Below are 888,246 nucleotides of genomic sequence, written 5' to 3'. Positions count from 1 at the left end.
CCACGCGACGCAGCCGGCGCACGACGTCGTGCGGACGTTCGCGCGTGTCCCAGTTGTAGACGACGTCGATGACGGTGCCGCGTGGCAGGCGCGACTCACCTAACGACTCGAGCAGATGCGCCAGGTACGGCTCGCGCCGCGGTATGGTGAGGATGCTGAGCGTCCAGCGCGGGCGCGTGGGAACGAGGGCCATCAAACCTCCTGCAGTGCGGTCAGCTGGCGCAACACCTCGCGCCAGCCAGCGATCCCGGGGGTAGGCACGCACTCTGCGTCGGGGAGCGCACGCAGGGAAGGGTGCCATGTGCCGTCATCACGGCCGATCACGAACCGTCGGTCGGCCGCCAGCAAGAGCGAAACGTCGTTGTCGCCGTCGCCCACCGCTGCGGTGATGTCATAACGCTGGCCAAGCCCAGTCAGTGCCGACTGCAGAACCACCACGCCCCGCCCCTTGTCGGCGTCGCCCGTCACGGCGAGCCACGCACCACCCGACGCCACCGTCCATCCGTTGACACGGAGTGCCTGCGCGAGCGGCGCAAGCGACGCATCGCTCGCCCCCGGCACGGGGCGCAGCAGCACCGAACAGCGCCGCCCCAGCGTCGGCTCGACATCTGCCTGGTCGACATACGCGACACCGGCGGCGTGTGCTGCACTGCGCGACGCCTCTCGAATCTCGGAAGCCGGTCTCCCCACGTGCCGCACGCACCAGGTGCACCCGTCGATCTCCTCCTGTGTGCCATACGTGCGCAGCGACTCATGCCACGGCCACGCTACCACGGCGCCGTTCTCGGCGACGACGGGTCCCTGGAGGCCAAGGGCGCGCTGATTCTGCGACAACTCGAGCACCGTACGGCTCGAAACCAGAACCAGGGTCACTCGGGTGCCCGCCGCCCGTAGTTCACCGGCGCCGATCGCGTACTGCCCCGCACGATCGAGCAACGTCCCGTCGACGTCGGAAAGAAGGAGAATCGACCGCATTACCGACCGTACCCGTGAAGGGGAGCGATGTTGCGGGAGGCCACGTGCCCCGACTCCCGCGCCGCGAGGCACACCTCCCGATACCAGTGGGCCGAATGCTTCCACGTGCGACGCTGGGTCGCAAAGTCGACATGTACCAGGCCAAAGCGCGGCCGATAACCCGACGCCCACTCGAAATTGTCGTACAGGCTCCACGCGTGGTAGCTCCGCACGTTGGCCCCGGCGCGCAGCGCATCAGCGACCGCGAGAATGTGCGCCTGGTGATAGGTGATGCGTCCTGCATCGTGCACCACGCCATCGCTCGCGGGCGACTCGTCAAAGGCGCAGCCGCTCTCGCACACCTCGATCGGGATGGCCCCATAGTCGCTAGTGATCGAGAGCAGCACGTCGTGCAACGCGCGCGGCCAGATCTCCCACCCCATCGCCGTTCGCTTGCCTTCGCTGCGCCCGAACGCGTTCTCGATGCGCCGCACGTTGCGCACCGACGACGAGAAGTCGGCGTGCGCACCCGTGGTCCGCTCATCCGAGAGGATATCGAAGAGGAAGTACGGCAGGTCGGGGCGATTGTCGCCGCCGCTGCTCACGACCAGGCGGTAGTACGTGTTGACCCCGAGAAAGTCGAGCGGCGTGCGCATGCGATCGGCATCGTCGGCGCGCATCGCCAGCGCCTGTAGTGGCACACTATCGAGGAACGCCTGCGGATAGCATCCCTTCAACAGCGGGTCGAGGAAGAGATGATTGAAGACCGCATCGGCGTAGTCCGTGGCGGCGCGGTCGTCCTCGGAGTCGGTGGCCGGTTCGCAGGGAGCCATGGCGAAGACCGATCCGACGCGCGCGTCAGGGCGTGACGCCTTGGCCGCGGCAAACCCCTCGGCGTGCGCCATCGTGACGACATGCACCGCGCGCAGGAAGTCGACGACGCTTTGACGTCCCGGCGCGTATCGACCGAGCAGATAGCCGCGCGAAGTGAAGATGAACGGCTCGTTGAACAGCGCCCAATCGCGCACGCGGTCGCCCAGGGCATGCAGCATCACGCCAGCATAGTCCGCAAAGCGCGCACTGGTCTCGCGCGCGGCCCACCCGCCGGCATCTTCCAAGGCCTGCGGCAGGTCCCAGTGGTACAGCGTCGGGAATGGGCGAATGCCGGCCTCCAGCAGCCCGTCCACCAGCCGGTCGTAGAAGGCGAGCCCGGCGCGATTCACGGGGCCGGCTCCGCTGGGTTGAATGCGGGGCCAGGCGATGGAGAAGCGATAGCTCCCCACTCCAAGCGACCGCAGCAACTCGAGGTCGTCGTCGCGGCGTCGGTAGTGGTCGCACGCGAGCGACGCGTCCTCCCCACGCTCGATGGCGCCCGCGCGCTCGGCGAATGCCTCCCAGATCGACCGCCCACGCCCGTCGGCGTCCAGCGCCCCCTCAATCTGGTAAGCTGAGGTTGCCACTCCCCACAGAAAGTCTGCCGGAAAGCGGGCGGCGATCTCTCGTGCGCTGCTCGGCATCACCGTCGCAACGTATTGACGCGCGCCGCGGCCGGGAACCCCGGGCGAAGGTCGGAGCGCGACGCAGAGCCGGCGTCGCGGCGGCGCCGCGAGGGCCCGTGCACGCCGTCGTTATGTTCCGCGCCCATCGTGCCCTGCTCGTGGTGGCGACGAACGCTCGGACTGGAAGGCGGGCAGGTGGGGTGCGGTGGGCATGGTCGGCGCCTCGAACGCGAGCGGCGGCGTGTGCAGGAGCACCCCCGGGATCATCGTATTGATGATCGTGAAGACGACCAGGGCGCCGTACAATGCGACGGGGAGCGCATAACGCTCCTGCAGGATCCCGCCGATGACGAGCGTGAAGACGAGCGTCGGTACCAGCGCGAGCCCAACACGCCCGCCGCGCGGCCATGGCTCGTCCAATGAAGCCCGACGATGCGCGGCGACAACGAACGTCTTGAGCGGCACGAGCAGCAGCACCAACCCCACGCCGAGCGAGACGGAGTGCACGGTAAAGGTGTCGCGGGTGAGCCCGAGCCCGGCCTTGAAGAAGTAGAAGGGAATGAAGAACGAGGCAAAGAGCTGCACCCCGCCTAACAACTTCTCGGAACTCAGCGCGGGGATCTCGCGCCGCATGCGCACGGCACTCAACCCCACCACGAAGGCGCCCACGAGATAGTAGACGCCGAGCGTGCGCGTGATGTACGCGCACAGGAGCGCCACGAGGATGAGAAAGGTGAACTCCGTCCCGGGCGCGTAGGGGGCGATGGCGGTGGCGAAGACGCGAAAGACGACGGGAAGCACCATCACCATCGCGAAGAGCGCCGCGACGGAGACGCCCAGCGTACGAACGCTCGAGGACTGCACCACGATGAGCAGGATCACCAACGCGACGACCTCGGTGGCGATCGCCTTCGACTTGACCCAGAACTCGCCGGACTTGTCCAGCCCGAAGCTGGGCAACGAATCGAGGATGAAACCGGTCGAGGGCGTCAGGAGCGCGAGCGCATACAGCATGGCCGGGCGCGTCGGAAGCCCGAACACGGTGGCACAAGCGAAACTCCCGACCCCGAGCAGGACCAGCTGGATGACCACGTGTTGCGCCAACACCCACACCCCGTCCCGCAGCTCGTGGAAGTCCACTTCGAGCCCGGCGAACAGGAAGAGCGCGACGATTCCGAGCGTGGAGAACAGCTGGATGGTCGTATCATGGCCGAACAGGCCGAACCCCATCCCCGCCCCCGCCCCGAGTCCGAGCGTCACGATGGCGGCCGGGAGGCGAAAGCGCTGCAGGATGCGCGGGACGATGAACAGTCCCAGCACGAGCAGGCCGTACACGGCTTCGGGTGAGTCGAGAAACGAAGGGCGCACGCGCAGTCCCTGCGGGTGAACAGGAGGCGATGTCTAGAAGTCGCGTCGCGCCACGCGCAACGCAACCCTTGTCATTTCCCGCTCCCTTCGCCAAACGCACGACGGCGAGGGGTGTCGTGCGCTCCCCTCGCCGTCGTACTCACCCGCTGCGTACGGTTCTCAGATCGCGTCCGACAGCGACGTGAAGTTGAAGTCCCGCACCTTCACCGCCGGCACGACCACGGCCCCGCCCGCTTCCGTCCCGGCCAATCGCTCCGGCCGCCCGAGCATCTCCAGTTGTTGAGCATGAAGAGCGGCGAGTCGTTGAAGCGGAAGTTCTTCACCGCCTTGGTGATCTTCCCGTTCTCGATGAGGAAGGTCCCGTCGCGCGTGAGGCCGGTGTAGAGGATCGTGCGCGGATCGACCTCACGCAGGTACCAGAGGCGCGTGACGAGAATCCCGCGCGGCGTGGCCTTGATCATGTCCTCCACGCTCGACGTACCGCCGCTCATCAGGAAGGAAGTAGGCGCCCCGGTCGGTTGCACCCCCTTCTTCTTGGCCCAGAAGCGCGAGTAGTACAGCGTCTTGAGAACGCCGTCCTTGATGAACTCCTGCCGGCCTAACGGGAGCCCGTCGCCGTCATACGGCTGGGCGCGCACCATCGGGTCGAACGGGTCGGCGTACATGCTGATGCGCTCGTCGAGGATCTTCTCGCCGACCTTGGTCCCGCCCCCCTGCTTCACGAATGGCGAGCGCCCTTCGTCGGTGGCACGGGCGTCGGCGTAGAAGGCGATGAGCTGGCACAGGTCGCCCACGGCCTGCGGCTCCATGATCACCGTGTAGCGCCCCGGCTCCACCGCCACCGGGGTGCGCGAGGCGCGCGCCTTCTCGATGGCGCGGCGGCTCACCCCCGCGTAGTCCACCATACGCGCGTCGTTATGCTCGGCCCCGGCCCACCCCGAGCCGGTGCCATCCTTGGTGCGCGCCGTGATCGTGTAGTTGCTGCTCGTCCCGCGATGATAGGCAAAGAGTCCGGTGCTGGTACCGTAGGCGTTGAAGGCGGTCCGGTTCTCCAGGTAGCCGGCGGCGGTGAGGTCACCGGCGGCGCGGCATGGCTCCAGCGCCGTGAGCGCGATCTTCGCCCGCTCCTCGGCGCTCATGTTGGCCACGGAGGGGAAGTAGGCCTCCACCGGCTGGTACTGCTGCGGCGGGAGCTGCGGCATCGACTCGGGGTCGTCAGGCGCAAGCCGCGCGAGCTTCTCCGACTTCTCGACCATCGCCTTGAGCGCCTCGTCGGTCACCTCGTTGGAGGTGACGATGGCGTGCTTGGCGCCGAAGTAGCTCTGCACGCCGACCTGGAAGTCGCTCACGCCACCGGCGGTCGACATCTGGTTGTCGGCAAAGCGGACGTTGGTCACGTTGCCGCCAAAGATCTGCACCTCCACGGCTTCGGCCTTGGAGAACTTCTTGATGCGCTCGATGAGCGCCTGCGCGTCGCTCCGATCCATGATCGCCTCGTTCGCGGCATCGTACGGTCCCGTCGCGGTCGTACAGGCGGGCCGGCGCGGTGACCACTTCGCTGAAATTGTTGCGTCGCATGATGAAGTGCCGGGTTGGGGATCAGGCCTTCCGGCCGGTGTTGATGACGTTGACGTTGCGGAAGCGCGCGGGGACGGAGCCGTGACTCACGGCATTCACCTGTCCCGGTTGCCCCTTCCCGTCAAAGAACGATCCCCACACCTCGTAGCTCTTCTTCCCGCCGATCATGTCCATCGCATTCCAGAAGTCGGGGGTGCGCATCTGGTAGGCCACGTCCTTGAGCATCCCGACGATCTTCCCGCCCTTGATCTCATAGAAGAGCTGCCCCCCAAACTGCGCGTTGTAGCGCTGCTGGTCGATTGAGAACGAGCCGTCGCCCACGATCGCGATCCCCTTGTCGGTGGCGGCGATCAGGTCCTCGAACGACTGCTCCTTCTCTCCCGGCAACAGCGACACGTTCGGCATGCGCTGGAACTGCACCGAGCTCCAGTTGTCGGCATACGAGCAGCCGTGCGAGCGCGTGGGCTTTCCCTGCGACGTGTACCACGCGTCGAGCCAGCTCGCCTGCTCGCGCGTGGTCTGGTAGTCGTTGACTTTCCCGTTCTTGATGATCAGGAACTCGTCAGGCGCGACCCCTTCGTCGTCGTAACCCACGGTGGCCAGCGCCCCCGGCTGCGAACGGTCGCCCTGGATGTTCATGAACTCGGGGCCGTACTTGAACTTCCCGAGGAAGTCCTGCGGCGGTGCGACGAACGACGTGCCGGCGTAGTTGGCCTCGTACCCCATCGCCCGATCGAGCTCCGTGGGATGGGCGATCGATTCGTGGATCGTCAGCCACAAGTGCGACGGGTGCAGCACGAGGTCGTAGCGTCCCACGTCGACCGGCTTGGCCTTGAGCTTCTGGCTCGCCTCTTCGCCCCACTTGGTGGCGTTCTGGACGAGGTTCTGTTGCAGCACCCACTCCCAGCCGCGACCCACCGGTGGCATGGTGTTGCCGCGGTTCTGGAAGTCGGAGAAATCCGGGCTCACCGCCGTGAACTGCTGCTGGATCGCGCTCTGCACGATGGTCTGCGCGATCACCGAGCCGTCGGTGTTGGCGTAGTTGCGCTCCTGTTTGCGGAAGAAGAGGGCGCTGAAGACGTACTTCACGTTGGCCGCCTTCATCCCCGCCCCGTTGCTCTTGATCAGCAGGTCGGCCTTCTCCTCGACCGGGATCGTCCACGGATCGATCTCGTAGGCGTTCTTCCAGCTGGCGTTAGGCACCGCGGGCGCCGGTGCCAGCGTGATCATCCGGTCGCGCGCCACGCGATTGGCCTTGGCGATGGCCACGGCCTCCCGGGCGGCGGCCGCGACCCCGCCCGTGGTGAGGTCGCGCGAGGCGGCAAAGCCCCACGTGCCGTCCACCAGGGCGCGGATGCCAATCCCGATCGAGTCGGTGTCGACCACGTTGATGATCTGCTGCTCGCGCGTCACCACGAAGTTCTGCAGGTAGCGCCCGATGCGTGCATCGGCATAGCCGGCGCCGGCGAGCTTGGCGGCGTTGAGCGCCTCCATGAGGAGCGCCTTCACCGAGGCGTCCATCTCCGGGGCGGTCGCCACGTGGCGGACGCGCGGGACGGCCGCTTCGGCGGTGCGGAGCGCTCCCGAGAGCGCGACCGCGCCGGCCGCCACGCCGCCGGTTTTCAGGAAGTCACGTCGTGAGGTCATGTGCGGGGTGCGACGGGTCATTCGTTGGCTACGGCCACCTCCTCCCCCAGGGCGGGGGAGGGGGGCAAGTGCACAACGTACGGGAGGGAGGGGGGAGATGTGCCAGTCGGCTGGGACGAAGCGTAAGCGGCTGGTTTGAGTGAACCGCAGGGCCCCATGAGTGCCGACATCGGCAGTACCACCAGATCGGACCGGAGCTCGCGGGGCAATTCGGGATTTCGGGGCACTTTGGACGGGCTTTGTCGAAATCGGCCCTCGCGACGTGTCCCGTTTGCCCCATGACGTCGGTAGCTTTACAGGTTCCCCTCGCGCCGCCCCTGTGCCGATCCCGAAAAAAGTCGCCGTTACGTTCTCCCCCCCGCTCCGCGCCCGTGGCGATGCCTACGTGCGGGGCGATCAGGTGCTCATCGACCACGCCGATCCGGCCGTGGTCCGGGCCACCGTGCAGGGGGCCGTCCCCATTCGCGTCGAGATCCGCGCCATCCCCGGTAGTCGGCTCGAGATGCATTGCGGCTGCTCGTACGCGCAGGAGTACGGGAACTGCGAACACCTCTGGGCCGCGCTCGTGACCTGCGATCGCGCCGGCGTCCTCCCGCACACGCCGGACGAGTCGTACCACGCCGAAGCGCGCGCGGCGCGAGAGGCCGAAGAACGCGAGGCCGAACGTCGACGCGAGATCGAGCGCGAAGCGGCGCGCGAAGCCGAGGAAGCGCGCATGCGCGAGGCCGCGCTGCGTGTCCCCGAGCCCATCGACCATCCGGCGCTCCGCCCGCCGCGTCCGGCCGACCCGCGCCCATGGGTGCAGCAACTGCGCTCGCTGGCGCCGCTCATGGCCCCCGGTACCGATGCGCAGAAGCGCGAGACGAGCGCCTACCCCGAGGGGAAGCGCATCATCTACATCGTCGATATCCCGCTGACCTTCGAGCGGCAGGAAGGGCTGCTCGTCGAACTCGGGATGCAGGCGCTGCAGAAGAACGGGGAATGGGGAGCGCCGCGCCAGTTCCGCCTCACGCGTTCGCAGTGGCTGTCGGCTCCCGAGCTGGTCGATCGCGAAGTGGCGCAGATGCTTCTGGGGGCGCAGCCCGAGTTCGGGCACTACGCCCCGGGGAGCAGCACGCGTCGTTTCCTCCTCTCGGCGGCCGCCATCGAGACCACGCTTCGGCGCATGTGCGATTCGGGCCGCGCCTACCTTCGCCCCACGCCGCGCGCCGAGGACCTCATCCCGCTCACGTGGGACGACAACGATCCGTGGGAGTTGCGGCTGGCGGTGGTCCCGATGGCGCCACCGCCCGAGGTGGCGGAGGGGAGCGTCGAGGCGACGGCCGAGGGTGAGGAGGAGATCGGGACGGCGCGCGCGGCCGAGCATCAGGCCCCGAGCGAACCCGCGAGCGAACCCGCGAGCGAACGCGATCTCGTGCGCGACGTCGCCGTGGCGCGCGCGCGCGGATACCGCCTCGAGGGACACCTGGCGCGCGGCGAGGAAATCATGCCGCTGGGCGAGCCCCTGCTCTTCATGCGCGAGTCGCTCCTCATCGCGCGCGGCCAGGCGTCGCGCTGGATCGACCACGGCGCCTTCGACCTGGTCCCGGCGCTGCGCGGCGAAACGAAGGTCGAGGTCCCTACCCCCGAGGCCGAGGAGCTGGTGGCGGAATTGCACGCCCTGCCGCACCTCCCGCCGCTCGAACTCCCGCCGGAGTTGCAGCTGTCGACGCACGAAGGGGCCCCGCTGCCGCGCCTGGCGCTCCGCGTCGTGCCACGCACCCCGTGGAGCCCCGCCAAGTTCGAGGGGCTCCTCTCGTTCGACTACGACGGCGTGGTCGTGGCCGAGGACGCCGCCTCGGCGGCCCTGTTCCAGGGGGAGGAGCGGCGCATCGTCAGGCGCAACCGCGGCGCCGAGGAGACCTTCGCACGCCGCCTGGAGAAGGCGGGGTTCCGCTGGGAGTACGACTACGGGAGTGCCCGCTACACGCGCCGCCTGAGCGAGACGCGCGGCGAGGACATCGCCTTCGAACTCACGATGGAAGGGTGGTTCGTCGAGTTCGACGGGCACCTCCTGCGCACCGCCGGCGACCTCTCCGTCTCGGTGACGTCGGGGATCGACTGGTTCGACCTGGGCGCCTCCCTCGATTTCGGTGGCGGCGTGAGCGCCACGCTCCCCGAACTGCTCGCCGCGTTACGGCGCGGCGATCGCACTGTGAAGCTGAGCGACGACTCGCTCGGCATGCTCAGCGGCGAGTGGCTCGAGAAGTCGGGCTTCCTTGCGGCTGCCGGCACCATGGTCGGCGGCAACCTGCGCTTCTCGGCAAAGCAGCTCGGCGTCCTCGACGTCCTGCTCAGCGCCCTGCCGCCGGCCGATACCGATTCGGCCTTCGAGCATGCCCGGCAACAGTTGCTGCGCTTTGAAGGGGTCCACCCCGCCGAAGCCCCCGACGGCTTCGTGGGGACGCTGCGCCCGTACCAGAAGGAGGGGCTGGGCTGGCTCTACTTCCTGCGCGACTTCGGCTTTGGTGGCTGCCTGGCCGACGACATGGGGCTCGGCAAGACGGTGCAGGTGCTGGCGCTCCTCGAACGGCGGCGCGAAGAGCACGGGGGGACGTCGATCGTGGTCGTCCCGCGCTCGCTGGTCTTCAACTGGGAGCAGGAGGCCAAGCGCTTCACGCCGCAGTTGCGCATCCTCGTGCACGGTGGCCCCGATCGCAAGCGCAGCACCGCGCACCTGGAGGAGTACGACCTCGTCATCACGACGTACGGCACGCTGCGCCGCGACGTGGCGATGCTGCGCGAGATGGAGTTCGACTACGCCATCCTCGACGAGGCGCAGGCCATCAAGAACGCGGGGACCGAAGGGGCCAAGGCGGCGCGGCTGATTCGTGCGCGCCATCGCCTGGCGATGACCGGTACCCCCATCGAGAACCGGCTCGCCGAGCTCTGGTCGCTGCTCGAGTTCCTCAACCCGGGGATGCTGGGCAAGGCCTCGGTCTTCGGCTCGCTCATTCGCCGTCTCGACTCGCCGGGGAACACCGAGGAGCGGGAGGAGGCGCGCACGTTGCTGGCGCGCGCCGTACGCCCGTACATCCTGCGACGCACGAAGGGGCAGGTGGCCCCCGAGCTCCCCGAGCGCCTGGAGCAGACGCTCGTCGTCGACCTGTCGCCCAAGGAGCGCGCGCTCTACAACGAGCTGCGCGACCATTACCGCAATTCGTTGTTGGGGCGCATCGATGCGCAGGGGATGGCGCGCAGCAAGATGCACGTGCTGGAGGCGTTGTTGCGCCTGCGGCAGGCCGCCTGTCACCCGGGGCTGGTCGACCCGTCGCGCCGCGACGACTCCAGCAGCAAGATCGACATGCTGCTCACCCGCGTGGCCGAGGCGACCGCCGAGGACCACAAGGTGCTCGTCTTCTCGCAGTTCACGTCGCTGCTTGCCATTGTGCGGGCGCAAATGGACGCGCAGGGCGTGCGCTACGCCTACCTCGACGGCGACACCAAGGATCGGCAGCAGGTGGTGACCGAGTTCCAGGAGGACCCGGAGTGCAAGGTCTTCCTCGTCTCGCTCAAGGCCGGCGGCGTGGGGCTCAACCTCACGGCGGCCGAGTACGTCTATCTGCTGGATCCGTGGTGGAATCCGGCGGTCGAGGCGCAGGCCATCGACCGGGCGCACCGCATCGGGCAGACGCGGCGCGTGTTCGCGCAGCGGTTGATTGCGCGCGACACGGTGGAAGAAAAGGTGCTGGCGCTGCAGGAATCCAAGCGTGACCTGGCCGACGCGATCATCCGGGCGGATAACTCGGTGGTGGCGAGCCTCGGGCGGGAGGAGCTGGAGCTGCTGTTGAGCTAGGGGGCACCGTCCGACGCGACGTCGTCCCTCGAACCGGGGCGCGTGGGGGCGCGTGGGGGCGCGGTCGCCCCCCTCGCGTCGATCGATTCCGGAGGCCATTCTGTCTGCATCCTCTGGCCGCACGTCGCGACTTCATCGGGAGTCTCCATGAGTACCGCCCCCATCACGCTCACCGTCAACGGCACCCGCCGTACGTTCGACGGCGATCCCACCATGCCGCTGCTCTGGTTCCTTCGGGACGAGTTGCAGCTCACCGGGACCAAGTTCGGTTGCGGCATCGCCCAGTGCGGCGCCTGCACGGTGCACGTCAACGGGGCCCCGCGCGCGCCTGCCAGCGGCGCATGCAGTCGCTGGGCGGCGCCGACGTCACCACCATCGAGGGGTTGCACCCGGCGGGTGAGCACCCGGTGCAGGTGGCGTGGCGCGAGATCGACGTGCCGCAGTGTGGCTTCTGCCAGAGCGGGCAGATCATGCAGGCCGTGAACCTGCTCAAGGGCAATCCGAATCCCTCGGACGCCGACATCGATGCGGCGATGAACGGGCACATCTGCCGCTGCGGCACCTATCCACGCATTCGGGCGGCCATCAAGGCGGCCGCGGAGAAGCGGTCATGAGCGCGCGCGACTACCTGCCGTGGATGTCGGCGTCGGAACCCTCGCCCGCGGAGCGCGCCAGCGAGGAGCAGGCGCCGGCGATGGACGCGTCCCGTGACTCGGCGGCGTCCGTTGCCTCTGGCGACGCATCGCCGGTCGACACCGGCCGCCGCGACCTGGTGAAGCTCCTGGGCGTGGGGGGGCTGCTCTTTGCCGCCGGCCCCTTCGGCATTCGCCGCTTGGAGGCCGCCGAGCGTGTGCTGGCCGGCACGAGCGCCGCCGAGCCGTGGGAGGCGCACGCGTACATCCGATTGGCCGAGGACGGGATCATCACCATCGTCTGCCATCGTTCGGAGATGGGGCAGGGGATTCGCACGACGATGCCGATGATCATCGCCGACGAGATGGAGGCCGACTGGGCAAAATGCCGAGTGGAGCAGGCGTTAGGCGATGAGCCCAAGTACGGGAGCCAGAACACCGACGGCTCGACGTCGATCCGCGACTTCCTGGTGAAGTACCGCGAGGCGGGGTCGAGCGTGCGCGCCCTGCTCGAGGACGCCGCCGCCAAGGAGTGGGGGGTGAGCGCGAGCGAGGTGCAGGCGAAGAACGGGGTGGTGGTGCACTCGGCGAGCGGGCGCACCAAGCCCTTTGGCGCCCTGGTGGCCACTGCGCGTGCCCTCCCGATGCCGGCCAAGGAGCGCGTCCGGATCAAGAAGCCGACCGAGCGCCGGTGGCAGGGGAAGCAGATGCCGTCGATCGACCTCGTCCCCATGACGACGGGGAAGGCGGTGTACGGCGCCGATGTGATCCTCCCGGGAATGAAGGTCGCCGTGATCGCCCGCCCGCCGGTGTGGGGAGGGAAGGTCTCGAGCGTGGACGACAGCGCCGCGCTCAAGGTGCCCGGGGTCGAGAAGGTCGTCCGCATCCCCGAGACGCCGATCCCCGGGGCGTACATGCCGTTAGGCGGCGTGGCGGTGATCGCCAAGAACACGTGGGCCGCCATCAAGGGGCGCGAGGCGCTCAAGGTCACCTGGGACCACGGCGCCAACGCCGCCTACGACAGCACGACGTACAAGGCGACGCTCGAGGCGTCGGTGCGGAAGCCCGGCGATGCCGGGCGCACCAACGGCAACGCGGCCGCTGCGCTCGCCTCCGCCAGCCGCAAGCTCGCGGCCGAGTACTACGTGCCGCACCTCTCGCACGCCCAGATGGAGCCGGTGGCGGCGATTGCCAGGGTTGACGGGGGGAAGGTCGAGGCCTGGGCCTGCACGCAGTCGCCCATGGATGCGCGCAAGGCGATCGCCGAGTTCCTCAAGGTCGACCTGGCCAACGTGACCGTGCACGTGACGTTGTTAGGCGGCGGCTTCGGACGAAAGAGCAAGCCCGACTTCATCTGTGAGGCGGCCTTCCTGGCGCGCGCCGTCGGCGCCCCGGTGCGCGTGCAGTGGACGCGCGAGGACGACCTGCAGCACTCGTACTATCACAGCGTTGCCGCGCATCGCCTGGAGGCGGCGCTCGATGCCAGTGGCAAGGTCAGCGCCTGGCTGCACCGCTCGGCGTACCCGGCCATCGCCTCGGTCTTTGCGCCCAACGTCCCCGGGCCCAGCGCCGATGAGCTGACCAACGGGGCGAGTGACATCCCCTTCGACATCCCCAACATGAGCGTCGAGGCGTGCCCCGCGGTGGCCATGGCACGCATCGGCTGGTATCGCAGCGTGAACGCGATCCATCACGGCTTCGCCATCGGGTCGTTTGTCGATGAATTGGCGCACGCCGCCAAGCAGGACTCGGGCGACTTCCTGTTGCAGCTCATCGGGGGCGACCGGCAGGTGGACCTGTCCAAGGCGGGGCTGGTGGCGCCGGCCAGCAACTACGGCGCCACCTGGACCGACCATCCGCTCGACAGTGCGCGCGCGCGCCAGGTCGTGCAGCTGGCGATGGACAAGAGCGGGTGGAAGGGAGGCAAGCTCCCGCGCGGCAAGGGGCGTGGCATCGCCGTCCATCGCAGCTTCTTGTCGTACGTGGCGATGGTGGTGGAGGTCGAGGTGCTGCCTGACGGGACCGTGCTGGTGCCCAAGACGACCGTCGCGGTCGACGCCGGGTATGTCGCCAACCCCGATCGTGCCCGGTCACAGATGGAGGGGCGCTGATCATGGCGATGAGCAACACGCTGTACAGCGAGATCTCGTTTGCCGAGGGAAGGTGGTGCAGTCCAACTTCCGCGACTACCAGGTCACGCGCATGCGCGCAGCGCCGCGAGTGGTCGATGTGCACCTCGTCGAGAGCGAGGGGCTTCCGGGGGGCATCGGTGAGCCGGGGGTGCCGCCTGCGGGCGGGGCGCTGGCCAACGCGATCTTTGCGGCGACGGGCGTGCGCGTGCGCGAGCTGCCGGTGGGGAAGCAGCTGGCGGGGTGGCAGAACAAGGCGACGAACGAGGAGGCGTGACGCGCCCCGCGCACGCCTAACGGCACACGGCACCCTTATGATCACCTTCGATCCCATCGGGGTCGTGCGCAGCCCCTTTGTCACCATGGACCAGGTGCCGAAGGGGCTTGGCGCAAAGCACTCGACCGAGGGGGCGCTCGTCCTGCGCCCCGAGCTGGAGGCAGGGCTCACCGACATCGAGGGCTTCTCGCATCTCTATGTGATCTGGGTCTTTGATCGCATCAGTGGGTACGAGCTCATGTCGCGCGCGCGCCGATGGGAAGCCACACGGCGTCTTCGCCACGCGCATGCCGCTGCGCCCCAATCCCATCGGGCTCACCGTGGTCGAACTGCTGGGCCGTGACGGGGCGACGCTCAGGGTGCGCGGCGTCGACATGCTCGACGGGTCGCCGATTCTCGACATCAAGCCGTACCAGTCGAGCATCCCCGTGGAGCAGCTCAGGCGCGGGTGGCTGGCGGACGCGGAGGCGGCGAAGGCGCGAGAGTCGCAAACCATCGAAGCGCGGGGCGGGACGTAGCACACAGGCACCGCTCCTTCCGAACGTCCGGGACGTTACGTAGAGCGGTGGGCACTGTGCTAAGTCTGGTCCTCGAGAAACTCGGCGTCCGCTCGATCCTGGGTCCGGTCTGTCGCGCGCTTGTTCCTGATGAGGTCTTCCCGGGAGATCATCCACACGGGTTCACCGTCCAGCGATGCTGCCACGCGTCGTGTCCAGGCCTCGGCGAATTCGACGCCGTAGAGCCTAGTCAGCAGGTCCACGCGGTTGGGCGATCGCCCCAACTGAATGACCCGGTCGTCCGCCTCGAAGTCCGACGCCTCGAGGGCGAGTTCAGCGAAGCCGAACTCGCGCAAAGCCGCCACAATGCGGATGCCGTTGGCGCGGTCCGGTCGCACGAAGAGGTCCAGATCTTCCGTGAGCCTGGGACGCCCGTGAAACGCGACGGCGTGCCCGCCGACCACGAGAAACTCAGCGCCGTGTGAACGCAACAACGCGAGTAACTCGAGCAAGTCCTTGTCCAGCTTCACCAAAGGCCTCCCGGTAGCGAGCGTGTAGCTCCAAGGCGCGATCGAGACGCTCCTGGGGCGAGAGGGCGGCCCACGCCTGACGGTCCGCGGCGGCGGCGGCGGCGTGAGTGGGAAAGATCTCGATACGGCGCTCCATGCGATGAAATCTAGCGGTGCCGTGAGCAGGGGTGAGCCGGGGTCACAGCCGGGGTCAGAGCCAACGCGGCAGCCTCTCGTTGGATCTGGCCCCCCCCTTCTCTGCCCAGCTCCGAACATGAGAAGTGCCGCTTCACCGTGCTAGCGCGAGCTTTGCCCGTGTAATCGCGGCCCGGCGAGCGGCGCTGGCGCGGGATCCGGCGCGCCGTGTGCTCGCTGGAATCGGTCTCGCGCGCAACCCGCATAGGCGAGGGGTCATCGCCGGCGGCGCGCCCAGTTCGCGAACGTCCGCCCCGAGTTCGCCCCCGTTCGTCGCCGCACGTTGGGCGGCGACTGCGCCTGAACAAAGTCCATCAGCTGCAATGACTTGCGGACCTGCCTTCACTGGCACGTGCCCTGCCTTCCGTGCGCAGCAACCTGTGCGCAGCGAGGTGGACGGTGAATGGGACACAACTTGTATGGGTTGCGATCGGAATCACCCCTCCAACGCCGGAGGTGATAGCCGCCTGACCTCGGCGATGACGAGAGAGCATTCCCAGCCGCTGCCGATACTCCCAGGGTGGGGGCCTCGCACGCCCCCACCCATCGGCACGTTTCACCCCTCATGTGCAGGCATCCATGGCCGGCTGTCCCTACACCTGGGTTCGCGGACTCTTCGGCTCCAAACCCGCCGCCCCGGGCGAACCCGCCAAGAATCTCATGGTCCGCGTCACGCGCGACGGCGAAGAACGCGTGAGCGTCGCCCTCCCGGCCCAGAGCGCGCGCTGGCTCATCGAGCTGATGCCCGACGACGTGGTCGAGAAAGTCCGTGCCGAAGACATCCCCGTCGACGCGATCATGGTCGACCTGCAGGAGCAAGGAGAGCTCTACCCGCGACCGATCTTCTCGCTCGACGAACCCAACCGGAAGGTCGAGGTCTGGCTGGAATAGACGTCGACTCGCCCGTGGTCGACGACGCGCCGCCCACCGGCGCTCAGTGGGGCGATGGCGTTGAGGACGCGGTCACCGCGCGTCGATGCAACTGACGGTCAGTCGACCGGTCACCGCGACGACACCCGCGCCCCGAGCGACACGTGCCGCCGGGTGAACAGCCCCTCGTAGCGCGTGACATCGGCCCCCCACGTGAGCGCCAGGTGCGGCGCCACAGGAATCACCCCCCACGCCCCCGCCGCGCGTACCGCCGCCACGAGCGGCCCGGCCGCTGCCAGCGCCTCGACCTCCTTGCCCGACGCCCCCATCACGGTGACCGACCCCCGTGCGCCAAAGAAGCGACTGAGGCGCGCGCTGTGGGTAGTCACGACCGGCGCATCGGCCAGGCGCACCGGCGCCGCGCTGTACGACGCGAGGAAGTTCCCCCAGTACCGCTCCAGCGAGAACGACGCCCCCTGCACCTCCACCGCGGTGTAACGTCGCATGCTGCCGCGCGCCGTCACCCCCCAGCCGCCGGGGAGCGACAGGTGCAGCTGCGCCGCCCCGCCATCCTTCGCCACGACCTGGTGCGTGGTGCTGACCTCGCCCTCGAGCCCGAGCGTGAGGCGCCTGCCTAACGCGAAGGACAGCTCCCCTTGCAGGCGCTGGTCATCCAACCCGAAGCGCTCCATGCGCTCGGCGGTCACCGACACCCCGGTGCGCGTCGAGGCGCGCAGCCCGAGCGTGACCCCCTGATCCTGCCATGGGGAGATCCCCTCGCTCAGCGCGTCGCGGCCGGCCCGGACCTCGACGGTGGCGATGCGGGTCGACGCCCCCTGCGCGACGACGGCGACACGAGGGAGCAGCAGCGAGAGCGCGAGGGCGCCGAAGCGAGCGGATGGGGACATGTGCGTCATGATGAGGGCCTCAGGCGACCGCCGAGGTCTGTCGAGGGTTGGTGTCGCCGCTGGCAGCGGCGGCGGTACCAGCGGCGGCAGGGGCGCCCGCCGCAACCGCCGGCACCTTGGCAAAGCCACGCCGCTCCATACGCCCCCAGTCGGTGCGCCCGCGCAGGAACTTCCACAGCCCGCGCAGGCGCCAGATGACGGTGAGCTGCCGGTACCCGAACGACTCCAGCACCAGGTACCAGACCAGCCGCACACGATCAGAGAAGTGCGTGTAGCGCGGAAAGCTCCACTCCTCGAGCAACAGCGCGTACATGCTCAGCACCGCGCCAATGCCATACGCCATGAGGAAGAAGAGCACGGCGAACGACGCGTTGAGGAGCCCGAGCGCGACGCCCAGCGCGAGCCCGATCCAGCCGAGCAGCTCGACGACGGGGGCGAGCAGTTCGACGAAGACGAAGTACGGGTAGCACCAGAGCCCGACGACGCCGTAGCGCGGGTTGAAGCACATCGTCCGGTGTCGCCAGAGCACGTCGGAGAGCCCGCGGTGCCAGCGATCGCGCTGCCGCCCCAGCACGCGCAGCGACTCGGGGCACTCGGTCCAGGCGACGGCGTCCGGCACGAAGAGCACGCGGTGCGGGCGCTTGGCCTCGTACGCCTGGCGCCGGAGCTTGAGGACGAGTTCCATGTCCTCGCCCACGGTGTCGTGGGTGTAGCCGCCAGCCGCAATCACGGCGTCGCGCCGGAAGAGCCCGAACGCACCCGAGATGATCAGGTTGCCGCCGATCTGGTTCCACCCCAGGCGGCCGAACATGAAGGCGCGGAAATACTCGACCACCTGCACGCCGGCCACGAAGGTGCGCGGGGCTCGCGGTTCGGTCACGCGCCCGGTGGCGATGGTCGAACCGTTGGCGATGCGGATGGTCCCGCCAGCTGCCAGCACGTCGTGGTGGCTCAGGAACGGGCGCGCCAGCCGCTGCAGCGCGTCGGCGTCGACGATGGTATCGGCGTCGATGACGCAGACCAGGTCGCCGGTGGCCAGATTGAGCCCGACGTTGAGCGCGTCGGCCTTGCCGCCATTCACCTTGTCCACCACCAGCAGGTTGGGGTGCGAGCGCGAGCGATACAGCCCGCGCACCGGCTTGGTGTCGATGCGCTTCCACACGATGGTGTGGATCGGCACCAGGTCGAAGCGCCCCTTGAGCACGTCGAGCGTGGTGTCGGGCGAGCCATCGTTGATGACGACCAGCTCCACGTTGGCGTAGTGCAGCGCCAGGAGCGCGGTCACGCTCTCGGCGATCGTCGCTTCTTCGTTGTAGGCCGGGGCGAGGATGCTGATGCTCGGCGTCACCGCCGACCCCATGATGCGCGACCGGCTCTCGCCCCGGATGCGCAGGACGTGGAGCACCAGCTCCCACGTGGCGCAGGTGACCAGCGTGATGTACGCCGTGTTGATGGCGATGAAGTACAGAAGGATCGCGAAGTCGAGCCCCGCGAGCGCCGACGCCAGCACCGAGACCACGGTCGCGACGTTCACGCCGTCACCTGCAGGTAGACACTCTCCGGAAGGTCGAGCACCTGCCGCGCCATGTCGGCGGCAAAGGGGTTCGTGGCATTGAGGGCGCGCCGCAACGTCAGCAACCCGGCCCCGCCCATGCGCCGCAGCGCGAGCGCGCTCTCGCGTCGCACTGGCCAGCTCGTGTCGCCCAACAACCGCAGGAGCGCCGAGCAGGTGGTCCAGGCCCCCAGCTCGCCTAACGCGCGGGCGGCGGCGGCGCGCACTTGCGGCGCCGTGTCGTCCAGCCGTGCGGTCAGCGCCTCGACGGCCTTCTCACCACCCAGCACGCCGAGGACGGCAGACGCGCGCGCGCGCACCTCGTCGTTGGGGTGCTGGGCGAGGGCGAGCGCGGGGTCGAGCAGCTCCGGCTGCCCCAGTCCGCGGGCGACGGACAGGGCATCGATCAGCCCCGGACGATGAGGATCGGAGAGGAAGCGTCGCACCGCGCGCGCGGCCGGTCGCCCCAATCGCAGCAGCGAGTCCTGCACGGTGAAGCGGCAGAGCCGCTCGGGGTCGGCCAGGCGCGAGACGAGTTCGTCGATCACCGCTTCGTCCACGCGGCCGGCGGCCCACACGAAGGCCTGCGCGCGCACGTGGGCGCTGCGGTCGCGCAGCAGCGCGCGCATGGCCGGCGTGTCGTGATCGAGCGCGGTGAGCACGCGTGCACCGGCGAGGCGATTCCACCACCACGGACTCCCGCACATCGTTTCGGCGCGTCGCGTGATTCCCGCGAGCTCGCCGAGGTGCCGCAGGCGCTCGCGCCCGCTGCCCGTGAGCGCCTCCCCGAATTCGTGCACCAGCTCCTGCTGCACCGTCCATGGGAGCCGGGCGAAGGTCGCAATTCCGGCGTGGTCGTCGGTCCCTTCGGCGATGGCGCGTGCCAGCACCTCACGCCCGGAGTGGCTGCGCGCCTCGTGCCGCGCCCGCCGCCAGCGCGCCAGCCCGGCGCTGATGGCCAGGGCGACGGTGAAGACGATGGTGAGCGTGAGCTCGAGGTAGACCAGATAATACGAGACCTGGTAGAGGAGCGATTCCCTCATCGGCGCCTCACGTGCGCATCGCTCGCCGAATGCGCTCGGCGAGGACGGGGACGCTGAACGGCTTGGGGACGTAGTCGAAGGCCCCCAGCTCGAAGGCCTGGACCGTCTCGGCCTCGGTGCTGCGCGAGCTGAGCATGATCACGCGCGTGTGGCGCAGCACGTCGCGCTCGGCGAGCGACCGCAGGAGGGCGAGCCCGTCGAGCTCGGGGAGGTTGACCTCCATGAGGATGAGGCGGGCGCGGATCTCGGGGCGCTCGCCTAACAAGGCCGACGCGGCTTCCTGCCCGCTCCGCAGCCACCGCACCTCGTACTGGCGGCTCTGCAGGGCGTGCACGAGGAGCGAGGCGACGGCGGCGTCGTCCTCGACGAGCAGGACGTCGACGCGTCCGGTGGCACGGGTGTGCGGGGCGCTGGCGATCCCCAGCGTCTCCTCGCCGGAGGCCCCGCTCGACACCATGAGCGCGGCGTCGGCGGCTTCGTGCAGGGTGCGCACGTCGGCGGCGTCGTCGGGAAAGGTGGCGAGGCCGGCGCTGCAGGTGAATCCGAACGCTGCGCCTGACGGTGCCGAGAAGCGGCGTGAGCGCATGGCGGCCATGATCTCGCGCACGCGCGTGGCGGCGTTGGCACCGTTGGCGTCGAAGAGCCCGATGACGAACTCGTTCGGCCCCCACTGCGACACCACGTCCTCGGCGCGGAACGACTGCTGCAGCACCTGGCTGAAGGCGAGCGACGCGGCATCCACCGCCGACTGCCCCACGCGCTGCACGGCCTGGGCGTAGCCGTCGAGGCGCATGGTGATGAGCGTGACCTCGTGCCGGTGGCGCCGGGCGATCTGGATGAAGCGGTCGATGTCGCGCTCGGCCTTGCGGCGGCCGGGGAGCCCGGTGACGGCGTCGGCCTCGTTAGGGCGGCGCTGCTGGCGGGCGCGGCGCAGGCGATTCTGCACGCGCGGCACCAGCTCCTCGCGCTGCACCGGCTTGCGCACCACGTCGTCGCCGCCGACATGATACGTCTCCTTTGCGAACGCGGCTTCGTCGGCGCTGGCCATGAGCACGAAGGGGAGTTCGCGCCAGCGCGGGTCGGCGCGCATCGCGCGGCAGAGCTCCAGCCCCGACACGCCAGCCATCGCCGCCCCCGTGACCACGAGATCGGGCTGTCCCGATTCCAGCGTCTCCCAGAAGCCCTGCGGATCGGCCAGCGCCAGGACGCGGAGCCCGGCCTGCTCCAGAACCAGCGTCGCCGCTTGCAGCGCGTACGGATCGCTGTCCACGACGAGGACCGTGGCGGTGGCCTGCTCGCGGCTGGCGAGCGTGGCGACCGCGCGCTCGAGGATCATGGACGGGGGCTGCCCGGCGAGCAGCGGTCCCGTGGCCCCTGCGCGCGCGATGGCCAGGCGAAGCGCCATCGAATCGTTAGGCGAGACGACGAGGACGACCGCCGTGGCGCAGGCGGTGATCGTGTCGAGCAGGGCCACGAGCTCCTCGACCGGCGTGTCGCCCGCTTCGAGGATGATGGCGTCGGGGGCGTCTTCCAAGACCGCCTCTCCCGTGTCGGCCAGCGCACGCGCTACCACCTCGACCCCCACCGACATTCCCTCCGCGACGAACTGGTCGCCGCGTGCGCTGTCGCCGAGCAGGAGGACGCGGGTGGGGAGGACGCCGTCAGGCGCAACGGCGATGGGGGCGGTGGGGCGCTCGAGCTCGCGGCGCAGTGCGAGCACCTGGTCGGCGAGGCGCATCGCCAGCGGGCGCCCCAGCGTGTGCCGCGACGAGAACGACTGCTCCAGCGCGCGTGCCAGGCGCGAACCGCCGCGCATCCCGAAGGTCCCCACCGTCCCGGCAAGCGAGTGCGCCTCGGACTCGGCCAGCTCGCGCAGCTCCTCGTCGAGCTCACCGTCCATGAGCGCCAGCACCGCGCGCTCGAGCACCTCGACTCGCCGCAGGTGGCGCTCGCGCAGCCGCGCCCAGACCTCGGCGGCCTGTTCGCCGCGCACCGCGGAGAAGAGGGGAGCGGGGGAGATCACCGCGTCACGCTCCGCATCACGCGCCGCGTCGCACCCCGCGTCGCACCCCGCGTTGCACCCCGCGTTGCACCCCGCGTCGCACGACCCCAGCACCAAAGCCCCCACGCTCCTGCACGGAGCTGGCGGCGTTCGAGGCCCTGTGTCGATGTCGTGGCGTCTGCGCGGTGCATCCCCACCCTGCGGTGGACGCCGACCCCGGGTCGGCACCTGATCGGAAGTGTCACCGCGGCGATTTCTGCCGCTCGCGACGGGAACGCCCTCCAATCCACTCAGTGATAAGGACTTAGAGCGGGCTAATGGGTCACGACGCGGGATGTCGGGCGGCAAGAAATGCCGGGCGACCCACTCCGGGGCGGGAGGGTGGCGCTAGCTCCATGTGCGGGAACGACTTACGCACGGCGCTCGCGCGAGTCGCTCGGCCTTCCGACCCCTATCGTCCCCGACTCTTCACCGCCGCCAGATACAGGCGCGCGTAGACGTTGGCGGCGTGGCCCCAGGAGTTGTCCTCGCGCATCCCGCGCTCGCGGAGGATCGCCCACCCCTCGGTATTGCGATACGCGGCGAGGGCACGCCCGATGGCGTCGGCGAAGTAGCGCCCCTCGTACGGATGGAAACGGAAGCCGTTCCCCTCCCACCCCTCGCTCACGGTGTCGTTGAGCCCCCCGGTGGCGCGCACGATGGGAACGCTGCCGTAGCGCAGGGCGATCATCTGCCCCAGCCCGCACGGTTCGAAGCGCGAGGGCATGAGGAACATGTCGCTCCCGGCGTAGATGCGTTGCGCCAGCGACGCGTCGAAGCCGATCCGTGCCGAGACGCGGTCGGGATACGTGGCGGCATAACGATGAAAGAGCGTTTCCCAGTTCGCCTGCCCTGATCCCAGCAAGACGAGCTGCGCATCGGTCTCGCGCAGGAGCCAGGGCATGACCGCCTCGAGCAGGTCGAACCCCTTCTGCTCCACGAGGCGCGAGACGACGCCTAACAACGCGCGATCCGGGGCCACGGGGAGCCCGGTCTCGCGCTGGAGCGCCGCCTTGCACTGCCCCTTCCCGGCCATGTTGTCGGGGCGATACGGGGCGGCGATGCTGGGATCGGTGAACGGGTCGAAGACCATCGCGTCGATCCCGTTGAGGATCCCGACCATCCGGTCACGTCGCGAGCGCAGGACGCCGTCGAGCCCTTCGCCGTACTCCGGGGTCATGATTTCGCCGGCGTAGGTGGGGCTCACCGTGCTGATGATGTCGCTGTGCACGATACCGCGCGCCATGAAGTTGAACGTCCCGGCGAAGCGTCCGCCCAGCACGTCCTCGAGCGACCCGCCCTCGCTGAGCCCTGCGAGCGACAACGTGGCCGGCGGCGCGAAACCCTGATAGGCGAGGTTGTGGATGGTGAAGACGGTGGCGATGTGGCCGAAGGTGTAGCCCATCGTCGTGCGCAGGTAGTTGGGGACGAGGGCGGCGTGCCAGTCGTGGCAGTGCACCACGTCGGGTTGCCACCCCTCCACCTCGCGCAGGTGCTGCATGAGGTCGAGCACCCCGCGGGCAAACAGGACGAAGCGACGATGATCGTCGCTCTCCCCGTAGATGGCCGCGCGCTCGAAGGCCGCGGGGATATCGAGCAAGTAGGTGGGAGCGGCACTCGCGGAGAGACGCCACACGCGCTGCTCCTCGGCGCGTTCGCCGATGGTCAGGAACGAGGCGGCGATGGGGCCGTCGGACGGGATCCCCTTTTCGCGCAGGACGCGATAGCGCGGCATGACGACGCGCACATCGTGTCCGATGCTGCGCAGGGCAGCGGGGAGGGCGCCGGCAACGTCGGCCAGGCCGCCGGTCTTGATCCAGGGGTCGACTTCGGCGGCAACAAACAGGACATTCATGCACCTACCTTACGCCGTCTGCGCCGAAGGCGCAAAGTCCTTGCAGGTCAGGCCTGACCCTCACGTCGCATCCGAGAGCCTCGCACGCATGAGCGCACCCTATCGCCCTGGTTCCATCGGCCGTAGCACGATGGCCTACGTCCTCGCCGGAGGGCGGGGGTCGCGATTGTACGAACTCACCGATCGCCGCGCCAAGCCCGCGGTCTTCTTCGGCGGCAAGGCGCGCATCATCGACTTCGCGCTCTCCAACGCCCTCAACTCCGGCATCCGCCGCATCGGCGTGGCGACGCAGTACAAGGCGCACTCGCTCATCCGTCACCTGCAACGCGGCTGGAACTTCCTGCGCCCCGAGCGCAACGAGTCGTTCGACATCCTGCCGGCGTCGCAGCGCGTGAGCGAGACGGCGTGGTACGAGGGGACGGCCGACGCCGTGTACCAGAACACCGACATCATCGAGGCCTATCACCCGGAGTACATGGTGATCCTCGCCGGGGACCACATCTACAAGATGGACTACGAGCAGATGCTCCAGCAGCACGTCGACCAGGGGGCCGACGTGACGGTGGGGGTGCTCGAGGTACCACGCATGGAGGCGACGGGGTTCGGGGTGATGCACGTCGATGAGCAGGACCGCATCGTGCACTTCCTCGAGAAGCCGGCCGATCCGCCGGCAATCCCCGGCAATCCCGACATGGCGCTGGCCAGCATGGGGATCTACGTCTTCAAGACGACATTTCTCTTCGAGCTCCTGCGCCGCGATGCCGCGGACACCGATTCGAGCCGCGACTTCGGGAAGGACATCATCCCATACGTCGTGCAGCACGGCAAGGCGGTGGCGCATCGCTTCAGCCAGTCGTGCGTGAAGTCCGCCCATGAAGTGGAAGCGTACTGGCGCGATGTGGGAACGATCGATGCCTACTGGGAGGCGAACGTCGACCTCACCACGGTGGTCCCCTCGCTCGACCTGTACGACGAGCAGTGGCCGATCTGGACGTACGCCGAGGTGTCGCCACCGGCCAAGTTCGTGCATAACGAGGAAGGGCGTCGCGGGCTGGCGCTCAACTCGCTCGTCTCCGGCGGCTGCATCGTCTCGGGGGCGTCGCTGCACAAGACGCTGCTGCACACGGGGTGCAAGGTGCACTCGTATGCGCAGCTCGACGGCGCAGTAGTGCAGCCGTACGTCGACGTGGCACGCGGTGCGCGCCTGCGTAACGTCGTCGTCGACCGTGGGGTGCAGATTCCCGCCGGGCTGGTGGTCGGCGAGGATCCGGTGCTCGACGCCAAGCGCTTCCGTCGCACCGAGCGCGGGACGGTGCTCATCACGCAGCCGATGATCGACGCGCTCAAGTAGGAAAGACGGGAAGACGGGAAGACGGGAAGACGAGTCGAGGGGCGCCGGGTTGAGTCCGGGTGCCCCTCGTCGTGTTTGGAGCAACACGGGGTCAGCGGCCGGGGATGGGGATCCGGAGGTTGACCTGGGTGGGGGGCGGCGACGCCCCCATGGGCACGAAGCGCAGCACCACGCGCGACGTGTCGAAGTACGCAGCACCGGTGATGTGCCGCGGGTACTTGGGGGCGCTCGCCTGCGCCACGACGGTGGCGGTCGCGGTATCGGCAAAGCCCCCGCTGCGGGGGAGGCGATGGACGACGGTCGCATACACCCCGTTGTCGTCTCCTTCCAGTCGCGGCGACGAACACGCGCAGTCATCGCCCACGCGAATCAGCCCGTCGACGCTGTCGAGCGCCACGCCGCGCGTGTCGGTCACCGTGCCGTACACGTACGCGCAACCGATCGCGTTGGGATAGCGCGCGTTCGGCGTGCAGCTGCCGGTCCCCGGCGCCGCCCCGCCGTCGCCGCAGGCGGCCAGCGCCACAACGAACGCGCCACCGAGCACGCCGAGCATGGCCACTCGACTCCGCGGAGCACGGCGGCCCGCATGCACGGAACGGCGGCTAGCGCGCCGAGTCGAGGCCATGAATGCGGATCTGCTGCACACGCGGCGTCGTTCCCGTCGCCGAGAGGGAGAGCGCGCGCGAGTCGCCCGTGGGGAAGAAGATCTCCGTCATCACCGTCTCACCCTGCTGCGCGAACAGCTCCAGCGAGGCCGCGTCGATGAGCAGGCGCAGCTGAATCTCGCCATTGGCGATGCGGATCGGTGCGGTGTGCACTCCCGGGAAGTCCTTGTGGAAGGCGACCCGGCCCGAGCGCGTGCGATCGAGCGCGATGCGCCGATTGGCAGGATCGATCGAGAGCGCCAGCGACTCGGCGGGCCCAGTCGTCAGCTGCAGCGCGAAGGGCGCCGCTGACGAGGCCCCGGCAAAGGTCATCTCCACGTCGAGCAACATCGGGAGGTCGCGCTGTGCGGCGAGCCAGGCGCTGGCTTGCGTGAAGGTGCCGCCGGCGAAGGTGCGCGGCACCCCACGGCGCAACCGCTCCAGCTCGGCCACCGGGCGCTGCACCAGGCGCAATCCGGCGGGTGTGCGCCGCAGCGTGAGGGTCCGCGCCACACTCATCGCGCTGCGCCACGGCGAGGTGGGGACCTCCTGCGCGTACGACCAGTTGCTCATCCATCCCAACCAGACGCGCCGGCCGTCAGCTGCAGGCACGTCACTCCACGACACGCCGGCGTAGAAGTCGGCGCCGTAGTCGGCCCAGAGCGGCTGCGCGACCTCTCCCTCGGGGACGAAGCGCTGTCCGTCGAAGTCGCCGACGAAGTACTGCGTCCCCGAACCGCCGGCCGGTGCCCCCGGATTCAGGTTCACGATGAGCACCCATCGCGTGCCGCCGCCCTCCACCTGCACGGGGAAGAGATCCGGACACTCCCAGATGCCGCGCCGGCTCCCGGCCGGGCCAAACTCGCCGCTGCGTGTCCAACGCTTGAGATCGGGCGAGGTGTAGAACTGCACCTTGTACTCCGGCGACAGTGCGACCGTCATGACCCAGCGGGACGACGGTGCATGCCAGAAGACCTTGGGATCGCGAAAATCGGCCTTGTTGAGGTCGAGTACCACGCCCCCCTTGCTCCAGGTGCGCCCGCGATCGTTGGAGTAGGCGATGCGCTGGTCCTGGTGTCCATCACGATGCCCGGTGTAGAGCGCCACCAGCGGCGGCTTGCCGTCGGCCCCGAAGCCGCTCGTGTTGCGCCAGTCGACCACCGCGCTCCCCGAGAAGATCATCACCCCGTCCGACTCGGCGAGCGCCAGCGGGAGCTGCTCCCAGTGCACGAGGTCGCGGCTCACCGCGTGCCCCCAGCTCATGTGCCCCCATTTGTCGCCGAACGGGTTGTACTGGTAGAACAGGTGCCACTCGCCGTCGTAGTAGACCATCCCGTTCGGATCGTTCATCCAGTTCCGCTCGGGGGTGAAATGGAAGCGCGGGCGAAACGGCTCCAGCGGTGCGGCGCGCTGCGCGGTCGTGCGCCCCTGCGCCCCGGTGAGCGACGGGGCGAGCATCAGTACGCACGACGCGGCGAGCAGCACGCGCCTCATGCCACCACCCCGAGTTGCTTCTGGATCTCCTCCAGCGGCACCCCCTTGGTCTCGGGGACCATGGTCGCGACCCAGACCAGCTGCAACACCATCATCCCGCAGAAGATGCTGAAGATGTAGCCCGGGGCCATGGCGCTCACCATGTACGGGAAGACGGTGGTGAGGAGCGCGGCGAAGACCCAGTGCGTCGCACTCCCCAGCGACTGCCCGGAGGCACGGAACTGGTTGGGGAAGATCTCCGAGATCAGCACCCAGATCACCGTCCCCTGACCGATGGCATGTGCCGCGATGAAGGCGAAGATGCAGGCCGGGACGATCGAGTAGTGCTGCGTGAAGAAGGCCCACGCGCACAGACCTAACGAGGCGATGTAGCCGAACGACCCGATGTAGAGCAGCGTGCGCCGCCCGAGCCGGTCGATGAGCCAGAGTCCCACGAAGGTGAAGACGAGGTTGGTGATCCCGATCCCCACCGACTGCAACAGGGCCGCCTTGGTGCCCAACCCGGTGAGCTCGAAGATGCGCGGGGCGAAGTAGAGGATCGCGTTGATCCCCGAGAGCTGGTTGAAGAAGGCGACCAGGAAGGCGAGCAGGATCGGGACCCTGAGCCGCATCGACCAGAAGCCGCGCGTGCTGTGCTGCTCGGCCACGCCGCTCACGATCGCGTCGGCGTGCGACTCGAGCTGGGCGGGGGTGGCCTCGGGTTCGATGAGGGCGAGCGTCTTGAGCCCGGCCGCGCGGTCGCCCCGGCGCGTCAGCAGCCAGCGCGGACTCTCCGGGATCCCCAGGCACATCAGCGTGTAGACAACCGACGGAAAGGCGGCGACGCCGAGCATCCAGCGCCAGGCGTTCTCCCCAACGCCCGACAGCAGGGCGTTGGAGGCGAAGGCGACGACGATCCCGAAGACGATGTTGAACTGGAACATCCCGGCCAGCCGCCCGCGATGCCTGGGCGGGGCGATCTCGGAGATGTACAGCGGCGCCGCGACCGTGGAGATGCCGATCCCCACGCCGCCAAGGAAGCGGGCGAGGATGAAGACCCACACGTTCCACGCCACTCCGCACCCGACCGCTGAGACGATATAGAGGACGCCGATCCAGGTGAGCGTCGCCTTGCGCCCGAAGCGATCGGCCGGCCAACCGCCCACGAGCGAGCCGAGGACGGTGCCGTAGAGCGCCGCGCCGAGCGCCAGGCCGTGCATCCCCGCACTCAGCCCCCACAGCGACTGGATCGTCTGCTCGGCACCGGAGATCACCACCGTGTCGAAGCCGAAGAGGAAGCCGGCGAGGGCGGAGGTGATGGACCAGGTCAGGAGGCGACCGCTGAGACGGACGGGCGGGGCGGCGACCGTTGCGCCTGGGGCGTCGGCGGGAGAGGCGATGTTCACGGGACGGGGAGATCGGGATTCGCTGCGCACCGCGGACGGCATTTGCGCGTCGCCGAACATGCGTCGTGCACGGGCCCGAGACAACGCCGCGCGGCCCGAGTGCCGCGGCCGGCCTGCCCGAGGCGCTGACCTGCCATGAGGGGGAAACACCGGAAAGCGCGCGCCGGTTTTAGGGGAGCCCCCGGATCGCGATGTAGGGATACCCTCCTAACCGAACGGAACCTGGCGCTGTAGGTTCGCGACGTAACCTCGGCGGATTCGGTCGTTCGCGAAGCCGCCGCGCTGGGACGTCGCACCACCCGATCGGGCGTGCGACCGACGGCACACTCCGACGCTGGAGCCGGACGCGACCATGGACGCACGCATCGGCGCAACGAACACGAGCAGCGGTTCCGGCTGGCGGCATTCGGCGCTGCTGCGCACGATGCTCTCCAGCGGCTTCATGCTCCTGATGCTGGCATCGGCCCACCTGCTGATGGTGGTCGTGAACTACGCCGAGCATCGCATCGAACGTCCCTCGCCCGCGGCGGGGAGTCCGGCGCGCATGTTCACCGACCTCACCCTCCCCGAGGAGTTCGAGGCGGCGCTCAAGAAGACGACGAATCCGGACGAGCAGCGCGTGCTCGCGGCGGCACTGGCTGAGGCGCGTGCCGGGCGCGACGTGCCGATGCGGACGCTTCCGGTGACCCCGTTCCTGGCCCAGGCGACGCTCGCGCTCGTTGCACTTGGCGGCCTGCTCATGTGGGCCACCTCGCGCCTCAAGAGCGACGCGGCGCAGTCGATCCTGGGAATCTTCGCGGGCAACCTGATCTGGACCGGCGGCATCGAGTACGGCCTGACGATGGCCGCTCGCACGCTGGGGGTCGCCAAGTCGGTCACGGTGATGGATGGCCAGCTGGTGGCGATCTACGGCGAGTACGTCCTCCTCAAGTACACGTGGGGGGCGCTGGTGCTGGTGATGGCGTACCTCATGTTCCTCGAAGCGTCGCGCTGCCCGCTCGCGCTATGGTGGCGGCGGCACGTCCCGACCATGCGCGGCGCGATCGCGACCGGGAAGATCGACAACTACGGGCCGCGCAGCGCCTTCCAGTACGCGACCACGGTGTGGGGTTTCTACCTCATCCTCCTGTGGGCGTACGACGAGAGCTTCCTCGGCGTGCATTCGGTCTTCACCAATGCGCTGTTGTTCGCCTCGCTGGCCGGGTCGCTGTATTGCGTCTGGCGGCTCTATCAGTTCAAGGGATGGGGGCCGGCGATCCGCTTTTCGGTTGGGGCGATGATCGTCGTGTGGACGCCGATCGAGATCCTGGGCAAGTGGGGGGTGTTCCGCGCGCCGTGGATCCTGCTGCAGTCGTCGTCGTTCCTGATCTTCTTTGGCGGGCTGGCGGTGGGGACGGTCTGGCTGTGGCGGGCGCAGCGTCGCAAGCCGGTGCTGGAGGCCGGGCCGACGCCGGTGATCGCGGTGGAGCCGATGCCGTCGCGCGGGGGACGGGGGCGGCGCGGCCACCGTCCGTCGCTCGGGAGCCCGGCCCCGATCCCGATCACCAAGGTGTACGCCGCTGGACCGCGCGACGGTCAGGGGTAAGGTTTCCGCCCCATGTCATTCCACATCGTGGGTGAGCAGCCCGAGCGCGAAGTCTTCCCCGGCCATGTCGGGCGTTTCGTGCATTCCGAGCGCATGACCTTCGCCTTCTGGCGCATCACGCAGGGGGCGCAGCTTCCGGCGCACTCGCACCCGCACGAGCAGGTGGCGCACGTGCTGCGTGGCGAGTACGAACTCACCATCGATGGCGTCCCGCATCGCTGCGTCCCGGGGACGATGGCGGTGATCCCGCCTAACGCGGTGCACTACGGGCGGGCGATCACCGACTGCGAGATCCTCGACGTGTTTGCGCCGGTGCGGGAGGACTACCGCGGCTAGCCCGCCTTCACGATTCCCGCGGCGGTTCGGAGTCCAACCGCAACGAACGTCAGCGTCCCGTTGCAGCAGGAAGCGCTCACCTGCGCCGGCGCCCCGGCGACCCACAGGTTCTCATGGTCGTGCGCGCGCCCCCAGCCGTCGACCACGCTCGTGCTCGGGTCGTTCCCCATGCGACAGCCGCCGGTGGGGTGCTCCTGCCCGATGTCGTTGGAGCTGCTGGCCAGTGAAAGGACCTCGCCGCCGCCAGCCTTGGCCATGCGACGGAAGAGATTCCGCAGCTCCTCCTCCTGCCACGCGCGCAGGGCCGCACTCTCCGGCGCGTCCTTGAATGCGACGCGTGGCATCGGATCGCCAAAACGGTTCTTCGCCGTGTCGTCGAGGGTGAGCTTGCTTTCCTTGTCCGGGAGCACGTCGTAGTAGGCGCGCACACGCGCGGTCGCTCCCTTGGCGCGCTGCTTCCAGTCGGCCAGGAGGGCGTCGCCGAGCAGGAGCGTGCCATCGTCGTCACGCAGGCGCGCGTTCCGTCCGACGCCGGATTCCCAGATGCGCAGGTCGTGCCTGAGGTACTTCCCCTTGTAGCTGGCGCGCTGGAACTGCTTGGACACCAGCGAGTGCTGCGAGTTGATCCCAGGAAAGAGCTCCATGGGGAGCGAGATCTGCCCGCCGATGTTCCGATGCCCGGCGAGGTACTTCCCCACCAGCCCGCTGCGGTTGGCCAACCCGTTGGGGAAGGCCGAGTCGCGTGAGAGGAGGAGGAGGTGCGGCGACCAGACGAAGCCGCCGGCGAGGACGAAGGTCTTCCCCTCGATGGTGACCTCCTCGCCGCCGGCGTCGGTGCGGTTTCCGGTGGCGCGCACGATGCGCCCGGTCTTCGGGTCGGCCACCAGGCGCCTGACGAGCGTTTCGGTGACGAGGGTGATCTTCTTCGTGGACAGCAGCGCATCCCACGTGAAGTCGGGCGAGTACTTTGCGCCTGACGGGCACACCGGATAGCAGGTATCGCAGCGTTGGCACTGCGGACGCCCGAGGTAGGGGACGGAATTCTTGGCCGACGGGGTGCTCCACGTGGCGATGTCGGCGTTGCGCGCCCACAGTTGCAGCTGCTTGAGGTTGTAGTTGACCGGGATCGGCGGCAGCGGAAACGGCCGACCGCGTGGGTCGAGCGATGGGGGGCCCTGTTCCCCCGCGACGCCCATGCGCTCCTCCGCTTCCTGATAGAAGGGATCGAGTTCCTCGTACGTGAAGGGCCAATCGGTGCCGATGCCGTACAGCGACCTGGTCGTGAAGTCTTCTGGCGAGTAGCGCGGCGCCACGCCACCCCAGTGCATCGCGAGGCCGCCGACGTGCATGTTGGGGGAGAAGCCGTAGGTCACGCCAAGGGCGTTCTGGTCATCGATGTGATCGCGCGACCACGGATTCTCCCCGTAGGCGAGGTATCGGTCGCGCGCCTTGCCGCGCTCGCGAAACGGCGTGCTGTGGCGCCCGGCCTCGATGACGGTGATGGAGCGCGTGGTGTTGTCGGCGAGGTGGGCCGCCATGTTGGCTGCGGTGATCCCGCTGCCGATGATGATGATGTCGCCACTGACGGTCTTCATGCGGTCCCTCCGAAGGCCCTGCGTGGCTTGGCGTCGATGCCATCCAGCTGGCGGCAGGTGTTCGGGGCGACCGTGGCTTCGAGGGCCAGGTCCCACGCGCCGGGGGAGTTGGCCCAGTGCGAGAGAAGCGCCAGCGCCACATGCGGCGCGCCTAACGGCGCGGGGAGGCGCTGCGCGTCGACCGTGGCCAGCGCAGCAGTGAGCACCTCCAGGCGCTGGGCGGCGTCGCACTCGGCTAATGAGCGCTGGCGCATGCGCTGGGCCAGCAGGTCGAGCCCGATCAGCTGCGACTGCCATCCCGGTGCCGGATCGGGGGGAAGGTAGCGCACGTCGGCGTAGCCGTAGCCGTGCATCTCCTCGGCGACCGGGTCGTACTCGTCGACCCAGGTGACGAAGGCCTCGACCGCCTGCGCGCGGCCGGCGCTGCCGATTGTAGACGGGAGAACAACGTCACCGACGGCGTCGAGGGTCCGGCGGTCGAGGGTCCTCGTCGGGAGTGCTTGCGGTACCTCCTCGCGCGTCGCCTTCCCCTCCCCATCGCGTGAGGTGCTGGGCGCACAGCCCACGGTCGAGCCGACCGTGGCGGCCGCGGCGCTGGCGGCGACCGCGCCGGCGGCCTTGAGGAAGCGGCGGCGGGAGGCGTGGGTCTCCGGCGCCGCGTTCGATGCGGAGGGGTCGTCAGGCACGGCGAGGCGAGTGAGGGGAGACGGCTGCGGCAGGGTGCGCGGAGTATCGCCCGGCGCGGCGGCCGCGTCGAGAGCCACGTCGCGAGTGCGGTCGCGAGTGCGGTCGCGAGTCACGTGCGGTCGCGAGTCACGTCGCGAGTCACGTCGCGACCCTCCGGGCGCTAGTGTCCGGCGAGGATCGCGGCGGCCGCCGTGGTGAGGTCCTCCACGCAGGCCTCGAGGTGCTCGCGGTGGGTGCGGAAGCTCATGACGCAGATGCGCGCCAGGTGACGCCCGTCCACGACGCAGCCGGTGAGCATCACGCGTCCCTGCGCGTTGACGCGGTCCATGAGCTGCCGCGTCGCCTCGTCACGCGCCGCCTGTGTCGTTAGGCTAGGGCCCGTCAGGTGAAAGGCGAAGAGCGAGAGCTGCGGCTCGGCGTCGATCACGATGCCGGGAATACGCGCGACCTGCTGGGCACCCCACAGGGCCAGCGTCCGCTTCTCGGCAATCGCCGCGCGGTAGCGCGCTGCGCCGTAGAGCTTGACCGCCAGCCAGACGCGCAGCCCGGGAAAGCCGCGCGACAGTTCGGGACCGTGCTGGGCCGGATCGTAGAACTCCGACTGGTTCTGCGGGAGGTAGCCTGCCGTTGCGGTGTGCACGGCGCGCAGCGCCGAGCCATCGCGCACGAGTAGCGCGCCGGTGCCGTACGGGAGGAACATCCCCTTGTGCGGGTCGAGCGTGAGCGAGTCCCCACGCGGCAGCCCGCGCAGCAGCGGCTGCAACTCCGGGACGAGGTGGAAGAAGGCGCCGTAGGCGCCGTCGATGTGGTGCCAGAGCGCTTCGCGCGCGCACAGGTCGGCGATGTCGTCGAGCGGATCGACGGCGCCGGTGTTGGTCGTCCCGGCCGACGAGGCGACCATGAAGGGGCGCAATCCCTGCTCCCGGTCGCGGGCGATGGCGTCGGCGAGCAGGTCGACGCGCATGCGAAAGGTGCGGTCGACGGGAACGAGGCGCACCCGATCGTGATGAATCCCGGCCAGCTTCGCCGCCTTCTCGATGCTGTGGTGACCCTGGTCGGAGGTGTAGAGCGTCCCCGGGCGAATGTCGGGGCCGAGGTGACGTTCGCGTGCGCAGAGGATGGCGTTGAACGTGGCCATCGAGCCGCCGGGGGTGAACAGGCCGGCAGCCCCAACGGGGAAGTGCATCCACTCGCGCAGCCACTCCAGTGCGTTGCCTTCGAGCTGCACCAGCGCGGGCGAGGCGTTCCACACGCCGGTGTAGCGATTGACCGTGTCGGCGATGAAGTCGGCGAGGGCGGCGGGATAGACGCCTCCACCCGGGATATAGGCGAAGTAGCCCGGGCTCGCCGTGTTGAACGAGCGGGGAATCAGCGTGTCGAAGAGCAGGTCGAGGAGCGGTTCGAGCGTGCTCGCCTGCTCCGGGGCTGTCTCGCGCAGGGCGCGGCACAGTGCGGTGGCGTCGAGGTCGCCCATGGAGGGCATGTCGCCGATGGCCGCGAGGTGCGCCACGCTGCGATCGACCACGGCATGCCCCATGGCACGCATCTCGTCAGGCGTGAACTCGAGGTTGGCCAGCGCCGCCGGCGCCACGTCGTCGGGATGGGCGGAGTCCGTCGATGGGTCACAGTGCATGTCGAAAGCTACAGGGACCCGCGGGCGGTCCGACAAGAGGAAAGCGCCGCCACGCGTGTCGCGTACGCCACCTTTTGCGCGCAGATTCGTGGCATGACAGCACGCTATGGTGGGCAGTTTCGCGGGACGCTCTTCCGGTATCCGGGAAAGGGGGGGTGGCACTTCGTCCCGGTCCCCGATCGGTTGGCGCCGCCGGTGACGCATGGGTGGGGGCGCACACCCGTGCGCGCGACGGTGGACGGAACGACGTGGGAGACCAGCGTGTGGCGCGGCAAGGACGGCCGCACGCTGCTCGCCGTCCCCGCCAAGGTCCGTGGGGACAAGGGCGATGGCGACACGGTGCGTGTGACGATCGAGTTCCGCTCGCTCTGACGCGAACGGCCAGCGGCGTCGCGGCCGCTGCATCCCTCCCCGACCGGAACGGGCCGTGCCGTCGCGGTGCGGAGAGGGGCTCGGCCGGCCGAGCCTAACGCTCCATGCCTGACGCGCGCGGCGCGACGAGCTCGCGCACGTCGAACACGCGGCCATTGGCAATGGTGTAGCGCACGCGCGTGGTCGCGGTGATGTCGTCGAGCGGGTTGCCGTCGACGATGGCGAGGTCGGCGAGCTTCCCCGCCGCCACCACCCCTGCGTCGATCCCGAGTTGCTCGGCGCTGTTCACCGTCGCCGCGCGCAGCGCCTCGAGTGGCGTCATCCCGGCCAGCACGTAGCTCAGCATCTCGCCGTGCAACGTGGCCGCGTTGGGCGTGTCGGTCCCGGCGACGATGCGCGTCCCGGCGCGCATGAGCCCCATCACCATGCGCCCGCCGGCCCCCGCGTCCACCGTCCCCGGCGGTGCGCCGCCCCCTTGCGCGTTCATCGCCCGCAGCCACGGCGGATAGAGCGCGAAGCGCGGGTCGCGCCCGAAGGTCGAGTCCTGCGAGAAGAGACGGCGCAACCCGCCGCCACTCAGCGCCAGCGTGGGGGTGATCGGCATCCCGGACGCGGCGAAGAGCGCGGCGACATCGCCATACGAGCGCTGCTGCGTGGCCGCCTTGGGGGAATAGCCGCGGCGACTCGTCCCCGTGGTGTGCTCGGTCCCGTCCATGCCGGAGAGGGTGGCGGGATAGATCTCGTGCGACGCGGCGGGGACGCCCATGGCATGCGCGAAGTCGGCGATGCGCCGCTGCTGCAGGTCGGGCATGCGCACGTAGCTCTTGAGCAGGTCGAACTGCAGCGCCCGGGCGCGTTGCAGCTCGAGCGCGAGGTGGGCATTGCTGCTGACGGCGACCGCCATCTTGTAGTAGACGCGCTGCCACTCCATGAGGTAGCCGCTCACGAACATCCGGGGTCCCGGGCGCACGCCGGCGTCGACCGCCTCGCGATCCTCCACCGCCTCGTACGGGGTGCCGCCGGGCGAGCGGACTGTGGTCACGCCGAACGCCAGGTACGCCAGGTTGGCGTTGGCGCCGAAGTCCTTCTGCAGGTGGGTGTGGTACTCGATGAGCCCCGGCATCACCGTCAGTTTCGAGGCATCGACCACGCGCGCTCCCACCAGGTTGGCCGCCGCGTGCGGTACCACGCGCTGGATGCGGTTGCCGCGGATGATGATGTCGACGTTGGTGCGGACCTGGTCGCTCACCCCGTCGACCAGGCGCCCAGCGTGCACGACGACGCGTCCGGTGGGGATGGCGGGCGCATACGGGAGCGTGACGGGGACGTCGCGCACCTGGCCGCTCTCCAGGTCGACGAGGTGCAGCTTGTCGTCGGACTGGTACAGCAGGGCGCGCGAGTCGCCGGTCCAGCTCGGGGCGTGGGCGATCTCCGTCGTCAGGCGGCGCGGCGGGCCGAGTGGGCGGCCGTCAGGCGCAACCGGCACCACCGACAGGACCCCTTCGTAGATGAGGGCGAGCATCGAGCCGTCGGGCGAGGTGACCGGACCGGCCCCTCCGCGCGAGTCGATGGAGAGGTGCTCGACCGGGACGTGCACTCGCGTGCCGCTCCCGTCGATGGCCATCGACAGGAGCTGGTTGGTCCCCTCGCGAAAGCGCGCCGAGTAGCGCTGGAGCGCCGTCACGATCACGCGACGCCCATCGCCCGACCAGGTCGGGGCCCCCGGGCCGAACGATTGCGGGTACAGCGTCGTCACCGTGCCGCTCGCCACCTCCACCATCGCCACGCTGGCCGCACGCCAGATCCCGTCGACATCGAGGAAGGCGATGCGCGTGCCGTCCGGCGACCACGCGGGGGCCATGGCCGACGTGGCCTCGCGCGTGAGTTGCCGCATGCTTCCGTCGCGCGTGTCGTACAGCCACAGGTCGAGCAGCGTCCCGCCCGCGCGATCGCTCGACCAGGCGAGATAGCGCCCGTCGGGTGACCAGGCGGGATCGGTGTCGAGCGCGGCGTCGTTGGTGAGCGCGCGCGGCGTGCCGCCGACCGGCATGAGGTACAGGTTGCCTAACGCGGCAAAGGCCACCTGCTTCCCGTCGGGGGAGACGGCGGGGGCCACCAGGCCAAGCGCCTGGCGGGGCGCGCGCGAATCGAGGTTGCGCACGCGGCGCGTGTACGCGGGCGTGTTCACGCGTAGCGTGGCGGTGAACTCGATCGTGCGCGCCGCGCCGCCGGCGAGCGCGCGCCGACGGATCTTGCCGTCGGAGACGTACGCGATCTCGGTGAGCGAAAGCCACCCGGCCCGGAAGGCAAAGGCATTCTCGTCGCCAGTGAGCGGTCGTCCGTCGACCTCGAGGCGACTCACGCCGGCGCCGCCGGCATGATACACGATCGCCCCGCTCGGCCCCCATGACGGGGCGTCGAAGCGACCGGCGGTGGGCGTGACCGTGCGTTCGCTGCCTGACGAGAGTGTCACGGCCTGAACGCCCGGCGCGCCGTTGCGCGTCCCGATGAAGGCAATCGCGTCGCCAGCCGGCGACCAGGTGGGCATGTAGTCCTCGCCCGCGTCGCGCGTGACCTGCCGCAGCGCACCGCTGCCGACGTCGAGGATCCAGATGTCGTAGTTGCCGCTGCGGTCCGAGGCGAAGGCGACCGACTTGCCGTCGGGCGACCACGCGGGCTCGCGGTCATCGTGCGGCCCCCAGGTGAGCTTGCGCTGCCCCGTGCCGTCGGCGCGCACGGCCCAGATGTCGTAGCCGCCGTCACGAAAGCCCTGGAAAGCGATCGTGCGCCCGTCGGGAGACCAGGTGGGCTGCCGCGCGTCGTTGTACTCGTCCGTGATGCGTCGCGCCTTCCCCCCCGAGACCGGGAGTACCCAAATACTTCCCTGCAGGTCGAGGGCGAGCTGCATCCCGTCATGTGAAACGGCCACCGCCATCGACGTCCCCTCGGTGACGGTCACGTCGACGGTGGCCGGCGGACGCCCTCCCCGCGGGACGGCGAGGGTTGCCAGCGCCATCGCGAGGGTGGTGGGTCGCAGCGGCAGAACGGGCATGCGCGGAGAGGGGATGGAGTGGGGGCGACGAACGGCGGCGAGCTGGTCGTGACGCGGAAGATCCTACGGGGCGAACGCGGCGTGGGCCATGGCACGACGGAGGTGCCGCGTCGGCCAGCACAGCCGCGAGCCGTGTTCCGGCCACCGGGCGGCCCCTGTCCAGTCCGCAGGTGCCTGACGAGTCACTGGTAGACCCCCGATAAGAATCCTGAGACTGCGATGCCAGAATATGAACGCCGTTCATCGTTCGTCTGCTGCCGGGGCTCGCGGGCACGCGTTCGCGAGTGGCGCCCGTTTGCGACTCCACCTCGCGATTCCGCATGAAAACCCCCGCCGCCGTTGCCGCCGCACTCGGCATCACCCCCGAGGTCGTGCAGGCGCGCCTCGACGCCATCGGTCTCGACGCCGCCACGATGGCCCATCTTCGCGACGCCGCGCCTGGCGCCGCGGCGACGGCGGATGTCTTCCTCGAGAGTCTCTACCGCCGACTGCTGGACTACCCCGAGACGGCAGCACTCCTCTCGACCGAGGCGCAGGTCGAACGCCTCAAGGCGCACCAGCACCACTACTTGCGAGAGCTGTTCGAACTCGACGTCGACTGGGCGTATGTGCTGCGGCGCCTGTGGATCGGCGTGGTGCACCACCGCGTGCGCCTCCTGCCGCAGTCGTACCTGACAACGTGCGCGCACTTCGTCTGCGACCACCTCGACCCCATCGTTCGCTCGGCGGACAGCGAGGCGAACGCACGGGAGCAGGCGCTCGCGATGATCAAGAAGATCTTCTTCGACGCGAGTCTGGCCCTCGATTCGTACGGGCGCAACGAGGAGAGTGCCCAGTGGAGCGCGGCGCGCGGCCTGGCGGGGGTGGGCGAGCATGATCACGCCGCGCACCCGTCCACGGCACCCGCGGCATCCCACGCGCACGCCCCGTCGTCGCCCGGATACGCCCGCATTCGCCTGACGAGCGAGAACACGCTGGAGCGTCGACGCTTCATCGGTCTCAGCGACGACGACATCGCGATACTGCGCACGTTGCAGCCGCTGGTGGTCCGGCACACCCCGCGCATCCTCGAGGAGTTCTACGCTTTTCATGCCGAGTCGATGGCGACGAGGATCCTCGTCCCGCCACCGACCGTCGATCGCCTCAAGCACCAGGTCGCGGCGTACTGGAACGAGCTGTGCGACGGCAGCTTCGATCGACCGCACGCCGCCTCGCGCATGCGCATCGGCGTGATTCACGAGAAGGCCGGATTGCAGCTGCAATGGTACCTCTCGGGACTGGCGCGCCAGCTCGATGGGTATCTCCGTGCCATCCTGACAGAGGTGCCTGACCCCACGCCCGCGATGCGGGCGTTGATTCGCGCGGTCTTCTTCGACCTGTCGTTCATCATCGACGCGTACATGGAGTCGCGCGCCGATTCGCTGTTGCGCAGCGAGGGGTACGCCAGCCAACTGGTCGCGGGGCTCGCCTCGGCGGTCGCGGTGCTGGATGCGTCGGATCGACTCATCTCGGCCAACCGCACGCTCGTGTCGGTCGTCTCGGGCGACCCGGCGATCCTCTATATGATGCCGGTCGACCGGGTCATTCCCATCGACGAAGTGGCGGGGCTCGTGCGTCGCGTGCGGGCCGGTGAGCACGGGTGCGTGACCGGCTTCGGGCAACTCGGAGCGCGGCGCTACCGCGTGACCGCGATGCCGCTCTCGGGCGGAGAGGCGGCGTTAGGGTCGGTGGCGGTGATCCTCGACGACATCACGGACCTCGTGCGCATTGGTGGTGACATCGACCGGCAGTCGGATCACTTCGAGCAGCTCGCCGATGCGGTGGGGTCGGTGCTCTGGGAGGCCGACACGTCGTCGTGGACGATCACGGCGATCAATCGCGCCTCCGAGACGCTCACCGGCTACCGTGACGTGCACTTCCTCGGGCGTCCCCTGGCCTGGATCGAACGGATCGTCGAGGACGACCGCGAGGGCTTCATGCGGCGGGTGGGGGCGCTCGCCCCCGGCGAACAGTGTGAGGTGGACTATCGCCTGCGACGAGCCGACGGCACGGAGATCTGGGCGCGCTCCCGGCTGGCGCGATCACGCGATGCGGGCCACGCCTACCTGAGCGCGGCCACCATCGACAACACCGCCACGCGCCGTGCCGAGGCGTTGCGGCTGGAGGCGATTGCCAAGATGGCGGGCGGGGTGGCGCACATCGTCAACAACTCGCTCACCGGTGTGTTAGGCGGCATCGAGCTGCACGCGCGTGCAGGGGGCGGAATGCAGACGGCGCCGCTCCTGCAGGAAGCGGTGCAGGCGACGCACAAGGTGCGCCGCATGGCGGCGCAGCTCCTGACCTTCGCCGGGCGGCAGATGCTCAAGCCGCTCCCGCTCTCGCTGTCGCGGGAATGCACCGCCGCAGTTCCCCTGCTGCAAACGCTGCTTGGCCCGTCGGTTCGCATCACCGCGTCGCTGCCCGAGACGCTGTGGCCCTGTCGTGCCGACCGGGACATGCTGGTCAAGTCGCTGGAGTGCCTGGCCGCCAACGCGCGCACGGCGATGGGGGCCAACGGCGAGTTTCGCCTGGTGGCGCGCAACGTGGAGGCGACGGCGCTCCCGCCGTCGGACAGCGGCCACGGGCGCCACTGGGTCGAACTCGTCGTGACCGACACCGGCGAGGGGATGACCGACCAGGTGAAGCGGCAGGCGATCGAACCGTTCTTCACCACGCGTTCGCTCGCCGAGTCGACCGGGTTGGGACTCAGCATGGTGTATGGCTTCGTGACGCAGAGTGGTGGCGAGGTGCGGATCGACAGCACGCAGGGCGAGGGAACGCGCGTCACGTTGCGCTTTCCTCGACTGGACCCGAGCACGGTCACGCCGTCCGTCGTGCGTCGCCCTGTGGTGCTGCTGGTCGAGGACGATCCCGGAGTTCGTCGCCTGACGTCGGCCATGATCACCGTCCTCGGCCACGAGGTGCACGAGACCGGGCGGGTGGAGGAGGCACGCGCATTGGCCATGTCAGTGCGCCCGCAGGTCCTGGTGACCGATCTCGTTCTCGGGCAGGGGACCGATGGCGTGAGCCTGGCGGTCGAACTGGCGCAGGCCGACCCATCGATCGCCGTCATTCTCGTGAGTGGCTACAGCGAAGCGCAGTTTGACCTGAGCGAGCTACCCGAGGGGTTCCAGTTCCTCCCCAAGCCGTTCTCACTGGGCGCGCTGCAGAAGTGCCTGACGATGGCGGTGGGCGTGCGCGACTGAGTCCCGCTCGTCCCCCGAAGGTCCCGGTCGTCCCGCGCGCCTTCGGTGCACTGAGCGCGCAGGACAGCTTGTGTGCGTCCGTCTCGTTTCCGGAGATTCGCACATGCGCTCGATCCCGTCGCCTCTCACCAGCTGTCGCGTCGTCACCCAGCCGACGCGCATTGCGCTCTTCGCACTCGTCGTATTCGTCGGGTGCGCAGCCCCTTCGTCCGACGGAGGCGACCCTGCGGCGCCAGCGAGCGCAGGCCATGAGTGGCGTGCGTACGGGGGCGACCCCGGGGGAACGCGCTATTCGTCGCTGACGCAGGTGCATCGGGGCAACGTGGCCTCGCTGCGTCCGGCGTGGGTCGCACACACGGGCGACCTCTCGCACAAGCGGGGTGACGAGGGGAGCGCCTCGGGGTGTGGGCGCTGCCACACGGGAGACACCAAGTTCGAGGCAACGCCGCTGGCGGTGGATGGGGCGCTCCTGCTGTCCACTCCGCTCAACCGGGTGCTGGCGCTCGATCCGGCCACCGGGCGTGAGCGTTGGCGCTTCGATCCGCACCTGGCGCTCAACATCGAGCGCAATGAAGGCTTCGTCTCACGTGGCGTGTCGTACTGGGCCGATGGCCGGGCGGTGGGCGCGGGTGCCGCAAGCGCTGCCTGCGCGCGCCGCGTCTTCATGGCGACCGTCGACGCGCGACTCTTCGCACTCGATGCATCGTCCGGAGGTCGCTGCGCGTCGTTTGGCGACAGCGGCGTCGTGCGCCTCGATTTGGGGGTGGGCGAGGTACAAGTCGGGCAGTATGGCGTGACCTCACCCCCGGCGGTGATCGGCGACGTGGTCGTGGTGGGGTCGGCCATCGGCGACAATCGTCGCGTGGACCTCGAACGCGGGACGGTGCGGGCCTTCGACGCGCGCACCGGGGTCCTGCGATGGGCCTTCGATCCCATCCAGCGCCGTCCGGGCGAACCGGGGTACGACACGTGGACGCCGGCCGCGGCTACCCGCACCGGCGCCGCCAACGCCTGGGCACCGCTCTCGGCGGACACGGCGCGCGGGCTCGTTTTTGTCCCCACCGGCTCGGCAAGCCCCGACTTCTATGGCGGGGAACGGTTAGGCAGCAACCTGTACGCCAACTCGGTGGTGGCGCTCGAGGCAGAAACCGGGCGCATTCGCTGGCACTTCCAGGTGGTGCACCACGACCTGTGGGACTATGACGTGGCGGCGCAACCCACGCTCGTCGACATCGATCGCGAGGGGCGTCGAATCCCGGCCGTTGTGGTCGCGACCAAGATGGGGTTCCTCTACGTCCTCGATCGTACCACAGGCACGCCGATCTTTCCCGTCGAGGAGCGCGCCGTGCCGGCGAGCGACGTCCCTGGGGAGCGCACCTCGCCGACGCAGCCCTTTCCTCTCACGCCCGGGCTTCGCCTCAACCCGACGCGCATCACCGAGGATGACGTGTGGGGGCCGACCCCCGCTGATCGCGCCGCCTGCCTCGCGCAGTTCAAGGCATTTCGGCATGGCGAGATGTTCACCCCGCCGAGCCTCGCCGGGACGCTCTCGTTTCCCGGGTATCCTGGTGGGGTGAACTGGGGTGGCGTGACGGTCGATCCGCAGCGCCAGCTGCTCATCGTGAACACGATGCGCTTGGCTGCGTGGGTGAAGCTCGTCCCACGCATGGGCTCGACGAGCGGCAACCAGATCGGGACGCCGTATCACATGGAGCGCGCGGTGTGGGCGGGACCGAGCGGGCTACCATGCCAGAAAGGGCCGTGGGGGATGCTGACCGCGATCGACCTTCGGACCGGGACCGTGAAATGGGAGCGTCCGCTTGGCGGCCTCAAGCCAGGGGGGGCGCTCCCGGCGCCAGTCTCGACGTGGGGTTCACCCAACTTCGGTGGCTCGCTCGCGACGGCGGGAGGCCTCATCTTCATCGCGGCGGGAATGGACGAACAGCTGCGCGCGATCGACATCGAGACGGGGCGCGACCTCTGGAGTGCCAAACTCCCCGCAGGAGGGCAGGCGACGCCGATGACCTACACGATTGGCGGCAGGCAGTACATCGTCATCGCGGCCGGGGGGCACGGCAGCCTGGGCACCACGCTCGGCGACCAAGTGGTCGCCTTCACCCTTCCATGAGGCGCGACGCACGGGATGGCGACTGGGATGCCTGACGAGTCGACGGCGTTGCGTGCGGACCCTGCGGAGCTGAGCTACGTCCCGGCTCGGGTGGTGTGGCCGCTCACGGGGGCGATCGCGATCGGGATGTTCGCGCTGCGCCTCGCCTACGCGATCTCGGATCTCTGGTCGCAGGAGGCCGGCGCGGCGCTCGGCAATGTGATGTTCGAGGAGGTCGTGGGGAGCGTGGTCTCGCTGCCGTATGTCTACGGCACCATCGTGGTCGTGCGACGATGGCCGCTCCCCCGAACGCGGCGCGTGACGTGGGTGCTACGGCTGGTGGCGTGCTTCGTGTTGGCGAGCCTGTTCCATGCCCCGCTGCTGTATGCGGTGCGCGGGGCGACTGCGCCGCTCTTTGGCCTGGAGGGCTACGCGTTCACCCCCGCGATGGCGGTGTGGATCAACGAAGCAGTCAACGACATCCTCCCGGTCGTGGCGATCGTTGCCGGGATGACCGCCGCCGAGTACCTGCTGGAGGCGCGCGAACGCGAGCGGCGCGCCTTTGCGCTCGAACGATCGTTGCTCGAAGCCGAACTGAGCGCGGTGCGCTTGCAACTGCAGCCACATTTCCTCTTCAACGCGCTCAATACGATCGCGGCCACGATGTACGACGACCCGGCCGCCGCCGACGCACAGCTCACGCAACTGTCGGAGTTGCTGCGGGCGTCGTTGCGCTCCACGCACGCGCAGGAGGTGCCGCTGCGCGAGGAGGTGGCGCTGGTGGGGCAGTACATGGGATTGATGCAGGCGCGCTTTCCCGGGGCGCTCACGTGGCAGGCGACACTGGCGCCGGGGACGGAGGAGCTGCTGGTCCCCTCCATGTCGCTGCAGCCGCTCATGGAGAATGCGGTGCGGCACGGCGCGCTCAGCGCGCGCGGGGCCGGGCGAGTGCAGCTGACGGCAACGATCCTCGCGGGCGATGCGCGCACCGCGGGGGAGGAGGCAACGCTCGAACTGCGCGTCTGGGACGACGGCGACGGCGTGGCGCCGGGCCGCGATCCGATCGGGGCCGGAACGGGGTTGTCGGCCACCGCACGGCGCCTGCACTTGCTGTACGGAGCGCGCGGTACGCTGCAGGCGCGCAACGCGGCAGGCGGCGGGTTCGAGGTGGTGTTGCAGCTGCCGGTGCGCACCATGGCGTGTGGTGGCGATGCCGCCCGGACCCGGTCGGCATCCTCCCTGAATGCCACGATACCTGCGGCGCATGGCGTCGCGTCGTCGCGCTCGGTGGCCGGATGACCGGGCGCCCGACACGGCCGTCGGTGATGCGTGCACTCATCGTCGATGACGAGGCCCCAGCGCGCCGTCGCCTCACGCGACTGCTGGCGACCATCGAAGACCTCGAGGTCGTCGGCGAAGCGGAAAGTGGGGATGAGGCCGTCACGCGTATCGCCGAGCTCGAGCCCGACGTCGTCTTCCTCGACATCCAGATGCCGGGCCTCAACGGTGTCGGGGTGGTCAAGGCCGTCGGCGTGGATGAGATGCCGCTCGTCATCTTCGTCACGGCGTTCGACGAGCATGCCGTCGCGGCGTTCGAAGTGCGCGCGCTCGACTACCTCCTGAAACCCGTGGTACCCGATCGCCTGCGCAGCGCCGTCGAACGGGCGCGTGAGATGCTGTCGGCCCCGCTCGGCGCCGCGACGTTGCAGCAGGTCGAGGCCATGGCCTCGCTGGTCCGGATCGAGGGGCCACCGCTCACGCGGTTGCTGGTGCAGGGGGAGCGTGGGGCACAGCTGCTGCTGGTGGATTCGATCGATCTCGCGCGCGCCGAGCGCAACTACGTGGTGCTGTACACCCCCCAGGGCACATTTCGCGTGCGAGGGACGATCGGCGCGCTCGCCGATCGCCTCGACGCGACCCGCTTCCTGCGTGTGAACCGCTCTGACATCGTGCGCATGGACGCCATCCGCGAACTACAACCTTGGTCGCACGGCGATTATCGCATCGTGCTCGGCGATGGGCGGGCACTGTTGTGGAGTCGCCGGTATCGGGCGCAGCAGGCGTCGGCCTTCGAGTTGGGATGATCCGGCGGGGCACCGTTGTTGAGCCGAGCGGCGTTGGGGAATCGACCGCGGCGGGTCCCGGATGCATAGTATGCTGGCGCGCCCCCTCTCCCCAGGCAGATGACGACGCACGCCACACGCTCACCGTTCGACAGCCGGGCCTCCTCACACGGTGTGGTGCCGCGCACCCTGACAGCCACCTTGCTGCTGGCGGCGATCGCGAGTGCAGACGTGCGCGCGCAGTCCGCGCCGTGGATGATCGGCCCGTTCACCAAGCCGTCGGCGGTGAACCCGATTCTCTCGCCGAGTGCGGCGGCGACCTTTCGCTCGCCGATGAACGACTCGCTCGTGCAGTGGGAGGCGTTCGCGACGTTCAACCCGGCGGCGGTGGTGCGCGACGGGAAGGTCTTTGTGCTCTATCGCGCCGAAGACGCGACCGGGGCCTCGATCATCGGTGGGCACACCTCGCGCATCGGGCTCGCCGAGAGTCGCGACGGGGTGCACTTCACGCGGCACCCGGCGCCGATCCTCTTTCCGGCGAACGATGGGCAGAAGGGAAACGAGTGGCCGGGGGGCGTGGAGGATCCGCGCATCGTGGAGGACGAGAGCGGGCGCTACGTGCTCACCTACACGCAGTGGAACCGGCAGGTGCCACGCCTGGCGGTGGCGACGTCGCGCGACCTGATGCGCTGGGAGAAGCACGGCCCCGCCTTTGCCGATGCAGCTGGCGGCAAGTACCTGGGGGTTGAGACCAAGTCCGGGGCGATCCTGAGCCGCGTGGTGGGCGATCGCATCGTCGCCACGAAGGTCGACGGCAAGTACTGGATGTACTTCAACGTCCCCGATGTCCTCATCGCCACCTCCGACGACCTGGTGCACTGGACGCCGGTGGAGGATGCGAACGGCCGCGCGCTCAAGGTGCTGTCGCCGCGCCCCGGCTACTTCGATTCGTGGTTGGTGGAGGCGGGGCCGCCGCCGCTCCTCACCGAGCGCGGCATCGTGATGCTCTACAACGCTGGCAACAGCCAGGCGTACGGCGATCGCGCGCTCCCCGAACGCATGTACACCGCAGGGCAGGCGCTCTTTGACGCGCGCAACCCGCTCAAGCTGCTGGCGCGCACCGATGTCCCGTTCATTCGCCCCACCGAGTCGTACGAGAAGTCGGGGCAGTATGCCGAGGGGACGACCTTCGTGGAGGCCCTCATCCCGTTCAAGGGACAGTGGTTCCTGTACTATGGCACGGCCGACTCGCGGGTGGGGGTGGCCGTGGCACCGATGCGACGGCCGGCGCGGTCACGTTAGGCGCACTACCAGAAGCGGACGTTGCGCGCTACCGCCGTCGCCAGGAAGATGATGAGCATGATGGCGAAGGTCTCCCAGGCGGAGATGCGCGACATGAGCGCGGCGTGGCGGGTATCGATCGCCTCGCCGCGCTGCTGTTGGCGGCGCCAGCGGATGAGGACGACCATGACCCACATCTCCACCGCGCCCACGATGATCACCAACGCCAGCTTGGCCACGAAGAACGGCTGGTGCAGGTAGTACCCCGTCCCCTTCTCGAAGCCGAAGAAGGCCCGGGCAATCCCGGTGGGGTACCAGAGCAGCGCGGCGATCCCGTACCAGTTGTCGTGCGTGAAGACGCGCTTGAGGCCGTCGGCATCGAGCGGACGGCGCAACGCCCGGCCGCGGGCCCAGACGCTTTCCATGCCGATGCCGAGGGCCAGCAGGTGCAACGCGGCGAGGAGCCAACGGATGGTCACGCGTGTGCGATGCCAGCAAGGGGAGGGGAGGGCGACGCCGGTCGCGCCGGTCGCGGCAGCCTAATGCGCGCGACCGGGCGCCGTCAATCGCGTCACCCTCCCCACCCTTGGCTCAGCTCACCGTCAGGTCACCGCGGGGCCGCTCAGTAGCCCGGGAAGTACGGCGGCGAGTAGCTGTCGCGCACGAGCCCCCACTCCGCCCGCGTGAAGACCTCCTCACGCGGGATGGCCAGTTGCTTGAACAAGCGATCGCACAGGACGGCCTCCGGCGCGTGGAAGTCGCCGTAGCCGAGCCAGTGCTCCTCCACGAGGAAGCCGTCCTCCGAGCTGCCGAACGGGCGCGAGACGTGCGTGGGCCAGAACTTGATCCAGTAGTTCGGGTGCGCGGCCTCGTAGGCGGCGGCGTCTTCCTTGCGATACTGCGGGCGGAAGTACGGGCCGTTGGCACTGGTCACGTGGTGCCACTTGAGCTTGAGCACCGCCTTCCAGATCTCGATCTCGAGCGCACGCGACGCGGCATCGAGCAGCTTGCCTTCGTCCTGCGCCTTCTGCAGGTCGTCGGTGCTCCCCTTCAGCATCTCCTGTAGCGCCTGAAGCTTTCCCCAATCGTTCATCGCCGCGCCGCGCATCTCCTTGATCGCCTTGACCGTGGCGGTGTAGGTGCCGGAGAGTCCGTCGCGCAGCTTGGACATGACGACGACCATGTCGCGCGCGTCGGGCGAGCGGTCCTTGAGCATGACCTCGAAGGCCACGTTGAGCGCGCCGCCCAGCAGCCCACTGCCGGAGAAGCCCAGCCCGCCCACCGCCGAGGCCATGGCGTGGAAGCACCCGCCAATCGCCAGCTGCAACGATGCGCCGGCGTCGAGCTGGACCAGGCCGCCGACGGTCTCCACGACGCCGTTCTTGGCGGTGAAGACGTCCTGCACGAAGGTGTGCATGGCGGTGAAGTAGCGGTCGCACGTGTCACGCGCCCCTGACTCCGCGGTGAGCTGCGAGGTGACCGCTTCCCATGCCTTCTCGGGGATGTTGGGGGGGCACTTGAAGGGGACGAGCATGTCGGCCCGGAACTTGGGCGACCGCAGGGGGACGGAGACCTTCTTCGCGAGGTACTCGAAGGCGTGCTTCTGGTCGCCCACGAAGGTGGGGTAGTCGACCCCGCTATTGGAGAGGGCGAGGACCGCGGGGGTGATGTCGAGCGTGAGCTGCTGTGCCTTGATGGGCAGCTCGCCCAGGAGCGCGCCGAGGGCGGCGGCCCCGACGGACTGTGCCGCGGATTGCGCCGTGGACTGTGCAGGCGACGCCAGCAGCATCGAGGCGGCGGCGCGCGGCGGGAGCGGCGCGATGTCGAAGTTGAGGCACCCGCGATGGCGGAGCTGCATCGGCAGCTGCAACGCCTGTCGCGGCGCCGACGGCTTGGCCCGACCGGGGGCGCGCAGCGTCGCCACGCCCCGCGAGGCTGCCCCGCCAGCTGCACCACGTGCGGTGGACCGCGCGGCGATCGTGCCCCTGCCCTTCACGGCGACGGCGCCGTTGCCGGCAGCGTCGGGGACGCCCGCGACCGGGACCGGGTCCACCAGCACGCTCCAGGTTCGCTGGCGCGTGTCGTGAAGCTGCGAGATGCGGAACGCGTGGCGCACCTGGTAGATGGGCACCGTGACGAGGCGTGGCGCCCCCGTCTTGGCGTCGTACTCCACATCCAGGTAGTCGCCGTTGGCGGCGCGGACCAGCCAATGGCCTTTCGACACAAGGTCGGCGAGCGGTGCTCGTGACATGGGAAGGCTCCGGGAAGGGCACGGGGAGCGCGTCGCTCCGCCGTGCGTCCAACGCTGGGTCGCGCGGCCGAGCTGTCGCGTCGTGACCCAGCCACACCATGCACGCGGTGCACGCGGCGCGCATCGGTCGAACATCCGCGCCGGCGCAGGGCTTTCCACGACCCTGCACTCGGCGCTTAGTCTATGCGTTGCAGCTGGGTTCGCCGCGCCAGCATGCTCGGCCGTGGCGCGCATCGCTCGTCGCGAACCGTGTCGTCTGCGCCGCCGACGCGTGGACCTCGCGCGGTCGATTCGCGGCCGACGAGTGGTCGGTCGTCGCGTGGATCGCGGCGTCGTTCGCTGGCGTGTCGCGCATCGCAGTGGGCGCCGCGGCAATCACCACGCCGACGTCATCGGTGTCGGGGACCATCGGGCCGAGCAGGTGACTTCACCGGGCCGACAGCGACGCGGTGGTGGGCGTCGATCGGCTTCCCGCATCGTGAGGCGCCGTCAGGGCTTGCCCCCCCTGCTAACCCACGCCATGCTTGCAGAACCCAACCTCAAGGGGACACACGCAGATGGGCGCGACAGATGTCTCGGATCCTCGCTACTACCATAAAGTCGTCGACTGCCAGTGGGCCTGCCCGGCGCACACCAACGTCCCGGGCTACCTCCGGCTGATTGCACAGGGGCGGTACGACGACTCGTACCTCCTCAACCGACAATCCAACGTCTTTCCGGGCATCCTTGGCCGTACGTGCGACCGCCCGTGCGAGCCCGCCTGCCGGCGCGGACGCGTGGATGAGAAGCCGGTGGCCATCTGCCGCCTCAAGCGGGTCGCGGCCGACCTCCGCGGCGACATCCGCGACCGCCTTCCCAAGCCCCCGGCCCAGAAGAACGGGAAGCGCGTGGTGTGCGTCGGGGCCGGGCCGTCGTCGCTCACCGTCGCCAACGACCTGCTCCCGCTCGGCTACGACGTCACCATCGTCGAACGCAATGCGCGGGCGGGCGGGCTGATGCGCATCAACATCCCCGCCTTCCGACTCCCGGGAAGCGTGCTCGATGAAGAGTGCGGCTACATCATCGACATGGGAGCCAACATGCGCTACGAGACGACGGTGACGAGTCTCAAGGCGCTGCTGGCCGAGGGCTTCGACGCGGTGTACGTGGGGAGTGGCGCACCCAAGGGGAAGGAGCTTGACCTCCCGGGACGCTGGGACGCGCAGGACCAGATCCACCTCGGGATCGACTGGCTGGCCAACGTGCACTTCGAGCACCTCACCGAGATCGGGAAGCGGGTGCTGATCATCGGCGTGGGGAACACGGCGATGGACTGCTGCCGCACCGCCAAGCGCCTCGGGGCCACCGACGTGAAGGTCGTCGCCCGGCGCGGTCGCAAGCACTTCAAGGCGTCGCCGTGGGAGCTCGAGGACGCCGAGGAAGAGCACGTGCAGATCATCGAGAACCACGCGCCCAAGCGGTTCGTGATCGAGCATGGCAAGCTGGTGGGGATGGAGTTCGAGCAGCTGCAATGGAGCGAGGACGCGAGCGGCAAGCAGCGCTCCACCGTGCTGGACACCGTCATCATCCCCTGCGACGACGTCATCCTCGCCATCGGGCAGGACAACGCCTTCCCGTGGATCGAGCGCGACATCGGGATCGAGTTCGACGCGCGCGACATGCCCGTGGTGGACAAGGTTACGCACCAGAGCACGCGCCCGAACGTCTTCTTCGGCGGCGATGCCGCGTGGGGGCCGGAGAACATCATCTGGGCGGTGGCCCACGGTCACCAGGCCGCCATCTCGATCGACCTGCACTGCCAGGGGAAGCCGGTGGGCGAGCGCCCGCCGCTCGGGATGACGCTGGTGAGCGCCAAGGTAGGGATGCACGCCTGGGCGTACGAGAACGACTACGACACGGCCAAGCGCGCCCGCATGCAGCACGAGGCGCTCGAGCAGCGCTTCCACAACATCGGGATCGAGGTCGAGCTGGGCTTCACCCCCGAGCAGGCCGCCGGCGAGGTGCAACGTTGCCTCAACTGCGACGTCCAGACGCACTTTTCCGCGCCGCTCTGCATCGAGTGCGACGCCTGTGTCGACGTCTGCCCCACGACGTGCCTCACGATCACGACCAACAGCACGCCGATCGACGACCTGCGCCTGCGTCTCTCGGCGCCGGCGCTCAACACCGCGCAGGAGATCTACGTCTCCGCCGCCCTCCCGCAGACCAAGCGCGTGATGGTCAAGGACGAGGACGTCTGCCTGCACTGCGGGCTCTGCGCCGAGCGCTGTCCGACCGCCGCGTGGGACATGCGCACGTTCGACCTCCAACTTCCGTATGCCGGACAGGTGAGCCGATGAGCGGGATCAACGACTTCGCCTTCAAGATGGGGACGGTCAACGGGACCGGGTCGGCGAGCGCCAACTCGCTCCTGATGCAGGCCATCTTCCGCATGGGCATCCCGGTCACGGGAAAGAACATCTTCCCGTCGAACATCCAGGGACTCCCCACCTGGTACGAGATCCGGGTCAGCAAGGACGGCTACACGGCGCGCCCCTCGGAGGTGGACCTGGTGGTCGCGTTGAATCCGTCGACCTACCGCAAGGACGTCGCCGCGGTGCGCCCCGGCGGCTACCTGCTGTACGACTCGACGTGGCCGCTGGATCCGGCACTCGTGCGGGAAGGGATCACCATCCTCGGCATCCCGTTCGGCAAGATGTGCGTGGAGACGTTCGAGAAGGACCGTGACCGCACGCTGCTGCGCAACATCGCGTATGCCGGCGCGCTCGCCGCCCTGCTCGACATCGACATGGACGTCGTCGGGCAAATGCTCAACGAGAAGTTTGCCAAGAAGCCGCGCCTGCTCGACGCCAACCACACCGCGATCCACCTGGGCTACGACTTCGCCAAGGCCAACTTCGCCTGTCCACTCCCCTTCCGGCTGGAGAAGATGGACGCGACCGGTGATGCCATCCTCATGGACGGCAACACGGCCAGCGCACTCGGCGCGCTGTACGCAGGTGCCACGGTGGGGGCCTGGTATCCCATCACGCCGGCCACCGCGCTGATGGAAGCGTTCAAGGGCTTCTGCGAGAAGTTCCGCGTGGACCCCGACACGGGGCTCAACAACTACGCGATCCTGCAGGCCGAAGACGAGCTGGCCGCTGCCGGAATCGTGATTGGCGCCGGCTGGGCCGGGGCGCGCGCCTTCACCAACACGTCGGGGCCCGGGATCTCGCTCATGCAGGAGTTCATCGGGCTGGCGTACTACACCGACATCCCGGCCGTCTTCTTCGACGTGCAGCGCTGCGGCCCGGCCACCGGGATGCCGACGCGCACGCAGCAGGCCGACCTCTTCTCGCTGGCCTACGCCTCGCACGGCGACACCAAGCACCTCGTCCTCTTCCCCGCCAACCCGCGCGAGTGCTTCGAGTTGGCGGTGCAGTCGTTCGACCTGGCCGAGCGCTTCCAGACCCCGGTCTTCGTGGCCTCGGACCTCGACATCGGGATGAACGACTGGATGGTGAAGCGCTTCGAGTGGGACGACAACTACCGCCCCGATCGTGGCAAGGTGCTCGACGCCGAGGCGCTCTCGAAGATCGCGAAGTTCTCGCGCTACCTGGATGTGGACGGTGATGGGATTGCGGCCCGCACGCTCCCCGGCGTGGGCGGGAAGGGGGCCTACTTCGTGCGCGGCTCCGGGCACGACAAGCATGCCGCGTACACCGAGGACTCGGACGCATACCTGGAGCTGGTCGATCGCCTCAAGCGCAAGATCGATGGGGCGGCGGAGTCGCTCCCGACGCCGGTCATCCAGCGCCGTGACGGCGCCGAGGTGGGGCTGGTGATGATTGGCGGGTGCGACGCGGCGGTGCGCGAGGCGAGCGACATCCTGGCCACGCAGGGGATCGCGGTGGACGTGATGCGCATCCGAGCATTCCCATTCGCCAAGGCCGTGCACGACTTCATCACCGGTCACGAGCACGTCTTCGTGATCGAGCAGAACCGCGATGCGCAGTTGCGCGCACTGCTGGCCATCGAGCTTGGCGTGCCGCGCGACGACATGCACGCCGTGCTCGACTACGGGGGCATGCCGCTCACCGCCAAGGTCGTCGTCGACGCCGTATCCGCCCACTTAGCCGGAGTGCCCGCATGACGTCGATCACCAAGCCTCCCGTCAGGCATCCGAGCTCGCGCACCAACGCCCTGGGGCTCACGCTTCGCGACTACGAAGGAGCGATGTCGACGCTGTGTGCCGGGTGCGGGCACGACTCGGTCACCGCGGCGCTCATCCAGGCCGGCTGGGAAATGGCCCTCGAGCCGCACCGCGTGGGGAAGATGAGCGGAATCGGCTGCTCGTCGAAGACGACCGCGTACTTCATGAAGCAGTCGCACGGCTTCAACTCCGTGCACGGGCGCATGCCGTCGGTGACCAGCGGAGCCGCCGCGGCCAACCGGTCGCTCACCTACATCGGCATCTCCGGCGACGGCGACTCGCTGTCGATTGGGCTGGGGCAGCTGTCGCACGCCATCCGGCGCAACGTCAACATGCTCTACGTGCTGGAGAACAACGGCGTCTACGGCCTCACCAAGGGGCAGTTCTCGGCGTCGGCCGACATCGGGTCGACGAGCAAGAAGGGGGAGGCGAACGAACAGGCGCCGATCGATCCCGTCCTGCTGGCGTTGACGTTAGGCGCGACCTTCGTGGCCCGCTCGTTCTCGGGCGACAAGAAGCAGCTCGTCCCCATCCTCAAGGCTGGGATCGCCCACCGTGGCTTCGCCGTGGTCGACGTGATCTCGCCTTGCGTCTCGTTCAACGACCACGAAGGGTCGACCAAGAGTTACGCCTTCACCCGCGAGCAGTCGGTGGAGGCCGTCTCGGCAGATTTTGTCCCGATCCAGCGCGCGATCACCGTTCCCGAGACCGACGAAGAGGTGCGGGTGGTGCAGTTGCACGACGGCGGGAGCGTGCGCCTGCGGTCCACGTCGCCCGAGTACGATCCCACCGATCGCGAGCACGCCTACGCACATGTGCGCGCCTGCCAGGCGCGCCAGGAAATGGCGACCGGCCTGCTCTTCGTCGACGATGGTGGACGCGAGATGCACGACATGATGCGCACCGTGCCCACGCCGCTCATCGACATCCCGTACGAGAAGCTCTGCCCGGGCAAGGCCGCGCTCGAGGCGCTGATGCAGCGGTATCGTTAGGTCGCGATGGAACGGTGCGAGGGGCGTGCCGCTGGTGCGGCGCGCCCCTCGTTCGTTTCCCACGCACGGTGCTCCCCCGCCGGTATCAGCTGCGCATCGCCCGGGTGAGCGCGCGGTCGAGTGCGTTGGCGAACGCCTGCTTCTCGCGCGCGCCGTAGGCGCCATGACCGCCGGTCTCCACCCCCGCCCCGCGCAAGCCGTCCATGAAGTTCCGCACCGAGAGCCGCTCGCCGATGATCTCTTCGGTGTAGACCTCGCCGCGTGGGTCGATGACCGTGACCTTCTTGGGGACGAGGAGCGCGGCCAGCGGGATGTCGGCGGTGACCGCGACATCGCCCGCCTGCGCGTGCTCGGCGATGTAGCGGTCCGCGACATCGGGGCCGCCGTCGACGCGCACCGCCTCGAGGTGCGGGTAGCCCGCGGGAAGCTGCACCCGCTGGTTGGCCACGAAGACGGTGGCGAGCGCGAGGCGCTCGGAGGCGCGGTAGCAGACTTCCTTCACGGCGAGCGGTGCGGCGTCGGCGTCGATCCAGAGCTTCATGGGGCGAAGGTTACCGCACCCAGCGCACCGCCGCCATCGACGAGAGCCCCGGACGGTCGCGTGCGTCGACGCGCACGCGATCACCGGGGGCGGCAAAGCGGTACACGCGCCCGCTCACCGGGCCGCGAATCGCCGCGCTCCCGTTGCCCACGTACTCGAACATGATCTCGCTGGTGGCCGACGGGGGGACCGGCGCGACGGCGGTGGCCGCGTGGCCACGCCCGGCCACTCCGCCGGCCACGGCGGCGGCCCGTGCCGCCGCACGGTTCTTTCCGCAACACATGCTGTTGTCTCCTGTTAGGGTCCGCTCGCCGGGTCGCGGCGATCGGGGATGAGTCGTTCGATGAGGATCGCGCCCCCCGACAGGGCGAGCCAGGCGACGCCGCGCGCCGGCCAGCTCGTCCCCACCCAATACGCCATCGGGAGCGCCACCCACATGCTCGTGCAGTAGAAGCAGTCCATCAGGTCGCCGAAGAAGCCGGCGCCCGCCGCCTGGCGGAGGCGGGCCACGAGGTTCCATGGTCCGTCCTCCGCCGTGATGAGGTGCGTGACCCGCCACGTCGCCAGCAGCCCGGCGAAGAGGAGGAGTGCACTCATCGGCGGTCGTGTGTCGCGCGCATCACACCGACACCTGGAACGAGCGTTCGCTCAGGTTGCGATGCGTGTTGTTGGCCTGGCAGTTCACGATGGTGCGCTTGTAGGCCCGGAGCTCGAGCTGGTAGCAGCAGCTCTCGGGGAAGGCGATGGCCGCACTGATCGTGAGGCGAATCGCCCCGCCGGTCCACGTGGGGGCCGCCGCGTTCTGCGGCGCCGAGCGTGCGGTGGCGTAGTCGGGGCCCACCTGCGCGGCCGCCGGCACCGGCGGTGCCCCACCGGGGAGCGGCGTGAGCGTCCCGCCTAACGCAACGAGGTCGCGTGCCAGGTTCTCGCCGTACGTGGCGATGAGCGAGTACCAGGCCAGGTGCCCCTGCGCGTCATGGGCGACGAAGTCCACCTCCAGCATGTCCCCCGTTGCGATGCGCACCTCGCCGCACGGACCGATGGTCGTCTGGCCACCGCCCGCGTGCACGATGCGCGCGTCGAGGATGTCGGTCTCGGGCTCGTTGGTGCAGCCGTGCGTCGTCCCGCCGCCACACGGGTTGTTGAGCGGCCCCGGAGCGGGGAAGGTCGATTGGTTGTCGGTCGTGACGATGATCTCGGCGTCGGCCTGGGAGTCGCAGACCTTGAGGACGCGCGGGTTGGAGAGGACGCCGCCGGCCTCGTCGTAGCCCACCACCCGGAGCGTGTACGTCCCGTCGGCGAAGGTCGGCGCCGTGAGCCAGGGGACGACCATGTCGATGTTGGTCCCGAGCCAGACCTTGGTCGCGCCCCAGTCGGCCGGGGTGTGCGTGGCCTCGTAGTGCTCGACCGTCTCGTACACGTGCCGGCCGTCGATGGGGACCTGCGCGCTGAACGGGACATCGACGTCGGTGCCGAGCGCGAAGTCCCAGTACTCGCGCGCGAAGGTGCCTAACGCCTGCGACGGCATCAGCTGCCACGTTGCCCCATCGTCGTCGGAGAACTCGATCTCGTAGTAGTCGATGTCGCTCATGCACTGCGCCGTGCCGCGGATGTTCACCTGTTCCGCGAACGGGGCGTCGCCACCGTTGGAGATGACGTTGGGGAAGGCGTACCCCACCGGCGTCGGGTCGGCGCCGGGATTGCCGCCCACCTGGTCGGCGTCGACGCTGCACACCTTGGCCAGCGCCAGGCACTCGCCCTCGATGCAGTCGTTGATGGGGACGCAGCAGGCATCATCGGTCGCCGTGAGCGTCACGTTGCTCACCTGCGCGATGTTCCAGCGCGCCGAGAACCACCCCTCGTTGACGATCACGTGCTCGGTGCCGCCGCACGTTTGCGTGGCGCGGAAGACGATGTCGGGGGTGCAGTCCCACCACGGCTGCCAGGGATGCCACGGCCAGAGGCGCACGGCATCGAGCGCGGGGATGTTCGGAAGCCTGGACACCAGTCGCTCGCGCAGTCCATCCAGGAGCGACGGTTCGACCGGGGCGACGGCGGCGCGACCACGAACGAGCGCGCCTGCCGCGGCGCGATTCCGCGTGGGCGTTGCCCCCGCTGCTGCCGTGGTCAGCACGCGCGCGGGTGCGGCGAGTGCTGCGCGCCCCACCGAGCGCGGCAGCGACGGCTCGCCCAGGAATCGATCGAAGAGCGACAGGTCGGGGGCCGGATCGGGGAGCGGCGGGCGCGGCACGCGCGGATCGCGCTGCAGCGCGCCGTAGATCACCTCGGCGAGCTTGGGCTCCACGTACCAGCGGCGGAGCCTCCACCACCACCACGGCCACCACCCGCAACACCACTTGAAGGTGAGGGTGAACGAGCCGCTGGCGTCGGTCGTGGCGCACCCCACCTGCTGCTTGCTCCACCACCACCACCAGGCATCGACGTCGTAGGCGCAGACGACGGCGCCGGGGACGGGGGAGCCATCGGGGCAGACCACGCGCCCATGGATGGTGAAGGTGCGACACCACCGCAGCCACCAGAACCAGTAGTAGGGGGTGATGCGAATGGCGGGGATCGCCAGGTCGTCCTTGCCGAAGAAGCGTCGGCGCGGGATGTCGAGCCCGATGGTCTGGAGCCCCGTGAGTTCCTCGTCGGTTGCATCTGGCGGGCCGACGATGACCCGCAGCCCCGACTGCTTCGTGTCGATGTCGAACCCGACCTGCGCCTGCCCCTTCCGGTCGAACGCCACCGCTTGTGATGCGACCGGTTTACCGCCGGACGTCAGGAGCACCTTCACTTGCTGTTTGGGGTCGAAGCCTTCGATGCCCGAGGCGTCGAGCGGAATGGTGAGTCGAGCCATGGTTCCTCCATGCGCGTGCCGTGAATCGTACCACCGGGACGCACAGGCTATCCCCGGTTCGGATCGTTAGTACACCCGGGGAACTACGAGTCCGTGCCATCCTCAGCCATTGCCTAACCACGGCCGGGCCTGCCTAACGCCTGTCCGATGTGTCGTGGATCACAGGCGGCGCGTGCGAACGCGGCGGCCGCGGGCACGCGACGCTGGCGACGCGCCACTCCGTCCGAGCCAGCCCGGGACGTCGAAGCAGTCCCGGCCGGTCGCAGGCCATCGTGTGGGTGCGATCGCGTGGGTGCGATCGCGTGGGTGCGGGCGCGCGTCACCGGACGGTCGCCGGCCGACGAACTCCCGACGAGCCCGGACGACACGCGCGCCAGGGGCGGGGCGATCGAGACTGGGGCTCCGCGCCCGGGCGGGGGGCGATCCACGAGTCCTCGCGCGCTCCCCGCGAACGGCGTCGCTCGCCCGTGCGTATCAGGACGAGAAGGTCGCGGACACCATCCCAGGCCGCCGCTGGACGTCCGCGACCGGCCGCGCCCCGTCGAACTCCCCATCGTCGCCCGTCCATGACTCGCACCACGACCCGCAGCACGACCCGCAGCACGACCCGCACCGCACTCGGCCGCCTCGTCCTCACGACACTCGTGGCGTCGCTGGCGACCGCTCCCGCCGCCGCCCAGCAGCAAACGCCCCCCAGCGGGCCGCAGTGGCTCAACGCCGATCCCAACAAGAAGACCAACCAGTCGAACTTCCGCGGGATCGAGGAGTGGCTGGCCCCCAACGAATACCGCACGGCGTCGGGGAGTCCCGGGCCGAAGTACTGGCAGCAGCAGGTGGACTACGTCATCAAGGCCTCGCTCGACACGCTGGAACACCAGGTGACGGGGAGCGAGACGGTGACCTACCACAACAACTCGCCCGACGCGCTCACCTACCTCTGGTTCCAGCTCGACCAGAACGTGGAGCGCACCGACTCGCGCGCCTCGCTCTCCTCGCGTCCGCTCCCCAAGTCGATGGCCAACCTGTCGCCGCAGGCGCTGCGCGCCCTGGGGATGGCCGGCCAGGACAACGACCTCGGGATGAACATCGGCAAGGTGCAGGTGCTGAGCGGCAAGGGGGCCCAGGATGCGCCGTTCTTCGTGAACGGGACGTCGATGCGCATCGAGCTCCCCGCTCCGCTGGCGACCGGCGGCGTGGTGCGCCTGACGATCGACTGGCGCTACAAGGTCCCCGAGATCGGGCGCAACACGCAGCGCAACGCGCGCGACAAGGTGAAGGACGGATGGCTGTACGAGATTGCCCAGTGGTACCCGCGCGCCGCCGTGTACGACGATGTGGGCGGATGGACCAACGACCAGTTCTACTCGCAGGGCGAGTTCTACCAGGAGTTCGGCAACTTCGACGTGAGCCTCACGGTGCCGCACGATCACATCGTGCGCGCCACGGGGGTGCTGCAGAACCCCGCGCAGGCGCTCACCACCACGCAGCGCGCGCGTCTGGCGCAGGCCATGAAGAGCGACGCCCCCGTCTTCATCGTCCAGCCGGGCGAAATCGGGTCACCCGCCACGCGCCCCGCGGGGACGGCGCCCATCACCTGGCGCTTCACCGCCGAGAACGTGCGCGACTTTGCGTGGGCCTCATCGCACACCTTCGTGTGGGACGCGATGGGGTTCAAGTACCGCCCCGACAGCAAGACGATCGAGCTGCACTCGGTCTACCCGCGCGACGCCATGCCGCTGTGGGACAAGTACAGCACCAAGGCGATCAAGCAGACGATGGTGACGTACGGGCGCATGGTGCTCGAGTATCCGTATCCCGTCGCCAGCAACGTGCACGGCTCGGTGGGTGGGATGGAGTATCCCATGATTGCCTTCTGCGGCGCGCGTCCGCGCCCCGATGGCACGTACGATGAGTCGCTCCCCTATCGTCTCATCTCGGTCACCATCCACGAGGTGGGCCACAACTGGTTCCCCATGATCCTCGCCAGCGACGAGCGTCGCTGGGGGTGGATGGACGAAGGGATGAACTCGTTCGTGCAGTACTACGCGGAAAAGGAGTGGGACCCCAACTATCCGTCGCGCCGCGGTCCCGCCAAGAACATCGTCGACTACTTCCGCGATCCCAACCAGGCGCCGATGATGACTGAGTCGGACGTGGTCTTTGCCAACTACGGCAACCAGGCGTACAGCAAGCCGGCGGCGACGTTGGTGATGCTGCGCGAGCAGGTGCTGGGGCCGGAGTCGTTCGACCGCGCTTTCCTGGAGTACGGGCGCAAGTGGGCGTTCAAGAAGCCACAGCCGGCCGACTTCTTCCGCACGGTGGTCAACGGCGCCGGTGAGCACGTCAACTGGTTCTGGCGCGGGATGTTCTACACCACCTACGCCAACGACCAGGCGGTGGCCAACGTCGAGTCGCAGAAGGGCGAGGAACTCGGCGGCGACAAGCGGAAGGGGGAGGAGTACCACCGCGTCACGGTGCAGCAGCGCGCTGGCCTCATCATGCCCATCCACCTCGAGATCACCTACGAGGATGGTACCAAGCAGGTGGTGAAGCTTCCCGCCGACGTCTGGCGCAACAACGAGAAGGAATTCACCTGGGGCTTCTTCGGGAAGAAGGGGATCGCACAGGTGGTGGTCGATCCGAACGAAGTCTTCGCCGACATCAACCGCGACAACAACACCTGGAAGGCGCCGCCGCGCGTCATTCCGTGACGGTGCCGTCGCTTTTGCTGGTGAAGGCAAAGCTGTTGCAGCTGACAATGGCCGCGCTCACGACTGTGGGCGCGGCCGACGCGTCGGTGGTGCACGACACGCACCTCTCGCACGCGCGCGTGGTGGTGGAAGGGAGCGTCGTGGTCGCGCGCATCCGGCTCTTCCGCGACGACGTGACCCGGGCGCTCAAGCACCCCGTGGGCGACGACTCCACCTCCAAGCGGCTGCTCTCGGCGTATCTCAACCGCACGTTTGGCGTGCGCGCCGACAACGTGGCGCTCACCGCCGAGCTGCTGGATGGTGCAGCCGACCTCGAGGGCGACCAGCCGGTGTGGCAGGTGCTGGTCCAATGGAAGGCGGCACGCCCGGTCACTCGCCTCGCGCTGCGCGACCAACTCCTCTTCGAGACCTTCAGCGACCAGCAGAACGTCGCCGTGGTCATTGCTCAGCCAAGCGACCGACGGCAGACGCTCTACTTCCATGCGGGCGACCGCAGCGAACAAGTTGTGACGTTCTAGGCGCCATCTTTCGGCGCGTCGGTCCCCTGGCCGACGTTTCGTTCGTACAAAAGCCGTCCCTCCCGAACACCCGACCGCACATGTCACGCATCGCCCCATCGATCGCCTACCCCGCGCTCCTGGTCCCGCTCCTGCTGGCCGCGACGCCGCGCGCCGACGATCCGCCCCCCATTCGCGGCTACTCGGCTGCCTCGTCCAAGGTGCAGCGCGAGTGGGAGGCGAAGTACAAGACCATCCCGGAGCCGGCGCGCATGCGCGAGGCGATGCGCCGACTGGCCGCGCGCCCACACCACCTGGGGTCGCCCTACGGCAAGGACAACGCCGAGTGGCTCAAGGCGCAGTTCGAGTCGTATGGATGGGAGGCGAAGCTGGAGCGCTTCGACGTCCTCTTTCCCACGCCGAAGGTTCGCGTGCTCGAACTGGTGGCTCCCACCACGTTCAAGGCGAAGCTCGAGGAGCCCATCCTCAAGGAAGACCCGAGTACCAGCCAGCGCGCCGAGCAGTTGCCCACGTACAACGCCTACTCGGGCGAAGGTGACGTCACGGCGCCGCTGGTCTACGTGAACTACGGCGTCCCGGCCGACTACGAGGAGCTGGAGAAGCGCGGGATCTCGGTGAAGGGGGCGATCGTCATTGCCCGCTATGGCGGGTCGTGGCGTGGGATCAAGCCCAAGGTCGCGTACGAGCACGGTGCCGTCGGTGCGCTGATCTACTCCGACCCCAAGGACGACGGCTACGCCGAAGGGGAGACGTATCCGAACGGCCCGTACCGCCCCAAGGACGGCGTGCAGCGCGGCAGCGTGCTCGACATGCCGACCTATCCCGGCGACCCGCTGACCCCCGGCGTGGGATCATCGCCAGGGGCAAAGCGGCTCGACCAGAAGGACGCGATCACGATCATGAAGATCCCCGTCCTGCCGATTTCGTACGCCGACGCGCAGCCGCTGCTGGCCGCGCTCAGCGGCCCGGTGGCCCCGGCGGCGTGGCGCGGCGGCCTCCCGATCACCTACCGCATGGGGCCTGGCGCCGCCAAGGTCCATCTCAAGCTCGAATTCAACTGGACGCAGGCGCCGCTCTACAACGTGATCGCCACGCTCAAGGGATCCACCCTGCCTGACGAGTGGGTGATGCGCGGCAACCACCACGACGGGTGGGTGAACGGCGCCGAGGATCCCATCTCGGGGATGGTGGCGGAGCTGGAGGAGGCCCGCGCGTTAGGCGAGCTGGTCAAGCAGGGATGGCGCCCCAAGCGCACGATCATCTACGCCGCCTGGGACGGCGAGGAACCCTCCCTGCTCGGCTCCACCGAGTGGGTGGAAGAGCACATGGCCGACATGCGCGGCAAGGGGGTGTTCTACCTCAACACCGACGGCAACGGGCGCGGCTTCCTGGGGGCGGCCGGCTCGCACGCCTTCGAGCGCTTCGTCACCGAGGTGGCCGGTGAGGTGACCGACCCCGAGACCAACGTCTCGGTGCTGCAGCGTGCCCGCGCCGCGGCCATCGTCTCGGGCGACGTGGAGGCGCGCAATCGCAAGGATATGCGCCTCGAGGCGTTAGGCTCCGGCTCCGACTTCACCCCGTTCCTGCAGCACGCCGGCGTCCCTACGCTCAACATCGGCTTCGGCGGCGAGGATGGCGGCGGGATCTACCACTCGATCTACGACACCTTCACCTGGTACACCAAGTACAGCGATACGTCGTTCGTCTACGGCAAGGCGCTGGCGCAGGTGGCGGGAATGATGGTGATGCGCGTGGCCAACGCCGACGTGCTCCCGGCCGAGTTTGGCGGGCTGTCGGCCACGGCGTCGCGCTACCTGGGCGAGGTGACGTCGCTGCGCGAGAAGACGGCCAAGGACATCGAGGAACTCAACCGGAAGATCGCCGAGGGGACCTTTGCCGCGGTGAACGACCCGCGAGACCCGCGTAAGGCACCGACCGCGCAGGCGCCGGCGCCGCACCTCAACTTCGCCCCCATCCAGAACGCCGTCGATTCGCTCCAGCGGTCGGCCGAGCGGTACGAGAAGGCGTACGGGAACGTGGTGAGCGGGGCGGCGACCGCCGCGGCGTTAGGCAGGGTGAACGCGCTGCTGCGCCAGTCGGACCAGGTGATGCTGATTCCCGACGGGCTCCCCAAGCGCCCGTGGTACCAGCACGCGCTGTATGCCCCGGGCTACTACACTGGCTACGGCGTGAAGACGATGCCCGGCGTGCGCGAGGCGATCGAGCAGAAGGAGTGGGCGCTGGCCCAGGAGCAGGTCACCAAGCTGGCGGCAGCGCTCGCCCGCGAGGGGGAGCTGATTGCCAAGGCGGCCAAGCTGCTGGAGGATTCGGGGAAGCCGATTCCCTGAGCGACTGGCCGGAACGGGCCGCACCGGGTGACGGCATCGGAGTGAGATCCGCGCGAGCGGATGTGACAACCGGCGGCGTCGCGCGAAAGCGCGGCGTCGCCGTCGTCTATATGGCCGGTGCCGTTCGTGGCGTCAGGCCTCGCGGTCGACGTGCCCCCAGACGAGCGGGTCGCTTGGAGGTTGGGGCGCGTCACGGTGCACCGCGCCTGCCGCGGCGCCGGGCGACGGGCCGCGTGCGGTGCTATGTGCGGCACCTTGCGAGGAGGACGGTGGGCTGGCCGGCAAGAGCGCGGGGAGCGCCGGCACGGACACGTGCGGCAGCTGCAGCACCGCGATATGTGCCTGGAGTGCGACAACCTGCTGAGCGAGCGACTGCTGCGTGATCGTGTTCAGCTCGCTCGCGCCTCCTTTCGCGGCCTCGGCCAGCTTGCGCTGGATGGCCGCCAGTTGGCGACGCAGCTCGGCAATCCGTGCGACATAGTCGACAGTCTCGCTTCCCACGGCCGGACCCCCGGACAGGGCGCCGATGGCAGCGATCACCTTTCACCTCCTGTGAATTCGTGTATGAGCGCGTATCGGCACGATCGGTCTGAAAGATGTGTCGGGGAATTGCTGATCTTCGCGACGCGCGCGCGATGACCGATGGCCATGGGCTGTGGCTAATCATCGAATGCGCAACTCCCCTATTCCGGCGGCACCCTCGCACGCTGCAGATTCCCCGTACTCCACCAACCGGATCTCACCATGCACGCCCTCGTACGCGCTGCGTTCTCGGTCGTCTTCTCCTCACTCGCCGCGATGCACGCGCTCTCCGCGCAGCGTGTCGAGGTGCGCTACCCGGCGTCGCTCGATGGACCACGCACCGGCCGGGTATTCGTCGTCTTCGCCCGCGATGGCGCCCGTGAGCCTCGGCTGCAGGCGGGGAGCTACGGCGGAACGGCGCCGATGTTCGCCGCCGACGTGAGCGACTGGAAGCCGGGCGCCGCCGCGCTGATCACGCCCGACACGCTCGGCTATCCGTTCGCCTCCCTTCGTGACCTGCCGGCGGGCGAGTACACCGTGCAGGCGGTGCTCAACGTCTACACGCAGGTCACGCGCGCCGACGGGCACACGCTCTGGGTGCACTGGGACCAGTGGGAAGGGCAGAAGTGGAATCGTTCGCCGGGGAACCTGATCAGCGAGCCGATCAAGGTCCGCTGGGACCCCAAGGCAAGGGCGACCGTGCGCCTAACGCTGAACGCGGTCATCCCACCCATCGCCCCCATCCCCGACACCAAGTGGGTCAAGCGCATCAAGATCAAGTCGCCGTCGCTCACCAAGTGGTGGGGACATGACACGTATATCGGGGCCACGGTGCTGCTCCCCAAGGGGTTCGACGAGGAGCCGGGGCGGCGCTATCCGGTGATCTACCAGCAGGGGCACTTTGGGGAGGGGGCGCCGTTCGGCTTCACCGAGCAGCCGGGCACCGAGACACCGGCGCAGCGCGAGGCGCGCCTCAAGCGCAGTGCGCGCGAGCCGGGATGGATGTTTGCCGAGAGCTGGCAGCGCGACGACATGCCACGCTTTGTCGCCGTCACGTGGCAGCACCCCACGCCGTGGTACGACGACTCCTACGCGGTCAACTCGGTCAACCAGGGGCCGTACCAGGATGCGCTGCTCAACGAGCTGGTGCCGGAGCTGGAGAAGCGCTTCCGGTTGCTCCCCGAGCCTAACGCGCGCTTCCTTACCGGCGGCTCCACCGGCGGGTGGGAGTGCCTGGCGCTGCAGATCCAGCGCCCCGACTTCTTTGGCGGCGGGTGGTGTCTCTATCCCGACCCGGTCGACTTCCGGCGCAACCAGCTGGTCGACAACTATGCCGACACCAACGCCTTCGTCCCCAACAGCAGCACGGCGCCGGTGCCCGAGCGCTACATGATGCAGTCGGAAGAGGGGCAGCCGATGGTGACCAACCGGCAGATGTCACAGCTGGAGGCGGTGCTGGGGAGCAAGGCGCGCAGTGGCCAGCAGTTCGATGCCTTCGATGCCTCGTATGGCCCAGTGGGGAAGGACGGCTATCCGCGGCGCCTGTGGGACCGTCGTACCGGGACCATCGACCAGGAGGTCGCCGCCTACTGGCGCGAGCACTTCGACCTCACCCTGTACCTCAAGAAGCACTGGGCGACGATCGGGCCGCAGCTCACGGGGAAGGTGCATACCTACGTGGGCGACATGGACAACCACTACCTGCAGCTGGCGGTGTACCTCATGGAGGAGGAGACGGCCAAGCTCGACGGCCCCAAGGCGAACTTCACCTTCGAGTACGGGCGCCCCAAGAAGCCGCATGGATGGCAGCCGTTCACCAACGCCGAGTTGATCCGGATGGTGGAGAAGTTCCGGCAGGAGCGGCGGGTGCAGCCGTAGCCGTAGCGGGTGCTGTGGCGGCCGCTTTGCGTCGAGGGGGCTAAGCCTGGCCGCCGACCGCCTCGGCCTCGGTGAACAGGTTCTTCGACGTCGCCACCTGCTCGCGCATGGGGAGCACCTTGAACGAGCGGAAGAGTCCCTTGGGGCGATAGCCCTGGGCCCAGGTTGCGCCTAACGATCCGTCGCGTCGGGAGGCCATCACCACGATCGCGTCGGTCTTCTTTCCGTCGCGCATGGTGATGCGTGAGTCGAGCACCAGCGCGCACGCGGTGGCACCCTTGGCTTCGGCGCGGAGCGTCTTGAGGGCGATCTCCATCGGGTCGCCATCGCCCTTGAGGGAGACGAAGAAGTGCGCGCGCCCCGTCTCGGTCACGAGGAACGGGTTGAGCGGGGACCCCACCTCGGCCACCTGTTTCGTTCCTTGGTCGAGCGCAAACTCGATGAGCGCCGGGTACGACATCGCGCCGCTCTCCTGCTTGGGCAGGTCGACGCTGGTGACGTGCCACTCGCTGGAATCGGTAGGCACCGCAGGTGCGCCGCCGAACACCGTCTCATGCATCGCCCGATGTGTGAGCGTGGCAAGCGTGCGCTCGGAGCCAAGGCGCACCAGTTCATCGACCGACGGTACGCCCTGCGCGCGCCGGAAGGCCGCCGTGCGTGCTTGGCAGCGGTTCTCGGAGGCGAGCACCTCGGCCAGCGTCGCGAACGTCACGGTCGTCGCGCCGGCGTTGGCTCTCAGCTGCGCTTCGAGACGTGCCACGTGCGAGTCGAGCACCTTCTCCACTGGTGTATCACCGGGGATGTACTCGAGCAGGACATGATCCGGCGTGTTCCACCGCGGCGGGGCGGTGCTCGTCCACACAAAGCGCCCGTCGCTCAGTTCAGCGACGATGTTCACCACGCGCGTCCACGGGGCATCGGCGGCTCCCTTCATCTGGAAGAGGTCGATGCGATGCACGTGATCGTTGGACACGAAGCGGCGCGCGAACGGACCGGCACCCGGCTCCGGCTTGGAGGCGTCCTTGACGATCTTGAGGTCACCCAAGGGCGTGAAGCCGCGCGAGGCGAGCGACGCGGTCATGGCGTCGTACCACTCGAAGACCTCGGGCTGGTATGCGTCGCGATTGATGGGGCCGAGCGGATAGGCGTCGACGAAAAGCGTGCGATACGACGCGAGCAGGCGATCGGCGGTCTGGCGCACGAGCGCGTCGTCGTAGTGCGGTTCGAACGCGTCGCGATCGTAGTCCTCGTCACCCTCGTCGCCTTCGTCGTCCTCATCGATGTCGAGCAGGCGGCGCGACATCGCGCTCGTGCCAGCATTGGGAGCGGTCGCCGGCTCGCCCGTATCGATGGCGATGACCTGCATGACGCCATCGCGGGAGAAGGTGAGCACGGAGCCAGCCGGGGCACCGAGTCGCTTGAGTGTGACGCGCAGCAGCTCGAGCGCGCGATCGGTGTCGGCAAGTTCGACCTCGATGTCGACGAAGGCGATCTTGCGCGACGCATCCATCTGCGATCCCCCGCCGCACACCGCGCCAAGCCCCGCCTGCTGCAACACGGCGTCGAGTGGATCCTCGTACTTGGCCCCTCGGTCGATGGGACCCACATCGTCGGTGATGGTGGCGACAACGGTGTGCGGATATGTGCGGTTGGTCACGTGCGGCGCGCTCAGCGATGTGGGGGAGGCTCGGCTCGTCGTGGAGAGACGCGCGGGGCGGCGGAGCTGCAACGCGCGTGCGACCTCGTCACGCGCAGCTCACGCGGGGAGCGACAGTCCCTGAGGAGATGACTAGATGACCCGCGCCAGCAGCATTGTCAGCCCCAAACCCGCCACCCCGATGATCGTCTCGGCCACGGTCCACGTGCGCAGCGTCTGCGACACCGTCATGCCGAAGAACTCCTTCACCAGCCAGAAGCCCGAGTCGTTCACGTGCGACAGCACCAGCGACCCCGAGCCGGTCGCGAGCACCAGCAGCTCGGCGCTCGTCCCCGGCGTGGCGGCGGCGATGGGGGCGACGATGCCGGCGGCGGTGGTCATGGCGACGGTCGCCGAGCCGGTGGCAACGCGAATGAGCGCCGCGACGAGCCACGCCAGGAGCAGCGGCGAGACCTGTGACCCGGCGGCCAGTTCCGCCACCACACGCCCCGCACCGCTCTCCACCAGCACGCGGTTGAAGCCGCCGCCGGCGCCGATGATGAGCAGGATGGTCGCGGTGGGGGCGAGGCAGTCGTTGGTGAAGCGCTGCAACTGCTCGCGCGTGAAGTGCGCCGCACGCCCTAACGACCAGTAGGAAAAGAAGACGGCGAGCAGGAGCGCGACGATGGGGCTCCCGATCACCTCGAGCGGCGCGCGCATCGCATGGCCGGCCGGGAGCACCACGCTGGCCGTGCTGGCCACGAGCATCAGCAGCACCGGGACGAGCACGGTGAACGCCGAGATGCCGAAGGCGGGCATCTCGCGCTCCGTGTGTTCCTCGAGTTGCGCGGCGAGCCCGGTGGAGGGTTGCAGCTGGATGCGCGGGGCGATCCACGACGCGTAGATGGGCCCGGCCAGAGCGGCAATGGGGAGCCCGATCACGATCGCGTAGAGGATTGTGAGCCCCGTGTCGGCCTTGAAGGCATCGACCGCCAGCATCGCCGCCGGGTGCGGCGGGACGAGCCCGTGCACCACCGAGAGCGCCGCGCACAACGGGAGCCCCACCTTGATGAGCGGCATCCCGGTGCGCCGCGCCAGCGAGAAGACCAGCGGGATCAGCAGCACGATCCCCACCTGGAAGAAGACGGGGATCCCGACGATGAAGGCGACGCACATCATCGCCCAGTGCACGCGGTGCTCGCCAAAGCGCGCGATGAGCGTGGTGGCGATGCGCGCCGCCGCCCCCGACTCGGCCATGATCTTCCCGAGGATCGTCCCCAGCCCCACCACCACGGCGATGAAGCCGAGCACCGTTCCCACGCCGTCCTGGAACGCCTTGATCGCTGCAGCTGGCGGCATCCCCGAGGCGATTCCCATGGCCAGTGAGACGGCGATGAGGACGAGGAACGGGTGCAGCTTGAAGCGGGCGATAAGGACGACCAGCGCGACGACGGCGCCGAGCGCGTACAGCAGCAAGCGGGTGTCCGGCGTCATTGGTCCTCGCGCAGGCGCGCAAGGAGCGCGGCCACGATGTCGCGCGGAGACTCGGCAATGTCGAAGGTCAGTGGTGCCTCGTCAGGCGCGGGTTCCTCGAGCGTCGCCAACTGACTGTCGAGCAGCGATGGCGGCATGAAGTGCCCGCGCCGCGCGGCGAGGCGCTGTGCGAGCAGGTCACGCCCCCCCGTGAGGAAGACGAAGCGCACGTCTGGGGCGCCGGCGCGCAGGAGGTCGCGATAGGCACGCTTGAGCGCCGAGCAGGTGATCACGATGCCGGTGCCGTCGCGATGGGCGGCGGCGAGCCGGTCGGCGAGGAGCTGAAGCCATCCGGCGCGGAGTTCGTCGGTGAGCGGGACGCCGGCCGCCATGCGCGCGACGTTCTCGGCGCTGTGGAACGCGTCTCCCTCGACGAAGTCGACGTCGAGGGCGCGGGCGAGCGCCTCGCCGATGAGCGACTTGCCGGCGCCGGCGACACCCATGACGATGAAGCGGGCTGGGGGTATGAGGGGGGCTCCGGGCGAGGATGGAGCGATAGGATACGAGTGTCCCCATGCCAAAGCCACCGGGGCGCGAATTCGTGGCGCCCGCACTCGAGGCAGAGATCCTGTTGCAGGGTGGTGTCGAGCTATATAGAATCCAAGGCACCTTTCTAGAACACCCCATGGCGCTCAGCATCAAGGACGAGGAAACCGATCGACTCGCTCGTGCGCTGGCGGCAGCTACGGGAGAATCGCTCACGGAGGCGATCCGTCGAGCGCTCGAGGAGCGTCTAGCGCGCGAGACGCGTCGCGGAGGCGCGTATCCGCTCGCGGCCCGGGTGCGTCGCGTGCAGGAACGCATGCGAGAGTTTCCCGTGCTCGACGTGCGCTCCGATGAGGAGTTGCTGGGTTACGACGAACACGGCCTTCCGCGCTAAACGATGGTCATCGACACGTCGGCACTCGTTGCGATCCTGCAGAGCGAGGAGGGGGCGGATCGCCTGCTGGCGGCAATCGAGCGCGATTCCGTACGCCTCGTCTCTGCGGCCACCGTGCTGGAGCTTTCCCTGGTGGTCATCGGGCGATACGGGACCGGCGCAGAGTCGTTGCTCGATCGGTTGTTGCGCGACCTCGGGGCGACGGTGATTGCGTTCGATGCAGAGCAACTTGCCATCGCGCGGGATGCGGCCGCCCGATTCGGGCGTGGTGGGCACACCGCGGCGCTCAACTTCGGGGACTGCTTCGCGTATGCTCTATCCATGGCGCACAACGAGCCATTGTTATGCGTCGGTGAGGATTTCGCGCGGACCGACGTGGCGGTCGCTGACGTGTAGCGCGGGCGTACTCGCCAATGCGTCAGGGCGGCATGACGTCCGGCCGCGGCAGTCGAGCGAAGATGTCATGAATCGCCCGCGATTGCCGATTGGGCGCCAGTGCGAGCAATGCCAGAATCCCCGCATCGACATCGTCATCAGTGGGTTTGCGCGCGGCGATCGCGCCGAGCGAAGGGCCGGTTTTCCAGGTACCGCTGGGAGAGAAGCTCGCGAGCGTCGCCGATTCGCCGTCACCCATGATGAGGTCCGCGCCGTCGAACGACAGAAACATCTGACGACCCAGTGGCGTCGGCTGCCAGACGCCTCCATCCCAAGCCGCATCGGTATACCGGAGTAGGGCGTCGACCCCTCGCCCCCGCGGCCCCCCCCCCCCCCCCCCCCCCCCCCCCCCCCCCCCCCCCCGCCCCCCCCTTCCCCCCCCCCCCCCCCCCCCCCCCCGCCCCCGGCCCCCCCCCCCCCCCCCCCCCCCCCCCCACGCCCACGCGCAGTCGCAACCTGCCATTTCGGGACCGTCAGGCGCAACTGTCAAGCCGAACAGAGCGCCACGCGTTCAAGGACTCTGACCCCTTGAAAGCGCCTCCTGAAACCGACCCCTTCTGCTACAGCTCACCTTGCAGTCAATTCGTCCCCCATGTCATCCCCCTCATCGGCAGCCGCCCCCGCCCCCCGCTGGTCCCCCGCCTACACCGTCGTCCTCCTCTGCTTCGCCGCCGTATTCATCTCGTACATCGACCGCACCAACATCTCGGTGGCGGCGATCGCGATGCAGGAGGAATTCAAGTGGAGCGAGACGACCAAGGGCTTCGTCCTGTCGTCGTTCTTCGTCGGCTACATCCTGCTGCAGGTGGTGAGTGCGGGGCTCGCCAACAAGTACGGCGGCAAGCTCCTGTTAGGGGTAGCGGTGATCTGGTGGTCGGCCTTCACCATGCTCACCCCGGTGGCCGCCTCGCTCGGGCTCGCGACGCTCATCGCCTCGCGCATCGCACTCGGGCTCGGCGAAGCCGCGGTCTTCCCCGCCTGCATCAACATGGTGGGGCGCTGGGTCCCCGCGGCGCAGCGGTCGCGCGCGGTGGCACTCTTTTCCAGCGGGCTGTCCATCGGGACGGTCTTCTCGCTTCCGGTGACGGGATGGCTGGTGCGCGAGTACGGCTGGCCGGTGCCGTTCTACGCCTTTGGGCTGGTGGGACTCGTGTGGGCGGTGGCCTGGTTCACCAAGGTGAGCGCGGGGCGCGGGATCCCCGAGGAAGCGACCAACGCATCGCGCACGATCCCGTGGGGGCGCATCCTGCGCACGCCGGCGGTGTGGGCGATCATCGTCAATCACTTCTGCAACAACTGGTCGCTGTACGTCCTGCTGGCGTGGCTCCCGTCGTACTTCAAGGCGACGTTCAACGTCTCGCTCGCGAGCGCCGGCCTCCTCTCGGCGGCCCCACCGCTGGCGACGTTCGTCATGGCCAACTTTGCCGGGAGCACGGCCGACCGCCTCATGCGACAGGGGCGCAGCGCGACCTACGTGCGCAAGCTGATGCAGGCGATCGGGCTGTTCGGGTGCGCGACCTTCCTGCTGATGGTTCCGCTGGCGACCTCGCCCGGCATGGGGGTCTTCCTGATGTCGAGCGCCTCGGCCTGCCTCGGGTGCTGCCTGGCCGGCTTTGCCGCCAATTCGTTCGATATCGCCCCTCGTTATGCGGACGTGATCTGGGGGATCAGCAACACCTTCGCCACCATCCCCGGAATCATCGGCGTGGCGGTGACGGGGTGGCTGGTGCAACGCTCGGGGAGCTACACGACGGCGTTCGTGGTGACGGCGGCGATTGCGGCGGTGGGGGCGCGGTGTTCATGGTCATCGGGTCGGGGGAGCGGAAGATCGAGTGACGCGGGCGCGTACCGGCCCCGTCGAACCGCGGTCCTGACGACAAGCCGGGGCTTCGCGACTTCGCGGCGGAGCCTCCCCCCTTGCGACATGCCCGCGACCGTATGAGCATGCGGGCCACGCATCCCCCCGCTACCCCTGGTGGGGCGTCGCCCGTTGCCCCTGCCCCCTGTCGTTGCCGCATGCCGCCGATCCACCATCGCCTCGCCATTTCCACCACCCACCCCATCGAAATCGTCGACCTCACGGAACGGCTGCGTAGCTGGGTGAGGGGGAGCGGAATCCGCGACGGGCTGCTGACGGTGATGTCGCCGCATACCACGGCGCGCATCACGATCAATGAGCGGGAGACGGAGTTGCAGCGTGACATGGTGCGTTTCCTGGAACGGCTGGCCCCCGCCGACGCGGACTACGGGCACAACCGCGCCCCGGTGGACGACCGCCTCAACGCGCACTCGCACCTGATCGGGCTCTTCATGAATGCATCGGAGTCCATCCCGGTGGCCGATGGCGAGCTGGTGATGGGCGGGTGGCAGTCGCTCTTCTTCATCGAACTGGACGGTCCCCGCGAACGGCGCGAGGTGCACCTGCATCTCATGCGCGCGGAGTGACGTCATGACGCGTGACGACATCGCGGCGTTCTTCACACGGCGCGACGCGCTCGACGCCGAGGCGTACCTCGAGCTCGACTATACCTTCGAATGCGTCGGCGACCCCCGCGCGGCGGCCGCGCACCTGGCGAGCGAGCAGTCGACTGCCCAGTGGAAGCGCGTGGGGATCGACGAGGACTACCGTCCGCGCTTCGGGGCCAAGGTGCTGGAGCTGGAGGCCACGGCGCTCCCGGGCGGCTTCTCGATCACCGTGCCTAACGCGCCACGTGGTCCGGTGCATGCCTGCCGCGTCACCATCGCGCATCCACATGGTAACTTCGGCGCGCGCTTCCCCAACCTCCTCACGGCAGTCCTCGGCGAGGGGCCGTACTTCTCGCCGGGGATCCCGCTCATCCGGCTCGAGGACATTCGCTTCCCCGATTCGTACGTCGCGCAGTTCGAGGGGCCGCAGTTCGGCGTGGCGGGGGTGCGCGCGCTGCTCAAGGCGTACGACCGCCCGATCTTCTTCGGCGTCATCAAGCCCAACATCGGATTGCCGCCCGCGCCCTTCGCCGACCTGGGCTATCAGGGGTGGCTGGGCGGGCTCGACATCGCCAAGGACGACGAGATGCTGGCGGATGTCGACTGGTCGCCGCTCGCCGAGCGCGCCGCATTGCTGGGTGAGGCCAGCCGGCGCGCCGAGCGCGAGATGGGGGAGCCGAAGGTCTACCTGGCCAACATCACCGACGAAGTGGACCGGCTCCACGCCTTGCACGACGTGGCGGTGAGCGCCGGCGCCCGCATGGTGATGGTCAATGCGATGCCGGTGGGGTTGAGCGGCGTGCGCTCGTTGCGACGACATGCGCGCGTGCCGCTGGTGACGCACTTTCCCTTCATCGCATCGTTCAGCCGAGTGCCGTCGCACGGTGCGCACGCGCGGGTCTTCACGCGGCTGCAACGCCTGGCGGGCGCCGACGTGATCATCATGCCTGGCTTCGGCGATCGCATGATGACCCCGGAGCACGAGGTGCTGGACAGCGTACGCGCCTGCCTGGAGCCGATGGGATCTATTCGCCCGAGCCTCCCGGTTCCCGGGGGGAGCGACTCGGCGGCGACGCTGGAAGCGGTGTATCGCCGCCTGGGGACCGTGGACTTCGGCTTCGTTCCCGGACGCGGTGTCTTCGGGCACCCCATGGGGCCGGCCGGCGGTGCCGCGAGCATTCGCCAGGCGTGGGAGGCGATCGCCAGCGGGATCCCACTCGCGGAATACGCCAACACGCACGAGGCGCTGCGCGTGGCGCTCTCGGCGTTTGGCGCCAGGCGTTAGGCGCGCGCCCCCGGAAACGAGCGGGGCGCGGCCACGAGTGTCTCGTGACGCGCCCCGCGATGGGCTGACGAGCGCTGGCCCTACTTCACGACCGCTTCGACGGCGCTGGTGAGCAACGCGCGCGCGACCGCGCTGCGCCCCTGCAGCGTGATGGTGCCGGCGATGGTCACATCCTTGGCCGGGATGTGGAACGAAAAGGTGTTCCAGAACCCCGTGTGCCCCCACAGCACCTCGCCGGCGACCTGCTGGCGATAGATCCCCAGCGCGTACGCACGCTCACCGGTGATCCCGGTGGGGATCGTCGTCATGGTGGTGATGGTCGACGGCTTGGCGTAGACGCCGCCCACGAAGAGCGCTCGGGTGAAGCGCGCCATGTCACCGGTGGTCGCGGCGAGGCCGCCGCCGCCATACAGGTCGAACGAGGGATCGATGCCTCGCGTGTCGGTCGAGTCGAAGTACTGGTGGGCGAGGTCGATGGTGGTGGCCGGGCGCGGCTCGAGCGTCTCCAGCCACGTGGCACGCAGCCCTAACGCGTCGTAGTGCAGGAGCGACCGGAACGCCTCGGCCAACCCCTGGGCGCTCAGGCGCTCGACGATCTGGCCGAGCAGGATGTAGCCGGTGTCGGTGTAGTGATAGCCCGCGCCCGGCGCGTTGTACGGCGCCCCCCACACGACGGCCGAGTCGACCTGTTCCGCGCGCGTCCAGCGATGCGTGGGGTCGCGGAAGATGATGGGGGCGAAGCGCGCGTCCATCGCGTAGTCGTAAAGCCCTCCGGTGTGGCTCAGGAGGTGGGCGATGGTGATGCGGTCCAGGTCGTAGCCGTCACGCCGGAGTGAGGCGAGGTCGGCGGCGGGGACGTGCTTGGTGACGGGGTCGTCGAGCGACAGCTTGCCCATCTCCATGAGCCGGAGGATTGCTGCGGCCGTGTAGGTCTTGGTGTTGCTGGCGATGCGCGTGGGGTGCCGCGCGGAGAGCGGTGCCTTGGTGGCGCGGTCGGCGACCCCCGCCGCACCGTGCCAGTCGAGGCAGAGGCGCGGCGCTACGACGGAGAGGGTGATCCCCGGGACGGCAGGGGCGCTGCGCTGGATCGAGTCGACGACGGATTGCAGGCGCGCCTCGATGCGTCGCGTCGCGTCGGTGGGGGTGCACGAGCGGGTGCCCTGTGCCTGCCCGACGCCAGGGACGGCGAGGGCGAGCAGGACGAGCGTGGCGGAAAGTCGCATAGGGCGGCGTGGCCGGGTGAGTGGAGTGAGATGCCTAACGCTTGACGGCACTGGAATCGCCTTCCATCCAGGCGCACATGGTCGTGCCGCAGCGCTTGATGGTGACGAGGTGTCCTTCCTGGTCGCGGATCACGCTGCGCATGATGAACGAGCTGTCGGAGGCCGGCTCGAGGATCACGTCGCGCCCCTCGTAGCGCGCGGCCACGGTGTCGCCACGCAGTGTCACCCGCATGAGCCCTGCGCGCGTCATGTACTCGCCCGCCACGTCGCGCAGCCGCTCGGGGGTGGCGCGGTAGCCGGTGGCCGCGACCGGTGCGGCGGCGGGGGCCGCCCCATACGGCGTGGTGGGGGCGCCGAGCAGGTGCTTCACGACATTCTGCAGGAGCTGCAGCTTGCCGTAGTCCACATCGTTGATGAGCATCGCGATGCCGATCTTCTGCTGCGGGAGCATGACGAAGAGCGATCCCATGGAAATGACGCTTCCGCCCTTCATGATCATCGGGACGCCGTTGAGGTCATGCACCTCCCACCCCAGCGCATACGTCGTGGGCCCGCCCAACTCCGACTCGGCGGGCTGCTGCGCGCGCAGGAGTTCGGCGGTACTGGCCGCCGAGAGCAGCTGCGTTCCGTCAGCCGCACGTCCGCCGTTGAGGATGGCGCGCAGGAATTGCCCGATGTCGCGCGAGGTGGAGAGGATCATCCCCGATCCGGTGTGACCGCGTCCCAAGGCGGGGGCGCTGACCACCGGCTTGCCATCGACCGACTCGCGATAGCCCTGCACCATCCCGCGCGACGGTCCCTCCCAGAAGCGCCCAGTGCTGTGCCGCATCCCGAGCGGGGCGAAGATGCGCGAGTTGATGTAGTCCTCGTACGAGAGCCCCGAGGCGTCCTGCACCACGAGCGAGGCGAGCGAGAAGCCGCGATTGGAGTACGTGTAGCCCTTGCCCGGCGCGAAATCGAGCGGGCGGGTGAGCATGTCGTCGCGGGCGAGCGCCTCGAGCGCGGTCGTCGCGGTGTCGAGCACGTCGAACGGCTCGCCCGCGAAGCCGGCGGGGATCCCACTCACGTTGGTGAGCAGGTGTCGCACGGTGATCGCATTGAAGCGCGGGTCGACCGGTGTCGCCTTCGCCACCTGCGTGCCTGCCGCCGTCGGCGCACCGAGGAGGGCGAGGTAGTGCGGCACGGTGGAGTCGAGCGCCACCTTCCCCGAGTCGACCAGCTGCATGATGGCGAAGGCGGTGATCGTCTTGCTCGTGGAGCCGATGACGACCGGGGTGGAATCGGTCATCGGGCGTTGCTGCTCGAGGTTCGCGAGGCCGTAGCCCTTGCTGTGGATCACCGAGTCGTTGCGCACGATGGTGACCGACATCCCCGGCACCTTGCCGTCGCGCATGCTCTCGGCGACGAGCGAATCGATCGCGGCAATGGTCGGCGCGGGGGCGCTGGCGGCCGGTGGCGGTGCCTCCTTGCCTCCGCAGGCGATCACGCCCCCGAGGGCCATGACGAGTGGAACGGAGCGACGGGCGAGGGAGTGGGCGCGCGGTGCGGGGCGCGGAGCGGCGATGGCCATGGGGCGGAACCGGATGGTGACGGGACGGGACACTACGTTGTCAGAGGGTAGGACAGCAGAACTTCGGGCAACGATTCGAGATGGCAAGAGGGCGGGGCACAATACCGGTGGCAACCGCCGGTACCACGGCTCGACCGATTGCCACGCCACGTCGAGGCTACCGATCCACGGCGAACAGGAGGGGGATGATGCGGGGGAGATCTTCGGGGGTGCGGTGGCTGGTGGTGGCGCTCGGCGCCGGGGTGATGCAGCTGGCGGGAGCCACGTCACGGCTCGGGGCGCAGGGTGCGGACAGCGTCTGGGTCAACACGCGGTCCGGGGTCTATCACTGTGCGGGGACGACGTACTTCGGCAAGACGGCGCAGGGGGAGTTCCTCGCCGAGATGGCGGCACGGGCCAAAGGCTATCGCGCCAACGGCGGGCGCGCCTGCGGCGGCCGATCCGCGCCGCCGGCCACCGACCGCCCCGATGCGTCGCCCTCATCGCTCCTCGGACCGATCGCTGCCGCTGGCGACGACACACCGCCGTCGGCGCCAACCGGCCCGACGATCGAGTGCACGGTCTCTCGCATCTCCGACGGTGACACGATCGAGTGCGACGCGCTGGGCAAGGTACGGCTCATCGGCCTCGACACCCCGGAGCCCGACCAGGAACCCTATGGCAGCGCGGCCACGGCGGCTCTGGCGTCGTTCGTTCCGTTCGGCGCCGTCGTCCTGCTGGAGAGCGACGCCGAGGCACGCGATCGCTACGGACGCCGCCTCGAGTACGTCTGGTACAAGGGGCGCATGGTGAATTGGGACCTGGTGCGACACGGGTGGGGGGTGACGCTGCACTACCAGCCTAACGTGCGCTATGCGGCGCTGCTGGACGCGGCCCAGGCGCGGGCGCAAGCCGAGGGCCGCGGGCTGTGGCGCATCGAGGGCTTTCGCTGCCAACCGAAGGCGCATCGCGCCCGGGAGTGCTGAGCAGCGGCGACACGGGCGCGTCATCGGGCAGATGCAACGCGCGCGTCGTCGCCATCCCGATTCCGTATCGGCGCCGATCGACGGGTGCAGCGACGCGCCAGCGCGTCCCCTGCCGATCCGCTATCCTCCACCCATGACGCACATCGTGGTCATCGGCGCAGGCGCCGCAGGGAGCATGGCGGCGATCTTTGCCGCACGCGGTGGCGCGCGCACGACGCTGCTCGAACGCACGCGCGACGGCGGTCGCAAGATCCTGATCAGCGGGGGCGGCCGGTGCAACGTCCTCCCGCTCACCGTTGACGAGTCGCGCTTTGTCACCGACTCCTCGGCCAACACGCTCCGGAAGATCGTGCGCAGCTGGCCGCTCGACGCCCAGGTGCGCTTCTTCGAGGATGAACTCGGCGTTCCATTGGTTGAGGAAGTCGAGTCGCTCAAGCGCTTTCCCGCGTCGCACAAGGCGCGCGACGTGCGCGATGCGCTGCTGGCGCGGGCCCGGCGAGACGGGGCCGAGATTCGCTTCGACACGTTGGTCACCGGCTTCGCGCCGCACGCTGGCGGGTGGCGCGTCACCATCGACGGCGCGGCGCCGGTCGATGCCGACGCCATCATCGTCGCCACCGGCGGCTTGAGCGTTCCCCTCACCGGGAGCGACGGGTTGGGGCTGCGCGTACTCGGTGCGCTCGGTCATGCGATGCACCCGACCTATCCCGCGCTCACCCCGCTCACGTCCAACGACGCGGCCTTTGCGGCGCTCAGCGGCGTCTCGCTCACCGTCACGCTCACCGCGCGCGATGCGATGCGCCAGGCGTCGTGGCGCGGCGGCTTTCTCTTCACGCACCACGGCTACAGTGGGCCGGCGGCGCTCAACGTGTCGCACGTCGTTGCGCGCTCACGGCTGGAAGGAGACCGCAGTGCGCGCGTGACGGTGCAGTGGACGGCGCTCGGCGACGCGGAGTGGGAGGTGGCGTTGCGCCCACACGGCGCGCGCACGGTCGTCGGCGCGTTGCGGCAGGAGATGCCCGAACGGTTGGCGCAGGTGCTGATCACGGCGGCCCACGTCGACCCGACGCGCACGCTGGCCGAGCTGCGGCGCGAGGAGCGGTTGCGGCTGGTGGAGACGCTGGTGCGCGGTTCGCTCCCCTGGTCGGGCGATGAAGGCTACAAGAAGGCAGAAGTCACGGGCGGCGGCCTCGACCTGGCCGAGGTCAACCCGCGCACGATGGAGAGCCGTCGGCATCCGGGGCTGTACGTGTGTGGCGAGGTGCTCGATGCCTTTGGCCCCATCGGTGGCTACAACTTCCTGTGGGCCTGGGCGACGGGGCGCGCGGCCGGGATGGCGGCGTCCGCGTCGGCGTAGCGCCCATGGCGCAACGGACGCGGTACTCGTAGCGTCACCGCAGTCTCTGTCGAAGCCCACCCGCGTTCCGAGCTTCCATGCGCCTCCCCTCACTTGCGATCGTGCTCGTCACCGCGTGCGGCACGGTTGCGGTGCAGCTGACGGCACAGGATTCGACCGTGACCCCGACGCGGCTCTGCTATCGCGGGCGTCCGGCCCCGCACTGCCAGCGCTTCGTGCTCACGGAGCTCGGCTACTACGCGCGCGCGGCCGGCAGCACCGAGAGCTACTCGCAGACCTACACGGGGAGCGACGGCCAACCGACGACGACCTCCTACACGGAGAACGACATGTCGAGCCAGCTCTCGTGGGAGGTCGGGATGATGACGAATCGCGGCCCGCGCGCGGCGCTTGGCGCGACCCTGTTGCTGGGCTTCGGCGACAGCGGGGGCGACGTGGGGCTGAAGGGGCGCTACCGGCGCTGGCTGGGCAGCGATGGTGCCGCCCTCGACGTGGGCGGCGGCGTGATTCGCGGCACGACGAATGGCCGCTCCGGGACCCGCACCGGGACCGGACTCACGGGCGACGTGGCGCTCAACGCCGCCGACTATGGCGCGATCGTGGTGCGCATGGACATGCTGCGCGCCGAAGGACGCAACACGTCGGCGATCTATGGCGGCGTGCGCCTGGGCTCCAAGCCGGCGCTGGTGGGGACCGGGGCGCTGGCGGTGGGCTTCGTCCTGCTGCTCATGGCGTTCGCCAGCGGCGACTACTAGGCGCCAACTCGCGACGGCGCGTCGCCCTTCGCCCGTGCGGGCCCTCCGCACACGGAGACGCGGCACCTCCCCGCTGTCATTCGCCCCTTGGGGGTGACATAGTCCGGGGGTGGCGCCGCTTCTCGATCTTCTCGCCGGAAACCCGCTCCTCCTCCTCTTCGCCGTCGTCGCCGTCGGGTATCCGATAGGGCGCCTCCAGGTGCGCGGGGTGAGCCTGGGAATCGCCGCGATCCTCTTCGCGGGGCTGGCGATCGGCGCGCTCGACGAGCGGTTGCGCCTCCCCGAAGTGGTGCATCTCCTCGGCCTCTGCCTCTTCGTCTACTCGGTGGGGCTCAGTAGCGGCCCCGGCTTCCTGGTCACGCTCAGGCGGCACGGTGCGCGCAATGGCGCGCTGGTGACGATGGCGCTCGCGGCCGCAGCGGTGGTGGCATGGCTCGGCGGGCGTCTTCTGGGCGTGAACGCCGGATCGGCGGCCGGGCTGTTTGCCGGCGGCGTCACCAACACGCCCGCGTTGGCCGCCGTGCTCGAATTGCTGCGCGGGCACGGGACGCTGGCTGGCGAGGCGGTACAGTCGGCGCCGGTCGTGGCCTACTCGGTGAGCTATCCGCTGGGGGTCGTGATCCCCATCCTGGCCATCGCCCTCGTCCCTCGATTCCTGCGCGGCGAAGTGCCCAACGACGCCCGGACCTCGCACAGCTGGCCCGCGGCGAGCCGGGAGCGCGCGGGATCCGGGGGATTGATCGTGGGGACGATGCAGGTGACCCGCGACGATGCGATCGGGATCTCGCTCGAGGCGCTGATGCGCGAGGCGGGAGGGCGGGTGCAGCCCGGTCGCGTGCGGCGCGTGGACGGCAAGGTCGAGCTGGCGACCAACGGGACGGTGCTCGCGTTAGGCGACCTGGTGACCGCCGTGGGAGAGGCGCGTGACGTGGCGCGGCTCGTCGACCGACTGGGTGAACGCAGCACCGAGATGATCAACCTGGATCGGCGCGAACTCGACGTGCGCCGCATCTTCGTCTCCAATGCGCGCGTGGCCGGCCACTCGCTGCGTGAACTCGACCTCATCCAGCAGTACGGGGCGATCGTCACCGCCATACGGCGCGGCGACGCCGATTGGATTCCCGACGGCAACACGGTCCTGCAGCTCGGCGACCGGGTGCGCGTCCTCACCCGCCGAGAGAACCTCCCGGCGATCAGCGCCTTCCTGGGCGACTCGTATCGCGCCGTGAGCGAGTTCGACGTGCTCTCCTTTGCCTTCGGCATCGTGGTGGGGATCGGCGTGGGGCTGATTCCGTTCCCACTCCCCGGCGGCCTCACCGTTCGCCTCGGGCTCGCGGGCGGCCCGCTCGTCGTCGCGATGTTTCTGGGGGCGCTCGGGCGCACCGGGCCGTTCGTCTGGGGCATTCCGTACGGCGTGAGCCTCACGCTGCGCGAGCTGGGTTTGCTCCTCTTCTTTGCTGGGATCGGGACGCGCAGCGGCTATGCCTCGTGGGCGGCGCTGCATGAGCCGTCGACGCTCGGCATCGTGGCGGTCGGCGCGGCCGTCTCGCTCGCGTCGGCGGCGACGCTGCTCATGGCCGGTCGCTACCTGTTCAAGGTGCCCGAGGGGGTACTCGAAGGGATGATTGCCGGCGTGCACACGCAGCCGGCGGCCCTGAGCGCCGCGCTCTCGCAGCGCCTCGACGACACACCTAACGTGGGATATGCGGCGGTCTTCCCCCTTGCCACCGTGCTCAAGCTGGTGCTGGCACAGCTCATCGCGCGCTCGTGAGCGGGGGTGGATACCGCGCCGTACGTGGCCAAGCAGAGCGGTGGCGCAGGCACCGCCCGCCGCTCAGACCGTTTCAGACGGGCCGCCGCTACTCCTGTCGCAGCGCCAGCGACGGCTCCACCGCGGCGGCGGCGTCGCGCGGGGAGATAGCTGGCGAGGAAGGCGACCGCCGTGAGCAGCGCCGACACGCCGGCGAAGGTGAGGCCGTCGGACGGTGAGACGTCGAAGAGGAAGGCGCGCATGAGCCGCGTGGCGCCAAGCGCGAGGGCGAGCCCGATCGTCATCCCGATCCCCACCAGTCGCATCCCGCCACCCACCACCAGCTGCTGTCGAGCCGGAACGTCCGCCCCACGGCGTCGCCCGCACCGAAGAAGTGCACCGCGAACCGCTCGTTCACCACGGCCACGCCGCCGCGGCATCGCGCGGCTGCAGCCCGCGCCCGAGGATCGATGCGTGACCAGTAGCGGATCGACCGAGGCAAAGCTGGTCGATCCCCCGCCCTTCGGCGGCGCGTCGCCCCGACCACGATCTCCGCCCCATGTCGCTCTAGAGCACGCGTGTCGACGACACCGCCTCGACCCCGGGAAGGGTCTGCAGCCGTTCCTTGAGTACGCGATAGAATTGGCGCGCGCGGGCTTCGTCGTAGCCGTACGACTCGGCGTCGAACGACGCCACCGCGACGTTGTTCACGTCCATCCCCGGGTCGACGCGTTCGCCGCGATCGAGCGCGCGCAGGAAGAGCCCCGCCGCGACGAGGAGAAGGGACGAGAACGCCACCTGCCCGACGATGAGGATGCTGCGCGAGCGCGAGCGGCGGCTCCCACTCCTGCGGTGTCGGAACCACGGATCTTGAGGTCGAGGCGAGACCCTGAGCGCCGGGCCGGCCGAACACGACACCGTGACGAGCGCCGTGATCCGTGCGAAGGCGAGGACGCGGGCATCGGGGGCCAGGTCGAGTGCAATCGGCACCTCGGCGTGGAAGTCCACACGCTCCAGCGCTCGCGTGCCCTGCGTGGCGAGCGCGACCCCGCCTGCCGCTCCCACCAGGAAGAGCAGGACGCTCTCGGTGAGGAGCTGACGCACCAACCGGTGGCGCCCGGCGCCGAGTGCGAGGCGAACCGCCATCTCACGACGACGCCCGACGGCGCGTGCCAGGAGCATCGCGGCCACGTTGACGCTGGCGATCATGAGCACCATGGCCGAAGCCGCCAGGAGCAACGCCAGGAAGCCGAAGACCGCCGTCCCCGCCTCGGACGGGAGCCCCCACAGGCGCGACAGCGTGACGCTGTTGTGCGTCTTCCAGTCCGCCGTCTCGGCGCCGGAGGCGACCCGATCGCTCGTCAGGCGCGCGAGCTCGGCGCGAGCCACCTCACGCGAGGTCCCGCCGCGCAACCGGCCAAAGGTCTGTAGCCACGCGGCGTTGGCGTTGGTGATGTCGCCCCCCGCGCAGTCGGCCTGCATCATCAACCCACACGCTCGGTAAAGACGCCGCGAAAGCCGGGTGGGGCCACACCGATCACCGTGAGCGGGTGCCGTTGATGCGAATGGTCCGTCCGAGGATCGCGGAATCGCCCGCGAAGCGGTCGCGCCACAGGGCGTGCGCGATCACCACCACGGGGTGCGTTAGCGGCGTGCGGTCCTCATCCTCGGCAAAGAAGCGGCCCAACGCCGGCCGCACGCCGAGCACCGAGAAGTAGTTGCCGCTGACGATGTTGCCGAGGGTGCTCACCCCCTCGCCGCCGGTGCTCAGGGTCAGTGACAACATCCCCCAGGCCGCCACGCCCGTCATCGTGCGGGCGCCATCGCGCAGCGCCAGGTAATACGGGTACGACGCCGAGCGAGCCGTTGCCACCCCGCCGTCACGAGTTGCGGGCGCGGCGCCGCCCAGGACGACGGGCGCTGAAGATCGTGGTCACGGCCCCGGTGCCGATGGCGATCACGGCGACCGCCACGACGGTGAAGACGGGGCTCTTGCGCAACATGCGCAGGGCGTAGCGCAGGTCCTGCGTTAGGCTGGCGAACATGAGGGGGTGTCGGCCGGCGAGGGTGGAAGGCAGCCACGTCCGGCCCCCGATGTCGGGGAGACGCGACGGAACGTGAGGCTCTCCCTACCGCGGTGGAGCCGGCGCGGGTTTCACCGCGGGCGAATGGGACGAACCGTAGCCCTAGCGACGGGTACGGCACGGGGGGCATCGTTGTCGCGCCCAGCCGGTCTCCAGCGACCGGTGCCCCTGACCAGCGAGCCACAACCATGAGTGCAGCGAGCCGCTTCCTCGAGGCGCGCGACTTCCTCCTCGCGCATCGCACCGACTACGAGGAGGCATACAACGGCTTTCGGTGGCCTGCCCTCGACGAATTCAACTGGGCACTCGACTATTTCGACGACATGGCACGCGGCAACGATCGCCCGGCGCTCTGGATCGTCGACGAGCACGGCGCCGAGTGGAAGGTGACGTTCGAGGAGATGCGCGTGCGCTCCAACCGGGTCGCCAACTTCCTGCGGGGGCTGGGGGTGAGGCGGGGCGATCGCGTGCTGATGATGCTCCCCAACGTCGTGCCGCTGTGGGAGATCACCCTGGCGACGATGAAGCTGGGCGCGGTGCTGAGCCCGGCGACCACGCTCCTTGCCCACGGTGACATCGAGGACCGTTTCGAACGTGGTGGGGTGCGCCACGTGATCACCGACCCCGCAGGCACGGCGAAGTTTGCCACATTCACCGGGGAGTACTCGCGCGTCGTCTGCGGCGGCTCGGTCGAGGGCTGGACGCCGTACGCCGACGCCGACACGGACGCGCCGGACTTCACGGCGGACGGCCCGACAGCCGCCACGGACCCGCTCCTGCTGTACTTCACCTCGGGGACGACGGCCAAGCCCAAGATGGTGCTGCACACCCACCAGAGTTACCCGGTGGGGCACCTGTCGACGATGTACTGGATCGGGCTGCGCGCGGGCGATGTGCACTTCAACATCTCCTCGCCTGGGTGGGCCAAGCACGCGTGGAGCTGCGTCTTTGCCCCGTGGAACGCCGGCGCCACCGTCTTTCTCTACAACCAGGCGCGCTTCGATGCGAAGAAGACGCTCGACGTGCTGGTGCGCTGCGGTGTGACGACGCTGTGCGCGCCGCCGACGGTCTGGCGCCTGTGCATCCTCGAACCGCTCGCCAGCTACAAGGTCGCGCTGCGCGAGGTGATCAGCGCCGGCGAACCGCTCAACCCCGAGGTCATCGAGCAGGTGCGGGCCGCGTGGGGGCTCACCATCCGCGACGGCTACGGGCAGACGGAGACGACGTGCCAGGTGGGGAACTCCCCCGGGCAGCCGGTCAAGCTCGGCTCGATGGGGCGGCCGATGCCTGGCTATCGCATCGCCCTCATCGACCACGACCGGCACATCGGCGACGACGGCGAAATCAGCATCGCGCTCGACCCCGCCCCGTTAGGCCTCATGGCGGGCTACCTCGACACCCCCGAGCGTACGGCGCAGCTGCTGGGCGGGGCGCACTATCCCACGTCGGACGTGGCCCATCGCGACGCCGACGGCTACTTCTGGTACATCGGGCGCGACGACGACGTCTTCAAGAGCTCGGACTATCGCATCTCGCCCTTCGAGCTCGAGAGTGCGCTCATCGAGCACGAGGCGGTGGCCGAGGCGGCGGTGGTGCCGAGCCCTGATCCCATCCGGCTGTCGGTCCCCAAGGCGTTCATCGCGCTCAAGCCGGGGGTCGAGGCGTCGGAGGAGACGGCACGGGCGATCTTCGGCTTCCTGCGCGAGCGCCTGGCACCGTACGCGCGCGTCAGGCGTCTCGAATTCGCCGAACTGCCCAAGACGATCTCGGGGAAGATCCGTCGGGTGCAACTGCGGGCCGGCGAGATGGCGCGCGGCGCCCCCACGGCGCCGCGTGACGGTGAATACTGGGAGTAGCGGAGGGCGTGCTCCAGCTGCGTTGCCGGGCCGGGCTCCCGGGTCGATCGCTCACGCCGGGATCGACAGGACGGCCTCGGACGAACAAGATGGGGGCACCCGACCCGGAGGGATTCGTGCGCCGCTGCTCCTTGCTGCTCCTGACGATGGTGTTGGCCTGCGCACCGCAGGGTGATCGGGCGCCCGCCGCGCTGACGCTGACGCTCGCCGACTCCAGCGAGTTCATCGACCGACTCGGGCGTGAGCCGATGGTCGTCCAGCATCCCGCCGGGACGATCTTCGTGGCCGGCTACGGCGATACCGTGCCCCATTTGTGGCGCTCTCAGGACAACGGACGCACCTGGGCGAGCGTGAACGTGGGCGTTCGGGACGACGGAGCCGTCGGCAATTCGGACGTCGAGCTGGCGGTCGGCCCGGACAGCACGCTCTACTTCCTCAACATGAGCTTCGATCGCCAGAGGCTCGAGGGGACGCGCATCGACCTCGCTACCAGTCGCGATGGTGGGAGCTCCTGGCAGTGGCGGCAGCTGTCGGACACCCGCCTGGACGATCGTCCGTGGATCGACGTGTCGCCCGGGAACGCCGCCCACGCGATCTGGAACGATGGGGCGGGGGTTTCGCACGTTCGGAGCACCGACGGGGGGCGCACGTGGACCGAGATGTCCCGCATCCACCCCATGGGCGGGTCGAGCCACCTCGCGGTGGGTCCGAAGGGCGAAGTGGCAGTGCGCGTGGTGCCCATCTCCGTATCCGGCAACTCGTTCAATGCCGGGGAAGACTGGCTGTTCGTCTCCACCGACGGTGGTGAGACGTGGGTGAAGCACAACGCGCCCGGCACGCGCGTGTGGCGCGCGATGCGCGACACGACGGTGAAACCGCCCACGTGGAGCGAGGCACCGCAACCGCGTTGGGTGGAGCCGATCGCGTGGGACTCGACCGGTGCCCTGTTCAGCCTGTGGGGACACGAGAACCGGGTCTGGCTCGCCCGCTCGCGCGACCAAGGGGCCACGTGGAGCACATGGGAGGTCGCCCACGACTCCGCCGTCACCTACTTCCCGTACCTCATTGCCCGTGGCGACGGCCAGTTGGCCGCGAGTTGGATCACAGGCACCGGCAACGCGACGGTCGCCTCGGTGGCGTACATCGAGACCGCTGGCGAGGGCGCACCGCGCGTGGCGCGTGCGCCGACATTCCAACCCGAGGCCTTCCAGGCCGGCATGCCGCCGGACACCGCGACGTCACGCAGCGCCGCAGGAGAATACCTCGGCATGAGCTTCCTCGCGGACGGGAGTCTCGGCGTTGCCGTACCCATCCAGCATGCGGCGGCCAAGCGCGTCGGCTTCGCCTTCCGTCGATACACCGTGCGGCGTTAGGCGGTCTTGCCACGAGCGAACCGGGGGGCAGCGCGATGCGCCGCCCCCCGGTTTGTGTTTCTGGATCGATCTTCGTCAGGCCCAGCGAATGCGCTACACCTTCTTGAGATCAAACGGCAGCTTGCGCACGCGCGTCCCCGTCAGGTCGAAGATGGCGTTGGTGAGCGCCGGGGTGAAGCCGGGGAGCGCCGGCTCGCCCGCACCGCCCGCCGCCTCGCCGTTGTCCATGATGTGGACCTCGATGGGCGGGATGTCGCGCAGGCGCGGGAGCGGGTACTTGTCGAAGTTCTTCTCGACGGCGCTCCCCTTGGCGAAGGTGACTTCGTGCGTGGTCGCCGCGCCTAACGCCATGACGATGCTCCCCTCCACCTGCTGGCGGATGACGTCGGGGTTGACCGCCACGCCGCAGTCCATCACCGTCCACACCTTGTCGATGGTGATGCCGCCGGCCTTGGCCTTCGACACCTTCACCACATGGGCCGCCCACGAGCTGAAGCAGTAGGTGAGCGACATCCCGTAGCCCTCGCCCGCCTTGCGCTGCTTCCACCCGCTCACCGCCTCCAGCTTGTCGGCCAGGGCGTGCAGACGCGGCGAGTCGAAGTGCTGCCGGCGGAAGGCGATCGGGTCCATCTTCGCGGCCCGCGCCATCTCGTCCAGGAAGCTCTCGTAGGCGAAGCCGTTGGTCGACGAATACACCGACCGCCACCACATCACCGGGACCGGCGCCTGCAACGGGATGTCGCCGAACTGGTAGTTCGGGATCGTCTCGAGGTAGGTCTCCGGGAGCCCTTCGGTCACGTTGTCGTTAGGCTTCTTGGGCGTATCGCCGGGCTCCTGCGCCATCAGGTTCTGCGCCGCCATCGTCATCTCGATCGCGGAGATCTTCCCATCCTTGAGCGCGCCGCGCACGTGGTACATCGCCCCAGGCCGGAACGGCCCGACGCTCAGGTCGTCCTCGCGCGTCCACACCACCTGCACCGGCGCCTTCACCGCCTTGGAGACGAGGGCCGCCTCGAGCGGGAAGTCGGTGAAAGCCTTGCGCCCGAAGCCGCCGCCCAGGAAGGTCATGTTCACCTTCACCTGCTCCATGGGGAGCTTGAGCGCCCCGGCCAGGTGCCCGCGGTTCCAGTCCGGCGCCTGCACCGGCCCCCAGATCTCGGCCGAGGTGTCGGTCACGTGCGCCGTGCAGTTGATGGGCTCCATGCAGGCGTGCGCCTGATACGGCGTTTCATACGTCACGTCGACGGCCGGCGTGGCGCCTAACGCCGCCGCCACGTCTCCCTTGGACTTGAAGCCGAGTGGCTTGCCGGCGAGTGACGACTTCAGGGCCGCCGCGAGCGAGGCGCTGCTCACGTCGGGAATGCCGGTGTCGTCCCACTCGACGATGAGGGCGCGGCGCCCCTTGATGGCGGCCCACGTGCTCGTGGCGACGACGGCGACCCCTTCGCGCATGTTCCCGAAGATGTCGCGCTCCGTCTTGACCACGTGCTTCACCCCCGGTACCAACAACGCCTTGGAGGCGTCGAAGCTCTTCACCTTGCCCACGAAGCGGGGCGAGCGTTCGACCACGGCGTACAACATGCCCGGCAGGCGCACGTCGATGCCGAACTTGGCCGACCCGTTGACCTTGAGCGGCGTGTCCTGGCGCGGCACCGGCTTGCCGATGAGCGTCCAGTCCTTCCGCTCCTTGAGCGCGACGTCCTTGTTGGGCGTGAGCTTGGCGGCATCCTCGACGAGGGCGCCATAGCCCAGCGTGCGACCGCTGGCGGCGTGCGTCACCTGCCCCATCCGGGCCTTGCAACTGTCGGCTGGCACGCCCCACCTGGCCGCCGCGGCGCGCACCAGCATGTCGCGCGCGGTGGCGCCGGTCTTGAGCAGCTGCGTGATCCCGCCACGCACCGTCGAGCTCCCGCCGGTGAGCTGGCTCCCGTACTTCGCCGGGTCGCCCTCCGCCACCACGATGGCGATGGCGGCAAGATCGACCTCGAGCTCCTCGGCCAGGATCTGCGGCACGACCGAGTACGCCCCCTGTCCCATCTCGGCGCGGTGCGTGACCAGCGTGACCTTCCCCGCCGTATCGATCGACACAAAGGCGTTGAGCTGGATCCCGGCGGCACTCGCCGCCTCGGGGGTCATGATGCCGTGGGCGGCCGCGGCGGCGTCCTGCGCGCGCGCCAGGCGCGGCACCACGAAGCCGAGGACGAGCGCCGTCCCCCCCGTCTTGAGGAACGATCGACGCGAGACCTGCGACGCCCCGTTAGGCGCCGGCGCCGGATCGATCGGGCTGGCCGCGTCGGCCGCCGTCGATGCCGTCACGGCCGCATCCATGGGAGTCCGAATCGTCGTGCTCATGGCGCCTCCGAGGTGGTGAGGCGGCGAGCGGCCGCATGGATCGCTGCGCGCATGCGCGGATACGTCCCGCAGCGGCAGAGGTTGGAGATGGCGGTGTCGATCTCGGCGTCCGTGGGATTGGGCGTGCGCGCGAGCAGCGTCGTCGCCGCCATCAGGAAGCCGCTCTGGCAGTAGCCGCACTGCGGGACGCCGAACTCGATCCACGCGTCCTGCAACGCCTTGCCGCGAGCCTCGTGCTCGAGCTCCTCGATGGTCACGACCTTCGCCGCGCCCACGGCCTGCAACTCCTGACGGCAGCTGCGCACGGCGCGCCCGTCGACATGCACGGTGCAGGCGCCGCAGCGCGCGATCCCGCACCCGTACTTGGTCCCGGTGAGGCCGAGGTGGTCACGCAGCACCCAGAGGAGCGGCGTATCCGGATCGGCATCAACCTCATGCGTCTTTCCGTTGACGGTGAGCTTGGTTTTCATGACCACGTGGAAGAGGTGTCGACCAGCGAGAGACCTAGCAGGAAACCTACGGATGACCGGCGAACTGCAATGTGGATACGTCCAAATGCGTCAGGGCGCTCGACCGAGCGACTTGTCGCGCGTGGCCTTGAACTCGTTCCCCGCGCGCCACTCCGGCATCTTCGCCGCTTCGGCCACGCGATAACCGATCGTGAGGTAGAGGCGCAGGTCTTCCACCCCACCGCTCAGGTCCCACCCTGGCTTGATCTCGTCCTGGGGGGCGTGATAGTCGTTGGCCGTGTACTCGTCGCGCTTCTGCCGCCCGAAGTCGGCCGGCTTGCCGATGTAGTCCATCCCGCCCTCGGCGTAAAACGCGGGGACACCCTGCTTGGCGAAATTGAAGTGGTCGGAGCGGTAATAGTACCCCTTCTGCGGCTCGGCGTCCGGCTTGAGGACGCGCCCCTTCTCGGCGGCTGCGGCGCTGGCGTAATCATCCAGCTCCGAGGCTCCGAGCCCGATGACCACCAGGTCCTTGGTCGGCCCCCAGGTGTTGAGCCCGTCCATGTTGATATTGGCGACCGTCTTGCTGAGCGGATAGAGCGGGGTGACCGAGTAGTACTGCGCCCCCAGCAGCCCCTGCTCCTCGGCGGTGACGGCGAGGAAGACGATCGACCGCTTGGGGGCGACGGGCATCGCCTTGTACGCCTTGGCCATGGCCAGGAGCCCGGCGGTCCCGGTCGCGTTGTCGAGCGCGCCGTTGTAGATCGAGTCGCCCTTGACCGGCGTCCCGACGCCGAAGTGATCCCAGTGCGCCGAGTACACCACGACCTGGTCCTTGAGCGCCGGATCGCTCCCCTCGAGCTTCGCCACCACGTTGCGCGAATCGACGGTGCGGAGCTTGTTACGCAGCGTGATGCTCGCGGTGACGCCTAACGGCACCGGCTTGAAGTCGCGCGTCGCGGCGCTGGCCTTGAGCGCGTCGAAGTCCTGCCCGGCCATCTTCAGGAGCGCCTTGGCCTGGTCGAGGGTGATCCACCCCTCCACGGCGGCGCGCGACATGTTCTTGTCGGGGGTCACGAGGTCGAACTGCTCCGACGTCTTCCCCTGCACCACGGTGAACGGATAGCCCGCGGCCTCGGTCTCGTGCACGAGGAGGACGCCGGCCGCCTTGTGCTTCTGTCCCTGCTCGTACTTGTAGGTCCAGCGCCCGTAGTACGTCATGCGCGGCCCCCCAAACTGCGACGTGTCGGGGAGCGGCGGATCGTTCACCAGCATCACCAGCGTCTTGCCGGCGACGTCCAGCCCCTTGTAGTCGTCCCAGTTGAACTCGGGAGCCTCGGTGCCGTAGCCGACGAAGACGAGTTCGGAGTTGGCGAGCGACGCCGTGGCATCGACGTGCTTGGTCCAGGCCACGAAATCGTCACGCCACTTGAGCGTGGTCGTCGCGGCCCCCTTGGCAAAGGTGAGCGATGGCGCCCCGTCCACGGTGATCCCTACCAGCGGGACCTTCTGGATGTAGCTCCCGTCGGGATTGCCGGGGGCGAGCCCTATCGCCTTGAACTCCCCTTCGAGGTAGGCGATGGTCTTGTCCTCGCCGAGGGAACCGGGGAGGCGGCCCAGCAGCGAGTCGGCAGAGAGGACGCGCACATGCTGCATCAGCGTGGCGGTGTCGATGGCTGCGACCGCTTCGGCGGGAACGGTCGCGGCACCTGTCGATTCGGCGGGGGCTGCGTCCTTCTCGCCCGAGGGTGAGCAGGCGAGCGTGGCGGCGGCGACCGCCGCGGCGAGCCGGCGCACGAAGCGGCGGCTCGCAGGAGGGAGGAAGTTGGTCATGAGGGAATGATGCGCGACGGAACGCCAGCGGTCACGCCCCTTCTTGGACGCCGGGCGGCCCGCGGTTGCGACGTCGTTCTCGAGCGCGACGTCGCCCATGGGGGAGACGACCCTCCAGTCAGCGGGCCAGGGTCGTCCCCCGCTGGTTCACGGCGTCAGCGTGAGCAGGTTGCACAGCTCCGGCGTTGCCCCGAAAGACAGGTCGTTGGTGTTGAGGAGATGGCTCTCCGTCTCCAGTCGTTCCAGCAGCGTGCGGCGCGGGACCTCGGTATTACTGGCGGTGTGCCCGTGTTTGCCCGGGAGGGTAGAGAGGAGAGTCTGTAACTGGCGCCCCTTTCGCTTCTTGAAGCGCTCCCAGAGCAGCGTGCGCGGCGTGGCGTTGAGTGATCCGTGATGGCCCACCTTGTACACATCCACGTCGGCCAGCAGGTCGCGCACCTCGGCGGCATCGGGGGCGTCCTCGAGGGCATAGCTCCAGTTCTCGAGCTGCGCGTCGCCAGGGAAGAGGAGCTTCTTGCCGAAGACCTCGAAGAGGAGGATGACGCTCGTGTTGTTCATCTGCGAGTCGAGCGAGCGCACGATTTCCAGCAGTTGCTGCCCGCGCATCTTCTCGAGGCGATCGCGGAACCAGCGTCCCTCGATCGGGAGTCTCTCCTCGGGAGCTCGCGTGCGCCCCTTGAGCCCGAGCGCCAGCCCGCGACCTGTTGCGCCGTGTTGTGTACCGGCCAGCAGGTGCCAGAACTGATCGGGGTCGCGGTCGCGCTGCTTGCGAATCTTCTCCGTCTGCGTGAGGTCCGGAGGGCCGAGCACGCGCACCGAGACGCCAGGGAGCAGGGCGTCGAGCCCCGACGAGTCGCCGTAGTTGAGGTAGCGGCTCCTGGCGCCGCGGGCCTCTCCCATGGCGATGAGATTCTCGATCGCCGAGAGGTTGGCGATGTTGTCCTGACCGATGAAGGCGAGCTCCTTCCGGACCGCGGCGCTCATCCACGGTGGATTGGTGGCCGCGAGTGCCGCGACCTGCCGGGCCACCTCGTGCATCGACGCGAGGCCAGCGACAAAACCCTTGCGGCTGCGATTGGAGACGCGCGTGGCCTTGGTGGCGTCCTTGGCCGCGTCGGGGTCCTCGGTCCACGGCTGCAGCACCAGTTTGGGGCGCAGCGCCTTGATGATGCTCCCCGACTCGCCGGTGCGGCCGTCGGTTCCGAATCCCGAGATGTGGTCGGCGTGCCGGTGCGTGGCCACGACGGCGGTGAGCCGTCCCTTGTCGCCGCCGCAGACCCGCTGGATGTCGGCGGCCACCATCGGCATGTACGTCGACGGTTTGGGTGACTTGGTCCCCTTCGACGGGAGCTCGGTGGTCCCGAAATCGATGAGGACGTGGCGCTGCATGCGCGCCGAGTAGATGAAGGAGAGCAGGAAGCAGTCGCCGAAGCCGACCTGGTAGGACCGGATCTCGACCTTGATGGGCTGGTTAGGCATGGCTCACCACCCCTCGGCAAAGGCACGGCGCGCGCCAATGGCGCGCAGCCGGTGGAGTGTGGACAGCCGCGAGGCGCGCAGGCGTGCGCCCTCTCGGCCGGCGAGGATGAGCCCCTCGTCCCACAGGTACTGCAGGCGCGGGCGCTGGCCACTCCCGAAGACGTCGTTATGCACCCAGTACTTCACCTGGCCGTACTCGTTGAAGATGAGGATGCCGCCGCCGTAGAGCGGGGTGACGATTCCCTCGTCGGCTTCGTCGAGGGCGGCGTCGTATCCGTCCGGCGCACCGTCATCCGAAGGTGGCGCCTTCCCCTTGGCGGCCGCCTCGCGCTTCGCGCGCGCCTCCCGTTCGAGCTCGGCCAGGCGCCGGAGATAGGCGGCGGGGGCCTTGACGCCGACGTCGGTCAGTTCCTGAGGGGTAAGGCGCGCCACCTGGTAGTACTCGGCCACCGTCTCGCGCACGACAAAGCCGTCGATGCCGACGCGCACCGTGGGGCGCACCGAGAGGACCTCGGTATAGGCGCCGTCGCGCAACTCCAGGGCGGTGCGGTTGTCCCAGATGAAGCGAAAGACCTCGTCCTTGTCGCTCTTCATCGACTCGAAGCGCACCCGGTCGTAGCGCAGCCCGGTGGGCGGCGCGTCCCAGATGCCGACGGGGTCCTTGCGGCGAGAGGCGGGGGCGAAGCCAAACGCTGCGAAGCGGGCGAGCATGTGTGCGCGCAACTGGTAGCGCGAGTCGTCGGGGCGCACCTCCAGGTCGGCGGTGAGCGCGGCGCTCAGCGCGTCGCCGAACTGCAGGTGCACCGGCGGCATGTAGTCGAGCGCGCGGATCCACATCGTCACCAGCGCGTCGGCGATGTTGGCCCCCTCCTCGGCCACGCGGGCGAGGGGGAAGTGCCGTTGGTTCGGGGTGCCTGACGAGAGGATGCGATCGGACCACGCGTCGATGAAGCCACCGATGATGGCCGCCACGAACAGCTCGCCGCGCCGATGCGACTCGAGAAACTCCGGCGTGTCCTTGAGCGCCGGGTCGGGATCGATCGACGCGCTCCGGCGCAGCGCGCTCCCGCGCATCGATTCGATCTCGCTCCCCATCTGGTCGGCGAGGCCGAAGAGGGCGCTTTGCCGCAGGGCGGCGGGGAGCACGTCCTTGCGGTTGATGAGGATCGCCTCCTTCCCCGTGCGCGGGCGCAGGAGGTGCACGACCACCTCGGGCTGCGAGAAGACCGACAGGAGGGCGACGACGTCGGCGAGTCCCTCGTGAAATGCCGCCTGGTCGGGGGTCGAGGGATCCATGTACCGCGGGCGCAGCGCGTCGATCAGCGCGTGCGTCGTTTCGTGCACGACGATGTCGTGCGAGAGGCAGGTGTAGACGGGGGTGCCCGACGCGCCGGTGAAGTAGCCGAACACGAGTCCCTCGTGCTCGGGCGAGTAGAACGCGTTGGCGTCGTACATCCCGTGGGGGGCCACCTTGAGCTGGTGCGTGCTGAACGACCAGCCGATGCGCCGTCCCAGCGCGAACTCGAAGCGCGACAGCGTGCGCATCACGAGGGCGTACGTGTTTTGCGCATGGAAGCGGTAGTCCTCGACGATGGCGGCGTCGCCGCGCCGCCACGCCTCGGGCTCCTCCTCGTAGCGAGCGGGGAGTTCGTGCTGCCCGTTGAAGTGCCGTCTGCTGGCATCGTAGTCCACCAGCTGCAACCGGTAGCCCATCGGCCCCACCCGCAGGTCTTCGGCGGGGACGGCGATGCGCGCGGTGACGATCTGTCCCTTGTACCGGACCGCCGGATCCTGCGCGATCACCGTCATGAAGCGCTGCGGCGGTGCAGGGTCGGTGCGCGGCGCCGACGAGAGCGCCGGCTGTTTCCCACGTCGAGCGGCAGTGTTGCGCGGAGGCATGGCGAGCGGTTGAAAGCGTGGCGATGCGCGGGAGAGGTCATGCGCTTCTCCCTCGACCACATATGTGGAGATCGCGCAGCGCGCTGCAAGCTGACTGATGCGTGGCCGCGCTCGTCGGCCGAGCGAGTCGTTGTGGCGTCGCGCGCACGCCACAGTCTCGCGCGCTGCGCCGAGCGGTTCGATCTTGTGTGACCGTCGCCTCTTCATGCCCGATCCTTCACCGATGACTCAACAGCTCCGCTGCCGGATAGTGTCACGCGCGCGCTGCGCGATCCTCACGTTCGTCTTCCTGGTGGTCGCTGCACCAGCGATCGGCGCGCAGTCGCGGGATTCCATCCCCCGTGAGCTGGTGCTGGCGTTGCTGGGAGTGCAGTCGCGCATGGCCGGCGCCGAGCTCCTGGTGGGGAAGGCGCCGGCATCGCTTCCCGCCGAAGTGCTCTCGCCCGATGTGCGCGTGCTGGGCGGTTTCGAGGGCGACCAGCAGAGTACCACGGTCCTCGTGGTGCCGGCCCGCTCGGACGAGGCGCGACGGCAGCTGCGGGAACGCCTGGAAAAGGCGGGGTGGAAGCGACCTCCCGAGTCTGCGCGACCTCAGCGACCGACCCGGGGCTTCGTCGACCACCGGTTCTCCGACGACACCCCTGACGGGTGGTGTCGCGGTGAGCAGAGCGTGATGACGAGCAGTGCCCCCCGCGCCCCCGGTTCGGTGACGATGACCGTGTATCACATGCGCTCGGGGATGGGCGGGATGTGCGCGGCGCAGGCGCGCTATGGCACGTCGGTGGACGATCTGCCCATTCCAGCGCTCGAGGCACCCGACGGGTTCGTGACGGAGGGGAATGGGTATGGCGGGGGTGGCCCCGAATGGTCGCTGCGCGCGACACTGCGCGGGCGCGGTTCCACGGTCGATGCCATCCTGCGCCACTACACCGCCCAACTGGTGGCGGCCAAGTGGAGCGCCGGCGATCGCTCGGCCGTGGCCAGCGCCGGGTTGCAGCTGCTGCGCCTCGCGGATGGGGAGGCGAAGTGGACGGGGGTCTTCGGCGTGGTGTCGCGGGACGAAGAAGGGGGGTACGACGTCTTCCTGAACTTGCGCAAGCGTTAGGCCGGCGCCGCCACGCGAGCGGGCACCCCCAGGCACCTCGTCCGCGTGACGACGCACGACCCAGTCGTGCCGGACCTCAGTTCTTTTCCAGGGCCGTCACCGCCTGCAGTGGTGCCCCGCCGGCATTGGCCTCGAGCACGGCAATGCTGCGCACGCTGCGGCTGGGGAGGTTGATCGTGTTGAGGTCGAGGACCACGGTCTTGGTCCCGGCCGTCGTCAGTCGGATGCGCTGCGCCCCCGACGCGACCTCGACGTAACGCGACGGCTTGAGGAACTCCACCGCGGTCACCTGTGGCACCGTGGTGGCCAGGTCGGCGTTGGCCGCCGTCACATACACGTCGACGTTCCCGGCCACCGGGGCGACGTTCAGGATGCGCACGTAGGCCTTGTCGGTCGCCGGAGTTGCGGACGTGTCGGCGAAGACCACCAGCGTGTCGGTGGTGGGGCGCTTGGCGAGCACGAGTGAATAGGCGCCACTGTTGGTGAGCGTCTTGGCCGTCGTCGCCAGGTCGGCGGCAGCGCCGGTGAGCCGGGCGGTGAAGGTGCGCGCCCCGGCGTCCAGCACGATGCTGGTGGACCAATTGGCGCCGTAGGTCTGGGCGGCACCGCGCGTCGTCCCGTCGGCGCGGAAGTCGACGGCGGCCCGACCCGGCGAGCCGTGGAGGAAGCGGATCCGGGCGACGCTTTCCGGGCCGTCGGAGTCGTCACAGGCCGCGGCGAGCGACAAGACGGCGACCGACAGGAGACGGGGGAGCGCGCGCAGCAGCTGGAGGCGGCGGGGCTGGCGATGCTGGCCCAGCGGGGCGGGACGAAGCGTATGAACGACTCGCATGGCGGAAGGTCCTCGAATCCGGTTGAAGGCCGCGCCGACCTCGGTGCGGCGTGGCGAGCGATAGGACGCGCCGTCACCGGGCGTATAGCACTTCGCCCCTCTCCCCTCGGGATGCGGGGCAGGGGGTGCTAGCATCCCACGTGTCACACGTCGTACAGGGGCCGGGATGCATACGCCGAACGGCGACGCCTCCGCCCGCCCTTCCACAGGGAACATCCGGTCGACGACACGATGGGAAGCCACCCCGCCTGGGAAGCGATCTACGCCGAGCACCGGCTCGCCCTCCTTCGCTACGTGCACCGCCTAACGCGCGATGTGCACCTGGCGGAAGACGTGGTGCAGGATGCCTTCCTGCGGCTGTGGCGTGAGTCGCACCCGGTGGACAACCCGCGCTCGTGGCTCTTTCGCGTCTGCACGAACCTGGTGCGCGACCAGTCGCGCCGCACGGCGATCCGCGAACGGCATGCGGCGCAGCCCGACGAGGCGCAGGCCGAGTCGCCCGAGAGGAGTTCGAGCGTGCCGAGTCGGTGCGCACGGTGCGCCTCGCGCTCGACCGCCTGATCCCGCGCGATCGCGAGGCGTTGCTGCTGCGCGAGTCCGGCTTTCGCTACGCCGAGATCGCCGAGGTGATCGACGTGCGCGTCGAAATCGTCCCCACCCTCATTGCCCGCGCGCTCAAGCGCTTCCACAAGGCGTACCTCGAGGAGACCTCCGATGCCACATCCTAGCGAGGCGGCGCTGATCGCCTTCGCCGACGACGAACTCGATGCCCGCGCGCGCGGCGAGGTCGCCGCGCACATGGACGGGTGCGGGCTCTGTCGCCACGCCTTGCGCGACCTGCGCGAGGCGATGGGGGCGTTGGCGGTGGAGACCGCGCTGGTCGACACGTGCGAACCGGCGTCGTGGCGGCAAGGACCGGCGGCGCTCCCGCGCACGGCCGGCCGGTCGCTGTCGCTCGTTGGGGCGACGGCGTCGCGGCCGGCCGTGGTCCGTGCACGGCCCGTGACCGCCATGCGCTGGGCGGCGGCCATCAGCCTGCTGGTCGGCGGTGGCGCGGCGGCCATGACCGCCCCGCGCTGGACGCGCCTCCTGCGAGGCGACGTGGCGGCTCCGGCGGTGGCCGCCACAGCCACGCCCGCGCCCACGTCCGACGCCGCGTTGCGCCTGTCGGCATCGGCCGCGGTCTCGGTCCTCCCCATCGATGGCGTGGCGACCGTCTCGCTCCTGAGTGGCGCCGTCGAGCGTGACGCGCGGGTGATCGTGCACGTGAGCGATCGACGCGACGTGCAGGTGACGGTCACCACCCCCACGAGCGCCGATCGCGTCCCGCGCTTCCTCACGGGCGACGGCCGGCTCGAGGTGCAGCTGGCGGGAACCGGCTCCGTGGTCGAGGTCGACTTTCCCTCGTCGCTGCGCGAGGCACGCGTGACGCACGATGGGCGCGCGGTCGTCACTGTGCGCGGCGGCGCCATCAGCCCGATCGATGCGGCGACGACCGGCGTCGCGCTCGCCCCTCGCCCGTAGCCGCCCCGGCACAGACGCCCCCCGGTTCACGCGCCCATGCGCTCCATCGTCCGGTGCTGACCCTCGCGGTCGCCCTCGCCCTCGCGACCGCGTCGCCGACACGCGACGCGTCGCCGCAGGCGCGTGCGACCGGTGCTGGTGACGCCCGGCGCGACACGCTCTCGCGCGTCGTTCATGCGCGCGACACGCTTCCGCGCGTCGTCCTGGCAACGCGCGACGAGCGCACGGCGCGCCGCGACTCGGCGAATCGCCATCGTGCCACCGCCATGGGAGAGGTGCGCGGGCGAGTCATCGACGCAGGGGCCGACGTCCCGCTCGCCGCCGCCTCGCTCACCATCGAAGGGAATGGCGCCACGCGACTGGCCACCTCGGCGCTCGATGGCGCCTTCGCCTTCGCGGGAGTTTCGCCCGGGCGCTACACGCTCGTCGTGGTCCGTACCGCGTATCGCCCCACGCGCCTGGGCATCGTCGTCCCCGAAGGGTCGGCGCTCGTGCTCGATGTCCAGCTCACGCGCCTGCCCGTGGCGCTGGCCCCGATGTTGGTGCAGGCCTCACGCGATGACGAGCCCGCGCTCGCCCCCGGCTTCGAGGCACCGGCCACTCGTTATGCAGACGGGGCGAGCTCGAGCCGCGCCGCGACGCTCCTGGCCTCGCCCGGCGGGATGTCGAGCGCCCTGCTCGGTGTCCTCCCCAGCCGCCGCCCGACCGATCCCGGGGGCAATCGCGATGGGCGCACGCTCTTCATCTGGGGGGCCAAGGACGCCGGCGCCCGCGTGACACTCGACGGCGTCCCGCTCGGTGCGCCGTTGCACCTGGGAGGGCTGCTCCCCGTGGTCGACGAGGACCTCATGGCGCCGGCCCGCATGTGGTCTGGTGGAGCGCCCGCGCGCTACGACGGCGGGACCGACTACGTGCTCGATCTCCGCACGCGCGCGGCCAATCGCGACTCGTTGCGGCTGTGGGGGACGTTCGACGTGCTGTCGGAACGCATCGGGGGAGAGCTCCCGCTAGGCGAGGGCGGGAGCCTGCTCGCCGGGGCGCGACGTGTGCACGATGGCTCGCTCGCGCGCCGCGCCGGCGCCGACCCCGACTACGGGTATGGCGATGGACTCGTGCGGTTGCAGCTGCGGCCCTCGGCGGGCCACGAACTCCGCGCGACGGCCTTCATCACCAACGAGGCGCTCGAACTCCCGCGTGACCAGGGGCGCGACGAGGCGCGGTGGGGCAATCGCGCCGGCGCGCTCGCGTGGGAACGCACCCGGTCGTCGCACGGAACGTTGGTACGGGCCGGCCTCTCCGATGCCATCATCGACCTCCCGCTCCTGACCCTGCGCGACGGCCACCTGCGCGCCGACGCGCGGCGCCTGTCGCTGCTGGCCGAGCAACGATGGGGGGGAACGCGGGCGGTGACGGCGCTGGGGGCCGAGGCGGAGCGCTTCGATGTGCAGCGCGCCATCGACGGCGATTCGCTCGGCGGGTCGATCCCGGCGCCGCCGAAAGAAGGGCCGCCGTGCGGCGTCACCGCCGCGTGCAGCGTCGCCCCCAACGCGGCCCGCGTGACGGGGACCACGACCGCGCTGTACGTCGATCACCGGCGCCTCGTGGCCTCGTGGCTGCAGCTCGGCGTTGGACTCCGCGGCGTGATTGCGCCCGGGATGCGCGAGGGGTCACGTGCGCTCCTCCTGCCGCGCCTCGCGCTGGAGGCGACCCCCTCCAGTGGGAGCACGGTGCGGGTGGGCGTGGGGAGCTTTTCCCGGGCGGCCACGCTCTTCGACGAGGCGAACGGGGTGACCGTCCTCCAGTCCACGGGACTCGCCGCCGCCGCCGGTGCCGACGGGGCGTGGATGTCGCAATCCACCGCGACGCAGTTCGAGGTGGGAGCGTCGCAACGCTGGACGCACGCACTGCTGGGCGTCGTGGCCTACTGGCAGCGCCCGCAGGTGACCGGCCTTGGGCAAAGTGCGCTTCGCCATCGCGGCGTGGATGCCACCTGGCAGTACGCGCGTGGCGTCACGTCGTTCACGGCGAGCTACTCGCGCGTGAACCGCGAGATTCGTTCGTGGGATGCTGACACGTCGGCCGAACTCCTGACGACGCGCCTCGAGCAGGTCGCCTCGCTCGGAGCCGCGACCCATGTGTGGAAGGTGCACGGATCGCTGTCGGCATCGTACGCACACGGCCTCTCGTTCGCGTCGGTCGTGCTCGAGCGTCCGAACCGGGCCAACACGAGTGGAACGCCGAGCGACCTAACGGGTGTCGGTGGGGCGTCGGCGCCGCCGACGATTCCCCCGCAGCGATCGTTCCTTCGGGTCGATGCTTCGATCAGCGGGCGCATCTGTGTGGCCGGCCCGTCGTGCCGGCTGGTGCTGGCGCCGTATGCCCGCGTCCTCAACGCGCTCGATCGCCGTGACGCGATCTTCTTCTATCGCGAGTCGCCGGCGCGCAACGCGAATCGACTGGGTTGGGTCCCGGCGCTGCTCTCGCTCGGCCTTCGCGTGGACGTGGCTCGCGATCGCTAGCGGGGCAAGGCGCCTAACGGCCAGCGCTCGTCTCGTGCGCGTCGAACGTGCCGCTCGTCACGGGACCACGATCACCGTTCGTTCGGCGGTCACTGGCAGGGAGTACGACGGGTTCGCGTCCTTGATGCGCCGTCCGTTCACCCGAATCACGCCCACCCCAGGCTTGGGGAAGACGGTCGTGAACGAGTGCACGAGCCGATCGGTCCAGATCATCGTGCAGACCTGCGCACCGGAATGGCGATCGAAGGCGGCAATGAAGGCCGAGTCGCCGCGCTGGGTGAGAGTCCCGCCATCGGACTGCCAGCAGCCGTTCTCGCCAATGGTATTGACCGTGATGGGGACCGACTGGCCCGCACGCACGGTGTCGCTTACCTCGATGACCTGCGCCGGCACGAGAAGGCGAATTTCATTGGCGCCAATGGGGGGAATCCACGTGGTGTTCCCGGTGTGGGTGCGCACGTTGAGTGACGCGGGGAGCGCGGCCGATGATTCGAGCTGCAGCGCCGCGAGGGTGCGCTGCGCGTCGAGCATCGGCGCGCTCGTCTCGGCGCCACCGCAGGCGGCCAAGGCGAGTAGTGAGCCGGCGAAAAGACTTGAGGCGAGCGAGGAGTCGCCGAACGGGCGTACGGGACGCATGGGCGTGAAGCGAAGGGGTGACGCGACGGAGCGTCTGTCTACAGGCGTCCGCGTAGCCTTCGTCGGACGCATGACTAGGACGCGCGTGGGGTCAGGGAGCTAGCAGACGGGAGCGCCCCGCGAATCCTGTCGATCGATTCCTCGTTGCCCGGTCCGGCGCACCGGTCAGTCGATGACTTCGAGCTTCACCCGCCCGGCGCCGGCATCGAGGATCACGACGGTCTTCTTGCCGCCGCCGGCCAGCGTGATACGTGCCGTGTCGAGGGCCGCGGCCCAACCGCGCGCGTCGCCCGGGCGATAGCTCGCGGTGTCGGTCCAGACGCGCACTTCCCACGCGCCCGGCGTGCTCTGGTAGTAGGTGTTGACCGCGTTGTAGTTGAACGGGAAGGCCCAACGAACCGGGGTCTGATAATCCGGCTGCGTGCGCCAGACCTGAACCTCGCCGGCCCTCGATGCGAGATGCAGCACGCGGAGCTTCGTGGCCCCGGACGGGACCACGGTGTTGGTGTCATCCAGCGACTGCAGGGCGAGCGTGCTGCTCCCGGCGCGGGTCGCGGCCACGGAGGAGAGTCGTCCCGAGCCCACGCGAACCGCGAGCGCTGCCGCTGTCCCGCCGGCGACGCGCACCTGCAAGATGCGATTGCCAGCGGCGGCCCCGACGCTCGCGAATTCGCCGGCGGCGAGCCCCGCGCGCGCGACCACACCGTCGATGACGACGTCCACTGGGGCATCGTAGCCGTTGATGACACGCACGCCGGTGCCGACCACATCGGGCGTCGCGGTAGGCGAGTCGGCGGCACAGCTGGCGACCAGGGTGAGCGTCGCGAGGGCGGCGAGTACGAAATGCGTGCGCATGGGACCTCCGGCGGGTGCGGCCTTCACGCAGTCTCGGGGCGGCACCGGCGCTCGGCAAGGGTGATGTGACAAGCCGTTCCGCGGGAGACGCCTTCACCTCTCGCCACCCACCGCGCGTCGGCGTGGGCGGTCACGGCGGCGCGTAGACGACCGGGAGCAGGAGACGCGGCTTGGCGTCGCCCAGTCGTCCCGCGTGCGCGCGGAGTTCGGAGACGGCGGCATCGTGCGCCACGACGGCGACACGCAGAGGTTCGAGCTGTCCGAGCCGCCGCGCGAGGGCGTAGTGCGGATTGGCGTGCAGGGCCTCTTCGAGTCGGGCACGAATGCCGTCGACGTCGCCGACATCGACCTCGTCCGAGATCAGCAGTTCGTAGCCGGCCCGCCCCCGTTCGGTCCATGCTCGCAGCGCGGCGTATGCCGGTGGCGCGTCCCCACGCCACGCCGCGCGAAGCGCCTCTGCCACGACGGGTTCACTCAACTTCTCGCCCCGCAGGTCGCTCACCCGCCCCGTGCGTCCCAGGAAGCGCAGCGTCGGTGCAGTCCTGAGCTGTCCGGTACACTCGACCATGTCGCCCAGGCGATAGCGCCACAACCCGCCGCCGTTCGTGATCACAACCTCGTAGTGCCCGCCGCGTTCCAGCTGGTGCGCCAGGCGCGCCTCGCCGCGTTCGTCGAGGAACTCGAAGAAGTGCGAGGTGACCGCCAGCACGTGCGTCGCGTGCAGGGGGATCGTGACCACCCCCTCCGTGGCCAGCAGCCCCTTGGGTTGCACGAGCACGTGCGGCAGGCGTTGCACGAGCGCGCGCCACCCGGCTTCGGCGGCCTGTTCGCCCCAGCAGCTCACCAGCTGCAACTCCGGCCACCACGCCGTCCACTCCTCGGCCCCGATGCGCCGCAGCTCCGCGCTGCGGGCCGCGTCCGGAGCCACGCGCCATCCGTCGCGCGCGGCGGATGGAAGCGCGTCGATCCACGGGCAGTCGCCGCTCGCGATGGCGTCGAGCAGGGCGGGCCACGCGCACGCGGCGCCTTCGACGAGGAGGGTGAGGAACGAGGGATGCCAGATCGAGACCAGGCGCAGGTCGCGCCGCCGCAGGAGGGCGAGTGCGGTGAGCGCCCAGAATGCCTGCGGGTCCCGCACGTGGCGGAGCGCCGAGGGGGCGGCCAGTGCCTGCCGCACGAGCCAGGCGGCGCCCGCGCCGAGGTAGTCGGCGTCGTCGGCAAATCCCACCGGAATTGCATCTGGCGGACGTCCCGCAGCGTCCACCGCCTCGGGCTCCGCGAGCGGCGACACCGACCAGTAGGCGGGACCACCCACGAGCGCCGGGCGCTGCCGCGCCAGGTCGTTCATCCAGCGGTTCACCGCGGCATTGAAGCCGGCCTGCAGCGACGCGGTGAACGGGATGAGCTTGCGCGCGCCGCTCGACCCGCTGGTGGGGGCCAGGTGCGTGACGCGCCCTACCGCGAGCACGTCGCGGGCGCCGCGCCGCACGCGCTCGATAGCGGGGGCCACGTCGTCGTAGCAGGAGAGCGGGACGCGGCGCGCGAAGTCGGCAGGCGAATGGAGCGCCCCAAAGTCGTGCGCCTGTCCGAACTCGCTGGCCGAATGGCGCTGCAGCTGCGCGAGCAGCCATCGGCGTTGCGCTGCGCCCGTGTCGCCTAACGCCCGCTCGAAGCGCCGAGTGGCGCCGAGTCCGGTGGCGAGCCAGAGCGCATTGGCGACCGCGGCGCCGAGGCTCACGGTGGCGGGGACGAATTGGTGGCCGGGCGCGCCGTGCGGACCATGCGCGCGCCGGCTGCGGTCAGGTTGTCATCGTGCAACTCGGTGAGGCAGACGAGTTCATCGCCGGCGGCGTGCGCGGCGTTGCGCGCCAGGAAGAAGCGCACGTGGGGATCTTCCTCGCGACCGTCGGGGACGGCGGCCAGCGTCCCGCGCAGCCGCTGCGGCTGCGCGAAGCGCACCACGCCGGCGCGCGCGTCATACGCGGCGCCGAACCGCTCGCGCGCCAACTCGTCGAGCATCGTCTGCACCGCGCGGGGGGGCTCGGCGTCGTGACGGGGCCAGAAGGCGCGCCAGAAGACGGGGAGAAAGCGATACGTGCGAAAGCCGGACGAGAGAAGGAGCCAGTACCACGGTTCACCGGGGCGCGTCGCCTGCAGGGCGCGCACGAGGGCGATCCATCCGCGGGCCAGCAGGGGCGATCCCCAGGCTTCGGGGGCCATGATCGTGTCGCCGGAGTAGATCACGTTGATCTCGCGTCCCGCCGGCCGCGCCCGATACAGCTGCAACGTGGTGAATCCCACCAGGCGCCCCTCACGCCGGATGCGCAGCACCCAGTCCTTCTCGTCGAGGTCATGATCGAACTGCGCGGGCGAGACTCCCTCGAAGTGCCGGTCGAGGAGAGAGTACAGCTCGGCGCGCTCGCCGGCGGTGAGGGCCGACCGCGGTGTCGACACGACGTCGTCTCCCGCCACCTGCAACGTGAGAAGCTCGGGTGAGGTGGACGGAGTCACAGCAGCCCCACCTCCGGGCGCACCAGGCGCGCGTCCCACGTGGCGTGCCGTGCCGGTGTCCCCAACGCCACGTCGTAGAGCGTTGTGTGATACTCGCGCGCGTGGAGGAGCTCGCGGAGGGTCGGGAGGTCGGGGGCGCGTGCGTCGCGTGCGACGGAGAGCCAATCGAGTCCGCGCCGGACGCCCTGACGCTGCAGCGCCGGCCAGAGCACTGCCCAGTCGCTGGGTTGTGCGACCACCGCGCCCAGCAGCGCCCCCTGCGCGAGCACGCTCCCCGGCGGCGGGAGTGGCGCCCGCGCGCTGAGCTGCATCGCCACGTTGGCCAGGGGCCGCGCCAGCTGCAACGCTCGGTCGTAGCCGTCGATCACGACTTGGCGAAACGGGCGCTGGTCCCAGATGGCGCCGCAGCCCACGATGTCGCCGCCGCGCCGGATCAGCACGAAGTCCTCGAGCCCGACACCGTGCGCAGCCAGCGCCTGCAACCGCGCCGCGCGCCACGACAGCGCGAGGTGCACCCCTTGGGCCTGCCGATCGAGGAAGGCGAGGAGCTCCTCTTGTTCCCCGGGCGTGCACGCATTGCCGGCCTCGCTGGTGGTGGTTCGCGCTGCGCGACGGAGTGGCGCCACCAGCGTGACCAGCGAGGCCATCGGGCGATACGCGGGGAGCCCCATGCGCCCGCCGTGCTCCAGCACGCGGCGCGCCCGGTCGTTGTCGCTCGTGATGCTGGTGAAGAAGGCCTCGACCTTCTCGCTGGCTACCGCGTGGGCCAGCGCTGTGTAGCCGGCGCGCAGGAGTCGCACCGCGCGCGACGTGCCGGGAACCACGCGCAACTCGCCCAGGTAGCCGATGCGTTGCACCTGGCCGTTTCGGTGGAGCGGGAGGATGCTGCACCGTCCCACGCCGACGAGCGCGCCATCGCGACGAGCGACCACCGTATGGTCGTGCCCCCCGGCCAGCCCCTCGCCAGCGGCGTAGCGCGGCTCCCGCGTGAAGGCGACGCGCACCGCCCCGGGGACGACCGACCCGCGCAGCAGGGCCCGCAGCGCCGCATCGTCCTCGGGGGCGAAGGGGGTCACCCCCTCCGCCCGTGGGTCACGGTCGCCGGTCAGCTCGCCGGCAGCAGTGCGCCCTGCCACGCCATGTCCCCCAGCGGATAGTGGTCGCGCAGGCTCACGTCGGCACGATGCATCGAGTTGATGAGATAGAAGTTGCGCCACATGAAGCCGTTGCCGCGGTTCACCGCGTCGAGGCTGCGGCGCAGGATGCTCGGCCACCCGTAGAACGTGCGCCGCGCCGCCAGGCACGAGCGCTGCAACTCGTCAGGCGCCATCCCCTTCGGCGTGAACGGGATGCGGTTGTAGCTGTAACGTTCGTCCAGCCACCAGGCGTCGTACAACAGGCGCCCCTCGCGCTCGAGTCGCTGGTATAGCGGCGTCCCCGGGAACGGCGTCAGGTGATTGAACGCGGCGATGTAGAAGGCATGGTCCTGCGCGAAGGCGACCGTGGGGGCGAAGCTCTCCGGCGTGTCGCCGTCGTAGCCGAAGATGAAGGTCCCGTACACGCGGATCTTGTGGCGCCGCAGGTTGGCCAGCGCCTGCTCGAAGCCCCCCTTGGCCTGGTTGAAGCGCTTGTTCATCGACTCGAGGTTGGCCGGGTTCAGGCTCTCGAAGCCGATGAGCACCCCCTGGCACCCGCTGCGCACCAGCAACTCCAGGAACTCCTCGTCGTGCGCGGCGTTGATGCTCGCCTGGCTCACCCAGCGCACGCCTAACGGGATCAGGGCGCGGAAGAACTCCTTGGCCTGCCGCAGGTTGGACGTGATGTTGTCGTCGACGAAGAAGAAGAGCTTCTTCTCGTCCTTGAGCGCCCGGATCTCGTCGAGGATCTGGTCGATGGGGCGGCGCGTCTGCGTGGCGTCGAAGACGGTCTGCACCGCGCAGAACTCGCAGGTGAAGTGGCACCCGCGCCCGGCCTCCACCAGCCCGATTGGGAGATAGCGCTTGCCGCGGAAGATCGACCGATCGGGGCGCATGCCGACGAGCGAGGACCGCCCGCTTGCCCGATAGAACTTCTGCAGGCGACCGTGCCGCGCATCGTCCACCACCGTCGGCCACAACTGCTCCGCCTCGCCCACCACCACCGACTCGGCGTACCGGGCGACCTCGTCGGGGCAGAGCGAGGCGTGAAAGCCCCCCATCACCACCGGGACTTTCCGCCGCCGGTACTCGCTGGCGATCTGGTAGGCGCGCCGCGCGGTGTAGGTCTCCACGCTGATGGCTACCAGGTCGGTCGCCTCGTCGAACGGGATGACCTCCATGCGATCATCGTAGAAGCGCACCTCGACGTCGCGCGGCGTGAGCCCGGCGAGCGTCGCGGCCGGGAGCGGCTCCATCTGCCAGGTGCGGATGTACTTCTGTCCCGGAATGCGCCCCACGCACGGATGGATGATCGTGATGCGCATCCGTTTCACGAGGCCACCGGCACCGACGGTTCCTCGTCCGGCGCAGGCAAACGAACCCCTGCCGGCGCACGCCCGATGATCCAGTCGCAATTGTAGAAGCGCGACAGGTTGTTGGCGTAGAAACGGTAGCCGAGGTTGGTGCCGATGCGCACCGGCCACGGGGCGGGGGAGTGGCGCAGGCGGCGCCAGATGGAGGAATAGCTGTAGGCGTGCTTCCACGCCGCTTCGATCCCCAGCTGCAACTCCTGCACGCTCATGTGCTTCGGCTGGAAGACGACGTGCTGTGCGTCGTACAGCTCCCAGTTCTTCGTGAGGATCCGCCCCTCAGCGTCGAGGCGATTGTACAGCGGCGTGTTGGGAAACGGGGTGACGACCGCGAAGCGCGGCAGGTCGATCCGGGCCTGGACCGCGAATTCTGCCGTCTTGAGGAAGACGTCGGGGTGATCCTCGTCGAGCCCGAAGACAAAGCACCCTTGCAGCGCGATGCCGTGCGCGTGCAGCCGCTCCACCACGCGCGCGTAGTGCTCGGGCGAGTTGAACCCCTTCCGGTTGCCCTTGAGGTTGGCGGTGGAGAGCGACTCCAGCCCCATCAGGAGCCCGGCGCACCCGCTGCGCTGGGCCAGCGCCAGCAGCTCGTCGTCGTCGGCGAGGAGCACGGTCGACAGCCCGTACCATTGCAGCCGCAACGGGATGAGGGCGGTGAAGAGCTCCACCGCGTAGCGGCGATCGGCAATGATGTTGAGGTCGACGAAGATGAGCTTGCGCGCCCCGTGCTGCCGGATGTCGGCGACGACTTCGTGCACCGGCTTCTGGTACGGCTTGCGCCCCCAGGCGGTGGGCACGACGCAGAACTCGCACGGATGCACGCAGCCGCGCGTGGCCTCGAAGACGTTGTTGGTGAGGAAGTGCTGGCTCGGCAGCAGGTCGCGCCGCGGAAACGGGCGCCCGCCGATCTCGAGAGCCGGCGCCTGCGTGTAGCGCGGTGCGAGGACTCCATCGCGCACGTCGCGCAGCAGTTGCGGCCACGACTCCTCGGCGTAGCCCACGACCACCGCGTCGGCGTGCGGTTGCGCGTCGTCAGGGATGAGCGTGACGTGCGGCCCGCCGAGCACCACGGTGATGCCGCGCGCACGGAAATGATCGGCCAGTTCGTAGGCGCGCACCGCGGTCCCGGTGATGACGGTGATCCCGACGACGTCGACGTCAAGATCGAGCGGGACGTCCGAGATCCCTTCGTCGAAGAGCACGACCGTGTGCGCCACGTCGCGCGGGATGTGCGCCGCCAGCGTCGTCAGCGTCAACGGCTGGTAGCGCAGCGACTTCTTCCAGATCCCCCCGCGATGGCGGTACAGCGGCCCCTTGGGAGAGATGAGCGCGATGCGCAGCGGTCGCGCGGCGGTGGTCGGTCCGGCCTCGGCGTTCATCGTCACCCTCCGCTGCGTGGGATCATGCCGATACTAGCGGTCGGCCGGATGGGAGCAAGGTTCGCGCGTCACAAACCACCGGGCACGGGGAGCGCAGGCCGACGATGAACGGGAAACAGAGGTCGAGCACGCCCTGTCGTGCGCCGGTCGCAGCACGCATCGTATGCGGGTCACCCTCCCTCGTCCCGTGCGCGCGAGGAGTCGAACATGGTCCCGCCGATCGCCAGCCCCGGCAAGGTCCTGATCGTCACCGGCGGCTACCTGTCGGGGGGCGAGGACAGCGTCGTGCACGCCGTGTGGAAGCAGTTGCTGCAGTCGCGACATGCGGAGCAATCGTGGCTCGAGGCCAAGGTCAAGGCGACGCTGGCCGAACCGATCGTGAAGGGACGGTGGCACGCGATGCGCGCGCGACGGCGCCTGTCGCCCGCGCTTCGCACGCTCCTCGCCGCGCGCGACAACTACGCCACCCCCGAGCTGACCGAGGTGGTCCTCGCCACCGCGCTCGCGAAGGAAGGGATCGACTTCGAGCTCCTGACCTTCGATGACCTGCTGCGCGGCGTGAACGACAGCGAGGCCAAGCTGCGTGCCTGCAGCGTGGTGTTTGCCTCGGCGACCTTCCTGCGCGACCTCAGCGAACTCGACCCACTGGTCGTGCGACTCAAGCGCCCGTGGAACCGCATCGTCGTCGGTGGGGCGCTGGCGGGCACGCTGCACGCGCACTGGGAGGGATCGCCGCTGGTCGACATCCTGGCGGTCGGCTACGGCGAGCTGCTCGTTCCGGTCCTCGCGCACTGGATGCGGTCCGGCTTCACCGTGCTCGAGCCGCCTCTGCGTGGCCGGATCATCGAGAAGCCGCATACTCGCTTCCTCTTCAGCGGCACGCCGGCGGCGCTCTCCCTCGATGCGCTCGACCGCCCCGACTGGGGACTCGTCGCCGCCCGCCGCGGGAGGCACTATCGCATGATCCACTACGAGAGCGTACGCGGCTGTCCGTATCGCTGCGCCTTCTGCAACTACCCGTACCTCTTCGACGACTCGAAGTTTCGCACGCGCTCGGCCGAGCGCATGGCCGACGACTGGGAGCACTACGCGACGACGCTGGGCGTCGAGTACATCACCTGCCTCGACTCGCTCTTCACGATGCCGCGCGCGCGCCTGATGGCGTTCTGCCATGCCCTCGTGCGACGCAAGCTTGGCATCAAGTGGATCTGCTACGCGCGCGCCGATGACCTGTGCGACGACGAGGTGGTCCTGCTCATGCGCGAGGCCGGGTGCATCCAGGTGCAAGTGGGGATCGAGTCCGGCGATCAGGGGCAGCTCGATCGCATGCAGAAGCGCACGACGGTGCGCGAGAATGCGCGTGCGCTCGAGGCCTGCCGCCGAGCGGGGCTCACGACCGTGGTCTCACTCATCGTGGGCTTCCCCGGCGAGACGCGCGCAACGCTGCAGCGTACCTGCGACATGCTGGCGGCGTCTCCTCCCGATTTCCACTTCCTCGCCACCTTCTCCACGCGCGTGGCCACGGTGCCGATCCTCCAACCCGAGCACGCGGAGCGCCACGACCTGGTGACCGATGCCAATCCGCGCACCGTGAGCCCCTATTGGCGTCATGCGACGATGTCGTGCGCCGACGTCGGCAACCACGTGCGATGGATGGCGAACGAACTCGTGGCGCGCCGCGTTTCCCTCGACGCCACCATGTTCTATCACGGGATCCTGCACTACGATCCGTCGATGCGCGACGAGATGCTCACCTTCCAGTGCGACGCCCTGGGGCGCGCCCCGCTCGTGACGCGGGCCTTCGACCGCCTCAACGACTGGATCGACCGCCGACTGCGCGCCGACGTGGCGCGCGTCCTTCCTCCGGGCGCGCCGGCGTCGGCCGCGCCGGTGTCGGCCGCGCTGGGCACGGTGTGACGTGAGCGACCGCCCGCCGCACTTCCCGCTCGTCCCGCACGGGTGGTACTACGTCGCCCCGGTCGAGAAGATGCGACGCCCCGTCGAGCTCCGCCTGGGGGATCGGGAGTACGTCGCCTTTGCCACGGGCCGTCAGGTGCACGTCCTGGATGGGCGCTGCTCGCACTTCGGGGCGCACCTCGCACGGGGCAATGTGGTCGGCGACTGCCTCGAGTGCCCGTTGCACGGGTGGCGCTTTCGTGGTGACGGGACATGCGAGCAGACCCCATCGGGCGAGGATCCGCCGGCGGCTGCGGCGGTGCGGTCGTATCCGATCGCCATGCTCGGCGGGCACCTCTTCTTCCATACCGACAGCGGCCATCGCGCCCCCGCCCCCTTCTTCGCCGACGTCGCTCCCGACGACCTCATCTCGGCACCGCCCTTCTCCTTCGACGTGGCGATGCCGTGGTGGATGGTGAGCACCAACGGCTTCGACACGCAGCACTTTCTCACCGCGCACGATCGGCGACTGGCCGGGCCACCGGAGGTCCTGCGCGACGACGCCGTGTTCGAGGCACGCGCCGCGTTCGACGTCGTGGGGGGCGAGTGGCGCGACCGCGTCACCCGCCTCGTCTCGGGGCCGCGCACGGAGATGACCGTGCGCAACGCCGGCGGTGCGCTCATCCTCGTGACGTCGCGCTTCCGGCGCACGGTGACGTACGGCCTGGTGAGCATCCATCCGCGCTCTCGCACGCAGTCGCATGTTCGCACGATCGTCTGGAAGCGCCCGCGCGCCGGCCCCGCGCGCGCCTTCGATGCCGTGGATGTGCTCCTGCGCGCGTCGTTCATCCGTGCCTTCATTCAACCCGATATCGTGGCCGGCGAAGGGATCCAGTTCGACCCGCGCCGCACCATCGCGGCCGACGCGGTGGTGACGCGATACCTCGCGTGGCTCGCGGAGCACTCGGTCGCGGCTCATTCGGACGAGCCCCTGTCCGGTGCCCGACGAGGCGCACATCTTGGAGACGCACTGCCCGAGTCGGCTGGCGATCACTAGCCGCCGACGCACCACCCGGCCGGCGGAGCACAGCGTGAGCCGGCCGTCCCCCCACGGGAGCGACGACGACTCCGGGCGTCGTCATCCCACCCTCTTCACCGTAGGCGCCCTCGAGGTGTCCATGCATCCACCACTCGTTATGCGCGTGCTCGCACTGGCGGCGTTCCTCGGAACGTTGGCGCCAGCCTCCCTCGCGGCGCAGTCCCAGCTCGGGAGTATCACTGGCCGCGTGACCGACGCGGCGACCGGGCAACCCATCGCCGCCGCCCAACTCGCCGTCGTCGGGAGCAACGTCGGGACGCAGACCAGTACGGAGGGGCAGTACACCTTGCGCGGCGTCGCCCCCGGCACCGTCCAGGTCCGCGTCCTGCGGCTCGGCTTCGGCGAGCAGCGGCAGTCGGCGACCGTGGTGTCGGGACAGGCCACCACGCTCAACTTCCAGCTCAACGCCCTCGCGGTGACGCTGAACCCCGTCGTGACCACCGCCACCGGGCAGCAGCGCCGCGTCGAGGTCGGGAACGCGATCGCGCAGGTCGATGCCTCGCAGCTCGTCGAGTCCAAGCCCGTGTCGGGGATGGCGGACCTCCTCACCTCGCGCGCCGCGGGGGTCCTTGTGACCCCCGGCACGCAGACCGGGGCGGGGACGCGCATCCGCATTCGCGGAACCAGCTCGCTCTCTCTCACCAACAACCCGATCGTCGTCATCGACGGCGTGCGCGTGGAGGCGTCCACCGGTTCGTCTTCGGTGAGCGTCGGCGGCACGCAAACGTCGCGCTTCGACGACCTCAATCCCGAGGAGTTCGAGTCGATCGAAGTGGTGCGTGGTCCGTCGGCCGCGACCCTCTACGGCACCGACGCCGCCAACGGCGTCATCGTGATCACGACCAAGAAGGGGACCGCCGGCCGCCCGCAGTGGTCGTTCTACTCGGAGCAGACCGGGATCACCGACCGCAACGACTATCCCACCGCCTGGTGGGGATGGCGCACCGGGCCGACCGCGGCCACGACGTCGACGCCGTCCAACACGGTGCAGTGCTTCCTGTCGCAGGTGGTGGCGGGCCAGTGCGTGCAGGACAGTGTCACCAGCTACAACCTGCACGACGACAAGGAGTCCACACCCTACGGGACCGGCTATCGGCGCCAGTACGGGGCGCAGCTGCGCGGCGGCTCGGATGTGTCGCGCTACTTCCTGCACGGCGAGTACGAAAACGAGGACGGCGTCACCAAGGTCCCCGAGTTCGAGCAGCGCTGGCTGGCGCGCAACAACCGCTCGCTCAGCAGCCGCCAGGAGAATCCCGGCATGCGCGGGCGCGTGACCGGGCGCAGCAACATCAACATCACGCTGCCGCGCAACGCGGAAATGCAGGTCAACGCCGGCTTCACGTCGCAGGACATCTACCTGCCGCGCAGCGATGACTCCGGCACGCCGGGCATTGCCGCCAACACCTTCGGTGGCCCCGGCTTCAAGTACAACCTCAACCCGCAGGGTGACACGCTCTTCGGGTGGCGCCAGTTCACGCCGCGCGACATCTACCAGACCGAAACGACGCAGTCGATCGAGCGCTTCATCGGCTCGGTCAACGCGAACTGGCGTGCGGCCGACTGGCTGACGACGCGCGCGAACTTCGGGCTGGACTACACCAACCGCCTCGATTCGCAGCTCTGCCGCTTCGACAACTGCACCAACACCGGGCAGGACCGCCTGGGCTTCAAGACCGACAACCGCACCAACTTCTTCGTCTACACCGTCGACGCCGGCGTGACCGGCACGCGTCGCCTGTCGGAAACGCTCGAGTCCAAGACGACGGCGGGCTTCCAGTTCTACCGCAACATCTTCAACCGCAACGGCGCCACCGGGACGCAGCTGCCGCCGGGGGCCACCACGGTCACCGCCGGCTCGGTCGCCGCCGCCGATGAGACGACCGCCGAAAGCCGCACGCTCGGCGCCTTCGTGGAGCAGGCCGTCTCGTTCCGCGACAAGCTCTTCGTGACCGGCGCGGTGCGCTCCGATCGCAACAGCGCCTTCGGCGCCGACTTCAAGACGGTCTTCTATCCCAAGCTCTCCGCCTCGTGGCTCATCAGCGAGGAAGGGTTCTTTCCCAAGGCCAACTGGATCAACCAGCTGCGCGTGCGCTCGGCGTACGGCGCCTCGGGGGTCCAGCCCGGCACCATCGACGCCGTGCAGTTCTTCTCGTCGTCGGTCTACCGCGGCGAGAGCGGCGACCAGCCGGCGCTCGTGTACACGGCGCTCGGCAACCGCCAGCTCAAGCCGGAGCGTTCCACCGAACTCGAGATGGGCTTCGACGGCACCTTCTTCGATTCGCGCCTGACGACGGAGCTCACGTACTACCGCAAGTCGTCCAAGGACGCGCTCATCTCGCGCATCCTCCCCCCCTCGATCGGGACGGGCGCCACGGCGCGCCTCGAGAACCTGGGCGAGGTGCAGAACACGGGGTGGGAAGCGCTCATCAACGCGCAGATCCTGCGCCGCGACGCGTTAGGCTGGGACGTCTCCATCAACGCCTCCACCAACGACAACGAGCTCGTGAGCCTGGGCGGCGTCCCGCCGATCGTGGGCGCCACGCAGCAGCAGAAGGAAGGCTACCCGCTGTATGGCTGGTGGTCGCGCCGCCTCAAGAGCTACGCGGACAAGAACGGCGACGGGATCATCCGCTACAGCGCCGACCCCAACCTCACCGAGATCACCGTCTCCGACACGGCCGAGTTCCATGGGTATCCGCTGCCGCGCTACGAGTTCGCGCTGACCAACAGCATCGAACTCTTCAAGCGCGCGCTGCGCCTCTCGGCGATGATCGACTACAAGGGTGGCAACCTCGTGTACAACAACTCGGAGCGCATCCGTTGCGCCTCGCGCTTCAACTGCGAGGGGCTCATCAACCCCCAGGCGCCGTTGTTCGAACAGGCACGCACCGTCATGGTGCGCGAGCACCCGAGCCGTTCGGTCGCCGGCTTCTTCGAGGACGGGGACTTCATCCGCTTCCGTGAGATCTCGGCGGTGTGGAACGTCCCGCGCGACTGGACCACGCGCTTGACCCGTGGCCGCTCGCTCTCGGTGACGGCGGCGGTGCGCAACCTCGGCCTCCTCTGGACCAACTATCTCGGCGTCGACCCCGAGTCGTTCGGCACCACCGGTGATGCGCCGTCGTCGTTCCAGGCCTTTGGCCCGCCGACCTTCTTCGCCTTCCGCGTCAACCTTGCCTACTAGGGTGATCGATATCATGCGAGCATATACGACCTTCATCCCCGCGGGCGACCGGCTGCAGGCCGCGGCGCGCCGCACCGCCGGCGCGGCCGGACTCGCGGCGCTGTCGCTCATCGCGTCGTGCACCACCGCCACCGAGGTCCTCGAAGTGAAGGACCCCGACATCGTGAACCCCACCGACGTGCAGTCGGTGGCCGGCGCGAATGCGGTGCGCCTCGGCGCCCTGGCACGCCTCAACGCCGCCACCAGCGGCGACGAATCGCTCCTCCTCCTCGGCGGCCTCCTCACCGACGAGTGGATCAATGGCGACTCCTTCATCGCGCGGCAGGAGATCGACCAGCGCACCATCACGCGCGAGAACACCTTCCTCACCGCCGCCAATCGCGTGCTGCATCGTGCGCGCCTCTCGGCGGAGCAGGCGGTCGAACTCCTCAAGACCTACAATGCGACAGCGCCCGGGTGGCAGCCGGCGGAGATGTACTTCGTGCAGGCGTACACGATCAACCTCATGGCCGAGCACTACTGCAGCGGGCTGGTCTTCAGCTCGATCGTGAACGGCGTCGAGCAGTACGGGTCGCCCATCACGACCACGGCGGCGTTCGACAAGGCGCTGGCGCTCGTGGACCAGGGGCTCGTGCTCGTGACCGGGACCACCGCCGACGATACGCGGGTGCGCAACGCGTTGCGCGTCCTGCGGGGACGCATCCTCGTGAACCTCAACCGCCAGGCCGAGGCGGCGACGGCGGTGGCCGCCGTCCCCAACTCGTTCACGTACAACATGCTCCACGCCGCGACGGCGACGAGCAACCAGATCTGGAACTTCAACAGCCTGTCGCGTCGCTACAGCGTGAGCGTGAGCGAGGGCGTCAACGGAATGAACTTCGGGTCGGCCAACGACCCGCGCGTCCCGGTGTGCCAGGGAGGCGATGCCGCGTGTCGTGCCATCGGCGTCACGCTGGCCACGCGTGACGACCTGCTGCGCCCGATCATCATCGCATCGGCCTGGCCGCTGCGCGAATCGCCGGTGGCCATCACCAACGGCATCGAGGCGCGGATGATCGAAGCCGAGGCCCAGCTCAAGGCGGGGAATGCCGCTGCGGCACTGGCCACGCTCAACGCCGCGCGTGCCACGGTGACCGGGCTTGCCCCGCTCACCGATGCGGGGACGCCGGCGGCCCGCCTCGACCAGCTGTTCCGCGAGCGCGCCTTCTGGTTCTTTGGCCGTGGTTATCGCACGGGCGACATGCGGCGCCTCATCCGGCAGTACGGCCGCGCGCAGGCCAACGTCTTCCCCACGGGCGGCTGGCACAAGGGCGGCAACTACGGGACCGACGTCAACTTCCCCGTTCCGCAGGCCGAGCAGAACAACCCCAGTGCGGGCGGCGCGAGCTGCATCGACCGCAATGCCTGACGATCGGCGCTGTCGCCAGCATAACCCACGCTGGCGGGGGCTCCTCGCACACGATGCATAACGACTGGCGCCTGTCGATCGTCCGATCGGCAGGCGCCGCTTCACTCTCCCCATCATGCGACTCTCCCTTCGCGCGCTCCTCGCCGCGCTCGTGATGTCGATCGCGATCCCGGTCGTGGTCCTGCCCCTCATGGCACAGGACGCGCGATCGCTGGCGGTGTCGCCGACGCGCTCGTACGCCGACCGCGTCGAGATCCGTCGCACGGCCTATGGCATTCCGCATCTCCAGGCCGAGGACCTCGGCGCCCTTGGTTACGCCATGGCGTGGGTCCAGCTCGAGGACTACGGCGTGCGCGTGGCGCACGGCCTGGTGCGCGCGCGGGGCCACCTCGGTCGCTACTTCGGGCGCGACTCGCTGCCGCGCGACTTCGAGGCACGCCTCACGCACCAGCGCGCCGTGGAGACCTGGCGGCAGCTGCAACAGGAGACGCGCCAGGTGTATGACGGCTTCGCGCAGGGGGTGAACGACTACGTGGCGCAACACCCCAGCGAGATGCCGTCGTGGATGCCGCACGACTTCACGGGCGAGGACGTGGCGGCGCTGTGGATGGAGGAGGCGGTTCCCAGTGCGGCGCAGAACTTCGGCGATCGCGAGCGGCGCCGGCGCGAGCGCACCCGGCAGGATTCGCTGCAGCGGGAAGGCGAGGGGTCCAACGCGTGGGCCTTCGCGCCGTCGCGCACCCGGTCGAAGCGCGCGATCCTCCTGCGCAATCCGCACCTCGACTGGAACGCCGGCTACTACGAGGCGCACGTCACCGTCCCGGGCGTCATGGACTTCTATGGCGACTTCCGGATTGGCCACCCGGCGCTGCTCGTCGGGGGCTTCAACACGCACCTTGGGTGGGCGACGACCAACAACAACACCGACAACGAGGCGCTCTACGCCCTCGACGTCGACAGCACGCAGGTCGATCACTACCTGCTCGACGGCGAGAGCCATCCGCTGCAGCGCATCGACCTCGTGGCCGAGTATCGCAACGGCGCCGGGCTCTCGTCGGAGGTGCGCACGATGTGGCGCACGCACGTGGGGCCGGTGGTCGAGCGCGCCAACGGCAAGGTGTACGTCGTGCGCTGGCCGTCGGAGGGGGAGTTCCGCAAGGGCGAGCAGTTCCTGCGCATGATGCGCGCGCGCACGCTCGAGGAGTGGAAGGACGCCATGCGCCTGCGCGCACACACGACGTCCAACCTCACGTACGCCGACGCCAGGGGGAACATCTTCTACGTGTGGAACGCGACCGTCCCGCGCCTCCCGCATGCCTCCGGCGGCGACTCGGTGGCCATCGCGGTGCGCACGAGCGCCGAGATGTGGCGCGACATGGTGCCGTTCGACTCGCTCCCGCAGCTGCTCAACCCGCCCGGGGGCTACATCCAGCAGTCCAACGACCCGTTCCACTACACCAACCTCAACGCCATCCTCGACTCGACGCGGTTCCCGTCGAACTTCTCGCGCCCCGCGTTAGGCTTCCGCTCGCAGCTCGGGATCCGCCTGTCGACGCAGATGCCGAAGATGTCGCTCGAGGACGTGGTGACGCTCAAGCACTCGTATCGCATGCTGGCCGGCGAGCGCCTGGCCGACGACCTGCTGGCGGCGGTGCGGGCCTCGTCGCCGTCGGCGGCCGTGGCGGCGGCAGCGGAGATGCTGGCGCAGTGGGACCGCACCACGGCCCCTGATTCGCGTGGTGGCATCCTCTTCGAGCTCTGGTACAATCGCCACCTGCAAGGCGAGGCGCTGCGCGCCCTCCCCTTCGCCGAGCGCGCCCGCCGTACCTTCGCGACGCCGTGGAGCCCGACGCGGCCTAACGATACGCCGGACGGACTCGCCGACCCGGTGCGCGCGGCCGCCGACTTCGCGTGGGCGGTGGACGAGGCGACGCGCCGGTACGGGCGCGCCGACGTGGCCTGGGGCGACGTGCACCGCGTGCGCCGCGGCGACGTCGACGTCCCGGTCGGCGGCTGCACGGGAGCGTTGGGGTGCTTTCGCGTGCTGCAGTACTCCGACGCCCCCGACGGCAAGCGGGTGGCGCGCGGCGGCGACGGCTGGGTCCTCGCCGTGGAGTTCACCCCCGTCCCGCGTGCCTACTCGGTGCTCGCGTACGGCCAGAGCGCGCGCCCCGAGTCGCCCCACTTCGCCGACCAGGCGGCCATGTTCGCCCGAGGCGAGATGAAACGCGTCGCCTTCACGCGCGAAGACGTCGAGAAGGGGACGCTGCGGCGGTATCGACCGGGACGGTGACCCTACCGGTGGTCAGGGGGCGAAGAGCGCCCCCGCCACCCCGGTCCGGACCGGATTGGGCGCCACCCATTCCCGCCGCGCCTCGGTCGACTTGAGCAGCTCGAACGCGTACCAGTCGCGAAAGAGCCCAGATCGACGCGCATAGATCCGGTAGACCTGACGCACCGCCTCCAGCCGCGAGATCCCCGACGGCAGCGTCGAGAGCGTCGCCGCCACCGCGCCCACCCACAGACGGGTGAGCGTCTCGTGATAGCCGCTCGTCTCCGTGTTGTGCCCGCCCTGGCTCGTGTTGTAATGCCGGATCGCCTCGCGCATCAGGTTCAGCGCGTGCGGGACGGCCGTCGACCAGAGGATCGCCGCCGCCATCCCCACGTGGGCGCCGTGCGTCCACCAGGTGATCGGAAACGTCCCGTCCCGAAACCCCTCGAGGAAGGTGTCGAGCGTCTCTTCGCTCGCCAGCCACGATGGCATCCACTCGTCAGGCACTGGCGCCGATCGCAGCTCCTCCAGCAACGCCCACCCCTCGGGCCACGGGCCAAAGCCGGCCGCGACGTTGATGTGACCTGCCCCCTCCAGCTCCACATAGCGGCTCCCCCAGGCGTCCGCGTAGGCGCGCGCACGTTCGGTGCTGACGTATGGGTCGTTGCTGCTGGCGACCACGATGCTGGGGAAGGGAAGCCGGACCATCGGGACCGGGGCAAAGCCGGTGGGCCCCGGCGGATAGTTGGGGCCCTCGGGATCGCTCGGCGCCACCAGGAGCGCCCCGCGCACGCGCAGGTGGCGCACCGGCGACGCCGAGACCGCCCAGTGCGCCACCAGCGGACAGGCGGTGCTGTGCGCGACCAGCACGACCGACTGCATGACGCCGACGATCGCCGCGTCGAGGCACGACACCCAGTCGGCGCGATTGGGGGCATTCCACTCGGTCTGCACCACCCGGCGGCAACTGTGGTCGCGCCGTTCCCACTCGCTTTGCCAGTGCTCGGGACCGGAGTCGCCAAGCCCGGGGAGGATCAGGGCGGAGATGTCGCTCATCCTGAAGGTCGGAAGACGGGAACATGGAAAGATGCGAGCACCGCGTTCACCCCAACCAAAGGCGGGGCCTCACACCGCGGGCGCGACGGAAGATAGTGCGCTTCGTGCACTGCAGGCTCGATGCGACGCGCCGCCGCTGCGCCGCGTCGCTGATGCGTCGCGCCGCCGTTGCGTGGCGCTCGCCGACACCGGCGTGCAGCTTCCACCACGTTGCCTCCACGCTCATCCCAGCGATCGATGACTCGCACCACCGCGTCGCGCCGCGACTTCCTGCGCACCGTCGGCGTTTCTTCCGCAGCCGCCATGCTGGCCCCTGCGCCCCTCGCCGCCGAGCCGGCGGCGCTGAGGATCGCTTCGTCGACGCGCGCCCCGACCGGAACTACGCGCGCCCCGCGCGGACTCGCGCTCGCCCCCGACGACTTCCTCTTCGAACCGGGGCTCACCTACCTGCAAACGGGATCGCTTGGCCCGACCCCGCGCCCGGTGATGGAGCGGACGATCGGGGCATGGACCACGCTGGAATCCAATCCCGCGGCGCAGGGCTACGGACCACTCGAACACGCCATCGAAGCGGTCCGCGCCAAGGCCGCCGCCTTCCTCGGCTGCAAGACCGACGAGATGGTCCTCACCAACTGCACCACCGAAGGGATGAACTGGGTGGCGCAGGGACTCGGGCTGGCGGCGGGCGATCATGTGCTCACGACTGACCAGGAGCACCCGGGGGGACGCGTCTGCTGGGACTATGTCGCGCGCAAGTACGGCGTCGTGCTCGACGTCGTCACGATTCCACCGGGCGAAAACGATGCGCAGGCCATCATCGATCGCTTTCGCGCCGCGATCACCCCGCGCACGCGCGTCTTCTCCTTCTCGCACCTGCTCAGCTCCACCGGGCTTCGCATGCCGGTCGCCCGACTCTCGGCGCTCGCGCGCGAGCGCGGGTGCATCGCCGTGGTCGATGGCGCGCAGGCCGTCGGGGCGGTCGAGGTGAACGTGAAGTCGTTAGGCTGTCACGTGTATGCCACCAGCGGCCACAAGTGGCTCCTGGCCCCGAAAGGGACCGGGCTCCTCTACCTGAGCGAGGAGTTGGGCACCGCCATCGACCCGATCGCCCTGCAGAGTGGGCGCGCCGCCTACTCGGCCTCGTCAGGCGTTGCGTCGCTGCCGAGCGTGATCGGGTTGGGGGCGGCCATCGACTACCTGAGCACCATCGGCCTCGCGCGCATCGAAGCGCACAACCTGGCGCTCCGTGGTCGGCTGCACACGGCGCTCGCCGCCGTTCCGCAGGTCACGATCGTGAGCGGCGGCGCGGGGCCGATCGCGTCGCCGCTCCTCAGCTATCGCCTCCCCGAGCAGCACAAGGCTGGGACGCTGCACACGCGGCTGCGCGAGCAACATCACGTCGAGGTGAAGGTCGTCCCCGGCAACTGGTTCAACGGGCACCGCATCTCGACGCACCTGTTCAACACCGAGCAGGACGTCGACACCTTCGTGCGCGCCCTGTCCGCCGAACTGCGCTGACCGCGGACGCTCGCTCACGTGCATGCGCCCACGTGCGCGCGCCTAGCTCCGCGTGCTCACTCGCGCGCTCACTCGCGTGCGCTCACGCACCGCACCGCGTCAGGCTTGCGCCTCTGACGGCGTCGCGGGTGGGCTGACGTCGTCCGCCTCGCTCGGCGCAAAGAGGCGGCGCACGGCGGTGGTGAGCGGGACGGCGAGCAGCGCCCCGGTGGGGCCCAACACGTACGTCCAGAAGAGGATCGCCGCAAAGAGGACGAAGGGGCCGAGGTCGAAGCCCTCCTGCATGAAGCGCGGCTTGATGACGTTGTCGACGACGCTGTTGAGCACCACCAGCAGCAGCACCAGGAGGCCGGCGCGCACCGGGCCGAACTCCAGCATCGCCAGCGCCACCGGCGGGATCATCGACAGGATGAAGCCGATCCCCGGGACGAAGCTGAGGACGAGCGCGACCAGCGCCCACAGCAGCGCGAGGTCCACGCCGAGCAGCAGGAGGATCACCCACACCACCCCGGCGTACATGAGCCCCGTGATGAGGGTGATCCAGACGTACTGCTGGATGTCGTTGGCCATCGCGTTGAGTCGTCGCTGCCAGGCCAGCGACAGCGCCTTGTCGCGCGCGCGGTGTCCCGGGCGATGCATGACGGCGTTGGACTCGATGAGCAGGAAGATCGACAGCATCACGATGAGGATCGTGACACTGAGCGCACTCCCGAGCCCGGCCATGAGGTTGGCGGACATCGAGATGACGCGTGACGGACTCACCATCGCCATGAGCTGGGAGCGCGACGCGTCGATCCCGAAACGGTCGAGCCACGAGACCCCGCTGGTCATGAGCGCGGAGAGTCGGTCCTGGTACTGCGGGACCGTCGCGACGAGCGCCTTGGCGGCGTAGCCGATGATGCCGCCAAAGAGGAGGAGGCCGGAGACGACCGCGATGACGGTGGCCGTCATCGCCAGCCGCGGCCCCAAGCCGCGCTCACGCAGCTTGTGCTGCAGCGGCACGGCGCACGCGACCACCACGGCCGACATGAGGATCGGATCGAGCACGCTCGCCGAGGCCTTGAGCCCCGCCACGACGATTACGATGGCGGCGGCGGCGACGAGGGTGCGGTAGCGTCGGACGTCGAGCGATGAATCCAGCGGCATGGCCACGCGAGTGAGTGAACGAGCACGATGGGCGCGTCGAATGTTGGTGGCTGCAGCGTCCGGGACCAGTCCCCGTGAGCGAACGCGGCCGCCAGGTGCCGCGCCACGTGCCCCACCACGTGCCGCGCCACGTGGGGTGCTCGACGGGCACCCACGCCTCGACCGGCGAGTGGTGGCGACGTAAGCTCAGCGCACGGCGGTCCGCCGACCTTCGCCTGCGACCGTCCCCCTCTCTTTCCTGCGAGATTCCGCATGCGTGCGCGTTCGCTCGGCGCGGCCGTCGTGGCGACGGTCGTCCTCCTCGCCTCCCCGGCGACCGGACAGTCGGTGCAGTACACCTCACCTGCCGGTGTCGCCTACCGCGCACAGGCCGACACTGGCCCCGTGGCCCGAGCGCAGGCCGCGCTGGCGAGCGATCCGCGGAACATCGACCGGATCCTCGCGCTGGGGGCGGCGCAGTCGGGGGCGCGGCAGTTCCGCGAGGCGATCGCGACGTACTCGCGCGGGCTGGCCATCGACCCTAACAACGCCATGCTCCTGCGCTGGCGCGGGCACCGACATCTCTCGGTGCGTGCCTTCGACCAGGCCATGGTCGACCTGACGCGCGGCGCCGCGATCGACTCCACGATCTACGGCATTTGGTATCACCTCGGGGTCGTGAAGTTCGTGCGCGGCGACTTCGCCGGCGCCGCCGACGCCTTTGCCCGCGCCCTGCCGCGCCCCCGATCCTGGCGAGCTCGCAGGATCGACGGACTGGCTCTGGATGTCGCTGGCGCGCGCCGGGCGCGGCGCCGAGGCCAGGGCGCACCTCGACCGGCGTACCGACTCGCTCAAGACGACGGTGGCGTATGCCCAGCGCCTCCGCCTCTATCGCGGCGAGATCGGCCCCGAGCAGGTGCTCACCCCCGCCGACACCGCCGACGTGCAGCTGGCGACGCTCGCCTTCGGGATCGGGAACTGGTACCTGGTGAAGGGCGACACGGCACAGGCGCGTCGCTGGTTCGAGCGGTCGGTGCAGTCTGGCGGGTGGCCCGGCTTCGGCTTCATCGTGTCGGAGGCCGAGCTCCGGCGGCTGCGGTAGCCGCGTGCCCGACCCGTCACCCTACGCCCGCGACGAGATCGTCGCCGAACTCGAGCGCGTGCACGCGCGCGGTGTCGCCTTCTGGAATGCCCTGTCGACCCGCGTCTTCTTCGCCCCGATCGGCACGGCCTGGTCGCCGGCCGACAATGTCCGACACCTCACCAAGTCGATGGCGGCGGTGAGCGCTGGCCTGCGGGTCCCGCGGACGCTGGTCGCCCTGCTGTTCGGACGGCCATCGGCGGCGTCGCGGACCTTCGAGGGTGTGCGCGACGACTATCGTCAGGTGCTGGCCGCCGGCGGGACGGCGGGGCGCTTTGCCCCGACACCCTCGAGACACGGTGCTACCCCCGATGTCGATCGCGCCCGGATCATGACGGCGCATCGCGCGGCGATCGGCGAGCTGCGCGCTCGCGTGACGCGCTGGAGCGACGCCGACCTCGACCGACATCGCTTCCCTCACCCCCTCCTGGGAAAGCTCACCGTTCGCGAGATGCTCCTCTTCACCCTGTACCACAATCAGCATCATGTGGATGGGGTCCAGCGGCGACTGGCGGCCGATGTGGAAAACCCACAGAGTGGACCCCGATAGCGGATGACGGGCGCGCTCGAAGGCTGCGTGCGACGACGATGCACGGCACTGGATATCGAATCTGCGCGCTGTACTGCCGTCTCAAGTGCCTGCAGGACAATTCTTTAGATAGCAACGAATAAACATGCGTACTCCCGCAGACCCCGCCGTGGCCGCCGCCGAAAAGAACCGCCCCCTCATGGAGGATATCAGGCTCCTCGGGCGGATCCTCGGCGACGTGATTCGCGAGCTTGATGGGCGGGAGGCCTTCGAGCTCGTCGAGCGCGTTCGCCAGCTCTCGGTGGCCTACCGCCTCAAGAGCGACTCGGCGGCCGGTGAGGCGATGGACAAGCTCCTGCGGAACCTGTCCAACGACCAGACGGTGAGCGTGATCCGCGCCTTCTCCTACTTCTCGCACCTGGCCAACATCGCCGAGGACCGCCACTTCGTCCGGCGCCGACTGCATCACGAGCGGCAAGGGCACGTGCAAGAGGGGTCGCTGGCCAAGACGTTCAGGCGGCTCGCCGCGGCGGGAGTCAGCCCCGACACGATCGCGCAGACGCTCCAGTCGGCCCACATCTCCCCGGTCCTCACCGCGCACCCGACGGAGGTGCAGCGGCAGAGCATCCTCGCCGCCGAGCGCGCGATCGCCGCCCTGGTCGCGGTGCGCGAGACGCTCCGAACCGACCGCGAGCGCGCGGAGAACGAGGCGCAGATCAAGGGGTGGGTGACGCAGCTCTGGCAGACGCGGATGCTACGCCTGGCCCGGCTCACGGTCGGTGACGAGATCGAGAACGCGCTCCAGTACTACCACGCGACCTTCCTACGCGAGATCCCGCGGATGTACCGCACCCTCGAGGAAGCGCTCCCCGGGACGGACATTCCCGCCTTCTTCCGCATGGGGAACTGGATCGGCGGCGACCGGGACGGGAACCCCTTCGTCACGGCAACGACGTTGCGGATGGCGCTGCAGCGCCAGGGCGAGACCGCCATCGGTTTCTACCTCGACGCGCTGCATGCGCTCGGAGGGGAGCTGTCGATGTCGGCGCTGCTGGCCCACGTCACGCCGGAGCTGCAGGCGCTCGCCGAGCGCTCGCCCGACACCAGCGAGCACCGGCAAGATGAACCGTATCGGCGCGCCCTCATCGGGATGTACGCTCGCCTGGCCGCCACGTTGGAGGCGCTGACCGGAAAGGTCGCCATGCGACAGGCGGTGGCGCCGGCGCCGCCGTATGCCTCGCCCGATGCCCTGCTGGATGACCTGCGCATCGTCGAACGGTCGTTGCGCGGACACGGCGCCGGCTCGGTGATCACCCTGCGCCTGGCGCCGCTCGTGCGGTCGGTGCAGGTCTTCGGCTTTCACCTGGCCACGGTCGACCTGCGGCAGAGCTCCGACCGGCACGAGGCGGTGTTGACGGAACTGCTGCGCGCGGCCGGGCTCGAGCCCGACTATTCGTCGTTAGGCGAAGACGGACGGCGCGCGCTCCTCGTGCGCCTGCTCGACGATCCCCGTCCGCTGCGCGTGCGCGGCCACCGGTACGACGACGCCACTGCCAGCGAGCTGGCGATCTTCGAGACGGCGGCGACGCTCCGCGCGCAGTTCGGTCCCGACGCCCTCCGCCACTACATCATCTCGCATACCGAGGAGGCGAGCGACCTCCTGGAGGTGCTCCTCCTCTTCAAGGAGACGGGGCTGGTGCGCGGCACGTTGCGCGAGGGCGCGGTGACCGACCTGATCGTCGTCCCGCTCTTCGAGACCATCGGCGACCTGCGCCGATCGACGGCGATCATGCGCGACTTCTACGCCACGCCGGGCGTTGGCGCCATGATGCGCGCCTCGGGGGGCGAGCAGGAGATCATGCTCGGCTACTCCGACAGCAACAAGGATGGCGGGACCTTCACCAGCAACTGGGAGCTCTACAAAGCCGAGACGGCGCTCGTCGCGCTGTTCGCTTCGCTCGAGGAGGCGCTGGGCGTGACGCTGCGCCTGTTCCACGGGCGTGGGGGGACGGTGGGGCGCGGCGGTGGGCCGAGCTACCAGGCGATCATGGCGCAGCCCCCTGGGACGGTGAACGGGCAGTTGCGCCTGACGGAGCAGGGCGAGGTGATCGCCTCCAAGTATGCCAACCCCGACATCGGGCGACGCAACCTCGAGACGTTGGTGGCGGCAACGCTCGAGACGACGCTCCTCCCGCCGGCCAAGGCGGTCCCCCGGACCTTTCGCGAGGCCGCCGAGGCGATCAGCGACGGGAGCTTCACCGCGTATCGTGCGCTGGTGTACGAGACGCCGGGCTTTGCCGACTACTTCTTCAGTGCGACGCCGATTCGCGAGATCGCCGAGCTCAACATCGGGTCGCGCCCTGCTTCGCGAAAAGCGACGCGCGCCATCGAGGACCTGCGGGCGATCCCCTGGGGCTTCAGCTGGGGGCAGTGCCGTGCCGCGCTTCCGGGGTGGTGCGGCTTTGGGTCGGGGGTCGCCTCGTACCTCGCCGCCGATCCGGCGCAGCACGATGACCGCCTCGCCCTCCTGCGCCGGATGCACGAGCAGTGGGCGTTCTTTCGCACACTGCTCTCCAACCTGGACATGGTCCTCGCCAAGACCGACCTCGGCATCGCGCAGCGCTACGTCGAGCTGGTGGAGGATCACGCGTTAGGCGAGCGCATCTTCGGGTGGATCGAGGCCGAGTGGCGGCGCACCGACCGCGCGCTCTCGCTCATCACCGGCGAAGCGAACCGCCTGGCCTCCAACCCCGCGCTCGCGCGCTCGATCGAGCACCGCTTCTCCTACATCGATCCGCTCAACCACCTGCAGGTCGAGCTCATGCGGCGCTATCGCGCCCGTGCCGCCGACTCGGAGGAGGCGATGGAGCGCGTGAAGCGTGGGATCCACATCTCGATCAATGGCGTCGCCGCGGGGCTGCGCAATACCGGCTAGCCCGCGCGGAGCGGGCGCCGGCGCATTGACCCATTTGACATCGCGACGTGCGACGGAGAGTGTTGCGGGATGAAGACGCTATCGCCAATCGTCGCGCTGCTGGCCGCGACCGCCTGCGTGGGGTGTGCGCCGAAGGGCGAGACGCCTCGCACCGACGCTCCGGCCGCCACGGCCGCGGCGCCCACCGATTCCATCACCACGCCGCCGGCGGCCACCTGGTGCGCGCAGCTTCCGCGGGCAGCCAACCGCGCCCTGACGCGCGTCGACGTTCCCTCCACCTGGTTCGAGGTCTACCGCGTCGACGATGGGGTGTTCGCCCTGGTCGAGTCGCAGCAGTGGCAGGAGGCGATCTCGTACCTCGTCGTGGGACGGACAGGGGCATTGCTGTTCGATACGGGGCTGGGCATGTCGCCCATCCGTCCGGTGGTCGAGGCGCTGACGCCGCTCCCGGTCCGCGTGCTCAACTCCCACACGCACTACGATCACGTGGGTGGCAATGCGGAGTTTGGGGAAGTGCTGGCGGTGGAGTCGCCCTACACCCGCGACAACCAGCGGGGATTCCCGCACGAGAACCTCGACAGCGAGGTCGTCCCGGCGAGCTTCTGCCATGGTGCACCGGCGGGGCTTGATACGGCGACCTTCCAGACGCGCGCGTGGACGGCCACGCGGCGTGTGGCCGACGGCGACACCCTCGACCTGGGGGGGCGCGTGATCGAGATCCTCCAGGTCCCCGGGCACACGCCGGACGCCGTCGCGCTGCTCGACCGCGCCAACCGACTGCTCTGGACCGGCGACACGTACTACGACGCTCCCGTCTGGCTCTTTGCCCCCGAGACCGATCTCGATGCCTACGAACGCTCGATCGCGCGCCTGGCCCAACTCGCGCCATCGGTGACTCGGCTCCTCCCCGCACACAACACCGCGGTGGCTGAGCCGGCACGGCTGGGCGAGATGAAGACGGCGATACGTGCGGTGCGCGAGGGGAAGGTGAAGGGGGTCGCCGAGGGGGGCGGGTCGCAGCTCGTCTTCACCTTTCCGCACTTCGCCATCCTGACGACGCAGGCCCTGCTCGACGGTACGCGCACCGACGGCAAGGCGGGGAGCTCCGGGCTCAAGGTGTTGCCGTAGCGGGGCGAGCGTTTCGAGGCGTCGGGAGGGGAGCGGCGGGGCACCGACGGGTTCATCGCGGAACGGTCGTGCGGGGTGATGCGATCGCGTGTGACGGGAGCCGATGACGGCCCGTCCTTGAGGCGACTCCCACGCGCTTCAACGCCGCGCCTCTTCCATGCGCCTCACCAACGTCGGCCGAACCATCACGCTCGAGCACACGCCAGGGATGCACTGGTTCCTGGGAGGGCTCCTGATCGTGGTCGGGCTGGTCGGCCTCGCGGCGCCCGTGGGCATGGCGGCCGATGCCGGGACGCTCCAGGCCTGGGAGCGCGTGGCGGTGGCCGCGGCGGGGGTAACCGCGCTGCTCGCCGGGGGGTGGGTCTGCTGGCGGGCCCCAAGGACGCAAGCCGTGCTCGATCTCGCAAAGGGGGTGGGGCGCATCGAGCACACCGGGATCGGGGTGCGCGAGACGATCGAGTTCCCGCTCGAGGGGGTGGACGAGGTGGTGCTCGACCACGGCAAGGACGACGACGGGGGTGACGTATACCGCCCGGCGCTGCGCATGCGCGACGGACGCATGGTGCTCCTGTCGCCGGTCTGGATGCACCACGGGCCACAGGACACGGTGCAGGCGTTGGGGCGCGCCCTCGACCGCCCGGTGGCGCGGCCGGCGCTCACTCGTTAGGCTCACGGGGCAGGGTCCTGCCGATCGATAGTCGCGGCGACTGATCGCGCGCCCCGCACGGATTGCGCCTGCGCGGCGATGGCGGCACAATGCAGGATGCCGTCACGTCACGTCGTCTCGCTCGCCGCCGCCCTCGCGCTCACGGTGGGCGTGCCCGCGGTCGCCGCCCCGCAGCCCCCCGCGGTCGACACCGTCGCCTTCACCACGCGAGAGGGGACGTGGATCTCCCTCGACGTGGCAGCTGACGGCACGCGCCTCGCCTTCGAACTGCTCGGCGACATCTACGAGCTCCCGATGGCTGGCGGCCGGGCGACGCCGCGCCTCACCGGCCGTGCGTTCCAGTCGCAGCCACGGTACTCCCCCGACGGGTCGCGGCTCGTCTACGTGAGCGATGCCTCGGGGTCGGACAACCTGTGGATCGCAGGGGCCGATGGTGGGGCGCCGCGACAGCTCACCACGCGCCGCCGGGCGCTGATGATCTCACCGGCCTGGGCGACCGACGGTCGCTCGGTCATCGTGACGCTGGTCGACGACACGGGGCCGCGCGCCGCCGAACTATGGCGCTTCGATGCCACCAGCGGGGCGGGGGAACGCCTGGTGGAGAACACCAACGGTCCGCAGCCGCCGCTCATCTCGGCGCCGGCCCCCGGGGGGTACGGTGCGGCGGTGTCGGCGGATGGGGCGTGGCTGTACTTCGCCTCGGTGACGCCACGTCCCTACGGCAGCCGCAACGGCGCCTCGAGCGTCATCATGCGGCGGCCGCTCACTGGCGGGCCGGCACAGCCGGTCGCGCTGGAAGGGACGCTCCCCATGCGTCCGGCGCTGTCGCGCGACGGGCGGTGGCTGGTGTACGCCGCGGTACACGAGGGGGTGACCGGGTTGCGCGTGCGCGACCTGCGGAGTGGCGACGAACGGTGGCTGGTGCGCGGGCTCGACCGACACGAACTGGAGAGCCGTGCCACGCGCGACGTGGTGGCGGGTTACGCCATTGCGCCTGACGGTGAGTCGGTCGTGGTGGCCTTCGGCGGCCGCATCCACCGCATCACGATCGCCAGCGGCACCGATGCGATCATCCCGTTCGAGGCGCCGGTCTCGCTGGAGGTGGTCGCGCCGCTGGCCGTGCCACAACGCCTCGCGACGGGCGAGGTGCCGGCCAGACGCCTCCACCATCTTGCCGTGGCACGCGACGGCCGCCTGGCCGTCTCGGCGCTGGCCCGCATCTACGTGGCCACGAGCGGCGGCGGCGTGCCGCGTCGTCTCACGCGCACCGAGCGGCCGCGCGAGTTCATGCCCGCCTGGTCGCCCGATGGGCGGTGGATCGCCTATGTCACGTGGGACGAAACAGGGGGGCACCTGTGGAAGGCGCCGGCTGACGGGCGCGGCGCGCCGGTGCGACTGTCGGCGCTGCCGGCCTGGTACGCCGACCCGGTGTGGACGCCGGCCGGCGACTCGATCGTCGCGCTCACCGCCACGTTAGGCGCCACGCGCCTCGTGAGCACCGCCGTCCCTGCCGAGATGCGCGTGACCCCACCGCCCGACGCGCGGGTCGTCGTGGTGTCGGCCGCGACCGGTGGGGCGCGCACCATCGTGTCGAGCGACGGATTGCGCCTGCCGCACTTCGCCGCGGGCCGGCTGCATCTCTCGTCGCCCGCGGTGGGGTTGGTCTCGCTCGGCATGGACGGAAGCGGGCGCCGCACTGAGGCGACGCTCGCGCCGTCCCTGGGCCGCGGCTACTTCCTGCGCAGCCCGGATGGGCGGGCGCTGCTCGTGCAGGCCGGGCGCACCCTCCTGCGCGCGGCCATCGCCGCCGATTCCACGAGCCCGCGCGTCATCGCCGCGGCCGACGCTACCGTCTTGAGCCAGGCGACGCCGACCGGTGTGGCGTGGAGCGCCGATGGTGAACGTGCGTCGTGGCTCGTGGGGGCGACGGTTCACATGGGCAGCGGAGCGGCGTCGGACGCGCGCGCCGTGTCGTTGACCATCGGCGTGCCGCGCGCGGCTGCTGTCGGTGTCGTCGTGCTGCGCGGTGGGCGCGTGATCACGATGCGCGGTGACGAGATCGTCGCCGACGCCGACGTCGTCGTGCAGGGCGAGCGCATCATCGCGGTTGGCGCCACCGGACGCGTCGCCATTCCCGCGAATGCACGCATCATCGACGTGCGTGGCAAGACCATCGTGCCCGGATTCATCGACCTGCATGCGCACCTTGGCGTGTCGCAGGAACTGCAGCAGCCCGAGTGGACCGGCGGCTTCGCCAACTTGGCGTATGGCGTCACCACCGCGCGCGACCCGCAGGCCGCCCCCGACATCTTCGCGATCGCCGACATCATCGACGCCGACGGCGTCCCCGCGCCCAGGATCTTCTCGACCGGGCCTGGACTCACGTTGGGCGAGGGCGGCACCGGGAACTTCCTCGCCCGCGACTTCCGCTCGCTCGACGAGGTACGGCAGGCCATGCGCCGCTACCGGGACGAGTATCGCACGTCGTACCTCAAGTCGTACCTCACCGGGAACCGCGAGCAGCGGCAATGGGTCGTGCAGGCCGCCCGCGAGATGGGCATCATGCCCACCACCGAGGGGGGCGCTGACGCCAAGGCCAACCTCACGCACGCCATGGACGGCTTCAGCGGCAACGAACACGCGATCCCCAACGCCCCCATCTACGACGACGTCGTGCAGCTCATCGCCCGCACGGGGATCACCTACACTCCCACGGTGATCGTGGCCTTCGGCGGCGCACTGTCGATCTACCGGTTGCTGGCCGAGGAACGTCCGCACGCGACGCCCAAGGTGAATCGCTGGTACGCCGACGGGGAGCTGTACCAGCGCTCGCAGACGCGGATGCTCTGGTTCCCCCCGCAGGACTACAACGATCGCGACGTGGCCGCGGGGGCGGCGGCGATCCTGCGCGCCGGCGGGCGTGTGGCGTTAGGCGGCCATGGCGAGGTGCAGGGGCTCTCCAACCACTGGGAGATGCGCCTGCTGGCCGACGGTGGGATGACCCCGCACGAAGTGCTGCGCGTGGCGACCATCGAGGGGGCGCGAGGACTTCGGCTCGAGGCGGAGCTGGGCTCGCTCGAGGCGGGGAAGATGGCCGACCTCGTGGTCCTCGACCGCGACCCGCTGGTCGACATCCGCAACGCGACCGCTATCGCCTACGTGATGAAGGGCGGCGTGTTGTACGAGGGCGAGACACTGGCGCGGGTGTGGCCCACGGCTCGGGCACTACCATTGCCCTGGGCGCTCGCGCGTTAGGCGCGCCCTCGCGGCGGTAGATCGTGAAGCGCGTGTCACCCGACGTGATGGTCGAGTGGCCGGGGGCGATGGGGTGACTGACCGCGTGCTCGACCGCCAGCACAGGGGAGAAGCGCTTCTCCTGCCACAGCCGGATGATCCAGTCGAGCTGTCTGGACTCGTACGGCGGGTCGCAGAAGGCGATGTCGTAGCGGTCCTCGGTGAGCGCGTCGGCAAAGTGAATGGCGTCGTGCTTGAAGACGCGCGTGCAGTCCTTGAGTTTGAAGCGCCCGATGTTGGCCTTGAGCGCAAAGAGCGACGACGGGCGCCACTCCACGAAGTCGACCGTCTTGCTCCCGCGCGACACCGCTTCGATCCCCAACGCGCCCGTGCCGGCAAAGAGGTCGAGGATGCGCGCGTCGGCCAGCTCGGGCTCCAGCAGGTCCAACAGCGCCGAGCGCATGTGCTCGGCGGTCGGCCGCACTCGGCGATCGCTGGGAGAGGTGAGGTCGCGCCCTGCAAACTTGCCGCCGACGATGCGCATGCGATGATGATGAAGTGACGCCGGCGTGACGCCGGCGCGTAGTGTTGCTGCCATGACTGATACAACCTATACTCGGCCCATGCCCACCGCCGCGCCGATGACTGCCGAAGAGCTGCTGCGCCTCAACGTCCAGGACAAGCGAACGGAGTTGGTGAAGGGGCGTCTGGTGGTGAGGAAACCGGCGGGGTACCAGCACGGCCAGGTGGCGATGCAATCCGCCGTCGCCATCTCGAATCCGTCCGCCGGCATCGGCTCGGTGCGAGCTTCGCCGCCGAGACCGGCTTCACACTCTGCGCCGCAACCCCGATACGGTGCGCGCGGCCGACGTGGCCTTCATTGCGACGGCCCGGCTGCTGCCTTCGAGACGCGCGGCTTTCCGGAGCTTGCGCCCGACCTGGTCGTGGAGGTCCTCTCGCCCGACGATCGGCCGGGCGAGGTGCTCGCAAAGGTCGCCGACTGGCTCAATGCGGGATGCCGTCTGGTGTGGGTCGATCGACCCCATGCGCCGTACCGGCTGCGTGTATCGGGCCGATGGAGCCATCGCGCTCCTGGGTGAGCACGATGTCTTCGACGGCGAGGATGTGCTCCCGGGCTTCCACAGCCTGAGCTGGCGTCGATCCTGACGTGAACGGCGGCGGGAAACGAGCAGCGGGGCGCGGCCACTCGGCCGCGCCCCGCGTCGTTCTCCCCCTGCCATCGCTACGGCGTGAGCGTCGTGATCGGCGTCAGCAGCACCTTCCGGAACTCCACCGGCGTTCCTTCCGACTGGATCGCGATCTGTCCGTGATCGGCCGTGGCGTTGGTCCCGTGGTTCACCAGCGTCCCGTTCACCCAGACCTTCACCTCGCGCCCCAGCGTCTCGATCACCATGCGGTTCCATTCGCCTAACGACTTCTCGGAGCCATCGGTGAGGTTCTTGATGCGCCGCGCCTTCCCCTCGGTGATCCCCCAGGTGTCGCGTGGACCGCGGCGCGCGATCATGTCCGGGACGGTGATGTCCTCCACGATGCACCAGAAGTCGCCGGCGTTCCCGCTCTCCATCTGCACCTCGATGGACTTGGGGAACATCTGGTAGAGCGCCCGAGGCGTCGACGCGTGGATCAACACGCCAGCGTTGCCCGGCTTGCCGGTGAAGTGGTACTCCACCTCGAGCCGGTAGTTGCGGTACGAGGCGTCGGTGATGAGGTGTCCCTGCGGCTCGCCTAACGTGGCGAGCTGACCGTTGCGCACCACGAACGGCTGCGGCGCCCTGGGATTGGTGTCCAGCACCGGGACGTCGACGTGCCACCCGGCGAGGTCCTTTCCGTTGAACAGCGAGCGTGAGCCCTGCGCCGGCGCCACGGAGGCGACGGCGCAGAGCGCGAGGGCGATGACGGGGGCGCGCATGTCCTACTGCCCCGGCTTGTACGTGCGCTCGGTGTGCCCTTGCAGCTGGTTCGGGTAGAAGTACACCGGACGCAGCTCCCCCTTGGCGTACCGCTCGGCCTGATCGTTGAAGTGCTTGTTCTTCGGGTCGCCATTCACGCCCCCCGCGGTCACGGCGATCGCGCGCACGCTATCGCCAAACTCCACGGCGGCCACGAACGAGTTGCCGCTGGTGCCGTACCACTTCTTCGTCCCCTTGTACGGACGCGCCCCGAACGAGGCCAACGAACCCCAGCGCGCCGAGGCGAACGGCACCGGGATGCTCGCCCCGGCGTCGTCGAACGGCTGCACGATGTCGCCGGTGAGGCGCTGGAAGCGGTTGATGTCGCCCCACGGGGTCTTCCACGCACCAAACGACGCGGTGAGCGTGTCGACGGCCGCGGCGAGCCCTTCGAGCTTCTGCGCCGGCGCGATCTTCCTGCCGATGTAGTCGTACACCGACAGGTCCTCGCTCTCGGCGTCGGCCGCCGACTTGCGCCACATCTCCTCGCCCCAGAAGATCGCCAGCGATGTCGGCACCGAGGTCGCGCTCCATCGGAAGTCCCACCCGCGCAACTCGGCGATCGGCTCGGCCAGCTTGGCCTTGAGCGGGCTGGACGCCGGCGCGGCATCGTACGCCTTCAGCAGTCCCGGGATCAGGTCGGCCAGGGCCGGGAGGTAGCTATCGAACGCCGCATCGCGCAGCGTCTCGATCGTGAAGTCCTTCTTGTCCTTGAGCACCATCATCGCGTGGACGCCGCGCGGATTCTCCGGGTACGTCTCCATGTACGCCGGGTAATCCCGCTTCTTCGGACTGTTGGGGCCGGCCGCCGAGTAGGGCCAGTTGTTGGTGTTCTGGATCCAGCCGCTCGCCGGGTTCACCACGTTGGGGCTCTCGTCGACGGTGTGCACCCCCTTCCACTCCGCCGCCGGGTTGGTGCCGTCCACGGGTTCGTTCCAGTTGAACTTGGGGTCGCGCTTCTGCACGTGGTTGGCGTGGAAGTAGGCGATGTTCCCTTCGGCGTCGGCGAAGATCGTGTTGTTGGACGAGTTCGTGTGCAGGTCCATCGTCTGCTTGAACTCGGCGTAGTTCTTCGCCTTGGTGCGCTTGTACGACTGCGTGAGCGCGGTGAGCGGATCGTTCATCATGTTGAAGGCGATCCACTTCCCGTCCTTCTCGCGCACGATGGGGCCGTGGTGCGTGCGGTAGACGGTGAAGTCCTTCGTGGCGGGGCCGGCCGCACCCTTGTAGGTGATGGTGATCGTTTCCGCGCTCACCGGGCGCTGCTCGCTCCCGTACGTGTACGTGAGGGCGTCGCCGTTCTTCGTGATCGTCTCGGCCCACTCGTCCACCACGTCGGCGCCGCTCGAGGTGTGCATCCACCCCGCCTTGTCGCTGAAGCCCTGGTAGATGAAGAACTGTCCCCAGGTGATGGCGCCGTAGGCGTTGAGCCCCTCGTCACTCGTCATCTGCGCTTCCTCGCGGAAGAAGAACGACGTGTGCGGATTGATCCACAGGAGCGCCTTCTTCGACGCGCTGTTGGACGGGGCGATGGCAAAGCCGTTGGAGCCGGTGGGCTCCTGCGGGCGCCAGCGCTCGGCCGTCGCCAGTTGCAATTCGCGGGCGCGCCGCTGCGCCGTCCGCTTCGTCGTGTCGCTCTTGCCGTAGAAGGCCTCGAGCTGGCGCAGCGAGATGTCCTCGATGTCGCCGCCAATGCTCCCTTCGCTGAACGAGAGCGCCATCCAGGGCTCCCAGTGCGCGATGACGCGCGGCTTCACCTCGGGGTGCTTGGCGAGGTAGAAGTTGAGCCCATCGGCCCAGGCGTCCATCAGCGACTTGAGCCACGGCTCAGCGCGACCGTAGAGCGCCTTGAGCGTGTCGGGGTGGACGAACAGCCGCTGCCGCAGGTCGCGGTACATCGCCGACTCGCCTTCGGCCTCCGCGAGTCGACCGAGCGAGACCAGGAAGTTCGTCTCGACGCGGTTGAAGTCGTCCTCCGCCTGGGCGTAGATCACGCCGAAGACGGCGTCGGCGTCGGTCGTGCCGCGCACGTGGGGTATCCCCCAGTCGTCGCGCGTGATGGTGACGGCCTGCGCCCGCTGTTCCCAGCGCGCGGCGTCCGCGTTGGTCGTGGGGTTGGCGCTGCCGTCGGACTCGGGGCGGGACGAACACGCTGCGGTCAGGGCCGCAACGAGCAAGAGGCGCTTCATGGGGAGGGCGATCGTCGCTCGGGAAGGGAAGCTGGGGGAGAGCGCAGATAAGGTACGCGCGCACCCCAGCGGTCAAGACTCCCGGCTTATCTCGCGCCGCGATCTTCGCGGACGGGCGACGACGACTGCCACCGCTCCTGCAACGGCGAGCGCCACGCCGGCTGCAGGTCGATGCGACTACGACTGCGTGGTGGCGCCTTCGCCCTCGACGGGGATCGCCTGCGGATCGGGCGACTCGTCAGCCTGTGCGCGCGACTCCTGCCGGCGCTGGAGCTTTTCTTCCTTCTTGCGTTGGCGTTCCTGCTCCTTCTTGCGACGCTCGAAATCGTAGTTGACGCGCTTCTTCATGGGATTCCTGCTGGAGTCAGCGGTGTGAGGGCGGTCGCATCCCCGACGGCTCGCCGACGAGATCGGTGAGCGAGGAGGCGTACGGGCTCAGGTCGATGAGCGATCGGGCGAAAGCCTGGCTCATCTCGTTGGCGCCGTCTTCGGTGGCCGCGGTCGCCTGGGAGTCGAACGCGCGCAGGGAGCCCCAGCGGCCGATGACGACGCCCACGGCCCAACGCCCGGATCCGCGCACCTCGTAGGTGCGCGCCGCGATGGTATATCCTCGGTACTCGAGCGGTGCGATGCGGACGGCCTTGGAGAGGGACACCGAAACCTAGTCCACGACGCACCCCCCGTGGCGCGAAAATGCCCGGGTTCTCGGCGTTTCCGCGCCGTCGAGGGCGCATCGAGGCTGCAGCGAGGCTGCAGCGAGGCTGCAGCGAGGGCTCCAGGCCGACTCCGCGGCTCACCCCTTGTCCACTTTTCGCTCCGCCAGCTTGCGTCGAAGCATCAGCACGCGGACGTCCGGATCGACGACGACCTTCTCCGGCCCGAAGGGCGAGCGCACCTTCACGGTGCGCGTCTCACCGCCGCCGATGGTGACCCGCGTGAGCGCCTGCGCATACGGCGTTGCGGCCTTTTTCGTCGAGTCGGCCGGATAGCGCTCCCCCTTCACGACGCCGATGTCGAGCGGCATGCGCGCGGTCCCGGTGTTCTTCACCACGGCTTCCGTCTCCCACTCGCCGTCAGTTGCAATACGTCGAGTGGTCGCCCGTTGGACCTTGTACTCCAGCGTGGAGACCGAGTCGAACCACTGGCGCACGAAGTCGTCGTAGGCCGCGGTGTCGGACGCGTAGCCCCGCAGGTGCGCCGTGAGGTCCTCGAGGGCGGCGTGGTCCTCCGTGCCGCGGAACTTCGCGATGAACTCCTTCATCCCCCGAAGGGCGTTGGCGCGCCCCATGCGCTCGGCGAGCATCCAGAAGGTCCACCCGGCCTTCTCGTACGTCACCACGCCATCACCATCCTTGGAGCCGTCGATGCGATACAACGTGCGCTCGGCGTCGGCGCGGCGCCCCTCCTCCCAGCGCGTCTCGAAGCGCTGGCGGATCTCCAGCGCGGCCCGCGCCCCCTTCTCCTGTTCGATGAGCAGCATGGTGGAGAAGTGCGCCATCCCTTCGCTCAGCAGGTTGGCGCCGGGGCCGCGACCGGGCTGCAGCATGTTCGCCCACCACTGATGCGCGATCTCGTGCGCGCTGACCATGTAGGCCAGCTGCGTGCGCGGTTCGCTCTTGGTGAGGAAGCCGACGTCTTCCGAGAAGGAGATGTTGGTGGGAAAGCCCTGCGCGTAGGTGGAGAGCGCCGGGAACTCGGTGATCTTGAGCGTCTTCCACGGATAGGCGCCGAACCACTCCCCGTACCACCGGCGTGCGCCGTTCATCGCCGAGAGCATCTCGTCGACGTTGTAGCGATGCGCGGGGTGATAGAAGAGTGCGGTCCCCGCCCCGCGCTTCACCTCGTAGCGGCCGGCGATGATGTTGAAGGCCATCACCGGCTCCTCCGTCTGCCACGTCACTGTGCGCGTGTCGCCCCGCACCGAGTCGGCGACGAGTTCCCCGACGCCGTTGGCCGTGAAGTCCTTCGGGACGGTGATGCGCGTGCGAACCGTCGTGGGCAACTGGCTCCCGAAGCTGGCCGGCGTCGTTCCCACGTACCAATCGTCCGGATACTGTCGCGGCTCGAACCGGTTGTCCTTGTCGACGCCGATATCGGCGATGTAGCCCACATACGGAAACCAGCGCGGACCGAAGTTGGTCATCACGACACCGGAGGGGATGATGAACTCGCCGGCCGCGCCGCTCCCCTTGGTGGGCGCCGAGACGTCGCCCGTGTACGAGAAGGCGATGCGCACCGAGTCGCTGGGGCCTAACGGGCGCTTGAGGCGGAAGAGGTACAGCGCCGACGCGGTGTCGGGGACGATGGAGTCGCCATCGACGGTCCAGCGCATCTGCTCCCAACGCCCCACGGTGAGCGCCAGCTGACGCAACGTCGTGTCGCGCTGGTTGCGGATCAGGTAGCTCCCTGCCACGGCAAAACGCTGCGCCGCGGCATCGATGGTCACGTCGATGTCGACGTCCTTGAGCCAGGGAAATGGCGCCTCGGCGAACGTCGCCAGGTTCTTCTTCCAGTAGTCCTTCTCCATCTTCTCGGCGCGCCCACCGTCCGGGCCAAGGCTCACCTGCCGGGCGAGCATCACTCCAAAGACGGCGGGGGCGAGGAGGAAGGGCGACGCGTGGCGCAGGGCGAGCCAGAGCTGACGCCCCGAGAACGCATGCGCCAGGCTCACCGTGTCGCGCGCCGTGCGCGGATACCACCGCACGGCGACGCGCCAGAACGCCACCGCCAGCGACAGCCACAACAGCCGGTTGAGGATGAGCGCGTTGCGGTCGAACTCCAGCGTCCCGAGATCGGTCCAGCGTACCCCCGTCCACAGCGACCAATTGAAGACCCACATGCTGCGGCCGCTGATCGTGGCCCATGCCGTCCCGGCCAGTGCGGCCAGCGCCACCGCATATGCCGTATACCGATTGCGCACCACGCTCCACGTCGCGAAGACGAAGGTCGTGAAGGCGAGGAAGGTGGGGAGGAAGAGGAGCCCCCACATCAGCAGGAACGGCGTGACCGAGAAGGGGACCTTCCCCTGCACGAGGATGAGCACGGCCGCCGCCGCCAACCCGGCGAACGCGACGACCAGCCAGACGACGCCGAGCGCCATGAGCTTGCCGACGAGCAATGCCCCGGTGTTGACGGGGAGTGTGTCGTGGATGGCGTTGAGCCGCGTGGCGCGTTCGCGCTCCATGCTCTCGACGCCGTAGAAGACCAGCAGCAGCGTCACGAAGACCGCCATCATCTGCATCTGCGAGGCGGCCAGTTGCCCCGGCGTGAGCAGGAGCGGCGTGTCGAAGGCGCCGATGAGGGTGATCGAGTTGCCCACCAGCTGCAACACTATCAACGGGACGAAGAGATAGAGCCCGGCGCGTGAGGCCAGTTCGCGCGCCTCTGCCTTGGCCCCTCCCCACGCCGTGGCCCACCACCCGTGCGGCGCCGCGGTCATCTGCAGCGTGGCGAGCGAGGCCTCGGCGCCCGTGAGCGCCACTGGCAGGGGTGCTGCCGCCGCACTGGCCAGCGCCGTGCTCACCTCGGCCGCACTCACGCGGTGCGAGGCGCGCGCGGTACGGGCGAATCGACGCACTCCCCACCACGTGGTCGCGAGCCCGACCGCCAGCCAGAACAGGCGATTGGCGACGATGAGCGACTCCCACCCCACGCGCTGCGTGTTGTAGAACTCGGCGCCGCGGTCCACCTCGAGGTACGTCTCCCGCAACCAGCGCGTCCCGGCGGGGTCGGCAAACATCAGCGCCCGGTTCGCCGACTCACTCAGCCAGGCCGGCGACCACGACCAGAGAAAGAAGGCGCAGAGCATCATCACGGCGATCGGCGCCGCGAAGACGAGGATCGATCGCCGCGTCCCGGTGCCGATGCCGAAGGCCACGCCCGCCGAGAAGAGGATCGACGGCACCGAGATCACCAGCGCCGGGACCAGGAAGTTCGTGAGCGCGAACGGTCCGCGCGACTCCTGCATGTCGGCGTTTGGCAGGACCGACAGGAAGAGGATGAGGAGCGCGACGTGGAAGGCCACGACGAGCAGAAAGGCTGCGGAGACACCCAGGAACTTCCCCCACGCATACTCCGTCGGGCGCAACGGCGTGGAGTTGAGGATCTCGAGGGCGCGCGCCTCGTCGTCGCGAATGACGCTCAGCCCGGCCGCCGCGGCGACGAAGAAGGTGTACAGCCCGAAGGAGAGCACCGTCATGATCTGCGTGACGGCAAACTGCGACGTCACGAAGGCCTTCTTCCCGCCCACCGACGCGTCCCCCGATCCGAGGACGATCTGCACCACCCCTTCCGACATCCCCCACGTGATGAGGAAGAGCAGGACCAGCAGCGTCCACACCATCGGGCGCCTGAGCGTAAGCGCGAATTCGTCGCGCGCGACGATCCACAGGCGGCGCCCGCTGCCGCCTGACGAGTCGGTGCGCATGCTCGCGGTCTGGCTCGTACTCATGCGATGGCGCTCGCGCTGAGCGCCGGCGCGCGCATGAGCAGGAAGTAGGCATCCTCGAGCGTCCCCGAGACCGGCTCGAAGCCCTCGGGACAGAGGCCGCTCTCCTCGAAGATGCGCACGCGATTGCGCCCCTCGACCAGGACCGCCTGCGTCACGCGGCGCGTGCGACGGACCTCCTCCAGCTGCTCCGGCGACACATCGCCTTCAAAGACCTTGCCGGTCAACTGCGACCGCGCCTCGTGCGGCGACGTCAGCGCCACCACCTGCCCGCCGCGAATCACCGCGAAGCGACGACAGAGGACCGCGACGTCTTCCACGATGTGCGTCGACAGGAGCACCGTGCGCTCCTGCGCCAGCTCGGCGAGGAGTCGGTAGAAGCGAAGCCGCTCCTCGGGGTCGAGCCCCGCCGTGGGCTCGTCGACGATGATGAGCTTGGGATTCCCGGCGATGGCCTGGGCGATCCCCAGGCGCTGCCGCATCCCGCCGGAGTAGTCCTTCACCTTGCGCTTGGCGGCGTGTGCAAGGTTCACCCGCTCGAGCAGTTCACCGGCGAGCGCGCGTACGCCACGCGGTCCACCCACCCCCTTGAGCTTGAGCAGGTACTCGAGCATCGCCTCCCCGCTCAGGTGCGGGAAGAAGCCGAAATCCTGCGGGAGGTAGCCGAGCGATGCGCGCAGCGTATCGGGATTGGCGAGGACGTCGAGTCCGTCCAGGTGCACCGACCCGGAGGTGGGCTCGAGGACGCCGGCCAGGATGCGCATGAACGTCGTCTTTCCGGCCCCGTTAGGGCCCAGCAGACCGAACATCCCGCTCGGGATGTCGAGCGAAACGCCTTGCAGTGCGGCGACCGGGCCGGGGTAGACCTTCACGAGGTTGCGAACGGCGAGCATGGCGCAGGAGGGGGAGAGGAGGGCGGTCGGCGGCAACCGACGGCTGGTGCGTGGCGGGACCGCGACCGATGGACGGAGGGAGTCGGCTAAGCTTCACCTGTCGCACCGCTTCGGAAGGGGGACGCCTCGCCGGCGGCGGGGCACGGTGCGAAGTTGAGGGCAACTCGCTCCAGGATGCACGCCATGGGTCGCGACCTCTCCCGCAAGGAGTTCCTCTCCCGCACCGCGCTGCTCGCCGCGGGCGCCGTGCTGCCGCGCTCCGCAGGCGCGACCGGCTCGGCCGCACCCGGTGCGTCGCAGGCCAAGGGGAGCGGTGTCGAGGCCGACCTCATCGTGGTCAACGCGCGGGTCTTCACGAGCGACTCCGCGCAACCGCGCGCCGAGGCCTTTGCGGTGAAGGACGGTCGCGTACTCGCCGTCGGGCGCAACGCCGACATCCGCAATGTCGCCACCGCCCGCACGCGCGTCTTCGATGCGGCCGGGATGACGGTGACGCCCGGGTTCATCGACGCGCACTGCCATCCACGTGGCGAGCGTGTCCTCTTCGAGGTGGATGGGAACCTGCGCAGCATTGCCGCCCTCAAGGCGGCGATCGCCAAGAAGGCGGCCGAGACGCCGCCAGGGTTCTGGGTCAACGCCTACATGTTCGACGACACCAAGCTGTCGGAGGGGCGTCCGCTGCATCGCCGCGACCTCGACGAGGTGGCCCCCAATCACCCCGTGTCGGTGAATCATCGCGGCGGCCACACGAGCTGGTACAACAGCGCGGCGTTGCGCCTGGCGGGAGTGACACGCAACACCCCCGACCCCGAGCACGGCCGCTTCTTCCGCGACGCCGATGGGGAACCCAATGGCCGCGTGGCCGAGCGGGCCCGCGACGTCTTCGCCTCGGTGGGACAGCGCAAGCGCTACACCCCGGACGAGCTTCGCGAGCGTGCACGGCAGGGGATGCGCCACATGTCGCGCCTGCTCACCGCCTCGGGGCTCACGACGGTGCATCACATGTACGCCGAGCAGGACGACCTGACCGCGTACCAGGACGTGCGCGCCGACGGGGAGCTCCGCCACCGCGCGTACCTGATGGTCGGGCCGAACGCGTACCGGCAGCTGCGTGATGCCGGCGTGCGCACCGGAATGGGCGACGAGTGGATCCGCATCGGCGGCACCAAGCGCTCCGCCGACGGCTCGGCGTCGGAGCGCACCATGCGCATGAGTACCCCGTACGTCGGCACCGACGACTACGGGATCCTCACGATGTCGCAGGAGGAGATCCACGCCGAGGTGGATGACGCGCATTCGCACGGGTGGCAGGTCGGCATCCACGCCAATGGCGACGTCACGATCGACATGGTGCTCAAGGCCTACGAGCGCGCGCTCGCCCGCTGGCCGCACCCCGACCGGCGCCACCGCATCGAGCACTGCTCGCTGGTGAACTCCGACCTGTTGCGACGCATCAAGGCCACCGGGACGATCCCCACCCCCTTCTGGACCTACATCTATTACCACGGCGAGAAGTGGGGGGAGTACGGCGACGACAAGATGCGCAACATGTTTGCGCATCGCTCGTTCCTCGACGCGGGCATCGTGGTTCCTGGCGCGTCGGACTACGGCCCGGGACCGTTCGAGCCGCTGATGGCGCTGCAGAGCATGGTGACGCGCCGCGACTTCAAGGGGCGCGAGTGGGGGGCCAACCAGAAGGTCACGGTGGATGAGGCGCTGCGCATCGGAACCATCAACGGCGCGCACGCGTCGTACGAAGAAGCGAGCAAGGGGTCGATCACGGCGGGGAAGTGGGCCGACTTCGTGGTGCTGGAGCGGGACCCGCACGAGGTCGACCCGAACACCATCAAGGACATTCGCATCGTGCAGACCACGGTGGGCGGCAAGGTGATGTACCCGGCGAGCGGTGCCTGACGAGTGACGCAGCGCGATCCCGCCGCCCCGCTCCTCGGTATCGTGACCATCGGCCAGTCGCCGCGCCCCGACCTGGTCGCGGCGTTCGCCGCCCATGCTCCGGGGGCGCGCGTGGAGGTGCGCGGCGCCCTCGACTCCCTCGACACGACGGCGATCGACGTGCTGAGCCAGCTTCCCACCGACTATCCGCTGCTCGTGCGCCTCGCCGACGGGACAACGCGATCGATCGGGCGCGACGCGCTGCACCCCCTCGTGCAACGCGTGGCCCAGTCGTTTGCGGCTGACGGTGCCTCGGCCGTGGTCGTCGCCTGCGCCGGCGACTTCCCCGACGTTGCCTGCGACGTTCCCGTCGTGCTCCCGGGACGCGTTGTCCCCGCGGTCACGCGTGCCCTGTGCACCAGTCCCCGCATCGGCGTCGTGACGCCCATCGAAGGTCAGGTGGCTGCCGCGACCGCCAAGTGGCGCACCGATGGCTTCGACCCCGTCGTCACATCAGCCCCGCCCGACGATGACGCAGCGCTCGACCGCGCAGCCGAACAGCTGCGAAGCGCCGGCGTCACGCTCATCGTGCTCGATTGCATGGGGCACGCCGACGATGCGGCGCGCCGGCTCGAGGCGCACGCGGGGGCCCGCGTCCTCCTGGCCCAGTCGCTGGCGGCGCGCGTCGCCGGCGAACTGGTGCGCCCGTTCGTCTCCGTATGATCGCACACGCTCCCTTCACCCCACGTCGCACGTGCTGACCCTTCGTCGATTCGTCGTCCCCGCCGCCCTTGTCGCGATGGCAGCTGCCGGGGCGACCACGCCGCTCGCTGCCCAGGTGCAACGCCCCGTTGCTCCGGCCTTCCAGGGGAACATCACCTTCCTCTACTACAAGGACATCCCGCGCGCCCAGCGCTTCTACGAGGACGTCCTCGGCCTCACCCTCACCGTCGACCAGGGCTTCTCCAAGATCTACCAGGTCTCGCCGACCTCGTTCGTCGGGCTCGTCGACGAGGCGCAGGGGCTGCATCGCGCCAGCGAGACCAAGGCGGTCACCCTCTCGTTCGTGGTGCAGGACATCGACGGCTGGTACCGGTACCTCAAGTCGAAAGGGGTGCCGATGCGCGGTGAGGTGAAGGACGCCACGCGGCATCCCACGCGCGGCTTCGTCGCCTACGATCCCGAAGGGTACTTCCTCGAGTTCGAGCGCTTCCTGGACGACCCGCAGAACGCCAGGCTCAACGCGGCACTCAAGGCGGCCGCGCGCCCATGACGTCGCACCGGCTCACCGCCGACACGCGCGGCGTCTTCGTCATTTCGGCGACGCCGTTCCACGACGACGGCTCGCTCGACCTGTCGTCGCTCGATGGCGCCCTCGACTTCTACCTGCATGCCGGCGTGCACGGCATCACGCTGCTCGGCATGATGGGTGAGGCGCACAAGCTCACCGCCGAGGAGAGCGTCACCGTCGTCAGGCGCGGGCTCGCCCGCATCGAAGGGCGCGTCCCCGTTGTGGTCGGCGTGAGCGGTGGGTCGCTCGTCGCCATGCGCGAGCTGGCCCTCGACGCCATGGAACACGGCGCCGCCGGCGTCATGGTCGCCCCGCCGTACGGGCTGCGCACCGACGACGCCATCGTCTCGTACATGGCCACGGTCGCCGAGGCGTTAGGCAGCGATGTGCCGATCGTCTTCCAGGACTATCCGCCCACCACCGGCGTGTACCTCTCGGCGGGGTGCCTGCACCGGGTGATTCGCGATGTTCCGTCGGTGGCGATGTACAAAGCCGAGGACGTCCCCGGGCTCGACAAGATCTCGAAGACGCGTGCGGCCGAGCGTGCCGGGACGCGGCGCGTGAGCGTCGTGTCGGGCAACGGGGGCCTGCTGCTCCCGCAGTCGCTCTCGCGTGGCGCCGACGGCATCATGACCGGCTTCAGCTATCCCGAGATGCTCGTCGCCGTGTACGAGGGCTACGCGCGCGGCGAGGTCGACGCCGCGGACGACCTGTACGATGCCTATCTCCCGCTCGTGAGCTACGAGAACCAGCCGGGCTTCGGCCTGGCCATCCGGAAGGAGATCCTGCGCCGCCGCGGGGCGATTGCCTCGGCCAAGGTGCGGGCCCCGGGGCCGCGACTCGTCCCCGACGACGTCGCCGAACTCGATCGCCTCCTCGCGCGCCTCGAGCGCGCCCTCCAGCACCGCGGAACCACGCCCCGATGACCTACAGCTACGACCTCGTGATCCGTGGCGGAACGGTGGCTACCGCCGCCGAGACCGTCTTCTGCGACATCGGCATCCGCGACGGGGTGATCGTTGCGTTAGGCAGCGACCTCGGAAATGCGAAGGAGGTGCTCGACGCCTCCGGGCGCCTCGTGCTTCCCGGCGGCGTCGACGCCCACTGTCACGTGGACCAGGTCTCCAGCACGGGGCTCATCACCGCCGATGACTTCTACTCCGGCGGCGTCTCGGCGGCCTGCGGCGGGACGACGACGATCGTGCCGTTTGCCGCGCAGCACCGCGGCAACTCGCTGGTGCAGGTCGTGCGCGACTACGAGGCCAAGGCGGCCCCGAAGGCGTTCGTCGACTACGCCTTCCACCTCATCGTCTCTGACCCCACCCCCGCCGTTCTCTCCGAGGAGCTCCCGCAACTCATCCACGAGGGGCACCCCTCGCTCAAGGTCTACCTGACGTACGACGCGTTGCGTCTGACGGACAAGCAGGTGCTCGACGTCCTCCTCGTGGCGCGCAGGGAGGGGGCGATCACCCTCTTTCACGCCGAGCATCACGAGTCCATCGCCTGGCATATCGAGCGCCTGCTGGCCGAGGGGAAGACGGGGCCCAAGTGGCACCCCTACGCGCGGCCCGAGGCGGCCGAACGCGAGGCGACGGGGCGCGCCTGCTTCCTGGCCGAGGTCACCGGCGCCCCGATCCTCATCGTGCACGTGTCCGCGGGTGCACCGCTGGACGAGATCCGTCGCGCCCGCGCCCGCGGCGTCCACGTCCTGGCCGAGACGTGCCCGCAGTACCTCGTCTTCACGAAAGAGGACCTCGACAAGCCGGGGTTCGAGGGGGCCAAGTGGATGTTCTCGCCCCCCGCGCGCGACCACGCCGCCCAGGAGGCGCTGTGGGAAGGGTTGGCCGACGGGACCTTCGACATCTTCTCCAGCGATCACGCGCCGTATCGCTACGACGATCCCCAGGGGAAGAAGGCGCACGGCGAGCACGCGCCCTTCACCAAGGTGCCTAACGGCGTCCCGAGCCTCGAACTCCGCATGCCGCTCCTCTTCTCCGAAGGGGTGAAGAAGGGGCGCCTCTCGCTCGAGCGGTTCGTGGCGCTCACCGCCACCAATCCGGCGCGGATCTACGGCCTGCTTCCGCGCAAGGGGACGATCGCCGTGGGCGCCGACGCCGACCTCGCGCTGTGGGACCCCGAGCGCACGCACACGGTCACGCGCGAGCTGCTGCACGACCGCATGGACTACACCCCGTTCGAAGGAATGCAGCTGACGGGCTGGCCCGTCACGACGCTGTCGCGCGGTGAGGTCATCTGGCACGAGGGGGAAGTCCGCGGCGCTCCCGGGCGTGGGCGGCTCATCCACCGCCCGGCGCACCGAATCTCCTAGTGTCCGATCGCGCCGCGGCCCGCCGGGTGCGCCTCGTTATCGTCGGCGCCGGTTTCTCCGGCATCGGCCTGGCGATACGCCTGCGGCAGCAGGGCATCGAGGACTTCGTGCTCCTCGAGCGCGCACAGGCGTTAGGCGGCACCTGGCGCGACAACAGCTATCCGGGGTGCGCCTGCGACGTCCAGTCGACGCTCTACTCCTTCTCGTTCGCCCCCAACCCCGACTGGAGCCACGTCTTTTCCCCGCAGCCGGAGATCTGGGCGTACTTGCAGCGCTGCGCCGAGCGCTTCGACGTCACCCGGCACATGGTCTTTGGCCAGGACGTCACGGGCGCCGTGTGGGACGACGAGTCGCACCGGTGGGACGTGACCAGCAGCGGTGGGCGGTGGAGCGCGGAGCTGCTCGTGCTGGCCAACGGTCCGCTGAGCGATCCGGTCATCCCCGATATCCCGGGACTCGATCGGTTCGCGGGACCTCGCTTTCACTCCTCGCAGTGGGACCACGCGTATCCGCTGCAGGGCAAGCGCGTCGCGGTGATCGGGACCGGCGCCTCGGCCATCCAGTTCGTGCCGCGCATCCAGCCGGTGGTGGCGCGCCTGGACCTGTTCCAGCGCACACCGCCCTGGATCATGCCGCGGCGTGATCGCGCGATCGCCGGCTGGCGGCGCGCGCTCTATCGCGCCGTGCCGGCGGTGCAACTGGCGGAGCGCCAGGCGCTCTACGCCTTTCGCGAGGCCCTGCTCGTCCCCTTTCGCCACCCACGAGTCGCTCGCGTGGTGGAATGGGTGGCGCGCCGGCACCTCGAGGCGCAGGTCGCCGACCGCGAGCTGCGGGCCAAGCTCACCCCGCCCTTCACCATCGGATGCAAGCGCATCCTCATCTCCGACGACTACTACCCGGCGGTCACACGGCCGAACGTCGACTTGGTGACCGAGCGGGTGGTCGCCGTCACCAACACCGGCGTGACCACCGCCGACGGCCGCACGCGCGAGGTGGATGCGATCATCCTCGGGACCGGCTTCCGGGCCACCGATCCCCCGTTGGCGCCGTTCGTGCTTGGGCGCGACGGGCAGTCGCTCGCCGAGGCGTGGCAGGGGAGCCCGGCCGCGTACATGGGGACCACCGAAGCGGGATTCCCGAACCTCTTCTTCCTCCTGGGCCCCAACACCGGGCTTGGGCACTCATCGGTCATGCTGATGGCGGAGGCCCAGATCGAGCACCTGCTGGGCGTGCTGCGCCTGATGCAGTCGCGCGGCGCCACGACTGCGGAGCCCAGCGCCGACGCGCAGCGCCGCTACGTGGAGTGGCTCGACGCGCAGCTCGCCCCCACCGTGTGGAACAGCGGCGGCTGCGACAGCTGGTATCTGGATCGCACCGGACGCAACTCCGCGCTCTGGCCACTTGGCATCGGCCGCTTCCGCCGTACCGTGAAGGATGTGCGTGCCCAGGACTACCTGTTCGCGGCGGCGCGACCGTCTCAACGGGGGAGCGTCGCGCATGGGTGATACCGGCGACGGCGCGGGCCGCCCCGACCCCGTGCGCCCTGGCCTGCGCGAGTCGATCGAAGGGCGCATCGCACGCCTGCTCTCTCACGTCCCTGGCGCCTGGTTGCTGCGGCTCGTTGGTGAGCGCCCGACGGTCGTGAACGGTGCGACGCTCGACGCACATGTGCAGTTCCTCCTCGCCGCCCGACGGCGCAAGGGCGATCCGGGGATGTGCGAGCCAACGGTCACGGCGGGGCGTGCCCGCTATCGCCGCGAGACGGCAGGCGTTGCGGGCCCACTCACGCCCGTGGGGCGCGTGCGCGAGCTCCAGGTCGATGGGGGCGCGGGGACGCTGTTGGCGCGGCACTATGCGCCGGTCGCCGCGGCGGCGGAACGCGCGCCGCTCCTCGTCTACCTGCACGGGGGCGGTTTCGCCATCGGCGACCTCGAGACGCACGACGAGCCGTGCCGCCAGTTGTGTCACCACGCCGCGATGCACGTGTTGAGCGTAGCGTATCGACTGGCGCCGGAGCATCGCTTTCCGTGCGCGGTCGACGATGCCATCGCCGCGTTGCGCTGGGCGCAGGAGCACGCCGAGTCGTTAGGCGCCGATCCGTCGGCGGTCGGGGTGGGCGGCGACAGCGCCGGGGGGAACCTGGCCACGGTCGCAGCGCTCGCCCGTTCGCGCGCCGGATGCCCGCCGGTGGCGCAGCTCCTGCTCTACCCGGTCACCGATGCCGACGTCGCCACCGCGTCGCGTCGTCTCTTCGCCACCGGCTACGTGCTGGAAAAACGGGACGTCGATGCCTTTCGCGACCTCTACCTGGGTGACGCGCTTGCGTCGCGCGCCGACCCCCGCGCCTCACCGCGGCGTGAGGGCGATCATTCGCTCGCGCCGCCGGCGCTCGTGGTCACCGCCGGCTATGATCCGCTGAGCGACGAGGGGCGCGACTACTCCGAAAGTTTGCGCCTGGCGGGAGTGCGCACGGAGCACCTGCATTTCCCGCCGCTCGTGCACGGCTTTGCCCACATGACCACGGTCGTCCCGGCGGCCCGCTCGGCGATGGTGCAGGTCGCCCGGCGGTGGGGCGAATTCGTGGCCGAGCAGCGTGGCGGGGGCGCACCCCCCGGCCATCGGCTCACCCCCACGGCATAGTGCGGCGACGGCGCACGCCATTAGGATTGTTGGACGCGCCGCGCTGACTCCCGCGCGCGCCATCACCCCATGCCGACGCCTGCCATGACGCGCCTCCGTTTCCTGCTCGCCCTCGTCGCCCTGTTCGCCTTCGGGAGCTCCGCCGTTCACGCCCAGCAGAAGGGGGTCGATGTCACCGGCAAGTGGGCGTTTGCCGTCACGACCGAGAACGGGACCGGATATCCCACGGTCACCCTCAAGCAGGAGGGGGAAAAGCTCACCGGGACGTACGAGTCGCAGCGACTGGGGAGCCGTGCGGTCGAAGGGACGGTGAAGGGCGATACGGTCAAGTTTGCCATGAAGGGGGCCGACGGGATGCCCGACTTCGAGTTCGTCGGGGTGATCGTCGACAAGGACAACCTCAAGGGAACGCTGGAGATGGGTGGGATGGGGAGCGCTACCTTCACCGGCAAACGCTCGCAATAGCCGCGATCGCCATCGGGCCCCCGGCTCGCACCGAAGCTCCCTGGTGAGCGCTGCGTCCCCCGGTGGGGCGTCCGGCCCGGACGTCTACGATCGCGCCCTCATCGACGGGCCCCTGCTCCCCGCGGTCTGGCGCATCGCGTGGCCCACGATGCTGCAGAACGTCATTGGTGGATTGCAGGGGGTCATCGATCACGCCCTGGTCGGTCACTACGTCGGCTACGCCGGCAACGCCGCGATCGGCGTCAGCCTCCAGATCTACCTCGTCGTCATCGCCTTCATCTCGTCGCTCTTCATCGGGATGAGCGTCCTGGTCGCCCGCTTCGTCGGTGCGCGCGACGCGGATCGGGTGAACCGCACCGTCCTGCAGGCCTTCCTGGTGGCGGTCGGGCTCTCGGTCGGGGTCCTGGCGCCCATCGGCTACTTCGCCGCCCCCGCGCTGCTGTCGCTGGTGAATGCCGCGCCTAACGTCCAGGCCGAGGCGCTCCCGTTCCTGCGCATCATGTTCGTCTTCGGCGTGGGGATGCTCCTCTTCTACATGGTGGGCGGGGCCCTCCGCTCCGCGGGCGATGCGCGCACGCCGTTGCGGCTGGGCATCGCCGTCACCGCGCTCAACATCACCTTCAACGTCATCCTCATCCAAGGGCTCGGCCCATTCCCGGCACTCGGCACCAGCGGGGCCGCGATCGGGACGGCGATCGCCACCGGGAGCGTGGCGCTGTACTCCGCGTACAAGCTGTGGAGCGGGAGCTGGGTGGTGCGCTTTCCGCGCGGGGAGGCGTTCCGCATCGAGTGGGACATCGTGCGGGCGCTGTTTCGCTTTGGACTCCCGAGCGGAGTGCAGGGGGTGGCGATGAACGTCGGCGGTGTCATGCTGCTCGGCTTCATCGGGTCGCTGGCGATGAGCGGGCAGGCGCAGGCAGCGTACGCGGTGGGCTACACCGAGCTCTTCTCGCTCATCACGTGGACGTCGGCGGGGCTCACGGGAGCAGTGGCCACCGTGGCGGGGCAGAGCCTGGGGTCGGGGAACGCCGATCGCGCCCAGCGGTCGGCCTTCGAGGCCGCGCGGATTGCGGCGACCGGTGCCGCCGCGATGGGGCTCCTCTTCGTCCTCATCCCGCGACAGCTGCTCGCCCTCTTCGGGATGACCGAGCCAACCGCCGTGGAGCTCGGCGTGCAGCTCCTGCGCTACCTCAGCGTCTCCGGGGTCTTCGTTGCCGTGGCCCTCACCTACACCGGTGGGTTGCAGGGGACGGGCGACACGCGCAGTCCGCTGTACATCTCCCTCGTCTCGCAGATCGTGATTCCGCTGGGGATCTGCTGGCTCGTGCAGCGCTACTCCACGCTCGACCCGTGGGACATCTGGCGCGCGATCCTCGCCGGCCACGTGACGCGCTGCCTCCTCTCGATCTGGCGTTTCAGGCAGGGGCGGTGGCGAGAGATCAGCGTCGACATCCGACCGACGCGCGCGTGAGTGTCGGTCGCGCGATGGCGCGCCGTTGGCTCCGCACGCAGAGGGGGACGCCGGCCGCACATCGCCGGGCACGTGCTTGCCGGCGGATGACATCGCCCCCATGCTCCACGCGCCGATGCGCCGCCGCATCGCGTGCCCCTACGCGCCTCGGCGCATCCCCCGGGATTCCCACCGCATGTCGCTTGCTCGATTCCTCTCCGCTGCCTGCTGCTGCCTGACGACCGTCGTGTCGGCGCAGTCGGCGCCGACCACGGTGCGCGCCTTCACCGGTGCCCGCGTCATCGACGGCACCGATCGGCCGCCGATCACGAATGCGACGATCGTGGTGCGCGATGGGCGGATCGTCGCCGTCGGTCCCGCCGCCCGCATCACGATCCCGGCGGGGGCCGAGCGCGTGGCGCTCGACGGGAAGACGGTGATGCCGGGGTTGATCAATGCGCACGGGCACGTGACCGGGGCGAAGGACCTCGACACGTACGCGGCGTACGGCGTGACGACCGTCTACTCGCTGGGCGGCGAGCCAGCCGATGTCTTCGAGGCGCGCCGGGGGCAGGAGGCCCCCACGCAGGCGCGGGCCCGCGTCTTCGTGGCGGGGCCGGTGATCACGGCGACCACGCCGGACGAGGCGCGCGCGCAGGTGGCGGCGGTCGCCGCGCAGCGGGTGGACATGGTCAAGATCCGCGTCGATGACAACCTCGGCACGGCGGTCAAGATGTCCCCCGAGGTGTACCGGGTGGTCATCGCGGAAGCGCACGCGCGCGGTTTGCGGCTGGCGGCGCACCTCTTCTACCTCGCCGATGCCAAGTCGCTCCTGGCTGCCGGCGCCGACCTGGTGGCGCACAGCGTGCGTGATGCCGACGTCGACGCCGAGCTGATTGCGGCGCTCCGCGCGCGCGGCGTCTGCGTCAGCCCCACGCTCATGCGCGAGGTGTCGGCCTTCGTGTACGAATCGACCCCGGCATGGTTCGGCGATTCGCTCTTCCTCACGCACGCCAATCGTGAGTGGATGGCGACGGTGCAGGAGCCGGCGCGCCAGGACGCCATGCGGCGAAGCCCCAGCGCGCAGCGCTACAAGGCGGCGCTGGACGTCGCCAGCCGCAACCTCACGCGACTCGCCGACGCCGGCATCCCGATCGCGATGGGGACCGACACCGGTCCCATGGGGCGCTTCCAGGGTTACTTCGAGCTGATGGAGCTGGAGCTGATGGTCAAGGCGGGGCTCACCCCGCGGCAGGTCCTCACCGCGGCGACCCTCGGTGCGGCGCGCTGCATGCAGATCGAGCGTGACCTGGGGACGCTGGAGCGCGGGAAGTGGGGGGACTTCGTCGTCCTCGACGCCGACCCGCTGGCCGACATCTCCAACGTGCGCCGCATCCACTCGGTGTGGATCGCCGGCAACCGCGTGGCGCGCTAACCGAGGTTTCGAGACCCGCGGCCGCAAGCGCAGCCGCAGCGCCGGCGCCCTGCGCCGGCAACGGCGCGGCGACGGGTCTTGAAACCAGCGGTCGCGCCGCGGGCGCCTAACGACCCTCGCCGCGCGCCGGCACGGTCACACCCAGCGACGCACCCGGGCGCAGTACTCGCGATAGGTGGGGCCGAACATCGCCTCGAGACGCGCTTCCTCGCCGGGGATGACCACGACGTTCATCACGAGGATGATGACGGGGAGCCCGACCAGCGGCCATGCCGAGTTGGCGAGGGCGGTGGCGCCCAGGTACAGCAGGGTGAGGCCGAGGTACATCGGGTTGCGCGAGATGCGATACGGCCCGTCAGTCACGAGCGCGGTCGTCGGGCGCCACGGCAAGGGGCTGGTGCGGGCGCGGCGGAAACGCAGCAGGGCGGAGATGCCGATCGTCGCCAGGGCGAGGAGGGGGAGGCCGATCCACGTGCCGATGGTGCGCGGAAGAAGCGGGAGTGGGTGCCACCGGTCGAGGAGCAGGGCGCCCACGAATGGGACCGCGTAGACGAGCGGCGGCGGCAGGTGAAAGCTCGAAGCGTGCGACGAGCCCTGTGGCGGGTTGTCCATCGCAGGGAGTGGTGAGGGAGAGGGGCGGCCAGCATTCGTCTCATGGACGATGGCGCGGTTTGCGGATGAAGTCGAGGCGTTTGGCCGACCCGAGACACGCACGCACTGAACTGCACGTCGAGCGGCACGTCGAGCGTCAGGCGTGTGGCCGCTCCGGTGCCGGCACCGGTGGCTGCGACGGCGCCTCCGAATTACGATCCAGCGCGCGGCTGGCACGGCCAATCGCTCTCCCCCTCGTGCGCGCCCCCGAGCCCTGACGGCACTCCCCTGGCAATGAGCTTTCCGGCGTCCGCCCTCGTGGCCCTGTTCGCCGTCGCGACCTTCCTCAATGCGGCGCTGCTGTTCGCCGTGGAGCCGATGTTCACCAAGATGGTGCTCCCCTTGTTAGGCGGAACACCGTCGGTCTGGAATACCTGCCTCCTCTTCTTCCAGGGGGCGCTGCTGGTCGGCTACCTCTATGCGCACGTCACCTCGCGCTGGCTGACCGTGTCGCGCCAGGCGGCGTTGCACCTGGCACTGCTCGTGGCGGCAGCGGCGATGCTCCCCATCGGGGTCGCACGCGTCGCGCCGCCGACGGTGGGGACGGGGGCAACCATCGGCTGGCTCCTCACCCTGCTCGCCGGTACGCTGGGGGCCCCGTTCGTCCTCCTGGCGGCCGGGGCCCCGATGCTCCAACGGTGGTTTGCCGGCACTCGGCACCCGATGGCAGGCAATCCGTACTTCCTGTACGTCGCGAGCAACATCGGGAGCTTCGCCGCGCTCCTCAGCTATCCGACCCTTGTCGAGCCGCGGCTGCGGCTCGGCGAGCAGAGCGCGCAATGGACGTGGGGATATGGCGCGCTGTTGTTCCTGGTGCTCGCGGCCGGTGGGGCAGCGTGGACGTGGCGCGCGAGCGCGGTGGCGACGGGAGCGCGCGATGACGCGGCGCGGGGGGTGAAACGCGAGGATGACGCGCGCAATGAAACGATGACAGCCGAGGGGCTGTCCGACGGTAGCGTTGTTATTGGGGGGGGCCCCCCGCGCCCTCACCCCCTCACCCCAGACGACGAACCCCCACCCCCCACCCTCGTCCCCACCAACGCCTGGCGCCTACGCTGGGTCCTCCTCTCCTTCGCCCCGTCGTCGCTCCTGCTCGGCGTCACCACCTTCCTCAGCACCGACATCGCCTCGGTCCCCTTCCTCTGGGTCGTACCGCTGGCGCTCTACCTCCTCACCTTCGTCTTCGTCTTCGCCCGGCGCCCGCCACTCAACCGCGGCTTCCTCCTGGCGTTGCACCTCGTCCTCACCCTCGCGCTCCTGCTCTTCCTTGGCGCCGAGTCGTCCAAGCGCCCCACCGCCGTCGCCACGCTCCACCTGGTCACCTTCTTCGTGACCGCGATGGTCTGCCACCGCGAGCTGGCCGACGCCCGTCCGCGCGCCGAGCACCTCACGGAGTTCTACTTGTGGATGTCGCTGGGGGGGCTGCTGGGCGGCGTCTTCAACGTCCTCCTCGCGCCGCTCCTCTACGACCGCGTCGTGGAGTACCCGTTCGCGATGATCATCGCCCTCGGGCTCCGGCCCATGCGCACCGCCGCTGGTGGCGACGCCCGACGAGCGCTCCTGCTCGATCTCGCCCTCCCGATCGCCCTCTTCGGCTTCGTCTCGGTGGGCTACCTCCTCCCCACGCCGGCCGGGAAGTGGGGTGAGTACGCGCTGTACGCCTACCTGGTCGTCGCCGCCCTGCTCGCGTCCTCCTTCTACCGGCGATCACTGCGCCTCGCACTCGGCGCCGCCGCCATCTACCTCGGCATCGATGCCGGCGCCCGAGCGTCCGACGACACGATCTACCAGGCACGGTCGTTCTTCGGGGTCTACCGAGTGCGCCACTGGCAGAACTACCGCCTGCTCCAGCACGGGACCACGACCCACGGCGGCCAGTCCCTCCTCATGCGCCGCACCACCGAGCCCCTGACCTACTATCACCGCGACGGGCCGCTGGGCGACCTCTTCCGCCTCACGACCGACTCGGTCGGGCCGCGACAGGTCGCCCTGGTTGGGTTGGGGACCGGCACGACGGCGTGTTATGCCCGTCCCGGGGAGCAATGGACCTACTATGAGATCGACCCGTTGGTGGTCGCCATCGCGCGCTCGCCGCAACTCTTCACGTACCTGCGCGACTGCCAGCCCGACGTCCGGATCATCCTTGGCGATGCCCGCCTCTCGCTGGCCAGCGCCCCCGATTCGTCTTTCGACCTGATCACGCTCGACGCCTTCAGCTCCGACGCCATCCCGGTGCACCTGCTCACTCGCGAGGCGCTCCAGCTCTACGCCCGCAAGCTGCGCCCGGGCGGGATCGTCGCCTTTCACATCAGTAACCGCTATCTCGACCTCAGGCCGGTGCTGGTCGAGCTCGCGCGCGACGCGCGCCTGGCGGGCGCCTCAGTCGATCGGGATGTGACCCCCGAGCAGAAGGAACAACTGTTCTACGGTTCCCGCTGGGTCGCCCTGGCCGCGCAGGCGCACACCCTGGCCCCGCTGGTTCGTGAGGCGGGGTGGAACGTCCTCGCCCCGTCTGCCCCCATTCGGGTGTGGACCGACGACTACTCGGACGTCTTTCAGCTGCTCAAGCGCGGGAAGTAATCGCGGCATTTCCCCCGCCGATCGCTCGGCGCTTTTGCCTCCGCGTCGGCTCGTGCGTCGATTCGGAGGCGTCACAGGCTGGACCTTCTTGCGTATCCCCCCTCGCGTGTCGGGCCTTTCCGGGCGAGCTTGAGCGCCGCGTGTCATCGGATTGCAGCTCCCCTCGCACATTCGGAGGATTCGTGTCCCTTGGACGGCTCGCGGTACTCGTCGCCGGCACCGTGTTGTACGCCTCCTCGCTCAGCGCGCAGGCGTCGCTTCTGGCCGTCCCGTCGCTTCCGCCGGTCGCCGGGGACTCTTCCCGTCAGTTGCAATCCGGGATCAGGTTCGAGCTCCCCCCGCTGCTGCCGCTGCATGCCATGTCGGTCTCACGCACGGCGCCGCCGTTCGTGCGCGCGTCGCTTCTCGCGGTTGGGGTGTCGGGGGCGGTCTCGCTTGCCGACGGGCCGATGATGCGCGAGATCGCCAAGCTGCGTTCCGACGATGGCTCGATGCGACGCGCCTCGGTGCTCTGCGCCTCGCTCGGCGGCTTCGTTCCACTCTCGGTCGGGGGGCTGATGTGGGCCGGCGGCGCGATCGCCGGCAACGACGTGGTCAAGCACATCGGCGTCGAATCGACGCAGGCCGTGATGCTCAGCGGGGTGCTCACCATCGGGATCAAGGGACTCATCGGGCGCTCGCGCCCCAACGCCTCCCCCGACGACCCGGACCATTTCTACCCGGGACGCGGCTTCTTCGATGCGCGCCGTTCGTCGTTTCCCTCCGGGCACACGAGCGCCGCCTTCGCCCTCGCCACGGTGTTGTCGCGCGAGCTCTCCGGGCGCTACCCTTCCAAGCGTTGGCTCATTCGTGGCGCGCTGTACGGCGCGGCCGGGTCCGTCGGACTGGCCCGCATGTACCAGAATGCGCATTGGCCGAGTGATGTGGTGACCGGCGCGGCGCTGGGGACGCTGAGCGGCATGCAGGCGCTCTCCTGGCACGCGGGACGTCGCTAGCTCTTCGCTGTCGGGGGTGATGGTGCTGCGCCTGCCGTTCGTGAGCCGTTCTACCGGCGTGACCATCACTCGTGGTGCGTGGCGTTGCCTAACGGCAGCGTCTCTGCTCTCGACCACGTCGGCCGCCGCCCAGGGGCTCCCACCGGATACGCTCGCTGGCAGCGCGACGGCCGCCGCCCGCGCGGTGCCATCTCCCCTCGCCCCCGATACGCTCGTCCGGCGCGTCTTCAACGTGCGGGGGCCGGCGCAGCGCTACGAGCTGGGGACGCACGGCACCTTCGAGTACCGGCGCCCCGTGCGGCTCCGCATGGCGCGCGAGATTCCAGCAACGGTGGCGGGGACCTTCGCGCTCGGGCTGCGCCCCGGCAGCCTGCCGGAGTGGGGGGCTACCGCCGTCAGCACGCTCGCGCTCTATGCGGCGGACGACTACCTGATCGACAAGACGCGCATGCTCGCGCGTCACGTTGGCCTCCCGCCCAACCACCCGTCGATCAACCTGCGCTTTGCCGGCATGAAGCTCCCGATCCCGAGCACGCTCGGGTCGGCGCTCTACTTCCTGGGGGACGGGACGACCGACCTGCTCGTGGCGGGGGGATTCCTCGTGCACGGCATGCGGAAGAACGACAATCGCGCGCGCACCACCGCCAGCGAGATCACCTCCGGGCTCGTCTCGCTCGGCGTGTACACACAACTCCTCAAGCGCTCGTTCGGTCGGCAGACGCCCAACGAGGCCACCGAGCCGCGCGGGCGCTGGCGCCCGTTTCCGGCGCTGGGCGACTACAACGCCAATGTCCCCGCGTACGATGCGATGCCGTCGGGCCACATGGCCGCGGCCATGTCGACGGTGGAGATCGTGGCCCTCAACTACCCCGAGAAGGCGTTCGTGCGACCACTCGGCTATTCGTTGATGACGGTGCTCGGTTTCGCGATGGTCAACAACGGGGTGCACTGGGCGAGCGACTACCCGTTGGCGCTCCTGATCGGTGGCGGCGTGGCGCGCGTGACGGTGGCGCGCGGACGCGCGCAGCTGAGCGCGGCCGCGAACGGGAGCGACGACACGTCGAGAGAAGGCCGGCGCGGCTTCACCTGGTCACCGCTGCTCACGCCGCGCGCGGTCGGCGTGACGGTGGGACTCCCCTACTGAGCCGCGCCGGGTACGGCGCGGTCGCCTAACGCGGCCGTCCTCGGACGGGGCATCGGTCGCCTGCCCGTCAGGGCGTGGCGCCCTGCGAGAACTCCCGCAGCTGCAACGAGATCGTCCCGAAGACCACGTGCGTCTCCATGCGCACCATCAGGCGGCGCTCGTCGTCGGTGAACCAGATCTCGGCGCGCCCGTTCTTCGAGAAGACCCCCTTGGACTTGATGATCGGCTTGATGACGATCGTCTGGAAGGTCCCGGCCGGGACGGTGAGCTTCTCGCGCCGCGCAGCGATCACCGTGACCGGGTTGCGGTCGGGGATGAAGTAGCGCGGGTAGTCGTACGTGCGGCCAACCTCCAGCGGTTGGTTGCGCACGAAGAAGATGAACGCCCCTTCGTCGAGCGGATTGGCGACCGTGGGCCGCTCGGGCTTGGCGTCCTCGCGAAAGACACCGCGCTCGGGGTAGATCTCGTAGACTTTCGTCCGCTCGCGCTTCCCCTCGACCGTTTCCTGCCGATGGCGCAACGAGTTGAACGTCTCGACGTCGATCCAGCTCTCCAGGACGTCATGCACGCGATAGCCCGGAATCCCGCCGCTGATCTCGAGCTTGGTGTGCCACACCCGGCGGCCGCGCAACGTGTCGAGCCCCACCACCTCCATGCGCGCGGTCCCGACGTTGAACATCCCGTACTTCACGTCGTACACCATCGACTCGCCGATCCCGAAGGCGAGCGGGCGTGCCGCCCCCCCAGCCGCCGTCTGCGCCGCCAGCGAAGTTGGCGCGCCAACCGCTCCCTGCGTCGCCACGGCCAGCAGTCCCCCCGCGAGCATGGCTCGCAGGCGGCGGCGACGGGGCGGGAAGCGATGGGGAGCGGACGACATGCGGTTCCTCAAGGATCGGCGTGGCAATCTAAAGCCTTACTCGGGGGCGGTAATTCCGGTTCCCGAGACGTGCCACGATCGTGGCAGCGCCAGTGGGAGTTCGTGGCCCTCTCATCGGCATCCCGCCGATGGTGCGAGCGGGCGGGCTCTCCCATGGTCATGACACCCCCTTTGCCAGCGTGACCGAGGCATGAGCGCTCACCTCGACCACCGATCGGCCGCCGTCCTCGCCGCGCAGGCCCGCCTGCGCAAGGGGATCCTCGTGCTGCTGCTGATCATCGCCGCCGGCATTATCGGTTACCGGCAGCTTGAGGGGTGGACGGTCGTCGACGCGCTCTACATGACGATCACGACGCTCACCACGGTGGGCTTCATGGAGGTGCACCCACTCAGCGATGCTGGGCGCCTCTTCACCATCGTCATCCTCATCACTGGGGTCGGGACCTTCTTCTTCATCGCCGGCACGTTCACCGAATACGTGATCGGCGGCTCGCTCACCGGCGTGGTCAGGAGCCGACGCATGCAACGACAGATCGATGCGATGACCGGGCACCAGATCGTCTGTGGCTACGGTCGCGTGGGAGAGCAGGTTGCGCTCGACCTGGAGGAAGACGGGCTGCAGGTCGTGGTGGTGGAGAGGGATCCCTCTGCGCTCCAGCGCCTGGGCGATCGCTTCCCCTGCGTCACCGGCGACGCAACCGACGAAGCGGTCCTCGCCCGCGCCGGGATCGCGCGCGCGGCGGGGCTCGTAGCTGCCTCTGGAGAAGACACCGCGAACATCGTCATCACCCTCACCGCGCGCGGCATGAACGGCACGCTGCAGATCGTCGCCCGCGGCGGCGCCGACGAAGCGGCGAGCAAGCTGATGCGAGCCGGTGCCAATCAGGTGATTTCGCCCTACCGGCTCGCCGGTCGCCGCATCGCCGCGCAGCTCCAGAGCCCGCGCGTCAGCGACTTCCTCGACCTCGTCATGCACTCCCGCGACGTGGAAGTCTGGCTGCGCGAGGTGACGGTTCGCCCGAAGAGCCGGCTGGACGGGCGTCCCCTGGCCGAGTGCCGTCTCGCCGACGAACTCGGCGTCACGCTGCTCGCCGTGAGCGAAGGCGGGAGCGGGCACCTGCTCACGTCTCCCCCGGCGACGCTCTCGCTCGGCGCCGACGACATCCTCATCGTCCTCGGAACCACGGAGCAGCTGCGCCGCCTCAACGTCCTCGCGGGAAACGCGTCGTGATCGCCGTGCAGACGACACGCCTGCACATTGACCACCCCTTGCCAAGAGGGACGGTGCCGCCGCGCCGGCTCGCCACCGCTGACACGGTCCCGAAGTCAGAGGACGGCCGTGGCGAAGCGGGGGGCGCGAGCGATATGTTCGCGAACGCCTCGATCATGGCATGACCCCCGCCCTCCCCCCCATCGCACAGCGCCCCGGTTGCACGGTGCTCGTTCTCCCGTTCGCCTCCAGCCGAGGCGTGGATGGGGGGAGCGCTCACGTGGCCGAGGGGGTCTCGGATGAGCTCGTGATGGCGCTCTCGCAGCTCCCGGGGCTCGCGGTGATCGGGCGCGGGACCTCGTCGACCTTTCGCGGGACGACCGAGTCGCCCGTCACCTGCGCGGCCGCGGTCGGCGCCGATCTCGTCGTCTCCGGTACGGTGAGCGATGAAGCGGGCGAGCTGCGGGCGGAGGTGACGATCACGGTCATCGCGGCCGACGGTGGTGGTGGGCGCGAGGAGCGCGCCGAGCGCACCGAAGTCACCATGACTCCCCTCACCTTCACGAGCGGCGTTTCACAGCTGGCGGAGCGAGTGGCGGAGGTCTGTGGGGTGACACCGACCGATGCGTGGCGCGAGCGGGTGCGACGCCCGATCAGCGACCATCCGGAGGCCTTCGACCTCTACTTGATGGGGCGCTTCCACTCGGAGCAGCGCCCGATCGGGGTCAAGCTCGCGATGCAGTGCTTCGACCGGGCGATCCGCCTGGATGGGGCGATCGCCGGGGCCTTCGGCGGGCTGGCGATGCTGTGGACCAACTTCGGGATCTTCCTCGCCCTCCCACCGCGCGGGGCCCGCGATCGCGCGCGCGAACAGGCGCGCCGCGCCCTCGCCATCGACCCCGACGAGCCGCTGGCGACCGCCTCGCTCCTGGCCAATGCGACGTTCTACGAATGGGACCTCGCGCTGGCCGACACGCTCGGGGCGCAGCTCCTGGCCAGCCATCCATCGTTGGTCGTTCCACGCCAGTCGCTGTTGTACGCCCACGCCGCCCGCGGCAACGCGGAGGCGGTGCGCGCGTTAGGCCGCGAGGTGCAACGGCTCGATCCGCGATCGGTCGACCCGGTCAACGATTTCGGCTTCGCCCTTCTCCTCGTCGGCGACGCCGCCGGGGCCGTGGAGGTGCTCGATGCGCACGCCGCGCTGCATCCCGCCGCGAGCGAGGTGCACCGCCGCCTGGGGCTCGCCCTCCTCGAGGCCGGCGACACCGCGCGCGCCGTCACCCACCTCGAGCGCTCGGTGGCCCTCTCGCGCCGGCATGCGTGGGGCGTCGCCAACCTGGCCTGCGCGCACGCCCGGGCCGGCGACGCCGCGGGGGCGCGCGCCATCCTCGCCGAACTCGAGGAACGCGGCGATGGCGGCGGGGAGCTCGTGCCATCCGTCGCCCTGGCGGCGGTGCACGCGTCGTTAGGTGCGCACGACGCCGCCTTTGCCGCCCTCGACCGGGCGATCGACGCGCGTGACTACTGGCTCCTCGCCCTCGACGCCGACCCGCTGCTCGCCCCGCTGCGCAGCGATCCGCGCTTCGACGCGGTGCGCCAGCGGGTGCACGCGATCGCGCGAAGCTGACGTGTGCACCGCGGTGAACACCAAGGGCCAGCATCAGTGGCGAACACCAGTGGCGAGCGCCTGCTGAGTCCACCAGCGAAGGTCACCAACTGACTGCACGTGCGGCGCCGCACGCCGGCGCCGAAGTGCACGGCTCTACCGACGCGCGGCGCGATCCACGACGCGCCCCGCCGCCCCTTCATCATCCAGGATCAACATGTCCGCTGCATCGGCTGACCTCCTCGCCCTCCTCGACCTCGAGCCGCTCGAGGTCAACATCTATCGCGGCAGCAATCGCGATGTCGGGACGGGACGCGTCTTCGGCGGCCAGGTCTTTGCCCAGGCACTCGTGGCGGCACGCCGCACCGTGGAGGGCGAACGCGAGGCCCACTCGGTGCACGGCTACTTCATCCTCCCCGGCGACCTCAACGCACCCATCGTCTACTTCGTCGATCGCCTGCGCGACGGCAACTCCTTCACCACGCGTCGCGTCACCGCCATCCAGCACGGCCAGGCGATCTTCAACCTCTCGGCCTCCTTCCACATCGCCGAGCCAGGGCTCGAGCACCAGGAGGGAATGCCCGAGGTCGTCCCCCCGGAGTCGCTCGCCCCCGAACTCTCGCTCATCCGTGAGATGGCCGATCGCATCCCCGAATCGCTGCGCCCCGTCCTCACGCAGGATCGTCCCATCGACTTCCGCCCGGTCGTCCCGAACGACCCGTTCCGCGCCGAGGTGCGCCCGCCCGTTCGACACGTCTGGTTCCGCGCCGCTGGGCCGCTCCCCGACGACGCGCTCACGCATCAGGCCGTGCTGGCCTACGCCTCGGACTACGGGCTCCTCCCAACCGCCCTCGGCCCCCACGGGATCGCCTTTCGTACCAAAGGGCTGCAGATGGCGTCGCTCGATCACTCACTCTGGATGCATCGCCCCTTCCGCACCGACGAGTGGTTGCTGTATGTGATGGACAGTCCCGCTGCGGCGGGGGCGCGCGGTTTCGTGCGCGGCTCGATCTTCACCCGCGACGGCGTGCTGGTGGCGTCGGTTGCGCAGGAAGGACTCATGCGCATTCGCACGCCGAAGTGACACACGCGTTGCCCCGGCCACGGCGCGCGACCGACGTTCACGGCTTCACCACCTGTCATTTCCGCTGACCACCATGCTGCGAAGCTCCCCACGCGTCATCGCCCTCGCGACCATCGCCCCCGCGTTGCTCGCGCTCTCCGCGCTTCCGGCGCAGCAGACCGCCAAGCGCCCCTTCTGGCGTCCGGGACAGACGCAGACCGGGAGCGCGCCGCGCGCGGCGAACGGCTTCTCCGCCGAGCGCCTGGCGCGCATCGACCGCTTCATGCAGTCGTACGTCGACGAGCATAAGGTGGCGGGGGCGGTCGGGCTCGTCCTGCGCAACGGGCGCGTCGTCTACGAGAAGGCGGTGGGGTGGAGCGACATGGAGGCGGGGCGCCGCATGACGCCCGACGCGCTCTTCCGCATTGCCTCGCAGACCAAGGCCATTACCAGCGTGGCCATCATGGCGCTGGTCGAAGAGGGGAAGATCGCCATCAGCGATCCGGTGAGTCGCTTCATCCCGGCCTACAGTCGCACGATGGTCGCAACGCGCACGGACACCGGCGTCGCCATCGTGCCGGCCAAGCGCGCCATCACCATACGTGACCTCCTGACGCACACGGCCGGCATCTCGTACGGCACCGACGCCCATGTCGCCAAACTGTACGAAGCGAAAGGGCTTGGCCCCGCCGCTGGATTCGGATGGTACACGGCCGACAAGGACGAACCCGTGTGCGAGACGATGGAGCGCCTCGCGTCACTCCCCTTTGTTGCGCAGCCGGGTGAGGCGTGGGTCTACGGTTACAACACCGACATCCTCGGCTGCGTGGTCGAGAAGGCGTCGGGGATGGCGCTCGACGCCTTCATTGCCGAGCGCATCACCGGGCCGTTAGGCATGGTCGATACGCACTTCTTCGTCCCCACAGGCAAGCGCGACCGGCTGGCAGCGGTGTATGGCAGCAACACCGACGGGTCAGCGTCGCGCGCCCCCGACGGACCCCGCGGGCAGGGGAACTACCTCGACGGTCCGCGCCGCTCGTTTGCGGGGGGCGCGGGACTCGTCTCCACGGCGCGTGACTATGCGCGCTTCCTGCAGATGCTGCTCAACGGTGGCGAGCTGGAGGGCGTGCGCATCCTCGCGCCCAAGACGGTGCAGCTCATGACGACCAACCACGTGGGGACGCTGCACTCCACCTCGGGGCTCGGCTTCAGCCTCGGCTTTCAGACCGTCGACAGCTTCGGTGCCAACGGGATGAGCTCGCAGGGGGCGTACGGCTGGGGTGGGGCGTACGGCTCCAACTATCGCGTGGATCCGAAGGAAAAGCTGGTCGTCGTCTTCATGGTGCAGCAGATTCCCAACCGCACCGACCTCGCGGCCAAGTTCCCGACGCTCGTGTACCAGGCGTTGGTGGCGCCCACGCCGTAACCGCGCGACCCGACATCGACGCACGTAGGTGCGCACCAGCGGAGGGGAAGATGGCGATACGTGAGGAGCCGGCCGAAGTCCCGAGCGCCGTCCGCAAGCCGCGCGACGACGAGATCGACGTGTACGGCCTGACGCATCCGGGGAAGGTGCGCACCGAGAACCAGGACAACTTCCTCATCGCCTCGCTGCACCGGCAGATGCGCGTACACCTCACGAGCCTCCCGGCGCTCGGCGGCGTGCAGCGCGACACCGATCGCCTTGCCTTTCTCGCCGTGGTCGCCGATGGCGTGGGGGGCGGCTTCGCTGGTGAAGAGGCGAGCCGTTTCGCCCTGGAGTCGATGAGCCAGTACGTCAACGACTCGGCGACCTGCTTCTACACCGCCGATGCCGGCGACGACGAGGCCTTTCGTCGCACCCTCGAGTCAGCGGCGCTGCGCGTCCACGAGGCGCTGAACGAGCGCAGCGCCGCCCTCCCGGGCCGACGCGGCATGGCGACGACGCTCACGCTGTTCCTCGGCGTCTGGCCGCGCATCTACCTGCTCCAGGTCGGCGACTCGCGCTACTACTTCATGCGCGACGGAGAGCTCACGCAGGTCACGCGCGACCAGACCATCGCGCAGGAGCTCATCGACCTCGGTGTCCTCACGCGTACCGACCAGAAGGTCGCACGCTTCTCCAACGTCCTGGCCAGCGCCATCGGTGGGGCGCAGTCGTCGCCCGTCGTGACCGGCGTGCAGAACGCGTGGGGGATGGTGCATCTGCTGTGCAGCGATGGGCTCACGCGCCACGTCGACGATGCGCGCATCCGCGAGCGCTTGCTGGCGATGACGTCGGCGCGCGAGGCCTGCGAGGCGCTGCTGCAGGACGCCCTCGACGGGGGCGGACGCGACAACATCACGGTGATCGTCGGCAGGACGGCCCGCCTCGACGAGCCCCCGGCCGCCCCCTAGTCGTTGGAGACGCGGCGCTTCAGTCGCCGTGTCAGCGCCGCCAGGCGAATAGCGCATCAGGGCAAGGGCGCCCCTCCCCGCACCGGCAGCCTCAGCCGCATGCCCATGGTTCACAGGCAACGCTCTACATGCCGAATGCGGGCCAGTGAAACACTCACACAAGAGACGTGGAACCGGCGATGCGCCGGGGCTGCCAGAGGTGAATCGTCTGGTACGACCTGGCGGGAGGGGGTATGGGTGGCATCTTCCTGGGCATCGACATCGGCTCGACGACTGTCAAGGTCGTCGTCCTTGATTCCAACCGCCGATTGCTGGACTGGCGCTACGTGCGCTCCCGGGGGCGACCGCGCCAGGCGCTCCTTGAGGCGGTGGATGAACTCGCCGACGTCATCGGCGATGCCACCATTCTCGGGTTAGGGCTCTCCGGCTCGGGTGGCGGACCGGTCGCCGACCTCATCGGCGGGACGCACGTCAACGAACTCGTCGCGCAGACGCGCGCGATCGGCGCCTATCACCCCGAAGCACGCACCGTCATCGAGATTGGCGGACAGGACTCCAAGCTCCTCTCCGTGCGCTGGGACCCCTCGAGCCAGCAGATGCTGCTCGAGGACTTCGCGATGAACGCGCTGTGCGCGGCCGGAACCGGCGCCTTCCTCGACCAGCAGGCCGAGCGCCTCGGCGTCGCGATCGACCAGGAGTACGCGCGACTCGCGCTCACCAGCACCAACCCGGCGCGCATCGCCGGTCGCTGCACCGTATTTGCCAAGTCGGACATGATCCACCTGCAGCAGGTGGGGACGCCTCTCCCCGACATCCTGATGGGGGTCTGTCTGGCCATGGCGCGCAACTTCACGACGGTGATCGGGAAGGGGAAGCGCTTCGTCCCGCCGATCCTCTTCCAGGGGGGCGTGGCGTACAACGCCGCCGTCACGCGCGCCTTCGAGACCGTCCTCAAGGTGCCACCCGGGAGCATCATCGTCCCCGAGTACCACTGCCTCATGGCGGCGATCGGGACCGCCTTCGTGGCGATGGACGATGCCGAGCGTGGGCAGGGGCGCCGGTTCCTCGGCTTTAGTGCGCTGGACGAGGCGCTCAAGCACGACACGGCGCACGAGTCGATGCCGCCGCTGTCGCGCCTGGCGCATCATCTGACGACCGGACGCGCCCTCCCCATCGCCGAGGCCGCCCCGATCGACGTGTCCCTCGGAATCGACGTCGGATCGGTCAGCACCAACGTCGTCCTCATCGACGACGACAACCGCGTCGTTGCCCGGCAGTACCTCCCCACGGCGGGGCGCCCGCTCGAAGCGGTGCGCGACGGGTTGATGCGTACCGGCCTCGAGGTGGGGAGTCGTGTGCGCGTGCGCGCCGTCGGCGTGACGGGATCGGGGCGCTACCTCACCGGCGACTTCGTCGGCGCGGACTCGGTGCGCAACGAGATCACGGCGCAGGCGCGCGCCGCGGTGTGGATCGATCCGCAAGTCGACACGCTCATCGAGATCGGCGGGCAGGACAGCAAGTTCGTGCGCATCAACCGAGGCGCGGTGGTCGACTTCACGATGAACAACGCCTGCGCCGCCGGGACCGGGTCGTTTCTCGAGGAGCAGGCCGACCGGCTGCGCATCAACATCCGCAACGACTTCAGCGAGCTGGCCTACGCGTCGCCTTGCCCGTCGGCGTTAGGCGAGCGGTGCACGGTCTTCATGGAGTCGGACCTGGTGCACCACCAGCAGCATGGTGCCAAGGTCGCCGACCTCACCGCCGGCCTCGCCTACTCCATCGCCGAGAACTACCTCAATCGCGTGGTGAACGGACGGGCGCTGGGAGATCACGTCCTCTTCCAGGGGGGCGTGGCGGCCAACGAGAGCGTGGTCTCGGCCTTCGCTGCCCTCACGAAGAAGGAGATCATCGTCCCACCCAACCACGACGTGACGGGGGCCATCGGCGCCGCCATGCTCGCCCGCGAGTCGATGGCGCGCCGCGTCAACGCCAGCGGCAATGGGAACACGCCGCCGTCGACCCATTTTCGGGGCTTCGACCTCTCGCAGCGCCACTACGAGAGTTCGGTCTTCGAGTGCAAGGCCTGCCCCAACCTGTGCGAGGTGCACAAGGTCACGATCGAAGGGGAGTCGCCGTTCTTCTACGGCGCCCGCTGCGACAAGTTCGAGGAAGCAGGACGCGCCGGCGACCAGTCGTGGGCGGCGATTCCCGACCACTTCGCCACGCGCGAGCGGTTGCTCCTGGGCGATTGGGTCGATCCGGGGGCGCGCCCGTCCAGCGAGCCGCGACGCCGGCGCGTGGGGCTGATGCGCAACCTCACCTTCTTCGACTTCTTCCCGTTCTGGCGCGGCTTCCTTCACGCGCTCGACTTCGACGTCGTCCTGTCGTCACCCACCAACCCGGCCATCGTCGGCAAGACCATCGCCAGCGCTGCGCTCGAGTCGTGCTTCCCGGTCAAGCTCGCCTTCGGGCACCTGCTCGACCTCTTTGAGCACGACGTGGACGTCGTCCTGGCGCCGAGCATCATGACGCGCCCCGATGCGGTGCCGGGCCAGCCGCACAACCACTCGTGCCCGCTGGTGCTCTCCACCCCGTCGCTCCTCATCGCCAACCTCGGGAACACGCCGGGGGCGCCACCGATCGTGTCGCGGCCGTTGCACCTGCAGAACGCGCGGGCGGCCCGGCTTGAACTCACCGCGCTGGCGAAGGAACTCGGCGCCACGAGCGGCGCGGACATCGACCGGGCCATCCAAGCCGGCTGGGCATCGCAGAAGGCCTTCGAAGGCGCGGTGCGGCAGGCCGGGCGTGAGGCGCTCGAGGCGATCGTCCCCGGACAGCCCGCGGCGGTCATCGTCGGGCGCCCATACAACGGTGGCGACCTGGGGGCAAACCTCGACCTGCCGTACAAGCTCCGGCGCATGGGGGTGCTCCCCATCCCCATGGACTTCCTCCCGCTCGAGCAGGCGACGCTCCCCGACCTGCACGAGGACATGTACTGGCGCTCGGGGCAGGACATCCTGCGCGCGGCCAACGTGATCCGCGGTGACGACCGGTTGCAGGCGATCTACCTCACCAACTTCAACTGCGGCCCCGACGCCTTCCTGATCACCTTTTTCCATGAGCAGATCGGGGACAAGCCGTTCCTTGAACTCGAGGTGGACGAACACACCGCCGACGCCGGGATGATCACCCGCTGCGAGGCCTTCTTCGACAGCCTCAACATCCGTCAGGTGGCCTGATGCCTAACGTCGCCCTTCCCGTGTTGCCGGATGTTCCCTCCGTTGCGGCGGAGCGCTCGGCGTCCACGCTGCCGCTGACCGAGAAGACGGTCTACATCCCGTTCATGTCGGATCATGCGTTGGTGCTGGCGGCCGCGCTCCGGCATCACGGCATCCGCAGCGAGGCGCTCCCGCCCCCGAACGATCAGACGATGGACATCGGGCTCTCGCTCTGTCGCGGTCGCGAGTGCCTCCCCTGCTTCCTCGCCATCGGCGACGTGATCCGCGCCTGCCGGACGCCGGGCTTCGACACCGCGCACTCGGCCTTCCTCCTCCCGGGGAGCCCGGGGCCGTGCCGCTTCGGGCAGTATCGCGTGCTGCAACGCGCCCTCCTCGATCGCCAGGGCTATGCGGACGCCGAGATCCTGTCGCCCACGTCAGAGAATTCCTATCGGGGCTTCGGCGAGCGCCCGCGCGCGTTGCGGCTGCTGGCGTGGAGCGGCGTGGTGACGGTCGACCTCCTGCTCAAGCTCCTGCATGAGTTCCGCCCGTACGAACTCGAGCCCGGCGTCACCGACGCGGCGTACCAGCGCGGCATCGCACGGCTCACCCAGGCGATGGAGCAGGGGGGTGGGGCGCACCTGATGCGCGCCATGCGCGAGATCGCGCGCGACTTCGAGTCGCTCCCGGTCGATCGCTCCACCCCACGCCCGCTCGTCGCCTTCCTGGGTGAGATCTACGTGATGCTCAACCCGCACGGGAACCAGGAGATGATCCGCCAGATCGAGGCGGCGGGAGCAGAGGCGATCTCGGGATCGGTGGGCGAGTGGCTGCACTTCGTCGACGAGACCAAGATGGACCGCGACCGCCTCTTCGGGACCTGGCTCTCCCTCATGGGCACCAAGGGGCTGTCCATCTACCAGCGCACTGCCGAAAAGCGCCTGCGCGCGCCGATCGCGCACCTGCTGCGTCACCCGCCGGACTCCAGCATGCGCGAGATGTTCGACATGGTGCGCCCGTACTTCGATCCACTGCTGGGGATGGAGACGACGCTCACGCTCGCCAAGACCATCGAACTGGCGCGCCACGGCGTGAGCGGCGTGGTGAACGTGATGCCCTTCTCCTGCATGCCGGGGATCATCGTCGCAGGAATGGCCTCGCGTGTGCGCGCCGACTTCAACCAGCTGCCATGGCTGGACATCGTCTACGACGGCCAGCACCTCACCAACATTCGCACGCGGCTGGAGGCTTTCGTGCACCAGGTCGCGCAGTTCGCACGTTCACACGAGAGAACGCACTAGTCAGCACGCCATCGTCCTCCCCCCGGCGACGCCCTTGGGCGGGAAGACGGGAAGACGGAAGACGAGAAGACGAGTGACAGCAACGGGACGCGGAGCGGTGTGCCCCCTTTCCACCCCCCGCTCATGACCCGCAGATTCCGCACGCCAGTCCATCTCGTCTTCCCGTCTTCCCGTCTTCCCGTCTTCCATGCCCTTAGGTGTCGGTTTCATCGGTTCGGGTTTCAATGCGCGCTTCCACATCCAAGGGTGGCGCGGCGTGCGCGATGCCGACGTCCTCGGCGTGTGGAGCCCCAACGGGCGGAGCGCCGCGAGCGCGGCGGCTCTCGCGCGCGACGTCGACGTCGGCGCCGCCAAGCCCTACAAGAGCATTGCGGCCATGGTCGCCGATCCCGCCATCGATGCCATCTGGCTGTGCGGGCCCAACCACGCGCGCATCGAGAACGTCGAGGAGATCGTCGACACCATCGCCCGCGGCAAGGGAACGCTGAAGGGGATCGCCTGCGAGAAGCCGCTGGCCCGCAACGTCGCCGAGGCCAAGCAGGTGCAGAAGCTGGTCGAATCGGTCGGGCTGGTCCACGGGTACCTCGAGGACCAGCTCTTCGCCCCGCACGTCTCGGCGGGGCACGCCTTGCTCTGGGCGCGCGGTGCCGCCACCACCGGGCGTCCGTACCTCGCGCGCGCCGCCGAGGAGCACAGCGGACCGCACACGCCGTGGTTCTGGCAGGGGAAGCTGCAGGGCGGCGGTGTGCTCAACGACATGATGTGCCACTCGGCGCTCGTGGTGCGGCACCTCCTCACTAAGCCCGGGGAGTCGCTCAGTACCGTGAAGCCGGTGCGCATCAGCGCGCACATCGCCTCGCTCAAGTGGTCGCGCCCCAAGTACGCCAAGCGTCTCAAGGCGACCATGGGGAAGGCGGTCGACTACCTCAAGGCGCCCTCCGAGGATTTTGCCTCGCTCACCATCGAGTTCGAGACGTCGGATGGGCATCGCGTGATCGGCGAGGCCAGCACCTCGTGGTCGTTCGTCGGTGCCGGATTGCGGCTGTCGGCCGAGCTGCTGGGCCCCGAGTACTCCATGCGATGGAACTCGCTCGACAGCGGGCTGCAGCTCTTCTTTTCGCGCGAGGTGACGGGGCGCGCCGGCGAAGACCTGGTGGAGAAGCAGAACGCCGAGCAGGGGGTAATGCCGGTGGTGCCGCAGGAGTACATCGCGTACGGCTACACCGACGAGGATCGCCACTTCGTGCGGGCCTTCCTCGGGAAGGAGAAGCCCAAGCTCACCTTCGACGATGGCGTCGAGGTGGTGCGCGTGCTGATGACGGCGTACCAGAGCGCCGAGCAGGGGCGCACGCTCGCCTATCCGCCACGCGGCATCGATGCGTTCGTGCCGGCGGTGGCCAAGGGGACCTGGACCCCGTGAGGCGCAACACGTGAGGCGTCGCGACTTTCTCGGGGTGACGGGGGCGTTCGTGGTCGGCGGGCGCCTCCCGCATCTTGCATCTGGCGGCCGCTACACCCGGCACGCTGCGCGACCGGTGCCGACGCCGGCGCAGCTCGCCTGGCAGCGCGATGAACTCGCGCTCTTCGCCCACTTCGGCGTCAACACGTATACCGATCGCGAGTGGGGTGACGGGACCGAGGATCCGCGCATCTTCAATCCCGTGCGCTTCGATGCCGGGCAGTGGGCGCGTGCCGCGCGCGGCGCCGGCTTCCGCTCCATCGTCCTCACCGCCAAGCACCACGACGGCTTCTGCCTGTGGCCCAGCGCGCATACCCGGCATTCGGTCGCCTCGTCGCCGTGGCGAGGCGGGAGCGGCGACGTCGTACGTGAGGTCGCCGACGCCTGTCGCGCCGAACGGCTCGGGCTCGGGCTCTACCTGTCGCCGTGGGACCGGCATGAGCCACGCTACGGCAGCGGGACGCCGTACATGGACTACTACTGTGCACAGCTGGAAGAACTGCTGACGCGCTACGGCCCCGTGGTCGAGGTCTGGTTCGACGGGGCCAATGCCGAAGGGCCTAACGGGAAGCGACAGGTCTACGACTGGGCGCGCATGCACGCCACCGTGCGCCGGCTGGCGCCGCAGGCCGTGATGTTCTCCGATGCCGGCCCCGACGTGCGGTGGATCGGCAACGAGAAGGGGGTCGCGGGCGAGACGTGCTGGAGCACCATCGACCCGGCGAGCGTGCCGTATGCCGGGTACGACGCTCCCAACGTGGGCGCGCTGCTGCAGGAGGGCGATCCGCGCGGCAGCGTCTGGCGCCCCGGCGAGACCGACGTCTCGATTCGCCCCGGGTGGTTCTGGCACCCGGCCGAGGACGACAAGGTGCGGAGCGCGGAGAACCTGATGTCGCTGTACTTCAGCTCCGTCGGGCGCAACAGCAAGCTGCTGCTCAACGTGCCACCCACGCGCGATGGGCTGTTGCACGATGCCGATGTGCAGGCGTTGGCAGCGTTCGGCGCCCGACGGCGGGCAATGCTCGCGCGCGACCTGGCGCGCGGTGCGCGCGTGCGCGGGAGCGGGCGGGATGCCGGCGCCGTGGTACGTGGTGACGCGACGCGCTGGTGGAGCGCCCCCGACGGCGCGACGGAGGCCGTGCTCGACGTGGCGCTGCCGCAGGCGGTCAGCTGCAACGTGATCCGCCTGCAGGAGCCCATCGCCCTGGGGCAGGTCGTCGAGCGCTGGACGCTCGCCGCCGAGGTCGCAGGGGGGTGGCAGGACGTCGCCCGCGGGACCACCATCGGCTACACACGATTGGCGCGCATCGACACGATCCGTGCCCAGCGCTTCCGCCTCTCGCTGTCGTCCGCGCTCGGGCCGTTGCGGCTGGCAACGTTCGGGCTGCACCTCGACACTCCGTAGCGAGGTGCGACCCCGGTGCTTCCGCCGGCACCTCGCCATGGCCGGGGTCGCCTAACGCAACACCGGTCGGGCACGCCAGACGCGCGCGGGGGTATGTTGCAGGCACCCTCCCCACTCCCGGAGCTGTGCATGCGCCCCCGTCTCATCGTGTTGCGACTCCTGCTCGCCGCCGCACCCGTCGCCCTCAGCGGCTGTTTCCTCGCCGCTGCAGGGGCGGGAGCAGCGGGGGCCATCGTCTACACCAACCGGGGGGCATCCTCCGATGTCGCCGGTACGGTGGACCAGGCCTTCGATCGCGCGGTTGCCTCCTTCGGCCAGAATGGTGTCACGGAGACGGGGCGCAGCACCGAGGACAACGGGATCAAGCGCCGACTGGTGGGACAGAAGGGGGAGTTCGAGGTGACGGTCGACCTGCAGCGCGCCTCCGACGCCACGACCAAGGTCGAGGTCATCGCCCGGCGAAACGCTGTCGACTACGACAAGGACCTGGCGAAGACGATCCTGAACGGGATCCTCGCCAAGTAGGCGGTGGCGCCGACGCGCGGTGGCGCCGACGCGCGGTGGCGCGGGGGTGCATCCGCCGCCGCTGAACGCGCGTCGCGTGGCGGACCGCTGCGTTTGACCACAGCGGTGGGGGACGGTATCGTCCCGCGCTCGCTTGCACCGTCCCTCACGCGCCCCCCCATGCCTCGAGTCTCCCCGCGCGCCTACTTCGCGCTCGTTCGGCGCGCAATCACGCGCTCGTCCTGCTCGGGATCGTCTCGCTCACGTCGCTCTCGCCGAACCGAGTAGGCGCCCAGCGCCCCACGCTGTCGGCCGCCACGCGCCAGTACGTCAGCGTCGACTCGTCGCTCGTCGCCCTCACCAACGTGCGCGTCATCGACGGCACCGGGGCCGCGGCGCGCGACGGACAGGTCCTCATCATTCGCGACGGACGCATCGCCGCCGTTGGCCCCGCGGCCTCGACACCGGTCCCGGCGGGCGCGCTGGTGATGGACCTCGCCGGCAAGAGCGTCATCCCCGGCCTGGTGATGGTGCACGAACACCTCTTCTATCCCACGGGGCCCGGCGTGTACGGCAACGTGAGCGAGTCGTTCTCGCGCCTCTATCTCGCCGGCGGCGTCACCTCGATGCGCACGGGCGGCAACATGAACGGCTACGGGGAGCTCATCATCGCCAAGGCCATCGCCCGCGGCGACAAGCCGGGGCCGTGGATCGACGCGACGGCGCCGTACGTCAACGGCCCCAACCCCTTTGGCCAGATGCGCGCCCTCGAGTCGCCAGACGAGGCGCGGCGCTTCGTGAACTGGTGGGCCGACCAGGGGGCGACGTCGTTCAAGGCGTACATGCAGATCCATCGCGACGTCCTGGGCGCGGCGATCGCCGAGGCGCACAAGCGCGGGATGAAGGTCACCGGACACCTCTGCTCGGTCACCTATCGCGAGGCGGCGGCGTTAGGCATCGACGATCTCGAACACGGCTTCCTCGCTGCCACCGACTTCGTCGCCGACAAGAAGCCCGACGAATGCCCGCGGCAGGGCGGGATGCAGTCGCTCACCGCACTCGAGGTGACATCGCCCGAGTTCACCGCGCTGGTGGCCGAGCTGGTGAAGCGGAAGGTGGCGATCACCTCGACGATGACCGTCTTCGAGACCTTCACCCCAGGACGCCCCATGCCCCCCGGCATCGACGTCCTCACGCCGCAGCTCCGCGAACAGTTCGAGCAGATGCAGGGCAACCTCGCCAAGGTCTCGCGCTCGATCTACAGCACCGCCCTCCCCAAGGGGATGGCGATGGAGCTGGCCTTCGCACGCGCCGGTGGCCTTCTGGTCGTCGGCACCGATCCCACGGGGGGTGGCGGCGTCATCGCCGGCTACTCCAACCAACGTGCGCTCGAACTGCTGGTCGAGGGTGGCTTCTCGCCGCTCGAGGCGATCCGCGTCGGGACGCTCAACGGCGCGACCTACCTCGGGCGCGACGCCCAAGTCGGGACCATCGCCGTCGGGAAGCAGGCCGACCTCGTCATCATCAACGGCGATCCCTCGGCGCGCATCGCCGACGTACGCAACGTGCAGTTGGTCTTCCGGCAGGGGGTCGGCTACGATCCGCAGAAGCTGATCAACTCCGTCAAGGGAAGGGTCGGGCTGTTCTAGTCGCGCCGGTGGCACGGCGTGACGCGGGCGTAGCGCCCCGGTGATCGCGCCGTGACGCGCGACAGACTCTCTTGCAGGCAACCCACTTCGTCCCGCGCCCCCGCAATGCGATCCATCCGCTTCGCCGTCGCCCTCTGCTCGCTTGTCTCGCTGAACGCGCTCCTCGCGCCCAGCGTCCACGCGCAGCCACGCACCCGCAACGTCGTCCTCATCGTCACCGACGGCTTGCGCTGGCAGGAAGTCTTCACCGGCGCCGAGCGGGCGCTCGTCAGCCGCAAGGCGGGCGGGGTGCGCGATACCACCGCGCTCCTGAAGGACTTCTGGCGCGAGACGCCCGAAGCGCGACGCGAGGCACTCCTCCCCTTCTTCTGGGGGACGATCGCCAGGCAGGGGGTGATCTACGGCAATCGCACCAAGGGGAGCGACGCCCACATCACCAACACCATGAAGTTCTCGTACCCCGGCTACAACGAGATCTTCACCGGCGCCTTCGACCCGCGCATCGACTCCAACGAGTACCCGCCCAATCCCAACGAGACGGTCTTCGAGTGGCTCAACGCGCGCCCGCGCTTCACGGGCAAGGTCGCGGCCGTCGCCACCTGGGACGCCTTCCGTCGGATCCTCAATCGGGAGCGCGCCGGGATTCCCGTCCTCGACGGGTGGGACCCACCGTTTGCCGCCGCCAAGGCGCCCACCGCGCGCATGCGCGTGATCGACGAACTGTACCGCAGCTCCGTGCAGATGTGGGCCAACAACGCCTTCGATGCGCCCATGCACCTGGCGGCCAAGGAGGTCGTCGCTCGCCAGAAGCCGCGCCTCCTCTTCGTCGGCTACGGCGAAACCGACGAGTGGGCCCACTCGGGGATGTACGACCTGCTCCTGCGCTCCGCACACCAGGTCGACGCCTTCATTGCCGACCTGTGGACGACCATGCAGGCGATGCCCGAGTACCGCGGTAACACGACCTTCGTCATCACCACCGACCATGGACGCGGGAGCGGCCCCGACGCATGGCGCGACCACGGGCAGGACGTCAACGGGGCCGAGCACATCTGGATGGCGATCCTCGGCCCCGACACGCCCGCGTTAGGTGAGCGCAGTGGTGGCGAGATGGTCACGCAGGCGCAGGTGGCGGCCACCATCGCCGCCTTGCTCGGCGAAGACTGGAACGCCCGCAACCCCAAGGCCGGCTCGCCCGTGCGTGAGGCGATCACCCGGCGCTAGCGAGCGGGTGGGACGGGACGCGCCGCGTGTCGTTATCATCCAGCAGGGCGCCCGTTGCCCGCCGGACGACTCCCCCCACCCCCGCCTGTGCTCCCTCACCTCCGCCGTGCTCGCGCGGTCGCGCCGCTTCTCGCGATCGCCACCTCCGCTTGTCTCGCCGGCCCCGCGACCGCGATCGGCGGTGGCCCCATCGGTCGCGCCCCCAACCTGCGCGAGGCGGAACTGCTCCCCGTCCCCGACTCCACGCGTGGCGTCGGCTTCATCCTCAGCTCCAACCGGCGCGACCTGCTGGAGGAGACGCGCGTGGAGCTCAACGCCGGCGCGAGAGCCTTCGAGCGCATCTTTGGTTCGCGCCCCGACGAGGCCGACGTCCGCCTGACGAGCGACCAGCGCGAGGTGCGCGTCACCCTGCGCGTCGGGCGGCGCCAGGTGGCACCGTTCACCGTCTCGCTGCAGCGCGACGACCGGGGCCGCCCACGTATCCCCGAGTCGATGCACATCGCCTCGGCGGTCGTCCTCGCCACCGCGCGCGAATGGCTCACCACGCTCGTGCACGACCTCGTTCCCTCTGACACGTCCAGCGCTGGCTGGATGCAGCGTGACGGGGTCCCGGTCTGGTTGCGACTCGGATTGCTGCAAGGCGCCGCCGTGAGCCCCGTGCACGATCGCTGGCTCGTGCAGCTCGCCCGCGAGCGCGACTCGCTCCCCACCGTCGCGGCGCTCATGCGCCCCGACAGCTGCGACGCGGAGTGCCTGGCCCCGTTCACGCGTGCGGGTGATGCGGCCCCGGGGAGCGCCGACGTGCCGCTGACCTCGCGACGCGGACGACTGCCGGCGCTCGACGGGCGCGTGCGCTACGCCGCCTCCACCTACTCGCTCGTCCAGTTCATCGCCAAGCGCGAAGGGCCGGAGTACATGCGCGCCCTCGTCACCACCGCCCTCACCGGTGGCGACTTCACCGCGGCGTTAGGCTCGGCGCGCTCGTTCACCGCCGACCCGGGTGACATCGACCGGCAGTGGCGTGTGTGGCTCGCCCCCTTCGCCTTTCCCGAGGGGCAGTAGCAATCGCACGTGTGGGAAAGATGCGGGGCGGCGGACGAGAAACCGTCCGCCGCCCCGGTGCTGGCACGTCGACAGGAATGAGGCGTGGCGCTACAGCGTCCAGCCGCTCCGATACGTGGGGAGGATCCATTCCTGCGGAATCCCCGTCGTCTTGAGCGCACCCGACGTCGTGTCGAGGTCGATCGTCTGCCCCGAACGCACGGCCAGGTTGCCTAACACGATCATCTCGGTGAGCGGCCCGGCATATCCGGCGAAGTTCGATCCCGGCTGCGCCCCCGCGCGAATGGCCGATGTCAGCTCCTTGTAGACCCCTTCGGTGCGCGGGTACTTCTTGGCCGGCATCGCCTTGGCGAGCGCCGCCTGCTTGACCGGATCGCACAGCTGCGGGTCCTGCCCATAGGTCCCGGCGATGAGCGTCCCCTTGTCGCCAATCCACAACTGGCCGCCGTCGGCGTCAGGGACCCACGGGCGATCGGGGCCATACTCGCTGGGACGCGGCGGGTAGATGCTCCCATCACGCCATGTCAGCGTCACCGGACCACGCCCGTTGGCCGCCGGGAACTCATACGTGATGCGCGACATCTTGGGCGCCGTTTCGGCAAAGAGCGCCGTCGACTCGGGAATCACGCGCGTCGGGTACCGGAGCCCCAGCACCCAGAACGGCGCATCCATGATGTGGCACGCCATGTCGCCCATCGCCCCCGTCCCGAAGTCCCACCAGCCGCGCCAGTTGAAGTGCGCGTAGCCAGGATGAAACGGGCGCTCCGCCGCCGGGCCTAACCAGAGATTCCAGTCGAAGGTCGGCGGGACGTTGTGCATGTCGGTCGGGCGATTGATCGCCTGTGGCCAGATGGGACGGTTGGTCCAGAACTCCACGCGCTGCACGTTGCCGATGTGCCCCGCTTCGACGATCTCGCGAATCTGGCGAATCCCCTCGCCCGCGTGCCCCTGGTTCCCCATCTGCGTCATCTGCTTCGGCCGCCGCGCCGCTTCGTCCTTGAGCGCGCGGACTTCACCCACCGTGCGCGCCAGCGGCTTCTGCGTGTAGACATGCTTCCCCGCCTTGAGCGCCATCATCGTCGCCGGCGCGTGCGAGTGATCGGGGGTGGAGATGGTGACCACGTCGATGCTCGAGGCCTCCTTGGCGAGCAGCTCCCGGTAGTCCGTGTACCGCTTGGCCTGCGGCCACATCTTGACGGCGCGCTCGGCGTTGCGGCTGTCGATGTCGCACAGCGCGTAGATGTTCTCGTGCGCCATCCCCTTCACGTCGTTGAACCCCATGCCACCCACGCCGATGCAGGCGACGTTGAGCGTGTCGGACGGGGCACGAAAGCCTTTGCCGAGGACGTGGCGAGGGACGATCGTGAACGCCGCCACGCCGGCGGCGGTCTTCTTGATGGAGTCGCGGCGGGAGATCGAGTCAGTCATGGGAAACGATGAGAGTGCGAGCGAAGCCAGCACCCCAGCGCACGCTGGGGTCCAGCAGTTACTCAAGCGAGCAGGGTTGACCTACGCCGCAGTCGCCGCCGACCGCGGGCGGAACAGCAGCAGGAAGATCACGAAAACCACAGCGGCGCCGGCCGCTGGGACGATCCAGATCCCCGGCCAGTCGTGCACGACCTTGAGGCAGTCGGTCGCGGTGTCGGCGCACGCCGGGTTGGGAGTCGAGTACCGGCTCACCACCGCGCCCGAGACAAACGCGCCAATGAAGTAGCCCACGCCATTGGTGACGAAGTTGATGAACCCTTGCGCCGCGGCGCGGATCTTCGGCCCCGCCTTCTCATCCGTGTAGATCTGCCCGCTCACGAAGAAGAAGTCGTAGCAGATCCCGTGCAGCACGATCCCGGCGTAGATGAGCCACATCCCCGATCCCGCGTCCCCCTGGCTGAAGGCCAGGTAGCGCAGCGCCCACGCCAGCATCCCCACGAGCATGATCACCTTGATCCCGAGCCGCTTGAGCGCGAAGGGGAGGAGGAGCATGAAGCCGATCTCCGACATCTGCCCGAACGTCTGGATGAAGGCCGGCTCCGGCGCCTTGATCTCGTTGAGGAAGGGGTTGGCGAAGGTGTAGTAGAACTGCAGCGGGATGCAGAGCAGGAACGAGCCTAACGTGAAGATCAGGAAGTCGCGGTCCTTGAGGAGCTGCAACGCGTCCAGGCCGAAGGCGTCGCGGATGCTGAACGGCGACCCCGCCCCCTTGGGTGGCGTGTGCGGGAGCAGGAAGGCGAAGAGCCCCATCACCGCCGAGGCGCCGGCGGCCACGCGCATCGGCGTCGCCAGGGCGTCGGCCTTCAGCACTTTCCCGATCACGATCCCCGCCACGATCCACCCGATCGTCCCCAGCACGCGGATGAGCGGGAAGTCGTTGGCCGGGTCCTTCACGTGGTGGAAGGAGATCGAGTTGGTGAGCGACAGCGTCGGCATGTAGCACAGCGCGTACGCGATCAGCAGCGGGTAGAAGGTGCCGAACGTCGTCTGCGTGGAGACCAGGTACATCAGTACCGCCCCCACCAGGTGCAACACCGCCAGCAGCTTCTCCGAGGCGAAGAACCGGTCGGCGATCATCCCGACGAAGAAGGGCGACACCAGTGCGGCAATGGCCGTCGCCCCGTACGCCAGCCCGATCTGCCCGTCCTCGAAGTGCAACCCCTGGCCGAGGTACGTGCCCATGGTGACGAACCAGCTCCCCCAGATGAAGTACTGGAGGAACATCATGACCGAAAGCGAGAATCGCGTGGACATCAAGCAGGGTTGGTGAGGGGGTGTGAGAACGATTGCAGCTGTCGCGGCGCAGCGCTCCGCGCGAGGGTCCGACCGTCAGGAATCGTCAGCGGTGCCGGCGCCGTCCCGTCGACGGGCACGTCCCTAACGAGTGCGCATACGCCGGCGTCCGCCCGGGACGCGCCGACAAGGGGCGCAGGGAACGAGACTCAGTGCAGCGGGCGAATGCGGATGTTGCGGAACGCCACCCGGTCGCCATGGTCCTGCAACCCGATGCGCCCCTTCTTCGACAGCCCGTACGTGGGCCACTGCGCGAACTTGCTCTTGGCCACCCGCGCCTTCCAGTCCGCGCTCCACATCTCGTAGTCCACGACCTTCTTGCCGTTGAGCCAGTGCTCCACGTGCGCGCCCTTGGCGACGATGCGCACCGTGTTCCACTCGCCCGGCGCCTTGACGGCGTCGGCGGGGGCCGGATACAGACCGTAATTGGCCCCCGCCAGCGTCAGCGGCGTCTTGTTGTCGGGATGCAGGACGTTGTCGAGCACCTGCACCTCGGTCGCGTTCTCGAAAATGCGATCCGTCTCCTCGGTCGCCCGGTAGAAGATCCCGCTGTTCCCCTTGGGCTGGATCTTCCACTCCAGCTCGAGCTCGAAGTCGTCGAATTCGCGGTCGGTGACGATGTCGCCTCCCTGCGCCACGCGCGTCAACGCGCCGTCCACCACCGCCCACCCGGCCGGCACGGTCTGCTGGCGGTAGCCCCGCCACCCCGCGGTCGTCTTGCCGTCGAACAGGGAGATCCACCCCTCGTGCCCCGTCCCCTGCGCGGCACCGCGCCCGGAGATGGTCACGAGAAGGGCCAGCGCGAGCGCGGCCTGGCGGGCGAGGAGTCCATGGCGCATCTGCAGCATGTGAGCAAGGTCGTGGACGGGAGCCATTCGGGACGCCAACGTAGGACGCCAGTCAGGAAAGGGGAAGGGCGTTTCCGCTCTCCCGGCCGCCCCTCCTCATCCGCAAGACCCCTTCGAGAACCGCCGACCCCCACGCGTCGGCGCCCCCACGGCGCCCCGACGGCGACCGGCCGGCGCCCCGACCGCGACTCGACGTGGGCCCCCGGCGAGGTTTCCTTTGTGCAGCACCGCTACGTCGCCGTCGTTCGTCCCCCGAGCGCCGGCGCCCCCCCGATCTCGCCCCCACATGCCCGACGCCACTCCCCTCGCCATGCGCCCGGACCGCCATCGCATCCTGCGCCTGGCCGCCGTCGCCGCCCTCTCGGTCGGAGCGGCCACCTGCGCCGTGAACCCGGCGACCGGGAAGCGCGAACTGTCGCTGGTCGGCGAATCCCAGGAGATCGCCCTCGGCCTCGAAGGGGCCAAGGCCGCCGCGGCCCAGATGGGGATCTACCCCGACAGCACCGTCCAGCGGTACGTCGCCTCGTTAGGCCAGCAGGTCGCCAAGGTCGGGGAGCGCCCCGGGCTCCCATGGTCGTTCACCGTGGTCGATGATCCGATCGTCAACGCCTTCGCCCTCCCCGGCGGCCCGATCTTCGTTTCCCGCGGCATCCTCACCTACATGAACTCCGAGGCGCAGCTCGTCTCGGTGCTCGGACACGAGGTCGGACACGTCACCGCCAAGCACTCGGTGAACCAGATGTCCAAGCAGCAGCTCCTGGGTGGGCTGCTCACCGTGGGGATGATCGTGCGCCCGGAACTCCAGCAGTACGGCGGCGTCGCCAGCCAGGGGCTCGGCCTGCTCTTTCTCAAGTATGGGCGCGACGACGAAACGCAGGCCGACGACCTCGGCTTTCGCTACATGACCCGCATCGGCTACGATCCGCACGAGATGGCAGAGATGTTCAAGACGCTCGAGCGCGTGAGCGGCGGCGGGTCGCGCGGTACCCCCGAATGGCTCTCCACGCACCCCGATCCCGGGAACCGGGTGGCCCGCACCGGCGAGCGCATCACCGCGGCCGGCCCCACCATCGCCGCCGCCAAGCGCATCGAACGCAACACCTTCGTCCGCCGCCTCGACGGCATGGTCTTCGGCGACGACCCGCGGCAGGGCTACTTCGAGCAGGGAGTCTTCCTGCACCCCACGCTCAAGTTCCGTTTCGCCTACCCCAGCGGCTGGAAGACGCAGAACTCGGCCTCGGCCGTGATCGGTGCCAGCGCGCAGGGCGACGCGCAGATCGCGCTCGAACTGGCAGGGAGCGCTTCGCCGCAGCAGGCGCTCGGGCAGTTTCTGGGGCAGCAGGGGATCCAGGCGGGAGGGACGAGCACCTCCCCCATTAACGGACTCGTCGCCGCAGTCGGTCAGTTCGCCGCGCAGTCGCAGGATGGTTCGATGCTGGCCGGCTACGTCGCCTTCATCCAGCTCGACGGGACGACGTATCGGCTGCTGGCCATCACGCCGCAGCAGCTCATGCAGCAGTACGACGCGCCCTTCCGTGCGACCATCAACTCGTTTGCGCGTCTCACCGACCCCAAGGCGCTCGCCGCCAAGCCGATGCGGGTGCGCGTGGTGTCGACGACCAAGGCGATGACGCTCGCCGAGTTCAACGGGCAGTATCCCTCGTCCGTCCCGCTGGCGACCATCGCCCTCATCAACGCCCTCGACGCCAACGCGACGATCCCCTCCGGGACGCTGGTCAAGCGCGTCGTGCAGGACTAGCCGCGACGACGTCGTCCACCGCACCAACCCCACGCCGGGGCCAGACCATGGTCCCGGCGTCCGGTGGGTGCGGGAGGCGGGCGACGGACCTTAGGTGTAGAGGAACGGTTCGGTCGCGCCCCGTTGGCGGATCACCCGCGTACGCCCGGTGCCGTTGGTGAAGACCCCGTGCCGGGTTGTCCGCCCCACCGCCAGGCGGCACGCGACGTTCCGTGGGTTCCAGGCCGATGCCCAGCCCCACCGATGGTCCTACCCCCCTGCGGCGTCATCTCCCTCGGGGGGTGCGCCCCCCCCCCCGCGGCCGCGGGGCGCGCGAAGTCGTTGGCCGTCGTCATCAGCGAGGCGGCGGCGTTGGGGACGAGCGACACTGGGTGGTCTCGGGGACACGTGCGCAGCGCCGGTCTTGCGTCGTCGACGCGCGTGCCGCCGCCCCGCGACGGGCGGGCCGTCGGACGGTGCGCGTCGGGGCTGGCCGATCGCGCCATGCCCAGTGGCGTCAGGACACGTTCGCGCACGATCGTCCCGATCCCCTGACCGGTGATGCGCTCCAGCACCCGCTGCAGGAAGAAGAAGCCCTCACCCGAATACGACCATCGCGATCCGGCCGACCCCCCCAGCGCGATCGCCGCGTAGGCCACCACGCCGTGAGGCGCCGCGACCCCCCCCCCGCCCCCCCGGCGTGCCCGGCCCCCCTAACGTGCCACCGCCGCGCTAGTACGCGATGGCGTAGCTGGTGAAGTTGTAGACCTTCGTCTCCACCTCGTCGAGCGAGCGCGAGACGATGCTCGTCTGCGGCGCCCACGGATTGGAGGCATGGAGCTTCCAGATCCTGAACGTCCGCTCCAGGCGCGTGTCGGCGCCGTTGACGACACCGTCCTGATTGTAGTCGTCGTCGGCTTCGAGGTAGGAGATCTTGAGGTCGGCGGGATTGCCCGCGCTGAACACCAACCCGGACGGCTGGAAATCGACGATCCGGTTGACCGCGTCGGACAAGGTCAGGGTGATCTGGACCGAGTCGCCGTTGGCGAAAGGCTGCCCGTTGGGAAAGAAGGCCAGCGACCGCTTGCGCACGCGGAAGCGGAGGAAGACGGAAGAGTCGCTCGCGCCCGGGCGCGAGGCGTAATACATGAAGACCGTCTGGTCGACGCCCCGCTTGGCCCAGAAGCTGATGACCGGGTTGGCGATCGCCGGAGCGGTGGGGTCCGACGGAAGAAAGGTCGGGGTCGCCGCCGCCGATGCGAGCGAGGGGGGGGCGATGACGGCGGGCGGGGTGACGACGCCCTCACCGCCGCATGCGGCAAGCAGTCCGGCCGCGAAGGCCAGTGCGAGGAAACGAAGGGATTTCATGGGACGCACTCCGGGCAGTGGAGTCGAGGGAAGGCGGGGGCTCGCTGGACTAGCAGAGCAGGGAGTGCGCCCGGGGGTTGCGCACTTCGGTAGCGTGTATCTACCGGTAATGGAGATACTTATAAATAGTTAACATGTCAACGAGCAGAAACTGCACGCCTCGGGTCATTGCACCCTGTAACGTGCCGATACAGGAGAGGCGGCGTGCCCGATCCCGGATGACGGCAGGCGCCCACGCTCCGTAGATTGCGCCGCGTCGCGATGCCCTCCCCGAATCGCCCTCTCTTCCGTCCGTGACAGGACCGCCGCACCGCGGGATTCAGACCGCCCAACTCGGCCTGCTGATCAACACCGGGTTGGCGCTGGTGAAGTTCGTCGCGGGCATCCTGGGCAACTCCTACGCCCTCATCGCCGACGCGGTCGAGTCGACCTCGGACATCCTCTCCTCGGCGATCGTCTGGGGCGGGATTCGCATCGCGTCACGCGAGGCCGACGACGACTTCCCCTTCGGCTACGGCAAGGCCGAAGCATTGGCCGGCGCCATCGTCGCGCTCATGCTCCTGGCCGCGTCGGTGGGGATCTCGATCGAGGCCATCCGGGAGATCCACACCCCCCATCACGCCCCGGCCCCCTTTACCCTGATCGTCCTCGTCGCCGTGGTGCTGGTGAAGGAGACGCTCTTCCGGCGCGTTTTTCGGGTTGGCGAGGAGGAGGAAAGCATCGCAGTAAAGAGCGACGCATGGCACCATCGAAGCGACGCCATTACGTCAGTAGCGGCATTCATTGGGATTAGCATCGCGCTCTGGAAGGGAGAAGGATGGGAGTCGGCCGACGACTGGGCCGCGCTGGTCGCGGCGCTCGTCATCGCGATCAACGCGCTTATCCTCCTGCGCCCCGCCGTCTTCGACCTCATGGACCGCGCGCCGGAGCCGGACATCGTCGAGCGAGTTCGTCTCGCGGCGCTCGCCGTTCCTGACGTGATGGCCATCGAGAAGCTCAAGGTGCGCCGAGCCGGGACGGGGCTGTATGTCGACCTCCACGTGCAATCCGATCCCAACCTCTCGCTGCACGCCGCGCATATCGTGAGTGGCAAGGTGAAGAGCGCGATTCGTGGTTCAGTCGGTCGGGTGCACGGGGTGCTGATCCACATGGAACCGTTCGAAGGGAAGCTCCGGAAAACGTGAAGGGCGGCCGATAAATGGCCGCCCTTCTTGTACTTGCGAGCTTCCTCTCGCCTTACTTGCGACCGGGTGGCCGGTCCACTCGCGTCTTGCTCCAGAGCACGATGGCGGCGCAGGAGCTCTGTCCAGCGGCCTGGAACTGCGCAGGGACCGAGATCCCATTGTAGACCTCGACCGCCGCGATCTCGTTGGGCGGGAGGATGCGATCGACGTCGCCAGGGAAGACGGCCTCGAACGGTGCGCCGTCGACGAAGTACTTCACGCAGCTCCCCGACACCTGCCGCGAGCTCTCCACCGTGTAGTCCATGCCGTTCCCCGAGGGGACCACGCGCAACCCCGGAATCGAGCGGAACAGATCGGTGAGCATGTTCGGCGCGCGCTTCATGATGTCGTCGCCGTCCAGGTGATAACCCCCACCGACCTTCTTGCGCTGCGTGAAGCCGATGCGCTCCAGCCCGACCTCACGGTCCGCCTTGACGACGATCGTGTTGAGCACCGTGGCGGGACGCGCCATGGTGACATTGACCTTGGCCGGCGCGCGCGTCGAGAGATCGACCGAACGCTCCTCGGGGGCGAAGCCGATCTGGCGCACCACGACCGACTGGGTACCTGAGGGGAGGTTGGCGATCATGAACTCGCCGTTCTCCTTGGTCAGGGTGGCCCCGGGGGTACCGATCACGTCGACGCGCGCGCCGACCACGGGGCCTCCGCTGGCATTGATGACTCGCCCGGTCAGGACCGCGTTGCCGGTCTGGAGGCGGGCGGCCGAGAAGGTGGGGCCGGTCGCCGCTTCCTTCTGGCGACGCAGCGCGGCGCTGTCGTTCGATGCCACGACCGTATTGGCGTTCCCGATCTTGAGCCCCTGCACCACGAGCGGCGTCCCCTCGGCCTTCACGCGCACTTCGGAGGTGGTGACCCCCTTCATGATCGCCTGAAGCGTCCCCTCGAAGTTGGCCGGGAGCCCGCAGATGCGGTACACGCCATCGCCGCCGCTCAGCGCCTCGCGCACACGGGGGATCTTCCGGAGCCCCGCATTGAGCGACATCTCCAGCCACGCCACCGAGACGCGTGCCCCTTCGACCGGCTGGTCGGTGTCGGCGTCGAGCAGCCGCCCGATCACGGCGCCGGGGCCGAGGTTCCGCCTCGCCGGCGGACACGAGACCTCCACGAGCGTCGCCGCCGACGGGATCGACAGCTGCATCGCGCTGGCGTCGCCATCCTTGATGTCGAACGGTGCGGTGAGCATCGCGATGCCCAGCGAATCGAGGACGATGTGATCGACCTTGAGGCGATGCGTTCCCGGCGGGATGCTGTCGAGCCGGAAGATCCCCTTCACCGTGGTGAGCGAGAGGCGGTCGGTCCCCTCGATGCTCACCGTGGCCGCCTCGAGCGGAATGCCGTGCAACGAGTCGAAGACGGTTCCCGTGATGGAGCCGATCGGGACACGCGGAGGCGGCGGGGTGGTGTCGGCCTTTGGTGCGACGGTGGCGCTGTCAGCCTTCTTGCTCGCCGGCGTCTTGGCGGGCGCCTTGACTGGCGCCTTTTTCGGCGGCGTGCGCTGCTGCGCCGGGAGGCCACCCGCCACAAGGGCGAGCGCGCCAGCGACGAGCAGCGCGGTGCGGCGTGGACCGTTCAAGCGTTGGTGGTGAAGCACGGCCGGGGTGCGGTGAGAAGGACAACGGGAGCTGGCGGGCGTACCGGGCAGAGATGCTTGGCGCGCGCTTCGTAATGTCTACAGCCGGCGCCGTAGCGACAACCTACCGTAACCGTCCCCGGCCGCTGAGTTCCAGACGGACAACAGAAGCCCCCGCCCGAACGGGGCGGGGGCTTCTGTTGTCCGACGTGCCGAGCGCTGTCAGCGCCGGCGGCGGTTCCTACCGCTCGTCTTCCTCCTCGAAGAACGACGAGACCACGCCGCTCCCGCTGGCGCGCTCGACGCGCAGCGTCTGCTTGAGCGTCTTCCCGTTCACGGTGATCGACACGAGGTAGTCGCCCGGTTGGACGATCGGCGCCTGGGTCCGGGCGCCGCCGGGGAGGGCGAAGCCCCCGCCTGCGCCGCCGCGCGGGTTGAGCAGCTGCACGATCTGGAAGGCCACGTTGGGATCGGTGATTCCGGCCGCTGCCGCCGCCCCTGCGGCGCCACCACGACCACCGCCGCCGCCACGCTGCGCGGCGGCCTGCTCACCCGGGCGCGGATTCCAGACGGTCGAACCACCAAACGTGCCGCCGCCGCCCATGAACATCTGGGCCATCTGCTGCATGTCGCCGCCGGTGATCATGCGGCGGAAGCGCCCCAGTGCGACGGTGTCCATCCCGGCCTTTCCTAACGAGTCGAACACAAAGTCGGCGCGGCGCACGGTCAGGATCGAATCGCGCTTCCCGGCGGGCGACAGCGGCGGCGGGGTGGGCGCCTTGCCGCGGAAGTCCCACACGACCTTGTGCGTCCCCAGCGTCGACGGGCCGTTGAGCGTGCGAATCGTGTCGCCCGTGACGTCCTGGATGACCACGCGCACCTGGCCGGTGCCGCGGGTCGTCAGGCGGTACGAGATCTCGGCGCCGTACTGCGGGCTCGGCGTCTGGAAGAACTGGTGCCCGACCGACTGCCCCTCGAACGGCATCTCGCCGTACTGGTGCGCCGCCTTGGGCTTGAAGAGGAACGCCTCGGCCGCCACGGCCTCGGGCTTCATCTGCTGCAACGCCGCGATGTCGACGATCCAGAGCGCGCGCCCGTGCGTGGCGGCGATGAGCTCCTTGTCGCGCGGGTGGATCTTGAGGTCGTTGACCGGGACGGTCGGGAGCCCCGACATGAACTTCTGCCAGCTCTGTCCCTTGTTGAGCGAGACGAAGGCGCCGACATCGGTCCCGACAAAGAGCAGGTCGGCGTTGGCGGGATCCTGCTTGATGACGTGGACGAAGTCCGGCCCCCCGGTGGGGAGGTTGGCCGCGATCGACTTGAACGACTTCCCGAAGTCCGCCGAATGGTAGACGTACGGGGTGAAATCGCCGACGCGGTGGTTGTCGAAGGTGACGAAGACCGTCATCGAGTCGTGCGGCGACGGCTCGATCTCGCTCACGTAGGCGTTAGGCGCGAGCCCCGGGAAGTTCTTCGACAGCTCGTCCCATGACCCGCCGTCGTTCTTCGAGACCCACACGCGTCCATCGTCGGTGCCGGCAAAGAGGATCCCCGGGCGGATCGGCGACTCCGCGAGCGAGACGATCGTGCCGTACGTCTCGGCGCCGGTGGCGTCGACCGTGATGCCCCCCGTGGTGCGCGTGGAGATGCGGATCTTCTCCGCGTCAGCGTATGAGAGGTCGGGGGAGATGGGGTACATCTCGTCGCCGCGCTTGGTGCTCTTGAGAACGCGGCTGGCGCCGAAGTAGAGCACTTGCGGGTTGTGCGCCGAGATGATGTACGGGGTGTTCCAGTTCCAGCGGAGGTCGAAGGCGACCGAGTCGGTCTTCTGCTGGGCGCGGAAGGCGTCGATGCGCTTCTTCTGCTCCTTGGACATCGGTGCCGCGGTATCGGGGCGCTCGACGAGGATCGAATCTTCCCACTGTGCATAACGAGGACGCCAGTTGGGCTTCACCAGCGAGGTGCGCTCACTGGTGGCGAAGTTGAAGCGCGAGATGTTGCCGCCCTGCGACTCGGCGTAGACGATGTTGGCGTCCGTCGGGTCCTGCTGCGTGACGAAGCCGTCGCCGCCGGCCACGGTGGCCCACATCGCGTTGGTGATCTGCCCCTGCTTGCGACGCGACGGGCCACACCACGACCCGTTGTCCTGGAGCCCCGTGCACACGCGATACGGGACCGACATGTCGAACGAGACGTTGTACGCCTGCGAGACGGGGAGGGTGCTGGCGACGTCGTAGCTTCCACCCTGGTCATACGAGATGGCGATGCCGCCGTCGTTGCCGACGATCATGCGGTCCGGATCGTTCGGATCGATCCACATCGCGTGGTGGTCGACGTGCACGCCGACGGTGGCATTCTTCGTGGTCTTGCCGCCGTCGTCCGAGACCTTGACCGGGGTGGACGACCAGTAGACGCGGTCGGGGTTCTTCGGGTGGACGCGGACCTGCGAGTAGTAGAAGGGGCGCACGTTTTCGTTGTTGGTGCGCTCCCAGGTCACGCCGCCGTCGGCGGAACGATACAGGCCGCTCGGCTTCTCCTGCGGCTTCTTCGTCTTGTCGGGCTTGGCGTTAGGCGCGGTGTCGGCCTCCACCATCGTGTACATCACCTTGGGGTTGGACTGGGCGATGGCGATGGACATGCGCCCCTTCATCGATTCGGGGAAGCCGCCCCCCTTCACCTCGGTCCACGTCTTGCCGGCGTCGGTCGACTTCCAGAGTGCCGAACCCGGGCCGCCGGACTTGAGGAAGTACGGGCCACGGACGCGCTCGTAGCTCGCCGCCCAGACGACGTCGGGGTTGCTGGGGTCGAGCTGCACGTCGACGACGCCGGCCTTGTCGGAGATGAACTTGATCAGCTCCCACGTGGTGCCGCCGTCGGTGGTCTTGTAGAGGCCACGCTCCTTGTTGGCGTTCCAGATGGCGCCTAACGCGGCGACGTAGACGATGTTGGGGTTGGTGGGGTGCACCTGAATGCGCCCGATGGTCTGGGTCTTCTCCAGCCCCATGAGCTTCCAGGTGATCCCGCCGTCGGTCGACTTGTAGATGCCGCCGCCCGGGGAGACCGAGTTGCGCGAATTGGGTTCGCCCGAGCCGGCCCAGACCTGCATGGTGTCGCTGGGGGCGATGGCGAGCATCCCCATCGAGATGACGCGCTGGTTGTCGAAGACGGGGCGCCAGGTGGTGCCGTTGTTGGTCGACTTCCAGATGCCGCCGGCGGCGGTGGCGACGAAGAGCGTCTTGGATGGCGACGGAATGCCGGCGACGTCGGAGACGCGCCCCATCGTGTTGGCTGGGCCGACGAGCCGCCAGCGGAAGGCGGCGAGCGTGGCGGAATCGACCTCGAACGGCGCCTGCGCGCCGCCGACACCGCTGGCGGTCGCAAGGAGCGTGAGGGTCAGGGAGCGACGAAACAAGGACATGAGGCTCAAGACGGGAGACGGGAGACGGGAGAAAGCTCGGGTTGGACGGAATGGCATCGTGCCATGACGCGGCGAACAACTCTACTGGAACGCACGCGTTGGGGAAGATGCTGGTTCGCCGTGACCGCGTGGTCGGGGGAAGGACGACGAACGCCCCGGCCAACAGCGCCGGGGCGTTCGGGACAGGCGTGGAGAAACCGTGCGTGCCTACGGGTTGCGATCGATGCACCCCGTGAAGGCCGGGTTGTTCTGCTCGTCGACGGTGACCGGGAAGTTGACGTCAGCGCCGTACTGGCCACCCTTGAAGAACTGTCCTGAGGGGAAGACGTTGGCCTGCGTGCGCCCGTACTGCCGCACCAGTCGGCGGAGGTCGCCGTGGCGCTGGCCGCGCCCGAAGACCCAGAACGCCTTTTCGCGGAAGTACGTGTCGATCGCGGCATTGCGGTCGGCCGGCGCCGGGAGGGCCGCCATCGCCGCTGGGGTGAAGGTGCCGAGATTGGGCGGCGCGGCACGCAGCCCGTTCAGGATGGTCATCATCCCGGTGAAGTCGTTGGCCTGCAGGCGGGCCTCGGCTTCATACAACCGGGCATCGAGCCCCGACACGATCGGGGTCGATTCGACGCGGCCGAAGTTCGTCTGGGCCACGAAGCTGGTCGATCCGTCGAACGACTTGCCGGCCGGAGACGACGCCGTGGAGTTGCCGGTGACCTTGATACGTGGATCGCCCGCCGATGCGAACGGAATGGCGTTGGCGATACGTCCGCCCACGTCAAACGAGTCGCCGACCACCCAGCGCTTCTGGTTGGTGTTGAGGCTCCAGATTTGGTTGTCGCCCGAGGTGAGCGCGAAGGTGGCCAGATTCTGGAAGTTGGTCGGGACGTTGGCCACGGTCGCCGCGACGCTGGTGAACTGCCCCAGGTTGAGCTGTGCGCGTGCCTTGGTCACCGCCGCGGCGTTGCGAATGGCCGTGGACGTGGCATCCGTACCGTTGGCGAGGGTGAGGGCGCTATCGGCATGCGCCAGGGCCAGCTGAAAGACCTGCTGGTTGGTGAGCGGTGGGCCGTACTCCGGCGCGCCGCTGGACGCGTCGCCTAATGGTGTGCCGTTGCAGAACGCCTCGGCCAGCGTGATCTCCGACAATGCCATCGCCCAGTACATCTGTCCCTGATATGCGGGGGTCCCCGGGACGTACTGCTTGAGGGTGGCGAGCGCTTCGCGGGCGCTGGTGCGTACGCGATAAATCTCGCGCATCATCGTCTGGACGTTGGCGTTGTTGTCCTGGATGATGCGCTGGTCGGTCTCGTTGCGCTGCAGGAAGGTGTCGCCCGACTTCCATTCGTCGACGAGCAGCCCGCCGAGCATCCAGGCGCCTTCGCCGCCGGCGGTGATGTTGCGGACACGCGAGAGGGCGCCGACGCGCATGGCTTCGGCGGCGGCCGGCGAGTTGACCGTGGCCGGGTTGATGACGTCGGGGTCCGGGGCCGCCAGGAGGCGGTCCTGGAAGTTGCTGCACCCGAGGGTGCTGCTGAGGATCATGACTCCAACGGTCACGATCCCACGAGGACGCAGAGTGTGCGTAGTCATTGAGAAGGTCTCGGCCTTTGGAGGTTAGTACCGCAGGTTGACGCGGAACGTGAAGTAGCGCGGCGGCCCGGCGGTGAGCAGCGTCTGCTGCAGGTTGGCCTCGCCGTAGTTCTGTTCCGGGTCGACGCCGGTCCAGTCGGTGAAGACCGCGAGGTTGCGCACGGCGAAGACCAGCCCCACGCTCTGCGCCTTGAGCAGGCGCTGCGCCCAGGCGCTCTCCACGTTGTAGGTGGCGGAGAGTTCGCGGATGCGCGTGAACGTCACGTCTTCCATGTAGCCGGCGGTGGTCTGCGGCGTCTTGAAACGCTGCGCGATGGCGCGGGCCTGTTCGTACGGCGTGGCGTCGTGGCTCGACGTCGCCTTGCACGACAGCGACTGCTGGCAGAGGAACTGCTGTTCGGAGTTGAGCACCTTGTAGCCGCTCTTGTGGTCGATGAGCGACGAGATGCGGAGGCGCCGGTTGAACAGGTCGAAGCCGTTGACGAACGTGAGTTCGAGGCGCGGCTGCGAGTAGCCCTGGAAGGTCACCGCGGTGTCGATCGTGACCTCGGCGGGGACGATGATGCCGTCCTTGTTGGCATCGTTGTAGCTGAAGCCGCGCTGCCAGTAGCCGTTGAGCGGGATAGCCGGGGCGCTGCTGCGTCGACGTCCCGATGATCGGGGGAATGGGCTTGCCCGCGGCATCGTTGCCTAACGTCAGCAGCTCGTTGCTGTTGCGCGAGGCGGAGACGGTCGCGTCCCAGGCGAAGTTGCGACGCGAGACGAGTTGCGCGTTCAGCAGCGCCTCGTAACCCCAGTTGCGCACCTCACCCAGGTTGGCCAGCACCGTGGTGGCCGCCGACCCCGCCGACGGGGCGATGGTCTGGGCGATGAGCGCGTCCTGCGACGTCTTGTCGTAGTAGGTGAGTTCGAGGTTGACGCGATCGTTGAAGAAGCGCGCGTCGGTGCCGAACTCCAGCTCGGTGGTCCGTTCGGGCTTGAGCGCGGCGTTGCCGAGCAGGGCGGAGCGCAGGCCGGCGACTTCGGCGCCCGCGATGTTGGTCGTCGCAACGGCAAAGGTGCGCAATGCGTCGTTGGGGCCGGGCTGCACGCCAGAGGCGCCGTACGCCGACCGCAGGCGCAACGACGACAGCCATGACAGCTTGGGAAAGAAGCCCTCGTCGGAGATGATCCACGACAGCGACCCCTTGGGATAGTACACGCGCTGGAACTCGGTGCCGAAGGCCGAGTTCTGGTCGGTGCGCACCGCGGCGGTGAGGAAGAGGCGGTCGTTGAGCGAGGCCTGCTCCTCGACAAAGACGCCGAGCGTCTTGGTGAGCGTCGTGCCGGACACGATGGAGGGGATGGTACCGGCTCCGGGCGTCTCGGCCCCTGGCGGCAACGTCGAGCCCTGCGCGTCGGACGACTTGAACCCGTAGTTGACGTACTGCGCGCCGCCAGTGGTCTTGAAGTTCAACCACGGCTTGTACTGCCAGGTGGCGGTGGAGCCAAGATTGATGGTGATGTTGCGGATATTGGCGCGAACGTCGCGGGCGCGCCCCAGGCGGTTGGTGCCGAAGTCGGAGCATTCCCCAAAGCGGCACAGCTGGAAGTCGACGCGGTCGGAGAGGTCGAGCCCGACGTCGGCGCGGTTCTGCAGCCAGGAGAAGGGGCGCCAGTTGGCGGTGGCCGAGTTGATGGCGCGCTGCACTTCCTGCTGCGTGCTGTACTGGAAGATGTCGCCCGGGGTGAAGAGGTTCCATCCCTGCAGCGGCTGGCCTAACGAGCCGCGCGCCGTGTAGTTGGGGCCGGCGTTCTTGTAGCCGTAGCCCACCGTGCCGTTGTACCAGAACGAGTTGACGTTGTTGTCGACCTGCGGCAGGCGCTGGTCGAGCTTGATGAAGTTGGACGTCACCCCGAGGTCGAGCTTGGGATTGGGGGTGATGTTGATGTTGGCGCGGTACGACCCCTTGATCGCCACGTTGGGGCGGTTCATGTAGTCGTAGATGCGCACCTGCAGCGAGTCGAAGCGGCGGCGATCGTAGTCGGGGATGCTGAGCGGCCCCGCCTCGCTCTCGTATTCACCGCTGACGAAGTAGCGCACCGCGTCGGTGCCGCCCGACACCTGCGCACCCCCCTGCCATCGCCAGCCATCCTTGATGGGGGTGAGGTCCTTGTCCTTGAACAGGTTGAGGGCCGACGTGCTGTCCTCGATGCACGTGCCGAGCGCGGTCTCATAGAGCCAGCACCGGCGCGCGACCGTGGGCGTCGCCGGGAGGTGTCCAAGGATGGCGTAGGTGGTGGGGTAGTCGTTCTTGTCCTGGATGACCCCCTGCTCGCCGTACACGCTCCATCGCGCGGCACCGGCGCGTCCGCGCTTGGTGGTGATCACCACCACGCCGTTGGCCGCGTCGGTGCCGTACAGCGTTGCGGCTGACGGTCCCTTCACGACCTCGATGTTCTCGATTTCCTCGGGATTGATGTCGTTGACACGGCTCGGCGCCGTCCCGCCCACCCCGATCCCCGTCCCGCCGGTGCTCGTCATGCGCACGCCGTCGATCACGTAGATCGGGTCGTTGCTGAGCGAGAGCGACGAGGTGCCGCGAATGCGCACGCGGCTCCCGCCGGCGGTCATGTTGGACGGGAGGATCTGCACGCCGGCGGCCTTGGCCACCAGCAGGTCGCCCATGTTCTTCACGCTCCCGCTCTCCACCGTCTTGGCGGCGTCGATCGTGGCGACCGAGTTCCCGAGCTCCACGCGGCGCTGTTCACCCGTAGCGGTGGTGACCACCGCTTGCAGCTGCACCACCGTGCGCACCATCGCGAAGTTGAGTGTGACCGCGGGACCACTCGCCGTCACCGCGACCGACTTCTTCTGCTCCTGGTAGCCCACCCGCAGGACGCGCACCTCATAGCTCCCGGCCGGCAGCCCGCGCAGGGTGAAGTTCCCCTGAGCGTTGGTGACGGTGAAGACCGAGGTTCCGAGCACGATCACCCGGACGTCGGACAGCGGCTCGTTCACGTCCGATGCGGTCACCCGCCCGGTGACCTGGGGCTGTTGCGCCTCGGCGCGCGTCGTCGCTGTCCCGAGTAGGGCCAACGCCAGCGCAAGACCGTATGCTCGAAGCCGCCGATCCAACCTGAAACGATGCATGAAGCTCCTCCAGCTGCTAAGGGTGGACAGGGAGGGACACCCGCGTTCGCGCCGCCGACGGGGGGGACGACACGAAAGCGCCGCGAACGCGTGACAAAGCGTTCGCGGCGTGTGACCCATGCTACGGCTCCGGGACGAGCCGTCAAGAGTCTGCTAAGACGTCAGCTGCTACTGGGTGACCCGGAAGGCCTTGATCATCCCGTGCTGGGAGTGCAGCTGCTTGGAGAGCGGATTCAAGGTCACGCACAGCAGCGCGTAGTCGCCGGGGAGCAGGTCGACCGTGACGTTGACCGACCGCCCGCGCGCGAGATTCGTCGTCCCGCCCACCCCTTCGAACGGAGGGGGACCCGACGGCTTCTCCGCCCACTTCACCGCGTCGGCCAGCCCTTTGCCGGGGAGGATGCGAACGATCCAGACCTGATGCTCGAACTGCCCGGTGTTGTCTACACGAATCGTGCGCCGCCCGGCATTGAGCGGTCCCTCGAGCTGGTAGTTCCACTCATACATCTTGAGCACGCTCTCGGTAGCCGGGAGGGCAGCCGTCACGGTCGCCCCGGGGCGACGGGTCACCGACAGCTCCTCCACTTCGCCCAGGATGAGCGGGCCGCCGGGGGCCGGGTTGATCGGGAGTTGGGCGATGACGTAGCGACCGGGCTCGAGCACCATCGACACCGAGGACACGCCGCCGGCCGGCGTCGACTCCGGCCCCCCCATGCGATTGATCCACGGCACGTTCCAGTCGCCGCCGCGCAGATAGTCCGAGATCTGCGCCAGGCGGTCGAGGCGGTCGACCTTGAGGATGCTGAAGTGCTGTTGGGACGCCGATCGATTGAAGAGCCGGATGTTGACGAGCCCGGCATCGACCTGCGCGGGAGCCTCAAAGCCCTTGTCGGATGCAACGATGAGGAGTTCGGTCCCCGGAATGCCGCCGGCGCGCTGCACCGCCTCGCGCCGCTGCGTGGGCGTGGGTGCGGCCTTCGTGGCTTGGGCCGTCAGCGGTCCGGCAGCGAGCGACAGCGAACAGCAGAACGTCAGCGTCGCGCAATGCAAACGACGTCGCATGAGTGAATCCCTCGGCGCGTGGGTGGTGGGTCCCCTAAACTCCGATATCCGGAGCATTGGCGCCAGAGAGATTCGCGCGACGACCTGTCAGTCGTGCAGCGACGTGACCTGCGCAGACGAAGCACCACCGGTGAAGTGGTGCGCGCGAGTTCCTACGTGATCGTGTCGGCGAGACGATCGAGAAGTGGACCGAAGGCCAATGCCTGCGCTCGCTCGCTGGCGAGGCGCCGCGTGACGGCGATCGCCGGCAGCCCCGCCTGCTCCAGGCCGTTGGCGCATTCCGCGACCAGCCAGGCCCCCGCATAGGGGTCGACGGCCTCGAAGCGTCGCAGCGCGCGGGCGAAGTGATCGAAGGCGGCGCCACTATGTCCCGCGCCAAGTGCCGTCTGCAGTGCGACCGCATCCACGAGTTCACGACCGGGGAACCACCAGTCGGGGGTGGCACCGGCGATCAGTTCGTTGGCACGCTGCCAGCGCGCCTGCGCCGTGGGCGAGGTGGGGCCGCCGTTAGTGAGCGCCGCACCGGCCAGCGCGGTCATCTCCGCCCAGGCGATATCCAGGGTGCGCGCCGCGGTCGCGGCGGTGTCGTACAGGGCGTGGGCACGCTGGCGTTCGCGCTGCTCGCGAGCGGCGTGCGCGGCGACGAGGGTGGTGCGCATCTGTTCGGGGGCGTCGCCGAGCGCAGTGAAGATGCGTTCGGCGTCGCCGAGCCACTGCGTCGATTCCCCGAAGTTCCCCTGTCGTGCGCGCAGTTCGCCGAGGGCGCGGGAGACGCACGCGGCGAGCGGGGCCGCATGGGCGCCTCGCGCCGCGTCGAGCGCTTCGCCCAGTGACTCCTCGGCGTGCGGGAGGTGGCCGGCGCGCAGGTACAGTTCGCCCAAGGTGAGGCGGGCGAGGGCGGTCACCGCGCGATCGCCAGCGGCGGTGCCGTCGGCGATGGCCTCGCGCGCGAAGGCGAAGGCCTCGCCCGGGGCCGAGTCATAGCGCCCGAGGGCCATGAGCCGGTGGGCCTCGGCGCGCTGCGACAGCGACCCGCGGATGCCGGCGATCTCGATCGCCTTGCGGGCGAGGGTGGTGGTGAGATGCCAGTCGGCGACCGACGCGGCCAGTGCCGACGCCGCCAGCTGCACGCCGGCGCGCATCGTCGAGTCGCCCCCGGGGGCGTCGACAAGGAGGGTGCGCAGCTCCTGAATGGCGCGCAGCGGTGGCTTGCCCCGGTGCACGCGGATGCGCTCGCGCAGGTTGCGCACGGCGAGCGCTGCATCGGGGGCGTCGCCCTCGCCCATCCACTCGAGCGCGAGGTCGCACCAGGTTTCGGCGGCAGCGTATCGGCCGGCGTCGAAGGCGGTGGTCGCCAGGCGCACGCGCAGCTCCGCGAGGTTGCGGGCGGACGGGGCGTGGCGCTGCGCGACCTGCAATGCGTCGAGGGCGGCGTCGTGCGCGAAGCCGGCGGCGGCGCGCTCGGCCGCCATCAGGGCATAGCGATAGGCGTCGGTATCGAGGCCGGCGGCGTGGTAGTGCCCGGCGATGGCGTCCACCGACGACGGGGCACGCAGCTCCAGCAGGCGCGCCGCGACCTCGTGGATGCGCTGCCGCTGACGCTCCGGGAGGTTCCGGGTGATGGCGTCGGCGAGCAGGGCGTGCGTGAAGCTGAACTGTCCCTCGCGCGCCGCATCGCGCACGATGACGCCGGCGCTGCTCGCTTCATCGAGCGCCGCGGTGACCTGCTGCTCCGGGGCGTTGGCGGTCGCCAGGAGCAACTCGAGGTCGAAGGGGGCGCCGAGGACCGCGGCGGTGGTGAGGATCAGCCGCGCCGCGGGCGAGAGCCGTTGCAGCCGCCGTTCGAGAATGAAGGCGATACCGGGCGGGATGGCCCCGCCGGTGAGCGGGCGCCACTCCCAGCGCGTGCCGCCGTACCAGATCCCCCCCGCCTCGGCAAAGGCGTGCAGGACATGGACGACGTTGAGCGGGATCCCCTCGGTGTACTCGTGCAGGATGCGGGGAAACTCGTCGCCCGGATCCGCATCGCGGAAGACGACCTGCGCCCAGCGGCGCAGCTCGTCCAAGGTGAAGCGCCGGAGCGAGAGCTGGCTGGCGCGCGCGCGCTGCGTGAGGCGGCGGCGCCAGTCTGCTGCGCTGCGCGCCTCGTCGGGGCGCAGCGTGACGACGATGAAGAGCCGCTCGGCGTCGACCGCCCCCATGAGGATGTCGAGCACGGCCCAGCTGGCGGCGTCGGCCCACTGCATGTCCTCGAAGACGAGGACGAGGAGGCGGTCGCGCGCGACCCGACGCACCGCACGCACGATCTCCTCCTGGAGCAGCGAGGGAGTGAGCGCCCAGTCGTCGCCGTCGCGCGGCGGCGGAATGTCGGGGATGATCTGCGGGAGTGCGCGCCACTCCTCGAGTGCCAGCATCCCCATGCTGTGCAGGCGCGCGACGATGTCGGTCCAGGGGGCGTAGGGGGCCGACTGGTCGCCGTCGAGGCACTGGGCGGTGAGCAGCGTCCCGGCGCGCAGGCGGATTTCGGGCTCGAGGTGCCTGACGAGGGCCGTCTTCCCGATCCCTTCTTCGCCTACGAGGGAGACCAGGCGCGCGTCGCCGCGACTGGCCAGGTCGAGCTGCCCCACGAGGGTGCGCAGTTCGTCCTCGCGGGCGACGAAGGCATCGAAGTCGAGGCGCGCGCGCGCGGCGTGCGCGTCGGCCTGGTCGGCCACCACCACGCGATCGCGCCCGTCGCGCTTGGCGCGATACAGGGCGCGGTCGGTGGCGGCGAGCAGTCCCTCGACGGTCTCGCCGTCCTGCGGGGCGCTGGCCACCGCGACGGAGACCGAGATGGCGATCTCCTCCTCGGGGGCGTCCCGCCGGGCGCACCGCAGGCGCGCACAGGCCTCGCGCAGTCGCTCGGCGATCTCCAGCGCGACCTCGGAGGTGGTGGCCGGCAGGAGGATGACAAACTCGTCGCTGCCGCGTCGCCCGATCAGGTCGCCCGTGCGCAGTCCGCGCTGCAGCACCTTGGCCACCGCCCACAGCAGGTCGTCGCCTTGCAGCCGCCCGTAGGTCGCATTGACGCGCGAGAAGTGGTCGATGTCGAGGAGCAGCAGCGCGACCGGCTGCGCGTTTCCCTGGCGCGCGCCCAGGAGGCGGGCGGCGCGCTGCGTCCACGAGGCGCGGTCGGCGACCGAGGTGAGGGCGTCGTCGAGGAGCGGGGGCTCGCGCGTCTCCACGCGCGCGGGGAGCGCGGCGGCGGAGGTGATCCCGGGGATCGCGATCCCATCGCGCACGACCTCCTCGAAGACCTTGAAGACGGCGGGGTCGAACTGCCGCCCCACGTCGCGACGCATCACGTCGAGGGCTTCGTGATGCGAGAGGGCCGCCTTGAACGAGCGGCGAGAGACGAGGGCGTCGTAGACGTCGGCGACGGTGAAGATGCGCGCCGCCAACGGGATCTCCTCGCCGGCCAGGCCGTGCGGGTAGCCGGAGCCATCCCAGCACTCGTGGTGCGATTCGACGATCGGGCGCACTTCCCAGGGGAAGTCGACGCCGCGCAGCATGGCGGCGCCGGCGGCCGGGTGTCGCTTGACGATCGCCCATTCTTCGGCGCTCAGTCGCCCGGCCTTGTTCAGGATCGCGGGGGGGACCTCGAGCTTGCCGATGTCGTGCAGGTAGGCGCCGACGCGGTACCAGACCAGGGCGTGCGCCTCGACCCCCATGCGCCGGGCGATCTCGCAGGTGAGGTCGGCGACGCGGTCGCAGTGTCCGGCGGTGGCGTGGTCCTTGGACTCGATGCGCTGCGCCCAGCGGCGTACCACGTCGATGAAGCCGTCGTCCAGGCGGCGGAGGCGCCGGGTCGCGTCACCATCGGCGCCGCGCACGCGGAGCTGGGCGAGGGCGCGATACGCACGATTGAGCGCGCCCAGCGCCTCGGCGTGGCGGTCGTCGCGGGCGAGGAGGTCGGCGCGCTCGCGGGCGGTCTCGGCGATGAGCAGGAGGTCGTCGAGTTCCTGTGCCTGACGGTCGCCCTGCTCGAGGAGTCGTTCGGCGCGTGCGTGGTCCCCGAGCTCTCGGGCCACGACCCCGTTGAGGGTGAGGGCGCGTGCGATGAGGGCGACGTCGTCGAGGCGACGGGCGAGATCGAGCGCGCGCTCGGCGGAGGCCTGGGCGCGTTCGACGTTGGCGCGGTCGAGCGCCATCTCGGCGCGCGCCAGCTCGAGGATCGCCAGCAGGTGCTCGTCGCGCCGCTGGGTGGCCGACGCGGCGGCGGCGGCAAAGGCCTGCTCGGCGGCGTTCCAGCGCTTGGCGTCGGCGTAGAGCGTGGCGAGGCGCGCGGCGGTGAGGCCAGCGAGCGCCTCGTCGCCCCCCGAGCGGTACTCGGTCACGGCCATCTCGGCGAGGGCGATGGCTTCGGCGCTGTCGCCGCGCAGGAGGGCGAGGTCGGCCAGGTGGGTCGCGCCTAACGCTGCGAGGGCTGGCCGGCCGGCGAGGCGGGCGCGATGGCGCGAGTCGGTGAAGTCCTCCGCCGCGGCGCCGAGCTGTCCCTCGCGCCACCGGATGCGTCCGCGCAGCTCGTGCGCCTCGGCGATCGCGACGTCCATCCCCGATTCCTCGGGGAGGGCGATGACCGCCTCGACGCAATCGAGCGCTGCCCCGAGGTTGCGATTGGCGAGGTGCGTACGCCCGATGCCGAGCAGGAGGCGGGCGATGGTCCACGCCGGCGTTCCCGGGACGAGCGAGTGCAGCGCCCGTTCGTACAAGTCACGCGCCGATTGGGTCTGGCCGCGCAGCTCCGCGAGACGCCCCTGGTCGAGGAGCGCCTCGAGATCGGGCGTCGTGGGGTCGGCGGCGGACATCAGGGGCGAGGCGGGGGAGGGCAACTATAAGAGGACGAGCGACGAGGCGAGGAGTTGCGAGGCGAATGGGGGGCGAGCGGGGGGGCCTACCCGATCGGGGAGAGGCTTGCGCGACCCGGGAAAATAGCTGTGTTGACATCGCCCCCGTTCGGTGGGATGCTATGCCGCGCGTTTCCGCCCGGCACATGGGCTCGCGGGGCCTCCCGTCCTCCCCGCCGCTCGTGGTCGCATCTCTCGGCAGGCCTCCAGCGCCGTTGCTGCCACGGCGTGCGTGCGGACGCGCTTCCCCCACTCCTCTCCACATGAGGTCGTGATGCACAACAGTCGTCAAACGTCGGGTCGCTGGACTCGAGGACTCGGGGCCGCGATCGCGCTGCTGGTCGCGTTCGCACCTGGGGCCCTCAGTGCACAACAGGCACAAGGGACCATTCGCGGGAAGGTCACCAATGCCGCCGCAGGCGCACCGCTCGGCAACGCCCAGGTGTTCGTCGCCGGAACGCAGCTCGGGGCGCTGACCAACGCGGATGGGTCGTACTCCATCGCCGCGGTACCGCCCGGGACCCAGGTGGTGCGCGTGCGCCTCATCGGCTACCAGCCGACGGAGAAGTCGGTCTCGGTGACCGCGGGGGCTGCGGTGACGCTCGACTTCGCGCTCACGCAGAGCGCCATTTCGCTCGACGAAGTGGTCGTGACGGGGACCGGTGGCTCGGCGCGCAAGCGCGAGGTCGGGAACTCGATCGGTCAGGTGAAGGTGTCGGAGCTGCCCGAGGTGCCGAGCAACGTGTCGAACATGCTCGCCGGTCGCATGGCGGGGGTGAACGTCGGCGGGGCGACGGGGAACTCGGGCGCCGGCTCGGCGATCCGCCTGCGTGGGTCGACGTCGGTCGCGCTGACCAACCAGCCGCTGATCTTCATCGACGGCGTGCGCACGCGCTCGGACGAGTATCCGCGCAACGGCATCTTCACGGGGACCACGCAGCGCGGCGCCAACGCGTACGGGTCGCCGCTCAACGACATCAATCCGGACGACATCGAGCGCATCGAAGTCGTGAAGGGGGCGGCGGCGGCCACGCTGTACGGCACCGACGCGGCGGCTGGCGTGATCCAGATCTTCACCAAGCGCGGCGCGCAGGGTGCGGCCAAGTGGAACGTGCAGCTCAACTCGGGCTTCAGCTCGCTGCAGAAGTTCGGCACGGACTCGGCGCCGCTGCTCTTCATGGATCCGTTCCTGCGCAACTCGACGACGAACCGGCAAGGTGAGACGTCCGAGCGCTTCGGGCCGGAGAACTACGCCATGCGCTACGGCGCGGCGGCGCAGGTGTCGGGCGGGCAGGGCGACAACCTGAAGTACCTCGTCTCGATGAACGCCGACAATACCGACGGCGTGCTGCCGAACGACAAGGACCGCAAGTACCAGATCCGCGCCAACCTCGATTTCGCGCCCATCAAGAACGTGGCGGTGAACTGGAGCAGCGCGTACAACAACTCGCTGATCAACCAGACGCCGGCCGGCAACAACGCGCAGGGTGTCACGCTCAACGCCTTCCGTCGCGACCGCAACTACTTCGGGAATGCGAGCCCGGACACGATCGCCAAGGTCTTCCAGCAGCAGCTGGACAGCTACATCGACCGCTCGATCCTGGGCGTGACGACCACCTGGACGCCGATTGCCAAGTTCTCGAGCCGCTTCACGGTGGGCTATGACCGCGCGGCGCTGGAGAATCGCAACCTGCGCCCGTTCGGCTTCCCGGCCGTGCCGTTAGGCGTGATCCAGAACCAGCGCTGGTCCAACAACACGCTGAGCACCGACTGGGTCAACAACTACGAGTTCCAGCTGGGCAACGACCTGCGCATCACCGCCTCGGGCGGGACGCAGTACGTGAACTCGCTGGTGGGTGATGCGGTGGCGTACTCGGAGAACTTCGCCACGCCGTCACCGCCAACGGTTGCATCTGGCGGCGTGAAGAACGCCGACGAGAATCGCCAGCGCGTGGTCACCGGCGGGGCCTTCACGCAGGCGCTCATCGGCTTCAAGGATCGCTACTTCGTGACGTTAGGCGGGCGCATGGACGGCAACAGCGCCTTCGGCAAGGACTTCGGCTTCCAGTTCTATCCCAAGGTGTCCGGCTCGTGGGTCGTGTCGGACGAGGGCTTCTGGAACGACAACCTGGGCACGCTCAAGCTGCGCGCCGCGTACGGGCAGGCCGGCCGCGCGCCGGGCGCCTTTGCCGCCGTGCGGACGTACAACCAGGTGGGCTGGGGGACGGCCACGGCCGTGCGCCCGAGCAACCTAGGCAATCCGGACTTAGGCCCGGAGCGCACCAACGAGCTCGAACTCGGCTTTGACGAGAGCCTCTTCCAGGGGCGCCTCGGCATCGACTTCACGTACTTCAAGGCCACCACGACCGACGCGCTCTTCAGCGTGCGTTCCATCCCCACCAACGGCTTCCTGGCCAACACGCTGCAGAACGTGGGCGAGATGGAGAAGTCGGGGATCGAGATGGCCATCACCGGCACGATCGTCGAGCGCCCGAAGTTCGGGCTCAGCGCCGGGCTCAACGTCAGCACCAACAAGAGCAAGGTGATCAGCCTTGGTGGCGCGCCGTCGTTCACGGTGGGCAACTACGGCTGGGTCAAGGAAGGGCTGCCGGCCCCGGTGCTGCGCGGCAAGATCATCCGCAACCCCGACGCCCGTGGCGTCGCGCCGGACACCGCGTCCAACTACGACTTCGGTCCGGCCCAGCCGACGCGCATCATCGGCGGCAACATCAACCTGCGCACGTGGCGCAACATCAGCATCGCCATGCGCGGCGAGTACCAGGCCGGCCACTACATCAACGAGGACGCCTCGTACCAGGCGCTCTCGCGCTCGGTGCTCTGGCCGACGTGCTTCGATGCCTACAAGAACATTGCCGCGCAGAAGCCGATCACGGTGCGCGAGACGCTGACCTGCATCCCGGCCAACGTCCGCCAGGACATGTTCATCTTCAAGGCCGACTTCTTCAAGGTGCGTGACATCACCGTCACCGTGCCGCTCGGCCGCCTCGTTCCGGGGACCGCGAGCAGCTCGCTCGTCTTCTCGGGCCAGAACCTGTTCCGCAAGAACTACGGCATGCCGCTGTTTGACCCGGAGATGTCGGGGAACGACGGCTTCAACGCGACGGTGCGCTACATCTCGGAGCACATCCCGGCACCGGCCGTGTTCCTGACCTCCCTCCGCATGACGTTCTAGGAGGAAACGCCAATGACTCTCATGACGAATTCCTCGACCATCGCTCGCGCCACCGCGGCCGTCGTCCTGACCGCCGCGCTGTCCGGGTGCACGCTCGACGCGGTGAACCCCGGCCCGATCCAGGCCGACCAACTCAACAACGTCGGTGCCCTCGCCTCGCTGGTGAACGGTACCGGGCGCGACCTGGCCGAAGCGCTCAACTGGACGTCGTATACCGGCGCGGCCGCGTCGCGGGAGATCTTCCCGGGCGGCTCCACCGGGTCGTTCGGCATCACGGTGCGCCAGCAGTCGGGCAAGCTCACCGAGGATGACGACGACACCTTCTGGAACCTCTCGCAGCGCTCGCGCTGGACGGCGGAAGACGTGGTGTCCCGCGCCAAGACGGTGCTGGGCGCCGCGGCCGCCAACAGCGTGCAGCATGCGCAGGCGCTCGTGTGGGCCGGCTTTTCCAACCGTCACCTTGGCGAGAACTTCTGCCAGGGGGTGATCAACGGTGGCGCTCCGCAGGCGCACACCATCTACTTCGATCGGGCCGAGGCGAACTTCACCGAGGCGATCACGGTAGCGACGGCGGCCAACAACACCGCGCTCGTGCAGGCGGCGACGGCTGGACGCGCCTCGGTGCGCCTGTACAAGGGGAACTTCGCCGCTGCCGCGACCGACGCCGGCGCGATCACGAACAACGCCTTCACGTACAAGATGCCGTACTACCAGACCGAACTGGATCAGTACAATCGCATCTACTGGGCGAGCGCGAACCAGCCGTATCGCGCGCACACCGTCTGGAACACGCCGAACGAGGCCTATCGCAAGGCGACGCGCGATCCGCGCGTTCCGTTCGACTCGAGCGCCACGGTGCTCGTGGGCGACGCGGCGGTGGGCAACCTCGGGCGCGTGCGGTGGTACTTCCAGACCAAGTACCCCGATCGCATCACGGGCATCAACCTGGCCTCCGGCTGGGAAATGCGCCTGATCGAGGCCGAAGTGAAGTTGATTGGTGGTGACGTCACCGGGGCGATGGCGATCATCAACGCGCGTCGCACGGGGCTCAGCCTCGCGCCGCGCACCGCCGCCAACGCGACGGAAGCGTGGGCCGTGCTCAAGCGCGAGCGCGGTATCGAGCTCTGGCTCGAGGGGCGGCGCCTGGGTGACCTCCGTCGCTGGGCGGCCGCGAGCCGCCCGGGGGCGCTGGACCCGCTCGAAGAACTCGCCGGGCGTGACCTCTGCTTTGCCACTCCGCTGTCGGAGAAGCAGACCAACCCGAACTTCTAGCCCCGAACAGGCGATGGTCGGGGGGCAGTCTCCCGTCCATTCGCCGTTTCGGTAAGCCATCCGCACCAGGTTCCTCAGGCGCGGCGCTCCCCAATCGGGGGGCGCCGCGCCTCGTTTTGCGCGCCGGGTGCTGAAGCGTGGCGGGAAACGGGACGACACTTCATTCGAAGGCCAGCGAATGGCGTCCCTCACCTTCCACGGGGCGCCGGTGCGTCACCCATTCCCGTCAATGCAGGCACGACAAAGCGTCTGGACACCCCTCGGCGGCTGGGAGGGCGACGGCGAACCGACGCCCGACGCGGCCGCGGCGCTGGTGCTCGTCTTCGGCAGCGTCACGGCGTTGCGCTCTCCGACGGTGTCCTCGTCCATTCAGGCACGCTGGCCCAACGCGCGCGTGGTGGGCTGCTCCACCGCGGGCGAGATCGCCGGCGTCCGCCTGCTCGACGACTCGCTGGTCGCCACGGCGCTCACGTTCGAGCACACACAGGTGCGGATTGCCCGGGCGACGCTGGTCGAATCGGGGGGGAGCCGCGGCCTCGGCGAGGCGCTGGCGCGCGCGCTGCTGACCGAGGATCTCGCGCACGTGCTCGTCTTCTCCGACGGGCTGGAGGTGAACGGGAGCGCCCTGGTCGAGGGGCTCACCGCGGTGCTTCCGTCCGGGGTCGGCGTGACGGGGGGGATGGCGGCCGACGGCGCGCGCTTTGGGGAAACCGTCGTGGTGCACGACGCGGCCCTCGTCCATGGTGGTGCGGTGGCCGTCGGCTTCGTGGGGCGGCGCCTGCAGGTCGGCTACGGATCGTTGGGCGGTTGGGATCCGTTTGGCGCCGAGTGGGAGATCACGCGCGCCGAGGGGAACGTGCTGTACGAACTCGATGGGCGGAGCGCCATACCGCTGTACGAGTCCTATCTGGGCGATCACGCGCGCGACCTCCCGTCGAGCGGCCTCCTCTTTCCGATGGCGCTGCGGCGTGGCGACGATGCGCGTCCGGTGGTGCGCACGCTGCTGGCGCTGGACCGTGAAGCGGGGACGATGACCTTCGCCGGCGACATGCCGATGGGGGCGCGGGCGCGCTTCATGAAGGCGAATTTCGATCGCCTCGTGGACGGGGCCGAGGGGGCGGCGCGTACCGCCACCAAATCGTTAGGCGGGGCCCCGGCAACGGTGGCGCTTCTGATCAGCTGCGTGGGGCGCAAGCTCGTGCTGCAGCAGCGCGTGGAAGAGGAGCTCGACGGGGTGCGCGACGTTCTGGGGGCGTCGCCGGTCCTGGCCGGCTTCTACTCGTACGGCGAGATCGCGCCCTGGGCGACGGGTGGCGCCTGCACGCTGCACAACCAGACGATGACGGTCACCACCCTGCGAGAGGCGTGAGGATGCACAAGCTCCTCGCCCGCCAGCTGCGTCGCGCCTTCGGCACCGAGCAGGCGCTCCCCGACGGACTGGCGCCCTTCCTCGCCATGGTTGATGCGACCTACGTGCAGAGCGACGTGGATCGCGAGATGCTCGAGCGGTCGCTCGACCTGTCGTCACAGGAACTCTCGGAGCGGTCGCGGCGCGCCGAGGCCAAGAGCATGGGGCTGCTGCGCGCGCTCCCCGACTTCGTGCTGTACCTCGGGGCTGATGACACCGTGCTCGACGTGCGCGCGCCGTGGCCGGAGGCGCTGACCTGCGAGGCCCGGCAGGCCATCGGCCATCCGGTCCACGACATCGTTGCCCCTGACGGCGCCCTCGGCGAATGGATGGCCGATGCCCTGCAGGCGGCGCGGGAGGCAGGGACGGTGCAGGTGGTCGAGTTTCGCGACACCTGGCAGGCGGGGGCGCGGCGCGACCTGGAGTTGCGCGTGAGCCCGCTGGATCGAGGCGAGGCGCTCGCGGTCGTTCGCGACATCAGCGAGCGCAAGACCGCCGAACGTGCCTTGCAGGAGTCGCAGGAGCGGCTCGAACTCGCCATCCTCGGCTCGGCCGACGGGTTGTGGGACTGGGACCCACGCACCGGGCGCATCCTCATCTCCCCGCGCTTCCGCGAGATGCTGGGCGCGAGCATCGAGGAACTCCCGGACCGCATCGAGGCGATCGATGCGCGGCTGCACCCGGACGATCGGGCCCGCACCTGGAATGCGGTGGGGGCGCATTTCCAGGAGCAGGTCCCGTTCGACGAGACGTGCCGCGCGCTGCACAACGACGGCGAGTATCGCTGGTTCCAGCTGCGCGGCCAGGCCATCTGGGACGAAATCGGCGAACCGACGCGCATGGCAGGGTCGATTCGCGATATCAGCGACCTCAAGGCGAAGGAGCGTGAGCTGGAGCGCGCCCGCGACGCGGCCGAGGCGGCGAGCCGCGCGAAGGACGAGTTCCTGGCCAACATGAGCCACGAGATTCGCACGCCGATGAACGCCGTGCTCGGGCTCACGCAGCTGCTGCTCGAGGGGGAGCTGCGTTCGCGCGAGCGCGGCTATGCCACGAGCATGCTCGACGCCGGGCGCTCGCTCCTGTCGCTGATCAACGACCTGCTCGACATCTCGCGCATCGAGACCGGGGTCCTCACCCTCGACCCGATGGAGTTCTCGCTGCCGACGACGGTGACCGAGACGTTCCATCTGTTCGAGCCCAAGGCGAGCGCGAAGGGGCTCGCCATCTCGATGACGATCGACGAGCAGTCCCCCGATCGTGTGGTCGGCGATCCGGGGCGCCTGCGCCAGATCCTCATGTGCCTCCTCGACAACGCGGTGAAGTTCACCCCGCAGGGGGCCATCGCCCTGTCGGTGACGGTGGCGCCCGACGACGAGGTGCGCTTCGCCGTGCAGGACACGGGGATCGGCATCCCGGCGGATCGCATGGCCGACATCCTCGAGAAGTTCACCCAGGTCGATGGCGCCTCGACGCGGCGTCACGGCGGGACGGGGATCGGGCTCGCGATCAGCCGCCACCTGGCGCAGCTCATGGGGGGGCGCATCGAGGTGGAGAGCACGCTGGGAGCGGGGAGCCGTTTCACCCTCAGCGTTCCGCTGGCGCGCGCCGCGGCGCCCGCGGCGGTCCTCGGGCCGGTCGCGACGCCGGCGCTGTCCGGCGTCCGCGTGCTGGTGCTCAACGACGATCCCGACTCCAGTCAGCGGTTGCAGGACGATTTCGAGGGGCTGGGGATGACGGTGACGAGCGTCGCGACCCCCGCCGAGGCGTTAGGCGCGCTCCGTACGGGTGCGCGCGGCGGCGATCCCTTCGGCGTGTGCGTGGTCAACGACCGCAGCAGCGACCTGCAGAGCGAGGCGATGGCGCGGGTGATCAAGCGCGACCCGTTGCTGGCCGACACCGTGCTGGCGATCCTGGTGACGCTGGGCATGCCGGGCGATGCGCGGCGCCTGTTCGACGTCGGCTTCACGGCATACCTGGCACCGCCACTGCACGCGGAGGATGTGCGCGACGCCGTGGCGTCGGCGTGGCGCCTCGAGCGCGTCGTGGGCGCGCGCAGCCTGATCACGCGCCATTCACTGGCCGAAGCGCGCGCCCAGCGCGCGCCCCAGGACCGTGCGCCGGGGCGCGAGGTCGCGGAGCTTGCCTTGGCGTCTTCTTCGCAGCAGGAGGGGGCTCGTCCGTCGCACGAGGCGCCACGGGGGGCGGAGGAGGCGCCGCTCGTGCTGGTCGTGGACGACAACGACATCAACCGGCACGTGGCCAACGAGATGCTGCGCCGCATCGGCTGCCGGGTCCTCCTGGCCGACGGTGGCGAGGCGGGGGTGCGGCTGGCCGCCGAGCATCCGTTCGACCTGATCCTCATGGACGTGCAGATGCCGGTCGTGGACGGGTTCGAGGCGGCGGCGCGCATCCGTCAGCAGCAAGCGGCGGGCACGCGACGCACCCCGATCGTCGCGGTGACGGCCAACGCCATGCGCGGCGACCGGCAGCGGTGCCTGGATGGCGGGATGGATGACTACCTCGCGAAGCCCGTGACCCGCGCGGGGTTGTACGATCTGGTGCAGCGCTGGGTGCCGCGCGCCGTGGTCGTGCCTACGCCGGTACGGCGAACGGGGGGCACTCCCGGGGCGGTGCGGGCGCAGGGGGCGATGGACGGATCGGCGCCACCGGTCGCGGTCGCCCCGGCGGCGCCCCCCGTCGACCCCGCGGCCGCCATCCCCGAGAGCGCGCTGGACGTGCGCCAGCTGCGCTCGATCGTCGGCGACGACCCGGCACGGGTGGCGGAGTTCCTCGCGATGTTCGTGTCGCTCACCACCCCCATGGTCGACGCGCTGGTGCAGGCGGTGACGGCCGGCGACGCCACCGAGGTGCGCCGTCAGGCGCACAAGCTCAAGGGGTCGTGCGGGAGTGCGGGGGCGAAGGAGCTCGCGGCCCTCGGCGCGCGCGCCGAGCGGCTGGCGCAGGACGAGGACTGGGGCGCCCTTCGCGGGAGCGTGGGCGAGCTCCGGCACGCGCTCGATCGCGTGAAGGGCGCCATCACCGTCGCCACGTGAACGCCATGTCAACCGACCAGGGGCGCGACCTGCAAACCGTCGTCATCGTCGACGACGACACCTTCGGGCTGGCGCTGCTGCGCACGCTGGTCGAGAAGGTGGGGCCCGTGCACGTGGAGACGTTCGACGACCCGCTGGAGGCGCAGGCCTGGTGCCGCAACCACGACCTCGACGTCCTCATCACCGATTACGAGATGCCGGGGATGAACGGCCTGTCGCTCGTGCGGGCGCTGCGGGCACATCCGCGCACGCGCGACGTCCCCATGATGATGATCACGGCGCTGGAGGACCGCGACATTCGCTACCAGGCGCTGGAGTGCGGTGCCAACGACTACCTCAACAAGCCGCTCGATGCCCCCGAGGTGCGGGCCCGCGTGCGCAACATGCTCGCGGTGGCCGAGGGACAGCGCGCGCTGCAACGACGGTCGGACCTCCTGGCCCGCGAGGTGCGCAGCGCCACCGCGTCGATCGTGGAGCGCGAGCGCGAGATCGTCTTGCGCCTGTCGAGGGCGGCCGAGTTTCGCGACCTCGAGACGGGGTCGCACATCATGCGCATCGCGCACTTCAGCGAACTCATCGCCCGCGCCCTGGGGCAGTCCGAGACCGAGTGCGAGCAGCTGTTCCTCGCGAGCCCCATGCACGACGTGGGGAAGATCGGCATCCCCGACAACGTCCTGCTCAAGCCGGGGCGCTTCAACGAGGAGGAGTTCGCCCTGATGCAGCAGCACACGGTGATCGGGCACCGCATCCTGTCGGGGAGCCAGTCCGAGTTGTTGCAGCTCGCGGCGGAGATCGCGCTCACGCACCATGAGCGCTTCGACGGCGCTGGCTATCCCCACCAGCGCGCGGGTGCCGACATCCCCATCGCCGGGCGCATCGTCGCGGTCGCCGACGTCTTCGATGCCCTGCTGTCGAGCCGCCCCTACAAACGCGCATGGACGGTCGAGGAAGCGCTCGGGATGATCCGCGTGGGGCGCGCGAAGCAGTTCGACCCCGACTGCGTCGACGCCTTCCTGGTGGCGCTGCCGCAGATCCTGGCCACGCGCGAGCGCTTTGCCGAAGAAGACGGGTCGGAAGCCGAGCGGAGCCCGCTCCGCTCGCTGATGCCACCGAAACGGAGCGCCGCCCCGGTCGCGTCCTGACATCGGCCGCGGCGTTCGCACGGCACGCGGCACGCCGCTCGCGGGGGGACATCGGCCGCCGCCGACGCCGGGCCCCCTGCCTGACGTCGCAGGGTGCGGCTACACTGCGGCATGCGCCTCGTCTCGCTCTGCCCCTCGCTCACGGAACTCCTGCACGACCTCGGCGCCGCCGGTGCGGTGGTGGGGCGCACCAAGTTCTGCGTGCATCCCGCGCCCTGGGTGCTCGGCATCGAGGCCGTCGGCGGAACGAAGAACCCGAGACTCGATCGCATCATCGCGCTGGCCCCGGACCTCGTGCTGATGAACGAGGAGGAGAACCGGGCCGACGATGCGCAGGCGCTACGCGAGGCAGGGGTGGCGGTGCACAGTTCGATGCCACGCACCGTGACTGACACCGCGCAGATGGTGCGCTCCATCGCGCACGCCATCGGGCGCGTGGCGGAGGGAGAACGCATCGCCACCGACATCGAACGGCGGGCCCAACGCGTCGCGCAGCGGGCAGCGTCGCTGGCAGAGGTGTCGTACGCGTACCTGATCTGGCGCGACCCCTGGATGACGGTCAACCACGACACGTTCATCAGCGCCATGCTCGCCCTGGCCGGTGGGCGCAACGCGTTCGGCGCGGCGGGCGATCGATATGCCACGGTCACCATCGACCAACTGCGCGCAGCAAGTCCCGACGTCGTCTTCCTGTCGAGCGAGCCCTTTCCCTTCGCCGCGAAGCACGTGGAGGAGCTGTGCGCGCTGACCGGCTGGGCGCCGGCGCGATTCGTCCTGGCCGACGGGGAGCTGCTCTCGTGGCACGGCTCGCGTACCCCGGCCGGGATCGACTACGCCGAGTCGCTCCTGGCGGCGGTGCGCTCGGCGCGGGCGGTGTCGGGGTAGTCGCGCGCGGTCCCCTGCCGCACACGGATGGCCCCGCGCGGGTGGTGACGTGCACGGCCGGGTGGAATCGTCCCGGCGTCGGGCGGGCGATGGCTCGCGCATTCCCTCGAAGCCCAAAGCGATCGATGCTGCGTCATGCACTCGTGACTGGTTGTCTCGTCCTCGCCCCCGTCGCGGCGGAGGGGCGCCTCACCGGCGCGCCGGGTACACCAGCAGCACCAGCAGCACCAGCAGCACCAGCAGCACCAGCGACTCCGGCGAAGCGTGCCGCGCAGGGCGCGAGCGACTCGATGCGTGTGCAGGCGGTGCGTCCCGGGATCCACGTAGTTTCGGGGTTCGAGAACGGCAACGTCCTGGTCCTGGCCAGCGACACCGGGTTGCTCCTCGTCGACGCGCAGAGCCACCAGCGCGTATCGGCGCTCGACCGCGCACTCGCTGGGCTGCTCGGCGGACGCTCGCCGCATCGCGTGCGGGCGGTGGTCAACACGCACTACCATGGCGATCACACCGAGGGCAACGCCTTCTTTCGCCAGTTGGGGGCCACGGTCATCGCCCACCGCAATGCGGCGATGCAGGCGGCCAAGGACACCACGATCGCAGAATGGGACAACTGGCACCGCACCCCGCTGGCGCCGGCGGCGATGCCGACGCAGCTGGTGGGTGACTCCGCCGCATTCGATTTCGGCGCGCAGCGCGTGGTCCTCGTGCACGCGCCGCGTGCGCATACCGACGGCGACCTGCTCGTCTGGTTGCCGCGCGCCAACGTGCTCCACATCGGCGACATCCTCGAGGTGGGGGCGCCACCGTTCATCGACTGGTGGGCCGGTGGTTCGCTGCGCGGGATGGTGGCGACGATCGATCGTGTCCTGCCGATGGTGAACGACCGCACCATCATCGTTCCCGGGCACGGCGCGGTGGCCACGCGCGCCGAGCTGCAGCGCTACCGTGCCATGCTGCTGGCGGTCGAGGCGCGTGTGTCGGCCAGCGTGGGGCGTGGGGCGTCACTGCCGCAGGCGCTGGCCGAGCGCCCGGCGCGTGAGTGGGAGGCGTCGATGGGGGGAGAGCGGCGTGCCGGGCACTTCGTGCGCCTGGTCTACTACGGCGTGGCTCACCACCGGTGAGCGTCACGGCGCTGCCCCGATGCCGCCTGTTCGGCGGCGCTGGAGCGCGCTGCGTCAGCGGCGCTGGAGCGCGCTGCGTCAGCGCGCTGCGTCAGCGGCGCAGAAGCGCGCTGCGTCAGCGGCGCAGAAGGTAGCTCAGCTTGATGAAGAAGCCGTCACGCACGCGCTCCAACTCGCGAAAGCGGAACGGGCGCGGCTCGGTGAGCGAGCTGCCGTAGCCGGCGAAGAAGACCGTCCCCGGGCTGGGGACGTACGACACCAGCCAGTCCATGCGAAAGTCGCGCGTCGTCGTCGCACTGGCGAGTGCGGCTACCCCGTCGGTGGTGATGACGATCGGGCGGTTCGTGGCGGGATCGCGCAGGGCGTCGCGGCGCCGGGCGTCGTACTGCCCCACGACGCGCAGGAAGAGCGCGCGCGTGAGCTGGTACTCGGCGCGGAGGCGCGGGACGTTGGCTTGCGAGAGCGTCGATCCGTCGCGCCACCGGGCGTAGTGGCTGTAGAGATACGACGTCGTCAGCCGCAACTGCGTGGACGGACGGAAGTCGGCCTCGGCGGTGAAGTCGGCGCGGCGGGCAGGGGCGGTCTCGAAGAAGTCGACGTCACGTCCGACGAAGGCGGTGAAGCGCCCCGTCCACGACCGGAACTGCGGCGTGTTGACGCGGATGAGCCCCACGAAGGTCGACGTGCGCGGCGACGGAGTGAAGGCGAGCGTATCGATCCCGCTATCGTCGGGGCGCGCGCGCAGCGTGGCGTAGCCGGTGTACTTCCGCTCGTCGAACGCCCAGGACTCGCGCACCGGGGTGATGCTCACCACCCACCCGCCGCGGATGTTGGTCACCGTCTCGAGCTGGACCTTGGTCTCCTGCACGCTGCGTCCGTCCCAGAACTTGTCGTACAGCCACAGTGCGTCGTAGCCCTGGCGCATGAGGAAGCTCTGGACGAACGACTCCGGCTTGCCGTAGAACGAGACGCGATTGTAGAACGACGCGCTGACGTAGTCGCTCCGCGGGACGTAGCCGGCGACGGCCTCGAAGTCGGGGGCGACGCTGGTGATGCCGTAGCGCAGGCCGAAGCGCAGCCCCTGCCGGTTCATGAACGTGTCGAGGTAGGGCGCCGTTCGCACCTCGCCCCCGCCAACCGGGCGCCGCGCACTTCCACCGGCGGTGGCATTGAACGTGTAGACCTTCCGGAAGACGATGCGGGTGTCGGCCATCGCGACGCGCGAGAAGCCGGCACCCTCCGTGCGGTCGGTGAACGACAGCCCAGCGGTGGAGGCGGAGAAGAGGTCGCGCCGCACGCGCAGGAGGTTGATGAGCGGGCGCGCCTCCCCGTCGGTCGAGGCGGCGCGTCCGTCGAGGGCCCCCATCCATGCCAGCGTCGTGTGCCCGATGCGCCCGGTGAGCTTGGCCGCCGCGTCGGGCTGGAGGATGCGCCGCGTGTACATCAGGTTGCCGGGAGCGTCGAAGTACTCGCTGCCATCCAGGAAGAAGGGGCGCCGCTCGGGGAAGAAGAGGGCGAAGCGCGTGTCACCCGGCACCTGCGCCGCATCGGCCTCGACCTGCGAGAAGTCGGGGCGCACCGTCGCGTTGAGCGTGATGTTGGGAGCCAGTCGCAACCTCACGTTGCCGCCGAGGTTCGCCTTCGAACCGTACGACCACCCCTCGCCCGAGCTCCCCGACGGCTCGCCCGACAGCGACTGGGTGAATTCGGGGTTCACTTCGGTCACAAGCTCGCGATGCAACCCGGCGAAGCCGCGCAGCGTCCCGGACTGCACGAGGAACGAGGCCGCCCCGCGGCGCGTCGGCATCCAGGTCTGCTGGTTGCCGGTGTGCTGCACGTAGCGAATCACGTTGAGCGCCCAGCTCTGCGCATCCGTCCCCTGGAAGCGAATGCTCTTGAGCGGGACGCGCAGCTCGATTTCGTATCCGCCCTCGATGACGCGTCCCTTGGACTCGAAGAGGAAGTCGGGAGAGAGATCGATGTTGGCCGGCGGGTTGCTGCCGAAGGTCTGCCCCCGCGGCTGCGGTGGGTTGAACCCCTCGCTGCGTACCCCGTCGGCCTGCACGCCTAACGGGTTGACCCCGAAGATGAAGGCGCGTCGCCGGTCGTTGAACGGATCGAGGACGATCTGGATGTAGTCGTCGCTGTCGATCTTGTCGCGCGCGGCCAGGGTGGCGTGCACGTCGCTGTGGCGTTCGAAGGCCCGCACGCCGAAGTACACGTCCCGACTCGTGTACCAGACGTAGACCTCGGTCGAGTCGTCGGCCGGGATGTTGTCGATGGGGAGGTAGTTGGAGAAGCCCGTGAGCAGCGCCGCCTTCTGCCAGGCCCCGTCGTCCAGGACGCCGTCGATCGTGACGCTCTCCCCTTCGAGGCGCGGGATGTCGGCGGACGTTTCCTTGCGGCGCGCGTGGTAGGTGCGCTGTTGCGCCCCGGCCGGCAGCGCGAGAACGAGGGCTGCCAGCAGGAGTGCGGTTCTCATCCTTCCGTCTTCGACCAGTTGAAGAAGATCACCGACAGCCCGATGAAAGCGACCAAGGCCCCGCCAATGCTCATCAACGCCCCGGCGGCCTGGTGGTCGTCCCGCGACGAGATCCCCGGCAGGGGCGGCGCGAGTTCATACCAGCCGTACATCGGCGTCTCGCTGTAGGCGAGGAACCCCGCCAGCCCGAACATGATCGGCGAGAACATCAGTCCGCCAATCAGGTACAGCATGCGCAGCGGCGGCGGAAACTTCGCGCGCACCGGGACCGGGACGACGATCGGCCACCAGAAGAAGCACCCGGTCACCAGCCAGGCCAGGTCGATCGCCATCGACCCCAGCTGCGATGGCATCAGCGCATCGGCGACGAACGGGAGGTGCGTCACCAGCACCGTCACGTTGAAGATCGCCAGCGCGAAGAGCGGCGAGGTCACCTGCTGCATGATCGCGCTGTTGGCGATGGTCGCCTGCGCCGCCGGCGAGATGCCGCGCAGCAGCAGCGGCGGCGCCACCAGCCCGATGAGCAGGAACTGCAGCATGTGGACGCTGGCCAGGTGGCTCGCGCCTAACGGGCCGATGGGCCAGTCGAGCGCCAGCCAGAGGATCAGCACCCCAACCGCGAACAGCGGGTGCAGCGGCGCCGGCGCCTCACCGGCGCGTCGTGCCGCCGAGCGGTTCCATGCGACGACCGCGAGCACCAACAGGACGATGAACCCCCACACGCCCACGTACGCGGTCCAGCCCCACGTCCACGCGGTGGCTTCGGCCTTGCACCAGAACTGCATGATCGTCCCCTACTGGCCGAGCGAAGAAGCGGCGGCGGTGAGCATCCGCTCCACGTCCGCGTAGGCCACCACGTTGGCCACCACGATCACATCGCCGGCCCTGCGGAAGCGCAGGCGAACGGGGACCGCGTCCCCCACCGATGGGCGCACCTTGAAGTCGTGGAGCATGATGTGCCGCGCGCCGGGGAGGAACTGCAGCGTCTCGCCCGAGCGCAGCACGACCTCCGCAAGCGGCATCATGTGTCCCATCGCCTGGTGATCGCCGGGCATCGTTTCGTGCATCGAGGCGCGACCGGCGGCGGGACTCTCGACGGCGTAGAGCGTGTCCTCGCTCGCGCCGTTGCGCAGCACGAGATAGAGCGCCCCCTCGGTGGTCGTCGCCGGCTGCGGCATGAGCGCCGCCGCCACGCGAATCGCCACCGCCGGCGCCGCGGACTCGGCCATCGGCTTGAGGTCGACGCCCCCCGGCCCGGACGGCGCGGTGCCGTTAGGCAGCTCGCCGCGGGCAAGCTTGGGGAGGTCGTGCGCCCAGTCGTCCTGCCGGATCCCGAACGGGTACTCGAGTCGCGAATAGCCGTCGGTGCTGAAGGCGAGGACCTGCGCCGCATGCCCCACGAGGTACTCCTGCGGTGCGGCGGCGGGCTTCTGCGACAGGTCGATCGGCGGCATGCGCAGCGTGTAGAGGATGCGGTTCACCTCCTCCACGCTGCCGCGCAGCCCGATGAAGCTCGGGTCGAAGCCCCCCAGCCACTCCTTGAGGCGCGCGGGGGTGTCGCGCTCGGGGTCGGTCGAGACGAAGACGAACCGGATCGCGTCGCGTGCCTCGAACGGGAGCTTCTTGAGCACCGCGGCCACGTTCGCCACGTGCAACGGGCAGACGTCGGGGCAGTGCGTGTAGCCGAAGAAAAGGAGCGTGACCTTGCCGTTGGTGGCCAGCCGGAAGTTGAACGGCTCGCCATTGAAGTCGGTCAGCGTGAAGTCGGGCTTCTCGCGCGGCGGGGAGGTGATGACGCCGCGAAAGCCACTCGTGCTCGCCGCATCGGCCGACTCGCCCGCCTTGTCACCCGCTCCGCGGCCGCACGCCGAAAAGAGCAGCGCCCCGCCGAGTGTGAGCCCGGCGAGCAATCGATGGTGGAGTTGCATGATCCAGCGCTAGAACTCGCGCTTCTTCATCTCCTTGAAGATCTTCTTCGCATCGGAGTCGTCGCCGGTATCGCTGCTCCCTCGGGTCGCCTCGAGAGTCGGATCCGTGTACGCCGAGCGCTTCTGGCTCGCCTTCGCCGCCTTGGCGGCGTTCTTCCGCACGAGCGCCTGCAACTGCTTGTCGTTCATCCCCGGCTCCTGTCTGGGTAAGGGGAATGGCGGTGCCCCGAGAATGCTGCGGCAACGGGGCCCTTAATCGTAAGCAACCGCCGCCCTCCGGCGGGAGCGGGGCGCCCTATCTTCCCCCCATGTCCTCCGTGCCCCGCGACGCCGATTCGTCCCCGCCCTCTCCCCCCATCGCGTCCCCGGCCGGCGACCCGTTCGAGATCCGTGACTCGCCGATCCAGGGGAAGGGAGCCTTCGCCACCCGCTACATCCCCCCCGGCGTTCGCCTCATCGAGTACGCCGGCGAGCGCCTGACGCCGGCCCAGTCCGAGGCGCGCTATCCCGACGTCCCCGGGGAGCGGCACCACACCTTCCTCTTCGCCATCGACGACGACGTGGTGGTCGACGCAGCGGTCAACGGGAACGACGCGCGCTGGATCAACCACTCCTGCGACCCCAACTGCGACGCCGTCATCGACGGCGGACGCATCTGGATCGAGTCGATCCGCGACATCGTGAGCGGCGAGGAGCTGGCGTACGACTACGCGTACATCCTCGAGGAACGCCACACACCGGCGGCCAAGAAGCGCTTCCCCTGCCACTGCGGAGCGGAGAACTGTCGAGGGACGATCCTCGCGAAGAAGCGCTAGGGCAGTACGGCACGCCAGTCCTTCTTCGCGGCTTCGCGCCTTCGCGTGAGGAAACCAACTGCGGGCTCACGCGAAGCCGCGAATGCGCGAAGGGCGTGGCGCGGAATGGAGGGTCCGGCGTGCGAGGGTCAGGGGATCGACACGACCACCTTGCCACGCGCGCGCCCGGTCTCGAGGTAGGCCATCGCCTCGGGAAGCTGGTCGAAGCGATAAGTGCGATCGACGACGGGGGTCACCTTCCCCGAATCGATCAGCGCTCGCAGGACGTCGAGGTCGGGTTGGGTGATCCGGGCGATGAAGAAGTGCATGGGCTGGTCGCCCAGCCATGAGTACACCATGGTGGCGGCGGCCCGCGGCAGCGGGTCGAACCACCGCCCCGACGGCCCCCCGATCATGACGTAGGTCCCGCGCGGCGCGAGCACCTGGCGCATCGTGCCTAACGGGTGGTTGCCCACCATGTCGATGATGACGTCGTAGCGATCGGGTTGCTGCGTGAAGTCGACCGTGGTGTAGTCGATGACGTGATCGGCACCGATGGCGCGCACCATGGCCGCGTTGCGGCTGCTGCACACCCCAGTGACCTCTGCGCCGAGTGCCTTGGCGATCTGGACCGCGTACGTGCCGACGCCGCCGGAGGCCCCATTCACGAGGACGCGTGAACCGGCGCGCACCGCCCCCTGGTCGCGCACCCCCTGGAGCGCGGTGATCGCCGCGATGGGAATGGACGCCGCCTGCGCCATCGTGATGCGCGCCGGCTTGGGCATCAGGCGCGACTCCCGCGCCACCACGTACTCGGCGAACGCCCCGCTGGCCGCCCCGAAGACCGAGTCGCCGGGATGGAAACGCGTCACCCGCTTCCCGACCGCCTCGACCACGCCGGCGAAGTCGGTCCCCATCGCGATCTCCGATGGCACACGCCACCCCATGCTGGGTCGAGCGATCATCGGGGTCCCGCGCATCTCGTGCCAGTCGGCCGGGTTCACCGAGACGGCGAGGACGCGGACCAGCACCTGCGAGTCGTTCGGGACCGGCCGGGGGAGCGTCTCGTAGCGAAGCGCCGAGGGCGGGCCATAGGTGCAGTGGATGTAGGCGCGCATCGCCTGCGTCGGGTTGGCCCGATCAGGGTGAGGGCAGTCATTGCTCGACCGCCAGTAGGCAATGCCGCCGCTCACCACCCCAACCAACAACAGCAGGAGCACCAGCTTTCCCACCATTCGGGCGCCCCGCGCCACTCGTCCTGCCTGCTTCGCCATGATTCACTCCCCGCGCGCGGTGGCGCGCCTGACTCCCATTGGATACCCATAGGAAGTACGGGGGGGGCGGGCGAACGGTTTCAGTGAGTGGTCGGGGCGACACCGGCGCCGGGGTGCGAGGCTAGCCGCCCAGCAGGACGTGAAAGACGTCGTGTCCACCCAGGACGGGCTGCGCCCCGTGGTCTCGCCCGATGCGTACCTCGGTGAGGTCACGCACGATGCGGGTGGCGTCGGTGAGTCGCTCGGCCGGGTAGGTGGTGGCCAGCCCGACGACGCGCGCGCCGGCGGCGAGTCCTGCCTGGATCCCCGGGGGGGCGTCCTCGAAGACGACGCATTCGGCTGGGGCGATGCCGAGTGCGCGTGCGCCGGCGAGGTAGCCGTCGGGGGCCGGCTTTCCGGCGCCGATGCGTTCGGCGGCGATCAGGACGCGCGGGATGGGGAGACCGCAGGCGGCCAGTCGTGCCCGCGCCAGCGCGTCGGAGCATGAGGTGACGATCGCCCACGCCAGCCCGGGCAGGTGTGCCAGCAGCGCTGCGGCGCCCGGCATGGCCACCACCCCCTCCAGGTCGTTCCGCTCCACCTCGTCGATCCAGGCCGTCTCGGCGGCGATGTCGAGGTGCGGGGCGATGTCGCGGAGCGTGTCACTGGCGCGGCGTCCGTGCGCGATGGGGACGATGGCGTCGGCGTCGAAGCCGCGCCGCTCCGCCCAGCGCTGCCAGGTGCGCTCGACGACCGCGCGCGAGTCGACGAGGACGCCGTCCATGTCGAACAGGAAGCCGTGGCACTTGAGGAGCGACATCGGTCGTGGGGAGCGGGAGGGAGGGGTCGGCGACGGTCAGCCGCCAATGGGGGCGTCGGTCTCGCGGGCGTAGCCTAACGATTGCAGCGCGACGCGGACCTCGTCCAGTGTTGCCGGGTCGTCGATGGTGGGTGGGACGGCGAACGCCTCGCCATCGGCGATCTTGCGCATGGTCCCACGCAGCACCTTCCCCGAGCGCGTCTTGGGGAGGCGCGCCACGATCGCCACCTTCCGGAAGTTGGCCACGGGCCCCACCGCCAGCCGCACCGCCTGCACCAACTCTTCGCAGATGACGTCGGCGCTTCGGGTGACGCCGGACTTGAGCACCGCCAGTCCCAGCGGCAGCTGCGTCTTGAGCGCGTCCTTCACCCCGAACACCGCACACTCGGCCACGTCTGGGTGCGCCGAGAGCGCCTGCTCCATGCTCCCGGTCGACAGGTTGTGCCCGGCGACGATGATCACGTCGTCGATGCGCCCCATGATGAAGAGGTAGCCGTCCTCGTCGATGTAGCCGCCGTCGCCGGTGAGGTAACGTCCCGGGTACTTCGAGAGGTAGGTGGAGATGAAGCGTTCGTCATCCTGCCAGAGCGACGACAGCGTCCCCGGCGGCAGGGGGAGGCGCAGCGTGACCGCTCCCTCCTTTTCCGGCGGAAGGATGTTCCCGTCGTCGTCGACGATCTCCACCGTGTAGCCGGGGACCGGCTTGGTGGGAGAGCCCGGCTTGACGGGGAGCTGTTCGATCCCCAAACAGTTGGCAGCCACCGGCCACCCGGTCTCGGTCTGCCACCAGTGATCGACGACGGGGCGCTGGAGCAGGGCGCGCGCCCAGTGGTAGGTGTCGGGGTCGAGACGCTCTCCCGCCAGGAACAACGCCCGCAGCGACGAGGTGTCGTACGGCTTGTAGCAGTGGCCCAGCGGGTCTTCCTTCTTGATGGCGCGGATGGCGGTCGGCGCCGTGAACAGGGCGCTGACCTTGTGTTCCTGGATCACCCGCCAGAACTCGCCGGCGTCCGGCGTCCCCACCGGCTTTCCTTCGTGGATGATCGTCGTGCATCCCAGCAGCAGGGGGGCATAGACGATGTAGGAATGCCCCACCACCCACCCCACGTCGCTCGCGGCCCAGAACACCTCCCCGGGGTCCATGTCGTACACGTGCTGCATGGACCAGAGCAGCGCGACCGCATGCCCGCCGTTGTCGCGCACCACTCCCTTGGGGCGACCGGTCGTTCCCGAGGTGTAGAGGATGTACAGCGGATCGGTGGCCTGCACCGGGACGCACGGCACGGGACGGGCGCGCGCCATCAGTTCGTGCCAGTCGTGATCGCGCCCCGGGAGGAGGGTGCAGAGGCGCTGCGGACGCTGCAGGGTGATGACGTGCGCCGGCTTGTGCGACGACAGCTCGAGCGCCTTGTCGAGCAGCACCTTGTAGTCCACCACGCGCGAGACCTCGACCCCGCACGACGCCGAGACGACGACCTTGGGGGAGGCGTCCTCTATGCGCACGGCGAGTTCGTGCGAGGCAAAGCCACCGAAGACCACCGAGTGTACCGCCCCGATGCGCGCGCAGCCGTACATCGCGATGAGCGCTTCCGGCGTCATCGGCATGTAGATCACCACGCGGTCGCCCTTTGTCACGCCGAGCGAGGTGAGCACGCCGGCAAAGAGCGCGACCTCCGCTTGCAGCTCGCGATAGGTCAGCGTGCGCTTGATCCCGGTGACCGGCGAGTCGTAGATGACCGCCGCCTGCTCGGCGCGCCCCCCCTCCACGTGGCGGTCGATCGCGTTGTAGCACGTGTTGAGCATGCCGCCGGTGAACCAGCGGTAGAGCGGGGCGGTCGACCGGTCGAGGACGAGGGCCGGGGGGACGTCCCAGTGGAGCTGGCGGGCGGCGTGCCCCCAGAACCACTCCGGGTCGCGGGCGGCATCGTCGTAGGTGCGCGCGTGGGCGTCGCGCAGGCCTTCGTGCAGGGAGTGGCGCATCGACGGAGTGGTGGGGCGTGCGCCCCCACAATGGCCTGTCGCCCCGAGAGGCGCCAGCGGGGGAATCCCCGAGCGCCTAACGGTGGACTGGCGGAAGCGGGCGTTGGGCGGCATTCTCTCCCGCGAGCGTCCACCCCGATTCCCCCGCGTCATGCCCTCTCCCGCGTCCCGCCGCACCGCCGCCGCCTTCGCGGTCCTGGTTGCCCTCGCCGCCCTCGTCCTGCCGCCGGCCCCGCTGGCCGCGCAGGGTGCGGCCCCCTACGACCTGGTCATCGCCAACGGGCGGGCGGTCGATCCCGAGACCGGGCTCGACGCCGTGCGCTGGGTCGGCGTCCGCGCGGGGAAGATCGCCGCCATCTCGGCCACGCCGCTCAAGGGGAAGGAGACGCTCGACGCCAGGGGGATGGTGGTCGCCCCCGGCTTCATCGACCTCCACGCCCATGGGCAGTACATGGCCGCGGCCCGCATGCAGGCCTTCGACGGTGTCACGACGGCACTCGAACTCGAGGCGGGGACGCTCCCCATCGCCGCGGCCTACGCCCAGGTCGCCAAGGAAGGGCGCCCCATCAACTACGGCTTCTCCGCCGCCTGGCTCTTTGGGCGCATCGCCGAAAAGGAGCATATGGAGCCCGATGGCGACATCGCCTTCTTCCAGAACGCGCAGAAGAAGAAGGGGTGGCAGTACACCATCGCCTCGCCCGAGGAGACGTCGCGCATCATGGCCCGGGTGGAGCGGGGGCTCAAGGAAGGGGCGCTGGGGATCGGCGTGCTCGCGGGCTACGCCCCCGGGTACGGACGCAAGGAGTACTACGCCCTCGCCCAGCTCGCCAAGAAGTACGACGTCCCCACGTTCACGCACGTGCGCTACCTGAGCGTCATCGAGCCGCAGTCGACGTTCGAGGCGTTCGAGGAGCTGGTGTCGCTGGCGGCAAGCACCGGGGCGCACATGCACATCAGTCACCTCAACAGCAACAGCACGCGCGACATCCCGATCATCGCCGAAATGATCCGCGGCGCGCAGCAGCGCGGGCTCAAGATCACCACCGAGGCCTATCCCTACGCTGCCGGCAGCACGGTTGTAGGGGCGGAGATTTTCCGGGGGAACTGGCGTGAGCGGATGGGTGGAGCCCAGGCGAGCGACATCGAGGTGAACGGCAAGCCGTACAACGACTCGACGCTGGCCGAGGTGCAGGAGAAGGCGCCGGGGACGTGGATCGTCGTGCACTTCATGCGCCCCACCGAGAGCGCGCAGGATCAGGCGTATCTCGACCAGGCGGTGCTCTTTCCCGGCGGCGCGGTCGCGTCGGACGCCATGCCCTGGACGTCGCAGGGGAAGACGATCACCGAGGATGTGTGGCCGCTTCCGGCCGATGCGTTCGCGCATCCGCGCAGCGCGGGGACGTTCACGCGCTTCTTGCGCGACTACGTGCGCGAGCGGAAGAAGGTCGACCTGCGCGAGGGGCTTTCGCGCGTCACCCTGACGCCGGCTCGCATCCTCGAGGGGAGCGTGCCGCAGATGAAGCAGAAGGGGCGATTGCAGGTGGGGAAGGATGCCGACGTGGTGGTGTTCGACCTGGCGACCGTGAGCGACAAGGCGACGTTCACCGCGCCCAACCAGCGTTCGGTGGGGATGAAGCACGTGGTGGTGAACGGGGTGCCGGTGATTCGGGAGGGGGAGCTCGTGCGGGGGGCGTTGCCGGGGCGGGCGATTCGGCGGGCGGTGGTGCGGTGAGGGGGGCGGGAGGGTGAGGTTGTAGGCCGCGACGGGGCGAGAGGCGAGACGAACAGGGCGACGTGACGACCAGGCTAACTATTGTCAGCTGCACACACGGCCCAGGAGGCAACAGTGATTCGGCCGTACCAACCAGCGGACTGCGAGGCTGTGCTGCGAGTGTGGGCCCGAGCTTCGGCCGTGGCACACCCGTTCCTGAGCGCCGGGTTTCTCGAGCTGGAGCGCCACAACATTCCCTCCGTGTACCTGCCGAATGCAGAGACATGGGTCTGGGAAGTGCGCGAGCAAGTCGTCGGCTTCATTTCGCTTCTCGGCAGCGAGGTGGGCGCCCTCTTCGTTGATCCAGAGTTCCATGGACAGGGGATCGGGCGGGCGCTCATGGATCGGGCGAGCACGTTGCGAGGTGAGCTCGAGGTCGAGGTATTCGAGCGCAACCTGCCGGGCAGGGCCTTCTACGAAAGGCTGGGCTTCGAGCTCATGCACCAGAAGGTTCACGAGCAGACCGGCTTCGACGTCATGCGGCTGCGGCTGGCCGCTGAGAACCCACTGCATCCGACCGGCCAAGGCGGTGGCTGAGCGGGGACGTTGAGGCTGTGGAATGAGCCCCTGTGCAGCGTAGCCCGCGTGAGCCGATGTCTCGCTATTCTGGACTCGGAAGAAAAGCTTCCATCGCCCGTCCACCTTCGCGCGACTGGCCATGCTGACATTGCTCGCGGCACTGATGGTGGCGAGCCCGCCTTCCTGTGGCACGGCCGACCGTGCTCGCGACGCCGCGCCGCACCACTATGTGTTCTTCCGTCGTGACCATGAGCGCATCGCGGACACGAGCTTTCTCCGCAATACACACCTCGTCGGCGCCCAACTCACGTACACCTGGCGCGAGCTGGAGCCGACGCCCGACCACTATGAGTTCCGTCCGATTCGTGAACGCCTCGAGTTCCTGACGCGCCACAACAAACGACTCTTTCTGCAGTTGCAGGACGTCTCGTTCAGTGAGACGATGGTGACGCCGGACTACCTGCGGTCAGACTCCGCGTATCATGGGGGCGTTGCGCGGAAGTACGAAACGGGCGCCGATGGGGTCGCGCATTTTGGCGGCTGGGTGGCGCGCCGGTGGGACCCATCCGTTCGCGCACGGTTCGCGCGGCTCCTGACGGCGCTCGCGCGGGAGTTCGACGGCTCGATCGAGGGGGTGGTCCTGGCCGAAACGTCGGTCGGCTTCGAGGATCCGGCGCGGCTGCCGTCGGGGTTCTCGGCAGTCGCCTATGCCGCCGGCATTCTGGACATGCTCACGGCGGCGCGCGGCGCGTTCCGGCAGTCGTGTGTCGTGATCTACGCCAACTTCATGCCCGGAGAGTCGCTGCCGGCAGACGACCACGGATTTCTTCGGAGTGTATACGCCCATGCGGCGGCGATAGGTGCCGGTGTGGGTGGGCCAGATGTGCTGCCCGACCGCCCCTATCAGCGGAGCCATAGCCTCCCCCTGATTGAGCACCGGCGGCCTGGCGTGATTGCCGCCATGGCCGTCCAGGACGGCAACCTCGCCCAGCGAAACCGGAGCACCGGGAAGCGTATCACCGTCGCCGAACTCTACGCGTTCGCCGTGACGCGACTGCGCCTCAACTACATCTTCTGGGGCACGGAAGAACCCTACTTCACCGCAGATGTATTGCCGTTCCTCCGCGCCCTTCCCGGACGATAGAGTCCCGTGGCGCAACCCCGCCGCCATGAGCACCGCGGTCGCGGCGCCGAGCGCCACGGGATCCCAGGCCGGTGTGCGGGACGAGACGTTCCGTCGCGTGACCGACACGGCGAGAGACAAGACGACGCCCGCGCCGGCACCCGCCGCCAGCATCGAACCCACCTGGCCGCCGACGAGCCATCCACGTCTGCGGCAACTTCGAGCGAAGGGTCGTCCGTGACGTCGTGAGTCTTGGCGCCATCGACGCCAAGGCTGCGGCCCCTGCGACACGACAGGCCAGCGCTCCCTGCGACACGACAGGCCAGCGCTCCCTGCGCCTGACGGCGCCGTTGTGGACGAGCACGCCACGACGACCGCGTGCACGTCACGGACTCGTTCGGACTGGCCCACGATCACAAGCCGGCGTATGATCTGGCGCGCCGTCCGGCAGGCGCACGGCCTGGTCTATCGATCGAGCACCAACTCCACGGAGGTAACATGCGTCGCTGTTGGGCGTTGCGTCTGGCGGTATCCGCCGTTGCCCTGGTCACCCTCGCCGAATCGGTTGAGGGCCAGGGTTTCATGGACAAACTCAAGAAGGCCGCCAAGGGGAAGGAGTACACCGTGCGCGGACGACTTCGGGTGCGGGATGGCCAGTGGCTCACCTGCTTCGACGGGATCAAGACCGGGTACCTCGGCGCGGCCGACCTGTCCGGCCCCGCCGTCTCCAAGTCCGACCCCGCGACCGGCCGCGTGTCGGTGTCCACGGCTGCAATTCCCACCATCGTCATGACGCGCAATGGTGTCGTGACCTCCAATGACTGCGATTCGCTCGCCGCGCAGGGGTTGCTGCTGGCGCCAGCGCCGGAGGGCAAGGGAGACACTGGCTACAGCGATTCCTATGGCTGCACGCGTCCCGAGTGGACCAAGGACGAGGTCATTGCTCGTCGTCGCGAGGTGATGGATTGTCAGGCCGACTCCATCAGCGAGCGTGCCTGGCGGCGTTCGCGTGGCCAGGGTTCCGGCACGGCAACTGGCAGCGGGGGCGGCGCCACCACCACCGACACCGCGGCACTCGCTGCGAAGTTCAAGGCGATCCAGACGCAGGCCGCCGTGCCGCCGGCTCCGGCAGCTGCGCGCAGCGCCGAGTCCCTCGCAGCGGATGGTGCCAAGGTGTGCGGGCTCACGAGCGCGTTCATGCTCAAGCTCAAGGCAGAAGCCGTGGCCTTCGTGCGCTACGATGCGGCCAAGGGGGTCACCGAGCTGTCCGAGCTGTCCGGAGGCGAGCGTCGCACGGTGCAGTTGGATGGGAACGCGTTCGCGCAGCGCGTCATGTTCAACGCGCAGTCTATCGGCCAGGGTGGCGATACCTGCGGGCGCGCGTTCTGGAATGCCGAGGCGTACAAGGCGGCGAGTGCGGCGATGAGCGGGGGGTAGCGCTCAGCCCAGACGGGTGGCAGCGACCGGTAGAGTTGTCTCGTGCGACGACATGACTAGCTTATCGTCATGACGAGATCACATCCCAAGACGGTCAAGGTGGCTGAACTCAAGGCGAACCTCAGCGCCTACCTGCGCGCGGCGCGTGAGGGTCACCAGGTCACCGTGTGCGATCGCGACACTCCGTAGCACGCCTGGTGCCGTTCGAAGCGGGGAGGTCCTGGTAGTTCGGCGCGCTCTGCGCGTTGCACGACTTCCGTCTGCCCGCTCCGCTCAAGCCAGCGGTCGACAGTCTTGCCGCACTGCGGACGGGCGGCAGTCGGAACGATGATCGCGTATCTCGATGCATCCGTGGTCCTTCGCCTCGTCCTCAACGAGCGTGACCGCATCAAGGAGTGGACACGGCTCACCAGTGCGGTGGCGAGCGCGTTAACCGAGGTGGAGTGCCTGCGAACTCTCGATCGGTTGTCTCGCGGCGGCGCACTGGATGCCAAGGAGGTCGCCTCGCGCCGCGAGTCGGTCTATCGCTTGCTCGAAGGTGTCGAAGTTGTCGAACTCACGCGCTCCGTGCTTCGGCGTGCCTCCGAGTCGTTCGCGACACCGCTCGAGACACTCGATGCCATTCACTTGTCGACAGCCCTCCTGTGGCGTGAAGCGAGGGACACCGAGTTGGTGATGGCAACACACGACAAGGCGCTCGGCACAGCGTCACGATCCGTGGGGCTCCGGGTGATCGGGGCTTGAGAGAACCGCGCCCACGGCGTCGCCACGTGCTTGGGAGTGACCCGGCCGGAGCCGTACGGAGGCGAGGCGGATCGCGAGCTGCACAGTCGTTCCCATCGTCCTGAAGCTCGCCGAAGTCTGGCTGCCGCGCCTCGACGCCCTCCCGACCAGCCATCTGCGGTCCAACCCCGACGAAGCTGATTCGGCCTCTCGAGCGAGGCGCTTCTCGAGTAGACGCAAGTGACCACTCCCTTGCGCGAATGCAGGCACCTTCGCGCTGACGCCACCGCGCGCGAGTGCCTCCGCGAGCCGCAACGTCCACGCGCGTGCGTGAGCGGGTATGTACATATCGCTTTCCATCAACGGCCCGATGTCGGTGTCGGCGCACTCGACGTCGTCCCGCCGTCGCCTGCGCGGGATCTGCGTGGCAGCAAGCTTCTTGGTCGAGCTCTCCCACCAGTCGGATGTGGACGAGAGGTACTCGCGTGGAAGACGCCCGTCCCTCACCTACGAGGTAACCTCCATCGAAGAGGTGGTGACGCATTCTCGAATCCGGCGTGCGCGTGGCACACGCGTCGTCACCCGTCTCGGGCGGCGTGTGGCGGTCTCCAAGCTTTGAGGGGTGGGCTTCGACTCACGCTTCTTGCACTTCGAGTGGCGATCGTGGGCCCTCGACCACCGTGCGACGGACTTCGATGGCCGATTGACGGTCTTTGAGCGCTGTGCGATGGACTTCGAGGATCGCGCGATCGTCATTGAACACCGTGCCATGGCCTTCGAGCCTCACGCGTTGGACCTCGAGCGATGTGCAAAGGACCACGAGCATCGAGCGTTGGGCTTCAGGCCTCGTGCACAGGTACTTGGGTGTCGTGCGCCCGACGTTGCGCCTCAAGCGCCGGGCTTTCAGCACCGAGCGTCGGACTTCAGGCGCCGTGCACTCGACCTCGAGTCTCGTGCAGAGGACTTCGAGCGCCATGCGGCTGACCTCGAGCGTCGAGCGATGGACCGGGAGCCTCATGCTCCGGACTTAGAGCGTCCTGCACCTGAGGCTGGGCGCCATGCGCCGGTCCTCGAGCCTCGTGCGCTGGAGTCCAAGCGACCTGCGATGGAGTTCGAGGCTCGCGCGCTCGCCCTGGAGTGTCGCGCACCCGAGTTCGAGCCCGTGCGATGGATTTCGAGCGTCATGCGCCGCGCTTCAAGCGTCGTGCGCTGTCGTTCAAGCGCCACGCACTGCCGTTCAAGCGCCGCGCGCTGCTCTCCGAGCCTTGTGCGTTGCCGTTCGCGTCCTCTGCTCTGCCATCCGCGTCTCGCGCGCTGTCCTTCGCGTCCCGTGCGCTGCCCTTCGCATCCGTCGCGCTGCCATCCGTGTCCCGTGCGCTGCCCTTCGCGTCTCGCGCGCTGCCATCCGATCGCGCTGTTCGGCGCCTCGTGCGCGCTGTCGCGTCGTCCATTGCTAGCATCCACCAGGACAACCGCGGCTGTCGGTCGCTCAGGTGGCGCTGGTCGGTCGGCCGCGTGGTGTGTGCGGCCGACCCATCGAAGCGTTGCCGCTGCCGACTCCACTGTGTGCTCATCCGTCGCCCGCTGCCGGCCCGCCGTCAGCAGCGGTCGGCGTTCCGGTGGCACACGGCCGCCGGCCCCGCGAAGGTGTCATCGCTCCGCTCGCGGTGCACGCTCGTCCGACGACGAAGCGCGATGCCCCGTGCGCGGTAGCCACGACCCCGATGCCGCCGGTCGGTGAACCGCGCCGTCCGTGAGCCCGCTCATTCGCTCGGCGCCGTGGGCCGAATGCGTATGCCGATGGGTGACGCTGGCCACGCGGTCGGCCGCGAACAGTGGTTACCCGTCCGACGGCCGCGGGCGCTCATCCGGCACTCGCTTGCCTGCACCCCGTCGGGACGGCGACGTCGATCAGTTCGCCGCGCGTACCATCCCGTCGTCACCGGTCAGGGCGTCGTGCGCACCGGTCAGCGCGTCATTCGCACCTGTCAGCGCGTCATCCGCACCTGACAGTGCGTCATTCGCACCGGTCATCGCACCGTCGCCGTCAGTCACGCGTTCTCACGGCCGCTTTCGACCCCGCCCCACACGCTCGCCTCAGGTCCCATCACCCTGTCTCACCGTCGCGCCGCTCCAAAGCGCTTCACCACCCTCGCCCGCCGCACCTGGTCGAGCTGGGGAAACTCCTTCGCCAGGTACGCCTCCCCTTCCTTCCCGATCCGGTCCTGCGTGGGCCCCTGCCCCCGCGGCGCTCCCTCGCCGTAGCCGGTGTAGAGCGCGTCGACGACCTCCATCCCGGCCACCACCTGTGCGACCACGGCAAAGCCGAGCCGGTCGAGCCGCTGGTTGTCCTTGAGGTTGAGGAAGAGTTGCGTGGTGCGGGTGTTGGGGCCGGCGGCGGCAAACGAAAGCGTTCCGCGCACGTTGCTGCGGCGCACGGAGTCGTCGGCTATGCGCTGCTCGCGCACGGCCGCCGTGGCCGCCGGGTCGGCGGCGAGGCCAAACTGCACGACGAAGTTGGGGACGGCGCGAAAGAAGCGCACGCCGTCGTAGTAGCCCAGCCGCACCAGTCCGTGGATCCGGTCGGCGCCGCGCGGGGCCCAGTCGCGATGGACCATCAGGTCGATGTCGCCCTTCGTGGTCTCGAAGCGCACGACGAACGAATCGGGGGCGGGGGCGTCGAGCGCGGCCGGCGCGGCTCGCAGCACCGAGGTCGGTGTGCGATGGCAGGCGGCGAGGAGGGTGGTCGCGGTAGCGCCGGCGAGCATGGTCATCAGTCGCATGGCGCGAAAGGTATCGTGTGGGCGTGGTGGCACACGGGGGGCGCTCCGTGCGCGATCCGAAAGATCGCAAGGGCGGTCAAGCCGACCTGCCTTGGGCGCCGTACGTTTGGGCCATGAAAGCTGAGACGCGGTCCTTCTACGAAGCGGCAGTCGAACGGGCGGCCCACCGGGTGATCGTCATGCTCGACGATGCGCTCGACCTCGAACTGCTCGCGCGCGAGGCGGCGCTGTCGCCGTTTCACTTCCACCGGGTGTTTCGCGGGATGATCGGCGAGACGCCGCTCGAGCTCCATCGGCGGCTGCGATTGGAGCGCGCGGCCATGCAGCTGCGCCAGTCGAGCCAATCGATCACCGCCATCGCTTTCTCGGCGGGCTACGAGACGCATGAGGCATTCACGCGCGCTTTTCGCTCGGCGTATGGATGCGCGCCGTCGACCTTTCGCTCGCCCCCCTCGGTTGACGCCGAGTCCACCCACCGAAGCACCACGTCCCAATCCATCCAGCTGGCAGCTCGTTCGGGGATCCACTACTCCGCGGATGGGCGCCGGCCAACCATCGTCTTCGCGAGAGGAGGAGTCTCCATGCAGGTGTCGATCGAACAGCTGCCGTCGCTTCGCGTGGCCTGTGTCCGCCACGTGGGTCCGTACCTCGAGATCGGCCAGGCCTTCGGGCGCCTCGGGGCGATCGCCGAGGGGTCCAGCGCGTTCGCCGCCCCCGATACCCTGATGCTGGCGATCTTCCACGACGACCCGGAGTCGGTCGCCCCCAGCCAGCTGCAATCCGACGCGGGGCTCACCATCGCCGAGGGAGTCCCGCTCCCCGACGGGCTGCAGGAGACGCGCATAACGGCCGGGCGATACGCCCGGGCGACGCACCAGGGGCCGTACGAGGGGCTCAATGACGCCTGGTCGCGACTCATGGGCGAATGGCTTCCATCCAGTGGCCATCGCGTGGGCGAGGGGCGGGGATTCGAGGTCTACCGCAACACCCCGATGACGGCGGCGCCAGAGGCGTTGCTCACCGACCTGTACCTGCCGATCGCCTAACGCCAACCAACCGGCGCGCGGCGATGCGAGTGTTGGCTACGCCTTTCCCTTTCGCATCGCCGCAATCGCCTCGTCGGTCGCGGGGCGCACACGCAGCACCGTCTCCTTCCTGATCTCCACGGTCCCCGGCTTGGCGCCGCGCGGCTTGGAGACGTGCTTCCCCTCGGTCATCGAAACGGCGGTGATCCCGCCACTGCGCGCCTTGCTGTGGTAGGCGGCGATCCCGGCCGCGCACTCCAGCGTTGCCTTGCCCGGCTCGCGATCCTCGGGGACACGAAGGACCACGTGTCCCCCCGGCATCCCGCGCACATGAAACCAGCGATCGCGCGCCTTGGCGAGCTTGATGCTCACGTAGTCGTTGGCGTCGTCGGTCTTGCCGGCGAAGGCCTGCCAGCCGTCGGGGAGCTCGTACTCGAGGATGCCTGCGGGGATGGCGGGGCGGCGGTGGTCGGTGTCGCTCATGCCGGTGGTGGATCGTGTGACATCGGCGCGTCGATGGGCAACGGCGCGTTGTGGGCAATGCGCGCGCGCCTGGTAGTCGCCAGATGCAATGGCCATCCCAGGAAGAGGAGCCCCGCTCCCCACGCGAGCGCCTCCACCCCTGCACCATACAGCGCCCAGATCGAGAAGAGCAGCGCCCCGACCGCCACGGCCACCAGTGTCGCCGATCGCTGCATGGCACCGCGCCGCAGGAGGAGCAGCGTGCCGGCACTGCAGAAGAGGTAGAGCACCAGGTTGGTTGCCGTCGCCAGGAGAATGGCAAAGGCGAAGAGCGCGGCGATCGACTTGGAGAAGTTGGCCAGGACGAGCGCCGTCGTGAGCACGCTGCTGAGGACGATCGCGCGCGTGGGGGCGCCGTGCGCGTTGCGCACGCCAAACCACGCCGGCAGCCGCCCGCTGTCGGCCATCCCCGCCGGAAGCTCACCGGACAACAGCACCCAGCCGTTGAGTGCCCCGTACGCACTCACGATCGCGCACAGCGCCATGAAGACACCGCTCCATGCCCCAAACGATCGGGAGAGAAAGAGTGCGAACGGCGAGGACGAAGCGGCGACCTCCTGCGCGGGGAGCATCAGCACCACCGCCGAGCAGCACACCACGGAGATGATGCCCGTGAGCCACGTGCCGAACATCGTCGCCGCGGGAATGGTGCGCGCTGGGTCCTTCACCCGGTCGGCGGGAACGGCCGCCGACTCGATTCCGAGCAGCGCGTACAGTGAGAGCGTCGTCGCGCCAATCACCCCGCTCCACGACAACGCCGCGGGGTCGAAGGGGGCGAGCGCTGACGCGCCGTCGACCCCGAGTCGCACAGCGACCAGCGCGAGCACCGCGATGAACGGGAGGAGCTTGATGATCGTCGTGACCACCTGGACTCCACCCACCGCACGCACGCCGAGCAGGTTGATCCACGTGACCAACCAGACGATCCCCACGGTGACCAGCGGCGCCAGCCCCGGGACACTCTCCACCGCGGGGACAAGTCGTGTGAGGTAGGCCGTTGCCCCGGTCGCGATCGCCGCGTTGGCCACCCAGACCGAGACCCAGTAGCCCCACGCCCCGACGAACGCCGGCGCCTCGCCCAGCGCCAGCCGCATGAAGCCGAAGGCGCCGCCCGCGTCCGGAAAGGTCCGGCTCAACTCGGCAAAGACCCACGCCAGGCAGAGCGCACCCGCCAGTGTGATGAACCATCCCAGGACGCCGTTCCACCCATACGGCGCCAGCGTCGCCGGGAGCAGGAAGATCCCGGCGCCGATGACGTTCCCGACGACGAGCGCCGAGGCGACCCAGAAGCCGATACGTCCCGGCGCGTTATCCGGTGAAGTGGAAGGCCCGTCGTCGTTCACAGGGATCCCGTCATGCGTGGCGCTCAGCGTGGAGCGTGCGGTGCCGCCCATCCCTGCCCGCCGGCACGGTACATCGTGCGAAACATCGCGGTCACCACGTCGCGGAGCGCCTCATCGAACCTCTCGACGTCGACGGCGACACGCCGAAGGAAGGGGGAGCCCAGGAGCTCGATGGGGAGGTCGCTCATGCCGGTGAAGGGGGAGATGTGCGCGCAGGCGAAGTGCCCGCGTTGGGGGCCGTCGGGCGCCGGATCGGCGCCAAGTGGTGCGCCGACAAACGCGGCTCGCGCGTCCCAACCCGAGATAACGCGATTTCACGCGCGCGTCGAGCTTTTCGGTCGCGAGTCGACGACTCGGGGAGCGGCCGGGTTGGCGCCGAGGGGTCGAGCGATGGTAGCGGCAGACAGGCGCGGAGCGCTCGACACGGTCCTGCCGAGTGATGCAATCGTGGCGACGGCGGCGCTGGTCGCACAGGCGAGCTCGCGAGGCGGGCGTCGTCGGCGCGCTGCGTGCCTGGACCTGCGCGATGCTTGCTGTGCTTAGTCAGCATCCATCTCGAGCGCCGCTACCGGACACGATGCTCGCTCTTCGTCGCGCGTCCGCCCACGCGTGAGAGCAGCGTGCCAGCGACAAGGAGGAGAAAGCCCAGCCCCGGGGTGAGCGGAAGGCCAGCGTAGTGGACCGTGCGCGCGAACGGAAAGCCGTCCATCCCCGTGGCCGACAGCACCAGAAACGCGATGCTGAGTACCACGACGCCGGCGACGGCGGCGGCGTGGCTGAGTAGAGAGGCGGGGGGCGCGCTGCGCTCCCGATCGAGCCAGGGGATCGCCGTGTGTTCGAGCGGGGACATCACCCGCACCACCGGAACGACGAGGAGCGCGACGACCGCCAGGTGCAGGGCAGTCGCTGGCCAGAAGCGCCAGTCGGGCAGGGGCGGACGCTCGACTCCCGCGAGGTGCTCGGCGATGATCACGACGATGAGCACCGTGAGGTGCCACAGGTACAGCGTCATGGCCACCGCCCCCAGCCGCTGCGTCGCGCGCCAGACGCGCGGGCGTGCACACGCGCGTTCGAGCGCGGGCCATGACGCTCCCGCGACGGCTATCAGCATCACGGCATGCAGCGCCAGGGCGAGCGTTGGCGGCGCCACGTTGGAGACGGGTGCGTCGGGGAGTCCAACCATCGACAGCGGGTACGGCCCCAGGCGCACGAGCGCGACGTTCACGAGTGCGGCGGTCGCGGCCACGATCCAGAGCCGTCCGCGATGCTGCGGCTTGCAGTCGCGCACCACCAGGCCGAGGGTGGCGGCGGCGAACCAGACGACGAGGAAGTTGAGCAGGCCAACCGGCGCAACGCCGCCGAAGCGCGCGACGTCGACCAGGGCCGCGATCGTGACGAGGGCCAAGACCGCCGGGAGTCCGACCCTGGCCAGTCGCAGCTGCCACGGCGTGGTGGCGATGACCAGGAGGTAGACGCCGAGGAACCAGAGGAGCTGCGTGGAGAGCCTGGCGAGCGGCGCGGAGGCGCGCGGAAGGAACGCCCCCAGCAGCAGCACGAGCGGGATCCAGATGGCGAGGTACGGAATGACCGGGCGCACGAGGCGTCGCACGCGCCCCCACATCCACACCCGCCACGGCTCGCCCCGCGCGCTCGCCGATTGGAAGCCGAGGCGATTGGCCACGCACCGGCGGCAAAGAAGAGCGGCATCACCTGCAGCCCCCACGTCGCGATGCGCAGCGACGGGATGAGCGCGAGGATGTTGTCCACGCGCGGCACGCCATCGGTCCACGTGACGACCGCCATCAGGACGTGGCCGGCGACGACGACAGCGAGGCTGGCCCCCCGCAGCAGGTCGACGACACGGTCGCGTTCGGTCATGGCGGAGCTGCGGGGTGAGGGAGTCGACGCGTCGCCTGGTGCTACCCGCGCACCGCGTACAGGAACCGTCCGTACCCCAGCTCGGCGGCGTTCTTCGTGAGCTCGACGTTGACCCAGGCCACGATGTCGCCAAACGGGCGCTCCTGCATCGGCCACCGACTTCGTTCCGACGATTGCAGCTCGTCGTCGCCGAGGTCGGTCAGCACGGCGTGCCAGCGCTGTTGCAGCTGGCCGAGCGTTTCCCGCACCGCCTCGGCGCTCCCGGGCCACGTCACCTGCTCGCGTACGAGCGAGGCGTCGCCGTAGGTGTGGTCGAAGAGCATCGACCACCAGAACGTCATGTGCCAGGTGACCCAGGCGATGCTCGGCGGGCCGAGGTCATAGCGCTCGTGCTCCGGCCAGTCGGCAACCCAGCGCCCGTCGGCCGCCCGCTGCACGTGCAGCCCCGCGCGCGCCGGGCGCCACAGGCATTCCTCGGTCGTGAGTCCGTCGAGATGGTAGTTGGCGAGGGCGGTCGCCGTCTCGAACTGGCGCAGGAGGAAGTCGCGGGTGACGTCGGGCATGTCGGGTGGGGGCGTGGAGGTGCGCGGCGGATCAGTAGCCGGGCTTGTAGATCCCCATGAATGCCGCAATCCCGCCAAAGACCGGGAGCCCCAGCATCAGCCAGCGCGCCAGGTAGGGGCGGCGATACGGGAGGAAGGGGGCCGCCGCCAGGAGGATCCAGATCGTCAGCTTCACGATCAGCCACGGCGGAAAGTTCTCGCCGTGCTTGAAGCCGATGCGGGCCAGCATCCCGAAGCCGCCGAGCAGGATGAGGAAGGCGCCGATGCCGTGCAGGATCGTGATGAAGCGTCGGGACCGGTTGTCCTGGTTGGTCCCGCCGTTCATGGCGTGCAGCGCCACCCCGCCTAACGAAGACATGAGGAGGATGATGCCGATGACGTGGGCGACGTTGTAGAGTTCGCGCGAGAACATGGAAGCGGGTCGGCGGGTCAGCGTGGGGCGAGGGCGGCCAGGTGCGCCTGGACCGCGGCGCGCACGCGCTCGCGTGCGGCCTCGATGGCGGTGCGCGTGTCGGGACTGCTCCCGCCCGCCTCGATGTCGGCGGCGGCGGCGAGGGCGCCGTCGTACCAGCTCCCCCACGTCTCGAGGATGTCACGCTCCTTGTCGGCGGCGCCCCCACTGGCCAGCGCGGCCTGCGAGAGCGTCCGTTCGGTCAACAGTCGGGCCAGGGCGGCGCGTTCCACCTCGGCCACGATGCCGCGCGCCGCCGCCCCGTCGGCGCTCGTGAGCAGCAGCCCGCTCACCAGCGCGCTCACCCCCACGTTGCGCAGTTCATCGGCCGAGACCATCTCCAGCCGATCACCGTCGGTGTGGTAGAACTGGTCGGTGAAGTGCCAGAGCAGGAGCCCGGGCTTCTTCGCTCGCAGGAACGGGGTGTGGTCGCTCCCGCCCTCGAACGGGTTGGTCTTCACGACCCAGCCGTTGGTGGCCGCCATCTCCAGGGCGCGGCCGAGCACGAGGTCGTTGAAGTAGTGCGGCGTCATCTGCTCCTTGGTGAGCGCCGACCCGCCCCACTCGGTGTGCTTGTCCTCGCCGCGCGTCCAGATGGCGCTGGGGTCGGGCATCTTCTCGATCAGGAAGGTGCCGCCCGTCTTCTTCGTGTCCTCGCCCACCATGTCGAGCGAGAGCCCCCAGCGGATGCCGACGGCGCGCGCGGTGTCCTGCGTGATGTAGCGATCGGTGGAGCGGATCTCGAGCCCCCACAGGAAGGTGATGGTCCGCCTGGGGTCGATCCGTTTGGCCGTGAGCAGCTCGGCGGCGACGCGCGTCATCTCCATCTGCGCCCCGACCCCCGAGGCGTTGTCGTTGGCGCCGGGCTCCTGCACGTGCGCGCTGTAGACGAAACGTTCCGTGGGCGAAACGCTCCCGCGCACCTCGGCGACGACGGTGCGTTCGACGGCGTTAGGCGTCCACGTCACGTTGGTGCGTACGCGCAGCTGCACCGGGCCCGCCGCGAGGGCGGCGCGCAGGCGTTGGCGCGCGTCGTAGGAGAGGGCCATTCCCCAGGCGCGCTTCGTGGTGTCGTACGGGATGCCACCGAACTGGATGGAGTGCGTGTTCTTTTCCGGCTGCAGGTACGCCGGCAGCGCGTAGCCCAGCACGCCCACCGCGCCGCGCTTGAGCACGGCCTCGGCGAAGAGGCGCGAGGCCCCGGCATCGGCGAGGACGATCTTGCCGGCGACGTTGGCCGAGTCGAGCGCGGCGGGGGTGCCGCGCCCCACGTCGACGAGCGGAGCGACGACGCCGGCGTCGGGCGTGCTCCACGAGTTGGTCGCCAGCATGTTGCGGTTGGTCGTCAGTTGCAACACCGGATCGCGCTGGCCGACGATCTCCACCGAGGCGGCCGTGGGTTCCCATGCCGGGTTGGCCATCGGGTATCGCTCGACGCGATAGGTCAGGCGCGTGGCCGGCGTCGCCTGGTCCTCGCGGATGTAGCCGGCGCGCTCGAGCCGCTGCACGAGGTGATCGAGCGAGGCATCGAAGCCGCGATTGCCCGGCCAGCGCACGAAGCGGTCGAGGAAGGCGACCGTTTCCTTGGCACGCGCGCCCGAATAGCGCGGGGCGACGTCGGCAAAGAGCGCGCGCGACGGCGAGGGCGGCGCTTGCGTTGATTGGGCGCCACCGTCGGCAACGACGCCGACCACGGCCACCACGATGAGCGGAAGCGCGACGGGAAGGGTGAACGAAAAGCGGTACGGGCGGCGCATGCTGAACGGCGTGGATGGAAGAGCCGTAAAGCTAGCGTCTCCCTCATTGCTTGACGCTCCCGGGACCCCGCTCCAGCTTCGCACGGTCCGTCCCACGCTGTCCCTCGTCCCCTACCTCATGCACTGCTTCCCTCGTCTGCGCCCCGCGCTGGCCGCCGCTGCCCTTGCGGTCGGCAGCAGCACTCCGCTCTTCGCACAAAAGGTCGTCGAACAGCCGCCGGCGCCCAGCGCGACCCCGGCCCCGCGCTCGGCGGCCGTGCCGATCCCGACCCCCGCGTCGGTGCTTGGGTGGGAGCCGGGGACCGATCGCAAGCTCCCCACGTGGCAGCAGGTCACGACGTACTTCCGTGCCCTCGACAAGGCGAGCCCGCGCGTCTCGGTGCGCACACTGGGGAAGACGGTGCAGGGGCGCGACTTCATCGTCGCCTTCATCGCCGATCCGGCCACGCTGGCCAACCTCCCCAGGTACCAGCGCATCCAGCGCAAGCTCATGGACCCGCGCCTTCGCAGCGCGGGTGAGCTCCCGCGGCTGCTCGACGAGGGGAAGAACGTCATCCTCATCACGTCGAGCATCCACAGCACCGAGGTCGGCGGCTTCCTCACGCCGTTCGTGATCGCCGACCGCCTGGCGCGCGGCAACACGCCCGAGGTGAAGTCGATCCTGTCCAACACGATCATCATGCTCGTGCCGTCGCAGAACCCGGACGGCGTCGACATCGTGGGGAACTGGTATCGCTCCACGCTCGACACGCCGGCCGAGGGGATGCAGCCGCCAGAGCTGTACCACTACTACACGGGGCACGACAACAATCGCGACTGGTACGCCTTCACGCAGCCCGAGACGCGCTACACGGTGGACTCGCTCTACACGCCGTGGGACCCGCAGATCGTGAACGACGTGCACCAGCAGGGGGCCAACGCGGGGCGCATCTTCATCCCGCCGTACATGGATCCGCTCGAGCCCAACATCGACCCCATTCTCACGTCGGCCACCAACGCGTTAGGCATGGCGATGGCCTGGCGGATGACGGCCGAGGGGAAGACGGGGATCGCGACGAACGCGTCGTACGACCAGTGGTCGCCGGCGCGGCAGTACTCGCTCAACCATCGCGGGGCGCGCATCCTCACCGAGACGGCGAGTGCGCGTCTGGCCACGGCCATCAACATCCCGTTCAGCGCCCTGGGGACGGGGCGCGGCTACGATGCGAAGGTGCAGAGCTGGAACTTCTCGTCCATCTGGCCCGGCGGGCGCTGGGGGATCGGCGACATCGTGGCGTACCAGTCGAGCGCCTCGTGGGCGCTGCTGGCGCAGGCGGCGCGCGACCGGCGGTCGTGGCTCGAGGGGTATGCGACGATGGGCGAACGCGCCCTGGCGGCCAACACCCCGTGGACGATCGATTCGGCCGTCCCGACGGCCTTCGTGATTCCCAAGCAGCAAAAGGATGCACAGGCGGTGCAGCGCCTCATCTGGACGCTGCAGCACGGGCAGGTGGAGATTCGCGAGACGACGGCGCAGGTTGCGGCTGGCGGCCAGACGCTGCCCGCCGGGAGCTATGCGGTGGTGATTCGCCAGCCGTTCGGCTCCTACGCCAAGGCGCTGCTCGAGCCGCAGAAGTATCCCAACCTGCGCGAGTATCCGGGGGGGCCGCCCAAGCGCCCGTACGACGTCACGGCGCACACGCTGCCGCTGCTGTTCGGCGTCGATGCGATTCCGGTGCGCGGCGAGGTGGCCGTGAGCGACAAGCTGGTGCCAGCGGTGGCCGAGCCCACCTACAGCGTGGCCGGGCTCACCGGCAACCGCGCGCGCCGCATCGGGATCTACAAGAGCTTTGCCGCGAGCATGGACGAGGGGTGGACGCGCTGGATCTTCGACTCGCACAAGATCCCGTTCGCCAGCGTGCTCGATAAGGACCTGCGCGCCGGCAACCTCAACGCGCGCTTCGACGCGATCATCATCCCCGACCAGAATGCCGGCGGGATCGCCCGCGGGCTCGGCAACGCCTATCCTGACTCGCTGCGTGGTGGGGTGGGCGAAGCCGGGGCGCGTGCCCTGCAGGAGTTCGTCGAGAACGGGGGCACCGTGCTGGCCTTCAACGAGGCCAGCGAGTATGCCATCGAGACGTTCAAGCTCCCGGTGAAGAACGCGCTGGCCAACGTGCGCAACACGGAGTTCTACGCGCCCGGTTCGCTGTTCAAGGTCACGCTCGACAAGTCCAACCCCATCGCGGCGCGCCACACGGCGACCACGGCGGCGGTCTGGTTCGAGGACTCGCCCGCCTTCGAGATCACGGATGCGTCGAAGGCCAAGGCGGTGGCGACGTACGAGTCGACCGGCAACGCCCTCGCGTCGGGGTGGTTGTTAGGCGCCGATCGGCTGCATGGCAAGGCGGCGCTGGTCGAGGCGCCGGTCGGGAAGGGGAAGGTCGTGTTGTACGGGTTCCGTCCGCAGTACCGCGGGCAGACGAATGCGACGCTTCCGCTCATCTGGGACGCCATCGGGCGCGGGCCGGCGCAGTAGGCGTCGACCGTTCGGCCCGAACACCGGACGTATCACCACCTGGGGTCAGCGTCATCGAAGCGGTCTCCCGATGACGCTGACCCCGATCGATCACCACTCGACGCACCACGCGACTCACTACTCGACTCACGACGTTCACCGAGCCCATGATGACCCTACGATCGATGCGCACGCTCGCCGCCGCGCTCCTGCTCGCGGCACCGGCGCTGGCGCACGCCCAGCAGGTTGGGCACATCGGCAAGACCAAGTGGGATTCCACGGCGCGCAACCTCTTCAAGGAACTCATCGAGATCAACACGACCGAGAGTTCGGGGAGCACGCTCAAGGCGGCGCAGGCGATGGCGGCGCGCCTCAAGGCGGCCGGTTTTCCCGACTCCGACGTGGTCGTCGTCAAGCAGAACGACCGCAAGGGGAACCTCGTCGCCCGTCTGCGCGGACGGAACGTGAGCCGCAAGCCGTTGCTCCTCCTCTCGCACATCGACGTGGTCGAGGCCAAGCCCGAGGACTGGACGCTGCCGCCGTTCACCTTCGTCGAGAAGGACTCGACCTTCTTCGGGCGCGGCGTCGCCGACGACAAGGACGACGGCGCGATGCACCTGACGACGATCATGCGCCTCAAGGCCGAGGGGTATCGTGGGAACCGCGACATCATCGTGGCGCTCACCACCGATGAGGAGGGCGGGCCCGACAACGGCGTCGACTACCTGCTGAAGAACCACCGCCCCCTCATCGAGGCAGAGTACGCATTCAACGAAGGGGGCGGCGGGCGCGTGCGCGACGGCAAGTACCTCTCGCACGACATCCAGGCGGCGGAGAAGGTGTACGCCGATTTCCGGCTCGAAGTCACCAACCCCGGCGGTCACTCCTCGCAGCCGGTGAAGGAGAACGCCATCTACCAGCTCGCGCAGGCGCTGGTGAAGATCGGGGCCTACGACTTCCCGGTGCACCTCAACGACGTCACCCGCACCTACTTCGAACGCTCGGCGGCCATCACGCCGGGGAAGATGGGCGAGGCGATGAAGGCGCTGGCCGCCAACCCTAACGACGCGGCCGCCATCGCCACCCTGTCGAGTGACAAGGCGTACAACTCGCAGCTGCGCACCTCCTGCGTGGCGACGATGCTCGAAGGGGGGCATGCCCCCAACGCCCTCCCGCAGCGTGCGCGCGCCAACGTGAACTGCCGCATCCTCCCCAACGACCCGCCGGCCGAGATCCAGAAGACGCTCGAGCGGATCATCGGCGATCCGAAGGTCGCCATCACCGTGACGCAGGCACCCAAGCCCTCGGGGCCGTCGCCGCTGACGCGCGAACTGATGGGGGAGATCGAGGGAGTGACGAAGGAGATGTGGCCGGGCGTTCCGGTGATCCCGACGATGAGCACCGGCGCCACGGACGGCGTCTACATGCGCAATGCCGGCATCCCGGTCTACGGCGTGACGGGCTTCTTCTACAACGAGACCTTCGCGCACGGCATGAACGAGCGCATCCCGCAGCAGGGGTTCTTCAACGGGATGGAGTTCACCTATCGGCTGGTGAAGCGGGTGACGAGCCAGTCGGCGGTGCAATAGCTACGGACGGAAGACGGGAGACGGGAGTGCAAACGGCGCCGAGGGGCGCCGTTTGCATGTCCAGGACTCAGCTGTCTCGTCTACTTCCTGTCGTACGTTCCCACCGCCTTCACGCTCTTCTCGTACATCTGCGGGACGTACCAGTAGTTGTCGCCGTACGGCTTCGCCTTCGGCCAGATCTCGTCGAGCGACATGGCGTCGTACAGCGTCCCCGCCTTCATCACGTAGCGGATGTCGGCGGTGTTGCGGATGTTCTCCAGCGGGTTGGCGTTGAGCACCATGAGGTCGGCCAGCTTGCCCACGCTGATCGACCCGATGTCTGCCTCCATCCCGAGGAACATCGCGCCGTGCATGGAGGCGATCTCCAGCGCGGTCATGGGGCCGTTGGCCTTGGCGGCCATCCACACGTCCCAGTGCGAGCCGAGCCCCGCCTGCTGACCGTGCGAGCCGACCGCGGAGTAGCCGCCAGCCGCAATGATGTCGGCCACCTGCTGCGACATGATGTCCTTGGAGTAGTCGGTCTCCGGCCGCATGATGAAGCGTCGCGTGTGCGGGATGAGCTGGCGCCATGGGACCCACTTCCCCTGCTTGGCGTCCTGCCACACCGGGCTCTCCTGCCAGAAGTACTCCTCGTTCCAGCCGGCGTAGCCGCTCACCAGCGGCGTGTGCGAGTAGAAGTACTTCGACTTGCCAAGGAAGGTGGTGAAGTCCGCATACAGCGGGGCCTGCACCGTCGGGTGCTCCCCGCCGTTGTGCCCGTCCATGATCATGCCGAGCTTGTGATTCAGGTCGTCGCTCCCCTCGGCGGTGACGCGCAGCCCCAGTTGACGTGCCGCATCGACCGCCCACTGCCGCTGCTGGCGTTGCGGCTGCAGGTACTGCTTGAGGAGCACGGCACCCCACGACATCCGGCGCTTGAGCTCCGTGACCGCGATGTCGCGGCTGGTGACGTCGTTGGTGTGTGCGTTGTCGCCGTTGGTGAGGGCCTCCGCCACGCTGAAGGCGCGCGGCCCGACCATCTCGCCCGCTTCGATGAGCTCTGCGGTCGGGAAGGCGGCGACCGACGAGGTGGACGGATCACTCGTGGTGGTCACGCCGTAGGCGAGGTAGATCGCCGACTCGAAGTTCCCCCTGGGCATCATCGCCAGGTGCTCGCGATGGTGATGCGCGTGCATGTCGACCCAGCCGGGGATGATCGTCTTCCCCGACGCGTTCACGACCTTGTCGATGCCAGCGGTACTGCACGACCCGACGCAGGTGATGCGCCCCGCCTTCGCCACGATCGTCCCGCTGTTGATCACGCGCTTGTTGTCGAGCGTGACGATGCGCGCCCCGGTGAGGGCGATGGACCCCTGCGCGATGGCGCGCGGGGCGGTGAGCTTCACCGCGATGGTGTCGGTGCGCCTGGCGGACGCGTCGTGCGAGTAGACGCGGTTGGCACTGGCGAAGTCGACGACGTTGGCCGATCGCCAGCGCGGGTACAATCCGCCCTCGGTGGTGAGTGGCGTCGCGCTGAAGGCACCGCCGGCCTTGGCCAGCAGCGGCGCCTGGTCTCCCGCTCCCCCCGGTGGCAACGGCGAGAGGTATGTGTTGGACCCCTGCGTGAAGGCGACCCACCGGCCGTCGGGTGAGACGGCGGCATCGTCGGAGTCCTTCACGTTGGCGTGCACCTTCTTGTCGGTGCCGTCCAGACGCAGCGAGAGCACCTCGACGCCGGTCACCGGACGGTCGGCCCCGGGGGCGATCATCTTCGCCGCGGCGAAGTAGACGCGCCCGTCGTTCCCCACCGTCGGGCGCATCTCAGCGCCCCCGAAGAACGACCCGGCTTCGAGCTGCGTGATGTCGGTCTCTTCGCCGCCCGCGCTCGGCATGCGGAAGACGTCAAACCATCCGTTGCGCGATACCGTCGATGCGCGCGCGGAGGCACCGGCGCCGCGCACGGCCACAATCTCGCGACCGTCTGGTGTCCACGCCGGGTTCATGTATTCACCCACCTCCCGCGTCAGGCGCTCCGGGGCACCGCCACCGGCCGCCACGCGCCACAGGGCGCCACGGTTGTTGGCGTCGACCGAGGCAAAGGCGATCATGCGTCCGTCGGGCGACCATGCGGGCTGGAACTCGAACGGCTCGAAGGTGGCCGGCGTGAGGCGACGCGGCGTTCCACCGGGGAGCGACTGCAGCCAGATGCGCCCTAACGCCTGGAAGGCGAGCGTCTTGCCATCCGGCGAGGTGGTCGCCCACCGAACGAAGCGCACGTCGAACGGGGCATCGCTGAGCTTGTTCTTGACCGCGACCTGCTCGGAGATCGTGCGCTGCACGCGGGCCGTGAAGGGAATCGTCGAGACCGCGCCCGAGGCGACATCAAGGCGACGAATCTTGCCGCCCTGGTGGATGACGATCGACTTGCCGTCGCTCGCCCAGCGATACATCGGGTACGACCCGTTGAGCGGGATGCTCTCCTCGGCCAGGTCCATCTCGACCGGATCCATCACCAGTCGTTCGCCGCCGAGCTTGAGGTCGCGGATCCAGAGGGCGCTGCGCGGCCCGAACTTCTGCCCTTTGTACTCCAGAACCCCGTTAGGCACCTTGCGCATGAAGGCCAGCCAGCGACCATCCGGGCTCGGCTCGGCGGCATAGGCGCCGCCGCTGGTCGCGCGATCCTGCTGCTGCGCCTCGCCGAAGGTGATCGGGCGCACGACCCCGGACTTGAGGTCGTACCGGTGGATCTGCACCGTCCCCTTGAGCACGTCGTCCTGTCCCCAGAAGCCGGTGGGGCGCGCGGTGTACACGTCGTAGTAGAGGTAGCGCCCGTCCGCCGAAATGGCGGTGCGATACGGCACCTTCCCCACGTCGCCCTTCACCAGCGTCACCCCGGTGCCGCCATCGCGGTGGAACATGACCAACGACCGGGAGCCGAAGCCGGTCATCTTCACCACGATGATGTACTGGTTGTCGGCGGTCCACTGCGGAAACTCGAAGCGCGACGTGGGATCGAGCGCGACGGGGCGCGGGTTGGCGCCGTCGGCGTCCATCAGCCACAGGTTGTACTGCCCCTTGCGGTCGGAGATGAAGGCGATCGACTTGCCGTCGGGCGACAGGCGCGGATGGAAGTTCGACGCGACGCCGCTCGACTGCGTGAGCGACTCGGCGGTCCCGCCTGACGAGGGGACGCGGTAGACGTGGCTCAGCAGGTCGAAGACGACCCACTTGCCGTCGGTGGAGAGGTCTACCGAGGTCCACGTCCCCTCGCTGGTGGTGAAGTCGATCTCGCGCGTCTTGCCGCGGGCCTTGGTGATATCCCACGAGGTATCGGCCGGGGCCTGTGCTGCGACATGCGCAGCGGGGGCGCTGAGGGCGAGTGTCGCCGGGGCGGCGACGGCGAGGAGAGAGCGCAGGCGCATCGGGAGGGTGTGTGGGAGCGGCGGTGTGACGGCAGACGGACCCGCGTTCGCCGGTCCGTTGGTCCAGCTCGGAATTGTGTATACAATTCTCGCCTCGCGGCGGCGGGCGCAATCCCGCCGCCGCGATCCTGCGCGCCCTCGCCCTGCGCGCGCTCGCCCCGCGCGCCCTCACTCTCCGCGCCCTCACCCCGCGCGCCCTCACCTCGCGCGCCCTCACCTCGATCGCTCACGGAGCGCGCGCTACGGGTTGCCCCCTCCCTCGTTGTAGCAGGCGAGCGAGTCGGTCGGGAACGAGCGAAAGTGCCAGGTGGCGGGGTCCAGGCGCCAAGCGCTGTGAATCGGCGTCAGGGCCTCGCCGGCCGAGAGCGTAACGCGCGCGACGACGGTGCCGTCGGACGCGTCCGCCGTACCGATGGCGCACGACCCGACCCATCCCTCGCCCGGCCGCGCCGCCTCCACGCGTTGCGCCTGACGGATGCGCCAGCGCGGCCGGTCGCCGTCGTAGCCGTCGAGCGTGTCGGCCAGGAGGTAGTGCTCGCCGCCGATGAGGGCGAGTCGGATCCCGATGTGTCGCTCGAGCGGATACACCCCCCACGAGGAGAGCAGCGCCGAGTCGGGGACGACGTCGGAGAGAAGCCGGCCGATGAGGGAGTCGTCAGGCATGGCAGTGCGCGACGCCGCGGCGGCACTCGGCGCCGGTGCGATCGCTGAGTCTCGCGCGATGTTCGGGACGCGCTCGCCGCAGGCGGCGGCGAGCACGAGTGTGCCAAGCGAGGCGCGCGTGGCGCGCGTCGCTCGCAGGCGCATTCGCCGAAGCAGGCGCGCGCGACGGCCGGAGTGTGCGGGAGCCGCTGCCTGCGTGGCGGGGAGCAAACGCATCATCCCCCGATTCTCCCGCCTCGTCACGCCGGGCGCAAGCGCGCTTTGACAGCCTCTCGCGCGCGCCGTATCGTCGGACCACGGGCGCCCATCGTCGCGGCGTATCCCGGTGACGCATGCGGGGGAGGCTCGATGCGAGGGATCGTCACGCGCGCACGACAGGGGACGTTCGCCGCCCTCTTCGCCACGGTACTCGCGGCCTCGACCCACGAGCAGGCCGTTCCGTTCGCCTGGCGCGACACGGCCGCCGGCGGCTGGCGCGCCCCGGCGGACTCCCTCCCGGCACGGCTGTCCGACGCCGACTTCTGGGAGATGGTGAGCGCGATGTCCGAACCCGGCGGCTTCTTTCGGTCCGACAACCTTGTCTCGAACGAAGTCACCTTCCAGCACGTCATCCCCGAGCTGCAACGAACGCTTGGAGCGGGGGGCGTGTACCTCGGCGTCGGCCCCGACCAGAACTTCACCTACATCGTGGCCCTCAAGCCACGCATGGCCTTCATCGTCGACATCCGGCGCGGCAACCTGCTGCAACACCTGATGTACAAGGCGTTGATCGAACGCTCCACCGATCGCGCCGACTTTCTCTCCCAGCTCTTCTCGCGTCCGCGTCCCGCCGCGGCGACGACCGAGGCGTCGGTGACGGCGCTCTTTGCGGCGTACGACTCCGTCGCGGCCGACACGGCGATGTTCCGCACGACGCTGGAGTCGATCCGGCGGCGCCTGGTCGACGAGCATCGCTTTGCGCTCAGCGCCGACGACCTGTCGGGGATCGAGTACATCCTCTTGTCGTTCTTCGATGCCGGCCCCGCCCTCACCTATTCGTTCGGTCGCGGGACGGGCGGATACGGCATGCGTGGCATGCCCAGCTACGGGGAGCTGATGGTGCAGCGCGACGCCGAGGGGGTCGAGCACGGCTATCTGGCCTCGGAGGGGCACTTCCAGCACCTCAAGCGCATGCAGCACGACAACCTCATCGTGCCGATCGTCGGTGACTTCGGTGGCGACAAGGCGTTGCGGGCGGTTGGGCGCTACCTGCGTGAGCACGGGGCGACGGCGTCGGCGATCTACACCTCGAACGTGGAGCAGTACCTCTTTGGGGGCGCGGATGCCTGGCAGCGGTACTACGCCAACGTCGCGACGCTCCCCACCGACGAGCGCACCACCTTCGTGCGCGCCGTCTTCAACTACGGCTATCGCGACCCCGGGACGCCGCGCGGCCCGCGATCGGTGACCATGCTGTCGTCGGTGCGGGCCCTGCTGGCGTCGGTGGGGGGTGGCGTGGTACAGTCGTACTGGGACGTGGTGCAGCTGTCGCGCGCCCCCGCTACCCCGGCCCCGCGTTAGGGATTCGCCACGCCGCGCGCGGTCGCGCGCGAGGCTGTCGTGGCAGGCATGGTGGTGCTATTCATTGGCGTTGCGTCCGACACTCGATCTCATGCCCACATCCCTGCTCGCCCGACTCACGCTCGCCGCATCGGCAACGGCGATACTCGCCCTGCTCGCGCTGCACGCATTGCGCGCCGACCTGTCGCCGGCCACGCACATGATCAGCGAGTACGCGGTTGGGGCGCACGGATGGGTCATGACGCTCTGCTTCTACGCGTTCGCCCTCGCCTCACTCGCGCTTCTTGGCGCCCTGGCAACACGCGTGCGGGGGGGCGTCGGGTGGCTTGGCCTCGTGTGCCTCCTCGTGACCGCGGCGGGACTGACCATCGGCGGCACGTTCGCGATGGACCCCACCACCAGCGATGCGGCGCTGATGTCCCGCTCCGGCCAGTTGCACGGCCTGGGCTTCATGCTCGGCGTTCCCGGCGAGTTACTGGCGGTGCTGCTGCTGACGTTGCACCTGCGGACGCAGCCCGCGTGGAAGTCGCGACCGCTCGCCGTGCTGGCGGGCGCGGTCTGGCGGAGCGTGGTGGTGATGGTGCCACTGTTGATGAACAATGGGGCGTTCGGGATCCCCAACCGGACCTTCATGCTGTCGTACGGTGCGTGGATGATTGCGGTAGCCATGGGCTTGTAGGCCTTGAGGGGCGCGACCGTCCCGCGCACGACGACGACCGTTACTGCGGCGGCGGTGGTCGCAAGGCGACCGTCCTGCCGACGCACGCTCCCGCCGACGCGCTCGGTCGCGCCGGCTCTCGATGACTCCGCCCGCTCGTTCTCACACTCCTTGTGACGCTGTCCGACCTCACCCAGATCCGCCGCAAGCTGGCCGACCGCTACGACCTCGAGCGCGAGCTGGGGCGTGGCGGGATGGGGGCGGTGTACCTGGCGCGCGACCGGGCACTCGACCGACTGGTGGCGCTCAAGATCCTGCCCGAGGAGTTCGCCGCTGATCCCGCGCTGCACGATCGCTTCCTGCGCGAGATGCGCACCACGGCGTCGTTCTCGCACCCCAACATCGTCCCGGTGCACGCGATCGAGGAGCGCGATGGGGTGATGGCCTTCGCGATGGGATACGTGGAGGGGGAGAGCCTGGCGCAGCGGGTGCACCGTGCCGGCCCGCTCACGGTGCGCGAACTCGTGCGCCTGTTGCAGGACGTTGGCTACGCGCTCGCCTATGCGCATGGGCGTGGGGTGGCGCATCGGGACATCAAGCCCGACAACATCATGATCGAGCGTGCCACGGGGCGCGCCCTGCTCATGGATTTCGGGATCGCCCGCGCCATCACCGAGCCCACCGCCGGCGGCGGGCTCACTCGCGTGGGGGAGGTCGTCGGGACGCCCGAGTACATGAGCCCCGAGCAGGCGTCGGGGGACACGGTCGACGGGCGGAGCGACCTGTATTCGTTAGGGCTGGTGGCCTGGTTCGCGGCCATCGGGCGTCCTGCGGTGACCGGCGAGTCGATCCAGAAGATCCTCGTCAAGCAGCTGACGGAGCCGGTCCCCGCCATCGAGTCGGTGCGTCCCGAGCTCCCCGACCTGCTCTCGGCGGCGATCGACCGGTGTGTGGCGAAGGTGCCGGAGGCGCGCTTCGCGACCGCGGAGGCGCTGGTGGAAGCGGTCGACAACTCGCAGCTGGCGGGGCCGGACATCCCGTTGCCGGTGCGGAGCTTCGTGTCGGAGCTCGAGTTGCTGTCGACGGTCTTCTTCCTCCTCGTGCTCGTGGCGTGGACCGTCTCGCGCGCCATCGCGCGACTCGGCTCGTCGTTCGATGCGCTCGTCCCCGTGGTGGTCCTCGTGGGGATCGGGCTCACGCGCCTGCTGCAGCTCTTCAGCGACGCGCGCCACCTCGCCGAGATGGGCTATGCGCCGGACGACGTGCTCAAGGGGATGCAGGGCGTGTACGACGAGCGGGAAAGCGTGCGCCAGTCGCGGCGTGCCAATCCGCTCACGCAGCGGCGCCGCCGCACGACGGTGCGCATGGCGCTGCTGATGCTCGTGATCGCGGCCGGGCTGATCGGGATCGAGCTGGTGACGCGCCGGAAGCTTGCATCGGGAGCGTACGCGATCCCCGCGTGGGCGCTCGTGCCCCTGTTCACAGGGTTGGCCCTGACGGGGGCCGGCATCGCCCTGCTGGCGCGAACGCCGTTCCGTGCGCCACCGCCCGAGCGCATCTTCCGCCGTGTGTGGATGGGGCCCGTCGGCCGTGCGTTCTTGCGCCTGGCGGCACGTGGCGTCGCATCCTCCGCCGGGGCGCCCCTCACGCCGCTCGGCGCGCTGTCGCGGAGCGCGCTTACGTCTCCGCCAGCCGCAATCACGTCACCGGCGCGCGCGGCGGCGTCCGTCTCGACGCAGTCCCCCGCCACCAGCGCGCACGCGGCGCCTGCCGCGAGCGCCAACAGGGTTGCGCCGGGCCGCGACGAGGTGGCCCAGCTCGAGGCCCGTGTGGCCAAGCTCGAGGAGTGGCGGCGGCAAATCGAGGGGTGACTGCCGTCAGTGCGGCTTCCTCGCCACCACCTGCACCACCGCCGCCAGCCCCTGGTGCAGTACCCCTTCGTTCACCTCGCGCTCGATCTCCTGCGCAATGAGGAGCTCCAGCCCGGCGAGTTCCTGCACCAGTCCATCCCGCGTCATCAGGAGCTCCACGTCGCGCGGCCCGCCGGTGCGGTGCCCGAGCTGGGCGGGGGAATACGCCTCGAGGATGAAGACGCCGCCAGGGGCAAGCGCCCGCACCGCGCGGGCGTGCACATCGGCGCGCAATGCCGGCGGGAGGTGCGCAAAGACCGAGACGATCCCGCTCCACTTGCCTTCCCCCAGGTCGACGTCGGCGAGGTCGCCCTGCACCCACGTCACCTCGACCCCACGCTCAACGCCGAGGTCCTTCGCGCGCGCGATGCCGACGCTCGACTGCTCGATGGCGGTCACGGGGTGCCCCTGCGCCGCCAGCCACAACGCGTTGCGCCCGTAGCCCTCCGCCAGGCACAGCACCGGGCCGGTGGGGATGTGCGGCGCCTGCGCGGCCACGAAATCGTTGGGCTCCGCCCCGTACGGGAGCTCGCCTGCGGAGAATCGTTCGTCCCAGCGGTGGACGTCCATGCGGACCTACCGTGGTGGCGAGAGGAGTTCCGTCACGCGATCGGCAATGCGCCGTTCCAGCGCGCCGCGTGAGGTGCACTGCGAGTACGCGCTCCGGCTCCCCGCGGGGTCGCGTCCGCTGGCCGCGATGGCGACCATCAGGCGTTGCGGCTCACCGGTGGCCGGTTCCAGCCACGCCGAGATCGCGAGGGTGATGCGATAGAAGTCGGCGTTGTTCCCGGAGAAGCCGCGCCCGCAATCGAGGTAGCGCGAGATGGCCACGTCACCGATGCGTCGCGACACGTCGGCGTTGAGGTTGGTGAGGAGCCCGGTCTTGGGGTTGCGCGTCTCGACCGGGAGCTTGAGTTCCTTGAAGGCGGTCTCCAGCGCCGTGAAGATCGAGTCGCGATTGCCGCTGATCTTGTGGGCGAGCCCCATCGTGTCGAGCATGATGGTCCCCTCGATGCCCGGCAGGATGGCGCGCGCCTGCGGCCCCTGCGCGCCGAGGGGGGTTCCCGCGCTTACCGCCAGCCACAACGCGGCGAAGGCGCCGACAACTGCTCCGCGGCCCCTCATCGTGCGGGGATCCGACCGGCGGTGTAGGGCGCCCCGGCCTTCTCCACCTCACGCTCGAGCGCCGGAACGTCGGCCTCCGCGAGCTGGCGCAGCTTCGCGAGTTCAACGGCGTACAGTTCGCTGGCGATGGTGAACTGCTCCTGGTGCGTCCCGGTCGGGCGGCCGAGTGTACGTCCCTGCTCACCGCTGATCCCATTCACCCGCTCGGCGATCGACGCGGGGGTCGCCTCGCTGCGGCTGGCGAGGGCACGGTCGCCCGAGAGTTCGCGCACGATGAGCGCCAGGCGATCCTGCAGCGCGCGCACCTGCTGCCCCAACGCGGCCGGTGCGGCCGGTGTCTGGTCGAGGGCGCGGCGCATCTGGTCGAGCTTCTGTCCCGTGCTGGTGGTGAGTTCGACCGCGCCGGCCACCGAGCGCCGCAGCTCCTGCAACCGCTTCTGGAACGCGCCACGTGCGGCATGGTCGGCGAGCGTGACCGGAGCGCCCGGCTCGGTAATCACGCGGAAAGTGATCGTGCCGCCTAACGAAGTCGTGACGCCCCCCACGCGCTGGGCGAGCGAGACGTTGTAGCGCCCGGGAACGACGTACGGTCCGGAGGGGCCGCTCTCGAACAGTTCCTCCAACGGGTTGGCCGCGCGCGGCAGCGTGTGCGAGGGGAGCTGCAGGTTCCAGGCGACGCGCTGGAGCCCCTTGGCGGACGGCCCCGTGATGGTGCGGATGGGGGTGCCTGACGAGTCGCTGATCGTCAGGAGGATCGACGGCGCCTCTTCGGCGGCCTCGGCCCGCATCTGTTCGGGGGTGGGATACGGGATCGGTTGCCCGGCCTTCTCGGCCGCCTTCTCGGCGTCGAGCCGCTTCTGCTTGAGCGACTTGAGGCCGTCCTTCAGGTAGTACGTGAAGACCGCACCGTACGGCGGGTTGTCGCCGCTGTACAGCATCTCCCCCTGGAAGGCCTTGCCGCGCCCGCCGTACTGCTGCGTGGGGACGAAGAGCAGGGCGTCGCGCACCGGGAAGAGCGTGGCCGCGGCGGCGAGCGTGGCCGGCGTCGTCGTGCGCAGTGCGGTGTAGTCGTCCACGATGTAGATCCCGCGCCCGAACGTCCCGATCACGAGGTCATGCTCGCGCTTCTGGATCGCGAAGTCGCGCACGGCGATGGTGGGGATGCCGCCCAGCTTGAACCAGTGCGAGCCGCCATCGCGCGAGGCGTAGGCGCCGAACTCGGTCCCCACGAAGAGCAGGTTGGGATCGACGAAGTCCTCGGCGAAGGCGTGCGTCGAGCCGCGCGCCGGGAGGTTGCCGTTGATCGACGTCCACGTGCGCCCGCCGTCGGTCGTCTTGATGGCGTATGGCTTGAAGTCGCCGTTCTGGTGGTTCGTGAAGGTGGCGTAGGCGGTGTTGGCGTCGAACTGCGAGGCCTTGATGCGAGACACGTACGCGTTGGACGGGACGCCGGGGAAGCTGTCCATCTTTCGCCAGTTGGTGCCCCCGTCCTCGCTCACCTGAATGAGCCCATCGTCGGTCCCCACCCAGAGCATCCCTTCCTTCTTTGGGCTCTCGGCGACGGCGCTGATGTTGGAGTACAGCGCGGTGGAGGTGTTCTTGGCGACGGCGTCGGGGCCCCACACCTTCCCCATCACCGGCAGCGTATTGCGTTGCACCTGCCGAGTGAGGTCGGGGGAGATCCGCTTCCAGCTGTCGCCGCGATCGTCGGAGCGGTAGAGGAACTGGGCGGCCATGTACAGCCGCTTGCTGCTGAACGGCGAGATGATGAAGGGGGCGTCCCAGTTCCAGCGGAGCGGGACGTCGCCCTTGGCTTCCTGCGGCTGGATGCCGACGCGCTCGTGCGTGCGCTTGTCGAAGCGCACGATGACGCCGTGCTGCAGCTCGGAATAGATGATGTTCGGGTCCTCGGGGTCGATGCGTGAGACGAAGCCGTCGCCTCCCATCGTCACGAAGACATCGGAATTCATGATGCCGTGGTCGCTCTTGGTGCGCGACGGCATGCCGATCGAGTTGTTGTCCTGCAGGCCGCCGTAGACGTTGTAGAACGGGGCGGCGTTGTCGACGTCGACGTCGTAGTACTGGGCGAGCGGGAGGTTCTCGAAGAAGACCCACGTCTCGCCGCGGTCGTACGTGCGATAGAGCCCACCATCGTTGCCGATGAGGTAGTGATTGGGATTCGTCGGATCGATCCAGATGATGTGATTGTCGACGTGCATCCCGCGCGTCCCGAGGGGGCGCATGGTGCGCCCGCCGTCATCGCTCACCTGGAAGAGGACGTCCGGGACATAGATGCGATCGAACTGCGTGGGGTCGGCGAAGATGTCGCCATAGTACATCGACCCCTGGGTGTAGTCCGACATCTTCTGCCACGTGACGCCGTTGTCGCTGGAGCGATAGATGCCACCGCGGCGATTGGCTGCTTCGACGTTGGCGTAGACCACGTCCGGGTTCTGCGGCGAGATGGCGAGCCCGATGCGCCCCAGTTCCTCGCTGGGGAGTCCCGTGTTCACCTTGGTCCAGGTCTTTCCGCCGTCGGTGCTGCGATGGATGGCGCTCTCGGGGCCGCCGTTGATGAGCGTGAAGAAGTGGCGCCGGCGCTGATACGACGAGGCGATGATGACGTTGGGGTAACGCGGATCGACGACGACATCGCTGACGCCGGTGTTCTCGGAGATGGCGAGCACCTGGGTCCACGACGTGCCGCCATCGGTGGTCTTGTAGAGCCCCCGCTCGCCGCCGGCGCTCCAGAGCGGTCCCTGCGCCGCGACGTAGACCACGTCGCTGTTGGTGGGGTCGACGACGATGCGCCCGATGTGCTCCGATAGCTTGAGGCCGACGTTCTTCCATGAGCGGCCGCCATCTTCGGACTTGTAGACGCCGTCGCCGTAGGCCACGGAGCGCTGCGAGTTGCGCTCGCCGGTCCCGACCCAGATGACGTTCGGATGTTTCGGGTCGAGGGTGATCCACCCGATGGAGTACGAACCCTCGCGATCGAAGACCGGCTGCCAGGCGGCGCCCCCACTCGTGGTCTTCCACAGTCCGCCCGACGCCGTGCCGGCGTAGATGATGCCGGGGTTGCTGGGGTGGACCGCCACCGTCATCACACGCCCCGAGGTCATCGCTGGCCCGATTGAGCGGGCGCGAAGTGCGCCGAATGCCTCGCTGGTGTACGGCGACGATGGCCGGGCGCTATCGCTGGCGACGCCGCGCGCCGGCCGCGCCGCGCGCTGGGCCTGCAGGGAGGTGCCTAACGCGCCGAGGGCGCAGACGGTGGCAACGAGGCGAACGTGGGAACGCACGGGCGGCTCCGGGGTGTTGACGAGATGGGGGGATGGCGCGCGTGCTGCGCCTGTGAGCCCGTGCCACGCGTTTGTGCGCGGCACGGCCGTCCTGAACGCCCCGGCTGCAGGGGCGCAGACATTCTGGCGCGCGTCGCGGGACCACGCCAGCGCGATCCCCCCGACCTGCGTGGGGAAGTCCGCCGCCCCGCCGTACACCCGGCGCTCCACCGGGCCGTTATCGTTCACAAGCACGAGCGCGTCGCTATTCGTCCGCGGTCATCCCCCTCGATGCCATCAGCCACTGCGACTCCTCCCGCCCGTCCAGGCACGGCTCGCCGGCGCATCGTCGGGCGGGTGCTGCAGCCGTTTCAGGAGTTTGCCAGGATCGGCTCCCTGGGCGGCGTCGTCCTCCTCATCACGACGGCGATTGCCCTGGTCTGGTCCAATAGCGCGTGGGGCGACTCGTATTTCCACCTGTGGGAGACCCCGATCGCCATCGGTGGGGCCGGTGCGCCGCTCACGATGTCGCTCCATCATTGGATCAACGATGCCCTGATGGTCGTCTTCTTCCTCCTGGTGGGGTTGGAGATCAAGCGAGAAGTGCTCGTTGGTGAGCTCGCCTCGCCCAAGCAGGCGGCGCTCCCGATCGTGGCAGCGCTTGGAGGCATGGTCGTCCCGGCGCTGCTCTATGCGCTGGTGAACCGCAGCGGTCCCGGGAGCGTGGGGTGGGGCGTCCCGATGGCCACCGACATCGCCTTCGCCCTTGGCATCCTAGCGCTCCTGGGGGCGCGTGTCCCCCTCGGCCTCAAGGTCTTCCTCGCGGCGCTGGCCATCGTCGACGACCTCGGGGCTGTGCTGGTGATCGCCTTCTTCTACACGGCGAACCTCGTGTGGGGGGCGCTGGCGGGCGCCGCGCTGTGCATGGCGATCCTCGTCGCGCTCAACGTGCGGCGCGTTGGCGCGCTCACGCCGTACCTCGTGGTTGGGCTGGTGCTCTGGTACTGCATCCTGCTCTCCGGGATTCACTCCACCGTTGCCGGCGTGATCCTCGCGCTGACCATTCCGACCGACTCGCGCATCAACGCCGAGGAGTTCTCCTCGCGTGCGCGCGCCCTGCTCGATGAATTCGACCGCACCGAGACGGGTGACCTGCTGGTCATCACCAGCAAGGGGCAACAGGAGGCGTTGAACGGGTTGGACGTCGCGGTGAGTGCGGTGAATGCCCCGCTGCTCAAGCTCGAGCACTCGCTCCACGCCCTGGTGAGCTTCGGCGTCATGCCACTCTTCGCGTTGTCCAACGCCGGTGTGCGGCTGTCGGGCATCGGCGAGGCGCTGGCCAGCCCGGTGTCGCTGGGCGTGGCGCTCGGCCTCGTGGTGGGCAAGATGCTCGGCATCACGGCGTTCAGCGCAGCGGCGGTGCGCCTCGGACTCGCGGCACTCCCCAGCGGAGTGACGTGGCGAGCGCTTCATGGCGCGGCCTGGCTGGGCGGCATCGGCTTCACGATGTCGCTCTTCATCGCCGGCCTCGCCTTTGGCGACTCGCCGCTTCTCGACGCGGCCAAGATTGCGGTCCTCGGTGCTTCGACGGTCGCGGGGCTCATCGGCTTTGTCATCCTGCGTCAATCACCGGCGGTGACCGCGGAGCAGGGAGTGCCTGACGAGGGGCAGCGGAACGGCGCCGAGCGCAGCACGGACGACGGGGCGAGGGCGGTCGGCAGTTAGCGGCGCGCCGCACCGCGCTTGTCGCCATGGAGCGTCGAGGCGCCGCTGCCCTGATTTGCTCCCTCATCTCGACAAACCCTCCCACGCCGCGAGAGCTTTCGCGCATGCACGGCATCCCCCTCCTGCGCGACCTCGTCATCCTGGTGGCGATCGCGGTTCCCGTGGTCGTTCTCGCCTACCGGCTGCGCATTCCCAGCGTGGTCGGCTTCCTGGTGAGCGGCATCGCGATCGGCCCCACCGCGCTGGGGTTGGTGCGCGAGGTGGAGTCGGTCCAGACGCTGGCCGAGATCGGCGTCGTGCTCCTGCTCTTCGCCGTCGGGCTCGAGCTCTCGCTCTCCCGGATCGTGAAGATGGGGCGGCTGGTGATGGTGGGCGGCGCATTGCAGCTGGTGGGGACCATGCTCGCCGTCACCGCCGTGGTCCTGGCGCTCGGCGAGGACTGGCGCCAGGGGGCGCTCTTCGGGGCGCTCATCGCCCTCTCGTCCACCGCCATCATCCTCAAGGTCTACGCCGACCGGGGTGAGCTCGACGCGCCGTACGGCCGCGTGGTCGTCGCGATCCTCCTGTTCCAGGATCTGTGCGTCGTCCCGCTGATGCTCTTCCTCCCGCTGCTCGGCGGGAGCGGCGCCGACGTGCTCTCGATCGCGAGGAGCGTGGGGGTCGCGATCCTCGTCACGGCCACGATGCTCCTCGTGGGACGCTGGGCCGTGCCGCGCGTGCTCGCGCGCATCGCCGAGATGCGCAACCAGGAGATCTTTACCCTCGTGGTGGTCGCCATCGGCCTCGGCGCGGCCTTCGTGACCTCGTCGTTCGGGTTGTCGCTCGCCCTGGGCTCGTTCCTCGCGGGGCTCATCATCTCCGAGTCGGAGTACGGGTTGCAGGCGCTCTCCGACGTGCTGCCGTTCCGCGACACCTTCAGCGGGATCTTCTTCATCTCGGTGGGGATGCTGCTCGACGTGCGCTATGTGGCGACCCACGCGCTGCAGGTCCTGGCGGTGGCGCTGGGGATCATCGTCCTCAAGACGCTCATCGCCTGGGTCGTCGTCCGCTTCGTGCGTCGCTCGATGCGCGTGGGGTTGGTGGCCGGGATCGGGCTGGCGCAGGTGGGAGAGTTCTCCTTCGTCCTCGCGTCGAGCGCCATCGCGTTAGGCATCATGGACCAGCCGCACTACCAGCTGTTCCTTGGCGCGGCCGTTGTCACGATGCTCGTGGCCCCGTTCGCCGTGGGGGCTGCCCCCGAGATTGCCGACAAGGTCTTCACGCTGCGCGCGATGCCGACGATGGAGTTCGCCACGCGCGAGGTGCGGGCCGCGGGGCCGGCGACCGACCACGTGATCATCGTCGGCTATGGCCTCAACGGGCGCAACCTGGCGCGGGCGCTGCGCCGGGCCCGCATTCCGTACGTCATCCTCGACTCCAACGGGGCACTCGTCAGGCAGGCGCGGCTCGCCCGCGAACCGATCTTCTTCGGCGACGGGACGCGCGCCGAGGTGCTCGACCGGGTGGGGCTCAAGCGCGCGCGGGTGATTGTCTTCGCCATCGCCTCGGTGGGTGACGAACGCCGCGCCGTGGTGGTCGCGCGGCACCACAATCCCACCGTCCACATCGTCACGCGCACGCGCTACGTCTCCGAGATCACCGAGCTGCAACGCCTTGGGGCCAACGAAGTCGTGCCGGAGGAGTTCGAGACCTCGCTCGAGATCTTTGCCCGCGTGCTGCGTCGCTTCGACATCCCGGCGTCGCGCATTCGCGAAGCCGCCGACGAGGCGCGCCGCGACCACTACGAGGTGCTGCGCGAGCGCGGAGCCATCATTGCCCCCATGGACGAGGTGCTGTCGCGCATCGGGGCGCGGCTCGACCTCGAGGTCGTCGTGGCGCGCGCCGGAGGCGAGGCCATCGGCCACACGGCGCGCGAGCTGAAGCTGCGATCGCGCACGGGCGCCATCGCCGCTGCCGTGCTGCGACATGGCGAGGGGGTCTTCCAGCCCATCGGTGACATCGTCATCGAGGATGGCGACGAGGTGGTGCTGGTCGGCGATTCGCGCGCCCTCGCTGAGGCGACGCCGATCTTCCGCCCGGTGACGCGCATGATGACGGCGATGCACGCGATTCCCTAGCGGTCGACCAGCGGTGCACTGGCCTGTAGCTTCCCAGTCGATGTCAGGCCCCTCGAGTTCCGCTGTGCCTCCAAGCATTCCCGTCGCCCGCAGCAGCGTCCTGTCGCCGGGGATCCGGGCGATGGCCATCGGCGCTTGGTGGTTCGCGGTGATGGGGCTGTTCGTGAAGCTGGCGGGACGGCGCCTTCCGTCGTCGCAGGTGGTCCTCGTGCGCGCGGCGCTCACGCTGGCGATGAGCTGGTGGGCGGTGCGCCAGGCTGGGCTCCCCTCCATCTGGGGGACCCATCGCCGCCTTCTCCTTGTGCGCGGCACCCTTGGCGCCATCGGGATCAACTGCTTCTACTGGTCGCTCGTGCACCTCCCACTCGGCGAGGCGACGCTCATCCAGTACACCAACCCCATCTTCGCCACGATCCTGGCGGCGCTGTGGGTGGGGGAACGTGTCCGGCCAGGTGAGCTGGCCTGCCTGGCCATGGCGATGGTCGGCGTGATTCTCATCACGCGCCCGGGCTTCCTCTTCGGAAGCGCCGCCTCGGTCTACGACACGCGAGACATCGCCATCGCCCTCTTCGGCGCCGTGTGCTCGGGGGCCGCCTACGCCGCGGTACGCAAGATGGGGAACCGCGAGCACCCCGCCGTCGTCGTCTTCTACCTTCCGCTCGTCACCTTTCCCATCGCCATCCCCTTCGCTTCCTCCAACTGGCTCGTGCCGACGCCGGCGGAGTGGGCGATCCTGCTCGGCGTGGGAGTGGCGACCCAGTTGGCGCAGGTCTACATGACGCGCGGGCTGCAGGCCGAGACGGCGGTGCGTGCCACGACGACGGGCTACCTGCAGATCGTCTTCGCCGGGTTGTGGGGGGCGCTGCTGCTGCATGAGCGACCGTCGGCGTGGACGCTCGTCGGGGCGGCGGTGATCGTGGGCAGTGCACTCGTCCTGGCCTTCGGGAAGGCGCACGCCGACGTCGGCGACGAGTAGCGCGCGCCTGCCTAACGGCGAACCGCTCGACGCGTCACGGCACCGGCGGCCCTCCCCACTCCTTCCCCAGCCGCGCCATCAACCCCGCGTACATCTCGATCGCGTTCCACAGGTTCTGCACGCGCAGGTTCTCGTTGGCGGCGTGCTGGTTGTTGTCGGCGTTGGCGATGGGGAGCGTGACCACCGGGACACCGAGCACTTCGGTGAAGAGGTAGCTTGGCCCCGACCCGCCGAGCGTCGGGACGAGGAGCGGCGGCGTGCGGGCTCCGTCGGACACCGCGGTGACCAGCGCGCGCGAGAACGGGTCGTCCATGTGCGCGCGCTGCGCGGGGTAGCCGCTTTCCCACTGCAGTCGGGCGATGCGCGGGTGCGTGAGACGTTCGCTGGTGGATGGGGTGTCGCTCACGATGTGCCACCCCTTGGTCCGCAGGTGCTTCTCGACCAGTTCGCGGACGCGCGCCGGCGTCTGGTTGGGGACGAGGCGGAAGTCGAACGAGGCGAAGGCCTCGGTGGAGATCGTGTTGGAGCCGAGTTCCTGCACCCCGCCCACGCGCAGGCCGCGCAGGTTGAGTGCGGGGCGCATGATGCGCTCGGCGAGCAGGGCGTTGTTCCCTTCCGTCCTGGCCAGCCCTAACGAGCGGCGCAACGTCGTGTCCACCAGCGGGAGCCCCGCGACTGCCTCGCGTTCGGCGGCGCTGAGCGGGCGCACGTCGGCGTAGAAGCCGGGGATGAGGATCTCGCCGTCGTCGCTGCGCAGGCTGGCCACGAGGTGCGCGAGCAGCATCCCGGGGTTCGGCGCCCAGTTGCCGTAGTGCCCGCTGTGCAGCGGGCGCGTGGGGCCGTAGACCGTCACCTCGAGCCCTGTCACCCCGCGCAGCCCAAAGACGAGTTGCTGGTCCCCGCCCTGGTGCACCGGGCCGTCGCAGAAGAGCCAGGCGTCGCCCTTGAGCAACGTCTTGTACTTCTCGAGGATCGCCTTGAGATGCCCCGATCCCGCTTCCTCTTCCCCCTCGAAGAAGAACTTGATGTTGAGCGAGGCGCCGGCACCGCGCGCGCGGAGTGCGTCGAGGGCGGTGAGCATCGCGATGATCGATCCCTTGTCGTCGCTCGCGGAGCGCGCGTAGATGCGCGACTCGCCGTCGGCGCGTTGCCCATCGGCGGGAAAGGGGATCTCGCGCCCGCCCTGGTACAGCGCCTTGTCGCGCAGCACCGGCGTGAACGGCCCGCCCCCCACCCACTGCTTCGGGTCGACCGGCTGCCCGTCATAATGGGCATACAGCACGACCGTGCGTGTGGCGCCCGGGACCAGGAGCTCGCCGTACACCGACGGCGGCCCACCAGGAACCTCGAGGAGCTGCGTGTTGGTGGCGCCGCGCTTGCGCAGCAGCTCCAGCAGGAGCGCGGCGTTGCGACGGATGTTGACGCTGTCGCTGGCGACGTTAGGCAGCGACAGGAGCGTGGTGAACTCGCGCAGGATCGCCGCTTCGTTGGCTTCGCGATACGCGCGCGCCGCCTCGCGGGCGGCGCGGCCGGAGAGCTCCTGCGCCGTGGCCGCCGTTGCGGCCGTCGACAGGAATGCCAGGGAGGCGAGGAGCGCCACGACGACGCGGCGCGTGCGATGCGCCCGCGGTGTCGTGGCCATCAGCGGCGAGGTCGTCGTCGCGCGCGGCAGGTGCATGGTCGTGCGTCCAATGAAAAGGCCGCCCGAAGCTGCCTGGGCGGCCGAAGCAATGGAAGGGGCGTGGTCGAACGGTGCGATCGCGATGCCGAGTGGTGCGTCGCGCGTGTCCTACGGATGCGTCTCGTTCGGCACCAGGAGGTCGTGCGGGAGCGCGCGCGCGAGGCGTACCCCCATCACGCTCGAGCGCAGGTCGCGCCAATACGGACTCTCGAAGCGCACGATCTCGCCCGGCGATTCCCACTGGCCATCGGCCCAGTGCAGCGAGACGATCACTTCCTGTCCCACGCAGGCATCCAGCGCCGACGGGACCTCCATCAGGAGTCCGTGATCGCTGACGTTGATCGTCTCCGACTTGGAGCTGATGAAATGGTGATCCGAATCGACGTCCTTGAGGCGGACTTCGACGTGACGCTCGATGCGCGTCTGGAACGGGCGTGTCGGCGTAAGACTGGGCACACGATTCTCCATGGGGACACCTCTCCCCACAGTATCGGCGCAACGTCGACTCGCTGAACCGAGCGGGACCGCCGTGCGTCGTCCCTCCCTGCGACGCGGGGGCCCCGCAACCTGCGGCGCCCCCACGATCACCACGAATGAGACAGCTCCAACGAGCCTACGCGCGCTTCCGGATCTCCATCGATCCGTTGCCGGTCGACATGCGGAGGCGGCGCCCGCCATTCCCGATCGTCCCGCGCAGCCGCGATGGGGTGAGCTTCCCACGGATGGTGATGGGGAAGTCGGTCGTGATGCGCCCATTGCCGCTGTTCGCCTCGACCTCGGCCGAGAAGTCGGCGGGGACGACGACCTCGACGCGGCCGTTGCCCGAGGAGAATTCCATGTCCTCGCTCCCGGTGAGCTGGTCCATCGAGACGCGGATGTCGCCGTTGCCCGACGAGGCGTTGACCGGCCCGTTGACCGTCCCGATGGTCACGTCGCCATTTCCGGACCGTGCGTCGACCGGGCCGCCGGCCTTGTCCACCGAGACCTCGCCGTTGCCTGACGAGGCGTCGACGCGACCGCTGACCCCGGAGACCCTGACTCGCCCATTCCCGCTGGAGACCCGCGCCTCGGCCAGGTTCGCGTTCACCGAGATGTCGCCGTTGCCACTCGTGGTGCGCAGGCGCGCGCCGCGCGGCAGCCGGACCGTCATCGTCAGGCGCAACGACTCCCGCCGACCCCAGTTCCAGCGCCGGTTGCTACGGCCGTTGAAGCCGTCGGCGTCGCAGGCGTCGTCATCCGAGTACACCGCGCAGATGGTGACGTCGTTGCCGTCGCGTCGCACGGTGAAGCCCACGTCCTCCAGTCGGCCGCGGCGCTCGTCCTTCTCGGCGCGGAAGTCGACCGTCTCCCCCGTCCCCTCGGTAATGGTGATGTCGCCCACGCGGGCGTAGAGGCGGATGGTGCCGCCGCTGCCCAGGCGTTCGCTGACGGAGAAGACGCGCTCCTTGACCCCTTGCAGCTGCTGGGCCGAGAGGAGCGCCGGAGCGATGGCGATGGTGACAGCGGCGAACGCGAGGTGCGGGAGTGGGCGGCGCATGGCGGGGAGGCTGAAAGGGTTCACTCCCTCAGACATCGGGCACCGCCGTGGGGTTTGTAGCGACCGCCCATCGGGTGTGCCTCGCCCTCGGCGCTGCCAGGACGCTCGGCCCGGGTCGTGCCCCGGTCGTGCCCCGGCGCGCTGTCGGCTAGAGCAGGAGCAACCCGCTCCGTGCCCCGATGGCGACCGCTTCGGCCCGGGTGTCGGCGCCCAGCTTCTGGAAGATCGATGCGACGTGCGTCTTGACCGTGTGCTCGGAGATCCCCAGTCGGGCGGCGACGATCTTGTTGCCCAGCCCTTCGGCGAGCAGGGCGAGGATCTCCCGTTCGCGAGGCGAGAGGGGGGCCGACGCGATCGCGTTCGTGAGTCGCGGCGCCGAGCGGGCGGGGGAGCTGGTGAGGGCGCTGGCCACGGTGGCCGGCACGACTGCGAGCCCCGCGTGCACCGCCTCGATTGCGGCGAGGATCTCGCGCCCCTCGGCGTCGCGCGGAAGCACGGCGCGGGCCCCGCGCCGTACCCAGTCGCCCACCTCGTGCGCGTCGGCATCGACCAGGAGGAGCCAGCGGTGCCCCGACGCATCACTATCGATGGCGCTCGGGAGGGCGAAACGATCGGGCCGGTCGACCACCGCGACGACGACCTCGACGTCGGCCCCCTCGAGCGTTTCGGCGATGTCGTCGAGGTGCACGATGCGTTCGACCACGGTGAAGGCGCCATCGCGCATCACCAGGGCCTCGAGTCCGGCCAGAAGCATCGCCGACGGGGCGGCGAGGGCGAGTCGGATCACCCGGGGCGCCCCGTCAGGCGGCGAGCGGGGTGGTGTACGACACGGCGCCGCTGCGCGCCGCGTCGCGCAGGAAGGCGCGCACCACCGTGCTGGGGATGGCGACGCCGAGCCCGCCGACAATCATCGCATTGATCCCCACCACGCGCCCTGACGTGTCGACCAGTGGTCCCCCCGAGTTGCCCGGGGCCAGCCTAACGTCGGCGGCGATGTAGCGCGGCATTCCGCGCGTCGTGGTGACGGCGTGCACGACGCCGAGCGTGAGCGCGTGCGCCACGCCTAACGGGTGACCGAGCGCGAGCACGAGCGAACCGGCGCGCAACGACTCGGCGTCGCCGACCGGGGCGGCGACCAGTCCGGCGGCGTCGATGCTGATGAGCGCCAGATCGCGGCGCGCATCGTGGGCGACGACGCGTCCCTCGAACTCCCCGGCCCCGCCTACCGAGAGGACCGGGCGGGGGTCACGCACCACGTGGGCGTTGGTCACGACGAGGCCGTCCGGATGCCAGACGACACCCGACCCCAACGCCGTGCCGTTGCGGCTGGCGATTTGCACGGTGTAGCCGCGCACCAGCGCCGCCAGCCCGTCGAGTTCGAGCTCCGCCGCGAGGGCGGGGGAGAGAAACGATGTTGAATCCATGTCATCCCTCGCGTCAGCGATCGCTACGCGTCTGACGTTCACCCACGGTGACGGCGATGTCCTGCGGGGCGCCGCCGCGCAGCACGCGCAGCGTCACCGACGTGCCGACGCGGTCGCCCGTCAGGGCGGCGAGCAGCTCGGACGGATCGGCCACCGCCTCCCCTGCACAGGCAACCACCACGTCGCCCAGGGAGATCCCGGCGGCGTGCGCCGGTGCCCCTTCCTCGATCGACACGACCATGAGCCCCACCTCGCGGGGCAGGGCGTGCGCCGCAACGACGCCGGCGGGCAGTCGTACCGGCTGCACCCCTAACCCGATGTAGCCGCGCCGCACGCGTCCCGACGTCAGCAGCTGCTCGGCGACACGCTCGACGGTGGCCAGCGGGATCGTCATGGCCGAGGCGCGCGCGAGTCCCGAGGAGTTGAGCCCGAGCATTCGCCCGCTGGCATCGATCGCCGCGCCGCCCGAGAAGCCGTCGTAGATGGCGAGGTCGAGGCGGATGAACTGGTCGATGCGTCCACCGTGCCAGGTGCGCCACTCGCCGCCGGTGGCGCTGACGACGCCAAGCGCCGCGGTGACCGCGGGGCCGGGCATGCCTAACGCCAGCACGAGCTGGCCGACGCGAGCGGCGCCGGTGGCCGCACGCTCGATGGGGACGCCGACCTCGCTGTTGAGTCGCAGGACGGCGATGTCGGTGGTGGGGTCGCGCCCGGCGAGCGTCGCGCCGACGGAGGTCCCGTCGGCGAGTGTGACCGTGATCCGCTCCTCTCGCTGGATGGTGTGGTGCGCCGTGACGACGATCCCCGGGCGCCAGATGACGCCGGTCGACGGAATGCGCCGGCGGGCGTGGATCGCGACGAGGGAGTGGGACGCCTTGGCGACGGCAGCGGCGAGGTCGTCAGAGAGCGACTGGAGCACGGAGGGGGTCGTGGGAGCGGGTGTTGATGCGGGAGTTGATGCGGGATTTGAAGCGGACATGGCACGGCCTCACAGGAGATGCGGCGCGGGGGAGCGCGAGGTGACAGGGCGCAATGTGCCGGCGTGCGGTGGGAGCGCCTATCGGCCGTTCGAGCGGGTGGGGGATCGGGCGTTCGCGGGAGCCGAGCGTCGGTAGAGTCGGTGGGATTCCGGCGGCGGCGTGGGGGGCCCCCCCCAAAAACAACGCTACCCCCCGCCCCGCTCACCTCCGTCATCCATTCATTCCCCTCCGTACCGCCAGCACGCATCCTCCCGGCGTCCCGAACGGAAAAGCCGGCTCCATCCCTCGGAGCCGGCTTCCACTCCCCTGCTGTACGTACTCCTGATTGCCGGGATCGCTCCCGGCGCGCGCGACTCAGCCCTCGACCTGCTTCGTCTCGCTCGCGGTGCGGATCTGGATCTTGCGCGGCTTGGCCGCCTCGGACTTGGGGATGCGGATCGTCAGCACCCCGGCGTCGAACGTCGCCGAGATGTTGTCGCCAGCCACGTGCTGCGGAAAGCGCAATGACCGCGTGAACGTCCCCCAGTCGCGCTCGGCGAAGAAGACGCGCACCTCCCCCTTCTCCGGAGCACGGATGCTGCGTTCCCGCTCGCCACGAATGCTGAGCGTGTTCTTCTCGAAGCCGATGTCGACCGACTCGGCCTTCACGCCGGGAAGGTCCAGCTGCACCAGGTACTCACCCTCGGTCTCCCAGGCGTCGAGCTCGGGAACCCAGCTGGGCTGGGCGGCCGTCTTTCCAAGCGCGTCGGGCGACCCGTTCACGAACGCCTGATCCATGGCCCGGCTGAGGGTAACCATGCGGTCGAGCATCGTGTTGAGCGGCGTGATGGTAACCATACGACTACCTCCTGTGGGTTTGGGTGTTGCGAGATGGACTCGCACGCCACGCGGAGGAGGCATCGTGCATGCCGACCAGAACTTGCCAAAGTGAAAGCGGAGTGGGACTCGAGCCTGCGCGACCGGCAGACTGGCTGCCAGAGTGGCAAAGGGCCAAGCGACGGATCAGAGAAGTCGCACCGGCCCGGTGATCTTGATGACGACCAGTCCGCACGGGATTCGGCGGCTCCCGAGCCGTGCCTCCACAACGTCCGGTCCGTTTTCGTCCGCGACGTCCACCTCGATTCGCTGGCGATGCACGTTCACCCCCACCCCCACCACCGCGGGTCCCCCGATCACGAACGTCGCAACGTAGTCGTTCCAGTCGATCAGCTGCGCCATGCTCCATGACACCCGCTCCGCCCTCGCCGTCGCAAGCTCGCGCAGGATTCCCGCCTTCTCCACTGGCGATCGCCCAGCCGTGAACGGCTCGCGCAATGCTGCCCGGATTGTGTCTGCCTTCGTCGTGTCCACCATCCGAACGACGAATCGTCCCGTCGAATCCCGATCGATACTCGCGAAGCCGCCCGGGACCGTCCGACTGATGCGCACGAACGCGTCCTGGTTCGAGCGGCGGCGGAATAACGGTGCGATGGAGTCAGTCGGGACCGGCCGTGCAATCGCGTCGCAACTCCGAAGGGGGCGGAGCGGAGGGATCGGCGCCGCCTGCACGTGCTGTCGCCTGCACCCGGCCAGCGCCGTGAGGAAGAGGAGGCATATCGCCCGTGAAGCCGCTCGCCGCACGCGCACCTTCTAGAAGGAAAGCGTCTGCATGCGCGCATCGTCCCGCACGAAGTACAGCGAGTGACGACCCTCGCCCGGCATCTTGAGCAGCGTCACCACGTTGCGCTGGTCGGTGAAGTGCTCGAACAGGAGCCCCACGCGCGTCGTGAACGTCGTAACCGTCGACGGTGAGGGGAGTTCGATCAGGTACCACCACATGTCCTGATCGGTGACCTCCGCGTCCTTCCCCGACTGCAGCACCCGCCCGGTGAGTCGCTTTCCGTTGGCCGTGACCGGGACCTCGGCGTTGAAGTAGGCGGCGAAGACCGAGTCCGCCCCCGGCGTCGACACCTTGAACGCCGGATTCTTCGTGTACACGGCGAGCGCCTTCTCCAGGTCGTCGCGGAACAGGCGCACCCGCCACAGCACGCTCGCCCCGTCCACCACCACCCGCGAATAGGTCAGGTGGATGTCGTGCACCGCCGCGCCTCTTGGGGCGGAGCGATGCGGCACTGGTACGATCGCCAAGGCAGGCGTTGGGCGCACACCAGCGACAAGGAGCGCGACGGCGACACCGAGCCCACAAAGGCGCCCGACCCTCCCCCGGCGCGCTGGCGGCAATGCCGTGATTGCAGCGGCGCTGCGCGCGCGGCTAGGATTGGCGACGAAGGTCACGTCAGTCGGGATCGGGCGTGCCGAGTGCGTATGTGGCGAGGACCGGAGCGAGGAATACCCCGTGGCGAAAGATATGGCCGTACGTGTTCGCAGCATGCTCACCCTCGTGGTTCCGTTCGCGGTGGGCGCACTCGCCACCCGCGCCCACGCGCAGGATTCCACGCGCACCCGCCGCTTGCAGCCGGTGCGCGTGACGGTGACGCGTGAGGGTTCGCGTTCGGTTCTCGACCTCCCCTTCGGCGTCTCGCGCCTGCAGGTCGACTCCGGACGCAGCGGGATCCGACGGGCCTCGCTCACCGAACTGCTGATCAACGTCCCCGGACTCGCCGTCTCCAACCGCTACAACCCCACGCAGGACCCCCGGCTGGCCATCCGCGGCTTTGGCGCGCGATCTGCCTTTGGCATTCGCGGGGTGCGGGTCGTGCGCGACGGCGTCCCCCTCACCCTCGCCGACGGGCAGACGGCGGTCGACTTCGTCGATCTCGAAGGGGTGGGGAGCGCCGAGGTGATGCGAGGGGCAGCCGGAGCCCTGTATGGCAATGCGTCCGGCGGGGTGCTCGAGCTCAAGAGCGATCCCTTCCCCAAGGTGCGATTCGATCCCGCTTTTCGATTCGTGCGCAACGCCGATGCCTATCGCTGGAACACCACCCTGGCCGGGAGCGCGAAGGACAATGCGTTAGGCTGGCGCGTCACCTCGACGGGGAACAAGGGCGACGGGCCGCGCGACTATGCCGACTTCAGCTCGTCGGTGGTCTCGGGTGATGCGGCTTGGCGCCGCGACAACAGCGCGCTGCGCGCCCAATTCACCTGGTACGACGCCCCCACGGCCGAGAACCCCGGCGCGGTGACGGCGACCGAGCTGCGCGACGTGCCGACCGTCGCCGATTCGCAGAACATCCTGCGACGCGCCCGGAAGGAGGTGGGGCAGAAGCTCCTCTCGCTCACCGGCGAGCAGTCGTGGGATGCCGGCTCCGCCAGCGCGACCGTCTTCTCCGGATGGCGCGACCTGTACAACCCACAGGCGTTCGCCATCGTTGGCTTCGACCGGCGCACGTTAGGCGCCTCGGCGCGCCTCGAGCAGCGTGGCTTCACGCGCAATCACCTCTGGCGCCTCACCGTCGGCACCGACGTACAGTCGCAGCGCGACGACCGCCGCAACTGGAACAACTGCGCCGGACGCGTCGGTGCCGGGCGTCCCGTGGCGACCTGCCCTACCGTCGCCGACCAGGGGAGCGAGACGATCCACCAACTGGAGAAGGTCGGGAGCGCCGGCGTCTTTGCGCGAGGGGAGGTGAATCGCGCCTGGCTTACCGTCACCGGGACGCTGCGCGGCGACCAGACCGCCTTCAGCGTGCGCGACTACCGCGCCCGGTATGCCGTCGGTGGCGCGGTGCAGTCGCGCACGATGTCGGCCTTCACGCCCATGCTGGGGTTCTCGTTCCGCGTGCGCCCGATGCTGGCCCTGTACACCAACCTGGCCTCGTCGTTCGAGACGCCCACCACGACCGAACTCGCCAACCGCCCCGACGGCTCGGCGGGGCTCAATCGCGAGCTGCAACCGCAGCGCGGCGGGACGCTGGAGGCGGGGCTCAAGGGGGGGGTGGGGCGCCGGCTCTTCGTCGACCTCGCCCTGTTTCGCATTCGCACCCGCGATGAACTGATCCCGTTCGAGATTCCCAACAGCGGCGGGCGTCGCTACTTCCGCAACGCGGGCGAAACGAGTCGCCGTGGCGCAGAGCTCGGCGTCTCCGCCGCGTTAGGTCCCGTCGACCTCGGGGGAACGTTCACCGCCATCGACTACACCTACGACGACTACCTCGTCGGCACCACGCGCCTCGACGGGAACGCGGTCCCGGGTGTGGCCCCGATCATGTCGACGCTCTTTGCCACGGCGCGCCAGCGCTTCGGCTTTGCGACGCTGGAGATGCAGCAGGCCGGTCGCACCGCGGCCGATGACGCCAACACCAACTACGCCCCCGGCTGGGTGCTCTGGAACGCCCGGATGGGCCTCGCCCCGCACAATCGGCTTGGAATCCAGCCGGTTGTCGGCATCGACAACCTGTTCGACCGCCACTACGCGGCCAACGTCGTCACCAACGCCACGCGTGGACGGTTCTTCGAGCCGGGTGCGGGGCGTCGGGCGTACGTGTCGGTGCGGATCGGGATCGATAGGCCATCGCACATGGGGACGCGCAGCCCCGCCGCGCCGCCCGCGCGCAGGGCTGGCGTTGTCGCGTCTACCGATCTTGCCGGCTTCCGGTACTTGGCCGAGGATCGCCATGTCCTGCGCCCCGAGCCCCTCGGCGATGAGCGCATCCATGCGCGCGGCGATCGCCGCTATCACCGGCATCGGCTGATTGGCCGCCGACTCCAGCATCAGGCGCGCATCCTTGCGGGCGACTTCGAGCTCGAACGACGCCGAGTAATCTTCGGCGAGGATCTTCTTCGCGCGCACCGGATAGATGTTCTCCGGCTTGAAGCGCGAGAAGAGCGACCACGCCTCGGCGCGCGGGACGTCGAGGGCGTCGGCCAGGTGGAAGATGTCGGCCATGGCGCCGGCCATCGACAGAATCATCGCGTTGCCGAAGAGTTTGTAGCTGGCGGCCAGGTCGGGGCGTTCGCCCACGTACCACAGATCGCCGGTCATCGGCGTCAGCGCCGAGCGCACCTGTTCGAATCGCCCCGGCGGCCCGGCGACCATCATGATTCCCTGTGCCGCACGCGCCGCGGCCGGCGACATGAAGACCGGGGCGTGCAGGTAGCGGAGCCCTTCGTGCTCCAACCGTTCGGCGCGCGCGGCGACGCGGGCCGGGAGGTTCGTGGTGTGGTCGACGATGATGGCGTCGTGCGACAGCCCGTCGCGCATGCGCTCGATCGTGCTGTCGACCGTGGCGTCGTCGAGGAGGACGAGGTGGACCATCGTCGCCCCGTGTACCGCCTCTTCGGGATCGTCGGCGACTGTCGCTCCCTTCTCGGCCAGCGGCAACGCCTTGGCGCGCGTGCGGTTCCACACCGTCAGCTTCACCCCGCCGCGCGTGAGAAACCCCTCCGCAAACCCGGATCCCAGCAGTCCCGTCCCCAGCAACGCTACCTGATGCATCGCGAACTCCGTCGTCGGTTGGCGTAGCGACCCGCGCTCCCATGAGTGCGCGGAATCGTCACTCCCGAAGCTAGCGAAAACGGCGTCCCGATTGACAGCGCGCGGCGCCGTCCGCAATTCAGGGGACGCTGAGGCATCCCAGGCGCTCGTCGTCTGCGCCCCAATCACCCGTTCTCGTTATCCAGATCTCGCCATGGGCGTCCGCACTCCGCAGGTCGATCGCTACATCGCCAACGCCGCGCCGTTCGCGCAGCCGATCCTCGTGCACATACGAGACGTGGTGCACGCCGCCTGCCCCGACGTGGTCGAAGAGATCAAGTGGAGCTTTCCCTTCTTCACGTACAAGTCGGAGATCATCTGCGCGATGCGCGCCTTCAAGGCGCACTGCGGGCTCTTCTTCTGGAAGGGGGTGCTGGTCGTCCCCGACGGCAAGGAGGAGGGGATGGGGCAGCTCGGGAAGCTGACCTCGGTGAAGGAGCTTCCGTCGAAGGCGATCCTCACCGGCTACGTGAAGACGGCGATGACGCTCAACGAGGCGGGCGTGCCGGCACCGCACGTCGTCGGGCAGCGCGCCAAGGCGAAGAAGACCGCGGCCAAACCCGTCGAGATCCCGCCAGAACTCGAGGCCGCACTCACGCGCAACAAGAAGGCGGCCGCCGCGTTCGCGAAACTCGCTCCTTCGCATCGGCGCGAGTACGCCGCCTGGATCGCCGACGCCAAGCGCGAGGAGACCAAGGCCACGCGCGTCGAGAAAGCGGTGGCCCTGATCGCCCAAGGGAAATCGCAGAACTGGCAGTACGACGCGCGGCAGAAGGCGAAGCCGGCCGCGAAGCCGGCCGCGAAGAAGCGCTAGAGCCTAGGAGACCGTGTTCGGCTTCTTCCACGTGTTGTTCGACCGATCCACGTCGGCCAGCGCTTCCTTGGGATCCAGCACCACCTGCGTCACCGTCTTCTTCGAGAAGAAGCCGTAGGTGAAGGCCAGTTCGTTGCGACGCCAGACGTCGGCGGGGAGCTTCACCAGCTCCTTCGTGCCGTCGTCATACGTGACCTCGATCTGCAGCGGCAGGACCAGACCGCCCTTGTTCTCGATCTTGACGCGGTAGTACGTCTGCCCCGCCTTGGCCGGCCCTAACAACGAATCGCCGGCCTGCGACTCGACCGCGGCTATCGACTGGTCGTTGGCGTAGGTCGTGTAGAACCAGCCGCGCCAGAAGTAGTTGAGCTGCTCCCCCGCGCCGTCCTCGATGGAGCGGAAGAAGTCGGCCGGTTGCGGGTGCTTGAACATCCACTTCTTCGAGTACTCCTTGAACGCCTCGTCGAAGAGCGAGTCGCCCAGCACCTGCTCGCGCAGCATCACCAGTCCGGCGGCCGGCTTGGAGTAGCCGTTGTTGCCGAACTGCGCCTGGATGTCGTTCGATTCGGTCATCAGCGGGACCTGCGCGTCCTGCTTCATGTATCCCACGATGTTCTTCGCCGGCCCGCGCTGCGTGGGATAGTTGGGGTCCCAGTCCTTCTCGGCGTAGTACTGCAGGAACGAGTTGATCCCCTCGTCCATCCAGGTCCACTTGCGCTCGTCCGAGGCGACGATCATCGGGAACCAGTTGTGCCCGACCTCGTGGATGGTGACCGAGATGAGGGCACGGGCCAACCCCGGCGAGACCTTGCCGTCCGGCGTCGGGCGCGCGCCGCAGAAGGCGATCATCGGGTACTCCATCCCGAAGACCGGGCCGTGCACGTTGACCGCCTTGGGATACGGATACTCGAACGACATCCGCCCGTAGGTCTTCATGGTCTGGGCGATCGCCTTGGTGCTGACGGAGTCCCAGAGCGGCATGGCGTCGCGCGGATAGAGCGAGTGCAGCTCGATCGTCTTGTCGGTCGGGCGGTACTTGAACCCCATCGCGTCCCACACGTACGTCTTGCTGGAGACCCACGCAAAGTCGCGCACGTTCTCGGCGTGGAACTTCCACGTGAGCGGCGCCGTGCCGGCGGGGCGCGCTGCGGGCTTCATCACCTCGTCAGGCGCAACAATGAACACCGGCGTGTCGCTCGTCCACGCCTTGGCCAGGCGCTGCTGCTGCGTGACGGTGAGCACCTGTGTCGGGTTGGTGAGCACCCCGGTCGCGTTGACGATGTGGTTGCGCGGGACCGTCACCTCGACGTCGTAGGTGCCGAAGTTGAGGTAGAACTCGCCCTGCCCCAGGAACTGGTCGGTCGCCCACCCGTTCACGTCGTCGTACACCGAGGCGCGCGGGAACCACTGCGCGAGTTCGTACAGCCAGCCGTCCTTCACCAGCTCCTTGGCGCCGCGCCCGTTGTGCCCGCCTTCGGGGACCTTGTTGGTCCAGTCGATGTCGATCACGGCCTTCTGGCCCGTCGCGATCGGCGCCGCCAGGTGCACCTTCATGACCGTGCCGTTGATCACGTAGCGGGCGTTGGTCTTGATCCCCTTGGCGTCCACCACCTGCACACGCGTGAGGTTGTAGCCGCCGTCGAAGGCCTCGGGGGCCAGGAAGCGTCGCGCCTGCTCGGGGATGCGCGACGGGAGCGCCTGCTGCACCAGCGCCGCGCGCGAATCGGCGCGATCGATGTTCTGGTCGAGCTGGAACCAGACGTACGAGAGCTGGTCGGGGGAGTTGTTGTGGTACGTCACCCGCTCCGACCCGGTCACCGTGTGCGCCACCGTGTCGAGCGAGGCCTTGATGGCGTAGTCCACGCGCTGCTGCCAGTACCGGGAGCCCGGCGACCCGGCCGCATTGCGGAACTCGTTAGGGTCGGGCCATTCGTCGATCGCCCGGAACGACGACTGGTTGGTCTTCTTGTCCTTGGCGTTGAGCCAGTTCTGGGCGTTGGCCGCGGGCGCGGCGAGCGCCAGCCACACCACGAGACGAGACGCCTGCCACAGCCAACGCCGGGACGAGACGACAGCCCCAGCGTCGGCTGGGGACGAGAAGACCAGATGGGAGACGCGCATGGTGGCAGGGTTCGGGAAGACGGGGAGAACAGGAGAAACGGGAGAACAGAGAGAGCGGGGACACCGGAAGAAGGGAGCGCGCGGGAACTGGAGTCGGGCGCAGTCACTTCAACCGTGGCAGCAGTAGTGGCATCAGCAGTGGCAGTAACGACGGCGCCTTCAACCGCCGGGCAGGCGTTCGACGATCATTCGCAGTCCGGCAAGCACACTCACCAGCGAAAGCGCCGTCGCCCAGCGGCGGCGCGTCAGCCCCGCCAGCTCGCAGGCGGCCGCCCCGGCCAGCAGGACGACGGCGACGATTGCCAGCTGGCCGATCTCCAACCCCACGTTGAAGGCGAAGAGCGGCAGGAGGATCGATTCCTCGCCGCCCAGCATCGCCCGAAGGAAGTTGGAGAACCCCAGCCCGTGGATAAGGCCAAAACACCCGGCAAGTACGTACAGGAGCGCATGACGCTCGGGGGCGTACGCCTCACCGGTCGCCTCCGAGCGGCGACGGGCCAGCATGGAGTACCCGGCGGTGACGACGATGGTCACCGGGATCAGGAGCTCGATGGTTGGCGCATGGACCCGGACCAGCTGGAGCGTCGCCAGCCCCAGGGTGACCGAGTGCCCCACGGTGAAGGCCGTGACCAGCCAGAGCAGTCGCCGCCAGTCGCGCGGCGCGTAACCCGCGACCAGGGCCACGATGAACAGGATATGGTCGTAGCCCTTGAGGTCGGCGATGTGGCCGACCCCAAGGCGGAAGTACGTGACGAATTCGGAAGACATGGCCGGTGGCCAGAGAAGGTGTCGCGCGGCCCGATTCACGGCGACTCCGCACGCACGGACGGTCTGTGGGACGGGACGAACGGTCGCCCGCAGATGGCAAGCCGTCCGCATGGGCCGATAATGCCAATCAGCGCAGAAGCTTAGCGTCCCAGCCGGGACGAATCGACAACACCGCCGGCGCGGGTCGCGTTAACAATCGCCGTACCGAACCGTCCTACGTCGGTCCCCAGAGATGTACCACCCGAGGGTTTGACTCGTGCTGACTATTGCAGGCCTCTTGCGCGCGCCACTGGTGCGCCGGGCCCTTCTGGCGTTCGCTTTGCTTTCCCCCGCGATCGCCCGCGCCCAGATGGGCGCCTCCACCGACATCATCACCGGCACGGTCATTCGCGCCGAGACCAACACGCCGCTCGAAGGGGCGGCCGTTGAAGTCACGTCCATCGAATCGAACGTGACCCGGCGCGCGCGCACGAACGCAGCTGGCAAGTTCACCGTCCTGTTTCCAGACGGAGGGGGCCAGTATCGCGTCATCACACGGTCACTCGGGCTCGCCCCCTCGACAGTGATGGTCGCTCGGCAGGCCGATGAAGATCGCCTGATGGTGACCATCCGCATGACGACCAACCCCACGGTGCTCGCCGCTGTCACCGTCCAGGCGCGGCAGAACGTCCCGCGGGAGGGCGACCGACCGGCCCCCGGTTCGGTCGAACGGGCGATGAACACGGACCAGGCCGCGCGCCTCCCGCTCGACGCCTCGGACCTCACCAACCTCGCCCTCACCGCCCCCGGCGTCGTCAGCATCACCGGGAGCGACTCGGCCTCGGCCGGCTTCTCGGTCGCTGGCCAGGCCCCGACCGCCAACAACATCACCCTCGACGGCCTCTCCTTCGGTTCGTCGCAGGTCCCGCAGGAGGCGGTGCGCAACTCGCGCGTCATCACCTCGGGATACGATGTCGCCCGCGGGCAGTTCTCCGGCGGCCAGATCGCGTCGACCACCCGCAGCGGGACCAATACGCCGCAGGGGAACTTCACGTACTCGCTGCGCGATCGTGGGCTCTCGGTCGAGGGCGAAGACCCGTCGCCGCTGGCCCAGGGCTTCAACCAGAACCAGTTCTCCGGCGGCTTCGGCGGCCCGGTCATCAAGGACAAGCTCTTCTTCTTCACCGCCCTGCAGCTCCGGCGGCGCGAAGACATCGTCCCTAACCTGGGCAACGCCGACGCCTCGACCCTCTCGCGCTTTGGCGTCGCCCCTGACTCGGTCACGCGCTTCTTCAACCTCGCCTCGGGGGCCGGGATCGCCCCCCGCGGGATCCTCGCCAACGATCGCACCGCCGACAACTACTCGGGGATCGTTCGCCTCGACTACCTCACCGAAGGCGGCCAGTCGCTCTCCATTCGCGGCGACTACTCCTTCAGCAATTCCGACCCGACACGCATCGGGACGCTCTCGCTCCCGCAGACCGGTGGCGACTCGCGCAACTGGGGGGGCGGCCTCGCGGCCACACTCACCAGCAACATCGGCGGGCGCTTCCTCAACGAGCTCAAGCTCTACACGTCGGTGAACAAGAACGCCGGCGACCCCTTCATTACCCTCCCGTTCGGCCGAGTGCAGGTCGCGTCGGACCTAGGCGACGGGGAGACCGGGATCTCGACGCTCACCTTTGGCGGCAACACCGGGCTCCCGCAGAAGGGGCGTACCAACGCCTTCGAGGGGACGAACGAGACGTCGTGGCTCTCCGAGGGTGGGGCGCACCGCTTCAAGCTCGGCGCCCTCTTCAACCTGCAGTCGTTCGAGCGTGACGTGACCACCAACCGGTGGGGGACGTACAGCTTCAATTCGCTCGCCGACTTCGAGAACGGGACGCCGGCCACCTACACGCGCACCCTCACGCCGCGCCTGCGCGAGGGCGCGGGGGCCAACGCCGCCCTCTACCTCGGCGACACGTGGCGCGTCTCGCGTGCCTTGCAGCTCACGGTCGGGGCGCGCGCCGAAGGGTCGTACTTCGGCTCCACCCCCACGTACAACCCGGCGGTGCAGCAGGCCTTCGGCTTCCGCACCGATGAGGTCCCCACCGAGTTCCGCGTGAGCCCGCGCATCGGCTTCACCTACTCGTTAGGGATCCCCGAGCAGGGCCGCTTCGCCCCGCCCACGTGGGTGATCCGCGGCGGCATCGGGGAGTTCCGCTCCGCCCCCTCCATCGGCCTTGTCGCCTCGGCGGCCGGCGCCACGGGCCTCCCCGACAACGAGTCGCAACTCGTCTGCATCGGCGCCGGTGTCCCGGTCCCCAACTGGAACCTCTACTCGCAGGATCCGTCGGCCATCCCGACGTCGTGCGCCACCGGTGGGAACCAGTTCCTCCCGACCTCGCGCCCCAACGTCACCGTCTTCGACGACAACTTCTCGGCCGCGCGTTCGATCCGTTCGTCGCTGGGCGTGCAGCATCGCTTCGCGCAGCGCTACAACATCAACGTCGACTTCTCGTACGCGCGCGGCGTGGCGCTCACCGGCTACACCGACGTGAACTTGCGCTCGACGCCGCAGTTTGGCCTCACGAGTGAAGCCGGTCGCCCGGTCTTCGTCGACGCGACGACGATCGTCCCGCTGACCGGCGCCGTCTCGGTGCTGGGTTCGCGCCGCAACGATGCCTTCGGGCAGGTGCTGGCCACGGGGTCCGACCTGTCGAGCGATTCCAAGCAGGTCACCGTCTCGATGGGCGGGATCACCTCGAAGGGGGCGATCCTCAACTTCTCGTACACGTGGGGGCAGACCAAGGACCAGGGGGCGAATGGCGGTGGCGGCGGTGGCCCGTTCGGTGGCTTTGGTGGCGGCGGTGGATTCAGCAGCTTCGGCGGTCCCACCACGGCCGGCAACCCGAACATCCGCGAGTGGGCGCCGAGCGACTTCGATCGCCGGCACACGATCGTTGGAACGATCACCTATCCGTTCAACCAGGCCATCGAAGTGACGGCATTCGGGCGCATGAGCTCGGGGTCGCCGTTCACGCCGATGGTGGGCGCCGACATCAACGGCGACGGATCGCGCAACGACCGCGCCTTCCTCTTCGATCCGTCGGTGGCCAGCTCGCCGACGGTCGCCGCGGGAATGCAGCGCCTGCTCGAGAATTCGCCCGACGCGGTCAAGTCGTGCCTCAACGCGCAGCTTGGCGGGATCGCCGGGCGCAACTCGTGCCGTGGGCCGTGGCAGCCGTCACTCGACCTGCAGCTCAACTGGCGCCCCAACTTCCTGGGCCTCAACCGCCGCCTGGCGATCTCGGTCCTGACCGTGAACACGTTAGGCGGGCTCGACCAGCTCCTGCACGGCTCCGACAACCTGCGCGGCTGGGGGCAGTTCCGCGGCACCGACAACACGCTGCTGTACGTGCGCGGCTTCGATCCCAACACCAAGGCGTACACGTACGAGGTCAACGAGCGCTTCGGCGCCAACCGCGCCGGGCAGAACGGGATCACCGTCCCCTTCCAGCTGGGCGTGCAGGCGCGCTACACGCTGGGCCCCGACCGCTTCCGCGACATGATTCGCGGGATGATCGGCGGTGGCGGCCCGGGCGGGCCCGGGGGCTTCGGTGGCCCGGGCGGTGCCCAGGGGCAGCGTGGGGCGCAGGGTGCTCAGGGTGGCGGACCTGGTGGCGGTTTCGGGATGGGCGGGATGAACGCCAACCCGCTGCAGTCCATCCTGGCGCTCAAGGACTCGATCGCGATCACGGCGGAGCAGGTGGCGAAGTTGCAGCCGCTCAGCGACTCGCTGGCCGCCAAGAACAAGGCGTTAGGCGAGGAGTTCCAGAAGCTGATGAAGGACGCCGGTGCCAACCCCGACATGGGGGCACTCTTCGGGAAGATTCGCCCCAAGATGGAGGCGGCACAGAAGGAACGCACCGCGGCGCTCAAGTCGGCGCAGGCGATCCTGACGCCAGAGCAGTGGGAGAAGGTCCCCGAGCGCATTCGTAACCCGCAGCAGTTTGGGCCGGGTGGGCAGGGGCAGCGGCGGCCGCCAGGCGTCGAGTAGGCGCCGTAGCCTTCCTCGTCTCGAAGGGCGCCGGGCCACATGGCTCCGGCGCCCTTCGTCACGCTGGGGCGTGTCCATCGGCGTACGCCCGCGCATGGGCGGCTACGCGGCGTGGCTCCACTGTGCGAGGATCTCGCCCAGGTCGACCCCCGGCGCAATGAGGCAGATGTGTCCGTGCCCCTCGAGCACATGCAGTGAGGCATTAGGCACGCGTGCCATCATGTAGCGCGCCTGCTCCATCGACGGCACCAGGTGGTCGTGTGTCGAGGCGACGAAGAGCGTCGGCATCGTGAGCTCGCCGAGGTGCGGGCGCATGTCGTAGCGCTTCAGGATACGCAGGCGATTGACGTATCCCTCCTTCGTCGTGTAGCGCATCTCCTGCAGGAAGCGGTGGATCTCGCGCCGGTGCGTGTGCGGCGAGTGCATGCCGGCCGAGGTGAAGCGCCGCACCAGGAGCATCGCCCCCCACGGAATGAAGCGCAGTGAGATCAGCGCGGCATCGAGGCGGTGCTGCGGGAGGAAGCGCGAGAACGAGTTGATCACCACCAGCCGCTTCACGAGCTCCGGATGCGCGAGGGCGAGGCTCATCGACAGCGTCCCTCCAAACGACTCGCCGCAGACGATCGCGGGCTCGCCGGTGCGCGTCATGGCGCGGATGAGGCGCGCCAGATCCTCCACGAGGAGCTCCATGCGGTCGGCGTTGTCGCGCAGCTTGAGCGTCGCCACCGTGTAGTGGGGGGCGAGCCGGGGAATCTGCGAGTAGAACAGACGTCCGGTCCCATCCATGCCGGGGACGAGGACGAGCGGGGGGCCCTTTCCTTCGATGTGGAAGGCGCCGACCGAAGCCGGCTCGCCGATGACATGCTCGTCGGCCACCGCGTCGGGGAAAGTGCTCTGGTCCTTCTGCAGGATGTCAGGCATCGTCGTGGAGGCGGCCCTGTTCACCGCTTTTGGAGTCCTCGTGCCCATGGGAGTGCGAGCGATGATCGCAGCCAGGATCCGCTTTCTCTGGGCAGTCGCCAGCTACCTCGTGGTGCAGTCGCTCCTGCTGGGGGTGGCGGCGCTGCCGGGCGCCTTGGCGCTGCACGGGATCGCCCCCTACCTCCCCACTGCAACGTGGCAACGTGTCGTCGTGCTCGCAGTCGGGTTGCTCCCGATTTGCCTGCTGAGCGCGCTGACGCTCATCGTCGCCACCGCGGCGGCCATCCGCCTTCTCGGCTGGCGCACCCCGCTCGGGCAGGTGATGCCGATCGTCGAGTACGGCTGGCCGGTGCTGGACTGGGCGCGCCGAGGGATGTGCTCGCACGCGGTACGCCTGCTGGTGGGAACGCCCTTTCGCGGGACGCCGCTCTGGGGGCTCTTCCTCCGCCTCAACGGTGCGAAGATGGGGCGCGGCGTGTGGGTGAACAGCGTCGCCATCATCGACCACGACCTGCTGTCGTTCGGCGACGGCACCGTCATCGGGCACGACGTCCACCTGTCCGGGCACACGGTCGAGGACGGGTGTGTCAAGACCGGCACGGTCCGTGTAGGGCGCAACGTGACGATCGGCGTAGGCTCGGTGATCGGGATCGACGTGGATATCGGCGACGGCTGCAAGGTCGGCGCCCTGAGCTTCGTTCCCAAGCATGCGCGACTCGAGGCCGGCGCGACCTACGCGGGAAGCCCGGTGCGCCGGATCGACGACAAGCAGGAGCGGGTGAGCGAAAAACCAGGTCGTTAGGCTCGGGCCTTCACTCGTCGTCTCGCCGTGCTGGACCCCAGCGTTCGCTGGGGTGCTCGCTGTGCTCGCGTCTTCGCCCTACGGCAGCGCCCAGGGGTTCGAGAACCGCCGATCGGTGACCAGCGACGAGTCGCTCAGCGCGCGCAGGAAGGCCACGAGGTCGCCCTTGTCCTGCGTCGACAGCACGAGTGGGGCAATGCGCGGATCCTTGAAGGGGGAGTTCCGTCCATCGCCTGCGAGCGGCCCGGAGGGAATGAGGCGTCCACCGCGCGCGTAGTGCTCGACCACATCCTCGAGTGACCCGATGCTCCCGTCGTGCATGTACGGGAAGGTGAAGGCGAGGTTGCGCAGCGTGGGGATGCGGAACTTCCCCATGTCCTCCGGCCGGCCGGTGCGACCGAGCAACCCGCGGTTGTCGGCGGGATAGCTCCCGTCACCACCGATGTTGTAGAGCCCATTGTTGGCAAAGGCCGGCCGGCCGGCGGCGTCGGCATCGAAGGTCGCCGCGGTGGTGAAGAGCGGGCCGCGGTGGCACTCGCTGCATCTGAGCGCCGACGAGAAGAAGAGCTGCTGCCCGCGCAGCGCCGCAGCGCTCATCGCACCGGCCACCCCGCGCAGCTGCCGGTCGTACGGCGCGTTCCCCGTCACGACGGTGCGCTGGAAGGCGGCGAGCGCCCGCGTGACGTTGGCCACCGAGAACGGATCGGCGCTTCCCGTGAACGCGATGGGGAAGAGCTGCCGATAAAACGGCACCGCGCGCAGGCGATCGAGGAGCTGCCCCTCCATCCCCTTGAGTCCGAGCTCGACGGGATGATCGCCGAACATCGGGACGAGCGCCTGTCGCTCGAGGTCCGGGGTGACTGGGTCGGCCCAGGTGAGGACGCGGAAGTAGCCGCTGTTGGCGATGGTGGGGGAGTTGCGCGGATGCGGCTCGCCCGTGCTACCTAACGAGATGTTCCGCGCATCGGCGAAGCCGAACTCCTGCCGGTGGCACGAGCTGCAGGCAAAGGCGCCGTTCCCGGACAGGCGCGTGTCGTAGAAAAGGCGCCGCCCGAGTTCCACGCGCGCCGGCGACATCGGGTTGTCGGCCGGAATGGTGGGGAGGGGCCACTCCGCGGGGAGCGCCCAGGCAAAGTCCGCCGGGTCGCCAGAATACGGGTTGGCCGCCTCGTGCTCGCTGGCACAGCCGGACGCGACGAGGGCGCAGAACGAAAGCGCGCCCACCCCCCGGTACAGCGTGCGGGTGCGTCGAACGATGGTCAGGAGCGCGTGGGATGACGACAACGGCGGGCGTCCCTCTGCGTGGCCGGCGGTGACGTGCGGATGCGCGACGCGCGCGGTGCAGAGGCGGCGTGCGCAGACGAGCGTACCAACGACGTCCTTGCCGTCGGCGTGTCTCCCGTACAAACTCGCTGGGCCCCCGCGCGAGTCAAGCGCGGCGCCGCGACCCGACAGTACGCGGCCACCGCCGTGTGGTTGCGGTGACCGACCGTCCGACATCCCCTCGCTTTCCCCCTCGTGACGTTCGCCTCGCGGCTACGTACCGCGCGCCTTGTCATCCGTCGCTGGTCGCCCGACGACGCCCCGCGCCTCGCCGAGGCGATCGGGGCTAGTCTCGAGCACCTGCGCCCGTGGCTGGCGTGGGCACGCCAGGAGCCATCGCCGCAGGCGGAGCTCTTCCTGCGCCTCGATCGGTTCGCGCGCGACTTCGACGCCGATCGGGACTGGCCCTTCGCCCTCCTCACCGCCGACGGCGAAGTGGTCGTCGGCGGGGCGGGGCTGCATCGCACCGGTCGCGACGACACGCTCGAGGTGGGGTGCTGGCTGCGCGGCGACGTCGGAGGGCTGGGGTTGGCGAGCGAGGCAACCGCGGCGCTCTGTCACGAGGCGCTCTTTCGGCGCGACATGGCCGCGGTCGCGATTCGCTGCGCCGTGCACAACGTGCGCGCCGTGCGCCTGGCCGAGCACATGGGGTTCGTTAGGTTGGGCGCCGAAGAGGTCGAGGGGCTTGGCCGCGGCACCACGGGGGCCGGTGACGACATTGCGGGCGACGTGGTCCTCTACATGTTGCGCCGCGACGCCGTGCCGCAGGAGTCGCCGGTCCGATCGTGGCCCGCGGGGTACGACGAGGAAGACCGTGCCTAGCCACCCCACATCGCTGCGACCGCCCGACCGAATGCGTCCACTTCCACGCCGTCGATGGATTCCGATGGCCGCCCTGCTGCTCGCCCTGATCGCTGCGTGCGGCTCAGGGGCGTCCGATCGCACGGACCAGGGAGGGGGGCAGCAGGCGACGCGGCGGCGCGCAGGGGACCAGAAGGGGAAGGGCAAGAAGGCGAAGGCGAAAGCCGACACCGTGCCTGCGGCGACCGCGGTCGTCACGTTGCGATTGGCGGAACCGCTGGCGACGCTCGAGCGCTCGGCCGCTGCCGTGAGCGCGGTGGCCCCCGACGTGGTATACACGATCAACGACTCGGGGCACGACGCCGACCTCTTCGCCTTCGACACGACGGGGGCACACCGCGGGCGCTGGACGATTCGCGGCGCACGCAATCGCGACTGGGAGGCGCTCGCCGTCGGGGTGTGTGGCGAGCGGGGTGCCGCGCGTGCGGCCTCGTGCGTGTACGTGGGCGACGTTGGCGACAACGAACGGCAACGCACCGCCCTCGAGATCTATCGCATCGCGGAACCACTGGGCCGGGCCGGGGGGACGCGCGGCGCGCTGCAGTCCACGGTGCTCTCGGTGCGTTTTCCCGATCGCGCGCACAATGTCGAGGCGATGTACGTGGCAGCTGACGGCGCCATCGTCCTGATCACGAAGGTCAGCGGGCACCTCGTCGGCGTCGACGACGAGCGGCCACGGCTCTACCGCATCCCCGCCTCGGCGTGGACTGCCGGAACCTCGGCGATCGCGGCGCTGGTCGATTCGCTTCCTGAGTTCCCGGGGGGAGGACGCAAGCGCATGGTGACCGACGCGGCGCGTTCGGCCGATGGGCGCTTTCTCGCGGTGCGCACTTACACGTGGGTCGCCACGTTCCCCCTCGATTCGGCCACCGGGCTTCCGCGCCGCGGTGTGGCGCCGGCGCTCTGCGCGCTCGACGCCCTGGCCGAGCGACAGGGCGAAGGGATCGGATTCCTCGGTGCGTCGGGGGGGCGCTTCGTCCTCACGAGCGAAGGGGGCGAGGAGCCGTTGCGGCTGGCGACCTGTCCCGTCCCTGCGCGCTGAGCACCGCGCGTCGAGCACCGTGCGTTGAACACCGTGCGCTGGACGCCGCGCGTTGAGCGACGCACGCGAGCGACCGGTTGCGTGCCGCGCCGGTGCTTCAGCGGTACAGCAACGCTTCGCGCACCGACGCGTCCCAGTCGCCGGTCGAGGTCCACGCCGCGAGCAACGCAGGGGTGAGGCGGACCGTCGCATCCTCGAGCGGTTGGGCGATGGTGCGCACGCCGGCCAGGCGGGCGAAGTGGTGCTCGCCACTCGGGTTGGCCGCTGTGGGATACGTGGACCACGCGAAGTGCTGGCGATGCGTGCGAACGACCGCCGCCATCAGGCGCAGTGCGAGGGCCACGGGGCGCACGCGCTCGGCGTCGGTGACGCGCACGCGAACGCCGACGCAGGCTTCACCTCGGTAGGGATACTCCGTGGGAGTGAGGGGCTCGGCGTGCAGCGTGACCGCATCACCCTCGCTCACGGCCATCGCGTCGATGACCAGCGCCGCGTCGAGCCATGGCGCCCCCACCCACTGGAAGGGGATCGTGCTGCCGCGCCCCACGCTCAGGTTGGTCCCCTCGAACAGGCAGAGCCCGGGGTAGAGCTGCGCCGACGCGAACGATGGCATCGCGGGCGATGTCGGGACCCACGGGAGCGCGAGCGATGGCCACTGCTGATCGCGTGACCATCCCTCGCAGCGCATCACCTCGAGCTGCGCCCCGCGCACGCGTGTCTGCGCCCAGTGCATCGCCAGTTCGCCCAGCGTGAGCGCGTGGCGGATGGGGATCGACCAGCGGCCCACGAACGAGGCACACGTCGCCTCGTCGAGTCGTGGCCCCTCGGCGCTCGACAGGACGCCGCCTAACGGGTTGGGGCGATCGAGCACGACGAGCGGGACGCGCGTGCGCGCGCACGACTCCAGGACGTGCGAGAGCGTCCAGGTGTAGGTGTAGAAGCGCGCTCCCACGTCGGGGACGTCGAAGAGCACGAGGTCGAGGTCGGCGAGGCTGTCGTCGGGCGGGGCGAAGCGATCGCCGTAGAGCGAGACGACCGGGAGCCCGGTGGTAGGGTCGACGGCGTCGTGCATCGGTGCGCCATCGTCGCCACGCGCGCTGAGGCCGTGCTCGGGCGAGAAGAGGCGCACCAGCGGGACGCCGGCGTCGAGCAGTGCTACGCGCCCCGCTCGCGTGACGTCGCCGGCGAGCCGCGCGGCGTGATTGGTCACCAGCCCCACGCGCGCGGCGGGCTGGAGAATCGACGGCGAGTCGACGACGCGATCGATGCCGAAACGAACGGGCGACGCGGTCATGGAGGCGCGGGGAGCGCAGGCGGGAAGCGGGGGCGACGCGAGGCGTTGGAGTGTACGGCGCGCTGAGCGCAACGAGCGCACGGCAACCAACTGGAGGCAACCAACTCGAGGCAACGAACGGAAGGCGACGAACCCACCCCCCGGGCGACGAACCCGGCGACGAACCCCAACGAACCCCAGGCGACGAACGAACCCAGGCAACGAACTCGAGGCGACACGTTCACGACCTCGCGCTCACCACATCTTCGTCAGTGTGACGACTCCGGGCTCTCGTCGAGCGAGGCGAAGGCAGACGGGCGCGCCTTGAACACCCGGAAGAGGTACACGAGCGAGGGGACGAGGACAACCGCGCCGAGGGCGAGGGCGCCGAGGGTGAGTCGCAGGGTGATGGGCGGGGCGGCGGCGGCCTGGATCGTCAGCGTCTCGGGGATGATGAAGGGATACAGCGAGATCCCCCATCCCCAGAGGATCAGCGAGACCTGCGCCCCGGCCGCCAGTCGCGCCACGCGATAGCGTCGCACGATGAGGGCGGCGAAGGCGAGCAGCGCCATGACGGCGGTTGCCAGCTGCAACGGCAGTGCGGCGGGCGACTGCGTCACCCCCACGAGGATGCGCGGTGCGTAGGCACGCGCGAGGGCGAGCGTCCCGAAGGCGCACAGGAAGAGGGCCATCCCGGCCCCCAGCGCGCGCCGCCGGAAGTCGCGCTGCAGCCCCACGTCGCCCTCGGCCTCCACCGTCAGGTACACGGCGGCGAGAAAGGCGAAGAGGACGAGGGCGAAGAGTCCGACGCCGAGGACGAACGGGTTGGTCCACGGGAGGACGAAGCGCTCGAGGAAAGGGGCGCCGGGGTTGGACGACGCGCTCCCCACCGCCCCGGCCGACATCGCCCCGACGCAGATGCCTAACGCCGCCGGCGTCAGGATGCTGGACCAGGAGAAGACGAGCCCCCAGCGCCGCTGCACGTCGTCGGCGGACGAGTCGTAGGTCCGGAAGGTGAAGGCCGAGCCGCGCAGCACCACGCCCACGAGCATGAGCGTGAGCGGGATGTGCAGCTCGGTGACGATGGTCGCGAACGCGGGCGGGAAGCAGGTGAAGAGGAGCACCACCACGAGGATGAGCCAGACGTGGTTGGCCTCCCAGATGGGGCCGATGGCGTGCGCGATGAGGGCGCGTTGCTCCTCGCGCCGTGGCTTGGTGGCCAGAAGGTCCCACACCCCGCCGCCGAAATCCGCGCCCCCCAGCAGCACGTAGGCGTTGAGCGCCGCGAGCATGATCGCCGCGAGCGCGCCGGGGAGGGTGAGGAGCGTCGACGCCGTCTCCATGCGTCAGTCCCCGGCGGCGACGGCTGTCGCGCCCGCAGGTGTCGTCCCCGCCGGCGGCGTGGGACGCCGGAACGTTCCGGTCTGCGTGGGGGCCACGGCGAACTGTCGCATGAGCAGGTACGCGACGATGACGCCGAGGAAGACGTACAGCACGGTGAAGAGGAGGAAGGGGACGATGAGCCCCGGCATGGGGGTCACCGCGTCGGCGGTACGCAGCACCCCCTGCACGATCCACGGCTGCCGCCCCACCTCGGTCACCACCCACCCGGCCTCGGTGGCGATGAAGCCCATCGGCGTTCCAGCGATGATCGCCAGGAGCAAGAGGCGCTGGTTGGCCAGGTCACGCTTGCGCCAGCGACTCCAGAGCGCCCACAGCGACAGCAGCGCCATGTACGAGCCGAGCCCCACCATCAGCTGGAACGCGACGTGCACGATGGCGACGGGGGGCCAGTCTGCGCGTGGCACCCGGTCGAGCCCTTGCACTTCGGCGTTGGGGTCGCCGAAGGCCAGGATCGACAGCGCCTTGGGGATGTCGATCGACCAGCGCGTCTGCGCCGCCGCTTCGTCGGGCCACCCGCCGATGCGGAGCGGGGCGCCGCGCTCGGTGGTGAACTGCCCTTCCATCGCCGCCAGCTTCGCCGGCTGCAGCGTGGCCACCGCCTTGGCGGAGAGGTCGCCCGAGAGCGGCTGCAGGAGCGCTGCCGGAATCGCCATGCGCAGCGCGATGCCTAACGCCTTGCGATGGAAGCCGCTGCGTCCGTGGCGCCGCAGGAAGAAGGCGTGGATCCCCGCCACGGCAAAGCCGGTCCCCGCATAGGCGGCGAGCGTCATGTGCAGCGTCTGTGGCAGCGCGGCCGGCGTCGTCAATGCCAGCAGCGGGTCGATGTCGACCGCGACACCGTCGCGCATCACGAAGCCGATCGGCGCATTCATCCAGGCATTGGCGATCACCACGAAGACCCCGGAAACGGCCCCGCTCACCGCCACCAGCACCCCGGCCCACAGGTGCGCCCGTGGCGTGATGCGGTTCCACCCGTACAGGTAAACGCCGAGAAAGATCGCCTCGGTGAAGAAGGCGAACCCCTCGAGCGAAAACGGCATTCCGATGATCGCCCCGGCGAATTTCATGAAGCCGGGCCAGAGGAGGCCGAGTTCGAGCGACAGGACGGTCCCCGAGACCGCCCCGACCGCAAAAAGGATCGCCGTCCCCTTGGCCCACCGCTTGGCCAGGTCCAGGTAGACCGCCTCGCCGGTGCGCAGGTGCTTCCACTCCGCCAGCACCATGAGCAAGGGCATCCCGATCCCCACCATCGCGAAGATGATGTGGAAGGCGAGCGACATCGCCATCTGGGAGCGAGCGGCAAGCAGGTCGGACACGGGCGACGGATCGGGAACGGGCACGCGGGAGCAGGAGGACCGAGGATCCCCCTGCGAACTTAACTCGCGACCCGCTGCCCAGGTTGCGCCCGGTTCCGGGGCCTCCCCGCCGACCGCTCCGTGCGAACGGCGTGCTACTTCCGATAGTCGAGCGCGGGCTTCTCGCGGTCGAGCCGGGTGCGGTAGACGAAGTTGGGGCCGCGGCGCTGGTCGAACTCCGCCCGGGCCTTGGGAATGATCGTGGCGTCGGTGAACAGCTCGATCGCCGTGAGGCTCATCGTCTTGGCAGCCACCAGCATCCCCTTGGCACCGATCGGCGTGCCGCCAGCCGCAACCGCCTGCCAGGAGTGCGCTGGCGTTCCCGGGACCCAGGTGGCCGCGCTCAGCTGCACCGTCGGCACCGCCCACGAGACGTCACCCATGTCGGTCGACGCCGGATCCACGCCGCCGCCAGTGAAGGGGAGGACGCGCCCCGCATCCTCGATGGGAGGGACGGGGCCGTCGAGCGTCTTCTGCAGCGTCGCGGCAAACGCCTTGTCCTCCGCCGTGTACTGCAGCCCGCCCACGCGCTCCAGGTTCTTCTGCTGGATGCGCCCCAGCACCTCGTTGGGGAGGACGTTGTAGACGGCGGCGATGGTCTCGTGCTCCACCGTCGTTCCCGTCCCCATGGCCGCCCCCTTGGAGGCGGCGATGATGCGCTCCCAGATCTGGTCCAGGACGCGCATGTCGCTCTGGCGCGCGTACATGAAGACCTCGGCGAAGTCGGGGACCACGTTAGGCGCCCGTCCCCCGGCCGTGATCACGTAGTGGATGCGCGTGTCCTGCGGGACGTGCTCGCGCATCATGTTGACCATGTGCGTCATCGCCTCCACGCCGTCGAGCGCCGAGCGTCCCTTGTCGGGGGCGGCGGCGGCGTGCGACGAGATGCCGCGGAAGCGGAACTTGGCCGAGATGTTGGCCAGCGTGCTGTTGGCGTCGGCCATGTTGCGGTCGCCAGGATGCCAGGCGACGACGGCATCCACGTCCTTGAACAGCCCCGCGCGCACCATGTACACCTTGCCGCCACCCCCTTCTTCGGCCGGCGTCCCGTAGAAGCGCAGCGTCCCCGGGATCTTGTTGGCGACCATCCACTCCTTGACCGTGATCGCCGCGGCCACGGACGCGGTTCCGAAGAGGTGATGCCCACAGCCGTGTCCGGCCCCCCCCTCGGTGACGGCCTTCTTGAACGGGGTGGCCTCCTGCGAGAGCCCCGGCAGTGCGTCGAACTCGCCGACGATGGCGATGACCGGCTTGCCGCTTCCGTAGGTGCCGATGAAGCCGGTCGGCTCACCCGCCACGCCGACGTCGAGCGAGAAGCCGGCGCTCTTCAGCTCCTGCTGGAGGAGCGCACTCGACTTCTGCTCCTGGTAGCCGACCTCGGCGAACCCCCAGATCTGCTTGGCGATGCCGGCGTAGTGGTCAAATCGCGCGTCGAGCGCGGCGATGATCGGCTTGGCCGGGTCGGCCTTTCCCCGCTGTGCGTGCGCGGGGGCGGGGAGCAGGAACGACACGCCGGCGCCGAGGGCGCAGGCCAACGCGAAGGCGCGCTTGGGAGAACGGACGAGAGGCATGGCAGGGCACGGTGGAAGTGTCCGGCCAACATACGGGGGGGCTTGAGCGCGTCAATCGAGGTAAGGAGAAGAGTGTTCGCCGGAGCGACCGCTTCCTGCGGCCGGCGCTCACGTTGTCGCGCTCTCGCTCACGTGACCCGCGTCCCGTCCCCCGCCTTCCGCTTCCCGCCGCCCGCCGCCCGCTTCCCGCGCCGCGTCGTCTCCCGTGTCCCGTCTCGGCGCCTCTTAGGGTTCAGCCCTCGCCCAGCGCCTCGACGAACAGCGCGCCGATGTCGAGGTCGAGCGGGGGGATCCCCGGGACGGGTTCCCAGCGGAGGACGCTGTCGAGGACCTCGGGACGTTCGTCATCGGGACGCCAGCGGTCGATCACTCGCGAGTTCACGTCAACGATCCAGTACTCGCCGACCCCCTCCTGCATGTAGATGCGGCGCTTGGTAATGCGGTCCCGGCGGGCGGAGGCGGGCGACACCACCTCGACGGCCAGCAGGAGACGACGCATCTGCTCCCAACTCGTCGGACGCTTTCCGTTCGTGGTGGCCGCGACGAAACAGTCGGGCTGCAGGAGTCGCGCTGCCGAGAACTCGAGATCCGCCGGCGAAAACACCGTCACGCCGAATCCATGCCTGGCAGTGTAGTCGTACAGCAGGCGGTAGATCGCGCCGACCACCAACTGATGCACCCCGCTCGGCGCCGGCGTCACCGCCAGCACCCCGTCGAGCACCTCGTAGCGATTCCCGTCGCCAGGAAGTGCTCGTGCCCGCTCCGCCGTCCAGTCCTGTGCGATTGGCATGACCATACCGTACCCCACACTCGGCAATCCTCGCAAGGGTTCACGCCCGAAAGCCTAACGCTCGGCCCATCGCGCGCCCGTACCCGAAACGCCCGCACCCAACCGTTCCATTGCCGAGCGCGACTTTCCGAGCGGCGCGTGCCGAGGTAGCATCTGTCGAGCGTCGATCACCGTCCGGTGATCGGGCGCGGCATGTCAGGACACCCCCACGCCGATGTCACACCCGTCGATGACGATTCCTCGCCGCTCCGCACCGTCCCTCGCGCTCGCGACGCTCGCGACGCTCACGCTCGCAACGCTCGCGACGCTCCTCGTGGCCACGCCGGCGCAGGCACAGATGACTGACGTGCCGCAACGGCGCACCATCGCCGCGCGTCGCGATCCGTTTGCGTCGGCGCTCCCGTCGTGGTCCGAGCAGATTCGCGTTCGCGAGAGCTGGCTCGACAAGCGCCACGAGATGCTGCTCGGCATGATGCGGCGCCACGACCTGCAGATGTGGATCGTGGTGAATGAAGAGTTCCACAACGATCCGCTCGCCGAGTTCATCGCGCCGCCGAGGCCGTACACGGGGAACCGCGACTTCTTCATCTTCGTCGATACCGGCGGGACCGCGTTGCGCCGCATCGCGGTCACCGGCTACTCCGAGGACAACCTCAAGCGCTGGTTCGAGTCGCCCGACGAGCCGCGGCCCATCACCACTGTGCTCCCCGAGCTGGTCAAGCGCTACCAGCCGAAACGCATTGCGTTAGGCAGCGGCGGCAAGCGTGGCGTCACGCGCTCGCTCACGCACGACACCTGGGTCGACCTCACGACGCTCATCGGCCCCGACGCCCCGCAGCGCGTGGTCCCGGCGGCCGACCTCATTGAGGAGTACCTCGACACGCGCATCCCCGAGGAGATGCCGTACTACACCCGCGCGGTGCAGCTGACGGAATCGCTGGCGCGGCGCGCGCTCTCCAACGAGGTCATCGTCCCCGGCAAGACCACGGTGGGCGAGGTTCGCAACTGGCTCTACGACGCGCTCTGGGCCGCGGGGGTGCGCACCTGGTTCCAGCCCGACCTCCGCGTGCAGCGCCGCGGGATGGGGAAGGCGTCGTCGCGCGGCTTCCTGGCCGTCGCCCCCGAGAGCACCGTCATCCGCCGCGGCGACGTCGTGCACCTCGACTTCGGCATCTCGGTCATGGGTTTCGACACCGACTGGCAGAAGATGGCCTACGTGCTGAAAGCCGGCGAACGCGATGTCCCGGCCGGGCTCAAGGCGGCGATGAAGAACAGCCACACCCTGCAGGACGTGATGATGAAGACCTATTCGCGCCCCGGGGTCCCCGTCGCCGATGTGTACGATTCGACCATGGCCGACATGAAGCGACGCGGGATCACCGCGATGATCTATTCACACCCCATCGGCAACCAGGGGCACGGACTCGGCGCCGCCATCGACTTCCGCTCCGCGCAGCGCCCCGAGCTGGGCGCCTCGGGGAAGAAGCTCCGCAAGGGCTCCTACATCTCGATCGAACTCAACACGCGCACGCCGGTCGCCGAGTGGGAGGGGCAGGACGTCTTCGTGATGTTCGAGGACGATGCGCACCTGACGGACGACGGGTGGGTCTTCTTTCGGCCGCGGCAGGAGAGCTGGTACGTCATTCGGTAGACGGTAGGTGGGAGACGGGAGTGCAAACGGCGCCGTGAGGCGCCGTTTGCGTTGCTTCCGCGAGGTGGGTTGGTAGTGCGACGTGAGCGGTTACGGAGCTTCGCGCGCGGCAACGCCGCGCGCACTCCCGTCTCCCGTCTCCCGGCTCAGTTCCGCCAGTCCACTTCCGGCGTGCGATGGAAGTTCACTCCCACCGCCGACAGCCGTCTCCCATGCGCCGCCAGCCGCACGCGAAACGACTCCCACGCGCGCCCCTCCTGAGGCGTCCACCCCACTTCGGCCAGCGCCACCAACCGCGGGAAGCCCAGCCACTCGAATTCGCTCGGTCGTTCGATCGTTTCTGACCAGAGTGGCCCTTCCACGCCGAGGATCGCGCGCCCGCTCACGCCGGCCAGCAGCGTCTCCGGGTTCCAGTCGTACGCAGCGCGCAACGGGATGACCGCGGCCCAGGTGTAGCCCAGCACATTGCTGCTGTCGTACTTCATGTCGAAGTACGTGCGGTGCGCCGGGGAGAGCACCACCTGCCCGCCGCGTGCGGCGTGGACGTGCGACGAATCGCTCGCCCTGGTGCGCGCGGGGCGCCAGTGATGCACGATGGTGCTCGCGTCGAGCTTGGCCGCGGCGATCTCGCCCCACCCCATCGCACGCTTGCCGTGGGCGCGCACGATTCCTTCCACGCGCTCCACGAAGCGCAGGTACTCGTCGTGCGTGAGCTTCTCCACCTCATCGCCCCCGAGATGGAAGTAGGGGCCCGGCGTGATGGCGCTCACTTCGCGCACCACGTCATCGATGAAGCGGTAGACCCCTTCGCGCGACGCGCAGAGGGCGCTGAAGCCCACCTTGGTCCCGGTGTACAGCGGCGGTGCGGTGTCGTTGCAGTTGAGTTCGGGAATCGAGGCCAGCGCCGCATTCGTGTGCCCCGGCATGTCGAACTCCGGGACGATGGTGATGAAGCGCTCGGCGGCGTAGGCGACGAGGTCGGCGTACTGCGCCTGCGTGTAGTAGCCGCCGCCGCCACCGCCTACCTGCGTGCTCCCCCCGACGCGGGTGAGCGCCGGCCACGCCGAGATCTCCAGCCGCCACCCCTGGTCGTCCGACAGGTGCAAGTGCAGCACGTTGAGCTTGTACAAGGCCATCGCGTCGAGGTAGCGCTTGACCCCGTCGATCGGGAGGAAGTGGCGCGCCACGTCGAGCATCGCCCCACGCCAGGCGTACCGCGGCTGGTCGTGCACCTCCACGCCCGGGACCACCAGGATGCGCTTCACCGCGCCCCGATGCTCCACGTCCACCGGGAGGAGCTGACGCAACGTCTGCACGGCGTTGAACAGCCCCGCCGCACTCGCCGCCTCGAGCGAGACCCCCGCGCGATCGGCGCGCAGCACGTAGCCTTCGCCGCTCACCGCGCCCTGTGCCCCGCCTTGCGCCCCGCCCCGCACCCCGCGCACGACCAGGGCACCGGCCGGCACGTCGGCGCCCGCCGGCAGCCGCGAGATCCTGCGCACCACCTGCGGAGGCGCGAGCAACGCGGCGAGCGATCGCGCGACCTGATCGGCCCCCTCCGGGGCGTCGGCGGTGATCACGAGCGGCGTGCTGTCGGTGACGATGAACGAATCGGCGGCGATCGCCTCGGCGCGCACCGGCGCCGGGATGAGCGTCGCGATCCGCGCCACCGCCGGCTGGGGAGCCGGGCGCGCCGGCGGGCGCGGGGTGCCCGCGCAGGCCGCGGTGGCCAGGAGGAGGAGTGCAACCGTCGTCGGACGAACGACTGGGCGAGTCGAGCCGTGCAGCATGTGTTGAGCGCGGTGAGGGATGCGGCAATACTATGCGTCCGGATCGGCCGCGTCATCGGCGGCACCACGCCGGTTCTCCCGCTCGACGCCTCTCGCGCCCCGCCGTCGTCATGCCCGCCTCACTCCAACTCCGCCTCAAGAAGGGAAGCGACGGCCGCGTGGCCTCGTTCGCGCTGCACCGCGACGACGGGACGTTCACCGTGATGCGCAACCCGAATCCCTTCTTCCCCATCCACGACCTCACGCACTACGCGGTCGAGAACACGCTGCGGCACAAGCGCGGCTTCTACGGTCTCGTGTGCGAGGGGTGGAACTTCGAGGACTTCGGCACTCCCTGGCCACGCGGTCGACTCCCGGCTGACATGGATCCGGCCGAATTCCTCGTCGGAATGTTCGATCTCGAACGGGCCACGGGCCACCCGATGACGCTGCGTGACGTCAACGAGCAGCTGGTCGCCTATGCGGCGGCGCACCCGGCGGCGCCGGCCCTTCCCCTCACGCAACGTGAGCTCGATAGAATTCGCGAGCGGGTGCTGGGCTACAGCGCACGCTGGAAGGCGCTCCCACCGGGCGAGACACTCGTTCTCGGCTACGCGCCGGGAGAAGACAGCGGGGCGTAGAGCCTCTCGCGTGCACCATCACTCCTGACTCGCATCTCCCCTCATGCGCGCTTTCCCCTCCTTGCATTTCACTCGCTGCGTCCGGCACGCATCGGCGGTCGCGCTCGCCCTCGGTAGTGCGGCGGCCCCGCTGCGTGCGCAGGGCACGAGCACCACGCCGTCCACGGTGGCGATCACCCACGCCACCATCGTCGACGTGGCCACCGGGCGCCTGACGAGCGGGCACACCATCATCGTCAGCGGCAACAAGATTGCGAGCATCTCGCCCGACAGCCGGGCGCGCATCCCCGCCGGCGCGCGCGTGCTCGACGCCACGGGCAAGTTCGTGATTCCCGGGCTGTGGGACATGCACGTGCACGCCACCGGTCCCGGAATCGATCGCCTCTTCCTCCCCGTCCTGGCCGCCAACGGGGTCACCGGCGTGCGCGACATGTGGGGGCGCGTCGCGTGGTTCGATTCGGCGCGCGCCCAGACGGCGCGTGGCGACCTGGTCGCGCCTCGCATCGTGGGGAGCGGTCACATCCTCGACGGCGCCCCTGCCATCTGGCCCGGCTCGACCGGCGTGAAGGACGCCGCCGAGGCGCGACGCATGGTCGACTCGCTTGCGGCTGGCGGCGCGGCATTCATCAAGGTCTACTCGCGCCTCACGCCTGACGAGTTCCGGGCCGCCGCGGAGCAGGCCAAGGCGCGCGGCCTCCCCTTCGCCGGCCACGTGCCCTCGCTCGTGTCGGTGGGCGAAGCCTCCGACCTTGGCATGAAGAGCATCGAGCACCTGCAGATGCTCGCCAACGCCTGCTCGCGCGACGAGGACGCGATGCGCGCCGACTACGCGGCCGCGGTGGCGAGCGCCAAGGCGTGGGACTCGGCCGGCATCGTCTCGCGCGCGCAGGCGCGTCGCGTGGTGGACACGTACGACCCGGCGCGGTGTCGCGCCCTGGCCCAGCGCGTCAAACAGAACGGGACCTGGATGGTCCCCACGCTCACCGTGCTGCGCTCGGTCGCCTACCTGGACGACAGCACGCTGGCCGCCGATGCGCGCATGGCGTATGTCCCGCGCTTCTTCTCGGCCACGTGGAACCCGAAGAACGACTTCCGCTTCAAGATGCTCACCGCGCAGGACTGGGCGCTGCGCAAGGAGGTCTACGCCCAGCAGCGGAAGATCGTGACGCTGCTGCATGAAGCGGGGGTGTCGTTCCTGGCCGGGACCGACCTCTCGAATCCGTACATCTTCCCCGGCTTCTCGCTGCACGAGGAATTGCGCAACCTCGTGAGCCTCGGCTTCACCCCGCTCGAGGCGCTGCAGTCGGCGACGCGCAATCCCGCGCGGTATCTCGCCGCCACCGATTCGTTAGGCGCCGTGGCCGCGGGCCAGCTGGCCGACCTCGTCGTCCTCGACGCCAATCCGTTGCGCGACATCGCCAACACGGAGAAGGTGCACGCCGTGGTGCTCAACGGCCGACTGGTGGACTCCACCCAGCGACAAGGGCTGCTCGAGGAGGCGAGGAAGCGCGCCGCCGGCCGACCTTAGTTGGTGGCCCGACGCCCAGCTTCGCCCTCCTTCGCGGCCTTCTTCCCGAAGTCCCCATCGATTCGGACGAGCGCCGCGACGATGAACCCCGGGACGGTCGAGAGCAGCACCCACAGGAAGAAGTGCGGATAGCCCAGCTTCTCCTGCAACGCGCCGGCAAACATCCCGGGGAGCATCATGCCGAGCGCCATGAAGCCGGTGCAGATGGCGTAGTGCGCCGTCTGCTGCGCCCCGCGTGCGACCATCATCATGAAGAGGATGTAGGCGGTGAAGCCGAAGCCGTAGCCGAACTGTTCGACCGCCACCGCCGCCGAGATGAGGGTGAGGTTGGATGGCTGGGTGTAGGCCAGCCAGACGAAGATCGCGTCGGGGAGGTGGATGGCGATCACGAAGACCCAGAGCAGTCGCCTGAGTCCGTAGCGTGAGGCGAGCCACCCCCCAAACAATCCGCCGCCGGTGAGGGCGAGCACCCCTACGGTGCCGTAGGCGACCCCCACCTCGCTCGTGGTGAGCCCCAGTCCGCCGTCGGCGCGCGCATCGAGCAGGAAGGGGGTCACCAGCTTCACCAGCTGCGCCTCGGCGAAGCGAAAGAGCATCAGGAAGGCGAGGGTCGCCACGATGCGCGGGCGCTGGAAGAACGACGCAAAGACCGAGAAGAACGACGGCGCCGGCTCGGCCGTGCCCGTCGTGGCGTCGGCAGCTGCAACCTGCGCACGCGCGACGTCGCCCGCCGGCCGGTCGATCGCCGGGCGCGGGAGGGCGAAGCGATGGTACGCCGCCAGCGCGGCCATCAGGGCAGCCAGCGCCGCGAAGGTGATCGTCCACGCGCGCCGGGGCTCGCCGGGGGAGAGCTTCTCGAGTTCGCCGGCCAGCACCACGAACGCCCCCTGGCCGGTGATCATCGCCAGGCGGTACGACGTGCTCCGCACCCCGACGAACGCCGCCGCCTCGTGCGCCGGAAGCCCCAGCATATAGAAGCCGTCGCAGGCGATGTCGTGCGTGGCCGAGGTGAGGGCCATCGCCCAGAGGAGGGCGAGCGTGACGGTGAAGAAGCTCGGCGACCCGAGCGCGAGGGCGACCGCGACCAGCGCCGCCGAGACGCCAAACTGGGTCGCCAGCGTCCACGAGCGCTTGGTCCCGTACAGTTCGACGACTGGGCTCCACAGCGGCTTGATGACCCACGGGAGGTAGAGCCAGCTCGTGTAGAGCGCGATGTCGGAGTTGGAGATCCCCAGCCGCTTGTACATCACGACCGACACGGTCATGACGACGACGTACGGCAGCCCCTGCGCGAAGTAGAGCGACGGCACCCAGCGCCAGGGGTGTCCGGTTGGGAGGGCGGCGGGGAGGCTGGATGACGCGGGCGTCGATGGGGCGGCCACGGGGGCGATCAGAAGATGGGGAGCCCGCTCCAGCGAACGCCGGCGACGGGGAGCCTGCACCAGCGCACGCTGGGGACGAGCAACCGCGCGGAAGCGGTGGGCAAGGCTAACCCTCGCCCTCGCGTATGGCGAGCACACGACATCGCATCTCGCACGGCTCGTCCCACCATGTAAACGCAACTCCCACCACAGGTGTCAGATCCCAGGATGCCCCCGGCGATGCGAGTTCGGCACGCCAGGGGTCCCATCTCGTCTTGCACACGGCCGTGGGCCCCAGCGTTCACTGGGGTGCCGCCGGCGGTTGATTCTTCCCGTGATCCCGGAAAAAACGATGCGCGACTCCGTCACCCTCACCGACCTCCAGCTCGCGATCGTTCGCATCCTGTGGACGAAAGGGGCGTCGACGGTTCTCGAAGTGCAGGAGGGGCTCCTCCCCGAGCGCTCGCTCGCGCAGACGACCGTGGCGACCCTGCTCACCCGGCTCGAGAAGCGTGGCGTCGTGCGCCACCAGATGGTCGGGCGGCAGTTCCGCTACGAGGCCCTGGTGACCGAGCCCGACGTGCGGAAATCGATGGTCGGCGAACTGACATCGATGCTGTTCGACGGGCGTCCTGCGGCGCTCATTTCGCACCTCATCGCGGAGCGCGACATCCAGCCCGGCGACCTCGACGAGGTGAAGCGCCTGATCGCGGCGGCCGAAGAACGGGTGTCGGCCAATGGACATTAGCTGGCTCCTCCCGCTGGCCGGGATGGTGGGGCGCGGGTCGAATGCGGTGGGCGCGTGGCTGCTCACGTACGCCGTGCACAGCTCCGTGCTTCTCCTGGCGGCGTGGTGGCTGGTCTCGCGGCGGCGGCTGCGGTGGTCGCCGACTGCACAGCATGCCATTTGGAGCGCGGCGATGGTCGCGGGGTTCGTGACGGCCGGCGTGCAGGTGGCCTCGCCGCGTCCCTCGGTGGGGGGCGCATTGCAACTGGCGGGTATGGGGAAGGGGACCGTGGCGGCCGTGCAGGTGACGCGGCGCTCGACTGATGCGGCCGCGCCGATGGTGGCTTCTGGCGCGCGTTCGCTCACGCTGACCCAGGTCGGCCCCGCCGTTGCGTCGCCGGCCTGGGCGCCCGCGACGCCGGGGTCGTTCCAGATGATGGTCTTCACCATCTCGCGCGCCACAATCGCCGTTGGGTTGTGGGGGGTGGTAGCGCTCGCGCTCCTCGCGCACCTCGCCGTCGCCCGCCGCCGGTTGCGCCTCACGCTGGACTCACGTCGCGCCGCCACCGACTCGTTCGCGGCGGGGGCGCTGCGCCACCTCGTCTCGCGCGCGGGCATCCATCGGCGGGTCTATCTCGCCACCAGCGATGCGCTGCAGGCGCCGGCCGCCATTTCCAGCGACGAGATCGTCCTTCCCACCCGCGCGCTGCACGAGTTGACACTCGCCGAACAGGAGGGGGTGCTGGCGCACGAGCTGGCACACCTGGTCCGCCGCGACACGCGCTGGCTGCGCGTGGCCCTGTGGATCGAGCGTCTCGCCTGGTTCCAGCCGCTCAACCGGGTCGCTCGCCGCCAGATGCAACTGTCGGCCGAATTCGCGGCCGACGCGTGGGCGGTGCGCCTGACGCGGCAGCCCATCACCCTGGCGCAGGCGCTGGCGCGCGTTGCCGGCTGGCTCACGACCGACTCGCGTTCGACCGCCGCCTTCGTGGCCGGCGCCGACGGGTCGCCGCTCGTGGAACGCGTGCGACGCCTCACCGCGCCGGTACCGGAGCGCGACGGGCTCGGGGGGCGCGTGGCGCATGGGGCGATGCTGCTGGCGAGCCTCTGCGCACTCGCCCTCCTGCCGCGCGTCGACGTCGGGCACCGCGGCGGTGGGTCGCAGCGGTTCGATCTCATCGAGCGAGTGGACCTTCGCGTGCGTCAGGGCGATTCCCTGCCGAATGGCGCCGTCGCGCCCTTCGCCGAGTCGTTCGCCGAGCCCTCGGGGATGAAGATGGGGATTCGACTCCTGCGCCTGCGCGACAGCGCGATTCGCGTGATCCCGGCGAACGGAGAGAGCGTGCGCGATAGCAGCGCCGCGCGACACGGACCCGGGCGCATCCTCGTGATTGCGCGCGACATCTCATAGGGCGCGCGCGGTTGCTTGCCGCGGGGCAGGGGAGGGCGCGCATAGTTGAACGCGCTCCACGGATACGCGGCGGGCATCAGGCGCTCCGCGCGCCAACGCTGTGATCTGTTTCGCTGGACCGCGACCGGGCGACATGTAGCTTCCCTGCGTCTCCGGTTGCCTGGCGCGCATGATCTTCATCGTTCCGCTCATTGCCGTGGTCGTGCTCCTCCTCGCTGCGTGGGCGTGGGGCGGCGTGCGCGACGCCATGGTGCGCGACGCCGACGAGGCGCGAGCGATCCTCGCGGTCGAGCATCCCGAGTGGCGTCCGTCGCTCATCACCCCCTCGGTCGACGGCCGAGGCGCCCTCGCCTGCGCCCCCCCGGACGAGTCGGTCGCCGTCGTCTTCGCCCATGGCGACACGCTCACGTCACGACTCCTGCACGCCGGCGATCTCGCGCGCATCGAGGAGTCGGTGTCCGACCAGACCACCCGGGTCACGCGTGACATGTTCGATGCCCAGGCCTCGCACGGGACGTCGGTCGATCGCACGGCACCGGACGCGCCCTCCGTCCGCGCGCGCTTGCACCTGCACGACCTGGGCTGCCCGCAGCTCGAGCTTCGGTTGCCGGCCAGCGAGTGGGCGACCTGGCGCCCGCGCCTGCAACGTCTGGTGGCGGCCAGCGTGTTGCTCCTGTCGGCCCTGATCGAAGCGGCGGGGGCCCAGGGCTCCAGCGCCTGCGACGCCTCGATGCGCGCCACCTTCACGCCGGCGCGTCCCCGCCCGGGCACCCTCGTGCTTGTGCAGCTGGCGGGGTACACCGCCGACGCCTCGCCGCGGGCCACCGTGGCGGGAGAGCCGCTGCACTTCCGTGCCGATTCGGCCGGTGGCTGGCGCGCCCTCGCGGCGGTCCCCATCGACGCCGGAGCCTCGTTAGGCCTGCGCGTCGTGTGCCCGGCCACCGGCGACTCGACCACCCTCACCGTCGCGCTGGCGAGCGCATCGTACCCGCTGGAGAAGCTGCGTGTCGCCCCGCAATTCTCGGCCAAGCCCGACTCCGCCCTCGCCGCGCGACTCGAGCGCGAGGCCGCGCGCGCCGCCGCCATCTCGCGCGCATCGCACGATACACCGCGCCTGTGGAGCACCCCCTTTCGCGCGCCGCGCGACAGCCGCGTCACCAGCACCTTTGGGCGTGGGCGCGAGTTCAACGGAACGGTCACCTCGCGCCACATGGGGACCGACTATGCGGGCGCCGTCGGCGCCCCGATCCGCGCCGCCAATCGTGGCGTCGTGCGCCTGGTCGACCGCTTCTATCTGGGCGGCAACGTCGTGTACATCGACCATGGCGAGGGGCTCGTCACCGCGTACCTGCACCTGAGCCAGCACCGCGTGGCTGAGGGGGATACGGTGGCGCAGGGCGCGGTGATCGGCCTGGTGGGGGCGACCGGTCGGGTGACCGGGCCGCACCTGCACTGGATTGCGCGCTACGGGCGCATCTCGGTGGATCCCGCGTCGTTGTTGCGGGCGACGGGGGCTGCCGCGGCGTCGGGGGCGCCGGCGGAGCGTTGACCGTCTGACGACGGGGGGCCCCCCCCGAAAACCAATCTCTCGCCCGCTCACCGCACGCGCGTCATCATTCCCGTCCGCTCCGTACCATCCCCTTCCCGCGGTATGCTCGACTCCCTCGCCGCCGCCCTCCCCGACCCGGTTCCGTACGCCATCCCCTGCTTCATGCTCCTCATCCTCGTGGAGCTGTGGTGGAGCCGGCGCGCCCTCCCGACCAACTACGAGTTGCGGGACACCGCCGCCTCCCTCCTCATGGGGCTCGGCAACTTCGGCATCGGCATCGCCTACGGCGGCATCGTCTACGCCGCCACCACCTGGACGTACCAGTACCGCCTCATCGACCTCCCCAAGGCCTGGTGGGTCTTCGTCGCCGTGCTCCTGGCCGAAGACTTCTGCTACTACTGGTTCCACCGCTGGTCCCACGAGCACCGCATCTGGTGGGCGGCCCACGTCAACCACCACTCCTCGCAGCACCTCAACCTCTCCACCGCGCTGCGCCAGAGCTGGACCGGCAATCTGGCCTTTGTCTGGGTCCTCTGGCTCCCGCTCGCCCTCGTCGGCTTCCCCCCGGGACTCATCGCCTTCCAGAAAGGGGTCTCCCTCGTCTACCAGTTCTGGATCCACACCGAGGCGGTGCGCCGCCTGCCGGCGTGGTTCGAGTTCGTCTTCAACACGCCGTCGCACCATCGCGTGCACCACGCCTCCAACGCCCGCTACCTCGATCGCAACTACGCGGGGATTCTCATCATCTGGGATCGCCTGTTCGGGACGCTGGTCCTCGAGGATGACGCCGAGCCGTGCCGCTACGGCATCACCAGCAACCTCGCGACCTTCAACCCGCTCCGGATCGCCTTCCACGAATGGGTCGCGATCGCCCGCGACGTCACCCGCGCCCGCAGCTGGCGCGAGCGGCTGGGCTACGTCTTCGGCCCCCCAGGGTGGAGCGCCGACGGATCTCGCCGCACCTCCGCGGTGATCCGGCGAGAGTGGGCGGAACGGGAGGCGAAAGGACGGGCGAGCTAGCCGGGAGCCAAAGGCGAGCTGGGGGGCCTGCTGGAGGACCCGCCGGGGGGCCGGCTAGGGGGCGGAGTCAGGGGCGAGCCAGCAGCGCGATCCAGGGGCAGGCCTGAGGGCGGGGACACGCGGGGTTCAGGTGGCCAACGCCCCAAGAGCACGCGTCCGGCGCCTGAACACCCCTTTTCCCGACAGGATTTCAGCAGTGCTACGCTAAAGAAGCGGGACCGAAGAGACCGAGACTCGTGGAGGACTACGCCGCAGCCCGTCCTCCCTCGGCAACGACCATGCGCCCACTTCTGCGACACGCCGCTGTTTTCGCTCTCCTCTCCGTAGCTCCCCGGATCCTCGCGGCCCAGCACCACGAGGAGAAAGCTCCGCCCAAGCAGAAGGAGTCGCATGGGAGCGTGGCTGCCGAACCGGCCAAGCCCGCCCACGCGGCGCCCGTCGCGGCAAAGGGCGACGGACATGGCGATGCACACGCCGCGGCGGCCGCCTCGTCGTCCTGCAACTCGCTCCATGCGGTGACGCGGGGCGTCCCCGTCGTTCCCGAGACCGCCGGCCCCGGCTTCGCCTCGTTCATCGATCCCACGGCGCGCGTCGAGTCGCCCGAGCGGGTCATGATCGGTTGCCGCTCGTACATCGCGCCGTTCGTCTCGCTCGACGGTTCACAGGGACCCATCGCCATCGGGGACGAGACCGACCTGCAGGACAACGTCGTCATCTCCGGCAAGCTCGTGATGCTGGGTGATCGCGTCATCGTCGCCCACGGCGCGACCATCGTTGGGCCAGCGACCGTCGGCGCGTCGAAGGGGAAGCCGGCCTTCATCGGCTTCAACGCCTACATCGACGGCGCGATGATCGAGCCCGATGCCTTCATCGGCCATCTGGCCCGCATCGCCCCGGGGATCGTGATTCACGCCGGGACCAAGGTGCTCCCCGGCAAGTTCATCAAGACGCAGGACGAAGCCGACCGCCCGGAGCTCGGCAAGGTGGTCAAGGTGACCGACGCCGATCGCGAATTCATGGCCGGCGTGCTCCACGTGAACACCTCGTTCGCGGCTGGTTACACGGACCTCTTCCATGCTTCGCCGAATCAGGTGCGCGGGGTGGGGCGCGATCCGGGGCACTCGGATTTCAATCACGACGCCGACCTCCCCACCTTCGGCGGCAAGTCCGAGTCGCATCCCGAGAACGACCGTTTCCGCATCATCGGCGCCGTGACGCTGGACGACTCCTACGACGCGCTCCTTTCGAAGATCGGGCGCAACGTCGCCATCCGCGCCGACGAGGGTGAGCACTTCCACTTCGGGGTCCTCACCCGTATGCAGGACCGCGTCACCTTCCACGCCCTCGAGCACACCGACCTGGAGGTGGGCTCGCGTGACGAGTTCGGCTTCCACGTGGTGGTGCACGGGGGCCCCGACGACGGCGCCGAGCCGCACGAGGTTACGAAGGTTGGCGACGACGTCACGGTGAAGGATTGGGCCGTCGTCTTTCGCTCCAAGGTCGGCAACGGGGTCGTCATCGGCGTACGCGCCTACGTGGACGGGTGCCACCTGACCGCCGGGACGGTCGTCCCTGACCGGGCCATCATGATCAAGGACAAGATCATCGGCTACGTGGAGTGGTAGATCGGAGTTCGCCGCGGCATACTGTGGGACCTCCTCCACGGGTCCCACCGGCATGCGGCGTCGCGACTTCACGAAGACCTCTCTCTCGGCTCTCGGTGCGCTCTCGATTGGGCGCGCCGGGAGCCTTCCTTTCCTTGGTGATCGCGCGCGCGTCTCGACGAGCGAGGCGGGGGGCGCGGCGCCGCGGGTCAACGGCGAGCGGCTCAACGCCCACCTGGCTGCGCTCTCCGAGTTCGGGAAGAACCCGTTCGGGGGCGTCTCGCGCGTGGCCTACTCCGATTTCGACCGACAGGGACGTGAGTACGCGATGCGCCTCATGCGCGAGGCGGGGCTCACCGTCACGGTCGACGTCGCCGGCAACATCTGGGGGCGGCGCGCCGGCTCCGACCCCGCGCGCAAGCCGATCGTCTTCGGCTCGCACATCGACTCCGTCCCCGAGGGGGGGAACTTCGATGGCCCGGTCGGATCGCTGGGTGCCATCGAGGTGGCGCAGTCGTTAGGCGAACAACGGGTCAGCACGAAGCACCCGCTCGACGTCGTCATCTTCCAGAACGAGGAAGGGGGGACGGTGGGGAGCCGCGCGCTCACCGGCGAGGTCCACGACAGCGACTTGGCGCTCAAGACCCAGAGTGGCAAGACGATTCGCGAGGGGATCGCCTTCGTGGGCGGTGACGTCGCGCGCCTCGCGAGTGCGCGTCGTTCTCCCGGCGACTTCGCCGCCTACGTCGAGCTTCATATCGAGCAGGGGGGGAACCTCGACCGCGAGAAGCTCGACATCGGCGTCGTGGAGGGGATCGTCGGGATCGCACAGTACGAGGTGACGATGACCGGCTTCCAGAACCATGCGGGGACGACGGCGATGGCCGATCGCAAGGATGCCATGCTCGCGGCGGCGCGCTTCACCGACATGGTCAACCGCGTGGTGACGAGCGTCCCCGGACGACAGGTGGGGACGGTGGGGCGTATCCAGGCCTTCCCCGGGGCCCCCAACGTCGTCCCAGGCAAGGTCGTGTGTACGCTGGAAGTGCGCGACCTCGATGCGAAGAAGGCGGCGATGCTGGTCGAGCGCATCAAGCGCGAGGCGGCGGCGATCGGCGAGGCGACGGGGACCACCTTTGCCTACACCGACCTGCACCACTCCACCCCTGCGCTGTGCGATCCGCGCGTGCAGCAGACGGTCGAGGGCGCGGCACGCGGGCTGTCGCTCACCACGAAGTACCTGCCGAGCGGGGCGGGGCACGATGCGCAGCACATGGCCAAGCTGTGTCCGTCAGGGATGATCTTTATCCCCAGTGTCGGGGGAATCTCGCACTCGCCCAGGGAATTCTCGCACGCGAAGGACATCACCAACGGCGCGAACGTGCTGCTGGCCACCATCCTCGCACTCGACTCGGCGCCGTGGAGCTGAGGGCGGCGCAGGTGCAACGCGTGGGGGGACGCTCCGATGTGCGCGCGCGCACACTCGGCGCGTGGGGGGAAAGCTGCGCCGCTCATGCGAGTAGTCCCTGTACGCTAAACGGCTACAGCAGTCGCCCGACGCAAGTGCGGGGTTCTCCTGTCTCACGCGACCGCGTGCGGAGTGCTACCGTCGTTCCATGGTCATTTCATCCAATCCAACGATGACGGAGCGCCGACTCTCCATCCAGGAAGAGCTGCAACAGCGGCGCCCCTTCCAGTCCAAGCGCGAGGAAGTCTTCCTTGCCCTCCTCCGGACGGCCGCGGTGGTCAAGCGCCCCGTGGCCAAGGTGGTCGAGGAACATGACCTCTCGCTCGCGCAGTACAACGTGCTGCGCATCTTGCGAGGCGCTGGCGACGAGGGGCTCCCGACGCTCACCATCCGCGAGCGCATGATCGAGGAGGCGGCCGGGATCACGCGCCTCATCGACAAGCTCGAGGCGGCGGCGCTGGTGCGTCGCGATCGTGGCGCGTCGAGCGATCGGCGGCAGGTGTTCTGCCGCATCACCGAGAAGGGACTCGCCGTACTCGCCGAACTCGACCCGGCGGTGACGTCGGCCGACGAGCACACGCTCGCCCTGCTCGACGATGCGCGGCTGGATGAACTGCTGCGCGTGCTGGAGGAGGTCCGGGCCAGCGCCCGCGCCAACGTCGAAACGTCGTCTACACCGACGGTCGTCGCGAGCGCCGACGGGATCCTGCGCCGCCGGTAACACTTCCGGGGAGCGGGACGTAGTAGGATGGCGCCACCTGACCGGTGGCGCCGTTTCTATTTCCCCTCCTCGGGTCATGCCCCTGCTCCCCGCCATTCGCGCCACTCGTGTCGCGGCCGCCGCCCTGCTGGCGATCCTTGGCGCGCTCGCGTCTCCCCCGGGTGCGGCGGCGCAGGGGCGCGAAGGGGCGACCACGTTCGGGGCTCCCGGCGCGCGCGAGGGTTCCTCGTCGTCTCCAGCTGCAATCCCTCCCCGGAACGCCCTCACCACCGCACGGGCGGTGCGGGCCCGAACCGCGCCGATCATCGACGGCCGCGATGACGATGCCGCCTGGGAGGCCGCCCCTCCCATCGATGACTTCAAGCAGTTCGCCCCGGTCGAGGACGGCGAGGCGTCGTTCCGCACCGAGGTCCGCGCCGTCTTCGACGACCGCAACCTCTACGTGGTGGTGCGCGCCTTCGACCCGCACCCCGACAGCATCGTCTCGCTCCTGAGCCGGCGCGACGTGCGCACCAACTCCGACCAGCTCAAGATCATCGTCGACGGCTACCTCGACCGTCGCAGCGGGGTCGAGCTCATGCTCAACCCGGCCGGGGTCAAGCGCGATGCCTCGATCTACAGCGATGTGGTGGAGGACATGACGTGGGATGGCGTATGGGACGGGGCCGCCAGCATCGATTCGTTAGGGTGGGTCGCCGAGTTCAAGGTCCCGTTCAGCCAGCTCCGCTTCAATCCCGGGGCGCGCGCCTTCGGCTTCGGCGTCTGGCGCGACATCGCGCGGCGCAACGAGCGGGTCGCCTGGCCCGCGTACCGGACCTCACGCGCCACGCTCGCGTCGCAACTGGGGACCCTGGAGGGGATCGCCGGGATCCAGCGCGGGAGCCGGCTCGAGCTGCTCCCCTATATGGTGACCAAGAACGTCACCGAAGCCGGCCCCGACGGCTGGCGCCATCCGCAGAAGCTCACCGCCGGGGCCGACGTGAAGTACGGGATCACGGCCAACGCCACGCTCGACGCCACGGTGAACCCCGACTTCGGGCAGGTCGAGGTCGACCCCGCGCTCCTCAACCTCTCCGCCTTCGAGGTCCGCTTCGAGGAACGCCGCCCCTTCTTCCAGGAGGGGGTCGGGCTCTTCAAGTGCGGCGGACCATGCGAGGGGATCTTCTACACCCGGCGCATCGGGCGCACGCCGCAGCTCCGCGCGTCGTCGCTCGACCCGTCGGGGACCTCGATCCTCGGCGCGGCCAAGCTCACCGGGCGGCTGCGCAACGGGATGGCACTCGGCCTCGTCGAGGCGATCACCCGGCGCGAGGAAGGGGTCAACGGCGCGACCATCGAGCCGCAGACCAACTACTTCGTCGGGCGCCTGGTGAAGGAGATGCGGCAAGGGCGCTCGCAGATCGGCACCATGGTTGGCGCGGTCAACCGCAACCTCGACCCGGCCACCGAGCCCTACCTGCGGCGCGCGGCGTACACCGGCGTGCTGCAGGGCTTCCATCGCTTCGCCCGGGACCGGTGGGAGGTCATGGCCTACACCGGGATCAACCAGGTGTCGGGATCGCGCGAGGCCATCGCCCGCACGCAGCTCAACAGCGTGCACTTCTACCAGCGCCCGGACCATGAGGAATCGTTCGACAGCACACGGACCACGTTAGGCGGCAACGTCGCCGCGGTGTCGCTGAGCAAGATCGGCGGTGCCGTGCGGTGGAACACCTACGTGCGCCGTGCCTCAGCGGGGCTGGAGTTGAACGACCTGGGGTTCGTCCCCACGGTGAACGACGCCTCCATCCGCAACGATCTCGTGTGGCAGGCGCTGCGTCCGGGACGCTTCTATCGCCGCATGTTCGCCAACTTCGGCGCCGAGAACCACTGGACCACGGGTGGCTTGCCGAGTGGGGGGCGCGTCGTGGGGCAGGCCACGTGGGAGTTGCCGAACAGCTGGCTCACGACGTTCAGCTACACCGGCAATGACCTGTTCCAGACGCACTGCGTGGCCTGTGCACGTGGCGGGCCCGCGGTACGGCAGGGTCCCAAGCACGACTTTGCCTTTGTGGTGAGTGGCGACCCGCGCCTCGTGCTCGTCCCACGGGTCACGCTGGCCGCCGGCTTCGGTGACGACCGGCGGTCGTACGGGTACGCGCTCATTGGCGGCGCCGACCTGCGCATCGCCTCGCGCTTTTCCATGGGGGTCGACGGGCAGTACATCCACCGCAACGACGACCAGCAGTGGATCGGGAATTTCGGCTCGAGCGTGAGCGACACGACGCACTTCACCTTTGCGCACCTCGAGCAGACGACGCTCTCCGTGACGGGACGCGTGAACTGGACCGCGTCGCCGACCCTGTCGTTGCAGCTGTATGCCCAGCCGTTCGTGAGCAGCGGCGACTTCGACGACTGGCGCGAGCTCGCCGACCCGCGCGCCGCGCGCTACGTGGACCGCTATCGTCCGTACGGCGGGCGTCGCTCGCCCGACGGCTTCAGCTACAAGCAGTTCAACTCGAATGCGGTCGTGCGCTGGGAGTATCGCCCTGGGTCGACGCTCTTCCTCGTCTGGCAGCAGGGGCGCGTCAACGACCGGGTGAACCGCCCCGGCTTCGAATTCGCGCGTGACTATCGCGACCTCTTCCGGGCGCACCCCGACAACACCTTGCTGCTGAAGCTGGCGTATTGGCTGAACCCGTAGCGGGCGGCGGGCGGGCGGCGGGCGGCGGGCGGTGGGCGGCTGACGGCATGGGGTGACGTGCCCCCCAAGGGGGAGTACGACGCGCACGATCTCGATGCGACGTCAGCCGTACCGACGCACGTGCGGCGCGTTATGCACGGCAGCTCACAGATGCGCGTCGACGTAGCACGCACATTCTGCGTGCGGCGTTGCACCGACGCGGCCGCGCCGCGCCCCTAACATCCCTCCGTTCCCGGCCGTGCGTCGACCGCGTTAGGCGACCCCGGCCATACACCGCGGGAGGGACCATGAACCACCGACGTTTTCGGCGAGGGTGTCTCGCGGCGGCAAGCCTCGTGGCGCTGAGCTCCCTGCCGACCGAGGGGCACGGCCAGGTGGCGTGCCGGGCGGGACCGGGCGCCTGTTGCGGCAGGTCGCGTTCGATGTGAGGACACGCCACGCGTGCGACTCGCCTGCTGCAATGTTGACGCTGCACCCCCCGTTGCACCTCAGCTTCTGGGCCGACGGCGTACCCTTCCACCGTGCCACGGGCATCATCAGCCGTGGGGGCCGCGGTGACCGGTGCGACGATGAGGCGAGGCCGACGGGACGCACCACGCACGCACCACGCACGCACCACACGCATCGCGAGACCACGGACGGTCCCTTGCCGAACCTGTTAGGCGGCAGGGGATCGCCCGTGTCGTGGGGCGATCGCTCCCGGCTGGAACTCAGGGGCGCGCCGACGTGGCGGGCCAGCGCTCGTGCCAGGGGCGCGCCCGCTCCAGCTGCCCCGCGACGCGAAAGAGCGTCGCGTCGTCGCCGAAGCGCCCCGCCAGCTGCACCCCGATGGGGAGCCCCTCGCGGTTCCACCAGAGCGGCACCGACATCGCCGGCTGCCCGGTGACGTTGAACAGCGGCGGATACGGGATGAAGTCGAAGACGGTCGCCGCCACCTGCGTGACCGCGCCCAGCTTCTTCATCAGTCCCCCCGCGTGCAGCGCGCCGAACACCTTGAGCATCATCTCCTCCCCCGGCTTGGGCTGCAACGTGCCGTGCGGGACCGGTGGCATCCCCAGCGTCGGCGTGAGGAGGAGATCGTGGCGCTGGAAGAACGCCCCCATCGTGCGCCCCACGCGCTGCAGGTAGCGCTGCGCGCTGGCGTAGTCGCCGGCGGTGATCGAGCCTCCCAGCATGGCCAGCCCCCACGTCGCGACCTCGACGTCGTCGCGCCGCGCCTCGCGGCGGAGCCGGGCCGCGGCGTCGCGGAGATCGGCGACCACCTCGCCACAGACGATGGTGATGAAGGCCTCGTTGAACCGCTCGCGGTCGATGACCGGCGCGGCCTCCTCCACGTGATGGCCTAACGACTCGAGCAGCGCGGCCGCATCGCGCACCGCCCCCTTGCAGTCGGCGTGGATGGCGTGGCCGAGCATCGGGGCGTCGGTGAAGGCGATGCGCAGGCGACCCGGCTCGGTCGACACCTCGTCCAGGAACGCTCGCGCCTTGGGCGGAGCCGCGTACGGCGCTCCCACGTCCTCGCCGTCGATGGCATCGAGCATCGCCGCCGAGTCGCGGACGGAGCGCGTGACCACCCCTTCGGTCACGGCCCCCGCCCAGATCTCGCCATCGCCGGGGCCGGTCGGGACGCGCCCGCGCGTGGCCTTGAAGCCGAAGACTCCGCAGCAGCTCGCGGGAATGCGAATCGACCCACCCCCGTCGCCACCACCGGCCATCGTCACCATCCCGCTGGCAACCGCCGCGGCCGACCCGCCGCTCGAGCCACCGGTCGTGCGCTCGACGTTCCACGGGTTGCGGCTGATCCCCTTGGCCTTGGGCTCAGTGAAGGGGGTGAGCCCGAACTCCGGTGTGTTGGTCTTGCCCAGCACGATCACTCCGGACTTCCGGTAGCGCGCCATCAGCTCCGAGTCCGCCTCCGCGCGCCATCCCGCATAGAGCGTCGAGCCGCTGGCCATCGGCTCGTCGGCATAGGCGGTGAGCAGGTCCTTGATGAGGAACGGGACGCCGGCAAATGGCGCGTCGGGATCGGCGAGCGGCCGGCGAGCCATCTGGCGCGCCTGCTCGAACATCGGGTGAATGACCGCGTTGAGCTGCGGGTTCAGCTGCTCGATGCGAGCGATGGCCGCGTCGACCGCTTCCTCGACCGAGAGCTGGCGGGTGCGAATGAGGTGGGCGAGCCCGAGGGAGTCGCGCATGGCCTGGCGGAGGGGACGGGACGCAGCGACGCTGCGGCGATGGAACGACGGAACGGCGGAACGACGACTGACCACGCGCGGCCCGGCTTGCACCTCGAGAGGGTAGCGCACCGTGGGAATCGCCCGCAATCTCGGGGCGAACGCGCGAAGCGATAGGGGCGCGCACGGCACACCGGTGCGATATCGCCGACCGCTTTCCCAGGGACGTATGTTCAGCCCGCAACGCCGGCGCGGCATCTCCGACCATCGCCCCCGACGCCTCAACCCGCGCTCGTCATCCCATCCTGTCGAGGCTCAATGCCCATCGCCGGCACCCTCCCGCTTGCCCTCGCGCTCGTCCTCCCCGTGGCGGCGTTCGCCCAGTCGGTGACTCCCCCGGCCAGGCCTGCCTCTCCCTCCGACTGGGGCGTCGTCGCGCGCGCCGTCGCGAAGCAGATGCAACTCACCAAGGGAGAGCGCGTCCTGCTGGTCGGCGAAGCCGGACAGGCCGATGGTGTGGTCGCCCCGCTGCGCGCCGCGATTGCGGCTGCCGGCGCGATCGACCTCGGCGTCATCGCCGTGCGTGGCACCCCTCCGGCGTCGTGGGCCACCGACTTCACGCGCGGGGCCGCGGGCAAGAGCGCCGAGCAGCTGGTGCGCTACCTCGGGGACATCGACCTGGGGATCATGCTCCCAGGTGCCACTCCCACCGACCCGCCGTATGACGCGCTGCAACGCATCCTCCGCGCGCCGACGACGCGTGGCGTGCGGACCGTGCACTTTCACTGGGCCGGAGCCTACTCGCTGGCGGGCGACCTGATGACGACGTCGAGCGCGCACGCCGCGCTCTACCAGCGCGTCCTCGAGCGCACCGACTACGCGGCCCTGGCCAAGGCGCAGCGCGACTTCGAGTCGGCGATGCGCGCGTCGCCCGTGCGCGTGACAACCCCGGCCGGGACCGACATCACCTTCCGGATCGGCGACCGCGTCGTCACCCGGCAGGACGGCGACGCCTCGGCGGCGCGCGCCACGCGCGGGAAGACGCTCATCGATCGCGAGGTCGAGCTGCCGGCCGGCGCGATTCGTGTGGCCCCGATCGAAGAGAGCGTGAACGGGAAGATCGCCTTCCCCGACGGCGTCTGGGGCAACACGCCGGTGAAGGGGCTGGTGATGGTCTTTGCCAGGGGCAAGCTGACCGGGTATACGGCCACCAGCGGGCGCGAGGGCGTCGAGCGCGAACTACGCACCGCGGGCGAGGCAGGGCGGTCGTTCCGCGAGTTCGCCCTCGGGTTCAACCCGCTCCTCGCGATCCCGGCGTCGGGCGAGCGGTGGATCCCGTACTACGGCTACGGGGCCGGGGTGGTGCGATTGTCGTTAGGCGACAACTCCGAGCTTGGAGGCAAGGTCACCGGCGGGTATGTGCGGTGGAACTTCTTCACCGATGCGACGGTCCGGGTTGGAACGACGACCTGGGTCGAGGCTGGGCGGATGAAGTGATGAGTATTCGTCGTGGAGAGCATGACACAGAGGTTCACGGAGGATTCACGGAGGTTTACAGAGGAAAACGCACGCTGGTCGCACGAGAGTCGCACGCGCCCATGAACTCCTCTGTGATCCTCCGTGTAACCTCCGTGAACCTCTGTGTCGAGCTTTTCGAGCGAGGATGCGCTATTGAATCGATGTCGTCGACGCCAGCGCCTTTGTCAGCCGATACAGGAACTCCTGTCCCTCGAAATAGCTCCGCACCCCCATCCGCTCGTCGCGCCCGTGCGCCCGCGCGTCGACCGTGGGGTCGCTGAACAAGCCCGACACGCCGTACGCCGGCACGCCTAACGCGCGGAAGAATCGCGAGTCCGTCGCCCCGGTGCTCATGGTCGGGATGACGGGGATGTTCCCCCACATCTCCTTCGTGATGCGTTCGATGGGCCCCATCACGTCGCGCGCCAGCGCGGTCGACGGCGTCGAGGGGCGCTGCGACTTGATGATCACCTTCACGTTGGTGTCGCCGATCACGCGCTCCAGCTCCGCGCGCACCTCGGCGGCGCTGCTGGTGGGGTAGATGCGGCAGTTGACGTTGGCCTCCGCCAGCTGCGGGAGCGCATTGGTCGCGTGGCCGCCGTTGAGCTGCGTGGCCACGCAGCTCGTGCGCAGCATCGAGTTGTAGCGCGGGTCCTTCTGCAGCACGCCAAGGGCGGCGGCATCCTGCGGGTTGGCCACGAGCGCCTTCATCGCCTTCCCCACCTCCGGCGTCTCGAGGTTGGCGGTCTGCGAGAAGAAGGCGCGCGTCACCTCGCTCAGCTGCACCGGAAAACGATGGCGCCCCACCTTGGCGAGGGCGTCGGCGAGCTGCGTGATGGCATTGTCGTCGCGCGGGACCGACGAATGCCCGCCGCGGTTGGTGGCCCGCAGCGTGAAGTTGGTCGTGATCTTCTCCGCCGCCTGCACCGTGTTGAAGAGGTGCTTGCCCTCGCGCAGCGTCCCGCCTCCCCCTTCGTTGATGACCACGGCGGCATCAACCAGCTCGCGGTGGTTCTTCGTCAGCCAATCCACGCCGTTGAACGGCCCGCTCTCCTCATCGGCGGTGAGGGCGATGATGATGTCGCGGTCCGGGACGTAGCCTTCCTGCTTCATCCGGAAGACGTTGGCCACGAAGATCGACGCCATCGCCTTGTCGTCGGCGGTCCCGCGTCCGTAGTAGTAGCCGTCGCGCTCGGTGAAGACGAACGGATCGAGATCCGGCGACCAGTCGGCCTTGAGCGCCTCGACCACGTCGATGTGCGCCAGCAGGAGCAGCGGCTTCCCCGCATTCGGCCCCCCCTTGCCGCGCAGTCGCACGACCAGGTTGTGCTTCTTGGGCTGCGGCCCCCCCACGAAGATGTCGCCCTCGGGGATCCCGGCCGCTCGGAAGCGCTTCGCCATCGCCTGCGCCGCCGCCGTTATGTCTCCCGTCTCCACTCCGGTGTTGATCTCCACCAGTTCCTTGTAGATCTCGCGCGCGAGCTGCTGGTTGGGATTGAGCTGTCCCGGGGTGTAGATCGGCGCCTTCTGCTGCGCCGCAACCGTTGAGGAGAGGAGCGCCGCGGCGGCGGCGAGCGAGCCAATCGTGGTCCGGGCAATCGGGTGCATGGGCTGGCGGCTGGGCGTGGGATGAAGGACGCTGCGCAGACGATAGCGCACTTCGGCGGCGTTCGCACGTCGTGGGTCGGCGTGCACCCCGGGTACCCTGGCGGAGCGGAGAAGACCGCGGCACGACGCGAGACCGGGCCGGGGCCGCCCATTCCACCATCGCCTTGGCTTCCTGCGCCGAGCGAATCGCGATAGCGTCCTGTACGCACGAACGCTTCCCGCGCACGCCACCCCTCCCTTGGGCGCCGATGCCATCTCGTCCTTCCGACTTCACCAAGAGCCACCGGGCCCCGGCTTTCGCTGGGGTGATCGCGGCCCTCGCGTCGTCCCGTCTGCTGGCGCTCTCGATCGCCCTGTCGATCGTGCCTTCCGCTACCGCGCGGGCACAGAACTACCTGAGGCCGAGCGACATCAACGCCCTCCCCAGCAAGCCGGCTGACGCCCGCGTTGCCTACGGCGCCGACTCGCTGCAGTTCGGCGAGCTGCGCCTGCCGAGCGGCAAGGGTCCCTTCGCCGTGGCCATCGTCATCCATGGCGGCTGCTGGGTGCACGGCTACGCCGCCGCCAACAACGCCGCCCCCATCGCCGACGCGCTTCGCGATGCCGGCGTCGCGACATGGAACGTCGAGTACCGACGCCGCGACAACCCCGGCGGCGGATGGCCCGGGACCTTCCTCGACGTCGCCAGCGCCGCCGATGCGCTGCGCGGCCTTGCCGCGCGCTACCCGCTCGACCTCACGCGCGTGATCGCCATCGGCCACTCTGCCGGCGGCCAGATGGCATTGTGGCTGGCGGCCCGTCCGAAGCTCGGCGCCGGCTCCCCGCTGCGCGTTGCCAACCCGCTCCCCATCGCTGGCGTCGTCGCCCTGGCCGGCCCTGGTGACCTGTACGACTTCAACACCTATGGCGATGGCATGTGCGGCGAGGGGACCATCCCCAAGCTCCTCGGCGGCTCCCCTACCGAGGTGCCCGACCGCTGGCGCGACGCCTCCCCATCGAACTGGCTCCCGTTAGGCGTCCCGCAGGTCATGATCGCGGGCGAGGCCGACCGGATCATGCCGCGCAAGAACCTCGACCTCTGGGGCGCCGCCGCGCGCGCCAAGGGCGACAGCGTGGAGATCATCGTGGTCCCCAAGGCCGGGCATCATGAGGTCATGTCGCCCCAATCGGTCACCTGGCCCGCCATCCGGGACGCCGTCCTCCGACTCTCGAACGCTCGGCCCGGCAGCGCCCAGACCAGCGAACGATGGTGGCGCGACGTCGAGCGCCTGAGCCACGACTCCATGGCCGGTCGTCAGACCGGGTCGAAGGAGCATCGCCAGACAGCCGAGTACGTCGCCAACGCCTTCGCCCGGGCGGGGCTCCGGCCGGCGGGAACCAACGGCTACTTCCAGCCGGTGCGATTCCTCTCGCGCACGATCGACGAGTCGCGCTCCGCGCTCACCCTGCTGCGCGACGGGAAGGAAGAGTCGCTCACGCTGGGGCAGGACGCTGCCTTCGTCTTGCGCGCCCCGCTCGCCGCGTCGGTCGAGGCGCCGCTCGTCTTTGCCGGCTACGGGTTGCAGCTCCCGGAGTACGGTGTCGACGACCTCACGGGGCTCGACGTGAAAGGGAAGGTCGTGGTGTACATGACGCAGATGCCCAAGGGGGTCCCCGGCCCGGTCATCTCGCACTCGCGCGCCCAGTCGTGGGAGACGTTCCGGAAGCTCGGCGCGGTTGGCGTCATCACCTTCGGCGGGTCGCGCACCAACGACGCGGCCTTCACGCGCGCGAGCGCCAATCGCCTTGCGCCGCAGCTGACGCTCGACGACGCATCGCTCGACGCTCAGCGTGGCAACTCCCTCGCCCTCGGCTGGAACGCTGCCCGCGCCGCCAAGCTCTTCGACGGCGCCGCCGAGCCGTACGCTGCCATCGCCGCGCGCGCCGACAGCGGGCTGAAGCTCCCGCGCTTCAACCTGCCGGTGCGCATCCGCTCGCGCGTGGCGCTCGTCACCGGGCGCGTCACCTCCGACAACGTGCTCGGACTCTTCCCCGGCTCCGACCCGCAGCTCAAGGACGAAGTCGTCGTGCTGACGGCCCACCTCGACCACGTCGGGATTGGGCGCGCCGTCAACGGCGATTCGATCTACAACGGGGCGATGGACAACGCCTCCGGCACCGCCCTCCTCATGGAAATGGCCCGTCGGTTGAAAGAGGGCGGGAGCAAGCTCCGCCGCTCCGTCCTCTTCGCGGCGGTCACCGCCGAGGAGAAGGGGCTGCTCGGCTCGCGCTACCTGGCCAATCACCCCACGGTGAAGGCGGAGCGCATCGTCGCCAACCTCAACACCGACATGTTCATGCCCATCGTCCCGCTCACCAGGATCATGGTGAACGGGCTGGAGGAGTCGGACCTGGCGGCCGACGCCCGTGCAGCTGGCGAGGCGTTGGGCCTTGCGGTGGTGAGCGACCCCGAGCCCGAGGAGAATCGCTTCATCCGCAGCGACCAGTACTCGTTCATCCTGCGCGGAATCCCGTCGCTCTCGTTCAAGGTGGGCTTCGCCCTCGATACCCCGGAGCACGAGGCAGTGAAGGCGTTCCGTGCCACGCGCTATCACTTCCCGCAGGACGACGTCACGCAGCATGTCGACCAGGCGACCGCCGAGGGATTCACGCGCTACTACCTGGACGTGGTGAAGCGGGTCGCCGATCGCGATCGCAGGCCGCGCTGGCATCCCGACTCGTTCTTCCGGCGGCTGGCTCCCGGAATGTGATCGCGGTCACGCAACCGCCGCTGCAAGGAATGATTTGCAGCGGTTAATCCGCGGCCTGCCTTCGGTCGATACTCAGACCCACACCGAGCCGGCGGGGTCGAGTTCATGTCGAGTGATGACGGAAGGGAGTACGTCCAGGCACTGTCGCGCCTGATCGAGACTTGTGCCTCCACGTACCCGGGCTCCGCCGCGCGCGATGCGGCGGCCCGGGACGTGGAGAATCGGTCGCGGCGACGCCCGCTCGCCCTCGAACTCGACGGTGACCTGCTGCGCATCGGTGGAGATGACGCCGTCCCCTTCGATGCGCCGGGGACCGAGGCGCTCGTCTCGGCGTTCCTTGCCCACGCCATCGGGCGCATGAGCATTCGCCAGCTCACGCCCGCGCGCGACTTCCTGGAGATGGCGCGCCTGCTCAGCGTCCGTCCCAGCGACCCGCAAGGCGGGCATGCCATCGAGCGCGAGGTGTCCGACGCGCGCCTGTGGAACGTCGAGTTCATCGGCCTCGCCTCGCTCGACGCCAAGCCGGTGACGGCCGTGCTCCCCGCCGAGATGCTGCTCTCGCTGCGCGACGGCGCCGACTACGCCCATGCCGAAGCGGCGCTGGCCAAGCTGGCCACGCGCGGCGAAGAAGCGCTCGCGGAAGGCGACGCGCGCACGGTGGCGGCGGTCCTGGTCGCGATGTCGACGTTCGAGCAGGAGAGCCACCACGACAACCTGCGCCACACCGCCGAGCTGGCGATGAAGCGCCTGATCTCCCCGATGGCGTTGCGCCTGACGGCACAACTCATCCCGTCGGCCCGTCGCCGCGAGTCGCTCATCGCGGTCCTGTCGCAGGCGGGCGAGGATGGGGCCGAGGCGCTCTTCGCACACTTGGTCGCATCGCAGGACATGCACGAGCGGCGCGCCTACTTCGATGCCATGGTGGCGCTGGGCAGCGGCATCTCGATGCTGATGCAGGCGCTGGACGACGAGCAGTGGTACGTGGCGCGCAACGCCGCCGAGCTGTTGGGGGAGATGCGCGTCGACGGCGTGGAAGGGTCGCTCGCGCTCATGCTCAAGTCGCCCGAGGAACCGCGCCGCATCGCCGCCGCATCGGCGCTCGCTCGCCTGCGCACCCCCGACGCCCTGGCCGCATTGCACGAGGCGGTGAACGATCCGTCGGCGCAGGTGCGCTACTTCGCCAGCTCCGCCACGATCGCGCGCATCGAAGGCTCCTCGGCCCGCCAGCTCGGTGTGGCCCTCGACGCGGATGGCGATCCGGACATGAAGCTGCAGATCATCTCGGCGCTCGGCCGCCTGGGGACCCCCGATGCGGTGCAGAAGCTGATCAAGACGCTGCTGTCGCCGCAGGGCGGTCGTGGGTCCGCCGACATGAGCAGCGAGTTCCGGTGTGCGTCGATCGAGGCGGTGGCCGACGCGCGCGGTGGCGCGGCGCTCAGCGTCATTGCGCAGTTCCGGCGCGATCGCGATCCACGAGTGGCCGAGACCGCGACCCGCATCTACGCGCGACTCGCGAGCGAGTCGCGGACGACGAATCGCGCCACCGCCTGACGAACTACGGGGAACGCGAGATCGACAGAGGGACATCCTCCCGCGTGCTGCGCGGGAGGTGCACCACGGTACGACCCGCGAGTGTCTCGACGCTCCCGGCGTGCGCCCTGATGAGTCGTTCGGCGTACGCGAGCGGCTCTCCGTGCTCCGGGACGCCGCCGCCGCGAATCACCAGGCGGAGTTCACGCCGATCGTCCTCCCCTTCGAGCGAGAGCGTCGCGCCGGATGGCGACTGTCGCAGGATCTCGTGCAGGATCACCGACAGGGCCTCCTGCAAGCGCCCGCGATCGGCAACGAAGGCCGGGAGCGTCGGCGGAAGATCCGCCTGCACCGTGACCTCCTGATCGCTCGCTGCCGTGGTGAATGGCGGGAGGATGGCATGCACGACGTCCTGCAGCCGCACCCGCTCCTTGCGCAACGTGACGGTCCCGAGGTCGAGTCGCACGATCTCGCGCAGCCGCAACAGCGCGGCGTCGACCGTCTCGGCGGCGTTGCGCGCCGCGCCGATCATCTCCTCCTGATTCTCGTTCAGCTCCCCGAAGCGATTCTCCAGCAGGATGTGCAGCGGCAGGCGCACTTCCTCGAGCTGGTGCATCGCCCCTTCCACCGCCTGCGCCACCAGCGTCTCGTACTCGCGTTGCCGTTGCGCGATCAACTCACCCTGCGCGGCCTGGGCGGTGCGCGATTGCGCGAGCGCGTCACTCAGGCGATCGACGAGGAGCTCGATGCGGTCCAGCTCATCGATCCCTTGATCGCGCGATCCCTGCGGGTGGAGCGCCATCCCCAGCAGTTCCGAGGCGCGCCGGAAGGAGACGCTCGCATCATCGCGCTCGCCGCGACGTGCCGCCAGCTGCTCCACGCGTTGTGCGACATACCGCGTATTGCGCCACGCCAGCACGGCGGAGCCAAGGGCCGCCACAACCGCCGCGATCACGAGCCACTCCGGTGCCTGCCGAGAGTACTCGCCCCAATAGACGAGTGCGGTCACGGTCAGGAGCCCCACGATCGCCGGAAGTACCGCCAGGAAGAGCCGTTGGCCTACGCGCATGACTCGTCGGCGCTCGTCAGGCGCTCGCCTCCCGTGGGTTCGTCGAGCGACACGACCAGTACGTCGAGTCCCTCCGTGTTGTCGATGAGCTGCGTGACCACCGACCCGTTGCGCAGCCGATGCCACCACGAGCGCCGGCTCTGCCCCACCAGCGCCAGCGTCACGCCGCGCTCGCGGGCAAAGCGAAGGATCGCAGCGGCCACGTCGTCGCCTTGCAGCTTGACCACTTCGGCGCCGAGCGTCTGCGCCATCTGGATGTTGTCCACCAGCTTGCGTTGCACGGCGCTGTCGATGCGATCGGCGCGCTCGTCAGGCGTCTGTACCCACACGCAGTACCAGTCGGTGTTGAGGCGCCCGGCGATGCGACTGGCGCGGCGCAGCAGGCGTGCGGTGTACGTGGGGCTGCTCGACATCGCGACGAGAATGCGATCGACCGTCGGGCGCTCGACCGGACCGCCCTCCTCGCGCCGCACGATCTCCTCGCGCACGCGGTCCACCGAGCTCGCCACCTCGCGCAGCGCCAGCTCGCGCAGCGTGGTGAGGTTCTCGTCGGTGAAGAAGTTGGAGAGCGCGGCGGGGACCTTCTCCGGGGCGTAGATCTTCCCCTCGCGCAGGCGCTGGCGCAGGTCCTCGGCCGAGATGTCGAGGTTGACGACCTGGTCGGCCGAGGAGAGGACCCAGTCGGGGACCGTCTCGCGCACCGTCACGCCTAACGTGCGCTGGATGACGTCGTTGAGCGACTCCAGGTGCTGCACGTTGACCGCGGAAATGACGTTGATCCCCTCGTCGAGCAGTTCGAGGACGTCTTCCCAACGCTTGCGGTGCCGTGCCCCCGGGACGTTGGTGTGCGCCAGCTCGTCGACGATCGCCACCTGTGGGCGACGCGCGATGATCGCGTCGAGATCCATCTCGTCCAGCGAGACGTTGCGGTAGGCGATCGACTTCCGCGGCACGACCTCCAGGTCGCCGATCTGCGCTTCGGTCTCCACCCGACGGTGCGTTTCCACGAAACCCACCACCACGTCCACCCCGCGCCGCCGCAGGTCGTGCGCTTCCTGCAGCATGCGAAACGTCTTTCCCGTCCCTGCCGCCGACCCCACATACACCTTGAGCTTCCCCCGCTCGCGGCGGCGGACGATCTCGAAGAAGCCGGTGGTATCGTGGGTGAGCGGGTCGGTCACGCGAGGCCGTGCGCTAGAAGGTGAGCGCCAGCGAGGAAACGATGAAGGCGTTGCTCTTCGCCGTGCCATCCCGCCTGGGGAAGACCGCGTTGCTCCCGGCGAGCGCGCGAAGCTCGGTGCGCCAGAGCACCTTGGGCGCCGGCGTCACGTCGACCCCGAACGACCCACCGTTCGCCTTGAAGGCGTCGGCCCCTCCCGTCACGATGATGACCTGCTTCGGATCGGCGTAGCGCTCGACGCGAGCCACCAGCGCCGTCGTGGAGGTAGCCTGCACGCGAGCGATGAGCGACGTGCCGTACCAGCGCCCCGTCTCGGCCACCAGGTCCTGCATGCCGAAATCGAACGTCCCCATCAGCGTCAGCTTGTCGTTGGCCACGAGCTTCACGCTCCCCCCCTGGAAGATGCGAAGCTGAGCGTCGACGCTGTCGGGCGTCTCGTTGCCGATGAGATTGTATGCCGAGAGCGTCACCTTGGGTGTGGCAGCCCAGTCGAGCCGTCCGCCGACCGCCTTGTTGCCGTTGGTCTCCGAGATGTTCTGCCACCCGTTGACCACGTTGAGCTGCGCGGTGAGCGACGGCGTCGCCTGCCAGGTGAGCTTCACCCCCGATTGATAGTACGGCGAGTAGTCGGCGATGAGCGAGCGTGTGTAGGTGAGGTTGTCGCGCGAGATCCACGATTCGCTCCCGATGTGGGACAAGTAGATCCCGCCGTCGAGCCAGAGCGAGGGGGTCAGCTTGACCCCGACCACCGCTTCCTGGATGTAGCGCGAGACGTCGCCTCCACTGTACGAACCCACGCGCGGCTCAGCGGCGTAGTTGGACTGCACCGACGTGCCGAACTGCACTGCGAGTCGCCCGCGCACTCTCGCGCCGCTCAACACCGCCTCGACGTGGGCGAGGTTGATATTGAACTCGTTATGCCGCGCCGGCTGCGTGCTGAAGGCGCGGTCGAGTGTGCGCGGCCGGTTGAAATCGTACGCGTAGTAACCGTCGACGAACCCGCCGAACTTGACCGTCACGGCCGTGTCGGCGGTCGCTTGTGCCATCGCCGACGAGCCGCTGACGGAGGCGATCGCCAGCGCGACCGCCGGAACGAACATGCGTGTCATGACTGCTTTCCTCCGACCGGGCGCGCGAAGGCCGAGTCGAGCGCAATATTGAGGAGGAGCACGTTTACCCTCGGCTCGCCAAAGAAGCCGAATTGTCGCCCCTCGATGTGTCGGTCCACCAGCGCTCGCACCGCGGCACTGTCTGCGGCACGCGCCCTGGCGACACGAGCCACCTGCAACATGGCATTGGCCGGCGAAATGTGCGGGTCGAGCCCCGACGCCGAGCGGGTGGCCATGTCGGTCGGGACCTGCCCCTTCACTGCGCCGTTCGTGGCCACCGCTTCGTTCACCGCGTCCGCGATGAGCGTGTCAGCGAGCTTGGTATCGGTCGGCCCCTTGTTGGTCCCGCTCGACGCCGTGCCGTCGTAGCCGCTCCCTGCGGCTGACGGGCGCGAGTGGAAGTACCACTCCTGCGTGAACGGCTGCCCGATGAGCGCACTGCCCACCACGCGCCCGTTCACGCGCACCAGCGACCCGTTGGCCTGGCGCGGGAAGAGCAGTTGCGCGAGTCCGGTGACGATCCCGGGATACACCACGCCGGTGATGGCGCACAGGACCAGGGTGAGGACGATCGCGGGGCGAAGTTGCTTGCGGAGCATGGACATGAGGCTATACCAGGCGGAGGACGACGAGTGCCATGTCGATGAGCTTGATCCCGACGAAGGGGACCAGGAGCCCGCCGAAACCGTACACGATCAAGTTGTTGCGCAGGATGGTCGAGGCTGCGGCTGGACGATAGCGCACCCCGCGCAGCGCCAGCGGGATGAGCGCGATGATCACCAGGGCGTTGAAGATCACACTCGCGAGAATGGCCGACTCGCTCGAGTGCAGCCGCATCACGTTGAGCGAGGCCAGCGCCGGATACGCCGTCAGGAACATCGCCGGGATGATCGCGAAGTACTTCGCGACGTCGTTGGCAATGGAAAAGGTCGTGAGTGCGCCGCGCGTCATCAACAGCTGCTTCCCGATCTCCACCACCTCGATGAGCTTCGTCGGGTTGGAGTCGAGGTCGATCATGTTCCCCGCCTCCTTGGCCGCCTGCGTCCCGCTGCTCATCGCCACGCCCACGTCGGCCTGCGCCAGCGCCGGTGCGTCGTTCGTCCCGTCGCCCGTCATCGCGACCAGCTTCCCGCCGGCCTGCTCGCGCTTGATGAGCGCCATCTTGTCCTCCGGCTTCGCTTCGGCCAGGAAGTCGTCGACCCCCGCCTCCTGCGCGATTGCCGCCGCGGTGAGCGGGTTGTCGCCGGTGATCATCACCGTGCGAATGCCCATGGCGCGCAAGCGCTCGAAGCGTTCGCGCATCCCACCCTTCACGACATCCTTGAGGTAGATCACGCCAAGGACGCGCGCGGTGCCGGTCATCGGCCCCGCGCCCGCGCCCGACGTAGCAGCTGACGGCATCAACCGTTCGGCCACCACGAGCGGCGTTCCCCCCTCGCGAGCAATCCTCTCCACCAGTGGTCGCAGCTCCGCGGAGCCATTGCCACCGTGCTCCTGCACCCAACGGCTCACCGTGTCGCCCGCGCCTTTGCGCAGCTCCAGCACGGCCGTGTCCACGCCGCTCATGCGGGTGCTGGCGGAGAAGGGGACGAAGACCGAACGCGTGTGCGCTTCGTCCTCCAGCGTGCGCGCGTTGATCCCGTACTTCGTCTTGGCCAGCACGACGATGCTCCGCCCCTCGGGCGTCTCGTCGGCCAGCGAGGCCAGCTGCGCCCGGTCGGCGAGGTATGACTCGTCCACGCCGGGCATCGGGTGAAACGACACCGCCTGCCGGTTGCCTAACGTGATCGTCCCGGTCTTGTCGAGCAGCAGCGTGTTGACGTCGCCGGCCGCCTCGACCGCGCGCCCGCTCATGGCAATCACGTTCTGCTGGATCATCCGGTCCATCCCCGCGATGCCGATCGCCGACAGCAGTCCGCCGATGGTCGTCGGGATGAGGCAGACCAGCAGCGCCACCATCACCGGCGTCGAGACCGACGTTCCCGAATACAGGGCGAACGGCTGCAACGTCACGACCGCGAACAGGAAGACGATGGTCAGCCCCGAGAGCAGGATCGTCAGGGCGATCTCGTTCGGCGTCTTCTGCCGCGAAGCCCCCTCGACCAGGGAGATCATTCGATCCAGGAACGTCTCGCCCGGGCCCGCCGTGATGCGAATGACCAGGTAATCCGAGAGCACCTTGGTTCCCCCGGTGACCGCCGACCGATCGCCCCCCGACTCACGAATGACGGGGGCCGATTCGCCGGTGATCGCCGACTCATCCACCGAGGCCACCCCTTCGACGACTTCACCATCGCTGGGAATCACGTCGCCCGGCTCGCACACCACATGGTCGTCCTTGTCCAGTTCGTTCGACGCCACGAAGTAGAACGTGTGCCGGTTGCGCGGGTCGTCGAGCTTCTTGGCCTTGGTCTGCGCGCGCGAGGCGCGCAGCGTGTCGGCCTGTGCCTTGCCCCGCCCCTCAGCCATCGCCTCGGCGAAGTTGGCGAAGAGCACCGTGAACCAGAGCCAGATCGCCAGCTGCACAGTGAAGCCGAGGTTGCCTTCGCCGCGTACCACGTCCTGCACCAGCACGAGCGACGTGAGAATGCACCCGACGAACACCACGAACATCACCGGGTTCCGCACCATCGTACGGGGGTGCAGCTTGCCGAACGCATCGCGCACGGCCCGCTTCACGATCGGCGGGTCAAAGAGGGGACGTTTCGAGACCGACATGTTAGAAGAGCCTCCCGGCACCCATCAGCAGGTGCTCGACGATCGGACCTAACGCCAGGGCCGGGAAGAAGGTGAGGGCAGAAACGATCACGATCACGCCGACCAGCAGCACGACGAAGAGCGGCGAGGTGACGGGGAACGTCCCGGCCGACTCCGGCGCGATCTTCTTCTCGGCCAGGAAGCCGGCCAGGGCGAGCATCGGCACCATCATCGCGAATCGCCCGATCAGCATCGTGACGCCAAGCATCGTGTTGTAGTAGGTCGTGCCCCCCGTGAGGCCGGCGAAGGCACTCCCGTTGTTGGCCGCGGTGCTGGAGAAGGCGTACAGGATCTCCGACAAGCCGTGCGGCCCCTGGTTGTTGAGCCCGGCCAGCCCCATCGGGCTCACGACCGAGATCGCGGTGGTCACCAGGATCGCGGCCGGGAACACCAGGACGTAGAGCATCGCCATCTGCACCTCGCGCGCCTGGATCTTCTTCCCCAGGTACTCGGGGGTGCGCCCCACCATCAGCCCGGCGATGAACACCGTCAGCACGACCATCATCAGGATCCCGTACAGCCCCGCCCCCACGCCGCCGAAGACGACCTCGCCCAGCTGCATGTTCACCAGCGGGACCAACCCGCCTAACGGGGTGAACGAGTCGTGCATCGCGTTCACCGCACCACACGAGGCGTCGGTGGTGACCGTGGCAAACAAGGCGGAGTTGGCGATCCCGAATCGGACCTCCTTCCCCTCCATGTTGCCGCCGGGATTGGTCGCCGTCGTCGCCAGGTCGAGCCCACGCTCGGCGTGGATCGGGTTGCCGCGCGCCTCGGCCCAGTACGCCGTCGTCACGCCGCCGAAGAAGAGGACGAACATCGCCGACCACACCGCCCACCCATGGCGCTGGTTCTTCACCATCCGCCCCAGCATGTACGTCATCGCCGAGGGGATCAGGAAGATCGTCAGCATCTGCCAGAAGTTGGTCCACGGCGTCGGGTTCTCGAACGGATGCGCCGAGTTGGCGTTGAAGAAGCCGCCGCCGTTCGTGCCGATCTGCTTGATCGCCTCCTGGCTGGCCACCGGCCCCATCGCGAGGACCTGCTTGGCCCCCTCGAGCGTCGTGAGTTCGACGTACGGGCGGAAGTTCTGGATCGCCCCCTGCTGCACGAGCATGAGGGCGAACACCAGCGAGAACGGGAGCAGGACGTAAAGCGTCCCGCGCACCGTATCGACCCAGAAATTGCCGAGCTTCCCGGCGCTGCGTCGGGAGATGCCGCGCACCAGCGCGACCGCGACGCCCATCCCGACCGCCGAAGAGACGAAGTTGTGGAAGGCCAACTGCATCATCTGCGACAGGTACGACATCGTCGACTCGCCGCTGTACGACTGCCAGTTGGTGTTGGTGGTGAACGAGGCCGCCGTCTCGAACGCCTGACGCGGCGGCAGCGCCGCCATCCCCTGCGGGTTGAGCGGGAGCAACGCCTGCAGACGCAGTGCGATGTACGTGAGCAGCATCGATGCGGCACTGAACAGCAGCACCCCCGCGGCGTAGCGCGTCCAGTGCTGGTCCTCATTGGGGTCGATGCCCGCGATGCGATAGATGGCGCGCTCCACTGGCGCCAGCCAACGCAGGGATCCGTCGTACACGCGTACGAGGTAGATCCCCAGCGGCTTGGCGACGAGCATGACGCACGCCGAGAAGAAGGCGATCTGCAGCCAACCGTTGGTGGTCATGGTCAGAACTTCTCCGGCCGCAGGAGCGTGTACAGCAGGTACACCAGGAGCGCGACCGACACGAGCAGCCCGAGCACCGAGTCCGGCCTCATGAGTTCCGCTCCTCGTCGCGTGCGTTGCTGGAATGCCCCAAGAGCGCGCAGCCGGTGATGTACCACAGCATGAGCGCGAAGAAGGCGATGGTGAGCAGCACGTACACCAGGTCGAGCACAGTCCCTCCGAGGGGCAGGGGGCGCTCGCACAGTCTCGTGACGCTGCAGGGCCGAGACGGGGAGGCGCCGTACGGAGTGACGATGCGCGTTGGGGGGTGAAGAACGCACAAACGCCCCGAGGAGAGGCGTTAAGGTCGCATGAAGGTCGTATGCACGGCGGTGCGCGCGCGGCCACGCGGGGCCGTTCCCGGTCGGTTACGCCCCGCCGCCGTGCCCCGCGTCGATGTCACTCAACTCCGCGGCCGGGAGCGAGAGCGTAAAGACGCTGCCTCCGCCGTCGCGTTCCGCGTACGTGAGCGTCCCGCCCTGCGACTCGGCCAGTCCACGGGCAATCGCCAGACCGAGCCCCGCGCTCCCCACATCCGGTCGTGCCGCCGCAGGGCGATACAGAGCGTCGAAGATCCGCTCGCGCTCGTCAGGCGGGACGCCCGGGCCGCGATCGGCAACGGAGATGCGCATCATCGCCCCGTCGCGCTGCACCGTCAGGTCGACCGGTGTCTCACCCGGCGCATACTTGCGGGCGTTTTCCAGCAGGTTCACCAGGATGCGCGCCGAGTGCGTCAGGTCGAAGCGCGCCAGCGGAAAGGCGTCGTCGCTCGGCAGCTGCACGCGGATCGGCCGGGCGCCAAAGCTCCCTTCCACCTGCTGCAACACGGCGCTCACCAGCTCATCGACCGGGACAATCGTCGGCTCCATCGGAAAGCGTCCGCTCGCCAGTCGCGACATGTCGAGCATGTCGGCCACGAAAGCGTTGAGCCGATCCGCCTCCTGCTCGATCACCTCGGAGCGCTCGTCGCCCAGCGATCCCAGTTCGTGCGCCAGCGCCTTGATCGTCGTGAGCGGGGTGCGCAGGTCGTGCGACACCGACGCCAGCACCGCCGTGCGCATGCGCTCTGCCTCGTGCATGGCTTCCAGCCGCTCGGTCGTCCGTTCGTTCCGCGCGCGCTCCACGCCTAACGCCGCGTAGTACGCCAGCGCGGCCAGCAAACGCTCCCGCGGATCGGTCAGCGCGAGTCCGCCAGCATCCTCCACGTCGAGCACCCCCATCGAGCGCGCCCCGGCGCGCAGCGGGATGAGGAGTCGCAGCGCCCGTTCTCCCTGCAGCGCCTCGCGCAGCGACGACGCCTCACTGGCGATCACGCGCACCACCCCGCCGTCCAGCACCGCCACGCGCGCGCCGCGGTCGAGCGCGAGCCACACTGGCTCGACATCCGTGGCACCCTCCCCCGCGGGGAACGTCGCGGATGACGGTAGCTCCGCGGTCGCCGTCGCCGACTCCAGCGTACCGGTCGCGCGGCCATCGCCATCGCGCAGCACATGCACCCGGCACGCCTGCACTCCCAGCGCCTCACGCGTCGTGTGCGCCACCATGCGCAGCGCCCCCTCGGCGCGCGGCGCCGTCATCGCCTCGGCGCCGAGCGTGGCCAACGTCGTCATCTCCGCGGTTCGCTCGCGCGCCTCGTCGGCCTCCCGTTGTACCTGATGGAAGAGGTGCGACGCCACCACGCTCGTCCCGAGGAAGGCGAGCAGGACGAACCAGTCGAGCGGGTCCGCGATGACCAGCGTCCCGTACGGCGGGAGGAAGAACCAGTTGAAGCCGAGGAAGGCGAGTGCCGCCGAGAACAGCCCCACGCCGCGCCCACCATCGGCGGCGGCGACCAGGACCACCAGCAGGAGCGCGAGCGTGATGTGCGAATCCTCGAGCCGCTCGCGGAAGGGGATCAGCGCGGCGATGACCACCGCGAGCAGCAACGGCCACACGTACGGACGAACGCGTCGCACCCGCCTCGTGACCGCGGGGAGTGCGATGGCCCGCGGTCGCGTACGTTGCGCGCTGCGCTGAGGGGATGGCTCCGGCACGCGTTGACGCTCCTCAGTCGGTCACGAAGCGATATCCCACCCCGAGCTCCGTCTGCAGGTGCCGCGGCCGCACCGGGTCGTCCTCCAGCTTGCGGCGCAGGTGCGCCACGTGCACGCGCAGGTGCGCCTGTGCGTCGCCAAAGACCCGTCCCTTCCACACCGTCGTGAACAGGAATCCGTGCGTCAGGACGCGACCGGCGTTCGAGGCGAGCGTGGCCAGGAGGTCGAATTCCGTCGGCGTGAGGTGCACGCGCTCGCCGCCCCGATCCACGGTGCGCGCCGCGAGGTCGATGCGCAGGGCGCCGGCCTCGATCACCGTGCGCCCCTGTTCCGACCCGTTGGAGCGTAACGCGCGCCGCAGCAGCGCCCGCACGCGCGCCTGCAGCGCCGGGGGCGAAAAGGGCTTGGTGACATAGTCATCCGCCCCCGCATCGAGCGCCGCGATCGTCGCCTGGTCGTCGTGCCGCGCCGTGAGGATCAGGATCGGCGTGTCGCTCCACGTGCGCAGTTCGCGACACACGTCGATCCCGTCCATGTCGGGAAGCCCGAGGTCGAGCACGACCAGCGCGGGTGACTCGGCCGCAGCAAGCGTCAGCGCCTCGCGCCCGGTCGCCGCTTCGCTCACCGTGCCGTTGAGCGGCTCCAGCACGTGCGCCACCGCGCGCCTGATCTGGCGCTCGTCGTCGACGACGAGAAAGCGTGGTGTGCCGGTCATGTTGGCGCGCGCGAGGGGAGGACCCCTTCAAGCGTACTGCGGGCGCGGGTGTGGGCGCAACGGAACGACCCGTCGCGCACCCTGACGACGCACGACGGCCCACCTTTCGGTGGGCCGTCGTGTTGCCCTTACCCTGCGCGCCTACCGCGCAGCGTTCGTCATCAGCTCCCCGGCACGCGCAGGAAGAGCAGCTGCCCGTTCTCGCCCGGGTACTGGCTCGTCACCCCGTTCGTCGTCACCGAGAACGGGAGCGTGTGCGCCTGCACCGCGAAGAGCCAGGAGCCCTGTCCCATCCACTTCTCCGTGCTGATGATGCCGGTCACCTCCCAGCACAACCCCTGCGCATCGACGCACTTGCCGCCGGGGCCCGGGATCAGCGTCTCCTGCGTCGCCTGCACCACCTTGCGCGGATTGATCGCCTGCTTCCCGTCGTTGACGAGCTTCAGGTTCCAGATGGCCGGCGGACGCGACCCGTCGAAGCCCGCGTATGCCGGGTCTTCCTGGATCATGATGCTGCGCTGCGTCGTGGCGATGTTGTCCGGCGAAGCCCACCCGCTGGCGGCTCCCTTCGAGCGCTCCATCAGGATCAGTGCGGCGCGCGTGGGGTCGTTGCGCTCGAACTGCAGGCGGTACAGCGAGCCGGCCAGGTCGCACACGCCGAAGCAGTCGGCGCCAACCTGTGTGCGGCCGCGAACCGACGAGTTCCCCGTATCCACGAAGTAGATCGCCGGGGTGTTGGGCGAGTTCTTGTCGTAGTCGCCGTCCTCGATGCGCACGAACGGCATCGCGCCTAACGCGTCGACCTTCTTCTGCAAGTTGGCCGCGCGCTGCGCGGGCGGCGTCGACAGGTCGGCCGGGTCGGTCACCTCGACGAAGTACCCAGGAATCCGCTGCCCGTCCACCATGTTGCCGCTGTGCAGCGGCGTCCCGGCCGTCGACTTCACGTCCGTCTTGAAGACGTAGAGCTTCCCCGTCCCCTGGATGAAGCCCTGCTCGCTGTCGGCCACGTACAGGTACAGCTCGGACTGGCCGCCGGCGTCGTCGAGCCCGACCCCCACCACCTTGTTCTTGAAGCCGGGGACGATGATCTGGTTTTCGTGGGCAAAGGCGCCGAGGTGCGGGAGCGGCGTCTTGTTCCCCTGCTTGTCCCAGGCGGTCACGACCGAGCCGTTAGGCGTCCCGAGCGTCTCCTCGCCGGCCATGAAGTAGCCGGTCGGCATCCCTTCCGCGCCATCGACCCACGTGGCCGAGCAGAGGCGCTGCAGCTGCGAGCTGCCATCCTCCACATACGAGCCGCCGAGTACCGAACGCGTGCGCGGGTCGATCGCCAGCTTCGAGACGCGTGCGTAGGCGATCGTCGGGCCGCCGTTGGTGGAGCGCACCCCCGAGTTGGAGATCTCGTGCGCCGTGTACAGGTTCAACACGCCCTTCTCAAAGTACGCCCCGAGTCCATCGGGGAGCGGCGCCCAGGTGTCGTTGGTCCCGGGAATCGGGTCGCCCACGCTGATGATCGGCCACATCTCGGCGCCGGGGACGAGCACCTCGGCCTGGGCCGGCTGCGACGTGATGAAGCCCGCGCCGGAGGCCGCGAGCTGCCCCGCCAACGGGGTCACGTCATCGATCGGGAGCGCGGTGCCGCGGTCGGCGTTGCACCCGGCGGCGACCAGGAGTGAACTGGCGAACAGAAGAGAGGAGGTCCTGCGCAGCATCTCGTGCCTCACGTGGGTTCGAGGGAAAGCGTTCACCCCCAATACCATCATCGCGTGTCACGATTCAGCGTGTGCTGTGTCTTCTCCGCGTCGCGTTTGCGTGACGCTTGGGGTGTGGCGCGGCCACCACTCGTCCCAGCGTTCGCTGGGACGGGGTTACCGCATCCCCAACCGCCCCCGCACCACCTCCGCCCACTGCGCGATCCCCCGCTTCTCCTCGTCGGCCATGGCGCTCACGTGCTTGAGCGGCAGCGCCATGCGCCGGTTGGACGCGAACCTCGCCTCGTGGCGAATGAGGAAGTCCCAGTAGAACGTCGTGAACGGGCACGCGTGCTCTCCCACGCGCGTCCCCGGCTCAAATCGGCACCCGGTGCAGTAGTCGCCCATCTTCTCGATGTAGCGCCCACTCGCCGCGTACGGCTTGGTCCCGACTACCCCGCCGTCCGCGTGCTGCGACATGCCTAACGTGTTGGGCAGCGTTACCCAGTCCACCGCGTCCACGTACATCCCCAGGTACCAGTCGCTCACCGCTCGCGGGTCCGCACCGGCCATCATCGCGAAGTTGCCAGTCACCATCAGCCGCTGGATGTGGTGGCCAAAGCCGTGGCGCAGCACCTCGCCGATGCTCTCGCGCAGGCAGTGCATCTCCGTCTCCCCCGTCCAGTAGAACGCAGGGAGCGCTCGGCGCTGGTTGAGCGCATTGCGGTCGGCGTAGTCGGGCCCCTCGCGCCAGTAGACGCCGCGGATGAACTCGCGCCACCCCATCACCTGGCGCACGAACCCCTCCACTGCATTCAGCGGCGCCGCGCCACGCCGATACGCCTCCACCGCCAGCGGCACGATCTCGCGTGGGTTGAGCAGCTTGAGGTTCATCGGCGCCGAGAGGAGCGAGTGGTACAGCCACGGTTCGCCCGTGACCATCGCGTCCTGGTAGTCACCGAAGTGGCGCAGGCGGTGCCTGATGAAGTCGTGCAGCTCGGCCACCGCCTGCTCGCGCGTCACCGGCCAGTTGAAGGTCGCGGTGTCGCCGGGGAGGTCGCGCAGCGTCGCGTCGACCGTGCGCAGCACCGCCGTCGTGATGGCGTCGGGGGCGTGCGTGAGCCGCGGCGGGAGCGTCGCGCGGTTGCCCTTGAACTTCTTGCGGTTCTCGGCGTCGAAGTTCCACTCCCGCCCTCCGGCTTGCCGTCAGCTGCCACGAGGACGTTGTACTTCCGCCGCATCATTCGGTAGAAGTGCTCCATCACCAGCTCCGAACGCCCGTTGGCCCAGGCGCTGAACTCGGCCGGCGTGAGCAGGAAGTGCGGGTCCTCGTGCACCACCAGCGGGAGCCCGCGCTGCGCGGCGATGCGCTCGATCATGCGCAGCACGCGCCACTCCCCCGGGCGCGTGATCGCCAGGCGCGCCGGCCCCACGGCGTCGATTGCCTTGCGCAGCTCGCCCGCCAGCGTCCCCGCGTTGCCGGCGTCGTCGAGCCGCGTGTAGCGCACCGTCACCTGCCGCTCGCGCAGCCGCTCGGCGTAGTGACGCATGGCGCTCAGGAAGAGCGCCGTCCGCTGCTTGTGGCTCGGTACGTGGCGCGATTCGTCCGACACCTCGGCCATCAGCACCACGTCGCGCTGCTTGTCGAAGTGGCGACGAAAGACGGAGAAGCGCGGGTCGAGCTGGTCGCCCAGCACGAACCAGAGCGTCTCCGTTGGTGGCATGTCGCTCAGGCCGCGGAACTGCCGCGCGTGGGCAGGTCGCACTCGCCGGTGGCGAGGGCGATGTAGTCCGGATGGTCGCCCACGTGCTCGTGCCGGTGCGCCCGCAGGATGGCCCCGCGCGAGACCACGAAGGCTCCCGGGAGCTGCAACGCGTCGCCGTGGAAGAAGCCCTGCATGTGCCCCTTGAGCGTGGCCACGAAGCCGCGCAGCGCCACCTTCGGGCCAAAGAGCTGCACGAACGTCCCCTGCGGGAGCTGGAATGCCTGATACAGCTCGCGCAACGGATCGCCGATCATGTCCACCCCGCGCAGCCCATATCGCTCGGCCAGCTCCTCGCCCTCGTCAGGCATCCCCATGTGTACCAGGACCAGCTTGACCCCCTTCGCCTCGATCCCCGATTGCAGCTTCCGCAGGTCGCCCAGCGTCTCCCGACAGAAGATACACCCCGTGTGGCGCAGGAAAATCACCAGGCGCGGTGCGCTCTCCGACAGTTGCAAGAGCGATTCGCCGAGGTCCGTGATCGCGTTCGCCATCGCGTCGCGCGTCGTCCCGCGGAACGTCGAGCGCGGGTACTCCCCCGCCGCATTGTCACGCACTGCCAGCCAGAGCAGCATCGCGAACGGGGCCAGCCACACCAGGTCGTGGATGATCACCAGCGTCCCGAAGGCGCGCGGGAGGGTGCCGCGCACCAGGCTCACCGCGTAGCCGATCGGCCCCAGGACCTTGGGGATGAAGCCGATCATGATCACCGGCCAGTAGCGCAGCGGGTTGCGGGCGGCGATCGCGTAGGCCACCCCCATCACCGCCGTCATCACGCCGACCCCCTGCCAGACCGGGAGGTAGTTCAGCGGGGCGATGCGGGCCAGGGCAAAGAAGGCCCCCGGCGCGATGACCATGGCGACGCCGAGGATCACGTGCCAGGCCCCGGAGAATACCAGCGCCTGCCGAAGCCACTGGGGGACTCGGGTCGTCACCATCGCCGGTTGTGACTGCGGGACTTCATGCACGCCCCGGAGGGGAGCGGGGGTGCTACATCGCCTGCCGCCATGCTGTCTTGCCTCCAACCTTGCCCACGACACGTTCGAACCCGCCGCGGGCGCATGCGGGGTCTTCAGGACCACAGAGGGTGAACAGCAGCCGGTCCGATCCGGTTTCGAGCATTTCCCCCGATGCAAATAGATGCATGAAAAGCCGTTGATGCGAGGGATTCTCGATGAAATCGGGCCCTGAAACCAACGACAGCCTCGGCGTCGTAGGCCCGCATACACCGCTCCGCCCCAGCCTCGCGTCTATATGAAGAGCCTCCGCTCGCTCCCCGCCCTCCTGATCGCCGCCGCCGCCATCGCGGCCGCCGCGACCATCCTGGCCCTCTCGCCCCGCATCGTCCTGAGTCAGGAGGCCGACTCCTCCAGCGGTGGCCGCCCGCGCGAGACCGGGGACCGCGCCCTCAACATCGGCGCCAACAAGACCGGGATCAGCATTGGCGATTCGCGGGAGTGGACCGGGATCCGGCTCAACTTCCGCGACACCCGACTCCGCCGAGCGACCGGGATCAACGCGACTATTTGGGATCCCAAGCAGGGTGGGGCGGGGGACGTTACCGGCCTCGCCATCGGCCTCCCGCTCACCGGCGGGCGGGATGTGCACGGTATCCAGGTGGGCGGCGGCATCTCGGCCACCGGTGAACTCGTCGGGATCGGCGTCGGCCTCCTCGGGCTTGGCGCCGGCGACCGGATCGGCGGCATCATGGTTGGGGGGCTTGGCGCCGGGACCGGTGGTGACCTGCGGGGGATCATCATCGGCGGGCTCGGCGCCGGGGCTGGTGGGGAGGGGCGCGGCATCATCATCGGTGGCGCTGGGGCCGGAGTGGCGGGCGACATTCGCGGTGCCGTCATCGGCGGGCTCGGTGCCGGGGCGGGCGGCGACATCCGTGGGATCGGCATCGGTGGCCTGGGGATCGGTGCCGCCGGCAACGTGCGCGGCATCGCGGTCGGCGGCCTGGGCGTCGGGAGCGGCGGCGAGGTCGCCGGGCTCATGGTCGGCGGGCTGGGGGTAGCGGCTGGCGGCGGCGGAAAGGGGGTCCTGATCGGCGGGATCGGCGCGGGGCTTGGCGGCAACTTCTCGGGGATCGGGATTGGTGGGGTGGGGGTAGGCGGCGGTGGCGACCTGACCGGGATCTTCATCGGTGGCGCCGGCGTCGGCAGCGGCGGGACGCTCAAGTACTTGAGCATCGGTGGGTTAGGGGTGGGGGCGTCGCGCATCGAGGGGGTCTCGATTGGCGGGCTTGGGGTCGGGGGGGAGCAGCTGCACGGCCTGATGGTCGCGGGTGGGACCGTGCGGGTGATCGAGGGGGGGACGTTGCGGGGGGTTGGCGTCTCGTCGTTCAACTACATCCAGGGGACGCAGCGCGGGCTCACGATCGGGATCGTGAACTACGCGCGGAGCCTGCACGGGGTGCAGGTTGGGGTGGTGAACATCGTGCGGAACAATCCCAAGGGGCGGCGGTGGTTGCCGATCGTGAACTGGAACTGAGGCCGGGCGTCTAACGGGTGTGAGCGGCGGACCGCCGGCTCGCCGGTAGTGGGCCTGTCAGAATTTCTGTGTATGAGCCATAACCTAGGAAGCCGGAGGTGGTTATGGCACGACGGACGAAGCAGGCAGCGGACGACGGCCCGGTGCTCCCCGAGGGCCTGATCGACCAGTTGGCGCAGGCGGTGCAGACGCCGGCCGACTTTCAGGCGATCTATCGGCAGTTCCAGAAGGCGTTGACCGAGCGCGTGCTACAGGCCGAGCTCACGCAGCACCTCGGCTACCCGGAGGGCGCCGGGCGCGCGCCCGATGGCAACGCGCGCAACGGGACGACGCCCAAGACGATCACGACCGACACGGGGACGCTCGAGCTGGCGATCCCGCGCGACCGGCAGAGCAGCTTCCAGCCGCAGTTTGTCCCCAAGGGGGTGCGGCGCCTGCCGGGCTTCGACGAGACGGTGCTCGCGCTGTATGCGCGCGGGCTCACGGTGCGCGAGCTGCAAGCGTACCTCGAGGAGCGCTATCAGGTGCCGGTCTCGCCGGACCTGATCAGCACCGTGACCGCCGAGGTCCTCGAGGAGGTGCAGACGTGGCAGGGGCGCCCGCTGGAGCCCCGCTACATCGCGGTGGCGTTCGATGCGTTGCGCGTGAAGATCCGCGATGAGGGATTGGTCCAGAACAAGGCGGTCTACCTCGCGTTAGGCGTCCAGCCCGACGGGACGAAGGAGATCCTCGGCTTCTGGATCGCCCAGACCGAAGGGGCGGCCTTCTGGCACCGCGTCTTCAGCGAGCTGCAGAGCCGGGGCGTGGGCGACATCCTCATCGCGCTGATCGACGGGCTCACCGGGCTGCCAGAGGCCCTGCACGCCGTCTTTCCGCAGACGGTGATCCACCAGTGCGTCGTCCATCTCGTGCGCCAGAGCCTGCAGTACGTGAGTTACCAGGATCGGAAGGCGCTCGTGCCCGCTGCTGCGGGCGATCTATCAGGCGCCCAGCGAGACGAGCGCGCGGGCGGCGCTCACCCACCTGGCGAGCACGCCGCTCGGACAGCGCTATCCGCAGATCGCGCCGATCTGGGAGCGGCACTGGGCGCGCATCGCGCCGGCGCTCGCGTATCCGCTCGCGGTGCGCCGCGTGCTCTACACGACGAACGCCATCGAGAGCTTGAACAGTCAGTTGCGCAAGCCGCTCAAGGCGCGGGGGCACTTCCCGAACGACGACGCGGCGGCGAAGCTCCTGTACCTCGCGCTGCGGAACATTCAGAAGACCTGGCGCGCCAAACCCGCCCAGCAGTGGCGCGCCGCGCTGCCCCACTTGAAGCTCCTCTTCGGCGACCGCGTGCCGAACGAGCTCTGAGTCACCGGCTCATACACAGAAAAACGGACACGCCCCCGGTAGTCGCTACGTTGCAGCCATGCGCGTCCTCGCCTGCCTCAACGCCGACCTCTTCTCCTGCCTCGCCATCAACCGCCTCCTCCCGGCGCTGGCGGGGCACGACGTCTCCATCGCCCTCACCCAACGCGTCGGAAATCCCGGCGCCGACGCCGACGAACCACGCCAGCGCCGCGAGCTGCGCCAGGCCGAGCAGGGCATTCCGCTCGAGCAGATCTTTCCGCTCGTCGAGCGCGCCAACCTCCCGGACGACGGCAAGCGCCTCCTGACCTTCCGCGAGCTGACCACCCGACGCGGTATTCCCGTCACCGCGCTCCCCACTCCCAACAACGACGAGGGGCTCGCCTGGGTGCGCGCGCTGGCTCCGGACCTTGGCGTGTCGATCCGCTACGGCGCCATCTTCAAGTCCGCCTTTCTCGCCATGCCGCCGCTCGGCGTGCTGAATCTGCACTCGGGGATACTCCCGGCGTATCGCGGGGTGCTGGCGACCTTCAGGGCGCTGGCCAACGGCGATGAGACGATCGGATGCACCGTGCACTACATCGCCGACGGGAGCATCGATACCGGGCCCATCGTGACGACCACGCGCACGCCGGTCGATCGATCACGATCGCTCTTCTGGCACGTGGCGCAGGTGTACGGGCCGGGGGTCGCGGCATTGGGAGATGCGGCGCAGCGCGTGTTGCGCGGGGAGACGCTGCCGGTGTCGGAGCAGCCGGGGGGCGCGTACTACACGTATCCGACGCGCGAGGAGTGGGAGCGCTTTGCGGCGGAGGGGTGGGAGGCGGTGACGGTGCGGGATGCGGGGGAGGTGTGGGGGATGTTTGGGGGAGCGTCGTAGCAGGCCGTGTTGGTGCGCCGAGGGAGGTATCGGTTCCCGAGAGAAACGCAGCGGGCGCTGCACGGTCGCTTGCTGGTTCAGAAGGGTCTGGCATCGCCGTGGCCGCGGCGCCGACGGGGTCGGTGCACCCGCAGGGATCCTCCGTTGCAGTAGAAGCCAGTACCTTGCAAATTGAGCGACACACGCTCAATTTGCGATATGGCGAAACTGCTGGATCGACCGGCCGACGTCGTCCGCGTGAAGACCCTCCTGCGCGAGTTCCCGGTCGTCGGAGTGCTGGGTGCCAGGCAGGTGGGGAAGTCGACCCTCGCGCGGCAGCTTGTCGCTACGTGGAAAGGGCCATCCACCTGGTTCGATCTGGAGAGTGCGGCCGACGCCGCACGGCTCGCCGATCCGCTGCTCGCCCTGCGGGAGCTCAGGGGACTGGTCGTCATCGATGAAGTCCACCACGCGCCCAACCTGTTCAACACCGTCCGCGTCCTCGCGGATGACACCGCGGTCAAGCGTCGGTTCCTGCTGCTGGGGAGTGCGTCGCCCGAATTGCTGCGCCAGGGCGCCGAGTCGCTGGCCGGCCGCATCGCATATCACGAACTGACGGGGCTTCGGCTGCAGGACGTTGGGGTCGCGCGGCTCGGGCGCCGCTGGCTGCGGGGAGGGTTCCCGCGCGCATTCCTGGCCCGCACTGACGCCGCGAGTGCTGAATGGCGCGAGGCATTCATCCGCACGTTCCTGGAACGCGACATTCCCCAGTTCGGCCTGCGCGTCCCGGCCCCCGCGCTTCGTCGCTTCTGGTCGATGATCGCGCACTATCATGCGCAGACATGGAACGCGTCCGAACTCGCCCGGGCGTTCGGCGTCGCGCACACCACGGTGCAACGCTATCTCGATGTCCTCACCGAGACCTTCATGGTGCGCCAGCTGCCGCCATGGCACGAGAACCTGGCCAAGCGTCAGGTGCGCGCGCCCAAGGTCTACCTCCGGGATGCCGGCGTGCTCCACTCCCTGCTGGGCGTGACGTCGATCGCGCAGCTCGACTCACACCCGAAGGTCGGTGCCTCGTGGGAAGGGTTCGCGCTCGACGTCGTGCTCGATCAGTTGCAGGCGCGCCCAGGCGAGGCCTACTTCTGGGGGACACAAGCCGGCGCAGAGCTCGACCTGCTCGTCGTGCGCGGGGAGACGCGAGTGGGGGTCGAGTTCAAGCGGACCTCGTCGCCCAAGCTCACGCCGTCCATGCGCTCGGCCCTCGCCGACCTGCGGCTCGATCGGTTGTATGTCGTGCACGGAGGCACGGAGGTCTTCCCGCTCGCTGATCGGGTCGAGGCCGTTCCACTGACCCGTGTCCTCGAGGTCCTGCCGCCCGTCGGCGAGAGTGGACGTGCACGCCGGGCAACACGTCGACGGCATTCGGACCACGACGCATGACCACCCACTGGACCGTGCACCGCACCACCCACCCCCGCTTCCCCTTCCGCGTGGCGGTCGAACGAGACGGGCGCACCCTGCTCGCCGTGCGCGCAAGCGCCGCGTGGCCCGGACCGGGACAACAGGTCTTCTGCCTGCGTGAGGACGGCTCCGAGCCGGAGGAGCCGATGACGCTCGTCGAACGCGTCCCCGTCATCAGTTGCACGCAACTCGGCCGCAAGCTGGCCATTGTCCTCGACCGCCCGCTGCGCAAGCGCTGCGAGTTCCTCTTCATCGCCAAGCCGTATCGCGATCGCCCCGGCAGCTACGAACAGGTCTTCTTTCGCACCGAGGCGGGGATCCGCTCCCACCGCTCGCGCTCCCGCCTCGAGGTGAGAGGTGGCGACGCCGAGCTGCAACTGGTGATCGACAGCGGCGAGCGATATGCGTGGAAGTTTCCGGGAGCGGCCGTCACCACGCGCAAGTTGCCCGCTGGCGACTACGCCCTGCTCGATGGAGAGCGCATTGCCGCCGTGGTCGAGCGCAAGTCGTTCGACAACCTGCTGGGTGACCTCGGCGCCATCCAGGCGTTGCACCACGCGCTGGCGCACCTGGGGCAGTACGCGTGGAGTGCGCTGGTGGTGGAGGCGCAGTACGCGGACTTCATCGACGAGAAGCGCCTGGAGGGGCGCTGGCCGGCCCCGTTCGTGGCTCGCGCGCTGGCCGAGCTCACGGTGATGCATCCTCGACTGCCGATCGTGTTCGCCGGCAATCGCAAGTTGGCCAACCAGTGGACGCACCGCTTCTTTGTGGCGTGTGCGGCTCATCGCGCAGCACCGCCACCGTCCATCGTGCGTGAGACGCCACAGGGCGAGCTGTCGTTGGACGACGCCGGTTCGGTGGACGAGCGGGTGCGCGTGGCTGTCATGCGACCGGGGCGGGAGCGGTTTGCGCTGACCGAGATCGGCGCCGAAGTCGCGGGGGCGTCGATGGTCGCGGTGCGGCGGGTGGTGAAGGAGCTGGAGCGGGAGGGGAAGGTGCGGTGTCTTGGGCGGGGGCGTGGGGCGCGGTGGGAGGTGGCGGGGGGTGGCGAGTAGCCAAGAAGCCGGATCTGGACGGATGTACCGTCCACATCGGCTTGATTTGGACGGAAACGCCGTCCAAAGCCGTCCTCGACGAAGAGCGCGTGGTGGCTCGCCTCATCGCCGTCACCGACGCCGAGGTGGCGGAGCGCGATGGGGTGATTTCCGCGCTGCCGATGGCGGCCTTCCTCAGGGGGATCGTGCCAGGGGAGGAACTGTGGCCGGGGATGGTGGGCGGCGGATAGCGCCTCGGCGTTCGTTTGCCGCGACTTCCGCGTGCCGTACGGAAGGCGTTATCGGGCGAGATGGTCGGTGCCATCGCACACGCGCGAGCGATAGCGATCGCGCGACGGTCGTCGATCGAATCGCGAGGGCTCGTTCGCGCTGACGATTCGCGGGTCGAAGTGCCGCGTCGATCTTCTGTGAACGTTGGCGCGAATGCGTGTCGCGCGCGATCGACTGTCAACTGACGGGTTGACGTCAGTGTCGTGCGTGAGCGCGGGTGAGTCTCGCGCGAGGATGTAGATGTGCCGTGTGCGCGTGCGTCGGGCTCGCGCGAGGATGTGTTCGCGCTGCGTTGTCGTCGATGTGGCTCGACGAATGATGACCAGTTGGCGCGCCGTCGCCTGTTGAACGTGAGAGAGGAGCGGTGCGCGACGCTCGTTCACCGGTGTGGCGTGGCAGACCCTCAGTTCGGGGTGATAGAGGGCCGGTACGCGACGCTCGTTCGTCGGTCACGTGTGACGGGCCATCAGAACGCCGCGAACACGCGTCGATTGGGCGCGACGGATGATCAGTACAAAGTGACCCAAAGCCTGTAGGTCGTGACAAAGGATCGGTTCGCCGCGCGCTCACGTTGGTTGGGCGTTGCAGACGATCAGAACGTGGCGAGCGATCGTCGGTCTGGTGCGGCCGGTCATCGATATGAGGCGCGCGTTCTTCGGTGGAGCGCGACCGATGATCAGCGCACGGGGTGCGCGCCTCGATACGGCGTTTCGGATGATCAGAACAAGGCGAGCGATCATCGGTTAGGTGCGGTCGCTCATCGGGACACGGCGCTTTGGCGTCGGTTGGGTGAGGAGGAAGATCAGTACTCGGCGAGTGATTGTCGGTTGGGCCGTAGGTTGGATCGGAACACGGTGATGGGGCGTCGGTTTGGGGTTGCGATGGCTGCGACATTGGCGAGACATCGCGGGCGTCGCGTCGTGGGTCAGAGTCGCGGGATCGCTAGATGGCGCAACTGGGCGTGCGTGCCAGGCGTCGAGTCCTGTTGATCGCTTGAGCACTGCGCGGCGGAGAGATGAGCAGACGTCGGGTGGCTCTTGCCCCACGGGACAACTCGGTGTCAGATTGTCACCGTGCCTTCCGCCCGAAGAAAACCCGCTAAGCCGTCGGTCGCCATCGAGCTGCACGACCTGCGCATCCGCAACGGCCTTTCCCAGTCACAGCTGGCGAAGGTCGCGGACTGTTCGCTCGCGACCGTGAAACGCTGGGAGAGCGGCAAGCACGAACCCAGCGCGCTCGAACTCGCGGAGCTGCGGCGCCGACTCGAACCGAAGGTGAGTGTGGTGCGCGAATCGCCACCCTCGTTTCGGTTCATTGATCTCTTCGCTGGTATCGGCGGCCTTCGGCTCGGATTCGAGTCGATCGGCGGACAATGCGTCTTCACGTCCGAGTGGGATGAGCACTCGCAGCGCACATATCGCGCGAACTTCGGTGATCATCACATCGCCGGCGACATCACGAAGGTCGCCTCCGGAGGACATTCCGGAGCACGACGTCCTTCTCGCCGGCTTTCCGTGTCAGCCGTTCAGCATCGCCGGCGTTTCGAAGAAGAACTCACTCGGTCGCAAGCACGGCTTCGAGTGCGAGACGCAGGGGACGCTCTTCTTCGAGGTCGAACGAATCCTCGAGCATCATCGCCCGAAGGCGTTTCTCCTCGAGAACGTGAAGAACCTGCAGGGACATGACGGTGGTCGCACGTTCGCAGTTATTGTCCGGACGCTGAAGGAAAAGCTCGGCTATCGCGTCTGGCCCAAGGTGATCAACGCACGCGCGTTTGTCCCGCAGCACCGCGAACGAATCTTCCTGGTTGGATTCCGAGAGGACACTGACTTCAGTTGGGAGGACGTGGCCATCCCGGCGCAGGAGCACTGGCCCGTGCTTCGGGACATCCTACACTCCAAGGATGAGGCAGGGGTGGCGGACGACCGTTTCATCGACGCGAAGGGACGCCCGCACGCCAAGTACGTCCTCACCGATCATCTGTGGAAGTACTTGCAGGACTACGCGGACAAGCATCGCGCGAAGGGTAACGGCTTCGGCTTCGGGCTCGTGGGACCGAACGACATCGCCCGAACACTGTCGGCACGATACTACAAGGACGGTTCCGAGATCCTCGTGAAGCGGGAAGCGGCAATCCGCGTCGCCTAACGCCGCGCGAGTGCTCGCGACTCATGGGCTTCGACCGCGGCGACCGACGCTGGGAGATCCCCGTCTCGGATACGCAGGCCTATCGCCAGTTCGGCAACTCGGTCGTGGTTCCCTTGGTGGAGGCGATCGCGGCCGCGATGCGCCCGCATCTTGAGGGTGAGGCCTATCGCCCACGTCGCCGGCAGCTCTCGCTGGAGTTCGAAGCCGCGGACTGACGTGGCCGATATCGTCGACCGCGCAACGCGCAGCCGGATGATGGCCGGCATCGGTGGCAAGGATACGGCGCCGGAACTCACCGTCCGGCGCTTCCTGCATCGAGAGGGGTTTCGTTTTCGGCTGCATCGACGCGATCTGCCTGGGCGTCCGGACGTCGTACTGGCTCGCTATCGAGTCGCAGTCCTCGTGCATGGCTGCTTCTGGCATCGACATTCGTCGTGTCGATATGCCACGACTCCCTCGAGCAACCGCGAATTCTGGCACGCGAAGTTTGCCCAGAACGTCGCCAGGGATCGCCGCAACCTGCGCGAGCTGCGCCGACTCGGCTGGACGCCGATAGTTGTCTGGGAATGCAGTCTCTCCCCCTCCCGCCTCGCTGCGCTCAAGCGCAAAATTCAGCAAGCGCGACCGGGGAGCGGGAAGGGTGGCTGAGGAGAACGAACTCGCGGAGGGGTTCGAACAGGTGTCCGGGTCGGACTGGCTTTGGTACGTGAAGTACCTGTCGGCCAACGACACCTACGCGAAGGCCAACGTGCACCAGGGCGGTCCGTACGTCGCCAAGGAGGTGCTGCGTGTGGTCTTCCCGCACCTCTGCCATCGTGCGGAGCGAGAAGAGAACCCCGATCTCTTCTTCGACGCGATCGTCGATTCGCACGGCGACTACACGACGAATCTTCGCCTCGTCTGGTACAACTCCAAGCGCCTGGGCCAACCTAACGGGCGCGATGAAGCGCGGCTGACGCGCTGGGGAGCAACAGACGCTCCAGTCGTGTCCTCCGAATCCACAGGCTCGCTGGTCGTCTTCGCGTACCACCGCATCGGTGCGGGCGATGCCGATGGACTGCGCGTTTGGATATCGCGGAATCTCGAGGAACATGATCGTATCGTCGATCGCGTCGGGCCAATAGAGCCAGGCGTAGGCCTGGTGCTGACCTCAACGGGCGTCCTGCTGTCAGACGTCTTGATCGCAGCTGATCGCCCGTGTGCGTTGACGGCAGCGACGATGCCGGAATCGTGGAAAGCACGAATACCCACAGGGGACGAAATTATCGCGCGCGTCATCGAGAGCCTACCAAGCTCGCGCGCGCTTGCGGCCGACGATCGACTGATGCGCCGACGGCAGTGCGAATACGAGATGTTCCGATCGGTCGAGGCACACCACGTGCTTCCGCGATTGCAGCACCCTTTCGACTCAGTCGAAGCCTTCCTGAGTATGCGCACACGGTGACGAATCGGCGAAAGAGCCGGTCCGGACGGTCACTCGAGTTGCAACTGGCGGGGATCTTCCGGGAGGAGGGTCTCTCGTTCTCTCACGGCGCGCACACCGAGGGGAGTCGGAAGCCGGATTTCATCTTTCCGTCGATCGAGAGCTACTGGGATGGGAATCGGCGGGACGATCAGCTGCGCATGCTTGCCGCGAAGACGACGGTGAAGGACCGCTGGCGGCAGATTCTGAATGAGGCGCGACGGGTGGAGATGAAGCACTGCTGACGCTGCAGGAGGGGGTGTCGGAGGAGCAGTTTCGCGAGATGACGGAGGAGGGGGTGGTGCTGGTCGTTCCCAAGTCACTCCACAAGAGCTATCCCACGACTGTTCGCGAACGCGTGCTTTCGCTTGAACGTTTCATTCTGGAAACGCGACGTCAATGCAAGTCGTGATGACGATCGTAGGGCATCCAGTGCCACCTGGTACCTGCACTCGGTGACGTGAACTTGGCGATCCGGGCTTCCGCGGCGCGACCCTCTCATGCGCCAGTGAATCGCGCAAACTCGCGTGTCGGAAGCAGCTTAATCATCGCGTCGTCTGTCATCTCGATGAAGTCCCAAGTCAGATCCAGTTGCAGCAAGAGCGCCGCAAGTCGCCGTGCGCTCCCGGCCCCTTTCGAGGCTGCGCCGCGCTTGAGCCCCTTCGTGGACGCGTCCCAATAAAGTCGGCGTGTCAAACGAAGGAGCGCGGCGCTAGTGATTACCTCCTGCCGCGAAGCGATCTGCTCGTAGAGCTCTCCCGGGACGCTTGGCTTACCTGCAAGTATCGCCTGAGTGACGTGAAGTTCGTCCCAGTGTGCGCGCATTACGCGACAAGGACCCGCCAAGAGATGGCGATAATATCGACGCCAGTTGTCCGGCTCTAGAATGTACAACGCCTGGTCTCCGATCTTTCGAGATCCGTTGGCCTTTTGCGGTGCAAGCGTATCGAGGAATAGCAGCGCGAGCCAAGTCCACATACCGACACTGTCCGCTCGCGGTGAGTTGAGAACCGGCGCTAGCACGGTGTTCATGCGTAGCGCCATTTCGAATCTCGATTCGAACGAATGTGCGAGCCCTTTCAACGACACGGGCAACTCGGACGAAAGTTCGTCGTCTTCGAGAAGCTGGTAGGGTGTCGGTAGAGATTCCCCTGTGCGCAACAGCTCCAGAAAGGAGTGCGCCTCCTGAATACCCTCCGCATTGAACTCGCGAAGATTCACGATTCGCCTCCCCCAAACACATCTGCGTGGTACCGTTGTGCTAGTCCGTGGCGTCTGCAGAAGGCGCGCACGGCAGATGTAATCCAATCGTCGACTTCTTGCTCGTCGTCTCCGTCAGGTGGGTTCATTCCAGTTAACACTCGTGCTTGGCGCACTACCGCATTTTGCCACGAAGAAGAAGTCTCGTCGAGAAGCTCGTCGAGATCTTCAAGCATGGCTCGCTTGAGGAGTGATCGAAGGAGCTGCGGAAGTACTAGCCAGCGGAAATGAGGTGAGGCGAGCAAGGACTGGTAGGGGCCGTAGCTCTTTTCGATAACAAGCACGGGGTGATCGTCCTCGAATGCGAGTTTCCAGGCCTCGCCGGAGAGGTTGTCTGACCTGACACGAAGCAGAGAGGGTCGTTCACCGCCGTCCGGGTCTACTGGCTTTATCTTATCCGCTTCCGCCAGCAGCTTTCCGTTGGCAGGGTCGATGATCTTGACGCGAAACAGCAGCGACTCGACATCAGGAAAACCATCGAGACGCGTCGAGTCTCGCGGACTAGGGCTGGCCGCCGTGCCAAAGGAGTAGCGTCGCAGGCTTGTCTGCCGGTACGCCTCCACAACGACGGCCGAGTTGCCAGGAAACTCGTAGTTGCCGAGCCTTAGTTGCACGTCGAACGAGACCTCTTCGGCGCGACGAGAGAGTGCAATGCTCGTGTCGGCGTGAAGCAGACGCTTGCGCTGCGTATAGTTGAAATGCCTAACGCTCATCGCGACCCTCCGGCAGCGTCACGCGCACGAACACATCTCGATTGCTGTCAAACCCGGTGATGCGCAATCGAAAGTCGTCCGATATGACTTCGGCAAGCACCTCGTTCTCATTGGCAACTTTGATCCTAAGACCTTCGAAGCTCAGGTCCATGGTCCCAGACGAGAAATCGAAATCAAACGGTTCGTAGCGTTTGAGCGGATCTCCGCGACGGACGTCATATGCGGCTCTGATCCGTATGAGTGAGGGACGCTGCGCACCTGGGTCGCCCGCCGTTACCTCGAATCCTCCGTCCACCTGACGCAAGCCATGTCGTCGTGGCTTCTTCTCGAGTTGCGGTGGCGCGTCTGTATCCACTCCTGGTTTCTGGCGCTTCTTCTTGTCGCCGCCTTTTGCCCGAGCGTCACTGTCGGCTCGCACATCAGGAAAGAATGCGCCGAGCGCGAAGTGATCTTCCTCCAAGGCATCCTTGAAGATTGTGCTGAACAGGTTGTGCGGGGCCTCACGAACAAACGTGAGGAATGCCTTAGGGTACTTATACTTTTCCCGGAAGCCTCGTGTGTGGTGGCGCCATTCCGTATGGGCGGGATTCTCAGCGTCTCCCAGGAGCGTGGCAAGCGGACCATCATCGATCGTAACGAGGCTCACGTAGCCAGGCACTCGTGTGCCCCTCGCACCCGTTACCGTTATGTCTTCACGAACGAAGACCGGGCTCGTACTCGAAGCCTCTTGGCCGGCCTCGATCATGTGCACTCTCATGCGCGATCTGCCGGCGGCGCCCTGCTTCGGGTGGACCGTAATCGGAACTTCGAAGGCGACAGGATCACCACCTTCGAGTTTCGCGCGGGACGATGCGATCACGTCGTCGGCGAGCGCCTTGTCGGCCCACTTGGGAGCGTTCGATTGATCTGGGGATGTCACCTGTACGACGTCTCTTGCGTCGATCCGCGAAGCAAAGATGCCCAGCTTCAGAAGATCTGCGATGGATTCGTCGATCCATTTCTGGGAAGACTTGAGAAGCGTATCTCGATCAATCTTGTGGCTCTTCGCGCCGTCTTCGACCGTAACGACGAGTCGCCCACGAAGGACAGGCAGCATGTACTCGGCGGCGATTGCCTTGGTGAGCGCGTCGAGCGTGAAGGAGTCTTCGTCGTCGAGCCACGGGACCACGACGGACAAGCCGGGTTGGGTGGTTCGCTTGACTGCAAAAGCCTGCCGAAAGTCCCTATGCACTTGAGTGTCAGTGCACGGCGCGACAAAGTCGGGGTCGTTGTGAAGGAGCTTCTTAACGCCGAACATGGCGTCAGGGACGTACTCGTGAGCGCCGACCTCATGATGGCGAAGAATCATCCGCCCCATGAGCAGGGGTTGGCCGGTAGTGATTGGAACGGTGAGCCCAAAGAAGCAGCTTCCCCTGCTGGATCTCGGAAAGACCAGTTTGCCAACACCCCACCGGCCCCGATCATCCCCCTGCTTCTCGGAGTAGGCTTCGGCGCGAAAGAACGAATAGAAGGCATTTGGCTTGCCCGCCTTCGGCGTCCATTCATCCGGGTCGCCCTCCAGACCCGTCGTGGAGAAGTCCTCGATGGTTAGGAAGCTGCATCGATCTCTTGGCGATGGCGGAGATTGAAGTCCGCTTCGCTTCGAGCCCAAGTGAGGCCAAACCCCATCGAAGAATCGAGCCGCTGTCGACGGAAGGGCGGCGCCCCCGTTGACGCCGATAAACACACGAATGGCAACCGGATCGTCTCGGTTCTTCAAACGAGCATCGAGCGAATTCTGAATCGACTCGCGCACGAGAGCTCGAGCTGCATCCTCAACCGACTCGTCCGCGAAGAATTCGGACGAAATGGGATCTCTGGCGGTGTCACTCGGTCGCTTTCGGCGAAAGTGCCAGACTGCCGCACACATCGAATCGCCTCCCAACTCGGTGGAAACGGTGGCGTCGGTTACCAAAGGCCGGTGCTGCTCAGACAGGTAGAGCGTGGCAACCCCTACCATACGACCAAGGTCTGACACTGAACACCAGGGTTACCCCTAGGGTCTGGTTGGTCGGACGAACTGAGGGCATTTGAGAAGAGACCAGATACAACCGCGATTCGAGGGCAGCGTCGCACATGGCGAACTGCCCTCGCAGACTCGGTCCACTAACCTCGGTTTTCGCCAGCGTCACACTGTTCAGGACTAAACGGTCGGCTTCCGCTCGCTTCCGATCCTCAGTTCCGAAGAGCGGCTTCCACCCACCGCATCACCTCCACCCCCTCCTCTCCACGCACCGGATTCCCCCGCTTCCACGAATCGCCCCCGCACCCCCTCATAGAACCGCCGATAGTCCCCCGCGACCACATCTACTTCTCGCCGAGCGAACCCATCCCCCTCCGCCACAGTCAGCACCCCCGGCCGCCGATCGACGCCCCACGCTTCCCCGCCTACCGCGCCACCGCCCCGCAACACCTCCTCCTGCGGATCGGTCCCCAGTTTGATGTAGCTCCCCCGCGTCCCATGCACCGCGAACCTGAGATCGTTCGCCGCCGCGAGCATCGACGCATGCAACACCACCCGGAGCCGCTGATAGCGCAGCACCACATGGAAATAGTCGTCCACCTGCGCCCCCTCGCGCTGGATCGCCAGGTCGGCCATCACATCAATCGGCGGACCAAAGAGCTGCAGCGCCTGATCCACCAGGTGCGGCCCCAGATCGTACCAGAGACCGGCCCCCGCCCCCGCACGCTCGCGCCACCGGTCACGCACCACGGGGCGATACCGATCGATCCGCGACTCGAAGTACGTCACCTCGCCTAACGCCCCCTCGGCGATCAGCTTGCGCACCGTCAGGAAGTCGCTGTCCCACCGGCGATTGTGGAACACCGACACCACACGCCCCGCACGCTCGGCGTGCGCCACGACGCTCTCGGCCTCCTCAACAGTCACGGTGAACGGCTTGTCCACCACGACATGCTTGCCGGCACCCAGCGCCGCATGCGCCTGCTCGGCGTGCACGGCGTTAGGCGAGGCCAGCACGACGAGGTCTGTCTCGGGGTCGGCCAGGGCGGCGTCGAACTCTCGGTGTACTCTCACGCTCGGCCAGTGCTCCCGGACGAGCGCCTCCTGGCTCGACACGATGGTGTGCAACCGTAACCCTTCCACCGAGGCGATGAGCGGGGCATGGAACACTCGGCCGGCGAAGCCGTAGCCGACCAGCGCGACGTTGAGCGGAACGGGCATCACCGGGTGTCACCGCTTGAGAAGTGGAGGCGTCACGATTGCGCGGAGCTCCGTGCGCCGCGCGCCGACAATTGACTGACTAGTCTGACCAGAATATACTCCAGCATGCGTGATGAATACTCCCTGTACGACGCCAAGGCGAAACTCTCGGCGCTGATCCGGCAGGTGCGTGAGGGACGCACCATCGTCATTACGGTGCATGGTCAACCCGCGGCGGAGTTGCGCCCGATCGAGACACTCCCCCAACAACAGACGCTCGAACAGCGCCTCGCGGAGATGGAAGCGCGCGGCGAAGTCACGCCCGCGGTCCGGAAGCCTGGGACCGCAGTCGGGCTTCGCGCGGTGGCGCGTCGCCCGGGGGCACTGAAGCGATTCATCAAGGAACGCGAGTGAAGGCGGCAATCGTCGACAGCTCGTGCGTCGTCGCGATATCGCTGGGCGAACGAGCGGCCACGCCCCTGCTGAAGCGCCTCTCGGGGTTCGATCGGTTGTACGCGTCGACGCTCCTCGAGGCCGAAGTGCGAAGCGCGTTGCTGCGCGAAGGCATTTCACACGAGGAGGTCGATCTGGCCGACCTGCAGTGGATCCTCCCAGCGCGTCCGCTGAGCGAGGAGATCCAGCGCGTGCTGGACGCGGGCTATACACGCAGCGCCGACTGCTGGCACCTCGCCTGCGCACTCTACCTCGCCAACGACCCCACCGAGATCACCTTCCTCACGCTCGACGCGCAGCAGCGCAAGGTCGCGCAGCAACTGGGCTTCGGCACCTGACGCCCACGGCGCTCGTGAGCGACGGCCGCAGACGCTGATGCCCGCCTAACGTCGTCGCGCGCCCCGACGAGCGCCGAGCATCAGGACGAGCGCGTCCAGCACCTCGCCCCACCACGTGCGCAGCAGCTCGGCCTTCTCCCGGGTCGCGATCCCCTCGTGTTGCACGGCAATGACGCCGCGCCCGCGCCCCTTGCTCTCCAAACGCACCTCGAGCGACGTCCCATCCTTGGTGAGCGTGAAACGCACCACCTTCCCCACGGGCTCCGACCGCAACGCCACCCTCACGCCAGGGAGCCACTTGGCGCGCTCTCGTGGCTCGCGCACCAGGCGATACAACATCCCCACTCCGGCCTCCACGGTGCGCGACCTGTTCACCACGAAACGACCATCGCGCCGTTGCCCGGTCTCCCGTAATCCGCGCACCCGCTCGTAGCCGACGGCGATGGTCTGTGCCCACCACGACGGCTGCTTGTACGTCTCGTGCACATACCGCGCGATCACGCGATGCGGCCACGCGCGGGCGTTCACGTGGTCGAGCGAGTGCACCCACTTCTCCCAGCCACACCCCGACTTCACCTTGAGGGCCTCGTCACTCATCCCGGCAAGGCGTGCGTACTCCGAGGGCCTCGGCGTCTGCACATCAGTGGCGGACGATGGAGCGTTCGGCGCGGACGTGTATGCAGCTGGCGGCGCGTCGACGAGCGCCGTCGAGCGGGTTGCGGGGGCGGGGCGTGTCGACGTCTTGAGGAGCGCGGCCCGGGCCGCGGTGTACGATTCGCCCGTGCGGGCGGCGCGAGCGCGAACGACGCGCTTCAAATCAGCGATGCCGAGTCATCGGATGTGTCCCATAGAAAGCGCCATGCACAAACTCCCCCAGCGAGCCTGCGGTGGCGATGCTATGGACTCCGGACTCCCTCCGAGGGTCTCCCCCTTTGCCTCCCGCTAGGGATCCCGGCTGGGGCGGGACCATGGAGGTTGGGCGTGGATGGTCGCCCGTCCCACAACTCTGGGATGCAAGGGTGCGGCGCGCAAGAGTCGGGGACGAGTCGTGTTGACGAACGGCGGCCCGACGGTAAGATCAGCCGCGCGCCGAGACGCCCCCACCGGTACGACGGCGTTAGGGCCGAGCGCCGTGACGGCCATCAGGCGGAACCACCAAAGGGAGACACGACGATGGGCACGGGAATGCCAGCGGTTCCACCAGGCACGGGCGAACACCCGGTCCTCATGATCGTCCTCTCCGCCAACGACTTGGCCGCCTCGTCGGCCTTCTACAGCACGGTCTTTGGCTGGCAACTCCACAAGCTGTCGCCGGAACTCGCGACGGCGGCGCTCACCTCGGGACCGGTCGTCACGCTCCGCGCCAACAACCCCGAAGGCTTTCAGGGGATGGTCCCCTTCATCGGCACTCGAAATGTCGCCGCAACCATGGACGCCGTGGTGCACGCCGGAGGGGGCGTCGAACGCGCACCGTGGTCGGTCCCGATGATGGGAACACTCGCACGCGTCACCGATCCGGCCGGGACGATCTACGGGCTCGCGGACGCCCTTCCGCCAGGCGCAATTCCGCGCATCCCGATCCCCTTCGGCGATGCACCCAAGCCGCCTGACGGGACCGTCTGCTCGCTCGAGATGCACGCCGGCGACCTCGACGTCGCCGCTCGCTTCTTCGGCGAGCAGTTCGGCTGGGGGACGCAGGCAATGATGCCGCAGTTCCTCACCTTCGACCCTGGCGCCGGCGTCGCCGGCGTATTCCAGTCGCACACACCCGCCCTGCGCGGCGTCGCCTACGTCTACTCCTCCAACGTCTCGGCCGCGCTCGCCGCGATCGATGCCGCCGGCGGCAAGCGACTGGGCGACCCGATGGCGATGCCGGGGAGGGCGACCTTCGGCTACTTCACCGACCCTTCGGGGACGACGATGGGGCTCATCGGTGGTTAGGTACCGCGCCGCCTAACGCCGCTCATCGTCAGCGCTCGCGCATCACCGCCACCGCCAGCGTCACCCAGCCGGCGATGAAGCACACACCACCCAGCGGCGTGATGGCGCCGAGCGCGCGCACGCCGGTGAGCGCCATCGCGTAGAGCGACCCGGAGAAGAGCACCGTCCCCGCCACGAACAGCCAGCCGCTCGCGGTGCTCAACGCCCCAGGCCAGCGGCTGGCCACCCACGCCACGCCCACCATCGCGAGCGCGTGATACATCTGGTACTGCGCCCCGGTCTGGAACACCTCGAGCAGGCGCGGTTCGAGGCGCGCACGAAGCGCGTGCGCGCCAAAGGCCCCGGCGCCAACGCTGACGGCCCCGGACAAGGCCGCGATGATGAGGAAGAGTCGGTCCATGCGGGGAAGGTAGCGCGGTGACGCGATTCACGGTGGGCGGTAGGCGCGCCGATCGCGGCCTCGGCTTGATGTCGACAAGCAAGCTTGCTAGCTTGCTAGCATGAAAGCGACCATCGATTTCGACGAAGCGCTCTATCGCCGCCTCAAGGTGGAAGCCGCCCGTCGCGGGCGAACGGTCCGCGAGCTGGTCGCCGAGGGGGTGCGCTACATCCTCGACGCGCCGGAAAGCGTGAGCGCTCGCGCATCCGCCGGAACCCAGCAGGAGTGGAAGCCCGGCTGGTTCGGTGCGCTCGCCAAATACGGCAACACCGTCGAGGACCATTCCATGGAGGCCGTACGCGCCAGCGTCGCGCGCGGTCGTGCCCGCGAGCGAAAGACGTGAGCGCTGGACTCGACACCTCCGTCACCCTGCGATTACTCACGGGTGTGTCCACTGAGCAGGCGACCGCCGCCCGAGAGTTCGTGGCGGCGTCTCCTTCGCCAGTCGTCATCTCCGACCTGGTGATCGCCGAGACGTACTTCGCGCTTCGGCATCACTACGAGGTGCCGCACGCCGATGCGGTGCGCACCTTGCTCGCGCTCGTCAGTGATTCACACTTTCGAACGACCGGTGTCGCACGCGCGGTTCTCGCCGATGCATCCACGCGAAGCGTCGCGAAGTCGCAGCCGGGATTCATCGATCGGCTCATCCACGCCGACTACGATCGCGACACGTTGCGAGTCGTGACGTTCGATCGCGCTCTCGGAAAACTCGAAGGAGCGCAGGTGCTCGCGTAGGTGACGCGCCTGCGCTCCTCGCGAAGACGTCCGCCTACCGCCGGCTCGACGGCGGCACCATCCCCTTCATGCGCATGTAGGTGATGATGTTCCCGTAGTGCTCCCCGTCATGCACGGCGTTGAGCGCCAGCGCCCCCGCCCGCGTTGACGGCGCGCCGAACAGCTCCACCGACATACCCGCCTGCGATGCCGGAATCGCGTACGCCTTCTCGCAATATGCGTTCGATTCCCTGAGCGCCTTCACCAGCGCCGCCTTGGTCTTCGCCGCCTTCTCCACGGCATCCTCGGCGGGCTGCTTGTCGCCGAGTGCGGCCGCGCAGATCATGTTCTGCGAACCGGCCACGTGGCCGATCAACTCGCCGAAGCTGCGCACGGTCGGCACCGGCCGATACGCGTAGTCGGCCTCGGACAACTCCTCGGCCGAAGCGGTGACGAAGCCGATCACCTGCTTCCAGTTGCCGTGAATGGCCGCGAGGCTGGGATCGGCCGGTTTGGACGCGCCTTGCGCCGAGAGCGGCGCGGTTGCGCACGCGATCGAGGCGGCAAGCGCGACGGAGCCTGCGAGGATATGGAGGGGGTGACGCATGAGCACTGTCCCATCGAGAGGAACCGCTATCCTCGCTCGCCGCTTGTCATTCGGCAAGACTACGTTCGGTCCCCGCGACTACCCATGACCGGATGCGACTTCGACAACGGTCCACGCGGCGGTACATGACTCGCCACAACACACCATGACTAAATCGTGCGACTCCCGCCAGATCGACCTTAACACGGAGAGCACGGAGGAGAGCGCGGCGCGGGCGCGCCAGTGACCGAGCCGCCCGCAGGTCTCGTCCGTCCCCTCCGTGCCCCGCGCCCCCGTCAGAAGCGCCCGGGCAACCACGAATGAACGCCTAACGCCAATCGACGGTCACGGCAGGTAGGCCCTCACGAAACGCCAGCGCTCTCCGCGCATGGCGAAAACGAAACTCCCGACGCGGAGTTCGCCCGCGACGACGTCGCGTGTGACCTCGCTCGCGCTCCTGGCCGCGACCATGGCCAACATCGTCGACTCTCTCCCGATTCCAGGGTCTGTGGTCAGCAGCGAGTCGAGAATGGTCACCACGCCGGCCGAATCGCGGGGAATCCACGGGTCGGAGTCCATCTCGCCGCGGGTTGCGAAGGCGCGATCGGTGAGGGCGAGGATGGCGGCGGTGTCGCGTGCGGACACTGCCGCACGAAAGTGCGTCCAGAAGGTGGCGAGGGATGTGTCGGCGGCCGTTGCGACTGACGGAGGTGCGCTGTCAGGCGTTGAGTCGGCGTGTGCGGCTCTGTCCGCGCTGCGCCCCGACTTCGGCTCGCCGGCGCGGCAGGCGCTCGCCGCGATGACGCAGGTCACCACGAGCCGTGACGCCGTTGATGCGCAGCGCGATGGTGTCAGTCGCCTCATGGACTTCGCGCCCCTGCCTTACGCCGCATCACGTATACGCCGCCGGCGCCGGAGCGCACCGCCGCCGATGGCGAGCAGCCCGGTCGCGAGCAAGGCCATGGAGGCGGGTTCCGGTGTCGAGATGGAGTGGAAGAGAATGCGACGTCGGTGGTACTCGCCCCCTTCGCCCCACCAATCCAGGGAACCGCCAATCGTCATCCGCTTCATGTATTTGGAGCACCTCGCGGGAATCCAGTAGCTGTCGTCTGCCCCGCTGCAGTCCGGCACCTTGGGGGTCGTCCACGACCACATGTCGTAGTAGGTCAGCCGGTCCGTTGGCATGACCGAAAAGAAGATCGTATAGGGGGCGGGGTACCCGGGCGTCCCGCCCAGAACCTGCGCGGTGGCGACGAAGTCGCAGAAGAGCGTGTTCGAATGCACGCGCGCGCATCCGCGGTACCACGTGATCGTCTTGGGTTCCACCATGTCGACGAACCATGGGTTCTGAGACGGAAACTGCCGCTGCGCTTCGCTCGCACCCAGCGGAAGCGCGAGTAGCGCGATCGTCGCGAGTGCACTGCTCAGTAAACGCCTCATGCTTCCACCCCTCCGTTCCCCAGTGTCGAAGACACGCGAGCGCCCGTAGCGCGTTCTACGAGCATATGGCGAGTGCCTCAAGCACGAAAGTCTACAATGGCCCGCTGACAGAGCGCGGGGGGCGCACAGAGCGTAGGCGCAACGCCGTCACCGCGCCCCCATCGCCGGTCGCCCGCCCATCGCTTCGTCCCCTCCCCCCATCGACGCACCCCCGACCTCACACCACTCATCGCCCCGCGAAACTCGATCGCCGCCGCCGCGGTACAGCGTGCACCTCTCACCCGCCACGCATGCGCTGCATCGCCCCGCTTCTCGCGCTGACGTCCATCGCCTCCTCCGTCGCCGCGCAGCCCCGCCCCAACGCCCCACGCGCCGTCGCCCTCATCGAACGCGCCGTCACTCGCATGGGGGGCGAGCCGGCGCTCCGAGCCATCACGTCGCTGCGTCAGGATGTGATGACGAGCTGGCAACGCACCGCCTTCGGGGACCACCCGTATGCCGACGCCCCGTCGTACGAACGCCACGTCGACCTGCGCGACTACACCACCAACGCGTGGCGCAACACGCGCACCTTCCTCCCCGGCAGCGGCTCCAGCGTCGACATCGTGCGCGATACCGTCGGCGGGCGCACCGCGACCGGGCCCAACAACCAGCAGCAGATCCAGCCACTCAACATCGCCTACGTCGACGAGCGCCGGGAGCTCTTCGCCTTCGCCCCCGAACGCATGCTGCTCCTGGCGCGCGACGCCGGCGGGCTGCGCACCCTCGCCGACACGACCATCGACGGTGTCATCCACGCCCGCATCGCCACCACGGTCGACGGCTTCCCCGCCATCTGGTTCATGCGCTCCACCGATGGACTGCCGGCCATGGTCCGTTTCGTCGCCGACGAAACCAATGACTTCGGCCTCGCCCCCTGGGGCGAGCAGGAAGTGGAGATCTGGTACTCCGCCTGGGGGCGCGTTGCGCCGGGGATCCTGTACCCTCGGCAGCGCGACGTGCGACGCGTGGGGCGCCCCTACAAGCGCATGACATCGCTCGCCATCACGATCAATGCACCGGCGCCGGCCGACTCGTTCGCCATCGCCGATTCGGTCGTGCAGCGATTCCTCTTGAGCGAGCGTCGCCCCATGTGGGCGGTGCCGCTCGACTCGACGAAGATCGAAAGCGATGCCTTCGCGTCGTTCTCTCCCTGGATCGGGGCCGCCGGCGCGCTGAAGGTGGGCGGGAAGTGGGTCCTCATCGAGACGGGGCAGGCGGCGGGGGCCGCGCGGAACGCCGCCGAGTGGCTCGCCCGAAGAACCGGGGCCCCGGTGGCCGCGGGGATCGCGGCGCGCACCTCGACAGGGAACGGCGGCGCCCGCTGGTTTGTCGACGAGCGACTCCCGCTCTACACCGCCCGCGGGGCCACGCGCATGCTGCGGCAGATCGTCGGCACCGCGCGCTGGTCCAGGGCCACACCGGTGACGACGAGTCGCTGGGTGAGGATCGGGAGCGACTCGTTATGGCTCGAACCCATCGACCTCCCCGATACCCCCGGGGCGCTCGCGGTCTACTCACCCGCCCATCGCTGGCTGTATTCGCCGGTGTACGGCGCACTCCCCTATCAGGTCGAGCACGACGCGCTGATCGCGCGACTCCGTGCGCGCGGACTCGCGGTGGAGTGGGCAGGGGGGGCGCGCGGCTTTCGGACGCCGGTGCCGCCGCCTCGGTAGTGGCCGTACCACTGCGACGCTCCCTGACCCCCCCAGGGGCGTCCCGGCGCTCGGCGAGTTGACGAGTCGGGGCGAAGACGCCGGGAAACTACAAAAGCGGTGTATCGCATAACGGGATTTCCGCACCTGCCACCCCGTCACCTGCAACATGCGCGGCCACTGGTTCGAGGCGGAGCTGTTGCTGAGGTGTTACCACGACGTGTGCCCCATCGTCCCCTCCCGCTTGCACCTAACGGGCGTCAGGTGCACGCGACACGTCCCCACCCGTTCGAGTAGGACCGAGATGCAAACTCGGCGATGCGCCCCCCCCTGTGAAAGCGCTTCCTGAGCGGCCGTTAATCCGGTGGCGGAGTGCATCATTGACACCTAACGCGTAATTCCGACTATTTGTGTTCCGCACGAGGTTGCTCGGATTCGCCGACAACCGGTGCGCAGCTTCTCCGACGGACAGGACGCACCCGGGTCGCACGGCGCCTCCGAGTTCGTTTCCCTCACAAGTCGCGAGTCTGGCGATATGCACGCACGTGGCACGCCGACATCGAACGACGCCTTGAGCGATGCGCCGCACGGGCGCGTCGCGCGCCGTGCGCGCGCCCGGCGTCGCGCGCCGGCCCCGAGGGGAGGGCTTCGTCGATGAGCGTGGCGACGGCCAACGGCAGCGGGTCGCACAACGGGACGTCGGGGCGGGGCGCCACCAGCGCGGAGCACGACCGCATCCTCTCCGCCGTGGCGCAGACCTCCGACGACGCGATGTTCACCACGTCGCCCGACGGTCGCGTCACCTCATGGTCGGGGCCGGCCGAACGCCTCTTCGGGCATAGCGCCGAGTCGATCATCGGCCTCGACGTCGCCGACCTGATCGTGGAGCCGCAGCGGGCGCAGCTGACGGAACTCCTCCTCCGCGTCCGCCACGGCGAGTCGCTGCGCAATGCCTCGCTCACCGGCGTTCGGCGCGACGCACGCACGGTCGACGTCGCACTCACGCTCTCCCCCATCGCCCTCGGCCCTCAGCTCGTCCCCGGGGTGGCGGTCATCGCCCGCGACATCACGGAGCGCAACCGCATCGCCGCGGCACTGACCATCTCGGAGCAGCACCTCCGCATCCTGGTGAACTCGCTCCCCCAGATGGTCTGGTCGAGCACGGCCGATGGGCAGTGGGACTTTTCCTCAGGGCGCTGGGAGGAGTTCACGGGACTCGCCGCCTTCACCCGCACGGGCGACCAGTGGCTCGAGCAGGTGCACGTCGACGATCGCCCGCTCGCGGCCCACACGTGGGCCGAGGCGCTGCGCATGGGGGCCGACTTCCGCACGCAGCTTCGCCTGCGTCGGGCCGACGGCGACTGGCGTCGTTTCGACTTCCACGGGGTCGCGGAGCGCACGGCGGCGGGCGAGGTCCTGCGCTGGTTCGGCACGGCGACGGATGTCGAGGACGAATGGCGGACCGAGGCGCTGCTGCGCGAGAGCGAGGAGCGGCTGCACACCGTGCTCGAGAACCTGACCGAAGGGGTCGTGGTCGTCGATGTGCATGGGCACCTCCTGCACTGGAACCGTGCGGGGCTGATCATGCACGGCTTCCTCTCCCCAACCGAAGTGCAGCGCCCGATCAGCGAACTGCCGTCGGTCTTCGAACTCCTGACCCTCGACGGGGTGCCGCTCGCGCTGGAGGAGTGGCCGCTGCTTCGCCTGATGCGCGGCGAGGAATTGCGTGACGTCTGTCTCCGGTACCGCCGGCTCGACCGCCGGTGGGAGCGCATCTTTTCCTATGGCGGGACGACGGTGCTCGGGCCGGGGGGGACGCCGATGGCGATCCTGACGGTCACCGATGTGACCGAGCGTCGTCGCGCCGAGGAACGGTTCCGTCTCGTGGTCGAGTCGAGCCCGATGGGGATGGTGGTCTCCGACCGCGACGGGCGGGTGAGCCTGGTGAACAGCGAAGCGGAGCGGCTCTTCGGCTGGAACCGCGAAGACCTGCTGGGGCAATCGGTGGATGTCCTCCTCCCGGATGAGCTGCGCGCGCAGCACGGTGGGATGCGACGCAGCTACGCCGACACGCCGGAGCGTCGTCCCATGGGGGGAGGGCGCGACCTGTTGGCTCGCCGCCGGAACGGGACGACGTGCCCGGTCGAGATCGGGCTCACGCCGATCCAGATGCACGACGAGCCCTCGGTGCTCGCCGTCATCACCGACACCTCGGAGCGCCGCCGGGCGCAACAGGACCTCGAACGGCACCAGCGTGAACTGGAGCGCTCCAACAAGGAGCTCGCGCAGTTCGCGTACGTCGCGTCGCACGACCTGCAGGAGCCGCTGCGCATGGTGGCGTCGTTTACCGAGCTCTTTGCGCAGCGATACGCCGGGCAGGTGGATGAGCGTGGGGCGCGCTACATCCACCACATCGTCGACGGCGCCCGCCGGATGCAACAGCTGGTGCGCGACCTCCTGAGCTTTGCGCACGTGGGGTCGCAGGGGCGCCCGCTGGCCCGCGTCGAGATGCAGCGCGTCCTCACGGCCGTCCTGCACGACCTGGCCCCGGCCATCACGAGTGCGGGGGCGACGGTGAAGGGGGAGCGGCTCCCCGAGGTGTGGGCCGACGCGGGACAGTTGCACCAGCTCCTGATGAACCTCGTCGGCAACGCCATCAAGTTCCGGCGCGCGGATCCCCCCGAGGTGCACATCCGGGCCGTGCCCGACGGCGTGCACTGGCGGCTGACGGTGAGCGACAACGGCATCGGGATCGCCCGCGAGTACCTGGAGCGCATCTTCGGCATGTTCCAGCGCCTGCATACCCGCGACGACTACGCCGGGAGCGGCATCGGGCTCGCGATCGCCCGCAAGATCGTGGAACGGCACGGGGGACGGATCTGGGTCGAGTCGGTGGTGGGGGAGGGAACGACGGTGCACTGCACGCTCCTGTCGTCGGCGCATCCCCTGCCAGAAGGGCTGGTCCCTTCGACGCAAGTTCGTTAGGCCGCCGGGTGCAGACCGCACGCAGCGCAGAGCCGCAAGGGGATGGTGGCACGATGATGAGTGATCCAGCCAATCGCATTCTCTACGTCGACGACGAACCCGATGTCGGCGTGGCGTTCGCGCGCGCGGTCGGACGCCTCGGCTACGAGGCCGACGTCGCCGGATCTGGGGAAGAGGCCTTCCGCCTCGCCCGCACCCGCTACTACGCGGTCATCGTCACCGACCTCCGCATGCCAGGGCTCGATGGCCTCACTCTGGTCGAACGGCTCAGCCCCCTCACGCCGTCGACCGCATTCGTGATCGTCACCGGGCTCCCGAACGTCGACCTGCGTTCGTCACGGCAGGCCGACGGGGCGATTGCCTCGGTCATGGGCAAGCCGTGGGACGACGATGAACTCAGGTCGACCCTGGCGCGCGCCTTCCAGCTCAACGCGCAACGCAAGGGGCACGAGGCGACCGCCAGCGGCAACGGGAACGGCGCCCCCGCCCCTGCCATCCTGATGGTCGAGGACAACGACGCCGACGCCGACCTGCTGGTGGCGCTGCTCGCCGCCGAGTACCCCGCGAGCAGCTTCACGCGCGTGACTCGGCTCAAGGAGGCGATGGAGCGGGCGCACGAGGCGAGCTACGAGATCATCCTCACCGACCTCACGCTCCCCGACGCCCGCGGCTTCGACGCCATCACCCGGTTGCAGGCGGCGGCACCCAACACGGCGATCGTGGTGGTGAGCGGGGTGTCGGACGACTCGCTCGCCCAGCAGGTGGTCGAACTGGGCGCGCAGGACTACCTCGTGAAGGGGACGCTGACCTCGGCGATGGTCCAGCGCACCGTGCGGCATGCGCGCGAGCGCAAGCGCGCGGAGCGGCGCCTGATGCAGCTCGCACACTACGATCAACTCACCGGGCTGGCCAACCGCGGCACCTTTCAGGAACGGGTGACGCAGGCGCTCACGCGCGCGCGTCGTCGCGGCAACCACTTCGCCGTGATGTACATCGACGTCGACCGGTTCAAGACCATCAACGACGCCTTCGGCCACGACGTGGGAGATGTCCTCCTGGAGCAGGTCGGGCGCCGGTTGCATCGCTCGGTGCGCGACTACGATACGGTCGCGCGCATGGGGGGCGACGAGTTCGCCGTTCTCGCCGACGACCTCGCCTCCTCGTCCGAGGCGGAGGATGTGGCGCGCCGCATCATGCACTCGCTGGAGCCGGCGATCGACCTAGGGGGGCGCACCGTGCAGGTGACGTGCAGCATCGGGGTCGCGCTCTATCCCGACGCCGCGCTGTCGATTGCCGAGTTGGTCAAGTGCGCCGACCGCGCGCTGTACCAGGCCAAGCGGCGCGGGCGCAATCGGTACGCCTTCTACGACGTCACGACGGGGGAGCAGGCCCTCATCCGCTCGGCGCTCGCGGCCGACCTCAACGTGGCGCTGCGGCGGGGCGAGTTCGGGCTGCAGTTCCAGCCGCAGGTCTCGATGGAGGGCTACCAGTTGGAGGCCTTCGAGCTGCTCCTGCGGTGGAATCGCGGTGATGAGGTCGTCTCCCCCTCGGTGTTCGTCCCGATGCTGGAGGAAGCGGGGGGGATGGTGGCGGTCGGGCACTGGGCGATTCGCGAGGCCACGCGCCGCCTCGCGGAGTGGCGCGGCACCGCCCACCCCGAGTTGCGGCTGGCGGTCAATCTCTCGCGCGCCCAGGTCGAGGAACCCGGATTGGCCGACAGCGTGATGGCGATGCTGGGCGAGCTGGACATTCCCCCGCAGGCGCTGGAACTCCTGATCACCGAACAGATCCTCATGCGGGATTCGGTGCGCTTGCACCTGGCGCTCCAGGAGCTGAAACACTGTGGTTGCCGCCTGACGGTCAAGGGGTTTGGTGCCGGTTTCACGTCGAAGGAGTACCTCTCGCGCTTCGGCGTCGATTCACTGAAGGTGTCGCGGACCTTTGTCTCCGCAGCGCCTGACGATGAGGAGAGCGCGGCGATCGTGCGATCGATCGTCGCGCTTGGCAACCAGCTGGATATTCGCGTCATTGCCGACGGAGTGGAGACGATGGGACAGCTCGATGCGGCGAAAGCCGCCGGATGCCATTCTGCACAGGGATTCCTCTTTGGCCGCCCGATGCCGCACTGGTCGCTCCCCGCGACCTGGAGCCTGGTCGATGACCGCAGTGCCTAACGCGCTGCGGCCGATCCGCATCCTGCTGGTCGAGGACAACGCGGGCGACGTCGAGCTGATCCGCGACACGCTCGACCAGAGCCATGTGCTGCTCGACCTGTCGGTCGTCGTCGATGGCGTGCACGCCTCCGACTTCCTGAACCGGCGCGGCGCCTACGAGTCGGCCCAGCGCCCCGACCTCATCCTGCTCGACCTCAACCTCCCGCGCCGCTCGGGGTTGGAGATGTTGCAGGAGATCAAGGGCGATCCGCAGCTGCGCCTCATCCCGGTCGTGGTCCTCACCTCATCGGAGGCGGAGCTCGACATCGTGCGCAGTTACGCCTCCGGCGCCAACTGCTATGTCACCAAGCCGGTGAACCTCACGGCGCTGCAGCAGGTGGTGGAAAGCGTGAAGAGCTTCTGGTTCACCATCGTCCGCCTCCCCGTGGCGGCTGACACGTGAGATCCAGCGTGAGCGCACGGCGCGGCGAGGGCGCCGCCGGATGATCGATCCCGTTCGGCTCCTTCTGGTGGAGGACTCGCCCGGCGACGCCGAGTTGGTCCGCGAGTACTTCAGCGAGTTCAAGTCCACGCCGCTCGAGCTGCGGCAGGTGGGGACGATGGCCGAGGCGCTGGAGGCGCTGCGTGGCCCGCTCCCGGACGCCATCCTGCTCGACCTCAACCTCCCCGATTCGGAGGGGATCGAGACGCTGCATCGGCTGATGCGCCTCTGTCCCGACGTCCCGGCGATCGTCATCACCGGCGACCTCCCCCCCAACCTGCGGCAGCAGCTCCTCTCGACCGGCGCGACGGAGTGCATCGCCAAGGCGAGCTGGACCTACGACTCGCTGACGGCCGCCGTCCGCTTCGCCGTCAAGCTGCGCCGTGCCCTCGGGTTGCAGCGGCAGATGGAGCGCCTGCTCGCCGTGATTCCCGACGGCGTCATGGTGGTCGACCCGTCGGGACGCGTGCGCTACGTCAACGATGCGGCCGTGGCGCTCTTCGGCAAGCGCCGCGAGGACTTCATCGGCGAGCCCGTCGACTTCGCCATCCCGCACGGCGACATCACGTCGTTGGAGATCGTGCGTGCCGGTGAACGCGTCGGGACCGAGATGCGCGCCGTCCCGGTGGAATGGGGGGGACACGCCGCGACGATGATCACCATTCGCGACACCACCGAGTCGACGCGACTGGCCGAGCAACTCTTCCAGGCCCAGAAGATGGAGGCGGTCGGCCTGCTCGCGGGCGGGATCGCCCACGACTTCAACAACCTGATCACCGTCATCCTCGCCTACGGCGTCTCGATCAAGGAGACGATGCCCAGCGTGGATCCGCGACAGGACGACCTCACGCAGCTGCTCGCTGCGGCCGATCGCGCCACCTCGCTCACACGCCAGCTCCTCGCGGTCGCCCGGCGCCACCCGGTGCAGGTGCAGGTGTTGCAGCTGGATGCGCTCGCCGGCGGCCTCAAACAGCTCATGCAGCGCGCCCTCCCCGACAACACCGTGCTCCACGTGCGCACGGCGCCGGAGATCTGGCCGGTGGTGGCCGACGCGGGGCACATCGAGCAGGTTCTCCTCAACCTCCTCGTCAACGCGCGCGACGCGATGCCGCGCGGCGGGACGGTCGTCATCGAGATCGACAACGTGGAGAACACCGCGCCGGCCGAGGGCTTTCGCGGCGGGGCGGCGGTTCGCATCCGCGTCTCCGACAGTGGCGCCGGCATCCCCGCCAGCATCCTCCCGCGCATCTTCCAGCCCTTCTTCACCACGAAGGAGTCCGGCAAGGGGACGGGGCTCGGCCTGGCCACCTGCTACGGCATCGTCCGTCAGGCGCACGGCGCCATCAGCGTGGAGAGCACGGTCGGCGTGGGGACGACGTTCACGATCCTCATCCCGAAGGCCGCGGACGACGAGACCGCGGCCGCCCAGGCGCCGCTCCCCGCCCCCGATCGCCTCGAAGGGCGCGAGACCGTCCTCGTGGTCGAGGACGACGAGGCGCTCCGGCGCTCGATGATCCGGTCGCTGCGGCGCTTTGGCTACTCGATCCTGGCGGCGACCAACGGCGATGAGGCCAAGCGTGTCATGGATGGCCACGACGGCGTCGTCGACCTGCTCCTCACCGACCTGGTGATGCCCAAGGTGGGGGGCAAGGAGCTGATCGACTCGCTGCGCCGCACCCACCCGCGCCTCAAGGTCCTGTGCATCACGGGGAGCGCCCCGCACTCGAATGGCGACTCCCCCGAGCTCCCGGATGCGATCGAGGTGCTCTACAAGCCCTTCGACCCGGTGACGCTCATGCGCGGCGTGCGCCGGGTGCTGTCGGCGGAGGGGTAGGCACCCCCCGCTGAGGGACGCGACGCGCGCGGCGCGCCCCCCCGGGGTCCGGTCAGCGCGCGGCGCGCACCCGCGTGAACTCCCCGATCTCCTGCACGTCGACCTTGGTCACGACCCCCATGGGGTCGAGCGAGAAGCGCACCGCCGCCGCGTCGGGCCCCGGCGCCGTCTCCGTGGCGCTCGTCCCGAGGAAGGTGTCGTACGCGAAGTGCCACAGCTTGAACTCGACCGCCCGCGGATAGCGTACCATCAGGACCCCGTTCTCCAGCGTCACCGTCAGGTCGCCGTACATCTCGCTGCGGAACGTGCCGGCATAGTCGCCTAACGCGCGCGACGGACTCGTGTTGGCCGGGCGCTGCGCCATGCGCGTGCGAAAACGTTCGGCCGCCGCCTGCTCGGCCTTGGTGAACTCGGCCAGCGCCAGGGCGCTGTTGTCGCGGGTGGGACCGCCGAGGAACGACGTGAGGATGCGCGTCCCCAGCGCGGCATACATGGCGTTGCGCCCGGTGACGTTGGTGAGCACGACGATGCCCAGCTTGCGTTCCGGGACCATCGCCACGTAGGAGAGCATACCATCGATCCCGCCGGTGTGGCGCAGGACCTTCACCCCGTGGAGGTCGGACACGCCGATGCCGAGGGCGTAGAGGTTGAAGTGCGTGCTGGGGACCGCGGTGTCGGCGACGACGCGCTGGGCGATGGTGTGCGGTGACGTGATGTCGAGCAGCGTCTCCCGCTTGAGGAGCTGCTTGCCGCCGAACGACCCGTCGGCAAGGACGAAGCGCATCCAGCGCGCCATGTCCTGCACGTTCGAGTTGATGGAGCCGGCCGGAGCGACGTTGTCGATGTCGAGGTAGGGAATCGCGGTCGGCCGCGTCATCGTCCCCGTGAGGTCGTGCGGCGTGGCGACGTTAGGCATGGCCGCCAGGGATCGCACGCTGGTGTTGGACGACGTCATTCCCAGCGGCTGGAAGATCCGGTCGCGCATGAGGTCGTCCCAGCTCGTGCCCGCCGCCGCGGCCAGCGCCTGCCCGGCCGTGAGGAACATGATGTTCTGGTAGCCGAACTCCGTGCGGAACGACGTGTTGGGGGCGAGGTAGCGCACGCGGCGGATGATCTCGTCGCGCGAATACGGCGTCCCGTACCAGAGCCCGTCGCCGCGCCGCCCCAGCCCGCTGCGATGCGACATCGCGTCCCGCAGCGTGAACTCGCGCGTGACCCACGGATCGTACAGCTGGAACCACGGCAGGTGCTTCGTGACCTTGTCGTCGAGCGACAGCTTGCCGTCATCGGCGAGCATTCCGGCGGCCACGGCGGTGAAGAACTTCGAGTTGGAACCGATGGCGAAGACGGTGCGATCGTCGACGGCGTCGGGCTTCCCCACCGCCCGAACGCCGAACCCCTTGGCGTAGATGAGCGAATCGTCCTTCACGATCCCCACCGCCACCCCCGCCCCGTTCCACTCCGCGAGCGCCTTGGGGATGTAGCGGTCGAGCTCCTGGAGGATGGCGCGCGAATCGGGACCGGCGGCCGCTCGGCCCTTGGTCCCCTGCGCGACGGACGACGCGAGCGGCGTCGCGAGCGCCAGACAGGCGAGTGCCGCGCAGCCGAGTGCGGGGGCCGCGAGGGAGGCGGTGAGGCGCCGGAGGGGGAGTGCAAGGCGGGACATCGGAGATCGGGTAGGGGTTCGGATTTAGTATACAATTCCGAACGCGACGCGCCGAGCACGCCCCCGCGGTTCGGTCGGGCCCCTGTCCTCCACCGCCCGCGCACGGGCCTGCGACCGGGCCCGCAGATGGAGCTGCGAACGGGCCTGAGCGCCGTCCCGCGATGGGGCCTGAGAACCGGCCCGCGCTCCCGGCGCGAGGCGGCCGTCCCCGCCGGCCGCGCGCCGCGGCTCCTGCCGCAGCGCGCGCCTCCCCCGGCACTTTGCGCCGCGGCGGCGCGAACGAGAGGCGGCAGAGGTTGCCGAGCGATTGCGGCAAGTCGTTGTCAGGGCGGCAGATGCGGATCCGCCCGCTGGGGGGCACATGGGTTGCTCCCCACGGCGCCGGCGTCGCCCGCATGGAGGCGGACGCGCCGACCGTTGTCCCCGGAGTCCCCCGATGACCGCTCGCGCACTCGTCCCGACTACCCTGCTCCTTGCGTCGCTCGCCGCGCTCTCGGCCTGCAGCACCAGCGACATGCCGATCGCCCCCGATGCCGACCAGGAGCGCCTGACCGTTTCGAACGACGCCCCCGAGTTTGCCGACCGCGTGCAATACACCACCGGTGACACGGTCCAACTCACGGCCGACACCTCCGCGAGTGGCGCGAGTGCGCGAGTGCGCGCGAGCCTCAATGCCAGCGTGGGACGGCCGCCCTCCGCGACGACCTTCCTTCGCTCGGCGGTGGTGAGTGCGCCGCGGGTGAACGGGAGCGCGTTGCTCGCCTCGCACGTCGTGGTCCGCGGCTCGTTCGCCTACGTCTCCTACATGACGTTAGGCGAGGTGGCGCGCGGGGCGGTCGAGGTCTTCGACATCTCCACCCCCGACCGCCCGCGACTGGTCTCGCAGGCCATCCTCAGCACGTCCGACGTACTCGCGCTCGCGGTGAGCGACTCGCACATCTACCTCGCCACGTCCAGCGAGGACCCCACGTACAAGGAACGGGCGGTGCTGGAGCGCATCGCCCTGCAGGGCGGGCGGCTCAGCACGACCACCACCCGCGTGCAGCTCCCGAGCTACGTGGCGACCGGGGTCGACGTCTCGTCCAAGTGGGTGTACGTCACCTCCGGGAACGGGGGACCGGGGGTGGGAGGGCTCACGATCCTCGACCGCAACACGCTCGCGCGAGTCTCGGGCGATGTCTTCGCCGACGCGCGCGCGGTGACCGGGGCGTCGGGGAAGTACGTCGCAGTGTCGCAGGGCGGGCCGGCGCGCCTGCGTCTCTACAACGCGGCAACAGGGGCGCTCACCAGCACCGTCTCGCTGCAGGGGGGGACGATCCCCGACTCCAAGTCGTCGGTGGCGCTCACCGACACGTGGGGCTTCGTCGCCACCGGCGACGGTGGCGTGCAGGTCGTCGACCTCTCCGGCGGCATCGTGCGCGGCATCGTCCCGCGCCCGAACGTCCCGGGTGTCTCCTCGGCCGACGCTGTCACCAACGCGGTGAGCCTGTCGGGGGACTTCATTCTTGCGGCTGACGGCGGAGCCGGCGTTGCCGTCACTTGGAGCGACCACCGCGGCGTCGGCTCGGGACAGCGCCCGACCCTGGTGCCGCTCGGACGGCTCCTCCTCCCCGGCTCGGCCAACTACATCGCCTCGGACAACAACGCGATGTTCGTGGCGCAGGGGAGTGCCGGGCTGCAGGTCCTGTCGGTCAAGACGCCGTAGACGATTCACCAAGCCACCGGGCGGCGGCGCAGGGCATCCCTGGCCGCCGCCACGTCGCGCCCACGGCGCCCATGCGGCGCGTTTGACAGTGCACCGCGTGTCCGGTAACGTCGCCCGTCCTCACACGCGCGGCGCATCATGCACAGAATCCCGTCCTCGTCGGCGGCCCTGGTCGTCATCGGGCTGCTTGCGGCGGCATGCTCGTCGACGAACGAGCACGCGGCCGACCTTGTCTTTCGCGGGGGGACGGTGTGGACGGGCGATTCACTGCAGCCCGAAGCGCGCGCGGTCGCCATCCGGAAGGACCGTATCGTCTACGTTGGCGACGAGAACGGGGTCGATTCGTTGATCGGGGCGAACACGCGCGTCGTCACGCTGGGCAATCGGCTGCTGATGCCGGGCTTCGTCGATACGCACGTGCACCCGGTGAGCGCCGGCGTGCAGCTCGGTGAGTGCAACCTGGCCGACATCGCCACGATCGAACGGCTGCGTGAGGTGGTGGCCGAGTGCAATGCGCGCGACCCGAACGCATCGTGGATTCGTGGCGGCGGCTTCGCGCTCCCGCTCTTTGCGGGGGGGACGCCGACGGCGGCCTTGCTCGATTCCCTCGTCCCCGGTCGCCCGGCCTTCCTGTCGTCGGCGGACGGGCACAACGGGTGGGCGAACTCGCGGGCGCTCGCCATCGCGGGAATCACGCGCGACACGCGGGATCCCGTGAACGGGGTGATCGTGCGCGACGCCCGGGGGAACGCCGTGGGAACGCTGCGCGAGTCGGCGCAGGAGCTGGTCCAGCAGCACATCCCGCCGCACACGCGCGAGGAAATGCGCGTCGGGCTCGAGCGCGCGGTGCGGCGCGCGAACCAGCTGGGGATCACGAGCTGGCACGAGGCCAGCGCCACGGAGGAGATCCTGCGCGCCTACACCGATGCCGATTCGCTCGGGCGCCTCACGGTGCGCACGGTCGTCGCGTTGCATGTGAACGTGGACAGTGGCCCGGAGCAGGTGCAAGGGCTGGCGGCCCTTCGCGACCGGTATGCGCGGCCGATGGTGCGCCCGGTGGCAGCCAAGATCTTCGCCGACGGCGTGCTCGAGGGGGGGACGGCGGCGCTGCTCGCCGACTACACGGATCGTCCGGGCTTTCGCGGCGACCTGAACCTCCCGCCGGCGCGCTTCAACGCGATCGCGCGCGCCCTCGATTCGGCGGGCTTCAAGATCCACGTGCACGCCATCGGCGATCGCGCCATCCGGGCGAGCCTCGACGCGATCGAGCAGCGCCACGGGTCGCGCCGCGTGTCGGGCGGTCCGCGCCCCATGATCGTGCACATCCAGCTCTTCGATTCGACGGATATCGGCCGCTTCGCTTCGTTAGGCGTGGTGGCGAGCTGGCAGGCGCTCTGGGCGTTTCGCGATACGTACATGAAGGAGCTCACCGAGCCGCGCATCGGTCCCACGCGGGCGCGATGGCAGTATCCGCTGGCGACGATGGCCCGGACGGGCGCGATCATGGCAGGCGGCAGCGACTGGTTCGTGTCGTCGCTCGATCCGCTGCAGGCGATCCGGGTGGCGGTGACCCGCCAGTCGCCGGACGATTCGACCGACGCCCCCTTCTTTCCGGAGGAGCGTGTGGACGTCGAGACGATGCTCAAGGCCTACACGCTGGGTGGCGCGATGGCGAGCGACGCCGAGCAGGAGCTGGGGACGATCGCCGTGGGGAAGCTCGCGGACGTGATCGTGCTCTCCGCGGACCTGCGCAGGGTGTCGCCCTTTCAGATCACCCGGACGCCCGTCGTGCTGACCGTCCTGGGGGGGCGCGAAGTCTGGCGGGATTCGACCGCGTTCAAGTGAGCGCGGGTCGCACCACGGTTGTGCGTGCTCGGGTCGACGGGCGCACACGTCGTCGTGCGCGCGCGCGTCAGGCGCTCGTCTCGCCGCCAGCGGCCGGGAAGAGGATCGTGCTGAGCATATAGGGCGATCGCCCGGGCGCTGGCTCCTCGGACCCGCGCATCGCCAGCAGCTGCTGGAACTCACGAATCATGCTGGCGAGCTCCGCGTCGCTCAGCCAAACGACGGTCTGCCGGTACGACACGGCATCGACATACGGGTTGGCGCCGTCGCGCTGCAGGTAGCCATCGAACTCGGCGATGAGCGCCGCCATCGACGCCGTGAAGAGTCGCCGGTGCTCGTCGGCCGACATCACCTGCCCGACACTGGCGTCGATGGCGGCCTGTTGGCGGTGCAGGCGGTAGCGGCGCTCGAGGGTGCCGCGCACCGGCTGCTCGCCGTCCACCTCGAGGATCCCCCCCTCGGTGAGGGCGGCGACGTGCCGATAGACGGTGGCCTGCGACGCGTCCGGGAGCTGGTCGCAGAGCTGGGCCGTGGTCAGGGTCCGCCCCCCGGCCAGGGCGTTGACGATGCGGATCCGCACAGGATGCATGAGCAGGTCGACCGCCGACTTGGACATTCTTGCATTTCTCCGTTCATGTTCTCAATATTGAGAATGTAGGCGATCGCCTGCCGAACGTCACCTCCCCCGTTCAAGGAGTTCGTGATGACGCCCGAGTTGATGGAAGGTCGGAGCGCGGCTCCCGAGGGGGGCGCCCCGCCCGTGGGTCGCCTGGTCGACGTCTCCGGACGTCGGCTCTTCGTTCATACGAAGGGGTCCGGCGGCCCGGTGGTTGTGATCCTCCCGGGAGCGGGGGCGATCGGGCTCGACTATCTCAACGTCTTCGAACGCATCGCCGAACATAGCGCAACTGTGCTATACGACCGTGGGGGGACCGGGTGGAGCGATGCGGCAGACCTTCCGCGCTCGGCGCCGGAGGTCGTTGACGAGCTACGCGCCCTGCTCGAAGCCTTGGGCGCTGCGCCGCCATATCTGCTGGTCGGTCACTCCCTGGGCGGGGCCTTCGCGCGGCATTTCGCCCAGCGATTCCCTGCGGAAGTCGCCGGGCTGCTCCTGCTGGATCCGGCGCACGAGGAGCTGGATGCGCACTATCCCCAAGAGGTGCGGGAGCTGTTCGCGCAGTTCGTCGATGCGCCAATTCCCGACTTCCCGCCGGAGATGCTCGAGCTCTGGCGCGGCGTCTTCGCCGAGAAGCTGCAGCGCTGGCCGGAGGGGGTTCGGGGGCCGCTGATCGCGCGGCACGTCGAGCGGTGGCGCGCCGGCTTCTTCGAGGGACAGAAGACGGAGGCGCTGGTATACGAACCGCTGCGACGAGCGGGAGGGCTCCCGGATGTCCCACTCATCGTGCTGTCGGCGATGGGAATCGACGCCTCGCCAACCGCCTCGCTTCCCGAGGGAATGCAGCGCGGGGTGAACGGGGCGAAGCAGGCGGTCAATCGACTGCTGGCCGGGTCGGTCCCGCGTGGTGAGGAGCGGGAACTCGACGGCGCGACGCATGTCTGGATGCACATCGAGCGAGAGGACTCGGTCGTCGCAGCGCTGGTCGACCTGCTCGGGCGAATTCGCGCGTGATGTCGATGTCCTGCGTCTCTTCGGTCCATGGGCACGGGCGCGGTCGCCTACCGCTCAGCATGCGATTCGCTGTTCTTGCAGTGTCCGCGACAGCGCTGTCCTGTATCTCCCGTGGTAGTGTCGCTGAACTGTCGCAGATTCAACGTCGGGCGATAGTGCTCGATCCGGCCCATGCGGAATGGCGTCGCGCTGCTCCTGAGCGCTCGCACCTGCGTTTCGAGACCACCAAGGGCGTCTTCGTACTCGAACTCCATCGCGCCTGGGGCCCCATCGGCGCCGACCGACTCTACAATCTGACCCGGCTCGGGTACTTCGACGACACGCGCGTCCATCGCGTTCGTGCCGGCTACATCGCGCAGTTCGGGCTGCATGGCGACCCGACGGTGAACGCGGTCTGGAAGGGACGCTATCTGGCCGACGATCCGCCGCGGTCGCGGAACGAGCGCGGGACCTTCGCCTTCTCGTACGAGGGGCCCGGCCGGCCGGCGACGCGCAACACGCAGATCTACATCAACCTCGCGAACAACGCGCGGAACGACACGGAGCCGTTCACCGTCCTCGGGACGGTGGTGGAGGGGATGGGGGTGATCGACTCGCTCTACGCGGGCTACGGCGAAGAGTCGGGGGGTGGGGTGCGACAGGGGAAACAGGGGCCGCTGGAGCGCGGCGGCAACGCCTTCATGGATCAGGAGTATCCTCGGCTCGACCGGATCCTCAGGGCGACCGCCCTACCTGTGCGAAGGGACTGACACGCGTCGAGCGTCTGCGGAGACCCGCGGACCTGGGGACCCGGAGATCCGGAGAGACGGTCTACTTCTTGCCACTCTTCGACGGCTCACGCGAACCCGCACCGAGAGAGCCATTGCCGTGAAGCCCGAAGCGCTCCAACAGCTCTACGACGAGGCGTACGCCGAGCAGTACAACGCGCGCTTCATCACGCACCAGAATCACGGGGGAAAGACGGCTGCCGAGCGCGAGGTGCTCGGCAAGGCGTTCGACCGGATCGGCCCCTCGGCACGCTGGCTCGACCTGGCCTGTGGCACGGGGTACTTCCTGGCGCAGTTCCCGAACATCAACCGTACAGGGCTGGACCTGTCGCCGGGGATGCTCGGGTACGCTCGGAAGAACAACCCGGACGTGCCGTTGGTGCAGGGCGACTTCCGGAATCGCGACCTTTTCGCCCCGGGCAGCTTCGACGTCATCAGCTCCATGTGGTGGGCGTACTCGTACCTCGAGACGTTCTCCGAGATCGAGCAATTCGTGTCGAACGTTTCGTACTGGTTGGCCGACGACGGCATCTTCTTTCTTCCGATCGGCGACTACACGATCCTGGCGCAGACCTGGTCGCCGGTGCCGCAGGAGCTCCCGTATCACCTCAATCCCAATCTCCAGATTGGTGGCGGGATCAGAATCACCGGATTGACGTGGAGCTACGACGACGTGGGCGGAAAGCGTCACGAGAACATGCTCTTCCCCCAGCCGCCGGAGATGGTGGCGATGATGCGCCGCCACTTCCCGAGTGCCTTCGAGTTCATGTACACGCAGTACTACCGCGCGGTGCTGGCCTCCAAGTCCGACCTCGATCCGTCGTTCGTCGCCGACATCGTGGCTCGCTATCACACGGCGGTCGTGGCCGACAAGCGCAGCAAGAGCAGCGCGCCCAAGGGGCTGCGCGGGGTGAAGCGGCTCGTCTCCAGGGTGCTCGGCCTGCGATAGCTCGCCGTCGGCGTTAGGTGATCGAACCCTCCGGCTGGGGGCGAGCTACACGGTGAGGCAATCGATGCCGTCCAGGACGCCCGGCCATCGGATGCCCAGCAGCGACAGCGCACTCGGCATGACATCGGCGGTGCGTCGCGGCGTGCGGGCGACCGGCCGATCGATGAGCAGTGGGACCGCCATATGTTCGCGATGCAGCGCGCCGTGTGTCGAGACGTGCGGGGTGGGCTCGTAGCGATCGCGGAAGTCCCACCCCGGGGTGGCGGAGACGATGAAGTCGCCGGCGCGCGGTGACGGGACCACTGCCGCCAGCTGCACCAAGGCGTCGGGATAGTCGCTGTCGCTCGTGGCGTCGTGCGCGGCGACCGAGTCGAGGGCGACCAGGTCGCCGCCCAGCCCGAGGGGGTCGCCCCCGTCGCATCGATACGACCAGCGCGCCTGCGTCCCGGTGCCCTCGCACAACACGAGGGCATCGCCGCGAGTCCGCGTGCGCACCCGCACGGTGTGCGCGCCCTCGGCGACGGCGACGAAGTCGACGCTGTCGCGCGAGACGAGGAGCGCCTCCAGCGCCGTCCACTCGTCGAGGTGCGGTCGCCACTGTCGCACGCGCCGCGCGAGGTCGACGTACACGTGTCCCATCGCGTTGCCGCCGACCATGACCGCCACCTGCGGGCGGCGAACCCACGTCTTCGGATGCGCGAGGACGCGCCACCCCTCGTCGCGCACGGCGTCGGCGATATCGTCATGCTGCGTGACGGCGCCGTGTCCGTGGTCGGCGACGACCCAGACGTCAAGCTGGTCCTGCCAGCCGCCGCGAGTCGCGATGTCGGTCGCCTCACCGACAAAGGCGTCGATGTCGGCGAGCGACCTATGCACCGGCGCAGTGTCGGCGCCGAGCGCATGCGCGTACTTGTCGGGGAGGAGGAAGGCCATCACCGCCAGGCGCAGGCGCGAGCGCCGGAGGTGGCCGAGGATGACGTTGGCAACCTCGATCTCGAGTCGACGCCACGCGTCGAGGTCGCCGCGGAAGTGCGGACCAACCGCGCGCAGCATCCACGACACCCCGCGCCCGGGGTGGCGACTCCCGCGCGCACCGCGCCCGAGCATGCTCGCGCCGGCCACGCTCGGCGTCGCGAGTTCGAGCAGTGTGGGGTGCGCGGGATCGAGATCGTGATCGAGCCACCAGATCTCAGGCCCCGAGTAGCTACGTGCGAAAGGGGGAAAGCGGCAGCGCTCGCGCGCACGGTCGTACCACCGCAGCCCGGGGATTCCGACCTGCGCGGGGAAGCGCCCCATCAGGAATGGCGCGTACGCCGGGCCGGTGACCGACGGGAAGACCGTCGACACCCGATAGAGTCCGCCGCGCTGTGCGCGCGCGGCGAGGTTGGGGAGGTGTCCCTCGTCGATGCGGCGGGCGAGGACGTCGTGGCGGACGCCGTCGGCGACGATGAGGAGGAGGGTGCGTTCCGGATGGGTCACGAGCGCAATATCTCCGCGCGACACGTATCCGGCACATGGGGGAGGGTGACATGCGCGCTCGGCACCAGCCGCACCCCGTGTCGGGTCGCTCCTGCCAGTCCCGGGCTTCGGCGCCGGTGTGCACCTGTTTCTCCACGTGCGAGCGCGGTAGCGTTCCACCTTATCAGCTCCTCACGCGGATCGGCCTCCCGATGGAGTTGCCTGCTCGTCCTCCCAATGTCGCGCGATGGAATGAGGACCGACGACCGACTGCCTGTTCCAACGGGAAGGCTCGATGCGTTTCGCTCGCCTAACGTGTCATGGCCGGCATGGACGCGGCGTGGCGCGAGGCGGGGGGGCGGCGTGGTACTGCTCTGCCTCTCGGCGTTCCTGCCCGGCTGTCACCGCGCGCCCAGGACGCTCCCCGCCGGTGGATGGGGCGCACCCACGGTCACCGTACCGTTGGGGATGCCGGGGGCCTGTTCGCTCGCCGGCGTGGCTCCGGAGCTGATCGTGGTACCCGACGCCGCGCCGTCCGAGTGGCACGGGCGCTTCGACCTCCCCGACTACCCGCGATTCTGGCAACCGGCCGCGGGTGACCCCGAGATCGCGCGGTTTCGCGACTCGGTGCGCGCTCGGCTCGGCTCCGAACCCGAGGCACGTGCACTCATCGAGCGGCAACGGAAGATCTTTGCCGCGATGCCAGGCGACTGGAGCGGCGAGGCCAACAACGCGACGCTGTTGCTCGCGGGAGGCGCCGGGCGCGTGGCCCCGATCAGTTGCCTCGAGGCGATGTTGTGGAAGTGGCAGGCGGCGCGCTTTCCGATGCTGGTGCACCCGACGGAGTTCGGGGCGTTGATCCTGCGGCGCAGCGGGGAGGTGCGCGTGTACCTGTCGAGCGCCGACCTGGTGGGGCAGCGCTTTCGCAGCACGATCGCGGATCACGTTCGGCGCGACCTCGCCGATGGCTTTCGCCTGGTCGCTCACCTGCACAACCACCCCTTCCTCTTCGACCGCGTGGTGGGCGACCGGATGTGGACGGTGGCGGGGACCACGGGCGACGTGGCCGGTGCGTTGGCGCCGAGCATGGCCGATGTTCAGTTCTATCGAAGCCTGCGTGGGAGCCTGGGGCTGGCGGAGGGGTGGGTGACGAACGGGATGCAGAGCGCACACTTCGGCGCGCGCGAGTTCGACCTTCTCACCGGACGGTGAAGGGGCGACGCTCGCGTGTTGCCGGACCTCGCCTCCTGTCGCCCGTGCGTGCGCTTGTGGGATCCCGGCACGCGAGAGAGAATGACGGGGCCGCATCGCCTGATTGGCGCGGCGTGCGCATGACGCTCCCTTCCCCTCTCGTTATGTCTCCCCAGCAGTCCTGCTTCACTCGAGCTGTCACCCGCGTCCGCGAGGGTGCGACGCTCGTGTCTGCGCTGTCGTTCCTCGCCTGTACGCCGGCGCCGACGTATGACGTCGTCCTTGCCGGTGGCCGGGTGATGGATCCTGCGAGCGGGACCGACGCGACGCTGCATGTGGGGATCATCGGCGACACGATTGCGGCGCTCTCCGCCGATCCGCTCGCGGGGAAGGACACCGTCGACGTGACGGGGCTCGTCGTGGCGCCGGGCTTCATCGACCTGCATGCGCACGGGCAGACCGAGGGCGACATGCAGCTCCAGGCGCGCGACGGTGTCACGACCGCGCTCGACATGGAGGCCGGGGTCTTTCCCGTCGCGCCGTGGTACGCGGCGATGGAGGGGAAGGTGCCGCTCAACTTTGGTGCGACGGTGGGGCATCGCCCGGCGCGCTACAACGTCTTTCACGACGGGGTGGAGATCGGGCACGGCCCCACCAATCCGCGCCCGATTCTCTCGTTAGGGCCCCTTCCGCGCGGGGCCAACCAGGCGGCGACGGGTGTGCAGATCGCCTCCCTCGAAACCGCGATGTCGCAGGGGCTCGACGAAGGGGGGCTCGGGCTCGGCTTCGGGATCAACTATTCGCCCGGGGCGACGCAGGAAGAGATCGAGCGCCTCTTTGCCGTTGCGGCGGGGCGGCGCGTCCCCGTCTTCGTGCACACGCGTGCCTTTGGGGTGGAACCGATTCGCGAGGTGGTGCGCGCGGCGGCCAAGTCGCGCACGGCGCTGCACGTGGTGCACGTGGCCTCCAGCTCGTTAGGCGACCTGCCGCTCTCGCTCGCCCTCCTCGACTCGGCACGCGCCGCGGGGATGGACGTCACCACCGAGGCCTATCCCTACACCGCCGGTTCCACGCGGTTGGAGTCGGCGATGTTCAACCCCGGGTGGCAGGACAACCTGCGCGTGGACTATGGCGACCTTGCCTGGCCGCAGACCGGCGAGCGGTTGACGAAGGAGAGCTTCGAGCGCTATCGCAAGCAGGGCGGGTGGGTGGTGATCCACATGATGAAGGAGGAGAACGTCGACAAGGCGATCGCGCACCCCGGGGTGATGATCGCCAGCGACGGCGTCCCGTACGTCAACGGGACCGGGCACCCGCGTGGGGCAGGGACGTACGCACGCGTCCTGGGACATTACGTGCGCGAGCAGCAGAGCCTCACGCTGATGGATGCGCTGTCGCGGATGACGATCCTCCCGGCGCGCCGCCTGGAGAGCTTCGTCCCGCAGATGGCGAAGCGTGGGCGCGTGGCGCGTGGTGCCTTTGCCGACCTGACCGTCTTCGATCCCGCGAAGGTGGTCGACCGTGCGACGTTCACCGAGCCCGCGCTCACCTCGGTGGGGATTCCGCACGTGCTGGTGAACGGGGCATTCGTGGTGCGGGATGGGGCGCTGGTGGCGGGGGCGCGCCCGGGGCGGGCGATTCGGGTGCCGCCGAAGAAGCCGTGATGCGCGAGACGGGCGCCGCCTAACGCACCGACGCTTGCGTCAGCCGCTTCGCTACTCGGTCGCGCGTCCCCCCAGCTCCTTGGCGAGCGCGGTCGCTGATCGAGCGGCGATGCCGTAGATCGAGAGCTGCGGGTTGGCCCCCACGCTCGTGGGGAAGAGCGAGCCGTCGATGACACTGAGCCCCTCGGTGTTGTGCACGCGCCCGAAGGAGTTGGTCACCCCGCGTGCGTCGTCGGCGGCCATGGCACACCCCCCCATCACGTGCGCGCTGACGAGCTTGGCGTACGGGGTGTGCATCTCGAGGGCGGCGATCTGCGCCTTGGCGGCGGCGAGCGTGCGCACGGGGGTCCCGCGCTCATGGAAGGGGACGATGACCTGCGCCCCAGCGGCGAACTGGATCTCGGCCATCACCGTCATCGCCCGACGTGCCCCCTCCATCACGTACGACGAGACGGGGTAGTCGAGCACCGGCGAACCGTCGTCACGCAGCTCGACCGTTCCGCCGACGCTCGCCGGGTGGAAGCCGTCGCGCAGCAGGGCGAGCACGACCTGTGCATGGCGCATGCGCTTCATGACGCTGGCGTGCTCGGTGCCGAAGCCGGTGAATGTCGACCCCATGAGGACGGGGTGCAGCGGCGGCACTTCGAGCTTGAAGCCCATCCCCGCGTCGCTCGCCTCGTTGAAGTGATCGGAGTAGATGGACTGCGGCGCCCCCGCGAAGGCGTCGACCGGGTCGGCGAAGAGCGCGGGGGAGATCGTCACCGGGTGCAGGAAGGTTCGCGTCCCGATCAGGCCGCGTGGGTTGGGCGCTCCGCTCCTGAGGAGCAGTGCCGGCGTATTGATCGCGCCGCCGGCGAGGACGACGTGGCGGGCGCGCACGCGTACCGCGTCGCGCGAGCGCTCGAAGCCGTCGGCGCCCATGAGCGTCACCACGATCTCGCGCACCGCGCTCCCCTCGAACACCAGGCGTTCGGCACGCGCGTGGTAGAGCAGTTCGGCGCCGCGATCGAGCGCAGCGGGAAGCGTGGTCACCAGCATCGACTGCTTGGCGTTGGTGGGGCAGCCCATGCCGCAGTAGCCGATGTTGTAGCAGCCGGCCACGTTGCGCGGGATCACGCGCGGCGTGATGCCCAGCTTCGTCAGGCCATCGGCCAGGAGCTGATTGTTCCGGTTCGGCGTGGCGGCCCACGGCGCGACCTGCAGTCGCCGCTCCATGCGCTCCCACCACGGCGTGAGTGCCTCGGTGGTGAGGTCGCCGAGTCCGAACTGCGATTGCCAGTGGGCGAGCGTGGACTCCGGCGTGCGGAAGCTCGACGTCCAGTTGACGACCGTCGTCCCGCCGACGGTGCGCCCCTGCATGATGTTGATCCCCTTGTCCTTCGTCTTTCGCGACGCCGACTCCTGGTAGAGCGTCGGGTACGCCTCGGACTCCAGCATGCGGAAGTCGCGCGTGCTGCGCAGTCCGCCCTCCTCGAGCAGGAGGACCCGCAGGCCGGCAGTTGCAAGCAGCTCGGCGGTGGTCCCGCCCCCGGCGCCGGTGCCGACGATGGCCACATCGGCCTCGAAGGTCTTGCCGGCGTCGAGTGTCGCGCCGTCGGTCACGTGCCAGCCGCGGGCGATGCCGGCGACGAACGGATCGGGGAAGCCTTGGGCGCTCACGCGTGCCTCACGCCGGGCTCGCGGTGAGCATGGGCGGGCCGGGATAGCCGATCGCCACCCACGCCGAGGGCTGCGCGTACCACGACGCGAAGGTGATGTCGTGCAGCGCCTGGTAGGCACTCACCAGCATCGGCGTTCCGCTGAAGCGCCAGCGTTCCAGCACCTGTCGCGCGCGCGCGGGAGTCACCGATGCCCACGGCGCCCAGCTTCCCGCCAGCAGCAATCGCACGGGCCCGTGGTCGAGCAGGCAGGCGAGCTGCTGCAGTTCACCGCGGGCGGAGGCCGGGAGCGTGGCGATGGTGCGCTCCACGTTGCCCAGCATGGCGGACATCGAGTCGGGGGTCCATGCCGACGGGGCGACCATTCCGTCGAGGAAGGCGGGGACGACGGCGGCAAAGAGGGCGCGCCCCGCCGGCGACAGCGCCCCCGTGGCGTGCGTCAGGCAGTCGCGGATGCGCCAAGCCTCGTACGCGCCCGCGACCGCCAAGGCCCCGGCGCCGATGGCGCCAGCCTTGATGAAGGTGCGTCGCGTGAGGGGCATGCGGTGACCGGAGGGGGCGCGTCGTGGGGCGGAGCGGAATGTCGTACGTTACGGCGCACCCAACGCCCCGTCCATGATGCCTCATCCGACGTCCTCGCTTAGCGCCGCACCGAATGCAACGGCCGCACACCTCGCGCCTCACGCATGGCGCACGGTCTCGCGCGTCGCCGTAGCGACGCGTCTCGCCGCGGTGGCCCTTCTCATCGCCGCCTGTCAGGGCGCCGCGCCCGGTGAAACGGCCCCGGCAGGGGTGAGCGCCAGCGTTGCGAGCGCGAACGCCAAGGTCGCGCAGCAACTCACCCGCGCCGACACGCTGGACATGGTCGAGGCGCAGCGCGGCTTCGTGGCGCGTCCGACGGGCAAGCTCGTCGCGGACGACGGCTCGGTGCTCCAGGACTTCGACGCCTTCGCGTTCGTGAAAGGTGAGGCGCCGTCGACCGTGAACCCCAGCCTCTGGCGGCACGCGATACTCAACGCGCAGGTCGGGCTGTTCAAGGTGACCGACGGCATCTACCAGTTGCGCGGCTTCGATATCGCCAACATCACGCTCGTCGAGGGAGCGACCGGGTGGATCGTGGTCGATGCCCTCACCAGCCGCGAGAGCGCGGCCGCGGCGATGGCCTTCGCGCGCCAGCAGCTTGGCGACAAGCCGGTCACCGCGCTGGTCTTCACGCACTCCCACGCCGATCACTTCGGCGGCGCCCTCGGCGTCATCGGCGCCGATGAGGCGAAGCGGCGGGCGGTGCCCATCATCGCGCCCGAACGGTTCATGGAGGAAGCGACCAGCGAGAACATCCTGGTGGGAACGGCGATGACTCGGCGCTCGTCCTACCAGTTCGGCCGCGACCTCGAGCGCTCGGCGACCGGACTGGTCGACACGGGGCTTGGGAAAGGGGTCGTGTACGGGCAGGTGGGGATCCTGCAGCCGACGATGCTGATCGAACAGCCGACGCAGGACCTGGAGCTCGATGGAGTGCGCTTCGTCTTCCACAACGTTCCAGGGGCCGAGGCGCCCTCGGAGCTCACCTTCACCATCCCGGCGCGCAAGGCGTACGGGGGCGCCGAGAATCTCGCGCAGACGATGCACAACCTGCTCCCGGTGCGCGGGGCCAAGGTGCGCGATGCGCTGCGGTGGTCCACCTACCTGCAGGAGGCGCTGGAGCAGGCGGCAGACGCCGAGGTGTATTTCGGGCAGCACAACTGGCCAGTCTGGGGGAAGGAGCGCATCGCCGCCTTCATCACCGCGCATCGCGACGTCTACAAGTACACCCACGACCAGACGGTGCGCCTCATCAACGCGGGCTACACACCGCGCGAGATCGCCGACAAGGTGCAGCTGCCGGCGTCGTTGCAGGCGGCGTTCGGGGCGCGCGGCTACTACGGCGACCTGCGCCACAACGTGAAGGCGGTGTACCAGTTCTACCTGGGGAGCTACGACGGCAACCCGGCCAACCTCGATCCCCTGCCGCCCCAGGAGTCGGCGTCGCGCTACGTCGAGTTGTTAGGCGGCGTCGACAAGGTCGTCGCAGCGGCCCGCACCGCCTACGATCGCGGAGAGCTGCGCTGGGCGGCCGAGCTGCTCAACCACGCGGTGCTGGCACACCCTGATCACGACGGTGCGCGCGCGTTGCTGGGGCGGTGCTACGAACAGATGGCGTATGGCGCCGAGGCGGCGACGTGGCGCAACAGTTACCTCACGGCGGCCGCCGAGCTGCGCGACGGCCCGCCGACACGCGGCACCGACAAGCGCCTGGTGCTCGACATGCTGCTCAACACGCCCATCGAGCGCTTTCTCGAGGCGATGGCGGCCAGCCTCGATGGTCCGGCCGCCGAGGGGAAGGACTGGACGATCAACCTCGTGCTCTCCGACACGCGCGAGACGTACGTGCTGTGGATCGAGCACGCGGTGCTGCACTTCAGGAAGGGGGCGCCCGCGCGCGGGGCGAACGCGACGCTCACGCTTCCCAAGGACTTCTTCGTGCGCATGATGGCCGGGAGCGTGGGGCTCTCGGATGCGATACAGAGCGATGCGGTGCAGGTGACGGGGAGCACGGTGGAGCTGCTGCGCTTCCTGTCGTTGATCGACAAACCGAAGGGGACGTTCCCGATCGTGACGCGGTGACGCCGGCCATGGCTCGCCGGCCATGGCTCGCCGGCGATGGCCGCGCGATTCGAGCGAACGTCCTACTTCATGCGCGCCTGCTCCTTCACGTAGCGCGCGATCTGCTCGGTGGTCGCGAACCAGACGCCGGGCTTCGACCTCATGTACGCGATGAGCTTCTCCAGGTGCTGCATGGGAGCGCGATGCCCGACGATATGCGGATGCAGGGTGAGCACGAACATCGTCCGCTCGGCATACGCGCCGTCGAACTCCTCCCGGAACAGCTGGAAGAGCGCTTCGGGCGACGGCATGGCGCCGCTCCGGCCGAGGTAGACCGACTCGGTCAGGCTCCAGTCGATCCCGAGTTCCACCAGCCCCGTCGGCTCGCCGTTGGCGACGATCTCGTATGGCTCGTCCATGGCCTGGAGGCTGCTCTCATACAGGAACCCCGCCTTGCGCACGAGGTCGAGCGTGTTGGCACTGAAGGCCCATGCTGGCGCACGGTAGCCTACCGGGCGCTTGCCGGTGGCAGTCGTGAGGTAATCGATCGCCTTGTTCAGCAACCGCTCCTCCTCTTCGGCGCTGCCGGTGGCGGGAGGATACTCGTGAATCCAGCCGTGCACGCCGATCTCGTGGCGCCCTGACTTCATGATGGCGGGGATCATCTCCGGGTGGAGCATGGCGCTCACGGCGGGGATGAAGAAGGTCGACGGGAGCTGGTACTTGTCGAGCAAGCGGAGGATGCGCGGCAGTCCCGACTTGGCGCCGAATTCGCCCGATGAGAGGGTCGTGGGCGAGGTCTCGCCGGCTGCCAGCATGTAGGATTCGTTGTCGTCGTCGAAGGTGATGCTGACGGCGACGCGTGCCCCGTTAGGCCACGACTTGGGGGTGAGCCGGCGGCCGGCGCGCACGGGGGCTACGGCCTTGCGGAGCTGTTCGTCGCTCCATGTGGTCCCGGGCTGGCGGGGCGGTGTCTGGGCGCCAGCGGTGAGGAGTGGCGCCAGGGCACACATGGCGGCGACGGCGATCGATCGGTTCATGCGCGGGGCTCGGCGGGCGTGGTGAGGGAGCGGCGCCCGAGAGTGTACCACCCCCCTCAGGCAAGCGCCACGCGAGAGCCCGCGTTGCCTACCGCTCCCTCCACACCAGCGCCCGCGCCGGCGCCAGTGGCGTCGTCCCATGCAGCACCTCCGCGTTCGACGGCAGCGCGAGCGCCACAGGTGCCGGGTTGTAGTTCACCGCTACGTACACGCCCTCGCGCCACTCGACGAACACCCCCGGCGGTAGTTCCTCGATCGCGACGTTGGCCCGGCGATAGACCTCGCGCACGATCTCGCGCTCCAGCGCGCCATCGTCGGTGGAGACACCGATCATCGTGACGCTGCCACGACCGAGCGTGCGCGTGATCGCCGCCGCTTTCCCGGCGTAGTGTCGATCGGCGTAGGTGGCGAGCACCTCGGTCCCCGCGCGAGGTGCCAGGATGTCGCCCCAGCGATGCCACGCGTGTTGCCGTCCGCCTCGCGCCACCCGCGCGCTGATGGTCGTCGGCAGCATGTCGAATCCCTCGACGTCAGCGCCGATGAGGTCGACGATCGGCGTGGCCCACGGCGCCTCGGGAAAGTGCCCGAGCGCGTTCTTCTGTCCGCTGCGACTGGTGAGCACCAGGTGCCCCCCCTGCTCGACGTAGCGTCGCCACTTGGCCACGAGCGCATCGCTCACCATCTGGTACGCTGGCGCCACGATGAAGGGGTAACGACTGAAGTCATCCCCCTCGGCGATGAAGTCCATGGGGGCGCCGGTGCTCTTCACCGCCATCGTGTATGGGTTGCGATGGGCCCACGTCTTCCACTCGGTCGTTTGGGGCTGGATCTCCAGGTCCCAGAAGTTGTCGTGGCTCCAGAGGATGCCGGTGCGGCGCGCCGCGAGGCGCGGCGGGAGCGCTGCGGTCGAGTCAAGTCGCGACTGCACACGCTGAATGGCTCGCATCGTCTCCACGTACTCGCCGCCACTCTTCGACAGCGTCACGCCGTCAGTGCCGACGATCCCTTCGTGGTACATCTCGCTCCCGCGCAGCGGATGGCGAAAGCGATACGTGCTGAGCAGCGAGGCGCCGGCGCCGAACGCATGCCACATCCACATCCCCACCGCGCCAGGCATCGGCTGCGGGTTCACCGAGGCCCAGTTCACCTGCCCCGGCTGCAGTTCCATCACGCCGAACGTCCCCGTGATCGGGCGATAGTACGCCGCCGCCTCCATCAAGCGCGTGGGATCGCCGATGGCGTAGCTGTCGCCTCCGAGGATGTTGTTGCCGGCGACGGGGTACAGGGTGAAGGTGACGAAGTCCATCCCGCGACTGCGGCGCGGGTCGGTGCTGGTGGTGATGTTGGTGTAGTTGGTCGTGACCCACTGCCCGGCACGCGCGTGCCGCTTGATGATGGCCGCCTGCCGGTCGAGGAAGCGTGCGGTCACGTCGGCGTTGAAGCGCGCGAGGTCGAGCTGGGCATGCGGGCTGAGCTTGTCCTCGGCGGCCAGCACGGCGTTAGGCAGCCGCACCTCGGCGAAGCTCCCATAGCGCGTACTCCAGAAGCTCCCGCCCCACGCGGCGTTCATCGCGTCGATGGTCCCGTACTTCTGGCGCAGCCAGCGCTGGAAGTTACGGCGCGCGCTCTCGCTGAAGTCGCTGAAGGTCCCGGGCTCGTTGTCGACCTGCCACCCCCACACGCGCGGGTCCTTGCCGTAGCGCTGTGCCAAACGCGTCACGAGCCGATCGACGAACGCCTGGTACTTCGGATTGGCGAGCGACACCTCGGCGCGGATCCCGTGCTCGTGGCGCTGGCCGCGTTCGTCGACGCGATAGACCTCGGGATACCGATCGCCCATCCAGCTCGGCGGCGCGGCCGATGGGGTGCCAAGAATGACGCGCAGCCCCGCCTTGCTGGCGAGCGCGATCGCCTCGTCGAGCCAGGCGAAGGCGAAGCGCCCTTCCTCGGGCTCGAGGTAGGTCCAGCTGAATTCGGCGTAGTGCGTGAAGTCGAAGCCGAGCGTCGCCATGGCGTCGATGTCGCGCTTCCATTGCGAGCGGGGCCACTGCTCGGGGTAGTAGAAGACGCCGATCGACATGGCCTCGCGCTGGCCGAGCACCACCGCACCCTGCGCGGTCGTCGCGGTGGGTGCCGAGGTCCCCGTCTGCGCCGGCGCGCGCGACGCAGTGCCCGCAAGGGCGGTGATGGCGAGGAGGGCGAGGGAGAGGGAGCCGCGCGACACGATAGGCACGAGTTCGAGGGATGAACGGGGCGGGGGGAGATGACCGCTGGAGACGCGAGGTGCTGACGCCTGCGACACCGCCCGCGGGATCGTGGGAGACACGCAGCGCAGTGTCAACCGGCCCACCGCGAGTGCTGTGCATCGCGAACGTTTCGGGCCTTCGCTGTCTTCGTGGTCACGTCGCTGGTATGTTCACCGCCGCCTCCCCTTTCCTCGGAGCTCCATGCGCCCGCTCTCACTGCTCCTGCTCCTTGCCGCACCCGCCGTCGCCTCCGCGCAGAGCGCCTCGCTCGCCTACCGGCTCGGCAAGGACACACTGGCCATCGAGCAGTTCACGCGGACCGCGACCGGGATGACCGGGGAGATGGTGCAGCGCTCGGGTGCGGCGGTCGTGCGCGTGGCGTACACGGTGACACTCGGCAAGGACGGGCGACCGACGGCGGTGACGCTTGCGCGCATGCAAGGCGATGGCAGTGCCATTCCCGGCGCCCCACGCGAGTATCACTTCTCGTTAGGGGCCGACTCGGTGGTGCGCGAGGTCGTCTTTGCCGACAGCACGCAGCGCCGCGCCTTCGCGGCCAAGCGGGCCCTGGTCAACTTCCCGACCTTTGTCTACGCGCCCACCGAGCTGCTGGCGATGCAACGGAAGGGCGGGGCCTCGGACTCGATCCCGGCACTGGGGCTGGCCGGTGGGCCTGGTTTCTCCGGGCTGCAGGCGCTGGGGGGCGACTCGCTGCGGCTGCGCGGCAGCGGGTACGCGATGGTACTGCGCTTCGACGCCAACCATCGCCTGCAGTCGCTTGATGGGCGCGGGACGACGAACAAGGTCATCGCCGAGCGTGGGGCGGGCGGGTTGGACATCGCGGCGATCGCCAGGGGGATGAAGCCGACTGGCGTGCTCTCGCTGCGCGAGGACGTGCGCGCCGCCTTTGGCCCCGGTGGGATGGTGATCGTCGACTACGGCCGGCCACATGTGCGTGAGCGCTCGGTGTGGGGCGGGGTGCTCGTCCCGTTCGACTCCGTGTGGCGCGCCGGGGCGAACGATGCCACGCACCTCTTCACCACGCGTGTGCTCACACTGGGGACGATGACGCTCGCCCCCGGGATGTACACGCTCTGGGTGCAGCATACGCGCCAGGGGACCTTCCTCATCGTCAACCGCCAGACCGGACAGTGGGGGACGCAATACGACGCGAGCCAGGATGTGGGGCGTGTGGAGATGCAGTCGGCCGCGGCACCAGGCTTTGTCGAGGAGCTGACGATCACGCTACGTGCGACAGGGCCGGCGCGCGGGGCGCTCGAGTTGGCATGGGGCGACCGGGTGATGTCGGTGCCGTTCGGTGTGGGGGCGGCGCGGTAGCGGGTCGGGGTGGCCGGCGAGGGCGACGGGGACCTTATGCGTTCCCGGCGCACGCGAGATGATGGGCGCGACCGAGGACCAGAAGGACGCATGCGGTCTTCCGCGACACTCGCCGGCCACTTCGTGAGACCAATGAACGCACAGCGACTACTCTGCGCCGCGGCACTCGCGGTGGGCGCGACCACCGTGACCACGACGGCCGGCGCGCAGGCACTCACCCCGGTCCAGCGCACGCGCATCGACAGCGTCTTCGCGAGCTTCGACGGCACGACGCGCCCGGGATGCGCGGTGGGGGTGGGGCAGGGCGGGGTCTCGCTCTACGAGCGCGCCTACGGGATGTCCGACCTGCAGCACGGCGTCCCGCTGTCGCCGCAGTCGATCTTCCACGTGGCGTCGGTCTCCAAGCAGTTCGCGGCCTTCGCGGTCGCGCTGCTGGCGCAGGACGGCAAGCTGTCGCTCGACGACGACGTGCGGAAACACATCCCCGAGCTCCCCAGCTACGGCCACACGATCACGCTTCGCCACCTGATCTACCACACCAGCGGCATTCGCGACCAGTGGGAACTGCTCGGGATGGCCGGGTGGCGCTACCCGGTCGACCTTTTCACGCAGGACGACGTGCTCGACATCGTCAGCCGGCAGAAGGAGCTCAACTTCACCCCGGGCGACGAGTACCTCTACAGCAACTCCGGCTACTCGCTCCTGGCGATGACGGTGCAACGTGTGTCGGGGAAGTCGCTGCGGGAGTTCAGCGACGAGCGGATCTTCAAGCCGTTAGGCATGGCGCGCACGCACGTGCACGACGATCACGCGATGATCGTCCCCGGGCGCACGAGTGCCTACGAGGCCGGTCCTGGCGGGTGGAAGATCAGCATCCCTTCGTTCGATACACACGGCGCCACCTCGCTCTTCACCACGGTCGGCGACCTCCTCAAGTGGCAGCACAACTTCGAGGCGATGACGGTAGGGACGTCGGCGCTCATGAAGGATGCGCTCACCTCGGCGGTGCTCAACAACGGGAAGCCGGCCAACTACGGCTTCGGCATCTCGATCGAGAAGTTTCGCGGGACCGAGGCCTTCGGCCATGGTGGGGCCGATGCCGGCTATCGTGCCGACATCGTGCGCTTCCCGCAGCACCACCTCGAGGTCGCCGTCGCGTGCAACTTCGCGGAGGCCACCCCCAACGTCCATTCGCGCGCGGTGGCGGGCGTCGTGCTCGAGGGAAAGCTCGACCCGGCCCCGGTCGCGGCGGCGGTGGCGGGCAAGCCGGTCGCCCTGAGTGCGTCGCGCTTGGCGCAGCTGGCGGGGACCTACAAGGCCCGCACCAACGACCAGGTGCTGCTCCTCTCGGCCAAGGAGGGGACGCTCGTCATCGACAACTACGGGATCCCCATGCAGCCGGTCGATGACCGCCACTTCACCGTCTTCGCGACGCCGGTGGAGTTCACCGGCGAGGCGAACGCCATCCCCACGGGGATGGAGGTCGCAGCGCTCGGGGCATCGATGGTGCGCATGCCCGCCTTCAGCCCCCGCGCCGCCGGGCTCGCGCAGTACGTCGGCGAGTACTGGAGCGACGAGTTGCGCGTCTCCTATCGCGTGTCGCTCAAGGATTCCACGCTCGTCCTGCATCCGTTCAAGCAGTCGTCCCAGCCACTGCGCCCCGCTTTTGCCGACGCCTTCGTGAGCGGCCAGGCAGGGACGGTGCGCTTCACCCGCACCAAGGGAGTCGTCACCGGCTTTCGACTCACCGGCGGTCGCACGCGCAACATGGCCTTCGTGAAGTCGCGCGCGGCGCGTTAGGCGCCGGCGCGGCGTCTCCCGGCCGGCGGCCTGCTCCCGGCCGGCTACTGCCCCCGCGCCACCCCATCCCGGCGCGGGTCGGCGATGCCGATCCGCATCCCGTCGCGGCGCACATACACGCCGTGCACCCCGCCAAAGGCGATGTCGGCGACGCGGCTGGCCGGACGATACCCCGCGGCCACGAGCGCGGCATACACCTCCGAGCTGAACCCCGGCTCCACCTCCACCTCGCGCCGACCCACGCTCGTCTGGATGCGCGGCGCGGTGATCGCGCGCCCCGGGTCCTCATTGAACGCGAGGATCCGTACCGTCACCTGTGCGATGGCGGGCTGGATGTACTGCGATCCCGCCGCTCCGATCACGAGGCGCACCTTCCCCCCGTCGAGCACCAGGGTGGGTGACATGGTGGAGTTGGCGTAACGGTTGGGGCCGCGCGTGCGCGCGTCGAGGTTGGCGGCGGACGAGTTGAGGAAGAAGCCCCCCGTGTAGACCCCCGAACCGAACAGCACGCCCACCGTGGTGGTCGCCGAGACGGCGTTCCCTTCGGCATCGACCACGCTCAGGTGCGAGGTGAAGCTGGTCCCTTCGTCGTTAGGGGCGTCGGCGTCGTGCGACGAACCGGCGTTGCTCGCCGGGCGCGTGGCGCTGGCGTAGGGATACGACGCGCAAGCGGCCGGAAGCGCCGCGGCATCGTGGGTCCACGCGTCGCCACGCTTCACCGAGTCGACCACCGGCCCCGCTGCCACCTGCGCACGATCGCGCGCGTACTCGGCGCTCGCCACGCCTCGCGCAGGGACCGCCATCACCTGCGGATCGCCACGCCACCACCCGGCGTCTGCCTGCGCCGTGCGCATCACGCCGGCGAGCGAGGTGACGGCCGCGGGACGATCGGTGAATCCGCCCGCGCTGGTGATCCCCGTCGCCTCGGCCATCTGCAGCATCTCCAGCACCGCCGAGCCCCCCATCGGGGGCGGCGCCGACAGCACGGTGAAGCCGCGCCACGCGGCACACAGCGGGATCATCTCGGCCACGGGATACCGCGACATGTCGTGAGCGGTGATCAAACCGCCGCGCGCCTGCACGTCGCGCGCGAGCTGCTCGGCGATCGCTCCCTTGTAGAAGGCCTCTGCGCCACCCGCGGCAATGCCTTCGAGCGTCGCGGCGAGTGCCGGCTGCACGAGGAGCGCGCCCGGGCGCAGCGGCTCGGAGTCGGGGAGGAAGATCGCGCGCGCGGCCGGATACGCGTTAAGCTTGGCGCGCGACGAGGCGATGGTGCGTGAGAGCAATGGGCTCACGACGAAGCCGTCGCGCGCGAGACGAATGGCAGGGGCCATGACCTGTACGCGCGAGAGCCTGCCGAAGCGGCGCTGTGTCTCGAGCAGGCCGGCGACCATCCCCGGCACCGCCGCCGCGCGTCCAAGGGCACGCGCAGCCGCGGCCCCGGTGTCGACCTTGGCCCACGCGCTGTCGCCCCCCGTGCGGGGATAGAACGAGAGATGCTCGGCCTTCTGCCGGCGCGCGTCGTAGAAGGTGAGCGCCCCGCCTCCGCCAAGCCCGGTTTGCGAGATGTCGGTGACCGAAAGCGCGAAGGCCGTCGCGACGGCGGCGTCGGCCGCGTTGCCCCCTGCGCGCAGAATCTCCGCACCGGCGGCCGCCGCATCGGGGTGAGAGGCGGCGACCATCCCCCGGCTCCCCTCCACGCGCTTGCCGTACGCCGGGGAGAGGTCGTCGGTCGACAGGGTGGGCCGGGCGCAGGCGCCGAGCGCGAGGGCGGCCAGCAGGGTGGTGCGGCGGGAGGCGGGGAGGCGAGTCATCTGCCAAAACTCGGGGCGTTTCCCCCGTTCGGCAACCGCCTGCGACGCGCGCGCCGGGTTTGTCGGAACGCCATCGCATGCCTAACGTTCGCTTCCCACGTCCCCCCGAGCGCCGCCGATGTCCGTTCCCGTCGAGCTACGAACCGCCCGCCTCGTCCTGCGCCCGTGGCGCGCGGAGGACGCGGCCGCGATGCTCCCCATCCTCGAGACCAACTGGGCGCACCTCTCCCCTTGGATCCCGGCGCGTGTTGCGACGCCGGCACCCGTTCCCGAACTGGCCGAGCGCCTGGCGGGCTTTGGCGCGGCGTTCGCGGGCGATCGCGAGTGGCGCTACGGGATGTTCACGAACGAGGGCGATCGGATGCTGGGTGAGGTGTCGCTCTTTCCGCGTGCGTCGTCGGGGCGTGTGCCACTCGCCGAGGCCGATCGCGCGGAGCTTGGCTACTGGCTGCGGGCGGACGAGACGGGGCGCGGCTACGTGACCGAGGCGGTGGGTGTGGTGCTCGAGCTGGCGCGGACGATGCCGCAGCTGCAACAGGTCGAGATCCGGTGCGACGCGCGCAATGCCGCGAGCGCGGCGGTGCCACGACGACTGGGCTTCACCCTGGCGACGACGCTGGCGGAGCCAGGGGTGCGGCCCGACGAGCCAATGGTTCAGCTGCAGGTGTGGACACGAGCCAACGTCGGGTAGGCGGCGGGCCGCGTGCGCGTCGTGATGTGGCGCGCCTGGGCGGACTACAGGTCGATCGGTCGATAGCGCGAGGCGAGCAGCCCCGTCGCGTCCGACAGGTCGAGCGTCGCTATGAGCAGCCCTTCCACCCCGTACGGCTGGTACGCCAGCACCGTTCCGTCGGGACGCACGATGGTCGCCGTCGTCGGTGTGCCGTCGCTGGCGTAGTTGGCGGCCGCGATGTAGACGGTGTTCTCGGCGGCGCGGCAGAGCAGCGCCTTCTCGTGGAACGAGTTGGCGGGGTCGCCAAACTGCGTCGGTTGAAAGCTGTCGCCCTCGGCCTGGTGGAAGTGCGGGATGAAGACGAGCTGCGCGCCACGCCGCGCGGCCCATCGCACCGTCTCCGGGTACCGCCAGCCCTCGTGGCAGATCGCGACGCCGAAGGTCACGTCGCCGCACTGGAAGAGGTGGCGTCCCGCTCCCGCGACGTAGGGTCCCTCTTCCGACGGGTCGAGTTGGACCTTGTCCTGCCACCCGGCCACGGAGCCGTCGCGGTTCACGACGAGCGTGGAGATGACCAACCGGTCGCCGAGCAGGCGCTCGGTCCCCACGACGACGGCCACGTTGGCTTCTCGTGCTGCCGCGGCGACGGCTGACCAGGCACCCTCGAGAAAGGCGGCGTCCGGCGGCGGCGGCGTGTGCCCCATCCCGCGGTAGCCGGGAATGAAGCACTCGGGGAAGCAGATGATGTCGGCACCCGCGGCACCGGCATCGGCGATGGCGCGCGTGGCCAGCGACACCGACTCGTCAGGCGTGGCGGGGTAGCGGACGTTGGCGAGGGCGATTCGGATGGCGGTCATCGTTCAGGCAATGTGGCGCGAGGGTGGCGCACTTCTCAAGCGATGGCTGGCACCCCGCGGCGTCGGCTCGCAGGTTGTAGGGGTCCTTCTCCCGACGGCACGCCATGACCTTCGACCTCCCCAACGCCGTCGCCGTGCTGGCGCGCACGCCACACACGCTGCGCGCGATGCTGTCCGGTCTCTCGCCCGCCTGGATCGATGCCACCGAGGGGGGCGACAGCTGGAGCCCCTACACCATCGTCGGCCACCTCCTGCACGGCGAGCGCACCGACTGGATTCCGCGTGCCCGGATCATCCTCGCACAGGGCGACACGCGTCGCTTTACCCCGTACGACCGCTTCGCCCAGTTCCATGAGTCGCAGGGGCGGTCGCTCGTCGAGTTGCTGGATGAGCTGGAGCGCCTACGTGCGGAGAACGTCGCGACGCTCACCGGCTGGTCGCTCTCGGAGTCGCAGCTGGAACTCGTGGGTGAACATCCCGAGTTCGGTGCCGTCACCCTGCGGCAGTTGCTCGCCACCTGGGTCGCGCACGACCTCGGGCACGTGGCGCAGGTGGCGCGGGTGATGGCCAAGCAGTATCGCGAGGCGATCGGTCCGTGGCGCGCCTATCTCCCGATCATGGAACGCTGAGGGAGGCGCGGCATGACGTCGGCGTCCACTCGCCGCGGAAGCTCGGCGTCACATCACCGGCGATGTCGCGATGCGCGGACCTCTCGCGCAAACAGATGCGAAGTCCACGAGTGATGGCTTCCCCCCTCCCCCTCTATGCTCCCTCCGCGAGGTGGTGCATGCGCTTCTCCGTCGTTGTCGTCTCCCTTCTCCTCGCCGCCATGTCTCCCCTCTCTGCCCAGTCCTTCGGTCCGACCCCCGCCGCCGCCGCCCAGCGTGAGATCCTCGAGGTGCGCGAAGCGGCGTGGCGCGCCTTCTTCACCAACGACACCACCCTGTTCAAGCGCGTGGTCCCCGATGAGTTGATGGCGATGGGGTGGGGGGGCGGCCCCTGGCAGGATCGCGAGCAGACGGTGGCGAGCATGAAGGAATTCGCCGCCAGCGGGATGAAGCTCGACCAGCTGCACTTCCCCAAGAACGTCTTCCAGCAGTACGGAGACGCCGTGATCCTCTACACGAGCTTCCACCTCGTGCTCAAGGGGGCCAACGGTGAGGTGCAGGAAACGCTCGGGCGCGGCACCGAGATCTTCGTACGTCGGAACGGCCGCTGGATACACACCGGATGGCACCTCGATACCATCGGGACCTGACGCGCGCGGGGGGACGGCGGCCAGCTCCCGTCGTCCCCCCCGGTGTCTCGCCGGCCTAACGACGCTCCGGCGCCGGCAGCGTCCCCTTGTTGGCGATCGCCTTCCGGATCGCCTCGATCGTCGTGGTGGCGCGGTACTCGACGATCTCCTTCGCCCACCTGGCCGACTGCGCACGGTTGGCGAGCGAGGTCCCGTTGATCCCGGCCTTCCCCAGCTTCACGCGCTGCTCGAAACGGATCGACGAAGGATCGGTGATGAACATGTTGAGGGAGATCACCGGATCGTCGTGCATCCCTTCGGGCTTGTCCTCCTTCACCCCCTTCGCCTCCATGTACTTCTTCACCCCGGCGTAGTCGTAGTACTCCTGCACGTGCGCCACCACGGGGGTCCCCTTCCAGATGGCGGTGAGCGAATCGGCGACCGCGCGCTGTCCCCCCTGATTGCCGCCGCTGTCGCCGATGAGGATGATGTTCGTGAAGCCGTGCACCTTGAGCGAGTGCACGATGTCGGTGAGGAGGGCGCGGAAGGTCCCTTCGCGCATGCTGATGGTGCCGGGACTCGCCATGTGCCCGCTCACCGGGTCGATCCCCCCTTCCGGGACGAACTTCACGATCGGGGCGCAGAGCGCGTTGCCCAGCTTGCGGGCAATCGCCTCGCAATTGGCCTGCAGCACGTAGTTGTGCTTGCCCAGTGCGAGCCAGGGCCCGTTGGGCTCGATCCCGCCGGTCGTGATGATGGCGGTCGTCTTGCCCGCGGCGATGGCGTCGCGCACATCCATCCAGGTCATCTCCTCGAGCCAGACCGTGCTGACGGCGGGGAGCGGGTTGGGGGTGTCGGCGCAGTTGTAGCGATTGTCGGCGCAGTTCCCACCGCCCATGTTGCGCCCCTGCGGCGCTCCCTGGGCGAGAAGGGGAGAGGCGAAGGCGGCGGCGAGCAGGAGGAGCGGGGTTGGGCGCATGAATGGTCCGGGCTGGTGGAGGTGGCGCCATCTTGCTGCCGCGGGACGCGCTCGGCAAGGCGCCGCGCGCCGGCGCCAGCTGCCCGTCGCACCCCCTACGCCGGTGGTGCAGCCGACTCGGCCGTGCCGCCATCCCGCTCGTGTCGTCTCGGCTCTGTGACAGGTGCAACCACGGGCTGGCGCTGTCGGCCTTAAGGGAGTAGGGTCCCACCTTCCTCGACGCGAGAGACCGAGATGCCGAAGGCGAAAGGGACCGCAGCGGATCCGTGGATGCTCAAGACTCCCCCCGGCACGTCGGAGTTCACGATGCACCGCGATACGATCGATGGCACCGACATGCTCGTGTGCACGGTGGGGAAGACGGTGCTCTGGTACGAATACCGCTGCGTCGCCGACCTGCACGCCATGCTCAAGGCGCACGGCGACTGGATGGAGCTCGGCTCGGCCGACGAGCAGAAGCCGGCGAAGGAGGGGACGGTCGAGGCGTGGGGACGGTCGCCGAAGAACCCCGTCGGCGGCTGGTACGGGCGCAAGAAAGGGTTGCGCGGCCGCTTCGGCATGTACGTCCCCCCGCTCCTCGAAGCGCTGGGACTGGCCGAGGTGGAGCACAACCCGCGTGGCAACCGGATGCGCGCCAGCTGAGCCGGGGCGCGCCGGGGCGGGGAGCGTCGGGCGGCCGGGACGTCAGCAGCGACGTCCCGGCCGTCCATCGTCGTTAGGCCTTCGACTCCATCTTGCCGAACATCCAGATCAGCAGCATGGCGCCAAGCGCCGAGGCGATGAGCCCGGCCCCCTGTCCCGGGTGATACCAGCCGACCATGCGTCCGAGCAGTCCGGCGACGAAGCCACCGCCGAGGCCGAGGAACATCGTCTTGAGGAGCCCCATGTCCTGGCGTCCAGGATAGAAGAGGCGGGCAAGTGCGCCGACGAGGAGGCCGAAGCAGGCGGCGAAGATGAGTCCCATGGTGCGCTCCCGAGCGAGATTGAGGTCGACGACCATCGAGACGGGTCGTGGCTCATCCTACGGAAGCACCGGGCGCCGTGATTCAACGAAAACGGGGTGACGCCCTCACGGTGCGTCACCCCGTCCGTCGGCTGGGACGAGCCGTTACCAGGCGATCCCGTACGCCTCGCGCCGCCAGTCCGACCCCACCATCCTCGCCTTCGACCGGCGATCGATCACGATCATCTGCGCGCCGCCGAATTCGGCGCTCGGTGGTTGCACGTTCACCTGCTGCCCGCGGCGCGTGAGCGCGGCGCGCACGTCGTCGGGGAGCCCGGGCTCGACTCCTAAACGTCCGGCGCCAAAGACGCGCCAGCGCGGCGCCTCGACCGCCTGCTGCGGCGTCATGCCGAAACGCAGGACGTTGTTGAGCACCTGGATGAGCGTCTGCGGCTGCCCGTCGCCGCCGGGGGAGCCGAAGGTGGCGTAGAGCGAACCGTCGTCGTTGACCGCCATGGCGGGGCAGAGCGTGTGGAAGGGGCGCTTGCCCGGGGCGACGATGTTGGGGTGCGACGGATCGAGCGAGTACAGCGCGCCGCGGTTGTGCAGCACGATCCCCGTCCCCGGGACCATGCGCCCGCTCCCGAAGGCGGCAAAGAGCGACTGGATCATCGACACGGCGTTGCCGTCCTTGTCGACCACGGTGAGGTAGATCGTGTCGCCGTTGCCGTCGCGCGAGTCGTCGCTCGACTCGGCGACGATGGTGTCCTTGCGGATGCGGGCGCCGAGTTCGCGCGCGTAGTCCTTGGAGAGCAGCTTCTCGACCGGCACCGTGGCGAAGGCCGGATCGGCGATGTACTTGTCGCGATCGGCATAGGCCAGTTTGGCTCCCTCGACCATCAGGTGCACGTAGTCGGCCGACGTGCGTCCCATCGCCGTGAGGTCGTGCAGCTCGGCGAGGTTGAGCATCTGCAGGAAGGTGGCCCCCTGGGTGTTCGGCGGGAACGCGAGGACCTTCTTGCCCAGGTAGGTCGTGCTGATGGGCTCCTGCCAGGTGGAGCTGTGCTTCGCGAGGTCGGCGGCGGTGACCAGCCCTCCTTCGCGTTCCATGAAGGCGGCGATCTTCTGCGCCGGGGCGCCGGAGTAGTAGGCGCGCGCCCCGCCAGTTGCAATCAGGCGCAACGTGGCGGCGAGCTCCTTCTGCACGAGCAGGGTGCCGGGCGACGGCGCGGCACCGTTCACCAGGAACGTCCGCGCGAGCGCCGAGTCGGCGGAGACCTTCTTGACCTCGGCGCCAATGTCGAGCGAGAGGCGCGTGGAAACGGGAAAGCCCTGGCCGGCATAACGAATCGCCGGCTGCAGCGCCTGGCGGAGCGTCGTGGTCCCGAAGCGTCGCAGCGCGTCTTCCCACCCGCGCACCGCGCCCGGGACCGAGACAGACAGGATGCCTGAGCCGGGGACGCGGGTGAGGTTCTTCGCGGCAAAGAAGGCCGGCGTGGCCTTGGCTCCGGCACGCCCCGAGCCGTTGAGGGCGTAGACCTTTCCCGTCTTGCCGTCGCGGATGAGCATGAAGTTGTCGCCCCCCACGCCGTTCATGTGCGGGCGAACGACGGCGAGGACGCCGGCCATGGCGATCGCCGCGTCGACCGCGTTGCCGCCGCGCTTGAGGACGTCGGCGCCCACGGCGCTGGCGAGCACATGGTCCGACGAGACCGCACCGCTGGGCCCCATGACATCGGGGCGGAGCGAGGGGGGCTGCGCGGTGAGCGCCGCTGGGACGAGCGAGAAGGCCGCGAGGGCGAGCGAGAGGCGCATCATGCGAAGTGTCGTCGAGGCGAGGTAGGCTGGCTGGCAGGCGGAGCGGGCACGACCACGGCGTGGACGCCTCGCCATGGCTTACGCGCGAGGTGCGCCGCGGGTTGTCATTTGCAGGCCCGGAACGTCGCATCGCTCCGGCGCCCCAAGATGACGATGCGTCGCGCGCTTCGCAGCGTTCGAGCGTATGGTATACGCCAACCCGCTGCCGAGATCGCCCCCAATGCCAGCCGCCACATCTCCTCCCATCCTCGTCGCCGGTGCGTCAGGACAGCTTGGCGGCACGGTCGCTCGCCTGCTCCTCGCCGAGGGCTTCCCGGTTCGGGCGCTCGCACGCCGACGTGAGCCGCTGCGCCCGCTGGCCGACCTCGGCGCCGAAATCGTCGCTGGCGACCTCCGCGACGCGGGGGCGGTTCGCCAGGCGTGCGCGGGGGCGGGGCAGGTGGTCTCGACTGCCAACAACGTGCAGGGGAGCGGCGCGTCCAGTCCCACTCGGGTCGACGTCGAGGCGTACCGATCGCTGGCACGCGCCGCGAGCGACGCGGGGGTTTCGCGCTGGCTGCATGTGTCGGCGCGCGGGCTCACGGCCGACAGCGTGGTCGACTACTTCCGCGTGAAGTACCAGGTGGACCAGGTCGTGCGCGCGAGCGGGATTCCGTGGGTGCTGTTGCAGCCGACGGCGTTCATGGAGGTCTGGGTCGACCTCATCCTCGCCAAGCCGATGCGCGAGAAGGGGGAGGCGATGCTCTTCGGGGACGGGAACCAGCGCGCCAACTACATCGCCGTCGACGACGTGGCGCACGTGGCGGTCGCCATCCTCAAGCGGCCCGAGGTGCGAAACGAGGCCATCGAGATCGGCGGGCCGTCGGACGTGAGCATGCGCACCCTCGTCGACCTCCTCGAGCGTGCGATGGGGATCACGGTGAAGCGGAAGACGGTCCCGATGGCGGTGCTGCGCTTTGTTCCCCCGCTGCTGCGCCCGTTCAACGAGGTGGTGGCGCGCATGATGTCGTTTGGCGCGTTTGCCGCCGGGAGCGATGCGTCGTTCCCGCAATGGCGTACAGCCGCCGAGCGTTTCGGCGTGACACCGCGCAGCGTGGAGGCGTTCATCGCGGAGCGGTTCGGGGGGACATAGGCGGGCGCGCGCGGGACGGTGGGGCGACATCTGGCGCTGGACGCCGGCGCGTCGTAGATCGGTGCAACGTCGCCCCCTGCCGGACGCCACGACGCCACGCACCGGAGATTCACGATGCCACGTACGCGCGCCCTCCGCGCGACCCCACTTGCCCTTGCCTGCGCCCTCACGCTCGCTGGTCCCGCGGTGGCGCGTGCGCAGCAGGTCGCGTCTGCCGGTGGCGCCGCACTCGCCCGGGGGCGTACGCTCTTCGACGCCCAGTGCGCGCGCTGCCACGGGATCGAGGGGACAGGCGGCGTGGGGCCGTCGCTCCAGCGCCCGCTCCTGGGTCGCGCCCCCAACGACACGGCGCTCGCCACGCTCATCGCCAACGGAATCGACGATCGTGGAATGCCGGGGGCGTGGCAGTTGAGCCCTAACGAGGTGTCGATGCTGGTGGCGTACGTGCGTTCGCTCGGCAATCGTCCGCCAGAAGTGGCGCCCGGCGACGCGGCGCGGGGCGAGGCGCTCTTTCGCGGGCGCGGCGGCTGCCTGGCGTGCCACGTCGTGCGCGGCACCGGCGGGGTGATCGGTCCGGAACTCACCAACGTGGGCGCGGCGCGCGGGCTCGCGTACCTGCGGCGTGCCCTTCGTGATCCCGGCGCCGAGCTGCCGGCGGGGCCGGGCATTTCGTACGCGGGCTCCGAGCACGTGCGCTATCTCCTGGTGCGTGCCGTCCCGATGAGCGGCCCCCCGATCACGGGGATCCGGGTAAACGAGGACGCCTTCACCATCCAGGTGCGCGACACCGGCGGGGCGATTCACTCGCTGGAGAAGCGTCGCCTGCGTGCGCTCGAGAAGCTCTTTCACGCCAGCCTGATGCCCAGTGCGGGCCCCGCGTGCACCAACACCGAGATCGACGACATCGTGTCCTACCTGATGACCCTGCGTGGTGGCGCATGACCCGCACCGCACGTACGCTCGCGCTCGCCCTGTCGGCCACGATCGCGACCGCGTCCCCACTCGCCGCACAGGTCTCGTTCAGCCGCCTTGCAGCTGCCGAGCGTGATTCGGCCAATTGGCTGACCTACTCGGGGAGCTACAGCGGGCAGCGCTTCTCGCGACTCTCGCAGGTCAACCGGACCAACGTGGCCGCGCTGCGTCCGGTCTGGCTGCACCAACTGCAGAACACGCAGTTCATGGCCGAGGCCACGCCGTTGGTGGCCGATGGCGTGATGTACGTGTCGGAGACCATGAGCGCTGTCACCGCGCTCGACGTGCGCACGGGGCGCACGCTGTGGCGATATGCGCCGACCATTCCCCCAACGACCAAGTGGATCGGCTTCCTGCCGACCAGCCGCGGCGTGGCGTTGCTGGACAGCACCGTGTACCTGGCGACGATCAACGCGCACCTCATCGCTCTCGATGCGCGCAGCGGCACGGTGCGCTGGGATGTGGAGGTCGCCGACAACAAGCTGGGCTACGCCTTCACCCTCGCGCCGCTGGCCATCAAGGGGAAGATCCTCGTGGGCGTGAGCGGGGGTGAAGCGGGGATTCGCGGCTTCATCGACGCGTACGATGCGACCACCGGCAAGCTGGCGTGGCGCTTCCACACGATTCCGGGGAGTGGTGAGCCGGGGAACGAGACATGGGGAGGCGATTCGTGGAAGACCGGTGGTGGCCCCACGTGGTTGACGGGGGCGTTCGATCCGGAGTTGAACACCGTGTACTGGGGCGTTGGAAACCCGGGTCCCGACTGGAACGGCGATTCGCGCCCCGGCGACAACCTGTACACCTGCTCGCTCGTGGCGCTCGACGCCGACACCGGAAAGCTCAAGTGGTTTTTCCAGTTCACGCCGCACGACACGCACGACTGGGACGCCAACCAGATCCCGGTGCTGGTGGACGCGACGGTGAACGGCGCCAAGCGCAAGTTGGTGCTGACGGCCAATCGCAATGCGTTCTACTACGCGCTCGATCGTGTGACCGGGGAATTCATCGGCGGGCGCGACTACGCCAAGCAGACCTGGTCGACGGGGCTCGACGCCACGGGGAAGGCGCAGGTGATCCCCGGAAAGGAACCGAGCGATTCGGGGACGCTGGTGTGGCCCTCGTTGCAAGGGGCGACCAACTGGAACAGCCCGGCGTACAGCCCGCGCACCAACCTGTTCTACGTGAATGCGCGCGAGATGGGGTCGTACTACTACAAGCGCGAAGCGGAATACGAGCCGGGCAACCCCTTCATGGGGGGCGGCGAGCGGGCGCTGGAGAATGACAGCGCCTCGGGGGCGGTGCGGGCGCTGGAGCCGTTGACGGGGAAGATGCGCTGGGAATTCCGGCATCATTCACCGCCGTGGGCGGGGCTCATGGCCACGGCCGGCGGGTTGGTCTTCAGCGGATCGAACGAAGGGAATTTCTTCGCGCTCGATGCGAGCACGGGGAAGGCGCTCTGGCAGTTCCAGACCGGCGGCTTCATTCGTGCGGCGCCCATCACCTATATGGTGGACGGGAAGCAGCGGGTGGCGATTGTGTCGAACAATGCGGTGATCGTGTTTGCGTTGCCGTAGATCGTCGCGATGAAGCGGGGGAGATGTGAGGCGGGGCGCCGATCGTTTCGGCGCTCCGTTGCGTGTCAGGAAACGTCGCCGCCTGCAGGTCATCCGACATGTGCGCGACTCCCTGAAGCCGGTGGCCGAAGGCGTGACGTCGAAGGCGTTGTTCGTCGAGCTGGACGACGCTCAGCGACCGACTTCCAACCGCTGATCCACGGTTAGGCCGTACCCATCTGCCGGTCGCGCTTTCGTGCGAGGACCGGGCTGCCGATATTGGATGAGGATGCCGGTGCGCGCCGGCACGCCCCCCCATGCCTGACGCTCCCTCCCCCTTCGCCTCGGTCGGCCTCCTCCAGCACATCGTGGAGGGCGTGCCGATACGCATCTTCTGGAAGGACCGCGAGCTGCGGTACCTCGGATGCAACACGTTGTTTGCGCGGGACGCCGGGGTCGAGGGCCCCGCCGCCGTCGTCGGGCGCACCGACTTCGACCTGGTCTGGCGGGCACAGGCCGAACAATACCGGGCCGACGACCGCGCGGTGATGGAGTCCGGCCACGCGCGCATTGACTTCGAGGAACCGCAGACCTCCCCGAGCGGCGACCTGCTCTGGCTGCGCACTTCAAAGGTGCCACTCCTCGGCGACAGCGGTGCCGTCATCGGGGTCCTCGGGATCTACGACGACATCACCGCGCGCAAGCAGGTGGAGCTGAGACTGCGGGAGTCCGAGGAACGCTATCAGCGCCTCTTCGACGGCTCGCCCGATCCCTGCTGGATCATCGACGGGAGCAACCGCTTCGTCCTGTGCAACGTCGCGGCTGCCCGCGCGCTCGGGTACGACCGTCCGGACGAGGTCATCGAGCGGCACCCGTCCGAGCACTCGCCGCTCCTCCAGCCTGACGGGCGTCCCTCGCGCGACGCGGCCAACGAGATGATGGCCGTGGCGCACGAGCAGGGGATCCACCGTTTCGAGTGGGTGCACCGCCGCCGCGACGGTACGGAGTTCCCGGTTGAAGTCACCCTCGCGCAGGTGGTGACCGAGGGCGAGCCACAGCTCTACTGCATCTGGCGCGATATCTCCGAGCGCAAGCGCTTCGAGGCGTCGCTCCTGGAGTCCCGAACGCGGCATGAGGAGGCGCAGCACCTCGCCCACCTCGGGCACTGGCAGATGGACATCGCCACCGAGCACCTCGAGTGGTCGAGCGAGGTGTACCGCATCTTCGGCATGGAACCGGACGGCGCCCGTGCCACGCTCCCGGAGTTCTTCTCGCGCGTTCACCCAGCCGACCTCGAGGCGGTGAAGTCTGCCGTCAACATTGCTGTGGACACGCGTCGGCCCTTCGAGTTCGAGCACCGCCTCCTTCTCCCTGACGGCACCACCAAGTGGGTGCACACCCGGGGCGAGGTGGCGCTGCGCCCCGACGGGACTCCAGAGCGGGTGACCGGAACGGTGCTCGACATTACCGAGCGCCACGAGGCAATGGAGCATTCCGCCCGCCTTCAGGCGCAGCTCCACGACGCGCAGCGCCTCGAGGCGATCGGCCGACTCGCCGGCGGCGTCGCGCACGACTTCAACAACATGCTCAGCGTCATCCTCGGCGGCCTCGAGATGTCGCTCTCCGAGTTGGGCTCGAACGATCGCGTCGCCGAGTACCTCCGCGAGGCGCAGGACGCCGCGCGCCGATCCGCGGAGCTCACGCGGCAGCTCCTCGCCTTCGCCAGCCGGCAGACGACGCTGCCGGTGATGCTGGACCTCAACGCCAAGGTCACCGGCATGCTCCGCATGCTGCGGCGGGTCATCGGCGAGAACGTCCACGTTGAGTGGGACCCCGACCCCAACAGCTGGCCGGTCCACATCGATCCCTCACAGGTGGACCAGGTCCTCGCGAACCTCTGCGTCAACGCCCGAGATGCGATCGCCGGCGTGGGGCGCGTGCATATCGCCACCCGGAACGTGGTGCTCGACCACGCGCACGTCGACCGTCACCCCGGGGCGATATCGGGCGAGCACGCCGTGCTCACCTTCCGCGACGACGGCGGCGGCATGCCGCCCGAAGTGCTCGAGCACATCTTCGAACCCTTCTTCACGACCAAGGACCTGGGGAAGGGGACCGGGCTCGGCCTCGCCACCGTGTACGGGATCGTCCGCCAGGCGAAGGGCCACATCGTCGTCACCAGCGCGCCGGGGATGGGCACCACCTTCGAGCTCTACTTCCCCGCGCATCGGGCAGCGGCCGATGCAACCCGCGAGCGCTACACGCCAGCGACCACGATCGCTCAGGGTGGCACCATTCTCCTCGTGGAGGATGAACCAGGCGTTAGGCGGATGACGAGCCTCCTGCTCGAACGCCTCGGCTACGAGGTGCTCGCGGCCAGCTCCGCCCAGTCTGCCCTCGCGCTACTCGAGGCGCACCGGAGGCGGATCGACCTGCTCATGACGGACGTGATCATGCCCGACATGAACGGGCGCGACCTCGCGCGGCAGGTGAGAACCCGCCTCCCCGGCCTCCCGACCCTCTTCGTCTCCGGCTACCCGTCGGACGCGATCCCGATCGGCAACGAGCTCGACGCCAACACGCACTTCATCGGGAAGCCGTTCCGCTTCGAGGAACTGGCCGCGCTCCTGCGCCTGGCCCTCACCCCGGAAGCGTTCCGCCCCCGGGGGTGACGACGCCCGTCCGGCCGGATGATCAGCGGGAATCGGCGGCCGGTCGACGCGCGCCACCGTCAGCTGCATCGGGCGCGACGGCGAGTGGTGCCGACGTCGAGGTCGAGCGGGGACGTCGGCTGCGATCTCCCTCGAAGCGCGATGGCCGGCGGTGCGCTGTGCTCGCGCCACACGTGGACGCGCTACATACTTCCACGCATCCGTCGAGACGCCAGTCCCCGCCCGATCACGACCATCTCCCGGATCGTGAACGACGCACTCGGCCGTCGTCATGCGATGGGACGTCGCAAGCACACCTCGCTGGAGCCGTTGCGTGCATAACGAGACCCCCGCCATCCGCACCCAAGCCGAGCGCTCCCCCCACAAGGAGCACTCCGTCCCCGTCTACCTCACCTCGAGCTTCGTCTTCGACGACGCCGAGGAGATGCGCGCCGCCTTCGCCGACGAGATCGAACGCAACATCTACAGCCGCTTCACCAACCCGAACGTCACCGAGTTCGTCGACAAGATGTGCCTCCTCGAGGGCGCCGAGGCCGGGTATGCCACGGCGACGGGGATGGCGGCGGTCTTTGCCACGTTCGCGGGGCTGCTCGGGGTCGGGGACCACATCGTGTCGGGGCGCGCGATCTTCGGATCGACGCACACGATCCTCACGAAGATCATTCCACGATTCGGGATCACGCACAGCTACGTCGACGTCGCCGACGGGATCGACGGGTGGGAGGCGGCCATCACACCGGCCACGCGCATGATCTACGTCGAGACCCCGACGAATCCGGGGCTTGAGATCGCCGACATGGACGCCCTTGGCGCGCTCGCGGCGGCGCGGGGCGTTCTGCTCGTGGTCGACAACTGCATGGCGACACCGGTTCTCCAACAGCCACTGCGGCACGGGGCGCACCTCTCGGTGCACTCGGCGACCAAGTTCATCGACGGACAGGGGCGCGTGATGGGGGGCGTGGTGGTCGGGCGAAAGGACCTCATCGCCCAGATCTACACCTTCTGCCGGAGCACCGGCCCCGCACTCTCGCCGTTCAACGCGTGGGTCCTGTCCAAGAGCCTGGAGACGCTCTCGCTGCGCATGGAGCGCCACGCCTCGAACGCGCTCGCCGTCGCACAACACCTGGAAAGCAGCGCCGATCTGGAGCAGGTCCGCTATCCCTTCCTCCCGTCGCACCCGCAGTACGACGTCGCGAGACGGCAGATGTCGTCGGGGGGCGGGCTCGTGGCCTTCACCGTGAAGGGGGGCATCGACCGGGGACGACGGTTCCTCAACGCGCTCCGTCTCTGCTCACTGACGGCCAACCTGGGTGATACGCGGACCATCGCGACGCATCCGGCGTCCACGACGCACGCCAAGCTCAGCGAGGAAGAGCGCCGAGCGGTCGGGATTACCCCGGGACTCGTTCGGGTGTCCGTTGGCTTGGAGGCAGTCGTGGACGTGGTGGCGGATCTCGACCAGGCGCTGCTCGCGTCCCGGTAGTCGACCCGCATCACCCGATCACGGCGCATCACCGCGCTTGAGGAGTCCGAGCGGATCCTCGGGGTCTACGCCATCGTCGAAGACCCGTTGCGATCGCGGTGCGTGAGCTTGTAGACGGCCCCGAGCCAGTTGTTGAAGAACGCCTTGCCGCTGTCGCCCCACGTGTTGTCCAGCAGCTGCACCACGTCCTGTTCCGGAAAGTTTGGGAGCGTCGCGCCCGCCTTCCGGGCCGCGCGCGCCTCATCCCACCATCGTTCGATGACGGCGGCGGCCGCGTCGGTGACGTAGTGCTCGGGGTACGGGGGGACGTCGTCTCGCTCACCTGCGAACCAGCGGTGCGCCTCGCGTACGTACTCCTTCAGCAGGCTATTGATGTCGTACTCCGGGTGCCCCTGGAAGTAGACGATGCGGAACTGGTCGGCGCTCACCGCCAGGTGCACGCCCCCTTCGGCGCTCTCGGCCAGCACGGTGAGTCCTGCCCGCTCGAACTGCGCGCGGTCGATGTCGTTGTTCCGGGAATGCGGGACGTTGAAGCGCGTGTTGACGTCGCGGAGCAGGGGGTGCCCAGGCCTCGTCACGCGGTGGTCGTACACCCCCCAGCGCTTGCTCGGCAGCAACGCGCGGTCGATCCCGTGGAAGTGCTTGAGGAGGGAGTGCGTGGCGAGGCAGGAGCAGAGGACCGACGTCACGTGCTGCGACGCCCACTCGACGACCTCCTCGAGCGGCTGCCAGAACGGCTCCTCGTCGAGCGCCGGGTTGGCGACGTTGGCGCCGGTGATGATGAGCGCATCCAGCCCCTCGGCGCGCAGCGCGTCGAACGTTGTGTAGTGCCGGTCGATGTAGGCGCGCGTCTCCTCGTTGCGCTCGAGCCCGGGGACCGTGAAGAGGTGCACGTACATCTGCACGATCTTGTTGGAGTTCCCCACCATGCGCAGGAACTGCCGTTCCGTCACGCGCAGCGCCGCGTCGGGCATCATGTTCAGCAGGCCGATGTGCAGCTCGCGGATGTCCTGGTGCAGCGCACCGTCGAGCGACAGCACCTCATGGCCGGCGCGGCGCAGGTCTTCGAAGGATGGGAGCGAGGAGTGAGCGACGAGGGGCATGGGTGCGTGTCAGCGGTCGAACGTCGATGGGGTGGCGAGGGGCACCACGCGAAGATGATCGATGCCCGGCGCAGGGCAAGTGGAATTCCGGTGCCGAGCAGTACACGTCAGGCGCCAGCGCGACCACTCCGCACCACCCCATCCCGCGCCCCCGCATACATCGTTGCCGTCAACAACGCCACCGCCCCCGCCTGGTGCAGCGCCGCCAACGAGATGGGGACGTGCAGCAGCAGCGTCGCGACACCCAGCGTCACCTGCAGCACACCCGCCAGCTGCACATACATCCACGCCCGCCGCGCGGCCGCGTCACTCGCCACCGCCCGCCGCCGCCATGCAAACCAGAGCGCGATGCCCAGCGTGATGAGCGCCAGCGTCCGGTGATGGAACTGCACCGCCGCCGGATTCTCGAACCAGTTGCGCCACATCGGCGCCAGGTCGCCGTACGTCGGCGGAACAACGCTCCCTCCCATCAATGGGAAGGTGTTGTAGACGAGCCCCGCATCGAGTCCGGCCACGAAGCCGCCGGTGAGGATGACGACGAAGACGAGCGCCGAGAGGGCGACGGCGCCGCCGTTAGGCGTGGTGTGGTCAATGGCGACCGCGTCCGACTCGCTCGACGGATGCAGGCGGAAGGCGGTCCATGCCGCCACGACATAGATGATGATGGCCAGCGCGAGGTGCGCGGTGAGGCGGTATTGCGAGACGGACGTGCGCTCCGACAGGCCGCTCTGCACCATGTACCATCCCATCGCCCCCTGCAGGGTCACGAGGAGCGGAAGGTTGGCCATGCGCAGCCGCAGCGACGGGCGAATGCACCCGCGCAGCAGGAGGACAAAAAACGGGATCGCGATGACCAGCCCCACCAGTCGCGCCACCAGGCGATGCGCCCACTCCCAGAAGAAGAGCGACTTGAACTTGTCGAGCGTGATTCCGGCGTGGACGGTCTGCGCCTCGGGGATCTGCTGGTACTGCTCGAACGCGTGCAACCACGCCGATTCGGACAGCGGGGGGAGGACGCCGGTGATGGGCTTCCAGACGGTGATCGACAGCCCGCTTTCCGTTAGGCGCGTGATCCCGCCGACGACGAGCACGGCGACGACTGAGAGCATGGTGGCGTACAGCCACCGCCGTACGGCGCGGTCGTTGGAGGCCGAGGGACGTGATGTCAGGCGGATCCATGTCGATGACGATGGTCGTGTGCCAGGGCGCATGGGCGGCGCCTGGCGCGGGGTCGATCGCAGGGCCGGAGCGACGTCATGGGGGCGCACTCCCGGTCCGCGCCACCAGCGTACGGCGCGTGCCGTCATAGGTGATGAGGACGACCCGCCCTGCTCCAAGTGTAATCGTGGTATCGAGCGAAAGGCGGGGTGGGATGGACTCGCCGGTGCGGCGCACGCGCTCCTCTCGCTCGCGTGTTTCGCGATCCCCGAGCACCGTACCCTGCTCGCCGGCGGGCGAGTCCCCAGCGGTGGCGGTGGTCGAGTCCAATCGAACGAGGGTCGCCTGAGGCGGCGGGCGCCGGGGTGTAGCGGATGCTCGCGCAGCACGTGCATGGGGCGGTCGTGCCGCAACCCGTCGCCCTGCACCGTGTCGGCCAGCGCGGCGGTGCCGTCAACCGTCAGTTGCAACAGGTAGCGGGCAAAGCGCCCCTCGCACTCCAGCCGCAGGCGCATGTGCTCGGGACGCTCGGCGAGTTCCGCATCCGACAGGCGACGGCACTGCTCGATGCGCTCGGGGCGTGCGCTCCACGACAGCCGGACCCACGCCGACTCGCCGCGCGCGTCGGTCATGGGGACAAACGACGCGGCGCGCAGCACGAGGAGCAGGGCGGCGATGGTTGCGGCGACGACCGGCAGCAGGCGCGGGAGGTCGCGGCTCACGAGCCCCCCTGGGTGGCGGCGGGGGGCACGGCTCGCAGATCGCGTCCAGATCGCCGAGCTCGACCGGGACAGCACGCCTAACGGACGTTCGAGCGCCCGGAACCGCCGGAACTCCGACATCGGTGGCTGCGAGGTCGCCCACCGCCATCGTCGCCGACGCGACGGCGGCGATCGACGCGCGCCTGCAGCTCCGCCTCGCGCTCGTGGAACAGGCGTGCGTCGAGCCAGGTGGGGCCTTCGCGCCCGCGGCAATCGCGGGGCGGACACGAAAAGAGGATCACGCCGGCTGCGCCGCCGCGCAGCGCGAGCTCCACCACCGAGGAATGCAGGTTGCCGCTGCAGGTGACCGGGTGAATGATCGCCCCTTCGCGCCGCAGCAGGTCGAGCTGGGGTGGCGGCGGCGTTCTCGCAGCAGATGGCGACGAGCACTGGCGGCGACCGGTGACGTCGAGGACGTCGCGCGCCAGTGCGCGGATGTCGACGAGTTGGTCGCGCCCGGTGCGGTGCACGGGACCCACGCCCATAGGCGCGCACGAGCCGGCGCAGATCCCGCAGCTCACGCACAGCGCGGGATCGACATGCGCCACGAGTGTCGGGCGTCCATCGTCGCGCTCGCGCATGGTGATCGCTTCCCACGGGCAATCCTGCGGGCACTGGTTGCAGCCGGTGCACAGGCGCGGATCGACCACGCTCGGCGCCCACGACCCCTCGCGCGGGCGGCGCGTGAGGCGCGGTACCAGCAGCGCGAGCGCGAAGGTCGCGATCGCCCCTCCCCACGCCCACCACACCGGGAGCCTGCCAGCCGGCGGGACCCAGAACGCATAGAATAGGTTGAGCGGCACCTGCCCCGGGACGACGAACGGATCGGCACGCGGCGGGAGTGGCGCCGGGAGTGCGACCGCGAGCGCGACCAGCGCAGCGACGATGCCCCACAGGAGCGGACGCGGTGGGAGGAGCGTGGGGCGCGCGATGCGCGAGACGTGGAGCCAGATCCCGGCGCCGGCACCCAGCGGGAGGGCGACGTGCAGGAAGAGGTTGAGGAAGAAGAAGGCCGAGGGGACCGGGCGATCGCCGGCAAAGGTGCGGGCGATCGGTTCCGAAAAGATCGGGAGGACGTCGAGGAGGCGCGCGCCTGCATTCGCCAGTTGGACACCGAAGGTGTCCCACACCATCACGAATCCCGTCCATCCGCTGGTAAAGAGCAGCAGCAACAGGATCACTCCCGATGTCCACGCGAGCGTGCGCGGCCCCCAACTGCGCGCCTGGGCGAAGAGGCGCAGCACATGCGCGCCGACCGCGAGTACGAGGGCATCGGAGGCATACCGATGCACGCCGCGGATCCAGCGCCCAAGCCATGGGTCGCCCTGCAGGCGCGCCACCGACTCCCACGGTGCGCTCACCCGATAGATGATGAGGAGATACAGCCCCGTGATGATGAGGAGCGCGAGCAGCGCCACGGCGATGGCCCCGCTCTGGTGCAGCGGGTTGTAGCGCCAGCCGAGCAGGCGGTGGCTCGCGCTGTCGAGGGCGCGGACGACGCGGAGGGCGAGACGTTCGAGCGAGCGCATGACGGCCCGGCACGGGGAACCGAGGGGCGAAAGTCCCTCTTGCGGCGATTTTATCATATCCACATGATAAATGCAACGTTGGCTGGTCCACCATCCGCGATCCCCTGCCGTTCCGCGTCATGCCGCTCAGCAGCACCGCGCAATACGCCCTTCGCGCCGTCCTCCATGTCGCCGAGCACGGGACCAACGATCCGGTGCCGGCCGATGCCATCGCGGCCGACTTGCGCGTCCCGCGCAACTATCTCTCCAAGACGCTGCACATTCTCGCGCAGGCCGGGGTGCTGCGCTCCGGGCGCGGCCCGCGCGGCGGATTCCGACTCGCGCGCGCCGCGCGCGATATCACGCTTGGCGACATCGCCGCACCGTTTGGCGCGGTGAGCGAGCGCAAGTGCCTGTTGGGGCGCGCCACCTGTGGTTGGAAGAACCCGTGCTCGGCGCATCCGCGGTGGGAGGCCGTCTCCGCGGCGCAGCAGATGTTCTTTCGCGAGACCACCGTGGCTGATCTGCTGGGCGAGATCGCCGATCAGCCGCGCATGGCGCCCAGCCACGACATCGCGCCGCACGAGCAACGCACGCCATCGCGCGGCCCCGCCGCCGACGTCACACGCAAGCCGAAACGCCGTTCTCCCGCTCCCCGAAAACGCGTCGGGTAGCCGCTGTACCACCCTCAGCACGCATGAGGTCTCCCGTGTCCGACCGTGTTCCTGTGCCTGACGAGTCGCCGCCGCTGATGCAGCGCCTCTTCGACAACGTCTTTCTCCTGCTCGCGCTGGGCGTGGTGGTGATGTTCGTCGTGTACACCGGGTGGGGGATGTGGGAGATCCTGTCCATGCCGAAAGGCACACTTCCCTGAGGCCCACCATGCTGACCAAAGTGCATACGGGGCTCGACGCGCCTGAGGGTATCTGGTGGAAGCCAGCGCATCGTGCCGAAAAGATCTGGGTGGCCATCGCCTTCGCCTGGTGCATGGTGCTCTTCGCCATGATGCCGCTGTGGCACTGGCGCGGCGGGCAGAATCCCTCGGGCATCCGGCGCAAGGTGGAGCCGCGCGCCTTCTACGCGCGCACGCTGGAGTTTGCCAAGCAGTACAAGGTCGGTGAAGACCGCGGGCTGCCGATCGTGCAGCCCCCGGCGGGGAGCGACGTCTACCTCACGGCGCTCACCTTTCAGTGGTACCCCATCCTGCAGCTGGTGGAGGGGGAGACGTACCGGTTGCACCTGTCGGCGCTCGACGTGAACCACGGCTTCAGCCTGTATCCGCTGAACGTGAACTTCGCGATCTCGCCAGGCTATGACTACGCGCTCGAGGTCACGCCGACGACCGCGGGCGACTTCCGCATCATCTGCAACGAGTTCTGCGGTATCGGCCACCACGCCATGGTCGGGCGTGTGATCGTCCTCGACAAGTCCGGCAAGCCCGTCGCCGACAACGCCAACGCCCGCCTCAGCAACGGAGCCACGCCATGAGCGTCGCCACTCTCGCGGATCCGTTCCGCACCTGCCAGTTCACCGGGCGTCGCATTCATCACCAGGCCGAGGCGCTGGTCAAGGCCAATGCCGTGGTGGCCGTCGTCGCGCTCCTGATCGGGGCGATCGCCGCGCTCCTGCTCGTGCTCACCCGCTGGCAGGCGGTGCACCTGCTCCCCGCGGTGTGGTATTACCGCATCCTCGGGGTGCACGGGATGAACATGCTGATCTTCTTCATCATCTACTTCGAGATGGCGGTGCTCTGGTTCACCTCCACCGCGCTGATCAATGCGCGACCGGCGGCCCCTCGCCTGGGGTGGGTGAACTTCGGGTTGATGCTGGTCGGCACGCTCATGGTCGAGTGGATGCAGTGGAGCGGCAAGGCGGACGTGCTCTTCACGTCGTATCCGCCGCTCAAGGCGCACCCGCTGTTCTACCTCGGCATCATCTTCTTCGCCGTCGGCGCGCTGTTGGTCGTGGCGCAGTTCTTTGCCACGCTGGTCATCGCCAAGCGCGAGAAGACGTATGAAGGTTCGCTCCCGCTGGTGGTCTACGGCGCGGTGACGGCGGCGATCATCGCGGTGATCACGCTGCTGCACGGCGCCCTCATCTACATCCCCACCTTCCTCTGGTCGATCGGCGTGATTGACTCGGTCGATCCGCAGATCTATCGGATGATCTGGTGGGGGCTGGGCCATTCGTCGCAGCAGATCAACGTCGCGGCGATGGTGGCGGTCTGGTACATGCTCTCGGCGCTGACGGTGGGCGGCGTGGTGCTCAACGAGAAGGTGAGCCGCTCGGCCTTCGTGCTCTACGTGCTGTTCATCTCGATGGCCTCGGCGCACCATCTGCTCGTCGATCCGGGATTCGGCCCGGCGTGGAAGGTGGTGAACACCTCCTACTTCATGTACATGGCGGTGCTGGCCTCCATGATCCATGGCTTTACCGTGCCGGCCGGGATGGAGCTGGGGATGCGGTTGCGCGGGCACACGCAGGGGCTGTTTGGATGGCTGCGGCGCGCGCCGTGGGGCGACCCTGGTTTCAGCGGGATGGTCTTCTCGGTCATCGTCTTCGGGTTCGTGGGTGGGATCACCGGCGTCACCATTGGCACCGAGCAGATCAACATCATCGCCCACAACACGATGCGCATCCCGGGGCACTTCCACGCCACGGTGGTGAGCGGGACGGCGATGGCCTTCATGGCGGCGACCTACTACCTCCTCCCGCTCGTCTTCCGTCGCAAGGTGGCGTTCTGGGGGGCGGCGCGGTGGCAGCCGTATCTCTTCTCACTCGGGATGTTGCTCCTGTCGATGGGGATGACCTTCGCCGGAAGCTTCGGTGTTCCGCGCCGGCACTGGGATATCTCCTTCTCCTCGGCGCCGTTCAGCGTGCAATTCAACCCGGCGGTCGACCTGGTGCTGGCGGTGATGGGAATCGGTGGAATCATGGCGGTCACCGGGGCGTTGCTCTTCATCGCGATCGCGGTGAAGTCGGTCTTCCTGGGCGAACCGGTGGGAGAAGTTGTCCGCGGTGTGGCGGTCGCCGGCATTCCACAGGGACTCACCAACCCGCCGACGCATGTGCCTAACGTCGACGAGGTCAACGAACGCCTGCACCGCGAGGCGCCGAGCTGGGTTGGGCCGACGCCGGGAACGGCCGCGTTGGTCGGGACATTTCTCGCGGCCTTCGTGGTGTACTACTTCACCAACTGGAAGCTGTTGAGCGTGTTATGGAAAGTCGGGTGACACACACGGTAAACGTTGCAGGTGACGGTCGCGTCCGGGGGATCTTCCCCGGGCGCGGTGCGGCCGCCGTCACGCTGGCGCTCATCATCGCCATCACGATCGGGTGGTGGGCGCTTGCGTTGTACCCGGTGGGCATGGAGGCACCAACGTGGGTCCTGCGCACGCGCGCGGCCTGCTTTGGTGCCACCGACTCGGGGCTGCCGTCGGCCGGCGGGTGGGTCTTGCTGGTGGGTGAGCCGCTGGGCATGGTGGGCGTGCTCGTGGCGGTCTGGGGACGTGCGCTCCGCGACGACCTGTCGTGGCTGGCCCGGCGATGGTGGGGCCAGGGAGCGATGGCGGCCGTGGCGCTCGCCGTCATGGCCGGGTCGGTTGCAGCTGCCGACCGGGTGAGCGGCGCCCTCGCGCTCATGCGCGGCGACGTCTTCGCTCCGCGTGCGGCGGCCGCACCGATTGCCCGACTCGATGTGGCCGCGCCGGCGCTCGTCCTCATCGACCAAAGGGGCGCCCAGTTCGATCTCGCTTCGTGGCGCGGGCGCCCGGTCATCGTGACCTTCGCCTTTGCCCACTGCGCCGATATCTGTCCGACGCTGGTGCACCAGCTGCGTGAGGCGCGCACGCACTCCCGGCGCGACACGGTACCGATCGTCGTCGTCACGCTCGATCCCTGGCGCGACGTCCCCGCGCGGCTCCCGCACATCGCCCAGCAGTGGGCGTTGTCGGCGAGCGATCGCTTGTTGAGCGGGAGCGTGGACGAGGTGAGCGCGGTACTCGATGGGTGGGGCGTGGGGCGCTCGCGCGACGGCGCCACCGGCGACATCAACCACGCGGCCGTCGCATTTCTCGTGAACGCCGAGGGGCGCCTCGCGGCGCGACTCGACGGTGACCTCGACCGCATGCGTGAGCTGCTGCGAGCGTCGTAATCCCCAATGCCCGCTGCTGTGCCTTCTGCTGTCCCCTCTGCTGTCCCTGCTGCTGTGCCCCCTGTTGCCGACCCTGTGCCCGTGCGCACGACCTCGAGCGGTCCGCCGTTTCGGCTGCCCGGAACGCACTTCGCTGCTGCGCTCGCGTTTCTGTGCCTCGCCGCGGCGGGGGCGGTTGTCCAGGCGCCGATGCTCGCACTCGGCGGCTACTCGACCACGCCGGTGCTCGCCGTCGTCCATCTCCTCACGCTCGGCTGGTTCACCACGTCGATCATGGGAGCGCTGTACCAGTTCCTCCCGGTCGCCGTCGGCGTCCCCATCGCCTCGGAGCGCGTGGCACACGCGAGCTTCGCGTTGTACGTGCCTGGTGTCCTCGCCTTCACCGCCGGGCTGGCGGCTCATCGCCCGATGTTGCTGCTGGCGGGGGTAACCGCGCTGGTGCTGGGGGCGCTCAGCTTTCTCGGGAACGTTTCGGTGACGCTCCGGCGCGCCCCCAAGCGCGACGTATTGTGGTGGTCGCTGGCCTGGGCGCTCACCTTCCTCGCCGTCACGCTCCTGCTGGGCGCGTCGCTCAGCGCCAACCTGCACCTCGCGTTCCTCGGGGTCGTGCGCCCCATCGCCCTGGGGGCGCACCTGCACATCGCCCTCGCTGGCTGGGTGCTGCTGTCGATGGTTGGTGTGTCACAGCGCCTCTTCCCGATGTTCCTCCTGAGCCACGGCGGGAGCGACCGGTATGCGGTGTGGGCCATGCGGTTGGTCGCCGCCGGCGCCGGCGCCCTGGCGCTCCTGCACCACGTCCCCATTGCCGGACGTTGGCTCCCGGCGCTCCTCATCGGCGCAGGCGTGGTCGCCTTCGTCCTGCAGTCGCGCGAGTTCTACGCGCACCGTCACCGCCAACAACTCGACGCGGGGATGCGCCTCGCGGCATGGGCGCTCGGTGGGCTCGCGAGCGCGCTTCCGCTGGCGGTGGTCGTCGTTGCGGGGCGTGCCTCGCCGCGCGTGCAGGTGGCGTACGTGGCGCTCGTGCTCATGAGTGTGTGCGCCTTTGTGGTGGCGCACTACTTCAAGATCGTCCCGTTCCTGGTGTGGAACCATCGCTTCGGCCCGCTGGCCGGCACGCGCCCGCTCCCGCGCGTGGCCGACCTCTACTCGGCGCGCGGCGCGCAGCTCGCGGTCGCGCTCCTTGTGACCGGGACCGTCGTGTTCGTGGCCGCCGTCGCGTTAGGCTGGGGGTCGGCGCGCGCCTCGGGGCGAGCGTGTTCGCTGCGGGGGCACTGGTGACGGCGGGACAAATGCTGGCCATTTCGCGGAGGACTCCATGAACGAACGCACTTCCACCGAGGTCGAGCAGGGCGTGCTGGACGCGCTGTCGACCGTGATCGATCCCGAGGTCGGCCTCGACGTCCTGTCGATGGGGCTGGTGTATGGGGTGGCCGTCGGCTCCAACGGAGTCGTCACCGTCACCTACACGCTTACCACCGAGCACTGCCCCATGGGCGACCACATCACCAACGGAATCATGCAGGCGGTGTCGCGCGTCCCAGGTGTGACACGCGTCGAACCCACGCTGGTGTGGGAACCGGCGTGGCATCCTGGACTGATTCAGGAGGACGAGGGATGAACGTGTTGCGCGATGACCTGCCGCTGGCGCTGCAGGTCGTGGACTCGGCGAAAGTCGTCGAGGTGGACGTACGGGAAGATCTGCGGAACGGGCGCGAGCCGTTCGCGCGACTGATGGCGGCCAAGAGTACGGTGGAGTCCGGAGGTGCCCTGCTGGTACGGGCCATCTTCGAGCCCGTCCCGCTCTACACGGTCATGGGGAAGCACGGCTATGTGCACCACACCGAATCGCTGGCGCCTGACGATTGGATGATCTGGTTCTATCGCGACGTGGCGGTGGTCGATGTGCGCGACATGGAACCTCCCGAGCCGCTGTCGTACACGCTGGCCGCGCTCAAGACCTTGCCGCCCGACGCCACGCTGGTGCAGATAAACGTGCGGGTCCCCATGCTGCTCCTTCCACGACTGGAAGCCGAGGGCTATGCGTATGACGTGCGGGAGCTCGCGGAGGATCGCGTGCACGTCTTCATCACCAGGAAGGGTACGGCGTGAGTCGTCGTGCCTAACACCATGACACTGGAGATCGTGATGTCATCACTCGACCGCCCGCTCGACGGGCAGGCCCTCGTGCTCGACCTCGCGCATGAGCATGCGCAGATGAAGGCCCTGCTCCCCGACAAGCACGGGCGCACGGCGCGCACCATCCTCAAGAGCGGGGCGCTGCGCCTCACGCTCATCTCGCTCGCACCGGGGGGCGCGCTCCCCGATCACGCCGCGTCCGGGCCGATCACGGTCCAGGCGATCGAAGGGCGAATGCAATTCGCGGTCGACGGCGTCGTGCACGACCTGGGGCCAGGGTCGATCATCTCGGTCGGGGCGCACGTGCGGCACGCGGTGACGACCGAAGCGGGGGTGACCTTCCTCCTCACCGTCGCCATGCCCGAATCGGTGGGCGGAGCGACCTGACGGCCGCCGCCTCGTCGGCGCCTGGCTGGCGCCACGCCGACGCTCACATCGAACGAGGGCGCATCACGGATCGCGAGGGGACGCGCGCGGGTACAGATTTCCCGCCCTCACCCGTGTGGATTCTGTCATGCGCCCTGTGTTTGGTCGTTTCGTCCGCTTCGTCCCTGTTGTCGCCTCGCTATTGACCCTCCCCGCTCTCGCGCACGCCCAAGGCGGGCAGGGGCGCGGCGGGACGCAGATCCAGCCGGGGGAGCAGTGTCCGCCGGGAATGACCGAGGTGCGGCCGCGTAACTGCCAGGCGCCGACGATGCCGGCTCCCAGCATCGTCGACTACCGCCCGCGCAACACGCTTAAGGCGCCGGCGCACACGGTGCCCAAGGCGAAGTTCCCGGCGATCGACTATCACGGTCACCCCACGTCGCAGCTCGGCTCCGCCGACGGGCTCAACGAACTCGCCGACGCGCTCGACGCGCTCAACGTGCGGGGGATGGTGGCAGCCAACAACGTCTCGGGCGAAGCGCTCAAGCGGCAGGCGGCGCTCGTGCAGGGGTCGCCGCGCATGAAGGATCGCGTGCGCTTCCTCACCGGAATCGACTTTCGCAACGTCGGGCCCGGGTGGGCTGAGAAGGCGGTGGCGCAGCTCGAGGCCGACGTTGCAGCTGGTGCGGTCGGCATCGGCGAGATCGGCAAGGGGCTCGGCCTCTCCACGAAGAAGGGCGACGGCTCGCGCCTCACGATCGACGACCCCGAGCTCGACCCGGTCTGGCAGGCCGCCGCGCGCCTCAAGCTCCCCGTCTTCATCCACACGGCCGACCCGCAGGAGTTCTGGGAGACGATCGACTACAACAACGAGCGCTGGCTCGAGCTCGCGTTGTTCCCCGGTCGGCGCTATCCGGCGGAGCAGTACCCGTCGTTCGAGACGCTGATGACCGAGCGTGACAACCTGGTCAAGCGGAACCCCAAGACAACCTTCGTGATCGCGCACATGGGGTGGCACGCCAACGACTTGGCGAGACTGGGGAAGATGTTCGACGCCAACCCCAACCTGCACACCGAAGTGGGCGCGGTGCTCTACGACATCGGCCGCCAGCCGCGCGCCGCGCACGACTTCTTCATCAAGTACCAGGATCGCATCCTCTTCGGGAAGGACTCGTTCCAGCCCGAGGAGTACCCGTACTACTGGCGCGTCTTCGAGACGCGCGACGACTACTTCGACTACTACCGTCCGTACCACGCCTTCTGGAAGCTGTACGGGATCGACCTGCCGGATGCAGTGCTGAAGAAGGTCTACTTCGGGAACGCCCTGCGCATCACCGGTGGGCTTCCGCAGGGAGGGTGGCCGAAGTAGCGCGCTCGGGCGAGGCTCGGGCCACGCGCGAGGGTGCTCCGCGACGTGGCCGTCGCGGGATGACGAACGAGGGGCGCCGTCGAGGCGCCCCTCGTTGTTTTTCCAGCGCCGCGGCGTTTCGGCCGAGTGGTGTGCGACAGATCTTCTTGACACATCGTCCCGTCGTCCGCATACTTTGTTCGCGCGGCAAACAAAGCCCGGGCGCCGCCGCCCATGAGGGGACTTTCCTCGGCCCGGGATCTCCGCTTCCCATCGGAGCGATCAGATGTCTGCGCTGCTTCTGCGGCTTCCGCGGCTTTCGCGAACCTCCGCCCGCTCGATCGTGGCTTTCGTCGGGGCCGCCCTCTCGGCCTCCGCCTGCAGCCGTGACCTCGATACGCTGGAGCCGGCGTCGTTCCCGACGCAGAGCGCGGTCTTCTCCGATACCTACGTCGCGGCCTCGTTCCAGGCCTTCGGGGGCTCCAAGCTCGATGCGGTCCAGATCGATCCCGAGACGCGCCTGCGTGGGAGTGCCGCGCTCAAGGTGACCGTCCCGGCTCCCGGCGACGCGTCGGGGGGATATGCGGGCGGGGCCTTCGTGGCCAACGTGGCGCGCGACCTTACTGGCTACAACGCCCTGACCTTCTGGGCCAAGGGGAGCATCGCCGGCAAGATCGACGTGGTCGGGCTCGGGAACGACAACTCCGGGACGTCGCAGTTCACGGCGCAGGTGGCGGGGTTGCAGCTCACGACCGCCTGGAAGAAGTACGTCATTCCCATCCCCCTGGCGTCCAAGCTCGAGCGCGAGCGCGGCGCCTTTTTCTTTGCCGAAGGAGCGGAGAACGGCGCCGGCTACACCATCTGGTTCGATGAAATCCAGTACGAGAACGTCGCGACCCTGCGCAACCCGCGCCCGGCCATCGCCTCGCAGACGCTGAACGACGAGGTCGGGGCGAGCTTCAAGATCTCCGGGACCACGGTCACCTTCGACGTCGGCGGCAGCGACGTCACGGTCGACGCGTCGCCGGCGTACTTCACCTTCAAGTCGTCCAACGAGTCGGTGGCCAAGGTTGCGGCTGACGGCTCGATCCAGGTGGTCGGTGCGGGGACGTCGACGGTGAGCGCCACGCTCGGCGCGACCACCGCCAGCGGCTCGGTTGCCCTCACCGCGGCGGCACCACCCACCGCGGCCGCGCCGACGCCCACGCGTCCGGCGGCCGACGTCATCTCGCTCTTCAGCGATGCCTATCCCAACGCGCAGGTCGACACCTGGTCGGCCAGCTGGGACGTGGCCGACGTGGCCGACGTCCAGGTGGGAGGGAATGCGGCCAAGAAGTACAGCAAGCTTTCCTACGCCGGCATCGAGTTCACCTCGAAGACGGTGAACGCCGCGGCGAGCACGCTGCTCCACATCGACCTGTGGACGCAGGATGCGGGGGCGTTCAAGGTCAAGCTGGTCGACTTCGGCGCCAACGGCGTCTTCGGTGGTGGTGACGATTCCGAGCACGAGATCACGCTGTCGCGCACCTCGACCCCCGCGGTCGGAACCGGGGCGTGGAACTCGCTCGACATCCCGATGGCGCTGTTCACCGGGCTCACGGGGAAGGGGCACCTCGCGCAGATGATCATCTCCGGGTCGAGCCCGACCATCTACGTCGACAACGTCTACTTCTACCGCGTCCCGGTCCCCACGTCGCCGCCTACCGCAGCGCCGACGCCGGCCGCCCCGGCGGGGAACGTCATCTCGCTCTACAGCAACGCCTATCCCAACGCGCAGGTCGACACCTGGTCGGCGCCGTGGGACGTGGCCGATGTCGAGGACGTGAAGATCGCGGGCAACGACACCAAGAAGTACAGCAACGTCGTCTTCGTCGGGATCGAGTTCACCTCGAAGCCGATTGATGCGACGGCGATGACGACGCTCCACATGGACCTGTGGACCCCCGACCCGACGACGCTGCCCAAGTCGTTCCGCATCAAGCTGGTCGACTTCGGGCCGAACGGGACGTTCGATGGCGGCGACGACTCGGAGCACGAGTACTCGGTCACCGCGTCGTCCACGCCGCCGCTGGCGACGGGGAGCTGGGTGGGGATCGACATCCCGCTGGCGGCCTTCACGGGGCTCAAGGCGCGGGCGCACCTGGCCCAGATGATCCTGGTGGGCGACCTCAAGACCTTCTTCGTCGACAACATCTACTTCTCGGCGTCGGGCACGCTCACCGCGCCGGTTACGGCGGCTCCGGCCCCGACGTGGGCCGCGGCCGACGTCATCTCGCTCTTCAGCAACGCCTATCCCAACGTCACCGTCGACACGTGGTCGGCTGGCTGGGACCAGGCCGACCTGGCCGACGTGAAGATCGCGGGCGACGACGTGAAGAAGTACACGAACCTCGTCTTCGCCGGGATCGAGTTCACCTCGGCGCCGGTCAACGCCTCGGCGATGACCCACTTCTCGTTCGACCTGTGGACCCCCTCCCCGACCGACGCGCCCAAGGTTTTCAAGGTCAAGCTCGTCGATTTCGGGGCGAACGGGGTCTTTGGTGGCGGCGACGACGTGGAGCACGAGCCGGTCTTCAGCCGCACCACCACCCCCTCGCTCACCTCCGGGAGCTGGGTCCGCTTTGACATCCCCCTCTCCGTTTTCGCTGGCCTGACGACAAAGGGGCACCTGGCACAGTTGATCATCGCGGGTGATCTCCCTACGGTCTATGTCGACAATGTGCTCCTGCACAAGTGACATCGACCTGGAGGGCGGCATGCTCGACGAGCCGTGGAAATCGAAGGTGACGGGGGTAGTCCAGCCTGAAGTGGCGCCGTGGCGCGCCGATGTGACACGTCCGCCCTCGCTCGCCGACTCGGTGCTGCGGCTCATCTGGGACGAGCGGGCGATCTCCCGAGCCGACATCGCGCGGCGCACCGGGCTCTCGCGCTCCACGGTGTCCGAGGTGGTCACGGAGCTCCTGGCCACGCGGCTGGTGGACGAAGCCGGCGAAGGGGCGTCGAGCGGCGGGCGTCGCCCCATCGTGCTCGAGTTCCAGGACGACGCGTGCGTCATCCTCGGCGTCGACATGGGGGCGACGCACGTCTCCGTGGCGCTCACCGACCTGCGCGGGCGCGTGCTGGCGTGGGAGAATCGCCCCTTCCCGGTGCGCAGCGATCCCGAGGGAACGCGCGCCCTCATCGCCGAGTTCTGCGCGGAGTGCCTGCGGAGCTGGGGCGGCGATCCGGCGCGCCTGGTGGGGATCGGCATCGCCGTGCCCTGTCCGGTCGACCCGCGCCACCAGGATCGATTCTCCACGCACGTCCTTCCCGCGTGGAAGGGGCGCGCGGGCTTCGAGGCGTTAGGCGCTCGTTTCGGTGCCCCGATCTTCATCGACAACGACGCCAACCTGGGCGCCGTGGCCGAGCGGTGGTGGGGGGCGGGGCGCGGCTTCGACGACTTCACGTACATCAAGGTGGCCACCGGCGTCGGCGCCGGTCACATGGTGGGCGGGCGCATCGCCCGTGGCGCCAGCGGGGTGGCGGGCGAGATCGGGCACATGGCCATCGATCTCTCCGGCGACCCGTGTGACTGCGGCAACCGTGGTTGCCTGCAGACCTTCGTTGGGGCGAGTTCGCTGGTGAAGCGCGCGCGCCAGCTCCTCCCCGAATACCCCACGAGCGTCCTGCACCAGGGGGCGCTGACGATCGACGCCATCGAGAACGCCGCGCTCGCCGACGATCCGCTGGCGATTCACGTGATCAGCACGGCGGCCGATTACCTGGGGATCGCGGTGGCGGGCGTGTTGAACCTGATGAACCCGGGGGCGGTGATCATCGGCGGCGGCATTGCGCGCCTGGGTGAACGCCTGCTTGTCCCCCTGCGCGAGACGGTGCTGCGCCGGACCTTCGTGAGTTCGGTGGCCGCATCGGAGATCATGACCAGTGCCCTTGGGCCGCGCTCCATCGCCATCGGCGCGGCGACGATCGTGCTCGAGGCCGCGCTGGGCGACCCGCGGCTCTTTCCAACCATCGGCGCGCGGTAGCGCGCCCTTCACCCGGCTGGCCCATGAACAGACGTATCGCGCTGCTCTCCCTTTCATTGGCCGGCCTCGTCGGATGCACCGAACCGGATGGACCGTGGGTCCTGGCGTGGGAGGATGACTTCAGCGGCGCCGCCGGGGCACTGCCTAACCAGTCCAACTGGCGCTTCGACGTCGGGACCGACTGGGGGAACGCCCAGCTCGAGTTCGACACCGACCGGGCGAGCAACGCCTCGCTCGACGGTTCCGGGCACCTGGTGATCACGGCGCGCCAGGAGTCGTTCCGCGGGAGTGGTTACACCTCGGCGCGCCTGACGACGCAGGGGAAGCAGGAGTTCAAGTACGGGCGCATCGAGGCGCGCATCAAGATGCCGTCGGGGCGCGGGATCTGGCCCGCCTTCTGGCTGTTAGGGGCCAACGAGGACGTGGTCGGGTGGCCGCAGGCGGGGGAGATCGACATCATGGAGTACCGGGGGCAGGAGCCCAGCGTCGTGAATGGGACGCTGCACGGCCCCGGCTACTCGGGGATCAACGGCTTCACGCGGCGCTACCTCCTGGACGGCGCGCGTTTCGACGCCGACTACCACGACTTCACCGTCGAGTGGGACGAGGACCAGATCAAGTGGAAGGTCGACGGACAGACCTACCATGAGATCAAGCGCAGCTACGTCCCCGGCGCCTGGGTCTACGACCATCCGTTCTACATCATCCTGAACGTGGCGGTCGGTGGGGGATACGTTGGGCCGCCGGATGGCTCGACCGTCTTCCCGCAGTCGATGCTGGTGGACTGGGTTCGCGTGTACCGGCGCTGATGAGCGCCACCACGCGGGTCGGCGCGCTGATCAAGACGGCCATCGCGGCCTGGCATGCGCGCCTGGGGTCGAAGGATGCGGCGAAGCCGTTCACGACGTTCGAGACCAAGCCCGAGGACCGCATCTCCTTCCCGAAGAAGGTGGCGTACGGGATGGGGGCGTTCGTGAACAACCTGCTGGCGGCGGCGATCGGGGGGATGATCGTCGTCCTCAACCTCGGGCTGGGGATGAACCCGGCGTTGGTCGGGCTGCTGGGGCGATACCGCGCATCAGCGATGCGCTTACCGATCCGCTGATGGGGTACATCAGCGACAACACCTCGTCGCGATGGGGGCGGCGCCGGCCCTACATCTTCGCCGGTGCCATCTCCAGCGGGTTGATCTACGCCGCGCTCTGGCAGCTCCCGGCCGGCCGGAGCGAGAACTACTACTTCTGGTTCTTCCTCATCGGCTCGATCATCTTCTACGTGGCCTACACCATCTTCGCCGCGCCGTGGGTGGCGTTAGGCTACGAGCTCACCCCCGACTACCACGAGCGCACCCGCCTCATGGGCGTGCAGAACTTCATCGGCCAGCTGGCCTACGTGGTGTCGCCGTGGTTCCTCTGGATCATGAACCGGAAGGAGTGGTTCGCCACGCCGGTGGAGGGGGCGTCGGGGCTGGCCATCGCCATCGCGATCGTCGTCATGGCCATCGGCATCCTGCCGGCGATCTTCCTGCGCGAGCGCTTTGTCCAGCCGAACGCGAGTCCGGTCGACGGTGCGGCGCCGCGCGAGAGCGGGTGGGAAGGGCTCAAGCGCAACAGTGCCCTCTTCTTCAAGGGCTTTGCCACCACGCTGCGCTCGCGCCCGTTCATGAAGCTGTGTATCGCCACCTTCCTGGTGTTCAACGGCTTCATCATGATCTCGTCGTTCCAGTTCTACGTGATCATCTACTACGTGTTCGGCGGCAACCAGGAGCTAGGCGCGAAGTACGCCGGGTACTCGGGGACGCTGGGGGCGGCGAGCACCTTCGCGGTGATCTCGTTCATCACGTGGCTCAGCACGCAGATCGGCAAGCGCCGAGCCTTCTTCATCTCCACGGGTGTCTCGATCGTGGGTACGGGCTCAAGTGGTTCTGCTACGATCCGCAGCATCCGTGGCTGCTCCTCGTCCCGGTCCCGCTCACGGCCTTTGGCCTCGGCGGGCTCTTCACCCTCATGGGGTCGATGATCGCCGACGTGGTCGACGTGGACGAGCTCGAGACGCGGCAGCGCCGCGAGGGGATCTTCGGGGCGATCTACTGGTGGGTCGTGAAGCTCGGCATGGCGGCGGCGCTGGCGGGCGGTGGGTACCTGCTCAATGCGACCGGCTTCCAGGTGGCCCCTGGGGGGAGCAGTGGGCGCAGACCATCGTGTTCATCCGCCTCTTTGACGTCGGGTTCCCGATGATCACGTCGGCCATCGCGATCTGGGCCATCGCGACCTATCCGATCACCGAGGAGCGCGCACACGAGGTGCGCGCCGAGCTCGAGCGCCGTCGCGGGGCGGCGGCGCCGGTCACTGCCTAACGCGTCCGCCCGGTGGTAAGTCCGTGGCCGCGAGGATACAGCGCCTCGCGGTCGCGGGCCTCCGCCGTCGCGCCGTCGGCCGTGGCCGGCCAGGCGAACGGAAGCGTCCCCTGGAAGCCGTCGCCGCCGAACAGGACGTCGGCGACTCCGCCTCCCTCCGACCCGGGGAGCCAGGCCGCGACGAAGGCCGCCGACTCGGCGAGTTCGTCGTTCACCACCAGCGGGCGCCCCGACACGAGGACCGTCACCACGGGGATCCCCTTGGCGCGGATGGCACGAATCGTCGCCAGCTCCTCCGGGTGGAGCGTCGCCAGTTCGAGCGAGTCGCCGTAGGGCGGCAGTCGCAGGTTCTTGCCGCCAAAGGCCGACCCCGCGCCGATCGTCTCCACGCCGCGCAGGTCGCCCATCCCCTCGGCGTACGGCTTCTCGCCGATGACCACGAGGGCGACGTCGTGCGCGCTCGCGTCGGCGGCCGAGCCGTCGACGCTGAGCGTCGCCCCAGGTGCAACGTCGCGGATTCCTTCCCAGATCGACGTCCCGCCGTGGATGAAGTCGTTCCCCGTGGTCCCCTGCCAGGCCACGGTGAAGCCGCCGCACTGGTGCCCACGGTTGTCGGCGTTGCGCCCGGCGACGAGGATGCGGTCGCTGGGGGTGAGGGGGAGGAGTCCACCCTCGTGCTTGAGCAGGACGAGTGACTTCCGCACCGCCTCACGCGCCACCGCGCGATGCTCGGCGGCGCCAAGGCAGTCGTGCTGCGACCAGTGACGGTCCGCCGGGCGCGGGCGTTCGAAGAGCCCGTACCGGTGCTTCACGACGAGGATGCGCCGCACGGCGTCGTCGATGCGCGACATGGGGATCGTGCCATCGGCGACCAGGCGCGTGAGGTGCGCGAGGCAGGCGCGCCACTCCACCGAGACCATGAGCATGTCGACGCCGGCGTTCACCGCCTTGCCGATGGCGGTCGCGTAGTCGGGGTCGAGGTAGTCGACCCCGTCCCAGTCCGAGATGACAAAGCCGGAAAAGCCAAGCCGCCCCTTGAGGACGTCGGTGAGCAGGTAGCGGTGGCCGTGGCACTTGTCGCCGTTCCAGCTATTGAACGACGCCATGACCGTCAGCACCCCTTCGGCGAGGGCCGGGAGGTACGGGGCGATGTGCGTGCGGGTGAGCTCGTCCTCGTCGACGAGGGTGTTTCCCTGGTCGAAGCCCTGATCGGTCCTGCCGTCGCCCACCCAGTGCTTGGCGCAGGCGATCACGCCGTCGCGACCCAGGTCGCCCTGCAGCCCCCGAACGAAGCGTGCGGCGTAGCTCGCGACGCGCGCCGGATCCTCGGAGTAGCTCTCGTACGTGCGTCCCCAGCGCAGGTCGCGCGCGACGGCGAGCGTGGGAGCAAAGGTCCACTCCACGCCGGTGGCGAGGATTTCGCGGGCGGTGGCCTGCGCGATGCGCTCGAGCAGGTCTGGATCGTTGGTGGCGCCGAGCCCGATGTTGTGGGGGAAGACGGTGGCGCCAAGGACGTTGGCATGGCCGTGGATGGCGTCGACGCCGTACAGGAGCGGAATGGGCGTGCGCCCATCCTCGTCGCTCATCGACGCGGCCCAGTACGCGTCGTTCATGGCGATCCAGTCCGCGGGGCGATTATCACCCGGGCACGAGCCGCCCCCGCTCAGGATCGAGCCGAGGTGGTAAGCCTTCACGTCGTCGGGCGTGGCGGCCTGGCGCTCGGGCTGCATCATCTGCCCGAGCTTCTGTGCCAGCGTCATGCGCTCGAGGATGGCGTCGGCGCGGGCACCGAGCGTCTGCGGGTCGGTCGAAGCGGTCATATGCGGGACTCGTGAGGGTTCACGGCGTGGTCGGTGCCAGCAGGACGAACTCGAGGTGGAGCGCGGCGTTGGAGTCACCGCCGATCCCGGCATGGAAACGCCCGGGCTCGGCCGCCAGCTGCATGCCGCGACCATGGAACGCGAGGTCGTGCGCCGCAAGCGTGAAGGAGACCGTACGACGCTCCCCGGGAGCGAGGCGAAGCTTCTGGAAGCCCTTGAGCTCGCGCACGGGACGCGTGACGCTCCCGACCAGGTCGCGCACGTACAGCTGCACGACTTCGTCGCCCTCTCGATGGCCCACGTTGATGACGTCGACGCTCAACGTGAGGGTGCCGTCCATGGGCAGTTCGGCGGTGCTGGCGCGGAGATGTTCGTACGCGAAGGTGGTGTACGACAGCCCGTGCCCGAAGGGAAAGAGCGGCGTCCAGTGCACATCGAGATGGAACGACGTGTTGCCGACGGAGAGCTGCGGGGCGCGCGGCTGGATATCGTCGATGTGAATGTACGTGGCCGGCGTCGCCGGCTTGCCGCCATGCTTCTGCGCGTAATAGATGGGGAGCTGCCCGGTGACGCGGGGGAAGGTCACCGGGAGCCTGCCCGACGGCGAGGCGACGCCGAAGAGGAGGTCGGCGATGGCCTCGCCTCCCATGCAGCCGGGGTGCCACGCGCAGAGGATGGCGTGACAGTGGTGCGCGATGCGCTCCAGGGCGAGCGCGCGCCCGGTCATGAGGACGAGCACGATCGGCTTTCCGGTGGCGGCGACGGCCTCGATGAGCGCTTCCTGCGCGCCCGGGAGTGCGACGTCGGCGCGGCAGTGCGCCTCGCCGGAGAGGATGGCCTCCTCTCCCAGGACGAGGACGACCACATCGGACGACTCGGCAGCTGCAACCGCTTCGGCGAAGCCGGCGGTGCCGTGACTGCGCGTCGTCTCCACCCCGCGGGCGTAGTGCACGGCGATCTGGTCGCCGGCCAGGGCGCGAATGGCGGGGAGGAGCGGGCGGCTGAGCTGGGCGTCGCCGTCGAAGATCCAGGTCCCGAGCTGCTCGTACGGATCGTCGGCCAGGGGGCCGATGACCGCGATGGTGCGGAGCGACTCGCGGGAGAGCGGGAGCGCTTGGTAGTCGTTCTTGAGCAGGACCGCCGATTCGATCGCCGCGGCGCGTGCCGCCGCCAGGTGCACATCGGCACCGGGCGGTGGAAACTGCGCCGGATCCGTGTAGGGCTGCTCGAAGAGCCCCAGCCGGAACTTGATGCGCAGGATGTTGGCGACCATCGCATCCACCCGCGCCAGCGGCACTTCGCCGTCGTGCACGAGCGCGGCCATGTGATGGGCGTAGGTGTGGCTCGCCATCTCCATGTCGACGCCGGCGTTGGCGGCCTCGCGCGCCGAGCCGCGATCGTCCTCGGTGAGGCCGTGCACGGCGAGCTGGCGAATGGAGTCCCAGTCGCTCACCACGAAGCCGTCGAACCCCCACTCCTCGCGCAGCACCTGTGTGAGGAGCCAGGCGTTGCCGGTGGCGGGGACGCCATTGAGGTCGCTGAACGACGTCATGATCGTCATCGCCCCTGAGTCGATCGCCGCCTTGAACGGCGGGAGGTGCACGTTGCGCAGGTCGTGCTCGGGGATGCTCGTGGTCGCGTAGTCGCGCCCGCTCTCGCTGGCGCCGTAGCCGGCGAAGTGCTTGGCACAGGCCGCCAGGCGCCCGCGAGCTGCCGGCGCGCCGGATTCGTCCTCGCCCTGGAAGCCCCGCACCATGGCGGCACCCAGCACCCCGGAGAGGTGCGGGTCCTCGCCTAACGACTCGGCGACACGCCCCCAGCGGGGGTCGCGGGCGATGTCGAGCATGGGGGCGAAGGTCCAGTTGACGCCTGCCGACGCCGCCTCGCGCGCGGCGACGCGCGCTCCCTCCCGCACGAGCGCGGGGTTCCAGCTCGCCGCCTGGCCCAGCGGGATCGGGAAGACGGTGCGAAAGCCGTGGATCACGTCGCGCCCGATGAGGAGCGGGATGCCGAGCCGGCTCTCCTCCACGGCGATGCGCTGCAGCTCGTTGACCGTGGCGGCGTGCACCTCGTTGATCACCGAGCCCACGCGTCCGTCACGCAGCGACTGGCGCAGGTGGTCGGGGACGTGTCCGCCCCCGGATTGCACCTGCGCCAGCTGCCCGATCTTCTCCTCGAGCGTCATGCGCGCCAGCAGCTCGCGCACTCGCCGCTCGATCATCGCGTCACCACCCAACGGTCACGTACGAACGGATTTCCCACTCGCGCCCCGTCTTGGCGGGGGCGGTCGGGTCGCACGCGAGCGACCCCGTGGCGTCGGCCACGCGCTCGGGGCAGTAGCGCGGCGAGAAGCGGTCGAGCGTGCGCCACGTGCCGCGCAGTCCGAAGCGCGTCCCCGGGACGTTGAACCAGCTCGGCAGCCCCAGGAAGTACGAGAGGTCGCCCATGAGCTGCGTGGGATACGTGAGGTTGAAGTCGCGATGGTAGTCGAACGGCCCCCAGTCGTTGAACTTGGCCGCGGCGGACACCTTCATCTGCCCGGTGGCCAGGCGCAAGTCGCCACCGTAGCGCTTGATGAGGCGCGCGCTGTTCCCGTTAGGCTGGGCTGTCCCCCAGAAGCCGTTGGCGATGAGGCGGAGCGACGGCGACACGCGCGAGACGACGCGGCTGCGAACTTCCCAGAGATCCTTGGCCGGCGGGGCGCCAGGGAAGGCGAAGAGCGTGCGCCCGTCGGCGAGGATGCCGATGGCGGCGTCCTGCGTGGTGGGATAGTGGCGATAGATGTAGCCTAGGTTGAAGGCGAGGCGCGCATCTTCCCGGTTGTCGCTGTCCCACGCGTACATGAAGGTCGCGGGGGTCGGGTCGAACGAGATGAGGATCTCCCCCGCCGTCTGCTCGCGGTTGCCACGCACGACGAACGGGTCGTCGAGGATGTTGCGCGGGCGTCCGGGCGCCGGGACGTCGGCCGGGATGGGGCCGACGATCGGCTTCTGCCAGAGGAAGTTGGGGGCGATCTGGAACTTGCCCACGGCATAGGTGAAGCCGGTGAGCGCGTTCCAGTTGTTGCCGCTCCCGCTGTCCTTGAGCCCCCAGCCGGTGAACGTCATGGTCTGCGTGGGGCCGCCGTCAGCCACAATCCCCATCGCGGCACCCTGCGCGTACCAGTTCCACCGCCCGCGCGACCAGGTGACCTTGGCCTTGGCGCCGAGGGCGTCCGAGTCCTTGATCTGGTCCTGCAGCATGCGGTAGGAGCCGGGGCCGCCGTCGGCGATCTGGAAGACGCGTCCCACCCTCGTGTTCCCCCCCCAGATGCCGCCCAGCTCGAAGCCGGCGGCGCCGCGGGTGGTGGCCAGGTGCAAAGTCCCCGTGCGGACCTGCGGCTGCGGGATCGCGAACGACGACGCCGTCTGTCCCTGCCGCGCGATGTCCTCCTGGTAGACCCCCGTCACCTGGAAGGCTCCCACCTGCCGGCGATACTTGGCCAGCACCGCGGGGTTGGCTCCCCACCACAGCTCGGGCCCGGCCGCGATCTTGAGCCCGTCGAACTTGCGCTTGCCGGTGAACTCGAAGCCTAACGGGGCCTCGCCGTTGTAGATGTCGATGTTGGGGCCGTAGTTGGCCTCGCGATACAGCCCGAAGAAGTCCCCTTCGTACCCCCAGTGGTAATGTCCGGTACGATAGAAGCCGTCGAGTCGGAAGTTGCGCTCGTCCCAGCCGAGGCTCGCCCGGTACACCTTGAGGCGCTCGATGCTGTTGTCCTTGTAGCTCGAACCGTCGGCCTGCAGCAGCGTGCGCGAACGCCCGCGGTTCTCGTCACCTTGCCCAGCATGTTGAGCGAGAGCGTGGCCGTGACGTTCTGCGCCGGGTTCGCGGTCAACTCGGCGAAGTACGACTCCATCCGGTCGAAGCCGGTGGAGGCGGGACGCGCGGTGGCGCTCGGCGTACGCGACGACGGGGTCGAGAGGCGGCTCCCACCGGTGCTGAAGGTCGAGAACTCGAGCCGCATCCCGCTCAGCCGCACGCGCTCGGTAGCGTTGGAGCCTAAAGCGGCGCCGTCACCGCGCGCCTTGAGCGCCATCTCCGTGGTGCTGATCGCCGCAAAGTGCGAGCGGATGGCGGCCATGCTGGTGGCCGATGCGTACGGGTCCAGCGTGTAGGCCTTCTGCAGGGCGTAGAACGCGGCGCGCGGAAAGAGCTGGAAGTGGCCGCGGAAGTCGGTCGGCCCCTTGGCCACGATCCCCCACCACTCCTCGTTCATGTTGTTGTCGCCCTTCGAGTGGTCCTCGGCGTATGCGGCGTTGGCCCAGCCGGCGTCGGTGTCGTGGATGTCGAGGCGCTCCTCCTGCTTCACCTTCCACCACCCGTCGCTCCACTGGAAGGTGAAGCCGCCGATCGCGTTCCCCACGCCCCCCTTGCCGGCCGACTGGCGGTAAATCTCCTCCCACTGCGCCAGCAGGTAGCTCGCCTGCGTCAGCTGGTCTTCGCGCATCTCCCTGGCGTTGTACGCGTCGGCGCCGAACTCGGTGAACATGACCGGGACGCCGAGCTTGTCCTTGACGCGCTGGAAGGCGTCGCCGAACGAGAGTCCGCGATAGACGTTGGAGCCGAAGACGTCGAGCCCCTTGGCTTCCTCGGCAATGATGTCGAGGTACTGCAGGTCGCCGTTGGCCATGGCGACCGGGTGGGCGGTGTCGATCGCCTTGATGGCGCGGATCGTCTCGCCGAAGAGCGAATAGAGGTAGCGCGCCTTGGCGGCGTCGCGCTCTCCCGCGGGGAGTTGTTCGGTCTCGGCCGACTTCCAGACCAGCCCGTAGTTGTTCTCGTTCCCCAGGAGCCACATCAGCACGCCGGGCGTCCCCTTGAACTGCTCGACCAGGGCGGTCACCTCGCCGATGATCGCGCTGCGGACGCGCGGGTCGGAGTAGTCGGTGTGGGCCTGGTAGGCGCCGTTCACCGTGACGCCGTAGCGCCCCATCGAGTGATTGAGGACGGTGAAGATCCCGTACTGTTCATAGATGTAGCGCACCCACTTGGGAGGGACGCCGGCGTACTGCCGGATCGCGTTGACCCCCATGCTCTTGAGGAGCGACATCTCCCCGGTCGAGCGCCCCTTGATGAAGTCGTCGGGCTGCCCCCAGAAGTTGTAGGCGTAGTTGGTCCCGATGGGGAAGTAGTCCCAGTTCATCCCCAGGACCATGAAGTCGCGCCCGTCGACCTGCAGGCGTGATCCGGCGGCGTCCGAGACGACCTGGACGCGTTGGGCGAGCGGTGCCTGGAAGGGGAGGGCGGTCAGCGCGGCGGCGAGTGCCGTGGCGAACCAGCGCCGGCCCAGACGCCGGACGACGGGAGTGCGAGTCGGACCCATGCGAGCCTCTTCTTGGGGGCGGACTGGACGGCGGACCAAGGGAGAGGGGGGTCCGTTCCAGACTTTGTTCGAATGCAGAACAAAGTTGTGTTCACTGGGTCCGGTGTCAAGAGAAGAGCGGGGCGCTGTGGCAGGGGACGGTACTGGTGGCGATGTTCTGTGCGCTTCGCCCAACGCCGGGCGAGGTCGCCCGCCGACGGACGGGCGAGCAACTCCGCCCAACGCCTGGCGAGCCGCCCCGCCGGGCGTCGGGTGAGCGAGCCTGCCCAACCGAGGGTGGGGAACACCTTCAGGAGAACCGATCGATGACGCGGCGCCCAATTCTTCGAACGCTCCGACTGGCGCAGTCTGCCGCTGCCGCCCGCAGGCTCGTCCCGATCATCTCGCTCGTCGCCTTGGCGGGGAGCGTCGACGCGGCGTGGGCGCAGGCTCCGGCGCGCCCGGCGGGGCGAGCGGCGCTCCCGCTGGAGGGGGCGCGCCACCTGCGCTTCACGGCGACCAAGGGGTCGTGGATGTCGGTGGACGTGAGTCCCGACGGGGCGCGGCTGGTCGTCGACCTGTTGGGCGACATCTATACAATACCGGCCACCGGCGGCTCGGCGACGCGCCTGACGAGCGGGATGGCGCACGATGCGCAGCCGCGCTGGAGCCCTGATGGCCGGCGCATCGCCTTCATCAGCGACCGCAGCGGGGGGAACAACCTCTGGGTGATGGCGGCCGACGGGAGCGACACGCTGCAGCTGTCGAAGACGACCGATGACATGTTCGTCTCGCCGGAATGGACGCCGGACGGGAAGTACATCGCCGTGACGCGCTCGGTGCAGGGGGCGCCGAAGATCTTCCTCTATCACGTGGATGGAGGGGCCGGGATCCAGGTGATCCGCGAGCCGGCGCCGCTGTCGGCGATCGGGGCCACCTTCTCGCCCGATGGGCGCTACCTGTGGTACGGCACGCGACAGGCCACGTGGACCTACAACGCGATCTTCCCGCAGTTCCAGCTCGCCTCGTACGACCGCGAGCTCGGGACGACGACGACGATGACGGCGCGCTACGGCTCCGGCTTTCGTCCCGCGGTTTCACCTGACGGAAAGTGGCTCGCCTACGGGAGCCGCTACGAAGAGAAGACCGGGCTGCGCGTGCGCGAGCTGGCCACCGGCGACGAACGCTGGCTCGCCTATCCCATTCAGCGAGACAACCAGGAGGCGATGCTCGAGACCGACGCCTTGCCGGGCTACGACTTCACCCCGGACAGCAAGGCGATCGTCATCAGCTATGGCGGCGAGATCTGGCGCGTCCCGGTGGACGGGAGCGCGCCGGCGAAGATCCCGTTCAGCATCGACGTCGACGTGGCCATCGGGCCGGAGGTGAAGTTCCAGTATCCCATTGAGGACACGCCGACGATCGTCGCCCGCCAGATTCGCGATGCGGTCCCGTCGCCCGATGGCACGCGCATCGCCTTCTCGGCGTTAGGCGACCTGTACGTGATGGAGCTGCCGGGGGGTGAGCCGCGCCGCATCGCGTCGAGCGCCGAGGGGGAGTTCCATCCCTCGTGGTCGCCCGACGGCGCGTGGGTCGCGTACGTCACGTGGGGCGACGCGGGAGGACACATCCACAAGGTGCGCGCCGATGGGCGCGGGCAGCCGGTGCGCCTCACGCGCGACATCGCCACGTACTTCGGCACGCAGTGGTCTCCCGACGGGACGCGCATCGTGGCCATGCAGGCCGATGCGCGGGAGCTCAAGGAGACCGTGCAGCGCTTTGGCGGCGGGCAGGCGGCGCGCTTCGTCTGGGTGCCGGCGGAAGGGGGCGCCGTGACGCGCATCCGTGCAGCTGGCGGGTTGGCCGATCCGCACTTCACCAGCGACCCTGGGCGCATCTTCGCCTACGGCGGGAGCGAAGGGCTCGTCTCGTTCCGGTGGGACGGGACCGACCAGCGGCAGCACGTGCGGGTGACGGGAGCCGCGCAGCCCGGAGCCAACACCCCGCCTAGCGCCGGCACCGTGCGCATGGCGCCCAAGGGGGACCTCGCGCTCGCCCAGGTGGGGTCGGACTTCTACGTCGTGACCGTCCCCCTGGTGGGAGGACCGGTCCCGGTCATCTCGGTGGCGACGCCGGAGAGCGCGCCGACGCCGGTGCGCCGCCTCTCGGACATCGGCGGCGAGTTCCCGGTGTGGCAGTCGAGCGGGCGCGTGGTGCACTGGTCGATCGGCAATGCCCTCGTGACGTACGATCTGGACCGGGCCAAGGCCTTCGACGATTCGGTGCGTGTGGCGCGGCGTGCCGCGGCGGCGCAGCCCCCCGCGCCGGCTGCCTCCGGCGACACGGCGCGCCGCCCGGCAGCGCGCGACACCACGACGGCGACCTACAAGCCGACAGAACTTCGCATCCGCGTGAGCGGCACGCGTGACATTCCGCGTGGCGCGGTCGTGCTGCGTGGTGCCAAGGCGATCACGATGAAGGGCAACGAAGTGATCGAGAATGCCGACGTCGTGGTGCGCGACAACCGCATCGTCGCCGTCGGCACGCGCGGCGCGGTCGAGGTACCAGCGGGGGCACGTATCGTCGACGTGACGGGCAAGGTGATCATCCCCGGCTTCGTCGACACGCACGCGCACTTCCGCCACTCGCCCGACATCCACACCACGCAGCCGTGGGCGCTATTGGCCAACCTGGCCTATGGCGTCACCACCACGCGCGACCCGCAGACCGGCTCCACCGACGTGCTCAGCTACGCCGACCGCGTGTCGACCGGCGACATCGTGGGCCCGCGCATCTACTCCACGGGGCCCGGCATCTTCGCGGGTGAGCGCATTCGCTCGTTGGAGCAGGCGCGCAACGTCCTCAAGCGTTACAGCGAGTACTACGACACCAAGACCATCAAGATGTACGGGGCCGGCAACCGGCAGGTGCGGCAGTGGATCATGATGGCGGCGCGCGAGCTGCGCCTCATGCCCACCACCGAGGCGGGGCTCGCCTTCCGCACCAACGTCACGATGGCAATCGACGGCTACTCCGGCGTCGAGCACAACCTGCCGATCACCCCGCTCTTCGACGACGTCATCAAGCTCTTCGCCACGTCGGGGACGGTCTCCACCCCCACGCTCCTCGTGTCCTATGGCGGGCCGTGGATGGAGAACTACTACTACACGAAGGAGAACCCCAACAAGGACGCCAAGCTGCGCCGCTTCACCCCCGACGACGACCTCGACTCCAAGACGCGTCGCCGTGGGCAGGGGGCGGGCGGATCGCCGGGGCCGGCCGGGTGGTTCCTGGACGAGGAGTACAACGCCAAGGCGCACGCCGGCGTCATTCGCGACCTGGTTGCGGCTGGCGGCAAGGCCGGCATCGGAAGTCACGGCCAGCTGCAAGGGCTCGGCTACCACTGGGAGCTGTGGACCGTGGCGTCGGGGGGCCTCACCAACCACGACGCCCTGCGCGTGGCGACCCTCATGGGGGCCGAGGCGTTGGGGCTGGAGAAGGACCTCGGGTCGCTCGAGCCGGGAAAGCTCGCCGACCTCATCGTCCTCGACGCCGACCCGCTGGCCAACATCCGCAACACCAACACGGTGCGTCACGTGATGATGAACGGCCGCCTGTTCGACGGCAGCACGCTCGACGAGCAGTGGCCGCGGCAGCGCGCGCTCCCTGCGCAGCCGTGGCGGCAGGAGGCGCCCAAGGTGAACGCGGGGATCCGGCCGTAACGCTCAACCCGGGAGGGAGTAGAGGACAAGCATGCTTGACAGAAAGTAAAGCATGCTTTACTATGCTCCTCGACCCTCCCACGAGAGCACGGCATGTCGCACCCTCGCCCTTTCCACTCCATCGCGAACCGCTGGCGGATCGTCACCAGCTTTTCTCTGTGGGGCGCCACGTACGTCGGCGTTCGACTCATCCTCGACACCCCGGTCGCTGGGGGCTGGCGGGCCGCACTCGCGCTCGTCCCGCTCCCCTTCTTCCTCTGGCTCCTCGTGGAGCTCATTCGCGCCCTGCGTGTGATGGACGAACTCGAGCGCCGCATCCAGCTCGAGGCACTGGCCGTGGCCTTCCCGCTGTCGCTGGTGCTGTTCATGACGCTCGCCCTGCTCGAGATCGCGCTCCCGCTCGATCCGGCCAACTGGAGCTACCGACACATCTGGCCCTTCCTCACGATCTTCTATGCGGCGGGGCTCACGATCGCTCGCCGCCGCTATCAATGAAGAACGCGCTACGCAGCATGCGCGCCCAACGCGGCTGGTCGCAGGCCGAACTCGCGGAACGGCTTGGCGTCTCACGCCAGACGGTGAATTCGATCGAGACGGAGCGCTACGAGCCGAGCCTCACGCTGGCCTTTCGCATCGCGTCGCTGTTCGGCGAACGCATCGAGGCGCTCTTCACGCCGGACCCGCCGCACTAGGCGTCCGAGGCATCCCCGCGACCTTCCTGCCGCGCGACTTCGGCGCATATTCACCAATCCTGCACTGCAGGGGCACCCGCTCGGCCGCCGTAGGCGCCGCTCCTCGGCTCCATTGCGCACGCGTCCGACTCTCTCTGGTCGCACACCGGGCCGTCACCAAGAGCTTACGCCATGGTTCCTGATTCTCGATGGCTTTCAGCGATCGGCCGATCGTTCGCGGTCGTCGTCTTCACCTGGAGCGCTGCCGCTCGCGCGCAGGAGCGCCCGACCACGCTCTCGGTGGAGGGTCGCTCCAGCGATAACGTCTCCATCGCCGCCAGCGGCAACTTCGTGGTCGTGGCGTGGTCTGCGGCGACGACCGGCGTCACGGACATCTACGCCGCGGCGAGCCGCGACGGCGGTGTCTCCTTCTCGCCTCCCGCGCGCGTGAACGGCGTGGCGGGCCAGGCGCGGGTGGATGGCGAGATGCCGCCGCGCATTGCCCTCATCCCTCGCTCGAACGGTGAACCTGAGATCACCGTGATCTGGACGACAGCGGCGGGGAAAACCTGGCGCCTGCTGATGGCGCGCTCCACCGATGGGGCGCGCAGCTTTGGGGCGACATCGGCAGTTCCGGGGACGGATGGACCGGGGACGCGCGGATGGGAGTCGGTCGCCGTCGATCCGCGCGGGCGCGTCGTGGTGGCGTGGGTCGACCATCGCGAGTGGGAGCCCGGGAGCGCGACGGCCAAGTCGGAGAAGCAGCCAGCGCCCCACGCGTCGCACGAGATGTCGGACTCCGAAGAGAAGGCCGGCCTCTCGACGCTCCTCGTGACGACGCTCGGCGCCAACGCACCGAGGGAGATTGCCCGCAGCGTCTGCTATTGCTGCAAGACGTCGCTGGTCGCCGTCGGGAACGACGTCCACGTGGTGTGGCGACACGTCTTTCCCGGCAACGAGCGCGACATTGCGATCGCGACCTCGCGCGACGGAGGACAGCGTTTCTCCGCGCCCGCGCGAGTGAGCAACGATCGATGGAAGTTCGATGGTTGCCCCGACAACGGACCGACGGTGGCGATCGACCGCCAGCGGCGCGCGCATGTCTTCTGGGTGACCCCGCAAGAGGGTGGAGACGTCTCGCAGATGGTGATGTACCACGCCGTCTCGCCCGACGGGCGCGCGTTCTCACCGCGCCAGCGCATCACGACCAAGGGACTCCCCGGGCACGCGCAGGTCGTCACCGAGCCTAACGGTAACCTGCTCCTCGCATGGGACGAGATCGGCCAGGGGACGCGGCGTGTGCTCGTGGCGCGCGTGGCCGTCGACCCGAATGGCGCAACGCGCCTGATCCCCGTCCCCTCGCCCGAGGAGGGAGAGGGTCATCACCCGACGATCGCCACCACGCCCGGCGGGACGCTGATGGCGTGGGTACGCCACCCTTCCAAGGGCGCACCGAGTACGATCGGCGTGGCGCGCGTACGGTAGTCGGGACCTCATACGTTCGAGCGATTCAGATGAACCCAGCCAAGGTCGACCGCCGCCACCTGCAGTCGTTCACCGACCTTCCCAACGTCGGGAAGGCCTTCGCCAAGGATCTCGAGCTGCTCGGCTTCACGGCCCCGGCGCAGCTCAAGGGGCAGGATCCGGTGCAGCTCTACGATCGGTTGAGTGAGCTCACGCGCACCCGCCAGGATCCGTGCGTCCTCGACACGCTCATGAGCATCACGCGCTTCATGGATGGGGATCCGCCGCGTGTGTGGTGGGCCTACACCGACGAACGCAAGCACCTGATGGCCGCGCGCGAGGCCGGCGACGCCTAACGCATCGGCGTGAGCACCGCCTGCACCCCCGCCAGCGATGTGCTCCAGAGCGAGGGCTGCTCGGGATCGGCGAAGACCGCGGCGAAGTCTCCCGGCGCGAAGGCGCGCTGCAACCGCGCCGCGTAGGTCTCGCGCAGCACGCGCAGGTAGTGCGTCACGTCGTAGTCGCGGGCATCGTGCGGCGGCACTTCGTCGGCATCGTACTCCCGCACCACGCCGCCGTATCCCGTTGCCGTGCGGTACACGCGCACGCGCTCACCCACGCCCCAGCGCGTGCGCCCGCTCGCCAGGAGCGCTTCGTAGGTGAGCTCGCGCCGCTTGTCGCGAATGGCGGCGTACGCGTCAGGAGTCTTGGTCAGCCGCACGCGAGACGACACCTCGTACGTCGAGTAGCCCCGCTCCCGCAACTTCACCACCGTCGCCACGTACTCGGCGCGCACCCGCTCGACATCGCCGCGCAGCAGGGCCCCCACCGCACGCGCCAGGAAGTCGTTGGCAAACGGTTCGGCGCGACTCGAGCGCAGCGCCACGCCGCGCAGCAGGAGCTTGCCGTCGTAGGTCAAGAGGGCGTAGTTCTTTGGCTCGTGCGACAGCATCGCGGCATAGCGCCCCTCGAACTCGAGCTGCACCAGCGCCGGGAGGAGCGCAGCGACTTCCGCCACCACCCGTCGCTCATCCGCTTCGGTCCACGCTTCGGGGACCGCGAAGTAGACGCCGTCGGTGTCGGCCTCCAGGAGGGTGACGCCGCGCGCCGCGAGTTCGCGGCAGAGGAAGTCGAGCAGCTCACGCCCGCGTCGCGTGACCTCGTTGGCCGCCCCCACATCGGCAAAGCGCGTGAGCCCTCCGCCAGCCGCAAGGTATCCATAGGCCGAGTTGACGACGATCTTCATTGCCGCCGAGATGGCCTCCTGCGTGAAGCGCTCGGGCGAACCGGCGGGGAAGCGCCGGGCCAGCGCCTTGGCGTCGAGCCGCTGCCTGACGAGTCCATCGACGAGGGCGAGCAGCGCCTGCAGGTGGTCGCGCGCGGGGCCGATGCGATAGGCGCGCATGAGCGACGGATACAGCGAGGCCACGTCGGCCTTGACCACGCGCTGTGCGACGCCGGCGGCAAACAGGTGGAGCGCGGCGCCGGTGTGCTCGATGGCCGGGGCGGGGGCGTGGGCGGGGAGTGCGACCCCCGCGCGCAGGTACGCGCGCACCAGCAAGGGATCGATCACCCCCGTGGCGGCGCCGGCGTCGGCGAGGCGCTCGTAGCGGCGTGGCGCCATGCGCGCGAGCGCGAAGGCGGCACCGCCCAACAACTGCGACAACCCCGCCACCTCCTCCACGTCGGACGTTGCATACCGACGAACGCGATCGGGGTCGCTCTGATAGACGGTGAAGATGCGCTCGCCGCGGATCTCGACGCGGTCGTCGCGCGCGAGGCCGAAGTGGCGCGCGACCGCCTTGAGCCCGTGGCCGGGGAGGTCGCGCGCCGAGAAGTCGTGGCGGCGCACGGCGTCGAGCGTGTCGATGAGCTCACGGCCGGGAATGACATAGCGGATGCGGCGCGAGGCGTCGTCCTCGCGCGCCACGCCGCGCATGGCCCCACGCTCGCGAAAACCGGGCGACCCGATGCGCCCGAGCGCGAGCGGGACCTTGAGGCGCCGGGCGCGCTGGTGCAGGAAGGGGAGGTCGAAACCGTGCAGGTTGTGGTTCTCGATCACGTCGGGATCGGCGTGGGCAATCGTCGCCACGAGCGTACGGATGAGCGACGCCTCGCCCGCGTCGTCGACGCTCGGCGCCTCCAGCACCTCGACTGCACCTGACGGATGCCGCACCGCGACCATGAAGATCCGGTCGCGCGACGCATCGAGCCCCGTCGTCTCGAGGTCGAACTGCAACCGGTGCAGCTGGTCGAAGGTGAGGTTGCGGAAGTAGGTGCGCCCGGTGGCGACCAGGTACTGCTCCTCGGGTGAGAGGGCGAGCACCTCGGCGTCGCCCAGGTCGCGCACGTGGCGCACGCGCTGCCCCAGCCGGCGCGACGCTCCCTGCAGCACGGCGTTGGTGATCGTGGGGAGGTCGTGGGCGCGGACCAGGTAGCGCAATTCGCCGTTCCCCTCGAGCTCGCGCCAGGTCACGTGCCCGGCACCGCGCGCCGTGCCACGCCCTGCGGGGACGAGATGGTCGCCCAGGTGGCGCAGGTCGTCGAGGCGCGCGAGCAGGAGCCACGGGCGAAAGCGCACGTTCTCGCGCACGAGCATCCCGGTGTCTGGGAGCCGGCGCCAGATCGCCACGCGCCCGCTCGCTTCGCCCCACACCGAAACGATCCCCGGCGTCGGGTCCCACCCCCAGAGCCAGTCGTCGTGCGGCGCTGGCCGTGCCGACTCGTCAGGCACGCGTGCTAGATGGCGGCGGCGATGGCCTTCCCCATCTCCACCGTCGACGCTGTCCCTCCCATGTCGCGCGTGCGCGGCGCCGCGGGATCGGCGAGCACGCGCTCGATCGCTGCGACGATCTCTGCCGCCGCCTCGGCGTGCCCCAGGTGGTCGAACATGAGCGCCCCCGACCAGATCATCCCGATCGGGTTGGCAATCCCCTGGCCGGCGATGTCGGGAGCCGAGCCGTGCACGGGTTCGAACAACGACGGAAAGCGATGCTCGGGATTGATGTTGCCGCTGGGCGCGATCCCGATCGTCCCCGTGCACGCGGGCCCGAGGTCGGAGAGGATGTCGCCAAACAGGTTGCTGGCCACGACGACGTCGAACCAGTCGGGGTGCAGGACGAAGTGGGCCGTGAGGATGTCGATGTGGTACTTGTCGACGCGCACGTCGGGGAAGTCCGCCGCCATCGCGACCACCCGCTCGTCCCAGTACGGCATGGTGATGGCGATGCCGTTGCTCTTGGTCGCCGAGGTGAGGTGGCGCTTGGGGCGGCGCTGGGCGAGGTCGAAGGCGTAACGCAGCACGCGGTCGACGCCGGTGCGCGTCATCACCGTCTCCTGCATCACCATCTCGCGATCCGTCCCCTCGAAGATGCGGCCGCCGATGCTGGAGTACTCGCCTTCGGTGTTCTCCCGCACCACGTAGAAGTCGATGTCGCCAGGTGCACGATTGGCCAGCGGCGACGGGACGCCCGGCATGAGGCGGCACGGGCGCAGGTTCACGTACTGGTCGAAGGCGCGGCGGAACTTGAGGAGCGAGCCCCAGAGCGAGATGTGGTCGGGAACGGTGGCGGGCCAGCCGACGGCACCGAAGAAGATCGCGTCGAGCGGGGCCAGTTGCGCGTGCCAGTCGTCGGGCATCATCGCGCCGTGCTCGAGGTACCAGTTGCAGCTGGCCCACGCCTTGTGCTGCCAGTCGATGGTGATGCCGTGGCGCCGGGCCACGGCATCGACGACACGAATTCCCTCGGGGAGGACTTCGACGCCGATCCCGTCGCCGGGGATGGCGGCAATGTGGTAGTGTGCGCGGGGAGCGGTCATGACGGGACTGGCGTGGGCGGAAGGCGCCCGATCGACAGCACCCGGACGCCTATGCGCGCGCGCGCACGGAATTGAGCGAGGGGGCGGAAGCGGGGCACGCGCTCAATCTGCACGCGTGCGCCCGCTCCGTCACTGCCTGTGCAACTGCCTCTGCTACTCCCCGTGGCGAGCGAAGGCGACCGCCCGCCAGTGCGCCGTGATTACGGTAGTCGCCTCGGCACCGTGAAGGGTGACAGGAGCGATGACGAAATCGCACCGCACGGTATGGAGGCGGCGCGGATTGCATGCCCACCGGTCTCGCTATCGTCGGCCCAGAAGACGGGCTTTCGTCCCGCGACGCACTCCGCCCCGGGGGCGAAGGCAAAGCCCTCGTTGTTGATATTCGGCATCGTGGTTGGACGGGCGAATCGACGCGGTGCGAGGAAGGTCCCGCGCGTGGATGATCCGGCCGCGACATCGAGCTCCAGCACGCCGGCGATGTTGCCGCACCCGTCATCGCAGGTGGCCCACAGGTACCCGGTTTCGCGGTCGTACTCGAGCCCCATCACTCCCGGGTAGCCGGTGGTGATGGTGGCGACGCGCGTGAAGCCGTTGGTGACGTGATTGAGCGCGTAGGCATAGATCGTCCCGTTGGCTTCGACGCCGACGAAGAAGAGGCCCGTGCCGTGGTCCGGGTAGTCGGACGGCGCGTACGCGCGTCCCTTGGATTCGTCGCGGAAGCCGCGGGCGACGAGCATGGAGTCTGGGATCCAGGTGATCGCCTCGATCCCGAGGTTGGCGCCGACGGCCGGGAGGTCGCCGGTGATGTTCCAATCGTTGGTGGCTCGCAGCGTCGCGCCTGCCTGGGCGGGGTCGAAGCGAAGGATGCTGTTGCGGCTGACGGAGTTGGCGGCGTTGTTGCGCTCACTCGCGACATAGAGGCCACCGGTCGAGCCGGTCCCCGCGAACGTGACGCCTTCGGCGTCGGCGTCGCCCGTGTTGTCGGTGTAGCGCAGCCCCTTTCCACTCCCCCACCCGTTGGCGGTGTCGGGCGTCCAGGTCCCGCCGCGCGACACGAGGCGGAAGAGCGCCCCCGGACCGTTCCGCGCCGCCCACAGCACCGCCGGCTGCGCGCCCGCGGCGGGCTCGTACGTCAGCCCGCTCATGTTCCCGCCGAAGACGCTCGTCCCGTCGACGGTGCGCACGTCGTCGCTCCCCGGCCAGGTCGCGGCCGGCGTTCCGCCGCCGCCCCCGCCGCCGCCCCCGCAATCGTTCGGTGCTCCCTTGGTCGGGGCCGATGTGGTGGTGAAGGTGCCGGTCCCGTCGGGGCAGCGCCCGTACGTCGTGGTGGCGTGCGCGGTCCAGGTGTAGCTGTCGAGCAGCGCCCCGTTGCGGTCGTACAGGCGCGCGGCGTCGGCGGCACCTAGGCCAAAGCCGAGCACCGTCTCCTCGATGACGTAGATGCCGCCAGGCGCAATCGTCGTCCCGGCAGGAAGCGTTGTCGTCCGCGTGTCGTCGTTGTCCTTCACCAGGAAGCCCGACAGGTCGAGCGGCGTGAGCCCGGTGTTGTACAACTCGATCCAATCACCGGGAACGCCGCCGCTCGACTCCACCTCGTTGATCTTCACGGCGGCCCGGCAGTCGTTGGCGCTCCCCTTGGTGACGGCCGTGGTGGTGGTGAAGCCACCCGACCCGTCGGGACACCGTCCGTAGCTGGTCGTCGCGTGCGCCGTCCAGCTGTAGCTGTCGATCAGGACGCCGGAGGCATCGTACAGGCGGGCGGCATCGGCAGCGCCCAAGCCGAAGCCGAGCGTCGCCTCCTCGATGAGGAAGAAGGCCCCGGGGGCGATCGTCGAGCCCGCGGGAAGGCGCGTGGTCCGCGTGTCGTCGTTGTCCTTGACCAGGAAGTTCGAGAGGTCGATGACCGTCGTCCCGGCGTTGTACAGCTCGATCCAGTCGCCCGGCGTCCCGCCGTTGGACTCGACTTCGTTGACCTTCACCATGGGACGACAATCGTTGGCCTCGCCCTTGGTGACGCTGGTGGTCGTCACGAAGCCGCTGCTCGCCGTGGGGCAGCGCCCGTAGGTCGAGGTCGCGTGACTGGTCCAGCTGTACTGGTCGACGGGGACTCCAAATCTTGACAGCAGGCGCACCTCGTCGGCCGCGCCGAGCCCGAAGTCGAACAGCGCTTCCTCGGCGACGAAGTAGCCGCCGGGCGGGATCACCGTCCCTTCGGGGAAGCGAAAGGTGCGCGTGGAGTCGTTGTCGCGCAGACGCCAGCCCCCGATGTTCACCGAGGCGGCGGTGGGATTGTAGAGTTCCACCCAGTCACCCGGGATGCCGCCGTTGGACTCGACCTCGTTGATCCGCACCGCTGGCGCGACGGTGACGGTGAGCGGCTGCTGCGCGGTCTTTCCGTCGACCGTCGCGGTGATCTGCGTGGTGCCGCCGCCGGTCGCCGTCACGACACCGTTGGAGGTGATCGTGGCGACCGTCGCGCTGCTCGACGTCCACGTCACGGTCCCCACCGTCAGTTGGTTGCCCGATTGGTCGAGCCCCACAACGGATGCCGTCGCGGTCTGGCCCGCTTCCATGGAGGCCGCAGTCACCACGACGGAGAGCGTTGTGAGCGTGGGGGATGTCGGGGCGACGGGAGCGCCCGGCTCGTCGTCGCCGCACGCCGCGGCGCTCACCGCGAGCAGTGTGAGCAACAGGGCGCGCGTGGCGGTGGCGAAGCGGGGGGGCATGGCGAGACGGAGAGGGGGGTGAGACGCGTTCGGCGTCCGTCGTCGCGTCGCGACTCGGGACCCTCCGAATCGCGAATGCTCCCTCTCGGTTGTCTCGGTGACGTCAGCGCCCGGTCACGGGGAGGTCACCTCGTCACTCGTTGATGGCGACCGGCTCTCTGTGGTGCCCGCGGACCGTCGTGGCCACATCGCGAAAGGAAAACTCGGTGATGCCGGTGTCCGCCGCCTGCCGGACGGCCGGAAGCCCCGTGTCGAGGGAGAAGCGCCCGGGGCTGGGGACGCAGGTCATGTGGTCTGTGATCGCGTCGTTCCCCAGCGTCGATTCTCCCACGGCGTTGCAACTGGCGATGACGGGCAGCAACGCACCGCCGGTGGCACGCGTACAGCGAGCCCTCATCGTGCGGCGAGCACTCGCAGCGCCGCGACCAACCGGTCCGCATCGGCCGGGGCGTTGTACAGCGCCGGCGTGACGCGCACGCAATCGCCCTTCGCCAGCCCCGTCCGCGGGAAGGTGAAGATCCCGAAGTCGTCGAGCAGCGTGCGGGCGATCCCCTGGTTGAACTCCCGATCGCCGCGCCCTTTGAGGCGGAAGGCGGTGAGCGACCCGACCATGCGCGGGTCGTCGGGGGTGAGAATGTCGACTCCAGCGACCTGGCGCGCCGGGATCGCCCAGCGATCGCGCAGGAAGCGCAGGCGCGCCGACTTGGCCTCGATCCCGATCGACGCGTGGAAGTCGAGCGCGTCGGGGATGGTCATGACGATGGCGAAGTGTGTCGTCCCCGTGTGGATGCGCGAGTTGATGCTGGTGATGGGGGCGCTCTCGTCGGCGTGCGCGCGGTCGATGCGGTCGAGCTTTCCCTGGCGAATGTAGAGCGCGCCGGCCCCTACGGGGGCGCCGATCCACTTGTGCAGGTTGATCCCGACGAAGTCGGCGCCGAGGTCGGCGAGCGAGACCGGGATCTGCCCGAACGAGTGCGCCGCGTCGACGACGACGTCGACGCCGCGTGCGTGGGCGAGGGCGGTGATCTCCTTCACGGGGATGACGAGCCCCGTCTTGTTGTTGCAGTGCGTGAGGAGGAGCAGCTTGGTGCGCGGGTTGGCGTCGAGCGCGGCGGCGTAGGCGGCGATGACGTTGTCGTAGGTGGCCGGCTCGGGGATGTCAAAGCGCGCGACCGTCGCGCCTGTGCGCTGGGCGAGCGCGTTCATCGCCCACTGCATGGCGTTGTAGTCGAGGTCCGCGTAAAGCACCGTCTCGCCGGCCTTCACCCCGTTGTATTGGCCGATGAGTGCTTGCAGTGCCTCGGTGGCGCCGCGGGAGAGGGCGACCTCGGAGGGCTGGGCGCCTAACGCTGCCGCCACCCGGTCGCGCGCGCCGGCGAAGAGGGCCGGGTACTCTCGGCGCGCGAAGTACGAGCTGGCGCGGTTGGCGCGGTCGATGTGGCGGTGGTAGGCCTCGAGGACTGGCGTTGCCATCATGCCGAAGTAGCCCGCCTCGAGGTTCGTCGTCCCGCCGAGCACGCGATAGCGGGCGGCGACCTTGCGCCAATACCCTTCGTCGCGCGCGGCCTCGTCGGGGTGTCCTAGGGGCGGCGCGAGCGGTTCGCGGAGGAGCGCGCGCGCTTCGCCCTCATCGAGCGGCGCGGCGGCGGCGGGGACGGAGGCGGCGAGCGAGGCGGCGGAGGCCAGCGCGGCGCTGCGGACGAAATCGCGGCGAGTGGACATGCGGAGAGTATGTGCCGGTTGCAGCGCGGGGGACAGTCGGGGGGGGCGGCCGGTGGGTGCGCCGGTGGTGCGCCGACGGCCTGATGGTGCAATTGGGGAGCGGGAGTGTGACGCGGCCGCCAGTCGGGGCGCATATTGTGCCCCGTGATTCGGCTCGCCCCACCCTCACGCCAGGCTCGTTCGATGAGATCCAGTCTACTTGCCGTCGCGGCGCTCGTGGCCGCCCCCCTCGCCGACTCCGCGCTGGCGGCGCAGGGCGCCTCGCGCCCCGCCCTCGTGGCGCGCATCGACTCGATCATGAATGCCGCCATCGCTGGCGGGCAGGTGGTCGGTGCCTCCATCGCCGTCGTGCGCGGGCGCGACACCATTGCCGTGAAGGGGTACGGCAAGGCCAACCTCGAACTGGGCGTGGCCACGCCGCCTAACGCCATCTACGAGATCGGCTCGGTCACCAAGCAGTTCACCGGCGCCGCGATTATGCAGCTGGTGGAGCAGGGGAAGCTCTCGCTCGACGACGACATCTCGAAGTGGGTGCCGCAATTCAACACCAAGGGGCGTCGCATTGCCGTCCGCCGCCTGCTGGACCACACCTCCGGGATCCGCGGCTACACCGAGATCCCCGAGGCGCGCGCCCTCATGCCGTTCGCCCTCGCCAAGGATTCGATCCTGCAGGTGATCGCAAAGTGGCCATACGACTTCGAGCCCGGCGAGGAGCAGATCTACAACAACTCGGCCTTCTTCCTCGCGGGGATGATCGTGGAGAAGGCGAGCGGGAAGTCGTACGCCGACTACGTGAAGAAGCACCTCTTCGAACCCGCGGGGATGACCGCGTCGCACTACTGCAGTGACGTCACCATCACGCCCAACAAGACCACCGGCTACGACTGGGGCGGCAGCAACGGCCCGATCCAGAAGCGCCCGCTGAGCCACGTCTGGCCGTATGCCGCCGGCTCGTTATGCAGCACGGCGCGCGACCTGGTGGCGTGGAACACCGCGCTGCACCGCTCGCGCACGATCCTCGGCGCCGACGCCTACCGCCAGTTGACCACGCCGGACACGCTCAACGACGGGACGCGCGTGGGCTACGCGAAGGGGCTCGCCTTCACGCCGGTCGTGGGGCACCGCTCCATTCACCACGGGGGCGGGATCAACGGATGGACGTCGGACAACCTCTACTTCCCCGACGATTCGCTGAGCATCATCGTGCTGTACAACGTCTCGGGGCCTTCAGGGCCGTCGGAGACCTCGGAGGCGATCGCCGAGGCAGTGCTCGGGCGAAAGGCGGTCACGTCGACGCCGATCGTGGGAGAGGCGAGTCGTTATGCGGGGACATTCACGGGGCGCGGGCGCGGTGGGCCGCAGTCGCTGACGATCGTGGTCGAGAACGGCGCCGTGTCGGCGCAGTTCCGTGGCAGCAAGCGGATGCTGACCCATGTGGGGAACAACACCTTCGTCTGGGGCGGCGTCCGCTTCGTCTTCACCGACAGTGCGGGGACGATCACGGCGGTGCGCCTGGACGGTGGTTCACAGAACAACATGCTGAAGCGCAAGTAGCGTCCTCTGTGATCCCCCGTGAAGCCCCCGTGAACCCCCGTGTAGAGCTTTGACACGGGGGGCACGGGGGTCACACGGAGGATCACGGGGGAAACGGCCAGCGATCTCGCCCGGGCAAACGTTGAAGAGACGGCGACATCTGAGTCTGCGCCTCCTGAACTGCTCGCACATCCTGCCACTCCAATCAACCCTCATGCGTCACACCCTGCGACTCGGCGCGGCTGCCGCGCTGGCTTTCGGCATCACGGCGGTAGCGCCACGCGTGCTTTACGCCCAGGAGCGTCCCTTCATCGGCGTGCGCGTCGATGCAGACCGCAACAAGGTCCTGCTCGAAGTCACCCCCGATCGCATCGGGAAGGACTTCCTGCACCAGACCGTCCTTGCCACGGGTGGTGGTGTCGGGGCGCTGGGACTCGACCGTGGACAGACCGGGGGGAGCGCCGTCGTGCGCCTCGAGCGACGCGGCAAGCGGCTCGTCCTCGTGCGCGACAACTGGAGCGTGCGCGCGTTAGGCGCCGACGAGGCGGGGATGCGCGCGGCGCGTGAGGCCTTCCCCACGTCGGTCGTTGCCTCCTTCCCGATCGAAGGGGAGGCCAACGGGACGGTGACCGCCGACGCGACGTCGTTGTTTCTGTCGGATACGTATGGCATCGCCGAGTCGGTGCGCCGATCGCAGGGAGGCAACGCGCGGGTCGACGCCAACCGCAGCTGGATCGACGCGGCGCGCACCCGGGGCTTCCCGCTCAATACCGAGATCCACGCGGTGCTGACCTTCGGTGTCGACAACCCCGGCGCGGTGCTGCGGCGTGCCGCGCCCGACGCGGCGTCGCCGACCTTCGAGCTGCACCACTCGCTCGTGGCGCTCCCCGAAGCCAACGGGTGGCGCCCGCGCGAGGCCGATCCGCGCGCCGGATTCTTCGGCCCGCGCTTCTTCGACTTCGCCCAGACGTTCCAGGGGACGTACGGCGACGGCTACATCAACCGGTGGCGCCTCGTCCCGAAGGATCCGGCGGCGTACGCGCGCGGTGAGCTGGTCGAGCCGGTGAAGCCCATCATCTACTACCTCGATCCCGGGATCCCCGAGCCGTATCGCACCGCGCTGCGCGAAGGGGGGAACTGGTGGGGGAAGGTGATGGAGGGCGCGGGATTCAAGAACGCCTTCAGCGTGCGCGACCTGCCGTCGGGGGCCGACCCCATGGATGCGCGCTACAGCATGATGTATTGGATCCACCGCAATGGCCCCGGCCCCAGCGTCGGTCCGTCGCTGAGCGATCCGCGCACGGGCGAGATCCTGCGCACCGTGGTGCGCATGGACGCGTGGCGGTCGCTGGTCGACTACAACATCTATGCAGGGATGCTCCCGGCCGCCGGTCCCAACGGGCTCAACGTGAGCGCCGAGGCGTTCGCCATGTCGCGTCGCCGGCAGCACGCGGCGCACGAGATCGGGCATACGATCGGGCTCTCGCACAACTACATCGCCCATTCACAGGGGCGCACGAGCGTGATGGACTATCCCTTCCCGCTCGTGACGGTCGATGCGAAGGGGAACCTGGACCTCTCCAAGGCCTACGCGCCCTTTGCCGGGGCGTGGGACTCGCTGGCGATCCGCTACGGCTATCGCTGGTATCCCGACGAGGCGAGCGAACGTGCCGGGCTGGCGAAGACGGTCAAGGAGATGCTCGATCGCAACGTGCGCTTCGTCGCCGACCAGGATGCGGGAGCCGAGGGCTCGATCCCCGAAGTGACGCGCTGGGTGGAAGGGAAGACGATGTTCGACGCCGTTGAACGGACTGCCGGGGTGCGCAAGCTGCTCATCGACAAGTTCGACGAGCGTGCCATCAAGCCGGGTGAGCCGATGTACCTGCTCAACATGCGCTTCACGCATGTGTACCTGCACCACCGCTATTCGTTGGAGGGATTGATCAAGAACATCGGCGGGATGGACTTCCGTTACGCGATGCGCGGCGACGGGCAGATCCCGACGACGATCATTCCGGCGGCGCAGCAGGAGAAGGCGCTGGGCATGGCGCTCGACGCCTTGGAGCCCGCGGCGCTCGCCGTCCCGGAGCGCGTGATGAAGCTCATTCCCCCCGTGCCGTTTGGCGGGGACGATGCGCTGGCGTGGATCGGGTCGGCCGGTGGCACGTCATTCGACCAGATCTCGCTCGCGGGCGGCCTCGCGACCGAGGTGATCGAAGGGATCATGCACCGTGAGCGCCTGGCGCGCGTGGCGCAGTTCTCGGCGCGTGATGCGTCGTTGCCGACGCTGGCGCAGGTGCTGCATGGCGTGGTCGAGCGTACGTGGGGGGCCGCCGCGAGCGGGGAGCCTAACGATCAGGCGTTGCGGCGCGCGGTGCAACGCGTGGTGCTCAACACGCTCCTCGACCGCGCCGGCGACAAGCAGGCGCTGGCGGACGTGCGGCAGGGGGCCGAGTGGGAGCTGCAGCAGCTCGACGCGGCGATTGCGGCGATGAGTGGTGGAGCGCCGGCCGACCAGGCGCTGCGGGCGAGTGCACGGCGGGAGATCGCGCGCTACTTCGCCGGCGAGGATGAGCCGGCCAGCCGGTCGCGCTTCCAGGTGATTCCGCTGCCGTGGCCGTGAGGTAGGCGAGCGGGGCCGTGCACCGGTCGGGGCGGCAACTGGGGTCAGCGTCATCGAGAATCTCGTTCGATGACGCTGACCCCACTGCGCTCGATGTGCCTCACGCGCTTACGCGCTTCGCGGGCGCCGGGATTGTCGCACTAGCGCCGCACGTCTAGCGCCGTTCCCCCGGCGGCCGCACCTTCGGGACGAACCGGGGGAATTGCACATGACGGCGACGTCGAACCCACCAGTACTGGACGTGTTCGTCCCGCAACTCTACGACGAGTTGCGTGCCATGGCGCATTGCCACCTGCGGGGTGAGCGCAGGCCGCACACGCTGGGGACGACTGCACTCGTCCACGAGGCATGGCTGCGCCTGTCGGCACAGTACGGGCTGCCTCGCGAAGACGTCCCCCGCTTCTTCGCCGCGGCCTCCAACACCATGCGGCGCGTCCTCGTCGATCATGCTCGTCGCCGGCATCGACTCAAGCGTGGCGCCGGCGGCGAGCAGGTCTCGCTCGAGGAGGCGGAGGAATCGCTCTTCCTGAGCGAGTCGGAGGCGGACGAGCTCGTCGCGCTCGATGACGCACTCGAACGACTGGGGCGCGTGAGTGCGCGTGGCGTCGAGGTCATCCAGCACCGCTTCTTTGGCGGGCTCTCCGTGGAAGAGACGGCCCAGCTGCTCGGCGTCTCGACCAAGACGGTTCAGCGCGAGTGGGTCTCGGCGCGCGCCTGGTTGCGAAAGGAGATCGCGCGCGACCTCGGTTTCATGACCTGATTGCTGGACGCCGCCCCTGCGTGTCCCCTGGCGAGCGCGTCCGGCGCCAGAACTCGTGAGGGAATGCGCAGGTCGCCGCCCTCATCACCCACGCCGCCGAACCACCCCGATCCCTCGTTGCTCGTGTCGCTCACGTCCGCGCAGTGGGAACGTCTTTCCATCGCCTTTGCCGATGGGCTCGAGCTTGCCCCCTCCGAGCGTCGTGGAGCGATGGAGCGTGCACTTCACGATGACGTGGCGCTCCTCCACGAGGGGCTCGAGATGCTCGGCGCGCACGAGGACGCCGGAGAGTTGCAGTTCGAACGGCGGTTCGTTGCACCTGCCGAAGCCACGACGCACGGGAGCCTGACCCCGGGTACGCACGCGGGGGCCTATCGCATCGACGCGTTGCACGCTGAAGGGGGGATGGCCGAGGTGTATCGTGCCGAGCGCGTGACCGGTGGCTTCGGACAGACGGTGGCCCTCAAGGTCCTGCGCCCCACGCTGCGTTCGGCCGAGTTCACGCGCCGCTTCGAGGCAGAACGGCAATTGCTAGCGCGCCTGGTGCATCCCGACATCGTCCCGATCCTCGACGGTGGCGAGACGGCGGACGGGCGCCCGTTCCTGGTGATGCCGCTCGTGGTCGGCGAGCCGATCACCACGTACGTGCAGCGAGGTGTGCAGCCGCTCGATGCTCGGCTGCGCCTCTTTGGCCGTGTAGCGGCAGCGGTGCAGTTTGCCCACGCGCGCCTGGTGGTGCATCGCGACCTCAAGCCGTCCAACATCCTGGTCGATACGGACGGCGGGATACACCTGCTCGACTTCGGCATCGCCAAGCTGCTCGATGACGACGCGTCACCATCGGGCTCCGAGCGGCGCACCCGCACGAACGTGCGCCTCCTCACGCCCGAGCACGCCGCGCCGGAGCAGTTGGCCGACGAGGGGGTGACGACGGCAACCGATGTGTATGCGTTGGGCATCCTGCTCTTCGAGCTGCTCACGGGGCGCCGTCCCTGGCAGCGCGGTGTGCAGCAGGGCCGCTCGCTGGAGCAGGAGATCCTGCACGGCACGCCTCCGTCGCCGAGTGCGGTCGTGGGGGATCGAGCCGTGGCTCGGCAGCTGCGCGGCGACCTCGATCGCATCGTGCTCATGGCGCTGCGGCGCGAGCCCGAACGACGCTACCAGTCGGCGGGGCAGTTCGGCGAGGACGTGCAGCGCTATCTGGACGGGATGGCGGTGATGGCCCAACCCGACCGGGTCGGGTACCGTGTGCGCAAGTTCCTCGGGCGAAACCGGAGCCTGGCCATCGCGGGGGCGCTCCTGCTGGCTACGCTCGCCACGTCGTCGGTGGTGGCAACGCTGCAGGCGCGGCGCCTCACGCGCGAGCGCGACCGCAGCGAGCGTGAGCGCGCCTCCGCCGAAGCGGCCATCGCGCTCCTCACCGACCTGTTCGATCGGGCCAATCCGCTGCTCGTACCGCGTGGCGACACCATGCGGGTGGCGGCGCTGATCGACGATGGAGAACAGCGCGTGGATGCGCTCACCGCGCAGCCCGCGGTTCAGGCGCGCATGTGGCGCGTGCTCGGGCGCATGCGGCTGGCACGCGGCGAATACCTTCGCGCGAAGGCGCTCCTCGAGCGCGCGTGGCAGTCGGCACGCCGTCAGGCCGGGACGGACGATCACGTGGACGTGGCGGGCGCCTATCACGACCTCGCGCGCGCCACGCTCTTCGTCGACGGGAGCGACGCCGCGCGGCCGATGCTGCTGGCGTCGCTCGCGCGGATGCGCCGTCTCCCCGGCGTGGCCCAGGGCGACGTGGTCGCTGCGTGGCAGGACCTGATCGGCGTGACGAACGATCCGTCGCGACACCGGGCCCTCCTCGATACGCTGTCGGCGGTGCGGCAGGTGCGCACGCACGACGATTCGTTGCAACTGGCGGGGACCTTCAATGCGCTCGCGGGCCGGTGGCTGTCGTTGCGCCCGCGGGAGGCGCAGTCGCTGTACGAGGCATCTCAGACCCTCGTCGAGCGCCTCCTCCCCGCAGGGCACCCGATCCGCCTGACCGTGCTTCGCAACCTCACGGTGGCCCTCACCAACTCGGGTGACTATCACCGGGCCGACTCGCTGACCCGGGTGACCATGGCGTTGAGCGCTGCGGGGGGCACCGACGACGCCGGGGCGCCGTCGCGATCGGTCACGCAGCTGGCCAACTACGCCGTGCTGCGCGCACACCTTGGCGACCTGGACGTCGCCGACTCGCTGGGGCGCGAGGCGCTGGACATCTACCGGGCCACGCGCTCCAGCCGCCACGACGAGGTGGGGAATGCCCAGCGCAACCTGGCCCTCATCGCCGCGGCCCGGGGGAGACATGCCGAAGGGCTGGCGCGCTTCGATACCGTGATCGCCTGGCACCGGGCGGCGCCGACGTCGGCGCCGCCGCCCGAGGCCATCGCCTTCATTGAACTGCAGCGGGCACGCATCCTGTTAGGCATGGGGCGCACGGTCGAGGGGGCGCGCGCCATCGACGATGCCGACCCCGTCCTGCGTTTGCACCTGCCGCCGTTGCACCTGTACCGCGCCGAGCTGGAGTTCTGGCAGGGGATGAGCGCGTTGGCGCGTGGAGACGCCGCGACGGCGGTGGGGCGGTTCGACTCGGCGAGCGCCCTCTTTGCGCACGCACTCCCGTCGACGCACCCATCCGTCGCCGGCGCGCGTTGCGGGCACTTCGTGGCGAGCGTGCGCGCGGCACGTCCGCTCGGCGCCGGAGCTGCGTCGCCAACACGCCCGTCGGAAAGCGAGGGGGAGAGTTGCCGGCGCTACGCGACGTGGGGAATGGCCGACCGGTTGCTCGTCACCTGGAGCCGCGACGCCCTCGCGCGCTGACCCCACGCGAGGCGAAGGCGGCCGAGTGCGTCCCGTCGCGCGCCTCGATGTCCGCTCGGCGCCCCGTCCGGCGCCAGAAGCTGCAGGGAGCCTCGACAGGGCGAGGCCTCCTGACGGTTCCTGGCGGAGGGAGCAATGGACAAGGCGCGGTCCCGGGCGAGGTCGACGGTGGTGTCGCAGGGCGTACGGCATCCGATGGTCGTCTTCCTGCTGGTGTGGGGGGCGGTAGCGCAGGGGTGCTCCGCCGTACCGACGGAGGCGACGCGCAAGTTGGCGATTGGGCCGGACGCCCCATCCGCTGCCGTCTTCCCCGTTCCGTTGTACTGCACGCACTACTGGAAGTCCGGGGTCTCCGGGGTGATCGACGACAGCACCAAGTGGTCCCCGGCTACCCCGATCACCGCCGACGACACGTTATGCATCGTCGCGCCCGGAACGTACGAGGTCTCGCTGACCGCTGACGGTGGCGGAACCGCTGCGCTGCAGATCGGTGGCCCCTCGAGCAACGTCACCGCGAAGTTCTTCGACCAGGGGGTCTCGGGGGACGCATGGATCCTGCTGCGGGCGGGAAGTACGCTGGTGCTCGATTCGAGCTCGCTGTTTTCCAATCGCATCACGATCGAGGGGACGCTGACACTCAACGCCTCGTGGCTGTTCGCGGATACCGTCGTCAACGACGGCACCATTGCCTGCGTCGGTGGCAGGAGCGGAGCCGCGACGGACGATGGTGGCGTCTTCGAAAACCGCGCCTCCATCAGGTCGGACAGCCTGTGCCTCCTCATCGCCGACCACGGGCGCATTCGGCAAACCGGCGGCAGCATCACGGGTGCCTCGCCAGTCGTGGTCATGGGTGAAGGTGCGTTCGAGTGGAGCGGGGGAACCCTGGGAGCGCAGGCCAACGCGCCAACCGAGAGCGTGGTACAGGTGATCGCCGATACGCTCGTCCTCGGGAATCTCGCGCTGGCCGGCACGATCGAGATGGCGCCCCTGGTCAACGGGACGATCCGGGGCTCGGTCGGGGCTGGCGTTCACCTCGACGTGGGTGGATCGGCCGACTCGGTCCGATTCGTCGTGCCGCAGGCGCTGTTCACCAACGCGGGGACGATCGAGCTGCGACGCACGGGAGGCCAGTTGCCGTACGAATTCCCGCCGATGGTCAACAGCGGGACGATCAATGTTGTGGAGCCCTCGACCATCCTCACCGACAGCCTGCGCAACGTGGGGACGGGACAGATCGTGCTGTCGGACGACCTCCGATTCGCGCGCGCGGGGAGCACGCTCAGCAACGAGGGGACCATCGCGCGCACTGTCGCCAGCGCCGAACTCGTGATGCGTCCCACCACCACCTTCCGCACCCGCGCCTCTGGCGTGATGACCGGCGAGCTGGTGCTCGATCGCGCGACGCTCACCGGCGTGGGACAGGTCGGCAACGTCGTGTCGTTAGGTGGCACGGTGGCGCCCGGCGTGGGACTCGGGACGATCACGGCGAAGTCCGTCACCCTCGATCCGGCTTCGACCCTGGCTGTCGATATCGGCGGAACCAGCGCGGGGAGTTACGACCAACTGGTCGTGACGGGGGGCATTCACTACGGCGGCACGCTGAGCATCCGGACCCTCGTGACGTTCGCCGGTGGCGCGTGCGGCCAGGTGGTGCCGAGCATCACCGACAACTCCGTGGTGCCACGCGGCGCGTTTACCACCGTCACGGGCCTGGGGGCGCAGGGGCCGGGGCGTGAGTGGCGGGCCTACAATCCCAAGGGCACCTACAACGTGGTGGGCTTCAACCCTGACGAGGTGGTGCACTTCACGCGCTCGTCGCTGTCCGTGGCAGAGGGTGGAGTGAGCGATACGTTGCAGGCGTGTCTCGGGCGCACGGCCCCGACCGCGGCGGTGACGGTGAACCTCCCCGCCTCACTGGGGCAGGTGACGGCGACGCCAGCGGTCTTTTCCCTCACCGACTGGGTGCTACCCCGTACCATCACCACCAGCGCGATTGACGACGCCGTCGTCGAGGCGCCGTTGGTCGATGTGCTGGCCGCCACCACAAGCAGTGCTGATGCAGCGTACAACGCCCTCGCCCTCGTCCACCCGACGGTCAGCGTCACCGACAACGACGGCAGCGCCGACGTAGTCGTCACCTATCGCGAGATACCCGCCACGATCCTCGCCGGGCAGTCGTTCACCTTCGGCGTGCAGGCGACCAACAACGGTCCCACGGCGATCACCGGTGGCACGCTCGCGATGTCGGGCGCGGTGGGCTTCACCATCACGAGTGTGAGCGGGGCGGGGTGCAGCTGGACGGCGACGACGATGAGCTGTCCCTTGACCGCGCTCGCCGCGGCGGGGAAGCAGACCGTCTTCGTCACCGCCACCGCCGGGGCGGCGGGCTCATACGCCAACACCGCGACCGTCGCCGGTCATCAACCCGACCCACTGTCGACCAACAACACGGTCACGCACGTCTTCGTCGTGCAGTAGGCACAAATCCCGGTACTCCTCTCCGTGACGCGCGGGGGCCCCGGAACTTCCGGGATACCTCGCGCGTCACGTCGTTCATCGGCGCACCTTCGTCGCGCTGCCGGGTAGCACTGCTGTCGCCCGTCGCGGCGGCCCCTCCCGGGCCACGCGGTGACACCCTGCCCTGGCGTGCGGCCCGCAGGTGTGACCCGTGTCACGCCGCGTGGTTCACGGGGTTCCCCTAGATTGCAGAAGCCGAATGCCGGCTGCTCCTTGAGCCGCCGGACCGCGAGGATATCGAATGCCCCTACTGCCGCCCGACCGCTTCCGCCTCATGCCCCCGCTCGTCGTCGTCCTGTGTGCCCTCATTGCCGCCAGCTGCAGCGGCGACGACAACGGCACCGGCGTCCCCAATCCCACCGTGGTCGTCGCGGCGTCGGTCACCATCTCGCCGAGTGCCGTGGCGCTCATCGTCCCAGACTCGGTGCAACTCACCGCGGTGGTGCGCGACGGCAACGGCATCGTCATGCCGAATGCGTCCGTGAGTTGGAGCGTGGGCAACGCCCAGACCGCTTCGGTCTCGGCCAACGGCATGCTGCGCGCGCTGCAGGCTGGGGGCACGACCGTCACCGCGGCCAGCGCACCGGCGAGCGGGCAGGTGAACGTGACGATCGGTTCGCCGACCTCCAACGCGCCGTATCGCCCCAATCTCATGACCTACCTCGGCGGCAACGACAGCGACATGCCGCGCGATGTCACCGTCGACGCCTCCGGCAACGTGGTCGTGGTCGGCAACGCGGCGTCGACCAACTTTCCGGTGACCGCCGGGGCCTACGACCAGACTCGCGATTCCGGATTCAATCCGCCCTCCGACGCCTTCATCTCCACCTTCACCCCCGGCGGCACGCTGCTCTGGTCCACCTACCTCGGCGGCCCCGGCTACGAGCGCGCCTACTCGGTCGAGACCGACGCGCAGGGTTTCGTGTACGTGGGCGGACGGGCGGGGGCCGGCTTCCCGGTGACGGCGGGGGCGTTCCAGACGACCTTCGGCGGCGGCAGCACCTCCAATTTCTATGGTCCGCAGGACGCCTTCGTCTGCAAGCTGCTGCCTAACGGCTCGGCGCGTGTCTGGTGCAGCTACTTCGGGGTGGGCGATGATGGCATCGCGCGCGACCTCGCGATCGATGCGCAGGGAAACGTGTACGTCGTCGCCTGGACCAACACGGGCGGCTTCCCGGCAGCCTGGTTCACCAACGCCTACCAGCGCACCAAGGCGGCCGGGTTCGACGTGGTCGTCGCCAAGATCAAGGCCGACGGGAGTCAGGTGCTGTGGGCCACCTACCTCGGCGGCGCTGGCGACGACAGTGGTACGCCCGCCATTCGCGTCGACCCGAGCGGCAACGTCCTCGTCCTGTTCGCCACCACGTCCACCAACCTCCCCACGCCTAACGGTGCCGACGCCACTCTGGGCGGCGCGGGCGACCAGTTCCTCGCCAAGCTGAGCCCTGACGGCTCGACGCTGCTGTACGGGACGTACATCGGCGGCAATGGACTCGAGGCGTCGGAAACGCACGGCCTCGCGGTCGACCCGCAGGGGAACGCCGTCGTCGTCGTCGCCACCAGCTCGACCAACCTCGCCACCACCCCCGGCGCGTACCAGAGCCAGTACGGCGGCGGCCCCTTCGACGTCGGGATCTGGAAGGTGTCGCCGACCGGGCAGTTCCTCGCGGTGAGCTACTACGGCGGGGCCGCGTCCGATGCCATCCAGGGCGTGTCTACCGACGCCCAGGGGAACATCTTCTTCTCGGCCACCACCGAGTCGGCCAACATTCCACTCACCGTTCCCGGGGGAGTGGGTGGTGGTGAGGATGTGGTGGCGGTGAAGCTCTCCAGCGACGCGACGCGCCTCATGTTCGCACAACGCTTTGGCGGAAGCGGGGACGATGTCGCGCGCGCCTCGTGGTTCGGACCGCTGAATCAGTTCGTGCTCGTCGGTCAGACCGACTCGCCGAACTTTCCGCTGCTCAACGCACCGTTCACGCGAATCGGTGGATCGCTCGACGCCTTCGTCGTTCGGTTGATTCCGTAGCCGGCGCGGCGATGGAAGACGCGGACGGGCGCGGCCTCCGAAAGGGGCCGCGCCCGTCTTGCATGCGCGTGCCTGCGCTGCCGCGCTACGCCGGCTGCTTCTCGCAGTTGAACATCCACGACACGCCGTACCGGTCGATCACGGCGCCAAAGAGCGCTCCCCACGGCGCATCACTCAACGGCTGAAAGACGGTGCCGCCGTCGGCGAGGATCTCGAAGCTCCGGCGCGCCTGTGCCTCGTCGTTCATGTGCAGTGCCACGTTCACCGCACCGGCCGGGGGCGGCGGCGCGGCGCCTGGGCCATCGCTCAGCATGAGTGTCCCGTGCCCGGCCTTGAGTTCCGCATGCATGACGTTGTTGCGGAGTGCCTCGGGACAGTTGGGGTTGTTGTCGCCAAATCGCTGCAGTGACGTGGTGGTCGTGCCGAGCGCGTGCTGGTAGTGGGCGATGGCCTCGTCGGCTCGGCCGTTGAGGATGAGGTAGGGGGTGGCGGCGAGGATCGACATGGGATGCGAGGGGAGAGTGTCAGAGGGGGCCCCGGAGAGGGGGCGAATATGCATCAGCTCTTCTGACTCCACGAGGGCGCGATTCTCATCGGCGGGTGCGCTCGGCGAGGGGTGGGGCGCCCCCCGCGAACCTCCGTGAATCCTCCGTGCCCCTCCGTGTCAAAGCTCCAGGCGGAGGATCACGGAGCGCACACGGAGAGCACGGACGAAACCGCAGACGCCCCGCGCGGAGCGGGCGTGCCCATCGCTACGGCTGGCCCCGCAGCAGCGTCGCCAGCTCCGCCGCCTCCCGAAAGAGCCGCTTCTCGTCGTCCGACAGCGTCTTGTCGAAGACGCGTGGGCCGCCCGCCAGCTGCATGGTCACGTTCGCGCTCCCGGCACGCACGATGGCTCGGATGATCGCATCGCCATCGTTGCCGCGATACGACACCGCCTCCGACACGTAGTCGTCGTCCTGCCGCCGGTTCCGGTTGCGCTCGCCGAGGCTCGAGGTGCGCTGGATCGTCCGGCGCGACACGTCGCGGCTGGTCGCCGGCAAGGGGGCGGTGCGCAACTCCTCGTCGCCAATGCGCACGATCACGTGGTCGTGGTAGATCCAGTCGCGGTCACGATAGATGCTGCGCAGGAAGAGCGTCCCCCGTGACGTCACCACCGGCTCGATGCGCTTCCTCACCAGGGAGCCCACGACGCCATCCTTCATCGAACACACGAAGTCGCCTGCAGTCCCAACCGACACGCAGTCGAATGAGCGCTTGAGCTGCGCGATGCGCGCCGATGCTTCCTGCGCGTTCAGCGTTCGCTCGACCCCAACGCCCGCCGTGGCAGCTGCCGGTGCCACAGCCGGCGCGCCCCCCGCGGACGATGTCGCCCCGCCACTCGCGCACCCAACCAGCAGGGCCGGCACCGCGAGCCACGTCGTCGCGCGTCGTGCGCCCTCGATGCGCCGCCTCACAGCGCGGGGCGCCTGAGGTGGATCCCCGACTTCAGCTGCAGCTGGTGCGCCACACCGAGGATGCGATCGTCCTGGTAGAGCGCCCCCACGATGGTCGCGCAGATCGGTTGCGGTGCGAGTGGCGGGGCCTTCTGCGTCGTATCGACTTGCGCGCGCGGGCCGAACTGCTGCACCGGTGGCACGTCGAACTTGTAGGGGAAGACGACGCAGGGATGCCCCGTCTGTGCGTTCGCCCCGACGTCCGCCGACGGTGCGCCGACGAACATGTCGAGGTCGCGCATGAACTCGCCCCACCTGGAGATGAGCACGTAGCGACGCCGCTGCGCCTGGATGAAGTCGAACCCCCTCGTCAGGCGCCCGTTGACGAAGCGCGGGTTCCAGTCGGCGGGGGCCATCGGGTTGGCAGGTGGCGCGTTAGGTGCCGGTGTCGGCGGCGGTGCACCTGGCGGAGTCGCCGGGCGCTCGGGGAGCGCGGTGAGGTCGAGCCCCACCTCCTTGGCCTTGCGCTGCACGTACGAATCGAAGGCGGCCGCATACTCCACGCCGAGCCCGCCCCCGGCCATCCCCGGCACCGTGGGGCGGGCCCCGATCTCCTTCGGCTGCATCCCCAGGTCGCGCAGTGCCACGACCAACTCCCTGGGGGCGTTCGGGTCGACACCAAGGCGGATCGCCCCCAGGCACAGCGCCCGATCGAACTGGAACGGCGTCGTCACTGTCGATGGGTCCTTCTCGTCCACGCCGTGCAACACGTTGAAGACCATCGCGCAGTCCTCGACCGTGCGGCAGATGGGGCCGACGCGGTCCTGCGACCAGGCCAGCACCATCCCGCCGTGCCGGCTCACGCGCCCGAAGGTGGGGCGCAGCGCACTCACCCCGCAGCGAATCGACGGCGAGACGATCGACCCCGACGTCTCCGTTCCGATGGCGAAGGCGACGCACCCGCCCGCCGTTGCTGACGCCGGCCCCGCCGACGAGCCGCTCGACCCTTGCGAGAGATTCCACGGGTTGTTCGTGCGCCCACCGAACCACCAGTCGTTCTGCGCAAAGAGCCCCGTCGACAGCTTGGCGATGAGCACCGCCCCGGCCTCGCGGAGCCGCACGACGATCTCCGCGTCCTCGTCGATGACGCGATCCTTGAAGTCGGCCGCCCCCCACGTCGTCGGCACCCCCTTGGTGGAGAAGAGGTCCTTCACGCCGTACGGGAGCCCGTGCAGCGGCCCGCGCCACTTCCCCGCGGCGATCTCGGCATCGGCACGCCGCGCCTCGGCGCGCGCCTGCTCGGCCATGATCGTCACCGCGCAGTTGAGCGTGCCGTTCAGCCGTGTGAGGCGCTCCAGGTAGAGTTCCGTCAGCTGCACCGACGTGACCTTGCGCGCGCGCAGCAACGCCGAGAGGCGATGCGCCGGGAGGAAGGCGAGGTCTTCTGGAGCAGACGGTATCGTCCCAGACCACTTGGGGACGGAGAACTCCGCGCGATCGAAGGCGGCGCGCCCCCGCTCCCTGGCCAACCGCTCCAGCACCGCCCCCGTCCCCCCGGGATACGGCTGGAACTGCAGCGCTGGCGCTTCGCCGTTGCCCAGCGGAAAGGGCGGCAGCTGCGGCTGCTGCGCCTGCGCGCGACCGGCTGTCCCTTGCGCCCGGAGCGCCGAGGCGCCGCCGAGCGTGCTCGCTGCCGCCGCAACGAGCGAGGCGAAGATGAAGTGGCGCCGGTCGATCTCGCTGGCGCCACGCCAGGCGTGGTTCGCTCCACCCAACCCGTAGTCGGCGGCCGCGAGTTCGGCCTCCATCTCCTCGAGCAGCTCGTCAGGCGTCGACATCCAAAGCACTCCTGCAGGGTGGGGACGGGGTCAGGTTGCGGGCGTGATTGCAGTAACGAACGATGACCTCAGGGCGTTGGCCCCTACGGTCGGCTGAACACCGCCCCGTGCGGGACCCCCTTGGTGGATCCCCCGTGCGGCCACGTCTTGTTGTCCATGCGGAAGCCGGGCTCGGTCGCCCCCTCCTCCTTGAATCGCTCGTCCAGCGTCAGCTGTCCGCTCGTGGAATCGAAGCGGGCGATGACGACGCGATGTTGCATGCCGTCGTAGCCGGTCACGACGACGCGACGCTGATCGGGCGAGACCGAAAGCCAGTGCGGCGTGTCATCCTTCCCGAGCGACACGCGGCTCACCTCGCGTGGCTTGGCGGGATCGCTGATGTCGAGGCTCACGACCGCATTCCATGCGGGGACGGTCACCAGGTAGTAGTGCCCCGAGATCGCCGGGATCGCACAATACGTCCCCTGCTTCTGGGGGAACGACGAGACGAGGCGCGCCGACGGGGTGCTGCCGTCGATGCCGTCCACGAGGTACAACCCGCAGTTGAACGTCGAGACGAGCAGCGTCTTGCCGTCGGCCATCAGGCGAGGTTCCGCGGAGAGCAGCCCCTCGTTTCCCGCCGGCCCATCGGGGAGCTGGAACGACGTGAGGAGCGCGAGGTCCGACAGGCGCCACAGCTGCAACGTGCGCGACGCGGGCGTGTCCTTGTCCATGTCGGTGGTCGTCGTCACGATGCGGTCGAGCGCCGGGACGATGCCGGCGCTGTAGACGCGCAGGTCGGCACGGCTCCCCGGGGCATTTGCGGAGCTCGAGCGCACCACCGTTCCGGAGGTGGTCATCTCCACCAGCCCGCCGGCGAGCATCGCCCCGCCCACGTGTTGCATCTGGAAGGTCCCCAGGACGTTACCGTTAGGCAGCCGCAGGAACGAATGCGGGTGCGCGTAGCCCGACACATCGCCGAATTGCCCGGCGATGCGTGGCGAGGCCGCGTCTCGCAAGTCGAAGATGAACGACTGCCCGCTCGCGAAGCCGTTGGCGAAGAGCTGCGCGTCGGCGGCGAGTTCGTGCTCGGTGTGGTGCGGCCCGTTCCCGCGTCCCGGGACCGGGAGCGTCGTGACCAGCCGTCCATAGCGCACCGAATCCTCGGTGACGTCGAGCACCGCCAGGAAGTCGGGCTGCGTCGAGTCGCTGGCGGCAGTCCAGAGGTAGAGATACTGCGCGGCCGGCGTCGGCGGCGCGGCCTGCTCGGCAGGAGGTGAGGCGCATGCGCTGGCGGCGAGGAGCGTCAGCGCGGAGAGGTATCGGGGGAAGGTCACGCGGCGGGGGGAGGGAGGGGGCACGCATTCATGTGCGCGGCGGCGGCCCGAATGTGGAGCACGCCGCACGGCGGCGCCACGATCGTGCACGCGCACGCCACCACGTGGGTCTACCAGGTACCAAGGGGTCGCAGTCCTCGATTTCGATCAAGGACTCCGACCCCTTCGTCCTGCGGCATCCGATTCCGTGCCGTTCCACACTCCGCAGGCGGCACCCTGGCCGACCGGGAGTGTCGCGCTCCTACGGCCGAATGCTCACCCCGACGCTGAAGACGAGATCCGTCTGTCGCTGCGCCTGCGGCGTGATCCCGCGAATCGGCAACTTCCCCTGGTCGAAGGAGCTGGGAAGGTACCGCACCTCGGCGCTCATCTCGATCGGCCCGTTCCCCACGCCGCGAAAGCCGATTCCGATGTCGGCCGTCGGGCGCCACTGGTTCTCGGTGTCGGTGAGGTCGAACGAGTAGCCCTTGAAGCCGCCCCCCAGCCGCAACGTCGGCTGGAACTTGTCCCCGAGCGGGGCGCTGAGCATCACTCCCGCCGTGCCCCCCATCAACATGACCTGGTTGGAGGGGCCGGTGGTGGTGGGACGGATCGCCGTGCCTAACGTGATGCTGTTGAATCCCAGCGTCCCGTTGGCATACCCCGCCGCGTACTCGGAGATGAGGTACTGCACGTCGATGGAGAAGCTTGGCCCCACCCCCAGGCGGGTGTCCTTGCCGTCGGCGCCGATGATCAGCGCCGACCGGGGGACATAGGCCCCCGTCGACGCCGTCACCCGCCAGATCTCCTCGCCGATGCGCCGCGCCGCGACCGGCGCCTGTGCGCCAGCGCTCGAGGCCAGTGCGGTCAACCCCGCGACCAGGACCACCGCCGCGCGCGCCGTCAGAATCGATTCACGTTTCATGGAGGAGGGCATCAATTGAAGGTGATCGCAGCGGTGGTCGCCGAGGTGAGCCCGGTGCCGGTGACGATGATCGTGCGTGCCCCCACGGCGCCCGTGACGTTGACGGTGAAGGTCGCCGCCCCGGCGGCATCGGTCGTGGCAGTCAGCGTGCCGTTGAGCGTGCCGCCCCCCGTATCGATGGCGATGGTGAGCGTGACGCCCGCGAGCGGTGCCGCGGCGCCGGCCGCGTCACGCAACTGGGCGGTGATGGTGAAGTCGGTGCCGAGCGTGATGGGGCCGGTGGGGACGCTGGTCAGGGCGATCGTGGTGACCCCCTGCGCCGTGAAGGTCACCGGGTTGCCGGTGATCCCCGCCCCGGTCACCGTCGCCGTCATCGTGTTGGGCGACAGGTTGCCTAACGTCCAACTCCCCACCGTGGCGATGCCGGCGGCGTCGGTCACCTGCGTGACCCCCGTCAGCGTCCCGCCACCGGCGGTCACGGCAAAGGTCACCGTGGCACCGCTCACGACGTTCCCCAGCGCGTCGGTCACCCGCACCGTCGGGCGTGTCGTGACGGCCGTCCCCTGCAGCGCGACCTGGTTGGTGCCGGCGGTTGCGACCACGCTGGCCGCCGCACCGGCGGTCGCCGTGGCGCTGAAGGTCACGCTGGGGAGCCCCGTCGCACTGGCCACCAACGTGTTGGCGCCGACGGTGGAGCCCAGCGTCCATGACGTCACCGTGGCCACGCCGCTGGCGTTGGTGGTGACGGGCGATCCGACCACCGCGCCACCTCCTGCCGTCACGGCGAAGGTCACTGCGACGCCAGCCACCGGATTCCCGGCGAGGTCGCGGACCACCACGCTCGGCGGATCGGCCACGTCGGCCCCCGCCGCTGCCGACTGCGCCGTGGCGGAGTTGGCGACCATCGACACCGCACGTCCCGGATCGCCGATGGCGGTGAAGGTCACCGCCGCAACGTTAGGCGTGGAGGCGGTGAGTGTGTTGGTCCCCGGAACGTCGCCCAGGAACCACCCGCCCACTTCGGCGGTGCCCGTGGCGTCGGTCACCTGGCGCCCGCCCACGACGCTCCCGCCTCCCGACGCGACCGTGAAGGTCACCACTGCGCCGGCGACCCGGTTCCCTAACGCGTCGCGCACGATCACCGACGGGGCGATGGTGACCGCGCGGGTCGTCTGCGCCCGCTGGTTGTTCCCCGCGGCGATGCTGAGCTGTGCCGCAGCGCCGGCGGTGGCCGTGACACTGAAGAGCACCGCGGGGGCGCCGGCGATCGTCGCCGACAGCTGCTGCACGCCGGCCACCGGGCCGAGCGTCCAGCTGGTGACGGTCGCGATTCCCTGCGCGTTGCTCGCCACGGCCGTCGGTGTCACCTGGCCGTTCCCCGAGACGATGGCGAAGGTGACCTGCGTCCCCGCCACCGGGTTCCCGGCGGCATCGGTCACCCGAACGCTGGGGAGCGTCGCGACCGCCGTCCCGACCGTCGCCGCCTGCGAGGTCGCGGTGAGGGCGACGAGCTGCGATGCGGCCCCTGCGGTGGCCGTGCCGGTGAAGAGGACCGGGTTGTTGGCCACTCCGCTCTCTTCCACGCGCGCCGTCAGTGTCTGCGTTCCGGCGGCGGGGCCAAGGACCCAGCTGCCGACCGTGGCGACCCCCTGCGCGTTGGTGCGACGGAGGCCGTCGGTCACCCGTCCGCCGCCAGACGCAACGGCGAAGGTGACCGCGACCCCTTCCACCGGATTGCCGTTCGCATCGTTGACGCGCACGGTGGGGGGGAGGGTGACCGCCGTGTTCACCACGGTCGTCTGGTTGTCACCCGAGGTGCCGCTCACGGTGCTCGCGCGTGCGGCGGTGCCGCTGGCGGCGACCGTCATGGTGGCGGTGCCGGCGGTGACGGTGAGGACGTTGTTCCCGGCCGTCTTGCCCAGCGTCCAGGTCGTGCTGGCGAGGCCGTTGGCGTCGGACGTCGCGCTGGCCGGCGAGACCGTGCCGCCGCCCGTCGTGACGGCGAACGTCACCGTCGCCCCGGGGAGAGGCTGGTCGTCGCTCCCGAGGACGCGCACCTGGATGGGGGCGGGGAGCGTCTGGCCGGCAACGCCGACCTGACCATTCCCCGAGACCGTCGCCAGGGTGCCGGCGGACAGCGGTTCGTTGACGGTCGTCTCGCCGCAGGCGGCGAGCGTCGTGAGCTGGACCGCCGCGACGATGAGGGCGACACGTCCCCGCACGAGCTGCGGCCACGCACGGTATGGTCGGAATCGGCGATGCGAGACTGGCATGGCTACCCAGGGTCCGCGTGAGGGTGAGGCGATGGGCCAGCACACCATTGGTCGACGGCTCCGGGCCGGCGTGGGCGCCGGTGCACCGGCGGCCAGTGGTGAGGTGGCGTCTAACGACAGGGAGATGTGCGACGTGTTAGGCACGCCGCGCGCGTGACGGGGGGCGACTCGCACCGATGCCCCGCACCAACGCCATGCACGATACTCAGCGTGCGTGCAGGTGACCAGCGAGTCGTGCGGCGAAATGGGTGAGCGGTGCAGCATCGCCATGGCCGCGCTCGGCAAACGGCGTGCAGCAGATGGCCCGGGGCCGTGGGCCCGCGTTAGGGCGCGCCAGTCGCGCGACGCAACGCCGTCGCCGCGCGCCGCGACTCGCTGTCCACGCTCCACTCGAAGCGGCCCGGTCCCTCGGCCGCGCGAACGCCCAGCTCGAAGAGAAAGCGCACCTCGAACAACGCCCCCGACAGGTCCCAGGTCGGCTTGCGCTCATCCGAGGGAACGTGCGACTCCTGCGTTTCCAGCTGCTGGGCCGCCCATCCCGACGGCTTGCCGTGCACCTCACCATCGAGTCCGCCAAACCAGGCGGGGACGCCGCGCAGCGCCAGCGTGGCGTGATCCGAGGCCAGCCAGTAGTCGCCAAGCCCCGCCACCAACGCCTTGCCGTGTCGCGTGGCCACCTCGCGCGCGAGCGAGTCGACGGTGGAGTAGCCGTAGCCGTTACTCACCACCGTGTCGGTCACCCCCCAGGTCCACGGCCAGTCCATTCCGACGGCCAGGGCGGTCCGCTCGAGGCGGCCGCGTACGCGTTGGCCCCGCGCGTCCCATGCTCCTCGGCCGTGGTGGCCACGAACACCATCGTGCGGCGCGGTGCGCGCGGGAGGGCGCGCACGGCCTGCGCGATCAGCAGCATCTGTGACACCCCGGCCGCATCGTCGAGGGCGCCGTTGTAGATCGAGTCGCCGTGCACCGCCGGGCCGATGCCGAAGGCGTCCCAATGCGCGAGGTAGACCACGCACTCGTCGCGTCGCGCCGCGTCGCTCCCGGGAATCGTCCCGATCACGTTGTAGCTGACGAAGGGGGCGGCGTCGGTCTGCACGCGGGCGTCGAGACGCAGCGCTAGCTCCGACGGGGCCGCCGCGGAGTCCTCGGCCAGCGCACGCCACGCCGCGAGCGTCGTCCCGCTCGCGCGCGCCAGCCGCTCGGCGGCGAGGGTCGACAGGTGCAAGGAGATCGGGGCCTGCGGCGCGGGATCGAGGGCCTCGCCGATCACTCCCTCGTCCTGCAGGCGCAAGCGCCGCCGGGCGTGGGCCGAGTCGTCGCCGGAGCGAAGGAGCACCACCGCGCTCGCGCCGTGCGCCAGCGCGTGCCCTCCCTTGAGGAAGGGCATGGCGTGCGGGCTCCGCTCCGCACGGGTGCCGAACCGTCGGGCGCTCACGATCGCCGGCTCGCCGTCGAGGATCAGCGCCACCTTGCCGCGCAGGTCGATGTCGCCGTAGTCGTCCCAGCCGAACTCAGGTGCAACGATGCCGTAACCCACGAAGACGATGGGGGCGTCTCGCACCACGTGCTCGCCCGCGGCCGTCGCCGCAAAGACGACGGCCGTACTGTCGAGGGCGACGGGGGGGCGCCCCCCCCGGCCGCCCCCCCCCCCCCCGCCCCCCGCCCCCCCCGGCGGCCCGCCCCCCCCGGCGCCCCCCCCCCCCCCGGGGGGGGGCCCCCCGGCGCCCCCCCCCGCTCGGGGGAGGGCCCCCCCCGCCCACCCCCCCCCCCCCCCCCGCGCGCCCCCCCGCCGCGGGGGCGCGCGCCGGGCGGGGGGGCGGGGGGGGGCGGGGCCCCGCGCCGCCCCCCCCCCGCCCCCCCCCCCGCGCGGGGGGGGAGAAGGGGGGGGCGGCGCCCCCCCGCCCCCCCCCCCCCCGGGGGGGGGGGGGGGGGGGGGGAGGGGGGGGGGGGGCGCGCCGCCCCCCAACAAAAGGGAATGAGCGGGGGGGGGGGGGGCGCGAGCGATCATGTGAGCGGCTGCTGAGCGATCGTGTCTGGTGGCCGGGGCGCCGCTACGGTGACGCGCGGTCGAAGCGGATGTCGTTCACTCGGTTGGCGTCGAGCCTGAAGCCCGGTGCCTTGCCGCGCACCGGCTTGTCGAAGACCAGGGTCAGCATCCCCCCCGCGCTGTAGCGGAGCGCCCCCTCGAGTGGAGCGAGCGGTACCGGCTCGGCGCGCGGGCGCCGCAGCTGCAACGCCCCCGATTCGCCGGCGACGACCTCGTACACCGCGCCGCCAAGCTCCGGGCTGGCGTAGCGTCCGATGATGGCAGCGTGTTCCTGCGGCCGCGCCGCGCCGGCCGCCGCCGGGCGTCCCCCTTCCTCGCCAGCCGTCGCCCCCCGCGCGGTGGCGGCCCCTAACGACTCGCGCAGCACCACGTCGGCCATGCGCAGCGCCAGCGCCGTCGTGTTGGCCGTGCTCCGGTTGCAGAGCATGGCGAACGACGTGTGCAGTTCGGGGAAGCGGAAGAGCGCCGCGCGGTAGCCGCCGGTGGAGCCGGTGTGCTCCACCAGGCGCTGCCCGCGATACGTCCCCACCGTGAGCCCGAACGCATACCGATTCTCGGCGCCGCCGGTGAGCGGTTCCGTGGTATGCATCAGCTCGAGGAACTCGCGTCCCCCGACCGTGCCGGAGTAGAAATTCTCGTCCCACTTCTGCAGGTCGGCGAGCGTGGTCACGACCCCGCCCTGTCCCACGATGTCGTTGTTCCAGACGTCGATGCGCCACCCGCCGGCGCGCGGCGAGTAGGCCATCGCGCGTCCCGGGACGATTTCGTTGTGGTCGTCGAGGAACAGCGTCTCGCGCATGCCTAACGGCTTGAAGATCGCCGAGTCGGCAAAGCGGCGCAGCGACTGCCCGGTGATGCGCTGCACGATCACCGCCATGGCCAGGTAGCCGGTGTTGCTGTAGCGGTACTGGCTCCCCGGGGGAAAGTTGAGCCCCTTCTGTCGCGCGGCCATCGCCAGCATGTCGTCGGAGGTGTAGCCATCGTCGTACCGCACTCCGGCGAGTCCCACCAGCTCCCAGAAGTCGCGCAGCCCACTGGTGTGGTGCACCAGGTGACGGACGCGCACCGGCGTGGGGTAGGCATTCATCTCGGGGATGTACTTGCGCACATCGTCATCGAGCGAGAGGCGCCCCGCGCGCACGAGCAGGGCGATGCTCGCTGCGGTGAACTGCTTGGAGACCGAGCCGGTGGTGAAGCGCGTGGTCGGGGTGATCGGGACGTCGTGCGTGAGGTTGGCGAAGCCGTACCCGCGCGCGAAGGTGATCGCCCCATTCTGGTAGACCCCTGCCGCGCACCCCGGCTCACCGGAGTGCGACATCTGGAGGTACAGGGAATCGATCGCCGCGGCCGTGGCGGGGGCGAGGCGCCCCGTGGCGCCCGATGCGGAGGCCGAAGCGGGGGGCTGCGCCGAAAGCGGAGGGGACGCTGGGCCCGCGACGAGCGAAAAGGAGGCGAGGGCGGCGAACAGCGCGGTGCAACGGCGCGTGAGACGCATGGAGGCGGAGCGGTCGAGGAGGGCGCAGGAATCGCGGACGCCCGCGAAGGTCGCTCGTTCGTCCCGCCGACGAAAGGTCCGGGGCGAGGGCACGGCGCCGGAGAGGTGCCGCGCCTGCCCCGCTCCTCGCCCTGCTGCTGACGCCCCTACTTCACCGCGCCGTGATCGACCTTGGACAACCCGAAGATGTACGTCCACTTGAACGTGGCGCGCTGACGGGCGGCGTTGCTGAAGTCGACGACGATGTCCTTGTCACATCCGCCCGGCTTCTTCACCGTCGCCGTCCAACCGGGGCGCACTTCGGTGCGCATGATCGAACTCGTGATGCACGGCAGGCTGCTGCTGGCCGTCGCGGCCGGCACCGGCGGGACGGAGACACGGATGTAGACCGACCCCTGATACTCCTTCTGGTTGAGGAGCGCGGCGCCGAGTTCGAACTCCATGATGTGGTTGTTCCCCTGCATGTAGTCGGCGAGGATCCGGAACGAACCCGAGTCGACCTCGAAGAGTCGCGACGGACCCGTCACCAGCGTGGCGGGTGATGCGGGAGCGGTCGGGGAGTCGGCGGAGCAGGCGCCCAGGACGACGAGGGCGAGCGACGCCGAGGCGACGCGAAGGCGGGAAGGGATCGACATGATGGGGCCGCGTGGAAGAGGGGGAGCCGGACGGGTGACGCACACTGTGCGTCGAGCACGGTGCAAGCCGTGGTCCGTTCACTTGCCTGATTGCAAGACGTTCGCGGGCAATCGTTTACGCCCACAATTCCATGGCGGCGGCGCGCGCTCGCCGGTCCGCGGCGAATCAGCACTGCATCGCCGCGATACAGCCGCGAGGCAGCGCCCCTACGGCTCGACGACGAGCGTGACCTCCACCTGAACCGCCGCCTTGCTGTCGAAGTCGCGCCCGCGCACGATCAGGCGCTTGCGACCAGCGGTCGCATAGGTGAGCCGAACCGTGTGCGCGAGGGTCGGGAGGGCGACCCCGCAGCTGCCGCTGGGCGGCAGGACGGATCGATTGTACGGGGTGATCACGAACTCGCCCTTCGAGTTCCGCGTGAGCTCGGTGCGGTCGACGACGCTGCACCCGTCGGCAGGGTAGGTGCGCAGGACGAGGTCGAAGGGAATGCCGGCGCGGAGTGTCATCGGCGCGGAGACGAGCGTGGCGCTCGAGCTGATGCTCCGAACGAACGCCGATTCGCGCAGCGCCTCGTCGAGCGACGTGCTGGAGTGGCAACCGACCAGCGGGACCAGGAGCACGGCCAGCGCCGCGCGCAGCGTGTGAGTCATCGCGCACCTGCTGCGGACGTGAGCGTCCGCTCGTAAAAGGAGACTGCGGCCAAGGCGTTGCTGTCGGAGGAAAAGCGTGCCCTGAGCGCGGCGATCGCGCGGCCCGCCCGTGCGTCACCAAGCGTGGACAGCAGGAGCATGTTGCTGAACATGTCGTTCACGTCGCCTTCGGCAAGGGAGCGTTCGAACCGGGCGTTCACGATGGAATATCCGTCCGCTCCCCGTCCGAGCGAGGCGAGCAGCTCGGCGGCGGCGATGCGGAAATCCCATCGCGCAATGGCGAGTGTCCACCGCGGTGAGGTGGAATCGGCGAGCGCCGCGACGGCCGGCGCCACGGCGCGTGGATCGCCGAGCGCCTTGAGCCCCGCGAGCGCGCTGAGCCGGTTCTCACCCTTCCAGGATGGTACACCGATCATGGCCACGAGCGCATCGTACGCGTGCGCGCTGCGGCTGGCGCCGAGCGCGGTGGCGGCGGCGAAGCTCTCGACATGGCTCCTGGCGGAGAGGGCGGCCAGATAGGTCGGGACCCAGGCCGTGTCGCGCGTCGCCCCCATGAAGCCGTACGCCTGGGCGCGCACCCAGGCGCTGTCGCGCGCGACCACCGCGCGCAGCATGTCCGCGGTGGAGTCGTCGAGGACGAGCGGCACGCGTGCGTCGGGTGGCGTCAGCAGCGCTTGCAGCTGGGCGAGGGCGGTGAGGCGAAGCCTCCAGTGGGCGGGACCGAGCACGACCTGGCGCAGGGCGGCGCGAATGCGGGGGCGCGCGTCAGACGAGGTCGTCGTATCGCGAGAGTGCGCGACGAGCTGCGTGATGGCCCATCGCTGCGCCACGACGTCGCGGTCGTGCTCCAGCTGGTAGAGCAGGTCGTCGAGCGACTTCTCGAAGGTCATCTCCTTGATCCAGCTCCCCTCCACATCGAAGTGCACGAGGCGCGGTCGAGCCGGCAGCAAGAAGGAGAAGACGTTCTCGCCCTGGGCGGCGAGGCGCACGGTGCGCACGGTCCCGTCGATCGCCACGTCCACGTTTCCCTGGAAGAGAGGCGCCGGACGGCTGCTGCCCGAATCGGGGCGTTGCACCTGCTTGACGGTGAGGGTGAGTCGCTGCGCGCTGGCATCGTAGCGCTGCGTGACGTCGAAGACCGGGTGGCCCGCGCCGTAGACCCACTGGTCGAAGAACCACTGCATCGAGGCGCCATGCACCGCTTCGACCGCCTGCTGCAGGTCATCCGTAGTCACCGATGTGCCGCCGTGCGTCGCGACGAAGCGCCGCAGCAGCTGCTGCCACTGCGCCTCGCCCAGTTCCTTGCGCAGCATGTGCAGCACCATGGCGCCGCGCACGGACGGGGCATTGCCCATCGCCTCGGCGGCGGCACTGTCGGCGCCGACGGCTGGGACCACCGTGTAGCGCGCGCCGTTCGTCCAGTCGGCGAAGTAGGTCCACTGGTCGCCCTGTCGATTCCAGAGGAGAAACTCGCTGCGTCCATTGCGATGCTCCGAGTAGAGCGCGTCGAGATAGTGGGCAAAGGCGCGCGCGAGCCACGCGTGCCGCCAGTCGCGTGGCGTGATCCACGCGCCAAACCACTGATGCGCCAGCGCCTCGGCCTCGAGCCCGTCCCACAGGTAGAAGTAGTCGGCGTGCGTTGGCGCGTCGTCGACCATGTTCTCCGTCAGCGTCGACGCCATGACGTTGCCGTGTCCCCAGCCGAGGTCCTGCACGAAGACCTGCGAATAGCGCGGATACGGGTAGCGGGCGCCGGTGAGCTGCACGAAGTAGCGCATCATGTCGGGGAGGCGCACGACGCTGGCCCTGACGGCATCGACTTCATCGGGGTAGCCAAAGCTGTGCAGCGGCACGCCGTCGGCCTCCTGCGGCACGTCCACGAACTCGCCGATAACGAACGACGTGAGGTGGTTGGCGTGCGGGGTGGTGCTGCGCCAGCGAAAGGTCCGGGTCCCGTCGGCGTTGTTCGTGGTCGATTCCTGAACGCCGGTGGCGATCACCATCAGGGGTGCCGCGACGGTCGCCGAGAAGTCGGTTGTGTGGTGATCGTCGGGTGAGTCGTTCGCCGGGAACCAGTAGCGGTTGCCCTCGGGCATCCCCATCGACCAGAGCTGTGGCCGCTTCCGGGGTTCCGTGGTCGTCGGCGAAAAGAAGCGCACCCCCTTCCCGTCGCTCCCGCCCAGGTTGTTGGGGTCGGAGTCGTTGACCCACGTGGTGCGATAGGCGATCGCGACCGTCAGCGACTCGTCGCGCGCGTAACGGCGGTCGAGCGTGATCGCCAGCGCGTCGTCGTGGGCCGCCCGGTCGTACGTGAACGCCAGCGGCGTGCCGTTGGCCAGGCGAACGCCCTCGATCGTCAGCTGCACGCCGTCGAGCGTGATGCGTTCGACGTCGCGCGTGGGCGAGAGCGTGAGCGTGGCGGTGCCGGCGGCCTGCCGCTCAGCGATGTCGAAGCGCAGGGCGAGGGCGACGTGGTGCACGTCGATCGCCCCGCTGACGACGGGGGCGATGGGTGACGGCGCGCGGCACGCCCATGCGCCGGACGACACCAGCGAGACGACCAGGGCGGTGGCGCGAGCTGCCGACAGGTGCAACGAAGCGAGACGACGTGGACAGGCGCGCCGGGACATGCAGGGACTCCCGAGTGCGTCGCGAGCCCGGAGGTGCGCGACGCACAGCTGAAGGCGATGGACATCATGGGGTGCGAGCGCATGATGCCATCGCCGCTGGCCCGTCAACAGCTCCAGATCCTCCGGGCGGATGGGGCCAATTCGCGCGAGACCGGCGGATGCCGCATGGCACACCAAAAGCCGGGGAGCGGGGATCGCCGCACTCTGCCAGCGATCGCCGACTGCAGCGCCGACCGCAACCGGGGGTGGAACGGAAACGCCCCCCTCGGCGGTGCCGAGGGGGGCGTTTCACGACAACACGACCGTCGACTACTGGCTCCAGGGCGGCACGACGTTGTTGCTGCGGGCATAAGCGATCGCCTGCCCGAGGTGCTCGTGCAGGTGCGTCACCGTCAGCGTCATCGCGCGCATCCGCGTCCAGTCCTGCCCGAAGAACTTGATCGACTCCGAGGCGTTGGCGTCGGTCGTGAGCGCCATCCCCTGGTGCAGGTGCTTATACGAGGCTTCGAGCTCGGCGACGATCTGTTCCTTGCTCAGGTTGCGCTTCTCGTACGCACCCACCGACTTCATGTCGCTCGTGATCCCGCTCGCCTCCGGGGCCGGCTTTCCCATCCCGATCGGGATGAAGTAGTTGTCCGACGCGACGTGCAGGAACACCTCGCGCACGGAGCGAGTCCCGGCGCTGGGGCGCCAGTCGTACGCGGCTTCGGGGATCGCCTTGGCGAGGTCGATCATCTTCTTCTGCGCGCCGTTGACGTCGCGGTGCATCTCGCCCATCCAGCTGGGTGCGGTAGGCGCGGCTTGCGCCCTGAGGGCGACGGGGGCTGCCACCGCAAGGGCGGCGGCCAAGACGAAGACACGGGTGTCCATGTGGCTCCTTGGTGAGGGGGACGGGGACGGTCGTGCCCCGCGCCGACAAGATACCGCCTTTCTCCGCGCCCGCATCTCATCGGTTCCGTGACGAACCGTAACGACCCGCCCGGCTCGCCTGCCTGGCTCACCCGCCCATCAACCCCATCGCCGTCCCCGAGGGATCGGTGAAGTAGCCGAAGGTCGCCATCCCCGGGACGGCCACGGCGTGTCCGTGGTGCCTCCCGTTGGCGGCGTCGATCGCGGCAAGCGTGGCGTTCACGTCGGCAACGTAAATGTAGGGGAGCGCGCTGGGCACCGGGGTGTGCGATTGCCAGATCCCCGAGATGCCGACGTTGGGATTGAACGCCGTGTACTGCGGCGTCGTCGGGGTCACTTCCCACCCGAACTGCTCGTGGAAGAAGTGCGCCGTCGCCGACAAGTCGCGGGAGTACAGCTCCACGTGGCAGACCGTCCCCGCCATCGGGCGCGGATTGGCTCCCATCGGCATCGGGACGGGCGGGTTGGCCCCCGGGGGATTGGCGCTCGTTAGGCCGTAGACGGTCCCCGACGGGTCGGCAAACCGCGTGATGCGTCCCGCCATCGGGACCTCATACGGCAGGCGGTCGACCGTCGCCCCCGCGGCGATTACGCGCCCCAACGCCTCCTCCGCGTCGTCGACCTGGATGAACGGGATCACGGCCGGTCCCCCGCCCGGGCCGTACCGCCGCAGGACCATCGTCGGGCCGGCCGGCGCCAAGACCACCGAAATCTCGTCCGAGACCGCGCGCACGTCCCACCCGAACACGCGCGAGTAGAACGCCGCCGACTCGGCGAGACGGCTCGCCGAGAGCACGACCACCGGGATCGTGTGCGGTACGAACGGAGGTTGCGGATCAGGCGACGCTGGTCCCATGCGACCGAAAGTCGCGCCGCGCGGCGGTTTGCGATAGGTTCCCGCGCGATCGGCGCCTTCTCCGGATCCACGCCGCGCCACGGCTTGTCACGTCCGGCGCCGTACTCGTCCCTACACCGAGGCAGCCGAAGGGACCGGTCGCCATCCATGCGCCTCTCTCCCTCCGCACCGTGATGATCCCACGTCGCTCGAGCACCACCAGGCACCGCGGCTCGCGCGGCCGCGCACTGCTCCTCGTCGCCGCGCTCTGCCTCCCGGCGCTCGTCGACGCACAGACGACCGGAGCGGCGATCACCGCGGCAGATCTGCGGAGGCGGCTCTTCCTCGTCGCCGATGACTCGATGGGGGGGCGCGCCACCGGCAGCAGGGGGAACTACCAGTCGGCCGAATACATCGCCCGCGAGTTCAAGCGCCTTGGCCTGCGTCCCGCGGGTGACGATGGGACTTACTTCCAGACGGTCCCGTTCTTCCGGCTCCGGGCCGATTCCTCGTCGCAGCTGATGGCGGGAGCGGCCACACTCCAGATGGGACGCGACTTCATCGTGGCCCTCGTACGCTCCATCCCGCGCCCGCTCGATGGCAAGCGCGTGGTCTACGGCGGGGCGCTCGACGACTCGAGCAGCTGGATCTCGGCCGATAGTGCCCGCGACCGGGTGGTCGTCCTGTCGGCTCCGCCAGGCGCAACGTTTCGCACCACCTTCCTGCTCAACCAGACGCGCCGCTTCCAGGAGGCGGTGACAGTGGCCGTTCCCATCCTCGAGAGCTTTCCCCCCGAACTCGCGGCGTCGCAGCAGGCCGGGCGGGTCACCATCGACACCACGCGCACCGCGAGCGCGCCGGGGCGGCTGTTCATCACGACGGCCGCGGCCGAACGATTCCTCGGACGCCCGCTCGCCGGCACCGCACCTGGGACGTTAGGCGAGGTGATGCATGGCGCGGGGACGGTGTCGTACCAGCCGCTCCCCTACGCCGCGCGCAACGTCGTCGCGGTTCTCCCCGGGCGCGATCCCCGGCGATCCGGCACCTACGTCTCGCTCACCTCGCACAACGATCACGTCGGCTTCGACTCGGCACCGGTCGACCACGACTCGCTTCGGGCCTTGCAGCGTGTCACGCGCCCGCTGGGCGCCGACTCGCCGGCCCGCGAGCCGACGGCCGCCGAGTGGGCGAGCATCCGCGCGACACTCGACAGCCTGCGCCGCCTGCGGCCGCCCCGCCTCGACTCCATTCGCAACGGCGCCGACGACGATGGTAGCGGGACGGTCGTGATGCTGGAGATCGCGGAAGCGCTGGCCTCGGCGCGCGTGCGCCCCGCCCGCTCTGTGCTGTTTGTCTCGCACGCCGCCGAGGAGGAAGGGTTGCTGGGGAGCCGCTGGTTCACCGACCATCCCACCGTTCCCCGCGACTCGATCGTGAGCGAGTTCGACATGGACATGGTCGCCCGCGGCAACGCCACCGACCTGGCCGAAGGGAGTCCGACCTACCTGGAACTCATCGGCTCGCGCCGACTGTCCAGGGAGTACGGCGCCCTGATCGACGCCGCCAACGCCAGGCAGCCGCTCCCCTTCACCTTCAACCTCACGTACGACCAGCCCGGGCATCCGCTGCAGTACTACTGCCGTGCCGATCACTACAGCTACGCGCGTTACGACATTCCCGCGGCCGTGATTTCACGCGGCGAGCACGCCGACTATCACCAGGTGACGGATGAGGCGCAGTATGCCGACTTCGACCTGATGGTGCGCGTGGGGCACTTCGCGAAGGCCGTCGTGGAGGCAGTGGCCAACCTGGATCATCGCCCGCTGGTGGATGTGCCGCGCCGGAACCCGAATGCGCCGTGCGTGCAGTGATGTGATGCCGCGGCGGGCGGTGTGGCGGCACGAGCAAACGTCGGCGTTTTGCACGCCGACGCGCGGAACTTCTCCCCCCAAGTCGGAGTCCTATCGCTCAGCCCCTGCGCCGCACTCATCACGCGCCCTGGGGAGTCCCTCTTCGTCGTCGATCATGCGCGCGCTCGCGCTCTCCCTCGCCTTCGTCTGTCTCGTCCCTCGACTACTCTCCGCGCAGGACGCGGAGCGGACTCCGCATCGGAACGTCACGTGGGAGTACGGGACCTTTGCCCACCACTACGGTGCCGCCAAGCGCTGGGTCGGCCCAGACGGCAAGATGATCGAACACTCCAAGCTCCCCGAGTTCCTCACCGCACTCGGCACTGCCCTCGGCGCCGCTCCTGTCGAGGTGCCCGAGAAGTACGCGGCGGAGGAGCGTTGGAACTCGGCCGTCCTCAACCTGCTCGGGGGCCAGGGCTGGGAAGCGGTGGAATGCCAGCTGATGGACCGGTCGGGTTCGTACTACTACAGCTGCCTCTTCAAGCGACCGCGCCACCTCACCCAACCCGCAGGGGCTCGTTAGGATTCCGATGATGACCGCCCACGTCGATTCGCGGCGCCGCGCGCCTCGTTCGTTGGCCGTCCTGATGGCGGCCGCGCTGCTTGTCGCCTGCCCGCAGACGACGATCACCGAGCCGATCTCCAACCTCCCGTTCTCCACCGCGTCGCCGTCGTGCAGCCCGGTCGACGGCCCGGCGGTGGAGATCACGCTCGCCGCCAGCGGCAATCCGGCCACCGTCCCGCGCGCGAACGTGACGATCTACCAGGGCCTTTCGAGCCTCACGAGTCGCTGGACGCTCGGCCCGGAGGTCGGCGTCGCGTCGTACATGGCGTCGACCGATTCGGGTGAGCTCGCGCGCAGCGGGACGGTCGTGATCGAGGCGGTCGATGCGGCGAAGACGGTGACAGGGACGGTCCAGCTCGTGTTTCCGAAGGCGGGGATGATCAAGGGGCGCTTCCGGGCCATCTGGGTACCGCGGACGGTGCGCTGCGGGTGACGGCGTTAACGAGGCGGCTGCGGCCGCCGTCGAACGGGCATGATGCGCTTCGTCGTTCCCATTCTCGTGCTCCTCGCGGTGCTCGTGCCGCTCGAGGAGGCCGACGCGCAGCTTCGCCGTCGGCGTGATCGTGCAATCCTCGGCCGCTCGTCGGGGCAGCGCGGCGCACAGGACCGCCTGACGCTGCAGCACGGCGGTCGCACGCGAAGCTACACGCTCCACGTCCCCGAGCGCGTGCGGCAGGAGAACGCGCCCGTGCCGTTGGTGATCATGCTGCATGGCGGCGGTGGCAACGCCGACAACGCCGAGTCGATGTCCGGCTTCTCGCCCAAGGCCGATCGCGAGGGGTTCATCGTCGCCTATCCCGACGGGACGGGGGGCGGGCGCGCGCCGATGTTCACCTGGAACGCTGGGCACTGCTGCGGCTACGCGATGCAGAACAAGGTGGACGACGTCGGGTTCATTCGTGCGCTCATCGACCAGGTGCAACGCGATCATCGCATCGACCCCGACCGGATCTACGTCACCGGGATGTCGAACGGGGGGATGATGTCACACCGCGTGGGGATCGGGCTGGCCGATCGCGTGGCGGCGATTGCGCCGGTGGTCGGGGCGGTCTTTGGTGATGAAGCCTCGCCGCGTGCTCCGGTCTCGGCGATCATCATCAACGGCATGCGCGACGAGTCGGTCCCGTACGACGGGGGCAAGTCCGGGGGGCTTGGCGCGCGTGCGTGGGACGGAACGCCGACCCGGCCGGCGGTGGAGCAGGGGAGCTTCTGGGCGTCTGCCGGCAGGTGCAATCCGACGCCGCGCGAATCGGACGGTGGTGGTTACACGCTCTGGCAGTACGACTGTCCGTCACCGGTGGGGGTGGCGCGCTACGCCATCCCGGAGGGTGGGCACGCCTGGCCCGGCGGGCGCCGCGGTTCGCGGCGCGGGGACGATCCCGGCCACGCGCTCGACGCGACGGACGTGATCTGGGACTTCTTCAAGGCGCACCCGAAGCGGTAGACCCCAGGCGGTGGGTGGGGACGGAACGAGGGAAGCGGCGCGGCGAGGTGCTGGTGCTTGCCAGTGTAGGGAGGCAGCGTCTCGGCACGATCGCGCGTAGAGCGATCTGGCACGTGAGAGTCAACGCTCGCGACGCCGATCCCCCCGTCTCCCGCCTCTCGTCTGGAGCTCTCCATGCCCCGCGCACGCCCCGTTGTCCTCTCCCTGTTCTTGCTCGCGGCGGTGGCGCCCGATGCGTCGGCGCAGTCGCCGGGGCAGGGGGTCGCCGAGGAGTTCGACCGCCTCCACTTCCGCTCCATCGGGCCGGCCACGATGTCGGGCCGCATCGCCGACGTTGCGGTGTACGAGGCCAACCCCGCGCTCTACTACGTGGGGACGGCCCACGGCGGCGTGTGGAAGACGACCAGCAATGGCGCGACCTTCGAGCCGCTCTTCCAGGACCAGGGGCTCATCGCCATTGGTGACGTCGCGGTCTCGCAGATCAACCCCGACCTCGTGTGGGTCGGGACGGGGGAATCGAACAATCGCCAGAGCACGTCGTGGGGGGGCGGGGTCTACAAGTCGATAGATGGCGGGAAGACCTTCACCTTCATGGGGCTCCCGCAGTCCCGGCACATCAACCGCATCGTCATCCATCCCACCAACAACGACGTGGTGCTGGTGGCGGCGACCGGGCCGCTCTTTGGCCCCGGCGGAGAGCGCGGGATCTACAAGACCACCGACGGTGGCAAGACGTGGAAGCAGGTGCTCGTGCTCGACGAGGACACCGGGGCCAACGACCTCGCCGTCTCGCTCTCCGAGCCTAACGTGATGTACGCGTCGTCGTACCAGCGGCGTCGCACGGCCTGCTGCATGAACGGCGGCGGCCCCGGGAGCGCGCTCTGGCGCTCGACCGATGGTGGCGACACCTGGAAGAAGCTCGCCGGCAATGGGCTCCCCGCCGGACCGCTCGGCCGCATCGCGGTCGACATCTACCGGCAGAGCTCGCGGATCGTGTACACGATGATCGAAGGGCCGGGCGCCGGTGGCCCGGGCGGGGGCGCGCCTGCAGCTGGCGGAGCGCCAGGCGGAGCAGCCGGCGGACGAGGGGCGGCGGCGACGCCGACCGGGGTCTATCGGTCCGATGACGGCGGAGAGACCTGGCGCAAGATGAGCGCGACCAACCCGCGCCCGATGTACTTCTCGCAACTTCGCATCGACCCGACGTCGCCGGAGCGGGTCTACCTGGGCGGTGTCGGCCTGCACATGTCCGTCGACGGCGCGCGCACCTTCGAGACCGATGCCGCGCTGGTCACGCACGACGACGTGCACGCGATCTGGATCAACCCGGCCAACCCCAACCACATCCTCACCGGTAACGACGGCGGGCTCGCCGTGTCGTACGACATGAGCCGCACGTGGACCTTCATCCCCAACCTCCCGGTCGGGCTCTTCTATCATGTCGGCTACGACATGGAGATCCCGTACAACATCTGCGGCGGGATGCAGGACAACTACAACTGGTGCGGCCCCAGCGCCGCGCGACTGGGACGCGGGATCATGAACCACGATTGGTTCCAGATCCTCGGCGGCGACGGCTTCGTGGCCATCCCGGACATTCGCGACCCGAAGATCATCTACACCGAGTCGCAGGACGGGAACATCATCCGGCGCAACAAGGTGACCGGTGAGTCCCGGAGCATCCGCCCCACGCCGTTCAACGTGGTGAACGCCACCAAGGGGGAGACGTATCGCTTCCACTGGGATACGCCGTTGCTGCAGTCACCTAACGATCCCGGCGCGCTGCTGGCGGCGGGCAACCGCGTGTTCCGCTCGCGCGACCGCGGCGACTCGTGGGAGGCGATCAGCCCCGACCTCACGAAGAACGCCAGCCGCGACTCGCTGGTGACGATGGGGCTCAAGGGGAGCGAGATCACCATCGCCCGCAACGACGGCATCTCGGCGTGGCCGACGATCGTGGCGCTCGCCGAGTCGCCGCGGCAGGCGGGGGTGTTCTATGCGGGGAGCGACGACGGCACGGTGAGCGTGACGCGCGACAACGGGCGCACGTGGCAGGACATCACGAAGAACCTCCCGGGCTTCCCGGCGGGGCACGCCTTCGTGTCGAAGGTGGCGCCGTCGCGCTTCGACGCCGCGACCGTCTACGTCACCGTCGACAACCACCGGTTGAACGACTACGAGCCGTACCTCTGGGTGAGCACCGACTTCGGCGCGACGTTCCGCTCGATCGTGAGCGGGCTGCGCGGCGAGAACGTGCGCACCCTGACCGAGGACACGCGCAACCGCGACGTGCTGTACATCGGAACCGAGACGGGGATCTTCGTCTCGCTCGATCGCGGCGGGAGCTGGCGTCGCCTGCGCGGCAACCTCCCTACGGTGCGCGTCGACGAACTCACGATCCATCCGCGTGACAACGCCCTGCTGGTGGCCACGCACGGGCGCGCGCTCTGGATCCTCGATCATCTCGAGCCCATCCAGGAGTACACGGCGGTCAAGGAGGCCGACGCGACGCTCATCACCCCGGGCTTCACGTTGCAGTGGAAGTACAAGGACGACCGCAACGACGAGTTCTGGGGGCACCAGTTCTTCACCGGCGAGAATCCGCCGTCCGAGGCGGTGATCCCGATGTACCTGCGCGCGCCGCTCACCAACGGCAAGCTGCGCATCGCCGACGCCGGCGGTCGCGTGGTGCGCGAGCTGGCCATTCCCGCCAGCCGCAACAAGGCGGGGATCCAGACGATGTGCTGGGACCAGCGCCCCGAGCCGATCACCCCGCTCCCCGTGAGGCGCGGCCCTGGCGCCGGAGGCCCAGGCGGACCGGGAGGCCCCGGCGCGCAGGGGGGCGCGCGCGCCGTGCCCGGCGTGCCGCAGCAGCTCCCGCCGGTGGGCTACAAGGCCGAGAGCCCGTGCCCGCCGCCGGATAGCGGCGCGGTGGGCGGCGGTGGTGGTGGCGGTGGGGGCTTCTTCGGTGGTGGCGGCAACAACCAGGGGCCGCTCGTGGTCCCGGGGACGTACACCGTCTCGCTGGTGGCCGACGGCAAGGTGCTCTCGAGCAAGGCGTTGCGGCTGGTGATGGACCCGTCGGTGCAGCTGACGGGTGGTGACCGCGCGCGCTACAACGCCGTGGCCGCCGACCTGCACGCACTGCATCGCACCGGGACCGACGCCGCCCGGCCGCTCGCGACGCTCTACGATGAGGTGCTGCGCGTGGCCCCGAAGGTCGACTCGAGTGCCGCGCCCGCCAACGTGAAGAGCGAGTGGGCCAGCTTCCGCGCGCAGTTCGATTCTGTGCGTGCTCGATTCGGCGTGCCGGCGACGGCGGGCGGCGGTTTTGGCGGCGGGGGTGGTGGTGCCGCGGCGGCCGCTGCAGCGGCGGCCAACGTCCTCGGGAGGGTCGGGACGCTCAAGGGGGCGATCCTCGGGATCTGGGAGGTCCCGACCGCGGGGACGATGCGCCAGGTGAGCAACGCCCGCACGGAGCTCAACGGGGCGATGGCGCAGGCGCGCGCGGTGCTGGCCAGGGCCGAGTCGATGAGCCGGGCGCTGGCGCCACACGGCGTGACGATGGCGCCCCCGAAATAGGGCGGGCGCGAGGAAGCAGCGGCGACGGCGCCGCCGTGCGCGCCGTCGACGCGATGCCCCACCGCGCGAGGTAGCCGCGCCGCGAAGTCAAAGCCGCCGGATCCCCTCGGGACCCGGCGGCTTTGGCGTGTGCCTGCTGCGCCACGCTAGGGGACCACGACCGACTTCGTGAGCGAAGCGGACTTACCCTTGTTGTCGGTCACGGTGAGGGTGAAGTTCCGCGTCCCCCCGACCTCGAACGAGATGGTGACCACCGGGAGGGTGGACATCGGCTGGCCATTCGCGCGCGTCCAACGGTACGACGCGATGGTGCCGTCCGGGTCCATGGAGGCGCGGCCATCGAAGGTGCACTTGTGCGCCGGCGCCGGGAGGCAGGTGGCGCTCCACGCAGCGATCGGCGCCAGGTTGGTCGCGCTGCTCAGGGTGATCGCCTTGGTGGTGGCGTTGGTGAGCCCCGCCCCGTCGGTGACGGTCAGCGTGACGTTGTACGTCCCCAGCGCCGGGTACGTGTGCGAGGGCGACGCCCCGGTGGCCGTGGTGCCGTCGCCGAAGGTCCAGCGATACGAGGTGACGCCGACGTCGTCGCTGGAGGTGGCGCCGTTGAAGCTGCAGGCGCGCGTGCCGTTGTTGCAGCTGTAGGTGAAACGCGCCACCGGGGGCTGGTTAGGCGGCGGCCCCACGCTGGGGATGACGGAGTTGGCCAGCGTGCCGCGCGTGCGATCGAGCGTGCGCGTGCCGAGGGTCACGCCGTCGACGAGGAAGGCGATGGCCCCGACGCCGCACAGCCCCTTGTGCGTGACGGCGACCACGCCGCTGGCGTTGGTGGTCCCGCTCACGGGCTGGTCGGTCCAGTAATCGTCCATGTAGCGACCGCGCACCACCGCATTGGCCATCGGTCTCCCGGCTTCATCGGTGACGGTGAGCGTCGTCGTGGTGGTGTTGTACATCTTTCCGCCGGCAAAGCAGGAGCCCGGGAACTGCGGATCCTGCACGAAGCGCCCCACCATCACGAAGGAACTCACGACGAGGCAGTTCCCCACGCACGGCGTCGTCGGGACCATCTTCACGAGGCGCGGGCTGCGCCCGATGTAGACCGAGGCCAGGATCTGCCCCGCGTTGTTCATCGCCCCCGCGCTGCTCAGCATGGCGCCCGGATAGGCGGGCGACAGGAAGGTCCCGAGTGGCTGGCCGACACCGGCGGGTCCGGCGGCGATGAAGGCACTGCTCTGCGCCGTGAACGTGATGTCCTGCGAGGCGTTGATCGATCCCATTCCGGAACTCGTCAGGCGGCCGGTGCCGAACGACGAGATCTGCTGCCACGTGCCGCCGCGCGACAGCCGGAACGGATAGACGAGGCTCTGCGAAACCGTGGAGACGAGGAAGTGCGCCTGGTCGCCGTTGTCGTTGATCGCGCTGCCGTTGGAGCCGGCACCCACGAAGCCCCTCGGCAGCGGGGGCATCGCCACGGCGCTGGCCGGCGTACCGAGCTGATAGGAATAGCCCCAGGTCACGACCTGGCCCCCAGGACTGATGGCGGCGGGGCGCTCGTTAGGGTAGCCGAGCAGCTTGAGGTCGACCATGCCGGTCCCCTGCGACCACATGAAGGGGAGGGCGATCGACGGGATCGCCCCGCCCAGCGTCGCCCATCCGACGATGCGCCCCTGGTCGTCGATGCCGCCCACGGAGGCATCGGACGTCCCGGGGAAGAGGCCAAGGTCCTGGAAGGTGTAGCCGGTGGCAGTCGGGACCCAGCGTGCCGCGTGTGTCCCAGCCTGTCCGGCGATGACCCCCTGATTGTTGAGGTAGAGCGGGGTGCCGCCGGGGGGGAGCGTGATGCGGGTCCCCCCCTTCCACACGACCGTCTCCTGGGCGGGGAGACAGAACGGACCGCAGCCGGGGTCGAGGTAGTGCCGGCCGACCACATCGCCCGCGTCGTTCATGTCGAAGCCGGTCGCCACGGTGCCGACGAAGTCGAGCGCGTACATCGAGGCGATTTGTGAGGTGCCGGGGGCGATCTCGCGTACCGGCTGCTCGGGACCGCGCACCGATGTTGGCGGCGTGACGTCCTGGCATGCAGCCCCTACGAGTGCGACCGCCAGCAGCGCGGACCAACGGGTCTTCCTCATGTCGTTCTCCAATGAGAGGCGGCGCGAAATCATCGAGTCGTCCGTGACCCGAGCACCGATGGGGTCGTGCGGCGTCGCGGCCGTGTCTGACCCGACGCCTCCGAGCGGGATTGCAGCGTCCCCTCACTAACACACGGCGGGTGCTCCGGCCTCCATGGTTCGCCCTACGCCATTCGGTACCAGCTGCGGCGCTGCGTTGCAGGTGGCGGAGCCGTGTGCATCGAGTCGTGCCAGGCTCGAGCCTTGCGTTGGTACCGGGAGGCGAATCGGCCGCGCCACCGTCCGCCCTGTCAGCGGACGCGAAGGAGATTTCATGCGTCGGCTTCTCGTCGCGTGCCAGCGAGATCGCGATCTACGGGCCGCGGGCCGCGCGGGACGCCGCCGCGCTCCTGGCGAATCGGTGGAAGCACAACGAGGGCCTGGGGTGCCTCTACCTGAGGGCGCTCGCGGATGTCGACTCCAAGGCGTCCTCGAACGGCTGGCGCGCCGGCTGCCGCGCCGAAGCAGAAGGAGGACGTGGGGCAGGTCGGCCAGGGAACCGCCTGGCCCCAACCGGTCGGGAACCGTGGCGACCCCGGCGCCCCCGGGCGAGCGAGATCGACCGGCCGCCTCGTGTATCGCCGCGATGCGTCTCGAGATCCCGTGATGCAGCCCCAGCGGCCGGAGATCCGAAAAAGGTGGCCGTTCAAGTCATTGTGAATCATGGTGATACAGCGTTCTCGCCATGAGTTCGGAATCTGGTACATAAGATGCTTCACATGTGGCGCACTGGCGGGGCCGTCGCGAATCACGCGATGGGCCGACGCCAGCCCCTCGCCAGCAGGAGCCTCCTCATGGCCATGCGTTTCCGCGTCACCCTTGGCGCGCTCGCCAGCTGCGTCGCGTTCGCCGCGTGCAGCACCGAAGCACCGAGCCCGCTCGCTCCCTCCGACGTTCTGCTCGCCAAGAGCGGGACGGCACCGAGCGGTGGTGGTGGCGGCGGCGGCGGTGGTGGCGGTGGCGGTGGCGGCGGCAACTCCACGCCGTCGGTACCGAACGGTCCGCCGGTGGCGCCGAGTTACACGGCGAAGATCACGAAGATGGGAGTCGTTCCCGGCGGCTTCTACTACGGTTCCCCGACCGACTGGGAGATCGGGGGATACCACTTCGACGCCGGCTACACGAGCGAGTACAAGCCGGTGAACGGCTCGATCGTCCTCGGGGCCTGCGTGAGCGTGACGTTCTACGATACCGTCGATGGCGACCGCTATCTCACGGAGATGAAGACGCTGTCCGCGTCGAAGTGCTCGTAGTCGCACGCATGCAGGTGTAGTCCCGGTGAGGGGGCGGCGCAGTGGTGCGAGCGCCCCCCCTCACTCATGCGGGGGCGGGGCGATAACGTAGCGTCGCGGTCCGGTCGACCGCGTGTCTCTCCCCGCACCTCCCTGGCATGCGACGCGTCCGACGCCCCCCGCGTTCCCCGAAATCGTCAGGCGCGCTGGTCACCGGTGCGCTGGTCCTTGGCGCCCTCGTCGCCAGCGCCGCAGGCACCTTCGGTGCGCCGCGCGCGCTGGCGCAGCCCTCCGTGCCGAGGCGCACGGCGGCGCTCCCGGCGCTCCGCCTGTACGTCCTCGACTGCGGCACGCTGATCTTCAACCACCCCGAGGACTACAACCTCACCCGCGAGGAGGTGCGCAACACCAACATGTCGGTGGCCTGCTACCTGGTGGTGCATCCCAAGGGCACGCTCCTCTTCGACGCCGGGCTCCCCGACCGAGTGCGCGGGACACCGTTCAATGAGGCGCCGTTCAGCGGCGACCCCAAGGCGCCGTCGACCGACTACTACATGCTCGTGACCAACACGCTCAAGGGACAGCTCGCGCGAATCGGATATTCGCCGGCCCGGATCGACTACCTCGCGCTCTCGCACTTCCACGGCGATCACGTCGGCAACGCCAACGACTACAGCTCGGCAACATGGCTGGTGCAGCGCACGGAGTACGACGTGATGTTCGGTCCGCAGGTGCCGCCCTCGTCGATGGACCCCAACTCGCTCCGCCTCAAGGGGAGCCGGAAGCAACTCCTGGACGGTGACCACGATGTCTTTGGCGATGGGCGCGTCGTCGTGAAGTCCACCCCTGGACATACGCCCGGGCACCAGAGCCTGTACGTGCAGCTGGCGAAGACGGGGAACGTGGTCCTGAGCGGGGACCTCTATCACTACCCGGAAGAGCGGACGCTGCAGCGCATGCCCAGCGATGAGCGCACCACCGGGACAGCGGCCTCGCGCGAGGGGCTCGAGCGCTTCATGCGCAGCGCCAACGCGCAGCTCTGGGTGGGGCACGACATCAACGCCTTCACCCGCCAGCGAAAGGCACCGGCCTTCTACGAGTGAGGGAGCGCGCCCGCCGCGCGTGTCAGTTCGGTGCCCGCGCCGATGGCGCGGGATTCGCGAAGCACGCGTGACGCCGCACGATGCACATGGCACGGAGCCCCGGATACCGCCTGCTGGCGGCAGCTTTGGCCCCTTGCCGCGCGCACACGCGCCGGGCATTCTGCGCATCCCACCCTGTGGATTCGAGACGTTCCAACGGCATGGCCAGCAGCAACTTCGCTCCTCGTCGCACGACGGCTTCGGCGCTCGTTCTGGTCCTCGCGTCGGGCCTGCTCTCCTGTGCCGAGTCGGCCACGTCGGGGGAGTCGGGGGTGGCGCGCATCGACGCCACACCGTCGACGTTGACGCTGCTGGTGGACGAAACGAAGGGGCTGTCGGCGCGCGCCTTCGATGCCGCGGGTACGCCGCTCTCCCGCCCGCTGTTCTGGTCGGTCTCCGACGCGAGCATCATCACGGTGACCCAAGGGGGGATCGTCACCGGGATCTCCCGCGGCTCCGCGCAGGTCGCAGCCAGCGCCGGCGGCAAGTCGGTCCTCGTCCCGGTGATCGTGGCGCCGCGCGCCGTGGCGCTGGTGCGCGTCACGCCCGCGACCACGACGATCCGCGTGGGGGCCACGACCCCGCTCGCGGTGCAGATCCTCGACTCCACGGGAGTCACGCTCACCGGGCGCACGGTGCAGTGGACGACCTCCGCCGCGACGGTGGCCACCGTGAACGGCACCGGTGTCGTCAGCGGCATCGCGGCGGGGAGCGCGACGATCACCGCGACGGTCGACGGTGTGCGCGGAACCGCCGCGGTCTCCGTGCAGCCCGTTCCGGTGGCGACGGTGGTCGTCTCGCCGACGACGGCGGCGCTCCTCGACGGCGCCTCGGTCACGCTGAACGCCGTCACGCGCGACTCGGCCGGACGCACCCTCACCGGGCGCACGGTCGCGTGGACCTCCAGCGCCACTGCGGTCGCCAGCGTCTCGTCCACGGGCGTGGTGCTGGCGGTGGCGCCCGGGACGGCCACGATCACGGCGACGAGCGAAGGGAAGACCGCAACCTCGCGCGTGACGATCACCCCGGTCCCGGTGCGAACCGTGACCGTGAGCCCGGCGACGTCGACGCTCTCGGTCGGGCAGACGGTCCCGCTGGTGGCACGGGTGGCCGACTCCACCGGCGCGCCACTCAACGGGCGAGTGGTCAGCTGGACGACCGACCGGGCGGCCGTGGCGACCGTCAACGCCACCACCGGTCTCGTCACGGCGGTGGCGACGGGGACGGCGCGCATCACCGCCACGAGCGAAGGGCGGACAGGGGCGTCGGTGATCACCGTGGCGACGATCCCGGTGGCGAGCGTGCAGGTGACGCCGGCGAGCGCGTCGCTCCTCCCCGGCCAGGCGCAACGCCTCACCGCTCGCACCCTCGACGCACAGGGGCGAGTCCTCACCGGACGCCCGGTCAAGTGGATCGGTGGCGCACCGGCGATCGCCCCGGTCGACTCCACCGGGCTGGTACGCGCCGTCGGCGTCGGGACCGCGGTCATCGTCGCGTCGAGCGAGGGGGCGTTGACCAGCGTCCCGATCACCGTGGTGCCCATCACGGTCACCAAGGTGACGGTCACCCCGGCCACCGCATCGGTCGAACTCGGGAACGCATTGCAGCTGTCGGCGAGCATCACCGATGCCATCGGCCGCCCCGTCGCCGGCAAGGTGGCGACCTGGTCGACGAACAACCCGGCGCTGGCCACCGTCTCCCCGACGGGGCGCGTGCAGACGATCGCCAACTACGGGACTGTCACCATCTCCGCGACGAGCGATGGCGTGACCGGGGTCGCCGCGCTCGCCATCACGCCCATCCGCGTCTCGCGCATCACCCTCACCCCGTCGGCCCCGGCGCTCCTGGTGGCGCAGTCGCTCCGGCTGGGTTTGCAACTGACGGACTCGCTCAGGCGCCCCGTGGCCACGACGGGACGGACGATCGTCTGGGCGTCATCGGCGCCGGCGGTGGCCACGGTCGACACCTCCGGGCTGGTCACCGCCCTGTCGGCGGGAACGGCCGACATCTCCGCGTCCACCGACGGCAAGACCGGGATCGCACGCCTCGTCGTCAGCGACGTGCCGGTGTCGAGCGTGACCCTGTCCCCGCTCAATGCGCAGTTCATCGACGGGAGCAGCTTGCAGCTGTCGGCCACCGCGATCGATGGGAGCGGGAACCCGATCCCGCGCCGCACCGCCGCCTGGAGCTCGAGCGCGACCGCCTTCGCCAGCGTTGACAGCACGGGCAAGGTCTTCGGCGTCGCCCCCGGGGCGGCGACGATCACGGCGACCATCGGAGGGGTGCCGGGGAGCACCATGGTGACCATCTCGGCCGCCCCCGTCTCGTCGATCACCGTCGCGCCGGCAGCGGTCACCCTCGCGCCAGGGGGGACGCAGTCGCTCTTAGCGACGCTTTACGGCCCGACCCCGAACGTCCCGATCTCGCCGGCGCCGCGCACGATCGCCTGGTCGATCTCCGCCGGGAACGTCGCGACGATCTCGCCGAGTGGGGTGGTGACCGGACTCGCCGCCGGCACGGCCACGGTGACGGTGACGGCCTGGTCGCCGGGGCAGGCGGTGCCGGTGACGGCGCGGGTGATCGTGACGGTGCAGTAGGCGGTCGGGGGCCGCGTTCCCGCCGCACGTGGGGGGCTGATCGTCGTCCGGCCGTCCCCCGTCGTTCGCGGTCTCGAACCCGCGCCACCGCCAGGTCGCGACGCAATGCGCCGATACAGCGACGCAACGCGCCGATACAAGGCGCCGGCGCAAAGGCGCGACAAAGACGTCGCAAGGCTTTGTTTTTCAATGACTTACGGGAGTGTGCCCCGAGGTCGTGAAACTTGCCATGGAGGCAGTCGATCCCGGCCACCCGATCGGCCGCGACGTTCTCTCTCCCGGAGCAAGCCTTCATGCACTTCCGCCTGCACACCCTCGTCGCCGTCCTCGCCGCCGGCACCCTGTCGGTCGCGTGCGCCGACGCGACCTCTCCCACGACCGCGCGCGACATGGAGCCGCTGCTCGCGAAGGGCGCCGGTGGTGGCGGCGGTGGCGGTGGCGGTGGAGGCGGTGGTGGTGGCGCGACGGTCGGGAAGATCCGCCGTGCCTCGGCGGCCGCGACGTGTGACGCCGGATCGAGCATCGGGATCCAGGTCAGCAAGGGCTTCGCCGATCGCGCCGACGTCTTCATGAGCATGGTCGCATCGCCGACGCCGACCGGACCCGCCATCCCGCCGAGTGCTTTCCCGCAGACGTCGTTAGGCGGGGCGTGGGAGTTCCTGATCACCGAGCCGTCGACCGGCTTCCAGCTCATGCGCTTCTCGACCACGATGGGGCTGGTCACCTCGAGCGTGCAGCTCACCAACCTCACGCGGACGGTTACGCCCGGGGTGCACACCTTCAGCTTCGTGGCCATCAATCACCAGAGCGACGGCGTGATCGACTACGCCACGCTCATGGCGCTCCCGGCGCACGAGACGTGCACGGCGACGATCACCGTGCTGGCCGAATAGGACCCACCGCACGGACGACACGGCCGGCACCAAGCGGCAGCCTCGCGACAAGCGGGGCTGCCGTTTGCGTGTCGGCTCGCCGCGTGTGCGAGGTTAACTTCGGCACCCGCGCTCCGTCCCCTCACCGCCGTCGAACGCCGCGTGATTCCCAACCGCCCCGCCGCCGTCGTCTGCGACATGGACGGCTTGCTCGTCGACAGCGAACGGCTGGAGCGCCGAGTCTGGCAGGCCGCCGCGGCCGACCACGGCGTGGAGATGAGCGATGAGCGTTTCGCCACCTTCATCGGGAATCCGATCGACGTGTGCGAGCAGATGCTCGCCGGCTACTACGGCGCCGGCTTCGACGTCGACGCGTACCGGGAGACGTGCCACCGCCACATGCGCGTGATCGTCGACGCGGAGGGAGTTCCGATGCGCCCCGGCGCGCTCGAGTGGATGGAGTTCGTGATCGGGCTGGGGATCCCGTTAGGCCTGGCCACGTCGAGCGGCCCGGCGCTGGTGCACGAGCGCCTGGGGGGACAGTTGCACCGGTTTGCCGCGGTGGTCACGCGCGCCGATGTGGCGCGCGGCAAGCCGAGCCCCGACATCTATCTCGAGGCGGCGTCGCGGCTGCGCGCCGATCCGGCCGACTGTCTCGCGCTCGAAGACTCACCCACCGGGGCGCGCGCGGCCATGGCGGCGGCGATGCCGGTCATCATCGTCCCCGACATGGTGACGCCACCGCCCGAGATCGCGCGCGCGACGGTAGGGGTGTATGCCTCGCTGGTCACCGTGCGCGACGCGGCGGCACAACTGTGGGGCACGCGCGAGCCATAGCACGCGCTACAGCGCGCGCCGCCACTCCGCGGATGCGCGCCGGCCGAGGCGGCGTGATGCTCGGGACGACGCGATGCGCAGCAGGCCCGTCAGCCGCCATCCCTTGGTAGCGTATCTCGTGGGCCCGGGCGCCGCTTCCCCCCCCCCCCGCCTTCTTCGCCCCCCCCCTTGCTGCCGCCCCCCCCCGCGGCCGCCATCACCTCGGTCTCGACCTTGTCCAGCGTCTTGCGGGCGACACGCTTGCCGCCCTTGACCATCTGCTTCGTCGTCGACGTCATGAGGGACCTCCGCGAGTCCTCGGCTACGGTCTAGAGATCGCGAACGGGACGCGGCCGCGCAATCGGCGCAGTGCCGCGTTCGCTGACGAGGCCCTCTGGCAAACGCTACCGTGCAGGGGCGTTGCGGGGGGCGATGGCGCCGTGGCCTACTTCGCCCCGATCCAGTAGCTGATCTTGAAGACGACGAAGTTGTCGCCGTCGGCGCGCACCGCGTCCCACAGGTCGTGCGGGCGCACCAGCTCGCCGTCGAGCAACTGCCCCGATCGACTCTGCTGCCAGACAAGGAACGCGGTGCTCCCTGGGAGCCACTCCCAGCGCAGCACGAGGTTCGAGCGGAACGACAGGCGCCGGAAGTCGAGCGCCGGCAGCCCGAACGAACTGGCCCCGTCGGTGACGATGGCGCTGCCGTCGGCGTTGCGTGCCAGCGTCGTCCCCGTCCCGCTGGCCCCGTAGACGCGCAGCACGTTGCTCCTGGGGGCCGGCACCTCGCCGAATCCGTAGAAGCGCCCGCTGGCGGCGAAGGGTTCGGCGTAGCCCTCCACCGTGAAGTTCGGGGTGAGGGCGTAGTTGACGCGGAAGCGCGCCGAGACGGTGCTGCGCTCCACGGCGGCAAAGACGTAGCGCTGGCCGAAGGTGGCGGCACTTCCACCACTGCGCGTGGCCACGTACTGCCGGGCATCGACGGAGCGCGAGAAGGTCGGGTCGACGGAGCCCTGCCACTGCGGGGCGGGGCGCGTGGCGATCCCGGTGCTGACGTCCCAACGCCACCCGCCAAAGGCGTCGTGATAGTACTCGGTGCGCGCGTTCCACGTGGTGGGCATGTTGGCCCGGCTGGTGACCTGCCCTAACACCGAATAGCCGGCCGGTGTCCCGATGAGCGGGCCGCCGCGCGTGAGGTCGTCGGAGAGCGACGGGACGTACAGCGTGCCGCGCGCGTTGAGCCTGAGGAACGAGTGCAGCGTGGCCTGCGCGGTCTGGTTGAAGCGCAGGTACTGGCGGTAGCCGCCGTAGTTCCACCCGGCCACGGCCGAGGTGCCGAACTGGTAGAAGCGGACGTACGGGTTGGGCTTGGTGTCGCGCAGCTGGATGTCGGCGTTGAAGTCGATGTCGTCGCCCGACCGCATCTGCCCGGCGTCGTTGATGTCGAAGCCCGGGGTGCGGGTGGAGAGCTGGATCCCGCCTAACGTGAAGCGCCCGGCGTTCTTGTCCAGCCGCAGCGACGCGGTGGCGCCGCTGAGCGAGGTGCGCGTGGGGTCGAAGGTGACGTAGTCCTGGTCGGGGCGCTGGAAGAAGTGCGCACTGTTGCGCTGGAGCCGGGCGATGGCGGCGGCGTCGCCACTCACGCGCGACCCGCCGAGCCATCCGGTCACCTCGTACATCCCCTGCTTGTAGCGCAGCTTCCAGTCCACGCCGCCGGCGATGGCGTCGCGCGGCAGGAGCGACTGCAGCGCGCCGCGCGTGTCCAGCGACCGATCGATGGTGGTGAACGAGGCGCCCACGTTGGACTGCTGGCTGCCGAACTCCTGTTGCAGCCGCAGCACGCCGAAGCGGCTCGGGGGCTCCACCGCGATGCGCCCGATGGAGTCGCCGTCCACGTGATAGGTCCGGGCAAACTCCCGCGGCGTCACCGCCGCGAGCGCGCCGATGGAGAGGCCGCGCGCGAGACGCCCGCTGACCTTGGCGGCCGTGGTGATGGTGGTGTTGTGGGGCGCGTCGACGAAGTCACCCTGCGCCGTGCCGCGCGGCTGCGCGCCGACGCGGCGCGAGTAGAACCAGGTGGGGCGCCCGATGAACGACTGCCCGCGCCCGGTGAGCAACTCGTTCCCCTCCACGAAGAAGGGGCGCCGCTCCTCGAAGACCTGCTCGAACGCCGTGAGGTTCACGACCGCGGGGTCGGCCTCGACCTGCCCGAAGTCGGGGTTGATCGTGGCGTCGAGCGAGAGGTTGGGGCCGAGCCCGACCTTGAGGTCGGCGCCCGCCCGTCCACCGAAGCGATCGTTGAACGGGTTGCGCGGGTCGACGTTGGAACGCTGCGTGAACTCGGTGGCGACATACGGCAGCAGTTCGATGCGCCGGGCCGGCGGAATGCCGGCGATCCCCTCCAACAGTCCGAAGCGCGAGGCATAGCCCGCCGCCGAGACCGGGATCAGGACCCATTGCAGCTGTTCGGCCTTGTCGGCCACCTCGCGCGTGAGCTGCAGCCCCCACACCTGCTGTGTCGACGAGTTGAAGCGGAGTTGCGAGAAGGGGATCCGCATCTCGGCGGTCCATCCCGCGCTGTCGACGCGTGCGCGCGCGCTCCAGACGGGGTCGTACTGCGGCTCGCGCCCGCTGTCCTCGCTGTCCTGCGCGTGATAGGCATCGCCGCGCACCCCGCCTGACGAGATGGAGAAGGCGTAGGCGGTGCGCCGGTCGTGATACGGATCGAGCGAGACGGTAAAGACCTCGGCGTCGCTCTCGCCGTCGCGCCGCGTGATGGAGCGTCGGATCGCCTGTGGGTCGGGGCGCGTGAGCCGCGCGCCGACGTAGAGAGCGGCGTCGTCGTAGAGGATGCGCACCTCGGTGGTGACCGTCGGCACGGCCCCCTCGAGCGGGATCTTCTGGACGAAGTCGCGAATCGCTTCGGCGCGGTTCCACGCCGCTTCGTCCATGAGCCCGTCGAGGTGCACGACCCCGTCGAGCCGCGAGGCGCGGGCGGTGGGGAGGCGCGTCGTGGCGGGGGAGCCCTGCGCGCGCGCGCGGGACGCGGGCGAGAGTGTCGCGGCGAGCGTGAGCGCGCACGAGATGGCCGCGCGGCGCGCGTTGGCGGCGCGGCGCGCGTTGGCGGCGAGGCGCGCGTTGGCGAACGTCGAGCGAGCGGGCGAGTGGGAGTTGGGCACGACCCAATCTCGGTCGAGGAGCCGGTCGGGGGAATGCTGCGGGGGCGAAGCGGCCACTCCTGTCCGCCGGTCGTCGGCGGCGAGGGTGCCCCACCTGCGGCGGATCGTCGGCGCCCCGCGCCGGGGAGGCGCCATCGACCAACGGTGAGCTGGCCTGTAGTATTGCCCCCCGCCCGCCTCGCGCCGAGGGGTGGCATGATGGGAACGTCCCCACGGAGCGCAGCGATGACGGAACGCGGGCTCGTACGGAGCCTGGGACTGCTGCAGGCGGTTGCGCTCAACATGAGCAACATCGTCGGCGTCGGCCCCTTCATCACCATCCCGCTGATCATCGCCGCGATGGGTGGGCCGCAGTGCATGCTCGGCTGGCTCCTGGGGGCGATCCTCGCCCTCTCCGATGGGCTGGTCTGGAGTGAGCTCTCGGCGGCGATCCCCGAGACCGGGGGGACGTATGCCTACCTCAAGGAGGCGTTCCGCGGGACGGCGCTGGGCGGGGTGCTCCCGTTCCTCTTCATTTGGCAGTTTGTCCTGAGTGGCCCGCTGGAGATCGCATCGGGGTACATCGGCTTTGCGCAGTACGCCGGCTATTTCTGGCAGGGGATGGGGGCCACGGGGGCGCGCCTCACGTGCGTGGCGGTCGGATTGCTCACGATCGCCCTCATTTACCGGCGCATCGGGGCGGTGGGGAAGCTGATGGTGGTGCTCTGGTCGGGGATGCTGGTGACGGTGCTGGCGGTGATCGTGAGCGGGTTGTCCAACTTCGATGCCCGGCTTGCCTTCGACTTTCCGCCGGATGCCTTCACCTTCTCGCTGGGCTTTGCGGCGGGGCTGGGGTCGGCGATGCTCATCGCGATGTATGACTTCATGGGCTACTACGACGTGTGCTACGTGGCCGGCGAGGTGCGCGAGCCGCAGCGGGTGATCCCGCGAGCGATCCTCATCTCGGTGGTGGCGGTGTCGGTGCTGTACGCGCTGATGAACCTCAGCATCATCGCCGTGGTCCCATGGCGCGAGGCGATGCAGTCGTCGTACATCGTGACCGACTTCATGCAGCGGCTGTACGGCCCGCGCGCGGCGTCGGTCGTCACGCTGCTGGTGCTATGGACGGCGCTGGCCTCGGTGCTGGCGTTGCTGCTGGGCTACAGTCGCATCGCCTACGCGGCGGCGTCCAAGGGGGACTTCTTCCGCATCTTTGCCAGGGTGCACCCCGAGGGACAGTTCCCGCACGTCGCGGTGCTGGTGCTGGGCGGGCTGTCGATCGCCTTCTCGTTCTTCACGTTAGGCGACGTGATCTCGGCGCTGCTCACGTCGCGCATCGTGGTGCAGTTCATGGGGCAGGTGGCGGCGCTGCACCTGCTGCGGCGGCGCCCCGGCTTCGTGCTCCCGTTCCGGATGTGGCTCTATCCCCTGCCGTCGATCATTGCGCTGGTGGGGTGGAGCTACGTCTTCTCGACGAGCGGGTGGCGCTTTGCCGCCTTCGGCATGGCGACGTTGGCGCTGGGGGTGCTGGCGTATTTCGTGCGCGCGCGCACGCTCCCGCCGCCGCAGGGCTAGTCGTCAGGCGGTGTCGTCGCGCGCCAGGTCGTTCCGCGCCGGGTCGTTGCGTGCGACGTCGTCGCGTGTGAGGTCGAAGCGATAGACGTTGGTCTCGCGACGGGCGAAGCCGAGCCGTTGGTAGAGGCGGTTGGCGCTCTCGCGCGACGGGTTCGAGGTGAGGTCGACCGATCGTGCCCCGTGCTCTCGCGCGAGCCTGAGTGCGACGCGCGTGAGCGCGTCGCCGACGCCGGCACCGCGCGAGGCGGTGTCGACCACGACGTCCTCGATGGTCACGCGCAACCCCGTGGGAATGCGCAGGTGCGTGAGCGTGAGTGCGCCGACGATGCGTCCGTCACGCCTCGCGTCGCGGGCCACCAGGAGCGTGGTCCCGGGGGCGCGCACCATCGCTTGCAGCTGCGCCTCGTCGGGGACGCCGGCACTGGGCGCGAGTTGTGGGACCAGGCGCGCGAAGGCGTCGACGACTTCGGGGGTGACGCCGGTGACGACGGCGATCTCGATCGTGTCGTGCATGCGAGGGGTCGTGAGACGGCGCGGCGTGGACGCCGCCAATACTCACCCAATCTCGGAGCTGCGCGCGCCGCAGGGAATGCACACGGGCAAGGAGCCTTCGTCGCGCTCGTGTCCCCGCGGTCGCGCCGCCAACCTGCCTACCGCATCAATCCCCCGAGCAGCGAGTCCAGGCTGCTCCCCGCCGCCAGCTCGCGAATGCGACGCTCCGCGCGCGGAAAGACGGTGTTCGCCTCACCCTGGAAGCGCGTGAACAGCGCCTTGAGGTCGGTCGTGCTCAGCGTGCGTCCCTGCGCGTAGTACTGCTCCGCCGCGTGCCCGAGCGCGTAGGTCGTGGCGAAGGTGACGGCGACCCCGGCCGCTGCGCCGGTGGCCGAGCCTAACAAGCCGCCGAGCAGGCCACGTCCCACGCTGCCCAACACGCCGCGCACGATCCCTTCCATCAGGTGTCCCGCGGCACCGATCCCGAACACCGCCGCCAGGTCCTTGGCCTGTGACATGTCGAACTGTTGCCCATGGCGCTGGCCAATCTGGTAGACCATCCGGAGTTGCAGCGGGAGGATCGCCATCCCCGAGAAGCGGTGCGGGAGCAGCTCCGCCGCGCCAGCGAGCATCGCCTGGTCGAGGATGAAGGTGTCCAGGTCGCCGTTGGCGCTCCCTGTGGGAGCGGTGGAGACTGCCTGGGCCGCCGCCCCCAAGGTGGCGGCCGCCTCGGGCGAGGGCGCGACAGCGCCGAGTTCGCGCGACAGCGCCGAGAGGAAGGCCGATTCCTGCGCGTTCGGCGTGCCGTCCGCATGGCAGACGGCGGCGGCGACGTCATATGCCGCGATGCGGGCCTCGTCGCTCGTGAGCGCGTGGGCGAGCTGCGCCACGTCGCCGCTCCCGGTCATCACCCCGAGCAGTCGCGGATCGTCGCCCGAGAGTCCCAGGTGCTCGGCGGCGGAGATGATGCTGACGCGCTCTTCCTGACCCAGCGTACCGTCGGCGTTGGCGGCGAGGGCAGCGATGGCGATGATGGTGTGGGCGTCCTGCGGATTCATGGCGGCGGCGCGGGCGGCGTGTGCAGGGTGGTGACGCGTGGTCACGGAATCTACGGATTCCGTGGGCCACGCGTGTCAGGGCCCCCCCTCCACCCCGCTACCTGGACATCTTGACCCGCTGCATGGGTCGGTTGGGCGAGACGAAGGCGCTCACGAGGCTCTCGTTGCCATCGGCGCCGACCGCTGCCACGCCAAAGACGTAGTCGTCGATCGAGACGTTGGGGAGCACGAACTGCGTGACGTTGCCCACCACCTGCGCGCGCTGCCAATCGTTGGCCCACGCGTCGCGCCAGTAGATCTTGTAGGCGACCGCACCGGGCGAGGCGTTCCACTTGAGGTCGGCGTCGTAGCCCGACTGTCCACGCCCGATGAGTGCCTGGCCGCGCTCGCTGGTGACCACGGGGGCGGAAGGGGCGAGCGCTACCGAGGCGGCGCCGGCGGCGTTGACTCGCGCGTTCTGCGCCAGATAGGTGAAGTCCATCCCCTCGATCTTGTCATCGCCGGAGTGCTGGCGGCGATAGTTCTCGTTGGCCTCGCGAAAGACGACGGCGGGGAAGTTGTTGGCGGTGAACGACGAGTGATCGCTGCCGCGCCCGAATCGATCCTCGCGCGCCATGAGGCGAATGGTGTGCGAGGGGACGTAGACCCCGGCGATGCGCGCGATGTAGCGCGCCAGCGACCGCGACATCGAATCCTCGGGGCCAAGCGAGTAGATCTTCACGCTCTCGGCGTCGATGATCCCGTTGCCACCGAGCGACGAGCCGACGATGTCGTTGTTGAAGTTGGCCTCGACCACCCCCTTGGCGTCGGCCAGTGCCGTGGCGTGCGCCATGGAGCCGATGAGCCCCTGCTCCTCGCCGGCCCAGGCGATGAAGACGAGCGTCGCGTCGAAGTCGAGCCCACTCTCGGCGAAGACGCGGGCCAGTTCGATGGTGAGGGCGGTGCCGCTCCCGTCGTCGTTGGCCCCGGGGGCGTCGACATCATGGTTAGGCGCGGGCTGCTGGCCTGGCGTGGACGGTCGCACCCCGGCCATCGCGGCGCGCAGGTTCACCGTGTCGTAGTGGCCGCTGATGTACACGCGACGCGGCGAGCGTCCGGGGAGGACGGCGACGACGTTGACCAGTTCCACGTCGCGGGTGATGCGCCCTTGCTGGGCGATCGGGTGCCGGTCGAAGGCGACCTGCAGCTTGGGCGACGAGCGCGTGAACTCCTCGTGGATCCAGCGGCGCGCCGCGCCGATGCCTCGTGTGGTGGAGACGGTGTCGGAAAGCGTGGAGCGTGTCCCGAACGACTCGAGCTTGGCGACGATCGCGCGCAGGCGTTCGGCCGAGACGGCGGCGACCAGCTTCTGGATGCGCGGATCGGCGTCGGGGCGCGGAGTTCCCTGCGCCTGCGTCTGCGCGGGGAGGGCGAGCGAGAGGAGGGCGAGGGCGAGGAGCGCGAGGGGGCGACGCGAGCAATGCATGGGGGCGGAGACGGAGGGACGTGGGGCCACGGAGAAGAACGCGCGCCCTCCGGAAGCTGCTGACGACGCGGGTGTGGGGGAACGCGGGCGCGATCGAGTATCTCCCCGAACGCCGTGGCGCGCTACCGCGCGCGCCTCGTCTCCGGACATTCCTCTGGCGGTCGCCCCCGGATCGGGAGCACGTTTCCATCGGCAGACGCCCGCCATTCCCGCGACCTCCTTCTCCCCGGCTCTCGTGATGCGCACTCCTTCAGCGTGGACGATCCCCGTCGTCCTCTTCGTACTCGCCGCGCCGATGTCTCCATTCGCGCCCGCGCTCCAGGCGCAGGCCAGGCCGCTGTCAGCGAGCGACATGTTCACGATCGAGACGGCGTCCGATCCCCAGATCTCGCCCGACGGATTGTGGGTGGCGTACGTGCGCAACTGGAGCGACGCGATCACCGACAAGCGGTACAGCAACATCTGGTTGGTGAAGAGCGACGGCACGGGGCATCGCCCGGTGACGTCGGGGAAGACGCACGACGCTTCGCCGCGTTGGTCGCCCGACGGGACGCGCCTCGCATACACCTCGGACAAGGGCGGAAGCGGGCAGTTGTACGTGCGGTGGAACGACACGGGGGAATCGATCGCGTTGACGAATGGGGCGATCCCGCCGGCGGGACCCACCTGGTCGCCCGACGGCAAGTTGATCGCCTTCACGCAGTTTGTCCCCAAGGCGCCGTTAGTTGTGGGGACGCCGCTGGCGCCGCCGCCAGGCGCCACGTGGGCGCCGCCCCCCAAGTACACCGACGCGCTGGTGTTCCGCTTTGACGGCGTGGGCGAGGTGCCGGTCGGCTTCACCCACATCTTCGTGGTGCGCGCGGACGGCGGGGCGCCGCGCCAGTTGTCCAAGGGGGACTTCAACCACGGTGGTGTCTTCGGCGGTGGCGGCGTGGTCTGGACCCCCGACGGCACCGAGTTGATCGCCGCGGCGCGCCGGCGCGAGAAGGCCGACGAGGAGCTGCTGGAGAGCGACATCTTCGCCTTTGCGGTCGCCGACGGCGCCATGCGCCAACTGACGGACCGAAACGGTCCCGACGGCGAACCGGCCGTTTCACCTGACGGGAAGCTCATCGCCTACACCGGCTTCGACGAGCGTTACCAGGGATACCAGAACGCGCTGCTCTACGTGATGAATCGCGACGGGTCAGGCAAGCGCGCGCTCTCGACGAAGCTGGACAACTCGGTGGGGTCGCCGACCTGGAGCGCCGATGGGAAGGGGATCTACGTGCAGTATGACGACAAGGGCGACACCAAGGTGGGGCTCTTTGCGCTCGACGGGTCGTGGCGCGTGGTGGCGAGCCACCTGGGGAGCGGGATGATGGCCTACTCCGGCGGCAGCTACTCGGTGGCGCGTAACGGGAGCGTGGCGTACACGCTGTCGACGCCGTCGATTCCGTCCAACGTGGCGGTGGTGGGGAGTGGCGCGTCGGCAACGCCGGTGTCGGTGACGTCGCTCAACGTCGAACTCCTGGCCACGCGCACGCTGGGCGCGGTGGAAGAGATCTGGTACGAGTCGTCGAAGGACAAGCGCAAGATCCAGGGGTGGATCATCAAGCCGCCGGGCTTCGATGCGAAGAAGAAGTACCCGCTCATTCTCGAGATCCACGGCGGCCCCTTTGCCAACTACGGCGCGCGCTTCGATGACGAGAAGCAGATCATGGCGGCCAACGGCTTCGTCGTGCTGTACACCAATCCGCGCGGGAGCACGAGCTACGGCGAGGAGTTCGGCAACCTGATCCATCATGCCTATCCGGGCGACGACTTCTTCGACCTCAACTCGGGGGTCGATGCGGTGATCGCCAAGGGATACATCGACGAGAAGAACCTCTTCGTCACCGGCGGGAGCGGCGGCGGCGTGCTCACGGCCTGGATGATCGGCCACACCGATCGTTTCCGCGCGGCGCTGGCCTTCTACCCGGTCATCAACTGGGAGTCGTTCTCGCTCACCGCCGACATGGCCCCGCTCTCGGTGAAGAACTGGTTCCCCGGGATGCCGTGGGACCACAAGGACAACTACGACAAGCGCTCGCTGCTGAGCGTGGTGAAGAACGTGAAGACGCCGACGCTGATCATGACCGGCGAGGAGGACTTCCGCACGCCGATGTCGGAGAGCGAGCAGTACTACAAGGCGCTCAAGATGAGTGGCGTGGAGGCAGTGCTGGTGCGCGTCCCCGGGGAGCCGCACGGCATCCGGCGCTTTCCGAGCCACGCCGCGTCCAAACTGACGACGCTGGCGGGCTGGTTCGAGAAGCACCGCGCGCCGGTGCAGTGACCACCGCCGAGCGCCAGTCATGAGGGTATCGTGACGATGGATCGCCGGGACTTTCTCGCCTTGGGCGCGGCCGGACTTGCCGGTCACGCCCTGCGCCCGTCATGGCTGGTGCCCGCCGATGTTGCACCTGCCGGAGTGCCTGCCTCGACAACGGCCAACCGGATGCAGTGGTGGCGCGACGCCCGCTTCGGGATGTTTGTCCACTTGGGGCTCTACTCCGTTCCGGGCGGCGAGTGGAAGGGGAAGTTCGTGGGCTCGCACGAGTGGATGCGCAACAACGCCAAGGTGCCGCACGAGGAGTACATTCGCCTGGCCGACAGCTGGAATCCGACGGCGCTCGACGTCGACGGCATCGTGCGCATGGCCAAGGCGGCGGGGCAGCAGTACGTGGTGGTCACCACCAAGCACCACGAGGGCTTCTCGCTCTGGCCGAGTGCGGTGAGCGAATACGACGTGATGGCGACGCCCTACCGGCGCGACATCATGCGGCAGTTTGCCGACGCGTGTCGCCGCCACGGCCTCAAGCTCGGCTGGTACTACTCCATCATGGACTGGTATCACCCCGACTACCTCCCGCGCCGCGACTGGGAGCAGCGCGACGCCACCGGGGCCGACTTCGCGCGCTACGTGCGCTTCATGCACGCGCAGCTGCGCGAACTGCTCACGCAGTACGGCGAGATCAGCGTGCTCTGGTTCGACGGGCAGTGGGAGCCGACCTGGAGTCACGCCCTCGCCAAGGAGACGGTCGCCCTCTGCCGCACGCTGCAACCCAACGTCATCATCAACAACCGCGTCGACGTGGCCGCCGCTGGCGGCGATGACCGCACGCGTGGCGACGGCAACGTGGGCGACTACAGCACGCCGGAGTTGGAGGTTCCCGCGCGCGGCCTCCCCGGGCAGGACTGGGAGTCGTGCATGACCATGAACGACAACTGGGGCTACGCCAAGGACGACGACAACTGGAAGTCGCCGGCGAAGCTGATCGGTCTCCTGGTCGAGACGGCGAGCAAGGGAGGCAACCTCCTCCTCAACATCGGCCCCATGGGCGATGGGCGCGTCCCCCAGCCAAGCGTTGACGGGCTGTCGGCGATGGGGAAGTGGATGGCGGTGAATGGCGACGCGATCTACAAGAGCACGACGTCGCTGGTCGACTCGCCTGCCTGCCGTACGACGACGCAGGGGCGATACATCAACGTCTTCGTCGAGCGCTGGCGTCCCGGAGAGCTGGTGCTCCCCGGGATCTACCAGACGGCGCGACGTGCGTGGCTGCTCGCCGACGAGAGCGTCGCCGTCCGTACGGCGGAGAGCGATGACGGGCTCGTGCTCACGCTCCCCGAGCGTGCTCCCGATGCGATCTGCTCCGTCGTGCGCGTGGACTTCGGGCGGGACGTAGCGCCCGCGTAGGACACAACGTTCACCGGTTCACCCAACCGGGCGGCGCTACTTCCAGGTATCGACCACCCGCTCGGCGATCCGCCCCAGCGTCGACTCCAATTCGAAGAAGTCGCCGGTGTTCTGGTTGGTGAAGACGCTCACGATCGACGGACCGCCCGGGTAGAAGACGATCCCCACATCGTTGCCGGCGATCGGCGGCCAGTCGCCGGTCTTGTGCGCCACCGAGGCGCGGAACTGGATGCGCTGCGGGAGGCGCGAGGCGTAGAACTGTCGGCGCAGCATCCCGACCATCACCTCGCTCGACAGCTTCGACGCGTACTTCGCGTTGAGGATCCCCTCCAGCATCGTCGCCATCTCGCGGGCGGTCGTGCGCCCGAGCCAGCGCGTCGAGTCGCCCTCGAGCGTGAAGCTGCGCCGCGACGATTCCGCGTCGCTGGGGAAGCCGCGATCGTACACCTCGCGATCGGTCATCGAGGCGTGCTTGGCATCGGCACGGATCCAGACCTCGCGAAAGAGATCGCCGGCGGTGCGGTTGAGCCGAGTCTCGCGGAAGCCCAGCTCGGCCAGCATCGCGTTCACCCGGGCCAGCCCCACGGTGCGGATCATGATGTCCGTCGCCGTGTTGTCGCTGGTGATGATCATCTGCTCGATGAGGTCGCGATACGTGGGGCTCACGCCGACGTCAAAGGTCTGCAGCAGCCCGCTCCCTCGGCGCAGGTCCTCGGGGCGGATGGTGTAGCGCTCGCCCAGCTTGAGCTTCCCCGCCTCGGCGTCGCGGAAGGCGAGGATCATCACCGGGATCTTGATCACGCTGAGCGTGTTCATCGGGACGTCGGCGCGCAGCTCGACCGTCTTGCCCGATGCGAGGTGCTTGGCGTAGATCGAGCTCCGGGCCTGCAGCCCGTTGAGTTCTCGCGTCACGAACCCCTGGAGGTCGCCCGATTGCGCGCCGGCAGTTGCAACGGGGACGCCCACCACGAGCGCGGCGAGCGGAAAGACGGCAGTGCGGGCGAGACGGGCGATCGTCATGACGGTCCGGGGATAGGGGACGTCGAACTTCAGGGACAAGCTGCAGCGCGCGTCGCTACCCAGCCATCGCGCGCCGCTTCAATTCAACCTTGTCGACCTTGCCGATGGGGAGCAGGGGCAACGAATCGCACAGGATGAAGGCCTTCGGGAGCTTGTAGTTGGCGAGGCGCTCACGGCAGTACGCCTCGAGGGCCTCACTCGACGTCCCCTCGCGCGCCACGACGAACGCGACCCCGACCTCCTGCCAGAGCGGATCGGGGCGACTCACGACCGCGGCCATGATCACGTCGGGGTGCGAGTGGATCGCATCCTCGACTTCGCGCGGGTAGACGTTGTAGCCACCCGACTTGTACATCTCCTTGAGCCGCCCCACCAGGCGATAGCGCCCATCGGCGCGCTGCTCGGCGACGTCGCCGGTGCGGAACCAGCCGTCGGCGGTGAAGGCCTGGGCCGTCGCCTCGGGGCGGCGCCAGTAGCCGAGGAGGTTGTAGATCGAGCGCGTCTGCACTTCGCCGGCGTGGCCTGGCGGGACCACCACGCCGTCGTCGCCCATGAGCCGGATCTCGACCCCGTCAAAGGCGACGCCGACGGTATTGGCGAGGATGTCGAGGTCGTCGGTGGGGGTCACGATCGTGATCGCGCTGGTCGTCTCCGTCATGCCGTAGTTGGTCGCCAGGCGCGGGCAGATCTCCCGCAGGCGCTGGATGACTTCCACCGGCATCGCCGCCCCCTCCCAGAGGATCAGCTCGATCCCCGACAGGTCGTAGGTGTCGAAGTTGGGGAGGGCGAGTTGCATCTGGAAGACGGTCGGCACCGATCCCAGGCAGTTGATGCGCTCCTTCACCGTGAGGTCGAGCGCCCCCTCGGGTGAGAACTGCTCCATGAAGACGATGCATCCCCCCGCAGCGAGCGTGGGGCTGGAGAGGTCGATGACGCAGCCGATGTGATTGATCGGGAGGTAGTTGAGGAAACGCTGGTTCTCGAGCGGCCAGGCGCGGTTCTGCGCCAGCGAGAACGCGATGATCCCCTCGTGATGCAGCAACGCCCCCTTGGGCTGTCCGGTGGAGCCGGAGGTGTACACCAGGAGGCACGCCTCCCGACCGCCGCAGCCGGCGCGCGCGGCGTCGAGCGACTCGTCAGGCACGCTGGCGCCGGCCGCGATGAAGTCGGTAAGTCGCTCGCCCTCGGCCGTTGCGGCTGCATCGCCCAACGAGACCACGCGCGTGATGGACGGCGCCGCCGCTCGCATCGCCGCGATCTCGTCATCGTAGCGCCGTCCCCCGAACTCGGTGCGGGCAAAGAGGAGCGACGGCTCGGCGTCGCCCACCAGGTACTTCAGCTCATCGGTACGATAGCGTGGGTTGAGTCCCAACCAGATCGCGCCGATGGAGACGCTGGCGAGGAAGGTGATCCAGAAGTCGGCGTTGGGAGGGGAGAGCGTGGCAACCCGATCGCCCTTCCGGATGCCCGCGGCGAGGAGTGCGCGCGCCACCGACTCCACCTGGCGGTGCAGCTCGGCGTAGGTGAGGCGCGTATCGCCCTGAACGGCCGCTTCTGCGTCGGGGGTGCGGGCCGCGTACCATGCGACGAAGTCGCTGACCCTCGTGAAGGCCTGGTCCATGGTGCGTCGTTTACCCCTGCTCCGGAGGGACCCAGACCGTCAGCCACTCGGCCACCAGCGCCGGGCGGTCGCTCCCTTCGATCTCGACGGTGGCCGCGAACTTGACGATGCTGCGTTCCTTGGCGTCGGGCTTCACCTCGGCCACGCGAAAGGTCCCGCGAATGCGCGATCCCACTCGGACCGGCGAGACGAGGCGCAGTCGGTCGAAGCCATAGTTGAGATAGTAGCCGTGCGCCGGATCGTGGCGGCGCGGGTCGGTCCCCAGCACGTCGTGCAGCAGGTGCGTGAGCAGCGACATGGTGAGGAAACCAAAGGCGATCGTCCCGTTGAACGGTCCGTTGGCCGCCCACTCCGGGTCGACGTGCATCGGATCGGGGTCGCGCGTGGCCTCACCGAACTCCGAGATCATCAGCTGGGAGACGGTCACCCAGGAAGAAGAGCCGAGGTCCCTCCCGGCGACGAACGCGGTCGGAAGGGAAGGGTGTGGCGTGGTATCGGACACGGATGGGCGGTGTGCGTGAGTAGGAACGTGCAGGGCGGTAAACGTGACGCCGTTGCGGCGCGTCGGCAATGACGCGCCTCGCAGTCCACTCCAGGCCAGCGCGCGCACGACGACCACAGGCCAACGCCCATTGGTCGGCGCTGGAGACCGGGGCACGCGTGACGATTCGCGCGCAAGCTCCTCACGCGAAGCCCGGGGGCGCGTGGCTCCCGCGACGGCATTGGTTCGTGCCGGCCGGCCCTCTTCGAGAGATTCTCCCATGAATCGACGTGCGTTTCTCGTGGCTACCTCGGCCCCGATCGGCGCGAGTGCCAGTTGGAGAATGCGGCGGAGGAGCGTTTCATCATCGACTGGCATCCCGAGTACGACAACGTGCTGATTGCCGGCGGCGGCTCGGGGCATGCTTTCACGCATGGGCCGGTGCTTGGTGAGTACGTGGCCTCGCGCACGGTGGGGGGAGCAACCGACCCGGCGTTTGATCAGATGGTGCGATTGGCGCCCTGAGGCGATATTCGCGCCCGGCTTCCTCGCGACTCCCCCTCGCCCCTCGCGCCGTCGTGCCGACCGAGTCTCCTGCCTCCCGCTCGCGCTTCCCCTGGATCGCGACGGCCGTCGCCGTGGTCCTGCTCGCCCTCCTCGCGATCGCATTCGGTGGTGCGCGCGACGTGCAGGAGGAACCGCCGCGTCTCGCGGGCGAACTCTGGCGCGCGGGGACGAACGAGGCGCCGCTCCTCGTGTACATCACGATGGAGGAGCGCACGCGTGCCGTGCCGATCATCGGGGGCTCGAGCGCGTTTCGGTACCAACCCTACGCGCGCTTCGAGCTCGTGGTGCGACGGATCCCCAGCGGGGAGCTCGTGCAGGTCCAGCGACTCGCCGATCGCCGGGACTACACCGACGAAAAGGCGCCGGCCATTCTCGGCGTCGTGGGCGACCTGCTGTGGGTCTGGCGCGATTCGCTCGAGGGGTATCATCTGCCTAACCTGGCGTTGCAGGTCACGCCATCGATGCTCGTCCCGACCGCCCTGGCCACACGCGAGATGCTCCCGGTCGAGGCCAAGGGATACCGCATGGCGGGGACGCTTGGCACGCTCGTGGCGCGCGGGCGCGATGCCCGGTTGTACCGCATCGACGCCGCGCCACCCTCGCTCGCCACGCTCGACCCGTCCGCGCTCCCGCCGACCAACAACTCCACGCGCGTCGAGGATCGCTTTGACTACCTCATCCCGCCGCAGCGTTCGTGGAACACCACGTCGCCCGGCACGGTGATGCAGAAGTCGTTTCTCACCCGCACCGGCCTCTGGTACGCGCTCCTGTCGGAGTCGGAGCGGGAGGGGGTCTCGCGTTGGCCGAGCGGGGAGGATCGCCCCTTCGGCCAAGTCGCGCGCATGCTGCATCGCGCGCCGTACACGCTCGATGGTCGTGGGCAACCCGAGATTCGCGTCGACGCTGTGCAGCCGGTTGGCGTCGAGCGGCTGATCCAGGCGGGCTTCGTGATTCGTTATGCGGGAGCCGTGTGGGACGTGGCCGATCCCAGCTCGTCGCTGGTGCTGGCCAAGTCGCGCCTCGGGGAGGCGGAGCCGTGGGAGCTGCTGCGACTCACGAGGGATGGGCGTGTCCTCTGGCGTACGTCGATCGGGATGTCGACGACCTGGGCGTTCCTCGACCTCGCGTCGCAGCTCGCCTTCTACGGTCCCATCCCGGAGCGTTCGCCGGGCGACCGGCGCGAGCAGGTCGTCTGGATCGACGAGCGGTCGGGGGCGCGCCACACCCTGGTGCTGGGGACCGGCGAACTTGCAGCCGATCCGCCAGCCGGCGGCGCTGGCCGCTGACGCGGGCGGTACGTCCTGCGCCGCGCGCGGTCGTTGCCCGAGCGTAGGGGGCGTGCGCCTCGCAGGTGTCGACGCTGTGTACCGCGACCGTGACCCGATGCGACCCCTCTCGCGCCGGTGACCGTCGCCCGGCAGGAGGGAGAGGGTCCGACTCGATGGCGCACAACGACTTTGGCGGATTGCACGACGACTTGCGGCTGACGGACGCCTCGTTGCGCCGTCGCGCCCTCCTTCGCCTGGCACTCGGCGCCGGCGCCATGCACCTGCTGGGGTGCAGCAAGGATCCCGCCGGACTCGACGACGAGGGGACCCCGGGCAACGGCTCGTGCAGCACGATCCCCTCCGAGACGGCCGGGCCGTATCCCGGTGACGGATCCAATGGTCCCAACGTGCTCGGGCAGTCCGGGGTAGTGCGAAGCGACATCCGCTCCAGCTTCGCAGGCCTGAGCGGGACCGCGGTCGGCATTCCGCTGGTAGTCACCCTCACGCTCGTGTCGCAGTCCAACGGCTGCGCCCCGCTGCCCGGACGCGCGATCTACCTGTGGCATTGCGACCGCGCCGGGCTCTACTCGCTCTACTCGGCCGGGGCCACGAGCCAGAACTACCTGCGCGGTGTGCAGCAGACCAACGCGCAGGGGGAGGTCACCTTCACCACGATCTTCCCGGGATGCTATGCGGGGCGATGGCCCCACATGCACTTCGAGGTCTATCAGAGCCTGGCGACCGCCACCAGCGCCGGGAACAAGATCGCGACCTCGCAGTTGGCGATTCCCAAGGCGGCGTGCGACGCGGTGTACGCCACCACCGGCTACGCCAGCAGCCTCACCAACCTGTCGCAGGTGTCGCTGGCCTCCGACAATGTCTTCGCCGACGGCGCCTCGTTGCAACTGGCGACCATGGGCGGGAACGTGGTGAGCGGCTACACCGCCGCGTTGCAGGTGTCGATCTAGCCTTCGACCGCCTGTCCGAGCGTTGGGTTGTACTTGCGGAGCCGGTCGAACAGCGACATGCACGGAACTCCGGCGCCAATGGCGCTACTGAGAGCGGACGGTTCGACGGGGGTGCCGGAGCGATCGACCTAACGCCGCGTCGGTGGGGCGGTCGCCGCAATCGACAACCCTGCCGAGGCCACGAGGCTCGCGGCGAGCACGTAGAGCCCGATCGTCGCCTCGCCCGTCGCATCGGTGATGGCGCCGATCATGTACGGGCTCACGAAGCCCGACAGGTTCCCCACCGAATTGATCGCCGCGATCCCCGCTGCGGCCGAGACGCCGCGCAGCAGCGTCGTCGGAATCGTCCAGAAGAGCGGCGGGAGCGAGAGGATCCCCGCCGCGGCGACGCTGAAGGCGATCATCCCGGCCACCGGCTCGGTGCGGAACCAGGCGGCGCCCACGAGTCCCACGGCCCCAATCAGTGCGCTCCCAACCAAGTGCCAGCGCCGCTCGCCGCGTCGGTCGGAACTCTGCCCCGCCAGCACCATCGCCACCGTCGCCACGCCGTACGGAATGGCGCTGAGCATCCCGACCCGCCACGGCTCGGCCACGCCTAACGTGCGAATGAGCTGCGGCATCCAGAACGCGAGGCCGTAGAGCCCGAGGATGGAGCAGAAGTACAGCGCGGCCAGCAGCACGACGCGCGAGTCGCGCAGCGCGGCCATCACGCTCACGTGCTCCTCGCCCGCGGGGTCTGCACGCAGCTGCGCACGCAGCACCGCCTTCTCGTCATCAGGGAGCCATCGGGCTCCCTCGATGGAGTCGTCCAGGTAGAAGTACGTCGCCACTCCCAGCAGCACGGCGGGGATCCCCTCGAGCAGGTAGAGCCACTGCCATCCCGCCCAGCCGTTCTTTCCCGCCATCTCGCTCAAGATCCAGCCGGACACGGGGCCGCCGATCACGCCGGCGATGGCAATCGCCGTCATGAAGAGCGCCATGATGCGCGCGCGACGCGGCGCTGGATACCACTGCGTCAGGTACAGGACGATCCCGGGGAAGAACCCTGCCTCGGCAATCCCCAATAGGAAGCGCAAGGCGTAGAACGCCGTCGCGCTCGTGACCCACATCGTCGCCGCCGACAGGAGCCCCCACGTGATCATGATGCGGGCGATCCAGGCGCGCGCCCCGGTGCGATGCAGGATCAGGTTGCTCGGCACCTCGAAGAGGAAGTAGCCGATGAAGAAGATCCCCGCGCCGATGCCGTACGCGGTCTCGCTCATCTGCAGGTCGGCGAGCATCTGCAGCTTGGCGAAGCCCACGTTGACGCGGTCGAGGTACGCGGCGACGTAGCAGGCGAAGAGGAAGGGGATCAACCGCCAGGTGACGCGGCGGTACGCGCGGCGTTCGATCACGACGGTGCCTGACGAGTCGAGAACACGGTGACGTGGCGGCTCACTTGCGCTCCTTGAGTGCGGCGGCCAGCCCGGGGATGTAGTCGATCCCGGCCTCGATGGCGACGCTCGATCCGTCGAAGGCGTTCCCCATGGCAGCGGCGCGCCCGCCGAGGCAGCGGGCCAGGAACTGCTCGCCGATGGCCCAGAAGGAGAAGGTGTTGGCAGGGCGCAGGAGGCCGTGTCCCTCGTCGCCGTAGACGGCGTACACCACCGGCACCCCGGCGCGCTGCATGGCGGTGACCACGGTGTCCGACTGGTACTTGGGGACGCGCGAGTCGTTGCTCCCCTGGCCGATGAGCACCGGGTGACTGGTGTTGGCGGCGAAGTTGATGGGGGAGCGCGAGCGGAGAAAGGCGCGCCCCTCGGGCGTGCGCGGATCGCCCACCACCGCCGCCATGCGATCGACGTTCCAGTGCGGCATGAAGCGCTCGAGGTTGGAGGGCCCTACGAGGTCGATGCCGCAGGCGAAGCGGTCTGGGGTCATGGTCATCGCCACGAGCACTTCGTAGCCGCCGTAGGAGCCACCCATGATGGCCACGCGTCCGGGGGCTGCGATGCGCCGCGCGATCGCCCACTCCACCTGCTGCACGACGTCGTCGTGCATCTTGCCGCCCCATTCCATGTTCTGGGCGTTCATGAACGTCTTTCCGAAGCCGGCCGAGCCTCGGTAGTTCACGTACAGCACCGCGTAGCCACGGTTGGCGAGCCAGTGCACGAACGGCCCGTAGGCCCATTGCGCGCGTTCGTCGCTCGGCCCGCCGTGTACGAGGACCACCGTCGGCTGTGGCGTGTTAGGGATCCCGTCGCCGTCGCGGTCGCTCGATGGTGGGAGCAGGTAGTACGAGACGAAGCGCAGCCCGTCGGGGGTGGTGACCTCGTACGGGTGCAGGGGCGACAGGGCGAGATCGGCGAGGGCGGGCGTCCCCACGAAGAGCGGCGTGGCGCGGCCCGAGGGACGGTCGTACAGGTAGTACGCGATCGGGGCATCCGAGCGCATGTACTGCACCACCCAACGCGACAGGTCGGCCGAGCGCGAGAGGACCTTGAGGTCGCCGCGGTCGACCGCCGCCAGGCGCGCCAGGTCGGGGGCGATGCTCGCGTCGACGGCGTGCCAGGCCGTGCGCGTCCACATGGTGGCGAAGGCCTGCAGCGCGTGCGTCGACGGGTGGTACAGGACACCGGCAATATCGCTTTCGGCGCTCTCGGCCAGGACGCGGCGCTTGCCCGTCTCCATGTCGAGGGCCACCAGCGCGGTGAGGTCCCGCCCCTCCGTGTCGAAGAGGAAGAGGCGCCGGTTCTCCCGGTCGACCCCCCAGGCCTGCAGGTAGGCGGTGGCGTTGATCGCTGGGGCATCATCGGGGCCGATGTCCCAGAGCAGCGTCCACTCGCCGTCGCTCGTCAGGCGGTACAGGTCGAGCGTGCCGTCAGGGGCAATCGTCAGTCCCACGCGGGGGCGCAGCGTGTGGTCCGGGATGATCGCGAGCATCCGGTCGTTCCGCAGCAGCAGCGTGCGCTCGCCGGTGGCGAGGTCGAGCCGATACAGGTCGGGGAAGTACGGGCTGCGATCCTTCACGGCGATCGCGGCCACGTTGGGATCGCTCGCGTCGAAAGCCAGGAAGGACACTTCCTTTCCGGCGATCGGCGTGAGGTTCCGCTCTTCCCGCGACGCGATGTCCACCACGTGGAGGTTCCACTTCTCATCGCCGTTGGCGTCCTGCGGAAAGAGCAGGCGGCGCGAGTCGGGGGTCCACCGATAGAGAACGTTGCCGCTGACGTCGAAGGGTTGCAGCCCGCGCCCCGTCCGCGTGGTGACTGCCCGTGCCGCCCCGATGGAATCGGCCGGGGCCACGAAGAGGTTCATCGCGCCATTCACGGGGCGGAGGAACGAGATCCACCGCCCGTCGGGGCTGACCTGCGGGGCGACGTTGGTGGCCGGTGCCAGCAGCAGCTGCAACGGGAGGAGCGGGGCCGGCGGGGGGGCGGAGCCGCCGCCGGAGGTTCCGCCACACGCCGAGATGGAGAGCAGCGCGCTCGCCATGAGCGCGCGCTTGCGTGACGCGCGTGCCAGGGGCGCGCGTGCCGGCAGCGCGCGTGTCTGGAGTGCGCGCGAGGCCACGCGGAAGCGCGGTGGATTGGGGGCATGGCGGGACGATCCGGACGAAGGCGCGGTGGTGCTGCGCAGGGCCTCGCGAAGCGCCCGGGTGGGGGCGGGACGATCCGGACGAGGGCGCGGTGGTGCTGCGACGGGACTCGCAACTTCGCCCACGTTCCGGAGAGCGGGAAGGTGGCGCGCTCGGTCGCGCGCTCGGTGGCGCGCTCGGTGGCGCGCTCGGTGGCGCGCGTGGTCGAGCGCTCTGTCGCGCGTTGCGTGTGTCCCGTCTTCCGCCGATTGTGATTCGCCGGTAGCGTATCGTCCTCTCCACGTCCGCGCCGCATTCGTGCGCGTTCACCCCCCTGTCGGGCCCTCCCGGGCCTCTTCGCGCCCACTTCGCCCACTCCCGTTCATGCTTGTGCGCACGCTGTCCGTCACCACCGCTCGCCGCCTCTGCTCCGCGGCCGTTCTCCTCAGCGCTGTCGCGTGCAAGGGCGAGGGCGGGAACGCCGGGAGCGCCGCGAGCGCGACACCCTCCGCCGGCGCCATCTCGCCCGAGCGCCTGCGTCAGGCCGACGCCGAGCCGGGACAGTGGATGAGCCTCGGGCGCACCTCCAAGGGCGAGCGCTTCTCACCGCTCACCACCATCTCCGACACCAACGCCGCGAAGCTCGGCTTCGCGTGGGAGTACACGGCACGCACTCGGCGCGGGCGTGTGGAGCATGGCCAGGAAGCGACGCCGATCGTGGTCGATGGGGTGCTCTATGCGTCGGGGCCGTGGGGGGCGGTGTATGCGGTAGACGCGAAGACCGGCGCCGAGAAGTGGCGCTACGATCCCGAGGCCGATGGCCGCTACAACCGGCGCGCCTGCTGCGATGTGGTGAGCCGCGGGCTGCAGGTGTGGCGCGGGCGCGTGTACGTGGCCACGATCGACGGCTATCTCGTCGCCCTCGATGCGGCCAGCGGCAAGCAACTCTGGCGCAGCGACACCTTCATCGATCGCGAGACGCGCTTCTATTCGATCACCGGCGCGCCGCAGGTGGCCGGCGACGTGGTCGTCATCGGCAACAGCGGCGGCGAGTTCGGCGTGCGAGGCTACATCACCGCGTACGACCTGCAGAGCGGGGCGCAGAAGTGGCGCTTCTTCACCGTCCCGGGTGACCCGGCCAAGGGCGCGCCGGAGGACAAGGCGATGGAGGCGGCGCTCAAGACCTGGGGGCCCAAGACCGACTGGGCCTCGGGGCTGGGCGGGACGGTGTGGGGCGAGATGACCTACGATCCCGAACTCAACCTGCTGTACGTGGGGACGGGGAACAGCACCCCCTACGCCGGGTGGCATCGCGATCCCTCGCGCGGCGACAACCTGTACCTCGTCTCGATTCTCGCCATCGATCCGTCGAACGGGGCGCTCAAGTGGCACTACCAGCAAGTGCCGTGGGAGCTGTGGGACTACACGGCGTCTGCCAACATGATCCTCGCCGATCTCACGATCGAGGGACGGCCGCGCAAGGTCCTCATGCAGGCGCCCAAGAACGGGATCTACTACGTCCTCGATCGCGAGACGGGGGCCTTCGTCTCGGGCAAGCCGTTTGTCTTTGCCAACTGGCTCACCGGCTTCGATTCGGCGGGACGCCCGGCGATCAACCCGGCGGCGGTGTACGAGAAGGGGCCGGCGCTGGTCTTCCCCACGCAGGCCGGCGGGCACAACTGGCAGCCGATGGCCTACAGTCCGAAAACAGGTTTGACCTACATCCCGGCCCGCGAACAGGGGATGCTGATGTTCGGCGAGCCCACCTACAAGTGGACGAAGGGGAAGGCGAACATGGGGGCGGGGGCCATGCTCGGCTTCACGCTCGACCAGGTGGGCCCCGCCGAGCGCAAGCTCGTGGAAGACGCGCGTCGCAAGGACCCCAAACTCCCGCTGCCGGCCACGCAGGAAGTCCTCATCGCCTGGGACCCCATCGCGCAGCAGGAGAAGTGGCGCGTCCCGCTTGGCGACAAGGACTGGGCCGGGGGCGGCGTGCTCACGACGGCGGGAAACCTCGTGATCCAGGGGAAGTCCGACGGGCACCTCGTGGTCTATCGCGCCGACAACGGCACCAAGCTGCACGACATCGAGGTGGGGACGGCGATCATGGCGGCCCCCATCTCGTACGAGATCGATGGTGAGCAGTACATCGCGGTCCTGGCCGGCTTCGGCGGTGCGCTCGCGCCGATGTACCCCCTTGGTTCGGCCCCCTACACGTACCAGAACTACGGGCGCATCCTCGCCTTCAAGCTCGGGGGCGGGGCCACGCCGCTGCCGCCGAAGCGCCAGGTGCTGGCAACGCCCGAGCCTCCCACGCTCGCCTTCTACTCCGATTCGCTCGCCGACCGCGGCGGGGCGCTGTTCGGCACGTCGTGCGCCTTCTGTCATCTGGCGCGCGGCGACGCGCAGCTCAGCGCGTATCCCGACCTGCATCGCCTAACGCCGCAGGTGCATGCCGCCTTCGATTCCATCGTCACCGGTGGCAAGCTCCAGTCCAGCGGGATGTCGAGCTTCGCCGACGTCTTCTCGCCGGGGGATGTGCAGGCGATCCATGCCTACGTGCTGCGCGAACAGCGCAAGCTCTGGGAAGAGGAACGCAAGAAGAGCGGCGCGGCGCCTGCAAGCCCGCCGGACAAGCCGGTCGGCACCGGCCGGCCACGCTAACGCACTGGAGCACACTCACGATGACACGCCTGATTGCCGCCGCCTTGGCCGCCGGGACGCTTGCCACTGCCATCGACGGGGGCGCGCAGCCTTCGCGTCCCGCCGCCGGCCCGTCAGCGGCGTCGATCGACTCGATCTTCGCCCGCTACGATCACACCAACACCCCCGGCTGCGCCGTCGGCGTCTATCGCGATGACCGCATCGTCTTCGGGCGCGGCTACGGGATGGCCGACCTCAATCAGGGGGTGCCGATCGGGACGAGCACGGTCTTCTACATCGCGTCGACGTCCAAGCAGTTCGCGGCCGCGAGCATCGCGCTGCTGGCCGAGGACGGGACGATCTCGCTCACCGATCCGGTGCGGAAGTGGATCCCGGAATTGCCGGCGTACACGCAGCCGATCACGATCGACCACCTGGTGCACCACACCAGCGGTATTCGCGACTATCTCGGGCTGTGGGCGCTGTCTGGGCGCAGCATCGCCGACGAGATCCCGCAGGAGATGGCCCTCGAGATGATCGCCCGGCAGCACGCGCTCGACTTCCAGCCGGGGATGCGCTACTCGTACTCCAACTCCGGCTACTTGCTGCTGTCGGAGATCGTGAAGCGCGCGAGCGGGAAGTCGCTGCGTGATCTCGCGGCCGAGCGGATCTTTGCGCCGCTGGGCATGTCGAGCACGCAGTTCCACGACCTCAACACGCGAATCGTCGCGCGGCGGGCCGAAGGCTACCAGCCGAGCGGTGCCGGCGGCTTCGAGATCGTGCGCACCAGCTTCGCGCTCGCTGGTGATGGCGGGTTGCTGACGACGATCGAGGACCTGCGGAAGTGGGACAGCAACTTCTACGCGAACCGGCTGGGGAAGCGAGACGCCGCGTTCACCACCCGGCTCACGACCGCACCGTCGACGCCGTTAGGCAGCGGCCGGCCGCAGACGTATGCCTTCGGCCTGATGCCGACGACGTATCGCGGACTCCCGGTCGTCGACCACGGCGGCGCCTTCATCGGCTTCCGGGCCGACCTCCTGCGCTTCCCGACCGAACACTTCTCCGTCGCGGTGCTGTGCAACGACTACACGGCGACGCCGGAGCAGTTGGCGCGACGGGTGGCCGACAAGTACCTCGCCGATCGCCTGAGTCCAGTCGTGGCGGCGACGGAGGGAGCAGCGGCGGGGGTCGCCGTGGCGGCGGACCGACTGGATCGCTGGGCCGGACGCTACGAGGTGCTGCCGGGGATCGTGGCGACCATCGCCCGTGAGGGGACCGGAATGGTGATCAGCCTGATGGGGGCGCGTTTGCCGCTGGCGCCGACATCGGACTCCACGTTTCGCGCGGCCGAAGCCACCGATTCCGTCGTCTTCTCGAACACCCCCGCCGGCCCCACCGTGCGCGTGACGCAGTTCGACATGCCCGCACCGGCGTTGCGCCTGGCGGCTCCCCCCACGCTCACGGCGGCCACGGCGGCGGCCTTCGCCGGGCGATATGCCAGCGCCGAACTCGACTCCTGGGCGGTGATCCAGCAGGACGGGACGGCGCTGAAGGTGCGCATGCGCTACGGCCCATGGATGCCGCTCATGCCCATGGCCCCCGACGTGTTCGGCGTCCCGGCAGGGGCCAAGGTCGCCTTCACGCGCGACAAGCGGGGGACGGTCACTGGATTCGCCTTGAGCCAGGCGCGCACCAACAACGTGGGCTTCACGCGACAGCCGTAGCGCGCTCCACGATCGTCTTCCAGGTGCGTCACCATGCTTCCCGTCGTTGGTCCTCCAGTGTCCGATCACCCCGCGCCGCGACCGGCGCACGTCACGCTCGAGGGGCGTTTCGGGCGCCTGCGCCCGATCGACCCGGCGCGCGACACTGCACGCCTCTACGCGCTGTCACACGGCGCGGAGCGGGAGGCGTTGTGGGCCTATCTCTTCACCGGTCCGTATGCCGACCCGCAGGACTTCGAGGCCCACGTCGTCACCATCGCGGCCAGCCTTCACGATCCGGTCTACTGGGCCGTGGCTGACCGGAACGACGACGCGGTCGGGTGGCTCTCGCTCATGCGCATCGACACGCGGCATCGCGTGATCGAGGTCGGCTCGATCCTGTACACGCCGGCGATGCAGCGCACCGCACTGGCCACCGAGGCGCAGTACCTGCTCGCGCGCCACGTCTTCGACGACCTGGGCTATCGGCGCTACGAGTGGAAATGCAACGACCTCAATGCACCCTCCAAGCGTTCGGCCGTCCGTTTCGGCTTCACGTATGAAGGGCTGTTCCGGCAGCACATGATCGTGAAGGGGCGGAACCGCGACACCGCGTGGTTCGCGATGCTCGACCACGAGTGGCCGGCGAAGAAGTGGCGTGAGGGTGGCTGGCGCCATTCGGTGATGGACGACAAGGTTGGGGCGGTGAACTGAACCGAACCCACGGTCAGGTGTCGCCCCAGAAGCGCGTCTTGGCCGCCGGTCGTACGCGCTTGGTTGGGGGGACCTTCGCCAGCTTCTCCGGCTAGCCGCCCCAAAGCGTCGGTGTCCCGACTGCTTCCCGTCGGGCGGGCGCGCACCGCCGCCCGCGCAGTAGGCGCCATGGTGGTTTGGGGCTGGCGTGGCCTGGGAGGTCGTCCGGTCCAGGAGCGGTCGGGCGCGTTCAGTGCGTGAAGCGATACGGGGACCGGTGAGGGCGATTCGGGCGGCGCGCGCCCTGATGAGCGCACCGTGGGGGATGGTGGGCGTCGACGCCCCGCCCACGTTGCGGGCTGCCTCGCACGTGTCGCCCGCAATGGAGGGGATGCCGTGCGCGCTGCCGGAGCAGAGCGCTGGGGGGCGTGACCGGAACGGCTGTCACCGTGTGGGCTGGGGGGGGCCGCCGGGGGGGGGAAGGGGGCGTGGAGGTCGCCCTGACGTCAAGGGGCTGTGGCGGGGGGGGGGGGGAGGCCAGGGGAAGGGTGGGGGGGGGGGCGGGGCCCACGGCCGCCGTGGGGCCCCGGGGCCACGGCGCCCGGCTGGGGGGCGGGGGGCGCGCGCGCCCCCCCCCGCTGAGCCCGCCCGGGTGGGCCCAGGCCATCTAGGAGCGCTGGCTCGCTCCCGATAACTTCGATGCCAACGGCCAACAACGCTATCGACTGGGAGAGATCTGATGTACCGACGTCTCATTATCACCGCGCTGTTCGCGGCCGCATGCTCCGCCCCGCAGTCGTCGCCTGTGTCCGACTCGGCTTCGGCGGGCGCGACCCCCACCCCGACTGCGTCGGCGCCTGCGGACGTTGCGGCTGGCGACCGCGTCTTCGAGATCCGCACCTACACCACGCTCCCCGGGCGACTCGACGCGCTGCAGGCGCGCTTCCGCGACCACACGATGCAGATCTTCGAGAAGCATGGGATGACGAATGTGGGCTACTGGGTCCCGCAGGACTCGGCCCGCAAGGACAACACGCTCATCTACATCATCTCCCACGCCAGTCGCGCCCAGGCCGACAGGAACTGGGAGGCGTTCGACAAGGACCCGGAATGGCAGAAGGTCGCGGCCGAATCGGAGAAGGACGGGAAGATCATCGACAAGATCGAGAGCGTGTACGCCACCGCCACCGACTACTCGCCCATCAAATAGGACGCGAGGCGAAGGAGCGATCCGCGCTCCCTCGCCTCGCGTGAGGTCGATCATTCAAGCGCGCGCGCCGCTGCGTCCCGGCGCGCGCGTCGTCGTGCCTACATCGACGTGAAGCGCCCGAGGTACTTCCGCACACGCTCGAGCGCATCGCGCAGCGCGACCGCGAGGTCCTTGCCGAGCTTCTGCTGCGCCTGCGTCGGCGGCTGGTTCCCCTGGTCGAGCTTCTGCAGCAGCTGGGCGATGCGCTCGCTGATGCGCGGACCATCGCTCCACTGCGGTGCGGTCGCCGGCTTCACGAGCAGGTCGAGCAACGAATCCACCTGCGCGAGTTCACCTGCGATCTGCCGAGCGGCTGCCGCCCCCTCGCCGTTGGGAATGGCCACGGCGGCGCGGCGCTTGGCCTCCAACTCACCGCGGCGCCCGTCGAGTGCGCGCAGCGTGTCGTTGGCCAGCGAGAGCAGGTCACGCAGTTCGACGGCCACGATGAATTGGCCGCGCAGCGCCTCTGGTGTGGTCTTCGACGTGGGGTCGACACGCACCGTGAGTGGCTGCTCCAGCGTCTGGTCGCCCACCGTCAGGCGCACGGTGTAGCGGCCGGGGAGGGCGCGTGGGCCACCGGCGGCACCAAAGAGGCGGCGCATGATCGCCTCGCCCTCACCCTCGGGTCCGCTCGGCGCGGCGCGCGGGCGCGCCGGCTCGTACGACAGGTCCCATGCGGTCGTGTTGATCCCTGCTTCGCGCGGAACGCGCGCGAGCGTGCGCACCACCTTTCCCTCGCCGTCCAGGATCTCGGCCTTGACCGTCGTTGCGGCTGCCGGGCGTTCCTTCAGGTGGTAGCGGATGATGGCCCCGTACGCGGGGTTGGGCCCCATGAAGAGGGCGTTGCCGAGCGAGCCCTTCCCCTGCTTGGTGGCAAAGCGCGTGGCGGTGCGCATCGCGAAGAGGTGCGCCGGCTTGGCCGCCGCGGCGGCCAGTTCCTGGATGGCCGACGCATCGTCGAGAATCCAGATGCCGCGCGCGTGCGTGGCGACGATGAGGTCGTTCTCGCGGCCATGCACCAACACCTCGTGCACCGGCACCGCGGGGAGGTTGCCGCCTAACCGGAACCAGTCGTTCCCCGCCGTCACGCTCACGAAGAGCCCCGTCTCCGTCCCGGCATACAACACCTGCGGGTTCTTCGGGTCCTCGCGCAGCACCTGCAGGTACGCCCCCTCGGGGAGGTTGCCGGCGATGCTCGTCCAGGTGGCGCCGCAGTCGGTGGTGCGGAAGGCGTACGCCTTGAGGTCGTCCATGAACTTGCGCTCGAACGTCGCGTACGCGGTGCAGGGCGCGGTGCGGCTCGCCTCTATGTGGCTCACCACCGCCTCCGGGCCCACCCCCGGGACGTTGCGGTCGACGCGCGTCCACGTGGCGCCGTCGTCGCGCGTCACGTGCAGGTTCCCGTCGTCGACCCCCACCCAGATGATCCCCTTCTGCGCGGGCGATTCGGCGATCGAGTAGATCGTGTTGTAGTACTCGGCGGTCGTCGCTTCGGGCATCGCCGGGCCGCCGGCCCAGCCGTGCCGCGTGGTGTCGTTCCGGGAGAGGTCGGGGGAGATCGCCTGCCAGGTCGCGCCGAAGTCCTTGGAGCGGAAGAGGACCTGCGCGCCGAAGTAGACCACCTTGCCGTCGTGCGGCGAGGCGACGATGGGGGCGTTCCAGTTGAAGCGGTACTGCAGTGCGTTGACCGGGGCGCCGTCGTTGCGCCTGGGCTGCGGCGAGATGTCTTCCTGCTCGCGCGTGCGCATCTGCGTGCGCCAGATCATCCCCCCCTGGCTGTCGGTGATGATGAAGTCCGGGTCGTCCGGGTGCGACGTCTGGTAGTAACCGTCACCGTACGAGACCAGCTGCCAGTCGTCGACCAGGATGCCTAACGGGTCACGCGTGCGGCTGGGGCCTACCCAGTTGCCGTTGTCCTGCAGCCCGCCGCCCAGGTGGTAGAACGGCTCGCGGTTGTCGGCGTGCAGCTGGTAGAACTGCGCCAGCGGGAAGACGTTCGGGAAGCGCCACGTCGCGCCGTGGTCGCGCGACTCGGCGATGCCGCCATCGTTCACGTCCCAGAGGCGCGTGGGCTCGGCGGGGTCGATCCAGAGCCCATGGTGGTCGCCGTGCACCGTCTGCCCGGATCGGGCGGAACGTGCGCGCGCCGTCGATCGAGACCATGAGGTTGCAGGCGATCGAGTAGACACGCTCCGGGTTCTGCGGGTCGACGCGCAGGTCGGAGTAGTAGAAGCCGCGACAGATCGTGCGCGAGTCGTCACTCGTCTTGCGCCACGTCTCGCCGAAATCGTCGCTGCGATAGACGAACCCTTCCTTCGACTCGGTGATGGCGTAGACGGTGTTGGGCGACGACGGGGCGACCTTGATTCCCACGCGACCGAGGAGCTTCGGGAGTCCGCCACCGAGCTTGCGCCACGTCTGGCCGCCGTCGACCGACTTGTAGATCCCGCCTTGTTCCGAGCCTGACGTGAACGTCCACTGCTTGCGGTCGAAGAGCCACATCGCCGCATAGACGATGTTGGGGTTCTTCGGGTCGACGTCCAGGTCGGCGCAGCCGTGCTTGTCATCGACGTAGAGCGTCTTGCTCCACGTGGTGCCGCCGTCGTGCGAGACAAAGACGCCGCGTTCCGCGTTAGGCCCGGCCATGTGTCCCACGGCGCAGGTGTAGACCGTGCGCGTGTCGGCGGGGTTCACCATCACGCGGGCAATGTGGCGCGTGTCGCCCAGGCCGATGAAGCGCCACGAACGGCCGCCGTCGGTCGACTTGTACATCCCGCGCCCGAACGAGACCGAGTTGCGGACGTTGGCCTCTCCGGTTCCCGCGTAGATCACGTCCGGGTTGCCGGGCTCGAGGGCCAGGTCGCCGATGGAGAGCGTGGGCTGTTTGTCGAAGAGCGGGGCCCAGGTCGTCCCGCCGTTCGTCGTCTTCCAAACGCCGCCCGCGGCAGTGCCGACATAGACAAGGTTGGCGTTGCCGGCCACTCCCTCGACGTCGGTCGAGCGCCCCATCATGTTGGCGGGGCCGATCGAGCGAAACGTGAGGCGCGCGAGGGCAGTCGTGTCGACCGCGCTGCGCGCTGGAGCGGTGGCACGCGGTTGCGCGACGAGCGCGACGGGAACGACGAGCGTGGCGAGCGCGAGCGCCTGGAGTGGGCGCGCGAATGCCCGGGTCGAGGGGGCGAGTCGGGGAAGTGCGGGCATGACGGGAGTCGGTGCGGGAAGGAGTCGTGACGCGCCGACGTTGCCCCGCGCGACCGGCCGTCGCAAGTGCAACCCGGCCGGTGCCCCCGCGTGCGGCGCAGGTTATTCTCTTGCCACCCCCTCACCCGTGCGGAATCGCCCCATGCATCCGAAGGACCTTCAGGACTTCGCCGCGCGCTACACCGACGCCTGGTGCAGCCAGGATGCCGCCAGCGTCGCCGCCTTCTTTGCCCCGGACGGCCTGCTCACCATCAATGGCGGCTCGCCCAACCTCGGCCGGGTGGCGATTACCGCCTCGGCTGAGGGGTTCATGGTCGCCTTTCCCGACCTGGTGGTCGAGATGAACGGGCTCGACGTCGATGGTGAACGCGTGGTGTATCGGTGGACGCTCACGGGGACCAACACCGGTCCGGGCGGCACGGGGCGGCGCGTGCGCATCAAGGGGTCCGAGACCTGGACCTTTGGCCCCGACGCCCTCGTGGCCCGCTCGGTGGGTGCGTACGACGCGGCCGACTACCATCGCCAGCTGCACGGCGCCCCCGCTGGCGCCTGACGAGCGATCCGGCGCCAACTAGTCGCCAGGCTGTTCGCGACCTCCACGCCAACGCGAACGGCAGCGACAAGGGCAACGCCGCGTCCCTCCCCGCCGCGTCGAGGCCCCGTGGCCCGCAACGAACGCGTGGACACCGGTCCGCGGCTGCTGCCACGAACGTCCTCCAGGAAGTTCCCTGTACGCGGTCGCACGGGAATGAACGGGTACGCCTTCCCACGCGGACTCCGTTGACGACGTTGCGACGCGAGAGCGGGCGTCCAGCCTCTCGCGGTCGGTCGTCTGGCGCGCCATGTTCGCTCGGCCCCCATTCCCTCCAATTCCGCACATGCGCTTCGCCATCTCTCGGACCATCGCCCTCACGCTGCTCGGTGCTTCGTCGCTCTCCGCGCAGCGCCCCGCCACGCTCACGAAGCTCACCCGACTCATTGATTCCGCCGGTACCGCGCTGGTGAAGGAGGGGAAGGCTCCGGGCATCGCCGTCGCGGTGTCTCGCGGCGGGCGGATCGTCTACGCGAAGGGGTTCGGCTACGCCGACATCGAGAACAAGGTCGCCGTCACTCCGGCCTCGGTCTTCCAGATTGGGTCGGTCACCAAGCAGTTCACCGCAGCCGCCATCCTGCAGCTCGTCGACCAGGGGAAGCTCGCCCTCACCGATCCGCTGACGAAGTTCTATCCCGATTGGCCCGGGGCGGGGAGCACGGTGACGGTTGCACACCTGCTCAATCACACCGCGGGGATACATAACTACACCGCGATGCCCGTCTTTCAGGCGTGGAAGTCGCGTTACGTCCCCGCCGATTCGATGATCGCCCTGTTCAAGTCGGCGCCCTTCGACTTTGAGCCAGGGGCGAAGTGGAGCTACTCGAACTCGGGGTACTACGTCCTTGGCCAGATCGTCGAGAAGGTGAGCGGCGAGCCGTACGACGCCTACGTCGAGAAGCGGCTCGCCGCGCCTAACGCACTCGCCACCGTGCGCTACTGTCACCTCACGCCGCTCATCGCCAACCGCGCGCACGGCTATGCGTCCCGCAAGGAGGGCGGGCTCCCGAACGCCGACTATCAGGAGATGAGCACGCCGTACGCCGCCGGGGCGATCTGCTCGACGGCGAGCGACCTGGTGAAGTGGACGATGGCGCTCGAGTCGGGGAAGGTCGTCCGGCCGGCGACGTACCGCGAGATGACGACGCCGCGCGCGCTAACCGACGGGACGAAGCAGCCGTACGCCTTCGGCTTGGGGGTCAGCGACCTCGCCGGCCACCGCATCGTCTCGCACAATGGCGGGATCGACGGCTTCCGGTCGCAGCTCGCGTCGTACCCGAACGACTCGCTGATCATCGCCGTGCTCGTCAACGGAGATAGCGACCTCCCCGACCGGTTCGAGAAGATGATCGCGCGCTGGGCGCTCGGCGTTCCGGAGCCGGTGGTGAAGGACCTCGCCGTGCCGGCGGAGTTGATCGCGCGCGTGACGGGGAGCTACGCAGGAGAAGCGGGACCGGTTCGCATCGTCGCGAAGGAGGGGAAGCTGTTCGCCGAACTCGAGGAGACGCGCCAGCTCCGCTATCAGGGGAACGGCGTCTTCATCATGGACGGCAGCGGCGGGGCCGAGATCCAGTTCGCCCCGGAGACGGGGCGCGTCGAGACGTTGACGGCGAAGGTGTCGGGGGCGGCGCTGGTGTTCAAGCGCGTGCCCGGGGTCGACGATCACGCATGGGTTGCCCGTCGTTCTCGTGTCGGGCGCGGCGATGCGTGACCGACGCGGCACCGGCGGCAGCAGGTCACCGGTGCATCGTCAGGCGCGGGCGATCGTGCGGAGTGCCGCGACGAATCGCCGTGTCTCGTCGAGCGAGGCGAAGGGCTGCGGTGTGACGCGCACGGCATTGTCGTACGGCCGATAGGGGCGAGACGCCTTGTCTTGCACCAGGATGCGGAACTCGGCACGCAGGCGTTCGGCCACCACGCGCGAGGGCACGTGGTCGAGCGCGAACGCGCAGAAGCCGAAGCTTCGCTCTTCGGTCGTCGGCGTGAGCAGCCGGAATCCCTTGATGTCGCGCGCCATGGCCTGCCACGCGCCGGCCAGCTGCACCAGGCGTGCGCGCTTGCGGGACACACCGATGCGCTCCTGGGCGGCAATCGCGTCGGGGAGCGTCGCCTGTGCCGCGACGTTCGCCGTGCCGGTCCATCCATACTGGTCGACGGGAAACTTGCTCGTGTCCCAGGTGGGTGGGTGCAGCGGTTCGACCTTGCCTAACCAGTCTTTCCGGATCACCAGGGCTCCCGTGGCGATCGGAGCACCGAGCCCCTTGTGCATGGACAGCGCGAGGAAATCGCATCCCCAGTCGGCGAAGTCCACGTCGAGATAGCCGATACTCTGCGCGGCATCGACCAGCACGGCGACGCCGTGAGCGCGTGCCTCGGCGCACAGCGCCTTCACCGGCAGTATCTCGCTGTTCCACGCGCTCACGTGCGACACGAGCAGCAGCTTCGTACGCGACGTCACCGCTGCGCGAAAGCGCAAGACGAGTGCGAGGTGATCGTCGTCGATCGACGGGACGGCAATCGTCCGCACCACGATCCCTTCCCGTTTCGCACGCCGGTGCAACGTGTCCACCATGTCCGGATACTCGTGATTGGTGATGACCACTTCATCGCCGCGCTCGAGCGGAAAGCCATGGAGAATCGTGTTGAGTCCGATGGTGGCGTTGGGAACCATCGCCAGCTCGTCGACGGACGTGTGCAACAACGCCGCGGTGCGTGTGTAGTTGGCGTTGACGTCGTCGCTGTTGAGTCGAGGGTAGTGCACATTCGGCGCGGCGCAGAGCAAGCGCGCGCGACGAACGTAGGCGTCGATCACGGCGGTTGGCGCGGCGCCGCTGTTGCCGTTATCGAAGTCGATGACCTGCGGATCTGGTGCGTACATCGCGCGCACCTGGCGCCAGAACGATTCGCTGGTCGCCGCGCGTGCGGGCGACCACGCGGGGAGTTGGGGGAGCGTCGGTGACTCGGCGGCCAACGCGGAGGCGAGCGCCGCGGGCGACAGGGCAAGTGCGGCGCCGGCGGCTCCGCCGAGTTGCAGGAGGCGCCGTCGGTGCATCGGCTCATCTAGCTCCACAGAATCTCCGCGCTCGCGGGTGCGCCATCGATCATTCGCCAGGAACAACCGTCACCCAAAGAAACGGTTGTCGCTCCGACGTAGCAAGACACGGCGGGCGCGCGGAATCGTAGCGTCGGGCGGCCACGGGTCCATCGAACGTAGCCCGGACTCCGCCGGACGCTCGCTACTGGATCGCCTTCGACGCCGGTGGCGGGTTCTTCCCCCCGTCGGCGATGAACTGCTTGATGCGCTGCTCCAGCACCGGCAACGGGACCGAGCCTAACGCCAGGATCGCATCGTGAAAGAGGCGCTGGTCGAACTTGTCCCCCAGCGCCGCCTCGGCCTCGCGCCGGTGCCGGCGGATCTGCATCTCACCCAGCTTGTACGCCAGCGCCTGCCCAGGCCACGAGATGTAGCGGTCGATCTCGGTGGTGATCTCGTGCTCCGAGAGCGCCGCATTCTCCTTGAGGTAGTCGATCGCCTGCTGGCGCGACCAGCCAAACTTGTGGATGCCGGTATCGATCACGAGGCGACAGGCGCGCCACATCTCGTACGTGAGGCGCCCGAAGTCCTCGTACGGCGTCTCGTAGATCCCCATCACGGTGCCGAGCCACTCGGTGTACAGCCCCCACCCCTCGCCGTAACCGGAGAAGTAGGTCTGGTTGCGGAACTCGGGACGCGGCGGCCCCTCGAGGGCGAGCGCGGCCTGGAACGAGTGCCCGGGCGTGCACTCGTGCAACGTGAGCGCGGCGAGCGTGTATAGCGTGCGCGCCGGGAGGTTGTAAGTGTTCATCATGCACGCGTCCAACCCGCCGCGCCCGCCGGTGTAGAGGGGGGCGATGGCATCGGGGACCTTGATGATGCCGTGGCGATAGCGCGGCAGGTAACCAATGGTCTCCCGCAGCTTGTAGTCGGCCTTCTTGGAGACGTACGCCGAGTAGGAGAGCAGCTCACGCGGCGTCTTGGCGTAGAACTGCGGATCGGTGCGCAGGAAGTGGAAGAACTCGGCCATCGTTCCGGTGAAGCCGGCCTTGCCCTTCACCACCTCCATCTCTGCACGGATGCGCGCGACCTCGGCCTTCCCCTGCTCGTGGATCTGGTCGGCGGTGAGCGGGAGCGTGGTGAATTTCTCGATCTGCGACTGATAGAAGGCCGGGCCGTCGGGGAGCGTGACCGCGGCGAGTACGGTGCGCGCCTTGACGAGATACTCGTCGCGCATGAAGGTGAGGAGCTTGGCGTACGCCGGTGCCACGACGTCGCGCATCACGGTCATCGCCTCGCTTCGCAGCGCCGCACGCTCGCTCTCGGCGATGGAGGGCGGCATCTCCGCGAACGGGACGTACAGCGGGTTGGTGGAGTCGCCCTTCGTGTATGGGACGATGGTCTGGTCGCGCCCCTCGACACTCACACGCGGGATGGTGAAACCGCGCGACAGCCCGGCGCGCATGTTGACGATCTGGTCGCCGAAGTAGCGCGGGACGTCGCGCAGGCGCGTGAGGAAGCGACGGTAGTCCTCGACTTTGCCGAAGCCCTGGCGCGGGGTGAACTCGGTCCAGAAGAACGAGTCGCTGTTGAACGGCGCCTCGTACGTCTTGTAGCGCACGTCGTTGGCGAGCGCGACGACCGAGGTGCGGAAGACCGATGCGTTGATCTGCTCCTCGGGCGACAGCTGCGCGAACGGAATCGAGTCGAACTGGGCGAGCGCACGCGTCCAGTAGGCCAGGCGATCGGCTTGCGCGCTCGCGTCGACGCGCGGAAAGCCATCGCTCCCGCGCCCGAACTCGCGTTGCCGCCACTCCCACTCGGCGGTGTACAGGGCGCGAAGGCGCGCATCGGCGCTACCCGTCGCCTGGGCATGAGCGTCGGCGGCGCCGACGATCAAGGCCCCGACGAACAGTGCCCCGGCAAGGACCACAAAACGGCGCGCGCGCGAAGGGTTCAGCATCTCTGGAGCCTCATGACGAACGGGTGGGATCGACGCGGCGAAGCTGGCGTGCGCGCCCGGTGCCGGCAAGTCGGGATCCGACCGCCGCGAGGTCGCTACGGCACTCTTCACGCCGACGATCGTCGCGCGGTAAGATCCTCCCATCGGTTTGCTCTCCCTGACGGAACGTCTCCTCGCCAGCTCCACACCATGCGACTCCCCGCGATCTCACGCGCGCTCCTCCTGCTCGCGTCTGGTGCCGTGTCGTGCGCGCGCGCGACGCCAACGCCGGCCCCCTCCGCTGCGTCGGGCGGCGACTGCTGCCTCGACGACGGGCGCCGCATCGCCGAGCGTCATCGCGTGGCCGCCATATCGACTCGGCGCTTCACGCATGCGCAGCTCTGGGGCGCGCTCGAGCCCGTGACCCGTTCGCCCGCGGTGCGCGTGACGCCGATCGGCCAGTCGATCAATGGCCGGCCGCTGCGCGCCATCACCGTGGGAAGCGGCCCGACGACGGTGCTGCTCTGGTCGCAGATGCATGGCGACGAGTCGACGGCGACGATGTCGCTGGCCGACATCCTCACCTGGTTCACGTCGACCGGTGAGCGCGACGCCCTGCGCGACCTGCTCACGTCGCGCCTGACGATGGTCCTGGCCCCGATGCTCAACCCCGACGGGGCCGAGCTCTTCCAGCGGGAAAACGCGTTAGGCGTGGACGTCAATCGCGATGCGCGCCGGCTGGCGACCCCGAGGCGCGGGCGCTCAAGGCGCTGCGTGACTCCATCCAACCTGCCTTCGCCTTCAACCTGCACGACCAGAACGCGCGCACGCTCGGCGGGCGCGATGGGAACCAGGTGGGGATCGCGATCCTCGCCCCGGCGGCCGACGCCGAGAAGACGTATGGTCCCGTGCGGGCGACGGCGCGGCTGGTGGCGGCGCGCATGCGTGACGTCCTCGAGCGCGAGATCCCCGGGCGCATCGCCAAGTACGACGACACGTTCAACCCCCGTGCCTTCGGCGACCTGATCCAGCAATGGGGATCGAGCGCGGTCCTCATCGAGAGCGGGGCGCTGCCGGGTGATCCCGAGAAGCAGCGGCTGCGTCGCGTGAACGTGATCGCGATCCTCACGGCGCTGCAGGCGATTGCAACTGGCGGATACCGTGCCGCCGACCCGGCGACCTACGAGTCGCTCCCCACCAACGACCGCGCGGCCGTCGACCTGCTGGTGATGGGGGGATCGGTCGTCCTCCCCGGCAAGGAACCGATGCGCGTCGATGTCGCGATGAACTACGAGGACGCGCTGCGCGGCGGGACGCTGCGCGTGCGCGAAGTGGGCGACCTGTCGGCGGTGGCCGCGCTCGACACCATCGATGCGTCGGGGCTCTTCCTGCATCCGGCGCCCAGCATGCTCACGGGCGAGGGGAATGGGCGCTGGCTGCGCATCAATGCGCCGGCGCAGCTTGCGCTGCGGCGCGGGCGCGAGGAGAACAGCACCCTGGTGCGCGAGGTGGTGGGCACCACGCGACCACGCCCCACACCGGAGACGAGGTCCACCATGTTCGGCATGATCGGCAAGATCACTGCGCTCCCTGGCCAGCGCGACGCGCTCGCCGCCATCCTCACGCAGGGGGCCTCGACCATGCCCGGCTGCCTGAGCTACATCGTCTCCCGCGACCTCGCCAACGTGGACGTGCTGTGGGTGAGCGAGGTGTGGGAGTCGGAGGCGAGCCACAAGGCGTCGCTCGCCCTTCCCTCCGTGCGCGAGGCGATCGCCAAGGGGCGGCCGCTCATCGCCAGCTTCGAGACGTCGGCGCGTCTCGAGCCCGTCGGCGGACACGGGTTGGTGCCAACCCGTTAGGCAGGCGTACGCAGAGGCGCAGGCGCGACGCCCGGCCTCCGCGCGAAACGTCCGCCCCTACTTCCGGAAGAAGCGCACGTACTTCACCACCAGCCCGCCGTTCTGCGGCTTCATGATCGCGAAGCTGCGCTCCAGGAGCGTGGGCCACACCGAGTTCCAGACGACGAACAGGTCGGAGCCGGGTGACTGCGTCCAGCGCATGCGCGCATTGAGTGCGGTGCGATCGGAGCGATCGTCGGCCTGGGCAAAGGCGGTGAACGTGAGGCGCGGCGACACGGCGTAGTCGCCGCGAAAACGCAGCGTGTTGGTAATGAAGGCGCCGGCCGGGAGCTCGATGTCGTTGCGCTCGTACTCCAGCGAGAACTCGAGATGCGGCTGGCGGCGCAGCTTGCCCACAAAGGCGAGGTCGTGGCGGTTGCCGTCGTAGAACGCGCCGGTCGACGCCGTGGCTTCCACCGCCCAGGTGCGCACGTTGGAGCCGGTGTACTTCGCCTCGACGCGGTTCCACCAGTAGCCACCCGCTGGCACCGCGACACCGGGGATGATCTCGAACGGGACGTCGGGGGCGTCGAACTTGCGAATGGTGTTGAGCTCGATGCGGTCACCGCTCTGGAACTGCACGCCGAAGGGGCGCACGGTGAACGAGGCGTTGTCCATCACGCGGTCGAGCCGCCACACGACATCGTAGTTGAGCAGGTTGAACTCGAACTTTCGCACCAGGCGCGCGTTGCGCGGGCGGGGCGTGATCGCCGTCGACCCCCCCCAGCGATAGATGCCGCGCTGCTGCACGAAGCCGAGCGCCGGGTTGTAGCCGGCTTCCACCCGGTCGAAGCGCGTGACGAGGTCGACGCGGTCGTTAGGGAAGTCGACGACGAACCGGTAGTGCCGGCCGGACTCGCCCCCCGTGCTGTCACGGCTCCACGCGGCGTTGCCCGTGAAGACCAGGTTGCTCCCCTTGACGATGAACGGGAGGTTGAAGTCGAGCCCCCCGGACAGGGCGCCCGGACGCGACGGTCGATCACTCAACGTCGACATCGCCCCCACGTAGCCGCGCGTGAAGACGTCGCGGCGCACGCGCGCCACGAAGTCGCGCGAGTCCTCGCGGCCGCCCGTCGCCGCGGCGAGCAACCCCACGGTGTACGCCCCCACTCGCCCCTGCATTCGGGCGCCGAAGGGGATGGTGACCGGCGTGCCGTCGCGCCCCAGGCCGATGCGACGCGAGTAGAACATCTGCGTCTGCTGCTCGCGCCCGAACGAGAAGGTCGACGCCCCCTCGGTGAAGAAGGTGCGGCGCTCCGGGAAGAAGAGCGGGAAGCGCGTGAGGTTCACGATCTGTCGGTCGACCTCGGCCTGCGCGAAGTCCGGGCGGAAGGTGAGGTCGGCGGTGAGCGTCGCGGTGACCGGGATCTTCACGTCGAGCCCGGCGTCGCCGCGCTGCAGCGCTTCGGCGGTGACCGAATCGGAGCCGTCGGCGCGGAACCGTCGCTCGGGGGGGCGCGCCTCGCCCAGCACATACGGCCGGAACTCGGCGATTGCGCGCGGGGGGAGATCGCTCAGCCCCTCGACCTTCCCCTCACGTTCGAGAAAGCGCAGCCCCTCGGGGCGGCGCCAGGCACGCCAGAGCAGCTCCTCGTTGGTACGCGGGAGGAAGCGACGGAAGTTCATCCCCATCGACGACACGTCGCGCGGATAGCGCAGCGTGGTCCACGGGATGAGCATCTCCACCTTCCACCCCTCGGCGTCGATCTGCGTGCGCACGTCCCAGATCCCGTCCCACTCCTCGTTCCCCACCTCGTTGTCGATGTGGTCGCCGTCCCACATGGCCCCGTTGGAGTTGGTGCGGAAGTAGAAGGCGCTGCGCTTGTCGGAGAGCCCGTCGATCATGAGGCTCACGTAGTCGTCGGACCGAAGGGCGGCGTCGCGGCGCAACTGCGTCCGGCGGATCGCGGCCGGGTCGTGGTCGTAGCACCACCAGCCGAGCGCCAGCCCGGCGGGGGTGGCGAGCATCCGGACGACGGTGCGCACCGACGGTTGCCCCCCTTCGGTCGGCTCCTTCTGGCGGAAGTCGGTCACCGAGTCGGCAAGCGCCCAGTCTGTTTCGTCGAGCCGGCCGTCGAGTCGGATGGACCTGGGGGTGCGATACGCTGATGGTGCGCGCGTACTGTCGCCCGAGTGCGCGGGAGAACCCTGCGCGCGCGCGCCGCGCCAGGCGGCCAAAGAGAGCGCGGAAGCGACGAGGGTGGTGCGGAGCGCGGAGTGCAGAGGTCTCGTGGAGCGCAAGGCGGGCTGGACGTGCGGCATGGCGGGGCAATCTACTGGGGCTCCATACGCGAGGCGCTCCATCATCGCTGTCCCCGGCGATGAGTTTCCCGGCGCCCACCAGTCGAAGCGCCTTGAGTGGTGGGGCCCCGGAGCCAGATTACCGGCGGCGCCACCGACCCTGCGATCCCCCTCCGGAGAACCCCCCGATGTCCGCGACAGAACCGGTACCGACCTCCGACCGCGAACTCGTCCTCACGCGCCTGATCGACGCGCCGCGCGCCGCGCTTTATCGTGCGTGGACCGAGCCCGAACTCATCAAGCAGTGGTTCGTCCCGAAGCCGTGGAGCATTGCGGCTGCCGAAACCGATGTGCGCGCGGGGGGCTCGTCGTTGATCGTGATGCGCGACCCCGAGGGGACGGAGTACCCGAATCGCGGGATCTATCTCGAGGTCGTCCCCAACGAGAAGCTCGTCTTCACCGACGCCTACACCTCGGCCTGGGAGCCGTCGGACAAGCCGTTCATGACGGTGACCGTGACGTTCGAGGAGGAGGCGGGGAAGACGCGCTACACCGCGCGCGCGCGCCACTGGACCGTGGCCGATCGGGAGCAGCATGAGCAGATGGGGTTCCACGTGGGGTGGGGGATTTGCGCTGACCAGTTGGCGGCACTCGCGGCCACATTGTAGAGACCATCGTCCCGGACGTGGGCGGCGCTGAGCCATCCGGCGTCCGGGGGCCAGCGCCCTTGGGGTCGGTGGCCGGCAGGACGACTTCAGCCCCGACGAATCGGCATGGCATTCCTCCAGGATCTCTATCCCGACGACTACTCCCATTGCCACGGGTGCGGTCGCCTCAACCCGCACGGGCTGCACATCAAGAGCGAGTGGCGTGACGGCGAGACCGTCGCGCACTTCATGCCGGGGGAGTATCACATCGCCCTCCCGGGCTACGTGTATGGCGGGCTCCTTGCCTCGCTGGTGGATTGCCATTCGATCGCGGCCGGTGCGGCGGCCGCGATGCACGCTGCGGGCGAGCTTCCCGGACGCGACCAGACGCCGCGCTTCGTGACCGGGTCGCTGCACGTCGATTTCCTCAAGCCCACCCCGATGGGGATCGAGCTGGTGCTGCGGTCGCGCGCCGAGGAGGTGGGGGCGCGCAAGGTGATCGTCGCTACGAGTGTCATGGCCGGCGACGTGGAAGTGGCGCGCGGCAAGGTGACGGCGGTGCGCATGCCGTCGACGATGGCCGCGGCGGGGTAGCGACCATGACCATGCCCCCGGCCGAGCAGGAGCTGTTCACGGTGCGCGGCTTCCAGGTCGTGGTGGAGAACTCGCGTCCCGATATCCGCACCGGCGACGTGCTGCAGCGGCTGGACGACGCGCTGCAGCTGATCGAGCAGGCGCAGCCGTGGCGCCTGCGCCACCTGCAGCGCGACCTGCGCTACTTCTGGATCGTGCGCTACGCCTGTCGCGGGGCCTACTTCCCCGATGACCGCGTCTGCATGACGGAGCTGACCTTCCTCAACCGGCGCGACATCACCGCGGCACCGGTGGCGGCGTCGATCGTGCACGAGGGGATGCACGCCCGCGTGGACTGCATGGGGGTGCACCGCCCCGGGCGCGACCGGGCGCGCGAGGAGCGCCTGTGCCGACGGGCAGAGCTGGAGTTCGGGCTGGCGCTCGGGCCGGCGTTAGGCGCCCCGGTGGTGGAACGGGCGCTGGCCTCGCTGCAGCTGTCCGATACCGACGTGGCGCCGGTCGTGGATTGGGGCGAGGCGCAGCGGCGCATCGACGAGGTGGATCGGGGGGCGCAGGGCGGCTGACGGTCCTCTGAAGCGCTCGAGGATGCGTGTCGCCCTCGCGCCGAGCTCGGGAAGGTCCGGCGCGTGGCACCAGGGCCGGGACAGTCACCCCCGGTTGCGATTACCTTCCCTGTCGTCGACCAGCAGCAGACGCAATCCGCACCAGCAAGGAGACGCACATGTCGGGCTCGAAGGGGACCATCGGCATCCTTACCGGCGGGGGCGACGTCCCCGGCCTCAATCCAGCCATTCGCGCCATCACGATCCGCGCGCTGCGCGAGGGGTATCGCGTGATCGGTATCCGCCGCGGCTGGGCTGGGCTGGTCGACTACCATCGTGAGAAGGACGCCGACAACAGCGACAACATCCAGGTCCTCTCCGAGGCGATCGTGAACCGCGCCGGCCGTACGGGCGGGACCTTCCTGCACACGTCGCGCACGCGCCCCTCGCACCTGCCGCTCGAGCGCGTCCCCGCGTACCTGACCGGGTATGAGAACAAGGTCAACGACGTTACTCCCGACATCCTCAAGAACCTCGAGCACATCGGGATCGACACGCTCATCCCCATCGGGGGCGACGACACGCTGTCGTACGGCAAGCGCTTGCATGACGAGGGTGTAAACGTTGTCGCCATCCCGAAGACGATGGACAACGACGTCTACGGGACCGACTACTGCATCGGCTTCAGCACCTGCGTGACGCGCACGATCGAGCTCACGCACGCACTGCGCACCTCGGCGGGGTCGCACGAGCGTTACCTCGTCATCGAGGTCTTCGGGCGCTATGCCGGCTTCACGGCGCTGCTCCCCACCATGGCCGGCGCTGCCGACCGCTGCGTCATTCCCGAGCACGCGGTCGACGTGGAGCAGCTGGCGGAGCTGCTCACCTACGATCGCAACCGTCACCCGAGTCGTTATGCGGTCGTGCTCGTCTCCGAAGGGGCGCAGCTCGCCTCGCACGACGGGATGAGCTTCGAGGGGTCGGAGGCCGACATGTTCGGCCACCGCAAGCTGGGCGGGGTGGGGGACAAGGTCGCCGCGGCGCTCAAGGAGCTGTCGCCCAAGTACAACAACGGACGCCGCATCGACGTCGTGAGCCAGCGCCTGGGCTACCTGGTGCGCTCGGGCGATCCCGACGCGCTCGACTCGATCGTCCCGATGGCCTTCGGCAACCTGGCGCTCGACCTCATCCTCAAGAAGCGCTTCGGGCGGTTAGTCAGCATTCACCGCGGCTTCTACGACAGCGTGCACATCGGCAGCGTGACGTCGGAGAAGAAAGTCGTGCAGGTGGGAAAGTACTACGAGACGAGCCGGCTGCGTCCCATCTACGACTTCGACGGGGCGCCGCTCTTCATCATGACGAGCGACTGAGTTGGCGACCGCGCCAGCAGGCGACCCTGCTGGCGCGCGTTAGTCCGGCAGCCACTCCAGGGCGCGCCGGGCCAGCCCCTCATCGTCGTTGCCTGGGGCGCGCCCTGCGGCGATGCCGCGCCACCAGGGGACGATTCCCTCCGCGCGCGCCGGTTCGATCGCCTCGCCGAACCTGGGGAGCAGCAGTTGCACCTGCGCGTCGGGGGCGAGGCGCACGATCGTCTCCGCGGGCTCATCCCACGGGTGGATGGCGAGGTTGAACGTCCCCCAGTGGATGGGAAGGAGCGCCCCGCTCCCCAGCATCCCGCGCGCCACGAGCGCATGCTCGGGGCCCAGGTGGATGTCGCCCCACGACGGATGGTAGGCCCCGATCTCGAGGGCGACCACGTCGAACGGTCCCAGGCGATGGCCGATCTCCTTGAACTCCGGGGTGAGCCCCGAGTCGGCGCCGAAGAAGAACGAGTGCCGGTCGCCCTGCAGGTGCATCGCCGACCAGAGCGTGCTGTTCCGGTCCTTGATCCCGCGACCGGAGAAGTGCTGCGAGGGCGTCGCGGTGATCGTGACGCCGTTCACCTCGGTGCGCTCCCACCAGTCGAGCTCGATCACGGTCTCGGGCGGGACCCCCCACGACTCGATGATGGCCCCCACGCCTAACGACGTGACGAACGGGACGCCGGCACGGGCCAGGGCGCGGATCGTCTGCCGGTCGAGGTGATCGTAGTGGTCGTGCGAGACGAGCACGACGTCGAGCGGCGGGAGCGCCGCCAGCGGCGCCGGCACCGGGTGAAAGCGCTTGGGGCCGGCGAAGGCGAGCGGCGAGACACGCGTGCTCCACACCGGGTCGGTGAGGATGCGCACGCCATCGATCTCGATGAGGAGTGTCGAATGGCCGAGTCGCGTGACGCGCAGCCCCGTCTCGGGGGGCGCCGCCCAGCGCGCCACCGGATTCACGATCGGGATCGTCCCCGACGGAATGCGCCGTTCCCCCCCGCACAGGAACTCGCGAAGCGACGGACGTTCCACCCCGTCCTTGAAGCCGATCGAGACGGGGTACGTGTTGGCGAAGGTGCGCCCGTTGAATTGCGGCGAAGCCTGGATGCGTGCGCTGCGGGGACCCGCGGCGCGTCCGAGGCTCGAGGTCATCAACGGCTCCTGAGGGGCGACGCCGCAAGATACTCACGACGCAGCGTGGCGATGCGTGGCCGCCGCTTCGCCTATTCGCGGCGTGCGTGACGCGCGTCCCGGTGCGACGTCGCCCCGCTTCCCTCGACTAGGCGTCGAGCGTGAAGCGCGGAATCACGGCGTCGAACGTCGAGCCGTCGTCGCGCACGAAGCGATACGTCCCCTCCATCCACCCCTGCTGCGACTTGAGCACGCAGTACGAGCGGTACTCGTGCACCTCACCCGGCTGCAGGTACGGCTGCTCGCCCACCACGCCGTCCCCTTCGACGACCGAGTCGCCGGCCGAGTCGTCGTGGATGAGCCACCGCCGCGAGCGAAGCTGCGCCGCCTGCTCGCCGCAGTTCTCGATGCGGATGTGGTACTCGAAGACGAACTGGCCGATGGCGGCGCTCGAGCGCTCGTGCAGGAAGGTCGGACGCGCGGTGATGCGGATTCCGTCCGTGATCCGGTGAAAGAGCGGCACGCGAACTGGGGGCATCAGCATCCTCGACGCAGGGAACGCGGCGCCGCCGCGAGGGGGAGGGCGGTCGCGCGCCCAATCATAGCATCGAGGCGTTGCACGGCACCAATCTTTCTATGCCCGGGCGGAGCGCTGGCGTCAGGTCAGCTGGACGGCCACGCGCCCCGCCTTCCGAAACTCGTGCCCGGTGGGGGCGCTCGAACCGCGGGGATCGAAGCGCAGCGCGGGGAAGCGCTCGAACAGGCGTCGCATCGCGACGCGCGCCTCGACCTTGGCCAGTGCGGCGCCGAGGCAGAAGTGGCGCCCGAAGCCGAAGGCGGCGTGCCCTAACGACTCCTGTCGCCAGGGGTCGTATCGGTCGGGATCGGCATAGTGGGCCGGGTCGCGATTCATCGCCCCCACCATGCACTGCACCACCGCCCCCGCCGGGATCTCGGCGCCGTGTAGCGTGCACGACTGCGCGGCGTAGCGCGTGCAGGTCTGCACCGCTGGCTCCCAGCGCAGCGATTCCTCCATGCAGCGATCGAGTTCGTCGTCGCTGGCGCGGGCGCGTTCGAGGGCGTCGGGGTGATTGAACATGGCCCAGAGCGCGTTGGCGATGAGCCCCTCGGTCGTCTCGATCCCGCCGAACATGACGATGAGGGCGTTGGAGCCGATCTCGGCGTCGTCGAGCAGGCGCGGATGCGCGCGCGCCAGCGAGGCGAGCAGGGTGGTCTCGTCTGCGTCGGGCGCGGCGAGGCGCGGGGCGATGGTGTCGCGAAAGGCGCGCACCGCGGCGTGGGCGCGCGTGCGCGTCCCGGGATCGCGCTCGTAGTTCATCAGTGCGTCGACGAAGGTGTCGTACCAGCGGCGCAGCTGCTCGTCGAGCGCGACGGGGAGGCCGATGACGCGGGCGATGACTTCGAGGGCGATGGGGGCGGCGTAGTCGGCGCGGAGGTCGGCGGTCGGGCGTTGGCCGAGGCGCGCGAGGGCCCGCTCGACGATCGCCTCGACCAGCGGTCGCGACTCCTCGGCGGCCCGCGCGTTGAACGGCGGGGCGCAGGCCGACTTGTAGCGTCGTTGTGCCTCGCCCTCGGTGCTGAGCATCTGCGCCCCGAAGGTGTCGCGGATGGGGGAATGCGGATCGTCGGTGCGAAAGCGCTCGTGGTCGCGCAGCACTTCCATGGCGATGTCGCGCGAGGTGATGAGCCACTGACCCACGGCGGGGGCCCAGGTGACCGGTTCGCGTTCGCGCAGGCGTGCGAAGAGCGGGTAGGGATCGGCCGAGAGTTGCTCGACCGTGATTGAGGCGCCCAGCGGGAAGTCGGTCACGTGAGGCGGGGAGTGGAGCGGCGAAGGTAGAGCGGGTGGCGAGGGGGGCGGTAGGGGGAATTGCGGCTGGCTTATGGCGTGCGAAACCGCGCGGGGCGCGCGTGAAGCTGCGCGGGGCGCGCGTGAAGCTGCGCGGGACGCGCGTGAAGCTGCGCGGGGCGCGCGTCATCTGGCGTGTCGCGTGCGCACGCTGGCGCGACCCGCTGCTACGGGTGATCGTTCGCTCCCATGACGACACCTCCCGGCCAGGCCCGCAATCCGCTGCACGGCATCACCCTCGAGCGCATGCTCAACGAGCTGGTCGAGGCGATGGGGTGGGAGCGAATGGGGCGCCGCGTGCGCATCGCCTGCTTCACCAGCGACCCCAGTGTGTCGTCGTCGCTCAAGTTCTTGCGCCGGACGCCGTGGGCGCGCGAAAAGGTCGAGTCGTTGTACCTGGAGCTGCAACGCCGGCGCGCGCGTTCCGAGCATCGTGCGCCGTAGCCGCGAGGGTCGTGCACACGGCATCCGGCGCATGCTCCGCGAGAGCATGATGCTCGTGGCCTCATTGACCGTTGCGTCCACGACGTGGGCGCAGGCGACGACGGGCCCCGGTCGCGCCGCCGGTGGCGACACGGTGGTCGCCGCACCCCTCGACGCATCGGCCACTGGCGCCATTCGGGTCGACGGCCTGCTCACCGAGGCGTCGTGGCGCACGGCGACCCCGATCACCGAGTTCCGGCAGCGCGAACCCGTGGAAGGGGCACTCTCGACGGAGGCGACCGAGGTGCGGATCATTGCCGCCGGCGATGTGCTCTACGTCGGGGTGATCGCCCGCGACATCCACCCCGAGCGCATCGTCTCGCGCATCCTGGCGCGCGACAAGGTCATGGAGACGGAGTTCGACGGAAAGCCGAAGTTCGCCGGCGACGACGCGATCGCCATCCTCATCGATCCGTTTCACGATCATCGCAACGCCTTCCTCTTCGCGACCAATCCAAACGGCGCGGAGTTCGATGCCTTCCTGACCGACGAGGGGAAGGAGTACAACATCGACTGGCGCGGCATCTGGACGGTGGCCGCCAAGCGCACCGCCGAGGGGTGGTCGGCGGAATTCGCGATTCCCTTTCGCACGCTCCGCTATCACGGCGACGGCAGCACGTGGGGGTTCAACGTGTACCGCATGATTCGCCATGGCAACGAGGAAGTCCTCTGGCGCGGCTGGGCGCGGGGCAGCGAAGGGATCGCGCGCGTCAGTCGCGCCGGCCACCTCGTGGGGCTCGATGACCTTCCGCGCCCCGGCGTCAACGTCGACCTCAAGCCCTACGTGCTGGGAGGCGCCGACCAGGAACATGAGACGGATGGGAGCACGACGTCGGGCATCGGGAACGTCGGCGTCGACCTCAAGTCAGAGGTGCGTCCGGGGCTGGTGCTCGACCTGACGTACAACACCGACTTCGCGCAGGTGGAGGTCGATGACCAGCAGGTCAACCTCACGCGCTTCAGCCTCTTCTTTCCCGAGAAGCGCGAGTTCTTCCTGGAAAACTCCGGCATCTTCTCCTTCGGGGCACGCGGGCAATTCGAGCCGCCTCCATTCCTCGCCTTCTTCTCGCGCAGCATCGGGATCAACGCCGACTCGGGCGAGGTCCCCATGTTAGGCGGCGGGCGCCTGACGGGACGACTCGGCTCCGAGACGGTCGGGCTCCTCTCGGCGATGACGGCGTCGCGATACGGCGATCCGCGCACCGCCTTCAACGTGGCGCGCGTCAAGCACGACCTGTGGAGGGCGGGGTATGTGGGGGCCATGCTTGTGGACCGGCGCAACGCCGAGACGGCCAACACCGTTGGTGGTGTCGACTTTTCGCTCTGGCCCATGCAGAAGCTCAACGTCCAGGGCTTCGGGGCCCGCACCACGACGAAAGGACCAGGAGGCGATGACGTGGCCTGGCGCCTGGGCGCCGACTACCAGAGCACCAACATGAGCGCGTCGCTCTCGCACGTCGCGGTGGGGCCCGACGTCGAGGCGAGCGCCGGCTTCGTCACCCGCACCGACATCAAGCGAACGCAGGGGAACGCCCGCTACGTGTTCCGTCCGCACGTCCTCAACCTGCGACGCCTCAGCATCAACATGTTCAATGACGTGGTGACCAACACACGCGGCGAACGATTGGACTGGAACGTGAGCCTCGGCACCAGCCCCACGTGGAACACCGCCGACAACATGGCGCTCTTCTACTCGATGGGGCGCAACCGGGTGACCGACGCGTTCACCCTTGCCGACACGGTGCTGGTTCCGGCGGGGGACTATCCGTCCAGCGACATCACGGTGTTCGGCAGCACCGGCCCGGGGCGCCCGATCGTGCTGAACGTGAATGCCGACTTCCGCCGTCAGTTCGGCGGCTCGGTCAATTCGGCCACGGTCGGCGCGGCCGCCAACGTCGGGACGCACCTCGGCTTCAAGCTTGGCTACACGCGCAGCGATGCGTCGCTGCCTAACGGGGCGTTTGTCGCGCACCTGCTGTCGTTGCGCAGCACGTATGCGTTTACCACCCGGGCGGTGCTCAACTCGCTGGTGCAGTACAACAGCCTGGGGCGCACCCTCTCGGCCAATGCGCGCCTCGGCTACACCTTTCGCCCGGGGAGCGACGTCTTTCTCGTGCTCAACGAGGAGCGCGGGTCGGATGTGGCCGTGTGGGACCCGCACAGCCGAGGGGTGCGGCTCAAGGTGACCTACCTGGCGCGGCTCTAGGTGCATGTCGCCCCACGGCGGTCATCGATCGATGAGATGTCGCCGGAAAAACGCCGCCAGCCGCTTGTGGAAGTCGACGAGTGTCGGCGCCCCCTCGATGACGTGCGGCTCGGTGGGATAGAACGCCATGTCGAACGGCTTCCCCAGCTCCAGCAGCCGTTGCACCAGGCGGGCTGCATCCTGGAACTCGACGTTGTCGTCGATCATCCCATGCTCGATGAGGAGCGCGTCGCGCAGCCCGGCGGCGTGGTTGATGGGGCTGGAGATGGCGTACGCCGTCGAGTCGTCGCTGGGGCGTCCGAGGATGCGTGCGGTCCACTCATCCGAGTAGTGCGCCCAGTCGGTGACGCCCGCGGCCGAGATACCGGCGGCGAAGGTCCCCGGGTAGCGGAAGAGCGACATGAGCGTCATGAAGCCACCGTACGAGACGCCGTAGATCCCGATGCGCGCCGAGTCGACCCCCTGCGTGCGCACGAGCCATCGGGCGGCGGCCACGGCGCCGTCGACATCCTTCACGCCCATCGAGCGATGGATGTCGGTGCGGTAATCGCGCCCGTAGCCGGCGCTCCCGCGGTAGTCGAAGTCGAGGACGGTGTAGCCGTTCTGCACCAGCCAGTTGATCATCCCGTAGTGCGAAGCATGCGAGAAGCCATAGACGGACCAGCCGTGGTGCGCAAACTGGCGATAGCCGCCGCCGTGCACGTACACCACGGCGGGGTGCTTGGGATTGGGCCGCTCCGGGCGATAGAGTCCGGCCCAGACCACTCCGCCGGCGGGGTGTGGGATGGTGACGGTCTCGGGGCGCAGCCAGTGGTGCTTCCAGAAGTTGTCGCTCCCGCTCACCGTCACGCGCGTGGATGGGCCGGTCGGCGTTAGGTCGCGCAGCCAGAGATCGGGGAGCCGGTCGTTGCGCGAGGAGAGCTGCGCGAGGCGCCGGCCGTCGGGAGAGAGGACGCCGTCGTGCCGCCCGTCCTCTGTCGTCAGGCGCACGAGCGTCCCGCCGGCGGCTGGCATGGTGTAGAGATGGTCGTCGGATGGGTGCTCGCGTGAGGCGCCGAGCAGCCAGGTCGACTTGTCGCGTGAGAGCGTGGCGGCGCGCACTTCCCACGCGCCGCTCGTGAGGGGGCGCACCGTGCCGTCCGGCTCCGCCAGGTACAGGTGGCTCCACCCCGTGCGTTCGCTGGCGAAGACGAGGCGTCCCCCCGGGAGCCACTCGACCAGCCCCGGCTGCGTGTAGTTGGACTGAACCGGCGGCCCGCCGATCCAGGCGTCGTCGTGCTGGTGGTCGATGACGGAGGTGGCGCCGGTGGCGGGGTCGAGGCGCGCGATCCAGAGGTCGTGATCGTCCAGCGTGACGACCTCGATCACGGCGCGATCGCCTTCCACGCTCCACCACGGGCCGTGCACGTTGACCTGGCGCCCGCGGGCCTCGGGGAGGGCGACCCACTGCACACGCACGCTGTCGGCCGGTCGGCGCGCGTCACGCGGCACGATCCCGAGGCGGATGTTGTCGCGCGGCTCACCGACCTTGGCGCGTGACGTCTTCGACTCCGCGTAGCCCGACGCGGTGACGTAGTCCATGTACAGTGTGGGGGGGCGCGTGCGGTCGGGAGTGACGGTCCGTACGGTGAAGAACCGTCCGTCTGGAGAACGCTGCACCTCCTCGACGATGGCATTGGGCTCGACCGGGATGACCTGCGGGGCGTCCGGGTCGAGGCGCCGTGCACGCTCGCCCACGGCCCGGGCGCTGTCGGCCTGCTTGCGCATCAGGTCGAAGAGTTGCACCTGCTGGGTCGCCAGCCAGCGCCCGGCCTCGGTGCGCGCGTCGGCGGGGCGGTGCACCGTCATGGCCAGCCGCCGCACCGTCCCACGATCGGCGTCCCACCGGTACAGGTCCTCCCCCAGCATGTAGTCGACGGCGCGGGCGTCGGTGGCCACGCGAACGTGCCGCGCCGGCTGGGCGCCGACTGCCACGACGCGCGTGCCATCGCCCCCCGTTCGCTGCGCGTCCCACACCACCACGCGCCCACGCCACGTCCAGGCAGCGAGCGAGCCGTCGCGGCTCCAGCTCACCCTCGCCTCGGGAATGCGCCACACCTGCGAGTCGGGGACGATCTCGGCACCGCGTCCAGCCCGATCGACGCGCCACCACGGATCGTCGTCCGGGTTGTCGGCCGTCGTCGGGCGTTGTGGCCAGCGGAAGGAGAGCCAGGCGCCGTCGGGCGACCAGCGCGCGTCACGCGCCCCGGCGCCGATCCACCGGTCGAGCTGCGAGACGTCCTGCAGCGTCAGCGTGTCCTTCGTTGCCGATGCGTCGAGCGATGATTGGCGAAGCGGCAGCGCGGTGGCCGGCGGCGCCGCGCGCTGGGCCAGGGCGCGCGGAACCGGAACGACGACGACAAGGAGGAGGGCGCTGGCGCGGAGGGCGAAGCGGCGCGAAGACATGGTGGCGGCGAGCGGCGGGAGGAATCCGATTCAATCGATTCGGCCCGAAGCTGTGTCTCACGGTGGCGGCGGGGAAGGGTACCGTCGCGCCGGGCGCGCAGAGCGCGCAGGGCCCACCGCGTCGCGTTCCTTCCTTGACGGCGCGTGCCCGCGGGCGGAAGCTATCGTGACCCTCCCCCGCCACCGCGTCGCCCGGCGTTGCATCTGCCGGCATCTCCGAACTACGTCATCGTCATGATCTCCTCGCGCCCCCCGGTCGTCGTCGCCACGGCCTTCGCGACCTCGGTCGCGGCCCTCTTCCTGTCGCTGACGCCGCTGAAACTCCCAGCGCAGGCGACGCCCGCGCTGGCAATCGCCCCGGGGAAAGTCGACGCCGTCTTCAAGGACTTCACCCGCACCACCCCAGGGTGCGCGGTCGGCATCTACCAGAAGGGGAAGGTCGTCTACGCCAAGGGCTACGGGATGGCCGACCTCAACCTCGGCGTCCCCATCACGCCGACCACCGTCTTCGACATCGGCTCCACGTCCAAACAGTTCGCCGCGGCGTCGATCGTCATGCTCGCCAACGAAGGGAAGCTCTCGCTCACCGACGACGTGCGGAAATACGTCCCCGAGCTCCCCAGCTACGCCAAGGTCATCACCATCGATCACCTCCTGCGACACACGAGCGGGCTGCGCGACTACAACGGGCTCCTCTACCTCGGCGGGCACTACTTCGAGGACTTCACCAACGACGACGATGCGCTCTCGATCATCGTCGCGCAGCGCAGCACCAACTTCGTCCCCGGCAGCAGCTGGGACTACAGCAACACCGGCTTCTTCCTCCTGTCGGTCATCGTGCAGCGCGTGACGGGGCAGACGCTCGCCGCCTTCGCCAAGGCGCGCATCTTCGCCCCGCTGGGGATGACCGTCACGCACTTCCGCGACGATCACACCGCGCTCCTCCCCAATCGGGCCACGGCCTACGAGCCGAGCGAGAAGGGGTTCGTGCTCGACATGTCCAACTGGGACCAGACCGGCGACGGCGCGGTGAATACCAATGTGCTCGAGCTGGCGAAGTGGGACGCGAACTTCGACGACGCCAAGGTCGGCGGACGGGCCCTCGTCGATCGGATGCAGGAGGAGGGGACGCTCGACAATGGGAAGCCGCACGGTTACGCGCGCGGGCTCTTCGTCGACACGTACCGCGGGGTGCGTCGCGTGCACCACGGCGGGGCGTGGGCCGGTTACCGCGCCATGCTGATGCGATTCCCCGACCAGGGGGTCGCGATCGGGCTCACCTGCAATCGCGGTGACGCCAACACGCAGGGGCGCGCCGAGCGCGTGGCGGACGCCATCCTTGCGCGCGCGTTCAAGGACAAGCCGACGGTCTCCTCGGCGCGCCCCGCGGCGGGCCAGGCGCCGTCTGGCGCCACCGTCGATCCGGCCCCGTACGTCGGGACGTACTTCTCGGAGGAGGAACAGGCGGCGCTTGGCGTGGAGGCCGGCAACGGCGCGCCGGTCCTTTCCTACAGCGGTCGCAAGATCCCGCTCTCGCGCACGGCGGATGACGCGTTCTCCGGAATGGAAGGAATGATCAACCTGACGTTCGCCGACGCACGGCAGGAGGCCCGGCTCTCCATCGCGGGTCGTGCCGCCATCGCCTATCGACGCGCCGACCGTGCGAAGCCGAGTGCGAGCGAGCTGGCCTCGCTCGTGGGGACGTACCGCAGCCCCGAGCTGCTTGCCTCGTGGACCATCCGTCAGTCGGGTGACACGCTCTACATCAAGGGACGCGCGGTGGGGGAGTCGCCGATGGTTCCGGTGATTCGTGATGGCTTCTCGTCAGGCACCGGCTTCGTGCGCTTCACCCGTAGTGCGGACGGCGTGGTGACTGGCTTCGAGGTGAGCGCGAGCCGGATGAAGCGCATTCGCTTCGATCGATGAGCGCCATCGCCGCGGAAGGCGCGGTCAGCGGGCGCACGGCGGAGGAAGCGGAGGACGCGGCGGTGCGCGCGCGCGCGCGACGCGGGCTGCGCACGTACTTCGCGGTGATGGTGGTCGTCTCGGCCGCGCTGCAGGGGTGGATCATCGCGCACGGCGGATTGGGCGGGCCGTGGGGAATGCTGGTCTTTCCGCTCATGTACACGCCGGCGTTGGCGTCGGTGATCGCGCGACTGTCCGGGGGCGAGGGGTTCGGCGACGTCTCGTTTCGCTGGGGAGGCGCCGCCGGAACGCGCGCGGCGGTCACCGCGTGGCTCTTCCCCGTGGTGGTCGGGACGGTGGCCTACGGGATCGCCTGGACCAGCGGGCTCGCCGAGTTCGCGATGCCGACGGGCGGGATGCTGCAGGGGATTTCGAACCCGGTCGTGCGATTCCTCGCCCTGCTCCCGGTGGCGCTGACGGTCGGCACCCTGATCTCCTGCCTTTCCGCGTTTGGCGAGGAGGTGGGCTGGCGCGGCTACATGGTCCCGCGACTCGTGCAGGCGGGGGTCGCCCGCGCCGACGTCGTGAGCGGGGTGATCTGGTCGGTCTGGCACGTCCCCCTGATTCTCTGGGGCGGCTATGCCGTGGGAGAGTATCCGCTCCTCTCCGCGCTCCTCTTCGTCGCCACCGTCGTACCCGCGGCCCTGTTCTACTTCCGCTGGCGCATGACGAGCGGCAGCGTGTGGCCCGCCGTCATCGCGCACGGCTCGTGGAACGTGGTGATCCAGTCGGTCTTCGACCCCTTCACGCACGGTGCGCATGCGGCGACGTGGACAGGGGAGTCCGGGGTGCTCACCGTCCTGGTGATGTGGTCGCTCTTTGCCTTGATGCACCGGGCGCGCTGGGCGGGGACGGAGGCACGGAATGACAACGCCTAACGTCCCCCGCCTCGGCTGGATCGGCAGCCTGGTGCTCTTCGGCGTCCCCAGCGTCATCTTCACCTCCTTTCTCTTCCTGCTGATGCCGGCGGTTGTGGCTGGCGGCGGTACCAAGTTCGCCGCCTTCCATGCCGGCTTCATGGCGCCGTTGGCGCTGATGCTCATCGCGGCGTTCGTCGCCTACCGAATGGAGCAGGGGGCGCTCGACTGGGCCGGGGTGCGCGATCGCTTTCGGCTGGGGCGTCTCGACCGTGCGGGATGGCTCTGGACGCTGGGGCTTGTGGTCTGGATCGTGGCCTTCGTCCCCGAGCTCCCGATCAACGCCGCGATCCGTCGTGCCTTCGAAGGCGTTCACTTCTACGATGCGCCCGCCGGCTACACGACGTTCATGAACACCCTCACCGACGGCAAGACGCAGATCTTCGGTCTCCCGTTCACGTGGGGGCTCCTCTTCTACTTCCTCGCCGGACTCTTCGTCTTCAACATCCTCGGCGAAGAACTCTGGTGGCGAGGCTACATCCTCCCCCGTCAGGAGGCGGCGTTCGGCGCCTCGGCGTGGATCGTGAACGGGGTGCTGTGGGCGGGCTTTCACGCGTTCTACCACTTCAACCTGGGGATCCTGCTGTCGTACCTCCCCACCACGCTGGGCCTCGCCTTCGTGGCGCAACGCACGCGCAGTACCTGGCCCGGGATCATCGCGCACATGATCTCCAATCTTGGCCTTCCAGCGCTGATGCTGAGTCGCTTGCTGGCGGGGTGAGCCCGCGCCAGTTGCTGGCGCGCTAGTCGGGCAGCGCCGAGGGGACCTTCGTGGGAGGCAACGACCGGCGTGACCACGCTCCGGCCCGGCGTTGCGGGAGGCGCGTCGCGGGGGCAGCTTCTCCGCGCCCACTCTTCTCGTCCCTCCTGCACTCTCCACATGCGTCGACTGTTCGTTGCGCTCGCCCTGTGTGCGCTCGCTTCTGCCCCTTCGTTCGCGCAGGCGCCCGCCTCGGCGCCGGCGGACCGATACGACCTCGTCATCACCGGGGGCCGCATCGTCGATGGCACGGGACGCCCCGCCTTTGCCGGCGATGTCGCCGTGCGTGGGGGATGGATCGTGCGTGTGGCCCCGCCAGGTGCACTGCGCCGAGTGCCGGCGACCTCGCGCATCGATGCCACGGGGCTCGTGGTCTCGCCGGGCTTCGTGGATGTGCATTCGCACAGCATCGAGGAGGCGTTCAAGTCGCCCAACAAGTTGAACGAAGGGGTCGTGCGCATGGGGGTGACGACGATCGTCGGCGGCCCCGATGGCTACTTCGCCCCGTTCCACCTGCGCATGATCATGGACTCGCTGCGCCACCATGGCTCGGGGACCAACGTCGCGGCGTACATCGGGCACAATGGCGTGCGCGAGGCGGTGATGGGGATGGCGCAACGCGCGCCGACCGCTGAAGAGCTGGCGAAGATGAAGGCGCTCGTGCGCGAAGGGATGGAGCTGGGTGCCGTCGGCCTGTCATCTGGGTTGATGTACGAGCCCGGGATGTTCAGCAAGACCGACGAAGTGGTGGAGCTGGCGAAGGAAGTCGCCCCGTTTCGCGGGATCTACGACTCGCACGTGCGCGACCCCGGGCATCATCTCATCGAATCGGATCGCGAGACGATCGAGATCGGCGAACGGGCCGGGATCGCCCCGAAGATCGCGCACGAGAAGGTGGTGGGGCTGGAGAACGCCGGCCTGCTCGACACGGTGATCGCCCTCGTGGAGAAGGCGCGGGCGCGCGGCGTCAACGCGGTGACCGACCAGTATCCCTATGATGGTGCGGCCACGTCGCACCTCGAGGATATCGTCGTCGTTCCCGAGGCGCAGGCCAAGGCGCCAGGCTTCGACTTGCGGGCGCTGCTGCGCGACCCGGCGGAGCGCGCGAAGCTCAAGGTGTCGAGCGAGCAGGGGATCAACGGCGGCTTTGCCTGGCTCAAGGCCACGGGCTACACGCAGATGCGCATCACCTCGAGCCCGGAGCAGCCGGCGCTGGTGGGGCAGTACCTGAGCGAGCTGGCCAAGGCGCGCAACGTCGATCGGTTCGACCTGGTGGCCAACCTCATCCTCGGCGCCACCAAGCCAATCGGGATCACGTTAGGCGCGGTGCGCGAAGTGGACGTGCGCCGCCTGCTGCAACAGCCGTGGAACATGGTGGCCAGCGACGGCGCCTATGTCGACCCGCGTGAGGGGACGCGCGGCCATCCGCGCTCGTCGGGGACCTTTCCGCGGGTCCTGGGGCGCTACGTGCGCGAGCAACGGGCGCTCACCCTCGAGGATGCGGTGCGTAAGATGACGTCGTTCCCCGCCGCCTTCGTCGGCTTGCACGACCGCGGGCGCGTTGCCGAAGGGATGGCGGCGGACCTGGCGATCTGGAATCCGCGCACCATCAGCGATCAGTCCACGTGGGAGGCGCCGTCGCGCATGGCGACGGGCGTCGTGCACGTGCTGGTGGGTGGGGTGGCGGTCTTGCGCGATGGTGCGATGACCGGCGCGGCGCCGGGGCGCTACCTCATGGCACGGCACTAGGCGCGCACAGCGAGACAGTGACGAGCACACACGCCGGCGACACACGCGCCTTCGCGTTCGCGGCCCGCACACCACGGCTCCACCCCGGAGGGGACTCATGACGTTCTCGCGCGGCTGCGCCACGCTCCTGCTGGCGCTCACGGCGTTGGTCGCCGCCAATCCGGTCGCACGTCCGGCCGCCGCGCAGTCGTTCGCGTGGCCGGACACGACGTACCTGCGCACGCACTACGCCAAGCGCGAGGTCATGATCCCGATGCGCGACGGCGTGAAGCTCTTCACGGCGATCTACACCCCGCGCGACTCGGCGACGTCACATCCCATCCTGCTTACTCGCACGCCGTATAGCGCCGGTCCCTATGGAGACGGGCGCTACCCGCGCTACCTCGGGCCGGGGCCGCGCTTTGCCTCGTTGGGCTACATCTTCGTCACGCAGGATGTCCGCGGTCGCTACCGTTCCGAGGGGCGCTTCGAGCACATGACGCCGCACAAGGCGGTCAAGCGAGGCGCGCGCGACGTGGACGAGAGCAGCGATACCTACGACACCATCGAGTGGTTGCTGCGCAACACGTCGCACCACAATGGACGCGTCGGGCTCTGGGGGATTTCGTACGGCGGCTTCTTCACCACGGCCGGGATGATCGACGCCCACCCCGCCCTCAAGGCGGCTTCGCCACAGGCTCCGCAGACCGACTGGTTCCTGGGCGACGACACGCATCACAACGGCGCGTTCTTCCTCACGTCGACCTTCAACTTCATGCTGATGTGCGGGATGCGCGGCGAGGGGACGTCGATGTCGTGCGGCCGCCCGTTCGACTTTGGCACCGACGACGGCTACCGCTTCTTCCTGGAGATGGGGCCGCTGGCCAACGCCGAGCGGAAGTACTTCAAGGGAAAGTCGCCCGGGTGGAGCGACATGATGCGCCACGGGACGTACGACAGCTTCTGGAAGGCGCGCAACATCCTCGCGCATGTGAAGCAGGTGAAGCCGGCGGTGCTCACCGTGGGCGGGTTGTACGACGCCAACAACTACTACGGCGCGTTGCACCTGTATCAGGCCATCGAGAAGCAGAGCGCGTCCACCGACAACGCCATCGTCATCGGCCCGTGGTACCACGGGCAGTGGGCGCGTGACTCGGGGAGCGCGGTCGGGGAACTGACGTTCGGCAGCCGCACGGCGGAGACGTACCAGGACGAGATGCTCGTCCCGTTCTTCGAGGGACATCTCAAGAGGAACGGAATGGGGAAGCATCCCAAGGCATGGGTCTTCGAGACGGGGAGCAACCGCTGGCGCACCTTTGACCAGTGGCCTCCAAAGGAAGGGAGCGGTCGGTCGATCTACCTTGGCGCCGCACACACGCTGCAGGGCGATTCCGCGCAGGGCGCGAAGTCGACCGGCTTCGAGGAGTGGGTGAGCGACCCGGCGCGCCCGGTGCCCTTTGCTGGCGCCAACAGCACCGACATGGATCCCGACTACATGGCGAAGGACCAGCGCTTTGGGGGCTCGCGCGCCGATGTGGTGAGCTATCGCGGCGAGGTGCTCACCGAGGATCTCACCATCGCCGGGCCGATCAAGCCGACGCTCTACGTCTCCACGAGCGGGACCGACGGCGACTGGGTGGTCAAGGTCATCGACGTGCACCCCAACGGCTTCGAGGAGCTGGTGCGTGGTGACGTGGTGCGGGCGAAGTTCCGAAAGAGCTTCGCGCGCCCCGAACCGCTGCGCCCGGGTGAAGTCACGCGCCTGGACTTCGAGATGCCCGACGTCTTCCATACGTTCAAGCGCGGGCACCGGATGCTGGTGCAGGTGCAAGGGAGCTGGTTCCCCCTGGTCGACCGGAACCCGCAGACCTTTGTCGACATCTACAAGGCCAAGCCCTCCGACTTCAAGAAGGCGAGCCAGCGCGTGTATCGTGGGGCGGGGCGCGCCTCGCGCATCGAAGTGCAGGTGCTGGCGCCGGTCCCGGTTCCGTAGGACGAAGGGTTCACACTCTCATTTGAAAGGCACTCATGCGTCGTTTCGTCTCGGTCGTCCTGCTCGCAGCCGCGGCCTGCGCCCCTAACGATTCCTCCAGCGCTGGCGAGAAGACACCGCCGACCGTCTCCGCCCAGGCCGTCCCCGACGCGGCCGCCGACTCCGCGGCGATCCGCGCCACGCTCGATGGGTGGTACGTCGCCATGCAGAAGGCCGACTCCGCGGGGACGCTCGCGCCACTCACCCCGCAGTTCCTCCTGCTCGAGGACACCCTCCCGCTCTCGGGCCCGGAGCTCGTCGCCCGGCTCAAGCAGGGGGGGACAGAGACCACGTGGAAAGCCGACTTCAGCGACCTGCGCACGCGCATCCTCGGCGACGTGGCGTGGACCACGCTCAAGAACCACGAGACCTCGCAGGGGAAGGACGGGAAGCAGTGTCAGGCCGACTTCCTGGAGACCATCGTCTTCGTGCGCGACGGCGGGCGCTGGCTCATCGATCGCTACCACGCAGCGGCGCTGCATCGTTGGAGCTGCGGGGGGTAGCGCCCCCTTGCGACGCTCCGGGCGCGGGCATAAGTCAGCGGGCGATTCGCCGACTATCCTGCCCCTGGAGCGACCATGGTACGCGCCGCCCTCGTCCAACCCGTCCTCACCGCCGCGCTCCTGGCCGGCGTCGCCAGCGCGACGCTGGCCCAGGCGACCCCCGACAGCACCCGGCGCACCGCGCCGGAGTCGGAGCTTCCGCTCATCCCCACGCGGCCGCTCGTCTTCACGACGGACGAAGGGACCTGGCTCTCGCTCGACCTGAGCCCCGACGGGAAGACGATCGTCTTCGACTTGCTGGGCGACCTGTACACGATCTCCGCCACCGGTGGCGCCGCCACGCGCATAACGAGCGGCTCGGGCTTCGACGGACAGCCGCGCTGGGCGCCGGACGGCAATGCCATCGTCTTCGTCAGCGACCGGTCGGGGAGCGAGAACCTCTACGTCGTCGGTCCCGACGGGAAGAACCTGCGAGCGGTCACGAGCGGGCGCGGGATGGCGTACGTCTCGCCCGACTGGACGCCGGACGGGCAGTACATCGTCGTCTCGCGCAGCAACGACCTCTGGCTGTATCACCGGAACGGCGGCAGCGGATTGCGGCTGACGGGAGCCGCACCGGTGCGGGAGGGGGCTGGCCCCGGGGGCGGCAACGCGCCCGCCAACTTCATGGGGGCCTCGGTCTCCCCGGACGGACGCTACGTCTACGCCAGCGCCCGCACCGGCCCCGCCGGCTACAACCAGATGATGGGGACGACGCAGGTCGTCATGTACGACCGCGAGACTGGGCGACTCGCCACCCGCACCCTCAACCTCGGCACCGGCTTCCGCCCCGCGGTGAGCCCCGACGGCAAGTGGCTCGCCTACGCCTCGCGGCAGATGGCGGTCACGGGACTCAAGCTGCGCGAACTCTCGTCAGGCGACGAACGCTGGCTCGCCAAGGACATCCAGCGCGATGACATCGAGTCGCGCGGCTCGCGCGACCTGCTCCCGGGCTATTCGTGGACGCCGGACTCCAAGGCCATCGTCCTTGCCCACCACGGCAAGATCTGGCGCCTCGACGTCGCCACCGGGCAGCAGTCGCCCATCCCGTTCACCGCCGAGGTGAACCAGATGATCGGCGAGCTGGTGGCGTTCCAGTACCCGGTGAACGACTCCGTGCTCACCGTGCGGCAGGTGCGCGGCGCGCGCCCCTCGCCCGATGGCAAGCGCCTGGCCTTCTCGGCGCTCGACCACCTGTGGATCATGGACCTCCCCGCGGGGACGCCGCGTCGTCTCACGACGTCCACGGATGGTGAGCACGTGCCCGCCTGGTCGCCCGACGGCAAGTACATCGCCTACGTCTCCTGGACCGAGGACGGGGGCGACATCTGGCGCATTGCCGCTGACGGCGGACGCCCCGAGAAGCTGACGACGCAGTCGGCGTACTACGACGACATCATGTATTCGGCGAACGGGACGCGTATCGTCGCCGCCCGCGCCCCGCGCACGCAGCGCGCGATCGTCAACGACGAGATCAACCCCAAGCTCGTCCTCACCGACCTGGTCTGGATTCCGGCCACGGGCGGTGCGGCGTCGTACATCACCGCGCTCACCAATGCGGGGCGTCCGCACTTCACTCGCGACTCCTCGCGCATCTGGTTGTACGAAGGGGGCGACGGCCTCGTCTCGATGCGCTGGGACGGGACCGAACGCAAGGCGCACCTCAAGGTGACGGGCTTCTCGCCGCCGGGCGGCGGGCCCAATGCGCAGCCGCGACAGGCGCAGGAGCTCATCGCCTCGCCCGACGGTTCGCGCGCGCTGGCGCTCGTGGACAACAAGATCTTCGTCGTGCCACTCCCGATGACCGGAGGCGTTACCCCGACGCTCTCGGTGCAGCAGCCCACCGGTGGTGCGCTCCCCTTCCGCCGGCTGTCCCGCATCGGCGGCGACTTCCTCGGATGGACCGGCGATGCGCGCGGCGTCTTCTACTCGTTAGGGCGCTCGTTCTTCCAGTATGACCTCGCGCGCGCCGATTCGCTGGCCGCCGACTCCGCGGCCAAGGCCCCGCCGCGCCCGGAGGGGCGTCCGGCCGGTGGCGAGACGGTCGCCAACAAGCCGGTGTACGAGGCGTCGCGCACCGACATCACCATTACCGCGCCCAAGGATCGTCCCAACGGGACCGTGGTCCTGCGCGGGGCGCGCATCATCACCATGAAGGGCGATGAGGTCATCGCGCGCGGCGATGTGGTCGTCACCAACAACCGCATCACGGCGGTCGGGGCGGAAGGAAGCGTGACCATCCCCAGCGGCGCGCGCACCATCGACGTGAGCGGCAAGACGATCATGCCGGGGTTGGTCGACGTACACGCGCACATGTGGCCGCAGTGGGGGGTGCACTCGCCGCAACCGTACATGTACACGGCCAACCTGGCGTACGGAGTCACCACCACGCGCGACCCGCAGACGTCCACCGCCGATGTCGTGTCGTACGGCGACGCGGTGGAGGTCGGGCAGATCATCGGCCCGCGCGTCTACGCCACCGGTCCGGGGATCTTCTCACAAGACGACGTGTCGAGCGCCGACGACGCCAAGGAGGTCATGCGGCGCTACTCGGAGTTCTACCTCACGGAGACGATCAAGCAGTACCAGGCCGGCGACCGCCGCCAGCGGCAATGGATCGCGATGGCCGCCAAGGCGCAGCGCATCACCCCCACGCTCGAAGGGGGGCTCGATTTCAAGAAGAACATGACCGAGGCGATGGATGGGTACGCCGGGATCGAGCACACGCTTCCCATTGCCCCGATGTACAAGGACGCGCTGCAACTCTTCGCGAAGAGCGGGACCACCTGGACGCCGACCCTGCTGGTGCAGTACGGCGGCCCGTGGGCCGAGAACTGGTGGTATGAGCACTACGACATCCTCGCCGATGCCAAGCTCACGCGCTTCACGCCGTTCTCGGAGCTCGAGCGCCGCGGGCTCCGGCGCCCGCAGTGGTTCCGCGACAGCGAATACTCCTTCAAGCTCTTCGCCGAGCAGGCGAAGAAGCTCGTCGAGGCAGGCGGGCGCGTCGGGCTGGGCGGGCACGGACAGCTGCAAGGACTCGGCGTGCACTGGGAGCTGTGGACCATCGCCAGCGGCGGGATGAAGCAGATGGATGCGCTTCGCGTGGCGACGATCTTTGGCGCGGAGGCGATCGGGTTGCAGAAGGACCTCGGGACGGTGGAGGCCGGGAAGCTGGCCGACCTGCTCGTGCTCGACGGCAATCCGCTCGACGACATCAAGAACACGAACACCATTCGCTACGTGATGAAGAACGGGCGCGTGTACGACGGCAACACGCTGGCCGAGGTGTGGCCGCGGCAGCGTCCCTTGCCCAAGCAGTGGTGGATGGCGAACGACGCGACGCCGAAGTAGGCCGACGTCTTTCATGCGCATCGCCGCCGTGGGCGAGTGCACCATCGATCGTTACCTCGACCTCGGCGTGACGCGCGTGGGCGGGATTTCGCTCAACTTCGCGGTGCACGCCCGGCACGCTGGGGCCGAGTACGTGGCGCTCGTCAGCTGCACCGGGGCCGACGCGGCAGCGTCGATGGTGCGGCGGGCCCTCGCTACGGCCGACGTCGAGGCGACATGGATGCACCAGCGCCCCGGCGCCACGGCGTCGCAGGACATTCAGCTTGCCGCTGGTGGTGAGCGCCACTTCCCCCCGGGCGGGTACGCGCCCGGTGTGCTCGCCGACTTCCGCCTGGGCGAGCGTGAGTGGGCGCTGCTGCGCGATGTCGACGTGATTGCGATCCCGGTCTTCCGGCAACTGATGCCCCTGGTCGAACCCATCATCGTCGCGCGCGACCTCTCGGCGATGCGCGTCGCCGACCTGCTCGACGGCGCGGACCTGGGCGACGCGCTGCAGGGGCTCGATGCGCTCCTCGATACGTTCGAACTCCTCTTCATCAGTGGCGACGAGGCGATGGTCGAGCGACTCTTGCCCCGGTCGCGCGGGACTCGTAGCGTCATCGTCGTGACGCACGGCGGGGCGGGGAGCAGCGCGCTCGTGAAAGGAGCACGCCATGTCGCGCCCGCCGAGCTGGTCCCGCCCGATGAGTGCGTCGACAGTACGGGGTGTGGCGACGCCTACCAGGCGGCGTTCACCGTTGCTTATGCGCGCGATCGCGACGTTCCTGCGGCGATGCGCGCCGGCGCGAAGCGGGCCGCGCGCGTGATCCGTCACCTGGGAGCCGTCGCCGATGTGCGTTAGGCCATGAGTCGCTTCCGCACGCTCTTTCCCGGGCCGCGCCCCATCATCGGGATGATCGCCCTCCCCCCGATGCCGGGCTACCCGGCCTTCACCAGCATCGACGCCATTGTCGACGCGGCACTGGCCGACCTCGAACGACTTGAGGCGGGGGGCGTCGATGGCGCGCTGGTGGAGAACGACTTCGACCAGCCGCACACGATGGTCGGCGGGGCCGAGATCCATGCGGCGATGACGCGGGTGACGCGGGAGGTGGTGGCGCGCGCGCGGATCCCCATCGGCGTGGAAGTCCTGCTCAACGACTGGCGCGCCTCGCTGGCCATCGCCGCGATGACCGGGGCGCGCTTCATCCGCATCGACTTCTTCGTCGACCGGGTGATGACCAAGCTCGGCCCCTTCGAGCCCGAGCCCGAGGCGATCCTCGCCTATCGACAGGCCATCAAGGCCGAGCAGGTGCAACTGTTCACCGACCTGCAGGTGAAGTACACGACGCCCATCGGCGGACCGAAGCCGCTGGCGCTTTCGGCGCGCGAGGCCGAGGCCGCGGGGGCCGACGCGGTGATCATCAGCGGCGGGGAGACAGGGATCGGCCCCGATCCCGACGACCTGCGTGCCGCGCGCGCGACATCGCTTCCCGTGCTCATCGGGAGCGGGCTCACCCCCGAGAATGCGGCGACGCTGGCCCCGCTCTGCGATGGGGCGATCGTTGGGACGTCGCTGCGCAGTGGGCGCACGCATCGCGACCGCGTGGTGCAGGAGCAGGTGACGCGTCTGGTGCACGCGGTACGTGCCGTGCCCTCGACACCCATGGCGTGAGCGAGACTCCGCCGACCACTTCCGCGGAACGGGTGTCGCTCAAACGACAGCTCGGGCTCGCGGCCGTTGTCGCGCTCGTCGCGGGCAACATGCTCGGCTCGGGGGTCTTCTTCACCCCGGGAGAGCTCGCTGCGGTCGCGCAGCATCCGTGGCAGGTGCACTTCATCTGGGCGCTGTGCGGTGTCATCACGCTCTGCGGTGCGCTCACGCTGGCCGAGATGTGCCGCATGCTCCCGCACGCGGGGGCGACGTACCATGTCCTCAAGGAGGGGTTCGGCCCGCTCTGGGGCTTTCTCCTGGTGTGGCTCGAGCTGTGGGTGAGCGGGCCGGGAGCCGTGGCGGGGATCGCGATCGTCTTCGGCGAGTTCATGCAACGCGTGGTTGGCGATGCGTTGGCGATCGCGCCGGTGTGGTGGGGCGTCGGCGCCATCGCCTTCTTTGCGGCAATCAACCTGGCCGGGGTGACGTGGGGTGGGCGCGTGCAGGTGACGGTGACCGCGCTCAAGATTGGCGGGATCGTGGCGCTCATCGGCGGGGCGCTGTTCTTGGCGGCGCCAGCGTCAGCCAGCGCTGCGCTGGTGCCTGACGAGAGCGCCGGCGACGGCCTCATGGCCTTCGTCCGGTTCGCGGGGCTAGGCGTGGCGGCGGTGCTCTTCACATACGACGGCTGGATCGACGTCTCGCACGTCGCCGGTGAGATCCGGCGCCCGGGGCGCGATCTTCCACTGGGAATGGCGATCGGAGTCGGCTCGCTCACGCTCCTGTACCTGGTGGTGAACGTGGCCTACCTCCGCGTCGTCCCGCTCGAGGCGATGCGCACCTCGCCGACGACGGTGGCCTCGGTGGTGGCGACGTCGGCGTACGGGCCGCGCGGTGGGACGTTCCTCGACGTCCTGATGATGGTCTCGATCTTTGGCGCGCTGGGCGGACTCGTGATGACCCTGCCGCGCCTCTTCTATACGATGGCCGACGCGCACGTGGGCGAGGCGCGCGGGGTGTTGCGCACCTTCTTCTCGCTCCTGCGACGTATCGCCCCGCGCACCGCGACACCCAACGGCGCCATCCTCTTCACCGCCGTCACGTCGATCGCCGCGCTCCTCTTCTTTGGCTCCTTCTCGCGCCTGGTGAACTTCTTCGTCGTCCCGTTCCAGGCTATGAACATCCTGATGGTGGCGGCGATCTTCCGCCTGCGCCCGCGGTTCCCCTCGGCCGACGGCTACCGAACCCCCGGCTATCCCGTGACCCCCATCGTCTATATCGTGGTGATGGCGGCGCTGCTCGCGAGTGCGATCAACGCTCGGCCGATGGAGACGCTCATCGGGAGCGCGCTGGCGCTCACCGGGGCACCGGTCTACTGGTGGATGGTGCGTGAGCGTCGCTCGGTCTAGGCGGCCCGCCCACGCCCCCTCCGGCATCTCGCCCTTTCCTGCCTCGCATGCGATCGGTCCTGAAGCTCGTCGCGCTATTGGCGTTGGTCGTGGCCGGCTACCTCGCCTTCAAGCCGGTCCCGATCGACCCGGCGCCGTGGATAACCACGCCTAACGCGGGACTGACCGGTCCCTTTGCTCCCAATTCGCTGCTCGCCGACGCCGACAGCATCGCGCTGCCAGGCGCCGGCCCCGAGGACCTGACGGTCGGCGCCGATGGGGCGCTCTACACGGGGCTCATTGGCGGAGCCGTGGTCCGCATCGATCGGACCACCGGCGAGGTGCGCCAGATCGCCAACACCATGGGACGCCCGCTTGGGCTGCGCTTCGACGCGGCCGGCGACCTGGTCATCGCCGACGCCCTCAAGGGCATCGTTGCGGTGCGCCCCAACGGTGAGCTGCGCACGCTGGTCGCGCTCGGCGACACCAAGCTTCATTTCCCCGATGCGCTCGACGTGGCGCCTGACGGCGTCCTCTGGTTCTCCGACGCGTCGCAACGCTGGGATACCCGGACCGGCGGCCTGATGGACTTCTGGGAGAGTCGCCCCACCGGCCGACTCCTGCGCCACGATCCACGCGTGGGGGAGACGCGCGTCGTCCTCGACTCGATCGACTTCGCCAACGGTGTCGCGGTGGGTCCCGCGGGTGCCTGGCTCCTGCTCAACGAAACGATGGCGGGGCGCATCATACGGTACTGGATCACGGGGCCGCGTGCCGGAACGCGCGAGACCTTTCTCGAGGGGCTCCCAGGGCTCCCGGACAACATCGGCTACGATGGCCACGGCCTGTTCTGGGTGGCGTTGTATGCCCCGCGTACCGCCGCGGTCACACGCATCCGCGCCTTGCCGCCGTGGCTTCGCAAGGTGATCTATCGCATCCCCGAGCGACTGCGCCTCAGCGAGGCCGATCGCTACGGGATGATCCTCGGGATCGATACGCTGGGACAGGTGCGCTACAATCTGCAGGACCCCAGTGGCCGCGTGCATTCCACCACCACCGCGGTGGCGGTGAACGATACGTTGTACGTCGGAAGCCTTTCGCTCGCGGTGCTCGCGCGGTTGCGGCTGCCGGCTACCCCATGACGTGATCGCGCGCTGGTGCTCCTCGCCTTTCCACTCTTGCCGACCGTCGCGATGCTTACGCGCTCCCTCCTGCTCGCCTTCGCCCCCGTCGTTGCCTTCACCACCGGCGCCTCGGTCGCGCAGGCTCAACTCCCCGACAGCATCCGCACGCGAGTCGACGCCGTCTTCTCGCGCTGGGATCGCACCGACTCGCCCGGGTGCGCGCTGGGCATCTCGCAGGGCGGACGCGAGGTGTACGCGCGCGGCTACGGGATGAGCGATCTGCAGCACGCGATCGCCATCACCCCATCGTCGATCTTTCACGTCGCGTCGGTCTCCAAGGAGTTCGCCGCGTATTCGGTGGCGCTGCTGGCCGAGGAGGGGCGGCTGTCGCTGGACGACGACGTGCGCCAGCATGTCCCCGAGATTCCCAACTACGGGCAGCGCATCACCGTGCGCCAGCTCATCCACCACACGAGCGGACTGCGCGACCAGTGGCAGCTGCTGGGCTACGCCGGCTGGCGCTTTCCCGAGGACCTGATCACCGAGCAGGACGTCCTGCGGATGGTCTCGCGGCAGAAGGGGACCAACTTTGCGCCGGGAGCGGAGTGGGCGTACTCCAACACCGGCTACACACTGCTGGCGGTGATCGTGAAGCGCGTGAGCGGGAAGTCGCTGCGCGAGTTTGCCCAGGAACGCATCTTTGCCCCGCTGGGGATGCGCGACACGCACTTCCACGACGACCACACGATGATCGTACGGGGGCGCACCTCGGCGTACGAACCGCGTCCTGGCGGCGGGTGGAAGATCTCCATCCCGGTCTTCGACACGTACGGAGCGACGTCGCTCTTCACGACTGCGGGCGACATGCTCAAGTGGATGGCCAACCTCGACGCGCCGACGGTGGGAAGCCGTGCCCTGGTGGCGGCGGCGCAGACGAGCTCCACGCTCAACGATGGGACGCCGACCAGCTACGGCTACGGACTCTCCATCTTCAAGTATCGCGGGCTCTCGGCCATCGGGCATGGTGGTGCCGATGCCGGCTATCGCGCGCAGGTCGAACGTTATCCGGAACGCGGGATCGCGATCGCCGTTCTGTGCAACGCCGCCATCGCCACGCCGAACGTCCTCACGCGAAACGTGCTCGACGTCCTGCTTGGTGCCAGCGCCCCGCGGCAGGCCCTCTCGATCGACACGGTCCCGCGGGCCGTCTCGGCCGAAATCAAGCAGCGCTGGGTGGGGACGTATCGCGACTCCGTGAGCCAGGCCGTGCTGCGCGTACGCTTGGCGGGCGACACCCTCACGCTTGGCGACGGGCGCCCCCTGGTGATCACGAGCGACACCTCGGCGCGCATCGCAGCGAGCGCGAATGCGCTGGTCCTGCGCTCGTCAGGCACCACGGTGACCGGGGTGGCGCAGGTGCCGCACACCACGCGTCCGCTCATCTTCCGTCGTGAGGCGCCGTTCACCCCCGATCGTGCGGCGCTGGCGGCGTATGCGGGGGCCTTCTACAGCGAGGAGCTCGACGTGCGCTACGACCTGCGCGTCGCGGATTCGTCGCTGGTCATGTTCCATCGCAAGCTCGATGACTCCCCGCTGGCCCCGGCGTCTCGCGATGTCTTCACCGCGGCGTTCGGCGCGACCTTCCAGTTCACGCGCGATCGTACGGGGAAGGTGAACGGCTTCACCATCACCGACGGTCGCGTGCGCGGGGTGCGGTTCGAGCGCATGAAGTAGCGCGACCACGAGCTCGCCGGTCTCGACGGGGCGCATCCGCACACGGATGCGCCCCGTCGTCTCACGGCGCCGGTCAGTTCGCCTTGGGTGCAGGCGACGGCGGCAGCAACAACAGGCGACGACGGAAGGTCTGGAACGCGTTCGTGTCCCGCGTCAGTCGCTGCAGCGCGCTCGCCGGGTACTTGGCGATCTGCGCCTCGGTCGCCGCGACGCGACTCTCCTCGAGCGGATGGCTGGCGAAGAACGCGTCGAGGGAGCTGGGGTTGGACTGGCGCGCCGCCATCAGGGAGGCGAAACATCTCCGGGATGCCTAACGGCGATATCCCCGCCTTCACGACGGTCGCCACCGCTTCTTCATCGGCCTGCGCCTCGTCGCCGCGACTGAGCTTCGCGAACAGCGCGCTGCCGCCGATGTTGATGGCGGCCTGTGTGGCACCGCTCTCGCAGACGTTGGTGAGGGTACAGAGCAATGACAGGCCGACGTTGGCGCCCTGGCCCTGCTGCATCTGCTGCACGGAGTGTCGCCGCGTGATGTGGCCGATCTCGTGCGCGAGCACGCCGGCCAGCTCGCTCATGTTGGTCGCCTTCTCGATCAGGCCGCGATTGACGTAGACCCATCCGCCCGGGAGCGCGAAGGCGTTGATCTCCTTGCTGTCGACGACGGTGAAGTACCAGCTGAGGCCCCGGCTGTCGGTCGCCTGGGCGAGTTGATTGCCGAGCGATGTGACGTAGCGAACGACGGCGGCATCCTTCACGAGCGGCAACTGCTCGCTTACCTGCGCCGCGGCGCCGGCACCAAGCTCCACTTCCTGTTGCTGGGACACGCCGCACGCGATCGTGGTGACACACGCGACGGCGAGGAGCGCGACCGAAAGCCTGCGGATCGCGCGGGCGGGTTGCTTCTGATGGGACCACATAGCACGAGTTGGTACGGGACGAGGGACGAGCGTCTCCCTCCTCTCTTTCATGCTAGAGCCGTCCGTGCGGTAACGGAATCAATCCTTGGGTCGAGGTCGGTGTGACTACCGCCTCCCCTTCGGCCTCAGCTCCAGGTCCTGGAAGTCGAACGAGAAGTCCACCTCAGGTGATGCCGGGACCATCTTCGCGTGGTCGATTGCACCGTCGGGCGTGAGCATGAAGGTGATGTAGGCATCGGCCCTGAGTTCGCGATCGCGCCAGCGCACCAGAAACGTGTCGTGCTGCCACGGGATCATGTCGCCCACGAGCTGTGGCGAGTGCGAGAACCGAATCGCCAGCCCGCCGTTGTCCTGCGCGATGTCGATATCGCCGTACCAGGCGTCCTCGTAGGCGCCGGCGTACTTCGCGAGCGCGAGCGACGGGCGCGAGAGCGAGTCGCGCGAGGCCTGTGCCTGACGAGCGGCGTCGATGAGCGCTACCTGCTGGCGGGCCCGCAGCGAATCGTAGCCGGCGATGAAGTCGAACGGCTGCGCGGTGCGCAGCACGCGATCCATCAGCGTCCAAGTGAGGGCGAGAAACGTCGCCGATTCGTCGTTGGTGAGCACGACGACGCCCGCGCGCTCCGACGGAATCCATGCCACCGATGACAGGTAGCCGGGGAGCCCGCCGGTGTGATGCAGGATCTTCCGCCCACGGAAGGTGCTGACGTCGAGCCCAAGCGCGTAGAAACGGAAGTCGCTCGCCAGCGGGGCGATCGCGGCGGGCGGCATGCCGTTAGGCATCGGCGTCACCGGCTCTTGCAGTCGACGGGCCGTCCGCGGCTGGTAGAGCCGGCTCCCATCGCCCACCTTCCCCGAATCCAGCAGCGTCAACACCCACTTCGCCATGTCCTCGGCGCCGCTGTTGATCCCGCCGGCCGGGTTGGTATTGTCGCTCGTCATCGGCGCGATGGCCTTGAGCGTTCCGTCGAGGAGCGTGTGCGTATGCGCCACGTCACCCGGGGCGGCGGCGTCGCCGTGTCGCGACGTGCTGTGCGTCATCCCCACGCGCTGCAGGATGCGCGTTTCGATGAACTGTTCCCACGACATCCCGCTCACGGCCTCGATCACTTCACCGGCCACGAGGTAGAGGACGTTGTCGTAGGCGTACGCCGAGCGGAACGACGTGGCCGGCTTGATGTAACGCAGGCGGCGCATGATCTCGGACCGCGTGTAGGTCGAAGCCGGCCACCAGAGCAGGTCGCCGGCGCCGAGTCCGAGTCCGCTGCGATGCACGAGGAGATCCTTGATGGTGATCTCGCGCGTAACAAACGGGTCGTACATCGCGAACTGCGGGAGATAGCGGATGACCGGGGCGTCCCACTCCAGCTTCCCCTCTTCCACCAGCATCCCGAGCGCGGTCGCGGTAAAGACCTTGGTGTTCGAGGCGATGCCGAAGCGCGTCACCGGGGTCACGGGCGCGGCCTCTCCCACCTTCTTCACGCCATACCCCTTGGCGACGACGACCTTGCCGTCCTGGATCACTGCGACGGCAACGCCAGGAGTCGGGAAGGTCTTGAGTGCGACCGCGACGATCGAGTCAACGGTGCGAGCAACGAGCGGTTTGGGAGCGGCGCTGCGTTGCGCCTGCAGCGGAGCTGCAAGCGCAACGAGCAGTGCAATGGAACGGCGTGCGGAGACGATCACGGCACCACCCGCGGCTTCCCGATCTGGTATTCCTTGGGTGGGATGTTCCCCTGCAAGTTGGTCACGAAGTAGTCCCAGCGGCGGCGCATGATGTACGCCGCGTCGGGGCCGAAGCCGTGGCGCGCGTGTGGAAGCATGATCTGGTCGAAGTCCTTCCCTGCCTTCATCAGCGCATCGACCACCAGCTGCGTGTTCACCGGCGGGACGTTGTCGTCCATCATCCCGTGGATGAGGAAGAGCTTCCCCTTGAGGTTCTTGGCGTGCGTCTGGTTGGCTTCCTCGGCGTAGTTGTCGTTAGGCCAGCTCTTGGTCAGCAGCCCCTGGTACCGCTCGCCCCAGTCGTCTTCGTAGTTGCGGTTGTCGTGGTTCCCCGACTCGGAGATCCCCACCTTGAAGAAGTCGGGATAGCGGAACATCGCCGCCGCCGTGGCAAAGCCGCCGCCGGAGTGTCCCCAGATGCCGACGTTGTCGATGTCGATGAACCGGTGGCGCGAGGCGAGCTCCTTCATCGCCGAGATCTGGTCGGGGAGAGTGTTGTCGCCCATGCGACCATAGTAGAAGTCGCGGAACGTCTTCGAGCGCCCCGGCGTCCCCATGCCGTCGATCTCCACGACCACGAAGCCCAGCTCGGCCAGCGCCTGGTTGTCGCCGCGTGCGGGGACGAACATGCGCGGCCCCACGCTCCCCGACTGCGGTCCCGGGTAGATGTGGTTGATGATCGGGTACTTGCGCGTCGAGTCGAGCTTGCTGGGGACGTACATGAGCCCGTAGACGTCGGTCTTGCCGTCGCGCGCCTTGGCCGTGACGGGGATCGGGGCACGCCAGCCGGAGGCCAGGAGCCGAGTGACGTCCGCCTTCTCCAGCGGCTGCACGATCTTGCCGCTCAGGTCGCGCAGGACACTGACGGGCGGCGTGTCGGGGGTCGAGTACGTGTCGACGAAGTACTTCCCGTCAGGTGAAAGCGACACGCTGTGGTTGGCGACTTCGGGGGTGAGCAGCGTGAGCCCCTTGCCGTCGAAGCCGATGCGATAGAAGTGCTGGAAGTACGGGTCGCGCCCCGCCTCGCGGGCCTGGGCGGTGAACCAGATCTGCCGCTTCTTCTCGTCGAGGCGCACGATGTCGCTGACGTTCCCGTCGCCGGTCGTGATGCGGTTCTTGAGCGCGCCGGTGGTGAGATCGTACAGGTACAGCTGCGTCCAGTCGTCGCGATCCGACCACCAGATGAACTCGTTGGTGCCGGGGAGGATGCGCCAGAGGTTCTCCGGCTGCGAGGCGTCGCCGATCTGCGTGGCGCTCTTCTCCTCCAGCAGGGTGCGCACCTCCCCCGTCCTGGGGTCGGCGATGCGGAGCCACGCCTGCTTGTGGTCGCGCGAGGACGAAATGAAGGCGAACTTCGACCCGTCGGGATACCACTGCGTGTCGCAGATGATGTCGCCGCAGGCGATGTGGTCGCTCACTGTCGAGCGGTGCTGGTCGGGCGGCATCTGCAGGCGCACCATCGACCACGTGCCGTCGGCGCCCTTGCTGAGGATCACGCGCGAGATGCGGAAGATCACGCTGTCCCCCGGCATGGGGTACTTCCACGCCTCGAGCTTCGGGCTCCCCACGTTGGTGCTGACGAGGTACATGTCGCGCACCCCGCGCCCGTCGTGCTGGAAGGTGGCGATCCGGCGCGAATCGTCGGACCAGGTGAGCACCGGCGAGTCGTTATGCACCCAGCCGGCGTTGTTGGTGGCGTAGCCGAACTCCTTCACCCCGTCGGTCGTCAGCTGCACCTCGGCGCCGCTCTCCAGGTCCTTCACCCACAGGTTGTAGTTGCGGATGAAGGCGGCCGACTTGCCGTCGGGAGAGACGCTGGCGCTGGGCGGGACCGCCTGTCCCTTGGGGAGGGCGGTGCACGCGTAGGCCACCAGGTCGCAGCGGTAACGCTGGCCGCGCAGGGCCACGGTCAGCGCCTTGCCGTCAGCGGCAAGATCGAACGTGGGGAAGGGCAGTCGGTCCCCCTCGAGCGTCGCACCGCTGGCGGTGCCGAGGGCCGCGGCCAGGCGGTTGTGATCGAAGGCCGCCGCGCGCGTGCGCTTGGCCGGGTTCATGAGGACGAAGCTGCTCCCGTTCGCGGTCGTGGCGCGATACCAGAAGCGGCCGTCCGGGAGCCACGTGGGCCGCCCTGCCGTGCCGCTCACCAGCGGGTTCATCGTCTGCCCAAGGAATCGCTCGGCGCGAGCGTAGTCCTCGATGGCGAACTGGTAGCCCTTGGGGGGCGCCCCCTGCGCGGCGAGCGCGAGCGGCAGGAGGGTGGGGAGGGCGAGGGCGCGCAGCGAGACAGGGACGCGGAACAGGCGCATGGTCGGAAAGGCGCGAGAATCGGTCGAGGGTGGTGCACGGACGCCGGGAGAAGCTACAGGCCGGTGCCGACCCCCCGCCACACGCGCTCGGACGGGGAGCGCCCGAGGAGGGGCGAACCGTTGGCGGGTTGGATGCGTTCACCCCCGGCAGGCCCCGCCCACCGCTGGCGGCGCCCAGAAGACCCCGAGGAACCCACCCATGAAGCACCGCACTCTCGTACGCACCGCGACGGCGATTGCCAGCGTCGCGTTAGGCCTCGGCGCCCCCGCCGCCCTGCACGCCCAGGACGGGGATGGTCCCGCCGTCGGCGCTGTGGCCCCGGACTTCACCGTCCGTCCGGTCACCAAGGATGGCGCTGCCGCGGCGCCGATGACGCTGTCGGCCATGAAGGGGAAGACGGTCGTGATTGCCTTCTTTCCCAAGGCGCGCACCCCCGGCTGCACCACGCAGATGACCGCCTACCGCGACCAGTATCCCGACCTGTTCAACGGCGGGAAGAACGTCGCGCTGCTGGGGGTGAGCACCGACTCCGACGCCGACCTCACCGCGTGGGCCAAGGAGGCCGGCTTCCCGTTCGCCTTCGTGAGCGACCATGATGGCAAGATCGGGAAGGCCTACGGGGCGCTGACCCCGCTGCGCATGGGCTTCTCCAAGCGGCTCCTCTTCGTGGTCGGCCCCGACGGCAAGGTGGCGTACAAGGCGACGCCGTTCCGCCAAAGCTCGGCCGAGGCCTACACCGAGCTGGCGCAGGCCATCGACAAGGTGGCGGCGAAGTAGTCGGCGCTGTTGTTTGGTGGGTGGGGCCCGGCCGGGATCGTGCGGCCGGGCCCCTGTTGTTCCCCGTCGCCCCCCGCCCTCGATCGCCGATCACCATGTCAGATTCCGCGGCTCCTGCCATCCCCCCCGCGCACCCCTTCGTCCCGCTGCAGTTCGAGCGGCGATCGCTCGACGAGTCGCGCGAGCGCGCCCGGGCTTTCTACGAGGAGATGAACCGCCGCCGCACCACGCGGCACTTCTCCACCGATGCAGTCCCGCGCGAGCTGATCGAGTACGCCATCCGCACCGCCGGGACGGCGCCGAGCGGGGCGCACCAGCAGCCGTGGACCTTCGTTGCCGTGGCCGACCCAGCCCTAAAGGCCGAGATCCGGCGTGCGGCCGAGGAGGAGGAGCGCGAGTTCTACCACGGACGGGCCCCCGAGGAGTGGCTCACCGCCCTCGCTCCGCTGGGCACCGACGAGCACAAGCCGCATCTCACCGATGCGCCGTGGGTGGTGGTGCTCTTCCGCCAGGCGCACGGCGTGAACGCGGACGGGAGCAAGCGCACGTTCTACTACACGCAGGAGTCGTGCGGCATCGCGGCGGGCTTCTTCATCGCAGCGGTGCACCAGATGGGGTTGGTCACGCTGACGCACACGCCCAACCCGATGGCCTTTCTGGGTGAGCTGCTGGGTCGGCCGAGCAATGAAAAGGCGATGCTGGTGATGCCGGTGGGGTATCCGGCGGCGGATGCGCGGGTGCCGGACATTCGCCGCAAGGGCGTGGAGGAGATCTCGGTATGGAAGGCATGACGTCGGTCGTTCCGCGGCGCTCACTGGTTAGGCAGTCGCGAGCGGTGGCGGGAGCCGCGGCGTGTGGTCTGGCGCTTCTCGCAGCGGCGGCTTGCACGTCGGGAGGCGCCCGTTCGGCCGGAACGCGGGGCGGAGCCACGCCGGACGTCGCCGTGCCTGCGGCGCCACGGGTGATGCAGTACCGTCGCGTGGTGATGCTCGAGCAGTCGTCGGAGACGTCGGCCAACGCCAGCATCGGCGACGTGAACGGCGATGGACGGCCCGACATCGTGCTCGCCAAGGGGCGGCACTGGCCGCTCGTCGATCGCGTGATGCTCGGCGACGGGCGTGGCGGTTTCGCCGCCGGCTACGACCTGGGTGAGGCGTCCGATCGATCATACTCCGGACTGCTGGTCGACCTGGACGGCGATCGCGATCTCGACGTGGTGATCAGCAACGACCGCCCCGATCCCAAGCGCATCTATCTGAATGATGGGGCGGGGCACTTCAGCGCGGCGGGGACGTTCGGCAACGCCGAGTGGCCCACGCGCAACGCCAGCGTCGCCGATCTCAACGGCGACGGGCGTCCCGACATCGTCGTCGCCAACCGCGCCGGCGGACGCGGGGCCAACTACGTCTGCCTCAATCGCGGTGGCGGGCGTTTCGACGGCGACTGCATCGCCTTTTCTCGCGAGTCGGCGACGACGATTACTCCGGCCGACGTCGATGGCGACGGCGATATCGACCTCGTGGTGCCGAATCGCGACGGCGGCCAGAGCTTCGTGTATCGCAATACGGGCGGGACGGGCTCGCCGACCTTCTCGGCCATGCCCTTCGGTCCGTCAGATGCAAACGTGCGCATCGCGGCCGTCGCCGACCTCGACGGCGACCAGCGGCAGGACATCGTGGTCATCGACGAGGCGCGCGGTGCGGCGGCGTACTTCGGGATGCGGGAGGGCGGATACACCGCGGGGGTGCCGCTCGATGTGCGCACGCGCGTCCCGTATGCCCTCGCCGTGGCCGACCTCAATCGCGATGGGTTGGTCGACATCGTGGTGGGGAACAGCAAGGCGCCGTCGGTGGCGCTGTTCAACGACGGCACCGGGCGCCACTTCATCAGTGTCCCGTTTGGCGACGATCGCGGGACGGTGTATGGCTTCGCGATCGGGGACGTGAACGGCGACGGGCTCCCCGATATCGCGGCGGCCCGCTCGGAGGGGCCGAATGTGGTGTACCTCGCCGAGCTGGCCGCCGCGAAGGGGCGTTAGGCGCTATGGTTCCTTGTCGAACCTATCCGTCCCCTTCGGATGTGGCTGCTATGCGTCGGGGGTGGCGTGACTGGCCTGCCGGGGAGCCATTCATGCTCAGGCTTCAGCAGGCGTAGGGCTCACTGCACTCCATCATCTTGTAGTTGCGTGGAGGCTCGGCGCCCAGCAACCAACGCACGAAGTAGTCCCATCCGCGCTTGATCATGTAGGGGGTCAACTCGTGCCCAGCGTCGGGGACGATGTACATGTCGAAGTCCTTCCCCGCCTTCATCAGCGCATCAACGAGACGCAGCGACATGGACGGATGGACGTTGGTGTCCATGTCCCCGTGAAAGAGGAGGAGGCGTCCCTTGAGGTTGCCGGCCAGGCGATAGTTGGCCTGACTCTCGAAGTTGTCGGTGCCCCGCACGGTGTCGGCCTTGAAGCGCCCCTGGTACTTCTCTCCCCAATCAAACTTGTACGACCGGCTATCATGATTGCCCGCCCCCGATACGGCGACCTTGAAGAAGTCGGGGTAGCGGAGGATGGCACCGGTGGAAGCGAAGCCTCCCCCGGAATAGCCATAGATGCCGACCCGGTCGAGATCGAGAAACCGGTAGCGGGCCGCCAGCTGCTTGATGGCGGCGATGTGGTCGGGGATTCCGCCGTCACCCAGGTCGCCGTAGTACGCATCGTGGAACGCCTTCGAGCGACCCGGGGTGCCTAACGCGTTGAGTTCGATGACGGCGAAGCCAAGCTCGGCAAGCGCCCGTCGTTCGCCGGTGGTTGGATACCCCCAGGTGCGGATCGTGCCGAGCTGCGGCCCGGGATAGATGTAGTCGATGACCGGATAGTGCTTCGCGGTGTCGACGGTGCTGGGGAGGTAGAGCAGACCATAGAGATCGGTCACGCCATCGCGCGCCTTGACCGTGAACGGCGTCGGTGGCGTCCACCCCGCGGCCAGAAGCTCCGAAGGGTCGGCCCGCTCGAGCTCGAGCAGCACTCGACCGTCGAGGGTCGAGCGCAGCACCGTGGTCCCGGGGAGGTCGAGGCGCGAGTGGACGTCGACGAAGGCCCCGCCCGCCGGAATCACCGAGACATCGTGATTCCCAGTCTCGGGTGTGAGGTCGGTGAGGCCCGACCCATCGAAGTTCACCCGCAAGAGGTGGGCGTAATAGGGATTGGCGGGGTCGCGTCCGCGTGCCGAGAAGTAGATCTGCCTGGCCGCGCGGTCGACGTACCTGAGCCGATCGGCGAGCCACGGGCCGCGCGTCACCTGCTGCAGGAGCGTGCCGTCGGTGCCGTAGCGATAGAAGTGTCCCCAGCCATCGCGCTCGGACCACCAGAGTAGCTCGTTGCCGATCACGCGCCAGTTGCCGGTGGCGACGCCGTTCGCCCCCTCGATGAAGGTCGCGCTGGAGTCCGCCAGCACCACGCGCGCCTGGCCGGTGATCGCGTCGGCCGTCACGATGCGTGCGCCCTTGTTGGCGCGCTCGCCCTCCATCAGGTAGAGTCGATCGCTCGCGGCCGTCCATTGCACCTGATCGGGGCCGCTGAGTCCGAAGACGTCGAGTTGCTGCCTTGGACGTTCGATCTTGCGCTGCGTCCGCCGTTCGACGTCGATGACGTACGTGTCGTACATCGGGGTCACCGAGTCCTGCGGATACGCCGCGGGATACTGGAAGGCCCTGGGGGCGATCCCGGTGGAGGAATAGACGGTGCGCTTCGGGACCGCGCGTTCATCGATGCGCAGGATGGCGATCTTCCGCGAGTCGGGCGACCACCAGAGATCCGGGCGGCGCTTGTCGGGGTCCGGCATCGGGGTGCTCGACACGCGGAGGCCGTAGCCATAGTCCGCCTCGGCGTCGGTCGTCAGCTGTATGGAGTCCCTCGCGGCCGGGTCGGCGCGGCGGATCCAGAGATTCCCCTTCCTGACGAACGCCTCCCACCGCTGGTCGGGCGAGCGTACGGCCCACGGCGCAGGGTGAAGTGCCGTGGCGGTATCACGGGCCGTGCAGGTGTATGCGGTGACGTTGCATTCGAAGCGCTGCGTGCCGATGCGCACCGAAAGCGCGCGCTCGCCGGGGAGGTAGACAAACGAGCGGAAGGGAAGTGTACGGGGGTCGAACGCCGTGTCAGCCGCAACCGAGAGGGCGGCAGCCAGCGACGCATTCTCGAAGGCGAGGCGTCGGGTGGGGCGCGCGCCGCGCGGGTCGACCAGCACGAACTCGCGACCGCGCGCCGTCTTCACGCTATACCAGAAGCGCGCGCTGTCGGCGAGCCAGTTGGGGTGTGCCAGACCGACCGCGACCCCGATGCCGCTCCCCCAGTCGTCCGGGATCCCCAACATCCGGGGTGGAGCCGTTCGAATGAGGTCGGCGCGATGGTAGTCGACTTGTGCCTGCGAGTTACCGGAGAGAGAGACGATCGCGACGGCGACGATCGTGAGGGTGCCTTTCATGAGGCCGAAATCGTTGAGGACGGAGCGCTGGCCAGCGCGGCGAACCTACGCCATCCCCGGTCGACGGGAAAGGCGCAGGATGGCGTTCCAGCTGCCCTATCGCTTCTTGTCGAACGTATCCGTCCCCTTTGAATTCTGCTGCAGCACCTCGGCGTTGCCCCAGTAGTTCGGCCCGAACGGCACCTGCTTGGGCCACACCTGGTCCAGCGACATCGCGTCGTACAACACGCCTCCCTTCATCACGTACCACGCGTCGGCCGTGGCGCGAATGTTCTGCAGCGGGTTGGCGTTGAGGACGATGAGGTCGGCGAGCTTCCCGACCTCGAGGGAGCCGAGGTCCTTGTCGGCGCCGAGGAAGCGGGCGCCGTGCAGCGAAGCGACTTCGAGCGCGCCGTGGTTGCCTAACGCCGACGCCCCCATCCACAGCTCCCAGTGCGGGGCGAGCCCGTGGTGCTCGCCGTGCGAGCCTAACGCCCCCCATCCCCCTTCGGCGATGATGTCGGCCATCGCCTGCGCCACCAGCGGATAGGAGTAGTCGGTCACCGGGCGCGTCATGCGCACGCGCGTGTGCGGGACCAGGGCGCGCCATGGGAACCAGCGGCGTTGCTTGGCGTCCTGCCAGACGTTCGACTCCTGGAACCAGTAGTCGATGTTGGACGGGCCGGCGCCGGAGACGACGAGCGTGGGCGAGTAGGTCGCCCCCGCCTTCCCGAGGAACTTGGCGCCGTCGCTGTACATCGGCACCTCCTCGAAAGCGTGCTCCCAGGCGGTCTGCCCGTCCATGATGAAGCCCAGGTCCTCGTAGAAGAAGCCGCCCTCCGACGTGAGGTTCATCCCCACCGTGCGCGCCGCCTCGGCCATCCACTGCCGCTGGTCGCGGCGCGGCTGCGCGTACTGCTTGATGGAGACGGCCCCCCAGTCGGCCATCTTGCGAACGGCGGCCAAGGCGTCGCGGGCGTTGTTCATCTCGTTGGCGCGCGTGGCGTCGCCGGCGGTGATGTTGTCGCCGGTGCTGAAGCCGCGCGGACCGATCATCTCCCCGGCCTCGATCAGCTCTGCGGTGGGGAACATGTTCTGCGAGTGCATCGAGACGTCGAGCGTCGTCGTCACCCCGTACGCGAGATAAATCGCCTGCTCGAAGTCGTGCTTGGGGCGCATGCCACGCCACTCGCGATAGTGGTGCGAGTGCATGTCGACGAGACCCGGGATGATCGTCTTGCCGCTGGCGTTGATGACGCGGTCCACTCCTGCGGTGCTGCACGCGCCCACGCAGGTGATGCGCCCGTTGCGCGCGACGATTGTCCCACGTTCAATCACCTGCCGCTTGTTGAGCGTGACGAGGCGGGCGTTGGTGAGGGCGACGCTGCCGGAAGGCACCGCGCGCGGCACCGTCAGCCGCAGGGTGAGCGTGTCGGTGCGCTTGGTGTCGAGGTGGTGGACGTAGAAGTGCGGGCCGCTGGAGAACTCGAGCGTCAGGCGGTCGCGCCAGCGCGGATAGAGCCCGCCGTCGCGCGTGAGCGCGGTAACCGGGAACTGCCCTCGACGCTTCTCGATGCGCTGGGCGTCGGCGCCGACGCCGCCGTAGGCCATGGGAGCGACGTAGACGTTGTCGCCCTCCTGGAAGGCGATCCACTCGCCGTCGGGCGACGGGACCATCTCGTCGGCGGCGGGGAAGGTGAGGTGCTCGCGACGGTCCTTGCCGTCGAGCGTGATCGAGACCAGCGCGGTGCCGCCGGGGCGTCCGGCGCTGGCGACGCGCTGTTCGGGCCAAAAGACTCGTCCCTCCGGGCCGACCGAGGGGCGTGGCAGCTGACGGCGTGCTTCGCCGCCCACCGAGACACCGGTGGGGCGTTCGATCATCCCGATCGTGACCCCGGTGTCGCCCTGCGCCGCGCTGGCGTCCAGGCGTACGACGTCGAACCACGCGTTATGCGTCATCGTGCGTCCGCGCGCGGTGGCCCCCTCTCCTCGCGCCACGATCACGTGGCGACCGTCGGCGCTCCACGCGGGCTCGGTGTAGTCGCCGGGGTCGCGTGTGAGGCGCTGCGGCGCGCCGCCGTCGGCCCCAACCTTCCACACATGCCCACGTCCCGTGTCGTCCCAGGTGACGAAGGCGAGCGACCGGCCGTCGGGGCTCCACGTGGGGCAAACTCCAATGGCGAAAAGCTGGCCGAGGTGACGCGGCGGGGCGTGCCCGTCGCGCCATCCTGCACGTAGACGCGCCCCACCGCCTGGAAGGCGATACGCCGCCCGTCGGCGCTGGTCGAGGGCCAGCGGAAGTAGCGCGGCGCGAGCGCTTCGTCGCTGATGCGGAACTCGCGCCGCGCCATCTGCGAGATCGTGCGCTTGACCGGCGCGGTGAAGGGAATCGTGGCGACGATCCCCGTCCCCACATCCACTCGCCGGATCTTCCCGCCTTGCATGAGCACGATCGACTTGCCGTCGCGCGACCAGACGTAGCGCGGAAGGATGCCGAGCGTCTTGCCTGCGACGGCGGTCAGCGGCTCGATGGGGTCCATGAGCAGCCGCTCGCTCCCCGTCTTGAGGTCGCGGAGCCAGAGCGCGGTGCGCGGGCCGAACTGGTGTCCCTTGAACGAGAGCGTCCCATCGGGGATCTGGCGCGCGAAGGCGAGCCAGCGTCCGTCGGGGGAGATCTCGGGGGCGGCTGCGCCGCCTGACGAGAATCGCGACGCCGCGGCGCTCCCGCTCTCGCCGTTGGTGATGTCGATGACGTCGCCCCCTTCGAAGGCAAAGCGTCGCAGCTGCAACGTCCCGCCGAGGATCTCGCGCGGCTCGGCGTTCATCCCCACCTGGTAGTAGAGGTAGCGCCCATCGCCCGAGACCGTGGGCCACGATGGCGTGGCGTTGGCCCCGCCTGCGCCTGCCGTCACCAGCGCGACGCCCGTGCCTCCGTCCTTGTGGTACATCCAGAGGCCGCTCCCGGTCGCAGCGCCTCCGCCGCCGAAGGCTCCACGTGCCGCACGCCGCACGACGATGAAGCGTCCATCCGGCGTCCACGCCGGTTCGAAAGGCGGCGACGTTGAGATCGGTGAAGACCGGGCGCGGATTGGCGCCGTCGGCATCCATCAGCCACAGGTTGTACTGCCCGCGCCGATCCGTGATGAAGGCGATCGACTTGCCGTCGGGCGAGATGCGCGGTTGGAAGTTGAGGGCGACGCCGCTCGACTGTGTCAACGCTTGGGCGGTGCCTCCGCTCGCCGGCATCCGGTACACGTGGCCGAGGAGATCGAAGACCACCCATGTGCCATCGGGTGAGAGGTCGACCGACATCCATGTTCCTTCGCTGGTCGTGAACTCGATGTCACGCGTCGTGCCGCGGGCGAGGGTGACGTCCCAGGTGGCGCGCGCGGAGGAGTCGCCGGCAGCCGGGCGTTGGGCGCCTGGCGCGGTGAGCGCGAGGGAGCTCGCGGCGGTTGTCCAGATCAGCGAGCGTGCGAGAGACCGCGCCACGGGGCGTGAGGCCACGGTCGGGAGCGCATGGGCGATCGGGGCGGCGGCGGACGAGGAAGGGAGGCGGCGCATGGGAGTGCAGCGTGAGAGGCGGGGCACGAACGCGAGCCCCGCAGACGATGGCGACGGCAACCACCCAACGTCCGCCGCTTTCCCGCGAATGGCAAGTGCGCGCGAACGGGCGCGCGGGGGTGCGCGGGGGTGCGCGGAAGGGGGGCTCGTTGCCGCCGCCGGCCCCGCGGCGCAGCTTCAGGGAGCCGAGTTCCCAGCTCTCGACTCTATCATCGCTCTCCCGATGCCCTCCAACCGCCGCGACTTCCTGCGCCAGTCGTCTGCCCTCCTGCTCGCCCCGTCGCTCTCAGGGCTGGTGGCCTGTTCGCGTGGCGTGAACGTCTCCGGCGCCCGCACGCCGTCGCCGATTCGCCGCGCAGCGTTAGGCAGTGGCGGATATGGCCCGTTGGTGGCGGCCGGCCCCGAGCTCGCCCTCCCCGCCGGCTTCACGTACACCGTCGTGAGTCGTTCGGGGCAGGCGATGTCGGATGGGGTGCTCACGCCGGTGGCCTTCGACGGGATGGCGGCCTTCGCCCTCCCCAACGGCAACATCCGCCTCATCCGCAACCACGAGAATCGCGACCTCCCGGCCCAGGCCAAGCTCAAGGGCTCGCCTGAGACGGCGTACGATCCGCGCGCCGGGGCGTGCGTCGCGTCGCTGGAGTTGCGCCTGGCGGCTGATGGCACACCGCAGCTGGTGCGCGACTTCATCTCGCTCAACGGGACGTCGATCAACTGCGCCGGCGGGCCCACGCCGTGGGGCTCATGGCTCACCTGCGAGGAGACGACCGAAGGACGGCAGATGGGATGGGAGAAGGACCACGGCTACATCTTCGAGATCCCCGCGGCCGCGGAGCGGACCGTACCGGCCGTTCCGCTCAAGGCGATGGGGCGCTTCGTGCACGAGGCGGTGGCGGTCGATCCGTCGACAGGAATCGTCTACGAGACCGAAGACCGCCAGCTGGCCGGCTTCTACCGCTTCATTCCCAAGGAACGCAACGTGTTGCGCGCCGGCGGGACGTTGCAGATGCTGGCCGTCGTTGGTCGCGAGAACTTCGACACCGTCGACGGGCAGGAAGTGGGGCGCGAACTTCCGGTGCGCTGGGTCGACATCCGCAATCCCGACCCGACGGCGCTCTGGGGAGAGGACAACAACGTCTTCGCGCAGGGCTTCACGCAGGGGGGCGCCCGCTTTTCCCGGTTGGAGGGGTGCTGGTACGGTGACCGCAGCGTGTACTTCCACGCCACCAACGGCGGCGACGCGCGCCTGGGGCAGGTGTGGCGCTACCGTCCCGGAAGCACCTCGGCCGATGGCGGCACGCTCACCCTCGTCTTCGAGTCGCCCTCGGCCGACGTGCTCAACGCCCCCGACAACATCACCGTGAGCCCGCGGGGCGGGGTGGTGATCTGCGAGGACAACACGGCGCCCTACGTCCGTGGCCTCACGCCGGACGGCGCCATCTTCGACGTGGCGAAGAACATCGCCAATTCCACGGAGTTCGCCGGCGCCTGCTTCAGCCCAGACGGCCGCATCCTCTTCGTGAACATCATGGGATCGACGAACGACGCCGGCCCCGACGTCGGAATGACGCTGGCGATTCGCGGCCCGTGGGAGCAGGGGGCGCTGTAGCCCGCACGCGCAGGCGCTTGACGAACCCCTGATCCTGCGCCACCCTCCCTAGCACTCGGATCCGCCTGGAAGCGCGAGCTTTCAGAGGGCAGGCGTCCGACCGGCCTCGCGCGCGACCGGAGAAATAGCGCGTCAGTCAGTTCGTCGCTCAGCGATTCATCCAACCATCCAATCATCCAACCAGCAGGAGGACGCATGTTCTCGCGCTCTTCGCCCACGTCTCCATCGCAGCACCTGATCTTTCTCACCGACGCCAAGCCGTTGCGCCTGTCCGGTGTGCTGCTCGCCGCCCACACGATCCTCGACGAGGACAATGGCGAGTCCGACACGCGCGTACGCCTCTTCCGGACCGTGAAGGGGAGCCTCGTCTGGGCCTGGGACAGGATCGAGCACGGCTACGACGATCCTGAACCGGAGAACATCCAGCGGGCCGATGCGCTCGCGATCTCCGCGACGCAACCACCACGAACTCCCGCCGAAGTCGCGACGGAAGCGTGGGAGCGACGCCCAACCGGGAATGGCCGACTAGCGCTGGCGAGCGTGCGGGTGTGGCACGAGGCCGCGCAGTACGACCGGGCGATCGCCGACGTGCTGTACACCGACGTCGAATAGTCGAGACCATCCGACGCTGCGGGGGCGGCGCCCTCTCCGCCTCCGCGATCGTCGCCACGCCGGCCGTCGGACCCGCCATCGCGCATCAGCGCGACGATGCACCTGCACGCGCGTCCGTTCCCCCTGAGCACATTTCCCCCGCCGGCTGCCAGAACCCCGGCCGCCAAAACGGGACGCTCGCGTCCTGGAAGTGCGCGTGTTCGTAGGGCAAGTCCCGCGCGACGTCGCATCCCAGGCCACTCCGAAAGCCGAATGCCTTTAGGTGGATGCGCCCGCGCACCGGTCCTGCTTCGATGATGTAGGCAGACTCGGCGAAGTTGCGGTACTTGCCGGTCACGTACTCGAGGCGTGTTTCATCGCTCACGAAGAACCGATCGACGTGCTCCAGCAGGCTCCCGTACGGCATCAGCGCGCTCACGGGCTTCAGGATCTCCGGGCCCACCCATCCGCGCAGGTCCGCCTGCGGGTGCAACGTGAGGTTGTAGAAGTCGGCCGGGCGTCCCTCGACGACCGCGCGCCGCAGGTAGGGAAGGACGCCGAGCGAGAACTCACGCATGCTGGCGGCCCCCGACATGAAGACGATGTTGCGCCACGGGAGATCGGGACGCCGGCGGACCATCTCGTTGGCGATGATCGCTCCCATGCTGTGGCCGATGATCGTGATCTCGTAGCGCAGCGTGTCACGTTGCACCTGGTCGCCCAGCTTGGTGAGCAGGACACCGACGGCGCCATCGTTCGGGCGTGGCGCGGCCGGCACGGGTGCACGCGCGATGCGTCGTTGATCTCGCTGGAAGGCCAGGTTCGTCCGGCGGTGCATCATGTCCCACGCGGGTTTCCCCAACCCCGAGAAGAGCAGCGTGGTGAACGCCTTGGGGGGGAGCCAGGTGAAGACGCCGGCCCGCGCATCGCCCCACCGGCAGTTGACGAAACAGCGCGCCGGGATGACGGCGAGCGCCAGCGATGGGACGTGATGCAGCACCCACTCGCGCTTGGTCCGGTTGAAGGCCCCCCGCGACACGGCGATGGCTGTCGGGTGGTCGGGATGGTTGATCGCCACCGAGCTCGCGAGAAAGGTGCGCTCGGCGGCGGTGCGTCCCACGGTGGTCGAATCGAGGGCCGGGAGACGATTGGTGAACCGAATCGGTCCGTCGAAGGCGGCGCGTGACCAGACGAACGGGAAGCGCGCCGCGCCGGCCATGATGTCGCTCGACAGGACGAGCGCCTGCGAAACGACGGGAACCGTCTTGCCACCGATCCGAAGCGCGCCGAGTCGCTCCTGCATGGTGGACAGGAGACTGGAGTTCCAGTTGATGAAGATCGGATAGGTGCGGCCACCGGTCCCGACGCTATCGGACTCCATGGCGGTGAGCAGCCGCGATGACGTGCGCACCCCCGTCGCCAAGTGGTTCATTCCGCCCTGCAGGTAGATCAGGACGCGGCGAACGGGCTTGCCCGTACTGCTGTCGATCGAGACGGAGTGCGTGTCGGCCGCCATGTGCGCCATCATCCGGTCGACATAGCGCTCGTAGGCAGTGTCGGACAGGACGCGCGCCCGCTCCGTGGCACTAGGCTGCACGCCATTGCCGTCGTAGTCCATGAAGATGGCGTGCTCGACCACCGGGACGAGGGCGGGGGCAATGGGTGCGATGCCGTTGCGTGGCGCGCATGCGGTGACCGTGGCGCCGAGCAGGAGGATCAGTCCCTCCCGTCCCCGCGAAAGCCCTGCTGTACCACGCCGCATCGTCTGCCGCATACCCGTCCCCCGATGGCGCTACGCCCAATGTGCGGTGCGGCCGACGGGGAGTGAAAGCGGGGTTCGTCTGGTTTCGTGGGGGGACTTCCGCGGTTGAAGGGCGTGGCGATGGGCGCGCGCTGAGCGGCCGGCGCGGCCTGGTCGGCACGGCCGCGCCTGCCACGCCCGGGCGTTGCCGCGCCGAGTGGTTGGAGCCCACGCGGCGCGAGCTGACGCCTTACCGCACCCCGACCAACCCCAGCGCCGCAGTGCGCAGTTTGGCCGAGTCGTAGCCCACGCCCGCGCGAAAGACGGTGGTGACGTTGTACAGGTCGCGCGGCGTGGTGGTGGGGTCGCCGCGCACGATGACCAGGTCGGCCTGGCGCCCAGCGGTCACCGCCCCGACCTCTCGCTCCATCCCCAGGATCTTTGCCCCGTTCAGCGTGAGGATCTGGATCGCCTGTGCCGGCGGGAAGCCGGCCTCGAGGAGCACTTCGTAGTTGCGGATGTTGCCGAAGCCGGGGAGGAAGCCGGTCCCCCACGGGTCGGAGCCGGCGCCCAGCAATCCGCCAGCCGCAACGAAGTCCCGCTCCCAGCGCATCATGCTGGAGAGGAGCTTCTGGCTCACGATCAGTCCGCCCCTGCGGATGTTGGCGTAGTTGGCCTCCACCTCGCGCCGCACATCGGGGTCGAGCATCGCCATCGCGGCGGTGTCGAGCTTGAAGCGCTCCGGCGAAAAGGTCTCGTACACGGCGAGCGTGGAGACCACTGCAGCCTTGGTCTTCGCCAGCGCCTTGATCGACGCCTGCACCGCGTCGCTTCCGACGTCCACGTCGGTCTGGACGCGCATGTTCTCCGGCGGGCAGACGTCGGGCTGCTTGCCCGGCACGTACTCACTATTGGTGATGAAGCCGTGCTGCAGCGCATCGATCCCCAGCGCGGCCGCCTCGGCGAAGGTCACGGAGCAGAGATGCCCGGTGACCTTCATGCCACGCGCGTGCGCCAGACGGACGACGTGGCCGAGCATCTGCCGCGAGATGCTCCCTTGCACCTTGACCCACCGCACCCCTTCGGCGTGCCAGTAGGTGAGCGTGCGCGCGGCCTCCTCGGGGGTGGCGAGCGCCTTGGCGTTCGCGCTGCGCGTCTTGTCGCCGTCGAGATACGGTCCGGTGATGAGGAAGCGCGGCCCGGGGAGGCGCCCCGCGTTCACCGCGCGCGCCATGTTCAGCTCCTGGTAGGGGAGCATGCTCCCCGCGCTCATCGCCGTCGTCACCCCAAAGGCGAGATACAGGAGCGGCGCCGAGGTGCTCATCTGCGTGATGCGCTTGACCCCGCCGAAGTAGGTGTGCTCGTGCAACCCGATCAGGCCGGGGATCACGGTGTGTCCCGCGAGGTCGACGACGCGCGCACCGGCGGGAATGGCGGTTGTGGCCGCCGCGCCGACGCTCGTTATGCGCGTCCCGGTGATGACTACGGTCTGGTCGTCGCGCGGCGGGGCGCCGGTGCCGTCGATGAGGCGCACGTGGGTGAGGGCGACCACCGGGGCGTCGACGCTCACGAAGGGGCGCACCTCCGGGGTGATCGCGGGACGCCCCTGCGCGGACGCGGGGAACAGTGGTGCGGCGAGCAGCGCGAGCGTCGTCGTCGCGAGCGCGTGGAGTCGTGGCATGGCGCGACCATCGGTGGCGGGATCGGGAGAAAGTGCGCTCGCTCGCGCCGCGCCGCCACGGTATGCTTGCGCTGGGTGCGCCCGCCGTTCGGCGCACCGCCTCTCCTCCGTGCGCCTCATCCGCCCCGCCTCGCGCCCGCCACCACGATCATGCGACGCCTTCTCCTCTCCCTCGCGGTCACCTTGGTCGCCGGCGCAAGCGCCCGTGCGCAGGTGGCGATCGTCGACGTCACGGTGATCGACGTGACCGGTGGTCCGCATCGCGCGCACCAGACGGTACTCCTCGACGGGGATCGCATCACCGCCATCGGGCCCACCGAAACGCTGCGGCCGCCGAGGACGACGCAGTCGGTCGATGGGCGCGGGAAGTACGTCATTCCCGGGCTGTGGGACATGCACGTGCACCTCGGGATCGCCGGGCGTTCCGCGATCCCGCTCCTCCTGGCCACCGGCGTCACCTCGGTGCGCGACATGGGGGGCGATCCCGTCGTGCTGCGGTGGCGGGACAGCATCACCGCGGGGACGATGGTCGGTCCTCGCATCAAGGCGGCGGGGCTGATCGTGGAGAACGCACGATGGCGCACCGCGGTCATGGCGTACATGAAGGCGCAGGGAACAACGACCATGCTCCCGGAGCTCGAACGGCGACTCGGCGTGGCCACCGCGGCGGACGCGGAGCGCGCGATCGACTCACTCGTCAGGCTCGGCGCCGACTTCGTGAAGGTGCGCACGGCACCGCCGCCGGCCGCCTTCTTCGCCCTGGCCGCCGCGGCACGGCGCCGCGGGCTCGGCATCGCCGGGCATGCGCCTCCCTTCGCGCAGCTCGCCAGCGCCAGCGACTCGGGCTTCCGCAGCCTCGAGCACCCCGTGCTCGATGCCGGCGGTCGCGGCCTGGTCGAAGCGTTCATGCGGCTCGACGGCGAAGCGCGCGCTGCGCTCCTGCAGCGCCTGGCGCGCAACGCGACGGCGTGGACCCCCACCTTCGTCACCGGAAACGAACGACTTCTCAGCGACTCGGCGCGGCGCCGCCTGGTGAACGACTCCATCGGAGTGAGCGACGTCGCCTATCGCGACCTCCCGGCGCCGATGCGTGCCGCCTGGCGCGTGGAGCTCGAGCGCGGGCTGCGCGACCCGGACACGCTCACCGACTGGAGGGCGATCCACGCGGCGTCGCTGAGGCTGGCGCGGGAAGCACTCGATGCGGGGGTCCCGATCATGGCCGGCACCGACACGCCGGTGCTCCCGCTCGTCCCCGGCTATTCGCTGCACGACGAGTTGGCGCTCCTGGTGCGCGACGCCGGCCTCACGCCGCGCGAAGCGCTACGCGCCGCGACGGCGACCCCGGCGGCATTCATGGGAATGGGGACGTCGCTGGGGCAGCTGAGCCCCGGGATGCTGGGGGATCTCGTCCTTCTCGACGCCGACCCCACGGTCGACATCTCGGCGACGCGGCGCGTGCGGGCCGTCGTCTCGCGCGGCGTCGTGTACGATCGCGCCGCGCTCGACCGCCTCCTCGCCCCTCCACACGCGCCCGCCCGTCGCTGAGGCGCGGGCGCGGTTGGTCTAGTCGTGGCGCGTGACTCGCGCCATGCTATGTGTTCCGCTGTCCACGAGGAGTTGCTGCATGCCACCGAGCGCCCTGACCCACGACGACGTCCGGCGCCTCGCGCGCGCCTTCCCCGAGGTGCACGAAGGGGCGCACATGGGGCACGCCGATCTTCGCGTGCGCGACAAGATCTTCGCATCGCTCCCCGATGATCCGGCCGTGGTGAGCATGAAGATCGCCCCGGTCAACCTCGATGTTCTCGTGCGCAGCGATCCCGAGACCTTTCGAGACGTGTGGGGAGGGCGTTGGGTCGAGGTCCGGCTCGCCTCGGTCACGCGCGACACGCTGCGTGACCTGCTCGAGGACGCGTGGCGCATGACCGCCCCGGCGTCGCTGGTCAACGCCACGAGATCTGACACGCCGTCCGTCGCCGCGACTTCCGAACGATCGCTTTCGCACTGAGCGATGAGTTCTTTGGGGTCGGGGAGTCCAATCCGACCTGCAATACTCCCAGCTACGCGCGCCGTCCGCGGACCGGCGTCCATCCGGAGGTCATCGACATGAGCGGAGTTCGAGTCCTGGTCGGCACGAAGAAGGGGGCCTTCATCCTCGAATCGGACGAGACGCGCGATCAGTGGAGCGTGACCGGGCCGCACTTCGGTGGTTGGGAGATTTACCACCTCAAGGGCTCGCCGGTGGATCCCAACCGGATCTACGTGTCGCAGTCGACCGGGTGGTTCGGGCAGATCATCCAACGCTCCAGCGACGGCGGCAAGACGTGGGAGACGATGGGGAACCAGTTCACCTACGACGGCGTGCCGGGGACGCACCAGTGGTACGACGGGACCCCGCATCCGTGGGAGTTCAAGCGGGTCTGGCACCTCGAACCGTCGCTGCACGATGCCGACACGGTGTACGCCGGCGTGGAGGACGCGGCGCTCTTCCGCAGCACCGACGGCGGCCAGAGCTGGACCGAGCTGTCGGGGCTGCGGAAGCACGGCTCGGGGGCGCACTGGATGCCCGGCGCCGGCGGCATGGGGCTGCACACGATCGTCCAGCACCCGACCAACCCCAAGCGCATGTGGATCGCCATCTCCTCGGCGGGGGTCTTTCGCACCGACGACGGCGGCGAGACGTGGGCGCCGGCCAACAAGGGGCTCACCTCCAAGTACATCCCCGATCCCAACGCCGAAGTCGGCTTCTGCGTGCACAACCTCTCCATGAACCCGGCCAACCCCGACCGGCTCTACATGCAGCTGCACTGGAACGTGATGCGGAGCGACGACGGCGCCGACTCGTGGCAGCTCATCAGCGGCAACCTGCCGAGCGACTTCGGCTTCCCCGTGCAGGTGCACGCGCACGACCCGGAGACGGTCTACGTCGTCCCCATCAAGAGCGACAGCGAGCACTATCCGCCAGATGCAAAGTTGCGCGTCTATCGCAGCCGCACCGGCGGCACCGAGTGGGAAGCGCTCACCAACGGGCTCCCGCAGGAGCACTGCTACGTCAACATCCTGCGCGATGCGATGAGCATCGACCGCCTCGACCCGTGCGGCGTGTACTTCGGGACGACCGGCGGGCAGGTGTACATGTCGCCCGACGGCGGCGATCACTGGTCGGCGATCGCCAGCAACCTCCCGTCGGTCCTCTCGGTCGAGGTGCAGACGCTCCCGTGAGCGGCTCGACCATCCGCGTCGTCGTCCCCTACCACCTCCGCACCCTCGCCAAGGTCGGCGATGAGGTGACGGTCGAGGTCACGGGGACGGTGACGCAGCGATCGGTGCTCGATGCGCTGGAAGCGCGCTATCCGGTGCTGCGCGGGACGATACGCGACCACGTCACCAAGCAGCGTCGCCCCTTTCTCCGCTTCTTCGCCTGCGAGGAAGACCTGTCGCACGAGTCGCCGGACACCGAGCTGCCGGCGCCGGTGGCGGCCGGCACCGAACCGTACCTCGTCGTCGGGGCGATCGCCGGCGGGTAGGAGCAGCGACGGTTAGGGGTACCGGCGCGTAGGGGCACCGGCACGTAGCGGCAAGGGCGCCCGTGCGCCGGGACCTGCGTGCGTAGCGTCGCGCGGGGCGCGGCGACAGTTTCCTTGCGCGCGCCTTCTCGCGCACGCTCCGTCGCGCGCGTCGTCGCGCCACGCCACGTCCCGTTCCCGCCGATCGCCGTGCGTCCTACCCTCGCCGTCCTCGCCCTGTCGGCCGCGCTCGCGGCCTGTGCCAAGTCGCCCGATTCCACCCCCGGTGCGACCGCCATCACGATCACCAACGTCATGCTGATCGATGGCACCGGCGCCTCGGCGCGCGCCGGTGCGGTGCGCATCGTCGGCGATACCATCGCCGACGTTGGTTCCGAAGTGGGGCCCGCGCCCGGCGACTCGATCATCGATGGGCGCGGACTCGTCCTCGCCCCGGGCTTCATCGACACGCACTCCCATCACGCCTCCGGGCTCGGCGATTCGCCCGATGGACTGGCGGTCATCAGCCAGGGGATCACGACGGTCATCGGCGGCCAGGACGGCGGGCACCCGATGCCGTTAGGCGCGGCGCTCGATTCGCTCGCGCGCAAGGGGACGGTGGCCAACGTCGCCTTCTACGCGGGACACGGGTCGATTCGCGACGCGGTGATGGGAGCCGACTTCAAGCGCGTGGCCACACAGGCCGAAGTCGACAGCATGGCCGTCCTCCTCAAGCGCGAGCTCGACGCCGGCGCCCTTGGCCTCTCCACCGGGCTGGAGTACGACCCGGGGATCTACTCGGCGCGCCCAGAGGTTTTGCAGCTGGCGAAGGTCGCCGCAGCCGCCGGGACGCGCTACATGAGCCACGTGCGTAGCGAGGATCGCTGGTTCTGGGACGCGATCGACGAGATCATCACCATCGGGCGCGAAGCCAAGCTCCCGGTGCAGATCAGTCACGTCAAGCTGGCGATGGTCCCGCTGTGGGGGCAGGCCGACTCGCTGCGCCGCGTCCTCGACCGGGCGCGCGCCGACAGCATCGACATCACCGCCGACATCTATCCGTACCCGTACTGGCAGTCGACGCTCACCGTCCTCTTTCCCAAGCGCGACTTCGACAATCGCGCCGAGGCCGAGAAGATCCTGCGCGAGATCGCCACCCCGGAAGGACTGCTCCTCGGTTCGTACGCCCCCAACCCGTCGTATGCCGGCAGGACCGTCGCCGAGATCGCCGCCGAGCGCAAGGAGGCGCCAGCGGTCACGCTGATGACGCTCATTCGCGACGCCGAGGCGATGCGCGCCGAGCGCGAGAAGACAGGGAAGGGCGAGGGGACGGTGGAAAGTGTCGTCGCGACGTCGATGGACGAGAAGGACATCGCCACGTTGATGGCCTGGGACCACACGAACATCTGCTCCGACGGCGGGCTCGATAGCGCACATCCGCGCGGCTTCGGCGCCTTCCCGCGCGTCCTCGGGAAGTACATCCGTGACGGCAAGGTCGTCTCGCTCGAGGAGGGGGTGCGCAAGATGACCAGTCTGGCCGCGCGGCACGTGGGGCTCACGCGCCGCGGAACGCTGGCCGCCGGCAACTACGCGGACATGGTGCTCTTCGACCCGGCGACGGTCGCCGATCGTGCGACGACCAAGGAACCGCACCTGACCTCGGTGGGGATCGCGCGGGTCTGGGTGAATGGGCGCGAGGTGTATCGCGACGGGAAGGCGACCGGTGTCCGGTCCGGCACGGCGATTCGCCGTCAGGGGCAACGCCCGGAGGCGCCGCCCGCCGAGCCGCGCTGACCGCCGACCCGTGGCGTCAGCGCGGCGTGCCCGCCGTGCCGCCTAACGCGGTTGCGCCATCGGCTCGGCGGCCGGCGCGTTGCCCTCGGCGGCTGGCGCATTGCCGGCGGCGGCGACGCGCATGACCATGAAGAGCCCCACCGCCGACACGATCAGGATGATCAGGATGATGAACCCGCCGATCAGCTTGGTCGTCAACGAGAGCCCGCGCTTGGGCCCCTCGTTGGGAGGGCGCAGCGCGAGTTCGAGATCGGCGGGGCAGGCGAACTGCTGCGCCGGGTCGGGGGAGACGGCCCGCTGCAACGCCGCGTCGACCGACGGCGGCACCTCGGGGCGACGCGTGCGCACTGAAGCCCCGCTCGCCCCGATCGCCGGTGGTGCCCCGGTGAGCATCTCGATCGCGATGGCGGCCAGCGCCCGCTGATCCCCGCGGGCGTCGCACGCGGTCTCGGAGGCGATCGCATGCGCGAGCCCCACGTCGCAGATCGCCACCTCGCCCTCATGCGTGACGAAGATGTGGTCGGTGGTGAGGGCGCCGTGGACGAACTTCTCCTCGTGCACGAACTGCAGCGCCTGCGCCGCGCTGCGCGTGAGGCGGACGGCCAGATCGATCGGGAGGGTGCCGTCGCGCGTGAGGCGCTCGCGCAGCGACTCGCCCTCCGGGGCCGTGGTGGCGAACCAGAGCGTGCCGTCGAGATCGCCGGCCTCGATGAACTGCGTGACCCACGGATGGCGAATGCGCCCCAGGCGTGCCGTCGCGTTGAGAAAGCGCGCCGCGCCGAGCGACGCGGCGAGCGACGGGCGAACGACCGAAAGGCGCACATCGCGCGTGAGCCGCATGTCGCGGGCGTGATAGACCGTGCGCAGGTCGTCGGCGCCGACTTCGCGGTCGATCTCGTAGCGGTCGGCGAGCGAGGCGCGCAGCGCGTCGATGGGGGATGTCACGCGGGCAGGGGCCAGTGGGTGAGTCGTCGGGCGTGTCGCTTCTCGTGCCGCACCAGGCGCGAGTGCAACGGGAAAGATGGCGCACCGATCGTCGGGGGCAATTCGGCGTGTCGTCTTTCGCAGGGATTTTCCGACTTCTCGAGTGGGCGGTCGCAACCGCGACGGCGCGGCAGCCGCGGGCCGCCAGACACGATGCATTGGGGAGGGGGGAATGATCGACACGAGTCCGCAGGTCCGGATCGCACTGAAGCCGTTGCTGGAGACGGCGGTCGGGTTGGAGGGTGAGGCTCGGCGCGAATGGCTCGACGCGCTACGCTTCGAGTGTCCCACGGTCTCACGCGCGCTCGAGGGGCTCATGCGCGAGCGCATGGATGCCGCGCCCGACGCGCGGGGAACCACGCTGTACCAACGCGCGTGAGTCGCGCCTGCGTGTGTCGTGCGTGGGTCGTGCGCGCGTCGTGCGCAATTCGCATGTCCAACACGTCTGCTTCGCTGCTGATTCGCGCGGAGGCGACTTGACGTAGCGTTCCCGCTCGACAGTCTTGGGGGGGCCCCGATCTCGGGGGCGTGACACGTCCATCGACCCCCCTCGCCGATGACGATCTCCCGTCGTGTCTTCCTCGCCGGCGCCGCTGGCGTGGGCGCTGGCTGGCTGCTGCTCGACTGGGCGCAGGTGGACGCAGCGCTCGCGCACGCCGCGCACGCGGTCCAGCAGCGTCCGGCGCCGCCGTTCACGCATCTCGCGCCTGACGAGGCGGCCGAGCTGGCGGCGGTCGCGGCGCGCATCCTCCCGACGACCGACACCCCCGGGGCCACCGAGGCCGGGGTGATCTACTTCATCGACCGGGCGCTGGGCGCCGAGCAGCGGAAGGCGCTGCCGACGATGCGTGCCGGGATCACCGACCTGCGAAGGCGAGCCGCCAGGCGCAAGCCGGGGACGACGACGTTCGCCGCACTCCCCGCCGCCCACCAGGACGCGATCCTGGCGGAGATCGAAAAGGGGGAGTTCTTCCAGGGGATGCGCTTCGCCACGATGGTGGGGATGTTTGGCGATCCATCGCACGGCGGGAACCGGGGCGGCGTCGGCTGGAAGCTCCTGGGCTTCGAGCACCGGGCCTCGTACGAGGCGCCCTTCGGCTACTATGACGCCGAAGCCGCGCGGAGGCGTTAGGCGATGCCCCAGTCGTACAGCGTGAAGTACCCGCCGTCGGCGGTCGTCGACTTCGTGATCGTCGGCTCAGGCGCCGCCGGCGGCGTGCTGGCCAAGGAGCTGTCGGTGGCCGGCTTCGCGGTGGTGGTGCTGGAGAAGGGGCCGCGCCTGCGCCCCGAACAGTTCGCACACGACGAGTATCGGTACCTCTTCCAGAACGAGATCGGCTTCAAGACGCCGGTCACGTGGCGCGAGCATGCCAAGCAGGTCGCGACACCGGCGAGCTTCAACGACGGGATGCGCGGGATCTGGGCGGCGCAGGTGGTGGGGGGGAGCAGCGTGCACTTCACCGCCAACTTCTGGCGCTTTCGTCCGGTCGATTTCGACGAACGCTCGCGCCTGGGGGCGATTCCCGGGGCGTCGCTCGCCGACTGGCCCATCAGCTACGACGACCTCGAGCCGTACTACACGAAGGTCGACTGGGAAGTCGGCGTGTCGGGGGCGGCGGGGGGGTGGGGAGAGCCGCGGCGTTCGCGTCCCTATCCCGTCCCGCCGCTCCCGGTGAAGTCGGCGGGCGTCCTCTTCGAGCGTGCGGCGAAGAAGCTGGGGTGGCATCCATTCCCTGCGCCGATGGCGATTCTCTCGCGGCCGCACAACGGGCGCGGCGCGTGCCAGAGCTGCGGCTTCTGCATGGGCTACGGCTGCGAGTTCGGCGCGAAGAGCTCCACGCTGGCGTCGATGATCCCGATCGCCGAGCGCACGGGGCGGTGCGAGGTGCGGGCCAACTGTCACGTGCGCAAGGTGGAGCTGGACGCGAAGGGGCGCGCCACGGGGGTGATCTACTTCGACGCGCAGGGGAAGGAGCAGCTGCAACGTGCCCGCGCCGTCGTCCTCGCCTGCAACGGCGCCGAGACGCCGCGCCTGCTGCTCATGTCGAAGAACAAGCACTTTCCCCAGGGGCTCGCCAACTCGTCAGGCATGGTCGGCAAGCACCTGATGTTCAACGGCGGGGCCATTGTCCCCGGGTTGTACGAGCACCCGCTCAACGAGTACAAGGGGGTGCAGGTCACGCGCATCGCCCTCGACTGGTACGACTCCGACGCGAAGCGCGGCTTCTACGGTGGTGGCGGGCTGGATGCGCGCGCCGACCTGACGCTGCCGATCTTCTGGGGACTGGCCGGCGGTGCGCCGGGGCAACGCAACTGGGGGAGCGACTACAAGGCATTCCTCGCGCACAACTTCACGCGACAGATGTCGGTGATGGGACACACCACCTCGCTCCCGGTGGAGTCCAACACCATCACGCTCGATCCCACGCTCACCGACGCGCACGGACTCCCGGCGATTCGGGTCACCTACCGCGACCACGAGGACGACCTCAAGATGACGCGCTTCATGCAGGAGCGGGCGCGGGAGATCCACGTGGCGGCCGGCGCCAAGCAGGTGGTCGACTTCCCGGTCGGCGTCTCCACCTCGGCGGCGCACCTGTTAGGCACCTGCCGCATGGGGAACGATCCGAAGTCGAGTGTCGTTGATCGGTTCCACCGCACGCACGACGTGCGCAACCTCTTCATCTGCGACGGGAGCAGCCTGGTGACCTCGGGGCGCGGGCAGCCGACGATGACGATCATGGCGCTCGCGTTTCGCGCGGGGGAGCATCTCGCGGCGTTCGCGCGCAGGGGCGAGATCTGACCGATGCTGCGGCGGCGTCGCGCGTGGGTCGACGCGTCGACCACGGAGCGCGCGTGCCCGTGACGCGTCAGGCGCCGACGCCCCACGGCGCGGCGTCGCCCGCCGTGGCGTTCGCGCGGATCCCGTCCATGGTGATCGTGGCAGCGATGGCCAGCGTTGCGCTCAACCTCCTGGTCTGGTTCGCTGGGAGTCGCATGGGGGAGATGGTGATCGGGCGACGTGAGGTGGCGTTGTTCAGCGTGATTGGGGCGATGGCCGGCGGGGCAGTCTTTGCGGCGCTGGGGCGATGGGCCGCGCGCCCCGTTCCTCGCTTCACCCTCCTGACGGTGGTCGTGTTGGTGCTCTACGCCTTCGGCCCACCCAGCGCCGCGTATGCGCCGTACATGGAGGGGGCCGCCGTGTTCAACATGACGACCGTCGTGGCGACGGAGGTCATGCACCTGGTCAGTGGCGCCTGCGCCTACCTCGCCCTCACGCGCGGCGCGGTGGCCCGATGACGCGCCTCACGTTCGACAACCGTTTCGTTAGCGAGCTGCCTGGCGATCCCGATCGCTCCATGCAGCGCCGCCAGGTGCAGCGTGCCTGCTGGAGTGCGGTGCGCCCCACGCCGGTGTCGGCCCCAGTCCTGCTGGCGCACGCGGCGGAGGTCGCGGCGCTCGTCGGATTCGACGAACACGACGTCACCTCGCCGCGCTTTGCCGAGGTCTTTGGCGGCAACGCGCTGTTGGAGGGGATGGAGCCGTACGCCGCCTGCTACGGCGGGCACCAGTTCGGGAGCTGGGCTGGCCAACTCGGCGACGGGCGCGCCATCACGCTCGGCGAAGTGATCAACGCCGCCGGCGAACGGTGGGAACTGCAGCTCAAGGGGGCCGGGGCCACGCCCTACTCGCGCACGGCAGACGGACGCGCCGTCCTGCGCTCCTCGATTCGCGAGTTCCTCTGCAGCGAGGCGATGCACCACCTCGGCGTCCCCACCACGCGGGCCCTCTCGCTCGTGTCCACGGGCGAGCCGGTGATGCGCGACATGTTCTACGATGGCAACCCGCGCATGGAGCCGGGGGCGGTCGTTTGCCGTGTGGCGCCTTCGTTCATCCGCTTCGGCAATTTCGAGATTCTTGCCGCGCGTCACGAGCTCACCCTGCTCGCGACGCTCGTCGACTTCACGATCGATCGCGACTTCCCGCACCTGGTGCAGGATGTTGCCGACGTCACCGCGCGGCGCGCGCGCTGGTTTGCCGAAGTCTGCGAGCGCACGGCGACGCTGATGGTCGAGTGGATGCGCGTGGGCTTCGTCCATGGCGTGATGAACACCGACAACATGTCGGTGCTGGGGCTGACGATCGACTACGGCCCGTACGGATGGCTGGATAACTTCGACCCGCACTGGACTCCCAACACGACGGATGCGTCGGGGCGACGCTATCGATACGCGCAACAGCCGGCGATTGCCCAGTGGAACCTCGAGCGCCTGGCCGCTGCGTTGCGCCCCCTCTTCGAGCACGATGCGCCGTTGCAGGAAGGAATGGACCGTTACGTCGATACCTTCACGGGGCGCTATGCGGCGATGATCGCTGCCAAGTTCGGGTTGACCGGATGGGGAGACGGCGACGAGGCCGTCGCCGACAGTGGGCTCCGCCTGCTGCAATTGGCGGAAGTGGACTACACGAACTTCTTCCGCGCGCTTGGCGAGTTGGGCGATGCGCTCCCCGATGACGATGTGGCGTTGGTCGATGCGCTGGGCGACGCGTTCTACGATGACAACAAGCGAGCATCGCACGGCGCCGCGTTGGCGGCGTGGCTGCGCGCTTGGCACCGGCGCGTAAGTCGCGAGGGCGAGCCCGCCGCGCAGCGGCGAAGCCGGATGCATGCCGCGAACCCGCGCTACGTGCTGCGCAACTACCTGGCGCAGCAGGCGATCGACCGCGCCGAGTCGGGGGATGCTGCGGGGGTACACGAGTTGCTCGAGGTCATGCGGCGCCCGTACGACGAACAACCCGGGCGCGAGGCATTCGCCGCGCGGCGCCCCGACTGGGCTCGGCACAAGGCGGGGTGCTCCATGCTCTCCTGCAGTTCGTAGGGCGATCACCTGCGTCGCGCGGGGCATCTCGTGCCCGCCGAGGCGCGGTGATAAGCTCCGGTACCCTCCGACCGGACCACTCCGCGTGACCGACCCCATCGCTGCCTGGCACGACATCCTCGATCGGCGCGACGCCTCGGCGTTAGGCAACCTGCTCGCCGACGACGTCACCTTTCACTCGCCGGTGGTGCACACGCCGCAGCGCGGCAAGGCGGTGACGACGATGTACCTCACCGCCGCCTTCTCGGTCTTCGCCAACGAGACGTTTCGCTATGTGCGCGAGGTGATCGGGGCGCGCGATGCCGTCCTGGAGTTCGTGACCGAGATCGACGGCATCACGGTCAACGGCGTCGACATGATCCACTGGAACGACGACGGCCGGATCACCGACTTCAAGGTGATGGTCCGGCCGCTCAAGGGAATCACGGTGGTGCACCAGCGCATGGCGGCGATGCTCGAGGCGATGCAGCGCGCGTGACCGGCGTTTCACGCGCGCGACAGGCCCGCGTCGGGCACTACTTGGCGGCGCTGGCCTTCTGCAACGCGGCCTTGGCCCGGGTGCTGTTGGGGTAGAGCTCCGTGTTGAGCTTCAACAGCTCGACCGCCTTCGCCTTGTTGCGCCCCATCTCGATGATCGCCAGAAGGTCGACCATCCCCTCCGGCGGGAGGAACTGGTAGCCGAGCTGTCGCGAGATCTTCGCGAAGTGCTCCTGCACGTACGCCGGGCTTTCCAGCGCGCGGAAGAGGTCGGGCTGAAAGCCGTCGAAGATGAAGCGCAGCGCGTCGTACTCGGAGATGAGGGGGACCGACCCGTGGCTGTCGTTGGGGTAGTAGCGAAACGCATAGCGCACCCCCGATGCGTTCCCCGCCTCCACGATGGCATTGAGCCGCACGATCGAATTGTAGTGCGGGTTGTCGATGGTGTCGGTGGCCACGAGCGTATTGGCCTGTGTCACGACGAGCGTGCGCCCGGGAGCGGTCGCCTTGCCAAAGAAGGCGGGTGCCTGCTTGAGGAGGCGACGGTCGTCCCACCAGAGGCTCGGGTCGATGGCGACGTAGGCGTTGAAGACCTCCGGCATGGTGTACAGCGCCTGGAAGGCCATCAGGCCGCCTAACGAATGCCCCACGAATACGCGATACGGCGCGGTGCGATACGTCGCGTCGATGTGCGGGATGAGTTCACTCCTCATGAAGTTGAGGAACTTCGGGCCGCCCCCCGTCATGCGGAGCGCGGTGTCGGCCTTTCCCTCGAAGTCGCGCGCGGCCTGCGTGGGCGTGAGGTCGCGCATCCGGTTGGTGTTGGGGATGGCGACGACGATCATCTCGGGGACGACGAAGGTCCCGTTGACCCCCGTGCCGAGGATCTGCAGGAGACCGGTCACCGAGTGGAAGTGCGCGTCGCCGTCCAGCAGGTAGAGCACCGGGTACCCGCGCTTGGTGTAGGTCGTGTCGCTGTACGACGGAGGCGTATAGACGAGGTAGGGGCGCTGCTCCTTGAGCGTGGGCGAGAAGATCGAATCGATCTTGCCGATCGTCACGCTTCCGGCGGCACCCCCTTGGGCGCGTGCCGACAGCGGGACGATGGGAAGCGCCAGGGCGAGTGCGAGAATCCAGCGGGCGGGGCGACGCATGAGGGTCCGGGTATGGGAGACGCCACGTTACCGCCCACCGTCGAGGCTGTCCACCGGGCGGGCGCGTCTCGACTTGCCGCGGCGCGCGGCGCGACGGATTCTTGTAGCGCGCCCGGTCCCTTCATCCCGCCCGCCCTGCCATGGACAACGCTCGTCGCGACTTCCTGAAGACCTCGGCGACCACCACCGCCGCCCTCACCATCGGCGCCCTGGTCCCCGACACCGCGACCGCGGCCGACGCGCCCTCCGTCGAGGCCACCGCGACGGCCGCCGCTCCTGCCGAGACGCCGGCGCTGGCCATGGAAAAGAAGCTGGTCAAGGCGCGGCCCGTCCCGCTCGGACGCGTGCGCCTGACGGGGGGGCCGCTCAAGCACGCGCAGGACCTCACGCGCGAGTACCTGCTGGCGCTCGACCCCGACCGCATGCTCGCGTACTACCGCGAGCGCGCCGGGCTCACGCCAAAGGCCAAGGGCTACACCGGGTGGGATGGCAACGGACGCAACCTCACCGGGCATATCGCCGGGCATCACCTCTCCGGCGTTTCGCTGATGTACCAGGCCACGGGCGACGTGCGCTTCAAGCAACGCGCCGACTACCTCGTGCGCGAGCTCGCCGAGGTGCAGCGCAAGAACGGCGACGGCTACGTGGGGGCGCTCGAAGGGCTCCGCGAATCGTTCGCGCGGCTGTCCAAGGGAGAGATCAAGTCCGGCTCGTTCGACCTCAACGGGCTCTGGTCGCCGTGGTACACGCTGCACAAGACGTACGCCGGGCTGCGTGATGCCTATCGCCACACGGGCAATGCGCAGGCGCTGCAGGTGGAGATCGCCTTTGCGGCGTGGGCCGAAGGCGTGCTCAAGCCGCTGAGCGACGAGCAGGTGCAAAAGATGCTGCTCACCGAATTCGGCGGGATGAACGAGATCCTGGCCGACCTCTACGCCGACACCGGCGACGTGCGCTGGCTCACGCTGTCGAAGCGCTTCGAGCATCACGCCTTCACACAGCCGCTCAAGCGGCACCAGGACAACCTCTCGGGGAAGCACGGCAACTGCCAGATCCCCAAGCTCATCGGCTCGGCTTCGCGTTATGCGTATACGGGGGAGATGGAGGACATCGTCGCGGCGACCTTCTTCTGGGACCGCGTCGTGAGGCACCACAGCTACGCCAGCGGCGGCCACGGGCTCAATGAGTACTGGGGCCCCCCGGATGTGCTGAGCACGCGCGTCGACGGGCGCGCCGCCGAGACGTGCAACGTGTACAACATGCTCAAGCTGTCGCGGCGCCTCTTCTCGCTGCGTCCGGATGCGGCGTACGCCGACTTTCACGAGCGCGCACTGTTCAACCACATCCTGGCCTCGATCGACCCGAACGACGGGCGCACCTCGTACATGGTGCCGGTGGGGCGCGGCGAGCAGCAGGAGTACCAGGACATGCAGCGCGACTTCACCTGCTGCGTGGGGTCGGGGATGGAGAGCCACGCCCTGCACGGGCTGGGCGTCTGGTACGAGTCGCGCGACACCATCTGGCTCAACCTGTTTGTCCCGTCGACGGCGGAGTTCACGCTGGGCAAGGCGAAACTGGCGCTCGAGACGTCGTTCCCCGACGGCGACTCGGCGACGGTCACGGTGACGTTGCCGGCGCCCAAGGCCTTCACCCTTGCCGTACGCCGTCCGTTCTGGGCGGGCGACGGCTTCACCATTGCGGTGAACGGGACGCCGATCCCGCAGCCGAAGTTCGAGACGTTGAGCGATCCGGTGGCCGGCGGGCGCGCCGGCGGGATCGGCAACGAGTCGACCGCACCGTCGAGTAGCTACGTCAACGTCACGCGCACGTGGAAGTCAGGGGACACCGTCTCACTCGTGATGCCGAAGTCGTTGCACCTGGAGCCGACGCCCGACGATCCGCGCGTGACGGCGATCATGTGGGGGCCGCTGGCGCTCGCGGGCGACATGGGGCCGCGGCTCGCCGACATCGACGAGAACGCGCAGACCACGCCGCGCACCCCGGTCCCGATGCTGGTATCGACGTCCCGCACCGTGACCGACTTCGTCGAGCTGGCTGGGAGCGCCGGCGACTTCCGCATCCGGCGCGTGGCGCGCCTGCCGGAGTCCAACGCCGTGGCCCCCGACATCGCGCTCGCCCCGTTCCATCGCACGCACCGCAAGCGTTACTCGCTCTACTTCGACCTGCTCACGCCGGCGCAGTACGACGAGAAGCTGGCGCTGCTGGCCGCGGCACGCGACGCCGAGTCGCGCATCGAACGGGCGACGATAGGCAAGGTGGTGGCTGGCAACACGGACTCGGAGAAGGCGGCCAACTACCGCAGCGACCCCGCCGACCGCCCCGTCGGGCGCAACGAAGGACGCACGCAGCGCAATGGCCTGGGATGGTTCTCCTACGACCTCCCGGTCGAGGGCGACACGCAGATGGCGCTCGTCATCACGCACTTCGTGGAGCCCGGGCTTCCGCCGCAGTTGGGCCCCTTCGACATCCTGGTCGATGGCACGAGCGTGGGGCCGCACGCGCCCAACTACTCGGCGTCGGGCTTCTACAAGGCGACGTACCCCATCCCGCAGCAGCTCACGCAGGGAAAGGGGGTGGTGACGGTGCGATTCCAGGCCGTGGGAAGCGGGCGGATCGCGCCGGTGTTCGAGGTGCGTACCACGAGGCGTTAGGCCCGCGGCCGTTGTCGCCGGCGGTGCGCGCCGGCGACCAGCTTACGCCAGCCCGGCCATCAATCGCAGCAGCCCATCCTGCGTGGCCTGTTCGCGCGTCACCTCACCCCGCAGTGTGCCGTCGCGCAGCACCAGGATGCGCGACGACAGCGTGAGCAGCTCCGGGAGCTCGCTGGAGATGAGGAGGATCGCCGCCCCCTCCGCGGCGCGCTGGTCGATCCATGCGTGCAACTCCGCCTTGGCCCCCACGTCCACGCCACGCGTGGGCTCGTCGAGGATGAGGAGCTCGCTGTTGGCGGTGAGCCATTTCGAGAGCACCACCTTCTGCTGGTTGCCGCCAGAGAGCGACGACACCAGCAGCTCACGCCCCGTCGCGCGCAACGACACGCGCGCGAAGCTCGCGTCGACGGCGGCGCGCTCGGCCTGGCCATCGACCCAGCCGGCGCGCGCGAAACGCGACAGCGTGGGGAGCGTCGCGTTCTCGCGCGCGCGCATCCCCAGCACCAACCCCTGCTTCTTGCGATCCTCGGGGACGAAGCCGAGTCCGTGCCGCATGGCATCGCGTGGATTGGCGATCGTGACACGCTTGCCGCGCACGAAGATCTCGCCGCGTGACGCGGGGTCGAGACCGAAGATCGCCTGCGCAATCTCCGAGCGCCCTGCCCCTACCAGCCCCGCCAACCCCACCACTTCGCCGGCGTGCACGCTGAACGAGATGTCGGCAAACCGTCCTGGCGAGGTGAGCCGCTCGACGCGCAGCCGCTCCTCGCCCCGCGGTGTGGTGGCGTGCTGCGGATAGTAGTCCGCCAGTTCGCGCCCGATCATCTGCCGCACCAGCGCCGCTTCGGTCAACGCTGACGTCGGCTGCGTGGCCACGTGCTGCCCGTCGCGCAGCACCGTGATGGTGTCGCACAGCGCGAAGATCTCCGGCATGCGATGCGACACGTAGAGCAGCGTCACACCCCGGGCGCGCAGCGTGCGGATGAGCGCGTACAGTCGCTCGGACTCGGCGTCACCTAACGAGCTGGTGGGTTCGTCGAAGACGATGACCTTGGCCCCTTCCCCCACCGCCGCTGCAATCTGTACGAGCTGCTGCTCGGCGACGCTCAGCGACGACATCTGGCGCGACGGGTCGATCTGCGCACCGGCGGCGGAAAGCAGCTCCTGCGCCCGCCGCCGGAGCGCCGCGGCGTCGACGAAACCGTAGCGATGCGGGAGCGAGCGCAGGCACAGATTGTCGCCGACGGTGAGGTTGTCGCAGAAGGCCAGCTCCTGGTGCACCATCGCCACGCCGGCGCCCAGCGCGTCGCGCGGCGTGCCGAAGCGCACCGGCTGGCCGTCGAGCTCCACCGTCCCGCCATCGGGGTGGTGGAGCCCCGAGAGGATCTTGCCTAACGTGCTCTTTCCCGCGCCGTTCTCGCCGCAGATGGCGTGGCACGTCCCCGGCGCCACGTCGAACGAGACGTCGCGCAGCGCCACCATCCCGGGAAAGCGCTTGGTGACGCCACGAAAGCGGACGCGCGGGACGCTCACCTACTTCTCGAGCGCGAGGTACTTGGGATCGACGTCCGAGAAGCCCCACTCCTTCAACTGTCGCGCCCACGTCCCGAGGTTGTCCTTCGACACGCGCACCAGCTCCATCTGCACCATCGCGGGCGCCGGCTTCTTGAGATACACGTGGTCGAAGATCGTCTTCACCGACACGTAGCCCCAGCTGTACGTGGGCTGCGCAAAGAGCACCGGGGCCAACCCAGACTCGACGTACGCCAGCTGCGCCGGGAGGCCATCGACCGAGACGATCTTGATCTTCTTGGGATCGAGGTCGGTGAGGAGCGTGCGCGTGAACAGCGCCCACCCGCCGATCATCACGATCCCGTTCACCTCGGGATACGCGTTCTTCATGCGCAGCACTTCGGCCGCGGCGTCCTGCGGCGTCTCGGCGTGGTAGAAGGCGTCGACGATGGTGATGCCGGGATACTTGGCCGCCGTCTCGCGCACTCCCTTCACGCGGTTCTGCAGGTTCGGCGCGTTCTGGTTGCCGGCGATGATGGCGATCTTCCCCTTGCCTCCCATCTGCGTTGCCAGCTCCTCCATCACCTGCGTCCCCATCTTCACGTCGTCGCCGCCGTAGAAGGAGAAGCGCTTGGAGTTGGGGACGTCCGAGTCGAAGGTCATGACCGGGACGCCGCGATCGACCGCCTCGTTCACCGCGCCGGTCACCTTGGCGGCGTCGCTGGCCGAGAGGAGGATGGCGTTGGCGCCGGAGTTCACCGCCTCCGAGATGCGCTGCGACTGCACCGCACCGTCTTCGTTAGGCGGAGTCAGCCAGTCGATCTTGACCGTCACGCCGTGCTCCTTCGAGAGCTCGGCCGCGGCCGCCTCGGCCCCCTGTCGCCCGGAGAGGAAGACCGGGTTGGTGGAGCTCTTGGCGATCATCGCGATGGTGAAGGTCTTCCCCGCCGGGGCGTCGCCCTTGGCCGCCCCCGCCTCGCCGCCACCACCGCCCCCGCAGGCCACGAGTGCAATCGATGCAGCGGCGAGCGCCGGGCGCGACGCCCGCGTGATCCAGGAAGTCAGGGAAGACATGAGACTCAGGGTGAAGGGAAGGGCGTGCGGTGGCGTCAGGCAGGGGCCGAGAGCTTCTCGGCCAGCTTCTTCCACCCGCGCTGGTCGAGCACCACCGCCACGATCAGCGCCGTGCCGATGATGATCCATTCGTAGTTCTGGTCCAGGTGCAACGTGCGGATGGCCTGGCGCATCGTCACGATGAGCAGCGCGCCGAGCATCGCGCTGATTGCGCTCCCCTTGCCGCCGGAGAGCGAGGCGCCGCCCACCACCGCCGAGGCCACGACATACAACTCGTACCCGTTGGCGTCGGAGGAGGTCGCCGAGCCGTAGAAGGCCGCACCCAGGAAAGCCGCGAAGCCGGCGGCCAGCCCCGACAGGACGAAGACGCCGAGCGTGATGCGTGAGACGTTGAGCCCGGAAAAGCGCGAGGCCTCGGGGTTGCCACCGACGGCGAAGATGTGCCGTCCGGCCACCGTGCGCGACAGGTACACGCCGCCCGCGATGGTCACCAGAAGCATGCTGAGCAACGGCACCGGGTAGAGCGCGGTCCCCAGCCCCAGCGGCGCCTTGGCCACCGCGGTGAGCGGTGTGGGGATGAGGATGCTTTCGGCGCGACTGATCACGAAGGCGATGCCGCGCACGATCCACATGGTGCCGAGCGTGATGATGAACGGGTGCACGCCGAGGCCGATGACCATCACGCCATTCGCCAGCCCGCACACGAGGCTCACGGCGAGGCATGTCCCGAGCCCCAGCAGGACGGTCATCGCCGGGTCCATCGGCCCGACCGCCCGCAGCACCATCGCCATCGTCACCCCGGCGAGTGCGTAGATCGCGCCGACGGAGAGGTCGATGCCACCGGCGATGATCACCAGCGTCGCCCCCACGCCCATGATGGCGAAGGCGCTGGCGTCGGTGGCCATCTGGATGAGCGTGTAGCGGTTGAGGAAGTTATTGACGCTCTGGTTGGTCTGTGGATCGATGTGCGACCCAGCGCTCAGCGTGAGCGCGGTCCCCAGGAGCAAGAGCACCATGACGAGCCCGAACTGCTGCGAGCGCAGGACCGATCCGCTGAGCCGATTGAAGAGCGAGGGCGGGGTGTCGGCGTTCGTCACGTCGAAGGGTGCACGGTGTGAGGTGAGGGGGGCGCGACCAAACTTACCGGTGGTCCCTAGGGCGTCAACGCGGCCGGCGGGAGGGGCGCGTTCGCCTATAGCGTACCCCGGGCGTCGCCTGTAGCGTCTACGGCGTTCTCAACCCGTCATCACTGCTCCCGTCATGGCCATCACCAAGCTCGAATCGAACGTCGGCGGCAAGGCTCGCGTCGCCCGTGAACGACAGTCTGCCGCGCGGCAACAGCTCGCCGCCCCTCCGCAGCGCCGTGTGACGCTCGGCGTCATCGTCGGCAATCGCGGCTTCTTCCCCGGTCACCTCGCCGCCACGGGGCGCGTGGAGATGTTGCGCGCCCTCGAGGAGGAAGGGATCGACGCCGTCATCATCGACGCGGAGGCGACGAATCACGGCGCAATCGAGAGCCGACAGGAGGCCAAGGCCTGTGCTGCGCTGTTCAAGAAGCATCGCGAGCAGATCGACGGCGTCGTCGTCACCCTCCCCAACTTCGGCGACGAGCGCGCGATTGCCGATACGTTGCGCCTGGCGGGACTCGACGTCCCCGTCCTCATCCATGCCACGTCGGACGACCCGGCCAAGATGAAGATCGATCACCGGCGCGACGCCTTCTGCGGCAAGATGTCGGCCTGCAACGTCCTCTCGCAGTACGGCATCCGCTACTCGCTCACCTCGGAACACACGCAGCGCCCGGAGTCTGCGGGCTTTCGCCGTGACTTGCGCCAGTTTGCCGCGACCTGTCGCGTGGTGAAGGGGCTGCGCGGGGCGCGCATTGGCGCCATCGGCGCGCGCCCGGCGGCGTTCAAGACGGTGCGCTACAGCGAGAAGATCCTCGAGCGTGCCGGCATCTCGGTGGAGCCGATCGACCTGTCGGAAATCCTCGGACGCATCGGCCGCCTCAAGGACAAGGACTCGGCGGTGCAGAAGAAGCTCGCCGAGATGACGGCGTACGTCGACACCAGCGGCGTCCCCGACGCCGCGTTGATGAAAATGGCCAAGCTCGGGCTGGTGATGGATCGCTGGATGCAGGAAGTCGACGTCACGGTGAGCGCCGTGCAGTGCTGGACCTCGCTCGAGGAGTTCTTTGGCGTGGTGCCGTGCACCCTCATGAGCATGATGAGCAATGCCAACCTGCCGAGTGCGTGCGAAGTGGACGTGATGGGGACGATCAGCATGCTGGCGCTGACGCTCGCCTCGCAGACGCCGGCCGCGCTGCTCGACTGGAACAACAACTACGGCGACGATCCCAACAAGGCGGTCTGCTTCCACTGCAGCAACCTCCCGCGCGACTTCTTCGAGGCGCCGGTGATGGACTACCAGGAGATCATCGCCGGGACGGTGGGGCGCGAGAACACCTATGGGACGATCGTCGGCAAGGTGAAGGCGGGGGCGATGTCGTTCGCCCGCTTCTCCACCGATGACCGCACCGGCGCCATTCGCGGCTACGTGGGCGAGGGGCGCTTCACCAAGGACAAGCTGTCAACATTTGGAGGGGCCGGCGTGGTGGAGATTGCCAACCTGCAGCCGCTCCTGCACCACATCTGCCGCCAGGGGTTCGAGCATCACGTGGCCGGGACCTTCTCGCACGTGGCCGACGCGGTGCACGAGGCCACCACGCAGTACCTCGGCTGGGACGTCCTGAGGCACGCCTGACCATGACGATCGTTGCCGGAGTGGACTTCGGAACGCAGAGCGTGCGCGTGTCCATCGTGGACAGCGTGAAGCGGGTGATCGGGCACGGCGTATCGGAGTACCCGGTCAAGCGCGACCGCAACGACCCCGACTTTGCCACGCAGTCGCACGACGCGCACATGCGCGCGCTGGTGGACGCGATGCAGAAGGCGTTGCAGTCGGCGGGGGTGAGCGGGAGAGAGGTGCAGGCGATCGCGCTCGACACCACGGGTTCGACGGTGATCCCCGTTGGCGAAGGGCTGGTCCCGCTCGACGACTACTACCTGTGGTGCGACCACCGCGCCAAGGACGAAGCGGCGCGCATCACGGCCATCGCGCACGAACTCAACGTCCCCGCCATCGACTGGTGTGGCGGCGTGTACTCGTCGGAGTGGGGCTTTGCCAAGCTGCTGCACTGGCTCCGGCACAACCCCGACAAGCGCGACCGCCTGGTCACGGCGCTCGAGCATTGCGACATGGTCGCCGCCGTGCTCTGCGGCATCACCGACCACCGCCAGGTGCCACGTAGCATCTGCGCGATGGGACACAAGTGGCTCTGGAACGACCTCTTTGGCGGCTTTCCGCCCGAGGAGTTCTTCGTTGCCGTCGATCCGCTGCTGGCGGGCGTTCGCGACAAGCTCGATGGCCCGTACCACACCTCCGACCACATCGCCGGCGAGCTGTGCGAGGAGTGGGCGACCGCACTCGGCCTGACGCCGGGCATTCCCATTCCGGTCGGGGCGTTCGATGCGCACTGGGACGCGATCGGCGCGGGGATCGCCGAGGGGGACATCGTCAACGTCATCGGGACGGCGACCTGTATCATGGGGGTCGCCGAGGACGTGGGGCTGGTGCCGGGTGTGTGCGGCGTGGTCGACGGCTCGATTCACCCGGGACTCATGGGGATCGAGGCCGGGCTCTCGGCCTGCGGCTACCTGTTCGAGGCGCTTGCCTCGCGCACGGGGCGCAGCGTGGGCGAATTGTCGAAGGAGATTGCCGACTATCGCGGCGGGCAGACGGGGTTGTTGCGCCTGACGTGGGACAACGGCGACCGCACGGTGCTGGTGAACCCCAACCTTGGGGGCGTCACGTTAGGCTGGAACCTCAACTCCACCGCCGAGGATGACCTGTTCTCGGCCATCGAGGGGACGGCGTTCCATACGCGCATCATCATCGACCGCATGCGCGAGCATGGCGTGCCGGTGCGGCGGGTGATCCACGGCGGCGGCATTCCGCAGAAGAACGAGGTGCTCAACCGCGTCTATGCGAGCGTGCTGAACCTTCCGGTGCTCGTCCCCGAATCGTCGATCACGTCGTTAGGGTCTGCGATCTTCGCCTTTGTGGCGTGCGGGGCGTTCGACACGGTGGAGGAGGCGCAGGCGGCGCTGTGTCCGGGGTATCGCGAGGTGCTGCCGGATGCGCGCGACGTGGCGGTGTACGACCGGTTGTATGCGCTCTATCGCGAGCTGTACTTCGCGATGGGGGTGCCGGATTCGGGGCCGGCGGCGATAGGGCATGTGTTGCCGGCGCTTCGAGCGATTGCGGCTGAGGTGCGGGCCGCTCGTTAGGGAGCGTGGAGGCCCGCGAACGAAGTGGCGCGCCGCTTGGAAGGGGCGCGCTATTTCTTGGGGGAGTCCAGCGCCAGCAACCCATTGAGCACCGCCCTCGGCGCCAGAAACGCCGACCCATGCCGAATCCCCCGCGGCGTGCGCAACGAATCACGATACGCGTCAAACGTGACGAAGTCCTGCGTGCGCACCGCACCGTAGTGCCCGCGCGTGTACTCGTCGTAGTACACGTACCACCACCCGCCCGTCGCCAGGATCGACGGCCCCTCGGTGTGCAGGTCGGTGAAGGCGGGCGACGCCGGGCCGTACGGCCCGGTCGCCTTGTCGGCGAAGGCCACGCGCAGGTTGCGACGCTCGGGAAAGAAGGTCTCGTCCTTCATAACCAGCACATAACGAGCGCCGACCTTGGCGATCGTCCCATCGATCGTCGGGTAGCCGCCGTCGTACAGCAGCTTGCCGGGCGCAAAGGTGACGAAGTCCTTCGTGGTCGTGTAGTACAGCCGATGGTCGGCACGCCCGCGCGACGTCTTTTCGGCGAGTGAGTCGGTGGCCGGAAAGCGCCCCGGAATCGAGGTGGACCAGACGATCACGAACTCGTTGGTGGCGTCGTCGAAGAAGAGGTCGGGGGCCCAGGCGTTGAGCGCGTTGGGCTCGTGGTCCATCACGCCGATGCGGCGCTGCTCCGACCAATGGATCAGGTCCTTCGAGTGCGCGACGCCGATCCCGCGATCGGTCCAGGCGATGGTCCACGCCATGTAGAACGTCCCGTCAGGTGCACGCAGGATCGACGGGTCGCGCATCAGCGCTGCCTTGGTCTCCCACTCCTGCCACCCGACGCCATTCCCGGTCACGGCGGGTGTGAGGAGGGAGCGCCCGCCGTTGATCGGCTTCCACGTCGTCCCGTCCTCGCTGTACGCCAGGTGCAACCCGTCGTCGCCGTTGCGCGTGAAGTACGAGAAGAGCATCGCGTCGTCGGCGCGCGCCACGCGCGGGTTGGGCGCGGTGCGGCAGCCGACGACGAGCGTCGCCGCCAGCGCGCACGTCCACAGGTGGCGCATCACGTCTCCTGCCCGTAGTACGCCTTGGCGCCGTGCTTCCGCAGAAAGTGCTTGTCGAGCAACGAGGCGTTCACCGGACGCGCGTCGGGCGAGAGGGTAAGCGTGTGATACGCCATCGTCGCCACCTCCTCGAGATAGGAGGCGTTGTCGATCGCGTCGGCGATGGTCGCCCCCCAGGTGAACGAGGCGTGATTGGCCACCAGCACCGCCGGCATCGCCATCGGGTCGAGCGACTTGAAGCGCTTCACGATCGCCAGCCCGGTGTTGAGTTCGTAGTCGGTCGCGATGTCGGCGGCCTTCAGCGGCTTGGTGACGGGAATGGCGCCGTGGAAGTAGTCGGCGTGCGTGGTGCCAAGGCAGGGGATGGGACGCTGCGCCTGGGCAAAGACGGTCGCGAACATCGAGTGCGTGTGCGCCACGCCGCCGATGGCGGGAAAGGCGCGATACAGGGCGGCGTGCGTCGCGAGATCCGACGACGGTCGCAGCGTTCCTTCCATCACCACGCCTAACAAGTCTGTCACCACCATCTTGGCCGGGGTCAGCGCGCCATACGGCACCCCGCTCGGCTTGATGACGATGAGCCCCAGCTCGCGATCCACGGCGCTGGCGTTGCCGAAGGTGAAGCGCGCCAGTCCGCGGCGGAACAGCTCGATGTTGGCTTCGCACACCGCCTCGCGCATGGCGCGCGACGCCTTGGCCGGCGTGCGAGTGCCGCTGCGGTAGGGGCCCACCCCCTTCCGGGGACTGCGCTCTCTGCTCATGCGATCCCCGCGCGCGTCTTCGCGGCCGCGATGATCGCCGACATCGTGTCGCGGTGCTTGGTGAAGGTATCGTCGACCACCTGCAGCGTGGGGATCGCGCTGGGGTTGAGCCCCAGCGTCTCCTGGTTGAAGCGCCCGAAGCCCCACTCGTGGACGCCGCTGCTGCCGCGTCCCGGGGCCGGCGCGCTCAGGTGCGAGAAGAAGCGCGAGTACTTCCGCCAGAGCGGCCCGTTGCCGGCGTGATAGACGGGGATGAAGGCGTGCTGCGCGTCGTAGGGCATCTCGCCCACGCCCAACACCTTGGGGTACTTGGCGCGCAGGTTCTGCACCAGCAACCGCGTCCCTTCGTGCATGTCGCCGTTGGTGCTGTTCACGTGCCCACCCACGATGTCCAGGAAGTACGCGTCGACGCCAAAGCGTTCGATGGTCTCGGCGATGCGCCCTTCCATGTACTGACGCCAGGTGTCGTCGCCCAGATTCATGTAGGTGAGCCAGCCGTCCTGGTGCCGGTCGTTGTTCCAGTCCACCCAGTTCAGGTTGTAGATGTCGCCGTCGATCTTGTGCGTCGCCCCGCTCTTGACCTTGTCCCAGGCGGGCTGCTTGCGGTTCGCCGAGTTGGTGCCGTACATCGGCATCATCCTGAAGCCCAGTTTCTGCGCTTCGGAGATGAGGGTGCGAAAGCCCGCTTCGCCTCCCATGCGGGCTGGCACGGTGTAGTTGGGGTAGTCCCAGTAGTAGCGCCCATCCCACGACGCCAAAAAGACGAGCACCCGCTCGGCAGGGATCTTCGTCGCCACCCAGCGCAGGATGGCGAGCTGCTGCGCGTAGTCGTTGAAGATGAAGCCGGTGAAGTGCTGCCCGTGCATCGTCATCACCAGCGCGGTGTTGCGCATCCACGCCGGGACGTCGGTGCGGCTCTCCCACGTCGGGATGCCGAAGGCGCGCTCGATGTGCGCCATGTGCAGCGCGATGGCTTCGTCGAGCGTGGCGGTGTGTCCCAATTGCCAGGTGGGGACGACGACACGTCGTGTCGTTGCGCCACCCATCATGTTCATAGATCGCTTCGGTGCGGAAGGCGCGCTCGCCGGCCTGGAAGTAGTAGCGCTTGGGGCGCACGCGCGTGTCGCGCGTGGTGAGGTAGAGGAAGTCGTTGTCTCCCGCCTTCACCACCGCCAGCGGCGTGTTCATGCTGTACGGGACCTGCGCGCCGTGCAGGTCGCCTGCTCCAAACGTGTAGCCACCCAGCAGGTCGCCGTCCTTGGGATCGATGAGCGCGCCGCCGCCGAACGACACGTGTCCCCGAGGAACGTCGCGAATCACCGTCGTGATCGAGCGAATGGAATGCGGTAGCTCGGCGGTGATGTCCCAGTCGATGGTGCGCCCAGTGCGGCGAAACTTGACGCTGACGGTGCCGGGTGACTTTTCCTGTCCGCCGGCCCAGACGAGTCCCGAGCAGGTGAGCTCGAGCGCGTCGGCGTTGCCGCTGGCGCGCATAGCCGAGCGATCCATCGCGTAGGTGTTCTCTTCGGTGAAGAAGAGGAACGAGAAGCGATGATCGCCAAAGACGACGCCGGGCTCGGGGAAGTCGAACGAGAACTTCATCAGCGAGTCGCCGCGCGGCGGGATGAAGACCTCGCTGGTGGACGAGAGCTCGACGATGTCGCCGGGGGCGTACAGGTCGCGCACGGCGAGTGGTGCGGGGACCGCTGGAGTCGCGCTGGCCCCAGTATGGGTCGCCCCGGCGCTGAGCGAGTCGAGCGGGACGAGGGCCCCGGCACTCACGGCACCAACGGTCTTGAGCCAGTCGCGGCGCGAGAACGGTTCGGTCATCTCTGCACGGATATGAGGAAGCAGAAGTATCGTGCCGGCCGTGGAGGGTGTCGAGGTGCGGGTGAGGATGTGGGCGCACGGACGACGCGCAGGGGCGGCCCGCAACGGAGGCAGTTGCACGACGCGTGTTGCAGTCGCCCACGGTCGGCACCCTGCACGACGAAACGCTGGCCCGGCAATCGCCGGGGCCAGCGTTTCAATGGCACGGCCGAGGGGCGCGTGCGCCCGCTCGGCAAACGACTACCTCACGATGCGCCGCTCGAATAGATCGCGACTTCGATGCGGCGATTGCGCTGGCGTCCCATCTCGGTCTCGTTGGAGGCGACCGCCTCCATCTCGCCCCGCCCCGAGGTCCGCAGGCGGTTGGCGCCGACGCCCTGCATGGACAGGTAGCCCGACGCCGAGTTGGCGCGGCGCGTCGACAGGTCCTGGTTGTAGGTCGTACTGCCGAGTGCATCGGTGTGCCCGACGATCAGCAGGCTGGTGTTGGGATACTTCTTCAAGCTTGCCGCGAGGTTCTGCAGGTTCTGTGCGGCGTCTGAGCGGATCGCGTCGGAGTCGAAGTCATACAGCAGCCCCGAGGCGAAGGTCACCTGAATGCCTTCGCCCACCCGTTCGATCGTCGCGCCGGGGATCTCGAGCTTGAGCTCCTTTGCCTGTTGATCCATCTGGTGGCCGATGATGGCGCCAGCCGTTCCGCCGACCACGGCGCCGATGATCGCTCCCCGGGCAGTCGAGCCGGTCTGGTTTCCGATGACACCGCCGACGGCGGCGCCAGTGGCGGCACCGATCGCGCCTCCCTTCTGCTTCCGGCTGAGCGACGAACACGCCGTGGTGGCGAGGGCAACGGCGACGAGGACCGCGCCGAACACGGGACGCGTTGGGGCGTGGAATGACCAAGTGCTAGGCATAACCAACCTTGTGGTGTCGAGAATGCGTCTGTGCCGGAGCGAACGAGTCGCCCCGAGGTGCAGGTCGCGCACGACAACCGCCTCCGCCTGCGACGCATACGGAGGTTAGGCCCTGGGGGAACCGCTCACCATCGCTCGTTGGGGCGCTGGGCGTACTCGCTCCAAGGAGCGAGTGCCGCATCGCACGACGACCGCTCGTCGGAGCGATGTCCTCGCCCGGCGCCGCTTCACATACTGCGTGGCGACATCTGCCTGGCGCAGCACGCTGCCGGCATGGTGTGGGGTCCGGTGTGCGGATCCCGAAGGACGGCTCTTCGTGGAGGACGAAATGGACCTGCTCACCTGGCTTATCGTTGGACTCGTCGCCGGCCTGCTGGCCAGCGCGGTAGTCGGAGGGATCGGATATGGACTCGTCGGCGACATCGTCGTGGGAGTCGTGGGGGCAGTCCTTGGCGGCTGGATCTTCTCGGCGCTTAGTGTGACCGTGCCGCTCGGCGGGCTGCCGGGGACGATCCTGGTTGCCTTCATCGGCGCGGTCGTGCTGCTGTTGCTCATCCGGATGCTCCGTCCGGGTCCTGGGAGGCGCTCGACGTCGTAAGCGTCGAGATGCCGCGCGCCCCCGCCGTCGCAGGGAGCGACGGCGAGGGCAGAGCGGTGCGGAGCGCCTGGCCTATCGCCCGAAGGCAGGACCCAGAAAGCCCCACGGATCCAGCAGCGCGTCCACGGGGCCCACGCACGGGCGCGGCGCATGGCGCGCCAGATCGTCGCCGGACCCGTCAGGGCGCGATCGTACGACCACTCGCGCCGGGAGGTCACCACGAGCCGTCGTTGATCGCACTGGCCCGAAATCGACCATGTGGTCCTCCCGTATGCGCATTGCAGTTCCCCGCGTTGACGATCTCTCCAGCGTACCGGTCGAGGTCATGCGCGTCCATCGCTCGCAGGAGTGAAATGCGGGCGAGCGCCGCGTACCGGCGTCATCCAATGCCACGCGGGCTCCTCGACCGGAGGAGCCCGCGTGTGGAAACGCCAGCGAAACGTGCGTGGCCGGGCTCGTTAGGCCGACGCCAAGGCGTAGAACAACTCGACGTAGCTGCGGACCGCGCCATCGAGCCCCGCCACCTTGGGATTGGTCGAATCGACGAGGAAGAACTCGTCAGGCGCATGGGCGCCGCCGCCGTGCCCCAGGCCGAACTGACCGGCCGGGAGCCGCAACGGCGCACCGGTGAACGTGACGCCGGGCCACGACCCTGCCAGGCGCGGCCAGAGCGTCGGCTCCGTCCCCAGCTTCTTGTAGGCGCCCGCCATCGCGGCGACGAGCTTCGCATCGGCGGGGGTCTCCGTGGGATCGTAGCCCCCGGTCATGTTCACCTCGATGTCGCCAAAGCCATGCTTCGCGAGGTGCGCCTTGAGCAGCGCCAGCGCATCCTTCGCCGTCATGTCGGGGACGAGGCGCATGTCGATCTTGGCGACCGCACGGTGCGGAAGGATCGTCTTGCCGCCGGGCCCGGTGTAGCCCGCCACCAGCCCTTCGATGTTGATCGTGGGCTGCGAGACCAGGCGGATGAGCGACTGTCGCCAGGGCTCGTCGTCGATGAAGTGCTGCACGCCGAGCCCCTTCTTCGTCATCGCCTCGTTGCGCTTGGGGATCGCGGCGTCGATGATCTTCATCTGCTCGGGGGTGATCGGCTTCACCTTGTCGAAGAAGCCCGCGACTGCCGGCGTGTGCCCATCGGCCTTGACCAGCGTGTTGAGCGCCTGCACGAGGTGCCACACGGGCGAGTCGATGTGCGCCGCGAGGCTCGAGTGTACGTCGAGCTTGGGGCCGCGCCCCCACTTGTCCCCGGTCGAGACGAGTTCGAGTTCGACGATCCCCTTGGCGCCGAGGTTGATCTCCACCGAGCCGTCGGGCGACTGCGTGCCTAACGGGATGATGATTCCCACGCACTTCTTGAGCGCCGCCTCCACCTGGGGCTTGAAGACGATCTCGCGGAAGTTGGGCGACCCGATTTCCTCCTCACCCTCGGCGACTAGGACGATGTTGACCGGTGGCTTGCGGCCGGCGGCCTTGAAGGCGTGCAGCGCCGCGAGAAAGGCGGTCTGCGGACCCTTCGTGTTGGTCGCGCCGCGCCCGATCATCACCTTGCCGAGCCCCGGACGGTCCACGAGGCGCCCCTCGAGCGGCGGCGAACTCCACTCCTTCGGGTCGAACTGCTTCACGTCGTACATCATGTAGACCGCGAGCGACGTCGGGGCGCCGGCGTCGAGTGTCGCGAAGACGCCAGACTTCCCCGCGGTCGGGATGACCTCGACATGCTGGAAGCCGGCGTCGCGCGCCAGCTTGGCCATGTAGTCGGGGCCCTGCGGATAGTTCAGGTTCTCGGCGGCAATCGACGGCAGGGCGATCCACTCGCGCATCATGCGCACGGTGGCCTCGTGCTGCGCCGTGATCTGCGCGACCACCGCATCCTGCTCGGTCTCGAGGAAGGCGAAACGGTGCCCGTCGCCCAAGGCAAAGAGGGCGGCGCTGGCGACGGAGCCGTGCAGAAAGTCGCGGCGGCTCACGTCGCCGAAGGGAAGTCCGGTTGCGTCGTTGTGCTTGGGGTCCACCTGGTGGCTCCTGTGCGAGTGCAGGTCGTGCGCGGGGAGTGGCAGCGGGGCGTGGTCGCGCGATCCCGGTCGTCGGGCGAGACGCGCGGTCGCGGAAGGGACGTCGCGCCCTGTCCAGCGATCACCGCACCGAATGTGTGGCGCGTTGGCGCGGTACGCCACTCGCGCTCAGCTGTACGAATCCATGGAAGCGCCGACCGTCTGCTCGTCGAGGAACTGGCCGCCGCTGAGCGCCCTGCCGCTGCGAGTGGTCCGTCGAGGTGATGGTCACCGCGCGGCCGTTCGCCGACGGGCGCGTACCGGTGAAGTCGGGCGAAACGGATCGTCTTTCGGTAGCTTCCCTTCGTGCGGCGGGGGCCCCTCCGGTTGACGGGGCCCTCGTTGCGTCCCTGGCGCTCCACGACCACCCGTTGCCACCGCAGACGTGCCCGCTCCCGCCGTTCGCCCGCCGCGCTCCGAGTATCACGACGACATCATCTACCCGGATGCCGTCCCGTTCGTCCTGGTCCACCTGGCCTGCCTCGGCGCGTTCTGGACCGGGGTCTCGTGGGGGATGATCGCCCTCTGCCTCGGGCTCTACGTCCTGCGCATGTTCGCCATCACGGCGGGCTATCATCGGTACTTCTCGCATCGCGCGTTCAGGACGAGCCGCGCCTTCCAGTTCGTCCTCGCCTTTCTGGCGCAGTCGACGTCGCAGAAGAGCGTGCTGTGGTGGGCCTCGCTGCACCGCCATCACCACAAGCACTCCGACACCGAGTTCGACGTGCACTCGCCGCGGCATCGCGGTTTCTGGTACTCGCACATGGGGTGGATCTTCGACCAGCGCTACGACGCGATCGATCCCGATAGCGTCCCCGATCTCGCGAAGTATCCGGAGCTGATGTTTCTCCTGCGCTTCGAGCAGCTCCCGACGCTCGTCCTCGCGGCGATCATCGGGGCGGCGTTTGGCTGGCAGGGACTCGTCGTCGGCTTCTTCTGGAGCACGGTCCTGCTCTACCACGGGACCTTCTTCATCAACTCGATGGCGCACGTGCACGGCAAGCAGCGCTACGCCACCGGCGACGATTCGCGCAACAACTGGTGGCTCGCCATCATCACGTTAGGCGAGGGGTGGCACAACAACCACCACGCCTACCAGCGCTCGGCGCGCCAGGGATTCCGCTGGTGGGAAGTCGACGTCACCTACTACGTCCTCAAGGGGCTGGAGGCGATCGGTGTGGTCCACGACATGGGGACCCCTCCAGCCGACGTCGTGGCCAATACCCGCGGCCTTGGGCGCGCGACCATCGAGCGCATCGCGCGGCAGCTGGCGGCCAAGGTCGATCGTGAGGCGATCGAGGCGTACCTGCACACCCTCCCGCACCTCCCTACGCGCCAGGAACTGGGGGCGCGCCTCCCCCAGATGCCCAGCATGTCCGAGCTGCAGGCGCGCTTTCCCAACCTGCCCTCCCGGGCGGAGCTGCAGGCTCGGCTCCCGCACATGCCCACCATGGCGGAGCTGGAAGCGCGACTCCCGCACCTTCCCACGATGGACGAGCTGCGCGCCGCTGCCCGCAGCATGATCCCCGACACGCCGTCGATGGACGAGATCTGTGCACGGGCGCGCGAACTGATTGCCGAGGCGCGCCTCAACGCCGCGCTGCACGCAGGCGGCGCGGGCGGGTTGGGGATGCACCCAGCCTGATCGCTTGCCGCGGAGACGTTCGGGAGGAATGATCAGGGGGGCGATTCCGCGTGGATCGCCCCCCTCGTTGTTGGTCTCCCTCCGGCCTCGTCGGTGCCATGCGCTACATGATCATCGAGCACTTCCACCACGGCGACCCGCTCCCGGTCTATCGCCGCTTTCGCGATCAGGGACGTCTTGCCCCTGACGGCCTGCGCTACGTCGACAGCTGGGTGACGCACGACCTCGCGCACTGCTACCAGGTCATGGAGTGCGACGAGCGCGCGTTGCTCGACGCCTGGATCGCCAACTGGGCCGACCTCGTCGACTTCGAGGTGATCCCGGTGCACAGTTCGGCCGAGGTGCGCGAGCTGGTGGCGCCGCGGTTGTGACCGTGCGGCGGTGGTGACCGCGCCCGTCGCCTAACGTGATGAGTCGCCGGCGACCGCGGCGGCCACGGGACGGTGCGCCAACCACCAGACGCCCATCCCGACCACCAGCGTCCCCAGCCCGCTGATCGACTCCACCGGACGCTCGCGCAGGAGCGTCCCGAGCGTCCAGAGGCTCAGCGCCACGTAGAGCAGCGGGGTGACCGGATAACCCCACGCGCGGTACGGGCGGTGCGTGGACGACATCGTCCAGCGCAACCGCATCATCCCCAGCACGGCCAGCAGCGACATGAGGTTGAGGGTGAAGCCGGCGTAGAGCATCACCTGCTCGAACGAGTTGGTCAGGAGCAGGACCAGGATCAGGACCACCTGCGCGACGATGGCGTTGCGCGGGACGCCGTTGGCGGCGCGCTTGCCCAGCACGCGCCACCGCGGGAGGTCGGCCATGACGGCGTAGGTCACGCGCGATCCACCCAGCACCATGGCGCTGATGGTGGCAATGAGGACGGTGGCGATGATGGCACTCATCACGATCGTCCCCGTGCGCCCGAACATCGCGTTGGCCGAGAGTGCCCCCACCTCCACGCGGCCGGCGAGCGTGTCGAGGGGGACCGTGCGCAGGAAGGCCCAGTTGAGCAGGACGTACAGCACCGTGACCACCAGCGTCGCCATGACGATGGCCCGCGGGATGGAGCGCTGCGGGGTCGTGATTTCCCCGGCGATGTAGCCGGCGGCGTTCCACCCGGTGAAGGCGTACGACACGTAGACCAGCGAGACGGCAAACGGGGTCGAGACGATTTCGCGCCACGCGGCGCCGTCGAGCCCCATGTGGAGCGGCGCGGCCGGTGCGTGCCGGAGCCCCGCGGTGATGAAGGCGGCGATGAGGATGAACTGCGTCCCGGTGATGAGCAGCTGGAAGCGCTTGGCCGCGTGCAGCCCCGCCAGGTGCACGACGGCCACGACGCCCAGCACCACCAGCGAGGCGGCGAGCGGCGGAATCGGAACGATGGCCGAGACGTAGCGCCCGAAGGCGATCCCGGCGAGCGCGATGGGGGCGGCGAAGCCGACCGTCATCGACACCCAGCCGCCGAGGAAGCCGGCCATGGGGTGCCAGGCGCGGCCGAGGTACACGTACTCGCCGCCGCAGTGCGGGTACATCGTCCCCAACTCGGCGTAGGCCAGCGCTCCGCAGAGCGCGATGAGCCCGCCGATGGCCCAGAGCGAGAGCAGCGCCGCCCCGCTGTGCAGCGCCTGCGCCTGGAAGCCGAGGGCGGTGAAGACCCCGGTCCCGATCATGTTCCCGACCATCACGGCCGTCGCCGCGGTCACGCCGAAGTGGCGTAGCGACTCGTCGTCGGCGGTGGCCGGGGGTGCAGCTGACGGTGAGGAGGGCACGAAGCGATAGGGCGCGCTGGGGGGAACGTGACGCGGGGTCCGGAAAGCTACCCGGACCCCGCGACGTGCGTGGTGGTGCGGAGCGCTAGCGGCTCAGGAGGATCTCCGAGCGGACATAGATGTAGCGCCCGTTGTAGCCGAACGGCGAGGCGCCCGGCCAGATGAAGGTCCCGTTGTTGGTATTGGCCTCGATCTTCACCTGGTCAGGATACGTGTTGAACAGGTTGCGGGCACCGAGCGAGACGTTGATCGCGTCCCACCGGTAGCCGATCTCGCCGTCGAACAGCTGCTTGGCGCCGAACGTCTCGAGCCCATCGAGCGAGCCGTCGACGAACTTGCCGTAGTCGGAGATGCGCCCCATCACGTGGAAGCGCCCCTGCGAATAGTTGGACGTGAGCGACGAGCGGCGGTCGGGACGGTTCTTCTCGATGGCGTTGATCGTCACGATGTCGAGCGCGCTGGTATAGCTCGAGCCCTTGCCGACCAGGATCGCCGGGAGCGGGTCGATACGCGTGACTTCGTTCTTCGTGAAGTTGAAGGCGAGGGTGAAGTCGAGCAGGCCGGCCCCCGGATGCATGCGGTAGTTGGCCGCGACATCCAGGCCGTTCGTCTTCGTGTCCAGCGCGTTGGTCGGGAACTGCACGCCGGCGATCTGGGTCAGGCCGGAGTCGGCCAGGATCTTGGCGATGACCGGGTCCGAGGACCCGTCGAAGGTGGCGCCGAGCAGAATGCGGTCGGTGATGTTGATGTTGTACAGGTCGACCGTGAGGTTGAAGTCGTTGGTCGGCGACCACGCCATACCCGCGCTCAGGTTGACCGAGCTCTCTTCCTTGAGCGGCTTGGCGCCGAAGATCCTGGACGCACGATTGGTGACCGGGAAGTTGCCGATCTCCACGAGGACGCCGTTCTGGATCGCCGTGGTGGTGTGGCTGTACCAGCTCTGCTGGAGCCCCGGGGCGCGGAAGCCGGTGCTGACGGCGCCGCGCAGGACGAGTTCCTTCCTCGGCTGGTAGCGGAGCGCCGCCTTGCCCGTGATCGACGAGCCGAAGTCGCTGTAGTTCTCGAAGCGCGTGGCGACGTTGGCCAGGACGTTCTTGGAGAGGTTCGTCTCGAGGTCGAGATAGCCGCCGATGTTGTTGCGGCTGTTCTCGCTCGCGTCGGTCGGCGCGAAGCCCTGGAAGACCGACGACCCGCCCTGCGCGATCCCCGAGCTGTCGGCTGTCTTGTGGTAGCCGTTGATCCACGAGGCGCGCTCACCAGCCACCACCTCGTAGTTCTCGCTGCGGAAGGCGGCGCCGACCGCGACGTTCACCGGGTTCGGCAGTCCGAGTTCGAGCGACTTGGCCAGGGAGAGCCCGAGGTTGAACTCGCCGCGCTTGAGGGCGCCGGCGTCGAACGAGGTCTGGTTCGGGATCCGCGGGTCATCCGCCGTCCCCAACCGGCCATCGGGGCCCGGCGCGGTGGGCGTCGACAGGTTCGGCCCGAGCGACGAGTTGAGCGTGTTGCGCAGGTTGAACTGGAAGCTGTTGTAGCCGTAGTTCATCCCGACGTCGGTGGCCCAGCCACCGAGCGTGGTGCGGATGCCGCCGGCCGCCGAGTAGTCGATGACGGCGGGGCGGAACTCGGGGAGGAAGCCTAACGGGTAGATCTGCGGCCAGTTGCGCGAGTTCTGCGGCTTGCGGAAGAAGCCGTTGCCGGTGCCGTCGCGATCGGAGTAGCCGCCGAAGGCGTAGAACTCGGTGGTGCCGGCGGCGTTCAGCGGGAGGCGGAGATTGGCGAAGGTGTGAATGTCACGCTCGATGCCGTCGCCCCAGTGCACGTTGGGCTGCGGGACGCCGGTACGCTTGGTCACGACGCGGCAATCCTCGACGACGTCGGAAATGCCGTTGAGGTCGGGGAACGAGCCGTCGGGGCAGGCGCGATTGGTGGCGTCACGGTTCATCACCTGACCAAAGAGCGACAGCGAGCCGCGGCCAAGCTTGAGCCCCACGCCGCCATTGATGTCGGTCGTCGTCCCGTCGTTCTCGTATCCCTTGCCCGGACGGTACTGCCCGACGTTGGTGTTGAGGAACGGCGAGAACTCGCCTTCCTTGAGCACCAGGTTCACCACGCCGGCGATGGCGTCCGAGCCGTACTGCGTCGAGGCGCCGTCGCGCAGCACTTCGAGGCGCTCGATGGCGCTCGACGGGAAGGCGTTGAGGTCGACGCCGCTCGAGCCGGGGGCCGAACCGTTGGAGAAGACGTTGAGCAGCGCCGTCGTATGGCGCCGCTGGCCGTTGATGAGCACCAGCGAGTGGTCGGGTGACAAGCCCCGCAGCGTGAAGGGACGCACCACTTCGGTCGCGTCGGTCACCGCCTGCTTGGGGAAGTTCACCGAGGGCGACAGGTTGGCGAGGATCTGCGTGGTCTCGGTCGACCCCGTGCGCCTGAGCTCCTCGACGGTGTACACGTCGACGGGGACCGCCAGCTCCTCGGCAGCGGTGTGCTTGGCGCGGGAGCCGACGGTGGTCTGCACCGGGGCCAACTGGTAGGCCGAGCGGGTCAGCGTCACGTCGCGGTCGAGCATCGTCCCCGCGGTGATGTTGACGACCAGCGATTCAGGGGTGAAGCCGAGGGCGCGCACGCGAATGACGCGGCGCCCGACCGGGATCCCGCCTAACGTGTACCGCCCGCGGGCGGTCGACGTGGTGCGAATGCCGCTGCCGTCGATCGTGAACATGGCGCCAACAATGACCGCCCCCGAGCTGTCCGCGACGCGCCCCTGCACGGCACCGCTCTGTGCGGCGGCCGGGCGACTCACGGCGCCCAGCGCAGCCGCTGCGATCGCGGCAGTCCCCAGCAAACGACCAAGTGTCCTTCGCATGCTCTCCCCCTCGGTATCTGGTGAACCAGCAGTCACGCGAGCACCACGCAACAACAGGCGAGCGTGAACCGTCCGCCCATGGAAGACGGCGACGCTTCGCGCCCGGCGATCGATGCACACCACACCCAAGGACTGCAGGTGCGGCGCGACCCCACAGGATCGTCGCGCCCAACATGGCAGCACCCGGCGTTTCGCGACAGGTGATATCGAGAGCCGGCGATGTGCGCCGCCGCGGGACGGCATGACGCGCGACCGGTCGGGGCGCCCCCCGCGCTGCAGCTGGCGACCCGCTCCCCTCGCTGTCCGTCTTTGTGCCGCCCTTGTGCCGCCCGCGTGCCGACCTCCTGCCGGCCGTGTGCCCCGCTGCGACCCGCTGCTGCTGGCGGCCTCAACACCACGGCGTCACGAGCTCCCTACCCAAAGGGAGGGGGGGCGTCGGGCGACGACGCACCCTGTTCGTCGTCCCCGCGCGCTTGTGAGATGCGCGTCCGACGGACAACGTCTCCACCTGCACTGACCCTTCATCCGATCTCCTCGCATGCGCCTGCACCTCGTCGACGGAACCTTCGAGCTCTTCCGTGCCCACTTCGGGGCCCCCGGGGCCAGCTCGCCTAACGGGATGGAGGTCGGGGCGACTCGCGGCTTCCTGCGCTCGCTCTTGGCTCTCCTGCGGGAGCCCGGCGTCACGCACGTCGCCGTCGCCTTCGACCACGTCATCGAGTCGTTCCGGAACCGGCTGTACGCCGGCTACAAGACGGGGGAGGGGCTCCCCCCCGAACTGCTGGCACAGTTCCCCCTCGCCGAGCAGGCCGCGCAGGCGCTCGGCGTCGTCGTCTGGCCGATGGTCGAGTTCGAGGCCGACGATGCCATCGCGACGGCCGCCGCTCGCTGGAGCGATGCGCCCGGTGTGGAGCAGGTCGTGATCTGCTCCCCCGACAAGGACCTCATGCAGTGCGTGCGAGGGGAACGCGTCGTCGCGCTCGATCGCATTCGTCGCAAGGTCACCGACGAGGCGGGGGTGGTGGAGAAGTTCGGCGTCTCCCCGTCGTCGATCCCCGACCTGCTGGCGCTGGTAGGCGACGACGCGGACGGAATCCCCGGCGTGCCGCGGTGGGGGGCCAAGTCGGCCGGGACCGTGCTCGCGCACTACCGATCCCTCGACGCCATCCCCGACGCCGAGGGGGAGTGGGGCGTCTCGGTGCGTGGCGCGACGGCGCTCGCCGAGCAACTCCGCCAGCACCGTGAGGAGGCGCGACTGTACCGGACGCTGGCGACGCTGCGCACGGACGTTCCGCTGGCCGAGTCGCTGGACCAGCTGCAATGGCGCGGCGCCGATCGCGAGGCGCTGGCGGCGTTCTGTGCGACCACCGGCGACGAACGCTTCCTGGAGCGTGTCACGACCTTCGCCTGAGCGCCGCGAGGCAGGCCGCGACTGCGACCTGCCTCGCTCGTGCTGCACCGACGGCGCCTAACGGTTTCCGGCGCCGCCGCCGCGAACCGCCGGGCCCGTCCCCATGGACGGTGCCCCGTCAGCCCTCGCCCTGGTTCCGCATGAAGTCCGCCAGGTGCCGGAGCTTCTGCCGCAGGAACTCCCGCGTCTCGTCAGGCATCGGGTGCTCGTCGATCGCCCGCTCCATGCACCAGAGCCATTCATCGCGCTCCCGCGTCCCGATGGTGAACGGCATGTGGCGCATGCGCAGCCGCGGGTGCCCGTACTGGTTCTCGTAGAGCGGCGGCCCCCCGGTCCACCCGGTGAGGTACATGTACAGCTTCTCGCGCGAGCGCTTGAGGCTGGCGGCATGCAGCGCACGCACGTTCACCGCTTCGGGCGACGTGTCCATCAGGTCGTAGAAGCGATCGACGAGGCGGCGAATCCCTTCTTCGCCGCCCAGTTGATCGAAGGGGAGCGCTGGCGGACTGGTCATGCAGGAATGGTAGCAGGGTGTAGGCGCATGGCCGCGCGCCTTGCCGTTCGCTTCGACGCGTGCCGGGCCGCCGCGGCGACTACTTGGCCTGCGTCGACGGCACCGGGTACGGTCGCCCCTTTCGCGGAACGCGCCCGGCCATCGCCTTCCCTTCGGCCGACGTCCACGGCTGACCGTAGAACGCCCCCGCGGCGGCGGCCTCCGGCACCAGGCGCTTGTCGAGCGGGCTCCCCCCTTCGGGAATCACCATGTCGACCAGCGTGGAGCCGAAGTTGAGGGCGATGTTCCCCTGCTGCTCCGGATGCGGGACCAGGCGACCATCGGTCCCGACCTTCCATCGCCAGGTGCGCCACACCTCGCCGTTGTTCATCAGGCTGCACTCCCAGTCGCCGGGATGGTCCTCCAGCGCGAGTCGATTGTCCTGCCGCACTTTCCCCCACGTGAGGGGGAGCGTGAGCTTGACCATGCGAAAGCCCACTTCGTCCTGGTAGGGCGAGCCGGTCTTGTAGCTGGCGGCCAGGCGGTCGGTGTGGATCACGCGATACGAGCGCTTCATGCGGCTGATGGCCTGGTCGGCGTAGGGCATCGGCCCGGGCATCGAGAGGCGCTTGCCGTTGACCGAGCAACGCGCATACCCATGCGGGAGGTCGAGCCCCACCTCGCTCGGCGACAGGTTGAAGTAGGCCTCGACGAGGTTCGCCCCCGAGCGTTCCGGCCCGTCGCCGTAATCGAAGTAGTCGACGTAACCGCTCGGGCGCAGGTAGATCCAGCTCGCGGGCGCCTCGGCGTGCCGCGCGATGTAGTACTGCGGGGCGTCGGGCTCCGGGTTCGTCGTGCTGCCGCGCACGCGCTCCACGCGCCTCACGTCGAGATGATAGGTCCGGACCAGCTTCTCCTCGTCGGTGTCGCCATTCACGGTGTAGACCTTCACGTCGATCGCCCCCATCTCCTTGGTGGCGCGATCGCCCCGCCAGCATTCCACCGTCCACATGAAGCTCTCGTCCACGTCGCGTGGGCCCTTTCGATACTGCGAGGTCTCGCAACGCACCGTGGAGATGTCCTTGCCCGCCTTGGAGAGGACGAACTTGAGGGCGCTGCGGTTGGGAAAGTCGCCAATCACGCGCACCCAGGACTTGAGCGTCCATCCCGTGGAGACGGGGGCCTGCTTCTGGTCGAGGGTCTCGGTGTTGTGGGCCTCGAACCAGGTGAAGCCGTCGTCGACGATGCCTTCGCGCGCCGCCGAGACCGGCGTGGCGGCCGGCGGCAGCGCCGAGAGCTGCAACGGGAGGGCGACGAGGACGCAGGCGGTGGCGAGGGCGCGAGCGCCTAACGGCGCCCGGCGGCGCCCCGCTCGGGAGGTGATGACGAAGTCACGGGCGCGGAACCTGGGCATGCGAGGGACTAAGAGTAGGTGGGAGGGGTGGGCGCCGCGAGTGGGTTGGCGGCGGCGCGCCGCCGCCGGGTTGGCGGCGGCGCGACGGGAGGTCCTCGGGAAACGCGGTATCACGCTACAGCCGCATCACGGCGGCGTATAGCTCCCCGACTTGAAGGCGCCGCGCACCGTGGTTCCGTCGAGCGTGGGCTGCGCCAGGCCCGAGCCCCCCGACCAGCCGTACGCGTAGACGGTCCACGAGATCAGCACGTTGTTCTGCAGGCCCCATGTGGGCTGCCACCCCGACGCGGGCGCCAGGTCGGGCATGTTGAGTGAAAGCTGCGGCCCACCGATGAGGGCCTGATAGGCGCCGCTCACGTTGATGATGACGTTGCGGTTGATCCCGCCGCTCGACTGCGAATACTGCATCAGCCACAACTTGTCGTAGTCGGGCTGGATGGTGATCCGCGTGCGGACGCGAACGATGTTGTTGCCCAGGGCGCCCGTCGCGACATCGGGATCGTTGAACGTCGCTCCCAATGCGATCGTCGGGTCCGCAGCCGACGACGTGATGATCGACGTTGTGCGCCCCGCGCTGAGGGTGTTGCCGGAGAAGGTGCCCGCGAAGGCGACGAAGGTGTGCAGGTCGCCGGTCACGAACGAGGCGGCCGGAACGGTGCCGACCGCGTGCGTGGTGCCGACGCCGGGGATCGAGGTCCCGATCGGCACCATCGTGCCGTTGGCCGAGCGGAAGAACGACGCGGCATAGCTCTGCTCCCCCCCCGCCATGTTCTGAATGGTCACCGAACGGGTCGCGGGGGCCACGGCACTGGCCCCGGCAAAGTTGAGGGTGCCGAGCGAGGCGTTGTTGGCCGGATCGAGTCCGCGCTGAATGATGATCCGGTCGGGTTGCAGGCTCGTGAAGCTGGTGCGCAGCGCCACGAGGTCGAGGAGGCCGTCCGGCAGTCCCGACAACGTGAAGTTGGGGGCGAAGAGCGTCGGGGTGAGGGCACTGCGGGGGCCGAGGTAGACACCGGCGCGGTCAGTGGCGCCGAGCCCCGCGACCGAACCCGTGACTTGCTTCCCCGACGGCGAGACGCAATAGCCCGCCCCCTGGGCGGCGAGTTCGGCCTGCGTGCCGTAGAACAGGTGCAACGTCGTCTGGTTGGCGGCGTCCTGCGTGACCCAGGCCGCGCCCCCGGAGTTGCCGATGTCGAAGGAGTAGGTATTGGGCGACGACGGTAGGATCCGCTGCCACAGGGCCCCGGGCTGCGCCGCGAACCAGATGGGGAGCTCGCTCGCCGATCCGCAGAACTGGAACGTCGTGTTCCCCACCTGACCGCCGAGCGTGACCGAGAGCGTGAGGGTCGTGGACACGGTGGCCACGCCGGCGGCCGATGCGCTCACCGTGAGCGGGTAGCTTCCGGGGGCCACGTTAGGCGCCACCGTCAGCGTGATGGGCATGCTGCTGGTGGACGTGGGGTTGTTGCCCAGCGCGACGGTCACGCCGTTCGGTTCCCCCGTGACGGCGAAGGTGACCGCTCCGGTGAAGCTGCTGCGCACGATGGTCGCGGTCGTCGAACCGGTCCCGCCCTGGGCCACGGAGACGGTGGTGCGACTCAGCGAGATCGAGGCGATCGAGGCGAAGGGATTGACCACGAGCGTCAGCTGCACCGACGCAGCCGGGATCCCGGGTCCGGTCCCCTTGAGCGTGATGGGGTACGTGCCCGGCGTCGCCTGCGCCGTGGCCGAGAGCGAGACGACGATCGAGTTGCCCGTGGTGGGCGACGGCGAGATGTTCGCGCTGACGCCGGTCGGGAGCGTGCCGTCCACGGCCAACGTGACCTCGCCGAGGAACTCGGTGCGGCGCACGATGATGGTGGTCGAAACCGCGAGCCCCCCCGCGCTCACGGTGCGCGTCGCCGAGCCGTTGACCTCCAGCAGGATGCTGGCAGGTCGCGGGACGACCACCAGCGTGTAGGTCGCGGTCGCGTTGGCGACGCCGGTCCCCGAGGCCGTGACGGTGAGCGGATAGCTCCCCTCGGGGGTGTTGAGGCTGACGGCGACGGCGACCGTGAACACGTCGGTGGCCTGCGTGACGGTCGTCGTGACCCCGGTCGGCGCCCCGGTCACGGCGACGGCGACCGCCCCGGTGAAGTTGGTGCGACTGACGCTTGCAGTGAACGAACTGTTGCCTGCCTGCGGCACCGGCGCGGTGGCCGGCGTGAGCGCGATCGTGATGGCCGGGCGCGCCGTGACCGTCATGCTCGCCGCGAAGGTCTGGTCCGACAAACCGGTCGCGCGCGCACGCACCGTGAAGTTGTAGCTGCCGGGGGCGACGGTTGCCCCGACCGCCACCGCCAGCGAACCGGTCGTCGCTCCGCTCCCGATGGAGGCCGGGGTGACCGTCGCCGTGATGCCGGAGGGGAGTCCCTCGACACTCACGTCGACCGCGCCCGAGAAGCTCCCGGTCCGGGTGACGGTCGCGTTGATCGTTCCGGTCGCCCCTTGCTCGATCGTGAGCGTGGTGGCGGAGAGCGAGACGGTGAAGCCGGGGGGGGTGACCGGGGGGTTCGTCGTCCCACCGTCACCGCCGCCGCCACAGGCCGCGACGAGGAACGCGGCCAGCGCGTGCGCGCGGATTCCGCAGACGGTGCGGCAGGAAGGGGATCGCGAGCCCGCGAATGACTGAAGGCATGGTCTCCGACACGAAGAAGGGAAGGCAGACCGCCCTCTCCTGAAAAATTCGCGCCAGCAGACTCAGCGCTCGCGCTCGGCTTCGAAGTCTGGCTTTGAGACCTGCCTTGCGCCGGCTGCCGTTCGGGGCGAATGATGACCGGCGCGCCAACTTCGGCGCCCCCCTTCGAAAGGCCGACATGCGTACACCGGTTTTCCCGCGAGCGCGCGACGCCATCGTCGCTGTCCTGGTGATGCTCGCAAGTGTTGGCAGTGGCGCCGCTGCGCAGGACTCGACCCGCGCGAGCGCCGGCCACCCCGCCTCGTCGCGCCCCATTCGGTTGGTGGTCTCCGGAGGGCTCTCCGTCCCGACGGGCGGCTTCTCCGACTATCACGACCTCGGCACGCAGGCCAGCGCGTCGCTCCTGATTCGCCTGCTTGGACAGAAGGTGCGCCTTCGCCCCGAAGTGATGTACACGCGCTTCGACGTGGTGCAGCAGAAGGTGCGCGACCTCGTCGACAACCTCCAGGTGCAACCCGGGATGGTCGCGGCGCGGATGGCCGGTCCACCACTCTCCGCCGGCAACGCGCGCGTCGTCGGACCCAAGCTCCCCGACCTCACCAAGCTGCGCGACGGTGCCATCTCGTCGATCCTGGGCACCTTCGCCAACGTCGAGCTCCCGCTGGGGCCGGGGGGCTTCCAGCCGTACATCATCGGCGGGATTGGCGCGGTTGCCTTCCGGACCGACGTCACGACGGTGAACGAGGCGATCGACGGCGTGCAGTGGGCCTACAACGCAGGAGTCGGCCTGCGCTTCAAGCTCGGCCCGTTAGGCGGCGGATTCGAGGCGCGTCTGCGGCAGATCCCCGTGGATGGGGCCAAGACCTTCTTCCAGAACGTGTCCACCGTCCCCGTCTCGTTCTCCCTCGTCTTCTAGGCGGGAGGGGCGGGTGCGACGGCGACAGCTCGCGGTGACGCTCGCCGCCTGCGCGGTGGTCGGCGTGGCGACGCTGGCCAGCATGGCCGCCGCGCAGCGCTGGGTGCGCATCGAGCCTAACGTGGCGTACGACGCGCGCTTCACCTTCGTGCGCCTGCGCTACCAGGTGTACGGGCGCAGCGGGTGGGAGTTCGACTACCCCGCGATGGAGCGGAACTTCATGACCGTCCTCGACGAGATGACGGCCATCGCCCCGCACACGCGCGAGAGCAACATCCTCGACATGGATGATCCCGAGCTGCTCAAGTACCCGATCGCCTACCTCTCGGAGCCGGGGAACTGGCTTCCGGACAGCAGCGAGGCGGCGGGGCTGCGCACCTGGCTGGCCAAGGGGGGCTTCCTCATCGTCGACGACTTCTTCGGCCGGCAGTGGGACACCTTCGAGCGATCGATGCGCCGCGTGCTCCCCGAGGCGCGCATCGTCCCGCTCGACGTGTCGCACCCGATCTTCGACGCCTTCTTCCGCATCACCACGCTCGAGGGCATGCGACACCCGAGCGCCCGGAGTTACGAGGCGCGGTACCTCGGGATCTACGAGGACAACGATCCCGAGCGGCGGCTGCAGGTGATCATCAACTACAACAACGACATCGGCGACTACATGGAGTGGTCGGGCGACGGGTGGTACCCGGTCAACCTCTCCAACGACGCATACAAGCTCGCGACCAACTACCTCATCTACGGGCTCACGCACTAACCCCCGGCGCGCGGAGCCGTCCGATCGCGCCATCGCCCCGAGCCTTCTCCCTGCGCCCTCGGCTCGTCCTCCAGTCTCGGTGGACGCGATGTGCGATGAACGGTGGGCGGCGCGTCGCGCCCCTCGACAGCGACGTGTCTCACGCGGAGCTTGCACCGTGGCGCGGCTCGCCGCGTCTCCCTCCAGCAGCACCCTCCTCCCCGCTCGAGTGCACATGCGACTTCCCTCGATCGCCCGTCGCGCCGCGGCAACGGGCCGGTGTCTCGTTGCTGCGGCGCTCGCGGCCGGCGCGTTGGCGCTGGTACCGGCGCCGCTCGCGGCACAGTCGGCTGACCTCATCCTGGTCAACGGCACGGTCCTGACGGTCGACCCCGACGATCGCGTGGCGCAGGCGGTGGCCGTGCGCGGGAGCCGCATCGTGGCCGTCGGGAGCAACGCCGAGATCGAGCGACTGGCGGGGGCGCAGACGCGACGCATCGACCTTCGGGGTCGCACGGTGACGCCCGGGCTGCTCGACGCGCACGCGCACTTCAGCGGGGGGTATGCCGAGCGGCTCGACCTCTCCTATCCCAGCGTGAAGACGATCGGCGAGCTGGTCGCCAAGGTCGGGGCGCAGGCGGCCAAGGTGGCGAAGGGGGGGTGGGTGGAAGGGCACGGCTGGGACGAAGGGAAGCTCGCCGAGCGGCGCTTCGTCACCGCGCGCGACCTCGACGTCGTCGCCCCCGATGTTCCGGTGTACCTCACGCAGACCACGGGGCACTACGGCGTGGCCAACAGCGCCGCATTGCGCCTGGCGGGGATCACGAAGGCGACCGCCGATCCGCCCAACGGGACCATCGACCGCGCGCCCGACGGCACGCCGACCGGGGTCCTCAAGGAATCGGCGCAGGGGCTGGTGCGTCGGCTCATCCCGCCGCGCACGCCGCAGCAGGTGGAGCAGAGCCTGCGCGACCTCGCGCGCGGCTTCAACGCCGAAGGGATGACGGGGCTCAAGGACCCCGGCGTCTCGCCGACGGCCTGGGAGGCCTACCGCCGGGTGCAACAGTCGGGCGACCTCACGGTGCGGGTCTTTGCCCTCTGGCAGGGGGGACGCAACCTCGACGGGGCTCGGCGCATCATCGCCGAGCGTGCGGCCATGACCCGTCCCTACGAGACGACCGGCGATGACCACCTCATCGCCGGCGGCGTCAAGCTGTACATCGACGGTAGTGGCGGGGCGCGCACCGCCTGGCTCTACGACGACTGGAACAAGGGCTACACCGACGTCGATGCAGGGAACCGCGGCTATCCCGCGAGCAATCCCGACACGGTGCGCCAGCTCATCACGCTGTACCACGACGCCGGCTTCCACGTGAGCGTGCACTCCATCGGCGACCGCGGGATCGACTGGACGATGGACAGCTACGCCCAGGCGTTGAAGGCGAAGCCCACGCGCGGGCTGCGGCACGGGATCATCCACAGCAACATCCCGTCGGACCACGCCATCGACCTCATGGCGCAGCTGCAACGTGACTTCGACGCCGGCTTCCCCGAGCCGTCGGCGACCTTTGCCTGGTGGCTGGGTGACACCTACGCTGCCAACTTCGGGAAGGCGCGGTCACTGCGCCTCAATCCCTTCGCGACCTGGAAGGCCAGGGGGATCCGCTGGGCCAATGGCTCCGACTTCGGCGTCACGCCGTATGCGGCTCGCTACGGCATCTGGAGTTCGGTGGCGCGCGAGACCTTGTTAGGCAGCTGGGGCGACCCGTTCGGGCGTGCCGAATCAGTCGACGTGCGCACCGCGCTCCGGTCGGCCACGATCTGGGCGGCGCGGCAGATGTTCCTCGAGACCAAGATCGGGTCGGTCGAGGTGGGGAAGTACGCCGACCTCGCCATCTGGGATCGCGACCCGTACACCGTGCCGACCGCTGACCTCAAGGAGATGCGCTGCCTGATGACCGTCTTCAATGGAAGGATCGTGTATCAGGCGGAGGGAAGCGGCTTGTAGCTGGCAGCTTTCCTCGCCACACGATGTACCGGCCCTCTCTCCCCCCGCGCGGCGCGTCGTGACGCGCACTGGACGCCCCCTCGTTGGGGTGTAGCGTATCCAAGGACCTACCCCGACCCGGAGCGCACGCGTGCTGTCGTACGTCCACGGTACCTCCCCCACCCCCCTGCTCGGCGAGACCATCGGCGCGGCCCTGCACCGCACCGTCGAGCTGCACGGCGATCGCGAGGCGCTCGTGGTTCGTGGCCAGTCGTATCGTGCCACCTATCGCCAGCTGTGGGACGCGACGACGATGCTGGCGCGCGCGCTCATGGCGGCCGGGATCGGCAAGGGCGACCGCGTCGGGATCTGGTCGCCCAACCGGTGGGAGTGGGTGGTGACGCAGTTCGCCACCGCACGCATGGGGGCGATCCTGGTCAACATCAATCCGGCGTACAAGACGGCCGAGCTGGAGTACGCGCTCAAGCAGTCGGGGACGCGGCTTCTCCTCCTCGCGCGCCACTTCCGCACCGCCAACTACGTCGACATGCTCGATGTCGTGCGGCCAAACTGTCCGCAGCTCGAGCAGGCGGTGGTGCTCGACACCGATTGGGACGCGTTCCTGGGGCGCGGGGTCGAGGTGAGCGAGGCGGCGCTGGCCGAGCGCGAGGCGTCGCTGCAGTTCGACGACCCCATCAACATCCAGTACACGTCGGGGACGACGGGCTTTCCCAAGGGGGCCACGCTCTCGCACCACAACATCCTCAACAACGCGTACTTCGTCGGTCAGGCCCTGCACTACACGCACGAGGACCGCATCTGCATCCCCGTCCCGTTCTACCACTGCTTCGGGATGGTGATGGGGAACCTGGCGGCCATCACGCACGGCGCCTGCATGGTGGTCCCCGGCGAGGCGTTCGACCCGACGCTGGCGCTGGAGACGGTGCAGGAGGAGCGGTGCACCTCGCTGTACGGCGTCCCCAGCATGTTCATCTCCGAGCTGGCACTCCCCGACTTCGTCACCTTCGACCTCTCGTCGCTGCGCACCGGGATCATGGCCGGCTCGCCGTGCCCGGTGGAGGTGATGAAGCGCGTGCAGTCGGACATGCACATGACCGAGGTGACGATCTGCTACGGCATGACCGAGACGTCGCCGGTCTCCACGCAGAGCGCGACCGATGACCCGCTCGACAAGCGCGTGAGCACGGTGGGGCGGGTGCACCCGCATGTGGAGGTGAAGATCGTGAATCCCGAGACGGGGGCGATCGTGGCGCGCCACGAGAAGGGCGAGCTGTGCACGCGCGGCTACTCGGTCATGCTCGGCTACTGGAACGACGAGCAGGCGACGCACACGGCCATCGATGCTGCGGAGTGGATGCACACCGGCGACCTCGCGACGATGGACGACGAGGGGTACATCAACATCGTCGGGCGCATCAAGGACATGATCATCCGCGGCGGCGAGAACATCTATCCGCGCGAGATCGAGGAGTTCCTCTACACGCATCCCGGCGTGCAGGACGCACAGGTCATCGGCGTCCCCAGCGAACGGTATGGGGAAGAGGTGATGGCCTGGATCATCCCGCGCGCCGGCCATGCCCCAACGACGGAAGACATCCTCGCCTTCTGCAAGGGGCGCATCTCGTCGTACAAGATCCCGCGGTACGTGAAGTTCGTGGACAGCTACCCCATGACGGTGACGGGGAAGATCCAGAAGTTCCGCATGCGGGAGTTGGCGGTGGCGGAGCTGGGGCTCGAGGCGGCGGCGCGAATGGTCACGGCGTAGCAAGCGTCGCGAGCGGAGACGGCCCGCGAGAGCGGGCGGTGCGCTGCTCGAGTCGCTCGAGGTGGTGTGGAGGAAGCGGGGCGTCGGTGGCCACCACGCCGATGATCAACCCGTCACGATCGCCGGCAGTCGTCAGCGCCTGACGGGCGCCGTAGTTGGGCGGTACCGGCACGCGACACGTGAAGCCCCCGGCGGTGTGCGGCTCGCGGTGCCGATCCCTCCCGTGAAGCCGTGCTCGACCATGCCCGTCCTGCCCCCCCCCGTTCCCACGCCCTCCGGCCCGGGGGCGGCTGTCGTTGCACGCGGGTTCTCGTCACGTCTCCCTCGCTTGGGCGATGGTCAATGCGGCGGCCAGCTCGGTGGACAAACGCGCGAGTGCACGGGCGATGCGCGCCACCTCGTGCGTCACGCGCGCGCGATCGCCTCCCCGCATCGCCTCGGCCAGCCCGGGGAAGGGCTGGCCGTCGTACAGCGAGTAGATGTTCCAGCCGTAGAACACGTGTCGATACCAGCGCGAGTCGGGGGCGCCGTCGTCGTCGGCGAGCAACTGTTCGAGCCGCGCGAGTCGATCGTTGAGCGCGCGTGTTGCATCGGGCGGGATGTGCCCATTGGCCAGGCGTTGCCCGAGGGCGCCCTCGAGCGAGGTCGCCAGTTGCAACGCCCGGTTGGCGGAGGCCAGGAGCGGCGCCACGTCGAGTGGCGGCGCCCCCTGGCTGGCCGCGTGGTCGCCCCACGTCGGGACGTCGCGCAAGGCGGCCTCGAGCCGGGCGGCGTAGTGCGAGAAACGGAACGGCAGGACGTCGGCGTTGGCCATGCGCAGCGCCAGCGTCCCCAGCACACGCGTCATCGTGACCCCTTGCACGAACCCCGGATCGGCGATGCGCTCCACATAGGCGCGCGAGTCGAAGCGGCTGTGGTAGGTGCCGAATCCGTAGCCGTTGGCGCCGATGAACTCGATGGACAGGGTGGGGACCCCCACATGGTCCTGGAACGGGACGAAGTCGGCGCCGCTGCCTAACGTCTTGAGGTCGGGACGGTAGGCCGCCGAGTCGGCGGGGCGTTGCGCCCGGGGGAGCCGCGCCCACTCCGCGGTGCGCCAGCCTTCGTAGACCGTTCCGTTGCCATCGGGGACCGTGCGCGCGACGTCGACCACGAAATCACGCAGCGAGGGGACGCCCCCCGCGTCAAAGCGCCCCCGCATGTACATGTCGGTGTTGACGTACAGCACCAGCTGGTCTTGCAGCTGCTGGCGCCACTGTTCGGCGTACTCGGTGGAGCCGATCAACCCGTACTCCTCGGCGTCCCAGAAGGCCAGGGCGATGGTGCGGGCGGGGCGCCAGCCAGTGCGCGCCATCTGTCCCAGTACGCGTGCGCACTCGAGCAGGGCCGCGGCGCCGGTTCCCGGATCGACGCCACCGAACGTCCAGGCGTCGTGGTGCGCGCCCAGCATGACCCGGCGGTCGGGCGCATCGCGGCCGCGCAGCGTCGCGACGACGTTGCGGATGGGACGAAGTCCGTCGTCGAGATCGACCGCCACGCGCACCGCGGCGCCGGGGCCAAGGCGATAGGTGAACGGGAGCCCCCCCGCGAACGACGCCGGCGCGACCGGACCTCCAAGTGCCGACAGCAGGTGCTGCGCCTCGCCCCATGCCAGGGCGACGACGGGAATGCGCGGCAACGTGGGGGCGTTCGCCGTCGACAGACGGGGCGCGTCGGGGAGGGCGGCGACCCCTGGGGTGAGCGGGTCGCCATGGAAGTACCAACTGAGCTTGGCATTCCCGCGCTGGGGCATCTGCTCGCCACGCCAGTAGCCGTTGGGCCACGCCGGACCGCGGACGAAGCCATCGTCGGCCGGGTCGCTGTAAAGGATGAGGGCGCGTGCCCCGGCCTGTTGCGCGGCGAAGACCTTCACGGCGCGATGGCTCCGCCCGTAGCGGGCGATGGCGATGCGCCCGCGGACGTTCACCCCGAGGCGCGCGAGCTCTTCGTAGTCGGCCGGGAGGCCGTAGTTCACGTATACCACCGCACCCTCCGCGACACCCGAGGCGGAGTAGGCGATGAAGGCGTCGCCGAGATCGGGGTGGGTGGCGGTGGAGTCGCCCGCCAGCGCCGGCTCGCGCACCGAGAGCTCGCGCACCGTGGGCGCGGTGCGCGTGACACGCACCCGACGCGGGTGAGAGAGCCAGGCCCGGTACTCGAAGGTCTCGACCTCGAGACCAAAGGAGCGAAGCGTGCGCTGCAGGTACGTCACCACCTCAGCGGCCCCTGGCGACCCCGCCGGGTGCGGGCGGCGACTCAACGGTCGATGGAGTGCGGAGAGCGACGTTGCGGACACCGCGTCGCGAAACTGATCCTCCGTCGCGCGCTGCGTCGCGGTGGAGGTCGAGGTATAGCCGAGGTACGACGCCTGAGCGGTGAGCCGTTCCGGGAACGCGCCGAGCGCGCCGAACGCCCCCAGCGCGCCTAACGCCCCCGATGCGCTGCACGCGGCGAACGTCAGGCGACGGACACGCGCCAGTGCGAGCGGGGCGAGGGATGTCCTCATCGGGGCACCACAGGCAGCACGAGGCGCGACGGATGCGCGACGCTATGCCACACGGTCTGTCGCGCGGTGACGACGGCCGAGTCGGTGGCGAACGGGGCGCCGGTGTTGGGGTTCCGGTCGAAGCGAGGAAAGTTGCTGCTGGACACCTCGAGGCGGACGCGGTGCCCGGCGAGGAAGACGTTGGCGGTGGCGCCGACGTCGATCGTGAACTCGGTCGGCACCCCGGGGCGCAGGAGTTCGGGCGAGGTTCGTCCGCCGCGGTAGCGGGCCCGGAGGATCCCGTCGGTCAATGCGCGTGCCGCTCCGTCGGGGGCGACGTCCACGAGGCGTGCGGTGAAGTCGGTGTCGCGGGCCGACGAACTGGCCCACAGCACCAGCGTCACCGGACCGATGACCTCGAGTGGCGCGTCGAGCGGCGCGCTGCTGTAGACGAGGACGTCGCCGCGCCGTTCGAGGTCGCGCTGGTCGGTGGGGGCGCGCGAATAGGCGCCGGCGGTCCCCGTGGGGACGGGGGTGTGCGGGTCGTACGTGAACGTGTCCGCCGGGGCACCGGCTGCCAAATGCCACGCCAACCGCCCGTTGCCGGCCGCGGTGTTGGCCGATCCGTCGCTCGCGAGGTGCAAGGTGGTGGAACGGGCACGGGCGAGCGGCCACTCCTGCTCATCGCGCCATCGGTTCTCGCCCATGACGAAGAGGCGCACCGGGGGCGACGGATAGTCGCCGGCAGCGGCGGCGCCTCCCAGCCAATGCCGAAACCAGGAGACCATGAGGGCCTCAGAGTCGAACCCTGCCTCCTCGCCATAGTCCACGTCGCCAATTCGCCGGGTGCTGGTGGTGGGGCGGGCGTGGGTCCACGGGCCGACAATGAGACGCTGGTTGCGACGCGCCCGATCGGTGGCGGCGTGCGCCCGCAATCCGGCGAAGTTGCGCAGCGTGCCGTTCAAGAGCGCGTCGTACCATCCGGTAAGGTGGTACGCCGGGACCTCGAAGCGCCCGTGCCGCGCCGCGACGTCGAAGCGCTCCCAGAAGGCATCGAAGGACGGATGGGCCAGCATGTCGAAGTAGCCGGGGGCGTACCGGCGGAGATCGAGCGCCGTGACGGCGTCGAGCGGGAGCGCCCACATCCACGTGGTTTGCAACTGACGGCGCTCGTCGGGTGACAAGCCGATGGCCCCGTCGCGATCGGCGCGTGGCTCGCGGGCCCGGCGCCGCGCGTCGACGGCTTGCCCCAGGTTCCACCCGAGACCGTCGGCGAGGTAAAAGGCCCCGCCCTGGAAGACCATGTCATACCGGCTGGCGTATGACGCCGAGGGGAATAGGGCGACGAGATGTGGCGGTCGCTCGCTGGCGGCCAGCAACTGGGTGGTCGCGCTGTAGCTCCCGCCGAACATTCCCACGCGACCATCGACGAAGGGGAGCGCCGCCACCCATTCCACCGTGTCGTAGCCGTCGGCCGCTTCGTCGTGCGGCACGGCCACGCCGTCGGACATGTAGCGCCCACGCGTGTCCTGAACCACGACCACGAAGCCGGCCGAGGCGAGCCGGTGGTAGAGGCTGTTGGCGTCCTGCGGGTTCTTGGAATAGGGCGTGCGTTGCAGCAGTGCGGGCATCCGCTGCGGTGTCGCTGGGTGATACACGTCGGCCCGCAAGACCACGCCGTCGCGCATGCGAGCCTCGAGGTTCTTCTCAACGCGCACCTGAGGGTTGGCCGCGGACTGCGCGCGCACGGGTGTGACCATCGCCAGCGCCGAGGCCCCCAACAGCATCAGGCAAGGCCACCGTTCGGGGCGCCTGCGGTGACACGGGGCATGACACGCCGTCTGCGTCATGGGGAAATGCACCGGGACGAGGAGCTCGAGGGGGACGACAGTGAGCGGTCGATTGCCCGCCGTTGGGCGACGGGCGAGTATGTCGCCTGACAGCGCAGGTGGCAACGCGGGCCGGCCGTGTCTGCCCGCCCGCCGCCGCACCGCGTCCGGCGCCAGCCCCGCGAGAAATCCCCCGGACGCGGCGCCACCGCTCTGGCTCCCCCCTGCCGCCCGCCGTACACTAGCCCGGTTCGCCGATGCATGGTGCGGTTCTCTCGATTCCACATCACCCAGGCCAGATGCTCCGTCGCCACTTCGTCTCAACCGTGGGGGCAGGAATCGTCGCACTCAAGCCCTCCGCGCTGGTCATCGCCGATCGATTGGCGGCCTACGACACGCCGCGAAGCGCCGACGCACTGGCCGACGACGAGGACTTCTGGTTCCAGGTGCAACAGGCGTTCACGGTCGATCGCAACAACATCAACCTCAACAACGGTTCGGTGGCACCGTCGCCGCGCAGCGTGCAACGCGCGCAGCTCGACTACCTCACGATGACCAACATGAGCCCGTCGCACTACGTGGACGAGATGCTCTATCCCGAGTTCGAGGTGGTGCGCCGTCGCCTCGCGGCGCGCTTTGGTTGCGACCCCGAGGAGTTGGCCATCACCCGCAACACCACCGAGGCACTCGAGGCGGTGCAGTTGGGCATGCCGCTCTCTCGCGGCGACGAGGTGATCACCACCACGCAGGACTACCCGTCGATGCACACGGCGTGGCGCACGCGCGAGCGGCGCGACGGGATCGTGCTCAAGGTGCTCTCGTTCCCGGTGCCGTCGGCCGGCCCGGACGACCTGGTACAGCGCTTCGAGGCGGCGATCACCCCTCGCACCAAGGTGCTGCACGTCTCGCACGTGTACTTCACGACCGGGCAGATCGCCCCCATCCAGCGCATCTGTCGCCTGGCGCGCGCGCGCGGGATCGAGGTGGTGGTCGATGGTGGGCACGCCTTCGCCCAGTTCCCCTTCACGCGCGACGATCTCGACTGCGACTACTTCGGCACCTCGCTGCACAAGTGGCTCTCGGCGCCGGTGGGGACGGGGTTCCTCTACGTGCGCCGTGCGAAGATCAAGTCGATCTGGCCGTTGTTCGCCGCGCCGGCCGAGATGGACGACAACATCCGCAAGTTCGAGGCAATCGGGACCTTTCCGGTACACATCCGTAACCCGATCACCGAGGCGCTGGATTTCCATGAGGCGATAGGGCCCGAACGCAAGGCGGCGCGCCTGCGCTTCCTGCGGCGGCGCTGGACGCGGCACGTCGCGCAGTTTCCCCGGGTGAAGCTGCTCACCCCCGACGACGATGCGCAGTCGTGCGCGTTAGGCGCGATGAGCGTCGACGGGCTCACCGGCCCTCAGCTCGTGGAGCATCTCATGACGAAACACCGCATCCACGTGCGCGCACGGATCGTCCCCAACGAGTTCTCCTGCATCCGCGTAACGCCTAACGTCTACACCACGGTGGCCGAGATTGATGCGTTCGCGCGCGCCATCGAGCTGCTGGCCACGAAAGGACTCTAGATGCGATCGATGCTGTTGACAGGGGCGCTGGCCGTCACGGCCACGCTGGCGGGTGGCTGCGCGGGGGGCGAGGGGAAGACGCGGGCGGATACACCGTCGACCGGCGCGACGGCGGCCTCCGACACCTCGAGTACGGCCTCACGCGAGCTGGCGGCGCTGGTCGACGAGTACCTCGATGGGTGGGCGGCCTTCTACCCGTCGATCGCGGCGGGGAACGGGCTCCACATGCACGACGACCGCCTCGAGGACTTCTCGGCCGGCAACATCGCGCAGCAGCTCCTCTGGTTCCGGGAGATGAAGGCGCGGCTGGTGCGCATCCCGGTCGCCGACCTCACCCCCGACGAACGCGTCGACCGGCGCATCCTCGACGGCGTCATCGACGGGTGGATCCTCGACCTCGACGTGGCGCACAGCTGGCAGCGCAACCCGATGATCTACGCCTCGGCCATCACCGACGGCGTGCACAACCTCATGACGATGGAGAGCGCGCCGCCGCAGGTGCGCATGCAGCGCGTGCGCGACAAGCTGCGCGGCGTCCCGGCGCTGTTGCAGGCGGCCAAGGCCAACCTGCGGAACCCGCCCCGCATCCTGGCCGAGCGCGGGCTGGGGATGTTCCGCGGCGCGAGTGCGATGCTGGCCAACGACCTGGGGCTCGCCCTCGACGCCCCGCGCGGCGAGACCTGGAACGCGATGATGGTCGAGGCGCGCTCGGCGCGCGCGGCGATCGATGCGTTCATCGCTGACTACGAGAAGACCGTCCTCCCCAACGCCAACGGGCCAATCGCGTTAGGCAAGGACTACGTCGAGGCGCGCTACCGCGCCGAGGAGCTGCTCGACCTCCCCGCCGAGCGCATGCTGGAGATCGCCCAGCGCGAGTTGGCGCGCGAGCAGGCGCTCTTTGCCGAGAAGGCCCGGGCGGTCGATTCCACGCGCGAGGCGATGGCGGTGTGGGGCGACGTGCTGCGCGACCATCCCAGGCGCGGTGAGCTGGTGGCGGCGACGCGGCGCACAGTCGACGAGCTGCAGCAGTTCGTCACGAGCCACGACCTCGTACGCCTCCCCAGCGCCGACCAGGTCATCGTGGAGCCGTCCAAGCCGTTCGACATCGGGCTGGCCTCGATGCACGCCTCGCCGCCGCTCGAAGCCACGCCGGTCAAGTCGATCTTCTACGTCACCGACGCCAATCCGTCGTGGCCGGCGGAACGACAGGACAAGTGGCTGGAGCGGTTCAACTATCCGTCGTTGGCGATCACCTCGGCGCACGAGGCGATGCCCGGGCATTTCGTGCACGCGATGTTCATGCGCCAGACGCCGGGGAAGGTGCGCCGCATCTGGATCGGGCTCAACCCGTTTCCGCAGCCGTCGAGCGGACAGGACGGCTGGGCGCACTACACCGAGTACCTGGTGGTGGAGCAGGGATTCAAGCAGGACGATCCGCGGTACGCGATGGCGCAGCTGTCGGAGTCGATGACGCGCATCTGTCGCCTCATCGTCAGTCTCAACGTGCATGCGAACGGCTGGACGCTGGAGCAGGGGGCCCGCTTCTTCGAGGAGAACGCGCACATCCCCGGTCCGGCGGCGCTGCAGGAGGCGTCGCGTGTGGCGTACGATCCCACCAACGGCGGCTACTTCCTGGGAAAGCGGGCGATGCTCGCGCTTCGTGAGGATGTCCAGGCGCGGCAAGGGGCGGCGTTCAACCTGCGCGAGTTCCACGAGCGGGTGATGAAGAACGGGATTGCCCCCTGGTGGGCCCATCGCCAGCTCCTCCTTCCCGGCGACGCCTCGGCGGTGCTGCGCTAGCCACGACGTGCATCAGGGGCGGCGGTCAGGCGGGGGGCGCTCTGGCCGCGCGGCCCCATGCGGTGTACAATGCCTTCCCTCCCCCCGCGGTCACCGGCCCGCCGTCTCCGTCAAGCGGCCGTCCCTCCGAGGTCAATCGTCATGCGCCGTTTCGTCCGTCGTTCGCTCGCCGTGCTCGTCGTTGCCGTTCCCGCCTTGGCTGGGGCCCAGCAGCAGGAAGGATTCAAGAACCTGCAGGTCCTCCCGAAGGACATGCCGCGCCCCGAATTGCTCAACGTCATGCGTCGCTTCACGCAGACGTTAGGCCTGCGCTGCAACGACTGTCACGTGGTGACCAACCCCGGGCAGATGCCCGAGCGACTCGATCCCGCGTCGGACGACAAGGAGCTCAAGAAGATCGCGCGCGGCATGTTGCAGATGACGATGGACATCAACGGCAAGTACCTCTCGCAGACCGGGCGCACCTTCACGGCGCGCACGCGCGTGAGCTGCGAAACGTGCCATCGTGGCGTGTCCAAGCCGCGCACGCTGGCCGCCGAGGTGCTGGGCGCGCTCGAGGCCAAGGATGCCGACAGCGCGATCGTGCGCTACAAGGAGCTGCGTGAGAAGACCTACGGAAAGGCGCAGTTCGACTTCACCGAGGACGGCCTCCCGCGCCTGGCCGACGAGATGAGCCGCGCGCGCCGCGTGGACGACGCGATCAAGCTGCTCACCCTGAACCTCGAGTACTTCCCCAAGTCGGCGGCAACCTTCGCGCAGCTCGCGCTCGGGCAGGCGCAGAAGGGCGATACGGCCTCGGCGCTGGCGACCATCGACAAGGGGCTGGCGGCGGCGCCCGACCATCCGCAGCTCAAGCGGACCCAGGCGATGCTGAAGGGTGCCCGGCCGTAAGGGATAGTCGGAGCGGGGGCGCGCCTGTCGCGCGCTTTGCTGGACGGGGGCGATGCTCGGGGGTACGTTCGACCCTGACATCGCCCCCGCGTGCGTCTGCCCGTGGCCATGCCGCCGTCTCGTCGCCGCGGCGCTCATTGTCGGACCGCGGTGCATGTGCCGAGTGGGCGCGCGTGGGGTATGACGCTGTCGTTCGCCGCTCGACTCCATCACCCGTCCGAGTTCTCCCGTGACTTCCCGAAGAGAAGCCCTCAAGCGCCTGACCCAGGCGTCGGCCCTTGGCCTCGTGGCCGCCCCGTTCATGAACGACCTGATGGCACAGTCCGCCTTTGCGGCTGACGGCACCGCGCCGCGTGCCGATGGCCCGGCCCCCGCTGCGGCGATCAAGCGCTGCGGCGTGCAGCTCTACACCATCCGTGGGGAGATGGAGAAGGGAGTGGAGGCCGCCCTGGCCCGGGTGGCGGCGATCGGGTTCAAGGAGGTCGAGTTCGCCGGCTACTTCGGGCGCACCCCGACGCAGATCGCCGCGGCGCTCAAGGCGAACGGGTTGATCGCGCCGTCGCTGCACATCCCGGTGGCGATGATCCTCAAGGATCCGAACGCCATGCTCGACTCGATGGAGACCATCGGGCACAAGTTCGCCATCATGCCGTACCTCGACGCCAACGAGCGCAAGACGCTCGACCAGTACAAGAAGGTGGCCGACCAGCTCAACGAGGCCGGGGCGCTCACGAAGCAGCGTGGGATCCAGATGGCGTACCACAACCACGACTTCGAGTTCGAGACGCTCGAGGGGGAGGTGCCGTACGACCTCTTCCTCGCGCGCTGCGACAAGGACCTCGTGCACTTCGAGCTGGATCTCTTCTGGGCCAACAAGGCCAAGCGCGACCCGCTCGCCTACTTCGCCAAGCACCCGGGGCGCTTCCCGTGCGTGCACGTGAAGGACATGACGGCGGACGGGACGATGACCGAGGTGGGGGCGGGGCGGATCCCGTTCGCGCAGTATTTCGCCAAGGCGAGCCAGGCGGGGATCAAGCACTACTTCGTGGAGCACGACAACCCGAAGGATCCGTACGCCTCGATCACCGCGTCGTTCAAGGCGCTCAGCGCCCTATGAGCCAGAGTCGCCGCGATGCCCTCAGGACCCTTGGTGGCGCGGCGCTCGCCGGTGGCGCGCTCGCCGCGGCGGCCTCGCCGCTGGCCGCGATGAGCGCGCCGGCCGTCGGTGCGTTGCAGCCGCTTCCCGGCGCCGGGCGCCTCAAGCAGAGCGTCTGTCAGTGGTGCTACAGCAGCATGCCGCTGGATGAGCTATGCGCCGCGGCCAAGCGCATCGGCCTGCTCTCGGTCGAGCTGCTGAGCGAGAAGGACTGGCCGGTGGTGAAGCAGCATGGCCTCACCTGCGCCATGGCCAACGGGCCGAGCACGATCCCGGTCGGCTTCAACCGCCCCAGCGAACATGACCGCCTGGTGGCCGAGTCGGAGCGCCTCCTGCCGCTCGTTGCGGCTGCCGGACTGCCGAACATGATCGTCTTCTCGGGCAATCGCGCCGGGATGGGCGATGGTGAAGGGTTGGCCAACTGCGTGGCGGGGCTCAAGCGCATCACGCCGCTGGCCGAAAAGCTTGGGGTGACGGTGTGCATGGAGCTGCTCAACTCCAAGGTCGACCACAAGGACTACATGTGCGACCGCACGCCGTGGGGGGCCGAACTCGTCAGGCAGGTGGGGAGCCCGCGCTTCAAGCTCCTGTACGACATCTACCACATGCAGATCATGGAAGGCGACGTGATCCGCACGATCCGCGACCACTTCGGGGCGATCGGTCACTTCCATACGGCCGGGGTCCCGGGGCGCAACGAGATCGACGCCGGGCAGGAGTTGCAGTATCCGGCGATCATGCGGGCCATTGCGGACCTGGGCTACACGGGGTTCATCGGGCAGGAGTTCATCCCCAAGCGGGAGCCGATGCGCTCGCTGGAGGAGGGGGTGCGGATCTGCGAGGTGTAGTTTGGAAGACGGGAAGACGGGAAGACGGGAAGACGAGATAACGACCCTCGGGCGCTGGACTCGCCGCGGTGGCCCGCCTCTCCTCTAGAAGAGCTTGAACCACAGAGCTTGAACCACAGAGATCACAGAGGGCACAGAAAACACGGAGGAGCCTCTCCCCGTGATCTCTGTGCCCTCTGTGTTCTCCGCGGTAAAGACTCTGCCCTTTCTCGTCTTCCCGTCTTCCCGTCTTCCCGTCTTCCCAGGCTAGAGCGACGCCCGCGCCTCGCTCCACTTCCCCCGCGTGAAGTCCGGGAACTTCATCGGCGCGCTCCCCTTGGCGACCGACATTTCGCTCAACGGCCCGGGGGCCGACCACGCCGCGGCGTCGTAGACGTCGAAGTCCGGGACGAGCCCCTCGCGCAGGCATTGCACCAGGCGGTAGGCCATCACGTAGTCCATCCCGCCGTGCCCGCCGCTGCGCGCCTTCTCCCCTAACTCGCGCCAGAGCGGGTGCTCGTACTTGGCCTTGTACGCGTCGATCGAGGCCCAGCGGTGTGCGTCGCCTTCGCCCTCGATGTAGATGCGCGCCGGGTAGTCCTCGAAGATCCCGTTGGTCCCCTGGATCGAGTTGATGCGCGAATACGGGCGCGGCGACGAGACGTCGTGCTCCAGGCGAATGGTGCGCCCCTTGGCCGTCTTGATCAGCGAGATGTTGAGGTCGCCCGTGACGTACCGCTCCTTCCACTTGGGCGAGTCGGCCGGTTCGTGGTCCTTGCGCCACTTGGTGAGCCCCATCTCCGGCGTCGCCATCGACACCATGTAGTCGAAGCGGTCGCCGCGGTTGATCCCCAGCATGAAGGCGACGGGGCCCAGGCCGTGCGTGGTGTAGAGATTGGCGTTGCGCAGCGTGTGGTGGCGCCGGCGCCAGAGCCCCTCGTCCTTGTTCTCGAAGAGGATCTCGCGCAGGTCATGGTTGTACGCCGCCCCCGCATGCTTGAGGTCTCCGAAGGCGCCCGCCTTCACCATCTGGAGCACCAGCAACTCGTTGTAGCCGTAGTTGCAGTTTTCCATCATCAGGCAGTGGCGCCGCGTGCGCTCCGAGGCGTCGACCAGCTTCCAGCAGTCCTCCAGCGTGTAGGCGGCCGGCACTTCGGTGGCCGCGTGCTTCCCCGCGTTCAGCGCCGCCAGGCAGACCGGGACGTGCCATTCCCACGGTGTTGCCGTATACACGATGTCGATGTCGTCGCGCCTGACGAGTTGTTCGTAGGCGTTAGGCCCCGACGTGAAGCGCGCCGGCTCGTAGTCGTGCCCCGCCTTCCGCATCTGCTGCACCGCCATTTCCACCTTCTCGGGGACGGTGTCGCAGAGCGCGGTGATGCGCACGTTGGGCACGCCGAGCAGCTCGTGCAGCACCGAGCGCCCGCGCAGCCCGGTCCCGACGATGGCGATGCGGACCGTCGCGTGCTTCTCGAACGGCACCCCGGCCATGGTCGCCGCGGCAGACGGGCGCCCGGTGAACGGGTCGGTCGAGGCGCCGTCAGCTGCATCGCCCCCCTGCGCCAACGCCGCATGGGAGCCGAGGACGAGCCCTGCCGATGCCAGGGCAGCGCCCTTGAGAAGGTCGCGCCGAGATGGGTGTTCGCTGGACATGAGTGGACGGGAAGATGCGAGGCACGCGAGCACACCGGCGACAGCCGGGGCCCGATCAGGAATGAAGACGACGAACTAGAACTGCTGCGCTCCGGGCCCGGCGGGCGACGAGAAGAACGTCGCGCGCTCGGCGGCGGCGGGGAACTCGGCCTGATAGTGTTCGGCCCACGACACCATGAAGTCGTGCGCGTCGCCCACCGGGACCAGGGCCCACACGCTGCCACCGAAGCCGGCACCGAACGCCGACGCGGCCGTCGCCCCCACGTGACGTGCGAGGCGTGCGAGTGCCATGGTCTCGGGGATCTGGTTCCCGAGCCAGCGCTCGGCCGCTTCCTGCGACCGATCGACCACCGGCCCAAGCTCGTGCACGGCGCCGCGCGCCAGGATCGCCGCGGCCTGCGGGATCAGCTCGAAGCTTTCCAGCAGGAATTGCTCGAGGCGATTGCCTAACGTTTCGGCCGCGAAGTCGGCGGTCGCGGCGCCGCGTGCCACCTCGCGCAGCTGGTCGGCGGCGTCGTCGGCGCTGCGCACGGCGTCGGCCAGCGAGAGGTCGTTGCGCCCGGTCGTCGCGTTCCACGACGCCAGCAGGTGCCGCACCAGGAGCGCGGCCTGGTTGTACGCCTCGCGCGCTCCCGCCGACTTTTCCGCCAGCACGCCGCTCGCCCCCACCACGAAGGTGTGCGTGGGCGGGAGGACGTATTGCGCCTCACGGCGCACCGGCGCGAACGAGTACTGCACCACGTGCCCCGCCTCGGCGCACATGATGGCGGTGTGGTCCTGGCTGCCGCCGAAGGTCCCCACCCCCACGTCCCCCTCGAGCGACCGATACGACTCCCCGTTCTCCACGGTGCCGAGATATGACGCGAGCTCCTCACGCGAGTAGATCGCACGACGGAACTCCTCGGAGCTGCGCAGGTCGTTGCTCTTGGCCAGCGCCACGAAGACGGCGATCATCAGCGCGCTCGACGAGCTCATCCCCGCGGCGATCGGCAGGTCCGACGTGAAGGCGAGGTCGACCCCCAAACGCGCCGAGGGGAAGTTGCGCGCCAGTCGTCGGGCGACGGTGGCCACGTAGTTGGACCAGTCGCCCGCCTCGGCACGCGCCTCGGGGTCGAGCGCGGTCTCGCACGCCCCGCCCGTGGCCACGTCGACGGCGCGGATGCGCGCGTCGCTGCGTTGCGCCACCCGAACGGCAAAGCCGCGCTCCACCGTGCACAGGAGCGAACGCCCCCCGGCGTAGTCGGTGTGCTTGCCCAGGACCTCGATGCGCCCCGGGACCCACACGGAGTGGCGCTGGTCGGAGCTGCCTAACGCATCGAGGGCGGCGTCGCACGCGTCGAGCATCGCCGCCTTCGCTGATGCCTGGTGCGCCGACATCCCCACCCGCAGGAGCTGGTCGCGATTGTGAGACATGGCCGAAAGCTACACCCGGCCCCCCGGGGTGGGAGGACAGCGCGCCCTACAGCCGCACCGCGCTCCCCGCCAGCCGCGCCGCGACCGCGGGGATGTCACGCCGGTTGGACAGGTCGAGGACGCCGGCCGCCATGGGGAGCACGCGGAACCGCTCCCCCAACTCGTGCATGGCGATGCGCACCGCATCCTGCAGCTCCAGCTCACCACGGCTGGACGGCCGCACGCGCGTACACGCCTCGAAGATCACGGGGGTGAACGACCAGAGGTTCATGCTCACCAGCGCGTGCGCGCCCATGCGCGCGACGGTCGCCTCGTCCGGCTTTTCCACGATCTCGACCAGGAAGCCGTCGGCGTCGCGGGCCACCAGCGCGAACTTGCGGATGCGCTCCTCGGGGATGTTGCTCTCGGCGACCAGCGCCTCGCGCTCGAAGCCGACCAGCCCCGCGCCACCGTGGGCGGCCAACGCCCGATACGCGTCGACGGGATAGAAGTTGTCGGAGTTGAGGACGAGGACGTTCTGGTCGGCGGCGAAGTCGCGTGCCGCGGCGACGGCGTCGGCCGTGCCGCGTGGCTCGGCCTGCACCGCGAAGTGCACGCGGACGCGCTCGGGTTGGAGCGAGCCGTAGTAGTCGCGCACCGCCTGGTGCTCGGGGCCGATCACCAGGCAGACGTCGGTGATCCCCGCGTCGGCCAGTGCGCTGATGACGTAGTCGAGGAAGGGGCGCCCGATGGGGATCATCCCCTTCACCCCCGCGTCGGCCACCGCCGCCTGCTCGGCGTCGAGTGAGGCAGCGCCGTCTGCCTGCCGCATGCGTGTGCCGAGGCCGCGGGCGAGAATGACGGCGCGAGTGGTGAAGGACATGGCAGGGGATCGGCGGTCAGCGCGAGGGCGGCGGTGCGTCTCCCTCGGGAGACGGCGCTGCGCGCAGGAGCATCAGGTACCCATAGATATCGGCGATCTCGTCCTCGGTGAAGCGGAAGAAGCGCGCCCGGGCGGTCCGCCCCATGAGCGGCAGGTCGCGTCCGTCGCGCGCGCGCCCTTCGCGCAACAAGGCGGTGAACTCCGGACGGGAGTATCCGTTCGCCTGTCGCAGCGGGGGGGCTTCGTCGATGCCTTCGAGTCGATCGCCGTGACACTCGTTGCAGATCGTGCGGGCGAGGTACTCGCCACGCCAGGCGCGCGTGGTGTCGCGCCGGTCGCCCACGCGCGGCGCGCGATGATCGATTGTGGCCGCGTCGGGGAGCATGTCGCCATCGAGCAGCGCCAGCTTCGCCGGCAGGTGCAAACTTGTCGACGGCAGCGCATGGGGGACGACGGGGGCGGCGCGCAGGTGGGCGATGATGCGCCCCACGTCGAGGTCGGACATCTGGTAGAAGGCGGCCGACGGCATCCCCATCACCCCGGTGCCGTCGCGCCGGATGCCGTGCCGGATGAGGCGGGACAGCTCGGCGTCGCTATAGCGGGCGATGGTCTCCGGGATGTTGGGGGCGACCAGTCGGATCTCCCCGGGCTCGTCGATGAAGACCTTCCCCTGCAGCTGGGCGGCGTGGCAGCCGTGGCAGCCATGAAACCACGCCTGTCGCTCCCCCTCGGTCAGGCTCGCCGAGTCGGTCGGGACGGCGATGCCGGTGAGGGGGATGTCGTAGCGCTGTTGCAGCACGTTGTCGACCCGCCAGTCGACCCAGCGCAGCCACCCGAGCCCGGCGAGCGCGCACGCGCCAACGACGCTCGCCAAGCGTGCCCACGCACGCGGCACGTCGCCTAACGCCCGAGCACGTGCATGCTCGCGCCCCCATCCCGCAGGAGAACGGCCACCACTGTCATTCGCATCGCCACCCGTCTTGCGCCTCGTGACGAACGACTCACGATTCCGACGACCGCCAGATTTTCGGGAGAATGCGCGCCAGCCCGACGGTGCTCACCACAAAGACGCCGAGCCACACCAGCGCCTGGGCCGTGTTGCCGTACAGGAAGCTCCCGGCGCCGAACAGTGCCGCGTAAACGAAGGCGCAGCCCAGGACCCATCCGAGCATCGCCATCGGCAGCGAGTCGGCCGAGGCGGGGAGCCCGGTGCGATCGCGGACGACCTTCCACCCGGGCCCGGCCGGGCGCACGAGCGCGTAGAACGAATCGAGCTTGCCGGAATCGGTGGGCGGGGCGAGGTACGCGGTCGTCACCCACACGGCGGTCGTGATGACCACGCCGACGATGAGGGTGATGTGCGACGGAACGACCATCCCCGCCTTGCCGGCGACGAAGAAGCCCAGCGCGATGAGGAACGATGTGACCATCGCCGCGATCTCGCACCAGGCGCTCACACGCCACCAGAACCAGCGCAGCAGGTACAGCAGCCCGGTGCCGGCGCCGATGGACATGAGGAGTTCGAAGGACTGGCGCGCCGAGTCGAGAACGAAGGTGAGCCCTGCGGCGAGGACCATGAGCAGTGCCGTGACGAGGCGTCCCACCATGACGTAGTGCGCCTCGCTTGCCCCTTCCTTGACGAAGCGCCGGTAGACGTCATGTACGAGGTACGACGTCCCCCAGTTGAGGTGCGTCGAGATGGTGGAGACATACGCGGCGAGCATGCCGGCGATCATCAATCCCATGAAGCCGGCCGGGAGGAACTTGAGCATCGCCGGATACGCCATGTCGTGCCCGATGAGCTTGGGATCCACGTACGGAAACGTGCGGGCAATGTCGCTGAGCTCGGGGAAGACGAGGATCGAGCAGAGCCCGGTGATGATCCACGGCCACGGGCGAATGGCGTAGTGCGCGAAGTTGAAGAACAGCGTGCCGGCGAGCGCGTCGTTCTCGCTCTTGGAGGCGAGCATGCGCTGGGCGATGTAGCTCCCGCCTCCGGGTTCGGCGCCGGGATACCAGACCGACCACCATTGCACGGTGAGCGGGATGATGAGCACCGAGAGCGTGAGCCCCCAATCGTTGAAGTCGGGGAGCAGGTGCAATGTCTGCGGCGGAAGCTTGGCAAATAGCCCCACGAGCCCTCCAACTTCGGGCTGCTGCAGCGAGTAGTACGCGGCGGCGAAGGCGCCCGCCATCGCAATGCCGAACTGGATGAAGTCGGTGACCAGCACCCCCCACAGCCCCGACGTGGCGGCGAAGGCGACGTTGAGCACCGCGCAGATCAGGAGCGTCTGCCACATCGGCCAGCCGAGCATGACGTTGGCAATCTTGGCGGCGGCCAGGTTCACGCTCGCCATGATCACGCAGTTGAAGAAGAGCCCGAGGTACACCGCGCGAAAGCCACGCACGAACGTCGAGGCCTTTCCCGAGTAGCGAATCTCGTAGAACTCCAGGTCGGTGAGGACGTTGGACCGGCGCCAGAGCCGCGCGTAGAAGAAGACGGTCATCATCCCCGTCAGCAGGAACGACCACCACGCCCAGTTGTTGGCCACCCCTTTCTCGCGCACCAGGTTGGTCACGAGGTTGGGCGTGTCGGTGGAGAACGTCGTCGCCACCATGCTCACGCCGACCAGCCACCAGGGCGCACTGCGACCCGACGTGAAGAACTCCTCCGTGCTGGACCCCGCGCGCTTGGCCAGGATCACGGCCGGGAGGAACGACACGACGATCGAGACGAGGACGATGATCCAGTCGAGGGACGTGAGCGTCATGCGCGGAAAGCTTGGGACGAGGAGGTGCGAGCGAAGCGAGCGCCCCAACGTGAGCTGGGGCCCGGCAGTTCGTCGAGAAGACGAGATAATACCTGTCCGGGACTGGAGTGGATACCTCGCCGGTGCGACTCGGCCGCTCCCGCGCTCGTGAGCTGGCGCACTGGCTCGGCGCGTGGGCGGGACTCACATTCGGCGGATGCGCTCACGCTTCTTCGCGTTCCTCCTCCTCGGCGGCGCGCTCCCAGTGGCGGCACAACCCGCCTCGCTCCTCCCCGTCCCCACGTCTGTTCGCACCGGGACCGGGCGGTTTTCGATCGATAGCACCACGAGCATCGCCATCACCGGGCATAGCGACCCGCGCCTCGAGCGCGCCATCTCGCGCCTGCTCCACCGGCTCTCTCGCCGCATCGCCCAGCCGATGTCGCGCTCCATCACCCGCACCGCCACCCCGCGCAGCATCGCCATCGACGTCGCGGGGCCCGGGATGCCGGTGCAAGGGATCGACGAAAACGAGCGCTACACGCTGACCGTGAGCGCCGACGGCACCACGCTGCAGGCGGCAACAACGGTCGGCGCGCTGCGCGGGCTCGAAACGCTGTTGCAGCTGGTGGTGGGCGATGGCACGTCGTTCTACCTCGACGCCGTGTCCATCGCGGATGAGCCGCGCTTCGCCTGGCGCGGGCTCCTCGTCGACGTCTCGCGCCACTTCATGCCCATCGAGCAGCTCAAGCGCACGCTCGACGGCATGGCGCTGGTCAAGCTCAACGTCTTTCACTGGCACCTGAGCGACGACCAGGGGTTCCGCGTGGAGAGCAAGCACTTCCCGCGGCTGCACGAGCTGGGGAGCGATGGCCTGTACTACACGCAGCAGGAAGTGCGCGACCTCGTCGCCTATGCGCGCGATCGCGGGATCCGCGTCGTCCCCGAGTTCGACATGCCCGGGCATTCGACGTCGTGGTTCGTCGGCTACCCCCAGTACAGCGCGCAGCGGCCCCCCATCGCCATCCGCCGCGAATGGGGCGGCGCCGACGCCATCTTCGACCCCACCAAGGAGGCGACCTACACCTTCATCGCCCGCTTCCTCGACGAGATGATCCCGCTCTTTCCCGATGCCTACTGGCACATCGGCGGTGACGAAGTCGAGGGCAAGCACTGGGACTCGAACCCCGAGATCGTCGCCTGGCGCACGCGCCACGGATTCCGTGACAACCACGCGTTGCAGCTGCACTTCAACCGGCGCCTGACGACGCTGCTTTCGCGGCACGGCAAGCGCATGGTGGGGTGGGACGAGATCCTGCACCCCGACCTGCCGCCGCGCACCGTCGTGCAGTCGTGGCGGGGGACGCAGTACCTGGCCAACAGCGCCAAGCAGGGCTTCACCGGGATCCTCTCGGCGCCCTGGTACCTCGACCACATCAAGCCGGCCACCGAGTACTACACCGCCGACCCCGTCCCCCAGTACGACGAACTCACGCCGGCGCAGCAGCGCCTCATCATCGGCGGCGAGGCCTGCATCTGGGCCGAGTTCATCACCGCCGAAACGGCCGACTCGCGCATCTGGCCGCGCCTGGGGGCCGTGGCCGAGCGGCTCTGGTCGCCGCGCACCGTGACCGATGTTGCCGACATGTATCGCCGGCTCGACATCCTCACCGATCGCCTCGAGGGGCTGGGGCTGCGCGTGCGCTCGCACCCGGCGCGTTTGCTGGCGACCATCGCCCCGGGCTTCGACACGGCCCCGGTCGAGTCGCTGTTCACCGCGGTGCAGCCGCCGTCGTTCGGCCAGTCGGCCAACGGGATCCGCCCCAACCAATGGCACCCACTCACGCGTCTGGTCGACGCCGCGCGCCCCGACCCCGACGGGCGCTGGCTCACCGAGCGCCTGGTGCGGCGTGTGGCCCGCGATGCGAACGACGCCGTCGCGCGCGACTCGCTTCTGGTCCTCTTCGAGCGCTGGAGCCTCCTCCTCCCCAAGGTCGAAGCGCTTGGTGCGCGGTCGCCGACCCTGGCTCAGGGGGTGCCGGCGGCCCGTGCGCTCGCCCGATCGGCGGTGATTGGGACCGAGGCGATCGGCTTCATCGCGGCGGGGCGAGTCGCCCCTGCCACTTGGGCCTCGGCCGCCGCCGAGGAGCTCAAGCGGTACGACGCTCCGCAGGGACTGTTGCGCGTGGCGATCGTCGGGGAGGTTCGGAAGCTCCTGGCGATGGCGTCGCCGCCTAACGACAGGTCATCGCTCAGGTAGTCGGCGGCTCCCGGCCGGCGCAGGGCCCCCGCGCGCCGGCGACTGATCGTGAGAGGGACTCTAGTCCTCACGCAGGGTCACCGCCGGGTCGACCGACGCCGCGCGCCGCGCCGGGAACCAGCTCGAGGCGAAGGCGACGGCGAGCATCGTCAGCGCGACCAGCGCCAGCAGGATGGGGTCCGCCGGGTCGACGCCGTACAGCACGCCGGCAAGCAGTCGCCCCAGGGCCAGCGACCCCGCGAGTCCCAACACCACGCCGACACCCGCCAGCTGCACCCCCTGGCCCACGACCATGCGCAGCACGCGGCGCCGGTCGGCGCCAAGCGCCAGGCGCACCCCGATCTCGCGCTGCCGCAGGTTCACCAGGTAGGCCAGGACCCCGTACAGCCCCAGCGCCCCTAACGACAATCCCAGCACGCCAAAGCCGGCCATGAGCACCATGAGCAGCCGGGGACGGGCCACGGCGTCGTGGCGCGCGTCGTCGAGCGTGAACACTGACCCGATCGCCTGCTGGCGATCGACCGACCGGATCGCCTCGCGCACCAGCGGGACCATCGCCAGCGGTTCCCCGCGCGTGCGCACGACGAGGTTCATGCGCACGCGCCCGTTCTGCGGCACGTGGATGTACATGGTCGGCACCGCCACCTCGGCCATCGACCGCTGCCGAATGTCGCCCACCACCCCGACGATCTCCGCACGGACCCGCCCCCCGGCGATCACCGTCTTGCCGAGCGCCCGCTCGCCCGGGAACCACTTCCGCTCGAAGGCCTCGTTCACCACCAGCACCAGCGGCGCGTCGCCACGATCGGTCGGCAGGAACTCGCGCCCCGCCTTGATCGGCGTGCCCAGCGTCCGGAAGATTCCGTCGCTCACGTGCAGGATCGCCGCGGTCGGCCCTTCCTGTCCTGCCGGGATGGTCATCCCCGGCAGCCGGAAGCCGGCGATTTCCCCCACCCCGCGCAGTGGCGCGTCCTTGATGGAAGCGGCCGCCTCCACCCCGGGAATGGCGCGCACGCGATCGAGGATCCCGGTGTAGACCGGGACGTAGTCGCTGTGCCGCTCGGTACTCAGGGTGTAGTTGAACACGACCGCATGGTCGCTCCGGAAGCCGGGATCGACGGCGAGCAGCTCGAGGAAGCTCCGCGTCATCACGCCGCCCCCAACCACGAGCATCATCGCCAGCGCCACCTCGGCTACCACCAGCGAGTTGCGCAGCCCCATCGCCCGGTCCCCGGCCACGCCGCGTCCCCCGGCCCGAAGATCGCGCTGCAGGTCGCTGCGCGAGGAGCGGAGCGCCGGGACGATACCGAAAAGGAGCCCGGTCGCGATCGTGACCCCGAAGGCGAAGGCGAGCACGGCGCCGTCGATCGATGCGTCGGCGCCCAGCGGCCACTGTTGTGCACCCAGCGTGCGTAGGGCGCGTACTCCGACCACGGCCAGCAGCACTCCGGCCGCTCCGCCAAGCCCCGCCAGCACCAGGCTCTCGGTCATGAGCTGCCTGACGAGTCGGCCACCCACCGCGCCGAGCGACAGGCGCACGGCGATCTCGCGCCCGCGCACGCTGGCGCGGGCAAGCAGGAGCGATGCCACATTCACACAGGCGATGAGCAACACGAAGGCGACAGCGCCCAACAGCACGAGCAACCCCGTGCGCACGTCGCCGGTCATCGCCTCCCGCAGGGGTTGCACCATCGTGGCCCCCCATGCCGCGTTCTCCGGGTACTCCCGCGAGAGCCGCGCCGCGATCGCATTCAACTCCGCGTGCACCTGCGCCATCCCGGCGCCCGGGCGGGCACGCGCCACCACGTCCAGGTTGCGCACCATGCGCAGGCGCGGGATGGACCCGTCGGGAATGGTGGAGTACGGGACGAAGACGTCGACGTCGCGTGCCGGAAAGGCCAGTCCTCGCGGCAGCACGCCCAGCACCTCGTACGGTTCGGCGCCTAACGTGACCGACTGCCCGACGATGCGCCGGTCGCCGCCGAACTCGCGCATCCAGAAGTCGTACGTGAGCATGACCACCCGGTCACGCCCGCCGCGCACCAGTTCGTCCTCGCGCGGGACGCGCCCCACCTCGGGGCGCACGCCCAACGCGCCGTAGAAGCCCGCCGTGGTGAAGACCGCCGAGAGCCGCTGCGGTTCGCCGCGCCCCACGAGGTCGATCCCGCTCCCCCCCGAGGCGTACCAGAAGCCCCCCAGGTCCTCGACGACACGGCGCTGCGCGCGAAAGTCGTCGAGGTCGACGGCCGAGACCCCAGCGTGCGTCATCCCGTCCTTGGCATTGTGCGACCAGACCCTGTACAGCGTCTCGGGACGGGGGAACGGGAGCGGTCGCAGGAGGACCGCGTTGACGATCGTGAAGATCGCGACGTTGGCGCCGATGCCCAGCGCCAGCGTCACCATGGCGGTGAGCGCGAAGCCCGGCGACCGACGGAGCGTGCGCAGGGCGTAGCTCACGTCCTGCCGCAGGTCGCCCAGGTAATCACGGCGGTGCCGGGTGGCGTTCGTCTTTCGGTCGAGCCGGTTCAGGTAGTCGCGCGTTGCCGCCACGTCACCAAACTCGCGTTCGGCCTGACGTCGCGCCTCGTGGGATGAGAGTCCCGTCGCCAGCAGCGCGTTGGCCCGGGCTTCGAGGTGGTAGGCCAACTCCTCGTCCACCTCGCGGGCAATACGTTCGGAACTGCGCCACGGGAAAGAGATGAATCGCTTCATGTCGCTGGCTCCAGGACCCGGAACACGGCTTCGGCGTAGCGCCGCCAGGCCGCTTCCTCGTGGGTGAGTTGCCGACGGCCGGCCGGGGTGAGCCGGTAGTACCGCGCCCGGCGGTTGTTCTCCGACAGCCCCCACTCGGCCTCGACGTAGCCTCCCCCCTCGAGGCGGTGGAGCGCCTTGTAGAGCGGGGCGTCCTCGATGTCGATCGTTCCCCCGGTGCGCTCGCGGATCCAGCGGGAGACGGCATAGCCGTGCATGCTCCCCCAGGCGAGTGTGCGGAGGATGAGGACGTCGAGCGTCCCTTGCATGAGTTCCATCGGGTCGCGCGCCATGAGTCTTCCCATTACTTGGTAAGGGGAATCCTACGCATCGACTCGCGATGCCGCCCCACCCGTTGGGACGAAGCGCCAGTAACGGGGTGCGGGCCGCACCCCGAGACGTCGACGAGGACTCGTGGTGAGGTGAGCCGATGGCTGGTCGCGTGGATTGCCCCCGTTAACTTCCACCGCCCTCCGCAGACTACCCTTGCGCGGCGGTTCCGAACGGACTCGCCCGTGACGCGTTGGCCCTCTCGGGCCGCAGCCCTCCCGCAGACGTCCCGCGGGCCAAGACGAGGCGACGATGCGCCTGTCCCTTCGGCCGGCCGACGCCGCATGTCGTCGAGACGCTGTGCCGGAGGTTCCCACGTCTTTGCACCATACTCACTTGAGAATCGTGAACGACAACGTTGGGCCGCGCGTAATTGGGGAGATGATTTCCCGTATTTCTTTTCCGATTGCTGTTGCGGCGGCCGTGTGCCTTTCGGGTACCCCCGCCGTTCTCTCTGCCCAGCAGGCTGGTTCCATGCGTGGCGGTGCCGTCGACACGGTTCGCCTGAGCATTGGCGACGCGGTGTCGCGGGCCCTTCGCGAGTCGGATGAGTCGCGCCTCGCATCGGCACAGGTCGAGATCGCCGACGCCCAGGTGACGACGGCGCGCGCTGCGGGGCTGCCTCAGGCGCGCCTGGCGGGGAGTTACTCCCAGGTGCTCAAGAATGCCCGTGCCGACGCCGTGAACTCGCTCTTCCGGCAGAACTTCAACTACAACTCCAACATCAACGTCTCCCAAGCGCTCTTTCAGGGGGGACGCATCTTTGCCGGGGCGCGAGCCGCGGGAGACGTGCGTGGTGCCGCGCGCCTGAACGTGGCCGAGACGCAGTCCCAGCTCTCGGTCGACGTGCAGCGGGCCTATCTCTCGGCGATCCTGCAACGCGAGCTGGTGGCCATCCAGTCGCGCAACCTCGAGTTGGCGAGCGAGCGCATCGCCCTGGTCGAGAAGCTCCTGGCCGCGGGGCGCGCGTCGCGCTACGAGGTGCTGCGCTCCCGCGTGGAGCGCGCGAATCTCGAGCCGTCGCTGTTGCAGGCGCGCGCCGCGCAGGAACTGGCCGACATCGAGCTGCGCCGCCTGCTCAACATCCCCGAAACGCGCGCCATCTCGCTCACGAGCGAGATCGACACGGCGGCGTTGCGTGCGGTGGTGCGTGGTGTGGCGTCCGACTCGTCGCGCGATCCGCTGCGTGCGTCGGAGCGTGCGGCGCAGATGACGTTGCAGGCGCGAGGCGAGGGGGTGCGCGTGGCGCGTGCCGACCTGCTGCCGACGGTCAACGCCTTCATCCAGACCGGCTACCTCGCCTTTCCGGCCGGCAATGGCTTCCCCACGATCTGGGGACGGTCGGCCAACAGCTTCTGCGCGCCGGGGTCGAACCCCAACCAGTCGTGCCAGAACAACGGCTGGTTTGCCGACCGCAATTTCGGCCTCAACATCTCCTGGCCGCTCTTCGACGGGCTGCGCGCCAAGGGGAACATCGACCTGGCGCAGGCGCAGGAGCGCGTGGCGCGCTTGCAGCTGGCGCAGGAGCGCGAGCAGGTGGCGGTGGAGCGTGCCCGTGCGCGCGCCGAGTTCACGCGCGCCGAGGCGGCCTACGAGGCGCAGCGCCAGAACGTGGGCGAGGCCGATGAGGCCTTCCGCATCGCCACCCTGCGCTTCGAGCGTGGGTTGGCGACGCAGCTCGAGGTGTCGGACGCCCAGCTATTGCTCCTGACGGCGCGCACCAACGCGGCGCGCGCCACGATCGACTACTACATGGCAGCGGCCGAACTGGCACGCGCCCGCGGCGTGGACATTCCGCTCCCGCCCACCCGACCGACGACTCGATAACCGGAACCCCTGTGCGATATTCCTCTCTTGCGGGCGCGTTAGGCGCGTTCGCCCTGTGTACCCTCGGCGCCTGCAGCAAGGATGGACAGGCCGGAGCCCCCGGCGGCGAGTCCAAGGGCGGGGCCGGTGGTGGCGCGGCCGCCACGGGCAAGGGGGGCCCCGGCGGACGCGGTCCCTCGGCGATGGTCCTCGGCCCCAGCGATGTCACTGAGGTCAAGACGGTGACCATCGAGTCCAGCATCTCCATCAGCGGCGACCTCAAGCCCATCGAGGAGATCGCCGTGCGGTCGCGCGTGGAAGGTGACGTGCTGCAGGTGCTGGTGCGTGAAGGTGATCGCGTGACGCAGGGGCAGCTGATGGCGCGCTTCGAGAACGCGGTGCAGGAAGGAGACCGTGCCTCGGCGACGGCCGATCGCGAATCGGCGCGCGCCGACGTGACCAATGCGCAGTGGAACGCCGACCAGTCGGAGGAACTGTTCAAGGCGGGGGCCATCCCCGAGCGTGACCTGCGCGCATCGCAGCAGACGCTGGCGGCCTCGAAGGCGCGCCTTGCAGCTGCCGAGGCGCGGCTCAAGGCGTCGATGCAGAATGCGCAGGACACGCGCATCCTGGCCCCGACCACCGGTGTGGTGGCGACGCGCACCGTGGAGGCCGGCGAGCACGTGACGCGCGGCGCCACGATCTTCAACGTGGTGCGCTTCGACGTGCTCGAGCTCGAGGCGTCGGTGCCGGCGCGGCAGGCGACCGAGCTCAAGGTCGGGCAGCCGGTGCGGTTCGCCGCTGCCGGTCGGCAGCTGCAAGGCAAGGTGGCGCGCATCGCGCCGACGATCAACGCCGCCAACCGCTCCATCACCGTCTACATCCAGGTCCCCAACCGCGACGGAGCCCTCAAGGGGAACTCGTTCGCCACGGGGCGCATCATCGGCCAGGCCGTGCCGAACGCGATGGCGATCCCGATCGCGGCCGTGCGGCAGGCCGCGCGCGACAACAACCCGTTCGTCTATCGCATCGAACAGGGGAAGGTGGCGCACGTCGACGTGCAGCTGGGGATCGTCGACGAGACGATCAACATGGCGCAGGTCCTGGGCGGCCTCGCAGTCGGCGACCAGATCATCGTCGGCAATGTCGGCGCCCTGGGGCGCGGGATGCAGGTGCGCGTGGTCTCGGCCAACGAAGGACGGCCGGGAGCGGCTGGTGGCGGTGCGCCGGGCGGCGGTCCCGCGGGTGGCAAGCCGGCGGGAGCCGGAGCGCAGGTGCAGGCGCAGCTGGAGCAGCCGGTGCACGGAACGGGGCGGGCGACAGCGGGCGTACCGCTGCCCGCGGTGACACGACCAAGCCACGTTAGGCCCGGGAGCCCCTCATGTTCCTCTCCGACGTCTCCATCAAGCGCCCCGTCTTCGCCACCATGATGATGGTGGCGTTGATGGTCTTCGGCATCGTCGCGTTGCAGCGCCTCGCGGTCGACGAGTATCCCGACATCACGTATCCCATCGTCATCGCCAGCACCTCGTATCCCGGGGCGAGCCCCGAGGTCATGGAGCGCGACGTGTCGCGCCCCATCGAGGAGGCGCTCAACACCGTCAGCGGCATCCGCGAGATCACCTCGACGTCGTCGGAGGGAAACTCCAGCGTGCGCCTCATGCTGCAGCTCGGCATGAACCCCGTCGAGGCGCAGCAGGAAGTCATCGCCAAGATCGCCCGCATCCGCCGGCAGCTCCCGCCTGACATCGATGACCCGGTCATCATGCGCTTCGACCCGAACGATCGCCCGATCATGTCGGTGTCGATGCGCTCGGACGAACGCCCGATCCGCGAGCTCACCGACCTGGCCGAGCAGACGATCAAGCCGCGCTTCGAGAGTGTTCCGGGCGTGGGCGGCGTGAACGTCAACGGCGGCTCCACGCGCCAGATCCGCGTACAGCTCAACGCCGAGGCGCTGGTGGCCTATGGCATCTCGCCGGCGCAGGTGTCGCAGGCGCTGGCGCGCGAGAACCAGGAGACGCCGGCCGGACGCGTCTTCCGTGGTGAAACCGAGCGTCTCGTGCGCGTCACCGGGAAGATCCGCGACCCCATGGCGTTCCGGGACGTGGTCGTCACCGTCCGCAACGGAACGCCAATTCGCATCCGTGACGTGGCGAACGTGGTGGATGGTTTCGCCGATCGCCGCTCGGCCTCGTTCATCAACGACGGGGAAACGCTCGTCCCGTCGGTCTCCCTCGAAGTCCTCAAGATCACCGGCTCCAACACCGTCGCCGTGTCGGACGGGGTGAAGCTGGTCGTCGAGGAGCTGCAGAAGTCGCTCCCCGCCGACATCCAGCTCACGCTCATCCGCGACGACTCGATCAAGATCCGCGAGTCGCTGGCCGACGTGGAGCTGTCGATCATCCTGGGCGCGGTGCTCACCATCGCGATCATCTACCTCTTCCTCAACTCCTGGCGCTCGACCGTCATCACCGGGCTCACCCTCCCGGTCTCGATCATCTCGGCGTTCTTCGTGATGTGGGTCTTCAACTTCACGCTGAACACGATGACGCTGCTGGCGTTGTCGCTGGCGATCGGGCTGCTCATCGACGATGCGATCGTGGTGCGCGAGAACATCGTGCGCCACCTGGAGATGGGGAAAGACCACTATCGGGCCGCCAAGGAAGGGACCGACGAGATCGGGCTGGCGGTGCTCTCCACCACGCTGGCGGTCGTCGCGGTCTTCGTCCCCGTCGCCTTCATGGGCGGGCAGATCGGGATGATCTTCTTCCAGTTTGGTGTCACCGTCGCCTTCGCGGTGCTGGTGTCGCTCTTCGTGTCGTTCACTCTCGACCCGATGCTGTCGAGCATCTGGCCCGACCCCGAGGTCGAGCACGGCGGGCACAGCGAGACCCGCCAGAAGACGCGGAACCCGCTGCGAAAGGTGGCCTTCGCCTTCGACGACTGGTTCGAGCGGATGTCGGAGAAGTACCGCAACGGGCTGTCGTGGGCGCTCGATCATCGCGCGACGATGGTGGGGCTGGCCGTGGCGTCGATTGCCGGCGCCTTCATGCTCTTCCCGATCCTCGGCTTCACCTGGCTGCCTGACTACGACGCCGGCGAGTTCAACGTGTCGTACCGCGTCCCGCCGGGCTCGCGCATCGAGTACACGGTGAAGAAGGGGAGCGAAGTCGTGGCCTTCCTGCGCCAGCAGCCCGAGGTTGCCTTCCTCACGCTGCAGGCGGGCGGTGGCGGCGGCATGTCGCGCGGCTCCAACGGCGGGCAGATCTTCGTGCGACTCAAGCCCAAGCACGAGCGCACCAAGACGATGTTCCAGATCCAGAACGAGCTGCGCGTGAAGCTGGCGCAGGTCCCCGGCGTGCGCCCGCAGATCACTGGCTCATCGTCGATCTTCGGCGGCTTCCGCCAGCCGATCCAGATCTACGTGCAGGGGCCGGAGCCTACACGCCTGAAGCTGGCGGCCGAGCAGGTACTGCAGACGGTGCGTGCCGTGCCGGGGGTGGCCGAGCCGTCGTCGTCGGATGAAGGCGAGATCCCGCAGCTCGACGTGCGCGTCGATCGCCAGCAGGCGTGGGCCGCCGGCCTGGCGATGCAGACGATCGGTGGCACGTTGCAGCCGCTCTTCCAGGGGCAGCGCGCCACCCGCTGGGAGGATCCGGATGGCTATTCGCACGACGTGATGGTGGTCTACCCCGACTCCTCGCGTGTCTCCGCCGAGGACGTCGCGCGCATCCCGGTGCTCAGCAACAACATCGATACGCGGACCGGGATGCCGGTCACGATCCCCCTGTCGCAGGTCGCCGAGATCCGCCCGGGCGTTGGTCCGCAGCAGATCGAGCGCGGCTACCTCGAGCGGCGCGTCTCCATCTCGGCCGGCGTGCTCCCCGGGTTCAGCATGGGGAACGTCGCGGATGATGCCAAGAAGGCGCTCGAGACCATCGGGCTCCCGACCGGCTACCGCACGATCTTTGGCGGCGACGTGCAGAACCTCACCGAGACCAAGGGCTTCGTGCTCGAGGCGTTGCTCCTCGCGGTCGTCTTCATCTATCTCATCATCGCCTCGATCTTCGGCTCGTTCATCCAGCCGCTGTCGATCATGCTCGCGCTCCCGCTCTCGTTCCTGGGCGTCGCGCTCGGCCTCCTGGTCACCAAGGGGTCGCTCAACGTGATGTCGATGATCGGCATCATCATGCTCATGGGGCTGGTGACCAAGAACGGGATCCTGCTGATCGACTTCGTGAACAAGGAACGCGAGGCCGGGAAGGACCGCCGCACGGCGATCCTCAACTCGGCGCGCATCCGCGTGCGCCCGATCATCATGACCACGGCGGCGATGATCTTCGGCATGCTCCCGCTGGCGCTGGCCATCGGCGAGGGGGCCGAGCAGCGCGCCCCGATGGCGCATGCGGTCATCGGCGGGTTGATCACGTCGACGCTCCTCACGCTCTTCATCGTGCCGGTGGTGTACACGCTGCTGGACGATCTGTCGGCGAAGGTCCTGGGGCGCAAGGAGATGAAGGTTCCGCTGCCGTTAGGTGCGGAGGCCGGGGCGGCGGGCGACTGAGGCGCCGGACGGACAGTACAGGGCGCTCGGTGCCGCGGGATCGGCGCCGGGCGCCTTCGCCTTTCCGGGGACGTGGGCGGGGTGTGCTTGACGCGGGGCGGCGGGGGGGCCCACTGTTCGCCAGCGTTCTCCCCCTTCGCTCCCCGTCCCATGCGTCACTCGTCACCCCTCCTGCGCGCGCTCACGGCGCTCGTCCTCGTCTCCACCGTCGCGTCGTCGCAGGCGGCACCGGCCGGCCAGCCGCAACGCCTGCGCTCGCACGACGACCTGGTGCGCTTCTTCACCGAGTGGCGACAGTTCCAGCGCCCGAAGCTCGTCGACGGCGTCCCCGACTACACCGCCCCGGCGATGACGGCGCAGTATCGCGCGCTCACCTCCATGAAGCGCCGCCTCGCCGCCTTCGACACGACGGGGTGGAGCGTGGCGCAGCAGGTGGACTACCAAGTCGTGCGAGCCGAGATGAATGGGCTCGACTTCGATCATCGCGTGCTCAAGCCGTGGGCCAACAATCCGGCGTACTACGTCACCGTCTTCAGCGACCAGAGCGACCAGCCGGCGCGCGAGGGTCCCTTCGCCTACGGCTCGATCGAGCTGTGGAGCTACGCCTATCCGCTCTCGGCGGGCGATGCCGCCACGATCGAGGCGGGGATGCGAGCCATCCCGCCGCTCCTCGCGCAGGCGCGTACGAATCTCGTAGGCGACCAGCGCGACATCTGGCACTACGGCATCGGCGCCATTCGCGACCAGTCGGGTGAACTCGCCCGTTTTGCCGAACGCCTGACGAGTGAGCCGGCGTCGCTGCGCGCCAGCGTGGCGGCGGCGCGCGCCGCCACCGACTCGCTGGTCACCTGGCTCGAGGCGCGCGCCTCGCGCAAGACCGGCGCGTCGGGGATCGGCATCGCCAACTACGACTGGTACCTCAAGCACGTCATGCTCGTCCCCTATAGCTGGGCCGACGAGGTACTGCTGATGCAGCGTGAGCTGGCGCGTTCGCACTCCTTCCTCGCGCTCGAGGAGCTGCGCAACGCCAGGCTTCCGAAGCAGGACCCGATCGCAACGGCCGGCGACTTCGACCGACGCTTCGGCGCGTCGATCGCCGAGTACCTGGACTACCTGCGCGAGCACGACCTCTACACGGTGAAGCCATGGATGGACCAGGCGCTGCGCGAGCGGCTGGGACGCTTCTCGTCGGGGCCCCTCGAGTTCTTCCACCAGGTGGACTATCGCGACCCCGTGGTCATGCGCACGCACGGTTACCACTGGTTCGACCTCGGCTTCATGAAGCACGAACCGCACGCCAACCCCATCCGGCGTGGCCCGCTGCTCTACAACATCTTCATCTCGCGCACCGAGGGCCACGCCACGGGGTGGGAGGAGCAGATGCTGCAGGCGGGGATGTTCGATGCGCGCCCGCGCTCGCGTGAGCTGATCTACATCCTCCTGGCGCAGCGCGCCGCTCGCGCGTTAGGCGACCTGCGCATGCACGCCAACCAGGCCACGCTCGAGCAAGCGGCCGAGTTCACGGTGGCCAACGTTCCGCGCGGCTGGCTGTCGATCAAGGGGAACCTGGTGCGCTTCGAGCAGCACCTGTACCTGCAGCAACCGGGGTACGGCACCAGCTACGTCATCGGCAAGCTGATGCTCGACCGCCTCCTGATGCGGCGGCGGCAGCAGCTGGGTGAGTCCTTCTCGATGCGGCAGTACATGGCCGCCTTCGATGCGGTGGGGCTCGTCCCCGCCTCGCTCGTCGAGTGGGAGATGACCGGTGAGCTGCGAGACGACGTGCGAAAGATGCTGCGCCCGTGACCGACAACCGCTCGCTCCCCGCCCCGAACGCACCCGAACCGGTGGTCGCTGAGCGCGAGGACCTTGGCTTCGGCCGAGTCGTGGCCCAGCAGGCGCGTGGCCGCTTCCTCGGCCGCGATGGCATGCCCAACAGCCGTAAGTACGGGCTGGGGCCGCAGCGCCTCGAGCACGCCTACCTGCGGGCGCTCTCCGCCTCGTGGACTGCATTTCTCATGTGGGCGCTGGCGGCGCTCCTGCTGGTGAATGGCGTCTTTGCCCTCGCGTACGGCGCGCTCGGGAGCGACACGATCCGCGGGCAGGAGCTGCTCGCCATGGACGATCCCTTCCTGCGCGCCTTCTCCTTCAGTGTGGGCATCTTCACCACCACCGGGACTGCCCCGATGTACGCGGCGGGGACCACGGCGCAGTGGCTCGTCGTCTTCGAGTCGCTCGTCGGGCCCTTCATCATGGTCGGCATCGCCGGGCTCCTCATCGCCCGCCTTACCCGGCCTCGGATGCGGCTGCGCTTCAGCGAATCGGCGGTCATCGCGCCGTATCGCGGCGGACGCGGGCTCATGTTTCGCGTCGTCAACCTGCAGCCTAGCGAGTTGACCGACGTGCAGGTGCGCGTGAGCCTCGCCCTCTTCGAAGAAGTGGACGGGCGGCGCGAGCGGCGATTCCACCAGCTCGAGCTGGAGCGGAAGTCGGTGGAGTTCTTCACGCTGCACTGGACCGTGGTGCACCCCATCACCGCCGCGAGCCCGTTGCGGGGGATGACGCCCGACCTCCTGCACAAGGCGGAGGCGGAGATCCTCATCCTCGTGAATGCACACGAGGAGACCTTCTCCACGCGGGTGACGACGCGCGCGTCGTACCTGTGGGACGAGGTGCGGTGGGACGTGAGGTTCGCCGACATCTTCGCCAGTGCAGCTGACGGCATCATCGCCATCGATGTCGAGCGGCTCGACCGCACCGATCGCCTGGAGGAAGGGGCCACCAGCACGCCGGCACCTCGGGAGCTCATCGCGCCGTCGGCGTGATTGCACGGGGCGTGGTCGCAGCTGGGGCGTGATCGCACTTTCGGCGTGATGGCGCGACGGGGTGAGGCCGCGCGCGCTCCCCGCGGTCAGCGCTGCTCGCCCGCCCCTACGCGAATGGCCTCGAAGTCGAGTTCCTGTTCGAGCTCGCGCGGCACTTCATCCGAGATCGCCCCCTCGTTGCGCAGGCGCACCAGGACGCGGCGCTCGGCGTGAATCATCCCCCGGCGCAGGCGGTGCCGCGACGTGGGGCCGCCTTCATGCTGCTCGTGCAGGTGCACCCGGTCCCGGAGCTCGTGGCGCAGCCACTCGACGTCGCGCGCGTCGGCCCAGGGCTCCCGCGACATGTCATCCAACGCCTCGGCCCCGCGCCGCAGCGCCTCGCGACGCGCCAGTCGTTCCTCTTCGTGGTGCCCCTGCTCGGGGGCGAAGTCGAACGACCGAATGATCGGCGCCAGCGACAACCCCTGCAGCACCAGCGTGACCACGATGACGCACATCGTGATGATGATGATCTCGGCGCGGAAGGGGAACGGCGATCCGTCGGCGAGCACGCGCGGGAGGGCAAGCGCCGATGCCAGCGACACGATCCCGCGCATCGCCGTCCAGGCGATCAGGAAGACGGGCTTCCAGTGCGGGGACGGATCGCGCCGCCGCATCTCGGCGCTGACGTAGCGTGGCAGGTACGTGGCCACCGGCACCCACGCCATGCGGACGACGATGGCGACAAGGCTCACGACCACCCCGGTCATCAGCAGCATGCCTAACGTGGCGTGCGACACCGCCTCCAGCAGCGGCACCACCTGTGCGCCGAGGATGAGGAAGATGAGGGCGTTGAAGAGGAAGACCACCAGGTCCCAGACGGCGCGTGCCTGCACGCGCGACATCGGCGAGACGGTGGTCGACAGGTGCTGGCGCACGTAGAGCCCCCCCGCCACGCAGGCGAGGACCGCCGACACGTGCAGCGACTCGGCCGCGACCCAGGCCACGTACGGGCCGGCGAGCGTCAGCAGCGTCTCGGCCAGCGCATCCTGCGTCCACCGGGCTGCGCGAATGATGAGCCAGCCGACTGCGAGCCCGATGACGGCACCCACCCCGGCATCGATGAAGAAGCGTACCACCGACTCGCCCATGCTGAACGCCCCCGTCACCGCTGCCGCAACCGCGGTGCGATACAGCACCAGCGCAGACGCATCGTTGATGAGGCTTTCACCCTCCAGGATCACCACCACGCGACGCGGTACCGGCAGTCGCGAGACGATGGCGGCTGCGGCCACCGCATCCGGCGGAGAGACGATCGCTCCCAACGCGACCGCCACGGCCCAGGGGATCCCCGGCAGGAGCGCGTGGATCGCCACGGCAACCGCCCCCGTTGTCGCGAGGACCAACCCCACGGCGAGCAGCCCGATGGGGCGTAGGTTCGACTTGAACTCGCGCAGCGACGTGAAGAACGCCGCGGCCCAGAGGATGGGCGGGAGGAAGACGAAGAAGACGAGGTCGGGCTCCAGCTCCGGGATCCTGATCCCGGGGACGAAGCCGATCGCGAGTCCAGCGATGACCTGCAGGATCGGCGTCGGGACGGGGAGCCGCCTGGCCAACGCGGTGAGCGCGATGACGAGCGCGGCGACGGCGATCGCGAAGATGACGGGCTGGAACGGCTGCATGAGGGGGCGGCCGGGGATTGGGACGCAGACGCAGCCGCAGCCTAGGTCAGCATCGCGTCTCCGGCAAGCTCCCCGAACGAGCGATGCGGATCAGGAGCCGCGTTTCCTTCCTCGCCGCGCCAACTCCACCTCGGCCCCGATCACGCCGAACCCCGACCAGTGCGGGCCGTCCACCACGCGTTCGAACATCTCGAAGGCGCGCGCCGAATCGCCGCGGACCAGGAGGTAGTGTCCCACCGAGTAGCCGCTGGTCGAGAATCGGACCGAGTCGGCGCTGGCCGCCTGCAGCACCTGCTCGGGGGTGCGCAGCCCCTTGTACATCATGAGGTTCTCGTAGTACGAGCGATTGGTGCTGATCGCCATTCCCTCGCGCACTGGGGCGAGCAGTCGATCGGCCTCGGCGCGGCGCCCCGCGCGCACCAGGGCGCGCCACGCCCAGTCGGTCATCGAGACGCGGTCGTCGTCGTTGGTCGCCATGCGCATGCAGCTGCGGTAGCCCTTGCGATACGCGCCGGAGGCCTCGCGCGCGCGCAGCGCCTCGTTCTCGGAGAAGCCGAGGCACTTGAGGTAGATCGCCGCCGCGCGATCGAAGTGACCCAGGAGGAAGTGGGCGAGCCCCTGGTGATAGACGACGTCGAAGTTGGTGGAGTCGAGCTGCGCCGCCCGATCGAGGTCGGTGGCGGCGTCGGCGAACTGTCGCACGGTGATGTAGCGATGGCCGCGAAATCGGAGGAATCGCGCATCGTTAGGCCAGCGCTCGGCACCGCGCCCGTACATCGCGATCGCGTCGCGGAATCGCCACGCGTTGGCGCGCGCCGTGGCGGCCGCGAGGAGTCGGTCGGGGTCGTCGGGCGAGGCGGCGAGGGCGGAGTCGGCGCTCACGACCGGGGCGGTCGGCATCGGGGGAGCGAACAGCGCCTCCCCCTGCAGCGACACCGCCTCGGCGCCGCGCGGGAGTGGTCCGCCGGCATGACGAGGTCCGCAGCCGGCGAGCGTGAGCGCGACGACGAGAGGGGCAACACGACGAAGTGGCGACACGCGGGCGCGATGCATGGCGGGTGAGGATGTCGTGGAGGAAAGGGAGGGTGGCGCTCAGGCCTTGAGCGCCAGCTTACGTACGGTGGTGATGTTGCGGGCGGTCGCTGGCAGGCGCAACGTCTTTTCGAATCGCGGGCCGGCCACCTGCGAGTCCAGGCGGCGCGTGCGGCGTAGCCAGTACACTTCGCGCCCGCGAACCACGAAGTCATCGACCTCGTTGCGCAGCGCGATGAGCGCGCGCTCGGCCTCAGGCACTGGCGGCTCCTTGAGGAAGGCCACCGAGAGCACGTAGTCGTCGGCCGGCGCGGCCATCAGTGGAAGGGGATCGAAGGCGACGATGGACTCGAGCGCCTCGCGCTGACGCAGGAAGGTCGCGACCTCGTAGCCCAAGGCGCGTTGCAGCTGCTGTTCGATCTTCGCCTCCAGTAACTCCGGTTTTCCGGCGCGCGTTGAGAAGAGCACGTTGCCGCTGGCGATGACCGTCTCCACGTCGGTGAAGCCCATGGAGGCGAAGAGCGCGCGCAGTTGCTCCATCTTGACGGTGTGGCCGCCGACGTTGATGGCGCGCAGGAGGGCGACGTAGCGCACAGGGCGAGGACGGGAGCTCGGGTGACTACACGCGCTTGAGGAAGGACTTCGTGCGCTTCCTGATGGAGTCCTGCCAGTCGAGACCGGCCTGCATCCACGCGCGCCCGGGGTGCCGGGCGGGGAGCTTGCGCTGGAAATGTGCGAGCCAGTCGGGGCGGCGGCCATCGGTGTCGACCAGTCCGAATTCGCGGGCCACTTCCCACGAGCTGAAGGTCTGGCCGCTCTTCTCCAGGATCTTCCGGTCGGCGGCGAGCGCGGCCACCGCCCGTCCCACGAGCGCCGGCGATTCGGAGGCGATGAAGTGCGGGTCCTTCTTCACCCCCTCGCGCCACGTCGCCTCCGTCACGCCAAAGAGCTCGAGCATGGCCTCGGAGCGCAGGAAGCCGGGGGTGATGGCGATCGCCGCGATGCGATCGGGGCGCAGTTCGACGCTCATCGTGAAGGCCAGGCGCATGACCGTCGTCTTGATGAGGTCGTAGAAGAGCGCGCCGCGGTAGCTCAACGTGTCGCCGTCGGTGACTTCGATGATGAGGGGACGGGTGCGTCCGCGCAGGAGGGGGATCGCGAGTTGGGCGGTGAGCAGGTGCGAGAAGACCGCCTGCCGCATGAGCCCCCACCCCCCTTCGAGATCGGTCTCGGCGAGCGGCTGCCAGAGCCACTCGCCCGCGCTATCGCCCCCCCACACGTCGTTGACCAGGAGGTCGAGGCCGCCGTGCTCGCGCTGCACGCGCGCCATCAGCGCTTCGACGTCGGCACGATCGGTATGGTCGGTGCGCACGGCGATCCCCACGCCGCCTGCGGCCGATACCAGTTCCGCCGTCTCGTCGATCGTCTCCGGCCGCCCGAGTGGGGACGCTTTCGCGCGGGTGCTGCGTCCGCTGCAATACACCGTGGCCCCCGCCTCGCCTAACGCAACGGCGATCCCGCGCCCGGCGCCCCGCGTCGCCCCGGCGACGATCGCCACGCGCCCCGCGAGCGGTCGCGTACGCGTGCGTGCCGCCGACGGCTTCGAGGTCGATCCTCTGGTGGTCCCCTTCGGGGTGGTCGTGCCCGTCGTTCTCGCCATTGTCGCTCCCTCGTCGGTCATGCCCCGGGCGGCCATCGGCGGCCGCCCCGGCGTCTGTCGCCCGTTCGTGCGTGGTCGTGCATAAAGACCGCTGCCGGCTCCCCCCGACGCAAGCCCGCCTCGACCTCATGCGAGGGGCGCCGCTCCACCGAGCGATCGGCAGCACGGGCAGGGGCGGCGAGGGACTCCGTTCGGGACGCGCGGCCCGCCCCGTGTTGCCCGGTCCGCAGGCCGTCCGTGCGTCGTGAAGCGCGGCGTGCGATGGCTGGTACCGGCGCCCCTATCGTGCCGCCCCAATTCGTCTCGCTCGTGTGCCTTGCTCGTGTGCCTTGCTCGTGTGCCGCGCTCATCTGTCTCACTCGTGTCACGGATCCGCGCCCCTCCATGCGTTGCCGCGAATTCGTGTGACCCGCACGCGCATCGTTCGTCTCGTAACGCGTTGTGGCGATGAAGAGGTCGCACCAGTTGCAGCGTAGATCACAAGGGTCAGCCGCCGAACCAAACGGCGAGGGGACGTTAGTGACGCAGGCCACGCAGGCCGCGCACGCTTTGACCAACTACGCTTGACCGCCCCGGCATTGCCCCGGGAGCGCGGCGTGCCCCATTCGCCAGGTGGGAGGGGCAGGGAGGCCGGCACGACGGGACGCCCCAGGAGGGGTGATCCCCGCCAAACCCTCGCAAGCGAGAGTAGCAACATGATGTACAGACACCTCGTACGGGCCGTGCAGCTGTTGGCCGTGGCGACACTCGCCGCGTGCGCCGGAGATCCGGCGTCGACCAATGCGCCGCTACTGCCAACCGCGCCGAGCGCCGCGGAGATGGGCGCGCTCATGGCCACCACCCCGCTCAACCGGGACGTGGCGCTCAGGCATGACCGGTCGGTTGCCCGCACGATCGGGACGAACGGCGGCACGATCCGCTTTCCCGAGGTAGGGCTGACCGTCACCGTGCCGCCAGGGGCCGTCACGCGCAACACGCGCTTCGTCGTGACGGCGCTCAAGGGAACGGCGGTCGCCTACGAGTTCCAGCCGCATGGCACCACCTTCCGGCGTCCGCTCACCGCCGTGCAAAGCCTGGTCGGGACGCAGCTCCCGCTCGGCGGCGCGGTACTCCAGGCGGGCTACTTCCCCAATCGATCGCTCGTCGATCCCGCGGGAGCGAGTGCCCTCGTCTCGGAGTTCATCCCCGGTGCCGTCGACGCGCGGCTCGCCTCGTTCCGCTGGAACATCGACCACTTCTCGGGCTACATCGTCGCCTGGTAGGATCTCACAGGGCTGGACGAGTAGGAGGCGGCGCGTCGTTTGACGCGTCGCCTCATTTCGTATAGGGTACGCGAGCGCGCCTCTCCCCTCACTCCTCCCGCTCACGAGTCCCCTCATGATCACCCTCGTCGCCCAGTTCACGATGAAGCCCGGCAAGGTGGCCCTCGCGCTCCGCCGTGTGGACGCGGTCCGCGCGCAGGCCGACCAGGAGCAACCTGGGACGCTCCTCTATCTCGTCCATCGCGTCCTCGACGCCAAGGGACGCCCAACGCGCACGCTGCTCTTCTACGAGTCGTATCGTGATGCCGCGGCGCTGCAGGCCCACCTCGACAGCGCGTCGTGGAAGGCGCTGGAAGCGGGTTGGTCGCAGTGCTTCGAGGGGACGCGGGCCAAGGGAGTGAAGGTCACCAAGCTCGATCGCATCGGCGGCTTCGTGCACCTGCAAGCTCCATGAACGAAACGGTGCGCGACGCAGCCCTTCGCATCGCGCACCGAACGCCCCTCGCGCACCGCCGTGTCGCGCCGCTACCGCTTCATCGCGTGCGCGTCCCACTCGAAGGCCGGCCCGACCGTCTGCCCCGGGTGCAGCGGCGAGGGAATGCGCATCAGCGCCTCGGCCTGGTAGCGCAGTTCGTACATGATCGGCGCCGCGTCGCGTAGCGCCGAGGGGGTCCCGGTGAACGCCGCTTGCAGCTGGTGCAGCAGCCGGGTGTAGATCCGGTTGAAGGCGACCATCTGCCTGTGGATCGTCGGATAGGCGCGATACTTGGCGCTGCGCGGGTCCGGCGCCATCGGGGCGATCACGTCCCAGTCCACCGGGAGGTCGTCGCCCGTGGGCCCGCTGGCCTCCGTGTCCGATGGCTCGTAGCGACGCCCCAGCAGCAACTCGTTGAAGCGATAGTAGTGCGCCAGTTCGTCGACGTCGTCAAAGCGCCCGTCGCCGTCGGTGATCCCGCCGTCGTACCCTTCGCCCTGTTCCGTGATCTCGCCCAGTGCGGCGAGTGCCGTGTCGAGGTTGTGCACTTCGATCACCTGTCCGCCGCCGCCGTAGTACCACGTCGCGGGTTGCACCTGGTGCGACCGCTTCCCCTTGAACACCGCCGACGCGCCGTGCTGTTCGACCATCGCCCGCAGGCCGATCTCGATGGCCTCGTAGAACTGGCCGATGGTGTCGTAGCGGTTCGACTGCGGCGGGGCACCGGCGGGGGCCGGGCGTTCGATGAGGAGAAACGTCTCCAACGCCTCGCGACAGAGCGGGAGCAGGTGCACGTGCACGCGCTTGTCGGAATGCGGGAGGTACGCGGGATACTTCGCCACCAGGCGTGACTCCGCCAGGCGCGGTGTCCCTCCCACTGCATTGAGGACGTTCGCGGCGAGCGTCATGTGGAGCATCTCCTCCATCACCACGCTGCGCACCACCGCCGTCGCCACCGGGTTGGTCCCCTCGGGAATGGAATACAGGGCACACAGGTACGGCGGGATGGTCGAGTGTTCCAGCTCGAGCGCCCACTGCAGGTGCGTGCGGAGGCTCTCGATCGAGTCGATGGGCATCGGTCGCCTCAGCCGAGTTGAGTGAGCATGTCGTCGGCCGCCATGAGCCCCAGGGCCACGGCGGTGAGCGTGGGGTTGGCCGAGCCGACCGTCGGCATGCTCCCGCAGCCGACGACATACAGGTTCTCGTGGTCCCAGCTGCGCGAGTGGCGATCGGTGACCGAGTCGGTGCGACTCACCCCCATGCGATGGGTCCCCATGTGGTGCCCCGACCCGTAGAACGACAACGGCACCACCTCGCCCTCCCTGGTGCGATAGGTCATGTAGCCCGGGGAATCGGGAGTGAAGTGGGTGAAGATGTCGTCGTCCTTGATCCCCATGGCGCGGAAGAGGGCGTTCGAGATCTTGTTGGCCGACACCATCCCTTCGCGCGTGTAGTCCGAGATGTTGTAGTGGATCACGGGGCGATAGCACCCGATCGGATCCATGAACTCGCGGTCGATGGTGACGCGGTTGGCCGGCTCGGGGAGCTGCTCCATGACGTACCCCACGCGCAGCTGGCGGGGGATCTGGTCGCCGAGCTGCTGCCGCATCTTCCGGCCAAAGACGTTCTGCGACGCTGCGATCTGCACGTTGGAGTTAGGCGGGAAGGTGGCAATGTCCCACCCCCAGTTCCCGAGGTCGATGCGGAAGGCGGCGAACTCCGAGCGGAACGGGCCATCGCGGAACGATGGGATCTCCGACGTCTGCCCCGGTCCGCGAAAGGCCCCGACCGGCGTGGGATTGAGCGCCCACGTGAGGAAGAAGGGGTGGTCCATCAGGTTCCGCCCCACCTGGTCGCTCGAGTTGGCCGCGCCGGAGGCCAACAGCAGCTTGGCGCTCTCCACGGAGTGCGCCGCCAGGATGTACAGCGTCCCCGTGGCGGTGTAGGTCGCGTACTGCGTCGACCCCTCGCTCTCGTAGCGCTTGAACTCCACCCCGCTGATGCGTCCGTTCTCCCCGATGAGCAGGCGCGAGGCTACGGCCTGCGTCACCAGCGTGTAGAAGTTCGCGTCCATCTCGTTGAGCGTGCGCAGCGCGCTGTACTTGGCCTGTACCGGGCAGATGGGGATGCAGCTCGCGTTCCCCTCGCAGCGCTGCCCCACGTGCGGCGCCCCGACCGCCCCGCGTGGCGTGTAGCCCGCGCGAGGGACGGAGTTGCGCGCCTGCGCCAGCGACGTGACCGACATGCCGTACTCGCGGTCGCCCAGGCGCACCGTCGCCCTGGCCGCCCCCTTGGCGTACACCGTGTCCGAGTAGCTGGGCGGGATGCGCTCCATCGGGTAGTCGTACCCGTCGGGGAACCAGATCCCGAAGTGCTCCTGCTCTTCCTTGTTGGCCGACACGCCCAGCATCCACTCGGCCTTGCAGTAGTAGTCCTGCAGCTCGTCGTAGGTGAGGGGCCAGTCGACCCCCACGCCGTACTCCGACTTCATCCGGAAGTCCGCCGGGACCATGCGCGGACACGTCCCCAGCCAGTGCAGCGAGGTCCCCCCCAGCGAACGCAGGTACGTCGACCCGAAGGCCAGCGGCCCCTTCTCCACCTGGTACCCCGAGAGGATGGGGACCCGCTTGTGCAGGTTCAGGATGTCCTGCCCGTATGTGCTCTGCGCGTTGGCGTTAGGCGGATACGGCGAATTGGGCTCCTTGACCAGCGCCGAACGGTAGGTGTCGACGTACGACAGCCAGCCGTCATACGACAACCCCGAGGCACGCCCCGCCTCGAGCAGCAGGACGCGCTTCCCCTGGTCGGTGAGCGTCTTGGCGATCGTGACTCCCACCGGACCGGCCCCGATGATGACGGCGTCGTAACTCCCCTGTGGCAGTGTCATGCGCCCCCCTCGGCCCCGACGGGGGGAAGCGCCCACGAGCCGTATCCTGGCATCTTGGCCCCGGTGGGGTGCGCGTGAATGGCCTTCCAGGCCAACCCCTGGGTGTAGGCCTCGGGGGAGATGATGCACGTCTGGTCGATGGCGCTGGCCCCGTGGAGGTCGCGCCAGTCGGCCGGGAGCTGGTTCCACTGCCCGAGGTACCAGAGCACGACCAGGTTGCGGGCCAGCGGCCCGAGGGTGTCATCCTCGAGGATGTCCATCAGGACGAGCCGTTCGAGGACCGCCGGCTTCCCGCCAGCTGCATCGATGGCGGCCTGCCCCGCCGACAGCAGGTCGCCGGTGCGCTGGTCGCCCACCACGCTGCGTAGCCAGTCGAGGTAGGGCTCGACCATCCCCGTCCCCCACAACTCGGCGTCGTCAAAGCCGGTGAGGACGACCGAGAGGTCGACGAAGTGCTTGCGGGTCACGTCGGACGGTGGCGCCGGCGAGCGGCATGGGGCGCGCGCCGGGCTGTCGTGCGAGGGGTGCGCCATCGCCGAGGTGGCGCGCGGCCGCGGCTGCGGCTGACGGGTGCGGGACATCGTCGACCCCCGCGCCTACTGGTCGGCCCAGTAGACGCGCGCCTCGGCGATGCACGTCGGGCTCTGGAACACCTGCACCGCCGCCACCTAACGCGTGCCGATCAGCTTCTGCATGTCGCCACGCATCGGGTGCGCGCTCTTCCCCATCGACACGGTGACCGCGTTGCGGTTCCCCTTGGGGATGAAGTACGTGTCGTACATCCCAAAGTAGTTGCGGCGCGACCCGGCCACGCGCTTGGCGCTCTTCACGTAACTCAGGTCGATCCACTCCGACATGTTGCCGGGGATCGGGTTGAGTCCGCTGAGCGAGACCTGCGCCTGGTAGATGCTCTGCTTCACGTCGTCGGGATCGTGGCAGGTCCACGTGTACAGCGACTGCCCCGGGTTGTTGAGCGACGGGACGTTGTACGTGTACGGCACCAGGAACTTGTTCTCGAAGTAGAGCTGCTGGCCGGCGGCCACCGCCACCGGATTGTCGCAGGCCACCCAGACGCGATAGGCGCCGATCCGCTTGGTCTGGTCGCCCTCGGTCACGAACTCGCGAAAGCTCATCTTCGGGACGTTCTTCGCCTGGTTGCTGGGGAAGGCGAGGATGTTCAGCTCGGTCTCGTTGAAGCCGGCGGCGCCGGGATTCCCGGGCTGGCCCTGGCCGTACAGCGCGACCGCGTTGAAGAAGTTGATCCCGACCGCCCCCATCCCCTCGAAGTTGACCGGGGTCATCCCCAGCGGGGTGAGGTAGCGCGCCAGCACCGGGAGCTCCACCTGCCAGTAGATCCAGATGGACTGGATGCCGGCGTAGTAGAACGGTACGCTCGCCGGAATGTCGATGTTGCCCGACGGCGTCGACGTGACCTTGAAGGTCGGGATCGAGATCGTGCTGGGGAGCGGCGGGAGGGGGCTCGAATGGGCACGCGCCATGATCAACCTCGGGTGGGTGAAGAGTCACGCCGTCGCTCCCGCTCTCAGCCATGGGGGGGCGGCGCCATCCCTGACTTACGACCTCGTCCGTCCACTCGCAAGGCGGCGCGATGGCGCCCCCTGTCGCTGTGACATCGTCGCGACCTCACGGCGATCTCGAGATGCTCGCTGCGTGGATGAGGCGTCGGGGGCGACGAATGGAGCGCGACGTGATAGGTTCCCCCCCAATGGCCACCATCGAGCCTACCGACGTCATCGGTTCCCGGTTGAGCGCCGCGCTTGCCGGGACCTACACCATCGAGCGTGAGCTCGGTGGTGCGGGGATGAGTCGTGTGTTCGAGGCTCGCGAGACGGCGCTCGACCGCCGCGTGGTCATCAAGGTGGTGACGGCCGACGTGGGCGCCGGCGTGAGCGCCGACCGGTTCCGTCGCGAGATCCAGGTCGCGGCGACGCTGCGCCACCCACACATCGTCCCGCTGCTTGCTGCTGGCGAGGCCGCCGGCATCCTGTACTACTCCATGCCGCTCATCGATGGCGAGTCGCTCCAGCAGCGCCTCGCGCGCACGGGGCCGCTCCCGGTGAGTGAAGTGGTGCACCTGGCGGAAGAAGTCGCCGACGCCCTCGACCATGCGCATCGGCTGGGGGTCATCCATCGCGACATCAAGCCGGCCAACATCCTGCTCGAGGACGAGCACGCGATCGTCGCGGACTTCGGGATCGCCCGCGCGGTGAGCAAGGCGACCGAGCACGAGGGGCATGCGCTCACGATCACCGGCCTCGTGCTCGGGACGCCGCTCTACATGAGCCCCGAGCAGGGCGGGGGCGACGAGGTGGACGGGCGGACCGACATCTACGCCCTCGGCTGCGTGATGTACCAGATGCTCGCCGGCAAGCCCCCCTTCGAGGGGACAAACGCGCAGCAGATCATCCTGGCGCACTTCGTCAAGGAACCACCGCCGATCGACCGCGGCGACGTGCCGGACGCGTTGCGCGACGTCGTGCGTCAGGCGATGGCCAAGGATCCGGAGCAGCGCTTCGCCTCAGCGGCGCTCATGCGGAACGCGCTTCGTTCGCTCGACACGCGGCACCTCCCGTCGTCGCCACCAGCGGTCAACACCACGCGTTCGTTCCGGGCGGTCCCCACCGGCCCGGTCTCCACGTCGCTGACCTCGGGGCCAATCGACTCGCTGGCCGTGCTCCCGTTCGACTCCCCCGCCAGCGGCACGGACGATGAATACCTCGCCGACGGGATCACCGAGAGCATCCTCAACAAGCTCACGAGGGTCTCCGGGTTGCGGGTCGTCCCGCGCTCGGTCGTCTTTCGCTACAAGCGGCGTGAGGTCGACATCCCGATAGTGGCCGCCGAGTTGCGCGTGCGGGCGCTGGTGACGGGACGCGTGCGGCAGCGCGGCAACACGCTGCACGTGAGCGCCGAGCTCACCGATGCGCTCACCGAGTCGCAGCTCTGGGGCGACCGCATCTCGCGCAGTGCCGAGGACATCTTCTCGGTGCAGGAGGACATGGCCGGCGAGATCGTGAAGTCGCTGCGATTGCGGCTCTCGGCCGAGGAGCGCCAGGAACTCGTCAGGCGCTACACCGAGGACTCGGTCGCGTATCGCGCCTACCTGCGCGGGCGCTACCAGTGGAACAAGCGCACCCGTGACGGCTTCCTCAAGGCCATCGAGCACTTCCAGGAAGCGATCGACCGCGACCCCAGCTACGCGCTGGCCTACGCCGGCCTTGCAGACGCCTACAACGTCCTCGGCTACTACAACTACCTCCCGCCGCGCGACGCCTATCCCAAGGCCAAGGCGGCAGCGATGCGGGCGCTCGCCATCGACGAGTCGCTGGCGCAGGCGCATGCATCGTTAGGATACACGCGCCTCTTCTTCGACTGGGACTGGGCCGGCGCGGAATCGGCGTTCCTGCGCGCCATCGAGCTGGATCCGTCGTACGCCAGCGCGCACCAGTGGTACGCCTGGTGCCTCCTGGTCATGCGGCGCATGGACGAGATGATCGAGGCGATGCGCACCGCGTTGCAGCTGGACCCGCTGTCGCTGATCATCAACGCGCACATGGGCTATGCCCTGTTCTGGGCGGGGCGCTTCGACGATGCGCTCGAGCAGCTGGCGCGCACGCAGGCGCTCGACCCCAACTTCGCCCTCACCTACTGGCCACTGGGCGCCATCTACGTCTGGCAGGGACGCAGCGAGGAGGCGATCGCGGCCTTCTCGCGCCTCGTCGCGCTGACCGACGGGGCGATCGGGATGGGCTACCTGGGCATCACCGGTGGCCTCGGCGGACACCCCGAGATCGCGCGCGACGTCCTGCACCGCCTCGAGGTCGCCGCTGCCACCCGGTACGTGTCGCCGCTCGACCGCGCGATCTCGCACGCCGGGATCGGCGAAGTCGAGGAGACGTTCCACTGGCTCACGCAGGCGGTCGACGATCGCGTGAGCGATCTCGTGCGTCTGCAGGTATTGCCATGGCCACCGGAGGTGCGGAACGACCCGCGCTTCGCGCAGGTCGCGGCACGCATCGGGCTCGCGGTCTAGCGCAACGTCACCTGCGTCACGTCGGTCGTGGTCATGCGCCACCGAGCGCAACCACGGAAACCCAAGACGTCTCCCGTTCGTCCTACGGGAGCCCACATGTCGACCGACTCGCACCTCATCCCCGGCGCCCTTGGCGTCGACCCTCCCGCGTGCGCCGAGGCGCGGGAGATGCTGGTGCGCGCCGAACAGGAGGAGCGGGCCGGGCATCGCGCGGTGGCCCGCTCGTTGTACGAGCATGCGCTGCACGGACGCGAGGTGGGGCTCGAACCCGCACTCGTCGCCGATGCACTGTGTGGCATTGCCCGCACCTGGCAGCTCGACGGCGACTCCGATGCCGCGCTCGACTGCCTCGAGGTGGCGCAGCAGGTCGCCTCGGCAACCGGACTCGACTCGGCGCTTGGGCGCGCGCTCAACATCCGGGCGGTGATCCTGTGGCAGCGTGGCGACCTCGATGCCGCCGACCACCTGTACATCGACGCGCACCAGTGCGGCGTGCGCGCCGGCGACGTGCGGCTGACGGCGATGACGTCCCAGAACCGCGGGAGCATTGCCAGCGTCCGCGGCGACATCACGCAGGCCCTCGCGCACTACCGGGAGTGCATCTCCGCTTACGAGCGGTTGGGGATGGCGCGCGAGTTGAGTGGAGCGCTCAACAACCTGGGGATGCTGCACACCGACCTGGGAGAATGGCGGGCGGCGGCCTCGGCGTACGAGAAGGCCTCGCGGTTGGCCGAGCGTGAGGGCGACCGCTCGGCGCAGATCGTCCTCATGGGCAACCTGGCGGAACTCGCGCTGGCCCAGGGACACGTCGACGAGGCCGAGGCGGTCTGTCGCCGCGCGCTGCCGATGGTCCGCGAGATGGGCGACGCGCGCGCCGAGGCCGAGCTGCGCAAGCACCTGGGCGTCATCGCCCGTGAGCGGGGCGAGCACTCGGCGGCGGAGCAGGAGTTTTCGTTAGGCTCGGCGCTCGCCTCGATGCGCCAGGACGTCCTGCTGCAGGCCGAGCTGTCGCGCGAGCATGCGGAGCTGTTGTCGCGCCTGGGGCGCTATCGTGAGACGGTGCAGGCGCTCAACCGCTCGCACCAGCTGTTCGTGCAGCTGCGGGCGCGACGCGACCTCGCCGACCTCGATCGCCGGCAGAACCGGCTCGAGGTGGGCTTCCTTGCGGTCGTGCGGGAGTGGGGCGAATCGATCGAATCGAAGGACGCGTACACGCAGGGGCACTGCATGCGGGTGGCCGACCTCGCGTGCGCGCTCGCCCGGCGCGCGGGCTTCGAGGAACGGCGCATGTTCTGGTTCCGTGTCGGAGCCCTGCTGCACGACGTCGGCAAGATCGACATCCCGGCCGAGATCCTGAACAAGCCCGGTCGCCTCACGGCGGAGGAGTGGGCGCTCATGCGTTCGCACCCCGAGGCGGGGGTCGAGCTGCTCAAGGGGATCGACGTGCCGGAGGACGTCCTCCCGATCATCCTGTCGCATCACGAGAAGTGGGATGGGACCGGCTATCCGCACGGGCTGTCGGGTGAGGCGATCCCGATGGTGGCGCGCATCCTCGGTCTGGCCGACGTCTACGACGCGCTGACCACGGCGCGCAGCTACAAGCCGGGGCTCCCGCACGCGAAGGCGATGGAGATCATCCACGCCGACGCGGGGACGCACTTCGATCCGGGGTTGGTCCCGCTCTTCGAGCGCGTACTCGAGGAACGACGCGACCTCGGCGGCCTCTAGCACGCTGCTGGCGCACCCGCGTACGTACGGAGCTGCCGCCCGAGGGGGTGCGCGATCAGTCGATGGCCGGAGGAGCGACCGGCGGCGCCACCGGCTCGCCCATCGCACGGGGGCCCTGCACCATGAACGCGCCGCCTAACGTCACGACCGCCGCCACCCAGAACGGGACGCGGAGCCCGGCGACGGCGGCGATCCCGCTCGCGGCCACCGGCCCCACCACGCGCCCGAGCGACGAGACCCCCTGGAAGACGCCGAGTACCGCGCCGCGCTCGGCGGGGCCGGCGGCGCGGGTGATGAGCGTGCTGACGCTGGGCGAGAAGAGTGCGCTCCCGATGCCGTAGAGCCCCATGGGGAAGAGCGCGGCCCAGACGTTAGGCGAGAAGGGGATGAAGACGAGGGAGACCGCGACGAACAGTGCGCCCGCGCGGGTGAGGCGCTCGGGGCCGAAGCGGGCGGTGAGTCGCCCGATCAGCCCACCCTGGATGCCGACCGCCATGACGCCGATGAGGGCGAAGACGAAGCCGAGGTTGCGCGGGCTGACGCCCAGCGACTCGGCGGCCCAGAGCGAGAAGGTCCCCTGCAGCATGGACACCGCGCCGACGACGATCATCGTCATCGCGAGCAGCTGACGGAGCGACGGGCGCGAGAGTAGCTCCCACTTGATGCCACGCGGTTGCGCCTGCGAGATGGCGCGGTGCTCGGGGCCGTGGCTTTCCTTGAGGCGGGCGAGCGTGGCGAAGAAGGCCAGCGCCGACATGAAGGCGGCCGACAGCGCCACGCGCGAGATGTTGGCCGTGGTGGGATCGCTGCCGCCCAGGATGCCGCCGATGGCGGGCCCGAGGATGAAGCCGAGCCCGAAGGCCGCCCCCAGCATCCCCAATGCCTTGGGACGCTCGGCGTCGGGGGTGATGTCGGCCACGTAGGCGTAGGCGATGGAGATGTTGCCGGCCGCGAGTCCGGAGACCAGGCGAGAGAACGCCGGGGTCCACGGGTCGTCGGTGAAGGCGAGGGCGACGTTGGCGATGGCGTTGGCCGCCAGCGTGGCCAGCAGGACAGGACGACGACCGGTCCGGTCGCTCATGGCGCCCCACAGCGGGGCGCCGAAGAGCTGGCCGAATGAGTAGAGCCCGAAGAGGAAGATGACGAGCGACGGGGCGATCCCCAGGTGCTCCGCGTAGAACGGGAGCACCGGGACGATCATCCCGAAGCCAACGAGGTCGAGAAAGACGATGAAGAAGAGCGTGGCCATCAGGAGATGGTCTTGACCGTCGTCGGCGGGACAAACACCGGCGGCAGCCCCAGCTCCTGCAGCAATGCATTGAGCTTCTTGATCTCGCTGGCCTCGAGCTGCTGCAGGCGTTGCAGCTGCACGTCGACCTTGCCGCCCAGCTCATTCAGGATCTCGCCGTGCTGCTTGGTGGGGGCGGCGTCCTGCCCCAGCACCTGCGAGTTGAGCGACAGCATCATGTTGTACAGCTTGATCGGGAAGTGCAGCGTCGCCTGGTCGTCGTGGTTGAACCAGTCGACCAGTTCGGTGCGCACCACCTCGAGCTGGTCGCGCACCGGCTTGGCGGCGTCCTTCACGCGCTGGGCATACGCCTGCTCCGACGACTGCGTGACGCGCACGTCGATCTGCTGCTGCAGGTCCTCGATGCGGGCGAAGGCGTCGACGATGTCGCCTAGTCGGCCGCGCACCTTCATCCCCAGGTCAAAGGTCTGCTGCAGGTCGGCGGTGGTCGCCTGCACGCGCGGGTCGAGCTTGACGGTGAACGGGCGCACCAGCGTGTCCTTGCCGGCGATGAGGCGCACTCGGAAGTCGCCGGGGACGACCGTGGGGCCGGCCAGCGTCCCCATGTCGTTCACCACGGTCTTGATCTCCTTCGCGTTGGGATAGCGCAGGTTCCAGAAGAAGCGGTTGGTGCCGGGACGCGTGGTCACGATCGAGTCGGAGGCGACGTAGGCCATGGAGTCGACCGGCGCCTTCGCGGTGCTGTCTCGCTTGGTGGCACTGCTGAACGAACGCACGACCGTCCCGCGCGGGTCGACGAACTCCAGCGTGAGCTTGTCGGTGGGGGGTGTCCCGACCCAGTAGTCGACGAGGACGCCGTCGTACGGATTCTCGCCGGCATTCCCCCCGCGCCCGCCGTGTCCGCCGGCAAAGCGCCAGGCGGTGGACGGCTGGAAGAGGTGCAGCGGCTTGGCGGTCACCGAATCATGCAGCTGGCGGATGACCGCGATGTCGTCGAGCGCCCAGAAGGAGCGCCCGTGCGTGGCGACGACGATGTCGTTCTCATGCACGCGCAGGTCGCGCACGCTGGCGCGCGGCAGGTTGAGCTGCAACGGCTGCCAGTTGGCGCCGTCGTCGAGCGAGACCCAGACGCCGATCTCGGTCGCGGCAAAGAGGAGCCCGCGCCGGATCGGGTCCTCGCGAATGGAGCGCGCGTAGGCCCCCATCGGGATCCCGTTGTCGATGCGCGTCCAGCTCTTGCCGTAGTCGGTGGTCTTGTAGAAGTACGGGCGGAAGTCGTCGAGCTGGTAGCGCGTGGCCGAGAGATAGGCGACCGCCGGGTCGTGCGGCGAGGGCTCGATCCCGGTGATGCGGGTGTGCTTCACCATCGCCTTGGGAGTCACGTCGCTCCACGTCGCGCCGCCGTCGCGCGAGAGGTGCACGCGCCCGTCGTCCGACCCCGTCCACAGCTCCCCCTTGGCCCTGGGCGACTCGGCGAAGGCATAGATCGTCGCGTACCACTCCGTCCCGGTCATGTCCTTGTGCACCGGGCCGCCGGTGGGGCCTAACGTGGCCGGATCGGCGTAGGTGAGGTCGGGCGAGATGCGGTCCCAGCTCCGTCCCTCGTTGGTGGAGCGCCAGACGTGCTGCGACGTGGCGTACAGGATGGTGGGGTCGTGCGGCGAGAGGAGGACCGGGAAGGTCCACTGGAAGCGGTTCGGGACGTCACTCGCCGGGATGCCGTCGTAGTTGTTGAGCCAGACGGCGATGTCGCGCGTCTGCTGCGTGCGGTTGTCGTGCCGCATCAGCATCCCCGTGTAGCAACCACCGTAGGTGATGTTGGGGTCGCGCGGGTCGACGGCGATGTGGGCGTTCTCGCACCCGGCCACGCTCCACCAGTCACGCTCGCCGATGGAGCCGAAGTCCGAGCGCGAGGCAATGGTGATGGCCGAGTTGTCCTGCTGGGCGCCGTACAGGCGGTACGGCCACTGGTTGTCGGTGATGACGTGATAGAACTGCGACGTCGGTTGGTTGTAGATCGACGACCAGCTCTTGCCGCCATCCTGCGACACCGTGGCGCCGCCGTCGTTGCCGTTGATCAGCCGGGTGGGGTCCTTCGGGTCGACCCACATGATGTGCGTGTCGCCGTGCGGGACGCGCAGTCGCGAGAAGGTCTTCCCCCCATCGATCGACCGCCACACCTGCAGGTTCATCACGTAGACGGTGTTCTCATTGGTGGGGTCGGCGGTGACGGCCGAGTAGTACCACGGGCGCACCTGGAACTTCTGCTCCCCGTTGGTGCGGCTCCACGTGGCGCCGGCGTCGTCGGAGCGGAAGATCCCCCCCAGCGTGTCCTTCGCCTCGATGGAGGCAAAGAGCCGGCGCGGGTTGGCCGGCGAGACCGCGATGCCGATCTTGCCTAACGGCGCCTTGGGCATCCCGCGGTTGCCCGACAGGTCGACCCACGTATCGCCCCCGTCGGTCGACTTCCACAGTCCGCTCTTGCCGCCCCCGGCGTCCATCCCCCACGGTGAGCGCTGGAACTTCCACATCGACGCGTAGAGGATGCGCGGATTGGTGGGGTCCATCGACAGGTCGGTGGCCCCGGTCGAGTCGTCGAGGAAGAGGATCTTCTTCCACGACTTCCCGCCGTCCATCGTGCGAAAGACACCGCGCTCCGCGTTAGGGCCGAAGGCGTGCCCGATCGCTGCGACGTAGGCCACGTCGGGGTTGTTGGGGTGCACGCGGATCGCCGTGACCTGGTGCGTCTCGACGAGGCCGAGGTGCTGCCACGTCTCGCCGGCGTCGGTGGAGCGATAGACGCCGGTGCCGTACGTGAGGTCCTCGCGCAGCTGCGACTCGCCGGTCCCCACGTAGATCACGTTAGGGTCCGATGGGGCCACGGTGACGGCGCCGACCGATGAGATGTCGGTCTTGCCATCGGTGATGTTCTCCCACGAGATCCCGGCGTTGGTCGTCTTCCAGACGCCGCCGTTCACCGCGCCCATGTAGTAGACGAGCGGCTTGGTGGGGTCGCCGGCCACGGCGTCGACGCGACCGCCGCGGAACGGGCCAATGAGGCGCCAGCGCAGCGACTTGAAGGCCTTGTTGGTGGCCGTCGGGTCGGAGTAGAGGCGCGGATTGTAGGGCGGGACGGTGCTGCTGGCGCTTGTGGACGTGGCGCGGCCGGCGCGCTGGGCACTGGCGCCTGACGGCACGACGACGATGGCGAGCGCCGCGGTCGCGAGCGCGACGGCGGAGAGGGTGCGAATGGCGGACATCGGTGAATCGGATGGAGTCCGGATCGTCCCGCGGATTGCGGGGGTGGCCACGTGAGTCGCCACGTGGGAGCCACTGGGAGCGGCCGCAGCGGCGGCCCGGGAATGCTCGGGGGGGGCCGGGGGGTGGCGCAAGGGCGATTCCCCGCAGCCTACCGGGACGTCGCTGTTCTGGCCGACGCGAAGAGCCCCCCGCGACTGGATGGTCGCAGGGGGCCCCCGACGGTCTACGGGCAACAACGGGCGCGAACGTCCGCGCCCGCGTCGCGCGCCTAGCTCTTGTTCAGCGACGTGATGAGTCGCGTGATCACCGACCGCAACGACGCCGAGTCGGCCTTCGAGATCTCCCCGCTCGCCTCGTAGCGACGAATCGCCGCCTGCACGTTGTCGAGCAGAAGCATCGCGGGCCGCACCTGCCCGTTCTCCAGCGTCGTGCGCGCGGCGCCGAGCTGCGCGTCGAGCGCCTGGTAGACCGCGTTGCTGATGCGCCCGGCGCTCAGCAGGAGCTGCAACGTGGCCTGCGTCCCGAGAATCCCCTGTGACACCGTCAGCACGGTCACGCGGGCGGTGCGGGTGTGCGAGGCATCATCGTCGGAGACGACGACCTGCACGGTGAACGTCCCTGCCTGATTGTAGGCCTGCGAGAGCTTGAAGGTGCGCCCCGTGAGCGCGAGCGCCTGCGCGCCGCCACCGGTGCCGTAGTCGACCGTCGCGGTCCACGGGTCGGTACCGGGGTCGGTGAAGGTGCCCGACGCCTTGTACGTCTCGAAGGGATAGAGCGTCGCGCCGGCGAACGCCGCGATGACCGGGGCAACATTGCTGACCGTCGCCGTCGTCGTGACGGTATCGGCGAGGCCGCGTGCGTCGGTGACCACCAGCTGCACGGTGAAGCTCCCGTCCTGCGTGTAGCTGTGCGACGTCGTGGCCCCCGTCCCGAACGTCCCGTCGCCAAAGCTCCAGGCATACGTCAGGGCGTCGCCGTCCGGATCGCTGGAGGTCGCGCCGCTCATCGAGACGCTGCTCCCCTCTGCCGAGCTGTAGGGGCCGTCGACAGCGGCAACCGGCGGAAGGGTCTTGCTCTCCACCGCGATCTCGACCGGGTCGGGGAGGAGGTCGAGCAGGTCGTACCCGGTCAGCGCCTCGATGGCGTCGACCGTCGTCTCATACGTCTGCCAGGGGACGTTGCGGATCCCCGCATCGTTGGGCATGAGGACCGCCAGCACGGTCAGGTCGGAGAGGTCGTCCACCTGCAACAACCCCTGGTCGCGCGGCATGGTGACGGCAACTTTCCACGTGTAGGCCGGAATGGTGATCTTCCCCTCGCCCTTCACCGTCCCCTTGCTCCCGGCAGCGCCGGCGATGACGTAGACCTCCCGGTTCTGGAAGCGCGCCTCGTCGCCGAGGAAGTTCTCCAGCGCCGCCCACGGCCCCTGGTTGTTGTCGGCCGCCTGCGGAATGATGTTCGAGAAGTAGAAGGTGCTGGCGTTGTCGAGCAGCCCGGTGGAGCGATCGAACGAACGCGCGAGGTGCCCGCGATCGATCCCGTAGCCGGCGAAGGTGCCGGCACCGGTGTAGTCGGCCGTCGTGTAGCGCGGCAGCGAGGAGGGAAGCGCCGGGTCATACGTGAAGCAGTCACAGCGATCCTGCGTCCCGATGTGCGTCGCCTCGAGGTTGTAGCTCACCCAGTTGGGGATCCCGCGCGCCGGGTTGAACGACGACGTGAACTGCGCGCGGGCGACGAGGATGTCGTCGCTCGCGTCGCCGTCGGCCGGGACGCCGAACTCGATGTTGTTGCCGTAGACCGCCGTTCCACCAGCGGTCGCCAGCTGCGTGTCGAGCGTGTACGTGGCCGTCGTGATGCCGTCGGCCGCCGTGGCACGCACACGATACGTCCCCACCGACAGCGCATGCACGACGCCGTTGGCGTCGATGCTCGCCACCGCCGGCGTCTCCGAGACCCAGGTGACCGTCGTCGTGATCACCTGGCCCTGCGGGTCGCGCACCGTGGCGAAGAGCTGGTCCTCGAAGCCGACGGGGAGCGCGGGGTCGGCGCTGGTGCGGCCGGAGAAGGTGATCGTGTTGGACGGTGGCGGCGGCGTCTGGCCGTAGCAGGCGCCGAAGCTCGCGGTGGCGGCAGGCTGCCAGACGCCGCTATTGTCGCGATGCAGCGACTGCCCGGCCTGCGTCGCCGACGACTCGGCCTGGCCGATGTCGAGCGACAGCACGCCATTGGCCGCGCCGCCGACGCCGGTGAAGGCGCCACCGTACGAGAGGAACTCGACCAGCGTCCCGGTCGCGTCAGCGAGCGCGAAGCCGTCGGGATTGCCGTTCTGGATCCCGCTGATGCTCGTGGAGATGACGCCACGCCCCGTGCAGAGGTCGGGGATGGTCCCGGTGAGCGGAACCGTGGCATAGACCGCACCACCATTCCCGTTGTAGAGCACGATGCTCCACCCGGTGAGGTCGGTCCCGGCCGGTCCCTCGACCTCGATCGCCTCACCGACGTCGGTGCCGAAGTTGTCGTAGTGGATTTCGGAGAAGCGCGTCGACGGGAGCGGCGGCGGAGGCGGCGGTGCCGCAGTCACCGTCACGCTCACCGTATCGGCGATCCCGCCGCTCTCGGCGGCGATGATGTTGGCCGACCCGGCGGCGACGCCGGTCACCAGACCGCTCGCGCTGACGGTGGCCACGGCGGCGTTCTCGCTCGACCAGGCGAACGTGGCACCCGGGATCGTCGCCCCGTTGGCGTCGGCGGCGGTGGCCGCGAACTGCTGCGTTGCACCGACTGCGATCGAGGCGCCGTTGGGCGCGATGGTCACCGACGCCACCACCGGCGGCGGGGGAGGCGCGCCGTTGTCATTGCAGCTGCCGAACGTGCTCGTGGCCGCTGCGGCCCACGACCCGTCCGACTGACGCTGCAACGACAGGCCGAGCGGCTCCGAGCCGTTCTCCGAGACGCCGATGTCGGTGGAGGTGACACCAGCGGCCGCCCCGCCCACGGCGACGAACGTCCCCTCGTACGACAGGAACTCGACCAGCGTTCCGCCGGCGTCGACCAGCGCGACGCCGTCGGGGCTTCCGTTCTGCAACCCGTTCGCCGCGTAGTTGACCACCATCACGCCGCGTCCCGAACAGTTGTCGGCGACGATCCCGCTCAGCGTCGTGGTCGGCGTGTAGACCGCACCGCCGTTGCCGTTGTACAGCACCACGCTCCATCCGGTGAGGTCGGTTCCGGCTGGCGCCGAAATCTCGATGGCCTCGCCTGCGTCGGTGCCGGTGTTGTCGTAGTGAATCTCCGACAGGCGCACGGGTGGGGCCGCAGTCGCCCCATTGAGCAACGGCGACACGGCGAGCGGGGGAGCAACTGGGCCTGACTCGGCGCACGCAGCGACGGCGAGGGCAAGCGCGGCGAACGCCGCGGACCTGAACGAGTGACGCATCGATGACTTCGCGAGGTGAAGGGAAGGGGGTGACTTCACGTTCCCCCAATCTGTTGGCGCGGATGATACGGCGGCCGGGGAGGCGATGAAAGCAACAGTTCCGCCACGGCGCTCGCGCATCACGATCGCACACCGCCGGCGTCATGGTGAGTCGGAAAAGGTTGCCGTCAGGGTGTTGCCGTCTCACGACACCTCGCCGATTGGCGCATATTCGGCGCATGACTCGGACATCGCGATCGTTCGTTGCCTTCCTGTTGGCGTCCCCGGCCCTGCTCGCCGCGCCCGCCAGTCACGCACAGGTCATAACCGTCCCGGCGCCAGGCGCTGGCGCCACGCGCATGGGCCCGCTGCGCTATGGCACTGGCACGTGGGAACGCGACTCACTCGGCAACCACCGCGCCGTGGTTCGCGTGACGAGCGGCGGCGACGCGGTGTACGTGCGCGTCCCGTGGCGCCGGCGCGATGCCACGCCGGACAAGGTCGGCATCGTCGTCATGGATGCGCGCACCCAGCTACGCGTGCGCAACGTGGCCCGCATGGAGATCACGCGCGAGTACGGCGACCTCGTCTTTCAGGCCCCGACCGTTCCCGGCGACTACTACATCTACTACCTCCCCTACACCGGGACCTTCAAGTCCAACTATCCGAAGATCACGTACCGCCCGCCTGACGACCGCGCCGATCCCGCCTGGATGCAGCGCAACGGGCTCATTCCGCAGGTGGCGCGATACAAGCAGTACCAGTCGCTGCCGCCCGCCGTGATGGTTGGCTTCGACGCGATCGACGAGTTCTCGCGCTTCACGGCGATGGAGTACATCGCCAGCCGCGCCGAACTGGACTCCATGCGCACGAAGTACGCGTGGGCCGAGTTCTTCGCCTTTCCCGAGGATCGTGCGCGTTCGATCCGCATGACGGATGACATCCCGGCCAAGTGGGGGGCGGAGGGGCCCTTTCGTCCGTTCACCGGGACGGCGGCACGCGGCGAGTACTACACCTTCCAGGTGGGCGTGTGGGCGCATCGCATGGCGATCGACTCCATGCGGTACGAGGCGACCAACTTCACGCGCAAGGGCGGGACGGAGGTCATCCCCGCGTCGGCTTTCACCTGCTTCAACCTGGAGGGGGTCGACTGGTCCGGGCGCCGCTTCGCGCGGGCGCTGCGCGTGGAGCGCAGCAAGGTGCAGCCGCTCTGGTTCGGCGTGCAGGTGCCGCGCGATGCCGTCCCCGGCGACTACGAAGGAGAGGTCGCCATCGGCAGCAGCAACGCCAAGGACCGTGCGGTTCGCGTCACGCTGCGCGTGGGAGCCGACACCATCGTCAACCGCGGCGACGACGACCCAGCGCAGCTGACGCGCCTGCGCTGGCTCAACTCGCAGCTTGCGGCTGACGACGGGCTCGTCCCGCCGTACACGCCGATGACCGTCACCGGGACGACCGTGGGGGTCCTCGGGCGCTCGCTCACCTTCGGGCCCGACGGCTTCCCGGCGGCGATCCGTTCGTACTTCACCGCCGGCAACACCGCGATCGGGACGGCGCCGCGCGAGGTGCTCGCCGCGCCGTTGCGGCTGGTCGTGCGCGATTCCGCCGGGCACGACCTCGCCTGGCGGGGCGCCCCGGCCACCATTGCCAAGCGTGCCGCGGGCGCGGTGGCGTGGACCGCCACGCGCCAGTCCGGCGCACTCGGCATGCACGTGCGCGCACAGATGGAGTTCGAGGGGACGACGGAGTACGTGGTGACACTGCGCGCGGCACAGCGCACCGCGCTCGGCGACGTGCGCCTGGAGATCCCGATGCGGGCGGATGCGGCCGAATACATGATGGGGCTGGGGCAGAAGGGGGGGCGGCGTCCCGCCGAGTTTCACTGGTCGTGGGACGTGGAGAAGAAGAACCAGGACGCGGCGTGGTTAGGCAGCGTGAGCGCGGGGCTGCAGTTCACGCTCAAGGACGAGCACTACGTGCGCCCGCTCAACACGAATTTCTACCTCTCCAAGCCCCTCGTCTTGCCGCGGAGCTGGGGGAATGGCGGCAAGGGCGGGTGCGACATCGTGGAAGGGGCGGGCGCGGCGAGTGCGCCGGCGCGGGTGACCGTGACCTGCCACTCCGGGGCGCGCACGCTGGAGCCTGGCGATTCGCTGCGCTTCGACTTCCGCCTGATGATCACCCCGTTCAAGCCCCTCGACACGGCAGGGCAGTGGAAGACGCGCTACTTCCACGCCTTCGTCCCCGTCGACTCGATCGCGAAGCGCGGGGCCAACACGGTCAACGTGCATCACGCCAACCGCGTGAATCCGTGGATCAACTACCCCTTCATCGAGACGCAGCAGATGCGCGCCTACATCGACTCGGCGCACGCGCGGGAGATGAAGGTCAAGATCTACTACACGGTGCGCGAGATCACCAACCACGCGCCGGAGCTCTTCGCCCTGCGATCGTTAGGCGACGAGGTCCTGTCGGGCGGGCCGGGCGGGGGGTACTCGTGGCTGCAGGAACACCTCGGCAGCAGTTATCTCGCGGCCTGGCACGTGCCGGAGAACAAGGATGCGGCGGTGGTCAACAGCGGCGTCTCGCGCTGGCACAACTTCTACGTGGAGGGACTCGACTGGCTGGTGAAGCACGAGAAGATCGACGGACTCTACATCGACGACGTCGCCTTCGATCGCACCACCATGAAGCGCGTGCGCAAGGTGCTGGATCGCGGCAACCCCGGCGCCATGATCGACCTCCACTCGGCCAACCAGTACAACCCGCGCGACGGTTTCGCCTCGAGCGCCAACCTGTACCTGGAGCACTTCCCCTTCCTCAATCGCCTCTGGTTCGGCGAGTACTTCGACTACGACTCGGCGAGCGACTACTGGCTGGTGGAGGTCTCCGGCATTCCCTTCGGGCTCATGGGCGAGATGCTGGAGAAGGGCGGCAACCCGTGGCGCGGGATGACGATGGGAATGACCGCCCGCCTGCCGTGGAGCGGCGACCCCGCCCCGCTGTGGAAGGTGTGGGATGGCTTCGGCATCCAGCAGAGCCGGATGCTTGGCTGGTGGTCGGGGGAGGCGCCCGTGACGACCGGCGACAGCGCGATCCTGGCCACGACGTGGCGGCGGCCCGGCAAGGCGATGGTGTCGTTAGGCTCGTGGCGCGACGCGGACACGAAGGTGACGCTCCGCATCGACTGGAAGGCACTGGGGCTCGACCCGGCGCGCACGCGGCTGCGCGCGCCGGCCATCGACCAGTTCCAGGTGGCTGGGAGCTGGGGACCGGGTGACGCCATCACCGTCCCTGGAAAGAAGGGGCTGCTGCTCCTCCTCGAACAGCGGTAGCGCGGGCGCGTCGTCCCGGCGGTGCGGGCATTCCCGCGCCGGTTGTCGTGTCCGAAAACGGCGAGTGCGGCGCGTTCGGGGGTGTTACACTCCCTCCATGCCACTCGATCGCCCCTCCTGTTACCGGGCCCTCATCGCGCGCGACGCGCGCTTCGACGGCGTCTTCTTCGTCGGCGTGACGTCGACGCGCATCTATTGCCGTCCGGTCTGCCGCGCCAAGACGCCGCGCGAGGGCAACTGTCGCTTCTTCTCCAACCCGGCAGCGGCCGAGCGGGCCGGCTTTCGCCCCTGCCTGCGCTGCCGCCCGGAACTCGCGCCGGGGAACGCCCCGGTCGACGCCGGCGCGGTTCTCGCCGAGCGCGCCACGCGCGCCATCGCCGCCGGAGCACTCAACGGCAGCTCGGTCGAGGCGCTCGCCGCGTCGTTGGGGGTGACCGGGCGGCACCTCCGGCGCTCGGTCGTGCAGCATCTCGGAGTGTCGCCCATTGAACTCGCCACCACGCATCGCCTCCTGCTCGCCAAGCGACTGCTGCACGAGACGGCGCTCCCCGTTGGCCAGGTCGCCTTTGCGGCCGGCTTCGATTCACTGCGCCGATTCAACGCCGCGTTCAGGGCGCGCTATCGCCTAACGCCGGCGACACTTCGCCGCGAGGCCGAGGCGACCACGGGTGACAGGGTCGGCGTGGTGGGGGGACCGGCACGTCGGCCAACGCGTGGGTCGGAGCGCGCGGCGGAAGGCGTCACGCCCCGCCGTGTGTCCGGCCAGGCGTCGACGACACATCCGCCGCTCGCGACGGAGGATGGTGCGGCCGCCGCAGCGCCCGATGCCGACGAGGTCGTCCTCACCCTCGACTATCGCCCCCCGCTGCACTGGCGTGCGCTCCTCGACTTCCTCGCGGCGCGCGCGGCTCCTGGGGCCGAGTCTGTTAGCGAGGGCCGATACGCCGCGACCGTGATGCTCCCCATCGCGCTCTCCACCGACGACACGGTGCCGCTTCCCGTCGGAGGCACGGTGAGCGTCACCGGACACGTCGTCGTGGAGCTGCGCGAGCGCGACGAACGACGGGCTCGGCGCAGCGCGACAGCGGCTGCCGGCCCAGCGCGAGACGGCCTCATCGTCGCACGCATCTCGTCGTCGCTCGTCCCGGCGCTCATGCCGCTGCTCGCGCGCCTGCGCGACCTGCTCGACCTCGATGCCAATCCCGACGTGATCGCGCGGCACCTGGTGCGCGCGGGCGTCGTGCCCACCGTTGCCGACTTCGCCGGCGTCCGCATCCCCGGGACGCTCGATGGTTTTGCCCTCGCCGTGCGCGCGATACTCGGGCAGCAGGTGAGCGTGCGTGGGGCGACCACGGTCATGGGGCGCCTGGTGGAGCGATTCGGCGAGCCGTACGCCGGTACGCAGCCTTCGCTCACGCGACTCATGCCGACCGCCGAACGCCTGGCACGCCTGACGACCGCCGACATCGCGACGTTAGGTATGCCAGGCGCGCGGGCCGATGCCGTGCTCGCCCTCGCGCGCGCCGTTGCGTCGGGCGGGCTCTCGCTCGCCAGTGGCGGTGACATCGGGCGCACCATCAAGGCGTTGACGGCGCTTCCCGGCATCGGCGACTGGACGGCGCACTACATCGCCATGCGCGCCCTGCGTTGGCCCGACGCCTTCCCTGCCAACGACCTGGTCCTGCGACGCGTCGCCGGAAACCTGACCGCGGCCCAACTGCTCAAGCGCGCCGAATCATGGCGCCCGTGGCGCGCGTACGCCGCCATGCACCTCTGGCGTTCCGCCGCCGATCCGTCCCCCTCCAGGAGCTGATCCCATGCGACCCGACGACGTGATCTACTTCACCACCATGCCATCGCCGCTGGGCGAATTGCTCCTGACGGGTGATGGCCGGCACCTGACCGGGTTGTACATGACCCCGCACACCCACGGCCCGGAGCGCGGGGGAGACTGGGTGCGCAACGACGCGGTCTTCGTCGATGCCGTACGACAGCTGCAGGAGTATTTCGACGGCAACCGCGTCACCTTCGAGATCCCGCTCGCCCCCGACGGCACCGAGTTTCAGCGCCGTGTCTGGATGGCGTTGCGCGACATCCCGTACGCGCAGACCGTGTCGTACGGCGACATCGCCCGCGAGATCGGCAACCCCAAAGGGATGCGGGCGGTGGGGCTCGCGAACGGTCGCAACCCGATCTCGATCATCGTCCCGTGCCATCGGGTGATCGGGAGCAACGGGTCGCTCACGGGTTACGGCGGTGGCATCGAGCGCAAGCAGTGGCTCCTGGAGCACGAAGCGCGACACGGCGGGTTGGCGGCGACGCCGTTGGGCGGGGCGGCCTGAGCTGTCGCGCGCGGGGCCCGCGGTCTCGCGACGGTGCGTGAGCGCGCGCACGGCAGGGGTCGCCGGCCGTCGGTCGCGCACTTCGCGCGCCTTTCGTGCCTCGCGTTGCTCGCGAGGCGCGCCGTCCTCTCCAATGATCGCGTGCAGGTGAAGACCGGCGGTCCTGCCCGGTCGAGCAGGGACGCCCTCGCCAGATGGGGCGCAGGTGCACGCGTGTGCGTGACTTCCTTGACAGGCGCGTCGCGTGACCCCTAATGTCGCGCAACCGCTCACGCCGCAGCGATTGCCGCTGGCGAGCACGGCCGCACGAGGTGCCAGCGAGGGTCCACATGGTCGCGCCTGCGGTGGAGACAGCGGCACCCGCGATTCGCGCGATCTCGCACCCCAGCACGAATCGCCGCATCCTCGACCTCGTGCTCCCGCTCCTCACGCCGCAGTCGCGGTTGCTCGACCTGGGGGCCGGCGAGGGCTTCTTCTCCCGGGCGGTGGGCGACTTTGCGCAGGCACGGCTTGGCGTGCGTCCGGCGGAACTCCTCGCGGCGTGCGACGTCACGCCCGGGCTCTTTCGCTATCCGCACGTCGCTTGCGACCTGCTCGATGCCGAGGCTCCGCTCCCGTATCCCGATAACCACTTCGACGTCGTCTGCAGCGTCGAGGTCGTCGAGCACGTACAGGACCAATTCCGCTTCTGCCGCGAGATCGTGCGCGTCCTCAAGCCTGGCGGAACGGCGATCGTCAGCACACCAAACGTCCTGAACATGAACTCCCGGCTGCGCGTCCTGCATTCCGGGTTCGCCACGCTGTTCAATCCGCTCTCGCTCTCGTCCAACGACGTGGTGCATACCTCAGGGCACATCCACCCCGTCAGCTACTACTACCTGGGCTACGCCCTCCTGCACGCCGGGGCGTCGACGGTCGGCGTCACCTACGATCGGTTCAAGCGATCGGCGTTCGTGTCGCTCGCGGCCTGCCTCCCATTGCTCCTGGCGGGGAATGCGGGATTCCGCGCCCGGCTCCGACGCAAGTCGCCGCAAGTCGCGCACGAGAACCGCGCCTTCCTCGACGCCATGAACGACTGGCGGATGCTGACCGCGCGAAGTGTCGTGGTGATCGCGCGAAAGGGCGCGTCATAGACGTCGCGAGCGCCTGGTAAGCGCTGCGGGCGCTCGCTTACGCGCCGCCGCCCTGTACGGCGTGCACGACCGCGCCGATCTCGGCACCGTCGGTCACGTCCCAGGCGTATTCGTCGGGGACGAATGCACGTCCGATGTGCACGTGCGGCGCGCGATAGGCCATGCGCCCTTCGAGGCGACGTGAGCCTCGCAGGTGCACTTCCTTCACCTTGGTCCCCTTCACCACCTGGGCGGCGTTACCGTGACGCACCCCGCCGCCCGCCATCACCACGATGCGGTCGCCGCCGCGGCGTACCAGGCGGGCGATCATCTCCACGCCTTCCGGCGCCGTGGGCGCACCACCAGAGGTGAGGACACGGTGCGCGCCTAACGCCTGCAGCGCGTCGAGCGACTCGTCCAGGTCTCGCGTGACGTCGAAGGCGCGGTGGAAGGTGAAGGGGAGCGGGTGCGCCGCCTCGAGCAGGGCGCTCGTCCCGTCCTCGTCGATCGTCCCGTTGGGGTTGAGCGCCCCACTCACGATGCCGTGGACGTCGCACGACTTGGCGAACTCGATGTCGCGCAGCATCACCTCGATGTCGGCGGCGTCGTACAGGAAGTCGCCGCCGCGCGGCCGCACGATGGCGAAGACCGGGATCCCGACGCACCGCAGGACGGCGCGCATCATCCCGCCGCTCGGGGTCGTCCCCCCCTCCACCAGGTTGGCACACAACTCCAGGCGGCCCGCACCCGCGTGCTCGGCGGCGATCGCCCCCTGCACCGAATCGACGCACGCTTCGACGAGGATACTCATGGCTGTTCCGTGTGTCCTAACGAGCGAGCTGCCCCGCGCGAACGAGCGCCGAGGTGGCGATCATCCACTGGGCCAGGTAGTAGGTGCCAAGGACGACGGCGCGCGATCCGGCGAAGTCGGCGCGAAATCGCACCAGCCCGAGGGTCGCGTCCGACGCGACGAACAACACTGCCCCCACCGCCGCCCACCACGCTCCATCGTGCGCATCCAGCCGCGAGCGCTCGAGCGCCTGCCACGCCATCACCAGGATCACGAGCATGTATGCCGCGACAGGGAGGCGCAATGGACCCAGGAAGGGCCAGAGCAGCGAGAGCAGGATGGCCCCCAACGCCACCAGCGGGAGCGCGGTGCTGGAGTGCCGAGAAAAGCCACCGTCGCGCGTGAAGGCGCCAATGTAGAACAGGTGCGCGACAAGAAACGACGCGAGCCCGGCGACGAAGCGATCGCGCGGCAGCATGAGGAAGACATCGCCGCCGAGCGAAAAGAGGAGGCCGACCGCCACCAGGCGCGCGTAGGTGTCGTCAGGCTGGCGCGCCGCTGGAAAGACGATGGCGATGACGAGCATCGTCGATAGCGGCTTGAAGAGGTACACCTGCTGTGCCACGCCCGCGTAGTCGGCGCGGAGGAGGAGGGCAAAGGTGACCAGCAGTGCGACGGAGAGAAGCTGCCAGGTGCGCACGAAACGGACGGGGCGGGGGAAGGCGCGCTCAAGCTTGCGCCCGCGCGGCTGTGCCGCAACCGGGGCGACTTCGTGGCCTCTGCGAGGCAGAGGCGTGTTTCTGCGAGGCGAGGGGCGCCGCTGCGGGGTGAGGGGTCGCCTTGTCCCACGCGCTCTCGCTCCGCTGCCGAGCGCTTCGCCCGATCGGGCCAGCCCTGCGCCTCGCGGAGTGGGCGGCTAACTTCTGGGGCGACGGACCGCCCCTCTCGCCCTCAGCCGCTGCGCCACCCGCCCGTGCCACGCCCCCGTTCGCCGGACAGCCAGTTCGACTTCTGGCCGCAACGCATCTTCGTCGAGGAACTGGACGCGCGCGCGATCGCCGGAGAGCGCACGCGGGTGCAGGCGATGTACAAGGTGCGCTACGAGCGTGACGGGGGGATTCACCAGGTCTTCCTCGATCACCACGGCTGGTATTGCGCCGAACACGGCCCTGCGTGCTTGGCCGTGCGTGAGGTCACCGCGCGCCGAGAGGGGGTGTCGCCAAGTTGAACGACTGGAGGAAAGACACATGCTGAAGAAAGTCGGAATGGTAGCAGTGTTCGCCGTGCTTTCGGCCTGCGGCGGCGGGGGCGAGAACACCGTCGGTCCCGGTGGCGTGGCGTCCGTCGCGCTCAACGCACCGAGCCTGTCGATGCTCCCCGGTCTCAGCGACCAGCTGACGGCCGTCGCCAAGGATGCGCAGGGCAACACGATCGCCACCGCACCGGCGGCCACGTGGACCACCTCGAACAGCGCCGTTGCCTCGGTCAACGCGACCGGGCTGGTGACGGCCAACGCCGTGGGAAGCGCCAGCATCACGGCGACGATCTCGGGGAAGAGCGCCTCGGCGCAGGTGACGGTCGCCGCCGCGGCGACCGTGGTGACGGTCAACATGCCCGGGCTGTCGTTCACGCCGTTCCGCGCCACGCTCAAGCAGGGTGGCACCGTGAACTACGTCTTTCCGTCGCTCGCCCACAACGTGATCTTCGAGCGCGTGCAGGGCGCCCCGGCCGACATCCCCGGACAGGTCGCCAACCAGACCATCTCGCGCCAGTTCAACAGCGTGCGCCTGTTCAAGTACACCTGCACGCTGCACAACGGCATGGATGGCGAGGTCGACGTGGTGCCGTGATCGATGGCGGGCCGGCGCGCCTTCCGTCAGCTGCAGGATGGGCGTTTGCGGGCAGGCGGGGCATGACACAAACGAGCGAGGGCCCCCGGCACCCGGGGGCCCTCGCGTCGTCTCGACTCCTGCCGTCGCCCGGCCCCAGCCGTGCCGGGGGCTCTGCGGGGTGCGCTCCGTGCCGGCCCCCCCCGGTCGCTACTTGGTGACGCCGCGGAATGCCGGCACGTATCCCGGAAACACGGTGCTGAGGTTCGAGTTGCCGAGGCGGTTCTGGACGATCTCGCCGAGGATGTCGCGGTAGTCGATGCTGACGGCGAGGTCCTGGCGATCGACCAGGTTCTCCTGGGCGAGCGGCCGCCAATTGTTCGTGAGGACGCGCCCGCCACGGATCCCGCGCCCCATGGCGAACATCGCCGTGCCGCGCCCGTGATCGGTGCCGCGGCTCCCGTTCTCGCGCACGTTGCGCCCGAACTCGGAGAGGACGACGACGGTGACGTTCTGCGCCAGGCCGCTGGAGATGCAGTCCTGCCAGAAGGCGCCTAACGCGCCCGACAGCTGCGTCATCGTCGTCGACATGCCACCGGTGAGCGGGTTCTGGTCGGTGTGCGTGTCCCAGCCGCCGATGTCCAGGTGCACCGCTTCGACGCCGATGTCGGCCTTGATGAGGGCCGCGGTCGAGCGCAGCCCGCGGGCGAGCCCGGTATTGGGATACACCGCACCGTTGGCCGGTGCGTACGCCCCGATGTTGAGCGAGCGAAGCAGGTTGATCGTGCTGATGGCGTTCATGGCCGCGGTCTTGGCCGGCTCGAGCGAGTCGGTGTAGTCGGCCTGCAGCCAGGCGGTGCGTGCGTCGCGCGTGGTGGCGCTCCCGCCGATGCCGTAGTTGGCCGGGTCGGTCATCGGGACGGTCTGCGGCCCCCCCTTGAGCGTGTCCACCAGGCCGTCCGAGATTCCGATGGCGCGCACGGCCGCACCGTTCTTCATGGGCGACGTCGTCGCCAGGTGCCGTCCCAGCCACCCGGTGTTGACGCTCTGGTCGTTCGCCTTGCCCACTTCCATGAAGTGCTGGGCGTCGAAGTGCGAACGCGTGTTGTACGTGAGCCCGGCGCCGTGCACGACCAGGAGGTCACCGGCCTGATACGCCGGGACGAGGAAGCGCATCGCCTGCGGAAAGGAGAAGAAGCTGTCGAGCGCGATCCCCTTGGTGGCGGCGGTGCTGTCGGGGCGCGGAATGGCAATCGTCGGGCGCCCGGTGTAGTACAGGGGGTCGCCGAAGGGCGCGCATAACGAGAGCCCGTCGGCCCCGCCGCGCAGGAAGACCGAGACGATCACGTCACGGTTGGCGACGAACGAGTCGGCGAACGAGACCTTGGGAAGCCACTCGGGATACGCCCACGCATAGAGGGCGGCCCCCGACATCCCCCCAGTCGTCCCGAGGAACTCTCGTCGGCTGACCAGTTCGTTGTATTCGGTGCACGCGCAGTCGTCGTGCTCGTTCTGGCTCATGGTTCGCTCCGGGGCGTCCTGTCAGTGGCGTGGCGGTGTCGCGGGTCGCAGGGGCGTCCCGGGGTCAGATCCATTGGAACGTCGAGGAGCTCATGGCGAGGGCGATCGTCTCGCGCACGCGGGTCGCACTGGGGGTCGGTTGCACCTGCAGGTAGGTGAGCAACTGTCCCTTGAGGCGATCGGGCATCTCGCCGCCGAACAACGCCTTGTTGATGGCCGTGAGCACGCCGTCGGGGGTGTTGATGGCATTGAAGCGCGAGATGTCGAGCGTCATCTCCCCGGTGGTGCCGAGGTTGGCCAGCGACACCGCGATGTTCCAGCGCTGCAGCACGCCGCCGGCCCAGTAGTCGGCCCGGTCGGGGTAGCCGTCAGGCGGATCCCACATGAACATCGGTTGACCGAGCGTCGTGAGCGACCGGCGCGGACCGGCGACGGCGCTGACGGTCGGATTCAGCCCGCGCAGCGCCGACAGGAGGAAGGTGTAGGGGCGCTTGAGCTTGGGGGCCGCGGCGGTGACGTTGGCCGGCGTCAGGATCGCCCGCACCATCGACGGGATGTCGCCCTGCGTGCGCGTATAGACGGACGCGACGGCGGTCACCTGCGCCGCGGTGGGCTCATACTGCAGCAGCCACCGCAGCATCTTGGTCGAGATGTACTTGGCCGTGCTGGGGTGCTTGACCAGGAAGTCGATCATCTGGTCGCCCTCGGACTTGGCGGCGACGCCGGCGCTGGCGGGCATGGCCGCGATCACCTGCCCCATCACCGACTTGGCGCCGTAGTCGTGCCCCGACGCGTCGAAGTTGAAGGTGCCGCGCCCCGAGAGCGTCCACCCGGTGAGCACACGCGCCAGCTCGCGCACATCGGCCTGCGTGTAGCCGCCGTCCACGCCCAGCGTGTGCAGCTCCATGATCTCGCGGGCGTAGTTCTCGTTGAGCGTGCGCTGGCGGTTGCGCGTGTTGTCGAGGTACTCGAGCATGGCCGGCGAATGCGCCGAGGCCTTGAGCAGCTCCGGGAACTTGCCTAACGCATGCTTGCGGATGACCTCGCGGTCATCGACGAGCTTGAGGTAGTTGACCTGCGGGAAGGCGATGTTGAAGTGGTCGCTCCAGAACTCGACCATGCGCTCGTACAGCTGCCGTTTGGAGAAGGCGGCGCGATACAGGGTCGATTCCGTCAGCTGGGACTGCAGCATCCCCTGGTCGACGTTGTACAGCTGGTCGACGCTCTGCCCCAAATACGGATAGGCCGACGCGACGAAGTTCTGCGCGTAGGCGTCGTCGATCTTGGTGAACGCGAGGTGGTAGTTGAGGTAGCCCACGAAGCCGAGCTTCTGCGCGAGCTTGATTTCGTCCTCGGTCACGCCGTTGGTCACGCGCCGCACGAGGCGGGTGAGGGCGCTGTCCCATCCCTTCTGCGCCGCCGGGTCGGGCTTCTTGAACGGGTCGAAGGCGGGATTGGGGGGCTGCGACAGCAGGCGCTTGACCATCGTGCGCGTTGCCGACGGCTTGGTCCCCTGCTGCGCCGACGCCGCGGTGGCGCTGGCGACCGAGGCGGCAGCCATCGAGACGCCGAGGGCGAAGAAGCGGCGACGCGAGGGGCGCTCGCCCTGCCTATCGTCGGGCAGGTCCGTGGTGGCCGCGTCGCTCGAGGCGACCGCGCTCGCCGCCAGCAACTCCTCCGCCTCCCGAGCTTCGCGCGCGTCGTCGAGGTCGGGACCAGACGCAATGTGGCGCATACGACTCCCCTGCTACCCGGTGATGGTGATGGTCGCGCCTCCCCGACGCCGACCCATATTCGACGATCTCACCCCTCGCGACGTTAGCGCGCGCGGCGACGCAATTCAAACCCGGACAACGGTATGGCTGAGGCGTCGCGCGCTCCGTGCGGGGGCGCACACTCGGCGTGTGGGAGAAGACGACTAGCGACCGGCCGTTCCAGCACCATCCCACGGTTTGCGCCCCATCGTCCTTCCAGTCGAAGGGCGCTGCTTACTGGCCGATCTGGTCCGCATCCTCCCCCGTTCCCCCTTCCGTTCCATCGCGGCCGAGCGTCGACAGGTCGTAGCCGTTGGGATTGCGGCTCCCGGGGGCGCGGTAGACATAGGCGCGCCCCCAGGGATCGAGCGGGACCTCCTTCCGCAGGTACGGTCCACGCCAGTTGGTTGCGATTGGTTCGCGCGTGGGCTTGTCGCGGAGCGCCTGCAACCCCTGCTCGGTGGTCGGATAGGCGCCGTTGTCCAGGCGATAGCTGTCGAGCGCCGTCCCCACCAAAGACATCTGTGTGCGCGCCGTGGTGACCTTGGCCTCGCCCACCCGCCCGAAGATCTGCGGCGCCACGAGCCCGGCCAGGAGGCCGAGCACGATGATCACCACCAGGAGTTCCAGCAGGGTGAAGCCGCGTGAAGGGCGTCGAGTCGCATGCATGAGTCGTGGAGCTCCGGGGTGGGACGGCGTGCGCCGCATTCGGATCATAGCGCCGACGCGTTGATCGAGTAAATCGCCTGCAGCATCGCCAGCGCCACGAAGCCCACGAGGGCGCCGAAGACGACGATGAGGAGCGGTTCGACCAAGGCGACCAACGACCGTAGCGTGCGCTGCGATTCGGCGTCGAAGGTGTCGGCCACCCGGAGCGCCATCGAGTCGAGGGCACCGCTCTCCTCGCCGACGGCCAGAAGCTGGGTGGCGAGGGGAGGGAGCACCCCCTCGAGCGAGGCCGCGAGCGGTTCGCCGCGCTCGACCGCGCGCTCGCACCCCGCCAGCCGCGTCGAGAGGGCGACGTTGTCCACGGCTTCGCGCGCCACGCGGAGCGAGGCGAGGATCCCGCTCCCGCCATGCAGGAGCGTGCCGAAGGCGCGGGCGAAGCGCGCGGTGGCCACGGCCCGCTCGAGCGTCCCCACCACCGGCCAGCCGAGGCGCGCCGCGTGCCAGCGGGCCCGGTTCCCCGGCTGCTGCAACCACCCCCGCCCCCCGACGATCGCGACGGCACCTAACGCGAGCCAGAGCCACCACCAGTGCGTGACCACGCCGCTCCCCGCGATCAGGAGCCGCGTCGAGACCGGCAGCGTCCCTCCGGTGTCGTTGAGGAGCGCCACGAAGCGCGGGACGACGAAGGTGAGCAGGACCAGCATCCCCGCGCCGGCGACGAGTCCCATGAGCGCCGGGTACAGCAAGGCGGCGCGGAGCTGCGCGCGCAGGTCACGCGTGCGCTCGACGTGGTCGGCCAGTCGCGCCAGCGCGTCGTCGAGCGTGCCACTCTCCTCGCCGGCCCGCACGACGGCAGGGGCCAGGGTGCCAAACGTGGCGACGCGCGTGCGCAGTGCCGTGGCCAGCGTCTCGCCGCGCTGCACATCCTGTCGCACCGCCGACAGGGCGTCGCGCAGTTCCCCGGTCGCGGCGTGATCGGCGGCAAAGCGCAGCGCGCGCTCGAGGGTGGCCCCCCCGGCCAACATGGTCGCCATCGTGCGTGTCGCGGTCGCCAGCGCGTCGTCGCGGCGCTGGCCACCGAGCCATTGGGGTGCCTGACGAGTCGCGGCGGCTCGCTCGACCGGCTCCACCGAGACGGGGACGAGCGTCTGCCGACGCAGCTCGTCGATGGCGGCTCGCGGGGTTGGGGCCTGCAGCACCCCCTCGATCACGTCGCCGGCCGCCGTCGCGGCGCGATAGCGGAACGCGACGCTCACGACGGCTCCGGACCCGGCGCGCGGCGTGCCGGAAGCGCGCCGGGGTCGTGCTCGGGGGCGTCGTCGAGGCTGAGGACGCGCCGCACCTCCTCGGGCGTCGTGATCCCCTCGCGCACCAGCTGCTCGCCGGACTCGCGCAGCGACATCACGCAGTAGGTGCTGCCGGCGGGGCGCGCGTCCTGCAGCGAACCTTTGGACGCCAGGGCGCGCCGGTCGCGCTCGTCGGGGATGTACGCCTCGTAGATCCCCGTCCGCCCGCGATAGCCGGTCCCGCCGCAGGCGTCGCAGCCGGCGCCGCGGCGGGCGCCGTCCCACCCGCCGTTGCGCAGATGCCGCCCGCCGAGCCCCGCAAGCGCGGCATCGTCAGGCGCAATAGGCTTGGCGCACTGTGCGCACGTCACGCGCACCAGGCGCTGGGCGAGGATTCCCTGTACGGTCGCGGCGACCAGATACGGCTCGATCCCCATGTCGATGAGACGCGTGATGGCCCCCGGCGCATCGTTGGTGTGCAGCGTGGAGAAGACGAGGTGCCCGGTGAGCGCCGCCTGCACCGCCATCTCGGCGGTCTCGCGGTCGCGCATCTCGCCCACCATCACGATGTCGGGGTCGTGCCGCAGGATCGAGCGCAGCACGTTGGCGAAGCCGAGCCCGGCCTTGCGGTTGACCGGGATCTGCGTGACGCCTTGCACCTGGTATTCCACCGGGTCCTCGACCGTCACGATCTTCACCTCGGGGTCGTTGCGCTGGGCGAGCGCGGCGTAGAGCGTCGTCGTCTTCCCCGAGCCGGTGGGGCCGGTGACGAGCACGAGCCCCGCGCTGCGCTGGATGAGCGGCTCGAAGATGCTGCGCACCTGCGCCGGCATCCCGAGCGTGGCGAAATCACGCACGCGCCCTTCCACCGTCCCCTGATCGAGGACGCGAAGCACGACGCTCTCCCCATGCAGTGCGGGGAGCGTCGAGACGCGCAGGTCGACCTCCCGCGTTCCCAGGCGCACGCGCGCGCGCCCGTCCTGCGGCAGGCGTCGCTCGGCGATATCGAGCCCGGCGAGCAGCTTGATGCGCGAGATCACCCCCGATTGCAGTGCCACCGGGTACGTCGCCACGTCGCGCAGCACGCCATCCAGGCGCAGGCGCGAGCGCAGGCCGCCGCGCGTGCTCTCGAGGTGCACGTCGCTCGCCCCGGTGCGCAGGGCGTCGCCGAGGATCGCGTTGACCAGCTGCACGACAGGGGCGTCGTTGGCCTGCGCCCGAAGGTCGCCGAGGCCGATGTCGCCAGCCGCAACGTTGGCATCGGCATCGACCACGCCGTCCGCGGGGGCGCGCTGCGTCCCCAGCAGCGCCGCCTGCACGTCCTGCGACGAGGCCTCCACGACCCGCACCGCGCGCCCGAACACCCGGGCCAACTCGTCGGTGACCGTGTCGTCGAGTGCGCGCCCCGCCGCGACGATCAGCGCGCCATCAGGCGCCACCGACAGGGGCAAGACGAGGTGCTCCTCGAGGTACCGGGGCGACAGTCGGGACGTGAGCTCAGAGGACGCCGCCTCCCGCAGCGCCTCCGCCGAAACGACCTCCCGTCTCAGGTCTCCCGCCTCCCGTCTCCCGTTCACGGCTTCTTCTTCGGCAGCGTGGAGAGCGAATCCAGCGCCCCGGGCTGCGCCCCGTTGATGCGCCCGCGCACCCGCTCGCGGATGGTGTCGGCGTCGGCATCGGAGCGCACGATGAACGGGGTGACGAAGATCGCCACCTCACTGCGGTTGCGGCTGACGGTTCGGCGCCTGAACAGCGCGCCCAGGAGCGGGATGTCCTTGAGGAGCGGGATGCCGCTCTCGATCGTCTCGCGGTTGTCGCCGATGAGTCCCGCGATCACCACCGTCTGCCCGTCACGGATCACGGTGCGCGTCGTGGCCTCGCGCGTCGAGATCACCGGGGCGTTCAGCGCCGACTGGATCGTCTGCGTGGTGAGCGTGCTCACCTCCTGCAGGATCTGCACGCTCACGTAGTCGTCGTCGTTGATCGTCGGGATGATGGTGAGCTGCGTCCCGACGTCCTCGAACTGCACGGTGCGGTCGATGGCCACGTCGTTGCCCAGGCGCGTGGAGGCAATGAACGGCACGCGGCTCCCCACCAGGATGCGCGATTCGCGATTGTTGACCGCGAGGATCGATGGGGTGGACAGCACGCGCACCTGCGACCGCGTCGACAGCGCCCGCAGGATCGCGCGCACGTTGGCGTTGCGCAGCGTGACCACGCGCACCGCGAAGTCACGCAGCGAGCTGGAATCGGCAGACGCGGGATTGCCGGAGGAGATGTCGCTGCTCCCGCCCACGCTGCGCCAGTCGACCCCGAACTGGTCCCCCGTGCCTAACGTTACTTCGGCGACCGTTACCTCCAGCAGCACCTGCGCCGGTCGTGCGTCGAGCGCCTGGATGGTCTCCTGCAGCAGCGGGAAGTTGGGCGGGCTCGTCCGGATCAGGAGCGAGTTGGACGGCGCGTGCGGGACGACCGTCGTCTGCCCGGTGAGCGCCCCTGGCGTCCCCGGGGCGGCGCTGTCGTTGCGCGCGGCCATCGCCTGCGACGTCACCGGCGCCGAGAGCGGGACCGAGAGCGGGACGTCGCGCCGCATGCGGAACGCATCGCCCTCACGCTGGCGAAAGCTCTCCAGCGTGCGGGACAGCGCCATGTCGTCGAGCGTGCCGCGCCCCGAGCGCGCCACGCTCACGCCAAAGAGCTGCCCTAACGACTCGGCCAGGTCGTCGGCGTTGGCATACTTGAGGTTCACCACGTACGTGCGCAGCCCCGATTCGCCGGCCGGCTTCTCGTCCAGCCGGCGCAGCAGGTCGAGGTACCGGGCCACGTTGGCGCCGCGATCGGTGATGAGCACCGCGTTGGAGCGCGGCACCGCCTCGATGCTCGCGCCGGCGCTCGCCACCTGCTTGAGGGCCGCCGCGCCTTCGTCCGCCCGAATCCCCTGCAGCGGCACCAGCTGCGTCACCAGGCCAAACGGCGGCGGGTCGGGGAAGTCGAGCCCGGTGCGCACCTGCCCGGTCCTTGGCGCCTTGTCGCTCGGGTAGATCTGCGCCACGCTCCCGCGCACCACGGCAACCAGTCCCTTCGACTCGAGGATCCCCTCGAGCATCGACGCCAGCTCGCTCACCGGCACCGGTGCCGCGCTGGCAAAGGTGATGCGCGCGTCCGCCGGGACGTCGGAGGTGATCGCCGTGAGTCCCATCGCCGCCGCCAGCGAGCGGATCACGTCGCCGAGCGGCGCGTCACGGAAGTCCAGCCGCGTCCCGGCGGCCGTGGCCTGCTGCGCGACGAGCGCCCGCGCCGGGGTGAGCACCACCGCCAGGAGCAACGCGGCGCGAAGCAGCGCCCCGCGCGCGCGGGCACGCGGGGTGAGAGTCGGGGCAGGCATGGGACGCAAGTGCAGGGCACGCCTCACGGGCGGTCCTCCTGTGGATCGAGACGCAAGGTCACGCGCCCCCGGGGACCGGCCAGGACGACCGATCGCGGGGCAATGGAGACGACGCGGTAGCCGCCATCGCGGTCGCCCACGGCGTACAGCCGTGCGGGACCGGACAGCGGGTCCAGCTGCAACAACGCCTGCGTGCCGCGCCCGCCAACCACGGTGCCGAGCAGGACCGGCTCTCCCGACGGCATCTCCGGCATCCCCGGGGCGAGCGACGTGTCGGCGACCATCCCGCCTGACGAGTCCATCGAGGCGTCGGGCGGGGTGTAGCGCGTGGTGGGCGGTGCGCGACGGGCGGAGAAGACGTTGGCGATCACGACATCCTCCGCCAGCGCGGCGTCTCCCGCCGGCAGCACGGGAGCCGTGACCGTCGAGTCGCGCCAGGCGGGCGCCCCCCCGGCGTCGCCCAGCGCAGGCGGGAGGGCGAGGAAGACGCCGCCGAGCGCCGCGCCGACGGCGGCGGTGACGAGGAGGGCGGTGCGAAGGGGGCGCATCAGCAATCCTCGCTCATGGCTCGAGCAGGTACGGGGCGCGTACCGCCACCGACAGTTGCAGCAACTCCCCGCGCAGCGCGGGGTTGGGGCTCACCGACAGCTCCGTGACCTCGAGCAAGCGCCCCCCGTGCTCCAGGCGCGAGAGGAAGTCGGCGAGCCCGTAGATGTCGCTCACCGCCGCGATGATCGCCGGGATCGCGGGGGTCGCCGCCGTCGAGTCGGGCGCGCTGGCCACGTCGAGGCGCGTCACGCTCACGCGGCTCGCCGAGGCGTACTCCTGCAGCAGCGACTGCAGCGCCGAGGCGGCGAGCGCCGGCGTCCGTCCGCGAATCAGGCGCACCGGGAGCGCTTCGGCCTGGGCGAGGCGCGCCTGCAGCGCCGCCTCCAGCGCCGGGCGCTGCGCGCCTAACGCCACGAGCTGCGCGCGCTGGCGCTGCAGGGCGTCGATCATCGCCTCGCGATCGCGCCAGCGCGCCGCCGCCGGGAGGAAGACGACCACGACTAGGAACGCGGCGGCCAGCACCGCACCCCCGAGGGTGATGGTCCGGCGCTCGCGCGCGTCAGGAGCGAGGACGGACACGGAGGGCGATGGAAAAGGTCTCGCGCGTCCTGGGGCCGTCGCGGAAGCGCGAGCTGGCCGAGAGGGCGCGTACGTTCTCGAAGCGACCGTCGCGGTCGAGCACGGGAACGAGCGCGGCGGCGCTCGCGGCCGTCCCGTCCACCTGCCAGTCGCGGCCGACGGCGTGCACGCTCAGGATCACCGCGTCGTTCGGGAGGGCGCTGGAGATCGCCGCGAGGGCCCCTAACACGGTGTTGCGTGCCGGTGCCTGCCGCGCGACCAGCGCAACCTCGGCGTCGAGTCGCGCGCGCGCGGCGAGCGCCGCCTCGCCCGGCGCCGCAGCCTCGCGACGCGATGCCACCTCGCCCTGCAGCGCCTCCAGCGTGCGCCCCCGCCAGCGGTCGGCCGACACCGCGGCGAGCGTGAGCCCTGCCGCCGCGGCGACGCACGCCACCGCCAGCCGCCGCCGGCGACGTGCGGCACCTGGCGCGCCGGCGCGCCGGGGAGGCGAGCGTCGCGCGTTCGTCGCCCTCCGCTCCCAGCAGCGCCCCCCACGCGGCGAGATGACTCGGCGCGACCCCGTCGCGCGTCGGGAGCCCGGCGCCGGGCGACGCCTCGACCGCCTGCGGAATGCGCCGCGCCGCCGCGACGGTGCCCGAACGGATGGAGAGGAATCCGTGCTCGCCCTCGGCGGCCTCGAGCTGGAAGTCGCCGCTCGCGCTGGGCCCCATCACCCGTGCAATCGCGATCGGTGCGGCCTCGACGCGGACCACCGGGGCCCAACGTTCGAATGCCGCACACCACGACTCGAGGGCCGCGGCGCCGACGGCGAAGGCGACCGCTCCCGCGGGGGCGAGGGCAACGACCACCGGATCGGGCGTCGCGAAGAACCGCTCGCTCTCGAGCGCGAGCATGCGTTCGCGCGCGTCGTCAGGCGCGGGTGGCAACTCCACGCGCTTGACGTGCAGCAGGCCGAGCCCGACGGCGACCGCGATGGAGTCCACCCCCCCGACCTGCTCGCGCAACGCCGTGATGCCGGCGTCCGGGTCCTCCGGCGACCAGGCCACGTCGAGCGTGCGTCCCGGTACGTCGCGCCACCCCGACGCCAGGATGGCGCGGAGGTGCGTGGGGGTCAGGGTGACGGCGAGACGAGGACTCACAGGGTGCGCTCCCGCCAGTGCACGAGGACCAGGCGGTCGCTCGCGACGGCATACACACCCTGAATCTCGTGCGTGAGCGGGTGTCCGCGCATCCACCCGCGCGAGATCACCACCAGCCGGGCAGGGGCATCGCGCAGCTCCCCAAAGGCGGCGGCCATCACGGTGTCGGAGGCGGCGGCCCGGTTGATCGTCCCGTCGCCATCGACCGTGAGGTAGGGTGCCGACAGCTGCAACAGCCGTTCGTCCGCCCCGGCGATCGACCGCAGTTCCTCCAGCGAGCGCAGCGGGGTGATCGTGCGCCCGTCGCCCGCCTCGATGCGCCCGCGAATCGCGCGCGCCAGCGCGCGGGCGCGCCCGGGGTCGGCGAAACGCTCGAAGAGGCGTGCGAGGTTCTCGGCCGGGGCGGCGTTCACATCCAGGCGAGCGCTCGCATCGACAATGGCCACGGCAAACCGCGCGTCGCCCAGCGCCACCGAGTCGCCGCGACTGTCCGGCTCGAGGGAATTGAGGAAGGCGCGGCGCGCGGTGCTGTCAGTGAGGAGCGCGAGCGAGTCGTCGATGGCGGCGAGCGTCGCCTCGATGCCGCTCTCGGCGGCGTAGCGCGCGACCACGCGAGCACGGGCGTTCCCCGCGAGCAGCGAGGCATCTCGTGTGGACGAAACCACCGTGGCACCGATGCCACCGAGGATGACCACCAGCCAGAGGACGAGCACGAGTGCGACGCCGCGGCGCGGGGTCCCGTGCGGGCGCACGCGGTGGGGCATCGGCGTGCGCACGGCTGGGCGCACCGGGTGGGCGCGCCGAGGCGCGCATGGTGAGGCGGATCGGGCGGCGGCGACTCACGGCGCACGCTCCAGTCCGCGCCGCACGACGAGCGCCAGGGGTGCCACGTCGCCATGTCGCACGGTGAGGGCGATAGCGTCCGGCGCCAGGTCGGGCTCGGGCCACTGCTCCTGCCATGCGGCCGCCAGCCCGCGCCCCAGCACCTGCACATCGAACTGTTGCACGCCGCCGAGTCGCGCGCGGATCGGGACCGCGTCGGACGCGGCGTCGACCGGATGCCCTTCCAGCTGCAACGTATCGCCGGCGAGCCAGATCGACACGTCCCAGGCGGCCGAGGCGCCGAGCGGGGCGACCACGCCCCGCGTGACCAGGTGCAACGAGTCGGCACTCGCTCCCGTCGCGGTTACACGGTCGGCGAGCACGAAGACGGTCCCCCCGCCGCGCAATCCGTCGACCTGGTGGCGCAGCGCGTCCGTGAGGAGGGACCGAAAGGCCACGGCGCGCTCCTCGCCGTCGCGGTGGCGCAGGAGGCGTCCCTCGACGTCGACGCCGGCCTGCGTGGTCGCGTAGGCGAGCGAGACCACCAGCCCGGTGACCACGAGGGCGATCATCACCTCCACGAGGGTGAAGCCTCGGCGCCTCACGAGCCGCCTCCCGGCAGCGGCAGCCGCGTGCGCGTGGCCAGGTGCTGGCGCGTGAGCCGCCGCAACGTGAAGGTGGTCCCGCGCGGTGAGGTCACCGTGACCACGACCTGGTCGATCCCCGAGCGCCACGGTACCACGTCGATGCGCTGCTGGTAGCCCGCAGCGCGATCCGTGTCGCTGAGCGCACCGCGCTGCGCCTGCAGCGCATCGCCTAACGTCGCGCCTTCCATCGCCGTCTCGGCGATCGTCACCACGTGCCCCCACTCTCCGGCGTCGCGCACCGCACCGGCGCTGGAGCGAAAGACGTCGAGGTACCCCACCGCCGACAGGCCGAGGATCACGAGGGCCACCAACGCTTCGAAGAGCGTCATTCGGCGCGCGGCAAGGCGGTGGCCAGCGGTGTGCAGCCGGCGGCGTCCCACCCGCCGAAGGCGGGCGGAAGCGGCGAGGCGGCGAGACACGTTCCCAGCGGCGTCAGCTGCAAGCGAAGGGCGCTGGCGGGGGCGGCGTCGAGCTGCCCGCCCAGGAGCACCTGCGCATCGTCGGGGGGGAGCGGGTGGACCGCCCACGCACCGTTCGCCTGCACCGTCAACGAGAGCAGCTGCCCCCGAGCGATCGCAGCGCCGCGCGCCGCGCGCACGACGGCGCCCAGTGTGGCGCCCCCCTCACGCGGAGGCGAGAGCGACGGGACGACCAGCGTCGCGACGATCCCCATCAGCACGAGCGTCACGAGGAGCTCGAGCAGCGTCACCCCCTGCATTCGCCTGCGCCCTCCGCCCCGACGCACGCCACGCCCCCCCGGCGCGGAACGCACGGGGCGCAGCTGGCGAAGGAGCGGGCGCGAGGGGGGCGTGGGCACGAGACGGGGGCGTGGAGGTGCGAACGGTGGACGGTCAGGGAGACTCACCCGCAACGGCTAACACTTCCGCATTGCCCCGCCGCATGGCGTACGTCACTTTCCGCCCGCGGCCGGCATCCGCTAGGATACCTCAACGCCCCTCGTTTCTCACCCATCCCCATCCCGTGAGCACGCCGTTCGACGTCGCCATCGTTGGCCTGGGCGCCATGGGCAGTTCGGCCGCCTACCACCTCGCGCGCCGTGGCCAGCGCGTCGTCGGGATCGACCGCTTCTCCCCGCCGCATGCCCTGGGGTCGAGTCATGGCCGGTCGCGCATGATTCGCGAGGCGTACTACGAACACCCGCTCTACGTTCCACTGGTGCAGCGCGCTTTCGCGCTCTGGGGGGAACTCGAGCGCGCGGCCGGCGACCGCCCGTTCTTCATGCGCACGGGCGGGCTGATGATCGGCGAGGCATCGGGGGCGCTGGTGAGCGGGACCCTCGCGAGCGCCACGGCGCACCACCTCCAGCACGAGGTCATCGAGGCCCGCGACCTGCACCGGCGTTACCCCGCCTTTGCCCCACTCGACGAGATGGTCGGCGTCCTGGAGCATCGCGCCGGGATCCTCCTCCCCGAGCCGATCATTCAGGCCCACCTCGAGCTGGCCGAGCATCACGGCGCCACGCTCCTTCGCGACGTGCAGGTGCACGGCTGGGACCGCACCGCGGACGGGATCGAGATCCGGACGGGTGGCGAGACGATCGTGGCCCGTCAGGTCGTCGTGGCCGCCGGCCCCTGGACGGGGCAGCTCCTCGCCGATCTCGCGCTCCCGCTCGCAGTCGAGCGGCAGGTCATTCACTGGTTCGACCCCGTGCGCTTCCCCGAGTACTTCGAGCCGCAGCGCATGCCGGTCTCGATCTGGGAGCTGGAGAACGGGACGCTCTTCTACACCAAGCCCGACCTGGGCGACGGCGTGAAGATCGGGATTCACCACAGCGGGCTCTCCGCCAACGCCGATGCGGTCGATCGAACCATCAGCGAGGCCGAGGATGCGCTGATCTACGATCTGCTCCGCCGATTCGTCCCCTTCGCCAAGGGGCACATGCGCGAGCGGGCCGTCTGTCTCTACACCAACACCCCCGACGCGCACTTCGTCGTCGACCGCCACCCCCAGGCCCAGGAAGTCCTCGTCCTGAGCCCCTGTTCCGGTCACGGATTCAAGTTCGCCAGCGTACTGGGTGAGATCGCGGCCGATCTCGTGACGACGGGAAGCTCGGCGTTCGATCTGTCGCCGTTCGCCATCGCGCGTTTTGGAGGCGTGTCATCGTAGCTCGACGTAAGAATCTATTGGGCATGATCTTACGCCTGTTTCGTGGAGCATGTGTTTCTGAATTGCCGCCGCGTGAGCCGCCAACCCCGGCGACGGGTCGTGCGTAGAGCGCGTGTCTCCTCACCCCCCCCTGTCGCCTCGTGACATGCTGAAGTCCTTTGCCCGTCGTGCCTCCCTGACGGGCTTGCTCCTCGTCTTGCCGGCTCTCGCTGCCGCGCAGCAGTCGGACTCGCTCCCCCGGCCGACCATGCGCGCGGTCTGGCGAGAGGGGGTCATCCGGATCGACGGAGCGCTCAACGAAGGCGACTGGCAGCGCGCGGTCGCGGCGACCGACTTCGTGCAGTCGATGCCCAACCCGGGGGCCAACGCCTCGCATCGCACCGAGGCGCGGGTGCTGTACGATCGCGACGCGCTGTACATCGGGGTGCGCCTTCACGACCCGCACCCCGATTCCATCGCCCGCCAGATCGCCCGGCGCGATTCAGATGACATCTATTCCGATTGGATCCGCATCGCGATCGACTCGTACCTCGACCGGCGCACCGCCTTCATTTTCGCGGTGTCGCCGAGGGGGCTGCAGCGTGACGAGTTCCGCTACAACGACACCGAGAACGACCCGCTGTGGGATGCCGTCTGGGCCAGCGCGGCGCGCATCGACTCCGCAGGGTGGACCGCCGAGGTGCGCATTCCGCTCTCGCAGCTTCGGTTCTCGGTTGGAGCGGCCGGGGTGACCAAGTGGGGGATCCAATTCGGGCGTGTCGTCGCCCGGAACCAGGAGATCTCTGTCTGGTCGCCGATGCCGCCACAGCAGCCCGGTGTGGTCTCGCGGTATGGCGACCTGGTGGGGCTCGACTCGCTCGTAGCTCCCAAGCGGCTCGAAGTCCTCCCGTACGTGTCATCGCAGGTGGCGCGCGAGCCAGGCGATGCCAACGACCCGTTCTACGACCCGACCCGGAGCTCCGCGCGCATGGGCGCCGACGTGCGGTATGGCCTGCCGGCCGGGCTGACGCTCACCGCCACGGTCAACCCGGACTTCGGACAGGTCGAGGTCGATCCGGCGGTGGTGAACCTCTCGGCCTTCGAGGTCTTCTTCCCGGAGCGCCGCCCCTTCTTTCTCGAGGGGGTCGACATCTTCCGCTTCGGCCAGAGCGTCACCTTCAACGACAACAACCCGAGCAACTTCTTCTACACGCGCCGAGTGGGGCGCGCCCCGCGACGCTCCCTCGATGCACTCGGGGCGCGCTACAGCGACGTGCCCGCGCAGTCCGACATCGCGGCGGCGGCCAAGCTCTCCGGCAAGACGCGTCGCGGGCTCTCGTTAGGGGTGCTCGGCGCCCTCACCCGCGAGGAGCGCGGGCGATATGCCCTCCCCAACGGCACCAGGGGCTCGGCCATCGTGGAGCCACGGACCGAGTTCCTCGTGACGCGCCTGCGCCAGGACTTCCGGCAGGGGAACACCGTGGTTGGCGGCGTCCTCACCGGCGTGCAACGCGAACTCGGCGATGCGGCGCTCCGGCCGCTCTTCGTGCGCAACGCCCTGGTGACCGGGAGCGACTTCGAACACCGCTGGGGGAATCGCACGTGGGCGGTGAGCGGCTTCATGGCCGCCAGTCGCGTGGGCGGCGACCGGCGCGTGATGACGGCACTGCAGCGCTCTCCCATCCGTGCGTTCCAGCGCCCCGACGCCACCGACCTGACGCTCGACACGACGCGCACCACGTTAGGCGGCTACTTCGGGACGTTGTCGCTCGCCCGCACCGCCGGCGAGCATTGGCTCGGGTCGGTGACGTACGAAGAGACCTCGCCCGGCTTCGAGGTAAACGACCTCGGCTTCCAGACCCGCGCCGACTTCCGCTCGCTCTCCGGCGCCGTGCAATACCGCGAGACGCGCATCGGACGCTTCATGCGCAGCTACGAGGCGAGCGTGTACATGACACAGGCGGCCAACTTCGACGGCAACGTCGTCGAGCGGCGCATGTCATTCCTGTCGTCGGGACTCTTCAACAGCTTCGTGGGCTATTCGTTCTGGGGCTTCATCCAGCCCGAGACCGTCGACGACCGCCTGTTGCGCGGCGGCCCCCTCACCCGCAAGCCGAGGGAGTGGCAGCTGCGGGGCGAGCTGACCTCCGATACGCGCCGCCCGATCGTCGGCGAACTGGAGTACGAGTACAACCGCAACGCGCAGCGCGAGTGGCGGCACACGGTTTCGCTCGGGATGGAACTGCGTCCCACGAGTGCGGTGCGCATCCAGCTGCAGCCGGAGTTCGCGCGGCAGTATGACGTGGACCAGTACGTCACCGACGTCCGCGACGCGGCGGCGACGCGAACCTACGGCGGGCGCTGGATCTTTGGCGACATCGACCAGAGCGAACTGTCGGTCGAGGCGCGAGCGGAGTGGACCTTCTCGCCCACGCTCACCTTGCAGCTGTGGGCGCAACCCTTCGTGGCCTCGGGGCGCTTTGCCCGCTTCAAGGAGTTCAGCACCCCGGGTCAGTTCGCCTTCGATGTGTACGGGCGCGATCGCGGGACGATCGTGCGTCGTGCCGGCGCCGGTGGCGACGAGGTCGTGGTCGATCCCGATGGCCCCGGCGGGGCGGCACCATTCACCTTCCAGGAGCAGGACTTCCTCGTGCGCTCGCTGCGCGGGAACGCCGTGCTGCGCTGGGAGTATCGCCCCGGCTCGACGCTCTTCCTCGTCTGGCAGCAGCAACGCGAAGGGGACGAGGGGTTCGCCGACCTCCGCGCCACGCGCGACGTCGCCAGCCCGTTCCGCGATCCGGCGCGCAACGTCTTCCTCCTCAAGTTGAGCTACTGGCTCGGGCGCTGAGCGTCGATCGCCCGTCGTGACGTCGGGCGCGGCGCCGACCAGGCCGTGCGCTGCTCGTCGACGCCGGTCACTGGCCGTTGACGTGGCCGCAGTGAAGTATTGCGGAGTGTCTGCTTCCCGGAACGGCGCTCCGCCCCCCCTGTCACGCGAAACGACGGCCGCGCCTCCTCGGGGTACGGCGGCCGGCGATGCCTCCCTGGCCCCCCCGTTCTCGCCGCGAGACGTGCTGGCGGTCGAGCGCGACCGCGCCGAGCGGGCGCTCAACGGCGTGCGCATCGTCGTCCTCCTCCTGCTGGGCGGGGCGGCGCTGCTCTACGCGCCGTTGCTCACGCCGGCGCTCAACCGCACCAACGTCGCCATCCTCGTGCCGACGCTGGCGTGGGCGGTGGTGCAGGTCCCGCTCTTTCACCGGCGCCGCCGGCTCCCGGCGTGGCTGAGCATCGCCAATCCGATCCTCGACATCACGGCCGTCAGCTGCATCATCGGGGGGTACGCGCTCGCGTCCACGCCGATGCTGGCCCTCAAGACGCCGATCATCACCGCCTACTTCATCATCCTGGCCGCGCTCCCGGTGGCGTCGAGCACACGAAAGGCGGCCATCGTCTCGGCGCTCGCGGTGGTCGAGTACGCAGCGCTGGTGGTGGGCTTCGCGGTGAGCGGGCGGCTGGCGCTCGTGGCCAATCCCGTGCTGGCGCTGGGGGCCGACGGCGTGTCGCCGCTCGACGAGGGGGCGCGCCTCTTCCTCCTGGCGTGTGCCGGCGCGGTGGCCACGTACGCCACGCAGTGGCAGGAGCAGCTGTGGACCCGCTACGCCGAGGTCTCCCGGGCCAGCGAGCAGCTGCAAGCGCAGCTCGACCAGGCGCAACTCCAGACGCTCAAGCTGCAGCTGCACCCGCACTTCCTCTTCAACACGCTCAATGCCATCACGGCGCTCATCCACCGCGCCCCGGACCGGGCCGAGCGGATGGTGGCCGGGCTCAGCGAGCTGCTGCGGATCTCCCTGGGGAGCGCCGCAGAGCAGGAGGTCCCGCTGTCGCGCGAGATCGAGGTGCTCGAGCACTACGTCGACATCCAGCAGGAGCGCTTCCAGGGGCGCCTGGTGGTGCGACTGGATGTCGCGCCCGACGTGCGCGAGGCGCTCGTGCCCAACCTCATCCTCCAGCCCCTGGTGGAGAATGCGATCAAGCACGGGATCGGTCCGCGCGCGGCGGGTGGGACGGTGGAGGTGGCGGCGCGTCGCTCCAACGACGCGCTGCTGCTCGTCGTCCGCGACGACGGTGTGGGCGAACCGGTCCCGCAGCTGCGGCGCGAAGGGGTCGGCCTGGCCAACTCGCGCGCCCGCCTCACCTCGCTGTATGGCGAGGGGCACCGCCTCACCGCGGGGGCGGGGGCGACGGGCGGATTCGAGGTGTCGATCGTCATCCCCTTCCACACCGAGCCGGCGGCGCGCCTCGTGGCCGCTGGCATCGATCCCGACTGAGCGCCATCATCCCGGCATGGCCACTCCCCCGGTCCGGACCCTGGTGATCGACGACGAGCCGCTGGCGCGCGAACACCTGCGCGCGCTGCTCTCGTCCCGCGACGACATCACCGTCATCGGGGAGTGCGGCGACGGCGCGTCGGCCATCGCCCGCATCCGGGCGGACGCGCCGGAGCTGGTCCTGCTCGACGTGCAGATGCCGGAAGGCGGGGGCTTCGACGTGGTGCGTGGCGTCGGCGTCGACCGGATGCCGGCCGTCATCTTCGTCACGGCGTACGACCAGCATGCGCTCGCCGCGTTCGAGGTGCACGCGGTGGACTACCTGCTCAAGCCGGTGAATCGCGCGCGCTTCGCCAAGGCGATCGAGCGCGTCGTTAGGCTGCTGCGTCCGGCGGCCGAGACCCCGATGGCGGCGTCGGCGCGGCCGGCATCCGAGCCGGTCGCCCTCGCCAAGGCCATGGACGCGATCGACGGCGCGCGGGCCGGCGCCGATCGCCTGACCGTGCGCGCCGGCGAACGGATGCTCTACCTGCGCATGCAGGACATCGACTGGGTCGAGGCGGCCGACGACGTCGCCCGCCTGCACGTGGGGAAGCAGGTCTTCGAGCATCGCGTGACCCTCTCGCAACTCGAGCAGCGCCTGCCGTCACGCACCTTCGTTCGTGTGCATCGCTCGGCCATAGTCAACGTCGAGCGCATCCGCGAGTTCCAACCCTGGTTCCAGGGCGACTGGATCATCGTGCTGGCCGACGGCACCCGCGTACAGACGGGGAAGAGCTACCGCGCCCGGGTCCGCGAGTTGATCGGCGCGTAGTCCACGCCTCCGCTGCATCGCCCGGCGCGTCGCCCCGCCGCCTCGCCCCCCCCGAAAAGCCCGGTCGATCCTCGCGTCTTCGCGTCTTCGCGGCTTCGCGTGAGACCCGGCCCCCCCGCGCCTCCCGGCCCGCGCCCCCCACAACCGCTTCAAGAGCCCCCGCCTTCGCCGCACCACCCGCGCCCTTCACCGTCCGCGCCACCCCTTCCACCGCCTGCGCGTTGTGGCGGCGGCCCGAGCGAGCCTAGCTTCGCCCCCGTCACTGCGCGCCGCGCTCCCTCGCGTCACGCGCCGGTTCACCACTCGAGGTCGAGGTGCTCGTGCGCGTGTCAGTTCCCAAGTTCTGGCGGGTCTCAGCCGCGTTGCTGCTGGCGGCCTGCGGTGGTGGTGGCGATGGCGGCGGCACCACCAATCCCCCGCCCACCGCGACGCTGGACAACGTGACCGTCTCGCCGACCACGCTGTCGCTGAGCGCCGGCTCCACGCAGAACATCACGCCGAGTGCCTCGTCGGCCAGCGGCGCCGCCGTCGCGGGGGTCTCGTTCTCCTACAGCTCGAGCAACACCGCCGTCGCCTCGGTGTCGCAGACGGGGCAGGTGCTCGGGATCAGCGCCGGGACGTCGACGATCACCGTCACCGGCACCCTCGGAAGCGTGAGCAAGTCGGCCACCACGGCGGTGACCGTGACCGGCGCGCTGCCCAACGCGGTGACCGTGGTCTCGGGGACGGCCGCCAACACCTTCACGCCGCCTAACGTGGCACTCGCCCGCGGCGGGACGGTGACGTGGACCTTCGGCGACCTCGTGCACAACGTCGACTTTCAGGGAACGTCGGGCGCCCCCGCCGGGATCGGCAACACCACGAATGCATCCGTGGGGCGCACCTTCAACACGCCGGGCAACTTCGGATACGTCTGCACATTGCACAGCGGGATGAGCGGAAACGTCCTCGTGCCCTAGCGGACGGCGCGAGCGCATGCGAGGTCTGGACACACCGTCGTCGATCGTGGGGGTGGAGCAGGCAAAGGATCGGCGGCGGTGTGTTCCCCTCGGGTGCGTGACGCTCCGAATGCGCTTGGCGCGCCTGGCGCGCCTGGCGCGACTGGCGCCGGGCCATCGCCCGCTCGAGGTCGCGAGAGGTGCGCTCATGCTGATGCTGACGGCGACCCCGGCCTGGTCGCAAGGGCGCGTGGTGCAGCGGCACCGGGCATCCGAACCCGAAGGGCAGCTCCTCGCCTTCTACTCGGCCGCCATGGTCTTCTCCCCGTTAGGCGAGGTCGCGTCGGGGCGGCGCTGGTCGGTCGGCGTCGAGGGGAGCTGGCTCCCGGCGCTGTCCGAGTCCCAACGACAGCCAGGGATCGACAAACCGGAGACGACCAACCTGTCCCCCATCCTCCCACGCCCCCGCGTCGCCCTTCGGACATCGCGCGCTGTGCTCGAGGCGTCGTGGGTCCCGCCGATCGCCATCGGCGACGCCCGGGCCAACCTGTGGGGCGTCGCGGCCTCGCGTACGCTGGCCACCTGGCGCGGCGTGCGTCTGTCGCCGCGCCTCTCGGCCGTCGCTGGGCGCGTGGAAGGGGCCATCACCTGCAACGCCGCCACGACCGCCGATGGGGGGCGCGATCTCGCGACCTACTACGCCGCGGTCTGTCATGGCCACGACTCCAACGACTGGTTCGAGCCGCGGATCGTCGCGGGCGAGGTGATGGGGACGCGCACCTGGCGTGGCGGACGCGGTGAATGGTGGCTCGCCGCTGGCGGGCGCGTCGATCGATCGCGATTCGACATCGGGGTGCTGCGAGCGGACGGGACGCGCGACGGAGATCATCCCGTCCTCGCCCTGCACGATACGCGTCCGCACATCTCGGCCGGCGCGCGGTTGGCGCTCTCGTCGCGACTGACGACGGCGGGGGAGTGGTTCTATGCGCCCGGCAGTGTGGCGACGGTGCGGGCCTTCATGGCGGTCACCGGGGCGGGACGATGACGCGCGTGCAGCTGACGAGTGCCGCGGCCGTCCTCGTGACCGTGCTCGCGGCCTGCGTCGACTTCGAGGCTCCGGAAGATCCGACCTTCGGCCTCCCGGACGTGCTCGTCGAGGAGCCGTCGCTCGCGCGCGACGTGCAGCCCATCCTCGACAAGCGCTGCGCCTTCGGCGGTTGCCACTCGGCGGCGACGCGTCAGGCGGGGCTCGTCCTCGTGTCGGGGGCGTCGCATGGCGCCCTGGTGGGACGCCCGGCGCGGCTCAATCCCGGCGATACCCTCGTGATTCCCGGCGCCGCGTCACGGTCGTGGCTCATGAAGATGGTCGGGCGTGACGCCGCGGCGCGGTCGGGCGTGAGCCGCATGCCGCTCGCGGCCGCCCCGCTCACCGCCAACCAGATCGCCACGATCGCGCGCTGGATCGATCGCGGCGCGACGCGCGAGTAGCAAGGGAACGCCATGCGCGACGCGACGCGATTCACCCTCGATGCCCGCACCATGCGCGTGACCTTCACGGCGTGGTTAGGGCCGCTGCGCGTCGAGGGGTACTTCGGTGAGCTGCATGGCGCGCTCGTGCTTCCCAACACCGACATCGAACGCGCGACACTCGAGGTGGCGGTGGCCGCCGCCAGCATCGACACGGGGATGCCGATGCGCGACCGCCACCTGCGCGGCCCCTCGTTCCTCGACGCTGACCGGTACCCGCACATCACCTTCAGCAGCCGGCGCGTCTCGCGCGACAACGGTGACCTGCTCGTGGCCGGCGTGCTCGCGTTGCGCGGCGAGACACGCGAGATGGTGACGCGCTGCCCGGTGCATCGCATGGACGGCGAGGGGATCGCCGGGCGCATCGCCTTCAGCGGCGCGCTCGACGTCCCGAGTCATGCGCACGGGGTGGGGATCGCGCGCGGCCTCGACCTCCTGAACCCGATCTTCCTCGCCGTGGGGAAGCGCGTGCAGGTGGAGGCGCGCCTCGTCGTCCCCGCTATGCGTCTCCTGCCAGCGCTCCTTCCCGCCCTCGGGCACTGACCGGCCAGCGCGACTCGACCACGTCGCCACGCACGCCGTGGATCACGTCGTTGAGGTGCACGACGATGCACACGTGGTTCGGCACCAGGCGCACCACGTCGCCCACGCGCGGGCGCCACGACGTCTGCGTGAGGTCGAGGATCCCGTGCTCCTCCGACATGCGCTGCACCGTGACTTCGGGGCGGTCGAGCAGGGCGGCGTACCCTTCGCCCGCCACGCCGCGCACCGGTTCGCGCCCTAACGCCTTGCAGCCGGCATCGATCACCGCCTGGCCGGGGACGGCGGTGCTCACCACCGTCGCCAGCACGGTGAACGCACAGTCTTCCCACGCGCACGCCCCGATCTGCGCCGTCGTGCGGTCATTGTAGACGTACGTGCCGGGGCGCACCTCGGTCACGCCGGGGACCTCGTGCATGCGCCACGCCAGCGGCGTCGAGCCACCGCTCACGATCGACGGCCGGACCCCCGAGCGCTCCATCCGCTCCAGCGCCGACGCCAGGTCCTGCCGCAGTCGCGCCAGCTTGGCCTCCTGCTCCGAGACCGGCTCGCGGATGTGTCCCGGATAGAACGTGATGCCGGCGAAAATCAGCGGCGGCTGCTCCGCCACCCGCATCGCCAGGGCGATCGCGTCGTCCACGCTCTGCACCCCCACGCGATGCATGCCAAGGTCGAGCTCGACGTACACGCGCACCGGACGGTCCATGATGCGGGCCGTCGCCGCCAGGGCGTCCACCGCGATCATCGAGTCGACGGCCACCGTCAGCTGCACCTCGCGCGGGAGCGACAGCGCCCGCGCCAGTTTCGGCGCCCCCAGCAACGGATAGTTGAGCAGGAGGTCGCTGGTCACGTCGGACATCACTTCCAGCTCGCGCGGCGTGGCGCAGGTCAGCCCCACCGCCCCCAGGCGCAGCTGCTCCGCCGCGATCCGCGGCGACTTGTGCGTCTTGACGTGCGGTCGGAGCGACAACCCGTGCAAGGCCGAGTACTCGGCCATGCGGTCGATGTTCTGCGCCAGGATGTCGAGATCGACCAGCGCGGCCGGCGTCTCCATCTGGTCGAGCCGTGTGGGCGACGCGTCGGCGTCGGGCTGGAGCGAGAGATGTGTGCGACGCACGCTGTTCTTCGAGAAGACGGGAAGACGGGAAGACGAGGGAGGGGCTAGTGTATCCGGGCGTTCACGGGGTCCGGAAGAGGTGCGCGCCCGTTCTCGTCTTCCCGTCTTCCCGTCTTCCCGTCTTCCAGGAGTTACCAGAGTCCCAGCACCCGCCACCACAGCGGACCGATGGTGCCGAAGATGAGGATCGTCGCGCAGGCCGTGATCAACCCCAGGCGCCACCACGTCTTCTGCGGGATGTAGCGGGCGCCGAAGTAGATGGGCGACGTCGTCGTCCCGAAGTGCGTGAGGGCGGCGTCCAGGTTCGAGGCGGCCGCGAGCGAAAGGACCGCGAGGTGCGGCGGCGCCCCCGCGGCGATCACCACCACCAGGAAGGGCGTGAACATCGCCGTGGCATGCGCGGTGATGCTGGCAAAGGCGTAGTGCGCGAAGAAGTAGATGAGGACGAGCGCGATCAGCGCGGCCCCCCATTCCCACCCCAGCGTCAGGCTCGCGGCCACCTCGGCGAATCGCTTCGTGATCCCGGTCTCGCCTAACGCCTCGGCCATCCGCACCAGGCCGCCGTACCAGATGAAGACGTCCCACGCCGCGCGGTCGCCCATCACGTCGTCCCACTGCAACACGCCCGTGATGATGAGGAAGCAGACCCCCATCAGCGCCACGACGGTGTAGTTGATCCCGTGCCAGCGCGTCGTCATCCACAGCAGCGCGACCACGACGAAGACGAGCAGCATCATCCACTCCCCGCGGGACGGCGCCCCCATCTTCTCCAGCGCGCGCCCGGCGAACGATGCCGCGTCGGGGGTGTGCGTGATCTCGGGGGGAAAGAGCCGGAAGAGGATGATGGGGACGAGCGCCAGCGCGGTCAGCCCCGGGACGATCATCGCCGCGGCCCAGCTGGTGAACGTGAGCTCGACGCCGCTCACTTCCTTGGCGAAGCGCGCGATCAGGACGTTCGACGCCTGCCCGGTGAGGAACATGGCGCAGGCGATCACGTCGCAGTGGTAGACCGCGACCATGAGATAGGCGCCGAGCCGTCGCGCCGTCGGACCGGGGTGTGAGTCGTACGCCTGCGCCAGGCTGCGGGCAATCGGGAAGATCACCCCCCCGGCGCGGGCGCTGTTCGACGGGATGATCGTCGCCAGCAGCGTGTCGGTCCCCACGAGCGCGTAGACCAGGCCAATCGACCGCTGCCCGATGGCGCGGATGAAATGGTAGGCGATGCGCTCGCCCAGCCCGGTTTTCATCACCCCGCGCGAGATGAAGAAGGCGCACAGGACCAGCCAGACGAGCGGGTCGCTGTATCCCTTGAGCGCGTTGGCTGGCGTCATGGCGCCGGTCACCGCGATGGCGCAGACGCCGAACAGGACGACCGCGCCGGCCGGAGCCGGGCGCAGGATCGAGCCCAGGATGGTGGCGATGAAGATCGCGAAGAGACGCCAGGCCTCGGGGGCGATCCCCGCGGGGGCCCCGAGCGCGACGATCCCCCCGCCGACGCCAAGAATCAGGAGCCAGCGCCACCAGACGGTATGCGGCTCGTGCCGCTCGCCCGAGCTGGGAGCGGCGGCGGGCGACGCCGAGGGGGGCGTGGCAGGGGGCGTGGTAGGCGGCGTGGTGCTCATGCGCCCCGTCGGGACGATGAGGGGTGCGTCGGGCCGGGTATGAGACGGCGTTTCATGGCGCGCCAAGATGGCGCTGGGGTCGCCAAACGGCGAGGCTCGCGCAACCATTCCAGCGGACCCCGTGTCCCAAGGGCGGTTGCGCGATCGGCGTCTTGCTGGCGCGTCACCGACCAAGCCAATGGTGGGGTGGGTGACCGAGCGAGCGACGATCGAGCGCGCCAGGGCCGGGGACCGTGCGGCCCAGCGCGAACTCTACGAGGCCAACGTGGACCGGCTCTACCGTGTGGCCTTTCGCCTCGCGGGAGACGAGGACCTCGCGCGCGACTTCACCCAGGAGGCCTTCATCCGCGCGTTCCAGCGGCTGGGGGACTTCCGGGGCGACTCGGCCTTCTCCACCTGGTTGCACAGCATCGCCGTCTCCGTGGCGCTCAATGGGCTGCGCAAGATCAAGCGGCTCAGGACGCGCGAGACGGTGCTGGAGGAGGCGGAGTCGTTAGGTACGACGACGCGACGGGCCGACCCCGACCTGCGCGACCGGTTGCACCGGGCGATCGATGCCCTGCCGGAAGGCTACCGCTCGGTGTTCGTGCTGCACGACGTGGAAGGCTACACGCATGAAGAAATCGGCCAGATACTCGGCATCCAGGCCGGAACGTCCAAGGCGCAGCTCTTTCGCGCCCGGGGCCGCCTTCGCGAAGCGCTGGCGGATTTTGCAGGAGCATGGAGCGCATGAACGACCATCACGACGAGATGAACGACGAGAAGTTCGATCACTGGCTGCACTCGGCGGCGCGCGACTACAACCGCCCCGGCGACGTGCCGCGCGAGGCGATGTGGTCGGCGATCAAGGCGGCGACGCCGGTCGTCGACGTACCGTCGGCGAGCGCCGGCGTGTCGCCGGTGCGTGGGAGAGGAGCCGCGCGCTACTGGCAAGCCGCCGCCGCCGTGGTCATCCTCGCCGCCGGCGTGGGGATCGGGCGCCTCTGGTCAACCCGCGGCGCGTCCGCCGGTGAGGAGCCGACCGTGGCCAGTGTTCCGGCCGACGATGCCGCGGCGCGCCTCGCGGCCGCGGATACCGCGACGGGTCTGGCACGGCGCGGCGACGGCTTTCCGTCCGCCTCGACGACCAGGGTCGACGACGGGAGCAGCATGTCGTACGACCTCGCCGCCGTGCAGCACCTGTCGCGCGTCGAGGCGCTCCTGACCTCGTTCAAGTCGAGCGGCGACGGCGGTGGGCCGGGCGAGTCACCGGCGTCGCTGGATCGCTGGGCGCGCGACCTGCTCGGCGATACGCGCCTGCTGCTCGACTCGCCAGCTGCAAGCGACGCGCGTCGCCGGCACCTGCTCGAAGACCTCGAACTCGTCCTTGCCCAGATCGTGCAGCTCCCGGCCGAGTCGGTGGCCGATCGTACCCTCGTGCAGCGCTCCATCGAGCGCGGTGCGATGCTCTCACGCCTTCGTTCGTCCATTCCCGCCGGCTTCATGAGCGGCACGTAAGGAGACATAGACATGACTGTCCATCGCACCTTCATTCATGCCGTGACCGTGGCGGCGCTGGCGACCGCGCCGGCCATTGCCCCCGCCCAGGGGGCCGCCTCGCCCGCTCGTGCCAGAGCGAGCGTCAGCATCGCGACCGCTGCGGCGGGCGTGTCCAGCGTCAACGCTACGACGCCCCTCGCCGGGGCGCTTGCGGCGCTGGCCATGACGTCGGACCTCACGTCGGCGGCCACCACGCGCGCGACCAGCCGTGTGGCCTGGACGGGCGACCAGGTCGTCGACTCGCTCTTCCGGCAGGCGCGCGAGCGCATGAATCGCGGCGAGTATCGCCGGGCCGCCGACCTGTTCATGGAAGTGGCGCGGCGCGCGGGCAAGGCACCGCTGGCCGGTGACGCGCTGTACTGGCAAGCGTACTCGCTCTATCGGGATGGCGCCTCGCCGGCCCTGCACGAGGCGCTGGCCTCGCTCGACCGCCTCGCGCAGGAGTACCCGTCAGCCGCAACGCTGGGCGACGCGAACACGCTCCGCATTCGCGTCTGCGGCGTGCTGGCTAAGCGTGGCGACGAGCAGTGCGCCGCCGAGGTGTCGGCGAGTGCCGGCGGCGGCACATCCACGGGTGTGACGGCCGGGCGCCCCGGCCAGCAGGGAGTGGTCGCGGGACGTCGGGTGACCTCCACGGGACAGGGGCGTTCGTCGGCATCGGCATCGGCCTCCGAGCCCGGATGTCCGCGCGACGATGAGGACGACGAACGCGTGGCCGCCCTCAACGCCCTGCTGCAGATGGACGCCGAACGCGCCCTCCCGATCCTCGAGCGCGTCCTCGCACGTCGTGACAAGTGCTCGGCCTCGCTGCGACGCAAGGCGGTTTTCCTTGTCTCGCAGAAGGGAGACGCGCGGGCCGCCGACATCCTCATGGGCGCCGTGCGCGGCGACCCGGACGCCGAGGTGCGCGAGCAGGCGGTCTTCTGGCTCGGGCAGACCAAGGACGATCGCGCCGTCGACATGCTCCAGGAGATTCTCCAGAAGGAGTCCAACGACGAGGTGCTGGAGAAGGCCGTCTTCGCGCTCTCGCAGCATCGCAGCCAGCGCGCCGGCACGATCCTGCGCGACCTCGCGCAGCGCGATGGCGCCGCGCTCAAGGTGCGCGAGCAGGCGATCTTCTGGCTCGGGCAGCAGCGCAACGCTGACAACGGCGAGCTGCTCAAGAGCCTCTACGCCCGGGTGAAGGAAGAGGAGCTCAAGGAGAAGATCATCTTCTCGATTTCGCAGAACCGCGGCGGCGAGAACAATCGCTGGCTCCTCGAGCTGGCGATGAACAACCGGGAGCCGATCGAGATGCGGAAGAAGGCGCTCTTCTGGGCCGGGCAGAGCCGCGGGACCTCGATGGACGACCTGGCCGCGCTCTACAGCAAGACCGACGATCGCGAGATGAAGGAGCAGGTGATCTTCGTCTACTCGCAGCGCCGGGACGCGGCGGCGGCCGACAAGCTCATGGACATCGCGAAGAACGACAAGGACAAGGAGCTGCGCAAGAAGGCGATCTTCTGGCTGTCGCAGTCGCGCGACCCGCGGGTGGCCAAGTTCCTCGAGGAGCTCATCGGATGATGACCGCGACGCGCGTGGTGGTCGGGGCGCTCCTGCTGGCCGGCGCCCTGGCCCCTCACCGACAGCTGCAAGCCCAAGGCGCGAGCCAGCGCCTGGCGCTGGTCCGGGACGGGCGGGTGCGCTTCACCTTCACCCTTCGCCCTGAGGTCTGCGGCTCCGGCCAGAACATCTGGCGCTCCCGCGACGGGCGCAGCCGCACCACATGGGGTGAGGGGAGCGCGCGCGACGTGGAGTACGACGTCGACTGCGACAGCGGGCCAGGGCGCATCGTGATCGACAAGGACGGTGGTGTGGTCGAGGATCTGCGCTTCTACGTCGGCGGACGCTGGCGAGTCGGGGGGCAGGTGACCGATCTCGGGCACGTGAGCACGCGCGAGGCGGCCGCGCTGCTCCTCTCCCTCGCCCGCACCACCGACGGAAAGGCCGGCCGCAGCGCCATCTTCCCGCTTACCGTCATCGACTCGGTCGTGATCTGGCGTGACCTCATGCAGTTGGCCCGCGACGACTCCCGCCCGCGTGAGACGCGCAAGCAGGCGGTCTTCTGGCTGGGGCAGCTCGCCGAGGGGCCGGCCACCGCGGGGCTCGACGAGCTGGTGGGCGAGGCCGCGCTCGATCGCGAGGTGCGCGAGCAGGCGATCTTCGCCCTCTCGCAGCGCCCCCGCGACGAGGGGATTCCCGCCCTCGTGAAGGTCGTCCGGACGAGCAAGGACCCGGCGCTCAGGAAGAAGGCGCTCTTCTGGCTCGGCCAGTCCGGCGATCCGCGCGCCTTGCAGCTGATCGAGGAGCTGCTCGCCAAGGGGTGAGCCCGACGCGCCGATGGGCCGCGAGCCGTCGGCGACGCCCCGGAACACCGTTCCCGCCGCGGCGGCCTCGACCGGAGAAGACCGGTCGAAGGCCGCCGTTGGCATTGACAGGGGCGCGAAAGGCCCGTAAGTAGCGATCGCGAAGCGACTTGCCGCTTCGTTGGCAAGTGCTAATCAATGGCAATCGTCGAACGGGACTCCGTCGGCACGATCGAATCGGCCGACGCGCGGTACCGCCAGCTCTTCGAGCAGAACGTGGCGGTACAGCTGGTGGTCGACCCGGCCAACGGCGCCATTGTCGATGCCAATCGCGCCGCCGCCGACTTCTACGGCCTGTCGCGCGAGGCGCTCACGCAGCGCGCCGTCACCGAGCTCGCCGCACTCCCCGACGACGACGTCCTCCAGACGCTGGAGGTCGCGGCTGAGCTTGGGGCGCACTCGTTCGCCTTTCCCCACAAGCACGCCTCGGGCGAGCTGCGCCTCGTGGAGATCTACGCCGGCCCGCTCTCGATGCACGGCCGCGCCCTGGTCCACATGATCGTGCACGATGTCACCGAGCGCGTGCGTGCCGAGGACGAGGCCCGCGAGCTGCACGCCGAGCGGGTGGCCCACCAGCGCACTATGGCGCTGCACGAGGAACTGCGCCGACAGGAGACGCTCTCGCGCATCGGCGAGCTGGTGGCCGCGGTGGCGCACGAGGTGCGCAATCCGTTGTTTGCCATCTCCTCGACGCTCGACGCGATGCGCTCGCGCCTGGGCGACACTCCCGAGGTGCAACGCTACTACCCGGTGCTGGCCTCACAGGTGGAGCGGCTCAACGCGCTGATGCGGGAGCTGCTCGACTACGGCAAGCCGGCCGCGCTCGTGCTCGAGGACACCGAGGCGGCCGGGCTCGTGCAGGTGGCGCTCGACCTCGCGCGTCCCCTCGCCACCGCCGAAGATGTCGCGCTCAGCACGTCGGCCGTGCGGCCCCTTCCGCTCATTCGCGCCGACCGGCAACGTGTGGTGCAGGTGCTGCACAACCTCATCGTCAATGCGGTCCAGCACAGCGGGCGCGGGACGACGGTGGAGGTGGTCCTGCAGCCGGCGACGTTGCGCGACGCGCGTGCCGTGGCGTTCCTCGTGCGCGACCGAGGCCCCGGCTTCAGCGACGGCGACGAGGCGCGCGTCTTCGAACCGTTCTTCTCGCGCCGCCGCGGCGGCACCGGGATGGGGCTCGCCCTCGCGCACCGCCTGGTGCACGATCACGGCGGGGAAATTGTCGCGGCGAACCGAGAGGGAGGCGGCGCGTGCCTGCGCGTCGTGCTCCCCGCCGCTGGGGATGGGACGAGAGCCACCACCTGATGACGCACGCCAACACACGCCTCCTCTTCGTCGAAGACGACGCCGCGATTCGCTTCGCCATTCGCGACTTCCTCGAGGGCTTCGACTTCGACCTCATCGAGGCGCCCAGCTGCGCCGACGCCGAGGCCGCCTTCATCGAACACCGCCCCGACATCGTGCTCAGCGACTACATGCTGACAGACGGGACGGCGCTCGACCTGCTCCCCCGCCTGCGGGCGGTGAACGCCAACGTCCCTGTCGTCGTCCTCACGGGGCACGGCACCGTCGAACTCGCCGTGCAGGCGATGAAGCAGGGGGCCGACGACTTCCTCACCAAGCCCGTCGCCCTCCCTGCGCTTCTCGTCGTCCTGCAGCGCGCCCTCGAGCGCCAGCGCGACCGCCAGCAGCAACTCGCCCGCACCGCGCGCCAGCGCCGTGTCGCCATCGATCCCTTCGTCGGCACCTCGGCCGCCATTCGCAAGCTGCGCGAGCAGGCCGAACGCGTCGCCACCGCCGAACGCCCCATCCTCATTCTCGGCGAGACGGGAGCGGGGAAGGGGATCCTCACCCGCTGGATCCACACCCACGGACTGCGCAGCGACCAGCCGTTCGTCGACCTCAACTGCGCCTCTCTTCCGCGCGAGCTGCTCGAGTCCGAGCTCTTCGGCCATGAGCGGGGCTCCTTCACCGGCGCGGTGGCGCAGAAGACCGGGCTCGTCGAACTCGCGCATCGCGGGACGCTCTTCCTCGACGAAATCGGCGACCTCGAACTCATCCTGCAACCCAAGCTCCTCAAGGTGCTCGAGGAGCAGGTGTTCCGGCGCGTGGGGGCACTGCGCGACCGGCAGGTCGATGTGCGCCTCATCGCGGCGACGCACCAGGACCTCTCGCGTCTCGTCGGGGAGAACCGCTTCCGCAGCGACCTGTACTTCCGCATCAGCACGATCCCGATCATCGTCCCCTCGCTGCGCGATCGCGTGGAGGACATCCCGATCCTCGCACGCCAGCTCCTCGATCGGCTGGCGATCGAACTGGGCAAACCGCGCATCGAGCTCACCGCCGACGCCCAGCGCGCTCTCGCCCGCTACGGCTGGCCGGGAAACATCCGCGAGCTCCGCAATGTCCTGGAGCGGGCCGTCCTTCTCTCGGCACGCCAGGAGCTGCGCGCCGAGGACCTCAGTTTCGAGTCTGTCGCTGCGTCGGCACCTTCCGGCGAGGTCGACCTCGAGTTGACATTGGACGAACTGCAGCGCCGCCATATCGTGCGGGTGCTGCAGGCGGTGCAGGGGCATGTGGAGCAGGCGGCTGCCAAGCTCGGGGTTCCACGCTCCACGCTCTACCAGAAGTTGAAGGCCATGCAGATCGTCGTCCCCAGGGAACGTCAGCGATAGCGGCCCCTGGTGCCGGCTGCAGCGAGTTGGTTGGGGATGGAGTCACTTACCACGAACGGGCGGGCGGCGGCGACGCGCGCCCCCGAGGGCGGGACACGATGAGCGACATGCTGAACGGCGCCGTGCCGGACACGGCACCGATGCCGACGCCACCGGACACGGGCAACGTGGACAAGATCCGCGACATCCTGTTCGGGGCGCAGATGCGCGACTACGACCGGCGCTTCACCACGCTCGAGGAGCGCCTGCTGCGCGAGTCGGGCGAGCTGCGCGACGACATGCACCGGCGCCTCACGGCCACCGAGCAGTTCCTGCGCGGGGAGCTGGAGTCGCTGTCGGCGTCGCTCTCGGCGGAGCAGCGCGATCGCAAGCAGGGCGTCCGCGACGCGATGGACGCGACGGCCAACGTGAACCGTGAACTCTCCGACCGCGTCGCCGCACTCGCCGAGCAGGTGGCGCAGCAGCAACGCGAGATGCGCAACGCGCTCAGCGACCAGCTGCGGCAGCTCGCCGAGGATACGTCGCGCCGGCACCAGGAGCTCTCGGAAACGCTGCGCCGCGAGGCGTTCGAGCTGCGCAGCGCCAAGGCCGACCGAACGGCGATCGCCGCGATGTTCGCCGAGTTCGCCCAGCGGCTGGCCGACGGCGAGCCCCGTTAGGCAACGCGCCGTTCATGGCCGATCGGCTGCGGGTCGAGCAGGGCGAGGCGCGCGTGGACGGCGCCGAGCGCCTGGAGCGTGAGGTCCCCATGACTCCGGTGGGTGGTACCGACCGCCTGCAGGAGCTGCGCGCCCTCATCCTCGACCCCGATCGCGAGCGCATCCGGGCCATCGAGCGCAAGTTGGCCAGCCCGGCGTTGCACGTGGAGGACGTCGCCAAGGTCCTCCCCGAAGCCATCACCCGCCGCGCCGCCAGCGACGAACGCCTCGGCGCCGCGTTAGGCCCGCTGGTCGGCGACGCGATCAAGGCCTCGGTGCGGCGCGATCCGCAGCCACTCGTCGACGCGATCTTCCCGGTGATGGGGCCGGCCATCCGTCGCGCCATCTCCAACGCGTTGGGCGAGCTCGTACAGTCGCTCAACACCACCCTCGAGCACACGGTCTCGCTGCGCGGACTCGCCTGGCGGTGGGAGGCGATGCGCACGGGGAAGTCGTTCGGCGAGGTCGTCCTCTCGCACTCGCTCCTCTTCCGCGTCGAGCAGCTCTTCGTCATCCACCGCGAGTCGGGGCTCCTCATCGAGCATCGCACCGCCCCCGGCGTGCAGGCGCTCGCCCCCGACCTCGTGGCGTCGATGATGACGGCGCTGCGCGACTTCGCGCGCGACTCGTTCAGCGTGTCGGAGCAGCAAGGGCTCGATTCGCTCGCGCTCGGCGACCTGACCGTCTGGGCCGAGAGCGGCCCCGGGGCGATCCTCGCGGCGGTGATCCGTGGGCAGCCGCCGCTGGCGCTGCGCGAGACGATGCAGCAGGCGCTGGAAGAGGTGCACCTGGCGCACGCCGATGAGATCGAGCGCTTCGGGGCCACCGGCGTCCCGTTCGCGATTCGCGACGGGATCCTCGAGCGCTGCCTTGTCTCGCAGGCCAGCGAGTCGTCGCGCAGCGGGCAGTGGCGCACCGTCCTGCTCGGCGTCGCGGTCCTCGCGGCGGTGGGATGGTGCGCCGTGCCACGCGTCATGGAGCAGCGCCGCTTCGATGGCTACCTCGACCAGCTGCGCCGCGAGCCCGGGGTCGTGGTGGGGTCGGCCGGCCGCGCTGACGGACGCTTCGTGCTCACCGGGTTGCGCGACCCGCTGGCCCGCGATCCCATCGCGCTCGCCGCGGCCGCGGGAATCGACTCGGCCCGGCTCTCCGCCAAGTGGGAGCCGTATATCGCACTGCGCCCCGAGTTCGTGGTGCGCCGCGCCGAGGCGCTGCTCCATCCGTCGCCACGCACCACGTTGCGCCTGGCGGGTGACACGCTGGTGCCTGGGGGCGTGGCGTCAGCTGCCTGGCGCGCCGAGGCGCAGCGGCTCGCACTCGCCGTCCCCGGCGTCGGAGCGTTGCGCCTGACGGAGCTGGCCGACTCGGCCGAGGTCGCGCTGCGCGCCACCGCCGATTCCATCGAGACCATCACCTTCGACTACCCCCGTGGCGGGACCACCCCGGTCATCGCACAGGCCGAGCGCATCGACTCGCTCGCCACCCGCCTGCGACGCTTCCTCGACGACGCGGCGCGCGGCGAGCGCAGTGCCCGCATCGAGTTGATCGGGCTCGCCGACAGCGTCGGCACCGAGGAGGCCAACGTCGCACTCCGCCGCGCACGCGCCGACCGCATGCGATCGGCGCTGCAAGCGCGCGGCGTCACCATGCAGTCGCTCAGCGCCGGCGTCGATAGCACCAGCACAGACCGCACGCTGCGCCAGGTGCGCCTCCGCATCAGCCTGGAAAGACGGTAGCTTCCCCTCACGTCCGCCGTCTCCCGTCTCCCGCCCCTTCCCCATGTCCGTCGTCCAGCGAAAAGTCTGCATGCTCGGCGCCACCGCGGTCGGCAAGACGAGCCTCGTCAGGCGCTTCGTGGAGTCGATCTTCTCCGAGAAGTACCAGGCGACGATCGGGGTGAAGATCGACCGGAAGCTGGTGACGATGGGTGATACCACCGTCTCCCTCCTGCTCTGGGACCTGCAGGGCGAGGACGAATTCCAGCGGGTGCGCCTGTCGTACCTCCGCGGCGCCTCCGGCCTCATCTACGTCGCCGACGGGACGCGCCCCGAGACGCTGGTCACCACGCGGACCATTCGCGCCCTCGCCGAGGAGACCGTCGGCGCCGTGCCGTCGCTTCTCCTGCTCAACAAGAGCGACCTGGCCGAGAGCTGGGCCATCGACGACGCCTTCGTCGAAACCAACGGCCCCACGGGACTCCCCATCGTCAGGACCTCCGCCCGGACCGGCGACGCCGTCGAGGAAGGGTTCCACCACCTCGTGCGTCGCATGCTCGATCGCTGAGCCGTCCCGCGCCGGCCTAATTGCCGAGAGCCGGTCCACGTTCCAGAAACGAGCGTCTGCGGGCGAGAAGTCGTGAGGGGAATGGCTGCCGAGCCGAGCGGCCATCGTGTTGTCCGACAAGGGGTTGCGACGATTCACCTGCCCACGACGGACTGGCAGGGGCCTTGCCATGACATGGCGGTGTCCATTCCCGCATCGTGAGCCCTTCCGTGACCACCGAACTCGTGCGCGTCCTCATCGTAGATGACGAGAGCGCGCTGCTCTTTGCCTTGAGCGACTACCTCACCTTTCGCGGCTGCCGAGTCGACTGCGCCGAAGGGATGGAGGATGCGCGTGCGCTCGTGCACCACCTGCACTACGACGCCGTGGTCGTCGGCGTGAACGTCCTGAATGTCGCCGCCGCCCGCTCGCTCGCCGTCGACACCCGTCGCCGGTTTCCGCTCGCCCGCCTTATCGCCTTGGCTTCAGACGCGGCCGCCCTGTCCGACAACGGGGTCGACCTGACCGAGTTCAACCAGGTGTACGCCCGTCATCTCCCGATGGTGCAACTGGCGAGGGTGCTGTGTCACTCTATCGCCGCTTAGGGGCGCGAGCTGTGGATCGGGCGCCATCGACGTCGACTCCGCGCGTGAAGCTCGCGCGCGAAGAGCTCTGGATGGTCCCGATCCCGGCGGACCCATCGGAGCGCGTCGTGCTCGCGGACCGTCGCGGACGCTTGGTGCTCTCGGCGTACGCCGTGTATACCGACGTCACCGGCGCGCGCGATTTCGAGGCGTACGTGCAGCCGGTGCTGCGCACGCTGGCAGCGTCACGGTCGCGTTGCATTCTCACGCTCTTCGAGACGCCGGAGAGCTTCGACGCGGGGCGCACGCGCCACGCCGTGCAGGCGGCCCGGGAGCTCGGGCTGGCGTCGATGGTCGAGATTCGGGGGACGTGGGGGCTGACGCTGCTCGAACTGCTCGCCGCGGCGGGGCCGGGCTACATCCGCCTCGCGCCGGAGTTCGTGCACGGCGCCGGAAGCGTCCCCGACGTCTTTCGACTCATGGTTTCCCTGAGCGAATTCTCGCGCGAGCGCGGCTTCGAACTCGTGGCGCGCAACCCGCGTGACGAGCATGAGCTCGACGCGGTGCGGGTTGCCGGCATCGGACTGGTGCAGTGGACGTCGGTGCCGTTCAGCGGCGAGGAAGGGACGCCGCCGCCGCCGGTCCTCCTCGCGCGCTGATCGCGCCGCAGCCGGGCACCGAGGCGCCGCCGGTGACCGGCGCTACTCGACCGCCGTGGAGAACGACTCGGCGTCGCTGGCGACCGACGATTCACGCGCGAAGGCCAGGGCTCCCGCCGCTGCCAGGACCCAGACCAGCGTCGCCGCCGCGCGCACCCACTGCGCGATCACCAGATCCTGCGAAATCAGGTCCCACTCGGTGAGGAGATACCACCAGTCGTGCACCGTGTTCTCGCCGCCGAGCAGCGGGAGCTCCTGGGCGCGCGAGTCGCCGATGTAGCGGGCGACGTTGAGCAGGTTCACCGCCACCCACGCCAGCACGACGCTGGCGGCGAAGCGTTGCCGCCGACTCGCGAAGTAGGCGACGAACGCCAGCGGGACGAGGACCTGAAAGAGCGAGCCGCCGATCGTCATGCCGTGGTCGCCGAACGGCTGGAAGACGAGATGCCCCGCTTCGTGCACGGCGAGATTGACGTCGTCGAGCAGGTCCCAATAGTCGGCCACCACCAGCCGACGTGCGGCGTAGGCGACGATGAGCGGGACGGCGAGGAGGCGCAGGACGAGTCGTGGAGTCATGGCAGGGGGACGACCATTCGGAGGACGACTGGTCCCTGCGCATTGGCACCGGGGGTGTCGGGCGTTAGCGTCCCGCGGCGCGGGCGCCACCGGCGGCACCTGCGCGTTCTGATCCTTCTCCCGGCAGGTCTCCCGTGCTGCTCGATCGTTCCGTCGTCCGAGGCGTGCTTGGCGCCGTGGCGCTGCTGCTTGCGACTGCCCCGCAGGTGCGCGCGCAGTCGGCGCTCATCGTCCTCAACAAGAGCGACGCGCAGGCGTCGATCGTCGACATCGCGAGCGGGAAAATCGTCCGCACCTATCCCACCGGAGATGGTCCGCATGAAGTGGCCGTTGCCCCCGACGGGCGCACGGCCGTGGTGGGGAACTACGGTAACCAGGTGGCGGGGAGCTCGCTCAGCGTGATCGACCTCGCGGGGACGGGGGCGCCACGCACCATCTCGATCGGCGAGTACCGCCGACCGCACGGAATCGTTTGGCTCAAGGACGGGCGCCGTGTGCTGGTGACGGTCGAGGCGAGCCGGGCGCTCCTCGTGGTGGATGTGCGGGCCGGGGTGGTGGAGAAGGCGATCCCCACCGACCAGAACGGGACGCACATGGTGGCGCTCGCGCCTGACGAGCGGATGGCGTACACCGCGAACATCGGCTCGGGGAGCGTGTCGCGCATCGACGTGGCGGCCGGCAAGGCGGTGCAGGTGAAGGTGACGGGGAAGGGGCCTGAGGCGATCGACGTCTCGCCCGACGGCAAGGAAGTGTGGGCCGCGGACCGGCAGCTCGACTTTCTCACGATCCTCGATGCCGCCACGCTGGATTCGTTAGGTGCGCTCCCCACGCTCCGCTTCCCCAACCGCCTCAAGTTCACGGTGGACGGCAAGCGGGCCCTCGTCTCCAACGCGGCCGCCGGCGCCATCACCGTTTACGACGTGGTGAAGCGCACGCAGCTGGCCACGATCCAGATTCCCTTCGATCCCGCCAAGAAGAAGGCCGAGGTGGTGCTGGGCGACATGGGAAACAGCGCGGTCCCGCTCGGGATCCTCATGGAGCCCAACGGCAAGCGGGCGTGGGTGGCGACGGCGGCGCTGGGCGAGGTGGTCGAGATCGACCTCGCCACGCTGTCGGTGAGTCGCACCATTCATGCGGGGAATAACCCTGACGGAATGGCGTTCATCGCGCGGCTCCCGTGAGCGCCGTCGTGAACCACCGCGCGGCGCCTTGACTTGGCCGCTCCCGAGCCGTAGAAAACGACCCGTGACGCGCGTGGCGCGCGCACGGGTCGTCTTGCGACAGAGGATGGCATGTCCAGCGTGGTCTACCTGAACGGGGAATACCTCCCCCGCAATGAAGCCAAGCTCTCCGTGGATGAGCGCGGCTTCTTCTTTGGTGATGGCGTGTACGAGGTCACCCGGGCCGTCGACGGTCGCCTCTTCGAGTCGGGGCGGCACATGAAGCGCCTGGCGCGCGGGCTGCGCGAGCTGCGCCTCGACCCGCCGCTCTCGCTCGACGAGATCGAGGCGGTCTCGCTCGAGCTCCTGCAGCGCAACGACATCACCTCGGGCGAGGGGACGGTCTACCTGCAGATCACGCGCGGCGCGGCGCCGCGCACGCACCACTTCCCGCCCCCGGGCACCCCCTGCACCGTCTTCCTCTCGGCGCAACGATTCGCGCTCCCCACCGACAAGCGCGCGAACGGCGTGGCGGTGGTGACCTATCCCGACATCCGCTGGTCGCGCTGCGACATCAAGACGGTGAACCTGCTGGCCGCGGTGATGGCCAAGCAGCATGCGGTCGACCACGGCGTCTTCGAGGCGATCTTCGTGCGCGAGAGCGCGATCACCGAGGGGTCGCACACCAACATCTTCGGCGTCATCGATGGCGAGCTTCGCACCTATCCGGCGAGCAACCTGATCCTCCCCGGGATCACGCGCGACGTAGTGCTCGAGGTGGCGCGCGAGCTGGGGATTCCGGTGAACGAGACGCCGTTCCACACGCACCACCTGCCGCAGCTGCAGGAGGCCTTCCTCACCGGGACGACGACCGACGTGATGCCGATCGTCTCGATCGATGGGACGCCGGTGGGCGACGGCAAGCCGGGCAAGGTCTCGAAGGCGCTGTATGACGCGCTCGCGGCCCGCATCTACGGGGCGATCCCGGCCGGGGAACGTTAGGCATGGGGCGGTCGGCATCGAACGCCGCGCCAGTCGTGGCGGGCGAGGTGCGGCGAGGGACGAGCGGGGCGGTGCGCGCGGCGCATCGCCCCGCTGGCTTACCCACCCGGCGCGCCGCGCTCGTTCCGGTGATGGCCTTCCTCGCGCTCTCGCCGACGCTCGTCGGCGCGCAGCCTGGTGTGACGCGCGTCCCGCCGCGCGTGCACGTCCTGGCGACCGGCGGCACCATCTCCAACCTGGGCGACGACGCGCGTCGCACCGGGACGGAACTGGTCGGCGGCATTCCGGGGATCGGCGAGATGGCCACCGTGACGGTGGAGCAGTTCAGCAACGTGGCGTCGTCGAGCGTGACGCAGGCCATGTGGCGCGCCCTCGCCGGACGCATCCGTCAGCTGCAGCGTGACGCGAACGCGCCGGCCGGCTACGTCATCACCCATGGCACCGACACCATGGAGGAGACGGCGTACTTCCTCTCGCTCACCGTCGGCGGCTGCGAACCGGTGATCGTGACCGGGGCCATGCGCCAGGCCAATGCGGTGGGCGCCGACGGGCCGGCCAACCTGCGCAACAGCATTCGCACCGCAGTGGCACCGGCGGCGCGCGGGCGCGGGACCATGGTCCTCATGAACGACGAGCTCTTCGCCGCGCGCGACGTGACCAAGAGCAACACCACGCGCCTCAACGCCTTCACCGCCCCCGATGCCGGCGTCCTCGGACTCGCGGACCCCGACACCGTGGTCTTTCACCGCCCCGCCCCGGCGTGCGCTGCGCCGCGCTACGACCTCGACTCGTTAGGGGAGTTCCCGCGGGTCGACGTCGTCTATGCGTACATCGGCGCCGATTCGGTGGCGGTCGACGCGCTGGTCGACGCCGGCGCCCGAGGACTCGTCCTCGCCGGTGTCGGGCGCGGCGGGACCACGCCCGCCATGTCGCGGGCGTTGCGGCGCGCCACCCAGCGCGGGGTCACGGTCGTCATCTCCAACCGTACGGGGAGCGGGCGCGTAGGAGCAGGGAGCGCCCCCGACTCGCTCGCCACCCTGCCGTCAGGGCGAGGGGCGACGATCGGCGCCACCGACCTCAATCCGCAGAAGGCTCGAGTCCTCCTCATGCTCGCCCTCGCCGCGCGCACCGACGCGCGGGGGATCGCCGAGCTGTTCAACGCGCGCTGAGCGCACCACTCTCCCCACCACGCACGCCATGTCGTCGTCCCACGCTCCCGCCGCGCGCGGCCGAGGCGCACGCGCCGCCCTCATCCTCGCCGCCCTCGCCCCGCTCTCGCTCGTCGCCCAGCAGCCGGCCACCGTCCCCGCCGATCACCCCGCGGTCAAGGCGGCGCTCGCCGCCATCCAGCGCGACAACGCCTGGACGCTCGAGCAGCAGGTCTCGATCTGCGAGATCCCGGCCCCGCCGTTCAAGGAGGAGAAGCGCGGCCTGGAGATGAAGCGTCGCTTCGAGGCGTTAGGGCTGCCGGTCGCCATCGACTCCATCGGCAACGTGATCGCCACGCGCAAGGGGACGGGGAACGGCCCCACGGTGGCCATCGCCGGGCACCTCGACACCGTCTTCCCCGAGGGGACGAATGTGGCGGTGAAGAAGGAAGGGACGAAGATGACCGCCCCCGGCATCGGCGACGACTGCCGCGGCCTCGCGACGATCCTCGCCGTCGCCCGCGCCATGCAGGATGCGAAGATCCAGACCCCGGGGACGATCCTCTTCATCGCCAACGTGGGCGAAGAAGGGCCGGGGAACCTGCGCGGGATGCGCTACCTCTTCCGCAAGCCGCCGCAGAAGATCGACTACTTCATCTCGGTCGACGGCACGGGGCTCGGCCTCACCACCGGCGGCGTGGGGAGCCATCGCTACCTCATCCAGTACACCGGCCCCGGCGGCCATAGCTACGGCGCCTTCGGGATGGCCAACCCTATTCACGCCATGGGGCGCGCGATCGCCAAGATCTCCGAGTTCCGCGTGCCGAAGGAACCCAAGACGACCTTCAACGTCGGGATCGTCTCCGGCGGGACGTCGGTCAACACGATTTCGCCGTTAGGCGCCATGGAAGTGGACATGCGCTCCGAGTCGCCCGTGGAACTCGCCAAGGTCGATGCCAAGTTCAAGACGGCGCTCGCCGAGGCGCTGCGCGAGGAGAACGCGCGCTGGCCCGGCGCCCGCGACACGGTCTCGCTCAAGATCACCGACATGGGGGTGCGCCCCGCCGCGCAGGTCAACGACACGTCGTTCATCGCCCGCACCGCGCTCACCGCCGGCAAGTCGCTCGGCTTCACCGCCCCAACCGGCGCCAGCAGCACCGACTCCAACATCCCGATGAGCCTCGGCATCCCGGCCATCACCATCGACGGCGGCGGCGAGGGGAAGGGGGCGCATTCCATCACCGAGTCCTACGACGACGGCAAGGAAGGCTTCAAGGGGCCGCAGTGGGCGCTCCTGATCGTGAGCGCGCTGACGGGACTCGGGCGAGCGACGTATACGCCGTAGCGCTCACGATCACGGAAGACGGGAAGACGAGAAGACGAGAAGACGAGTGACGGCATCGGGAGCGCCGACTCATGCGCCCGAGGGTCGTTATCGTCTTCCCGTCTTCCCGTCTTCCCGTCTTCCCGAACTACACCAGCACTTCCTGCAGCTTGGCGAGAAAGGTCTGCGGTGAGAACGGCTTCTGAAGGAATGCGGCCCCTTCCTGCAGCACGTCGTGATGGCGCAGGGCCCCGGCGGTGTAGCCCGAGACGTGCAGCACGCGGATCCCCGGGCGTTCGCGCCGCAGGAGCCGGGAGAGTTCGCCCCCGCCCATCCCGGGCATGATCACGTCGGTCACCAGGACGTCGATCGTCGTCTGGTAGGCGCGCGCGATCGCCAACGCCTCCTCGCCCGTACTCGCCTGCATCACCGAGTAGCCGGCCCGCTCGAGGACGCGCTTCATCATCAGGCGCACCGTCGGCTCGTCTTCGGCGAGGAGCACCGTTCGCTGCCCGCCGCGGTTGGTCGCCAGGTGCGACGGCATCGTCGGCGTCGGCAGCGAGGTCGCGGGGAAGTAGATCGTCAGCGAGACCCCGGCCGGCGACGGCTCGAGGACCACGGCGCCGCCGCTCTGGCGCACGAAGCCGTACATGGTCGCCAGGGCCAATCCCGAGCCTAACGAAGGCATCTCCGAGCCGGCGAACGGCTCGAGGAGCGACGCCCCCCCGCTCGAGGCGAGCTGCACTCCCGAGTGCCGCATGCTGATCGTCACGTACTCGCCCGGCGTCACCTGGTCGGGAAGCGCCGCGCGCGATTCGGTGAGTCGTTCCCGCCGGACATCCATGGCGAACGCTCCCGCCTCCCCGATCACCTCGGCGGCGTGTGTCGCCAGATGCAAGAGCATCTGCTCCAGCTCTTCGACGTCGACGTGGGCAATCCCCGGCCCGTCGCCGAAGGTGAAGTCGACCTTCGCCGTCGCGGCGAAGGTGTTGCGAATGTCCCCTTCCACGCGCCGAACCAGCGTATGCACGTCGATCGCCCGCGGCGCCAACACCTGCTGCCGCGAGAGGGCGAGCAGCTGGCGCGTCAGCTCCGCCCCGCGCCGCGCCGAGCGTCGGATCTCCTCGGCGTCCGTCCGCACCGCGTCCGTCGGCCCGAACTGGTCGATCAACATCTCCACCGACGTGAGGATCGTCGTGAGCAGGTTGTTGAAATCGTGCGCTACGCTCCCGGCCAGCCGACTCACCGCGTCCAACGCCTGCGCCTGGCGAACCTGCGCCTCCAGCCGCTTGCGCTCGGTGATGTCGGTCTGCGAACCCCACGCCTCGACGAGATGCCCGTCGCGCACGATCCCCACCAGCGAGTTGAGGAAGATGCGGCGGTTCCCATCGCTGATTCGCTCCACCGACTCGAATCCCTCCAGTCGGTAGCCGCCCCGCACGAACGCGCCGAGGTAGTCCTGGTTCTGCGGATCACCCTCGACCAGCAGTTGCCCGACCGTGTTCCCGGCGAGCTGCCGCGCGTCGGTCAGGCCGTACATGCGCGCCATCGCGTTGTTGCACTCCACCAGTACGCCGTCCTTCAGGATGCGACGCACCTGCTCGTCGACCGGAAGGGCGATGGGGATGGGGGGATTGGCGGACGCGTGCCAAATCCCCTCACTGGTGAGGGCGAGGAAGGAGTGGTACTTGTCGTCGGAGGTAGCACTCACTCCGACCGGTGTTGCCGGCGAGGTGGGGAGACGATCGTTTTCGCCGGCCGAGAAGGGCGGGGAGCCTGTCGGCACGGAGGGAGACGGCTGGGAGGGAAAAGAGGTGTCGACGTGCCGTCCACGTCGAACCCCGAAGGCGATGCAAAGATTGGGGCGATCTCAGAAAAGCGGAAGACCCTACAAGTTTCTAATCTCCGCTATCTCACCACCAGTTTTTGGTCTGCGTGCCGTACAGGACCCGCATCGTGCGCCGAGTCACGGACTTTCCGCTGGCCTTGAAGTCGAGGAAGCGGCGCAAGGTGCGCTGGTAGTGTCGCTCCCCCATCGGGAGTGGGTAGTGCGGCATGTCGATGAGGGCCTGCTCCACCCGCCAGACGTTTTTTTCGCTTAGCCTCCAGTCCGCCGGCGTCAGGGCGTCGAGGTGCGCAACGCCGTAGCCGTTCACGCGCCCCGTCCCGTCGACGTACGCGTCCTGGTAGCTCGCCACCAGCGCCGGGATCGTCCGAAAGACCGGCGGGCGCCCATGCAGCCCGAAGTCGCGCGAGCGAGCGACCGTCCCCCACTTGCCGTCGCGCTCATAGAGGAAGAGGACGTGATCGAGGCCGTCGTCCGATTCGATGTCCAGCACCGTCGGCGGGTATCCGTGATGCGCCAGGACGGTCGCGGTGAACAGGACGGCCTCGAGGCAGTGGGCCCGCCCGGCGGCCACCGCGCCGCGAAAGCTCCGTAGCGTGTGCTCCCAGTTGTACGGAAGGGACCGAAGGTACCGTTGCACCTGTCGAGGGGTCCGCAGCGTCGCGATGAGGCGCCGCTCGGCGGGGGTGTACGCCGTGAGCGGGGGCGTGCGCACCGGCGCGGCGCGGAGCGCGTCCAGGTTCGGGCGACGAGGCATGGGGTGGCGAGGGTGCGGCTGGGGGGGCGGACGCAGTCGGGCGGGAAGGCTAGCGCCCGCTGGTCACGCTCACCAGCACCCGACGACGCGCTCACCAGCACCCGACGACGCGCGCACCAGCGTCCGACGACGCACGTACCCGTGTGTGGCGCGAATGAGCTGACGGTCGCGCCTTGACGGCGACGCGACCGGGCTCGATTGTCGCCTGATGACCCCTCATATCCGTTGGCGTCACCGCCGCCTGATCGTCGTCGCTGCCCTCGCCCTCGCGCCCCTCATGTCTTCCTCCGCTGCCGACGCGCAGGGCGCGCCGCTCCCCGTGGTGGGGCGCTCCATGGTCACCACCACCCTGGGCATCGTCGCCTCCAGTTCGCCGCTCGCGGCCAAGGCCGGGACACAGATCCTCGAGATGGGAGGGAACGCGATCGACGCGGCCATCGCCGCCAATGCGGTCATCGCCCTCACCGAACCCTCGGGCGACGGCATCGGCGGCGACCTGTTTGCCATCGTCTATGATGCCAGGACGCGGACGCTGCACGGACTCAACGCCGCCGGATGGGCCCCCAAGGGGCTCAACGCGCCGATGCTGCGCGCGCAGGGACACACCAGCATGCCGCGCGGCATCCACACCGTGACCGTCCCGGGCGCGGTGTCGGGGTGGCAGGCGCTGCACGACCGCTTCGGCACGTTAGGCTTTCCCACGCTCCTGGCCCCGGCCATCCACTACGCCGAGCACGGCTTTCCGGTCACCGAACAGGTCGCGCGCATGTGGGGGAGCGCCGTCACCAAGCTCTCCGCCAACGCCTACACCAGGGCCACCTTCCTCCTCGATGGCGCGCGCGCCCCGAAGGAAGGCGACGTCTTCCGCAACCCCGACCTCGCGAAGACCCTGCGCCGCATCGCCGAGCGTGGACGTGACGGCTTCTACACCGGCCCCGTGGCCGAAGCCATCGTGCGCCTCTCGAAGGAGGAAGGGGGGACGATGGCCCTCGACGACCTCCGTGAGCTGCAACCCGACTGGGTCACCCCCATCAGCACGACGTATCGCGGCTGGACGGTGAGCGAACTCCCCGCCCCCACGCAGGGCATCGCCGCCCTGATGATGCTGAACCTCATGGAGCGTTTCCCCGTGAAGGAGTGGGGGTTCCACAGCACGAAGGCGATGCACACGATGATCGAGGCCAAGAAGCTGGCCTACGCCGACATGCTCCGGTACACGGCCGATCCCCACTTCACCTCCGTGCCGGTCGCCGCGATGCTCGACAAGTCGCGCGCCGCCGAGCGCGCGAAGGCGATTGATCCGTCGAGGGCGGCCTGCAGCGTTCCACCGGCCCAGTACGCGTCGGTGAGCGGCCTCACCGGGAGCGAGACGATCTACCTCACCGTCGTCGACAAGGACGGCAACATCGTCTCGCTCATCCAGTCTATCTATTCCGAGTTTGGCTCCGGCTTCACCGCCCCCGGCACCGGCGTCCTGCTGCACAACCGTGGGTCGCTGTTCTCGCTCGACAGCACCGCGGTCAACGTCCTCGCCCCGCGCAAGCGCCCGCTGCACACGATCATCCCCGCCTTCATGGAGAAGGATGGCGTCCGCATCGGCTTCGGGATCATGGGCGGGTGGAACCAGTCGCAGGCGCATGCGCAGTTCGTCTCCAACATCGCCGACTACGGCATGACGCTGCAGCAGGCGCTCGAGGCCGGGCGCTTCTCCAAGTCGTCGTTCGACGGCTGCGACGTGAACGTCGAGACGCTCGTCCCCGCCAGCGTGCGCGCCGAGCTCAAGGCGCTCGGTCATGACGTGCGCGATGTGGGCCCGCGCTCCTCCGTCTTTGGTTGGGGGCAGGCCGTGATGCGCCTGCCAGACGGCGTCAACTTCGGCGCCAGCGAACCGCGCCACGACGGGCAGGCGATCCCGCAGGGGACGCCCATGCCGGCGGGCGTGACGAAGGCGAAGACCAGGCCCAAGGCCGCAGCCGCTGCCAAGCGCTAGGGCAGCGCCCCGCACGACGTCGCATCCCGTGCCCGACTCCGAATCTTTCACACCGCGTCGCGAGCGCCGCGGCCTTCGCACACCTCCCCTCCGTTACTTCGCTATGCATTCGCGCCACATCGTTCGTTCGCTCCTCGCTATCGCCGCTATCGTCCACCCGCTCGGGCTGGCCGCGCAGGGCGCGGCCGTACCATCCCGCCCCGCTGTCACGTCGTCGCGCCCCGGAGCCGTCTCGCGCGCGGCCGCGGCCTTCCACCCCGATCGCCTGGCGCGGATCGACAGCTGGATCGAGTCGCTCGTCGCCCAGCGCCAGATCCCGGGCGCTGTGGTGATGCTCGTGAAGGACGGGCAGGTCGCCTACCACAAGGCGTGGGGGGTGCGCGATCTCGGCAAGCCCGAGGCGCTGCGCACCGACGACATCTTCCGCATCGCCTCGCAGACCAAGGCCATCACCTCACTGGCCGTGATGATGCTCTGGGAAGAAGGACGCTTCCAGCTCGACGATCCGGTCAGCCGCTACCTCCCCTCATTCGCCAAGCGCACCGTCCTCACCAAGTTCAATCCCGCCGACTCGAGCTACGAATCACGTCCCGCAAAGGGACGGATGACTATCCGTCAGTTGCTCACGCACACCTCGGGGCTCGACTACGCCGACATCGGGAGCGACGAATTCAAGGCCATCTACGCCAAGGCGGGGCTCACCGCCTTGGGGCGTGAGGGTGACGTGCTCGCTGAGCGCATCGAGGCGCTGGCGAAGCTCCCGTTGCACAGCGACCCGGGGACCGAGTGGCGCTACTCGCTCTCGATCGACGTGCTCGGGCGGTTGGTCGAGCTCTGGTCGGGGATGCCCTTCGACACCTTCTTGCGGACGCGCATCTTCGACCCGCTGGGGATGAAGGACACCTGGTTCGCCCTCCCCGCCGACCGTCAGGCGCGACTGGTCGCCTTGCACCAGATGAAGGACGACACGCTGGTCGGCTGGCACGCACGGGACGGCGGTCTCACGCACCCCGACTTTCCACTGCGTCGCGTGACGTACTTCTCCGGTGGCGGCGGGCTGGTCTCGACCACGAGCGACTACGCGCGCTTCCTGCAGCTCTTCCTCAACGGGGGCGAATTGGACGGCGTGCGACTCGTCGGTCGCAAGACGGTGGAGCTCATGCTCACGAATCATGTCGGGGCGCTCGAACCCAAGTTCGGTCTCGGCTTCGGGCTCGAGACGACCGACGGTGACGCGCAGTCGCCGCTCTCGGCCGGTTCGTTCGAGTGGGGCGGGGCGTTCAACACGACGTACTGGGCCGATCCCAAGGAGCGTCTCGTCGCGCTCGTCTACACCAACACCTTCGGTGCGCCGGTGGCGCTGGGCGATACGTTCAAGACGCTCGTGTACGCGGCGCTGAAGTAGCGAGGTGGGGAGGCGTCGCGTGCGCTCCCGCCCCCCCCAACGCTCCTTCCCCCACCCACGTTGGAACCGTAGCCTCTCCCGGCGCCGCCCCACGCCCCCACCGACGTTCGCCACCTCTCCCGATCCGCTGCCCATGTCGCCCTGCTCTTCGCGCGCTGCGCGCCTTGCCCAACCGCTGGCCGTTGCCGCCCTGTTGTCGCCCGCGCTCGTCTCGCTCGCGTCGGCGCAGCAACGCCCCGCGGCACCGCCCACCGCGGCCCCCGCCGTCGTCACCCGTACCTTCGGCGACCTCGCGCAGGGGCCGTACAAGTCGCTCGTGATCCGGAACGCGATGGTCATCCCGGGCCACGGTGGACCGCCGGCCGGCCCCTACGACATCATGATCGAGGGGAACATGATCACGCAGATGGTCCCCTTCGACCCGGTCGCCGCCGAGCGACGCGGCGCCGGAACACGCCTGACCGGGGATCGCATCATCGAGGCCGAGGGGAAGTACGTGATGCCGGGGATGATCGACCTGCACACGCACATTCGCACGCTCCCCGAAGAGATCGAGTACGTCTACTACCTCAAGCTCGCGATGGGCGTCACCACCATGGTGAACGCCGCCGATCGTGGCTTTGCCGACGGGATGTCGGAGGCGAAGAAGAGCGCCGCCAACGAGATCGTCGCCCCGCGCATGTTCCCGCTGGTAGGCTACGGCGCCGGGACATCGTTCACGCGGCGCCAGCTCGACGACCCGGCCCTCGCGCCGCAGGTCGTCAAGGCGATGGCGGCCAACGGCACCCGCGTCATCTCGATGGACCCGTTAGGCTGGTCGCTGGAGCTGGTGACGGCCATCGCCAAGGCGGCCAAGGAGAACGGGATGATCACCTCGTTCCACCTGCAGCCCTCCAACACCGCGGTGACGCAGGCCGTGAAGGCGGCGTGCGCCGGGATCACGATGATCGAGCACCACTACGGGTACGCCGAGTCGGCGCTCGACAACAAGACGCAGGATTTCCCGCGCAACTACAACTACGGCAACGAGAACGACCGCTTCCGCGAGGCCGGGAAGGTCTGGACCTACACCAACCGGGAGCGCCTCCTGACCGAGGTCGCCGACTCGCTGGTGAAGTGCGGCGTTACGATGCTCCCCACGCGCGTGGTGTACGAGGCCAATCGTGACATGGTCCGCGCGACGTCGCTCCCGTGGACGGACAAGTACACGCACCAGGCGCTGTGGAACTGGAACATGCCGAACCCGGCGTACCATGGCGCGTTCCACTATGACTGGACGAGCGACGACGAGTACTACTGGACGTCGGCCTTCCGCCTGTGGGGCGACCTGATCTACGCGTTCAACAAGCGCGGCGGGCGCGTCGCGTTCGGCACCGACGACAACTACATCTGGGCCACACCGGGCTTCTCATCGATCCGTGAGCTGCAACTGCAGCGCGAGACCGGGATGCACACCCTCGAGGTCCTCAAGACCGCCACGTACAACTCGGCGCAGACGTTGCTCGAGCCGCAGCTCGGGCTCGTGCGCCCGGGCTACAAGGCCGACCTGTTGCTGGTCGACGGCAACCCGGCGGCGAACCTCAAGTTCATGTACTCGTTCGGCGACCTCACGCTCGACGCGAATGGCAAGATGATCCGCACCAAGGGGATCGTGCACACCATCAAGGACGGCGTCGTCATGAACAACGAGAAGCTCATGTCTGAGGTGGAGCGCATGGTGCAGGCCTCGCGCAAGCTGGCGCCGGCCAACGATCCGGTGCGCGATCCGTTCAAGGTGACGAAGATCGTGCCGTGAGTCGTGGGGCTGACGGCGGTGCGCGCTAGCGCCGCACCGCCGTCAGGTACACCGCGATCTCGTCATTCCGCTGGTTGACGAAGTCGAGCCGCACCCGCCCATCGTCGGTGCGCGAGACCGTCGCCGGCACGGAGCAGTTGGCCAGCGCCCATCCCGCCGGCAGCACCATCGCGTTCGACGGCCGCCCGAAGGCGCGATCCCAGACCAGCGTGTCGCCCGTGAGCGTGTAGCGCGCCGGATCGGTGTACGTCTCGGTGATGCGCAGGCGCCTCGACTCCCCCGCCCGGGGAGCGGGAAAGTCGATCACCACCACCTCGGTCTCAGCGGTCACGGCCTGGCCGATGTCGATGCGTGCCTGCGAGATGGCGTTGCCCTTGAGCGTGCGCACGGGGAGCTCGTCGCCGGTGTCGAGGACACGCGCCGAGGGGCGCGATGCCTTGCTCCCGGCGCGCACGATGTTGAGGTACTTGTCGATTCCCGGACGCGATTCCGTGTAGTCGTGGTACAAGTCGAAAGCGTGCGTCTCAGGCTGCTGCAGGAAGTACACGATCTCCCGATCCTGGTGGGCCCGCTCCGAGAGGCGTGACGTCTGGCCCGCCGCGGCGCGCCCCGCGGACGCCCTCGTCGCGCGACGTCCCTTCACCACGTACGGCACCTCGCCCACGCCCGTGTTGATGAACGACACCGCGATGCGTCCGTCGTCTTCACGGATCACCTGCGACGGGTAGTTCACCGACTCCAATTCGTAGCCGGCTGGCAGGACGACGGCGTTCTTGCGGATGCCTAACGGGCGGATGAACAGCACCGAGTCGCCCCCGGCGATGTAGCTGCGCCCATCCTCGTAGGTCTTGTCGATGCGGATGCGTCCCTCGCCCTCCGACGGCACGGCGCGCGCCAGCGTGACGCGGATGTACTCCTGCGTCGAGTCGGCGCCCAGCACGCCGCCGGCCCGCGCCACCATTCCGTTCACGACATCGAAGCGCAGCGGGGCGCCGGTCATGCGGTCGAAGACCGCCTCGTCGGTCGCGACGCTCCCCTTTCGGATGGGATTGAAGTACGCCGTCGCCCCCGCCGTCGTCGCCGTGACTTCGTAGATGATGCGGAACTTGGCCGACCCGGGCGCCAGCAACTCATAGCGCGTGTAGTGATCCGCATCGGTCTGGCGCGTGGCCTGTGCCTGCAACGGTACGGCGTCGGCGCTGGTGACCGCGGCGACGATGAACCCGGCGAGTGCGGCAAAGGGGCGGCGCATCAAGAACTCCGAAGCGTGAAAGGGTCAGGACGATGTGGCGGCGCTGCGGTTCCGCCGCCGCCACACGAACCGAGCGAGCAGGAAGACAAACACGATACAGACGACGAGCGCGACCAGCGGCACGAGGAGCGTCATCGCGGTGAGCGCGATCGCTCCCACCGTTTCCCCGGTGGCGACCACCGGATTGCCGAGCCCACCGGTGGTGACCGCCGACTTGACCCGCGCCCCCACGGAGAGCATCTGCACGATCCCGGCAGCCCCGCCACCGCCGATGAGCGCGACGGCCCACGTGACGAGCGGCGGCAGGTCGGTGATCACCGCCGCGCTGGCGACGACGCCGGCGATCACCGCGGCCGGCGAGGCGACGACGTCGAGCGCATGGTCGAGCCAAGGGACGTAGTACGCACCGATCTCCAGCGCTGTCGCCGTCCCGAAGGCGATGAGTGCCGGCAACGTCCCCACCCAGGCAAAGCTCGGCGACAGCGGGAGCACCCCCAGGTGCGCCGCGAGGCTGGCGCCAAAGACGGGAACGAAGACGCGCAGCCCCGCCGCGGCGGCGAGCCCGAGGCCCAGGGCGATGCTCAGGAGAGTTTCCATGGTCGGCCAAGAAGAAAGCGCCGCGCAGGGCGCGGCGCCATTCCCCGCCGGCTGCGCCGGCAGTCGCCCGGTCGGAACGCTACGGCAGCGCGAACGCCCGCAACGACGTGTTCGCCCCCGCACCGGTGGCAATCACCACGAACTGCCGCCCCGCGCGCGTCCGGTAGGTCATGGGGTTGGCATACCCCATGGTCCCCAGATCGTGCGACCACCGCACCCGGCCGTCACGCGCGTCGAAGGCGTACAGCGTGTTCCCGCCCCCCGATGCGAAGACCAACCCCCCGCGCGTCGCCAGGGGACCCGGTGAACCGGCGACGCCTAACGCCGGTGGCAGCGTAACCCCCGCCAGCGCCGGGTGCGTGCGCACCGACGGCGTGTCGCCCAGCGGTACCTGCCACCGGGTCTCCCCCGTCGCGAGATCGATCGCCGTGAGCGTCCCGTACGGCGGCTTGTTGATCGGGAGCGGCGGAACCGGCTTCCCGGCCGCGTCCTTCTCGAAGCCGGGAACCACCACCCCTAACGACGATCCCCCGAGGTCGGTGAAGTAATCGTTGTCGTTGGTGTCGGACGGCGTGGCGCGGCGCGCGAGCTTCCACAGCGCGGGCGAGTTGGTCGCCTTGACGTACAGCAGGTTGGTCTCGGGGTCGAAGGCGGCTCCCCCCCATCCCGCCCCCCCGATCGCCCCCGGGTTCGTGATCGTCCCCTTGAGCGAGGGCGGGGTGTAAAGCGGCCCGCTGACAAAGAGTTGCAGCTGCGCGAGCGCCGCCGCCTTCACCGCGGGCGTGAAAGCAATGACGTCGTCCGCGCCAAACCCCTGCTGCGCGAACGCCTTCGGCTTCGACGGCGCCGGCTGCGTGGGCCACGCCCGCTCCCCCGGCACGTCGCTCGGTGGGACCGCGCGCTCCTCGATGGGCCACAGCGGCTTCCCCGTCACCCGATCGAAAGCGAAGATCCATCCCTGCTTGGTCGGGACGACGACGGCGTCAGTGCGCCGCGCCCCCGCCCGGATCGTCACCACGTTAGGCGGGGCGGGGAGGTCGTAGTCCCACAGCCCGTGGTGCACCAGCTGGTAGTGCCACACCCGCGTCCCCGTCCGCGCATCGAGCGCGACGATCGCCTCGCCGAACAGGTTGGCCCCCGGACGGCGCCCACCATACCAGTCGTTGGACGGCGTTCCGACCGGGAGGTAGACCAGCCCGCGCGCCGAGTCCACGGTGAACGGCGCCCACACGTTGGTGTGCCCCGTGAAGCGCCACGAGTCCTGCTCCCACGTCTCGTTCCCGGCCTCGCCAGCGACTGGGACGGTGCGAAAGGCCCACACGCGCCGCCCCGTCCGCACGTCGAACGCCTGCACGTCGCCGGGCGGATCGCCCTTGTAGGCCAGCCGGTCACCGACGCCGTTGCCAAGGATGACCAGATCGCCCCACACCACCGGCGGCGACGTGTTCGTGTAGTGCCGGCGGTTCACCGCGCGGTCGAGTTGGGCCGTGAGGTCGACCTCCCCGTTGCTCCCGAAGGAGGGAATCGGCTTCCCCGTCGCGGCGTCGAGCGCAATGAGGCGCCAGCGCGAGTTGATGAAGATCCGGCGCGAGTGCCCATCGCTCCATGCCGCCACGCCGCGATGCACTAACCCCGTCCCGTTGGACGGCTGCCCGGCGCGATAGGCGCCGGGATCGAAGCGCCACAGCTCTCGACCGTTGGAGGCATCGAGCGCGACGACCACGTTCAGCGGAGTCGGCAGGTAGAGCGTGTCGTTGATCATCAACGGCGTCGCCTGGAAGTTCCCCGGGCGTGCCGGCCGCCCCGAATCTGCGGGCGGGCTGGCCGCATCACCGGTGTTCCAGCGCCACGCCGGCGCCAGCGCCGACACATTGCCACGGTGGATGTCGGCCAGCGTCGAGTACTTCATGCCGCCGGCGTCGCCGCCGTACGTGGGCCACTCCACCAGCCGTCCCGCCCCTTGTGCCGTTGCGGCTGCCGGAACGAGCACCGCCAGCAGCACAGCGTCGCGAACACATCGAGGCACGGTCATTGGCTCCGCTCGTTCCTGAAGACGCGCCCCCCCTTCATGACGAAGAAGACGCGGCGCAGCGCCGTCGCGTCGCGCGTGACGTCGCCAGGCACCGCGACCAGGTCGGCCAGCATCCGCGGCGCCAGCGTCCCTAACGAGTCGGCCAGGCGCAGCGACTGCGCGGCCAGCGTCGTTGCCCCGTGCAGCGCCTCCAGCGGCGGCTGCCCCGCTTCGTTGATGCGACAGATGAGGTCTTCCACGTTGCGCCCGTGCGCCCCCGCCACCGCATCGGTCCCGAAGACGACCTTGAGCCCCTTCGTTTGCGTCACCTTGCGGACCGTCGCGATCCCCAGCGGCATCGACTCCTCCATCGACTTGAACCCCACGTCGTTGTAGTTGCCGATGCCTTGGTATTTGGCGCGGTTGTCGAGGTAGTTGCGGAAGACGAGCCCGCACTGCGGCGAGAGATAGGTCCCCTTCTGCACCATCAGCTGCAGCACCTCGTCGGTGGCGAAGATCCCGTGCTCGATCTGGTCGCACCCGGCGTTCACCGCCGCCTTCATCGCCTCGGCCGCGTGGGCGTGGACCAGGACGCGAAGTCCCAGTGTGTGGCCTTCGTCGCACGCCGCTTGCAGCTGCGCGTCGGTCATCGTCTGGCCCCCACCGTCGCGTATCGACTTGGAGGCGAAGAGCTTGATGACGTCGGCCCCACGCGCCTTGAAGGCGCGCACCTTGGCCCGCAGCTCGTCGGGCGTCCCGCTCGCCTCGCTCAGCGAGCCGAGTGACGTCAGCAGGCGCGGGCCGGGAAGCGCACCGCGATTGATCGCGTCGCGCAGGTCCCGGTCCTCGGGAGAGCCGAGCGACTGCGTCGTCGTGATCCCCGACATCAACGTGGCATACGCATTGGCCGATGCCGCAATCGCCCCTTGGCCCGGCGTCTCGCCGTCGCTGTTCGTGTGAAAACGATCCTGCGCGTTGAAGTACCACGTCAGGTGCGTGTGCACGTCGATGAGTCCCGGCATCAGCGTTGCGTTGCCCAGGTCGTAGCGCGCCCCGCGAAAGCCGGCCGGCAGCGCCCCCACGCTGGTGATGCGCCCCCCCTCCACGACCACCGCCGCGTTGGCGAGCATCTTCGTGCCATCGAAGACGCGCTGGGCCGTGACGGCGACCGCCTGCGCCTCGAGCGTCGCGCCCGTCAGCGAGATCAGGGCCGTCAGCTGCAGCGCACGCCACGCCAGCCGGCGGTGGGCGCGTCGGCCGTCGCCACCGGGAAGATGCATCGCCATCGTGATTCCTCGGACCTGAACGGGGGAACGACCGGCCGGTGATGCCCCACGGCGTCTCCACGGGCGCACGGCCGCAGCGCGCGAATGTAGCCGCACCCCTGCCGGGCACAAGCAACACGCGCGCGCTCTGAGCGACGCTGGACATCCACGCACCTCCCCCCGAGGTTGGGGGAACCGTCGCACGAACGTCTCCACCGCCCCGTGCGGCGCGAATCCCCCTCACGTACCCATGGAACTCCCCCTCGACCGCTGCTCCATCCGCTCCTGGCGCCCCGCGGACGCCGAGCGCCTTGCCAGCATCGCCAACGATCGCTCGATCTGGCGCATGGTGCGCGACCGATTCCCGCACCCCTACGCGCGCGCCGATGCCGATGCCTTCATCGCACGCGCCACCGGCGAGCATCCCGAGCAGAACTTCGCCATCGCCGTCGACGACCAGGTGGTCGGTGGCATCGCCTGCATCCCGGACGTCGATATCAACCGGGTGCGTGCCGAGGTGGGCTACTGGTTAGGCGCGGAGTGGCGGGGGAGGGGGCTCGCGACCGAGGCGGTGCGCGGCTTCGTCGACTGGATCTGGGCCACCACGGAGTTGCAGCATCTCACCGCCGCCGTCTTCACCTACAACCCCGAATCGGCGCGCGTCCTCGAGAAGGCCGGCTTCGGCCTCGCGTACCTGGCGCGCAAGGCCGCGATCAAGGATGGGGCGATCTGCGACGAGTGGACCTACTGTCTGGTGAGGGAAGACGGGAAGACGGGAAGACGGGAAAGACGAGATCCCGACCCGCTAGCGCCGTAGTCGCGCGCTCGCGCACGCAGCCGCTGCGCCGCTCGCCATCGAACTCGTCGTCCCGTCCCGTCTTCCACAAACACAATGGGCGACGCTTGCGCGTCGCCCATTGCGTTTGCTAGGCCCGTCCCCTGCAGGTTTGCCGCCTACCGGCGCCCCTGGCAGAGGACGGCCATAGCGCCGTCCGCCTGACACGCTCCAGACGGTCGAGCTACCGAACTCGTCACATTTCCCCAGCCGGCCCCGGCGGCGCGGCTTGCCCGGCGTCCTCCATTGGTCCAGCGCGCTCGCGTCCCGCGGACGTCGATGTGCGCAAACGGCCCGCTTGGCCCCGTTTCGTGGTAGAGCCCGAGCCCACCCACCAGGTCCGGATGCTTGTGCTCGACCAGCCCCACCGCGCGGTCGAGGACCTGAACGTCGGAGAAGTCGACGCGTCCGTCGCCATTGAGGTCGTCCATGCGACCGTCGCGATTGGCGTCGATGATGATGTCGGCTGCGTCGCCGAACTGGTGCCGGCTCGAGCGGGCCATTCCTTCGCCCGCCCCGCGCGAGTTGTACTGCGGTGAGCGGAAGCCGGAGAGGACGACCACATGTTGCGTGGCGACGCCGAAGGACTGCAGGGCGTCGAGGACGAGCTCGAGCTTGTCGAGCAGGTCTTCGCGCAGGACGACGTACTTGGGCCAGACGGTCGCCTGGTCGTGCGTGAGGAAGTCGCGCAGCGTGAAGTGCGTGGAGAGACGCGTGTCCGCGCTCTCGCGCGTTACCTCGATGAAGCCGTCGGGATTCTCATACTGCTCCGTGACCGAGCGTCGCTCGCCGGGCCAGAACCCCAGGTGATAGCCGTTCACGTAGCTCCCCAGCTTGCGCTGCCAGGGGGTCAACGTCACGAAGGCGAACGTCGCGTCGTCGCCGCCCGCATTCACCCCGTGCACGCCGGGGGTCCGGATGCCGTCGCCCAGATGCTCCAGCAGGGCGGGATAGGCGTCGAACTCGCCGGGGGTGAAGATCCGCAGCCGCAGGTCTCCCGATCGTCCGCTGAGCGAATCGAAGTCGATGGCGGCAGACGACACCGCGCCGTTGCTCACGACGGGGACGTTCACGAGTTCCGCGCGGGGTGGGGGCGGGGCGACGGGGTTTCCGAAGGACCCGACTTCGCCCGCTGTCACGGCACGACTCGCCGCGGCGACGACCACCACGGCGAGGGCAACGGCCGACAGGGCGCGAGCCTTCGACGAGGGGCGGCTGGGGGGCTGAGGAGGCATCACCGGTAAGGACGAGCGGGGGCTGGCGAGGGCAACGCGTTGCGCCGCAACGTCTTCGCGTCGTGACGGAGGGATCGCTACGATAGCGACCGCCGTCACGTCGGCGTCACGCGTGCCCTCAGGCCGCGAGTATCGTCCTCTGGAGGGCGCAGGCTGAAACGCGTCCCCCTGCGGGCCGACTGTCGCGTCCCGCTCAGTCGCCCGCCTTCTCAGCGCTCGGGCCGTGCAGTTCGCGGCCCGGACTTCACCCCCCGACCGCCCAACCGTCCGTGTCGCTTTCGTCCACCCCCGCCGTTCCGCCTGCACCCGACCGTGCGACGTCGCCGACCGCCGTGGTCCGCTTCGAGGATCGACTATTCGATGCCGCGTCCGCGCTTCTCCTCGTCGGGGGGGTGGCCCTCTTCTTCGTGGGGCGCAGCGCCCTGACCTCGCTGTCCAACGGGACCTATCCGCCGCCGCTCGGCGAGACCTGGGTGGCGCGCACCGACTTCCATGCCAACCAGACGAAGCTCGGCGGATGGCTCATCATGGCCGGTGTCGCCATCGCCCTCGTGTCGGCGGCGCGTCACGTCCTGCATCGCCGCCGCACGCCGCGTTAGGCCTGCGGCTACTTGTTGCCGCTGCGCAGGTAGTCGTCGGTCTTGTTGAGCCAGTCCTCGCGCGGTGGGTTGAAGATGTCCACGTCGAGCGTGTCCTCCAGCGCCTCGGCCTTGTGCCAGGCCCACGACGGAATGTGCAGCACCTCCCCCGCGCGCACGTCCTGCACGCGCGACTCGTCCTCGCCCAGGTAGAAGCGCAGGCACCCTTCGAGGATGTAGGTCAGTTGCTCGTTATGGTGCTGGTGCCGCGGCACGATCGCCCCCTGCTTGAGGAACACCTGGGCGATCATCATCCCGTCGCCGGTGATGACCTTGCGCGAGATGTGAGGCGTGAGTGTCTCGAGCGGCACGTCACTCCACGGGTGGTGCGTGATCTCCGACGACGACATGGACGACTCCCTGGCGGGTGAGGAATGGGGGGAGACAATAGCCCGCCGCTCGCCGCGGGACCAGTCGTGATTGACGCGCCGGGATACGGCAATATCTTACAACTAAGATATATGCCGAAACTCAAGGAGCCTGCGCCGGCGTCCACCGCCGACCTCCCCGCCGACCAGCAACTGGCCCTCAAGCTCTGGGTCACCCTGGCTCGCGCCTACGCCGCCGTCAACGAGCAGGCGGCGGCCGACGTGCGAGCCGACGGGCTGTCGATCGGGGAGTTCGCCGTCCTCGAGCTGCTCCATCATCGCGGGCAAACGCTCCTCGGCGAGATCCAGAAGCGGATCCTCGTCTCCAGCGGCGGAATCACCTTCCTCGTCGATCGCCTCGTCGAGAAGGGACTCGTGGAGCGCCGCGACTGTCCCGAAGACCGCCGCGCGCGGTACGCCGCCCTCACGCGCGAGGGGACGCGCCTCATGCGCCGCATCTTCCCGCGTCACGCCGCTCGCATCACCCGCGCCATGCAGGGCCTCCAGGAGCGCGAGCAGCGCGACGCCGCTCGCCTCCTCAAGCAACTCGGACTCGCCGCCGCGTCGATCGATTCGGCCAGCGACCGGTAGCCGCAATCGAGGCGTGGGGAACCGAATGCACCCCCTGCCGTATTCGTGTCGGTAGATATCTCAGTTGTGAGAGAATGACCCCGGCTCGATGCCCGACCCACGACCGTTCACGCACCACCAGCAGGAGCACCGCATGACCACGCTCGCCACCTCAGGCTTCCACCACGTGACGATGGTGTCGTCCGACGCCCGCCGCACGTTGGCGTTCTATCGCGACCTGCTCGGTGTCGGGCTGGTGAAGCGCACCGTCAACTTCGACGATCCGTCGTCGTACCACCTGTACTTCGGTGACGCCACCGGCGTCCCGGGGACGATCCTCACCTTCTTCGAGTGGGGGAACCTCCCGCAGGGGCACTGGGGGGTGGGGGGCGTGCACCACCTCGCCCTGGGCGTCGCCACCCCCGAGGCGCAGCTCAAGTGGAAGCGCCGGCTCAACGACGCCGGCCTCGCGGTGAGCGGTCCTTTCGACCGCGGCTGGTTCCGCTCGATCTACTTCCGCGATCCGGACGGCCAGGTGCTGGAGATTGCGACGCGCGGCCCCGGTTACGCCGTGGACGAACCGATCGAGGCGTTAGGCAGGCTCGAACTGGCCCCGCCCACGAGCGCCGAGATTCGCGGCGCGCGCGACGAGGCGGCGATTGCCGCCCGCACGCATCCGGAGCCGGTCCCGGTCATCACCCCCGACATGGCGTTGGAGGGGATCCACCACGTCTCGGCGATCACGAGCGACCTGGAGCGGCTCAACGACTTCTACGACAGCGCCCTCGGGCTCAAGCTGGTGAAGAAGTCGTTCAACCAGGACGACCCCAACACCAAGCACTGGTTCTGGGCCTCGTACGACGGCACCGAGGTCAAGCCACACTCGGCGCTGACCTTCTTCGGTTGGCCGAAGGGTGGGCGTGCGGCACGCGGTGGCGTGGGGCAGACCCATCACCTCGCCTTCCGGGCCTCGTCGCAGGACGAGCAGCTGGCGTGGCGCGAGCACCTGCTATCGTTAGGTGTGTCAGTCTCGCCGGTGATGGACCGGACATACTTCCAGTCGATCTACTTCCGCGACCCGGATGGCCTGCTGCTCGAGGTGGCCACCGATGGCCCCGGCTTCTCGATCGACGAGGAGGTCGCCTCACTGGGGACGGAGCTCCGGCTCCCGGCATGGCTCGAAACCGACCGCGAGCAGATCCAGCGCGACTTGCAGCCGCTGCAGGCGTAGGCCGTCACGATGATCGACCACCCGACACCAGAGGGATTGGCATGAGTACGACCGGCACCAGCAGCAACGGACCGCACCAGGGACAACCGATCGTGACCGGTGGAGCGCCGCTGGCCACGGCGCGCGGCGCCCTCATTCTCACGCATGGGCGCGGCGCGTCTGCCGAGAGCATCCTGACGCTCGCCCCGCTCCTCGGCGCTGACGACCTCGCGTGGTTTGCCCCGCAGGCCTCGGGGAACACGTGGTACCCCTTCTCGTTCCTCTCGCCCATTCCGCAGAACGAACCCGGGATCACCTCGGGGATCCAGGTCCTGCACGACCTCGTGGCCTACATCGAGAATGCTGGCATCCCGGCCGAGCGCATCGCCCTCGCGGGCTTCTCGCAGGGGGCCTGCCTGACGCTGGAGTTCGGCGCACGACACGCGCGTCGTTACGGCGCACTGGTCGGCTTCAGCGGTGGCCTCATCGGCCCCGACGGCACGTCGCGCGACTACCCTGGCTCCCTCGCCGGTACGCCCGTCTTCCTCGGATGCTCGGATGTCGATGGCCACATCCCGCTCGGACGCGTGAACGAGAGCGCCACGGTCCTCCAGCAACTCGGCGGCACCGTCGACACGCGCATCTACCCGGGCATGGCCCACACGGTCAACGACGACGAGATCGCCGCGGTGAAGGTGGTGCTGCAGGCGCTGTAGGGGCGCCTTCGACCCCTACTTTCCCATGACCTTTTTTCGGCTCTCCTCGTTCCACTTGGGCCGCTCGCTCGCGTTGGCGATCTCCATCCCGAGGAAGTAGACGAGCTGCACGATGCGGGCTTCCTTCTCGGCGTCGACCTTGTCGGGGGAGTCGCTCACCTGGTGGTAGTCCTTGTGCGTCCCGTTGAAGAAGAAGAGGACGGGGACGCCGCGCCGGGCGAAGTTGTAGTGGTCGGACCGGAAGTAGAAGTTCTCGTTAGGCCAGATGTCGTCGATGGCCTGCATGCCAAGCTCTGGATGGGCCGCGTTGACGCGTGCCAGCGTGGCGCCAAGGTCGCTGTGTTCCTTCCCGATCACGGCAATGGTGTCACGCCAGTTGCGGCCGATCATGTCCATGTTGAGGTTGGCCACCAGCTGTGCGAGCGGGACGGGGGAGTGCGACGCGAAGTACTCGCTCCCCCACAACCCCTTCTCCTCGCCGCTGACGGTGAGGAAGATGAGCGATCGCTTGGGGCGCATCCCGGGCTGGCTGAACGCCTCGGCGAGTTCGACCACGCCGATCGTTCCCGAGGCATCGTCGTCGGCCCCGTTGAAGATCGTGTCGCCCTTCGCACTGGCGTTGGTCCCGACGTGGTCCATGTGCGCCGAGAAGACGACGTATTCGTCGCGCAGCACGGGGTCGCTCCCTTCGAGGATCCCGACGACGTTCGGCGCCGTGACGCCGCCCCCGCCCACGTTGGCCACGGTGACGCTGACGGACAGCGACGGGATGGTGCGCACCGCGTACGTCGTCGAGGCGCGGAGCTGCGCCAGCTCGACGCCGGCGGCACGGAAGACGTCGCCCAGGATGCGCTCGTGCACCATCGTCACGACGGGGTCGTCGGCCGTCTCGCCCTCCACCATCGCCCGTACGCGAAACTGGTTCGCGATCTGTCGCGCGAGGATGGTGGTGTCGTTGTTGAGCACCATGATCACCGCCGCCGGATTGCGCTCGAAGGCGGGGGCGAGGAACTGGTTCACGGGGGTGGCGTTGGGGGCGCGAGAGTCGGCCACCACCACGAGGATCTTCCCCGCGATGTCCAGCGTCCTGGCACTGTCCAGCTGCAACGCTCCGCTCACCAGCACGACCGGGGCGCTGATCGGGCGCCCGGTACGTGGGCCGAAGACGTAGACGAAATCGCGCGTCGCGCTGGCGATCGCCGTGTGGCGGCCGGAGGTGAAGACGGCCTTCGTCGCGTCGCCGTCGAGGCGTGCGCGTTGGATCGGGTACCGCTGCTCGAAGCGCCCCGAGTCGCCCCCGGGCTTGAGCCCGAGGCGGGCGAACTCGCCCGCGATGTAGCGCGCCGTGAGGTCGAGCCCGCGCGAGGGAGTGTCACGTCCTCCCATCGAATCGTCGGCGATGATGGCGATGCGACGCCGGATGTCGTGCTCGGTGATGCTGGCGGCACCGAGCCCTCCACCGTTCTGGGCGAGTGCCCACGCGGGCGAGACGAGCAGGGCGAGGATGGTGAAGCGCGTCATGACAGCGGGAGTCGGGAAGACGAGTCGGGGCCACCGCCACTCGGTGACCCTCCGGCCAATTGCCCCCGCTTACATTCGCGTCTTGGCGAACGGGGTGCGGTTGAGCGCGATGGTGCCGTTGGAGATGACGACCAGGACGTCGGCGAGGGCGCGGATGTTCTGCAGCGGATTCGATTCCACGAGAATCAGGTCGGCTTCATACCCCTCCTTGATCGCGCCGATCCGGTCCCCGAGCCCGAGCAGGCTGGCCGAGACGCTGGTGGCGGAGCGCAGCGCCTCGAGTGGCGACATGCCGAGATCGACGAAGAGCGCCGCCTCGCCAGCGATGCGCGAGAGCGATTCCGGGCCGTACTGCGTGTCGGCGCCCGTGGCGATCGGAATCCCCATGCGGTGTGCGCGTCGCACCGTCTCGCCCAGCGCCGGGAGCATGAAGTTGCCGCGGATGGTGAGGGCGGGGTCGTCGTAGTCGCCGCCCGGCTGCGTGAGGTCGAGGACGGTGATGTACGTCGGGACGAGGTAGGTCCCCTTCTGCTTCATCAGCTGCAACGTGCTGTCCGAGAGGAAGGTCCCGTGCTCGATGCTGCGGACCCCCGCCTTGACCGCGGCGTAGGCCCCCTCGTCGCCGTGGGCGTGCGCCATGACCGGGATGTTGCGCTTGGACGCCTCGTCGACGATCCAGCCGAGCTGCGTCTCGGTATACGACTGCTTGCGTGGGTCGGTGCTGGGGAGGCCGGCACGCTCGGTTCCGCGCGTCTTGATCACGTTCACGCCGCGGTCGAGGTTGATGCGCACCGCCTCGCGCAGCTCGGCTTCGCCCTGCAGTCCGCCGGCAAGCTTGGCGAGGCGTGGGTCGGCCAGGACCGACTCGCCTAGCTCCGGGGAGATGAAGACGCCCGCGGCGACGACATCGGGGCCAGCGAACGCCCCCTGCTTCACCGCCTCGCGCAACGCGACGTCCTGGAAGGCCGCGACGGAGGCCGAGCGAATGGTCGTCACCCCCGACTCGAGCGCGCGCCGCGCGCTGGCCAGTGAGGCGATGTGCGTGTGTGCGTCGATCAGGCCGGGAAGCAGGTAGCGCCCACGCGCGTCGATGATCGTTGCGTCTGACGGCATGGCGATGCCGCCTCCCGTGGCCACCTGGACGATCCGGCCATCGCGAATGACGACGGTTGCCCCGGTGGCGAACGCCCCCGCGCCCCGTCGATGAGCGAGGCGTTGGTGATCACCACGGGGCGCGCTGCGGCGGTCCCCTGGGCGGGAAGCGCGCACGACATGATGGCGGAGAAGACGAGGGTCGACGCCATCAGGACACGGGCGGGACGTACGGCGAAGGGCACGGGTGGCTCCACGTTGAGGTCGCAGCGGAGCAAGCTACCGGAGAGGGGAGCGGGCGCGAGGGGCGGCGCGCGCCTCCCGGCAGAAATTGCCCGTGCCGTCGGTCGCGAATGAGTCGTCAAGGGTGCGGTCGCCCCCTGCACCTCACTCTCGATCGCTCGATGACCGCAACTCTCGCGTGGGACCGGAGCACGTACGTGACTGAGACTCGTCAGGCATTTCTGGAAGCGCAGACCGAGGGACCGACGCCGGCCCGCGTGTGGGGCGATCAGTGGCTACGTGTGAGCGAGAAGGTGCTCAAGGGGCTCAACCACCAGCTCACCAACCGCATCGCCTCGCTCGAGGCGGTGGTCGGGATCTTCCAGGACGGCGAGCCGTTCGAGCCGGAGGTCATCGCGGCGTTGGCGCAGGAGGTGTCGCGACTCAATCACCTGCTCGTGCTCTTTCGGTGCATGCCGGCGGAGCCCTTTGCCGGGGCGGAGCCGGTGCGACTGCAGGATATCGTACCGCAGGTGCTCGAACTGCACGGTCACCACGCCGACTTGCGCGGCGTCGCCGTGGAGGTCGATGCCGACTTCGATACGCTCCCCGTCCTCGTGCGCCCGTCGGCGCTCCTGCGCTGCCTCCTGGTCGTGCTGGAGAGCGGGGCCGGCAACGCCCTGCGTGCCGGTGGCTCCAACGCGCTCAAGCTCTCCTACGCGAGCGATGCGACGTCGGTCTCGGTGATCTTCGAAGCGCCGCAGCCCGAGGGACAGGCCATCTTCACCGGCGAGGGGAGCCTGGTGCACGCCGTTCGCTCGGCACTCGCGCACGCCTTCGCGGAGGTGGGGGTGACGGTCGTGAATACCGTGCATGGTGAGCGCATCCGCTACGAGTTGCGGCTGCCGACCCTCCCCGAGGCCCGCCGCCGCGAGCGCGAGGCGACGGCGCTCTAGGTCGCGGCGCCTTACGCGCCCGGCTTCACGCGCCCGGCTTCACGTTCCGACGCGCCAGACGACTGGAAACGACGAGGGCCGCCCGATGGGGCGGCCCTTCTTGCGTTGCGGCGCCGATGGCGGGCTACGCGACCGACTCGCGCAGCGAGGCGAGCGACTTGCGCAGGCGCACGATCGCCTTGGCGCGGATCTGTGAGACGCGCGATTCGCTCACACTCAGCAGGGCGGCGATTTCGTGGAGCTTGAGCTCCTCGAAGTAGTACAGGGTGAGGACGTTGCGCTCCTGCTCGGGGAGCGCCTGCAGCGAGTCCCGGAGCCGCGACACTTCTTGTCCGAAGGTCAGGCGGTCGTCGATCTCTTCCTCGGTCGAGGCGATGAGGTGTTCCATCGGGATGCGCGAGCCGCTGGGGGCCCCTTCGACAGTGCGCTCGAGCGGGATGAAGCGCGAGTTGTCGCCCTCGCTCTGCCAACGGAAGAGCGTGGGGAGGTCGATCCCCATGCGACTGGCGATCTGGTGCTGGTCGGGGGCCTGGCCCAGCTCGCGCGTGAGTTCCTCGGTCGCACTGTGCAGTTCGCGGGAGCGGCGACGCACCGAGCGCGGGACGTGGTCCTGCCGACGCAGCTCGTCGAGCATCGCGCCGCGGATGCGGGGGGCGGCGAACGTGCTGAACGCGAGGCCGCGGCTGGTGTCGAAGTTGTTGAAGGCCTCGATCAGGCCGATGGTCCCGGCGCTCACCAACTCGTCGAGTTCCACGTCCATCTGCTTGGCGCGGCAGAGCTGTCGCGCGACGTGGTACACCAGGCCTAGATGTTCGCCCAGAATCTGCTGGCGGGCTTCGGCCGACACGCCGTGGTTGGCGATGGTGTGGCGGGTGGCGATTGCAGGTGCCATGGAGTCCGTTCCCCGATCGATGAGTCGATTGCGATCCCTCGCTGGTCGCCACCCCGCGGGCTGCGCGGTGTCGACGACCGGTGGTAAAGCAACGCCGGGGCCAACCGATACTTGAAGGAGACTCCAACGGGTCCCTTACTCTCAAGTCGTTCAGGGGTATGGATTTGTGCGATTCGTCACGCGCTCAAATGCGCGCGGTCGAGCGCCGCGGAAGCCCGTGTGGACCGGGTAGATCGTGCCTCCCGCGGCAGGAGTTGCCGGAAAATTCTGGCCATAAGTGCTCAAGTTCTGGCGAGAACGGCCGATAAGAACAATTGGAGCACACTCACGGAGCCAACGTGGAACGCCGCCTCGCCACTACTCATATGAAGACCCCTTCGTCGGAGGATGTCGTCCTCCCCAATCGGCCGACGCCCTCGCGCGAAGTCGAGCCGGTCGTCGATTCGCAGCCGTCGACCGAACGTCTGATCTCGTACGATCATGCGGTCGTCCCGCACGATCGCGGGTTGGAACGACTGGGGCAGGCGCGGATCGCCGAGATCCGGATGCGGCTCGAGACGGGGGCGTACAACGCGCCTGACGTGATGAACGAGCTGGCGATGCGCCTGCTCGAGAGTGGCGACCTGGAGGGCTGACCGCCTCCGTTCCGTCGCTGGGTGGTCCGGGTTCGCGCGGAGCCAACGTCCTCGGTAGTGTTGGGGGATGCACCGCAAAGCCGTGAACCACCTGCGCCGGGTCGACCCGGTGATGGCCGACGTGATCGCTGCCGTTGGCCCGTGCCGATTCGAGACCGCGCCCCACCTCTCGCACTTCGAGTCGGTGGCGCGGTCTATCATTTTCCAGCAGCTCTCGGGCAAGGCGGCGGGCACCATTCACGGCCGCTTCGAGGCGCTGTTCGGCGCAGAACGTCCGCACGCCGCCGCGCTCGCGGCCCTGCCCGACGAGGCACTGCGATCGGCCGGAGTCTCCCGCCAGAAGGTCAGCTATCTGCGCGACCTGGCCGAACGCGTCCTGGCGGGGGCGCTCCCCATCGAAACGCTGCACGAAGCCCCCGACGTCGACGTGATCAGGCACCTCACGTCGGTCAAGGGCGTTGGTGTGTGGACGGCGCAGATGTTCCTGATGTTCAGGCTCGGGCGCCCGGACGTACTTCCCGACCTCGATCTTGGCATTCGCAAGGGGATCCAGCAGGCCTATCGCCTGCGGAAGCTCCCCGATGCCAAGCGGGTCCACACCATCGGCGCCAAGTGGGCGCCTTACCGGACGATCGCCTGCTGGTACCTCTGGCGGTCGATCGACGGCGAGGCGTCCTGAGGTGGCCCTGCGGGGACTGTCATGAAGGTGGCCATTACCGGGGCGAGCGGCTTCATCGGCACGCCCTTCGTTCGTCAGTTGCAGACGGCGGGGCATACGGTGCTCCGCATCGGGCGCGCGCGCGCTGGGGCGAGTGGTGGGGCGGGGCCGGACATCGTCTGGGACGCCGCCACGACGTTGGACGCCGCCCGACTGGAGGGGGTCGACGCCGTCGTGCACCTGGCGGGAGAGTCGATCGCGCAGCGGTGGACCCCCGAGGCGAAGCAGCGCATCCGCTCGTCGCGCGAGCAGGGGACGTCGCTCCTCGCGCGCACGCTCGCCGGGCTCGCGCACAAGCCGCGCGTCCTGGTGAGCATGTCGGCGATCGGGATCTACGGCAATCGCGGCGACGAGGCGCTGGACGAGTCGTCGGCGCCGGGGCGCGGCTTCTTTCCCGAGATCGGGACGGCGTGGGAGGGGGCGGCGGAGCCGGCGCGCGCCGCCGGGATTCGCGTCGTGCATCCCCGCCTCGGGATCGTGCTCAGCCCCGAGGGCGGGGCGCTGGCGAAGATGCTCCCGATTTTCTCGTTAGGTGGCGGCGGCACGATCGGGAGCGGGCGCCAGTGGATGAGCTGGATTTCGCGCACCGATGCGTTACGCGCCCTGGAGTTTCTCGTCGTCACGGAGTCGATGCAGGGGGCGGTGAACCTCACGGCCCCGGCGCCGGTCACCAATGCCGGCTTCACCCAGGTGCTGGGGCGCGTCCTGCATCGTCCCACCATCGTCCCCGTCCCGGCGTTTGCGATCAAGCTGCTCTACGGCGAAATGGGCGAGGCGACGGTGATCGAGGGGCAGCGCGTCCTGCCACGCAAGCTGCTGGAGGCGGGCTTCCTGTTTCGCCACCAGACGCTGGAAGACGCACTCAAGGCGGAGGGGGTTCGGTAGTCGCGGTCGGTCGGGATCCCCCCGGCCGCCGTCAGGCAGGCTTCTCCTAACCGCTGGCGGATACGTAGGTTAGGTGGTCGTCGAAACCCACGAACCCGTCGGTCCGTAGAAAGAGGCAACAATGGCTGCCATCATCATGGAAGGGGTGCTTTTCGTCGCGCTGGTCGTGGCGGCAGGTACCCTCCTTTTTTTTGGCCTGACGACCTTCACCCCGCTCGGCAAGCGTCTGGCCCAAACCCGCAATCGCAAAGCGATCGAGCGCGCGGCGGAGCTCACCTGTCCCATTCACGGCGCGCTCACGGAGGAGGCGATGGTTCGCCTGCCCTCGGGTGAACGTGTGTGCCCCGAATGCTTCAAGGAGACGGTATGGCAAACCCGGTAAGTGACCTGCTCAACAACATGCGACAGCGAGGGAGTGACGTGGGATCGAGCGGAACGTTCGGCAAGCTGCTCAAGATCGGCATCGTACTCTTTGTCCTGGTCTTCCTCCTGCCGTCGATGTTCACCTACGTGGAACCTGGGCACGTCGGCATCCTGATCCATCGCGCCGGCGGCGGTGTCGACCCGAAGCCGTTAGGCCCCGGGCTGCACTTCCGGAACCCGCTCCTCAGCGCCATCGAGGAGTACCCGGTCTTCATGCAGACGCTCGTGCTCACGCGCGAGACCACGGAGGGGTCGCCCAGCAACGACGAAATCAACGTCAACTCCAAGGAAGGACAGCCGCTCTCGCTCGACGTGGCGATGTCGTTCGAGATCGACCCGATGAAGGTGCCGGCGATGTACCAGACCTTTCGCACTGACATCGGGATGATCCAGCACGGCTACGTGAAGCAGACGATTCGCCAGGCGCTGCAGGAAGTCGTGGGCGACGAGGCGATCGCCGACATCATGGGTCCCAAGAAGGCCGAGACCGTCTCGCGGGCGCAGGCCTTGTTGCAGGAGCGTCTGCTGCAGTACGGGATCATGGTGAAGCAGTTCACCCTGAACGAGTTCCGGGCGCCGCCGTCGGTCATCGAGGCGATCAACGCCAAGAACGTGATGCAGCAACAGGCACTGACCGCGCAGAACGAGCTGCAGAAGAACGAGTTCCAGGCGCGCGGCGACTCGATCAAGGCGGCGGGGCGCGCCAAGGCGATCACCGCCGAGGCGGAGGCGCAGGCGCGTGCCAATCACCTGCTGTCGGAAAGCATCACGCCGACGCTGGTGCAGTATCGGCTCATCGAGAAGTGGAACGGGGCGATGCCGCAGGTGTCGGGGGGCGGCATGCCGATGATCCAGCTCCCGAGCATCAAGCAGTAGCGAGGACAAGTCGTTAGGTGCGTGCGCTCCGGCGCACGCACGGGGGCGTCCAGGCGGCGACGCGCGAGCACTTCGCGCGTCGCCGCCGTGCATATTGCGGCATGTCGACGACGGAGCCCTTCGCGACCGCCCTCTTCCTCGCCACCTGCGGCGGGCTCCTGGCCCTGAGCGCCATCTCGGGGCGGGCGGCGTCACGCTTCGGCATTCCGCTCACGGCGCTCTTCCTCGCCCTCGGCATGCTCGCCGGCTCCGACGGCATCGGTGGGATCGCCTTCAGTGACTATGGGCTCACCTTCCGGCTGGGGACGGCGGCGCTCGTCCTCATCCTGTTCGACGGCGGACTCAACACGTCGATTGCCGCCGTGCGGCGGGTGGCGGGGCCCGCGGGGGTCCTCGCAACGGTCGGGGTCCTCGGCACGGCGGCCGTCACCGCGCTGGGCGCGTACGCGGTCGGGCTCACCATCCCGCAGTCGATCCTGCTCGGGGTCGTGGTCTCGTCCACCGATGCGGCGGCCGTTTTCGCCGTCCTCCGCGGGAGCGGTGTCCACCTGCGCAAGCGCGTGGGGGTGACGCTCGAAGCGGAGTCGGGGCTCAACGATCCGATGGCGATCATCCTCACCACGCTGGTGACCGCCAACCTGGGCCACCTGGAGCGGCTGTGGGGGTGGCACACGCTGGGCGAGGTCGTCGTGCAGGCGGTGATTGGCCTGCTGGGTGGGATCGTGGTGGGGCGCGCCGCACGGATCTTCCTGCAGCGCGTGCGCCTCTCGGCGGGGGGCCTCTATCCGGTCTTCACGCTCGCCGTGGCGCTGCTGGCGTTTGGCCTTCCGACGCTCGTGGGGGGGAGCGGCTTCCTTGCCGTGTACGTGGCCGGCATGACGTTAGGCGATCGCGAGATTCCGCACCGTGCCTCGCTGCTGCGCGTGCACGACGCGCTGGCGTGGCTCGGGCAGGTGGCGATGTTCGTCCTGCTCGGGCTGCTGCTCTTTCCGTCGCGCCTGGGGGAAGTGGCGCTCCCTGGCATCGCGATCGGGTTGTTCGTCGCGATCATCGCCCGGCCGCTCGTCGTGGCACTCTGCCTCCTTCCCTTCCGCTATCCGGCACGAGAGATCGCGTTCATCGGGTGGATGGGGCTGCGTGGCGCGGTCCCCATCATCCTGGCCACCGTGCCGGTCCTCGCGCGCGCCCCCGGGGCGGAGCGCATCTTCGACCTCGTCTTCTTCGTCGTGGCGGTGAGCGTTCTGCTGCACGGCGTGACGGGGGCACCGCTGGCGCGCCGCCTGGGGCTGGAGAGTGCGGAGCCGCCCAGCCCTCCCGCGGTGCTGGAGATCGAGGCTGCGCGCCCGCTCAGTTCGCGCCTCGAGTCGTTCTACATCGACGATGCGCTCGCCGTGGCTGGAGTCTCGCTCGCCGACCTCGCCCTTCCCGATGGGGCGGCGGTCACCTTGATCGTGCGCGGCGACGAACTCGTCCCGCCGCTGCCGGCGACGACGCTCCTCCCGGGCGACCACGCGTACGTCGTGGCGCGCGCCGAAGACCAGGTGCTGATCCGCCTGATGTTCGGGCGCCCCGAAGGGGATGACAACGCCTAACGTTGGCGGCGCAGCACCGATAGCTTGTGGGCCATGAGAACTCCCGCCGTGTGGCGACGGGCCCGCCTCGTGCTCATTTGTGCAACCGCGCTAGGATGTGGCGCCGAGCGTCGAGCGTCGGCCGATGCGGCCACCGACAGCGCCGTGGCCAGCGATGCGCCGCTCACCGTTTTTGCGGCCGGAAGCCTGGCGAGGCCCATGCGTGCCGCGCTGGACAGCTTCAGTGCACGAAGCGGCATTTCCTACACGCTCGAGTCGGCGGGGAGCCTCGAGCTGGCGCGCCGACTCACGGATCTCGGCAAGCGCGCCGACATCGTGGCCCTCGCCGATGAGGAGGTCTTTCCGCGCCTCCTCATGCCGGCGCACGGGACCTGGTATGCGCGGTTCGCGCGCAATCGACTGGTGCTGGCGCATGCGGTGAACGCGACCGGACTCGCGGAGGCACAGCGTGGCGAGTGGCGCACAGTGCTGCAGCGTCCGGCGGTGGAAGTCGGCCGCGCCGACCCCGACCTCGACCCGGCCGGCTATCGCACCTTGATGCTCTTTCAGCTGGCGGAACGCTACTACAGCGAACCCGGGCTGGCCGCGCGACTCGAGACGACTGCGCCGCGACGACACGTACGCCCGAAGTCGGCGGAACTGGTGGCACTGCTGCAGGCCAACGAACTGGACTACGCCTGGATGTACGAATCGTCGGCGCGCGGCGCGCGCCTCCCGTTCATCGCCCTTGCCCCGGAGATCGACCTGGGCGACGAGCGGTACGCGACGACCTACACCTCAGCCGTGGTGCGCGTCCTGGGGTCCACGGTCGCCGATACCCTCGAGTTGCGCGGGGTCCCGATCCGCTATGGGCTGACCATTCCGCGTGAGGCGCCGCAGCCGGCCCGGGCGGTCGCCTTCCTGCGCTTCCTGCTGTCGCCTGACGGGACGCGCGTGCTGCGGCAGGAGTATCTCGACGCGCTCGATGCGCCGCTCGTCGTGGGTGAGGGGGCGCCTGCCTTCCTGGATTCGCTCACGGGCGCGCGCGCCGTCGCCCCCGCTCCGGCGCGGCACTAGCTTCTGCCGTTGGAGCGGGGGCGGTAGCGCCCCCCAGGAAGCAGCCTGCAGCCGGAGTGAGAGTCGATGCCACGGGTTCCGTTCGAGATGCTGCCTGACGAGGGGCGCATCTGGGTGTTTGGGGCGAGCGCGGCGCTGTCGGCCGACGCCACTGCGGCCCTCCTGCGCGAGGTCGACGACTACCTCGATGGCTGGAGCGCCCACGGCGCGCCGCTCACGTGTGCGCGCGACTGGCGCGACGGACGGTTCCTGGCCATCGGGGTCGATCAGTCGACGGCGGGCGCGTCGGGGTGCTCCATCGACGCCCTCTTCCGCATCCTGCAGGGAACGGAGCGCTCGTTAGGTGTCGCGCTGGTCGCCGGCGGGCGCGTCTTCTATCGTGATGCGGCTGGGGTGGTGCAGTGCGTGGACCGGGCGACCTATGCGGCGCGCGTGCGCGATGGTGCGATTGGAGCCGACACGCCGGTCTTCGACACGACGCTGACGACCGTCGGGAGCTATCGGGCCCACTTCGAGCGACCGGCCTCGTCCTCGTGGCACGCGCAGCTGGCCTAGGCCGAGATCGCGCGCCCTCTCCCGGTCTCGCTCAGCCCAGCCAGCGATCGCGTCCGGCAGCGACGAAGTCGTCGTCGAGAAGTTCGGGATAGGCCGTCATGACCCGATCGAGCTCGGCGGACTGACCGGGCGAGAGCCCTTCGCGCGGGTCGAGGCACCACGTCCCTGCCAGGAGTCCCTGGCGTCGCAGCACCTCGTGAATTCCGGCGATGCATCCGGCGAAGTTGTTGGCGACGTCGAACACCGCGGCGTTCGCGTCGGTGAGCGCGACGCCGCGCGCAAGCATCGAGCGGTACTCGCGAGCGCCGGACGACGCGGTCGGCGATCCCGCGGCCTCGGCGCGCACTGCGCGGAGTTCGTCCAGCAGCTGCACGGCGCGCCGGGTCCACACGGCCCACTGTCCCAACAGTCCGCCGACGATGTGGCGCGTGACTCGCGCGTCGCCGCTGGCGAAGCCAAACGGCGTGAGCAGGTCGGCGACGATGTTGTCGTCGTTGCCGGTGTACAGCGCGATATCGTCGCGCCCCGATTCGGCCAGGGCCCGCACGACGTCGATCGTCTGGTATCGATTGAATGGCGCGATCTTGATGGCCACCACCTCGGGGATCTCGGCGAAGGCGCGCCAGAAGCGATGGTCGAGGCGTCGCCCTCCAACGGCCGGCTGCAGGTAGAAGCCGATCACCGGCATCACCTCGGCCACGGCGCGGCAGTGCGCCAGCAGCTCCTCGTGCAACGCCGCGTCGTGCCCGGCGAGGGAGAGGAGGACGGCATCGTAGCCGAGCGTGCGTGCCAGTTCGGCCTCGCCAAGCGCCTGCGCGCGTCCCCCGACGACCCCGGCCACCAACGTGAAGGGGCGCGGTGCGCGCGTCAGCCACTCGCGGGCGCTCTCGACGCCGAGGGCGAGGACGTCGCGCAGCATGCCGTGCTGCCGGATGGCGAACTGCGTGGTGTGCACCCCGACCGCGACGCCACCGGCGCCGGCGTCGATGTAGTAGCGCGTGAGGGCGCGCTGTCGGCGCTCGTCGAGCGTGCGCGCGGCGGTGAGGGCCAGCGGATGCGCCGGGACGACCTGGCCGGCGAGCAAGTGGGTGCGCAGCGGGCTGGGCGACATGATCAGAAGGTGCCGTCGCGTCGTTCGAAGCGGGTGGGCTTGCCTAACGTGCGGCCGCCGAGTCGCAGCCATTCGGCGACCCAGGCGGCGAGCGTGTGCCCGTCGATCTCGGGGAGGCCAACGAGCGACTGCGCACGGCGCGTGTCGCTGAGGAGGGCGTCGGGTGCTTCGGCGTTGGTGAACGTCGGCGTTCGCCCCAGCAGAAGCCCCAGCTCGAGCGCCAGCGCTCGCACCGACAGTCGCTCCGCCCCCGTGACATTGAGGACGAACGGCGGAGTGGCGGCCGCGGCGAGGGCGGCGAGGGCCATCGCGTTCGCATCACCCTGCCAGATGCAGTTCACGTAGCCCATCCCGAGGTCGACCGCCTCGTCGGCGAGGATGCGGCGCGCGAGGTCAACCAGGACGCCGTAGCGCAGGTCGACGGCGTAGTTCAGGCGGATGATGGTGACACGGGTCCCCCAGCGCGTGGCCGCATCCTCGAAGACGCGCTCGCGTCCCACGCACGATGCGGCGTACTCCCCAACGGGCGCGAGCGGATCGTCCTCGCGTGATCCGGTGCCGTCGACCGGGGAGAGCCCGTACACGTTGCCGGTGGAGAAGGCGACGATGCGTGCGTGCCGATAGCGACGGGCCACGTACGCGGGGACGACCGTGTTGGTCATCCAGGTGAGCGACGGGGCATCGCGCGTCCCGAATTTCTGCCCCGCCATGAAGACGACGTTCGGGGCGTCGGGGAGGGCGTCGACGGCGTCGGGGTCGAGCAGGTCGGCGCGCACGACCTCGATCCCCATGGCCTCAAGCCGGGCGGCATCCTTTGCGCTCCCCCATCGAGACACCGCGAAGATCCGGCGCCCGTCGCCCAGCGCATCGGCGGCGCGCCGCAGCATCGCCGTGAGCGACGGTCCCATCTTCCCTCCGGCCCCGACGACCACGACGTCGCCAGGCGAATGGCGCAGTGCCTCGACGACCGCCGCGTTGGGGCGGCTGAGTCGTTCCTCGAGTTCCTCCTCGGTCCGCGGAGCGGCGAGGGGGGCGGAAGGGACGGAGGCGGGTATCAAGCGGCTGGCGGTGCCTCCGACGGCGGGGCAGCCGGGGCCGGGGGGACGGCGGCGATGGGAGCGAGCGTCCCGTCGAAGCCGATCAGCTTGTGCGACGCATCGCAAAACGGCTTGCGCTTGGAGGCGCCGCATCGGCAGAGCGACACACCCTTGCCGGCGGGGAGGGGGATGGGGACCCCGTTGTGGTCGAGCAGTTGCAGGTTGGCGGCGTCCTCGGGGGTGATCCCCAGGGAGCCGTTCTCGCGAATCTTGATCGTAAAGGTCGACATCTTCGGTTCCTCGGCTCGCGCGCGGCGAGCGATCAGGGGCAGACGAGAGTGGGCCGGACCGTCGGTGCGCAGCGATCTGGTGGCCCGACGCGTTCAACAGGTCTTAACGGGATTTTCCTGAATTTTTCATGACTGACGCACTAATGTGCCTCGGTCATCGCACACTCCCGACCACCATTTGCACTCTCAACGATCGATGCGCGGGTATGGGTTCGTCGCGTTTGCGTGCGTCGCTGCAATTGTAGTCGCGCGCGGGGGCGGGGCGCAGGAGGCCAAGCGCGATAGCGCGGCCGCCGACGCCAGAACACGCTTGGGCACCGTGTCGGTGACGGCGGGGCGGGGGACGGCTACGGTCGGCAGCACTGCGGCACTCGTCGTCCCCCTCGACTCGCTGCACCTGTCGGCGTCGGCACCGCTCGACCGGGCGCTTCGGGAGATCCCGTTCCTCCTGACCCGGATCAATTCGCGCGGCGAGGCCGAGCTCTCGGTGCGCGGATCCGATTCGAGGCAGGCGGCGGTCCTGTTCGACGGGCTCCCGCTGAGCATCGGGTGGGACCATCGCTCCGATGCGTCGGTCTTTCCCACGACGGGCGTTGGCTCCGTCGTCGTGGTACGCGGGCTGAGCAGCCTGTTGCAGGGGCCCAATGCCATCGGCGGGGTCATCGACCTGGGACTTTCATCGTACCGGGGCGCGCAGACGGATGCGGGGCAGGTGGGACTGCGGCTGGGCGGCGATCAGGTGGGGGCGCGTGCCGTGCAGGGTGACGTCACCCGTCCGCTGTCGTTCGAGCGCGGGCGCCTGACGTTGCGGGCCGGTGGGGGCTATCGAGACGTTCCGGCCATGGCGCTCAGTCATGGGGTCTCCGACCAGTACACGCTGGACCGTGACGAGCGCGCGAACAGCGACGTGCGGCAGCGTGACGGCTTCGTCTCTGCGCGCTACCAGACGGTGGGCGGCGCGTGGATCGGCGCCAGCTACTCCGGCTACTCGCTCGAGCGCGGCGTGATGCCGGAGCTGCACATCGCCGCGCCCCGCTTCTGGCGTTACCCGGAGCAGACGCGATCGCTGGCCCTCGTCACGATGGGGACGGGGCGTCGCCATACGGCGATGGGATCGGGTGATGCCGAGTTGGTGGTGGGGACGAACCGATCGTACACGTCGATCGAGAGCTTCTCGACCGCGGCGTACGACTCGATCGTGGGGACCGAGACCGGCGACGAGCGGACGACCACGGCGCGCCTCACCGCCGATCATTCGCTGGGGCGAGGCGAAGTGCGCACCGCCGTGACGCTCGCCACCGTCGACTACGACGAGGGGTTGAACGGCGCCGTCCCCAACATCTACCGACAAAAGCTCTGGAGCAGCGCGCTCGAGGTGGAGCAGCCGCTGGTGGGGACGTTGCGCCTGACGGGGGGGGTGGCCCTCGACGCGAGCACCACCCCCAGGACTGCCGGGCGAGAATCGCTCGGGCGCCTGTCGGAGTGGGGAGGACGTCTCGGGCTCAGCACGCTCGCCTTTGGCGACCGCTGGCGGTTGCATGCGTCGCTCAACCGGCGGGCGCGCTTTGCCGCGCTGCGCGAGCTGTACTCGGGGGCGCTCAATCGCTTCCAGCCCAATCCCACGCTCCGTCCCGAGGTGCTCGTGGGAGGCGAGGTGGGTGCGACGCTCCTGGCGAGTGAATGGCAGCTGCAAGGGGTGGTCTTCCGACACGGGCTGTCCGATGCCATCGTCCGCACCACGCTCCCCAACCGCCGCTTCTATCGGGTGAACCGTGACGAGATCCGCAGCACCGGGCTGGAGCTCCTGGGCGGTTGGTCGCGTCGCGGTCTGCAGCTGTCGGCCGATGCGCTCGTGCAGCGCGTGCGCATCGCCGACCCGGCCGTGAGCGGCACGGAGCGAAAGCCGGAGAATCAGCCCGACTTGCGACTGGGCACTGATCTCTCCTTTCCGGTCGCCGGCTTTCGGCTCTCGGCCAACGTCGACCACGCCGGGCGGCAATACTGCGTGAACCCTGACACGGGGCGAAATCAGGCGATCGCGCGCCAGACCTGGACGGGGGCGGGGATCGAGCGCGGCTTCGCGATTGCGCGCGGCGGCGTCTTCTCGCGCCTCACCACATCGCTCGCGATCGACAACCTCACCGACGCGCCGGTCTTCGATCAGTGTGGCTTGCCTCAGGCTGGTCGGACGATTCGATTCGGCGTCGCCGTGCGCTGAGCCCGTCCTTCACCTTCCCTCGTCGATCGCACTCGTGGCACCTGCTTTCAATCCCCGACTCCTCTCGCGCAAGGCGCATCGCTGGGGGGCCATCGCCGTCGCGCTCCCCTTTCTCGTGGTGATCGCCACCGGGATCCTTCTGCAGCTCAAGAAGAACTGGAGCTGGGTGCAGCCGGTGGAGTCGCGGGGAAAGGGATCGGTGCCACAGGTCGAGTTCGCGCGACTGCTCAGCATCGCGCAGGCGGTCCCCGAGGCAGGGGTACGGAGCTGGGCCGACATCGACCGCATCGACGTGCGCCCCGGCAAGGGGATCCTCAAGATCACCAGCCAGTCGCGCTGGGAGCTGCAGGTGGATTCCGAGAGTGGCGCCGTCCTGCACAGCGCCTATCGGCGCTCTGACTGGTTGGAGTCGCTGCACGACGGCTCGTGGTTCCACCCACTGGCCAAGCTCTGGCTCTTTCTCCCGTCAGGCATCGTCGTCTTCGGCTTGTGGCTGACGGGGATCTACCTCTGGCTCCTCCCCTACCAGACCCGCCGCAAGCGCGCCACGCTCGCGGCGGCCGACGCCGCGGGGGAGGCCTCACGCTCGGGAGCCAGGCGCACGGCGGGATAGCGCGCGGGCCGAGCGGGGCGCGCGGAGTGCTACGCGCGCAGTTCGTCCGCCCGCCAGGCGGTGATTGCCTGCTTGATCGCCTTCGCGTCGGCAAACTCGCCGGAGCGCACGCGCCGGAACAGCGCCGGCAATTCTGCGTCCGAGGCAAAGCGCAGCGCCACGAACTCCCGACGCGAGAGCCGGCCGATCTCGCCATGCTCTGCCGCCGGGAGCAACCGCTGCAGCCGCAGCGTCTCCTCCAGCCGGATCAGCCGATCCTGCACCGTGAGGGCCTGCAGGCGACCGAGGCCGATCCCCAGCGCGATGGCGAACGCCAGGAGCACTCCCCACGCCGTCGACACCCCGGGGTCCTTGAACGCCGCGCGGAGCGCGACGATCAGGTTGATGAGCAGGAGCGGTGAGACGATGAAGTGATACGGGACCAGCCAGCGGGTGTGGTTGGCGTAGCTCTGGGACATGGGGCGAGGAGGGTGTGAGGACGGTGCGCATCGGGTGCGCGGTCGGTGTCCGCGCCGAGGCGCGGGCTCGGCGACGTGTCGTTAGGTCGTGCGCCCGGCTGCCTCGCGCGCATGGTACTTGAGGCGCGTGACGATCGCTTCGAGCCCCACCTCGCGCGTCCCCAGCCCGAGACTCTGCATCACGGTGCGGACGAAGTCGGCGGGGATGGCCAGCGTCGTCGCGGGCGGTTCGCCGTTGACCGCGCCGAACACGATGCTCAGGAAGGCCGCGACCGTCGGCGACTGGCGCGCGTTGATGTCGGCGTAGAAGTGCAGCGTCCCGTCCCGGAACTCGGGAAAGAGGCGCATCGGGGTCTGGCACTCGGGTACGGTATAGCCGTCGTCAGGGAGCGATTGGAAGCGCTCGGGGAGCGGCTCGAGCTTTCGAGCGTACGACACGAGCGCCGCCATCTTCTCCTCGCGCCCGAGCGAGGCGAAGCGACGAAGGACCTGCTCGATGCGGGGCGGCACGGCCGGGGACGGTGACGTCATGCGGGGGAAGCCTAACCGAGCGCCTTCGCATTGCCAGTGTCACCGCGGGCCACGAAAGGGCTGGCACCATCCGGTGCGATCGTGGATTGTACCGGAGTCGCGACCTGCGACGCAGCACCGACGCACCACCCACGCATCACCCACACGCTCACTCATCGAAACCATGCCAACTCGTCATGCATCTGCGACCTGGGAAGGCGGCCTGCGCGGCGGCAAGGGCACCTTCTCCGGCGAATCGGGGACCATCGGCGGCAACTACGCCTTCAGCACGCGCTTCGGCGACGACAAGGGCTCCAACCCCGAGGAACTGCTCGCCGCAGCCGAGGCAGCCTGCTACAGCATGGCGCTGAGCGCGCAGCTCGAGGGGCGCGGCACCCCCGCCACCAAGGTGGAAACCAGCGCCGCCTGCACCGTGGAGAAGGTGGGCGATGCCTTCACCGTCACCACGATGAAGCTGACCGTGCGCGCCACCGTCCCGGGGATCTCCAACGACGACTTCCAGTCGGTGGCCGCTGCGACCAAGGACGGCTGTCCGATCTCCAAGGCCATCAAGGGGAACGTCGCGATCCACCTCGACGCCCAGCTCGCCTGACGGGCGCGCGGCGGCGGTGGGTGGCGAGCGTCGCTCTGCCAGCGACGCTCCTCCCTCCGCCGCCCGCGACTCCCCCCTCGAGAGCGCCCGGCCGAGGCTCAGCGCTTGACGAGGTCGTTGAAGAGCGCCGCCACGCCCACCGTCACGGCCACTCGACGGACGTTGCGCGCCTGCAGCGTCTGCACCTCCACCTGCATCGCGCGTCGCCCGCTCGCCCCCACCCGGACCCGTGCGCCGACGGCGGCGAGGAGGCCGAAGTTGTTGGAGTTGTACCTCGTGTCGATCGCCAACGAGCCGAAACTACTCGAGAGAACGTGGACCCCGACGCCCGTCGCCAGGTACGGCGCGAATTGGGCCGACGGCGACGTGGCGTGAAAGGCGAGCGCGAGGTGCGCCGAGAGGTCGCGAAAGACGTTGCGATACGTGCGTTCCTCGCTCGCGACCGTCTCCTCGTGTGGCAGGGTCAGGAGATACGTCGCGTCGGCAACGAGTCGGATGCGGCGGGACGTGAGATATCCGAAGTCGACCGTGCCGCCGAGCTGTCCGGCATGGAAGCCATGCTGGATGCTCGCCCACCCGCCGTGCATCGTCACAGCGCCGATGGCCGCGAGGCCGAGGTTGCTGGAGGGCGGCGGTGGCAGCGAATCGCCCTGCGCGGCGGCGATGCGCGGGGCGATCGGGACGGTACAGAGGAGAACCGCGAGCACTCGTCGCGGCGCAAAGCGGTGGAACATTCGTCGTCAGGCGGTCGAAGTGGCACCACTGGCGTGCGAGCAGGGTAAGGTAGCCACCACGACTCCCCGCCGCGCGCGTCCCGCGTGACGACGGGCGGGGCGCGTCGGTCCTAACGCATGAAGTGCCGAACCGCGCGGACCAGACCGACGTGACACGGCGGCGCGATGGTCGGGAGCTTTCCGGGGGGATGACGGTGTTGACACAACGCATCGGACTGCGCGCGGCCCTTTTAGCAGGGGCGGTCGCCCTCACGCTCGGCGTGGGGGGATGGGCGCTCGTGCGTGCGCGTACGCCGCGTCGGCAGACCGACATCGCCCGTGAGTTCACACAAGGCGCGCAGTGGGCCGATTCGGTCGAGCGGCTGCTCGTCCGCCAGTCGCCCGCCGAGATGACGACCGGGGCGGTGATCTCGGCGCTCTACCTCGAGCGACTGCGGTTGGGGGTGGGGAGCCCGTTCCGCCTCATCGACTACGCGCTGCGCGATCCGCTCGTGGCCAAGGAGTCGCGGCACCGGTTGGCCGAGGCGATCCTCGCACGCACGAGCGTTGGGGCGGCCTTCGCCACTCCGCCTGAGGCACTCGACCTCATCGCGCCGCGTCCCGCTCGCGACATCGGGCGGGCGCACCGGCAGTTCATGGAGTCGGTGATGCAGGAGGCGGAATCGCCACGCGCGGCGGAACTGGCGTTGCGCCTGGCGTACACGGTGGGAACCGCCTCGGGGGTGGTGTCGCACCGGGCGTCGGCGGTCGCGCTGGGGGCGATTGCCCAGGCGCGCGACCGGACGCTGGCGATGCGCGATGCCCACGCGCTGCTCGCCGAGGCACGACGCGAGCGCGTGGACCCGGTGCAACTCGTCTCGGCGTGGCGCGCCGACCGTCGGTTCACGGTGGAGGCCCCGCTTGCCGATCCGCCGACGCCGGCCGACGAGCAGGCGGCGGTGCGACTCCTGCCGCGGCTCGTCGAGCAGTTGGGGCACCTGGCGCCAGCGCCGCTCCGCTCCGCGACCGCCCGTTCGTTAGGCGGTGCGGCCAGCGTGGCCGCCGTCGAGGTCGTCGCCCGCCGGGGGGCGCCGCCGCAAGCGCCCATCACGGTGACCATGGGCGGCTACGCGTCGTTTGTCGCCGGCGCGGCGGGACACGCAGAGGCGCGGCGAGCCCGCGCACACTTCGTCGCGCGGTCGCGGAACGAGGAATCGATGGTGGCCGAGCTGGCGCGGCTTCGCGCGGTGGCAGGCCCCTCCAGCGAGAGCGCCATGGCCGTGCTCAGCGCGTCGGTGGCGATGCGGGCGTATGCACAGGAGCGCGCGTGGTTCCCGGGCGACCAGGGGCCGGGCGTGCTGCTGCAGAGCCGGCTCGGACTGGCCGCGTTGACGTTCGATGCCCGCATGCCGGGCAGCTGGCGCCCGTATTACCTGCGCATGCTGGACGAAGTGGTCAGCGACCTCACGACGGTCTTTCCGTCGCTCGACCTGCGCGGGCTGAGCATTCGTTTCGGCGACTCGCCCTTGGCCGATCGCGCCCTGGCGTTGCACGATCCGGGGTCGCGCACGATCTACTTCCCGCTGGCGACGAGCGCGGGCGCGATGGCGCACGAGTTGGCGCACGACCTCGACTGGCAGGCGGCGCGTCGCCGATACGGTGTGCGTGGTGGCTATCGCACCGATCGCTCGGTGCGCCAGTTCCCCGACCAGTTCTCGGCGACGGTGCGTCGCCTGGCGAGCGCGGCGCGCCCGCGACGCGAAACGCTGTCGTCACCCGTGCAGGCAGACCGTCCCACGGAGGCGTTCGCTCGAGGTGTCGACTGGTTCGTGGCCGCGGCGCTGGCGCATCGCGGGCGGCTGAACGGCTACCTCACCTCGGTGCAGGATGCGATGATCACCGGCTATGCGTCGGCGACCGCGCCGCGCGGTGGGACGAGCGAGGGTGATGTCACGCTCGACGCGCTGCGGGAGATTGCGGTGGTCGATCCGGCGATCTTCGCGTGGTACGACACCACGTACGGTAGCGGCCGACGGCTCGGGGTGACCGATGCGGCGCGCCGCGCGCTCGTGGCCCCGCTGGCGCGCCTGGACCTGCGCTACGGGAGTGCGCAGGGGATCGATGCCTTCCTGGTGTCGTCGCGCGACCTCCGTGCCGCCTCCGAGGTCTCGGCCGGGTGGGGCTGCCTGCTGCCTGCGTCGACGGAGCCGGGCGCGGGACCGGTGGCGGTACGTTCGGCGATGACTATCGCCGCGACCGCGCGTGCGCGCGGGTTGGTGGGGCGCTGGGGCGACTACGCGCGCAGCGTTCCCACGGCGTCGGTCCGCTTTCGCGCATTGGCGGGGGCGCCGTGGCACCCGGCCATCCGCGACTCGGTGGAGCGAGAGGTGCGCGACGCCATTCTCTGGCGCGCCGCGCGTCCGGACGACGGGCGCGTAGGGGTCGACTTCGCCGAACGCGCGGAGCGCCGCGCCGCGTGGGACCGCTGCGCCAGGGGGCGCTGAGTCGCGTGCACCCGCGGGTGCTGGTGCCCGCGGCCACCGGCGCCGGCCGGCGCGTCACCTAACCCGCTGCTGCATCTCCGCCGACGCGCGTCGCGTCCGTCACGGGCGCGGCATCAGTCGTGGTGTGGATCACCCGGCGCGTCGGGAAGGCGAACTGGATCCCTTCGGCATTGAAGCGCTGCAGCAGTTCGAGGTTGACCTGCTGTTGCGTGTCCATGTAGATGAGGTAGTCGTTCGTCGTCACGAAGTAGACCACCTCGAACTCCAGCGACGAGTCCATGTAACGCGCGAAGTGCGCGCGGTCGAAGCGCGTGTGCGGGATCGCCTCGACGATCGCCTTGACCATGGCGGGAATCCGGGCCACGAGGTCGGGCGGCGTGTCGTAGGTGATCCCGATGTTGAAGAGGACGCGCCGTTGCTCCATGCGCTTGAGATTGCGCACGCGTGACTTGAGCAGGTCGGCGTTGGAGAAGATGATCTGTTCGCCCCCCACGGCACGCACGCGCGTCGTCTTGAGCCCGATGTTCTCGACCGTCCCGGTGGCCGTGTCGACGGCGATGGTGTCGCCCACATCGAACGGTTTGTCGAGGACGATGGAGAGGGCGGCGAAGACGTCGCCGAGGATGTTCTGCACGGCGAGGGCGATGGCGATGCCGCCGACCCCGAGCCCCGTGATGAGCGCGGAGATGTCGAAGTCCCAGACGTTCTTGAGCGCGAGCAGGGCGACGACGGTCCATAGCACGCCGCGGGCGATGACACCGATCGCCTTGAGGGTGGCGGAGGTCGCCTGCTCATCGCCCGTACGCGAGCGCGACCACTTGCGCAGCCAGAAGGCGATGAGCCCGTTGCCCCACACGGCCAGCTGCAGCAGGACGGCGATGCTGGTGACGTCCTGGATGGCCTCCCGGGCAATCGCCGGCAGATCGAGCGCGGGGGAACCGGCGCGAATCGCGAGCGCCAGGATGAAATAGAAGCGCGTCCGCTTGAGGAGATCGGAGGCCACGTCGTCGAGTTCGGTCTCGGTGCGCAGCGCGAGGGCGGCGAGTCGTCGGCCGACGAGGTGCTTGATGGCGTACAGGGCGAGACCGACCGCGACGGCGATGAGCGCCGCGGTCAGCCAGGCGTCGAGCGGATTGCCGAGGAACTGGCGATCGAGAGCGGCGAGAGACTGGGGCATCGGCAGGGCGGCGAGGACCGGGCGTCGGGAATTGCGCGCGGTGGTTTCGTTTCCACTCGGCGCGTGGTGATGGCGCAGGCGCAAGGCGCCTGCTGAAATCGATACCACCGGGCGAACAACGCGGTGCCTCCAATTCTAGCCGATGATCATCGGCACCGGCATGCGCATGTCGAGGACGCGCGCGCGCGAGGCGTGCGCGCGGGCGCGTGGCACGGCCGCCGCTCGACTTGTCATCGGCCCGATGAACGATTGGTCCTCCGGTCCTATGTCACGAGCCCTTCATCCCTTTCTTTCGAAATCCGTCCGGGGGCGATTGACCCGCCGAGGTCGCACGGCGATTGTATGCAATCTTCCATGCACCAAACGCGGTGCCGCGGCCCCCGAAGTGCCCCCGCTTCGACCGCGGACTCGCGAGCTGGTGGTGGAAGCGTAGTTCTGGCCGCTTTCCTTCCGCATCGGAGGCCCCATGCACAGATCTCGTTCACCAGGCGCATCTCGCGCACGCACGTGGTTGTTGGCGATTGCCGCCGTGCTCACTCCGACACTCGCGCAGGCCCAGGGGACGGGCATGCTCAGTGGTGTCGTCACCGATCGCGCCTCGGGCGCGCCGATCAACGGCGCGCGCGTGCAGGTTGTGGGCGAAGCCTCGCTCGGCGCCAATTCGGATGACAACGGGCGTTACTTCGTCCGCGGCATTCCGACGGGACAGCGCACCGTGCGCGTGACGCGCATCGGTTTCCGTCCGGAAGCGCAGACCGTGACCATCGCGGCAAACGATACGTTGAAGCTGAACTTCGCCATCGCGGCGTCGGCGGTCGAACTGCAGCAGGTCGTCGTCACCGGGACCGGTGGCGCCGTCGAGAAGCGAAAGATGGGCGCTTCGATCGGCACGATGGACGTGGCGGCGCAACAGGACATCATGCCGGTCACGAACTTCACGCAAGTGCTGGCCAACAAGGTCACCGGCGTGCGCTCGGTCGGCGTGGGCGGTGGTGTAGGCGGCGGACAGGACCTCCGCATTCGCGGTGTGTCCTCCTTCTCGCTCAACCAGCGTCCCGTCATCTATATCGACGGTGTGCGCGTCGACTCGCGCGGGACCGAGTGGACCACGGCGACGGGCATGGCGGCGACCGCCTGCTGCTCGTTCTCCGGTGGCAACTCGGCCGACCGCTTGAGTGACCTCAATCCGAACGACATCGAGCGTGTCGAGGTGCTCAAGGGCGCCGCGGCCGCGACGCTGTATGGATCAGAAGCCACCAACGGCGTCATCCAGGTCTTCACCAAGAAGGGCCGTGGTGAAGGACGCACGCAGTGGAACCTCGGGCTGGGCACTGGCTACAACCGCCTACGCGAGAACCTGCCGACCAAGACCTTCCCCCGCTTTACCGGGCCGGATGGAACGCGCGCGAAGGACGCCAACGGCCTCATCGAGAACGGGCCATTCAGCTCCTTCGACGTCAGCGGACAGGGCGGGACGACGCGCTCGACGTATTTCGTGTCGGCGTTAGGCTCCAAGGAAGTGGGTTCGATCCAGCCCAACGACCAGGTGAAGGGGAACCTGCGCGCCAATGTCACCTTCGTCCCCACCGACAAGTGGACGGTCGAAGTGCGCTCGGCGTACACCCGCAACGTCATCAACGAGTTGCAGGCCGGCAACAACTGGACGGCGTTGTTAGGCAACGCGATGAACGGCAACCCACGCACCGCGTCGGCTACGCGGCCCTACGGCGAGGCCTGGGTGCCGGTGAAGGACATCCAGTCGATGGAGACCAAGAGCGACGCCGACCGCTGGACCGGCGGCGTGACGCTCTCGTACGCCTTCAACCCGAACTTCACGCATCGCGTCATCCTTGGCACCGACGCCGTGAACGAGCAGAAGTCGCGCTTCTTCCCGTATGCCGGCCTCTTTGGCCCGGCCGGCGTGACCAACGGGCAGCGCAACATCGGGCTTCGCAACTATCGCACGACGACGGTCGACTACCTCGGGACGCTCAACTACAAGCTCCCGTTCAACGTTGAGTCGAACCTCTCGTTCGGCGGGCAGGGCTTCTGGGAGTCACAGCGGCTCAACATTGCCGTCGGCAACAACTTCCCGGGCCCGGGTGTCTCGACCGTGGCGGCTGCCGCGCTGACCTCCGGCGGGGAGGCGTTCACCGAGATAATCAACCTCGGCCTCCTGGCGCAGAACCGCTTTGCCTGGAACGATCGCCTCTTTGTCACGCTCGGCTTGCGCATGGACGGCAATTCGGCATTCGGCGCTGACTACGGCTTCCAGAAGTACCCCAAGGCCGACGTGTCGTACGATCTGTCCAAGCACGAGGGGTTGCTGCCGAACGTGTTCAGCGCGTTTCGCGTTCGCGGAGCCATCGGCAAGGCGGGGAAGATGCCTGGGCCGTTCGACTCGTTCCAGAGCTACGGGTCGCAGCCGGTCTATGAGAGCGTCCCCGGGATCGTGCCGCTCAATCCCGGCAACGTGAATCTCAGGCCTGAGCTCACGACCGAGCGCGAGTTCGGCTTCGAGCTGGGCCTGTGGCAGGATCGTGTGGGTATCGAGGCATCGCAGTACTACTCGAAGACCGAGGACGCCATCGTTCCGAAGTTTTTCGCCCCGTCGCAGGGCTTCAATCAGGCGCAGCGAGTGAACATCGGCGCCATGGAGAATCGCGGATGGGAGGCGTCGATCAAGTATCTCGTGATCAGTCGCGCGAAGTTCGACTGGACGACCGGTATCAACGCCGATGGCAACAAGAACAAGGTTCTCGACCTGGGCGGTGTCACTCTCGCCGGCAACGCGGTGCGCGTGGGCTACCCTGTACAGGGTGTGTGGGGCCAGAAGCCGAACGGCTATAGCGTGGTGACGACCGGCGCCAACTGCGGCGGGCTGGCGCCCGTGAATAGCTATGGCTGCCCGACGACGACGCGGACCACGGCGCAGGAGTACTTTGGCCCGCCGCTGCCGACGTTCAACGGCTCGTGGTCGAACACCATTCGCTATAAGTCGCTGTCGCTTTACGGCCTGCTTTCCATGGAGCGCGGCGCCTGGTTCAACAACGGCGACCGTCCGTATCGCATCCGTCAGGGTGGTTCCGACGAGTACCTCGGCGCGCTCGGCCCGAATGGCGAGCGGACGTTCAAGTCGGACTCGATCTTCCAGTGGTCGTCGATCCTCACGCACTTCGACAAGCGCGACAATGTCCGTATCCGCGAGTTGTCGCTCACGTGGCAGGTGCCGGAGCGCCTCAGCACGATGTTGAAGACGGGGCGCACCAGCGTCTCGCTCGCCGGGCAGAACCTGATGTGGTGGGACGACTGCAACTGCGTCGATCCCAACATGAACTGGGCCGGCGCCGATTCGTTCACGATCGGTTCAGGCTTCCTGGCGCAGCCGTCGCCCCGCCAGTACCGACTCCAGATTCGCACGAGGTTCTAACCATGACACCCATGATTCGCTTCAGACAGTTGGGCCGTCTCCTGACGGCAGCGGTCCTGGCGGCCGGGTGCAGCGGCGTCTTCGACGTGGAAGATCCGCAGGCGTTCGGTGACGGGGACCTGAATGACCCGGTGATCATCAAGAACGTCGCCGATGGCGCCGAAGGGTCGCTGCAGCAGTCGATCGACGACGTGGTCGTGATGAACTCGCTGCTCGGCGACGAGGTGGAGTCCACGTCGACGTGGGTCGAGTGGGAAGACATCTCGGAAGGGCGCCTGCGTGGCGACTGGCCCACGACCGGGACGTTCTCCGGGCCGCAGGATGCCGTGCTTCGAGCCCGATACGCCGCGCAGGCGGCGTCGGATCGCATCAAGACGGTCCTGGGAGCGTCGGCCAACACAAGCCCGTTGCTCACGCAGGTCTCGTGGGTGGACGGCTTCGCCGATCTCTTTCTGGGCATGTCTTTCTGCGAAGGCCCGCTCACGCAGGGCGGTGCGCGGTCGCCCAACACGGCCTTCTTCCCGCAGGCCGTGACGAAATTGACGGCGGCGCTCACGCTGGCCAACGGACTCCCGGCGGCCGATCAGGCTGTCTGGGTGCCGACGATCCGGGCGAGCCGTGCACGAGCCAATCTGTACGCAGGGAACTACGACGCGGCGCTCGCCGACGCACAGGCCGTTCCCGCGGGCTTCGTGAAGAACGCGGTGTATGCCGATGCCGAGGCAGTACGACAGAGCTGGACTGGCAACCAGTTCCACCAGAACCGCAACCGGTCCGGTGGACTTCGCCGCATGTACCACACGCGCGTGCTGGGGACATTCGGTGCGACGTACAGCACCGGCTACCTCGCCGACTGGTTCGATGCGGCCAAGCCGGATCCGCGCATGGCCGTGACGCGCAAGACGGGTGAACTCGGCGTCAACAATCGCTTCGCGTACTTCGGCATCACCAAGTACAGCGATCGCGGAGCCGATCAACCGATGGTGAGCGCCAGGGAAATGGACCTCATTGCCGCCGAGGTCTACATGCGGAAGGGTGACTACACGAGCATGGCTGCGAAGCTCAACGGGTCGCGCACCTCCGTGGGACTCGCGGCGATCCCCGTGCCGACCACGGCGGCCGCGGCGCAGAACGCGCTGCTCAACGAGCGTCTGGCCGTGCTGTTCGTGGAAGGTTTCCGTGCGTACGACCTGCACCGCTTCAACCTGGTGGGAACGGTACTGGGAACAGGGCGCGCCACGATGCTCCCGCTGTCGCGGAACGAGATCCTGGCGAATCCGAGCATGAAGGATGGGGAAGCGACCTGCCCGAAGATCTCCTGATTCCAGGGTGGGACTTGGACGGGGAACGAGCGGCGACGCTCCGTTCCCCGTCGCACCATCCGCCCCGTGGTCGGAAGGACACAACCGATGAATGCAGCTGACGACAACGATCTGGCCGCGGGACGTGTGCGGCCGAGCACTCCCGGCGCGGCGCACGATGCGTGCACACGCCGGGAGTTCGTGCGCGTGCTGGGCGTATCCGTGGCCGTTCTCGCGATCGGCACCGAGGGATGCGGGGGCGACGGGGGCGGGGTGATCGCGCCGCCTACTTCGTTAGGCATGGTGGAAGGGATCGTCACCGACGTGCAGGGGGCGCCGCAGGGGAACTTCGGAACCCTCATCCTCATGTATCCCAACGGACAACATGTGGGACAGACGGTCACCCCCGATGCGAGCGGCAAGTTCAAGTTCACCGACATGCCGGCGGGTGACTATCAGGTGCGCTTTCAGGCGGCGGGACAGGCGATCGTCCCCGAGCCGTACCAGCATCCCATGAAGTTCACGGTGCAGGCGGGAAAGGCGACGCAGCTCACCGTGCGCATCCAGCGCGGCACCTTCGCCCAGAATCAGGTCGAGATCTACTGCGGCGATGACTTCTACCAGCTCCAGCCCGACGGCGCCGAGAACGGCGAGACGGTGGTGAAGCTGGGGACGATCGTCTGCTGGTACAACGTGGGGCTCAAGATCCACACGGTGACCGGCGGCCCGTGGAACGACTCCGGCGACCTGCAGAAGACGCAGTCGTACATCTGGGTGGCGACGATCCCTGGGTTGCACGCCTACCAGTGCAAGTACAATCAACCCGCGATGCGGGCGACCCTCCGCGTCGTCCCGTAGCGCACCAAAGAGGTACCCGGCGCGCGCGGCAACGGAGCGCGGCGCCGTCGCGTAGTGGCATTGCCCTCACTCGGAGACACCCCCATGCCCCCCAGAGTCGTCCGACTCGCCGTGCCGGCGCTCCTGCTCGTCGCGGGACCGCTCGCGGCGCAGGTCACCTACTCTCGTGCCGAGCAGTTGCTCAACTGGAACACCGATCGCCTGATGAGCGGCGACCAGGTGCAGCCGCAGTGGCTCAAGGACGGCAACCGTTTCTGGTACCGCAACAAGACGGCGAACGGGGCCGAGTTCGTCCTCATCGACCCCGTGGTCAATGCGCGGCGCCTCCTGTTCGACCACGTGAAGCTGGCGCAGGCGATGACGACCGCCGCCGATACGGCGTTCGACGGGAACAAGCTTCCGTTCGCGACCTTCCGCTTCGGCAACGACGGCGACAACGAGAACGAGATCGAGTTCAGCGCGGTGCGCAAGCGGTTCTCGTGCAACATCACCACCTACAAGTGCGTGGCCGGGGACACGTTGCCGAGCGAGGTGCCGTTTGTGGCGTCGCCCGACAAGAAGCTCGAGGCCTTCATTTCGTAGCACAACGTGTGGGTGCGAAACCGGGCCACCAAGAAGGACTCGGTACAGCTCACGACGGATGGCGTGGCGTACAACAGCTACGGCACGACCATGCCGCGACCCAGCCAGCTCCAGCGCCCGCAGCCGCAGCGCCCGCAACTCCGCTGGTCGCCTGATAGCAGGAAGCTCGCGGTGATGCGGCAGGACGAGCGCTACGTCGAGCACATGCACTACATCTCGTATACGCCGCAGCGCCCCAAGCACTACTCGCAGCCCTACGCGCTCCCCGGCGATTCGGCGGTGCCGTATCCGCGCGTGCACATCGTGGACGTGGCGAGCAAGGCCAACGTGGTCGCCCAGCTCCCCGTGCGTCCGAACAACCTCTCGCTCGGCGGCTCGGTCCGTGACTCGGCATGGGCCGAGAACTCGCAAAAGGTGCACCTCTCGTGGCTGATGCGCGGTTCCAAGGCTGCCTACCTCGCCGAAGTCGACGCGTCGACCGGGGCCACGCGCATCGTCGCCCGCGACACCGGCAAGACGTATGTGGAGATCTCGAATCCGCAGGATCCGGGGTCGTTCTATGTGACGAAGGACCTGAAGGACGCGTTCTGGTGGTCCGAGCGCGACGGTTGGGGACACCTGTACCGCTTTGACGGGGCCGGGGTCGCGAATGTCGCAGCGTCGGATGGCGACGGTGGCATGTCGCTCGCTCCCGAGCCCAAGGCGCAGCTCACGAGCGGTCCGTGGCAGGTGGGGCAGATCTCGTATGTCGATGAAACGGCGAAACAGGTCTATTTCACCGGGCGTGGTCGCGACGGCTTCCTCTACTATCCCAAGCTGTATCGCACCAGCTACGACGGCGCGGGGCTTACGCTCCTGACGCCCGAAGATGGGCACCACGTGATCAGCTTCAGCCCGAGCGGGAAGTACTTCGTCGACACGTACTCACGCGTCGAGAGCGCACCGGTGGCGGTGCTACGCAACGCGACAACCGGCGCGATCATTCGCAAGCTGGAGGAAGGGGACGTGTCGCGCCTGAAGGGGATCGGCTGGCGTCCGGCGCAGGTCTTCAGCGTCAAGGCGCGTGACGGTGTCACCGACATCTATGGCCTGCTGTACCTCCCGCCCAACATCGACTCGACGAAGAAGTACCCGATCATCTCGCACATCTACCCGGGGCCGCAGGTTGGCTCGGTTGGGGCGTGGAACTTCAAGAACGGCGGTGAGCCCATGGCGCTTGCCGAGTTGGGCTTCGTCGTGATCCAGCTCGATCACCTCGGCACGCCGCTCCGTTCCAAGGTCTTCCACGACAACTACTACGGCAACTTTGGTGACAACGGCCTCCCCGATCACATCACGGCCATCAAACAGTTAGGGGCGAAGTACTCGTTCATCGACACCGACAAGGTGGGGATCTTCGGCCACTCGGGCGGCGGTTTTGCCTCGACCGACGCGATGTTCCGCTATCCCGACTTCTTCAAGGTGGCGGTGAGCGGCGCCGGCAACCACGACAACCGCACGTACAACATCTACTGGGCCGAGAAGTACCAGGGGCTCATGAAGAAGGACACGCTGCGCAAGACCGACAACTTCGAGACGTCGGCCAACAAGACGATGGCGAAGAACCTGAAGGGGAAGTTGCTCCTGATGCACGGCGACATGGACGACAACGTGCACCCGGCCAACACCGTGCAGGTGATCGACGAGTTGATCAAGGCCAACAAGGCGTTCGAGACGGTGTGGGCGCCCAACCGGAACCACGGGCTCAACGAGCCGTACTTCATCCGCCGTCGCTGGGACTACTTCGTCCAGCACCTGCTGGGGCTCACCCCGCCCGACAACTACGAGATCAAGCAGCCGGACGATCCGTGGAGCCGCGGGCAGGGCGGGCAGGGACCGGCGTGGGATGACTTCGACGACGGATTCCCGTACTGGAAGCCGTTCCTGATCTCCTGGTAAGACGGCGAAAGACGGGAAGACGGGAAGACGGGAAGACGAGACGCATGTCCCTGCGAAGGCTGGGGACGAGTGGGGGCCCCGGGGAGCGCGAGCTGTCCGGGGTTTCCCATTGGGGTTCGGTGCATCGGTCGTGCCTTACGACGAAGTGTCGGGTGCCAGACCACCACGAAGTTCCGTGCAGTGCCTGACGAGTTCCTCCACTCCATTCCCACCATGCCACATCGTACTCCACGCCTGACGCCTGGCATCGCCCTGGTCATCGCAGCGCTGGCGACGGCCGGGGTGCCGCACCGCGCGACTGCACAACCCACTCGCGGCGACTACGCGCGGGCCGAGCAGCTCCTCCCCTGGAACGTGCAGGACCTCATCGTCGACGATGCCGTGCGACCGCGGTGGCTGCCAGGCGATCGTTTCTGGTACCGCAATCGCAGCGCGAAGGGGTGGGAGTTCCTCGTGGTCGATATGGCGACTGGCGTCAGGCGCCCTGCCTTTGACCACGTGCGCCTGGCCTCCGCGCTTTCGCTGGCGGCCGACACCACGTACGACGCCACCAAGCTCCCCTTCCAGGGCATTGCCTGGGTCGACGGTGAGCGCGCGATACGCTTCAGCGTCGCGCGAAAGAGGAGCTGGACGTGCGATGTGACGACCTATGCGTGCACGGGGCCTGACACGCTTCCCGTCGATCGACCGAACGAGGTGAAGTCGCCGGACGGGAAGTGGGTCGCCTTCGAGCGCGGCGGAAACCTGTTCGTGCGCGCGATCGCCGGTGGGGAGGAGCGGCAGTTCACCACGGATGGGAATGGCGACTGGGGATACGGGCTCGCGAACATCGGCTGCTGCACGCAGGTGACGGTGACGCGCAATCGCACGGAGCTTCGCCCCATCCTGTCGTGGTCGCCCGACTCGAAGCGCCTGGTGACGACGAAGTTCGACCAGCGGAACGTGCGGCTGATGCACCTGCTGGAGACGAAGAATCCCGGCCCGGTGCTGCACTCCTATCGTTATGCATTGCCCGGGGATTCGGTGATCCCGCGCTTCGACCTGCACGTCTTCGACGTCACGTCGGGGAAGGGGGTCAAGATCGGCTGGCCGACGATGGATGCGGTGAACACGACGTGTTGCTGGTTCACGACCGACACGGTGCTGAAGGACGTGAAGTGGGGGCCGACGGGCGACCGGCTCTTCTTCACGGCTCCCAAGCGCGGCAACCATGAACTCACGCTGGTGAGCGCCGATCCATCGTCAGGTTCGGCGCGCGCGATCCTCAAGGAGAGCGGCAAGACCTACGTCGAGACCAACCAGTTCTCCGGCGGCGTCCCCAACTGGCGACCGCTCGCCGGCGGCAACGAGGTCGTGTGGTGGTCGGAGCGAGACGGGTGGGGGCACCTCTACCTGGTCGACGCTTCGACCGGTGCGATCAAGCACCGCATCACGAGTGGCGACTGGCTGGTCGCCGACCTGCTGTGGATCGACGAGACGATGCGGTGGGCCTACTTCACGGCGGTCGGACGCGAGCCTGGGCGCGACCCGTACTTTCGCCACCTGTATCGCGCCAAACTCGATGGGTCGGCGGTGCAGCTCCTGACCCCCGAGGACGCGGACCATGACATCAGCGTTGCGCCTGGCGGGAAGTTCGTGGTGGATAACGTGGCCCGTCCCGACCAGCCGTCGGTGACGATCCTGCGCCGCATCGATGGCACGGTGGTCAAGCAGCTGCAAGCGGCCGACATCTCCCGCCTGGTGGCGGCGGGGTGGCGTCCCCCGCAGTCGTTCACCGCGCGGGCGCGCGACGGGGTGACCGAGCTGCGCGGGTTGCTCTGGCGCCCCCGGCACGTCGATTCGACGACACGCCATCCCATCATCGACTACATCTACCCGGGACCGCAGGTGGGGTCGGTCGGCTCGCGGCAGTTTGCCGGGCGCTCGGCCAGCAACGGGGCCGCGCTCTCCGAACTCGGCTTCTACGTCGTGCAGGTCGATGCCATGGGGACGCCCGGGCGTTCGAAGCCGTTCCACGACGCGTACTACGGCAACATGACCGACAACGGGATCCCCGACCAGGTGACGGCGATCAAGCAGCTCGCCGGCCGCATCCCGCAGATCGACCTCGACAAGGTTGGGATCTTCGGGCACTCGGGCGGGGGATTCTCGTCGACCGACGCCATCCTCACGTACCCGGATTTCTTCAAGGTGGCGGTGTCGAGCGCCGGGAATCACGACAACCGGAGCTACGACTTCACGTGGGGGGAGAAGTACCAGGGGTTGCTCAAGAAGTTGAGTGACAGCACCGACTCGTTCGATTCGCAATCCAACTGGCGAAAGGCGAAGAACCTGCAGGGGCGGCTGTTGCTGGCCTATGGAACGCTCGACGACAACGTGCATCCCGTGGCGACGCAGCTCGTCATTGACGAGTTGATCAAGGCCAACAAGGACTTCGACCTGTTGGTGATGCCCAACCGCAACCACGGTTTCGCGGGGGAGCCCTACATGGTGCGGCGGACGTGGGACTACTTCGTGCGGAACCTGATGGGAGCGGAGCCTCCGGCGGGGTTCGAGATCAAGCGTCCCACGCCGTAGGGGCGGAAGGGGAGAGGGCGGGATGACGGGAAGAACGCGAGGGCTCGCCGGGGAGGAACGCCGGGCCCTCGCGCGCTTGCGTCGCCGTCCCGGTCTGGCTCGAAGGGCCCGGGGTCGGCAGGTCGGGAGAACCGACCGGCGCTCGTGGGCGTATACTCTCAGGAACCGGATGGCCGCTGCCGTACTACATCCGATTGCCGCCACGATGCGGCGTCCCCCTCTCCTTCTCACCCGTCGGCCCCCTCATGCTGATTCGCATCACGCCCGAGCACCCGATTCGCTCCTCCGAGATCACGAGCGAAGCGCAGTACGAGAATCGGCGTCAGTTCCTCAAGGAGGCGGGGCTGATCGGCCTCGGAGTGGCGGGGATGGCGCTGGGGGCCACGCGGGCGGGGGCGCAGCCGGCGCAGCAGGGGACCACGATCGGCGGAGCGGAGCTCAAGCCGGAGCTGACGCCGTGGGAGGACGTGACGACCTACAACAACTTCTACGAGTTCGGTACCGACAAGGCCGACCCGGCGGAGAACGCGAAGAAGTTCAAGGCCAAGCCGTGGACGGTGAAGGTCGAGGGGATGGTGGCCAAGCCGGGGAGCTACAACCTCGACGACTTCCTCAAGCCGCATAAGCTCGAGGAGCGCATCTATCGGCACCGGTGCGTGGAGGCGTGGTCGATGGTGATCCCGTGGCTGGGCTTTCCCATGGCCGACTTCGTGAAGCGGATGCAGCCGTTAGGCTCGGCGAAGTACGTCGAGTTCACCACCCTGCTCGATCCGCAGCAGATGCCGGGGCAGCGCTCGCCGGTACTGGAGTGGCCCTACGTCGAGGGGCTGCGCATGGACGAAGCGATGAACCCGCTGACCCTGTTTGCCGTCGGGGTGTACGGGAAGATGCTGCCCAACCAGAACGGGGCGCCGCTGCGCCACGTGATCCCCTGGAAGTACGGCTTCAAGAGCTGCAAGTCGATCGTGAAGATCCGCTTCACGGATACGATGCCGAGGACGGCGTGGAGCGTGGCGAATCCCAGCGAGTACGGCTTCTTCGCCAACGTGAATCCCGAGGTCGATCATCCGCGCTGGTCGCAGGGCAAGGAGCGCCGCATCGGGGAGTTCCGCCGTCGTGACACGTTGATGTTCAACGGGTACGCGCAGCAGGTGGCGTCGATGTACAGCGGGATGGACCTGCGGAAGTCGTACTAGGGTGCCGGCGACGGCGTGGCGCGTTCGGCTGGCGCGAGGCGGGCAGCGAAGGGGGAAGCGAGGGGGGCGGTGGGCATGGCGGCGGGTGCCGACCCCTGGCGTGACGTTGCCGAGTCGAGGTGGTCGTGACGTCGGCTGACGTGACGCGGGGGGCCCCCCCCAATGAACACGATAGCCCGGCCCGACGCGGGGGGCGTGATCGAAAGCGTGCGGACCGTAGCAAATCGCCGCGTTGGCTCCCGGCGCTCGTCTTCGCGCTCGCGCTCGTCCCGTTCGTCTACGTGGCGGGAGCCATCGCCAGCGACTTCTTCCAGGGGACGCGCTATCTGGGCTCCAACCCCATCAAGGAGGCGGAGCACTTCACCGGGAAGTGGGCGCTTCGATTCCTGGCGCTGTCGCTTGCCGTGACCCCGGCCGTGCGGCTCCTCGAGAAGGGCTGGTTGATCCGCTACCGCCGGACGCTGGGGCTCTTCGCCTTCTTCTACGCATGCACGCACCTGGCGATCTACGGCGTGCTCGACGTCGAGCTGACGTGGAGTGACATGATCGAGGACGTGGCGAAGCGCCTCTACATCACCATCGGGATGACGGCGCTGGCGCTCATGCTTCCACTCGCCGTGACGTCCACCAAGGGGTGGATCCGGCGCCTGGGGAATCGGCGGTGGAACGCGCTGCACCGAGCGGTCTACGCCAGCGCCGTGCTGGGGCTTGTGCACTACTGGATGTCGGTGAAGAAGGACATCACGGAGCCCGCCATCTTCGGGATCGTCTTCGCGCTCCTGCTCGGATGGCGGGTCTGGGCGTCCCGGAGCGGGCGGAAGGTGTCTCGCGATTCGGTACAGCAAGAGGATCTCTAACTATCGCGTTGATGGCGCCACGAATACCTGTTAGTGGCGCCATTCATGTCGGTCACGTGAGCGAAACTGTTGCCTGCAGCCGAGCTAGAAGCGCCGGTACAATCCGCTTCAACGGCCCATTCCGAAGGCGAGAAAGTACTTGAGGTCCCGTCGCGAGTCCCCTCCGACGTCAGGGGTTCCGTGACCGTCGCCGATTGACAGCGACTTTTCAGCACCTCACTCGGCACTCTACAAGATCTTGACAGAACGGTTGTGCTAATACGTATTAGCACCCCGTGAATCCAACGCCGAAACCAACCGCCCGCGCGACCGCGCACGACGTTGCCGCGCGCGCCGGAGTCTCGCAGCCGACCGTCTCCCTCGTACTTTCGGGCAATCCGAAGGCCCGAGTGTCGGCGGAGACTCGGGCTCGCGTGATGCGCGCCGCCGAGGAGCTGGGGTATCGCCCGAACATCCTCGCGCAGGGGTTGGTCAGGCGCCGCTCCTTCGCCTTGGGGGTCGTGGTCCCCGACCTCGGCAACCCGTTCTTCGCCGCGGTGGTGAGCGGCGCCGAGAAGGTCGCATCCCGGGAAGGGTACGCGGTCTTCCTGTGCGAGGCTGGCGAGACCTCCGCGGAGCAGCACCTCGACGCGCTCAAGTCGCGCCAGATCGATGGCGTGATCCTGGACGCGGTCGGTGCGGCGGCGCTCTCTGCCGAATCCCTCGCGGGGATGAACGTGGTCCTCGTCGACGAATCGCTCGACGACTACCCGGCAATCGTCAGCGATGCGGAGCAGGCGGGCGAGCTCGCGGCTCGGCACGTGCTCTCGCTCGGTCATCGACGCCTCGCCTTCATAGGCCCGGCGGTCGACGCGAGTGCGTTCAGGTTGCGCGAGCGTGGCTTCACGCGCACGGTGCGCGGTGCCGGCATGGCGATCGACTCGGCGGCCTGGCGTCGGGCCCCCGCGACGGTGGCGGGGGGGATGCAGGCGATGCGCGCGATCCTGGCGCTCCGGCCCCGCCCGACGGCGGTCTTCTGCGCCAACGACCTCGTGGCCATCGGTGCGCTCAAGGCGTGCGCCATGGCCAAGGTCGTGGTCCCACGTGACCTGTCGATCGTCGGGTGCGACGACATCGAGCTGGCGCAGCTCGTGACGCCGGAACTCACGACGATTGCCATCCCGGCGCGCGAGATGGGGGCCCGGGCCGCACGATTGCTCATCCGGCAGCTGGCGGGCGACTCCGCAGGTGCGGCGGTGCGCCCGACGCGCCCGCTCCCCGTCCGACTCGTCGCCCGCGGTACGACCGCGGTGGTTCCGGAGGCCGCATGAGTGCCGTGCGACATGCCATCATCACCGGCACGGGGAGCTTCGTCCCCTCCCGCGTGGTGACCAACGCCGATCTCGAGCGGGTGCTCGGCACGTCGGTCGAGCCGTTCGTCTCGGAGACGTTAGGCATCCGCGAGCGCCGCTTCTGTGCGCCTGACGAGTCTACGGTCGACCTGTGCGACCCGGCGGCGCGCCAGGCACTGGCGGCGGCGGGACTGGGACCGGAGGACATCGACCTCCTCATCGTGGCGACCGACACGCCGGAGTACATCTCCCCCGCCACGTCATCGGTGCTGCACGGCCGGCTGGGGACGTTGCGGGCCGGCACGTTCGACGTGAACTGCGGCTGCGCCGGCTACGTCACCGCGCTGGACATCGCCGCGAAGTTCATCCGGGCCGACGAGCGATACTCGCGCATCCTCGTGGTGGCGGCGTACGCCATGACGAAATACCTCGACCTGCACGACAAGAAGACGGCCACGATCTTCGCGGATGGCGCCGGCGCGACGGTGGTGGAAGTGAGCGATCGTGCGGGGGTGCTGGCGAGCGAGCTGTTTGCCGATGGGCGCTACTGCGAGGGGATGGGCGTGTTCGCCGGCGGGACGGCCGAGCCGATCACCGAGGATGTCCTTGCGTCGGGCTATCGCAACCGGCTGCGCTTCGTCGAGAAGTACCCGAAGGAGATCAACGAGGCGGGGTGGCCGCGCATCGTGCGGTCGGTGACGGCGCGCGCCGGCCATGCCATCGCCGACGTGGACCTGTGGCTGTGGACGCAGGTGAACCTGTCGACGATCAAGGCGGTGATGGAGACGTTAGGCGAGCCGATGGCCAAGGCGCACACCGTGATGGACAAGTGGGGCTACACGGGGGCCGCCTGCCTCCCGATGGCGCTCGACGATGCGCGGCGCGCGGGGCGCCTGCACGACGGGGACCTGGTCGTGATGACGGGGTCAGGCGCTGGGTTGGCGATGGGGTGCGTGGCGATGACGTGGCGCGACGTGGCGCAGGAGCCGCGGTGATCGAGTCCGGCACGACGATCCCGGCGCTCTTCGAGGCGCGCGTGGCGGCCAGCGGTGATGCGTTGGCGCTTCGCGAGTTCGACGCCAGCGCGGGCGGCTTCGCGCGGGAACTGTCGTGGCGCGCCTGGCACACGGCGGCGCTCGACGTGGCAACCGCCATCATTGCGGCTGGCGGAGCACGCGGTGCCGCGCTGGCGATCCTGGCGGGGAACCGGGTGCTCTGGCCACTCGCCGAGCTTGGGGGGGCGCTGGCCGGACTGGTGACGGTGGGGATCTACCCCACGTCGGCGCCGGCCCAGGTGCGGGCGCTGTTGCAGGACGCCGAGGTGTCGTTGCTGGTGGTGGATTCGGTCGAGCAGCTGGCGAAGGTGCGCGAGGCGACGGCGGAATGGGACACGCCGCTCCTGGTGGTCGCCGACGTGACGGACGATTGCTTGCGCCCTGCCCTCGGAGCGGTCCGTGAGGTGAGCTGGGCAGCGTTTGCGGCTGACGGGGCACGCCTGCGCGCGGCGCGGGCGCCGGCCGCGCAGGCGCTCGAGGCGCGGCGTGGGTCGATCGCGGAAGAGGACATCGCGATGCTGATCTATACCTCGGGTTCGACCGGCGAGCCCAAGGGGGCCCGCATCTCGCAGCGCTGCGTCATCGAGTCGGCGCGCTCGGTGCGAGACACGCTGGCGCTCACCGACGAGGATTCGTCGCTCTCGTTCCTCCCTTACTGCCACGCGGGGGAGCGCCTCTTCGGCTTGTACACGCGCATCCTGTGCGGCATGTCGGCGACGCTGGTGGGCGATCCGTCGGAGATCTGGCAGGCGCAGGCCGCCGCGGCTCCGACCCTGTTCGGCGGGATGCCGCGCTTCTTCGAGAAGGTGCATGAAACGCTGCTCGCGGCGCGCAGCGACGCGTCGCCCGAGGTGGCCACCCGGTGGGATCGTGCGGTCGCCGTGGGGCGCGAGCGTTCCCGGTTGCGTCAGGACGGGATCGCGCTTCCGGCGCCGGTGGATGCGGCGTGGCGCCACGACCTCTCGGTCATCCGACCGACGCTGGACCGTCACTTCGGCGCACGACTGCGGCTCGCGACGTCGGGGGGCGCGACGCTGCCGCTGGAAGTGGCCGAGTACCTCGACGCGTGCGGGGTGCCGGTCCTGGGCGCCTACGGGCAGACCGAGCACCTGTGCGCGGCCTTCAATCGCCCGGGTCACTACCGGCACGATTCGGTTGGGATGGCGATGCCCGGCACGACGATCCGCATCGGGGAGGACGGCGAGGTGCAGCTGCAACGTTCGGCGCTCACCTTCTCCGGCTACCACCGGCGTCCCGAGGAGTCGCGAGCGGCCTTCACGGACGACGGCGAGTGGTTGCGCACCGGCGACCTGGGGACGCTCGATGCCGAAGGATTCCTGCGCATCACGGGGCGCATCAAGGAGTTGATCGCGCTGTCGAACGGCAAGAAGGTCGCGCCGCTCGCGCTCGAGACGCGGTTGTGCGCGGCGGAGCTGGTCGCGCACGCCGTCGTGCATGGCGAGGGGCATCCGTACCTCGTGGCCCTGCTCGCCTTGCGCTGGTCGCTGGTGGAGCGATGGCAGCGCACGATGGGGATCCACGCCTCGCGTGCCGAGCTCGTGGCACATCCGGCGCTGCGCTCCGCGCTGGACGCGGAGATCGGGCGCGCCAACGCCGAGGTCTCGCGACCGGAGCAGGTACGCAAGTACGCCATCCTCCCGGACGACCTCACGGTGGAAGCCGACGAGATCACGGCCACGCACAAGGTGCGGCGGTCGGTGGTGATCGATCGCTATCGTCCGCTGCTCGAGTCCCTTTACCTGGAGCCGGCATGACCAAACGGATGGCCATTTGGGCGACCGTCTTCGCGACGTGCTGCATCGCGCTCGCCTATCTCTCCGCCTTCATCGACGGGGGAACGCGCTGGGGGGTGTGGTGCATGGTGCTGGGGTTGGCCACGATGGTCGTCGCCCTCATGGCGTTAGGCGTGTCGCGCCGCGGTGGTGGTGTGGGGGCGCTGGCGGTGCCGTTGGCCTTCACCTTCGTGGTGCTGGTTGGGGGGTTCGCCGCCGCGTTGCTGCTGCCGCCAGAAACGGCGGGGGCCCGGGTCTACCTCGGTCTGCCGCTCCGCGCGGCGCTGGTACTCTACGGCGTAGGGTTGCTGCCGATCCTGGTGCTCCCGCTGTGCTATGCCCTCACGTTCGACGCCATGACGCTCAGCGAGGAGGATCTCAGGCGCGTGCAGGCGCTGGGGGCCGCGCATGCGGCGAAGCAGGGGAGGGCGGGACATTGATGGCGCCCGCGATGTGGCCGCTGCTGCAGGCGGGATCGCTCCCGCCGCTGGCGCAACCGATGATCATCGGGGTGGCCTTGCTCTACTTCGCCGTGGTCGCCGCCATCGGCGTGTGGGCGACGCGGCAGACGAAGAGCGCGAGCGACTTCTTCGTCGCCGGGCAGGGGATCGGGCTGTGGACGATGGCGATCGCGGCGATGGCCGCGACGCTCTCGGGATTCGCCTTCATCGGCGGACCCGGGCTGCTGTACAACGTGGGGCTCGGCGCCGTCTTCATCATCCTCCCCATCGGCGTGACGGGGACGTTGGGTGCCTGGACCATGGCCAAGCGGTTGCGGTTGCTCGGGGAGGTGCGCGGCCTGATCACCGTCCCCGACGCGATCGCGGCGCGCTTCCAGTCGCGCGCGGCGCGCGGCCTGTCGGCGGTGGCGATGCTGGTGGCGATCGTCGGCTACATGGCCACCAACATCCTCGCGCTGGGTTTGGTGATCGATGCGATCTTCGGCACGGGGCTCACCGCCGGGCTGTGGATCGGGATGGCGATCACCCTGGCGTATTCGGTCTCGGGCGGCATCCTGGCGGGGGTCTACACGGACCTCTTCCAGGGGGGCGTGATGGCGTTGGCGTCGATCCTCGTCTTCCTCTACACCATCAAGGTCGGGGGCGGGCCGGCGGGCTTCGCAGGGACGATCCTCCCGGCCGACGCACCGTTCCTGGCCCCATGGGGGAAGATGACGCCGCTGGCGGCGCTGTCGTTCTTTTTCGTGTTCGGGATCGGGTCGTTAGGCCAACCCCATGTCGTGCACAAGTTCTACATGTTGCGCGACCCGCGAAAGCTCAAGTGGTACCCCATGATCATGAGCGCGGCGATCGTGATCTCGCAGCTCCTGTTCATTGGCGTGGGGTTGGCGGTGAAGGCGCTCGTGGTGCGCGGCGAGCTGCCCCCGCTGGCCCGGGCCGACGACGCGACGCCCGCGTTCCTGCTCCAGTTCACGCCGTTGCTGCTGTCGGCCATCGTGTTTTCCGGCGTCGCGGCGGCCATCATGAGCACCGTCAACTCATTCATGAGCGTGGGAGCGGCGGCGCTCACCCACGACCTGCCGATTGCCTTCGGGCGCAAGGTGGGGAACGAGTTGCTGTGGGGGCGCATCTCGACCGTGGCGATTTCGCTGGTGGCGACGTTCGTGGCGGGGATGTCGGGGACGCTGGTGGCCTTCCTTGGGATCTTCGGCTGGGGACTGTTTGCCTCCACGCTGGTCCCGGCGCTCGCGATCGGGCTCAACTGGACAGGTGCCACGCGCGCTGGCGCGATCGCCTCGATCTCCACCGGACTGGTGGTGACGCTGGTCTTCGAGACGTTGGCCTTCATGAAGGTGTTCAGCTTTCCGGCGGGCGTCACCGCGACGGCGCTCGCGCTGGTGAGCTCCCTGCTCGTGTTCTTCGTCGTCTCGTGGTTCACGCGCCATACGGCCGCGTCCACGCTGTCCGACGACGTTCGTTTCGTCATGGAGGTCTGATCATGTCCGTCACGCTGCAGGTGGGACAGTTCGCGGAGTTCAGCAAGACCGTGACGGAGAGCGATGTGGTGCTCTTTGCCGGGATCACGGGGGACTTCAATCCCGCGCACGTGAACGAGGTGGAGGCGTCCAGGTCGCGCTTCGGCGGTCGCATCGCCCACGGATTGCTCTCGGCGGGTTTCATCTCGGCGTGCATCGCGATGAAGCTCCCCGGTCCGGGGACGATCTACCTCTCGCAGTCGCTCAAGTTCACCCGTCCGGTGAAGATCGGTGACACCGTGACGGCGCGCGTGGAGGTGCTGGAGTGGAACGAAGGGAAGCGGCGCGCGCGCCTGGCGACGACGTGCCGAAACCAGGACGACCAGACGGTGATCGATGGCGAGGCACTGGTGATGGTGCCTGACGAATCCGCCGGCACAGGCCGGTGAAGTTGCAGCTGGTGCGTTGCATGTGCCGCACCGGCGATCCATGCAGGCTCTCATTTCCTCGAGGGAGGGACGTACGATGAGTGTGTCACGTAAGATGCGGCAGGCCGTCCGGGGGTTGGCGGCGCTGGTGGCGTTGCTGGCTATCCCGTTGGCGGCACAGGGTCAGGCCGGGCGCATTGCCGGCACGGTGTCCGACTCGGCCAAACGCCCGCTCGACAATGCGAGCGTGAGCGTCGTCGGCACGCGGTATGGCGCGATCTCCGATGCCAGCGGCCGCTACACGGTGAACAACGTCCCCGCCGGGACGTACACGGTGCGCGTCCAGCGCATCGGGAACAAGGCGGTGGAAGTGCCCAACGTCGTGGTGACGGCCGGTGCGACCGCCGAGGTGAACGTGTCGCTCAATGCAGCGGCGTTGCAGCTGGGTGGCGTCGTGGTCTCGGCGTCACGCCGCGTGGAGAAGATCACCGACGCGCCGGCGACGGTCACGCGCCTCGAGGCGGCCCAGATCGCCAACTCGGTCGGCAACTCGTTTGCCGGGGCGCTCAAGGAAGTGAAGGGGATCGACTACATCCAGGTGGGGATGACGGCCGTCGCGATCAATGCGCGCGGCTTCAACTCCTCGTTCAATAACCGCATGCTGATGATGGAAGACGGGCGCGTCGCCGTCCTCCCCGAGAACGGCCTCCCGGTCGGCGGCTTCACCTCGATCCCGAAGGTCGACCTCGCGGGCGTCGAGGTGCTCATCGGCCCGGGTTCGGCGCTGTACGGACCGGACGCCTCGAACGGCGTGTTGACGCTGCAGTCCAAGGGATCCGAAGCAGTTCCAGGGGACGACGGTCGAGGTGGCCGGCGGCTCGCGCGGCTTCATGGATTTCCAGGGGCGCTACGCCGGCGTCACCTCGAGCGGGAAGATCGGCTACAAGCTCAGCGGCGAGTACCTGTCGGCCAACGAGTTCCAGAACGAGCTGCGCTACGCGGGGAACGTGCGCGAGCAGGGGATCGGCGGCGCCGTCGACTGGAAGACGGACGTGATGCGTGGTGAGGGGGCGCTGGTGTACTACGCCGGGGCCAATCGCTTCGAGGCCAATGCCGGCATGAGCAAGTCGAATGGCGTGGGGCAGACGAACGTCGGGCGCAACCAGCTCGTCAACTGGCAGTATCGCCACGCGCAGCTCAAGTGGACGGCGCCGCGCTGGTACGCCAACGCGTACGCCACGCAGTCGCTCTCCGGTGACAGCTACGCGATCAACCGGTATGCGAGCGCCCGCCTGACGACGCCGGCGACGATCAGCGACGACTCGGTGGCCAAGCTCTCCGACTGGCCGGCCGAGGGCCGGCTCTACGCGGCGGAGCTGCAGAACAACTTCACCATCGCGCCGCTGCTGGACACGCGCGTGGTGTGGGGGGCACAGGTGCGTCGCGACGACGTGAGTTCGAAGCGCGAATGGCTCGCCGATCGCGTGACCAACGAGAACATCATCCTGAACCAGCAGGGCGTGTACGCGCAGACCGAGACGCCGCTGTCGGCGCAGCTGCGCGTGGTGCTGTCGGGGCGTTACGACAAGTCGACCGCGTACGACGCGAACTTCTCGCCCAAGGCGGCGATCCTGTACACGCCGGTGAACGACCAGACGATCCGCCTGACGTACAACCGCGCCTTCAAGACGCCGACGATCCTGAACAACTACTTCTCGATCAACGACTTCGTGAAGCTGGCGGCTGGCTTCGGCGGTTTCGGCGTGTTCGGCAACAAGGAAGGCTTCTCGGTGAAGAACGCGGCCGGCACCACGCTGGCCACGTACCAGCCGCTCGTGCCCGAGGAGAACACCACGTACGAGGTCGGCTACAAGGGGATCCTGAAGGACCGGGTCTTCATCGACGCCGCGTACTACCAGGCCGACTACAAGGACTTCATCTCGCCGCTGGTGACGATTAACTCGCACCTGGGCGGGACGTTCGCCTACGATGCGGCCGGCCAGCGCATCGTGTCGCCCAACGGCGCGCAGTCGGTGCTCACGTACCTCAACCTCGGCAAGGCGAAGCTCAAGGGGATGGACGCCGGCGTGCGCTGGGTCCTGACCGAGAAGGTGGCGGCGTCGGGGACGCTCTCCCTCACGAAGCTCAGCCGCGTGGAGAAGAAGCCGACCGATCCGGCGGCGGTGGTCGAAGCGACCGCCCTCAACACGACGCCGACCAAGTGGAACGTGGGGATGGACTTCAACTCGCCCGAGCGCAACTTGCTCGGCGGCTTCACCATCCGTCACGTGACCGGCTACAACTTCCGCTCGGGGATCAACGCCGGGATCATCCCGACGTTCGAGACGCTCGACCTCACGCTGGGCAAGCGCATCCCGTCGTTGGGGGCGCAGGTCAACGTGTCGCTGCAGAACATCGCGGCGTGCTCCAGCGGGTCCTACGAGCTGCGCCAGGGGCAGGCCTCGCCCGGCGCGTTCGTCCCGAAGCGTGGCTGCAACATCGGCAAGCGCCACCTCGAGATGATCAACATGCCGACGATCGGGACGATGCTGTTCGTCGGCGTGCGGTACGATCGTTAGGCCGATGACGGACATGATTCTCCTGGCGGCGGCCGTCGGGGCGCTGGATGCCCCGCCGGTCGCCGGAGGGGGCGGGGCGGTGCCGGCGACGGCCTCCGCCGCCGCCCCCGTGGGAACGCGTGTGGTGCGCGGGGTCTTTCGCAACGCGGCGGGAGAGCGTCCCTGGGCGCTCTACCTGCCTGACGCGGATGCCCCGGCTACCGGGCGACCACTCGTGGTGATGCTGCACGGCTGTACGCAGGACGCCGACGACATCGCCAAGGGGACACGCCTGCACGAACTCGCCACGCAGCGCGGATGGATGGTGCTCTACCCGGAGCAACCCGCGCAGTACAACCCGCGGAAGTGCTGGAACTGGTACGACCCCGCGCACCAGCGGCGTGATGCCGGTGAGCCGTCGCTCATCGCGGGGATGACCTCGCAGGCCGTCGCCGACCACGGCGGCGACCCGCGTCGCGTCTACCTTGCCGGCATCTCGGCCGGGGCGGCGATGGCGTCGCTGGTGGCGGCGGCCTATCCCGAGCAGTACTCGGCCCTCGCCCTTCACTCGGGATTGGTGCACATGGCGGCCGGCAACGTGATGGATGCGTTAGGCGTCATGCAACGCGGCGTGCCGAGTCCCGAACCGTTCGCCGAGTCGGCCTTCGCGGCGATGGCGGGGCGCGCGCGCGTCATCCCGACGCTCGTCCTGCATGGCGAGGCGGATGCCGTGGTCGCCCCCATCAACGGGGCGCAGGCGGCCAAGCAGTGGTTCCTCACCAATGCCCTCGCCAAGGGGCAGCCGCTCGACACGACGAGCGGCGGCACCGACCGCACCGTGACCGAAGAGGGCGGCTATCGAGTCACGCGCTCCACCTACCGCGCCAAGGATGGGGCGCCGCTTTCGTACCTGGTCATGGTGCGCGAGCTGGGGCACGCCTGGTCGGGTGGGGCGCCGGAGGGGACGTTCACCGATCCGCGCGGGCCGAGTGCGAGCGCGCTCGTCGTCGACTTCTTCGTCGCGCAGGGAGCCCGTTAGGCACGTGATGCCCGAGATGCCACGACCGACCTTCCCGGCATCACCGGACCCCATTCGCTGGTGGGGGCGGGTGACGCCCGATCGGGTGGCGCTGGTGGATCGGGCGCGTGACCAGCGCTTCACCTATGGCGAGCTCGATCGCCTGGTGGAGTCGTGGCGCGCCCTCCTCGTCGTGCATGGCGTGGGGGCCGGTGACCGCGTCGCGACACTCGCCGGCAATCGTGCGGCGCAGGTCGCGCTCCTGTACGCGTGTGGTCGGATGCGGGCCGCCCTTGTCCCGCTCAACTGGCGGTTGGCCGCTCCCGAACTCTCGCGCATCGTCGGGAACGCCCGCCCCGCCCTCGTGATCTCCGAGTCGCGCTTCCGCGCCCTGGCCGAGTCGGCAGGAGTGGTCGCGACGGGGGCGCGCTGGATCGAGATGGCCGATGACAGCGACGCCCCTGCATCGTTCGCATCGCGCGTCCTCCTTCCGCCAGATGCACGCGTCGATGCGGACGACGCGGCGCTCATCCTGTACACGTCGGGTTCGACCGGAGCGCCGAAGGGGGCGGTCCTCCCGCACCGGCAGCTCTTCTACAACGCGGTTGCGACGACGACCGCGTGGGAGCTCGGCGCGCAGGACATCGCACCGGTCTCAACCCCGTTCTTTCACACGGGGGGATGGAACGTCTTCGCCACCCCGCTCTGGCAGCGCGGCGGGCGCGTCGTGCTCTTCGACCAGTTTGATCCGGCGGGCTACCTGGCTGGCATCGCAGAGGAGGGGTGCACCGTCGCCCTGACGATCCCCACGCAGCTCGTGATGCTCCTCGAGAGTCCGGCGTGGGGGGGCGAGATCCCGTCGTTGCGCTGCTTCATCTCGGGCGGTGCGCCGTGCCCGGTGTCGCTGATGGAGCGCGTGCGTGCCGCAGGGTATGGGATGAAGGAGGGGTTCGGGCTCACCGAGTGCGGCCCCAACTGCTTCAGCATGCCGCTCGACGAGGCGCCGCGACGACCTGGGAGCGTCGGGTGGCCGGTCCCATTCCTGGAGATGCGTCTCGCGCGGGCGGACGGGAGCGAGGCCGAAGCTGACCAGGCGGGCGAACTCCTGCTGCGCGGTCCGCAGATGTTCTCCGCGTACTTCGACGATCCCGTTCGCACCGACGAGGCGGTGACCTCGGACGGCTGGTTGCGCACGGGCGACCTTGCGGTGCGCGATGCCGACGGGGCCTATCGCATCTGTGGGCGGCGGAAGGAGATGTTCATCTCCGGGGGCGAGAACGTCTATCCCGGCGAGGTGGAGTCGGTGCTGATCGAGCATCCATCGGTCGCCGAGGTGGCGGTGATCGGCGTGGGCGACGCCAAGTGGGGCGAAGTGGGGCGCGCGTTCGTCGTGGCGCGTCGTGGTGCCGCGGTGGTGCCTGACGAGTTGCTGCGCTGGGGGCGCGCACGCCTGGCGGCATACAAGGTTCCCAAGGGAGTGACCGTGCTCTCCGAACTGCCGCGGCTGGGCTCCGGCAAGGTGGATCGCGGGGCGCTGGTCGCCCTCGCCTCGAGCGCGACGGGAGGGGAGGGATGAGCGCACCGTCGAAGTTGCCGGTCACGAAGGGGGCGACGGTGGTGGCGACGCTCGCCTACGTGCGTGTGGTGCACGGCGAGGCGGCACTGGCGCAGCTGCTCTCGGCGCTGGAACCGGGGCTGCGCGACCGCCTGACGAGTACCGACGCGACCGCCGAGCTCCCGTACATCGAGCTGCTCGCGCTCTGGCGCGCCGCCGATGCGGTGCTGCGCGAGCGCGACCCGCAGTGGATGGAACGATCCGGGGCGCACTCGATCGAGTCGACCGGGGTGCAGCTCTACAGCGGGATCCTGCGCAAGCGCTCGCCGCACGAGTTCCTCACCCAGAGCGTGTCGCTGTTCCGGCTCTTCTATTCGCCCGGCGACATGGAGGTGGTGGAGGAGGAGGGGACGCGGGCGGTGCTGCGGCTTTCGGGCTTTGATTCGCGCGACGCCCTCTTCTGTCGGCGCCAGACCGGGGGGCTCCGGCAGGCGTTGCTCCAGGCCGGCGGGGAGATGCCCCGGGTGAAGCATGTGCGGTGTGCGCATGTCGGCGACGCCTTCTGCGAGTGGGAGCTCGCCTGGCGGGGCGAGCCGAAGGAGGGGACCGACCCGCGCGCGGGGAGCGCTGGCCTGCCGCGCCCGCAGGGGTAGCGGGCGGGCTGGTCGGCGTGGGAAGGGGGCGCGGGACACTCGCACCCTGGCACGGGAATGGGGCGCGGGGCAGGAGTTGGGGAGAAACCAAACCTTTGGGTGTTAACGTACTGTCCACCCGAGGCATCCCCGTTGATCACCTCCCTCTCGCACGCCCGGACCGACATGTCGACCCTCCTGCACGACCTGCGCTTCGCGGTCCGGCTCCTGCTCAAGAAGCCCGTCTTCACCGCACTGGCCGTCATCACGCTGGCGCTCGGCATCGGGCTCAACACCGCCGTCTTTTCCGTGGTGGATGCGCTGCTGCTGCGTCCGCTCCCCGGCGTGCGGCAGGCCGATGAGTTGGCGCAGCTCTATCGCAGCTGGCCGGCGATGGAGTACGGCTCCAACTCCATCCCGCACTGGAAGGACGTGCGGGAGCGCACGAAGGGGGTCTTCAGCGACGTCGCCCTGTGGAAGTTCACCCGGCTCAGCGTTGCGGCTGACGGTCAGCCGGAGCGGGTGATGGCCCAGATGGTATCGGCCAACTACTTCAGCGTGCTCGGCGTAGGGGCGGCGCGCGGGCGCGTCTTCATTCCCGCGGAGGACGTGGGAGAGCTGGCGCATCCGGTCGCGGTGATCAGCCACGCCGCCTGGCAGCGCCGCTTTGGCGGCGTCCCCGACGTCGTCGGCAAGTCGATCATCGTCAACGGCGCGAGCTACACCGTCATCGGGGTGACCCCGCGCGAGTTTCGCGGCACCCTCCCGCTCATCACGCCGGAGTTGTGGGTTCCGTTGATGCAGCTGGCGCAGCTCGAGCCGCTCGGTGCCGAGTCGATGCGTGAACGCGACGAGAACTCATCCAGCCTGATTGCGCGACTCGCCCCCGGGGTCACGATGGAGCGGGCGCGCGCGCGGGTTCGGGCGCTGGAAGGCGAGCTTCGCGTCGACTTCCCGGGCTTCTACCAGCGCTCGGGGATCACCCTGGTTCCCCAGAAGGACGCCGGGATTCATCCCATGTTTCGCTCGGCGCAGGTGGGGCTGACCGGCGTGGTGATGGCGGTCGTCCTGATGCTGCTCCTCATCGCCTGCGTCAACGTCGCCAACCTGTTCCTGGCGCGGGCGCAGGATCGGTGGCGCGAGATGGCCGTGCGGCTGAGCATCGGCGCCCGGCGCGGCGTGCTGGTGCGGCAGCTCATGACCGAGAGCCTCGTCTTCGCGCTGGTGGCGGGGGCGTGCGGGATCGTGGTGGCGTGGTGGACGGTCTCGCTCGCCAATCGCGTGACGCTCCCGATGGACCTCGATTTTTCCCCCGACCTGCGGCTCAGCGCCCCCGTCCTCCTGTTCGCGTTAGGCGTCACGATCTGCACCGGCTTCCTGTTTGGGCTGGTGCCGGCGCTGCAGGCCACCCGGCCCGCCCTCATTCCGTCGCTCAAGGGCGAGGCACCGGCCGGGGGATCGCGCTCGCGCCTGAGTCGCGTGCTGGTGGTGGCGCAGATGGCGCTGTCGCTGGTGCTGCTCGTCTGTGCGGGGCTGTTCCTGCGCAACCTCGAGTCGGCGACCACGGTGGACAAGGGCTTCACTAGCGAGGGTGTGCTGCTCGCGACGGTCGATCCCGGGCTGCAGGGGTACTCGCGCGCGCGATCCGAGCAGTTCTATCGCGTGCTGGGCGATCGGCTGCGCGCCTTGCCCGGCGTCAAGCACGTGGCGATGGCGGCCGCGGTCCAGCTCGGACTGAACAACTCCGACCGCGGCGTCGAGATCCCCGGCTATACGCCGGCGCCTGACGAGGGGATGTCGATCAACTACAACATGGCCACCCCCGGCTACTTCGAGGCGATGGGCATTTCGCTGGTGGAGGGGCGCGGCTTCGAGCCGCGGGACGACAGCCTGTCGGCTGGCGTCGTGGTCGTGAACCAGCGCTTCGTCGAGCGGTTCTTCCCGCAGGGGAATGCGGTCGGTCGCACCATCCGCGTCGGTGGGAGCGACCGTACGGTCGTGGGGGTCGTGCCCACGGGCAAGTACGTCCGGCTTGGCGAGGAGCCGACCGCCTTCATGTACTTCCCGCAGGCCCAGGAGTGGCGCAGCGAGATGACCGTGCACCTCAAGGTCGACGGCGACCCGGTGTCGTTCATTCCGCAGCTGCGCTCCGAGGTGGCGGCGCTCGATGCCAACATGCCGGTGGCCGATGTGCGCACGTTGAACAATCACCTGGGCTTTGCGCTGATGCCGGCGCGCCTGGCGGGGACGGCGCTGGGTGTGTTCGGCGTGCTCGGCTTGCTCCTGGCGGCAGTGGGCATGTACGGGGTGATGTCCTACGCCGTGGCCCAGCGCACGCGGGAGATCGGGATCCGGATGGCGATCGGTGCGGCCCGCGGCGAGGTCGTTCGCATGGTGATGCGACAGGGGCTGTCGTTGGTCGTGATCGGCGGTGTGATCGGGCTGGGTGCCGCGTTCGGTGCTGCGCGCCTCATCCGCGGCGTGCTGTACGGCGGCAACGCGATCGATCCGCTGACCTTCGTCGTCGTCCCGGTGGTGCTGGCGGCGGTCGCGGCCGTGGCGATCTGGATTCCCGCGCGGCGGGCGGCGGGGGTCGATCCGGTGTTGGCGATCCGGTCGGAGTGACCGCCGCGCTCTAGCGCGATGGTGCCGTCGCGCGGACGCGCGAGGATGCCATCGCGCGTCAGCGCCCCCGCAAGTGGAAGTCGACCAAGCGGCCGAAGATCCGGTCCATCGTCGCTCCCATGCTGGCGCTCCACTGGTTGCTGACGATCAGGATGGCGAAGTCACGACCAGGTGCAACGCCTACCAGCGCGTAGTGTCGCGTATTGGTCCCGTCGTGAAAGAGGGCGCGGCCGAGCGACCAGGTGCGGGTGGCGATGACCATGCCGTAGCCATACCCGTCGCTACCGGTGGTGACGTACGGCTGGGCCGTGAGCGCGCGCCACCCCTGCGACGACAGGACCGGCGTGTCACGCCCCTGCTCGGCGGCGAGGAGCGCCGAGATGAAACGGGCCCAGTCGGCGAGGGGCATGTGTGCGCGCCCGGCGGGGCCGTACTCGACCGGGTTGTCGGCTCCCGGCGTCGCGGCGTCGTAGGTCGCGCGCGCGCCGTTCGCCTGCACGGTGTGGCCGAGCGGTTCGTCGTCGGCGCCGGCGGTCCCCGCCTGGCCGAACCCCGCGCGCGCCATGCCTAACGGTGCCCAGAGCCGCTCGGCGATCACCCGCTCGAAGTCCTGATCGAGGGCGCGCTCGACGATGGCACCGGCCACCATGTAGTTGATGTTGCTGTACGCGTACGTCCCCGGCGTCGCGACGGGAGGCTGCTGCGCCGCCCACCGCACCACCGCCGCGCGGGCCGCGCGCGCGTCACCCAGCCCCGACACGTAGTCCCGCGGGAGTGCCGACGTGTGCGACAGCAGGTCGCGGAGCGTCACCGCGCGGTACTCGGGGCGCATCGTGGCGGCGAGCTCCGGGAAGAACTGGGGGAGCGTCGTGGACCAGGAAAGCGTGCCGTCGGCGACGAGCCTGGCCACGAGGACGGCGACCTGGTGCTTCAGCGTGGAGCCGAGATGCCATCGATCGTCGCGAGTGGCATAGCTCCGTCCGCCATAGCGCCGGACGCCTACGACCTCGAGCTGCGCGACGCCACCGCTGGTCACGATCGCCGCGCCTAACGCCGGCAGGTCGCTTGTCAGGCGAATGGAATCGAGGAGGACGGTGAGCGGGGGGAGCGGCGCGGCCGGTGTCGCCGTGGGTGAGGCGTGGTCGCCGCCGCACGCTGCGGTGACCACGAGTAGCACGCCCATCGCGCCTCGCATGCGCGGTGCGGACGGTGCTCCGACGCGCGTCCGGCCCCTAGCGAGGACGACCGCCGCCCCCACGCTCGCCCCCACCCTGTCGCGGGCCGCTCCCGGGTCCCTTGGCCGGTCCTCGGCGAGGGCCAGCCGGACGCCCCGAGGGACGCCCCGACGGGCGTGCGCTCCCACCGCTCGACCCGCCGCCCGCCGCACCAGACGCTGAGCCCGCACCGCGTCCCGACGATGTGGATGCGCCGCGCGGCGCGCCGCTGGAGCGCCCCGCCCCACCGCGCTCCTCCTGCCGGCGACGCGGGTCCGCGTCACGCTGCGACCTGCCGTCGCGACGCGCGCGCTCCTCGGCCTCGGCGCGCAGCTTGCGCTCGGCCTTGGCTTTCGCGTTCTCGCGCTCCTTGGCCTTCTGCTCGCGCCACTTGGCGGTCCGCTCGGCCTGCGAGACCTCGAGGCGCTCGGCCACGCGGGCCGTGTAGTCGAAGTCGGGAAGGATCACACGTTGCAGCCGGCGGGAGAGCTTGCGCTCGATGTCGGCCAGGTCGGCCTCTTCTTCGGGCGAGACGAAGGTGAAGGCATCGCCCGTGGCCTGCGCGCGCCCCGTGCGCCCCACACGGTGGATGTAGTCCTCCGGCGCCATGGGGACGTCGAAGTTCACCACGTGCCCGAGTTCCTCGACGTCGATTCCGCGGGCGGCGATGTCGGTGGCCACCAGGACGCGATACTTCCCGCTCTTGAAGCCGGCCAGCGCCTCGGTGCGTTGCGGCTGCGAGCGGTTGCCGTGGATGCGCTCGGCCGCGATGTCATGCTTGGCGAGGAACTTCTGCAGGCGGTCGGCGCGATGCTTGGTGCGCGTGAAGACCAGCACCTCCTGCATCTCGCCCCGGACCAGCAGCTGCAACAGGAGCGACGACTTGAGGTCCTGCGAGACGGGGTAGACCGCCTGCGTGATCCCCACCGCGGGGGCCGCCTTGCGCTCGAGGTTGATCGTCGCCGGATTGCGCAGCATCTCGTGCGCGAGCTGGCCGATGGGTCCCGGCATGGTGGCGCTGAAGAACAGCGTCTGACGCTTGGTCGGGAGCTGTTTGAGGATCCGCCGGATATCCGGCAGGAAGCCCATGTCGAGCATCCGGTCCGCTTCGTCGAGGACGAGGTGCTCGATATGGGCGAGACTGGCGTACGACTGCTTGAGGTGGTCGAGCAGGCGCCCCGGGGTCGCGACGATGACGTCGACGCCACTGCGCAGGGCATGCTCCTGCGGTCCCATCCCCACGCCCCCGTAGATCGCCGCGGCGGTGATGGGCGTGTGCACGGAGAGGTCGTTGAGGTCCTCGAGGATCTGCGCCGCCAACTCGCGCGTGGGGGTGAGGACCAGCGCGCGCGTCGTGCCGCGGGGACGTTCGATGAGGCGATGCAGGATCGGTAACAGGAAGGCGGCGGTCTTTCCGCTCCCGGTCGCCGCGCACGCGAGGAGGTCGCGCCCCTCGATGGCGTGCGGGATCGCGTCGTTCTGGATCGGGGTCGGGCGAGTGAAGCCAAGCTCCTTGAGCCCGCGCAGCAGGCTGGGATGCAGGGCAAGCGATGCAAACGTCACGTGAAGTCCTTGATGGCAGGGCGGTCGTCGCGCGGGCCGGGCCGGCGCGGTGCGCCATGCAAACTGGCGCGGGGCGCCGGAAACGCCGGCGCGAGATACTGGAAGGTCGCCACTCGCAGGGCGGATTGCCATTGCCCGGGCCAACGTTGGAGTGTCGGCGAGCCAAACGTGCAGGCGTCGCACCGCGCGTCGCCGACCCTCGAGACATACGTGCTGGAGCGCAGCGAACGTTGGAAGGCGCGCGCGGTGCGACGATCACCACGCCCGGTGTGTCAGCGGGATCAGGCGCCTTCGCGTCCGGCCCAGTACGCTCCCGGGATGTAGGTACCGAAGGTCCAGCTCACCCCCTCAGGGTCGCGCGCGGTGTAGTCACGTGATCCGTAGCTCGAGTCCTTGAGCGGAAAGAGCACCTCGGCCCCCGCGGCGACGGCGCGCGCGTAGTGCGCATCGGGGTCGCTCACGTACACGCAGAGTCCGGCGTGCGTCGCCCCGAGCGCCTTGGGGCTCTTCCAGGAAAGCTCGGGACGCGGCGAGCACACCATCACCACCGACTGGCCGAGCGTGAGTTCGGAATGCCGAATCGCGCCGTCGTCGCCAGGCACGACGAGTCGGCGCTGGAAGCCGAAGGCGCGCTCCAGCCAGTCGATCATCGCGGGGGCGTTCTGATAGAAGAGCGAGGGGTACAGGGCAGGGGCGGCAGAATCGTTCGGCATGTGCTGGCTCTGGGGTTGTGGGACTCGAGGCTCCCGCACGATAGGGCGACGATCGTCCGCCGTCTTGTACAAATGGGACGGCGCCGCGCGCCGCCCGCGATTCGGTCAGTGCGCGTCCGAGGCGGTGACGACGGCGCCGAAGGTCGGGTGGCGCATCGCGAAGTACGTCGATGGCGACAGGCCGGCGAGGTCGCGAAAGTCACGGTCGAGGTGCGCGTGATCGTAGTAGCCGCAGGCGTGCGCGATCTCGGAGAGCCGCCTCCCTTCGCTCGCCACGAGGCATTCGATGACGCGATGAAAGCGAAGGATGCGGGCCAGCGCCTTGGGCGGGAGCCCGACGTGCGTCCGGAACTGCGTCGTCAGGCGCTTGCGCGAGCAGCCGATCGCGTGCGCGATGCGCGCGACCTCCACGTTGCCGTGGGTGCGCGCCAGGGCATGCCAGGCAACCTGCACGAGCGGTGGGACGTCGGGGGCGCGCGAAAGCCGCGCTCGCCACGCCTCCTCCAGGAGCGCGAAGCGCCCCTCCCACGAGTCGGTAGCCGCCATGCGCTCGGCGATGTCCCCTCCCATGGCGCCGAGCACGTCGTGCATCGGCACCGACTGGTTGGTGACGTGCTCCAGTGGAAGGCCGAGCAGGCGAAGCGCGCCTAACGGGGTCAGGTTGCACTGCACGCATTGCGACGTGCCGCGCGCATCGACGTGCACGTACGAGTCGTACAGCCCGGCGACGAAGCTCCCCAGCCACTCCCCCGATCGACCGTCGCGTGGGTCGGTCACCCGATAGGGCGTGCCGAAATTGAAGATGCAGACGACCCCCGGGTGCGGGACTTCGAGGCGTGTCAGCGTACCGGGAAGCCGCTCCGTCGACCCCGTGTACATCCCCTGGATGTACGGACGCAGCGCCGCCGAGGGCTCGCCGAGGGCGAGCTCCCAGTCGCCTAACGGCGAGGAGAGGCGGTGCACGCGAACCGCGGAGCTCACCGCAGCGTCCTGGTCACGTCGAGGAAGCGGTCGATTTCGGCCCGCGTGTTGAACAGCGCGGGCGACACGCGCACCTGCCGCTTGGTGTCGCGCACGCTCACGGCCACGTTCGCCTGCTCGAACGCGCGCTTCACCTCGGCGGGATCGCGGTCGATGTAGTAGGTCACGATCGAGCTGCGCGTCCCCTCGGGGGTGAAGAGGCGATAGCCTTGCGCCACGAGCCCGGCGCGCAGGGCGTGCGCGAGCGCGACCGTGTGCTGCTCGATGCGCGACACGCCAACCCGCTCGACGTACTGCAGTCCCGCGCCCAACTGGTAGACCTCGGCAAAGGGGAGGGTCGCGTAGTCGAAGCGCTTGGCGGTCGCGTGCAATTCGAAGCGATCGTTAGGAAGTTCCTTCGCCACGTGCAGCGCGCCGAAGCGATCGAGGCGAATGCGATCGAGCAGTTCGCGCCGGATGAAGAAGGGGGCGACGCCAAAACCGCCGAGGACCCACTTGTACGTCCCGCAGCACAGGAAGTCGACGCCGGCGGCACGCACGTCGATCGGGATCATCCCGGCGGCCTGGATGGCGTCGGTGTAGAAGAGCGCGCCGTGGGCATGCGCGAGGTCGGCCAGCGGACGCATCTCGTGCCGAAAGCCGTTCTGGTGGGAGACCCAGGCGACCGAGAGGAGTCTGGTGCGACGGTCCACGAGCCGTTCCACGTCGCGTAGCTGTACCGCGCCGTCGCGATGCGGGGCCACGCGCAGCTCCACCCCACGCGTGTCTCGCAGGTGGCCGTACAGCACGAATTCGGTCTCGTAGTGCAGCGCATCGATCACGACGTTGTCGCCCGCTTTCAGGTCGAGCGCATTGGCGACGATGTTCTCTCCTTCGCTGGTGGCAAAGAGGAAGCCGATCTCGTCGCTCGAGGCGTTGACGAGCCGGGCGAACTGACTGCGCACGACGTCGGTCTGCGCCAGCATCTCACCCAGCGAAATCGGTCGCGTCGACTTGCGCTCGATGAAGTCGCGTCCAGCGGCGACGACCGACGTCGGGACCGGCGTGATGTAGGCGGAATTGAGGTAGAGCGCTTCGCGCACCGCGGGGAAGTCGGCGCGCACGCCGAGTGGGTCGTCCACGGAGGGGGCATGCGTGGCGTGCTACAGCGCACGCACGGTAGGGGCGCTGGCAGCGCCAGCCGCGAGCGTGGCGGCGGTGGCGACGAACGAACGACGCGAGAGCGGCATGACCGGATGCGGTGTGGGAGACGCTCCCAAACTGCACCGCAACTCGCGCCGGAGCCAATCCGATCGAACCCGGCGCGCGTCGCATCCAGCGCGGCACGCCAGCCAGTCGACCCCAACGCTCCCCCGTCATGACCTCCTCACCGTCCAGCACTGCGCCGCAGTCCGTCCAGGTGGTTTGCGCGTGGCGACGTCCCCGCGATCCTCGAGCGTCTCGATCCTGAGGTCGAGTGGGAGAGCCGGAGCGACAGCTACGCGCAACGTGCCGGCGTGCCGTGGCTGCTCCCGCGTTCGGGGCACGCCGGGGTTGGCGCCTTCCTCCACTCATCGGGGAATGGCGCATCCGCGAATTCACGGTGCGCTCGATGATGGCCAGTGAGCGGCGACGCCGCTACGCGCGGAGCACGCTGTTAGGCGACGTGCGCGCCGCGCGGCGCGCTGGAATGAGCGCGCTGGCCCCCGCCACGAGCGCGACGAGCAGCGATGCGGCGGCCAGCGTGATCACATCGGCGCTCCCGACCCCGAACAGGAGCCCGCGCAGCGTCCACGACGCCGCCAGCGCGAGGGGGATCCCGACGGCCAGCCCGGCCGCGGCCAACCGTCCGCTCCAGCGGGCCACCAGCAGTACGAGGTCGCGCGGCGTCGCGCCCAGCGCGAGGCGCACGCCGAACTCGGCCCCGCGCTGCTGCACGCCGTAGCTCACCACGCCGTAGAGTCCCGTCAGCGCCAGCACCAGCGCCGCGACGCCTAACGCGCCAAGCAGGATGGTGTTGGCGCGTTCGAGGGCGAGCGAGGCAGTGAGGCGCTGTTGCATGGTCTGCACGTCGTAGAGCGCCAGCGTCGGGTCGACGCGATTCACCGCCGCGGCGAGCGAGCTCCGCACGACGGCCACGGGCTGCGACGAGCGCGCCACAAGGTGCACCTCGCGCCCGCTCCACTCCCACATCTCCGCGGGGGTCTGCGCGAGCGGCATGAAGAGCTGCGGCTGCGGATCGTTGCGGAGCCCCCAATCCCGCGGGTCTCGCACCACCCCCACGACGCGCCAGGGGTACGGCGTCCCCGTACTGTCGCGAAAGGGAGACGATGTCCCGGCGATGAATCTTCCGAGCGCGTCATCGCCCAGCCCCAGCCGCCGGGCGAGTCCCTCGCTGATGATGACGACGCGTGCGGCACTGGCGCCGTCGGCCGCGGTGAAGTCGCGTCCCCGCGCGAGGGCGAGCCCCATGGTCTCCACGTAGCCAGGTGTCGTCAGGCGCAATGCGGCATTCACGTCGTCCTGGCGCCCCGTGGCATTGCCGTACACCACGAAGCCGCTCCCACCGCCGCTGTTGCCGTCCAGGGGGATCTTGGACGAGAGCGCGACCCGCTCCCCCAGCTGTTCACGCGCGGCGGCGAGCAGGCGTGCGTGCCCCCCCTGCACCTCGGCGGGGCCCGGATACGCGGACGAGGGGAGTGCGTAGCGCGCCGTGACGACGCTGTCGACGGCGAAGCCTGGTGCAACACCCCCCAGCGCGCGCGCGCTGCGCAGGAGGAGCCCCGCCGCCACGAGCAACACGACCGTCATCGCCATCTCGGCAACCACGAAGGCCCGACGGAGCCGGTCGTGCGCGGCGCCGGCGGTCGCCCCGCGTCCACCATCCTGCAGCGCGCTGCGCAGGTCGACCGCCGCGGTGCGCCAGGCGGGGAGGAGTCCGGCCACGAGCGCGGCGACCATCGTGAGGGCGACGGCAACGGCCACCGACGTGCCGCTGAGCTGCGTACGACTCACCCGAGGCAGGTCCTCGGGGAGCACGGCGACCAGTCCGCGCATCAGCCAGACGCCCACCCCGACCCCCGCGAGCCCTCCAACCATCGACAGCAGCACGTGTTCCGTGAAGAGCTGGCGCACGAGGCGTCCGCGCGAGGCGCCGAGCGACGCACGCAGCGCCATCTCGCGGGCCCGTCCGGCACCCCGCGCCATCAGGAGATTCGCCACGTTCACCGCGCCGATGAGCAAGAGGCACAGGACGGCGACGAAGAGGAGGAGGACTCGGTCGCGGAAAGGGGCGGTGAGATAGTCCACGAGCGGTACTACGCGCGCGCGCACCGGGCGCGCCGCGCGATCGGGCCGTGTGTCGAGCGCCGTGAGGATCGCCTGCAGTTCGGCTTGGGCCGCGGCGACGGTCGTCCCGTCGCGCAGTCGCCCCACCACGGAGAGGAACGGGGTGAGGTTCGTGCGCAGTCCGTCGGAAAGACGCTCGGGGAGCCAGAAGGCGCTCGCCGATCCCAGCACCTCGGCCGATGGGGGGAGGACCCCCACGACGGTGCGCGTCTCGCCGTCGAGCGTGATCGAGCGCCCCACGATCGCCGGGTCGCTGCCGAACTGTTGTCGCCAGAGCGAGGTCCCGATCACGACGACCGGTGCAGCGCCGTCGGCGAAGTCGCGCGCATCGAGGCGCCGGCCCCGCGACGCGGGGAGGTCGAGGGTGGAGAAGAAGCCTTCGCTCACCAGGAGTCCCTCGACGCGGGACGGGGTCCCGAGCCCGGTGAGCGTCGTCGCCGTCGTGCGCACGCGCGACAGCGAGGAGAAGCTCTTCGCGCGCTCACTCCAGGCGAACCAGAGGGCGGGACTCACGCCGTCGTTGTCGTCCGCATCGACCATCGTCGCCCACATCACGCGCCCCGGCGCCGGCACATCGAGCGGGCGCAGCACGACGGCGTCGTAGACGGAGAACAGCGCGGTCGCCGCCCCGATCCCCAAGGCGAAGATCCCGCAGACCAGGAGCGTGAAGGCGCGGTCGCGCAGCAGGGCGCGCGTGGCGTAGCGCACGTCGTGCGCGAAGTCCGTCACTGCATTCCAGCGCGAGCGTGTCGTGTGGTGTGCCTCGTCGATCGCCAGGCAGTCCGCCCGGACGGTGGAGACGTCGCCGAAGAGGCGCTCGGCCTCGAGGCGAGCCGCGTGCGGCGCCAGGCCGCGCTGCGCGAGAGCCTGTGCACGAAGTTCCAGGTGCAACGCCATCTCCTCGTCCAGCTCGCGGGCCAACTGGCGCTTGCTGCTGGGCAGCTGAAAACGCCACCCCATCAGGCGGGCACCGGCGTCGTCTGGGCGAGCGCGCGCGCCACCGCAGCCACATAGCGCTCCCACGTGCTCACCTCGGCACGCAGCGCGCTGCGCCCCTTGGGGGCCAGCCGGTAAAACTTGGCGCGGCGGTTGTTCTCCGAGACACCCCACTCCGGCTCGATCCACCCGCGCGCCTCGAGGCGGTGAAGGGCAGGGTAGAGCGTTCCTTCTTCGATGAGCAGGTGCCCGCCCGTCGACTGGTGTACCCACTCGGCCACGCCATACCCGTGGCGCGGCCCCCAGGTGAGCGACTTCAGGACGAGCAGGTCGAGGGTGCTGCGCAGGAGGTCGGCGTCGGAAGCCATGGTCGCGTTGGGCGTGATGTCGATCGAACGCGCGCCGTGCTGCGCTCGTTCCCCTTGTCTCGCAAGGGAAAGTGCTCCCGCTCCCCTTGTGTGTCAAGGGGAGCGCCCGCCCATCCGCATGCCCCACATGAAAAACGCCGGCGACTCGTCGCCGGCGCGTGCTGCAGGGAGCCCGGGTGCCTTACGCCGTTTGCCCGCCGTCCCGTCGTCCCCCCTGCTGCCCTTCCGACGCCCTCGCCTTCGCCGTCGACAGGTACCCCGGCTCGAGCTCGAGCAGGTTCGAGATCTTTCGCGTGAGGTAGTGCTCGTGCTCGTCCACCGAGCCGTCGGCGAGCACCAGCCCCCACATCACCTCGGCGAGCACCATCTTCTGCCCAATGTCGAACTGCTGCTGCAGGACATGCGTGTAGCGGAAATGATCGATGGCTTGCGCCCGTTCGCGCTCGGCCGTGGCAATGAGCAGTTGCACTTCCTCGTTGGAGAGCGCGAAGTGCCGGCCCATCGTCGCCTCCAGGTGGGCGCGCTCGTCGTCGGTGAAGGTGCCGTCGGCGTAGGCCACGTCGAGCAGGAGGACGCAGGCCGCCAGGTGCACCTGGTCGACCGGGCGCGCCGCTTCTCCCTCGTCATCCGCGGAGGTGGGGCCGGCATTCGGTGTCCCGGGGCGCGAGGCGCCGAGCAGCGACTTGATGGCGTCGAACAACATGGTGGTCCAGTGGGGGCGTCAGGACGTCTTGCGGGCGTGCCACAGCGCGAGCACTTCCTTCTCGCGCGCCGGGTCCATCCCCGCGCGGAGCTGCGCCTGCCGCTCGGGCGACTGCTGGTGGTAGAACTCCAGCGTGTCGCGCACGGTATCGGCGAGCGGGCGGAAGGTGAGCCCCGCCTTGAGTGCGCGGTCGATGCTGCGCTTCATGAAGCCGGCGGTCTCACCCATCGGCGGGATCCAGACCGGCATGTCGCTCCACGGACGCACCTTGTGCTCGGCGAGGAAGTCGGCGGGGACAAACGTCAGGTACGCGTCGGTGACCATCGCCGCGCGGATCCCGCCCAGCATCTCGGCAATCGTGAGCGGCGAGCGCGGCCCGGTGCAGTTGAGCGTGCCGTACGTCTCGTTCTCGCAGCACCGAATGATGAACTCCGACAGGTCGCGCGCATCGATGATCTGCGACGGGTCGCTCGGTGTGCCCGGGGCCATGACCTCGCCCCCGCGTTGCAGCCGCACCGGCCAGTAGGTGAAGCGATCGGAGAGGTCGCCGGGGCCCACGATGAGTCCGGGGCGGATGATCGTGGCGCGTTCGCCGAAGGCCTTGCGGGCCTCGCCCTCCGCCAGCGCCTTGAGCGGTCCGTAGAGTCGGCGCGCATCCTCGCTCTCCGGTTCCGTCGTCGTTCCGACCGCCGCCGTTTCATCGGCCCCCGGGGTGTCGTTCTTGTCGTAGACGGAGATCGTCGAGACGAAGACGAACTGCTTGGCGTGTCCCTTCAGCACCTCGGCGGCCTGCCGCACCCATCGGGGGAGCGTGGTGGGATTGTCGATCACCACGTCCCATTCGCGTCCCTTGAGCGCCGAGTAGTCGCCCACGGCCCGGTCGCCTTGCAGCTTCTCGACGTTGGGGAAGAGCCCCGGGTTGGTCTTGCCGCGGTTGAAGAGGGTCACGGTGTGGCCACGCTCCTGGGCATACCGCACCTGATGAGGGCCGATGAAGCCGGTCCCTCCTAGGATGAGGATGCGCAGCGGGCGCGGGGCGCGGGTGGCGGTCGCCCCGGAGTTCGGCGCGGGCTCCGTCGAGGGCTGCGCCCCCACCGGCGAGGGACGGCCGAGGCCGAGCCCGAGAGCCCCCCCAGCGATCGCGGTGGTACGCAGGAACTCACGACGATTGGAGGACATGACGGGCGCTCGCATGCGGGGGAGGGTGGAGTGCGACGTGTGCGAAGAATATGCGACTCGGCGTCGCCGGCAGGGAGAGCCGAGCCATCGCGTGCCTGCCAGTAACAATTGGGTTGAAGCGGTGTCTACCTTGACGGGGCGAGCCGACGCCGCGGCGGGTACGAAGCGAGGAGAGCGACTGGTGAACGAATCGACAGGAGAGCGCGGGCGGTTGCCCGGCAACGGAACGGTGCAGACGCCGCTGGAGACGACCGGTGGTGGTGCGGCACGTCCGTCGGGGGAACTCGAGGCGCTGCTGCGTCGCGTGCTGGTGGATCGCTACGAAGTCGATCGCCTCATCGGGCGCGGCGGCATGGCGACGGTGTATCGCGCCCGTGACCTTCGGCACTCGCGCTGGGTGGCGCTCAAGGTGCTGGACCGCGAGCTGGGGGCATTGCTCGGCGCCGAGCGATTCCTCGCCGAGATTCGGGTCACCGCCAACCTGCAGCATCCCAACATTCTCCCGCTGTTCGACAGCGGCGAGGTCGATGGGATCCTGTTCTACGTCACGCCGTATATCGAAGGGGAGTCGTTGCGCGTGCGCCTGGAGCGCGAGCGCCAGCTGCCGGTGGAGGAGGCGGTGCGGCTGGCGATCGGGGTGGCCAGTGCCCTGCAGCACGCCCACAAGCAAGGGGTCATTCATCGTGACCTCAAGCCCGACAACATCCTGCTTCAGGAAGGGCAGCCCCTGCTGGCCGACTTCGGCATCGCGCTCGCCGTCTCCAATGCGGGCGGGGCGCGCGTCACGCAGACGGGGCTCTCGTTAGGTACGCCGCAGTACATGTCGCCCGAGCAGGCGACCGCCGATCGTGTGGTCGACGCGCGCTCCGACCTGTATTCGCTGGCCGCCGTGCTGTACGAGATGCTCACGGGTGAGCCGCCGCATACGGGGAGTACGGCGCAGGCGATCATCGCACGCGTCGTGACGGAGCGCCCGCGAGCGGTGCGCCTCGCGCGGGAGAGCGTCCCCCCGCACGTGGCGGCCGCGGTCGAGCGCGCCCTGGCCAAGATCCCCGCCGACCGATTCGCCTCGGTGCAGGAGTTCGCGGAGGCGCTCCAGGGGCGCGGGGCGTTCGCCCATGCGGTCCCCGCAGGGGCGCCGCGCGATGCGGCCCCGGCGACCGTGCGCTGGCGCGATCCGCTGGTGTTGGCGTTAGGCGCCCTGGCGCTGGTCGCCACCGTGACCGCGGCCTCGCTCTACCGCGCGCGCCCCGTGGAGGCGGTGCACACGCCGGTGCGCTTCACCCTCGACTTCCCCGTGGGCGAGGGGCCGGTCGACGGCTTCGGTGCGACCTTCGCCATCTCCCCCAACGGGCGGCAGATCGTCTATGCCGGGCGTCGGGGGAACGAGGCGGTGCTCTACCTGCGTGCGATGGACCAACTCGACCCGCAGCCGATCGCCGGGACCGAGGGGGCGATGCACGCCGCCTTCTCCGAGGATGGGCGCTGGTTGGCCTTCACGACGCGGACCGAGCTGCGCAAGATCCCGATCGCCGGCGGCACCGCGTCGACGCTTGCCAGCAACCTGCGCATGGTGCTCGGCCTGACCTGGGTTCACTCCGACCGTGTCGTGCTGTCGATGGGGGGGGCGCTCTATTCGGTTCCGGCGACCGGGGGGACGCCGGCGCCGCTCTTTGCCTCGACGGCGACGACCGGGGTCACGCGCGGGTGGCCGCGCGCGTTAGGCAATGACATCATCGCCTACGCCGAGTGGGGGCGCGACTCGCTGGAGAGCGCGCATCTCGTCGTGGGGAACGTGTCGACCGGCGTGTCGACGCCGCTCACGATCGCCGGGGGCTTCCCGATCGGGATGATCGAAGGAGAGCTGATCTACGGTGCCTCGTCGGGGCGACTGATGGCCGTGCCGCTCAACGAGGGGATGACCGCGGTGGCGGGAGAGGCCGCCCCCGTGCTCGACGGCGTGATGAGCGGCCCGGCCAACGCGGTGCGGGCGACGCTCTCCTCGAGCGGCACGCTGTTGTACCTGCGCGGCTCGCGCGATCGCGAGATTGTCGAAGTCGGCATGGGCGGGGAGGTCACCCCGATTGGGCTACGGGCCGGTGCGTACAGCCACCCGCGCCTGTCGCCCGACGGACGCCATCTCGCGGCGGTGGTGACGGGGGCGGCGGGAGAGGAACTGCGCGTGTACGACCTTGCCGGCGGATCGGCGACGATCCTGGCGAACGCGCCGCGCTTCTTCTCGCCGTCGTGGACGCGGGACGGTGGTGCGCTGGTGTACTCCACTGGGGGACGCGATTCGGTCGTGATCTGGCGACGTCCCGCCGATGCGAGCGCTCCCGCGACGCGCATCACCGCCCGACGCGGCATGCTCGGCGCGGGTGTCGTCTCCCCAGACGGGCGCTGGGTCGTCTTCGGCCGTCCGCCGACGAGCGCGGCGACGACCGGCGGGGTGTACTACGCCGCGACCAGTGGCGACACGACCGCGACGCAACTGATGGCCAGCAACGGCGCGCCCATCGCGGTGCGCTTCTCGTCGGATGGCCAGCGTATCGCGTATGCGTCGGACGAGAGCGGTCAGATGCAGGTGTATGTGCGCGATTTTCCGGGGCCTGGGGGGGCGGTGCAGATCTCGACCGATGGCGGGACGCAGCCGGTGTGGTCGGGGGACGGGTCGCGCCTGTACTATCGCAACGGCAACGCGGTGTTGGAGGCGACGCTCGCCCCGGGGCGCAGCGTGGTCGTGCGGTCGCGCACCGTGGTGGCGGCGGATGGTCCGGGGATCGGCAATCTCTCGGACCTCGAGGCCGCGACGGCCGGGACGCGCGTGATCGCGATGCGTGAGGCCGGGAGCGGCCCCTCGGTCGTGGTGGTGCACGATTGGTGGGGCGAACTGCGGCGCCAGCTTCGCATCCAGCGCACGAGGTAGCGAGCGCCGTGCATTAGCTTGCGTCCCGTGATCACGGGACGCGCCACGCCACGGTTTTCCGCTTTTGCCGTCACGGCACCTGGGCTCGCCGACCTCGCTGCCGGCGAGTTGGCGCGGATGGGGCTGTCCGTGGGAGTCGTGGAGCCGGCCGGCGTCCCCTTCGAGGGCGACCTGCGTGCGCTCTGCCTGGCCAACCTGCAGCTGCGCACGGCGACGCGGGTCCTGGTGCGGGTCGACGAGTTTCGTGCGGCGACGTTCCACGAACTCGAGAAGCGGACGGCGCGCATCGACTGGGGGCGCTGGATCGCCCCCGGGCGCGAGGTGACGCTGCGGGTGACGTGTCGCAAGTCGCGGTTGTATCACTCCGGCGCAGTGGCCGAGCGGGTGGCCGGGGTGCTGGCCCCGCTGGTGGGGCGTGTGGAGGTCGGCGGCGCGGAAACGGCGACGGCCGGGGGGGACGAGCCTAACGACGACGGTCGCCAGCTGCTGGTGGTGCGCCTCCTCAACGATCGCTGCACGCTCTCGCTCGACAGCTCCGGCGCGCTCCTGCACCAGCGCGGCTACCGGCTGGCGTCGGGAAAGGCGCCGCTCCGCGAGACGTTAGGCGCCGCGCTCCTCCTGGCGTCGGGATGGGCGCCCGGGACACCGCTCGTCGACCCGTTCTGCGGATCGGGGACGCTGGCCATCGAGGGGGCCATGCTGGCCCGTCGCATGGCGCCGGGGCGCGGGCGGGGCTTCGCGCTCGAGCACTGGCCTGACGTGGAGCCGGCGATCCTGGCGCGGGTGCGAGACGAGGCGCGTGAGCGCGAACTCCCGTCGGCGGGCGCGCCGATCGTCGCCTCCGATCGGGACGCCGGCGCCATCGATGCGGCCCGCGCCAACGCCGAGCGTGCCGGGGTGGCCAGCGACCTGACGTTCGTGGTGCGTGCCGTCTCGCACCTCGTCGCTCCGGAGTGGCGTGCGTCGAGCGAGGGCCCGGCCGATGGAGGGGAGCGTCGCGGGGCGATCGTGACGAACCCCCCATATGGGGTGCGCGTCGGCGTCACTGGAGAGCTGCGCAACCTCTACGCCCGGACAGGCGCCGTGCTGCGGACCGCGTTCCCGGGCTGGCGTGTCGCGGTGGTCTCGGCGGACCGCCGCCTCACGGGGCAGTTGGGGCTCGAGCTCCGCGATGCGCTGAAGACCAGTAATGGGGGGATCGCCGTCTCGTTCGCCGTGGGCGAGGTCCCCGGGTTGTCATAGCAGATCAGCGGTGCCTTGCCTTGGGGCTTTGCATCGGTGCCTCGTCGCGTTCTCCGCGTTAAATTCCGGGACATGTCAAGCGACCCCATCACCGGCGTCTACAACGACGCGTTCATCGCCGAAGTCTTTGAATCCTACCGGCGCGATCCGGCGTCGGTGGAGGCTTCGTGGCGGCAGTTCTTCCGCATGGCGGAGGCCCTCGGCGGGGGCGGAGCGGCGGACGTGGCGGTGCCGGCGGCGCCGCTGGCGTCCTACGGGACGGCGGACCCCGCCTTCCTGCGCAAGGTGGCCGGGGCGGCGGCGCTGGCCCAGGCGGTGCGGCAGTACGGCCACCTGGCCGTGCACCTCGACCCGTTAGGCACCGCGCCGGCGGGGGCCGCCGAGCTGTCGCCGACGTTCCACGGCATCGTCGAGTCCGACCTGGCGGAGGTGCCGGCTGCGGCGCTGGGGATGCCGGGCGAGACGGCGGCCGACGCCGCGTCGCGCCTGCGCGACATCTACTCCTCGCGCCTGGCCATCGAGCTCGGGCATCTCGAGGAAGAGGGGGAGCGCGAGTGGTTCCGCCGCGTCCTCGAGCACGATGAGTTGCGCCTGGCGATGACGCCCGAGGAGAAGCAGGCGACGCTGGCGCGCCTGACCGAGGTGGACGGGCTCGAGCGCTTCATCGCCCGCGCCTGGGTCAACATGAAGCGCTTCAGCATCGAGGGGACCGATGCGATGGTCCCGATGCTCGATGCCGCGATCGACGAGTCGTCGAGGCGCGGGACGCAGGAGGTGGTGATCGGGATGGCGCACCGCGGGCGCGTGAACGTGCTCGCGCACATCCTCGACAAGCCGTACGGAACCATCTTCAACGAGTTCGACGGCAAGCACGCCGAGCACGGGAGCAGCGAAACGGGTGACGTGAAGTACCACCTGGGCGCGATCACGGCGAAGCGGTTCACCGATGGGCGCACCGTCGCGGTGATGCTCGTCCCCAACCCGAGTCACCTCGAGATCGTCAACCCGGTGCTGATGGGGGTGGCGCGCGCGCGCGTCGCGGCGTTAGGCGGCGCCGAGCAGTCGGTCCTGTCCATCGCCATCCACGGCGACGCCGCCTTCCCCGGCGAAGGGATCGTGGCCGAGACGCTCAACATGTCCAAGCTCACCGGCTACCGGGTGGGTGGGACGCTGCACATCATCGTCAACAACCAGGTCGGCTTCACGACCAACCCGTCGGACTCGCGCTCGACGTGGTACGCGAGCGACCTGGCCAAGGGGTTCGAGATCCCCATCGTCCACGTCAACGCCGACGACGCCGAGGCGTGCGTGGCGGCCGTGCGGCTGGGGATCATGTATCGCGCGGCCTTCGGCAAGGACTTCCTGATCGACCTCGTGGGCTACCGTCGCTGGGGGCACAACGAGGGCGACGAGCCGACGTACACGCAGCCGGCGCTCTACGCGCGCGTCCGGCAGCACCCCACGGCACGCCAGGTGTGGGCCAAGCGCCTCGTCGCCGAGGGAGTGGTGTCGGCCGAGCAGGTGGAGGAACTCGATAAGCAGCTGCAAGACCGCTTCGATGGCCTCCTGGCCGAGTCGCGCCGGTCGGTCGACCTCGACCACGACGAGCAGGAGCCGCTGCGCCCCACGCCGTCGTCGCTCCCGGCCATCGAGACGAACGTGCGTGCCGAGTCGCTCATCGCGCTCAACGAGCGGCTGCTCACCTGGCCGCCGGACTTCACGCCGCACCCGCGCCTGGCCAAGCAGCTCGAGCGCCGGCGCGAGGCGTTAGGCTCGGCGGGCGGCATCGACTGGGGGCACGCCGAGGCGCTCGCCTTCGGGTCGCTGGTGGCCGAGGGGGTGCACGTCCGCCTGACGGGGCAGGATGCCGAGCGCGGGACGTTCACGCATCGTCACGCCGTGCTCAACGACGTGAACACCGGTGGGAAGTACGCCCCGCTGCAGCACATTCCCAACGCCACCGGGCGCTTCGAGATCTACAACTCCCCGCTCAACGAGCTCGGGGTACTGGGCTTCGAGTATGGGTTCGCGACCGCGGAGCCCGACGCGCTGGTGCTGTGGGAAGCGCAGTTCGGCGACTTTGCCAACATGGCGCAGCCGATGATCGACCAGTTCATCGCGGCCGACCGTGCCAAGTGGGGACAGGACTCGGGGGTCACCCTCCTCCTGCCGCACGGCTATGAAGGGCAGGGGCCGGAGCACTCCTCGGCGCGCCTCGAGCGGTTCCTGCAGCTCTGTGCCGAGGGGAACATGCGCGTGGCCTATCCGTCGACGCCGGCGCAGTACTTCCACGTGCTGCGGCGCCAGTCGCGCATCCCCATCAAGCGTCCGCTCGTGCTCATGCAGCCCAAGAGCATGTTGCGCCTGGCGGCTGCGTCGTCACGCCTGGAGGACCTCGTGCACGGGCGGTTCATGCCGGTGCTCGACGACCCGCAGGTGGTGAGCCGCGAGGACGTGACGCGCCTCGTCTTCTGCACGGGGAAGTTGTACTACGAGCTGGTGGCCAAGGATCATCCGTCGCACCTGGCGGTGGTGCGCGTGGAGCAGCTCTATCCGTGGCCGCACGAGGAGGTCTCGCGCGTGGTGGACCTGTATCCCAACATCGCCGAGATCGTGTGGGCGCAGGAGGAGCCGAAGAACATGGGGGCGTGGAGCTACGTGGCGCCGCGCCTGCGTGCCTCGGCCGGCAACGCGCTCATCATCCGGTACATCGGTCGCCCCGAGCGGGCCAGCCCGGCGGAGGGATACGCCTCGTCGCACGCGGGCGAGCAGGCGCGCATCGTGGGCGATGTGCACGCGGCGCCGATCATCCCTCGCCGCGTGATGGCGAGGTAGAGGGCGGGAACAACAGAAGACGGGAAGACGGGAAGACGGGAAGACGAGTGACAGCAACAACAAAGGGCGGGCAGCTGCATAGCGCAGCCTCCCGCCCTTCTGATTTCACTCGTCCTCTCGTCTTCTCGTCTTCCCGTCTTCTATGTCTTTCGCATCGACAACAGCGACCCCACCGCCACGACTGCCACCGCACCCACGAGATTGTGCCAGAGGAAGGACACTGATGGCAGCCCGAAGGAGACGGCCGCGACGCTCGCCATTCCTGCCAGCAGTCCGACGAAGGCGCCGGTCGCGTTCGAGCGCTTGATCATCGCGAGGATGAAGACGCCGAGGATCGAGCCGTAGAAGAAGGAGCCGAAGCGATTCACCACCTCGATCAGCGAGCCTAACGTGGCGGCGTAGGTGGCGACGATGCAGGCGAAGATCCCCCAGACGCCGGTCGCGGCCTTGGAGACCGACAGGTAGTGCGCGTCGGTCGCTTCGGGCTTCACCCAGCGCCGGTAGAAGTCGATGACCGTGGCGGTCGAGAGCGAGTTGAGTTCGGCGGCGATCGCCCCCATGGCGGCGGCGATGATGGCGGCGATGAACAGGCCCGCCAATCCGATCGGGAGTTCGGAGAGGACGAAGCGCGGGATGATGTAGTTCACGTCGCGCGACGGGGCTCCGGTCGCCTGTTCGGCGAGCCCGAGCGCCTCGGTGCGCAGGCGCACGACCGCGGAGTCGCTCTGCATGAAGGCATCGTGCGCAGCGACCGTTGCCGGCGCCCCGGCTGGGCTCGCGGCCAGGGCCCTTGCCGCTGAGGTGCGCGCCGAGATGGCCTCGGCGTAGCGCCCTTGCAGCTGCTCGTAGGCCTGCGGGCCGGCCATGCGCACTTTGTCCTCGTGCGCCGGGTTCCAGAAGAGCGGCGGCGCCTGGAACAGGTAGAAGACGAAGACCAGCACACCGACCAGGAGGACCAGCGCCTGGAGCGGGATCTTCCAGTAGGCGCTGATGAGGAGCGAAGTGCGCGCTTCGCCCACCGAACGGGCGGCGAGGTAGCGTTGCACCTGGCTCTGGTCGGTCCCGAAGTAGGACAGCATCAGGAAGGTGCCGCCGATCACCCCCGACCAGAACGTGTACGTCTTGGAGAGGTCGAAGGAGAAGTCGAAGGTGGTGAGGCGTCCGGCCGACCCCGCCAGCCGCAATGCGGCGTCGGGCGAGACCGGGATGCGCATCAGGAGCACCACCACCATCGCCACGAGGGCGCTGGTGATCACGAACATCTGCTTCACGTCGGCCCAGGCCACCGCCTTCACCCCGCCGATCATCGTGTAGAGGATCGTCGGGACGCCGATGAGCGCCACCGACCACGGGAGCGGCCAGCCGAAGATCGCCGAGAAGACGACCGCGGGGGCGGCGATGATCGTCCCGCACGACATGCCGCGCGAGATGAGGAAGAGGAACGAGGTGAGCGTGCGCGTCTTGGGGTCGAAGCGCCGCTCGAGGTACTCATACGCGGTGTAGACCTTGGCGCCGTGCAGGAACGGGACGAGCGTCACGCCGAGGATCACCATCGCCAGCGGGAGCCCGAAGTAGAACTGTACGAAGCGCAGCCCGTCGGTGGCCCCCTGTCCGGTCGTCCCGATCATCGTGACGGCCGAGAGCTGCGTGGCCATGACCGAGAGACCGACGGCCCACCAGGGGAGCGAGCGCCCCGCGAGGAAGTACCCTTCGATTCCCTTCGTTCCACGGGTCCGGCGGAGGCCGTCGACGATGACGAACAGGAGATACGCGACGACGACCGCCCAATTGAGGGGATGCATGAGCGATCAGCGCGCGTAGCGGGACTGGAGCCACCAGAGCGCGAGGAGGGCGAGCAGCTGCATGCCCATCACGCGGACGAGGGTGCGCCGAAAGGGTGCGGCGCTGTCGGGGTCGGGGGGAGGCGGGGCGTGTGGATCGGACATCGGAGGGGGGCGAAAGTCGCGGGGAATCTACAGCGGGGGCGGGGAGGGGGAGGGGGGCGATTCCGACGATGCAGCGAGTTGACCGGGACCGGCGCCGCCGCGTGACGGCCACGTGACGGTCGACGATAGCATTCCTGATGTCTCGCTCCACCCACCGCGGCACAGACACGTGGCATGCGACTGCACCCGAACGGCACCACGTGCACGATTCGGGTACTGCGGGGTTGGCAGCGATTCCACAAACTTCCTGACATGCGCCCCTCTGCCCCCTCCCGCACCTGCAGCTCACGGGTTGGTGCTCGACTCGTGAGTGTCGCGCGCCGCCGTTGCGCCTTGCGTCACGTTCGCTGGATGCTCGCCCTGTGGCTCGTGCCCCCGGTGCGTCCGCTCGCTTCGGTACACGCGCGCACGCAGATGAGCCCGGGTTCTGTACCCCAGAGCGAACGCTGTCAGTTGCGCGTCCTCGATTCTGCGCGCGTCCGCGTGGGGGATTCGATCGACGTCTACATCGAACCCACTGCGTTCGTTGCCGCCGGCAAGAGCCTGCTGTTGGCCGGCAGTCCGAACTACGTACCACGCCCAGACGCGCACAAGCGACCTGGGGATCGACTCGCCATCGACAGCATCTTCGGTGCGGTTCGTGGGCCGGACGGAGTCTGGGTCGCAATTCCGATTCCCAGACAGGTCCGGCATTTCGGTGGAGTTCGCGCGGTTGCCAGCGGCGAGGGACGCTGGCACGTGGTCTTCATCGAGATCCCCACCGTCATGCAGGACTATCGCATGGATGGTGCGACGATCGCGGCGTGGCATGGCGTGCTGACGCAGCGCGGTTGGGAGCAACTCGAACGCCTGCCGCTGCCCCACCCGGACACCGTGGATGTGTTGAACGCCAGTGCACTGCTACGTCGTGGCGACACGCTCACCTGGGCGTTGAGGCTGCGCACGCCCGAGACCCGAAGCGCTGGCGGGGTTGGCGTGCTCGAGGCGCGGCGAGGCCACTGGAGCTTTCGACTGGTCGAACCGCATGCACTCACGGTAAACGCAGCGCAGTTCGCCAATGGCGAGCGTCGTCTGTTCATTCGCCGCGAGGCCGAACCGAGGCGAGGCCTCTTTCAATTGGTCAGCTACGCATTCCGACCGGATGCAACGCCGCTCGATACGTTGCTCCCCGCAGACGACGTCTCGCGCTTCCTCAACCGCGCCTACTCCCTGGCGGACGGCGGCGTGGCGTACCACTGGATCGAGCCTCGCGATTCGGGTCCGGCCGAGCTGCGCATGCTCGCTCTCGATTCTGTGGGTGGACGAGTCGGCGACCGCACGATCGCACGTCCATACACCATTCACTTTCCGCTCCGGGCAGGCCGCGGTTCGGCCGCGTGGCTCGTGCTGGGAGATCGCCGCGGTTCTGGTCGGTCGCGAATGAACGGGGGGTGGCTCGAGCTCGCTCGGGTCACGCCGACCCGCAGCATGCGGGTTGCATCGCTTCCGCATCGATTCGTGGCACCGCCGTCGCTGCTTGTGCGCGACGGAAGCTCCATCCAGCTCGTGGGCCCCGTGCTTCATCCACGCGAGGGCGGGCCCATGGTTGGATCCATGGTTGTGACCGTCGGCTACTCATGCCGGGACTGAGCAACCTATGCAACTACTACTACTGCACCGCATCGTTGGGCAGGCAGGTTGCTCAATGATCGCAGGAGTTCGTCAACCATGCAGCGAATACCGAAGAACAGCCTACTGCTCGTGTGGGCTGCTGTGTTGGGCGCGTGCGCGGAGCCACTCCACGTGCGCGCGCCGGAAACGACGTCCCCACTCCGGCTCGTGCTGCCGGAAGGATCGACATTGACGGCGAGTTCTATCGCGAAATCCCCATCCGTCGCGCTCTCGAGCGCTGATCGCGCCGCTCGGATGACGGCCATTGGGCCGACATCGTCTGCCTACGAGGATCTCACCGGATTCGAACCGCAGTTCAGGAGAAAGTCCACGAAAGCAAGATTCAACCCAGGCTCGACAACGTTAGCGATGGTCGAGGGCTTCGTGGAGTACTGGGGCAACCAGGGACAGCAGCGAATCACCTTCGACTTGTCCAAGGACGGCACTTCACTCGTGTATCGAACCGAGATCTTCGATCACGCGGAGTTGTTCCCGGGATGGCATGTGATGCACGACTTCGCCCGCGTACCCCTGGTCGCGACCTGTGGACACAAGCTGCTGGGACACACCAATCACCAAGCCTGGTGGAGACCGAGTTACGATGCGTCGCAGGTGGTCAGTGTGTCAGATGTGTCGTACTCCAACCTGGCGGAGCAAGACAGCTGTCAGCCCGCGCGAAAGGATGAGGAGTCGGCGCCTGCAGGAGGAGGGTCGAATGACGGACACCAAACCGACGACTGGTACTTGTGCACTTGGGAAGTCTGGTACGATCGCTACGGTACGGAGATCTCGCGCACGCTCCTCTACTGCGTCCCGATGTAACACCCAACCACCCGACCATTGCAGATCAACATGCGATCATCCATTCGCTCATACCTGCGCGGACTGCGAAACAGCGGTCTGCTGCTCCTTGTCATGGCTGGCCCGTCGCGCGCACAGTCGTCCGCGGAACCTCCGGCGGTTCTCGCACTTGCAGACACGCTCCCGGTGCAGGGTGCACGGGCGGTCGTGCTGTTTCGCGCACGACCGACGGGACGAAGCGTGATCCTGCTCGCGCGGGCGTCCGCGACCCCCGAAACGATCGGCGGAGCAATCGCCTTGCTGCGACGACTCGAGCGCCAGCATGCAGGAGACGATCTCTCCGCGGTCGTGCCGATCAGCGGGACCGTCCCGACACGACCGATCTCACCGAAGCGCCTGGCGCAGCTTCGATCCTACCTCGCCGAGGTCAACGCCCGCCCGGTCACGAGTCTTGGCGACGCGGGCGTCGGACGCTGGGTGTCGCTACGGGACGACCCGGGATCCATCAGGTAGCGACCGCCGTCGTGCCGCTATCCGTACGCGGTACGCGAAGGGCGCCATCGAAGGCTGACGCGAGTACCTGAGATACCGAGAGTCAGCGAGACGTCCGGTGGCCGGCATGGTTGCTCGCAGGGGTCGGAAGGTACATTTCCGCTCAATGCGAGCAGCCATCGCCTCATCTGCCAGTCAAATGAACGCATCGCCGCGGCCTCGGAACCGCCTGTTCTCGACATGTGCGGCGCTTCTCGTCGCCGCGCTCCTCACCACCCCCCTCCCCGCCCAACCCCGCGGCGCCTCCGCGTTAGGCCCCCTCGTCGAGGGCCTGGGAACCTCCGCGCGCGTCCTCGTCATCGCCGCTCACCCCGACGATGAAGACACGCAGCTCATCACCTGGCTCGCCAAGGGGCGCCACGTCGAAACCGCCTATCTCTCCCTCACCCGCGGCGATGGCGGGCAGAACCTGATCGGCAACGAGCTGGGGGAAGCGCTCGGCGCCATCCGGACCGAGGAACTCCTGGCCGCCCGCCGACTCGACGGGGGACGCCAGTACTTCACGCGCGCGTACGACTTCGGCTTTTCCAAGAACGCCGAAGAAACGCTCACGCAATGGTCCCGCGACTCGATCCTGCGCGACGTGGTCACCGTCGTGCGCCAGTTCCGACCGCACGTGATCGTCGCCGTCTTCAGCGGCACGCCGGCCGACGGGCACGGCCATCATCAGGTGTCCGGTCTCTTCGCCCGTGAGGCGTACGACGCCGCAGGCGACACGGTCCGCTTCCCGCGCGCCGCCACCGCCGGGCATGGCGGGTGGACGGTCGCGAAGTTCTACCGGAGCGCCAACTTCCGAATGCAGGAGCGTGCCACGCTCCGCATGAACGTCGGCGAGTACAACCCGGTCCTCGGACGCTCGTACAGCGAGGTCGCGGCCGATTCGCGCTCGCAGCACAAGTCGCAGGCGATGGGCTCCCTGCAACAGAAGGGCGTGCGGTGGGACCAGGTCATTCGCGAAGCGGCTCGCGTTCCCGGCGCACCGGCCGACGCCAAGTCCGAACGCGGGCTCTTCGACGGGATCGACACGACCTGGTCGCGCTTCGCGTCCATCATGACGTCGCCGGCGCAGCGTGCGGCGCTCGATTCGCTCCCCGCCGCCTTCGCCGCCGCGCGCGCCGCGCTCGACCTCACGCGTCCCGGGACGCTCGTCGCGCCACTCGTGCGCGTGCAACGCCTCCTGCGCGCGGTCTGTCCGACCGGCCCCTCGGCGCCGTGCTTGCGCGACATCTCGAATCCCCCGGCGGGGCTCACGAGCGGTGAAGTGCAGGACGAGGTCCGCGTCGGGGCGGATGTCATTCAGGTCAGCGCGGCCAATGGGGATCTCGCCTCTGCCTGGTCGGTGGCCAGCGAGCGGACCGGGCGGGCGCTGGCGCTCGCGATGGGCGCCGTCGTCGAGGCGACGGCGACCCGAGAAGTCTGGGCGACCGGCGAACGCGTCCCCGTGGCCGTCCGCGTCTTCAATCGCGGGGAGCGCCCGTTTCGCGTCGAGGGGATCACGGTGTTCGAGAGCGTACGACAGGGCGCCGGGGCCAAGACGCTCGCGGCAACGATCGCCCCGATAGCGTGCTCGCCGACTCGATCGCCATTCCACTCGCGGGAACGACGCAGCCGTGGTGGCTGCGGACGCCGCGCCGGGGCGCGATGTTCGCGCCTCGCGTGCTCGGGACCTCCGAGACGGCGCGGCGTGCGGCGGTCTCGGTCTGGGTGACGCTGCGGGTCGACTCGGCCGCGGTGCTCGTCGAAGCGCCGGTCGTGTACCGCTACGCCGACGCGATCAAGGGCGAGATCCAGCATCCCATCGCCGCGGCGCCGGCCATCACGGTCTCGCTGGACGATGCGGTGGGGTACGCCCCGGCCAACGCCCCCATGCAGCGCGCCATCCGCGTGTACGTGCGGTCGCACGCCTCCGAGGCGCGCGAGGTCGCCGTGTCGTTGCAGCTCCCGGCAGGGTTGCAGGCCGACAGCGCTGAACGACGGGTCGCCTTCCCCGCCAACGGGCGGCCGGCGCCGGCCGGTCCCGGCGCGGCGTTCGGGATTGGCGGTGGTGCAGTCCCGGAACTCGTGCGCGTCGTGACCTTCAACGTGCGCGGGCGGCTGGCCGCCGGCCGTCACGTCGTCTCGGCCGTGGCCACGAGCAATGGGGCGTCGTTCACCACGGGCTACACGGCCCTCGCCTACGACCACATCCGCCCGCAGCGGCTGTACCGCCCCGCAACGTTAGGCATCGAGGCGGTCGACGTGAAGCTCCCCCGCGCCGTCAGCATCGCCTACATCACCGGTGTCGGCGACAACGTGGCCCCCATGCTCGAGCAGCTCGGCGTCAACGTGACGGTCGTCGACCCGGCCGCCCTCCCGCGCACCGATCTCTCGAGGTTTGGCGCGGTGGTCGTGGGCACGCGCGCCTACGAGGCCAGCGAGACGCTGGTGGCCAACAACGCCCGCCTGCTCGACTACGCCCGCGCGGGCGGGACGCTCGTGGTCCAGTACGGACAGTTCGAGATGACGCAGCCGGGGATCATGCCGTACCCGATCACCCTCGCCCGACCGGCGGATCGCGTAACGGTGGAGGGCGCGCCGGTGACCGTCATCGATCCATCGGCGGCCGTCCTCGCGTCGCCGAACACGATCACCACTCGCGACTTCGATGGCTGGATCCAGGATCGCACCCTCTACATGCCGCGCACCTTCGACCCGGCGTACAAGCCGGTCCTCGAGATGAACGACCCGGGCGAGGCCCCGAATCGCGGGGCGATCCTCGTCGCCTCGTATGGCAAGGGCACCTACGTCTACACCACGCTGGCCTTCTTCCGACAACTCCCCAACGGCAATCCCGGAGCCGCGCGCCTCATGATCAACCTCCTGTCGGCACGCGCCGCGGTGCAGCCATGACGGCCGCCACCGGGCATCGGCGTGCCGTGCTGCTGGCGGCACTCGTCTGCACGGCGCTCGCGTCGATGGCGCTGGTCACGCGCCGTGCGCACGGGCAGTCACCGCCATCTCGCCCGAGCGGGACGGTGGTGGTGAGCAACATGAGCGATGGCACGGCGACGGTGATCGATGCGGCCACCGGTGCCGTACGTGCCACGCTCACCACCGGGGCAGGTCCGCACGAAGTCGCGACATCGCACGATGGGCGATGGGCCGTCGTGACCAACTACGGCGTGCGTGGCGCCCCGGGGAACTCGATCACGGTGATCGATGTGGCCGCGGCCTCGGTCGTCCGCACGCTGCTGCTCGGGGAGTACCAGCGTCCCCACGGCGTGGCCTTCCTCCCGGGCGACACGCTCCTGGTCGTCACCTCCGAGGCGCGACAGGTGGTGCTGACGGTCGACGTGCGCGATGCGCGTGTCGTGATGACGCAGCGCACGCGCGGTCGCGGCTCGCACATGCTGGCGATCGATGCCGCGGCGCGCCGGCTGGTCACGTCCAATGTCATTGACGGCACCGTGAGCCGGCTCGCCCCCGCCGCTGCGGACACGGCCGACGTCTTCCCGGTGGCGGGGGCGGTGGAGGGGATCGCCATCACCCCCGACGGCCGGCGCGTCTGGGTGGGGAGCAATCGTGACAGCCTGGTCGTGGTGCTCGACTACGCCACCGGTACCCCCGTCGATACGCTGCGCGGTTTCGGGATGCCCTACCGTCTCGCGGTCACCCCGGACGGCCAGACGGTGGTGGTCAGCGATCCGGTCCGGGGCGAGGTGCGCGCATTCGATGCCGCCAGCCGCAAGGCACGCTGGACCATCGTGGTCCCGCGCGACTCGCTCGTCGCGACGGCCGAGGTCCCCGAGTCGCCCTCGCCGGAGGGGATCGCGCTCTCGCACGACAGCCGGTGGGCCTTCGTCACGTTGCAGGGGCGCAACCGCCTGGCCACGATCGACGTCGCGCGCGGCGTGATCGTCGGGTACGCCCCGACCGGCGTCTGGTCGGACGGGGTGGCGTACTCGCCCGTCACCGCCGCGCGGCGTTAGGCGCCGGCGGGGACGTTCGGTCTCGGCGCGGCGGCAGGGAGCGGACGCCACCGGGCTGAGAGCATCGTCCGGAGCCCGACCGACGGTCGATGGAGCCGACCGTGTGTTGACCACCGCGGGGCCGAGATCATCGCCTCGACGCATCCGGCGGAGGCGCCGGTGGCCGCCACGGCAACGCGCCGGTTCGAGCGGGGGAGAGTACCCGTCGAAACGGCGCGTGCAGGAGGCAATGTGGCTGCCTCAATCCGTGGCGATGTGCGATCCGTGAACGGATCACCCTTCGGGCTGTCGCCGCTCCCGTTGATGCCGAGTCGGCACCTGCATCGGGAGCGGAACGAGCGCTTCAGGTCAGCGGTGGATCAGTTGGCGAGGAGCCAGCCGCTCGTCGCGAGGATCATCCCTCGCGCCAGCGAGCCGGTGAGTGTCTGGTGCATTGGAGTGTCTCCGGTTGGTGTATGAGGGAAGGCGAGTTACGCCCAGACGTTGTAACCGGAGAAGTGGCGGATCAGGCGGAAGAGGTAACCCGTGTACATGTCGCGCTGCGTGCCGAGCACCGGATCGACGGCGGCCTCGTCCACGCACCCCGTGCTCGAGCAGTAGTCGATACGACCCCACGAGTTGGCCGCCGCCCAGGCGTCACGCAGGTAGATCGCCGGAAGCTGGTTGCGACCGTTGGGATAGAAGCGGATGGCGTTGGCGAAGTCGATCTGCGGCCGCCCCTGCGCATCGATCCACGTCGTCGCCGTGATCGTGATGGGGGTGCCGAGCTTCGGACACGCATCGAGCCAGGAATCGGGGCCGTAGCTGCTCGCCGCCGGGTCGCAGATGGTCTGCGCCGGGAACGTCACCATGTGCGTCCCGAAGATCACCTTCCAACCATAGCGAGGATCGATCGTGAACTGATACGTCACCGCGTTCGCCGGATACGTCGAGGCCATGGTCGCGTGGCGCGGATCGGTCGGGATCGGCGCGTCGACTTCCTGCGCCGCGACCGCCTGCTGCAGCACTTCGCTGGGCATCTCCGGCGCGGCGACATTCATCGCCGGATCGGGCGCGGCAGTCGCCGGGCTCGTGGAGGTGTCGGCGGAGCAGGCCGCGAGCAGGGCGGCGAAAGCGAGACCGGCCAGCTTCGGGATGCGCTTGGTGATGTGATGCATGGAAGTAGTAGCTCGAGGCCAGAGTGAAGGCGATCCGACGTTCGCCGCTATGCAAAGCAGGGCTCGTGCCAGCATAACTCCTTGAAAACACACGCTTTAGCTGGTTCTCCGTTCGGGCATCGTGACCGCGATTCGGTCAGGATGTCCGCCACCTGCTCACGGGTCGCGTCATCTCGACCGAACCGGGCGGGCGACGAAAGTGCCGCGTGGGGTGATGTGCGCGCACTCACGTTGGTGCGCTGCAACACAAGGCGTTGGCGCGACCACGCACAGCCGGCGGTGGGGGGCCCCCACCGGCGCCGCGCGCGACTAGAGCGGCTGGCGAAGCGCGGCGGCCAGCCGCGCAGCAAGCGGGCGCAGTCCGTACTCGGCCGCGCGGTCGTGCGCCTCGCGGATGATCGCGTCGTATCGCCCGTCGTTGGAGCGGGCCAGCGCGGGGGCACACTCGGCCACCAGCCAGAGCGCAGCCCCTTCATCAATAGTTGTGGCCAGCGCCCGCGCCTTGTCGAACGCCGCGCCGGCCTGCGCATGACGCTCGGTTGCAACGAGGTACCTCACCTCGAGCGCCTCCAGCAATTCACGCCCCTGGTACCAGGTGGCGCCGAGGACGGCGCTCCGCTCGGTGGCGCGTCGGCGTGAGAGGAGTGCCTGGTCGACGTAGCCAAGCGCGAGCGCCGCGAGTCCGGCGCCTGCGAGCGCCCCCACTTCGATGTCGACGACCTTCAGTTCGGTAGCCATGTCGTGCACGCGCTCGTACATGTCGTGTGCGGCCACGGCGTCTCCCTGCTCGAGGGAGAGGTTGGCGCTGTTGTACATGGCGGCCAATCGGCGACCGTCGTTATGCACCTTGGCGAACATGCGCTCCGCGTATGCGTACGACGCGTGGGCGCGGTCGAAGTTCCCCGTCATCTGGAAGAGGATGCCCAGGTTGAGGGCGGCGAGTCCGCCGAGGTCGGGGATGTTGGCCTCCTCGGCGGCGCGCTGCGCCTGTTCGTAGGCCTGCTGTGCCGATTCCCCTGCGCCGCGGCGCGCGTGGATGATCCCGCTGTTGACCAGGCAGCGGATGACGCCGAAACGATTGCCGCGGGCGTCGAAGCGTTGGCGGGCCGCCTCGAATTCCAGCAACGACTCGTGCGGCGACACTTCGATCAGGGCGGCGCCCAGGCGCAGGCGTGCGTCGGCGATGAGGAGGTCGTCGCCCAGTTGCTCGGCCTCGGCGGTGGCGGCGCGTGCCTCGCGTTCGGCGTCGGCGCGCTGGCTCAGGCGCGTGTGGGCGTCGGCGATGCTGGCGAGGATGAGGACCGATTCCTCGCGCGCGCCGATCGCACGTGCCTCGGCGAGGAGGAGGCGCCCTTGCGAGACGACTTCGGGGAAGTTGCGGGCCTGCAGGAGTTGCAGCTGCAGGGCGCGCCGCGCCACGCGAAGGCGCGCCGGGGTGTCCTCGCGCCCGAGGTCGGCGCGCGCCGCGTCGCAGGCGGCGCTCGCCGCATCGAGCTTGCCGGCGATGCGGGCGACATCGATCAGCGCGAGGCGCGCTTCCAGGCGCGCCGTCTCGCTGGGGGCGCGACGCACGGCGATCTCGTACGAGGCGATCGCATCCTCGAGGGCGTAGATGCTGGCCGCCCGATTGCCCGACCGCAGCGCGAAGTCGTAGGCGCGCCCGTCGTCGCCCGCGGCGTCGAAGTGGACCGCGATTTCGGTGTGGGCGTCCGGGCGCTCGGCCGCCAGCACCTCGGCCACTCGCGCGTGAAGCCGCCGGATGCGCCGGGGGTTGGCCTGCCGGATGAGGGCGTCGGCCAGCAGCGTGTGCGCGAACTGGTAGCGATCGGCGTCGCGGTCGATCGCGCTGTCCAGCACTCCGACGGCCACTGCCTCGTCAATGGCGTCGATGAGGGCGTCCTCGTCCAGCTCGGTGGCCCGTTGCAGCAGGTCGAACTCGAAGGTCCGCCCGATGACGGCGGCGGTCGTCATCGTCTGGGCCGTGGACGGCGCGAGGCGCGAGAGGCGGCGGGCGAGGAGGTCGTCGACGGCGGCCGGGAGCTGCAACGCGTGGATCGTCGACCATTCCCACCGCTTGCCGCCGTACCACAGCACCCCTTCGTCCACCAGCGTCTGCAGCACCTGCACGACGAAGAGCGGGTTTCCCTCGGTGTAGCGGTAGAGATACTCGGCGAGTTCGCCTTCGCGCTCGGCCTGGTGCAGGATGTCGGCGAGCCACTCCCCCACCTCGGAGGGGGAGAGGCGTTCGAGGCGGAGCTCGCGATAGCTCTCGTGGCGCGACAGGCGGCGACGGCTCGTCTCGAACTGCTGCGCGTCCTCGCGGCGAATCGTCAGGCACATGAGCAGGCGGTCGTGATCGACCGCCCCGAGCAGGTGCTCGAGCGCCTCCCACGAGGCGTGGTCGGCCCACTGCACGTCGTCGAGGACGAGCATCAGCGGACGCGAGGCGGCCGCTGTGCGAATGTAGGTCACCAGCTCGTCGAGCAGGGCGTATTTCGACGAACTGGTGGCATCGGCCTCGCCGCTCGCCTCGTGCTCGGCCTGCAGCGCCGGCACGATCCGGGCGAGCTGCGGCCAGCGCTGCGCGGGGACGATGCGCAGCTGGTGGAGTTGGGAGACGATGTCGGCCCAGACGCCGAAGGGGGGGCGGACATCGGGTTCCAGGGCGCGCGCCGTGACGAGCGTCCCGGTGCGGAGGCGAATCTCCGACGTCATGCGCTGCACGAGCGTCGTCTTCCCCACGCCGGCTTCGCCGATGACGGCGACCAGCCCGGGTTCGCCGCGCACGCAGGCTTCCACGCGCTCGCGCAGGCGGGCGACCTCCGCCTGCCGTCCCACGAAGTGCTGGACGTTGAGGCGCGGCTTGCCCACCTCGCCGTCGCGGCTCGCCACGGCGACGGCATTGCGGCCGCGGCGCTTGGCCTCGTACAGCGCGCGGTCGGCGGAGGCGAAGAGGTCCTCGAACGACTCGCCGTTGCGCGGCGCGACCGCGACACCGATGGAGAGCGAGACGCCGACCCACCGTTCCTCGGCGCCGCGCACGGGGATGCGGCGCTGTCCGACGGCCTCGCGCAGCCGCTCGCAGAAGCGCTGCGCGTCGGAGGCGTCGGTATCGGGGAGGAGGATCACGAACTCGTCGCCGGCGTAGCGTCCGACGACGTCGGTGGGGCGCGACCCTTCGGAGAGGACCTTGGCGACGACCTCGAGCACGTTGTCGCCGGTGAGGTGGCCGAAGGTGTCGTTGACCGACTTGAAGTGGTCAACGTCGATGACGGCCAGGGCGAGCGGCGACGCCTCGGTGGCGGTCGACAGCTGCAACCGCGCGGCCTCGACGAAGGCGCGCCGCGTGGGGAGCCCGGTCAGCTCGTCCATCGTGGCCCGTCCGCGGCGCTCCCTCACCTGCTCCGCCTCGCTCGGCTCGGCGGCCAGGGCGGAGGCTCCCTGATGGCGCATGAGCCGCTCGAAGATGCCGAAGAGCTCCGGGTCGAACTGGCGCCCGGCATCGCGCCGCATGACGTCGATGGCCTCGTCATGCGGGAGCGCGCGCTTGTAGCTGCGCTCAGTCGTGAGGGCGTCGTACACGTCGGCCAGGCAGACGATGCGGGCGACCATCGGGATCTCCTCACCCACCAGCCCGTCGGGGTAGCCCGAACCATCCCAGCACTCGTGGTGCGACCGCACGATCGGCAACACGTCCCACGGAAACTCCACCTCCGACAGCAGCTCGACGCCGGCGATCGGGTGGCGCTTCATCAGCTCCCACTCCTCTTTCGTTAGGCGCCCCGGCTTGTTGAGCACCTCGGAGGGGACGATCAGCTTGCCGACGTCGTGGAGCAGTGCCCCGATGCGGAACCAGAGCAGCTCCCCCGCCTCGACCCCGGCCACCGCGGCGAGGCGGCACGACAGGTCGGCCACCCGCTCGCAGTGCCCCTGCGTGTACTGGTCCTTCGACTCGGTCGATTCGCCCCAGCGGCGGGCCAGTTCGAGGAAGTCGCCCTCGAGTGCGCGCGTTTCCTGCGCGATCGCCGCCATGTCCTGGCGCGCCTGCAGCCTGGTGAACAGGCGGTGCGAGATGTTGAGGCTCTGCAGGGCATCGCGGTTCCGGCCCAGTTGCCGGTGCACCTTGGAGCGGTCGCGTTCGACCTCGGCGAGCAGCAGGCCGTTGCCGCGCTGCGTGGCGACGTCGGCGGCGCGCTCGAGCGAGGCCAGCGCGCCATCCAGGTCACCCTGCGAGCGCGCGATCGCTGCTGCAAGCTTGTAGGCTCCGCCGAGCGAATCGCCCAGGCGGTGGGCCTGCGCGGTGAGGAGTGCCCGCTCCACCAGCCGGCGCGCCGTGTCGAGATCGCCGCGGTGCATCGCCACCTGGGCCAGGTTGATCTCGAGCTGCGTGGCGATCTCCACGTCGCGCAGCGTGTGCGCCACCTCGAGCGCCTGGCTGAACGCCTGGTCGGCGTCGTCCCAGTGCGTAAGCCGCGTGTGGACGAGCCCGACGTTGTTGAGCGCGATGCAGACGTCGCGCGACATCCCCAGCAGGCGATACTCGCGCAGGCTGCTCTCGAAGTAGCGCAGCGCCTGCTCCTGGTCGCCGCGCACCGAGGCGATGACGCCGAGGTTGGTCGAGGTCATCGCCACCAGCGACGCGTCGTCCGACCGCGTGGCATGTTCGCGCGCCGTCAGGTACAACCGCTTGGCGTTGTCCAGGTCCCCCAGCTGCCAGTGCAACACCGCCAGCTGGTTGATGGAGTGTCCGGTCCCGGCCACGTCGCCCGTCTGCTCGGCGATGGCGAGCGAGAGTTCCAGGCAGTCGCGGGCCTCGTCGAACATCGCGTCGGCGAGGTAGGTGCGGGCGATCCAGCGCACGATGCTGGTCACGCTGAAGCCCGTCATCGGCGGGCGCATCCGCCACAGCGCCGATTCGTACAGTGCGCGCGCCTCGTCACGCCTCGACTGCCGCTCGCAGTCGTGCGCGGTCAATCAGTGCACGAAGTTCGTCGGCAGGGATGGCGGCTGTGACGTCGGACAGCGACGAGGACACCGAGGGCGGGGCGGGGCGCAGGGCAGGGAAACGTCTGCCCTGGAGCGAGCGGCCGGGGCACTACTCAGACGATCCACGGGACCCCCTCGCCACACCGCCGCCCCCCCGTCGTGCAGGGGAGCGACCGCGCCCTGTGCGGCACGTGCCGTGTGCGCTGCATCACAGGCGCCCGCGTGGTCAGCGACAGGCCGCGGGCAGGGCGAGCGATTCGTCGCGTCCGAGGGCGGTCACGCTGAGGAATTGCACCCGCGCCGGGGTGGTCGGCGCCAGGGTGATTTCCACGCGCAGGTCGCCGGTGGCGCAACGCAGCCGCCAGCGCCCGCGCAGGGCGTTCTCCGCCACGAAGCCCCCTTGAGGGGCACAACGGTCCCCCGCCTGCAGCCGCACCCGCTCGATAGCGGCGCGGCGACGCTCCTTGGACTCGTCGCGGTACAGGTTCATGGCGGCCACGCTATCGGCGAGCGCATCATCCCAGCGGGTGACGAGGCGCGTGACGTCGTCGCGCAGGCGCGCGAGGACCGGGGCGGGTTGCGGTTGGCGCGGCTCGAGTCCCCCGGTGGCGGCGAGGACGTCGTACGCCTGGTCGATGACGCTCCCCCACCCGGTGTAGGTGAGGTTCCCCATCGCGACGATCCCGACCCCCTGCTCCGGGAGCCATCGCATCTGCGAGCCGAAGCCCGGGAGCCCACCGGAATGGGCGACGGTGATGCGGAAGCGACAGGTCTGGCGCACGCCCAGGCCGTAGCCGTAGCCCCCGGCGCTCAGCACCGGGTTCCCGGCGGCGTCGCGCACCGCGCTGCCGCCGTTGAAGCGCCAGACCTGTTGCATCTCGCGGCGTGAGGCACGGCTCAGCACCCGTCCCTCGTCGCCATCGCGGGGCGGCCAGGCGTCCAGCATGAATCCCACCCAGCGCGACAGGTCGGCCACCGAGGTCAGCATCCCGCCCATTGCCCCGAACGATCCGTCGGGGAGCTGCTCCTCCTCGAGCCAGCGGTCGTCCTGCCGGCGATAGCCATGCGCCAGCCGCGATTCGGGGACGTCGCGCGCCTCGAGCGTGGTGACCGACATGCCTAACGGGCGGAGGATGCGCAGCTGCACGTAGCGGGCATACGGCATCCCCGACACGCGGCTCACGATCCGCCCGAGGATGGCGAAGCCGAAGTTGGAGTACTCGTACGCGGTCCCGGGGGCGGTGGAGAAGGGGATCCCCGCGCGCATCATGCGCGCCATGGCCTCGTCGGTGGCCGAGAGCTGCTGGTCACCCCACGGGTTGTCCTCGGGGAAGCCCTCGGAGTGACTCAGCAGGTGGCGGATGGTGATGCGCGGTGAGTCGGTGGTGGGGTAACGCAACCGCGCCAGCTCGGGGATGTAGCGCTCCGCCGGGTCGTCCAAGGAGAGCTTGCCGGCATCGCGCAGTTGGAGGATGGCCGCAGCGGTGAAGCTCTTGGTCATCGACGCGATGCGGAAGACCGTGGCGGTGTCGACCGCGGCGTTGGTGCCGACGTTGCGCAGTCCCGAGACCCCCACGTGCACCACCTTCCCGTCGATGACGATCCCGTAGGCGATCCCCGGCACCTTCGATCGCTCGGCGAAGTCGCGCATGAGCCGGTCGATCGCCGGATACGCGGAGGCGAGCTTGGCGTCGCGCGCCGCATCGGCAAAGGCGGCCGGCGGGGCCTTGGCGTCGTTGCGCGTCCCCTGCGCCTGGACGACGGTGGCGAGGCAGAGCACGGCACCGATCAGGGCCCCGATGGTGGCGGCGGTGGGGAGGCGAAGGGCGAAGCGAGGCATGGCGACGGACGGAGCGTGGGTGGACGGCGACGAACGACCGCACATCGGCGGTGGAGATCGTGGTCGGCAACATTGCCCGACCGTCGCGCTCCGCGTCAATGCGCGTCCCGCACGTGGGTCGTGCGCCCTCCGCGCGCCCTCCTCGTCACCCCGCCCACCACGCTGCAAGCTCAGGTCGGGAACGCTCCACCATCGACAAGTCAGGCTCGACAACGGCCGGTTTGGCGCCAGAATAGGCAGATGCGTCTCGCGCTTCGCGCACTACTGCGCACCCCGGGCTTCACGGTCACGGCGGTCCTCTCGCTCGCCCTCGCGATTGGCGCGAGCGCGGCGGCCTTCGCCGTCATCGATGCGGTGCGATTCCGCGCGCTCCCGTTTCCGGATGGCGATCGCCTGGTCCTGCTGAGCGAGGTGCCGATCGACGAGGGGGGCGAGGCGCGCTCGGCGGAGGGACGCGGATGTCGCGTGGCCTGCGACGTCTCCTACGAGACGTTCGACCAGGTGCTGCGGCGTCATCGATTCCGCGCGCTCGATGCGGTCGCCGGCTACAGCAGTGGTGGCAAGGCATTGGCGACCAAGGGAGAGCCGCTCCTCGTCACGGGTGGGGTCATTTCGCCGAACCTCCTGGCGCTGCTGCAGGTGCAACCGCAGCTGGGGCGCCCCTTCACCGCCGACGATGACAAGGTGGGGGCTCCTCCGGTCACGCTCCTGAGCCACGCGCTGTGGACTTCGCAATTCGGCGCCGACCCGGGGATCCTCGGACGCGTCGTGAAGCTGAGCGACACGCAGTACACGGTGGTCGGCGTGATGCCGCCGGGCTTCGCGCACGAGGTGAATTCGCAGTTCTGGCTTCCGGTCGTTCCGGTGCTCGATCCGAGTACGCGTCCTTCCATTCGCACGCTCACGGCGATCGGTCGCCTGGCGCCAGGGCAGACGCTCGCACAGCTGCGTGCCGAGCTATCGACGCTCGAGCCCGCGCCGCCTGCGGTGGTCGATGCCCCGGGCGGGGGGCGCGGCGGCGTGCGGGCGCCGGCGCCGCGCCTGCGCCTCACGGCGGCGCCGCTGCGCGAGCGCTACGCCGCCTCGACGCAGTCGCACGACCTCGTCTTCGGCGCGGTGGTGGGGTGCATCCTGCTCATCGCCTGCGCCAACCGGCCAACCTCGTCCTCGTGCGTACGCTGCACCAGCAGCGCGAACTGGCGATCCGGGCCGCGTTAGGCGGTGCCCCCGGGCGGGTGGGCGGGCACCTGCTGCGGCAGCACCTCCTGCTCGTCCTGTTCGGTGGCGCCCTCGGCGTCGTGCTCGCGCAGGGATCGCTCGGCGCCCTGCAGTCGGCGTCGGTCCTCGACTCCTTGCGACCGCCCGGGATGGAGTACCGCCTCGACATGCGGGTGATTGCCTTCGCGATCGCCGTCGCGGCGCTCGCCGCGGCCATCGTGGGGGTCGTTCCGGCCCGCCTGGTGGCGCGCCTCGATCCGCAGCGACTCCTGCGCGACGCCACCCCGGGGGCGAGCCCCTCGCGGTGGGGGCGCCGACTGCAACAGCTCTTCGTGATGGCGCAGGTGGCCAGTGCGGTCGTCCTGGTGTCCGGTGGTGCGCTGCTGACCAAGTCGGTGCTCCACCTCTCGCGCGTCGACCTCGGCTTCCAGGCGCAACGCCTGGTCCAGGGGACGCCGAGCTTCCCGCATCCGTGGCGGGTGCCGGCGACCTACCACCCGGTCACCGAGCGGATCCTGCGCGAGTTGCAGCGACTCCCCGGCGTGGCAAACGCCGCCGTGCGGGCCTCGGTCCCGTTAGGCGCGCGGGGCACCTCGCCGGCCATCACCCTCGACGGGATGGCGACGCCGCTCCCGCCGGGCGATGTCCCCACCGCCGCCGTGGCGGTGAGCCCGGAGTACTTCGGCACGCTCGACGTTGCCGTCGTCAACGGTCGCGCCTTTACCGAGGACGATCGCGAGGGGACGATTGCCGTGGCGATGGTCAACGAGTGGGCGGCCCGTCGCTGGTGGCCGGGGAAGAACCCGGTGGGACAGGTGGTGCGCGTCGACACGGCCCCGGGGCTCGCCCAATCGCTCTCGATCGTTGGAGTGGTGCGCGACAACAAGGCGGCGCAGCCCAACGTCCTGCTTGCGGACGATGGCGCGGAGCTGTACCGGCCCTGGCGGCAGGCCAGCACACCCTTCCCGACCTTCCTGGTGCAGGGGGCGGCCGCACCGGCGCCGCTCCTGCGTCCGGTGCGCCAACTCCTGGTGCGCGAGGTCCCCGATCGCCCGGTCTTCGCCACGCTCGTTGCCGACCAGGTGGGCGATCAGCTGCGTGGGGTGCGCACCAACGCGACGCAGATTCTCGCCTTCGCCGCCGTCGGACTCCTGCTCGCCGTGCTCGGGCTGCACGGCGTCCTGGCCTACAGCGTGGGCGTCCGCACTCGTGAGATCGGGATTCGCGGCGCGCTCGGCGCCTCGCGCCAGCGCATCGCCGCGATGATCCTGCGTGACGCCCTGCTGGTCTGCGGCGGTGGCGTTGCAGCTGGCCTCGTCGTGGCCCGCAGCACCACGCCGCTGCTCGCCGAACTGCTGTACGGCACGCACCCCAGCGATCCCGTCGCCATGGCGGTGGTCGTCGTCTTCGTCCTCCTCGTTGCACTGCTCGCCAGTTGGCTCCCCGCACGCCGTGCCTCCCGCGTCGATCCGCTCGATGCACTGCGCACTTCGTAACCGTCCTCCACACTCGCCATGAAACGTCTCGCGCCCCTCGCACTCCTGCTCGCGGCCTGTGCGGCCCCCGAGCAGCGCGCTGCATCCGCCACCGAAATCCTCTGGGATACCTGGGGGGTCCCGCACATCTACGCGCCGAACGATGCGCAGGCCTTCAAGGCCTTCGGCTACTCGCAGATGGCCGCGCACGGCGATCTCGTCCTCAGGCTCTACGGCGAGGCCCGTGGTCGATCGGCCGAGTACTGGGGCGAGTCGCACCTGACGACCGACCGCTTCGTGCGCACCATGGGGATCCCGGCGCGCGCCGAGCAGTGGTACACGTCGCTCTCCCCGGCTATCCGCGCCGACCTCGACGCCTTTGCCGAAGGAGTCAACCTGTACGCCAAGGAGCATCCGGAGGCGCTCACCGACAGCCTCGAGGTCGTGCTCCCGGTGACGCCGCAGGACGTCGTGGCCCATGGACAGAAGATCATCAACTTCCTCTTCATGTTCTTCGGCCAGGTGCAACTCCCCGAAGGGCTCAACAACGACTTCCGGCCGGGCTCCAACATGTGGGCCGTGGGGAGCAAGCGCTCTGCCTCGGGGAACCCGCTGCTGCTCGGGAACCCGCACCTCGGGTGGTACGATCTCTATCTCTTCTTCGAGGCCAACGTCACCACGCCCGACCGCAACTTCTACGGCGTGACGCTGGTGGGGATGCCGACCCCCGCCATCGGCTTCAACGATCACGTGGGCTGGTCGCACACGGTCAACACGCAGGACGGCGCCGACGTCTACAAGCTCACGCCGCAGGGGAGCGGATACCTCCTCGACGGCGCCGAGAAGGCATACACGTCGCACGAGGAGGTACTCAAGGTCAAGCTGGCCAGCGGTGTCCGCGTCGACACCCTCGTCGTGCGCGAGTCGGTGCACGGCCCCGTCTTCCGCGACGACAGCACGGGGACGTACGCGGTGCGCGTCGCCGGTCTCGATGATCCGGGGGCGGTGGAGCAGTGGTGGAAGATGGGTGGCGCCACGTCGATGAAGGAGTTCGAGGAGACGGTGCGCCAGCTGCACGTCCCCTTCTTCAACGTGATGGCCGCCAGCGCCGACGGGCACACGTACTACTTCTTCGGCGGCAAGACGCCGCGCCGGGCGCGTGGCGACTTCGGCACGTGGGAAGGGGCAATGCGCGGTGACAGCTCGGCGCTCGTGTGGACCGAGTACCTCCGCTACGACGAGCTCCCGCATGTGATGGACCCGGCGAGCGGGTGGCTGCAGAATGCGAACGACCCGCCCTGGACGGTGACGTGGCCGCTCGCCTTCGCCCCCGACTCGTTTGCCGCCTACGTGGCCCCGCGCGAGATGTCGTTCCGCCCGCAGCGCTCGGCGTTGATGCAGCTGGCGGATTCGAGCGTGACGCTCGACGAGCTGGTGGAGTACAAGCACTCGACGCGCATGGCCCTTGCCGATCGCGTCCTCCCCGACCTGCTCGCCGCGGCGCGCGCCACCGGCGACGCCGACGCGCGCAAGGCGGCCGACGTGCTCGAGGCCTGGGACCGCAGCACCGACGCCGGGAGCCGCGGCGGCGTGCTGTTCCAGGCGTGGGTGATGCAGTGGTATCGCGACTCCAAGGGGAAGCCCTTCGCGCGCGAATGGCGCCTCGATTCGGCGCTCACGACGCCCAGCGGGCTCGCCGACGCGAAGGTGGCAGCGGCAGCGTTAGGCGCCGCCGCACGCGCCACCGTCAAGGACCATGGCGCCCTCGACGTCGCCTACGGTGACGTCAATCGCCTGCAGTTCGCGGGACAGGACCTCCCCGGCAACGGCGGCGCGGGCGACCCGTTGGGGATCTTCCGGGTGGCGTACTACGCGCCCGGGAAGGACGGCAAGGCGGCGATCATCGCGGGCGACACGTACTACCAGGCGGTGGAGTTCTCGAATCCGGTGAAGGCCAAGGTGCTCACGGCCTACGGCAATGCCACGCAGCCCGGCTCCAAGCACAAGGGTGACCAGCTCGAGCTCTTTTCGAAGAAGCAGATGCGCGATGCCTGGCGCACCCGGAGCGAGGTGGAGGCCCACCTCGAGTCGAAGGTGACCATCCCGTAGCGGATGGCGATGGGCGCCCGGTGTGGTGCCTAACGAACGGGGGATCCCTGGCGCGGCCAGAGCCACGCCGCGCCACGGACCCCGCTCGAATCGCCGTGCCGGTGACGCACCACGCGCGTCACGATCGTGTCCGAGAAGACGTGGCGCGACAGCAAGGGGGTCACCGCCTCGGCGAGCCCGGGGACGTTGGACATCCCGCCCCCGAGGACGATCACGTCGGGGTCGAGCAGGTTGATCACCGACGAGAGCGCGCGGGCGAGTCGGTCGTGGTAGCGGGCGAGCGATGCCTGCGCCCCGGCGTCGCCCGCCTCGACGGCCTGCACGATCTGCGGCGCGCTCCACCGCTGCCCCGTCACGCGCGCATGGTCGCTGGCGAAGCCCGGGCCAGAGAGCCAGCTCTCGATGCACCCGGTGCGGCTGCAGTAGCAGGCGGGGCCGGGCAGCTCGTCAGCCGCAACCCACGGCAGCGCGTTGTGTCCCCATTCGCCGGCGATGAGGTTCGCCCCGGCGAGGCACTCGCCTCGCACGACGATCCCGCCGCCAACGCCGGTGCCGAGGATCACGCCAAAGACAACCTGCGCCCCGGCCGCAGCGCCGTCGGTCGCCTCGGAGAGGGCGAAGCAGTTGGCGTCGTTCATGATGCGGACCTCGCGGTCGAGTGCCCGCCCGAGGTCGAGCCCCAACGGCTCCCCAATGAGCCACGTGGAGTTGGCGTTCTTCACCTTCCCCGTCGACGGGACGATGGCGCCGGGGATCCCCATTCCGACCGTCCCGCGGGCACCGGTCTCGGCCTCGAGTGCCTGGACCAGTCCGGTGATCGCCGCGACCGTCTCCGCGTAGCCCTTGGGCGTGGCAATGCGCTGCCTGACGAGGATCTCTCCGGCGTCGGAGAGGGCGATGCCTTCGATCTTGGTGCCGCCGAGGTCGATGCCGATGCGCATTGCAGAGGAACGCGGGTGGAGGTGACGATTCGTCGCGCTACAACGTGCCGTCCCGACGCACGAATCGCCACTCAGGGGTGATCGGGCGGGTGAACCGCGCGTGCGTCGCCGCGCCCCGATTGTCTGGCGAGACTGGCGAAGCGACACGGCGCCCGTTCACCTTGCGGTGTGTCGCGTGGCCTCGCGTCGTGGCCCCGCACCCCGATCTCCACGCCGATTGTCCCCGAGCCCAGCGTCGCCTCGTGAGCACACGCCTGCTGCGCCTCCTGCCGCTCTTCGCCCTGCTCGCCTCATCCCTCGGAGCCGCGTGCGATGGCGCACAGAGCGAGCCGATCGACGACGTCCCGTTCGAGGTCGTCGCCGAGTTTCCGCATGACACCGGGGCGTATACGCAGGGGCTCATCTGGCAGGACAGCACGCTGTACGAGAGCACGGGGCGCTACGGTGACTCGGAGGTGCGCCGCGTCGACCTGCGCACCGGCGCGGTGCTCGCGTCCACGCCGCTCGCCCCCGATCGCTTCGGCGAAGGGCTCGCCCTGCTCGACGGGCGCCTCTACCAGCTCACGTGGGAATCGAAGGTGGGATACGTCTACGACGCGAAGACGCTCGCGCGCGTCGACTCCTTCGCGTACGCCGGCGAGGGGTGGGGGCTCGCGACCGATGGCACCTCGCTCATCATGAGCGACGGCTCCGATTCGCTCCGCTTCCTCTCGCCGCCCAGCATGGCGACGGCGCGCGTGGTGCACGTGCGCTACCAGGACTCGCCACTCTCGAAGATCAACGAGCTGGAGTTCATCGATGGCGTGCTGTACGCCAACGTCTACGAGTCCGATTGGGTGGCGCGCATCGATCCGGCGACGGGCGAGGTGCAGCAGCTGGTGGACTTCTCCGCGCTCTGGCCACGCGGCACGCGCCCGTACGGGGCCGACGTGATGAACGGCATCGCCCGCGCCCCGGCCCCCGGGCAGTTGCTGCTGACGGGAAAGCTCTGGCCTACGATGTACTCCGTGCGGATCAAGCCCGCGCGCTAGCGCCGCGCGGTCCGTGGGGCGCGCGGTGCCGCACGCCCCACGCGCGAGCCGCTTAGCGCCGCCACCGCGCCAGGGCGTACTGCACGGCAAGGTCGGTCGTGCTCCACAACTGTACGTCGCTGCCGGAACCGTAGCGAATGGCGCGTGGCGCGCCACGCACGAAGTCGTAGCTCCACAGCTCGCTCTTGAACCCCGACGCCTCGACGGCCGACAGCACGCGGCGCGCCGCGTCGTGCAGCTCACGGGCATACGCGGGGTCGCCCCCGCCGCCGACGCGCGCCTGGTACGCCACGCCCAGCAGGAAGAGGTTCACCTCGCGCCCCCACGCCACGCGAGGCGCGTGATACTGGTCGCGCACGAAGTCGGCCCAGACTTTCGGCGTGGCGTAGGCATCGTTGGACACCACAGGCCCCACTCCGTCGATGAAGAGCCCGACCGGATACGCGCGGGTGAACTGCCGCGCGTCGCGCAGCACCACGGCGCGGTCCATCGCGCCGCGTTGCGGGTCGCCGAGGAAGAGGCGCGTGGCCACATCCGAGTTCACGACCCCGATCGGGGTGCCGGCACTGTCCAGGGCGAGCGCGAGGAAGACCAGCGAATCGCGGTCGGCCCGCGTGGCGCCGAGCACACCCTGCCAGTGCGTCCGCTCCTCTGTCGGCATCGCCGCCAGGCGCTCCGTGACCCCGGCCTGCACCTCGGCGGGGCCGAGCCGCACGACGAAATGCCTGCCGGCGCCCATCCACGTCTCGATCGCCCCCGTGAGTGCGGTCGAGTCGCGCACCCAGCGGCCGAGCGGCGTGTCACCCAACGTCTCGGGGAGGGCGCGGGCGAGCGAGTCGGCGCCGAAGCCCAATCTGTGCAAGGCGGCGAGGATGGTGCGCGTGGCCTGTAGCGCGTGCGGGGCCCAGATCGCGTTGACGTCCATCGCGAAGCGTCCACCGGCGTAGCCCACGCCGCTGTCGCGCCAGCTCGTCGAGGCCCATCCGCCGTCGTCGCGCCGGGCGAACGAGATGAGCGTCGCGGGGGAGGGGGCCGCGGCGTACGGCGCGGTCGCACGCGCCACCCGCCCCAGTTCGCGCAGCACGCGCGTGAGACGCGGTTCGCCGTCGCTGGCGTCGCGCAGGAAGGCGCGCTTGCGGCTGGCGGGGACGTCGGCGTCGGCGAGCCACCGGGCCAGCAAGATCGGCAGGTGCAGCTCGTCGTCGATCATATGGTAGTTCTCGCGTACGCGCCGGTGGCCGCGCAGCACCTCGCCGGCGCGCGCCAGGAGCGAGTCGGCAGCGCCCGCCGCGTCGCGCGCGCGCGCCGCCTGCTGCGCCTGCACCAGCCCCACGTACTCGGCGGCCGCCTCGCGCACCGCCTGGCCGCCTAACGCCTCCTCGTGGCTCACCTCGCCATTGGGGGCGAGCTTGCGCAGCGCGGCGGCCACGGCAAAGGCCGCCATGTCGTCGCGCCAGATGTCGCGCATCATCATGGCCGTCACCAGCATGTCGCGCCCGAAGTACGTCGCGTACGTGGGGAGCCCGGCCATCAGCTTCTCGCGCGAGGCGAGGAGCTCGACGCCACGTACCTGGCGCTCCATCCAGCGTGCCTGCGTGCGGGCGGCGGGATCGGTGCTCCCGGCACGACGCACCGAGTCGACGAAGGCGAGGAAGTCGGCGGTGAAGATCTCGTCGCGCGAGAGCGGCGTGAGCGCCGCGCCCGTGGTGCCGACGGTCACGGTGAGTCGGATCGCGTTGCCGCGCCCGTCGATCACGAGCGAATCGCCGCGGTGGGAGGCGGACGTGGTGCGCTCGTCGCCGCGGATGTCGACCGTCATCGTGTCGCGTCCATCGAGCGAGGGCTGCGTGACCCGCGCCGTCCATTGTCCACCGCCACGCACGACGCGCGTCACCGGTTGCAGCCGAGCGCGCAGCGCGGACACACTAGCGGCGCGCAGCGCGCGCAGGTGTTCCGTCTGCACGCTTGGCGGGAGCGACTCGAGCGCGGCGACGAGGCGCACGAGCTCGGGGACCGCGAACGGCTGGTCGCCGTAGGGGCGCCGGTGCCGGCCTTCGTACTGGAAGTCGCGCTCGACCCGCATCGTCCCCAGGACGAACCAGCCCAGGGTGAGCGTGCGGCTGTCGGTGACGAGCGAGTAGCGGACGGTGCGAGCGCGACCGGCGCGGGCGACGGTGGCGCGTGGGCTATCCCAGCGCAGCGAGGCCGGCTCTCCCGTGCTGGTGCGGGCCGAGAGTCCCACGCTGGCGTTCTCGGCGTCGGCCAGCAGGTGCACGACGCGCCCCTGGCGTCCATCCAGATAGATCTGGAAGGTGTTGCCCGCGGCATCTCGATAGATGCGCGTCTGGTAGCCCTGGTAGGCGGCGCTATCGTCGAGCCCAGCTTCGGGGAAGGCCAGGACCGGCGCGACACTCCGGGGGGGGAGCTGGAGCTGGGCGAGGAGGAGGAGCGCGTTCAGGACCATGGCCGAACCTCGTCGGGACGTGGGCGGTTGAGGGAAGTGCTTCCCCTGCATGGGGTTCCGGAATCCTGCATCCTGTCTGACTCGAAAACAGGAAGTGAAAGTCCGGTTTTCCCCGAGTTCGGACTCAGGGTTCAACCTGCCAAATGAAAGGGATGCGGCGATTTACACGATCTTGACCCGGTCGCCCGCGCCCGTATGTTATGCGGTCAATCTCCGGGAGGAAACGTTTCCCGGGGCGAGACCGGTATCGTTTTCAACGAACCGGCGCAGGAAGGAATCACGTTCCCCCCTAGCAACGCCAACTCTGGAGAGAAGACGAATGGCAGTCACCCGTTGTCTGTTGGCCGCGTTGGTTGGCGGCCTACTGACGGTGTCTCAACTTCCCGCGCAAGGCACCGGCGGTACCATCTCGGGGCGAGTCGTTGACTCGACGAGTCAACAACCGCTCGCGAACATCCAGATTCAAGTGGTCGGCACGACGCGTGGCGCGCTGTCACGGGCGGATGGCGGGTTCACGATTCCCGGCGTCCCTTCTGGCTCGTACACTGTTCGCGCGGCACGCATCGGCTACAACCCGCAGACCAGAAACGCGACGGTCGCTGACGGCCAGACCGTCACGGTCGACTTCTCGCTGGGCGCCTCGGCGATCAGCCTGCAAGCGGTCGTCGTCACGGGCTACGGCTCGCAGCGTCGCGAAGCGATCACCGGCGCGGTCGCCACGATCGATCCTAACGAGGCGAACGTCGGCGTCGTCAACAACGCCAACCAGCTCCTCACCGCGCGCGTCACGGGCGTCAACATCGTGGCCAACAACGGTGAGCCGGGCGGCAACGCTCAGATTCGCATCCGCGGCGGGACGTCGATCTCTGCATCGAACGATCCGCTCTACGTGATCGATGGCGTGCCGCTGCAGAACGACAACGCGGTCGCCTCGGGCGTCGCGATCGGCGGCTCGTCGGCCATCGGCCGTTCGCCGCTCAACTCGCTCAACCCGAGCGACATTGCCTCGGTGACGGTCCTCAAGGACGCATCGGCCACGGCGATCTACGGCTCGCGCGGCGCCAACGGCGTCGTGCTCATCGAGACCAAGAAGGGCTCGGCCGGTGCCTCGCAGTTCGAGTATGACGGCTACGTCGCCGCGGGCATGGCCGCCAACAGCTACGACCTGCTGACGGGGAGCGAGTACAAGTCGTTCGTCCAGAAGCAGATTGCGGCCGGCAAGCTTCCGGCCTCGCGCGCCAACACGCTCGGCGCGGCCGACACCGATTGGGAGAAGGAGCTGCTCCGCACCTCGTGGACGCAGAACCACAACCTCTCGCTCTCCGGCGGCACGCCAACGACGCGCTATCGCGCTACGCTCAACTACTTCGAGCAGCAGGGCATCGTCATCTCCAACGGCCTGCGCCGCTATCAGGGGCGCGTCAACGCCAGCAACTCGGCGTTTGGCGACAAGCTCCAGAGCTCGCTCAACCTCACCGTCTCGCGCGTCTTCAACGACTACCTCCCCTTCGACAACACGGCCGGCTTCGACGGTGGCGTGTTCACGAACATGGTGTCGTTCGACCCCACGCAGCCGGTTCGCACCACCACCGGGGCCTTCTATGAAGTCGGCGCCGGCGCGCAGTCGATCCGTAACCCGGTGGCGCTCGCGCGGCAGATCGCCGACCAGGCCCCCGAGACCCGCACGCTCGGCAACTTCACCGCTTCGTACGCGCTGATGCCGACGCTGACGTTCCGCAGCACGCTCGGCGCCGACGTCGCGAACTCGGTCCGCCAGACGTACTTCCCGCTGACGAGCCCCGTCGGGGCCTCGACCAACGGGCGCGCTCGCCAGGCCGAGCGCTCGCTCTCGAACCTCAACTTCCAGTCGCTCCTTACGTGGGCGCCTGACTTCGGGAGCGACAACGAGCTCGAAGTCCTCGGCGGCTACGAGTTCACGCGCTTCGACAACCGCGGCTTCGAAGCGGAAATGCGCGGCTTCCTCACCGACGCCTTCCAGTGGAACAACCTGGGCGCCGGCACGAGTGAAGGGTCGCCGGCTCCGATTTCGTACATCGAACAGTCCAAGCTGGCGTCGTTCTTCGCCCGCGTGAACTACGGCTTCAAGAACCGCTACTTCGTCACCGGTGTGCTGCGTAACGACGGCTCGTCGCGCCTCGCCCCGGGGAACAAGTGGGCGGTCTTCCCGGCCATCTCGGCTTCGTGGCGCCTGAGCGAGGAGTCGTTCCTGAAGGACGGAATGTTCTCCAACCTGAACCTCCGCGTCGGCTACGGCCTGCAGGGGAACCAGGCGGTGCGTCCGTACGGCACGCAGCTGCTCCTCCGCACCAACAACGACGCGCGCTATCCGTTCGGTGGCTCGGTCATCACGGGCTTCGCCGCTTCGCAGGTCGCCAACCCCGACCTCAAGTGGGAGACGTCGCAGCAGATCAACGTCGGCCTCGACTACGGCTTCAAGGACAACCAGTTCACCGGTACGCTCGAGTTCTACAAGAAGAAGACGAAGGACCTCCTGTTCGACGTTCCGGTCGCGCAGCCGGCCGTCGTCTCGACTCGTCTCGAGAACGTCGGGAGCCTGAGCACGAGCGGCTTTGAAGCGTCGCTCGACGCGCAGCTCTTCAGCAACTCGAACTCGTCGCTGACCTCGGGGCTGGTCCTCTCGGTCGAGCGCAACCAGGTTGACGAGCTGGGGCTCAACCGCCAGTTCATCACGACCGCGTCGGTCAACGGACAGGGGCAGTCGGGCAAGTCGGCCCAGCGCCTGATCCCCGGCCAGCCGATCGGCACCTTCTGGGGCGCCGAGTTCGCCGGCTACAACGCCAATGGCGAGCAGCTGTTCAACAAGTACACCGTCACGCGCGACGCGACGGGCAAGGAGACCGGGCGTACCCGCAACGGGACGACGACCTCGCCGGGCGGTGACGACGAAGTCATCATCGGCAATGCCAACCCGGCGTTCAGCCTGGGCGTGCGCAGCAACGGCACGTGGGGCCGCTTCGACGCGAGCTGGCTGTGGCGCGCCGAGATGGGCCGCGACGTCTTCAACAACACCGCGCTCGTCTACGGCACCACGTCGAACGTCAACCAGAGCCGCAACTTCCTGAAGTCGGCGCTGAACGCGAAGGATGCCATCGGGCAGCCGGCGATCTACTCCTCGCGCTGGATCGAGGACGGCTCGTTCCTCCGCCTCCAGAACCTCACGGTTGGCTACACCTTCCGCCTGCCTGGGCTGTCGGCGCGCGACACGCGCGTGTATGTCTCGGGCGACAACCTGCTCCTGTTCACGCCGTACTCGGGCTACGATCCGGAAGTCTACTCCGGCTTCGGCACGGACCGCGGCATCGACTACCTGATCTACCCGCGTGCCCGGACCTTCACGTCCGGCGTGCGCATTCAGTTCTAAGACCGACGTCGGTGGCGCGTCGCTCTCGGGCGCGCCACCGAGGACTGGCCCCGATTCATTCGAAACCAACAGTGATCAGGTAACCTCCGACTCATATGCCGATCTTCTCTTCGCTCTCCCTCCGCCGCTCGCGGCTTGGCGCCGTGGTGCTTGCGGGTGCGCTGAGTGCGGTGGCTGGCTGCACGGACCTCACGGAGACGCCGCTCGACGCGCTCACTCCGGAGAACGCCTTCAAGACCGACCCGGAAATCCTCGCGGGTGCGGCCTCGGTGTACGCGCAGCTTCGCCAGACGCAGTGGGCGTACTACAACCTCTCTGAAATCACGACGGACGAGCAGATCGTCCCGACCCGTGGCAGCGACTGGTTCGACAACGGTCGCTGGATCGAGATCTACAAGCAGGCGTGGAGCCCGAACTCCGGCTCTGCCCTGGACGACATGAACGGCCTGTGGAACAACATGTTCGCCGGTGTGGCCAAGGCGAACCTGATGATCGACGTGGTCGAGAAGAGCACGAGCGCCTCCAAGGCGGCGAACCTGGGCGAGCTGCGTGTGCTGCGCGCCTGGTTCTACTACGTGCTGATGGACATGTTCGGCGGCGTTCCCATCGTGACGACGACCGAAGTGAAGCCGACGGCGCGCGCCTCGCGTGACGAAGTCTTCAAGTTCATCGAGACCGAGCTCAAGGCGGCGATCGCTTCGCTCCCCGAGCGTCCGCTGGCCTACGGCCGTATCAACAAGCATGTCGCCAACGCCATCCTGGCGAACATGTACCTCAACGCCCCGGTCTTCCAGGGCACGGTCACTGCCTCGGGGCTGACCGCCGCCCCGAAGCGCCTCGCCGAGGCGATCCAGTACGCCGACGCGGTGATCAACTCGGGCGTCTACAGCCTGGCCAGCAACTGGCAGTCCAACTTCAACGCGGACAACGCCAGCTCGCCTGAGCTCATCTTCGTCATCAACAACACGAACAACCCGCCGGGCATCGGCAACTCGCTGCCGCAGCGCCCCCTGCACTACGCGCAGCACGGCGTGGGCGGTGGCCCGTGGAATGGCTTCGCGACGATCGCCGAGACGTACCGCAAGTACGATCCGGCCGACACGCGCCGCAGCATCTGGCTCGTCGGGCAGCAGAAGAGCTTCGTGACCGGCGCCAACGTGAACGATCGCGCGGGCAACCCGCTCGTCTTCACCGAGACGATCCAGGACATCACCAAGGCCACCGAGGCCGAAGGGCCGCGCATCAACAAGTTCCCGCCGTTCGTCACGGCGCCGAACGGTGACTCGCACCCGCACAAGTTCCCGTACTTCCGCCTGGCCGAGATGCACATGATCAAGGCCGAGGCGCTGTTCGAGCAGGGCAACACGGCGGCTGCGCTGACGATCATCAACCAGCTCCGCGCCCGTGTCTTCGAGCCGGATCGTCCGCTGACGGCGCTCACGCGTCAGGCGATCCTCGACGAGCGTCTCTTCGAGTTCGCCGGCGAAGCCAAGCGCCGCCAGGACATGATTCGCCTGGGTGGTTACACCGACGCGCGTCAGTTCAAGACCGCGACGGCCGGGTACCGCATCCTGATGCCGATCCCGATCACGCAGATCCAGAACAACCCGCTCCTCACGCAGAACGCGGGCTACTGATTCTCTCTGATTGACTTTCCGCAGGGCCGCCATAGCCTGCTCCCACACGGGGGCAGGCTATGGCGCTCCCGGGAGTCGCTGCGCGCAGAAAGTGCGACTGGCGCGCCGTCATTTTCTCTTCTCTGGACCTCACAATGCAGGGGATGCGCAGGGTACCGGCGCCCCGACGGCTGCTCGTGCCGGCGTTCATCGTTGTTGCCGCCGCGTGTTCGCGTGCGCCCGAGAACGCAGCCGCCGGCTATGACCGCAGCGCCGCGCCGCCGCCCTCCGACGGAAAGCTCTTCTCGTTGCTTCCGTCGTCGTATACCGGCGTTCGCTTCTCCAACGAGCTGACGGAGTCGAGCGACGTCAACGTCTTCATCTACCGCAATTTCTACAACGGCGGTGGCGTGGCGATCGGCGACCTCACGGGCGACGGACTCCCCGAGGTCATCCTCACTTCCAATCAGGGCGGGGCGAAGCTCTACCTGAACGAGGGGAAGTTCCGCTTTCGCGACGTGACCGCGGGGGCAGGGCTCGACCCGCAGCGCGCATGGACCACTGGCGTCACGCTCGCCGACGTCAATGCCGACGGGAAGCTCGACATCTACCTCTCGCATGCCGGGCAGGTGGAACCGTCCAAGCGCCGCAACACCCTGTGGATCAACCAGGGAGCCGGCGCCGACAGCGTCCCGACGTTCAAGGAAGAGGGGGAGGCGTACGGCGTGGCCGACGAAGGCTACACGACACACGCGGCCTTCCTCGACTACGACCGGGACGGCGACCTCGATCTCTTCCTCATCAACAACTCGCCGCGCCCGGTGAGCTCGTTCGGGCAGCGCAACACGCGCAACGAGCGCGACCCGTACGGCGGGCACAAGCTCTATCGCAACGACAACGGCAAGTACTCCGACGTGAGCGCCGCGGCCGGGATCTTCGGCAGCGAGATCGGCTTCGGGCTCGGGCTCGGCGTGGCCGACGTCAACCGCGACGGCTGGCCCGATGTGTACGTCTCGAACGACTTCTTCGAGCGCGACTACCTGTACCTCAACAAGCACGACGGGACCTTCGACGAAGCGCTCGACCGGCAGCTGACGGCCGACAGCTACTTCTCGATGGGGATGGACATGGCCGACGTCGACAACGACGGATGGTCGGACATCTACACCACCGACATGCTCCCCGAGGACGAGTACCGCCTGCGCACGATGGCGTCGTTCGAGGGGTGGGACGTGTACCAGACCAAGGTGGCCAACGGCTACGGCTACCAGTTCATGCGCAACATGCTGCAGCGCAACAACCGGAACGGGACGTTCACCGACGTCGGGCAGATGGCCGGCGTGGCGCGCACCGACTGGAGCTGGAGCGCCCTCATCGCCGACCTCGACCTGGATGGCCGCAAGGACATCTTCGTCACCAACGGGCTGGTGAAGGACGTGACGTCGCAGGACTACATCGCCTTCCTCGCCAACGAGTCGACGATGGAAGGGGCGATGAAGAAGAACGGCGACGTCGACTTCATGAAGCTGATCAACGCGATGAAGTCGACGCCGATCCCGAACTACGCCTTCCAGAACCGCGGCGCGCTGGCCTTCAGCAACGAGGCCAAGGCGTGGGGGCTCGACACCCCGTCGTTCTCCAGCGGCGCCGCCTACGGCGACCTCGATGGCGATGGGGCGCTCGACCTGGTGGTGAACAACGTGAACGCCGAGGCGTTCGTCTATCGCAACAACGCGTTGTCGGTCGCCAAGGCAAACCGCTGGCTGCAGGTACGCCTCGACGGCGAGGGGAAGAACCGCTTCGCGGTCGGGGCGCGGGTGAGCGTGGTGGCAGGGGGCGACACGCTGGTGCAGGAGCTCAACCCGGCGCGCGGCTTCCAGTCGTCGGTGGACTACGTGCTGTCGTTCGGCCTTGGCGCGCGCGACTCGGCGGCGGCGGTGCGCGTGGAGTGGCCCGACGGGCGCGTGAGCGCGATGGGGCTGGTCGCCGCGGGGCAGCGGCTGGTGGTGGCGCAGGCGTCGGCCGCCGCAGCGCCGGATGCCGCAGCGCCTGGGGCCACGCCGACGCCGGTTGCGGCTGGCGGAACGCTCTTCGCCCAGGCGGCGAACATCGACGGGCTCCCCTTCACGCACCGCGAGAACGACTTCGTCGACTTCGATCGGGAGCGGTTGATCCCCAAGATGCTGTCGACCGAAGGGCCGGCGATGGCGGTGGCCGATGTGAACGGTGATGGGCTCGACGACGTGTACCTGGGTGGGGCCAAGGAGCAGGCCGGGGCGCTCCTCCTGCAGCAGGGCGACGGGCGATTTGCCGCCGCGCGTGTCGCGGCCTTCGATACCGACGCGATCTCCGAGGATGTGGGGGCGACCTTCTTCGATGCCGACGGCGACGGCGACAAGGACCTGTTCGTCGTGAGCGGCGGCAACGAGTACTCGGACATGGCCCCTGCGCTGCAGGATCGCCTGTACCTCAACGATGGGCGCGGGACGTTCAGCAAGAGCGCCGACGGCGTGCCGGTCGAGTTCGTGGCCGGCTCGCGTCCGGTGGCCGGCGACTACGACGGCGACGGTGACATCGACCTCTTCGTGGGTGGACGCGTGGTGCCGTGGAAGTACGGCGAGGCGCCAGCGAGCGCGTTGCTGCGCAACGATGGGCGCGGGCGCTTCACCAACGTGACCGCGCAGCTCGCGCCCGAACTGCTGCGCGTGGGGATGGTGACCGACGCCGCCTGGCAGGATGTGGATGGCGATCGCCGCGCCGACCTGGTGGTGGTGGGCGAGTGGATGCCGATCGCCATCTTCCGCAACGCCGGGGGCGGTCGCCTCACGCCGCTGGTCGCAAAGGGGCTGGAGCAGAGCGCCGGCTGGTGGAACCGCATCGTCGCCGGCGACTTCACGGGCGACGGGCGCGTCGACTTCGTGGTTGGCAACCTCGGGCTCAACACGCGCCTCAAGGCGAGCGGCAGCGAACCGGCGACGATGCTGGTGAAGGACTTCGACGGGAACGGCTTCGCCGAGCAGGTGGTGGCGTGCTACGCCCAAGGGAAGCGCTACCCCATCGTGCTGCGCGACGACTTGATCAAGGCGATCCCGCCGCTCAAGGCGCGCTACCTCAACTACGAAGACTTCGCCAAGGCGACGGTCGACGACATCTTCCCGGCGTCCGATCGGACCGGGGCCCTCGAGCGGTCGGTGCAGACCTTTGCCAGCGCGTTGCTGCGCAACGACGGCAACGGGAGCTTCACGCTCGTTCCGCTGCCTGACGAGGCACAGCTTGCCCCGATTTATGGGATCCTGCCGCGCGACGTGGATGGTGATGGCGCGCTCGACCTGCTCGTGGCGGGCAACTTCGATGGCTTCAAGCCGGAGATCGGGCGGGCGGCAGAGAGCCGCGGGCTCGTGCTGCGTGGTGATGGGAAGGGGGGCTTCGCCCCGCTCACGGGGGCGGCGATCGGCTTCGTCGTCCCCGGGCAATCGCGCGACATCCAGCGCGTCCGCACGCGCAGTGGTGAGCTGATCGTGGTGGCGCGCAACAACGACCGACCACTCGTCTTTCGCCCGGTGTCGCGGTCGGTGGCCGCGGGCACCGGCTCGAGGAACTGACGATGCACCAAAGCATCTCGAAGCGAATCTCTGCCGGCGCGACCGTCGCCGTGCTGGTGTTATCCGCGTTAGGTGGGGTGGCGTGCTCCGGCAAGGCGAGTGCCCGGCCGTCGACCGCGTCGGACACGGAGCTGCTGCACCAGGCGGTGGACCAGCTGAGCGACGTCATCATCTACGACATCTTCTCCCCGCCGCAGGCGAGCCGCGTGTATGCGTACGCGAGCGTGGCGGCGTACGAGGCGTTGCGGCAGGGGGACACCACCTATCGCACGCTGGCGGGGCAGGTGAACGGCCTCGCCCCCGTGCCACGCCCTGCGCCCGGAGGGACGCTGTCGTACCCGCTGGCGGGGGTGCACGCGTTCATGGTGGTGGGGCAGGCGCTGACCTTCTCGCGGGCCCGCATGGACTCGCTCCGGGTCGCGATGGACGCGCGCTACGAGCGGCGCCTCCCGGCCGACGTGTATCGCGCGTCGATTGCCTATGGCGATACGGTGGCCACGCACATCCTGGCCTGGGCGGGGCAGGATCGCTTCAAGGAGTCGCGCGGCTGGCCTAAGTATTCGGTGACGCAGGCGCGCGAGCGCTGGATTCCGACTCCCCCCGCCTACATGGACGCGGTCGAGCCGCACTGGGGCGAGCTGCGCCCCTTCGTGATGGACACCGGGTCGCAGTTCCGCCCCGAACCGCCGCTCCCCTTCGACTCCGTGGCCTCGTCGCCCTTCATGAAGGAGGCGCGTGAAGTCTACGAGGTGAAGGCGAAGCTCACCGACGAGCAGCGGGAGATCCTCGCGTTCTGGGACTGCAATCCGTACGTGATGCACGTGCAGGGGCACACGATGTTCGCCACGAAGAAGATCACCCCGGGCGGGCACTGGATGGGGATCGTGGGGCTCGCCTCGCGCAAGGCAGGGGCCGACCCGCTGCGCACCGCCGACGCCTACGCGCGCACATCGATCGCCCTGGCCGATGGCTTCATCTCGTCGTGGGACGAGAAGTACCGGAGTTCGCTCATTCGCCCAGAGACGTACATCAATCGCTACATCGACGAAGCATGGGAGCCGGCGCTGCAGACGCCGCCGTTCCCCGAGTACACGAGCGGCCATAGCGTGATCTCGAACGCGGCGTCGACGGTGCTCACCGACATCTTCGGCGACAGCTTCGCCTTCAGCGACTCGACGGAGATGTCGTACGGCCTCCCGGTACGCAGCTTCCCGTCGTTCGCCGACGCGGCGAACGAGGCGGCGATCAGCCGGTTGTACGGCGGGATTCACTACCGGCGCGCGATCGACCAGGGGAGTGCGCAAGGCAAGCGGGTCGGGGCGCTGGTGGTGGAGCGCATCCATACGCGTCCCAGCGGGGCCGTCGTCGCGGCTGGCCATGACCGTTAGGCATCGTTGCGCACGCGCGCTGCGGGGGCTCGCCCGGCGGACGAGTATCTGGGTGGCACTGGCGGCCGTCATGGCGCCGACGATCGCGGCGACGCAAGGGACCGCGACGACCGGGGCGCTCCGCCTCGCCTCGCCCGACGGGCGCAACGAGGTGACGGTCCTCGTGCGCGAGGGGGGGCTGTACTACGCCGTGTCGCGCAAGGGACGCCCGATCGTCACGCCATCGCGGCTGGGCTTCACCTTCCGCGGCGCGCCGCCGCTCAAGGATGGACTGCGCATCACCGGGTCCTCGAACGCCGCGCACGACGAGACGTGGACGCAGCCGTGGGGCGAGGTGGCGCGCGTGCGCGACCACCATAACGAGTTGAAGGTATCGGTCGAGGAGACACAGCCGCCGGGGCGCCGCCTCGTCGTCGCCTTCCGCGCCTTCAACGACGGCGTCGGCTTTCGCTACGAGCTCCCCGCGCAGGACGCGCTCCGCGACTTCACCATCATGGAGGAGCTCACCGAGTTCGCCATGGCGGACGATGCGCGCGCCTGGTGGATCCCGTCGTTCCGCTTCAACCGCTACGAGTACCTCTATCGCGCCTCGCCGGTGAGCACGCTCGACACCGTGCACACGCCGCTGACGATGGAGACCAAGGACGGGACGCACGTGGTGATCCACGAGGCGAATCTCGTCGACTATGCCTCGATGAACCTGCGCGCCAACAAGGAGCAGGATCGCACGCTGCACGCGGTGCTGGCGCCGATGGCCGATGGGAGCGCCGTCACCGCGCGCACCCCGTTCCACACGCCGTGGCGCACCATTCAGCTGGCCGACCGCGCCGCCGACCTCGTCCCGTCGGTGCTCGGGCTCAACCTCAATCCGCCGAACGTCATCACCAACACCAGCTACATCACCCCGATGAAGTACAACGGCATCTGGTGGGGGATGCACCTGGGGACGTGGTCGTGGGAGTCGGGGGCGAAGCACGGTGCCACCACGGCGAACACGAAGCGCTACATCGATTTTGCCGCGGCCAACGCGCTCGGCGGGACGCTCGTGGAAGGGTGGAACATCGGGTGGGACGGCAACTGGATCGAGAACGGCGACAAGTTCTCCTTCACCCAGCCGTACCCCGACTACGACCTCCAGGGGGTGGCCGCGTACGCCAAGTCGAAGGGGGTCGCGCTGATCGGGCATAACGAGACGGGGATGGGGGTGGCCAACTACGAGCGCCAGCTCGATAGCGCCTTCGCCCTCTACCAGTCCCTCGGCATCACCGCGGTCAAGACGGGCTACGTGGGCGACAAGACACGCGCCGGCGACGCCCATCACTCGCAGCTCATGGTGCGCCACTTCCGGAAGGTGGTGGAAACGGCGGCGAAGTACGGGATCACGATCGACGCGCACGAACCCATCAAGGACACCGGCGAACGTCGCACCTACCCGAACATGATGACGCGGGAAGGGGCGCGTGGGCAGGAGTACAATGCGTGGGGGGGCGAAGGGGGCAATCCGCCGGAACACGAGACGATCCTCTTCTTCACGCGATTGCTCTCGGGGCCGATGGACTACACTCCCGGGATCTTCGACATCTTCCTGACCAGCGCGGGGAAGCCGCGCACGCCGGAGCAGCCACGACCGCGCACTACGCTCGCCAAGCAGCTCGCCCTGTACGTCGTGCTGTACTCGCCGTTGCAGATGGCGGCCGACCTCCCGGAGAACTACGAGGGGAAGGCGCCGTTCCAGTTCATCCGCGACGTGGCGGTCGACTGGGACACCACGCGTGTCCTCACGGGCAAGATTGGCGACTACGTCGTGGTGGCTCGCAAGGCGAAGGGGAAGGACGAGTGGTTCGTTGGTGGGATCACCGACGAAGAGGGGCGCACCTTCGACCTCCCGCTCAACTTCCTCGGTGCCGGCAAGCGCTACGTGGCGGAGGTGTACGCTGATGGGCCGGGGGCGCACTGGCGTGACAACCCGCTCCCCGTCGCGATCGCTCGGCGCCCGGTGAGCGCGACGACGACGCTGCGCATGGTGCTCGCCCCTGGGGGCGGACAGGCGATCCGCATCAGGGCAGTGCGTTAGGCATGGCGAACGGTCGCGACGGATGCGCGGTGGGAACGCGATGAGCGGGAGTCGCAGGCGGCGGACGAATGCCCTCGCGGCGGCCTTCGCCGCTGGGGCGCTGGCCGCCGTGGCGTGCGGCGAGCGCGCGCCGGCGGAACCGCCGCTGTTCGAGCTGCTCACCCCCGAGGCGACCGGCGTGGCGTTCACCAACACGCTCCCCGAGTCGCCCGACTTCAACATCCTGAACTACCTGTACTACTACAACGGCGGCGGGGTCGCGGTGGGCGACGTGAATGGCGACGCCCTCCCCGACCTGTACTTCTCCAGCAACCTCGAATCGAATCGTCTCTACCTCAACAAGGGGGACTTTCGCTTCGAGGACGTGACGGAGAAGGCGGGGGTTCAAGGCCCCGAGGGGTGGAAGACCGGCGTCACGATGGCCGACGTCGATGGCGACGGCGATCTCGATCTCTACGTCTCCGCCGTCAGCTACCTGGGGATGCACGGCCGCAACGTGCTGTACGTGAACGATGGGCGCGGGATCTTCGCCGACCAGACGCAGGCGTTCGGGCTGGAGCACGTGGGGTACTCGACGCAGGCCGCCTTCTTCGACTACGACCTCGACGGCGACCTGGACATGTACCTGCTCAACCACTCGACGCACACCGAGCGTGCGGTCGGGTCGCCGGCGCTGCGCAAGATCAGGCATCCCACGGCCGGTGACCGCCTCTTTCGCAACGACGACGGGCGCTTCACCGACGTGAGCGACGCCGCCGGGATCTACGGCGGGGTCGAAGGCTACGGGCTCGGTGTCGTCGTGAGCGACGTGAACGTCGACGGCTGCCCAGACCTCTACATCGCCAACGACTTCCAGGAGAACGACTACCTCTACCGCAACAACTGCAACGGGACCTTCACCGAGTCGATCGCGCGCGCCACCAAGCATACGTCGCGCTTCTCGATGGGGGTCGACGCCGCCGACTTCGACAACGACGGCCTCCCCGACCTCGCCGTCCTCGACATGCTCCCCGAGCGCGAGGATGTGCTCAAGACGTCGGCGTCGAGCGAAGGGTTCAACCTCTTCGACCTTCGCGTGCGCGCCGGCTACTGGCCGCAGTACGCCCGCAATACGTTGCAGCTGAATCGCGGCGACGGCCGCTTCTCGGAGATCGGCTACCAGGCGGGCGTGCAGGCCACCGACTGGAGCTGGTCGGCGCTCTTCGCCGACCTCGATGACGACGGGCGCAAGGATCTCTACATCACCAACGGGATCTACCGTCGCCCGAACGACCTGGACTACATCAACTACGTCGGCAACGAGGCGATGCAGTCGTCGCTGGCGCGCGGGGTGACCCGGGAGAACCTGGCGCTCCTCGACAGCATGCCGCGCATTCCGCTGGCCAACTACGCCTTTCGGAACGAGGGGAACTATCGCTTCGCCGACATGGCCGAGCGGTGGGGGCTCGCGCAGCCGGGTTTCTCGAATGGCGCTGCCTACGCGGACCTCGACAACGACGGCGCGCTCGACCTGGTCGTGAACAACATCGCGGCCCCCGCCTCGATCTACCGTAGCCGCGTGCGCGAACGCACGAAGCACGCTTGGCTCTCGGTCACGCTGCACGGTGAAGGGAAGAACACCGCTGGCATCGGCGCGCGCGTGCAGGTCTCCGCGGGTGGCGTGACGCAGACGCTGGAACAGATGCCGACGCGCGGCTTCCTGTCATCGGTCGACCCGCGGCTGCACTTCGGATTTGGCGCGGCGTCGCAGGGCGACTCGCTCGTCGTGGTCTGGCCCGACCGGCGCCTGCAGGTCGTGAAGCCGCTCCCGCTCAACCGTGCCCTCACGCTCGAGCAGAAGGACGCGACGTCACGCTGGTCGCCGACGCCAGCCACCTCGGCGCCGCTCCTCACCGACGTCTCCCCCGAGCTGGGGGAACCGGTGCGCCATCTCGAGAACGATTTCCTCGACTACGATCGTGAGCCGCTGATGCCGCACCGCCTCTCCACCGAGGGGCCGGCGCTGGCCAGCGCCGACGTGAACGGCGACGGGCTCGACGACCTGTACGTTGGTGGGGCCAAGTGGCAGGCGGGGAGGCTCCTCGTGCAACAGCGCGACGGGAGCTTCCGCCCCTCGCCCCAACCGGCGTTTGCCGCCGACTCCATCCCCGAGGATGTCGACGCCGCCTTCTTCGATGCCGACGGCGACGGCGACCAGGACCTGTACGTAGTGAGCGCCGGGAACGAGTTCTGGGGCGACGCCGAGCAGCTCGACGACCGGCTGTATTTCAACGACGGGCGTGGCACCTTCAGCCGCAACGCCTCGGCGCTCCCGCCCTTCCACGAGAACGGGAGCTGCGTCCTCCCCGGCGACTTCGATGGCGACGGGGACCTCGACCTCTTCGTGGGTTCGCGTGTCGTCTCCCGCGCGTACGGCCTCACGCCGCGCAGCCACCTGCTGCTCAACGACGGCCGCGGACAGTTCCGCGACGTGACGGCCGACCAGGCGCCGGCGCTGGCCGAAGCGGGGATGGTCTCGTCAGGCGGATGGGTCGACTACGACGCCGACGGCAAGCTCGACCTGGTAGTGGCAGGGGAATGGATGGCGGCGCGTGTCTTCCACCAGGAAGGGGGAAAGTTCGTCGATCGCACGCAGGAGGCCGGGCTTGGTGGCAGCGAAGGCTGGTGGAACAGCGTCACGGTCGCCGACCTCGATGGCGACAACCGCCCCGACCTCGTGCTCGGCAACCTGGGGCTCAACGCCTATGTGCGCGCCACCACGAGCGAGCCGGCGCGGCTCTACGTGGCCGACTTCTTCAAGACCGGCTCGCTCAAGCAGATCCTCACGTTCCACAAGCATGGGACCAGCTATCCCGTGGTAGGGCGCGACGATCTCGTGAAGCTCATGCCGCCGTTGCGGCAGAAGTATCCGTCGTACAAGTCCTTTGGCGCGGCGACGCTCGAGGAGATCCTCCCCTCGTCGGAGCTGGCGAGCGCGAAGGTGCTGGAGGCGAAGACCTTTGCCTCGGCCGTCGCCCTCGGAACGGGGAAGGGGTTCACGCTCGCGGCGTTGCCGGCCGAGGCGCAGTTCTTCCCCGTGTATGCGGCCATGGCACGCGACTTCGATGGCGACCGGAAGGTCGACCTCCTGCTCGGCGGGAACTTCTACGGCGTGACGCCGGTGTACGGGCGGTACGATGCCGGGTATGGCCTCCTGCTGCGTGGAGGCGGCGACGGGACGTTCAGCGCGATGGACATGGCGACGAGTGGTGTGCGCATCGACGGTGAGGTGCGTGCGCTCGTCCCGGTGCGCGGCACGAATGGGCGCGCCTCGGTGGCGGTGGCCCGCAACAATGAAACGCTGCTCCTTCTGCGTGCACGTGCCACGGTGGGCGTCGTGCCCTGAGTTCCTCCCTCCCCGGCCGCTCGCTCGGCCGACTCGGGTTGTCCCCGTTCCACTCCCCCTCCTTCGACCCTCCGCTCCCCTCGCTCGAGGCTTCGATGCCAGTCACGCAACTGAGGACGCTCGACTACGTGGTGATGGCGATCTATTTCGCCGTGGTGCTCGGCATTGGCTGGGCGCTTCGGCGCAAGATGCGCACCTCCACCGACTTCTTCCTCTCCGGCCGTTCGCTCCCTCCCTGGGTGACGGGACTCGCCTTTCTCTCCGCGAACCTCGGGGCGCAGGAGGTGATCGGGATGGGGGCGTCGGGGGCCAAGTACGGGATCGCCACCGCGCACTTCTATTGGGTCGGTGCCATCCCGGCGATGGTCTTCGTCGGGTTGTTCATGATGCCGTTCTATTACGGCTCGCGCGCGCGCTCCGTGCCGGAGTACCTCAAGCTGCGCTTTGACGAGAAGACGCGGACGTACAACGCGATCTCGTTCGCGGCGATGACGGTCTTCTCGTCCGGCGTCTCGATGTACGCCATGGGGAAGCTGCTCAACCTGCTGCTGGGGTGGGACTTCGACACGAGCGTCCTCGTCTCGGCGGGGATCGTGCTGGCGTACGTCTTGTTAGGCGGGTTGACGAGCGCGATCTACAATGAAGTGCTGCAGTTCTTCATGATCGTCTTCGGCTTTGCGCCGCTGGTCTTCCTCGGCCTGCGGGCCACGGGGGGGTGGGAGATGCTGCAGCATCGCCTCACGCAGGCGGCGATCAACGCGCAGATCACCCCCACGTCGTATACCCACGTGTGGAAGGGGATGGGCGATCCCGCGACCAACTCGATCGGGGTCGAGGCGTTCGGGCTCCTGATGGGACTGGGGTTCGTCCTGTCGTTCGGCTATTGGTGCACCGACTTCCTCGTCGTGCAGCGCGCCATGGCGGCCGATTCGATGACGGCCGCGCGACGTACGCCGCTGATTGCCGCGGTCCCCAAGATGTTCTTCCCCTTCCTCGTCATCCTGCCCGGGATGATCGCCCTCGTGTTAGGCGGCGGCGAAGGGGCGACGGCGGTGGGCGGGATCGGGCAGGGGCTGATCCCGGCGAAGCTCGGGGCGAACGGGGCGGCCCTCATCGACGCCACTGGGCGCACGGTGCTGGACTACGACCTGGCGACGCCGATGATGCTGGTGACCCTCTTCCCGACCGGGATGCTCGGGCTCGGCCTCACGGCGCTCATCGCGTCGTTCATGTCGGGGATGGCGGGCAATGTCACGGCCTTCAACACGGTGTGGACGTACGACATCTACCAGTCGCACATCCGGAAGGGGGCGAGCGACGAGCACTACCTGTGGATGGGGCGCGTGGCGACGGTGGGCGGCATCCTGCTGTCGGTGGCGGCGGCGTACGCGGCCGGGGCCTTCAACAACATCATGGAGTTCCTGCAGCTCGTCTTTGCCTTCGTGAATGCCCCGCTGTTCGCGACGTTCGCGCTGGGGATGTTCTGGAAGCGGAGCACCGGGCACGGCGCCTTCACGGGGCTGGTGGCGGGGACGTTAGGCGCGGTGGTGCACCACGGGATCTCGCTCGCGCGCGGGGCGATACCGGGGATCAAGGGCGGCTACTTCGCCACGATGCTGACGTATCCGAGCGAGCTGGCGCAGACGTTCTGGACGGCGACGGCGGCCTTCACGACCTGCCTGGTCGTCACCATCGTCGTCTCGATGATCACGCGCCCGCGGCCGGACGAAGAGCTCAAGGGACTCGTGTACTCGCTCACGCCCCGACCCACGGAAGGGCACCTGACCTGGGTGCAGAAGCCCGCGACGTTTGCCATCGCCGTGCTGGCGATGACGGCCGTCCTGAACGTCATCTTCTTCTGACCCCGGCCGGAGATCCGTCATGAGTGGTGCAGCGGGAATGGACCTCAGGTACCCGATCGGTGGGCTCTTCACCGTGCTCGGGGTGCTGCTGGCCGGCTACGGCTTCGCGACGCGTGGCGACGTGCAGCTGTACGCGCCGTCGGGGAACCTGAACATCAACCTCCTGTGGGGGGTGTGATGCTCGTCTTCGGCCTCCTGTTCCTTGCGCTCGCCGCCGTTGCGGGACGTCGCGAGGCGAGCGATGCCGCCGGTGCCGGGCGCGAGGACCGCGGGGGCGCGCGGGGGCGCGATCACTAGCCCCCGCGTGACGTCAGGCGAGGCGCAGCAGCTGGAATTCCGCGTCGATCTCCAGGTCGGCCGTCTCCCCCTGCGGGGCGATGAGCCGGTGCTCGAGGTCGAGGATCCGGTCGATGATCGGGTCGTCGACGTCGCGCGCCCGTGCCTTGCGGCGCTCGCGCGTCTGTTCATGCGTCGCCGAGCAGAAGATTCGGACGTCCAGGTCCGAGAGCTGCAACACGTACGTTCCCTCGACCACCAGGACATCGCTCGCGCGGAAGTCCAGCGTCTGCGTCACGAAGCGGTTACCCGGGTAGTCGACGAGCGGCGCGTCCACGGTGTGCCCCAGCCGGAAGGCATCGATGTGGTCGGCGATGAGGTCGAGCTGCACTTCCTGCGGCCCGACGTTCGCTTCGATGTCGAGCAGGCGGAACTCATGGTTGGTGCGCGGGGGGCGGACGAAGTAGTCGTCCTGGTACAGGACGTGGGCGCGGAGCCCGGCGTTGGTCAGCTCCTGTGCCAGCGAGCTGGCGGCGACCGACTTGCCGCTCCCCGATTCGCCGGCCACGCCGACGACGAGTCGTGCGCCGCCGCCGAGCCAGAAGTCGGAGCGCAGGATCGCAATGATGCGGCGGGCGCGTTCGAGCGAGTCGGGGGACAGGTTGTAGCGATCGGTGTTGCTCATGGGAACGATGGCGCGAGGAGTTCTCGCGGCGCGTCGGAGCCGGCGAGGTGGAGGAAGAGGAGCCCCGTGGCCGTGTACGCCATGTGCGGCGTTCCGCCAGCTGCACCGGTGCGCCCGTGCAGGTACTCCTCGAATTCGAAGCTGGGGGCGGCGCCGAGCGCGCGCAGCACCTCGCGACGCAGGCGCGGGAGCTGCTCGTGATGCCCCGTTTGCACCTGGCCAAGTGCCAGCCATCCCAGCCAGATGGGCCAGATCCCGCCGTTGTGGTACTCGTACGGCAGGTTCCGGAAGGCGTGCAGGTGGTAGCGCCGCAGCGCCGGCCACTCGGCGTCGCCCTCCTCGATGACCGGATGGAAGACTGGCGGCAGCGCCCCCTGCTGCAGGAACGCCTGGTCGATCCAGGCCAGCGCCTGCTGCGCGCGCTGCGGGGCGATGCCCGACACGGCGAGCAGCGCGCAGGCGGCGAGATCGAACATCTCGTGCCGGTGCACCGGGGTGAAGGCGGCGATCGGGCGCTGCGGCCCCGTCTTGTCGCTGGCGAAGAAGCGTTCGGAGATCGTGTCGGCGATGCACTGCGACTTGTCGAGCCAGGCCGGCTCGCCGTACGTCGCGCCCAGCAGCCGCAACGCCCACGCGCGCAGCACCTGGTCGTAGAGGATGTAACCGTCGTAGATGTACTCGTCGGCCCAGTTTCCCCCCGTGGGGATGTACATGAGGTGCCGGCCGTTGTATTCCAGGGCGTTGAGGCAATGCACGGCACGCTGCACCGAGTCGCGATAGTCGGCGGGGTCGACGGCGCCGGCGCGGGCGGCGAGCCCGATGCCCACGAGGTACCAGGTGGCGGCATCGATGCGCGGGGCGAGCGTGCCGAAGCTCACGTGCGGTCCGGCGTCGCGCATCTCGAAGTTGGACGCCACCTGTCCTTCGGGGCCTTGCAACTGACGAAGGTGCTCCAGCGTGCGCACGAGCCCTGCCGTGATCACCTCGTCGCGGAGCAGGAGGCCGGCGACGCCGGCCATCACCGCGTCGCGGGCAAAGACGGCGCGGTAGTTGGCGGTCGACGAACGCGAGGCGTGGATGCCGTGCGGGCCGCACAGGTCGCGCAGCAGCGCCACGGACTCGGCATCCAGTGAAGGAAGAAATGTCACGGCTCTCTCTGGTGGGGAGCTCCCGGGGTCAGTCTCACAGGTCGTACGGAGGATAATCAGGTGGCAGGAGCAGCAGCGACCATCGGGGATGTCCCCGCACACCGTGCGACCGCCAGGCCGAGGCTCTCGTTCTGGCAGATCGTGAACATGAATGTGGGGTTCTTCGGCATCCAGTACAGCTTCGGGCTGCAGCAGGGGAACATGAGCCCGATCTACAAGTACCTCGGCGCCGACGAGGCCTCGCTCCCCCTGCTCTGGCTGGCGGGGCCCATGACCGGGCTTCTCGTGCAGCCCATCGTCGGGGCGATGAGCGACCGGACGCTGAGCCCGCGCGGGCGACGCACGCCGTACTTCCTCGTCGGCGCCGTCCTCTGCTCGCTGGCGCTCCTGGCGATGCCCTTCTCGCAGGCGCTGTGGATGGCGGCGGGGCTCCTCTGGGTGCTCGATGCGGCCAACAACATCACCATGGAGCCGTATCGCGCCTTCGTGAGCGACCGGCTCGATGCCTCGCAGCACTCCATCGGCTTCCTCACGCAGAGTGCCTTCACCGGGTTGGGGCAGACGCTCTCGTACCTCACGCCGAGCATCCTCGTGCTGCTGGGGATGAATCGTGACGCGGTGAACGGGCGCGGCATCCCGTACATCACGGTGGGGGCATTCCTCATCGGCGCCGTCTTCTCGATCTCGTCGATCCTCATCACCGTGCGGACCACCCCCGAGATCCCGCTCACCGATGAGGAGCGCCGGCGCATCGAGGCGCTGCCGCGTGGCTTCGGGGCCGCGCTCACCGAGGTGGCTGAGGCGTTCAAGGACATGCCGACGGCGATGAAGCAGCTGGCGGTGATGAAGCTCTTCCAGTGGTACGCGATGTTCTGTTACTGGCAGTACATCGTGCTCTCCATCTCGGTGACGATGTTCGGCTCGTCGGATGCGAACACCGCTGGCTTCCGCGAGGCGGGGCTGATCAACGGGCAGATCGGCGGCTTCTACAACTTCGTCGCCTTCGTCGCCGCCTTTGCCATGGTCCCATTCACTCGGCGGTTTGGCCCCAAGGTCATGCACGCCATCTGCCTCACGCTGGCAGGGATCGCGATGCTGTCGATTCCCGGGATCACCGACCGGACGTTGCTCTTCATCCCGATGATCGGGGTGGGGCTGGCCTGGGCGAGCATCATGGGAAACCCGTACGTGATGCTGGCGGGGAGCATCCCGCAGGAGCGCGTCGGCGTCTACATGGGGATCTTCAACATGTTCATCGTGATCCCCATGATGATCCAGATCTTCACCCTGCCGCTGTATTACAAGACGTTGTTAGGCGGCAACCCGGAGAACGTGATCCGGCTGGCGGGGGCGCTGCTCATCTGTGCGGCGGTGGCGGTGATGTTCGTGAAGCTGGCGCCGGGGGCGGGGCAGGATTCTCCTGCGCCGCGCGGCACCGGGCATTGAGCGGGAATCGAGGTCAACATGTCACGGACATCGCTCGCGCTGCTGCTTACGCTCGTTGCCTGCGCTCCCAGGGCGCCCGGTACGCCCGTCGTCCTCCCCACCGCGGCCTACGATCCCGTCCGCGACCTCGGCCCCCTCTTCCACGACGTGCAGATGGCGCGCGTCTTCGAGGACTCCAAGAGCTTCGTCGACGCCACCCCGCGTGAGGCGCCAGCGGCGCTGGTCGCTCGTTATGCGGCCGAAAAGGGGCGTCAGGGCTTCTCGATCGCGGCGTTCGTGCGCGAGCACTTCGAGGCCCCGGCGGCGGTGGGCGGGAGCTTCACCACCAATCGTGAACGGTCGATGGAGGACCACATTCGCGACCTGTGGCCTGTCCTCACCCGCCGCCCCGACAGCGTGCGCGCCAACACCACGCTGCTCCCGCTCCCCAAGCCCTATGTCGTCCCGGGCGGTCGCTTCCGCGAGGTGTACTACTGGGACTCGTACTTCACCATGCAGGGGCTGGTCGTCACCGGGCGCACCGACCTGGTGCGCAACATGCTCGACAACTTCGCCTGGCTCATCGAGTCGGTAGGGCACATCCCCAACGGCAACCGCAGCTACTACCTGGGGCGCAGCCAGCCGCCGTACTTCGCGGCCATGGTGGGGCTGTATGCGCGCGCGACCGACACCACGCAGGCGCTGGCCTTCCTCCCGGCGATGGAGAAGGAGTACGCCTTCTGGATGGAGGGGAGTGCGGCGCTCGCCCCCGGCCAGGCGCATCGTCGCGTCGTGCGCCTCACGGACGGCACGCTCCTCAACCGCTACTGGGACGACCTGCCCGCGCCGCGCCCCGAGTCGTACCGCGAGGACTACACGTTAGGCGAGTCGCTCCCCGCCGCGCAGCGCGAGCCCTTCTACCGCCACGTGCGCGCCGCCGCCGAGAGCGGGTGGGACTTCTCCAGTCGGTGGATGCGTGACCCGAAGGACCTCCGGTCGCTCGAGACCACCAACATCGCCCCGGTCGACCTCAACGCCTTGCTCTACAACACCGAGCGCACCATTGCGGCGTTGCTCCGCGTGCGCAACGGGACCGGCGACCGTGCCATGGCGGAGCGCCACGAGCAGGCCGCGACGCGGCGGCGCGCCGCGCTGCAGGCGCACGCCTACGACATGCGCGAGGGCTTCTTCTTCGACGTGCGGTGGACCACGGGGAAACGTGTGACCGACCGCCCGACGCTGGCCGCGTCAGCGGCGCTGTACTTCGGGGTTGCAACTGACGAGCAAGGGAAGGCGGTGGCCGCGCGGCTCGAGCGCGACTTCCTCAAGGCCGGAGGATTCGCCACGACGCTGATCAGCTCTGGCCAGCAATGGGATGCGCCCAATGGCTGGCCGCCGCTGCAGTGGCTGTCGATGGAAGGGGTCCGGCGCTACGGGCGCACCGACCTGGCCAACACCGCGCGCGACCGCTGGCTCGCCCTCAACCGGCGCACCTACGCGGCGACCGGGAAGATGACCGAGAAGTACGACGTGCTGGACATGGCGCGCGCCGCCGGGGGCGGCGAGTATCCCAACCAGGACGGCTTCGGCTGGAGCAACGGCGTAGCCCCTGGCGTTGGCGGCACAGGCGGCGCGGATCCAGTAGCGCGCACCGGCCGCCAGCTGCCACTCCACGCCATGTCGCGACCTACGGTACCACCCGAGCCGACGTCGCCAATCGCCCGGTAACCGGCGCCATCCCCTCCACCCACAGCACCACCGTCGACCCCGGGCCGTCGACCATCGGGTCGGCCCGGTCGATGATGACGGTGAAGGCCCGGTCGCCATCCAGGTCGGTGGCGCCGCGCACCCGTGCCCGCCCCGTGACGCTCGCCCACCCGGGCGCCACCTGCAGCGTCCCGAACGACGACGACTCGATCGTCACCCCGCCCGCACTCGTCAGGCTGAGGCGTCCCGAAGCCGAGGGCGCCTTGCTCGCCTGCGAGATCGACACGGAGATCGTGTGTGGTGCGCCGCCCGCGACGACGAGCGATCCCGCCGCCGCCACCTGCCGTGCACTCGTCAGGCGCTGCACCCGGCTGGGCTCATGCGGCGTGCGGCGCAGCGCCCTGCCGCCGCGCTCGCCCGTCACTTTCCCGTCCCTGAGCGCCACCACGCCGTTCACCAGCACCACGCGAATCCCCTCCGACAGCGCATCCGGCTTCTCGTACGTCGCGCGGTCGATCACCGTCGCGGTGTCGAAGACCGCGATGTCGGCCGCCATCCCCGGGGCAATCAGCCCGCGGTCGGCCACCCCCATGATCGCCGCCGGGAGCCCACTCATCTTGCGCACCGCGTTCTCCCACGTGAGCACCTTCGTCTCGCGCACGTAGTGCCCCAGGATGCGCGGGAAGGTCCCGAAGCCGCGCGGGTGTGCCTTGGTCTCCTTCCAGGCGCCGCAGTCGCAGGCCACCGCGATGTCCGGGTGCTGCAGGAAACGCACGAGGTCCTCCTCGGCGCCGAAGGTCGCGATCATCGACGGATACTCCGTCTCCAGCACCGAGACGACCGCTTCGCCCGGCGTCGAGAGTCCGCGCTCCTTCATGATGTCGGAGATGCGGCGCCCCGTCTCGTTGAGCACGATCCCTTCGGGGCCGGTGAAGCGCGCGGCGATTCCTTCGTTAGATTCGGCGATGATCTTCGCGCGCAACGCCGGGTCCTTGAAGCGCTCGCGCATCTTCGCCACGCCGCCGTCCTGGGCCCAGCCGGGGATGATCAAGGCGGCCAACGCCGTCTGCCCCGCGAGATACGGATAGATGTCGGCGGCCACGGGCTGCCCGGCCGCCGTCGACTGGTTCATCATCGCGACGATCGACGGCGAGCTGCCGCGGGCGCGCCCCTGCGCCTTCATGTGCGTGAAGACGGGGAGCAGGCCGGTGGCGTTGCCGATCGTCATCGTCTCCTCCATCGCGCTGCGCGAGCTGTACCCCGACTCCGGCGTTAGGCGGTCGTGGTTGGGGAAGAAGCTGCGCCACGGGCGCGTCGGCTTGAGGATCTGGATCACCTCGGCCGTCGTCGCGAAGTACGCGGGCTTGTAGTCGAGCCCCGCCGCCACGCCGTACGCCCCCTTCGCCAGGTTGGCGAGGATGATCGCCGTCACGCGCGCCGTCTCGTCAGGCGTCGGACGATGGTCGCTGGGCCCCATGACGCTGGTCCACGCCGTGTTGAAGCCGGTGCTCGCGGCCACGTTGACCGCGAGCCCCCCCTTCTCGAATGCCGAGAGCTGAGGGGCGATGTCGACCGGGCCGGCGCCGTCGGCGTTCACCAGCTCCGTCGTCACCCCCTGCGTCAGCATGTTCTCGGCAGTTGGCAGGACGCCGGGGTTGGCGTGCGAGTGGATGTTGAGGAAGCCCGGGGCCACGAAGAGGCCGCGTACGTCGATCTCGGTGCGCGCCGTGGCCCGCGCCAGGTCGCCGACGCGGGCGATATGGCCACGCGTGATGGCGACATCGGCACGGCGGCGCGGACCGCCGGTTCCATCCACGACCGTCCCGCCACGCAGGATGATGTCGTAGGCGGGGGCGCTCGACTGAGCGGCGCTGACGTGCGGGAGCACGATGAGCGCAAGCGCGCCGGCGAGGAACGCCGTGGCTCGAGTGTGCGAGAAACGTCGCGTCATGTGATGAGTCTGCGGGAGTGCGCGTTGCGCAGGAGGCGATGCGCCATGAAACTCGGTGCGATCTGTCTCGGTCGCTAGAGGAACGGCGCGACGTTGCGCCTCGCGTGCCTCCCGCCCAGGCATGACGCACCCTCCTAGGCGTTCACCTCCTGCGCCGCTGTGAGCCGCGTGGGCGCCACGCGTCGGCCGCGCCCGGACACACCGAGACACGGACTCCAGGAGACGCGGCCGCCGTTTCATCGGGACGTTTCGTCGCCCGTGGCGGCGTTTCATCGCGGCGCCTTCCTCCCGTCATGTGTCGGCGCGCCGACGCGCCAACTGCTTGGCGCGTGGCGTGTTGCACTCGTGAGTGCCATCGCGCCTGGCCGCGGCGCCGAACCTGCCTAACCCATGGGCAACCGCACGAACAACGCACATCCAACCTTCGCACCGAGGTTCGTTGACGATGAAACTCTCCCGCATGCTCCCGCTCGTAGCCGTTCTCGCGGCGTGCAGCACCAACGATGACCTGACGTCGTCGCTCCCGTTGGCCCCGAACGCCGACCGGGTGGAAGGCAACGCCGTCACGGGCCAGGTCTATACGGCGACCAACAGTGCGGCCGGTAACGCCGTGTTGGTCTTCAATCGTGCGTCTGACGGGGCCCTGTCACCGGCGGGATCGTTCGCCACCAACGGCATGGGAAGCGGCACCGGACTCGGCAACCAGAACGGCGTGATCATCTCCAGTTCCGGCCGCGAGCTGCTCGTGGTGAACGCCGCCAGCAACAGCGTCACCTCCTTCCGGATTCGCCCGAATGGTTCGCTGGAGCGCGTCGGCACGTGGCCAAGTGGCGGAATGCAGCCAATCAGCATCGCTGAGTGGGGCGGAGTGGTGTACGTGCTCAATGCGGGTGGAAGTGGGGGCATTGCCGGCTTCCGACTGCTGAACGGCCGGCTGTCGCCGATCGCCGGCTCCGCGCGGGCGCTGAGCCAGGCGGGAGCGGGCCCGGCGCAGATCCAGTTTGCCCGTGGCGGCACCCTCCTCGTGGTGACCGAGAAGGCGACCAATCGCATCACGACTTACACGGTGGGACGACTGGGCGTCGCAAGCGCCCCGATCGTGTCGGCATCCAACGGCCAGACGCCGTTTGGCTTCGCCGTCGTGAACGGACTCCTGATCGTCTCGGAAGCGTTTGGTGGCGCCACGGACGCAAGCGCGCTCTCTTCGTACGAAGTGTCGCGCACCGGCCAGGTGCGCCTCATCAGCGGGTCGGTCGGTACCACGGAGACCGCGGCGTGCTGGGTCGCGGTCACGGGCGATGGGCGCTTTGCGTACACCACGAACACCGGGAGCAACTCGATCAGTGGCTACGCCATCAAGGGTGGCACGATCACCCTGCTCGACAACGACGGCGTGACGGCGACGACGGCGGGAGGTCCGATCGACCTCGCCGTCTCGCGCGATAGCAAGTACATCTATGCGCTGACCGCACGCGGGAACGCCATCGACGCCTTCGAGGTGTCCCCGAGCGGCGCTCTCACGCCAGTAAACGGTGGCGCGGTCGGGCTCCCGCCGGGAACAAACGGATTGGCGGCTCGCTAACTCTCCTGTGGGCGGATCGCGGACTGCCTTTGTGCTCCGCGATCCGTCACGCAGTCACCTCAACGGGTTCCCGTGAGCAGTTCCTCGTCCGCTTCCGCCTCGACTCCCTCACGGATCACCCTCAACAGCGCCCTGCTCGCGGCGATCGCGCTGTCGGTTCTGGTGGCCATGGTCCCAGCGGCGATTGCACTCGATCGCCGCCTGGCCGCGTCGCTCATCGCCCGGGCGCGTGCCGACCTGGCGACAGCGCCGAAGCTCCTGGCAGACCGGAACGCGACCTACTTCGATGCGCTCATGATGCGCGCCAAGGACCTCGCGCACGCCCCGGGACTCGCCGAGGCGGTCGCTCGAGGTGACCGGGCGGGAATGCTCGCCATCCTCGAGACCGTTCGGCCGTCGCTGGGAGCGGCATCGCTGCTCGTGTCCTCGCCGGACTCGGCGATGAGTCTCGGCTCGCGCCCGGATTCCTCGCTCATTCAGCAGACGCGCGCGGGACGGATGCCGGTCGAACTCTGGTCTGACAGAACGGTCATCCGAACGGTGGCGCTCGCTCCGCTCGAACTGCAGGGTCGCTGGATCGGCGCCGCGGGCGTGACGCTCCCCCTCGACGACGAGGAGGTGATCGGACTCAAGGGACTCCTGCGCGCCGACCTGATCATCGCAACGGCGCCGGGTGAGTTCGTTTCCGCCACGACGCTCGATACGGCGCTGGCGACGGCAATTCTCGCGCGAATGCGCTCGCCCGCGGGCGACACCCTCACACGCGAAATCGAAGTGGCCGACGCCCGCTACCTGGTCGTTCGCACCAAGCTCGCGAATGCCGGTTCGGCCACCTTCGTGCGATCGATCGCGCAGGAGCTCGCGGTGCTCCCGGCATTGCGACGAACCGCTGCGATCGCCTCGACGGCGGCAGTCGCCGTCGCGCTCCTGCTCGCGGCCTGGCTGTCGCGGCGCATTTCGCGGCCGGTGCGTCAGCTCGCCGCCGCAGCCGAGGCCATTGGCGCCGGTTCGTTTGACACGGTACTCCCGGAGTCGCGCTTGTCGGAGGTCGCCACGGTCTCCGAGCGATTTCACGAGATGCGAGAGGCGCTCCGGTCGCGACTCGTGCAGCTGCGGGAATCCAACGAGGCCCTGCAGGAGCGCAGTGCGCGGCTCCAGGCGCTGCAGGCCGACCTCCTGCAGCGAGAACGGCTTGCCGCCGCCGGGCGGCTCGTCGCGCAGCTCGCGCACGAGATCCGCAATCCCGTCGCGTCGCTGCGCAACTGCCTCGAGGTCGTGCGCCGACGTCTGGCCAACGATCCCGAAGGGCTCGAGTTCGCCGACCTGGCCATCAACGAACTCCTGCGCATGCATGAACTGGCGGAACAGATGCTCGACGTCAGCCGACCGCGCCCGGGTGCGCCGGCCCTGTGCGCGCCGGTGACGACGGCGCGTGACGTCGTGCGCCTGGTCACCGCGGGTGTCTCGTCCGAGGAGTTCCAGGTGAGCGTCAGCGGCGATCCGAAGCTGTATGCGGCGATCGCCGGTGACGCGCTCAAGCAAGTCCTGCTCAACCTGGTGCAGAACGCGCGCGAGGCAGCGAGCGAACGCGGAGCGGAGCGCACTGAGCGTGGGTCGCGTGTGACGATCGCGGTCGCGCGTGACGCGACGGGCATCACGATCATCGTCGACGACAACGGCCCGGGGATAGCCGCCGACAAGCGAGAGCGCGTCTTCGACCCGTTCTACAGTACCAAGAGCGACCTGCAGGGCGTGGGGCTGGGGCTCTTCGTCGCCGAAGGGCTCGTGAGGAGCGCCGGTGGGCGCATCGGTGTCAGCGATGCGCCTGGCGGAGGAGCGCGCTTCACACTGGTCCTGCCTGAGTCCACGGCGTTGGCACTCGACTCACGCGTCGAGGGTAGCGCGGCGGAGACTGCCGCCGCTTCCGCGGAAGCGCACGACGCGAGTGCACGATGACGGCGACTCGACGGATCCTCGTCGTCGACGACGACCGCGCCTTTCGGCTCTCCACGTGTGCGCTGCTGCGGCACGACGGCTACCAGGCCGACGATGCGGCCGACGGCGCCGCCGCCGCCGAGGCCCTGCGCGCCCGGCACTACGACCTGATGCTGCTCGACCTCAAGATGCCCGGCATCGACGGCTTGCAGCTGCTGGAAACGCTGCGCATACGGGGACACACCGTCCCCATCCTGATGATCAGCGGTGTCGGGACCGTCGAGCTGGCCGTTCGATCGCTGCACCTGGGCGCGGATGACTTCCTGACCAAGCCGGTCGAGCCGGATATCCTGGCCGGCCGTGTGGCGGAGCTCCTCGACAGTCGCCCCAGCGGCGATGCGCGCGCGCACGCCGGACGCGAGATCATCGGTCGTGCCGCGGCGATGCAGGACGTCCTGAGTCGCCTCGAGCGCGTGGCGCCCTTGTCGACGACGGTACTCATCTCGGGTGAGACGGGGGTCGGCAAGGAGCTGGTGGCGCGCGCTGTCCATCGGTTGTCGGACCGTCGCGACGCGGCCTTCGTCGCCGTCAACTGCGGTGCGCTCTCCGAATCGCTCCTCGAGAGTGAACTCTTCGGCCACGCACGTGGTTCGTTCACCGGCGCCGTACGCGACCGCATCGGCGTCATCGAATCCGCGCATGGCGGCACGCTCTTCCTGGACGAGGTCGGCGAGATGAGCCTCGCCGTGCAGCAGCGCCTGCTGCGCGTCCTCCAGGAGCGTGAGGTGCAACGCGTTGGGGCGAGTCGTCCCGTGCCGGTGGACATAAGGGTGGTGACCGCGACCAATCGCGACTTGCGCAGCCTCGTGCACGAGCGGCGCTTTCGTGAGGACCTGTACTACCGTCTTGCGGTCTTCACGATCGACGTCCCGCCGCTTCGCGAGCGTCGCGAGGACATTCCGTTACTCGCCCAGCACGCGCTCGAACGTCTTCGCGCTCGTGTGCCGCAGTGGAGCGAACTGGCGTGCTCGCCGCTCGCCCTGCGAGCCATGCGTGGGTTCGATTGGCCGGGCAACGTGCGGCACTTGCTCGGGGCCATCGAGAGCGCCGCTGTGCTGGCCGAAGGCCGCCGCATCGAGCTGCAGCATCTTCCCGAGGAGGTGCGGGAATCGCTCGAGGGCGCCGCACCGCCTCGATATCGCGCGCCCGATGACGAGTTGCAGGAACGCGACAGAATTCTCGGGGCGCTCGACCAGTGTGGGGGCTCCCCGACGCGAGCCGCCGACCTGCTCGGGATGGGACGAACGACGCTCTGGCGCAAGCTCAGGGCGCTCGGAATCGACGGGACAGACACGTAGGCGTGGGCCCTCGTCGAGCGCTTCGAACGCGCTATTCGTTGACCTTCAGCACCACGATCCCCGCCACCACCAGCGCCGTCCCCACGAGCTGCGCCAGGTTCACGCGCTCGTGGAGCATCACGGCGGCCAGGCCGAGCGCCAGCACCGCTTCCAGTCCCAGCACCACCGCGTAGGCCACGCTCATCTTCCCCGTGGCCATCCCCAGCGTCTGCAGCGTCGCCCCACCGGCGAAGGTCGCGTAGACCAGGAACGAGGGTTGCCACAGTGTCAGCGACTGCGACTGCTTCATGGCCACACCGCCCAGCACATAGAGCACGGCGGCGCCGATCAGGAGGACAAACGGGGGCATTCGTGACCGACCGGCGAGAGGGGATGGCGGAAACTACGGTGTCGCCACATCGAGCGCCGCACCGCTGGCAGCGACCGCGTCCACGATGGCCGACAGCTCGTGCAGTGCGGCCGTGGGGTTGAGCAACGTCAGCTTGAGCGTCGTGCGGTCGCGCACCTTTGTCACGCCGATCACCGCCACGCCCCGCCGGAACAGGTCGTCACGGATCAACGTGTTGAGCTGGTCGTCCCGTGTGGCAGCGTGGCCCTCCGCCCCCGCTTGCTGCTGGCGGCGATAGCGAAAGAGGACGCACGAGAGCTGCTCCGGCGCATGCACCAGCTCCAGCGACGGGTGCGCCGCAATCACGGCGGCCACCGATTGCGCCAGGGCGCAGGTCTGGTCGATAAGCGCGGCCAGCTTCTCACGCCCCAGCACGCGCATCGTCATCCACAGCTTGAGCGCGTCGAAGCGCCGCGTGGTGAGCACGGAGCGGTTCACCAGGTCGGGGATCCCGTCGGTGGCGTGGCTCTCGGGATTGAGGTAGTCGGCGTACGTGGTGAGCAGCTCGTAGTGGGCGGCGTCGCGCAACAGGAAGGCGCCGCAGCTGATCGGCTGCCACAGCAGCTTGTGAAAGTCGAGCGTGATCGAGTCGGCGCGGTCGAGTCCGGCCAGCGCTGTCGCGCCCCGTGGCGAGAAGAGCAACGCCCCTCCGTACGCGGCATCCACGTGGAACCAGGCGCCGCACCGCTCGGCGGCATCGGCCAGCGCGCCTAACGGGTCGATCGAGCCGAAGTCGGTCGTCCCTGCCGTCCCCACGATGCAGAACGGCGTCCGTCCCTCGGCCGCGAGCCGGTCAATCGCCTCGTCGAGCGCCGCCGGGATCATCCGGAAACGGTCGTCGACCGCGACCTTCACCACGGCGTCGGTCCCCAGCCCCAGCTGGATCGCCGACTTGTCGACCGTGAAGTGCGCGACTTCGGAACAGAGGATCGCCAGCCGGCTGGCGTTGGGCGGCAGTCCGCGCGTGCGCACCGACCAGCCGCGCTGCTGCGCGAGCCAGACGTCGCGCGCCAGCCAGAGCCCCATGTAGTTCGACTGCGTCCCGCCCGCGGTGAAGGCCCCGCCGGCCCCTGCGGGGAGGCCCGCCACGCGGCAGAGCCAGTCCGTCACCTGCAACTCGACGATCGTCGCGGCCGGTGCCTGGTCGAACGAGTCCATCGACTGGTTGAGCGCCGAGAGAAGGACCTCGGCGGCGAGCGCGGCGATGAGGGGTGGGCAGTGGAGATGCGCCGCCGCGCCGGCGTGACCGGTGACGATCGAATGCCGTACGATGGCCTCTGCCTGCTGCAGCGCCTGGTCGATCGAGACGCCGGCGTCGGGGAGCAGCTCGCCGTGGAGCAGGGCGCCTAACGCTTCGGGACTGGCACCGCTGTATGGTGCGTTGGGGAGCGACCGGCGAAGCGTGTCGACGGCGGCGTGGACGGCGCGGGCCAGGGCCGCGTGGCCCCCGGCGGTCGGCGTGAGAAAGTCGTGAGAGGTCACAGAAGCGTTCGGGTGTGGCGCGTCAGAAGACGAGCACGAGCGCGAGCGCGTCGCTTCGGTCGAACGCCTCGAAGGCGCCCGAGAGCCACGCCCGCGTGTACTGCAGGCGCGGGGCACGCGCGCTGCGCCCGAGGGCGAGGTGCGCCCCCACGCGGGCCATCCCCTTGAGGGCGCGGTCGTGCCCAGGTGCTCCGTGACGCGTGCGATCCGCCGTTGCCCCACGAGGAAGGCGAGCCCGCCGCCGCCAATCAGTCGAAGCGGCAGCGGGTCGAAGGGGGCGTACAGTCCGTGCAACTCGAGCGTCCCCACGCGCAACGGGAACGTCCGTCCGCCCAGGCACGGCACGTCAGCCGGGCAGTCCGCGACCACCTCGGCCGTGAGCACCGTCTCGGCGATCCCTAACGAGGCGCGCGCCGCCGCCCGCCGCGACAGGCGCCGTTCCGCCGCCACGAATACCCCGCCCGCGACGGAACGCGCCCCAAGGGCTCGACGTCCGTGCAACGCCCCGACCTCGATTCCCGCCTCGACGCGAACCCCCGGTGCCGCGCGCTGGGCGCGCAGCCCCGGTGGCCCGAGCACGATCGCCAGCAACGCCGCGACGGTCAGGGCGGGGGCGCGCCGCATCGTCAGGCCTTCGCCGAGCGACGGCGCACGATGCTACCGCTCGAACGCCGCATCGAACCGCACCCCGCTCGGCGCAAAGTCCATCGCCTTCACCTTGGCGCATGCCTCGCGCGCCCCGAACTCGCGATCCATGCCGATGTCCTCCCACTCGATCGAGAGCGGGCCGTTGTAGCCCACGCGATTGAGCGCGCGCACGATCTCCTCGAACTTCACGCGCCCGCGCCCGATCGACCGGAAGTCCCACGAGCGGTCGCGATGCCCGAACTCGAGGTGCCCCCCAAACACGCCACTGCGCGTGGGGACCTCGCTCCACCAGACGTCCTTCATGTGCGCGTGATAGATGCGATGGCCGAAGGACTCGATGAAGGCGACGTAGTCCACCCCCTGATACGCAAAGTGCGACGGGTCGAAGTTGAAGCCGAACGCCGGGCGGAAGCGCACCGCCTCGAGCGTGCGCTGCGCCGACGAGATGTCGAAGGCGATCTCCGTGGGGTGGACTTCGAGGGCGAACTTCACCCCGACCTCGTCGAAGACGTCGAGGATCGGGTTCCAACGATCGGCGAAGTCGCGATAGCCGGCGTCGATCCAGTCGGTGGGAACGGGGGGGAACGAGTAGAGCAGGGGCCAGATGCTCGACCCGGTGAAGCCGGGGACGACCTGTACCCCCAGCCGCGCCGCGGCGCGCGCCGTCAGCTGCATTTCCTCGGCGGCGCGCTGCTGCACCCCGTCAGGACGCCCGTCGCCCCACACGCGCGGCGGCAGGATCGCCTTGTGGCGCTCGTCGATGCGGTCGCAGACCGCCTGGCCTACGAGGTGGTTGCTGATGGCGTAGACGGCGAGCCCGTGCTTCGCGAGGATGTCGCGCTGCCGCTGGCAGTAGCCGTCGTCGCTGACCGCGCGCTCGACGTCGAAGTGGTCGCCCCAGCAGGCGAGTTCGAGCCCGTCGTAGCCCCAGCTGCGCGCCTTCTCGGCAAGGGTCTCGAGGGGGAGGTCGGCCCACTGGCCGGTGAAGAGGGTGACGGGGCGAGCCATAGGAGAAGACGGGAAGACGGGAAGACGAGATCGGTGGCGTGCGGTGCTACCGAGGCGCGTCAGGTGGGCGGCACGTACGTGGCGTCGACCCAGTGGCCGGCGCCGCCGGCCCCTTCACGGCCGCTGCGGAGGGCAGTCTCGATGAAGTGCACGCCGATCGCCCCGTCCTGCACCGTGGGGAAGTCGAGGTCAGCCGGGTCGGGGTCGACGCCGGCCACGCGGGCGGCGATCGTGCGCAGTGCGTTGGCGTACACGTTGGCGAACGCCTCGAAGAAGGCCTCGGGATGTCCCGACGGAAGGCGCGCGGCACGCTGGGCCACCGGGGTGAGATACGCGTGCCCCGGCTTCATCACCTGCGTCGGGCCGTCGGCGTGGCGCACGATGAGCCGGTTCGGCTCTTCCTGTGCCCACTCGATCGACGCCTTGCTCCCGTAGACCCGCAGGTTGATCCGGTTCTCCTCGCCCGAGGCGACCTGCGAGCAGTGGAGAATGCCGCGCGCGCCGCCGTCGTAGCGCAGCAGCAGGTTGGCGTCGTCGTCCACTCGGCGCCCCTTCACCACCGTCCCCACATCGGCCAGCAGACGCTCGATGCGCTGCCCGGTCACGTAGCGGGCCAGCTGCTCGGCGTGCGACCCGATGTCGCCCAGCGCGCCAGCGCCGGCACGTGCGGGATCGGTGCGCCAGTCGGCCTGCTTCTGTCCGCTCGCTTCGAGGTGGTGGCCGAGCCACCCCTGCGTGTACTCGACGACGATCTTGCGAAGCTCGCCTAACGCCCCGTCGGCGACCATCGCCCGCGCCTGCTTCACCAGCGGGTAGCCCGAGTAGTTGTGCGTGAGCGCGAAGACCGTCCCATGTTCCTTCACCAGCCGGCACAGCGCCTCGGCGTCGTCCAGCGTCACCGTCATCGGCTTGTCGCACACCACGTGGAAGCCGCGCTCGACGAAGGCCTTGGCGGCGGGGTAATGGACGTGGTTGGGGGTCACGATGACGACGAAGTCGATCCGGTCACCCGCGGGACGCGCCGCCTCGGCCACCGCCATCTCGTCATAGGAGCCGTAGACACGCGCCGGATCGAGATGCAGCGCCTCGCCCTGCGCGCGCGACTTGGCCGGGTCGGTGGAGAAGGCGCCCGCCACGATCTCGGCCAGCCCGTCGAGTTCGGCCGCGCGCCGGTGGACCGCCCCGATGAAGGCCCCGGGGCCCCCGCCAATCATCCCGTATCGCAGCTTTCGATTCAGCGTCATGCGCCCCGTCCAAGGTGAGGGCGAAGAGGCTCCCGTGCCCCCTCGCGTCCGAGGGCAATTCTAGGTGGCGCCGAGTGTGCGGCAAGCGGTAAAATCGATTCAATGGCATACCGGATTGAGTCCGAGAGCGCAGCGTCCTCGCGCCCGCGAACGACCGCCCTCCCTCCCGTCTCCCGTCTCCCGTCCTGTTCTGGGTGGGAGTGCTCGGCGTCGTGACCTTCGAGCTGTTGGCGGTCTGGTTGATCATGCCGCTGCCAGGCTCTCAGCGCATGCGCTCGATCGACGTCGCCTACGCGCTCCACCAATGGCGCTGGCCCGTCAGGACCCTCTTCGGCGTGCTGATCCTCGTCGGCGCGCTGCCGGCGTGGCGCGCCCCGGGCTGGCGTCGATGGCTCGCTCCGGCTGGCCTGGTCGCGGTCGCCGCCGTGGCCTACGTGACCAACTTCATCATGGCTGCCGACCAGATGTTCAAGCAGCCCGGGGTCGTCACCATGCTCCCGGCCGCGACCAACAAGGTCAAGCTCGACCGCCTGGTCGTGGGGATCGAGGTGGGGGGCGAGGCCCGCGCGTATCCGCTGATGTTCATCGGCTACCACCACCAGGTGCGCGACACGGTGGCGGGGCGCGACGTCCTCGTGAGCTACTGCACCGTCTGCCGCACCGGCCGAGTCTTCTCTCCGATGGTGGACGGCAAGGCCGAACGGTTCCGGCTGGTCGGGATGGACCACTGGAACGCGATGTTCGAGGACGAGACGACGAAGAGCTGGTGGCGGCAGGCCAACGGCGAGGCGGTGACCGGGGCGCGCAAGGGGACGACACTCGAGGAGTTCCCCTCGCAGCAGCTCACCCTCGCCCAGTGGCTGGCCCTCCACCCGGCGTCGCTCGTTATGCAGGGGGATCCCGCCTTTGCCGAGGAGTACGCCAAGGACTACGCGTTCGAGAACGGGACGAGCCGCAAGTCGCTCACCGGGACCGACACCACCTCATGGGGCGAGAAGTCGTGGGTGGTGGGAATCGTGGCCGATGGCCAAGCCGTCGCCTTCGACTGGAAGCGACTCCGGAAGGAGCGCGTCATCAATGCCACGGTCGGCACGACGCCCATCGTCCTCGCACTCGCCAGGGACAACGCGTCGTTCTTCGCCTTTGCTCGCCCTGACTCGACCACGCATTTCACGATGCGCGGCGATTCACTGGTGACAGGCGCTGTCGCCTATGCCCTCAGCGGCCAAGGCACCGCCGGTGCACTGCGCGCGATTCCGGCAAGCCAGGAGTTCTGGCACAGCTGGCGAACGTTTCAGCCTGCAACGAGCACCTACTAGCCCACGCGAAGACCGACCGAAAGCACGGAGATACCACTTCGCGCCTTCGCGGCTTCGCGTGAGCCTGGAAGCGCGTCTCACGCGAAGCCGCGAAGCCGCGAAGCCGCGAAGCCGCCAAGGGGCACGACCTACTTGTCGAGCACGATGTGGCCGGGGGGTGCGTAGCCGTGCGCCTTCATGCGCACCCCGGACTGCGCGTACGCCTCGGCACCCATGTCGCTCACCCCGGTCGCGTCGATCCACCGGTTGTAGAAGTTGAAGAGCGCGCAGACCGTGATGGCGTCGTAGATCGCCTCCTCGCTCCACCCCGCCGCCTTCACCGTCTCGATGTCTGGCGGCCCAACCTCGGCGCAGCGATCATTCACCGTGCCGAGGAAGTCGAAGAGCACCTTCCACGATTCGCCTCGATCGGCGCGGTGCGGTAGTCGGCGAGGACCGCATCCACCAGCGCCTGATCCTCGAGCAGCGTCGCCGCGACCGCGGCGTGCGACCCCATTCAGAAGTCGCAGTCGTTGCGCTTGGAGGTGAGCGCGGCAATTAGCTCACGGAGCCCGGCCGAGAGCGGCGATGGGCCGCGCATCACGCCCTGCGTGAAGTGCGCGAGGAAGTCGGTACGATCGGGCTTGTAGGCGAAGAGATGCCAGATCTGCGGCATCGGCTTCCCTGTGCGCGCATCAGCGCGATGCGATCGCGATACGTCCCGCTCCCGGCCCCGAGTTCGACGTCCTGCAGGTACATCGGATGCATATCGTCTCCTGGCCCTCGCCGGGTCAGCCGTCCCAAAGACCATCATCGCCGCCGCAGCTCGAATCCTTCTTCGCGGCTTCGCGTCTTCGCGTGAGACAATTCCTCACGCCGTGACCTCAACCGGATTCCCATCCGGATCCTCGATCACCGCCTCATAGTACCCATCGCCTGTCATCCGTGCCTCCGACCGGATCGTCACGCCGGCTGCGCGCGCCCGCGCCACCAGCGCGTCCACCAGCTCGCGCGACCCCACCGAGATGGCCAGGTGCGCGTACCCCAGCGCCGGCGGCAGCGCCATCGGGGAGAGCTGTGGGAGTTGCATCAGCTCTAGCCGGGTCTCGCCACCCGGAAAGGTCAGGAAGTACGACGCAAAGCCGCGCACGCGCGCGCTCTCGTACCGTTCGTTGGCTTCTGCCTCGAAGTACGCCTGGTAGAACGCGCGCGACTGGTCGATGTCATGTGTCCAGAGGGCGACGTGTTCGATCTTCATGTGCCTAGAAGATGCAGCTCGCCCGCGCCGGCACCCGCACCACCGTCGCCCCGTTCACGGGCCGCCCCGCGGCGCACACGCCTAACGCATCGGCTGGAAGCGCAGTCGCCGGGATCGTGACGTCGCTCGCCTCCTTCCCGTTGTTGATCGCCACGATCGTCCCGCCGCGGCGGTAGACGTAGACCTGGTCGCTCACGAACAGGTGCTCCGTCGCCCCGCCACGCAGCTCCTGCCGCGCCGCACGGATCTGCGCCACCTTCTGCACGTGCCGCCACACGTCCTGCTCGGCGGCGTTGCGCCCGGCGGCGTCGAAGGCGTTCCGCGGGTCGCTGCTCCACCCGCCGGGGAAGTCGCGCCGGTTGTCCGGGTCGTTCCCGCCGGGGATGGCGATCTCGTCGCCGTAGTAGACGAGCGGCGTCCCGCGCGCGGTGAACAGGAAGGTGAAGGCGAGCTTGAGCCCCTCCGGAGTCGCCCCCGGCTCGTGCATGAAGCGCGACACGTCGTGCAGCCCCAGGAACGTCACGAGGTTCTGCGGGTCGCGGTGGATGTGGTCGCGCGACAGCATCTGCGCCACCTGGCGCACCGGCTCGCCGCGCGCAAAGGCGCCGCGAATCGCGTAGTACATCGGGAAGTCGAACAACAGGTCGACCTTGTCGTCGACGCCGTCCCACTGCTGCCGTCCCCCCTCGAAGAAGGCAATCATCGAGGGGTCGCCGTCAAAGACCTCCCCAACGACGCGCAGCGACGGGTACTCGTTCTTGATCGCCGTCATCCAGTCGCGCCAGTACCAGCGCGGGACGTACGGCCACGTATCCTGCCGAATCCCGTCCATCCCGCTGACTCCCACCCACCAGAGCGTGTTCTGGATGATGTAGCGCGCGACCTCGGGATCGTCCTGGTTGAGGTCGGGGAGGATGTTGATGAACCATCCGTCGAGCGTGGCCTGTCGCATCGCCGGCGTGCTGTACATGTCGGCCAGCGTCCACGTCTGCCACGTGTTGTTCGGGTGGTTGGCTTCCGTCCCGTGGAACCAGGTCGGCGTCGGCGCGTCCTGCACCCACGGGTGATAGGGCCCCGTGTGATTGGCCACCATGTCGAGCACGACCTTGATCCCCTGCGCGTGCGCATCGTCGACGAGCTGCTTGAACGCCGCCACGTCGCCCATGTGCTCGTCCACCGCGTAGAAGTCGGTGGCGCCGTAGCCGTGGTAGTCGGTGATGGGCTGGTTGTCGTACGTCTCCTTCCGGTTCAACCCGTTGTTGTTGTCGTAGATCGGGTTCATCCAGATGGTCGTCACGCCTAACGTCTTGAGGTAGGGCAGCTTCTGCCGCACCCCCGCCAGGTCGCCGCCGTGGTAGTAGCGCCCCTTGCTGCGATCGAGCAGCCCGCGCGACACGGCCGGGTCGTCGTTGGAGGGGTCGCCATTGGCGAAGCGGTCGGGCATGAGGAGGTACATCACGTCCTCGGTGCCAAACCCCTGGAAGCGCCCGTGCCCCGCCAGTCGCGGGGCAATTGAGAACGGCGCCGCCACGCTCCCGCCGCCGGTGCGCACCGTGAGCGGATAGCTCCCCGCCGTGGCATCGCGCGGGATCGCGACATCGACGAAGGCATACGTCCCCCGCTCGTTGACCTTCACGTTCCCGCAGGTCAATCGCCCGCACTCGAAGCGAGCTCCGGCGAGGTTGGTCCCCCGCACCAGCACCCGCACCGGATTGACCGACGAGTTGGCCCACCAATTGGGTGGCTCGACCTTCGACACCGTCGGCCCCTGCGCGGGTAACGACACCGCCAGCAGCAACGCCCCTCCCGTTACCACAACGCCCCAGAACTTACCCTGCATCACAGAAACTCCGTCTGAAGGAACTCCTCCGTGCCCTCCGTGATCCCTCCGTGAACCTCCGTGTCATGCTTTCTATGCCCCGTGCACGACACCAGCCACGGCTCACGACGCCGGCTCACCAGGATCCTGCACCCGCAGCACCAACACCGCCGCCAACGCCATGAACGCCCCACCGGCCACCACCGCCGCCATCCGGTTGTTGTCCAGCAGGTTGTTCATCACCCACCCGAAGCCTAACGCCGCCACGATCTCCGGGATCACTATGAAGAAGTTGAAGATCCCCATGTACACCCCGGTCTTCCCCTCGGGAAGCGACCCCGCCAGCATCGCGTACGGCATCGACAGCGTGCTCGCCCACGCGATCCCCACCCCCGTCATCGACAGCAGCAAGAGCGCCGGCTTGGTGATCACCGCCACCGACATCAGCCCGGCCGCCCCGCACAACAGGCAGATCGTGTGCGTCATCTTCCGCCCCACCTTCTTCGCCAGTACGGGCAACCAGAAGGCGAACAGGAAGCAGACCGCCGAGTAGGCGCCGAAACAGACCCCCGCCCACTCCTGCCCCTGCTGGTATAGCGGCGACGACGTATCGGGGGCGCCAAAGACGTTGCGCGCCACCGCCACCGGGAAGTAGAGCCACATGCAGAAGAGCCCGAGCCAGGTGCACAGCTGCACCGGTGCCAGCTGCTTCATGGTCAACGGCATCGCCTTGAGTGCGGCGAGCACCTCGCTCACCGTGGCGCCGATCCCCGCGCTCTGCTTCTTGGCCTTGCGGAACGCCTCCATGTCGGCCGGCGGGTGTTCCTTGGTCGTGAGGATCGTGTACAGCACCGCGCCGAAGAACGCCGCCGAACCGATGTAGAACGACAGCTTCACCGTGATCGGGATCGTCCCGGGTGCCGACGGGGCCACGCCGAACCAGTTCGTCAGCATCCACGGCATCGCCGAGGCGAGCACGGCGCCCACGCCGATGAAGAACGACTGCATCGCGAAGCCGCGCGTGCGCTCCTGCTGCGGCAACAGGTCGGCGACGAAGGCGCGGAACGGCTCCATCGACACGTTGATCGAGGCGTCGAGGATCCAGAGCAGCCCCGCCGCCATCCACAAGGCGCTCGATTGCGGCATCGCGATCAGCGCCAGCGAGCTCAGGATCGCTCCCACCAGGAAGTACGGGCGCCGCCGCCCCAGCGTCGGCGACCAGGTGTGGTCGCTCAGGTGCCCGATGATCGGCTGCACGATGAGCCCCGTGAGCGGGGCCGCCAGCCACAACATCGGGATCTCGTCGGCGCTCGCCCCCAGGTACTCGTAGATCGCGCTCATGTTCGCCATCTGGAGTCCCCAGCCAAACTGGATCCCCAGGAAGCCGAAGCTCATGTTCCAGATGGTCGAGAACTTCGTGCGCTGCTCGGACATGTGGCCTCGGTTGCCTAACGGTCGTAGAGATCCACCAGCTCGCGGAGGCGAGCGGTGATGGCCGGGGTCACCTGCGCCCAGCGAAAGCGGAACCCCCAGTTCCCCGCCTGCCGCCCGGGAAGGTTCATCCGCGCCTCGCGCCCGAGCCCCAGCACGTCCTGCATCGGAATCAGGACGGTGTTGGCCACCGAGGCGAGCGCCGCCCGCATCAGCACCCAGTGCATCTCGGTGCCGTCAGTGTTGAGGTAGCGCTTGGCGTAGGACTTCTCGCGCGTCACCTCCTCGAGGCTGCGCGTCGAGTCCCCGGCCCCCGACTCCCACCACCCCATCGTGGTGTCGTTGTCGTGCGTCCCGGTGTACACCACGCGCTCGCGCGGGAAGTTGTGCGGCTTGAATTCCTTCGCCTGCCCGTCCCCCCCAAAGGCAAACTGCAGGATGCTCATCCCCGGGAAGCCGAAGCGCTCGCGCAGCGCCTCCACCGCCGGCGTGATCAGCCCCAGGTTCTCGGCCACGATCGGCAGCCGGCCCAGCGCCCGCTCGATCGCCTCGAAGAGCGCTGCCCCGGGGCCCGGCGTCCAGCGCCCGTTGATGGCCGTCGTCGCATCACCCGGCACCTCCCAGAACGCCTCGAAGCCGCGGAAGTGGTCGATGCGCACCAGGTCGTACAGCTCGAAGGCGGCCCGCATGCGGCGGATCCACCACTCGTAGTTGGTCTTGGCCAGGGCGTCCCAGTCGTAGATCGGGTTCCCCCACAGCTGCCCGGTGGCGCTGAAGTAGTCGGGGGGGACGCCGGCCTGCGTGAGCAGTCGCCCGTCCGGCTTGAGCTTGAAGAGCGACCGGTTGGCCCACACGTCGGCCGAGTCGTGCGCCACGTAGATCGGGAGGTCGCCCATGAGCTGGATTCCGCGAGCGCCGGCCGCCTCCTTCAGCGCCCTAAACTGCACGAAGAAGAAGTACTGCCCCCGCCGGATCCGCTCGATCGGCTCGGCCAGCTTCTTTCGGTACACGGCGAGCGCCGCGGGGTCGCGATGGGCCGCGCCCGGCTCCCAATCGGTCCACGAAACGCCGCCGTGCGCTTGCTTGAGGGCCATGAACAGCGCGTAGTCATCGAGCCACCACCGCGCCCCTTCCACGAAGGCGTGATACGCGTTGTCGGGGGTGAAGCGGTCGAGCGCCGCATTGAGCAGCACCGCCTTGTGCGTGATGACGCGCTCGAAGTCGACGGTGTTGGCGGGAAAGCCACCCCCCGCGCCGGGGGAGTGAATCAGGAGGGGATTCCCGGCGAAGGCCGAGAAGCACTGATATGGCGAGTCACCATACCCGGTGGGGCCCAGCGGGAGGACCTGCCAGATCTTCATCCCCGCCTGTGCGAGGAAATCGAGGAACGCGTGTGCTTCGGGGCCTAGGTCGCCAATGCCATGCGGGCTCGGAAGCGACGTGGGGTGGAGGAGGATGCCGGCGTTGCGGGGGAACGTCATGGAAGCGATGTAGCGGGGCGGGAGGGAGGGATCGGCGGCGTTCGACGACGTCTGGCTGTAAAGGTCGTGAAAACGTTTTTCGCGCCCTGAAAAGCTCGCCCGATTTTACCGGTCTGCCCGGGGCGTGGCTATCCCTCCGCGGGGGGAATGCAAACGTTTTCGCGCCGGGAGCGCGGGGATGGAAAGACGGGGGCGGCGGAGGTCCTCCCCGCCGCTACTCCCGGAAGAGCGCGTCCCTCGGCGCGACCGCCAACGCCCGCCGCGTCGGGATCCACGTGGCCGCGAGCACCACGGCGACGATGGCGAGCGAGACCCCGACCCCCGTCGAGAGGGCGAGCCAGGGGGCGATGGGGAAGAAACGGGCGAAGGCCAGCCCGACGAGGACCATGAGTGGGAGGGCGACCACCGCGCCGATCCCCAGCTGTCGCCCGCCTTGTCCGAGCAGAAGCTGTTGGATGCTCCGGTCGGAGGCCCCGAGGGCGCGGCGCACCCCGATCTCGCGGGTGCGCATCCCGATCGACCGGGCCATGAGCCCGTAGGTCCCGCTCACCGCGAGCAGCAGGGCGAAGGCGAAGCAGATGGCGAAGAGCCGCGAGACCGAGCGGGCGATGAGCGCCGACTTCTCGAGGATCTCGTCGTAGGTCGACACCTTCGATGGGACGAGCTGCGGGTCGACCGTGGTCACCGTCGTGTGCAGCGCCGCCTGGGCGGCCGCCGCGTCGCCGCGGTGGCGGAAGAGGAGCGTGACCCATCCGGCATCGTGCTGGGTGAGCGGGACGTACACCGCCACCGCGCTGCGGTCGCGCGAGAACTCGTCGCCGTACATGACGTCGTCGACCACGCCGACGATCGTGCGCCATGTGTCTTCTCCGGTCTCGCCGGTCCCGGGGAGGCGCACGCGTTCTCCGACGGGCGACTTCCCCGGCCAGTAGCGCTGGGCTGCGGCGCGGCTCACCAGCGCCACCCCCGCCTGCCCGTCCCGATCGCCCGGGGTGAGGGGGCGTCCCTCCAGCGTGGCGATGCCTAACGCTTCCAGCGATCCCAACACCCCCTGCACCCAGGCGCGCGGCGTGGCGCCGCCGGCCAGCGTGCGTCCATCGCCGAACTCCAGCGCCCGCTCTCGTCGCCCTCCCCCGGAGCCGGGCGCGCACCACGACGTGCTCCACCTCCGGCCAGGCCGACATCCCGTCGTAGAGTCGCGTCCACAGGGCGCGCCGCGCGTCGGTGGTGGCGTAGCGCGCCGCCTCCGGGTTCGACCGAGCTCGCCAGGAGGCGTGTCGTGTCGTAGCCGGGGTTCATGTTGGCGAACCGATGCGCGGCGATCCCGGAGAGGACGCCGAAGAAGAGCAGCACCGTCACCGTCGCCACCTGCGTGACGACCAGGGCACGCGCCGCCCGTCCTGCCCCGCGCCCGCCGGCGCGTGTCCCCGAGTCGCGCAGGACGTCATGGAAACGCGTGCTCGTGGCCCGCACCGCCATCACCCCGCCCAGCGCCGCGATCGTCACCGTCATGAAGCCGCCAGCCGCAATGATCGTCGGCGTGTCCATCCCCCACACCCACCAGAAGGCGAGGTTCCCCTCCATGTGCTGCTGGGCCCAGCGGTTCACGACCCCGAGCCCCCACGCGGCCAGCGCCGTCGCCAGCCCCCCACCGATGGTGACGAGCGCGACCGGTTCCCAGAGCGCCTGTATCGCCAGCCGGGCGCGCGACGCGCCTAACGCCAGCCGCACGGCCAGCTCGCGCGAGCGTTCGTTGGCCCGCGCCAGCAGGAGGTTGGCGACGTTCACGCAGGCGAGCAGCAGGATGAGCACCGCCATCAGGTTGAGGAGCCCGAAGACATACGGCCCCTCGTCGCCCATCTGCGCCATCGGGAAGGAGCGCACCAGCACGCCGAGCCGGGTGCCTGACGAGTCGGCGGCCACCGGCGGGCGGTCGCTCCGGGCGCGCCGCAGCAGGGTTTCCAGCTCCTGCGACGCCTGCTCGCGCGTCGCCCCGTCGGCCAGCCGGCCAAAGGCGCTCACCGCGTACCGCCCGGGTTCCGTCGCCTCGCGCACGGCGGAGCCTAACGGGACCCACGAGTCGGCCGCGACGGGAAAGCCGTAGCCCGGCGGCATCACCCCCACCACCTCGGTCGACACGCCGTTGAGCAGCACGCGGCGCCCCACCACCGTCGAATCACCGCCGAAGGCGAGGATCCACGTGCGGTGACTGAGCACGATCACCGGCGCCGCCCCCGGCGCCTCGTCGTCCGGGCGGAACGCCCGGCCTAACGCGGGCGGGTTGCGCGTGGCGTCGAACAGCGTCCACTCCACCGCCGTCGTCTCGAGCACCCGCCGCGCCCCACCACCCTCGGCGCTCCCCATCACCACGTCGCGTGAGTTCCAGAGGCCCACGTCGCTCAGCGTCGCGATCTGCGGGCGCATGCGGGCAAAGTCGGCCGCGTCGAAGCTGCGCACCGATCCGTCCTCGACCGCCTGTAGCCGCACGATCCGCTCGCCCCCGCTCAGCGGAATCGGGCGCAGCATCGCCGTGTACAGGAACGAGAAGGTGAAGACCGTCACCCCCATCCCCCCGGCCAGGACCACGAGCGTGAGCAGGGTGAAGAGCGGACTTCGTGCGAGGAGGCGAAAGGCGTAGCGCACGTCCTGGAGGTGCAGCATGTCGGAGGGGCGGGGAGGGAGGTCATCCGCGCCCGCGTCGCCTCGGCGACCGTGTCGGTCATCGTGACGATCGCGAGGCGCGCCATCGACCACTCGCCGCGCGCGCGGGCCGCGCGCCACTGGTCGGCGAAGGTCTCGTCCATGTCGCGTCCGAAGTCGTCGCGGAAGCTGCGCGGGTAGGCGCGCCGCAACAGGCGATAGAGCCCCCGCACGAACCGTTCGGTGCGGTCGGGGCTTCCGGGGCGCATCGGTCGGTCGGTGCTCATGGGATCACCGGCGACGGAATGAGCTGCGCGGCCTGTGCCGCCGCGACCAGCCGCGCCAAACGCGCAGCCTCGGCGGCCGCGACCCGTCGCCCCTGCGGCGTCAGCGCGTAGTAGCGCCGTCGCTCGTCGTCCGACTCATCGGTGGCGCGACGCTCGATGGGCGTCACGATGCCACCTTGCACCAGCCGGTGGAGCGCCCGGTACAGCGTCCCGGTCTCCAGCCGGATCGCCCCCTCCGAGCGCTCCTCGACCTCGCGGATGATGGCGTAGTTGTGCCGCTCGCCCTGTGCCAGGGCGAGGAGGATCTCGAACTCGACGGGGCGGAGCGGGGCCCCCGGGGCGGCGCCTTCAGGAGTCGATGACATGCACGGACTACGTGCGCCGCGCACGTAGGTTTCACACTCCTCCCGTGGTCGCCTCGCGCTTCCGGCGGCGCCCTCGCTCCCGGGCTTCCTCGGCGGCACGTTTGGGCGATGAACCGCTCTCCTTCTGCTGCTCGGCTCGCGGCGCTGGCCGTGCTCACCGCGCTCGTCGCCTGCTGAGGGTCGGCTCCGGCTCCGCCGATCCTGCGGCCATTCCTGACGCCGGGGGCGGTCGTGGCGGGCGTTCGGCCCCGCTCGTATTCATCCCCGTCCAACCGGCGCTCTTCTCGACTCCTGGCGGGCAGCCGAACGCGTGGGCCGACTACAGACGACGACGGCGATCTCGATCTCTACGTCGGCTTCCGCGGCGGCGTGCGGGCGCGGGCTGCATCGCAACGACGGCGGTGGCTTCGTCGATGTCGCCGCGTCGCTCGGCATCGACGACTCGCTGGAGGTGCGCAGGCTGCCGCGTGGGGGACTACGATGCGATGGACGGCTCGACCTCTACGTCGGCTTCACCCCGCAGGCCCCCGTGCCCTGGCCAAAGTTGTACCGGAATCCCGGAAACGGCGGGCGCTTCGTCGACGTGGCGGCGGCCGTCGGCGTGGCGATCGTGGACGACGCGCCAACCGTCGTTCATCGATTTCGGACAACGACGGTGATTGCCGACCTCAGCGTCGCCTTTCGCGATCGCCCCAACGCGCTCTATCGCAACACGACGGGGGACGCTTCACCGACGTGGCCCCCGGCCTCGGGATCGCCGACCCGCGCAAGACGGTGGGGTCGTCTGGTGGGACTGGGAGCAGGACGGCGACCTCCGATGCCTTCGTCGTCAACCAGACGGCGACGCCAACGCCCCCATCGCAACGTGGGCGGCCGGTTCCGTCGACGTGGCCGATTCGTTAGGTGTCTCCGGAGCGCGGCCGCCCCGCCGACCGTGGCGGCGTCGGCCCCACGCTCGGCGACTACGACAACGATGGCGACTTCGACCTCTTCGTGGCCAACTACGGCCCCGACGCGCTGCACTCGGGATGACGGCGGACGCTTCACCAACGTCGCCGCGCCGATGGGGCTGGCCGGCGATTCATCACTCTACCAGTGCGGCGTGGGGCGACGTGGACCACGACGGGCGGCTCGACCTCTTCGGGTGTCGTACCTCGCGGGAGCGTGACACCCCGGATCACTTCTTCCGGAACGTTTTCTAGACCAATGTGAACGATGTTGGCGTCGATCGCCGCCGACAACGGCCTCGCGCGGTCGGGTGGTGGGTCGATTTCCCTGATCGCGACGGCGACCTCGATCTCGCCCCTCGCCTGGGTCACCTGTGTGAAGGGGGCGAACCCGCTCTTCCGGCAACGAAGTACCGCCTTCGGCGCCCGCCGCGTTGCAGGAGACGGTCCGCGACGCGCAGGGGGAAGCGGGCGCGCGCGCAGGGTGCGAGGTGCGCGTCTTCGCTGCCGGACCCGTCGCCTCCCGGCTGTGGGTGCTCGACACCGGCGGCAGCCGCGATTCCCAGGTGACACTGGTGCATGTCGCCCTTCGCTGTCGCCGGTTGACGTCGAAGTCACCGTGCTGACCCGTGATCGGCGACGGCGTGTCGAGACGAGCGGCCGCGGTCGATCTCGCGCGTAGTCGTGGCAGTTCGCTCAGTACGCGCGCCATGAACGCCACCAGCCACGGGGAAAGTTATGATGATGCACGACAAAGTGCCGCATGCCGCAGCTGTCAGGCGCGCGGCGCGCACGAGGGGGCCGCCCTGGCGCGGCACGTTGCCGTCGCGCGATGGGCGCCGCGGCGCTACCTGCGGCCTGCACGTAAACGACCCGACAGTCGATTGCCTTCATGGTCGGTTGCTGGGAGCCGCGCCCCCCCACCCATCACCCAGCCGAACAGTGGACGGCGCCGCTTCGGGCCTGATGCTGGGGATGAGTTGTACGGTGGTGCGCGACGTGGCGCGAGTGGGAGTGGCGCCGCGTGGAGGGTGGAGGACGGCGGCCACGTATCTCGCCCAGCCCGGCGGGCGCCCCGCCACCCTGTTCGCCGCCACGGCGCTCCACCGACAGCTCGGTTACCCTTCGCCAACCCGGTCTCAGTCGATTTCCCGCAACGGATCCTCTATCGCGTTGGTCGGCGCTGACCTGCTCGTGGCACGCATCGAGGGCGCGCACCAGGGAGGGACAGGTGCGCGGCATGAACTTCCTGATGAAAACGCGTCGCCTGCGTCGGGGTGACCGGCGCGAGGCGGCCTCCTCAGGTGGCTTGTCACCGTCGC

659 protein-coding genes and 11 pseudogenes are annotated in these 888,246 nt (G+C 69.2%); 366 read left to right on the top strand and 304 right to left on the bottom strand.

The window, feature by feature from the left end:
* From IPN47_27675 to IPN47_27650, 6 genes and pseudogenes are all read right to left on the bottom strand, one after another.
* Window positions 1-193, bottom strand: a 193-nt coding sequence (locus IPN47_27675) for a hypothetical protein (protein ID MBK9411761.1), incomplete at its 3' end; no start/stop codon positions are given.
* Window positions 193-975, bottom strand: a complete 783-nt coding sequence (locus IPN47_27670) for an HAD hydrolase family protein (protein MBK9411760.1) — start codon at window positions 973-975, stop codon at window positions 193-195. The genes IPN47_27670 and IPN47_27675, both read right to left, overlap by 1 nt.
* Window positions 975-2,471 (bottom strand): family 1 glycosylhydrolase, encoded by a 1,497-nt coding sequence (locus IPN47_27665; protein ID MBK9411759.1) that lies wholly within the window; start codon window positions 2,469-2,471, stop codon window positions 975-977. The genes IPN47_27670 and IPN47_27665 overlap by 1 nt, the downstream gene beginning before the upstream one ends.
* A gap of 111 nt (window positions 2,472-2,582) precedes the next feature.
* The gene (locus IPN47_27660) at window positions 2,583-3,821 is read right to left on the bottom strand and encodes a cation:proton antiporter (protein ID MBK9411758.1); all 1,239 of its coding nucleotides are present in this window, start codon (window positions 3,819-3,821) and stop codon (window positions 2,583-2,585) included.
* Between the two features lie 159 nt (window positions 3,822-3,980).
* Window positions 3,981-5,308: pseudogene (locus IPN47_27655) on the bottom strand (TldD/PmbA family protein).
* Window positions 5,309-5,420: 112 nt separating this feature from the next.
* Window positions 5,421-7,046, bottom strand: coding sequence for a twin-arginine translocation signal domain-containing protein (locus IPN47_27650; GenBank protein ID MBK9411757.1), 1,626 nt, complete (start codon window positions 7,044-7,046; stop codon window positions 5,421-5,423).
* 319 nt (window positions 7,047-7,365) lie between these two features.
* On the opposite strand from IPN47_27650, the gene IPN47_27645 reads away from it, so the two are divergent.
* From IPN47_27645 to IPN47_27630, 4 genes and pseudogenes are all read left to right on the top strand, one after another.
* Entirely contained in the window at window positions 7,366-10,881 is a 3,516-nt protein-coding gene (locus IPN47_27645) for a DEAD/DEAH box helicase (GenBank protein ID MBK9411756.1), read from the top strand.
* 147 nt (window positions 10,882-11,028) lie between these two features.
* Window positions 11,029-11,495, top strand: a pseudogene (locus IPN47_27640) ((2Fe-2S)-binding protein).
* 80 nt (window positions 11,496-11,575) lie between these two features.
* Window positions 11,576-13,919 (top strand): annotated as a pseudogene (locus IPN47_27635) (xanthine dehydrogenase family protein molybdopterin-binding subunit).
* A 224-nt stretch (window positions 13,920-14,143) separates the two neighbouring features.
* Complete coding sequence (locus IPN47_27630) at window positions 14,144-14,437, top strand: SAM-dependent methyltransferase (protein MBK9411755.1); 294 nt, start codon at window positions 14,144-14,146, stop codon at window positions 14,435-14,437.
* 59 nt (window positions 14,438-14,496) lie between these two features.
* On the opposite strand, the gene IPN47_27625 is transcribed toward IPN47_27630, so the two are convergent.
* Window positions 14,497-14,946, bottom strand: a complete 450-nt coding sequence (locus tag IPN47_27625) for a nucleotidyltransferase (GenBank protein MBK9411754.1) — start codon at window positions 14,944-14,946, stop codon at window positions 14,497-14,499.
* A 753-nt stretch (window positions 14,947-15,699) separates the two neighbouring features.
* Between IPN47_27625 and IPN47_27620 the strand changes: the two genes are divergently transcribed.
* On the top strand, window positions 15,700-16,011 hold the full coding sequence (locus IPN47_27620; GenBank protein ID MBK9411753.1) for a hypothetical protein: 312 nt from the start codon (window positions 15,700-15,702) through the stop codon (window positions 16,009-16,011).
* A 110-nt stretch (window positions 16,012-16,121) separates the two neighbouring features.
* Here the strand turns inward: IPN47_27620 and yaiO are convergent, their stop codons facing one another.
* The 5 genes from yaiO to IPN47_27595 form a co-directional block, all read right to left on the bottom strand.
* Window positions 16,122-16,898, bottom strand: coding sequence for a YaiO family outer membrane beta-barrel protein (gene yaiO, locus IPN47_27615; protein ID MBK9411752.1), 777 nt, complete (start codon window positions 16,896-16,898; stop codon window positions 16,122-16,124).
* 19 nt (window positions 16,899-16,917) lie between these two features.
* Complete coding sequence (locus IPN47_27610) at window positions 16,918-18,408, bottom strand: glycosyltransferase family 2 protein (protein ID MBK9411751.1); 1,491 nt, start codon at window positions 18,406-18,408, stop codon at window positions 16,918-16,920.
* 20 nt (window positions 18,409-18,428) lie between these two features.
* On the bottom strand, window positions 18,429-19,493 hold the full coding sequence (locus IPN47_27605; GenBank protein ID MBK9411750.1) for a HEAT repeat domain-containing protein: 1,065 nt from the start codon (window positions 19,491-19,493) through the stop codon (window positions 18,429-18,431).
* Window positions 19,494-19,500: 7 nt separating this feature from the next.
* A complete protein-coding gene (locus IPN47_27600; GenBank protein ID MBK9411749.1) occupies window positions 19,501-21,516 on the bottom strand; it encodes a response regulator in 2,016 nt (671 codons plus the stop codon).
* 430 nt (window positions 21,517-21,946) lie between these two features.
* On the bottom strand, window positions 21,947-23,389 hold the full coding sequence (locus IPN47_27595; GenBank protein MBK9411748.1) for a glycogen synthase: 1,443 nt from the start codon (window positions 23,387-23,389) through the stop codon (window positions 21,947-21,949).
* 88 nt (window positions 23,390-23,477) lie between these two features.
* On the opposite strand from IPN47_27595, the gene glgC reads away from it, so the two are divergent.
* The gene (gene glgC, locus IPN47_27590) at window positions 23,478-24,740 is read left to right on the top strand and encodes a glucose-1-phosphate adenylyltransferase (GenBank protein ID MBK9411747.1); all 1,263 of its coding nucleotides are present in this window, start codon (window positions 23,478-23,480) and stop codon (window positions 24,738-24,740) included.
* Window positions 24,741-24,831: 91 nt separating this feature from the next.
* Here glgC and IPN47_27585 read toward each other — a convergent pair whose 3' ends face one another.
* The 3 genes from IPN47_27585 to IPN47_27575 are packed head-to-tail and all read right to left on the bottom strand — an operon-like array spanning window position 24,832 to window position 28,305.
* Window positions 24,832-25,293, bottom strand: coding sequence for a hypothetical protein (locus tag IPN47_27585; GenBank protein ID MBK9411746.1), 462 nt, complete (start codon window positions 25,291-25,293; stop codon window positions 24,832-24,834).
* A gap of 49 nt (window positions 25,294-25,342) precedes the next feature.
* On the bottom strand, window positions 25,343-26,878 hold the full coding sequence (locus tag IPN47_27580; GenBank protein MBK9411745.1) for a glycoside hydrolase family 32 protein: 1,536 nt from the start codon (window positions 26,876-26,878) through the stop codon (window positions 25,343-25,345).
* Window positions 26,875-28,305, bottom strand: a complete 1,431-nt coding sequence (locus IPN47_27575) for a sugar porter family MFS transporter (GenBank protein MBK9411744.1) — start codon at window positions 28,303-28,305, stop codon at window positions 26,875-26,877. Before IPN47_27575 ends, IPN47_27580 begins: the two co-directional genes overlap by 4 nt.
* A 310-nt stretch (window positions 28,306-28,615) precedes the next feature.
* Between IPN47_27575 and IPN47_27570 the strand changes: the two genes are divergently transcribed.
* Complete coding sequence (locus tag IPN47_27570; protein MBK9411743.1) at window positions 28,616-29,848, top strand: hypothetical protein; 1,233 nt, start codon at window positions 28,616-28,618, stop codon at window positions 29,846-29,848.
* Window positions 29,849-29,860: 12 nt separating this feature from the next.
* Window positions 29,861-30,184, top strand: a complete 324-nt coding sequence (locus IPN47_27565) for a cupin domain-containing protein (GenBank protein MBK9411742.1) — start codon at window positions 29,861-29,863, stop codon at window positions 30,182-30,184.
* Here IPN47_27565 and IPN47_27560 read toward each other — a convergent pair.
* The 3 genes from IPN47_27560 to IPN47_27550 all read right to left on the bottom strand — a co-directional run bounded on the left by IPN47_27560 (window position 30,181) and on the right by IPN47_27550 (window position 34,099).
* Entirely contained in the window at window positions 30,181-31,779 is a 1,599-nt protein-coding gene (locus IPN47_27560) for a GMC family oxidoreductase (GenBank protein ID MBK9411741.1), read from the bottom strand. The two genes, IPN47_27565 and IPN47_27560, sit on opposite strands and share 4 nt — an antisense overlap.
* The gene (locus IPN47_27555) at window positions 31,776-32,465 is read right to left on the bottom strand and encodes a twin-arginine translocation signal domain-containing protein (GenBank protein MBK9411740.1); all 690 of its coding nucleotides are present in this window, start codon (window positions 32,463-32,465) and stop codon (window positions 31,776-31,778) included. The genes IPN47_27560 and IPN47_27555 overlap by 4 nt, the downstream gene beginning before the upstream one ends.
* Before the next feature lie 161 nt (window positions 32,466-32,626).
* Entirely contained in the window at window positions 32,627-34,099 is a 1,473-nt protein-coding gene (locus tag IPN47_27550; GenBank protein MBK9411739.1) for an aminotransferase class V-fold PLP-dependent enzyme, read from the bottom strand.
* Window positions 34,100-34,192: 93 nt separating this feature from the next.
* Between IPN47_27550 and IPN47_27545 the strand changes: the two genes are divergently transcribed.
* A complete protein-coding gene (locus IPN47_27545) occupies window positions 34,193-34,471 on the top strand; it encodes a DUF1905 domain-containing protein (protein ID MBK9411738.1) in 279 nt (92 codons plus the stop codon).
* A gap of 94 nt (window positions 34,472-34,565) precedes the next feature.
* Here the strand turns inward: IPN47_27545 and IPN47_27540 are convergent, their stop codons facing one another.
* A complete protein-coding gene (locus IPN47_27540) occupies window positions 34,566-37,523 on the bottom strand; it encodes a PD40 domain-containing protein (protein MBK9411737.1) in 2,958 nt (985 codons plus the stop codon).
* 320 nt (window positions 37,524-37,843) lie between these two features.
* On the opposite strand from IPN47_27540, the gene IPN47_27535 reads away from it, so the two are divergent.
* The 5 genes from IPN47_27535 (at window position 37,844) to IPN47_27515 (ending at window position 46,240) form a co-directional block, all read left to right on the top strand.
* Window positions 37,844-40,768: a response regulator gene (locus IPN47_27535; protein MBK9411736.1), complete on the top strand. Its 2,925-nt coding sequence runs from the start codon at window positions 37,844-37,846 to the stop codon at window positions 40,766-40,768.
* Window positions 40,769-41,090: 322 nt separating this feature from the next.
* Complete coding sequence (locus IPN47_27530) at window positions 41,091-42,896, top strand: pyrroloquinoline quinone-dependent dehydrogenase (protein ID MBK9411735.1); 1,806 nt, start codon at window positions 41,091-41,093, stop codon at window positions 42,894-42,896.
* Window positions 42,897-42,923: 27 nt separating this feature from the next.
* Window positions 42,924-44,174, top strand: coding sequence for a histidine kinase (locus tag IPN47_27525; protein MBK9411734.1), 1,251 nt, complete (start codon window positions 42,924-42,926; stop codon window positions 44,172-44,174).
* A 26-nt stretch (window positions 44,175-44,200) separates the two neighbouring features.
* Entirely contained in the window at window positions 44,201-44,959 is a 759-nt protein-coding gene (locus tag IPN47_27520) for a response regulator transcription factor (GenBank protein ID MBK9411733.1), read from the top strand.
* A gap of 99 nt (window positions 44,960-45,058) precedes the next feature.
* Complete coding sequence (locus IPN47_27515; GenBank protein ID MBK9411732.1) at window positions 45,059-46,240, top strand: pesticidal protein Cry15Aa; 1,182 nt, start codon at window positions 45,059-45,061, stop codon at window positions 46,238-46,240.
* A 5-nt stretch (window positions 46,241-46,245) separates the two neighbouring features.
* Here IPN47_27515 and IPN47_27510 read toward each other — a convergent pair whose 3' ends face one another.
* Complete coding sequence (locus IPN47_27510) at window positions 46,246-46,698, bottom strand: DUF2214 family protein (protein ID MBK9411731.1); 453 nt, start codon at window positions 46,696-46,698, stop codon at window positions 46,246-46,248.
* Between the two features lie 143 nt (window positions 46,699-46,841).
* A complete protein-coding gene (locus tag IPN47_27505; protein ID MBK9411730.1) occupies window positions 46,842-48,470 on the bottom strand; it encodes a hypothetical protein in 1,629 nt (542 codons plus the stop codon).
* A 557-nt stretch (window positions 48,471-49,027) separates the two neighbouring features.
* Between IPN47_27505 and IPN47_27500 the strand changes: the two genes are divergently transcribed.
* From IPN47_27500 to IPN47_27490, 3 genes are read left to right on the top strand one after another with little or no spacing between them, the layout of a single operon-like run.
* Complete coding sequence (locus tag IPN47_27500; protein ID MBK9411729.1) at window positions 49,028-50,809, top strand: FAD-dependent oxidoreductase; 1,782 nt, start codon at window positions 49,028-49,030, stop codon at window positions 50,807-50,809.
* Window positions 50,806-52,605 (top strand): 2-oxoacid:acceptor oxidoreductase subunit alpha, encoded by a 1,800-nt coding sequence (locus IPN47_27495; protein MBK9411728.1) that lies wholly within the window; start codon window positions 50,806-50,808, stop codon window positions 52,603-52,605. Before IPN47_27500 ends, IPN47_27495 begins: the two co-directional genes overlap by 4 nt.
* Window positions 52,602-53,657 (top strand): 2-oxoacid:ferredoxin oxidoreductase subunit beta, encoded by a 1,056-nt coding sequence (locus IPN47_27490; GenBank protein ID MBK9411727.1) that lies wholly within the window; start codon window positions 52,602-52,604, stop codon window positions 53,655-53,657. Before IPN47_27495 ends, IPN47_27490 begins: the two co-directional genes overlap by 4 nt.
* A gap of 85 nt (window positions 53,658-53,742) precedes the next feature.
* On the opposite strand, the gene IPN47_27485 is transcribed toward IPN47_27490, so the two are convergent.
* The 4 genes from IPN47_27485 to IPN47_27470 are packed head-to-tail and all read right to left on the bottom strand — an operon-like array spanning window position 53,743 to window position 57,058.
* Window positions 53,743-54,198, bottom strand: coding sequence for a YaiI/YqxD family protein (locus IPN47_27485; GenBank protein MBK9411726.1), 456 nt, complete (start codon window positions 54,196-54,198; stop codon window positions 53,743-53,745).
* A gap of 10 nt (window positions 54,199-54,208) precedes the next feature.
* Entirely contained in the window at window positions 54,209-54,481 is a 273-nt protein-coding gene (locus IPN47_27480; GenBank protein MBK9411725.1) for a hypothetical protein, read from the bottom strand.
* Window positions 54,482-54,495: 14 nt separating this feature from the next.
* A complete protein-coding gene (locus IPN47_27475) occupies window positions 54,496-54,795 on the bottom strand; it encodes a DUF1360 domain-containing protein (protein ID MBK9411724.1) in 300 nt (99 codons plus the stop codon).
* A 22-nt stretch (window positions 54,796-54,817) separates the two neighbouring features.
* Window positions 54,818-57,058, bottom strand: coding sequence for a carboxypeptidase regulatory-like domain-containing protein (locus IPN47_27470; GenBank protein ID MBK9411723.1), 2,241 nt, complete (start codon window positions 57,056-57,058; stop codon window positions 54,818-54,820).
* Between the two features lie 566 nt (window positions 57,059-57,624).
* Here IPN47_27470 and IPN47_27465 point away from each other — a divergent pair.
* From IPN47_27465 to IPN47_27455, 3 genes are all read left to right on the top strand, one after another.
* Complete coding sequence (locus IPN47_27465) at window positions 57,625-59,769, top strand: M1 family metallopeptidase (GenBank protein ID MBK9411722.1); 2,145 nt, start codon at window positions 57,625-57,627, stop codon at window positions 59,767-59,769.
* 2 nt (window positions 59,770-59,771) lie between these two features.
* Entirely contained in the window at window positions 59,772-60,287 is a 516-nt protein-coding gene (locus IPN47_27460; protein MBK9411721.1) for a hypothetical protein, read from the top strand.
* An 80-nt stretch (window positions 60,288-60,367) separates the two neighbouring features.
* A complete protein-coding gene (locus IPN47_27455) occupies window positions 60,368-62,635 on the top strand; it encodes a M28 family peptidase (GenBank protein MBK9411720.1) in 2,268 nt (755 codons plus the stop codon).
* A 132-nt stretch (window positions 62,636-62,767) separates the two neighbouring features.
* Here IPN47_27455 and IPN47_27450 read toward each other — a convergent pair whose 3' ends face one another.
* Window positions 62,768-63,175, bottom strand: a complete 408-nt coding sequence (locus tag IPN47_27450) for a hypothetical protein (GenBank protein ID MBK9411719.1) — start codon at window positions 63,173-63,175, stop codon at window positions 62,768-62,770.
* A gap of 204 nt (window positions 63,176-63,379) precedes the next feature.
* Here IPN47_27450 and IPN47_27445 point away from each other — a divergent pair, with 204 nt between their 5' ends.
* A complete protein-coding gene (locus IPN47_27445; protein ID MBK9411718.1) occupies window positions 63,380-65,035 on the top strand; it encodes a hypothetical protein in 1,656 nt (551 codons plus the stop codon).
* Window positions 65,036-65,075: 40 nt separating this feature from the next.
* Here the strand turns inward: IPN47_27445 and IPN47_27440 are convergent, their stop codons facing one another.
* From IPN47_27440 to IPN47_27430, 3 genes are all read right to left on the bottom strand, one after another.
* On the bottom strand, window positions 65,076-66,692 hold the full coding sequence (locus tag IPN47_27440; protein ID MBK9411717.1) for a hypothetical protein: 1,617 nt from the start codon (window positions 66,690-66,692) through the stop codon (window positions 65,076-65,078).
* A 132-nt stretch (window positions 66,693-66,824) separates the two neighbouring features.
* The gene (locus tag IPN47_27435) at window positions 66,825-68,165 is read right to left on the bottom strand and encodes a permease DsdX (protein MBK9411716.1); all 1,341 of its coding nucleotides are present in this window, start codon (window positions 68,163-68,165) and stop codon (window positions 66,825-66,827) included.
* The gene (locus tag IPN47_27430) at window positions 68,162-68,647 is read right to left on the bottom strand and encodes a gluconokinase (GenBank protein MBK9411715.1); all 486 of its coding nucleotides are present in this window, start codon (window positions 68,645-68,647) and stop codon (window positions 68,162-68,164) included. Before IPN47_27430 ends, IPN47_27435 begins: the two co-directional genes overlap by 4 nt.
* Before the next feature lie 182 nt (window positions 68,648-68,829).
* Here IPN47_27430 and IPN47_27425 point away from each other — a divergent pair, with 182 nt between their 5' ends.
* Window positions 68,830-69,084 carry a type II toxin-antitoxin system VapB family antitoxin gene (locus tag IPN47_27425; GenBank protein MBK9411714.1) on the top strand — a complete coding sequence of 85 codons (255 nt, stop codon included), beginning with the start codon at window positions 68,830-68,832 and terminating at the stop codon, window positions 69,082-69,084.
* A 3-nt stretch (window positions 69,085-69,087) separates the two neighbouring features.
* Window positions 69,088-69,480 carry a type II toxin-antitoxin system VapC family toxin gene (locus tag IPN47_27420; GenBank protein MBK9411713.1) on the top strand — a complete coding sequence of 131 codons (393 nt, stop codon included), beginning with the start codon at window positions 69,088-69,090 and terminating at the stop codon, window positions 69,478-69,480.
* A gap of 22 nt (window positions 69,481-69,502) precedes the next feature.
* Here the strand turns inward: IPN47_27420 and IPN47_27415 are convergent, their stop codons facing one another.
* Window positions 69,503-69,751: a hypothetical protein gene (locus IPN47_27415; protein MBK9411712.1), complete on the bottom strand. Its 249-nt coding sequence runs from the start codon at window positions 69,749-69,751 to the stop codon at window positions 69,503-69,505.
* A gap of 360 nt (window positions 69,752-70,111) precedes the next feature.
* Between IPN47_27415 and IPN47_27410 the strand changes: the two genes are divergently transcribed.
* The 3 genes from IPN47_27410 to IPN47_27400 all read left to right on the top strand — a co-directional run bounded on the left by IPN47_27410 (window position 70,112) and on the right by IPN47_27400 (window position 73,270).
* Window positions 70,112-71,461 (top strand): ACS family MFS transporter, encoded by a 1,350-nt coding sequence (locus IPN47_27410; protein ID MBK9411711.1) that lies wholly within the window; start codon window positions 70,112-70,114, stop codon window positions 71,459-71,461.
* Between the two features lie 74 nt (window positions 71,462-71,535).
* The gene (locus IPN47_27405; GenBank protein MBK9411710.1) at window positions 71,536-71,964 is read left to right on the top strand and encodes a YjbQ family protein; all 429 of its coding nucleotides are present in this window, start codon (window positions 71,536-71,538) and stop codon (window positions 71,962-71,964) included.
* A 4-nt stretch (window positions 71,965-71,968) separates the two neighbouring features.
* Window positions 71,969-73,270, top strand: a complete 1,302-nt coding sequence (locus tag IPN47_27400; protein MBK9411709.1) for a ribulose 1,5-bisphosphate carboxylase — start codon at window positions 71,969-71,971, stop codon at window positions 73,268-73,270.
* 80 nt (window positions 73,271-73,350) lie between these two features.
* Here IPN47_27400 and IPN47_27395 read toward each other — a convergent pair whose 3' ends face one another.
* Both IPN47_27395 and IPN47_27390 read right to left on the bottom strand, forming a co-directional pair.
* A complete protein-coding gene (locus tag IPN47_27395) occupies window positions 73,351-74,493 on the bottom strand; it encodes a beta-lactamase family protein (protein MBK9411708.1) in 1,143 nt (380 codons plus the stop codon).
* 34 nt (window positions 74,494-74,527) lie between these two features.
* The gene (locus IPN47_27390) at window positions 74,528-76,096 is read right to left on the bottom strand and encodes a beta-lactamase family protein (GenBank protein MBK9411707.1); all 1,569 of its coding nucleotides are present in this window, start codon (window positions 76,094-76,096) and stop codon (window positions 74,528-74,530) included.
* A gap of 152 nt (window positions 76,097-76,248) precedes the next feature.
* Here IPN47_27390 and IPN47_27385 point away from each other — a divergent pair, with 152 nt between their 5' ends.
* The 4 genes from IPN47_27385 to IPN47_27370 all read left to right on the top strand — a co-directional run bounded on the left by IPN47_27385 (window position 76,249) and on the right by IPN47_27370 (window position 80,911).
* Window positions 76,249-77,028 (top strand): thermonuclease family protein, encoded by a 780-nt coding sequence (locus IPN47_27385; GenBank protein ID MBK9411706.1) that lies wholly within the window; start codon window positions 76,249-76,251, stop codon window positions 77,026-77,028.
* A gap of 133 nt (window positions 77,029-77,161) precedes the next feature.
* Complete coding sequence (locus tag IPN47_27380) at window positions 77,162-78,385, top strand: aminoacetone oxidase family FAD-binding enzyme (protein MBK9411705.1); 1,224 nt, start codon at window positions 77,162-77,164, stop codon at window positions 78,383-78,385.
* A 77-nt stretch (window positions 78,386-78,462) separates the two neighbouring features.
* A complete protein-coding gene (locus IPN47_27375) occupies window positions 78,463-79,140 on the top strand; it encodes a hypothetical protein (protein ID MBK9411704.1) in 678 nt (225 codons plus the stop codon).
* A gap of 109 nt (window positions 79,141-79,249) precedes the next feature.
* Window positions 79,250-80,911 (top strand): transporter, encoded by a 1,662-nt coding sequence (locus IPN47_27370; GenBank protein ID MBK9411703.1) that lies wholly within the window; start codon window positions 79,250-79,252, stop codon window positions 80,909-80,911.
* 280 nt (window positions 80,912-81,191) lie between these two features.
* On the opposite strand, the gene IPN47_27365 is transcribed toward IPN47_27370, so the two are convergent.
* The 4 genes from IPN47_27365 to IPN47_27350 form a co-directional block, all read right to left on the bottom strand.
* The gene (locus tag IPN47_27365) at window positions 81,192-81,392 is read right to left on the bottom strand and encodes a hypothetical protein (GenBank protein ID MBK9411702.1); all 201 of its coding nucleotides are present in this window, start codon (window positions 81,390-81,392) and stop codon (window positions 81,192-81,194) included.
* A gap of 65 nt (window positions 81,393-81,457) precedes the next feature.
* Complete coding sequence (locus IPN47_27360; GenBank protein ID MBK9411701.1) at window positions 81,458-82,375, bottom strand: FtsX-like permease family protein; 918 nt, start codon at window positions 82,373-82,375, stop codon at window positions 81,458-81,460.
* 52 nt (window positions 82,376-82,427) lie between these two features.
* Window positions 82,428-82,763, bottom strand: coding sequence for an ABC transporter permease (locus tag IPN47_27355; GenBank protein ID MBK9411700.1), 336 nt, complete (start codon window positions 82,761-82,763; stop codon window positions 82,428-82,430).
* Window positions 82,764-82,770: 7 nt separating this feature from the next.
* A complete protein-coding gene (locus tag IPN47_27350) occupies window positions 82,771-82,935 on the bottom strand; it encodes a hypothetical protein (protein ID MBK9411699.1) in 165 nt (54 codons plus the stop codon).
* A gap of 227 nt (window positions 82,936-83,162) precedes the next feature.
* On the opposite strand from IPN47_27350, the gene IPN47_27345 reads away from it, so the two are divergent.
* Window positions 83,163-84,830: an AMP-binding protein gene (locus tag IPN47_27345; protein ID MBK9411698.1), complete on the top strand. Its 1,668-nt coding sequence runs from the start codon at window positions 83,163-83,165 to the stop codon at window positions 84,828-84,830.
* A gap of 89 nt (window positions 84,831-84,919) precedes the next feature.
* The gene (locus IPN47_27340) at window positions 84,920-86,203 is read left to right on the top strand and encodes an exo-alpha-sialidase (protein ID MBK9411697.1); all 1,284 of its coding nucleotides are present in this window, start codon (window positions 84,920-84,922) and stop codon (window positions 86,201-86,203) included.
* Window positions 86,204-86,296: 93 nt separating this feature from the next.
* On the opposite strand, the gene IPN47_27335 is transcribed toward IPN47_27340, so the two are convergent.
* The 5 genes from IPN47_27335 to IPN47_27315 all read right to left on the bottom strand — a co-directional run bounded on the left by IPN47_27335 (window position 86,297) and on the right by IPN47_27315 (window position 94,215).
* Window positions 86,297-88,531: a xanthine dehydrogenase family protein molybdopterin-binding subunit gene (locus IPN47_27335; protein MBK9411696.1), complete on the bottom strand. Its 2,235-nt coding sequence runs from the start codon at window positions 88,529-88,531 to the stop codon at window positions 86,297-86,299.
* A 20-nt stretch (window positions 88,532-88,551) separates the two neighbouring features.
* Entirely contained in the window at window positions 88,552-89,025 is a 474-nt protein-coding gene (locus IPN47_27330) for a (2Fe-2S)-binding protein (GenBank protein ID MBK9411695.1), read from the bottom strand.
* A gap of 90 nt (window positions 89,026-89,115) precedes the next feature.
* A complete protein-coding gene (locus IPN47_27325) occupies window positions 89,116-90,837 on the bottom strand; it encodes a M28 family peptidase (protein MBK9411694.1) in 1,722 nt (573 codons plus the stop codon).
* A gap of 147 nt (window positions 90,838-90,984) precedes the next feature.
* Entirely contained in the window at window positions 90,985-92,316 is a 1,332-nt protein-coding gene (locus IPN47_27320) for a hypothetical protein (GenBank protein ID MBK9411693.1), read from the bottom strand.
* Window positions 92,317-92,319: 3 nt separating this feature from the next.
* Complete coding sequence (locus IPN47_27315; GenBank protein ID MBK9411692.1) at window positions 92,320-94,215, bottom strand: hypothetical protein; 1,896 nt, start codon at window positions 94,213-94,215, stop codon at window positions 92,320-92,322.
* Between the two features lie 250 nt (window positions 94,216-94,465).
* On the opposite strand from IPN47_27315, the gene IPN47_27310 reads away from it, so the two are divergent.
* Window positions 94,466-95,320, top strand: coding sequence for a hypothetical protein (locus tag IPN47_27310; protein ID MBK9411691.1), 855 nt, complete (start codon window positions 94,466-94,468; stop codon window positions 95,318-95,320).
* 76 nt (window positions 95,321-95,396) lie between these two features.
* On the opposite strand, the gene IPN47_27305 is transcribed toward IPN47_27310, so the two are convergent.
* On the bottom strand, window positions 95,397-96,152 hold the full coding sequence (locus tag IPN47_27305) for a DUF4397 domain-containing protein (protein MBK9411690.1): 756 nt from the start codon (window positions 96,150-96,152) through the stop codon (window positions 95,397-95,399).
* Between the two features lie 231 nt (window positions 96,153-96,383).
* Here IPN47_27305 and IPN47_27300 point away from each other — a divergent pair, with 231 nt between their 5' ends.
* The 4 genes from IPN47_27300 to IPN47_27285 are packed head-to-tail and all read left to right on the top strand — an operon-like array spanning window position 96,384 to window position 100,195.
* Window positions 96,384-96,713 (top strand): hypothetical protein, encoded by a 330-nt coding sequence (locus IPN47_27300; protein ID MBK9411689.1) that lies wholly within the window; start codon window positions 96,384-96,386, stop codon window positions 96,711-96,713.
* The gene (locus tag IPN47_27295) at window positions 96,689-96,880 is read left to right on the top strand and encodes a hypothetical protein (protein ID MBK9411688.1); all 192 of its coding nucleotides are present in this window, start codon (window positions 96,689-96,691) and stop codon (window positions 96,878-96,880) included. Before IPN47_27300 ends, IPN47_27295 begins: the two co-directional genes overlap by 25 nt.
* Window positions 96,867-97,676, top strand: a complete 810-nt coding sequence (locus IPN47_27290; protein MBK9411687.1) for a hypothetical protein — start codon at window positions 96,867-96,869, stop codon at window positions 97,674-97,676. Before IPN47_27295 ends, IPN47_27290 begins: the two co-directional genes overlap by 14 nt.
* Window positions 97,677-97,729: 53 nt before the next feature.
* A complete protein-coding gene (locus tag IPN47_27285) occupies window positions 97,730-100,195 on the top strand; it encodes a carboxypeptidase regulatory-like domain-containing protein (protein MBK9411686.1) in 2,466 nt (821 codons plus the stop codon).
* A 57-nt stretch (window positions 100,196-100,252) separates the two neighbouring features.
* Here the strand turns inward: IPN47_27285 and IPN47_27280 are convergent, their stop codons facing one another.
* The 7 genes from IPN47_27280 to IPN47_27250 all read right to left on the bottom strand — a co-directional run bounded on the left by IPN47_27280 (window position 100,253) and on the right by IPN47_27250 (window position 108,082).
* Window positions 100,253-100,831 (bottom strand): hypothetical protein, encoded by a 579-nt coding sequence (locus IPN47_27280; GenBank protein ID MBK9411685.1) that lies wholly within the window; start codon window positions 100,829-100,831, stop codon window positions 100,253-100,255.
* Between the two features lie 165 nt (window positions 100,832-100,996).
* Entirely contained in the window at window positions 100,997-101,686 is a 690-nt protein-coding gene (locus tag IPN47_27275) for a DUF4397 domain-containing protein (GenBank protein ID MBK9411684.1), read from the bottom strand.
* A 130-nt stretch (window positions 101,687-101,816) separates the two neighbouring features.
* Window positions 101,817-103,424 (bottom strand): GH3 auxin-responsive promoter family protein, encoded by a 1,608-nt coding sequence (locus tag IPN47_27270; GenBank protein ID MBK9411683.1) that lies wholly within the window; start codon window positions 103,422-103,424, stop codon window positions 101,817-101,819.
* Entirely contained in the window at window positions 103,421-104,164 is a 744-nt protein-coding gene (locus IPN47_27265) for a hypothetical protein (GenBank protein ID MBK9411682.1), read from the bottom strand. The genes IPN47_27270 and IPN47_27265 overlap by 4 nt, the downstream gene beginning before the upstream one ends.
* Before the next feature lie 29 nt (window positions 104,165-104,193).
* The gene (locus IPN47_27260) at window positions 104,194-105,333 is read right to left on the bottom strand and encodes a hypothetical protein (GenBank protein MBK9411681.1); all 1,140 of its coding nucleotides are present in this window, start codon (window positions 105,331-105,333) and stop codon (window positions 104,194-104,196) included.
* A complete protein-coding gene (locus IPN47_27255) occupies window positions 105,303-106,658 on the bottom strand; it encodes a B12-binding domain-containing radical SAM protein (GenBank protein MBK9411680.1) in 1,356 nt (451 codons plus the stop codon). Before IPN47_27255 ends, IPN47_27260 begins: the two co-directional genes overlap by 31 nt.
* Window positions 106,659-106,663: 5 nt before the next feature.
* Complete coding sequence (locus IPN47_27250; GenBank protein ID MBK9411679.1) at window positions 106,664-108,082, bottom strand: B12-binding domain-containing radical SAM protein; 1,419 nt, start codon at window positions 108,080-108,082, stop codon at window positions 106,664-106,666.
* 207 nt (window positions 108,083-108,289) lie between these two features.
* Between IPN47_27250 and IPN47_27245 the strand changes: the two genes are divergently transcribed.
* The 5 genes from IPN47_27245 (at window position 108,290) to IPN47_27225 (ending at window position 117,962) form a co-directional block, all read left to right on the top strand.
* Window positions 108,290-109,999: a radical SAM protein gene (locus IPN47_27245; protein MBK9411678.1), complete on the top strand. Its 1,710-nt coding sequence runs from the start codon at window positions 108,290-108,292 to the stop codon at window positions 109,997-109,999.
* A gap of 1 nt (window position 110,000) precedes the next feature.
* Window positions 110,001-111,035: a Rieske 2Fe-2S domain-containing protein gene (locus tag IPN47_27240; GenBank protein ID MBK9411677.1), complete on the top strand. Its 1,035-nt coding sequence runs from the start codon at window positions 110,001-110,003 to the stop codon at window positions 111,033-111,035.
* A gap of 121 nt (window positions 111,036-111,156) precedes the next feature.
* Window positions 111,157-114,261 (top strand): SusC/RagA family TonB-linked outer membrane protein, encoded by a 3,105-nt coding sequence (locus IPN47_27235; protein ID MBK9411676.1) that lies wholly within the window; start codon window positions 111,157-111,159, stop codon window positions 114,259-114,261.
* A 13-nt stretch (window positions 114,262-114,274) separates the two neighbouring features.
* Window positions 114,275-115,669, top strand: coding sequence for a hypothetical protein (locus IPN47_27230; protein ID MBK9411675.1), 1,395 nt, complete (start codon window positions 114,275-114,277; stop codon window positions 115,667-115,669).
* Window positions 115,670-115,784: 115 nt separating this feature from the next.
* Window positions 115,785-117,962 carry a penicillin acylase family protein gene (locus IPN47_27225; protein MBK9411674.1) on the top strand — a complete coding sequence of 726 codons (2,178 nt, stop codon included), beginning with the start codon at window positions 115,785-115,787 and terminating at the stop codon, window positions 117,960-117,962.
* 498 nt (window positions 117,963-118,460) lie between these two features.
* Here the strand turns inward: IPN47_27225 and IPN47_27220 are convergent.
* Window positions 118,461-118,997 (bottom strand): annotated as a pseudogene (locus IPN47_27220) (alpha/beta hydrolase).
* A 237-nt stretch (window positions 118,998-119,234) separates the two neighbouring features.
* Between IPN47_27220 and IPN47_27215 the strand changes: the two are divergent.
* Window positions 119,235-120,515 carry an aminotransferase class V-fold PLP-dependent enzyme gene (locus IPN47_27215; protein ID MBK9411673.1) on the top strand — a complete coding sequence of 427 codons (1,281 nt, stop codon included), beginning with the start codon at window positions 119,235-119,237 and terminating at the stop codon, window positions 120,513-120,515.
* Window positions 120,516-120,614: 99 nt separating this feature from the next.
* On the opposite strand, the gene IPN47_27210 is transcribed toward IPN47_27215, so the two are convergent.
* Window positions 120,615-121,661: an AI-2E family transporter gene (locus tag IPN47_27210; GenBank protein ID MBK9411672.1), complete on the bottom strand. Its 1,047-nt coding sequence runs from the start codon at window positions 121,659-121,661 to the stop codon at window positions 120,615-120,617.
* Window positions 121,662-122,424: 763 nt separating this feature from the next.
* Between IPN47_27210 and IPN47_27205 the strand changes: the two genes are divergently transcribed.
* From IPN47_27205 to IPN47_27180, 6 genes are all read left to right on the top strand, one after another.
* Window positions 122,425-122,742 carry a hypothetical protein gene (locus tag IPN47_27205; protein MBK9411671.1) on the top strand — a complete coding sequence of 106 codons (318 nt, stop codon included), beginning with the start codon at window positions 122,425-122,427 and terminating at the stop codon, window positions 122,740-122,742.
* 4 nt (window positions 122,743-122,746) lie between these two features.
* Entirely contained in the window at window positions 122,747-123,331 is a 585-nt protein-coding gene (locus IPN47_27200) for a DinB family protein (GenBank protein MBK9411670.1), read from the top strand.
* Between the two features lie 124 nt (window positions 123,332-123,455).
* The gene (gene ppc, locus IPN47_27195) at window positions 123,456-126,245 is read left to right on the top strand and encodes a phosphoenolpyruvate carboxylase (GenBank protein MBK9411669.1); all 2,790 of its coding nucleotides are present in this window, start codon (window positions 123,456-123,458) and stop codon (window positions 126,243-126,245) included.
* 69 nt (window positions 126,246-126,314) lie between these two features.
* Window positions 126,315-127,373 (top strand): MBL fold metallo-hydrolase, encoded by a 1,059-nt coding sequence (locus IPN47_27190; protein ID MBK9411668.1) that lies wholly within the window; start codon window positions 126,315-126,317, stop codon window positions 127,371-127,373.
* 157 nt (window positions 127,374-127,530) lie between these two features.
* Window positions 127,531-128,040 carry a hypothetical protein gene (locus IPN47_27185; GenBank protein MBK9411667.1) on the top strand — a complete coding sequence of 170 codons (510 nt, stop codon included), beginning with the start codon at window positions 127,531-127,533 and terminating at the stop codon, window positions 128,038-128,040.
* A gap of 96 nt (window positions 128,041-128,136) precedes the next feature.
* Window positions 128,137-131,295: a PD40 domain-containing protein gene (locus IPN47_27180; protein MBK9411666.1), complete on the top strand. Its 3,159-nt coding sequence runs from the start codon at window positions 128,137-128,139 to the stop codon at window positions 131,293-131,295.
* On the opposite strand, the gene IPN47_27175 is transcribed toward IPN47_27180, so the two are convergent.
* The gene (locus tag IPN47_27175) at window positions 131,189-131,872 is read right to left on the bottom strand and encodes an RsmD family RNA methyltransferase (protein MBK9411665.1); all 684 of its coding nucleotides are present in this window, start codon (window positions 131,870-131,872) and stop codon (window positions 131,189-131,191) included. The genes IPN47_27180 and IPN47_27175 overlap by 107 nt on opposite strands.
* A 25-nt stretch (window positions 131,873-131,897) precedes the next feature.
* On the opposite strand from IPN47_27175, the gene IPN47_27170 reads away from it, so the two are divergent.
* Window positions 131,898-132,374, top strand: a complete 477-nt coding sequence (locus IPN47_27170) for a Uma2 family endonuclease (protein MBK9411664.1) — start codon at window positions 131,898-131,900, stop codon at window positions 132,372-132,374.
* A gap of 143 nt (window positions 132,375-132,517) precedes the next feature.
* Here IPN47_27170 and IPN47_27165 read toward each other — a convergent pair whose 3' ends face one another.
* The 6 genes from IPN47_27165 to IPN47_27140 all read right to left on the bottom strand — a co-directional run bounded on the left by IPN47_27165 (window position 132,518) and on the right by IPN47_27140 (window position 140,773).
* Window positions 132,518-133,204 carry a DUF1080 domain-containing protein gene (locus tag IPN47_27165; protein ID MBK9411663.1) on the bottom strand — a complete coding sequence of 229 codons (687 nt, stop codon included), beginning with the start codon at window positions 133,202-133,204 and terminating at the stop codon, window positions 132,518-132,520.
* Between the two features lie 3 nt (window positions 133,205-133,207).
* The gene (locus IPN47_27160) at window positions 133,208-135,433 is read right to left on the bottom strand and encodes a penicillin acylase family protein (protein MBK9411662.1); all 2,226 of its coding nucleotides are present in this window, start codon (window positions 135,431-135,433) and stop codon (window positions 133,208-133,210) included.
* Window positions 135,434-135,610: 177 nt separating this feature from the next.
* Complete coding sequence (locus IPN47_27155; GenBank protein ID MBK9411661.1) at window positions 135,611-135,781, bottom strand: hypothetical protein; 171 nt, start codon at window positions 135,779-135,781, stop codon at window positions 135,611-135,613.
* Window positions 135,782-135,797: 16 nt separating this feature from the next.
* Window positions 135,798-136,088, bottom strand: a complete 291-nt coding sequence (locus tag IPN47_27150) for a hypothetical protein (protein MBK9411660.1) — start codon at window positions 136,086-136,088, stop codon at window positions 135,798-135,800.
* A 138-nt stretch (window positions 136,089-136,226) separates the two neighbouring features.
* Complete coding sequence (locus IPN47_27145; GenBank protein ID MBK9411659.1) at window positions 136,227-139,883, bottom strand: ABC transporter permease subunit; 3,657 nt, start codon at window positions 139,881-139,883, stop codon at window positions 136,227-136,229.
* On the bottom strand, window positions 139,880-140,773 hold the full coding sequence (locus tag IPN47_27140) for an ABC transporter ATP-binding protein (protein MBK9411658.1): 894 nt from the start codon (window positions 140,771-140,773) through the stop codon (window positions 139,880-139,882). Before IPN47_27140 ends, IPN47_27145 begins: the two co-directional genes overlap by 4 nt.
* A gap of 183 nt (window positions 140,774-140,956) precedes the next feature.
* Between IPN47_27140 and IPN47_27135 the strand changes: the two genes are divergently transcribed.
* The 10 genes from IPN47_27135 to IPN47_27090 all read left to right on the top strand — a co-directional run bounded on the left by IPN47_27135 (window position 140,957) and on the right by IPN47_27090 (window position 152,276).
* Window positions 140,957-142,687 carry an amidohydrolase gene (locus tag IPN47_27135; GenBank protein ID MBK9411657.1) on the top strand — a complete coding sequence of 577 codons (1,731 nt, stop codon included), beginning with the start codon at window positions 140,957-140,959 and terminating at the stop codon, window positions 142,685-142,687.
* 3 nt (window positions 142,688-142,690) lie between these two features.
* Entirely contained in the window at window positions 142,691-143,389 is a 699-nt protein-coding gene (locus IPN47_27130; protein MBK9411656.1) for an AroM family protein, read from the top strand.
* A gap of 76 nt (window positions 143,390-143,465) precedes the next feature.
* On the top strand, window positions 143,466-143,939 hold the full coding sequence (locus tag IPN47_27125) for a VOC family protein (GenBank protein MBK9411655.1): 474 nt from the start codon (window positions 143,466-143,468) through the stop codon (window positions 143,937-143,939).
* Window positions 143,936-144,883 (top strand): dihydrodipicolinate synthase family protein, encoded by a 948-nt coding sequence (locus IPN47_27120; protein ID MBK9411654.1) that lies wholly within the window; start codon window positions 143,936-143,938, stop codon window positions 144,881-144,883. The genes IPN47_27125 and IPN47_27120 overlap by 4 nt, the downstream gene beginning before the upstream one ends.
* The gene (hydA, locus tag IPN47_27115) at window positions 144,880-146,286 is read left to right on the top strand and encodes a dihydropyrimidinase (protein MBK9411653.1); all 1,407 of its coding nucleotides are present in this window, start codon (window positions 144,880-144,882) and stop codon (window positions 146,284-146,286) included. Before IPN47_27120 ends, hydA begins: the two co-directional genes overlap by 4 nt.
* A gap of 26 nt (window positions 146,287-146,312) precedes the next feature.
* Complete coding sequence (locus IPN47_27110) at window positions 146,313-147,791, top strand: NAD(P)/FAD-dependent oxidoreductase (GenBank protein ID MBK9411652.1); 1,479 nt, start codon at window positions 146,313-146,315, stop codon at window positions 147,789-147,791.
* Between the two features lie 31 nt (window positions 147,792-147,822).
* Window positions 147,823-148,926 (top strand): alpha/beta hydrolase, encoded by a 1,104-nt coding sequence (locus tag IPN47_27105; protein MBK9411651.1) that lies wholly within the window; start codon window positions 147,823-147,825, stop codon window positions 148,924-148,926.
* Between the two features lie 84 nt (window positions 148,927-149,010).
* Window positions 149,011-149,391: a hypothetical protein gene (locus IPN47_27100; GenBank protein ID MBK9411650.1), complete on the top strand. Its 381-nt coding sequence runs from the start codon at window positions 149,011-149,013 to the stop codon at window positions 149,389-149,391.
* A gap of 43 nt (window positions 149,392-149,434) precedes the next feature.
* On the top strand, window positions 149,435-150,862 hold the full coding sequence (locus IPN47_27095) for an MATE family efflux transporter (protein ID MBK9411649.1): 1,428 nt from the start codon (window positions 149,435-149,437) through the stop codon (window positions 150,860-150,862).
* A gap of 175 nt (window positions 150,863-151,037) precedes the next feature.
* Window positions 151,038-152,276 (top strand): amidohydrolase family protein, encoded by a 1,239-nt coding sequence (locus tag IPN47_27090; GenBank protein ID MBK9411648.1) that lies wholly within the window; start codon window positions 151,038-151,040, stop codon window positions 152,274-152,276.
* 135 nt (window positions 152,277-152,411) lie between these two features.
* Here IPN47_27090 and IPN47_27085 read toward each other — a convergent pair whose 3' ends face one another.
* The gene (locus tag IPN47_27085) at window positions 152,412-152,888 is read right to left on the bottom strand and encodes an isoprenylcysteine carboxylmethyltransferase family protein (GenBank protein MBK9411647.1); all 477 of its coding nucleotides are present in this window, start codon (window positions 152,886-152,888) and stop codon (window positions 152,412-152,414) included.
* A 273-nt stretch (window positions 152,889-153,161) separates the two neighbouring features.
* Here IPN47_27085 and IPN47_27080 point away from each other — a divergent pair, with 273 nt between their 5' ends.
* The 3 genes from IPN47_27080 to IPN47_27070 all read left to right on the top strand — a co-directional run bounded on the left by IPN47_27080 (window position 153,162) and on the right by IPN47_27070 (window position 157,646).
* Window positions 153,162-155,507 carry a fused MFS/spermidine synthase gene (locus IPN47_27080; protein ID MBK9411646.1) on the top strand — a complete coding sequence of 782 codons (2,346 nt, stop codon included), beginning with the start codon at window positions 153,162-153,164 and terminating at the stop codon, window positions 155,505-155,507.
* 182 nt (window positions 155,508-155,689) lie between these two features.
* On the top strand, window positions 155,690-156,502 hold the full coding sequence (locus tag IPN47_27075; protein ID MBK9411645.1) for a phosphatase PAP2 family protein: 813 nt from the start codon (window positions 155,690-155,692) through the stop codon (window positions 156,500-156,502).
* A gap of 58 nt (window positions 156,503-156,560) precedes the next feature.
* Window positions 156,561-157,646 carry a phosphatase PAP2 family protein gene (locus IPN47_27070; protein ID MBK9411644.1) on the top strand — a complete coding sequence of 362 codons (1,086 nt, stop codon included), beginning with the start codon at window positions 156,561-156,563 and terminating at the stop codon, window positions 157,644-157,646.
* Between the two features lie 67 nt (window positions 157,647-157,713).
* On the opposite strand, the gene IPN47_27065 is transcribed toward IPN47_27070, so the two are convergent.
* Complete coding sequence (locus IPN47_27065; protein ID MBK9411643.1) at window positions 157,714-158,523, bottom strand: DUF3108 domain-containing protein; 810 nt, start codon at window positions 158,521-158,523, stop codon at window positions 157,714-157,716.
* 190 nt (window positions 158,524-158,713) lie between these two features.
* On the opposite strand from IPN47_27065, the gene IPN47_27060 reads away from it, so the two are divergent.
* The 13 genes from IPN47_27060 (at window position 158,714) to IPN47_27000 (ending at window position 176,600) form a co-directional block, all read left to right on the top strand.
* Window positions 158,714-159,754: a potassium channel protein gene (locus IPN47_27060; GenBank protein MBK9411642.1), complete on the top strand. Its 1,041-nt coding sequence runs from the start codon at window positions 158,714-158,716 to the stop codon at window positions 159,752-159,754.
* Window positions 159,755-159,914: 160 nt separating this feature from the next.
* Complete coding sequence (locus IPN47_27055; protein MBK9411641.1) at window positions 159,915-161,360, top strand: hypothetical protein; 1,446 nt, start codon at window positions 159,915-159,917, stop codon at window positions 161,358-161,360.
* 196 nt (window positions 161,361-161,556) lie between these two features.
* Window positions 161,557-162,423 (top strand): acyl-CoA thioesterase II, encoded by an 867-nt coding sequence (gene tesB / locus IPN47_27050; protein MBK9411640.1) that lies wholly within the window; start codon window positions 161,557-161,559, stop codon window positions 162,421-162,423.
* 73 nt (window positions 162,424-162,496) lie between these two features.
* Window positions 162,497-163,828 (top strand): beta-lactamase family protein, encoded by a 1,332-nt coding sequence (locus IPN47_27045; protein MBK9411639.1) that lies wholly within the window; start codon window positions 162,497-162,499, stop codon window positions 163,826-163,828.
* A gap of 50 nt (window positions 163,829-163,878) precedes the next feature.
* On the top strand, window positions 163,879-164,778 hold the full coding sequence (locus tag IPN47_27040; protein MBK9411638.1) for a serine/threonine-protein phosphatase: 900 nt from the start codon (window positions 163,879-163,881) through the stop codon (window positions 164,776-164,778).
* Window positions 164,779-165,011: 233 nt separating this feature from the next.
* Window positions 165,012-168,017 carry an ATPase gene (locus IPN47_27035; protein ID MBK9411637.1) on the top strand — a complete coding sequence of 1,002 codons (3,006 nt, stop codon included), beginning with the start codon at window positions 165,012-165,014 and terminating at the stop codon, window positions 168,015-168,017.
* Window positions 168,017-169,297, top strand: coding sequence for a hypothetical protein (locus tag IPN47_27030; GenBank protein MBK9411636.1), 1,281 nt, complete (start codon window positions 168,017-168,019; stop codon window positions 169,295-169,297). The genes IPN47_27035 and IPN47_27030 overlap by 1 nt, the downstream gene beginning before the upstream one ends.
* Before the next feature lie 187 nt (window positions 169,298-169,484).
* Entirely contained in the window at window positions 169,485-170,717 is a 1,233-nt protein-coding gene (locus tag IPN47_27025) for a Gfo/Idh/MocA family oxidoreductase (GenBank protein ID MBK9411635.1), read from the top strand.
* Complete coding sequence (locus tag IPN47_27020; GenBank protein ID MBK9411634.1) at window positions 170,674-172,161, top strand: alpha-L-fucosidase; 1,488 nt, start codon at window positions 170,674-170,676, stop codon at window positions 172,159-172,161. The genes IPN47_27025 and IPN47_27020 overlap by 44 nt, the downstream gene beginning before the upstream one ends.
* A gap of 129 nt (window positions 172,162-172,290) precedes the next feature.
* A complete protein-coding gene (locus tag IPN47_27015; GenBank protein ID MBK9411633.1) occupies window positions 172,291-172,686 on the top strand; it encodes a DUF3568 family protein in 396 nt (131 codons plus the stop codon).
* 221 nt (window positions 172,687-172,907) lie between these two features.
* The gene (locus IPN47_27010) at window positions 172,908-174,314 is read left to right on the top strand and encodes an amidohydrolase family protein (GenBank protein ID MBK9411632.1); all 1,407 of its coding nucleotides are present in this window, start codon (window positions 172,908-172,910) and stop codon (window positions 174,312-174,314) included.
* A gap of 105 nt (window positions 174,315-174,419) precedes the next feature.
* On the top strand, window positions 174,420-175,538 hold the full coding sequence (locus tag IPN47_27005; GenBank protein ID MBK9411631.1) for an alkaline phosphatase family protein: 1,119 nt from the start codon (window positions 174,420-174,422) through the stop codon (window positions 175,536-175,538).
* 87 nt (window positions 175,539-175,625) lie between these two features.
* A complete protein-coding gene (locus tag IPN47_27000; GenBank protein MBK9411630.1) occupies window positions 175,626-176,600 on the top strand; it encodes a hypothetical protein in 975 nt (324 codons plus the stop codon).
* A gap of 90 nt (window positions 176,601-176,690) precedes the next feature.
* Here IPN47_27000 and IPN47_26995 read toward each other — a convergent pair whose 3' ends face one another.
* The 3 genes from IPN47_26995 to IPN47_26985 all read right to left on the bottom strand — a co-directional run bounded on the left by IPN47_26995 (window position 176,691) and on the right by IPN47_26985 (window position 180,220).
* Window positions 176,691-178,028 carry a Gfo/Idh/MocA family oxidoreductase gene (locus IPN47_26995; GenBank protein MBK9411629.1) on the bottom strand — a complete coding sequence of 446 codons (1,338 nt, stop codon included), beginning with the start codon at window positions 178,026-178,028 and terminating at the stop codon, window positions 176,691-176,693.
* Window positions 178,029-178,109: 81 nt separating this feature from the next.
* Window positions 178,110-179,342 carry a nucleoside permease gene (locus tag IPN47_26990; protein ID MBK9411628.1) on the bottom strand — a complete coding sequence of 411 codons (1,233 nt, stop codon included), beginning with the start codon at window positions 179,340-179,342 and terminating at the stop codon, window positions 178,110-178,112.
* Window positions 179,343-179,530: 188 nt separating this feature from the next.
* Window positions 179,531-180,220: a DUF1080 domain-containing protein gene (locus IPN47_26985; protein MBK9411627.1), complete on the bottom strand. Its 690-nt coding sequence runs from the start codon at window positions 180,218-180,220 to the stop codon at window positions 179,531-179,533.
* A 295-nt stretch (window positions 180,221-180,515) separates the two neighbouring features.
* Between IPN47_26985 and IPN47_26980 the strand changes: the two genes are divergently transcribed.
* On the top strand, window positions 180,516-181,988 hold the full coding sequence (locus IPN47_26980; protein MBK9411626.1) for a M48 family metalloprotease: 1,473 nt from the start codon (window positions 180,516-180,518) through the stop codon (window positions 181,986-181,988).
* A gap of 131 nt (window positions 181,989-182,119) precedes the next feature.
* On the opposite strand, the gene IPN47_26975 is transcribed toward IPN47_26980, so the two are convergent.
* Together IPN47_26975 and IPN47_26970 are read right to left on the bottom strand one after the other, a co-directional pair.
* Complete coding sequence (locus tag IPN47_26975) at window positions 182,120-182,629, bottom strand: serine hydrolase (protein MBK9411625.1); 510 nt, start codon at window positions 182,627-182,629, stop codon at window positions 182,120-182,122.
* A gap of 70 nt (window positions 182,630-182,699) precedes the next feature.
* The gene (locus IPN47_26970; GenBank protein MBK9411624.1) at window positions 182,700-183,335 is read right to left on the bottom strand and encodes a hypothetical protein; all 636 of its coding nucleotides are present in this window, start codon (window positions 183,333-183,335) and stop codon (window positions 182,700-182,702) included.
* A 317-nt stretch (window positions 183,336-183,652) separates the two neighbouring features.
* Between IPN47_26970 and IPN47_26965 the strand changes: the two genes are divergently transcribed.
* Window positions 183,653-184,519, top strand: a complete 867-nt coding sequence (locus IPN47_26965) for a cation transporter (GenBank protein ID MBK9411623.1) — start codon at window positions 183,653-183,655, stop codon at window positions 184,517-184,519.
* Window positions 184,520-184,571: 52 nt separating this feature from the next.
* Here IPN47_26965 and IPN47_26960 read toward each other — a convergent pair whose 3' ends face one another.
* The 5 genes from IPN47_26960 to IPN47_26940 form a co-directional block, all read right to left on the bottom strand.
* Entirely contained in the window at window positions 184,572-186,152 is a 1,581-nt protein-coding gene (locus tag IPN47_26960; GenBank protein ID MBK9411622.1) for a carboxypeptidase regulatory-like domain-containing protein, read from the bottom strand.
* Between the two features lie 238 nt (window positions 186,153-186,390).
* Window positions 186,391-189,567, bottom strand: a complete 3,177-nt coding sequence (locus IPN47_26955) for a hypothetical protein (GenBank protein MBK9411621.1) — start codon at window positions 189,565-189,567, stop codon at window positions 186,391-186,393.
* A gap of 1,006 nt (window positions 189,568-190,573) precedes the next feature.
* Entirely contained in the window at window positions 190,574-194,167 is a 3,594-nt protein-coding gene (locus tag IPN47_26950; protein ID MBK9411620.1) for a SusC/RagA family TonB-linked outer membrane protein, read from the bottom strand.
* A gap of 285 nt (window positions 194,168-194,452) precedes the next feature.
* Window positions 194,453-195,346, bottom strand: a complete 894-nt coding sequence (locus IPN47_26945) for a hypothetical protein (GenBank protein MBK9411619.1) — start codon at window positions 195,344-195,346, stop codon at window positions 194,453-194,455.
* Window positions 195,347-195,498: 152 nt separating this feature from the next.
* Window positions 195,499-200,193: a diguanylate cyclase gene (locus IPN47_26940; GenBank protein ID MBK9411618.1), complete on the bottom strand. Its 4,695-nt coding sequence runs from the start codon at window positions 200,191-200,193 to the stop codon at window positions 195,499-195,501.
* A gap of 313 nt (window positions 200,194-200,506) precedes the next feature.
* On the opposite strand from IPN47_26940, the gene IPN47_26935 reads away from it, so the two are divergent.
* From IPN47_26935 to IPN47_26905, 7 genes are all read left to right on the top strand, one after another.
* A complete protein-coding gene (locus IPN47_26935; GenBank protein MBK9411617.1) occupies window positions 200,507-203,425 on the top strand; it encodes a SusC/RagA family TonB-linked outer membrane protein in 2,919 nt (972 codons plus the stop codon).
* Between the two features lie 21 nt (window positions 203,426-203,446).
* A complete protein-coding gene (locus IPN47_26930) occupies window positions 203,447-204,697 on the top strand; it encodes a RagB/SusD family nutrient uptake outer membrane protein (protein ID MBK9411616.1) in 1,251 nt (416 codons plus the stop codon).
* Between the two features lie 229 nt (window positions 204,698-204,926).
* Window positions 204,927-206,066, top strand: a complete 1,140-nt coding sequence (locus tag IPN47_26925) for an FIST C-terminal domain-containing protein (GenBank protein ID MBK9411615.1) — start codon at window positions 204,927-204,929, stop codon at window positions 206,064-206,066.
* A gap of 2 nt (window positions 206,067-206,068) precedes the next feature.
* Complete coding sequence (locus tag IPN47_26920; GenBank protein MBK9411614.1) at window positions 206,069-209,158, top strand: response regulator; 3,090 nt, start codon at window positions 206,069-206,071, stop codon at window positions 209,156-209,158.
* A 5-nt stretch (window positions 209,159-209,163) separates the two neighbouring features.
* Window positions 209,164-210,300, top strand: a complete 1,137-nt coding sequence (locus IPN47_26915) for a response regulator (GenBank protein MBK9411613.1) — start codon at window positions 209,164-209,166, stop codon at window positions 210,298-210,300.
* A gap of 111 nt (window positions 210,301-210,411) precedes the next feature.
* On the top strand, window positions 210,412-211,185 hold the full coding sequence (locus IPN47_26910) for a cobalamin-binding protein (GenBank protein MBK9411612.1): 774 nt from the start codon (window positions 210,412-210,414) through the stop codon (window positions 211,183-211,185).
* Between the two features lie 290 nt (window positions 211,186-211,475).
* On the top strand, window positions 211,476-212,306 hold the full coding sequence (locus IPN47_26905; protein ID MBK9411611.1) for an MBL fold metallo-hydrolase: 831 nt from the start codon (window positions 211,476-211,478) through the stop codon (window positions 212,304-212,306).
* 115 nt (window positions 212,307-212,421) lie between these two features.
* On the opposite strand, the gene IPN47_26900 is transcribed toward IPN47_26905, so the two are convergent.
* The 4 genes from IPN47_26900 to IPN47_26885 are packed head-to-tail and all read right to left on the bottom strand — an operon-like array spanning window position 212,422 to window position 216,905.
* Entirely contained in the window at window positions 212,422-214,788 is a 2,367-nt protein-coding gene (locus IPN47_26900) for a carbohydrate binding family 9 domain-containing protein (protein ID MBK9411610.1), read from the bottom strand.
* Window positions 214,785-215,573: a cytochrome c oxidase assembly protein gene (locus IPN47_26895; protein MBK9411609.1), complete on the bottom strand. Its 789-nt coding sequence runs from the start codon at window positions 215,571-215,573 to the stop codon at window positions 214,785-214,787. The genes IPN47_26900 and IPN47_26895 overlap by 4 nt, the downstream gene beginning before the upstream one ends.
* A gap of 9 nt (window positions 215,574-215,582) precedes the next feature.
* Window positions 215,583-216,716, bottom strand: coding sequence for an SCO family protein (locus IPN47_26890; GenBank protein ID MBK9411608.1), 1,134 nt, complete (start codon window positions 216,714-216,716; stop codon window positions 215,583-215,585).
* A gap of 9 nt (window positions 216,717-216,725) precedes the next feature.
* Window positions 216,726-216,905 carry a hypothetical protein gene (locus IPN47_26885; protein MBK9411607.1) on the bottom strand — a complete coding sequence of 60 codons (180 nt, stop codon included), beginning with the start codon at window positions 216,903-216,905 and terminating at the stop codon, window positions 216,726-216,728.
* Between the two features lie 119 nt (window positions 216,906-217,024).
* Here IPN47_26885 and IPN47_26880 point away from each other — a divergent pair, with 119 nt between their 5' ends.
* Window positions 217,025-217,531 (top strand): SET domain-containing protein-lysine N-methyltransferase, encoded by a 507-nt coding sequence (locus IPN47_26880; protein ID MBK9411606.1) that lies wholly within the window; start codon window positions 217,025-217,027, stop codon window positions 217,529-217,531.
* 128 nt (window positions 217,532-217,659) lie between these two features.
* On the opposite strand, the gene IPN47_26875 is transcribed toward IPN47_26880, so the two are convergent.
* From IPN47_26875 to IPN47_26865, 3 genes are all read right to left on the bottom strand, one after another.
* Entirely contained in the window at window positions 217,660-218,628 is a 969-nt protein-coding gene (locus IPN47_26875; protein ID MBK9411605.1) for an NAD(P)-dependent alcohol dehydrogenase, read from the bottom strand.
* Between the two features lie 277 nt (window positions 218,629-218,905).
* Window positions 218,906-219,583 (bottom strand): HAD-IA family hydrolase, encoded by a 678-nt coding sequence (locus tag IPN47_26870; protein MBK9411604.1) that lies wholly within the window; start codon window positions 219,581-219,583, stop codon window positions 218,906-218,908.
* A gap of 36 nt (window positions 219,584-219,619) precedes the next feature.
* Window positions 219,620-221,563, bottom strand: a complete 1,944-nt coding sequence (locus tag IPN47_26865; GenBank protein ID MBK9411603.1) for a propionyl-CoA synthetase — start codon at window positions 221,561-221,563, stop codon at window positions 219,620-219,622.
* Window positions 221,564-221,714: 151 nt separating this feature from the next.
* On the opposite strand from IPN47_26865, the gene IPN47_26860 reads away from it, so the two are divergent.
* The 6 genes from IPN47_26860 to IPN47_26835 all read left to right on the top strand — a co-directional run bounded on the left by IPN47_26860 (window position 221,715) and on the right by IPN47_26835 (window position 227,157).
* Window positions 221,715-223,295: an amidohydrolase family protein gene (locus IPN47_26860; GenBank protein ID MBK9411602.1), complete on the top strand. Its 1,581-nt coding sequence runs from the start codon at window positions 221,715-221,717 to the stop codon at window positions 223,293-223,295.
* Window positions 223,296-223,409: 114 nt separating this feature from the next.
* The gene (locus IPN47_26855; GenBank protein MBK9411601.1) at window positions 223,410-223,871 is read left to right on the top strand and encodes a GNAT family N-acetyltransferase; all 462 of its coding nucleotides are present in this window, start codon (window positions 223,410-223,412) and stop codon (window positions 223,869-223,871) included.
* 130 nt (window positions 223,872-224,001) lie between these two features.
* A complete protein-coding gene (locus IPN47_26850; GenBank protein MBK9411600.1) occupies window positions 224,002-224,997 on the top strand; it encodes a hypothetical protein in 996 nt (331 codons plus the stop codon).
* A 561-nt stretch (window positions 224,998-225,558) separates the two neighbouring features.
* A complete protein-coding gene (locus IPN47_26845) occupies window positions 225,559-226,413 on the top strand; it encodes a hypothetical protein (GenBank protein MBK9411599.1) in 855 nt (284 codons plus the stop codon).
* A gap of 69 nt (window positions 226,414-226,482) precedes the next feature.
* Window positions 226,483-226,602 (top strand): type II toxin-antitoxin system prevent-host-death family antitoxin, encoded by a 120-nt coding sequence (locus IPN47_26840; protein ID MBK9411598.1) that lies wholly within the window; start codon window positions 226,483-226,485, stop codon window positions 226,600-226,602.
* 162 nt (window positions 226,603-226,764) lie between these two features.
* Window positions 226,765-227,157 (top strand): type II toxin-antitoxin system VapC family toxin, encoded by a 393-nt coding sequence (locus IPN47_26835; GenBank protein MBK9411597.1) that lies wholly within the window; start codon window positions 226,765-226,767, stop codon window positions 227,155-227,157.
* A 613-nt stretch (window positions 227,158-227,770) separates the two neighbouring features.
* Here the strand turns inward: IPN47_26835 and IPN47_26830 are convergent.
* The 3 genes from IPN47_26830 to IPN47_26820 all read right to left on the bottom strand — a co-directional run bounded on the left by IPN47_26830 (window position 227,771) and on the right by IPN47_26820 (window position 229,919).
* Window positions 227,771-228,112: a hypothetical protein gene (locus IPN47_26830; GenBank protein MBK9411596.1), complete on the bottom strand. Its 342-nt coding sequence runs from the start codon at window positions 228,110-228,112 to the stop codon at window positions 227,771-227,773.
* 935 nt (window positions 228,113-229,047) lie between these two features.
* Complete coding sequence (locus tag IPN47_26825) at window positions 229,048-229,191, bottom strand: hypothetical protein (protein MBK9411595.1); 144 nt, start codon at window positions 229,189-229,191, stop codon at window positions 229,048-229,050.
* A 62-nt stretch (window positions 229,192-229,253) separates the two neighbouring features.
* The gene (locus IPN47_26820; protein ID MBK9411594.1) at window positions 229,254-229,919 is read right to left on the bottom strand and encodes a peptidylprolyl isomerase; all 666 of its coding nucleotides are present in this window, start codon (window positions 229,917-229,919) and stop codon (window positions 229,254-229,256) included.
* 113 nt (window positions 229,920-230,032) lie between these two features.
* Between IPN47_26820 and IPN47_26815 the strand changes: the two genes are divergently transcribed.
* Complete coding sequence (locus IPN47_26815) at window positions 230,033-230,965, top strand: GyrI-like domain-containing protein (protein ID MBK9411593.1); 933 nt, start codon at window positions 230,033-230,035, stop codon at window positions 230,963-230,965.
* Between the two features lie 36 nt (window positions 230,966-231,001).
* Here the strand turns inward: IPN47_26815 and IPN47_26810 are convergent, their stop codons facing one another.
* The 7 genes from IPN47_26810 to IPN47_26780 all read right to left on the bottom strand — a co-directional run bounded on the left by IPN47_26810 (window position 231,002) and on the right by IPN47_26780 (window position 237,458).
* Window positions 231,002-231,427, bottom strand: a complete 426-nt coding sequence (locus IPN47_26810) for a DUF814 domain-containing protein (GenBank protein ID MBK9411592.1) — start codon at window positions 231,425-231,427, stop codon at window positions 231,002-231,004.
* On the bottom strand, window positions 231,424-232,860 hold the full coding sequence (locus IPN47_26805; protein ID MBK9411591.1) for an amino acid permease: 1,437 nt from the start codon (window positions 232,858-232,860) through the stop codon (window positions 231,424-231,426). Before IPN47_26805 ends, IPN47_26810 begins: the two co-directional genes overlap by 4 nt.
* The gene (locus IPN47_26800; protein ID MBK9411590.1) at window positions 232,833-232,997 is read right to left on the bottom strand and encodes a peptide deformylase; all 165 of its coding nucleotides are present in this window, start codon (window positions 232,995-232,997) and stop codon (window positions 232,833-232,835) included. Before IPN47_26800 ends, IPN47_26805 begins: the two co-directional genes overlap by 28 nt.
* A 377-nt stretch (window positions 232,998-233,374) precedes the next feature.
* Window positions 233,375-234,490: an acyltransferase family protein gene (locus IPN47_26795; GenBank protein ID MBK9411589.1), complete on the bottom strand. Its 1,116-nt coding sequence runs from the start codon at window positions 234,488-234,490 to the stop codon at window positions 233,375-233,377.
* 238 nt (window positions 234,491-234,728) lie between these two features.
* Complete coding sequence (locus IPN47_26790) at window positions 234,729-235,250, bottom strand: DinB family protein (GenBank protein ID MBK9411588.1); 522 nt, start codon at window positions 235,248-235,250, stop codon at window positions 234,729-234,731.
* A gap of 31 nt (window positions 235,251-235,281) precedes the next feature.
* Entirely contained in the window at window positions 235,282-235,662 is a 381-nt protein-coding gene (locus tag IPN47_26785) for a hypothetical protein (protein ID MBK9411587.1), read from the bottom strand.
* Window positions 235,663-235,679: 17 nt separating this feature from the next.
* On the bottom strand, window positions 235,680-237,458 hold the full coding sequence (locus tag IPN47_26780; protein ID MBK9411586.1) for a M28 family peptidase: 1,779 nt from the start codon (window positions 237,456-237,458) through the stop codon (window positions 235,680-235,682).
* A gap of 118 nt (window positions 237,459-237,576) precedes the next feature.
* Between IPN47_26780 and IPN47_26775 the strand changes: the two genes are divergently transcribed.
* Together IPN47_26775 and IPN47_26770 are read left to right on the top strand one after the other, a co-directional pair.
* Window positions 237,577-239,976 (top strand): hypothetical protein, encoded by a 2,400-nt coding sequence (locus IPN47_26775; protein ID MBK9411585.1) that lies wholly within the window; start codon window positions 237,577-237,579, stop codon window positions 239,974-239,976.
* A 146-nt stretch (window positions 239,977-240,122) separates the two neighbouring features.
* On the top strand, window positions 240,123-241,544 hold the full coding sequence (locus IPN47_26770) for a M20/M25/M40 family metallo-hydrolase (protein MBK9411584.1): 1,422 nt from the start codon (window positions 240,123-240,125) through the stop codon (window positions 241,542-241,544).
* Window positions 241,545-241,624: 80 nt separating this feature from the next.
* On the opposite strand, the gene IPN47_26765 is transcribed toward IPN47_26770, so the two are convergent.
* The gene (locus tag IPN47_26765; protein ID MBK9411583.1) at window positions 241,625-244,945 is read right to left on the bottom strand and encodes a PD40 domain-containing protein; all 3,321 of its coding nucleotides are present in this window, start codon (window positions 244,943-244,945) and stop codon (window positions 241,625-241,627) included.
* 240 nt (window positions 244,946-245,185) lie between these two features.
* The gene (locus IPN47_26760; protein MBK9411582.1) at window positions 245,186-245,608 is read right to left on the bottom strand and encodes a hypothetical protein; all 423 of its coding nucleotides are present in this window, start codon (window positions 245,606-245,608) and stop codon (window positions 245,186-245,188) included.
* 348 nt (window positions 245,609-245,956) lie between these two features.
* Between IPN47_26760 and IPN47_26755 the strand changes: the two genes are divergently transcribed.
* The 3 genes from IPN47_26755 (at window position 245,957) to IPN47_26745 (ending at window position 249,697) form a co-directional block, all read left to right on the top strand.
* Window positions 245,957-247,168 carry a hypothetical protein gene (locus IPN47_26755; GenBank protein MBK9411581.1) on the top strand — a complete coding sequence of 404 codons (1,212 nt, stop codon included), beginning with the start codon at window positions 245,957-245,959 and terminating at the stop codon, window positions 247,166-247,168.
* 91 nt (window positions 247,169-247,259) lie between these two features.
* On the top strand, window positions 247,260-247,847 hold the full coding sequence (locus tag IPN47_26750) for a DUF998 domain-containing protein (GenBank protein MBK9411580.1): 588 nt from the start codon (window positions 247,260-247,262) through the stop codon (window positions 247,845-247,847).
* Window positions 247,848-247,999: 152 nt separating this feature from the next.
* Window positions 248,000-249,697: a serine/threonine protein kinase gene (locus IPN47_26745; GenBank protein ID MBK9411579.1), complete on the top strand. Its 1,698-nt coding sequence runs from the start codon at window positions 248,000-248,002 to the stop codon at window positions 249,695-249,697.
* Between the two features lie 6 nt (window positions 249,698-249,703).
* Here IPN47_26745 and IPN47_26740 read toward each other — a convergent pair whose 3' ends face one another.
* The 3 genes from IPN47_26740 to IPN47_26730 are packed head-to-tail and all read right to left on the bottom strand — an operon-like array spanning window position 249,704 to window position 254,163.
* Window positions 249,704-250,306 (bottom strand): class I SAM-dependent methyltransferase, encoded by a 603-nt coding sequence (locus IPN47_26740; protein ID MBK9411578.1) that lies wholly within the window; start codon window positions 250,304-250,306, stop codon window positions 249,704-249,706.
* A 6-nt stretch (window positions 250,307-250,312) separates the two neighbouring features.
* The gene (locus tag IPN47_26735; GenBank protein MBK9411577.1) at window positions 250,313-250,861 is read right to left on the bottom strand and encodes a hypothetical protein; all 549 of its coding nucleotides are present in this window, start codon (window positions 250,859-250,861) and stop codon (window positions 250,313-250,315) included.
* Entirely contained in the window at window positions 250,858-254,163 is a 3,306-nt protein-coding gene (locus IPN47_26730; protein MBK9411576.1) for a glycosyl hydrolase, read from the bottom strand. Before IPN47_26730 ends, IPN47_26735 begins: the two co-directional genes overlap by 4 nt.
* Window positions 254,164-254,433: 270 nt before the next feature.
* Between IPN47_26730 and nhaA the strand changes: the two genes are divergently transcribed.
* The 3 genes from nhaA (at window position 254,434) to IPN47_26715 (ending at window position 258,960) form a co-directional block, all read left to right on the top strand.
* A complete protein-coding gene (gene nhaA, locus IPN47_26725) occupies window positions 254,434-255,867 on the top strand; it encodes a Na+/H+ antiporter NhaA (GenBank protein MBK9411575.1) in 1,434 nt (477 codons plus the stop codon).
* Between the two features lie 104 nt (window positions 255,868-255,971).
* Window positions 255,972-257,984, top strand: a complete 2,013-nt coding sequence (locus tag IPN47_26720) for a cation:proton antiporter (protein ID MBK9411574.1) — start codon at window positions 255,972-255,974, stop codon at window positions 257,982-257,984.
* 64 nt (window positions 257,985-258,048) lie between these two features.
* Entirely contained in the window at window positions 258,049-258,960 is a 912-nt protein-coding gene (locus IPN47_26715; GenBank protein MBK9411573.1) for a DMT family transporter, read from the top strand.
* A gap of 34 nt (window positions 258,961-258,994) precedes the next feature.
* Here IPN47_26715 and IPN47_26710 read toward each other — a convergent pair whose 3' ends face one another.
* From IPN47_26710 to IPN47_26670, 9 genes are all read right to left on the bottom strand, one after another.
* A complete protein-coding gene (locus IPN47_26710) occupies window positions 258,995-260,638 on the bottom strand; it encodes a M20/M25/M40 family metallo-hydrolase (protein ID MBK9411572.1) in 1,644 nt (547 codons plus the stop codon).
* Between the two features lie 111 nt (window positions 260,639-260,749).
* Window positions 260,750-261,097 (bottom strand): hypothetical protein, encoded by a 348-nt coding sequence (locus IPN47_26705; protein ID MBK9411571.1) that lies wholly within the window; start codon window positions 261,095-261,097, stop codon window positions 260,750-260,752.
* A 157-nt stretch (window positions 261,098-261,254) separates the two neighbouring features.
* Window positions 261,255-262,178 (bottom strand): DUF4097 family beta strand repeat protein, encoded by a 924-nt coding sequence (locus IPN47_26700; GenBank protein ID MBK9411570.1) that lies wholly within the window; start codon window positions 262,176-262,178, stop codon window positions 261,255-261,257.
* 148 nt (window positions 262,179-262,326) lie between these two features.
* On the bottom strand, window positions 262,327-262,965 hold the full coding sequence (locus IPN47_26695) for a response regulator transcription factor (GenBank protein ID MBK9411569.1): 639 nt from the start codon (window positions 262,963-262,965) through the stop codon (window positions 262,327-262,329).
* Between the two features lie 13 nt (window positions 262,966-262,978).
* Window positions 262,979-263,602 carry a trypsin-like peptidase domain-containing protein gene (locus tag IPN47_26690; protein MBK9411568.1) on the bottom strand — a complete coding sequence of 208 codons (624 nt, stop codon included), beginning with the start codon at window positions 263,600-263,602 and terminating at the stop codon, window positions 262,979-262,981.
* Window positions 263,603-263,615: 13 nt separating this feature from the next.
* Window positions 263,616-264,521 (bottom strand): trypsin-like peptidase domain-containing protein, encoded by a 906-nt coding sequence (locus IPN47_26685; protein ID MBK9411567.1) that lies wholly within the window; start codon window positions 264,519-264,521, stop codon window positions 263,616-263,618.
* 415 nt (window positions 264,522-264,936) lie between these two features.
* Window positions 264,937-265,419 (bottom strand): Hsp20/alpha crystallin family protein, encoded by a 483-nt coding sequence (locus tag IPN47_26680; GenBank protein ID MBK9411566.1) that lies wholly within the window; start codon window positions 265,417-265,419, stop codon window positions 264,937-264,939.
* 165 nt (window positions 265,420-265,584) lie between these two features.
* Window positions 265,585-265,935: a hypothetical protein gene (locus IPN47_26675; protein MBK9411565.1), complete on the bottom strand. Its 351-nt coding sequence runs from the start codon at window positions 265,933-265,935 to the stop codon at window positions 265,585-265,587.
* A gap of 276 nt (window positions 265,936-266,211) precedes the next feature.
* Window positions 266,212-266,661 carry a hypothetical protein gene (locus tag IPN47_26670; protein MBK9411564.1) on the bottom strand — a complete coding sequence of 150 codons (450 nt, stop codon included), beginning with the start codon at window positions 266,659-266,661 and terminating at the stop codon, window positions 266,212-266,214.
* Between the two features lie 289 nt (window positions 266,662-266,950).
* Here IPN47_26670 and IPN47_26665 point away from each other — a divergent pair, with 289 nt between their 5' ends.
* Window positions 266,951-269,983: a TonB-dependent receptor gene (locus IPN47_26665; GenBank protein ID MBK9411563.1), complete on the top strand. Its 3,033-nt coding sequence runs from the start codon at window positions 266,951-266,953 to the stop codon at window positions 269,981-269,983.
* 166 nt (window positions 269,984-270,149) lie between these two features.
* A complete protein-coding gene (locus IPN47_26660; protein ID MBK9411562.1) occupies window positions 270,150-270,809 on the top strand; it encodes a YdeI/OmpD-associated family protein in 660 nt (219 codons plus the stop codon).
* 3 nt (window positions 270,810-270,812) lie between these two features.
* Here IPN47_26660 and IPN47_26655 read toward each other — a convergent pair whose 3' ends face one another.
* Window positions 270,813-272,930: a M1 family metallopeptidase gene (locus IPN47_26655; GenBank protein MBK9411561.1), complete on the bottom strand. Its 2,118-nt coding sequence runs from the start codon at window positions 272,928-272,930 to the stop codon at window positions 270,813-270,815.
* Window positions 272,931-273,089: 159 nt separating this feature from the next.
* Window positions 273,090-273,698 carry a HupE/UreJ family protein gene (locus IPN47_26650; protein ID MBK9411560.1) on the bottom strand — a complete coding sequence of 203 codons (609 nt, stop codon included), beginning with the start codon at window positions 273,696-273,698 and terminating at the stop codon, window positions 273,090-273,092.
* Window positions 273,699-274,017: 319 nt separating this feature from the next.
* Here IPN47_26650 and IPN47_26645 point away from each other — a divergent pair, with 319 nt between their 5' ends.
* A complete protein-coding gene (locus tag IPN47_26645; protein ID MBK9411559.1) occupies window positions 274,018-277,719 on the top strand; it encodes a carboxypeptidase regulatory-like domain-containing protein in 3,702 nt (1,233 codons plus the stop codon).
* Between the two features lie 102 nt (window positions 277,720-277,821).
* Here the strand turns inward: IPN47_26645 and IPN47_26640 are convergent, their stop codons facing one another.
* Entirely contained in the window at window positions 277,822-278,640 is an 819-nt protein-coding gene (locus IPN47_26640; GenBank protein MBK9411558.1) for an alpha/beta hydrolase, read from the bottom strand.
* On the opposite strand from IPN47_26640, the gene IPN47_26635 reads away from it, so the two are divergent.
* The gene (locus IPN47_26635; GenBank protein MBK9411557.1) at window positions 278,630-279,442 is read left to right on the top strand and encodes a hypothetical protein; all 813 of its coding nucleotides are present in this window, start codon (window positions 278,630-278,632) and stop codon (window positions 279,440-279,442) included. The two genes, IPN47_26640 and IPN47_26635, sit on opposite strands and share 11 nt — an antisense overlap.
* A 78-nt stretch (window positions 279,443-279,520) precedes the next feature.
* On the opposite strand, the gene IPN47_26630 is transcribed toward IPN47_26635, so the two are convergent.
* Window positions 279,521-280,726 carry a di-heme enzyme gene (locus tag IPN47_26630; protein MBK9411556.1) on the bottom strand — a complete coding sequence of 402 codons (1,206 nt, stop codon included), beginning with the start codon at window positions 280,724-280,726 and terminating at the stop codon, window positions 279,521-279,523.
* A gap of 234 nt (window positions 280,727-280,960) precedes the next feature.
* Between IPN47_26630 and IPN47_26625 the strand changes: the two genes are divergently transcribed.
* Both IPN47_26625 and IPN47_26620 read left to right on the top strand, forming a co-directional pair.
* Complete coding sequence (locus IPN47_26625; GenBank protein MBK9411555.1) at window positions 280,961-281,587, top strand: GNAT family N-acetyltransferase; 627 nt, start codon at window positions 280,961-280,963, stop codon at window positions 281,585-281,587.
* A 64-nt stretch (window positions 281,588-281,651) separates the two neighbouring features.
* Window positions 281,652-282,668 carry a hypothetical protein gene (locus tag IPN47_26620; protein ID MBK9411554.1) on the top strand — a complete coding sequence of 339 codons (1,017 nt, stop codon included), beginning with the start codon at window positions 281,652-281,654 and terminating at the stop codon, window positions 282,666-282,668.
* A 97-nt stretch (window positions 282,669-282,765) separates the two neighbouring features.
* Here IPN47_26620 and IPN47_26615 read toward each other — a convergent pair whose 3' ends face one another.
* From IPN47_26615 to IPN47_26595, 5 genes are all read right to left on the bottom strand, one after another.
* Window positions 282,766-283,962, bottom strand: coding sequence for a DUF1343 domain-containing protein (locus tag IPN47_26615; GenBank protein MBK9411553.1), 1,197 nt, complete (start codon window positions 283,960-283,962; stop codon window positions 282,766-282,768).
* 248 nt (window positions 283,963-284,210) lie between these two features.
* Window positions 284,211-285,233 (bottom strand): cytochrome d ubiquinol oxidase subunit II, encoded by a 1,023-nt coding sequence (locus tag IPN47_26610; GenBank protein MBK9411552.1) that lies wholly within the window; start codon window positions 285,231-285,233, stop codon window positions 284,211-284,213.
* Between the two features lie 54 nt (window positions 285,234-285,287).
* Window positions 285,288-286,661, bottom strand: a complete 1,374-nt coding sequence (locus IPN47_26605; GenBank protein MBK9411551.1) for a cytochrome ubiquinol oxidase subunit I — start codon at window positions 286,659-286,661, stop codon at window positions 285,288-285,290.
* Window positions 286,662-286,795: 134 nt separating this feature from the next.
* A complete protein-coding gene (locus IPN47_26600) occupies window positions 286,796-288,271 on the bottom strand; it encodes an amidohydrolase (protein ID MBK9411550.1) in 1,476 nt (491 codons plus the stop codon).
* Between the two features lie 232 nt (window positions 288,272-288,503).
* The gene (locus IPN47_26595; GenBank protein MBK9411549.1) at window positions 288,504-289,061 is read right to left on the bottom strand and encodes a Uma2 family endonuclease; all 558 of its coding nucleotides are present in this window, start codon (window positions 289,059-289,061) and stop codon (window positions 288,504-288,506) included.
* Between the two features lie 337 nt (window positions 289,062-289,398).
* Here IPN47_26595 and IPN47_26590 point away from each other — a divergent pair, with 337 nt between their 5' ends.
* Window positions 289,399-290,712: a M24 family metallopeptidase gene (locus IPN47_26590; protein MBK9411548.1), complete on the top strand. Its 1,314-nt coding sequence runs from the start codon at window positions 289,399-289,401 to the stop codon at window positions 290,710-290,712.
* A gap of 146 nt (window positions 290,713-290,858) precedes the next feature.
* On the opposite strand, the gene IPN47_26585 is transcribed toward IPN47_26590, so the two are convergent.
* Window positions 290,859-292,502 carry a family 20 glycosylhydrolase gene (locus IPN47_26585; protein MBK9411547.1) on the bottom strand — a complete coding sequence of 548 codons (1,644 nt, stop codon included), beginning with the start codon at window positions 292,500-292,502 and terminating at the stop codon, window positions 290,859-290,861.
* A gap of 110 nt (window positions 292,503-292,612) precedes the next feature.
* On the opposite strand from IPN47_26585, the gene IPN47_26580 reads away from it, so the two are divergent.
* Both IPN47_26580 and IPN47_26575 read left to right on the top strand, forming a co-directional pair.
* On the top strand, window positions 292,613-293,122 hold the full coding sequence (locus IPN47_26580) for a hypothetical protein (protein MBK9411546.1): 510 nt from the start codon (window positions 292,613-292,615) through the stop codon (window positions 293,120-293,122).
* 166 nt (window positions 293,123-293,288) lie between these two features.
* Window positions 293,289-294,650: an amidohydrolase family protein gene (locus tag IPN47_26575; protein MBK9411545.1), complete on the top strand. Its 1,362-nt coding sequence runs from the start codon at window positions 293,289-293,291 to the stop codon at window positions 294,648-294,650.
* Here IPN47_26575 and IPN47_26570 read toward each other — a convergent pair.
* Window positions 294,647-295,915: an MFS transporter gene (locus IPN47_26570; GenBank protein MBK9411544.1), complete on the bottom strand. Its 1,269-nt coding sequence runs from the start codon at window positions 295,913-295,915 to the stop codon at window positions 294,647-294,649. The genes IPN47_26575 and IPN47_26570 overlap by 4 nt on opposite strands.
* A gap of 448 nt (window positions 295,916-296,363) precedes the next feature.
* Here IPN47_26570 and IPN47_26565 point away from each other — a divergent pair, with 448 nt between their 5' ends.
* The 8 genes from IPN47_26565 to IPN47_26530 all read left to right on the top strand — a co-directional run bounded on the left by IPN47_26565 (window position 296,364) and on the right by IPN47_26530 (window position 307,194).
* Window positions 296,364-296,759 (top strand): BlaI/MecI/CopY family transcriptional regulator, encoded by a 396-nt coding sequence (locus IPN47_26565; protein ID MBK9411543.1) that lies wholly within the window; start codon window positions 296,364-296,366, stop codon window positions 296,757-296,759.
* Window positions 296,749-298,149 carry a hypothetical protein gene (locus tag IPN47_26560; protein ID MBK9411542.1) on the top strand — a complete coding sequence of 467 codons (1,401 nt, stop codon included), beginning with the start codon at window positions 296,749-296,751 and terminating at the stop codon, window positions 298,147-298,149. The genes IPN47_26565 and IPN47_26560 overlap by 11 nt, the downstream gene beginning before the upstream one ends.
* A 169-nt stretch (window positions 298,150-298,318) precedes the next feature.
* A complete protein-coding gene (locus tag IPN47_26555) occupies window positions 298,319-299,698 on the top strand; it encodes a M23 family metallopeptidase (GenBank protein ID MBK9411541.1) in 1,380 nt (459 codons plus the stop codon).
* A 102-nt stretch (window positions 299,699-299,800) separates the two neighbouring features.
* Complete coding sequence (locus IPN47_26550; protein MBK9411540.1) at window positions 299,801-300,718, top strand: sterol desaturase family protein; 918 nt, start codon at window positions 299,801-299,803, stop codon at window positions 300,716-300,718.
* Between the two features lie 278 nt (window positions 300,719-300,996).
* Complete coding sequence (locus IPN47_26545) at window positions 300,997-302,343, top strand: hypothetical protein (GenBank protein ID MBK9411539.1); 1,347 nt, start codon at window positions 300,997-300,999, stop codon at window positions 302,341-302,343.
* Window positions 302,344-302,395: 52 nt separating this feature from the next.
* Entirely contained in the window at window positions 302,396-303,751 is a 1,356-nt protein-coding gene (locus IPN47_26540) for a Zn-dependent hydrolase (GenBank protein MBK9411538.1), read from the top strand.
* Between the two features lie 187 nt (window positions 303,752-303,938).
* Entirely contained in the window at window positions 303,939-304,511 is a 573-nt protein-coding gene (locus IPN47_26535) for a winged helix DNA-binding protein (protein ID MBK9411537.1), read from the top strand.
* Between the two features lie 76 nt (window positions 304,512-304,587).
* Window positions 304,588-307,194, top strand: a complete 2,607-nt coding sequence (locus IPN47_26530; protein MBK9411536.1) for a carbohydrate binding family 9 domain-containing protein — start codon at window positions 304,588-304,590, stop codon at window positions 307,192-307,194.
* 710 nt (window positions 307,195-307,904) lie between these two features.
* On the opposite strand, the gene IPN47_26525 is transcribed toward IPN47_26530, so the two are convergent.
* Window positions 307,905-309,389, bottom strand: coding sequence for an amidase (locus IPN47_26525; GenBank protein MBK9411535.1), 1,485 nt, complete (start codon window positions 309,387-309,389; stop codon window positions 307,905-307,907).
* Between the two features lie 297 nt (window positions 309,390-309,686).
* Between IPN47_26525 and IPN47_26520 the strand changes: the two genes are divergently transcribed.
* Window positions 309,687-310,865: a hypothetical protein gene (locus IPN47_26520; protein ID MBK9411534.1), complete on the top strand. Its 1,179-nt coding sequence runs from the start codon at window positions 309,687-309,689 to the stop codon at window positions 310,863-310,865.
* Between the two features lie 171 nt (window positions 310,866-311,036).
* On the opposite strand, the gene IPN47_26515 is transcribed toward IPN47_26520, so the two are convergent.
* A complete protein-coding gene (locus IPN47_26515) occupies window positions 311,037-312,494 on the bottom strand; it encodes a M20/M25/M40 family metallo-hydrolase (GenBank protein MBK9411533.1) in 1,458 nt (485 codons plus the stop codon).
* A 248-nt stretch (window positions 312,495-312,742) separates the two neighbouring features.
* Here IPN47_26515 and IPN47_26510 point away from each other — a divergent pair, with 248 nt between their 5' ends.
* Window positions 312,743-315,244, top strand: a complete 2,502-nt coding sequence (locus IPN47_26510) for an alpha/beta fold hydrolase (protein MBK9411532.1) — start codon at window positions 312,743-312,745, stop codon at window positions 315,242-315,244.
* Window positions 315,245-315,349: 105 nt separating this feature from the next.
* Window positions 315,350-316,795: a HEAT repeat domain-containing protein gene (locus tag IPN47_26505; GenBank protein MBK9411531.1), complete on the top strand. Its 1,446-nt coding sequence runs from the start codon at window positions 315,350-315,352 to the stop codon at window positions 316,793-316,795.
* Window positions 316,796-316,799: 4 nt separating this feature from the next.
* On the opposite strand, the gene IPN47_26500 is transcribed toward IPN47_26505, so the two are convergent.
* From IPN47_26500 to IPN47_26445, 12 genes and pseudogenes are all read right to left on the bottom strand, one after another.
* A complete protein-coding gene (locus IPN47_26500; GenBank protein MBK9411530.1) occupies window positions 316,800-317,843 on the bottom strand; it encodes a hypothetical protein in 1,044 nt (347 codons plus the stop codon).
* Window positions 317,834-319,093, bottom strand: coding sequence for a universal stress protein (locus IPN47_26495; GenBank protein ID MBK9411529.1), 1,260 nt, complete (start codon window positions 319,091-319,093; stop codon window positions 317,834-317,836). The genes IPN47_26500 and IPN47_26495 overlap by 10 nt, the downstream gene beginning before the upstream one ends.
* The gene (locus IPN47_26490) at window positions 319,038-320,132 is read right to left on the bottom strand and encodes a porin (GenBank protein MBK9411528.1); all 1,095 of its coding nucleotides are present in this window, start codon (window positions 320,130-320,132) and stop codon (window positions 319,038-319,040) included. Before IPN47_26490 ends, IPN47_26495 begins: the two co-directional genes overlap by 56 nt.
* Window positions 320,129-320,737 (bottom strand): potassium-transporting ATPase subunit KdpC, encoded by a 609-nt coding sequence (kdpC, locus tag IPN47_26485; GenBank protein ID MBK9411527.1) that lies wholly within the window; start codon window positions 320,735-320,737, stop codon window positions 320,129-320,131. Before kdpC ends, IPN47_26490 begins: the two co-directional genes overlap by 4 nt.
* Before the next feature lie 4 nt (window positions 320,738-320,741).
* A complete protein-coding gene (gene kdpB / locus IPN47_26480) occupies window positions 320,742-322,850 on the bottom strand; it encodes a potassium-transporting ATPase subunit KdpB (GenBank protein MBK9411526.1) in 2,109 nt (702 codons plus the stop codon).
* A 1-nt stretch (window position 322,851) separates the two neighbouring features.
* Window positions 322,852-324,567: a potassium-transporting ATPase subunit KdpA gene (kdpA, locus tag IPN47_26475; protein ID MBK9411525.1), complete on the bottom strand. Its 1,716-nt coding sequence runs from the start codon at window positions 324,565-324,567 to the stop codon at window positions 322,852-322,854.
* 2 nt (window positions 324,568-324,569) lie between these two features.
* On the bottom strand, window positions 324,570-324,659 hold the full coding sequence (kdpF, locus tag IPN47_26470; GenBank protein ID MBK9411524.1) for a K(+)-transporting ATPase subunit F: 90 nt from the start codon (window positions 324,657-324,659) through the stop codon (window positions 324,570-324,572).
* A 315-nt stretch (window positions 324,660-324,974) separates the two neighbouring features.
* Entirely contained in the window at window positions 324,975-326,561 is a 1,587-nt protein-coding gene (locus IPN47_26465) for a DUF4118 domain-containing protein (protein ID MBK9411523.1), read from the bottom strand.
* A gap of 91 nt (window positions 326,562-326,652) precedes the next feature.
* Window positions 326,653-327,354 (bottom strand): response regulator transcription factor, encoded by a 702-nt coding sequence (locus tag IPN47_26460; protein ID MBK9411522.1) that lies wholly within the window; start codon window positions 327,352-327,354, stop codon window positions 326,653-326,655.
* 161 nt (window positions 327,355-327,515) lie between these two features.
* Entirely contained in the window at window positions 327,516-329,063 is a 1,548-nt protein-coding gene (locus IPN47_26455) for a DUF839 domain-containing protein (protein ID MBK9411521.1), read from the bottom strand.
* Window positions 329,064-329,219: 156 nt separating this feature from the next.
* Window positions 329,220-330,766: pseudogene (locus IPN47_26450) on the bottom strand (cryptochrome/photolyase family protein).
* A gap of 5 nt (window positions 330,767-330,771) precedes the next feature.
* The gene (locus IPN47_26445) at window positions 330,772-331,743 is read right to left on the bottom strand and encodes a redoxin domain-containing protein (GenBank protein ID MBK9411520.1); all 972 of its coding nucleotides are present in this window, start codon (window positions 331,741-331,743) and stop codon (window positions 330,772-330,774) included.
* A gap of 316 nt (window positions 331,744-332,059) precedes the next feature.
* On the opposite strand from IPN47_26445, the gene IPN47_26440 reads away from it, so the two are divergent.
* The 11 genes and pseudogenes from IPN47_26440 (at window position 332,060) to IPN47_26390 (ending at window position 342,318) form a co-directional block, all read left to right on the top strand.
* On the top strand, window positions 332,060-333,298 hold the full coding sequence (locus IPN47_26440; protein ID MBK9411519.1) for a hypothetical protein: 1,239 nt from the start codon (window positions 332,060-332,062) through the stop codon (window positions 333,296-333,298).
* Window positions 333,299-333,402: 104 nt separating this feature from the next.
* A pseudogene (locus tag IPN47_26435) lies at window positions 333,403-334,651 on the top strand (IS256 family transposase).
* A 58-nt stretch (window positions 334,652-334,709) separates the two neighbouring features.
* A complete protein-coding gene (locus IPN47_26430) occupies window positions 334,710-335,528 on the top strand; it encodes a formyl transferase (GenBank protein ID MBK9411518.1) in 819 nt (272 codons plus the stop codon).
* A 198-nt stretch (window positions 335,529-335,726) separates the two neighbouring features.
* Window positions 335,727-336,950 (top strand): ATP-binding protein, encoded by a 1,224-nt coding sequence (locus tag IPN47_26425; GenBank protein MBK9411517.1) that lies wholly within the window; start codon window positions 335,727-335,729, stop codon window positions 336,948-336,950.
* Window positions 336,947-338,026, top strand: a complete 1,080-nt coding sequence (locus tag IPN47_26420) for an ERCC4 domain-containing protein (GenBank protein ID MBK9411516.1) — start codon at window positions 336,947-336,949, stop codon at window positions 338,024-338,026. Before IPN47_26425 ends, IPN47_26420 begins: the two co-directional genes overlap by 4 nt.
* Window positions 338,027-338,067: 41 nt before the next feature.
* Complete coding sequence (locus tag IPN47_26415) at window positions 338,068-338,256, top strand: hypothetical protein (GenBank protein ID MBK9411515.1); 189 nt, start codon at window positions 338,068-338,070, stop codon at window positions 338,254-338,256.
* Between the two features lie 1,104 nt (window positions 338,257-339,360).
* Window positions 339,361-340,659, top strand: a pseudogene (gene dcm / locus IPN47_26410) (DNA (cytosine-5-)-methyltransferase).
* A 1-nt stretch (window position 340,660) separates the two neighbouring features.
* Window positions 340,661-341,092, top strand: a complete 432-nt coding sequence (vsr, locus tag IPN47_26405; protein MBK9411514.1) for a DNA mismatch endonuclease Vsr — start codon at window positions 340,661-340,663, stop codon at window positions 341,090-341,092.
* Window positions 341,085-341,888, top strand: a complete 804-nt coding sequence (locus tag IPN47_26400) for a hypothetical protein (GenBank protein MBK9411513.1) — start codon at window positions 341,085-341,087, stop codon at window positions 341,886-341,888. Before vsr ends, IPN47_26400 begins: the two co-directional genes overlap by 8 nt.
* On the top strand, window positions 341,885-342,151 hold the full coding sequence (locus IPN47_26395) for a hypothetical protein (GenBank protein ID MBK9411512.1): 267 nt from the start codon (window positions 341,885-341,887) through the stop codon (window positions 342,149-342,151). The genes IPN47_26400 and IPN47_26395 overlap by 4 nt, the downstream gene beginning before the upstream one ends.
* Window positions 342,152-342,165: 14 nt before the next feature.
* Window positions 342,166-342,318 (top strand): hypothetical protein, encoded by a 153-nt coding sequence (locus tag IPN47_26390; protein MBK9411511.1) that lies wholly within the window; start codon window positions 342,166-342,168, stop codon window positions 342,316-342,318.
* An 86-nt stretch (window positions 342,319-342,404) separates the two neighbouring features.
* On the opposite strand, the gene IPN47_26385 is transcribed toward IPN47_26390, so the two are convergent.
* The 4 genes and pseudogenes from IPN47_26385 to IPN47_26370 all read right to left on the bottom strand — a co-directional run bounded on the left by IPN47_26385 (window position 342,405) and on the right by IPN47_26370 (window position 347,102).
* Window positions 342,405-343,127 carry a hypothetical protein gene (locus tag IPN47_26385; GenBank protein ID MBK9411510.1) on the bottom strand — a complete coding sequence of 241 codons (723 nt, stop codon included), beginning with the start codon at window positions 343,125-343,127 and terminating at the stop codon, window positions 342,405-342,407.
* Window positions 343,124-343,879 (bottom strand): hypothetical protein, encoded by a 756-nt coding sequence (locus IPN47_26380; GenBank protein ID MBK9411509.1) that lies wholly within the window; start codon window positions 343,877-343,879, stop codon window positions 343,124-343,126. Before IPN47_26380 ends, IPN47_26385 begins: the two co-directional genes overlap by 4 nt.
* Window positions 343,869-345,674, bottom strand: coding sequence for a hypothetical protein (locus IPN47_26375; protein MBK9411508.1), 1,806 nt, complete (start codon window positions 345,672-345,674; stop codon window positions 343,869-343,871). Before IPN47_26375 ends, IPN47_26380 begins: the two co-directional genes overlap by 11 nt.
* Window positions 345,675-346,093: 419 nt before the next feature.
* Window positions 346,094-347,102: pseudogene (locus tag IPN47_26370) on the bottom strand (oxidoreductase).
* Window positions 347,103-347,207: 105 nt separating this feature from the next.
* Here IPN47_26370 and IPN47_26365 point away from each other — a divergent pair.
* On the top strand, window positions 347,208-347,495 hold the full coding sequence (locus IPN47_26365; protein MBK9411507.1) for a type II toxin-antitoxin system Phd/YefM family antitoxin: 288 nt from the start codon (window positions 347,208-347,210) through the stop codon (window positions 347,493-347,495).
* Window positions 347,492-347,872: a PIN domain-containing protein gene (locus IPN47_26360; protein ID MBK9411506.1), complete on the top strand. Its 381-nt coding sequence runs from the start codon at window positions 347,492-347,494 to the stop codon at window positions 347,870-347,872. The genes IPN47_26365 and IPN47_26360 overlap by 4 nt, the downstream gene beginning before the upstream one ends.
* Before the next feature lie 45 nt (window positions 347,873-347,917).
* Here the strand turns inward: IPN47_26360 and IPN47_26355 are convergent, their stop codons facing one another.
* Complete coding sequence (locus tag IPN47_26355; protein ID MBK9411505.1) at window positions 347,918-348,469, bottom strand: hypothetical protein; 552 nt, start codon at window positions 348,467-348,469, stop codon at window positions 347,918-347,920.
* A gap of 630 nt (window positions 348,470-349,099) precedes the next feature.
* Here IPN47_26355 and IPN47_26350 point away from each other — a divergent pair.
* On the top strand, window positions 349,100-349,813 hold the full coding sequence (locus IPN47_26350; protein ID MBK9411504.1) for a VOC family protein: 714 nt from the start codon (window positions 349,100-349,102) through the stop codon (window positions 349,811-349,813).
* A gap of 28 nt (window positions 349,814-349,841) precedes the next feature.
* Here IPN47_26350 and IPN47_26345 read toward each other — a convergent pair whose 3' ends face one another.
* On the bottom strand, window positions 349,842-350,213 hold the full coding sequence (locus tag IPN47_26345) for a DUF423 domain-containing protein (GenBank protein MBK9411503.1): 372 nt from the start codon (window positions 350,211-350,213) through the stop codon (window positions 349,842-349,844).
* A gap of 100 nt (window positions 350,214-350,313) precedes the next feature.
* Here IPN47_26345 and IPN47_26340 point away from each other — a divergent pair, with 100 nt between their 5' ends.
* Together IPN47_26340 and IPN47_26335 are read left to right on the top strand one after the other, a co-directional pair.
* Window positions 350,314-350,595, top strand: a complete 282-nt coding sequence (locus tag IPN47_26340; protein ID MBK9411502.1) for a hypothetical protein — start codon at window positions 350,314-350,316, stop codon at window positions 350,593-350,595.
* A 44-nt stretch (window positions 350,596-350,639) separates the two neighbouring features.
* Entirely contained in the window at window positions 350,640-350,990 is a 351-nt protein-coding gene (locus tag IPN47_26335; protein MBK9411501.1) for a hypothetical protein, read from the top strand.
* Window positions 350,991-351,024: 34 nt separating this feature from the next.
* Here IPN47_26335 and IPN47_26330 read toward each other — a convergent pair whose 3' ends face one another.
* From IPN47_26330 to IPN47_26320, 3 genes are all read right to left on the bottom strand, one after another.
* Window positions 351,025-351,633 carry a DinB family protein gene (locus IPN47_26330; protein MBK9411500.1) on the bottom strand — a complete coding sequence of 203 codons (609 nt, stop codon included), beginning with the start codon at window positions 351,631-351,633 and terminating at the stop codon, window positions 351,025-351,027.
* A 267-nt stretch (window positions 351,634-351,900) separates the two neighbouring features.
* The gene (locus IPN47_26325; protein ID MBK9411499.1) at window positions 351,901-352,200 is read right to left on the bottom strand and encodes a hypothetical protein; all 300 of its coding nucleotides are present in this window, start codon (window positions 352,198-352,200) and stop codon (window positions 351,901-351,903) included.
* Window positions 352,201-352,437: 237 nt separating this feature from the next.
* Window positions 352,438-352,884 carry a PEP-CTERM sorting domain-containing protein gene (locus IPN47_26320; GenBank protein MBK9411498.1) on the bottom strand — a complete coding sequence of 149 codons (447 nt, stop codon included), beginning with the start codon at window positions 352,882-352,884 and terminating at the stop codon, window positions 352,438-352,440.
* A 401-nt stretch (window positions 352,885-353,285) separates the two neighbouring features.
* On the opposite strand from IPN47_26320, the gene IPN47_26315 reads away from it, so the two are divergent.
* The 5 genes from IPN47_26315 to IPN47_26295 all read left to right on the top strand — a co-directional run bounded on the left by IPN47_26315 (window position 353,286) and on the right by IPN47_26295 (window position 362,163).
* A complete protein-coding gene (locus IPN47_26315; GenBank protein MBK9411497.1) occupies window positions 353,286-354,710 on the top strand; it encodes a hypothetical protein in 1,425 nt (474 codons plus the stop codon).
* A 639-nt stretch (window positions 354,711-355,349) separates the two neighbouring features.
* Window positions 355,350-357,674, top strand: coding sequence for a PAS domain S-box protein (locus IPN47_26310; protein ID MBK9411496.1), 2,325 nt, complete (start codon window positions 355,350-355,352; stop codon window positions 357,672-357,674).
* A 53-nt stretch (window positions 357,675-357,727) separates the two neighbouring features.
* Window positions 357,728-359,848 carry an EAL domain-containing protein gene (locus IPN47_26305; GenBank protein MBK9411495.1) on the top strand — a complete coding sequence of 707 codons (2,121 nt, stop codon included), beginning with the start codon at window positions 357,728-357,730 and terminating at the stop codon, window positions 359,846-359,848.
* Entirely contained in the window at window positions 359,832-360,290 is a 459-nt protein-coding gene (locus tag IPN47_26300) for a response regulator (GenBank protein MBK9411494.1), read from the top strand. The genes IPN47_26305 and IPN47_26300 overlap by 17 nt, the downstream gene beginning before the upstream one ends.
* Window positions 360,291-360,330: 40 nt before the next feature.
* On the top strand, window positions 360,331-362,163 hold the full coding sequence (locus tag IPN47_26295; GenBank protein ID MBK9411493.1) for a response regulator: 1,833 nt from the start codon (window positions 360,331-360,333) through the stop codon (window positions 362,161-362,163).
* Window positions 362,164-362,215: 52 nt separating this feature from the next.
* Here IPN47_26295 and IPN47_26290 read toward each other — a convergent pair whose 3' ends face one another.
* A complete protein-coding gene (locus IPN47_26290; GenBank protein MBK9411492.1) occupies window positions 362,216-363,829 on the bottom strand; it encodes a serine hydrolase in 1,614 nt (537 codons plus the stop codon).
* Window positions 363,830-364,265: 436 nt separating this feature from the next.
* On the opposite strand from IPN47_26290, the gene IPN47_26285 reads away from it, so the two are divergent.
* The gene (locus IPN47_26285; GenBank protein ID MBK9411491.1) at window positions 364,266-365,534 is read left to right on the top strand and encodes a hypothetical protein; all 1,269 of its coding nucleotides are present in this window, start codon (window positions 364,266-364,268) and stop codon (window positions 365,532-365,534) included.
* A gap of 138 nt (window positions 365,535-365,672) precedes the next feature.
* Window positions 365,673-367,379: an amidohydrolase gene (locus tag IPN47_26280; protein MBK9411490.1), complete on the top strand. Its 1,707-nt coding sequence runs from the start codon at window positions 365,673-365,675 to the stop codon at window positions 367,377-367,379.
* A 67-nt stretch (window positions 367,380-367,446) separates the two neighbouring features.
* Here IPN47_26280 and IPN47_26275 read toward each other — a convergent pair whose 3' ends face one another.
* Window positions 367,447-367,995, bottom strand: coding sequence for a helix-turn-helix domain-containing protein (locus IPN47_26275; protein ID MBK9411489.1), 549 nt, complete (start codon window positions 367,993-367,995; stop codon window positions 367,447-367,449).
* Window positions 367,996-368,082: 87 nt separating this feature from the next.
* On the opposite strand from IPN47_26275, the gene IPN47_26270 reads away from it, so the two are divergent.
* From IPN47_26270 to IPN47_26260, 3 genes are all read left to right on the top strand, one after another.
* Window positions 368,083-369,009, top strand: a complete 927-nt coding sequence (locus IPN47_26270) for an alpha/beta fold hydrolase (protein ID MBK9411488.1) — start codon at window positions 368,083-368,085, stop codon at window positions 369,007-369,009.
* Window positions 369,010-369,164: 155 nt separating this feature from the next.
* Window positions 369,165-369,758 carry a peptidylprolyl isomerase gene (locus tag IPN47_26265; GenBank protein ID MBK9411487.1) on the top strand — a complete coding sequence of 198 codons (594 nt, stop codon included), beginning with the start codon at window positions 369,165-369,167 and terminating at the stop codon, window positions 369,756-369,758.
* Between the two features lie 118 nt (window positions 369,759-369,876).
* Window positions 369,877-370,725, top strand: coding sequence for a class I SAM-dependent methyltransferase (locus tag IPN47_26260; protein MBK9411486.1), 849 nt, complete (start codon window positions 369,877-369,879; stop codon window positions 370,723-370,725).
* 45 nt (window positions 370,726-370,770) lie between these two features.
* Here the strand turns inward: IPN47_26260 and IPN47_26255 are convergent, their stop codons facing one another.
* Entirely contained in the window at window positions 370,771-372,204 is a 1,434-nt protein-coding gene (locus tag IPN47_26255; GenBank protein ID MBK9411485.1) for an alkaline phosphatase family protein, read from the bottom strand.
* Window positions 372,205-372,546: 342 nt separating this feature from the next.
* Here IPN47_26255 and IPN47_26250 point away from each other — a divergent pair, with 342 nt between their 5' ends.
* Together IPN47_26250 and IPN47_26245 are read left to right on the top strand one after the other, a co-directional pair.
* Window positions 372,547-373,395, top strand: coding sequence for a hypothetical protein (locus IPN47_26250; GenBank protein ID MBK9411484.1), 849 nt, complete (start codon window positions 372,547-372,549; stop codon window positions 373,393-373,395).
* Window positions 373,396-373,538: 143 nt separating this feature from the next.
* Window positions 373,539-375,038, top strand: a complete 1,500-nt coding sequence (locus IPN47_26245) for an amidohydrolase family protein (protein ID MBK9411483.1) — start codon at window positions 373,539-373,541, stop codon at window positions 375,036-375,038.
* Between the two features lie 51 nt (window positions 375,039-375,089).
* Here IPN47_26245 and IPN47_26240 read toward each other — a convergent pair whose 3' ends face one another.
* Entirely contained in the window at window positions 375,090-376,697 is a 1,608-nt protein-coding gene (locus IPN47_26240; protein MBK9411482.1) for a GMC family oxidoreductase, read from the bottom strand.
* A gap of 7 nt (window positions 376,698-376,704) precedes the next feature.
* Entirely contained in the window at window positions 376,705-377,238 is a 534-nt protein-coding gene (locus IPN47_26235) for a twin-arginine translocation signal domain-containing protein (protein MBK9411481.1), read from the bottom strand.
* A gap of 76 nt (window positions 377,239-377,314) precedes the next feature.
* Here IPN47_26235 and IPN47_26230 point away from each other — a divergent pair, with 76 nt between their 5' ends.
* The gene (locus IPN47_26230; GenBank protein ID MBK9411480.1) at window positions 377,315-379,360 is read left to right on the top strand and encodes an MBL fold metallo-hydrolase; all 2,046 of its coding nucleotides are present in this window, start codon (window positions 377,315-377,317) and stop codon (window positions 379,358-379,360) included.
* A 62-nt stretch (window positions 379,361-379,422) separates the two neighbouring features.
* Here the strand turns inward: IPN47_26230 and IPN47_26225 are convergent, their stop codons facing one another.
* Both IPN47_26225 and IPN47_26220 read right to left on the bottom strand, forming a co-directional pair.
* Entirely contained in the window at window positions 379,423-380,379 is a 957-nt protein-coding gene (locus IPN47_26225) for a polysaccharide deacetylase (GenBank protein ID MBK9411479.1), read from the bottom strand.
* A gap of 88 nt (window positions 380,380-380,467) precedes the next feature.
* Window positions 380,468-382,459, bottom strand: coding sequence for a beta-galactosidase (locus IPN47_26220; GenBank protein ID MBK9411478.1), 1,992 nt, complete (start codon window positions 382,457-382,459; stop codon window positions 380,468-380,470).
* Window positions 382,460-382,826: 367 nt separating this feature from the next.
* On the opposite strand from IPN47_26220, the gene IPN47_26215 reads away from it, so the two are divergent.
* Window positions 382,827-383,963 (top strand): DUF2911 domain-containing protein, encoded by a 1,137-nt coding sequence (locus IPN47_26215; protein MBK9411477.1) that lies wholly within the window; start codon window positions 382,827-382,829, stop codon window positions 383,961-383,963.
* Window positions 383,964-384,095: 132 nt separating this feature from the next.
* Window positions 384,096-385,763: a beta-lactamase family protein gene (locus IPN47_26210; protein MBK9411476.1), complete on the top strand. Its 1,668-nt coding sequence runs from the start codon at window positions 384,096-384,098 to the stop codon at window positions 385,761-385,763.
* A 44-nt stretch (window positions 385,764-385,807) separates the two neighbouring features.
* Here the strand turns inward: IPN47_26210 and IPN47_26205 are convergent, their stop codons facing one another.
* Window positions 385,808-387,577, bottom strand: a complete 1,770-nt coding sequence (locus tag IPN47_26205; protein ID MBK9411475.1) for a gamma-glutamyltransferase — start codon at window positions 387,575-387,577, stop codon at window positions 385,808-385,810.
* A gap of 118 nt (window positions 387,578-387,695) precedes the next feature.
* On the opposite strand from IPN47_26205, the gene IPN47_26200 reads away from it, so the two are divergent.
* A complete protein-coding gene (locus tag IPN47_26200; GenBank protein MBK9411474.1) occupies window positions 387,696-388,268 on the top strand; it encodes a GNAT family N-acetyltransferase in 573 nt (190 codons plus the stop codon).
* 44 nt (window positions 388,269-388,312) lie between these two features.
* Here IPN47_26200 and IPN47_26195 read toward each other — a convergent pair whose 3' ends face one another.
* Complete coding sequence (locus tag IPN47_26195; protein ID MBK9411473.1) at window positions 388,313-389,107, bottom strand: carbon-nitrogen hydrolase family protein; 795 nt, start codon at window positions 389,105-389,107, stop codon at window positions 388,313-388,315.
* 104 nt (window positions 389,108-389,211) lie between these two features.
* On the opposite strand from IPN47_26195, the gene IPN47_26190 reads away from it, so the two are divergent.
* Both IPN47_26190 and IPN47_26185 read left to right on the top strand, forming a co-directional pair.
* Window positions 389,212-389,736: a DinB family protein gene (locus tag IPN47_26190; GenBank protein ID MBK9411472.1), complete on the top strand. Its 525-nt coding sequence runs from the start codon at window positions 389,212-389,214 to the stop codon at window positions 389,734-389,736.
* A gap of 158 nt (window positions 389,737-389,894) precedes the next feature.
* Window positions 389,895-390,365 (top strand): nuclear transport factor 2 family protein, encoded by a 471-nt coding sequence (locus tag IPN47_26185; GenBank protein MBK9411471.1) that lies wholly within the window; start codon window positions 389,895-389,897, stop codon window positions 390,363-390,365.
* Window positions 390,366-390,420: 55 nt separating this feature from the next.
* Here IPN47_26185 and IPN47_26180 read toward each other — a convergent pair whose 3' ends face one another.
* The gene (locus tag IPN47_26180) at window positions 390,421-391,323 is read right to left on the bottom strand and encodes a creatininase family protein (GenBank protein MBK9411470.1); all 903 of its coding nucleotides are present in this window, start codon (window positions 391,321-391,323) and stop codon (window positions 390,421-390,423) included.
* A 234-nt stretch (window positions 391,324-391,557) separates the two neighbouring features.
* On the opposite strand from IPN47_26180, the gene IPN47_26175 reads away from it, so the two are divergent.
* The gene (locus IPN47_26175; protein MBK9411469.1) at window positions 391,558-391,965 is read left to right on the top strand and encodes a hypothetical protein; all 408 of its coding nucleotides are present in this window, start codon (window positions 391,558-391,560) and stop codon (window positions 391,963-391,965) included.
* 73 nt (window positions 391,966-392,038) lie between these two features.
* Here IPN47_26175 and IPN47_26170 read toward each other — a convergent pair whose 3' ends face one another.
* Window positions 392,039-392,287 carry a GlsB/YeaQ/YmgE family stress response membrane protein gene (locus IPN47_26170; GenBank protein MBK9411468.1) on the bottom strand — a complete coding sequence of 83 codons (249 nt, stop codon included), beginning with the start codon at window positions 392,285-392,287 and terminating at the stop codon, window positions 392,039-392,041.
* A 144-nt stretch (window positions 392,288-392,431) separates the two neighbouring features.
* Window positions 392,432-394,084, bottom strand: coding sequence for a gamma-glutamyltransferase (ggt, locus tag IPN47_26165; GenBank protein MBK9411467.1), 1,653 nt, complete (start codon window positions 394,082-394,084; stop codon window positions 392,432-392,434).
* A 220-nt stretch (window positions 394,085-394,304) separates the two neighbouring features.
* Between ggt (IPN47_26165) and IPN47_26160 the strand changes: the two genes are divergently transcribed.
* The 5 genes from IPN47_26160 (at window position 394,305) to IPN47_26140 (ending at window position 401,896) form a co-directional block, all read left to right on the top strand.
* Window positions 394,305-395,216, top strand: a complete 912-nt coding sequence (locus IPN47_26160; protein ID MBK9411466.1) for an NmrA family NAD(P)-binding protein — start codon at window positions 394,305-394,307, stop codon at window positions 395,214-395,216.
* 114 nt (window positions 395,217-395,330) lie between these two features.
* Window positions 395,331-396,158, top strand: coding sequence for a c-type cytochrome (locus IPN47_26155; protein MBK9411465.1), 828 nt, complete (start codon window positions 395,331-395,333; stop codon window positions 396,156-396,158).
* Window positions 396,155-397,762, top strand: a complete 1,608-nt coding sequence (locus IPN47_26150; GenBank protein MBK9411464.1) for a PQQ-dependent dehydrogenase, methanol/ethanol family — start codon at window positions 396,155-396,157, stop codon at window positions 397,760-397,762. The genes IPN47_26155 and IPN47_26150 overlap by 4 nt, the downstream gene beginning before the upstream one ends.
* 296 nt (window positions 397,763-398,058) lie before the next feature.
* A complete protein-coding gene (locus IPN47_26145) occupies window positions 398,059-400,413 on the top strand; it encodes a PAS domain S-box protein (GenBank protein ID MBK9411463.1) in 2,355 nt (784 codons plus the stop codon).
* Between the two features lie 271 nt (window positions 400,414-400,684).
* Window positions 400,685-401,896 carry a PLP-dependent transferase gene (locus tag IPN47_26140; GenBank protein ID MBK9411462.1) on the top strand — a complete coding sequence of 404 codons (1,212 nt, stop codon included), beginning with the start codon at window positions 400,685-400,687 and terminating at the stop codon, window positions 401,894-401,896.
* A gap of 65 nt (window positions 401,897-401,961) precedes the next feature.
* Here the strand turns inward: IPN47_26140 and IPN47_26135 are convergent, their stop codons facing one another.
* From IPN47_26135 to IPN47_26125, 3 genes are all read right to left on the bottom strand, one after another.
* On the bottom strand, window positions 401,962-402,999 hold the full coding sequence (locus tag IPN47_26135) for a homoserine O-succinyltransferase (protein MBK9411461.1): 1,038 nt from the start codon (window positions 402,997-402,999) through the stop codon (window positions 401,962-401,964).
* 107 nt (window positions 403,000-403,106) lie between these two features.
* Window positions 403,107-404,879 (bottom strand): COX15/CtaA family protein, encoded by a 1,773-nt coding sequence (locus tag IPN47_26130; protein ID MBK9411460.1) that lies wholly within the window; start codon window positions 404,877-404,879, stop codon window positions 403,107-403,109.
* A 77-nt stretch (window positions 404,880-404,956) separates the two neighbouring features.
* Complete coding sequence (locus tag IPN47_26125; GenBank protein ID MBK9411459.1) at window positions 404,957-406,447, bottom strand: cytochrome b N-terminal domain-containing protein; 1,491 nt, start codon at window positions 406,445-406,447, stop codon at window positions 404,957-404,959.
* A 119-nt stretch (window positions 406,448-406,566) separates the two neighbouring features.
* Here IPN47_26125 and IPN47_26120 point away from each other — a divergent pair, with 119 nt between their 5' ends.
* The 14 genes and pseudogenes from IPN47_26120 (at window position 406,567) to IPN47_26055 (ending at window position 420,813) form a co-directional block, all read left to right on the top strand.
* Window positions 406,567-407,100 (top strand): Rrf2 family transcriptional regulator, encoded by a 534-nt coding sequence (locus IPN47_26120; GenBank protein MBK9411458.1) that lies wholly within the window; start codon window positions 406,567-406,569, stop codon window positions 407,098-407,100.
* A 35-nt stretch (window positions 407,101-407,135) separates the two neighbouring features.
* Window positions 407,136-407,300: a hypothetical protein gene (locus tag IPN47_26115; protein ID MBK9411457.1), complete on the top strand. Its 165-nt coding sequence runs from the start codon at window positions 407,136-407,138 to the stop codon at window positions 407,298-407,300.
* Between the two features lie 8 nt (window positions 407,301-407,308).
* Window positions 407,309-407,914: a cytochrome C oxidase subunit II gene (locus IPN47_26110; protein ID MBK9411456.1), complete on the top strand. Its 606-nt coding sequence runs from the start codon at window positions 407,309-407,311 to the stop codon at window positions 407,912-407,914.
* Complete coding sequence (locus IPN47_26105) at window positions 407,911-409,659, top strand: cbb3-type cytochrome c oxidase subunit I (protein ID MBK9411455.1); 1,749 nt, start codon at window positions 407,911-407,913, stop codon at window positions 409,657-409,659. Before IPN47_26110 ends, IPN47_26105 begins: the two co-directional genes overlap by 4 nt.
* Complete coding sequence (locus IPN47_26100; GenBank protein ID MBK9411454.1) at window positions 409,656-410,579, top strand: SCO family protein; 924 nt, start codon at window positions 409,656-409,658, stop codon at window positions 410,577-410,579. Before IPN47_26105 ends, IPN47_26100 begins: the two co-directional genes overlap by 4 nt.
* 189 nt (window positions 410,580-410,768) lie before the next feature.
* Entirely contained in the window at window positions 410,769-411,860 is a 1,092-nt protein-coding gene (locus tag IPN47_26095; GenBank protein MBK9411453.1) for a hypothetical protein, read from the top strand.
* 37 nt (window positions 411,861-411,897) lie between these two features.
* Complete coding sequence (locus IPN47_26090) at window positions 411,898-412,200, top strand: DUF59 domain-containing protein (protein ID MBK9411452.1); 303 nt, start codon at window positions 411,898-411,900, stop codon at window positions 412,198-412,200.
* Window positions 412,197-412,691 (top strand): DUF2249 domain-containing protein, encoded by a 495-nt coding sequence (locus IPN47_26085; protein MBK9411451.1) that lies wholly within the window; start codon window positions 412,197-412,199, stop codon window positions 412,689-412,691. The genes IPN47_26090 and IPN47_26085 overlap by 4 nt, the downstream gene beginning before the upstream one ends.
* Before the next feature lie 18 nt (window positions 412,692-412,709).
* Complete coding sequence (locus tag IPN47_26080) at window positions 412,710-413,105, top strand: cupin domain-containing protein (protein MBK9411450.1); 396 nt, start codon at window positions 412,710-412,712, stop codon at window positions 413,103-413,105.
* 307 nt (window positions 413,106-413,412) lie between these two features.
* On the top strand, window positions 413,413-414,453 hold the full coding sequence (locus IPN47_26075; protein MBK9411449.1) for an amidohydrolase family protein: 1,041 nt from the start codon (window positions 413,413-413,415) through the stop codon (window positions 414,451-414,453).
* Window positions 414,454-414,718: 265 nt separating this feature from the next.
* Window positions 414,719-417,169 (top strand): hypothetical protein, encoded by a 2,451-nt coding sequence (locus IPN47_26070; protein ID MBK9411448.1) that lies wholly within the window; start codon window positions 414,719-414,721, stop codon window positions 417,167-417,169.
* Window positions 417,170-417,188: 19 nt separating this feature from the next.
* Entirely contained in the window at window positions 417,189-418,457 is a 1,269-nt protein-coding gene (locus tag IPN47_26065) for an ROK family transcriptional regulator (GenBank protein MBK9411447.1), read from the top strand.
* A gap of 23 nt (window positions 418,458-418,480) precedes the next feature.
* Entirely contained in the window at window positions 418,481-419,266 is a 786-nt protein-coding gene (locus IPN47_26060) for a glycoside hydrolase family 16 protein (protein MBK9411446.1), read from the top strand.
* Window positions 419,266-420,813 (top strand): annotated as a pseudogene (locus IPN47_26055) (MFS transporter). The gene IPN47_26060 and the pseudogene IPN47_26055 overlap by 1 nt, the downstream one beginning before the upstream one ends.
* Here the strand turns inward: IPN47_26055 and IPN47_26050 are convergent.
* The 3 genes from IPN47_26050 to IPN47_26040 all read right to left on the bottom strand — a co-directional run bounded on the left by IPN47_26050 (window position 420,810) and on the right by IPN47_26040 (window position 427,998).
* Window positions 420,810-422,633, bottom strand: a complete 1,824-nt coding sequence (locus IPN47_26050) for a glycoside hydrolase family 3 protein (protein ID MBK9411445.1) — start codon at window positions 422,631-422,633, stop codon at window positions 420,810-420,812. The pseudogene IPN47_26055 and the gene IPN47_26050 overlap by 4 nt on opposite strands.
* 19 nt (window positions 422,634-422,652) lie before the next feature.
* Window positions 422,653-424,854, bottom strand: a complete 2,202-nt coding sequence (gene bglX / locus IPN47_26045; protein MBK9411444.1) for a beta-glucosidase BglX — start codon at window positions 424,852-424,854, stop codon at window positions 422,653-422,655.
* 1,350 nt (window positions 424,855-426,204) lie between these two features.
* Entirely contained in the window at window positions 426,205-427,998 is a 1,794-nt protein-coding gene (locus IPN47_26040) for a hypothetical protein (protein ID MBK9411443.1), read from the bottom strand.
* A 305-nt stretch (window positions 427,999-428,303) separates the two neighbouring features.
* On the opposite strand from IPN47_26040, the gene IPN47_26035 reads away from it, so the two are divergent.
* The 5 genes from IPN47_26035 to IPN47_26015 all read left to right on the top strand — a co-directional run bounded on the left by IPN47_26035 (window position 428,304) and on the right by IPN47_26015 (window position 434,190).
* Entirely contained in the window at window positions 428,304-431,699 is a 3,396-nt protein-coding gene (locus IPN47_26035) for a PD40 domain-containing protein (protein ID MBK9411442.1), read from the top strand.
* 93 nt (window positions 431,700-431,792) lie between these two features.
* Window positions 431,793-432,194 (top strand): hypothetical protein, encoded by a 402-nt coding sequence (locus tag IPN47_26030; GenBank protein ID MBK9411441.1) that lies wholly within the window; start codon window positions 431,793-431,795, stop codon window positions 432,192-432,194.
* Window positions 432,191-432,391, top strand: a complete 201-nt coding sequence (locus IPN47_26025) for a helix-turn-helix transcriptional regulator (GenBank protein ID MBK9411440.1) — start codon at window positions 432,191-432,193, stop codon at window positions 432,389-432,391. The genes IPN47_26030 and IPN47_26025 overlap by 4 nt, the downstream gene beginning before the upstream one ends.
* Window positions 432,392-432,562: 171 nt before the next feature.
* On the top strand, window positions 432,563-433,855 hold the full coding sequence (locus IPN47_26020; GenBank protein ID MBK9411439.1) for an exo-alpha-sialidase: 1,293 nt from the start codon (window positions 432,563-432,565) through the stop codon (window positions 433,853-433,855).
* A gap of 29 nt (window positions 433,856-433,884) precedes the next feature.
* The gene (locus IPN47_26015; protein MBK9411438.1) at window positions 433,885-434,190 is read left to right on the top strand and encodes a helix-hairpin-helix domain-containing protein; all 306 of its coding nucleotides are present in this window, start codon (window positions 433,885-433,887) and stop codon (window positions 434,188-434,190) included.
* Here IPN47_26015 and IPN47_26010 read toward each other — a convergent pair.
* From IPN47_26010 to IPN47_25990, 5 genes are all read right to left on the bottom strand, one after another.
* Window positions 434,187-436,568: a ribonuclease H-like domain-containing protein gene (locus IPN47_26010; GenBank protein MBK9411437.1), complete on the bottom strand. Its 2,382-nt coding sequence runs from the start codon at window positions 436,566-436,568 to the stop codon at window positions 434,187-434,189. The two genes, IPN47_26015 and IPN47_26010, sit on opposite strands and share 4 nt — an antisense overlap.
* A gap of 5 nt (window positions 436,569-436,573) precedes the next feature.
* A complete protein-coding gene (locus IPN47_26005; protein ID MBK9411436.1) occupies window positions 436,574-437,653 on the bottom strand; it encodes a tartrate dehydrogenase in 1,080 nt (359 codons plus the stop codon).
* Between the two features lie 200 nt (window positions 437,654-437,853).
* A complete protein-coding gene (locus IPN47_26000; protein ID MBK9411435.1) occupies window positions 437,854-440,379 on the bottom strand; it encodes a lamin tail domain-containing protein in 2,526 nt (841 codons plus the stop codon).
* A gap of 133 nt (window positions 440,380-440,512) precedes the next feature.
* On the bottom strand, window positions 440,513-440,776 hold the full coding sequence (locus tag IPN47_25995; protein MBK9411434.1) for a hypothetical protein: 264 nt from the start codon (window positions 440,774-440,776) through the stop codon (window positions 440,513-440,515).
* Window positions 440,773-442,101, bottom strand: coding sequence for an aminotransferase class V-fold PLP-dependent enzyme (locus tag IPN47_25990; GenBank protein ID MBK9411433.1), 1,329 nt, complete (start codon window positions 442,099-442,101; stop codon window positions 440,773-440,775). The genes IPN47_25995 and IPN47_25990 overlap by 4 nt, the downstream gene beginning before the upstream one ends.
* Before the next feature lie 183 nt (window positions 442,102-442,284).
* On the opposite strand from IPN47_25990, the gene IPN47_25985 reads away from it, so the two are divergent.
* From IPN47_25985 to IPN47_25960, 6 genes are all read left to right on the top strand, one after another.
* Window positions 442,285-443,655: a beta-lactamase family protein gene (locus IPN47_25985; protein MBK9411432.1), complete on the top strand. Its 1,371-nt coding sequence runs from the start codon at window positions 442,285-442,287 to the stop codon at window positions 443,653-443,655.
* A gap of 193 nt (window positions 443,656-443,848) precedes the next feature.
* Window positions 443,849-446,257, top strand: a complete 2,409-nt coding sequence (locus tag IPN47_25980) for a zinc-dependent metalloprotease (GenBank protein MBK9411431.1) — start codon at window positions 443,849-443,851, stop codon at window positions 446,255-446,257.
* Window positions 446,258-446,465: 208 nt separating this feature from the next.
* Window positions 446,466-447,017: a sigma-70 family RNA polymerase sigma factor gene (locus tag IPN47_25975; GenBank protein ID MBK9411430.1), complete on the top strand. Its 552-nt coding sequence runs from the start codon at window positions 446,466-446,468 to the stop codon at window positions 447,015-447,017.
* A 123-nt stretch (window positions 447,018-447,140) separates the two neighbouring features.
* Window positions 447,141-449,879: a protein kinase gene (locus IPN47_25970; protein ID MBK9411429.1), complete on the top strand. Its 2,739-nt coding sequence runs from the start codon at window positions 447,141-447,143 to the stop codon at window positions 449,877-449,879.
* 171 nt (window positions 449,880-450,050) lie between these two features.
* Window positions 450,051-452,357, top strand: coding sequence for a hypothetical protein (locus IPN47_25965; GenBank protein MBK9411428.1), 2,307 nt, complete (start codon window positions 450,051-450,053; stop codon window positions 452,355-452,357).
* A 280-nt stretch (window positions 452,358-452,637) separates the two neighbouring features.
* A complete protein-coding gene (locus IPN47_25960; GenBank protein MBK9411427.1) occupies window positions 452,638-454,425 on the top strand; it encodes an SBBP repeat-containing protein in 1,788 nt (595 codons plus the stop codon).
* Between the two features lie 85 nt (window positions 454,426-454,510).
* On the opposite strand, the gene IPN47_25955 is transcribed toward IPN47_25960, so the two are convergent.
* The 14 genes from IPN47_25955 to IPN47_25890 all read right to left on the bottom strand — a co-directional run bounded on the left by IPN47_25955 (window position 454,511) and on the right by IPN47_25890 (window position 471,415).
* Entirely contained in the window at window positions 454,511-454,930 is a 420-nt protein-coding gene (locus tag IPN47_25955; protein ID MBK9411426.1) for a VOC family protein, read from the bottom strand.
* A gap of 247 nt (window positions 454,931-455,177) precedes the next feature.
* On the bottom strand, window positions 455,178-455,630 hold the full coding sequence (locus tag IPN47_25950; protein MBK9411425.1) for a hypothetical protein: 453 nt from the start codon (window positions 455,628-455,630) through the stop codon (window positions 455,178-455,180).
* Window positions 455,631-455,878: 248 nt separating this feature from the next.
* Window positions 455,879-457,699, bottom strand: a complete 1,821-nt coding sequence (locus tag IPN47_25945; GenBank protein ID MBK9411424.1) for an amidase — start codon at window positions 457,697-457,699, stop codon at window positions 455,879-455,881.
* 83 nt (window positions 457,700-457,782) lie between these two features.
* A complete protein-coding gene (locus tag IPN47_25940) occupies window positions 457,783-459,015 on the bottom strand; it encodes a hypothetical protein (protein ID MBK9411423.1) in 1,233 nt (410 codons plus the stop codon).
* A 241-nt stretch (window positions 459,016-459,256) separates the two neighbouring features.
* The gene (locus tag IPN47_25935; GenBank protein ID MBK9411422.1) at window positions 459,257-459,919 is read right to left on the bottom strand and encodes a hypothetical protein; all 663 of its coding nucleotides are present in this window, start codon (window positions 459,917-459,919) and stop codon (window positions 459,257-459,259) included.
* Between the two features lie 11 nt (window positions 459,920-459,930).
* The gene (locus IPN47_25930) at window positions 459,931-462,141 is read right to left on the bottom strand and encodes a hypothetical protein (GenBank protein MBK9411421.1); all 2,211 of its coding nucleotides are present in this window, start codon (window positions 462,139-462,141) and stop codon (window positions 459,931-459,933) included.
* 374 nt (window positions 462,142-462,515) lie between these two features.
* Window positions 462,516-462,956 carry a hypothetical protein gene (locus tag IPN47_25925; GenBank protein ID MBK9411420.1) on the bottom strand — a complete coding sequence of 147 codons (441 nt, stop codon included), beginning with the start codon at window positions 462,954-462,956 and terminating at the stop codon, window positions 462,516-462,518.
* On the bottom strand, window positions 462,929-463,753 hold the full coding sequence (locus IPN47_25920) for a M28 family peptidase (protein MBK9411419.1): 825 nt from the start codon (window positions 463,751-463,753) through the stop codon (window positions 462,929-462,931). The genes IPN47_25925 and IPN47_25920 overlap by 28 nt, the downstream gene beginning before the upstream one ends.
* A gap of 490 nt (window positions 463,754-464,243) precedes the next feature.
* Window positions 464,244-465,734, bottom strand: a complete 1,491-nt coding sequence (locus IPN47_25915; protein ID MBK9411418.1) for a beta-lactamase family protein — start codon at window positions 465,732-465,734, stop codon at window positions 464,244-464,246.
* Window positions 465,735-465,880: 146 nt separating this feature from the next.
* Window positions 465,881-466,369, bottom strand: a complete 489-nt coding sequence (locus IPN47_25910) for a hypothetical protein (GenBank protein MBK9411417.1) — start codon at window positions 466,367-466,369, stop codon at window positions 465,881-465,883.
* A gap of 207 nt (window positions 466,370-466,576) precedes the next feature.
* Window positions 466,577-467,020: a hypothetical protein gene (locus IPN47_25905; protein ID MBK9411416.1), complete on the bottom strand. Its 444-nt coding sequence runs from the start codon at window positions 467,018-467,020 to the stop codon at window positions 466,577-466,579.
* Window positions 467,017-469,614 (bottom strand): hypothetical protein, encoded by a 2,598-nt coding sequence (locus tag IPN47_25900; GenBank protein ID MBK9411415.1) that lies wholly within the window; start codon window positions 469,612-469,614, stop codon window positions 467,017-467,019. Before IPN47_25900 ends, IPN47_25905 begins: the two co-directional genes overlap by 4 nt.
* Before the next feature lie 345 nt (window positions 469,615-469,959).
* Window positions 469,960-470,520 carry a DinB family protein gene (locus IPN47_25895; GenBank protein MBK9411414.1) on the bottom strand — a complete coding sequence of 187 codons (561 nt, stop codon included), beginning with the start codon at window positions 470,518-470,520 and terminating at the stop codon, window positions 469,960-469,962.
* A 127-nt stretch (window positions 470,521-470,647) separates the two neighbouring features.
* The gene (locus IPN47_25890) at window positions 470,648-471,415 is read right to left on the bottom strand and encodes a VOC family protein (GenBank protein MBK9411413.1); all 768 of its coding nucleotides are present in this window, start codon (window positions 471,413-471,415) and stop codon (window positions 470,648-470,650) included.
* 173 nt (window positions 471,416-471,588) lie between these two features.
* Between IPN47_25890 and IPN47_25885 the strand changes: the two genes are divergently transcribed.
* The 5 genes from IPN47_25885 (at window position 471,589) to IPN47_25865 (ending at window position 478,895) form a co-directional block, all read left to right on the top strand.
* Window positions 471,589-473,265, top strand: a complete 1,677-nt coding sequence (locus IPN47_25885; protein MBK9411412.1) for a M28 family peptidase — start codon at window positions 471,589-471,591, stop codon at window positions 473,263-473,265.
* A gap of 154 nt (window positions 473,266-473,419) precedes the next feature.
* Window positions 473,420-473,827, top strand: a complete 408-nt coding sequence (locus tag IPN47_25880; protein MBK9411411.1) for a hypothetical protein — start codon at window positions 473,420-473,422, stop codon at window positions 473,825-473,827.
* A 7-nt stretch (window positions 473,828-473,834) separates the two neighbouring features.
* On the top strand, window positions 473,835-474,302 hold the full coding sequence (locus tag IPN47_25875) for a hypothetical protein (protein MBK9411410.1): 468 nt from the start codon (window positions 473,835-473,837) through the stop codon (window positions 474,300-474,302).
* A gap of 39 nt (window positions 474,303-474,341) precedes the next feature.
* Complete coding sequence (locus IPN47_25870; protein MBK9411409.1) at window positions 474,342-475,313, top strand: prolyl oligopeptidase family serine peptidase; 972 nt, start codon at window positions 474,342-474,344, stop codon at window positions 475,311-475,313.
* Between the two features lie 174 nt (window positions 475,314-475,487).
* Window positions 475,488-478,895 (top strand): hypothetical protein, encoded by a 3,408-nt coding sequence (locus tag IPN47_25865; GenBank protein MBK9411408.1) that lies wholly within the window; start codon window positions 475,488-475,490, stop codon window positions 478,893-478,895.
* Between the two features lie 146 nt (window positions 478,896-479,041).
* Here the strand turns inward: IPN47_25865 and IPN47_25860 are convergent, their stop codons facing one another.
* Entirely contained in the window at window positions 479,042-481,021 is a 1,980-nt protein-coding gene (locus IPN47_25860) for a PKD domain-containing protein (GenBank protein ID MBK9411407.1), read from the bottom strand.
* An 833-nt stretch (window positions 481,022-481,854) separates the two neighbouring features.
* On the opposite strand from IPN47_25860, the gene IPN47_25855 reads away from it, so the two are divergent.
* The 5 genes from IPN47_25855 (at window position 481,855) to IPN47_25835 (ending at window position 487,740) form a co-directional block, all read left to right on the top strand.
* On the top strand, window positions 481,855-482,313 hold the full coding sequence (locus tag IPN47_25855; protein ID MBK9411406.1) for a hypothetical protein: 459 nt from the start codon (window positions 481,855-481,857) through the stop codon (window positions 482,311-482,313).
* 137 nt (window positions 482,314-482,450) lie between these two features.
* On the top strand, window positions 482,451-483,395 hold the full coding sequence (locus IPN47_25850) for an N-acyl homoserine lactonase family protein (protein ID MBK9411405.1): 945 nt from the start codon (window positions 482,451-482,453) through the stop codon (window positions 483,393-483,395).
* A gap of 200 nt (window positions 483,396-483,595) precedes the next feature.
* A complete protein-coding gene (locus tag IPN47_25845) occupies window positions 483,596-486,031 on the top strand; it encodes an Ig-like domain-containing protein (GenBank protein MBK9411404.1) in 2,436 nt (811 codons plus the stop codon).
* Window positions 486,032-486,324: 293 nt separating this feature from the next.
* Window positions 486,325-486,924, top strand: a complete 600-nt coding sequence (locus IPN47_25840) for a hypothetical protein (GenBank protein ID MBK9411403.1) — start codon at window positions 486,325-486,327, stop codon at window positions 486,922-486,924.
* A 141-nt stretch (window positions 486,925-487,065) separates the two neighbouring features.
* On the top strand, window positions 487,066-487,740 hold the full coding sequence (locus IPN47_25835) for an HAD family phosphatase (protein ID MBK9411402.1): 675 nt from the start codon (window positions 487,066-487,068) through the stop codon (window positions 487,738-487,740).
* A gap of 89 nt (window positions 487,741-487,829) precedes the next feature.
* Here the strand turns inward: IPN47_25835 and IPN47_25830 are convergent, their stop codons facing one another.
* Together IPN47_25830 and IPN47_25825 are read right to left on the bottom strand one after the other, a co-directional pair.
* Window positions 487,830-488,018 carry a hypothetical protein gene (locus IPN47_25830; protein MBK9411401.1) on the bottom strand — a complete coding sequence of 63 codons (189 nt, stop codon included), beginning with the start codon at window positions 488,016-488,018 and terminating at the stop codon, window positions 487,830-487,832.
* 146 nt (window positions 488,019-488,164) lie between these two features.
* Window positions 488,165-490,897, bottom strand: coding sequence for a carbohydrate binding family 9 domain-containing protein (locus tag IPN47_25825; GenBank protein ID MBK9411400.1), 2,733 nt, complete (start codon window positions 490,895-490,897; stop codon window positions 488,165-488,167).
* Window positions 490,898-491,122: 225 nt separating this feature from the next.
* Here IPN47_25825 and IPN47_25820 point away from each other — a divergent pair, with 225 nt between their 5' ends.
* The gene (locus IPN47_25820) at window positions 491,123-492,451 is read left to right on the top strand and encodes an amino acid permease (GenBank protein ID MBK9411399.1); all 1,329 of its coding nucleotides are present in this window, start codon (window positions 491,123-491,125) and stop codon (window positions 492,449-492,451) included.
* Between the two features lie 3 nt (window positions 492,452-492,454).
* Here IPN47_25820 and IPN47_25815 read toward each other — a convergent pair whose 3' ends face one another.
* The 3 genes from IPN47_25815 to IPN47_25805 form a co-directional block, all read right to left on the bottom strand.
* The gene (locus IPN47_25815) at window positions 492,455-492,964 is read right to left on the bottom strand and encodes a GNAT family N-acetyltransferase (GenBank protein MBK9411398.1); all 510 of its coding nucleotides are present in this window, start codon (window positions 492,962-492,964) and stop codon (window positions 492,455-492,457) included.
* Window positions 492,965-493,101: 137 nt separating this feature from the next.
* On the bottom strand, window positions 493,102-494,046 hold the full coding sequence (locus IPN47_25810) for a DUF533 domain-containing protein (protein MBK9411397.1): 945 nt from the start codon (window positions 494,044-494,046) through the stop codon (window positions 493,102-493,104).
* Window positions 494,047-494,098: 52 nt separating this feature from the next.
* Entirely contained in the window at window positions 494,099-495,466 is a 1,368-nt protein-coding gene (locus tag IPN47_25805) for a M28 family metallopeptidase (GenBank protein MBK9411396.1), read from the bottom strand.
* A gap of 238 nt (window positions 495,467-495,704) precedes the next feature.
* On the opposite strand from IPN47_25805, the gene IPN47_25800 reads away from it, so the two are divergent.
* Together IPN47_25800 and IPN47_25795 are read left to right on the top strand one after the other, a co-directional pair.
* Complete coding sequence (locus tag IPN47_25800; protein MBK9411395.1) at window positions 495,705-497,780, top strand: S9 family peptidase; 2,076 nt, start codon at window positions 495,705-495,707, stop codon at window positions 497,778-497,780.
* A gap of 135 nt (window positions 497,781-497,915) precedes the next feature.
* A complete protein-coding gene (locus IPN47_25795) occupies window positions 497,916-499,184 on the top strand; it encodes an alpha-L-fucosidase (protein ID MBK9411394.1) in 1,269 nt (422 codons plus the stop codon).
* Window positions 499,185-499,220: 36 nt separating this feature from the next.
* On the opposite strand, the gene IPN47_25790 is transcribed toward IPN47_25795, so the two are convergent.
* The 3 genes from IPN47_25790 to IPN47_25780 are packed head-to-tail and all read right to left on the bottom strand — an operon-like array spanning window position 499,221 to window position 502,252.
* Complete coding sequence (locus IPN47_25790; protein ID MBK9411393.1) at window positions 499,221-500,243, bottom strand: serine hydrolase; 1,023 nt, start codon at window positions 500,241-500,243, stop codon at window positions 499,221-499,223.
* Between the two features lie 16 nt (window positions 500,244-500,259).
* The gene (locus tag IPN47_25785; GenBank protein MBK9411392.1) at window positions 500,260-501,825 is read right to left on the bottom strand and encodes an AMP-binding protein; all 1,566 of its coding nucleotides are present in this window, start codon (window positions 501,823-501,825) and stop codon (window positions 500,260-500,262) included.
* A gap of 10 nt (window positions 501,826-501,835) precedes the next feature.
* On the bottom strand, window positions 501,836-502,252 hold the full coding sequence (locus IPN47_25780) for a hypothetical protein (GenBank protein ID MBK9411391.1): 417 nt from the start codon (window positions 502,250-502,252) through the stop codon (window positions 501,836-501,838).
* A 390-nt stretch (window positions 502,253-502,642) separates the two neighbouring features.
* Here IPN47_25780 and IPN47_25775 point away from each other — a divergent pair, with 390 nt between their 5' ends.
* The 3 genes from IPN47_25775 (at window position 502,643) to IPN47_25765 (ending at window position 505,109) form a co-directional block, all read left to right on the top strand.
* Window positions 502,643-502,831, top strand: a complete 189-nt coding sequence (locus IPN47_25775; GenBank protein MBK9411390.1) for a hypothetical protein — start codon at window positions 502,643-502,645, stop codon at window positions 502,829-502,831.
* Window positions 502,832-502,884: 53 nt separating this feature from the next.
* A complete protein-coding gene (locus tag IPN47_25770) occupies window positions 502,885-504,159 on the top strand; it encodes a hypothetical protein (protein ID MBK9411389.1) in 1,275 nt (424 codons plus the stop codon).
* Window positions 504,160-504,314: 155 nt separating this feature from the next.
* Window positions 504,315-505,109: an intradiol ring-cleavage dioxygenase gene (locus IPN47_25765; protein ID MBK9411388.1), complete on the top strand. Its 795-nt coding sequence runs from the start codon at window positions 504,315-504,317 to the stop codon at window positions 505,107-505,109.
* Between the two features lie 128 nt (window positions 505,110-505,237).
* On the opposite strand, the gene IPN47_25760 is transcribed toward IPN47_25765, so the two are convergent.
* Both IPN47_25760 and IPN47_25755 read right to left on the bottom strand, forming a co-directional pair.
* A complete protein-coding gene (locus IPN47_25760; GenBank protein ID MBK9411387.1) occupies window positions 505,238-506,503 on the bottom strand; it encodes an MFS transporter in 1,266 nt (421 codons plus the stop codon).
* A gap of 40 nt (window positions 506,504-506,543) precedes the next feature.
* The gene (locus IPN47_25755) at window positions 506,544-508,583 is read right to left on the bottom strand and encodes a S9 family peptidase (GenBank protein MBK9411386.1); all 2,040 of its coding nucleotides are present in this window, start codon (window positions 508,581-508,583) and stop codon (window positions 506,544-506,546) included.
* A 472-nt stretch (window positions 508,584-509,055) separates the two neighbouring features.
* On the opposite strand from IPN47_25755, the gene IPN47_25750 reads away from it, so the two are divergent.
* The 4 genes from IPN47_25750 to IPN47_25735 all read left to right on the top strand — a co-directional run bounded on the left by IPN47_25750 (window position 509,056) and on the right by IPN47_25735 (window position 514,917).
* On the top strand, window positions 509,056-511,329 hold the full coding sequence (locus IPN47_25750) for a PQQ-dependent dehydrogenase, methanol/ethanol family (protein ID MBK9411385.1): 2,274 nt from the start codon (window positions 509,056-509,058) through the stop codon (window positions 511,327-511,329).
* Window positions 511,330-511,349: 20 nt separating this feature from the next.
* A complete protein-coding gene (locus tag IPN47_25745; GenBank protein ID MBK9411384.1) occupies window positions 511,350-513,035 on the top strand; it encodes a beta-lactamase family protein in 1,686 nt (561 codons plus the stop codon).
* Between the two features lie 33 nt (window positions 513,036-513,068).
* Entirely contained in the window at window positions 513,069-513,728 is a 660-nt protein-coding gene (locus IPN47_25740) for a GNAT family N-acetyltransferase (protein ID MBK9411383.1), read from the top strand.
* A gap of 718 nt (window positions 513,729-514,446) precedes the next feature.
* On the top strand, window positions 514,447-514,917 hold the full coding sequence (locus IPN47_25735; protein ID MBK9411382.1) for an NIPSNAP family protein: 471 nt from the start codon (window positions 514,447-514,449) through the stop codon (window positions 514,915-514,917).
* Window positions 514,918-516,834: 1,917 nt separating this feature from the next.
* Here IPN47_25735 and IPN47_25730 read toward each other — a convergent pair.
* Window positions 516,835-518,157, bottom strand: coding sequence for a hypothetical protein (locus IPN47_25730; GenBank protein ID MBK9411381.1), 1,323 nt, complete (start codon window positions 518,155-518,157; stop codon window positions 516,835-516,837).
* Between the two features lie 142 nt (window positions 518,158-518,299).
* Between IPN47_25730 and IPN47_25725 the strand changes: the two genes are divergently transcribed.
* Both IPN47_25725 and IPN47_25720 read left to right on the top strand, forming a co-directional pair.
* Complete coding sequence (locus IPN47_25725) at window positions 518,300-518,710, top strand: SgcJ/EcaC family oxidoreductase (GenBank protein ID MBK9411380.1); 411 nt, start codon at window positions 518,300-518,302, stop codon at window positions 518,708-518,710.
* A 325-nt stretch (window positions 518,711-519,035) separates the two neighbouring features.
* Window positions 519,036-520,460 carry a beta-lactamase family protein gene (locus IPN47_25720; protein MBK9411379.1) on the top strand — a complete coding sequence of 475 codons (1,425 nt, stop codon included), beginning with the start codon at window positions 519,036-519,038 and terminating at the stop codon, window positions 520,458-520,460.
* Window positions 520,461-520,499: 39 nt separating this feature from the next.
* Here the strand turns inward: IPN47_25720 and IPN47_25715 are convergent, their stop codons facing one another.
* A complete protein-coding gene (locus IPN47_25715; protein MBK9411378.1) occupies window positions 520,500-521,801 on the bottom strand; it encodes an aminotransferase class V-fold PLP-dependent enzyme in 1,302 nt (433 codons plus the stop codon).
* A gap of 184 nt (window positions 521,802-521,985) precedes the next feature.
* Window positions 521,986-523,746 carry a DUF885 family protein gene (locus IPN47_25710; protein MBK9411377.1) on the bottom strand — a complete coding sequence of 587 codons (1,761 nt, stop codon included), beginning with the start codon at window positions 523,744-523,746 and terminating at the stop codon, window positions 521,986-521,988.
* A 189-nt stretch (window positions 523,747-523,935) separates the two neighbouring features.
* Between IPN47_25710 and IPN47_25705 the strand changes: the two genes are divergently transcribed.
* On the top strand, window positions 523,936-524,751 hold the full coding sequence (locus IPN47_25705) for a hypothetical protein (GenBank protein MBK9411376.1): 816 nt from the start codon (window positions 523,936-523,938) through the stop codon (window positions 524,749-524,751).
* Window positions 524,752-525,281: 530 nt separating this feature from the next.
* On the top strand, window positions 525,282-525,584 hold the full coding sequence (locus tag IPN47_25700) for an antibiotic biosynthesis monooxygenase (GenBank protein ID MBK9411375.1): 303 nt from the start codon (window positions 525,282-525,284) through the stop codon (window positions 525,582-525,584).
* Window positions 525,585-525,641: 57 nt separating this feature from the next.
* On the opposite strand, the gene IPN47_25695 is transcribed toward IPN47_25700, so the two are convergent.
* Window positions 525,642-527,657: a carbohydrate binding family 9 domain-containing protein gene (locus IPN47_25695; GenBank protein ID MBK9411374.1), complete on the bottom strand. Its 2,016-nt coding sequence runs from the start codon at window positions 527,655-527,657 to the stop codon at window positions 525,642-525,644.
* 395 nt (window positions 527,658-528,052) lie between these two features.
* On the opposite strand from IPN47_25695, the gene IPN47_25690 reads away from it, so the two are divergent.
* The 4 genes from IPN47_25690 to IPN47_25675 all read left to right on the top strand — a co-directional run bounded on the left by IPN47_25690 (window position 528,053) and on the right by IPN47_25675 (window position 531,017).
* A complete protein-coding gene (locus IPN47_25690) occupies window positions 528,053-528,532 on the top strand; it encodes an SRPBCC family protein (GenBank protein ID MBK9411373.1) in 480 nt (159 codons plus the stop codon).
* 105 nt (window positions 528,533-528,637) lie between these two features.
* Window positions 528,638-529,105 (top strand): PaaI family thioesterase, encoded by a 468-nt coding sequence (locus tag IPN47_25685; GenBank protein ID MBK9411372.1) that lies wholly within the window; start codon window positions 528,638-528,640, stop codon window positions 529,103-529,105.
* A gap of 5 nt (window positions 529,106-529,110) precedes the next feature.
* Window positions 529,111-529,668, top strand: a complete 558-nt coding sequence (locus IPN47_25680; GenBank protein MBK9411371.1) for a hypothetical protein — start codon at window positions 529,111-529,113, stop codon at window positions 529,666-529,668.
* Between the two features lie 158 nt (window positions 529,669-529,826).
* Entirely contained in the window at window positions 529,827-531,017 is a 1,191-nt protein-coding gene (locus IPN47_25675) for an ATP-dependent 6-phosphofructokinase (GenBank protein ID MBK9411370.1), read from the top strand.
* A gap of 39 nt (window positions 531,018-531,056) precedes the next feature.
* Here the strand turns inward: IPN47_25675 and IPN47_25670 are convergent, their stop codons facing one another.
* The 3 genes from IPN47_25670 to IPN47_25660 form a co-directional block, all read right to left on the bottom strand.
* Window positions 531,057-532,160, bottom strand: coding sequence for an MBL fold metallo-hydrolase (locus IPN47_25670; GenBank protein ID MBK9411369.1), 1,104 nt, complete (start codon window positions 532,158-532,160; stop codon window positions 531,057-531,059).
* A gap of 127 nt (window positions 532,161-532,287) precedes the next feature.
* Complete coding sequence (apaG, locus tag IPN47_25665) at window positions 532,288-532,677, bottom strand: Co2+/Mg2+ efflux protein ApaG (protein MBK9411368.1); 390 nt, start codon at window positions 532,675-532,677, stop codon at window positions 532,288-532,290.
* A 120-nt stretch (window positions 532,678-532,797) separates the two neighbouring features.
* Window positions 532,798-533,970: a cytochrome P450 gene (locus IPN47_25660; protein ID MBK9411367.1), complete on the bottom strand. Its 1,173-nt coding sequence runs from the start codon at window positions 533,968-533,970 to the stop codon at window positions 532,798-532,800.
* Window positions 533,971-534,198: 228 nt separating this feature from the next.
* Here IPN47_25660 and IPN47_25655 point away from each other — a divergent pair, with 228 nt between their 5' ends.
* Together IPN47_25655 and IPN47_25650 are read left to right on the top strand one after the other, a co-directional pair.
* Window positions 534,199-534,453 carry a DUF2132 domain-containing protein gene (locus IPN47_25655; GenBank protein MBK9411366.1) on the top strand — a complete coding sequence of 85 codons (255 nt, stop codon included), beginning with the start codon at window positions 534,199-534,201 and terminating at the stop codon, window positions 534,451-534,453.
* Window positions 534,454-534,517: 64 nt separating this feature from the next.
* Entirely contained in the window at window positions 534,518-536,698 is a 2,181-nt protein-coding gene (locus IPN47_25650) for a carbohydrate binding family 9 domain-containing protein (protein MBK9411365.1), read from the top strand.
* A 21-nt stretch (window positions 536,699-536,719) separates the two neighbouring features.
* Here the strand turns inward: IPN47_25650 and IPN47_25645 are convergent, their stop codons facing one another.
* Entirely contained in the window at window positions 536,720-539,143 is a 2,424-nt protein-coding gene (locus IPN47_25645) for a S9 family peptidase (GenBank protein ID MBK9411364.1), read from the bottom strand.
* Between the two features lie 234 nt (window positions 539,144-539,377).
* Between IPN47_25645 and IPN47_25640 the strand changes: the two genes are divergently transcribed.
* From IPN47_25640 to IPN47_25585, 12 genes are all read left to right on the top strand, one after another.
* The gene (locus IPN47_25640; protein MBK9411363.1) at window positions 539,378-541,069 is read left to right on the top strand and encodes a serine hydrolase; all 1,692 of its coding nucleotides are present in this window, start codon (window positions 539,378-539,380) and stop codon (window positions 541,067-541,069) included.
* Complete coding sequence (locus IPN47_25635) at window positions 541,066-541,986, top strand: CPBP family intramembrane metalloprotease (protein ID MBK9411362.1); 921 nt, start codon at window positions 541,066-541,068, stop codon at window positions 541,984-541,986. Before IPN47_25640 ends, IPN47_25635 begins: the two co-directional genes overlap by 4 nt.
* The gene (locus IPN47_25630; GenBank protein ID MBK9411361.1) at window positions 541,973-542,746 is read left to right on the top strand and encodes a CPBP family intramembrane metalloprotease; all 774 of its coding nucleotides are present in this window, start codon (window positions 541,973-541,975) and stop codon (window positions 542,744-542,746) included. Before IPN47_25635 ends, IPN47_25630 begins: the two co-directional genes overlap by 14 nt.
* 159 nt (window positions 542,747-542,905) lie before the next feature.
* On the top strand, window positions 542,906-544,534 hold the full coding sequence (locus IPN47_25625) for an amidohydrolase family protein (protein MBK9411360.1): 1,629 nt from the start codon (window positions 542,906-542,908) through the stop codon (window positions 544,532-544,534).
* Between the two features lie 97 nt (window positions 544,535-544,631).
* The gene (locus IPN47_25620) at window positions 544,632-546,506 is read left to right on the top strand and encodes a CocE/NonD family hydrolase (protein ID MBK9411359.1); all 1,875 of its coding nucleotides are present in this window, start codon (window positions 544,632-544,634) and stop codon (window positions 546,504-546,506) included.
* A 35-nt stretch (window positions 546,507-546,541) separates the two neighbouring features.
* Window positions 546,542-547,048 carry a nuclear transport factor 2 family protein gene (locus IPN47_25615; GenBank protein MBK9411358.1) on the top strand — a complete coding sequence of 169 codons (507 nt, stop codon included), beginning with the start codon at window positions 546,542-546,544 and terminating at the stop codon, window positions 547,046-547,048.
* A 75-nt stretch (window positions 547,049-547,123) separates the two neighbouring features.
* A complete protein-coding gene (locus IPN47_25610; GenBank protein MBK9411357.1) occupies window positions 547,124-550,441 on the top strand; it encodes a PD40 domain-containing protein in 3,318 nt (1,105 codons plus the stop codon).
* A 13-nt stretch (window positions 550,442-550,454) separates the two neighbouring features.
* Window positions 550,455-551,282: a hypothetical protein gene (locus tag IPN47_25605; GenBank protein MBK9411356.1), complete on the top strand. Its 828-nt coding sequence runs from the start codon at window positions 550,455-550,457 to the stop codon at window positions 551,280-551,282.
* Window positions 551,283-551,285: 3 nt separating this feature from the next.
* Entirely contained in the window at window positions 551,286-552,095 is an 810-nt protein-coding gene (locus tag IPN47_25600) for a BtpA/SgcQ family protein (GenBank protein MBK9411355.1), read from the top strand.
* A complete protein-coding gene (locus tag IPN47_25595) occupies window positions 552,092-553,483 on the top strand; it encodes an amino acid permease (GenBank protein MBK9411354.1) in 1,392 nt (463 codons plus the stop codon). Before IPN47_25600 ends, IPN47_25595 begins: the two co-directional genes overlap by 4 nt.
* 47 nt (window positions 553,484-553,530) lie before the next feature.
* Window positions 553,531-554,604, top strand: coding sequence for an SMP-30/gluconolactonase/LRE family protein (locus tag IPN47_25590; protein MBK9411353.1), 1,074 nt, complete (start codon window positions 553,531-553,533; stop codon window positions 554,602-554,604).
* A 51-nt stretch (window positions 554,605-554,655) separates the two neighbouring features.
* Complete coding sequence (locus IPN47_25585) at window positions 554,656-556,320, top strand: serine hydrolase (protein MBK9411352.1); 1,665 nt, start codon at window positions 554,656-554,658, stop codon at window positions 556,318-556,320.
* A 73-nt stretch (window positions 556,321-556,393) separates the two neighbouring features.
* Here the strand turns inward: IPN47_25585 and IPN47_25580 are convergent, their stop codons facing one another.
* The 3 genes from IPN47_25580 to IPN47_25570 form a co-directional block, all read right to left on the bottom strand.
* The gene (locus IPN47_25580) at window positions 556,394-556,603 is read right to left on the bottom strand and encodes a hypothetical protein (protein MBK9411351.1); all 210 of its coding nucleotides are present in this window, start codon (window positions 556,601-556,603) and stop codon (window positions 556,394-556,396) included.
* A gap of 739 nt (window positions 556,604-557,342) precedes the next feature.
* Complete coding sequence (locus IPN47_25575; GenBank protein ID MBK9411350.1) at window positions 557,343-558,923, bottom strand: serine hydrolase; 1,581 nt, start codon at window positions 558,921-558,923, stop codon at window positions 557,343-557,345.
* Entirely contained in the window at window positions 558,920-561,016 is a 2,097-nt protein-coding gene (locus IPN47_25570; protein MBK9411349.1) for a DPP IV N-terminal domain-containing protein, read from the bottom strand. Before IPN47_25570 ends, IPN47_25575 begins: the two co-directional genes overlap by 4 nt.
* A gap of 451 nt (window positions 561,017-561,467) precedes the next feature.
* Between IPN47_25570 and IPN47_25565 the strand changes: the two genes are divergently transcribed.
* The 3 genes from IPN47_25565 (at window position 561,468) to IPN47_25555 (ending at window position 564,084) form a co-directional block, all read left to right on the top strand.
* Entirely contained in the window at window positions 561,468-562,046 is a 579-nt protein-coding gene (locus IPN47_25565) for a redoxin domain-containing protein (GenBank protein ID MBK9411348.1), read from the top strand.
* A gap of 95 nt (window positions 562,047-562,141) precedes the next feature.
* Complete coding sequence (locus IPN47_25560) at window positions 562,142-562,837, top strand: nitroreductase family protein (GenBank protein MBK9411347.1); 696 nt, start codon at window positions 562,142-562,144, stop codon at window positions 562,835-562,837.
* Between the two features lie 152 nt (window positions 562,838-562,989).
* A complete protein-coding gene (locus IPN47_25555; GenBank protein MBK9411346.1) occupies window positions 562,990-564,084 on the top strand; it encodes a VCBS repeat-containing protein in 1,095 nt (364 codons plus the stop codon).
* Window positions 564,085-564,187: 103 nt separating this feature from the next.
* On the opposite strand, the gene IPN47_25550 is transcribed toward IPN47_25555, so the two are convergent.
* Both IPN47_25550 and IPN47_25545 read right to left on the bottom strand, forming a co-directional pair.
* Window positions 564,188-566,524, bottom strand: coding sequence for a DPP IV N-terminal domain-containing protein (locus IPN47_25550; GenBank protein ID MBK9411345.1), 2,337 nt, complete (start codon window positions 566,522-566,524; stop codon window positions 564,188-564,190).
* Window positions 566,525-566,620: 96 nt separating this feature from the next.
* Window positions 566,621-570,067, bottom strand: coding sequence for a PD40 domain-containing protein (locus IPN47_25545; GenBank protein MBK9411344.1), 3,447 nt, complete (start codon window positions 570,065-570,067; stop codon window positions 566,621-566,623).
* A gap of 223 nt (window positions 570,068-570,290) precedes the next feature.
* On the opposite strand from IPN47_25545, the gene IPN47_25540 reads away from it, so the two are divergent.
* Window positions 570,291-571,676, top strand: coding sequence for a DUF839 domain-containing protein (locus IPN47_25540; GenBank protein ID MBK9411343.1), 1,386 nt, complete (start codon window positions 570,291-570,293; stop codon window positions 571,674-571,676).
* A gap of 195 nt (window positions 571,677-571,871) precedes the next feature.
* Window positions 571,872-572,288, top strand: coding sequence for a hypothetical protein (locus tag IPN47_25535; protein ID MBK9411342.1), 417 nt, complete (start codon window positions 571,872-571,874; stop codon window positions 572,286-572,288).
* 85 nt (window positions 572,289-572,373) lie between these two features.
* Here IPN47_25535 and IPN47_25530 read toward each other — a convergent pair whose 3' ends face one another.
* Both IPN47_25530 and IPN47_25525 read right to left on the bottom strand, forming a co-directional pair.
* Window positions 572,374-574,041, bottom strand: coding sequence for a hypothetical protein (locus IPN47_25530; protein ID MBK9411341.1), 1,668 nt, complete (start codon window positions 574,039-574,041; stop codon window positions 572,374-572,376).
* 217 nt (window positions 574,042-574,258) lie between these two features.
* Window positions 574,259-575,689 carry an amidohydrolase family protein gene (locus tag IPN47_25525; protein ID MBK9411340.1) on the bottom strand — a complete coding sequence of 477 codons (1,431 nt, stop codon included), beginning with the start codon at window positions 575,687-575,689 and terminating at the stop codon, window positions 574,259-574,261.
* Between the two features lie 150 nt (window positions 575,690-575,839).
* Here IPN47_25525 and IPN47_25520 point away from each other — a divergent pair, with 150 nt between their 5' ends.
* From IPN47_25520 to IPN47_25500, 5 genes are all read left to right on the top strand, one after another.
* Window positions 575,840-577,234, top strand: coding sequence for an amidohydrolase family protein (locus IPN47_25520; GenBank protein MBK9411339.1), 1,395 nt, complete (start codon window positions 575,840-575,842; stop codon window positions 577,232-577,234).
* Window positions 577,235-577,313: 79 nt separating this feature from the next.
* Complete coding sequence (locus IPN47_25515) at window positions 577,314-577,697, top strand: MmcQ/YjbR family DNA-binding protein (GenBank protein MBK9411338.1); 384 nt, start codon at window positions 577,314-577,316, stop codon at window positions 577,695-577,697.
* Between the two features lie 98 nt (window positions 577,698-577,795).
* Complete coding sequence (locus IPN47_25510; protein MBK9411337.1) at window positions 577,796-578,911, top strand: exo-alpha-sialidase; 1,116 nt, start codon at window positions 577,796-577,798, stop codon at window positions 578,909-578,911.
* An 11-nt stretch (window positions 578,912-578,922) separates the two neighbouring features.
* Window positions 578,923-579,216 (top strand): MoaD/ThiS family protein, encoded by a 294-nt coding sequence (locus IPN47_25505; GenBank protein MBK9411336.1) that lies wholly within the window; start codon window positions 578,923-578,925, stop codon window positions 579,214-579,216.
* Window positions 579,217-579,510: 294 nt separating this feature from the next.
* Entirely contained in the window at window positions 579,511-580,989 is a 1,479-nt protein-coding gene (locus IPN47_25500) for an amidohydrolase family protein (protein MBK9411335.1), read from the top strand.
* A gap of 42 nt (window positions 580,990-581,031) precedes the next feature.
* On the opposite strand, the gene IPN47_25495 is transcribed toward IPN47_25500, so the two are convergent.
* Window positions 581,032-581,934 carry a protein kinase gene (locus IPN47_25495; GenBank protein ID MBK9411334.1) on the bottom strand — a complete coding sequence of 301 codons (903 nt, stop codon included), beginning with the start codon at window positions 581,932-581,934 and terminating at the stop codon, window positions 581,032-581,034.
* Between the two features lie 211 nt (window positions 581,935-582,145).
* On the opposite strand from IPN47_25495, the gene IPN47_25490 reads away from it, so the two are divergent.
* The 6 genes from IPN47_25490 (at window position 582,146) to IPN47_25465 (ending at window position 587,331) form a co-directional block, all read left to right on the top strand.
* Entirely contained in the window at window positions 582,146-582,352 is a 207-nt protein-coding gene (locus IPN47_25490) for a hypothetical protein (GenBank protein MBK9411333.1), read from the top strand.
* Window positions 582,353-582,529: 177 nt separating this feature from the next.
* Window positions 582,530-583,105, top strand: coding sequence for a gluconate 2-dehydrogenase subunit 3 family protein (locus tag IPN47_25485; GenBank protein ID MBK9411332.1), 576 nt, complete (start codon window positions 582,530-582,532; stop codon window positions 583,103-583,105).
* A gap of 3 nt (window positions 583,106-583,108) precedes the next feature.
* Complete coding sequence (locus tag IPN47_25480) at window positions 583,109-584,776, top strand: GMC family oxidoreductase (protein MBK9411331.1); 1,668 nt, start codon at window positions 583,109-583,111, stop codon at window positions 584,774-584,776.
* 128 nt (window positions 584,777-584,904) lie between these two features.
* Window positions 584,905-585,273 (top strand): hypothetical protein, encoded by a 369-nt coding sequence (locus tag IPN47_25475; protein MBK9411330.1) that lies wholly within the window; start codon window positions 584,905-584,907, stop codon window positions 585,271-585,273.
* Window positions 585,270-586,853 carry a YdiU family protein gene (locus IPN47_25470; GenBank protein ID MBK9411329.1) on the top strand — a complete coding sequence of 528 codons (1,584 nt, stop codon included), beginning with the start codon at window positions 585,270-585,272 and terminating at the stop codon, window positions 586,851-586,853. Before IPN47_25475 ends, IPN47_25470 begins: the two co-directional genes overlap by 4 nt.
* An 85-nt stretch (window positions 586,854-586,938) precedes the next feature.
* Complete coding sequence (locus tag IPN47_25465) at window positions 586,939-587,331, top strand: nuclear transport factor 2 family protein (protein MBK9411328.1); 393 nt, start codon at window positions 586,939-586,941, stop codon at window positions 587,329-587,331.
* 37 nt (window positions 587,332-587,368) lie between these two features.
* Here IPN47_25465 and IPN47_25460 read toward each other — a convergent pair whose 3' ends face one another.
* The gene (locus IPN47_25460; GenBank protein ID MBK9411327.1) at window positions 587,369-588,484 is read right to left on the bottom strand and encodes an alpha/beta hydrolase; all 1,116 of its coding nucleotides are present in this window, start codon (window positions 588,482-588,484) and stop codon (window positions 587,369-587,371) included.
* A 140-nt stretch (window positions 588,485-588,624) separates the two neighbouring features.
* Here IPN47_25460 and IPN47_25455 point away from each other — a divergent pair, with 140 nt between their 5' ends.
* On the top strand, window positions 588,625-591,156 hold the full coding sequence (locus tag IPN47_25455; protein MBK9411326.1) for a glycoside hydrolase family 127 protein: 2,532 nt from the start codon (window positions 588,625-588,627) through the stop codon (window positions 591,154-591,156).
* A gap of 42 nt (window positions 591,157-591,198) precedes the next feature.
* Here IPN47_25455 and IPN47_25450 read toward each other — a convergent pair whose 3' ends face one another.
* From IPN47_25450 to IPN47_25440, 3 genes are read right to left on the bottom strand one after another with little or no spacing between them, the layout of a single operon-like run.
* Window positions 591,199-592,638 (bottom strand): sugar ABC transporter ATP-binding protein, encoded by a 1,440-nt coding sequence (locus IPN47_25450; GenBank protein MBK9411325.1) that lies wholly within the window; start codon window positions 592,636-592,638, stop codon window positions 591,199-591,201.
* A 51-nt stretch (window positions 592,639-592,689) separates the two neighbouring features.
* Window positions 592,690-593,742 carry a substrate-binding domain-containing protein gene (locus tag IPN47_25445; protein MBK9411324.1) on the bottom strand — a complete coding sequence of 351 codons (1,053 nt, stop codon included), beginning with the start codon at window positions 593,740-593,742 and terminating at the stop codon, window positions 592,690-592,692.
* 35 nt (window positions 593,743-593,777) lie between these two features.
* Window positions 593,778-594,839, bottom strand: coding sequence for an ABC transporter permease (locus IPN47_25440; protein MBK9411323.1), 1,062 nt, complete (start codon window positions 594,837-594,839; stop codon window positions 593,778-593,780).
* A gap of 163 nt (window positions 594,840-595,002) precedes the next feature.
* On the opposite strand from IPN47_25440, the gene IPN47_25435 reads away from it, so the two are divergent.
* The gene (locus IPN47_25435; GenBank protein ID MBK9411322.1) at window positions 595,003-596,505 is read left to right on the top strand and encodes an L-fucose/L-arabinose isomerase family protein; all 1,503 of its coding nucleotides are present in this window, start codon (window positions 595,003-595,005) and stop codon (window positions 596,503-596,505) included.
* A 2-nt stretch (window positions 596,506-596,507) separates the two neighbouring features.
* Window positions 596,508-598,091, top strand: coding sequence for a ribulokinase (locus IPN47_25430; GenBank protein ID MBK9411321.1), 1,584 nt, complete (start codon window positions 596,508-596,510; stop codon window positions 598,089-598,091).
* Window positions 598,092-598,141: 50 nt separating this feature from the next.
* Here the strand turns inward: IPN47_25430 and IPN47_25425 are convergent, their stop codons facing one another.
* From IPN47_25425 to IPN47_25410, 4 genes are all read right to left on the bottom strand, one after another.
* Complete coding sequence (locus IPN47_25425; GenBank protein ID MBK9411320.1) at window positions 598,142-599,152, bottom strand: glycoside hydrolase family 43 protein; 1,011 nt, start codon at window positions 599,150-599,152, stop codon at window positions 598,142-598,144.
* Complete coding sequence (gene araD, locus IPN47_25420; protein MBK9411319.1) at window positions 599,149-599,910, bottom strand: L-ribulose-5-phosphate 4-epimerase AraD; 762 nt, start codon at window positions 599,908-599,910, stop codon at window positions 599,149-599,151. Before araD ends, IPN47_25425 begins: the two co-directional genes overlap by 4 nt.
* Entirely contained in the window at window positions 599,907-600,959 is a 1,053-nt protein-coding gene (locus IPN47_25415; protein MBK9411318.1) for a hypothetical protein, read from the bottom strand. Before IPN47_25415 ends, araD begins: the two co-directional genes overlap by 4 nt.
* Window positions 600,960-601,985: 1,026 nt before the next feature.
* Complete coding sequence (locus IPN47_25410; protein MBK9411317.1) at window positions 601,986-602,651, bottom strand: OmpA family protein; 666 nt, start codon at window positions 602,649-602,651, stop codon at window positions 601,986-601,988.
* 328 nt (window positions 602,652-602,979) lie between these two features.
* Between IPN47_25410 and IPN47_25405 the strand changes: the two genes are divergently transcribed.
* A complete protein-coding gene (locus tag IPN47_25405; GenBank protein MBK9411316.1) occupies window positions 602,980-603,249 on the top strand; it encodes a GlsB/YeaQ/YmgE family stress response membrane protein in 270 nt (89 codons plus the stop codon).
* Window positions 603,250-603,707: 458 nt separating this feature from the next.
* On the opposite strand, the gene IPN47_25400 is transcribed toward IPN47_25405, so the two are convergent.
* Window positions 603,708-605,072 (bottom strand): M20/M25/M40 family metallo-hydrolase, encoded by a 1,365-nt coding sequence (locus IPN47_25400; GenBank protein ID MBK9411315.1) that lies wholly within the window; start codon window positions 605,070-605,072, stop codon window positions 603,708-603,710.
* A 613-nt stretch (window positions 605,073-605,685) separates the two neighbouring features.
* Between IPN47_25400 and IPN47_25395 the strand changes: the two genes are divergently transcribed.
* Together IPN47_25395 and IPN47_25390 are read left to right on the top strand one after the other, a co-directional pair.
* Window positions 605,686-606,945, top strand: a complete 1,260-nt coding sequence (locus IPN47_25395; protein ID MBK9411314.1) for an acyl-CoA desaturase — start codon at window positions 605,686-605,688, stop codon at window positions 606,943-606,945.
* Window positions 606,946-607,043: 98 nt separating this feature from the next.
* Entirely contained in the window at window positions 607,044-607,316 is a 273-nt protein-coding gene (locus IPN47_25390) for a DUF3303 family protein (GenBank protein ID MBK9411313.1), read from the top strand.
* 30 nt (window positions 607,317-607,346) lie between these two features.
* Here IPN47_25390 and IPN47_25385 read toward each other — a convergent pair whose 3' ends face one another.
* Together IPN47_25385 and IPN47_25380 are read right to left on the bottom strand one after the other, a co-directional pair.
* Window positions 607,347-608,708, bottom strand: coding sequence for an amino acid permease (locus IPN47_25385; protein MBK9411312.1), 1,362 nt, complete (start codon window positions 608,706-608,708; stop codon window positions 607,347-607,349).
* An 85-nt stretch (window positions 608,709-608,793) separates the two neighbouring features.
* Entirely contained in the window at window positions 608,794-611,508 is a 2,715-nt protein-coding gene (locus IPN47_25380; protein ID MBK9411311.1) for a TonB-dependent receptor, read from the bottom strand.
* A 601-nt stretch (window positions 611,509-612,109) separates the two neighbouring features.
* Between IPN47_25380 and IPN47_25375 the strand changes: the two genes are divergently transcribed.
* Window positions 612,110-612,982, top strand: a complete 873-nt coding sequence (locus IPN47_25375) for a flap endonuclease (GenBank protein ID MBK9411310.1) — start codon at window positions 612,110-612,112, stop codon at window positions 612,980-612,982.
* A gap of 118 nt (window positions 612,983-613,100) precedes the next feature.
* On the opposite strand, the gene IPN47_25370 is transcribed toward IPN47_25375, so the two are convergent.
* The 3 genes from IPN47_25370 to IPN47_25360 all read right to left on the bottom strand — a co-directional run bounded on the left by IPN47_25370 (window position 613,101) and on the right by IPN47_25360 (window position 617,313).
* The gene (locus IPN47_25370; GenBank protein MBK9411309.1) at window positions 613,101-613,496 is read right to left on the bottom strand and encodes a group II truncated hemoglobin; all 396 of its coding nucleotides are present in this window, start codon (window positions 613,494-613,496) and stop codon (window positions 613,101-613,103) included.
* 79 nt (window positions 613,497-613,575) lie between these two features.
* A complete protein-coding gene (locus IPN47_25365; protein MBK9411308.1) occupies window positions 613,576-614,889 on the bottom strand; it encodes a hypothetical protein in 1,314 nt (437 codons plus the stop codon).
* A 126-nt stretch (window positions 614,890-615,015) separates the two neighbouring features.
* Window positions 615,016-617,313, bottom strand: a complete 2,298-nt coding sequence (locus tag IPN47_25360) for a putative Ig domain-containing protein (protein MBK9411307.1) — start codon at window positions 617,311-617,313, stop codon at window positions 615,016-615,018.
* Window positions 617,314-617,744: 431 nt separating this feature from the next.
* Between IPN47_25360 and IPN47_25355 the strand changes: the two genes are divergently transcribed.
* The 4 genes from IPN47_25355 to IPN47_25340 all read left to right on the top strand — a co-directional run bounded on the left by IPN47_25355 (window position 617,745) and on the right by IPN47_25340 (window position 622,991).
* Complete coding sequence (locus IPN47_25355; GenBank protein MBK9411306.1) at window positions 617,745-618,482, top strand: hypothetical protein; 738 nt, start codon at window positions 617,745-617,747, stop codon at window positions 618,480-618,482.
* Complete coding sequence (locus IPN47_25350; GenBank protein ID MBK9411305.1) at window positions 618,418-619,239, top strand: DUF4159 domain-containing protein; 822 nt, start codon at window positions 618,418-618,420, stop codon at window positions 619,237-619,239. The genes IPN47_25355 and IPN47_25350 overlap by 65 nt, the downstream gene beginning before the upstream one ends.
* A 214-nt stretch (window positions 619,240-619,453) precedes the next feature.
* A complete protein-coding gene (locus tag IPN47_25345) occupies window positions 619,454-621,226 on the top strand; it encodes an amidohydrolase (GenBank protein ID MBK9411304.1) in 1,773 nt (590 codons plus the stop codon).
* 130 nt (window positions 621,227-621,356) lie between these two features.
* Window positions 621,357-622,991, top strand: coding sequence for an AMP-binding protein (locus tag IPN47_25340; protein ID MBK9411303.1), 1,635 nt, complete (start codon window positions 621,357-621,359; stop codon window positions 622,989-622,991).
* On the opposite strand, the gene IPN47_25335 is transcribed toward IPN47_25340, so the two are convergent.
* From IPN47_25335 to IPN47_25320, 4 genes are read right to left on the bottom strand one after another with little or no spacing between them, the layout of a single operon-like run.
* Window positions 622,981-623,163 (bottom strand): hypothetical protein, encoded by a 183-nt coding sequence (locus IPN47_25335; protein ID MBK9411302.1) that lies wholly within the window; start codon window positions 623,161-623,163, stop codon window positions 622,981-622,983. The two genes, IPN47_25340 and IPN47_25335, sit on opposite strands and share 11 nt — an antisense overlap.
* Window positions 623,124-623,261, bottom strand: coding sequence for a hypothetical protein (locus IPN47_25330; protein ID MBK9411301.1), 138 nt, complete (start codon window positions 623,259-623,261; stop codon window positions 623,124-623,126). Before IPN47_25330 ends, IPN47_25335 begins: the two co-directional genes overlap by 40 nt.
* A gap of 43 nt (window positions 623,262-623,304) precedes the next feature.
* The gene (locus IPN47_25325; GenBank protein MBK9411300.1) at window positions 623,305-625,536 is read right to left on the bottom strand and encodes a M28 family peptidase; all 2,232 of its coding nucleotides are present in this window, start codon (window positions 625,534-625,536) and stop codon (window positions 623,305-623,307) included.
* Window positions 625,533-627,275 carry a CocE/NonD family hydrolase gene (locus IPN47_25320; protein ID MBK9411299.1) on the bottom strand — a complete coding sequence of 581 codons (1,743 nt, stop codon included), beginning with the start codon at window positions 627,273-627,275 and terminating at the stop codon, window positions 625,533-625,535. Before IPN47_25320 ends, IPN47_25325 begins: the two co-directional genes overlap by 4 nt.
* A 485-nt stretch (window positions 627,276-627,760) precedes the next feature.
* Here IPN47_25320 and IPN47_25315 point away from each other — a divergent pair, with 485 nt between their 5' ends.
* The 5 genes from IPN47_25315 to IPN47_25295 all read left to right on the top strand — a co-directional run bounded on the left by IPN47_25315 (window position 627,761) and on the right by IPN47_25295 (window position 633,616).
* Window positions 627,761-628,921, top strand: a complete 1,161-nt coding sequence (locus IPN47_25315; GenBank protein MBK9411298.1) for an aminotransferase class V-fold PLP-dependent enzyme — start codon at window positions 627,761-627,763, stop codon at window positions 628,919-628,921.
* Entirely contained in the window at window positions 628,922-630,721 is a 1,800-nt protein-coding gene (locus IPN47_25310) for a DUF885 domain-containing protein (protein MBK9411297.1), read from the top strand.
* 141 nt (window positions 630,722-630,862) lie between these two features.
* Complete coding sequence (locus IPN47_25305; GenBank protein ID MBK9411296.1) at window positions 630,863-631,612, top strand: c-type cytochrome; 750 nt, start codon at window positions 630,863-630,865, stop codon at window positions 631,610-631,612.
* A 229-nt stretch (window positions 631,613-631,841) separates the two neighbouring features.
* Window positions 631,842-632,729 (top strand): sugar phosphate isomerase/epimerase, encoded by an 888-nt coding sequence (locus tag IPN47_25300; protein MBK9411295.1) that lies wholly within the window; start codon window positions 631,842-631,844, stop codon window positions 632,727-632,729.
* Window positions 632,726-633,616, top strand: a complete 891-nt coding sequence (locus tag IPN47_25295) for a TIM barrel protein (GenBank protein ID MBK9411294.1) — start codon at window positions 632,726-632,728, stop codon at window positions 633,614-633,616. The genes IPN47_25300 and IPN47_25295 overlap by 4 nt, the downstream gene beginning before the upstream one ends.
* 246 nt (window positions 633,617-633,862) lie before the next feature.
* Here the strand turns inward: IPN47_25295 and IPN47_25290 are convergent, their stop codons facing one another.
* From IPN47_25290 to IPN47_25270, 5 genes are all read right to left on the bottom strand, one after another.
* A complete protein-coding gene (locus tag IPN47_25290) occupies window positions 633,863-635,248 on the bottom strand; it encodes a Gfo/Idh/MocA family oxidoreductase (protein ID MBK9411293.1) in 1,386 nt (461 codons plus the stop codon).
* Between the two features lie 75 nt (window positions 635,249-635,323).
* Window positions 635,324-636,661 (bottom strand): galactokinase, encoded by a 1,338-nt coding sequence (locus IPN47_25285; protein ID MBK9411292.1) that lies wholly within the window; start codon window positions 636,659-636,661, stop codon window positions 635,324-635,326.
* 46 nt (window positions 636,662-636,707) lie between these two features.
* Window positions 636,708-637,523 carry a nucleotidyltransferase family protein gene (locus IPN47_25280; protein ID MBK9411291.1) on the bottom strand — a complete coding sequence of 272 codons (816 nt, stop codon included), beginning with the start codon at window positions 637,521-637,523 and terminating at the stop codon, window positions 636,708-636,710.
* A gap of 16 nt (window positions 637,524-637,539) precedes the next feature.
* Window positions 637,540-638,397 (bottom strand): c-type cytochrome, encoded by an 858-nt coding sequence (locus IPN47_25275; protein MBK9411290.1) that lies wholly within the window; start codon window positions 638,395-638,397, stop codon window positions 637,540-637,542.
* A gap of 127 nt (window positions 638,398-638,524) precedes the next feature.
* A complete protein-coding gene (locus tag IPN47_25270; protein MBK9411289.1) occupies window positions 638,525-640,294 on the bottom strand; it encodes a Na+:solute symporter in 1,770 nt (589 codons plus the stop codon).
* Between the two features lie 196 nt (window positions 640,295-640,490).
* Between IPN47_25270 and IPN47_25265 the strand changes: the two genes are divergently transcribed.
* On the top strand, window positions 640,491-642,533 hold the full coding sequence (locus tag IPN47_25265; protein MBK9411288.1) for a family 20 glycosylhydrolase: 2,043 nt from the start codon (window positions 640,491-640,493) through the stop codon (window positions 642,531-642,533).
* Between the two features lie 60 nt (window positions 642,534-642,593).
* Here IPN47_25265 and IPN47_25260 read toward each other — a convergent pair whose 3' ends face one another.
* Window positions 642,594-645,245: an ABC transporter permease gene (locus tag IPN47_25260; protein MBK9411287.1), complete on the bottom strand. Its 2,652-nt coding sequence runs from the start codon at window positions 645,243-645,245 to the stop codon at window positions 642,594-642,596.
* Window positions 645,242-645,577 carry a PadR family transcriptional regulator gene (locus tag IPN47_25255; protein MBK9411286.1) on the bottom strand — a complete coding sequence of 112 codons (336 nt, stop codon included), beginning with the start codon at window positions 645,575-645,577 and terminating at the stop codon, window positions 645,242-645,244. Before IPN47_25255 ends, IPN47_25260 begins: the two co-directional genes overlap by 4 nt.
* Window positions 645,578-646,088: 511 nt before the next feature.
* Here IPN47_25255 and IPN47_25250 point away from each other — a divergent pair.
* The 5 genes from IPN47_25250 to IPN47_25230 all read left to right on the top strand — a co-directional run bounded on the left by IPN47_25250 (window position 646,089) and on the right by IPN47_25230 (window position 654,812).
* Window positions 646,089-647,441 carry a TolC family protein gene (locus tag IPN47_25250; GenBank protein MBK9411285.1) on the top strand — a complete coding sequence of 451 codons (1,353 nt, stop codon included), beginning with the start codon at window positions 646,089-646,091 and terminating at the stop codon, window positions 647,439-647,441.
* A gap of 11 nt (window positions 647,442-647,452) precedes the next feature.
* Complete coding sequence (locus IPN47_25245) at window positions 647,453-648,850, top strand: efflux RND transporter periplasmic adaptor subunit (protein ID MBK9411284.1); 1,398 nt, start codon at window positions 647,453-647,455, stop codon at window positions 648,848-648,850.
* The gene (locus tag IPN47_25240) at window positions 648,802-651,987 is read left to right on the top strand and encodes an efflux RND transporter permease subunit (protein ID MBK9411283.1); all 3,186 of its coding nucleotides are present in this window, start codon (window positions 648,802-648,804) and stop codon (window positions 651,985-651,987) included. Before IPN47_25245 ends, IPN47_25240 begins: the two co-directional genes overlap by 49 nt.
* A 150-nt stretch (window positions 651,988-652,137) precedes the next feature.
* On the top strand, window positions 652,138-653,793 hold the full coding sequence (locus tag IPN47_25235) for a DUF885 family protein (protein ID MBK9411282.1): 1,656 nt from the start codon (window positions 652,138-652,140) through the stop codon (window positions 653,791-653,793).
* Window positions 653,790-654,812: a transporter gene (locus IPN47_25230; GenBank protein MBK9411281.1), complete on the top strand. Its 1,023-nt coding sequence runs from the start codon at window positions 653,790-653,792 to the stop codon at window positions 654,810-654,812. The genes IPN47_25235 and IPN47_25230 overlap by 4 nt, the downstream gene beginning before the upstream one ends.
* 86 nt (window positions 654,813-654,898) lie before the next feature.
* Here the strand turns inward: IPN47_25230 and IPN47_25225 are convergent, their stop codons facing one another.
* The 4 genes from IPN47_25225 to IPN47_25210 form a co-directional block, all read right to left on the bottom strand.
* On the bottom strand, window positions 654,899-656,473 hold the full coding sequence (locus IPN47_25225; GenBank protein MBK9411280.1) for a Na+/H+ antiporter: 1,575 nt from the start codon (window positions 656,471-656,473) through the stop codon (window positions 654,899-654,901).
* Window positions 656,474-656,563: 90 nt separating this feature from the next.
* Window positions 656,564-657,526: a hypothetical protein gene (locus tag IPN47_25220; protein MBK9411279.1), complete on the bottom strand. Its 963-nt coding sequence runs from the start codon at window positions 657,524-657,526 to the stop codon at window positions 656,564-656,566.
* A gap of 39 nt (window positions 657,527-657,565) precedes the next feature.
* A complete protein-coding gene (locus IPN47_25215; GenBank protein MBK9411278.1) occupies window positions 657,566-658,099 on the bottom strand; it encodes a DUF1697 domain-containing protein in 534 nt (177 codons plus the stop codon).
* Between the two features lie 25 nt (window positions 658,100-658,124).
* Window positions 658,125-659,165: an SDR family NAD(P)-dependent oxidoreductase gene (locus IPN47_25210; GenBank protein ID MBK9411277.1), complete on the bottom strand. Its 1,041-nt coding sequence runs from the start codon at window positions 659,163-659,165 to the stop codon at window positions 658,125-658,127.
* Window positions 659,166-659,860: 695 nt separating this feature from the next.
* Between IPN47_25210 and IPN47_25205 the strand changes: the two genes are divergently transcribed.
* Window positions 659,861-660,427, top strand: coding sequence for a hypothetical protein (locus IPN47_25205; GenBank protein MBK9411276.1), 567 nt, complete (start codon window positions 659,861-659,863; stop codon window positions 660,425-660,427).
* A gap of 115 nt (window positions 660,428-660,542) precedes the next feature.
* A complete protein-coding gene (locus tag IPN47_25200) occupies window positions 660,543-660,881 on the top strand; it encodes an antibiotic biosynthesis monooxygenase (protein MBK9411275.1) in 339 nt (112 codons plus the stop codon).
* 71 nt (window positions 660,882-660,952) lie between these two features.
* On the opposite strand, the gene IPN47_25195 is transcribed toward IPN47_25200, so the two are convergent.
* The 4 genes from IPN47_25195 to IPN47_25180 form a co-directional block, all read right to left on the bottom strand.
* Entirely contained in the window at window positions 660,953-661,978 is a 1,026-nt protein-coding gene (locus IPN47_25195; protein ID MBK9411274.1) for a ferritin-like protein, read from the bottom strand.
* An 8-nt stretch (window positions 661,979-661,986) separates the two neighbouring features.
* On the bottom strand, window positions 661,987-663,789 hold the full coding sequence (locus tag IPN47_25190) for a GMC family oxidoreductase (GenBank protein ID MBK9411273.1): 1,803 nt from the start codon (window positions 663,787-663,789) through the stop codon (window positions 661,987-661,989).
* Window positions 663,786-664,370: a hypothetical protein gene (locus tag IPN47_25185; GenBank protein ID MBK9411272.1), complete on the bottom strand. Its 585-nt coding sequence runs from the start codon at window positions 664,368-664,370 to the stop codon at window positions 663,786-663,788. The genes IPN47_25190 and IPN47_25185 overlap by 4 nt, the downstream gene beginning before the upstream one ends.
* Before the next feature lie 87 nt (window positions 664,371-664,457).
* Window positions 664,458-665,288: a hypothetical protein gene (locus tag IPN47_25180; GenBank protein ID MBK9411271.1), complete on the bottom strand. Its 831-nt coding sequence runs from the start codon at window positions 665,286-665,288 to the stop codon at window positions 664,458-664,460.
* A 227-nt stretch (window positions 665,289-665,515) separates the two neighbouring features.
* On the opposite strand from IPN47_25180, the gene IPN47_25175 reads away from it, so the two are divergent.
* Window positions 665,516-667,843 carry a protein kinase gene (locus IPN47_25175; protein ID MBK9411270.1) on the top strand — a complete coding sequence of 776 codons (2,328 nt, stop codon included), beginning with the start codon at window positions 665,516-665,518 and terminating at the stop codon, window positions 667,841-667,843.
* 96 nt (window positions 667,844-667,939) lie between these two features.
* Window positions 667,940-669,571 (top strand): HD domain-containing protein, encoded by a 1,632-nt coding sequence (locus IPN47_25170; GenBank protein ID MBK9411269.1) that lies wholly within the window; start codon window positions 667,940-667,942, stop codon window positions 669,569-669,571.
* Window positions 669,572-669,626: 55 nt separating this feature from the next.
* Here IPN47_25170 and IPN47_25165 read toward each other — a convergent pair whose 3' ends face one another.
* From IPN47_25165 to IPN47_25155, 3 genes are all read right to left on the bottom strand, one after another.
* Window positions 669,627-670,820 (bottom strand): MFS transporter, encoded by a 1,194-nt coding sequence (locus tag IPN47_25165; GenBank protein ID MBK9411268.1) that lies wholly within the window; start codon window positions 670,818-670,820, stop codon window positions 669,627-669,629.
* Window positions 670,820-674,080: a glycosyl hydrolase gene (locus IPN47_25160; protein MBK9411267.1), complete on the bottom strand. Its 3,261-nt coding sequence runs from the start codon at window positions 674,078-674,080 to the stop codon at window positions 670,820-670,822. The genes IPN47_25165 and IPN47_25160 overlap by 1 nt, the downstream gene beginning before the upstream one ends.
* Window positions 674,081-674,349: 269 nt before the next feature.
* Window positions 674,350-677,424, bottom strand: coding sequence for a DNA/RNA non-specific endonuclease (locus IPN47_25155; protein MBK9411266.1), 3,075 nt, complete (start codon window positions 677,422-677,424; stop codon window positions 674,350-674,352).
* Between the two features lie 311 nt (window positions 677,425-677,735).
* Between IPN47_25155 and IPN47_25150 the strand changes: the two genes are divergently transcribed.
* The 4 genes from IPN47_25150 (at window position 677,736) to IPN47_25135 (ending at window position 684,306) form a co-directional block, all read left to right on the top strand.
* A complete protein-coding gene (locus tag IPN47_25150; GenBank protein MBK9411265.1) occupies window positions 677,736-680,831 on the top strand; it encodes a hypothetical protein in 3,096 nt (1,031 codons plus the stop codon).
* 97 nt (window positions 680,832-680,928) lie between these two features.
* Window positions 680,929-682,644: a helix-turn-helix domain-containing protein gene (locus tag IPN47_25145; protein ID MBK9411264.1), complete on the top strand. Its 1,716-nt coding sequence runs from the start codon at window positions 680,929-680,931 to the stop codon at window positions 682,642-682,644.
* A 19-nt stretch (window positions 682,645-682,663) separates the two neighbouring features.
* A complete protein-coding gene (locus IPN47_25140; GenBank protein ID MBK9411263.1) occupies window positions 682,664-683,173 on the top strand; it encodes a methylated-DNA--[protein]-cysteine S-methyltransferase in 510 nt (169 codons plus the stop codon).
* 329 nt (window positions 683,174-683,502) lie between these two features.
* Entirely contained in the window at window positions 683,503-684,306 is an 804-nt protein-coding gene (locus IPN47_25135) for a class I SAM-dependent methyltransferase (GenBank protein MBK9411262.1), read from the top strand.
* 37 nt (window positions 684,307-684,343) lie between these two features.
* On the opposite strand, the gene IPN47_25130 is transcribed toward IPN47_25135, so the two are convergent.
* Together IPN47_25130 and IPN47_25125 are read right to left on the bottom strand one after the other, a co-directional pair.
* Complete coding sequence (locus IPN47_25130) at window positions 684,344-685,096, bottom strand: copper homeostasis protein CutC (protein MBK9411261.1); 753 nt, start codon at window positions 685,094-685,096, stop codon at window positions 684,344-684,346.
* A gap of 16 nt (window positions 685,097-685,112) precedes the next feature.
* Entirely contained in the window at window positions 685,113-685,775 is a 663-nt protein-coding gene (locus IPN47_25125; GenBank protein MBK9411260.1) for a lysoplasmalogenase, read from the bottom strand.
* A 273-nt stretch (window positions 685,776-686,048) separates the two neighbouring features.
* On the opposite strand from IPN47_25125, the gene IPN47_25120 reads away from it, so the two are divergent.
* Both IPN47_25120 and IPN47_25115 read left to right on the top strand, forming a co-directional pair.
* A complete protein-coding gene (locus IPN47_25120) occupies window positions 686,049-686,303 on the top strand; it encodes a hypothetical protein (protein ID MBK9411259.1) in 255 nt (84 codons plus the stop codon).
* 19 nt (window positions 686,304-686,322) lie between these two features.
* Window positions 686,323-686,925 (top strand): Ig-like domain-containing protein, encoded by a 603-nt coding sequence (locus tag IPN47_25115; GenBank protein ID MBK9411258.1) that lies wholly within the window; start codon window positions 686,323-686,325, stop codon window positions 686,923-686,925.
* A 189-nt stretch (window positions 686,926-687,114) separates the two neighbouring features.
* Here IPN47_25115 and IPN47_25110 read toward each other — a convergent pair whose 3' ends face one another.
* The 13 genes from IPN47_25110 to IPN47_25050 form a co-directional block, all read right to left on the bottom strand.
* Window positions 687,115-688,425 carry a DUF1501 domain-containing protein gene (locus tag IPN47_25110; protein MBK9411257.1) on the bottom strand — a complete coding sequence of 437 codons (1,311 nt, stop codon included), beginning with the start codon at window positions 688,423-688,425 and terminating at the stop codon, window positions 687,115-687,117.
* Window positions 688,426-688,489: 64 nt separating this feature from the next.
* Window positions 688,490-690,160, bottom strand: a complete 1,671-nt coding sequence (locus tag IPN47_25105; protein MBK9411256.1) for a DUF1800 domain-containing protein — start codon at window positions 690,158-690,160, stop codon at window positions 688,490-688,492.
* Window positions 690,161-690,413: 253 nt separating this feature from the next.
* Window positions 690,414-690,848, bottom strand: a complete 435-nt coding sequence (gene gspG, locus IPN47_25100; GenBank protein MBK9411255.1) for a type II secretion system major pseudopilin GspG — start codon at window positions 690,846-690,848, stop codon at window positions 690,414-690,416.
* Window positions 690,849-690,892: 44 nt separating this feature from the next.
* Window positions 690,893-692,104 carry a type II secretion system F family protein gene (locus IPN47_25095; GenBank protein MBK9411254.1) on the bottom strand — a complete coding sequence of 404 codons (1,212 nt, stop codon included), beginning with the start codon at window positions 692,102-692,104 and terminating at the stop codon, window positions 690,893-690,895.
* Window positions 692,101-693,711, bottom strand: coding sequence for a type II/IV secretion system protein (locus IPN47_25090; protein MBK9411253.1), 1,611 nt, complete (start codon window positions 693,709-693,711; stop codon window positions 692,101-692,103). Before IPN47_25090 ends, IPN47_25095 begins: the two co-directional genes overlap by 4 nt.
* Complete coding sequence (locus tag IPN47_25085; GenBank protein MBK9411252.1) at window positions 693,708-695,519, bottom strand: hypothetical protein; 1,812 nt, start codon at window positions 695,517-695,519, stop codon at window positions 693,708-693,710. The genes IPN47_25090 and IPN47_25085 overlap by 4 nt, the downstream gene beginning before the upstream one ends.
* A 23-nt stretch (window positions 695,520-695,542) precedes the next feature.
* On the bottom strand, window positions 695,543-696,067 hold the full coding sequence (locus IPN47_25080; GenBank protein ID MBK9411251.1) for a hypothetical protein: 525 nt from the start codon (window positions 696,065-696,067) through the stop codon (window positions 695,543-695,545).
* 13 nt (window positions 696,068-696,080) lie between these two features.
* Entirely contained in the window at window positions 696,081-696,647 is a 567-nt protein-coding gene (locus tag IPN47_25075) for a hypothetical protein (GenBank protein ID MBK9411250.1), read from the bottom strand.
* Window positions 696,628-697,080 (bottom strand): hypothetical protein, encoded by a 453-nt coding sequence (locus IPN47_25070; GenBank protein ID MBK9411249.1) that lies wholly within the window; start codon window positions 697,078-697,080, stop codon window positions 696,628-696,630. The genes IPN47_25075 and IPN47_25070 overlap by 20 nt, the downstream gene beginning before the upstream one ends.
* A 702-nt stretch (window positions 697,081-697,782) precedes the next feature.
* Window positions 697,783-698,550: a general secretion pathway protein GspK gene (locus IPN47_25065; protein ID MBK9411248.1), complete on the bottom strand. Its 768-nt coding sequence runs from the start codon at window positions 698,548-698,550 to the stop codon at window positions 697,783-697,785.
* Window positions 698,551-698,625: 75 nt separating this feature from the next.
* Window positions 698,626-699,213: a prepilin-type N-terminal cleavage/methylation domain-containing protein gene (locus tag IPN47_25060; GenBank protein MBK9411247.1), complete on the bottom strand. Its 588-nt coding sequence runs from the start codon at window positions 699,211-699,213 to the stop codon at window positions 698,626-698,628.
* Window positions 699,210-699,584 carry a hypothetical protein gene (locus IPN47_25055; GenBank protein MBK9411246.1) on the bottom strand — a complete coding sequence of 125 codons (375 nt, stop codon included), beginning with the start codon at window positions 699,582-699,584 and terminating at the stop codon, window positions 699,210-699,212. Before IPN47_25055 ends, IPN47_25060 begins: the two co-directional genes overlap by 4 nt.
* Window positions 699,581-699,964: a hypothetical protein gene (locus IPN47_25050; GenBank protein MBK9411245.1), complete on the bottom strand. Its 384-nt coding sequence runs from the start codon at window positions 699,962-699,964 to the stop codon at window positions 699,581-699,583. The genes IPN47_25055 and IPN47_25050 overlap by 4 nt, the downstream gene beginning before the upstream one ends.
* Window positions 699,965-700,236: 272 nt before the next feature.
* Between IPN47_25050 and solA the strand changes: the two genes are divergently transcribed.
* From solA to IPN47_25010, 8 genes are all read left to right on the top strand, one after another.
* Window positions 700,237-701,382, top strand: coding sequence for an N-methyl-L-tryptophan oxidase (gene solA, locus IPN47_25045; protein MBK9411244.1), 1,146 nt, complete (start codon window positions 700,237-700,239; stop codon window positions 701,380-701,382).
* A gap of 145 nt (window positions 701,383-701,527) precedes the next feature.
* Window positions 701,528-704,209: a carbohydrate binding family 9 domain-containing protein gene (locus tag IPN47_25040; GenBank protein ID MBK9411243.1), complete on the top strand. Its 2,682-nt coding sequence runs from the start codon at window positions 701,528-701,530 to the stop codon at window positions 704,207-704,209.
* A 223-nt stretch (window positions 704,210-704,432) separates the two neighbouring features.
* Window positions 704,433-705,689 carry a histidine kinase gene (locus IPN47_25035; GenBank protein ID MBK9411242.1) on the top strand — a complete coding sequence of 419 codons (1,257 nt, stop codon included), beginning with the start codon at window positions 704,433-704,435 and terminating at the stop codon, window positions 705,687-705,689.
* Between the two features lie 16 nt (window positions 705,690-705,705).
* A complete protein-coding gene (locus IPN47_25030; GenBank protein MBK9411241.1) occupies window positions 705,706-706,503 on the top strand; it encodes a response regulator transcription factor in 798 nt (265 codons plus the stop codon).
* A gap of 326 nt (window positions 706,504-706,829) precedes the next feature.
* The gene (locus IPN47_25025) at window positions 706,830-707,462 is read left to right on the top strand and encodes an Ig-like domain-containing protein (GenBank protein ID MBK9411240.1); all 633 of its coding nucleotides are present in this window, start codon (window positions 706,830-706,832) and stop codon (window positions 707,460-707,462) included.
* A gap of 109 nt (window positions 707,463-707,571) precedes the next feature.
* On the top strand, window positions 707,572-708,486 hold the full coding sequence (locus IPN47_25020) for a hypothetical protein (protein ID MBK9411239.1): 915 nt from the start codon (window positions 707,572-707,574) through the stop codon (window positions 708,484-708,486).
* A 5-nt stretch (window positions 708,487-708,491) separates the two neighbouring features.
* Window positions 708,492-708,929, top strand: coding sequence for a hypothetical protein (locus IPN47_25015; protein MBK9411238.1), 438 nt, complete (start codon window positions 708,492-708,494; stop codon window positions 708,927-708,929).
* Between the two features lie 12 nt (window positions 708,930-708,941).
* On the top strand, window positions 708,942-709,511 hold the full coding sequence (locus tag IPN47_25010) for a YceI family protein (GenBank protein ID MBK9411237.1): 570 nt from the start codon (window positions 708,942-708,944) through the stop codon (window positions 709,509-709,511).
* On the opposite strand, the gene IPN47_25005 is transcribed toward IPN47_25010, so the two are convergent.
* Together IPN47_25005 and IPN47_25000 are read right to left on the bottom strand one after the other, a co-directional pair.
* Window positions 709,468-710,562 carry an alanine racemase gene (locus tag IPN47_25005; GenBank protein MBK9411236.1) on the bottom strand — a complete coding sequence of 365 codons (1,095 nt, stop codon included), beginning with the start codon at window positions 710,560-710,562 and terminating at the stop codon, window positions 709,468-709,470. The genes IPN47_25010 and IPN47_25005 overlap by 44 nt on opposite strands.
* A gap of 194 nt (window positions 710,563-710,756) precedes the next feature.
* Window positions 710,757-712,247: a DASS family sodium-coupled anion symporter gene (locus IPN47_25000; protein ID MBK9411235.1), complete on the bottom strand. Its 1,491-nt coding sequence runs from the start codon at window positions 712,245-712,247 to the stop codon at window positions 710,757-710,759.
* A 178-nt stretch (window positions 712,248-712,425) separates the two neighbouring features.
* Between IPN47_25000 and IPN47_24995 the strand changes: the two genes are divergently transcribed.
* The 11 genes from IPN47_24995 (at window position 712,426) to IPN47_24945 (ending at window position 723,069) form a co-directional block, all read left to right on the top strand.
* Window positions 712,426-712,980 (top strand): sigma-70 family RNA polymerase sigma factor, encoded by a 555-nt coding sequence (locus IPN47_24995; GenBank protein ID MBK9411234.1) that lies wholly within the window; start codon window positions 712,426-712,428, stop codon window positions 712,978-712,980.
* Entirely contained in the window at window positions 712,977-713,744 is a 768-nt protein-coding gene (locus IPN47_24990; protein MBK9411233.1) for a hypothetical protein, read from the top strand. The genes IPN47_24995 and IPN47_24990 overlap by 4 nt, the downstream gene beginning before the upstream one ends.
* A gap of 12 nt (window positions 713,745-713,756) precedes the next feature.
* Window positions 713,757-715,349 carry a HEAT repeat domain-containing protein gene (locus IPN47_24985; protein ID MBK9411232.1) on the top strand — a complete coding sequence of 531 codons (1,593 nt, stop codon included), beginning with the start codon at window positions 713,757-713,759 and terminating at the stop codon, window positions 715,347-715,349.
* Complete coding sequence (locus IPN47_24980; GenBank protein MBK9411231.1) at window positions 715,346-716,152, top strand: HEAT repeat domain-containing protein; 807 nt, start codon at window positions 715,346-715,348, stop codon at window positions 716,150-716,152. Before IPN47_24985 ends, IPN47_24980 begins: the two co-directional genes overlap by 4 nt.
* Window positions 716,153-716,329: 177 nt before the next feature.
* On the top strand, window positions 716,330-717,496 hold the full coding sequence (locus IPN47_24975) for a PAS domain S-box protein (protein MBK9411230.1): 1,167 nt from the start codon (window positions 716,330-716,332) through the stop codon (window positions 717,494-717,496).
* A complete protein-coding gene (locus IPN47_24970) occupies window positions 717,496-718,866 on the top strand; it encodes a sigma-54-dependent Fis family transcriptional regulator (protein MBK9411229.1) in 1,371 nt (456 codons plus the stop codon). Before IPN47_24975 ends, IPN47_24970 begins: the two co-directional genes overlap by 1 nt.
* A gap of 107 nt (window positions 718,867-718,973) precedes the next feature.
* Window positions 718,974-719,525: a hypothetical protein gene (locus IPN47_24965; protein ID MBK9411228.1), complete on the top strand. Its 552-nt coding sequence runs from the start codon at window positions 718,974-718,976 to the stop codon at window positions 719,523-719,525.
* 14 nt (window positions 719,526-719,539) lie between these two features.
* Complete coding sequence (locus IPN47_24960; protein ID MBK9411227.1) at window positions 719,540-721,300, top strand: hypothetical protein; 1,761 nt, start codon at window positions 719,540-719,542, stop codon at window positions 721,298-721,300.
* Window positions 721,301-721,343: 43 nt separating this feature from the next.
* Window positions 721,344-721,847, top strand: a complete 504-nt coding sequence (locus IPN47_24955; protein ID MBK9411226.1) for a GTP-binding protein — start codon at window positions 721,344-721,346, stop codon at window positions 721,845-721,847.
* Window positions 721,848-722,044: 197 nt separating this feature from the next.
* On the top strand, window positions 722,045-722,431 hold the full coding sequence (locus tag IPN47_24950) for a response regulator (protein ID MBK9411225.1): 387 nt from the start codon (window positions 722,045-722,047) through the stop codon (window positions 722,429-722,431).
* 44 nt (window positions 722,432-722,475) lie between these two features.
* Complete coding sequence (locus tag IPN47_24945) at window positions 722,476-723,069, top strand: hypothetical protein (GenBank protein MBK9411224.1); 594 nt, start codon at window positions 722,476-722,478, stop codon at window positions 723,067-723,069.
* A 42-nt stretch (window positions 723,070-723,111) separates the two neighbouring features.
* Here IPN47_24945 and IPN47_24940 read toward each other — a convergent pair whose 3' ends face one another.
* Window positions 723,112-723,645 (bottom strand): hypothetical protein, encoded by a 534-nt coding sequence (locus IPN47_24940; protein MBK9411223.1) that lies wholly within the window; start codon window positions 723,643-723,645, stop codon window positions 723,112-723,114.
* A 134-nt stretch (window positions 723,646-723,779) separates the two neighbouring features.
* Here IPN47_24940 and IPN47_24935 point away from each other — a divergent pair, with 134 nt between their 5' ends.
* From IPN47_24935 to IPN47_24920, 4 genes are all read left to right on the top strand, one after another.
* Window positions 723,780-724,826, top strand: coding sequence for a beta-propeller fold lactonase family protein (locus IPN47_24935; GenBank protein MBK9411222.1), 1,047 nt, complete (start codon window positions 723,780-723,782; stop codon window positions 724,824-724,826).
* 111 nt (window positions 724,827-724,937) lie between these two features.
* Window positions 724,938-725,807, top strand: coding sequence for a D-amino-acid transaminase (gene dat / locus IPN47_24930; GenBank protein ID MBK9411221.1), 870 nt, complete (start codon window positions 724,938-724,940; stop codon window positions 725,805-725,807).
* 2 nt (window positions 725,808-725,809) lie between these two features.
* Window positions 725,810-726,976, top strand: a complete 1,167-nt coding sequence (locus IPN47_24925; GenBank protein MBK9411220.1) for an asparaginase — start codon at window positions 725,810-725,812, stop codon at window positions 726,974-726,976.
* 28 nt (window positions 726,977-727,004) lie between these two features.
* Window positions 727,005-728,300 (top strand): M20/M25/M40 family metallo-hydrolase, encoded by a 1,296-nt coding sequence (locus IPN47_24920; GenBank protein ID MBK9411219.1) that lies wholly within the window; start codon window positions 727,005-727,007, stop codon window positions 728,298-728,300.
* Window positions 728,301-728,427: 127 nt separating this feature from the next.
* Here the strand turns inward: IPN47_24920 and IPN47_24915 are convergent, their stop codons facing one another.
* The gene (locus IPN47_24915; protein MBK9411218.1) at window positions 728,428-729,990 is read right to left on the bottom strand and encodes a response regulator; all 1,563 of its coding nucleotides are present in this window, start codon (window positions 729,988-729,990) and stop codon (window positions 728,428-728,430) included.
* A 202-nt stretch (window positions 729,991-730,192) separates the two neighbouring features.
* Window positions 730,193-730,882 (bottom strand): hypothetical protein, encoded by a 690-nt coding sequence (locus IPN47_24910; protein ID MBK9411217.1) that lies wholly within the window; start codon window positions 730,880-730,882, stop codon window positions 730,193-730,195.
* A 244-nt stretch (window positions 730,883-731,126) separates the two neighbouring features.
* On the opposite strand from IPN47_24910, the gene ggt (IPN47_24905) reads away from it, so the two are divergent.
* The 3 genes from ggt (IPN47_24905) (at window position 731,127) to IPN47_24895 (ending at window position 736,072) form a co-directional block, all read left to right on the top strand.
* A complete protein-coding gene (ggt, locus tag IPN47_24905) occupies window positions 731,127-732,872 on the top strand; it encodes a gamma-glutamyltransferase (GenBank protein MBK9411216.1) in 1,746 nt (581 codons plus the stop codon).
* A gap of 103 nt (window positions 732,873-732,975) precedes the next feature.
* Window positions 732,976-734,277: a beta-lactamase family protein gene (locus tag IPN47_24900; protein ID MBK9411215.1), complete on the top strand. Its 1,302-nt coding sequence runs from the start codon at window positions 732,976-732,978 to the stop codon at window positions 734,275-734,277.
* A 133-nt stretch (window positions 734,278-734,410) separates the two neighbouring features.
* The gene (locus IPN47_24895) at window positions 734,411-736,072 is read left to right on the top strand and encodes an amidohydrolase family protein (GenBank protein ID MBK9411214.1); all 1,662 of its coding nucleotides are present in this window, start codon (window positions 734,411-734,413) and stop codon (window positions 736,070-736,072) included.
* Window positions 736,073-736,097: 25 nt separating this feature from the next.
* On the opposite strand, the gene IPN47_24890 is transcribed toward IPN47_24895, so the two are convergent.
* The 4 genes from IPN47_24890 to IPN47_24875 form a co-directional block, all read right to left on the bottom strand.
* Window positions 736,098-737,324: a hypothetical protein gene (locus IPN47_24890; protein MBK9411213.1), complete on the bottom strand. Its 1,227-nt coding sequence runs from the start codon at window positions 737,322-737,324 to the stop codon at window positions 736,098-736,100.
* Between the two features lie 24 nt (window positions 737,325-737,348).
* Complete coding sequence (locus IPN47_24885; protein ID MBK9411212.1) at window positions 737,349-737,921, bottom strand: DUF4126 domain-containing protein; 573 nt, start codon at window positions 737,919-737,921, stop codon at window positions 737,349-737,351.
* Between the two features lie 79 nt (window positions 737,922-738,000).
* Window positions 738,001-739,953 (bottom strand): pyrroloquinoline quinone-dependent dehydrogenase, encoded by a 1,953-nt coding sequence (locus IPN47_24880; protein ID MBK9411211.1) that lies wholly within the window; start codon window positions 739,951-739,953, stop codon window positions 738,001-738,003.
* On the bottom strand, window positions 739,950-741,218 hold the full coding sequence (locus IPN47_24875) for an amidohydrolase family protein (protein ID MBK9411210.1): 1,269 nt from the start codon (window positions 741,216-741,218) through the stop codon (window positions 739,950-739,952). The genes IPN47_24880 and IPN47_24875 overlap by 4 nt, the downstream gene beginning before the upstream one ends.
* 229 nt (window positions 741,219-741,447) lie before the next feature.
* Here IPN47_24875 and IPN47_24870 point away from each other — a divergent pair, with 229 nt between their 5' ends.
* A complete protein-coding gene (locus IPN47_24870; GenBank protein ID MBK9411209.1) occupies window positions 741,448-742,014 on the top strand; it encodes a GNAT family N-acetyltransferase in 567 nt (188 codons plus the stop codon).
* 137 nt (window positions 742,015-742,151) lie between these two features.
* Here the strand turns inward: IPN47_24870 and IPN47_24865 are convergent, their stop codons facing one another.
* A complete protein-coding gene (locus IPN47_24865) occupies window positions 742,152-743,105 on the bottom strand; it encodes a DUF882 domain-containing protein (GenBank protein ID MBK9411208.1) in 954 nt (317 codons plus the stop codon).
* A gap of 431 nt (window positions 743,106-743,536) precedes the next feature.
* Here IPN47_24865 and IPN47_24860 point away from each other — a divergent pair, with 431 nt between their 5' ends.
* The gene (locus tag IPN47_24860) at window positions 743,537-743,866 is read left to right on the top strand and encodes a hypothetical protein (GenBank protein MBK9411207.1); all 330 of its coding nucleotides are present in this window, start codon (window positions 743,537-743,539) and stop codon (window positions 743,864-743,866) included.
* An 8-nt stretch (window positions 743,867-743,874) separates the two neighbouring features.
* Here the strand turns inward: IPN47_24860 and IPN47_24855 are convergent, their stop codons facing one another.
* Window positions 743,875-744,255 carry a cupin domain-containing protein gene (locus tag IPN47_24855; protein ID MBK9411206.1) on the bottom strand — a complete coding sequence of 127 codons (381 nt, stop codon included), beginning with the start codon at window positions 744,253-744,255 and terminating at the stop codon, window positions 743,875-743,877.
* Between the two features lie 111 nt (window positions 744,256-744,366).
* On the opposite strand from IPN47_24855, the gene IPN47_24850 reads away from it, so the two are divergent.
* The 3 genes from IPN47_24850 (at window position 744,367) to IPN47_24840 (ending at window position 746,769) form a co-directional block, all read left to right on the top strand.
* On the top strand, window positions 744,367-744,864 hold the full coding sequence (locus IPN47_24850; GenBank protein ID MBK9411205.1) for a MarR family transcriptional regulator: 498 nt from the start codon (window positions 744,367-744,369) through the stop codon (window positions 744,862-744,864).
* Window positions 744,865-744,997: 133 nt separating this feature from the next.
* Window positions 744,998-746,074 (top strand): VOC family protein, encoded by a 1,077-nt coding sequence (locus IPN47_24845; GenBank protein MBK9411204.1) that lies wholly within the window; start codon window positions 744,998-745,000, stop codon window positions 746,072-746,074.
* Window positions 746,075-746,115: 41 nt separating this feature from the next.
* Complete coding sequence (locus IPN47_24840; GenBank protein MBK9411203.1) at window positions 746,116-746,769, top strand: dienelactone hydrolase family protein; 654 nt, start codon at window positions 746,116-746,118, stop codon at window positions 746,767-746,769.
* A gap of 15 nt (window positions 746,770-746,784) precedes the next feature.
* Here the strand turns inward: IPN47_24840 and IPN47_24835 are convergent, their stop codons facing one another.
* A complete protein-coding gene (locus IPN47_24835; GenBank protein ID MBK9411202.1) occupies window positions 746,785-748,290 on the bottom strand; it encodes a M20/M25/M40 family metallo-hydrolase in 1,506 nt (501 codons plus the stop codon).
* 69 nt (window positions 748,291-748,359) lie between these two features.
* Window positions 748,360-749,403 (bottom strand): amidohydrolase family protein, encoded by a 1,044-nt coding sequence (locus IPN47_24830; protein ID MBK9411201.1) that lies wholly within the window; start codon window positions 749,401-749,403, stop codon window positions 748,360-748,362.
* 383 nt (window positions 749,404-749,786) lie between these two features.
* Here IPN47_24830 and IPN47_24825 point away from each other — a divergent pair, with 383 nt between their 5' ends.
* Window positions 749,787-750,560, top strand: coding sequence for a hypothetical protein (locus tag IPN47_24825; GenBank protein ID MBK9411200.1), 774 nt, complete (start codon window positions 749,787-749,789; stop codon window positions 750,558-750,560).
* Between the two features lie 124 nt (window positions 750,561-750,684).
* Here IPN47_24825 and IPN47_24820 read toward each other — a convergent pair whose 3' ends face one another.
* Complete coding sequence (locus tag IPN47_24820) at window positions 750,685-751,452, bottom strand: FliA/WhiG family RNA polymerase sigma factor (protein MBK9411199.1); 768 nt, start codon at window positions 751,450-751,452, stop codon at window positions 750,685-750,687.
* Between the two features lie 365 nt (window positions 751,453-751,817).
* Here IPN47_24820 and IPN47_24815 point away from each other — a divergent pair, with 365 nt between their 5' ends.
* From IPN47_24815 to IPN47_24780, 8 genes are all read left to right on the top strand, one after another.
* The gene (locus IPN47_24815; protein ID MBK9411198.1) at window positions 751,818-752,087 is read left to right on the top strand and encodes a hypothetical protein; all 270 of its coding nucleotides are present in this window, start codon (window positions 751,818-751,820) and stop codon (window positions 752,085-752,087) included.
* A gap of 67 nt (window positions 752,088-752,154) precedes the next feature.
* Complete coding sequence (locus tag IPN47_24810) at window positions 752,155-752,766, top strand: DNA-3-methyladenine glycosylase 2 family protein (protein ID MBK9411197.1); 612 nt, start codon at window positions 752,155-752,157, stop codon at window positions 752,764-752,766.
* A 21-nt stretch (window positions 752,767-752,787) separates the two neighbouring features.
* Window positions 752,788-753,690 (top strand): TIGR01777 family protein, encoded by a 903-nt coding sequence (locus tag IPN47_24805; protein ID MBK9411196.1) that lies wholly within the window; start codon window positions 752,788-752,790, stop codon window positions 753,688-753,690.
* Between the two features lie 121 nt (window positions 753,691-753,811).
* Complete coding sequence (locus IPN47_24800) at window positions 753,812-754,072, top strand: hypothetical protein (GenBank protein ID MBK9411195.1); 261 nt, start codon at window positions 753,812-753,814, stop codon at window positions 754,070-754,072.
* Window positions 754,057-754,989: a prohibitin family protein gene (locus tag IPN47_24795; GenBank protein MBK9411194.1), complete on the top strand. Its 933-nt coding sequence runs from the start codon at window positions 754,057-754,059 to the stop codon at window positions 754,987-754,989. Before IPN47_24800 ends, IPN47_24795 begins: the two co-directional genes overlap by 16 nt.
* 101 nt (window positions 754,990-755,090) lie before the next feature.
* Window positions 755,091-756,581 (top strand): potassium/proton antiporter, encoded by a 1,491-nt coding sequence (locus tag IPN47_24790; GenBank protein ID MBK9411193.1) that lies wholly within the window; start codon window positions 755,091-755,093, stop codon window positions 756,579-756,581.
* A gap of 33 nt (window positions 756,582-756,614) precedes the next feature.
* Window positions 756,615-757,637, top strand: coding sequence for an extracellular solute-binding protein (locus IPN47_24785; GenBank protein ID MBK9411192.1), 1,023 nt, complete (start codon window positions 756,615-756,617; stop codon window positions 757,635-757,637).
* A 66-nt stretch (window positions 757,638-757,703) separates the two neighbouring features.
* Entirely contained in the window at window positions 757,704-758,192 is a 489-nt protein-coding gene (locus IPN47_24780) for a hypothetical protein (protein MBK9411191.1), read from the top strand.
* Window positions 758,193-758,223: 31 nt separating this feature from the next.
* On the opposite strand, the gene IPN47_24775 is transcribed toward IPN47_24780, so the two are convergent.
* The 3 genes from IPN47_24775 to IPN47_24765 are packed head-to-tail and all read right to left on the bottom strand — an operon-like array spanning window position 758,224 to window position 760,630.
* Window positions 758,224-759,303 carry a dihydrodipicolinate synthase family protein gene (locus tag IPN47_24775; GenBank protein MBK9411190.1) on the bottom strand — a complete coding sequence of 360 codons (1,080 nt, stop codon included), beginning with the start codon at window positions 759,301-759,303 and terminating at the stop codon, window positions 758,224-758,226.
* A 2-nt stretch (window positions 759,304-759,305) separates the two neighbouring features.
* On the bottom strand, window positions 759,306-760,361 hold the full coding sequence (locus IPN47_24770) for an NAD-dependent epimerase/dehydratase family protein (protein ID MBK9411189.1): 1,056 nt from the start codon (window positions 760,359-760,361) through the stop codon (window positions 759,306-759,308).
* Entirely contained in the window at window positions 760,358-760,630 is a 273-nt protein-coding gene (locus IPN47_24765) for a CDGSH iron-sulfur domain-containing protein (GenBank protein MBK9411188.1), read from the bottom strand. Before IPN47_24765 ends, IPN47_24770 begins: the two co-directional genes overlap by 4 nt.
* Before the next feature lie 196 nt (window positions 760,631-760,826).
* On the opposite strand from IPN47_24765, the gene IPN47_24760 reads away from it, so the two are divergent.
* Window positions 760,827-762,848 (top strand): TonB-dependent receptor, encoded by a 2,022-nt coding sequence (locus tag IPN47_24760; GenBank protein ID MBK9411187.1) that lies wholly within the window; start codon window positions 760,827-760,829, stop codon window positions 762,846-762,848.
* A 34-nt stretch (window positions 762,849-762,882) separates the two neighbouring features.
* Window positions 762,883-763,461: a PepSY domain-containing protein gene (locus tag IPN47_24755; protein ID MBK9411186.1), complete on the top strand. Its 579-nt coding sequence runs from the start codon at window positions 762,883-762,885 to the stop codon at window positions 763,459-763,461.
* A 29-nt stretch (window positions 763,462-763,490) separates the two neighbouring features.
* On the opposite strand, the gene IPN47_24750 is transcribed toward IPN47_24755, so the two are convergent.
* Window positions 763,491-763,919, bottom strand: a complete 429-nt coding sequence (locus tag IPN47_24750) for a hypothetical protein (GenBank protein ID MBK9411185.1) — start codon at window positions 763,917-763,919, stop codon at window positions 763,491-763,493.
* 81 nt (window positions 763,920-764,000) lie between these two features.
* Window positions 764,001-764,450 carry a SufE family protein gene (locus IPN47_24745; GenBank protein ID MBK9411184.1) on the bottom strand — a complete coding sequence of 150 codons (450 nt, stop codon included), beginning with the start codon at window positions 764,448-764,450 and terminating at the stop codon, window positions 764,001-764,003.
* Between the two features lie 163 nt (window positions 764,451-764,613).
* Between IPN47_24745 and IPN47_24740 the strand changes: the two genes are divergently transcribed.
* Window positions 764,614-765,042, top strand: coding sequence for an OsmC family peroxiredoxin (locus IPN47_24740; GenBank protein ID MBK9411183.1), 429 nt, complete (start codon window positions 764,614-764,616; stop codon window positions 765,040-765,042).
* A gap of 98 nt (window positions 765,043-765,140) precedes the next feature.
* Here the strand turns inward: IPN47_24740 and IPN47_24735 are convergent, their stop codons facing one another.
* A complete protein-coding gene (locus tag IPN47_24735; protein MBK9411182.1) occupies window positions 765,141-765,776 on the bottom strand; it encodes a hypothetical protein in 636 nt (211 codons plus the stop codon).
* A 188-nt stretch (window positions 765,777-765,964) separates the two neighbouring features.
* On the opposite strand from IPN47_24735, the gene IPN47_24730 reads away from it, so the two are divergent.
* Window positions 765,965-768,259, top strand: coding sequence for a hypothetical protein (locus IPN47_24730; GenBank protein MBK9411181.1), 2,295 nt, complete (start codon window positions 765,965-765,967; stop codon window positions 768,257-768,259).
* Between the two features lie 58 nt (window positions 768,260-768,317).
* On the opposite strand, the gene IPN47_24725 is transcribed toward IPN47_24730, so the two are convergent.
* Window positions 768,318-769,436, bottom strand: a complete 1,119-nt coding sequence (locus tag IPN47_24725) for a mechanosensitive ion channel family protein (protein MBK9411180.1) — start codon at window positions 769,434-769,436, stop codon at window positions 768,318-768,320.
* 529 nt (window positions 769,437-769,965) lie between these two features.
* Here IPN47_24725 and IPN47_24720 point away from each other — a divergent pair.
* The 19 genes from IPN47_24720 (at window position 769,966) to IPN47_24630 (ending at window position 797,106) form a co-directional block, all read left to right on the top strand.
* Window positions 769,966-772,866 (top strand): TonB-dependent receptor, encoded by a 2,901-nt coding sequence (locus IPN47_24720; protein ID MBK9411179.1) that lies wholly within the window; start codon window positions 769,966-769,968, stop codon window positions 772,864-772,866.
* Window positions 772,867-772,877: 11 nt separating this feature from the next.
* Entirely contained in the window at window positions 772,878-774,188 is a 1,311-nt protein-coding gene (locus IPN47_24715; GenBank protein ID MBK9411178.1) for a RagB/SusD family nutrient uptake outer membrane protein, read from the top strand.
* An 87-nt stretch (window positions 774,189-774,275) separates the two neighbouring features.
* Window positions 774,276-775,025: a carboxypeptidase regulatory-like domain-containing protein gene (locus tag IPN47_24710; protein MBK9411177.1), complete on the top strand. Its 750-nt coding sequence runs from the start codon at window positions 774,276-774,278 to the stop codon at window positions 775,023-775,025.
* A gap of 84 nt (window positions 775,026-775,109) precedes the next feature.
* Window positions 775,110-775,607 (top strand): hypothetical protein, encoded by a 498-nt coding sequence (locus IPN47_24705; GenBank protein MBK9411176.1) that lies wholly within the window; start codon window positions 775,110-775,112, stop codon window positions 775,605-775,607.
* Window positions 775,608-775,619: 12 nt separating this feature from the next.
* Window positions 775,620-777,545 (top strand): DPP IV N-terminal domain-containing protein, encoded by a 1,926-nt coding sequence (locus IPN47_24700; protein MBK9411175.1) that lies wholly within the window; start codon window positions 775,620-775,622, stop codon window positions 777,543-777,545.
* A 213-nt stretch (window positions 777,546-777,758) separates the two neighbouring features.
* Window positions 777,759-780,122, top strand: coding sequence for a DPP IV N-terminal domain-containing protein (locus IPN47_24695; GenBank protein MBK9411174.1), 2,364 nt, complete (start codon window positions 777,759-777,761; stop codon window positions 780,120-780,122).
* A gap of 245 nt (window positions 780,123-780,367) precedes the next feature.
* Window positions 780,368-781,318, top strand: a complete 951-nt coding sequence (msrP, locus tag IPN47_24690; protein MBK9411173.1) for a protein-methionine-sulfoxide reductase catalytic subunit MsrP — start codon at window positions 780,368-780,370, stop codon at window positions 781,316-781,318.
* Window positions 781,319-781,458: 140 nt separating this feature from the next.
* A complete protein-coding gene (locus tag IPN47_24685) occupies window positions 781,459-782,175 on the top strand; it encodes a sulfoxide reductase heme-binding subunit YedZ (protein ID MBK9411172.1) in 717 nt (238 codons plus the stop codon).
* 275 nt (window positions 782,176-782,450) lie between these two features.
* Window positions 782,451-783,485, top strand: coding sequence for a LacI family DNA-binding transcriptional regulator (locus IPN47_24680; protein ID MBK9411171.1), 1,035 nt, complete (start codon window positions 782,451-782,453; stop codon window positions 783,483-783,485).
* Between the two features lie 5 nt (window positions 783,486-783,490).
* On the top strand, window positions 783,491-784,501 hold the full coding sequence (locus tag IPN47_24675) for a ketoacyl-ACP synthase III (protein ID MBK9411170.1): 1,011 nt from the start codon (window positions 783,491-783,493) through the stop codon (window positions 784,499-784,501).
* Entirely contained in the window at window positions 784,498-786,336 is a 1,839-nt protein-coding gene (locus IPN47_24670; protein ID MBK9411169.1) for an AMP-binding protein, read from the top strand. The genes IPN47_24675 and IPN47_24670 overlap by 4 nt, the downstream gene beginning before the upstream one ends.
* Window positions 786,333-786,794: a hypothetical protein gene (locus tag IPN47_24665; protein MBK9411168.1), complete on the top strand. Its 462-nt coding sequence runs from the start codon at window positions 786,333-786,335 to the stop codon at window positions 786,792-786,794. Before IPN47_24670 ends, IPN47_24665 begins: the two co-directional genes overlap by 4 nt.
* Window positions 786,794-788,311 (top strand): hypothetical protein, encoded by a 1,518-nt coding sequence (locus tag IPN47_24660; protein MBK9411167.1) that lies wholly within the window; start codon window positions 786,794-786,796, stop codon window positions 788,309-788,311. Before IPN47_24665 ends, IPN47_24660 begins: the two co-directional genes overlap by 1 nt.
* 2 nt (window positions 788,312-788,313) lie before the next feature.
* Complete coding sequence (locus IPN47_24655) at window positions 788,314-788,739, top strand: MaoC family dehydratase (protein MBK9411166.1); 426 nt, start codon at window positions 788,314-788,316, stop codon at window positions 788,737-788,739.
* 76 nt (window positions 788,740-788,815) lie between these two features.
* Complete coding sequence (locus tag IPN47_24650; GenBank protein ID MBK9411165.1) at window positions 788,816-789,784, top strand: carboxypeptidase regulatory-like domain-containing protein; 969 nt, start codon at window positions 788,816-788,818, stop codon at window positions 789,782-789,784.
* Window positions 789,785-791,301: 1,517 nt separating this feature from the next.
* Window positions 791,302-792,315: a PHB depolymerase family esterase gene (locus IPN47_24645; protein ID MBK9411164.1), complete on the top strand. Its 1,014-nt coding sequence runs from the start codon at window positions 791,302-791,304 to the stop codon at window positions 792,313-792,315.
* Window positions 792,316-792,331: 16 nt separating this feature from the next.
* Window positions 792,332-793,870 carry an AMP-binding protein gene (locus IPN47_24640; GenBank protein MBK9411163.1) on the top strand — a complete coding sequence of 513 codons (1,539 nt, stop codon included), beginning with the start codon at window positions 792,332-792,334 and terminating at the stop codon, window positions 793,868-793,870.
* Window positions 793,867-794,502, top strand: coding sequence for a hypothetical protein (locus tag IPN47_24635; GenBank protein MBK9411162.1), 636 nt, complete (start codon window positions 793,867-793,869; stop codon window positions 794,500-794,502). Before IPN47_24640 ends, IPN47_24635 begins: the two co-directional genes overlap by 4 nt.
* A 165-nt stretch (window positions 794,503-794,667) precedes the next feature.
* On the top strand, window positions 794,668-797,106 hold the full coding sequence (locus IPN47_24630) for an ABC transporter permease (GenBank protein ID MBK9411161.1): 2,439 nt from the start codon (window positions 794,668-794,670) through the stop codon (window positions 797,104-797,106).
* Window positions 797,107-797,164: 58 nt separating this feature from the next.
* Here IPN47_24630 and IPN47_24625 read toward each other — a convergent pair whose 3' ends face one another.
* The 9 genes from IPN47_24625 to IPN47_24585 form a co-directional block, all read right to left on the bottom strand.
* Window positions 797,165-798,289 carry a beta-lactamase family protein gene (locus IPN47_24625; GenBank protein MBK9411160.1) on the bottom strand — a complete coding sequence of 375 codons (1,125 nt, stop codon included), beginning with the start codon at window positions 798,287-798,289 and terminating at the stop codon, window positions 797,165-797,167.
* 49 nt (window positions 798,290-798,338) lie between these two features.
* A complete protein-coding gene (locus IPN47_24620) occupies window positions 798,339-800,015 on the bottom strand; it encodes a DEAD/DEAH box helicase (GenBank protein ID MBK9411159.1) in 1,677 nt (558 codons plus the stop codon).
* A gap of 149 nt (window positions 800,016-800,164) precedes the next feature.
* Window positions 800,165-800,596, bottom strand: a complete 432-nt coding sequence (locus tag IPN47_24615) for a VOC family protein (protein MBK9411158.1) — start codon at window positions 800,594-800,596, stop codon at window positions 800,165-800,167.
* 105 nt (window positions 800,597-800,701) lie between these two features.
* The gene (locus tag IPN47_24610) at window positions 800,702-801,577 is read right to left on the bottom strand and encodes a helix-turn-helix domain-containing protein (GenBank protein ID MBK9411157.1); all 876 of its coding nucleotides are present in this window, start codon (window positions 801,575-801,577) and stop codon (window positions 800,702-800,704) included.
* A complete protein-coding gene (locus tag IPN47_24605; GenBank protein MBK9411156.1) occupies window positions 801,574-802,698 on the bottom strand; it encodes an aminotransferase class V-fold PLP-dependent enzyme in 1,125 nt (374 codons plus the stop codon). The genes IPN47_24610 and IPN47_24605 overlap by 4 nt, the downstream gene beginning before the upstream one ends.
* Window positions 802,699-803,194: 496 nt before the next feature.
* Window positions 803,195-805,864, bottom strand: a complete 2,670-nt coding sequence (locus IPN47_24600) for an ABC transporter permease (GenBank protein MBK9411155.1) — start codon at window positions 805,862-805,864, stop codon at window positions 803,195-803,197.
* A complete protein-coding gene (locus IPN47_24595; protein ID MBK9411154.1) occupies window positions 805,864-806,208 on the bottom strand; it encodes a PadR family transcriptional regulator in 345 nt (114 codons plus the stop codon). Before IPN47_24595 ends, IPN47_24600 begins: the two co-directional genes overlap by 1 nt.
* Window positions 806,209-806,389: 181 nt before the next feature.
* A complete protein-coding gene (locus tag IPN47_24590) occupies window positions 806,390-806,911 on the bottom strand; it encodes a TerB family tellurite resistance protein (GenBank protein ID MBK9411153.1) in 522 nt (173 codons plus the stop codon).
* 18 nt (window positions 806,912-806,929) lie between these two features.
* The gene (locus IPN47_24585) at window positions 806,930-808,090 is read right to left on the bottom strand and encodes an NAD-dependent epimerase/dehydratase family protein (GenBank protein ID MBK9411152.1); all 1,161 of its coding nucleotides are present in this window, start codon (window positions 808,088-808,090) and stop codon (window positions 806,930-806,932) included.
* A 181-nt stretch (window positions 808,091-808,271) separates the two neighbouring features.
* Here IPN47_24585 and IPN47_24580 point away from each other — a divergent pair, with 181 nt between their 5' ends.
* From IPN47_24580 to IPN47_24570, 3 genes are all read left to right on the top strand, one after another.
* Window positions 808,272-811,016, top strand: coding sequence for a serine/threonine-protein kinase (locus IPN47_24580; protein MBK9411151.1), 2,745 nt, complete (start codon window positions 808,272-808,274; stop codon window positions 811,014-811,016).
* A gap of 27 nt (window positions 811,017-811,043) precedes the next feature.
* A complete protein-coding gene (locus IPN47_24575) occupies window positions 811,044-812,258 on the top strand; it encodes a class I SAM-dependent RNA methyltransferase (protein MBK9411150.1) in 1,215 nt (404 codons plus the stop codon).
* A 72-nt stretch (window positions 812,259-812,330) separates the two neighbouring features.
* The gene (locus IPN47_24570; GenBank protein MBK9411149.1) at window positions 812,331-815,093 is read left to right on the top strand and encodes a 2-oxoglutarate dehydrogenase E1 component; all 2,763 of its coding nucleotides are present in this window, start codon (window positions 812,331-812,333) and stop codon (window positions 815,091-815,093) included.
* Between the two features lie 140 nt (window positions 815,094-815,233).
* Here IPN47_24570 and IPN47_24565 read toward each other — a convergent pair whose 3' ends face one another.
* Window positions 815,234-816,895: a sodium:solute symporter gene (locus tag IPN47_24565; GenBank protein MBK9411148.1), complete on the bottom strand. Its 1,662-nt coding sequence runs from the start codon at window positions 816,893-816,895 to the stop codon at window positions 815,234-815,236.
* Window positions 816,896-816,901: 6 nt separating this feature from the next.
* Window positions 816,902-817,039, bottom strand: coding sequence for a hypothetical protein (locus IPN47_24560; GenBank protein MBK9411147.1), 138 nt, complete (start codon window positions 817,037-817,039; stop codon window positions 816,902-816,904).
* A 351-nt stretch (window positions 817,040-817,390) separates the two neighbouring features.
* Here IPN47_24560 and IPN47_24555 point away from each other — a divergent pair, with 351 nt between their 5' ends.
* The 5 genes from IPN47_24555 (at window position 817,391) to IPN47_24535 (ending at window position 824,010) form a co-directional block, all read left to right on the top strand.
* The gene (locus tag IPN47_24555) at window positions 817,391-818,668 is read left to right on the top strand and encodes a hypothetical protein (GenBank protein ID MBK9411146.1); all 1,278 of its coding nucleotides are present in this window, start codon (window positions 817,391-817,393) and stop codon (window positions 818,666-818,668) included.
* A gap of 390 nt (window positions 818,669-819,058) precedes the next feature.
* Window positions 819,059-819,511, top strand: a complete 453-nt coding sequence (locus tag IPN47_24550) for a hypothetical protein (GenBank protein ID MBK9411145.1) — start codon at window positions 819,059-819,061, stop codon at window positions 819,509-819,511.
* A 670-nt stretch (window positions 819,512-820,181) separates the two neighbouring features.
* Window positions 820,182-821,750, top strand: a complete 1,569-nt coding sequence (locus tag IPN47_24545; GenBank protein MBK9411144.1) for a PIG-L family deacetylase — start codon at window positions 820,182-820,184, stop codon at window positions 821,748-821,750.
* Window positions 821,699-822,931, top strand: coding sequence for a hypothetical protein (locus IPN47_24540; protein MBK9411143.1), 1,233 nt, complete (start codon window positions 821,699-821,701; stop codon window positions 822,929-822,931). The genes IPN47_24545 and IPN47_24540 overlap by 52 nt, the downstream gene beginning before the upstream one ends.
* A complete protein-coding gene (locus IPN47_24535; protein MBK9411142.1) occupies window positions 822,928-824,010 on the top strand; it encodes a hypothetical protein in 1,083 nt (360 codons plus the stop codon). Before IPN47_24540 ends, IPN47_24535 begins: the two co-directional genes overlap by 4 nt.
* A 470-nt stretch (window positions 824,011-824,480) precedes the next feature.
* Here the strand turns inward: IPN47_24535 and IPN47_24530 are convergent, their stop codons facing one another.
* The 3 genes from IPN47_24530 to IPN47_24520 all read right to left on the bottom strand — a co-directional run bounded on the left by IPN47_24530 (window position 824,481) and on the right by IPN47_24520 (window position 831,993).
* Window positions 824,481-825,167, bottom strand: a complete 687-nt coding sequence (locus IPN47_24530) for a hypothetical protein (protein MBK9411141.1) — start codon at window positions 825,165-825,167, stop codon at window positions 824,481-824,483.
* Window positions 825,168-825,476: 309 nt separating this feature from the next.
* Window positions 825,477-830,141: a diguanylate cyclase gene (locus IPN47_24525; GenBank protein MBK9411140.1), complete on the bottom strand. Its 4,665-nt coding sequence runs from the start codon at window positions 830,139-830,141 to the stop codon at window positions 825,477-825,479.
* 238 nt (window positions 830,142-830,379) lie between these two features.
* On the bottom strand, window positions 830,380-831,993 hold the full coding sequence (locus IPN47_24520) for a beta-lactamase family protein (protein MBK9411139.1): 1,614 nt from the start codon (window positions 831,991-831,993) through the stop codon (window positions 830,380-830,382).
* 240 nt (window positions 831,994-832,233) lie between these two features.
* Here IPN47_24520 and IPN47_24515 point away from each other — a divergent pair, with 240 nt between their 5' ends.
* From IPN47_24515 to IPN47_24505, 3 genes are read left to right on the top strand one after another with little or no spacing between them, the layout of a single operon-like run.
* Window positions 832,234-833,211, top strand: a complete 978-nt coding sequence (locus IPN47_24515; protein ID MBK9411138.1) for an ABC transporter permease — start codon at window positions 832,234-832,236, stop codon at window positions 833,209-833,211.
* The gene (locus tag IPN47_24510; GenBank protein ID MBK9411137.1) at window positions 833,163-834,707 is read left to right on the top strand and encodes an FtsX-like permease family protein; all 1,545 of its coding nucleotides are present in this window, start codon (window positions 833,163-833,165) and stop codon (window positions 834,705-834,707) included. Before IPN47_24515 ends, IPN47_24510 begins: the two co-directional genes overlap by 49 nt.
* Window positions 834,708-834,725: 18 nt before the next feature.
* Window positions 834,726-836,795, top strand: a complete 2,070-nt coding sequence (locus IPN47_24505) for a penicillin acylase family protein (GenBank protein ID MBK9411136.1) — start codon at window positions 834,726-834,728, stop codon at window positions 836,793-836,795.
* A 29-nt stretch (window positions 836,796-836,824) separates the two neighbouring features.
* On the opposite strand, the gene IPN47_24500 is transcribed toward IPN47_24505, so the two are convergent.
* On the bottom strand, window positions 836,825-837,736 hold the full coding sequence (locus IPN47_24500; GenBank protein ID MBK9411135.1) for an ROK family protein: 912 nt from the start codon (window positions 837,734-837,736) through the stop codon (window positions 836,825-836,827).
* Window positions 837,737-838,002: 266 nt separating this feature from the next.
* Between IPN47_24500 and IPN47_24495 the strand changes: the two genes are divergently transcribed.
* Window positions 838,003-838,767, top strand: coding sequence for a glutaminyl-peptide cyclotransferase (locus tag IPN47_24495; protein MBK9411134.1), 765 nt, complete (start codon window positions 838,003-838,005; stop codon window positions 838,765-838,767).
* A 52-nt stretch (window positions 838,768-838,819) separates the two neighbouring features.
* Here IPN47_24495 and IPN47_24490 read toward each other — a convergent pair whose 3' ends face one another.
* The gene (locus IPN47_24490; protein ID MBK9411133.1) at window positions 838,820-841,231 is read right to left on the bottom strand and encodes a hypothetical protein; all 2,412 of its coding nucleotides are present in this window, start codon (window positions 841,229-841,231) and stop codon (window positions 838,820-838,822) included.
* A gap of 370 nt (window positions 841,232-841,601) precedes the next feature.
* On the opposite strand from IPN47_24490, the gene IPN47_24485 reads away from it, so the two are divergent.
* From IPN47_24485 to IPN47_24450, 8 genes are all read left to right on the top strand, one after another.
* On the top strand, window positions 841,602-844,634 hold the full coding sequence (locus IPN47_24485) for a SusC/RagA family TonB-linked outer membrane protein (protein MBK9411132.1): 3,033 nt from the start codon (window positions 841,602-841,604) through the stop codon (window positions 844,632-844,634).
* A gap of 95 nt (window positions 844,635-844,729) precedes the next feature.
* Window positions 844,730-846,271, top strand: coding sequence for a RagB/SusD family nutrient uptake outer membrane protein (locus tag IPN47_24480; protein MBK9411131.1), 1,542 nt, complete (start codon window positions 844,730-844,732; stop codon window positions 846,269-846,271).
* Between the two features lie 143 nt (window positions 846,272-846,414).
* Window positions 846,415-849,852, top strand: coding sequence for a VCBS repeat-containing protein (locus IPN47_24475; protein ID MBK9411130.1), 3,438 nt, complete (start codon window positions 846,415-846,417; stop codon window positions 849,850-849,852).
* 2 nt (window positions 849,853-849,854) lie between these two features.
* Complete coding sequence (locus IPN47_24470; protein ID MBK9411129.1) at window positions 849,855-851,240, top strand: vanadium-dependent haloperoxidase; 1,386 nt, start codon at window positions 849,855-849,857, stop codon at window positions 851,238-851,240.
* Window positions 851,230-853,314 (top strand): glycoside hydrolase family 97 protein, encoded by a 2,085-nt coding sequence (locus tag IPN47_24465; protein MBK9411128.1) that lies wholly within the window; start codon window positions 851,230-851,232, stop codon window positions 853,312-853,314. Before IPN47_24470 ends, IPN47_24465 begins: the two co-directional genes overlap by 11 nt.
* A 40-nt stretch (window positions 853,315-853,354) precedes the next feature.
* Complete coding sequence (locus IPN47_24460) at window positions 853,355-856,699, top strand: VCBS repeat-containing protein (GenBank protein ID MBK9411127.1); 3,345 nt, start codon at window positions 853,355-853,357, stop codon at window positions 856,697-856,699.
* Window positions 856,700-856,794: 95 nt separating this feature from the next.
* Window positions 856,795-858,561, top strand: a complete 1,767-nt coding sequence (locus IPN47_24455; protein ID MBK9411126.1) for a sodium:solute symporter family protein — start codon at window positions 856,795-856,797, stop codon at window positions 858,559-858,561.
* Window positions 858,562-858,598: 37 nt separating this feature from the next.
* Window positions 858,599-858,739, top strand: coding sequence for a hypothetical protein (locus IPN47_24450; protein ID MBK9411125.1), 141 nt, complete (start codon window positions 858,599-858,601; stop codon window positions 858,737-858,739).
* A gap of 132 nt (window positions 858,740-858,871) precedes the next feature.
* On the opposite strand, the gene IPN47_24445 is transcribed toward IPN47_24450, so the two are convergent.
* Both IPN47_24445 and IPN47_24440 read right to left on the bottom strand, forming a co-directional pair.
* The gene (locus IPN47_24445; GenBank protein ID MBK9411124.1) at window positions 858,872-859,522 is read right to left on the bottom strand and encodes a hypothetical protein; all 651 of its coding nucleotides are present in this window, start codon (window positions 859,520-859,522) and stop codon (window positions 858,872-858,874) included.
* Window positions 859,519-860,670, bottom strand: coding sequence for a hypothetical protein (locus tag IPN47_24440; GenBank protein ID MBK9411123.1), 1,152 nt, complete (start codon window positions 860,668-860,670; stop codon window positions 859,519-859,521). Before IPN47_24440 ends, IPN47_24445 begins: the two co-directional genes overlap by 4 nt.
* A 147-nt stretch (window positions 860,671-860,817) precedes the next feature.
* On the opposite strand from IPN47_24440, the gene IPN47_24435 reads away from it, so the two are divergent.
* The gene (locus IPN47_24435) at window positions 860,818-862,116 is read left to right on the top strand and encodes an MFS transporter (GenBank protein MBK9411122.1); all 1,299 of its coding nucleotides are present in this window, start codon (window positions 860,818-860,820) and stop codon (window positions 862,114-862,116) included.
* 18 nt (window positions 862,117-862,134) lie between these two features.
* A complete protein-coding gene (gene treF / locus IPN47_24430; GenBank protein MBK9411121.1) occupies window positions 862,135-863,823 on the top strand; it encodes an alpha,alpha-trehalase TreF in 1,689 nt (562 codons plus the stop codon).
* Here the strand turns inward: treF and IPN47_24425 are convergent.
* On the bottom strand, window positions 863,783-865,753 hold the full coding sequence (locus IPN47_24425) for an amidohydrolase family protein (GenBank protein ID MBK9411120.1): 1,971 nt from the start codon (window positions 865,751-865,753) through the stop codon (window positions 863,783-863,785). The two genes, treF and IPN47_24425, sit on opposite strands and share 41 nt — an antisense overlap.
* A gap of 445 nt (window positions 865,754-866,198) precedes the next feature.
* On the opposite strand from IPN47_24425, the gene IPN47_24420 reads away from it, so the two are divergent.
* From IPN47_24420 to IPN47_24410, 3 genes are all read left to right on the top strand, one after another.
* Window positions 866,199-867,335, top strand: a complete 1,137-nt coding sequence (locus tag IPN47_24420; GenBank protein ID MBK9411119.1) for a beta-propeller fold lactonase family protein — start codon at window positions 866,199-866,201, stop codon at window positions 867,333-867,335.
* 72 nt (window positions 867,336-867,407) lie between these two features.
* Window positions 867,408-869,291, top strand: coding sequence for a HAMP domain-containing histidine kinase (locus IPN47_24415; protein ID MBK9411118.1), 1,884 nt, complete (start codon window positions 867,408-867,410; stop codon window positions 869,289-869,291).
* Window positions 869,288-870,628, top strand: coding sequence for a sigma-54-dependent Fis family transcriptional regulator (locus IPN47_24410; GenBank protein MBK9411117.1), 1,341 nt, complete (start codon window positions 869,288-869,290; stop codon window positions 870,626-870,628). Before IPN47_24415 ends, IPN47_24410 begins: the two co-directional genes overlap by 4 nt.
* A 31-nt stretch (window positions 870,629-870,659) precedes the next feature.
* Here the strand turns inward: IPN47_24410 and IPN47_24405 are convergent, their stop codons facing one another.
* The 5 genes from IPN47_24405 to IPN47_24385 form a co-directional block, all read right to left on the bottom strand.
* Complete coding sequence (locus IPN47_24405; protein MBK9411116.1) at window positions 870,660-870,977, bottom strand: hypothetical protein; 318 nt, start codon at window positions 870,975-870,977, stop codon at window positions 870,660-870,662.
* A 33-nt stretch (window positions 870,978-871,010) separates the two neighbouring features.
* Window positions 871,011-872,498: an aspartate aminotransferase family protein gene (locus IPN47_24400; GenBank protein MBK9411115.1), complete on the bottom strand. Its 1,488-nt coding sequence runs from the start codon at window positions 872,496-872,498 to the stop codon at window positions 871,011-871,013.
* A gap of 22 nt (window positions 872,499-872,520) precedes the next feature.
* Entirely contained in the window at window positions 872,521-872,658 is a 138-nt protein-coding gene (locus IPN47_24395; GenBank protein MBK9411114.1) for a hypothetical protein, read from the bottom strand.
* Window positions 872,659-873,155: 497 nt separating this feature from the next.
* Entirely contained in the window at window positions 873,156-874,154 is a 999-nt protein-coding gene (locus tag IPN47_24390; protein ID MBK9411113.1) for a sugar phosphate isomerase/epimerase, read from the bottom strand.
* A 59-nt stretch (window positions 874,155-874,213) separates the two neighbouring features.
* On the bottom strand, window positions 874,214-875,398 hold the full coding sequence (locus IPN47_24385; GenBank protein MBK9411112.1) for a Gfo/Idh/MocA family oxidoreductase: 1,185 nt from the start codon (window positions 875,396-875,398) through the stop codon (window positions 874,214-874,216).
* Window positions 875,399-875,643: 245 nt separating this feature from the next.
* Between IPN47_24385 and IPN47_24380 the strand changes: the two genes are divergently transcribed.
* Complete coding sequence (locus tag IPN47_24380; protein ID MBK9411111.1) at window positions 875,644-876,717, top strand: DUF3179 domain-containing protein; 1,074 nt, start codon at window positions 875,644-875,646, stop codon at window positions 876,715-876,717.
* 128 nt (window positions 876,718-876,845) lie between these two features.
* Here the strand turns inward: IPN47_24380 and IPN47_24375 are convergent.
* The 8 genes and pseudogenes from IPN47_24375 to IPN47_24340 form a co-directional block, all read right to left on the bottom strand.
* Window positions 876,846-877,162 (bottom strand): annotated as a pseudogene (locus tag IPN47_24375) (peroxidase).
* A gap of 51 nt (window positions 877,163-877,213) precedes the next feature.
* Window positions 877,214-877,464: pseudogene (locus IPN47_24370) on the bottom strand (peroxidase).
* Between the two features lie 103 nt (window positions 877,465-877,567).
* Entirely contained in the window at window positions 877,568-877,954 is a 387-nt protein-coding gene (locus IPN47_24365; protein MBK9411110.1) for a VOC family protein, read from the bottom strand.
* A 4-nt stretch (window positions 877,955-877,958) separates the two neighbouring features.
* Window positions 877,959-879,797 (bottom strand): cyclomaltodextrinase N-terminal domain-containing protein, encoded by a 1,839-nt coding sequence (locus IPN47_24360; protein ID MBK9411109.1) that lies wholly within the window; start codon window positions 879,795-879,797, stop codon window positions 877,959-877,961.
* A 99-nt stretch (window positions 879,798-879,896) separates the two neighbouring features.
* Window positions 879,897-881,207, bottom strand: a complete 1,311-nt coding sequence (locus IPN47_24355) for an MFS transporter (GenBank protein ID MBK9411108.1) — start codon at window positions 881,205-881,207, stop codon at window positions 879,897-879,899.
* A 14-nt stretch (window positions 881,208-881,221) separates the two neighbouring features.
* Window positions 881,222-882,685: a 4-alpha-glucanotransferase gene (malQ, locus tag IPN47_24350; protein ID MBK9411107.1), complete on the bottom strand. Its 1,464-nt coding sequence runs from the start codon at window positions 882,683-882,685 to the stop codon at window positions 881,222-881,224.
* Window positions 882,686-882,899: 214 nt separating this feature from the next.
* Window positions 882,900-883,733 carry an ABC transporter permease gene (locus IPN47_24345; protein MBK9411106.1) on the bottom strand — a complete coding sequence of 278 codons (834 nt, stop codon included), beginning with the start codon at window positions 883,731-883,733 and terminating at the stop codon, window positions 882,900-882,902.
* The gene (locus IPN47_24340; GenBank protein ID MBK9411105.1) at window positions 883,709-885,346 is read right to left on the bottom strand and encodes an ABC transporter permease; all 1,638 of its coding nucleotides are present in this window, start codon (window positions 885,344-885,346) and stop codon (window positions 883,709-883,711) included. Before IPN47_24340 ends, IPN47_24345 begins: the two co-directional genes overlap by 25 nt.
* Between IPN47_24340 and IPN47_24335 the strand changes: the two genes are divergently transcribed.
* A complete protein-coding gene (locus IPN47_24335) occupies window positions 885,338-885,526 on the top strand; it encodes a hypothetical protein (GenBank protein ID MBK9411104.1) in 189 nt (62 codons plus the stop codon). The two genes, IPN47_24340 and IPN47_24335, sit on opposite strands and share 9 nt — an antisense overlap.
* An 82-nt stretch (window positions 885,527-885,608) precedes the next feature.
* Here the strand turns inward: IPN47_24335 and IPN47_24330 are convergent, their stop codons facing one another.
* Window positions 885,609-885,977 carry a helix-turn-helix transcriptional regulator gene (locus tag IPN47_24330; GenBank protein MBK9411103.1) on the bottom strand — a complete coding sequence of 123 codons (369 nt, stop codon included), beginning with the start codon at window positions 885,975-885,977 and terminating at the stop codon, window positions 885,609-885,611.
* Window positions 885,978-888,246: the final 2,269 nt, after the last annotated feature.

This window comes from Gemmatimonadota bacterium (assembly GCA_016719105.1).
GTDB lineage: Bacteria > Gemmatimonadota > Gemmatimonadetes > Gemmatimonadales > Gemmatimonadaceae > SCN-70-22.
This window is presented reverse-complemented; position numbering and strand designations above follow the sequence as displayed.

Coding starts and splice junctions, on each gene's coding strand:
- IPN47_27670 (MBK9411760.1), bottom strand. CDS start 975: ATGCGGTCGATTCTCCTTCTTTCCGACGTCGACGGGACGTTGCTCGAT.
- IPN47_27665 (MBK9411759.1), bottom strand. CDS start 2,471: ATGCCGAGCAGCGCACGAGAGATCGCCGCCCGCTTTCCGGCAGACTTT.
- IPN47_27650 (MBK9411757.1), bottom strand. CDS start 7,046: ATGACCTCACGACGTGACTTCCTGAAAACCGGCGGCGTGGCGGCCGGC.
- IPN47_27620 (MBK9411753.1), top strand. CDS start 15,700: ATGGCCGGCTGTCCCTACACCTGGGTTCGCGGACTCTTCGGCTCCAAA.
- yaiO (MBK9411752.1), bottom strand. CDS start 16,898: ATGTCCCCATCCGCTCGCTTCGGCGCCCTCGCGCTCTCGCTGCTGCTC.
- IPN47_27605 (MBK9411750.1), bottom strand. CDS start 19,493: ATGAGGGAATCGCTCCTCTACCAGGTCTCGTATTATCTGGTCTACCTC.
- IPN47_27595 (MBK9411748.1), bottom strand. CDS start 23,389: ATGAATGTCCTGTTTGTTGCCGCCGAAGTCGACCCCTGGATCAAGACC.
- glgC (MBK9411747.1), top strand. CDS start 23,478: ATGAGCGCACCCTATCGCCCTGGTTCCATCGGCCGTAGCACGATGGCC.
- IPN47_27585 (MBK9411746.1), bottom strand. CDS start 25,293: ATGCTCGGCGTGCTCGGTGGCGCGTTCGTTGTGGCGCTGGCCGCCTGC.
- IPN47_27580 (MBK9411745.1), bottom strand. CDS start 26,878: ATGAGGCGCGTGCTGCTCGCCGCGTCGTGCGTACTGATGCTCGCCCCG.
- IPN47_27575 (MBK9411744.1), bottom strand. CDS start 28,305: ATGCCGTCCGCGGTGCGCAGCGAATCCCGATCTCCCCGTCCCGTGAAC.
- IPN47_27570 (MBK9411743.1), top strand. CDS start 28,616: ATGGACGCACGCATCGGCGCAACGAACACGAGCAGCGGTTCCGGCTGG.
- IPN47_27565 (MBK9411742.1), top strand. CDS start 29,861: ATGTCATTCCACATCGTGGGTGAGCAGCCCGAGCGCGAAGTCTTCCCC.
- IPN47_27560 (MBK9411741.1), bottom strand. CDS start 31,779: ATGAAGACCGTCAGTGGCGACATCATCATCATCGGCAGCGGGATCACC.
- IPN47_27550 (MBK9411739.1), bottom strand. CDS start 34,099: ATGCACTGTGACCCATCGACGGACTCCGCCCATCCCGACGACGTGGCG.
- IPN47_27545 (MBK9411738.1), top strand. CDS start 34,193: ATGACAGCACGCTATGGTGGGCAGTTTCGCGGGACGCTCTTCCGGTAT.
- IPN47_27540 (MBK9411737.1), bottom strand. CDS start 37,523: ATGCCCGTTCTGCCGCTGCGACCCACCACCCTCGCGATGGCGCTGGCA.
- IPN47_27535 (MBK9411736.1), top strand. CDS start 37,844: ATGAAAACCCCCGCCGCCGTTGCCGCCGCACTCGGCATCACCCCCGAG.
- IPN47_27525 (MBK9411734.1), top strand. CDS start 42,924: ATGCCTGACGAGTCGACGGCGTTGCGTGCGGACCCTGCGGAGCTGAGC.
- IPN47_27520 (MBK9411733.1), top strand. CDS start 44,201: ATGCGTGCACTCATCGTCGATGACGAGGCCCCAGCGCGCCGTCGCCTC.
- IPN47_27515 (MBK9411732.1), top strand. CDS start 45,059: ATGACGACGCACGCCACACGCTCACCGTTCGACAGCCGGGCCTCCTCA.
- IPN47_27505 (MBK9411730.1), bottom strand. CDS start 48,470: ATGTCACGAGCACCGCTCGCCGACCTTGTGTCGAAAGGCCATTGGCTG.
- IPN47_27500 (MBK9411729.1), top strand. CDS start 49,028: ATGGGCGCGACAGATGTCTCGGATCCTCGCTACTACCATAAAGTCGTC.
- IPN47_27495 (MBK9411728.1), top strand. CDS start 50,806: ATGAGCGGGATCAACGACTTCGCCTTCAAGATGGGGACGGTCAACGGG.
- IPN47_27490 (MBK9411727.1), top strand. CDS start 52,602: ATGACGTCGATCACCAAGCCTCCCGTCAGGCATCCGAGCTCGCGCACC.
- IPN47_27485 (MBK9411726.1), bottom strand. CDS start 54,198: ATGAAGCTCTGGATCGACGCCGACGCCGCACCGCTCGCCGTGAAGGAA.
- IPN47_27480 (MBK9411725.1), bottom strand. CDS start 54,481: ATGTGTTGCGGAAAGAACCGTGCGGCGGCACGGGCCGCCGCCGTGGCC.
- IPN47_27475 (MBK9411724.1), bottom strand. CDS start 54,795: ATGAGTGCACTCCTCCTCTTCGCCGGGCTGCTGGCGACGTGGCGGGTC.
- IPN47_27470 (MBK9411723.1), bottom strand. CDS start 57,058: ATGGCTCGACTCACCATTCCGCTCGACGCCTCGGGCATCGAAGGCTTC.
- IPN47_27465 (MBK9411722.1), top strand. CDS start 57,625: ATGACTCGCACCACGACCCGCAGCACGACCCGCAGCACGACCCGCACC.
- IPN47_27455 (MBK9411720.1), top strand. CDS start 60,368: ATGTCACGCATCGCCCCATCGATCGCCTACCCCGCGCTCCTGGTCCCG.
- IPN47_27445 (MBK9411718.1), top strand. CDS start 63,380: ATGCACGCCCTCGTACGCGCTGCGTTCTCGGTCGTCTTCTCCTCACTC.
- IPN47_27435 (MBK9411716.1), bottom strand. CDS start 68,165: ATGACGCCGGACACCCGCTTGCTGCTGTACGCGCTCGGCGCCGTCGTC.
- IPN47_27430 (MBK9411715.1), bottom strand. CDS start 68,647: ATGGGTGTCGCCGGCGCCGGCAAGTCGCTCATCGGCGAGGCGCTCGCC.
- IPN47_27425 (MBK9411714.1), top strand. CDS start 68,830: ATGGCGCTCAGCATCAAGGACGAGGAAACCGATCGACTCGCTCGTGCG.
- IPN47_27420 (MBK9411713.1), top strand. CDS start 69,088: ATGGTCATCGACACGTCGGCACTCGTTGCGATCCTGCAGAGCGAGGAG.
- IPN47_27415 (MBK9411712.1), bottom strand. CDS start 69,751: ATGTTTCTGTCGTTCGACGGCGCGGACCTCATCATGGGTGACGGCGAA.
- IPN47_27410 (MBK9411711.1), top strand. CDS start 70,112: ATGTCATCCCCCTCATCGGCAGCCGCCCCCGCCCCCCGCTGGTCCCCC.
- IPN47_27405 (MBK9411710.1), top strand. CDS start 71,536: ATGCCGCCGATCCACCATCGCCTCGCCATTTCCACCACCCACCCCATC.
- IPN47_27400 (MBK9411709.1), top strand. CDS start 71,969: ATGACGCGTGACGACATCGCGGCGTTCTTCACACGGCGCGACGCGCTC.
- IPN47_27395 (MBK9411708.1), bottom strand. CDS start 74,493: ATGCGACTTTCCGCCACGCTCGTCCTGCTCGCCCTCGCCGTCCCTGGC.
- IPN47_27385 (MBK9411706.1), top strand. CDS start 76,249: ATGATGCGGGGGAGATCTTCGGGGGTGCGGTGGCTGGTGGTGGCGCTC.
- IPN47_27380 (MBK9411705.1), top strand. CDS start 77,162: ATGACGCACATCGTGGTCATCGGCGCAGGCGCCGCAGGGAGCATGGCG.
- IPN47_27375 (MBK9411704.1), top strand. CDS start 78,463: ATGCGCCTCCCCTCACTTGCGATCGTGCTCGTCACCGCGTGCGGCACG.
- IPN47_27360 (MBK9411701.1), bottom strand. CDS start 82,375: ATGATGCAGGCCGACTGCGCGGGGGGCGACATCACCAACGCCAACGCC.
- IPN47_27350 (MBK9411699.1), bottom strand. CDS start 82,935: ATGTTCGCCAGCCTAACGCAGGACCTGCGCTACGCCCTGCGCATGTTG.
- IPN47_27345 (MBK9411698.1), top strand. CDS start 83,163: ATGAGTGCAGCGAGCCGCTTCCTCGAGGCGCGCGACTTCCTCCTCGCG.
- IPN47_27340 (MBK9411697.1), top strand. CDS start 84,920: ATGGGGGCACCCGACCCGGAGGGATTCGTGCGCCGCTGCTCCTTGCTG.
- IPN47_27335 (MBK9411696.1), bottom strand. CDS start 88,531: ATGGATGCGGCCGTGACGGCATCGACGGCGGCCGACGCGGCCAGCCCG.
- IPN47_27330 (MBK9411695.1), bottom strand. CDS start 89,025: ATGAAAACCAAGCTCACCGTCAACGGAAAGACGCATGAGGTTGATGCC.
- IPN47_27325 (MBK9411694.1), bottom strand. CDS start 90,837: ATGACCAACTTCCTCCCTCCTGCGAGCCGCCGCTTCGTGCGCCGGCTC.
- IPN47_27320 (MBK9411693.1), bottom strand. CDS start 92,316: ATGCCTAACCAGCCCATCAAGGTCGAGATCCGGTCCTACCAGGTCGGC.
- IPN47_27315 (MBK9411692.1), bottom strand. CDS start 94,215: ATGCCTCCGCGCAACACTGCCGCTCGACGTGGGAAACAGCCGGCGCTC.
- IPN47_27305 (MBK9411690.1), bottom strand. CDS start 96,152: ATGCGAGTCGTTCATACGCTTCGTCCCGCCCCGCTGGGCCAGCATCGC.
- IPN47_27300 (MBK9411689.1), top strand. CDS start 96,384: ATGGGAAGCCACCCCGCCTGGGAAGCGATCTACGCCGAGCACCGGCTC.
- IPN47_27290 (MBK9411687.1), top strand. CDS start 96,867: ATGCCACATCCTAGCGAGGCGGCGCTGATCGCCTTCGCCGACGACGAA.
- IPN47_27280 (MBK9411685.1), bottom strand. CDS start 100,831: ATGCGTCCCGTACGCCCGTTCGGCGACTCCTCGCTCGCCTCAAGTCTT.
- IPN47_27275 (MBK9411684.1), bottom strand. CDS start 101,686: ATGCGCACGCATTTCGTACTCGCCGCCCTCGCGACGCTCACCCTGGTC.
- IPN47_27255 (MBK9411680.1), bottom strand. CDS start 106,658: ATGCGCATCACGATCATCCATCCGTGCGTGGGGCGCATTCCGGGACAG.
- IPN47_27250 (MBK9411679.1), bottom strand. CDS start 108,082: ATGAACGCCGAGGCCGGACCGACCACCGCCGCGCGACCGCTGCGCATC.
- IPN47_27245 (MBK9411678.1), top strand. CDS start 108,290: ATGGTCCCGCCGATCGCCAGCCCCGGCAAGGTCCTGATCGTCACCGGC.
- IPN47_27235 (MBK9411676.1), top strand. CDS start 111,157: ATGCATCCACCACTCGTTATGCGCGTGCTCGCACTGGCGGCGTTCCTC.
- IPN47_27230 (MBK9411675.1), top strand. CDS start 114,275: ATGCGAGCATATACGACCTTCATCCCCGCGGGCGACCGGCTGCAGGCC.
- IPN47_27225 (MBK9411674.1), top strand. CDS start 115,785: ATGCGACTCTCCCTTCGCGCGCTCCTCGCCGCGCTCGTGATGTCGATC.
- IPN47_27215 (MBK9411673.1), top strand. CDS start 119,235: ATGACTCGCACCACCGCGTCGCGCCGCGACTTCCTGCGCACCGTCGGC.
- IPN47_27210 (MBK9411672.1), bottom strand. CDS start 121,661: ATGCCGCTGGATTCATCGCTCGACGTCCGACGCTACCGCACCCTCGTC.
- IPN47_27205 (MBK9411671.1), top strand. CDS start 122,425: ATGTCGCTGGCGCGCGCCGGGCGCGGCGCCGAGGCCAGGGCGCACCTC.
- ppc (MBK9411669.1), top strand. CDS start 123,456: ATGCGTACTCCCGCAGACCCCGCCGTGGCCGCCGCCGAAAAGAACCGC.
- IPN47_27190 (MBK9411668.1), top strand. CDS start 126,315: ATGAAGACGCTATCGCCAATCGTCGCGCTGCTGGCCGCGACCGCCTGC.
- IPN47_27185 (MBK9411667.1), top strand. CDS start 127,531: ATGCGCCTCACCAACGTCGGCCGAACCATCACGCTCGAGCACACGCCA.
- IPN47_27180 (MBK9411666.1), top strand. CDS start 128,137: ATGCCGTCACGTCACGTCGTCTCGCTCGCCGCCGCCCTCGCGCTCACG.
- IPN47_27175 (MBK9411665.1), bottom strand. CDS start 131,872: ATGGCAGCAACACTACGCGCCGGCGTCACGCCGGCGTCACTTCATCAT.
- IPN47_27170 (MBK9411664.1), top strand. CDS start 131,898: ATGCCCACCGCCGCGCCGATGACTGCCGAAGAGCTGCTGCGCCTCAAC.
- IPN47_27165 (MBK9411663.1), bottom strand. CDS start 133,204: ATGCGCGCCCCCGTCATCGCCCTCGCGCTCTGCGCCGTCGCCTCCGTG.
- IPN47_27160 (MBK9411662.1), bottom strand. CDS start 135,433: ATGAAGCGCCTCTTGCTCGTTGCGGCCCTGACCGCAGCGTGTTCGTCC.
- IPN47_27155 (MBK9411661.1), bottom strand. CDS start 135,781: ATGAAGAAGCGCGTCAACTACGATTTCGAGCGTCGCAAGAAGGAGCAG.
- IPN47_27145 (MBK9411659.1), bottom strand. CDS start 139,883: ATGAGTACGAGCCAGACCGCGAGCATGCGCACCGACTCGTCAGGCGGC.
- IPN47_27140 (MBK9411658.1), bottom strand. CDS start 140,773: ATGCTCGCCGTTCGCAACCTCGTGAAGGTCTACCCCGGCCCGGTCGCC.
- IPN47_27135 (MBK9411657.1), top strand. CDS start 140,957: ATGGGTCGCGACCTCTCCCGCAAGGAGTTCCTCTCCCGCACCGCGCTG.
- IPN47_27125 (MBK9411655.1), top strand. CDS start 143,466: ATGGCAGCTGCCGGGGCGACCACGCCGCTCGCTGCCCAGGTGCAACGC.
- IPN47_27120 (MBK9411654.1), top strand. CDS start 143,936: ATGACGTCGCACCGGCTCACCGCCGACACGCGCGGCGTCTTCGTCATT.
- hydA (MBK9411653.1), top strand. CDS start 144,880: ATGACCTACAGCTACGACCTCGTGATCCGTGGCGGAACGGTGGCTACC.
- IPN47_27100 (MBK9411650.1), top strand. CDS start 149,011: ATGACGCGCCTCCGTTTCCTGCTCGCCCTCGTCGCCCTGTTCGCCTTC.
- IPN47_27090 (MBK9411648.1), top strand. CDS start 151,038: ATGTCGCTTGCTCGATTCCTCTCCGCTGCCTGCTGCTGCCTGACGACC.
- IPN47_27085 (MBK9411647.1), bottom strand. CDS start 152,888: ATGGACAACCCGCCACAGGGCTCGTCGCACGCTTCGAGCTTTCACCTG.
- IPN47_27080 (MBK9411646.1), top strand. CDS start 153,162: ATGAGCTTTCCGGCGTCCGCCCTCGTGGCCCTGTTCGCCGTCGCGACC.
- IPN47_27065 (MBK9411643.1), bottom strand. CDS start 158,523: ATGTCGTCCGCTCCCCATCGCTTCCCGCCCCGTCGCCGCCGCCTGCGA.
- IPN47_27060 (MBK9411642.1), top strand. CDS start 158,714: ATGAGCGCTCACCTCGACCACCGATCGGCCGCCGTCCTCGCCGCGCAG.
- IPN47_27055 (MBK9411641.1), top strand. CDS start 159,915: ATGACCCCCGCCCTCCCCCCCATCGCACAGCGCCCCGGTTGCACGGTG.
- tesB (MBK9411640.1), top strand. CDS start 161,557: ATGTCCGCTGCATCGGCTGACCTCCTCGCCCTCCTCGACCTCGAGCCG.
- IPN47_27045 (MBK9411639.1), top strand. CDS start 162,497: ATGCTGCGAAGCTCCCCACGCGTCATCGCCCTCGCGACCATCGCCCCC.
- IPN47_27040 (MBK9411638.1), top strand. CDS start 163,879: ATGGCGATACGTGAGGAGCCGGCCGAAGTCCCGAGCGCCGTCCGCAAG.
- IPN47_27035 (MBK9411637.1), top strand. CDS start 165,012: ATGGGTGGCATCTTCCTGGGCATCGACATCGGCTCGACGACTGTCAAG.
- IPN47_27030 (MBK9411636.1), top strand. CDS start 168,017: ATGCCTAACGTCGCCCTTCCCGTGTTGCCGGATGTTCCCTCCGTTGCG.
- IPN47_27025 (MBK9411635.1), top strand. CDS start 169,485: ATGCCCTTAGGTGTCGGTTTCATCGGTTCGGGTTTCAATGCGCGCTTC.
- IPN47_27020 (MBK9411634.1), top strand. CDS start 170,674: ATGCGTTCGTGCCGGCGGTGGCCAAGGGGACCTGGACCCCGTGAGGCG.
- IPN47_27015 (MBK9411633.1), top strand. CDS start 172,291: ATGCGCCCCCGTCTCATCGTGTTGCGACTCCTGCTCGCCGCCGCACCC.
- IPN47_27005 (MBK9411631.1), top strand. CDS start 174,420: ATGCGATCCATCCGCTTCGCCGTCGCCCTCTGCTCGCTTGTCTCGCTG.
- IPN47_26995 (MBK9411629.1), bottom strand. CDS start 178,028: ATGACTGACTCGATCTCCCGCCGCGACTCCATCAAGAAGACCGCCGCC.
- IPN47_26990 (MBK9411628.1), bottom strand. CDS start 179,342: ATGTCCACGCGATTCTCGCTTTCGGTCATGATGTTCCTCCAGTACTTC.
- IPN47_26985 (MBK9411627.1), bottom strand. CDS start 180,220: ATGCGCCATGGACTCCTCGCCCGCCAGGCCGCGCTCGCGCTGGCCCTT.
- IPN47_26980 (MBK9411626.1), top strand. CDS start 180,516: ATGCCCGACGCCACTCCCCTCGCCATGCGCCCGGACCGCCATCGCATC.
- IPN47_26970 (MBK9411624.1), bottom strand. CDS start 183,335: ATGAAATCCCTTCGTTTCCTCGCACTGGCCTTCGCGGCCGGACTGCTT.
- IPN47_26955 (MBK9411621.1), bottom strand. CDS start 189,567: ATGTCCTTGTTTCGTCGCTCCCTGACCCTCACGCTCCTTGCGACCGCC.
- IPN47_26945 (MBK9411619.1), bottom strand. CDS start 195,346: ATGCGACGTCGTTTGCATTGCGCGACGCTGACGTTCTGCTGTTCGCTG.
- IPN47_26940 (MBK9411618.1), bottom strand. CDS start 200,193: ATGTCCGCCGCCGACCCCACGACGCCCGATCTCGAGGCGCTCCTCGAC.
- IPN47_26935 (MBK9411617.1), top strand. CDS start 200,507: ATGCACAACAGTCGTCAAACGTCGGGTCGCTGGACTCGAGGACTCGGG.
- IPN47_26930 (MBK9411616.1), top strand. CDS start 203,447: ATGACGAATTCCTCGACCATCGCTCGCGCCACCGCGGCCGTCGTCCTG.
- IPN47_26925 (MBK9411615.1), top strand. CDS start 204,927: ATGCAGGCACGACAAAGCGTCTGGACACCCCTCGGCGGCTGGGAGGGC.
- IPN47_26920 (MBK9411614.1), top strand. CDS start 206,069: ATGCACAAGCTCCTCGCCCGCCAGCTGCGTCGCGCCTTCGGCACCGAG.
- IPN47_26915 (MBK9411613.1), top strand. CDS start 209,164: ATGTCAACCGACCAGGGGCGCGACCTGCAAACCGTCGTCATCGTCGAC.
- IPN47_26910 (MBK9411612.1), top strand. CDS start 210,412: ATGCGCCTCGTCTCGCTCTGCCCCTCGCTCACGGAACTCCTGCACGAC.
- IPN47_26905 (MBK9411611.1), top strand. CDS start 211,476: ATGCGTGTGCAGGCGGTGCGTCCCGGGATCCACGTAGTTTCGGGGTTC.
- IPN47_26900 (MBK9411610.1), bottom strand. CDS start 214,788: ATGAGAACCGCACTCCTGCTGGCAGCCCTCGTTCTCGCGCTGCCGGCC.
- IPN47_26895 (MBK9411609.1), bottom strand. CDS start 215,573: ATGCAGTTCTGGTGCAAGGCCGAAGCCACCGCGTGGACGTGGGGCTGG.
- IPN47_26890 (MBK9411608.1), bottom strand. CDS start 216,716: ATGCAACTCCACCATCGATTGCTCGCCGGGCTCACACTCGGCGGGGCG.
- IPN47_26885 (MBK9411607.1), bottom strand. CDS start 216,905: ATGAACGACAAGCAGTTGCAGGCGCTCGTGCGGAAGAACGCCGCCAAG.
- IPN47_26880 (MBK9411606.1), top strand. CDS start 217,025: ATGTCCTCCGTGCCCCGCGACGCCGATTCGTCCCCGCCCTCTCCCCCC.
- IPN47_26875 (MBK9411605.1), bottom strand. CDS start 218,628: ATGCGCGCCTACATCCACTGCACCTATGGCCCGCCCTCGGCGCTTCGC.
- IPN47_26870 (MBK9411604.1), bottom strand. CDS start 219,583: ATGTCGCTCCTCAAGTGCCACGGCTTCCTGTTCGACATGGACGGCGTC.
- IPN47_26865 (MBK9411603.1), bottom strand. CDS start 221,563: ATGCGCCACTCCCTGCACGAAGGCCTGCGCGACGCCCACGCGCGCACC.
- IPN47_26860 (MBK9411602.1), top strand. CDS start 221,715: ATGCCCTCTCCCGCGTCCCGCCGCACCGCCGCCGCCTTCGCGGTCCTG.
- IPN47_26845 (MBK9411599.1), top strand. CDS start 225,559: ATGGACAAACTCAAGAAGGCCGCCAAGGGGAAGGAGTACACCGTGCGC.
- IPN47_26840 (MBK9411598.1), top strand. CDS start 226,483: ATGACGAGATCACATCCCAAGACGGTCAAGGTGGCTGAACTCAAGGCG.
- IPN47_26830 (MBK9411596.1), bottom strand. CDS start 228,112: ATGGCGCTCGAAGTCCTCTGCACGAGACTCGAGGTCGAGTGCACGGCG.
- IPN47_26820 (MBK9411594.1), bottom strand. CDS start 229,919: ATGCGACTGATGACCATGCTCGCCGGCGCTACCGCGACCACCCTCCTC.
- IPN47_26815 (MBK9411593.1), top strand. CDS start 230,033: ATGAAAGCTGAGACGCGGTCCTTCTACGAAGCGGCAGTCGAACGGGCG.
- IPN47_26810 (MBK9411592.1), bottom strand. CDS start 231,427: ATGAGCGACACCGACCACCGCCGCCCCGCCATCCCCGCAGGCATCCTC.
- IPN47_26805 (MBK9411591.1), bottom strand. CDS start 232,860: ATGGGCGGCACCGCACGCTCCACGCTGAGCGCCACGCATGACGGGATC.
- IPN47_26800 (MBK9411590.1), bottom strand. CDS start 232,997: ATGAGCGACCTCCCCATCGAGCTCCTGGGCTCCCCCTTCCTTCGGCGT.
- IPN47_26790 (MBK9411588.1), bottom strand. CDS start 235,250: ATGCCCGACGTCACCCGCGACTTCCTCCTGCGCCAGTTCGAGACGGCG.
- IPN47_26785 (MBK9411587.1), bottom strand. CDS start 235,662: ATGTTCTCGCGCGAACTCTACAACGTCGCCCACGTCATCGGCATCATC.
- IPN47_26780 (MBK9411586.1), bottom strand. CDS start 237,458: ATGCGCCGCCCGTACCGCTTTTCGTTCACCCTTCCCGTCGCGCTTCCG.
- IPN47_26775 (MBK9411585.1), top strand. CDS start 237,577: ATGCACTGCTTCCCTCGTCTGCGCCCCGCGCTGGCCGCCGCTGCCCTT.
- IPN47_26770 (MBK9411584.1), top strand. CDS start 240,123: ATGATGACCCTACGATCGATGCGCACGCTCGCCGCCGCGCTCCTGCTC.
- IPN47_26765 (MBK9411583.1), bottom strand. CDS start 244,945: ATGCGCCTGCGCTCTCTCCTCGCCGTCGCCGCCCCGGCGACACTCGCC.
- IPN47_26760 (MBK9411582.1), bottom strand. CDS start 245,608: ATGCCTGACGACTCCCTCATCGGCCGGCTTCTCTCCGACGTCGTCCCC.
- IPN47_26755 (MBK9411581.1), top strand. CDS start 245,957: ATGCGAGGGATCGTCACGCGCGCACGACAGGGGACGTTCGCCGCCCTC.
- IPN47_26750 (MBK9411580.1), top strand. CDS start 247,260: ATGCCCACATCCCTGCTCGCCCGACTCACGCTCGCCGCATCGGCAACG.
- IPN47_26740 (MBK9411578.1), bottom strand. CDS start 250,306: ATGGACGTCCACCGCTGGGACGAACGATTCTCCGCAGGCGAGCTCCCG.
- IPN47_26735 (MBK9411577.1), bottom strand. CDS start 250,861: ATGAGGGGCCGCGGAGCAGTTGTCGGCGCCTTCGCCGCGTTGTGGCTG.
- nhaA (MBK9411575.1), top strand. CDS start 254,434: ATGCCATCAGCCACTGCGACTCCTCCCGCCCGTCCAGGCACGGCTCGC.
- IPN47_26720 (MBK9411574.1), top strand. CDS start 255,972: ATGCACGGCATCCCCCTCCTGCGCGACCTCGTCATCCTGGTGGCGATC.
- IPN47_26710 (MBK9411572.1), bottom strand. CDS start 260,638: ATGCACCTGCCGCGCGCGACGACGACCTCGCCGCTGATGGCCACGACA.
- IPN47_26700 (MBK9411570.1), bottom strand. CDS start 262,178: ATGCGCCGCCCACTCCCGCACCTCGCGTTCGCCGCTGTCACCATCGCC.
- IPN47_26690 (MBK9411568.1), bottom strand. CDS start 263,602: ATGGATTCAACATCGTTTCTCTCCCCCGCCCTCGCGGCGGAGCTCGAA.
- IPN47_26680 (MBK9411566.1), bottom strand. CDS start 265,419: ATGGTTACCATCACGCCGCTCAACACGATGCTCGACCGCATGGTTACC.
- IPN47_26675 (MBK9411565.1), bottom strand. CDS start 265,935: ATGGTGGACACGACGAAGGCAGACACAATCCGGGCAGCATTGCGCGAG.
- IPN47_26665 (MBK9411563.1), top strand. CDS start 266,951: ATGCTCACCCTCGTGGTTCCGTTCGCGGTGGGCGCACTCGCCACCCGC.
- IPN47_26660 (MBK9411562.1), top strand. CDS start 270,150: ATGGGCGTCCGCACTCCGCAGGTCGATCGCTACATCGCCAACGCCGCG.
- IPN47_26655 (MBK9411561.1), bottom strand. CDS start 272,930: ATGCGCGTCTCCCATCTGGTCTTCTCGTCCCCAGCCGACGCTGGGGCT.
- IPN47_26650 (MBK9411560.1), bottom strand. CDS start 273,698: ATGTCTTCCGAATTCGTCACGTACTTCCGCCTTGGGGTCGGCCACATC.
- IPN47_26635 (MBK9411557.1), top strand. CDS start 278,630: ATGTCAGGCATCGTCGTGGAGGCGGCCCTGTTCACCGCTTTTGGAGTC.
- IPN47_26640 (MBK9411558.1), bottom strand. CDS start 278,640: ATGCCTGACATCCTGCAGAAGGACCAGAGCACTTTCCCCGACGCGGTG.
- IPN47_26620 (MBK9411554.1), top strand. CDS start 281,652: ATGGCCGCCCTGCTGCTCGCCCTGATCGCTGCGTGCGGCTCAGGGGCG.
- IPN47_26615 (MBK9411553.1), bottom strand. CDS start 283,962: ATGACCGCGTCGCCCGTTCGTTTCGGCATCGATCGCGTCGTCGACTCG.
- IPN47_26610 (MBK9411552.1), bottom strand. CDS start 285,233: ATGCTCGCGGCGCTCAACGCCTACGTGCTGCTGGGGGGCGCGGATTTC.
- IPN47_26600 (MBK9411550.1), bottom strand. CDS start 288,271: ATGCCTCTCGTCCGTTCTCCCAAGCGCGCCTTCGCGTTGGCCTGCGCC.
- IPN47_26595 (MBK9411549.1), bottom strand. CDS start 289,061: ATGCCAATCGCACAGGACTGGACGGCGGAGCGGGCACGAGCACTTCCT.
- IPN47_26590 (MBK9411548.1), top strand. CDS start 289,399: ATGACTGACGTGCCGCAACGGCGCACCATCGCCGCGCGTCGCGATCCG.
- IPN47_26585 (MBK9411547.1), bottom strand. CDS start 292,502: ATGCTGCACGGCTCGACTCGCCCAGTCGTTCGTCCGACGACGGTTGCA.
- IPN47_26580 (MBK9411546.1), top strand. CDS start 292,613: ATGCCCGCCTCACTCCAACTCCGCCTCAAGAAGGGAAGCGACGGCCGC.
- IPN47_26570 (MBK9411544.1), bottom strand. CDS start 295,915: ATGACCGTGTCGGTCGTGATGTACAAGCGGCTGGGGATCTCCAACTCC.
- IPN47_26565 (MBK9411543.1), top strand. CDS start 296,364: ATGCGCGACTCCGTCACCCTCACCGACCTCCAGCTCGCGATCGTTCGC.
- IPN47_26560 (MBK9411542.1), top strand. CDS start 296,749: ATGGACATTAGCTGGCTCCTCCCGCTGGCCGGGATGGTGGGGCGCGGG.
- IPN47_26555 (MBK9411541.1), top strand. CDS start 298,319: ATGATCTTCATCGTTCCGCTCATTGCCGTGGTCGTGCTCCTCCTCGCT.
- IPN47_26550 (MBK9411540.1), top strand. CDS start 299,801: ATGCTCGACTCCCTCGCCGCCGCCCTCCCCGACCCGGTTCCGTACGCC.
- IPN47_26545 (MBK9411539.1), top strand. CDS start 300,997: ATGCGCCCACTTCTGCGACACGCCGCTGTTTTCGCTCTCCTCTCCGTA.
- IPN47_26540 (MBK9411538.1), top strand. CDS start 302,396: ATGCGGCGTCGCGACTTCACGAAGACCTCTCTCTCGGCTCTCGGTGCG.
- IPN47_26535 (MBK9411537.1), top strand. CDS start 303,939: ATGGTCATTTCATCCAATCCAACGATGACGGAGCGCCGACTCTCCATC.
- IPN47_26530 (MBK9411536.1), top strand. CDS start 304,588: ATGCCCCTGCTCCCCGCCATTCGCGCCACTCGTGTCGCGGCCGCCGCC.
- IPN47_26525 (MBK9411535.1), bottom strand. CDS start 309,389: ATGCGCGACTCCCTCGGGCTCGCCCACCTCATTCGCACCCGCCAGCTC.
- IPN47_26520 (MBK9411534.1), top strand. CDS start 309,687: ATGCCCATCGCCGGCACCCTCCCGCTTGCCCTCGCGCTCGTCCTCCCC.
- IPN47_26515 (MBK9411533.1), bottom strand. CDS start 312,494: ATGCACCCGATTGCCCGGACCACGATTGGCTCGCTCGCCGCCGCCGCG.
- IPN47_26510 (MBK9411532.1), top strand. CDS start 312,743: ATGCCATCTCGTCCTTCCGACTTCACCAAGAGCCACCGGGCCCCGGCT.
- IPN47_26505 (MBK9411531.1), top strand. CDS start 315,350: ATGTCGAGTGATGACGGAAGGGAGTACGTCCAGGCACTGTCGCGCCTG.
- IPN47_26500 (MBK9411530.1), bottom strand. CDS start 317,843: ATGCGCGTAGGCCAACGGCTCTTCCTGGCGGTACTTCCGGCGATCGTG.
- IPN47_26495 (MBK9411529.1), bottom strand. CDS start 319,093: ATGGCACGGCGAAGAGCAACGCCTTCATCGTTTCCTCGCTGGCGCTCA.
- IPN47_26490 (MBK9411528.1), bottom strand. CDS start 320,132: ATGACACGCATGTTCGTTCCGGCGGTCGCGCTGGCGATCGCCTCCGTC.
- kdpC (MBK9411527.1), bottom strand. CDS start 320,737: ATGTCCATGCTCCGCAAGCAACTTCGCCCCGCGATCGTCCTCACCCTG.
- kdpB (MBK9411526.1), bottom strand. CDS start 322,850: ATGTCGGTCTCGAAACGTCCCCTCTTTGACCCGCCGATCGTGAAGCGG.
- kdpA (MBK9411525.1), bottom strand. CDS start 324,567: ATGACCACCAACGGTTGGCTGCAGATCGCCTTCTTCTCGGCGTGCGTC.
- kdpF (MBK9411524.1), bottom strand. CDS start 324,659: ATGAGGCCGGACTCGGTGCTCGGGCTGCTCGTGTCGGTCGCGCTCCTG.
- IPN47_26460 (MBK9411522.1), bottom strand. CDS start 327,354: ATGACCGGCACACCACGCTTTCTCGTCGTCGACGACGAGCGCCAGATC.
- IPN47_26455 (MBK9411521.1), bottom strand. CDS start 329,063: ATGCTGCGCAGGACCTCCTCTCTTCTGTTCGCCAGTTCACTCCTGGTC.
- IPN47_26445 (MBK9411520.1), bottom strand. CDS start 331,743: ATGGTGACGACCCGAGTCCCCCAGTGGCTTCGGCAGGCGCTGGTATTC.
- IPN47_26440 (MBK9411519.1), top strand. CDS start 332,060: ATGAAGAGCCTCCGCTCGCTCCCCGCCCTCCTGATCGCCGCCGCCGCC.
- IPN47_26430 (MBK9411518.1), top strand. CDS start 334,710: ATGCGCGTCCTCGCCTGCCTCAACGCCGACCTCTTCTCCTGCCTCGCC.
- IPN47_26425 (MBK9411517.1), top strand. CDS start 335,727: ATGGCGAAACTGCTGGATCGACCGGCCGACGTCGTCCGCGTGAAGACC.
- IPN47_26420 (MBK9411516.1), top strand. CDS start 336,947: ATGACCACCCACTGGACCGTGCACCGCACCACCCACCCCCGCTTCCCC.
- IPN47_26380 (MBK9411509.1), bottom strand. CDS start 343,879: ATGAGCGTTAGGCATTTCAACTATACGCAGCGCAAGCGTCTGCTTCAC.
- IPN47_26365 (MBK9411507.1), top strand. CDS start 347,208: ATGCGTGATGAATACTCCCTGTACGACGCCAAGGCGAAACTCTCGGCG.
- IPN47_26355 (MBK9411505.1), bottom strand. CDS start 348,469: ATGAGTGACGAGGCCCTCAAGGTGAAGTCGGGGTGTGGCTGGGAGAAG.
- IPN47_26350 (MBK9411504.1), top strand. CDS start 349,100: ATGATCGTCCTCTCCGCCAACGACTTGGCCGCCTCGTCGGCCTTCTAC.
- IPN47_26345 (MBK9411503.1), bottom strand. CDS start 350,213: ATGGACCGACTCTTCCTCATCATCGCGGCCTTGTCCGGGGCCGTCAGC.
- IPN47_26340 (MBK9411502.1), top strand. CDS start 350,314: ATGAAAGCGACCATCGATTTCGACGAAGCGCTCTATCGCCGCCTCAAG.
- IPN47_26320 (MBK9411498.1), bottom strand. CDS start 352,884: ATGGTGGAACCCAAGACGATCACGTGGTACCGCGGATGCGCGCGCGTG.
- IPN47_26315 (MBK9411497.1), top strand. CDS start 353,286: ATGCGCTGCATCGCCCCGCTTCTCGCGCTGACGTCCATCGCCTCCTCC.
- IPN47_26305 (MBK9411495.1), top strand. CDS start 357,728: ATGATGAGTGATCCAGCCAATCGCATTCTCTACGTCGACGACGAACCC.
- IPN47_26300 (MBK9411494.1), top strand. CDS start 359,832: ATGACCGCAGTGCCTAACGCGCTGCGGCCGATCCGCATCCTGCTGGTC.
- IPN47_26295 (MBK9411493.1), top strand. CDS start 360,331: ATGATCGATCCCGTTCGGCTCCTTCTGGTGGAGGACTCGCCCGGCGAC.
- IPN47_26290 (MBK9411492.1), bottom strand. CDS start 363,829: ATGTCCCGCCTTGCACTCCCCCTCCGGCGCCTCACCGCCTCCCTCGCG.
- IPN47_26285 (MBK9411491.1), top strand. CDS start 364,266: ATGACCGCTCGCGCACTCGTCCCGACTACCCTGCTCCTTGCGTCGCTC.
- IPN47_26280 (MBK9411490.1), top strand. CDS start 365,673: ATGCACAGAATCCCGTCCTCGTCGGCGGCCCTGGTCGTCATCGGGCTG.
- IPN47_26275 (MBK9411489.1), bottom strand. CDS start 367,995: ATGTCCAAGTCGGCGGTCGACCTGCTCATGCATCCTGTGCGGATCCGC.
- IPN47_26270 (MBK9411488.1), top strand. CDS start 368,083: ATGACGCCCGAGTTGATGGAAGGTCGGAGCGCGGCTCCCGAGGGGGGC.
- IPN47_26245 (MBK9411483.1), top strand. CDS start 373,539: ATGTCTCCCCAGCAGTCCTGCTTCACTCGAGCTGTCACCCGCGTCCGC.
- IPN47_26235 (MBK9411481.1), bottom strand. CDS start 377,238: ATGCCCCTCACGCGACGCACCTTCATCAAGGCTGGCGCCATCGGCGCC.
- IPN47_26230 (MBK9411480.1), top strand. CDS start 377,315: ATGCCTCATCCGACGTCCTCGCTTAGCGCCGCACCGAATGCAACGGCC.
- IPN47_26225 (MBK9411479.1), bottom strand. CDS start 380,379: ATGAACCGATCGATCGCCGTCGCCGCCATGTGTGCCCTGGCGCCACTC.
- IPN47_26220 (MBK9411478.1), bottom strand. CDS start 382,459: ATGTCGATCGGCGTCTTCTACTACCCCGAGCAGTGGCCCCGCTCGCAA.
- IPN47_26215 (MBK9411477.1), top strand. CDS start 382,827: ATGCGCCCGCTCTCACTGCTCCTGCTCCTTGCCGCACCCGCCGTCGCC.
- IPN47_26210 (MBK9411476.1), top strand. CDS start 384,096: ATGAACGCACAGCGACTACTCTGCGCCGCGGCACTCGCGGTGGGCGCG.
- IPN47_26205 (MBK9411475.1), bottom strand. CDS start 387,577: ATGACTCGCCTCCCCGCCTCCCGCCGCACCACCCTGCTGGCCGCCCTC.
- IPN47_26200 (MBK9411474.1), top strand. CDS start 387,696: ATGTCCGTTCCCGTCGAGCTACGAACCGCCCGCCTCGTCCTGCGCCCG.
- IPN47_26195 (MBK9411473.1), bottom strand. CDS start 389,107: ATGACCGCCATCCGAATCGCCCTCGCCAACGTCCGCTACCCCGCCACG.
- IPN47_26190 (MBK9411472.1), top strand. CDS start 389,212: ATGACCTTCGACCTCCCCAACGCCGTCGCCGTGCTGGCGCGCACGCCA.
- IPN47_26185 (MBK9411471.1), top strand. CDS start 389,895: ATGCGCTTCTCCGTCGTTGTCGTCTCCCTTCTCCTCGCCGCCATGTCT.
- IPN47_26180 (MBK9411470.1), bottom strand. CDS start 391,323: ATGCGCCCAACCCCGCTCCTCCTGCTCGCCGCCGCCTTCGCCTCTCCC.
- IPN47_26175 (MBK9411469.1), top strand. CDS start 391,558: ATGCCGAAGGCGAAAGGGACCGCAGCGGATCCGTGGATGCTCAAGACT.
- IPN47_26170 (MBK9411468.1), bottom strand. CDS start 392,287: ATGGGACTCATCTTCGCCGCCTGCTTCGGCCTCCTCGTCGGCGCACTT.
- ggt (MBK9411467.1), bottom strand. CDS start 394,084: ATGATGCGCCTCTCGCTCGCCCTCGCGGCCTTCTCGCTCGTCCCAGCG.
- IPN47_26160 (MBK9411466.1), top strand. CDS start 394,305: ATGCCAGCCGCCACATCTCCTCCCATCCTCGTCGCCGGTGCGTCAGGA.
- IPN47_26155 (MBK9411465.1), top strand. CDS start 395,331: ATGCCACGTACGCGCGCCCTCCGCGCGACCCCACTTGCCCTTGCCTGC.
- IPN47_26150 (MBK9411464.1), top strand. CDS start 396,155: ATGACCCGCACCGCACGTACGCTCGCGCTCGCCCTGTCGGCCACGATC.
- IPN47_26145 (MBK9411463.1), top strand. CDS start 398,059: ATGCCTGACGCTCCCTCCCCCTTCGCCTCGGTCGGCCTCCTCCAGCAC.
- IPN47_26140 (MBK9411462.1), top strand. CDS start 400,685: ATGCGATGGGACGTCGCAAGCACACCTCGCTGGAGCCGTTGCGTGCAT.
- IPN47_26135 (MBK9411461.1), bottom strand. CDS start 402,999: ATGCCCCTCGTCGCTCACTCCTCGCTCCCATCCTTCGAAGACCTGCGC.
- IPN47_26125 (MBK9411459.1), bottom strand. CDS start 406,447: ATGCGCTCGCTCGAACGTCTCGCCCTCCGCGTCGTCCGCGCCCTCGAC.
- IPN47_26120 (MBK9411458.1), top strand. CDS start 406,567: ATGCCGCTCAGCAGCACCGCGCAATACGCCCTTCGCGCCGTCCTCCAT.
- IPN47_26110 (MBK9411456.1), top strand. CDS start 407,309: ATGCTGACCAAAGTGCATACGGGGCTCGACGCGCCTGAGGGTATCTGG.
- IPN47_26105 (MBK9411455.1), top strand. CDS start 407,911: ATGAGCGTCGCCACTCTCGCGGATCCGTTCCGCACCTGCCAGTTCACC.
- IPN47_26095 (MBK9411453.1), top strand. CDS start 410,769: ATGCTCGCACTCGGCGGCTACTCGACCACGCCGGTGCTCGCCGTCGTC.
- IPN47_26090 (MBK9411452.1), top strand. CDS start 411,898: ATGAACGAACGCACTTCCACCGAGGTCGAGCAGGGCGTGCTGGACGCG.
- IPN47_26085 (MBK9411451.1), top strand. CDS start 412,197: ATGAACGTGTTGCGCGATGACCTGCCGCTGGCGCTGCAGGTCGTGGAC.
- IPN47_26080 (MBK9411450.1), top strand. CDS start 412,710: ATGACACTGGAGATCGTGATGTCATCACTCGACCGCCCGCTCGACGGG.
- IPN47_26075 (MBK9411449.1), top strand. CDS start 413,413: ATGCCGGCTCCCAGCATCGTCGACTACCGCCCGCGCAACACGCTTAAG.
- IPN47_26070 (MBK9411448.1), top strand. CDS start 414,719: ATGTCTGCGCTGCTTCTGCGGCTTCCGCGGCTTTCGCGAACCTCCGCC.
- IPN47_26065 (MBK9411447.1), top strand. CDS start 417,189: ATGCTCGACGAGCCGTGGAAATCGAAGGTGACGGGGGTAGTCCAGCCT.
- IPN47_26060 (MBK9411446.1), top strand. CDS start 418,481: ATGAACAGACGTATCGCGCTGCTCTCCCTTTCATTGGCCGGCCTCGTC.
- IPN47_26050 (MBK9411445.1), bottom strand. CDS start 422,633: ATGACCGCTTCGACCGACCCGCAGACGCTCGGTGCCCGCGCCGACGCC.
- bglX (MBK9411444.1), bottom strand. CDS start 424,854: ATGATCGAGCGGCGAGTGCGCGAGCTGCTGGCGCGCATGACGCTCGAG.
- IPN47_26040 (MBK9411443.1), bottom strand. CDS start 427,998: ATGGGTCCGACTCGCACTCCCGTCGTCCGGCGTCTGGGCCGGCGCTGG.
- IPN47_26035 (MBK9411442.1), top strand. CDS start 428,304: ATGACGCGGCGCCCAATTCTTCGAACGCTCCGACTGGCGCAGTCTGCC.
- IPN47_26030 (MBK9411441.1), top strand. CDS start 431,793: ATGTCGCACCCTCGCCCTTTCCACTCCATCGCGAACCGCTGGCGGATC.
- IPN47_26025 (MBK9411440.1), top strand. CDS start 432,191: ATGAAGAACGCGCTACGCAGCATGCGCGCCCAACGCGGCTGGTCGCAG.
- IPN47_26020 (MBK9411439.1), top strand. CDS start 432,563: ATGGTTCCTGATTCTCGATGGCTTTCAGCGATCGGCCGATCGTTCGCG.
- IPN47_26015 (MBK9411438.1), top strand. CDS start 433,885: ATGAACCCAGCCAAGGTCGACCGCCGCCACCTGCAGTCGTTCACCGAC.
- IPN47_26005 (MBK9411436.1), bottom strand. CDS start 437,653: ATGACCGCTCCCCGCGCACACTACCACATTGCCGCCATCCCCGGCGAC.
- IPN47_26000 (MBK9411435.1), bottom strand. CDS start 440,379: ATGCCCCCCCGCTTCGCCACCGCCACGCGCGCCCTGTTGCTCACACTG.
- IPN47_25995 (MBK9411434.1), bottom strand. CDS start 440,776: ATGAGGGCTCGCTGTACGCGTGCCACCGGCGGTGCGTTGCTGCCCGTC.
- IPN47_25990 (MBK9411433.1), bottom strand. CDS start 442,101: ATGTCCACTCGCCGCGATTTCGTCCGCAGCGCCGCGCTGGCCTCCGCC.
- IPN47_25985 (MBK9411432.1), top strand. CDS start 442,285: ATGAGATCCAGTCTACTTGCCGTCGCGGCGCTCGTGGCCGCCCCCCTC.
- IPN47_25980 (MBK9411431.1), top strand. CDS start 443,849: ATGCGTCACACCCTGCGACTCGGCGCGGCTGCCGCGCTGGCTTTCGGC.
- IPN47_25975 (MBK9411430.1), top strand. CDS start 446,466: ATGACGGCGACGTCGAACCCACCAGTACTGGACGTGTTCGTCCCGCAA.
- IPN47_25960 (MBK9411427.1), top strand. CDS start 452,638: ATGCCCCTACTGCCGCCCGACCGCTTCCGCCTCATGCCCCCGCTCGTC.
- IPN47_25955 (MBK9411426.1), bottom strand. CDS start 454,930: ATGTCGATCCTCGCCGCCACCCCCTACCTCATCCTCAACGGCCGAGCC.
- IPN47_25950 (MBK9411425.1), bottom strand. CDS start 455,630: ATGAAGGATGGCGTCGTGGGCTCCCTGGTGAGGAAGCGCATCGAGCCG.
- IPN47_25945 (MBK9411424.1), bottom strand. CDS start 457,699: ATGTCGACGCCTGACGAGCTGCTCGAGGAGATGGAGGCCGAACTCGCG.
- IPN47_25935 (MBK9411422.1), bottom strand. CDS start 459,919: ATGAAACGTGAATCGATTCTGACGGCGCGCGCGGCGGTGGTCCTGGTC.
- IPN47_25925 (MBK9411420.1), bottom strand. CDS start 462,956: ATGGACTGGCCGTGGACCTGGGGGGTGACCGACACGGTGGTGAGTAAC.
- IPN47_25915 (MBK9411418.1), bottom strand. CDS start 465,734: ATGCGTCTCACGCGCCGTTGCACCGCGCTGTTCGCCGCCCTCGCCTCC.
- IPN47_25910 (MBK9411417.1), bottom strand. CDS start 466,369: ATGTCGATCCCTTCCCGCCTTCGCGTCGCCTCGGCGTCGCTCGCCCTC.
- IPN47_25905 (MBK9411416.1), bottom strand. CDS start 467,020: ATGACTCACACGCTGCGCGCGGCGCTGGCCGTGCTCCTGGTCCCGCTG.
- IPN47_25895 (MBK9411414.1), bottom strand. CDS start 470,520: ATGGACACCCGTGTCTTCGTCTTGGCCGCCGCCCTTGCGGTGGCAGCC.
- IPN47_25890 (MBK9411413.1), bottom strand. CDS start 471,415: ATGGGACCAGCGTCGCCTGATCCGCAACCTCCGTTCGTACCGCACACG.
- IPN47_25885 (MBK9411412.1), top strand. CDS start 471,589: ATGATCCCACGTCGCTCGAGCACCACCAGGCACCGCGGCTCGCGCGGC.
- IPN47_25880 (MBK9411411.1), top strand. CDS start 473,420: ATGCGCGCGCTCGCGCTCTCCCTCGCCTTCGTCTGTCTCGTCCCTCGA.
- IPN47_25875 (MBK9411410.1), top strand. CDS start 473,835: ATGATGACCGCCCACGTCGATTCGCGGCGCCGCGCGCCTCGTTCGTTG.
- IPN47_25870 (MBK9411409.1), top strand. CDS start 474,342: ATGATGCGCTTCGTCGTTCCCATTCTCGTGCTCCTCGCGGTGCTCGTG.
- IPN47_25865 (MBK9411408.1), top strand. CDS start 475,488: ATGCCCCGCGCACGCCCCGTTGTCCTCTCCCTGTTCTTGCTCGCGGCG.
- IPN47_25860 (MBK9411407.1), bottom strand. CDS start 481,021: ATGAGGAAGACCCGTTGGTCCGCGCTGCTGGCGGTCGCACTCGTAGGG.
- IPN47_25855 (MBK9411406.1), top strand. CDS start 481,855: ATGGCCATGCGTTTCCGCGTCACCCTTGGCGCGCTCGCCAGCTGCGTC.
- IPN47_25850 (MBK9411405.1), top strand. CDS start 482,451: ATGCGACGCGTCCGACGCCCCCCGCGTTCCCCGAAATCGTCAGGCGCG.
- IPN47_25845 (MBK9411404.1), top strand. CDS start 483,596: ATGGCCAGCAGCAACTTCGCTCCTCGTCGCACGACGGCTTCGGCGCTC.
- IPN47_25840 (MBK9411403.1), top strand. CDS start 486,325: ATGCACTTCCGCCTGCACACCCTCGTCGCCGTCCTCGCCGCCGGCACC.
- IPN47_25830 (MBK9411401.1), bottom strand. CDS start 488,018: ATGACGTCGACGACGAAGCAGATGGTCAAGGGCGGCAAGCGTGTCGCC.
- IPN47_25820 (MBK9411399.1), top strand. CDS start 491,123: ATGACGGAACGCGGGCTCGTACGGAGCCTGGGACTGCTGCAGGCGGTT.
- IPN47_25815 (MBK9411398.1), bottom strand. CDS start 492,964: ATGCACGACACGATCGAGATCGCCGTCGTCACCGGCGTCACCCCCGAA.
- IPN47_25805 (MBK9411396.1), bottom strand. CDS start 495,466: ATGCATTGCTCGCGTCGCCCCCTCGCGCTCCTCGCCCTCGCCCTCCTC.
- IPN47_25800 (MBK9411395.1), top strand. CDS start 495,705: ATGCGCACTCCTTCAGCGTGGACGATCCCCGTCGTCCTCTTCGTACTC.
- IPN47_25785 (MBK9411392.1), bottom strand. CDS start 501,825: ATGGACCAGGCCTTCACGAGGGTCAGCGACTTCGTCGCATGGTACGCG.
- IPN47_25765 (MBK9411388.1), top strand. CDS start 504,315: ATGGCGCACAACGACTTTGGCGGATTGCACGACGACTTGCGGCTGACG.
- IPN47_25755 (MBK9411386.1), bottom strand. CDS start 508,583: ATGGCGAGCGCGCTGCTCTCCATCTCGGCGTGTGGCGGAACCTCCGGC.
- IPN47_25745 (MBK9411384.1), top strand. CDS start 511,350: ATGACACGCCTGATTGCCGCCGCCTTGGCCGCCGGGACGCTTGCCACT.
- IPN47_25740 (MBK9411383.1), top strand. CDS start 513,069: ATGCTTCCCGTCGTTGGTCCTCCAGTGTCCGATCACCCCGCGCCGCGA.
- IPN47_25735 (MBK9411382.1), top strand. CDS start 514,447: ATGTACCGACGTCTCATTATCACCGCGCTGTTCGCGGCCGCATGCTCC.
- IPN47_25730 (MBK9411381.1), bottom strand. CDS start 518,157: ATGCCCGCACTTCCCCGACTCGCCCCCTCGACCCGGGCATTCGCGCGC.
- IPN47_25725 (MBK9411380.1), top strand. CDS start 518,300: ATGCATCCGAAGGACCTTCAGGACTTCGCCGCGCGCTACACCGACGCC.
- IPN47_25720 (MBK9411379.1), top strand. CDS start 519,036: ATGCGCTTCGCCATCTCTCGGACCATCGCCCTCACGCTGCTCGGTGCT.
- IPN47_25715 (MBK9411378.1), bottom strand. CDS start 521,801: ATGCACCGACGGCGCCTCCTGCAACTCGGCGGAGCCGCCGGCGCCGCA.
- IPN47_25710 (MBK9411377.1), bottom strand. CDS start 523,746: ATGCTGAACCCTTCGCGCGCGCGCCGTTTTGTGGTCCTTGCCGGGGCA.
- IPN47_25705 (MBK9411376.1), top strand. CDS start 523,936: ATGCGACTCCCCGCGATCTCACGCGCGCTCCTCCTGCTCGCGTCTGGT.
- IPN47_25700 (MBK9411375.1), top strand. CDS start 525,282: ATGTTCGGCATGATCGGCAAGATCACTGCGCTCCCTGGCCAGCGCGAC.
- IPN47_25690 (MBK9411373.1), top strand. CDS start 528,053: ATGTCCGCGACAGAACCGGTACCGACCTCCGACCGCGAACTCGTCCTC.
- IPN47_25685 (MBK9411372.1), top strand. CDS start 528,638: ATGGCATTCCTCCAGGATCTCTATCCCGACGACTACTCCCATTGCCAC.
- IPN47_25680 (MBK9411371.1), top strand. CDS start 529,111: ATGACCATGCCCCCGGCCGAGCAGGAGCTGTTCACGGTGCGCGGCTTC.
- IPN47_25675 (MBK9411370.1), top strand. CDS start 529,827: ATGTCGGGCTCGAAGGGGACCATCGGCATCCTTACCGGCGGGGGCGAC.
- IPN47_25670 (MBK9411369.1), bottom strand. CDS start 532,160: ATGACCTCGAGCCTCGGACGCGCCGCGGGTCCCCGCAGCGCACGCATC.
- apaG (MBK9411368.1), bottom strand. CDS start 532,677: ATGCCCCCAGTTCGCGTGCCGCTCTTTCACCGGATCACGGACGGAATC.
- IPN47_25655 (MBK9411366.1), top strand. CDS start 534,199: ATGACGACACCTCCCGGCCAGGCCCGCAATCCGCTGCACGGCATCACC.
- IPN47_25645 (MBK9411364.1), bottom strand. CDS start 539,143: ATGTCTTCGCGCCGCTTCGCCCTCCGCGCCAGCGCCCTCCTCCTTGTC.
- IPN47_25640 (MBK9411363.1), top strand. CDS start 539,378: ATGATCTCCTCGCGCCCCCCGGTCGTCGTCGCCACGGCCTTCGCGACC.
- IPN47_25635 (MBK9411362.1), top strand. CDS start 541,066: ATGAGCGCCATCGCCGCGGAAGGCGCGGTCAGCGGGCGCACGGCGGAG.
- IPN47_25630 (MBK9411361.1), top strand. CDS start 541,973: ATGACAACGCCTAACGTCCCCCGCCTCGGCTGGATCGGCAGCCTGGTG.
- IPN47_25625 (MBK9411360.1), top strand. CDS start 542,906: ATGCGTCGACTGTTCGTTGCGCTCGCCCTGTGTGCGCTCGCTTCTGCC.
- IPN47_25620 (MBK9411359.1), top strand. CDS start 544,632: ATGACGTTCTCGCGCGGCTGCGCCACGCTCCTGCTGGCGCTCACGGCG.
- IPN47_25615 (MBK9411358.1), top strand. CDS start 546,542: ATGCGTCGTTTCGTCTCGGTCGTCCTGCTCGCAGCCGCGGCCTGCGCC.
- IPN47_25610 (MBK9411357.1), top strand. CDS start 547,124: ATGGTACGCGCCGCCCTCGTCCAACCCGTCCTCACCGCCGCGCTCCTG.
- IPN47_25605 (MBK9411356.1), top strand. CDS start 550,455: ATGCGCATCGCCGCCGTGGGCGAGTGCACCATCGATCGTTACCTCGAC.
- IPN47_25600 (MBK9411355.1), top strand. CDS start 551,286: ATGAGTCGCTTCCGCACGCTCTTTCCCGGGCCGCGCCCCATCATCGGG.
- IPN47_25590 (MBK9411353.1), top strand. CDS start 553,531: ATGCGATCGGTCCTGAAGCTCGTCGCGCTATTGGCGTTGGTCGTGGCC.
- IPN47_25585 (MBK9411352.1), top strand. CDS start 554,656: ATGCTTACGCGCTCCCTCCTGCTCGCCTTCGCCCCCGTCGTTGCCTTC.
- IPN47_25580 (MBK9411351.1), bottom strand. CDS start 556,603: ATGGCGGCGCGCCAGTCCAACCCCAGCTCCCTCGACGCGTTCTTCGCC.
- IPN47_25570 (MBK9411349.1), bottom strand. CDS start 561,016: ATGAACCCGGCCAAGCGCACGCGCGCGGCGGCCTTCGATCACAACCGC.
- IPN47_25565 (MBK9411348.1), top strand. CDS start 561,468: ATGAAGCACCGCACTCTCGTACGCACCGCGACGGCGATTGCCAGCGTC.
- IPN47_25560 (MBK9411347.1), top strand. CDS start 562,142: ATGTCAGATTCCGCGGCTCCTGCCATCCCCCCCGCGCACCCCTTCGTC.
- IPN47_25550 (MBK9411345.1), bottom strand. CDS start 566,524: ATGAAAGGCACCCTCACGATCGTCGCCGTCGCGATCGTCTCTCTCTCC.
- IPN47_25545 (MBK9411344.1), bottom strand. CDS start 570,067: ATGCGCCGCCTCCCTTCCTCGTCCGCCGCCGCCCCGATCGCCCATGCG.
- IPN47_25540 (MBK9411343.1), top strand. CDS start 570,291: ATGCCCTCCAACCGCCGCGACTTCCTGCGCCAGTCGTCTGCCCTCCTG.
- IPN47_25535 (MBK9411342.1), top strand. CDS start 571,872: ATGTTCTCGCGCTCTTCGCCCACGTCTCCATCGCAGCACCTGATCTTT.
- IPN47_25530 (MBK9411341.1), bottom strand. CDS start 574,041: ATGCGGCAGACGATGCGGCGTGGTACAGCAGGGCTTTCGCGGGGACGG.
- IPN47_25525 (MBK9411340.1), bottom strand. CDS start 575,689: ATGCCACGACTCCACGCGCTCGCGACGACGACGCTCGCGCTGCTCGCC.
- IPN47_25520 (MBK9411339.1), top strand. CDS start 575,840: ATGCGACGCCTTCTCCTCTCCCTCGCGGTCACCTTGGTCGCCGGCGCA.
- IPN47_25515 (MBK9411338.1), top strand. CDS start 577,314: ATGCCACCGAGCGCCCTGACCCACGACGACGTCCGGCGCCTCGCGCGC.
- IPN47_25510 (MBK9411337.1), top strand. CDS start 577,796: ATGAGCGGAGTTCGAGTCCTGGTCGGCACGAAGAAGGGGGCCTTCATC.
- IPN47_25500 (MBK9411335.1), top strand. CDS start 579,511: ATGCTGATCGATGGCACCGGCGCCTCGGCGCGCGCCGGTGCGGTGCGC.
- IPN47_25490 (MBK9411333.1), top strand. CDS start 582,146: ATGATCGACACGAGTCCGCAGGTCCGGATCGCACTGAAGCCGTTGCTG.
- IPN47_25485 (MBK9411332.1), top strand. CDS start 582,530: ATGACGATCTCCCGTCGTGTCTTCCTCGCCGGCGCCGCTGGCGTGGGC.
- IPN47_25480 (MBK9411331.1), top strand. CDS start 583,109: ATGCCCCAGTCGTACAGCGTGAAGTACCCGCCGTCGGCGGTCGTCGAC.
- IPN47_25475 (MBK9411330.1), top strand. CDS start 584,905: ATGGTGATCGTGGCAGCGATGGCCAGCGTTGCGCTCAACCTCCTGGTC.
- IPN47_25470 (MBK9411329.1), top strand. CDS start 585,270: ATGACGCGCCTCACGTTCGACAACCGTTTCGTTAGCGAGCTGCCTGGC.
- IPN47_25460 (MBK9411327.1), bottom strand. CDS start 588,484: ATGCGTCGCCCCGCCCGCTGGATTCTCGCACTCGCCCTGGCGCTTCCC.
- IPN47_25455 (MBK9411326.1), top strand. CDS start 588,625: ATGGACAACGCTCGTCGCGACTTCCTGAAGACCTCGGCGACCACCACC.
- IPN47_25450 (MBK9411325.1), bottom strand. CDS start 592,638: ATGGTGGCGCTGCGCGACGTCTCGTTCGACGTGGCGCCGGGGACGTGC.
- IPN47_25445 (MBK9411324.1), bottom strand. CDS start 593,742: ATGTCTTCCCTGACTTCCTGGATCACGCGGGCGTCGCGCCCGGCGCTC.
- IPN47_25435 (MBK9411322.1), top strand. CDS start 595,003: ATGGCCATCACCAAGCTCGAATCGAACGTCGGCGGCAAGGCTCGCGTC.
- IPN47_25430 (MBK9411321.1), top strand. CDS start 596,508: ATGACGATCGTTGCCGGAGTGGACTTCGGAACGCAGAGCGTGCGCGTG.
- araD (MBK9411319.1), bottom strand. CDS start 599,910: ATGAGCAGAGAGCGCAGTCCCCGGAAGGGGGTGGGCCCCTACCGCAGC.
- IPN47_25415 (MBK9411318.1), bottom strand. CDS start 600,959: ATGATGGGTGGCGCAACGACACGACGTGTCGTCGTCCCCACCTGGCAA.
- IPN47_25410 (MBK9411317.1), bottom strand. CDS start 602,651: ATGCCTAGCACTTGGTCATTCCACGCCCCAACGCGTCCCGTGTTCGGC.
- IPN47_25405 (MBK9411316.1), top strand. CDS start 602,980: ATGGACCTGCTCACCTGGCTTATCGTTGGACTCGTCGCCGGCCTGCTG.
- IPN47_25400 (MBK9411315.1), bottom strand. CDS start 605,072: ATGATGCGCGAGTGGATCGCCCTGCCGTCGATTGCCGCCGAGAACCTG.
- IPN47_25390 (MBK9411313.1), top strand. CDS start 607,044: ATGCGCTACATGATCATCGAGCACTTCCACCACGGCGACCCGCTCCCG.
- IPN47_25375 (MBK9411310.1), top strand. CDS start 612,110: ATGCGCCTGCACCTCGTCGACGGAACCTTCGAGCTCTTCCGTGCCCAC.
- IPN47_25370 (MBK9411309.1), bottom strand. CDS start 613,496: ATGACCAGTCCGCCAGCGCTCCCCTTCGATCAACTGGGCGGCGAAGAA.
- IPN47_25365 (MBK9411308.1), bottom strand. CDS start 614,889: ATGCCCAGGTTCCGCGCCCGTGACTTCGTCATCACCTCCCGAGCGGGG.
- IPN47_25355 (MBK9411306.1), top strand. CDS start 617,745: ATGCGTACACCGGTTTTCCCGCGAGCGCGCGACGCCATCGTCGCTGTC.
- IPN47_25350 (MBK9411305.1), top strand. CDS start 618,418: ATGGGGCCAAGACCTTCTTCCAGAACGTGTCCACCGTCCCCGTCTCGT.
- IPN47_25345 (MBK9411304.1), top strand. CDS start 619,454: ATGCGACTTCCCTCGATCGCCCGTCGCGCCGCGGCAACGGGCCGGTGT.
- IPN47_25325 (MBK9411300.1), bottom strand. CDS start 625,536: ATGAGGACATCCCTCGCCCCGCTCGCACTGGCGCGTGTCCGTCGCCTG.
- IPN47_25320 (MBK9411299.1), bottom strand. CDS start 627,275: ATGGTCACACCCGTGCGCGCGCAGTCCGCGGCCAACCCTCAGGTGCGC.
- IPN47_25310 (MBK9411297.1), top strand. CDS start 628,922: ATGCGATCGATGCTGTTGACAGGGGCGCTGGCCGTCACGGCCACGCTG.
- IPN47_25305 (MBK9411296.1), top strand. CDS start 630,863: ATGCGCCGTTTCGTCCGTCGTTCGCTCGCCGTGCTCGTCGTTGCCGTT.
- IPN47_25295 (MBK9411294.1), top strand. CDS start 632,726: ATGAGCCAGAGTCGCCGCGATGCCCTCAGGACCCTTGGTGGCGCGGCG.
- IPN47_25290 (MBK9411293.1), bottom strand. CDS start 635,248: ATGTCCAGCGAACACCCATCTCGGCGCGACCTTCTCAAGGGCGCTGCC.
- IPN47_25285 (MBK9411292.1), bottom strand. CDS start 636,661: ATGTCTCACAATCGCGACCAGCTCCTGCGGGTGGGGATGTCGGCGCAC.
- IPN47_25280 (MBK9411291.1), bottom strand. CDS start 637,523: ATGTCCTTCACCACTCGCGCCGTCATTCTCGCCCGCGGCCTCGGCACA.
- IPN47_25270 (MBK9411289.1), bottom strand. CDS start 640,294: ATGACGCTCACGTCCCTCGACTGGATCATCGTCCTCGTCTCGATCGTC.
- IPN47_25265 (MBK9411288.1), top strand. CDS start 640,491: ATGCGCTCACGCTTCTTCGCGTTCCTCCTCCTCGGCGGCGCGCTCCCA.
- IPN47_25260 (MBK9411287.1), bottom strand. CDS start 645,245: ATGAAGCGATTCATCTCTTTCCCGTGGCGCAGTTCCGAACGTATTGCC.
- IPN47_25255 (MBK9411286.1), bottom strand. CDS start 645,577: ATGGCGCGCGACCCGATGGAACTCATGCAAGGGACGCTCGACGTCCTC.
- IPN47_25250 (MBK9411285.1), top strand. CDS start 646,089: ATGCGTGGCGGTGCCGTCGACACGGTTCGCCTGAGCATTGGCGACGCG.
- IPN47_25240 (MBK9411283.1), top strand. CDS start 648,802: ATGTTCCTCTCCGACGTCTCCATCAAGCGCCCCGTCTTCGCCACCATG.
- IPN47_25235 (MBK9411282.1), top strand. CDS start 652,138: ATGCGTCACTCGTCACCCCTCCTGCGCGCGCTCACGGCGCTCGTCCTC.
- IPN47_25225 (MBK9411280.1), bottom strand. CDS start 656,473: ATGCAGCCGTTCCAGCCCGTCATCTTCGCGATCGCCGTCGCCGCGCTC.
- IPN47_25220 (MBK9411279.1), bottom strand. CDS start 657,526: ATGCATCGCGCCCGCGTGTCGCCACTTCGTCGTGTTGCCCCTCTCGTC.
- IPN47_25210 (MBK9411277.1), bottom strand. CDS start 659,165: ATGGCGAGAACGACGGGCACGACCACCCCGAAGGGGACCACCAGAGGA.
- IPN47_25205 (MBK9411276.1), top strand. CDS start 659,861: ATGATGTACAGACACCTCGTACGGGCCGTGCAGCTGTTGGCCGTGGCG.
- IPN47_25200 (MBK9411275.1), top strand. CDS start 660,543: ATGATCACCCTCGTCGCCCAGTTCACGATGAAGCCCGGCAAGGTGGCC.
- IPN47_25195 (MBK9411274.1), bottom strand. CDS start 661,978: ATGCCCATCGACTCGATCGAGAGCCTCCGCACGCACCTGCAGTGGGCG.
- IPN47_25190 (MBK9411273.1), bottom strand. CDS start 663,789: ATGACACTGCCACAGGGGAGTTACGACGCCGTCATCATCGGGGCCGGT.
- IPN47_25185 (MBK9411272.1), bottom strand. CDS start 664,370: ATGTCCCGCACCCGTCAGCCGCAGCCGCGGCCGCGCGCCACCTCGGCG.
- IPN47_25180 (MBK9411271.1), bottom strand. CDS start 665,288: ATGGCGCGTGCCCATTCGAGCCCCCTCCCGCCGCTCCCCAGCACGATC.
- IPN47_25175 (MBK9411270.1), top strand. CDS start 665,516: ATGGCCACCATCGAGCCTACCGACGTCATCGGTTCCCGGTTGAGCGCC.
- IPN47_25170 (MBK9411269.1), top strand. CDS start 667,940: ATGTCGACCGACTCGCACCTCATCCCCGGCGCCCTTGGCGTCGACCCT.
- IPN47_25165 (MBK9411268.1), bottom strand. CDS start 670,820: ATGGCCACGCTCTTCTTCATCGTCTTTCTCGACCTCGTTGGCTTCGGG.
- IPN47_25160 (MBK9411267.1), bottom strand. CDS start 674,080: ATGTCCGCCATTCGCACCCTCTCCGCCGTCGCGCTCGCGACCGCGGCG.
- IPN47_25150 (MBK9411265.1), top strand. CDS start 677,736: ATGACTCGGACATCGCGATCGTTCGTTGCCTTCCTGTTGGCGTCCCCG.
- IPN47_25145 (MBK9411264.1), top strand. CDS start 680,929: ATGCCACTCGATCGCCCCTCCTGTTACCGGGCCCTCATCGCGCGCGAC.
- IPN47_25135 (MBK9411262.1), top strand. CDS start 683,503: ATGGTCGCGCCTGCGGTGGAGACAGCGGCACCCGCGATTCGCGCGATC.
- IPN47_25130 (MBK9411261.1), bottom strand. CDS start 685,096: ATGAGTATCCTCGTCGAAGCGTGCGTCGATTCGGTGCAGGGGGCGATC.
- IPN47_25115 (MBK9411258.1), top strand. CDS start 686,323: ATGCTGAAGAAAGTCGGAATGGTAGCAGTGTTCGCCGTGCTTTCGGCC.
- IPN47_25110 (MBK9411257.1), bottom strand. CDS start 688,425: ATGAGCCAGAACGAGCACGACGACTGCGCGTGCACCGAATACAACGAA.
- IPN47_25105 (MBK9411256.1), bottom strand. CDS start 690,160: ATGCGCCACATTGCGTCTGGTCCCGACCTCGACGACGCGCGCGAAGCT.
- gspG (MBK9411255.1), bottom strand. CDS start 690,848: ATGCATGCGACTCGACGCCCTTCACGCGGCTTCACCCTGCTGGAACTC.
- IPN47_25085 (MBK9411252.1), bottom strand. CDS start 695,519: ATGCCTGCCCCGACTCTCACCCCGCGTGCCCGCGCGCGCGGGGCGCTG.
- IPN47_25080 (MBK9411251.1), bottom strand. CDS start 696,067: ATGCGCCCCCTTCGCACCGCCCTCCTCGTCACCGCCGCCGTCGGCGCG.
- IPN47_25065 (MBK9411248.1), bottom strand. CDS start 698,550: ATGCCCCACCGCGTGCGCCCGCACGGGACCCCGCGCCGCGGCGTCGCA.
- IPN47_25055 (MBK9411246.1), bottom strand. CDS start 699,584: ATGACGCTCTTCGAAGCGTTGGTGGCCCTCGTGATCCTCGGCCTGTCG.
- IPN47_25040 (MBK9411243.1), top strand. CDS start 701,528: ATGCTGAAGTCCTTTGCCCGTCGTGCCTCCCTGACGGGCTTGCTCCTC.
- IPN47_25030 (MBK9411241.1), top strand. CDS start 705,706: ATGGCCACTCCCCCGGTCCGGACCCTGGTGATCGACGACGAGCCGCTG.
- IPN47_25020 (MBK9411239.1), top strand. CDS start 707,572: ATGCGCTTGGCGCGCCTGGCGCGCCTGGCGCGACTGGCGCCGGGCCAT.
- IPN47_25010 (MBK9411237.1), top strand. CDS start 708,942: ATGCGCGACGCGACGCGATTCACCCTCGATGCCCGCACCATGCGCGTG.
- IPN47_25005 (MBK9411236.1), bottom strand. CDS start 710,562: ATGGAGACGCCGGCCGCGCTGGTCGATCTCGACATCCTGGCGCAGAAC.
- IPN47_25000 (MBK9411235.1), bottom strand. CDS start 712,247: ATGAGCACCACGCCGCCTACCACGCCCCCTGCCACGCCCCCCTCGGCG.
- IPN47_24995 (MBK9411234.1), top strand. CDS start 712,426: ATGGTGGGGTGGGTGACCGAGCGAGCGACGATCGAGCGCGCCAGGGCC.
- IPN47_24990 (MBK9411233.1), top strand. CDS start 712,977: ATGAACGACCATCACGACGAGATGAACGACGAGAAGTTCGATCACTGG.
- IPN47_24985 (MBK9411232.1), top strand. CDS start 713,757: ATGACTGTCCATCGCACCTTCATTCATGCCGTGACCGTGGCGGCGCTG.
- IPN47_24980 (MBK9411231.1), top strand. CDS start 715,346: ATGATGACCGCGACGCGCGTGGTGGTCGGGGCGCTCCTGCTGGCCGGC.
- IPN47_24975 (MBK9411230.1), top strand. CDS start 716,330: ATGGCAATCGTCGAACGGGACTCCGTCGGCACGATCGAATCGGCCGAC.
- IPN47_24970 (MBK9411229.1), top strand. CDS start 717,496: ATGACGCACGCCAACACACGCCTCCTCTTCGTCGAAGACGACGCCGCG.
- IPN47_24965 (MBK9411228.1), top strand. CDS start 718,974: ATGCTGAACGGCGCCGTGCCGGACACGGCACCGATGCCGACGCCACCG.
- IPN47_24960 (MBK9411227.1), top strand. CDS start 719,540: ATGGCCGATCGGCTGCGGGTCGAGCAGGGCGAGGCGCGCGTGGACGGC.
- IPN47_24955 (MBK9411226.1), top strand. CDS start 721,344: ATGTCCGTCGTCCAGCGAAAAGTCTGCATGCTCGGCGCCACCGCGGTC.
- IPN47_24940 (MBK9411223.1), bottom strand. CDS start 723,645: ATGACTCCACGACTCGTCCTGCGCCTCCTCGCCGTCCCGCTCATCGTC.
- dat (MBK9411221.1), top strand. CDS start 724,938: ATGTCCAGCGTGGTCTACCTGAACGGGGAATACCTCCCCCGCAATGAA.
- IPN47_24925 (MBK9411220.1), top strand. CDS start 725,810: ATGGGGCGGTCGGCATCGAACGCCGCGCCAGTCGTGGCGGGCGAGGTG.
- IPN47_24920 (MBK9411219.1), top strand. CDS start 727,005: ATGTCGTCGTCCCACGCTCCCGCCGCGCGCGGCCGAGGCGCACGCGCC.
- IPN47_24910 (MBK9411217.1), bottom strand. CDS start 730,882: ATGCCTCGTCGCCCGAACCTGGACGCGCTCCGCGCCGCGCCGGTGCGC.
- IPN47_24900 (MBK9411215.1), top strand. CDS start 732,976: ATGCATTCGCGCCACATCGTTCGTTCGCTCCTCGCTATCGCCGCTATC.
- IPN47_24895 (MBK9411214.1), top strand. CDS start 734,411: ATGTCGCCCTGCTCTTCGCGCGCTGCGCGCCTTGCCCAACCGCTGGCC.
- IPN47_24890 (MBK9411213.1), bottom strand. CDS start 737,324: ATGCGCCGCCCCTTTGCCGCACTCGCCGGGTTCATCGTCGCCGCGGTC.
- IPN47_24885 (MBK9411212.1), bottom strand. CDS start 737,921: ATGGAAACTCTCCTGAGCATCGCCCTGGGCCTCGGGCTCGCCGCCGCG.
- IPN47_24880 (MBK9411211.1), bottom strand. CDS start 739,953: ATGACCGTGCCTCGATGTGTTCGCGACGCTGTGCTGCTGGCGGTGCTC.
- IPN47_24875 (MBK9411210.1), bottom strand. CDS start 741,218: ATGGCGATGCATCTTCCCGGTGGCGACGGCCGACGCGCCCACCGCCGG.
- IPN47_24870 (MBK9411209.1), top strand. CDS start 741,448: ATGGAACTCCCCCTCGACCGCTGCTCCATCCGCTCCTGGCGCCCCGCG.
- IPN47_24855 (MBK9411206.1), bottom strand. CDS start 744,255: ATGTCGTCGTCGGAGATCACGCACCACCCGTGGAGTGACGTGCCGCTC.
- IPN47_24850 (MBK9411205.1), top strand. CDS start 744,367: ATGCCGAAACTCAAGGAGCCTGCGCCGGCGTCCACCGCCGACCTCCCC.
- IPN47_24845 (MBK9411204.1), top strand. CDS start 744,998: ATGACCACGCTCGCCACCTCAGGCTTCCACCACGTGACGATGGTGTCG.
- IPN47_24840 (MBK9411203.1), top strand. CDS start 746,116: ATGAGTACGACCGGCACCAGCAGCAACGGACCGCACCAGGGACAACCG.
- IPN47_24835 (MBK9411202.1), bottom strand. CDS start 748,290: ATGACGCGCTTCACCATCCTCGCCCTGCTCGTCTCGCCCGCGTGGGCA.
- IPN47_24830 (MBK9411201.1), bottom strand. CDS start 749,403: ATGCCGTCAGACGCAACGATCATCGACGCGCGTGGGCGCTACCTGCTT.
- IPN47_24825 (MBK9411200.1), top strand. CDS start 749,787: ATGACCGCAACTCTCGCGTGGGACCGGAGCACGTACGTGACTGAGACT.
- IPN47_24820 (MBK9411199.1), bottom strand. CDS start 751,452: ATGGCACCTGCAATCGCCACCCGCCACACCATCGCCAACCACGGCGTG.
- IPN47_24815 (MBK9411198.1), top strand. CDS start 751,818: ATGAAGACCCCTTCGTCGGAGGATGTCGTCCTCCCCAATCGGCCGACG.
- IPN47_24810 (MBK9411197.1), top strand. CDS start 752,155: ATGCACCGCAAAGCCGTGAACCACCTGCGCCGGGTCGACCCGGTGATG.
- IPN47_24805 (MBK9411196.1), top strand. CDS start 752,788: ATGAAGGTGGCCATTACCGGGGCGAGCGGCTTCATCGGCACGCCCTTC.
- IPN47_24800 (MBK9411195.1), top strand. CDS start 753,812: ATGGCTGCCATCATCATGGAAGGGGTGCTTTTCGTCGCGCTGGTCGTG.
- IPN47_24795 (MBK9411194.1), top strand. CDS start 754,057: ATGGCAAACCCGGTAAGTGACCTGCTCAACAACATGCGACAGCGAGGG.
- IPN47_24790 (MBK9411193.1), top strand. CDS start 755,091: ATGTCGACGACGGAGCCCTTCGCGACCGCCCTCTTCCTCGCCACCTGC.
- IPN47_24785 (MBK9411192.1), top strand. CDS start 756,615: ATGAGAACTCCCGCCGTGTGGCGACGGGCCCGCCTCGTGCTCATTTGT.
- IPN47_24780 (MBK9411191.1), top strand. CDS start 757,704: ATGCCACGGGTTCCGTTCGAGATGCTGCCTGACGAGGGGCGCATCTGG.
- IPN47_24775 (MBK9411190.1), bottom strand. CDS start 759,303: ATGTCGCCCAGCCCGCTGCGCACCCACTTGCTCGCCGGCCAGGTCGTC.
- IPN47_24765 (MBK9411188.1), bottom strand. CDS start 760,630: ATGTCGACCTTTACGATCAAGATTCGCGAGAACGGCTCCCTGGGGATC.
- IPN47_24760 (MBK9411187.1), top strand. CDS start 760,827: ATGCGCGGGTATGGGTTCGTCGCGTTTGCGTGCGTCGCTGCAATTGTA.
- IPN47_24750 (MBK9411185.1), bottom strand. CDS start 763,919: ATGTCCCAGAGCTACGCCAACCACACCCGCTGGCTGGTCCCGTATCAC.
- IPN47_24745 (MBK9411184.1), bottom strand. CDS start 764,450: ATGACGTCACCGTCCCCGGCCGTGCCGCCCCGCATCGAGCAGGTCCTT.
- IPN47_24740 (MBK9411183.1), top strand. CDS start 764,614: ATGCCAACTCGTCATGCATCTGCGACCTGGGAAGGCGGCCTGCGCGGC.
- IPN47_24735 (MBK9411182.1), bottom strand. CDS start 765,776: ATGTTCCACCGCTTTGCGCCGCGACGAGTGCTCGCGGTTCTCCTCTGT.
- IPN47_24730 (MBK9411181.1), top strand. CDS start 765,965: ATGACGGTGTTGACACAACGCATCGGACTGCGCGCGGCCCTTTTAGCA.
- IPN47_24725 (MBK9411180.1), bottom strand. CDS start 769,436: ATGCCCCAGTCTCTCGCCGCTCTCGATCGCCAGTTCCTCGGCAATCCG.
- IPN47_24715 (MBK9411178.1), top strand. CDS start 772,878: ATGATTCGCTTCAGACAGTTGGGCCGTCTCCTGACGGCAGCGGTCCTG.
- IPN47_24710 (MBK9411177.1), top strand. CDS start 774,276: ATGAATGCAGCTGACGACAACGATCTGGCCGCGGGACGTGTGCGGCCG.
- IPN47_24705 (MBK9411176.1), top strand. CDS start 775,110: ATGCCCCCCAGAGTCGTCCGACTCGCCGTGCCGGCGCTCCTGCTCGTC.
- IPN47_24695 (MBK9411174.1), top strand. CDS start 777,759: ATGCCACATCGTACTCCACGCCTGACGCCTGGCATCGCCCTGGTCATC.
- msrP (MBK9411173.1), top strand. CDS start 780,368: ATGCTGATTCGCATCACGCCCGAGCACCCGATTCGCTCCTCCGAGATC.
- IPN47_24665 (MBK9411168.1), top strand. CDS start 786,333: ATGACCAAACGGATGGCCATTTGGGCGACCGTCTTCGCGACGTGCTGC.
- IPN47_24660 (MBK9411167.1), top strand. CDS start 786,794: ATGGCGCCCGCGATGTGGCCGCTGCTGCAGGCGGGATCGCTCCCGCCG.
- IPN47_24655 (MBK9411166.1), top strand. CDS start 788,314: ATGTCCGTCACGCTGCAGGTGGGACAGTTCGCGGAGTTCAGCAAGACC.
- IPN47_24650 (MBK9411165.1), top strand. CDS start 788,816: ATGAGTGTGTCACGTAAGATGCGGCAGGCCGTCCGGGGGTTGGCGGCG.
- IPN47_24645 (MBK9411164.1), top strand. CDS start 791,302: ATGACGGACATGATTCTCCTGGCGGCGGCCGTCGGGGCGCTGGATGCC.
- IPN47_24640 (MBK9411163.1), top strand. CDS start 792,332: ATGCCACGACCGACCTTCCCGGCATCACCGGACCCCATTCGCTGGTGG.
- IPN47_24635 (MBK9411162.1), top strand. CDS start 793,867: ATGAGCGCACCGTCGAAGTTGCCGGTCACGAAGGGGGCGACGGTGGTG.
- IPN47_24630 (MBK9411161.1), top strand. CDS start 794,668: ATGTCGACCCTCCTGCACGACCTGCGCTTCGCGGTCCGGCTCCTGCTC.
- IPN47_24625 (MBK9411160.1), bottom strand. CDS start 798,289: ATGGGCGTGCTACTCGTGGTCACCGCAGCGTGCGGCGGCGACCACGCC.
- IPN47_24620 (MBK9411159.1), bottom strand. CDS start 800,015: ATGGCAATCCGCCCTGCGAGTGGCGACCTTCCAGTATCTCGCGCCGGC.
- IPN47_24615 (MBK9411158.1), bottom strand. CDS start 800,596: ATGCCGAACGATTCTGCCGCCCCTGCCCTGTACCCCTCGCTCTTCTAT.
- IPN47_24600 (MBK9411155.1), bottom strand. CDS start 805,864: ATGGGGTGGCGTTTTCAGCTGCCCAGCAGCAAGCGCCAGTTGGCCCGC.
- IPN47_24595 (MBK9411154.1), bottom strand. CDS start 806,208: ATGGCTTCCGACGCCGACCTCCTGCGCAGCACCCTCGACCTGCTCGTC.
- IPN47_24590 (MBK9411153.1), bottom strand. CDS start 806,911: ATGTTGTTCGACGCCATCAAGTCGCTGCTCGGCGCCTCGCGCCCCGGG.
- IPN47_24585 (MBK9411152.1), bottom strand. CDS start 808,090: ATGTCCTCCAATCGTCGTGAGTTCCTGCGTACCACCGCGATCGCTGGG.
- IPN47_24570 (MBK9411149.1), top strand. CDS start 812,331: ATGTCAAGCGACCCCATCACCGGCGTCTACAACGACGCGTTCATCGCC.
- IPN47_24565 (MBK9411148.1), bottom strand. CDS start 816,895: ATGCATCCCCTCAATTGGGCGGTCGTCGTCGCGTATCTCCTGTTCGTC.
- IPN47_24560 (MBK9411147.1), bottom strand. CDS start 817,039: ATGTCCGATCCACACGCCCCGCCTCCCCCCGACCCCGACAGCGCCGCA.
- IPN47_24555 (MBK9411146.1), top strand. CDS start 817,391: ATGCTCGCCCTGTGGCTCGTGCCCCCGGTGCGTCCGCTCGCTTCGGTA.
- IPN47_24550 (MBK9411145.1), top strand. CDS start 819,059: ATGGTCGAGGGCTTCGTGGAGTACTGGGGCAACCAGGGACAGCAGCGA.
- IPN47_24545 (MBK9411144.1), top strand. CDS start 820,182: ATGAACGCATCGCCGCGGCCTCGGAACCGCCTGTTCTCGACATGTGCG.
- IPN47_24535 (MBK9411142.1), top strand. CDS start 822,928: ATGACGGCCGCCACCGGGCATCGGCGTGCCGTGCTGCTGGCGGCACTC.
- IPN47_24530 (MBK9411141.1), bottom strand. CDS start 825,167: ATGCATCACATCACCAAGCGCATCCCGAAGCTGGCCGGTCTCGCTTTC.
- IPN47_24520 (MBK9411139.1), bottom strand. CDS start 831,993: ATGCCTCGCTTCGCCCTTCGCCTCCCCACCGCCGCCACCATCGGGGCC.
- IPN47_24515 (MBK9411138.1), top strand. CDS start 832,234: ATGCGTCTCGCGCTTCGCGCACTACTGCGCACCCCGGGCTTCACGGTC.
- IPN47_24505 (MBK9411136.1), top strand. CDS start 834,726: ATGAAACGTCTCGCGCCCCTCGCACTCCTGCTCGCGGCCTGTGCGGCC.
- IPN47_24500 (MBK9411135.1), bottom strand. CDS start 837,736: ATGCGCATCGGCATCGACCTCGGCGGCACCAAGATCGAAGGCATCGCC.
- IPN47_24490 (MBK9411133.1), bottom strand. CDS start 841,231: ATGGTCCTGAACGCGCTCCTCCTCCTCGCCCAGCTCCAGCTCCCCCCC.
- IPN47_24480 (MBK9411131.1), top strand. CDS start 844,730: ATGCCGATCTTCTCTTCGCTCTCCCTCCGCCGCTCGCGGCTTGGCGCC.
- IPN47_24475 (MBK9411130.1), top strand. CDS start 846,415: ATGCGCAGGGTACCGGCGCCCCGACGGCTGCTCGTGCCGGCGTTCATC.
- IPN47_24470 (MBK9411129.1), top strand. CDS start 849,855: ATGCACCAAAGCATCTCGAAGCGAATCTCTGCCGGCGCGACCGTCGCC.
- IPN47_24465 (MBK9411128.1), top strand. CDS start 851,230: ATGACCGTTAGGCATCGTTGCGCACGCGCGCTGCGGGGGCTCGCCCGG.
- IPN47_24460 (MBK9411127.1), top strand. CDS start 853,355: ATGAGCGGGAGTCGCAGGCGGCGGACGAATGCCCTCGCGGCGGCCTTC.
- IPN47_24455 (MBK9411126.1), top strand. CDS start 856,795: ATGCCAGTCACGCAACTGAGGACGCTCGACTACGTGGTGATGGCGATC.
- IPN47_24450 (MBK9411125.1), top strand. CDS start 858,599: ATGGACCTCAGGTACCCGATCGGTGGGCTCTTCACCGTGCTCGGGGTG.
- IPN47_24445 (MBK9411124.1), bottom strand. CDS start 859,522: ATGAGCAACACCGATCGCTACAACCTGTCCCCCGACTCGCTCGAACGC.
- IPN47_24435 (MBK9411122.1), top strand. CDS start 860,818: ATGAATGTGGGGTTCTTCGGCATCCAGTACAGCTTCGGGCTGCAGCAG.
- treF (MBK9411121.1), top strand. CDS start 862,135: ATGTCACGGACATCGCTCGCGCTGCTGCTTACGCTCGTTGCCTGCGCT.
- IPN47_24425 (MBK9411120.1), bottom strand. CDS start 865,753: ATGACGCGACGTTTCTCGCACACTCGAGCCACGGCGTTCCTCGCCGGC.
- IPN47_24420 (MBK9411119.1), top strand. CDS start 866,199: ATGAAACTCTCCCGCATGCTCCCGCTCGTAGCCGTTCTCGCGGCGTGC.
- IPN47_24410 (MBK9411117.1), top strand. CDS start 869,288: ATGACGGCGACTCGACGGATCCTCGTCGTCGACGACGACCGCGCCTTT.
- IPN47_24405 (MBK9411116.1), bottom strand. CDS start 870,977: ATGCCCCCGTTTGTCCTCCTGATCGGCGCCGCCGTGCTCTATGTGCTG.
- IPN47_24395 (MBK9411114.1), bottom strand. CDS start 872,658: ATGGCCCGCGTGGGGGCGCACCTCGCCCTCGGGCGCAGCGCGCGTGCC.
- IPN47_24390 (MBK9411113.1), bottom strand. CDS start 874,154: ATGGCTCGCCCCGTCACCCTCTTCACCGGCCAGTGGGCCGACCTCCCC.
- IPN47_24385 (MBK9411112.1), bottom strand. CDS start 875,398: ATGACGCTGAATCGAAAGCTGCGATACGGGATGATTGGCGGGGGCCCC.
- IPN47_24380 (MBK9411111.1), top strand. CDS start 875,644: ATGCCGCTGCCAGGCTCTCAGCGCATGCGCTCGATCGACGTCGCCTAC.
- IPN47_24365 (MBK9411110.1), bottom strand. CDS start 877,954: ATGAAGATCGAACACGTCGCCCTCTGGACACATGACATCGACCAGTCG.
- IPN47_24355 (MBK9411108.1), bottom strand. CDS start 881,207: ATGTCCGAGCAGCGCACGAAGTTCTCGACCATCTGGAACATGAGCTTC.
- malQ (MBK9411107.1), bottom strand. CDS start 882,685: ATGACGTTCCCCCGCAACGCCGGCATCCTCCTCCACCCCACGTCGCTT.
- IPN47_24340 (MBK9411105.1), bottom strand. CDS start 885,346: ATGCTGCACCTCCAGGACGTGCGCTACGCCTTTCGCCTCCTCGCACGA.
- IPN47_24330 (MBK9411103.1), bottom strand. CDS start 885,977: ATGTCATCGACTCCTGAAGGCGCCGCCCCGGGGGCCCCGCTCCGCCCC.